Origin of the sequence: Pseudomonas paralactis (assembly GCF_001439735.1) — a bacterium.
Classification (GTDB): Bacteria; Pseudomonadota; Gammaproteobacteria; order Pseudomonadales; family Pseudomonadaceae; genus Aquipseudomonas; species Aquipseudomonas paralactis.
Map to the genome: position 1 here is coordinate 57,134 of NZ_JYLN01000003.1, position 697,397 is coordinate 754,530.

A 697,397-nucleotide genomic window follows, 5' to 3' on the forward strand; every position below is an offset into this window, starting at 1 on the left:
CCACGGCTTGGCCGGCGCAGGGGGGCCGCCACGGATGCACTTGATCACAATGAACAGGAAGAAGATCTGTGTGGCGCCGAACATAAAGGCACCAATGGACGAAACCATGTTGAAGTCGGCAAATTGCAGGTTGTAGTCCGGCACCCGCCGCGGCATACCCGCCAGCCCTACAAAGTGCATGGGGAAGAACGCCATGTTCATGCCCACGAAAGACAGCCAGAAATGCAGCTTGCCCAGGGTTTCGTCGTACATGTGGCCGGTCCATTTCGGCAGCCAGTAGTAGGCCGAGGCGAAGATCCCAAAGATCGCGCCGGGCACCAGTACGTAATGGAAGTGCGCCACCACAAAGTAGGTGTCGTGGTACTGAAAGTCCGCCGGCGCAATCGCCAGCATCAGTCCGGAGAAGCCGCCAATGGTGAACAGGATCACGAAGGCCACCGCAAACAGCATCGGCGTCTCGAACGTCAGTGAGCCTTGCCACATGGTGCTGACCCAGTTGAAGACTTTAACCCCCGTGGGCACGGCGATCAGCAGGGTGGCGTACATGAAGAACAACTCACCTACCAGCGGAATGCCCACCACGAACATGTGGTGCGCCCACACGATGAACGACAGGAATGCGATGCTCGCCGTGGCGTAGACCATCGAGGTGTAGCCAAACAGCGGCTTGCGCGAAAAGGTCGGGATGATCGAGCTGACGGCGCCGAACGCCGGCAGAATCATGATGTACACCTCGGGGTGGCCGAAGAACCAGAACACGTGCTGGAACAGTACCGGATCACCGCCGCCGGCCGCGCTGAAGAAGCTGGTACCGAAATGGATATCCATCAGCATCATGGTCACGCAGCCCGCCAGCACCGGCATCACCGCGATCAGCAGGAACGCGGTGATCAGCCAGGTCCACACGAACAGCGGCATCTTCATCAGGGTCATGCCAGGCGCACGCAGGTTGAGGATGGTGGCGACCACGTTGATCGCCCCCATGATCGAACTGATGCCCATCAGGTGAATGGCAAAGATAAAGAACGTCACGCTTTCCGGCGCATAGGTGGTGGAAAGCGGCGCGTAGAAGGTCCAGCCGAAATTCGGCCCGCCACCAGGGCTGAACAAGGTGGACACCAGCAGCAGGAACGCCGCCGGCAGCAGCCAGAAGCTGAAGTTGTTCATGCGCGGCAGGGCCATGTCCGGCGCGCCGATCATCAGCGGGATCATCCAGTTGGCCAACCCGACAAAAGCCGGCATCACCGCGCCGAACACCATGATCAGACCGTGCATGGTGGTCATCTGGTTGAAGAACGCCGGCTGCACGATCTGCAGGCCCGGCTGGAACAACTCGGCACGGATCACCATGGCGAACGAGCCACCGAGCAGGAACATGGTGAAGGCAAACCACAGGTACATCGTGCCGATGTCTTTGTGGTTGGTGGTCAGCACCCAGCGCATCAAGCCTTTGGCGGGGCCGTGGGCATGGTCGGCATGACCGTGGTCGATCACAGTGCTCATGGCCGTTCTCCTGCGTGCGAGTGAGCGGGGCGATTCAGGGCATTGGCAATGAAAGTCGTCATTTGCTTTCCGCCTGTTTCAGAGCCAGCACATCTTTGGGCGTGACCATGTCGCCTTTGTTATTGCCCCAGGCGTTACGCTCATAGGTCACCACAGCGGCGATATCCACTTCCGAAAGCTGCTTGCCGAAAGCTGCCATCGCGGTGCCGGGCTTGCCGTGATACACGATGCTCAGATGGTCTTTGGCCGGCCCAGTGGCGATTTTCGAGCCCTTGAGCGCCGGGAACATCGGCGGCAAACCTTGGCCCTCAGCCTGGTGACAGGCCACGCAGGTGGTGTGGTAGACCTTGTCGCCACGGGCCACCAGTTCGTCCAGTGTCCACTCTTTGGAGGTCAGTTCCTTGAGCTTGGCCGCTTCTTCCTTGCGCTCGCCCAGCCAGGCGTCGTAGTCGGCCCTGGATTTGACCTCAACCACGATGGGCATGAAGCCGTGGTCTTTGCCGCAGAGTTCGGCGCACTGGCCACGGTAGATGCCGGGCTTCTCGACGCGGGTCCAGGCCTCGTTGACGAAGCCCGGGATGGCATCGCGCTTGACCGCAAAGGCCGGCACCCACCAGGAATGGATCACATCGGCGGCGGTCACCAGAAAGCGCACCTTGGCGCCCACCGGCAATACCAGCGGCTGGTCGACTTCCAACAGGTAGTGTTCGCCCTTGGTGGCCTGGTTATGGATCTGCTCGGCGGGCGTGGCCAGGTTGCTGAAGAACTCCACATCCTGGCCCAGGTATTTGTAGTGCCACTTCCATTGGTAGCCGGTGACCTGGATATCGATATCCGACTCACTGCTGTCGTAGATGTTGATGAGGGTCTTGGTCGCCGGTATGGCCATGGCCACGAGAATCAGCAGGGGCACAACCGTCCAGAGAATTTCCACGGTGGTGCTCTCGTGGAACTTGGCCGCGACCTGGCCCGTGGAGCGACGGTGCAGGATCATCGACCAGAACATCGCGCCAAACACGACGATGCCGATCACCACACAGATCCAGAAAATGGTCATGTGCAGGTCAAACACGGCGTGACTGACTTCAGTAGCCCCTGGCGCCATATTCGTTGTCCAGGCGGCGTGCGCCTGGCCGAATACCGACCACAACAGGAGGCCCATCCAAACGTGTGGATGTCGCGTCATTGCGGGTTCCCCTTTATGTTTCTTGTTATCCCGCCGGTTTGCACCTGCGGCCAAGGGAGCGGCTTCCATACTGCTTACAACCGCCAAGCCTTGCCTGCGTCATGCAGTTGGGCGTCATCAGCTAATTGCGTACAAAATCGAGTATAGACAGCCGTAGCAACCCCGCAATGCGTGGGGGCAAATCAATAGAAACAGACAGACGGAGCCCGTAAAATGGGCGGCGGAATCGTTTATCCGACGAACGATGGCATTTCGATATAACGCCCGCGTATAACCATGAAATAATTATGACAAATGCGTCTTAGGCGCTCGTATAAACGAACTACCTTATCCTCTCCCTTTTCCTACGCCTGTTTCACTGGAGCCTTCATGAACACCGCCGCATTGCGCGAGCAGATTTCCCGTGCCCATCAACACGAAGCCAGCACCGGCCAGCTTGCCACTCAGCTGGAACAACAATTGCCGCACCTGCACTCGGCCATTTCCCTGGCTGACGGTGATCGCAACATCGTCATGACGCGTTTTGTCACCGCTTATATCGACCTGGTTCCCGATTTGTTGGACGCCGCCAATGACGTGGCCCGCGAGGCCGGAATTGAAAGCCAGATCAAGCCGGTGCTGAAAATCGCCGAACACTTTTTCCTCCAACCGCCCGCGATCCTGGCCGGGCACGAAGGTCTGGACGGCCTGCTGGACGAGGCTTACCTGGCCCATCGCCTGGTGGAAGAGGTCAATGACCTGTACATCAAGCATTTCGGCCAGCCGTTAATCCCGGCGGATACCACCGTGGCCAACGTGATTGCGCATCGATTGATCGGCGAAACATTCGCCAACCAATTGGATGAGGCCGTACACCACGCAGTGGATGAAATGCTCAACGAAGAAAGTTTTGCGCTGGAGTCGGTCGAGGCCTATCGCGAACAGCTCAAAAGCCCGGAAACAGAAGCGGCGTGGAAGCGCTGGCCATGCCTGTCGCGCCAGCTAGGGGTTGAGCTGTCGCTGGATCAGATGGCGTAAATTTCAGATCCGATAAAGATCCAATGTGGGAGCCGGGCTTGCCCGCGATGGTGGTGGGTCAGTCAGCTAATTTGTTGGCTGACACTACGCCATCGCGGGCAAGCCCGGCTCCCACAATTTTTTGGCGCTCAGACAGGCGCTGATCCGATCCCCACCGTCGTACGCACTCGGCCTTCCAGCCGGCGCTTCAATCCCCGTGCCTCGATCACCAGCGTCGAGCCCTTGGCCGCATTGGCCCGCCCCCACTCCTCCAGCAATTCCAGACAAGAGTGGTCGATGTAACTCAAGTTACTCAGCGGCACGTGCAACGTGGTCCCCGCAGGCACCGAAGACAGCACCTGCGTCAGCGCCGGCACCTTGAGAAAGGTCGCGGCACCGGTCAAACGCAACTCCATCTCACCGTCCTGGGGCAGGTCGACCAGGCTGACTTTCAATCGGGACGCCTTGAATGCCAGCTTGACCAGGGTCAGCCCGAAGCCCACCAGCACACCGGTCAGCAAGTCGGTAAAGATGATTGCCAGTGCCGTGGCTGCATAGGTGAACATCGGCATCCGCCCATAACGCCCCAGCGCCTTGAACGCCTTGACGTCCACCAGCTTGATCCCGGTGTACACCAGCACACCCGCCAGGCTCGCGACCGGGATGCTTTGCAACACGCTCGACAGCAAGAGCACGAAGCCCAGCAGCCACAGGCCATGGAACATCGCCGACATACGTGTGGTGGCGCCAGCCTGGACATTGGCCGAGCTGCGCACGATCACGCCGGTCATCGGCAGAGCACCCACCAGGCCGCACAGCATGTTGCCGACACCTTGGGCAGACAACTCCTTATCGAAATCGGAACGCTGGCCACTGTGCATACGGTCCACCGCTGCGGCAGACAGCAGGGTTTCGGCGCTGGCAATAAACGCCACCGCGAAAGCTGCGATCAACAGCTGTGGGTCAGCCAGGTTGAGCAGATCACTGGGGCGTAGCCAATCGATGGCATCCGCGAGATTTTCCGGGACTTCAACGCGCTTGACCTGCAATGCCAGCACCAGGCTGGTGACGGTCGCCAGGCCCACACCCAGCAGGGCGCCCGGCACAAACCGCAATTGCCGTGGGCGGAATTTGTCCCACAGGTACATGACCAACATGGTCGACAGCCCTAGCAGGCCAGCCTGCCACCCGAGCCCGCCACCGAGGGTCGGAACCGCTTCAGCCACCGCCGCCGGAAAGCCTGCCAGGTTATCCAGCCCGGAGGGCTTGGGCGCCCCATCGAGCATCACATGGATCTGCGAGAGCACAATCAGCACGCCGATCCCCGCCAACATGCCGTAGACAACCGCTGGCGCCGTGACACGAAACCAACAGCCCAGGCGCAGACGCCCGGCCACCAGTTGCAGGAAGCCGGCCAGCAACAGGATCGGGCCCAGCATCATCATGCCGTGCTGGCGCACCAGTTCGAACACCAGTACCGCCAAACCCGCCGCCGGGCCGCTGACTTGCAGCGGCGACCCCGCCAACCAGCCCACCACCAGGCCACCGATGATCCCGGTGATCAGCCCCTTGGCCGGCGGCATACCGGACGCAATCGCAATGCCCATGCACAGCGGCAGGGCGACCAGAAACACAACCACCGAGGCGAGCAGCTCCCGTGGCAATACAGCTTTCAATTGAGCAGCACGCATGATGACTCTCCCGAGGCATTCGCCGGGCACGGTAAAGCCTGGCTGCGTCCATGGCAGCCACCGCGTTACCCGGCAGGGAAGTGTGTTAGAAGCGCGCTTTAGGCGTCGCTGAAGGGATCGGCTCGGTGCCGTTCAGCGGTCGGAACGCCGCTTTGTCCGCATCGTAGGCTCGAATTTCGCTGGTCTCGATGTTGTAGATCCAGCCATGGATAAACAAATGACCATTGGCCATGCGCGAAGCCACGGAAGGGTGGGTGCGCAAATGTTGCAGTTGGGCGATAACGTTTTCTTCGGTCAGCACCGCCATGCTCTCGCCTTCGTTGGCGCAGTCGCAGTTGTCGTGGACCATGGTCTTGGCGACCTCGGCGTGACGCAACCATGCCTTGACCGTCGGCATCTTTTCCAGGCTGTCGGGGTTGAGTACCGCGCGCATGGCGCCGCAGTCGGAGTGCCCGCACACAATGATGTGCTGTACGCCAAGGGCAAGCACCGCGTATTCGATGGCCGTGGAGACGCCACCGTTCATCTGGCCGTAGGGAGGCACCACGTTACCGACGTTACGGGTCACGAACAGGTCGCCAGGGGAGCTTTGGGTAATCAGCTCGGGCACGATGCGCGAATCGGCGCAGGTAATGAACATTGCCCGTGGGCTCTGGGCCGTGGCAAGTTTCTTGAAGAGTTCTTCCTGCTGGGGGAAGACGTCGTGATGGAAATGCAAAAAGCCGTCAACGATATGTTGCAACGCTGCATCGGCGGACTCCGCCACAGGGGCTGAAGCCGACGCAGCCAACGGCTGTTTATCCTTGTCACTCATGATTCATCCTCTTGATCAATGCAGGGAAGGGGGTCAGGTCAATTCGACGCCAGCACAGTGAAATAGTTGTAAAAGCACCGCAGGCCAAGGCGTCGACTCGTCAGTCACTCGCTGAACAAGGTAACCACTGAAACTTAACTCAAACTGAATGAACCGCTCTAGAACGCGGGTTTCAGTGATGTCAAAACGCGACCATTCCTACAGCAACTTCACCGCCATCTTCTTCAGTTTACAACAATGCCATCTGCCTGCCCGGTGGGCAGAATACGCTGCAATCCAGGTTGAATCCTTCGCGTCGATTCAACCCCAAACGCTTGATCGCCTTGCTGAAGCGTTGAGCCAGCAAATCGGCAAACGGCCCTTCACCCCTCATGCGTACACCGAAGCGACTGTCATACACCTCACCGCCGCGCACCTGACGCACCAGGCTCATCACATGAGCCGCACGTTGCGGATAGTGTGCCGCCAGCCATTCCTCGAATAGCGGCGCTACCTCCAATGGCAGGCGCAGCATCATGTACGCCGCGCTTTGCGCACCGGCCGCATGAGCCTCGGTCAGCAGGCTTTCCAGCTCACTGTCGTTGATCATCGGAATCATCGGTGAGCACAACACGCCCACCGGGATACCCGCGTCGCGCATCACCCGAATGGCCCGCAATCGGGCCTTGGGCGCCGCCGTGCGGGGCTCCAGGATGCGCTTGAGCTCGTCATCCAGGCTGGTGAGGCTGATCATCACCGCCACCAGGCGCTGACGGGCCAACTCGGTGAGCAGGTCCAGATCACGCAGGATCAGCGAGCCCTTGGTGATGATCGTCACCGGGTGCCGGTAGCGTAGCAGCACTTCAAGGATTTGCCGCGTGATCCTGTATTCGCGCTCGATAGGCTGGTACGGATCGGTGTTGGAGCCCAGGTTGATCGGCGCGCACACATAGCCAGGCTTGGACAGCTGTTGCTCCAGCACATCGGCCGCATTGCTCTTGGCGATCAGCCGGGTCTCGAAGTCGAGCCCTGGCGACATGTCCCAATAGGCATGGCTGGGCCGCGCATAACAATAGATGCACCCATGCTCACAGCCGCGGTAAGGGTTGATCGAGCGATCGAACGGCAAATCCGGCGAGTTGTTGCGGGTGATGATGGTTTTGGCCATCTCGATACGTACCTCGGTGCCCTGAGTGGGCGGCACCTCCTGGTACCAGCCGTCGTCCTCGGCCACGCTGAGCGTAGGTGCAAACCGGTTATGCAGGTTGGTGGCCGTGCCCCGGCCCCGGGGCGGCAGCGCAGTAGTCATGAAAACGCCTCGATACTGTTTTTATATACAGTATCGAGACGCGAGGCTGCTGACCAGTGCCGTTGGGCGGCGGGGGTAAAATCAGTGCTTTTGCGTCACCTGCCCCAGATCATCACCCGAGGTGGTGTGCATATCGTTTTTGCGCAGGTCCGCCACATCGCTGGCGTTTACCGGAGCACCCTGGTTGCCCCAACTGCCACGGATAAAGCTGACCACATCCGCCACTTCCTGGTCCGACAAGCGCCAGGCGAACGCCGGCATGGTGAAGGTAGAAGGCGCAGTGTGCGTCGCCGGCAAGGTGCCGCCGTTCAGCACGATGTTGATCAACGAGGTGGCGTCCGCCGTCTGCACTACCGGGTTGCCCGCCAGCGCCGGGAACACCCGCGTATAGCCATGACCATCGGTGCGGTGGCAGGCCGCGCAGTTGTCGATATACACCGAGGCGCCCGCCTTGCTGTCATCGCCTTTCCAAAGCGCTTCGGCTACCTGCTTGTCGTACTGGTGCGGCTGGTCCTTCGGATCGACTGCCGGCAGGCTCTTGAGGTATCGGGCGATAGCCGTCAGGTCATCTTCCGACATGTACTGCATGCTATGGACGACAACATCGCTCATACCGCCGAACACCGCACTGCGGTCACTGCGGCCGGTCTTGAGAAACTGCACCAGTTGCTCTTCGCTCCAGCTGCCGAGGCCGTCCTTGTGGTCGCCGCGCAGGCTTTTCGCAATCCAGCCCTCCAGCGGCGCGCTGCCAGACAGGAAGTCATTGCCGTCAGTGGCACTCAGGGCTTTTTCCTGCATGGTCAGGGCACGCGGCGTATGGCAGGCGCCGCAATGTCCCAGGCCCTCCACCAGGTACGCGCCACGGCTGATCACCGGATCCGCAGCGGCTTGGGCCTGCTGCGCCTCGACCGCCGGCGCAAACATCCAGCGCCACGCGGCCAACGGCCAACGCATACTCAAAGGCCAGGGGATATCGCTGTCCTTGTTCTCTTGAGCGACCGGCTCGACGCCCTTCATGAAGTACGCATACAGCGCTTGCATATCGCTGTCGCTGACACGCGCGTAAGACGGGTAGGGCATCGCCGGGTAAAGCGTACTACCGTTCTTGGCGACGCCATGGCGCACGGCCTTGTCGAAGTCTTCGAAGCTGTAGTCGCCCAGGCCGGTTTTGTCCGGGGTGATGTTGGTGGAATAGATCACACCGATGGGGGTTTCCATCGGCAGGCCACCGGCGAAGGGTTTGCCACCCTTGGCGGTGTGGCAAGCCACGCAGTCGCCGGCACGTGCCAGGTATTCACCCTGCTTGATCAAGTCGGTTTCGGCGGCGCTGATCGAGCAACTGCTGAATAGCGCCAGGGAGGCGATAACGAATGCTTTCATGGTCATCGCTCCTTATGCCTGAACCAGTGGGCCGGGGTTTTTGAGGTACTGCTCGCGAATCGCTCGAGCCGACCAATAAGTCAACGCTGCCACCAGGCCGGTAGGGTTATAGCCCAAGCCTTGTGGGAAAGCAGACGCGCCCGGGACGAACACGTTGTGCACATCCCAGCACTGCAGGTAGCGGTTCAACGCACTGGTTTTCGGGTCGGTGCCCATGATCGCGCCACCGTTGAGGTGGGTGGTCTGATAGGAGGCGGTATTGAAATGCTCACCGACCTTTTTACCCAGCACGGCGATGGCCTTGGGGTTCATGGCTTGGGCCACTTTGCCCATTTTTTCCATCATGAAACGGTTCATCTTGATGTCGTTTTCTTGCCAGTCGAAGGTCATGCGCAGCAGCGGCAGGCCGTAGGCATCGCGGTAGACCGGGTCCAGGTCCAGGTAGTTGCTGCGGTAGGACTGATGGGCACCGTGGGAATCCATGGAGACCTGATGGGTGTAGTAATCGGCGGTGGCGCGCTTCCAGGCGCTGCCCCAGGCCGGCGTACCCGGCGGGTTGGAAGTACCGGCAATTGGCCGACTGCCCGCCTGGTTGACCCACATCGGCGAGCCTCCGACAAAACCGTGGGGGCCGTGGTCGAAGTTGTCGGCGTTGAAGTCGTCGATGGCCACGCCATTGCCGCCCGCACCGATAAAGTTGTTGGTGTGGGTGTCCTTGTCGAAGAACGCCTTGATGGTGCCCATGTTCTGGTAGGCGAAGTTCCTGCCTACCACGCCTTCATTGGTAATCGGGTCGTAGGGTTTGCCGATGCCGGACAGCAGCATCAGGCGCACGTTGTGGAACTGGAATGCGCCAAGAATCACCAGGTCGGCCGGTTGTTCGCATTCGCGGCCCTGAGCGTCGACATAGGTCACACCGGTGGCTTTTTTCTTGGTGCTGTCGAGGTTGACCTTGAGCACGTGGGAGTTGGGCCGCAACTCGAAGTTGGGTACCTGGCGCAGGGCCGGCAAGATGTTCACGTTCGGCGAGGCCTTGGAGTACATGTAGCACACGTAGCCACTGCAAAAACCGCAGAAGTTGCACGGGCCCATCTGTGCACCGTAGGGGTTGGTGTACGGCCCCGACGTGTTGGCCGACGGCAGGTTGTAAGGTTTGTAACCTACGTCGGTCGCCGCTTTCTGAAACAGCTGGGCGGAGACGGTATTTTTCTGCGCTTCAAGCGGGAACGGGTTGGAACGATCCGGTGCGTAGGGGTTGCCGCCACGGCCTTCGCCGACCAGTTGGCCTTTAACGGTCCAGGCTTGCCCGGAGGTGCCGAAGACTTTTTCCGCATAGTCGAAAAACGGCTCCAGCTCTTCATAGCTGACGCCGAAGTCCTGGATGGTCATGTCCTTGGGAATGAAGTTCTTCCCGTAGCGCTCTTCGTAATGGCTGCGCATACGCAACTCGATCGGATCAACGCGAAAATGCACGCCCGACCAGTGCAGCCCCGCGCCACCAACGCCATTACCCGGCAAGAACGCGCCCAACTGACGATTGGGCAGGGCAACGTCATTCACGCTGTGGCGAATGGTCACCGTTTCTTTGGAGATGTCCTGGAACAGCTTCTTACGCACGCTGTAGGTCAATTCGTCGATGACCTGGGGATAGTTGCCGTCTGGGTAAGTGTCCTGCATCGGGCCGCGCTCCAGCGCTACCACGTTGAGGCCAGCTTCTGTCAGCTCCTTGGCCATGATTGCGCCGGTCCAGCCGAAACCAACAATCACCGCATCCACTTTCTTCATGATGGTCGCCACGTTTATGCCCTCTCGCCGCGAATGGAAACAGCCGGGAAGGGGTATTGCTCGTTGCGTTCCACCCAATCCATAAAGTCGGCACGGGCGCCGGGGAAGCCGATCATGGTCCAGCCGACCATGCCTTTATTACCGCCGTGGATAGGGTCGCAGAAGAAACCTTCCTTGGTGTTTTGCAGCAAAAGGTTAAAGAACATCCTGGGCGGCACGGCGTCGAAGTGCGCCGCCACTTCGCTGCCGCCAGCCTCCAGACGCCTAAGCATATCGTCTCGGGTAGCGCTGTCTTGATCAGCAAAAGCTTTACCGTTGAACGCTTTCAACCACGCATCCGTAGCAGCAATACCCAGGCGATAGATCTCCTTGGGCACCAATTTGCTCTGCCAGCCCATCTCCGGCGCTGCATCGGCGTTAAACGGGCCTTGCATGAACCACAGGGCGCCACTGGCGTAAGGGGTGTTCATCTGGCGGTCGATGTATTCCGGCGCGCCAGCCTCCAGAGCGCCTGGGCCTTGGGCGTCAGCGGGAATCAGGCGCTCGACGGCGGCGTTGATAAACGCCCATTCCTCGGCCGTGAAATAGCTCGGCTCATAGGCTTTACCGCTCGCCGCAGGTTTGGCTGGCGCCGCCTGGGCAGGCTCAGGCGTGGCCATCAGCATCGAACCACCCAGGCCGGTGCTGGCAACCGTGACCACCGGGATCAAGGTCAAGGATTTGCGTAGAAAGTCACGCCGGGGGTTGTCTTGATCTTGATCAGACATGGGTACACCTCATCATGTGGTCACGGGTTTATCCGCCGCTTCTGGGAGCAGCGTGAAGGCTTTGTCGCTAATTGGATCCAAGCAGATACAGCACAATGGCAAACATTAGTTACAAATGATAGCAGGCTAAGAATTCAGCGATATCGCTCCGGTGACAAAAACACCGGATCAGATCGCAAGTATCACGATTCTTTGACGCCGACCTCACGCTGTATTGACCCGCTTTAAGTGACTCTGCGGCCCATCAGCCACTTCCCAGCTCAGTCACAACGTTCCTGTTCAACACACGCTTACTGCTGGTTCTCGGCCTGGCGCTCATGAGCCTGTTCAACACCGTACAAGCCGATGAGGCTGCGTCGATCCGCTCGCCGGAATGGGCCCAGCCGGTGGGTAACCAATACAACCTGCACCAAATGACACCCACGCTCTATCGCAGCGCCTTGCCGGACGAGCGTGCGCTGCCCCTATTGCAGAAACTCAGGATCGCTACGGTCATCAACTTCCTGCCGGAATCTGATGCGCAGTGGCTTCAATCATCTGATATCAAACAGGTGTAGTTGAGCTATCGCACCAACCACGTCAACGATTCCGAGGTGCTGGCGGCGATCAGAGCGATTCAGGCAGTTGCGTACAGCTTTGGCGAATGGGGATTGCAGCACCAGCGCCTTTGCGTTGTGCCCAATGAAAGACTGGATCACCACTACGGGCCAGGAAGAGAAAAAACTGTAGGAGCGAGCTTGCTCGCGAAAAACTCAACAACGCCGCTGTTTATCCAGGAAACGCGCGTTTTCGTTGACGTTCTTCGCGAGCAAGCTCGCTCCTACAGTGGGCGCGGCTTTAGTCTTTTTTCAGCTTCGGGTTGGGGAAGAACTGCACTGCCTGCACTTTAGGGTCCGCCGGCGCTTTCAACGCCGACGTATTGACCCGCGTGCCCAGCTCTTTAGGCACCGACAGGCCTTGATCATTCAGCGTATCGGTATACCCGCAGGCCACGCATTCGCGGTGCGGCACGCTGTCTTCGGTCCACATCTTCAACTTGTCCGGCTCGCTGCACGCCGGGCAGACCGCCCCGGCGATAAATTGCTTTTTGGTAATCACAGGCCCTTCACTCATGCTGCCGCGTCCTCACTCAAGCCGCTGTGGCGCAAGAGTGCGTCAATCGACGGCGCCCGTCCGCGGAAATCGACGAACAGCACCATCGGCGCCTGGGAACCGCCACGCGCCAGGATCGCTTCGCGAAACGCACGCCCGGTCTGGGCATTGAGCACGCCGTCTTCTTCGAACTTGGAGAAGGCGTCGGCCGAAAGCACTTCGGCCCATTTGTAGCTGTAGTAACCCGCCGCATAACCACCGGCGAAAATGTGCGCGAAGCTGTTGGGGAAACGGTTGTAGGCCGGCGGACGCATCACCGAAACTTCATCGCGTACACCTTCAAGCACCTGGGCCGCACTGCGGCCATCGCCATGGGTGGCGTGCAGCTCGAAGTCGAACAACGAAAACTCTAGCTGGCGGACCATCATCAGGCCGGACTGGAAGTTTTTCGCGGCGAGCATTTTTTCCAGCAGGTCCTGAGGCAGTGGCTCACCGGTTTGGTAATGGCCGGAGATCAGCGCCAGGCCCTCGGGCTCCCAGCACCAGTTCTCCATGAATTGGCTCGGCAATTCCACGGCATCCCACGCCACGCCGTTGATGCCGGATACACCGGCGTGTTCAACGCGGGTCAGCAGGTGATGCAGGCCGTGGCCGAATTCGTGGAACAGAGTGGTGACTTCATCATGGGTCAGCAGCGCAGGCTTGCCGCTGTCGGCCGGCGTGAAGTTGCACACCAGGTTGGCGACCGGGCTTTGCAACACGCCATCGACGGTGCGACGACGATCGCGGGCACCGTCCATCCAGGCACCGCCACGCTTGTTGGCACGGGCATACAGGTCAAAGAAGAAGCGCCCGACATGCTCGCCGTTTTCCTTGATTTCAAACAGGCGAACGTCAGGGTGCCAGGTGTCGAAACCCTTCTGCTCGGCAATCTCGATGCCGTACAGGCGCTGCACGATGGCAAACAGACCGCCCAGCACCTTGTCGATCGGGAAGTACGCACGCAGCGCTTCCTGAGACACGCTGTAGCGCTGCTCACGCAATTTTTCGCCATAGAAACCGCTGTCCCAGCTTTGCAGGTCGGCGCAGCCTTGTTCGGCGGCGTATGCCTTGAGCTGTTGCAAGTCCTGGGTAGCAAACGGCTTGCTGCGCTTGGCCAGGTCCCGCAGGAAGCTCAGCACCTGATCGCTGGATTCGGCCATCTTGGTCGCCAGGCTCAACTCGGCGAAGGAGGCATAACCCAATAATTGGGCCAGCTCCTGACGCAGGTCGAGGATCTGTTCCATCACCGGGCCGTTATCGTTCTGACCGGCATTTGGGCCTTGGTCCGACGCACGGGTGCAGTAGGCCGCGTAGACCTCTTCACGCAGGGCGCGGTCCTGGGCATAGGTCATCACGGCGTAATAGCTGGGGAATTCCAGGGTGATCAACCAGCCATCGAGGCCCTTGGCCTGGGCGGCCGCAGCCATTTGCGCCTTGGCCGAGTCAGTCAAGCCGGCAAGGGTGGTTTCATCGGTGACGTGTTTGGTCCAGGCCTGGGTAGCGTCCAGCAACTGGTTGGAGAATTTGCTGCCCAGCTCGGACAGCTTGCTTTGCACTTCGGCGTAGCGCTTTTGCTGCTCCGGCGGCAAGTCGATACCCGACAGGCGGAAATCGCGCAGGGAATGCTCCAGAATGGTTTTTTGCGCCACGTCGAAACCCGCGGCCTCGGGGCTGTTGGCCAAGGCTTCGAAAGCCTGGAACAGTTCACGGTTCTGGCCCATCTCGGTGGAGTAAGCGCTCAAGGCCGGCAGGCAAGCCTCGTAGGCTTCACGCAGCTCGGCGCTGTTGCATACGGCATTGAGGTGGCTGACCGGGCTCCAGGCGGCGCCAAGGCGATCATTGAGCTCATCCATGGCCAGGACCAGACCGGCCCATGTCGGATTTTTGCCCTGGCTTTGCAGGATGTCTGCGATAGCCAAACGGTTGTCGGCAAGGATCTGTTCGATGGCCGGCTGGACGTGCTCGGCACGAATCGCCGAGAACGGCGGCAGGTCGTAGGACTGCAAAAGAGGGTTGTTCGCGCTCACGGTGGGCACCTTGGCTGAAGAAACATGTAAGAACAAAGATGGGGCCATCTTAATTACAATCAACACCCACCGCAGCTATCAGCAGAAGAGAGAGAGGCTATCGTGACCCTTCGCACCTATCAGAACCACACGCCAACCCTGGGCGCCGGGGCTTTTGTCGATATTTCGGCGGTGGTGATCGGCGACGTCGAAATCGGCGCCGACAGCTCGGTGTGGCCGCTGACGGTGATTCGCGGCGACATGCACCGCATCCGCATCGGCGCCCGCACCAGCGTGCAGGACGGCTGCGTGCTGCACATCACCCATGCAGGGCCGTTCAATCCCGAGGGTTTCCCGCTGCTGATCGGCGACGACGTGACCATCGCCCATAAGGTCATGCTGCATGGCTGCACCGTCGGCAACCGAATCCTGATCGGCATGGGCAGCATTGTGATGGACGGTGCCGTGGTTGAAGACGACGTCATCATCGGCGCCGGCAGCCTGGTGCCGCCTGGCAAGAAACTCAACAGCGGCTTCCTGTACGTGGGCAGCCCGGTTAAACAGGTCCGCGCGCTGACGGACAAGGAGCGTGCCTTTTTCACTTACAGCGCAGCGAACTACGTGAAGCTCAAAGACCTGCACCTGGCAGAAGGATTCGATCAATGACCCTCAACCACCCAACGGTCCTCTTCGACCTGGACGGCACGCTCACCGACCCGCGTGAGGGCATTACCCGCTCGATCCAGTACGCTCTTGGCAAATTGGGTATCGACGAACCCGACCTGACCAAGCTTGAGCACTTCATCGGCCCGCCTCTGCTGCAAGCGTTCATGCAGTTCTACGGTTTCGACGAGGCCAAGGCCTGGGAAGCGGTAAATTTCTACCGTGAGCGCTTCAAGGTCACCGGTTTGTATGAAAACCGCGTGTTCGACGGCGTGATGCCATTGCTGGAGGAACTCAACAGCCAAGGGCGCCAGCTGTACGTGGCTACCTCCAAGCCGTGGGAATTTGCCCGCGAGATTGCGCGGCATTTCGACTTCGCCAAGCACTTCAAGGTGATCTACGGCAGTGAGCTGGACGGCACGCGTACCAACAAGGTCGAATTGATCGCGCATTTGATGCGTGAGGAACGGCTGGACCCGGCCACCACCCTGATGATCGGTGATCGCAAGCATGACTTGATAGGGGCACGCAGTAATGGGCTGGATTCAGCCGCCGTGGGGTATGGGTTTGGTAGTTTTGAAGAGCTGAATGCAGAGGCACCGACCTGGCATTTCGAGACGTTGGACCAGATGCATCAGGCGTTTTTGCAGCGGCCTTGAGACCGCTTTCGCAGGCAAGCCAGCTCCCACAGTTGACCGCGTTCTCATGTTGCAAATCGGTCAACTGTGGGAGCTGGCTTGCCTGCAATAAGGCCCTAAAGGCCAACCTTCTCCAACTGCCTCAACGCCGCCTTACGCTGCTCCACCGGCAGCTCACCCAACTTCTCCACCGCCGCATAAAACCTCACCCAATCCCCACCTTCCTGCGCAAACAACGCCGCAAACGCCGGCACCCACTGGTCATACAGCCCGAACGGCAACAGCCGTGCGTTATTCATCGGCTGGTTGATCCACGCGTCATACCGCTTGTCTGCGCCCCATTGGCTATCGCGCAGTTGCCGGTATTCACTGCGCAATTGCTCGAATTGCGCCGCTTTGGCCAGGCGCATCACGTTTGCGGCCAACGGCTGCGCGTACAGCGCTTGCAGGCGTTTACGCGTACCCAGAATCAGCCGGATAAATTCATCACGCTGCTTGAGCGCCGCATCGCTGACCGGCGCCAGGCCCCTGGCCGCACGCCATTGGCGGGTGCCTTCCTGTTCGACGAAGCTGGCGTAGGACTCGTTGAACTCGGTGTCATCCTTCACGTAAAAACGCTGGTGGGCCAGTTCATGGAAAATCAGGGTGGCGAGGCGCTCATCGCCCCAACTCATCATCGAGCTCATGATCGGGTCGTTAAACCAACCCAGGGTGGAATAGGCTTCGACGCCACCGATCGACACGTCCATGCCCTGTTGGCGCAACAGCGCCGCTTCGCCCCGCGCCGCACCTTGGCTGTAATAGCCGCGATAGGCGACGCAACCGGCAATCGGGAAGCAATGGTTTTCAGGCGACAGTGAAAATTCCTGCGTGGCGAACACATTCCAGACCACATAGGGTCGGCCAATATCGGCGTACAAGCGGTAACTTTGGTTGTCAGGCAGATGCAACTGCTCACTGGCAAAGGTTCGCGCTTTCTGCGATTGAGCAAGGTGCTCGCGCAGCAATTGCGGGCGAGAAGGGTCGGCGATGACCTCGGCAACCGGTTCCCGGGCCCGTAGCAATTGCCACTGACCGCTCGCCAACTGGCTGTAGTAATTGACGCTGGAGCAACCGCTGAGCAGCACAACCATCAACCCTGGAAGAAAACGCCTGATCATGCCCCGACTGCTCCTGGCTGGTTTATTCGCCAGACTATCGCGCTTGAATGGGATTTTTCCACGGCGCAGCGTGTTTATACTCAAACCTCTCCTTGCGTCGAGTACTCGCCATGCGTCAATTTTTTCTTGCAGTCGCCGCCCTGTTGCTCGGCGCTTGCACCTCGACACCCATCCCGCCTGTCGACCCGCAACAGGCCTGGGTGGATTTCACCACGCCGACGCCGGGCTCAAAACTGGTGATGGCTCAGCGCCTGGATGGAAAAAACCTCAACGACGGGCGCTACTTCCAAATGCCTCCCGGCCCTCACGAGCTGATGGTGCGCTTTGACTTTGAAGTGCCCGCTGGCGGCGGTTTGGGTGGCCTGAGCCAGATGATGTATCGGACCTGCTTCATGACCCTGCAGTACGACCATTTCCAGGCCGGCCAACGCTATGTGCTTGAAGGTCGCTCGCTGGCGTTCACGCCCAACATCCGGCTCTATGACTCAGCGCGCCAGTTGCTGGCAGAAGAACGCAGCGTGAACTGCATCTGAATCAGTCGTCGTTTTTCTGATAAAGAATGCGCTTGGTACCGTTTTCACACGAACCGACGATCATCGCTTCGTCGTGATTCTTGGCTTCTTCGGCCGTGATGATTTCCAGGGTGTAGGACGGAATCGCCTTGGCCTGGATCTTCACTTCGATTTCTTTCCTGAGCTCTTCACAATCTTTTGGCGCGGCCACGGCCGAAGTGGCCAATACACCGCAGATGATTGCCAAGGCAAAACGTTTCATGTGTGTAGCTCCCTGAATGCGCTGCGCACGAGTGTGCGCCTAGGCTGCATGGGCTATTCGACCACATTTCGCAAACACGAGTTCTACTTTAAGCGCCAAACTGGATATGAGAGGGAGTTTGCCCCCTCCCATAAGCAAGTGCGGTGTCAGTTGACCAGCGTGGCATCCAGGGTGATGGTGGCATTCAGCACTTTGGACACTGGGCATCCTTCCTTGGCCTTTTTGCTCAGCTCATCGAACTGCGCCTGGCTCGCGCCCGGGATCTTGGCCTTGAGGATCAGATGCACGGCAGTAATCGCAAAACCGCCCTCGACCTGGTCCAGGGTCACTTCGGCCTGGGTATCAATGCTGTCAGCCTTGAGCCCGGCGTCGCCAAGAATCATGGAAAACGCCATGGAGAAACAGCCGGCGTGAGCTGCGCCGATAAGCTCTTCAGGGTTGGTGCCCTTGCCGCCTTCGAAACGGGCCTTGAAGCCGTAGGGCGCTTCGCGCAGCACGCCAGTTTCGGTGGAGATCGAACCCAGGCCAGTCTTCAGATCACCTTCCCAATGCGCGGATGCCTTTTTAACGATACTCATAGCTTTCTCCTCGAACGGTGGTTTTGCGTCAGTAAGGGTTCTGAGGATAGACGCCTCGGCAAAGTTCACTCGTAAGAAAAACCTAGTGATTAAGTAGGAAATTTCGCGGCTACTATTGAATCTCGGGTATATGCCCTCATTGCATAGGATATGCACATGCAGCGGCAGGTTTTAGCTCGTTTAAAAAAGCCTGTACGCCCTATTGGAGAAGCAGGCTGATGAAATCGCTGTCCGACGTTAAGTTTTCGACCCTCGACCTGGTGCCCGTGCGTGCCAATGGCAGCCCGGCGCAGTCGCTGCGCAATTCTCTGGATTTGGCCCAGCACGTGGAAAAGTTCGGCTACACCCGCTTCTGGGTAGCCGAGCACCACAATATGGATGGCATCGCCAGTTCAGCCACCTCGGTACTGCTCGGCTATCTGGCCGGCGGCACCTCGACCATTCGCGTCGGTTCCGGCGGCGTCATGTTGCCTAACCACGCGCCCTTGGTGATTGCCGAACAGTTCGGCACCCTGGAAAGCCTCTACCCCGGTCGTATCGACCTGGGCCTGGGCCGCGCGCCCGGCTCCGACCAGATGACCGCCCGCGCCCTGCGCCGCGAACGCTCCGGCAGTGCCGATGACTTCCCCGAAGACGTGGCCGAACTCATGGCCTACCTGGGCCCGCGCACGCCAGACCAACGGGTAATCGCCGTGCCGGGCACAGGCACCAATGTGCCAGTCTGGCTATTGGGTTCTAGCCTGTTCAGCGCGCAATTGGCCGGTGAGCGCGGCTTGCCCTACGCCTTCGCCTCCCATTTCGCCCCGCGCCTGATGCATGAGGCGATTCGTGTGTATCGCAATCACTTCAAGCCTTCGGCGGTGCTGGATAAGCCCTACGTGATGCTTGGCATTCCGCTTGTGGCAGCCGACACCGATGAGCAGGCCGATTACCTGGCCACCTCGGTGTACCAGCGTATTCTCGCGTTGATGCGCGGCCAGAGCCTGGTGCAGCGCCCTCCAGTCAAAACCATGGACGGCCTGTGGTTGCCCCATGAAAAAGACGCGGTCGGTAGCTTCCTTGGTTTGGCCATGGTGGGCAGCCCGGCGAAGATTCGCGCCAAGCTGGAGGTGTTGATCGAGCAGACCGGCGCCGATGAGCTGATTTTTACCAGTGACCTGTATGAGCACGCCGATCGGATTCATTCCTACGAGCTGCTTGCACAAGTGATGAAGGGCTGAAATCCAGGCGAAAAAAACCGACGCACTTGCGTCGGTTTTTATGTCCACAACACGAGATTAACCGCGCTTGTAGGCAATTTCCTTGGTGCCACCTTCGCAGGTGCCAACTACTTTGTGGTCACTTGGCGTAGCACCTTTGTCCACCACTTCCAGCGAATACCCCGAAGCACCCTTGGCGTCGATTTTCGCGGCAATTTCGCTTTTCAGCTCTTCACAAGGCTTGCCCGCCGCCATCGCCGTACCCGCAATGCTCAACAAACCCACCGCCAACAGAAACTTCTTCATCCGTTACTTTCCTTGCGCTGATCAAAAAGAGCGTGCCAACGCTCATCGCATCGGCACGCATTCGTTGTAGCGCAGGTTATGGCAATCGGCCAGCGGGCAAAGTTCAACTCTGCCGATTAACTACTGGCAATTCGGAATCCCACTTTGAGCGTGACCTGGAAGTGCGCAGCCTTGCCGTCCTTGATGTGACCACGGGTTTCGGTCACCTCAAACCACTCCAGGTGCTTGATGCTTTTGTTGGCTTCAGCCAAAGCATTGTTGATTGCGTCTTCAATGCTGGTAGTGGAAGAGCCCACCAGTTCGACTTTTTTGTAGGTGTGATGATCACTCATGGCGTTTCTCCTGTAGGTCGTCAATCAAGACTAGCAGCGAATGTGCTTACTGCTTCTGGCGACCGCTGGGAGGTGAAAGTTCAGAATTACTGCACTTTCTGAAACCGGCGCAGTCGGTATCTACACACGTCACTCAATCACTTCAGGAGATGTCCACATGGCCAACACTTCTTTACGCAAAGCGTCGCTGGAAAGCATGGAAGCCGAGATTTCGAGCCTGCTCAAATCTCTGGAGAGCCTCAAGGACGACGCGTCCGATGAGTCGCGCAAAACGCTGAAGGCCTTGAAAAGCAATGCCGAGAACGCCCTCAAGCACTCTCGCCACCTGATCAGCGACGCCTACGAGGAAAGCAAAGTCAAAATCCGCGAAACCGGTGCTGCTACCCGCGACTACGCCCAAGAGCACCCATGGACCACCGCCGGCGTCGCCGTCGGTGCATTGGGCCTGCTGGCCGCCTACCTGCTGTGCAAGCGCGGTGACTGATTAACCGGTTACACGGGTTGGCGCAACAGCTCAGCCTTGAGCCATTGCGCCAACTGCCCGGCGCGTCCGTCCGCGGCGCGCTTGGGTAGCCACAATGCCAGGTGCGCCGGGGTTTCGCTGAAGCCCCACGGCGCCACCAGGCGACCCGCTCGCAGGTCCTCTGCCACCAGCGGTTCTGGCGCAATTGCCACTCCCAGTCCGGCTACTGCCGCTTCCAGCAAATAATATAAATGCTCAAAACCCTGGCCGAGTTTCAACGCGCCGGGCTCGATGCCGTGTTGCCGCGCCCAGCTGGGCCAGGCTTGGGGGCGTGAGGTGGTGTGCAACAACGCTTCGCTTAACAACGCGGTCGCCGGAGCCTGACGCAACTGTTCGAAACCTGCAAAACGAGGGCTCAGGACCGGGCCGATACGCTCGCTGGCCAGCTCATACACCTGCATATCGGCCGGCCACGGCGGCTCGGCGAATACCAGCAAAGCGTCCAGCCCAGGGCGGCGAGGGTCAAGATCGCCTTCTCCCGCCGACAGGTGCAGGCGCAAATCGGGCAGGTCCGCATTCAAGCGCCCCAACCGCGGGATAAACCAGCGTGCCAGCAAGCTGCCCGAGCAGCCGAGCACGAAGGGCGCGTCGGCGCCGCTTTGGGTGAGTTCGGCGCACACGTCCCGCAGCCGCTCGAACGCCTCTGCGCTGGCATCACGAAGCCGTACGCCCGCATCTGTGAGTTTAAGGCCACGTCCATCCTTGACGAACAAGCTCACACCCAGATGTTCTTCCAATACTTTCAGCTGCCGGCTCACCGCACCGTGGGTCACGTGCAGTTGCTGTGCAGCTTGGCTGACGCTACTGAGGCGGGCGGTGGCTTCAAAAGCACGCAGGGCATTGAGGGGTGGAAGGTCGCGGCTCATATGTGAGTTTTCCTGACAGGTTACGGCGATCTTATCGGTTTTCAGGCCCAAGCGTCAGGGGTAGAGTGGTGGTCATTGCCTCTCACACACATTTATTCCTGGAGCGTCCCATGACCCAGTCCCAGACCGATCTACGCAATGGCCCTGACGCCAGTGGCCTGTTTGGTGCGTTCGGCGGCCGCTACGTGGCCGAAACCCTGATGCCGTTGATCCTCGACCTGGCCCGTGAATACGAAGCGGCCAAGGTGGATCCGGCGTTCAATGAAGAATTGGCCTACTTCCAGCGCGATTACGTTGGACGGCCAAGCCCGCTGTACTTTGCCGAACGCCTGACCGAGTTTTGTGGCGGCGCCAAGATCTACCTCAAGCGCGAAGAGCTCAACCACACCGGCGCGCACAAGATCAACAATTGCATCGGCCAGATCCTGCTGGCGCGGCGCATGGGCAAAAAACGCATCATCGCCGAGACCGGCGCCGGTATGCACGGCGTGGCCACCGCTACCGTTGCCGCACGCTTTGGCTTGCAGTGCGTGATCTACATGGGCACCACCGACATTGAGCGCCAGCAGGCTAACGTGTTCCGCATGAAGCTGTTGGGCGCCGAAGTGATCCCAGTGGTCGCCGGCACCGGCACCCTCAAAGACGCCATGAACGAAGCCCTGCGTGACTGGGTGACCAACGTCGACAGCACCTTCTACCTGATCGGCACCGTGGCCGGTCCGCACCCATATCCGGCGATGGTGCGCGACTTCCAGGCCGTGATCGGCAAGGAAACCCGCACCCAGCTGCAAGCCCAGGAAGGCCGCCTGCCGGACAGCCTGGTGGCGTGCATCGGTGGCGGCTCCAACGCCATGGGCCTGTTCCACCCGTTCCTGGATGACACCAGCGTCGACATCATCGGCGTGGAAGCTGCCGGCCATGGCATTGAAACCGGCAAGCACGCCGCCAGCCTCAACGGCGGCGTACCCGGCGTGCTGCACGGCAACCGCACCTTCCTGCTGCAGGACGACGACGGCCAGATCATCGACGCCCATTCGATTTCCGCCGGCCTTGATTACCCAGGCATCGGCCCTGAACACGCCTGGTTGCATGACATTGGCCGCGTCCAGTACACCTCGGTAACTGACGACGAAGCCCTGGATGCCTTCCACAAATGCTGCCGCCTGGAAGGGATTATTCCCGCACTGGAAAGCGCCCACGCCCTGGCTGAAGTGTTCAAGCGCGCACCCACCCTGCCCAAGGATCATCTGATGGTGGTCAACCTCTCCGGCCGTGGCGACAAAGATATGCAGACCGTGATGCATCACATGGAACAGTCCAAGCAGGAGAAACACTAAATGAGCCGCCTGCAAACCCGCTTTGCGCAACTCAAGGAACAAAACCGTGCCGCCCTGGTGACCTTCGTCACCGCTGGCGACCCGGGCTATGACGCCTCGCTGGCGATCCTCAAGGGCTTGCCGGCAGCCGGCGCCGACGTGATCGAGCTGGGTATGCCCTTCACCGACCCGATGGCCGACGGCCCGGCCATTCAACTGGCCAATATCCGTGCATTGGAGGCCAAGCAAAACCTGGCGAAAACCCTGCAAATGGTGCGCGAGTTCCGCACCGGCGACAGCGACACACCCCTGGTGTTGATGGGCTACTTCAACCCGATTCACAAATACGGTGTGCCGCAGTTTATTGCCGATGCGAAGGCAGCCGGCGTCGACGGCCTGATCGTGGTCGACATGCCACCTGAGCACAATGGCGAGCTGTGCGACCCGGCTCAGGCCGCAGGCATCGACTTTATCCGCCTGACCACGCCGACCACCGATGACGTGCGTTTGCCGACGGTGCTCAATGGCAGTTCCGGCTTTGTGTATTACGTGTCGGTAGCAGGCGTGACCGGCGCCGGTGCCGCCACGCTGGAACATGTCGAAGAAGCGGTCACGCGTCTGCGTCGCCACACCGACCTGCCGATCAGCATCGGCTTCGGTATTCGTACACCGGAACAAGCAGCGGCGATTGCGCGCCTGGCCGACGGTGTGGTGGTGGGTTCGGCACTGATCGATCACATTGCCAATGCCGACAGCGACCAGCAAGCGATCGATGGCGTGCTGAGTCATTGCGCGGCGCTGTCGGCAGGTGTGCGTAACGCACGCAAGTAAGCACCTGCGTGTTGATACTTGCGCTACGCTTGAGGGGTGACGCTACGTCACCCCCAACGCACTTCCATGCCTATAGCCGTCTAACCGCCCCCGCAAGCCCCCCGCATTTCTTGCCCCACGGTCGTTAAGTTAGTTGCATCAGAAGTCATCCCTGGCTCTCAGGAGTACATCATGGCCTTTGATCTTATTACCGCTTCAGACCCCCGTCATTCAACCTTGCAAAAGGGCTTTAACCTGCGCTGGCCCCGAGGCAATGTGCAGGGTCAGTCTTCGCAAAATGGCGCCAACCTGATCTACCTCTGCCAAAGTCCACAAGACATTATTGACGCCGCGGCGCAGGCATTGGCCCTTGCCAATGGGCGCATTACGGTACGCAGCGGTGGCCATTGCTATGAAGGTTTCGTCGCCAACAAGATGCCCGATAGCCCACATGAGGTGCTGTCGATCCTGGATATCAGTGCGCTTAACCGAGTGGTCTACGACGCCAACGGGCAAATCGGCTCCGAGCTGATCCCCGGCGCAACTGAACGCTATAGCTTTCGCCTGGAAGCCGGCGGCCAAAACTGGGACGCCTATGTCGCGTTATACAAGCTGGCCAACAAAACCCTGCCCGGTGGCTCGTGTTACTCCGTGGGCTTGGGCGGGCATATCTGTGGCGGTGGGTATGGCTTGCTGTCGCGAAAATATGGGTTGGTGTGTGACTGGCTGAGCGGGGTGGATATCCTGGTGCCTGATAGCCAGGGCAAGGGCCTCGTACCGCGTCATGTTTCCAGGCACAGCATCGACCAGGACGAACTGGACCTGTTTGCCGCGTGCTGCGGTGCGGGTGGCGGGCAGTTCGGCATCATCACCAGCTATTACTTCAAAGACCTGCCACCGGCACCGAAAGAGGTGCTGTGGCTGGTATTGGAATGGGACTGGTCGGTACTGACCAAGCCTGCACTCGATAACCTGCTGGTGGCCTATCAGTCTTGGTTCGCCAGCAATCAAAGCAACACGGACACTTGGGGCCTGGCGACCAAGCTGGAGATGCGCCATCAGCACACGGGCAATGTGACGTTGGGTATTCACTACGTTGACAAGGACGGTGCATTGAACGATCGAGCCCCTTTCGACGATTTTGTCGGCAAAATGCTGACCGCCATCGGGTTGCCTGCTACCGAGTCACTGGTGCCGTTTCACGTCATCCATCAGCCGCGTGGCAGCTGCGCCGGGCGCGTCATTAATTCATTGGCGTCCGCCGAGCAAGCTACCCAACGCCTGGATTGGCTGGTATGCCAACAGACATTGAATGGCTCGGGAGACAACCAGCGTGGGCGTTATAAGTCGGCTTACCAGAAGGGCGCGTTCAGCCCTCAAGTACTGGACGCCATCTGGACCACATTGACCTGGCCAGACCCTGATATCCACCTGACACAAAGCCTTATCCAGATTCAGTCTTTCGGCGGCCAGATCAATGCCGCCAGCGGGCCGGTGCGCAGGGAGTCGTCAGCCGCTCAGCGCTCGTCATACCTGAAGTGGCAACCACAATGTTACTGGCGCGGCGACAGCGCCGCCTCCGATCAGGCTCATGCCGACTGGATCCGAGGGCTGTACTTCAACGCGTTTGCCGATGATCACGGGGTGCCAATCAATAATGCGTTCGAAGGGTGCTACATCAACTACCCGGACCTCGACATGACACACATTGGCGGCAATCCGAGCCATGCCAAAAACCCAGACTGGTACAAGGTTTTCTTCCCTGACCTCATGATCGCAAGCCGCCTGCGACGCACTAAAAAATACTGGGATCCGCACAATGTGTTTCGCAACGAGATGTCCGTGCCATCAGCGCCATAACAATGGGCGACCCTGGGGTCGCCTCTTTTTACAGCTCGATCCGCTCGACCTTGCCTACCAGCAATATGTAGGAAAGCGCACCGAGCAACGCCAGTACCGCGATGTAAGTAATCGCTGGTGCAAACGACGAACCACTGGCCAGAAAGCCAATCACGATAGGCGTGGCGATCGCCGACAGGTTACCGATGAAGTTGAACACGCCTCCGGTCAGCCCCAGCAACCGCGCAGGCGCCAGGGTCGAGACCAGCGACCAGGTGATCGACGCCAGGCCATTGCCGAAAAATGCCACCGCCAGAAACGCGATGACCCACGCTGTGGAGTCCACGTAATTGGCACCGATGATCGCCGTGGAAATCAGCAGCCCACTGATGATCGGCAACTTGCGGGCAAAGCCTACCGAGGCGCCACGACGGATCAGCCAATCGGAAAACACCCCCGAACACAGCACGCCCACAAAAGCGGCCAGGAACGGCAGTGACGCCAACAGACCTGACTGGATAAAGTCCATGCCGCGATATTTCACCAGATAGGTCGGAAACCAGGTCAGGAAAAACCATAGCGTGGAGTTCAGGCAGAACTGCCCCAGGTAGATGCCCCAGAGCTTGCGCTTGCTCAGCACGATACCGAGGTCGACCCAGCTGAAGGGCGCCTTGGCGGTTTGTGCCTGCATGTCCACCAACCCGCCACCGTCACGGATCAGTTGGATTTCAGCGTCATTGGCGCCCTTGAAATCCTTGGGTTCGCGATACACCGCATACCAGATCACCGCCCACAGGATGCCGACGCCACCGGTGACCACAAACACCATGTGCCAGCCGTACTGGTGTTGCAGCCAGGCCAGTACCGGCGTGAGGAACGCCAGGCCGACAAATTGCCCGGAGGTGTAGACGCCAATCGCAGTAGCGCGTTCGCGCTCGGGAAACCAGGTGGTGACCACACGGCTGTTGATCGGGTACGCCGGCGCTTCCAGCGCACCCACCGCCATACGCAGCACGAACAGCGCGATAAAGCTGGCGGCGAAACCGAGCATAACGGTGGCAATCGACCACAGCAGCAGCGCGGCGGTATACAAGATGCGCGGCGGCACACGATCCACCAGCCAGCCGCCGGGGATCTGCATGGCCGCGTAGGTCCAGCCGAAAGCGGAGAAAATAAGCCCGACCTGCACCGGGTCGATACCCAGATCGCTGGTCAGCGCAGGCGCGGCAATCGACAGGTTGCTGCGGTCGAGGTAGTTGATCACCACCGTGATAAACAACAGCACCATGATGAAAAAGCGCTTTCGGCTGGGCGTAACTAAGGGAGCCTGCCCGGTGAGGGATTCAGGGTGCATGGGGTGCCTCTTTTTATGTTTGTTGAGGACAAAACGTGCTGAAGGAACGCGGTAAATGTGGGAGCTGGCTTGCCTGCGATAGCGGTGGGTCAGTCACCGCAGCGGTGCCAGGTAAGCCCGCTCCCACATTTTTGAACGCATTCCTTCAGATAAAAATCACCACTCGGCAAAACTGCCATCGGCGTGACGCCAGATCGGATTGCGCCAGCGATGGCCGATGGCCGCGCGCTCAATCACGTATTCCTCGTTGATCTCGATGCCCAGACCCGGGCCGTTGGGGATCTTCACAAAGCCCTGGTCGTAGTCGAACACGCCAGGGTCACGCACGTAGTCGAGCAGGTCGTTGCTTTCGTTGTAGTGAATGCCCAGGCTTTGTTCCTGGATAAACGCGTTGTAGCAAGCCGCATCCAGTTGCAGGCAGGCTGCCAGGGCAATCGGACCCAGCGGGCAGTGCAGGGCCAGGGCCACGTCGTAGGCTTCGGCCATGTTGGCGATCTTGCGGGTTTCGGTAATCCCGCCTGCGTGGGAGGCGTCCGGCTGGATGATGTCGACGTAGCCTTCGCTGAGCACGCGCTTGAAATCCCAACGCGAGAACAGGCGCTCGCCCAAGGCAATCGGCGTACTGGTCAGCGGCGCCAGTTCTTTCAACGCCTCGTAGTTTTCGCTGAGCACCGGCTCTTCAATAAACATCAGTTTGTAGGGGTCGAGTTCTTTCATCAGCACCTTGGCCATGGGCTTGTGTACACGGCCATGGAAGTCGACGCCGATACCCACGTTGGGCCCCACGGCATCGCGTACTGCAGCGACATTGGCCAGGGCCAGGTCGACTTTGTCGAAGCTGTCGAGGAACTGCAGTTCTTCGGTGCCGTTCATTTTCACCGCAGTGAAGCCACGGGCCACGGCCTCTTTGGCAGCACGGGCAGTGTCGGCGGGGCGGTCGCCACCGATCCACGAGTACACGCGGATCTTGTCACGCACCTGGCCGCCCAGCAGGTCGCTGACCGAGACGCCCAGCGCTTTGCCCTTGATGTCCCACAACGCCTGGTCGATACCGGCGAGAGCGCTCATGTGCACCGCACCGCCCCGGTAGAAACCGCCGCGATAGAGCACTGTCCAGATATCTTCGATATTGCGTGGGTCTTTGCCGATCAGGTAGTCGGACAATTCTTCAACGGCGGCTGCCACAGTGTGAGCGCGGCCTTCGACCACAGGCTCACCCCAGCCAGTCACGCCCTGGTCGGTTTCGACCTTGAGGAAGCACCAGCGCGGCGGGACGATAAAGGTCGTCAATTTGGTGATTTTCATCTCTTGTCTCTCTTATGGATGCAGCGCCTGTGGGCGCGGAACTTGCTGTCAGCTCAGGGCTTTCCAGGCGGCGACATAAGCCTGGGCACGGCTCGCGACCTGATCCACTGTCATACCCGGTTTGAACAACCCGGAGCCCAACCCGAACCCTTTCGCGCCGGCATCGATAAACACCTGCATGTTGTCCGGCGTAACGCCGCCTACCGGCAACAGCAACGTGCCCACCGGCAATACCGCCAGCCACGCCTTGATCACCGAAGGGCCGATCTGCTCGGCCGGGAACAGCTTCAACACGTCGGCGCCTTCGGCCAGTGCGGCAAACGCTTCGGTTGGCGTTGCCACGCCCGGCGACAAGTACAGACCTGCGGCCTTGGCGGCGCGCAGGACGTTGGCATCGCTATGGGGCATGACAATCACCTGACCACCTGCGGCCTTCACCTGCTCGACCTGTTCAGGCGTCAACACCGTGCCGGCACCGATCAGGCAATCGGCGGGCAGGCTGTCGCGCAGGGTACGAATGCTGGTGTACGGCTCCGGCGAATTGAGCGGCACTTCGATGACACGAAAACCCGCGTCGTACAGGACCTGGCCAATGGCCTGGGCTTCATCCGGGCGTATGCCGCGCAGGATTGCGATCAAACCGTTTTGCGCGAGTGCTTGCTTGAGCATGTCAGGCCTCCGTTACAGGTTGAATGAGCCCAGCCGCCACCGCCAATTGCCACAGGCCACGCTCGGTGGCTTCCTGCGCCAGGCTGACGTGAGCGAAGCCGCAAAGGGTGAGGGCGCGTTGATAGCGGGCGCAGAGTGGGGCGGCGCCAACCAGAATGATCGGCTGGGTTTTGGCGTTGTCTGGCAAACCGGCGAGTTCATGGCCGATCAACAGGCCGGACAGGTAGTCGGGCTGCTGGTTGGGCGAAAGCTCAGCCGTCAGGCCCAGGGTGCGGGCGCTGAACAAGGTCGACAACACGCCACGCCGGCCATCCTTTGAAAGCGCCACGTGCACGCCACGGTCAAAGGCCTCGGTCTGGAATTGCTCACTCGGCTGCTGGGTGCGACCCAGGATGCTGTGCTTGCTCAATATCGCAAACAGTTCACCGGTCATGAAGGTGTCGAAATGGGTAATACGGCCTTCAACCACCTCGACCCATTTGGAGTGGCTGCCGGGCAACCCGATCAATACTTGGGCGCCAAGGCCTTGCAGCACGCCGAGTACCTGGGTTTCTTCGCCGCGCATCACATTGGGCAAACCCGCTCGCTCGATCACCCCCGGCACAATATGCACCTCCACCCCACGCAGGCTGCGCACAGGGTGCAACGCCTGGCCCAGGCTGGCGACGTCCACAGGCGTGGCGCGATAAGCCGCCTCGCTCCAGCCCTGTGCACTGCCGACCATGCCGCAGGCAATCACCGGCAATCCGGGCTGGGCGTCGAGCCAATCGCCGCAGGCGCTATCGAACGCCAATTCGAAGCCGTCAGTGCAATCAATACCGTTGATTACCCGTGGCTCGCAGGGTAAATGCATGATGCCCCAGGCTTGCGAGCGCTGTTCCAGCACAACGCCTTCGGGACCGAGTTTGTAAGCACGAAGGGAGCTGGTCCCCCAATCGAGCGCGATCAATTGCGCCTGCATCGCTTCACCTGAAATGAGTGGGTGCTGAAAAAAGCAGATGGGCGAATATAAACCTAGGGACCGGAATATCTCAATATATAAATATCAATCCCACATAATGAGACAAGACAAGATTAATCCTACACCGCTCCCTGTTTTTACTTAGGGAGAGGCAAGGCTTTATCTGATAAGGGACGTTAAAGAACCGACAGATCCAACTCGCGCATCGCGCCCATCCAGATCGCGTAGTCGGTGTGGTCTTTCAGGTCATCGCCGGTTTCAGGGTGCAGGAACACCACCAAGCCATTGCGGTGCAGCGCCAGCCACGGCAACACCACGCCGATGTATTGCGGCACGAATGCCAGCTGGCAGCTCCAATCCGGGTGCGGGCCCACCGGACGTTCATGCACACGGCCCATGCGCAACGGGAACAGCCTGGCGGCGTCCTCACACAGCGTGCGCGCCTGGTCGATGGTGCTGGCGTCGAAGTAGATATGGGCGTGATAGCCCTTGATACGTTGCATGACGGACTCCGGATCCACAATGTGCCGATCCTAGACCGCAATCGAAGGCAGGGCCAGCCCGGTCAACGACTGCGCACTGCTGGCCTGTTCCGCCACCAGCCACTGGACAAAACGTTCCACCAGTTGCCCACGACGTTTGCGCTGGGGTTGCACCACGTAATAACCGTAACGCGAGGTCACCGTGTTGCTGATCGGGCGGCACAGCCAGTTCTGTTCCAGCAGGTTATCCACCAGGTGGCGCCAGCCGATGGCAACGCCCTGGCCGGCAATCGCAGCCTGAATCAGCAAGGTGTAGTTGTCGAAGCGCAATTGCCCGGGAGTTGGCGCAGTGGTGATACCCAATTCGCGAAACACCCCGCTCCAGTCGAACCACTGGCTGTTGTTTTCCTGACGCAGGTGCAGCAAGGGGTACTCGGGCAAGGATTGCACCGTCAGCGGAGCAGCCTGGCCCTTTAGCCACTGCGGGCTGCATACCGGAAACACTTCCTCGTTGAATAACCACAGGCTGTCGCCCTGCTTGAAACGGCCATCGCCGAACAGCACCGCCACATCGATATCGCTGCGCAGGCTGGCATGGTTGCGCTCACTGGTTACCAGGCTCACATCCACCTGCGGGTTGGCCTGGTGGAAGCGATGCAGGCGCGGCATCAGCCAATAGGCGGCGAAGGCGAAGTCGGTAGCCACTTGCAGCACTTCGTGTTGGTCCTGCTGGGTGATAGTGCTGAGCCCCAGGTTGATACTTTGCAGGCCGCCTTGCACGTGTTCGAACAGCAGAACGCCGGCGTCGGTGAGTTCGATACCGCGATAGATACGGTCAAACAGGCGGATTGCCAGTTGTTCTTCCAGACGCTTGATCTGCTGGCTGACCGCCGGCTGGGTGGTGCCCAACTCCATCGCCGCCGCGGTAAAACTGCGGTGGCGGGCCGCCGCTTCGAAAGCACGCAGCAGATCGAGAGAGAGGTGACCCAGCGCTTCATACATAAGCTGTCATTATCCTAGGCATTGCTCGTCATGGGCTTTACCCCGCCTGGCATGGACTTCATGCTCATTGGCATAAACAACGCCTATGGAATGCCGAGAAACCATGAAGCGCAAGAACATTCTTTTCATCATGGCCGATCAAATGGCCGCGCCAATGCTGCCGTTCTATGGGCCTTCCCCGATCAAGCTGCCCAACCTCAGCCGCCTCGCCGCACAAGGCGTGGTATTCGACGCCGCCTATTGCAATAGCCCGTTGTGCGCGCCATCGCGCTTTACCCTGGTCAGCGGCCAGTTACCGAGCAAGATCGGTGCCTACGACAACGCTGCCGATTTCCCCGCCGATGTGCCGACCTATGCCCACTACCTGCGTCGTCTCGGCTACCGCACCGCGTTGTCGGGCAAGATGCACTTCTGCGGCCCCGACCAATTGCACGGCTACGAAGAGCGCCTGACCAGCGACATCTACCCCGCGGACTATGGCTGGGCGGTGAATTGGGATGAGCCCGACGTACGCCCCACCTGGTATCACAATATGTCTTCGGTGCTGCAAGCGGGCCCGTGCGTGCGCACCAACCAGCTGGATTTCGACGAGGAGGTGGTGTTCAAGGCGCAGCAGTACCTGTTCGATCATATCCGCGAGGACGGCGACCGACCGTTCTGCCTGACGGTGTCGATGACCCATCCTCACGACCCCTACACCATCCCCAAGCCGTTCTGGGACCTGTACGACGACGCCGATATCCCTTTGCCTGCAACGCCGGCACAAGCAGAGCTGGACCCACACTCCCAACGTCTGCTCAAGGTCTATGACTTGTGGGATAAACCGCTGCCTGTGGACAAGATCCGCGATGCCCGCCGCGCCTATTTCGGCGCGTGCAGCTACATCGACAGCAATGTCGGCAAACTCCTGCAAACCCTGGAAGACACCGGCCTGGCCGATGACACCCTGATCATCTTCTCCGGCGACCACGGGGACATGCTCGGCGAACGCGGCCTCTGGTACAAAATGCACTGGTTTGAAATGGCTGCACGCGTACCACTGCTGATCAGTGCGCCGGGCCAATTCGCGGCTGGGCGGGTCACTCAGGCCGTGTCCACCGCCGACCTGCTGCCGACCCTGGTCGAATTGGCCGGTGGCGAGCTGGACCCGCACTTGCCGCTGGACGGTCGCTCTCTGGTCCCGCACTTGCAAGGGCAGGGCGGGCACGACGAAGTGTTTGGCGAATACATGGCCGAAGGCACCATCAGCCCGTTGATGATGATTCGCCGGGGCGCCTACAAATTTATCTACAGCGAAGACGACCCTTGCCTACTGTTTGATGTGCACAGCGACCCGCACGAGCGAGAAAACCTTAGCCCGTCAGCAGAGCATCGCTCGGTGTTCGAGGCGTTTTTGCAGGAGGCGCGGGCCAAATGGGACATCCCGGCGATCCATCAGCAAGTGCTTGCCAGCCAGCGTCGCCGCCGCCTGGTGTTTGAGGCACTGACTCAAGGCACGCTCAAGAGCTGGGACCACCAGCCACAGGTAGACGCCAGTCAGCAGTACATGCGCAACCATATCGACCTCGACGACCTGGAGCGCAAGGCACGTTATCCACAACCCTGCCAAAACCAATAAACAGACAGAGGGAAGGCCATGCAAAAGTTGACCGTGGTACTGAGCATGTTGGCGCTGGGCAGCGCCAATGTGTACGCAGACGCTCGCTGCGAAACGGTAAAGATGGCCGATCCGGGCTGGAGCGACATCGCCGCCACCAATGCCATTACCGGTTTTTTGCTGACGGGCATGGGCTACAAACCCAAAGTCGACACCCTGGCGGTACCGATCACCTTTGGCGGGCTCAAGGATGGCCAGGTGGATGTATTTCTCGGCAACTGGATGCCGGCGCAACAAGGGTTTTATGACAAATTCGTGGCCAATGGCGATGTGGTGCAACTGGCGAAAAACCTGGACGGCACCGAGTTCACCCTCGCCGTGCCGGACTACGTGTGGGACGCTGGGGTGCGTGATTTTGCCGATCTGAGCAAATTTGCCGACAAGTTCGACAAGAAGATCTACGGCATCGGCTCCGGCGCGCCGGCGAATATCTCGTTGCAGGAAATCATCAAGAAGAATGACTTCAACCTTGGCCAGTGGAAGCTGATTGAGTCCAGCGAACAGGCGATGCTTGCCGAAGTGTCGCGAGCAGTGAAGAAACAGCGCTTTGTCACCTTCCTCGGCTGGACGCCACACCCGATGAACGTGCAGTTGAAGATGCATTACCTCAAGGGCGGCGAACAGTATTTCGGCGCCACCGGCAGCGTGTATACCTTGACCCGCAAGGGTTATGCACAGGCCTGCCCGAATGTCGCCAAGCTGCTGACCAACCTGAGTTTCACCCAGGAGATGGAGAACAGCATCATGGCGCAAGTGAGCAACAACAAGGTCAGCAATGCCGAGGCGGCCAAAGCCTGGATCAAGGCGAATCCGGCGATGCTGGATAAGTGGCTGGACGGCGTGAAAACCGTGGATGGCCAGGAGGCGTTACCGGCGGTAAAAGCCAAACTCTGATGCTTGCCGGCGACCCGGTGGGAGCTGGCTTGCCTGCGATAGCATCACCCCGGTATGCCTGTCACACCGAGGCGCCAGCATCGCAGGCAAGCCAGCTCCCACAAGTACCCATGCATTGATACTCTTGCCAAAACCCTTTACCCGAGCCTTCGATGCCCCGGCCCAACCGCCATACACTTCTCCCTTTTCTCAGTTGGCTCCCGCGCCAAACCCGTGCCAGCGTGGGCCGGGATGCGATCGTCGGCCTCAGCGGCGCGGTGCTCGCCCTGCCGCAGTCGATTGCCTACGCGCTGATCGCCGGGCTCCCACCGGAGTACGGGCTGTATGCCGCGATCATCCCGGTATTGATCGCGTGCCTGTGGGGTTCTTCCTGGCACTTGATCTGCGGGCCAACAGCGGCGATTTCCATCGTGCTTTACGCCAGCATCAGTCCATTGGCCGTGCCAGGCTCCCAGGACTACATCACCCTCATCCTGTTGCTGACCTTCCTCGCCGGCGTGTTCCAGTGGTTGCTCGGCCTGCTGCGCTTTGGCGCGCTGGTGAATTTTGTTTCCCATTCGGTGGTGCTGGGCTTCACCCTGGGCGCCGCGGTGGTGATTGCTTTGGGGCAGTTGCCGAACCTGCTGGGGCTGGATTTACCGAGCCAGGCCACCGCCCTCAACAGCCTGCTGGCGCTGGTGGACCATGGCGGTGAGTGGGATCGCGCGTCCCTGATCCTTGGGCTTGGCACTTTGCTGGTGGGCGCACTGCTCAAGTCCCGGGTGCCACGCTGGCCGACGCTGTTGATCGCTTTAGTCTTGGGTAGCCTGGCGGCGTGGGTATGGCCGGGGATGTTCGGGCATGTGGCGCGGGTCAGTTCGTTTATCGGCCAGTTGCCGCCGTTCAGCCCACTGCCGATGGACCTGGACCTGGTGCTGCGCCTGCTGCCCAGCGCGGTGGCGGTGGGGATGCTGGGGTTGGTGACCAGCCTGTCGATTGCACGCTCGCTGTCGGCCCGCTCGCAACAATTGCTCGACGCCAACCAGGAAGTGCGCGCCCAGGGTTTATCCAACATCGTTGGCGGATTTTTCTCCGGCTACCTGTCAGCCGGTTCGTTTACCCGCTCAGGCCTCAGTTACGAAGCAGGCGCCCGCTCGCCGTTGGCCGGCGTGTTTTCCGCGCTGTGGGTGGCGGTATTTGCGTTGTTTGGCGCCGCGTTGATCGCGCATATTCCTATCCCGAGCATGGCCGCCAGCATTCTGCTCATTTGCTGGGGCCTGGTGGATTACCGAGGGATTCGTGCTCTGTTTCGAGTCAGCCGCGCCGAATTCGTGGTGATGGGCCTGACGTGTGTCGCCACCTTACTGCTGGAGCTGCAAACGGCGATTTATGCCGGGGTGCTGGCATCGCTGTTTTTCTATCTCAAGCGCACCTCGCAACCGCGGGTTCAGCAATGGCGCGACGGGGACGAGGATGTATTACGCGTGGGAGGCTCGATCTTTTTTGGCGCCAGCCATTACCTGCAAGTACGCCTGCAAAGTCTGCAGGGTGCGCGGGTGGTGATCGAGGCGCAGCAGATCAATTTTATCGACTACTCCGGGGTGGAGATGCTGCATCAAGAGGCGCGGCGATTGGCGGGGTTGGGGCGTAGCCTGACGTTGCGCCGAGCCAGGCCGCAGGTGGTCGAGGAATTGATGAAGCTGGAGGGATCGGATAACTGCCCCCTCCATTTCGAAGACTAAACCCGATCAACTGTGGGAGCTGGCTTGCCTGCGATAGGGGTGGATCAGCCAGCACATGGGTAACTGACCTATTGCTATCGCAGGCAAGCCAGCTCCCACATTAATTGTGTCCACATCAGCGTGTGGGATCAGGCCAATTGCCGGCGTAGTTCGGCCAGTACCGGCGCTGAATCAGGGCGCACACCGCGCCACAGGAAGAAGGCTTCCGCCGCCTGCTCCACCAGCATCCCCAAACCATCCATCGCCACCACAGCACCCTGTTCCGCAGCCCAGCGGCAGAACGCGGTAGGTTCCTTGGCGTACATCATGTCGTAGCAGAACGTCTTGCCCGGCTCGATCAGGCTGCCGGCAATCGGTGGCACATCGCCTGACAAGCTGGCGGACGTGGCGTTGATGATCACATCCACCGGCTCACGTAGCCAGTCGAAACCACTGGCAGACACCGGGCCCAGGTCGTCGAACAGCTCAGCGAGCAACTCGGCCTTTTCCACGGTGCGGTTGGCGATGATCAACGAAGAGGGTTGCTGCGCCAGCAACGGCTCAAGTGCACCGCGCACCGCGCCGCCGGCGCCTAACAACAGGATGCGTTTGCCTTGCAGGATCAGCCCGGCGTTGACCGTCAGGTCGCGTACCAGCCCGGCGCCGTCGGTGTTGTCACCCAACAACGTACCGTCCGCCAGTTTGCTCAGGGTGTTCACGGCACCAGCGCGCTGGGCACGTTCGGTCAAGGTATCGGCCAAACGATAGGCGTCTTCCTTGAACGGTACCGTCACGTTGGCGCCACGGCCACGACCCTGGCGAAAAAACTCACGGGCGCACTGGGTGAAATCCTCCAACGGCGCGAGCAACGTGCTGTAGTCCAGTTGTTCGCCGGTCTGCTCGGCGAACATACGGTGGATCAGCGGCGATTTGCTGTGGCCGATAGGGTTGCCGAACACAACATAACGGTCCATCACACCGCCGCCTTGGGTGCGGCGACACCGAGCCAGTCGCGGTCTTGCAGGAAATAGTCAGTGAGACGCGCCTCTTCGCTACCGGCCTCGGCCTTCCAGTCATAGCTCCAACGAACCTGGGGCGGCAGCGACATCAGGATCGACTCCGTACGCCCGCCCGACTGCAAACCGAACAAGGTGCCACGGTCATAAACCAGGTTGAACTCAACGTAGCGACCGCGGCGGAACTCCTGGAACTGGCGCTGCTGTTCGGTATACGCCATGGCCTTGCGGCGTTGCACAATCGGCAGGTAGGCATCGATATAGGCATCGCCGATGGCACGGATAAAGGCGAAGCAGGTGTCGAAGCCCCATTCGTTCAAGTCATCGAAGAACAGGCCACCGATGCCGCGTGGTTCATTGCGATGCTTGATGTGGAAGTAGGAATCGCACCAGGCTTTGTAGCGTGCGTACACGTCTGGGCCAAAGGGCGCACAGGCTTGCTCGGCCACACGGTGCCAATGGACGCAGTCTTCTTCATTGCCGTAATACGGGGTCAGGTCAAAGCCGCCACCGAACCACCACACCGGTTCTTCGCCTTCTTTTTCAGCGATGAAAAAGCGCACATTGGCGTGGGAAGTCGGCACATGCGGGTTATGCGGATGAATCACCAGTGACACGCCCAGCGCCTCAAAGCCCCGACCGGCCAGCTCAGGCCGATGGGCGCTGGCGGACGGCGGCAAGCCGCTACCAAATACGTGGGAAAAGTTAACCCCGCCTTTTTCGATCACCGAACCGTTCTCGATCACACGGGTGCGACCGCCACCGCCGGCAGGCCGGGTCCAGGCGTCTTCGATAAAACGCGTGTCCGTCTCGAAGGTTTCCAGGGCGTTGCAAATGCGATCTTGCAGGTCAAGCAGGTAGGCTTTAACGGCCTCGGTGCGGGTAGTCATGGCATCACCTTGAATCGGGCAAAGCTACGCGAGGCCATTGGGCGTCGGCGGCAAATGGGCGCACAGGATACCACTGCGCCCACATGCCACTGCACTTAGGTGCGCCGCAGTTGACGAAGATCAAGCTTAGGAGTCCGATAGGGGGCTACGCAGGTTCGAACCCAAGGAGAAGTGCAGATGGCCAAACGTATCCAGTTCAGCGCCCATGGCGGCCCCGAAGTACTTGAGTATGTGGACTACACACCGGCGCAGCCTGGCCCGCAACAGGTCCGGGTGCGTAATGAGGCCATCGGCCTGAACTTCATCGACACCTATTTTCGCAGTGGCCTCTACGCACCGCCTGCTCTGCCGTCGGGCCTGGGCGCGGAAGGCGCTGGCGTAGTCGATGCCGTGGGCAGTGAAGTCACCCAGTTCAAAGTCGGCGACCGCGTGGCCTACGGCAGCGGCCCGCTGGGTGCCTATAGCCAGTTGCATGTGTTGCCTGCCGCCAACCTGGTGCACCTGCCGGATGACATCAGCTTTGAACAGGCCGCCGGGGCCATGCTCAAGGGCCTGACCGTGCAATACCTGCTGCGCCAGACCTACGAATTGAAAGGCGGCGAAACCATTTTGTTCCACGCCGCTGCCGGTGGCGTGGGCTCCCTGGCCTGCCAATGGGCCAAGGCCCTGGGCGTGAAGCTGATCGGCACGGTGAGTTCGCCGGAAAAGGCCGCCTTGGCCAAATCCCTCGGCGCCTGGGAAACCATCGACTACAGCAAGGAAGATGTCGCACAACGCGTACTGGAATTGACTGACGGCAAAAAGGTGCCTGTGGTGTACGACGGCGTCGGCAAGGACACCTGGCTGACCTCCCTGGACAGCGTGGCGCCACGGGGGTTGGTCGTGAGCTTTGGCAACGCATCGGGTGCGGTGGATGGCGTGAACCTGGGCATCCTTTCGGCCAAGGGTTCGTTGTACGTGACCCGGCCGACGCTGGCGACCTATGCGAACAATCCGGCGAACTTGCAGGCGATGGCGGACGATCTGTTTTCGATGATCAAAAGCGGCAAGGTGCGCATTGATATCAACCAGCGTTACCCGCTGGCGGATGCGGCCAAAGCGCAGACCGAGTTGTCGGCGCGACGCACGACTGGCTCAACCATTCTATTGCCTTGAGTGCGTCATCGCAGGCAAGCCAGCTCCCACATTTGACCGCGGTGACTGATCAAATGTGGGAGCCGGGCTTGCCCGCGATGGCCGCACCTCGGTGTCAGGAGGGCCGCACCACATCACCCGTCACCAGGTCCCGAATCAGGCTCGGGTTCTTGCGCCCACCCAGTGCACCACCCAATACCAGGTCCACTTGCCCGCGGAAATACTGCTCCACGCGAATGCGCGTGCGTGCCGCCGGGCGCCCCTGTGGGTTGGCTGACGTTGAGATCAACGGCCCGACCTGGGCGCACAAATCCCTCACCAACGGGTGATCGGTGACCCGCAACGCCACGGTGTCATGCATACCCGTAACCCATTCGGGCAACAAGTCCTGATGAGGCACCAGCCAGGTATTGGGCCCGGGCCAGGTGCTGGCCATGCGATCGATCCAGGTGTCCGGGAAGTCTTCAAACAGGAAGTCGAACTGACGAATATTATCCGCCACCAGAATCAGCCCCTTGTCCACCGAGCGGTTCTTGATCGCCAATAGCCGATCCACTGCTTCTTCATTCCACGGGTCGCAGCCCAGGCCCCAGACCGCCTCGGTCGGATAGGCAATCACCGCGCCTGCGCGAATTTCCCGTGCGGCTTGCAGCACACGCCACCTGTTGACCATTATTTAATCTCCGGACTAAAGCTCTGGGCAGTTTACCGATCTTCGTTACAAAACCCACCGCCAAAAACCGGCAGCTGCTAAACCTGGCAGCGCGCCAGCCAGCGCCCGCTTTCGCAGATGACGTGGCCTTCGAGCTCCAGCTCCGTAAGGGTTGCCAGCACTTGGGATAACGGCCGACCACTGGCAATCGCCAGGGCTTCGCTGCTATGCGGCGCCGCATGCAGCAGTGCCACCAGTGGGTGGGTGACCGGCACCGGCGCAGGGCGCGATAACGCCTGCCAACCGCGCAGCGCCTCAAGGATGTGTTCGATGGTTTCCACCAGCACCGCGCCATCGCGAATCAATTGGTGGCAACCCTTGGCACCGGGGTGGTGAATGGAACCCGGGATCGCATACACCTCACGCCCTTGCTCGGCGGCCAGCCGCGCGGTGATCAGCGAACCGCTGGCCATGCTGGCTTCCACCACCAGAACCCCCAGCGACAGCCCGCTGATAATTCGATTGCGCCGTGGGAAATTACCGGCCTGGGGCCCAGCGTCCAATGGAAACTCGGAAACCACCGCGCTGCCTTGGGCGATCATTGCGGCGGCGAGCTTGCGGTGGCGCTGTGGATAAAAATTTTCCAGCCCGGTGCCAAGCACCCCGATTGTACGACCGCCCACCTCTAATGCTGCCTGGTGGGCGGCGCCGTCAATGCCCAGCGCCAAACCACTGGTGATGACAAAACCGGCGCTCGCCAGGCTGCGGGAAAAGGCGGCGGCCGTGTCCATGCCGGGGCGGGAAGCACGCCGGCTGCCGACCATGGCCAACTGAGGTTTTTCCAGAATGCCCGGGTCGCCCGCAACGAATAACAGCGGCGGTGCGTCGTCGATTTGAGCGAGCAAGACGGGATACTCAGGTTGGTCCCACATCAACAAATGCTGGTCCGGGCCTTCTAACCAGGCCAATGCCGCACTGGCGCCATCACGGATTTGCGGGCTGCGCCGGGCATCGGCGCTGATGGCGGGCAAGCCGAGGGAACGCCACGCACTGGCAGGCGCACTGAGGGCCTTGGAGGCGCAGCCGAACGCTTGGATCAATACGTGAAAACGCTTGGGGCCCAGTTCCGGCAGCCTGTGCAAGCGTAGTCGGGCTTCCAGCTCTGCCGGAGAAATTTCGCTACTGTTTATCGGATTCATTTGATCATCCTTGACCGGAACAAGCTGTGGATAACTCTGTTGGTAACTTATTTAGCAGGCTATTTATTGCGCTTCTTGTTGGGTCTCGAAACGATCCTTTACAGCCAGCGCGCGTGAAGCATTGAGCACCAGGGCGTAACTGAGTTTTTCATAGGTGCGAAACACCAGAAGGGTGCCGGCCCGTTCTTGCGGGAGTTGGGTTGGCGTGCCGGTAAGGACGTCTCGCACGGTGGCGCCTGCCTTGATCACCGTCAGTAACTGGCCTTCGATCAATCCATCGCGGCGGCCCTTGTTCAGGGTCACGGCGTCCAGCACGCCAATCTGAGTGACGCCCTTGGGGATATCGATGATGTGCCCTGTGATGATGGCCGAGGCGTTGGCGGATTCCAGGGTGTTCAGCTTTACCGGAGGTCGTGCACCCAGCAAGCGGTCACCTGGGCGGATTTCCTGAGTCACCCGCTGCACTGCAAGGGTGGTGAGGTCGTCGGCGAGCACAAAGCGGGCGGTACCGATCTCATCGGCATTGACGCCCAGTAGCTCCTGGGTGGCTGGGTCGGTGTAGACCTTGCCTTGGCGAAAGATCCCGTAGCTTGGCTGGGCCGGGTCCAGGTGACCGCGGGCATGCACGCGCTCGCCATTGGCCCCCAGCACGCGACCGCCTTGCGCCGCAACAATGTAGGGCGCGTTGTCCAGCTCCTGGGGCGTGTCGACAATCCGGTTATGCAGTAAAAAGTGCTGAATGGCCCTTTGCGTCGCGTGATCCAGGCGCTCAGTGGGCTTGGGAATCAACGCCATGGCGACAGGGGCCCACAGCAGCAAGACGAGTAGCGATTTCCTCATGGGGTGAATCTCCTTTATTATGTGCGTTCGCGTGAAATGCCTTGGCCCTCGTGGCTTCTGAGCGTTTCACACCGGCCGTGTGGGTCCATCCCACCGCCGATTGGTCTTTACCTCACATGTGCAGCAATTACGCTTATGGCTATTTTGAACATCCTCGAATTTCCCGACTCGCGCCTGCGCACGATCGCCAAGCCGGTGGCCGTAGTGGACGACAAGGTTCGTCAGTTGGTCGATGACATGTTTGAAACAATGTATGAAGCCCCGGGCATCGGCCTCGCCGCGACCCAGGTCAACGTGCACTTGCGTGTCGTGGTCATGGACCTGTCGGAAGATCGCAGCGAACCGCGGGTGTACATCAACCCCGAGTTCGAACCGCTGACCGATGAGATGGGCGAATACCAGGAAGGCTGCCTGTCGGTGCCGGAGTTCTACGAGAACGTGGAACGCCCGCTGCGCGTGAAGATCAAGGCCCTGGACCGTGACGGCAAGCCGTTTGAGCTGATTGCCGAAGGCCTGCTGGCGGTGTGCATCCAGCATGAATGCGACCACCTCAACGGCAAACTGTTTGTCGATTACCTGTCCACGCTCAAGCGGGACCGGATCAAGAAGAAGCTGGAAAAAAAGCATCGCCAGCAAGCTTGATGCCCTTCTTCCAAAGGCTTGCTGCGGCAAGCCTTTTTCTTTTGTGACTGTTTTTAACCGAGAACTCCCATGACCGAGCCATTGCGCATTGTTTTTGCCGGCACCCCTGAATTCGCCGCCGAACACCTCAAGGCGCTGCTTGCCAGCCCTTATGACATCGTCGCGGTGTACACCCAGCCGGATCGCCCGGCCGGTCGCGGGCAAAAACTGATGCCGAGCCCGGTCAAGCTGTTGGCCCTTGAACACAACATCCCTGTACTGCAACCGCCAACCCTGCGTAACAGCGACGCCCAGGCCGAACTGGCCGCGCTGAAGCCGGACTTGCTGGTGGTGGTGGCCTACGGTTTGATCCTGCCTCAGGCGGTGCTGGATATCCCGCGCCTGGGCTGCATCAACAGCCATGCCTCGCTGTTGCCTCGCTGGCGCGGTGCGGCACCGATCCAGCGCGCCGTTGAAGCGGGCGACAGCGAAAGCGGCGTGACCGTGATGCGTATGGAGGCGGGCCTGGACACCGGCCCGATGCTGCTTAAGGTCACCACCCCGATCAGCGCGCAAGACACCGGTGGCAGTCTGCACGACCGCCTTGCCGAAATGGGCCCGCCTGCGGTGATCCAGGCCATCGCCGGCCTGGCAGCAGGCACACTGGAAGGCGAGGTACAGGACGACAGCCTGGCCACCTACGCGCACAAATTGAACAAAGACGAAGCACGCATCGACTGGAGCCGCCCGGCCGTGGAGCTGGAGCGTCTGGTACGTGCCTTCAACCCATGGCCGATCTGCCACAGCACCCTTAACGGCGAAGCCTTGAAAGTGTTGGCCGCGACCCTGGCCGATGGCACGGGCGCCCCCGGCGAGATTATCGGCGCCAGCAAAGACGGGCTGTTGGTCGCTTGCGGCGAGCAGGCGTTGTGCCTGACACGTCTGCAATTGCCCGGCGGCAAGGCGCTGAACTTCAGCGATTTGTTCAATAGCCGCCGCGAGAAATTTGCCTTGGGTACGATCCTCGGGGTGGCCGCTCAATGAACCCACGTCTGGCCGCCGCCAAGGCTCTCGCCGCCGTGCTCAACGGCAAGGCTTCGCTGAACAGTTCATTGCCCACGCAATTGGACAAGGTCGAAGACCGGGATCGCGGTTTCACCCAGGACCTCGCCTTTGGCACCGCCCGTTGGCAGCCAAGGTTGTCGGCACTGGCAGCCAAGCTGCTGCAAAAGCCGTTCAAGGCAGCAGACGCTGACGTCGAGGCGCTGTTGCTGGTGGGTCTCTACCAGTTGCTCTACACCCGCGTACCGGCCCACGCCGCCATCGGTGAAACCGTCGGTTGCGCCGACAAGCTGAAAAAGCCCTGGGCCAAGGCCCTGCTCAATGCCGTGCTGCGCCGCGCTCAGCGCGAGAGCGAAGCGCTGTTGGCCGAGCTGGAACATGATCCGGTGGTGCGCACCGCCCACCCGCGCTGGCTGCAAAAATCCCTGAAAGCCTTCTGGCCCGAGCAATGGGAGGCTATCTGCGCGGCCAACAACGCGCACCCGCCGATGATCCTGCGGGTCAACCGTCGCCACCACAGCCGGGATGCATACCTGCAATTACTCGCCGACGCGGCCATCAACGCCACCCCGTGCGTGTACAGCACGGACGGTATCGTGCTGGAAGCCGCCGCCGATGTGCGCAGCCTGCCGGGCTTTGCCGAAGGCTGGATCAGCGTGCAGGACGAGGCCGCGCAATTGGCTGCCGACCTGCTCGACTTGGCCCCCGGCCAGCGCGTACTCGACGCCTGCTGCGCGCCAGGCGGTAAGACGTGTCACATCCTTGAGGTTGAAAAAGACCTGGCCGGTGTGGTGGCTGTGGATCTTGAGGCCAAGCGCCTGGTGCGCGTGCGGGAAAACCTTGCACGTCTGGGCCTCAGCGCCGACCTGATCGCCGCCGACGGGCGCGACACCGCGACGTGGTGGGACGGCAAGCCATTCCAGCGCATCCTGCTGGACGCTCCGTGCTCCGCCACTGGTGTGATCCGTCGGCACCCGGACATCAAGCTGACCCGCCAGCCCGACGACATCGCCGCCCTGGCGGTGCTGCAAGGCGAACTGCTTGACGCGCTGTGGCCAACCCTGGAAGTCGGCGGCATCCTGCTGTACGCCACCTGCTCCACGCTGCCCACCGAAAATACCGAGGTCATCCAGGCTTTCCTCGCCCGCACCAGCGGCGCGCGCGAACTGGACCTCGCCACCAGCGCCGGCATCAAGCAGCCCCACGGTCGCCAACTGCTCGCGCAGGAAGGCGGGCACGATGGCTTCTACTACGCCAAACTGATCAAGATCGCCGCCGCACGCGGCTGAATGGTTTTAAGGGAGTGACCGGATGAAAATCATCATCCTTGGGGCAGGGCAGGTCGGAGGTACGCTGGCCGAACATTTGGCCGGCGAAGCCAACGACATCACCGTGGTCGACACCGATGCCGAACGCCTGCGCAACCTCGGCGACCGCCTGGACATCCGCACGGTACAGGGCCGGGCGTCGTTCCCAACGGTGCTGCGTCAGGCGGGTGCCGACGATGCCGACATGCTTGTGGCGGTGACCAACAGTGACGAGACCAATATGGTCGCGTGCCAGGTTGCTCACACCTTGTTTCACACCCCGACCAAGATCGCCCGGGTGCGCGAAGCGGCCTACCTGACCCGCGCCGGCCTGTTCGATAACGATGCCATCCCGGTGGATGTATTGATCAGCCCGGAACAGGTGGTCACCCATTACATCAAGCGCCTGATCGAAATCCCAGGCGCCTTGCAGGTGATCGACTTCGCCGAGGGCAAGGCGCAACTGGTGGCGGTAAAGGCGTACTACGGTGGGCCGTTGGTGGGCCAGCAACTGCGCCAGCTGCGTGAGCACATGCCCAACGTGGAAACCCGCGTGGCCGCGATTTTCCGGCGTGACCGGCCGATCCTGCCCCAGGGCGACACGGTGATCGAAGCCGACGACGAAGTGTTTTTCATCGCCGCCAAGGCGAATATTCGCGCGGTCATGAGCGAAATGCGCAGGCTCGACGAAAGCTACAAACGCATCGTCATCGCCGGCGGTGGGCAGATTGGCGAGCGTTTGGCCGAAGCCATCGAAAGCCGCTATCAGGTGAAGATCATCGAGATGAGCCCGACGCGGTGCCGGCATTTGTCCGACACCCTCGACAGCACTGTCGTACTGCAAGGCAGCGCCTCGGACCGCGACCTGCTGATGGAAGAGAACATCGCCGACGCCGATATCTTCCTGGCCCTGACCAACGATGACGAAGCCAACATCATGTCGTCGTTGCTGGCCAAGCGGCTGGGGGCGAAGAAGGTGATGACCATCATCAACAACCCGGCCTATGTGGACCTGATCCAGGGCGGCGATATCGACATCGCCATCAGCCCGCAACTGGCGACCATTGGCACCTTGCTTGCCCACGTGCGCCGTGGCGACATTGTCAGCGTGCACTCCCTGCGCCGGGGTGCGGCGGAGGCCATCGAGGCGATTGCCCACGGCGACTCCAAGTCCAGCAAAGTGATTGGCAAGGCGATCCGCGATATCGGCCTGCCGCCCGGTACCACCATTGGCGCGATCATTCGCGATGAAGAAGTGATCATTGCCCACGACGACACGGTGATCGCCACCGGAGACCACGTGATTTTGTTCCTTGTGGATAAGAAACATATCCGCGATGTGGAGAAGCTGTTCCACGTGGGGCTGAGTTTTTTCTGAAAAAATTGAGTGAGCCTGCCGCCGCCATCGCGGGCAAGCCCGCTCCCACATGTGATCGCGTTCAAGTGTGGGAGCGGGCTTGCCCGCGATGACGATATCGAAACCGCTATATAGCTAAAGGACGCACAGTCATGCTCGAATCCCTGGAAAAAATGCTCGCCAAGGGTGTGGATAATTCACTGCTGCGGTTCGGCCTGGGCAAGGGTTATCTGGACCTGAAGGACAACGCAAAGGCGGCCGAGCATTTGCAGCGATGCGTCGAGTTCGATCCGAAGTACTCGGCGGCGTGGAAGTTGTTGGGCAAGGCGCACCAGGCCCAGGGTGACAGTGCCTCAGCACGACAGGCGTGGGAAAAAGGCATTGAAGCGGCCCAGGCCCACGGCGACAAGCAGGCCGAAAAAGAGATGGCAGTGTTCCTGAAAAAACTCGACCGCCAGGCTTGATACAGGACTAAATGTGGGAGGGGGCTTGCTCCCGATGGCAGTGTGTCAGCCAATGCATATTTGACTGAACCACCGCTATCGGGAGCAAGCCCCCTCCCACATTGTTTCTATATCGGTCTTGAGTCAGGTGTGAGTCAGTACCACCGTGCCTCGCCCGGCGGGCGCTTCTTGAAGCGCTTCATGCTCCACATGTACTGGCTCGGGTAGGCGCCCACATAGCGCTCCACCACTTTGCTCATCGCCGCGCAGGAGGTGGCGGTGTCGGTGCTGTACATGTCTTCCGGCGCTGCTTCCAGGATCACCTTGTAGCCCGAGCCGTCCGGCAGCCGCAGGGCATGCAGGAACACACCCACGGCCTTGTGGCCCGCGAGCATGTTGGGCACGAATTTGCTGGTGAGCGCCTGGGTGGCGAAAAACGGTACGAAGATGCCCGCGGACTCAGCCGGTTCCGGGTCGGCAGGAATGCCCACCTGGCCGCCTTTGCGCACTTCCTTGATCACGCTGAGAATGCCTTCCTTGGTCGACGCCGCCACGCGGTTGCCCAGCTGCACGCGTTGTTTGCGCAGCAGTTCGTCCACCGCCTTGAGCTTGGGCGGCCGATAGAAAATGATCGGTTTGCACTGGCTGCAATAGAAGTGGTTCAACACTTCCCAGTTGCCCAGGTGGCTGGTGATGCCCACCACGCCTTTGCCGGAGGCCAGGGCCTCGTGCAGCACTTCCAGGCCCTCGACTTCGCGGACCAGGTCGATGGAGCGCTGCGCCGGCCAGATCCACGCGCAGGCGCTTTCAGTGAGGGACTTGCCGATGTCCATCAGGCTGCGGCCCACCAGGCGCTCGCGCTCGGCCGGGTCCATCTCCGGAAAGCACTTGGAGAGGTTGATCCGCACGGTGTCGCGGGAGCGGTTGGGGGTTTTCCACATGATCCAGCCGATACCCGTGCCGACGGCTTGTACGGCGCGCCAGGGCAGCAGGGCAAACAACCGAAGAGCGCCTACCAGCAAGGCGCCTTTAAACTTTTCCACAGGTCACTCCTGATCGTGTGTGGTGCGCAAAGCCGGCATTCTAACCGGCGTTGACCAAGTCCGCGTAACGGTCGCAGTCCTGGGTGTGGTCCATGACCATGCCCGAGGCCTGCATGAAGGCGTAGCAGATGGTCGGCCCCACGAAGGTGAAGCCGGCCTTTTTCAAGGCTTTACTCATGGCTTCGGCTTCGGGCGTAATCGCCGGGACGTCGCTGCGATCCTTGAAGTGATTGACCTTGGGTTTGCCGCCGACAAACGACCACAAAAAACCCACTGGATCTTCCAGCGCCAGCCAGGCCGCGGCGTTGCGCCGGGTGGCATTGAGCTTCAAGCGATTGCGCACGATGCCGGGATCCTGCATCAGCGCCTCGATTTCTTCATCGCTCAACTGGGCCAGGCGCTGCGCATCAAACCCGAACAAGACCTTTCGATAATGCTCGCGTTTGCGTAAAACAGTGATCCAGGACAGGCCTGCCTGGAACCCTTCGAGCAAAAGCAACTCGAACAAACCCTGCGCATCGCGCAGCGGCGTTCCCCACTCTTGATCGTGATAAGCCATGTACAGCGGATCTTCAGAACACCAAAAGCAGCGTGGCATAAGGCTCCAGGGAGTGGTGGCGGGGCCGAATCGGGTATACTCCCGCTCTTTAAATCGCAGCCCAAGTAACAGGTGAATTTCGTGAGCCAGCCTACGCCAGCCGTGCGTACCTTCCAAGACTTGATCCTCGCCCTCCAGCAATACTGGGCCGAGCAAGGTTGTGTGGTACTTCAGCCCTACGATATGGAAGTAGGCGCCGGCACTTTCCACACCGCTACATTCCTGCGGGCCATCGGCCCGGAAACCTGGAACGCCGCTTATGTGCAGCCCAGTCGTCGCCCGACTGACGGCCGCTACGGCGAAAACCCGAACCGTCTGCAGCACTACTACCAGTTTCAGGTGGTATTGAAGCCCAACCCGGACAACTTCCAGGAACTGTACCTGGGCTCGCTGAAACATGTCGGTCTGGACCCATTGGTGCACGACATCCGTTTCGTCGAAGACAACTGGGAATCGCCAACCCTGGGCGCCTGGGGCCTGGGCTGGGAAGTCTGGCTCAACGGCATGGAAGTGACGCAGTTCACTTACTTCCAGCAAGCGGGCGGCATTGAATGCTACCCGGTCACCGGCGAGATCACCTACGGTCTGGAGCGCCTGGCCATGTACCTGCAAGGCGTGGACTCGGTCTACGACCTGGTATGGGCTGACGGCCCGTTCGGCAAGGTGACCTACGGCGATGTGTTCCACCAGAACGAAGTGGAGCAGTCCACCTACAACTTCGAACACGCCAACGTCGACAAGCTGTTCGAACTGTTCGATTTCTATGAAAGCGAAGCCAAGCGCCTGATCGAACTCGACCAGCCGCTGCCGTTGCCAAGCTATGAAATGGTGTTGAAGGCGTCCCATACCTTCAACCTGCTGGACGCGCGCCGTGCCATCTCGGTAACCGCACGCCAGCAATACATCCTGCGTGTACGCACTCTGGCGCGTTCCGTCGCTCAAGCCTACCTGCTGGCTCGCGCCAAGCTGGGCTTCCCGATGGCCACCCCGGACCTGCGTGATGAAGTGTTGGCTAAGCTGGAGGCTGCACAATGAGTGCTCAAGATTTCCTGGTTGAACTGGGCACCGAAGAGCTGCCACCCAAGGCACTCAATACCCTGGCCGATGCGTTCCTGGCCGGTATCGAAAAAGGCCTGCAGACTGCCGGCCTGAAGTTTGAAGCCAAAAAAGTCTACGCCGCGCCGCGCCGTCTGGCTGTGCTGCTGACCGCGCTGGAAACCCAGCAGCCGGACCGCAACATCAACCTGGACGGCCCACCGCGTCAGGCAGCTTTCGATGCCGACGGCAACCCTACCCAGGCCGCCCTTGGCTTTGCCAAGAAGTGTGGCGTAGAGCTGAGCGAGATCGACCAAAGTGGCCCGAAACTGCGTTTCAGCCAGGTCATCACCGGCAAGCCGACCGCCAGCCTGTTGCCGACCATCGTTGAAGACTCCCTGAACGACCTGCCTATTCCCAAGCGCATGCGCTGGGGTGCGCGCAAGGAAGAGTTCGTACGTCCAACCCAATGGCTGGTGATGCTGCTCGGTGACCAGGTCATCGATTGCACCCTCCTCGCCCAGAAGGCCGGTCGTGACTCCCGTGGTCACCGCTTCCATCATCCGCAAAGCGTGCGCATCACTTCGCCGGCCAACTACCTTAACGACCTGCGTGCCGCTTACGTATTGGCCGATGCCAATGAGCGTCGCGAGCTGATCAGCAAGCGCACCGAAGAGCTGGCCCGCCTGCAGGAAGGCACCGCCATCGTGCCGCCAAGCCTGCTGGACGAAGTGACCGCCCTGGTGGAATGGCCGGTGCCGCTGGTGTGCTCGTTCGAAGAGCGTTTCCTCGATGTGCCGCAAGAAGCCTTGATCACCACCATGCAGGACAACCAGAAGTACTTCTGCCTGCTGGATGCGGACGGTAAGTTGCTGCCGCGTTTTATCACCGTGGCCAACATCGAGAGCAAGGACCCGCAGCAGATCATCGCCGGTAACGAGAAAGTCGTTCGCCCGCGGCTGACCGATGCCGAGTTCTTCTTCAAGCAAGACAAGAAGCAGAAGCTGGAAGACTTCAACCTGCGCCTGCAAAACGTGGTGTTCCAGGAAAAACTCGGCAGTGTCTACGACAAGGCCGTGCGGGTTTCCAAGCTGGCAGCCTACATTGCTCCACGCATCGGCGGCGACGCAGCCTGGGCTGCCCGTGCCGGCTTGCTGTCCAAGTGCGACCTGGCCACCGAAATGGTCGGCGAGTTCCCTGAGATGCAAGGTGTTGCCGGTTACTATTACGCCCTCAACGACGGCGAGCCGGACGATGTCGCCCTGGCCCTGAACGAGCAGTACATGCCACGCGGTGCCGGTGCAGAACTGCCGACCACCCTGACGGGTGCAGCTGTGGCCATCGCCGACAAGCTCGATACGCTGGTGGGTATCTTCGGTATCGGTATGTTGCCCACCGGCAGCAAAGACCCGTATGCCCTGCGCCGTGCGGCATTGGGCGTGCTGCGGATCCTGATCGACAAGAAGCTGGACCTCGACCTGACTCAGGCCGTGGTATTCGCCGTCGGCCAGTTCGGCACCAAGGTCAAGCAAGCCGGCCTGGCCGAGCAAGTGCTGGAGTTCGTGTTCGACCGCTTGCGTGCGCGTTACGAAGACGAAGGCGTGGATGTTTCCGTCTACCTCTCGGTACGTGCCCTGCAACCGGGTTCAGCACTGGACTTCGACCAGCGTGTACAAGCCGTGCAAGCGTTCCGCAAGCTGCCGGAAGCCGATGCCCTGGCCGCCGTGAACAAGCGCGTGTCGAACCTGCTGAGCAAGGCCGATAACCTCGGCAGTGCCGAAGTCGACCCTGGCCTGTTTGCCGACGCCAAGGAGTTCTCGCTGAACTCGGCCATCGCCAAGGCCGAGAGCGCCGTGAAGCCACTGATCGCCGAGCGTAACTACGCGCAAGCGCTGGCGCGCCTGGCGTCGTTGCGCGAGCCGGTGGATGCGTTCTTCGAAGCGGTGATGATCAATGCCGACGATGCCGGCGTGCGCAAAAACCGCTACGCCATGCTGGCGCGCCTGCGTGGTTTGTTCATCAATATCGCCGACATTTCCGTACTGGGCTGATCATGTTGAAACTGCTGATTCTCGATCGGGACGGGGTGATCAACTATGACTCCGACGCTTACATCAAGTCGGTGCAAGAGTGGATCCCCTTGCCCGGCTCGATCGAGGCCATCGCGCAGTTGAGCAAAGCCGGCTGGACAGTGGCCATCGCCACCAACCAGTCCGGCATCGCCCGCGGTTACTACGACATCGCCACCCTGGACGCCATGCACGCGCGCTTGCGCACGTTGGTGGCCGAACAGGGCGGTGAGGTGGGGCTGGTGGTTTACTGCCCCCACGGGCCGGATGAGGGCTGCGATTGCCGCAAGCCCAAGCCTGGCATGTTGAAAATCATTGCAGAACATTACAAGGTGCCCCTGACTGGGATATGGTTCGTCGGGGACAGCCTCGGTGACCTGGAGGCGGCCAAAGCCGTCGACTCTCAGCCAGTTTTGGTAAAGACCGGAAAAGGCGAAAAGACCCAGGCTAAAAACCTGCCGGTAGGCACCTTGATTTTTGACGATCTGGCGGCCGTTGCCGCAGAACTTATTAATAACTAGCCGCCCTCGACTTCCTGACCAAGGATTGTTCGGGAGTGCGCTTTTAACAGGCGGGCCGTGTCCCGCAACGGTAAATGCCGCCATGTCGATCTTGCAGGCCATCAGAACCTTTTTCTTTTACCTGCTGCTGGGCACCAGTTCGTTTCTCTGGTGCACCCTGAGCTTTTTTATTGCACCCTTCCTGCCGTTCAAGGCGCGTTATCGCTTCATCAACGTTTATTGGTGCCGCTGCGCGTTGTGGCTGAGCAAGGTATTCCTGAACATCCGTTTCGAGGTCAAGGGCGCAGAAAACGTCCCAGATCAACCCTGCGTGATTCTTTCGAACCACCAAAGCACCTGGGAAACCTTCTTTCTTTCCGCATACTTCTCGCCCCTGAGCCAGGTGCTTAAGCGTGAACTGCTGTACGTGCCGTTTTTTGGCTGGGCCATGGCCATGTTGCGCCCGATCGCCATTGACCGTGACAACCCCAAGGCAGCACTCAAGCATGTGGCCAAGAAGGGCGACGAGTTGCTCAAGGATGGCGTCTGGGTGCTGATCTTCCCAGAGGGGACGCGTGTGCCCTACGGCACCGTAGGCAAATTTTCACGGGGCGGCACCGCCTTGGCGGTCAACGCCAACCTGCCGGTGCTGCCCATTGCCCACAATGCCGGCAAGTTCTGGCCAAAGACCGGCTGGGCCAAACGCCCAGGCACCATCACCGTGGTGATAGGCGAGCCGATGTACGCAGAAGGCGAGGGGCCGCGTGCCATTGCTGCACTGAACGACCGCGCCGCAGCGTGGAATGAAGCGCAGCAGCGAGCCATGGGCTCCCTGCCTCCCGAGCCCCTGGTGGTGGAGACCCCGGCGATTTGAGGATCTGTGGATAACCTGTGCACGCTTTGTTGGCGAATTGGCTTTTTTGATTCATAACCTACTGATTTGCTTCTATATTTCTGAAGGTCATAAAATCTCGAAAAACGTGCATAAGTTTTTTCCTCATAAAAAAACCGGTCCTTGTGACCGGTTTTTTATGCACAGCAGAAAAGTCAGTTTTTAGTCGTCCAACTGCGGCAGTAACAAGATGAATGTCGAGCCCTTACCCAGCTCACTTTCACAAACGATGCGTCCACCATGGCGTTCCACCACGGCCTTAACCATCGTCAGCCCCAGTCCCAGACCGTCACTGCCCTGGGCCGAATCAAAACGCCGGTACTGGCTGAACAGCTCCGGCAAATCCTCGGGGGCGATCCCCGGCCCCTGATCGCTGATGCGGCATTCCAGCCACCCCTGTGCACTGGCGTGCCTTAACCTGACGGTAGTTCCGGATGGGGAATATTTGATCGCATTCTCCAGCACGTTGAATAACGCACGGGTGAGCAGTGATTGATCGGCGTGGACCATCGCTTCATCTGCCTCATCCAGGTCGTGGACCAGATGGATACCCTTGAGTTGCGCAATCACCGCCACCTGATCAAAAGCGTCCATCACCAGCATAGCGAACAAGGTCGTCTGGAACTGGTAGCCGTCAGCCTCGGCCTTGGCTAATTGCACGAAGGATTCGGTAAGGCTCAAGGCCCGTCGGACCTGTTGCTCGACCTGGGCAAAAACCGGCGATTGGCCGTTATGCACATCGAGCAGGGCGAGGATCGCCGAATGGGGTGCGCGCAGGTCGTGGGACAGGAAACGCAGCATGGTCTCGCGGTGCTGCTGGGCTTCTCGCTCCTTGCTCAGGTCCGTCAGGCTTAACAGCCAGCCGAGGGCGAAGTCACCTTCGGCCGGAAGCAAGGGCGCAAGCTCCATCCGCAAGCTGCGCTGGTGGATATCGCGAAACTCGACCAATTCCAGTGCTGACAGGGCAGGGCGTACGCCGTTGTGCAGCGGGGGATAGCCCAAATCGGCGAGTTGTTCGATGAGGTTTGAGTTGACCAGGTCGTTACCGAACACATCCCGGGCTACTCGATTGGCCAATAGGATATTGCCTTGAGGGTCGGTTATCAGCGTAGCGACCGGCAGACATTCCAGCCCGTCCGCCATAAAGCGCCGCGTATCACGCGTGCGGCTGACTGCCTGCTCAAGAGCAAAGATCCGCCCCTGCAGCACGTCGCCCTTGCTGGCAGGCGCACGACGACGTTCCGGCAGTACCTTGGGCTCGTTATCCAACCGCGCCAGCTCCCAGCCAAAGTAAGCCAGGATGACGCTCAGGCGCCGCCAGTTCCAGATGAGGTAGCTGAGTAGCAGCCCAATCAAACACGCGGCGGGGGACCACCAATGCCCAAGGCGCAGCAATGCCCATGAGCCCACCAGCGCCGCGATCATACCGCCCAGGGTCATCCACAAGGCGTAGCGAGGGCGATACAACAGCAGGCCCAGCAGCAAGGTCACCAAGGAGGTCGCCAACAAGGCTGCGAGCCATCCGGGCAGGTCGACAATGCTGCGCCCCTGCAAAAAACCATTGAGGATATCGGCTTGGATCTCCACTCCCGCGGTGGTGCCGACGGTGGAGGAAAGCGGGCTCACAAAACGATCAGCCATTCCATACGCCGTGGCGCCGATCAGAATCAGCCGGCCGCGCAACGTCTCGGGAGGTACTTCGCCGCGCAACACGCTGATGTAAGACACGCTGGGAAAGTGATTATCTTCCGAGGTGAACGGCACGCGGATTTCATGTTCCTGATGCCACTGCTGGCTGCTGGGCTGTTGCGCCAGGCCGGGCATTACTGGTGCTTGTTCGCTACTCAGCGCGAACGCCAACCATGCCAGTTGAGGAAGCGTGCTTCCCGGCGGGCCTTCACGCAGATAAACGCTACGTACAATGCCATCCTTATCTGCTTCGACGTTGATATGCCCCACACCCTTGGCGCACTTGAGCAATGGCGACAGCGGCTCTCCCGGCAGGCTGGGACCTACACTGCTATCACCGACGATGGGCAGCAGTACATTGCCAGCATTGCAGACGGCATCTGCCAATCGCCGTCCATCAGCCCCCTCACCAGATTCGCTGAAGATTACATCGAATAGAATGCCGGCCGGCTGGGCGGTACTGAGGCGTTCGATCAGGTCTGCGTGTACGCTGCGCGGCCAAGGCCAGGGGCCGAGTATTTCCAGGCTGGGCGCATCAATGGTGACCAGCAGAATCCGTGGATCAACCGGCAAGGGTGTCAGTCGGCGCAGGCTGTCGTAGAGAGGATTATTGAGCGCCAGGCCCGGACTCAACGAGAGGTAAACGGTAAAGGGCAGCAACACCAGCCCGATCAGTAACCATTCACGGACCAACCCATGGAACAACAGCTGTGCCTGGGTGGGTTGGCGTTTCTCGGCTTTGCGCCATAGCTTCACAGGGCTACCGCCGAAAGTGCGCGAAGGCATTGATGGTCATTGGGTAAAGGTGTCATAGGCCCAGCTCCCTCTCCATGTGGTGACGTTCAACTTTGTTCTGAAACCAGTGAAGCTTATTTCGGTCTCAGTTGAGGACTTTACCCAGAACCGTGCAACAAACCATACCTCACCTTGGTGCAGGGCAGGGGTATGAGCGAGTTCTTTTCCTTACAGACAGGAGCCGGTATCTTTCCGTTGAGCATCACGGGATCTTATCAGCGTATCGATAGATACAAGGCTCGTAGAATCTGCCCATAATTATTCAGATTCAGAGTCTGGCTTTGTACAGTCGTCTCTCATTAAAGCAGTCGTATTTTTTGCAGGAAGGACCCCACCATGCGAGTCGCAATACTGGATGACGAGCCCGCCGAGTTGCGACGGGTGGAACAGACACTGCGACAGATTCCCGGTACAGCGGAACAGCCATGGTCGCTGCATTTCTTTGAGCGCGGTGAAGACCTGCTGCGCCAACTGCGGCGGGAAACCTTTGACCTGCTGATCCTGGACTGGCAACTGCCGGATATCTCGGGTATAGCTTTGTTGCGCTGGACCCGCGAACACATGGAATCACCGCCCGCGGTGATCATGCTGACCAGCCGCGATGCCGAGAGCGATATCGTCACCGCATTGAACAGCGGCGCAGATGATTACGTCAGCAAACCCTTTCGCCCCAACGAACTCAAAGCACGCGTCAGCGCCGTGCTGCGCCGCCACGGTTTGCAGAAATCGGCGACCCAGGAAGTACAGAGTTTCAATGACCTGACGTTCGACGATGCCGAACTGACCGTCACCCGCGCGGGAAAACCCATTAACCTGACAGAGCGCGAATACCGTCTGGCCAGTTGCCTGTTTGCCAATCTGGCGCGGCCGCTGTCGCGTGAATACCTGTATGAGCGGTTTTGGAGCCATGAAGAAATGGTCTCGTCACGACCTTTGGATACCCACATCTACCGTCTACGTAACAAGCTCGGGCTAACGGCGGATCGCGGTTGGCAGCTGTTGACGATCTATGGGTACGGGTATCGGTTGGAGAGTGTGGCAACACCGGCGCAGAGCTGAAGTAATGATGTTCCACGTGGAGCATTTTAAAATGCTTAACCATTACCCATAAAAAAGGCCAACGCTCAGCGTTGGCCTTTTTTATTTCCAGCTGCTTTACCTGATCAGAAGTCCAGGTTAGACACCGCCAAGGCATTGCTCTCGATGAAGTCACGGCGAGGCTCGACCGCATCACCCATGAGGGTGTTGAAGATCTGGTCTGCGCCAATGGCGTCTTCGATGGTCACACGCAACATGCGACGCTGAGCCGGGTCCATGGTGGTTTCCCACAGCTGGTCCGGGTTCATCTCGCCCAGACCTTTGTATCGCTGGATGGTATGACGCTTGGTGCTTTCAGCCATCAGCCAGTCCAGAGCTTCCTTGAACTCCTTGACCGCTTTCTTACGCTCACCACGCTGAATGTAGGCACCATCGTCCAGCAGGGTGCTCAGTTGCGCGCCAAGAGTAACGACTGTCTTGTAGTCGTTGCTGCCGAAGAAGTCGCGGTTGAAGGTGACGTAGTTCGACAAGCCGTGGGAGATCAGTTCGACCTCCGGCAGCCATACGTTACGTTCACGGTCTTCGCGCAGGCTGGCTTTGTACACCAGGCCAGACTTCTCAACGGTACGCAGACGCACTTCGTACTGGGCCAGCCAGTCCTGCATGGCGGCGTGATCGCCCAACTGCTCCAGGCTCACGGCCGGCAGGTAGATGAAGTGCTCGGTCAGCTCCTGAGGGTACAGGCGCGACAAGCGCTTGAGCGTCTTCATGACCATACGGAAGTCGTTGACCAGACGCTCCAGCGCCTCGCCGGAGATGCCCGGGGCTTCGTCGTTCAGGTGCAAGCTGGCATCTTCCAGGGCCGACTGCGTCATGTACTCTTCCATGGCGTCGTCGTCTTTGATGTATTGCTCTTGCTTGCCCTTTTTCACTTTGTACAACGGCGGCTGGGCAATGTAGATGTAGCCACGCTCGATCAGCTCTGGCAACTGACGGAAGAAGAACGTCAGCAGCAGGGTACGGATGTGCGAACCGTCGACGTCAGCATCGGTCATGATGATGATGTTGTGGTAGCGCAGCTTGTCGATGTTGTACTCATCACGGCCAATACCGCAACCGAGTGCCGTGATCAAGGTGCCGACTTCCTGCGAGGAAATCATCTTGTCGAAGCGGGCCTTCTCAACGTTGAGGATCTTGCCCTTCAACGGCAGAATGGCCTGAGTGCGACGGTTGCGACCCTGCTTGGCGGAACCGCCAGCAGAGTCACCTTCCACCAGGTACAGTTCGGAGAGGGCAGGGTCCTTCTCCTGGCAGTCAGCCAATTTGCCCGGCAAGCCAGCGATATCCAAAGCGCCTTTACGACGGGTCATCTCACGGGCTTTACGCGCGGCTTCACGGGCGCGGGCAGCATCGATCATCTTGCCGACGACCAGCTTGGCCTCGTTCGGGTTCTCCAACAGGAAGTCGGAGAAGTACTTACCCATTTCCTGCTCGACTGCGGTCTTCACTTCGGAAGACACCAGCTTGTCTTTGGTCTGGGAGCTGAACTTCGGATCCGGAACCTTGACCGAGATAATTGCGGTCAGGCCTTCACGAGCATCATCACCGGTGGTGGCGACTTTATGTTTCTTCGCCAAGCCTTCGGCTTCGATGTAGGTATTCAGGTTACGCGTCAGTGCAGAACGGAAACCCACCAAGTGAGTACCGCCATCGCGCTGGGGAATGTTGTTGGTGAAGCACAACAGGTTCTCGTTGAAGCTGTCGTTCCACTGCAGGGCGATTTCCACGCCGATGCCGTCTTCACGCTGGATATTGAAGTGGAACACCTGGTTGACCGCAGTCTTGTTGGTGTTCAGGTATTCAACGAACGCACGCAGACCACCCTCGTACTTGAACAGCTCTTCCTTGCCGCTGCGCTCATCCTTGAGGACGATGCCAACACCGGAGTTAAGGAAGGACAGTTCGCGAATCCGCTTGGCCAGGATGTCCCAGCTGAAGTGGATATTCTTGAAGGTTTCTTCCGATGGCTTGAAGTGGATCTGGGTACCAGTGGTTTCACTGTCACCGACGATTTTCATCGGTTCCTGTGGCACGCCGTGGACGTAAGTCTGCTCCCAAATCTTGCCACTACGGCGAACAGTGAGGATCAGCTCTTCGGACAGAGCGTTCACTACCGACACACCTACACCGTGCAGACCGCCGGATACTTTATAGGAATTGTCGTCGAACTTACCGCCGGCGTGGAGCACGGTCATGATGACCTCTGCCGCCGAGACGCCTTCTTCTTTGTGCACGTCTACCGGGATGCCACGACCGTTGTCACGCACGGTGATGGATTCATCCGGGTGGATGATAATGCTGATGTCGTCGCAGTGACCGGCCAGAGCTTCGTCGATGGAGTTATCGACCACCTCGAACACCATGTGGTGCAGACCGCTACCATCATCGGTGTCGCCAATGTACATACCGGGACGTTTGCGTACGGCATCCAAACCTTTCAGCACTTTAATGCTGGTCGAGTCGTACGTGTTTTCTTCGCTCATGCCTTCACTCCCGATGGTCGTGGGTCTGGGTGATACGGCCTTGTTCCACGTGGAACAAAGCGACTGGCGTTTCCGTCTGCCAGCCTTCCCTCAATAATTCGTGGTCTACACAGGTAATGAATACCTGGCAGCGTAAGTCTTCCAACAAGCGGCATAGCGAACGGCGGTGCTGCTCGTCGAGCTCCGACGGCAAGTCATCCACCAGATAAATACACTGACCGCGCCGGGCCTGGCTAACCAGGTGCCCTTGCGCGATACGCAGCGCACACACCACCAACTTCTGCTGGCCGCGGGACAAAATATCCGCAGCATTGTGTGCACCTAATCTAAGGCGCAAATCAGCACGCTGGGGCCCGGCCTGGGTGTGTCCGATTTGCTGATCCCGCTGCAGGGACGTCGCAAGCACTGCACTTAGCTCACGTTCTTTGTCCCAACCTCGGTAATAACTCAGCGTCAGCCCCTCGAGATCCAGCAACTCGCTCAAGGTCTGCTCAAAGACTGGTTTCAAGGCTTTGATATAGGCACGACGGTATTCATCTATTTCGTCGCTGGCCAGGCATAGTTCCCGGTCCCAGGCTGCTTGCGAAGCGGCGTCAAGTGTACCATGCCGCAGCCATGAGTTCCGCTGCCGCAGGGCCTTCTGCAGGCGTTGCCAAGTGGCCATGAAGCGTGGTTCCACGTGGAACACACCCCAGTCGAGAAATTGTCGGCGTATTTTCGGCGCGCCTTCCAACAAACGGAAGCTGTCTGGATTGATCAACTGCAAGGGCAGGATTTCTGCCAATTGCGCGGCACTGCGCGCATTTTGCCCGTCGATACGAATCTGAAACTCACCGCCGCGATCGCGAGATATCCCCAGGGCACTGTGGCCGCCTTCTGCCAATTCGACTTGGCCAAACACTGTGCACGCCAACTGTTCGTACTGGATCACGGGCAACAGGCGGGCACTGCGGAAGGAACGGGCGAGCCCCAGCAAGTGGATAGCTTCCAGCACGCTGGTTTTGCCACTGCCGTTGGCGCCATGGAGGATATTGATGCGGGGGGAAGGGGAGAAGGTCACCGGGTGCAGATTGCGCACCGCGGTGACAGAGACGCGACTAAGGGACATCTAGCTTCTGCTGAGCATGATTACAGGCGCATCGGCATGACAACGTAAGCCGAGTCGTCGTTATCGGATTCTTGCACCAGGGCGCTGCTGTTGGAGTCCGACAGGATCAGGCGAACCTGTTCGGTAGTCATGACGCCCAGCACGTCCAACAGGTAGCTCACGTTAAAGCCGATTTCCAGAGAGCCGCCGTTGTAGTCGACCCCCACTTCTTCCTCAGCCTCTTCCTGTTCCGGGTTGTTGGCCTGGATTTTCAGTTGGCCGTTGGCCAACTGCAGACGAATACCACGGTACTTTTCGTTCGACAGAATCGCCGTACGGCTAAATGCTTCACGCAGGGCCTGGCGATCGCCAACCACCAGCTTGTCGCCACCTTTGGGCAATACACGCTCGTAATCGGGGAACTTGCCGTCAACCAATTTGGAGGTGAAGGTGAACTCACCGGTGGTCGCGCGAATGTGGTGCTGGCCCAACACGATGCTGACATTGCCGTCCGGCTCGGTGAGCAAGCGCGCTAATTCGAGGATACCTTTACGCGGAACGATCACCTGGTGACGATCCGGCTGGCCGATATCGGCACGCATCGAGCACATCGCCAGACGGTGACCGTCGGTGGCTACCGCGCGAATGATGCCTTCGGATACTTCCAGCAACATGCCGTTGAGGTAGTAGCGCACGTCCTGCTGGGCCATGGCGAAGCTGGTGCGCTCGATCAGGCGACGCAGCTTGCTTTGCTCCAGGCTGCAGGTCAGCGAGCCCGGTCCCTCTTCCACAGTTGGGAAGTCGTTGGCGGGCAAGGTCGACAGGGTGAATCGGCTACGGCCAGCCTTGACCACCAGCTTCTGTTCATCAACCTTGATGTCAATCAGCGCATCGTTGGGCAGGCTTTTGCAGATGTCCATCAGCTTGCGCGCCGGTACGGTGATTTCACCGGGTTCAGCGGGCTCTTCAAGTTGCACACGACCAACCAGCTCGACTTCCAGGTCGGTACCGGTCAAGGACAACTGCTGGCCTTCAACCACCAGTAATACGTTGGAAAGCACCGGCAAGGTCTGTCGGCGCTCGACGACGCCTGCGACCAGTTGCAGGGGTTTCAACAGGGCTTCGCGTTGAATGGTGAAATGCATGGTCTAGTCCCTTGCCTTAATAAGCTGCGCTGGTGTCATCACGTAGTCAGTGTACGCAGCAGGTTCTTGTAGTCCTCGCGAATATCCGCGTCGGATTCCTTAAGTTCGTTGATTTTGCGGCAGGCGTGCAAGACCGTGGTGTGGTCGCGACCGCCAAACACATCACCGATTTCCGGCAGGCTGTGGTTGGTCAGCTCCTTGGAGAGAGCCATGGCCACCTGACGCGGGCGTGCTACCGAGCGCGATCGGCGCTTGGACAGCAGGTCGGAAATCTTGATCTTGTAGTACTCGGCCACGGTGCGCTGGATGTTATCCACACTTACCAGCTTGTCCTGCAAGGCCAACAGGTCCTTCAGGGATTCGCGAATCAACTCGATGGTGATATCACGGCCCATGAAGTGCGAGTGAGCGATGACCCGCTTGAGCGCGCCCTCCAGCTCACGCACGTTGGAGCGAATGCGTTGGGCAATAAAGAAGGCAGCGTCGTGAGGCAGATCAACCTTTGCCTGGTCAGCCTTCTTCATCAGAATCGCAACCCGGGTTTCGAGCTCCGGCGGTTCTACCGCAACGGTCAGGCCCCAGCCGAAGCGCGACTTCAGGCGCTCTTCCAGGCCTTCGATTTCTTTCGGGTAACGGTCACTGGTCAAGATGACCTGCTGGCCACCTTCGAGCAGGGCGTTGAAGGTGTGGAAAAACTCTTCCTGGGAACGTTCCTTGCGAGCGAAGAACTGAATGTCATCGATCAGCAAAGCATCAACGGAGCGGTAGAAACGTTTGAACTCGTTGATCGCATTGAGCTGCAGGGCCTTGACCATGTCAGCCACGAAGCGCTCCGAATGCAGGTATACGACCTTGGCGTTCGGGTTCTTCTTTAATAGGTGGTTACCTACCGCGTGCATCAAGTGCGTCTTACCCAAGCCAACGCCGCCATAAAGGAAGAGCGGGTTGTAACCGTGCTTGGGGTTGTCCGCGACTTGCCAGGCGGCTGCACGAGCCAGCTGGTTGGACTTGCCCTCGACAAAGTTCTCGAAGGTAAAGGTGCGGTTCAGGTAACTGGTGTGCTTGAGCGCCCCCTCGACCTGCACGGTGCGCTGCTCGGCACGAACGGGAGCCTGCTGGGAGCTGGCGCCTGCCATTGGATCGAAGCTGTCGCGGGACGGCTCTTCATGCTCTGGCGCATTTTTTTGCGCAGAGGATTTGGACGGCGTAGCAGCAGGTGCAGGAGAAGCAGCAACCGGAGCAGCTGCGGCCTGGGCTTGCGATGCCGCGGCAGCCAAAGGCGCATTCGGCGCAGCACGGGGTGCCGAGCTACGTTTGCTGCCTATTAATAAGGAGAGCACGGGCGCGAGGCCATTGCCATGTTCATCGAGCAATTCGAGAACGCGGCTCAGGTACTTCTCGTTGACCCAGTCGAGAACAAAACGATTGGGTGCGTAGACACGCAACTCGTCGCCTTCGGCTTCGACCTGTAGCGGACGGATCCAGGTGTTGAATTGCTGGGCAGGCAGCTCATCGCGCAAAAGCTCCACGCACTGCTGCCAAAGTTCCACTGACACGGATATCCCCTAAGTTGAAAGCCGGTGAGGCAAAAACAGCCGCCATTGTAGCGGCCAGCCGCCCACTTATCCACATGTAGGTTGCTCACAGGGCACCCAAAATCAATGTGTTAACGGCATACGAGGCGACCAACGGTCTGTGCATAAGCTCTGTGGATAAGCCACCCTGAGCTCGTTGTACAAGTGGGGGCAAAAGTCTGTGGGTAACCAGCCTGTGGATAAAACCCCATTCCACACACAGCTTATCCGATAGCGCAGCACAGGCAGAACACCGCTTCTCCCCCGTGTTGTCATTCTCTGTACATCACGCAGAACAAGGGCTAAAGGCAGTTATCCACAGTTCATCGCCGGACTAGCTTTTATAAGCTTTACAGAAAAGCTTTAAATAACTTCCTTCTTTATTTTTATATCTATGCCGTGGGTGATGGAAGCAGAACGGACCGAAAGGCTACAAAGATCTAATTGAAGGAAAAGCTGGTTGGAAATTGACCTAGAGGCTTGCTTTCTCTAGAATCGCCGGTCTCTTAAAACGGGGGCCATTCCGGCCCGTTGTGGACGAACCAGGTAACAACGCCATGAAACGTACTTTCCAACCAAGCACCATCAAACGCGCCCGTACTCACGGCTTCCGTGCTCGCATGGCTACCAAGAACGGCCGTGCTGTCCTGTCGCGTCGCCGCGCCAAAGGTCGTGCGCGTCTGGCAGTTTGATAATCCGGTACTGGTGGTGAGTCAGGACTTCAGTCGGGAAAAGCGTCTGCTTACTCCCCGGCATTTCAAGGCAGTCTTTGACTCCCCCACCGGCAAGGTTCCGGGGAAAAATCTCCTGCTCCTTGCGCGTAACAACGATCTTGATCACCCCCGTCTCGGGCTGGTGATTGGCAAGAAGAGCGTCAAGCTCTCCGTTGAGCGCAATCGCCTCAAGCGTCTGATGCGCGAATCGTTTCGCCTCCACCAGGACACTCTGGTTGGTTGGGATATTGTTATCGTCGCGCGCAAAGGCTTGGGTGATGTAGAAAACCCCGAATTGATTCAGCATTTCGGCAAGCTCTGGAAACGTTTGGCTCGTACCCACAAGCCAGCACCAGCAGTCAGCACCGAAACTGTAGGGGTAGACAGCCTTGATGCGTAAACTGGCAATCGTTCCGATCCAGTTTTATCGCTATGCCATTAGTCCTTTGATGGCCAGCCACTGTCGTTTCTACCCCAGTTGTTCCTGCTACGCGTTAGAGGCCATAGAAAATCATGGTCTTCTGCGCGGTGGCTGGCTGACCTTTCGTCGTTTAGGTCGCTGTCATCCGTGGAATCCCGGTGGTTATGACCCGGTTCCACCTATCCCTACCTCCCGTTCTTCTTCGATGGCCGAGTAATCATGGATATTAAACGCACAATCCTGATCGTCGCCCTGGCAATCGTGTCCTATGTCATGGTCCTTAAATGGAACCAGGACTACGGTCAGGCTGCCCTGCCGACTCAGAATGTTGCTACCAATCAGGCTGCGCCGGCTATTCCGGACACCCCGCTGGGTAACAATGCGTCCGCGAGTGCCGATGTTCCCAGCGCGAATGGCGAGACAAGTGCCCCGTTAGAAACGCCAGTGGTCACCAATAAAGACCTCATCCACGTAAAAACGGATGTGCTCGACCTGGCTATCGACCCACAGGGTGGTGATATCGCACAGCTGAAGCTGCCGCTTTATCCACGTCGTCAGGACCATCCGGATGTTCCATTCCAGCTGTTCGATAACGGCGGTGAACGTACTTATCTGGCGCAAAGCGGCCTGACCGGCACCAATGGTCCGGATGCACGTGCTACCGGTCGTCCGGTTTATTCGACCGAGCAAAAGACTTATCAACTGGCAGACGGCCAGAACCAGTTGAACGTCGATCTGAAATTCAGTCTCGACGGCGTCAACTACATCAAGCGTTTCAGCTTTACCCGTGGTTTGTACGATTTGAAGGTCACTTACCTTATCGACAACACCAGCGACAAAGCCTGGAGCGGCAACCTGTTTGCCCAGCTCAAGCGTGACGCCAGCTCCGACCCGTCTTCCAGCACTGCCACCGGCACCGCGACTTACCTGGGCGCAGCCCTGTGGACAAGTAACGAGCCGTACAAAAAAGTGTCGATGAAAGACATCGACAAGGGCACCCTGAAAGAAACCGTTCAAGGTGGCTGGGTAGCATGGCTGCAGCATTACTTCGTGACCGCGTGGATTCCGAACAAGGGTGACGCGAACCTGGTTCAGACCCGCAAGGACAGCCAAGGCAACTACATCATTGGCTTCACTGGCCCGGCGTTGACCGTCGCTCCAGGCGCCAAGGCTGAAACCAGCGCTACCCTGTATGCCGGCCCTAAAAGCCAGGCCGTATTGAAAGAGTTGTCCCCAGGTCTGGAACTGACTGTGGATTACGGCTTCCTGTGGTTCATTGCCCAGCCGATTTTCTGGCTGCTGCAACATATCCACAGCATCGTCGGTAACTGGGGCTGGTCGATCATCTTCCTGACCATGCTGATCAAAGGGATCTTCTTCCCACTGTCGGCGGCCAGCTACAAGTCGATGGCACGGATGCGTGCGGTTGCCCCGAAACTGGCGGCACTGAAAGAACAACACGGCGATGATCGGCAGAAAATGTCGCAGGCCATGATGGAGCTGTACAAGAAAGAGAAGATCAACCCGCTGGGTGGATGCTTGCCTATTCTGGTGCAGATGCCGGTGTTCCTGTCGCTGTATTGGGTATTGCTGGAAAGCGTTGAAATGCGCCAGGCGCCGTTCATGCTGTGGATAACTGACCTGTCGATCAAAGACCCGTTCTTTATCCTGCCGATCATCATGGGCGCGACCATGTTTATCCAGCAGCGCCTGAACCCAACGCCGCCGGATCCGATGCAGGCCAAAGTGATGAAAATGATGCCAATCATCTTCACCTTCTTCTTCCTGTGGTTCCCTGCTGGCTTGGTACTGTACTGGGTGGTCAACAACGTGTTGTCGATCTCTCAACAGTGGTACATCACGCGTAAAATCGAAGCGGCTACCAAAAAAGCCGAGGCGTAATTTACTCTGTGGATAACCACTCAAGACGCCCCCTAGTGGGGCGTTTTGCTTTCCGTCACTTTTGTTCTGGAACCTGCTGATGAGCGCTCCTCGTGAAACCATCGCTGCTGTCGCCACCGCTCAGGGCCGGGGCGGAGTCGGTATCGTTCGAATCTCCGGGCCCTTGGCGAGTGTTGCGGCCAGGGCAATCAGTGGCCGAGAGCTGAAACCCCGTTATGCCCATTACGGCCAGTTTCTGGATGCCGATCAAAGCGTATTGGACGAGGGCTTGGCGATCTATTTTCCGGGACCCAACTCTTTCACCGGTGAAGATGTCCTGGAGTTACAGGGGCACGGCGGACCTGTGGTCCTGGACATGCTCTTGCAGCGCTGCCTGCAATTGGGCTGCCGCCTGGCGCGACCCGGGGAGTTCAGCGAACGGGCCTTTTTGAACGACAAGCTCGATTTGGCCCAAGCCGAAGCGATCGCGGATTTGATTGAGGCCAGTTCTGCACAGGCTGCGCGTAACGCTTTGCGCTCATTGCAGGGGGCTTTCTCCCTGCGTGTGCATAACTTGACCGAGCAATTGATCAGCCTGCGTATTTACGTTGAAGCGGCGATTGATTTTCCGGAAGAAGAAATCGACTTTCTCGCCGATGGCCATGTTTTGGCGATGCTCGATAAGGTGCGGGATGAGTTATCCACAGTGCTGCGTGAAGCCGGGCAGGGGGCCTTGCTGCGCGATGGCATGACGGTGGTGATTGCCGGTCGTCCCAACGCCGGTAAGTCCAGCCTGCTCAACGCCCTGGCAGGCCGCGAGGCTGCCATCGTCACCGAGATCGCCGGCACTACCCGGGATATTCTGCGCGAACATATCCATATCGACGGTATGCCGCTGCACGTGGTGGATACCGCAGGTTTACGCGACACAGACGACCAAGTGGAAAAGATTGGCGTGGAGCGTGCGCTCAAGGCCATTGGCGAAGCCGATCGTGTGTTGTTGGTTGTCGATGCCAGTGCCCCAGAAGCTGTGGATCCTTTTGCCCTGTGGCCGGAATTTCTTGCACAACGGCCGGACCCGGCCAAAGTCACGTTGATTCGTAACAAGGCCGACCTCACGGGTGAAGCCATCGCGCTGGAAACCAGTGAGGATGGCCATGTCACCATCAGCTTGAGCGCAAAATCGGCGGGTGACGGTTTGGAACTGCTGCGTGAGCATCTCAAGGCCTGCATGGGTTACGAACAGACGTCAGAAAGCAGCTTCAGTGCGCGCCGCAGGCACCTGGAGGCTCTGCGTCACGCCAGCGCAGCCCTGGAACATGGGCGGGCACAGCTGACGTTGGCGGGGGCGGGGGAGCTGCTGGCTGAGGATCTGCGTCAGGCGCAGCAGCTGTTGGGTGAAATTACCGGCGCGTTCAGTTCGGATGACTTGCTGGGGCGGATTTTCTCCAGCTTTTGCATTGGCAAATAGTCGAGTTACCCACAGGGTCTACCAGTTGTAAGACACCGTACCGAGCAAGGTACGGCTGTCGCCCCAATAGCAACGCCCCGCATCGTTGCAACCGGATACATATTCCTTGTCGAACAGGTTCTTGGCGTTCAGGTCCACCGACCAGTGTGGGTTGATCTGATAACCCAGTGCCGCATCCACCAGGGTGACGCTTCCTGCGTCCAACTTCCCGTAGAGCGTAGGCGGCGTGTAGGAAAAGGTACTGTCGAAATAGCGCACCCCGCCGCCCAGGGAGAAACCCTTGAGTTGGCCGTCGAGAAAGCGATATTTGCCCCACACCGAAGCCTGGTTACGCGGCACGCCCGTCATCTGACGGCCTTCTACCAGCGACGTCGCCGAATCCTTGGTTATCCGGGCGTCGGTGTAGGTATAGGCCGCCGTCACGTTGAAGTTGGAACTGATGTTGCTATTGACCTCGACTTCCACGCCCTTGGCGCGACTTTCACCAACCTGGCGATAGCTATTGGTGGTGGAATCCAGGTAGGTATCGTCCTGCTTGCGCAGGTCATACACCGACAACGTCATCGCCGTATCCCAGCCGATCGGCTCATACTTCACACCCACTTCGTACTGGCTGCTGGTGATCGGTTTTAACGGCGAGCCGGAGTTGGAGATCTGCTGAACCGGGACGAACGCCGTGGAATAGCTGACATACGGCGTCAGGCCGTTGTCGAACTGGTACATCACACCGCCCTGGTAGGTGAACTTGCGATCCTCCGAATTGATATTGCTCGCTGGCTTGACCTTGTCACGGTAGTCGCTGTCGACCCAGTCCTGGCGGCCACCGAGCAGAAAGAGCCAGTGGTCGTATTTGCTCTGGACCTGTGCATAAACCCCTTTCATCTGCTGCTCAAGCAAGGTGTTCTGCACTGCCAGTGGAGTGAGCGGGTCGCGCAGGTACACCGGGTTATACACATCGATGGTGCCGGCGAAACCCGCATCCCAGTCTTGATTGAACGAGGTTCGGTCATAGCTGGCGCCCAACAACACTGTGTTTTCCAGGCCACCCACCTGGAACTTGCCTTCGAGCTGGTTATCCAGGGAATAGACCATCGACTTGTTGTAGCGATCATAGGCGTTCATGTTAAGCCGGGTGCCAAAGCCAGCGTTATTGAGTGTGCCCGGCCAGGTTTCGTGCCGGTTGATGCGTGACTGCATATAGCGCGAGTTTTGACGGAACTGCCAATCGTCATTGAAGCTGTGGCTGAACTCGTAACCGGTACTCCAGCTTTCGCGTTCAAAGGTGTTCCAGTCCGGATTGCCAAGCATGGTGTGTTTGGACAGCTTGCCGTTGGGATTGGTAAGCAGAGTGCCTGCGGCGGGGAGGCCCAGTTCGAGGTTGGTGTGATCTTTCTGGTAGTTGGCCAGCAGTGTCAGCGTGTTGTAGTCGTCAAAGTTCAGGGTCAGGGAGGGCGCGATATACAGACGATCGTCCGGGACATGATCGGTCTGCGTGTCGGATTTGCGGCCGAGCATCACCACGCGGCCAAGAATCGTGTCGCTGTCGTTAAGCGGGCCCGAGATATCCACAGCCAATTGACGTCGATTATCGGAGCCATAACCCAACTGCACCTCACCTTGCGGGGCGGCAGTCGGGTGCTTACTGACCAGATTGACCAAGCCACCAGGCGCGTTTTCGCCGTAAAGGAGGGAAGAGGGGCCGCGAAAAATCTCAACCCGTTCCAGGCCGTAGGGTTCGCTGGTGGTGTCGTATCGATTACCTTGAACACGCAGGCCATCTCGCAGTAGGCCGTAGCCGTAGTCCGTGGCGTTGAAACCGCGAATGAAGAACAGATCACCTGCCAAGCCATCACCTGCCGCGAACGGTGGGGCGAAGATCCCGGGGACGTAGCCCAACACTTCTGTCAGGGTCTGGGATTTCTGGTCTTTGATGCGCTGGCCAGTGACGACGGACACCGAACGCGGTGTCTCTGACAGAGGGGTGCTGGTCTTGGTGCCGATCCGACTGCTTTGCGCCTTGTAACCCACATCCCCGGCGATTTCCTGATTGAAGCCGCCCTGTTGATAAGCGCTCACCGTGGTAGGTGCCAAGGTCAGTTGGCCAACTGGCGCCACTTGCAGCACATAGCTGCCGGGGGCCTGTGCGACCGCTTGCATGTTGGAATGCTGCAGCAGCAGCGCAAAACCTTGTTCTACCGAATAATCGCCTTCCAGCCCTGGCGTATTCAACCGCGCAGTTTGTTCGGGAGAGAAGGACAAAATCACGTTGGCCTTGGCGGCAAACTGGCTTAAGGCGTTGTCCAGTGGGCCGGCGGCAATCGCATAGTGTTGCGTTGCGCCGGCGGCCATGACTGCGGTGGATAACCATGCGCCAGTGGTCGCGGTGATGAGCAGCAGACCATAAGTCATACCATGGCAGGAAAGTCGTTTGCGTAGCCGGGTGGGGAGGCGCATAGGTAGGTAAGCCCTGAAGGTAGCGTCGTGATTACCTGTAGGGCCGTGCCAGGTGAAAAAAAGATAACCCTCCTGTGGATTATTTTTCGGTCAACCGGTTCGAGTGACCGACACCCAATAGCGGGTGAAGTATTTCACCTGGATCGGTAAGGTCGCTTTCAGGTTCGCGAGCACTGCATCGGTGGCATCCAGGCGGAAGGTACCGGAAACACGCAGGCCGGCGCAGGCTTGATCACAATGCAGCGTTCCCGAGCGATAGCGCGCCAGCTCATCAAGAACATCCCCCAGCCGAGCATCAAGTACGATCAGTTGCCCATTGCGCCAGGCCGCCTGGACGTCGCCATACCGCTGGGTTGTAAGCACATTACGCCGATCAAAATCTGCGCTCTCGCCTGCGGTCAGGATTCGGTGGTGCTCAGGCTGGTCGCCCGGCGCCAGGTCAACCCGGCCCTCCAGGACGCCCACACGCGTGGAGTTCGGAAGTTGGCGCACGGTAAACCGCGTGCCCAACGCCTGAACTCGGCCCTGGCGAGTGTCTACATAAAACGGTAAATGTTCTCCCCGCTTGCCGGTGTGGATAAGTACTTCTCCGTCGCGTAGGCGGATAAGACGCTGGCGCTCGTCGAATGCCACATCGATAGCAGTATTGGTGTTGAGATCGATCTGCGTGCCATCCGCCAGTTCGATCTGTCGCCTTTGACCCACATGGGTTCGGTAATCAGCCCATACGTTGCCAAGAGATGTGTGGTTCTGGACGCTCCAGCCCAGGTACCCACTGCCACCGAGTACGAGCATCCACTTGAGTACCTGGCGCCGCTGTTGGGTGGTGGATAACGCCCGGCGTGTGATGTCCTGGGGCAGGGCGCCGAGGCTGCGTTGCAACTGCTCCATCTGGTTCCAGGCCACCTGGTGGGACGGGTCGCCATTGAGCCATTGCTGCCAGGCGTGCTGTTCAGCGGGCGTCGGGGATTGCGACTGGAACTGCACATACCAGGTGGCAGCAGCCTCGAATGTCTTGCGGTCGGGACCAGTCATGACTGGCTGGCCATGATCAGCGAGCATTCGGTAAGCGTACGGATCATGTGTTTCTTTACCGTGGTCAACGACACCTGCAGTTGATCGGCGATCTGTTGATAAGTCAGCCCTTCCAACTGTGACAGCATGAAGATCCGCCGTGCCCGTTCGCCCAGACCAGACAATGCTTTATCCACAGCCATCAGGGTTTCGATGATGATCGCCTTGTCTTCTTCACTCAAACTCGTCGGCTCAGGCCGCTCTGCCAGGGTTTGCTTATAGGCCTGTTCAATAGCAAACCGGCGATAGCGGTCAATCACCAGTCCCCTGGCGATTGTCGCTAAATAGTCCCGGGGTTCAAGGATCTGGGCCGCGTGTCGTCCACCGAGTATCCGCACGAACGTGTCGTGGGCCACGTCGGCCGCATCACTGGCGTTATGCAGTTTTCCTTTGAGCCACCCACGCAGCCAGGAATGATGTTGCTCATAGATGTGCTGAACCGCGGCAGTGTGTGAAGAGGCAGGCATAGGCGCGACAAGGTGGGTTAATGATAATCGATATTATTAACTGCCCCGAGGTTTTCTCACAACAGATCTCTTTTTTTCCGCACTGGAATGAATCCAGGGCTTTGCCGTGCTCGAAATCCGGCGTTTCTGTGGATTAAACCCTGTGAGTAACCGCCCCTGTGCCCAGTTGATAACAGGGCCTGAAACCTGAGTAAAAACCCATCTGTGGATAACCATCGCTTTAATCCACAGGCTTAAAGCACTTATCCAAGGGCCTCATTGGCAGATGACCACAGACTTTTGAATCGCTGTACATATTGAATATAGTGGGCTGTAGAGATCTATCCACAGAAATGGTACTCAGTAGAAATAAACATAAAAACAAAGATTTAATAAATTTCTCTCTTTTAATTTCTATTGTCTGTGATTTACCCACAGCTGGTTAAATTTTGTGCAAAGGGTTCTTTAGGAAGGGCGAAGTCCCTATACTTGCCGCCATAGCTCCAAAACTCTTTCAACAGACAATTCCTGATTACCTACATAAGCAGGCACGAGGTGCGTGGTGGATTTCCCTTCCCGTTTTGAAGTGATCGTCATCGGCGGCGGTCATGCCGGTACCGAGGCAGCACTGGCGTCAGCGCGCATGGGCGTAAAAACCCTGTTGCTTACGCACAACGTGGAAACCCTCGGTGCCATGAGTTGCAACCCCGCTATTGGCGGGATTGGCAAAAGCCACCTGGTCAAGGAAATCGATGCCCTTGGCGGGGTAATGGCGATGGCCACCGACAAGGGTGGTATTCAATTTCGCGTGCTCAACAGCCGCAAAGGCCCGGCCGTACGTGCTACCCGGGCTCAGGCCGACCGCATCCTGTACAAGGCAGCGGTACGCGAAACCCTGGAAAACCAGCCGAACCTGTGGATATTTCAGCAGGCCGCCGATGACTTGATCGTCGAGCAGGACCAGGTACGCGGTGTGGTTACGCAAATGGGTCTGCGTTTTCATGCAGATTCGGTCGTACTGACCACGGGCACGTTCCTGGGCGGACTTATCCACATCGGTATGCAAAATTATTCCGGTGGCCGTGCCGGTGACCCGCCGTCGATTGCCCTGGCAAAACGTCTGCGTGAACTACCGCTGCGCGTCGGCCGCTTGAAAACCGGGACCCCGCCACGCATTGATGGGCGTTCTGTGGATTTCTCGATGATGACCGAGCAAGCCGGCGACACGCCGATCCCGGTCATGTCGTTCATGGGTTCCAAAGAACAGCACCCGAAACAGGTCAGTTGCTGGATTACCCACACCAACGCCCGTACCCACGAAATCATTGCCGCGAACCTTGATCGTTCGCCGATGTATTCCGGGGTGATCGAAGGCATTGGCCCGCGGTATTGCCCGTCGATCGAAGACAAGATCCACCGCTTTGCCGACAAGGAAAGCCACCAGGTCTTTATCGAACCCGAAGGCTTGACCACCCACGAGTTGTACCCCAACGGGATTTCCACCTCGCTGCCGTTCGACGTGCAAATCCAGATCGTGCAATCGATTCGCGGTATGGAAAATGCGCACATCGTGCGTCCGGGCTACGCGATCGAGTACGACTACTTCGACCCGCGCGACCTGAAGTACAGCCTGGAAACCAAGGTGATTGGTGGCTTGTTCTTCGCTGGCCAAATCAACGGGACTACCGGTTACGAAGAAGCCGGAGCCCAGGGTTTGCTGGCCGGAACCAACGCGGCATTGCGTGCACAAGGCAAAGACAGCTGGTGCCCGCGTCGTGATGAAGCGTACATCGGCGTATTGGTCGACGACCTGATCACCCTGGGCACCCAGGAACCGTACCGCATGTTCACTTCCCGCGCGGAATACCGTCTGATCCTGCGCGAAGACAACGCCGATCTGCGCCTTACCGAAAAAGGTCGCGAACTGGGCCTGGTCGATGACGCGCGCTGGGCTGCCTTCTGCAAAAAACGCGAAAGCATCGCGCTTGAAGAGCAACGCTTGAAAAGTACCTGGGTTCGTCCAGGCACCGAGCAGGGCGATGCCATTGCAGAAAAATTCGGCACGCCGTTGACCCATGAGTACAACTTGCTCAACCTGCTTTCCCGTCCGGAAATCGACTACGCTGGTCTGGTCGAAGTGACTGGCCACGGCGCAGAAGACCCACAGGTTGCCGAACAGGTTGAAATCAAGACCAAATACGCAGGCTACATTGATCGCCAGCAGGACGAGATCGCTCGGCTGCGCGCCAGTGAAGACACCAAACTGCCTGTGGATATCGACTACACCGGAATTTCCGGGTTATCGAAAGAAATTCAAAGCAAGTTGGGGATAACTCGGCCGGAAACCCTCGGGCAGGCTTCACGTATCCCTGGCGTTACCCCGGCAGCCATCTCGCTGTTGATGATTCATTTGAAAAAACGCGGCGCGGGCCGTCAGTTGGAGCAAAGCGCTTGAGTTCGTTGGTCACCTCGCAACACGCCGAAGAGTTATCCACAGGGGCGCGCCAGTTGGGCGTAGCGCTGACCGAAGCCCAGCATGAGCTACTGCTGGGCTACCTGGCCCTGTTGATCAAATGGAACAAGGCTTACAACCTGACCGCAGTGCGTGATCCGGACGAAATGGTCTCGCGCCATTTGCTCGATAGTCTCAGTGTGATGCCGTTCATCGAAAACGGTCGCTGGCTGGATGTCGGCAGCGGCGGCGGGATGCCCGGTATTCCGCTGGCGATTCTGTTTCCCGAGTCGCAAGTGACCTGCCTGGACAGCAACGGCAAGAAAACCCGCTTCCTGACCCAGGTCAAACTCGAACTCAAGCTGGACAACCTGCACGTTATCCACAGCCGCGTCGAAGCCTTTACGCCTGAACAGCCCTTCAACGGAATTGTTTCCCGGGCGTTCAGCAGCATGGAGAACTTCAGCAACTGGACCCGCCACCTTGGCGATCGCGACACGCGCTGGCTGGCAATGAAGGGCGTCCATCCAAGCGACGAGCTGTTAGCATTGCCGGCAGACTTCCACCTCGATAGCGAACACGCCTTGGCCGTCCCCGGTTGCCAAGGCCAACGCCATCTGCTGATACTGCGCCGCACGGCATGATTGGGAACACAAGCAAGAATGGCTAAGGTATTCGCGATTGCGAACCAGAAAGGTGGTGTGGGTAAAACCACCACCTGTATCAACCTCGCAGCATCCCTGGTCGCCACCAAGCGTCGGGTGTTGTTGATCGATCTCGATCCACAGGGCAACGCCACCATGGGTAGCGGTGTGGATAAACACGGCCTGGAAAACTCGGTCTACGATTTGCTGATCGGCGAATGCGACCTGGCCCAGGCCATGCACTATTCCGAGCACGGTGGTTACCAACTGCTGCCGGCCAACCGCGATCTGACCGCGGCGGAAGTGGTATTGCTGGAAATGCAGATGAAAGAAAGCCGTCTGCGCAGCGCCTTGGCGCCTATCCGCGAGAACTACGACTACATTTTGATCGACTGCCCGCCGTCGCTGTCGATGCTCACGCTCAACGCGCTGGTTGCCGCCGATGGGGTGATTATCCCCATGCAGTGCGAGTACTTTGCCCTTGAGGGCTTGAGCGACCTTGTGGATAACATCAAGCGTATCGCCGAGCTGCTCAACCCGAACCTGAAAGTCGAAGGCCTGCTGCGGACCATGTATGACCCGCGCCTGAGCCTGATGAACGATGTCTCGGCGCAGCTCAAGGAACACTTTGGCGATCAGCTGTACGACACCGTGATTCCACGCAACATCCGCCTGGCCGAAGCGCCAAGCTATGGCATGCCCGCGCTGGCGTACGACAAATCCTCGCGCGGTGCCATTGCCTACCTGGCATTGGCTGGCGAGATGGTTCGTCGTCAACGCCGCAATTCACGCACCGCTGCAGCCCAGCCAACTTAAGGAATCCCCATGGCCGTCAAGAAACGAGGTCTCGGACGTGGACTGGATGCACTCCTGAGTGGTCCGACCGTCACTTCGCTTGAAGAACAAGCGGTGCAGGCCGACGAGCGCGAGCTGCAGCACTTGCCGCTGGATCTGATCCAGCGCGGCAAATACCAGCCGCGTCGGGACATGGATCCCCAGGCGCTGGAAGAACTGGCCAACTCGATCAAGGCCCAGGGCGTGATGCAACCGATTGTGGTACGCCCAATTGGCAGTGGCCGCTTTGAGATCATCGCCGGTGAACGCCGCTGGCGCGCGAGCCAACAGGCCGGCAAGGAAACCATACCGGCAATGGTGCGCGATGTGCCGGATGAGACCGCCATCGCCATGGCCTTGATCGAAAACATTCAGCGCGAAGACCTCAACCCGATCGAAGAAGCGATCGCATTGCAGCGTTTGCAGCAGGAATTTCAGCTGACCCAGCAACAAGTGGCCGAGGCGGTGGGGAAATCCCGTGTCACGGTTTCCAACTTGCTGCGTCTGATCGCCTTGCCGGAAGTCATCAAGACCATGTTGTCCCATGGCGATCTGGAAATGGGCCACGCCCGAGCTTTGCTGGGTTTGCCGGAAAATCAACAGGTTGAAGGGGCGCGACACGTTGTCGCACGAGGGCTCACCGTTCGTCAGACCGAGGCCCTCGTTCGCCAGTGGCTCAGCGGTAAACCTGCACCGGTCGAAACCGCCAAACCTGATCCGGATATCGCGCGCCTTGAGCAGCGCCTGGCCGAGCGGCTAGGCTCTGCGGTGCAAATTCGCCACGGCAAGAAGGGCAAAGGGCAGTTGGTCATCGGATATAACTCACTCGATGAGCTTCAGGGCGTCCTTGCCCACATCCGCTGAAACATTTGCTTATGTAGCGCGTGATCGGAAATCACTACCCGACAGTTGAATAGGGGCTGAACCGCCCCTATACTCTGCGCGCATTTTGTCGGCACAAATTATGCCAAGTTATTGATTTCCGGCAGCCGACCATTGAGGAGCAAGAGTGATGGAAACCCGCACGCCAAACACGTTGCCGTTCCATCGCTTGGCTGTTTTTCCGGTTTTATTGGCTCAATTTGTCATTTTGCTGATCGCCGCTTTGGCGCTTTGGTACTGGCATGGAGTCGTAGCCGGATATTCAGGACTTTGCGGAGGCCTGATAGCCTTGCTGCCCAATATGTATTTTGCTCACAGGGCCTTTCGGTTTTCCGGCGCCCGAGCAGCCCAGGCTATCGTGCGGTCTTTTTATGCCGGCGAAGCAGGGAAACTGATTTTGACGGCAGTGCTGTTTGCACTGACCTTTGCAGGTGTGAAGCCATTGGCGCCGCTGGCTGTATTCGGCGTCTTCGTGTTGACCCAACTGGTCAGCTGGTTCGCTCCCCTGCTAATGAAAACAAGACTTTCGAAACCTTAGGGCGTTTGAGGCAACCATGGCAGAAACAACCGCTTCGGGCTATATCCAGCACCACTTGCAGAACCTGACCTTCGGTCAGCTTCCTAATGGCGGCTGGGGCTTTGCCCACACCGCAGCAGAAGCCAAAGAAATGGGTTTCTGGGCTTTCCACCTGGATACTCTGGGTTGGTCGGTCGCATTGGGTCTGATCTTCGTCCTGATTTTCCGCATGGCGGCAAAAAAGGCGACTTCCGGTCAGCCAGGTGCTTTGCAGAACTTCGTTGAAGTATTGGTCGAATTCGTCGATGGCAGCGTGAAAGACAGCTTCCATGGCCGTAGCCCGGTGATTGCACCGCTGGCACTGACCATCTTCGTCTGGGTATTCCTGATGAACGCCGTCGACCTGATCCCGGTGGACTGGATTCCTCAGTTGGCCATGGCGATCTCCGGCGACCCGCACATCCCATTCCGTGCCGTATCGACCACTGACCCGAACGCTACCCTGGGCATGGCCCTGTCGGTGTTCGCGCTGATCATTTTCTACAGCATCAAGGTCAAGGGCATCGGCGGTTTCATCGGCGAACTGACCCTGCATCCGTTCGGCAGCAAGAACATCTTCGTTCAAGCCCTGCTGATCCCGGTGAACTTCCTGCTGGAATTCGTCACCCTGATCGCCAAGCCGATTTCCCTGGCTCTGCGACTGTTCGGCAACATGTATGCCGGCGAGCTGGTGTTCATTCTGATCGCTGTGATGTTCGGCAGCGGTCTGCTCTGGCTTAGCGGCCTGGGCGTAGTACTGCAGTGGGCGTGGGCTGTGTTCCACATCCTGATCATTACCCTGCAGGCCTTCATCTTCATGATGCTGACCATCGTCTACCTGTCGATGGCGCACGAAGAGAACCATTAAGACCAGTCTCGACTAGTCTGATGTCCTTCCCGGTCAAACGGGAAGGTGGCCCAACAGGGCTATGAAACGATTTGTTTTACCGCTTTAAAATCTAAAAAACCTAAACCATACGACGTAAAAGTCGGGAGGAAAGATGGAAACTGTAGTTGGTCTAACCGCTATCGCTGTTGCACTGTTGATCGGCCTGGGCGCCCTGGGTACTGCCATTGGTTTCGGCCTGCTGGGCGGCAAATTCCTGGAAGGCGCAGCGCGTCAGCCAGAAATGGTCCCAATGCTGCAAGTTAAAATGTTCATCGTCGCCGGCCTGCTCGACGCCGTGACCATGATCGGCGTTGGTATCGCACTGTTCTTCACCTTCGCGAACCCCTTCGTTGGTCAACTCGCTGGCTAATCACTCGAATTTTCGAGTGATTGGGGTGATGGACAACGAATGAGCGAGGTGTTGGCGTGAACATTAATGCAACCCTGATTGGCCAATCCGTTGCGTTCTTCATTTTTGTAGTGTTTTGCATGAAGTTCGTGTGGCCTCCGGTCATCGCGGCTTTGCACGAACGTCAGAAGAAGATCGCGGATGGTTTGGACGCTGCCAGCCGTGCAGCTCGCGACCTGGAGTTGGCCCACGAGAAAGTGGGTCAGCAACTGCGCGAAGCTAAAGCACAGGCAGCCGAGATCATTGAGCAAGCCAAGAAACGCGGTAACCAGATCGTCGAAGAGGCTGTTGAAAAAGCCCGCGTCGAAGCTGACCGTGTTAAGGCTTCGGCTCATGCCGAGATCGAACAGGAACTGAACGGTGTCAAAGACGCGCTGCGTGCCCAACTGGGTGCTCTGGCCGTTGGCGGTGCTGAGAAGATCCTCGGTGCCACAATCGATCAAAACGCGCACGCGGAGCTGGTTAACAAACTGGCTGCTGAAATTTAAGCGAGGGCGATCATGGCAGAACTGACCACGTTGGCCCGACCTTACGCTAAGGCAGCCTTCGAGCACGCCCAGGCCCACCAGCAGCTGGCCTCTTGGTCAGCCATGCTCGGCCTGGCAGCAGCAGTGTCGCAAGACGACACCATGCAGCGCGTGCTCAAGGCCCCGCGCCTGACGAGCGCAGACAAGGCCGCCACTTTTATTGAAGTGTGCGGCGACAAGTTTGATGTGAAGGTGCAGAACTTCATCCACGTCATTGCCGAAAACGACCGTCTCCCGCTATTGCCGGAGATCGCCGCTCTGTTCGACCTGTACAAGGCCGAAGCAGAGAAATCGGTAGACGTTGAAGTGACCAGTGCTTTCGCATTGAACCAAGAACAGCAAGACAAACTCGCCAAGGTTCTCAGTGCACGACTCAATCGGGAAGTGCGCCTGCAAGCTTCGGAGGACGCATCCCTGATTGGTGGTGTTGTTATCCGTGCCGGCGACCTGGTTATCGATGGCTCGATTCGCGGCAAAATCGCGAAACTTGCCGAAGCATTGAAATCTTGAGTTTGAAGGGGCAGCAGAGCAATGCAGCAACTCAATCCTTCCGAAATAAGTGAAATTATCAAGGGCCGCATCGACAAGCTCGATGTGACCTCCCAAGCCCGTAACGAAGGCACTGTCGTCAGCGTATCTGACGGCATCGTGCGGATTCACGGTCTGGCCGACGTCATGTACGGCGAGATGATCGAGTTTCCGGGCGGCGTCTACGGTATGGCCCTCAACCTGGAGCAAGACTCCGTAGGTGCCGTTGTATTGGGCGCATACACCAGTCTGGCTGAAGGCATGAGCGCCAAGTGCACAGGCCGCATCCTGGAAGTTCCGGTTGGTAAGGAACTGCTGGGTCGCGTAGTCGACGCACTGGGTAACCCTGTTGACGGTAAAGGTCCACTGGGCAACACCGAGACCGACGCGGTCGAGAAAGTTGCTCCAGGCGTGATCTGGCGTAAGTCGGTAGACCAGCCTGTACAGACTGGCTACAAGGCTGTCGATGCCATGATCCCGGTCGGCCGTGGCCAGCGTGAGCTGATCATCGGTGACCGTCAGATCGGTAAAACCGCTCTGGCGATCGACGCGATCATCAACCAGAAAGACAGCGGCATTTTCTGCGTCTACGTAGCCATCGGTCAGAAGCAATCGACCATCGCCAACGTGGTTCGCAAGCTGGAAGAAAACGGCGCCCTGGCCAACACGATCATCGTGGCTGCCAGTGCTTCGGAATCTCCTGCGCTGCAATTCCTGGCACCGTACTCCGGTTGCACCATGGGTGAATTCTTCCGCGACCGCGGTGAAGATGCGCTGATCGTTTATGACGATCTGTCCAAGCAAGCAGTGGCTTACCGCCAGATTTCCCTGCTGCTGCGCCGTCCACCAGGCCGTGAAGCCTACCCAGGCGACGTGTTCTATCTCCACTCCCGTCTGCTGGAGCGCGCATCCCGCGTTTCGGAAGAATACGTAGAGAAGTTCACCAACGGCGCAGTGACCGGCAAAACCGGTTCCCTGACCGCACTGCCGATCATCGAAACTCAGGCTGGCGACGTTTCCGCGTTCGTTCCGACCAACGTGATTTCCATCACCGACGGTCAGATCTTCCTGGAATCGGCCATGTTCAACTCAGGCATCCGCCCTGCAGTGAACGCCGGTGTTTCGGTATCCCGTGTGGGTGGTGCCGCTCAGACCAAGATCATCAAGAAGCTCTCCGGTGGTATCCGTACCGCTCTGGCTCAGTACCGTGAACTGGCGGCATTCGCCCAGTTCGCTTCTGACCTGGACGAAGCGACCCGTAAGCAACTTGAGCATGGTCAGCGCGTTACCGAGCTGATGAAGCAGAAGCAATACGCCCCAATGTCGATCGCTGACATGGCGTTGTCGCTGTATGCCGCTGAGCGTGGGTTCCTGACCGACGTTGAAATCGCCAAGGTCGGCAGCTTTGAACAAGCGCTGATTGCTTACTTCAACCGCGATCACGCCGAATTGATGGCGAAGATCAACGTGAAGGGTGACTTCAATGACGATATCGACGCTGGCATGAAAGCCGGTATCGAGAAGTTCAAGGCCACCCAAACCTGGTAAGCCGCAGCGGGAGCCGCAAGGCTCCCGCTTGCTAACCTGATAGGTGTTACATGGCAGGCGCAAAAGAGATTCGCAGTAAGATTGCGAGCATCAAAAGCACGCAAAAAATTACCAGCGCCATGGAAAAAGTGGCGGTCAGCAAAATGCGCAAGGCACAAATGCGCATGGCTGCTAGCCGTCCTTATGCGGAGCGTATCCGCCAGGTAATTGGGCATCTGGCCAACGCCAACCCGGAATACCGCCACCCGTTCATGATCGAGCGCGCCGTCAAGCGTGCAGGTTATGTGGTAGTGAGCAGTGACCGTGGTTTGTGTGGTGGTCTGAATACCAACCTGTTCAAGGCCCTGGTCAAGGACATGGCGGTAAACCGCGAAAACGGCGTCGAGATCGATCTGTGTGTTGTTGGTAGCAAGGGTGCGGCCTTTTTCCGCAACTTTGGCGGTAACGTCGTTGCAGCTATCAGCCACCTGGGTGAAGAGCCGTCGATCAATGATTTGATCGGCAGTGTGAAGGTGATGCTGGATGCGTACCTGGAAGGTCGTATTGACCGCCTCTGCGTGGTATCCAACAAGTTCATCAACACCATGACCCAGCAGCCAACCGTGGAGCAATTGATTCCACTGGTGGCGACTCCGGATCAGGAACTCAAGCACCACTGGGACTACCTCTACGAACCAGACGCCAAAGAGCTGCTTGACGGCTTGATGGTGCGCTACGTGGAGTCGCAGGTGTACCAGGCGGTGGTCGAGAACAACGCAGCTGAACAAGCGGCGCGGATGATCGCGATGAAAAACGCTACCGATAACGCCGGTGATCTGATCAGCGATTTGCAGCTGATCTACAACAAGGCGCGTCAGGCTGCGATCACCCAAGAGATCTCGGAAATCGTCGGCGGCGCTGCCGCGGTTTAACGGTTCAAATATTCAGAGGATCCAGCTATGAGTAGCGGACGTATCGTTCAAATCATCGGCGCCGTTATCGACGTGGAATTTCCACGCGACAGCGTACCGAGTATCTACAACGCGCTGAAAGTACAAGGCGCGGAAACTACCCTGGAAGTTCAGCAGCAGCTGGGCGACGGCGTAGTTCGTACCATTGCGATGGGTTCCACCGAAGGCTTGAAGCGCGGTCTGGACGTTGTCGACACTGGCGCTGCCATCTCCGTACCGGTCGGTAAAGCGACCCTGGGCCGGATCATGGACGTACTGGGCAACCCGATCGACGAAGCTGGCCCGATCGCCACCGAAGAGCGCTGGGGCATTCACCGCGCAGCACCTTCGTTCGCAGAACAAGCGGGCGGCAACGACCTGCTGGAAACCGGCATCAAGGTTATCGACCTGGTTTGCCCGTTCGCCAAAGGCGGTAAAGTCGGTCTGTTCGGTGGTGCCGGTGTAGGCAAGACCGTAAACATGATGGAACTGATCCGTAACATCGCCATCGAGCACAGCGGTTATTCCGTGTTCGCAGGTGTTGGTGAGCGTACTCGTGAGGGTAACGACTTCTACCACGAGATGAAGGACTCCAACGTTCTGGACAAAGTGGCACTGGTTTACGGTCAGATGAACGAGCCGCCGGGAAACCGTCTGCGCGTAGCACTGACTGGCCTGACCATGGCCGAGAAGTTCCGTGACGAAGGTAACGACGTTCTGCTGTTCGTCGACAACATCTACCGTTACACCCTGGCCGGTACTGAAGTATCCGCACTGCTGGGCCGTATGCCTTCTGCAGTAGGTTACCAGCCGACCCTGGCTGAAGAGATGGGCGTTCTGCAAGAACGTATCACTTCGACCAAGGAAGGTTCGATCACCTCGATCCAAGCGGTATACGTACCTGCGGATGACTTGACCGACCCGTCGCCAGCCACCACCTTCGCCCACTTGGACGCCACCGTCGTTCTGTCCCGTGACATCGCTTCCCTGGGTATCTACCCAGCGGTCGATCCACTCGACTCGACTTCGCGCCAGCTGGATCCGAACGTGATCGGCCAGGAGCACTACGACACCGCTCGCGGCGTTCAGTACGTGCTGCAGCGTTACAAAGAACTGAAGGACATCATTGCGATCCTGGGTATGGACGAGCTGTCGGAAGCCGACAAGCAGTTGGTAAACCGTGCTCGTAAGATCCAGCGTTTCTTGTCGCAGCCGTTCTTCGTGGCTGAAGTCTTCACCGGTGCCTCGGGTAAATACGTTTCCCTGAAAGACACCATTGCTGGCTTCAAAGGCATCCTCAACGGTGACTACGACCACCTGCCAGAACAAGCGTTCTACATGGTCGGCGGCATCGAAGAAGCGATCGAGAAAGCCAAGAAACTGTAATCCAGGCGCCCGGCAACGGGCGCTCATCAGGTTGAGGCAATCAGATGGCTATGACAGTCCATTGCGATATCGTCAGCGCGGAAGGGGAAATTTTCTCCGGTCTGGTCGAGTTTGTAACAGCGCACGGCGACTTGGGTGATCTTGGTATCGCCATGGGTCACGCTCCGTTGATTACCAGCTTGAAGCCAGGTCCGATCACTCTGACCAAGCAAGGCGGGGAAAAGGAGGTGTTTTACATCTCCGGTGGTTTCCTCGAGGTTCAGCCGAACATGGTCAAGGTACTTGCCGACACCGTGCAACGTGCTGGCGACCTGGATGAAGCCTCCGCTCAGGAAGCCGTCAAGGCTGCCGAGAAGGCCCTGAACGAAAAAGGTGCAGACTTCGACTACAGCGCTGCTGCAGTTCGTCTGGCCGAGGCTGCAGCTCAGCTGCGCACGCTCCAGCAGATCCGCAAGAAGTAAGCGGCCATGCCGTTACGCTTCATGCGTGATTGATTAAAAAGGGTAGCCTCGGCTACCCTTTTTCTTTTTTTGCAAAACACTTCTTTGGTCTGAACCCGGACCGCCCAGGATTGGTAGCCATTCATGTCTCTTGAAATCGTCATTCTCGCCGCAGGCCAGGGCACTCGTATGCGTTCGGCCCTGCCCAAGGTGCTGCATCCGGTCGCGGGCAATTCCATGCTGGGTCATGTTATCCACAGCGCCCGGCAACTGGACCCACAACGTATTCATGTGGTGATTGGCCACGGTGCCGATGTGGTCCGTGAGCGTCTGGCCGCGGACGACCTGAATTTCGTATTGCAAGACAAGCAACTGGGCACCGGCCACGCCACTGCGCAAGCCGTACCGTTCATCAGCGCCGACACAGTGCTGATTCTTTACGGTGACGTACCGCTGATCGAAGTGGAAACCCTGCAACGCCTGCTCAAGCATGTGGTGCCTGGCCAGATGGGCCTGCTCACCGTTGAACTGGACGACCCTACCGGCTATGGCCGCATTGTGCGCAACGCCGACGGCAAGGTCGCCGCGATCGTCGAGCACAAGGACGCCAGCCAAGCCCAGCGCGCCATTACCGAAGGCAACACCGGCATTCTTGCCGTACCCGCTGACAAGCTGGGCGACTGGATGAGCCGTCTGTCCAACAACAATGCCCAGGGCGAGTACTACCTCACCGACGTCATTGAGATGGCCGTCAGCGATGGCCTGCTGGTCGCCACCGAGCAGCCCCACGACCCGATGGAAGTGCAGGGCGCCAACGACCGCAAGCAGCTCGCAGAGCTGGAGCGTCACTACCAACTGCGCGAAGGCCTGCGTCTGATGGCTCAAGGCGTGACCCTGCGTGACCCGGCGCGTTTCGATGTGCGTGGCGAGGTGACGGTGGGCCGCGACGTGCTGATCGATATCAACGTGATCCTCGAAGGCCGGGTGATCATTGAAGACAACGTGGTCATCGGCCCGAACTGCGTAATCAAGGACAGCACCTTGCGCAAAGGCGTGGTGGTCAAGGCCAACAGCCATATCGACGGTGCCGTGATGGGCGAGGGCAGCGATGCCGGGCCGTTTGCGCGCTTGCGTCCGGGTAGTGAGCTGGGGGCCCAGGCCCATGTGGGTAACTTTGTCGAACTGAAAAACGCTCACCTCGGCGAAGGTGCAAAAGTCGGTCACCTGACTTACCTGGGCGATGCCGTCATCGGTGCACGTACCAACATCGGTGCCGGCACCATCACCTGCAACTACGACGGCGCCAACAAGTACCAAACGACGATCGGTGAAGATGTATTCATCGGTTCCAACAATTCGTTGATTGCCCCCGTGACCATTGGTGACGGTTCCAACACCGCAGCGGGCTCGACCATCAACCAGGATGTGGATAAGTCCCAACTGGCCGTTGCCCGCGCTCGCCAGCGCAACATCGATGGGTGGAAACGCCCGGTCAAAATCAAAAAGAACTGAGTTATCCACAATTCGATTGGCTGACGCGCTCCTGTGGGAGCTGGCTTGCCTGCGATAGCGGTCTGACATTCAGCATGGATGTCGCCTGACAAACCGCTATCGCAGGCCAGCCAGCTCCCACAATTGATGTGTGGTGACTTAAAAATATTGCATGCCCCGCTTGACGATCTTTCGCCAATAGGTTTTGATTGCCTTCGTTATCTTTCGAAACGAAACTTATCATTACCATGTCGAAACGAAATACCCCCCAACGACGCCACAACATCCTCACCTTGCTCAATGAACAGGGCGAAGTCAGCGTGGACGAATTGGCCAAGCGTTTCGAAACGTCGGAAGTCACCATCCGCAAGGACTTGGCCGCCCTTGAAAGTAACGGCCTGCTCCTGCGTCGCTACGGTGGCGCAATTACCATGCCCCAAGAGCTGGTGGGCGATGCCGCCCAGCCCATCTCGGCCTACAAGCGCGCCATCGCGCGTGCGGCCGTGGTGCGCTTGCGTGAACACGCGCGCATCATCATCGATAGCGGCAGCACCACCGCCGCGATGATTCCGGAACTCGGTCATCAACCCGGGCTGGTGGTTATGACCAACTCCTTGAATGTGGCCCGCGCCCTGAGCGAACTGGAACATGAACCGGTGCTGTTAATGACCGGCGGTACCTGGGACCCGCATTCGGACTCGTTCCAGGGGCAGGTTGCCGAGCAGGTGCTGCGTTCTTACGATTTCGATCAGTTGTTCATTGGCGCCGATGGCATCGATTTGCAGCGCGGCACCACCACCTTCAACGAACTGCTGGGCTTGAGCCGCGTCATGGCCGAGGTCGCCCGTGAAGTGGTGGTGATGGTCGAATCCGACAAGATCGGCCGCAAGATTCCCAACCTGGAACTGCCCTGGAGCAGCGTCCACACCCTTATTACCGATGATCGCCTGCCGTCTGAGGCCCGCGACCAGATCCAAGCCCGCGGCATTACGCTGATATGCGCGGCAATCATCTAGGAGAAGCACCATGTGTGGAATTGTTGGCGCAGTCGCCGAACGTAACGTAACTGCCATCCTGATCGAAGGCCTCAAGCGCCTGGAATACCGCGGCTATGACAGCGCCGGTGTGGCCGTTTTCACCAACGCCGGCAAGCTTGAGCGCATGCGCCGCCCGGGCAAGGTCAGCGAGTTGGACCAGGCCCTGGCCGGCGAGCCGCTGGTGGGGCGCTTAGGGATTGCCCACACCCGTTGGGCCACTCACGGTGCGCCGTGCGAACGCAACGCTCACCCGCACTTCTCCGGTGACCTGGCGGTGGTGCACAACGGCATCATCGAAAACCACGAAGTGCTGCGTGAACAGCTCAAGGGCTTGGGCTATGTGTTCACCTCGGACACCGACACCGAAGTGATCGCCCACCTGCTCAACCACAAGCTCAAGGATCACAGCGATCTGACCACCGCTCTCAAGGCCACGGTCAAGGAACTGCATGGCGCCTACGGCCTGGCCGTGATCAGCGCCAGCCAGCCTGACCGCGTCGTGGCAGCCCGCAGCGGTAGCCCATTGGTAATCGGCCTGGGCCTGGGTGAGAACTTCCTCGCCTCCGACCAACTGGCCCTGCGCCAGGTGACCGACCGCTTTATGTACCTGGAAGAAGGCGATATTGCCGACATCCGTCGTGAAAGCGTGCAGATCTGGGACGTGAACGGTCAGTCCGTCGAGCGTGAAGCCGTGCAATACCGCGACGGTGCCGAAGCCGCCGACAAGGGCGAATTCCGCCACTTCATGCTCAAGGAAATCCACGAGCAGCCATCGGTGGTGCAGCGCACCCTGGAAGGTCGCCTGAGCCAGAACCAAGTGCTGGTCAACGCCTTCGGCCCGCAAGCTGCCGAACTGTTCGCCAAAGTGCGCAATGTGCAGATCGTCGCCTGCGGCACCAGCTACCACGCCGGTATGGTGGCGCGTTACTGGTTGGAAGAACTGGCCGGCATCCCGTGTCAGGTCGAAGTCGCCAGCGAGTTCCGCTACCGCAAAGTGGTGGTGCAGCCCGACACCCTGTTCGTGACCATTTCCCAGTCCGGCGAAACCGCCGACACCCTGGCCGCCCTGCGCAACGCCAAGGAGCTGGGTTTCCTCGGCAGCCTGGCCATCTGCAACGTCAGCATCAGCTCCCTGGTGCGTGAATCCGACCTGACCCTGCTGACCCAGGCCGGTCGCGAAATCGGCGTGGCGTCCACCAAAGCCTTCACCACCCAACTGGTGGGGCTGTTGCTGCTGACCCTGTCCCTGGGCCAGGTACGCGGCACCCTCGCCGAAGGTGTCGAAGCCACCCTGGTAGAAGAGCTGCGCCGCCTGCCGACCCGTTTGGGCGAAGCCCTGGCCATGGACAGCACCGTGGAAAAAGTTGCTGAGCTGTTCGCTGACAAGAACCACACCCTGTTCCTGGGTCGTGGCGCGCAATACCCGGTGGCGATGGAAGGCTCGCTGAAACTCAAGGAAATCTCGTACATCCACGCCGAAGCCTACCCGGCCGGCGAGCTGAAGCACGGCCCATTGGCCCTGGTGGATGACGACATGCCAGTGGTCACCGTGGCGCCGAACAACGAACTGCTGGAGAAGCTCAAGTCCAACCTGCAGGAAGTACGCGCGCGTGGCGGCCAATTGATCGTCTTCGCTGATGAGAAGGCCGGCATGACCAATGGTGAAGGCACGCATGTAATCAACATGCCGCACATCCACGACACCCTGTCGCCGATCCTCTACACCATCCCGCTGCAGTTGCTGTCGTACTACGTCGCCGTGCTCAAGGGCACCGACGTTGACCAGCCGCGTAACCTGGCGAAGTCGGTGACGGTGGAGTAAGCCTTACTGACGTACCCAAAAGGGGCTGTTTTCAACAGCCCCTTTTTTCGTTTTGGATTCGCTCAATTCAAGGATGCGTATTGATGCAAAACCCTTCTGCTACCGTCCCCGCACGTTTGCACAATCGCCGGTTCGTGGTCGCCAACAACGCCCAAGGGTTGTCCGGTACCGGCACCGTGTTTCATTACCAGGTCGAAGACAGCGTGATTTCCAGCACTTACCAGGGTGGCCGAATTCGCCTGGGAACGCAGGTCGGGCGGGTGACCGGCCCAGATGCTATCGAGCTGCTTTATCAGTGCGTCACCCTGGATGGGGAGCTGCTTGCAGGGTGGTCACGAGGCACGGTAGGTGTTGATCACGCCGGGCGCACTACCCTGAGTTTCGTTTGGGGCTGGCTATCGGGTGCGACCGGAGGCGGAGAGTCTAGCTATATCGAGATCACTGGCTAGAGGTATTGAAAGCACCATAAAACCTACAGGTAGGCGCATATCCCCTGTGGGAGCTGGCTTGCCTGCGAGGGCGGCGTGTCAGTCGCTGCATCTGTTACTGCACCACCGCCTTCGCAGGCAAGCCAGCTCCCACATTTGATCTCCATCGGGTTTGAGAAAGGGGTGGGTTAGGTCCACCAGTAACGCACAAGATGGAAAAAGATCGGCGCCGCAAAGCACACCGAATCCAGCCGATCCAGCATCCCGCCGTGCCCTTCGATCATGTGTCCCCAGTCTTTCACACCGCGGTCACGCTTGATCGCCGACATCACAATCCCTCCCGCAAACCCCAGCAGGTTGATCAGCAGCGCGATCAGGAATGATTGCCACGGATTGAACGGTGTGGTCCACCACAGCGCTGCGCCGATCAGCGATGACAACAGGATCCCGCCGACAAAACCTTCCACGGTTTTCGACGGCGACAGGCTAGGCGCGATCTTGTGTTTGCCGAACAGCTTGCCGCACACGTACTGCAATACGTCCGACAGTTGCACCACGATCACCAGGTAGGCGATCAGCAGCAGGTTGCGGCCTTCGTAGCCGGGGATGTCCAACGTCAGCAGCGCCGGTACGAAAGACACGCAGAACACCGCGATCATCAGCCCCCATTGCACCTTCGATGCGCGTTCCAGGAAGTGCGTACTGTCCCCGCCCAGGGAGGCGAGGATCGGCAGCAGCAAAAACACGTACACCGGAATGAAGATCGAGAACAGCCCATACCAGTCGGCGTAGATCAGCACATATTGCAGCGGCAGGGCGAGGTAGAAAGCGGCCACCAGGGCCGGGTAGTCGCTGCGCCGGGTGGGCGTGAGGGTGAGAAATTCGCGCAGGGCGTAGAACGACACCGCGTAGAACAGCAGGATCACTGCGCCGGTGCCTAGCCAAAAAGCGATGCCGATTACCACCACCATCACCCACCACGCGTTGATACGGGCGTTGAGGTTGTCGATCACGGCATTCGGGCTGCCGCGGGTGCGCAGCTTGAGGATCAGGCCGATCAGCGAGGCGATGACCAGGATCGCGCCGATGCCGCCAAATAACATCAGGGTTTGGCTATCCATCTCAGGAATGCTCCGGGGCAAGGGCGAGCAGGGCGTCGCGGCTGCGGGCGAGGAATGCGGCTTTGTCTTCGCCTTCTTCCAATTGCAGGGGGGCACCGAAGCTGGTTGTGCATAACAACGGCAGTGGCAATACGCGACCCTTGGGCATGACCCGGTTCAAGTTGGCTATCCACACAGGGACCAATTCGGCCTGTGGGTAACTCTTTGCCAAGTGATACAAACCGCTTTTGAACGGCAGCAAGCCATCCTCCAGATTGCGCGTGCCTTCGGGAAAGATGATCAACGAATCGCCGCCTTCCAGGGCGGCGAGCATGGGCATCAGTGGGTTATCCACAGGCTCTTTGCGCTCGCGGTCGATCAGCACGCCATTGAATACGCGGTTGATGATGTAGCGGCGCAACGCGCTCTTGTTCCAGTAATCGCTGCCGGCCACCGGGCGTGTGAACTTGCGCAGGTTCTGCGGCAGCGACGCCCACACCAGCACAAAGTCGCCGTGGCTGCTGTGGTTGGCGAAATAGATGCGCTGCACCGGCACCGGCGCGCACCCCAGCCACAGGCTGCGAGCGCCAGTGACGGTGCGGGCCATGGAGGTAATCAGCGTGGCGACCACGGGTTCGAACATGAGGATTCCTTATCCGGCAAAAGGCAGCCAAGGGCTGGCAAGGATGACGCCCAGGGTCAGCAGCGCTTGCGCGCCCAGCAGCCAGGCTTGTTTACGCAACAGTTTGAGAGCGCCGCGCCGACGTTCGCTCCATGGCCGACCGGCTCGCTTGGGCGATTGCAGGCCAAGGGCTTGCAACGCTTGGTCAAGGTCTGGCGTGCGGGTAACGTCGCGGGCCAGCAAGGCGAACAGGTCGGCGTCGAAGGCCACCCGCAGCGCCCAGTACTTTTGCAGCAGGCCCAGCACAATCAGCCACAGGGCCAACAGCAGGCAGATCGTCGAGATACTGGCCAACAACAGTTGGGCAAGGCCGAACAGTACGCCGAGCAACGTCAGGCCTGTGGATAACTGATCCAGGGAGCGGCCGCGGCGCAGCAGGCTGGCGACGACCTGGAGTTCCATATCAGCGGGCATGGTGTAAACCCTCCAACGCTTTACGGTGTGCGGGGTGCAGGACCACAGTGGCCCGTGCTGTACGAATAATAGCCAGTGCTTGGTCAACCGTTGCGGCGCGCCCGGTGTTCAGCAGCCAGGCGGCGACCGCAGTGGCGCTACGGGAATAACCGAGGGCGCAGCACACCAGCAAGGGGCCACTCGTTCGCAAACGTTCAATGGCGTGGGCGGCCTTCAGGCATTCGTCGGCTGTCGGGGTGATCAGGTCCAATACCGGTACGCAGGCATAAGCACGGCCCTGTGGATTAATCGGCAGTTCGGCACACAGATCGAGAATGGCTTTGAACGGGCCTTGCTCAGAGGTTGTAGGAACGCGCCCCAGCCAGACGTTATCCACAATCAGGTCCGGCTGTGGATGTTTGCGTGTCCACAGCCGCGAATTGATCCACGCACCCACTAAATAAGGCGCATACAACCAGCGGGCGGCAGGCGCAAGACGGCCATCCGTACGTTTTTGAAAGCCCGACGCGCCGATCAAAAGGTAGTTGGCCGCGATCAAGCCCAGGGAAACCGCTGGCCACAGCAGCCACAGCCAGCCGCCGCCCAGTACCAGGGCAAGCGCCAGCAGTAATAGCGCGCCCAGCCCATAGCGCACAGCCAGGCGCCAACGTTGGGTATCTCGCGTCAACCGCGCATTCAATAAGGGGCTCGGGTGTTCCACCGGCCATAACCACACGCACAACCACCCCGCGAGGGCGCCTGTGGGTAAGTCGATAAAGTGATGTTGATAAGTGGTCAGCACCGAAACGCCGATCAGCGCAAACCAGCCATGCACCACCCAGCGCCAGATCCCCTGGGTGTGCCGTTGGTACATCACCCACAGGATCACCAGCAGCGCGATATGCAGCGAAGGCGCCTGGTTGAAGGGCTTGTCAAAACCGGCCAGCACGGCGAACAGCCAGCCGAACACGCCGTCCAGTTCCGGTCGCTCGAAGGTGAAGCGCAATGGCCAGATCAGGAAGCAACTGACGGCAATCACCTGCGCACTCAGCAGGCGCAGTGCATGTTGTTTCAACTCATGCCGTGTATTGGGCAGCAGCAGGGAGAAGCCGTAGAGCAGGTCGATGGACCAGTAGGGCACGATGGTCCATGCCCAGAACGGCATGTGTGTTTCCCAGCCGAACACCAGGGTGCCGACGTCGCTGCGCTGGCTGGTGACCCAGGTGGCGAAGCCGTAGGTGCTGAAAAACAGCGGCGCCAACAGCAACAGCCACAGGACCGCGGGTTTCAATAAACCGGGTTCGCGCATGTTCAGATCTTCTGTGCCAGGGACACGGTGAAAATGCCCCACTCATCCACGCGTTGGGTGATCTTGCGAAAGCCCGCCGCTTCGACGAGTTGGTCCATTTCCGCCTGGCTGCGTCGACGCATCACCCAGGCCTGGCCCTGACGGTGACTGGTGAGCGCGCGGGCAATCAGCTCCAACTGCGGGTGCCACGGCTGCCCGGTGTAGACCAGGTAGCCACCTGGCTCCACGGCTTCGGCCAAGCCCGCCAGTGAACCACCGACCATGGCATTGTCGGCGAACAATTCGTACAGGCCAGACACCACGGCCAGGGTCGGCTTGGGGTCCAGGGCGGCCAGGTCAGCGCGGTCGAACGCATCGCCTTTGACGAATTGGGCGATGTCGCCCAAACCCTTTTCGCGAATCAGCGCGCCACCGTCGCGCACGTTGATGTCGCTGTAGTCGCGCAGCAGGATCGACTCCGGCATCGGTGAAACGCCCTGCAAGGCTTCAAGAATGTAACGGCCATGGCCGGCGGCGATGTCGACGATGCGCACTTCACGTTGGTCGTCACGCAGCTTGGCCATGGCCAGGCGCAACAGTTCTTCGACATTAAGCTTGCGCTGGCGAATACCACGCCAGCCGATGGAATTGAGGTAGTTGGTGTCGATCATCCGCCCCAGCCCGCCCTTGCCGGCAGGCTTATTGCGATACACGTAGTCCAGGGTGCTGCCGGAATCGAAGCCGGTGTCGAAGCCCAGCTTCACGCCGTCCGAAAGGTTCCTGCCCAGGCCCATGCTGGCGCGGGTCATGCGCCAGTACAGGTCGCGCAGGGAATTGCGTGGCAACGGCGCGGCGAGGGATTCGGATTCGGCGCAGGTGGCACCGAGTTTGTCGGCGTCCAGCAGGCTGGCGCGGTCCAGCGGATGTGTGAAGTTCTGCAGGATAAAGCGCTTGGCGCTGCTCACGGCCACGGCACGGTCACGTTCACCGAGGGTGTCGTGGAAAAAACCGGGGAGGATATGCAGCTCTTTTTTCAGGCTGCCGAGGCGGTCGAAAAACTGCTGCTGGGGTTTACGGTGCACCACAAAGTCGGAGCCGGAGATAAGCACCTGGGTTGGCACCTGGATTGCCTGGGCGTCGGCTACAACCCGGTCGGCCGCTTCGTACAGGCCCAGCAGCACATTCACCGAGATGGCTTTGGTGATCAGCGGATCGCTGTCGTAGGACGCCACGCGTTCCGGATCATGGCTGAGGAACTTGGCCTTGACGTAGCTGTTGACGAAAAAGTTGCCCTTGAACTTGCGCATCAAGGCCAGGCCGGGGCGGGCGAAGGGCACGTACAGCTTGACCTTGAAGGCGGGCGAGGCGAGCACCAGGGCGCGGATTTTTGGTGCGTAATCGTGAGCCCACGTGGCGGCAATCACCGCACCGACGCTTTGGGCGATAACGGCCAGGTTGTCCTCTTCAATGCCGTAGACGGCGCAGATGTGGTCGCAGAAGGTCTGCACATCACGGGCGCTGGTGGCGAAGCTGGGGCTGTCGCCACGCGCGCCGGGGGATTGGCCGTGGCCGCGGGCATCCCAGGCGAAGAAATCAAACCCCGGCAAGTCCAGTTCAGCCACCAGGTGGGCAATACGCCCGGAGTGTTCGTGCCCGCGATGGAACAACAGGATCGCCTTGCGCGGCCCGGCGTCTGCCGTGGCCGGCCAGTGCCGGTAGAAAAGCTCGACGCCATCATGGGTACTGAAGGTGTGCTCTTGCTGTTCGCGCATCGCAAAATCCTTATGCAGAAGGGGGAGTTTGTTGCTGTTCTTTGAGGCCCTGACGTACCCGGTTGACCAAGGTATAGGCGAGCAGGGCGGCGACCAGCCACATCACCGCCTCGACCCAACCGGCGCCGAGCCAGCCCAGCGCCACGCCGGTGGCCAGTACACCCAGTACAAAAGCCCGGTCACTTTTGCCCATCGGCCCGTCATAGCGACGCGATGCGCCCACCATCGGCCCCAGTACACCGGCGTACTCGCTGAAGACCGCGAGCAATGCCACCAGCACCACCGGCACGGGGCTCACGCCGGGGATCAGTGCAAAGGGCAGGATCAGCGCGCTGTCGGCGATCACATCGCACAGTTCATTGAGGTACGCACCCAAGCGTGACTGCTGGCCAAATTCCCGAGCGAGCATGCCGTCGATGGCGTTGAGGGCCATGCGCACGATCATCCATAAGGGGATCAGCGCAAACAGCCAAAAGTGGTGGGCGAAGCCTGCGATCAGCAACCCCACCAGCAGGGAAATCACCCCGGCCAGCACGGTGATCTGGTTGGCGGTGGTGCCGTTGTCATAGAGGCGCTGCACCAGCGGGCGCAGCAGGTTTTGAAACTGCGGTTTGAGTTGGTAGATCGAAATCATGGGGGTGACGCTTCCTTGTCCGTGAACCCGCGAAAAACTGTTTCGGAGTGTGCCGACTAATCGCCGCCGACACCAGTGATGGCTCGTGTTTATAGGGGGTTAGTCACACTCCAGAGAGCACAGCAAAACAAAGGTGGGAGGGGGCTTGCCCCCGATATAGGTGTGTCAGGCAACTGATTAGTTACTGACACACCTATATCGGGGGCAAGCCCCCTCCCACAAGGGATTCACAGCGGATTCAAAAGCGAACAAAAATTTCACGCTTCGTGTTATATCGTAACGAATTGTGTACGAGTGGGCGTTGAGTGCATGCAGGTGGATTTAGAAGCTGACGGCGCCTCCGTAGAAGGCCTGGCGCGTTTTCAGCAAGGGCTGTTCCATGCCCGTCGATTGCGCCAGGCGGGGATCAGCCTGACGACTCTGGCGATCAGCGGTTGGGTACTGGCGCTGTTCGTGGCGTTGTTTGCGCCCCTGTCGATCTGGCCGGTGGTATTGATCAACTGCGCGTCGGCCTTGCTGCTGCTGGTGGCCGGCTTGCAGTCGGCCTGGTGGGTGGCTGATTGGCGTGCCCAGGCGCTGGAGGTACCGAGCGGCGAGTTGATCGAACAACCCATGGAGCCCGCCCCCTGGCACAAGGGCCTGATCAACCGTTTCGGCAACGGCCTGCTGGCGCAGGTTGGTGCGCCGGTACTGTGGTTGGCCGGGTGGTCGTTGTTGGCGTTGATCAGCGTTATCCAGTTCTGGAACCTGGCCTTGCCTGCTGCGGCCATCGGCCAATCCGCCAGTATCGGTGCGGCGCTGGCATTGGCGCTGGCTTTTGGTTTGCTGGTGTTCGAACGCCGCCTGGCCCAGGAAACCGCCGCCCAATGGCCGGAAGCTTCACAGCTGGCGCAGTTGAGCCGGGTGGCGATTATCTGTCTGGTGCTCAGTGCCATTTGCCTGTTGTTTGCCAATGCCGAGTCGGTCTGGCCGCTGCGCCTGGCGACACTCGTCGGCCTGTTGCCGGCATTGGTGGCACTGGAGTTCCTGCTCAGGGGCGTGCTCTCGCTGTTCAGCCCGCGCCAGCCGCGCCTTGAGCCGCGCTTGATGGCGCAGAGTTTTATCGCCGGTCTGCTGCGTTGGCCGCCACAACCGTTGTTGGCGTTGCAGCATGAGTTGCACAACCGCTTCGGCATCGACCTGCGCCAGATCTGGGCCTTTACCTACATGCGCCGGGCTTTCCTGCCGGTGTTGCTGGTGGTGCTGGCGGTCGGCTGGGCGCTGACCGGCGTGCATGAAGTGCCCCTGCAAGGCCGTGGGATTTATGAACGCTTCGGCAAACCTGTCGAGGTGTTCGGCCCCGGCCTGCATACAGGCTTGCCGTGGCCGCTGGGCCGCGTACTCAACGTGGAGAACGGCGTGGTGCATGAGTTGGCGACCAGCGTCAGCGAAGCCGCCACACCGGAGCTGGCCGCAGCCGAAGGCCCGGCGCCGTTGATTGCCAACCGCCTCTGGGACGCCAGCCATGTGAATGATAAATCCCAGGTGATTGCCAGCAGCAGCGGCGATAAGCAGGGCTTCCAGATCGTCAATATGGACGTGCGCTTCGTCTATCGCATCGGCCTCACCGATCAGGCTGCGCTCGCCGCCACTTACAACAGCGCGGACATACCGACCCTGATCCGCAGTACCGCCAGCCGCATCCTGGTGCACGATTTTGCGTCGCGCACACTGGATGAATTGCTCGGGGAAGAGCGCACCAGCCTCGCCGACGAGATTGGTCGCAGCGTGCAAGCAGACCTGCACAGCCTCGACAGCGGGGTGGAGATTCTCGCCACGGTGGTTGAAGCGATCCACCCACCGGCCGGTGCCGCCAATGCCTACCACGGCGTGCAAGCCGCGCAGATTGGCGCCCAGGCGCTGATCGCCCGTGAACGCGGTGCCGCCAGCGAACAGACCAACCAGGCGCTGCTTCAAGCCAGTACCGCCCGCGATCAGGCCCAGGCCAGTGCCCGCGAAGTGAATGCCGGCGCCCAAGCAGCGAACCTGCGTTTTGCCGCCGAACAAAAAGCCTACGCCGCTGCGGGCCAAGCCTTCGTGCTTGAACAGTACCTGAGCCAACTGAGCCAGGGCCTGGCCCACGCCAAGCTGCTTATTCTGGATCATCGTTTGGGCGCCGACAGTGCGCCGACGATCGATCTGCGTTCTTTTACCTTGCCCGCCGACCCGTCGGCGCCGCGTAAAGCCGTTCAATAAGGAGTCTGTCTGTTGAGCGCTCATTCTCACGATCACGGTCATCACCATCATCACGGCCACCATCATCACCACCATGGTGATGAGCAAGCGGCCGGGCCTTTTCCCTGGCGTCGCATGGCGTGGGCGGTGTTGCTGGTGCTGTTTGCGGTGGCGGCGGCGAGCCTGGTGCAAGTGCGCTCCGGCGAGGCCACGGTGATTACCCGCTTCGGCAACCCCGCGCGCGTGTTGCTGGAACCGGGCCTTGGGTGGCGCTGGCCGGCACCGTTCGAAGCGGCGATCCCGGTGGACCTGCGTCTGCGCACTACCTCCAGCGGCTTGCAGGACGTGGGCACCCGCGATGGCCTGCGAATTATCGTGCAAGCCTATGTGGCGTGGCAGGTGCAGGGCGATGCCGACAATGTGCAGCGCTTTATGCGCGCCGTGCAGAACCAGCCGGATGAAGCGGCGCGGCAGATTCGCACCTTTGTCGGCTCGGCGCTGGAAACCACGGCGGCCAGCTTTGACCTGTCCAGCTTGATCAACACCGATGCCAGCCAAGTGCGCATCGCCGATTTTGAAGCGCAGTTGCGCCAGCAAATTGATCAACAATTGCTCGCCACCTACGGCGTGCGCGTGGCGCAGGTCGGCATTGAGCGCTTGACGTTGCCTTCGGTGACCCTCACCGCCACGGTCGATCGTATGCGCGCCGAGCGTGAAACCATCGCCACCGAACGTACCGCCGTGGGCAAGCGCGAAGCGGCGCAGATCCGCTCCGCTGCCGAGCGAGATGCGCGCATCATGCAGGCCGATGCCACCGTGAAAGCCGCCGATATCGAAGCGCAGTCGCGGGTTGAGGCCGCGCAGATTTATGGCCGCGCCTACGCTGGCAATCCGCAGCTGTACAACCTGCTGCGTTCGCTGGATACCCTGGGCACGGTGGTTACTCCGGGTACCAAAATCATCCTGCGTACCGACGCTGCGCCATTCCGCGCGTTGGTGGATGGGCCCAAGGATCTCCAGCCATGAGCGAGCGTGACAGCCCGGATAGCCCATGGATCCAGGCCGGGCGCCTGACGTTCCTGGCGCTGTACGCGGTCACCGTGTTGGCGGCGCTGGCCTGGGCCTTTTCCAATGTGCGCCAGATCGACCCGCAGAATCGCGCGGTGGTCCTGCATTTCGGTGCCCTTGATCGCGTTCAGAATGCCGGGCTGCTGCTGGCCTGGCCGCAGCCATTTGAGCAAGTGGTGTTATTGCCAGCGGCAGACCGGGTGATCGAACGCCGGGTGGAAAACCTGCTGCGTTCCGATGCGGCGCTGCAGGCCGATCGGGTGGCCAGTTTCGCCACGCCGTTGAGCGATGCCCTGGCCGGTTCCGGCTACCTGCTGACCGGCGATGCCGGGGTGGTGCAGCTGGACGTGCGGGTGTTCTACAAGGTGACCGAACCCTACGCCTTTGTGTTGCAGGGCGACCACGTGCTGCCGGCCCTGGATCGGCTGGTGACACGCAGCGCCGTGGCCCTCACCGCTGCGCGGGATCTGGACACGATACTGGTGGCACGCCCGGAACTGATCGGCAGCGACAATGGCGCCGCCGAACGCCGTGAGCGGCTGCGCGGCGATCTGGTGCAAGGCATCAATAAGCGCCTGGCCGAGTTGGCTGCCAGCGACCTGGGCCTGGGCATCGAAGTCACCCGCGTTGACGTGCAGTCGAGTCTGCCGGGCCCGGCGGTGAATGCCTTTAACGCGGTGCTGACCGCCAGCCAGCAAGCGGATAAAGCGGTGGCCAACGCCCGCACAGAAGCGGAAAAACTCACCCAGACCGCGAACCAGGAGGCTGACCGCCAGGTGCAAGTCGCCCACGCCCAGGCCAGCGAACGCTTGGCTAATGCCCAGGCGCAAACCGCGACCGTCGCCAGCCTCGCCCAGGTCAAAGACCCCGGTTTGCTGTTGCGCCTGTACCGCGAACGCTTGCCGAAAATTCTCGGCCAGGCGGGTTCCGTGACCACCGTCGATCCCAAAGACGACTCCCGTTTGATCATCCAGGGAGCCGAGCAATGAGCGCACCCATGCTGACCTCAGCCGAGCAGCGCAGCGCTGCCCGGCAATTGACCCTGGCCATGCTTGCCCTGGGGTTGCTCGTGCTGGGCCTGATATGGCGCTGGCTGGCGCCGGACCAGAACGGCGTGAGCCAGTTGCTGCTGGGGGTGGCATCGCTGTTGGTGGCGGTGCCGGTGATGCGTTCGGCCTGGTACAGCCTGCGCTTTCCGAGCCTGCACGGCATCACCGACCAATTGATCGCCCTGGCCATGCTCGGCGCCTGGGCCACGGGTGATCTGCTCACCGCCGCGTTGCTGCCGATCATCATGATCTTTGGCCATGTGCTGGAAGAGCGCAGCGTGATTGGCTCCCAGGAAGCGATCCATGCCCTGGGCAAACTCACCCGCAGCCACGCCCGTTTGGTACAGGCTGACGGAACCATCACTGAAGTGGATAACGGTACGCTGAACCCCGGCGATATCGTCGAAGTGCGCGCCGGCGACCGCGTACCAGCCGATGGCGTGGTGCTGTCCGGCCAGGCGAGCCTGGACACGGCACCGATCACCGGCGAGTCGGTGCCGTTGGAAGCCAGCGTGGGCGTGCAGGTGTTTGGTGGGGCGATCAACTTCGATGGCCTGCTGCGCCTTGAAGTGACGCGTACTGGCAACGAATCGACCCTGGGCAAAGTCATTGCACTGATGCAGAACGCCGAGCGCTCCAAGCCGCCGATCACCCGGCTGCTGGAGCGCTATGCCGGCAGCTACATGGTGCTGGTGTTGCTGCTGGCGGCCGTCACTTGGTTTGTCACCAACGATGCGCAGGCGATGCTGGCGGTGTTGGTGGCGGCGTGTCCGTGCGCTTTGGTGCTGTCGGCGCCGGCCACCGCGATTGCGGGGATCGCCGTGGCGGCGCGCCATGGGATTCTGATTCGCAGCTCGGCGTTTCTCGAAGAGTTGGCCGACCTGACCTCGTTGGTGGTCGACAAGACCGGCACTCTGACCTTTGGCACCCTGCGCTTGCAGTCCATCGAGACTACCGCGCCGGATCGCCAAAAGCTGCTGAACCTGGCAGCCAGCCTCGGTTCGGCGAGTAGTCATCCGGTCAGCCGAGCGTTGGCAGGGTTGGCGACCCAGGAGCAGATGCTGGTGCTTAGCGACATCCGCGAGCGTCAGGGCTTGGGCGTGGTCGCACAGACCGAACAGGGCGAAGCGGCGCTGGGGCGGCCGGAGTTGTTCGCACAACTGGGCATCGTGACCAGCGGTGTTCCCACCCATGATGGCCCGATTGCCGGGCTGGCGTTGAACGGTAAATTTCTGGCCTGGCTGTTGCTGGCCGACAGTGTTAAGCCGGAGGCGCGCCAGGCCCTGCAAGAGCTGCGTGACTTGGGGCTGGGCCGCCAGTTGTTGCTGACCGGCGACCGCCAAAGCGTAGCCGACAGTCTGGCGCTGAATGTGGGCATCAATGATGTGCAGGCCCAAGCCTTGCCGGAAGACAAGCTCAACCGTGTGCTGGGTGAAATCAGCAGCGGCTTCCGGCCGATGGTGGTGGGCGATGGCATCAATGATTCGTTGGCGCTCAAGGCCGGCGTGGTCGGCGTGGCGATGGGCGCGGGTGGTGCTGATATCGCCCTGGCGTCGGCGGATGTGGTGTTAATCGGCAGCGATTTACGCCGCCTGGGCACCTGCGTGCGCTTGAGCCGCCAGTGCCGGCAGACCTTGCAGGTGAACGTGATCATCGGCCTGGGCTGGACGTTGGCCATCGTGGTGTTCGCAGCCTTTGGCTGGTTGGGGGCGGCGGGCGCCATGATTGCGGCGGTGCTGCATAACCTCAGTACCTTGCTGGTGCTGGGTAATGCCGGGCGTTTGTTGCGCTTCCAGGAGCCGCTGTTAAAGCTCGATGAATAATTTCAGAAATATCTGCACACGGATGTAACGCTGATAGGGGCCCTCACTCTAGTGACGTGTCGAGACTGAACAATCCGTTTGGACCGACTTCACCACTGATCATGAGGAATACAACGATGAGCATTAAATCCGCTGCTGCTGGTGCCGCCCTCGCGATGGCTGCCGCCACAATGTTTGCCGGTGTGGCCACCCAGGCACACGCAGCCGATGCCACTGTGCATTGCTATGGCGTCAACGCGTGTAAAGGCCAGAACGACTGCAAGACCAAAGATCACGCGTGCAAAGGTCAAGGCGCCTGCAAAGGCCAGGGCTTTCTGTCCATGAGCAAGGCGATGTGCGACGAGAAGGGCGGTACCGTCGGCGAGTAACGGCAACCGAGTGCAACCGCAGCGATCACCCCCGTCGCTGCGGGCACTTTTCCTGGAGCGTCTTATGCCCACTTCTTTTTCGAGTCTCGGTTACGGCCTGGGCCTGCGCAGTGAGTACTACCAGCAGATCCTCGAACAGTCGCCGGCTGTGGACTGGTTCGAAGTGATCTCCGAGAATTATTTGGTGCAAGGCGGCAAAGCCTTGTACTACCTGGATGCGATAGCCGAGCGTTACCCGCTGGTAATGCACGGTGTGTCTTTGTCCATCGGTGGGCCCCATGCCCTCGATATCGATTACCTGAAGCAAATCAAACAACTCGCCGAGCGCATCCAACCGGCGTGGATTTCCGATCATCTGTGCTGGAGCCGCGGCAGCGCCCACCAGTTGCATGACCTGCTGCCGTTGCCTTACACCGAAGAAAGCCTCTATCACGTGGCCGGTCGTGTGCGTCAGGTGCAGGATGTGTTGCAGCGCCCGCTGGTGCTGGAAAATGTCTCCAGCTATGTGCGCTCCAAGGCCGATGAATTTACCGAGTGGGAGTTCCTCAACGCGTTGGCGCACCTGAGCGGGTGCCAGTTGCTGCTGGACGTGAACAATGTGTACGTCAGCTCGCGTAACCATGGCTTTGATGCCTGGACGTTTATCCGCAACCTGCCGCCCGAGAGCATTCGTCAGCTGCATCTGGCAGGGCATATGGACTACGGCGACTATGTGGTCGACACCCATGACCATCCGGTATGCGACCCAGTGTGGGCGCTCTACCAACAGACCCTGGAGCATTTAGGGCCGGTGTCGACGTTGTTGGAACGCGATGATCATTTCCCGCCGTTCGAAGAGTTGCTCACTGAGTTGAACAAGGCCCGCGAGCTGGCTGCCAGCGCTTTGGCCAGGAGGTCGCTATGCGCCTGATCGACTGGCAATTGGCTTTTGAAGAGCATCTGTTAACTGAGACTTGTGCTGCCAACAGCAGCTTTGCCGCCACCTTGCAGGGAGGGCCGACCCTGGATGTGGACACTGGCCTGGCGATTTACCACAACGCTTATCTGTCGCGATTGAAGGACGTGCTGTGCCATGACTTCAGCGCTATCCGATATTGGCTGGGTGATGATGAGTTTTGCGCGCTGAGCGAAGCCTATGTTCGTCGTTACCCCTCGGCCCACTACAGTCTGCGTTGGCTGGGTGAGCGCTTTTCGATGTTTATCCTTGAGCACTGGTTCGCAGAACAAAGTGCGCCGCTGGCTGAATTGGCGCGCCTGGAGTGGGCGTTTACTTTGGCCTTCGATGCTCCCCAAGGTACGCCGCTGACCGTGAATGACATGGCGCAATTGGCGCCTGGGGACTGGCCGGCACTCCAGGTAAGCCTGGCGCCTTCAGTGCAGCATTTGCTGTGCCGTTTCAACACGGTAGGGATCTGGCGAGCCAGCAAGGATGAGTCGGATTTCCCTGGCAGCCAGGCGCTGGACCCAGTGCAAATCTGCCTGGTATGGCGTCATCAGAATGTGTGCCACTACCGCAGCCTGGAGCCTGACGAGGCCTATGCGTTGGCAGGAATGGCCACTACCGGCTGGAACTTTTCAGAACTGTGCGCAGAGTTGGCAGTCACTTATTCAGAGGGTGCGTCGCTGCAAGCGGCCACATGGCTGAAACAGTGGATCCAGGACGGTTTGCTCGAACTCCGAGCCCCATAGAGAGGTGCTATTAAATCGATAGCCTCCTACTTTGTCTTCGGATGGTCTACCCTCACTCCAGACGTCTGAAACAAGGGGGGATTACTCATGCTCGCGCAACTTCCACCGGCCTTACAGAATCTTCAGCTACCGCTGCGTCTTCGACTCTGGGACGGCCATGAATTCAACTTGGGCCCTGAGCCCAGTGTAACGATTGTGGTGAAGGACCCCACGGTCGTGTCCCAACTGACCCATCCGACGCTCGATTCACTGGGCGAAGCCTTTGTCGAAGGAAAACTGGAGCTGGAAGGCTCCATTACCGAAGTGATCAGGGTCTGTGACGAGTTGAGTCACGCCCTGGTCGATGACGACGAAGGCAGTCGTCCAGTACGCTCGATCCACGACAAGGCCACCGACGCGGCGGCCATTTCTTACCATTACGACCTGTCCAACGAGTTCTACCAGCTATGGCTGGACCAGGACATGGCGTACTCCTGCGGGTATTTCGAAACCGGCAGCGAATCCATCGATCAAGCCCAGCAAGACAAATTCCGTCACCTGTGTCGCAAGCTACGGCTGCAGGCGGGCGAGTATCTACTGGATGTTGGCTGCGGGTGGGGCGGGCTGGCGCGGTATGCGGCACGTGAATTCGGGGTCAAGGTGTTTGGGATCACCTTGAGCAAGGAACAGCTGGCGCTGGCCAGGGAACGGGTGAAAGCCGAGGGCCTGGAGGACCAGGTCGACCTGCAATTGCTCGACTACCGCGACCTGCCTCAGGACGGCCGCTTCGACAAAGTGGTGAGTGTGGGCATGTTCGAACACGTCGGCCACGCCAACCTGGCGCAATACTGTCAGACCCTGTTCGGCGCGGTACGTGAAGGCGGCCTGGTGATGAACCATGGTATTACCGCCAAACATACTGATGGTCGCCCGGTAGGCCGTGGCGCCGGGGAGTTTATCGAGCGCTATGTATTCCCCAATGGCGAACTGCCGCACCTGGCCATGATGACGGCCGAGATCAGTGAGGTCGGGCTGGAAGTGGTGGATGTCGAAAGTTTGCGTTTGCACTATGCCCGCACGCTGGACCATTGGAGCGAGCGCCTGGAAGACAACCTGGAAGCAGCGGCGAAGATGGTGCCGGAGCAGGCGCTACGTATCTGGCGGCTGTACTTGGCCGGGTGCGCTTATGCGTTTGCCCGAGGCTGGATTAATTTGCACCAAATATTGGCGGTCAAACCCCATGCCGATGGTGGTCATGAACTGCCGTGGACACGGGAAGACCTCTACCGCTGATCACGCTCAAAACTGTAGGAGTGAGCTCGCTCGCGAAAAACGTCAACGATAACGCGTACTTGCTGAATGAACGCGGCGCCTGTGAGTTTTTCGCGAGCAAGCTCGCTCCTGTATTGGTTTTGTATTGGTGGTTAGAGGATCGGTGAGATCAAACGGGCCACGCGCATTCCCAGCTGTTGCAGGCGTCGCGTCTGGAAGCTCTCTTCCTGGCTGACTTCATGGGACAGGGCGAAATCATCCAGCAGCATATGTTCAACCTGGCTGGCGAAAGCCTCATCCACGGTCAGCAACATCACTTCGAAATTGAGCCGGAACGAACGGTTGTCCAGGTTGGCACTGCCAATGGCGCTGATTTCGCTGTCCACCAATACCACCTTCTGATGCACAAACCCGGGCGTGTAGCGAAACACCCTTACGCCTGCGCGTACCGCTTCGATGGCATACAGGCTGGACGCCGCATACACGACGCGGTGGTCGGGCCGTGACGGCAGCAACAGGCGCACATCCACCCCACGCAACACCGCAAGGCGCAGTGCAGCGAATACGGCTTCGTCGGGGACGAAGTACGGGCTGGTGATCCAGACCCGCTCGGTCGCTGCATGGATGGCCTCGACGAAAAACAGCGAGCAGGTTTCATAGGGGTCCGCCGGGCCACTGGCGAGCAGTTGGCAAAGCACGCCGTCTTCGGGGTAGGCGTCCGGCAGGATCAGCGGCGGAAGTTGCCGCGCCGCCCAGAACCAGTCTTCGGCAAACGACTCCTGCAGGCACGCCACCACGGGGCCTGTGACCTGTACATGGGTATCGCGCCATGGCGCCAGCGGCGGTTTTTTGCCCAGGTATTCATCGCCTACGTTATGCCCGCCGACAAAGCCGGTGATGCCATCTACCACCACGATCTTGCGATGGTTGCGAAAGTTGACCTGGAAACGATTGAGCCAGCCGCTGCGGGTGGCGAATGCTTTGACCTGTACCCCGGCGTCGCGCAGCGATTGCACGTAGCGATGGGGCAGGGCGTGGCTGCCGATGCGGTCGTACAGCACGTAAATGGCGACGCCCTGGGCGGCCTTTTCCTTCAATAGCACCTGTAACTGGCGGCCAAGCTCATCGTCATGAATGATGAAAAACTGGAACAGCACGGCGGTCCTGGCGTTGCGAATCGCCTCGAAAATCGCGCCGAAAGTGGCCTCGCCATTGATCAACAGGCGCACTTCATTATTGGCCAGGCACGGCATGCGACCGAGCTTGGGCATGGCTCGCAGGGAGGCATAGGCACTGGAGTTACGCGCCGCGAGCGCTTCCTCAACCCACGGGCGCCAATTGAGTTCGGCGATCGCCGTGTGCATTTCCTGGTTGGCCTGGCGACGGGCCTGGATGTACGCGTCGAAGGTGCTGCGACCGAAGATCAGGTAAGGGATCAGCGTCAGGTAAGGCATGAACATCAGCGACAAGGCCCAGGCGATAGAGCCTTGGGCAGTGCGGACGGTCAGTACCGCATGGATCGCGGCGAGTGACCCCAGAACGTGCAGCGTGGCAATGAAGTAGGCGAGCAAGTGCGGGCCAAAGAAATCCATGAACGACATTACTCCAGGCAGTCCAGTGCGTAACAGACCATGAACCGCTGCGAATGTCGCTATTTTATTTGCCATGCAACACTGGCCGCTTTGCGACGTCTAACACGCACAATTACCCAGGAGTTACCCGATGAATGCTCGTCTGCTTGGTTTGGCCATGGTTGTTGGTTTGTCGCTGCCGATGGCGGCGCAGGCGCAGATGCTGGCGCCGGGCTTGTGGGAATTGACCACCAGCAATATGAAAGTCGATAACCAGGACCTGCCCGACCTGTCGCTGATTCTCGGTCAGCTCAAACAACAGATGACCCCGGAACAGCGCGCCATGCTCGAAAAGCAAGGCATCAACATGGCCGGTAAGGGCGTGCAGGTGTGCCTGACTCCAGCCCAGGTTGCCTCCGATTCCATTCCCCTGACTGACCCGCAATCGGGCTGCAAGCAGGAAGTGACTGACAAGACCGGTAACCAATGGAAGTTCCGCTTCAGCTGCCCCAAAGCCCAGGGCACCGGTGTCGCGACCTTCCAAAGCCAGAAGGAATTCACCACCACCGTCAACGGTACGTTTAATGCCACGGGCATCCAGCAGAAGGGCAGCCTGGACAGCCACGCTCAGTGGCTGGGCAACGATTGCGGTACGGTCAAACCCCGCGCTTAACGCAGAAAATGCAGGGGCAAGCCCTGGCAGCTGTCGACCACCTGGCCGTTGTGCCAGGCCAGGTGGCCGGACACCAGGGTGGTGCTTACGCTGTGACGAAAGCTGCGCTCTGCAAAGGGTGTCCAGCCGCAGCGGGCGAGAATCGGTTGGCTGCTGACCGGTTTGCCCTGAGGCTCGGGTTTGATCAGTACCAGGTCGGCCCAATAGCCTTCACGTAAGTAACCGCGATCAGGAATGGCAAACAGGTCGGCCACGCGATGACTGGTTTTCGCCACCAGTGTGGTCAGGGGCAAATGCCCGTCGGCCACCAATTCCAATAACGCCGGCAGGGCATGTTGCACCAGGGGCAAACCCGACGGTGCTTCGCGATAGCCAAGCTGTTTTTGCGCCCAGGTATGCGGCGCATGGTCAGTGCCAATCACATCCAGACGATCACTTAATAACGCCAGGCGCAGTGCGTCGCGGTCGGCGCGTGTCTTGATGGCCGGGTTGCATTTGATCTGGTGGCCGAGGCGGTGATAGTCGCGGTCGTCGAACAGCAGGTGATGCAGGCAGACTTCGGCGGTGATGTGCTTTTCGGCCAGGGGCTTGTCTTCGAAGAGCGCGAGTTCGCGGGCGCTGGTCAGGTGCAACACGTGCAGGCGTGTGCCGTGACGCTGGGCCAGTTCCACGGCAAACGATGACGAGCGATAACACGCTTCGGCATCGCGGATCAGCGGGTGAGCGACAGCGGGGATGCGCTCGCCAAAGCGCTCGCGCAGGCGTTGCTCGTTGGCCAGGATGCTCGGGGTGTGTTCACAATGCGCGAGCAGAATGGTTGGCACCTGGGCAAACAGACGTTCCAGAATACGTGGGTCGTCCACCAGCATGTTGCCGGTGGAGGCGCCCATGAATACTTTGACCCCGGCCACTTCACAGGGGTCGAGGGCGGCGACAATATCCAGATTGTCGTTGCTTACGCCGAAGTGAAAGCCGTAGTTGGCCACTGAGTGCAACGCAGCACGGCGCTTCTTATCGGCCAGGGCTTGCAGGTTCAAAGTAGCCGGGTGGGTGTTGGGCATGTCCATGTAGCTGGTGATACCGCCGGCCACCGCGGCGCGGGATTCGCTGTAGAAACTGCCTTTGTCTGGCGCGCCGGGTTCACGAAAATGCACTTGGTCATCGATCATTCCCGGCAGCAACCACTGGCCTTGGGCGTCGATTTCCATCGGCTCGTTGGTGCTATCAATGCTGGCGGCGATCTTCTCGATACGGCCATTGGCGACCAGCACGTCGGCGTCGAATATCTGGCCCTCGTTGACCAGGCGGGCGTTGCGAATCAGCAGGCGGCTCATGGTTCAGAACTCGTTTTGCAAGGCTTTGTAGCCGCGCACCAGATCGACGTTGGTGCGCGCTACGTCTTCGGAAAATTCCGAGGCACTGACACTCACCGGCGGGAATTGCGACAAGTCGGTGTTGGGCCCGATGCGAGTAGTGGAGGGTACGTAGAAGGCGGCGGGCAGGTCGCGACCGTCGACCACCGAGTTGTGGCGCACCACGCAACCATCGCCGACGGCGCAATTGAACAGCACACTGTTGAAGCCGATGAACACGCGGTCGCCGACCGTGCAGGGGCCATGGACGATGGACCGGTGGGCGATGGAGGTGAATTCGCCAATGGTCACCGCCGCGCCGGACTTGGAGTGGATCACCACTCCGTCCTGGATGTTGGAGTTGGCGCCGATGGTGATCGGGTCCATGGCGCCGCTGGCGTCGACTTCGTCGGCGCGGATCACAGCGTAGGGGCCGACGAAGACGTTCTCGCCGATGATGACCTTGCCGCAGATGATCGCGGTCTTGTCGACGTAGGCCGATTCGGCAATCACCGGCAGGTCGCCGGAAGGGTTTTTACGGATCATGGTTTGCTCAACGCTGCGCACAGGGTATTGAGGTTGTATTCGAACAGCCCGATAAAGGTGCTGGCCGGGCCTTGCGCGGCAAGGGCGTCGGAGTACAGCGTGCCGCCGATCTGCGCGCCGCTTTCATCGGCAATCTGCTTGAGCAGGCGTGAGTCCTTGATGTTTTCGATGAACACGGCTTTGACCTTGTCTTTGCGGATCTGGGTGATCAGCGCGGCGACTTCGGCAGCCGAGGGGTCACGCTCGGTGGACAAGCCCTGGGGCGCGAGGAACTGGATGCCATACGCCTGGCCCAGGTAACCGAAGGCATCATGGGACGTGACGATGCGGCGATTGCCCGACGGCAGCGCAGCGAACCGGGTCTTGGCCTCGGCCAGCAGGCTGTGGATTTGCTTCAGGTAAGCCTGGCTGTTACGCAGGTAGTCGCTTTTGTTGGCAGGGTCTGCGGCCACCAATGCCTTGGTGATGTTGCTCACATAAATTTCGGCGTTGGCCAGGTTGTGCCAGGCGTGTGGGTCGGGAATGGTTTCGCCGTCTTCGTCCATGGTATGGGAAATCACGCCTTTGCTGGCGGTGACGACCGTAGCGGTGGTTTCGGTGCTGGTGACCAGGCGATCCAGCCACGGCTCGAAACCCAGGCCGTTCTTGATGATGACTTTGGCCTTGAGCAGCGCCTTGGCGTCATCCGGCGTGGGTTCATAGGTATGAGCGTCTGCGTCCGGGCCGACCATGTTGCTGATCTGAATATGGTCGCCACCGATCTGGTGGGTGATGTCATCGAGAATACTGAAGCTGGTAACTACCTGGAGTTTGTCGGCGGCGTGAGCCATCGACAGCGGCAGCAACAGACTGAACAACACGAGAAGAGCGCGCATCGGGAAACACCTCATGAGGATGTAGGCAAAGGCGGGCGGCGCAACAAACCATGCACCGGACCGAACACCACGGACAACGCATACCCAACGCCCGCCACGAGCACGATTGCCGGGCCGCTGGGCAGTGAGTAGTAGAACGAGAGCAGCAAACCCAGCCACACCGACAGGCATCCGAGCACTGCCGATATTGCGATCAACACCGGCAGGCGCCGGCTCCAGAAGCGTGAAGCGATGGCCGGCAGCATCATCAAGCCCACTACCATCAGGGCGCCGATGGCCTGAAAGCCGATCACCAGGTTCAGCACCACCAGCGTCAGGAACAGGCCATGGGCCAGTGGGCCGAGGCGGCTGACGGTTTGCAGGAACAGCGGGTCGAGGGTGTCGAGCAGCAGAGGTTTGTAGATCAGCGCCATGGCGATCAGGCTGAAGCCGGACACCCAGAGCATTCCGGTCAGTGTGGTTTCGTCCACCGCCAGGGCGGAGCCGAACAACAGGTGCAGCAGGTCCAGACGTTTACCGGCGATACCGAGGATCAGTACACCAGCGGCGAGCGAGATGGGGTAAATAGCGGCGAGGCTGGCGTCTTCACGTAGCCCTGTGCGGCGGGTGACCCACGCGGCCAGACCGGCCATGCTCAAACCCGCGCCAAGGCCGCCGAGGGTCAGCGCGGGCAGGCTCAACCCGGCGAACCAAAAGCCCAGTGCAGCGCCGGGCAGAATGCCGTGAGCCACGGCGTCACCGATCAGGCTCATGCGTCGCAGGATCAGGAACACGCCAAGGGGGGCGGTGCTGCAAGCAAGCACTAACCCGCCGATCAGCGCGCGGCGCATAAACACGAAATCCTGGAAGGGCAGCCACAGGTGAGCGGTGAGGTGCATCAGGCCACCTGCATCTGTGGTTGCGGGCGGATCAACTCTTTGCTGGGGCCGAATACGCAGCCGGTATTTTTGATCTGCAGCACGTGCTGGGTGTGGTGACGCACGGACGCCAGGTCATGACAGACCACCACCAGCGTGCGGCCTTGGCTGTGCCAGGCGTGGATGTGTTTCCAGCACAGTGCCTGGCCGTCTTCGTCGAGGGCTGCGTGGGGTTCGTCGAGCAATAGGATGGGTGAGTCGGCCAGGCTCATACGGGCGAGCAGCGCGCGTTGCAGTTCGCCACCGGATAGCGCCATCAGCGGGCGCTGTTCCAAACCGCTGAGGCACCAGTCTTCCATTACCGCACGCAGGCGCTCGTTGCGTTGGTGTGCGTTCAATTGGGTGCCCCAGAAGCCGGCAGCGACCAACTCCTGCAAACTGATCGGAAACTGACGATCCAGGTGCTGTTGCTGGGGCAGGAACGACAAGCCGCCGCGACGTGGAACATCGACACAGACCTTGCCCGTCAGCGGCTTTTGCAGCCCGGCGATCACTTTGAGCAGGCTGCTCTTGCCGGTGCCATTGGCGCCGATGATGCCCGTGAGACTACCTTTTTCCAGTGTCACGTTCAGAGCCGGCGTCAGTGGTTGCCCGGGGGCTCCCCAGCGCAAAGCGTTACAGGTAATCATGCAAAGTCTCTCGTCCAGCGGCTTTCAGCCACCGCATCGTGCGCGTGCAGGCTTTCGGCGTGGACCACTTTGAGGTGGAAGGCTTTGACGGCATCCGAGCGCTTCAAGGCGAGGTTCAAGCGGCGAGCGGCGTCTTCGCAGAACATCAGGTTCTGCCCGTTAGCCAGGGCGAACGCTTGTTCATCCGCACGTTTCACAGCGGTTTGCACGGCGGTGCCGAGAGCGGCTTCGGCAGCGTTGATCAAGTCGACGATCGCCAGGTCGTCACCTTGCAGTTGGACGTTTAACTGCGCGCTGCTGCGCTGGCTGTGGGGCGTGGCGACAATGCCGTTGGCACTGCCGAGCCAGGTCAATACGGCTTCATGCTGCAAAGGTGTGTGGGCAAAATCCTGGAGAAACTGCTGCTGAATCAGTTGCCTGGCGAGGGCGGCGGAGCAAGGGCAGGTTGAGGAATAAGTAACGTCAATTTTTAGTTCCACGTGGAACATCTGATTTTCAAGACGCGCTTCGATGCTGACCGGATAGCTTTTCCAACCCTCCAAAGGGCTGACCAGTGCGGGGCGTTTCAGCAACAAATTTGTGTGAATACGCAGGTAGGCGTCCTTAGATAAATCTTCATGTGTGTCGAGAAAACGCTGCAGTACATTACGCAAGAGTGCCGGCGTTAGCGGTTGCTGCTCGAGCATTTCCAAGGCCAGATAAAGGCGTGACATATGAATGCCACGGGCCGTGCCGTCGTCCAGGCTTACGCCCGCATCGGCGATGGCGGCCAGGCGTTGGCCTTCGAGCAACACAGGCAGGGCAATGCCGCACATGCCCACCCAGTCGAGCGGCAAGGCTTGGCGTGAAGCCTGCGCGGCGATATCCGGCAGAGTCAGCGCATTCATGAGCAGGTCCATCGTTGGAAATGATTCGTCATGTTATAGTATAACAATAACCGCTACGATGAAATTTCTGTCCCCGCCTTTGTTCAGTCACGTCGAGTAGGGATGCTCCTTTATCTGCGGTATATGTCATGCACAGACGTCAGCTCCTTAACCTGCTGCTGGTCAGCCCCTTGTTCACTTTGCCTTTGGGGGCCTACGCCACGCAGATCCGCAATGCGCGCCTGTGGCGTTCGGACGACAAGCTGCGGCTGGTGTTCGACCTCAGCGGCCCGGTGCAATACAAGACGTTCTCCCTGACGTCGCCGGACCGCCTGATCATCGACTTGAGTGGCGCCGGACTCAGCGGCGATTTTTCCCAACTGGCACTGAAGAGCAGTGGGATTACCTCGATACGCTCCGGGCATTTCGGCAAGAGCGATACGCGTATCGTGCTGGATCTGGTCGCGCCAATGCAGCTCAACAGTTTTGTGTTGCCGCCCCAGGATGGCCAAGGTCATCGCCTGGTGCTGGACCTGACCAACGCCACGCGCGCGCCCCGTCAAATCGCAGCCGAACCGGCGCCCCTGGTGGTACCGGTGGACAAGGCGCACCCCAAACGCGACATCATTGTGGTGGTTGACCCCGGCCATGGCGGCAAAGATCCGGGCGCCGTTGGCTCCAAGGGCCAGCGCGAAAAGGATGTGGTGCTGTCGATCGCCCAGTTGCTGGCTAAACGTTTGAAACGGGAGAAGGGTTTTGCCGTAAAGCTGGTGCGCAATGACGACTTCTTCGTACCGCTGCGCAAGCGCGTGGAGATCGCCCGTAAGCACAAGGCTGATATGTTCATCTCGGTACACGCCGACGCCGCGCCACGGCTTACTGCATCGGGCGCTTCGGTGTATGCGTTGTCTGAAGGCGGGGCAACTTCTGCCACGGCGCGGTTCATGGCTCAGCGCGAGAACGGCGCAGACCTGCTGGGCGCCACGACGTTACTCAATCTGAAGGACAAGGACCCGATGCTGGCCGGGGTGATTCTCGACATGTCCATGAACGCTACCATCGCCTCCAGCCTGCAACTGGGCAGCGCGGTATTGGGCAGCCTGCAAAGCATCACCAGCCTGCATCAGAAGCGCGTGGAACAGGCAGGTTTCGCGGTGCTCAAGTCACCGGACGTGCCCTCGATCCTGGTTGAAACCGGGTTTATCTCCAATGCACGGGACGCCCAGCGGCTGGGCACGGCGCGTCATCAGCAGGCGGTGGCGGATGGGCTTTTTGAGGGGTTGAAGCAGTACTTCCAAAAGAACCCGCCCATCAACAGCTACATGGCTTGGGCGCAGGAACAGCAGAAAACCCAGGCCTAACAGCCGGTCATTCGGTTGCAAGTGAACTTGGCGCTGGTGCCGCCTGAACTGGAAAAGCGGTTGATGGTGGTCCAGCCCACGCGACGCGTGTAGCCAACCCATGCCTCGCCATCGGACGCCAACCCGGTAAAGAACGTCAGCTGCCCGTAGCGGCTATTGGTTTGCGCCCAATAGCGTTTACCGATCACTTCGAAACCGCGCATGTAAGTGATGTTGCCCGCAGTCGCCACGCTATAGGCATTCCCCAGCGGGTCCACGCAAGCCAACAAGGTGGCGCTGCGGGTGCAGTTGGCCAACAGGCTTGGGGCTTGTGCGCAGGCAGAGCCTGCAGCTGCCAATAGCAAGGCGCATAACACGTATCTCATCGTGTTTCTCGGGGGTTCAGAGGTGATCAAGCATTGCGCCCTTCGTCGCGACGAGCAAGAGGGATTGGCTTATTTGTATTGTTATACTATAACATAAAAACACAGCCCCACCCGTGAACCGTTTCCCATGACCGAACAAGATCTCCTGGCTCAACCGCCTGCTGATTACATGAGTGAAGCCCAGCAGCGATTCTTCCGCGAGCTGCTGCTGGCTCAACGCGATGAACTGCAAGCCCGCATCGACACGCAGTTCCAGCTGCTGCGCGAACAGGAAACCAACAGCGACCTGGCGGATATCGGCAGCGCTGAAGAGCAGCGCCAATGGCAGCTGCGCCTGCTGGAGCGGGAAAAAAAGCTATTGGACAAGATCGACGACGCCATGGAGCTGCTGGCCCGCGGTGAATACGGCTGGTGCCGTGAAACCGGCGAGCCCATCGGCCTGCAACGCCTGCTGCTGCGTCCTACCGCAACCCTGTGTATCGAAGCCAAAGAACGTGAAGAGCTGCGCGAACGCCATAAACGGGCAGTTTGACCGGCCAACCCTGATGAGGAATACCTGATGCCCAATCGTCTCCCCGTGACCGTGTTGTCCGGCTTTCTCGGCGCCGGTAAAAGCACGCTGCTCAACTATGTTCTGCGCAACCGCGACAGCCTGCGGGTAGCGGTGATCGTCAACGACATGAGTGAAATCAACATCGACGGCAGCGAGGTGCAGCGCGACGTCACGCTCAATCGTGCCGAAGAAAAACTGGTGGAAATGAGCAACGGCTGCATCTGCTGCACCTTGCGTGAAGACTTGCTGGAAGAAGTCGCCAAGCTCGCCAAAGAGGGGCGCTTCGATTACCTGCTGATCGAATCCACCGGTATCTCCGAGCCGCTGCCAGTGGCCGAGACCTTCACTTTTCGCGATGAAAACGAGCAAAGCCTGGCAGACATTGCTCGCCTGGACACCATGGTCACGGTGGTCGATGGTATGAACTTTCTGCTCGACTACCAGGCCGCCGAAAGCCTGGCGTCCCGCGGCGAAACCCTGGGTGAAGAGGACGAGCGCTCCATCACTGACCTGTTGATCGAACAGATCGAATTCGCCGACGTCATCCTCATCAGCAAAATCGACCTGATCAGCAGTCGCGAGCGTGAAGAATTGATGGCCATCCTTGAGCGCCTCAATGCCCAGGCCGAAATCATCCCGATGGTCATGGGCGAGGTGGCGCTGCACAAAATCCTCAACACCGGGCGCTTCGACTTTGAACGGGCCGCCCAGGCGCCAGGTTGGCTGCAGGAGTTGCGCGGTGAGCATGTGCCGGAAACTGAAGAATATGGCATCGCCTCCACCGCTTACCGAGCGCGCCGGCCTTTTCATCCACAGCGTTTTTTCGACTTTATCGATCGCCCCTGGGTGAACGGCAAGCTGTTGCGCTCCAAGGGCTTCTTCTGGTTAGCCAGCAAACATCAGGACGCCGGCAGTTGGTCCCAGGCCGGGGGCCTGATGCGCCATGGCTTTGCCGGCCGCTGGTGGCGCTTTGTGCCAAAAAGCCAGTGGCCTCAAGACGAGGAAAGCGTGGCGGCGATCATGGGCAACTGGCAATTGAGCACCGGGGACTGCCGCCAGGAGCTGGTGTTTATCGGGCAAAACATCGACTTCAACCTGATGCGTGCCGAACTGGATGCCTGTTTGCTCAATGATGAAGAGATGGCCCTGGGTGTGGAAGGTTGGCGCCAGCTGCCTGATCCTTTCGGCCCTTGGTATGAGCAGGTCGCCTGATGCTGGCCCCGGTTATCCCCTTGCGCCCCGTGATCCGCCAGACCAGTGGGCAAACCCCGCTGGCGCTGTCCGATATCCTCGAAGATGGCATTAACCTGGCGATATGGCAGCGCCAACTGCCCCTGCATATCGCCGAGTTCGGCGCCTTGCTGGTGGCGCTCAATGAGCCGCTCGCCGAATCCCTGGTGATTGAACTCGACGGCGAAGATGCCGTGCCGAACTTGCAGGGGCTGGCATCCAGTTGTCGCGATCTTGAGGGCTACGAGGGTTTTATCGCCGATGTGTCATGGCTGGTCAGTGCATTTGCCTGCCTGCTCGGCGCCAGGCGTATTGGCGTACGTTTGCGGCTGTTGGACAAGGCCATGTGCCCGCGATTTCATGTGGATCATGTGCCGGTTCGGCTGATCACCACCTATGCCGGTATCGGCAGCCAATGGTTGCGCGAAGGTGTGATGGACCGCCGCAAACTGAGCCAGGCGGACGCCGAGCCTAGCGAGCGTATCGAGCAGATCCACTGCGGTGAGGTGGCGCTGCTCAAGGGCACCAAATGGCATGGCAACGAGGGGCATGGCCTGATCCATCGTTCGCCGGCGCTCAAGCCCGATGAGCGTCGGTTGATCCTGACGCTGGATTGGCTGGCATAACCGCGTAGGATCAGACGCACTACACGGCCAGAATGATGCTACCAATGCTGCAGAACATTCCCACCCATGTGATTGCCGGGCCATTGGGTGCCGGCAAGACCAGCCTGATCAGGCACCTGCTCGCTCAGCGCCCGGCCAACGAGCGCTGGGCCGTGCTGATCAACGAATTCGGCCAGATTGGCCTGGACGCTGCCTTGTTGACTCAAGACGCTGACGGCGTCGCTTTGGGCGAGGTGGCGGGTGGCTGCCTGTGCTGTGTGAATGGTGCGCCGTTTCAGGTAGGCCTGGGCCGTTTGCTGCGTAAGGCCAAACCGGATCGGCTGTTTATCGAACCTTCAGGGTTGGGTCATCCCGCGCAGTTGCTCAAACAACTGCGGCAAGCGCCATGGCAAGACGTACTGGCCGTGCAGCCCTGCGTGCTGGTATTGGATGCCCAGGCGCTGGCAGCGGGCAAGCCCTTGCCGCAGGCACAGCAGGCGGCGTTAGCCAGTGCTGGCCTTCTGGTGTTGAACAAGGAAGAAGACCTGGATGCCGAGCAACGTCAGGCGATTGAACGGCAGTTACCCGATTCCACGCTTTACTGGACACGCCAGGCACAGCTACCCATCGACCAGTTGCCGGGCTTGAATGCGCAGGCCCAAGCGGCTGTGGATAACTTCGAGGTGCCTGAAGGCCTCGCGCAAATGCCTGCGATCTGGAGCGATCCTGCGGTGCCCATCTGTTTGAGTCAGGGCCAGGAGGGGGGCTGGAGTATCGGCTGGCGCTGGCACTCCAGCCAGCATTTTGATCTCAACCGCCTGCATCACTGGCTGTCAGGCCTCGACTGGTGCCGTGCCAAACTGGTTATCCACAGCGGTGACAACTGGGTTTCGGCCAACGCTGTGGATAACAGCGCTCTAACCTGGCAACCCAGCGAATGGCGACGGGATTCACGTATCGAATTGATCTTCAGCGAACCACAGGACGTGGCCACATTACAGACTGCGCTGGCCGCCTGCCGCTACTGACGGTTCTTGGTGGCGCGATCCTGGCGCCATTGGCTCAACTCGATCACTTCGGCGCTGGGCAGTGGCTCCTTGGCTTCGAACGGGTAGGGCGCCAGTTCGATCAGTGCACTGTGGGCGCCGAATTGGGTGATCGTCCCGGCATGGCGGGCTTCCCCGGTCACGGTGAACTCGAAATTGTAGATGCGTGCCAGGCGCCGCTGGCCATTGGCATCCTTCACGAAACCGATGCGTTTCAACGCAACCGCACCATCGAGCAACTCGATATCAAGCTTGGCGCAATGCTGCTTGACCCGCTCCAGCGCCCGCTCACGCAGGCCGTGGTTGTGCCAAACCCAGGCGGCGCCAGTCGCCAGCAGCATCAACACGAACATGTTTCCCAGGGTCAGCATTCCATGAACTCCAACAAAGTGAGAGCAGCTTAACTGCGTCGCCGGTCTGTCGTACAGGCTGCGTTTAGTCGCATACTGCGCGGCCAGAATTTCAACGGCTTTACGGAAATCTCCCGCATGAAACGCACACCTCATCTGCTTGCGATCCAGTCTCATGTGGTCTTTGGCCACGCCGGAAACAGCGCCGCCGTGTTCCCCATGCAGCGTGTGGGAGTGAACGTGTGGCCGCTCAACACGGTGCAGTTCTCCAACCACACTCAGTATGGACAGTGGACGGGCGAAGTGTTGGCGCCGCAGCAAATTCCGGCGCTGGTAGAGGGTATCGCCGCGATTGGTGAGTTGGGCAACTGTGATGCAGTGCTGTCCGGATACCTGGGCAGTGCAGACCAGGGCCGCGCCATCCTCAGCGGTGTGGCGCGTATCAAAGCGATCAACCCCAAGGCGCTGTACCTGTGCGACCCGGTGATGGGCCACCCGGAAAAGGGCTGCATCGTGCCGCAGGAGGTCAGCGATTTCCTGCTTGATGAAGCTGCTGCCATGGCGGATTTCCTGTGCCCCAACCAACTGGAGCTGGACAGTTTTGCCGGGCGCAAGCCGCAATCGCTGTTCGATTGCCTGGCCATGGCCAAGGCGTTGTTGGCGCGCGGGCCCAAAGCAGTGCTGGTCAAGCACCTGGATTACCCAGGCAAACTGCCTGAAGGGTTTGAAATGCTGTTGGTGACGGCCGATGGCAGTTGGCACTTGCGTCGGCCGCTGCTGGCGTTCCCGCGTCAGCCGGTGGGCGTGGGCGACCTGACGTCGGGTCTGTTCCTGGCGCGGGTGCTGTTGGGCGATAGCCTGGTGGCAGCCTTTGAGTTCACCGCCGCGGCTGTGCATGAAGTGCTGCTGGAGACCCAGGCCTGCGCCAGTTATGAACTGGAACTGGTGCGTGCCCAGGATCGCATCGCTCATCCTCGTGTGCGCTTCGAAGCCACACCGATCAGCCTGTAATGACACAGATCCCAATGTGGGAGCGGGCTTGCCCGCGATGACGGAGTCTCAGTCAAAGAGATGTCGACTGAACCACTGCTATCGCGGGCAAGCCCGCTCCCACACTTTTTTGAGTTGATTCACCGCTTGGAGTTTACGGCGCGTCGGCTTTGATTTCCCGGTAGCGTTTTTCCAATTCCTGGCGAATCTGCCGACGCTGCTGGGCCTGCACAAAGCGGCGCTTATCCTCGCTGTTCTGCGGCTGCAACGGCGGCACGGCGGCGGGTTTGCGCTGGTCGTCCACGGCCACCATGGTGAAGAAACAGCTGTTGGTATGGCGCACCGAGCGTTCACGGATATTCTCGGTCACCACCTTGATGCCCACTTCCATCGACGTGTTGCCGGTGTAGTTAACCGACGCCAGGAAAGTCACCAGCTCACCGACATGGATCGGTTCGCGAAAAATCACCTGGTCCACCGACAGCGTGACCACATAACGACCGGCATAACGGCTGGCGCAGGCGTAGGCCACTTCGTCGAGGTACTTGAGCAGCGTGCCGCCGTGGACATTGCCTGAGAAATTGGCCATGTCAGGGGTCATCAGTACCGTCATCGACAGCTGGGCGTTTCCGGGTTCCATAGCACACTCACGGGTTGTAGGCATTGGTTGGGGGGAGGGCACCTCTGCGGGTGCTGGTGTCTTTGCAGCGCCATCCCTAACGGGACGCCGGTGGGCAGCTTGCCGTCACGCGTGCATCGATCTGTTTCCATATATTGCACCGGCTTTTCAGCAGAAGTCGCGGTGTTAACCTTCAAAAGCCCATCTCAGGGCTTTTCTTACGATCAAGGCAGACTTTTCCTTCCGCTCTTTGCGACCGTACAAAGGCGGCCGGAAGTAGGAAAAGCGCCGGTACCTCAAGGAGCCCCTCGCCATGCACGCCATCAGCTTTATCCAGGACTTGGCCGTGATCATGCTGGTGGCAGGGGTCGTGACCATCCTGTTTCACCGCCTCAAGCAGCCGGTGGTGCTGGGCTACATCGTCGCTGGCTTCATTATCGGCCCTCATACCCCGCCGTTTGGCCTGATCCACGATGAAGACACGATCAAGACCCTGGCTGAGCTTGGGGTAATTTTCCTGATGTTCTGCCTGGGCCTGGAGTTCAGCCTGCGCAAGCTGTTCAAGGTGGGGGCCACGGCGTTTATCGCCGCCTTCCTGGAAATCGTCCTGATGATCTGGATCGGCTATGAGATTGGCCGCTGGTTCGACTGGAGCACCATGGACTCGCTGTTCCTCGGCGCGATCCTGGCGATCTCCTCGACCACCATCATCGTCAAGGCCCTCAATGACCTGAAGATGAAAGACCAGCGTTTCGCCCAGCTGATTTTCGGGGTGTTGATCGTCGAGGACATCCTGGGCATCGGCATCATTGCCCTGCTGTCGAGCATCGCCGTCAGTGGCACCGTCAGCTCCGGCGAAGTGTTCTCCACTGTGGGCAAACTCTCGCTGTTCATGATCGTCGCGCTGGTAATCGGCATATTGCTGGTGCCGCGCCTGCTGGCTTACGTGGCCAGGTTCGAAAGCAACGAGATGCTGCTGATCACCGTGTTGGGCTTGTGTTTCGGCTTCTGCCTGCTGGTGGTGAAACTGGAATACAGCATGGTGCTCGGCGCCTTCCTGATTGGCGCGATCATGGCTGAATCTCGTCAGTTGATTAAGATCGAGCGCCTGATCGAGCCCGTTCGCGATATGTTCAGCGCAATCTTTTTTGTCGCCATTGGCTTGATGATCGACCCGCAGATCTTGCTGCAATACGCCTGGCCGATCGCAGTGATCACCGTGGCCGTGGTGTTGGGCAAAATGCTTTCCTGTGGTTTGGGCGCGTTTATTGCCGGCAATGACGGTCGCACCTCGCTGCGAGTGGGGATGGGACTGTCACAGATTGGCGAATTTTCTTTCATCATTGCAGCACTGGGCATGACCCTGCAGGTGACCAGCGACTTCCTGTACCCGGTAGCCGTGGCTGTTTCGGCAATTACGACCTTACTCACGCCCTATCTGATTCGCGGCGCGGACCCACTGTCGTTGAAAATCGCGGCGGTAATGCCCAAGCGCATGAGCCGGGTATTCGGGATGTATGGCGAATGGCTGCGCAGCATTCAGCCTCAGGGCGAGGGTGCGATGCTGGCGTCGATGATCCGCAAGATCATCCTGCAAGTCGGGGTGAATCTGGCACTGGTGATCGCGATCTTCTTTGCCGGCAGTTTTTTCGCGGCGCGCATCGGCGGGTATCTGGAAGGCTGGATCAGTGATCAGAGCTGGCAGAAGGCGTTGATCTGGGGCGGTGCGCTGCTGTTGTCGCTACCGTTTCTGATTGCGGCGTATCGCAAGCTCAAGGCGCTGTCGATGTTGTTGGCAGAGATGAGTGTGAAGCCGGAGATGGCCGGGCGGCATACCCAGCGTGTGCGGCGGGTGATTGCGGAGCTGATTCCGCTGCTCTCGCTGCTGGTGATCTTCCTGCTATTGGCAGCCTTGTCGGCGAGCATTCTGCCGACCAACAAGTTGCTGGTGCTGATTGCCGTGGTCACGGCGGCGGTGGCTGCGGTGCTTTGGCGCTGGTTTATTCGTGTGCATACACGGATGCAGGTTGCCTTGCTGGAAACGTTGGATAACCACAAGGATACGCAGTAGGAGCGAGCTTGCTCGCGAAGATCGTTAACGATAACGCGGGAAACCTGACACCCAGCGGCGCCCTCAGGTTTCTCGCGAGCAAGCTCGGCTCCTACAAGAGGCTCAGCTTTCCAGCCAGACGTCCCGCGCCCAGTGCCATACCGATTCCCAGGTTTCTTCGGTAACGAGCTCTTCTTCACCGGACCACAGCACCACGGTGCCGTCCTCTTCGACGCAGTAGTAGTCATCGCCGTCCTGGCAGATCGGGATCAGGCTGCGATCAACACCGGCATCCCAGGCATTGGCGGCAACGTCCGGCAGGTAGGTGTGGGATTGCGGATCGGTGACGGTCACCGGCTCCAGGCTGCCGTACACCACGTCGCTGACGGTCAGCAGGAATTCGCGGAAGACAAAGGGGATGTCGATGAACAATTGTTCCTCAATCTCCACCAGCAGGTCTTCGTCAGGCAGCTCCAAAGGAACCGGGACCGGTTCGTTGGCTTCACGCAATTGTTCGATGATTTCTTCCACGGCCGGGATCCTCTTGCTAGATGGCGCGGTTTATAGGGGCGTTTTATACAGTAGCTCGCTATAAGTGCAACCGTGAAATAGAAAACCCCGGACATGTCCGGGGTTTTTGTTACCGCTTGCTCAAACGCGTGAGTATCAGCTGTTCTGGCGGATACCGGCGACCAGCCATGGCTGGTTCTCGCCTTGGGCACGTTCCATGTTCCAGCTTTCGCTGAACACCTCGCCCTGGTCGAAACGCGACGACTTCGACACGCCGCTGAAGGTCAGGGTGGCAATGGTCTTGTCGGCACGATCATCCACGCCTTCAAGCTGTACGCGCAGGTCGTCGATGTAGGTCGACTGGAACGCATCGCCGATCTCGGCGCGTTCGCGCTTGAGGAACTCCAGCAGTTGCGGGGTCACAAACTCGGCAATCTTGTCCATTTCGTTGGCGTCCCAGTGCTGTTGCAGGGACTGGAAGTGGCTGCGGGCCGCTTCGACGAAACGTTCTTCATTGAACCAGGCCGGAGCGTTGATCACCGGACGGGCGGCGGCAGGTGCTGCCGAGCCACCGAAGATCGAACCCATGGCTGGCTTCTGCTCGAACACTTCACGCTGCATCGGCGCGCCGGCTGGAGCCAGGTGCTCCTGCTGCTTGCGGCGACGGGCGGCGATAAAGCGGAAGATCACGAACGCGATGACGGCCAGGATCAGGATGTCGAAGATCTGCATGCCCTGGAAGCCGCCGCCCATGAACATGGACGCGAGCAGGCCACCGGCGGCGATGCCGGCCAGAGGGCCCAACCAGCGCGAAGCACCGCCGGCCTTGGCAGCAGCGCCAGCCGCACCGGCAGCACCCGCAGTGGCGGCAGCACCGCCGGCACCGGTGGATGGAGCCATTTGACTGGTTTGGTGAGTCGGCGCTGCGCCAGAGCTTTTGCCGCCACCGAAGCGTTTGGCGTTGGCGTCCAGGCTCATCGTCAAGCCGATGCACAACGCCATGGCGATGCTAAGAAAACGTTTCATAAAGGGAATTCCCATTTGTGGATTGCACGCGCGCCATGTTGCACAGGTGTCGGAGCAGTGGCTAGCGGCATAATGTTTCGGGCTTTTGCGTAAGACCAAATCCGAAGGGTCTGTAGGACTAATTACAGATATTGGCCCGCACTCGTGAAATACAAGGGCGCAGTCGTATCTTCCTGTAGGAGCGAGCTTGCTCGCGAAAATCGTCAACGATTATGCGGGCATTCTGGATGAACGCATTGTCTGGGCGTTCTTCGCGAGCAAGCTCGCTCCTACGGGAATGGAGTTCAGACCGCTTCGAGCTTGGCGTAACCCATCATCAGCCACTTGCTGCCCTCGGCGAAGTTCACCTGCACCCGAGCCTGGGCACCGGCGCCTTCAAAGTTGAGGATCACGCCTTCGCCGAAGATCGCATGTTTGACCTGCTGGCCAAGGCTGAACGGGGTTTCAGGAATCTCGGAACCGGCAAACATCGTGCTGGAGTTCTGCTGCTGGCCGCCGCCGAACGGGCGACTGACACTGTTGGACAGGCGCACTTCCTGAATCAACCCCTTCGGCACTTCACGTACGAAACGCGACACCTTGTTGTAGGTCTCGCTGCCGTACAGGCGTCGGGTCTCGGCGTAGGTCATCACCAGGTTCTGCATCGCCCGGGTAATGCCCACGTAGGCCAGGCGGCGTTCTTCCTCAAGACGGCCGGGTTCTTCCAGGCTCATCTTGTGGGGGAACAGGCCTTCTTCCATGCCCACCAGGAACACGTAAGGGAATTCCAGGCCCTTGGCGCTGTGCAGGGTCATCAGCTGGATGCTGTCTTCATGCTCGTCGGCCTGGGTATCGCCGGCTTCCAGTGACGCATGACCCAGGAAGGCGGCAAGCGGCGTCAGCTCTTCGTCTTCCTCGGTGTTTTCAAAGGCGCGGGCGGCGCTGACCAGTTCTTCAAGGTTTTCCACCCGGGCCTGGCCCTTCTCGCCCTTTTCCGCCTCGTGGTAGGCAATCAGCCCGGATTGTTCGATCACGGTCTGGGTCATCAGGTGCAGCGGCATTTCTGCGCACTTGGCGGCCAGGTTCTCGATCAGCTCGACAAACACCCCCAACGCCCCGGCAGCCCGGCCGGTCAGGCCTTTGTTGGCGATCAGCAAGCGCATGGCTTCCCACATCGACACATCGGCATGGCGCGCATGGTCGCGGATCGCTTCAACGGTTTTCTCGCCAATGCCACGCGCCGGGATATTGATCACCCGCTCCAGCGCCGCATCGTTACCGCGGCCTTCAAGCAAGCGCAGGTAGGCCATGGCGTTCTTGATTTCGGCACGTTCGAAGAAGCGCTGGCCGCCGTAGATGCGGTATGGGATGCGCTCGCGCAGCAAGGCTTCTTCCAGCACCCGCGATTGGGCGTTGGAACGGTACAGAATCGCGATATCGCTGCGGGCCAGGCCGGTTTTCAGCGCGCTTTCGATGGTTTCCACCACGTAGCGGGCTTCATCGTGTTCGTTGAACGCGGCATACAGGTTGATCGCCTCGCCTTCGCCGCCATCGGTCCACAGCTCTTTGCCCAGGCGCCCGGTGTTGTTGGCGATCAAGGCGTTGGCGGCCTTGAGGATCCCGGCGGTGGAGCGGTAGTTCTGCTCCAGGCGGATGGTCACCGCGTCCGGGAAGTCTTCGGAATACTGGTAGATGTTCTCGATTTTCGCGCCGCGCCAGCCGTAGATCGACTGGTCGTCATCGCCCACCACCATCAGGCTGTCGCCGCCTTTGGCCAGCAGGCGCAGCCAGGCGTACTGCACGGCGTTGGTGTCCTGGAACTCGTCCACCAGAATGTGACGGAAGCGCTTCTGATAATGGGCCAGCAAGCCGGGATTGTCGCGCCACAGGTCAAGGGCGCGCAGCAAGAGTTCGGAGAAGTCGATCACGCCGGCGCGTACGCAGGCTGCCTCGTAAGCTTCATAAATGCTGCGCATGGTGGCCAGGAACAGGTCGCCGCTGGCCTGGATATGTTGCGGGCGCAGGCCCTCGTCTTTCTGGCCGTTGATAAACCACTGGGCCTGACGCGCCGGCCAGCGTTGTTCGTCCAGGCCCAGTTCGCGGATCACGCGCTTGACCAGGCGTTGCTGGTCGTCGCTGTCGAGAATCTGGAAGGTCTGGCTCAGCCCCGCTTCCTGCCAGTGCGCCCGCAACAGGCGGTGCGCCAGGCCGTGGAAGGTGCCGACCCACATGCCGGCCGGGCTGATGCCCATCAACTGCTCAATGCGATGACGCATCTCGGCAGCGGCCTTGTTGGTGAAGGTCACCGACAGGATGGAATGCGGGGACGCGTTTTCGACCTGGATCAACCAGGCGATACGGTGCACCAGCACTCGGGTTTTACCGGAGCCAGCACCGGCCAGGACCAACTGACGGCCAACGGGGGCCGCTACGGCCTGGCGTTGGGCATCGTTGAGAGAGTTCAGCAAAAGAGAGAGATCATCGCGCATCGACGCATTCTATGGGCCTAAAGGGGCTCGGGCAAATCCCAATGCCGGGTGGTCGACGCAAAACACTCGGCGTACCACCAAACGGGCAAAGTTTATGCCGTGAGGGATGACCGGTTGGTCATGCTCCGCAGCCCGCGTCGCGTCTTGCTCAAGCTGTCTGGGCCAAAGGTTTGCGGCCCATTGGAGGCGGTTTTTTATGACGTGGGGCAGTTTGGCCCAGGCGCTTGCTTGTGTATGCTCCGTCGACGTTTCGGGCTCACCATTATAAGAACATCGCCTATGACCCTTAGCACTGACCTGTTTGGCCCCTCGGTGGCGCCGGCGCAGGTCATCCGTAAACACTATGCAACCGAAATGGCGGTCGAGCGCACACGCCTGCTGTACCAAGGCTCGTTGCTGCCGACCCTGCTGATGCTGGTCAATGGCCTGGTCTGCGCCTGGTTGCTGTGGAATCCCGAGCACTACCTGCTCGACAGTCTGTGGCTGCTCTGGCTGCTTGCCCTGGTGGCGATGCGCGTGATTCAGGTGGCGGCTTTTGATTCGGCCATGCCCAGCCGTCAGGCCCTACCGATGTGGCGGCGTATGTTCATGCTCGGCTCGGCGATCAGCGGTCTGACGTTGTCCGTCGCTGCCATCGCCCTGGTCCCCACCGACAGTTTCATGCATCAGGCCTGGGTGTTCGGCCTGATCGGCGCCGCTACCTTGTCGGCCAGTGTGGCCTATGCCGTGAGCCTGTGGGCCTTTCTGTCATTTGCCTTGCCCTGCCTGTTACCGGCCATCATCTATCTGTTCTGCAATGGCAGCCCACAGCAGCAGGGTTGGGGCGTGCTTGGCCTGATCCTGCTGGCGTCCCTGAGCCTGGTGGCGTGGCAGGTCAACCGCTTGATCCAGCGCGGGCTGTTGCGTCGCTTCCAGAACCAGGCCCTGATCGAGCACCTGCAGCAGGCCCAGCAACGCAGCGAGTTGTTGAACCAGGAACTGGTGCGTGAAGTCGAGCAGCGCCGCCAGGTCGAGCAGGACCTGCGCGAAGCCCAAATCGGCCTGCAAGACCGCGTGGCGCAGCGCAGCCAGGAACTGGATGCCGCCAGCCTCGCCCTCAATACAAGCGAAGCGCGCCTGGCCATGGCCCTGCAAGCCAGTGAACTGGGCCTGTGGGACTGGAACCTGCAAACCGACGAAGTCCATCACACTCAGCTCAAGGAGCTATTCGGCCTGGAGCCTGAATACGTCAAGGCGATGCTCAGCCATCTCAAACCGCGCCTGCACCCCGACGACCTGCCACTGCTCAAGCACGCGCTGGTGGAGCACTTGAAAGGTCGCAGTGAGGATTATCAGGTGGAATACCGGATACGTCATGGCGATGGGCATTGGGTGTGGATCCAGGACCGTGGGCGCGCGGTGGAGCGTGCGCCCAATGGCCGCGTGGTCCGGATGCTCGGCACGCGCCGCGACATCAGTGCCAGCAAGGCGCTGGAAGAGCAGCAACGGCTCGCCTCGACGGTGTTCGAGGCGGCCAGCGAAGGCATTGTGATCCTCGATCCGAACTACGCGCTGATCGCCGTGAACCAGGCGTTCAGCCGCGTGACCGGTTTCGACATTGACGACATGCTCGGTCGAAATGTCGTGGAACTGCCTAGCAGCCGCGATGCGCGGCGCCACTTCCCAATGATCCGCCAGGCCCTGCAAAGCCATGGCACCTGGCAGGGCGAACTGGTGGAAACGCGCAAGAACGGCGAGCTGTACCCGCAGTGGCTGCAATTGAGTGTGGTGCGCGATGTTCGGGGAAATGTCAGTCATATCGTAGGCTTTTTCGCCGATCTGTCCGCACGCCGCGAATCCGAAGAGCGTATGCGCTACCTCACTCACTACGACGAATTGACCGGCCTGGCCAACCGTTCGCTGTTTCGCGAACGGCTGCGCGAAGCCCATCAGCGCGTGCGCCAGGGCGGCCGCAGCCTGGCGCTGCTGCATATCAACCTGGACCGTTTCAAATTGCTCAATGACAGCCTGGGCCATGAAGTGGCCGACCAGCTGTTACAGAAAATGGCCCGGCGTTTGATTAACGCGCTGCCCGAAGCCGACACCATTGCGCGCTTGTCCGGCGACGAGTTCGCGGTGCTGTTCGATGCCTACGGCAATTTGTCGAGCCTGGCGCGCGTGGCGACGCGGTTGTTGGCAAAGCTGCGGGTACCGGTAACGGTGGAAGGGCATGAACTGGTGGTCAGTGCCTCCATGGGCGTCAGCTTGCTGCCGGATAATGCGCGGGAAATCTCTGCCCTGGTCAGCCAATCGAATATGGCCATGCAGCACGCCAAGCATCTGGGCGGCAACAATTTCCAGTTTTACACCGACAGTCTGCAAGCCAGCACCCTGGAGCGTTTGCAGCTGGAAAATCATCTGCGCAAAGCGATTGAGGAGCACCAGCTGAGCGTGTTCTACCAACCGAAACTGTGCCTGGCGACCGGCAAGTTGAACGCTGCCGAAGCGCTGATTCGCTGGGAGCATCCGCAGTGGGGCATGGTGCCGCCGGGGGACTTTATCGGCCTGGCCGAAGAAACCGGCTTGATCGTGCCGTTGGGTGAGTTCGTGCTGCGCCAGGCGTGCTGGCAAGCCTGCGAGTGGCAGCGCCAGGGGCTGGCGCCGATTCGTGTGTCGGTGAACCTGTCGGTGCATCAACTGCGTCAGGGCAAGCTGGTCAGCCTGGTACGCCAGGTCCTGGAAGAGACCGGGCTGGACCCTCAGTACCTTGAGCTTGAGCTCACCGAAAGCCAACTGCTCGACAGCGTCGAGCACATCATCGCCACCTTCCAGCAGTTGCGTGACCTGGGGGTGAAGCTGGCCATCGATGACTTCGGCACTGGTTATTCGTCCCTCAGTTACCTCAAGCGTATTCCGGTGGATTACGTGAAGATCGACCAGGCCTTTATTCGTGGCCTCGGTCAGGGGCGTGAAGATGCCGCCATCACGCGGGCGATCATTGCCATGGCCCATGGGCTGGCGCTCAAAGTGGTGGCTGAGGGCGTGGAAGATCAGCAGCAGCTGGATTTCCTGCGCGGCGAGCAGTGCGATGAAGTGCAGGGTTATCTGATCAGCCCACCAATGCAGGCCGAAGGGCTGGCGGATTTGTTACGCAAAAATACAGATTTTTCTTAATGCCGCGGCGGCCGCCTTTGTGGCTACATGGCGCCTGCCCACTGAAACCAGAGGGGAGCGGGGCGATTTAGTGATGCATCGAACGGGCAAAACGACAATTCTTGTAGTATAACTACAAGCTTGCTACATCCCTGGCGTCTGCCAATAACAAGAGTCCTGTCCTTTGAACCTGTTGCAACATATCGCCCAGTCGCGCCACCTGTTACGCAAATCGGAACTCAAGGTTGCCGATCATGTGCTGCTTGACCCTGCGGCCGTGATGCACAGTTCCATGGCCGATCTGGCTCACAGCGTGGGTATCAGCGAGCCGACCATCGTGCGCTTCTGCCGCGCCATTGGTTGCTCCGGGTTTCAGGATTTGAAACTCAAGCTGGCGCAAAGCCTGGCTGCGGGCGCCAGCTTCGGCCAGTTTGCGATCCATGAAGACGACTCCGTCGCCGACTACAGCCTGAAAATTTTCGACACCACCTTGCACACCCTGATGGAAGTGCGCGAGAAGCTCGACCCGGTGGAGCTGCAAAAGGCCGTGACCGCGATGTCCCAGGCCCAGCGTGTCGAGTTTTATGGCTTTGGCGCTTCCGGCGCGGTGGCTGCCGATGCCCAGCATAAATTCTTCCGTCTGCTGCTGACGGCTGCGGCCTACAGCGATCCGCACATGCAGGCGATGTCGGCGGTGACCTTAAAGCCCACTGACGTGGCCATCTGCATCTCCCAGTCAGGTCGCTCCAAGGACCTGCTGATCACCGCCAACCTGGTGCGTGAAAGCGGCGCTTCGCTGATCACCCTGTGCCCGAGCCAGACGCCATTGGCGGAGCTGTCCACGGTGAACCTGGCGATCGACGTGCATGAAGACACCGAAATCTACACACCGCTGACCTCGCGTATTGCCCACCTGGTGGTGATCGACGTGTTGGCGATGGGCGTGGCCATGGCTCGCGGCCCGAGCCTGGTCAACCACCTCAAGAGTGTGAAGCGCAGCTTGCGTAGCCTGCGGTTGTCACCCAAGTCCGTCAAAGCCCTCGACGACTAAATACCTGCACACAGAACTCAATGTGGGAGGGGGCTTGCTCCCGATAGCAGTAGGTCAGTCAATGAATCTGTGACTGAAACTCCGCTATCGGGAGCAAGCCCCCTCCCACATTAGATTCTCCATGCATCCAGAATCTTCATGAGGCTGTCATCCCCCCGTCATCCGTCGCGCCCATCCTGTACTCCCCCGTACTCGCATTGGGAGACTCCACATGACTCGGCACTATGAAGACAGCAACAGCACCGTCAAGACCCGTCGTCAGCAGGAAGACCAGCGCCGCATGGCGTTCCGTCGCGCCATCGAAGACCGTTGCCAAGAGCGCCAGTTGCTCCAGAGCATCAGTGACTACCCGGAACTGCATTGGCAGGCGCCCGTGGCTGCCCAGCGAAACGCTCAGCCAGCGCGCTGATCTGTACCCGTTCGCTGCGGATAAAGCCCAGGAACGCATGGGCCACCGGTGACAGGCGTTTAGCCTTGGCCTGCACCAGGCACCAACTGCGGTACAGCGGCAGTTCTTCTACCGGCAGCTCCTTGAGCCCGCCGGTGGCCAGTTCCAGGTTCAAGGCGTGACGCGTCAGCAGCGCCACGCCCAAACCTGCGACCACGCACTCTCGTTGCGCCTCGGCCGAGGCCACTTCCATGGTCTGGGTGAAGTGCACACGTTTTTCCTTGAAGTACTCTTCGCACGCCAGCCGCGTGCCGGAACCCGGTTCGCGGATAAGCAGCGTGTAAGGCTCCAGGTCTTGCAGGCGCAGCGGCCCTTGCAGGCTTAACGGATGATCCGGCAGCGCCGCGGCGACAATCGGGTTGTTGAGAAATGGCAGGAATTCCAGGCCCATGTCCTGGGGCACCATGGACATGATCACCAAGTCATCGCGGTTGTCTGAAAGCCTGCGAATGACCTGGGCACGATTGACCACGGTCAAGTGCAGTTGCACTTCCGGATGCTGGCGCTTGAAGGCTGCAAACAGGTGCGGCACGAAGTACTTGGCGCTCGATTCCACCGCCAGTTTCAGTTGGCCCTGAAGTGAGCCCTGCATATCCGATAGCTGCATATCGAGGTTTTCCAGGCGCCCAAAAATATCGCGACTGGCCCGTTGCAGCGCTTCAGCGGCCTCGGTCATGTAGAGCTTCTTGCCGACGTAATCGAACAGCGGCTGGCCGATCAGTTCTTCCAGCTGGCGGATTTGCAGGCTGACGGCCGGCTGTGTCAGGGACATTTCCTCGGCGGCACGGCTGTAGGAGCGCAAATCGCACACCTCATGAAAGATCTGTAATTGCCGCAATGTAAGCCGCATCAATGACTTACGCATTCTTTATCCCCTCTCGGCCCCGGCGCAGGCATCAACTATAAGTCTTTACTTATGCGTGACCCAATAATTATTGATTTTTGTTAATCCCTTGGCGGGCTTAGTGTGTGTCTCGCGACTGTCATGAAACATTTGGTCACGCGCCGACCCGCCTCAAACGGGTCGAAGAACGCAGCAATCGGCTCAAGGGAATTTCCAAGTGATAAAAAAGATCCTGATCGCCAACCGTGGTGAAATTGCCGTACGAATCGTGCGTGCCTGCGCCGAGATGGGCATTCGCTCGGTCGCGGTTTACTCGGACGCCGACCGCCACGCGTTGCACGTCAAACGTGCCGACGAAGCCCACAGCATTGGTGCCGAGCCCCTGGCCGGCTACCTCAACCCGCGCAAGCTGGTGAACCTGGCGGTGGAAACCGGTTGCGACGCGCTGCACCCCGGCTACGGTTTCTTGTCGGAAAATGCTGAACTGGCGGACATCTGCGCCGAACGCGGCATCAAATTCATTGGCCCTTCGGCCGAAGTGATCCGCCGCATGGGCGACAAGACCGAAGCGCGCCGCAGCATGATCAAGGCCGGCGTGCCGGTCACCCCCGGCACCGAAGGCAACGTCGCGGATATCCACGAGGCGCTGACCGAAGGCGACCGCATTGGTTACCCGGTGATGCTCAAGGCCACTTCTGGTGGTGGCGGGCGCGGTATCCGTCGTTGCAACAGTCGCGAAGAACTTGAGCAAGCCTTCCCCCGTGTCATTTCCGAGGCCACCAAGGCGTTCGGCTCGGCGGAAGTGTTCCTGGAAAAATGCATCGTCAATCCCAAGCACATCGAAGCGCAGATCCTCGGTGACAGCTTCGGCAACGTGGTGCACCTGTTCGAGCGCGACTGCTCGATCCAGCGTCGCAACCAGAAGCTGATCGAAATTGCCCCCAGCCCCCAGCTGACCCCTGAGCAGCGTGCCTACATTGGCGACCTGTCAGTGCGTGCCGCCAAGGCCGTGGGCTACGAGAACGCCGGTACCGTGGAGTTCCTGCTCGCCGAAGGCGAGGTGTATTTCATGGAGATGAACACCCGGGTGCAGGTGGAACACACCATCACCGAAGAAATCACCGGGATCGACATCGTCCGCGAACAGATCCGCATCGCCTCCGGCCTGCCGCTGTCGGTGAAGCAGGAAGACATCCAGCACCGTGGATTCGCGTTGCAGTTTCGCATCAACGCCGAAGACCCGAAGAACAACTTCCTCCCAAGCTTCGGCAAGATTACCCGTTACTACGCCCCTGGCGGCCCCGGCGTGCGTACCGATACGGCGATCTACACCGGTTACACCATCCCGCCGTTCTACGACTCCATGTGCCTGAAACTGGTGGTGTGGGCGTTGACCTGGGAAGAAGCCATGGACCGCGGCCTGCGTGCCCTGGACGACATGCGCCTGCAAGGCGTGAAGACCACCGCCGCCTACTACCAGGAAATCCTGCGCAACCCGGAATTCCGTAGCGGCCAGTTCAATACAAGCTTTGTGGAAAGCCATCCTGAGCTGACCAACTACTCGATCAAGCGCAAACCCGAAGAGCTGGCCCTGGCCATCGCCGCCGCCATCGCCGCCCACGCAGGCCTGTGAGGAATATAACAATGAGCAAGAAGATCTTCGTAACCGACACCATCCTGCGCGACGCCCACCAATCGTTGCTGGCCACCCGGATGCGCACCGATGACATGCTGCCGATCTGCGACAAGCTCGACAAAGTCGGCTACTGGTCCCTGGAAGTCTGGGGCGGCGCGACGTTCGACGCCTGCGTGCGCTTCCTGAAAGAAGACCCCTGGGAGCGCCTGCGCAAACTGCGCGCGGCGTTGCCCAACACGCGCCTGCAAATGCTGCTGCGCGGCCAGAACCTGCTGGGTTACCGCCATTACAGCGACGATGTGGTCAAAGCGTTCGTGGCCAAGGCCGCCGTCAACGGTATCGATGTGTTCCGCATCTTCGACGCCATGAACGACGTGCGTAACCTGCGCGTAGCCATCGAAGCGGTCAAAGCCGCCGGCAAACATGCCCAGGGCACCATTGCCTACACCACCAGCCCGGTGCACACCGTCGATGCATTCGTGGCCCAGGCCAAGCAATTGGAGTCCATGGGTTGCGACTCTATCGCGATCAAGGACATGGCCGGCCTGCTGACCCCCTACGCCACTGGCGAACTGGTCAAGGCGCTCAAGGCGGAGCAGAACCTGCCGATCTTCATCCACTCCCACGACACCGCTGGCCTGGCCGCGATGTGCCAACTCAAGGCCATCGAAAATGGTGCCGACCATATCGACACCGCCATCTCCAGCTTCGCCTGGGGCACCAGCCACCCGGGCACCGAGTCGATGGTCGCCGCCCTCAAAGGCAGCGAGTTCGACACCGGTCTGGACCTGGAACTGTTGCAGGAAATTGGCCTGTACTTCTACGCCGTACGCAAGAAGTACCACCAGTTTGAAAGCGAATTCACCGCGGTCGACACCCGTGTGCAAGTCAACCAGGTACCGGGCGGGATGATCTCCAACCTGGCCAACCAGTTGAAAGAGCAGGGTGCGCTCAACCGCATGAACGAAGTGCTCGCCGAGATCCCGCGAGTCCGTGAAGACCTCGGCTTCCCGCCGCTGGTGACCCCGACGTCGCAGATCGTCGGCACCCAGGCGTTCTTCAACGTCCTGGCCGGTGAACGCTACAAGACCATCACCAACGAAGTGAAGCTCTACCTGCAAGGCGGCTACGGCAAGGCGCCGGGTACGGTGAACGAAAAGCTGCGCCGTCAGGCCATCGGCAGCGAAGACGTCATCGACGTGCGCCCGGCGGATTTGCTCAAGCCGGAAATGACCAAACTGCGCGGTGAAATCGGCGCATTGGCCAAGTCCGAAGAGGACGTGCTGACCTACGCCATGTTCCCGGATATCGGGCGCAAGTTTCTCGAAGAGCGCGACGCCGGCACCTTGGCTCCTGAAGTGCTATTGCCGATCCCGGAAGCGGGCGGCGTGGCTCGTGCCGGTGGCGAAGGTGTGCCGACCGAGTTCGTCATCGACGTACACGGCGAAAGCTACCGCGTGGACATCACCGGTGTCGGCGTGAAAGCTGAAGGCAAGCGCCACTTCTACCTGTCCATTGACGGTATGCCGGAAGAAGTGGTGTTCGAGCCGCTCAACGAGTTCGTCAGCAGCGGCGGCAGCAAGCGCAAGCACGCCACCGAACCCGGCCATGTCAGCACGGCAATGCCGGGCAATATCGTCGACGTGCTGGTCAAGGAAGGCGATGTGGTCAAGGCCGGCCAGGCTGTATTGATTACCGAAGCCATGAAGATGGAAACCGAAGTGCAGGCAGCCATTGCCGGCAAGGTGACCGCTGTTCATGTGGTCAAGGGCGACCGGGTCAACCCGGGTGAAATCCTCATTGAGATCGAAGGCTGAGCGACAGCCTTCGACACTACCGCTTAATCCTCGGGGGGGCAGGTGCCCTCCTTTTTTTTGCCTGCAATTGAGGCTTTGGATCGCAGGTCAGATTAGAAACTCATCGTCCATTGCCCTGTCATGCCGTGATCGCGGCTATGGGTACCGGCTCGACCGCTGTAGGCCAGGCCCAGTGTGTGCTGGTTGGACAATGCCAGGTCCAGACCGGCTTTCACGTCCAGGCTATTGCGGTCCAGGGACGTGCCGGTAATGGTGAAGCCATCAAGCGCTACGGGCGTATTGCGATAGGTTTGGCGCACCTGGCTATCAACCTCGCCGTAGAGGTGTTTCCAGCCGGCGCTGAGGTGAGGCCTGAGGCTGACCTGATCATCGAACCTGTACACCGTCGCCAGGCGCAGGCCAACGGTGCTGTTAAGGTTCTGCTGGGTTTGCGCCCCGACGTTCAGTGCGGTCAGGCCGCCACTTTCCTTGAAACTGTCGCGGTGGTGACGCTGGTAGCCGAGGCCGGCGAAAGGCTCGATGTACAGGTCCTGGCTGCCCAACTGATAGCCCAGCTCGGAGAACAGCGTTTGGCTTTGGGCATCGTAACTGGACTTGAGCGAGTCCTTGTAATTGAGCAGGTTGACGTTGCGCCGGTTGGTCCCGGCATGGGTGCCGTAGATCGCCCCCAGACGCACGGCCAGCGGGCCGTCCTGGCGCACTGCGTATGCGCCCAAATGCAAGCTGTCCAGTTCGGCGCAGAAGCGTGGCGCCTTCAGGTCACTGGTGGATTTTGCCCCCATCACACCCACGCGCCAGGCGTTATCCACTGCCCAGTCGGCGCCCAGCATCAGGCCCAGGGTTGCGTGCTTCAGGCCGGCGCTGCCGCTTCGTTGGTCCAGCTGGCCGCCGTGACTCAAGCCTTGCACCCAGAAGCGACCCTTGTCGTCGTCGGGCAGGTTACGCAGGGACGAGAGCAACTGGCTGCTGGTGTGGCTGGTGACAGCGTGAGTGGCGCTGAGCAGGTTGGCGTTTTGGCTGCCGGCCAATTGTTCCAGGGCTGCGCCGATCCCGCCGGGTTGTGCGGCGAGTGCGTCATTTACTTTTTGCAGCTCCTTGAGCTCCTCCGAGGTCAATTCGCCGGAACTCAGCAGTTCAAGCAGCGCGGGCTCCAGCACCTTGGCCACTTGCACGCCGTTGTAGGTGGAGGCTTGGCCAATAAGGTAGCCGGCGTAGGGCCCAGGGGTTGGCGGCGTATCGAATTCATCTTCGAAGGCCCACTGCGCGTCGATCAAGTCATAGGGTTGGTAAGGCCTGTATTCAATATCGCCGCGTGCGTGTGCCGGTTGCACACTGACGGCAATTGCAAGGCTGATCAATGCTGCGATTCTTTGCGGTGTAAAGGGCATGAATTCCCGACCTCTGATGAATGAGGCCGGGAATGTAGCGAGGGTGCAGGAGGATAACTGTCAGGCCATTGACCGCTGGTTTGCGGGAGTTGTCTTTAGTCCGGCGCGATAAAAAGCCCATCTGCGCTTTAGCTGCGCCGTGCATACCCCTTGCCGAAATGCCGCTCCATGCGCGCCTGGATCAGCTCCAGTCCCAGTGACAGTACCCAGTAAATGATCGCCGCCGTGGTGAGCATCTCGATATAGCGGTAGCTGGAGCGGCCATAGGACTGCGCCAGGAACATCACTTCCCACACGCCCATTACCGAGACCAGCGACGAATCCTTGAGCATCGAGATGAATTGGTTGGTGGCCGGCGGGATGATGGTGCGCATGGCCTGGGGCAGGGTGACGTGCCAGAAGATTTCCCTGTCACGCATACCCAAGGCCAGCGCGGCCTCGCGTTGACCATGGGGCACGCCAAGGATACCGGCGCGAAAAATCTCGCTCAGGTAGGCGCCATAGTTCAGCGACAACGCGATGATCCCGGCGACGATGGCGCCTGGCACCAGGCCCAGTTGCGGCAGGCCCAGGTAAATCAGCAGGATCTGGATCAGCAGCGGCGTGCCACGAAAGAACGAGGCGTAGAAACTGGCAATGCCAAACGCCACCGCGCTTTTCGACAGGCGCCCCAAGGCGGTAATAAAGCCCAGCACCGATGACGCAAGCATCGCGCACAGGCACAGGAACAACGTCAGCGCCGCACCTTGCAGGAAGCCGTTGGGCGCAAGGTGCAGGCCGACCAGGTTGGGCAGCTTGTCGAGGATGATCGAGAACTTCAGGTCAAAGCTCAGGAAGAAACTGGCAAACAGGGCAAACAGCGCCGCCCAGGTCAGGTAAAGCCGTATGCGAAAACTCATTGGCTGATGTCGGCGCCGATCCATTTTTGCGACAGCTTGCTCAAGGTGCCGTCCTGTTTGAGCTGGGCGAAGACCTCACGCACTTTGTTGTCCCACTGCGCGTCGCCTTTCTCGATGGCCACCGAGTTGGGCTCTGAATACAGGGGTGCGCCGGCCAGCTTGAAGCGCTTGTCCTGGGTCAGGCGTGGCTGCGCGGTGACCAGGTTGGTGAGGATCGCATCCAGACGCACGCCGGCGCCCAGGCCCAGGTCCTGGAAGGCCACGTTGTCGGTGTCGTACGGGGCGATCTGCACATCCTCGAACGGGTACTGCAACTGCGTGTCTTCGGCGCCTTCGATCACCAGGTTCTTGTTCAGGTAACTCTCGTAGCTGGAAGCGCTGGTGAGCCCGACTTTCTTGCCGCTCAGGTCCTTGGCTTCATGGATGCGATCATCCTTGGCGTTGACCACGATCACCGCGGGCGAGGCGTAGTACTGCACCGGGAAGTCGAACACCTCGGCGCGCGCCTTGCTCGGGGTCATCGAGCAGATGCATATGTCATAGCGCCCGCTCCAGCGGCCGGCGGCAATAACGTCCCAGGAGGGCGTTTCCAGGCGCAGCTTCACACCAAGCTTTTGCGCCACGGCCTTGGCTACATCCACATCGAAACCGTCGAGTTGGTTCTGCTCGTTGAGGAATGAAAACGGCGGGTAGCTTTCCATCAGCACGCCGACCAGTTCCTTTTTCTGCTCGATACGATCCAGCGTGGCACCGCCAAAGGCTTGGGTGGAAGCAGCCAACATCGTCAGGCCCAGGGCCAACAGCGGTCTGAATTTCAAAATCGAACACCTGAATAAAAAAGAGGTTGTTATTAACCGAACGGTACGCATTAAATAGTTATAAGAACGACTCTCATAGTGAGTTATTTTCATAAGTATATGAGTAAAAAGCATATGGGCGCAGCAAGCACAGTAATTCTCGATGGTGGCATGGGCCGTGAACTGCAACGCCGTGGGGCGCCGTTCCGCCAGCCGGAGTGGTCGGCACTGGCCTTGAGCGAAGCGCCACAAGCGGTGGAGGCAGTGCACGCGGCCTATATCGACAGCGGTGCCGACGTGATCACCAGCAATAGCTACGCGGTGGTGCCATTTCATATTGGCGAAGCGCGCTTCGCTGCCGAAGGCCGGGCGCTGGCCGCCTTGGCCGGTGAGTTGGCGCGACGGGCGGTACAGGCGTCGGGCAAAGCGGTGCGCGTAGCCGGCTCATTGCCGCCGTTGTTTGGCTCGTATCGGCCCGACTTGTTCCTGCCGGAGCGGGTCAGCGAGTTGCTGACACCGCTGGTGCAGGGCCTGGCACCTCATGTCGACCTGTGGCTGGCGGAAACCCAGAGCTCGATCGCGGAAGCGCGAGCCATTCAGGCCGGCCTGCCGCAGGACGGCAAACCGTTCTGGCTGTCGTTTACCTTGAAAGACGAAGACACCGACGACGTGCCGCGGCTGCGCTCCGGCGAGCCGGTGGCGCAAGCGGCCGAGGCGGCGGCGCAGTTGGGTGTGCAGGTGTTGTTGTTCAACTGCAGCCAGCCGGAGGTGATCGGCACGGCGATCGATGCAGCGCGTGAAACCTTCGAGCGATTGGGCGTAGCGATCCAGATCGGCGCCTACGCCAACGCTTTCCCGCCGCAACCCAAGGAAGCCACGGCCAACGATGGTCTGGACCCGTTGCGCGAAGATCTCGACCCGCCGGGTTACCTGCATTGGGCGGCTGATTGGAAAGCGCGTGGCGCCAGCCATTTGGGCGGCTGCTGCGGCATCGGGCCGGAGCATATTGCGGTGCTGGCAGAGCGCCTGACCGACTGATTCACCGTACTTCAAGCGCGTACATTGCCCTCTGTAGGAGCGAGCTTGCTCGCGAAAAACGTCAACGATAACGCGTGCTTGCTGAATGAACGCGGCGCCTGTGAGTTTTTCGCGAGCAAGAACCAGGCGTCCCACTCGCTCCTGCAAAGCCTTAACTGACTGTCATTAGGGCAAGCCCCCTCCCACATTTGGCGCTGTATTGGTTGTGAGGCCTAGGTCCGGCAGTCCGCCAGCGTTTTCAGCTGACCCGAACCACTCTGGTTCGCTTCCGACAACCACGCCTCAAACCCCGCACCCACCCTGGGCCATTCCGAATCCAGGATCGAATACCACGCCGTGTCCCGGTTCTGCCCCTTGACCACCATATGCTGGCGGAACACCCCCTCAAAACTGAACCCCAATCGCTCGGCCGCGTACCTGGAGCGTGCATTGCCGTTGTTGCACTTCCACTCCAGGCGGCGGTAGCCCTGATCGAATGCGTACTTGGCCAGCAGGTACACCGCTTCGGTGCTTTTGGGCGAGCGCTGCATCGGCGCGCCGAAGGTCACGTGGCCTATCTCAATGCGGCCCTGAGCGGGGACGATGGACATCAGGCTGAGAATGCCCTGAACTTGACCGGTCGCGCGGTCAATCACGCTGAAAAAATACGGGTCGCTGTGGGCCGCATGGTTGTTCAGCCAGGTATCAAAGGCGCTGCGCTCGGGAAACGGGCCGTAGGGCAAATAGTCCCACAGCTTCGGGTCAGCACCGGGCCCTTCGAGGGCTTGCCACAGTTGATCGGCGTGGCGCGCCGGGTCGAGTTTTTCCAGGCGGACAAAGCGTCCTTCGAGCAGTTGTGCGGTAGGCGCCGGTGCGCCTTTCCAGTCGGCGAGGGAAGTGGACATGCTGGGTTCCTTAAAGACCTTGGCGAAATTGGATGAAACCAGGGCGTTCGGCGATGCGCTCGTAGAGTTGGATCGCGGTGGCGTTGGTCTCGTGGGTCAACCAGTGCACTTTGCAGCAGCCATCGGCCCTGGCGGTAGCGTAAACGAACTCGATCAGCTTACGGCCTACGCCGGTGCCGCGTTGGGAGGGGTCCACTAAAAGATCCTGCAGGTAGCACGAGTTCTCGATGCTCCAGTTGGAACGGTGATAGATGAAGTTGACCATGCCCACCGCCTTGCCGTCCTGCCAGGCCAGCGCCGAATGGGTTGGCTCGCGGGGGTCTATGAGGCGTTGCCAGGTGCTTTGGCTGACGGTGTCCGGCAGTTCGGTGTTGTAGAACCTCAAGTACGCCAGCCACAACGGCAGCCAGGCGGCGTGGTCGTCGGCGGTGACTTGGCGGATGTCGATCTGGGTCATTCTGCAACTCCTTGGGGAATAAAGCGGGCGAGGTTCTGGTCGCGCAGATCAGCGCTGGCGGCCAGGCCCTCACGTACGCCGGCCATATCGGCTGCGCTGCGGTTCTGGCTGAGCTTGCGCTTGCCGACCAGGCGATCGATGGGCAGGGCGAAGCCGACGATGGCCTTGAGCATGGTGTCGATGTACTCGGTCGGCGCGTCGCCGACGGCCCAGGGTTGGGCGCGGCCGCCTTCATGGTGATCGGTGAGGGCGCTGACCACCTTGAGTAATCGCTCGGCGTCGCTGAACACGTCGGCCTTGCCGTAGGCGTGCACGGCGAGGTAATTCCAGGTGGGCACCACTTTGCCGTGCTCGGCCTTGGAGGGGTAAAACGCCGGGCTGACATAGGCTTCGGCGCCAGCGAAGATGACCAGCGCTTCACTGCCGTTTTGCAGGTCGCGCCACTGTGGATTGGCTTTGGCCAAATGCCCATACAGCGTACCGTGCGGCCCTTCGTCGGGGTTGAGCAGCAATGGCAGATGGCTGGCCTGCAGGCCGTTTTCACCCACGGTTACCAACTGCGCCAGACGCGTGTGCTGAATCAGTTGCTGGATTTGGGGCAAATCATCGAGGGCGAAGGCGCGAGGTGTGTACATGGAAATTTTCCTTGGCGAATGCCTGCATCCTAGGCAGGCTAATGGCTCGTTGTAAGAGCCATCTAGCCCTCATTTCATAGGTCCAATATGCCGCCCGTGATCCCCTCGATGTCGTTCGACCCTGCCGGTATCGAGTTGGATCGCCGCCAGGGCCTCACACGCCAGTTGTACGACGCCCTGCGCCAGCGCGTGCTGGATGGGCGGCTGGTCAGTGGCACCCGCTTGCCTGCCACTCGTGATATGGCGGCTGCGTTGTCGATCTCGCGCAACAGCGTCGTGCGCGCTTACGATCAGTTGTATGCCGAGGGCTTTATTGAAAGCCGGGTAGGAGACGGCACCTATGTCTCGCAATTGCCCACAGCAAAAAAACTATCCACAAAAGTATCCACAGGGTTACCAACAGGCTTATCCACAACCTTATCCACAATATGGCTGAATTCTGCGCAAAATCCGCCCGACGAAGTTATCCACAGTCGCGGCCTGGACAGGGTTAAACACAACCATCTTGCCCAGCCTCCTTGCGGTGCGCCGCGGGCTTTTCGCGTTGGCGTACCGGCCTTCGATCTGTTCCCTTTTGAAGTGTGGGCCAAGCTCCACGGGGCGTTCTGGCGCAAACCGGACCTGGCGCAGCTGTGTTATGGCGACCCGGCTGGTGACGAGCGTCTACGTGGCCTGATTGCCGCTTACCTGCGCACTGCGCGGGGTATGCAGTGCACCACTGAGCAAATAGTGATCACCAGTGGCGCGCAACAGGCGATCAGCCTTTGTGCACAGTTGCTGGTGGAACCTGGGGATGGCGTGGCGGTGGAAAATCCGGGTTATCGCGCGGCAGGCCATGCCTTTGCGTTGGCGGGGGGCCGATTGCAAGGCGTGCCGGTGGATGGCGAAGGAATTGACTGCCAGGTATTGAATGCTCTGGATGATTGCCGGGTGGCCTATGTCACGCCGTCCCATCAATACCCGTTGGGTGTGGTGATGAGCCTGGCACGGCGCCTGGAATTGCTGGCCTGGGCCGAACGTACCGGCAGCTGGATCGTCGAGGACGACTATGACGGTGAGTACCGTTACACCGGCGCGCCCTTGTCGCCCCTGGCGGCGCTGGATCGCAATGGCCGCGTGCTGTACGTCGGCACCTTCGGCAAGGTGGCATTCCCGGCCTTGCGCCTGGGTTACCTGGTGTTGCCGCCGGGTCTGGTAGAGGCCTTCACTCGACGCCGCGCCGTGGACATGCGTCATTCCGAAGTCAGCACCCAGGCGGTAATGGCTGAGTTCATGGCGGCGGGGCATTTCCAGCGTCATGTGCGGCGTATGCGGCGTGCCGCCTTGAGCCGTCGCAATGCCTTGTTGGCGGGATGGCCAGATGCGTTGCCCGGTGTCAGCCCATTACCCAGCGTTGCAGCGGGGTTGCACCTGACGGTGCGTGTCGACAGCCTGGCCCGCGAGCAGCAATTGCTTGAGCAAGCCCGTGAAGTGGACGTCGAGATCAACGGCTTGAGCAGTTACTGGCTGCCAGACTCCAGCACACCGCCGGATCAACGCGCCGGTCTGGTGCTGGGGTTTGCTGCGGTGCCTGAAGCGGGTATCGCACAGGCGCTGGCGCGGTTGCGCCAGGCCTGGCGAGTGTGATCAGGTGCCCGACTTGATCTTGGTCCAGGCCCGCGTCCTCGCGCGCTCCGCATCACGCCCCAGAGGTTTTAATGTATACAGCGTCGCCATCGCCGCTTCGGTCGGGTAGAGGTTGGGGTTGTTGCGAATGGTCGGGTCGACTCGTTCGGTCGCGTCCTTGTTAGGGTTGGGATAACCGACAAAATCGCTGATGGGCGCAATGACCTCGGGCTTTAGCAAGTAGTTGATAAAGGTATAGGCGTCCTGTGGGTTTTGCGCGCCCTTGGGGATGGCGAGCATGTCAAACCAGATCGGCGCGCCCTCTTTGGGCAGGCGCATGTCCACGGTGACGCCGTTTTTTGCCTCTTTGGCACGGTTGGCGGCCTGGGAGAAACTGCCGGAATAACCCACCGCGACACAGATGTCGCCATTGGCGATGTCGGCCATGTACTTGGACGAGTGAAAGTAAGTGATGTACGGGCGGATCTTCATCAGCAGCGCTTCGGCCTTGACGTAGTCCGCAGGGTTACTGCTGTTGGGGTCCAGGCCCAGGTGCTGCAAGGCCAGGGGCAGGATTTCCGAGGGTGAATCCAGCAGTGCAACCCCGCATTGCTTGAGCTTGCTGATGTTCTCTTCCTTGAAGATCAGGTCCCAGCTGTCCACCGGCGCGTTGTCGCCCAGGGCGGCCTTGACCTTGGCCGGGTTGTAGCCGATGAGAATGGTGCCGTACATGTAAGGCACGGCGAACTTGTTGCCGGGGTCGTTGGCTTCGATCAGCTTCATCAGTTTGGGGTCAAGATGGTTCCAGTTCGGCAACTGGCTGCGGTCCAGGGGCTGGAACACACCGGCTTCGATCTGCTTGGCCAGGAACACGTTGGACGGCACCACCACGTCATAGCCGGAGTTGCCGGTGAGCAGTTTGGCTTCGAGGGCTTCGTTGGTGTCGAAGATGTCGTAGACCAACTTGATCTTCGGGTTCTGGGTCTTGAAGTCCTCAAGTGCTTTGGGGGTGATGTAGTCGAACCAGTTGTAAACCTTGAGCGGTTTCTCTTCGGCCTGCACCGCGCCACTGGCGACGGCTGCACACAGGGCGAGCGACTTGAGCATGTTCATTGGACTGCTTCCTCAAAACCTTCAAGAACGTTAACGGCGTTGATGCCGATTTCTTCCACGGCGTAGCCGCCTTCCATCACGAACAAGGTGGGCTTGCCCAGCCTGGCAATGCGTCGACCCATGGCCAGGTAGTCCGGGCTGTCGAGTTTGAACTGCGAGATAGGGTCATCCTTGAAGGTGTCGACGCCCAGAGACACTACGACGATGTCGGCAGCGTAGCGCTCGATCTCATCGCAGGCTTGTTCCAACGCTGCGCTCCAGTGCTCCCAGCCGGAGCCCGCCGCCAGTGGATAGTTGTAGTTGAAGCCTTCACCGGCGCCTTCGCCCCGTTCATCGGCATAGCCGAGGAAGAACGGAAACTCCGCCTCGGGATGCCCATGGATGGAGGTGAACAGCACATCGCTGCGGGCGTAGAAAATCGATTGCGTACCGTTGCCATGGTGATAGTCCACGTCAAGGATCGCGACTTTCTTCTGGCCCTGATCGAGAAATGCCTGCGCCGCGATGGCCGCGTTATTGAGGTAGCAATACCCGCCCATCAAGTCGCTGGCGGCGTGATGCCCAGGCGGGCGACACAGGGCAAAGGCACTGCGTGCGCCGCGCTGGATCGCTTGTTGCGCTGTGAGTGCCACTTGCGCTGCGCTGTAGGCGGCTTGCCAGGTGCCGGCGGTGATCGGCGCGCCACCGTCGAAGCTGTAATAGCCCAACTGACCGTGCAGGCTGGTTGGCAACACACGACGCAGGGTTCGTGCAGGCCAGGTATAAGGCAGCAAGTCGCCGTCCTGGCCGAATCCGGTCCAGCGCTCCCACGCACCTTTGAAGAAGGCCAGGTAGTCAGCGCTGTGGATGCGTTGCACTGGCGCAAGGCCAAAGTCCTCGGGCGCCTGCACCGGGCCCAGCTCGCGTTCCCTGACCCGTTGCAGCACGTGATCGGCGCGCGAAGGCATCTCAAAGCAGGGCATCAATTGCCCGTCCATCAGTTCACAGCGGCCGTGATGCAGATGATGATCGTCCGAATAGATCGTCAGCATGTTGTTGTTCTCCGAGCGCAGGGTGGGATGCCTTGCAGTGTTGCGGCAGTCCTGGGTTTGGAGAACGGCAGAAACGGCCAAAAGGGGATCGATATGGCCAAAGTGTTTGTCCGTTATTCGCCCTTGCTCATGGCCTGAATTGGCTCGGCGCCACACCGCTCCAGCGCACGAAAGCATGTCGGAAGCTCGCGGTCTCGCTGAAACCCAGTTGCTCGGCAATGCGGTAGATCGGCAGCTCATCGTCTCCCAGCAGCTGCTTGGCGCGTTCAAAGCGCAGTTCATCGAGCAACTCCTGGTAGCTGCAGCCCAGGTCATGCAGATGTCGGCGCAGGGTGCGTGCCGAACAGTTCATCTGCTCGGCGAGCCCCTCCAGGCCAGGGGCGGCAGTCAACTGTGCCGCGAGTAATTGCCGTACCCGGTCCAGCCAAACCTGACGCCCGGTGAATTCGGCGTTCTGTTTGCGGCAACGCTCGATCATGGCGCAGTGAGTGACCGCATCGGCCAGGGGCAGTGGTTGATCGAGCCAGCGTCGGTCGAAGGCAAAGGCGTGGCTGCCGGCGTCAAATTGCAGCGCGCAGTCGAAATACTCGGCGTAGCGCGCGCGGTATTGCGGCGCGCTATAGGCCAGACGCGCACCGAGCAAGGGCAGGCGCCGGCCGAGCAGGTCGTTGCAAATGACGTTCAGCGAGACCAGGCAAAACTCGACATTGAATGCGGTCAGGGCCAGGTCCTCACGGTAATCGCTGGCCGTGAACCACACGCGTTCCCCGTCTTCTTCAAGGCTCAGCTCAAAAAGTGTTCCCAACAGCGCCGGGTAGCGTAAGGCCAAGCGCAAAGCGTCACCGAAGGTGGCACTGGTGAGCAAGGCATAACCGAGCATACCGTAGGACGACACATGCATGCGCCGGCCCAGCTCCAGGCCGATGTCCTGGCGCAACGCCACCGCGTTGGCGCACACACGCAATTCCTGCTGAGTGGTAATACGCGTGTCGGCGCGGCTCAGGTCGGCACTGCCGATACCACTGCCGGCCAGCAGGGTTTCGCTGGGTATGCCGTCAGGCTTGAAGGTGTCGAGTATCAGCGAGACAGCGTTGAGGGTCGTCAGGTGTGAATGCAGCATGATCGATTCCAGCCTGGGGTTGCCAGGCTGGAGCAAGTTATGTGCCGTTGCGCGAGAAGGCGATCAATCGCGCCCTGTGGAGAAAAACATCTGCTGCGCCTGCGTCAGGCTGATGCTACTGCGATAGAAGGCTATTTGTTGTTCGGTGGTGTGCCCGCTTACATCGTCCGACACGCTGCCCTGCTCGCGTTCTTGTGAGGTTTTCAGGCGCGCTGAAATAAATCGCTCCAGCGAGGATTCTGGAGCCTGGTAGTGGAAGTGGGCATACCAGAGCACCGCCTTGGTGGACTTGTCGGTAAGGGTGTACTCATCCAGATAATCCTTGATGCTGCTTTTAAGTCGGCGCCGTTTTACGGTTTTTTTGATTTTGATCAGGTCATGATTTTTGAGCCATTCAACACCTTCCATGGTTGGCGGCTGTTGCTTGATCATTTTTTGCAGATGCTGATTGGCCTGTTCATAAAGGGCTGTCGCGGCCTCCTCAAGTTTTTGTCGCAGGGCGACAGCAGGGTGCTCAGTGCTTTCAGTCTCATTGATTTTGGTCAAGGCCTCGTCAATGTCATCGACGGCCTGCTCCATTAATTGCGCATGCTGATGCAGTACATATTCGACGCCGATGGGGGTGCGCGAAGTATCGTCCGAGTGCTCGGTTACACGCGTTTTAAAGGCCGGCAAGGCGTCCAGCAGTGTCTGCGCCTGACGCAGGCTGGTATCGACAGTGACTGCGGGTCGTGAGACCTGCGGAGTATCCGAGCCTACGTGCTGCACCCAAATGCCCTTTGACTTCTCGTGGAACGTAGCAATGACTTTGCCTGTCAGCGGTGAGCGGATATCCACCAGGTCGGCTTCAAGCCCCACGCTAGTGAGGCGAGGTTCGCCGATCAGGACGCCGTTGAAGCGCGTGCGGATAAACTTCTTCACTGGCCTGGGCGGCATAGGCGGCCCCAGTGGTCGGCCCCGGAGTTTTTCCAGCGCCAAGTGCAGGGGAGCTAATTGCGCGCTGGCGCGTCGGGAGAAATCACGCAGCGATTGACGCAGTTGGGCCAGCGGCGGGGCAATGATCTGCTCGGGGAACTCCTGGGCCACGTCCTCCAGTCGCTCATCGATGAACTTGAATTGCTCAACGAGGCTGCTCATCGTTTGAACACGTTCGTCCAGGCGCGATTCGCCACGCTGCTCCAGCGTATCGCGCAGGGTCTGCACCGCGATGTCGGCGTAGTCGATCGTGTCGACAATCATCTTCCAAGCGCTCGGCTCGGTGGTGAGGGATTGCGGTTCCAGGCACAGGTTCCGCGCCAGCGTCACTTGCAACGCCTTGAGGTCGTCGCTGGTGTAACCCAGTGGCTTGTTCTTACTGTTGGTGCTGCGGATCAATTCGATGCCGGCTTTGCCCAGGCGCTTAGCCTCGGCAAAGCGTGATTGTTTGTAGTCAAGACGTTTAATCATCTGCCGGTTCATGTCAGCCAGTTGCTTGAAGTCGTCGATATGGCTCGCCTGGGGCGAAGAGGCATGGGCTTCGAGTTGATCCAGAACTTTTTTGAGTGCTGGCGCGAAGGTGGTTTGTTCTTCGGTGATGCTTGCTTCGTTGAGCTCCAATTGGGCTTTCACATAGCCGAGGGCTTTTTGCTGAAAGTCAGTGACCTGCGTGAAAACATTCAGGGTCAGCAGATGCTGGCGTGCCTCTTCATAACTTGAACTCTGGCTGCTGAGTTTCTCCAGGTACGCCTGGCGCTTGGCCTGAGCGGATGTGCTTGGCGCTTCGTTCATGTCTACCAGGGCTTGTTGCAGTTCGCGCTGCGCGTCTTTTTTGGTTTTTTCGAACGCTTCCAGTTTTTCACGCAGCTCGCTTGCGCTGGTCTTCGCTTTATCCCTGGCCTGTCGCTCCTCCCGTTCGATCCCGCCACTGTTCAGGCTTATCCGGGAGTCAACGAACCACTCGCCCTTGGCATTGTGAATCAGTGACAAACCCGTGGGATCGGTGTGCTTGGGGTCAATGATGACAACCGTGTTGTCATCCTGCAGCGTCACCTCAAACCAGCGTTCCCCAACCTGTGCGTAGTAATGCTCCTTGTGAAGATACAGGTGTTGGTAAGCACCGGATTCGGTGATGGGATTTTGCAGGCCTGTGGGCTTTTCGATTTTGTAACTGTCCAGCGTCACGGCCAGGCTGACAGCGGTGCGCTTGATCGCGCCGGTGGTGTTCAATGGTTCCGCGTGGCTGGGAGGCGGCGCGTGTGACTCCAGATCCGGCAACTGTTGCACGGTAAACTGCAAGGTAGTCTCGGCGGGACCCGGTGGTGGGGCGGGTGTCTGTGTCTCGAGCTTGCCCGCTTCGGCAGGAGCGTGTGCGCGATGGGCCGCGTGCAAGGCAAGCGCCATGCCCAAGTTGAGTAACACATCGGTCAGAGCCGACCATTTTGCCGGCTGGTCATCATGCGCTTGGGCATCGACGAAGGTTTGCAGGTCATCGACGATCTGCCAGATCCATGCCCCGGTGTTGGCTATACGGCCCATGAAGGGCAGAGCCGCATTGAAGATCAGCCAACCGGCCTTCTTGAAGGTGGCCCAACGGCTTTCCGCGTTCGACACGGATTGGCGGTCTGCCAGCTCTATCAGTGCGTTGGCATTGCTATCGAATAATGTGTTGAAGAGGTCGCCATTGAGCACGTCTTCGCCAAGGCTCATCGGGCCGCTGTAGGTCCAGAGTTTGTCAGGCTCCACCAGAGCATCGGCGATGGCCCACGGTGAGGGCAGAGCGCCGGGGAATACATATTGGCTGTAGTCATCGCGTATCGAGTCCGGCAGCCAGGCGACCACCGAATCGCGCAGCGTGGCTGACTGGGTGATTGTATACAGCAGGTTAGCTGGCGACGGGAACTGCATCAGCACCGGCTCGAACAGTGGACGATACAACAGGCATGGGCCGGCCTCGACACGCTGCGGACCGATCACATACATATTGCTCACTACATCGTGGGCATTGGTGGTTCGGCGTTGCGGGTTGAAACTCAGGCGTCGTATGACAATGGCTTGCCCATCGACGTTACGGTCGCTGTTCTCTGCCTGCAGCACTGCAGCGACATAGCGGTAGCCGCGCTCATCAATACCGGCCTCGTGGCGAATCTTGTGTTGCAGGGCCAGCATCGGCAACTGCACACGCAGGTGCTGGCTGTACAGAGCCTTGCGTTTGCTCGACTCCATTGAGTCATCGACCAGTTTGCTGCGAATCAAGGCCGGGTAGGTGGTGCCGATATTGATGCGCTTGATGAGGGTTTCAATGTAGTCCACGGTCAGCCATGTCGGAATGGATTGCCGTGTGTCGGCCAGCAGGGATTTGTTGCCGACAGGCAGCGCAATCAAGTTTTGCAGGGCAAGTTCGGCAAGGCTGAAGGTGGTGGTTTCGATTTGGCCAGGTGCGGTGAACAATCCCCACACCACCTGGCTTTCGACCTGAATGCTTAATTTTTCCAGCGCCAGGTGCTGAAACTCTGGATGGTCGTTTTCAATCTCTGCTTTCAGGCGGTCCAGCGCGTATTGCTCGATGGCAGGTATGTCGTCCTGATAGGTCTTGCCGGCATTGAGGCTGTGCACGGCGGCCAGGTCCTTGAGGTGCCGCGAGTAGAGGGTCTGGTCGGTGACGGAGGCGCTGGTCAGCCAGTCCGGCAATGTCGTCTGGTACCAATCCAGTCCGGGGCCGTTGCGATCAGGCTGCGTCATCGTCTCGGGGAGTACGCTTACCGCTGTAGCAGGTGTGCGGGCCGTGGTTGTGTCACGGTTGCCTTGAAGCTGCAGGGCGATCAGTCGCAAAGCCAAGCGATCGAAATAATTGTCATCCGGTTCATAGAGACGCCATTGCAGGCGATCAAAAGCTTCGCAGCCCTTCAATTGAATCGACAAGGACGCCCCCAGCTGCTCCATGGACTCGAACTTCTCGTAACCGCTGTCCATTGAATAGCTCAGGATTCGGGTCTGCCCTTGCGACTTCCCCACGAGCACGGCGTTGAATACCAGGTCTGTGTGCTCAGTTGTCTCGCCTCTGACCAGGTCGACATCAATCAGATAGGCGCGGCTCTGGAATCGGTCGTTGACCTGGCGAAGCGCTCGGTCCGGGGCATGGAACAAGCTGCGGGCCAGGGCGCAATCTTCGTCGGTCCAGCCGTCGATGTGCTGGACATTCCAGATATCGCGCAGTGTGCTGGAAAGCGTATGCCAACGAGGGCCGTTGCCGTTGCTTTGATTCCAGAACGCGACTAACTGCTCCTCGTAGGCGCGTGGGATGACCTTGGCCAGGATGTTGATTGTGTTGGCGATTTCTACAATACGCACCGGCAGGTGAACCGCAGGTTCTACCACTGGCGCCTGGGTCAGAAAATGCTCGCCCTCTATGCACTGGGTTGGAACCCAGGTCACGGACTGCCTGGCGAGGAGGTTGCTGAGGGATTGGTAATGAGTCTGCCCGGCAACCACCTGATCATCGATGAGTTCCCAGGTCGGGGTTCCCATTAACGTGTTGTCGGGGTCCAGATGCAGATCGGGATACTGCTCTTGTAAGGAATGGCGCAGCAGCTCGCGGGCCGTCTCGGTGAAAGATGGCGCGACGTTAAGCAGCAGAGCGATCAATTTATCTTGCTGAATGTCTTCCTGAGAAGTGGAGCCTGGAGTGGTCATGATGCAGCCCTGTCTTGTCCATGGATGGAAGTAACCCGCGCGTGTGCTCGGGGGTTCCATGCTAGAAAGGGGCAGGACAGGGCTGGCGGTGGTTATGTAGCGTGGCTGTGCGGGTTCAGCTTGGTTCGGTGCCTAAGTCCAGTTCCACCAGACGCCGTACTTCGTCATTGGCAAGACCTGCACCGAGCAAGGCGTGCAACTTGCCGAACGCCGCTTCGCGCGTCATGCCGCCGCCGGACAATACGCCGACGCTGCGCAAGCGGCTGCCGGCTTCATAGACGTCCAGTTCCACACCGCCCTCATGGCATTGAGTAATGGCGACTACGACCACACCCTGACCCTGCGCGCGCTGCAAGCTTGCGAGGAATTGCGGGTTGTCGCTAGGCCCGGTGCCGCTGCCGAAACACTCCAGCACCAGGGCCTGGAGGCCGCTGTCGATCATTGCGTCCAACTGCGCCGCGCCGATACCTGGGACCAGCGGCAGCACGCCGACGTTTGCCAAGGCTTTGGGCTGACGGTAATCCAGCGCGGCGGGCAGGGACTCGGCACGGGCGAAGTCATTCTGGCGCTGCAAGGCCGCAAACGGATTGCGTCCAAAACTGCGGATCTTTGCGCAACGCGTCGGTGCCATCAATGCACCGTGGAAGTACAGATGCACACCTGGCGCCAAGCCATTACCGAGTGTGGACAACGCACCGCTGACGTTTTCCCAGGCATCGCTGTCCGGCACGCCGGCCGGCAGCATGGAGCCGGTGAACACCACGGGTGCCGGCAAGCCCAGCAATTGAAAGGTCATCGCCGCCGCGCTGTAGGCCAGGGTGTCAGTGCCGTGCAGGATCAGCACCGCATCGCAGCCGTCGTCCACCGCTTCAACCACGGCGGTACGCAGGCGCTGCCAGTAGGCGGGGTTCATATTGGCACTGTCGATCAGTGGCGACATTTCCTGGAAGCGCCACGCGGGCACGGGCGCGTCGGCAAGCTGTGCGCGCATACGCGCTTCAAAACCTGAAGCGGGGGCCAGACCATTGGCGCTGGCCTGCATACCGATAGTGCCGCCGGTGTAGAGCACCATCACGTTGTTAGCTGGTTGCATGAGAAATCTCCTGAACGAAAAACGCCGCCGGGCCCAGAGCATGCCCAAGGCCGGGCGGCGTGTCATCTAGCGGTGATTAACGTTGCGTTTGAGCGCTCAGTTCAGCCGACGGTGCTGCTTGAGGCTTTGCCGGATTGGCCGGCCAGGCCTTGCGGTCCAGGTCCAGGTCAGGGAACTGGCTGGAGTCGAACACTGGGGTCTTGATGCCCGCTGCGCGCTGGTTGTCGTAGTCGTTGAGAATGCGCATGGCGATCTTGAACAGGAACGCCAGGGCAAACAGGTTGACGAACGCGAGCATGGTCATGGTGATGTCGGCGAAGGCAAACACGGTGCTCAGGTTCTCGATCGAGCCCCAGAAAATCAGCACCAGCACCAATGCGCGATAGCCCATCAGCACCTTGCGGTTGTTGCCGACCAGAAAGCGCAGGTTGCTCTCGCCCAGGTAGTAGTTGTACATGATCGAGGTGAACACGAACAACGCCAGGGCCACCGAGATGAACATGCGGCCCCAGTCACCCACTACTGCCGCCAGGGAGTTCTGGGTCAGGGCAATGCCGTCGCCTTCAAAGCCCGGGGTGTAGAAGCCGGAGAGCAGGATGAGCAATGCGGTGCAGGTGCAGATCACGAAGGTGTCGAGGAACACGCTGAACGCTTGCACCACGCCCTGGGCGATCGGGTGCTCTACCGAAGCCACCGCCGCTACGTTGGGCGCACTGCCCAGGCCTGCTTCGTTGGCGAATACGCCACGTTTGACACCCATGATGATCGCGCTGCCCACCAGGCCACCGAAGGCCTGGTCGAGGCCGAACGCGCTCTTGACGATGGTCGCGAGCATGGCCGGTACGTGGTCGAATTGCAGCACGATCACGTACAGGGTCACGGCGATGTACACCAGGGTCTTGACCGGCACCAGCAGGTCGGCGATCGAGGCGATACGCTTGATCCCGCCGATGAACACCAGGCCCAGCAGCACCGCCAGCGCGAGGCCGGTGTAGGTGGTGTCGAGGCCAAACGCGTTATTCAACGAGTGGGTGACAGCGTGGGCTTGCAGGCCGTTGAAGGCAAAGCCGAAGGTCACCAGCAGCAGGAACGCCATGACCATCCCCAGCCAGCGTTTCTGCAGGCCGTGCTGGATGTAATACGCCGGGCCACCACGGTAGGTGCCTTCAGCGTCGGTGCGTTTGTACAACTGGCCAAGGGAGCACTCGATAAAGCTCGAAGACATGCCCACCAGCGCGGTGACCCACATCCAGAACACGGCACCCGGGCCACCCAGAGTCACGGCAATGCCGACACCGGCGATGTTACCGGCACCCACGCGGCCCGCCAGGCTGAGCATCAGCGCCTGGAACGAGCTGAGTTGACCGGCGCTGCTCTTGAGGCTGTCTTTAAACACCGAGAACATGTGGAAAAAGTGACGCAATTGAACGAAACGCGAGCGGATCGTGAAATAACCGCCGAGCCCGACTATGAGCACGATCAGTACTTTCCCTGAGAGGAAGTCGTTGATGACTTCGAGCATGGAGTGTTCCTCGCTGATTTTTCTGATGGCAAACGCAGGACGGTCCGACGCATCGCTCGGCACCAGGCAGTGCACGACGCTCGATCCCCATCCTTTTGCGGGTGTTGTTATTCATGCGCTTTCGCGTGGTTCCCGGGCCTCGTTACCGACAGCCGCAGACGCGAAGAGGGGCGGCACTATACCTAGCTGCGCGCCAGCCGTCTGCAAGGGGCGCAATTGGCCGAGGAACGGTCAATAGGAAAAGGCGCGCTGGAGGTGATTAATATCTCACCACAACAGCCATTTGCCACCGGTTGCGAGGGCACGTGCATAGCGTTAATCTCTGCGGCGTCGCTGCTCATCAGCGACCGGGCCTGGAAACCCGATGCTTAAGGACGCTACAGCGTCGTCAAACAATCAGCAGGCGCTTTTTTTATGCCTGCCGTTTGTGCTTTATGGCGGCTGTGCGTGGGAGACCTTCGGGTCTGCCGGGTTCCTTTTGCCTCGGTTTCCAGCCCGCGTACAGCTGCCACCCTTCGCCTGGAAACGTTAGTGGCAGCTCTTTTTGTTCATGCAAAAGGACTCTGCTATGCCAAACGCTCTATCAGCCGAAACCATCGGCGCCGCCACCTTCGCAGACTGCGGAGAAAACAAAAACCACCTGAAACTGTTCCGCGTCAACGCCGGGGTTCCGCTTGTGGAAGCCCTCGAACACGCCTCCCACGTGCTCTACTACGCCAAAATGCTCTCCCTTGAAGCCGCCATGGACCCAAGGGCCGAGAAGTTCGCATTTGCCTCGCATTACCTGGGCGAAATGGGTAAAGCCATCATCGACGACCTGTTGCTGGCGATGCAGCCTGGCACTCCACCTGCGCAGTAAGTAGTACACACCCGGTGCGCCGCACCGGGTGTCGTTGAGGCATCAGATTTTTACGACGAAAACCTCGGAATCGTCTGACTTTACCCTAAGTAAATCCCTCTCCAAAGTTTGGCTTGCCGCTGACTCGCCCTTGCTCGTTTACCTCGATTGAACTGCGTCACGCGTTAGTTTTCTTGTCGAGACGAGGAGGAAAGTACGGCCAAAAAAACTTAATGGATGAGGGAAAAACAATGAGCGTAGGTTATTTCATTGGCCTAGGTGACAAGACCACCTGCGGCGGGGAAGTGCTGGACGGTGATAAAAGAGTCAACATACATGGCCTTTTCCATGCGTGCGAAGGTGACCGAGTCACCTGTGGCAAGGACGGGCAAATTTATAAGATCGTCGGTGGCATTTCCTACATAAACAGCCATGGTCGGCTTATGGCCGGTACGTTGGATAGTTACAGCGACTGTCCCTGCAAAGCCGAGTTGGTGCCATCGGTGTTTTCAGCCAAGTACCACAGCACAGGTGGCTCGGTTGTGAGGGCCAACAGGCAAGCCGCCGAGCCGGTCCGGCCAACTGCTCAGTCGGCAGCGCCGTCTCAAAACGCTTACACCCCGGCAAACCATTCGACGCCGCCCGTATTTAACAGTCTCTCGAGCCAGGAGCCAGGTTTTTATATCGTTCCCAAAAGCGTGACTCGCGAAGCGTTGGAGGCCACGCTGTTTCCAATTCGTGATCCGGCTGTGATGCGTAAGCTTCAAGCACTGAATCCCAATATCGGCAACGTCAAAGCCGGCTCGATGATCGTGCTCAGCGATCCGAACAACACGTCGTGCACCTATCAGGAAGCGCAACTGATGCAGGCGGCTCAACACGTCAGCGCATCTCTGGAGGAGTTGACGCCGGACGAGGCTGACTTTCTGTATCGCCACGGTGCTGAAATCGCCGGTTTCATCGGCCAGACCTCAACCTGGTTAGGTGTCAGTGCGGTGGTGATGGAAAAGCACCTGAACAACCTGCGCGACACGTTGCAGGCCATGGAGCGTCTGCATCAGGACAGCTATCGGCAGCACGGGCACCTAAGGTCACCGCAGTTCTTCGCTGATCGCCAACGGTTGATGAGCCAGTTGGATGCTCATCTGCTCAATTCCACCCGCCTGCGCGGGCAGACCACCTTGGGCGATCACCCCAAGTTGAAAACGGCCCTGGGTATATCCAGTCGCAGCTTGGTACATCACTGGGACAAGGCGGGTGGGCCGGGGCAGATTCCGGGGTATGCGGCTCATGTGGAGGCGACGAGTCGGGCTACCAAATATATGAAGGCAGGTGGTTATATTGGGATTGGGCTGGGCGGCGTGTCTTCGTTGCTGGCTATTCAGCAGGTGTGTAAGGGTGACTCTGGGGAGACGTGTGAGAAGGTCAAGTTCACGGAATCGGGAAAGTTCGGCTTGTCCACCGCTTTCGGTGCTTTAGCCGGATGGGGGAGCGGACTTGCCAGTGGTCCGATCTGCTTGGCACTTGGTGCCTCTACTGGAATAGGGGGAGTTGTTTGCGTCGCTGCCGTTGTAGGGACTGGCGCATGGATAGGTACGACGGGCGGTGGAGCTGCGGGGGAAGTCATCGGGGAAAAAATTTATGAAGTGATTCAACGATGACCAATATCGACACGTGGAATCCTTGGATTGTGATCATCGTTATTGGTGCACCGACTCTTATTGGAGTTGCTGGCCTCGCATTCAGTCTGTACCTCACCCACCGTCACTTGGACGCCATAAAGGAAGCTTTGAAAAACAGCCGTTATATCTACCTTTGGGGAGACAGCCTCGGGAAACGAGGGTTGATTTGGTCTCTTTTGGAGATGTCAAAAATCGCTGGGATGGTCTTGTTGCCAAAGTCCTATATCCGCTTAGGCGACTTGGACCCTGTGGACTTCGAAAACTTCCCACCCTATCTAAAACGCCGTCTCACAATCGTTACGACGATGATCTTTACCGCCTTGATCTGGATGGCTGTTGTAGCCATTGCGCTGAAGTTCAGGTAACCCAAACGGGCCTCACCCGAGGCCCGACATCAGCAAAAGCCAACTGCCAGCGCACAACCCCTGTGGGCTTGCTCGCGAATGCGTCATATCAGCCACTGCATGCGTTGACTGACCCACCGCCTTCGCGAGCAAGCCCGCACACAGGGGGTCGATGTCAGAAGTAGTAACCGATGTTGACGTTGGTGCGGTAATACCAGTCGTTGCTACCCACCGAATTGGTGCTGGTAAAGCCGCTGCCATTCTCCGCACCGCCATAGGGGTTGGCGTTACGCGCCCAGGTGAAGTCGACCCAGGCCATCACCGGCATCGCCAGGAACTGCGCGCCCACGGTGAACATCTGCGAGTCGTCCCAGGCGCTTTTGTCTTTCATCATCCGGCTGTAATCGCTGTACAGCTTGATCTTCTTCAATTGCCCCAGCCGGGGCGTGTGGATGTCGTAGCCGACGTTGAGCGAAGCCAGGCTGGCCTTGGAGGCGATCAGGTACGCAGGTGTCAGGCCGTTGCCGCCCATCAGCACCGAGTCGTTGCTCACGCCGCTCGGGTTTTCGGGGTCGTATTCGTAGCGGATGGCTTGGGTGGTGACGGTCCACAGGCCCTTGCTGATGATGGCGTGCACGCCGGCGGCCCAGTAGTCGCCATTGTCCTTGGTGGTGGCGTTGTACAGTTGGGCGGTGGCGAGCGAAGCACCGACTTCGGTTTTCCAGCCATCGTTGTTGAACGTGCGCGCCACGCGAGCGTTGAATTGGTTGCGCTTCTCGTTGTCCTGGCGCGCTTGGGTGAAGGCAATCGCGTTGTCATCCAAATCGGCGTAACGCCCCACTTCCGGCGAATAACGCAGGTCGCTGGGCAACATGCGCGGGAAATAGCCGAGTTGCACGTCCCAGTCCTGATCCTTGTAGCTGTACTTGAGGCCAGTGCCGGCACTCACCGCGTAGCCCATGAAAAACGGCAGGTGGTAGCTCCAGCCAAATTGTGGATAAGGCTCCAGGCCGAAGGGTTTGAACGGCGCTCCCAGTTGCAGATTGGAATTGGCATTGAGCCGATAGCCCACGAAGCCGCGATCAATGGCGCGCTTGCCGTCGTCCTGGAACCAGTAGCCGATATCGCTGTAGAGGCTCTTGTAGGTGGCCTGCACATCCAGGCGGAACGTATCGAACAGAAACCGTCCGTTGTTTTCGGTGGTGTCCCAATGCTCGTCGCGATAGTTGGTACGCAGCGCCCCGCCAATGTCCAGGCTGCTGTCGCCGCTATCGCTGCGCCAGGAAATATGCGGGAAAGGTTTGTTGGCGGCGTTGGCCCGCACCGGCTCGGAAGGAATGGGTTCTGCGGCGAAACCGCTGAAACTGGCAAACATCAATCCTGCACACAAGACGCGCTTCATAGAGACCTCTCTACCGGTTGATCGGCAACACTCGTCCGCTTGCCTTTAAAGGCAACTAAGGAGGGAGCGGGTCTTACCGGGTTTAAGTGTTGGTTTTTATTGTTTTATCGGCGAAACGCCGTTTAATCAGTGAATGCGCAGGAGTAGAGCAGGAAGTGTGCCAGGCGGCTTGTTAGTTGATTTTTTATAAAAACACCATTAAAAACAGTTGTTTATATGGGAAACAAAGCTGTTTGTATAACCCATGAAACAACCCATAAGTGCGGTAACAAAGTTGCCCGTGATAGGTGCGTATTTATTGCACGCTGCCAATGAAACGTGCACTTTGCGGGTGATCCTGTAGGAGCGAGCTTGCTCGCGAAAAACGTTAACGATACTGCGTGCACCCTGGAATAACGCGGTGCCTGGACGTTCTTCGCGAGCAAGCTCGCTCCTACAACGGGTTAGAGGTCGAGCACCAAGCGTTGGCTCTTGCAGCCGGAAACGCACACCATCATCGATTTGTTCGCCGCCCGCTCGGCCTTGGTCAGCACCCCATCGCGGTGGTCGATTTCGCCTTCCACCACCCGCGTTTCGCAGGAGCCACACACGCCTTCGCGGCAGCTGTGATCAATGTCGCAGCCCGCCTCAAGCAGCACATCCAGCAAACTCAAGCCGGGTTCCACCGCCAGGGTTTTGCCGGACCTTTTCAGCTCAACGCTATAACTGCTCTGGGCGTCTTCACTGGGTGGCAGTTCGGCGGCCGCAAAGCGCTCGATGTGGGCGTGGGGATAACCCAGGCGTTCACAGGTGCTTTCGAAGGCGTCGAGCATCGGCGTCGGGCCGCAGCAATACAGGTGCGTATCCGCCGGCTGGCCGGCGAGGTAGGTGGCCAGATCGGGCGGCACGCCTTTTTCATCATTGAAGTGGTAAATCACCCGCGCACCGAGTCCGCCCAATTCTTCTACCAATGCAGCTTCCTGGCGTGAGCGGGCGCAGTAGATCAGCTCGGCGGATTTTCCCAGCGCCAGCAACTGACGAAACATGCAGTAAATCGGCGTGATCCCGATGCCGCCGGCCACCAGCACACTGTGGCTGGCGCTCAGGTCCAGTTCGAAGTTGTTGCGTGGCGGCGAGATCGACAACGGCATGCCGACCCGCAACTGGCTGTGCACGTATTCCGAGCCGCCACGGCTGTTGCGATCACGCAGAATACCGACCACATAACGCCCACGGTCGCTGGGCGAATTGAGCAATGAATAACTGCGCACCAAGCCGTTGGCCAGGTGCAGGTCGATATGCGAACCCGCATCGAACGGCGCGAATACGGTATCGCCCAAAGGCCGCAGCTCGACGCTGATGATGCCTTCGGCTTCATAGCGCAGGGTGTGGACGCGGGCGTTGAGAAGGGCGACTTTGTTCATGGCAATTGCTTCGCGTCGATCAATTCGAGCTGGGCCTTGGCAGCGTTCTTCAAATAGCGCCGCAGCCGCACTACGCCCAAGTCGTGCTGGTAGAGGTTTTCACGCTGATTGGCATCCGGTTCCATGAACTCCAGCAGCACCCGGTCTTGTTCCAGTACCGCCCAATGCCTAGCTTCCAGGCGGTTCTTGTACAGAAACCGCCAGGTGTCGCGCTGCCAGCCGGTCAGCGGGCGGCAGCGCCAGTGGAACGCGGCGGCCAGCGAGCGGCTGCTGGGGGTGTAGCTGCCGATGATGGTGAAGTTGCCGCCGGGGCCGCCGGTTTTCGGGTAGGGGATTTCCAGGCGCAGCCAGTGGCAGCCGTTGTCCACGAACTCGGTCCAATCGAAGTTCACGCCGCGCTGGCCTTCCTTCTCAAAGAAAAAACCGGTGTCGGTGTCGCGGGTGACGAACTTGGCGGTGGCTTCACCTTCGCTCATCGAGTGCGACATCTTGTGCAGGTAGGTGCCGTGCATCGGGTCCATGACGTTGTCGATCACGTAGCGATAGTCGCCTTTCCACTCGGTGTAGCAGACGAAGCTGCTCCATTCGGGCGAGGTCAATTGTTCGGGCAGCACCAGCTGCGGCGCAACGTCCAGGTGCGGGTCGGTGGCGTTGAACAAGAAGATCGCGCCTGCGGCTTCGCGGGTGTGGAACATCCTCGTGGGGCGACTGCCTTCAAGCTTGCAGCCGGGGCTGCCGGGCACTTTGGTGACCGTTCCGTCGCAGCGCACTTCAACGCCGTGATACGGGCACTGCAGGCGATCGCCCAGCACTGGCCCTTGGGACAGCGGGGCACCGCGATGAGGGCAGTGGTCTTCCAACGCGTGAACGCTGCCATCGTTGTCGCGCCACAGGGCGATCTTGTAGCCCAGGCGTCGTATCGACAGCGGCTTCTCACCCAAAAGGTCCGACGGCAATACCGGGAACCAGAGGTCTTTGAGGCCATTGGCCAGATGCTGTTCAACAGGGTCGACGGTCAATTGCATGTTCATTTTTATTCCTTCTGCCGGGTCATTCGCCCAGCCGGGCCATCAGGGTTTTGTAGGCATCTTCGGTCCACTCGCCGCTGGTCAGCGGGCACGGCGGACCGGCCAGGTTCAAGTGCGCGAGCAGCGCCGGCAGTTCGGTCACGCCACTGCCAAACGCACGCTCGATGGAATCACCCAGCAACTCTTCGAACTGGGTGTTGGGCCGTTTACGCGCCTGATGGGGTTGCAGGTAGGGTTCGTGAGTACTCATGGTGTTGACCTCCATATTCAGGCTGCGTTGGTTGTCGAGATGCCCCAGGCGTCGTAGCCGTAGACCCAATCGGCGTTACCGCCGTCCTTGAGCCACTGGTTGCCCCGCGAGCCGATCTGGATCTGGCTGGTACGCTCCAGACGCGCTTGCTGGTAAGCCTGCAAGGCACCGGCCACCGAGGCCTGGCTGTCGAGGTCTTGCAGATAGCGGGCGAGCACCACCGCGTCTTCGATGGCCTGGCCGGCACCCTGGGCCATGAACGGCATCATCGGGTGGCAGGCATCGCCCAGCAGGGTGATCGCGCCCTTGGACCAGAACGGCAGCGGGTCGCGCTCATACAGCGCGGTCTTGAGCACGTCGGTGCAGGCATCGAGCAGGGCGCGGGCGTCCGGATGGAACGCCTGGTAGTGGCTGCGCAGCTCATCGGCATCGCCGGCGCTGGTCCACGACTCTTCGTGCCAGCTGTCCTGGGCGGTGGTGGCGAAGATGAAGATGTCTTTGCCCTGGTTCAGCGGGAAGGTGACGATCTGGCTTTGCGGGTTCGGCCCCCACCATTTGGTGAACGCCTGGATGTTCGGCACATGCGCCACCTGCTCGGCCGGCACCACCGCGCGATACGCCACCACGCCGGTAAAGCGCGGATGCTCTTCGCCAAACAGCGCGTTGCGCACCACTGAGTGGATACCGTCTGCGCCAATCAGCACGTCACAACGGTGCTGGCTACCATCCTTGAAGTGCAAGGTAATGGCGTCGTCAGCCTGTTCTATCCGCTCGGCGCGCTTGGCGAACTGCACGTTGTTCAGCGGGAACACCTCGGCCAGGGCCGCGAGCAGGTCGGCGCGGTGGATGGTCAGTTGCGGCGCGCCGTATTTTTGTTCGGCAGCATCGGACATTTCCAGGCGCGAGGTTTCCTCGCCGGTGTCCCACATGCGGCTGATGCGGTGCGTGGGGCGAGCGGCCGGGATGCGTACGGCGGGGCCAATCCCCAGGCCATCCAGCGCACGGACCGCATTGGGCGTGAGGTTGATATCGGCACCGACCCGCAAAAAGGCCTTGGACTGTTCGAACACGGTGACCTGGTGACCGGCGCGATGCAGGGCGATAGCGGCGGTCAGGCCGCCGATACCGGCACCGGCGATGGCAATATTCAGGGAAGGCATGGGCGACTCCTGCTCAAGGTTTGGGTTTGTCGGTGAGGAACTTGCCTTGCGGCGCCTCGACGTGTTGCTGGCGCCGGGTGTTGCCGTCGATACCGCCAGCAATGGCCCATTCGGCGAACACTGTGGGGCCGGGCTCAAAGGTGCGTGGCTGCCATTCGCCGGTCAGTTGGTCTTCATCGGCGTAGTACTCCACCAGCGCGCCCGCCGGGTTCTTGAAGTACCAGAAAAACGCTGAAGACACCGGATGGCGGCCCGGCCCGATCTCGGTCGGCCAGCCGCTGCGGGACACGTGCATGCCACCGCCAAACACTTCGTGAACATCGCGCACGGTAAAGGCCACGTGGTTCAGCCCGGCCCGTGGCGCCGGCAGTTGCAGCATGAACAGGTCGTGGTGGCCGCCTTCTTCGGCGGTGCGCAAGAAGGCCCCGCGGTCCGGGTAACGGTCCGAGGCCTGGAAGCCGAAACGCTCGTGGTAGAAGGCTTCGCAGGCGTTCACGTCCTTGACGAAAAACACCACATGGCCGACTTCAATCGGTGTGGCGCGCTCATAGATCGGCGCCGCCTTGTTGATCCGGCCCTTGGTCTGCCAAGTGTTATGGCCGCTGCATTCAATCTCCAGTTCACGCTTGCGCGTGACTTGCAGGCGGATCGCTAAACCATTGGGGTCGGTGCAGCCAATGCGCCCGTCACGTTCGATAAACCCCGGGTCATTGGCGATGCGTTGGCTGTACAGCGCCAGGTCGGCCGTACTGGCGACGCCCCAGACCACTTCGCGCACCGTAGAGCCGGTTTCGATGGCCGGCGGCAGGCCCGGTTTGTTCAGGTCCGCAAGCACTACGCGGCAGCCGTTGAGGGTCTCGAACACTACTTCGTCCGGTTGCGCGCTGACTTGGGTCAGGCCCCAGTCGCTGAAAAAACGCACGCAGGTGTCCAGGTCCTCGACGCCGTAAGTGACTTCATCAATACCTAAAACGCTCATTGCGCTACCTCTCGTGGCACACCGGCCCAGGCCAGTGGCTGTTCGTTCATGCCCCAGTAGAGGCTCTTCTGTTCCATGTACTGCAGGATGCCCAGGCGACCTTTTTCGCGGCCCAGGCCGCTGTCGCGCCAGCCGCCGAAAGGTGTGGAGATCGAGAACTGCTTGTAGGTGTTGATCCACACCGTACCGGCCTGCAAGCGCCGACCCAGCGCCCAGGCGCGCTTGTAGTCGCCGGTCCAGATGCCGGCAGCGAGGGCATAGACGCTATCGTTGGCCTGCTCCAGCAGTTGCGCCTCATTGTCGAACGGCATGGCCACCAGCACCGGGCCGAAGATCTCCTCCTGGCACACTTGCTGGTGGTTGCTCAGACCCTCCAGGATGGTTGGCGGGTAGAAAAAGCCCTGGTCATACAATCCACCGCTTGGGCGCTGTCCGCCCAGGCGCAGGCGGCCTCCTTCGGCCAGGCCGAGGGCGACGTAACGCTCCACGGATTCGCGGTGGCTGGCGCTGATCAACGGGCCCATCTGTGTATGCTCGTCGGCTGGGTCGCCTACTCGCAGGTTCGCGGCGGCGGCGACCAGGCGCTGCATGAACGGCTCGTACAAGGCCCTGGCGATGAACAACCGCGAGCCGGCGATGCAGGCCTCGCCCGACGAACTGAAGATGCCGTACAGCACCCCGGCCACCGCATGATCAAGGTCGGCGTCATCAAGGACGATGGTCGGTGATTTGCCGCCCAGCTCCAGGGACACCGGCATCATTTTGTCGGCGGCGATATGGGCGATGTGCTTGCCCGTGCGCGTACCTCCGGTAAACGACACGCGCTTGACCAGGGGGTGGCGGGTCAGCGCATCCCCCAGCAACGAACCCTTGCCCGGCAGCACGCTGATCAGTCCCTTGGGCAGGCCGGCTTCTTCACACAGACGTGCCAGACGCAGGGCCAGCAGTGGGGTGATTTCTGCCGGTTTGATCACCACCGCATTGCCCGCCGCCAGTGCCGGCGCAACCTTCTGCGCCTCGCTGGCAATCGGCGAGTTCCACGGGGTGATCGCGGCCACCACGCCCATCGGCTCATACACGCTCATGCTGACAAAATCACCGCGTGACGGGGTGATGGTTTCTTCCAGGGTTTCGCAGGCCGCGGCGAAGAACTGAAAGGTGCCGGCCGCACTGGCTACCAGGGCGCGGGTTTCATTGATCGGTTTACCGTTGTCCTGGCGCTGCAGTTGCGCCAGCTCTTCGCTGTGCAGGCGGATCAGCTCGGCGATGCGGTACAGCACACCGGCTCGTTCGTGAGGTTTGCGCTGGGCCCAGCCGCTGTGCAGAAACGCCTGGTGCGCGCCCTGAATGGCTTCTTCCACATCCTGCAGGTCGGCGGCATTGAGCCAGGCCACGGCTTCGCCGGTGGCCGGGTAGCGGCTGGCATAACGCTCGCCACGGCCTGGGCGCCACTGGCCGGCGATGCAGATGGGTAATGTCTGTTCGGTGTTCATCGACGGCTCCTAAATGGAAATCGCGTGGGCATGGTTGCCCAGGGCACGGACCACGCTGTACACGGTCAGCGCCGAGGTCTTCGGGTTGGCCAGCAAGGGCTTGCCGCGCAGGCTCAACTCGAAGCGGCCAAAGGCGCCACGGGCTTCGAAGTGGTGGACGTTTTCATCGCTGTGGGGGTCGGCGATCAACGTGACATGGGTGCGGTCCAGGCCCAGCCCGGCCAGCGACAGGGTGGCCGCGACGTTGGCGTTCTTGGGGTACAGCCGCGCCGCTTCGCGAGCGCTGCCCTGGAAGATCACCGTGGCCTCATCGATGCTGTCCAGGTCACAGGCCTGTTCGCCGGGGGTGTTCTTCCAGGCGTGTGCCGGCTTGCGGCCGGTGTAGTTGACCGAGTCCAGCCCGCCGACCTTGGCCGCCGACAGCGCATCGATGCCGCCGATGGCGCCGGGCAGCAACTCGATGCGGGTCTTGCCACGCTCGGCCGCCGCCTCCAGGCGTTCTACCAGACCGACCTCGGACAGCGCGCCCACCGATACAATCAGGCAGGCAATCCCACGCTCCAGCGCCGGCAGCACATGCTCTTCAATGGCGCGATGCCCGGCGCACTCCACCAGCAAATCCGGGCGGGCATCGGCGGGCAAGGCCGTCAGCACCTGCGGCGGCTGCTTGAAACTGGCCAGGCGCTGGCGCACCAAGGCTTCGGAGCCCTCGGACGCGATGACGTAATCCACGCACAGCTGTGGGTCGTTCTCCAGCAGCTCCAGCACACCGACGCCAATGGCGCCGCAGCCGATCATGGTGATATGCAACATGGTGCGATCCTCAGGCGATAGCCTTCTGGGCTTTGGTTTCGCTGTTGGGCGGGCCGGCAAACTGGGTGGCGAAGTTGCCGACACTCAGCATGTCCACTTCCAGCAGGAACGGGCCCGGCTGACTCAGGGCGCTGTCCACCACCTTGCCGAAATCCTTGAGGTCGGTGACCAGCCCATGGCGCAGGCCCAGGGACTCGGCGAGCTTGGTGTAGTCCGGGGTGTGCAGGTCGACGTAGCAATGGCGGCTGCCGTAGACCGCGTCCTGGATATTGCGGATCACCCCGTAGCGCTGGTCGTTCATCAGCAGGATCACCAGGTTGGCGCGCTCCTGCACCAGAGTCGCCAGCTCACCCAGGTTGAGGATGAAGCCGCCGTCACCCGCGATGGCGAACACTTTGCGCTCGGGCGCCGTTTGCGCTGCGGCGACCGCTGCGCCGATACCCATGGCCAACCCCTGACCAATCCCGCCGCCCAAGGCATGCACACCCGCGCGTGGGTGATAGAGGGTCAGCAGGCGGTTGCCCCAGATGCTGTTGGAGAGGGTCACATCGCGTACCCAGGAGAAGTTGCGCCCGGTCACGGCCTGCAATTGCTCGACCATGGCCGAGTACGGCCCGAGGTCGGCCATCAGTTGGCTACGTGATTGTTCGCGTACGGCTTTAAGCTCAGCGAGAAAGCTCGGGTCGGTGTGCAAGCGACCTTCCAGGCGATCAGCCAGGCCTTCGAGCGCCAGTGCCGCGTCGCCGCAGACAAACAGTTCGCTGGCGTAACTGCGGCCTTCGATCGCCGGGTTGGCGTCGATACGCAAAAGGTTCGAAGGCAGTTTCAGTGCGTACTTGAAGGTTTCGTTACTGCGCAGGCGCGAGCCGGCGATCAGCAGCGCATCGCAGGTTTGCAGGAACTGTTCGACCCGCTTGTTCTGCGAAAAAGCCCCCAGGCAACGCTCGTCGTCTTCATTGACCACGCCACGCCCTTGCGTGGAGGTGATCACGCCCACGCCCATCGCTAGCAGGCGTTTAACTTGTGCGCCGGCGTGCCGGGCGCCGCCGCCGAGCCAGAGCATCGGCCGCCTGGCGCTGGCCAGTCGTTCTGCCATCAAGTCCAGAGCGTCCGGTGCGGGGACGGCGACCGGGATCGGCAGTGGCGACAGGTCGGTCGGCATCGGGATAAAGGTGGACTGAATATCGATGGGGATTTCGACGCTGACAGGCCCGGTGGGCGCGGTCAGGGCGGTCTGCACCGCGAGCTTCATGGTGCTCAGGGCGGTTTCGACGCTGCGTACGCGAAAGGCGGCCTTGGACACCGCCTTGAGCATGTTCAACTGGTCACGGGCTTCGTGGATGTAAGCCAGCTCCTGGTCCAGGTACGGCGTTTCAATTTGGCCGGTGATGTGCAGCAGCGGCGTGCCGGCGGTCTGGGCTTCGACCATCGCGCCGGCGGCATTGCCGGCGGCGGTGCCGGTGGAGGTCAGGCACACACCCAGGCCGCCGGTGGTGCGGGCGTAGGCATCGGCCATGTTGGCGGCGCCGGCTTCGCCCCGGGCCATGACGAAACGGATATTGCCGCGCACCGCAAAGGCATCGAGGATCGGCATGTTGTGGATCGAAATCACGCCGAACACAGCCTTGACGTCGCATTGCTCAAGAAAGGCGGTGATGGCAGCGCCCACGGTGACAGTGTTGTTTTCATTACGCATGGCGGGACAGGCCTCCGGATACATCGATATGGCTGCCTGTGGTGTAAGCCGACAGAGGCGAGGCCAGAAACAGGATCGCGCGGGCCGCTTCAATCGGCAGGCCCAGGCGCCCCAAGGGAATGTGTTTTTGTTGTGCCAGCCGTGCGGTCCATTGCGCCCAGCCGAGGTCGCGTTCTTCGCGCGCTTCGAAACGCCTGCGCCACTGCCCGGACTCCACCAGGCCAATCAGGATGCCGTTGACGCGGATGCCCTGCGGGGCGAATTCAGTGGCCATGGAACGCACGAGGTTCTTGAGCCCGGCGCGTGCGGCGGAGGTAGCGACCATGTGCGGTTCGGGCTGGCTGGCCAGCAGCGAATTGACGCAGACGATGGCGGCGTCAGGCTGGCTTTCCAGCTGAGGCTTGAAGGCGCGGACCGGGTTGATCACCGAGAAAAACTTCAGGTTCAGCTCTTCGGTCCAGGCGCTGTCAGTGGTGTCGGCAAAGGTCGAGACCCGGCCTTGCCCGGCATTGTTGATCAGCACACTGGCCGCCCCCAGTGCCGCCAGGCTGGCGCTCGCAAAAGCGTTGACCGACTCGGCATCGAGCACATCGCAGGCCTGAGCCAACAGGCGGGCCCGGGGGAAACGCTCGCGCAAGCCGGCTTCGGCACGGCGCAGGCGCTCTTCGTCACGACCGCAGAACGCAACTGCCGCACCGGCTTCCAGCAGCAGTTCGACACAGGCCAGGCCAATGCCGGAAGAACCACCAGTGACGATGGCAACGCGGCCCTGCAATTGGTAAAGGCTCATGTCAGTCTCTCATCAAGGCGGTGACGCGGGGCTGCCCGTTATGGGCGCCGCCGTTGTAGTTGAGCAGGCGTGACAGCTCGTCGGCGCTGCGACGGACCTGGTTCAAGAGCTCTTCAAAGTTGACGTGGCCGATCTGCGCCGTGGGGATGGTCACGCCGAGGGCCGCGACGATGTCACCGCTGTGGTCGCGCACCGGCGCGGCCACCGTGGAAATCGCCGATTCGAAAAAGCCTTCGCCGCTGACAAACCCGCGCTGGCGGTCGGCCTGGACCAGGTCGAACAGCGCCATTACGGTTTTCGGCGTGCAAGGCGAGTGTTGTTCCAGGTGTTCTTCGGGGTACAACTCGCGTAGCTCGGCCAGCGACAGATCTTCCAGCAGGATGCGCCCCAGCACGGTGGCATGGGCGGGCAGGCGGGTGCCGACGTTGACCGCGTTGGAGAACACCGAAGGCGGTGAGACCTTGGCCACGTAGACAATCGAACGACCATCACGCACCACCAGGTTGCTCGGGTAGTTGACCCGGTCGCACAAGCGCGCCAGCAGCGGCTGGCCCAGCTCGGTCAGCTCCAGCGACGCCAGGTACTCGAAGCCCAGGCGCAGCACGGACATGCCGAGGCGGTATTCATTACCGCTGCGGGTGACGAAGCCCATGGTCTCCAGGGTGGTCAGCAGGCGGAAGATGGTCGAGCGCGGCAGTGCCAGGCGGCGTGCCAGCTCCGGTGCGGTCAGGGTGCGGTTGCGTCGGCTGAACTCACAGAGCAATAGCAGGCCCCGCTCAAGGCCGGGAACAATGTATTTGTCCTGAGCGTCTTTGAGCAGATCGGAATCGTTCATAGGGTTGTACCTGTCAGGGATTGTTGGAGAGCACAGGCCAGGCGCCCGGCAACCACTTGCGGTTGTTCGATGGGGCTGGCGTGGCCGGCGTCGGCGATCAGGTTGAAGCTGGCGCCCAGCGCCTTGGCCACGCCCAGGCAGATCTCGGCGGGGGTGATGCTGTCGGCTTCGCCGCAATGTACGTCGCACGGCATGGCCGGTTGCCCATGGCGCAGCAGGTCATCGCCGCACAACAACTCAATGGCCTGGCGATAACCGCCGGGGTTCAGGCGCGCCATGTTCCAGCGCACCCAGGCCAGGGCCTGCGGCGTGGCACGCGGCGACAACATGTGAGCACTGCGTTGTTCGGCCAGGCCGGCGATACCCAGACGTTGCAGGTTGTCCAGGCGCTGCTGGCGTACCTGTTGGCGCTGTTGGGCCAGCTGCGGTGCGCCATAACCGCGAGCCGGGCTGATCAACACCAGGCGGCTCACCCGATGGGCCTGCGAACTGCGGGCGAACGCCAGGGAGGGGAGCGCTCCCAATGAGTGACCCACCAGCACGCAGGTTTCGACCTCCAGCGCATCGAGCATCTGTGCCAAGCGTGCTGCGTACTGCTCAGCCTTGGGAGCGTCCGACTCCAGTGCACTGGAGTCGCCGTAGCCGGGTGCATCCCAGGCAATGACCCGGGCCTGGGTTGCCAGTTGCCGAGCCACTTGCAGCCAGGACGCCGCCCCGGAGCCGATACCGTGCAGCAACACCACCACTGGCCCCGCGCCGCATTCGCGCAAGGCTTGTTGCCCTCCGGCTGCAGCCACCAGGCGCTGAGGAAAATCGCGCTCCAGTTGGGCTTGCAGGTCGGCCGTCGGCGCGGCTTGAGAAAGTCCTGGCAGCATGGGCTTATCCGCGCTTGATCGAGGCCAGAGGGTGCTCTGGCGGATAGGTCGGGGTGATGGGTTTTTTTGCGCCGAGCATCACGCACATCAACGCGTCTTCGTCGCCGATGTTGATCTCTTCGCGGTACACGCCAGGTGGCACGGAAATCACATCGCGGTCGGTGAGGATGGTCTCAAAGCGCTCGCCGTCTTTCTCCAGCACCACCTTGAGCTTGCCGCGCAGTACGAAGAACACCTCTTCGACGTCGATGTGCAGGTGCGGCGGACCTTCATGACCGGCCGGGATCACCATGGTGGAGAAGGTGAAATGCTCCGACGGGATGGTGTTCATGTCGGTGCTGATGCCGGTGCCGCCGGTGCCGATGTAGCGCATCTGTGCACGGCGGAACTTGGGGTCGTAGTCGGCCTGGAATTTCAGGGCATCCCAGTCGTACTTGCGCGTTTCGTAACGGGCGATACGGGTATTCATCCAGCTTTCCAGGCTGGCGCCGGCCGGGCGATCCCAGCTTTTCGGGGTATCGTTTTGGGCAGATAAATCAGTCATGACAGTCTCCAGATCAAGGCATGACGAACCCGCCGTTGACCGGCAGGGTTTGTCCAGTGATGAAGCGGGCAAGGTCGGACAGCGCGAACAGCACGGCGCCGCTGACGTCTTCGGGCAATTGCGGGCGTTGGATGGCCCGCTGGTCGTTGTACAAGCGGTGACGTGCCTCGGGCACGTAGGCGGTGGCTTCCACCAGCACCAGGCCAGGGGCAATGGCGTTGACCGTGATGTTGTCGGCCCCCAGCTCGCGGGCCAGGCTGCGCGTCATGGCGATAATCGCGCCCTTGCTGGCGACGTAAGCCAGCAGGTTTGGCGCGCCCCACAAGGGTGTATCCGAGGCCAGGTTGACGATGGCGCCGTGGCCGCTGGCACGCAGCGCCGGCAGGCAGGCGGTGGTCATCAGCCAGGTGCCGCGCACGTTGACCTGCATCACCTGGTCCCAGGTGTCGATGCTCAGGTCTTCGCAGCCTTTGCCACCGGAGTTGGTGATGGAGGCGTTGTTCACCAGGCCATCGAGGCCGCCCAGCACATCGAGTGTCGCGGTGATGCACGCCTGGATTGACTCAGGCTGGGCCAGGTCGACCGTGACAGCCTGCACGTCCAGGCCCAGGGCCTGCAGTTCACAGGCCGCCTGTTGCACGCGTTCTTCCAGCACATCGGCAATCACCACGCGGGCACCGGCCTGGCCGATGGCCTGGGCGAACCCGTAGCCCAGGCCACGGGCACCGCCGGTCACCAGCACGCGGCGACCTTCGAGCAAACGGTTCTGGTGGTTCATCATTGCGTGCTCAACATGGCTTTGGGCATGTAGTGCAGGACGCGTTTTTCCGCCCACACCACGGCGCCGTAGGCGATCACCCCAATCAGGGTGAGCATGACGATGGCGACGAATACACCCGCCGTGTTGCCTTGGCCCTCGGCGTCCACCAACAGGAAGCCCAGGCCCTGGTTGCCGCCGACCAGCTCACCGACGGTGACGCCAATCACGGCCAGGGTGGAGGCGATGCGCAGGCCGGAAAACAGCGCGGCCATGGCTGAGGGAAATTCCACCAGGCGGAAGATCTGCCAGCGGCTGGCGTTCATGGTGCGCACCAGGTTGATCATGTCCGGGTCGACCGTGCGAATCGCCGAGAGCACGTTGATCATCACCGGGAAAAACACGATCAGAATCGCGATCAGAATCTTTGGGTAGATGGTGTAGCCCAGCCACATCACGAACAGCGGCGCAAAGGCGACCTTCGGTGCAATCTGCAACGCCAGGATGTAGGGCGACAGCATTGCTTCAGCCGCGGGCGACAGGCCCAGGGACACACCAATCATCACGCCCAGCAAGGCGCCCAGGGCGAAACCGACGACGATCTCCATGGCGGTGATCAGGGTGTGTTCCAGCAGGCCGCCGCTGTGCCACATCACCAGGCTTTCCTGGGCCACGCGGCTGAGTTTGGGCATGACGAATTCGGGCATACCGAGCAGCCCGGGGCCCCATTGCCAGAGCGCCAGGAACAGGATCAGCAGCGCGACGCTACCGAGCACGGAGTGGTTCAGGTTTTTCATCGTATGCGTACCTTGTTGTCCGGTGCGTTATTGCGCGGCGACCGGGCTGTCGACGAATTGGTTGGTGAACAGCTCATCCAGCGGGGTTTCCCGGGGCACGATGCCTTCGCTCACGTAGAACTGGCGGACCTTGTCCAGGCGCTCGGGGTCGATGTGCCCCAGTACGCGCTGGTTGGCGTAGACGTGCTCGACGTAGAGCTTGAAGATCTTCTCCAGTGAGTCTTCCTTGCCGGCGTAGGTCGGGACCGCCTTGGCAAAGGTGACGGCGGCGGCACGCGGGTCCTGGATAATGTCGTGCATACCTTTGAGCGTGGCCTGGACCACACCGCGCACCACCTGGGGGTGGTTTTTGATGGCGTCATCGGAGGCGAGGATGGCCTGGGCCATGCTTTCGAAAATCTGCTCCTGGGGAATCAGCTTGATCTGCGCGCCTGCTTCTTCGGCGGTGACCATCCAATCCGGCACGCCGGCCATGGCCTGGGCCTTGTTGGCCGTGAACAACTGCCAGACCCCGGCAGGGCCGGCGGCCTGGATGTCCACGTCATTCTTGCCAAGGCCGGCCTTGCGCAGCGAAGCGAGCAGCGCGTAGTAGGTGGTGTCGGAGTACGACATCACCGTCATGGTCTTGCCCTTGAGGTCGCTGACGTTATTGATGTTGTCGCTGGAATGGGTGGCGATCATGGTCACGCCGCCTGCACCCAGCACCGCCACGGCGCGCACCGGGATACCGTTGCCGCGCACCATGATCGGCGTGTCGCCGATGGCACCGCCGAGCAGGGCATTGCCGGCGCCGATCTGCTTGGCCACATCCACACCGCCCTTGGCGGCAATGAACGTAAGGTTCAGGTCCTGGGCCGCGTAGTAGCCTTTTTCCTTGGCGATGATCCAGGGTGCAAAGGCTGGCAAGTTAGGCGGGGCCGGCAGCAGGTAGGTAACGTCGGTTGGCTGCGCCTGGGCCGCGCAGGTCAGACCGAGGCCAAGGCTGAGCGCGCAAAAACGTTGGAACAGAGACTTGAGCATGGGAACTCCTGAATCGGTTGGGGGCCGCAAGCGCGGCAATCAGTGCAGTTCGGTGTCGGCGCCGACGTGCAGCAGTTCCATCAGGCGACCGACCAGCGGGCCAATCTCCGGTAGCTTGCGGCGCTCCAGCGGGTTGTCGCGAAACGGCAGGTCGATGCTGATTTCTTCGATGATGGTGCCGGGGCGGGCGCTCATGACCAGCAACCGGTCGGACATGGCGATGCCCTCGATCAGGTCGTGGGTGATGAACAGCGCGGTCTTCTTTTCATCGAACAGCATCCGCGCCATGTCCTGCTGCAGGATCATCTTGGTCTGGGCGTCGAGGGCGGAAAACGGCTCGTCGAGGAACAACACCTGAGGGTCGATGGCCAGGGTGCGTGCCAGGGCAGCGCGTTGGCGCATACCGCCGGAGAGCTGGAATGGGTAGTGATCGGCGAAGCCGTTGAGGTGGCAACGGTCGAGCAAGTCCAGGGCCACCTTCTGCCGGGTCGCGCTGGGCACGCCTTGAATTTCCAGGCCCAGTTCGACATTGCGGCGAATGCTGCGCCACGGCATCAGCAAATCTTTTTGCAGCATGAACGCGACTTGTGGCACGGGCCCGGTCACAGGCTCGCCACCCACGAAGACTTCTCCTTCAGTGGGCCGATACAGGCCAGAACCCATATTGAGGATGGTGCTCTTGCCACAGCCGGACGGGCCGATGATCGACACCACCTCGCCGCGACGGATCTTGAAGTTCACATCGCGAATGGCAAATGGCGCTTCTGTTTTACCTTTGGCTGGGAAACATTTACCGACATTACGGAATTCAATTTCAGTCGGCTCCAGCTCTTCCTTAAGTGCGGGCGTATTCCATTGGGGCGTCACGGCGTACATCTCTTTCACAGCCATCAGGAAGGTACTCTGGTCTGTTTTATAGGTGATACGCCGTTTAGTGCATGAACAATGCCAGTGAGTTAATTCCTACAAAGCTTTGTTGAATTTCCTTTTAAATTAGTGGGTTATGGTTATATGGATAAAAATCGCACGTTTCATATATGAAACCATTGTTCTTATATGGCACGAAATTGCACACCGCTTGTGCACGGAATGGGAAGTTGCAATCAATTAATGCTTTTTCAAGTAACGCAGGCGGGGCGCATGTTTTATATGTGAAACGCAGTTGAAGGATGTGCGCTGTATATAAGAAGAATTACAGGCAAAAAAAAGGGCCTGAAGAACGAGTCTTCAAGCCCTCAAAAGGTGAGAGGTGTCTAGTCCCTCAGCCTGGTGAGCGGTGCAACAAACGCTTAGGCCTTCAGCGGGACCAAGCGTGGGGCAATCATGTTTTCCGGGCGCAGGATGTCGTCGAGCATGGCGTCGTCGAGCAAGCCTTCTTCACGCACCAGTTCCAGCACGCCGCGCCCGCTTTCAAGAGCGATACGCGCAATGCGGGTGGCGTTTTCATAGCCGATGTACGGGTTCAGCGCGGTGACCAGGCCGATGGAGTGCTCCACCAGTTCGCGGCAGCGTGCTTCGTTGGCGGTGATGCCGACGATGCAGTGCTCGCGCAGCATGTCCATGGCGCGTTGCAGCAGGCGGATCGAGTCGAAGATCTTGAAGGCGATCAGCGGCTCCATCACGTTCAACTGCAATTGGCCGCCTTCGGCTGCCATGGTCAGGGCCAGGTCGTTACCGATCACCTGGAATGCCACCTGGTTAACCGCTTCCGGAATCACCGGGTTGACCTTGCCGGGCATGATCGAGCTGCCTGGCTGGCGCGCCGGCAGGTTGATCTCGTTGATGCCGGTGCGTGGGCCGCTGGACAGCAGGCGCAAATCGTTGCAGATCTTGGACAGCTTCACGGCGGTACGCTTGAGCATGCCGGAGAACAGCACGAAGGCGCCCATGTCTGAGGTGGCTTCGATCAAGTCGGCCGCCGGTACCAGCGGCTGGCCGCTGATGGTGGCCAGGCGTTGTACGGCCAGGGCCTGGTAACGCGGGTCGGCGTTGATGCCGGTGCCGATGGCGGTGCCGCCCAGGTTCACTTCGGTGAGCAGCTCCGGTGCCAGGGTCTTCAGGCGCGCCAGGTCTTCGCCCAGGGTAGTGGCGAAAGCGCGGAATTCCTGGCCGAGGGTCATCGGCACGGCGTCTTGCAACTGGGTGCGGCCCATTTTCAGCACATGGCTGAACTCGGCGCCTTTGGCGGAGAACGCCTGGATCAGGCTGTCGAGGCTGGCCAGCAGCGCGTCATGGCCCAACAGCAGACCCAGGCGGATTGCGGTCGGGTAGGCGTCGTTGGTCGACTGCGCCATGTTCACGTCGTTGTTGGGGTGCAGGTACTGGTATTCGCCCTTCTGGTGACCCATGGCCTCCAGTGCGATGTTGGCGATGACTTCGTTGGCATTCATGTTGGTTGAAGTGCCGGCGCCGCCTTGAATCATGTCCACCACGAACTCTTCGTGGAAATCGCCGCGGATCAGGCGGGCACAGGCTTCGCTGATGGCAGCGTGCTTGGCTTCGCTGAGCTGGCCCAACTCGCGGTTGGCGTCAGCCGCTGCTTGCTTGACCATTGCCAGACCGACCACCAATTTCGGGTAATGCGAAATCGGAACGCCCGAGAGGCGGAAGTTGTTCACCGCTCGCAGGGTCTGGATGCCGTAATACGCTTGAGCAGGTACTTCGAGTACGCCAAGCAGGTCTTTTTCGGTACGGAAAGATGCAGCAGAGGACATGACGGAAATCATCTCGATATGGACCCGGAACTGGCCGGAACGCTGCGAATGCTAGGCTTGTAGAAGTTTTTGGGCCAATGCTGTTAAACACTGGCCTATGCACAAACGGCATAATGTTGATGTGACCCAGCTATGATGGCGGGCGTGTGTGCCAAAATGGTGCATTCGGCGTGGGAGGCAGAGATGAACCTTGAAAGCAAATGGCTGGAAGACTTCAGCGCCCTGGCGGCGACGCGCAGCTTTTCCCAGGCTGCGGAACGGCGCTTTGTGACCCAGCCGGCGTTCAGCCGCCGTATCCGTAGCCTTGAGGCCGCGTTGGGCCTGACGCTGGTCAACCGTTCGCGTACGCCGGTGGAGTTGACGGCGGCGGGGCAGTTGTTCCTCGTGACGGCGCGCACCGTGGTCGAACAGCTCGGTGAAGTCCTGCGCCATTTGCATCACCTGGAAGGCGGGCAGGGCGAAGTCATGCAAGTGGCGGCCGCGCACTCCCTGGCCTTGGGGTTCTTCCCGCGGTGGATCGCGCAGTTGCGCAACGAGGGCTTGAATATCGCCACGCGGCTGGTCGCCACCAACGTCGGCGACGCCGTGCACGCCCTGCGCGAAGGCGGTTGCGACCTGATGCTGGCGTTCTACGACCCGGACGCGGCGATGCAAATGGACGCCGAAATTTTCCCGTCGCTGCACCTGGGTAACACCGAAATGCTCCCGGTGTGCGCCGCCGATGCCGATGGCAAGCCGCTGTTCGACCTGGAAGGCGAGGGCAGCGTACCGCTGCTGGCCTACAGCGCCGGCGCGTTCCTGGGCCGCTCGGTGAATTTGCTGCTGCGCCAGCGGGCGCTGCGCTTTACCACCATCTATGAAACCGCCATGGCCGACAGCCTCAAGAGCATGGCGCTCGAAGGCTTGGGTATCGCCTGGGTGCCGCAGTTGAGCGTACGTGCAGAGTTGGCACGCGGCGAACTGGTGGTGTGCGGCGGGCCGCAATGGCATGTGCCACTGGAGATTCGCTTGTATCGCTGCGCGTTGGTGCGCAAGGCGAATGTGCGGTTGTTGTGGCGCAAGCTGGAAGGTGGGGCCGCGCAAAGCGCTTGAGCCCAGCCCAGAACACATGTGGGAGCTGGCTTGCCTGCGATAGCGGTGTGTCAGCCAACCTATTTGGCACTGATCCACTGCTATCGCAGGCAAGCCAGCTCCCACAGGATTTCGTGGTGTTTTCGCTGACTCTTAAGTCAATAAAACCGCCACTTTGCGCCGCTAGACAGATGGTCATCCCAGGGGCTGTTTATCTGGATTATTACGGTATACTGCGCGGCCTTCGGCCGGTCCAACCGGCCTTAATTCGCACACCAAGCCACGCCGGTCTCCCGCGTGGCTTGTTGTTTTTTGACGCGCCTGCGGGCGCCCAGAGAGAAGAGGCACGACGATGAGTGCATTGGTTGGCGTGATCATGGGCTCCAAGTCCGATTGGTCCACCCTTAGCCACACCGCCGATATGCTGGAAAAACTCGGCATTCCGTACGAAGTGAAGGTGGTCTCCGCCCACCGCACCCCGGATTTGCTGTTCCAGTATGCCGATGAAGCAGAATCCCGTGGCATCGAGGTGATCATCGCCGGTGCCGGCGGCGCGGCGCACTTGCCTGGCATGTGTGCGGCCAAGACTCACCTGCCCGTGCTTGGCGTGCCGGTGCAGTCTTCAATGCTCTCGGGCGTGGATTCGCTGTTGTCCATCGTGCAGATGCCAGCCGGCATTCCGGTGGCAACCCTGGCGATCGGCAAGGCCGGTGCGATCAACGCAGCCTTGCTGTCGGCCAGCATCCTGGGCGCCAAGCACCCGCAGTTTCATGCGGTGCTGAAAAAATTTCGTGCTGAGCAGACAGACAGCGTGCTGGACAATCCAGACCCACGTATCGCCTGAGGTTCTTATTGATGAAAATCGGTGTAATCGGTGGCGGCCAATTGGGCCGTATGCTGGCCCTGGCGGGTACGCCGCTGGGCATGAACTTCGCCTTCCTCGACCCAGCGCCGGATGCCTGCGCTGCAGCTCTGGGCGAACACCTGCGTGCTGACTACAGCGACCCGGACCACCTGCGCCAACTGGCTGATGAAGTTGACCTGGTGACCTTCGAGTTCGAAAGCGTCCCGGCTGAAACCGTGGCTTTCCTGTCGCAGTTCGTACCGGTGTACCCAAGCGCCGAAGCCCTGCGCATCGCTCGCGACCGCTGGTTCGAAAAAAGCATGTTCAAGGACCTGGGCATCCCGACGCCGGCCTTCGCTGATATCCAGTCCCAGGCGGACCTGGACGCGGCGGTCGCCAGCATTGGCCTGCCGGCGGTGTTGAAAACCCGCACATTGGGTTACGACGGCAAGGGCCAGAAAGTCCTGCGCACCGCCGCCGATGTGGTCGGCACTTTTGCCGAGCTGGGCAGCGTTGCCTGCCTGCTGGAAGGCTTCGTGCCGTTCACCGGCGAAGTCTCGCTGATTGCCGTACGTGCCCGTGATGGCGAAACCCGCTTTTACCCGTTGGTGCACAACACCCACGTCAACGGCATCCTGAAAGTGTCGGTAGCCAGTACTGACCACCCGTTGCAGGCCCTGGCCGAAGACTATTCCAGCCGTGTGCTCAAGCAGCTGGATTACGTTGGTGTAATGGCGTTCGAGTTCTTTGAAGTCGACGGCGGCCTCAAGGCCAACGAAATCGCCCCGCGTGTGCACAACTCCGGGCACTGGACCACCGAAGGCGCCGAGTGCAGCCAGTTCGAAAACCACCTGCGTGCGGTGGCGGGCTTGCCGTTGGGCTCCACGGCCAAGGTCGGCGAGAGCGCCATGCTCAACTTTATCGGTGTCGTACCGCCGGTAGAGCGCGTGATGGCGATCGACGATTGCCACGTGCATCACTACGGCAAGGCGTTCAAGGCCGGACGCAAAGTCGGCCACGCCAACCTGCGTTGCAAGGATCGTGCGACGTTGCAGGCGCAGATTCTCAAGGTTGAGGCGTTAATCGCCGAACAATAAGCCTGGCCATGGCGGGAACCATTGGGGCTCGCCGTCTCTCTGATTGCAGGATGCCAAAGCCTGACTAGGCTTTGGCATGACTCATACCAATCAGAGGGAAATGCCATGGGTATCATCGGAACCATTTTTATCGGCTTGATCGTCGGCCTGCTGGCGCGCTTCCTCAAGCCTGGCGACGACAGCATGGGCTGGATCATGACCATCCTGCTGGGTATCGCAGGTTCGCTGGCGGCCACCTACGGCGGTCAGGCCCTGGGGATCTACCAGGCTGGCCAGGGCGCGGGCTTCATCGGCGCGCTGGTAGGTGCCATCGTGTTGCTGGTGATCTACGGCCTGATCAAAAAGAAGTAATCAGCCGACAAAGTCCTCTGCGCTGCGCAGGCGCAGAGGGCTAGAATGCTCGGCACTTGTATTTGCCGAGCCTCTCCATGCGCCGTCTACTCTTGACTCTCCTCCTGCTGGGCTCTGGCCTGGCGCACGCCGGTGAACTGCCGGAAACCGACTGGCTGGACCTGATGCCGCTTTCGGACCAGAAAGCCCTCGAAGCCATGCCCGAGATCGACCACAACTCCCCCGAAGCCCAAGGCACGTTCACCGACAAGGGTGGCTTGAAGCAGAGCAAAGGCTTGCCGGCGGTGATGTACTCCACCAAGACCGTGGCGGCCATGAACGGCAAGAATATCCGCATTGGTGGGTATCCGGTGCCGTTGGAAACCGATGCCAAAGGTCGCAGCACGTTGTTCTTCCTGGTCCCGTATCCGGGCGCTTGCATTCACGTACCGCCACCGCCGCCTAACCAACTGGTGCTGGTGCGGTATCCCAAGGGGTTGAAGCTGGATGATATCTACACGCCGCTGTGGGTCACGGGCACGTTGAAGGTGGAGAAGGTCAATAATGACTTGGCCGATGCAGCGTATGCGCTGGAGGCAGGGAAGGTGCGGGTGGTGCAGGAGTCTGATCTCTAAAGCCCAAAGCATAACCCCTGTGGGAGCTGGCTTGCCTGCGATAGCAGCGCCTCGGTGTTCCTGACATACCGAGTTGTCTGCATCGCAGGCAAGCCAGCTCCCACATTGGATTGGATTTACAAGGCCAGGGCCGTGATGCGTACTCCCAAAGTGTGGCCTTCACCGGGCGCGAGGCTCACCACATCGTCCAGCACGTTGGCCGTCTCGATGCACAACATACCCTGCCAGCCGTCATCGGCCATATCGTCTAAAGCCTTGGCCCGTTCGGTCCAGGGGTTCCAGATCACGGTGGACTTCGAGCCTTCGCTGGTGAGTTGGACACGGCGCTGCCAGTCTTTATCGACAATGCTCAACTGCGCCGGTGTATCCAGGTAGATGCGATCCGTCTCGGCGGTGAAGTGCAGCAAGCCGGCTTGCTGCTTCTCGGTCCAGCCGTCGGCGGTATCGATATAGGCCAAGCCATCCAGGCCTTCGACCTGCACGTTGCGCACGTCGCTCACTGCGAAGTAGGTGTGCAATGCCTGGCTGAAGGTCACAGCGTCGGTGCCGCGGTTGTGGCTGGTCAGGTGGATGTGAAGTTGGTCGTCCAGCAGCAGGCTCAACTTCAACTCAACCTGATGGGGCCAGCCGGGAAAGCCGCCCGCAGGAACCGGCAGCACCAGTTCGATACGCAGGGTTTCACCTTCGACTGCCGTCTCGGCCAACGCCCAGAGCGCGGTGCGTGCAAAGCCGTGGGCACCGGCAGGCTGATCGCTCTGGCGCATGGCCTTTACGCTCTGAGGGTTACGCTCGAACACACCAAACCATGGCCAGCACACCGGTACGCCGGTACGGATGCCTTTGCCCTGCTTGAACACTGCCTCAGGGTTCGGCCAGATCAGCGGCTGTTCGCCCTCACGCTGGTAACTGAAGATATGCGCACCCTGTTGGGCCACCATCAGCTCGGCGCCGTTGTGGCGGATGCGCCAGCAGTCCAACTCGTCGATTTTCACTGTCTCAACGTGAGGCGTAGGCATAACAAAGCTCTCTTAAGTGGCAGGCAATGGAGCAATTGACCGTCAAAACCCGGCGAGGTTTAACGCGCCCGTGACGGTACCGAACGGGTGCGGCCGCTGCCATCGATGGCGACGAACACAAATACCGCTTCGGTGACCTTGCGCCATTCGCTCGAAAGCGGGTCATCGCTCCACACCTCGACCATCATCTGGATCGAGCTGCGGCCGATTTCCAGGGCCTGGGTATAGAAGGAAAGCTGCGCGCCCACTGCTACCGGTACCAGGAAGGCCATGCGGTCAATGGCGACAGTGGCGACGCGCCCGCCGGCGACCTTGCTGGCCATTGCCGTGCCAGCCAGGTCCATCTGCGCGACCAGCCAGCCGCCGAAGATATCGCCAAAACCGTTGGTTTCACGCGGCAGTGCGGTGATTTGCAGGGCGAGATCGCCTTGCGGGATAGGATCTTCTTGTTCGAGTTCGATCATGCCGAGGGTGCCTCTGACCCGTGACGCTTCATGGGTATTTCAAGTGGATAGCCGTCTTCTCAGAAAAACGTTTCAGCACCAACATACACCGCTCGATGCGTTTCTCGTAAGGCGAACTAAAGGGAAACTCTGCCAAATCGGCTGGGTGGTACCCAACAGCGTTTTGGCACAGCAGCCCCTCAAAACAGCGGGTCTGGCGCTTGCACCGGCGAGTATATCGAGACCCTGGCGCCACGACGACCTCCCGACGCTCATTTGGTCGGTAAATAGACGCTGTATCGCGGCTTTTGCGCGCAACTGTGTTCCTGGCGCTGTGCTTTTTCAAGCGATTTGCTATCTTGCCAAACCCGCCGCAAGTCACGGGCGTGCAGTCCTTTACGATGATTACTATAAGAGAAGCCTTGCCATGTCCTCCGTGCCTGCAAGCAGTGCGCAACCCTCGCGCCCGCTGACCCGCAACGACTACAAAACCCTGTCGCTGTCTGCCTTGGGCGGGGCGCTGGAGTTCTACGACTTCATCATCTTTGTATTTTTCGCCACCGTGGTCGGGAAACTGTTCTTCCCCGTCGACATGCCCGAATGGCTGCGCATGATGCAGACCTTCGGCATCTTCGCCGCCGGCTACCTGGCCCGCCCCTTGGGCGGCATCATCATGGCGCACTTTGGTGACCTGCTGGGGCGCAAGAAGATGTTCACCCTGAGCATCTTCATGATGGCCGTACCCACCTTGATCATGGGCCTGCTGCCGACCTACGCGCAGATCGGCCTGTGGGCGCCGGTCCTGTTGCTGCTGATGCGCATCATCCAGGGCGCGGCGATTGGCGGCGAAGTACCGGGCGCCTGGGTGTTCGTCTCCGAGCACGTCCCGCCGCGCCACATCGGCTACGCCTGCGGCACCCTGACCAGCGGCCTCACCGCCGGTATTCTGCTGGGCTCGCTGGTGGCCACGGGCATCAATACGGTCTACACCCCCGAGCAGGTCTCCGATTACGCCTGGCGGATCCCGTTCCTGCTCGGCGGCGTATTCGGGCTGCTGTCGGTGTACTTGCGCCGCTGGCTGCATGAAACACCGATCTTCGCTGAGATGCAGCAACGCAAGAGCCTGGCTGCTGAGCTGCCGTTGCGCGCGGTGTTGCGCGATCACCGTGGGGCGATTGTGTTGTCGATGCTGCTGACCTGGCTGCTGTCGGCCGGTGTTGTTGTGGTCATCCTCATGACGCCGACCGTGCTGCAAACCCTCTATCACTTCAGCCCAACGGTGGCGCTGCAGGCCAACAGCCTGGCCATCGTGACCCTGAGCCTGGGTTGCATCGCCGCAGGTGCGCTGGCCGACCGTTTTGGCGCCGGTCGCGTGCTGGTCACCGGTTGCGCACTGTTGCTGGCGACTTCCTGGACGCTGTATCACAGCCTGATGGCGCATCCCGACTGGCTGTTCCCTTTGTATGCCCTGACCGGCCTGTTTGTCGGCACCATCGGCGTAGTGCCCTACGTGATGGTCAAGGCTTTCCCGCCGGTGGTGCGCTTCAGCGGCCTGTCGTTCTCCTACAACGTTGCTTATGCCGTGTTCGGCGGGTTGACACCCTTGGCGGTGTCGCTGCTGATGAAGGAGAGCCCGATGGGCCCGGCTTATTACGTCGCCGTGCTGTGCGTGATGGGGATGCTGGTGGGCGGGTATCTGTGGAAACGCGGTCGTTGAAACCTGCACATTCAGATAGTGGCCTTTCATCTAACTGTCACATTCCAGACATAGAGTGTTCACACGGCCTCCTGATACTTGGCCCCGATCCAACTATCCCTATCTGCTAGGAGCAAGGCATGAAACTGAAACGTTTGATGGCGGCAATGACTTTTGTCGCTGCTGGCGTTGCGACCGCCAACGCGGTGGCCGCTGGTGTTGATCCGGCAATTCCGGCTTACGTCAAGACCACTGGTGTGTCGGGCAACCTGTCCAGCGTCGGTTCCGATACCCTGGCTAACCTGATGACCCTGTGGGCCGAGGGTTACAAAAAGGAATACCCGAACGTCAACATCCAGATTCAAGCTGCCGGCTCTGCCACTGCGCCACCTGCGTTGACTGAAGGCACCTCCAACCTGGGCCCGATGAGCCGCAAGATGAAGGACACCGAACTGGCTGCCTTCGAGCAGAAGTACGGCTACAAGCCAACCGCTATCCCGGTTGCGGTGGATGCCCTGGCGGTATTTGTGCACAAGGACAACCCGATCCAGCACCTGACCATGGAACAGGTCGATGCGATCTTCTCCTCGACGCGTCTGTGCGGCGCCAAAGCCGATGTGAAAACCTGGGGCGACCTGGGTGTGACCGGCGACCTGGCCAACAAGCCAGTGCAATTGTTCGGGCGTAACTCGGTATCCGGTACCTACGGCTACTTCAAGGAAGAAGCCCTGTGCAAAGGCGACTACAAGCCAAACGTGAACGAACAACCGGGTTCGGCTTCGGTGGTGCAGTCGATCAGCTCCTCGCTCAACGGTATCGGTTACTCGGGCATCGGCTACAAGACCGCCAGTGTGAAGACCGTGGCCCTGGCCAAGAAAGGCAGCACTGACTTCATCGAAGACAGCGAAGAAAACGCCCTGAACGGCAAATACCCGCTGTCGCGTTTCCTCTACGTTTACGTCAACAAAGCCCCGAACAAGCCTCTGGCTCCGCTGGAAGCCGAGTTCGTGAAACTGGTGCTGTCCAAGCAGGGCCAGGAAGTGGTGGTGAAAGACGGCTACATCCCACTGCCTGCCAAAGTGGCCGCCAAGGCCCTGGCTGAGCTGGGTCTGAAAGAAGGCAACTAAGCCTGCGATACCTGATGTAGACGCATGCTTTTCTGTGGGAGCGGGCTTGCCCGCGATGCTGGCGACGCGGTTTAGCGTTGAAATCGTGTTGATGCCATCGCGGGCAAGCCCGCTCCCACATAAGCAGTCTGCATCCCTATTTTTAATCCGCTGCCAGCCCTGCTTCGCGGCGGATTTGCTGCGTCACTGCACTGTCATCTTTCTGTCATACAGGATCGCTAGGGTGTGCGCATGAATGATCTGGCCAATTCCACCATGACGACAACTTCTCCCCCCAAACGCATTGATTTCAATACGCCTGAGCTGCAACGCAAGCGACGCATTCGCGCGCTCAAGGACCGCCTGACCCGCTGGTACGTGCTGGTCGGCGGCCTCGCCGTCCTCGGCGCCATCACCCTGATCTTCTTCTTTCTCGCCTACGTAGTCGCGCCACTGTTCCAGGGCGCTTCGTTGACCAGGGAAGATGCGCTGACGCCCGCCTGGATGCAGGACGCCGGCAAGCCGTTGATGATCTCCCTCGAAGAACAGAACCAGGTCGCCATGCGGGTTTCCGACAAGGGCCAGGCGCTGTTCTTTGCCGTGGATAGCGGGGCTGAGCTCAAGCGTGTCGACCTGCCGATTCCGGCCGGTACCAGCGTTGCGTCTATTGGTGAAGACCAGCCGGGCAGCCCGTTGGTGATCCTCGGCTTGTCCAATGGCCAGTCTTTGGTATTCCGTCACACCTATAAGGTGTCGTACCCGGACGGCAAGAAGACCATCACCCCGGCAATCGAATACCCCTACGGCGAAACGCCGATTGTGCTGGATGACGCTGGCCGCCCACTGGAGCACGTCGCTCTCAACGCCACCGATTCCACCCTGGTGGTGGCCGGCTCGGCCGGTTCGCATTTGAACGTGTTGTCGTTGAGCCGTGAAGAAAACATGATGACCGGTGAAGTCACCAGCGAGCAGAAGCGCATCGAGCTGCCGCAGATGACTGAGCCGGTGAAAGCCATCTTTGTCGACCCACGCCAACAGTGGCTGTACGTGATCAACGGTCGCGCTCTGGCCGATGTGTTCAGCCTGCGCGACAACAGCCTCAACGGTCGCTACAAACTTTTGGAAGACGGCAACGCCGAAGTTACTGCCAGCACCCAGTTGGTGGGCGGTATTTCGCTGATCGTCGGTAACTCCAAGGGTGGCCTGGCCCAGTGGTTCATGGCCCGCGACCCGGATGGCGAGCAACGTCTGAAGCAGATTCGTACGTTCCAGATGGGCACCGCGCCCATCGTGGAAGTCAGTGCTGAAGAGCGCCGCAAAGGCTTCACCGCGCTCGATGCCTCCGGCCAGTTCGGCGTGTTCCACAGCACCGCTCACCGCACCCTGCTGGTAGACCCGGTGGTCGATGGCCAGGGCCTGTTCGGCATGTCGCCACGGGCCAACCGTGTGATCGTCGAGGCGGGTGGCAAGCTGCAACCGTTGTTACTCGACAACCCGCACCCGGAAGTCTCGTGGAGCGCGTTGTGGAGCAAGGTCTGGTACGAGAACTACGACGAGCCTAAATACGTCTGGCAGTCCACCGCCGCCAATACCGATTTCGAACCCAAGATGAGCCTGGCCCCGCTGACCTTCGGCACCTTGAAGGCTGCGTTCTACGCCATGTTGCTGGCCGCGCCACTGGCGGTTGCGGCGGCGATCTACACCGCTTACTTCATGGCCCCGAGCTTGCGCCGCAAGGTCAAGCCGGTGATCGAATTGATGGAAGCCATGCCGACCGTGATCCTCGGTTTCTTCGCCGGCCTGTTCCTGGCGCCGTACGTAGAAGGGCATCTGCCGGGCATTTTCAGCCTGCTGATGCTGTTGCCGATTGGCATCCTGGTCGCCGGTTTTGTCTTCAGCCGCTTGCCCGAGTCGATTCGCCTGCGAGTGCCGGATGGCTGGGAAAGCGCGATTCTGATTCCGGTGATCCTGTTCGTGGGCTGGCTCTCGCTGTACATGAGCCCGTACCTGGAGACCTGGTTCTTTGGCGGCGACATGCGCATGTGGATCTCCCACGACCTGGGGATCACCTACGACCAGCGCAATGCCCTGGTGGTTGGCCTGGCCATGGGTTTCGCGGTAATCCCGAACATCTATTCCATCGCCGAAGACGCCGTGTTCAGCGTACCGCGCGGTTTGACCCTGGGCTCCCTGGCGCTGGGCGCCACGCCGTGGCAGACCATGACCCGTGTGGTGATCCTGACCGCCAGCCCGGGCATCTTCTCGGCACTGATGATCGGCATGGGCCGCGCAGTGGGTGAAACCATGATCGTACTGATGGCCACCGGTAACACCCCGGTGATGGAGATGAACCTGTTCGAGGGCCTGCGCACCCTGGCGGCCAACGTCGCGGTGGAAATGCCCGAGTCGGAAGTCGGCGGCAGTCACTACCGCGTACTGTTCCTCTCGGCGCTGGTGCTGCTGTTGTTCACCTTCATCATGAACACCCTCGCTGAGCTGATTCGTCAGCGTCTGCGCAAGAAATACTCGTCGCTTTAAGAAAGGTAGAAGTCTGTGAAACAGAACTCCCTGAATGGATGGTTCAAGAGCGGCGCCCCAGGCGTCTGGATCAGCGGTGGCGCGGTGTCCATCGCGGTCATCATGACCATTGGTTTGCTGGCTGTGATCGCGGTGCGGGGCCTGGGCCATTTCTGGCCGGCCGACCTGATCCAGGCCAACTACAACGTGCCAGGCCAGGCCAACCATATCGTCATCGGCGAAGTGGTGCAGAAAGAAGAAGTGCCGCGTGAGCGTCTGAAAAGCGCGGGCCTGCCGGTGCCGGACCAAGGCCCGGAATTCATGACCCGTGAGCTGATCAAGGTCGGCAACCGCGACCTGAACGGCAACGACTTCACCTGGATCGTCGGCGAATGGTTGAAGGACCAGACCAAACCGACCCACCTGATGGCCATTGAGCGCCGTGAATGGGGCAATTTCTACGGCACCCTGGTCAACGTCAAGCAGGACGGCAAGGTGATTGCCGAAGGCGAGGCCGCGTGGCCGGAGCTGCAAGCTCGCGTGGACCGTGTCAACAAGCTCGCCGCCCAGCTAAAGACCCTGGAAAAAACCGATATCGGTGCGATCAACGCCGGTCTGGAACGCATTCGCCTGCACGGTCGCAAACTGGAACTGGAGGGCAAGCTCGACGCCGCCGCCCAAGCCGATATGGACGCTGATCGCGCCGAACTCAACGCCCGCTATCAGGACATCGAAGCGCGCCTGGCCGACCTGCACGCCCAGTTCAACCGCGACGCCCTGACCGCCCGCGACGGCAACGGCAAGGAAGTGGAAATCGGCATCGGCAAAGTGGTGCACGCCTACCAGCCGAATGCCATGGGCACGATGACCAAAATCGGCTTCTACTTCAGCAAGGTCTGGGAATTTCTCAGCGACGACCCACGGGAAGCCAACACAGAAGGCGGGATCTTCCCGGCCATCTTCGGCACCGTGATGATGACCCTGATCATGGCGATGATCGTCACCCCGTTCGGCGTATTGGCGGCGGTGTACCTGCGTGAATACGCCAAGCAGAACACCCTGACCCGGGTGATTCGCATCGCCGTGAACAACCTGGCCGGTGTTCCGGCCATCGTCTACGGCGTGTTCGGCCTGGGGTTCTTCGTGTATGTGCTGGGTGGTTCGGTTGACCGCCTGTTCTTCGCCGAGGCCCTGCCGGCGCCGACCTTCGGTACCCCAGGCCTGCTCTGGGCCTCGCTGACCCTGGCGTTGCTGGCGGTGCCGGTGGTGATCGTGGCCACCGAAGAGGGTCTGGCGCGGATCCCTCGCACCGTGCGTGAAGGCTCCCTGGCACTGGGCGCGACCAAGGCGGAAACGCTGTGGAAGATCGTGCTGCCGATGGCCAGCCCGGCCATGATGACCGGCATGATCCTCGCCGTGGCCCGCGCCGCCGGTGAAGTGGCGCCGCTGATGCTGGTGGGTGTGGTGAAACTGGCGCCATCGCTGCCGCTGGACGGCAACTACCCGTACCTGCACCTGGACCAGAAGATCATGCACCTGGGCTTCCATATTTATGACGTCGGCTTCCAGAGCCCCAACGTCGAAGCGGCACGGCCTCTGGTGTACGCCACCGCCTTGCTGCTGGTGCTGGTGATTGCCACGCTCAACCTGTCGGCAGTGTGGATTCGAAACCACCTGCGCGAAAAATACAAAGCGCTGGACAGCTGACACGGTCCAATGTGGGAGCTGGCTTGCCTGCGATGCAGACGACGCGGTGTATCAGTAAGACCGCAGTGATGCCATCGCAGGCAAGCCAGCTCCCACAGACACAGAATTTGAGTAAGCCGCCCCGGCGGTTCAACGAAACGAATTGGTAGCACAGGGAGCATCCCATGCAACATGAAAACCATTCCCACGGCATCAACATGTCTGCCCTGGGTCGCGACAAGCAGAGCCTGAGCCTGGCCCAGGAAACCGTGGCCATCGAAGTACCGGGCCTGAGCCTCTACTACGGCGACAAACAAGCGCTGTTCGACGTCAGCATGAACATCCCCAAGCAACGCGTGACCGCCTTCATCGGCCCGTCCGGCTGCGGCAAGTCGACGTTGCTGCGCACGTTCAACCGCATGAACGACCTGGTGGACGGTTGCCGTGTGGAAGGCGCGATCAACCTCTATGGCACCAATATCTACCGCAAGGGCGAAGATGTGGCTGAGTTGCGTCGCCGGGTGGGCATGGTGTTCCAGAAGCCCAATCCGTTTCCCAAGACTATCTATGAAAACGTGGTCTATGGCCTGCGCATCCAGGGCATCAACAAGAAGCGTGTCCTCGATGAAGCCGTTGAGTGGGCGCTCAAGGGCGCGGCATTGTGGGACGAGGTCAAGGACCGCCTGCACGAATCGGCCCTCGGTTTGTCCGGCGGCCAGCAGCAGCGTCTGGTGATCGCCCGTACCATCGCCGTAGAGCCGGAAGTGCTGCTGCTCGACGAACCTTGCTCTGCGCTCGACCCGATTTCGACCCTGAAAGTCGAAGAGCTGATCTACGAGCTCAAGTCCAAGTTCACCATCGTGATCGTGACCCACAACATGCAACAGGCGGCGCGGGTTTCCGACTACACCGCGTTTATGTACATGGGCAAGCTGGTGGAGTTCGGCGATACCGATACCCTGTTCACCAATCCGGCGAAGAAGCAGACCGAAGACTACATCACCGGTCGCTACGGCTAGGAAGCTGTGGTTCTGATTGCACTGACGCTGCGGTTCTCCGCACCTTACCGGACGCTCCAAGGACGCCAACATGATTAGCAAAGAAGGCCTTACCCATCACATCTCCGCGCAGTTCAACGCCGAGCTTGAGGAAGTGCGCAGCCACCTCCTGGCGATGGGCGGGCTGGTGGAGAAGCAAGTCAATGATGCAGTCACTGCGCTGATCGAGGCCGACTCGGGCCTGGCCCAGCAGGTGCGCGAAATCGATGACCAGATCAATCAGATGGAACGCAATATCGACGAAGAGTGCCTGCGCATTCTTGCCCGTCGCCAGCCGGCAGCCTCGGACCTGCGTTTGATCATCAGCATCTCCAAGTCGGTGATCGACCTGGAGCGCATTGGCGACGAAGCCACCAAGATCGCCCGCCGTGCCATTCAACTGTGCGAAGAAGGTGAAGCGCCACGCGGTTACGTGGAAGTGCGCCATATCGGCGACCAGGTGCGCAACATGGTGCGCGATGCCCTCGATGCGTTTGCCCGTTTCGATGCCGACCTGGCCTTGTCGGTGGCCCAGTACGACAAGGTCATCGACCGCGAATACAAAACCGCCCTGCGTGAGCTGGCCACCTACATGATGGAAGATCCGCGCTCTATCTCGCGGGTCTTGAGCATTATCTGGGTGCTGCGCTCCCTGGAGCGGATCGGCGACCACGCGCGCAATATCTCGGAACTGGTGATCTACCTGGTACGCGGTACCGACGTGCGGCACATGGGCCTCAAGCGCATGAAGGCCGAAGTTGAAGGTTCAGCCGATCAAACACCTAATGTTCCGGGCGAACCTGACGATAAGTAAGGTTGCCCGTGAAATTAACGCCCGGCCATTGGCCGGGCGTTTTCGTTTGCGGCAGCTGAATTTTTTGCGCGGGCGGCGAATAAAGTCCGAACGTGACTGCGAGGTTTTGGCAAAATGCCATCAGTCAGGCGTACTGCCAGCCGAGGTTTTTATAGGATGAAGGGTCGATGAGCAAAGTCAGTGTATTGGTGGTGGATGACGCCTCGTTTATTCGCGACCTGGTGAAGAAGTGCCTGCGCAATTACTTCCCCGGAATCAAAATCGAAGATGCGGTGAACGGCAAAAAGGCGCAATCCATCCTGATGCGCGAAACCTTCGACCTGGTGCTGTGTGACTGGGAAATGCCGGAGATGTCGGGTCTTGAGCTCTTGACCTGGTGCCGCGAGCAAGCGCATCTGAAGGCCATGCCGTTCGTGATGGTGACCAGCCGCGGCGATAAGGAAAACGTGGTGCAGGCGATCCAGGCAGGCGTTTCCGGCTATGTCAGCAAGCCGTTCACCAACGAGCAGCTGCTGAACAAGGTCAAGCAGGCCCTGCACAAGATCGGCCGCCTTGACGCACTGATCGCCAGCGCGCCGACCAAGATGAACTCGGCCTTCGGTAACGACTCCCTGAGCGCCCTGACCGGCGGCAGACCCGAAGCCGTCAAGCCAGCCCCGGCCCCGGCGGCGGCGCCCAGCAAAGGCCTGCTCAACACCCCGCCCGTGAAGGCCCCAACAGCAGCGGCGCCGGCCGGCAGTCGTGGTCAGGGCCAGTTGCGCCTCGCAAGCGGCACCCAGCAATGCGTGATCAAGGCCCTGAGCATCAAGGAAGCGTTGCTGGTGGTAAAGCGTGGCGACGTCCTGCCTCAGGTACTGGAAAGCGCCGTACTCGACCTTGAGCAGGGCGACAATGCCGAAGTCGCACGGCTCAACGGCTACCTGCACGCGATCGTCGCCTACGAGCCCAAGCCCGACAGCGACTGGCTGCAACTGACTTTCCGTTTTATTGATCAGGATGCGCAGAAGCTGGACTACATCTCCCGCCTGATCGCCCGTGGCACCGCGCAGAAGCATTTCGTGCCGGGTGCGTGACCCTTCAAGGCGACGCTTAGTCCATGTGGGAGCGGGCTTGCCCGCGATAGCAATCTATCAGTCAACGATGCGCTGGCTGACCCACCGCTATCGCGGGCAAGCCCGCTCCCACACACAGCACTGCGCCTGCAGTCAGTCCAGCAGCAGCACCTTGGCCAACACAATCTTCGGCCCTTTCATCTTCTTGATGATGATCCGCAAGCCTTCCACTTCCAGCACTTCCTCTTCTTCCGGCACGCGCTTGAGCGTGTCGTAGATCAGGCCGGCCAGGGTTTCGGCTTCGATGTGGTCCAGGTCGACGCCCAGCAGGCGTTCGACTTTGAACAGCGGCGTGTCGCCACGTACCAGCAACTTGCCGGGCTGGTAGGCGAGGATGCCGCGTTCGGCCTTGCGGTGTTCATCCTGGATATCGCCCACCAGTACTTCCAGCACGTCTTCCATGGTCAGGTAGCCGATGATCTTGCCGTCGGCTTCCTCCACCAGGGCGAAGTGCGCACCGCCTTTGCGGAACTGCTCCAGCAGTTGCGACAACGGCATGTGCCGCGAGACGCGCTCCAGTGGGCGGGTCAGTTCGGCCAGGTTGAAGGATTCGGGAATATGGTCCAGTGCGGCCAGTTCCAGCAGCAGATCCTTGATGTGCAACAGGCCCACGAACTCATTGCGCACCGCGTCATACACCGGGTAACGGCTGAATTTGTGGCGACGGAACAGCGCGAGAATTTCCTTGAGTGGGGCGTTGAAGTCCAGGGTTACCAGGTCTTCCCGGGAGTTGGCCCAGTCCACCACTTCCAGCTCGCCCATTTCCACCGCAGAGGCCAGTACGCGCATACCTTGGTCGCTCGGGTCCTGGCCACGGCTGGAGTGCAGGATCAGTTTGAGCTCTTCGCGGCTGTAATGATGCTCATGGTGCGGGCCAGGCTCGCCTTGGCCGGCGATGCGCAGGATGGCGTTGGCACTGGCGTTGAGCAGGTAGATAGCCGGGTACATCGCCCAGTAGAACAGGTACAGCGGTACCGCGGTCCACAGCGACAGCAGCTCCGGCTTGCGAATCGCCCAGGATTTGGGCGCCAGCTCACCGACCACGATGTGCAGGTAGGAAATCACGAAGAACGCGGCAAAGAACGACACGCCCTTGATCACTTCCGGCGATTGCACGCCGATGGCGCCGAGCAGCGGTTCCAGGATATGCGCAAAGGCCGGCTCACCGACCCAGCCCAGGCCCAGGGATGCCAGGGTAATACCCAACTGGCAGGCCGACAGGTAGGCGTCGAGCTGACTGTGTACGGTGCGCAGTATCTGCCCGCGCCAGCCGTTTTTATGGGCGATGGCCTCGACCCGCGTGGCGCGCAATTTGACCATGGCAAATTCGGCCGCAACGAAGAAACCGTTGAGCAGTACCAGGATCAGTGCAAAAAGAATCATGCCGAAATCGGCAAAGAGAGTAGCGAGGGTGATACCAGGGGAAGGGTCCATGATGGGGTTTTGCAGGTTCCGTGTGTTCGATAAGGGATGACAGGTGAGCCTGAAAGGCAGGCGCAAGTCGGCCAATGTAGCGACTGGCGGGGCGCTTGCCTAGTGCCCGCTGCCGGGCGGGGCTGCAATGCTTGCTTTGAAACAACACAAATCCAGTGTGGGAGCGGGCTTGCTCGCGAATGCGGCGGGTCAGTCAGTTTATTCATCCACTGATACACCGCATTCGCGAGCAAGCCCCACATTTAGCCCTGATGTGTTTCGAGATTATTTATCTTCTTCGAGTGCCCGCGAACGCGTTACCTGCGCCGGCGGAAAATGGCAGGTAAACGTACTGCCATGCCCCAGCACGCTGCTGATTTCCAGACGCGCCCGGTGGCGCAACAACACATGCTTGACGATAGCCAGGCCCAGTCCGGTGCCGCCGGTGTTGGAGTTGCGGCTGGAGTCAACGCGGTAGAAACGTTCGGTGAGGCGCGGCAGGTGCTTGGCGTCAATGCCGATACCCGAGTCCTGCACGCTCAGGTGCGCGCCCTGTTCGTCGGCCCACCAACGAATACGAATATTGCCCTTGTCCTGGGTGTACTTCACCGCGTTGAACACCAAATTGGAGAACGCGCTGCGTAACTCGCCCTCGCTGCCCTTGAGCAGCACCGTCGGGTCGGCTTCCAGAGTGATCTGCTGGCCGCGCTCGCCGGAGAGCGCCTGGGCGTCGTTCTTGATGGTTTGCAGCAGGCTTTGCACCGCCACCGGGTGGTTATCCGAGGGGTAATCGGTGGCCTCAAGCTTGGCCAGGAGCAGCAAGTCGTTGAGCAGGGTCTGCATACGCGAGCCTTGCTGCTGCATCTGCTGCAGGGCACGGCTCCAGCGTGGGTTGATCTCGTCGACATTGTCCAGCAGCGTCTCAAGGTAGCCGCAGATCACCGTCAGCGGTGTGCGAAGCTCGTGGGAGACGTTGGCGACGAAGTCTTTTCGCATCTGTTCCAGCTGATGGATGCGGGTCACATCACGCACCAGCATCAAGTGTTCGTTGTTGCCGTAGCGCGTCAGGTACAACTGGATGCGAACGCGGTCGTTGGTAGGCGAGGGAATTTCCAGGGCTTCTTCGTAGTTGTCTTGCTCGAAGTATTCCTTGAAGCGCGGGTGACGCACCAGGTTGGTCACCGGCTGGCCGCTGTCCTGGGGCGTCTTGAGACCCAGCAGGGTTTCGGCGGCGCGGTTCCACCATTCCAGGTTGCCGTCGCTGTCGAGCATGATCACCGCGTCCTTGAGCGCTGCGGTGGACTCCTGCACCCGGTCGATCACCGCTTGCAGGCGCCCGCGTACCCGTTGGTCGCGGCGTTGCAGATGATAGATGCTGTCGAACACCTCGCCCCACAGGCCATAGCCATCGGGCGGGGCCTCGTCGGGTTTGTGCTGGCGCAGCCATTCATGCAGGCGCAGCAATTGTTTGAGGGTCCAGCCCAGGTACAACGCGATGCCGGCGGCCAGGCTCCAGCCGTAATAGCCACTGATCAGCCCGACGAGCAGGCAAGCAGTGATCAACAGAAGCATGTGACGGATCAGGGTGCCATGCCAGTTCTGGTTCACTTAAACATGCGTCCTTGTCAGCTGTTAAGGGTGGAAGGGGCTGGCTCAGCTTTTGGTGGAAAACCGATAGCCGGTGCCGCGCACGGTTTGTACCAGATTCTCGTACGCATCGCCCAAGGCTTTGCGCAGACGGCGGATATGCACGTCCACGGTGCGCTCTTCCACATACACATTGCCGCCCCAGACTTGGTCCAGCAACTGGCCGCGGGTGTAGGCGCGTTCCTGGTGGGTCATGAAAAATTGCAGCAATCGGTATTCGGTCGGGCCCATCTCGGCGGGTTTGCCGTCGATGGTCACGCGGTGGCTGATCGGGTCCAGGATCAGGCCGTCGACTTCGATCGGCGCTTCGCCATCGGTCGGCCCGGCACGGCGCAATACGGCTTTGAGGCGTGCCACCAGCTCCCGAGGGGAGAATGGCTTGGTGATGTAATCATCGGCGCCGACTTCCAGGCCCTGGATCTTATTGTCCTCTTCACCTTTGGCGGTGAGCATGATGATCGGGATATCCCCGGTCAGCTCGTCACGCTTGAGGCGCCGAGCCAACTCGATACCGGATGTGCCGGGCAGCATCCAGTCGAGCAGGATCAGGTCCGGCTTGCGGTCGACGATAATGGCGTGGGCCTGCTGGGAGTTTTCCGCCTCCAGGCAGTCATAGCCGGCCATTTCCAACGCAACGGCGATCATCTCGCGAATGGGCGCTTCGTCGTCAACAATCAGAATGCTCCTGCCAACCATGCTCAAAATCCTCTTGTCATTTAACTGTCTTGCGCCGCATTAGATAACGGAATTATTGCAGTCGTGTGACAGTAATTTAGTCGCTTGGGCAATTCAGGGCACTCTGAACTACCCTTTGGGTCCGAATCCTGACAACCACAAAAGGAAGGTTCCGATGACTTACAGCACGATTTCCTGGAAAGCCCTGCTGGTTTCAGCAGCGTTGACGCTGCCGGGCCTGGCGTTTGCGGCCGACCCGGCGATGACTAAAGATGGGATGTTGGTGGATCACAACAAAATGACGCTCTATACCTTCGACAAGGACGCCGATGGCAAGTCCGTGTGCAAGGACCAGTGCGCGACCAACTGGCCGCCGCTCAAAGCAGAATCCACCGACACCAAGAGCGGCGATTGGACGGTGATCACCCGCGACGACCAGACCAGCCAGTGGGCCTACAAAGGCAAGCCTGTCTACACCTACAAGGAAGACACGAAAGCCGGTGACAAGATCGGGGATGGCAAGGGTAGCGTCTGGCACATCATCAAGCCTTAAGTCTGCGGCGCTGTTGAATCCATCGGGGGCAAGCCCCCTCCCACACTTGAATGTATTCACACATCAAAATGTGGGAGGGGGCTTGCCCCCGATGGCGTCAGCCCTGCACTACCGAACCGCGTAATCCACCACAATCCCGACAAAAATCGCCAACCCCGCCCAATGGTTGTGCAAAAACGCCTTGAAGCACTTCATGCGGTCCCTGTCTCGCGTGTACCAGAACTCCCAGGCAAAACAGCCCGCCGCCGCCAGCAGCCCCAGCTGGAACCAGCCCCCCAGCTCAAACCGCGCGCCGGCCAGCAACAGGCACACCAGCGAGAGCCCTTGCAAAGTCAGAATGATCACGCGATCAGCATCGCCAAACAGGATGGCGGTGGATTTCACCCCGATCTTCAAGTCGTCATCACGGTCGGTCATGGCGTAATAGGTGTCGTAGCCCACGGTCCACAACAGGTTGGCGATATACAGCAACCACGCGGTGGCGGGCAGGTGACCGGTCTCGGCGGTAAACGCCATCGGCATGCCCCAGGAAAACGCCGCGCCCAGCACTACCTGCGGGTAGTAGGTGTAGCGCTTCATGAACGGGTAGCTGGCCGCCAGCGCCAGGCCGCCCAGGGAGAGCAGGATCGTGCTGGCGTTGGTCAGCAGCACCAGCAGAAAGCTGATGCCCATCAATACGGCAAAAAATACCAATGCTTCTTTAGAGCTGATCTTGCCGCTCACCAGCGGGCGTTGCTCGGTGCGCTTCACATGGCCATCGACCTTGCGGTCGGCCCAGTCATTGATCACGCAGCCGCCGGCGCGGGTGAGTACAACGCCCAGCACGAAAATCACGATATTGATCAACGACGGCGAACCCTTGCCGGCGATCCACAGCGCCCACAGTGTCGGCCACAGCAGCAGGTAGATGCCGATGGGCTTGTCCATGCGTGTCAACTGAATGAAATCCCAGGCCCTGGGGTTCAGGCGGTTCAAGGACTTGAGCAGACGTTGGTACATCAGCAGTTCTCCGGATGATCGTGCAACGCGCGCCAGAAACTCGGCAAAAAGACTTCTGCCACCAGCACGCTCAGCGCGCCGCGATCGAAGCGCGAGCGACGTGCCCACAGATTATCGGCCTGGTCCGCTGTCGGCAGCCAGGCACGAGGGTAGTGACACACTTCAATGGCCTGGCGGGTAAAGGCGCGGTCGCAGAACAACAGCTCCCCCAGCGAACGGCTGCCCAACTCGTCCATGTGCAGCCCATCGCCCTGCAAGGCACTGCGCGCCGCCACGCTGCGGGCAAACACCCACGGCTGGCCATGTCCGCGCAAATAGACCTCGCGCACCCAACCGATACTGGCCGGCGGCAGGTCCAGAGCGGCGCATTCGTCGTCGCGCAACGGTTGCCAGCCTTCGAACAGCGGCGTCACGCTGAAACCCTCGTTGGACAGCCCGGTCAGGCGCCGGGTCAGCGAGCCTTCGTCAAACAGCCAGTTGAGGGTCAAGGGCGTGGGCAGGGGGCTGAGAAGGCTCTGGGTCAGCCATCGGCAAGCATCGGAAGGGGCGATTGAGTGCGGCACGGTGAGTCAGTATTGGCAGCAAAAGAGGCGGCGAGCTTACCATGGCACCCTGAACTTTTGCCGCGCCAAACCGGCCGTTTGCGCCGATCGTGCTTGCATCTGCCGGCCCCGATCAGTACAAAACGCCCTGAGCCGTGCGGCAACGCTGGATCCATCGACCGCCGGCCAACATGCCTGGACTTGAGGAAGCACGTAATGAAGAAGTGGCAATGTATCGTCTGTGGCTTGATCTACAACGAAGCGGACGGCTGGCCGGATGACGGAATCGCTCCGGGCACGCTGTGGCAAGACGTCCCGGAAGATTGGCTGTGCCCGGACTGCGGCGTGGGCAAAATGGATTTCGAAATGATCGAAATCGGCTAATTCTTAGTTTAAGACACGTACTACAAGGAGAAAGGAATGAACGCACCTGTCGTGATCATCGGCACAGGATTGGCCGGTTACAACGTAGCCCGGGAGTTTCGCAAGCTCGACAGCGAGACCCCATTGCTGCTGATCACCGCGGATGACGGGCGCTCCTACTCCAAGCCCATGCTCTCCACCGGTTTTGGCAAGAACAAGGAAGCCGATGGTCTGAGCATGGCCGAACCTGGCGCCATGGCTGAGCAACTCAAGGCCCAAGTGCGCACCCATACGCGCATCAGCGGCATCGACCCGGGCCACAAGCGCCTCTGGATCGGCGAGGAAGCGGTGGCCTACCGCGACCTGGTCCTGGCCTGGGGCGCAGAAACCGTGCGCGTACCGGTCGAAGGCGATGGGGCTGAACTGATTTTCCCGATCAACGACCTGGAAGACTACGCGCGCTTTCGTGCTGCGGCTGCCGGCAAACGGCGCGTGCTGCTGCTGGGCGCCGGCCTGATCGGCTGCGAATTTGCCAATGACCTGATCCTCGGCGGCTATGAAGTCGATCTGGTTGCGCCGTGCGAGCAGGTCATGCCGACCCTGCTGCACCCGGCAGCTGCCGCAGCGGTGCAAGCCGGGCTGGAAGGTATCGGTGCGCGTTTCCACCTGGGCCCGGTGCTCAATCGCCTGCAACGCACGGCTGATGGCCTTGAAGCGCACCTGTCGGATGGTGATGTGATCCACTGTGACCTGGTGGTGTCCGCCATCGGCCTGCGCCCACGTGTAGACCTGGCCGCCGCCGCCGGCCTGCAAATCAACCGCGGGATCATGGTGGACCGTCACCTCAAGACCTCCCACGCTAATATCTACGCCTTGGGCGACTGCGCCGAGGTCGATGGCCTGAACCTGCTGTACGTGATGCCGCTGATGAGTTGCGCCCGCGCCCTGGCGCAAACCTTGGCCGGCAATGCCACGGCGGTGAGCTATGGGCCAATGCCGATCACCGTGAAAACCCCAGTCTGCCCGCTGGTGGTGTCACCTGCGCCACGGGGCACCGAAGGTGTGTGGAGCGTCGAAGGGCAGGGCGCCGACATCAAGGCGCTGTGTCGCGATGCCAGCGGCCGATTGCTGGGTTACGCGTTGACCGGCAGTGTCGTCATGGAAAAACTGGCGCTGAACAAAGAACTCCCACCGTTGCTGGCGTAAATGCCAGTCGTTCTGTCGGAATCAGCACCTTTTGGCCTGTAGAAAGGTCGCAGCGAGACTGGCGCGGCGCCCGAGGGCGTGCCATCCTCACTCCCGTCTGCCGCAGAGTAGAGCCTGCGGCGCCTTGGGCGCTGCTCCACCAGAGAGCAGCACGGACATAACAACAAAAAACCGTCAAAGAGGCTTCATTTATGCGTAAACCAGATCTCGCAGCCGCCATCGCTGAAAAAGCAGACCTCACCAAAGAACAGGCCAACCGCGTTCTCAACGCCGTACTCGAAGAAATCACCGGCGCCCTGCACCGCAAGGACAGCGTCACCCTGGTCGGCTTCGGCACTTTCCTGCAACGCCACCGCGGCGCCCGTACTGGCAAGAACCCGCAAACCGGTGAGCCTGTGAAAATCAAGGCGAGCAACACCGTAGCGTTCAAGCCGGGCAAGTCGCTCAAAGACAGCGTCAACCCGTAAGTAAGCGGTACCGTCTCGAAGGGAGGCGGGGCGGTAAAGAAAATGGGCACGCCGACGGGGTCGGGTGCCCATTTTTATTGGGGGTGAAAAAGGGTAGTGGGGAATATAGTAGTTGTCTCTTCCAAAATTATTAATGGTTGAGGTGGCGCCTGAGTTGTAGCCATTTTTAGTGAGTAATTATTTTTAAATAACTAGATATGGAACTATATCGGTACGGATTAGCACATACGGCATGAGACAGCAGGGAGCGCGCTCTAAACTAATTTTTAGAGGTGTATATATGCAAATCTTCAATCAACCTCCAGTGCCATTGCTCACACCATCAACCCAACAAAAAACGACGGAGGTCAAATCTCCATCGACGTCGGATAGTGCGGGTACCGAGGCAAATAGTTCAAACGATAAACTGTATTACAGTCAGGACAAGGGGCGCGCCCAATACCCTCAAGCAAGCCCTGAGGAACTCTTTAGTCGAAGCGAAATTGCGGCTAAAAGATTCGGCTTTCCAAGGATCGGCGTCAAGCCCAGGCCCAAGCCGCCCACGCCCAGACCGAAGCCCCCGATTCCAAAACCTATTACTCCAAAACCGATTACTCCCAAACCGAACCCTTTAGCACCTAAACCGGCCAAGCCTATGGTGCCTGGTTTAAAGCCAGCAGGCGGATCGAACAGTCCAGGGGCGGCACGTAACACTGCAAATGACATTGCCCGCCTGCAACAGAACAATGCTTTCCCGCCGGTTTCGCCGTCGGTTGCGGTTATGGTACGTAATGCGCTGCTAACTTCAGGTACCAGTAATTTGGTCAACAGCGGTTTTACCGTGGGGCAGCATTTCGTGTCCAAAGCTCTGGAAGAAAGGATTGATGCACAGGCAAAGATGCCTGGAGCAGAAGTAAATAAACCCGACGGCACGACGGACACTGTAGATTCTGACGCGACAGAAGAGCAAAAAATCCAGGCGCGCCTTACGGGTGCAGAAATAAACACAGAGCTTCTGGCCAACGAAGTTATTTTCATCAACGAAGGCCCGGACGCGAAGGCTGTTATAGCCAGCCCCGACGCGCCAACAGATACACACGGGCGTTTGACCAACCTGGAAAAGCGGATGGACGGGATAGAAAGCCAAATGCCTGAGCTCGCTAAGCGCTACGGACTTATCTACACCCCCTATGTGGCGCCTGAATCATCGGAGGCACCGACTGATCAGTCGCGTATGGAAAATGTTGAAAAACGCTACACGTCAATGAAAAAGATGATTAAAACGTTGGTGGTACTTAAGCAGAACGCATAAGAAGTTGGCTGGTTTTTGTACGTGCAGGGTTAAAGGGGGCAGGTTGATTTGATCTAAATAATCTGCCCACCTTTTGCAGTCTTTAATAAACTTGGGTCCCGATCATCAGGGCAAAGGGGACGGACATTATTCATTTGAGGGGCGTTCATTTAAATAAACTGCCTCATGAATAAGACTGCCTTACACAAGAGTAATAGAGTGAAATTCCAAAAAAGAATGATCAAAGTCAAGGCTCAGTAACTTATCTTTATACGCTTCGCAAATGACGATGTTAAAAGCTCCGCCCCAGCCCTCTAAGCGAAAAACCTCTGTATTTTTTGGAATTTTTTCTCTGCTTAACGTTGGGTTGAAAAAGAAACGACCTCTTGGATTTTGCCACTCTTTGACCACATGTGATTCGGGCCACGCCTCGTATTCTGACAGCGCCCAATCGACGCAATCGACATGTTTGTAAGCGTGAAGAAGACGATAACGCACGTTTTGTTTTTCGTGGCTGATGGGCAAAAATTGGACATGCTCCGTCAGCAAGTTATCCAATCCTTGGAGAGCTTCGTCGAACACAAAAAAGTCAGCCTCGATGGTGTTGACCGGTGCTGTTTTCCCATCTACGAGAATCTCATAGTGCAGAGGTTCGAGGGTACAAGGCGTTCTACTATTAGATAACTCAACATCGTCTACTTCCTCTCCTTTATAAACGAGCCCTCCCAGGTTTACATAACCTTCCCACTTTTTGCTGGTGACGTTTGGATTAAGTTTGAAGTAATTCATAAGTCTACTTTCCTCAAAATCTTATTAAGCGTGGAGGTTGGGTCCAGTGCCTCCTTCCTAAGCTCTGCGAGCTCGGCCTTGAATTGATCCGGGCCTTTTCGGCTTGCATTTTGCAGTCGTTTATAAATCTCTGCATGCATTCCATCGGGGTGCGGACCTTTATGTCCGGGCACGTCCACTTTGTTTAACGGGTCATTGAGTACGTCCCTGCGAGATTTTCCGTTTTTAAATTTCCCCAATCCATTTTTTTCAAACAGAACACGGTATTTAGGTGTCCATTTTGCATGTTTATTCGTGGCGATATGGTGTGTCGGCGCGCAAGCGGAGAGCCCCCAAGGATCAAGCCAACCTATCGGGTTTGCTGCGTACTGGTAGAGGTTGAAGCCTCCGGCCAGCCCAATAGGGTCTGTCGTCGTGAAGCGTCCCACATCGGGGTCATAAAATCTGAATATGTTGTAATGCAGTCCAATCTCTCGATCCAGGTATTGCCCCTGGAATCTCAGATTCTGTTGCTCAAGAAAATAAGGCTCACTTATTTCCTCGACAGTATTGCCCCATACGCGATATTTAGCTTGCCAGACGATATGACCGTCGGTTTCGGTAAGCTGCTCTGGGAGGCCAATGATATCGTTATGGTAGTAACGGATACTTTGTAGTACGCCGAAACCGTCGATTCGGGCCAGCGGTGCATAATCGCCTTCTTCGTAGACGTACACGCTTGATTGATTGTTTCGTTGCTCTTGCAGGAGCTGCAGGCCGTCCCATGTAAAAGAGCTGCGTCCCAGCGGATAGTCATTGGCACCATGCTCGCTCTTTTCAATGCGTCGCCCCAGCGGGTCGTAGGTCATCCTGACTATACTGCCGTTTTCATTTCGTACTTCTACCAGTCGGCTTTCTGCATCATACGCAAACCGCTGTAAGCCACGCGCAGCGCTACGTTTTTCAACCATTCGGCCAAGAGTGTCGTACTTGTAACGTTTGTCCTGATGAGTCAGCAGCCGGTTATACCGCACCAGCCCGCTCTGTTGCGGTGCGTCCAGCAGGTTTGCGGCTGCATCGTAGGCGTATGTTTCGCTCCGTCCCATCGAATGGCTGACTAGGACACGCCCGGTACTGTCATAGCCCATTAGCTCTTGACGGTCGTATTGGCGGCTTATCCGACGTCGCCCGATCAGGTTATCGCTGGGATCGTAGGTGTAGTCCGTCTCGACTACCGGCGGCAGTTGCCACGGCTGATCAATACTGCGGCGTTGGCGTGAGCGAACTCTACCGCTTCGGTCATATGCGGTACTCGTCTTGAATTGGCCCTGGGTACGCTGCACTTCGCGATGCACGCGATCACGCTCGAAGTCGCTGATGACTTTTCCATCGATGTTCAACTGATGCAGGTGGCCGCTCCCGTAGTACAGCCTGTTCAACCATCGACCGTCGGGCAAACCGGTTTGGATTAGATTTCCCAGTTCGTCGTAACGATGCCGCACAGACCCTGCCGCGCTTTGCTCTTCAAGTAACTGACCCAACGCGTCATAGCTAAAGCCGAGTGCCTGCTGGCGACCGTCCAGAGCGGTGAAGCTGACACCTACCAATTGGTCGTTCAGATCATGTTCATAAACGGTGGTACCGTCTGAAGTGACTTTGCTGATCAGGCGTCCTAGAGGATCCCGCTGAAACTGGTGGGACAGTGGGGCAACTGGCTCGCCTTCGATTCCCGGCAGGTAGTCTACGGCGATAACGTCGTCCAATTGATCGTAGGTGTAGCAGCGCCGGCTTTGGTCTAGGTCTTGCTGCTGCACCAGACGGTCTGCTGCATCCCACTCGAAGCGATAGCTTTCACCATTTTCATTCGTCAGTCTGCACAGTCGCCCATAGGCGTCGTGATCGAACATGATCGTTCGGTTGTGTGCATCCCAGCGTTGTTTGACCAGGCCGCGTACGTCATAGGCATAGCGCGTGGTGCTGCCGGCCGGGTCGATATAGGCCGTCAAATAGCCGCTGGTGCTACGTTGAAGTTGTTCCACGCGGCCATCCGGAAGCTGGCATTCCAAGAGCAGGCCCTGCGGGCTATACCGGTAGCGCACCGATTCACCCTCGGCATTGGTCTGCACCACCAAATTGCCGAAGGCGTCGTACTGATAGCGAGTGGGATAACCCGAACAGTCCACTTCTTCGACCAGTTGGCTCCATTCGTTCCAATGCAATGTTCTGGCTTTTTCCGTCGCATCGAAGATGCGCACCGGCTGGCCGAAACCGTCGTAGACATAGCGCGTACGGTTACCAAGAGGGTCGACTTCCTCGATGCAGTTGCCACGCTGATCGTAGCGGTAATGCCAACTGTGGCCCGCAGTGTCGGTTTCTACTTCGGGCAATGCCCAGTGTGCCAGCCACCGCGTACCACTGGTCCTGCCCAGCGGGTCGATCACCGCGCTCAAGTTACCTGACTCGTCGTAGTTGAAGCTCCACTGGCCGCCTTGCGGGTCAATTGCGGCCAGCAGTTGGCGGTCGTCGCTCCACTCGAACTGCCAGATATAGCCTAGGTTGTTGACGTAGCGTGTGATCTGGAACTGCGGGTTCCAATGCCGGGTGCTGACGCGCATCAGGCCATCGGTCACGCGAGTAATGCCAGCATCGAGATCGTATTCGAAGGTGTATTCGTCTCCAGCGTCTGTCCAGTGCCGACTCACGCGCCATTCCGGACCGCCTGGCCCCTCCACTTCAGCCCATTGGTAGAAACAGCGCAGGCCACTCGGCAGTTGGTGTTCGACCAAGCGCCGGCGGGCATCGTAAGCGAAGCGTCGTTGGGTTGTACTTTGCGCGTCCAAGACCTCGGCAAGATCGCCGTTGCTGTCATAGCGATAACTGACGAGCACGTCGCTGCGCGCATTGAAATGGTCCTGGCGCAGGTAACGTCGTTCGATATGGCTCACTCGCCCAGGGTGCTCTACGGTGTAGATCAGGTCGACGTGCATCAAGTCATGGGTGTCGCGCAATCGGCACAATCGGCCCTGAGCGTCGTAATCGAGGAAGATCCGCCCTTCATTACGATCACCCAGAAGGTGCAAGCGCATCCGCGCGCTGTTCAACGGGTCGGTTTCGAAGAGCCGATACAAGCCTTCGGTACTCTCGATAAGTACCGCCCCCTCTGCGCTGCGCCTGACGGCCAAGCCCTCGCCAGGGCTGAAAGCGCCGCCAGACAACGGGATATAGCCAATTTCCAGGCGGCGTCCTTGCTCATCGATATAGGTCAGGTTTTCATCGGCATCAATCTCTACGGCTACCTCATAGCCGACACTCCATCCCGCACCGAAAAGGCTGCCCTGGCGTGTGTCGAGGCTGCTGTAAAAACGCTGCCATACGATGTTGAGCAAGCCAGGCAGGATGAAATCCAGCTCCTCTTCCCCGCCCAGAACCTTGGCCCCCGTCGCGCTGTGCACCGGATTGGGCGAACCATTCATGGCGCTCTTGAGTGCCGAGGTGACCTTGGCGGTTCCGTAAGCGATCGCGCCACCCACCAACGCACCCCCGATCATGCACGGCAGCTTGGTCCAGAAACATTTCAGGTTACCCCGCAACGCCATCACCACGGCAATCGCCAACCCCACCCCCGGCGTTTTCCCGCTACGAATCTCCTGCACCACAATGGTCTCGCCACCAATGCGCACATCCGGCGAAATCAGGCCCTCGGCCGTCCCAATTTTCGCATCGCAGGTACTGCGATCCCCGCTGCGCGCCGCAGGCTGCCCGTTGATGAACACCGAACTGGAACCCTCGGCAATAAATTGCAGGGGCATGGGCGGGTGCTTGTTGCACGCCACGGTGTCCAGGGGGCAAGGCTCGGTGCCAGGGGCGGGCGAGGCGACGGTCGGGCGCCACATCTGTGAGAAAAACTCCCCCGCCATATCCAGGAAGCTGGGTGCCGGCGGCTCGCTGGGTGCGACCGGTACAGCGGTCATCTTGCCGGCTGCGCGGGCGGCCTTTTTGCCATTGATGAACACGTTGTGCGAACCGCTGGTGATGAAGGCATCGATCACCGGCGGGAACACCCAGTTGGCGGCGGACTCGCACCAACTGGATATCTTCAAGTCAGCCCCCGTGAGGCCAGCGGTAATGCCCACGACCGCGCCCACCACCAACACCAACGCGACGCCGCCAGTGGCAATGGTTGCACCGGTCGCGATGAAAACCGCCCCGGCAACGGCCAGGCAACCCACGGTAGTGAGCGCCGCATAGGCGGCCACTTCCAGCACGCCGCCGAGAATATCGGCCATCACCGAGGTGTGCAGCAGTGCGTCGCCTTCGCGGGCCGCCCAAAGATCCTCACTCATTGCTCAGACTCGACTCAGGGCGTGGCGAGGAAGTTGAGTGTGTTTTTCAGCGTTGCCCAGTGTGCCGCCTCGGCAGGGCCCAGGGGCTGGGTCTTGACGTAGCTCAGGGCAATCAGGTTGCGGGTGCCAGGTATCTGCATCGCCAGCTGATACTGGTAAATGTTGTCGCTGCCTTTGTTGAAGTGGTTCTGCACTTCAAACGCATCGATGTCCTGCGCTGGGCCGACCTTGACCGCTTGTGCAGGGGAGTAGCGCAGATCCTTGACCTGCTGCTCGAGTTTTTTCAGCTGGCCTTCAAAATTGCTTTGCAGGCTTTCGCCGTCCGCCAACGGGCTGCGGCTCACCACCAGGGTGGTGCCCAGCTTGGCGAACTTGAGGATATTGATCGAAGTGTCCTGTACCTCGGCATCAGGCAGGGTGAACTGGGCTTCGTTGATCAGATAGTTCATGGTGAAGAAATCTCGTTATTGACCAGCGCCGGGCTTACCGGGGAATTTTGATTCGACGGCGGACTTAATCGTGCTCTGCACGCCCTGGGCGCCGGGCGAGGTGCCCTTGTCGCTGCCCAGGTTAATGTCCAGTTTGCCCTTCGTCTGGATCTTGCTGCTGCCGGTGGAAAACAGGTTGAACGAGCCACAGGTCAGGTTGATGTCGCCGCCAGCCTTGAGCTCGATCACGCTGGCTCCGCACACCAGGCGAATACTCTCTCCGGCCTCGATGGTGTAACTCGTGGCGGCGCTGTCGGACTTGGCCGCGCCCACGATCACCGTGTCGTTATTGCGCACAACCCGCAGACGGTTGCTGCCGATGGTCACCGTCTCGTTATGGCCAATGCTCTTGTTGCGGTCATGCCCCACCGAGTGGCTTTCATCCACCTCCACCACGATGTCCTGATTGCGCTCGGCATGGATATACAGCTGCTCCAGGCCCTTTTTGTCCTCCATACGGATTTCATTGAAGTTGGCCGGCGTGCCGCCTTTGCTGGAGCGGCTTTTCATCCCGCTCTGGGTGGCGTTTTCCGGCAAGTCGTAGGGCACGGTCTGCTCAGCGTTGTACACCCGTCCGGTGATGATCGGCCGGTCGGGGTCGCCTTCAAGAAAGCTGACGATCACCTCCTGGCCGATCCGTGGAATCTGCATCGAGCCCCAGTTCTTGCCGGCCCAGGATTGCGACACACGAATCCAGCACGAGCTGTTCTCGTTGGATTGATCGTGGCGATCCCAGTAGAAATGCACCTTCACGCGCCCGTACTGGTCGGTCCAGATTTCCTCGCCTTTGGGGCCCACCACCAGTGCGGTCTGCGGGCCTTTGACGATAGGGCGATGGGTGTTGGCCAGTGGGCGAAAACTTTGCTGGGCGTCGATGCAGGTCAGGCTGCTTTCAAACTGCGCCGAGCCTGAACCGCCACCGCTTTCCAGGCTTTCTTGCACGATGTAGTAACGGCAACCGACGATCAGGTATTCGCGGTTCTGGTCCTGGCGACTGAAACCGGTGAGGCTGAACAGGTAGCCCGACCCCAGGCCCCGCGCATTGCCGGCGAACTCGATCTGCTCGTGCAGGGTTTGCAGGGCTTCGATGCGGGTGCGTGCGTAGTGTTCGCCGTCGGCGCTTTGCACGTAGGTGCCGGGGTAGTCGTACAGCGGGTAGTCGCCGCCGGTGTGCGGGCGCGGCATGGCCGAGCGCACGTCGATGCTCGCGCTGGGACGCTGGAAGTCGTAGTCGTTGAGCTCAAGCGAACCCGGCTGCACCTCCTGCGCCAGGTGCCAGTTGTGCATATGATCGCGTTCGCGCTGTTGCTCGTCCTTGGGGTAGTAAGGGATCGACGCGTAGCCGGGCACGCTGGTGTGGGCGCCATAAGCGTCGGCCAGCACCAGCACGTGGCGGTCCTGTTCATGGCGAAAGAAATAATAGATGCCTTCCTGTTCCATCAGCCGGCTGACGAAATCGAAGCTGGTTTCGCGGTACTGCACGCAGTATTCCCACTCGCGATACGGCCGGCTCAGGGCATCTTCGAAGTCAGAAAAACCCAGGTCACGGAACACCTGCTTGATGATCTGCGGAATGCTCAGGTTCTGGAAAATCCGGCAATCGGAGGTGCGGCTGAGCAGCCACAGCCAGGGGCGCAGAGTGACCTGGTAACTGGCGAACTGGCCTTTGTCGATGTTCTGGCTGCACCGCGCAACGATCCCGTGGAAATGCCGCTCGCCGCCGTCCGCCAGTTGCAGGCCGACGCTCATCGGTTTACCCAGCAACTGGTTAAGGTCGATGTTGGCGTCCAGGGACGTCAGTTGCAGCTCATAGTTGAACAGCCGACCCAGCTCTTCACCGCCGCCCATTTCATTGAGCAACAGCACATCCGGCCCGAGGGGGCTGGTGATTTTGGCCAGGCGTGAGGCTTGGTTGAATAGCATTGGGCGTCCTGTAAAGGTCTTGATTACTGAAGGAACCGAATCCAATGTGGGAGCTGGCTTGCCTGCGATAGCAATTGAACATTCAACATTGATGTTGACTGATACACCGCTATCGCAGGCAAGCCAGCTCCCACATTTTGACCGTGTCCCGTCAGGTCAATCTGCGTCGCTGAAGTCGTAGTGCAATTCATTATCCCGGCTGCTGATCCGCACTCCCGCCAAGGCCTTGCCTTCCAACATGCGCGTCAGAAATTCCCGGCTCATGTCCGGTAGCAGGCTGTTGGTGAGGATGGTGTCGATCATGCGCCCGCCGCTTTCGGTCTCGGTGCAGCGCGAGACAATCAGGTCGACCACTGCATCGTCGTAGTCAAAGGCGACTTTATGGGTGTTCTCCACGCGTTTCTTGATGCGGTTCAGTTGCAGGCGTGTGATCGCCTTGAGCATCTCGTCGCTCAGCGGGTAGTAGGGGATGGTCACCAGACGCCCCAGCAGCGCTGGCGGGAAGATTTCCAGCAGCGGCTGGCGCAGGGCCTTGGCGATTTCCTCGGGCTCGGGAATGTTCGCCGGGTCTTTGCACACCTGAGAGATCAGTTCGGTACCGGCGTTGGTGGTCAGCAGGATCAGGGTGTTCTTGAAGTCGATCACCCGGCCTTCGCCGTCTTCCATCACGCCCTTGTCGAACACCTGGAAGAAAATCTCATGCACGTCCGGGTGAGCTTTTTCCACCTCATCGAGCAGCACCACGCTGTAGGGTTTGCGCCGCACCGCTTCGGTCAGCACACCGCCTTCGCCGTAGCCGATGTAGCCCGGTGGTGCGCCCTTGAGGGTGGACACCGTGTGGGCTTCCTGGAACTCGCTCATGTTGATGGTGATGACGTTCTGCTCGCCGCCATACATGGCTTCGGCCAGGGCCAGGGCGGTTTCGGTCTTGCCCACACCCGAGGTGCCGGCCAGCATGAACACGCCAATCGGCTTGCTCGGGTTGTCGAGACCGGCGCGGGAAGTCTGGATGCGCTTGGCGATCATCTGCAAGGCATGGTCCTGGCCAATGATGCGTTTCTTCAAGTGTTGGTCGAGGTTGAGCACCGTCTCCAGTTCATTGCGCGCCATGCGGCCCACCGGGATACCGGTCCAGTCGGCGACCACCGAGGCCACGGCCTGGTAATCCACGGTTGGCAGGATCAACGGGGTTTCGCCTTGCAGGGTGGTAAGGCGTTGTTGCAGGTCGACCAGTTGTGCACGCAACTCATCGTTGCCGCTGTCCACCACACCGGCTTTTTCGCGCAAGGTGGCACGGGTAGCCAGCAACTCATCTACCAAGGCTTTTTCTTCAGCCCAACGGCTTTCCAGCGTGGCCAGACGCTCACGCTCGGCGGTCAGCAGCGCTTCGCTATTGGTTTGACGCGCACCAATGGCAATGCCGATCGCATGCTCACGGGCGATGATTTGCAGCTCGGTTTCCAGGGCCTCGATACGGCGACGGCTGTCGTCCACTTCCGCCGGCACAGCGTGCAGGCTGATAGCGACGCGGGCGCAGGCGGTGTCCAGCAGGCTCACGGATTTGTCCGGCAACTGGCGCGCCGGAATATAGCGGTGGGAGAGCTTCACCGAGGCTTCCAGAGCTTCGTCGAGGATCTGCACCTGGTGGTGTTTTTCCATGGTGGACGCCACGCCGCGCATCATCAGCAGGGCCTTGTCTTCCGACGGTTCGGCAACCTGCACCACCTGGAAGCGGCGGGTCAGGGCCGGGTCTTTCTCGATGTGTTTTTTGTACTCGGCCCAAGTGGTGGCAGCCACGGTACGCAAGGTGCCACGGGCCAGGGCAGGCTTGAGCAGGTTGGCCGCGTCACCGGTGCCGGCAGCGCCACCGGCACCCACCAGGGTATGGGCTTCGTCGATAAACAGGATGATCGGCTTGGGCGAGGCCTGCACGTCTTCGATGACCTGGCGCAGGCGCTGTTCGAACTCGCCTTTCATGCTGGCGCCGGCTTGCAGCAAGCCCACGTCGAGGCTGCGCAGCTCCACGTCTTTCAAGGCGGGCGGCACGTCACCGGCGACGATGCGCAGGGCGAAACCTTCGACCACGGCGGTCTTGCCCACCCCGGCCTCACCGGTGAGGATCGGGTTGTTCTGACGCCTGCGCATGAGGATGTCCACCAGTTGGCGGATCTCTTCGTCACGGCCGACGATAGGGTCGAGCTTGCCGCTGCGTGCCTGTTCAGTCAGGTCGACGGTGAAGCGCTTGAGCGCTTCCTGCTTGCCCATCGCGCTCGGCGCCATCGCACCGCTGGCCTCACCCGGCACTGCACCGGCATTGAAGCCATCGCTGGCGCTCAAGGCATTTTCCGGCGAGTCACCGACATACTCGTCAAAGCGCTCGCTCAAGGCTTCGGCCTTGATCTTGTCGAACTCGGCGGACAAGCCCAGCAGCGCATGGCGAAGGCTTGGCGTTTTCAGAATGCCCAGCACCAGATAACCGGTGCGCACCTGGCTTTCGCCAAACATCAAGCTGCCGTACACCCAGCCACGTTCCACCGCTTCTTCCACATGGGAGGACAGGTCGGTGATCGAAGTCGAGCCGCGTGGCAGGCGGTCCAGGGCCTCGGTAAGATCACGAGCCAGGCGCGCCGGTTCTACGTTGAACTGGCGGATGATGCGGTGCAGGTCGGAGTCCTGCAGTTGCAGCAACTGGTGAAACCAGTGGGCCAGTTCCACATACGGATTGCCCCGCAACTTGCAGAACACGGTGGCGGCTTCGATGGCCTTGTAGGCCACGCTGTTGAGTTTGCCGAACAGTGCGGCGCGACTGATTTCACCCATGCTCTGGATTCCTTGAGGTGGTGGCGTGGTCGGCGTAATGCCGAGCCAGGATTAGGTCGTTGGCGTCATGCGCAGGTTGGCCGAGCCAGGTGTTGAAACCCAGGCGGAACTGGCCGTTGAGTTGCAGCGCCGGAACTTCGGGTTGTTGCAAAACCAGGTTCAAATCCCAGTCCAATTCATGGCCCAGGTATTCGGCCACCCAGGCCACCAGTTCGTTGAACGGTTGATGGCCGGGCAGCATGCCCATGTAATCGTCCAGCTTGAGCGGGCCCAGGCGAATGCGGAATTTATGCTGGCGGTCCCATACAAAACGGCCCAGACAGAAGCCCATGCCCAACTGGTTGGCGCTCACACCGACGCGGCTGCGTTCGGGCAATTCCAGCCATTGGCCGACGTATTCTTCGATCGCCACCGGCAGGCCGAAATACTCGCCGAGGATCGCCTTCAAACCGTCCGGGTAGCGGGTTTGCGCCGACAGGTGGCCGCTGTAGTGCAGCTTGGCGGTATCGGGAATAAGCCCCTGATTGAGCAGGCTCGGCATACCCCGGCCACTCAGGGCGGCGAGGCGTGCGGACCAGTAGTCGTCGTCCGGCCGGTCGTGGCTGACCGTCGGCCGCGCCTCGGCCCAGGCGCGGTAGAACAGCGTCAGCAAGCGATGGTGGAACACATCCAGGAACTGCTTGCTGGTGCTGTCGGCGTTATTGCGCTGACGCTCGCGCACGTACTCGGTGATATGCAGCGGTAGCGGGCCGTTGGGGCCGCCCAGGCCGAAGAAGAACTGCTCAAGCCGCGCCGGTTTGCCGTCGCCGCCGGGGTCGACCGAGGCCAGTGTTGCCGGCGCGAAGGTGCAATCGGCCTGTTGTCCGAGGCGCAAGGGATCATCCGCCAGGCGCAGTGAATGGCCCAGGCGCGGCAGGTCCGGCGATTCGCACTCGATACGCCGCAGCGCCTGGAAGAAGTCATATTCCCAGGGCTCCTGATGCATCGCATCCAGGGTACTCACAGGGTCGGACGCCGTCCGGGCTTGGCTTTCCATCGCATGATCTCGCCGCGTTCGGTGGTACGGATCACCGTCTCGGTAAAACTGTTGATCGACACGTAGCGTGCCAGGAAGCGCTCCAGCACCGCACCGAGCAGGAACACGCCGGTGCCGCGAAACGCGTTTTCATCGAATTGCAGGGTGATTTCCAGGCCCCGGCCAAACACGATCGGGCCGGGCATCGGCAGGCGTCGGGTCACCGCCTTGCTGCTGACTTCGCGCAAGCCTTCGATTTGCAATTGCAGAGCGGCGTCGTTGCTGTCGCCGTACAGGCGCAACAATTCACGCAAGGCGCCGGCACCCTGGCCCTGTTCGCTCAAGGACAGGTAATTGAGCGACAACTGGCTGATCAGGCGCCAGGCCTTGGCATCGTGGGCATGGCTGGCGCGTGGGCGGCTGGGGCCGGCGACGCAACGTACAGAAAGCACCGGCGCGCTGTCGGCCAGGGTGAAATCGGTCTTGCCGTTGCCCACACTCATAAACAGCGGCAGGTCGCGGTTGGTGCACAGCGCCGTGACGCCTAACTGGCGCAAGTCATGGCCATAGGGCGCCTGGCGGCTGTCCACCAGGCTGACGAAGGTTTCGCTGCCCACGTAGGTGGAGCGCGGCCCGTTACGGCGCTGATCACTGGACAGCACGCGTGGCTCGCGGCGTACCGTGTAGTAAGCCTGGTCACGGCCATAACGCGACGGGTCGCGCACCGCATAGAACGGTAAAAACGGCTGTTCCGGGCCGGTGCCGTGGCCGGTGATACCGCTCAGCGAGTGAATCTCGAAATCCATCGGCCGCGTGCGGTCGGCGATCACATGGTGTTCGTTGACCCGGTCAGACAAGTGGATGCGGTCCACGCGTTTTGGGAACAGGTTGATCGCGGGGGTGCAGAACGGCAAAAACTGCGCTGCGCCAACGCTGCCTTCCAGGCTCGGTTCGTGACGGTCGAACAGCACGATCAGCTCCAGCTCCTGGCCGTCGCAACGCTTGACCGCCCGGCTCAGCTCGGCGAATTCGACGAACAGGAAGCGATGGGGCAGGGCGAAGTACTCCTGCAACAACCGATAGCCCTGGAACGCCCGCGCCACCACCGGCATCGCCGCGTCGGCATCGTCAAACCCGCGGGAGCGCAACGCGTCCTGGGGCAAACGCTCAACCCAATCGCCGCCGGGTTTGCGTGCAAACACTGCGCAGGCATTGCCCAACAGTTGTTCGTAGAGGCGAAACGGCTGCTCATCGGCACCGCTGAGGTACAGCGGCAGGTTATCCAGCTCAAGGCTGTTGAACGGTAATTCGGCGCCGGTGCGCAGCGTAAGGCGCAGACCGGCCTTGGCTTTCGGCTCACTGGCGGCCAGGCGCCCGAGCACGGCGGCGGGGTTGCCGAAGTATTCGGCGTGGCTGACTTGCAACGGCCACAGCGTCACCGGGTGTGCGGTGCGGTACTCGCAGCAGGTCTGGGTTTCGCGGCCCAGGGCGGCGCGCAAGACCGTGTCGCGGGGCAGGGGGAAACCGCTGGCCAGGGAGCCTTCATCCGGATCGGTCTGCAATTGCACCACGGTCATCGACGGGGTGGGCGCCAGGTAGTGCGGGTAGGCGATTTCCAGCAGGTTGTGGGTGAAGGTCGGGTACTCGGCGTCGAGTTTCAGCTGCACGCGAGCCGTGAGGTAGGCAAAGCCTTCGAGCAAGCGCTCAACATAGGGGTCGGCGCAGTCCATACCGGACAGGGTCAGCCGACTGGCGATCTTCGGGTATTCCTTGGCGAACTCGGCGGCGCTTTCGCGCACGTGGTGCAGTTCCTGGTTGTACAGCTCCAGCAGGCGCGGGTTCATGGGCGCCTCCGTTGGTCAGCATTGACCACGCGCACATGGCCGGACTCCAGGTCCAGATCGGTTTGCAGCAACAGGCGCAACGGCACCGGCTGCGCCCACAGGTCGCCTTCGATTTCGAAGCTCAGGGCGTTGTGGTTCATCTCGCCATGGCCGACCCGGGCTTTGACCCGCAGGGTGTGGCGCAAAATACGTGGCTCGAAGGTGGCAATGGCCTGATAGATCAGCTCTTCGAGGGCCTTGATATCGACACTGGAAACGCTGTTGCCCGCCAGCGCCGGCAGGCCGTAATTGACCACTGAAGTGCCGGCCGGGGTGTGCAGCGTCGCATCGGCATCGAGTAACGAGGTGGTGTTGAGCAGCCACGCCAGGTCACGCAGCACCGAGGCTTTCAATTGGGTCAGGGACAGCACGCGTTTGTCGGCGCTTTCCTTGGGATTGGTCGGGTCGTCGTCGGTCAACCGGTCCAGCAGGGACGGTTGCAGACGGTCGCGGGAAGCGATTTCAGTTACCACCAAAGCAGCTCCACGGACGGGTTGCGAGAGGGACAAGAGGCCTGTGGCCGTGGCGCGGGCTCACGGCCACAGGGGCTATCAACGCTTGGTGTTGGAACGGATGTTCCAGCCAAACTTGATCGCGCCGCCGTCTTTGGTGCCGTCGGCTTTCTGCGGCTGGTAGTCGACCATCACTTGGGCGAAGTTCAGGGTCACGTTCTCGGTCAGGCGGTCATCGGTGCCCGAGCCGCCGGTGCTCAGGGAGGTGACCAGCACTTCTTCCAGGTTGATCACCATGTACTCGACCTGGCTTTCACCACCGGCCTTGCGCACGGTCAGCTTGACCTTGTCGATGTGCTTGCCGCTGGCGCAGTGCATCATCAGGTTGGGCGAAGCCTTGTCGACGTACTTGGTCAGCGACAGGTCCTGGATATTCACCTTGCCCGCGCCGCCGCCGCCGCCAACGTGCATGTTGCCGGACTGGGCCATGCCCCAGCTCCAGTTCAATACGTCGATTTCGTCCTTGTGGGCCTTGTCCATGGACTCGCCCTTGATGTCGCCGATCTTGATGAAAATATCAACAGCCATGTTTTCTCCCTGTGTGGTCTCAGCCACGATATTGGGTTACCGCCAATGGGGCAGTGCTTTTCTGTGGGAGCTGGCTTGCCTGCGATAGCATCACCGCGCTCTGGCTGGCAGACCGCGTCGCCTGCATCGCGGGCAAGCTCGGCTCCCACAGAAGAACCGGTTCAACAGTTACTTATGCACTCTTGGCAGAAGGCAGCTTCGATACCAAACGCAACGACACCGTCAGCCCTTCAAGCTGGTAGTGCGGGCGCAGGTAGAACTTGGAGTTGTAATACCCCGGGTTGCCTTCCACTTCTTCCACGATCACTTCGGCAGCCGCCAAAGGGTGCTGGGCCTTGGTGGTTTCGGTGGAGTGCGCAGGGTCGCCGTCGACGTAGTTGAGGATCCAGTCCTGCAACCAGCGTTGCATTTCGTCCTTCTCTTTGAAGGAGCCGACCTTGTCGCGCACGATGCACTTCAAGTAGTGGGCAAAACGGCAGGTGGCGAACAGGTACGGCAGGCGTGCGGCCAGGTTGGCGTTGGCGGTGGCGTCCGGATCGTCGTATTCGGCAGGTTTCTGCAGAGACTGGGCGCCGATGAACGCGGCGAAGTCGGTGTTTTTCTTGTGCAGCAGCGGCATGAACCCGTTCTTCGCCAGTTCCGCTTCACGGCGGTCGCTGATGGCGATCTCGGTTGGGCACTTCATGTCCACGCCACCGTCATCGGTAGGGAAGGTGTGGGCCGGCAGGTTTTCCACCTCACCGCCAGATTCGATGCCACGGATGCGCGAGCACCAGCCGTAGTGTTTGAACGAGCGGTTGATGTTCACCGCCATCGCGTAGGCAGCGTTGGCCCAGGTGTACTTGGAGCTGTCGGCGCCGTCGGTGTTTTCTTCGAAGGCGAAGGCCTCCACCGGGTCGGTCTTGGCGCCGTACGGCAGGCGTGCCAGGAAGCGCGGCATGGTCAGGCCGATGTAGCGCGAGTCTTCCGATTCACGCAGCGAACGCCAGCCGGCGTATTCCGGAGTGGTGAAAATCTTGGTCAGGTCGCGTGGGTTCGACAGTTCCTGCCAGGAGCCCATGCCCATCACGGTGGGCGATGCGGCAGCGATGAACGGCGAGTGCATGGCGGCGCAGACTTTCGACAGCTCGCCCAGCAGTTCCACGTCGGGTGGCGACTGGTCGAAGTAGTAATCGCCCACCAGGCAACCGTAAGGTTCGCCGCCGAACTGGCCGTATTCTTCTTCGTACATCTTCTTGAAGATCGGGCTCTGGTCCCATGCGGTGCCCTTGAATTTCTTCAGGGTCTTGTGCAGTTCCGGCTTGGCGATGTTGAGCACGCGAATCTTCAGTTGCTCATCGCTTTCGGTGTTGTTGACCAGGTAATGCAGGCCACGCCAGGCGCTTTCCAGTTGCTGGAAATCCGGGTGGTGAATGATCTGGTTGACCTGGGCGGTGAGCTTGGCGTCGATGGCGGCGATGATCGATTCGATCGACTTGATCGCATCGTTGGACACCAGGTCGGTTTGCGCCAGGGCCTGTTCGGCCAGGGTGCGCACCGCGGTTTCCACGGCTTCGCGGGCACGCTCGGTCTTGGGTTTGAATTCTTGCAGCAGCAGGTTGGCGAACTCGCTGGCTTCTTCGGTGGCACCCAGGATCTGGCTGCCTTCGCGGGCGGTATTGTCAGTCATGATTACTGCTCCCCTGCAGGCTTGGGCGCGCTGGCAAGTGCCTGAAGCAGTGCCGGGTCCTTGATCGCCTTCATGATGATTTCTTCAGCGCCGGTCTTGCCGTCCATGTAGGTCAGCAGGTTGGCCAACTGAGTGCGGGCTTCGAGCAACTGGTTCAGCGAGTCAACCTTGCGCGCCACGGCGGCCGGGCTGAAGTCGTCCATGCTTTCGAAGGTGATGTCCAGGCTCAGGTTGCCTTCGCCTGTCAGCTCATTGGGTACGTGGAACGCCACGCGTGGCTGCATGGCCTTGAGGCGTGAGTCGAAGTTGTCGACGTCCACCTCAAGGAACTTGCGGTCGGCCACGGGTGCCAGCGGCTCGGCAGGCTTGCCGGCGAGGTCGGCCATCACGCCCATTACGAAGGGCAGCTGGACCTTCTTCTCGGCGCCGTAGAGCTCGACGTCGTACTCGATCTGCACTCGAGGCGCACGGTTGCGCGCGATGAATTTCTGAGAACTTTGCTTCGCCACGTTGCTGCTCCTGGTCGCTTGAGCGACGGTGTTGTTACTGCACGATCCGGCGGCTTATTCGCTGTCGGGGCCGCGCAGGTTTTCAAATTGGGACATGCCGTCGGGAATCAGATTGCGCACGATGGCCGCGAAGTCGGCGTGCACCAGATTTTTCGCTCGGTTCAACAACACCGGCAGGGGGCTCGAAGGCTCGTGCCGGGTGTAGTACGCAAGGATTTTGTCGAGGCTGCGCAGCACCTCATCGCGAGTGGCAATGTCGCCCGTTGGGCGAGGGGCTGCGGGTGCAGCGGCGAAGTCGACCGAGGGGGCATTGTCTTCACTGACGGCCTCGGGTTCGCTGCTGCTGTCGGTGCCGGGCACCGCTTGATTGAGGATTTGCAGGGCCTGTTTGAGCGGTTGCTTCAAGGCGCTGAGGTCCACGCCCTGGGCGGAACCGACCTGGTCATTGACCTGTTGCTCGATGGCTTCGCAGGCCGTACGCGCTGCGCTCAAGGCCTCGCGGGTGGCTTGCAGCAGCTGCGGGTCGCTGTCGAGAAATGCCGCGTTGAGTTGCTGGTTGCCCAGTTGCTCATCGGCAAAGCTCTGCAAGCCGCTGGCATTGAGCGCAGCGCGCAGGCTCACGGGCCCGAAGGTGCGCGAGCGGGTCAGGATGCTTTCGCGCAGCAGGCGGATATTGGTGTCGCAGGTCAGGCCGGTCAGGGCGTTGATGCGCACGGTGGGGTCGTTGTCGTCGTCGGCATCCAGGCGCGGATGCACATCGGCCCAGTATTCGCGCAGCAAGGCGTTGATCAGGGCAAGGGCTTCAGCCAGCCCGGCCACGCCTTGCAAGGCGAGAGAACTTTGCAGCAGGAAATGGGTGATGCGCAGGTCTTTGCTGCGCTGCAGCAAGTCGAGGCTCTGCTGCTGGATGCTGCGCCAGTCCGGCGGCTCGGCGGGCAGGATGGAGTCACCCATGCTGCGTTCGGGCTGGCCTTTGGCATCACGTTCCAATTGCAGAAATTGCGCGTCGTATTCCATATCTTCGCCACAGGGCGAAGTTGCAGAAACGGCGGTGAGCAGCAACGGCACATCCACTGAATTCGATCTCCTTATCAGCCCGCTGGAAGGCGAGCAACGCATGCATTAGTTGCGCGATGAACTGTGCATGTTTTCCTGGTCATACAATCAGAGTGCCACTACTGCGCCATCACTGATGTTCAAGAAGTTGTGCATTTTTGGTGTAGTACTTATGCCTTGTCAAGGTAAGCTATTCGCCCTCTGTGACAGATGTGCGGTGTTTAACAACCTGCGCGACTGGCGGGTCGAAAGGCGTGCCCATAGAGGATTTTTGTCATGTAAGCCAGTTAAGATCAGCGATCATGCTGGTAAAAGCAGATTTTAGCGGTGGTTTGCGCGACCGTGGGCAAAACTTCAGGGAAGCGTGTCCCTTTGGGTAGACAGGGCGCGATGTATCAGCAAGGAGGCAAGATGTCGCTGTGTTTGACTATCACTAGTTATCACAAGATTACCCCTGGGCAATGCGCCGAAAAGTCCATGGATCAGGGCAGGATAGCTATTGGCCGAAGTTCCGATAATGACTGGGTATTGCCTGATCCTGAACGTCTGGTCTCCTCCCAACATTGCGTTGTTCAATACAAAGATGGCCGTTACTACTTAACCGATAACAGCACCAATGGTGTGGAGTTGGTCAAGGCCGGTATTCGTATGCGCCGGGGTAACAGCGAGCCACTGCAAGACGGCGAGTTGATCCGCATCGGCGATTACGAAATCCAGGCGCGCATCGACTTCAACGTGCAAGCCGTCGACAGCCAGCCGTTTGCCGGTGAGTCGCCAAACAGTTTCGAAGCGCTGATGGGGGCCGTGGCCAACCCGCCTGCGCCGGCGCCAATGATCGCGCCGCAGTTCCACGGCGCCTCGTCGATGGAGACCCTGCCGGATCTGTTCGACTTCCTCAGCCCCACCGCCGTGCCGCCGCCCACCGTGGCGGACCATGTGCCATCCGAACAACACGACTTCCGCCCGCCGGCTCCGGTTGCTGTACCGGCAGCCGAGAAACCTGTGGTGCAAGGCGCTGTCATTCCCGAAGACTGGGACCTGTTTGGCGACACGCCAGCCCCCGTCGTCACGGCCGCGCCTGCCCCGGCGCCGATCGTCCCGCCGCCTGTGGTCGAGCCGGTTGCGCTCCCCGTGGCCGAGGCTGCGCAACACCCCGATCTGTTGCAAGCCTTCCTGCGTGGCGCCGGCCTCGACCAGCTACGCCTGGACCAAGCCGATGCCAGCGCCCAGATGGAATGCATCGGCCGCAGCTACCGGCTGATGGTCGAGGGCCTGATCGACGTATTGCGCGCCCGGGCCAGCCTCAAGGGCGAGTTCCGGATGCAGCAGACGATGATTCGCCCCGCCGAAAACAACCCGCTGAAATTCGCCCCGAATGCCGACGAGGCCTTACTGCTGCTGCTTCGTCACGGCAACCAGGCGTTTATGGCCCCGGACGTCGCCGTGCGCGACAGTTTCGACGATCTGCGCGCCCACCAATTGGCGGTGATGGCCGGCGTAGAAGCGGCAATCAAGCACCTGCTCACACGCTTTGAACCGGCGCAGTTGGAGGCGCGCATGGGTAAACCCGGTGGCCTTTCGAGCATTTTCAACGGCTCGCGCCAGGCCCAGTACTGGCAGCAGTTCACCGAGCTCTACAGCAACATTTCTCGCGAGGCCCAGGAAGATTTTCAGGACCTGTTCGGTCGCGAATTCAGCCGCGCCTACGAAGAGCACAGCGCACGACAGCGACGTTAAAAACACATCGCACCAATGGATAAAACGGATAGCTAAATACGTCATTGAGGACGCAGGATGATTCCCAGGTTTTTACTCGCAGCCGCTACCGCGCTGCTGCTGACCGCGTGCGCAAACGACGCGGCCAAACCCGAAGCGGCGGCCGACGCGCAAGCCAATAACGCCGCCGTCGAGTTGCACTTCCACGCGATTGCCGGGCTCAACCCCGGCGCCAATGGCCAGGCCGCGCCAGTGCGGGTGCGTATTTTCGAACTGAAAAACGCCGCGACCTTTTCCCGCTCCGATTACTTCGCCCTGGCTGACCGTGCGCAATCTACCCTCGGCCTCGACCTGCTGGACCAGGATGAAGTGGTGGTGCAACCCGGCCAGCAACTGAGCATCCAGCGCGACCTTAACCCGGCAACGCGCCAGATCGGCGTGCTGGTGGGCTACCGCGAGTTGGACCGCGCGCAATGGCGCACCGTGATCAACGTGGTGCCGCGCCAAACCAGCGAATACCAGATCAGCCTCGATGTGCGTGCGGTGCGCGCCGACGTCGTGGTTTCCCCCTCCAGCCCAGCCCAATAACAAGCAATCGGAGCCCCCATGTCCTGGAACAATCGCGTGGTCTGGTCGGAAGGCATGTTCATCGCAACGCAGCACTTCCAGCAGCATGACCGTTACCTGGAAAACCTGATCGACGCGCGCAGCCGCCCGTTGTCGGCAGGGGCCTGGGGTTTTTCCGAGTTGTTGATCGACCAGGGCCTGCTGGCCCAGGGCAAGCTGGCGATCGTGTCGGCCTGCGGCCTGTTGCCCGATGGCACGCCCTTCAACATCCCCCAGGACGACCTGGCGCCAAGCCCGTTGAATATCGACGACAACCTGCGCGACGGCTTGGTGTACCTGGCCCTGCCGCTCAAGCGCGCCGGTGCGCGTGACACGGTTGAAGAAGGCGAAGCCCTGGAAGCCGCGCGTTATATCAGCCAGGTGCGTGAAGTGCGTGACGACAACGCGCCGTTCGAAAACCGTGCGCCAGTGGCTGTGGGGTCGCGGGCGTTGCGCCTGCTGACGGCGCAGGATGGCATCAGCGACTACGCCGCCATTGGCCTGGTACGCATCAAGGAAAAGCGCGCCGACCGTGCGCTGGTGCTCGACGACACCTACATCCCGCCGGTGCTGAATGTGGCCGCAAGCAAACCGCTGACCGCGTTTCGCAGCGAACTGCTTGGCCTGCTGCACCAGCGTGGCGAGGCCCTGGCGGGGCGCGTGGTGGCTTCCGGCGCTGGTGGCGCTTCGGAGATTGCCGATTTCATGCTGCTGCAACTGGTCAATCGCGCCCAGCCGCTGATCCAGCATTTGAGCCAGTTGAGCCCGCTGCACCCGGAGCGCTTCTTCAGCGAATTGGTGAGCCTGGCCGGTGAGTTTTCGACCTTCTCTACCTCAGGTCGCCGCCCTCAGGAATACCCGCAATACCAACACGACGACTTGGCGTTGAGCTTCACGCCGGTGATGGCGGCCCTGCGTGAAGCGCTGTCGATGCTGATCGACAGCAAGGCCACGCCGATCCCGATTGTCGAGAAGGCCTATGGCATCCACGTAGCGATGCTGGCCGACAAGACCTTGCTGGACAACGCCAGTTTCATCCTTGTGGTGCGTGCCGATGTGCCCGGCGAAACCCTGCGCGCACGCTTCGGCCAGCAGAGCAAAGTCGGCTCGGTGGAGCACATCCGCGACATGGTCAACCTGCAACTGCCGGGCATTGGCTTGCTGCCGCTGCCGGTGGCGCCGCGTCAATTGCCGTACCACGCCGGTAGCACCTACTACGAGCTGGACCGAGGCAGCGAGCACTGGCAGCAGTTGAGCAATTCCGGCGGCTTTGCCTTCCATATCGCCGGGCAGTTCCCAGGCTTGAACCTGGCTTTCTGGGCGATCCGAGGATAATTGGCGATGCACCCCAATGATGATGACCGCACCCAATTCATGCCGCGCCCGGGCGGCCGAGAACCTGCACCTGCGCGTGTAGAACCGGCGCCTTTGTCGATGCCGGCCGCGCCGATCCTCACCGGCAAAAGCCAGGGCCTCAACCCGCTGGAAAGCGCCGCCGGCCCGTTGCTGGCGTTGCTGACGCGGCTGCGCAACACCATCGCCCACCCGGCGCCGGCCAGCCTGCGTGCGCAGTTACTGGCCTATTTGCGCCAGTTCGAAGAGCGCGCCGAAGCTGCCGGTGTGGCCCGCAATGAAGTGCTGCTGGCCCGTTACGCGCTGTGCACTGCATTGGACGAAGCGGTACTGAGTACGCCGTGGGGCAGCACCAGTGACTGGGGCAAGCAAAGCCTGTTGATCACCGTGCACAACGAAGCCTGGGGCGGCGAGAAGGTCTTTCAGTTGCTTGACCACTGCCTGCAAAGCCCACGGGAACGCCTGTACCTGCTGGAGTTGCTGTACTTGTGCATGTGCCTGGGTTTCGAAGGTCGCTACCGCGTAATGACCGATGGGCGCAGCCAATTGGAAGCCCTGCGCGAGCGCACCGCCGCAGCCATTCGCAGCGCCCGTGGCGAGCATGAGCGGGAACTGTCGCCGCACTGGCGTGGCGTGACCGTGGCCCGTGATCGACTGGCGCAATTCATGCCGCCATGGATTGCCGTGGCGATTGGCTTGGCGCTGCTGTTGGCGTTGCTGTTCGGCCTGCGCATGAAGCTGGCCTCGGACGCCGAGCCGGTGTTCAAAAATATTCATGCCCTGGGCGAGATCCCGGTGCAGGCCATCGACCGTCCGGTGGCGCAGCCCAAAGTGATCGAGCGGCCGCGTCTGGCCGGGTTCCTGGCTGAAGACATCAAGGCGGGGCGCGTGGCGGTGGAAGACAAGGTCGACCGTTCGGTGGTGACCATTCGTGGTGATGAACTGTTTGCCTCCGCCAGCTCCAGCATTGTCGATGCCTACCAGCCGCTGATGCTGCGCATCGCTGACGCCATTCGCAAGGTCAAGGGCCAGGTGCGTGTCACCGGCCATAGCGACAACCGCCCGATTGCCACGCTGCGTTTCCCGTCGAACTGGGCGCTGTCCGAAGCCCGGGCCAGGTCGGTGCTGGAGATCCTCGCGGCCAAGACTGGCCAGGCTGATCGCTTCAGCGCCGAAGGCCGTAGCGACACCGAGCCGCTGGCGAGCAATGGCACTGCCGAAGGCCGTGCCCGCAATCGTCGGGTTGAAATCACCGTATTGGCGGAGGGCGTCGAGTGAAGGCGTTTTTCAGTTTCATGATTCGCTGGGTGATCCCCGTACTGGGCCTGATTGCCCTGAGCCTGATCATCTGGTTTGTCGGGCCGTTGCTCGACGTGTTGATGCCCGAGGGGCGACGTTGGGCGCTGATCATCCTGGTATTTGCGCTGTGGCTTGCCTACCGGGTGTTGCGCATCATCCAGGCCCGCCGTCAGGCCGCCGAAGTGATGCGCAGCCTGGCCGCCGAAACCCCGGCTGATCCCAACAGTGTTGCCACTGCCGAAGAGTTGTCGACCTTGCGCCAGCGCATGGACGAAGCCCTGACGCTGCTGAAAAAAGCCAAGCTCGGCGGTGACGAACGCCGCAACCTTTACGAGCTGCCGTGGTACGTGATTATCGGCCCGCCGGGCTCGGGCAAGACCACCGCGCTGGTCAATTCCGGGCTGCATTTTCCGCTGGCGGCGCAGTTGGGCGCCGGTGCCGTGCGCGGCGTCGGTGGTACGCGTAACTGCGACTGGTGGTTTACCGATCAGGCCGTGTTGCTCGACACCGCGGGCCGCTACACCACCCAGGACAGCAACTCGACGGTGGATAAGGCCGCCTGGCTGGGCTTTCTCGACCTGCTGAAAAAGCAGCGCTCGCGCCGGCCCATCGACGGTGCGTTTATCGCCATCAGCCTGTCGGATTTGCTGCTGGGCACCGATGCCGAGCGCGCCGCCCATGCCGCTGCGATTCGTCTGCGTATCCAGGAGCTGTACACCCAGTTGGGCGTGCGTTTCCCCATCTACCTGATGCTGACCAAGCTCGACCTGGTGCCGGGCTTTATGGAGTTCTTCGACAACCTGAGCAAGGAAGAGCGCGCCCAGGTGTGGGGCATGACCTTTGCCCTGGACGACGGCAAAAACAGCGACAGCCCGCTGGCGCACCTGCAAAGCGAATTTGCGGGCCTGGAGCAGCGTCTCAACGAACGCCTGGTCGAGCGCTTGCAACAGGAACGCGACCCGGCACGACGCGACCTGATCTACGGCTTCCCGCAGCAGTTCGGCGCGTTGAAAGACTGCCTGCAAAGCTTCCTGGAAGGGGTGTTCAAGCCCAACGCCTTTGAAGAGCGCGTGTTGCTGCGTGGCGTGTATTTCACCAGCGGCACCCAGGAAGGCAGCCCGATTGACCGCCTGATCGGCGCCATGGCCCAGAGCATGAACCTGGACCGCCAGCACCTGGCGCGCCAGAGCGGTACCGGGCGCAGTTACTTCATTGAAAAGCTCTTCACCGCCGTGGCCTTTGCCGAACGTGGTTTGGTGGGGGTGAACCCGAAAGTCGAACGGCGCCGCAAGTGGATTGCACGCGGTGTGCTGGCGGCTACCGTCGCGCTGGTGGTGGTGGTCAGTAGCCTGTGGTGGGTGAGTTATCGCGCCAATCAGGCGTATATCGCTCAGGTCGATCAGAAGGTCGCGCCCCTGGGCCAGACTGTGCAGAACCTGAGCCCGGCCCAACGGGAAGTGCTCGCGGTGCTGCCACTGCTCAATGCGGTGAAGAACCTGGCGGGGGATTCGCCGAGCTGGTCCGAAGGGCTTGGGCTGTATCAGGGCGATATGCTCGAAGCCGAGTCGGCGAGTGTCTACCGCAAGCTGTTGATCGCCGTGTTCGCGCCACGCCTGGTGACGCGCATCGAAGAGCAACTGCACGGTGGCGGTAACTCCGACTTCCTCTACGAGGGCCTCAAGGCCTACTTGATGCTCGCCGACACCGAGCATTATGACCCGGACTTTATCAAGGCCTGGATCGCACTGGACTGGGACCGCAACCTGCCCCGCGACCTGCCGGCCGATCAGCGCCAGGCCCTGGCCGGGCACTTGCAGGCGTTATTTGAGCGCCACCCGCCAAGCGCCCGCCTGGACCCACGTCTGATCGATGACCTGCGGCGCCAGTTGCAGCAACTGCCGGTGGCCCAGCGCGTGTACGACCGGGTCAAACGCCAGAAACTGCCCGATGGCATCCCCGACTTTCGCCTCAACGAAGCCGCCGGCCGCGACGCGGCGCTGGTGTTCAGCCGCAAGAGCGGCAAACCGTTGGGTGAGCCGTTGAGTGGTTTCTTCACTGCCAAGGGCTATCGTCAGGCGTTCCTGCTGAGCAGCCTGAATCAGACCGGCACCCTGGCCGAGGAACAATGGGTGCTGGGCCATGAACAGGCCGATCAGCAGAACGTGGTAAGCCTGGCCGCAGATGTGCGCCGCCTGTATTTCCAGGACTACCAGCGCCAGTGGGACGCGTTGCTCGCCGACATCGACTTCGTGCCGATCACCAGCGTGGCCCAGGCTGCCGACGTGCTGCGGGTGATTTCCGGCCCGACCTCGCCGCTGAAAAAACTGCTGGTGGCGGTCGCCAGGGAAACCGATCTGCAAGCCGAAGAGCGCCAGTTGGCGGCCAAGGGTGTACCGGTGGAAGGTGGCGTCGACAAGCTCAAAGAGCGCCTTGGCAGCTTGCTTGGCCAGGAGCAACCGACGGCGAATGCCCCGGCGGCGTCGGAGGATCCGGTGACCGCGCACTTTGCCGAACTCAACAGCATCGTCAGCAAAAACGAAGGCGAACCGGCGGCCATCGACGGCCTGCTCTCGGACATGAATGCGCTGTATGTGCAGGTCAGCGCCATGGTCGGCGCCAGCGGTGATGCACTGCTCGGCGAGGCCAAGAACCAGGCGGCGGCTGCGGCCACGCGGGTCAGCCTGAATGCCGAGCGGCAGCCGCCGCTGGTGCAGGGCATGGTCAAGTCGGTGGTCAATTCCACCACCAACAGCATGATGGGCGGGGTACGCAACCAACTGAACGCGGCCTGGGTCAGCGAAGTGGTCAACGTGTATCGCCAGTCGTTGGCCGGTCGCTACCCGATGTCGCCGGGCAGTGCGCGGGACGCCACCCTGGATGACTTCGGCCAGTTCTTCGGCGTGGGCGGGGTGATGGACAACTACTTCCGCAAATACCTGCAGCCGTATGTGGATACATCGGCACAGACCTGGCGCTGGCAACCGGGCGCGGCGCAGAAGCTGGGGATTGCCCCGGGCGTGCTGCAAACCTTCCAGCGGGCGGCGACAATTCGCGATGCGTTCTTCAGGTCCGGGGGCACCCAGCCCATCGTGCGTTTCGAGCTCAAGCCGGTGTCGATGGACCCGACCATCACCCAGTTTCTGCTTGACCTGGATGGCCAGCAGTTGAGCTACGACCACGGCCCGAGCCGCCCGGTGGCGATGCAATGGCCGAACCCCGGCAGCATCGGCGTGGTGCGTATTTCCATCATGCCGCCGTCGGCCAGTGGTCGCTCCGGTATCACCCTGGACGGCCCGTGGGCCTGGTTCCGTCTGCTGGAGCAATCGGACCTCACCGCGGGCAATTCGCCGGACCGTTTCAACCTGCGCCTGCGGGTCGATGGTGCGAGCATCGCTTACGAGTTGCGCGCCAACAGTGCCTTCAACCCGTTCAGGAGCCGCGTGCTCAGCGGCTTCAGCCTGCCGGAGCGGCTATGACCATCCTGGGTTTTTACGGCAAGTTGGCCAGCCGCGGGGACTTTGTCAGCCGCGCCTTGCCCCAGAGTTTTATCGGGCCGTGGGACAGCTGGCTGGCGGCGGGTTTGCTCGCCAGCCAGAACAGCCTGGGCGGTGATTGGCTCAACGTGTACCTGGTCAGCCCGTTGTGGCGCTTTGTACTGGCGCCGGGCGTATGCGGGCCAGATGCGGCGGCGGGCGTGGTGATGCCGAGCATTGATCGGGTCGGGCGGTATTTTCCGCTGGCCGTGGTCACCTTGCTGGATCACGACACAAATCCTGCCTCCCTGGTGGGTGGGCCAGACACTTGGTTCGAGCAGGCCGAAGAGCTGTTGCTCAGCACCCTGGACAGCGGCGCTACCTTCGAAAGCTTCAACGCGGGCCTCGACGGCCTGGGCTTTGCGGTGAGTGAACCGCGCGCAGTCGATAGTCGTTTCGCCGGCCTGCAGCGCATGGCGGCCACCGCGCCCCATCAGCGCATGACTGCGCTGGCCGAACTGGCGTGCGAGGGCGCAAGCCTGTGGTGGGGCCGCGGTTCGCAACGTATTTCCCCTGGTTTATTACGGTGCCAGGGCTTGCCTGCCGCCGACGATTTTGCGCAGTTTTTGCTCGGACAAGAGGGTGTGGTGTAGATGGGCGCGACGTACAAATCCGCGAGCAAAAGCCATGTGGGCATGGTTCGCCAAGTCAACGAAGATGCCTTTCTGGACCTGCCGGAAAACCGCTTGTGGGTAGTGGCCGACGGCATGGGCGGGCACGCGGCGGGGGACTATGTCAGCAGTTTGATCGTCGACAGCCTGCGCCATGTGCCGCTGGGCCGCTCCCTCGACGAATACACCGCGGCGCTGCGCAACGACCTGCTGCGCATCAACACCGTTGTGCGCGAAGAAACCGCCAACCGTGGCGTGACCATGATGGGCAGCACCGTGGTGGTATTCGCCGCGCGCGGCTTGCGCGGTGTGTGCCTGTGGGCCGGCGACAGTCGCCTGTATCGCCTGCGTGACGGCGTGCTCGAAAGCATCTCTCGCGACCACAGCTACGTGCAGGACCTGCAAGACAGCGGCCTGCTCAGCGAAGCCGACGCCCGCACCCATCCGCGCTCCAATATCGTCACCCGTGCTGTTGGCGTGGAAGCGCAACTGGACGTGGCGTCGGTCGAACTGTTGATCGCCCCCGGCGACAGCTACCTGTTGTGCAGCGACGGCCTGAACAAGACCGTCGAAGACCATGAGATCCGTGACGTGCTCAGCCATGACGCACCGGATGAAATCGTGCGCAGCCTGGTGCACCTGGGGCTCAATCGCGGCGCATCGGACAATATCACCACCCTCGTCGTGAAGGTCTCGTCATGAACATTGTCATTCCAGGTTATGACATCGAAGGCGAGATCGGCGAAGGCGCCATGGCCAGCGTGTACCTGGCGACCCAACGGTCGCTGGAGCGCAAGGTAGCGTTGAAGGTGATGGCGGCGGCGTTGGCAGCCGATCCGAGTTTCTGCGAGCGCTTCCTGCGCGAGGGCAAGACCCTGGCGCGCCTGTCGCACCCGCACACGGTGACCATCCATGACATCGGCAACGTCGGTGAGCTGTATTACATGGCCATGGAATACCTGCCCAACGGCACGCTCAAGGAGCGCATTGCCGCTGGCCTGACGCCGGAGCAGGGCGTGACGTTGATCCGCCAGATCGCCTCGGCGCTGGGTTATGCCCATGCCCAGGGGTTGGTGCACCGCGACGTCAAGCCGGCGAACATTCTGTTCCGCGCCGATGGCACCGCAGTACTGTCGGACTTTGGTATCGCCAAGTCGCTGGACGACCGCACCCAGTTCACCCAGGCCGGGTTCGCCGTGGGTACGCCGAGCTACATGAGCCCGGAGCAGGCGAGGGGCCAGGAGATCGATGGTCGCGCCGACCTCTACGCACTCGGCGTGGTGCTGTACGAAATACTCGTCGGCACGCTGCCGTACAGCGGCACCGATGCGCTCTCCACCGCGCTGGCGCACTTGACTGAACCCTTGCCGGAATTGCCTGTGCATCACGGGCGCTACCAGGGCGTGCTGCGCAAGTTGTTGGCCAAGGACCCGGCGCAGCGTTATCCGGATGCGGCAGCGCTGTTGTTGGCGCTGGATCAACTGCCGGCGGATGAATCGGACGCCACGCTGGTACGGCCTTTGCCGATTCCACTGAGCTTTGATCTGGCGGGCATGACTCCCGTCACCCTCGACATTCCGACGGATAAACCGCAGCCGCAGCCAATAGTGCGCCAACCGGTGGTCACGCCGACGCAGCACAGCGCCCCGTCCGAGCAGCGCCGTGGGCCGGTATTGGCCTTGGCCGCCGTGGCGGTCGCGGTTGCGTTGGCCATTGGTGGCGCCAGCTACTGGTGGTTGAGCAGCAGCGATGAACCGGACCAGCCGCCAGCCGCCGTGGTGCCCAAGGTGACGCCACCGTTGGCTGTCGCGGACGTGGGTGACGGTCAACGCCCCTTGCTGATGGCAGGCAAGAAGACCCTGTTCCAGCGCGTACTCAGCAAGCCCGGCGCCAAGCTTTCAACCGACGCGGGCAGTGCGCCAGGCAAAGCGTTGCCGGCGTTCTCCGTGCTTTACGTGTACCAGCGCAAGGAGGTTGATGGCAGCCCCTGGGTACGCGTCGGCGCTGCCACCGATGGGCGCAGCGACGGTTGGTTGCCGGCCTCCCAGGTCAGCGACTGGAAACAAAGCCTGGTGCTCAAGTTCACCGAACGCTCGGGGCGTGCGCCCGTGATGTTCCTGCGCCAGTTCGGCGAGGTAGAAAAACTGTTGGCCGATCCTGCTGCTGCGAAAAGCGCGTTGGCCAAGGCGCAGAGCAATCGCGAGGACAACCAGCAAGTCCTGGCCCTTGAGCCGACCGCCAGCGCGGTGCCGCAAAACCAGTTCTACCTGCTGCCGATCTTCGACTCCAAAGAGAGCTTCGACGAAAACGGCCAGCCGGTGCAGTTGCTCAACGTGGCCTCCATCGACCCAGGCCGCAGCGCGGCTGCCAAACCGGCAACCCCGATGCTCAGTGCCAATGCCGATGCATTCCGCACCGCGGTGGTGCTGGTGGTGGATACCACGGTGTCGATGCAGCCGTACATCGACCAGATTCGCGATGTCGTGCATGAACTGCAAACCCGCATCGCCGAGCGCGGCGAATTGGACAGCGTCAGCTTCGGCCTGGTCGGTTTTCGTAGCAGCATCAAGAAAACCCCGGGCCTTGAGTATGTCGCCAAGACCCTGATCAGCCTCGATCAGGGGCGCGACCCGCAGCGCTTCCTCGACATGGCGCGCCAGGTCAAAGCCTCAACCGTCTCCAGCCACTCTTTCAACGAAGACGCGTTTGCCGGGGTAATGCAGGCGGTGGATGGTATGGACTGGTCGGGATATGGCGGGCGCATCATCCTGCTGGTCACCGACGCGGGTGCGCTGCGCAAGAACGACCCGTTCGCCGCTACTCAGATGAACGAAGCCGAAGTGCGCCAGGCCGCACTCGGCAAGCAGATCAAGATCTACGCGCTGCACCTGCGCACCGACGCCGACAAGAAAACCCACGCCGGGGCCGAGAGCCAGTACCGCATCCTCACCGCCGACGCCAACCCGCAGATCGGCGATCTGTATACGCCAGTGCCGGAAGGCGATGTGCGCAAACTGGGTGAGCGCGTGGATGAGATCGGTACGGTATTCGCCAACCTGGTGCATCAGGTGCGCAGCAACACGCCGCAACCGGTGCCGTTGCTCGGTTCGGCGCCAAGCCTGGCGGACAAATCCGCCGCAGTCGGCTATGCCATGCACATGGATTTCCTGGGGCGCAAAACCGCGAGCCAGGCGCCGCAACTGGTCAGCGCCTGGACCGCCGACCGCGACCTGACCAACCCAGCGCTGCCAGCGTTTCAGGTGTGCGTGATGCTGACCAAGCTGCAACTCAATGACCTGCAACAGTCGCTGAAGCTGATCGTGGATGCGGCGCGCAAGACCCAAAGCTCGCCCAGGGATTTCTTCCAGGAAATCGCCAGCGCCTCGGCCTACATGAGCCGAGACCCGCAAGCTCTGCGCAAGGGCGGCAACCTGGCCGACGGCGGTTTGCTTGGCGAATACCTGGAGGGCCTGCCGTACCGCAGCAAGTCGCTGAACATGACCCAGGATTTGTGGTTGTCGTTAAGCGTGGCCGAGCAGGAAGACTTTATCGACGAGCTGGATTCGAAAATCCGTCTGTATGAAACCTTCCATAACGACGTGGCCAACTGGGTCCGTTTCGGCGATGCCGAACCGGGCGATGCGTTGTACCGCGTGCCGCTGTCGACGCTGCCGTAATGTTGAGCCTGAGCGCGGTGCACAAGAGCCGGGGCGTCGGTAGCCAGCGCTACAGCCTGGTGATCCCGGCGTTGCACCTGCAAGCGGGTGAACAACTGGCGATTGTCGGCCCCAGTGGTTGCGGCAAAAGCACCTTGCTGGATCTGCTGGCGCTGGTATTGGCGCCGGATCAGATCGGCCAGTTTGCGTTCAACCAGCAGGACATTGGCGCGCTGTGGCGTGCCGACCGGCAATCCGTCCTGGCCACGTTGCGCAGCCGGCACCTGGGCTATGTGCCGCAAACCGGTGGGCTGCTGGGGTTTTTGGATGTGCGCGGCAATATCGCTTTGTCCCGGCAATTGCTGGGCTTGAAGGACGACGGCAGCGTGGCGCGTCTGGCCGAGCAGTTGCAGGTCAGCGATCAGTTGGCCAAGCGCCCGGCGGCGTTGTCGGTGGGCCAGCGCCAGCGCGTGAGTTGCGCGCGAGCCTTGGCCCATGCCCCGCAACTGGTGCTGGCCGACGAGCCGACCGCTTCCCTCGACCCGCTCAACGCCGAGCGAGTGATGCAAGCGCTGCTGGCCCAGGCCCGTGAACAGCGTGCGGCCTGTGTGATCGCCACCCATGACGAACCCCTGGCCCGCGCCAGTGGCTTGCAGGTGCGGCGTATCGGTTGCCGTCGCGATGCAGACGGCGGCATCACCGCAACCCTCGGGGAGGCGTGCTGATGCGCATCGGTCTGCTTGCCTCACTCGCCTGGCAGGACTATCGCAACGACGGGTGGCTGTCGGCCTGTTCGGTGCTGGCGCTGGTGGCGGTTATCGCGCCGTTACTGGTGTTATTCGGCCTGAAATTTGGACTGGTCAGCAGTTTGACCGAACGCTTGGAGACCGATCCGGCCACCCGTGAAATTATCCCGTTGGGCGGTGGCCGGTTCAGCGCAGCGTTTATCGAGCAGTTGGGGCAGCGCAGCGATGTGGCGTTTGCTGTGCCGCGCACACGCCAGATTGCGGCAACGGCCCAGGTGGGCGCGCTGACCCTGGAAATGTTGCCAACCGCCGCCGGGGACCCGTTGTTGGCAGGCTTGCCGATGCCCCACGGTTTGGAGCAGATCGTGCTGAGCCATACCGCTGCTGAAAAGCTGGCGGCAAGGCCTGGTGACTGGCTGGAAACCAGCTTTGCGCGGCAGGTGGCAGGGCGTGTCGAGGCCCAGCGCACGCGGTTGCAAGTGCTGGCGGTGTTGCCGTTGGACGCCTTTGCTCGCGATGGACTGTTTACTGATTTGGCGTTGCTGGAAGCGGCGGAAGATTATCGCGATGGCCGTGCGGTGCCGGCGTTGCATTGGGACGGTGAGGTGGCGGGCGTGAGCGAACAGCGCATCTATCCGGCGTTTCGCCTGTATGCGCGCAGTCTCGGTGATGTGGAACCTTTGCGGGTGTATTTCGCTGCGCAGAACCTGCTGGTGTCGACCCAGGCGCACACCATCGCACAAGTGCAGTCGTTGAGCCGCAACCTGTCGATTGTGTTCTGGATCATCGCCGGGCTGGCTCTGGCGGGGGCCTTTGCGGCGATCTTTGCCGGCGCGTTGGCGGCCGTGGCGCGCAAGCGGCGGGAATTGTCAGTGTTGCGCCTGCTGGGGTTTTCCACCGGCGCGCTGTTGCTGTTTGTGCTGTTGCAGGCGTTATACAGCGCCAGCTTTGCGGGCCTGCTCAGTGTCGGGCTCTATGGCCTGGCAGAAGCAGGTTTGAATCAACTCTTCGTGCAGGTGCCGGGCGATTACGCCAGCCACCTTTTGGCGCGTCACTACGGCCTGGCCCTGGCTGCCGTGCTCGGCGTCAGCGCCGTGGCGGCGGCCTGTGGGGGTTGGCGGGTAGCGCGTATCCAGGCTTCTGAAGGAATCAGAGATGTATAAGTTACTGGGCGCCTGCGTGGCGCTGAGCCTGGCCTCGCTGGCTTGGGCAGACGATGCAAGCGACAAGCTGGACAATCCCAAACCGTTGCCGGACGACGTCAGCCTGCCGTTGCCATGCGAGGGCAACATGGTGTTCCGCTACGCCTACGTGCTGGCCCAGGGCACCCTGGATGACCGCGAAGTCAGCCTTGGCTACCCCTTTGCCGAAGGTGAGGCCGGTTACCAGCAGTCGTTTATTTCCGGTTACCGGCGCGACTTCATCAACGGCCAGTTCACCCTCAAGGACTTGCCCAAGGCCTGGAATAGTGTGATCGCGCCGCTGATGCCCAAGACCGACGCCAAGACCCCACTCAAGCCCATGCTGTACTTCATCGGCAAATACGAAGTGACCGCCCGCCAATACGCCCAGGTGATGGCCCAGGCGCAGTCCCTGGCCAGTGGTGAACCGGCACCGGCGTGTGACGCGCCCACCGGCATGGCCGGGCGGTTGCCCAAGGTGAAGCTGTCGCGCTTTGAAGCCGAGCGGTTTTCGGCGGTGTACAGCGCCTGGCTGATGAAATATCACCGCGAGTTGCTGCCGGTGAGCGGGCGCGGCGCGTCGGCCGAAGACGGCGGCCTGGGATTTGTGCGCCTGCCCACCGAGGTGGAGTGGGAATACGCCGCACGCGGCGGCCAGGCGGTGAGCCGTCAGGACCTGGAAGGGCGCCTGTTCCCGCGCCGTCTTGAGGGCAGCGAAAGCGACGGGCCTTTAGCGGATTGGGCGGTCTTCAACCAGGTAGCCGGCGGCACTGGCCAGGCGGCGCGGCTGATGCCCATCGGCACCAAATTGCCCAACCCCATCGGCATGTTCGACGTGATCGGCAACGCGGCGGAAATGGTTCAGGAGTCGTTCCAACTGGTGCACGCCGGCCGACGCCAGGGCACCTATGGCGGCTTTGTGGTCAAGGGCGGCAATTACCTGGAAGGCGAGGGCACATTGTTCACCGGTATGCGCCGCGAATACCCGTTGTTTGGGGCTGATGGCACCGAGCAGAGCAACGAGACCACCGGCTTTCGCGTGGCGATCGGCGCGTTGTCGGCGCCGCGCTCGCGCTACAAGGAATTGTTTGCCCAATGGCAGAAGGAGGGCCGCCTCGCTGCGCTGACCGACGCCATCGACGACGCCCAGGACCCGACCAAACGCCTGGACAGCATCATCGCCGCCAGTGTCGATCCCAAGCTGCAGGCAGAGTTGGGCCTGGTCAACGAAGAGCTCAAGCGCAACGTGTCGCTGATCGCCCAGCAGCGTGAAGAGGCCGCGGGCAACCTGATCCAGTCGGCGGCGTTGGTGGCCGAGACCATCAGCAACTACAACATCCGTTTGACCAACCTGCAGAAGAGCCGTCAGCAGGCTGTGGACAACAAGGACGAGGCCAGCGCGCAGCTGTTCGCCACCGCCATTGCCAATGGGCGCAGCGCTCTGGACGGCGCGGTGGCGATTTATATCGACAACCTGGCCACCGGCACGCGCTACACCGATGCGGTGATCCAGGCGCAGTTTCAACGGATCAAGGAAGAGTTGGATCGCAAGCCAGTGCTCGGCAAGAGCCTGGTGACGCGCGCGACACTGTTCGTTCGCCATGTCGGCAACTACCGCAAGCAACAGCGGGCCGACCCGGCAACGATCTTGAAGGAATTGCTCGCAGCGAGCGGTCAGCGGTCTTGATCGTTGGCTGTCTAGCGAGCTTGGAAGGGACTCAGGCGGCGGTGGGCCGTGCTGGGCAAGTCAAACTTAACAGAGATCACATCTATGCTTTTTTCCCGTAAGTCGGTTTCCAAGCGTCACCTGCTGCTGATCGCGGCCGGTTTCAGCACCGTGTTGACCGGTTGCGCTACGTCGCCTGCGTCCAAGGTCGCGTCGAGCACCAAGGTCGAGTACTACCCCAACTGCTACGAGCCGGTCCAGCACCTGCGTGCCACCGATTCGAACATGACCAAGTCGGTAGTGACCGGCGCCGCAATCGGCGCGGCCGGCGGTGCTCTGCTGGGCGCCCTGACCGGCGACTCCGAAAAGCGTGGCCGTAACGCGGCCATTGGTGCTGCGGGCGGTGCCCTGGCCGGCGGCGCAGCGGGTTACTACACCGAGCGTCAGAAGCAGATCAGCGATGACAACCAGCGCATCGCGTCCTACTCCACCGACTTCAACAAAAGCGCTTCCGACATTGATCGCAGCACCGCCTACGCCAAGGCATCGCAACAGTGCTACCAGAGCGCCTTCACCAAGCTGGTGGCTGACCGTAAAGCCAAGACCGTCAACGACACCGAAGGCCGTAAGCGCCTGGCGGAAATCGTTGCGGGCTTGAAAGAGTCCAATGACCTGATCGTTGCGGTCAACGGCAAGGCCAGCGAAGACCTGAACAACTACACCCAGGCTTACGAGAAAGACCTGCAACAGGTGGGCGTGCAGCGTAACGACGTGGTCACGGTTGCAACTGCCGATGCTGCTCCAGCCGTTGTCCCGGCCAAGAAAGGCAAATCCACTGGCAAAGTCGTGACCAAGCGTCCGCCACTGCCGGTTGTGCCGAAAGAGGCCGTGACCACCGAGAAGAGCATCCAGGCCGTTCAGGCCAAGCAGGCTGAAAGCAAGCAAGTCGCCAGCGCCGGCAAATCTCAGATCGAAGGCACCTGCCGCGATCCGAACCTGGCCGACTGGGCACCGGTACCTTGCCCAAACGTTTAAGTAACGTGCTGCTATAAGCGGCAAACGCCAGCCGATCTTCTGCTAATGCGCAAGATCGGTGGCGTTCTTTTGACAAATCGTTAAACTGCTGCGGCCACTCAATAATTACACCGAGGCCGTGTGCATGAAATTTCGTCTTCTTTTGTGGGTGCTGGGCCTGATGATGGGCAAAGCCAGCCGCACGAACCCCGCGTTCCAGCAGCAGTTGGGTGACAAAGACCTGGCCTTCCAGCTGCAGACCCTCGACGGCAAGGTTGCCCGTCACTTCATCGTCAAAGACCAGCGCATCACCAGTCGTTCAGGCGTTCATCCTGCGCCTGCCTTTGCGATTGCCTTCAAAGACGCCGCCTATGGCTTCGCCACGATGCAGGCGAAGAACAAGCAACTGGCGTTTATGACGGGGATTCAGGACAAGTCGATTCAGATCAAGGGCAACCCGGCGCTGGTGATCTGGTTTCAGGGCTTGACCAAGTATTTGAAGCCGAAGAAAAAGAAGTAGGTGGTCAGGTAGACCGAGTTGACTTCATCGCAGGCAAGCCAGCTCCCACAGTGACCGCGTTCCAACTTGGAAATACGGTCAACTGTGGGAGCTGGCTTGCCTGCGATAGCGGTTTAACAGGCGGTGGGCTTACCTCTGGCTGAACTACGAAGCCAATTCGCGCAACAGCACTTCGGCATCCAGCACCTTGCCGACCACTTCCTCAGCCTTCTCGCGGCTCAGACCAGGTTTGGATATTCGGCGTATTACCCGTCATCTCACCGGGTTACTTGCCCCGAGACAGTGAGTACTCGATCAGCTAGTAACTGTGCCAGTTCGATTAACTGCGCAACGCCCAGCAGTTCCTCTCGTTTTGGCCCTTCAAGGTCAAAGGCCAGATCGCAACTCAGCGCGTTGGCCGAGGCCAGTGTTTCGCTGAGGTTGACCAACAGGTCTTCGGTGTTCATGCCTGCGGCTACAGTGAACAAGCGAATGGGGGGATTGGGGGTAGGTTTGATCATTGTGAACTTCCTGATTAAGTGGAGCTGCCACAGATCGCCGCGACGCGATCGGGTGGTAGCTGTACGCAGGTTCGCGGACCGGAATCAGGAAACCGGCATACCCAAAGGTATCCCGCGCACAGCCACCATAACGCCGCACAGTAGACGATAAAAAGGCGTCACCTGAAAGCGGAAATGGCACTTTGCGTCTGATTAAACCGGGCCGCGACGCCCGACACGCTACGTGTGCAGCGGTGTACGGAGACTAGAGATCGAGTGTCCTAGGGGCAACCTCAAAGCCTTGTAAGACGTTTCTGTTTTTCCCAATACCTAGCCGAACGGACAGTTGTTTGGCTTTGCGCGAGCCTGCAACATCTTTCTAGTGCCAGTTCGGCGCTATTCCCTTGCACACATCAACGCCATGACCGCGTTTGAGCACCCCTGCGCGCTAAAAAAGGACAAAACATGCAGAACACTGACACGTAAATCCAGGCGTCAATCGCCGCAGTTAACCTCTCTCTCATACCCTGGCCGGGGAGGCTGAGGAAGTTACCTGGCAGGATACGATCATTTCGTTTCCGGCTCATTCGGGTGTGCCGCCGCTGTATTTGGTGCTTGCCAAGCCAATGGTCCGCCCACTGGAAGTTGGGCCGTATGACGACTTAAGCAGTCGCAGCATCAAGGATGCCTCCGACCTGAGCGCCGCAGTGGACAGCAACTTCAATGCGATTAAACGTGGACTTCTGGAGGAAGGCTGCACCGAAGCGGACGTTGAAGTGGCTCGAGAGCAACTGCATAGGCTCAGTAAAGAACAGGGGTGGTATTGATGAGTGCGCAAACTATTAACGGCTGGATCAGAAATCTGGGCAAACGCTACGAAGATTTGATTACTGAAAGGCTGATACCGAACCAGCCATTACAAGAGCTCTATGACGGGCGGGATCGCCTGCACTTAGAACCTGCATGGGGACTTTCCCTGAGTTTTTGGGCAGAAACCAAGCGATTGGAAGCGCTGTTCATCACTCTGATTAAAAGCACTCCCTCGACGTTGGAATATAGGGGCGAGCTGCCCAAACCGCTCGCATCTACGATGACGAAGTCCGACATTCGGTCGCATTTCGGCGTCCCTGTAGAATCAGGTGCTCCTGTAAAAATGCCACAGCCCGGGGGTATGACTGGAGGGTGGGATGCCTATCCTCTTGATCCAAGCACATATCCGAATACCAAGCTGGTTTGCAAGTACACCTCCACTTTTCAGGTAAAAGCGTTGGTGTTTACATTGATTGATAAGAACCACGACTGATCTGCGTTCTGTTCCCAACTGGTTCGCCCCGCGTGGGAACGAGCGTCAACGACGTAGAGCGTTCAGGTACACCGCGTTGAATTCATCGCAGGCAAGCCAGCTCCCACAGTGACCGCGTTCCAACTTGGAAATACGGTCAACTGTGGGAGCTGGCTTGCCTGCGATAGCGGTTTAACAGGCGGTGGGCTTACCCCTGGCTGAACTGCGAAGCCAATTCGCGCAACAGCACTTCGGCATCCAGCACCTTGCCGACCACTTCCTCAGCCTTCTCGCGGCTCAGACCCAGACGCTCAAGCAACGCATCCGGAATGGATTCATCCGGCCCGGAGCCAATTTCGCGGCTACGCAACAGGCGCACCGCCAGGCACACCAGGTTCGGATACTCGGCATATTGCCCGTCATAGGTCGGGTCGTGCTGGAAGCGCAGGGCCGTTGACAACTCATCCGGCATGTCCCAATAGCGCATCAGCCAGGCACCGATCTGCTCGCGGCTGATGCCCAGCAAGTGCTGCTCGACATAGCTGTGGCACAGGTGCGGGTTGACCTCCAGGTGTCGGCAGATCAGCGAGAAATGCGGTGGGAACACATGGGCAAGCAGCAGGTAGCCGAAGTTGTGCAGCAAACCTGCCAGGTAGGTCAGGCCCGCTTCCGGCCGTTGGGCACGGGGCATGGCGCGGGTCAGGCCCTCGATCACGGCGGCGGTGTAGATCGACTGGTGCCAGTACGGCGTCGATAGGTGCGGGCGGTCCTTGGGCAGGCTCAGGGTTTTGCCCAGGGCCAGGCCCAGCGCCAGGTTGATCACAAGATCAAAGCCCAACACGCGCACAATGGCGTCTTCGACTGAGCGGATCTTGCCCGGCGAGGCATAGTAGGGCGACGCGGCCCAGCTTACGACCTGGGCGGCAAGGGCCGGGTCGGTTTCCACCACGCCAGTAATGTCGTCGATGGTGGCGTTGGGATCCACGCGCAGCTTGATGATCTTCTGTGCCGTGTCGGCCAGCGGCGGAATTTCGATGGTCGCTTCCAGGCGTTGCTGGATACGGCGAGCGGTGAAGGCTTGCATCGCCTGGGTGATTTCCTCGCGGTCATCATTGGGGCGGTCGAGGTTCGGACGGATGTTGCTCAAGGGCTCACCGAACTGCGCGGCGCTGGCCTTGGTGAGCAGGCTCTTGAAGGCGTCGGTGGGGATTTCCAGCAACAGCCCGGCTTCGCCCGAGTGCACCAGCAGGCTTGGCTCATTGAGCAAGCGGCCTTCGTACAGGCACGGCGAGCTGGTCAGTGGCGGCAAGCCCGGCAGCAGGCTCAGGTCATGCTTGCCCAGCATACGCTCGACCCGCTCGGGGGCGACGGCCGTGAGGCGGCGACCGGTGAGTTCGGCGAGGCGGTTGAGGTCCAGCAACTGGCTTTGGGGAAACAGCACCATGAGCGCGCCAACCGCATCTTCAAGCAACACCGCCTGGACCTTTCGGGCAGGGTTCAGGCCAGGCTGTTCGATGACTTCCGTGTAGGGGATGGCGAGCTTTGCGAGCAGCGCCCGAATGACCGGCGGGGCGGTCAGTGGGGCTGTAGCGAGGGCAACTTCTGACATGGCCTGATCCAATTTCTTACAGTCATTGGAGTATAACCAGCTTGATACGGGTGTTGGTCGGATAAGTGGCGTTTGTGATGAGGTTGGCGGTGTGCTGATTACCCTGTAGGAGCGAGCTTGCTCGCGAAGACCTTCCTGACGGCGCGATCACCCAGAATGTCCGCGTTATCGTTGACGCTTTTCGCGAGCAAGCTCGCTCCTACAGGCAGGGGGTCAGACTTGGCCGTATTGCTGGCCGTGGCGCAGCCAGCGGTTGAGCAAGGGGCTGACGTGATCGGGCCAACGCTCGAGCAATGCTTGCGCAGCATCGCGCACGGCTGGCAACAAGTCGGCGTCGCGCATCAGGTCGGCGACCTTGAATTGCAGCAGGCCGGTCTGGCGCGTGCCGAGCATTTCACCGGGGCCGCGCAGTTCGAGGTCTTTTTCAGCGATGACAAAACCGTCGTTGGTTTCGCGCATGATACCCAGGCGCTGGCGACCGATCTGCGACAGCGGCGGGTGATAGAGCAGCACGCAGTGGCTGGCTGCACTGCCCCGGCCAACCCGTCCGCGCAATTGGTGCAGTTGCGCCAGGCCAAGGCGCTCGGGGTTTTCGATGATCATCAGGCTGGCGTTGGGCACATCCACGCCCACCTCGATTACGGTGGTGGCCACCAGCAGTTGCAGGTTGCCGGCCTTGAACTCGGCCATTACCGCGGCTTTTTCTGCCGGTTTCATACGGCCATGGATCAATCCCACCTTGAGCTCACCCAAAGCGCTGGTGAGGTCTTCATAAGTGGTTTCGGCGGCCTGGCAGGTCAGCTCTTCAGACTCTTCAATCAAGGTACAGACCCAGTACGCCTGGCGGCCTTCGGCGCAGGCGCCGCGCACGCGCTCGATCACTTCGACGCGCCGGGTGTCGGTGACCAGCACGGTGTTGACCGGCGTGCGCCCTGGCGGCAGTTCATCAAGGATCGAGGTGTCGAGGTCGGCGTAGGCGCTCATGGCCAGGGTGCGCGGGATCGGTGTGGCGGTCATGATCAACTGGTGCGGATTCATGCGCCCACCCACGCCTTTCTGGCGCAGGGCCAGGCGCTGTTGCACGCCGAAGCGGTGCTGTTCGTCGATGATCACCAGGGCAAGGTTCTTGAACTGCACTTCGTCCTGGAACAGCGCATGAGTACCCACCACCATCGGCGCGCCGGCAGCGATTTGTTCCAGGGCGCTCGCGCGGTTTTTGCCCTTGAGTTTGCCCGCCAGCCACGCCACTTCCAGGCCCAGGGGTTCGAGCCAGCGTTTGAAGGTGATGAAGTGTTGTTCGGCGAGAATTTCTGTCGGCGCCATCAGCGCAACCTGGTAACCGGCTTCCAGTGCTTGCAGGGCAGCGAGGGCGGCGACCACGGTCTTGCCTGCGCCCACGTCGCCCTGGATCAGGCGCAGCATCGGCTCCTGCTGGCTGAGGTCGTAGGCAATTTCATTGCCCACGCGCTGCTGGGCACCCGTCGGGGCAAAACCCAGGTTGGCCAGGTATTGCGCGGGCAGTCGCGTGGCCTTGGGCATTGCCGGGGCACGCAGGGAACGCATGCTTTCACGCAGGCGTTGCTGGGACAGTTGGTGGGTCAGCAGTTCTTCGAAGGCCAGGCGATGTTGTGCCCAATGATGGCCGAGGGCGAGTTCGTCCACATCGGCATCCGCTGGCGGGTTATGCAAATAGCGTATCGCATCGGCCAGGGGCGCCAGTTGATAATCCCGCGCCAGCTCCAGCGGTAGCCAGTCGGGCAGGCTTTGCGGGCCGAGCAGGGTCAGGGTCTGCATGCACAGTTGGCGCAGGCGTTGCTGGGTCAGGCCCTCGGTCAGCGGGTAGATCGGTGTGAGGGTGGTGTCCACCGGTGGCGGTTCGTCGCCGGTGATGGCGCGGTATTCCGGGTGGTAGATCTCCAGGCCCGATGCGCCGGGACGTGCCTCACCGTAGCAGCGCACGCGGGTGCCACGCTTGAGGCCCTCCTTCTGTGCATTGCTGAAATGGTAGAACCGCAGGCTCAAGCCGCCGGTGCCATCCTGCAGGCGCACCACCAGGCTGCGGCGCTTGCCCATCACCACGTCAGCGCCGCTGACAGTGCCTTCGACCACCGCGTCCTGGCCTGGGCGCAAATGGCCGATGGGCACGACACGGGTACGGTCCTGATAACGCAGGGGCAAGTGGAACAGCACGTCCTGGAGGTTTTCCAGGCCGACCTTGGCCAACTTCTCGGCCATGGCTTCACCGACACCCTTGAGTGCCGTCACCGACACCTGCGACAGCTCAGTCATACGCTTGCTTAGCTCGCAGCGGGCGGCTTGGCCACCGAGCACAGGCGGATCGAATCGGCGAGGATCTCAATCGCCTTTGGGCGTGGGAAGCTGGCGCGCCAGGCAATGGCCACGGTACGGAACGGCACCGGCGGTGTGAGTGGGCGCACTTCGATCACGCCCTGGGCATAGTGATGGCTGTCCACCGCTGACAGCGGCAGGATCGAGATACCCAGGCCGGACGCGACCATATGGCGGATGGTTTCCAGGGAGCTGGATTCCACCGTAGTGTGCTTGGCGCCGTCGTTGCCCTTGGTCAGGGTCGGGCAGGCTTCCAGCACCTGATCGCGGAAGCAGTGGCCTTCACCGAGCAGCAGCAGACTCTTGTCGTTGAGCAGGCCGGCGTCGATGGTGTCCTTTTTGGTCCACGGGTGCGAGGCCGGCATCAGCACGTAGAACGGCTCGTCGTAGAGCGGCAGGGTCAGCACGTCTGCCTCGTTGAACGGCAGGGCGATGATGATCGCGTCCAGCTCGCCGTTGCGCAGTTTGTCGCGCAGTACGTGGGTAAAGTTTTCTTCGATATACAGTGGCATCTGCGGCGCGACGCGGTGCAGTTGCGGGATCAGGTGCGGGAACAGGTAAGGGCCCACGGTGTAGATCGCGCCGACTTTGAGCGGTGCGGTCAGCTGGTTCTTGCCGGCCTGGGCCAGCTCGCGAATGCTTTGCGCTTGTTCCAGGACCTTCTGGGCCTGGGCAACGATACCTTCGCCCACTGGTGTGAGGCGCACGGCGCTCTTGCTGCGCTCGAAAATCAGCACACCGAGTTCGTCTTCAAGCTTTTTCACGCCCACCGACAGCGTCGGCTGGCTGACGTGGCAACGCTCGGCAGCATGGCCGAAGTGCTGTTCTTGGGCGAGGGTCACGATGTAGCGTAATTCTGTAAGAGTCATAGCGGGCGTCCATGAAGTTGCGGGCCAAGCATACCGGCTGCAATCGATAGACGCACGTTATCAGAACTTTGCTGGGGATTGAGTGGGGAATGTCGGAAATTGTTGTCGCCATGAAAGCCAGTGTGGGAGGTGGCAAGCCCCTCCCACACTGCTCTGCTAGCGGCGACGTTTATCGATGTTGTAAACGAAGGGCGCAACCAGTTCGACACTGCCGTTTTTCAACAGGTCGGCTGGCGGCTTCGGCAAGGGCTGAGCCTTGCGGATCATCTCCAGGGTTGCACGGTCCAGGTCGGCATTGCCGGAGCGGCCTTCCAGTTCGTAGGACAGTACATTGCCTTCGCCATCGACCACGAAACGCAGGCGGTTCATGCCTTCCTTGCCACGTTGCTGGGCGCCCGGCGGGTACTTCTTGTACTTCTGCAGGTGCGCCAGCAGGGTACTTTGCCAGGATGCCTGGGCAGCAAGCTGTTGTGCCGATGGGCCGGGCGCAGGCTGGGCAGATTTTTGCGCAGGTGCGTTGCTCGGTGGCGTTTCGCTCGGTGGCTCCTCGGAAGGTTTCTCCTTGGGCGGATCGGGCTTCTTCTCCACGGGCTTGGGCGGTTGCGGCTTGGGTTTGGGCTTGACCGGCTTGGGCACCTGGATCGTCGGCTTGGGCGCCTCGGCCAATTTCGGGAAGGGCAGCTCTTCAACCGGCGGCGGCGGTGGGGCCACGACCTTGGGCGGTGCCGGCGGCGGCGGTGGCGCTGGCAGCGGCGCCAGGTCGATGACCATCGCGGCCGGCGGCAGCTGGATCGCCTGCGGCGCGGACCATTGGAGCGCGATGATGATCGCGACGGCATGCACGCCCAGCACGACGGCGAGGCTGGTGCCGTAACGCGTCAGTTTGTGGCGCGTCGTGATCATTTCTTGGCTGCCGTCTCAAGTCCGACCAGGCCTACCTTGAGGTAACCGGCTGCCCGCAGGGCATCCATCACGCTCATCAGGTCGCCATAGTCCACGCCCTTGTCGGCCTGGAAGAAGATCGTCGTGTCTTTCTTGCCCTGGGTCTTGGCGTCGAGCACCGGCCCCAGGGTTTCAGCCTTGACTTCTTCTTCGCCCAGGAACAGGCGTTGGTCCGCCTTGACGCTGAGGAAAATCGGCTTCTCCGGCCGCGGCGCCGGCTTGGCGCTGGAGGCGGGCAGGTCTACCTTGATGTCCACGGTGGCCAACGGTGCCGCCACCATGAAGATGATCAGCAGCACCAGCATCACGTCGATAAACGGCGTGACGTTGATTTCGTGGTTCTCGACGAGTTCATCGTCGCCTTGATTCAAATGCAGGCCCATGGCCGATTACCCCACTTTCACCATGTGCGGTTGCGAGCTGCGCTCGGTAGGCAGGTGATCGAGGTCACGGCTGACCAGCAGCAGGACTTCTGCCGACGCATCCGATACCTGAGCCTTATAACCGGCGATCGAACGGGCGAAGACGTTGTAGATCACCACCGCTGGAATCGCGGCAACCAGGCCCAGGGCTGTAGCCAGCAGGGCTTCGGCGATGCCGGGGGCAACGACGGCGAGGTTGGTGGTCTGGGTTTTGGCGATGCCGATGAAGCTGTTCATGATGCCCCACACGGTGCCGAACAGGCCGACGAACGGGGCTGTGGAGCCGATGGTGGCGAGTACGCCGGTGCCGCTGCTCATGTTGCGGCCGCAGGCGGCGACCAGACGCTCCAGGCGGAAGCTGACGCGTTCCTTGATGCCTTCTTTTTCGCGGGTGTTGGCCGAAAGGCGCATTTCTTCCAGCGCGTCGTGCACCAGCAGGTTGGCCAGGGTGCCCTTTTTGGTCGCGGTTTCGCTCGCTTCCTTAAGGGTTGTGGCTTTTTTCAGGTGGACGATTTCAGCGCGCAGACGACGCTTGGCGCCCAGCAGCTCGAAGCCTTTGGCAATCCAGATAGTCCAGGTAATGATCGAGGCGATGGCCAGGCCGATCATCACAGCCTTCACCACCACGTCGGCATTCTGGTACATGCCCCAGGGTGACAGGTCATGGGCCATGCCCAGGGTGTTGTCTTCTTCCAGCACGACGCCGGTTTCGTCGGCAGGTGCGGCGTCGCCCGCGGCCTGGGCCGGGTCGGTAGCCACTGGTGCTACGGCAGGCGCTGCCGGGGTCGCAGCATTTTGCTCGGCGGCCGCTGGAGTGGCAGGGGCGGTGGCATCAGCGAATGCGGCGGTCGGTGCCAGCAGGACGCTGAACAGCATCGCAGCAATCGCACGCCAGGCGCGGGATGGGCTGTGAGGCTTGGTTGGCGAAGCGGGGGTTGTATTACGTGTCATGCTGGCCGGACCTGAGAGAAAAAATGGGTGATCGTCCTTCCAGACCCTTGGGGTCGAGGACAAATGGGCGGTTATTATTGCAAGTAATTCTTGTTAACTAAAGTGGCACTGTTACTTTATTTCGCTTTTTACTGGCCGTTGATCCACTCGCGCGGCTAATCTGCGCCTTTAAGAATGGAGTTTTATGATGTCTGCGCCTTCTGTTGTGATTGCCGGTTGCGGCGATGTGGGTAGTCGGCTGGCTAGCCAATTGCTGGCCTCGGAATGGGAGGTTCACGGCCTGCGCCGCGATATTTCACGCTTGCCCGCCGGCGTGATCGGCATCGCCGGTGATCTGTTCAAAAAGGATTGCCCTGACACTTGGCCGATCGGCGGGGTGGATTATCTGGTGTACTGCGCCGCTGCCACCGACCACGACGAGGCCGGCTATCGCGCCGCTTACGTGCAAGGGTTGCAGCATGTGTTGGAGTGGCTGGGCGATTACGGCCAGGAGCCGAAACATCTGGTGTTCGTCTCCAGCAGCAGTGTTTACGGGCAGCAGAGCGGCGAGTGGGTTGACGAAACGTCAGAGACGCAAGCGAAGGGTTATTCCGGGCAGGTGATGCTGGAGGCTGAGCAAGTGGCGCTCAATAGCGGCATCCCGGCCACCGTTGTGCGGCTGACCGGGATTTACGGCCCGGGTCGTGAATGGCTGCTGACTCAGGTTCGCCAAGGCTATCGTGTAGCGATTGACCCGCCGTTGTATGGCAACCGTATCCACGCCGATGACGCCGCGGGCCTGCTCGCCTTTTTGCTGCGGCATGTGGAAAAGGGTGGTTCGCTGGACAAGGTCTACATCGGCGTTGACGATGCGCCGGCACCACTGGCCGAGGTGGTGGCCTGGTTGCGTGAATACCTGGGTGTGACCGAGTGGGCCGAGGATGCCAGTGTACGGCGGGCGGGGAGCAAGCAATGCAGTAATGCGCGTATCAAGGCGCTGGGTTGGGTGCCAACTTACCCGACTTACCGGGAAGGCTATGCCGCGATTCTGAAAGGCTGAAACGCGGGCAAAAATGTGGGGGGCTTGCCTGCGATAGCGGTATGCCCATCATATCTTTGTTGGATGTAATACCGTCATCGCAGCATAGGTATCTACACAAATTAGAGCCGACGCTGGACCTGTGGCGAGGGAGCTTGCTCCCGTGACGGCCTGACAGCCGACGCTTATCTACCTGACACACCACCATCCAAATGTGGGAGCTGGCTTGCCTGCGAAGGCGGCCTAACAGTCAATATAGTTGGACCGTGTACATATCCATCCCTGTCGAATTCCGGCCAGCGTGGTTTAACGGGGCGCCTGAGATCAAGATCACAAGCAGATCAAGATCAAGAGCGACTCGCTTCGCATCGTGGTTACCGTTGATCGAGTTGTGTGGAGACTACGATTCTCGCAGGCAAGCCAGCTCCCACATTTGGATTTGGGTGAGGCTTTTATTACTTTTCAAGCAACCATTGGCGAGGGCCTGGCGTAAACGAAGGCACTTCATCGGCCTGTGCGGTGTTGATCGCCTGAAAGATCTCCAGTTGCTCACCCTTGCGCGCGAAGATCCAAGGGTTGCCCTGGCCGTTCAGTTGCAGCCAGATGCTGTCATAGCCGCCGCTCATGGAGGCGCAATCGCCTGCCAGGCAGAGTGAATAGCGATCAACCCCTGGCAGACCGGCGACCTTTCCGTCTGCCTGGAACTGCACCGTGGCACCGCTGCCGGTGCCGTCGCTGATCTTCCAGTCGCCGCCCATATAGGCCGCGTACAGCGCGCGCTCGAAGTTGGCACCCAGTGGCGCGCCTTCCGGCGCAGGGTCTTTGGCGCGGGCGAACAGTTGCTCTGGCTCATTGTCGTTAGCCACTTGCAGCAATTGTTTGCCTTTGCGCTTGAGCTCGGTGGCGGAGCTGCCGTAGAAATCCACGCTCCACGCGCCGGGTTTTTCACCCGACAACTTGCCTTCCGCTACTTCAAAACCGTTGTAGTAGCGCGCCTGCAGCGCCTTGGTGTTGACCTCCCACTCAAGGTTGGGGCCATAGGATTGCAGGGCTTCACGCAAAGGGCCGCCCTTGGCCGCCGCGTCGATGGCGGCCTGGTTGATCCAGGTACCGCTTACGTCGAGGTCGGCGGGGTTGCTGGCACAGCCGCTCAGCAACAGTGCGAGCAACGAAGAGGCTACAAGCGCTTTGCGCATTACGAAATCCTTATGAAACGAAGCCGGCGCAGCCTGTTGGGGCTGCGCCGGGTGTTTTACTCGATGACCAGAATGGCGTCCATCTCAACCTGTGCACCCTTTGGCAGGGCGGCAACGCCAATGGCGGCGCGGGCTGGGTAGGGTTGTTCGAAGTACTTGCCCATGATCTCGTTGACCTTGGCGAAATGGCTCAGGTCGGTGAGGAAGATGTTCAGCTTGACGATGTCCTTGAACGAACCACCGGCAGCCTCAGCCACGGATTTAAGGTTTTCGAAGACTTGTACGGTCTGGGCTTCGAAGCCTTCAACCAGTTCCATGGTCTTTGGGTCCAGCGGAATCTGGCCGGACATGTAGACGGTGTTGCCCGCCTTGATCGCCTGGGAGTAGGTGCCGATGGCGGCTGGGGCTTTATCGCTGGTGATAACTGTCTTGGTCATGAATGACTCCTTGTAATGGATCGGTTATGCACGCATACGGGTGATGCGGATCACACCGGTCAAGGCGCGCAGTTTCTTGATCACGCGGGCCAGGTGCACACGGTCGTGCACACTGACCACCAGTTGGACCACGCTGATGCGACCATCACGTTCGTCCATGCTGATTTTCTCGATATTGCCGTCGGCCGCATTGACGCTGCTGGCCAGCAGGGCGATCAGGCCGCGCTGATGTTCCAGTTCCACTCGCAGCTCGACGTTGAATTCGCCGGTGACATCCTTGGCCCACGAGAGCTGGATGCATTTTTCCGGGTTGTGGCGGATTTCGGTGATGTTGCGGCAGTTGTCCAGGTGCACCACCATGCCCTTGCCCGCAGACAGGTGGCCGACGATCGGGTCGCCCGGGATCGGCGTGCAGCATTTTGCATAGCTGAGCACCAGGCCCTCGGTGCCGCGAATCGCCAGCGGGCCTTCCGGGCTCGGCAGCTGTTCGCCTTCGCCCAGCAGGCGACGGGCGACCACATAAGCCATGCGGTTGCCCAGGCCGATATCTTCGAGCAGGTCTTCGATGGTTTCCTGGCGATACTCATGAAGCATCGCCTGCACGCGTTCTTGCGCAATCTTGTCCAGGGCGCTGTCGAAGCCGTTGAGCACCTTGTTCAGCAGGCGCTCGCCCAGGCTGATGGACTCGGAGCGGCGCTGCAGTTTCAGCGCGTGGCGAATATGCGTTCGGGCCTTGCCGGTGACGACAAAGTTGAGCCAGGCCGGGTTAGGGCGCGCGCCTGGAGCACTGACGATCTCGACCGTGGAGCCACTTTGCAGCGGCTCGGACAGCGGTGCGAGGCGACGATTGATCCGACAGGCAATGCAGCTGTTGCCGACGTCGGTGTGCACTGCGTAGGCAAAGTCGACCGCCGTGGAGCCCTTGGGCAGCTCCATGATCCGGCCCTTGGGCGTGAACACATAGACCTCGTCCGGAAACAGGTCAATCTTCACGCTTTCGATGAATTCCAGGGAGTTGCCGGCTCGTTGCTGCATTTCCAGCACGCCCTTGACCCATTGGCGGGCACGGGCATGGGTGCCTTTGGGCTGTTCGTCGCCGCTGGATTTGTACAGCCAGTGGGCAGCGATGCCGTTGTTGGCCATCTCTTCCATTTCGCGGGTACGGATCTGGATCTCGATCGGCACGCCATGCATACCGAACAGCGTGGTATGCAGCGACTGATAGCCGTTGGCCTTGGGGATCGCGATGTAGTCCTTGAAACGGCCCGGCAGGGGTTTGTACAAATTATGTACAGCGCCCAGCACGCGGTAACAGGTGTCGACCTTGTCGACGATGATCCGGAACGCGTACACGTCCATGATCTCGTTAAAGGCCCGGCGCTTGCCGCGCATCTTCTTGTAGATGCCGTAGATGTGCTTCTGGCGGCCACTGACTTCGCCTTCGATCTCGTCGATCGCCAGGCAATGGCTCAGGGATTCTTCGATCTTGTTGACGATTTCCTTGCGATTGCCCCGGGCGCGTTTGACCGCCTGGTAGATGCGCGCCGAACGCATCGGGTGCATGGCTTTGAAGCCAAGGTCTTCGAATTCGATACGAATGGCGTGCATGCCCAGCCGGTTGGCGATGGGCGCGTAGATTTCCAGGGTTTCCTTGGCGATGCGCCGACGCTTTTCGCCGGAGAGCACTTCCAGCGTGCGCATGTTGTGCAGCCGGTCGGCCAGCTTGACCAGAATCACCCGAATGTCTCGGGCCATGGCCATGGCCATTTTCTGGAAGTTTTCCGCCTGGGCTTCGGCCTTGGTCTCGAAATTCATCTGGGTCAGTTTGCTGACCCCGTCGACCAGTTCGGCCACGGTTTCGCCAAATTGCGCGCTGAGCGCTTCCTTGGCTATGCCGGTGTCTTCGATCACGTCATGCAGCATCGCGGCCATCAGGCTCTGATGGTCCATGTGCATGTCGGCCAGAATATTTGCCACCGCAAGGGGATGGGTGACATACGCCTCACCGCTACGCCGGCGCTGGCCGTCGTGGGCTTGTTCGGCGTAGAAATACGCTCGGCGGACCAGGTTGACCTGGTCGGGGCCGAGGTAGGCCGATAAGCGATCGGCGAGGGCGTCTATGCTCGGCAAAGCGTGAACTCCTGCCGATGGCTGTGACCCCGCGCCGTGCTACGTCGACCAGGCATAGGCTTAGACGTCCTCGTTGGACTCGCTTTCGAACGCTGCAAACAGCGGTTCGTCTTCAACGATTTCGGCGTTGGCGATGAACTCGTAGCTCATCAGGCCTTCAGCGATTTCACGCAGGGCTACAACGGTAGGCTTGTCGTTTTCCCACTGGACCAGGGGCTCTTTGCCGCCAGTGGCCAGTTGACGGGCACGCTTGGTAGAGAGCATGACCAGCTCAAAGCGGTTATCCACGTGTTCTAGGCAGTCTTCAACGGTTACGCGGGCCATGGTATTCCTCGGAGCGAATGCAAGATGCGCGCTGCCCGGTTGGGCGAGCGGACTGAGCAGTTTAAAAAATCACCAGCGTTTAGGGAAGCGCTGATTTTTCGCAGGCCCTCGCAAAACCGCTACAAGTGCCAATGTAAGGCCCTTGCAGCGGTTTTGGGAAGAGCTAATCAACCGAGCAGTTCAGCGAGTAATTTGCCGAAACGCTGCTGTTGACGCTTTTGCTGGAGCTGGTTGGCGCGGAAAATCGCCTTCAAATCATCCAGCGCGTGGGCGAAATCGTCATTGATGATCAGGTAGTCGTAGTCGACGTAGTGACTCATTTCGCTGACGGCTTCACGCATACGACCTTCGATGATCTCGTCGCTGTCCTGGCCACGGTTGGTCAGGCGCTGGTGCAACGCTTCAAGCGACGGCGGCAGGATAAAGATCGAGCGTGCCTTGGGCATCAATTGGCGCACTTGCTCGGCGCCCTGCCAATCGATTTCCAGGATCAGGTCGTGACCTTCGTCCAGGGTCTGCTGCAGATGGCTTTGGGAGGTGCCGTAGAGGTTGCCGAAGACTTCGGCGCGCTCCAGGAAGTCGCCGTGTTCGATCATCTTGACGAATTCGGTACGCTCGACAAAGTGATAGTGCACGCCGTTGACTTCGCCCGGGCGCATGGCGCGGGTGGTGTGGGACACCGAAATGCGGATCTGCTCGTCAGCGTCGGTCAAGGCTTTGACCAGGCTGCTCTTGCCCGCGCCCGAAGGGGCGGAAATGATGTAAAGGGTGCCGGTGCTGTGGGTCATGAAGGTTGCCTTACTCAATATTCTGTACTTGTTCGCGCATTTGCTCGATCAACACTTTGAGGTTGACCGCTGCCGTGGTGCTGCGCGGGTCGAACGCCTTGGAGCCCAGTGTATTGGCTTCGCGGTTGAGTTCCTGCATCAGGAAGTCCAGGCGCCGACCGGCGGCGCCACCAGACTTGAGCACGCGGCGTACTTCAAGGATGTGGGTGCTCAGGCGGTCGAGCTCTTCAGCCACGTCGCTTTTCTGGGCGAGCAGGACCATTTCCTGTTCCAGTCGCGTCGGGTCAAGGTCGGCTTTCATGTCGGTGAAGCGGTCGAGGATCTTCTGGCGCTGGGTGGCAAGCATCTGCGGCACCAGTTCGCGCAGGGTGACCACATCGGCTTCGATCGATGTCAGGCGCTCGTTGATCAGGCGCGCCAGTTCAGCGCCTTCGCGTTCACGGCCGGCCTTGAGCTCCTTCAGGCCCTGGTTGAACAGGGCGAGTGCTTCGGCGTTCAGGGCTTGCGGGTCGGTGGCGTCGCCCACCAGTACGCCGGGCCAGGCCAAGACTTCCAGAGGGTTCAGCGCGGCCGGTTGCTTGATCAGGCCGGCGATGGTTTCGGCGGCGGCCACCAGTTGTGCGGCGCGGTCGCGGTCCAGCTGCAGCGGTTTGCCAGTGGTTTCTTCGGTAAAGCGCAGAGTGCATTCCAGCTTGCCGCGGGAAATGCCCTGGCGCAGCGCTTCCCGGACGGCGCCTTCGAGGTCGCGCAGTGACTCCGGCAGGCGCAGGTGCGGCTCCAGGTAACGGCTGTTGACCGAGCGCAGTTCCCAGCTGAGGGTGCCTTGGGCGCCGGCTTTTTCGACACGGGCGAAGGCGGTCATGCTGTGCACCATGGAGGTACCTCGCGTTGGATGAATAGAAATTGGCCAGGCCGACCTGGAGGCGCAGGATTGTAGCGCAGTGGGAGGGAGGCGCCCAAACCCGGGCATTGGTAACCGGATTTTTTAGAAGTGCCCCGAACCGGCTTGCGGCTCTATAATGCTCGGCAGTTTTTCGTCCTCAGTACAGGTATCCCCTATGAAACGTCCAAGTGGTCGCGCTGCCGATCAGCTCCGCTCGATCCGCATCACCCGCAACTACACCAAACACGCCGAGGGATCCGTACTGGTCGAGTTTGGCGATACCAAGGTGATTTGCACCGTCAGCGTCGAAAACGGCGTGCCGCGTTTCCTCAAGGGTCAGGGCCAGGGCTGGTTGACCGCAGAGTACGGCATGTTGCCGCGCGCCACCGGTGAGCGTAACCAGCGTGAAGCCAGCCGAGGCAAGCAAGGCGGGCGTACCCTGGAAATCCAGCGCCTGATCGGCCGTTCCCTGCGTGCTGCTCTGGACATGTCCAAGCTGGGCGACGTGACCCTGTACGTCGACTGCGACGTAATCCAGGCTGATGGCGGCACCCGTACTGCATCCATCACCGGCGCCATGGTGGCCCTGGTCGACGCGTTGAAAGTGATCAAGAAGCGTGGCGGCCTGAAAGCAGGTGACCCGCTCAAGCAGATGATCGCTGCCGTGTCGGTCGGTATGTACCAGGGCGAGCCTGTGCTGGACCTGGATTACCTGGAAGACTCGGCCGCCGAGACCGACCTGAACGTGGTCATGACCAGCACCGGTGGTTTCATCGAAGTACAGGGCACCGCCGAAGGCGCGCCATTCCAGCCGGCTGAGTTGAACGCGATGCTGGCCCTGGCCCAGAAGGGCATGAACGAAATCTTTGCACTGCAGACCGCCGCACTGGCTGAATAAGCCCGTCCCGAGGAGAAAAACGCCATGAATGACAGCCAATTGCCGGTTCCGGCACCGTCCAAGGAAGTACGCCAGTTGGCAATGCTGTGTCATTTCGCGGCGTTTGCAGGGTTGGTATTCCCCTTCGGCAGCTTGTTGGGGCCGCTGATCCTGTGGCAGTTCAAGAAGGACATGGATCCGCTTATCGATGATCAGGGCAAGGAAGCCCTGAACTTCCAGATCACCGTGGCCATCGCCTGGCTGGTGTGTCTGGTGCTGGGCTTTGTGGTGGTCGGCTTTTTGTTGATGACCGTATTGGTGATAGGGGCGTTGATACTGACGATCATTGCCGGGATCAAGGCCAACAAGGGCATTGCCTATCGTTATCCGTGGACCTGGCGTCTGATCAAGTAATCGAGCGGCCACAAAAAAACCGACATCGCTGTCGGTTTTTTTGTGCCTGGAAAAAGACCTCAGATGGTCAAGGTCCAGTCGTAGTCCACGATCAGTGGCGCGTGCTGCGAGAAGCGCGGCTGGCGTGGCAAGCGAGCGCTGCGTACGAACCGGCGCAGGCCCGGGGTCAGCAACTGATAGTCGAAACGCCAGCCCAGGTTGAGCATCTCAGCCTGTTCGTTATCCGGCCACCAGCTGTACTGGTCGCCTTCGCGACTGACTTCGCGCAGGGCATCGACATAGCCCATGTTGCCGACAATCTCGTCCATCCAGGCCCGTTCCGGCGCCAAAAAGCCCGGTGATTGCTGGCTGTCGCGCCAGTTCTTGATATCCAGCTTCTGTTGCGCCACGTACAGCGAGCCACAATAAATGTACTCGCGACGTTTGCGCCGCTGTTTATCCAGATAACGGGCGAAATCGTCCATTAGCTTGAATTTCTGGTTCAAGTCTTCATCGCCGTTCTGCCCCGAAGGAAGCAGCAAGGTCGCGATGCTGACCTTGTCGAAATCGGCTTGCAGGTAGCGCCCGTAGCGGTCGGCTGTCTCGAAGCCGAGGCCGCTGATGACCGCCTTGGGTTGCAACCGCGAGTACAAAGCCACGCCACCTTGGGTGGGCACTTCGGCATCGCAGGCATAAAGGAAGTAGCCATCCAGTTGGAAGGCTGGGTCGTCCAGTTCAAAGGCGGAGGCGCGGGTGTCCTGCAGGCAGATGACGTCGGCATTCTGGGCTTGCAGCCAACTGAGCAAACCACGCTCGACTGCAGCCTGAATACCATTAACGTTCACACTGATGATCCGCATAAATGGCCCCAAAAATCGCGTGCGTGTATGATACACGCCGTCCACCTAATTAGCTAAATCCGTGGTATCTGAGGCTTTTTTCATGCAGGCGTATCAACGCGATTTCATTCGTTTTGCCATCGATCGCGGCGTTTTACGCTTCGGTGAGTTCACTCTCAAGTCCGGGCGCACCAGCCCGTACTTCTTCAATGCTGGCTTGTTCAACTCGGGTTCGGCCCTGGCTCAGCTGGGTCGTTTCTATGCGGCAGCCATCGTTGAGAGCGGTATTTCCTTCGACGTACTCTTTGGCCCGGCCTACAAGGGTATTCCCCTGGCAGCGGCGACGGCGGTAGCCCTGGCGGAGCATCACGGGCAGGACTTGCCGTGGTGCTTCAACCGTAAGGAAGCCAAGGCCCATGGTGAAGGTGGCAGCCTGGTCGGCGCGCCATTGACCGGCGATGTGCTGATCATCGATGACGTGATCACCGCGGGTACTGCTATCCGTGAAGTGATGCAGATCATCGCTTCCCAGGACGGCGCCAAGGCTGCCGGTGTGCTGATCGCCTTGAACCGCCAGGAGCGCGGCAACGGTGAGTTGTCGGCGATCCAGGAAGTGGAGCGTGACTTCGGCATTCCGGTGGTGAGCATCGTGTCGTTGAACCAGGTGTTGCAGTTCCTGGAAGATGACCCGCAGCTCAAGCAGCATTTGCCGGCAGTGCGGGCGTACCGCGAGCAGTTCGGCGTCTGACACTGACTCCTTTGGGAGCGGGCTTGCCCGCGATAGCGGTGTGTCAGGCGGTGTATTTTTGCATGTACTGCCGTCATCGCAGGCAAGCCAGCTCCCACATGTGAACTGTGTACAAACAAAAGGCCCCGCTCAATTCAATTGAGCGGGGCCTTTTGCTTTGCAGCAGTTAAGGACGCTTGCGGTTACTGATCAGCGTGCCCACACCGGTATCGGTGAAGATTTCCAACAGGATTGCATTTGGCACGCGGCCATCCAGGATCAGCGAGCTGCCGACGCCGCCCTGCACCGCTTCCAGTGCGCAACGGATCTTCGGCAACATGCCGCCGTAGATGGTGCCGTCGGCGATCAGGTCGTCGACCTGCTGGGTAGTCAGGCCGGTCAGTACCTTGCCTTCCTTGTCCATCAAGCCGGCGATGTTGGTCAGCAGCATCAGCTTTTCAGCCTTCAGTGCTTCCGCCACCTTACCGGCTACCAGATCGGCGTTGATGTTATAGGACTCGCCATTGGCGCCCACGCCGATCGGCGCAATTACCGGAATAAAGTCGCCCTTGACCAGCAGGTTGAGCAAATCGGTGTTGATACCGATGACTTCGCCCACCTGGCCGATATCGATGATTTCCGGCTGGGTCATCTCCGGCGTCTTGCGGGTCACGGTCAGTTTCTTGGCGCGGATCAGTTCCGCATCCTTGCCGGTCAGGCCGATGGCGCTGCCGCCGTGGCGGTTGATCAGGTTGACGATGTCTTTGTTGACCTGGCCGCCGAGGACCATTTCCACTACGTCCATGGTCTGCGCGTCAGTAACGCGCATGCCATCAATGAAGTGACTCTCGATCGACAAGCGCTTAAGCAGGTCGCCGATTTGCGGGCCGCCACCGTGGACCACCACCGGGTTGATCCCCACGGCTTTCATCAGCACGATGTCGCGGGCAAAGCCGGTTTTCAGCTCGTCGCTTTCCATGGCATTGCCGCCGTACTTGATCACCAGCGTCTTGCCGACGTAGCGTCGAATATAAGGCAACGCTTCGGACAGGACCTTGGCGGTGTTGGCAGCGGCTTCGCGTTCGAGGGTCATTCAGGGCTCCGGGCAAAAAATCAGAACGGTAATTGGAGATCAGGGGCAACACGTTTCAACTGGGCGTGGAACACGTCCTTGATGCGCTGCAACTCAGCCTCGGTATCCGCCTCGAAACGCAGGACCAGCACCGGTGTGGTGTTGGACGCGCGAACCAGGCCCCAGCCTTTGGCGTAATCGACTCGCACACCATCAATGGAGGTCAGGTTGGCGCCTTCACCCCATTGCGCATCGTGCAATGCGTCAATGATGCTGAATTTGCTCTCCTCGGTCACATGGATATTGATCTCTGGCGTAGAAATATCATTCGGGAAGGTCTGAAACAGTTCTTCGGCGGTGGATTTTTCCTTGCTGAGGATCTCCAGCAGACGAGCGGCGCTGTAAATGCCGTCGTCAAACCCGAACCAGCGCTCCTTGAAGAATACGTGGCCGCTCATTTCGCCGGCCAAGAGTGCGCCGGTTTCCTTCATTTTCTTTTTGATCAACGAATGACCGGTCTTCCACATTAGCGGGCGACCGCCGTATTCCTTGATCAGTGGTGTCAGACGGCGGGTGCATTTCACGTCGAAGATGATCTCGGCGTTGGGGTTGCGCGCCACTACGTCACGGGCAAACAGCATCAGCAGGCGGTCGGGGAAGACGATCTCGCCGGTTTCGGTCACCACGCCCACGCGGTCGCCGTCGCCATCGAAGGCCAGGCCGACGTCGGCGCCCACTTCCTTGACCTTGGCGATCAGGTCTACCAGGTTTTCCGGTTTGCCCGGGTCCGGGTGGTGATTGGGGAAGTTGCCGTCGACATCGCAGAACAGCGGGATCACTTCGCAGTTCAGGGCTTCGAGCAGTTGCGGGGCGATCACGCCAGCCGCGCCGTTGCCGCAATCCACCACCACTTTTAGGCGGCGCGCGAGTTTGACGTCGCGAGTGATTTCATCGGAGTAGCGTTGCAGGATGTCGACCTTGGTGATGCTGCCGGTGCCGCTGGTCAGGTCATTGGTCTTCAGGCGGGTGTGCAGGGCCTGGATCTGTTCATTGGCCAGCGTATCGCCAGCGATGACGATCTTGAAGCCGTTGTAGTCCGACGGGTTGTGACTACCGGTGAGCATGACCCCGGATTTGCCGGCCAGTACGTTGGCGGCGTAGTACAGCGCGGGTGTCGGCACCAGGCCGACGTCGCTGACATGGCAACCGCTGTCGGCCAGGCCCTGGATCAGTTGCTCGACCAGTTCGGGGCCGGACAAACGGCCGTCACGACCCACCGAGACGTTGGGCTCGCCCTGGGCCAGGCTCTGCGAACCGATGGCGCGGCCAATCCAGTAGGCGGTTTCGGCGGTCAGGGTCTTGGGTACCACGCCACGAATGTCATAGGCGCGAAAAATGCTGTCGGGAAAGGTCGGGGCTACGCGGGCTGCGGTACTCATCGCGGGGAGAACTCCATCTGAAAGGGGCAGGGCTGGCCTGAAAGGTGGCTGGCCGGCAGGCTCAAACTGAAGGGTATGACGGCGTTTTCGGCAGAGAGTTCGTGGTGTAAAAGTGCCATCGGGGTCATGGCTTTGCCCGTATGGTTGCGTAAATCGTTGATTTCCATAGGGAAATTTCGCTTGTGAGATTTACGCATTCTTCATCCTGAAACGCCAGGCGGTGGCATCGGGCCAGACGAGGGTGTCTGGCCTGATTCAGCTTAGTCAGTGGCTGCCGGAATGCCCGAAACCGCCTGCACCACGCTGGGTTTCGTCGAACTCTTCGACCAGTTCGAAGTGCGCCTGTACCACGGGCACCAATACCAGCTGGGCAATGCGCTCGCCGACCGCGATGTTGAAGGCAGTCTGGCCACGGTTCCAGCACGACACCATCAACTCGCCCTGGTAGTCGGAGTCGATCAGGCCGACCAGGTTACCGAGCACGATGCCATGTTTATGGCCCAGGCCGGAGCGCGGCAGGATCAGCGCCGCCAGGCCCGGGTCGCCGACGTAGATCGACAGGCCGGTCGGGATCAGGAGGGTCTGGCCCGGCTCAAGGACGGTGTCCTCCTTGAGCATGGCGCGCAGGTCCAGGCCGGCGGAGCCCGGTGTGGCGTAGGCGGGCAGCGGGAATTCGTTGCCGATGCGGGGGTCGAGGATCTTGGCTTGCAAAGCGTGCATGAAAATTAAACCTGGTTCAGCCGTTGGGCGATAAAAGAGATCAGTTGGCGGGCAATCTTGCCCTTGCTGGTCTGGGCGAAAAGGGTGGCGTGCAGCTCGCGATCGATCACGCTGCAGGCATTTTCCTCGCTGTTGAAGCCGATGCTCGGGTTGGCGACATCATTGGCAACGATCAAGTCGAGGTTTTTATCTTTCAATTTACGTGCGGCGTAGTCCAGCAGGTGCTCGGTCTCGGCAGCGAAACCAACACTGAACGGACGGTCCGGACGGGTGGCGATGGTGGCCAGGATGTCCGGGTTGCGCACCATTTGCAGGAGCAGGCCGTCGCCGCTTGTAGGGTCTTTCTTGAGCTTTTGCGGGGCCACGACTTCAGGGCGGTAATCCGCAACCGCTGCCGAGGCGATGAACAGGTCGCAGGGAATAGCGGCTTCACAGGCCGCCAGCATGTCCCGGGCGCTGACTACGTCGATTCGCGTGACGCGATCAGGGGTCGGCAAATGCACGGGACCTGTGATCAAGGTCACTCGTGCGCCTGCCTCGACCGCAGCTTCTGCCAGCGCAAAGCCCATTTTTCCTGAGCTATGGTTGGTGATGTAGCGCACCGGGTCGATGTTTTCCTGGGTCGGGCCCGCGGTGATCAGCACGTGCTTGCCGGTCAGGGCCAGGTGCTGGAAACACTCGGCGGCGCATAGCGCAAGGTCGGTGGCTTCGAGCATCCGGCCCATGCCGACGTCGCCACAGGCCTGGCTGCCGGAGGCGGGGCCAAACACCTTGAGGCCGCGGCTTTGCAGAAGTTGGGTGTTGGCTTGGGTGGCCGGGTCGCGCCACATGGCCTGGTTCATGGCCGGAGCGATCGCGACGGTGGCGTCGGTGGCCAATACCAGGGTGGTCAGCAGGTCATCGGCGATGCCCTGGGCCAGGCGGGCGATCAGGTCGGCGGTGGCCGGGGCGATCAGTACCAGGTCGGCCCATTTGGCCAGTTCGATGTGGCCCATGGCGGCTTCGGCCGCCGGGTCCAGCAGGTCGAGGTGAACCGGGTGGCCGGACAGGGCCTGCATGGTCAGCGGGGTGATGAACTCACTGCCGCCACGGGTCATGACCACGCGCACTTCGGCGCCCTGGTCCAGGAGCCTGCGAACCAACTCTGCGCTCTTGTAGGCGGCAATGCCGCCGCCGACGCCGAGAACGATGCGTTTCCGATACAGACGCTGCATTGGTTTGCCTTTCCAGTTCAGTGATGCCAGTTCAGTGACGCCTGCGATGACCCCTCCCCAGGTGAAATCGCATGCAAAAAAGAGGGCCTACGATAACACAGCGTCTGCCGCGCAACAGCGCAGCAGATACAGACGGAGGTGGGATGAGTATTCGTGATTGGCCCGTGGCGGAGCGTCCACGGGAGAAGCTGTTGGAAGGCGGCGCGGCGAGCCTGTCCGATGCCGAACTGTTGGCGATCTTCCTGCGTACCGGGGTTGCCGGTCGAAGCGCGGTGGACCTGGCGCGTCATCTGCTGGCGCAGTTTGGCGGCCTGCGCCCGCTGTTGGAGGCCAGTCAGACGCTGTTCAGCCAGCATCTGGGGCTGGGGCCGGCGAAATTCGCCCAATTGCAGGCGGTGCTGGAAATGTCCCGGCGCCATCTGGCCGAACGCTTGCGCGCGGACTCGGTACTGGAGAGCCCGCTGGCTGTGCGCCAATACCTCAAGGCGCTGTTGCGCCATGAGCCCCATGAGATATTCGGCTGTCTGTTTCTGGACTCAAAGCATCGCGTGCTGGGGTTCGAGGCGTTGTTTCAGGGCACCATCGACACCGCGATTGTTTACCCGCGGCAAGTGGTCAAGCGTGCCCTGGCGCACAACGCGGCAGCGGTGATTTTGTGCCACAACCACCCCTCCGGGAATGCGGAGCCCAGTGCGGCTGATCGCAGATTGACCAAAATGCTGCAGAAGGCGTTGGAGGTGGTGGATGTGCGGGTGCTGGATCACATCATCGTGGGGGATGGTGATCCGCTGTCGATGGCTGAATACGGCTGGGTATAACCACCTCTGGCTCTGCAGGAGCGAGCATGCTCGCGAAAAAACCGAGAACTGCGCAGGGCACCAGATTCTGCGCCTTATCGTTGACGGTCTTCGCGAGCAAGCTCGCTCCTACAGGGAAGTGGGTTGCGCCTTAGGGCTTGAGGCTGACCTTCGAATAATCCTGGCGGCCGAAAGGGCTTACCTGGTAACCCTCGATATTCTTGCGCGCCAATGCGAACGCCGTCGGGTGCGCCAGCGGTAGCCACAGCGCCTGTTGCTGGATCTGCGCCTGGGCCTGTTGATACAGCTTGGTGCGCACGCCTTGCTCGCTGGTGGTTTTGCCGGCGCTGATCAACTTATCCAGCGCGGGGTCGCAGTAGCGGGCGAAGTTGGTGCCGGACTTCACCGCGGCGCAGGAGAACTGCGGCGTCAGGAAGTTATCCGGGTCGCCGTTGTCGCCAGCCCAGCCCATGAACAGCAGGTCGTGCTCGCCGGCTTTGGCGCGGCGAATCAACTCGCCCCATTCGATCACACGAATCTCGGCCTGGATGCCAATCTTGGCCAGGTCCGCCTGTAGCAGTTGGGCGCCGAGGTTTGGGTTGGGGTTCAGCAGGCTGCCGGTAGGGCGCGTCCATATCGTGGTTTTGAAGCCGTCCTTGAGCCCGGCACGCTCGAGCAGCGCCTTGGCCTTGGTCAGATTCTGTGGGTAGCCTGGCAAATCCTTGGCATAGCTCCAGGTATTGGGCGGGTAGACACCGTTGGCCGCTTCGGCGGTGCCCTCGAAGACGGCCTTGAGGTAGCTGTCCTTGTCAAAGGCCAGGTTGATCGCCTGGCGTACTTCGGGCTTGTCCAGCGGCGGGTGCTGGCTGTTGATGGCCACGAATGCGGTCATGAAAGCGGCGGTTTTTTCCACTTTGAGCGCAGGGTCTTTCTCCGCCTCGCCCACATCCAGGGGCTTGGGCGACAGGGCGATCTGGCACTCATTGCGATGCAGTTTCTGGAGACGTACGTTGGCATCCGGGGTGATGGCGAAAATCAAGTTATCCACAGACGGTTTGCCCGCGAAATAGTCCGGGTTGGCCTTGTAGCGCACCACGGCATCCTTTTGGAAGCGCACGAACACGAACGGGCCGGTGCCGATGGGCTGGCTGTTGAGCTTCTCGGGCGTGCCGGCCTTAAGCAGTTTGTCGGCATATTCAGCCGGGTAGATCGAAGCAAAACCCATGCTCAACGCCGGGAGGAAGGTGGAATCGGCGTGGTCGAGAGTGAAGCGTACCGTCAACGGATCGAGGGCGTCGATCTTCTTGACCAGTGTCGGCAATTGCAGGGACTGGGCGTGAGGGAAGCCGCTCTGGGCGATCTTGTGCCATGGGTTGGCCGGGTCGAGCATGCGCTCGAAGCTGAAACGCACGTCTTCGGCGGTCAGCGTGCGGCTTGGGCTGAAGTAATCGGTGCGGTGAAATTTCACGCCAGGGTGCAGCTTGAAGGTGTAGGTCAGGCCATCGGGGGAAACTTCCCAGCTGTCTGCCAGGCTCGGTACCAGCTTGCCGCTGGCCGCATCAAAGTCCACCAGGCGGTTCATCAGCACATCCGCCGAGGCATTGGTGGTGGTCAGTGAGTTGTACTGCACCACATCGAACCCTTCGGGGCTGGCCTCGGTGCAGACGCTCAGGTTGGTGGCCGCAACGGCCATCGGTGCGATAAAGAGTGGGGCAAGCAGTAGCGGTAGGGCAGCGAGGCGCATATTCGGTTTCCTGTGCAGATCGAAGGCCCATCTGCGAGTGCAGTCTGGAAAAAGCCTACCGTAGAGGTCTGATTGATAAATGACTAGCCCATTTTTGCCTGTGCTTTTGGCCAAAATGCTGTTTTGATGGCGCCTCAGCGCGTTTCGCCTTGCACTTAGCCGTGCCTGCGGGCGCTGGAAAACATTCTGTGCGACGAGCGGTCGGCTGTTACAGCGGCCCCTCCTGGCAGCGGTTCAGGCGTCTGGCACCAAGAATTACTCAGGTAAAAACACACGGGCTGTTGTTGCACTGGGGTCTTTCTGGTATAAAGCAGCGCTCTTTTCTAGGGGCCCGGTTCCTTCGCTTGTAGGTGTAGCCGGTAAGACCCTAAAGAAACGCGGCGCCTGGCGCCAAATGACTGAGAGATTAAGCGGCCAACCCATGCCGGGTTGGGCATGTGGTTTTAGAGGGCTGAGGCATGTCGAGAGTCTGTCAAGTTACCGGTAAGGGTCCGGTGACTGGGAATAACATTTCCCACGCAAATAACAAAACCCGTCGTCGTTTCCTGCCGAACCTGCAGCATCACCGCTTCTGGGTTGAAGAAGAGAAACGTTTTGTTCGCCTGCGTGTATCTGCCAAAGGCATGCGTATTATCGACAAGCGTGGCATCACTGTCGTGCTGGCCGAAATCCGCGCCGCCGGCAAGATCTAAGGAGCTCTATCATGCGTGAATTGATTCGAATGATCTCTAGCGCCGGTACTGGTCACTTCTACACTACCGACAAGAACAAGCGTACTACCCCGGACAAGCTCGAAAAGAAAATGTTCGACCCGCGCGTTCGCAAGCACGTGATCTACAAAGAAGGCAAAATCAAGTAATTGATTTTCTTCCTTGTGAAAAAAAGCCCGTATCTCACGATACGGGCTTTTTTTTGCCTGGGATTTGCTGATCAGGCTTTTTCTTCGAACACCACGTAGATCTTGCGGCACGCTTCCAGTACTTCCCAGGTACCGCTGAAACCGGCGGGGATCACAAAGCGGTCGCCGGCACGCAAGGTCTTGGCGTTGCCCTCGGCGTCACGCAGTACGGAAACCCCCTGCACAATTTCGCAGTATTCGTGCTCGGTGTAATTGACCTTCCACTGCCCGACTTCACCTTCCCATACCCCGGCATTCATCTGGCCGCACGGGCTGTTGTAGTGGTTGTAGATCGTTTGCTCGGGATCGCCCTTGAGGATTTTTTCCGCGCCAGGGCGGTAGCGTTCGGGGGCCGTGTTGGCTTGGCTGAAGTCGACGATATCCTGGATGCTCATGTGCGTGTCCCGTCTGGCCTGCGGTTGGAGAGCCCAAAGTCTATGTTTATTAAAATGAACATCGCAAGGGCGTTTACTGCCGTTATGTCAAATATATTGAAACATCCCCAGCCGCTGGTTTAGGGTGGCAGCTGCCTTGCGCCGAACCGATGGCTGGCGGGCAAGAATTCTTTGAGGCTGCCGGGGGGACATCCGCCTGGCCCTGTATTCAATAAGAGGAGGACACTCGCATGACCACCCTGACCCGTGCCGACTGGGAACAACGCGCCAAGGACTTGAAGATCGAAGGCCGCGCCTACATCAATGGCGAATACACCGCCGCCGTTTCCGGTGACACCTTCGAATGCATCAGCCCGGTGGACGGTCGTCTGCTGGCCACTGTCGCCAGCTGTGACGTGGCTGACGCCGAGCGCGCTGTGGAAAACGCCCGCGCCACTTTCAATTCCGGTGTCTGGTCGCGCCTGGCGCCGGCCAAGCGTAAAGCCACCATGATCCGTTTCGCCGCGCTGCTCAAGGCGAATGCCGAAGAGCTGGCACTGCTTGAAACCCTGGACATGGGCAAGCCGATCAGCGACTCCCTGAACATCGACGTTCCCGGCGCGGCAAATGCCCTGAGCTGGAGCGGCGAGGCCATCGACAAGATCTACGACGAAGTCGCAGCCACCCCCCATGATCAACTTGGCCTGGTGACCCGCGAGCCAGTCGGCGTGGTCGGCGCCATCGTGCCGTGGAACTTCCCGTTGATGATGGCCTGCTGGAAACTCGGCCCGGCGTTGTCCACCGGTAATTCGGTGATCCTCAAACCGTCTGAAAAGTCCCCGCTGACCGCCATCCGTATCGCCGCCCTGGCCGTTGAGGCCGGCATTCCAAAAGGCGTGTTCAACGTATTGCCGGGCTATGGCCACACCGTGGGGAACGCCCTGGCGGTGCATATGGACGTTGACACCCTGGTGTTCACTGGCTCTACCAAGATCGCCAAGCAACTGCTGATCCGCTCCGGCGAATCGAACATGAAGCGCGTGTGGCTGGAAGCTGGTGGCAAGAGCCCCAATATCGTGTTTGCCGATGCGCCGGATCTGCAAGCCGCCGCCGAATCCGCGGCCGGCGCCATCGCCTTCAACCAGGGTGAAGTCTGCACTGCCGGTTCGCGCCTGCTCGTGGAGCGTTCTATCAAGGACACCTTTCTGCCGCTGGTGATCGAGGCGCTCAAAGGCTGGAAACCGGGCAACCCGCTGGACCCGGCCACCAACGTGGGTGCGCTGGTGGATACGCAGCAAATGAACAACGTGCTGTCGTACATTGAGTCCGGTCATGCTGACGGTGCCAAGCTGGTCGCCGGCGGTAAGCGCACACTGGAAGAAACCGGTGGCACCTACGTCGAGCCAACCATTTTCGACGGTGTGACCAACGCCATGAAAATTGCCCAGGAAGAAATCTTCGGCCCGGTATTGTCGGTGCTCACCTTCGACAGCGCAGAAGAAGCCATCGCCATTGCCAACGACACCCAATACGGCCTGGCCGCAGCGGTGTGGACGGCGGATATCTCCAAGGCGCACCTGACCGCTAAAGCCCTGCGTGCCGGCAGCGTCTGGGTTAACCAGTACGATGGCGGCGACATGACCGCACCGTTTGGTGGTTTCAAACAGTCAGGTAATGGCCGCGACAAGTCGCTGCATGCGTTCGACAAGTACACCGAGCTGAAGGCGACCTGGATCAAACTCTAAGCAGCACTGCTGATCCTCCTGTAGGAGCGAGCTTGCTCGCGAAGAACTTGAAGGCGCCGCGTTTATCCAGCATGAACGCGTCATCGTTAACGTTTTTCGCGAGCAAGCTCGCTCCTACAGTTCGTTTTGCACAATCGAAAATTTATCCACAGGAGCGTGGCAATGCGTTGGGCGACTTATTTCGCCGTCCTGGCCTCGGTACTCAGTGTTGGCCTGGCCCTGGGCGTGAGTATGCCGTTGGTATCCCTGCGCCTGGAAGGCTGGGGCTACGGCAGCTTCGCCATTGGCGTGATGGCGGCGATGCCGGCATTCGGCGTATTGCTGGGTGCCAAGGTCTCCAGCCGAATGGCGTCCTGGCTCGGCACCGCCAACCTGATGCGCTTGTGCCTGTGGGCGGGGGCGCTGTCTATCGGCTTGCTGGCGATCCTGCCCAGCTACCCGGTGTGGCTGATGCTGCGGTTGATGATCGGGGTGATCCTGACCATCGTATTTATCCTGGGCGAAAGCTGGATCAACCAATTGGTGGTCGAGCAGTGGCGTGGCCGTTTGGTGGCGCTGTATGGCTGCACTTATGCCTTGAGCCAACTGTCCGGACCCTTGCTGCTGGGCCTGATGGGCACCGATCATGATTACGGGTTCTGGGTAGGCGTTGGCCTTTTGCTCGTGGCGCCGCTGCTGTTGCTGGGGCGATCCGGGGCGCCCACGGCTGATGCGTTCAGCGTCACTTTCAGCGAGCTGTGGCGCTTTTGCCTGAGCCTGCCCGCGATTGCCTGGGCGGTGGCGTTATTCGCGGCGTTCGAAGCGATGATCCTGACGCTGTTGCCGGTGTACTGCCTGCAACAGGGCTTCACTGCCGAAATCGCCTTGGCGATGGTCAGCACGGTGGTCGTGGGTGATGCGTTGCTGCAATTACCCATCGGCGCCCTGGCCGACTATTTGCCGCGCCGCACGTTGTTCCTGGGGTGTGCGCTGCTGTTGCTGGCATCGAGCCTGGCGATTCCGTTGTTGATGCACACGTTGCTGATCTGGCCAGTGTGGGTGCTGTTCGGCGCCAGCGCGGGTGGGCTGTTTACCTTGTCGCTGATTTTGATTGGCGAGCGCTACCGTGACGACGCGCTGGTGCGCGCCAATGCCCACGTGGCGCAGCTCTGGGGCATTGGTTGCCTGATCGGACCGCTGGTGGCCGGTGCGGGCAGCCAGTGGGTCAGCGGTCACGCACTGCCGTTGCTGATGGCGGCGGGGGCGTTGGGGCTGGTGGTATTGTTGCTGCGCCAAGGGGCGTTTGGCGCAACGCAACCTGCCTGAAATGCAATCAATTGTAGGAGCGAGCTTGCTCGCGAAGAACTTGAAGGCGCCGCGTTTATCCAGCATGAACGCGTCATCGTTAACGTTTTTCGCGAGCAAGCTCACTCCTACAGGTGATCTGTCGTATTTTTTAGAGCATACGTTCCAGGCCGACGCTGGTGGCGAACCAGGCATTGAAGCGGCGCCACCAGCTGCCGGGCTCGCGGGTCAGGGTGTGCAGTTGCCCGTTGTCCTCGGTCACCCACACTACATGGCCATCCTGCAATTTCGCCTCATAGCTCAGCGCCGGCGACATACCTTCCAGCGCCAGGTTGCGTACGTGTTCGGCCAATTCGGGGCTGTCCACCAGCACGCCGACTTCGGTGTTCCACAGCACCGAGCGCGGGTCGAAATTGAACGAGCCGATAAATGACTTCTCGCGATCAAAGATCATCGCCTTGCTGTGCAGGCTGGAATCGGAACCGTAGAGGCTGCCTCGACGAAAGAGGTGCGGGCCGCTGCTGGCGCTGGGATCTCCGGGTTGTCGGCGCAGCTCATAAAGTTTGACTCCATGTTCCAGCAATGCCTTGCGATAAGGCGCGTAGCCACCGTGCACGGCCGGTACGTCAGTGGCTTCAAGGGAATTGGTCAGCAACTTCACCGACACCCCGGCATCAGCCCGACCCGTCAGATACACCAGCCCGGGCGGCCCCGGAACGAAGTACGCCGAAATCATGATCAGTTCGCGGCTGACCCCCTCCAGCTCCGGCGCCAATTGGGTGGTGAGCAGCAACTGCGGGTCCGGGTCAGCCTTGGCCAGTACCTTGCTCGGGGCGTCCCACAGCGCCTGGTTCCAGGCCCAAATCAGCTCGCGGCGCCAGATGTCCATGCGTGGTTGGGTCTGGTAGGTACGCAGGCGGTTATACAGCGCGTGGTTCTGCTGTCGCGATTGCGCCAATGAAGCTTCCAGGCGCCCGCGAGCGACGGCCAGATCGATTTTGGACGGCATCTTCGAGACAAACTCATCGATAGGTTTGCTCAAGGCGCTGTTCCAGTACTGATCGAAACTGTGACCCAGTTGCTCTGCCACCGGCCCGACGCTGAGCATGTCGATATCGGTGAAGTTCAGGTTGGGCTCAGCGTCGAAATATTCGTCTCCCAGATTGCGACCGCCCACAATGGCCACGCTGTTATCGGCCAGCCACAGTTTGTTGTGCATGCGCCGATGTTGCAGTGACAGGTTGAATACCCGGCCCATGGCCCGTGTAACGCCGGTACTGCGCCCCAGGTGCAGCGGGTTGAACAGGCGGATTTCGATTTTAGGGTGAGCGGCGAGGGTGGCGATGATCTGGTCGAGGCCGTCGCTGGTGGTGTCGTCCAGCAGAATACGCACGCGCACGCCGCGGTCGGCGGCCTTGAGCAGTTCATCCACCAGCATACGGGTGCTGATGCCGTCGTGAACGATGTAGTACTGCAGATCCAGGCTGGTTTGGGCGTTGCGGATCAGCTCGGCGCGCGCCATGAAAGCTTCACTGCTGTTGGGCAGCAAGCGAAAACCCGAGCGTCCCTGGTACGGCGCCGCCTGGGCCTGGATCGAGCGGCCGAAGGACGAGTCGTTCGCCGGCAGGGCGTCACTGGGTATACGCGGTGTGTCGACCGTGGCGCAGCCGCCCAGGGCCAGGGTGCCCAACAGGAAAAACGGTAATAGCCGTCGAATCATCAAAGGAGCTGCTTCCAGGTCAGGGCGATTATCGTTATATGACGGCCTTTTCTGGCGAAAGGTCAGTGCATCGTTTCCAGCAGCATCTTGCTTGCGGCGGCGCCCACTTTGCGCACCGCTTCTTCAATCTGTGGGGTTGGCTTGGCCGCGTAATTCATGCGCAGGCAGTTACGGTATTTGCCTGAGGCAGAAAAGATGCTGCCTACCGCTACCTGTACGCCTTGTTCCACCAGCACGCGGTTGAGCTTCAAGGTGTCGAAGCCCTCCGGCAGTTCGATCCACAGCAGGAAGCTGCCCTGTGGCCGACTGGCGCGAGTGCCGGCCGGGAAGTAGCGGCTCACCCAGTCGAGCATCAAGTCGCGATTGCGCTGGTATTGCGTACGCATTCGACGCAAATGCGGTTCGAAATGGCCATTTTTTAGAAATTCGGCAATCGCAATCTGCGGCTGGGTGGCGGTAGAGCCGGTGCTGATGTACTTCATGTGCAGCACCCGGTCCAGGTAGCGTCCCGGCGCGACCCAGCCAATGCGCAGCCCGGGTGCCAGGGTTTTCGAGAACGAGCTGCAGAGCAGCACACGGCCATCGTCATCGAAGGATTTGATCGTGCGCGGGCGTGGGTAGCTGTAGGCCAGCTCGCCATACACATCGTCTTCAATGATAGCCACGTCATAGCGCTGAGCCAGGGTCAGCAGTGCGCGTTTGCGTGCCTCCGGCATGATGTAGCCCAACGGATTGTTGCAGTTGGGTGTGAGCTGGATGACTTTGATCGGCCACTGTTCCAGCGCCAGTTCCAGCGCCTCCAGGCTAATGCCGGTGATCGGGTCGGTGGGGATTTCCAGGGCTTTCATACCCAGGCCCTTGAGGGTCTGCATGGCGCCATGGAAGCTGGGCGAGTCCACCGCGACAATATCGCCGGGCTCGCAGATCGCACGGATGCTGGCCGACAACGCCTCATGGCAGCCGGTAGTGATCACGATGTCTTCGGCGGTCAGTTGGCAGCCGGCGTCCAGCGACAGCCGAGCAATTTGCTCGCGCAACTCCATACAGCCGAGGATGTTGTCGTAATACAGGCCCGGCAGATCCTGGCGACGACTCACCCGCGCCAGGCTACGCAGCAAAGGTTTCAGGGTGGGCGACAATACATCCGGCATACCGCGGCCCATCTGTATGACATCTTTGCGGGGCACCGCGCGAATCAGTTCAAGCACCTGGTCCCATTGGGAAATCTCTACCGGTCGTTGGGCCGGGCGGCCTATCTCCGGCAGGGCCGGCAGCTCGCGGCCAGCCGGTACAAAGTAACCGGACTTGGGCTTTGGCATCGCCAGGCCGTTGTCTTCCAGCAACCGATAGGCCTGCTGCACGGTGCTCAGGCTGACCCCGTGTTCCACGCTCAAGGCGCGCACGGAGGGCAAGCGATCACCGGGGCGATAGAAGCCTTGCTCGATGCGAGTGCCCAGCAATTCAGCGAGGTTGACGTAAAGGGTCATGACGGTCACTCCTGATGGACCAGTACAGATGCAGTGAAAATACAGGATTCAGCCATCCTTAGGCAGTATCTGTATGGATTTAATAAAAACTGGCTGGATCTGTAATGGTTTTGCCCGTGCCTTCATCCTAGTCACTCAAGGCAAAAAGCCAACGAGGGGCAGCAAAATGAACGGCATGAGCGATGTGCGGCTGGCGTTACACAGTCAAGAGCTGGAAGCAGGGCAGGAGCGGGCGACGGCTGCGCCTGTCGGCAGCCGCTGGAGCCTGTTCTGGCAACGTCGTCACACGCGCAAGGCGTTGCTTACGCTGACCCGCGAGCAGCTGCTCGACGTGGGCTTGACCGCTGAACAGGCGCGCCAGGAAGGCTTGAAGCCGTTCTGGCGCAGTTGATCACACCAGTTCTTTGAGACGGTGCCAAAGCATCCCCAGCGCCAGCAGCGGTGAACGCAGGTGTTTGCCGCCGGGGAAGGTGATGTGCGGCACTTGGGCAAACAGGTCGAAACGCCCTTGTTGCTGGCCGCTGATGGCTTCGCCGAGCAATTTGCCTGCAAGGTGCGTGGCGTTCAGGCCGTGGCCCGCGTAAGCCTGGGCGTAATACACATTGGGTTGATCCGCCAACCGGCCAATCTGCGGCAGGCGGTTGGCGCCGATGCCGATCATGCCGCCCCATTGGTAGTCGATCTTCGCGTCGGCCAGTTGCGGGAATACCTGCAACATTTTCGGTCGCATATAAGCGCCGATATCCTTGGGATCGCGCCCGGAATAATGGCAGGCGCCGCCGAACAACAGGCGGCGATCGGCGGACAGGCGGAAATAATCCACCGTCACGCGCTGGTCACACACCGCCATATTCTGCGGCAGCAGGCGGGTCGCCTGGGCTTCGCTCAATGGCTCGGTGGCGATGATGTAGCTGCCGGCCGGTAGTACCTTGCCACTGAGCTGCGGGTTGAGCCCATTGAGGTAGGCGTTGCAGCACAGTACCAGGGTGGTGGCACGTACATGGCCCTGGGCGGTGTGCACCTTGACCTCGGGGCCGTAATCGATGCGCGTCACTTCAGACTGCTCGAACAGCTTCACGCCCAACTGCTGCGCGGCGGCCGCCTCGCCCAGTGCCAGGTTCAGTGGGTGCAGGTGACCTGAACCCATATCGATCATGCCGCCCACGTAGCGCCCAGAGCCGATCACGCTGCTCATTTGGCTGGCTTGCAGCAGGCGCACCTCGTGGCGGTAGCCCAGGTTGCGCAGTTCTTCGGCGTCTTCGGCCAGGCCCAGCAAGTCACGGGGTTTGTTGGCCAGATCGCAATAGCCCCAGGTCAGGTCGCAAGGGATCTGGAAGCGCTCCACGCGTTCACGCACGATCTCCACGGCCTCCAGGCCCATCAGCTTCATCTGACGCACGCCGTCACTGCCGATCACAGGGGTGAACTGATCCAGCCCGTGGCCCACGCCGCGAATCAACTGGCCGCCATTACGCCCGCTGGCGCCCCAGCCGATTCGGCGCGCTTCCAGCACCACCACGCTGAAGCCGCGCTCGGCCAGCTCCAAAGCCGTGTTGAGCCCGGAATACCCTGCGCCAATCACGCATACATCGGCGCGCAGCTCGCCTGTCAACGCCGGGTATTCGGAGTGCGGCACGCTGCTGGCGGCGTAGTAGGACGCGGTGTGCCGGGCGCTGGCGGTCATGGGGAGGCTCCCTGTTTGGAAAATTTGACGCAGGATACAGCGGTCCGATGAAGCTGTCTGCGCGCGGCGTTTTGCGTCAGAATCCACGCCTATTCGCCGTTCGGTATGGGTTTCGATGAGTTGCAACAGTCAGAAAGTCAGCGCGCTGCGCAGGCAGATTCCGTCATTTGAATGTGTCCCGGGTTGCCACGACTGCTGTGGGCCAGTGACCACTTCGCCTGAGGAAATGTCGCGCCTGCCGCGCAAGACGGCCGCCGAACAGGAGGCCGCCATGGATGAGCTGAACTGCGTGCACCTGGGGCCCCATGGGTGCACGGTGTATGACGAGCGGCCACTGATCTGTCGCCTGTTCGGCACCACCAAGACCTTGCCGTGCCCCAATGGCAGGCGGCCGGTGGAGCTGATTCATCCGCGGGTGGAGAAGCAGATTCATGAGTACATGGCGAGTACCCGGCAGGTGTTGGTCTAGCGGATGTACTCGGTTAAAACTGTGGGAGCTGGCTTGCCTGCGATAGCGGTGGGTCAGCTAACGCCTATGCCTCTGAACCGACGCTATCGCAGGCAAGCCAGCTCCCACATTTGACCGTGTTGTGTCACTGGGTCAGTCAGGGATCGGCAGGTTCAGGCTCTCTTTCACCTCTTCCATCACGATATAGCTCTTGGATTCGCGCACATGGGGGAGCTTGAGCAGGATGTCGCCGAGCAACTTGCGGTACGAGGCCATCTCCGAGATACGCGCCTTCACCAGGTAGTCGAAGTCCCCCGACACCAGGTGGCACTCCAGCACGTGAGGCAGTTTCAGCACGGCGCGGCGAAATTCCTCAAAGGTGTCACCCGACTTGTAATCCAGGCTGATCTCGACAAACACCAGCAAACTGCCCTTCAAATGCTGCGGGTTGAGCCGTGCGTTGTAGCCCATGATGATCCCTTCGCGCTCCAGGCGCCGCACCCGCTCGGTACAGGGTGTGGTGGACAACCCGACCTTTTCCCCCAACTCCGTGAACGAGATGCGCCCGTCGGTTTGCAGGATGCGCAGGATATTGCGGTCGATCTTGTCCAGCTCCCGCTTGGTCTGGGTGTTGGTACGCATAGGGGATACGCCTCTGTGAAAAGGGTTTTTGCCAAGAATTGTCGCCAAATATAGGCATTTATATAGTGAAATGCACTGGTGATTGTTTTTTACACTGCGCCCATCATTGCTCGAATAACACACGTCAGCGGCTAAGCCCGTGATGAGGATATAAAAATGCGCGTTCTGGTCTTGGGTAGCGGTGTCATTGGGGTGACCAGTGCCTACTATTTGGCGCGGGCCGGCTTCGATGTTGTGGTGGTCGACCGTCAGCCTGCCGCTGCCATGGAAACCAGTTTCGCCAACGCCGGCCAGGTGTCCCCTGGTTATGCCTCGCCATGGGCCGCGCCGGGCGTGCCGCTCAAGGCGATCAAGTGGCTGCTGCAACGCCACGCGCCGCTGGCGATCAAGGCGACCGCCGATATCGATCAGTACCTGTGGATGGCGCAGATGCTGCGCAACTGCACGGCCAGCCGCTATGCGGTGAACAAGGAGCGCATGGTGCGCCTGTCCGAGTACAGCCGCGACTGCCTTGACGAATTGCGCGCCGAGACCGGCATTGCCTACGAAGGGCGCAGCCTCGGGACTACCCAGCTGTTCCGCACCCAGGCCCAACTCGATGGCGCCGCCAAGGACATCGCCGTGCTGAAAGAGTCCGGCGTGCCCTTCGAATTGCTCGATCGCGCCGGCATTGCCCGTGTGGAGCCGGCCCTGGCCAGCGTCACCGATATCCTCGCTGGTGCCTTGCGCCTGCCGAACGACCAGACGGGCGATTGCCAGATGTTCACCACGCGCCTGGTCGAAATGTGCAAACAATTGGGCGTGGAATTCCGCTTCGAACAAGACATCCAGCGCCTGGACTACGCAGGCGACCGCATCAATGGTGTGCTGATCGACGGCAAGCTGGAAACCGCCGACCGTTATGTCCTGGCCCTCGGCAGTTACTCGCCCAAGTTGCTCAAGCCATTGGGGATCAAGGCGCCGGTGTACCCGCTCAAGGGTTATTCGCTGACTGTGCCGATCACCAACCCGGCAATGGCGCCGACCTCGACCATTCTCGATGAAACCTACAAAGTCGCGATCACCCGTTTCGACAACCGCATTCGGGTCGGCGGCATGGCTGAAATAGCCGGTTTTGACCTGTCGCTGAAGCAGCAAAGACGTGAAACCCTGGAGATGATCGTCAACGACCTTTATCCTCAGGGCGGTGATTTGGCCCAAGCCAGTTTCTGGACCGGACTGCGCCCGACCACACCCGACGGCACGCCGATTGTCGGTGCCACCCCATTCAAGAACCTGTTCCTGAATACCGGCCACGGCACACTTGGTTGGACCATGGCTTGTGGCTCTGGCCGCTTGCTGGCTGACCTGATGGCGAAAAAAACGCCGCAGATCAGCGCCGCAGGCCTCGATATTTCCCGTTATGGCAATCACCAGGAGTCCGCACAACATGTCAATCCAGCGCCAGCTCACCAATGAGCGCATGAGCCAGATCGTTGTTCATAGCGGTACCGTGTATCTGGCCGGGCAAGTCGGCGACGATCTGAGCGCCGGGATTGAACAGCAAACCCGTGAAACCCTGGTCAATATCGAGCGTTTGCTGGACCTTGCCGGTACCGACAAGTCCAGGTTGCTGTCGGTGACCATCTACCTGAAGGATATCGATGCCGACTTCGCCGGCATGAACGCGGTGTGGGACAAATGGCTGCCCAAAGGTGTCGCCCCGGCCCGCGCCACGGTTGAAGCCAAGTTGTGCGAACCGCAAATTCTGGTGGAGCTGTCCGTCGTGGCAGCGCTGCCTTAACAACGATCCCTCTCCCGGCGCCGACGTTGTTGGTCGGCACCGGTTTTTTCTTTAATTTGCTGCCTAGAAGCCTGCCGTCATGCGTCCAGCCCGTGCCCTGATCGACCTTCAAGCCCTGCGCCACAACTACCAATTGGCCCGTGAAGTCACGGGTGCCAAGGCGCTCGCCGTAATCAAGGCGGATGCCTACGGCCATGGTGCCGTGCGCGTGGCCCAGGCACTGGAAGCCGAAGCCGACGGGTTTGCCGTGGCGTGCATCGAGGAAGCCCTGGAGCTGCGTGCCGCCGGCATTCGCGGGCCGGTGCTGTTGCTGGAAGGTTTTTTCGAGGCGGACGAGTTACCGCTGATCATCGAACAGGATTTGTGGTGTGTGGTGCATTCGTTGTGGCAGCTTGAGGCCATCGAGCAGGCCAGCCTGAGCAAGCCGCTGACCGTGTGGCTCAAGCTGGACTCGGGCATGCACCGTGTCGGCTTGCATCCCAAGGATTATCAAGAGGCTTATCAGCGTCTGCTGGCCAGCGGCAAAGTCGCCAGGATCGTGTTGATGAGCCATTTTGCACGCGCCGATGAGCTCGATTGCGTCAGCAGCAACGAACAAGTCACGGTATTCGAAGCGGCCCGCCAAGGCTTGTCGGCCGAAGTCAGCCTGCGCAATTCCCCATCTGTATTGGGCTGGCCAAGCGTGGCCAGCGACTGGGTACGCCCAGGCATCATGCTCTACGGCGCAACGCCATTTGGCGAAGACCAGGCCTTTGCCGCACGGTTGCAGCCGGTGATGACCCTGGAGTCCAAAATCATCTGTGTACGCGAACTGCCGGCTGGCGAACCCGTGGGCTATGGCGCCAGGTTCGTCACGCCCAAGCCGATGCGCATCGCAGTGGTTGCCATGGGCTATGCCGACGGTTACCCCCGTCACGCGCCAACCGGTACGCCGGTGCTGGTGGCGGGACAGCGCAGCCAATTGCTGGGGCGGGTGTCGATGGACATGCTGTGTGTCGACCTTACCGACGTACCCCAGGCAGGCCTGGGCTCAACCGTGGAGTTGTGGGGCAAGAACATCCTCGCCAGTGACGTCGCCACTGCTGCCGACACCATTCCCTACCAGATTTTTTGCAACCTGCGTCGGGTGCCAAGGCTCTATCACGGCGCTTGATGGCCGGGTACGAATGCAGCTGTCCGGGATTTAGGCCCAAGTGTTGTAAATACTGAACGCTGTCGCCATGATAACGCTCAATTACAACAAAGCCTGAATCCTAGGAGGCTCCTGCATTGGACGTCGGCGAACGACTGCAATCCATCCGTAAACTCAAAGGTCTTTCCCAGCGCGAGCTTGCCAAGCGCGCGGGCGTCACCAACAGCACCATTTCGATGATCGAGAAAAACAGCGTCAGCCCCTCGATCAGCTCCCTGCGCAAGGTGCTGGGTGGTATCCCCATGTCCATGGTCGAGTTCTTTTCCGAGGAGATCCTCCAGGAAATACCGACGCAGATCGTCTATAAAGCCAATGAGCTGATCGACATCTCTGACGGTGCCGTCACCATGAAACTGGTGGGCCGGGCGCACCCGAGCCGGGCCATCGCCTTTCTCAATGAAATTTACCCGCCGGGCGCCGACACGGGCGAAGAAATGCTCACCCACGAGGGCGAGGAAACCGGGATCCTGTTGGAAGGTCGTCTGGAATTGGTGGTTGGTCTTGAAACTTTTGTGCTCGAAGCTGGCGATAGCTACTACTTTGAAAGCACCAAGCCTCATCGTTTTCGCAACCCGTTCGATGTGCCGGCGCGACTAATCAGCGCAGCCACGCCCGCGAACTTTTAACAAAAGAGGCGCCCTGCCAGCGTTGCAGAGGCGCCCATAGCTGTATCCGTGCGGCTGAATCTCCCTTTATTTAATAGGGTTGTTTCGGCGGCCCGGGCTAACCGTTATACTTTCGCCGCCTGCGAAACCGTGGCCGCAGGCGTGAATAGCCACCATTGAGGGTGAACGCGTGAACCTAATTATGAAAATGCTGGCTGCACCAGCAACAGTACTGGCCCTATGGGCTGTCAGCGCTCAAGCTGCGACCAATGACGACATTGCCAAGCGCCTGGAGCCTGTGGGCCAGGTTTGCGTCCAGGGTCAGGAGTGCAAGGGCATGGAAGTGGCCGTTGCGGCAGGTGGCGGCGGTGCGAGAACCCCGGACGAGATCATCGCCAAGCACTGTAACGCTTGCCACAGCACTGGCTTGTTGGGCGCACCGAAAATCGGTGATACCGCCGCATGGAAAGAGCGCGCAGACCACCAGGGCGGTCTCGATGGCATCCTGGCCAAGGCGATCACCGGTATCAATGCCATGCCGCCTAAGGGCACCTGCGCTGATTGCTCGGATGACGACCTCAAAGGCGCCATCAAGAAGATGTCCGGGCTCTGATCGGCTGATCTTCGTCAAAAATGCCGCTTACGAGCGGCTTTTTTGTGCTCGCGATTTATGTTTCGACGCTGTTCATTGCAGCAAAGACCCGGCAAGCTCGGTCCAACCCCAATTCACGGAACGTTCGGGAGCAGTCGGATGGTGCAGTTGTGTTCAATCGAGCAAGCAGTTGACGACGTATTGGCGCGGTTGCCGGCGCATATCCATATGGGTATGCCGCTGGGCCTGGGCAAGCCCAATCTGTTTGCCAACGCGCTGTACCGGCGTATCGCCAAACTGCCGGAGCGGGCGCTGACCATTTACACCGCTCTGAGCCTCGGCCGCCCCACAATGGGCGATGGTTTGCAAAAGCGTTTCATCGAACCCTTCATCGAGCGGGTATTTGGCGACTATCCAGAGCTGGATTTCCTCGCTGACCTGCACAAGGACAGCCTGCCGAAGAATATTCAGGTGCAGCAGTTTTTCATGCAGCCCGGCAGCCTGCTTCATAGCGCCTCGGCGCAGCAGGACTACGTCAGCAGCAACTACAGCCATGCGGCTCGCGACATCAATGCCGCCGGCCTGAACCTGGTGGCGCAACTGGTTGCCAGCAGCCCCGAGCATCCCGATCGACTGAGCCTGAGTTGCAACCCGGATATCACCCTCGACCTGCTGCCGATGATTGCCAAGCGCCGCGAGGCCGGGGAAACCATCCTGGTGGTGGGTCAGGTCCACACTGAGTTGCCCTACATGCCCGGTGATGCCGAGCTGGGCATGGATGAATTCGACTACCTGCTCGATGAAAAAGACAGCACCACGTTGTTCTCCACGCCGAATATGCCGGTGGGTTTCCAGGATCATTTTATTGGCCTGCACGCCAGCACCCTGGTGCGTGACGGCGGCACCTTGCAGATTGGCATTGGCTCCATGGGCGATGCGCTGACCGCCGCCTTGCTGGCGCGCCAGGCCGATAACGAAGCCTATCGATTGCTGTTGACGGACCTGGATGTTTATCAGTGGGCGCCACTGATCAGCCGAGAAGGCGGGGTCGAGCCTTTCGCTCGGGGCCTTTACGGTTGCAGTGAGATGTTCGTCAACGGGCTGTTGGTTCTGGCGGATGCGGGCATTGTGCGCCGCAAGGTCTACCCGGATGTTGCAACTCAGAGGCAGGCCAACGCAGGCACCCTGGACGATGCGGCGCAACCCGATGGCGTGTCGATCCACGGTGGCTTCTTCCTGGGACCGCGCAGTTTCTACCAGCGCTTGCAGGAAATGACCCACGCCAAGCGTCTCGAATTCAACATGACCGGCATCAGCTATATCAACGAGCTGTATGGCCAGGAAGAGCTCAAGCGCCTGCAGCGCCTGGATGCGCGGTTTATCAACAGCGCGATCATGGTGACATTGCTCGGTGCCGGTGTGGCCGACCAACTGGAAGATGGTCGCGTGCTCAGTGGTGTGGGTGGGCAGTACAACTTCGTTGCCCAGGGGCATGCGCTGGACGGTGCGCGTTCAATCCTGATTTTGCGCAGTTGGCGTGAGTCGGCGGGAGAGGTCAGTTCCAATATCGTTTGGGAATACGGCCACTGCACCATTCCCCGGCACCTGCGCGATATTGTCATTACCGAGTACGGCATTGCCGACTTGCGCGGGCAGACGGATGCCAAGGTGATTGAGGCGCTGCTTAACATCACCGACTCGCGTTTTCAGGGGGACTTGATCGAGCAGGCGCAAAAGGCCGGCAAGCTGCCCAAAGATTTCCAGTTGGATCCGCGCTTTGCGGACAACACGCCGCAGCGGCTCCAGGCGATTCAGGCCAGGCACCGTCGCTTGTTTCCCGAATACCCCCTGGGCAGTGACTTCACGGATGAGGAGCGGGACTTGTTGCGGGCGCTGAACTGGCTCAAGAGCAAATTCAAGCTCACGGAAATTCTGGAGTTGGGCAAGGCGGCACTCGACGCGCCGGAGCCGGAGGCGTTTCCCGAGCATTTGCAGCGGATGCGCTTGGATAAGCCGGAGGGCATCAAGGAAGACCTGTATCAACGCTTGCTGCTGGCCGGACTGCAGGCCACCGCCCACTGACAGCGCAACGCAAAACCTAATGTGGGAGCTGGCTTGCCTGCGATGAGGGCCTGTCAGTCGACATCTCTGTCGACTGACACACCGCTATCGCAGGCAAGCCAGCTCCCACACAGTGATTACTCGATAAAGGTCACGACACCACCGGCCAGCGACTTCACCCGCGCCAGCGATTCAACCCGATAACCCTGCGCATCCAGCTCCGCACGCCCACCCTGGAACGACTTCTCGATCACGATGCCCAGGCCGGCCACGGTTGCGCCAGCTTGCTTGATGATCGAAATCAGCGCCTGGGAAGCCTTGCCGTTGGCCAAAAAGTCATCGATCACCAACACGCGGTCGCTGCTGGTCAGGTGGCGTGGGGAGATCGCCACGGTGCTTTCGGTTTTCTTGGTGAAGGAATACACCGTGGCCGACAGCAGGTTTTCCGTGAGGGTCAACGACTGCTGCTTGCGCGCAAAGATCACCGGCACGCCCAGGTTCAGCCCGGTCATGATCGCCGGGGCGATACCCGAGGCTTCGATGGTGACGATCTTGGTGATCCCCGAATCCTTGAACAGCGCGGCGAATTCGTCGCCGATCAGTTTCATCAGCGCCGGGTCGATCTGGTGGTTCAAAAAGGCATCGACCTTCAGAACCTGATCGGAAAGCACGATGCCCTCTTCGCGAATTTTCTTGTGCAGTGCTTCCACGGAAAGCTTCCTCTGATGGCGCAGCAGGCGCCGAAAGTAGATTAAAAAGTAGTCGATTCTAGCGCTTTAGCATCGCGCGTATATCCGCCAGGGCAGTGTTGCCGCGAACGGCCTTCACCTCGGTGGGGGTGTCGTCATTGCCTTCCCAGGCCAGGTCATCCGGCGGCAACTCGTCGAGGAACCGGCTGGGCGCACAATCGATGATTTCGCCGTATTGCTTACGCTTGGCGGCGAAGGTGAAGGCCAGGGTCTGACGTGCGCGGGTAATGCCCACGTAGGCCAGGCGCCGTTCTTCCTCAATGGTGTCGGCTTCGATGCTGGAGCGGTGCGGGAGGATTTCCTCTTCCATGCCCATGATGAACACGTAGGGAAACTCCAGGCCCTTGGAGGCATGCAAGGTCATCATCTGCACGCCTTCGGCACCGTCTTCCTCTTCCTGCTGGCGCTCAAGCATGTCGCGCAGCACCAGCTTGCCGATGGCGTCCTCGACGGTCATTTCGCCGTCTTCGTCTTTTTCCAGGGTGTTCTTCAGCGCTTCAATCAGGAACCAGACGTTGCCCATGCGGTAATCCGCAGCCTTGTCGCTGGAGCTGTTGGTGCGCAGCCAGTTTTCATAGTCGATGTCCATGACCATGCTGCGCAGGGCGCTGATCGGGTCTTCGCCGGCGCACTGCTCGCGCACCTTGTCCATGAAACGCTTGAAGCGCGACAGGCGATCGGTGAAGCGCGTATCCAGGTGTTCGCCCAGGCCGATTTCGTCGGTGGCGGCATACATGGAAATCTTGCGTTCGGTGGCGTAGTTGCCGAGCTTTTCCAGGGTGGTGGAGCCGATTTCCCGGCGCGGTACGTTGATCACGCGCAGGAAGGCGTTGTCGTCGTCCGGGTTCACGATCAGCCGGAAGTAGGCCATCAGGTCTTTTACTTCCTGGCGTCCGAAAAAGCTGTTGCCGCCCGACAGGCGATACGGCACCTGGTGGTGCTGCAGTTTCAGCTCGATCAGCTTGGCCTGGTAGTTGCCGCGGTACAGGATCGCAAAGTCGCTGTAGGGCCGGTCGGTACGCAGGTGCAGGCTGAGGATCTCCACGGCCACGCGCTCGGCTTCGGCGTCTTCGTTGCGGCAGCGGATCACGCGGATCTCATCGCCATGGCCCATCTCGCTCCACAGTTGTTTTTCAAACTCGTGGGGGTTGTTGGAGATCAGCACGTTGGCGCAACGCAGGATGCGGCTGGTGGAGCGATAGTTCTGCTCCAGCATCACGACTTTCAGCGACGGGTAGTCTTCCTTGAGCAACATCAGGTTTTCCGGGCGGGCGCCGCGCCAGGCGTAAATCGACTGGTCGTCGTCGCCCACCACGGTGAACTGGTTGCGCGTACCGATCAGCAACTTCACCAGCAGGTATTGGCTGGCGTTGGTGTCCTGATATTCGTCCACCAGCAGGTAGCGCACCTTGTTTTGCCACTTCTCCAGGATGTCCTTGTGTTCCTGGAACAGCTTGACCGGCAGCAGGATCAGGTCGTCGAAGTCCACTGCGTTGAACGCCTTGAGCGTACGCTGATAGTGGGTGTAGACGATGGCGGCGGTCTGCTCCTTGGGGTTGCGTGCGGCTTCCAGGGCTTCGGCGGGCAGGATCAGGTCGTTTTTCCACGAGCCGATCATGTTCTTGATTTCGTCTACGCCGTCGTCGCCCGCGTATTCCTTCTGCATGATGTCGGTCATCAGGGCCTTGACGTCGGTCTCGTCAAAGATCGAGAAGCCGGGCTTGTAGCCCAGTCGCACATGCTCCTTGCGGATGATGTTCAGGCCCAGGTTGTGGAAGGTGCACACGGTGAGGCCGCGGCCTTCGCCGCCTTTGAGCAGGGTGCCGACCCGCTCTTTCATTTCCCGCGCCGCCTTGTTGGTAAAGGTCATGGCGACAATGTACTGGGCGCGGATGCCGCAGTTCTGGATCAAGTGCGCGATCTTGCGCGTGATCACGCTGGTCTTGCCGGAGCCTGCACCGGCGAGCACCAATAGAGGGCCGCCGACGTAGTTCACGGCTTCTTGCTGCCGGGGATTGAGTCGGGACATACGGAATTTTAGGGGTCGTTGTTCAAAAGGGCGGGCATTTTAACAGGCTGGAAAGATTCTGCCGCCATAGAACGACGGTGTGACGTACCACTCGATCTAAATTTGCCGGTTTTGCTACTTTGCCGCAGGATGTGGAGGAATATCCGAGACGATTATTTACAGTCTGCGTATTTGATAACACCTATCATTTGTCATCCTTTGTCATTGTCAGGCCGCACGTCATAATGGCACCGCTAATGAAATTTTGCAGAGTCTAGGGAGTTAGCGTGTCTACGCCTGTCGAACCCTTGCGTTTGCTGCTGCTGGCCGAAGAGCCTGCATGGGCAGCGTTGTTGCGCGAGTGCCTGGTGCCGATGGGCGAAGGGGCTGTGCTGATCAGTGCGCCCAACTGGGACTCGGTGAGTCGTCTGTTCGATGACGACCAGGGTGCCGTGCTATTGACCACGCCAAGCCTGCAGCCCGGCCCTGGCCGCTGCAGCCTGCCATGTGTATTGCTGTTGGAGGAGGAGCCGCTGGTGTCGCCGCTCGGGGTCAGCGACTGGTTGATTCTGAACGGGCTGAACGCTGAAACATTGCGCCGCTGCTTGCGCCATGTGCGCGAGCGCGGTGTTCTGGAAAACACCTTGCAGCGCCTGGCCGAGCAGGACCCGCTCACGGGCATTGCCAACCGCCAGGGCTTCCAGACGTTGCTGGCGGCGCGGCTGGCGGAAAACGAGGGTCGCGGCCTGGCTCTGGGCCACCTGGACCTGGACAACTTCCGTCATGCCAACGACGCCCTTGGCCACCAGGCCGGCGACCGTTTGATCCTGCAAGTGGTGTCGCGGCTCAAGAGCCAGCTCGAAGCCGGGGACCAACTGGCGCGCCTGGGCAGCGATGAATTTGCCCTGCTGATCGACACCCGCCGCGCGCCCCAGCGTGCCGAGTGGATGGCTGAGCGCATCACCGAAGTGATGGCCGAGCCTTATTGGGTCGATGGCGAAAGCCTGTTGATCGGCTGCAGCCTGGGCGTGGCACATGCCCGCGCCCGCGCCGGCGCCGACCCATTGATGTGGCACGCCCATATCGCCATGCAACAGGCCAAAAGCACCCAGGGCTGCACTTTTCACATCTTCAATGAACGCATCAACCGCAACGCGCGCAGCCTGGCCGACCTGGAAAGTGAGCTGCGCCGGGCCTTGCGCCGCGATGAGCTGGAGCTGCATTACCAGCCGCGCCTGGACCTGGACGACGGCCATATCGTCGGCCTTGAAGCCCTGGTGCGCTGGCGCCACGGCGAGCGCGGTTTGTTGCCGCCCAGCGAATTCGTGCCGCTGGCCGAGCAGAGTGGTCTGATCGTGCCATTGGGCTACTGGGTGATTTCCCGGGCCCTGCGCGACATGCAAGACCTGCGCGAACGCGGCCTGCCGCCGCTGCACATGGCCGTCAACCTGTCGTTTCGCCAGTTTCAGGACGGCCAATTGCTCTCCACACTCAGTCGCCTGATTGCCGAACGTGGCGTGGAAGCGCAATGGCTGGAGTTCGAATTGACCGAAACCGCGGTGATGCGCCGCAGTGACCTGGTCAAACAGACCATGGACGCCCTGGGCCGCCTCGGCGTGCGGTTCTCCCTGGATGACTTCGGCACCGGTTTTTCGTCGTTCGTGCACCTCAACAGCCTGCCGATCGCCTTGTTGAAGATCGACAAGAGTTTTGTCGGCGGCATGGAAGAGCGCGAAGAAAACCGCAAGTTGGTGCACGCGATGATCAACCTGGCTCACAACCTCAACCTGGAAGTGGTGGCCGAAGGCGTGGAGACACCCGAGCAGCTTGAGCTGTTGCGCTTGTTCGGTTGCGACCAGGCCCAGGGGTACCTGATCAGCAAGCCGTTGCCATTGCCGGAACTGGTGGAGTACCTGATGTTTGGGCAAAGCCAGCAGGTGTTGTTGGGCTAAGCCTTCAAAGTGGTTCAAATGTGGGAGCTGGCTTGCCTGCGATAGCGGTCGTTCAGCTAATAATGATTAGCCTGGCACACCGCTATCGCAGGCAAGCCAGCTCCCACATGGATCGCGTGCACTCGCTAGTCAGGCAGGGCCGCTCGGAATCCGACAGGAGCATCCGGCTCCTGCCGAATCATCCGCTTGATCTTCGCCTCAAACGCCCATGTCAGGCTCACCGCTGCGCACGCCAGGCCCAGTGCCAGTCCCCACCAGACGCCAGTGGGGCCCCAGCCCAAGGTGAACGCCATCAACCAGGCCGACGGTGCGCCAATCAGCCAATAGCAACCCAGCCCCACCAGAAAGGTGGTCTTGGCGTCCTTCAAGCCACGGATACAGCCCATGGCAATGGTCTGTACGCCGTCGAACAATTCGAACCAGGCGGCGACGGCCAGCAGGCTGACGGCCAGGACGATCACGTCATGGAATGCCGGGTCGTCATGGTCGAGGAACAGCCCGATCAACGGATCGGAAAACAGCCACAGCACCACGGCGAATCCCAGCATTACCATGGCGCCAAAGCCTATGCCGACCCGACCCGCCATGCGTGCCTGCAACAACTGCCCGGCACCGTAATGCTGGCCGATGCGCATGGTCACTGCGTAGGACATCCCCGCCGGCACCATGAACGCCACCGAGACAATTTGCAGGGCAATCTGATGCGCGGCCAACTGCGTGCTGCCCATGGTGCCCATGCACAACGCGGCAAAGGCAAACAGCCCGACCTCTACTGCATAGGTGCCGCCGATCGGCAGGCCCAGACGCCACAATTCGCGCAAATAGTGAGTATTCAGGCGCAGCAGGCCGGTACCCAACGGGTAGGCGGCGTAGGCGCGGTTGCTGCGGATGTACCACATCAAGGCCAGCGCCATGCTATTGGCAACGATGGCGGTCACCAGGCCAATGCCCATCAGGCCCAGTTTCGGCAAGCCGAACATGCCTTCGATCAATGCGTGGTTGAGCAGGTAGTTGACCACGGTGCCGCACAGGCTGATCACCATCACCGGCGTTGCCTTGCCGATGGCGCTGGTAAAACCGCGCAGTGCCATGAACGTCAGGTAGCCGGGCAGGGCGAACGGCAGGATCGTGAGGAATTGCCCCGCCGCTTGCACGTTGGTTTCGGTCTGGCCGAACATCAGCAGCACCGGCTTCAAGTTCCATAGCAACAGGGCCGCTGCCAGGGCCATCAACCACGCCAGCCACAGCCCGGCCTGGGTCAGGCGGGTGGCGCCGTCGATATCGCCTGCGCCATGACGAATAGCGACCAGGGTGCCCACCGCTGCAATTACGCCGATGCAGAAGATCGCCACGAACGAATAGCTCGCCGCGCCCAGGCCGCCGCCGGCCAGGGCTTCGGGGCTCAGGCGCGCCATCATCAGGGTGTCGGTCAGCACCATCAGCATGTGCGCCAACTGTGAGGCAATCAGCGGCCCCGACAGCCGCAGAATGGCCCAGAGTTCGGTACGTGCCGGATGTTGCATGATCATCACACTCGAATAGTCAGAAAGGTGGGGACGGTTGATTCTCGGCGCATTGTGCACTTTGCACAAAAGGATAAATGCGATCATTCACATGATAAAAACTCATGCCTGACTGATTCTGATAGGGTGCCGATATTGCGCTGTCGGAGCTTTCCCAATGTCTCGTCGTCTTCCTCCCTTATATGCCCTGCGTGCATTTGAAGCCGCTTCCCGGCACAACTCCTTCACCCGGGCGGCGCAGGAACTGTCCATTACCCAAAGTGCGGTCAGCCGACATATCCGCACCCTTGAAGAGCATTTCGCCTGCCGCCTTTTCCAGCGCAGCGGTCGCAACCTGCAGCTCACTGAAGCTGCGCGCCTGTTGCTGCCAGGTGTGCGCGAGGGCTTTGCGGCGTTGGAGCGCGCCTGTCATACCTTGAATACTGAAGATGACATTCTGCGCATGAAGGCGCCGTCCACCTTGACCATGCGCTGGCTGTTGGCGCGCCTGAGTCGCTTCCGCGCCTTGCAGCCAGGCAATGAGGTGCAACTGACCAGTGCGTGGATGAGCGTGGATGAAGTGGACTTCAATCAGGAACCCTTCGACTGTGCGGTGTTGTTGAGCGACGGGCATTTTCCGGCGGATTGGGAGGCCAGTTACCTGTTCCCCGAATTGCTGATCCCCGTGGGCGCGCCGAACCTGCTGGAGGATGGCCCTTGGGACGCCGCACGCCTGGCGAGTGCCGAGTTATTGCATCCCACGCCTGACCGTCGCGACTGGCGCAGTTGGCTGGCGCGCATGGGGTTGTCGTCCCAGGTGTCTCTCAAGGGCGGGCAGGTGTTCGATACCCTTGAATTGGGCATGATCGCGGCGGCGCGTGGCTATGGCGTATCCATGGGCGATTTGCTGATGGTGGCTGAAGACGTGGCCCAGGGACGCCTGAGCCTGCCGTGGCCCACGGCGGTCTCCAGTGGGGAAAGCTACTACCTGGTGTGGCCGAAAACCCGTCCCGGTGGAGAACGTTTGCGACGGCTGGCGGAGTTTCTTCAAGGTGAAGTCAAAGCGATGGAATTGCCCCGGGTTGAACGTCTCGATTGAGCAGGCGCCGGCAATCCATGCAATCGTTTGCGGGATACCCCTGTGATTCGCTCAAGTATTACCAAGTGCCGCCGAAGAAGGGGTGTTGGAACCATCGTGCACCAACGTTTCCCACTAGATAATTTGCCGAGCAGCGCTATGAGATCAGGATGATCCTGGCCTCGGCCAGGAGCTGTCATGTCTCAACCTCGTGCCCGGATTGCCTCCCAGTTAGGTCTCGCCCTTGCCGTGATTCTGGCTGTCGTTATCAGCGGCAGTACCGTGTTTGCCCTGCGTTCTCTCGATTCCGCCAACCTCGATACTCGTGAGGAACACCTGGCCAGCGAGGCGCGTTTGCTCGCCGACCAACTCAATACCTTCCACAGCACCCTGCGCGAGAGTACCCAGCGTTTGAGCGGGCTGTTTGAAAAGCGCTTCGGCGCCGGCTTGAGTGTGCGTGCCGACCAACCCGTGGCCGTGGCCGGTGTACAAACGCCGAGCCTGTATCTGGGTAACGAGGTGCTGAACAATAACTTCGAAGAAGTGGATGAGTTCAAGCAAATGTCCGGCGGTGTGGCCACCGTATTCGTGCGCAGCGGCGACGACTTTATCCGCGTCAGCACGTCCCTGACCAAGCAGGATGGCAACCGCGCCATCGGCACTGTGCTTGACCGCCAGGGCGCGGCTTACCAGCGTGTGGCCGACGGGCAAACCTATATCGGCCGTGCGGTATTGTTCGACCGTTCCTACATGACCCAGTACAGCCCGGTGCGTGACAGCAGCGGCAAGGTCATCGCCGTGCTGTTTATCGGCTTCGATTACACCGACGCCCAGAACGCTCAGTTTGAAAATCTCAAGCGCTTCCGTCTCGGTCAGACCGGCTCCCTGGCGCTGCTGGATGAACAGAAGCACTGGCTGGTACCGCCAGCCGGCGTGCAGGCACCGGATCAGGCCATTGCCGTGATGCTCGACCTGGCAAAGACGCCGGGGGTAGGGCGTTTCTGGAGCGACAACAACGAAGACTTCTACAGTGTCTCGGTGCCGTTCGAAGGAGGCCCCTGGGCGGTGGTGGCGAGTATGCCCAAGGCGGAAATTCGCGCTGTGACCTGGGAAGTCGGTATCCGCTTGGTGATCGGCAGTGTGCTGGCGATGTTGCTGGCAGTGGGCGCCACGGTGTGGCTGTTGCGCAGCAAACTGGCGCCATTGAGCGACCTCGTACGCCAGGCAGAGGCTCTGGGCGCAGGCGACTTGAGCGCACGCCTCAACGTGTCCAGCCATGACGAAATCGGGCAGTTGGCGCGCAGCTTCAATCAGATGGGTGAAGCGCTGTCGACCATGGTTTCGCATATCCGCAGCGCGGCCCAACAGGTCAATAGCCGTGCCCAGGCGTTGTCGGGGTTATCCGGCGGTGCCTATGAAGGCATGGAGCAACAGTCTGGCGAGATCACCAGCATGGCCGGCGCGGTGGAAGAGTTCAGTGCCACTTCGTTGAACATCGCCGACAACATGGGCAATACCGAGCGCCTGGCGCAAGAGAATGCCCAGCAGACCCGGATCGGCCGCACCTCGATGCAGGAGGCGTCATCGTCGCTGGAACATATCGCCACTGCCCTGAACAGTACCGCTTCGGTGATCAATACCCTGGGCCAGCGCTCCCAGGAAATCGGTGGGATTGTCGGCGTGATCACGTCCATCGCCGAACAGACCAACCTGCTGGCGCTCAACGCCGCCATCGAAGCCGCCCGTGCCGGTGAGCAAGGTCGTGGTTTTGCCGTGGTCGCCGACGAAGTGCGTAACCTGGCCTCGCGCACCCGCCAGGCCACCGATGAAATTTCGGCGATGATCCAGAGCATCCAGCAGGAAACCGGCAACGCCATCAGCACTATGGAGCACGGCAAGGTCTTGATGCAGGACGGCCTGTCGCGTAATGCCGACGTCGCCTCGGCCCTGGCGCGTATCGATGAGCAAAGCCGCTCGGCCGGCCAGCAATTCGCTGCGATCACCACCGCCACCCAGGAGCAGAGCAGCACCGCAACCCTGCTCAGCAGTAACTTGCAGAGCATTGCCCTGGCCAACAGCGAGCAGCGTGAAGTGGTGTCGAACCTGGCAGTCACCGCCAAGGAACTGGAGACCCTGGCGGCAGGTTTGCGTCAGGAGGTGGATCGGTTTCGTTGAGGCTTAATGGTCGCCCCGGCCAGCGCCCGCCGCGCCGCTCTCTCCTGACACGCGCTAGCCATTAGCGGCTGGTCGGTACTGCAAGGCTTCCGCCAAATGATGACGGGCGATGCCTTCCACTTGCTCAAGGTCCGCCAGGGTGCGCGCGACCTTGAGCAGTCGGTGGGCGGCACGCAGCGATAATGTCAGCCGTTCACACGCGCTCTCCAGCCAGCTTTCATCGGCTTTGGCCAACTGGCAGTGTTCCCGTAGCCGGGGCAGATCGAGGAGTGCATTGGCACAACCCTGGCGCTGGTGCTGGCGTTCACGGGCTTGTGCCACCTGGGCGGACGCTTGCGCGGTGGTGTCGCCGGCCTGTTGTGAGGGGTTCAGTGCGGTGACCTCCCGCGCGACTGTCAGGTGCAAATCAATCCGGTCCAGCAGCGGCCCGGATAGCTTGTTGCGATAGCGTTGTATCTGCTCCGGCGTACACCGACAACGCCCGCTGGGTTCGCCCATGTAGCCGCAAGGGCAGGGGTTCATGGCCGCGACCAGTTGGAAGCGCGCCGGGAAACTCACCCGGTCACGGGCTCTGGAGATCACTATATGCCCCGACTCCAATGGCTCGCGCAGCACCTCCAGTACCTTGCGATCAAATTCCGGCAGCTCATCCAGAAACAGCACGCCGTGATGGGCCAGGGTGATTTCCCCCGGCTGCGGCTTCGAGCCGCCACCCACCAGCGCAGGGCCCGATGCCGAGTGGTGCGGCTGGCGAAACGGGCGATTAGGCCAATGGCTCAGCGGTGCCAGGCTGACCACGGATTGGATTGCGGCCACTTCCAATGCCTCCTGCTCGCTCAGCGGTGGCAGCAAGCCCGGCAGACGGCTGGCCAGCAGAGTTTTGCCGGTGCCAGGTGGCCCGCTGAACAACAGGTTGTGTGCGCCGGCTGCCGCAATCAGCAAGGCACGCTTGGCTGCCAGCTGGCCCTGCACTTCACTCAGGTCCGGGTAAGGCTTGTTCAGGTACAGCAAGCCATCGGATCTGTAGGGCTCAATCGGCACGTGCCCATTGAGGTGCGCCACCACTTGCAGCAGGTGGTCCACCGCAATCACTTTGAGCCCCGATGCCAGGCAGGCTTCCTCGGCATTGGCCCTGGGCACTATCACGGTGCGCCCGGCCTTGCGCGCCGCCAGCGCGGCCGGCAGCACACCTTTCACCGCCCGCACCTCGCCCGACAACGCCAGCTCCCCAAGGCACTCCACGTCATCAAGCATCAAGGCCGGCACCTGCACACTGGCCGCCAGGATCCCCAGGGCAATCGCCAGATCAAAACGCCCGCCGTCCTTGGGCAGATCGGCGGGCGCGAGATTGAGGGTAATGCGCCGGGCCGGGTATTGCAGCGCTGAGTTGAGAATGGCGCTGCGGACGCGGTCCTTGCTTTCCTTCACCGCAGTTTCCGGCAGGCCCACCAGCGTCAGCGATGGCAATCCATTGGCCATATGCACTTCAACAGTGACGGCGGGGGCTTCGACGCCGACCTGGGCGCGGCTGTGCACGATAGCGAGGGACATGCTCGTTCCTTGAAAGGGTGGGCCGCTTCCTGCGGATTTTTCAAGGGTAGACGAGGTGGGCGTCTAGCGAGGTAGGGAGGTTTTACAGAACGTATCCGGGCGGCAATGCAAAACAAATGTGGGAGCTGGCTTGCCTGCGATAGCGGTATGTCAGCAAAGAATCATCCGCTGATGCACCGCCATCGCAGGCAAGCCAGCTCCCACACTAACCGTGTTTATTCAGCAGAGGATGGCGCCAACCGTGCTTCAAGTTCAGCCACCTTCGCCTCCAGGCTCTCCAATCGCGCACGTGTGCGGGCCAGTACGACCATCTGGCTGTCAAACTCTTCCCGGCTGACCAGGTCGAGCTTGCTGAAACCACTCTGTAGCAAAGCCTTGAACTGGCTTTCGATTTCATTGCGGGGCAGCGGGGTGTCGCCGCTGAACAGGCGAGAGGCGTGGCCGCTCAGGGCGTCGAGGAGGTCTTTGGGCGCGAGCATGGGAAATATTCCGGAAAACAGTTGGCCGGCAGTGTATCACGCAGCGTCTATAGTCTTTTTCATGCCGCGTCGCGCACGGTTTTCGCGCATCAAGGCGGGCGGCTGCGCACCGTTTTGATGCGCATTGCGGCCGCGCACACGCCCCGTGGGTGGGCACAAGTGGGCAAAGGACTGATTTCAGTGATTTTTACGGAGCTGGCAAGGTTTCTGCTTAGACGATCATGACCCATGCACTGATGCAGTCGCTGTGACGAATGCAGTGCGCCGACGGATCTGGGGTACAGGTTTCGTCACCAGTGGATCGCTGGCGTCGCAACGGTAAATGCCGAGGCGACGATGCGTTACAAAGCCAGGCACTGCGCTTAGACTTGAGACGGGTTTGTTTTCCTGGGGCAAGTCCACCAATTCGGGAGAGAGTTTTCATGAAGCTAGTCACTGCCATCATCAAGCCGTTCAAGTTGGACGATGTACGCGAGTCACTGTCCGAGATCGGCGTGCAGGGCATTACCGTTACTGAGGTCAAGGGCTTCGGTCGGCAGAAGGGTCATACCGAGCTGTATCGCGGCGCGGAATACGTAGTCGATTTCCTGCCGAAGGTGAAGATTGATGTCGCCATTGACGACAAGGATCTTGACCGGGTTATCGAGGCGATAACCAAGGCGGCCAACACCGGCAAGATCGGTGACGGCAAGATCTTCGTGGTCAATCTGGAACAGGCTATTCGCATCCGTACCGGCGAAACCGATACCGACGCAATCTAAGCCGCCAAACCCCAACGCCCCAGGAGAAAACACTATGACTCTGCGTAAATTCGCAGGGCTCGGAGCCCTGCTGTCCATCGTAATGCCAAGCCTGGCCATGGCGGCAGACGAAGTGGCTGCTCCAGTCCTCAACTCCGGCGACACCGCCTGGATGCTGACCGCCACCGCTCTGGTGCTGTTCATGACCATCCCTGGCCTGGCGCTGTTCTACGGCGGCATGGTCCGCTCCAAGAATATTCTGTCGGTGATGATGCAGTGCTTTGCCATCACCGGCCTGATCAGCATCCTGTGGGTCGTCTACGGCTACAGCATCGCGTTTGACACCACCGGTATGGAACAGGGTGTGGTCAACTTCAACTCCTTCTTCGGCGGCCTGGGCAAGGCGTTCCTGGCGGGTGTCACCCCGGCCAGCATCACCGGGCCTGCGGCGCTGTTTCCGGAAGCGGTGTTCATCACCTTCCAGATGACCTTCGCCATCATCACCCCGGCGCTGATCGTCGGTGCTTTCGCCGAGCGCATGAAGTTCTCCGCGATGCTGATCTTCATGGCTGTCTGGTTCACTCTGGTCTACGCACCGATCGCGCACATGGTCTGGAGCGGCAACGGTGGCCTGATGTGGGACTGGGGCGTGCTGGACTTTGCCGGCGGCACAGTCGTGCACATCAACGCGGGTGTGGCCGGCCTGGTGGCGTGCATCGTGCTCGGCAAGCGTAAAGGCTTCCCGACCACACCGATGGCACCCCACAACCTGGGTTACACCTTGATCGGCGCGGCCATGCTGTGGATCGGTTGGTTTGGCTTCAACGCAGGTTCTGCTGCGGCGGCCAACGGCACGGCGGGCATGGCGATGCTGGTCACCCAGATTGCCACCGCTGCTGCGGCGCTGGGCTGGATGTTCGCCGAGTGGATCACCCACGGCAAGCCAAGTGCACTGGGCATTGCCTCGGGTGTGGTGGCCGGCCTGGTTGCCGTGACGCCAGCCGCAGGCACCGTGGGCCCGATGGGTGCGCTGGTGATCGGCCTGGTCGCCGGTGTGGTGTGCTTCTTCTGCGCCACCAGCCTCAAGCGCAAGCTGGGCTACGACGACTCCCTGGATGCCTTCGGTGTGCACGGTATCGGCGGTATCGTCGGTGCGATCCTCACCGGTGTGTTCGCAGCCCCGGCACTCGGCGGCTTCGGCACCGTGACCGACATCGCCGCCCAGGTCTGGATCCAGTGCAAAGGCGTCGGCTTCACAGTGATCTACACAGCCATCGTGACCTACGTCATTCTCAAGGTGCTGGATATGGTCATGGGCCTGCGCGTCACCGAGGAAGAAGAGGCTGTGGGCCTTGATCTGGCGCAACACAACGAGCGTGGCTACAACTTGTAAGTACGTGAAAAAAACATGCCCGGCTTGCCGGGCATTTTTTTGTCTGGTGTTTGTCTTTGGCTAAAGGTGTATGGGTTTTTTATCAACTTTGTGATGGGATCCACACGGCACTTTTCAGAGTGCAAATGTCTTACAGGCATGAAGGCGTATTCGGCACTTTGTTTTTTCCCAGAGCGCGCTAGAATGCGCGCCGATGGGCGGAGAACTGTATGTGGCAACAGACCCTGATTACCCTGCGGGCCAAGCCCCGGGGCTTTCACCTGGTAACGGACGAGTTGCTTGCCGGCTTGCCTGAATTGAAGGCTTGCCGTGTGGGCCTGTTGCATCTGTGGCTGCAGCACACCTCGGCCTCGTTGACCGTCAACGAGAATGCCGACCCGGCGGTTCGCCGTGACTTCGAGCGTTTTTTCAACCTGCTGGTGCCACAGGGTCGCGCAGGGTTTGAGCACAACGACGAAGGTCCGGATGATCTGCCGGCGCACTTCAAGGCCAGTCTGCTGGGCTGCCAGCTGAGTTTGCCGGTCAAGGCCGGCCGCTTGGCGATGGGGACATGGCAAGGTGTTTATCTGGGCGAGCACCGTGATCATGGCGGTGCTCGTAAAGTCCTCGCCACCTTGCACGGTGAAGAGGCTTAAGCCACTGGAGATCCGGTGGATGTTGATTTTTTTCCGGCGACCTCGACAGAGGGTGAAGCTGGGCTATAACTAATCTGCTTTTCGCAAGTCATGAGGTAGAACATGAGCGACGATGATCTGGAACAAGACGACCTCGAAGTAGGTGATGAAGACGACACCGAAGAAGGTCTTGAAGTAGCGGCGGAAGACGTTGCTGACGATGCCGATGACAGCGGTGCCGATGACGCGGCTCCCAAAGCCAAGGGCAAAGCCAAGGCTGCAGTTTCGGTAGACGAGCTGCCAAGCGTTGAAGCCAAGAACAAAGAGCGCGATGCCCTGGCCCGTGCGATGGAGGAATTCCTCGCTAAAGGCGGCAAAGTGGTCGAAGTCGAGGCTAACGTGGTCGCAGACCCACCGAAGAAGCCGGATAACAAGTACGGCAGCCGACCTATCTAGGGTCTGCCTCCTGCTTGTAAGGAAAAGCCCGCCGTCGCTGCGGGCTTTTTCATGCCTGGAGCAATTTACCGGTTTGCTGCAATACCCTGTGGGAGCTGGCTTGCCTGCGATAGCGGTCTATCTGCGAGCCCTGTGTTGACTGATCCACCGCTATCGCAGGCAAGCCAGCTCCCACATTGGGGTCAGTGTTAGCTCCAGCGACTCAGCAGTGGCGGTAACTCCGTCAGGCTGCGAATCTGCGCATCCGGGTGCTTGTCTCCCTCCCAGGCCTTGCCCGTAGGGTTGAACCACACCGCCCGCAGCCCCGCCTGCTGCGCGCCGGCGATGTCATCCCCAGGATGATCGCCCACATGCACTGCCGCGCTGGCGTCCACACCGCCACGTTGCAGCGCCTCCTGAAACAGCCGTGCATCCGGCTTGGCGATGCCGATATCTTCAGCGCGCAGGGCAAAGTGAAAATAGTCCGCCAGGCCAACGCGCTGCACATCGGCATTGCCATTGGTGATCACCCCCAGCAGGAAGTGCTGGCGCAGCGCCTTGAGCATCGGTTCGGCTTCCGGGAACACGGTGAGCTGGTGACGAGCATGGATAAACGCTTCGAAGCAGACATCCGCCATTTGCATCGCTTCAGGCTGGGGATAGCCGGCCTCCTCGAATGCCAGCATCAACACCCGGTGACGCAGGACGCTGATGCGGTGCTTGAGCTCGGGATGGCGCTGCAACACTTGCTGACGCAGGCTGGCGAAATGCTCCAGGGGCAGATCCCCGACCTTGGAGGCGTTGAGCGCCAGCCATTCGCGCATCGACGCTTCGGCGCTGATGATGACGGGTACGTTGTCCCAGAGGGTGTCGTCCAGGTCGAAGGTGATCAGCTTGATACTCATGAGTCGCTGCCTTTGATGCGTTTGGCCCGTGGATGGGCGCTGTCGTACACCGTTGCCAGGTGCTGGAAGTCCAGGTGTGTGTAGATCTGGGTGGTCTTGATATCGGCGTGGCCGAGCAGTTCCTGTACGGCGCGCAGATCCTGAGAGGACTCCAGCAGATGGCTGGCAAAGGAGTGGCGCAGCATGTGCGGGTGCAGGTTCTGCCCCAGCTCCCGCTCGCCGGCGGCCTTGACCCGAAGCTGGATGGCGCGTGGCCCCAGGCGTCGGCCTTGCTGGCTGACAAACACCGCATCGTCCGCCGGGTTGGTCAAAAGGCGCAGTGGCAGCCATAGCTGCAAGGCTTCGCGGGCTTTTCTGCCCACCGGCAGCACGCGGGTCTTGCTACCTTTGCCGAGCACTTGTATCAGGCCATCGGCAAGGTCCAACTGATCAAGGTTCAGGCTTGTCAGCTCTGACAGGCGCAGGCCCGAGGAATAGAACAGCTCAAGGATCGCCTGGTCGCGATGGGCCAGGAAGTCATCCTCTACCGCGCCATCGAGCAGCTGCAAGGCACGGTCGGTGTCCAGGGTCTTGGGCAGGCGCCGCTCGCCCTTGGGTGGGGACAGGCCATTGGCCGGGTCGTGATCGCACAAGCCCTCGCGATTGAGGTAGTGATAGAGGCCGCGCACTGCAGACAGCAGCCGAGACAGGCTACGTGAGGACTGGCCTTGCTGGTGCAACCGGGCGATCAGGCTGCGCAGGGCCTGGATATCCAGGGCTTTCCAGCTACTGACGTGCTGTTTCTCACAGTAGGCCAGAACCTTGTTCAAGTCTCGCCGATAGGCTTCAAGGGTGTGGGGCGACACCTGGCGCTCATTGCGCAGGTGAGCGCAGTAGGCGTCCAGTTGCCGCTCCATGGTCAGCGCACCGCGCGCAGTGTGGTGGTGTGGCGCGGCAGGACGCGGCCCAGCACTTGGGCGATATAGGTCAGGAACAGCGTGCCTACCGAGCTTTTGTAGTGCGCAGGATCGCGGCTGGCGATGGCCAGCACGCCGTGCAAGCCTTGATGGCTGAGGGCGATGACGGCGGTAGAGCCGATCTGCTTGCGCTGCTCGGCGCCAAACAGGAAGTCCAGTTCATGTTCACGCAAGGTGCCGCTGACCGTCTTGCCTTCGGACAGCAGGCCGCCGATGGCAGTCTGTGCTTCACCACCTGTGACCCAGCGACCCACCGGCATCGGGTTGTCGCTGAACAGGATCAGGCTGACAAAGGGCACCTGGAAATCCTCGCGCAGGCTGTCTTCCACGGCGATCACCGTTTCTTCCAGGCTGGCGGCGTCCATCAGGGTCAGGATCAGGCGGCGGGTCTTGTCGAACAAGCGGTCGTTGTCGCGCGCCACGTCCATCAGATGGGAGAGTCGATGGCGCATTTCAATATTGCGCTCGCGCAGAATCTTCATCTGCCGCTCCACCAGCGACACGGTATCGCCGCGCTGGTGGGGAATGCGCAAGGCCGGCAGCAGTTCTTCATGTTCGACGAAGAAGTCCGGATTAGCCTCAAGGTACGCCGCGACAGCAGCGGCCTCCAGGCTTTCACTCGGGGTAGCGTGTGCGGGTACTTGAGGCTTATCGGTCATTGGTTTGGCTCACTCATAGACGGACCTGTCCTTCGTATACGCGCGAGGCCGGCCCGGTCATCATCACCGGGTGGCCAGGGCCTGCCCATTCGATAGACAAACGTCCACCGGGCAGGTCGATCAGCAGCGGCGAATCCATCCACCCCTGGCTGATCGCAGCTACGGCAGCGGCACAAGCGCCGGTACCGCAAGCCTGGGTTTCGCCGGCGCCACGTTCCCAAACGCGCAATTGCGCGCGGGTACGGTCGATCACCTGCAGGAAGCCCACATTGACCCGGGCGGGAAAGCGCGGGTGATGTTCGATCTTCGGCCCCAGTTCGTGCACCGGGGCGTTATTGATGTCGTTGACCCGCAGCACCGCATGGGGGTTGCCCATGGACACGGCGGCGATCTCCACGGTTTTGCCATCCACATCCAACGGGTAGCTGAGGGCCTGCTCGGTGGCCTGGAACGGAATATCCGCCGGCTCCAGACGTGGCGCGCCCATGTTGACGCTGATCTGGCCGTCACTGCGAATATCCAGTTCGATCACGCCGCCCTTGGTTTCGACGCGAATCTGGCGCTTGGCGGTCAGGCGCTTGTCCAGCACAAAGCGTGCAAAGCAGCGCGCTCCGTTGCCGCACTGTTCCACTTCGGAACCGTCGGAATTGAAGATCCGGTAGCGGAAATCCACCTCCGGGTTGCTCGGCGCCTCCACCAGCAGCAACTGGTCGAAACCGATGCCGGTGTGACGGTCGCCCCACTGTTTGGCGTGTTTGGGCAGGATGTGCGCGTGCTGGCTGACCAGGTCGAGGACCATGAAATCATTACCCAGCCCGTGCATCTTGGTAAAACGCAGCAGCATGGCTTACTCCGGCAGCAGGCTTTCGCCAGCATACAACTGGGCTACCGTCTCGCGGCGACGCACTTCAAACGCTTGATCACCGTCCACCAGCACCTCGGCGGTACGCCCGCGGGTGTTGTAGTTGGAACTCATGACAAACCCGTAGGCACCGGCCGAATGCACGGCCAGCAGATCACCTTCTTCCAGAGCCAACTGACGATCCTTGGCCAGGAAGTCGCCGGTCTCGCAGATGGGCCCGACGATGTCATAGGCGCGCGCTTCGCTTGTGCGCGGCGTCACGGCGGTGACATCCATCCAGGCCTGGTACAGCGCCGGGCGGATCAGGTCGTTCATCGCCGCATCGACGATGGCGAAATCCTTGTGTTCGGTGTGCTTGAGGTACTCGACCTGGGTCAGCAACACGCCAGCGTTGGCAACGATGTAGCGGCCCGGCTCGAACATCAGCGTCAGGTCGCGGCCTTCGATGCGCTCGCGCACGGCCTGGATATAGTCGGCAATCAGCGGCGGCTCTTCATCGCGATAACGCACGCCCACGCCACCACCGAGGTCGATGTGGTGCAGGTAGATGCCGCACTCGCCCAGACGGTCGATCAGAGCCAGCAGGCGGTCGAGGGCATCCAGGAACGGCGGCAGAGTGGTCAGTTGCGAGCCGATATGGCAGTCGACGCCCAGTACTTCCAGGTTCGGCAGTTGCGCGGCGCGGACGTACACCTCTTCGGCGTCGGCGATGGCGATGCCGAACTTGTTCTCTTTGAGACCGGTGGAAATATACGGGTGGGTGCCGGCGTCGACGTCTGGGTTGACGCGCAGGGAGATCGGCGCACGCACGCCCATCTCGGCGGCGACCACCTGCAGGCGCTCCAGCTCGTCGGTCGATTCGACGTTGAAGCAATGCACGCCGACTTCCAGCGCGCGGCGCATGTCTTCGCGGCTCTTGCCGACGCCGGAGAAGACGATTTTGTCCGCCTGGCCGCCGGCGGCCAATACGCGTTCCAGCTCGCCACGGGACACGATGTCAAAACCAGCGCCAAGACGCGCCAGGACATTGAGTACACCCAGGTTGGAGTTGGCCTTGACTGCGTAGCACACCAGGTGCGGCACGCCGTCGAGCGCGTCGGTGAACGAGCGGTATTGGGCTTCGATATGCGCACGCGAGTACACATAGGTCGGGGTGCCGAAGCGCTGGGCAATCGCGGACAAGGCCACGCCTTCCGCGAACAGCTCGCCGTCCCGGTAGTTAAAAGCGTCCATAAGTTTCCCTTAACTTAGTAGGTGTCGTGCTTATGGGCTTTTGACGGCTTTTGCGACGATTGCGCCTGTTCGTTTGGATCTTTGCTGTCATCCGGCAGGTACAACGGGCCTTTCTGGCCACAGGCACTAACGAGGCAAGCGACCGCGACGAGCGCAGCAAGGGAAGAGATCAGGCGCTTCATGGCGAAATCCTTGAATATGCATTAATTGCGCCCGAGTATACCGACCACCCGCCAGCTTGCCTATGCGCCGCAACACCCGTCCGGCGGGGGTTTGCCGAGACAGTAGGGAAGCAGGCTACGATGCCTGGGGATATTTCGTACCGTCATCCGTGAGGAAATCAGTATCCTTTGCAATCGGCGAGGCTCGCCCGTATCGTGCGGCGCTTGAGCAAAACCAGACACTTTTGAGGTTGCCACAATGAGTTTGACCGAAGCCCGTTTTCACGACCTGGTGGATGCCACCCAGGAGAAGCTGGAAGATATTTTCGACGACAGCGGCCTGGACGTGGACCTGGAAAGCTCGGCCGGTGTGCTGACCGTCAAGTTCGAGAGCGGCCAGCAACTGATCTTCAGCCGCCAGGAGCCGCTGCGTCAGCTGTGGCTGGCGGCGCGCTCCGGCGGCGTTCACTTCGATTACGACGAAGAAAGCGGCAAATGGCAGTGCGACAAAAGTGAAGAGTTGCTGGGCGAAATGCTCGCGCGTCTGGTTCAGGAATATACCGGCGCCGAGCTGGATTTCGACGAGATCTGATGGTGAGTGAGCCTGCAACCGTACGCCCGCCCAAGCCGCTGTTCAGCAATGTCAGCCCGGCGGTGCCGTCACCTTGTATCAGTTTGTGTCGCCTGGATGAGCAGAAAGTCTGCCTTGGCTGCTTTCGCCACGTGGAGGACATCCGTGAATGGCGCTCTGCCGACGATGCGCGGCGCCGGGTGATCTGCGCGCAAGCCGAGCAGCGCAAGGCCCAGGCCTGACAGCATCTTGTTTATTTGTGACGCTGTGGTAGTGTCCGGGTACACCTCAACTCATCGAGGTCCGTGAGAACCCCGCCTTTTCTGGCGGGGTTTTGCTTTTTTGTGCAGAAAAAAGGAGTCTGCCTGAATCATGACCACCGCACCGTCCATCATTCTTACCCGTCTTGACGTGCAGCGTCTGGAGCAACTGATCGACCGCTTGGGCGACGAGTTTCCCGGCGTCGAAGCGTTGCAAGCCGAACTCGACCGCGCCGAAGACGTGGTTGGTCACGATGAAGTGCCTGCGGGTGTCGTGACCATGAACTCCAGCGTGCATTGCCGTGAGCAAAGCAGCGGCAAGGACTATCACCTGACGCTGGTCTACCCCAAGGACGCTAACGCCGACGAAGGCAAGATCTCGATCCTGGCGCCGGTAGGCAGTGCTTTGTTGGGTCTGCAAGTGGGCCAGCATATCGACTGGCCTGCACCGGGTGGCAAAACGCTCAAGCTGGAACTGCTCAGTGTCGACGGTCAGCCCAAGGATGGCGGGGCTTTCCCGCTCTAAACCTGGCCCAGTGCCGCATTGAGGGACTGTTCCAGTTCGGCTTTGTAGCGCAGGTACAGATTGCTTGGGCTTTGCACATCACCGAGCAGCCCCGACAAATCCAGATCAGTGATGTAGCAGCGGTAACGCTCGGTTTCCCGGCGTTGCCCGACGATCTCCCGGGCGACCACGGTAAACAGTTGGTCGCCAAATTCCAGTTCGCAAAATTCCCTCTGATTGCAGTACAGGGTGATCCCTACCTGGCCGGGCGCGCCTTTGCCGATAATTGCCTGCACGTCATAAAACGGCTTGTTGGCAGGGTTCTGCGGCGCCGGCCGTGGCTCTACGCCGCGCGCACGGCCGCTGCCCGATGGCAATAACTGATAGTACAGGGCGTGCACTTCGCCCAAGGGCTGTGGGCAATCCAGGGACGACAGCGCTTCGCGGCGATAGAGGATCGAGTGCAGGAAACGTTGCAGCGGTGCCAGCAAGCTTTGTTCATCATGAAACGGCAAGCGCTGCTGCCAAAGCGCGTTGAATTCGTCGAGCACGTACAGCTGGGCGAAGCCTTCATTGACTCGATAGAACACTTGCACGCAATCGGCCTGGCCCATGGGCAGGAGCAGCGCCAGGTCATGGTCTTCCAGGGCCATGGCGTCAAGGTGCCACGGGCTGTAGCTGGCCAGTTCCTCACTGAGGTAAGCAATCAACGCGTCCTGGGTTGGCAGTGACACATGATTGGCCTGGCCCGGTGTCAGTTCCATGACGTGATAGTGCTGCTGCACCTGCAACAGATAGCGATGATTGCCTTGGCCAAGCAGCAGGTGCTGTGCGGTGTCGAATACCTCTTCTACCCGCTGGGCAATGAACTGCGCACGGTTGTGACAGAAGCAGCGCACCCGCAGCCGCGGCAGATGACCCGGCGGAAGTTGGTTAACGTAGTCGCGCAGGCAGTCGAGCAGGGCGTGGGGCCCGTCGTAGCGGCTGACCATCACCTCGTTCCAGCTGTTGAGCGTGACCTGGTCCATGGTCAGCACCAGATTTTCGCGCACGCCGGCGTAGCTCAGAGAGTCGGTGCGCTCGGTGGTCATCAGGATATTCAAATCGCGGTGATGCTTGAGCGGGTCCACGCCGACGTTGATCAGCAGCAACACGTCTTCCGGTACTGCCGGGCGCAGCAGGCGTTCTTCTTCGACACTGGCCAGGGGCAAGGCGATGGTCTGTTGCAGGCTGCCCAGCAGGTTGAACAGCTCGAATTCGGTCATGTCGCTGACACCGGGGTGCAGCGCCAGGCGGGTACTGCTGTCGATCACGCCGTTGCGATGGCACCAGGTGAGCATTTCCAGCAGGTCGCGGCTGCGCTTGATCGGCGCGAAGTGCTCCCATTCCAAAGCCGTCAGGTTGCCGTTGTATAAGCCCCAATGGTGCTGGCCAGGCTCCTTGCGGTTGGGCGACTGCACCAGGGTCAGGGTGTCTTCGGCCAGGTCCGGGGCAATGCCGGGGTTGATGAATTCGACCTTGCCGGCCTTGCGTTCGAACGCCGCATACAAACGCCGCCCCAGCACATTGAGGTCGCGTTTGTTGATCAGGCTGGCGGTCTGTTCGCTACGGGCGAACTGGGTGAGGAAGCGGTAGCTGTAGTTCAGTTCATTGACCAGGGCACGGCGCTCGGAAGCCACCTGGCGTACTTTCCACTGGCTGCGGCTGTCCAGCAGGGCCAGTTGGCGTTGGTCCCAACCCCATTCGTGGGCCAGGCGTTCCAGCAGCAGCCGTTGCCAGCTGGCGGTGCGCTGCCCGGCGCTGAGCTTGCGGTTGACCTTCAGGTACAGGCTGCGCCGTACCAGTTCCAGGCGATCCGGTTCGTTGCGGGCCTTGAGGTATTCCTCGATACGGCGATAGACCACGATATAAGGGTCCAGCTCATCCAGGTCCAGTTGGTTGGCGAACACCGCTCGCTTGAAACGCAGGCTCAGGCAGTACACGTTCGGATGTTCGCTGGCGTAGACCTCGGTCAGCAGCAGCTTGAGCACCGATTTGTACGGCGACTCGATGCCCTTGAACAATTGCCACAGGCCGGCACCGATGAATTCGCCCGGCGGGATATGCGCCAGGTGACCCAGGTCGAGGGTTTCATCGGCGCGGATAAACCGTTTGGAAATCAGAGCGTGGGTAAATTCGGTGTAGCGCTTTTCTTCGTAGACCGGCACCAGCCACCAAATCGGCGTGCGCCCGGCCAGCCAGATGGCTGTGCGGTAGAACTCGTCCAGCAGCAGGTAGTGCTGGGTAGTGCCGCAATCGTCGGAGCTCAGTTGGGTGTCGCGTTCGCCTTGTACGAAGCGTGCCGGGTCGATCAGGAAGAAATGCGCCTCGGCGCCCATGCTCAAGGCCCACGCCTCCAGCAGTTGGCACTTTTTGCGCAGCTCTGCCAGTTCGCTTTCGTCCAGGTCGCAGGCGTGGCACACCCACACGTCCATATCGCTTTGATCGGCCTGGGCCAGCGTGCCCAGGCTGCCCATCAGGAACAGGCCGTGAATGGGGCGGGGCGGGTTGCCATGGCGCGGTTTATAGGAGAACGAGCGAGTCAGGCGCTGAGCTTCGGCCAGGGCCTGGGCGTCCGGTTCGAAATTCGACAGCCCCGCCGGGGTGCTGCTGGAGACATAGCCCGGCAACAACGGGTGATTGACGTGGAAAAACAGCGGCAACAAGGTCAGCACGCCTTGTTGGCGGGGTGTCAGCCCCTCGACAGCTCGGGCCATGCGGCCCTCATTGAGGGCCATGAAACGCGCGCGCAACTGGGTCAGCACCTTGCGGTCGATGCCTTCGTCCAGATCAGGGCGGATTTCGTGGGTGCGGGTCATGTCGAACTCGGTGGCTCGCTGGGCCCGACGTGGGCAGCCATGCAGGAGTCTACAGACAGTAGCGTAGGAGTTTTAGAGGGAAATGGCTTTTTGGCGTCAGAATTTTTGCGCCACACAACAGCGCCCTCAGAGCCCGCAGCGGGCGGACTCCATGGGCTGTATCAGGTGTCAGGCAGCTTCTTTGGTGCTGGCAGTGGTCAGAATGGTCAGCAGGGTTTGGGCCTGCTCTGCAGCATCCCGGCCAAGGCTGGTCAGGTAGCCCCCGTCTGGCTGGTCGATCAGCCCTTTCGCGTGGAGGCGCTTGGCAGCGGCGATGGCGGTAGGGGCGGCGGTCTGATGGACTTTCAAACCCTCCTTGGTGCTGTCCAAGGGGAAGAGTACAAGGATTTCCAGTTCGGCAACCAACTCAGGGGTATACGACATAAGGACTCCAGACTTTCTAAAATTTATTAGAGGCTAGCAGGCCATAAGGTGAACGCACTTTGCCGAACTGTCCAGCGTGTTGCTGCGCGCGGGGGTTATTCCTTTTCCGGCGGCAACTCGGGCAGTGCGCGCAGCGCTGTTTCGTACCACTGAGTATCGAACGCACGGTCTTCGTCCAGCATGGCATCGATCTCGAAGGCCAGCACGTGAGCCATCAGATTCAGGATGTCTTCACGCTCGTAACCCACCAGGGTCAGTTTGTTGAACGTCGCCTTCGCCGCTGGCGGGTTGTCGCTTTCGATCTGGTTTTCGATGGCTTCGATCAGCGTGGTTTCGGTGAATTCTTCTTCGTCGTTGTCGATATCGGTCGGCTCGCTCATGGCAGGCTCCTCAAGGAAAGGGCGTCAGTCTACCCCCATTCAGGTGGGTGATGCTGCTGGTCAGGGTGCCCTTGAGGATCTATAACTCTTGCAGCCAACCCCACACCCGGCCTGGAGGCTTTGTGATGCTCAAGCTTTACGGATTTTCGGTCAGCAACTACTACAACATGGTCAAGCTGGCGCTGTTGGAGAAAGGACTGCCCTTCGAAGAGGTGCCTTTTTATGCCGGGCAAAATCCCGAAGCCTTGGCGGTAAGCCCCCGCGGCAAAGTGCCGGTGCTGGGTGTGAAGCAGGGGTTCATCAACGAAACCAGCGTCATCCTCGAATACCTCGAACAGACCCAGGAAGGCCCGGCGCTACTGCCCGCCGACCCGTTTGCGCGGGCTCAGGTGCTGGCGCTGTGCCGTGAGATCGAGCTGTACATCGAACTGCCTGCGCGGGCGTGTTTCGCCGAGGCTTTTTTCGGCATGGCGGTGCCGGAGGCGATCAAGGAGAAGTCCAGGGCCGAGCTGCTGCTTGGGATCGGTACGTTAGGCCGGCACGGTAAGTTCGCGCCTTATGTGGCAGGGGAGAACTTCACAATTGCGGATTTGTATTTCATGTACAGCCTGAACCTGGCCTGCGGCGTGGGCGAGAAGCTGTTTGGGCTGGACCTGCTGGCGCAGTTGCCGCAGGCGAAGGCATTGTTGGCGCGCCTGAATGAGATGCCCAATGCGCAGAAGGTAGAGGCGGACAGGCAGGCGGCGATGCCGGCGTTTATGGCGATGATTGCGGCCAGGAAATAAATCTTTGGCAGCAGTAAGGGCACCATCGCGGGCAAGCCAGCTCCCACATTTTGATGTGTGAACCCAATCAAGTGTGGGAGCTGGCTTGCCTGCGATGCTTTTAGCGGCTGGCGAGCAATTGCTGGCCGCGCACGACCGCCGCCTTGACCTGCGCCGGCGCAGTGCCGCCCACATGGTTACGGGCATTCACCGAGCCTTCCAGGGTCAGCACGGCAAACACATCCTGTTCGATCTGGTCGCTGAACTGGCGCAGTTCTTCCAGGCTCATTTCCGCCAGATCCTTACCTGTATCGACGCCGTATTTCACCGCGTGGCCGACGATTTCGTGGCAGTCACGGAATGGCAGGCCACGGCGCACCAGGTAGTCCGCCAGGTCGGTTGCCGTGGAGAAGCCACGCAGGGCCGCTTCACGCATGATCGCGTGCTTGGGCTTGATCGCCGGGATCATGTCGGCAAAGGCACGCAGCGAGTCGCGCAGGGTGTCGGCGGCGTCGAACAGCGGCTCTTTGTCTTCCTGGTTGTCCTTGTTGTAAGCCAGTGGCTGGCCTTTCATCAGGGTCAGCAGGCCCATCAGTGCGCCGAATACACGGCCGCTCTTGCCGCGTACCAGCTCAGGCACGTCGGGGTTTTTCTTTTGCGGCATGATCGAGCTGCCGGTGCAGAAGCGGTCCGGCAGGTCGATGAACTGGAATTGGGCGCTGGTCCAGAGCACCAGCTCTTCGGAGAAGCGCGACAGGTGCATCATCGCGATGCTGGCGGCGGCGCAGAATTCGATGGCGAAGTCGCGGTCCGACACGCCGTCCAGGGAGTTGCCGCCCACGGCGTCAAAACCCAGCAGTTGCGCGGTGTATTCGCGGTCGATCGGGTAGGTGGTACCGGCCAGCGCAGCGCTGCCCAACGGCATACGGTTGGCGCGCTTGCGGCAATCGACCAGGCGCTCGTAGTCGCGGCTGAGCATTTCGAACCAGGCCAGCAAATGGTGGCCGAAGGTCACTGGCTGTGCCGTCTGCAAGTGAGTGAAGCCGGGCATGATGGTGTCTGACTCACGCTCGGCCTGCTCCAGCAAACCTGTTTGCAGGCGGGTGATTTCGGCCAGGATCAGGTCGATTTCATCGCGCAGCCACAGGCGAATATCAGTGGCTACCTGATCGTTACGGCTGCGGCCGGTGTGCAGTTTTTTGCCGGTCACGCCGATGCGATCGGTCAGGCGTGCCTCGATGTTCATGTGCACGTCTTCCAGATCGACGCGCCAGTCGAACGTGCCTGCCTCGATTTCACCGCGGATGGTGGTCAGGCCGTCGATGATGCTGTCACGCTCGGCTTCGGTCAGCACGCCGACCTTGGCCAGCATCGTGGCATGGGCGATGGAGCCCATGATGTCGTGGCGGTACAGGCGCTGGTCGAAGGTGACGGAGGCGGTGAAGCGCGCGACGAAGGCGTCGACGGGTTCACTGAAGCGGCCGCCCCAGGACTGGTTGGTCTTGTCGGTGCTCATGGATTCGCTCGTGATCTGCTTGAAAGAGGCATGAAGGTGTACCGGCGATAATAACAGGGTTGCCCGTGAAGGCGGTGCCGAGGGTGGGCGGCAATTTTATTTGTGTGGTAGATGGCTAAGTGCCTTGCCGCCGAACGCGTCCAGGACGAGACTGGAGGTACGTACTTATTGAAACGATATTTGACGATTGAGCAATATCGTCTCAGTGAGCGTCTACAGTTGGACTGCTAGTGTGTGAATGCACCAAAGTCTGGTGATGCGGTCATAACCAGACTATCCATTAAACAGGGGGGTATTCGGATTGTGTATCAGTGAACCCTACGACGATGCCCAAAGGCAGCAGGTCTTGGGCGCTATTGAACAGGTCCGGGTAAATTTGGGTGCCGCTCTCGGGGCACTTTTTGCCGCTCGCGCTAGTCTTAGCGTGGATCGCTGTGACGCAAGTCACCGCACCTGTCTACGCTATCCTTGTGCGAGACTCACGCAGGAATCCAGCGCAATATGAATGTCCTGATCGTTGATGACGAACCCCAAGCCCGCGAGCGACTGAGCCGTCTGGTCAGTGAACTCGAGGGTTATACAGTCCTTGAACCGAGTGCCACCAGCGGTGAGGAGGCGTTGACGCTGATCGACAGCCTCAAGCCGGACGTGGTGCTGCTCGATATCCGTATGCCGGGCTTTGATGGCCTGCAAGTCGCTGCCCGCCTGAGCGAGCGCGAATCGCCACCCGCTGTGGTGTTGTGCGCGGCCCAGGAAGAGTTCTCTGCACAGACGCTGGAAGACAGCGGTGTCAGTTTTCTGGTCAAGCCGGGCACTGCCGAGGCCTTGCTCAAAGCCCTGAAAAAAGCCGAGCGACCCAGCCGTGCCCAACTCGCCGCACTGACCCAGCCTGCAGCCCAAAGTGGTAACGGGCCACGCAGCCACATCAGTGCGCGCACCCGCAAAGGTATCGAGCTGATCCCACTCAACCAGGTGGTCTACTTTATTGCCGATCACAAGTACGTGACCCTGCGCCACGAGGCTGGCGAGGTGCTGCTTGATGAACCGCTCAAGGCGCTTGAGGATGAATTCGGCGACCGCTTTGTGCGCATCCATCGCAACGCGCTGGTAGCCCGCGAACGTATCGAGCGCTTGCAGCGCACGCCCCTGGGGCACTTTCAGCTATTCCTGAAGGGGCTCAATGGCGATGCGTTGATCGTCAGTCGACGCCACGTCGCCGGCGTGCGCAAGATGATGCAGCAGCTTTAGCTCAAGGGCTGGGGCGCGGTCTGCCTTCCTTATCCCGGTGCGATGTGGCCAGGGAGGCCCCGCACTTGCTGATTCAAATCAAAGCGTATTTGCCTGAGCTGTTATTATCCGCCGTATCTATTCAGTACGGATTGATCCATGTCCTCTCGCGAAATCCGCATCGCCACCCGTAAAAGCGCCCTGGCCTTGTGGCAGGCCGAATACGTTAAAGCACGCCTTGAGCAGGCTCATCCGGGCATCAAGGTATCCCTGGTGCCCATGGTCAGTCGCGGCGACAAGCTGCTGGACTCGCCACTGTCGAAAATCGGCGGCAAGGGCTTGTTCGTCAAGGAACTGGAAACCGCGCTGCTGGAACACGAAGCCGACATCGCCGTGCATTCGATGAAAGACGTGCCCATGGACTTCCCTGAAGGCCTGGGCCTTTTTTGCATCTGCGAGCGCGAAGACCCGCGCGATGCCTTTGTTTCCAACACCTACGCATCCCTGGATGACTTGCCGCTGGGCAGTATCGTCGGCACCTCCAGCCTGCGTCGCCAGGCCCAACTGCTGACACGTCGCCCCGACCTGCAGATCCGCTTTTTGCGCGGCAACGTCAACACGCGCCTGGCCAAGCTGGATGCCGGCGAATATGACGCGATCATTCTTGCCGCCGCCGGCTTGATCCGCTTGGGCTTCGAAGATCGCATCACCTCGGCCATCAGCGTCGAAGACAGCCTGCCCGCCGGTGGGCAGGGCGCGGTCGGCATCGAATGTCGGACCGCCGACAGCGAAATCCACGCACTGCTCAAGCCCCTCGATCACGCTGATACCGAAGTTCGTGTGACCGCCGAGCGCGCCCTGAACAAACACCTCAATGGCGGCTGCCAAGTTCCCATCGCCTGCTATGCCGTGCTCGAAGGTGAGAACCTGTGGCTGCGCGGCCTGGTGGGGGATCCGGATGGCGGTACCCTGCTGACCGCCCAGGTGCGGGGGCCGCAACGAGACGCCACGGCCTTGGGGATTCAGGTGGCCGAGGAGTTGCTGGACAAAGGCGCCGGTGCCATTTTGCAAAAAGTCTATGGCGAGGCTGGCCCGCAGTGATCGACTGGCGAGTGCTGCTGACGCGGCCTGCCGAAGAGTCGACGGCCCTGGCGGCGGTATTGTCCCAGGCCGGTATATACAGCAGCCGCTTGCCGTTGCTGGAGACGCAAGCGTTAGCGGTCACGGCTGAGCAACACCTGGTGTTTGGCGCGTTGCAGCGTTATAGCGCAGTCATTGTGGTGAGCAAACCGGCCGCGCGCCTGGCTTTGCAACGGTTGGGGAATGCCGTGCCGCCAATGCCGTGGTTCAGCGTCGGCGCGGCGACGGCGCAGATCCTGGCCGGTCATGGCCTCGACGTTCATTATCCCGCCACTGGCGATGACAGCGAGGCCTTGCTTCAATTGCCTGCATTGCGCGAGGCTATCGCACAGCCGGGCGCCAAGGTGCTGATCCTGAGGGGCGAGGGCGGCCGAGAGTTGCTGGCAGAGCGTTTGCGTGAGCAAGGTGCTAGTGTCGACTATCTGGAATTGTATCGGCGTTTTCTTCCGGTCTACGAGGCGGGTGCGCTGATGCAGCGCATCCGTTTGGAACGCTTGAACGGCCTGGTGGTCAGCAGTGGGCAGGGTTTTTTACACCTGCAAGCCCTGGCTGGCCCCGATTGGCCCCAGGTGGCAGAGCTGCCGTTGTTCGTGCCCAGCCCGCGCGTCTATGAGATGGCGCGGGCAGCTGGCGCAAAAAAAGTTGTGGATTGTCGCGGCGCGAGTGCCGCGGCTTTGTTAGTGGCGTTGGGGAGCTATCCCGTTCCCACTCTCTGATACGCAAAGGACGGATACGTGAGCGAAACAGCCTTGCCTAAAGATGAAGCTCAACCCGCGCTTGATGCGTCGGTCGAGACACCGGTCACCGCGCCGCGCCGTGGCAATGGCCTGGCAGTCGTCGCCTTGTTGCTGGGGGCTGCAGGCGTAGCCGCCGGCGGCTGGGGGATTTGGCAGGTGCGTGCCCTTCAAACCAGCAGCCAACACCAACTGAGCCAAGTGCAGACCCTGGATGACCAATCCCAGAGCCTCAAGCAAAGCCAGCAACAGTTGGCCGCCCGCCTGGCGCAATTGCCGGGTGCGGACGAGCTGGAGGAGCGCCGCCGCCTGGTTGCCCAGTTGCAGGGCGATCAGCAACGCCTGAGCCAGCGCCTGGAAACGGTGTTGGGCGCCAGCCGCAAGGATTGGCGCCTGGCCGAGGCGGAGCATCTGATTCGTCTGGCCAGCTTGCGTTTGTCTGCCTTGCAAGACATCAACAGTGCGCAGTCGCTGGTCCAGGGCGCCGACGAAATTCTTCGCGAGCAGAGCGACCCAGGCGCTTTCACCGCCCGCGAGCAACTGGCCAAGAGCCTTGCCGCCTTGCGCAGCACTGAGCAACCGGACCGCACCGGTCTGTACCTGCAACTGGCGGCCTTGCGTGATCAGGTCGTGCAGTTGGCGGCGATTGCCCCCGAATATCAGCTTACGGAGCCCGCTTCCCAAGGGCGCCCCACCAGCGATACGCAGAACCAGTTGAGTCAGTGGTGGGAGCAGATTTCCCGCTACTTCCGCATCGACTTCAACCCGGATGACAACATCCGCCCTTTGCTGGCTGGCCAGGGCTTGAACCAAGTGCGCCTGGCCCTGAGCCTGGCGCTGGAACAAGCCCAATGGGCCGCGCTTAACGGCGAGTCGGCGGTGTACAGCCGCTCGTTGGGCGAAGCACGCAGCGTATTGCAGGACAACTTCAATCAGGACAACCCGCAGAGCAAGGCGATGCTGGCGCGTATCGCTGAACTTGAGCCCAAGGCCGTATCGGTGGTGACGCCGGACCTGGCTGCGAGCCTGGCCGCCGTGCAGGCATACCTTGAACGTCGTCATCTGTCTGCCGACGAAGCCAAGGCCGCGGCCGGCAAGCCGGCGACCCAGGAGTAGAGCTGATGAAGCGTTTCTATGTGATCCTGGTGCTGGCGATTGCCGTCGCGCTCGCACTGGGCGTGGGTATTTCGAAACACACCGGCTACGTGCTGATTACCTATCCGCATTTGCTGCATTACGAATCAAGCCTGTGGGCGACCCTGGTGGCCGTGTTTGCCATCGGCCTGGCGATCTACCTGGTTCGTGTGTTGCTGAGCCTGATCACCACCTCCGGTGGCGTGGTCAATCCATGGTCGCGCCGCAACCGCAGCCGCCGTGTGCAGATCGCGATCGAGCAAGGCCAGATGGACCTCGCCGAGGGTCGCTGGGCCAGTGCCGAGCGCCATTTGCACCGCGCGGCGGAAGCTGAGCGCCAACCGCTGCTCTACTACATCGGCGCTGCCCGTGCAGCTAATGAACAGGGTCGCTATGAGGAGTCCGACGGCTTGCTGGAGCGCGCTCTGGAGCGTCAGCCCCAGGCGGAATTGGCCGTGGCTCTGAGCCATGCGCAACTGCAGATGGATCGCGGCGATACTGAAGCCGCCCTGGTGACGCTTCAGGCAATGCACGAGCGGCACCCCCATAACGCGCAGGTGCTCAGGCAGCTGCAGCGCCTGCATCAGCAGCGTGGTGATTGGTCGTCGGTGATTCGCCTGCTGCCTGAGCTGCGCAAGGACAAAGTCTTGCCCGCCAGTGAGCTGGCTGAGTTGGAGCGTCGTGCCTGGGGCGAAAACCTGAGCCTGGCTGCCCAGCGTGAAGAGCAGGGCGAGGCGGGCTTGCAGTCTCTGGAACGGGCCTGGGAGCAACTGACTTCGGCTCAGCGCCAGCAGCCGCAACTGGTGTTGGCTTATGCCGACCAACTGCGTCGACTTGGCGCAGATGCGAAGGCCGAGGAAGTGCTGCGTGGTGCGCTCAAGCGCGACTATGACAGCCACCTGATTCGCCTGTATGGCCTCCTGCGTGGCAGTGACCCTGCGCGCCAATTGAAGTTTGCCGAAGGCTGGCTCAAGGATCATCCAGGCGATGCCAGCTTGCTGCTGACGTTGGGTCGTCTGTGCCTGCAAAACAGCCTGTGGGGCAAGGCCCGGGACTATCTTGAAAGCAGCCTGCAAGTACAGCGCAACCCGGAAGCCTGTGCCGAATTGGCCCGCCTGCTCGCCCAACTGGGCGACACTGAGCGCAGCAACCAGCTGTTTCAGGAAGGCCTGGGGTTGCTCGACAATCGTCTGTTGTCCTCGCCGTTGCCCGTACCGGCGCGTGCTTGAAGTAGGAAAGGGTGAACGGATGGGCTCGGATCTATCCGACGCCCGATCCTTCGAACCCCGGTAAACACTCGGTATAGCTGGCCTGGTAACCAATTCCTACCTGTTGTAACTGGATTTCCGCCATGCCTTGGCGGAATGTCCTTACGTTTTCGCGGAATTGTCTGCTCCAGAGCGTATTGAAAGGGGTCAGGCCTTTCCTCTACCGTAGCGACCTATCTCTTGCAGTGCGGATAAACAATGTCTTTGGCCCCTTTACGCTCCTTGTTTTTCCTGGCGTTCATGGCGGGCGCGCTGACGTTGGGCGCGTCCTTCTATCTGGAATACGGCGCGCTGCTACAGCCTTGCTTTCTGTGCCAGGTTCAACGCCTGTTTCTGGCCACCTTTGCGCTGATCAACCTGATGGCCGCCCTTCATAATCCCGGACGTTCCGGCCTTTGCCTGTATGGGCTGGCGAGCATCGTGTGTGCGCTGTTGGGGGCCGTTACCGCCGGGCGCCAAGTACTGTTGCAGAATATTCCGTCAGGTGCGGTTCGGGATTGTTGGCCCAGCCTGCACCACATGATCGAAAACCTGTCGTTCTGGCAGGCGGCGCGATCAGTGTTCAACGGTACTGTCGATTGTGTCGAAATCAACTGGACGCTATTTGACCTGAGCCTGCCGGAGTGGAGCCTGTTGTTCTTTGTAGCAATGTTGATCCTGGGCATCACGCAATGCTCGCGGTTGCTGTTTAGTAAGCACTTACGCCTCACAGCACCATGAAAACGGGATGCGGGTTGTAGGAACGGATTAAACGCTTGTATGAACATTCTCTCCTGCGTACCTTGAAGCCATAGTCCTGCGGGCATAATCTGGCCCGCACGCGTATCCAAACCATTTGTCAGACGCGGCTTTGTTCGACTGCTGCTTAATCCTCCAAGTGTTGCGCAGGTACAGAGCAGCAGCGCCCCTATAGGGAAGAGAGATCATCATGCTGGAAAGTTGTCAGAATGCTCAGGAACGTTGGGGTGGGGTGCACAAGCTGATCGACAGCTGGTTGAAAGCACGTCACGAACTGGTTCGGGCCTTTGATGCTCTCGGTGCCAAGCCCGAAGCGCTGGCCGAGAATCGCGAGACGCTGCAAGATTTTTGCGCTGTGCTGGTGGACTACGTGTCTGCTGGTCATTTCGGTGTCTACGAGCAACTGACCAAGGAAGCCCAGGCCTTCGATGATCAGCGAGGCTTGGAGCTGGCAGACACGCTCTACCCGCGCATCGACGTGATTACTGAAAAGCTGCTGGCGTTTACCGACCTGTGTGATGCCGGTAAATGTGTAGCAGAAAAATTCAAAGAACTGGGCGCGCTGTTGCATGAGCGTTTCGAGCTGGAAGACTGCTTGATCGAAGTGCTGCACAACGCCCATAAGGAAGAAGCTGCCACCCAAGTCTGAAGCTGGGTGGGCAGATAAAAAACGGTGCGCATGTCGCACCGTTTTTTTATGGGTCAGTGGCGAGTGCCGAGCAGTTCGATCTCGAACACCAATGGCGTGTAAGGGGCGATCAACTCACCCGCGCCGTCGGCGCCATAGGCCTGGGCCGAAGGAATCACCAGGCGCCATTTCGCCCCCACGGGCATCTGTTGCAATGCGCTGCTCCAGCCGCTGATCACGCTGTCCAGGCGAAACCATTGCGGCTGCGCACTTTGGTCAAAGACGGTGCCGTCGGGCAATTGGCCCACGTATTTCACTTGTACCTCGTCGCCGGCTGATGGTTTGTTGCCGGTGCCTGGCGTCAGTTCTGTGAGCAGAATTCCATTGGCCAACTCGCGAACACCCTTGGCGGCTTTTTCCCGGTTGAGAAATTGCTGTTCAGCGGCGAGTGCTTTTTCGCTTTGAGGTATTTGTGCGTTGGCGGCGTTTTGCGCTTCGTGTTCGGTGAGGATCTGTTCGATGCGTGCGTTGTCGAGCGCCAGCGGCTTGCCTTGATAGGCTTGCTTGAGGCCGTCGAGCAGAGCCTGGATCTGCAGGTCGGGGACTTCCTGGCGCAACCGTTCGCCGAGGCTTGCGCCCAAGCTATAGGCAAGATCGTGCGGCGCTGTGGCATTGGTTTTTGACGGCGATTGCTCGCTCGCATCGGCCATGGAAATTGCCAAGCCAAACACTAGAAAAAGGTAACGCGACATGGGCATTCTCCCGACGAAGGTGCGACGGATTATGCCAGTGCGGGGGCGTAAAAACTGGCGAGCATTTGCGTTATATCGATAAGAATTTTCGTACCGTGCAACGCAAGCCCAACGATACTGTCAACATGCCCTAGCGGCGGTAAGAGCAGAGGGCTAGTATGAGCCGCACCCACGTCAGCCAGGAGGTAAACCATGTCGGCCAAACAGAAGCCTGTAAATACCCCGTTGCACTTGCTCCAACAACTTTCGGGCAGCTTGCTCGAACATCTGGAAAGCGCATGTTCCCAGGCGTTGGCCGATGCAGAAAAACTGCTCGCCAAACTGGAAAAACAACGCGGCAAAGCACAAGAGAAACTGCACAAATCCCGTACCAAACTGCAAGACGCCGCTACTGCCGGCAAGTCCAAGGCGCAAGCCAAAGCCAAGGGCGCTGTCAAAGAACTTGAGGACCTGCTGGATGCCCTCAAGGATCGTCAAGCTGAAACCCGCAGCTACATTTCCCAACTCAAAAAAGACGCTCAAGAAAGCCTGAAACTGGCCCAGGGTGTTGGTCGTGTGAAGGAAGCCGTGGCTAAAGCGCTGGGTGCTCGTACACCGGCCAAGGTTGCAGCCAAGCCGGTTGCCAAAACTGCTGCTGCCAAGCCAGCTGCTAAAACTGCCGCTGCAAAACCAGCCGCCAAGCCAGCTGCTAAAACTGCCGCTGCAAAACCAGCCGCCAAGCCAGCTGCTAAAACTGCCGCTGCAAAACCAGCCGCCAAGCCAGCTGCTAAAACTGCCGCTGCAAAACCAGCCGCCAAGCCAGCTGCTAAAACTGCCGCTGCAAAACCAGCCGCCAAGCCAGCCGCTAAAACTGCTGCTGCAAAACCAGCCGCCAAGCCGGCCGCTAAAACTGCCGCTGCAAAACCAGCCGCCAAGCCAGCTGCTAAAACTGCCGCTGCAAAACCAGCCGCCAAGCCGGCCGCTAAAACTGCTGCTGCAAAACCAGCCGCCAAGCCAGCCGCTAAAACTGCTGCTGCAAAACCAGCCGCCAAGCCGGCCGCTAAAACGGCTGCTGCTAAACCAGCAGCCAAGCCAGCTGCTAAACCTGCCGCTGCGAAACCAGCCGCCAAGCCAGCCGCTAAACCTGCTGCTGTAAAACCAGCTGCTAAGCCAGCTGCCAAACCTGCTGCTGCAAAACCAGCCGCCAAGCCAGCCGCTCCAGCAGCATCGGCTGCCACCCCGGCAGCATCCGCCGCTCCAGCAGCATCCGCCGCTCCAACCGCACCGGCCAGCAGTACTCCTGCACCGGTAGCGCCAAGCACCACCCCAACCAGCGCTTCCTAAGTGTTGGTGGCCGCGACGCGCAGCTGCTGCAGCGCGTCGCGGTCAAGGTTGGCGGCTTCGGTCGCCAGGCCTTCAAGCCATTGGTGCTGACCCACCACTTCGTTGATCGGCCATGTCTGCGCCAGCGCTTCCAGGCGCGCCAGCAGCGTTCGTTCGGCCTCCAGTTCCAGCGTCTTGACCTGCTCGCGTAGCGTTGCCAATTGCGCATCCTGCTGGGCCATGGCACGCCATTGCACGCGTACTTGTCGCAAGGGTTCGACAACCTGCACCCGCCACGGGTGGGCAACCTGTTGCAGCATCCGCACCCGCTCAGGGCTATGGGCCACACCGCGCCGCTCCAGCCACGCACCACACAGCAGCAGACATACATCCGCGCCTTGTTCCTGCAAGCGCAGGCAAGCGGCCTCCACACCCGGGCGAGCGTAGGTCGAAAGGGCAAAGCTCCACAGGTCAGCGCACATATTCACACCCAAGCCAGCGGCCAACGAAGCTGGTAGACTCCGCCGCCATTATGATCCGACTTCAAAGCCTAACATTACAGCGTGGCCCGCAACGTCTTCTCGAAGACGCCGAGCTGACCCTGCACGCCGGTCACAAAGCCGGCCTGATCGGTGCCAATGGCGCCGGCAAATCCACGTTGTTCGCCTTGCTGCTCGGTGAGCTGACCCCGGATTCCGGGGACTGCCTGCTGCCGGCCGACTGGCGCATCGCCCATATGCGCCAGGAGATCGACACCCTGGACCGCATCGCGATCGACTACGTGCTCGATGGCGACCTGCGCCTGCGCCAGGTGCAACACGACCTCGCCGAAGCCGAAAAAGCCCAGGACGGTGCCGCTCAGGCCCGCCTGCACGCCGAGCTGGACAGCGCCGACGGCTACACTGCCGACGCCCGTGCCCGCAAAATGCTCGCTGGCCTGGGCTTTACCAACGAACAGATGGACCGCCCGGTCGCCGACTTCTCCGGCGGCTGGCGTATGCGCCTGAACCTGGCCCAGGCACTGATGTGCCCCTCGGACCTGTTGCTGCTCGACGAACCGACCAACCACCTGGACCTCGATGCGATCCTGTGGCTGGAAGACTTCCTCAAGAGTTACCAGGGCACCTTGCTGCTGATTTCCCACGACCGGGATTTCCTCGACGCTGTGGTCGACAACATCGCCCACGTCGAACAGAAGAAAATCACCCTCTACCGTGGCGGCTATACCGCGTTCGAACGCGCTCGCGCCGAACGCCTCGCCCAACAGCAGCAGGCGTTTGAAAAGCAACAAGCGCAACGTGCGCACATGGAAAGCTACATCGCCCGCTTCAAGGCCCAGGCCACCAAGGCCCGTCAGGCTCAGAGCCGTATCAAGGCGCTGGAGCGCATGGAAGAACTGTCGGCGGCCCACGTTGATTCGCCGTTCGACTTTGTATTCCGTGAGTCGGTGAAGATCTCAAGCCCCCTGCTCGATCTATCGGACGCCCGCTTGGGTTACGGCGACAAGACCATCCTGGAGAAGGTCAAGCTACAGCTCACGCCCGGCGCGCGCATCGGTTTGCTTGGGCCCAACGGTGCAGGCAAGTCGACGCTGATCAAAAACCTTTCGGGCGAACTTGAGCCTTTGGCCGGTCGCCTGACCCGTGGTGAAAACACGGTGGTGGGCTACTTCGCCCAGCATCAACTGGATTCGCTCGACGCCAAGGCCAGCCCGCTGTTGCACCTGCAACGCCTGGCACCTACCGAGCGCGAGCAAACGCTGCGCGACTTCCTCGGCGGTTTCGACTTCCGTGGCGCGCGTATTGACGAGCCGGTGCTGAACTTCTCCGGGGGTGAAAAAGCCCGCCTGGCCCTGGCCCTGATCGCGTGGGACCGGCCGAACCTGTTGCTGCTCGATGAGCCGACCAACCACCTGGACCTGGAAATGCGCCTGGCACTGACCATGGCCCTGCAGGAGTTCAGCGGTGCGGTACTGGTGGTGTCTCACGATCGCCACTTGCTCAAGAGCACTACCGACAACTTCCTGCTGGTGGCCGACGGCAAGGTCGAAGAGTTCGACGGCGACCTCGACGATTACGCACGCTGGCTGACCGATTACCGCCTGCGCAATGCGCCGGCCAGCAACACCCCGGTCAACCCGGACAAAACCGACAAGAAGGCCCAGCGCCAGGCCGCCGCCGCGCTGCGCCAGCAGTTGGCACCGCACAAGCGCGAAGCCGACAAGCTGGAGGCGGAACTGGGCAAGGTGCATGAGCGCCTGGCCAAGATCGAAACCAGCCTGGGCGACAGCGCCGTGTACGAGGCGGCGCGCAAGGACGAGCTGCGTGACCTGCTGGCCGAACAGGCCAGGCTCAAGGTGCGCGAAGGGCAGTTGGAGGAAGCCTGGATGGAGGCTCTGGAACTGCTCGAAACCCTGCAAGCGGAGCTGGAGGCGCTGTCCTGATGGAAGCGTTGCAACTGCCGGTACCGGCGCAATGGGTCGAACCTGTATGGATCGGCGTGCAAATCCTGCTGATTCTGCTGGCCGGCTACCTGGCCCAGCGCTTTGTCGCCAAGGGCCTGACGCGCCTGGGTGAGCGTTACCCGTTCCCGCCGCAGTTGCTGATGCCCCTGCGCGGCGGCTTGCGCTGGCTGATCATGGGCAGTGCGCTGATCTTTGTACTGGGCCGCCTGGGTGTGTCTGCCACGGTGCTGTGGACGGCGCTGTCAGGGTTTGTCGCGGTAGCGGCGGTGGCGTTTTTTGCCATGTGGTCGGTGCTGTCCAACCTGCTGTGTGCAATCCTGATCTTCACCGTCGGGCCGTTTCGCCTTGGGGATATTGTTGAGTTGGTGGACACCGTCGATAAACCTGGCGTGAAGGGCCGGGTCGTGGCGATCAACCTGCTTTACACCACCTTGATCGAAGTGGAAGAAGCCGGTACCAGCAGTGCGATGGTGCAGGTGCCGAACAGTATGTTCTTCCAGCGCTCCGTACGCCGTTGGCCCGGGCCCGGTACCAACATCCTGTAGGAGCGAGCTTGCTCGCGAAGAACCTGAGAGCGCCGCGTTCATCCAGTTTGCCCGCGTTATCGTTGACGATCTTCGCGAGCAAGCTCGCTCCTACAGAAATTGATAGCCAGCCTTCGGTCGCTGGAGTTAGCTTAAGGCACAATCGCTGACTCCCTTCTGAGGTGCGCAATGGCTCTCGACACATGGCTGGCCTTTTTCCTGGCCAGTTGGATCATCTCCCTTTCCCCTGGCGCCGGTGCCATCGCTTCGATGTCCAGCGGCCTGCAATACGGTTTTGTGCGTGGCTACTGGAACGCCATTGGCCTGCAACTGGGCCTGGCGATGCAAATTGCGGTGGTAGCGGGTGGCCTGGGTGCCATTTTGGCGGCGTCGTCGACCGCGTTCTATGCGATCAAATGGTTTGGCGTGACCTACCTCGTGTACCTGGCCATCAAGCAATGGCGTGCCCTGCCCATGGACATGACCGATGACGCCGCCGTGCGCCCGATCGGCAAGCCGATGGCGATGATGTTTCGCGGCTTTTTGGTCAACGCCAGCAACCCCAAGGCCCTGGTGTTCATGCTGGCCGTGTTGCCGCAGTTCGTGAACCCGCAGGCGCCGCTGTTGATTCAGTACCTGATCCTTGGTGCGACCATGATCAGCGTCGATATGATCGTGATGGCGGGCTATACGGGGTTGGCCTCTAAAGTTCTGCGGCTGCTGCGTACGCCCAAGCAGCAGAAACGTGTGAACCGCACCTTCGCCGGCTTGTTTGTCGGTGCCGCCGGTTTCCTCGCAAGCTTGCACCGCGCCACGGCATAACTGAACAAGCCGGATCAAACTGTGGGAGGGGGCAAGCCACCTCCCACATTGGTTTTGCGGTGATATGAAATAACACCTTGAGTCGAATCCATTAAAGCTCAACAATAGTGTTACTTCGTATTTCCACTTGAGATTCATTCATGACTGCCCCTTTCCGCTTTCTTGCGTGGCTGCTGTTGCCGGCGCTGATGTCGTGCAGCTTCAATCTCTTGGCCGCGACCGCCGAAGGCGCGCCTCAGGCCCTGCATTTGCTGGACTATATCGGCGCCGACTACCCGCCGACGGTAGAGGCAGGCAAGGTGGTGGACGACTCGGAATACCGCGAGCAAGTGGAGTTTCTCGGGGTGCTGCAGGGTTTGGTGGCTGATCTGCCCGACAAACCCGAGCGCGCTGAATTAATAAAAGGCGTTGATGAGTTGCTGGCGGCGGTCACCGCCCATCAGGACGGCGCAAGCGTGGCCCGCCAGGCTCGTCAGTTGGGCGCCAAACTGGCCGTGGCGTATGAAGTCAGCCAGGCCCCGGCCATCACGCCGGACCCGACACGCGGTGCGCCGCTCTACGCCCAGCATTGTTCGGTGTGCCACGGTACTGCCGGTGCCGGTGATGGCCCGGCGGGCATGGGCATGACGCCGCCGCCTGCGAACCTGCGTGATGCCACGCGTCTGGATCGCTTGAGCCTGTATGCGATCTACAACACCCTCGGGCTGGGTGTCGAAGGCACTGATATGCCGTCTTTTGCCGACCAGTTGGACGACCGCCAGCGCTGGGATCTGGCGACCTATATCGCCGGTTTCACTGCCGAGCCGGCTGCCGCCAAAAGCGAGCAGGCGTTCAACCTCGCCGACCTGGCGCGACAGACTCCCAATGAAGTGCTCGCCGCCAGCGGCCCTGACGCTGCGGCGACCTTCCGCGCTCAGCGTGCCCAGCCGCCGCAAGTCCAGCGTGGCCCCGCGCAGTTGCTCGACTACACGGCTGCCACGCTGGACAAGAGCCTGGCGGCCTTCCGCAACGGCGACCACGAGCAGGCCTATGATTTGTCGGTCGCTGCCTACCTGGAAGGCTTCGAGCTGGTGGAAAGCTCGTTGGATAACGTCGATGCCAATGTGCGCAAAGACACCGAGAAGGCCCTGATGGCCTATCGGCAATCGCTGCAGGACGGATTGCCTGTCGAGCAGGTGCAGCAGCGCCTTGACGTGGCCAAAGGCAAACTCACCGAGTCTGCCGGGTTGCTGGGCGGCGATGGCCTGAGCTGGTCGTTGAGCTATATCTCCGGCTTGCTGATTTTGCTGCGTGAAGGGCTGGAAGCGATTCTGGTGCTGGCAGCGATCCTCGCCTTTCTGCGTAACACCGGCCAGCAATCGGCGGTGCGCAGCGTCAACGTCGGCTGGGGCCTGGCGCTGTTGGCAGGTTTGGGTACCTGGGCCTTGGCGGCCTATGTCATTGACGTCAGCGGTGCCCAGCGTGAATTGCTTGAAGGCTGCACAGCATTGTTCGCCAGTGTGATGGTGCTGTGGCTTGGGGTATGGATGCACGACCGGCGCCACGCGGCGGCCTGGCAGGACTACATCAAGAGCAGCCTGGTGGGCGGCGGTGGGCGTTTCGGTTTTGCCGTGCTGGCGTTCTTCTCGGTGTACCGCGAGCTGTTCGAAGTGATCCTGTTCTACGAAACCCTGTGGTTGCAGGCCGGCCCTGCAGGGCACAATGCGGTGCTGGCCGGTGGTGCCACGGCGCTGGTGCTGCTGGTGGGCCTGGCCTGGGTGATCCTGCGCGGTTCGGCGAAGTTGCCGTTGGCGCTATTCTTCAGCATCAACGCCGCGTTGCTGTGCGCGCTGTCGGTGGTGTTTGCCGGGCACGGTGTCAAGGCTTTGCAGGAGGCGGGCATCTTCGGCACGCGGCCGGTGGCGTTCTTTGAGTTCGACTGGCTGGGCATCCACGCCGATGCCTATTCGTTGAGCGCACAGGCCGTGGCGATCCTGGCGATTGTGGTGCTGTATGGCCGTAGCCGGCTGACCGAGAAGCGCCGGGTGGCGGCGTAGTATGCGCGTGTGGATCGACGCCGACGCCTGCCCTCGGGCGGCCAAGGACCAAGTGGTGAAGTTCGCTCTCAAGCGCCAGTTCGAGGTGGTGCTGGTGGCCGGGCAGAGCCAGATCAAGCCGAGCTTTTCCTGTGTGAAGCTGATCGTGGTGCCCAGCGGCCCCGACGCGGCCGATGACTACCTGGTTGAGCACGCGGTGCCCGGCGAATTGGTGATTTGCAGCGACGTGCCCTTGGCCGATCGGCTGGTGAAGAAGGGCGTCACGGCCCTTGATCCGCGAGGCAAGGAGTTCAGCCCGGCGAACATGAGTGAGCGGTTAGCGGTGCGTAACCTGTTTACTGACCTGCGCGAGCAAGGCCAGATGGGCGGCGGACCACCGCCCCACAGCGAAAAGGACAAGCAGGCGTTTGCCAATGCATTGGACCGAATCCTTACCCGCTTGATGAAGCCGATGTAGGAGCGAGCTTGCTCGCGAAAAACGTCAACGATAACGCGGGCACTCTGGATGAACGCGGCGCCCTCAGGTTCTTCGCGAGCAAGCTCGCTCCTACAGAAAGAGGGCGTCAGTCGTTCTCGTGGGTCAGCTCAAGCACCCGATCCACCAGCTTGTTGATCCCTGACGCCACTTCACTGATGTTCTTGCCGAGCATATACGCCGGCGTACTGACCAGCTTGCGCGCCTTGTCTTCGACGATATCTTCCACCGTGCATTCGTGGTGTGTGGCGCCCATCTTGTCCAGGGCGGCCGCTGTGTCGGCATCGTTACCGATGGTGCAGGTTACGCCAGGGCCGTAGATCTTCGCGGCCAGGGCCGGCGAGATGCAGATCAAGCCCACCGGCTTGCCTGCTTCGGCAAACGCTTCAGCCAGCTCCAACACCTGCGGGTTGACGCTGCAACCGGCGCCTTCCACGGCAAAGTTCGACAGATTCTTCGCCGCGCCAAACCCGCCCGGCACGATCAGGGCGTCGAAGTCCGCGGCGTTGGCTTGGGCAATATCCTTTACTGCGCCTCGGGCGATACGCGCAGACTCCACCAGCACATTGCGCGACTCGGGCATTTCTTCGCCCGTGAGATGGTTGATCACATGCAATTGCGCAATATCGGGGGCAAAGCATTCCACTTGAGCGCCGCGCTGATCCAGGCGCAGCAGGGTGATCACGCTCTCGTGGATCTCTGCGCCGTCATATACGCCACAGCCGGAAAGGATCACTGCAATTTTTTTGCTCATGGGCATTTCTCCTGATTCATGGCGTTAAATGTCTACTAATTTGTAACCTGTTGCCAATGGGATCTCACGCCGCTGCACCTAATCTTGATGTAACAAAAATAGACCGGACTAGCCCATGGACTTTGTGCCTTACGCAGTACCGTTTTTTATTGCCCTGATCGTCGTGGAGCTGCTGGCCGACCGTTGGCGCGGCGCACGCAACTATCGGGTCGCGGATGCCATCAACAGCCTCAGCACCGGCGTGCTGTCCACCACGACCGGTTTGCTGACCAAGGGCGTGGGCCTTTTGACCTACGCGTTTGCTCTCAAGCATCTGGCGCTCATCGAGTTGCCGGCCCAGAGTGCCTGGACCTGGGTATTCGCTTTTGTGTTCTATGACTTCTGCTATTACTGGCTGCATCGCATGGGCCACGAGCGCAATATTCTTTGGGCTGCGCATTCGGTGCATCACCAGAGTGAGGACTACAACCTCACCACCGCCTTGCGCCAGACCAGCACCGGTTTCCTGCTGAGCTGGATCTTCTACCTGCCTCTGGCCGTCGTTGGCGTGCCGCTGGTGGTGTTTATCAGCGTGGCTTCGCTCAACCTGTTGTATCAATTCTGGGTCCATACCCGCCACGTTCCCAAGCTGGGCTGGTTCGAATGGTTCTTCGTGACGCCGTCCAATCATCGGGCCCACCACGCACAGAACGCTCTCTACATGGATCGTAACTACGGCGGGGTGTTCATTATTTGGGACCGGCTGTTCGGTACTTTTCAAGAAGAGGACGATAATGAGCCGGTGATCTTTGGGGTGACCACACCTCTGGCGAGCTGGAACCCGCTGTGGGCCAACCTGCAGTTTTATGCGCAGTTATGGAATGACGCCCGGCGTACTGAAAGCCGCTGGGACAAGCTGCGCATCTGGTTTATGCGCACCGGCTGGCGCCCGGCGGACGTCAAGGCCAGGTACCCCATGGCCAAGCCGGACCTGAGCCAGTTCCGCAAATTCGAGGTGCCTTTGGACGCGCGGCAGCAGTTCTACATCGCGCTGCAATTCGTAGCGTATGTGGGCTTTGGCAGTTATCTGATGAATTTCGGTGAGGGCATGCCTACGGCGGCGCTGGTGCTCGGTTGGGGCGCGATGGCGCTAGGCCTGTTTACCTTGGGGGTGGCGCTGGAGAATCGCCCATGGGCGTTGAAGGCCGAGTTGGCGCGCCTGGCGCTGAACCTGCCGTTGGTATGGTTGGCGCCGCTGGTCGGCTTGTGGCCCGCCAGCCATCTCGCCTGGCTGGGCCTGGCGAGCTACAGCCTGCTCAGCGTGATCGGTCTCTACTGTTGCAGAGGCCGGTTTACTCGGTTGGCGTCTTAGGCGATTCGATTGAGGCTTGCTCGGCAGCCTGTCGCGCCTTGGCCTCGGCACACGCCTCACGGGCGATGCGGGCATTCTTGAAGCGGCGTCGCAGCCACAAGCCAAAACCCAGCACCAGCAGGGCGCCCAGTACCCATAGTTCGTATTTCTTGACGCTGCCGAGCATACCTTCGAGCACCGCACCGAAATGATAGGCCGCAGCTCCCAAGGCAGCGGCCCAGATCGCCGCACCAATACCGTTAAGGATCAGATAGCGCATCGGCGGGTAACCGGACAGGCCAATCGCCACGGGCATCACTGTGCGCAAGCCGTAGACGAAGCGGAAGCTCAGTACCCAGATATCCGGATGCTTGCGGATATGCTCCAGAGCCTTGTCGCCCATCAACTGCCAGCGCGGCTTGCGTGCCAGCAGCTTGCGGCCGTGCTTGCGCCCCATGTAGTACCAGAGCTGGTCGCCGGCGTAGCTGCCAAAAAAGGCAACGACCACCACCAGGTTGATATCCATGTAGCCACGGAACGCCAGGAAGCCTGCGAGTACGAGGATGGTCTCGCCTTCGAAAAACGTGCCGAGAAAGAGGGCAAAGTAGCCGAAGTCATGCAGAAATTGTTGAAGCATGGTCTGGGGTGCTGGCGAAATGAACGCGCAGCCTACGCCTTCACGAAGATTCATGAAAGTATCGAGATGTGTCACGAAGTGAACAATTCCTACATATATGACGAATGCGCCTACAGGTCGCATCGATAAGCACAACTGTCATACCTTCGTCATAATGGCCGCTTATAACTGCAACGCTCGCCCGTAAACGCGGGCTCAGGAGTCTGTCGTGAGCTTTACCCCTGCCAACCGCCTGTTCCCCGCCACTCGTCTGCGCCGCAACCGTCGTGATGATTTTTCTCGCCGCCTGGTACGTGAAAATGTACTTACGACGAACGATCTGATCCTGCCAGTATTTGTGCTCGACGGCGAAAATCGTCGGGAAGCCGTCGCGTCGATGCCGGGTGTGGAGCGTTTGACCATTGATCAGTTGCTGATCGAGGCGGCCAATTGGGTTGAGTTGGGAATCCCGGCACTGGCGCTGTTTCCGGTGACCCCGCCGCAGCTCAAGTCTCTGGACGCCGCCGAAGCCTGGAACCCGCAAGGGATCGCCCAGCGCGCCACCCGTGCCTTGCGCGAGCGCTTCCCGGAGCTTGGGGTGATCACTGATGTGGCACTGGACCCGTTCACCACGCACGGCCAGGATGGCATTCTTGACGAAGAAGGTTATGTACAGAACGACATCACCGTCGATGCGCTGGTCAAGCAGGCGTTGTCCCACGCCGCGGCGGGCGCTCAGGTGGTTGCGCCGTCGGACATGATGGACGGTCGTATCCAGGCGATTCGCGAAGCCCTTGAGCTGGCCGGTCACGTCAATGTGCGAATCATGGCCTACTCGGCCAAATACGCCAGCGCCTATTACGGCCCCTTCCGCGATGCTGTAGGGTCGGCGCTGAACCTGGGCAAGGCCAACAAGGCCTCGTACCAGATGGACCCGGCCAATAGCCAGGAAGCGCTGCACGAAGTGGCCGTTGACCTGGCCGAAGGCGCCGATATGGTGATGGTCAAGCCCGGGATGCCGTATCTGGACATCCTTTATCGGGTCAAAGAGGAATTCAAAGTGCCGACCTTTGTCTATCAGGTCAGCGGTGAATACGCCATGCACATGGCGGCGATCCAGAATGGTTGGTTGAGTGAAGGGGTGATTCTCGAATCCCTGACTGCCTTTAAACGTGCCGGCGCTGATGGCATTCTGACCTACTTCGCCGCCCGCGCTGCCCAATTGCTTAGAGAGCAACAATAGCCCTCACAGGAACACTCGATGAATACCGAAGGACTCTCCGAAGTTGCCGTAAAAGACGCTCACCCGGTGGTTGAACAAGTTACCCAGACCCCGCCGGAGCTGGAGCCTGCCCCGCCTGCGGTGGTTGCCGAAGCACCTGCGCCGGTGCCCGTGCCCGTGGTCACCAACCTGGATGACAGCAGCCTGTACATCCATCGCGAGTTGTCACAACTGCAATTCAACATCCGCGTGCTGGAGCAGGCGCTGGATGAGTCCTACCCGTTGCTGGAGCGGCTGAAATTCCTGCTGATCTTCTCCAGCAACCTGGATGAGTTCTTCGAGATTCGCGTTGCCGGCCTCAAGAAGCAGATCACCTTCGCCCGTGAACAAGCCGGGGCCGACGGCCTGCAACCGCATCAGGCGTTGGCGCGCATCAGTGAATTGGTGCATGGCCATGTGGACCGCCAGTACGCGATCCTCAATGACATCCTGCTGCCGGAGCTGGAAAAACATCAGGTTCGCTTCATTCGTCGTCGTCACTGGACCGCCAAGATCAAGACCTGGGTGCGCCGTTATTTCCGCGACGAGATTTCGCCGATCATCACCCCCATCGGCCTGGACCCTACGCACCCGTTCCCACTGCTGGTGAACAAGAGCCTCAACTTTATCGTTGAGCTTGAAGGTATCGATGCCTTCGGTCGCGATTCGGGCCTGGCGATCATCCCGGCGCCGCGTCTGTTACCACGCATCATCAAGGTACCGGAAGAGGTAGGGGGCGCTGGCGACAATTATGTATTTCTGTCGTCGATGATCCATGCCCACGCCGATGACCTGTTCCAGGGCATGAAGGTCAAAGGCTGCTACCAGTTCCGCCTGACCCGTAACGCCGACCTGGCACTGGATTCCGAAGATGTCGAAGACTTGGCCCGGGCCCTGCGCGGCGAGCTGTTCTCGCGGCGTTATGGCGATGCGGTGCGTCTGGAAGTGGCGGATACCTGCCCCAAACATCTGTCGGACTACCTGCTCAAGCAGTTCAACCTGGCCGAATCCGAGTTGTACCAGGTCAATGGCCCGGTGAACCTGACGCGTCTGTTCAGCATTACCGGCCTGGACAGCCACCCGGAGCTGCAATACAAGCCGTTCACGCCGCAGATCCCGAAACTGCTGCAAAACAGCGAGAACATCTTCAGCGTGGTGAGCAAGCAGGACATCCTGCTGCTGCACCCCTTCGAGTCGTTCACCCCGGTGGTCGACCTGCTGCGCCAGGCTGCCAAGGACCCGCACGTCCTGGCCGTGCGCCAGACCCTGTACCGCAGCGGTGCCAACTCGGAAATCGTCGATGCGTTGGTGGATGCTGCGCGTAACGGCAAGGAAGTCACCGCGGTGATCGAGTTGCGGGCGCGCTTTGACGAGGAGTCCAACCTGCAACTGGCCAGCCGCCTGCAAGCGGCCGGTGCGGTGGTGATCTACGGCGTGGTCGGCTTCAAGACCCACGCCAAGATGATGTTGATTCTGCGCCGTGAGGCCGGTGAAATTGTGCGTTACGCCCACTTGGGCACCGGCAACTACCACGCCGGCAACGCCAAGCTCTATACCGACTACAGCCTGCTGACATCCGATGACGCGCTGTGTGAAGACGTCGGCAAGTTGTTCAGCCAGTTGATCGGCATGGGCAAGACCTTGCGCATGAAGAAGCTGTTGCACGCGCCGTTCACCCTCAAGAAGGGCATGCTCGACATGATTGCCCGCGAGACCCAGTTCGCTCTCGACGGCAAACCGGCGCACATCATCGCCAAGTTCAACTCGCTGACCGATCCTAAGATCATCCGCGCGCTGTACAAGGCCAGCCAGTCGGGCGTACGTATCGATCTGGTGGTGCGTGGCATGTGCTGCCTGCGCCCGGGCATTGTCGGCGTGTCGCATAACATCCACGTGCGCTCGATCATCGGCCGCTTCCTGGAGCACACCCGCGTGTTCTACTTCCTCAACGGCGGCGAAGAGCAGATGTTCCTCTCCAGCGCCGACTGGATGGAACGCAACCTCGACAAGCGTGTGGAGACCTGCTTCCCGGTAGAAGGCAAAAAGCTGATCATGCGGGTCAAGAAGGAGCTGGAAAGCTACCTGACCGACAACACTCACAGCTGGAGCCTGCAATCGGACGGGCGTTATGTACGCAACACCCCGACCGGCAACCAGAACCCGCGCAGCGCGCAGGCGACGTTGCTGGAGAAGTTGGGTAGTCCGATTCTTGCGGTGAACTAAAACCCAACGCAGTTCAAAAAGTGGGAGCGGGCTTGCCTGCGATAGCGGTAGGTCAGCCAAAGATGCATTGGCTGACACTTCGCCTTCGCGAGCAAGCCCGCTCCCACATTTGTTTTGCCGTGTGCTTTAGCGCAGGTTCAGGCTGAACCCCACCCGCGTCAGCCATTCGGCTTCCTGGGCGAAGTCCGCCTGGGTCAGTTGGTTTTCATCCAGCCAGCCCTTGGGGAAGATGACTTCCAGGCTGTCGTCATCGGCGTGCAGTTTTACCTGGGGCATTTCCTGGGTGCCACGAATGTGGTGGAACAGGATTGCAAAGCGCAACAGCGCGCACAGGCGAATCAGCTTGATGCCGTCTTTGCCGAATTCGGCAAATTTGTCCTTGGGAATATTGCGGCGATGGCCGCGCACCAGCAGTGCGAGCATCTGTTGGTCTTCGCGGGAGAAACCGGCCAGGTCCGAGTGCTCGATCAGGTAGGCGCCGTGCTTGTGGTAATGGTAGTGGGCGATGTCCAGGCCCACTTCATGCACCTTGGCGGCCCAGCCCAGCAGCTCGCGCCAGACGCCGTCTTCCAGGTCCCAATCTGCGGCCACCTGGTCGAAAGCGTGCAAGGCTTTGCGCTCCACGCGGGCGGCCTGTTCCAGGTCGACGTGGTAGCGTTCCATCAGCGAGCTGAGGGTGCGCTCACGCACGTCTTCGTGGTGATGGCGGCCCAGCAGGTCATACAGCACGCCTTCGCGCAGGGCGCCGTCACAGTGGTCCATGCGTTGCAGTTCGAGGGCGTCGAAAATGGCTTCGAGAATCGCCAGGCCCGCAGGGAAAATGGCGCGGCGATCAGGTTTGATACCGTCGAAGTCGATTTTTTCCGCATCCCCCAGCTTGAACAGCTTGCGCTTGAGCCACGCCAGACCTTCGGCATTCACCTCGCCGGTGCCATGGCCGCCAGCCTTCAAGGCCAGGCCGATGGCGCGGATGGTGCCGGACGAGCCGATGGCTTCATCCCAGGTCAGGCGGTGCAGGGCATGTTCAATGCTCATGATCTCCAGCCGCGCCGCCGTATAAGCCTGGGCATAGCGCGCCGGCGTGATCTTGCCGTCCTTGAAGTAACGTTGAGTGAAGCTCACGCAGCCCATCTGCAAGCTTTCACGCAGCAGTGGCTCGAAACGCTGGCCGATGATGAACTCGGTACTGCCGCCACCGATGTCCGCCACCAGGCGTTTGCCCGGTGTGTCGGCCAGTGTGTGGGACACGCCGAGGTAGATCAGGCGCGCCTCTTCACGGCCAGAGATAACTTCCACCGGATGCCCGAGGATTTCCTCGGCACGATGGATGAACTCATTGCGGTTTCGGGCTTCGCGCAATGCGTTGGTGCCGACGATGCGCACAGCGCCAGGCGGCATGCCATTGATCAATTGCGCAAAGCGCTTGAGGCAGTCGAGCCCGCGCTGCATGGATTCTTCATTGAGCTTGCGCTCGTCGTCGATCCCGGCGGCCAGTTGCACTTTTTCGCCGAGCCGCTCAAGGATGCGGATCTCACCGTTCTGGGCCTTGGCCACGACCATGTGAAAGCTGTTGGAGCCCAGGTCGATGGCGGCGATCAAGGACAGATTCTTGGCTTGGGATTGCGGCATGGTTTGGGAGTCTCGGTCGATAACCTTGCCATCGTGCCACGATCGACCGCTGGAGCCAACGCGTTGTGCTTCGGTAATTTTCCCTATGCGGTCTGTAGGAAAACTTTGGAAAGCTAAGGGCTGCTTCGCAAGCTTTCGGTAAACAAACTTTCCGACGATGTAAGAGGTTTTAACCGCCTGCAGTTGTTAATGTGTAGATGATTTTGCCTACAGTGGGTGGGACTATATGCTGTTCTATATTTTGCTCTTGCCTACACTGTCGATGGGTTGAAGTAATTGTTTGTTCTTGCCGGGGCCTACAACAAATACCGCGCTGTCTGATTTTTTATCGGGGTACCCACACCCCAGACTGTCACTCGGCAATTCTGCCGGGGTGTTATTTATTTATAGTTTTGTATTAAGGACGATAGTTGTTGAGCGATGGAATCGCCAAAACCTGAATAAAGAGCGCCTGTTAACTTCAAGTGACAGGACGAGCATGAAAAAAATTGTTGGATTGACCTTCGGTATTGCGTGTCTGGCTGCAGCTCTGCAAGTTCAGGCAAATACGAGCGCCCAGTTGATCGTCAAGGGGACGATCAAGCCTGCCGCATGCAGCTTAAACCTGTCGGGCGGTGGCATCATTGACTACAACACGATTCGCTCCGGCGAGTTGTCTCACACGGCATTCAACCCGCGTGAAGAGCGCACCACGTCCCTGGTTATCAATTGCGGCGGTGCGCCTGCCAGGTTCGGCCTCACCTTCAGCGATTTGCAGGCGGGGAGCAAGGTAACAGGCATCCTTGGGCCGGGCTTCTCCGAAGCGCAGAACTTTGGTTTGGGGATCGCAGCGTCCCGACGCGTCGGTGGCTATTCGATCACCCTCAGGGACCTTCGCTCTTCCGGAACAACGCTGTTTTCGATCATGCGCACCGGACATGGTGCCTGGCAAAACAGCGACGGCAGAATCGCCCAATCGCCCAGCCAGTACTCCTGGCGTAATGGCGTGAGCGTGACCCCTGCCTCGATCAGCCAGTTGACAGCCACAGTGGCGGTGAAAGCCGTGATCAACAAGGCTCAGGACTTGGATCTGAGTCGTGATGTTCCCCTGGATGGCCGCGCCACGCTTGTATTGAGTTACATCTAAACAACCGAAAACAGCCGATCAAGAAAGCCAACCCTTTCTTGTTGGCTGTTTTTCTTTGGGCGTTAGGTGGCCAATCGTCAACTTCATGAGTTGTGGGGAATATTGCGTGCGTGTTTATTTAATAAGTCTTGCGTGGCTGTGGAGTGTTTTTTTCAGTGTGATGGCTGTGGCGGATGGGATGTTGCCGGACACAACTGTAGTCGTACTTTATGAGGAAGATGGCGAAGCCACGATCACTATCAAGAACACCGATGCAGGGCCGGCGTTGCTTCATTCTGTTATTGAAAACGTGCCTGAAGATCTCGAACCGCTACTGATTGTCACGCCTCCTATTACCCGTGTGGAAGCGGGGGATACGCAGCTGGTGCGTTTCATCAGCACGCTGAAGCAGCCGCTCAAGACCCAACGGCTCAAGCGCGTGTCTTTTGAGGGCATTCCCCAGGCGCGGGCCGCGGACGGCGCGACCATCGGTATCACTCTTCGGCAGAATCTGCCGTTGATCCTGCATCCCAAAGGCTTGCCACGCCACCAAACCCCGTGGGAGCTGCTGAGGTGGGAGCGGTTCGCCGAGCGACTCACCGTCCACAACGACAGCGCTTACGTCGTGCGTCTGGCACCGGATGTGCAACTGCTTCCACAAGGTATTCAAGCCACACTGCCGCGCACCTATATCTTGCCAGGTGAGGCGTTGGTGGCGAAGGTTGACGGTGCTTTGGGCGATGTGGCGCAGGTTGAGATTCAACCTGCCACGGTCTATGGCTTTTCGGTAGACAGCTACCTGGCACCGGTCAACGCAGATGCGCGTTGATCGGCTCATGATCGTCCCGTCGGCTCGCGGTATTACAGGCCCGTTCCGGCCCTGCAAATCCAGGTTGTTCATAGGGTTCGCGGCGTTATGGGGTTTGCCTGGCATGACGGCTGCGCTGGAGCTTGGGGAGGGGTTTGACCTGGCTGCGCTGACGACCCACGGCATTGACCCCCAGGTCTCCGATTACTTTCGCAGTGCAGCGCGCTTTCGTGAAGGCATTCAAGTGGTCGGATTGCGCGTCAATGGCAATCCGCTTGGGCTGGTTGATGCTCGGTTCGATTCACAGGGAGGGCTGTGTTTCACTCCCGGGTTGCTGGAGAAGGCGGGGTTGGTAAAGCCTGGGGAGATCCTTCGGGAAGGCGCGGCGCCGGATCAGGCGTGCCATGACTTTCTCGGTGCGTTCCCGGCGACCATGGTGCGCTTGCGCCCCGGTACTGACGAAGTGGCGCTGGTGGTGCCGACCCAGGCTTTGCGTGACCCCGAATGGGAGAGCGGGCATTTTTCTCGGGGCGGCGCGGCCGCGTTGTTCAACTATGACGTATTGGGTTACGACAGCCACTCGCGTAGCGGGCCGACCCGGTTTGTGTCGGCCTATACCGAAGCGGGCTTCAACCTGGATGACTGGATTGTTCGCAGTCGCCAGTTCTATATGTCTGACAACGGGCAGACCCGTACCGAACACCTGCACGCCTATGCACAGCGGGATATCGCCGCGTTGCAGTCGACTTTCCAGATGGGCCAGCTCTCCAGTAATAACCCGCTGTTTGGCGGGATCCAGCTGTCCGGCTTGCAGTTCTCCCCCGATGGGCAGTCCAGAGCCCCTGCGGGCGGCAATAATGCAGTGGTCGAAGGCTTGGCCCAAAGCCAATCGCGAGTTGAAGTGCGCCAGTCCGGGGTGTTGATCCACAGTACATTGGTGCCCGAAGGGCCGTTCCGGTTGACGGGGGTGCCACTGCTCAATGGCACCAGTGACCTTGATGTCAGTGTGATTGACGTGCGCGGCGCCAGGCGCAGTTTTGTCGTGCCGGCGGCTTCGTTCGCGGGAGCTGCCCCAGCGGCACCGGGCTATTACTTTTCGGTTGGCCAACTGCGCAGAAGCGCAGGTGAAGAGGGGCCGTCACCGGTGGTCGCCATGGGCAGTGGCACCTGGGGGTTGGGCCGCGATGCGTCTGCCGGTTTTGGTCTGTTGAGTACCGAGGATTATTGGGCCGCGGGGGGCACCCTGAGCAGCGTGTTTTTCCAGCGGGTGTCTGTGAGCGCACGACATAACCTGTCCCGAGACAGCCACAAGGCGGTGTCCGGGTCACGCAGCAGCGTATCCGTGAGTAGCCCGGTGGTCGCCAATATCGATGTCAACGTCAGCGCAACCACCCAGACCCGCGGCTATCGCGAAGTGACTGAAGCAGGTCGGTCCCTCAGGGGCGATGAGCTGAACTCGCATTTCAAGAACCACTACACCGCGGGTATGAGCTGGGCCGAGCCCACACTGGGCGTATTTTCGCTGAACTACACCCGCAGTGCTCAATTTGGCGGGCAAACGAGCGAGCATGTATTTGTCTCCTGGAACAAATCGTTCGGTCGCGCCGATGTCGCCTTAATCGCCGATTCACAAGTGGGCGGCTCGCGCACTCGTCGTGATACTCCACTTGACGGCAGTCGCCGAGGCAGTGCCCTGGATAACGACCTGTCCTTGCGGTTGCAGGTCAGCGTGCCGCTGGGAGGAGATCGGCGTGTAAGCAGCTTCACAAGCCGACGTGGCGACCACTTCACTGCGGGTACCGCGCTCAGCGAAAGGGTCAACGAGTATGTGAATTACGACGTCGGCATCGAGCGTGACATGCGCAGCCGGGAGCAATCCGTGCGGGCACAGGTCGACCTGTTGCCACGCTATACCCAGGTCGGCCTGGGCGTCAGCCGCGATCCCCTGGGCACCAGCTACACCGGACAGTTGCGCGGCGGTGCAGTGGCGCATGAAGGCGGAGTGACCTTCTCGCCTTATAGCGTGCAAGATACGTTCGGCATCGTTTCGGTCGGCGATATCGGCTCCGCCAAAGTCCAGACGCCGCAAGGCCCGGTCTGGACCGACTTCAACGGGCAAGCGGTGATCGCGGGCTTGCCGGCCTACACCAACAGCCGAGTCGAAGTGCAGACTCAATCCTTGCCCAAACGAGTGGACCTGAAAAACGGCACCCAGGTGCTTGCCGCGGGTAGAGGTTCGTTCAATACCGTGGATTTCGACGTGGTGAAAGTGCGCCGAATGCTGGTGACTGCGAGCGATCAGCACGGCAGACCGCTACCTCAGGGCGCCTCGGTATTAGGCAAGGGCAATCGTTTTCTCACCAGCGTAGTAGGCGAGGGCATGATTTTTCTCAATGACGTGACTGAGTCGCAAAGCCTGCGGGTTTCCTTGCCTGACTCTTCCACTTGCCTGCTGCATATTGACGCCGAGGCCAAGCCTGACAATGACAAATTTTATGAAGCTGCATCGGCGGTATGCCGAGGTGATTAAGACCGCTCTGAGCCTGCCTTTGGCGCTGTTTTGCACACTGCTGGCGCCGCCTGATGCGATGGCTGAAAACTGCCGACTGTCGCTGAGCCAGCCGCGTGTCGACTATGGCCAGATACGCAGGGATGCGCTGGTTGAAAGCTCTGCCGTGGTACTGGCAACCCGCTCCTTGAGTGTCAACGTACTCTGTGCGGAGCCTGCGGCCATGGCGTTGCGTTTTGTTGGCGCTGCAGCCGATGGGGAGGGGTTTCGGTTCGGTCGTGAGGGCCGTTTGCGGTTGAGTCTCAAGCATGCTCAGGTCGATGGGCGTACCGTCGGTTGGGCGGCTGCCCACGTGCCGGGTGAGGTTGTCAGAGGCCAGTTGTTGCCCGGCCAGGCTTTGGTGGCTCAAGCAGCAGGTATGCCGGTGGTAGGGCGGCGACTCACCGCCCAGGTCGATATCGATACCCAATTGCCCTTCGATGCCTTGTCGGTGCGCAGGGAGACGCACCTGGAGGCACAGGGCAGTTTTGAGCTGGTCAGCTCGGCTGTTCAACCGAGCCAATGAAATTGGCGAGCTCTACGGTTCCTGGGTTGGCAAACAACACCTTCGGGTCGCCGGTTTCATGCACCTTGCCCTGGTGCATGAACACCAGCTTGTCGCCGACTTCCCGGGCGAAGCGCATTTCGTGGGTGACCATGATCAGCGTCATGCCATCCTGGGCCAATTGACGCACCACGCTGAGCACCTCATTGACCAATTCCGGGTCCAGGGCCGAGGTAATCTCATCGCACAACAGCACCTTGGGCGACATGGCCAGCGCGCGGGCAATGGCGACCCGTTGCTGCTGGCCACCGGACAGACGATCGGGGAAGGCGTCGAACTTCTCGCCCAGCCCAACGCGTTCGAGCATTTGCCTGGCCAGCTGTGCCGCTTTGGCCTTGGGCACTTTTTGCACCACTTGCGGTGCCAGCATCACGTTTTCGCCGACGCTCAGGTGCGGGAACAGGTTGAACTGCTGGAACACCATGCCGACTTTCTGCCTTAGGCTGCGCAGGTCGGCGCGGGCGGCGTCGAGGTATTCGCCATCGACTTCGATCACACCGTCATTGATCGACTCCAGGCCATTAAGGGTACGCAGCAAGGTGGACTTGCCCGAGCCGCTGCGGCCGATGATCGCCACTACCTGGCCTTCTTCCACGGTCAGGTCGATGCCCTTGAGGACGTGGTGATCGCCGTAATACTTATGCAGGGCTGAGATTCTAAGCAGAGGCATGCAGTCTCCTTTCCAGGTAGCGCGCACTGAGGGACAAGGGGTAGCAGAGCAGGAAATAACCGAGGGCCACCAGGCCGTAAACCATGAACGGCTCGAAGGTCGCGTTGGCGAGCATGCCGCCGGTCTTGGTCAGTTCGGTGAAGCCGATGATCGAGGTCACGGCGGTGCCTTTGACCACCTGCACCGAGAAACCCACCGTCGGCGCGACGGCAATGCGCAGCGCCTGGGGCAGGATCACATAGCGCAGCTGCTCAAAAGGGTTCAGGGCCAGGCTGGCCGAGGCTTCCCACTGGCCATGGGCAATGGAGTCGACGCAACCGCGCCAGATTTCGGCCAGGTAGGCGCTGGTGAACAGGGTCAGGGCGATTGCCGCAGCCAGCCAGGGCGATATGTCTATGCCAAGCAGGGCAACGCCGAAAAACACCAGGAACAACTGCATCAGCAGCGGTGTGCCCTGGAACAACTCGATATAGGTGCGGGCAATATTACGTGGGAAGGCTTTGCGGCTGATGCGCATCGTCATCACCAGCAGGCCGATGAGGCCTCCGCCCACAAACGCTACCAATGACAGCAGCAGCGTCCACTGCAGGCCAGTGAGCAGGTTGCGCACGATGTCCCAGAGGGTGAACTCACTCATCGGCTGTTCCTCATCACAAACCGCCGGCCGATCCAGTTGAGCAACTGGCGAATCATCAGCGCCATGCACAGGTACACCAGGGTGGTCAGGGCATAGGTTTCAAAGGCACGGAAATTACGCGACTGGATAAAGTTGGCGGCAAAGCTCAATTCTTCGGTGGCGATCTGTGAACACACCGCCGAGCCAAGCATCACGATGATGATCTGGCTGCTCAGGGCTGGCCACACTTTGCCCAGCGCCGGTAGCAGCACCACATGGCGGAACGCTTCGAAGCGCGTCATCGCCAGCGCGGCGGCGGCTTCCAGCTGCCCGCGCGGGATGGCCTGGATCCCGGCGCGGATGATCTCGGTGGAGTAAGCCCCCAGGTTGATCACCATTGCCAGCACGGCGGCTTGCCACTCGGTGATCTTCAACCCCAGGGACGGCAGGCCGAAGAAAATAAAGAACAACTGCACCAGGAACGGCGTGTTGCGGATCAATTCGACATACACACCAAAGATCCATGCAAACGGCTGGATCTTCCACGCCCGCACCACGGCACCGACGATGCCCAGTGCCACTCCGAGAATGGCGCCGATCGCCGTCAGCTCAAGGGTGAACAGCGCGCCACGCAGCAGCAGATCGGTATTGGCCAGCACCGGCACAAAGTCGAATTGATAGGCCATCGGTCAACTCCGTTTTAAAGGTCAGCAGGCAACGGTTCTTTGAGCCATTGCAGCGCGTTTTTTTCCAGGCTGCCGTCAGCCTTGGCCGCGACCAGGATCTGATTGACCTTTTCCAGCAGCGCCGGCTCGTTCTTGTTCACGCCCACATACACCGGCGAGTCCTTGAGTTTCACCTTCAGTGCCGGTACGCGTTTGGGGTTGCGTTCGCTGATGGCCACCATGACCACGTTGCCGCTGGCGATCAGGTCCACCTGGCCGGCCAGGTAGGCAGCGATGGTGGAGTTGTTATCTTCAAAGCGCTTGATCGTGGCTTCCTTGGGCGCCACCGCGGTCAGCTCGATATCCTCGATGGCGCCACGGGTCACGCTGATGGTCTTGCCCTTGAGGTCGTCGAGGTTGGCGATGGCGGCATCAGGCGGCCCAAACACGGCAAGGTAGAACGGTGCGTAGGCGTTGGAGAAGTCGATGACCTTTGCGCGCTCGGGGTTCTTGCCCAGGCTGGAAATCACCAGGTCGACCTTGCCAGTGGTGAGGAACGGGATGCGGTTGGTGCTGTTCACCGGGGTCAGCTCCAGCTTGACCTTGAGTTGGTCGGCCAGCAGCTTGGCGGTGTCGATGTCCAGGCCACGGGGTTGCATGTCCGGACCCACCGAACCAAACGGTGGGAAGTCCTGGGGGACGGCAACCTTCAGGGTGCCACGGGCGACGATGTCATCCAGACCGTTCGCCTGGGCGGGTGCCTGGCTCAGCATCAGGCTGGCAAACAGGGCAGTGAGCAGGGCGCTGTAGCGCTTGGTCATGGCAACTCTCCGAAAAGGGCGAAGGAATTTTCTGAGTTTGCTCAGTGCACAGCCCATGCCAGCCTGCTCGGATTGGTCTGCAAGGCACGGATTCGTTGACGTGCGATGGTCTTACTGGTCTGAACAGTTATTGGTTTTTCCGCACCCTTTTCGAGCAGCGTAAAAAGCGCACGAGCCCCTTTGGGGCGTGGCTTGCCGACAGACTTCAATAGCTTTACAACTAGCTCTTCAGCTGACGGAAACCTTGAGTTTTTTATGAATTCCATCGCCCAAGCCGTACCGGAAGCGGCCTTGCAGGCCATCCGCAAACTGATCAAGGAACAAGGCTTTGGGCCAGGCGACGCTTTGCCCTCTCAGCGCGATTTGGCGATACGCTTGGGCGTGAGCCGGGCGTCGTTGCGCGAGGCCTTATCGTCCTTGAGCGCATTGGGTGTGGTCAGTGTGCAGCCGGGCAAGGGTGTGTTCGTGCTGGCGCCGGACCAGTCATCCGAGCTCGCCTGGCCGTTTGCGGCGCAGGCCACGCCGCTGGACATCTTCCAGCTGCGTTACGCGCTGGAAGGGTTCGCAGCAGGTTTGGCGGCCGTTACATTGACCACCGAGGAGCTCGACAGCCTGGAAGACAATGTCGAGGCGATGCGCAAGGTCCTCAAGACGGGTGACTTCGAAGCCGCCGCCCGGCTGGACTTCGAATTTCACCAGCGCATTTTGCTGGCCAGCGGCAACCAGGCCATGGTGAGTATTCTCAGTGCCAGCGCCGAGGTGTTCCTGGAGAGCCAGAAACTACCGTTCATCCGGCCGGAACGCGCCATGGAGACCTGGCAGGAACATCGCAAAATCCTGCGAGCCCTGGCCCGGCGTAGCAGCGCGTCGGCGCAGAAAGCCATGCAGGAGCACGTTCGCAATGCGGCGTTGCGCACAGGCATCGTGTTCGTGACAGCCGTAACGCCATGAGCGGGCTATAACCGCGCTCATGCAACGCCATAGCAAGACTCAATCAGAGGCGGCTTCCTGAACGAAGGAAGGGCAGCTATGATGGGCAACGTTTTTTTTGCTTACAATCCGGAGACATCCATGAGCAGCGATCTTATCAAGCACGTCACCGACGCGACCTTTGAAGCCGAAGTCCTCAAGGCTGACGGCCCGGTGCTGGTTGACTACTGGGCTGAATGGTGCGGCCCTTGCAAAATGATCGCTCCGGTTCTGGACGACATTGCAACGACCTACGAAGGCAAACTGACCATTGCCAAACTGAACATCGACGAAAACCAGGAAACCCCGGCCAAGCACGGCGTGCGTGGTATTCCGACCCTGATGCTGTTCAAGAACGGCAACGTCGAGGCCACCAAGGTTGGCGCGCTGTCCAAGTCGCAACTGGCTGCATTCCTCGACGCGAACATCTAAGCGTCGCCAAAAAAGCCCCGAAAATCTCGGGGCTTTTTCGTAAAACAGGGCTAGACGCTCCGAAATTCAGGTGGTACATTCGGCCCCGCACTGGTTTCTCCACTGCCCCCTGCAAGCCGTCGCCGACGCATTCCTTTTCGATTAGTACGCGATCCTGTCGCCTTCTCTGCGGCGCGGCCTCATTAAGCCAAAAGCTTAATTTCCCCCCTCCATAAATGATTACGTCATTCCTATATGAATCTGACTGAACTCAAGCAAAAGCCGATTACCGACCTGCTCCAACTGGCCGAAGAAATGGGCATAGAAAATATGGCCCGTTCGCGCAAGCAGGACGTGATTTTCTCCCTGCTCAAGAAGCACGCGAAAAGCGGCGAGGAAATCTCCGGTGATGGCGTGCTGGAGATTCTCCAGGACGGCTTCGGCTTCCTCCGCTCCGCAGACGCTTCCTATCTCGCCGGCCCAGACGATATCTATGTCTCGCCGAGCCAGATCCGTCGTTTCAACTTGCGCACCGGTGACACCATCGTTGGCAAGATCCGTCCTCCGAAGGAAGGCGAGCGCTATTTCGCCCTGCTCAAGGTCGACACGATCAACTTCGATCGCCCAGAGAACGCGAAAAACAAGATTCTCTTCGAGAACCTGACCCCGCTGTTCCCGACCGTGCGCATGAAGATGGAAGCCGGTAACGGTTCCACCGAAGACTTGACCGGTCGTGTGATCGACCTGTGTGCCCCGATCGGCAAAGGCCAGCGTGGCCTGATCGTCGCACCGCCGAAAGCCGGTAAAACGATCATGCTGCAGAACATTGCAGCGAACATCGCACGTAACAACCCTGAAGTTCACCTGATCGTACTGTTGATCGATGAGCGTCCGGAAGAAGTGACCGAGATGCAGCGCACCGTGCGCGGCGAAGTGGTTGCCTCGACGTTCGATGAGCCACCAACCCGCCACGTGCAGGTTGCCGAAATGGTGATCGAGAAGGCCAAGCGCCTGGTCGAACACAAGAAGGATGTGGTGATCCTGCTCGACTCCATCACCCGTCTGGCCCGTGCCTACAACACCGTGATCCCGAGCTCCGGCAAGGTACTGACCGGTGGTGTCGATGCCCACGCCCTGGAGAAACCAAAACGTTTCTTCGGTGCTGCGCGGAACATCGAAGAAGGCGGCTCGTTGACCATTATCGCCACCGCGCTGGTTGAAACCGGCTCGAAGATGGACGAAGTGATCTACGAAGAGTTCAAGGGTACCGGCAACATGGAGCTGCCCCTGGACCGTCGCATTGCTGAAAAGCGTGTGTTCCCTGCGATCAACATCAACCGTTCCGGCACCCGCCGCGAAGAGTTGCTGACCGCAGACGACGAACTGCAGCGTATGTGGATCCTGCGCAAGCTGCTGCACCCGATGGACGAAGTCGCTGCCATCGAGTTCCTGATCGACAAGCTGAAAACCACCAAGACCAACGACGAGTTCTTCCTGTCGATGAAGCGCAAGTAACACGCGACTTCAGGTTCGAAAGAATGGCGCCCTCAGGGGCGCCATTTTTTTTCGCGCATTTTTTAAATACATTCCGCGTGCAAATCCACCTCGATAAGCTGCCAGCCGCCCTAAGAGCAGGTAGGATGTACGCCTATTTTACGGGTGGCATGTTTAATGAAATTCAAGGATCTTCGGGATTTCGTGCAGCAACTTGAGCAGCGCGGAGAGTTGAAACGTATCCAGATGCCGATTTCACCGGTGCTGGAAATGACTGAGATTTGCGACCGCACCTTGCGCAACAAGGGCCCGGCGCTGCTGTTCGAAAACCCGACCGGCTTTGACATCCCGGTGCTGGGCAACCTGTTCGGCACTCCCGAGCGCGTAGCCTTTGGCATGGGCGCCGAGTCGGTCAGCGAACTGCGCGAGATCGGCAAGCTGCTGGCGTTTCTCAAGGAGCCCGAGCCGCCCAAGGGCTTGAAGGATGCCTGGTCGAAGCTGCCGATCTTCCGCAAAATCATTGCCATGGCCCCCAAGGTGGTCAAGGACGCGGTGTGCCAGGAAGTGGTCATCGAAGGCGATGATGTCGACTTGGCCATGCTGCCGGTGCAAACCTGCTGGCCCGGCGATGTCGGCCCGTTGATCACGTGGGGCCTGACCGTCACCAAAGGCCCGAACAAGGATCGCCAGAACCTCGGCATTTACCGTCAGCAAGTCATTGGCCGCAACAAGGTGATCATGCGCTGGCTGAGCCACCGTGGCGGCGCACTCGATTTTAGAGAGTGGTGTGAAAAGCACCCGGGCAAGCCGTTCCCGGTGTCTGTGGCGCTGGGTGCCGACCCGGCGACTATTCTCGGCGCAGTGACACCCGTGCCCGATAGCTTGTCCGAATACGCCTTTGCCGGCCTGTTGCGCGGTAATCGCACCGAACTGGTCAAGTGCCGCGGTAACGACTTGCAGGTGCCGGCCACCGCTGAAATTATCCTCGAAGGCGTGATTCACCCGGGTGAGATGGCCGATGAAGGCCCTTACGGCGATCACACCGGCTATTACAACGAAGTCGACAGCTTTCCGGTGTTCACCGTCGAGCGCATCACCCATCGGGTCAAACCGATCTATCACAGTACCTACACGGGCCGTCCACCCGATGAGCCTGCCATTCTCGGTGTGGCGCTCAACGAAGTGTTCGTACCGATACTGCAAAAGCAATTCCCGGAAATTACCGACTTCTACCTGCCGCCCGAAGGCTGTTCGTACCGCATGGCCATCGTGACCATGAAGAAGTCGTATCCGGGCCATGCCAAGCGCGTCATGTTGGGTGTGTGGTCGTTTTTGCGACAGTTCATGTACACCAAGTTCGTTATTGTCACCGACGACGACATTAATGCGCGGGACTGGAACGACGTGATCTGGGCCATTACCACGCGCATGGACCCCAAGCGCGATACGGTGATGATCGATAACACGCCGATCGACTACCTCGACTTTGCCTCGCCGGTGTCGGGCCTGGGTTCGAAAATGGGCCTGGATGCCACCCACAAGTGGCCGGGCGAAACCACTCGCGAGTGGGGCCGGGTGATCGTCAAGGATGAAGCCGTCACCGCGCGTGTCGATGCGATCTGGAAAGAATTGGGAATAGATTGATGCGTGTAACCCTGCAACCTTCCGGCGCTGTACTGGAGCTGGTCCCTGGCGAACGAATCCTCGAAGGCGCACGCCGCCTGGGGTACGAATGCCCCCAGGCCTGTCGCAATGGCGTGTGCCATGTGTGTGCGGCGTTGCTGGTGGAGGGCCGGGTAAGCCAGGCCGGTGAAGTGCGCGACCATGGCGAGTTCTACACTTGCATCGCCGAGCCGCTGGAAGACTGCATTGTGTTGTGGGATGGCGTACTGGCGCCGGGAGAGTTGCCGTTGCGCAAATTGTCATGCCAATTGATCGAGTGCGTGGAAGTCGGTGGCGATGTCTGGCGTGTGCGCCTGCGCGCTCCGGCCGGTAAGGCGGTGCGTTACCACGCCGGGCAATACCTGATGCTTGAGCGCGAAAGCGGCGAGAAATCGGCGTTTTCCCTGGCTTCTGCACCCCATGCGGGGCGTGAGCTGGAGCTGCATGTGCTGGTTCGCGAAGACAGTGCCCGCAACCTGATCGAACAATTGCAGCGCAACCAGATGGCCCGTGTGGAACTGCCGTTCGGTGATACCCACCTGGCAGAGTTGCCGGACGGGCCGCTGGTGCTGATGGCCGCCGGTACCGGTATGGCGCAGATGCACAGCCTGATCGAGCACTGCCGCGCTTCGGGCTTCAAGCACCCGGTGCACCTGTTCTGGGGCGTACGGCGCCCGGAAGATTTCTACCAGATCGAGCACTGGGATCAGTGGCTGCAACTGCCCAATCTGTTCCTGCACAAAGTGGTCAGCGACCTCTGTGGCTGGGAAGGGCGCTGCGGTTTGCTGCATGAGGTGGTGTGCGAAGACATTGCCGATCTCAACAGCGTGCATGTCTACGCCAGTGGTTCGCCAGCAATGATCTACGGCACCCTGGATGCATTGGTCGACGCCGGTATGGATGCTCACCGGATGCGTGCTGACGTGTTTGCCTACGCCCCACGGCCCTGAAGTGTTGCGCTGAATAATGTGGGAGCTGGCTTGCCTGCGATAGCGGTGGGTCAGTGTCTCATTTTCCGACTGGCGCACCGCTATCGCAGGCAAGCCAGCTCACACAGGGGACAGTGTCGTGTCAGAAGCGTAAGCCAGTCGTCACCATCGCTGCATTGAACCCCAGCAACACCAGCTCCGCCGCGACCGGCCCGTAATGGGTACCCACGGACGGAATGATCACTGGCGCTACGCCAAAACGATTCAATGGGATCTTGTCGCGGTACTCGCCGCGATAGCCCTGGATCAGCCCGCCGGTCAACTTCGCATACACCGGGTATTCAGCCATGTCATAGCGCTTGCCCGCATAGGCGTAGTACGAGCGCTGGCGGAACGAGTTGCGAAAGGTCACCCCGCCATACACCAGGCCCGACGCCTCATTGCGCTCCAGGCCGATCAGGTCCTGTTTGTTGTTGTGTTGCGGGTCGGGCGCAAAGTGCCGCGTGTACACGCTGGTCTGGGCGTACCAGAAGCCTTTGTCGTCAGTGGCCATTGGCGTTTCACTGGCCAGTGCAGTGGTGGCCTGGGCAAGCAATAACAGGCCAGGCAATCGGAATTTTTTCATGGCGACCTCGGTAGTCGATTTGATGAACGGCTAAGTGGGTCGTGATAGGCGCGCCAGTTTGACGGCTTGGCACGCGCCCAGGCTGAACCGGGGCTGAAAGTACCGGGATTAGCCACGTGGATCCTGACGAATGGGCGAGCGTGCTTATGCTTTTGCTTATTCTTTTAAGGTATTTATTCTGGTTGATAAATATCTTTAAGCTATATCGCAACGGACTACCGACTTCACCGACCTTAACCAGATACTGACCGCCACCGCCCGCCAGCCGGATCGATCGTACGAACTCAGAGCGCTGAGGTTCTGATTTTTGATGCCAAGGGGAGCGTTTTCACGCCTAACATCATTGTCATTAATCATGGCCCAACCTATATTCGAGCGATGAAACGACTCCAAGCCTTTAAGTTCGAACTGATGCCAGATGGCGGCCAGGAGCGGCAAATGCGCCGTTTTGCGGGTTCGTGTCGGTTCGTTTTCAACAAGGCACTGGCGTTGCAGAAAAAGCGCTACGAACAGGGCGAGAAGAAACTCGGCTATGCCGGTCTATGCAAGCAATTGGTTGAATGGAAAGATCATCCAGAAACCAATTGGCTGTCTGAGGCGCCATCTCAGGCGCTTCAGCAGACACTCAAAGATTTGGAACGCAGCTACGCTAATTTTTTTGCCAAACGAGCTGAGTTTCCGCGCTTTAAAAAGAAATGGAAATCTGACAGTTTTCGTTACCCACAAGGGATGAAGATCGACGAAACCAACAATCGTATTTTCCTGCCCAGGCTGGGCTGGATACGCTATCGCAACAGTCGCGATATTCTGGGCAAGGCAAAGAACATCACCATTAGCCAGTCTTGCGGCAAATGGTACGCGAGTATCCAGACGGAGCGCGAGGTAGAACAGTCATTCCCACAAGGCGATGCGGTGGGTATCGACTTGGGCATCACCCGATTCGCCACGCTCTCAGACGGTACGTTCTACAAACCGCTCAACAGCTTCAGGCAGCATGAAAGTCGCCTGCGAAAAGCGCAGCAGGTGATGAGCCATAAGGTTAAATTCAGCAACAACTGGAAGAGGGCGAGAGCCCGCGTCCAACGTATTCACAGCCATATCGGTAACGCTCGCCGCGACTACCTGCACAAAACCACATCCAGCATCAGCAAAAACCACGCGATGGTGTGTGTCGAGGACTTGCAGGTTCGGAATATGTCCAAGTCATCGGCAGGCGACAGCGAGCAACCTGGGAAAAACGTTCGGGCCAAGTCCGGCCTGAACAAATCCATCCTCGACCAAGGTTGGTTCGAGTTTCGGCGACAACTGGACTACAAATTGGCGTGGAAGAGTGGATACCTCGTTGCGGTCCCGCCGCACTACACAAGCCAGACCTGCCCATGCTGTGCTCATGTCTGCAAGGACAACCGGCAGACGCAGGCTCAGTTCCTATGTGTCGAGTGTGGTTTCGAAGAAAACGCCGATGTAGTCGGCGCGATCAATGTGTTAAGGGCGGGATACGCCCGGTTCGCCTGTGAAGTGAACGGTGCTGTCAGGCCGTCAGCAGCAGGAACCCCCCGAGGTGAGTTAGCCTTAACAGGCTGAACACGGTAGGAATCCCCTTCCTTTCCAGCTTGCCTGCCTAGGCTCTGGGTAGCAGGCCGAGACGTGGGGAAGGATGTCAAAACTGGTAATACACAGGAGGCGCACCGCTTTTCGCCATGACCGCCATTGAAACCGATCTTCTGCAATTGGCTTACCCTCCGCGGCTCGATCTGGGGCCGCAACTCACTCACGAACAATTGATGAGCTCGATGCAGGCCACCATGGCTCGGCACAAGGGTGGGCCGGTGTGGCTGTTTGCGTATGGTTCGCTGATCTGGCGCCCTGAGTGCTCGTCGTCCGAGCGGGTGCGTGCACGGGTTCACGGTTATCACCGTGGCCTGTATTTGTGGTCACACGAGCATCGCGGTACGCCGGAGCTGCCGGGGCTGGTGTTTGGGTTGGATCGTGGTGGTTCCTGCAGCGGGTTTGCCTACCGCTTGCCGGAAGACCAGTTGGAGGCCTCGCTTTACGCTCTATGGCAGCGTGAGATGCCTTACCCCTCGTACCGGCCGCACTGGCTCAGTTGCCGATTGGAAGATGGCAGTACCGTGCAGGCGTTGGGGTTTGTTCTGGAGCGGCACTTGCCCAGCTATGCCGGCAACTTGCCCGACATTGTGCTTAATCACGTGCTGCAAAGCGCTTGCGGGCGTTACGGTACCACTCGCGATTATGTCGAGCAGACCGTGAACGCCCTGCGTAGCCACGCCATGCCAGATAAAAACCTGGAGGCGCGGCTCAAGCGTTGTGCCAGGGATTGCTCTGCCGATTAACGCGCCGAGCTCACGCTGTTGGTGTGCCACAGCGTGGGGATCAGGAACGCGATCGCCAGTACGCAGGCACCAATCAGCAGCACGAAACCACCGTCCCAGCCGAAATGGTCAACCGTGTAGCCCATGGCCGCACTGGCTGCTACCGAACCGCCCAGGTAACCGAACAAACCGGTAAAGCCGGCAGCGGTGCCCGCGGCCTTCTTCGGAGCCAGTTCCAGTGCCTGCAGGCCGATCAGCATGACCGGGCCGTAGATCAGGAAGCCGATGGAGAACAACGCAATCATGTCGATCATCGGGTTGCCCGGCGGGTTGAGCCAGTAAACCAGGGTCGCCACGGTGACCAGCGCCATGAACACGATGCCGGTCAGGCCGCGATTGCCACGGAAGATTTTGTCCGACATCCAGCCGCACAGCAGCGTGCCCGGGATGCCTGCCCACTCGTAGAAGAAATACGCCCAGGACGACTTGTCGACCGTGAAGTGTTTGGCTTCTTTCAAATAGGTCGGCGCCCAGTCCAGGACGCCGTAGCGCAGCAGATAGACAAACACGTTGGCGAAGGCGATGTACCACAGCATCTTGTTACGCAGCACGTACTTGACGAAGATTTCCTTGGCACTGAATTCGTCTTCGTGGCTGGCGTCGTAGCCTTCCGGGTAATCGTTCTTGTACTGCTCGATAGGCGGCAAGCCCACCGATTGCGGGGTGTCACGCATGGTGATGAAGGCGAACGCCGCCACGGCCAGGGCCACGGTGGCCGGCACATAGAACGCGGCGTGCCAGTCGTTGAACCAGGCCATGCCCAGCAGGAACAGCGGGCCGATCAGACCGCCGCCGACGTTGTGCGCCACATTCCACACCGACACCACGCCGCCGCGCTCTTTCTGCGACCACCAGTGCACCATGGTCCGCCCACTCGGCGGCCACCCCATGCCCTGGGCCCAGCCGTTGATGAACAGCAAAATGAACATCATGGTCACGCTGGACGTTGCCCAGGGTGCGAAACCGAAAATGAACATCACCCCCGCTGACACCAGCAGGCCGAAGGGCAGGAAGTAACGTGGGTTGGAGCGGTCGGACACTAGGCCCATGAGGAACTTGGACAAGCCGTAGGCAATCGCAATCGCCGACATCGCCAGGCCCAGTTCACCACGGGTGTAACCCTCGTCGATCAAGTAGGGCATGGCCAGGGAGAAGTTTTTGCGCAGCAGGTAGTAGCCGGCGTAACCGAAGAAAATACCAGCGAAGATCTGCCAGCGCAGCCGTCGGTAGGTACTGTCTATTTTTTCTTCAGGCAGGGGCGCCTGGTGTGCGGCAGGTCGAAAGAAAGCAAACATTCAAGAGCTCCAAATTTCTTGTTTTGACTGCGGATGCGAATGTTACAGTTTCGTTACAGAAAATAGCATCGCCTCTTATCTGCAAACACAGGAAACACGAGCAATTGCATGTTCTTTTACGAACATGTCGCTAATAGATAAGTTGTGGTCGTGATTGGGTCCTAAGACCACTGAGTAACCATTGTGGGAGCTGGCTTGCCTGCGATGGCGGTCTTTCAGGTTCATCTGTAGCAGCTGACCCACCGCTATCGCAGGCAAGCCAGCTCCCACATGGATTGCATTTCAGGTGTGTTATCGGGTTTGGACAACTATTTTACCCACCGCCTTGCGCTGCCCCAGGTCATTGATTGCCTGGGCAGCCTGCTCCAGCGGATACACCTGTGACACCAACGGCTTCAACTTGCCCTCGGCATACCACGTGAACAACTGCTGAAAATTCGCCGCGTTGTCCTGCGGCTGGCGCTGGGCAAACGAGCCCCAGAACACCCCGACTACCGCCGCGCCCTTGAGCAACGCCAGGTTCACCGGCAATTCGGGAATGCGCCCGCTGGCAAACCCCACTACCAGCAGGCGGCCGTTCCAGGCGATGGCGCGGACGGCCTGGTCAAACAGGTCGCCACCCACCGGGTCGTAAATCACGTCAGCGCCATTGCCATCGGTCAGGCGCTTGATCTCGTCCTTGAGGCTGGCATCGCTGTAGTTGATCAACTCATCAGCCCCGGCCGCCTTGGCCACCGCGAGTTTGTCGGCGCTGCTGGCGGCGGCGATCACGCGGGCGCCCATGGCCTTGCCGATTTCCACCGCGGCCAGGCCCACACCGCCGGAGGCGCCTAGCACCAGCAGGGTCTCACCGGGTTGCAGGTTGGCGCGCTGTTTAAGAGCGTGCATCGAGGTGCCGTAGGTCATGCTGAAGGCGGCGGCAATGTTGAAGTCCATGCTCGGCGGAATCGGCAGCACATTATAGCCAGGCACCGCGACCTGCTCGGCAAAGCTGCCCCAACCGGTCAACGCCATTACGCGGTCACCGACCTTCAAATGGCTGACTTTCTCACCCACCTCGCTGACCACGCCTGCCGCTTCGCCACCGGGTGAAAACGGAAAAGGCGGCTTGAACTGGTATTTGCCCTCGATGATCAGGGTGTCCGGGAAATTCACCCCGGCGGCGTGCACGTCCAGCAGGATTTCGTTCTTCTTGATTGCAGGGCTGGCGATCTCTTCCAGCACCAGGGTTTCGGCGGGGCCGAAGGCTTTGCACAGCACAGCTTTCATCGGACTATTCCTTTTGGCATCGTGGCCGATAAGTGTAGGAGGGTGCGCCCGCGGGTCAACGAGCATACCCGTGCCTGATAAGCCCCCATAAGCTTGTGCTCAGCCTTGCTAGCGTTATGCTACCGGGCAACCGAATTCGAGGAATGAACTGTGAAAGCGTGGATCCTGTTGATGCTGGCCCTGACTTTGCCGATGGCAGTCCAGGCCGAAGAAGCCAAAGAAGGCGAGGCGCCGAAGGTCAGCTATATCAGCCTGACCCCGCCGTTCGTGGGTAATTACGGCCTGGATGGCACGGCCAAGCTCAAGGTCTACAAGGCCGACATCGCCCTGCGCGTGACCGGCACCGAAGCAGCTGCGGCGGTCAAAGCCAACGATCCACTGATACGCAACCAACTGGTGGCGCTGTTCACCCAGCAGACCAGCGAGGCCATGAGTACGGTCGAAGGCAAGGAAAAGCTGCGTCAGGAAGCCCTGAAACAAACCCAGCAAGTGATGAATGACGAGACCGGCAAGCCGATGGTGGAAGATTTGCTGTTCAACAACCTCATCATCCAGTGAGCGTATTCAGGAATGTGTTGGCATGTGACTAGCAGAAAATGTAGATATATATAAAAAACTAATGCAGGGCGATTAAATATTAATTGTCTCTCCGGCAACAAGTTTTTAACTGCCACGTTGCATTCTTCAGATTTCCGGTCGCGGCAGTAAATTATTAATATGGCGAGAAATATAATGAGCATGGATTCAGAATTATTACGGTTAGCGAGAAGCGTCACCCAAAAGCGACCTAAGACTGTCATTGATCATATTATTAAGTATGGATTCATTACCACTGATGATCTGAAAGATACATACGGTTATATTCATCCTCCACGTGCCATACGTGATGTTCGAGAGCAAGGTATCCCTGTCGAGACTTATCGAGTGGCGGGCAAGGACGGTAGAAGTATAGCGGCCTATCGCTTTGGTGATCCTGAGAAAGTTGAAGGGCACAAGCTGGGAGGGCGGAAAACTTTTTCTAAGGCTTTCAAGGCCGATTTGGTAGATTATTATGGCGAGCGATGCATGATAAGTAGTGAGCGATACGATGAGCGTTACCTGCAAATTGATCACCGTATACCATATGAAGTTTCTGGTGATTTGATCGGTAGCGAAGGCGATGTATCAAAATTCATGCTGTTGTCAGGTACCGCTCAGCGACAAAAATCTTGGTCATGTGAACATTGTCAAAATCTAACTGACTTTAGAGACTACTCTGTTTGCGCTTCGTGTTATTGGGCAAGCCCTGAGAAATATACTCATGTGGCAATGAAGCAGGAGAGGCAGGTCACCTTAACATTTTCAGGTGACCATTTAGCGTTATTTGATAAGCTTCGAGCGGATGCAGATATTAATCTAAGTCCTATACAGGAATTAATATTTAAAAAGCTCAATAGTGAAGATTAGGAGAGTTCAAATAGATCCGACTGAATCTTCATCTTCCGTTGGTATTTTGTTATGGGATGGTTGTGTGATAGCTTTTTTTCGAGTGCTGGGGATAAATAAAGTGATTCGATAGTGACGTGATCCCGGCCCAAAAGAGTTGCTTGAGTAGAGCGCCCAGCATTGAGTTCAACTTTGGTCAGTGATAAATGAGGGGCCAACGCTCTTCCATAGTTCTTATCTCCACATGTTCCGTCGAAGCTGAGAATATAAGGAACGCCTCGATCATTGAGAGAGTCCAGCTCGGATTCAAGCTCATCTATATCAAGCAAGAAGGCATACCTAGGGTCTCTTTTTCCACTGGTTCCCTGCCAGGGTGGATCCATGTAAATCAGATCCTCGGTGCCAGCATTTTTTATCATGTCCCGAAAGTCACCTGACACGATAGAGGTTTTGCCTTTTAGTAGAGCTGAGGCCAGCTTAGCCTCTTTTAATATTTTTTGGGGCTTAAGCCCTAGGCGACGCTTGTCAGCACCCTGATTAAACTTACCGGAATTGTTGAATCTAACTGAGTTTTTAACGCAGCGAGCTATCAGATACAATAATTCGCACGGGCTTTGAGTTGAATTGTAGCTCTCTCTAGTGGCTAGAAAAAATTCCGCTGGGTCGTCAAGCTGTCCCTGCCACAAAGCATTGTACTTTTCGGATAGTTCGATGGGGTTGTCAATTATTTCTTGCCATAGTTTTGCCAAGGGCTCTAGTTTATCTCCGATCAAAAATTTATCCGCTCGCCCATTTGCGGCGGCTGCTAAAGTGATAGCCGCAGACCCTGCAAATGGTTCGTACAGGCAACGAACAGTATCAGGAAAAAAACTAAGGATAGCTGAGGCGAGTTTTCGCTTGCTACCTTGGTAGGGGATGACGTGGGGAGCAGTTATATACGTCATAATCAGTCAGCCAAGGAGTAAAGAAGTGAGCCGCGAGCTTTTGAGGAATTAAATAATGTCTTCAGCCCGTTATTGCGCCGAAACCCTTCTCTTCGCAACAGCATGGAATAAAGAGATTTGGTAGGGGTGGCACCTGTCAATAAGCTAGAATCCACAGATCTAATTGCATCAACGATTTCTCCTAGCGTCATTGGCGAGGAAGCATGCTTGAGAACTTCAGCCATCATGCTTTCGCACTTACTATGCATAAGTGTTTTCACCCGTTTTCGTCCTATCAGTCATAGAAGGGCTGACGTTAGCATGCCATGGCATGCTCGGCAAGGTGTCTCTGGGGCCTTTCGTCAGATTTGAGCGGGTGTAACACTATGTGTGACTAAGGTGTTGCTTAAGCCAAATGTTTATCCTGAAAACCATGCGAACGCATTGTGGGTGATGGTTAAGTGTAACGCGATAATTTCCGTTTGGATTTCAAGGCGTATTGAGGTCTAGCGCTAAATTCCTCTTGCTGTGATGTGGTAGGTGATGAATTATTTTTTGCAAAGCCAATAGTTAAACGTGACTCTCCAGAAGTTTTTCGGGAGAACATAAGCTTAGTTTAACCCGCGCAAGGATTTATGCGGGTGGTTGGAAGGGTTAAGTGTTTGAGTGGTCATGAATTATAATGTTAGTTATAAAATACTTGATGTTCCACTTTCCTGATATTATTAAGAATTGGCGGTATAAGTTTTGAGTCGCTGTAATAATACGTAATTTTCTTTGTTTTTTTATGTATTCAGTAGCGAACGCCGGCTCATCTAATGTAACCACTTGCGCCGTTGTGACTGATGCGGCGCCTTTAGAGAGCAGCCCCCTTGGGGTAGAAAGCTGCACTGCACTTGAGCCAGGGGGGGGGCGAGAGCGCAGATTGCACTGCTGGCAGCTACAGCGCCGTTGAGAGCAAATGCGCGGCACTACGCCGAATTAATGCGGTGTTCTTGAGTTTTTGCGAGCTTGCTCGCCCCCAACAATCGACTCAAGGCAAGCACGGCAGCCCATTGTTCGGCGGTCACCGGCATCACCGAAAGCCGGCTGCCTTTCTGCACCAGCGGCATTTCGGCAAGAGCGGTTTGCTGCTTTAGATAGCCCAGGCCCAGCACCTTGGGGAAGGTGTTGACGTGGCCCACGGTGATGGCACTCCACGGATTTTTCTCAGCACTGGCCTTGGCGTCGAAATAATGGTTGTCCGGTTCCAGCGCTGTAGGATTCAGCTAGGCAGCCTCGACGATTTTGCCGATGCCGGCAATGCCAGGCTCCGGGCAGTTGGAGTGATAGAAGAAAAACTCATCGCCCACCGTCATGGCGCGCAGAAAATATCGCCCTGCGCGTGACCGGCACCGAAGCAGCTGCGGCGGTCAAAGCCAACGATCCACTGATACGCAACCAACTGGTGGCGCTGTTCACCCAGCAGACCAGCGAGGCCATGAGTACGGTCGAAGGCAAGCAAAAGCTGCGCCAGGAAGCCCTGAAACAAACCCAGCAAGTGATGAATGACGAGACCGGCAAGCCGATGGTGGAAGATTTGCTCTTCAACAATCTGATCATCCAGTAAGGCCGGCGCTTAGCGCTATTCGCGAGGTCCTGCCAGGCGCCTCAGGACGCCAGGCTCTTGCGAAACCGCGCCAACGCTACCGCAAAAAATACCAAGCCAATTCCCGTCAGGGCCAGCAAGTCTGGCCACACCACGCTCAACCCCGCGTCCCTGAATAGAATCGCGGCACTCAAGCTCACAAAATGCGTCGATGGCGAGCCCTGCATCACCCACTGCAACCATTCGGGCATGCTATCCAGCGGCGTACTGCCGCCAGAGAGCAACAGCATGGGAATGATCACCGGGATCGCCAGCAGGCCGAACTGCGGCGTCGAGCGGGCGAGAGTGGCGAGGAAGATCCCCAACGCGGTACTCGCAAACAGGTACAGCGCCGTCACCAGCAGGAACAGGCCCAATGACCCGGCCAGCGGCACGCCGAGCAAGCCTTTGACCACCAGTTCCAGGGACAGCCACGTACACAACACCACCACCAGCATGTTGCTCCAGATTTTTGCCAGCATGATCTCCAGCGCGGTCAGGGGCAGCACCAGCAGATGGTCGAGGGTGCCGTGCTCGCGTTCGCGCAGTAGGGCGGTGCCGGTCAGCACGATGGCGAGGATGGTGATGTTGTTGACGATCTGGATCACCGCCAGGAACCAGCCACCTTCCAGGTTGGTATTGAACAAGGCCCGAGTGGTCAGCAGGGCCGGAGCTTTGCCGGCAGCGTCGGCCTGACCGCTGTAGGTCAGCAGTTCGCGTTGGAAAATCCGCCCGATGTAACCCGCGCCCATGAAGGCCTGGCTCATTGCCGTGGCATCGATGTTCACCTGCACCCCCGGCTGGCGCCCCGCCAACAGGTCGGCCTGGAAATTCGCCGGTACATTGACGACGAAGGTGTATTGGCCGCTGTCCATGACCTTGTCCAGCTGGTCGTAGGCCAGTGGCGCCGGCGCCTGGAATTCCGGTGGTTGCAGGGCCTCGGCCATTTGCCGCGAGAGCGCGCTGTGATCTTCATCGACAAAGGCCACGCTGGCGTTGTGCACGCCAATCACCGAACCGGCAGCGGGCATGTAGATCGCCACGGTGAAGGCGTAGAACAGAAATAGTAGCAACACGCTGTCGTGGCGCAGGCTGGTGAGTTCCTTTAGCCCCAGGCGCAGGATATGGGCGAGCTTGTGCATCAGGCCTCCTGCTTCTTGAGCATCACCAGGCTCAGCCCGGTAAAACCGACGAAAAATCCGAACAAGGCCAGGCATTGTGGCCACAACTGGCGCAGGTCCAGGGCCTTGGTGAAGGTGCCCACCGCAATATCCAGAAAGTGCCCGGCCGGAAACAGCATGCCCATCAGCGCCGCCGCACCTTCCAGGGACGAGCGCGGCACGATCAGCCCGGAAAACTGGATGGTCGGCAGACTGGTGATGATCATGGTGCCGAGGATCGCCGCGATCTGGGTGCGGGTGAACGCCGAGATCAGCAGGCCCATGCTCGTGGTCGCCAGCACGTACAACAGGCCACCGAAAGCCAGGGTCAGGCCGCTGCCTTTGAACGGTACACCGAACAACCAGCGGTTCATCGCCACCAGCAGTGCCAGGTTAACCAGGCTCACGGCCAGATAGGGCACTTGTTTGCCCAACAGGAACTCCAGGCGCGTCAGTGGTGTGGCATAGAAGTTGGTGATCGACCCCAGCTCCTTCTCGCGCACAATGCCGAGGGCGGTAAGCATGGCCGGAATGAACGCCAGGATCAGCGCCATCACGCCAGGGCCAATGGCATTCACGCTGACCACGTCCTGGTTGTAGCGAAAGCGTGTTTCAAGCTTGACGGCGGCCCGGTTGTTCAAGGGTAAGCTACTGAGTTCAGCCAGTTGCGCAAGGTTGCTCTGGTGCACGGCCTCCACGTAGTTGCGGCTGGTTTCAGCGCGAAACGGCATGCCGCCGTCGAGCCAGGCTGCGACAGTGGGCTGGCGGCCAGCGTAGAGGTCACGGCCAAAGCCGGGTGGGATCTCCAGGGCCAGTTTGATTTCCGAACGTTGCAGGCGCCGGTGCAATTCGTTGGCGTCGCGAATGGGGGCTTGCTCGGCGAAATAGCGCGAACTGCGAAATGCCTCTAGATAGGCGCGGCTTTGCGGGGTTTGGTCCTGGTCGTAGACGGCGAAGGCGAGGTTTTCCACGTCCAGGGAAATGCCGTAGCCGAAGATCACCATCATGAACATCGCCCCGAGCAGGGCGAAGGCCATGCGTACCTTGTCGCGCAGCAGCTCCTTGCCTTCGCGGCTCGCCACGGCTAACCACCGCGCCAGGCTGAAGCCGTGTTTGCTTGCGGGCGGCGCGTGGGCATCGTTGACGGTTGCACGGGCCGCGCTGGGTTCGGGTTTGCCCTGGGCCTGCTCCAGGCAGGTGACGAAAGCCGCCTCCAGGGTATCGCCGTGGAACTGCTGTTGCAGCGCCTCGGGCGTGTCGCAGGCCAACACCTTGCCTGCATGCATCAAGGAGATGCGGTCGCAGCGCTGGGCTTCGTTCATAAAGTGGGTTGACAGGAAGATGGTCACGCCTTGTTGCCGCGACAACTCGATCAGCAACCGCCAGAAATCATCCCGCGCCGCCGGGTCGACGCCCGAGGTGGGCTCATCGAGGATCAGCACTTCCGGGCGATGCAGCACCGCAACCGCCAAGGACAAACGCTGGCGCAGGCCAAGGGGTAACTCGCCGGAGGGCTGTTCGGCCACTTCACCGAGGTCGAAACGTTGGATCAGCTCATCGATGCGCGGACCGCTGTCGGCCTTGGGCAGGTCGAACAGTTGCGCATGCAGCACCAGGTTCTGGCGCACGCTCAGTTCGCCATACAGCGAGAAGCTCTGCGACATGAAACCTACGCGCTTGCGGGTCGCCAGGTCCTTGGCGTCCACGGGCTTGCCCAGCAGGATTGCACTGCCCTCGGTGGCCGGCATCAGCCCGGTCAGGACTTTCATGGTGGTGGTCTTGCCGCAGCCGTTGGAACCGAGGAAGCCGAAGATCTCGCCGCGGCCAATGGCAAAGCTGACGTTGTTCACCGCGGTGAAATCGCCAAAGCGCAGGGTCAGGTCGTGGGCTTGGATGGCGATATCGGCGTTGCCGCCTGTGCGCGGTGGAATTACCAGCGGCTGGCTGTCGTGGGCACTGTCGCCCTGGAAGTGGGTGAAGGCCTCATCCAGTTTGCCGCTGGGCGTTATCGCTGCCAGTTCGCGGCTCAGTCCATCGGCGATCAACCTGCCACGGTCGAGCATCAGGCAATGCTCGAATTGCTCGGCCTCTTCCATGTAGGCGGTGGCCACCAGCAGTGTCAGTTGCGGGCGCTCACTGCGTACGCTATCTACCAGCTCCCAGAAACGCCGGCGGGACAGCGGATCGACGCCGGTGGTGGGTTCGTCGAGGATCAACAGGTCCGGATCATGGATCAGTGCGCAGCACAAGCCGAGCTTCTGTTTCATCCCGCCAGAGAGCTTGCCTGCCGGGCGCTCGGCAAAGCGTGCGAGGTCGGTGGCGAGCAGCAGGTTGTGCGTGCGCTGGTCGCAATCGGCTTTCGACAGGCCGAACAAGGTGGCGAAGAAACGGATGTTCTCGCTGATGGACAGCTCGGGGTACAGATTGCCGCCCAGGCCCTGGGGCATAAAGGCGATGCGCGCGTACAGGCTATTGCGGTGGCGACGGTCCTGGATGGAACCTCCGAGCACCTGCAACTGGCCTTCCTGCAGCTTTTTAACCCCGGCGATCAGACCCAGCAGGCTCGACTTGCCGGCGCCGTCCGGACCTATCAACCCGCAGCGGGTACCGGCTGGCAAGCTGAAGGCAATGTCGAGCAGTGCCTGTTGCTTGCCGTAGCGGTGGTTGATCCCCGTGGCGTGCAGCGCCAGGCCGCTCATTGCAGGTTGGCCGGCCAGTCGATATCGGCTGTGCGCACATAGCCCGCGCCGGGCATGCCCGGTTTTGCTTGTGGTACGGCGCTGGGTTGAGTCAGGCGCAATTTGACGCGGAACACCAGTTTCTGCCGCTCATCGCGGGTTTCGACTTCCTTGGGAGTGAACTGGGATTTGGCCGCAACAAAACTGATTTTGGCCGGCAGCGCTTGCTGGGGCAGGGCGTCGAGCAGGATGCGTGCTTCACTGCCGACGGTCAGGCGGCCGGTGACGGAGGCGGGCAGGTAGAGATTCATGTACTGGTCATTGGGGTCAATCAGCAGCAACACGCGCCCACCCGCGCCGAGCACTTCGCCCGGCTCGGCCAGGCGCAATTGGATGATGCCGTCGATGGGTGCACGCAGGCTGCTGTCGTCGATCTCGCTGGTGAGTTGGGCTACCTGGGCCTGGGCTGCGCCGATGGCGGCCTTCACCGCGTTGACCTGGGCTTGGGCGGCGATCACTGCCGCGTTGCCGGTGTTCTGGCGCGCTTGCTGCTGGTCGATCAATTGGCTGCTGGCGAAGCCGCGCCGGTACAGCTCTTGGGTGCGCTTGAGTTCCTGGCTGGCCAGCAGTTGCTCGCTTTGGCGCAACTGCACGTTGGCTTCAGCAGAGGCGAAGTTTTCCTTGGCGCGTAACACCTCTGCTTCGGCCTGGGCGCGTTGGGCTTGCAGGGTGCGGGTGTCCATGCGCGCCAGCAACTGGCCCTTGAGCACTTTGTCGCCTTCATCCACGTGCACTTCGGCCAGGCGCCCGGGGATCTTGGCGGCGATTTGCACTTCGGTGGACTCCAGGCGCCCATTGCCCATGCTCAAGCCCTCGGGCAGGCGGTCCTGGGTCGAACGCCAGTAGCCAAAGGCCCCCGCCCCCAGCAAGAGGACGATCAGGGCGATGGCGAACAGACGGGACGTATGGTGGTTCGTAGACATGGCTGCATCCTGCGGCGTTAGCGTCCAGTGTGATGGGTTTGGCCCGTGAGGGTCTTGATATCGGTCAGTTAAAGCAGCTGAAGGATGGCCGCCCATTGTTCAGGCGTGACCGCCATGACCGAAAGCCGGCTGCCTTTCTGCACCAGCGGCATTTCGGCAAGCGCGGTTTGCTGCTTTAGATAGCCCAGGCCCAGCACCTTGGGGAAGGTGTTGACGTGGCCCACGGTGATGGCACTCCACGGATTTTTCTCCGCACTGGCCTTGGCGTCGAAATAATGGCTGTCCGGTTCCAGCGCGGTTGGATCCGGGTACGCTGCCTCGACGATTTTTCCGATGCCGGCAATACCCGGCTCCGGGCAACTGGAGTGGTAGAAGAAAAATTCGTCGCCCACCGCCATGGCGCGCAAAAAGTTGCGTGCCTGATAGTTACGCACCCCATCCCAGCGGGCTTCGCCGAGCTTTTCCAGGTCCCTGATGGACAGTTCGTCAGGCTCGGATTTCATCAGCCAGTAGGCCATTTTGGGGCTCCTGAAAAAGGCATTGGGCAAGTTGTCGGGCAATTGCATGACAAACCGACAGTCGGTTGGCGTCAAGGTTTGCGTGTTGGTTCACGTTACCGCAGAATGCGCGCTTTTAGGCTTGGCGCAGCTGCAACGGACTACTTTGGAACGTTGTTGTCATCGTGTACGAGGTGCCTGAAGGGGGGCAATCGATGCAACGTAAACCGGATTTACTATGGATTTTGGTTATTTTGTTTGGTCTGGGCGTCGTGACCACCGGATATGCCCAGAGCTTGTGGTCCAACAAGACCGATGCACCGGTTGAGCTCACGCCAGTGCAGCAACAATTCAAGCGTTAATACGGCTTCAAGGCGTCGCTGGTTCCAGCGACGTTTGTGCAACATACCAATGCTTATCGGTGACAGTGCCCGCCAGCGGCACGTCCCAACTCGCCTGCGCCAAGCGTTCTACCTGCTGACATTCATGGGCCAGGCCCAGCAAGGTCGGCTTGCGCCAGCTTTTGCGTCTGGCGAGGTAAGCCAGGCTGCGGTCGTAGAACCCGCCGCCCATGCCCAGGCGTCCACCTTCGCTATCGAACCCCACCAATGGCAATAGCACCAGGTCGAGCGCCCAGACTTTGCGCTGTTGATGGGCATTGACCCGCGGCTCAAGAATACCAAAGCGGTTGGGCGATAATTTATCCCCGCGCCGCACGCGCTGGAACACCATCTTGGTGCGCGGCCAGGCGCTCAGTACCGGTAGATAGGTTGCCTTGCCACGGCGCTGCGCTGCGCGCAGCAGCAAGCGCGGATCGATTTCACCGTCCGTCGGCAGGTATAAGGAAATATGTTTGGCCCGGCGAAACAGCGGGTGCTGTGCCAGTTGCCGGTACAGGCCAAGGGCGGCCTGGCGCTGCTCGCTCGGTGTGAGGGCGCGGCGGGCCTTGCGCAACATGCGTCGAAGTTGCGGACGGGAAAGCGGCGCAGGTTCGGTCATGGCTTATCGGCTCATAAAACAATGCCAGTCCTGGGACTGGCATTGAGTTTGGGAATTCAGGCTCCCCGACAGAGCCGCTGTCGACTTAGCCCTTGAACCCGAAAGTTCAAGGTGGAAGAAGCAGTAGGCTTTAAGGCTTTCCGTCTAGCGGACATGCACACCAGCCCAACGTGCAACTTCCAGGGTAGTGCGAATCGGCTCAGGGACATCGCCGACTGGCAAACACGCCAGGGAGTGGGGCGAGTATACCTTAAACAGACTCGGCAATCAGCCCTTGGGTGCGTCGGAATCGGTGGAAAGCACCAGATCCACGCGTTCGAGCAGGTCACGCACTTGCTCACGCGTCGAACCGCTGGCCTGCACATCAGGGCGTTCCTGCTTGTGCAGCAGATCGTGGGTAATGTTCAGCGCGGCCATTACGGCGATGCGGTCGGCGCCGATGACTTTGCCGCTGCTGCGGATTTCACGCATCTTGCCGTCCAGGTAACGGGCAGCGCTCACCAGATTGCTGCGTTCTTCCTGGGGGCAGATGATCGAATATTCTTTGTCGAGGATCTGCACGGTAACGCTATTGCTTGAACTCATGAGTCTTGCTCCAGGGCCTTCAGGCGCGAAATCATCGATTCGACCTTACGCCGGGCGATTTCGTTTTTTTCAATGAGGTGAGCGCGTTCCTCGCGCCAGGTCTTTTCCTGAGCTAATAGGAGTCCGTTTTGACTCTTTAGTTGCTCGACCCGATCAATTAGCAGTTCGAGTCTGGCCATCAGCGCTTGCAGGTCGGTGTCTTCCATTGGGTTCCACTGGATTTGTCTGATGAATGGCAACTGCAGGATAAACGATCTGACGCCCTTGATAGTCTTGGTACGTCTGCCGGTGCTAGGATACAGCGCTCCATTCTAGACATTGCGCCGTCTGGCGCCTAGCTCACCATGCCCATTCAGAATTCCCCGTACGACGCTTTTTCCAAACTGCTGAGCACCAGCGGTCACCCATGCTCGCCTGCCGAACTGCACGGCGTGCTGTTGGGCCGCAGTTGCACCGGCGTGGGCTTTGATGCCGACAACTGGCTGGCCGACGTGGCCGAGCTGCTGGAAACCGAACCGACCGAAAACGTGCGTAACGCGCTGATTGGCCTGCAAGAGATGGTCAAGGGCGAGCTGACCGGTGATGACGTCACCGTGGTCCTGCTGCTGCCGACCGACGACGCCCCGCTCGCTGAACGCGCTGCCGCGTTGGGCCAATGGTGCCAGGGCTTCCTCCACGGTTTCGGCGTAAACGCCGGCGGCCTGGAACTGAGCACCGATGCCAAGGAAGTGCTGCAAGACCTGGCGGCCATCTCCCAGGTGCAAGATGCCCTGGAAGAATCCGAAGACGGCGAAGGCGACTACATGGAAGTAATGGAATACCTGCGCGTGGCACCGCTGCTGCTGTTCACCGAGACCAAAAAGTCCGCTGAACCGGCCGCACCCAAGCCTTCGCTGCACTAAGACGCAAGAAAGGAAGTCCATCTGCCCATGATCCATATCCCCAAAGCGGAATACACCCGTCGCCGCAAGGCGCTCATGGCGCAGATGGAACCCAATAGCATCGCGATCCTGCCGGCCGCTGCGGTAGCGATCCGCAACCGTGATGTCGAGCATGTCTACCGCCAGGACAGCGACTTCCAGTACCTGAGCGGCTTCCCCGAGCCCGAAGCCGTGATCGTGCTGATGCCCGGCCGCCAGCACGGCGAGTACGTGTTGTTCTGCCGCGAGCGCAATGCCGAGCGCGAATTGTGGGATGGCCTGCGTGCGGGCACCGAGGGCGCGATTCGCGACTTTGGCGCTGACGACGCGTTCCCCATTACCGATATTGACGACATCCTGCCCGGCCTGATCGAAGGCCGCGACCGGGTGTATTCAGCCATGGGCAGCAATGCCGAATTCGACCGCCATGTGATGGAGTGGATCAACGTGATCCGTTCCAAAGCGCACCTGGGCGCCCAGCCGCCGAACGAATTCGTTGCCTTGGATCATCTGCTGCACGACATGCGCCTGTATAAATCGGCGGCAGAAGTAAGGGTGATGCGTGAGGCCGCGCGCATTTCCTGCGCGGCCCATGTGCGGGCGATGCAGGCCAGCCGTGCCGGTTTGCATGAGTTCAGCCTGGAGGCCGAGCTGGATTACGAGTTCCGCAAGGGCGGTGCGAAAATGCCGGCCTACGGCTCCATCGTTGCCGCCGGGCGCAACAGCTGCATCCTGCATTACCAGCAAAATGACGCATTGCTCAAGGATGGCGACCTGGTGCTGATCGACGCCGGTTGTGAGATCGACTGCTACGCCAGCGACATCACCCGCACCTGGCCGGTCAACGGCAAGTTTTCGCCCGAACAAAAGGCGATCTACGAGATTGTGCTGGCCTCCCAGGAAGCCGCCTTTGAGCAGATCGCACCGAACAAGCATTGGAACCAGGCCCACGAGGCCACCGTGCAGGTCATCACCGCCGGGTTGGTGAAGCTGGGGTTGCTGCACGGTGACGTTGGCGAGCTGATCGCCAGCGAAGCCTATCGCGCTTTCTACATGCACCGCGCCGGCCATTGGCTGGGCATGGATGTACACGATGTAGGCGAGTACAAGGTCGGCGGTGAATGGCGTGTGCTGGAAGTCGGCATGGCCTTGACCGTGGAGCCGGGGATCTATATTTCACCGGACAACCAGAACGTGGCAAAGAAATGGCGTGGCATTGGCGTACGCATCGAGGACGACGTGATAGTGACCAAGCAAGGCTGTGAAATCCTGACCGGTGCGGCGCCCAAGACCGTTGCCGAGATCGAATCGCTGATGGCGGCCGCCCGATGAGCCGGGTCAATCTGGCGATTATCGGCGGTGGTCTGGTGGGCGCCAGCCTGGCCCTGGCGTTGCAGGCCGGTGCCAAGGCGCGCGGCTGGAAGATCATGCTGATCGAACCGTTTGCCCCGGGCGACAGCTACCAACCCAGTTACGATGCGCGTTCGTCGGCGCTGTCCTTTGGTGCCCGCCAGATTTATCAGCGCCTGGGCGTATGGCAGGACATTGCCCGCCGCGCCGAGCCGATCAAGCAGATTCATGTATCGGACCGTGGGCGTTTCTCTACCGCGCGCTTGTCCGCCATGGAAGAGGGCGTACCGGCCCTGGGCTACGTGGTGGAAAACGCCTGGCTGGGCCAATGCCTGTGGCAAGGCCTGGATAAAGACGTCGTCAGCTGGCGCTGCCCCGCGCAAGTCACACGCATGGAGCCGCTGCCCGATGGCTATCGCCTGACGCTCGACGATGAAACCGTACTGGAATGCGATCTCGCGGTGTTGGCCGACGGCGGCCGCTCCGGTTTGCGTGAGCAACTGGGCATTGGCGTCAAAACCCGGCCTTACAACCAGAGCGCCCTGATCGCCAATATCACCCCGAGCGAAGCCCACAATGGCGAAGCGTTCGAACGTTTCACCGATGAAGGGCCGATGGCCTTGTTGCCGCTGCCGGACAACCGTTGCGCACTGGTCTGGACCCGCATCGGCATGGACGCCCAGCGCCTGGCCGACCTCGACGAGCGCAGTTTCCTGAGTGAGTTGCAGGGCGTGTTCGGTTATCGCCTGGGCACCCTCAAGCAAGTGGGCGCCCGACATTTGTACCCGCTGACCCTGGTGGAAGCCGAAGAGCAAGTGCGCTCTCATCTTGCAGTCCTCGGCAATGCCGCCCACAGCCTGCACCCGATTGCCGGGCAGGGTTTCAACCTGTCCCTGCGCGATGCCAATGCCCTGGCCGAAGCTTTGCTGGCCGGGCCTGCGGTGCCAGGTGACCTGGCGACCTTGCAAGGCTATCGCGAGCGCCAGCGCCTCGACCAACAACTGACCGTAGGCTTTTCCGACCAGGTCACACGCCTGTTTGGCAGCGGCCAGCCGTTAATGGCGCTGGGCCGTAACCTGGGCCTGCTCGGCCTGGATCTGTTGCCGCCGGCCAAACGCTGGTTCGCCCGCCAGGCCATGGGTCTGGGCACGCGCTCCGATGTCTGAGCCGGCCCATCATTTTATTTGCGGCCTGTGCCGCACACGAGACAAGGCTTAAAGCATGGACATGCGCGCAGATGTGCTGATTGTCGGGGCCGGAATGGTCGGAAGCGCCCTGGCGCTGGCGTTGCAGGGCAGTGGCTTGCAGGTGCTGCTGCTCGACGGCAGCCCGTTGAGCGTCAAGCCGTTTGAGTCGGCTGCGGCGTTTGAACCTCGGGTGAGCGCGTTGTCGGCGGCCAGCCAGCGCATTCTTGAGCGCCTGGGCGTGTGGGACGGCATCGTAGAGCGGCGTGCCAGCCCTTACGGCGAAATGCAGGTGTGGGACGGCAGCGGTACCGGGCAGATCCACTTCTCGGCGGCCAGTGTGCATGCCGAGGTGCTCGGGCATATCGTCGAAAACCGCGTGGTGCAGGATGCCTTGCTGGATCGCCTGCATGACTGCGACCTCGGCCTGCTGGCCAATGCGCGCCTGGAACAGATGCGCCGCTCCGGCGATGACTGGCTGCTGACCCTGGCTGACGGTCGCAAGTTGCGTGCGCCGCTGGTAGTGGCCGCCGATGGCGCCAACTCCGCCGTACGCCGCCTGACCGGCACCCCGACCCGCGAGTGGGATTACCTGCATAACGCCATTGTCACCAGCGTGCGCAGCAGCCAGCCACACCAGCGCACGGCGTGGCAACGCTTTACCGATACCGGCCCGCTGGCGTTCCTGCCGCTGGTGCGCGATGGGCAGGAAGATTGGTGTTCGATCGTCTGGTCGACCACGCCCGCCGAATCCGAGCGCTTGATGGCGCTGGATGATGAAAGCTTCTGCCGGGAACTGGAGCGTGCCTTTGAGGGGCGCCTGGGCACTGTGATCAGCGCTGACCCCCGCATTTGCGTGCCGTTGCGCCAGCGCCATGCCAAACGCTACGTGGCCGAGGGCCTGGCGCTGATCGGCGATGCTGCCCACGTGATTCACCCGTTGGCGGGGCAGGGCGTTAACCTGGGCTTTCTTGATGCGGCGGTGCTGGCCGAAGTGCTGCTGGCGGCAACTGAGCGCGGCGAGCGCCTGGCCGATGTGAAAGTGCTGAGCCGTTACGAGCGACGTCGCATGCCCCACAACCTGGCGCTGATGGCGGCGATGGAAGGCTTCGAGCGCTTGTTCCAGGCCGATCAACTGCCGCTGCGCTGGTTGCGTAATGCGGGTTTGAAAATCGTCGACCAGATGCCCGAAGCCAAGGCGGTGTTTGTGCGCCAGGCACTGGGTTTGACTGGCGATCTTCCCGAACTCGCCAAACCCTGAACTGACAATACAACCCTCTGTGGGAGCCGGGCTTGCCCGCGATGAGGCCGTCAGCTCCAGCGCATATTCTGGCTGTGCAACATCTGGTAACGCCTCCGCCGAGCGTTACCAAATGTGAGTCCTTATCATTTGCCCTCAATTTGCAAATGAGAGACCGCACCCATGTTGGCACCCAAGCGCCTCCTGACTGCCCTGGCACTCACCCTGATCGGCAGCACCACCGTGCAGGCGGCCGACGAAGTCGTGGTCTACTCCTCGCGAATCGACGAGTTGATCAAGCCGGTATTCGACGCCTACACCAAGAAGACCGGGGTGCAGGTCAAGTTCATCACCGACAAGGAAGCGCCGCTGATGCAGCGCATCAAGGCTGAGGGCGAGAACGCCACCGCCGATCTGCTGCTCACCGTTGACGCCGGCAACCTCTGGCAGGCCGAGCAAATGGGCATCCTGCAACCGTTCACTTCCGCCGTCATCGACAAGAATATCCCGCTGCAGTATCGCTCGTCGGCCCACGCCTGGACCGGCTTGAGCCTGCGCGCGCGCACCATCGCCTACTCCACCGACCGGGTCAAACCAGGCGAACTGACCACCTACGAAGCCCTGGCCGACAAGCAATGGGAAGGCCGCCTGTGCCTGCGCACGGCGAAAAAAGTCTACAACCAGTCACTCACCGCCACCTTGATCGAAACCCATGGCGCGGCCAAGACCGAAGAGATCGTCAAAGGCTGGGTCAACAACCTGTCCACCGACGTGTTCTCCGATGATATCGCCGTGCTGGAAGCCATCAATGCGGGGCAGTGCGACGTGGGTATCGTCAACACCTACTACTACGGTCGCCTGCACAAGCAGAAGCCGGATTTGGCCGTCAAACTGTTCTGGCCGAACCAGGGCGACCGTGGCGTGCATGTGAACCTGTCGGGCATAGGCCTGACCAGGCACGCGCCGCACCCGCAAGCGGCCAAGGCACTGGTGGAGTGGATGACCACGCCAGAGGCGCAGAAGATCTTTGCCGACGTGAACCAGGAGTTCCCGGCCAACCCGGCGGTACCGCCGTCGGCGGAAGTAGCGAGTTGGGGCAAGTTCGTGGCCGATACCTTGCCGGTGGAAGTGGCGGGCAAGCGCCAGGCCGAAGCCATTCGCCTGATGGATCGCGCTGGCTGGAACTGAGTTTGTAAATTGCCTCAGATCAAATGTGGGAGGGGGCTTGCCCCCGATAGCGGTGTATCAGTCTAATCGTCACTGACTGGCACTCCGCCATCGGGAGCAAGCCCCCTCCCACATTGTTTTGTGTTTGTCTCCAATAGTCTGTGCATAGAGAGCTTCCCTTGGCCCACCCCGCCCAACGCCGCTGGTACCTGCCGGTCTTCTCCGTCGCCGCCTTGGTGTTGTTGCCGCTGAGTGTGCTGCTGTTGTCCTGGCAAAGCATCGACCACCAGATCTGGTCCCACCTCTGGGACACCCAGATGCCGCGCTTGCTGGGCAATACCCTGACCCTGGTACTTGGCGTCGGTATCGGCGTGACGCTGCTGGGTGTGAGCCTGGCCTGGCTGACCAGTCTTTGCGAATTCCCCGGGCGGCGCTGGCTTGATTGGGCCTTGATGCTGCCCTTTGCGATTCCAGCCTATGTGCTGGCCTTTGTATTTGTGGGCCTGCTGGATTTTGCCGGTCCCGTGCAAACCCTGCTGCGCGAATGGTTTGGCACAGGGCTGCGGTTGCCGCGGGTGCGCTCCACCAGCGGCGTAGTCATCGTGTTGGTGCTGGTGTTCTATCCCTATGTCTACCTGCTGGCACGTTCTGCGTTTCTGGCTCAGGGCAAGGGTTTGATGGAGGCGGCGCGGGTGTTGGGGCAATCGCCCTGGCAAGCGTTCTGGCGCGTGGCGTTGCCGATGGCGCGGCCAGCGATTGGTGCCGGTGTGGCCCTTGCGTTGATGGAGACCCTGGCGGATTTCGGCGCCGTCTCGGTGTTCAACTTCGACACCTTCACCACGGCTATCTACAAAACCTGGTACGGCTTTTTCAGTCTTTCCAGCGCCGCTCAACTGGCCAGCCTGTTGCTGCTGGTGGTGATGCTGGTGCTGTATGGCGAGCGGCGTGCGCGCGGTGCCAGCCGACCGAGCAATGAGCGCCCGCGCGGCAAGGCGTTGTACCACTTGCGTGGGCTGAAGGCCGTGGCGGCCAGCGCTTGGTGCGGCCTGGTATTCGCTTGTGCATTTGTGATCCCGATGCTGCAACTGGTGGCCTGGTTCTGGCAACGCGGGCGCTTCGACCTGGATGAGCGCTACACGGGCCTGATCATCCACACCCTCTACCTGGGCGGTATCGCCGCGCTGATTACGGTCAGCGTGGCAATGATCCTGGCCTTTGCCAACCGCCTGGCGCCGACCCGGGCGATTCGCTCCGGCATCAGCCTGGCCAATGTCGGTTATGCCTTGCCGGGCTCGGTGCTGGCGGTGTCGATCATGCTGGCGTTCAGCTACCTGGACCGCGAGCTGGTGGTGCCGGTGTCCGGCTGGCTGGGAGGCGCGGGCAAGCCCTTGCTGCTGGGCAGCCTGTCGGCACTGGTGCTGGCTTATCTGGTGCGGTTCGTGGCGGTGGCCTATGGGCCGTTGGAAAACAGCCTGGCGCGCATTCGCCCGTCATTGCCCGAAGCTGCACGCAGCCTGGGGGTGAGCGGTCCACGACTGTTTTGCAAAGTGTATCTGCCGTTGTTGTTGCCCGGCACCTTGAGCGCGGCGTTGCTGGTGTTTGTGGATGTGCTCAAGGAAATGCCCGCGACGTTGCTGATGCGCCCCTTTGGCTGGGACACCCTGGCGGTCCGCATCTTTGAAATGACCAGTGAAGGCGAATGGGCGCGGGCTTCTTTGCCGGCGCTGACCCTGGTGCTGGTCGGGCTGTTACCGGTCATCGGGCTGATTCGTCGCTCTGCCCGACAAATCGGTTAGGTGCCAGTCCTACGGCTTGAGGCTACAATGCGCGGCATTCGGTGCGCTCCGTCTTTCGGATCGACCTGCTGTATGTGGCTGCGGGCCTTGTAAATCAAGGTGTTCGGCGCAAGTGGCAGCTCTGCGCACCTTCGCCAAGCCCGGAAGGAGAAACCCATGGGACAGCGTACGCCTTTGTATGACCTGCATCTCGCCCTCGGCGCGAAAATGGTCGATTTTGGCGGTTGGGATATGCCTTTGCATTACGGCTCGCAGGTTGAAGAACACCATCAGGTGCGGCGCGACTGCGGGGTGTTTGATGTATCTCATATGACCGTAATCGATGTCACCGGCCCTCAGGCCAAGGAATGGCTTCAGCACCTGCTGGCCAATGACGTCGATCGATTGCACGGCTGCGGCCGTGCGCTGTACAGCGCCATGCTCAACGAGCAGGGCGGGGTGGTGGACGACATGATCGTCTACCGCACCGAAACCGCTTACCGGTTGGTGGTCAATGCCGCCACCCGCGATCAGGATATGGCCTGGATGCAGGCGCAACTGGGCGATTACCAGGTGCAGCTGCATGAGCGGTCCGAGTTGGCCATGCTCGCCATCCAGGGCCCCCACGCCCGGCATAAAATCGCCGAACTGGTGACCCAGTCCCGTGGCAACCTGATCCACCAGCTCAAGCCGTTCGAAGGCCACGCCGACGGCGACTGGTTTATCGCCCGTACCGGCTACACCGGTGAAGACGGCCTGGAGATTGTGCTGCCCGCTGATCAGGCACCGGGGTTTTTCAACGATCTTGTAGGAGCCGGTATTTCTCCCATCGGCCTCGGCGCCCGCGATACCTTGCGCCTGGAGGCCGGCATGAACCTGTACGGCCAGGATATCCATCAGCAAGTATCGCCCCTGGCGGCCAATATGGCCTGGAGCATCGCCTGGGAACCTGCCGGGCGCAATTTCATCGGTCGTGCCGCGCTGGAAGCGGAAAAGGCGGCCGGTGTGCAGTTCAAATTGGTCGGGCTGGTGCTGGAAGAGCGTGGGGTTTTACGCGCTCATCAGGTGGTTCGTATCGCCAATGTTGGCGAAGGAGAGATCACCAGTGGTAGTTTCTCGCCTACGCTGAGCAAATCCATTGCCCTGGCGCGCGTACCGGCGGCGACTGCCGACCGGGCCGAAGTGGAAATCCGCGGCAAGTGGTACCCGGTTCGAGTGGTCAAGCCGACCTTCGTACGCCATGGCAAAACCTTGATCTAACTATTTCCGGCAGGCCAATGGCCGCTGACATTTCTTCTTGAGGACACAGACTATGAGCAATATCCCTGCCGACCTGCGTTTTGCCGAAAGTCACGAATGGGCCCGTCTGGAAGCTGATGGCACTGTGACCGTCGGGATCTCCGACCATGCACAGGAAGCTTTGGGTGATGTGGTGTTTGTTGAACTGACTGAAGTGGGCAAGGTGTTTGCCGCTGAAGATCAGGCGGGGGTGGTGGAGTCGGTCAAGGCAGCTTCGGATATCTACTCACCGATTGCCGGCGAAGTGATTGCCGTCAACGAAGAGCTGAGTGGCAGCCCTGAGCTGCTGAACTCCGACCCTTACGGCGCCTGGATCTTTAAGCTCAAGCCAAGCAACAAGGCTGAACTGGACAAACTGCTGGATGCCGCCGGCTACAAAGCCGCCATCGGCGACTAAACGCAATAGCTGCAACAGCACACATCAATGTGGGAGCTGGCTTGCCTGCGATTGGATCACCCGTGTGTCACCGATACACCGAGGTGCCTGCATCGCAGGCAAGCCAGCTCCCACAGTTGATTGGGGTGTGCCTGCTGGTTGTGTTCAGTCTTTTTCCAGTACCGCTTTAACCGCCGCTACAGCCCGCTCCACATCCGCCTCTGTCATTGCCGTGAACATCGGCAACGACACGATCAATCGCCCAACACGCTCCGCCACCGGGAACATGCCTTCCTTGAAACCCTGTGCCCGATACAGGCTCAGCAAGTGGATCGGAGGGTAGTGATAGCCAATGCCAACGCCGTGGGCCTGCATCTGTTCCATGAACGTTGCGCGAGCAGGCAAGCCGTCCTGGCGTTCCGGCAGCACCAGTTGGAACAGGTGCCAGTTGCTGTTCTCAAAGTCCGCCGGCGGCAGTTGCGCGCCATACTGCTCTTCGAAGTCGTTGCCAAAGCACTTGAAGTAGTGCCGTGCCAGGTTCTGGCGGTGGGCAGTGATCTTTTCGATATGCGCAAACTGCCCCAGGCCAATGGCGGCAGCGATGTCGGTCATGTTGAACTTGCCGCCCAGCACATCCACATCCAGGCCATCGAAACCGGTCCGGGTTACGCCCTGCAAGCGATACTTCTCTGCCAGGCGGGCTTCCTCGGCATTATTCAATACAAGGCAGCCACCCTCGGACGAGGTGATGTTCTTGTTTGCCTGGAAGCTGAACGACACGAAGTCGCCGGTTGCCCCGATGCGTTCCCCGTCCCAGCTGGAGCCCAGCGCTTGCGCGGCGTCTTCGACGATGCGCAGGTTGTACTTGTTGGCCAGCGCGTAAAGCATTGGCATGTCCAAGGGCAGGCCCGCCAGATAGACCGGAATGATCGCTTTGGTACGCGGTGTGATTGCCGCCTCAACCTGGGCCAGGTCTATGTTACGGGTTGCCGGGTCGATATCGGCAAACACTGGAGTAGCACCGACTTCGAGAATGACGTTGGCGGTGGCGACCCAGGAAATCGGTGTAGTAATGACTTCATCCCCAGGCCCGATACCGGCGATGCGCAAGGCGATCTCCATGGTGCAAGTGCCCGAGTTGAAGGTGCGCACCGGCCGCCCACCAAAGTATTCCGACAACTGCGCCTCGAACGCCTGCACTTTTGGCCCGCTGGTGATCCAGCCGGAACGCAGGACATCGCCGACTGCCGAGATGGTGGCTTCATCAATGGTCGGTTTGGAAAACGGCAGGAAAGGCTGTTGGCTCATGACGAAGAAGGCATCCGTTCAAGATAGGCGATGGGTGTTAAACGTATCAGTACCGCATCGTTGCACGGCGAGACTGAATATAGCCTGTCGCTTATGAACGATTCGTCATAGGGCAGGCAAAAAAATGCCGCTTGAAAAAGCGGAATGCCGTTCAGTTAAGCGTGTATCGCCCTCTGTAGGAGCGAGCTTGCTCGCGAAAAACGTCAACGATAACGCGTGCATCCTGATTGAACACGGCGCTTGTGAGTTTTTCGCGAGCAAGCTCGCTCCTACAAAAAGCCTTAACTGAACGGCATTACGCTTGAAAAAGCGGCATTTTTATCGGTGCGGCGGTTACTCGGTTACAGCATTTTTGGCCAGGATGGCGTTAGCCAGTTCCATGTCGGTGGCCTGAAGGCCAGGGTTGTCGGCGCGGACCTTCTGCATAGCCGCTTCCAGGTACGGGCCGCGGATGCCGCCCTCGCTGGCGACGAAGCTGCCGGCGTCGTCCTGGGCGGCGACTACCAACTTGTGGTCCTTGAACGTCAGGTAAGTCGAGCCGGTGGTGGCGCCCGACGAGATGACATTACGCCAGAAGCTATCGGCCATGGCTGAGCCGACAGGTAGGGAAAGCACAGCGAGGGTGGCGACAGCATATTTAAGACGCATGATGGGTGACTCCGGTGGGTTATCTGTACGTTTTGATTGTAGTTAAGTCGATCCAGTTCCATCACTGACTAAACAGTTTCAATCTTTAAAATCACCCCATCTTGACCAACCACGCGTACTTGAGCGCCTGCTGGGGCATCGGCGCCGGTGACCATCCACACGCCATCTCCGACTTTAATCTTGCCCCGGCCATCCACAATCGCCTGATGCACCATGAAGGTGCGCCCGATCAATTCGGAGCCTCGCTCGTTCAGGCCCGGTTGATCGCTGGCCTTGGCGCTGCTGCGTTGGCGCTTCCACCAATACACGGCTGTCAGGATCGACAGCATGGCGAACAGCAGCAGTTGCCACTCCAGCACGAGCGGTGGGACCAGGAACTTGATCACCCCCACTGCGGCCGCAGCGATACCCATCCACAGCAGGTAACCGCCAGCACCGAATACCTCAAGAATCAACAGTACGGTGCCCAGCGCCAACCAGTCCCAGAACGATAAATTCAGCAGAAAGTCCCACATGGTGATGGCCTCAGCCTTTCTGGTTGCCGAAAGTGGCCTTGACGATTTCGCCGATACCGCCCACGGCGCCAATCACCTGGCTGGCTTCCAGCGGCATCAGGATGACCTTGCTGTTGTTGGCCGAGGCCAGCTTGCCCAGGGCGTCGATGTATTTTTGCGCGACGAAGTAGTTGACCGCCTGCACATTGCCCGACGCGATGGCTTCGGACACCACTTGTGTCGCCCGAGCTTCGGCTTCGGCCTGACGCTCACGCGCTTCGGATTCCAGGAACGCGGCCTGACGGCTACCTTCGGCTTCGAGAATCTGCGCCTGCTTCTTGCCTTCGGCGGTCAGGATCGCTGACGCACGCAGGCCCTCGGCTTCAAGAATTTGTGCACGCTTGATCCGCTCAGCTTTCATCTGGCCGGACATGGCTGCCATCAGGTCGGCGGGCGGGCTGATGTCCTTGATCTCGATACGGGTGATCTTGATGCCCCACGGTGCGGTGGCTTCATCCACGGTGCGCAACAGCTTTTCGTTGATGCCGTCACGCTGGCTGAGCATTGCATCGAGCTCCATGGAGCCCAGGACGGTACGGATATTGGTTTGCAGCAGGTTGCGAATGGCGTGTTCGAGGTTGTTGACCTCGTAGGCCGCCTGGGCCGTGTTGACCACCTGGAAGAAGCACACGGCATCGATCTGCACGGTGGCGTTGTCGGCAGTGATGACTTCCTGGGGCGGAATATCCAGCACGCTTTCCATCACATTGATCTTGCGACCGATGCGGTCCATGACCGGGATGATGATGTTCAGGCCGGGCTTGAGGGTGTTGGTGTAGCGGCCGAAACGTTCTACGGTCCATTGGTAGCCCTGGGGCACCACTTTGAAACCCATGAACAGGATGGCGATAGCCAAACCCACGAAAAGAAGCAGTACGGTTCCGATCTGCATAGCGATTCCTTATCTGAAGATGTCAGTGAACGACGTTGGGCCGATTGTAACGGTCTGGTCACCGATAAGGACGGTTTCATGGCCCGACAAACAAAGGATTTGTTTCTGAATCCCCAGGCGTGACCCGTAATATTTCCGTCAGCGTGGTCAGGCCGGCTTTCACTTTATCGATGCCGGCCATGCGCAAGCTGGTCATGCCGTGCGCGAGCGCCCCACGGCGTAGCGCCTGTATGTCCGTACCGGGAGTCACCAGCGCCTTGAGCGCTGGGTCCATCGGCATGATTTCATAGAGCCCGGCGCGGCCTCGATAGCCGCTGTCACGGCACTCCAGGCACCCGACGGCCTCGTAGCTGCCGATGTCCTCTATATCCGTCGGACGCTTGCAGTGGGCGCACAGAACCCTCACCAAACGCTGCGCCATGACGCCTATGAGCGTCGCCTTGATCAAATAATGAGCGATACCAAGTTCCTGCAGTCGGCTGATGGCGCTGGGCGCATCGTTGGTATGCAGGGTCGAGAACACCAGGTGCCCGGTCAGTGCGGCCTGTATGGCCATCTCGGCGGTTTCCTGGTCACGGATTTCGCCGATCATGATGATGTCGGGGTCTTGGCGCAGCAGGGCGCGAACGCCGCTGGCAAAGGTGAGGTCGATATTGTGTTGGACCTGCATTTGATTAAAGGCCGGCTCGACCATTTCAATCGGGTCTTCCACCGTGCACAGGTTGACCTCTCGGGTCGCCAGTTGCTTGAGGGTGGTGTAGAGGGTGCTGGTCTTGCCCGAACCGGTCGGGCCGGTGACCAGGATGATGCCGTTGGCTTGCTGAGTCATGGCGTGCCAGCGCTGCTGATCGGCGCTCGACAAGCCCAACTGGTCGAAGTCCTTGAGCAGCACCTGAGGGTCAAAAATCCGCATCACCAGTTTTTCGCCGAACGCCGTCGGCAGGGTCGAAAGGCGTAATTCCACTTCGGCGCCCGCCGGGTTCCTGGTCTTGACGCGCCCATCCTGGGGTTTGCGTTTCTCGGCCACATTCATTCGCCCGAGACTTTTCAAGCGGCTGACTACGGCGGTGGTGACCTGGGGCGGAAACTGATAAACGTCATGCAACAGCCCGTCGATGCGAAAACGCACGCGGCCCTGATCGCGGCAGGGTTCGATATGAATATCGCTGGCCCGCTGGGCAAAGGCGTACTGCAACAGCCAGTCGACGATATTGACGATATGCGCGTCATTGGCGTCGGGCTCCTTGTCGCTGCTCCCGAGGCTGAGCAGTTCGACGTTGCCGGGGACCGCCATTTTCTGATCGGCGCCACTGACTGACCTGGCCAGGCGGTAAAACTCGTTGAGGCAGCGTTGGATATCCCGGGGGTTTGCCACCACGCGCTTGATTGTGCGTTTGAGCACTTGAGCGAGCCCGGCTTCCCAGGCGCAGATATGCGGCTGGGCGCTGGCGATCGTGACGCTTTGCGCATCCACGGCGACCGCAAGAATGCCGTGGCGCTGGGCGAAGGCATGGGACATCAACGGCACCACACTCGCCACGTCGATCTTCAACGGGTCGATGCGCAGGTAAGGCTGGTCGACATGCCGGGCCAGCCATTGGGTCAAGATTTCAAGGCAAGGGCCTTGGGCCGCGATGCATTCCAGGGGATGCTGAGTGCAAGGCACTGCCTGAATGCCTTGTGCCGCCTGCGCGGTGAGCAGCCCTTGCTCAATCAGTGTCGGCAATAATTGATGCAGTTCCAAGGGGCGGTCGGGGGCGGCGGGGGTCATGCAGGTTTCCTGGCGTCTCGGGATGTAATCCCAGGCTAGTCAGCCCTTTGGAATCCGCCTCTTTAGGTGTATTGCAGTTTTTTACCGCACCGTTGCCGCCAGTGTCGGAGGCCGCTCGGCATCAGCCGGCCACAGCTCCAGGTCGCAGACACTGATAAGGTTTCGAATCTTTTCACCGATGACCTGGGCGCGGTGCCAGCTCAGGCCGTCGATCACAATATCGATATTCAGCAGGTCGTTGTCCCGGCTCACATTGATGTGGGCGGGCGTCAGGAACTGTAGCGCAAAGTAGTTCAGCACCCGGCACAGCACGTCAGGTTCAGCCTCGGCGGCGATCCGATAGTGCGCTTGGCAGTGTGCGTTGTTGACGGCCCACGCATCGACGCGGGTGGCAGGGTGGGCGGTTTCGACGGCGTGCATACTGACTCTCCAAAATCGGCTGGAGGAATTTTTACATTCGCCTGCGGAGATTTCTTATCTAAGATGGCCGTGATTCGCGCTATATCGAATAAGATAAGTCAAAAAATGCACCTAAACAGGTATTTCTATGCATAGCGAGTTGGACGTCTACGACCGCCGCATTCTGGCCCTGTTGCAAGAGGACGCCTCGCTCTCCAGCGCACAGATCGCCGAGCAGGTCGGCCTGTCGCAATCTCCATGCTGGCGACGCATTCAGCGGCTCAAGGAAGAGGGAGTAATCCGTGGCCAGGTCACCTTGCTGGAGCGCAAGAAAATCGGGCTCAACACGCAGATTTTCGCCGAGGTCAAACTCAACGCCCACGGCCGCTCCAACTTCACGGAATTCACCGAAGCGATTCGAGGGTTTCCTGAGGTATTGGAGTGTTATGTGCTGATGGGGGCGGTGGACTTTCTGCTGCGCATCGTCACGTCGGACATTGAGGCGTATGAGCGGTTTTTCTTCGAGAAATTATCGATGGTGCCCGGGATCCAGGAGGTCAACTCGATCGTGGCGTTGTCGGAGATCAAGTCCACCACCAGCCTGCCAGTATTGCGCTGACAGGGAGGGCCTCATCGCGGGCAAGCCCGCTCCCACAGCAAATGTGGGAGCGGGCTTGCCCGCGATAGCGATATTACAGGCGCAGCAGGGTCTTCCAGGCCCGGTTCTGATACACCGCAATCGCCTGATGCATACGTGCATCCAGCGATTCATCGGTGATCGGCTGGTTAGCCAGGTGCGCCAGCTTGTTCAGCTCGCCGTACAAACGGTCCAGTTCTGCAATGTCCACCACATGGCGCGCATGGTGCAGCCAGGCCTGGATGCGTTCGATACGCGGCAGTTGCTCGGCGAGGTCTTCCGGCTGTTGCTGGTAGCGCTGCAGTTGCAGGGAGACGGCGTCGTCGGCCAACAGGCGTGGCAGCCAGTTGGTGATTTGCGCGGCGCCCTGGCGGTTACCGCGCACATTACGCTCGGCGGTCCAAGTGCGGGCCAGCAGCCAGCGCGAGGTGTTCAGAGAGAACAGGCCCCAGCGTACGTCTTGCAATTCTTCGATGAACTGCTCCGGCGCGGCTTTGCGAATGTCCTCATCGTCGTCACCGGCCTGGACCAGCGGGCGCCAGTCTTCCAGCAACGCGTCCAGGGCACTGCGCAGTTCGCTGGTGGATTGGCGCGGCGCGGCCTGGCCGAGGCTGCCGATCAGGGCGCGCAACTCACCCAGGTTCTCGACCCAGTCCTGCAGCAAGCGCCAGTGGCCGTTGAAACGGTATTGCTCGGCCAGACGCTGGCTGCTACCCAACAGGTGCCACATGATTGCGGCGAAGGCGTCGTCCAGCGGCATTTCAGCGTGGATCTGCGGGGCCGGCAGGCTCAAGGAGTAGCTGCTCGCGTCATACAGGCGGTAACCGCGCTCGGCCTTGCTGATATCGCATGGCATCAGCGCCAGGGTCGCGGCCAGTTCGGCGGCCAGCTCCAGCAGGGCGGCGGGTTCGCCTTCGCGCAACTCCAGTTCCAGCTCGCAGATTTCTTCCTTCTGCTTACCGACCACCACATGGCCCAGGTCCAGGGCGGCTTCGATCACCACCTTGGCCTTGCCACGACCCCAGGCGATTTCGGCGCGTTCACGCACGAAGTCGGTGGTGAAGATCGGCTTGAGGGTCTTTTTGTCCAACTCGGCCAGTTGCTCGGGCCAGCACTCGCCGTCGAGTTTCTTCACATCGAGCTTGGCTTTGGGCAAGTCCCAGTTGTACTCGTTGCGTTCCGACAAGCCGGCGACGCTTTGGCCGCGGGTCTTGAGGGTCTGAATGATGTCGTCACCGTCCTTGCGCAGGCGCAGGGCAACCTTGGCCTGGGCCAGGTCGCGCTCTGGGGTGTCGAAGTACTGATTCATCAACTCACGGCGTTCCCAGCCACTTTTGTTGCGTTTTTTCAGTAACGGGTGCTCGCGCAGCGCAACGAGTGTTTCGCGGCTGACGCGTAGCTTGATTTCGGTTTCTTTCTGCATGGCCGGAAAATCCAGGATCGGGAGCGCAGCCGGGGAAAAGTGTGGCTGCCAAGGCCGTGCAGTGTACAGGACTGAGCCCGGCAACGTGCCGCAACGGTTTATTGTGTTGGGCAGATGCCTCTATAGTGAGGTTCATCCGGGAAGTTGGGAGACCGCGCATGCCGTTACCGTCCATGAAAGAGCAGTTCGCCGCCTTGATCGCCGCGCCGTCGGTGAGCTGCACCCAGGCGTCTCTCGACCAGAGCAACCGCCCGGTGATCGACCTGCTCGCCACTTGGCTGGGTGACCTGGGCTTTGCCATCGATATCCAACAAGTCAGCCCCGGCAAGTTCAACCTGCTGGCCAGTTTCGGCAGCGGCCCCGGTGGCCTGGTGCTGGCAGGTCATAGCGATACAGTCCCCTATGACGCCGCACTGTGGAAGACCGATCCGCTCAAGCTGACGGAGGTCGACGGCCGCTGGGTAGGACTGGGCAGCTGCGACATGAAAGGCTTTTTCGCCCTGGCCATCGAAGCCGTGTTGCCGCTGCTGGATCAGCCGTTCAAGCAACCGCTGTTGATACTTGCCACCTGTGATGAAGAAAGCTCCATGTCCGGCGCGCGTGCGCTGGCCGAAGCGGGGCGCCCGCTGGGTCGCGCAGCGGTGATCGGCGAGCCGACCGGGCTCAAGCCGATTCGCCTGCACAAAGGCGTGATGATGGAACGCATCGATATTCTGGGTCGCAGCGGCCATTCGTCGGACCCGAGCCTGGGCCACAGTGCCCTTGAAGCCATGCACGATGCCATCGGCGAACTGCGCGGCCTGCGCCTGGCCTGGCAGCGCGAGTACCGCAACGCGCAATTCAGCGTGCCGCAGCCGACCATGAACTTCGGCTGTATCCATGGCGGCGACAACCCCAACCGCATCTGTGGCCAGTGCTCCCTGGAGTTCGACCTGCGGCCCTTGCCCGGCATGGACCCAGAAGTACTGCGTGCGGCGATCCGGCAGAAGCTCGAACCCTTGGCCGAGCGGCATAAGGTCAAGATCGACTACGCGCCGCTATTCCCCGAAGTGCCGCCGTTCGAGCAGCCCGAGGACGCCGAGTTGGTGCGGGTGGCGGAACGTTTAACCGGCCATCGTGCCGAAGCAGTGGCGTTCGGCACCGAAGCGCCTTATCTTCAGCGCCTTGGTTGCGAAACCCTGGTGCTCGGCCCTGGCGATATCGCCTGTGCTCACCAGCCGGGGGAATACCTCGAAATGTCACGCTTGACGCCTACAGTGCGTCTATTGCGGGAACTGATCGAACATTACTGCCTGAAACCTGCATAAATTAACCCCTGCCCATTCGTACATAAGGAGAGCGAGCGTGTCGCCAAGCCTGTTCCGACGATAACCATCAGCCCGCTGTGCGCTTTCACGATTGATCCTTTTTTGGCTGCTTTTTATTACAGGCCCAGGTGTTATGCCCGAATACGTTAATTGGCTTCGTCACGCTTCGCCCTACATCAACGCCCACCGCGACTGCACCTTTGTGGTCATGCTGCCCGGCGATGGTGTGGAGCATCCCAACTTCGGCAATATCGTCCACGACCTGGTGCTGCTCCACAGCCTGGGTGTGCGGCTGGTGCTGGTGCACGGTTCGCGTCCGCAGATTGAAACCCGTCTTGAAGCACGCGGCCTGACCCCGGCCTACCACGAAGGCTTGCGCATCACCGATGCGGCGACGCTGGAGTGCGTGATCGACGCGGTCGGCCATCTGCGTATCGCCATCGAAGCGCGCCTGTCCATGGACATGGCTTCATCGCCCATGCAGGGCTCACGCCTGCGCGTGGCCAGCGGCAACCTGGTGACGGCGCGGCCGATTGGTGTGCTTGAGGGTGTTGACTATCACCACACCGGCGAAGTCCGCCGGGTCGACCGCAAGGGCATCAACCGCCTGCTGGACGAGCGCTCTATCGTGCTGCTGTCGCCGCTGGGCTACTCGCCCACCGGTGAAATTTTCAACCTGGCCTGCGAAGACGTCGCCACCCGCGCCGCCATCGACCTGGGTGCCGACAAATTGCTGCTGTTTGGCGCCGATCCCGGTCTGATCGACGAAAACGGCCGTCTGGTGCGTGAGTTGCGTCCACAACAAGTGCCCGCTCACTTGCAGCGCTTGGGCAGCAACTATCAGGCCGAGCTGCTCGATGCCGCTGCCGAAGCCTGTCGGGGTGGAGTAGGGCGTAGTCATATCGTCAGCTATGCCGAAGACGGCGCCTTGCTCACTGAGCTGTTTACCCGCGACGGCGGCGGAACGCTGGTGGCCCAGGAGCAATTCGAACTGGTACGCGAAGCGGCAATTGAAGACGTCGGCGGTTTGCTGGACCTGATCAGCCCGCTGGAAGAGCAGGGCATTCTGGTGCGTCGTTCGCGGGAAGTGCTGGAGCGCGAGATTGAACAGTTCAGCGTGGTCGAGCGCGAAGGCATGATCATCGCGTGCGCAGCGCTGTATCAGATCGCCGATTCGGATGCAGGGGAGCTGGCGTGCCTGGCGGTGAACCCGGAGTACCGTCACGGCGCGCGCGGCGACGTGTTGCTTGAACGCATCCAGACCCGTGCGCGAGCACAGGGGTTGAAGACCTTGTTCGTGCTTACCACGCGCACGGCCCACTGGTTCCGTGAGCGCGGCTTTGTGCCAAGCAGCGTTGACCGCCTGCCGTCGGCGCGGGCGTCGCTGTACAACTATCAGCGTAACTCCAAGATCTTCGAAAAGGCCCTGTAAAAGAGTACGGCTCTGTGTGGGAGCTGGCTTGCCTGCGATAGCAGCGCCTCGGTTTATCTGAACGACCGAGTTGCTGGCATCGCAGGCAAGCCAGCTCCCACCGAAGACTGTATTTATTGTGTGATGAATTTGTCGGTCACATAGGCCGAATAATCCGGCAGCACCGTCTCCACCTTCCCCTGTTCTTTCAAGAACTTCGCCGTCTCACCAATCGCCTTCGCCGTGCCGCCCTTGAGCAACGCAGCGGTTTGCTGTGCCTGTGCATCCGGAAACGTCGTACCGGCCAACAGTTCCGGAATGTCGTCGGCATTTGAACCTGTCAATTTGGCGATTTTCTGCACCGGTTCCGAGCCCACCGTCCAGCTGTCTTTGTGGGCGGCATAGTCGGCAAAGGCATCCAGGGTGACCTTGGCGAACTTGGCCACCACGTCAGGATGTGTTTGCGCAAAATCCTTGCGCGCCACCCACACCTCAAACGTCGGCGCGCCCCATTGGCCCACCTGCGCCGCGTCTGTGAGGGTTTTGCCGGTCTTGCGGATTTCGCCCAGGGCTGGCGACCACACAAAAGCTCCATCAATATCGCCGCGTTTCCACGCAGCGGCGATTTCGGCCGGTTGCAGGTTCACCACCTTGACTTGCCGGGTGTCGAGCCCCCAGTGCTTCAGCGCACCGAGCAGGCTGTAATGAGAGGTCGAGACGAACGGTGTGGCGATGGTTTTGCCGATCAAGTCTTCGGGTTTATCGATGCCGCTGCCGTTACGCACCACCAGGGCTTCAGAAGCGTTGATCTGTGCCGATACGATAAACGCCACGATTGGCAGGTTGCGGGACGCCGCTGCGGCGAGCGGGCTGGAACCCAGGTTACCGATCTGCACATCGCCTGAGGCAATGGCCGTGACCACTTCCGGGCCACTGTTGAACCGGCGCCAATTGATCTTTTCGCCGATCGCCTTCTCGTACAGGCCTTCGGCCTGGGGGACTTTGCTGGGATCGATGCCAGTCTGGTAGCCGACCGTCAAATCCGCCGCGCTGACACCAAAAGAAAGTAATGCCGATACAAAAACTGTAACAAATTGACGGGAGGATGTGCGTTTGGCCATGATGGCGTCGCCTTTTTGATCGTGAGTGACGTATGCAACCGTACGGGCACACTAATCGATCTAAAAAAGCACTGGTAAATACCCTTTAGGAATTAGCTTATGGAGCGGTTCGTCTTAGTCGACAAGCCCGCTTCACGCATCTGCTTATTCCCGAATAGTATGAAAAAGAATGAAACAATTCTTTTTGGGTGTATGAAAAACTCATTACCCTGCAGGGACCAAATCAACTGCGATTAGACGAAGGTAGTAGACACACAAGGTTACGATTGACTTGCTAGTCACTATCTGGCGCTAATCGCGCATCTGTGGATCCAGGGCGTCAGACCCGGGACCAAAGAAATACAAAAATTAGAAATGAGAGGAGCGGTACATGAAGAAGTCCACCTTGGCTGTGGCTGTAGCTTTGGGCGCAATCGCCCAGCAAGCAGGCGCTGCCGGTTTCATCGAAGACAGCAAGGCCACACTGGGCCTGCGTAACTTCTACATCAACACCGATAACCGCGAAGGCACGGCCAATCCGAGCCGTAACGAAGAATGGGGCCAAGGCTTCGATCTGCGTTTCATCTCCGGTTACACCCAAGGCACCGTTGGCTTCGGTCTTGACGCTATCGGCCTGCTGGGTGTTCGCCTGGATTCCGGCGGCGGCACCAACGGCGCGACTGCCAGCTCGTATGGCGGCACCGTCTTCCCGAGCAAGTCCAATGGCGAAGCCGTTGATAACTACTCCAGCCTGGGCCTGACCGCCAAAGCCAAGATCTCCCAGACCGAATTGAAGCTGGGTACCTTGCAGCCCAAGCTGCCGGTCATCGTGACCAACGATGGTCGTATGCTGCCGCAAACCTTCCAGGGTGGTCAGATCACCTCCAGCGACATCAAGGACCTGACCCTGGTTGCCGGCCAGATCGAAAAAGCCAAGGGCCGTAACTCCAGCAACAACGAAAGCCTGTCCATCTCCGGCGCCAACAGCCGCGGCGCGAACTGGCGTTCGAGCAACAAGTTCTACTACGCCGGTGGCGACTACAAGATCACCAAGGATCTGACCGCTCAGTACTACTACGGCAACCTGGAAGATTTCTACAAGCAACACTTCCTGGGCCTGACCCACAACTGGGCTATCGGTCCTGGCGTGCTGAAGTCTGATCTGCGTTACTTCAACAGCTCCGACGATGGTAACAACGGCAACCAGTCCGCCTACTTCTCCACAGGCAACTACGGTGGCGTCAACTCCGGTCGTGGCAAAGTCGACAACAACCTGTACAGCGGCCTGTTCCTGTACTCGGTTGCCGGCCACACCTTCGGTGGCGGTTACCAGGTCAGCAACGGCAGCAGCGACTTCCCTTGGCTGAACCAGGGTGACGGCTCGTCGGCTTACATCACCACCGACATGCAGATCCAGAAGTTCGCCCGTGCCGGCGAGCGTACCTGGCAAGCTCGCTACTCCTACGACTTCGCCAAGGTGGGTGTACCTGGTCTGACCGCTGGTGTGGTTTACCTGAAGGGTGACCATATCGACACCGTCTCCAGCAACCGTACCGAGTTCACCGGCCAGTCCGAGTGGGAACGTGACATCACTGTTGCCTACGTCGTACCGGAAGGTCCGCTGAAAAACGTCGGCGTGGCGTGGAAAAACGCTATGTGGCGCAGCGATATCGCCAGCGCGCGTAACCAGGACGAAAACCGCTTGATCGTCAGCTACTCGATCCCGCTGTTGTAAGACTGTAAAACCTTGCCCGGCGCAATGCCGGGCAAGGTGTGTTGCTTTTTCAAGTCGGGCTCAACCCCCGCAAGCCCTTCCTGAACCCCTCTTTGTTACAGCGACTCAAGGCCTTCTCGAACCTTGAAAACAATGTTGATCGTCGCGTGTGGCCAAGTCCAATGAACACATTTTTAATATTCCTTTATCGTCTAGATAAATCGATATTTATTCTTTTTAAATAATTTCAAATCCATGCACAGTGGGCTCCATAAGCACTCATCAGGAGCCACATCATGAGCCTAAGACTGGGCGACATCGCCCCCGACTTCGAACAGGATTCCAGCGCCGGCAAGATTCGTTTCCACGAATGGCTGGGCGACAGCTGGGGTGTACTGTTTTCTCATCCGGCGGACTTCACCCCGGTGTGCACCACCGAGCTGGGTTTCACCGCCAAGCTCAAGGACGAATTCGCCAAGCGTGGCGTCAAGGCCATCGCCCTGTCGGTAGACCCGGTGGACTCGCATCACAAGTGGATCGAAGACATCAACGAGACCCAGAACACCGTGGTCAACTTCCCGATCCTGGCCGACGCCGACCGCAAGGTCTCGGACCTCTACGACCTGATCCATCCCAACGCCAGTGACACCCTCACCGTGCGCTCCTTGTTCGTAATCGACCCGAACAAGAAGATCCGCCTGACCATCACCTACCCGGCCAGCACCGGGCGCAACTTCCATGAAATCCTGCGGGTGATCGACTCGCTGCAACTGACCGACAACCACAAGGTGGCGACGCCGGCCAACTGGCAGGATGGGGATGAAGTGGTAATCGTGCCGTCGCTCAAGGACGAGGAAGAGATCAAGAAACGCTTTCCCAAGGGCTATCGCGCGGTGAAGCCGTACCTGCGCCTTACGCCACAACCCAATCGTTAAGGCGGATATCGCCATCGCGGGCAAGCCCGGCTCCCACAGTTGACCGCATTCCCCAGTGGGAGCCGGGCTTGCCCGCGATGGCGGCCTCATGAACAGCAAAGGCATCAAGTTGCAAACCGTCTCACACAGCAGGGGTTTTCAGGCCGTTTTCACGGCCTTTTTTTTCGCCTGGGGGTTGGTGAAGTGCTTATGTGTTTATGGAATAAACAAATGAATAAATAAGATTTATAGATATATAAATCTACTGCTAAGGTCTGTTCCATCTTGGCGCCATCGCCGCACAGCGAACCGCCGACACTTGCTCAAGGAATTACCTACATGCTGGTCGTAACACTTGGAGGCAGCCCCAGCCAGCGTTCGCGCTCCGGGGTGTTGCTGGATAAAACCCGTCAGTGGCTGCAACAGCAGGGCGTGGAAGTGGTGAGTTACCAGATACGCGACTTCCCGGCTGAAGACTTGCTGCACGCACGGTTCGACAGCCCCAAGGTCATCGACCTGCTGCAACAGGTGGCCAATGCCGATGGCCTGGTGATCGCCACTCCGGTATACAAAGCATCGTTCTCCGGCGCGCTGAAAACCGTACTGGACCTGCTGCCCGAACGCGCCCTGGCCCATAAGGTGGTATTGCCGATGGCTACCGGCGGCAGCATCGCCCACATGCTGGCGGTGGACTACGCCTTGAAGCCGGTGCTGTCTGCCCTCAAAGCCCAGGAACTGCTCCACGGCATTTTCGCCGAAGACAGCCAGATCGCTTATGGCGAAGGCAGTGCCCAGGCGCAGTTGGTGCCGGTGCTTGAGAAACGCCTGCACGAAGCCCTGGAGCAGCTCTACAGCGCCATGGCCCGACGCCCGAAACCGCTGGACCCGGATGTATTGAATGAACGTTTGTTGAGTGCTCGCTGGAGCATCTGAGCCTTACCCGCAAATCGAGAAGCACTCACCTTACTCAGCCGCCAACGGCCAAGCAGGTGCAGCCAAAACCCTAATCGCAACTATGGAGAGAGCGCCATGCGCACTGTCATCTTGCGTCGTGGTCTGGTCGCACTGTTTGCTGCGGCTGTGTCCTTCGGCGCCATTGTTCAAGCCCAAGCCGCCGAGACGCTGCGGATCGGTTATCAAAAATACGGCACCCTGGTGCTGCTCAAAGCCAAAGGCACGCTGGAAAAACGCCTGGCCGCCCAGGGCGTGCAGGTGCAGTGGACCGAGTTCCCGGGGGGCCCGCAATTGCTTGAGGGCCTGAATGTCGGCTCCGTCGACTTTGGCGTCACCGGTGAAACCCCGCCGGTGTTTGCCCAGGCGGCTGGCGCGGATCTGCTTTACGTCGCCTACGAACCGCCAGCGCCCACCAGTGAAGCGATCCTGGTGCCCAAGGACTCGCCGATCAAATCGGTGGCTGAGCTCAAAGGCAAAAAGATCGTGCTCAACAAAGGCTCCAACGTGCATTACCTGCTGGTGCGTGCGCTGGAAGATGCTGGCCTCAACTACACCGACGTGAAAACCGTATTCCTGCCGCCTGCCGATGCGCGTGCCGCCTTCGAGCGCGGCAGCGTGGATGCCTGGGTGATCTGGGACCCGTACCAGGCCGCCGCCGAGAAACAATTGCAAGCGCGCACCCTGCGCGACGGCACCGGCATTGCCGACAACCACCAGTTCTACCTGGCCACCAAACCCTACGCCGAACAGCACCCTGAAGTGATCAGAGCGCTGGTAGAAGAAGTGCGCGCGGTGGGCGAGTGGTCCAAGGCCAACCCGCAGGAAGTCACCGAACAAGTGGCGCCACTGCTGGGCTTGCCTGCCGATATCACCCTGACCTCGGTAAAACGCCAAGGCTACGGTGCGCTGTTCCTGACCCCGGAAGTGGTCGCCGCCCAACAGAAAATCGCCGACAGCTTCTACCAGCTCAAATTGATCCCCAAACCCTTGAGCATCAAGGACGTGATCTGGACGCCACCCGCCGCGGTTGCCAAAGCGCCGTAACTCGATTTCTTCAGGAGACAACTCCATGAGCCTTAATATTTTCTGGTTCCTGCCTACCCACGGCGACGGCCATTACCTGGGCACCGCTGAAGGCGCTCGCGCCGTCGATCACGGTTACCTGCAACAAGTGGCCCAGGCCGCCGACCGTCTGGGTTTCGGTGGGGTGTTGATCCCTACCGGACGTTCTTGCGAAGACTCCTGGCTGGTGGCCGCCTCGCTGATTCCAGTGACTCAGCGCTTGAAGTTTCTGGTCGCGCTGCGACCCGGGATCATTTCGCCGACGGTGGCCGCACGTCAGGCCGCAACCCTGGACCGCCTGTCCGGTGGCCGTGCGTTGTTCAACCTGGTGACTGGCGGTGACCCGGAAGAGTTGGCTGGCGATGGCTTGTTCCTCAGCCACGAAGAACGCTATCAGGCCTCGGTGGAGTTCACGCGCATCTGGCGCCGAGTGCTCGAAGGCGAAACTGTGGATTACGACGGCGAGCACATCAGCGTCAAGGGCGCCAAGTTGCTCTACCCGCCGATCCAGCAACCACGTCCGCCGCTGTACTTCGGTGGTTCTTCCGAGGCGGCCCAGGACCTGGCGGCCGAACAGGTGGAAATGGTCCTGACCTGGGGCGAGCCACCGGCCGCGGTGGCGGAGAAAATTGCGCAAGTGCGTGCCAAGGCCGCGAAACTCGGACGTACCCTGCGCTTCGGCATTCGCCTGCACGTGATCGTGCGCGAGACCAACGAAGAAGCCTGGAAGGCCGCCGATAAATTGATCTCCCACCTGGACGACGACACCATCGCTCGCGCCCAGGCGTCCCTGGCGCGTTTCGATTCGGTCGGCCAGCAACGTATGGCCGCCCTGCATGGCGGCAGCCGTGACAACCTGGAAGTCAGCCCCAACCTCTGGGCCGGCGTCGGCCTGGTACGAGGCGGTGCAGGCACCGCGCTGGTCGGCGATGGCCCGACGGTGGCGGCGCGGGTCAAGGAGTACGCGGACCTGGGCATCGACACCTTCATCTTCTCCGGTTATCCCCACCTGGAAGAGTCGTATCGAGTCGCCGAACTGTTGTTTCCGCACCTGGATATCGAACGTCCTGAACTGCCCAAAAGCGCCGGTTACGTCAGCCCGTTTGGCGAGATGGTCGCCAACGACATCCTTCCCAAAGCTGCGTCGCAGAGTTGAGGCGCCGTTATGGACTTTGAAAAACTCAGCCATCGCGTGGCGCCCTGGGTGCTGCCGATCTTGTTGCTGGCGGTGTGGCAGTTGTCGGTGTCAGCGGGGTGGTTGTCGACGCGCATTTTGCCGGCGCCCAGTGCGGTGATCGAAGCGGGTGTAAACCTGGTGGTCAGCGGTGAAATCTGGACGCACCTGGCCATCAGCGGCTGGCGTGCAGGCCTGGGCTTTGTGATTGGGGGCAGCATCGGCCTGGCCCTGGGTTTTATCACCGGTTTGTCCAAGTGGGGCGAGCGCCTGCTGGACAGCTCGGTACAGATGATCCGCAACGTGCCGCACCTGGCGCTGATTCCGTTGGTGATCCTGTGGTTCGGCATTGACGAGACCGCGAAGATTTTCCTGGTGGCCCTCGGCACCTTGTTCCCGATCTACCTGAACACCTATCACGGCATCCGCAACGTCGACCCGGCGCTGGTGGAAATGTCGCGCAGCTATGGCCTGTCGGGGTTCAGCCTGTTCTGGCAAGTCATCCTGCCCGGCGCGCTGCCGTCGATCCTGGTGGGTGTGCGCTTTGCCCTGGGCTTCATGTGGCTGACGCTGATCGTGGCGGAAACCATCTCGGCCAGTTCCGGTATCGGCTACCTGGCGATGAATGCCCGTGAATTCCTGCAAACCGACGTGGTGGTGCTGGCCATCGTGATGTACGCGATCCTCGGCAAACTCGCCGACCTGGCAGCGCGTGGCCTGGAACGGGTATGGCTGCGCTGGCACCCGGCGTATCAAGTCAAGGGAGGTGCGGCATGACGGCTCAACAGCCCCCGCGCCTGCTCAAGGGTATTCCCCTGGCGGTGCGCAAGTTGCGCAAATCTTTCGGCACTCGCGAAGTGCTCAAGGACATCGACCTGCATGTTCCGGCCGGTCAATTCGTGGCCGTGGTCGGTCGCAGCGGCTGCGGCAAAAGTACTTTGTTGCGCCTGCTCGCGGGGCTGGATAAGGCCAGTGGTGGCGAGCTGCTGGCTGGCGCTGCGCCGCTGCACGAGGCGATTGAAGACACGCGGTTGATGTTCCAGGAAGCGCGTTTGTTGCCGTGGAAAAAGATCATCGACAACGTCGGCCTTGGTCTTGCGGGCAACTGGCGCCCCAGGGCGCTGGAGGCGCTGGAAGCGGTGGGCCTGGCCGAGCGCGCCAATGACTGGCCGGCAGCCTTGTCCGGTGGCCAGAAACAGCGCGTGGCCCTGGCGCGGGCCTTGATCCACCAACCGCGCCTGTTGCTGCTCGACGAGCCTCTGGGCGCACTGGACGCTTTGACCCGTATCGAGATGCAGCAACTGATCGAAAACCTCTGGCGCAAGCACGGTTTCACCGTGTTGCTGGTGACTCACGACGTCAGCGAAGCCGTGGCGATTGCCGACCGTGTGATTCTGATCGAAGACGGCGAAATTGGTCTCGACCTCGCCGTTGATCTGCCACGCCCACGGGCCCGTGGTTCGCACCGCCTGGCCGCGTTGGAAGCCCAGGTGCTCAACCGCGTGCTGTCGCTGCCTGGCTCACCGCCGGAGCCCGAACCCGTTTCACCGTTGCCGACGCAATTGCGTTGGGCTCAATAATCCACACAGGAAAAACATCATGACTATTAAAGCCATTAACGTGCGTAACCAGTTCAAAGGCACCATCAAGGAAATCGTGGTGGGCGATGTACTGTCGGAGATTGATGTGCAGACCGCGTCCGGCATTGTCACTTCGGTGATCACCACGCGCTCGGTCAAAGAGCTGGAGTTGGTGATCGGTAGTGAAGTGATTGCCTTTGTGAAATCCACTGAGGTGTCGATTGCCAAGTTGTGATTGGCGTCGGCCTTGAGACCGCTATCGCAGGTAAACCAGCTCCCACATCGTGATGTGTGAATGCATTCAAATGTGGGAGCTGGCTTGCCTGCGATGAGCATAGGTATCTACACAACTCTTTGGTGCGACGCCGGACCTGTGGGAGGGGGCTTGCCCCCGATGGCGGCCTAAGAGCCGGCCAGGATGTTGGGCTTTGATCGAGTACATATCCGTTATTTGGGTAACGGCTGCTATTGGTTCCGCTTTTACAGCGGGTCACTTTGGAAAAGAGCCCCAAAGTAACCAAAGGGCTCTTGCCCCACCACTCGGCACCTCGCCTAGGCTCGGTGTGCCCGTAATCCGCCATGGATTTGGGGGGCCGCCGCCACGCGCCATCCATGGCGCGGGGCGGCTAAACCGGCATCCCTGCCGGTTTACCCCCCAAATCCCTGTCGAATTCCGGCCAGCGTGGTTTGATGGGGCGCCTAAGATCAAGATCAAGATCAAAAGCAGAGCAAGAGCAAGAGCGGCTCGCTTCGCATCGTGGTTAGCGTCGGCAGTGGCTACAAAAAGTTGTGTAGATACCCATGCTGCGATGAGCCCGGCCCAGACAGCACTGTCTTCAGCGCTTGGGCAGGTAGGCCGGCAAATAAAGCCCCACATAGGCATCAAACACCCGCATCCCTTCCTCCGCCATGCGTGGCGTAATCAGCCCATGCTGATGCACCGAGCGCGCATACACGCGGTCGCTCAACTCCAGCGCCAGGGCGAACACGTCCACATCGCCGGGTAGCTTCGGCACTTCGAAATGGCGGTTGAACACTTCCAACATCAAATCGCCCAATTCCAGATCGTGCTGGCGGTCGGCCTGTGTCACTTCAGTCAGCCCGTGCTGTGCCAGGATCAACTGACGTGCGGCGGCGTCGTTGCTGTAAACGGTGAGCATACGCTGCTCGACGATGCACGACAGGTCGCGCCAATGCCTGAGTGAATCATGCTCGATCGGCGCCTGGATTGCTGCGCGGAAGGCGGTATGGACATCCGCCGTCAGCGCCTCCAGCAACGCCGGTACTCCGGCGAAAAAGTGATACACCGACGACGCCGGAATTTGCGCACGTTCGGCCACGCTGTAGATCGACAAACCGGCCACGCCTTCGGCGGCCAGCAAGGTGCGGGCGGCTTCAAGGATCGCATCGATCCGGGGCTGGCTGCGGGCGCGGGGTTTGCGAGCAGTGGCGGGACGGGTGGGCATGGAAGTCTCCTACAAGGCAGCGGGCATTGTATGAGCAGGGAGGTGTGTTGTCTTCCAGACCGCCATCGGGAGCAAGCCCCCTCCCACATTTAGATCTGTGAATACATTCAAAATGTGGGAGGGGGCTTGCTCCCGATGAGGCCAATTCGGTCTCCCGGAATAAGCCCATAAAAAAGCGCCACCGACCCTAAGCCTATGGCGCTTCTTCAATGCCGCAACCACTTACACGGTATGCAGGTACCAGTTGTACTCAAGGTCGGAAATGGAGTGTTCAAACTCCTCCAGCTCACTTTCCTTACAGGCAACAAAGATATCGATGTATTTAGGATCGATGTACTTGGCCATCACCTCGCTGTCGTCCAACTCGCGCAAGGCATCGCGCAGGTTGTTCGGCAGGCTTTGTTCGTTCTGCTCGTAGCTGTTGCCTTCCACCGGAGCGCCCGGTTCGATCTTGTTGGTCAGACCGTGGTGCACGCCGGCCAGGACCGAAGCCATCAGCAGGTAAGGGTTGGCATCGGCGCCGGCCACGCGGTGTTCGATACGCACGGCATCGGACGAGCCGGTCGGTACGCGAATCGCCACGGTGCGGTTGTCCAGGCCCCAGCACGGCGAGTTCGGCACATAGAACTGTGCGCCGAAACGACGGTAGGAGTTGACGTTGGGGCACAGGAACGCCATTTGGGCGGGCAGGGTCTCCAGCACACCGCCGATCGCGTGACGCAATGCGGCGTTCTGCTCGGGATCCTCGCTGGCAAAAATATTTTTGCCGTCCTTGTCCAGAATGGAGATGTGTACGTGCAGCCCGTTGCCTGCCTGGCCTGGGTAAGGCTTGGCCATGAAGGTGGTGTCCATCTCATGGTCGTAGGCGATGTTCTTGATCAGGCGCTTGAGCAGTACCGCGTAGTCGCAGGCCTTGATCGGGTCAGCCACGTGGTGCAGGTTCACTTCGAACTGCGCGGGGGCACTTTCCTTGACGATGGCGTCCGCCGGGATGCCTTGCTCCTTGGCGCCTTCCAGAATGTCCTGGAGGCAGTCGACGTATTCGTCGAGGTCGTCGATCAGGTAGACCTGTGTCGAGTGCGGGCGTTTGCCGGAGATCGGCGAGCGGGGCGGTTGAGGGCGGCCGTTCACGTTCTCCTGGTCGATCAGGTAGAACTCAAGTTCGAAGGCGGCGCAGATGGTCAGACCGAGGTCATCAAACTTGCTTACAACCTGGCGGAGCACTTCGCGCGGGTCGGCGAAGAAAGGTTCACCTTCAAGTTCGTGCATGGTCATCAGCAGTTGCGCAGTAGGGCGCTTTTGCCAGGGCTCATTGCACAGGGTGTCGGGGATTGGATAACAGATTCGGTCAGCATCACCGATGTCCAGACCCAGGCCGGTGCTTTCCACCGTCGAGCCATTGATATCCAGGGCAAATAAAGAGGCAGGCAGGTTAATGCCCTTCTCGTAAACCTTGTGGAGGCTGGTGCGTTCGATGCGCTTGCCGCGCACCACACCATTCATATCCGCAATTAGAAGGTCTACGTACAGAACCTCAGGATGATCCTTAAGGAACGCGTTCGCTTCGTTAAGCTGAACGGCACGCGGGGGTACCGACATGATGCAACACCTTTGTTGTTAAAAATATCAATCATTGATCTTTTCTGGTTTCAGTCAACCCGAACGGCTTGCCGAAGTCAAGCGAGGCATTTTTTGCCCTAAAAAAGCACCATGAAGCCTTTTTTGCGGTGTTTTGGGGCGGTTTTTTGGGTTTGGGGGGCTTGGGAACTGCAGGCTTGAGCGGGCCGTGTTGTATTTTTTACGGGGGTGTTGTGTAAAAAAATGAACAAGGCTAAGCTCGATTCAAACCCATAACAGCAATAATACCGGGGTGCTTCATGTTTCACCTGCCGCCAATCGGCGTCTCTGCGTGCTTGCGCCAAACGTTGTGCGCAGTCCGCTCGTCCCGCGTGAATGCTCACGCACCGGCCAATATTCTTGACGGCCCGTCCGACCTCCTCTTTGCCAACGCCTGCGCCACCCACCCACCTTTTTTCGCCGTGCCGATCATGATTCTGCACAACTTTGGCGTGAGGAATGCAACCCTTGGGCAAATGGCAGGTAAGCTCCTACCCTGAATGAACAAACGACGCGGATGCTGCGTCAACCAACGCCTGGCCTTTAATGGATGCCAGGAAACCCAGCCCAGAGGCATTTATGAGTAACAACCTCGACCAGCTCACCGATTGGTTGAAAGACCACAAGATCACAGAAGTCGAATGCATGATTGGCGACCTCACCGGTATTACCCGGGGCAAGATCTCGCCGACCAACAAGTTCATCGCCGAAAAAGGCATGCGCCTGCCCGAAAGCGTTCTGTTGCAGACCGTGACCGGCGACTATGTCGAAGACGACATCTATTACGAATTGCTCGACCCGGCCGACATCGACATGATCTGCCGCCCCGACCAGAACGCGGTATTCCTGGTGCCCTGGGCTATCGAGCCAACCGCTCAGGTGATCCACGACACCTACGACAAGCAAGGCAACCCGATCGAGCTGTCGCCGCGCAACGTGCTCAAGAAAGTCCTCAAACTCTACTCCGACCGCGGCTGGCAGCCCATCGTGGCGCCGGAGATGGAGTTCTACCTGACCAAGCGCTGCGAAGACCCGGACTTCCCGCTGCAACCGCCGATTGGCCGCTCCGGCCGCCCGGAAACCGGCCGCCAGTCCTTCTCTATAGAAGCAGCCAACGAATTCGACCCGCTGTTCGAAGACGTCTACGACTGGTGCGAACTGCAGGAGCTGGACCTCGACACCCTGATCCACGAAGACGGCACCGCGCAGATGGAAATCAACTTCCGTCACGGCGATGCGCTGTCTCTGGCCGACCAGATCCTGGTGTTCAAGCGCACCATGCGTGAAGCCGCGCTCAAGCACGATGTGGCCGCCACCTTCATGGCCAAGCCGATGACCGGCGAGCCCGGCAGCGCGATGCACCTGCACCAGAGCATCATCGACATCGCCACCGGCAAGAACGTCTTCTCCAATGAAGACGGGACCATGAGCCAGCTGTTCCTCAACCACATTGGTGGCCTGCAGAAATTCATCCCTGAATTGCTGCCGTTGTTCGCCCCCAACGTGAACTCGTTCCGCCGCTTCCTGCCCGACACCTCGGCGCCGGTGAACGTGGAATGGGGCGAAGAGAACCGCACCGTCGGCCTGCGCGTACCGGATGCCGGCCCGCAGAACCGTCGCGTGGAAAACCGCCTGCCGGGTGCCGACGCCAACCCTTACCTGGCGATTGCCGCCAGTTTGTTGTGTGGCTACATCGGCATGGTCGAAGGCCATAACCCGAGCGCGCCCGTGGTCGGCCGTGGGTACGAGCGCCGCAATCTGCGCCTGCCGTTGACCATCGAAGACGCCCTTGAGCGTATGGAAAACAGCAAGACCATCGAGAAATACCTGGGGCAAAAGTTCATCACAGGCTACGTCGCGGTCAAGCGGGCCGAGCATGAAAACTTCAAGCGCGTGATCAGTTCGTGGGAGCGGGAATTCCTGCTCTTCGCCGTCTGATGCGCCGGGCGCGTCGTAGGAAAGACGCGCCTTCACCTGAAAAGTCTAGGAGATTGGTATGTCCGGCAACAACCCGCAAACCCGTGAATGGCAAGCCTTGAGCAATGATCACCACCTGGCGCCGTTCAGCGACTTCAAGCAATTGAAAGAGAAAGGCCCAAGGATCATCACCAAAGCCCACGGCGTTTACCTGTGGGACAGCGAAGGCAACAAGATCCTCGACGGCATGGCCGGCCTGTGGTGCGTGGCGATCGGCTATGGTCGCGACGAACTGGCTGACGCCGCCGCCAAACAGATGAAAGAGCTGCCTTACTACAACCTGTTCTTCCAGACCGCTCACCCGCCGGTGCTTGAACTGGCTAAAGTCATTTCCGAAGTCGCACCCGCCGGCATGAACCATGTGTTCTTCACCGGCTCCGGCTCCGAAGGCAACGACACCATGTTGCGCATGGTCCGCCACTACTGGGCGATCAAGGGCCAGCCAAACAAGAAAACCATCATTGCCCGCAAGAATGGCTACCACGGCTCTACCGTGGCCGGCGCCAGCCTGGGCGGCATGACCTATATGCACGAGCAGGGCGACTTGCCGATCCCGGGCATTACCCACATCGCGCAGCCGTACTGGTTTGGCGAAGGCGGCGACATGAGCCCCGAGGAATTCGGTGTGTGGGCGGCCAACCAGTTGGAAGAGAAAATCCTGGAGCTGGGCGTGGACAACGTCGGCGCCTTTATTGCCGAGCCGATCCAGGGTGCCGGTGGCGTGATCGTGCCGCCTGCCACGTACTGGCCGCGCATCAAGGAAATTCTCGCCAAGTACGACATCCTGTTTGTCGCCGACGAAGTGATCTGCGGTTTTGGCCGTACCGGTGAGTGGTTCGGTAGCGATTTCTACGACCTCAAGCCGCACATGATGACCATCGCCAAGGGCCTGACCTCGGGCTACGTGCCCATGGGCGGCCTGATCGTGCGCGACGAAGTGGTGGCGGTGCTCAACGAAGGGGGCGATTTCAACCACGGTTTTACCTACTCCGGTCACCCGGTAGCCGCAGCCGTGGCCCTGGAAAACATCCGCATCCTGCGCGATGAAAAAATAGTCAGCCGTGTACACGACGAAACGGCACCGTATTTGCAGAAACGTCTGAGGGAACTGGCTGATCACCCGCTGGTGGGCGAAGTGCGCGGCGTGGGTATGCTCGGTGCGATCGAGCTGGTGCAGGACAAGGCCACGCGCAAGCGTCATGAAGGCAAGGGCGCCGGCATGATCTGCCGAACCTTCTGCTTCGAGAATGGCCTGATCATGCGCGCCGTGGGCGACACCATGATCATTTCGCCGCCGCTGGTGATCAGCCAGGCAGAAATCGACGAGCTGGTGACCAAGGCCCGTCATTGCCTGGACCTGACGTTGGCGGCATTGCAGGGCTGAGTAGATAAATGCGGGGGCCGGTTGAAAGCGGGCCCCTGAACTTGCCAGACTGTCGTCCTGTTTTGTTGCCCTTTGGCTGGGCCCGAAACATACACAATGTGCGGCCCAAAAAAGAAAAATCGGAGCATCACCCAATGAAGGCATTAGGTTTGAAAAACGCTGGCAAGACCCTCCTGGCCTTGTCCCTGATGGGCGCAATGGCGAGCGCGGCCCAGGCCGCCGATAAAGTGCTGCACGTCTACAACTGGTCCGACTACATTGCACCGGACACCATCGCCAACTTTGAAAAAGAGTCGGGCATCAAAGTGGTGTACGACGTGTTCGATAGCAACGAGACCCTGGAAGCCAAGTTGCTGGCAGGCAAGTCCGGCTACGACATCGTCGTGCCGTCCAACAGCTTCCTTGCCAAGCAGATCAAGGCCGGTGTCTACCAGGAGCTGGACAAGTCCAAGCTGTCCAACTACGACAACCTGAACAAATCCCTGCTCAAGGCCGTATCGGTCAGCGACCCGGACAACAAGCACGCCTTCCCGTACATGTGGGGCTCAATGGGCATCGGCTACAACCCGGAGAAGGTCAAGGCCGCATTGGGCGTGGACAAGATCGACTCATGGGACGTACTGATGAAGCCGGAAAACATCGCCAAGCTGAAAAGCTGCGGCGTGAGTTTCCTCGATTCGCCAACCGAAATGCTGCCGGTAGCGCTGCATTACCTGGGCCTGCCGACCGACACCCAGAAGAAGGCTGATCTGAAACAGGCCGAAGACCTGTTCATGAAAATCCGTCCGTCGATCGGCTACTTCCACTCCTCCAAGTACATCTCCGACCTGGCCAACGGCAACATCTGCGTGGCTGTGGGTTACTCGGGCGACATCGAACAGGCCAAAACCCGCGCAGCTGAAGCCGGGGGCAAGGTCAAGATCGCCTATGACATTCCGAAGGAAGGTGCTGGCAGCTTCTTCGACATGGTCGCCATTCCCAAGGATGCCGAGAACGTCGAGGCTGCCTACGCATTCATGAACTACCTGCTCAAGCCAGACGTCATGGCCGCGATCACCAACAGTGTGCGTTTCCCGAACGGTAATGAGAAAGCCACCGCCCTGGTTGATAAAGACATCACCAGCGATCCGGGTATTTATCCGTCGGCCGAAGTGCAATCCAAGCTCTACGCCATTGCCGACATGCCGGCGGCAACTCAGCGTGAAATGACCCGTAGCTGGACCAAGATCAAATCGGGCAAGTAAGCCTTAAAACCTGTGGGAGGGGGCTTGCCCCCGATGACGGAGTGTCAGTCGGCGATTCTCTCGGATGGTACATCGCCATCGGGGGCAAGCCTCCTCCCACAAATTAGATCAAAGAAAGTTTTGCCGGATCGGTTTATCGAGGGTAAGTTGCGCGCCGGTTTTGTTGCCGGGCAACAACTTTGGGCCCAACTATTTAAGAGGACCTCCACTTGCCAATTTCTTTATTTCGCAAAGCCTTGCTGGTGGGTGCAGGTATCACGCTGGCTGTCAGCGTGCAGGCCGCATCGACAGTGCATGTTTATAACTGGTCGGACTACATCGGCCCCGACACCCTGGCCAACTTTGAAAAGGCCAGCGGCATCAAGCCCGTGTATGACGTGTTTGATTCCAACGAAACCCTGGAAGGCAAGTTGCTCGCCGGGCGCACCGGCTACGACGTGGTCGTGCCGTCCAACCATTTCCTCGGCAAGCAGATCAAGGCCGGGGCGTTCCAGAAGCTCGACAAGTCACTGCTGACAAACTACGCCAACCTTGACCCGGCCCTGCTCAAGCGCCTGGAAAAGAACGACCCGGGCAACCAGTACGCGGTGCCGTACCTGTGGGGCACCAACGGCATTGGCTACAACGTCGATAAGGTCAAGGAAGTGCTGGGCGTCGACCATATCGATTCCTGGGCGGTGTTGTTCGAACCGGAAAACATGAAGAAGCTCGCCACCTGCGGCGTGTCGTTCATGGATTCAGCCGATGAAATGCTGCCGGCCGTGCTCAACTACATGGGGCTGGACCCTAACAGCACCAACCCGGCCGACTACAAGAAGGCTGAAGAGAAGCTGCTCAAAGTGCGGCCCTACGTGACTTACTTCCATTCCTCCAAATACATTTCGGACCTGGCCAACGGCAACATTTGCGTGGCCGCCGGTTTCTCCGGTGATGTGTTCCAGGCCAAGGCCCGCGCGGCCGAGGCGGGCAAGGGCGTGAACATCGCCTACGCAATTCCCAAGGAAGGCGGCAACCTCTGGTTTGACGTACTGGCGATCCCCAAGGATGCGAGCAACGTTAAAGAGGCTCACGCCTTCATCAACTATTTGCTGCAACCTGAGGTGATCGCCCAGGTCAGTGATTACGTCGGTTACGCCAACCCTAACCCCGGGGCGGACAAACTGATGGAACAATCGATACGCACCGACGCAGCGGTTTACCCACCGCAGGCGGTTCTCGAGCGGACATTCGTCAACTTCGAGCTACCCCCGAAAGTGCAGCGTTTAATGACCCGTAGCTGGACCAAGGTCAAGACGGGCAAGTAAGGCTCAAACTATCCAAGGCTGGCCCGTATTGGGCGAGCTGCACTCTTTTTTGGGAGTTTCGTAAATGGCAGTTGCCTCCGGCGCCTATAAGAAAGCCCTCGAGGGCGACCAGACACCGAAAAAGGTGCTGGTCAAAATCGACCGGGTCACGAAGAAGTTCGACGAGACGATTGCGGTGGACGATGTGTCCCTGGAAATCAAGAAAGGCGAGATCTTCGCCTTGCTCGGCGGCTCGGGTTCGGGCAAGTCCACCTTGCTGCGCATGCTTGCAGGTTTCGAGCGCCCAACCGAAGGCCGCATCTACCTGGACGGCGTGGACATCACCGACATGCCGCCCTACGAGCGGCCGATCAACATGATGTTCCAATCCTACGCGCTGTTCCCGCACATGACCGTAGCGCAGAACATCGCGTTCGGCCTGCAGCAGGACAAGATCCCCAAGGCCGAAGTCGACGCCCGCGTGGCCGAGATGCTCAAGCTGGTGCAGATGAGCCAGTACGCCAAGCGCAAGCCGCACCAATTGTCCGGCGGCCAGCGCCAGCGTGTGGCCCTGGCCCGTTCCCTGGCCAAACGCCCGAAACTGCTGCTGCTCGATGAGCCGATGGGCGCCCTGGACAAGAAGCTGCGTTCGCAGATGCAACTGGAACTTGTGGAAATCATCGAGCGCGTCGGCGTGACCTGCGTGATGGTGACCCACGACCAGGAAGAGGCCATGACCATGGCCGAACGCATCGCCATCATGCACCTGGGCTGGATCGCTCAGATCGGCAGCCCGATCGACATCTACGAAACCCCTACCAGCCGCCTGGTGTGCGAGTTCATCGGCAACGTCAATATCTTCGACACCCAGGTGGTGGACGACGCCGAAGGCCACGCGGTGCTCAAGTGCCCGGACCTGGATCGCGACATTTACGTAGGCTACGGCATCGCCACCTCGGTGGAAGACAAGTCGGTGACCTACGCGATTCGCCCGGAAAAACTGCTGGTCACCACCGAAATGCCAACCTGCGAGCACAACTGGTCCAGCGGCAAGGTGCACGACATTGCTTACCTGGGCGGCCACTCGGTGTTCTACGTGGAGCTGCCGAGCGGCAAGCTGGTGCAGTCCTTTGTTGCCAACGCCGAACGCCGTGGCCAGCGCCCAACCTGGGGTGATCAGGTGTACGTGTGGTGGGAAGACGACAGCGGCGTGGTACTTCGCTCATGAACATGAAGAAATTCAAGCGGCGCTTGGATCGCATCGTGCCCAATGGCAAGCAGGTGGTCATCGGGATTCCCTTCCTCTGGCTGTTCCTGTTTTTCGCACTGCCGTTTTTCATCGTGCTGAAAATCAGCTTTGCCGAAGCCGATGTGGCGATCCCGCCCTATACCGAGATCTATACCTACGTTGAGCAAAAGCTGGAGGTGGTGCTGAACCTGGCCAACTACAGCTTGCTGGCGGGCGACGAGTTGTACATCGCCGCTTACCTGGGCTCGCTGAAGATGGCGTTTTTCAGCACGCTGCTGTGCCTGCTGATCGGCTACCCGATGGCCTACGCCATCGCTACCTCGCGCAAAGAGATGCAGACCGTGCTGGTGCTGCTGATCATGATGCCCACCTGGACCGCGATCCTGATCCGGGTGTATGCGTGGATGGGCATTCTCAGCAACAACGGTTTGCTCAATGGCTTCCTGATGTCCATGGGGCTGATCAGCGAACCCTTGCAGATCCTCAACACCAACGTCGCGGTGTATATCGGCGTGGTCTACTCGTACCTGCCGTTCATGATCCTGCCGCTGTACGCCAACCTGGTCAAACACGACCAGAGCCTGCTCGAAGCTGCTTCGGACCTCGGTTCGAGTACCTTCAACAGCTTCTGGAAAATCACTGTGCCGCTGTCCAAGAACGGCATCATCGCCGGCTGCATGTTGGTGTTTATCCCGGTGGTGGGCGAGTTCGTGATTCCTGAACTGCTCGGCGGCCCGGAAACCCTGATGATCGGTAAAGTGTTGTGGCAGGAATTCTTCAACAACCGTGACTGGCCGGTGGCGTCTGCCCTGGCGGTGGTGATGCTGGCGATCCTGATCGTGCCGATCATTCTGTTCAACCGTAGCCAGGCCAAAGAGCTGGAGGGCAAGATATGAAGCGCTTTCGTTTCTCCAGCTTCATGCTGGTCGCAGGCTTGTTGTTCATCTACCTGCCGATGTTGATCCTGGTGATCTACTCGTTCAACGAATCCAAGCTGGTGACAGTGTGGGGCGGTTGGTCGATCAAGTGGTACGTGGGCCTGCTGGACAACACCCAGTTGATGGGCTCGGTGGCTCGCTCCCTGGAAATCGCCTGCTACACGGCGGTGGCCGCGGTGGCGCTGGGCACATTGGCGGCCTTTGTGCTCACGCGCATCAGCCAGTTCAAGGGCCGTACGCTGTTTGGCGGCCTGGTGACGGCGCCGTTGGTCATGCCTGAGGTGATCACCGGTCTGTCGCTGTTGCTGCTGTTCGTGGCCATGGCGCAGATGATCGGCTGGCCCCAGGAGCGTGGCATCGTCACCATCTGGATCGCCCACACGACGTTCTGTGCGGCGTATGTGGCGGTGGTGGTGTCGGCGCGCTTGCGTGAGCTGGACTTGTCGATTGAAGAAGCGGCGATGGACCTGGGCGCGCGACCCTGGAAGGTGTTCTTCCTGATCACCATCCCGATGATCGCGCCGTCCCTGGCGGCGGGCGGCATGATGTCGTTCGCGCTGTCCCTGGATGACCTGGTACTGGCCAGCTTCGTGTCGGGCCCGGGTTCGACCACCTTGCCGATGGAAGTGTTCTCGGCGGTGCGCCTTGGGGTTAAGCCCGAGATCAACGCGGTGGCGAGCCTGATCCTGTTGGCGGTGTCGTTGGTGACCTTCCTGGTGTGGTTCTTCAGTCGTCGGGCCGAAGAGCATCGCAAGAAGGCCATTCAGCAGGCGATTGAAGAAGCCGCAGCCGATGGCTGGCAACAGCCGGACAAGCGCCGGGCGCCAGCACCGGTCTAACTGCCGGAACAGGGTGAAAATGTGGGAGCTGGCTTGCCTGCGATGGCGGTGTATCAGTCACTTATTAGGTGCTGACCCACCGCCATCGCAGGCAAGCCAGCTCCCACATTTGATTGCATTTCAGGTTGATTACATCGCCCACGGCGACGTGCGGATCACCTGCACAAAATTCATCGGCTTGAACCCCGGCTCCTGGTCCACCAGCACGTCGGTCTTCACATTGCCAAACGTGGTCTGCGGGCGATGGCGCAAGCCGTCGGCGAAGGCGCAGATGATGCACTCCTTGAACCCTTCACCCCGTGGATGCGCGTGCACCACCGCTTCGCGCTGCGCGCTGCTGAACGCGGCGTAGTCCATGCCCAGCACATCCATCTCCACCCCGGCGGTCACCAGCGCTACGGTGGGACGCAAGTGTTTCGGCACGCCCGGCGTGGTGTGCAGGGCGATGGACAACCACACTTGTTCGATATCGTCATCGCTCAACCCATAGGGCTTGAGAAATGCGGCGGCGGCGTTGGCGCCGTCCACTTCAAAACGCTCGTCGTCACTGCGGTGGCCTTCCACCAGCCCCAGGTCATGGAACATCGCGCCGACGTAGAGCAACTCCGGGTCGTAGGCCAATTGCTTGCGCTCACCGCTCAAGGCGCCGAACAGGAAGACTCGGCGCGAATGGTGGTAGAGCAGGTCCGATTCGACGTCGCGGATGTATTCGGTGGTGGCCCTGGCCAAGGTGCTGTCAGGGATCTGGATACCGGCTATGGTGGTGCTCATGGTGGATCTCCTCTGGAAAGATTCCAGTCTGGTCCCATGACCCTGAAGCGGCTATCGCCACAGGGAGGCGATCCCGGCCAATGTGCCGCCACATCGTGCCAAGCATGTAGGCGATCCCCTGTGGGAGCTGGCTTGCCTGCGATAGCATCACCTCGGTGTACCTGAGGTACCGAGTCATCTGCATCGCAGGCAAGCCAGCTCCCACAAGGGGGTCGCGTTTATCCAGTTAAAAAAGGTGTTTGTGACCATGGGCAAAACTGTCGCGATCCTGATCTTTCCCGGGGTCCAGTCACTGGATGTGACCGGGCCGATGGATGTGTTCTGCGAGGCCAATCGCTTCCTGGCGCCCGACGATCACTACCGCCTGGAAGTGATCGGTTTCGGCCGCGGTACTCTGGCTGCCTCCAATGGCCTGTCATTGCAGGCCCACACGCACTACAGCGAAGCCCTGCAGCCCTACGACTTGTTGCTGGTCGCCGGTGGTCCACAGTTGCCCTTTGAAGACTTTGGTTCCGAGTTTGACGGCTGGCTGCGCGCTGCCGCCGCGAAGGCACAACGCTTCGGCTCGATCTGCAATGGCGCCTTCATGTTGGCCCGCGCCGGCCTGCTGGACGGTAAAACCGTCACCACCCACTGGAATGATGCCGCCAGCCTGGCGCGCCTGTGCCCTTCGGCCCAGGTCGAGGCCGACCGTCTCTATGTGCAGGACGGCAAGCTTTACACCTCGGCCGGGGTTACGGCAGGTATCGACCTGTCGCTGTACCTGCTGGCCCAGGATCACGGCCCGGAAGTGGCGCTGAGCGTGGCCAAGCGTCTGGTGGTCTTCACCCAACGCTCGGGCGGGCAATCGCAGTTCAGCCCGTTCCTTACGCCCCATGCCGAAGCCACCTCGGCGGTGGCGTTGGTGCAGCTATATGTGCTGGCCAACCTGACCGGGGATTTGACCATTGCCGATTTGGCCAGGGCGGCCCATATGAGTGCGCGCAACTTCTCCCGGGTGTTCGCCCGTGAAGCGCGAATCACGCCAGCGGAGTTTGTCGAGAGAGCGCGGGTGGATGCGGCGCGGGTGATGCTCGAAAGCAGCCATGCGCCGCTCAAAACGGTGGCCTATCAGTGCGGGTTTCGCGATGCTCAGCACATGCGCAGCGTGTTCAATCGGCGACTGGGTGTCACGCCGCAACAATTCAGGCTTAACTTCGCCGCCCCCGCGTAGCCATAAACGGCTATCTGGCAGGCAGCAGTTTCAAGGTGCCACGGGTATTGGCCGTCACCTCTTCATCACTGAAATGCGCCTGCTCATACCCGCCTTCGATATAGCTTTGCGCCTGGTCACCATAGTGAGCATCAAAGGGTACGCCGCTTTGACCCACTGGGTTGATGGTCAGTGCATGGGCAGGGTCGGCGAAGTCGATCAGGCGCCGTGTCGAAGGCCCATAGGTCACCGGCCATGGCGCCGGGCCGATGGCGGCGGTCTGGTTGTTCGGCACTTCATGGCTGCCCGGCGCGGCGAACGGGCCAACGTTGAACACCTTATCCAGCGGTTTTTGCAGGCCCAGCGGATGACCATGGGTCAAGGTGTGCGCCTTGCCCCACTGCCACTGCGTCGGGTCGTCGCCGAAGGTGGTTTTGAGGTGCGCCAGGCTGTTGTCCCAGGCGAGCTTGACGATATCCGCGCGCTTGCCATCCCACCAGGGTGAGTCCGCCGTGGCTGTCAGACGTGGCAATGCGGCATCGATCACACGGGTGGTGATCAGGGTCTTGAACAGCGCATCGCCCAGTTTGGGGTGGAAGGTCGCATCGGCAAGGTTGAACAGCAACTGGTTGAACAGCGTGGCGCTGGTGGAGTCCAGCGGGTAGTCGCCTTTCCAGCTGGCAAGCTGTTCCACCAGCTTGAGTTGAGCCGGGTCCCTTACCACTTCGCGCAGCACCGGCAGCAGCGGTGCGAGCAGGCGTGGGCCGTAGGCGGTGGTGGTGCCCAGTTGCAGGGCCTGGCTGTTGCTTACATCCCACTTCACGCTGTTGTCGCTTAACTGTGTATTGAGCTGCTGGCCACGGTCGGCCAGGTTGTAATAGCCCGGGATCTCCATGCCGGTGGGCGATGCCGGTTGGGTGTTGGCCGAGACCACATAGCCACGTGCCGGGTTTTCTTCCTGAGGGTTGGCGCTGAACGGGTAGAAGCCCAACTTGTCGGCCTGGGCGGTGCTGCCATCGAGGATGAACGCCGGGTTGACGCCGGCCGGGCGGATTGGCAATTGCGCTGCTGCCCACCAACCGATATCGCCCTTGGCATTGGCCCATAGGATGTTCAGGCCCGGTGCCGACACCTTGGCGGCCGCGGCACGCGCCTTGGCCAGGGTATCGGCGCGGTTGAGCTGGTAGAAGCCTTCGAGAATCGGGTTTTCGGTATCCAGGAACGCCCACCACATGGCAATCGGCGTGCTGCCGGCGTTCTCGCCGAGCACGTCATTGATGATCGGGCCGTGGGGCGAGCGGCGCAGAGTGAGGGTCACCGGCGCCTGGCCCTTGACCTGGATCTGTTGCTCGCTGCTGGTCATGTCGACCCATTGGCCGTGATACCAGACCTGGTTGGAGTTGTCCGGGTTGACCTTCTCGGCAACCAGGTCGAGGTCGTCGTTCTGGAACATGGTCAGGCTCCAGCCGAAGTCCAGGTTGTGCCCCAGGAACGCCACCGGCACCAGCGCGTTGTGATAGCCGTACAGCTCAAAACCCGGCGCCGACAGCTGCGCTTCGTACCACACCGATGGCACCGAGAAGCGGATATGCGGGTCACCCGCCAGCAACGGCTTACCGCTTTTGGTACGGCTGCCGCTGACGGCCCAGGCGTTGCTGCCTTCGAACTGTGGCAGGCCGTTGTCGGCCAGGGCCTGCTCGCTCAGGGCGGCAATGGCGCCGAGTGTCTGCCAGTCACTGGCTGCCAGGTTGATTGCGCCCTTGGGCTGCCAGTCGAGGTCGAACACTTTCAGGTAATCGCTGCCCAGCCGGTCGCGTACGTAAGTCAGCACCGGCTCGGTACGAAAGGCGGCGGCAAAGCTGTAAGCCATGTACCCGGCGACGCTGATGCTGTCCTCGACGGTGAAGCGGCGCTTGGGGATGCCCAGCACGTCGAACTCCATGGGGCTGGCGTGGCTGTCCTGATATTGGTTGATCCCGTCCAGATAGGCTTGCAGGGCTTTGGACGACGCTGAGTCGGGGTCCATGTGCTCCGCGTAGCTCAAGGCGCGCTCACGAATGCGCAGGCTGCGAAACAGCTTGTCGGTCTCAAGCAGTTTGGGCCCCAGCACTTCGGCCAGTTCGCCACGGGCCAGGCGCCGCATGACCTCCATCTGGAACAGCCGGTCCTGGGCATGCACATAGCCCAGGGCGCGGTACAGGTCAGCCTCGTTCTCGGCGCGGATATGCGGCACGCCACGGTCGTCGTAGCGCACCGTGACCGAGCTTTGCAGGTGGGCCAGGGTCGCTGTGCCCTGGCGCGTGGGCTGCTTGCTGTAGACATACCAACCGGCGCCGAGGGCGACCAGCACAATCAGCACCGCGAAAACCTGCAAGACGCGCTTCATGAACATTCCTTACCAAAGTGGACGGCTACTGATCCCGAGACCACGAACAATAGCAGCCTACCGCGAGGGTGTGAGTGGCATTCACTTCGCGTCCGGCCTCGAGGGCCTTGAGGATGGGTTCGATAAAACTGTTGCTGGCATTGCACGTCAGCCCTTCGCTGTAGGGGCCGAAGTACGCCAGCTTGCCCGTGCGATCCCAAATGCCCACAGCCGGGCTCGCGGGTACCCGCTCGGCACCGGGCAGCGCCTGGAGGACTTTCATGTGGCGCAGGTTGTCGGGCAAGGCGCCGTGGCTGCCGGCTTTTTGCAGGGCATAGAACTCGACCCCTTGGGGCGCATACTGCTCGATCAGCTCGCCCAGATGTTCCTGGTTGCCGACATTGCACGGGCAGGCCGGGTCCCAGAAGTGCACCAGGCGAATCGGGCCCGGGCCGCTGAGAGCGGCGGGCAGTTGCAGCGCATCGCCGGAGAATACCGCCGTGTGCTCGCTGAAGGTGCGCAGGTAACGGCCCTGAAACCAGTCATACGCGGCCCACAGCATACCGGCACAGATAACCAGGATCAGGCTGGCGAACAGGGCGTTACGGTAAGGCGCTCGCATTCAAAGGTATCCTCGCAGGTCGCGTAGCTTGCCATGCTTGTCCTGACAGATGAATATCGCAGCTCGATATTCATCTTCACCGCCAGTCTGGAAGCCTTTATGCCCGTCACCTTTGACCCTGATCATCTGCGCGAAAGCTTGCGGCCCCTGGTGGATGCGCAACCGCTCAGCACCGAGGCGAGGGTCTATCAACGTTTCTATGGGCTTGACCTGGCCGCCCGCAAGGTGCCGGCCGTGAGCCGGTTGGGGCGCCTGGAGGTGGGCGGGTTCGAGGTGGTAGCTCAGGTGTGGTGGCCGCCTGCGCCCGTGGCAACGATGTTTATGTTCCACGGTTTCTACGATCACATGGGGTTGTACCGCCATGTAGTGGATTGGGCCCTGGACCAGGGCTTCGTGGTAATCGCCTGCGACTTGCCGGGCCACGGCTTGTCCAGCGGCCCGCGCGCCAGTATCGATGAGTTCGCGGTGTACCAAAGCGTGGTGCAGGCGTTGTTCGGCGAGGCCCAGGCGCTGCAATTGCCGCAACCCTGGCACCTGTTCGGGCAAAGCACCGGCGGCGCCATTGTGGTGGATCACCTGCTCAACCACGGCGCCGACAGCCCGGCCCAGGGCAAGACCTTCCTGCTCTCACCGCTGGTGCGGCCGCGCGCCTGGGGATGGTCGCAAGTCAGCTATTACCTGCTGCGCCCGTTCGTCAAAGGCATCGCCCGGCGCTTCAGCGATAACTCCAACGACCCGGCGTTCAAGCCGTTCCTTGAAGCCGACCCGTTACAGCCACGCCAATTGCCCACCGCCTGGGTAGGGGCGCTGGCGCGCTGGATCAAACGTATCGAAGCCGCCCCCTCAAGCCCTCGGCGGCCGGTGATCGTGCAGGGTGAGGAGGATATGACGGTGGATTGGCAACACAACTTGCAGGTGCTGCGCGGTAAGTTCGATCAGCCCGAGGTGCTGATGCTCAAGCGCGGGCGGCATCACCTGGCCAATGAGATTCCAGAGATTCGCAATGAGTACTTCAAGTACCTTACCGATCACCTGAACTAACGCATTTTAAATGTGGGAGGGGGCTTGCCCCCTCCCACATTAATTACTGGGCCAGGCTGGAGGTGCTCTGGCCGACTGCCAGTCCTGCGCGAATGGCTGCCAGGGCCGCCTGGTAATACGCCTTACCCTCCGGCGATTCGGCAAACGTCGCGAACTCTTCCAGCTCTGGGTCGGACAAGTCCCGATAGACGTACAACAGCGTGTTGTTCAGATCCTTGTCGATCTGTTGCATCAGCCGTTCGCGCTGCCCATTCAACATACCCTGGGCCTGACCGCCGCCAAGCAACCCGGGGATCATCTGGCTCAAGCTGTCGGCCGCCACACCCGCGATCGCCAGGCTGACTTCTGCACCGGCCTCGCGGGCGGGCAGGGCCTGGGCCAGGTGGCCGATGATCAGGCTGCGGGTGGCGTCGGCCTGGAGTTTCGGCAGGCCCTGGGCGTTTTTCGCCAACTGGTCGCGGCGTGTGGCCAGCAATTCTGCCGCGACGATCTTGCGACCCAGAGGTGACTGAAAAAACGCCAGGGCCGGTTTCGGGTCTGCCAGGTGTTTGCGCAGTTGCGCCTCGGCACGCTGATCCATGGCCTGGGCGGCAAAGCGCTTATTGCTGTTGTCCACCAGCGCCTGGTACACCACCGGCGGCAGGCTATTGCGGTAGCGTTGCTGGGCGGCACTGAGGGCGTCATTGAAATGCGCACGTTGTTCGGCCCAGCCGGCAACCTTGTACAACTGGTCATGGCCGTCTGCCCAGGCGGGCAAAACGCAGAACATCAACACGGTAAAAAACAAACGACGCATATGGACTCCTGTCAGTCGGCCACTATTGTCCGTGTCGGGCGTAGGATTTGTCGAGAAGTCCTATCAGACACCTGATTTAAAGTGCATTCGGGCGCTCGACGGCGCTGTCGGATTCTCAGGCGTATGGATACTATGCGCGCCATGCAAATATCCCTCGATGACCCGCTGCTGCAACGTATCGTTGACGACCTGGCCGAAAAAGGCTGGTCCCAGCAGAATGGCTTCCTGCCCCAGGCTCTGACCCTGGAACTGGCGGCTGAGTGCCATAAACGTGCGGCCGAAGGTGAGCTGGCACCGGCGGCAGTCGGGCGCGGGCCGGCCCAGGAGATTCGCGAGGGTATCCGCGGTGATCATATTCAGTGGCTGGAAGAGGGCGACGCAGCGGTTTGCGACACCTATATGGCCGTCATGGACAGCCTGCGTCTGGCAATGAACCGCAGCCTGTTCCTGGGGCTGGAAGATTTCGAAAGCCACTTCGCGATGTACCCCCCCGGTGCGTTTTACCTCAAGCATGTGGACCGTTTTCGCGATGACGACCGGCGCATGGTCTCGGCAGTGATCTACTTGAACGACGCCTGGCTGCCCGAGCATGGCGGCCAGTTGCGTATGTACCTCAAGGGCGGCGTCGAATATGACGTGGTGCCCACCGGCGGCTGCCTGGTGGTGTTTTTGTCGGGTGAAGTGCCCCATGAGGTACTGCCTGCCACGCGAGAGCGGCTGTCCTTGACCGGCTGGTTTCGCCGACGGGGCAACGAGCCGTTCTGAGCAGGCGGCATCTCTCACATTTGATCTACTGTGTCTTGGCTACGGGTGCATTCCCCTCAAACCACTTCTGTGCCAGCGCCTTCAAGCGGCCATCCGCTTTCACCCGCTCCAGCGCCTTGTCCAGGCTGCTCTTGAACGCGGGGTTGCCCTTCTGAAACGGGATCACCAGTTCAGGTTTGTCGTTATAAGCGGCGCTGAAATCGAAACGATCCTTCAGCTCGGCAGTCATAGCGATATGGTTGATTGCCACATCATATTTGCCTGTGGCTACGCCGTTCAGCAGGTCGGCATCATCGGTGGTGATAAACGAGGAGCGTACGTCCATTTCCTTGGCCAGTTGCTCGCCCAGCTCCACTTCAAAGCCGGTGAGCTTGTCGCCTTCCTTGAAATTGAACGGCGGTGTGTTGGCTTCCAGGGCTATACGCAGTTCGCCGCGATCATTGACGTCATCGATCAGCTCGGCATGGGCCAATGGGCTCAGAAGGGCAAGCAACAGTAATAGGCCAGGCGAAAAGCGCATGGTCACTCCTAGAGAATTCGAATGGACGAGGCGCTGTTCAGCATCGTTTTGCTATGGTGTCGGGTGCCTTGGACCGCAATTTATCGCGAAGTTGTCATAACCCTACAGATTTCACAGAAAAACTGGAGAAGCGAATGAAAGCCCTTTTGTCCCGTGCAACCCTGGCCAGCCTGCTGCTGGGTGCTTCGATGTTGGCCAGCGCCGCCGACCTGCCACGCACACCGGCTCCTGCTGGTGCTGAAGTGTTCATTGTCTCGCCCAAAGACGGCGCTACTGTCGACAAAACCTTCACCGTCAAATTTGGCATCAAGGGCCTGGACCTGGAGCCGATCGACAAACAGGTACCGGGCGCCGGCCATCATCACCTGCTGTTAGATCAGGAAGTGGGAGCGCTCAACGCAAACGAAGCGATCCCGGCCACCGCCACCTCGATTCACTTCGGCAAGGCGCAAACCGAGACCGAGCTGACCCTGACACCCGGCAAGCACACCTTGCAACTGGTGGCTGGCGACAACGTGCATCGCCAGTTCGAGCCTACGGTAGCCTCGAAAGTCATTACGGTTAACGTCAAATAAAAAAACGGGAGCCCCTTGCAGGGCTCCCGTTTTTTTATTGGTAGGAGCGAGCTTGCTCGCGAAAATCTCAAGGGCGCCGCGTTTAATCAGGTTAAACGCGTCATCGTTGACGTTCTTCGCGAGCAAGCTCGCTCCTGCTAGAAAAGCACGCGGCTACGGATAGTGCCGTTGATGTGCTGCAGCTTCTCTTGCGCCAGGTCCGAGTACTCGGCGTCGACGTCGATCACCACGTAGCCGACCTTCTCGTTGGTCTGCAGGAACTGACCGGAGATGTTGATGCCGTTTTCCGCGAAGACCTTGTTGATCTCCATCATCACGCCAGGGATGTTCTGGTGGATGTGCAGCAGGCGGTGCTTGCCCGGGTGAGCCGGCAGGGCCACTTCCGGGAAGTTGACCGACGATACCGAGGTACCGTTGTCGCTGTACTTGACCAGTTTTTCCGAGACTTCCAGGCCGATGTTGGCTTGGGCTTCAGCGGTGGAGCCGCCGATGTGCGGGGTCAGGATCACATTGTCCAGGCCACGCAGCGGGCTTTCGAAGATGTCGTCGTTGGAGCGTGGCTCCACCGGGAACACGTCGATGGCGGCGCCGATCAGGTGCTTGTCCTTGATCGCGTCGGCCAGGGCATCGAGTTTGACCACAGTGCCGCGAGCGGCGTTGATCAGAATCCCGCCTTTCTTGATCGCGCGGATTTCCTTCTCGCCGATCATCCACTGGGTCTCGGCGGTTTCCGGAACGTGCAGGGTGACGATATCGGACATGCCCAGCAGTTCGGTCAGGCTGGCGACCTGGGTCGCGTTGCCCAGTGGCAGCTTGGTCAGGGTGTCATAGAAGAACACCTGCATGCCCAGGCCTTCGGCCAGTACCGACAGTTGCGTGCCGATCGAGCCGTAACCGACGATACCCAGCTTCTTGCCGCGGATTTCGAAGGAGTTGGCCGCGCTCTTGATCCAGCCGCCACGGTGGCAGGAAGCGTTCTTCTCAGGGATACCGCGCAACAGCAGGATGGCCTCGGCCAGCACCAGCTCCGCGACGGAACGGGTGTTGGAGTACGGGGCGTTGAACACCGCGATACCGCGCTCGCGTGCGGCATTGAGGTCGACCTGGTTGGTACCGATGCAGAAACAGCCGACCGCCACGAGTTTCTTGGCGTGGTCGAAGATCTCTTCGGTCAGCTGAGTACGGGAGCGAATGCCGATAAAGTGCGCGTCGGCGATCTTTTCCTTGAGCTGGGCTTCCGGCAGAGAACTGGTGATGTACTCAATGCTGGTGTACCCGGCGGCTTTCAGAACGTCGACAGCCGATGGGTGGACGCCTTCCAGAAGAAGGAACTTGATCTTGCTCTTATCGAGAGAAGTCTTGCTCATCTGCGTAAACCTGTATCCCGGAGAAAATTGGCAGGGAGTCGAGCAGCGCAAGCTGACCCGGACGGCAGGAAAGCCGTCACCGCAGAAACGCCCTTGGGGTCTGTCCTGCGGGGGCGGTATGCTAGCATACGCACCCCGCTAAACACCTATTCCTGCGACGTGAAGCGTTCTCAGGATGACCATGAATTGTTCGAGAGTTCTGTCGATGACCCATCCTGCCCTGATTGATGAGCTAAAGACCCTGGTTGAGCCCGGCAAAGTGCTGACCGATGCCGACTCCCTGGAGGCTTACGGCAAGGATTGGACCAAGCACTTCGCCCCCGCGCCTACCGCCATTGTGTTCCCCAAAACCACCGAACAGGTGCAGGCCATCGTCCGTTGGGCCAATGAACACAAGGTGGCGCTGGTGCCATCCGGCGGGCGCACCGGCCTGTCGGCTGCGGCGGTAGCGGCCAATGGCGAAGTGGTGGTGTCGTTCGACTATATGAACCAGATCCTCGACGTGAACCTCACCGACCGCACCGCCGTGTGCCAGCCGGGTGTGGTCACCAAGCAATTGCAGAACGTCGCGCAAGAAAACGGTTTGTACTACCCGGTGGATTTTGCCTCGTCCGGTTCCAGCCAGATTGGCGGCAATATCGGCACCAATGCCGGCGGGATCAAGGTGATTCGCTACGGTATGACGCGCAACTGGGTGGCCGGCATGAAGGTCGTCACTGGCAAAGGCGATGTGCTGGAGCTGAACCGCGACCTGATCAAGAACGCCACCGGCTACGACATGCGCCAGCTGTTTATCGGCGCCGAGGGCACCCTGGGCTTTGTGGTCGAAGCCACCATGCGCCTGGACCGAGCCCCGAAAAACCTCACCGCCATGGTGCTCGGCACCACCGACTTCGACTCGATCATGCCGGTGCTGCACGCGTTTCAGAGCAAGCTGGACCTGACCGCCTTCGAGTTCTTCTCCGACAAGGCCCTGGCCAAAGTCCTTGGCCGTGGCGACGTGCCGGCGCCGTTCGAAACCGAGTGCCCGTTCTACGCGCTGCTGGAATTTGAAGCCACCACCGAAGAAGTCGCCAACCATGCGCTGGAAACGTTCGAGCATTGCGTCGAGCAGGGCTGGGTGCTGGACGGCGTGATGAGCCAGAGCGAAACCCAACTGCACAACCTGTGGAAGCTGCGCGAGTACATCTCCGAGACTATTTCCCACTGGACGCCGTACAAGAACGATATCTCGGTGACCGTTTCGAAAGTGCCGGCCTTCCTGAGCGAAATTGACGCGATCGTCGGCGAACACTACCCGGACTTCGAAATCGTCTGGTTCGGCCATATCGGTGACGGTAACCTGCACCTGAACATCCTGAAGCCGGAAAACCTGAGCAAAGACGAGTTCTTTGCCAAGTGCGCCACCGTGAACAAGTGGGTGTTCGAGACCGTCGCCAAGTACAACGGCTCGATCTCCGCCGAACATGGCGTGGGCATGACCAAGCGCGATTACCTGACCTACAGCCGCTCGCCGGTTGAAATCGAGTACATGAAGGCCGTGAAAGCCGTGTTCGACCCGAACGGGATCATGAACCCCGGCAAAATCTTCGCGGTTTAACCGCACCTGAAGGAGTCGTTCCATGAGCTACCAGCACAAGTATGTCGACGGCACCAACATCCACTTCCCAGTGGGCAAACTGGTGTGTATCGGGCGTAACTACGCCGAACACGCCAAGGAACTGGATAATCCGGTGCCCACCGAGCCTTTGCTGTTCATCAAGCCCGGTAGCTGCGTAGTGCCGCTGGAAGGTGGTTTCGCGATTCCCACCGAGCGTGGTTCGGTGCATTACGAGGCGGAAATCGCCGTGTTGATCGGCAAGCCGTTGTCGAACAAGCCAAACCGCGAAGAGGTGCTCGACGCCATCTCCGGCTTCGCCCCGGCGCTGGACCTGACCCTGCGCGACAAACAGGCCGAGTTGAAATCCAAAGGCCTGCCATGGGAAATCGCCAAGTGCTTCGACGGCGCGGCGGTGCTTGCCCCCTTCGTGGTCAGCAGCACCTTTGCCGACGTGACCGACATCGGCATACGCCTGACCATCAACGGCGAAGTGCGCCAGGACGGCAACAGCGCGCAGATGCTCAACCCGATTGTGCCGATGATTCAGTACATGGCGGGTTGCTTCTCCCTGCAGGCCGGTGATGTGATCCTCACCGGCACCCCAGCGGGTGTTGGCCCGTTGAATGTGGGGGATGAAGTGGTGTTGGAGCTGGCAGGTGTGAACCGTTTCGAAAGCGTCGTGCGCTAAGTCACTGCCAAACTGCGATCAAACTGTGGGAGCGGGCTTGCTCGCGAATGCGTGGTGTCAGTCAATACATCAACGACTGGACCACCGCATTCGCGAGCAAGCCCGCTCCCACATGGGATCTTCGTTACATCCTGAATCCTTGCTTTTGCATTTTTTTCACACACTATCCGGATAATTCCCTGCTCTTGCGCGCGGGTCTTTGAATCCTGTGCTATCCCCTACAGCTGACTTTCCGGAAAGCGCTCAATGGCCGTGCCTTTGCCTACTTCGAAAACCTCGCTTCGCTCGCGCTTGTCCATGCGTTGGTATTCCTGGCTATTTTTGGCCGGTGCCATTCTGTATGGCGTCGCCTGGGCCATGCACTGGGACGATCGCGGTGTGCTGTGGGTGCTTGAGCGCTTCGAGAGCCCGGCCGAACGCCGCGAGAGTGTGTGGCTCCCGGACTATCAGGTGGTCATCGACGCCAAGCTGCTGCCCGGTATGGAGAAGGACGAGGCTTCGGACCTGACCTACAACCCTCAGACCAAAACCCTGTTTTCCGTCATGGGCAAAAACCCGTTTCTCGTAGAGCTGAGCCTGCAAGGCGATGTGCTGCGCAAGATGCCGCTCAACGGCTGGAACAATCCGGAAGGCGTGACGGTGATGGAAAACGGCTTGATGGCCGTGGTCGATGAACGTGATCACACCGTGACCTTAGTAAAGGTGGACGCCGGCACCACGGCGCTGAACAAGGCGGATTTCCCCAGCCATGACCTGGGCCCGTCCAAAGACCAGAACAAAGCCTTTGAAGCGGTCGCGTGGGACAAGCGCAACCAGCAGCTTGTATTGGGCGAAGAGCGCCCGCCGGCATTGTTCACATGGAAAAGCGATGGCAACACGCTGACCGGCGACAAGCAAAAACTGGCCAGCACCGAACTGGATGTGCGCAACCTGTCGGCCCTGTCCATCGACCCACGTACCGGTCATTTGCTGGTGCTGTCGGCCGATTCTCACCTGTTGCTGGAGCTGGCCGAAACAGGCGAGCAAGTCAGCTTCATGACCTTGCTTGGCGGCTTCAACGGCCTGAAAGACACGATCCCCCGTGCCGAAGGCGTGACCATGGATGAGAGCGGCAACCTGTACATGGTCAGTGAGCCAAACCTGTTCTATCGCTTTGAAAAGCAGAAGTAACTGACGAATTACGTCAGACTTTTCTCAATAAACGGCATTCTCGACACAGTTCGGCGCGTTTAAGTTTAAATTCAGGCGACCTTGATATCTATTCGCCAGTTTTTTCACTGAGCCCGCTCCCGATGCGTCGACTTGCCCGCCCCAAACCTGCTGTTTTCATCCTGCTGTTGCTCGCCCTGATTGCTGCCGGGGTCGTTGCCCAGCAGTTTCGTCTGTTCGAGCGTGCCTGGTTCAACTGGCAGGTGTGGCGCCAGCCTGTCGATGAACGTGCCATTGGCCTGGCGGATTACCGCGTGACCCTGGAAGGCCAGGTGATCGAAGGGCTCGACGATGATGTCTCAGCCCTCACCTACGACCCGGTGCGCAAAAGCCTGTTTACCGTCACCAATAAAAACGCCGAGCTGGTGGAGCTGTCCCTGGACGGCAAGATCCTGCGGCGTATTCCCCTGGTGGGCTTCGGCGATGCCGAAGCGGTGGAATTTATCAGCGACAACATCTATGTCATCAGTGATGAGCGCCAGCAGCGCTTGATTAAGGTGCACGTGGATGACGACACGAAGTTCCTCGACGCCGCCGACGCGGAGCAGATGACCCTGGGCGTACACGTCGGCGGCAACAAGGGCTTTGAAGGGTTGGCCTACGACTCGGTGGGCAAGCGCCTGTTCGTCGCCAAGGAGCGCGACCCGATGCTGATCTATGAAGTCCACGGCTTCCCACATTTCAAGGCGGAAAAAACCTACTCGGTGCACGTGATCAACAACCCCAAGCGCGATGCCGGGCTGTTTGTGCGCGACCTGTCGAGCCTGCAATACGACGAGCGCAGCGGCCATCTGCTGGCACTGTCGGATGAATCGTTTCTGGTCCTGGAGCTGGATATCGACGGTCGCCCCTTAAGCAGCTTGTCGTTGCTTAAAGGGCGCCATGGCTTGAGCAAGCGCGTGCCTCAGGCCGAAGGGATCGCCATGGATGACGAGGGCACGCTGTATATGGTCAGCGAGCCGAACCTGTTTTACGTGTTCAAGAAACCCTGATCAGAACATTCTGCACGCGCGGGAATGTTCAAACGCCCTCCCACGGTAGAACTCGGTGTTCTTAAGCCTTGAGGGTTTTCACGCCTTCCGGGGTACCCAGCAGCAACACATCCGCCGGGCGGGCGGCGAACAGGCCGTTGGTGACCACGCCGACGATGGCATTGATCTGCGTCTCCAGCTCCACCGGGTTGGTGATCTGCATGTTGAACACATCAATGATGATGTTGCCGTTGTCGGTCAATACACCTTCGCGGTACACCGGGTCGCCGCCCAGTTTTACCAGCTCGCGGGCCACGTGGCTGCGGGCCATCGGGATGACTTCCACCGGCAGCGGGAACGCGCCGAGCACCGGCACCAGCTTGCTCGCGTCGGCGATGCAGATGAAGGTCTTGGCCACTGCCGCGACGATCTTCTCGCGGGTCAGGGCCGCGCCGCCGCCCTTGATCAGGTTCAGGTGTTCGTCGCTTTCATCGGCGCCGTCAACGTAGAACTCCAGGTCGCTCACGGTGTTGAGCTCGTACACCGGAATGCCATGGCCTTTAAGGCGTGCGGCGGTGGCTTCGGAGCTTGCCACGGCGCCGTCGAACGCGCCCTTGTGCTGAGCCAGCGCATCGATAAAGCAGTTGGCGGTGGAGCCGGTGCCGACACCGACGATGCTCTTGTCGTCGAGTTTAGGAAGGATTAAATCGACAGCGGCCTGGGCCACTGCCTGTTTGAGTTGATCCTGGGTCATGCGGGCTCCGGAACGGGCGGGGAATTAACGAGGGCGGCGAGTATAACCCAACAAAACCTCGGGATTCGTGTGGTCGCCCGCCCAAACGCTGGGTTAGACTCCTTGGCCCTGCCCAATTCGTGAAGTAGATGCCTGCCGATGCTTGAACACTACGTCAAAAAGATCCTTACCTCGCGCGTGTATGACATCGCCGTGGAAACTCCCTTGCAGACCGCCCGCCAGCTTTCCGAGCGGCTGGGCAACAAGGTCTGGCTCAAGCGCGAAGACTTGCAGCCGGTGTTCTCGTTCAAGATTCGCGGCGCCTACAACAAGCTGACCCAGTTGAGCAGCGAGGAACGCGCCCGTGGCGTGGTCACGGCGTCGGCAGGCAACCATGCCCAGGGCCTGGCCCTGGCGGCCAAGGTGCTGGGGGTCAAGGCCACCATCGTGATGCCCAAGACTACCCCGGAGATCAAGGTCGAAGGCGTGCGCTCCCGTGGCGGCAAAGTGGTGCTGCACGGTGATTCCTTCCCGGAAGCCCTGGCCTATTCGCTCAAGCTGGTCGACGAAAAAGGCTATGTCTACATTCACCCCTACGATGATCCGCACACCATTGCCGGGCAGGGCACCGTGGCGATGGAAATCCTGCGCCAGCATCCTGGGCCTTTGGACGCGATTTTCGTGCCGGTGGGCGGCGGCGGGCTGATCGCCGGCATTGCGGCGTATGTGAAATACCTGCGTCCGGAAATCAAGATCATCGGCGTCGAGCCGGACGATTCCAACTGCCTGCAAGCCGCCATGGCCGCAGGCGAGCGCGTGGTGCTGCCGACCGTAGGGATCTTTGCCGACGGCGTGGCGGTGGCGCAGATCGGCCAGCACACCTTCGACATCTGCAAGGACTATGTGGACGAAGTGATCACCGTCAGCACCGATGAAATCTGCGCGGCGATCAAGGACATCTACGATGACACGCGCTCCATCACTGAGCCGGCAGGCGCGTTGGGCGTGGCCGGGATCAAGAAGTACGTGGAGACCCGTGGCGTCAGCGGCCAGACCTTTGTCGCCATCGACTCCGGCGCCAACGTCAACTTCGATCGCCTGCGCCATGTGGCCGAGCGTGCCGAGCTGGGTGAAGGTCGCGAAGCCATTATCGCGGTGACCATCCCCGAGCAACCGGGCAGCTTCAAGGCGTTTTGCGAGGCCGTGGGCAAGCGCCAGATCACCGAATTCAACTACCGCTACCACTCCGGCAGCGAAGCGCACATCTTCGTCGGCGTGCAGACCCACCCGGAAAACGATCCGCGCAGCGCCCTGATCGCCAGCCTGACCAGCCAGGGTTTCCCGGTGCTGGACCTGACCGAAAACGAACTGGCCAAGTTGCATATTCGTCATATGGTGGGCGGCCATGCGGCCAAAGTCAGCGACGAGCTGGTGTTTCGCTTCGAATTTCCGGAGCGTCCGGGCGCCTTGTTCAACTTCCTCCACAAACTGGGCGGGCGCTGGAACATCTCGATGTTCCACTATCGTAACCACGGTGCGGCGGACGGCCGTGTGGTCGCGGGGCTGCAAGTGCCGGCGGACGAGCGCCACCTGGTGCCGGCAGCCCTGGCTGAAATCGGTTACCCGTATTGGGATGAAAGTGAAAACCCGGCCTACCAGTTGTTCCTCGGTTGAGCGACTACGCTGACTGAGCGGCCTTTAAGGAATCAAGACCATGGAAACGCTGACCACCCTCAAGGTTATCCACATCACCGCCACCGTATTGCTGCTGCTCAGCGGTCTCGGCCTGGCCGTTCTGGCCTGGCGTAAACGCAGTGCCGGCCCGGCGGTCACCGTGCAGCGCCCATGGGCGTTCGTGTGGCTGCTGATGGGCATTTGCCTGGTCAGCATGCCGTTCACCGGCTGGTGGCTGGTGCACCTGATCGGCTGGCCGCTGGGGCAAACCTGGATTCTGGGCTCCAGCATCCTCTACACCGTGGCGGCGCTGGCTTGGTTCTGGCTGGTGGCGCGGCTTAATCGGCTGCGCAAGGGCGAGGGCGGTAGCCTGAATTTCACCCTGGTGCTGGCGGTGGTCAGCCTGGTGGGGTTTGTGGCAATTGCAGGGCTGATGGGCGCCAAGCCGGTTTAAAGCGTTAGACCGCGTCGCGTTCATCGCAGGCAAGCTCCCACAGGGGAATGCATTCCAAATGTGGGAGCTGGCTTGCCTGCGATAGCGTCATCAGCTGCGCAGTGTAATCACCGGCCAGCCACGCTTTTCAGCCTCCGCGCGCAAATTCGGATCCGGATCCACCGCCACCGGATGCGTCACCTGCTCCAGCAACGGCAAGTCATTCATCGAGTCGCTATAGAAGTAGCTGTCTTGCAGGCTATACCCGGTTTCTTCCAGCCAACGATTCAAGCGCGTCACCTTGCCTTCACGAAAACAGGGTATATCGGTGCTGCGTCCGGTATAGCGGCCATCGAGCATTTCGCATTCGGTGGCGATCAGGGTTTCGACGCCCAGCAACTCGGCAATCGGCGCGGTGACGAAACGGTTGGTCGCGGTGATGATCACCAGCTTGTCGCCGGCGGCGCGGTGCTTGGCCAATAGTTGCGCCGCCAGGGGCAGCATCAGCGGGTCGATGCAGTCGCGCATGAAGTCGCGGTGCCACTCGTCCAGCTGAGCCATCTCGGTGCGGCCGAGGATTTCCAGGCTGAAGTTCAGGTAGGCGGCATTGTCGAGCTTGCCGGCCAGGTAGTCCTGGTAGAACTCGTCATTGCGGGCCTTGTAGGCCACCGGGTCGAGAATCCCGCGTTCACACAGGTAATCGCCCCAGGCGTGATCGCTGTCACCGCCCAGAAGGGTGTTGTCCAAGTCGAATAAAGCCAGGCGCATTGCAGTTACTCGCTGAAAAGTCTGTAAAAAGGCGTCCAGAATACGGTCTTTTCACAAGAGTGCACATAAGGTAAGAAGCCTCGTTGCCGCTGGAACAATCTTTGTGGAACAATGCGGCGACATGCGTTTGCGAGGTTGTTGCCGTGATCGACCCCGATGGTTTCCGTCCTAATGTCGGCATTATTCTTACGAATGATGCCGGACAGGTGCTATGGGCTCGCCGAATCAACCAAGATGCCTGGCAGTTTCCTCAAGGTGGAATCAACCCCGACGAAACCCCTGAAGACGCCTTGTACCGTGAGTTGAACGAAGAAGTCGGCCTTGAGCGCGAAGATGTGCAAATTCTGGCCTGTACCCGTGGCTGGTTGCGCTATCGTTTGCCGCAACGCCTGGTGCGTACCCACAGCCAACCGCTGTGCATCGGCCAGAAGCAGAAATGGTTTCTTTTGCGCCTGATCTCCAACGAGCAGCGGGTGCGGATGGATTTGACCGGTAAACCGGAGTTCGATGGCTGGCGCTGGGTCAGCTATTGGTACCCGTTGGGCCAGGTGGTGACATTCAAGCGCGAGGTTTACCGCCGCGCTCTCAAAGAGCTTGCCCCGCGCCTTTTAGCGCGCGACTGACGACGGAGTTCGACCCCGAGCCATGCTCAATACGCTGCGCAAGATCGTCCAGGAAGTTAACTCCGCCAAGGATCTCAAGGCGGCGTTGGGGATTATTGTGTTGCGCGTCAAGGAAGCCATGGGCAGCCAGGTCTGCTCGGTTTACCTGCTGGACCCCGAGACCAACCGTTTTGTGCTGATGGCCACGGAGGGCTTGAACAAGCGCTCCATCGGCAAGGTCAGCATGGCGCCCAATGAAGGTCTGGTGGGCCTGGTGGGGACGCGTGAAGAACCCCTCAACCTCGAAAATGCGGCCGACCACCCGCGTTACCGCTACTTTGCCGAAACCGGTGAAGAGCGCTACGCCTCGTTCCTCGGTGCGCCGATCATCCACCACCGCCGCGTTGTCGGCGTGTTGGTCATTCAGCAAAAAGAACGCCGCCAGTTCGATGAAGGTGAAGAAGCCTTCCTCGTGACCATGAGCGCGCAGCTGGCTGGGGTTATCGCCCACGCCGAAGCCACCGGCTCGATCCGCGGCCTTGGGCGCCAGGGCAAGGGCATCCAGGAAGCCAAGTTCGTCGGCGTCCCCGGTTCGCCGGGTGCTGCGGTGGGTACGGCGGTGGTCATGCTGCCGCCGGCCGACCTTGATGTGGTGCCGGACAAGACCGTCCACGACATCGAAGCCGAAATTAAACTGTTCAAGACCGCCCTGGAAGGCGTGCGCGCCGACATGCGCAACCTGTCGAACAAGCTGGCCACCCAACTGCGCCCCGAAGAGCGTGCGCTGTTTGACGTGTACCAGATGATGCTGGACGACGCGTCCCTGGGTAACGAAGTCAAGACCGTGATCAAGACCGGCCAGTGGGCCCAGGGCGCGTTGCGCCAGGTGGTCACCGATCACGTCAACCGCTTCGAAATGATGGACGACGCCTACCTGCGTGAGCGGGCTTCGGACGTGCGCGACCTCGGCCGCCGCCTGCTGGCGTACCTGCAGGAAGACCGCAGCACCAACATGGTCTTCCCTGACAACACCATTTTGGTCAGTGAAGAACTGACCGCCACCCAGCTCGGCGAAGTGCCTGAGGGCAAGCTGGTAGGCCTGGTCTCGGTATTGGGCTCGGGTAACTCCCACGTCGCGATCCTGGCTCGGGCCATGGGCATCCCGACGGTGATGGGCCTGGTGGACCTGCCGTACTCCAAGGTCGATGGCATCGACATGATCGTCGATGGGCATCGCGGCGAGGTCTTTACCAACCCCAGCGACGTGCTGCGCAAGCAATACGCCGAAGTAGTGGAAGAAGAGAAGCAACTGGCCCAGGGCCTCGATTCGCTACGCGAGCTGCCGTGCGTCACCCTCGACGGCCACCGTGTGCCGCTGCTGGTCAACACTGGTTTGCTGGCGGATGTAGCCCGTGCGCAACAACGTGGCGCCGAAGGGGTGGGGCTGTACCGCACCGAAGTGCCGTTCATGATCAACCAGCGTTTTCCGAGCGAGAAGGAGCAGCTGGCGATTTATCGCGAGCAATTGCAGGCCTTCCACCCGCTACCGGTGACGATGCGCAGCCTGGACATTGGCGGCGACAAGTCACTGTCGTATTTCCCCATCAAGGAAGACAACCCCTTCCTTGGCTGGCGTGGCATCCGCGTTACCCTCGACCATCCCGAAATCTTCCTCGTCCAGACCCGCGCCATGCTCAAGGCCAGCGAGGGGTTGAACAACCTGCGTATCCTGCTGCCGATGATCTCCGGCACCCATGAGCTGGAAGAAGCCCTGCACCTGATCCACCGCGCCTGGGGCGAAGTGCGCGACGAAGGCGCCGACGTGCCGATGCCGCCGATTGGCGTGATGATCGAAATTCCGGCGGCGGTGTATCAGGCCAAGGAGCTGGCGCGGCAGGTGGACTTCCTGTCGGTGGGGTCCAACGACCTGACCCAGTACCTGCTGGCCGTGGACCGTAACAACCCACGGGTCGCCGACCTCTACGACTACCTGCACCCGGCGGTTCTGCAAGCGCTGCAACACGTGGTGCGCGACGCCCATGCCGAAGGCAAGCCGGTGAGTATCTGCGGTGAGATGGCCGGCGACCCGGCGGCTGCGGTGCTGTTGATGGCGATGGGCTTTGACAGCCTGTCGATGAACGCCACCAACTTGCCGAAGGTGAAGTGGATGCTGCGCCAGGTTGACCTGGGCATGGCCAAGGATCTGCTCGCGCAGTTGATGACCATCGACAACCCGCAAGTTATCCACAGCTCGTTGCAGTTGGCGCTGAAGAACCTGGGGCTGACCCGCATGATCAACCCGGCCTCGGCCAAAACCCTCTAAACCGAGGCGCCTTCATCGCAGGCAAGCCAGCTCCCACAGGGAACTGCATTCCAAATGTGGGAGCTGGCTTGCCTGCGATGACGTCAGTCCAAGCGCCGTCAGATTTCCAGTTCGACCTCGCCCAGCCGCCCACCGTGCGGGCCAAAGCTACGCTCCACCATCCGCCGCGTCCCGTCGGCATTCACAATCAGCGCCGTACTCGCCCGCGTTCCGTAACTGGGGCTGGCAATAAACACACTCGACAACAGGCTCTCCGTCGCCAATCCCACGCCGGTGTCCGGCAGGTCGATGAATGGCGCTGTCTGCGGGTCGCTCAGGATCTGCAGCAATGCCTCAGGCTGCGGGTTCTCCAGCGCCGCGCTCAACGCCGCCCTGGCTTTGATCAACTTGGGCCACGGCGTATCCAGCCCGGCATTGGACAGCCCGTACACACCCGGTGCCAGCAGCGTCGGCTCGGTGTCGTTGGCGTTGTAATGCCACAGCTCATCCCGCGTGCCTACCAGCAGGTTAAAACCGGCATATTCAATCGAACGTCCGTTAACATCGGCTAAATAATCATCAACGGGCAGTGATCCACCGAGAAATCGTGCAACCAGCTCGCCGCGGGATTTACGTGCCGGTGGCTGGTGCGGGTCGCGGATATTGGTCAGTGCGGCAAAGCGTCCATCCGTGTTGACTCCCAGCCAGGTACCCCCGGCTTCCTGATCGCGGCCGGCATAGACCTGCGGCGCATCCGGCCACTGGGCCAGCGGCAGGCTGGGGCGGGCGTAGAATTCATCGCGGTTGGCCGCTACGATCAGCGGTTGGGCATGGCCCGGTCGCCAGGCGAAAACAATCAGGCACATCGGGTGACCCCTTTTGTGTTTTTGCCACTCTACCCACAGACGTGCAGGCGTTCCATCGTAACGAAGTTGGGCCGCGCACCTTCCATCCGTTAACATGCCGGGTTATTTGGCGTGTATGTGAACTTCTTAATTTGATCTCGCCGCTGTAACGCAGGCTTAATCGCACATCGGCATGGTCCGGTGCGTCATGACTAAATGTTTTAACGAGGAGTCGCAATGCTGCCTTACCCGCAGATCGACCCGGTGGCCCTGGCTATCGGTCCGCTGAAAATCCACTGGTACGGGTTGATGTACCTGATCGGCATCGGCGGTGCCTGGCTGCTGGCTTCCCGGCGCCTGAACCGCTTCGACCCGACCTGGACCAAGGAGAAGCTCTCCGACATGGTGTTCTGGATGTCGATGGGCGTGATCGTCGGCGGGCGCTTGGGGTATGTGCTGTTCTACGACCTGTCTGCGTATCTCGCCAACCCGACCCTGATCTTCGAAGTGTGGAAGGGCGGCATGGCGTTCCACGGCGGGTTTATCGGCGTGATGATCGCCGCCTGGTGGTTTGGCCGGCGCAATGGCAAGTCGTTCTTCCAGCTGATGGACTTCGTCGCCCCCTTCGTGCCGATCGGCCTGGGCGCCGGGCGCATTGGTAACTTTATCAACGCCGAGCTGTGGGGCAAGCCGACCGACGTACCGTGGGCGATGGTGTTCCCGCCGTTCAGCGACCCGGCACAACTGCCGCGCCACCCGTCGCAGCTTTACCAGTTCGCGTTGGAAGGTGTGGCGCTGTTCCTTATTCTCTATATCTTCTCGCGCAAGCCACGCCCAACCATGGCCGTGTCAGGCATGTTCGCGCTGTTCTACGGGATTTTCCGCTTTATCGTCGAATTCGTACGGGTGCCGGATGCGCAGTTGGGCTACCTGGCGTGGGGCTGGCTGACCATGGGTCAGGTGCTTAGCCTGCCGATGATCCTGGCGGGCCTGGGCATGTTGTGGTGGGCTTACAACCGCCCGCAGCCGCTGAAGAACGCCGCGCTTTAAATTCGAATGCCAAGACCAGGAGGTCTTGGCTTCAACGATACGGGTAAAAACATGAAGCAATATCTCGAACTGCTGCACGACGTCGTGACCAATGGCCTGACCAAGGGCGACCGCACCGGCACCGGCACCAAGGCTGTGTTTGCGCGTCAGTATCGGCATAACCTGGCCGACGGCTTCCCGCTGCTGACCACCAAGAAGCTGCACTTCAAAAGCATCGCCAACGAACTGATCTGGATGTTGAGCGGCAACACCAACATCAAGTGGCTCAACGAAAATGGCGTGAAGATTTGGGATGAGTGGGCCACCGAAGACGGCGACCTGGGCCCGGTCTACGGCGAGCAGTGGACCGCCTGGCCGACCAAGGACGGCGGCACGATCAACCAGATCGACTACATGGTGCACACACTCAAGACCAACCCCAACAGCCGCCGCATCCTGTTCCACGGCTGGAACGTCGAATACCTGCCGGACGAGACCCAAAGCCCGCAGGAGAACGCGCGCAACGGCAAGCAGGCGCTGCCGCCGTGCCACTTGCTGTATCAGGCGTTCGTGCACGACGGCCATCTGTCGATGCAGCTGTATATCCGCAGCTCTGACGTGTTCCTGGGCCTGCCGTATAACACCGCCGCGCTGGCGTTGCTGACCCATATGCTGGCCCAGCAATGCGACCTGATCCCTCACGAGATCATCGTCACCACAGGCGACACCCACGCTTACAGTAACCACATGGAACAGATCCAGACCCAGTTGGCGCGTACGCCGAAAAAACTGCCGGAGCTGGTGATCAAGCGTAAGCCTGCGTCGATCTACGACTACAAGTTTGAAGACTTTGAAATCGTGGGTTACGACGCCGACCCAAGCATCAAGGCCGACGTGGCTATCTAAAGCCTTACTCGGTGAAAAACTGTGGGAGCTGGCTTGCCTGCGATAGCGCAGTGTCAGGCGACATTAATGTCGCTGGTCCACCGCCATCGCAGGCAAGCCAGCTCCCACATGGGTTTGGTGTTCACCTGAGTTAATGGCCGTGGCTTCTGCCCACATGCGAAGGCTCGGCCTCGCTGGCCGCAATCGCTCCGCTGACTTCCAACTGCTGCAGGATGCCGCACTGGTTCCCGCCGCCGCAGCGTTGACGCAAGTCCAGCAGTTGCTCCTGCAACGCCAGCAACCCGTCGATCCGCGCTTTCACATGGTGGATATGTTCGTCGATCAACGCATTCACGCTTTCGCACTGGTCCTGGGGGCTGTCACGTAGCCCCAACAGGCTGCGGATCTCTTCGAGGGTCATGTCCAGGCTGCGGCAGTTGCGGATAAAGGTCAGCCGCTCGGTGTGCGCCTGGGTGTACACGCGGTAGTTGCCATCGGTGCGTGCCGGGGGCGGCAGCAGGTTTTCCTTTTCGTAATAACGGATGGTTTCCACCGGGCAGTCGGTGAGTTTGGCCAGTTCGCCGATCTTCATCGCAGCAATCTCCAAATGGGTGCTTGACCCTATAGTGGCTACAGGGTCTTTACTTGGCAACAGGCACCTTTACGGACGCGACCTGATGAGCCATTCCATTCACACCCCGCACAAGCACGACCACAAGCACGATCACGATCACGATCACGCTCATGACCACGGCCATGATCACAAACATGACCATGGGCCAGCCAAACTCACGCCTGTGGATAACCACGGCCATTCCGGCTCCTGCTGCTCCGGCGCTGCCGGGCCTGCCATAGTGACCTTGAGTGAAGCGCCCACCGCCGGCTCGCGCTTGAGCACCTTCCGCATCGAAGCCATGGACTGCCCCACCGAGCAGACGCTGATCCAGAACAAGCTGGGTAAGCTCGCTGGCGTGCAGCAACTGGAATTCAACCTGATTAACCGCATCCTCGGCGTCACCCATGACCTGCCGAACACGGCGCCGATCATCGCGGCGATCAAGTCCATCGGTATGCAGGCCGACCCGATCGAGGAAGGCAGCCCCGCCGCCGCGCCGCCCGCCAAGAAGCACTGGTGGCCACTGGCACTGTCGGGCGTGGGCGCTCTGGGGGCCGAAGTGCTGCACTTCACGGGCGTGGCACCGACCTGGGTGATCGCGCTGGTGGCGCTGGTGTCGATCCTCAGCGGCGGTTTGACCACCTACAAAAAGGGCTGGATCGCCCTGAAAAACCTCAACTTGAACATCAACGCGCTGATGAGCATCGCCGTGACCGGCGCCATCCTGATTGGTCAGTGGCCGGAAGCGGCGATGGTGATGTTCCTGTTTACCGTGGCCGAGTTGATCGAGGCCAAGTCCCTGGACCGGGCGCGCAATGCCATCAGCGGCTTGATGCAGATGACCCCGGAGCAGGCGACCGTGCGCCAGGCCGACGGTTCATGGCTGGAACAGGAAGTCAAAAGTATAGAACTGGGCGCAATCGTGCGGGTAAAACCCGGCGAGCGTATTGGTCTGGACGGTGAAGTCACCGCCGGTCAGTCCACTATCGACCAGGCGCCGATCACCGGGGAAAGCCTGCCGATTGAAAAGACTGTGGGCGATAAAGTCTTCGCCGGCACCATCAACCAGGCCGGTTCCCTGGAATACAAGGTCACTGCAGCGGCCAACAACTCGACCCTGGCGCGGATCATCCACGCGGTGGAACAGGCCCAGGGTGCGCGTGCTCCGACCCAGCGTTTTGTTGACAGTTTCTCCAGGGTCTACACCCCGGCAGTGTTCCTGTTTGCCCTCGGTGTGGCGGTGATTCCGCCGCTGTTCATGGCGGGCGTGTGGTTCGACTGGATCTACCGCGCCCTTGTGCTGCTGGTGGTGGCCTGCCCTTGTGCCCTGGTGATCTCGACCCCGGTGACTATCGTCAGCGGTCTGGCCGCCGCAGCGCGCAAAGGCATCCTGATCAAGGGCGGCGTTTACCTGGAGGGCGGCTACAAGCTCGACTACCTGGCCCTCGACAAGACCGGCACCATCACCCACGGCAAACCGGTGCAAACCGATTACCTGCCGCTGTTCTCGAATCTCGAAGACAGCGCGCCGGCCTTGGCTGCCAGCTTGGCATCGCGTTCCGATCACCCGGTCTCCCTGGCGATTGCCAACGCGGCTGTGGATAAAAACCTGTCGACTCACGCTGTGGATAACTTCGAGGCCCTGGCCGGGCGCGGTGTGCGCGGCGACATCAACGGCCAGACCTATCACCTGGGCAACCACCGCTTGGTGGAAGACCTGGGCTTGTGCTCAGAGGCGTTGGAAGAAAAACTCTTCGCCCTGGAAAAACAAGGCAAGTCCGTCGTGCTGCTGTTGGACAAGTCCGGCCCCCTGGCGCTGTTTGCCGTGGCCGACACAGTCAAGGAGAGCAGCCGCGAAGCCATTCAGCAACTGCACGACCTGGGCATCAAGACGCTGATGCTCACCGGTGACAACACCCACACCGCCCAGGCCATTGCAGCCCAGGTCGGTATCGACCAGGCCCAGGGCGACCTGTTGCCCACCGACAAGCTGCAAGCCATCGAAACCCTCTACGGCCAGGGCCATAGGGTGGGCATGGTCGGTGATGGCATCAACGACGCCCCGGCCCTGGCCCGTGCCGAGATCGGCTTCGCCATGGCCGCGGCGGGCACCGACACCGCCATCGAAACCGCCGACGTGGCGTTGATGGATGATGATTTGCGCAAGATTCCGGCTTTCATTCGGCTGTCGCGGCAAACGTCGAGTATCCTCAAGCAGAACATCGCCCTGGCGCTGGTGATCAAGGCGATCTTCCTGGCCGTCACGTTCATGGGCATGGCGACCATGTGGATGGCGGTCTTCGCCGACATGGGCGTGAGCTTGCTGGTGGTGTTCAATGGCCTGCGCCTGTTGCGCAAATAGAGGATGAGAGGGTGGTGTGCTGAGTGCTGAGTTAAAGGCGTTTTTTATGGTCGCCCGCCTGGGCAGCATCACCCAGGCGGCGAAAAAACTCGGCCTGAGCCAGCCCACGGTGACCACCCAGATCCGTAACCTGGAGAGCCAGTACGGCGTTGAACTGTTTTACCGCGGCGGTCGTCGCCTGACGGTCAGCGACGAAGGCGCGCGGCTGCTGCCAATGGTCAAGACGCTGTTGCAGCAGGAAGCGGATATCGAGTTTTTCCTGCGCAACAATGGCCAGGTCCAGGGCGCGCTGCGGATTGCCGCGACCGCGCCGTATTACATTCTCGACCTGGTCAAAGCCTTTCGTGAACGCCTGCCGCACGTGGAAGTGTCGGTAGAAATCGGCAACTCCCAGCAGGTGCTTGAGGCGCTGGATGATTACCGCGTCGATGTCGCGGCCTCTTCGCAAATGCTGGACGACCCGCGCCTGATCCGCCGTGTGCTGGGCACCGACCCACTGGTACTGGCGGTGCATCGTAATCACCCGTTGGCCAGGCTTGAGCATGTGTCGTTGAGCGCGCTGGCCGGGCATACGCTGCTGATGCGTGAAGCGGGCTCAACCACCCGCAGGCTGACCGAAGAAATGTTGAAGAGCGGCGGCGTCGGGTATGGGCCGTTGCTGGAGATAGGCAGCCGTGAGTCGATTCGCGAGGCGGTGCTGCGCAATATCGGCATCAGCATCATTGCTCGCCAGGAAGTGCCCCATGACCCGCAGTTGCGCGTGCTGACCATCGAGAATGCGCCGCAGATTCCGGAGTATCTGTATTGCCTCAAAGAGCGTAAAAGTGCGCGGCTGCCGGCGGCACTCCTTGGTCTGGCTCAGGAAATGTCACCCCTCTGAACATGGATGGCGGCTTTTAAATGGCCATCGCAGGCAAGCCAGCTCCCACATTTTGATGTGTGAACACTATTCAAGTGTGGGAGCTGGCTTGCCTGCGATAGCGGACCATGAGTCACCCATCTCCTTGAGTCCTACACAAATCCACCAATACCACTATCACCCCGTTTTGCCTTTCTGCCACACCCGCTACGCATTGCCCCCCTAGCATGGCCTTCATCCGTTCGATGAGGTGCCTTGCATGAACACAGCCCTGACCCAACCCGGTGCGCCCATGAAGGTGCGCGGGATCCAGAAACGCTTTGGCGCCTTCACCGCGCTGGACAACGTGTCCCTGGACGTCGCCGCCGGCGAGCTGGTGTGCCTGCTGGGCCCGTCCGGCTGCGGCAAGACCACCTTGCTGCGCTGCATCGCCGGTCTGGAGCGTCAGGACAGCGGTGAGCTTTACCTGGGCGAGCGCGACGTTTCCCTGCTGCCACCCCAGGCGCGGGACTACGGCATCCTGTTTCAGTCCTACGCGCTGTTCCCCAATCTCACGGTTGAGGCAAACATCGGCTACGGCCTCACCGGCAGCGGCCGCGATGAAGTGCGCCAGCGTGTCGGGCAGATGCTGGAGCTGGTCGGCCTGGTCGGCAGCGAAAAGAAATACCCCGGCCAACTCTCCGGCGGCCAGCAGCAGCGCGTCGCTCTGGCCCGTGCATTGGCGCCGGCCCCTTCGTTATTGCTGCTGGATGAGCCGATGTCGGCCCTTGATGCCCGCGTGCGCGAGCATTTGTGCACTGAGCTGCGCCAATTGCAGCGGCGCCTGGGCATTACCACCTTGATGGTGACCCACAACCAGGACGAAGCCATGCTGATGGCCGACCGCATTGCCGTGATGAATAACGGCAAGGTCGAGCAGTACGCCACGCCTCAGGAAATCTACGACCGCCCGGCGACGCCGTTCGTGGCCGAATTTGTCGGCCAGGGCAATTGGCTGCCGTTCAGCCGCAGCAGTGCCAGCCATGCTCAGGTCGGCGGGATAAATATGCGCCTGGCCGACGATGCGGGTGTGGCCAAATCCGGTCGCCTGTTCTGTCGCCCGGAAGCGATCAGCGTCAACCCGACGGTGCATGAAGAAAACCTGTTCCCGGCCAAGGTCCGCGAAATTACCTTCCTGGGCAATCGCTGCCGCATGAGCTTTGAGCTGGAACAGTTGCCGGGCCATCCGTTGCTGGCCGAGCTGGCGCCTGAAGCCATGCCGCGCCTCGGCGCCCAGGACATCTGGGTGGCCTTGCCGCCGCGCAGCCTGCAGGTGTTTGCCTGAGATGGCCGCGGTCATGACATTGCCGGTACCGCGTCAGGTGTCCCGCGCCGAGTGGGGCGACCGTCTCTTTGTGGTCGGCGGCAAATGGCTCTGGCTCTGCCTGTTGGTGGTGGCGGTGCTGTTGCCGCTGCTGGCGATCTTCTGGCGCGGTTTCAGCAGCGAAGCCGGGCAGGGCGGTGGCCTGGTGGCCGCGCGGGAACTGCTGAGCAGCGCCAACTTCCACTGGTTGCTGGGCAATAGCCTGAAAGTTTCCCTCAGCGTGGCGGCCATCGTCGTACCGCTGGCCTATCTGTTTGCCTACGCGCTGCAACGTACGCTGATCCCCTGCAAGGCGGTCTGGCGTGGGTTGTCGTTGCTGCCGTTGATGGCCCCGTCGATGCTGCCGGGCATTGCTCTGGTCTATCTGTTCGGCAACCAGGGCCTGTTGCGCGGCTTGTTCTCGGACAATATCTACGGTTTCTGGGGCATTGTGCTCGGTGAGGTGATTTACACCTTTCCCCATGCCTTGATGATCTTGCTCTCGGCGCTGTCCCTGGCGGATGCGCGCTTGTTCGACGCCGCTTCGAGCATGGGCGCCAGCCCGGCCCGGGCATTTCGCAGTATCACCTGGCCGGCCACGCGCCAGGCAGTGTTCGCCGCGTTCTGCCTGGTGTTCACCCTGACCATCACTGACTTTGGTGTACCGGTGGTGGTCGGTGGTGATTACCAGGTGCTGGCGCTGGAAGCCTACAAGGCGGTGGTCGGCCAGCAACAGTTCGGGCGCGGCGCGTTGATCGGCATGGTGTTGCTGCTGCCGGCACTGTTCAGCTTTGGCGTGGATGCCTGGTTGCGCCGTCGGCATGGCGACTCGATGAGCGGTCGCGCGCAGGTGTTCCAGCCCGCGCCATCGCGGCTGCGTGACGGTTGCTACCTGGCCATCGTGCTGCTGATCTGCGCGGTATTGCTGTTGGTGTTCGGCATGGCGGTGTATTCCTCGCTGGTAAAGTTCTGGCCGTACAACCTGTCGCTGTCGCTCAACCACTACCAGTTCGAAGACACCGCCGGCGGCGGCTGGCTGGCCTATCGCAACAGCCTGACCATGGCGCTGTGCACGGCGTTGATTGGCAGTGTGCTGATCTTCACCGGCGCCTACCTGATGGAAAAAACCAAGGGCCAGAAAAACCTGAACCTGGCGCTGCGTATGCTCAGCTTCGTACCGATGGCGGTGCCGGGCCTGGTGCTGGGCCTGGGGTATGTGTTTTTTTTCAACCTCAACGGCAACCCGCTGCACGTGTTCTACGGCAGCATGGCGTTGCTGGTGGTGTGCACCATTGCGCACTACCTGACCACCGCGCAGATGACCGCGACCACCGCCCTGCGCCAACTGGACGCCGAGTTCGAAGCGGCGGCGTTGTCACTCAAGGCGCCGTTGTACCGCCACTATTGGCGCGTCACGGTGCCGATCTGCCTGCCGGCGCTGCTGGATATCCTGCGCTACCTGTTTGTGTCGGCGATGACCACCGTGTCCGCCGCGATCTTTCTCTACAGCCCCGACACCATCCTCGCCGCCGTCGCCGTGCTGAACATGGACGACGCCGGCAATGTGGGCGGCGCGGCGGCCATGTCGACCCTGATCCTGTTCACCTCAGTCGGCGTCTCGCTGCTGCTGGCGTGGGCCTCACGTGGCGCGCTGCGTCGCTCCCAAGCCTGGCGCCAGACCGCGCCCGGCCAATAAAACATCCCTGAAGGAGGTGCTCCATGTTCAAGCCCCTGGCGCTGGTCGCTGCGGTACTCACGGCATTCAGCCTGAATGCCTTCGCCAAGACCGAATTGACCGTGTACACGGCCCTTGAAGCCGAGCAGTTGAAGACCTACAAAAAAGCCTTCGAACAGGCCAACCCCGACATCGAGATCAAGTGGGTACGCGACTCCACCGGCATTATCACCGCCAAGCTGCTGGCCGAAAAAGACCGCCCGCAGGCTGACGTGGTGTGGGGCCTGGCCGCCTCCAGCCTGGCGATCCTCGACCAGCAGGGCATGTTGGACAACTACGCGCCCAGGGATCTGGACAAGATCGGCAAGAACTATCGCGACCCCGCCAACCCGCCGGCTTGGGTGGGCATGGACGTGTGGGCCGCGACCCTCTGTTTCAACACCGTTGAAGCCCAGAAGCAGGGCCTGACCAAACCGGTGAGCTGGCAGGACCTGACCAAGCCTGAATACAAGGGCAAGATCGTGATGCCCAACCCGGCGTCCTCCGGCACGGGCTTTCTGGATGTGAGTGCCTGGTTGCAGACCTTCGGCGAGAAGCAGGGCTGGCAGTACATGGACGACCTGCACCAGAACATCGGCCAGTACGTTCACTCCGGCTCCAAGCCGTGCAAGCTGGCGGCGTCCGGTGAGTTTCCGATCGGGATTTCCTTCGAGTACCCGGCGGTTCAACTCAAGCGTCAGGGCGCCCCGCTGGAGATCATCCTGCCCAAAGAGGGCCTGGGCTGGGAGATCGAAGCTACCGCTGTGATCAAGGGCAGCGCCCATGCCGACGCTGCGAAGAAACTGGCTGATTTCTCCGCCAGCCCAGCGGCGATGGAGCTGTACAAGGAAAACTTTGCCGTGCTCGCCCAACCGGGGATTGCCAAGCCGCAGACCGAGTTGCCGGCGGACTATGAGCAACGGTTGATCAAGAACGACTTTGCCTGGGCGTCGAAGAATCGCGACAGCATCCTGGCCGAATGGCGCAAGCGTTATGACGGTAAGTCGGAGAAGGTAGCCGGTCAGTAGGACTTTCGTTAGGGCTGATGGCCTCATCGCAGGCAAGCCAGCTCCCACATTTTGATGTGTGAACCCGTTCAAGTGTGGGAGCTGGCTTGCCTGCGATTGCGGCCTCAAGGACAGGAACATCATGTCATGACACAACACAGCGATTTACTGATCGTCGGCGCCGGCATCCTTGGTCTCTCCCACGCCTATGCCGCCGCCAGGCGCGGCCTCAAGGTCAAGGTGTTCGAGCGCACCGCCACGCCATTGGGCGCCTCAGTGCGCAACTTCGGCCAGGCACTGGTCACCGGTCAACCACCAGGGCCAATGCTCGACCTGGCGCGGGAAAGCCGCGAAATATGGGGCCATTGGGCGCAAGCAGCGGGCCTGGCGCTCAAGCGCAATGGCGCCTACCTGTTCGTCCGTACCGAAGCCGAAGAACATCTGCTCGAAGCCTTCTGCGCCGGGCGTGCCCGGGAGCACGGCTATAACGTGGAGTTGCTGCAAGGCGCTGCGATGAAAGACCTGTACGCTGGCCAGTTCCGCCATCACCGCGCCGCGTTGCATGGCAAGGATGACCAGCAGCTGTACTCCCGTGAGGCGATCCCGGCGCTGATCCATTACCTGAGCCAGCACCTGAACGTGGAGTTCCATTTCTCCACGCTGGTACGCGACGTAGAGCCGGGCCAGCTGCACAGCACGGCCGGCAGCTTTCGCGGTGAGCAGATCGTTGTCTGTTCAGGCCACGACTATCAAACCCTGCTGGCCGAATCCATAGCCCCGCTCAACCCGCACACCTGCCGCCTGCAAATGCTGCGTGCGCGGCCGGTGCTTAATCTGAACCTGCAACACGCCCTGCTCACCGGCTTGAGTTGCGTGCATTACGGCGCTTTCGCCGACCTGCCGGAAGCTGCTGCGGTCCAGGCGCAGATCCTGCGCGAAACGCCGCATCTGCAGGAGCATGGCATTCACCTGCTGATCAGCCCCACGCCCCATGGCGAACTGATCATCGGCGACTCCCACCATTACGACAGCGACCCGTCGCCCTTCAATGCCGAGCAGATCGATGACTGGATGATCGAGCTGGCCGAACAGACCCTGGGGTGCAGCCTCCAGGTGGTCGAACGCTGGCAAGGCGTCTACGGTGCGCGCGGGCCGGGGCCGTTTTCGTTTGTGCGGGCGGCACCCGGCGTCAGTGCTGCGTTGATGCACACCGGCGTGGGCATGAGCGTGGGCCCGGCGCTGGCCGAGCGCAATATCCGCATGTTGTGGGGTGAGGCCTCATAAACCTGGAACACGCAGGTGTTTTGTGGCTCAGGTCTGGTCCAGGCGCTGGGCCAGGGCTTCAACCTGCTCCTGGCGCTCGGCCTGGCTCAGTTTCGCGTGGGGGTTCAAGGATGACCATTGTGGATAGGCGCGGGCCTTGTGCAAGGCGTCGGGCAGTTTGCCCTCGCGCCAGGTTTTGTCCTGGGGCGTGTCGACCTTGATGCTGTGCATCGCCGCATGGCCGCGCAGGTTCAGGGCCTTGAGCAGTTGGCGTTGGCGCAGGGCGAGCAGGCGCAATACGCTGTCGTCGACGGTCAGCTCGCGCTGGCCCTTGATTTTGCCGAGCAGGCGACTGCCGTAGCTGCGTGCGGTTTGCAGGGCGCCACCGGCGATAGCTCCGGCCAGGGCCGCAGCGCCAAGGGTCAGGCCGCCGACCAGCAGATCCACGCCAGCACCGGCCGCAGCGCCCGCGGCGATCCCGCCGCCGACCCGCACGCCAAGCTGCTTGAGGGTCTCGGGGTTGAACAAGTCATCGCCCCAGCGACCGTCGAGCAACGGTAGGTCACTGGCGGCGGCATCCTGTGGGCGAAAGCCGAACAGTTTGAGCAGGGCTTCGACGCACTTTTGTTCGCGTTGGCGCACCGCTTTGCGCAGATCGCCGATGGCTTGCTGTTCATCTTCGGTAACGACACTGCGACGGCAGGCCGCGCAGTCGATCAACAATTCGGCGATCAAGCGGGCGGCGCTTTGCTGGCGGGCCAGGCGTTGGGCCTCTTGATCAAGGATCAGGCGTTCCAGCTGCGGGCGGGAGTTTTCCAGCAGCAGGGCGAGGCTTTCGTACAGACGTCGTTCACCGTCTTCCGGCGGCGCCACGCTGTCAAAACGCACCAGCGCGTGCAGGCCGAGGCGGGCCAGGGCTTCGCGCCAGTCCGGCTCGCGCTGGTCGCTGCTGGTGACGAAGTTGAGCACCGGTAACAAGGGTTTGCCGCAACTGGCCAGCACTTGCAACTCATCGCGGTACTTGGCCAGCACCGGCTCGCGGGCGTCGATCACATACAGGCCGGCGTCCGAAGCCAGCAATTGGCGCAACACCTTGGCTTCCTGTTCGAACCGTTGACGGGCTTCGCTGCCTTCCAGAAAACGCGCCAGGCGCGCGGGCCCGTCCAGGCGTTCGCCGGGGCGGTCCAGGCGCTCCAGATAGTCGAGCAGGGCGATGGCGTCTTCCAGGCCGGGCGTGTCGTACAGCTCCAGCAAGGCTTCGCCATCCACCGACAAGCGTGCGCCTTCGACGTGCCGCGTGGTGCTGGGGCGATGGGAGACTTCGCCGAAGCCCACGTCACGGGTGAGGGTGCGCAGCAGTGAGGTCTTGCCGACGTTGGTGTGGCCGACTACGGCGAGTTTCAGCGGTTTAGTCATGCCCGGTCTCCAGCCAGTTTAACGGCGCGCAGTCGGCGAACGGCAGCTCAAGTTGTTGCAGCGCAGTGTGCCAGTCACCCAGGCGCTCGGCGTCCAGCGCCTGGCCCGGCGGTGCTTGCAGCAGCCATACACGAGTGGCGGTTGCGCTGCGCGCCAGTTCGGCGATCAGCGCCAGACTGCCGCGATCCGGCGAGCGGCGTGGGTCGCAAACGATAGCCAGGCGCGCCGGCGGGAACCGGCTGAGTTGTTCCAGCAGTTTGTTGCGTGATTCGCGGCTGTCGAGGATGCCGGCGTTTTTAACGTTGCCGGGCAGTTTGGGTGGCCATGGTTGCTGATCGTCGAGTTCGATGGCCACCAGCAAGGCGCCGTCGCTTTCCATCTCGCTGACGCCGCCGCTGACGTGGTGCAGCTGTTCGGGCGCGGCATCTTTGACCCCAAGCCGTTCGCTGCTGGGCATCAGGCGTTCGCGCAGTTGGGCGTAGCCAGGCAGGTTGAGATCTAGGCGCAACGCTGCGCGCCCGCGTTTCCATCGCCACAGGCACAGCAAGGCAAGGATCAACCGCGGCAGCAGGCCGTAGACCAGCAACACGCCCACCAGCCAGGCCGCCCAGGCCTGGCGGGCGCTTTCGATATTCAGCGCGGAGTCGCCGCTGGCGCGGATCATCTCCACGGTGGGCACATTGAAACCGAGCAGAGCCGGGAGTGTGCCGAGGGCCTGGGTCACGGCGACAAACGTATCGGCGCCGAGAATGGTGGTTTCCCACACAAAGCCGTAGCGACGGGTGGCGAGCAGGGTCAGCAGAATCACCATGGCGCTGAGCAAGGCCAGCAGCCACAGGCTGTTGACCAGCACACCCACCGCCCAGCGATTGAGTTTTTGCCGTTGCAACAACAGCAGTAGCGCGGGTGCCAACTGTGCGGCCTTGGCGTCACGCGCCAGTTTCTCGCTGAGCCACAACCACAGTCGCCCAAGGCTGGCGCTGTGTTCGCCGGCAAACAGCAGGCCCAGAGCCCAACTGATCAGCAGGATCAGGTTCAACCCCAGCAGGCTGCCCAGGGCCCAGAACACGTTCACCGGCATCAGGCCATTACCCAACGCAGCAAACGCCAGACCGGCGCCGCTGATCACAGCCACCACCGCCAACAACACCAGCGCCAGGCGTGCGCCTTGCAGCCAGCGTGTGAGGGCGCCGGTCAGGCCGTCGCGCCCGGCCAGGTGCAGGGCGCGCTGCGTAATGCGTGTCGACAGGTCGCCCCCGGCCGTACGGGCCAGGCGGTTGGCTTCCAGGTCTTCCAGGGGGCCTGCGTGTTCTTCACGCAGGCGCACGGCTTCTGTCAGCCAGAGTTTTTGCAGCGGGTTCAGTGCAGTCACGCGCTGTCCTGTTGTGTTGATGAGGTTGGAGCATAACCGCTGACTCGCGGCTCTGGTATTCTCGTCGCCATGAAAAAAACTCTTCCTTTAAGCCTGATCGCAGCCCTCGGTGAAAACCGCGTGATCGGCGTCGACAACAGCATGCCCTGGCATTTGCCGGGGGATTTCAAGTATTTCAAGGCCACCACGCTGGGCAAGCCGATCATCATGGGGCGCAAGACCTGGGACTCCCTGGGTCGACCGCTGCCGGGGCGCTTGAACATAGTGGTCAGCCGTCAGACCGATCTGAGGCTTGAAGGTGCGGAAGTTTTTCCGTCACTTGAAGCGGCAGTCGAGCGCGCTGAGGCGTGGGCCAAGGCCCAAGGCGTGGACGAACTGATGCTGATCGGCGGCGCGCAGTTGTATGCGCAGGGGCTGGAGCAGGCGGATCGCCTGTACCTGACGCGGGTGGCGCTCAGCCCGGAAGGGGATGCGTGGTTTCCAGCGTTTGATATGAACCAGTGGAAGCTGGTGTCGAATGTCGAGAATCCGGCCGAAGGTGATAAACCGGCCTACAACTTCGAAGTGTGGGAGCGCAACTAGTGTAGGAGCGAGCTTGCTCGCGAAGATCGTCAACGATGACGCGGGCATTCTGAATGAACGCGGCGTCCTCAGGTTCTTCGCGAGCAAGCTCGCTCCTACAGGTTATAAGCCTTTATGCCTGCGCCAGTTCGGCATGCTCATCGGCATTCAACAGCGCTTTATCCGTCTGCCCCATGATCTGGCTGGTAATCGCCCCGGCCGTCATCGAACCATTGACGTTCAACGCCGTACGGCCCATGTCGATCAGTGGCTCCACCGAAATCAGCAGTGCCACCAGTGACACCGGTAAGCCCATGGCCGGCAGCACGATCAGCGCGGCAAAGGTCGCACCGCCGCCGACGCCGGCAACGCCCGCCGAACTCAAGGTCACAATCGCCACCAGGGTCGCGATCCACAGCGGGTCCAGCGGGTTGATGCCCACAGTCGGGGCGACCATCACCGCCAACATCGCAGGGTAAAGACCGGCACAGCCGTTCTGGCCGATGGTCGCACCAAACGAGGCGGCGAAACCGGCGATGGATTGCGGGATGCCCAGGCGACGGGTCTGCGCTTCAATGCTCAGCGGGATGCTTGCAGCGCTGGAGCGGCTGGTGAAGGCGAAGGTCAGCACCGGCCACACCTTGCGGAAGAAGCGCAGCGGGTTGATCCCGGCCAACGACAGCAGCAAACCGTGCACCACAAACATCAGGCCCAGGGCCAGGTACGACACCACCACGAAACTGCCCAGCTTGATGATGTCTTGCAGGTTGGAACCGGCGACCACTTTGGTCATCAGCGCCAGCACACCGTAGGGGGTCAGCTTCATCACCAGGCGCACCAGGCGCATGACCCAGGCTTGCAGGGTGTCGATGGCGTTAAGGACTTTCTGGCCTTTTTCCACGTCGTCCTTGAGCAGTTGCAGCGCGGCAACCCCAAGGAATGCGGCGAAAATCACCACGCTGATGATCGACGTCGGTTTGGCCCGGGCCAGGTCGGCGAACGGGTTGGCCGGCACGAACGACAGCAGCAACTGCGGGATATTCAGGTCGGCGACCTTGCCCGCGTAATCACTCTGGATCACTTGCAGGCGCGCCATTTCCTGAGTGCCGGCCACCAGGCCCTCGGCGGTGAGGCCGAACAGGTTGGTCAAGCCGATGCCGATCAGCGCCGCGATGGCCGTGGTGAACAGCAGCGTGCCGATGGTCAAAAAGCTGATCTTGCCCAGGGACGAGGCGTTGTGCAGGCGCGCCACGGCACTGAGGATCGAAGCGAACACCAGCGGGATCACGATCATTTGCAGCAACTGCACATAGCCATTGCCGACCAGGTCAAACCAGCCGATGGAGGCTTTTAGCACCGGGTTACCGTCGCCATAAACCGTATGCAATGCCGTACCGAACAGCACGCCCAGCACCAGGGCGAACAGGACCTTCTTGGCGAGGCTCCAGTTAGTACGGCCAGTTTGTGCCAGGCCCAGCAACAGGGCCACGAACACCAATAAATTGAGAATCAGGGGCAGATTCATTGAAGCTCCGTTGAGAAGGCAGCCAATCGCGTGAGCCTGCGATTGCGAACCGGGAAGCCTAACAGCTTGAAATATATTGATTTAATACCGATATGGAATGGTAACTGTCGTTTTTGGAATAAGGGTTTGACGCTCAGGCGTATGCCCTTGGCGTGATCACGACGTCCTGGGTCGTGCTCGGGCGATAACTGTCATACGGATTTGTTAGCGTCGATGTCTTTCACTTGAGGGAGACAACGCCTATGAAGCTCGCGCCGAAACTATTGGTATCCGCCGCCTTTTGCCTCGGGCTTGCCAGCCAGGCGTTTGCCGCCACCGAGTTGAAACACTGGCCGGCACCTGCCGCCAAACAGCTCAACGAAATGATCGCCGCCAACGCCAACAAGGGTAACTACGCGGTGTTCGACATGGACAACACCAGCTACCGTTACGACCTTGAAGAGTCGCTGCTGCCGTTCATGGAAAACAAGGGCCTGATCACCCGCGAAACCATGGACCCTTCGCTCAAGCTTATCCCCTTCAAAGACACCGCCGATCATAAGGAAAGTCTGTTCAGCTACTATTATCGTCTGTGCGAAGTCGACGACATGGTCTGCTACCCCTGGGTTGCGCAGATTTTTTCCGGCTTCACCCTCAAGGAACTCAAAGTGCAGGTCGACGAGCTGATGGCCTCCGGCAAGCCCGTGCCGGTCAGCTATTTTGAAGGCGACGTGGTGAAAAAATCCGAGGTACAGCCGCCGAAAGTCTTCACCGGCCAGGCCGAGCTGTACAACAAGCTGATGGAAAACGGCATCGAGGTCTATGTGATGACCGCCGCGTCCGAGGAGCTGGTGCGCATGGTCGCGGCCGATCCGAAGTACGGCTACAACGTAAAGCCCGAGAACGTCATCGGCGTGACCACGATGCTCAAGGACCGCAAGACCGGCGAGCTGACCACCGCACGCAAACAGATCACTGCCGGCAAGTATGACGAGAAGAGCAACCTCGGCCTGGAACTGACCCCCTATCTGTGGACCCCGGCGACCTGGATGGCCGGCAAGCACGCGGCGATTCTCACCTACATCGACGAATGGAAAAAACCGGTGATTGTCGGCGGTGACACACCGACCAGCGACGGCTACATGCTGTTCCACGATGTGGATGTGGCCAAGGGCGGCATCCACCTGTGGATCAACCGCAAAGACAAGTACATGACGCAACTCAACGGCATGATCGCCAAGCACGCGGCGGCGCAAGCCAAGGAAGGGCTGCCGGTGACGGCGGACAAGAACTGGGTGATCGTCAAGCCGGAGGAGATTCAGTAACACAGCGTCGCCTGCCTTCGCGAGCAAGCCCGCTCCTACCGTCGACCGCATTCTCATGTTGGTGCGCGGTCAACGGTGGGAGCGGGCTTGCCCGCGAAGGCGGTCTTAAGAACAGCACAGACTCAAAGGCAAAAATAGATATCAATTGCGAACTAATCTCATTCTTTGCTAGCGTGCGCACTCCCTGAACCGTCCGTTCTTCTCAAGGTAGTGCTGTGTCCTCCTGGAATACGCAGATCGCGCGCCTGTTCGCGGAGCAGAAGAAAGCCCTCGAAGCCTTCGTTACCCGCCGCACCGGCAGCGCTCAGGTGGCTGCCGACCTGACCCAGGAATCGTTCCTGCGCCTGGCGCGCCTGGAGTCCGGTGAGAAGATCGACAACCTCCCCGCGTTCCTCTTTACCATTGCCAGTAACCTGGTGCGTGACCACCAACGCCAGGCTATTCGTCGCGAGCGTCTGGATGCCGGCGCACCGAGCGAAGAACTGCCCTGCAGCAACCCCGGTGCCGACGAACAACTGGCCGCCTATCAGCAGGAGCGACTGATGCAGGATGCGATTCTGGGCCTGCCCGAGGCGACTCGGCAGATCTTCCTGCTCTATCATGTCGACGAGCTTTCCTACCGCGAGATTGGCGAACGCCTGTCGATCAGCCCGCGCAGTGTGGAATACCAATTGCGTCGCGCCTTGATTGAGTGCCGTGGGTACATCAAGACGCGCCTAGCCTGCGATGCACAAGGACGTCGGTCATGACTGCCCCGCCTACTGCTGATGTGTTGTTCGAAGAAGCGTCCGGCTGGTATTTCCGCCTGCACGCCGAGGACTTGACCGCGGCTGAAATGGACGCCTTTGCTGCCTGGCTCGGGCAGGGCCAGGCCCAGGATGATGCCTGGCAGGAAGTGCAGGCGATGCTCGACGGCCTGCGTGAGCCGGCGCGAGTCATTCGCCGTGGCGAGCAGGCCAATTGGCGTAAACCGCTTCGGCGCTGGGCGTATGCGGCTGCCGTGTTGCTGGCCGTGGGCCTGACCGTGCAGAACACTCCCTGGCTTGACCGCTTGCGTGCCGACTACGCCACCGGCACTGGCGAGTCGCGCACCATCGAACTGGCCGATGGTTCCCACCTTCAGCTCAACACCGACAGTGCGGTGCAAATCCGCATGACTGCGGGTGAGCGGCAGATTCGTTTGCTGCGTGGTGAAGGTTTCTTCGATGTGACCAAGGATCCTGCACGGCCCTTTGTGGTGCAGTCGGGCGACGGCTGGGTGAGAGTGGTCGGCACCCAGTTCAGTGTGGCGCGGCGTGATGATCAGACGCGCGTGCAGGTGGCGCAGGGCAAGGTTGAGGTCAGTGCAGGGAGCGGCACGCCGGTCTATCTGGAACCGGGGCGGGCTGTGGAGTATCAGGACCGGAACCTTGCGCACGCCCACGGTTTCGACCCGGCCAGCGGCTTTGCCTGGCGTCAGCGGCAACTGGTGTTCCGTCAGCAACCTTTGTCGGTGGTGGTCTCTGAGCTGAACCGCTACTGGCCGGGCAAGACGCTAGTGCTCGGTGATGCGTTGCGCAATCGGGTGGTGTCCGGCGTGTTCGAAATCGACAAACCCGATGCCGTGCTCAAGGCGTTGGAATACACCCTCAACCTGCGTGCCGAGCACTACACCCCGTATTTGCTGGTGTTACGTGAAGGCAACGCGTCCTGACGGCAATTTTTCAAAATATTTTCAGGGTTTCCCCGCAAGCCATCGTCCTTGATCACTGAGGCGTAAATAGTAAGCACTCTCAAGTAGTGCGGCGCCGATCACAGACTTTTTGTACCGGGGAGCACCATTCATGGCATACCGATTCGCCACACGGCCCTTGCTGGCCCTGGCCATTTCCTTGGCCAGTTGCATCGCGCCGTCGTACCTGCAGGCCGCTGAGGCCAACCAGGCCCAGGCTTACCGCTTCGATATTCCCGGGCAGGGCCTGGACGCTGCGCTGGCGGCGTTCTCGGCGGTGACGCGGGTTCAGGTGCTAGTGAATGGGGAGCTGACCCAAGGGGTGACATCGCCGGGTGTGAAGGGCAACCTGGGACAGCGTGAAGCCTTGGGGCAACTGCTCGGCGGCACGGGGTTGAGCGCGGCGTTTATCAATGCCGATACTGTCACCCTGGAAAAACGTGTGGTACCAGGCACTGCCCTGGAAGTGGGCGCCACCACCATCACGGCCGAACGCCTGGGCGTCACCACCGAAGGCACGGGCTCGTACACCACGGGGGCCGTGACCCTGGGCAAGGGCGAGCAAAAACTCAAGGACATCCCGCAGTCGGTCAGCGTCATGACCCGTAAGCAGATGGATGATCAGAATACCACCAAGCTCTCTGAAGTGGTCAAGCGCACGCCCGGCCTGACAGCGACCAAGTCTCCCGGCTCCGGTATGTTCATCTTCTCCCGTGGTTTCGAGGTCGGTACCCTGCAATACGACGGTGTGGGGATTCCACGTAACACTTACACCTTGGGCAGCTATCTCACCGAAAACATGGCCATTTACGACCGCGTCGAGACGCTGCGTGGCCCGGCCGCCTTGCTGCAAGGTGCCAACAGCCCCGGCGGCACCATGAACCTGGTGCGCAAGCGCGGGCAGCAAGCGCCGACTGCGACCATTACCGCCAAGGCTGGATCATGGGACCACTACGGCACTCAGGTCGACGTCGGTGGCCCGCTGAACGCCGAAGGCACCTTGCGCGGCCGCTTCGTAGCGGATTACGACACCACCGACTCCTTCGTCGACTATGCGGGTGGCTGGAACCAGACGGTTTATGGCGCCGTCGACTACGATTTCACTCCCGACACCACCGTCGGCCTGGGCATCAGTAACCAGAAGGGCCATTCGCGCCCCAACTTCATGTCGTTGCCCCGTTATGCCGACGGCAGTGATATCGGTCTGCCGCGCTCTACATTTGTCGGCGCCAGTTGGAACCGCAACGTCAACAATCAGACTCAGGTGTTTGCCGACATCGAGCATCGCTTCAACGATGACTGGAAAGTGAAAGCCGCACTGGTAGCCATGGATGAACACAACGACGCAACCTACCAGGCGACGTGGGACACGGTACCCGTCGGCGGTGGCACTGTGCCCTATGTGGATTGGATCACCGACTTCAATACCAAGAGCCGCGGCGCGGATGTGTATGTAAACGGCAAGTTTGAGGGGCTGGGCTTCCAGCAGGAAGTGGTGCTGGGCGCCAACTATTCCAAGCTCACCACCGATGACCAGTGGGCTCGGGCTTCAAATCCCGGTGCGGATATCTTCAACATCGACCACAACCGCCCACAGCGCGACAAATACCAATTGTTCCAGGAGGGTGCCGCCTCGAAAAGCTGGTATGACATCCGCCAGAAAGGCATCTATGGCACCTGGCGTGTGAAAGTCCTGGACCCGCTGACGTTGATCGTCGGTGCGCGTACCAGTTGGTATGACTATTCCTACATTGGCCAGAGTGGATTCAAAGGCGCCTATAGTGCACCGCAAGACAATACCACCCAGTCCAATGGCAAGGTTACGCCCTACGCCGGCCTGGTCTATGCGCTCAACGAGCAGTGGTCGGCCTACGCCAGCTATGCCGATGCCTTTGAGCCGCAAACCAACCTGACTACCTCCGGCTCCCTGCTCAAGCCTATCGAGGGCAAAAACTACGAGTTGGGCGTCAAGGGAGAGCTGGCTGACGGGCGCCTCAATACCTCGTTTGCGATCTTCCGTTACGACCAGGAAAACCGTAGCGTGCAGGACCTGCAAGGGCCAATGAACTGCAATGGTTGGTACTGCTCGGTCGCTTCCGGCAAGGTCCGCAGCCAAGGCTTTGAAGCCACACTCAGTGGTGAGGTGCTGCCAGGCCTGCAGCTGGCCTCCAGCTACACCTACAACACCACTAAATTCCTCAAGGACAATACCTACGAAGGCAAGATTTTCAGCACCTGGACCCCCAAGCACTTGCTCAAGGTCTGGGGCGATTACCAGTTGCCGGACGATTGGCAGCATTGGAGCGTGGGTGCCGGTGTGACCGCGCAAAGCAGCACCGAAGCCTATGACCGTACTTTCAGCGTGCCGGGTAATGCATTGTGGGATTCGCGGGTGGCCTACAAGATCAACCAGGAATTCACCGTGGCGGCAAACCTGAACAACATGTTCGACAAGAAGTATTACATCCCGGCCTACAACGCGAACTGGGGCAGCAACTACTACGGCGACCCACGCAATGTGATGTTCACCATGACCTATACCCCACAGTTCTAAGAGATTACCTATATCCAATGCGGGGGCTGGCTCGCCCGCAATGGCGGTGTGCCAAACAAGAACTCACCGGCAGGCCTATAGCTATCGCAGGCAAGCCAGCTCCCACAGTTGATCCTCGGTGTTGTGGAGGTTTTGGCCAGGCAAAAAAATGCCCCGCACTTGGCGGGGCATTTTTATGCGCGGGGCTTACAGGCCGTCGAGCATGGCTTTGTTGCGTACCGCACCTTTGTCGGCGCTGGTGGCCAACAACGCGTAGGCCTTCAACGCGGTGGTGACTTTGCGCGGGCGCTTCTCCACTGGCTTCCAGCCTTTCTTGTCCTGCTCAACCCGGCGTGCTGCCAGTTCTTCATCGCTGATCAACAGGTTGATCGAGCGGTTCGGAATGTCGATCAGCACCTTGTCGCCATCCTGCACCAGGCCAATCGCGCCACCGGCAGCGGCTTCCGGGGAAGCGTGGCCGATGGACAGGCCCGAAGTCCCGCCGGAGAAACGCCCGTCGGTCAGCAGGGCGCAGGCTTTGCCCAGGCCTTTGGATTTCAGGTAGGACGTGGGGTAAAGCATCTCCTGCATACCCGGGCCGCCTTTGGGGCCTTCGTAACGGATGATCACGATATCGCCTTCCTTGACTTCGTCCGCGAGGATGCCGCGTACCGAACTGTCCTGGCTCTCGTAGATCTTGGCGCGGCCTTCGAAGACGTGGATGGACTCATCCACGCCCGCCGTTTTGACCACACAGCCGTCCAGGGCGATGTTGCCGTACAGTACGGCCAGGCCGCCTTCTTGCGAGTAGGCGTGCTCGACACTGCGGATGCAGCCGTTTTCACGGTCGTCGTCCAGGGTGTCCCAACGGGTCGACTGGCTGAACGCCGTCTGCGTCGGAATACCGGCCGGGCCGGCCTTGAAGAAGGTGTGCACGGCTTCGTCGTCGGTCTGGGTGATGTCCCATTTGGCGATGCCTTCGGCGATGGACTTGCTGTGCACGGTCGGCAGGTCGGTATGCAGCAGGCCGCCACGGGCAAGGGAACCGAGGATCGAGAAGATCCCGCCGGCGCGGTGCACGTCTTCCATGTGGTACTTCTGGATGTTCGGCGCGACTTTGCACAGTTGCGGCACGTGACGGGACAGGCGGTCGATGTCGCGCAGGTCGAAATCGATCTCGGCTTCCTGGGCGGCGGCCAGCAAATGCAGAATGGTGTTGGTGGAACCGCCCATGGCGATGTCCAGGGTCATGGCGTTTTCGAACGCCTTGAAGTTGGCGATATTGCGCGGCAACACCGACTCATCGTTCTCGCCGTAGTAACGCTTGCACAGCTCGACGATGGTACGGCCGGCCTGCAGGAACAACTGCTCGCGGTCGCTGTGAGTGGCCAGTGTGGAACCGTTGCCCGGCAGGGCGAGACCCAGGGCTTCCACCAGGCAGTTCATCGAGTTGGCGGTGAACATGCCAGAGCACGAACCACAAGTCGGGCAGGCGCTGCGCTCGTATTCCGCGACCTTCTCGTCAGAAGCGCTGGAGTCGGCGGCGATCACCATGGCGTCGACCAGGTCGAGGCCGTGGGAGGCGAGCTTGGTCTTGCCTGCTTCCATCGGGCCGCCGGAGACGAAGATAACCGGGATGTTCAGGCGTAAGGCAGCCATCAACATGCCGGGGGTGATCTTGTCGCAGTTCGAGATGCAGACGATGGCGTCAGCGCAGTGGGCGTTGACCATGTATTCCACGGAGTCGGCGATGATCTCGCGGCTCGGCAGGGAATACAGCATGCCGTCATGACCCATGGCGATGCCGTCGTCCACGGCGATGGTGTTGAATTCTTTCGCTACACCGCCAGCGCGTTCGATTTCGCGGGCGACCAGTTGGCCGAGGTCCTTGAGGTGGACGTGGCCCGGTACGAACTGGGTAAAGGAGTTGGCAATCGCGATGATCGGCTTTTTGAAGTCGTCATCTTTCATCCCCGTGGCACGCCACAGTGCGCGCGCGCCGGCCATGTTGCGGCCGTGGGTGGATGTTTTCGAGCGGTAATCAGGCATTGGAGCACTCCGGGCGGCTAATCAAGTACTAAAGGGGAGTGAGCTTCTAATTGACGACTGGAACACTCAGAAAATGGCCGTGTGTCCGGAAGTTGCCACTCGCATCGCGGGATCGCCGCTTGCTTGGGCCTCGAGCTCATAAACCCGCCGGGGGATGACTGGCGATGAATAGGGCCGATTCTACACCGACTTCTTGTAGGAGCGAGCTTGCTCGCGAAAATCGTCAACGATGACGCTGTGCTATCAGGTAGCCCGTGTCGTCTGTGGGTTTTTCGCGAGCGAGCTCGCTCCTACAGGGGGGACATATTCAGAACTACTGTTTAAAGGCTGGTTGGCGCTGCAGCTCCTACCGTTTCTCTTCCAATCACAGAAGAGGACGAAGGAATGTCCAACCAGCAAAATGCGCATCGGCTGCGTAAAGGGCGCTATTCAGAATCGGGCAGTATCTACTTGCTAACGGCTGTCACCCATCAACGGCAACACATTTTTCAAGACTGGCTTATCGGTCGCTTGCTGGTCCGCGAATTCAGAAAGGCTCAGGAAGACAAAGATGCAACGTCACTCGCCTGGGTGGTCATGCCCGACCATTTCCACTGGCTGGTGGAGTTGCACAGCGGCGATTTGCCCAGGCTCATGCAGCGAACCAAATCGCGAAGTGCCCGTGCAGTCAATAAGGCAAGACAGTCCTTCGGAGTGCTTTGGCAAAAAGGCTATTTCGACCGGGCGTTGCGCCGTGAAGAAGACTTGAAGGCAATGGCTCGCTACATCGTCGCCAACCCCTTGCGCGCAGGCTTGGTCGAGCACATTGGCCAATACCCCCTATGGGACGCCATCTGGCTATAAGACACCTTCCCCTGTAGGAGCGAGCTTGCTCGCGAAGATCGTCAACGATAACGCAGCGCTATCAGGTAGCCCGTGGCGTCTATTCGTTTTTCGCGAGCAAGCTCGCTCCTACAGGGGTCGCGTTAGCGATTGATCCTGATATTCGTCAGCCAGCCCCATAGGCTGAAAACAATGAAACTGACAGCAATGGTCATCAGTAAATGGGGCCCGGTTTGCGCAAGCAGGGCGCTGCTGATGGCGGCGGTGAGGAACATAATGCTGTTACCCGCTGATGCAGCCGTTCCTGCGCTGCTGGAAAACAGCAGCATCGCCGCCGAAATCGCAGCCGGGCGCACCAGGGTGACGGCCAGGGCGCTGATCAGCATCGGTATCAGCAAGGTTACGCTGGTGATGGCTTGCAGGCTGACGATCAGCGTTAACAACACACCAGCGACGAGCAACAAGCCGAGCCCGATATTGATCTGCCGGGACAGCGTGATGCGCTTTTGCAGATAAGAGGCCACCACGCCACCGAGCAGATAGGCCACGCCGTACACCATCAACACGAGCGCGTACTCGTATTCAGAGAGCTTCAGTGCGTCCATGAAAATCAGCGGTGTCACACTGATCAAGGCGAAATAGCAGGCGAACACCAGGGCTGCGATCCACCAGTAGCGCAGAAAGTCGTGGTTGGCGGCGACGGCCTTGAGTGTGCCGATGATGGACACTGGCGCCCGATGCGCACTGGCGGATTTAGCAGGCAGGATGCACAGCGCATGGATCAACATGCCGGCTGCCATCAACGCAAAGCCGTAGAAGCTGCCTTGCCAGTCGAGCGTAGTTTGCAGCCAGGAGCTGATCAGCGGTGACAGCGCGACGAATGAGCCACTCAAGGTCATGTAATAGAGGCGCACGCGGGCGCGGTCTTGCTCTTCGAACAGGTCTTCCACCAGCGCATGGCCCAACACGAAGAAACCACAGCCCATGGCCTGCACCGTGCGAAACAGCAGGAAAGTCAGGTAATCCGGGGCCCATGCACAGCCCAGCGCACCGAAGATGGAGAGCATGATGCAGCCCAGCAGGACTTCCTTGCGTCCCCATTTATCCGACAGCGGGCCGGCGACCAGCTGCGAGATCGAAAACACCAGAGTGAACAGGCTGATGGACAGCGCGATGTCTGCGCTGGGTGTGTCGAACTGTGCGGACAGGGCGGGAAACGAAGGGAGCAGGATATTGATCGGGAAGAAACTGATCAGGGAGATGCAGGTGATGAGGATGAAGCGGGAGAGAGTGGGCCCAGACATTGTTTTTGTTTTCCGGAGTAAAACCAGAAACCGATACTAGTCTGCGAAAAATGGAATTCAATCAATACTGCTGTCGGACCCTTCCCGTAATGATGTGCGCCATCTTTGTAGGAGCGAGCTTGCTCGCGAAGATCGTCAACGATAACGCAGCGCTATCAGGTAGCCCGTGGCGTCTATTCGTTCTTCGCGAGCAAGCTCGCTCCTACAAAGGGGTCGGTTTTAATCAGCTATTGGGTAGCAACCGGCACGTAATGCTCTTGATATAGCGCGTCTCGACAATCGCCGGATGCACCGGGTGGTCCGGGCCCTGGCCGCCGCGTTCGAGCATCTGGATGTTGCGGTCCAGGTGGCGGGCGCTGGTGAGCAGGATGTTTTGCAGATCGTCTTCCGGCAGGTGCATGGAGCACGAGGCGCTGACGAGGATGCCGTCTTTGCTGAGCAGGCGCATGGCTTGCTCGTTGAGACGGCGGTAGGCGCCTTCTCCGTTTTTCATGTCTTTTTTGCGTTTGATGAAGGCCGGTGGGTCGGCGACGATCACGTCGAAGCGTTCTTCGCTTGCTTTCAGTTCTTTAAGCGCTTCAAAGACGTCGCCTTCGATGCAGGTCATCTTCTCGGCAAAGCCGTTCAGCGCGGCGTTGCGCTCGACGCCGTCGAGGGCGAAGGCCGAAGCGTCGACGCAGAACACTTCACTGGCGCCGAAGGCGGCAGCTTGCACGCCCCAGCCTCCGATGTAGCTGTACAGGTCCAGTACACGCTTGCCCTTGGCATACGGGGCCAGGCGGGCGCGGTTCATGCGGTGGTCGTAGAACCAGCCGGTTTTCTGGCCCTGGATCACCGGGGCTTCGAACTTGACGCCGTTCTCTTCCAGCGCCACCCACTCCGGCACCAGGCCGAAAACGGTTTCGACGTAGCGGTTGAGGCCTTCGGCGTCACGCGCGGCGGAGTCGTTCTTGAACAGGATGCCGCTGGGCTTGAGCACCTGGGTGAGCGCAGCGATCACGTCTTCTTTATGCGCTTCCATGGTCGCCGAAGCGATCTGCACCACCAGGATGTCGCCGAAACGGTCGACTACCAGACCCGGCAGCAGGTCGGAATCACCGTAGACCAGGCGGTAGAACGGCTTGTCGAACAGGCGATCACGCAGCGACAGAGCCACGTTGAGGCGGTGTACCAGCAGCGACTTGTCCAGCGGCAACTTGATGTCGCGCGACAGCAGGCGGGCGCAGATCAGGTTGTTCGGGCTCATGGCCACGATGCCCAGGGTCTTGCCGCCGGCCGCTTCCAGGATAGCCTGGTCGCCTGCCTGGAAGCCGTGGAGTGGGGTGGCGGCCACGTCGATTTCGTTGCTGTAGACCCACAGGTGGCCGTTGCGCAAACGACGATCGGCGTTGGCTTTGAGACGCAGGCTTGGCAGGGACATGACGTCGCTCCGGAAAAAAGAGCGGGAGTATACCCTTTGCGCACTCTTTCATGTGGGAGCTGGCTTGCCTGCGATGCGGGCGGTGCGGTGTATCAGACGTACGGTGGTGATGCTATCGCAGGCAAGCCAGCTCCCACATTCGATCGGGTTTCACTTGGGTTTTTGGGTGTCGGCCACGTCTGCATAAGGGGTAGAATTCGCGCCTAGTCCAGAGTGTGTATTTATGTCCCAAGAGCTTTCCGCCGAGCAGATCCAACAGGCCCTGCAAGGCATCAGCGTGCCGCCCCAGCCGCAAATCATGGTGGATTTGCAGATGGAGCAGTACATGCCCGACCCGGATCTGGAAGTGATTGCGCGGTTAATCTCCCAGGACCCGGGCTTGTCCGGTGCGCTGCTGAAGATCGTCAACTCGCCGTATTACGGCCTGAGCAACAAAATTGCATCGATCCAGCGCGCGGTGAACCTGTTGGGCAGCCGTTCGATCATCAACTTGATCAACGCGCAGTCGATCAAGGGCGAGATGAGCGACGACACCATCGTTACCCTCAACCGTTTCTGGGACACCGCCCAGGATGTGGCCATGACCTGCCTCACCCTGGCCAAGCGCACCGGCTCGCAAACCGTCGACGAAGCCTATGCCCTGGGCTTGTTCCACGATTGCGGCGTGCCGTTGATGCTCAAGCGCTTCCCCAACTACATGTCCGTGCTGGAACAGGCGTACGCCAACGCGGGCCCGGAGTGCCGCGTGGTCGATACGGAGAACAACGCGTTCCACACCAATCATGCCGTGGTCGGCTACTACACCGCCAAATCCTGGCGCCTGCCGGAGCATGTCACCGACGCCATCGCCAATCACCATAACGCCCTGGCGATTTTCAGCGATGAGTCGTCGCGCAATCCGCAGCTCAAGAACCTGCTGGCCATTTTGAAGATGGCTGAGCATATCTGTTCGTCTTACCGTGTACTGGGTAACCAGGCGGTGGACCATGAGTGGGATGCAATCGGCCACCTGGTGCTGGATTACGTGGGCCTGTCGGATTACGACTTCGAAAGCCTGAAGTTGTCGATCCGCGAACTGGGCGCGCACTGACCCGTTATTCAAGAGGTACACATGCCCGAGTTACCAGAAGTCGAAACCACCCGGCGCGGGATTGCCCCGCATCTGGAAGGCCAGCGCGTCAGCCGCGTGGTGGTGCGTGAGCGGCGCCTGCGCTGGCCGATTCCGGAAGACCTGGATGTGCGTCTGTCCGGCCAGCGAATTGTGCTGGTGGAACGGCGCGCCAAGTACCTGTTGATCAATGCCGAAGTGGGTACCTTGATCAGTCACTTGGGCATGTCGGGCAATCTGCGCCTGGTTGAGGTCGGTATGCCGGCGGCCAAGCATGAACATGTGGATATCGAGCTGGAGTCGGGGATGGCCTTGCGCTACACCGACCCACGGCGTTTTGGCGCGATGCTTTGGAGCCAGGACCCGCACAACCACGAACTGCTGCTGCGTCTGGGCCCGGAGCCGTTGACCGAGCTGTTTGACGGTGAGCGTTTGTTCCAACTGTCGCGTGGCAAATCCATGGCGGTGAAGCCGTTCATCATGGACAACGCGGTGGTGGTGGGCGTGGGCAATATCTATGCGACGGAAGCGCTGTTTGCGGCGGGGATTGATCCGCGTCGCGCCGCCGGTGGCATTTCACGCGGGCGCTATTTGAAGCTGGCGATTGAGATCAAGCGAGTGCTGGCCGCAGCCATCGAGCGGGGCGGTACCACGCTGCGCGACTTTATCGGCGGCGACGGGCAGCCGGGATATTTCCAGCAGGAACTGTTCGTGTATGGCCGTGGCGGCGAGGCGTGCAAGGTCTGCGGGACCGAATTGCGCAATGTGGTGCTGGGGCAGCGGGCGAGTGTGTTTTGCCCCAAGTGCCAGAGCTGATTGCTGGGTGAGGGCTGAGATCGCTATCGCAGGCAAGCCAGCTCCCACACTTGGATATGTGAATACATTCAAATGTGGGCGCTGGCTTGCCTGCGATCAGGCCTTTACGGGCAATGAAAAGGCTTAGGCCTTACCGGTAATCTTGCGGTACTTCTCCATCAACTGTTCTTCAGTCTCTGGGTGTGCCTCATCCAGCGGAATGCAATCCACCGGGCAAACCTGCTGGCACTGCGGTTCGTCGTAGTGACCGACGCACTGGGTGCACAGGTTGGGGTCGATCACGTAGATCTCTTCGCCTTGGGAAATGGCGGCGTTCGGGCACTCGGGTTCGCAGACGTCGCAGTTGATGCAATCGTCGGTGATGATCAGGGACATGGAAACTCCTGCCAGGGCACTCTGCCAAGGCATCTGAAAACTAATGCGCGCAATTGTGCCGCATTGACGCCCGCAGTGCGAGCCTGTCTCTGTGGTGAGGGATGAAAGGATTGGGACTGCTGCGCAGTCCGGCGGGAGCAAGCTCCCTCGCCACAATGAGTCTTACTTCTTGAAGCGCAATGTCAGTGCGTCTGCTACGGCTGGATGCACGAACTTGGTGATATCTCCGCCCAAAGCGGCAATTTCACGGACCAACGTCGAAGAAATGAACGAATAACGCTCCGACGGCGTGAGGAACAGGCTTTCCACGTCCGGCGCCAATTGGCGGTTCATGTTGGCCAGCTGGAATTCGTACTCGAAGTCCGACACCGCACGCAGGCCGCGCAGGAATACATTGGCGTTCTGCTCCTTGGCGAAATGCGCCAGCAATGTCGAAAAGCCCACTACTTCCACATTCGGCAAGTGCTTGGTGACCTCTTGCGCCAGCTCCACGCGCTGTTCCAGGGGAAACAGCGGGTTTTTCTTGGGGCTGGCCGCGACCGCGATGATCACATGGTCGAACAGGCGAGAGGCGCGTTCGACCAGATCGCCATGGCCTTTGGTAATCGGGTCGAAGGTACCTGGGTACAACACTCGGTTCATCGCGTCGTCCTGGCGGAGTCCGTTGGGGAACCGGATGGTATCGCAGCCATCCCGGTCGGCCAAGTCGACTTACGTAGATAAGTGCCGTGAATCGAACGGTTTTTCACGCTGTTTTCAGACGTTCGGCCAAGGCTGACGCCAGTTGGGCGCTCAATCCATACACCGACAATTGGGGATTTGCCCCGATGCTGGTAGGAAACAGAGAGCCGTCATGAATCGACAGGTTACGCAGTTGGTGGTGGCGACCGAGACTATCGGTTACTGCGTTTTTGGGATCCTCGCCCATGGCGCAACCGCCCATCACATGGGCACTGCCCAGGGTTGTGCGGTGCAATTCTAGGCTCAAACCGTCAATCACGCTGCGCGCTTCGGCCAGGCTGTTCACGTACCGTGCGTCGTGATGCAAAGGCTTGACTGATTTGGCCCCGGCCGCGAACTGAATCTCGGCCATGCTGTGGAAGGCCCGGCGCAGGCCGTCCCAGGCGTAGGGCGAAACTTGATAATCGAGCACGGGGGTGCCATCGCCGCGTAATTCCACATGGCCGCCCGGACTGTCGGGGTGGAAGCCGTCGCGCAGCAGGGCGAGCATGGCGTGTGTGTGGGGTAATTGGTTCATGTCCAAGGCGTTCTGCTTGCCGTAGCCACCGAACAGGGTGCTCGCCAGGCCTGGATGCAGGGGCGGTGCTTCCAGTTTGTAGGACATTTTGCCGGTAGTGCCGTCCTGCCATTGGAAATGGTCGGAGTAGATGGATTGCGGCGCACCGTAGAAGGGGTTGATCACCTCGTCGAACAACCCCGCAGAGAAGTTGACCAGGTGCAGGAAGGTCCGCTTGCCCAGCCGCGAATGCGGGTCGGGCGCGACCGAGCGCATCAGCAGGGCCGGGCTGTTGATGCCGCCACCCGCCAGCACATAGTGCCTGGCTTTCACGGTGATATTGCGCCCGGTCGGTGCCACGCAGCGCGCGTCCATGGCCACGCATTCCAGGCTGCTGATGGTGTCGCCGCTGTATGTGAGCTGCTCGGCGCGGGCCAGGTACAGCAGCTCGCCGCCTTTTTCCAGGGTGGACGGGATGGTGGTCACCAGCATCGACTGCTTGGCGTTCACCGGGCAGCCCATGCCGCAATAACCCAGGTTGAAGCAGCCACGCACATTGCGCGGGATCACATGCCAGCTGTAGCCGAGCTTTTCGCAGCCTTTGCGGATCACATCATTGTTGGCATTCGGCGGCAGCGCCCAGGGTGCGATGCCCAGGCGCTGTTCCATTTTTTCGAACCAGGGCGCCATCTCGGCGCTGCTGTGGCCCTTCACCGCGTACTCGCCGGCCCAGTGGGCGAGGGTGGCGTCGGGTGTACGAAAACTGGAAGTCCAGTTGATCAAGGTGGTGCCGCCCACCGCCCGACCTTGCAGGATGGTGATGGCGCCGTCCTTGCTCATGCGCCCGATGCCTTCTTGATAGAGGCTGGCGTAGGCTTCGTCTTCGAGCAGCTTGAAGTCACTGCTGGTCTTGAGTGGGCCCTCTTCGATCAACAACACCTTATAGCCGGCCGCGCTGAGGATTTCGGCGGTGGTGCCGCCGCCGGCACCGCTGCCGATGATGGCCACATCGGCTTCCAGGGTCAGGTCGTTGTCGAGGGCGGCGCCATTGTGGGTTTTCCAGCCACGGGCCAGGCCATCGCGGAACAGATCGGGTACGGGCATCAGGGTCGTCTCTGTTTTTATTGTGAGGGATGCGAATCAGATCTTCGGCGGCCCGGGATAGCCGCAATGGGCCCAGGAGGCGGGCCGGAAATACCAGGCCATGATCACCAGCTTGAGCAACGAGCCCTGGCCCATGCGCAGCAGGTTCAGGTAGCTGTTTTCCCAACGGTGCAAAAAGTTGCGGATCTGCTCGCTGCCGGCATTTTCCCAACTGCCCCAGATACCCGTCAGCGGGCCGCGGGTGATGCCCATGCCGAGCACGTCGAATAACTGCTGGGTGAGCTTGAACATCTCCGGCGACAAGTGCTGCAGGCTGTAGTCGAGTTTTTTCAGGGTGTCTTCGATGCCCGCAGCCACTGCCTCGACGCTGGCCGCACCTTCAAGCAGCACCGGGATCACCGCGCGCAAAAACGGTAAATCGCTGGCGCGCAACATCGCGAAGCCACTGGCCGGCGTGCTGCTGGAGCAACCGCTGAGGCTGGCGCCAAGCCCGGCGGTAGCCAGAAAAGCGCTGGCGCACAGGCCGATTTTCAAGACGCCGCGCCGCGACAGTGCGGGTGAATCGTTCAGGCTGGGGCTCATTGTTTTTATAGTCCTGAAGGTGACGGTTATCAGCGGATAAACAACTTCTGGATCAATTTCTGAATAGATTTGCCATAAGGCGGGTAGATCAACCTCGCCGCGTTCAGGCGCTGTTTGACCAGCACGCCCTTGGCCTTGCTGAACGTCAGGAAACCTTCATGGCCGTGGTAATGGCCCATGCCCGACGGGCCGATACCGCCGAACGGCATGTCGTCCTGGGCCACGTGCAGCAAGGTGTCGTTCAGGCACACGCCGCCGGAATGGGTCTCATGGAGCACCCGTTCCTGCTCGCTCTTGTTGTAGCCGAAGTAATACAGGGCCAGTGGGCGTGGGCGCTGGTTGATGTAGGCAAAGGCTTGGTCAAGGCCGCGATACGGCACGATGGGCAAGAGCGGGCCGAAGATTTCGTCCTGCATGACCGTCATGTCGTCGCTGACATTCAGCAGCAGGCTGTGGGCCATACGTCGCGCCTGGCCTTGCTCGTACAGGGGGATCAAGGTGGCGCCTTTGTCGGTGGCGTCCTTGGCGTAGGCATTGAGTCTGGCCAGTTGCCGCTCGTTGATGATGGCGGTGTAGTCCGGGTTGCCAGCCAATGTCGGATAAAACCCACGCACGGCCTTGGAATACGCCTCGACAAACCCTTCGACACGGTCTTCCGGTACCAGCACATAGTCTGGCGCCACACAGGTTTGCCCGGCATTCAGGGTTTTGCCGAAAGCGATACGTTCGGCGGCGTCCTTGAGCGGTACATCGGCCGAGACGATGGCGGGCGACTTGCCGCCCAACTCCAGGGTGACCGGCGTGAGGTTCTCGGCTGCCGCACGCATCACGTGTTTACCAATGCTGGTGGCACCAGTAAACAGCAGGTGATCGAAGCGCAATTTGGAAAACGCCATGCCCACTTCGGCTTCGCCCAGCACCACGCACACCAGGTCCTCGGGGAAGATCCTGGCCAGCAGCGCCTTGAGCAGCTCGCCGGTAGCCGGTGTGGATTCGCTGAGCTTGAGCATCACCCGGTTACCGGCGGCCAACGCGCCCACCAGTGGGCCGATGGCCAGGTACAGCGGGTAGTTCCACGGCACGATCACGCCAACGACACCCAACGGTTGGTAAATGACTTTGGCCGAGGCGGGCTGGAAGGCAATGCCTACAGCGCGACGGGAGGGTTTCATCCAGCCCTTGAGGTGTTTGCCGGCATAGTGAATGCCATGCAGGCTGGGCATCAGTTCGGCGAACAGGGTTTCGTCTGCGCTGCGATGGCTGAAGTCCTGGCTGATCGCAGTGATCAGTGCCTGGCGTTCGTCGCTGAGCACATCGCGCAGGGCCTTGAGCCATTGCTGGCGTTGCGCGGCCGGTGGCATCGGGTTGGCGGCGTAGGCACGACGTTGGGCTTCGAACAGATCCTGGAGGTGATCCAGGGTCTGCGTATCTTGCAGGTAGGCAACGTTGGCAGACATGGCGCGGTTCCCGATTGTTATAGGTCTGCGTGGATTTTTAGAGTCATTGCTCTAAATTGTCAAATAACATTGCAGTAACATCCGGATTTAACCTGGCCGGGATAGGCCGTAAGATGCCCCATCCCGTGTTTGGAAGCTGATCCCCTATGGCACCACGAGTAAAGACCAGCGAGCGCATTGTGCAAACCAGCCTGGAGCTTTTTAACCAGCAGGGCGAGCGCAGTGTCAGCACCAACCATATCGCCGCCCATATGGAAATTTCCCCGGGCAACCTGTACTACCACTTCCCCAACAAGCAGGCGATCATCGCCGTGCTGTTTCGCGAATACGAAGCCCTGGTAGACAGTTTTTTGCGCCCGCCCCAAGGGCGCACGATGGTGGTGGAGGACAAGCGCTTTTATCTGCAGGCCGTACTGGCGGGCATGTGGCGTTATCGTTTTCTGCACCGCGACCTTGAACATTTGCTCGAAAGCGACCCGGAACTGGCCACTGGCTATCGGCGGTTTTCCCAGCGTTGCCTGATCCAGGGCGGCGCCATTTACCAGGGGTTTGTCGATGCCGGCATTCTGAATATGGACCCGGTGCAAACCGAAGCCCTGACCCTCAATGCCTGGATCATCCTTACCTCCTGGGTGCGGTTCCTGTGCACCACCAACGAAAAGTCCACCCACCTGAGCGCTGAGGCGATCAAGCGCGGGGTGTACCAGGTGCTGGTATTGGAGGCAGGGTTTGTCACGCCGCAGGCCAAAGAGGCGGTGGACGCCTTGTTCAAAGAGTTTTACGTGCCGTTGAATCAGGCACTGGAAGAAGTGAAGTAAGACCTTTCCCCTTTGTATTCACAGGAGTCAGTCATGCCGCTTGCCCAACTGATCAGCCCCCAGCAATTGGCCGAGCGCCAGAAGTCGGTAGGGCTGGTGATCCTGGATTGCCGCTTTGCCCTGGAAGACCCGGACTACGGCCTGTGCAGCTACGCCGAAGGGCATATCGAGGGCGCGCAATACGCCGATCTGGAGCGCCATCTGAGCGGCCCCGTGACCAAGGGCGTAACCGGCCGCCATCCTTTGCCTGCGGCGGACACCTTCGCCCAACAACTGCGAACCTGGGGCATCAGCGCCAACACCGATGTGGTGCTGTATGACGACGGCCCCGGAGCCTACGCCGCCCGCGCCTGGTGGTTGCTGGCCTGGCTGGGTAAGCGTGATGGCGTGTTTATTCTGGATGGTGGCCTCAAGGCCTGGCACAGCGCCGGTTTCCCCTTGAGCCTGGATGCTCCAGTGATTGAGCCGGGCACCTTCAGCGGTACGCCGGATAATCGGCTGGTGCTGGATGCCGAGCACTTGCAAAAACGCCTGGGCCAGCCCGGTCTGACCTTGATCGACGCTCGCGCGCAGCCGCGTTTTCGTGGCGAAGTAGAGCCCATCGACCCGATTGCCGGGCATATCCCTGGCGCGCAATGCGCGGCGTTCAGTGAAAACCTGGGCAGTGATGGGCGTTTCTTACCGGCTGATCAGCTCAAGCAACGCTTTGCCGCGCAATTGCAAGGGCGCCCGCCGCAGGAGTTGGTGGCGTATTGCGGGTCTGGGGTGACGGCCTGCCATAACCTGTTTGCGTTGAGCCTGGCGGGGTACCCGTTGGGTAAGTTGTATGCGGGGTCGTGGAGTGAGTGGATTACGGATCCGGCGCGGGAAATTGCGAAGGGCGACTAAACGATAGGTGTGAGCACTTCATGAAAGTGTGGGAGCTGGCTTGCCTGCGATAGCGGAGTGTCAGCCACCTCAACATTGGCTGGCCCACCGCTATCGCAGGCAAGCCAGCTCCCACACTATTGACCGTATTGGGTCTGGAGCCACTGCGGGATCCGGCGCTCCAGGTAGTAACCAGGGCGCTTCAGCGAACCCTCCACAAACCCCACATGCCCGCCCTTGGCCAGCAACTCGAACTCGGTGCAGGCCGACAGCTCACTGGCGTCAGGCAAGCTGTGCGCAAACACAAACGGATCATCAGCCGCCTGGATGATCAGTGTTGGCGTACGGATATCGCCCAGGTAATAGCGACTGGAGGCGCGGCGATAGTAATCCTCGGCACTCAAGAAACCGTGCAGCGGCGCGGTTACCCGCCCGTCGAAGTCCCAGAACGTGCGCATCTTTTCCAGAGAGCCAAGGGCCTCCAGGGTTTTGAGCCCATCCTCACGACCGTCCTGCAGGAATTGGCGTTGCTTGACGCGGATATACGCCAGCATCTCGCGCATGAAGTGCTTCTGATACACCCGCGAGAACCCCAGCCCAATGCGATCCGCGCATTGATCCAGGCGAAACGGCACCGACACCGCCGCTGCGCCTTGCAGCCCCGAAGCCTCGCCGGTTTCCCCCAAGTGTTTGAGCAATACATTGCCACCCAGGGAATAACCCACCGCATACAAAGGTGCCAATGGTCGCTTGGCGCGCAGATGAGCAATCGCCGCCGCCAGATCTTCACTGGCACCGGAGTGATAACTGCGAGCCAGCAGGTTGGGTTCGCCGGAGCAACCACGCCAGTTCAACGCAGCACTGGCCCAGCCTTGGGCCGCGAGGACTTTTTGCAGGCCGGCCACATAGGGCGAATTGGACGAGCCGGTCAGCCCATGCAACACCAGCACCAAAGGCGCTTGCACGTCATGGGGCCCATGCCAGTCGAGGTCGAGAAAATCGCCGTCGTCCAGCCACAGGCGCTCGCGTTGGCGTTCGATGTGGGTCGTCGGACGCCACAGCGGCCCCCACAGTGTCTGCAAGTGGGGGTTGCCGAGGCCGAAGGCGGGTTTGAAGCGGTCTGTCGATGGAATCATGAATTTCCCGCTGCCATGTAGGAGCGAGCTTGCTCGCGAAAAACGTTAACGATAACGCAGCGCTATCAGACAGCCCGTGTCGCCTGTTCGACCTTCGCGTGCAAGCGTGCTCCTACAGGGAGCGATGCCACAGCGCGTAATACACCCGCCCGGACTTCTGCTCCCGGTGCAGGCGCCAGCTGCCCGGCAGGCCGAGCGTGGACGGCGCGGTCTCGCTTTCAGTGTAGATCCAGGCATCGGGCGCCAGCCATTGGCGTTCTTCGAGCAAGGCACACACAGTCGGCAACAGGTTCTGGTTGAACGGCGGGTCGAGGAACACTACGTCGTATTCAGTCGCCGCCTGGGTTTCCAGGTAGCGCAGCGCGTCGGCCGTCTGCACCTGGCCGGTGGTGCAACGCAACGTGCCCAGGTGCTCCTTGAGGCTGGACACCGCCACATTGCTGGCGTCCAGCGCCTGGCCCTGGGCCGCGCCACGGGACAGCGCCTCCAGGAACAGCGCGCCGCTGCCCGCAAACGGGTCCAGCACCTTGGCTCCGCCGATGTAAGGCGCAAGCCAGTTGAACAGGGTTTCACGCACGCGATCGGGCGTCGGGCGCAGGCCCACGACGTCGGGGAAGCTCAGCTTGCGGCTGCCCCATTCACCGCCAATGATGCGCAGTTGGCCCACACCGTTATGCACGTTGTGGACAGGTTTTTTCGGGCGAGATGAACTGGCCATTAATGCTCCGGAACCCCGAGCGGCTGCTCGGCAGGTTTATCAGTGGGGGGCGGTAGTGGCTTTTGCGCAATCGTCGGGCCGGCGGTCACGATGACCATCTTGTCGGCGCTCAAGTGTTTGTTCATTGCAGCCTTGACCTGCTCTACGGTCAGGGCCTGGGATTGTTTCATGAAATCTTCCAGATAGCTCAGCGGCAGGTTGTAAAAACCCATGGCGCCCAGCTGCCCGACGATATCGGCGTTGCTGGCGGTGGACAGCGGGAAGCTGCCGGCCAGTTCGCGCTTGGCGTCGTCCAGTTCTTTTTGTGTTGGGCCGTTCTTGAGGTAATCAGCCAGTACATCCTCAACCAGGCGCAGGGTGCCGCCGCTCATTTCGGCGCGGGTCTGCAGGTTGATCATGAACGGGCCGCGCACCTGCATCGGCGAGAAGCCGGAGTACACGCCGTAGGTCAGGCCGCGTTTTTCACGCACCTCGCTCATCAAGCGGGTGCCGAAGCCTCCGCCGCCAAGGATCTGGTTGCCCAGGGACAGTGCTGCGTAGTCCGGGTCGGCGCGGTCGATGCCCAATTGCGCAAACAGCAGGTGGGTTTGCTTGGACGGAAACTCGATACGGCTCAGGCCGGCTTTTGGCTCGGTCGGTTGAGCGATCTTGGCCATGGCCGGGCCTTTGGGCAGCGATGCCGACACTTTGGCCGTCATGGCCTCGGCTTCTGCACGGGTCAGGTCGCCGACGACCGCAATCACCGCATTGCCCGCCGCATAAGCTTTGGCATGGAACGCCTGCAGTTGTGCCAGGGTAATCTTCGGCACGCTTTCTGGGGTGCCTTCGCTCGGATGCGCGTAAGGATGGTCGCCGTACAGACGCTTGAACAGCTCGATGCTCGCCAGTTTGCCGGGGTTTTGTTTCTGGTACTCGAAACCGGCCAGGATCTGGTTTTTGATGCGCGCCAGGGAATCCGCCGGGAACGTCGGCTGGCCAATCACCTGGTCGAACAGGGCCAGGGCGGCGGTACGCTTATCGTTGTCGCTCAGGCTGCGCAGGGTGACCAGCGCCATGTCGCGGTAGGCACCATTGCCGAAGTCGGCGCCCAGGCCCTCAAAGCCACTGGCGATCTGGCTGACATCCTTGCCCGGCACGCCTTCGTTGAGCATGGCGTTGGTCATCAGTGCCAGGCCTGGCGTGTCGCCATCCTGGCTGCTGCCGGCGGCGAACAGGATGCGCATGTCGAACATCGGCAGTTCATGGGCTTCGACAAACAGCACCTTGGCGCCTTCGGCGGTGGTCCAGGTCTGCACATCGAGCTTGCGGTTGGTCGGCGCCTTGCCGTCCAGTTCCGTCAGCGATTGCAGGGTGCTGGCCGATTGGGCCTTTTCCAGGGCCGGGCTGGCAACCGACTCGCTCGGGCGCAGGAAATACACGGCGCAGGCTGCCATCAGGGTGACTGCGATCAGGCCGGGCAGGATCATGCTTTTACGATTACTCATGAGCGGTCTCCTCAGGCAAAACATGGGCGACGCTCAGACGTTCGCGGGTGAAGTAGGTGCGCGCGGCTTTCTGGATATCTTCCGGCGTCACGCTTTGCAGGTCGGCCAGTTCGGTGTCCATCAGTTTCCAGGACAGGCCGACGGTTTCCAGGGAGCCGATGGCCGTGGCCTGGCTGGTGATGGAATCGCGCTGGTACACCAGGCCGGCAATGACCTGGGCACGGATGCGCTCCAATTCTTCGGCAGTGGGTGGTTTGGCCTTCAGCTCATCAAGCAGGCGCCACAGGCCGGCTTCGGCTTGGGCGATGGTTTTTTGCTTCTGCTGATTGGGTGTGGCCGAGAGCATGAACAGCGTATCGCCACGGGTATAAGCGTCATAGTTGGTGGACGCGGCGGATACCAGCTCCTCGCCACGCTCCAGCTGCTCGGAGATACGTGCACTATAGCCGCCGTCCAGCAGGGCCGAGATCAAGCGCAGGGCTTGCACCGAGCGCTTGTCTTCGGCAGTGGCCAGGCCGGGTACGTTGAAGCCCAGGAACACGCTCGGCAGTTGGGTCTGCACCCGCAGGGTCAGCAGGCGCTCGCCGGGTTCGGCCAGCTCCAGTGGGATCTTCGCCGGTGGCACATCACGCTTGGGGATCGGGCCGAAGTAACGCTGGGCCAGGCTTTTCACCTCGTCCGGGGTCACATCGCCGACCACCACCAGAGTGGCGTTGTTCGGCACATACCAGGATTGGTACCAGTGGCGCAGTTCCTCGACCTTCATGCGCTCAAGGTCAGCCATCCAGCCGATGGTCGGCGTGTGGTAGCCGCTGGCGGGGAAGGCCATGGCCTTGAAGCGCTCGTAGGCCTTGGACATGGGGTTGTCGTCGGTGCGCAGGCGGCGTTCTTCCTTGATTACCTCGATCTCGCGGCTGAACTCGTCGGCCGGCAGGCGCAGGCTGGCCATGCGGTCGGCTTCCAGCTCAAAGGCCACGCCCAGGCGGTCGCGGGCCAGTACCTGGTAATACGCGGTGTAGTCATCGCTGGTGAACGCGTTTTCTTCGGCGCCCAGGTCACGCAGGATGAGCGAGGCTTCGCCGGGGCCGACCTTGGCGCTGCCTTTGAACATCATGTGTTCAAGGGCGTGGGACAAACCGGTCTGGCCCGGGGTTTCGTAGCTTGAACCCACCTTGTACCAGACCTGGGAAACCACCACTGGCGCGCGATGATCTTCGCGCACGACGACCTTCAGGCCGTTGTCCAGGGTGAACTCGTGAGTGGGTTGGGGATCGGCAGCCAAGGCTGAAAGAGGCAGACAAACTGTGCTGAACAGCAGGCCTGCGGCGCGGCGGGCTAGAGCATTCATTCGTTTTTAAACCTGTTGGGCTGCCCGCTTGGTCTTAGCGTCGGCGGGCGAGGAGGTGCTAGGATACTGGTCCGACTTAAGGACGGCCACTGCGGCTGTCTTGTTGAGGCTCTATTTAGGCCTTACAAAATGTTGCGCATGAACGAGCTGGCTAAAAAACAGTCTGTTACGCATCGAATTTTATTTACCGAAGCGCCCCCTGGCGCGTCGCTACCTTGAGATAGCCGTCTCCATGTTTGGTTCCAACGACGACAAGAAGACCCCAGCTGCGGCTGGCGAGAAGAAAGGCCTGTTCGGATGGCTGCGCAAAAAGCCGCAGGAAACCGTCGTCGAACAGCCGCAGGTTCAAGCTGAACCTATCCCTGAACCTGTAGTAGAAGCCGAGCCGGTTGCCGAGACCCCGGCGCCGGTGGTGTTGCCCATCGCGGAGCCGGTATTGCAGCCGGTGGTCGAGGCAGAACCCGAGCCTGAGCCTGAGCCTGAGCCAGAGCCTGAGCCAGAGCCAGAGCCTGAGCACAAGCCCTGGCTGGAACTGCCGGTAGCCGAAGAGCCGGTGGCACTGGTTGAAGATGTACAGGCTGAACACGTGACGCCGCCCATTCCTGTGGCGCCACCGGTCGAGGTGGTTGTCCAGACGCCACCTGCGGTGCAAACCCCGGTTGAAGCACCTGCTGTCGTTGCCGCGCCTGCGGTCATCCAAGAGCCTGCCGTGCCCGCTGTACCTGTCGCGCCTGCCGAAACCAGTAAAACCGGCTTCTTCGCCCGCCTCAAGCAGGGCCTGAGCAAGACCAGCGCCAGCATCGGCGAAGGCATGGCCAGCCTGTTTCTGGGCAAGAAGGTCATTGACGACGAACTGCTGGAAGACATCGAAACCCGCTTGCTCACCGCCGATGTGGGTGTCGAAGCCACCGCGGTGATCATCCAGAGCCTGACCCAAAAGGTCGCGCGCAAGCAACTGACCGACGCCGATGCGTTGTACAAATCCTTGCAGGCCGAACTGGCTGCAATGCTCAAACCCGTGGAAGCGCCGCTGGTGATCACTCCGAACAAGCCGTTCGTGATCCTGGTGGTCGGCGTCAACGGCGCGGGCAAAACCACCACGATCGGCAAGCTGGCCAAGAAGCTGCAAGGCGAGGGCAAGAAAGTCATGCTCGCTGCCGGTGACACCTTCCGTGCCGCCGCCGTCGAGCAGTTGCAGGTATGGGGCGAGCGCAACAAGATCCCGGTGATCGCCCAGCACACCGGCGCCGACTCGGCTTCGGTGATCTTCGATGCCGTGCAGGCCGCCAAGGCCCGTAACATCGACGTGCTGATCGCCGACACCGCCGGTCGCCTGCACACCAAAGACAACCTGATGGAAGAGCTGAAGAAAGTCCGCCGTGTGATCAGCAAGCTCGACGCCGACGCGCCGCACGAAGTCTTGCTGGTGCTCGACGCCGGTACTGGCCAGAACGCCATCAGCCAGGCCAAGCAATTCAACCAGACGGTGCAGCTGACCGGCCTGGCATTGACTAAGCTCGACGGCACGGCCAAGGGCGGGGTGATTTTCGCCCTGGCCAAACAGTTCGGGTTGCCGATTCGTTATATCGGTGTCGGTGAAGGTATCGACGACCTGCGCACTTTTGAAGCCGAACCCTTTGTACAGGCACTGTTTGCCGAGCGGGAGCGTTCATGATTCGATTCGAACAGGTCGGTAAACGCTATGCCAACGGGCATGTGGGCCTGCATGAGCTGAGCTTTCGCGTGCGTCGCGGCGAGTTTTTGTTTGTCACCGGCCACTCGGGCGCTGGCAAAAGCACGCTGTTGCGCCTGTTGCTGGCCATGGAACGCCCGACCACCGGCAAGTTGCTGCTGGCGGGCCAGGACCTGGCTACCATCAGCAATGCGCAAATTCCGTTTCTGCGCCGCCAGATCGGCGTAGTGTTCCAGAACCACCAGCTGCTGTTTGATCGCACGGTGTTCAACAACATCGCGCTGCCGCTGCAGATTCTCGGGCTGTCCAAAGCCGAAATCGTCAAACGCGTGGATTCGGCGCTGGAGCGCGTGGCGTTGTCGGACAAGACCGATCTTTACCCGGGGGATCTGTCCACCGGTCAGCAACAGCGCGTCGGTATTGCCCGCGCCATCGTGCACCGCCCGGCCTTGCTGCTGGCGGACGAACCCACCGGTAACCTCGACCCGCGTCTGGCGGCCGAGATCATGGGGGTGTTCGAAGACATCAACCGCCTGGGTACCAGCGTATTGATCGCCAGCCACGACCTGGCCCTGATCGCCCGTATGCGCCATCGCATGTTGACCCTGCAGCGCGGCCGCCTGATCGGTGATGGGGAGGCTGGTGTATGAGTGCTACCCGTAGCCCAAAAGTATCCGAACGCGTGGCACCCAAGCCTGCCGATCCGCAACCGCCGAAGAAAAAACGCGACGAAGACGACGGCCCGGACTTCGGCACCCTGCTGCACGCCTGGATCGAAAGTCATCGCGCCAGCCTGCTCGACAGCCTGCGTCGCCTGGGCAAGCAGCCGATCGGCAGCTTTTTCACCTGCCTGGTCATGGCCGTGGCCTTGAGCCTGCCGATGGGCTTGTCGCTGTTGCTTAATAATGTGGAGCGCCTGGGCGGTTCCTGGCAGCGGGCGGCGCAGATTTCGCTGTACCTGAACCTGGACACCAGCAGCAAGGAAGGCGAAGCGCTGCGTGACGACATCAAGAACATCCCGGGGGTAGCCGAGGCCGAGTACATCAGCCGCGACCAGGCCCTCGAAGAGTTCCAGCAGCAATCCGGCCTGGGTGAGGCGCTCAAGGAGCTGCCGCAGAACCCGCTGCCGGGCGTGGTGCTGGTAACGCCGAACGAAGTCGACAAGCCGGCGCTGGAGGCCCTGCGACAAAAACTCGCAGAGATGCCGAAGGTGCAACAGGCCCAACTTGATCTAGTCTGGGTGGAGCGCCTGGCCGCAATCCTCAAGCTGGGTGACCGCTTTGTGTTCGGGTTGACGGTGTTATTAGTGTCTGCATTACTTTTGGTGATAGGTAATACCATTCGTCTTCATATTGAAAACCGTCGCACCGAGATAGAAGTGATTAAACTGGTCGGCGGCACGGACAGCTATGTACGTCGTCCTTTCCTGTACATGGGCGCGCTTTATGGCCTGGGTGCCGGGGTGTTGTCCTGGGGCGTACTGGCGTTTGGCCTGAATTGGCTGAACGACGCGGTTGTCGGGCTGGCCGGTTTGTATGGCAGTGACTTTGCCCTGGCCGGTGTGCCGGTAGCCGATGGTCTGAGTCTCTTGCTTGGCGCGGTCTTGTTGGGGTATATCGGTGCCTGGATTGCGGTGGCACGGCATTTACGTGAGCTGGCGCCGAAGTAGTTAATGCCAGATTAATGTGGTTTCGTTTGTATTGACCGTATCAGCGGTTTAGGGAACTTGTCCTACGGTTCCCAGGTCAATTTTCGCAGTGCTGAACTGCACGAGTTATGTGAGTCGGAGGTTTTTTCGTATGACCACTTCTTTGCAACCTGCTTATGCCTTGGTCCCGGGTGCGAACCTGGAGGCCTATGTGCACACGGTCAACAGCATTCCATTGCTGACGCCCGAGCAGGAGCGTGAACTGGCCGAGAGTCTCTACTATGAGCAGGATTTGGGGGCGGCTCGGCAGATGGTGCTCGCCCACCTGCGTTTTGTCGTACATATCGCCCGTAGCTATAGCGGCTACGGTCTGGCCCAGGCTGACCTGATTCAGGAAGGCAACGTTGGCCTGATGAAGGCAGTGAAGCGTTTCAACCCTGAAATGGGCGTGCGCCTGGTGTCGTTTGCCGTGCACTGGATCAAGGCGGAAATTCACGAGTTCATCTTGCGCAACTGGCGCATCGTGAAAGTCGCGACCACCAAGGCTCAGCGCAAGCTGTTCTTCAACCTGCGCAGCCAGAAAAAACGCCTGGCGTGGCTGAACAACGAAGAAGTCCACCGCGTGGCCGAAAGCCTCGGTGTAGAGCCGCGTGAAGTGCGCGAGATGGAAAGCCGCCTGACCGGCCATGACATGGCCTTCGACCCAGCCGCCGAAGCGGATGACGACAGCGCTTTCCAATCGCCGGCCAACTACCTGGAAGACCACCGGTACGACCCGGCGCGTCAACTGGAAGACGCCGACTGGAGCGACAACTCCAACCACAACCTGCACGAAGCGCTGGAAGTGCTGGACGACCGCAGCCGTGACATTCTCTACCAGCGTTGGCTGGCAGAAGAAAAAGCCACGCTGCACGACCTGGCGCAGAAGTACAACGTGTCGGCCGAGCGGATTCGTCAGCTTGAGAAAAGCGCGATGAACAAGCTGAAGTTGTCGATCGCCGCTTAAAACGCAGCGAACAAAAAATGCCCCGGTCGAAAGATCGGGGCATTTTTGTATGTGTTCGAAAAGTCTCAAGCCCAACTCGGTTTAATGTGGGAGCTGGCTTGCCTGCGATGAGGCCGTGTCAGCTGAAGCATGGGTTACTGACCCACCGCTATCGCAGGCAAGCCAGCTCCCACAGGTCCCATATTGTGTCAGTCGGACCAGGGTGCCTTTCGAGAGTTGTTCAGCTCCATCAGGTAACCATCCCCGCCCAATTGGCTCATCTGCTGGCGAATCCATGCCGCCCTGCGTGCCACATAGGCGGTCGGATGGCTGGCACTCCACACCCGAGGATTGGGCAATACCGCCGCCAGGTAACTGGCCTGCTGCCGCGAAAGGCCCTTTGCGCTCACGCCAAAATGGTGCCGCGCCGCTGCCTCTGCGCCAAACACACCTTCATCCCATTCCACGCTGTTGAGGTACACCTCAAGAATCCTTTGCTTGGGCCACAGCACCTCGATCAACCCGGTAAACCACGCTTCCAGGCCCTTGCGCAAATAGCTGCGGCCGGCCCACAGGAACAGGTTTTTCGACACCTGCTGGCTCAGGGTGCTGGCGCCGCGAATCGAGCCGCCGCGTTCGTTGTGCAGAATCGCCGCCTGGATCGCGCCGAAATCAAAACCCCAATGTTGCGGGAAGCGCTGGTCTTCACCGGCCATCACCGCCACTTTCAGGTCATCGGAAATCTCATCCCACGGCACCCAGCTGCGTTGCAGGTCAATGGGTTCGCCGTCGATCCAGGACTCGATCTTGCGCTCCACCATCAGCGCAGTGAACGGTGGCGGCACCACACGAAACAGCAGCACCAGCAATACACTGCCGATGGCGAACCATTTCACGACATTGAGAAAGCGTTTGAAGAGGACACGCAGCATAGAGATGGCTTGGCCGAACCCGTTGAGCGGGCCATTATACAGACCCTGCCCGATGAGTCTGACTGGAGTTCCCCATGCTGCGTAGCTTTCTGATGCTGGCTGCCTTTTTCGGCTTTACCGGCGTTGCGCTGGGCGCTTTCGCCGCCCACGGCCTGAAAAACCGCCTGAGTTCCGACTACCTGGCGATCTTCCATACCGGTGTGACCTATCAGTTGGTGCATGCCCTGGCGCTGTTCGGCGTGGCCTTGCTGGCGGCGCATATTCCCGGCCGGCTGGTCACTTGGGCGGGTATTTCGTTTACCGTCGGTATCCTGCTGTTCTCGGGCAGCCTGTATGTGCTGACGATGACCGGCATCAGTAAACTGGGGATCATCACGCCGTTTGGCGGGCTGGCGTTCCTGCTCGGCTGGTTCTTCCTGGGCCTGGCGGCGTGGCGTTTGCAGCTTTGACCGCTTGACGCTTGGAGCTGACCTTCAGGTTCCAATCGCGCTAGAATGCGGGCCCCTAAAAACGATGGCGGCCCGTGGCATGCGCATTCAGTTGAACGGCGAACCCTTTGAACTGCCCGACGGTGAAACCGTCGCGGCCCTGCTGACCCGCCTGGACTTGACCGGGCGTCGCGTCGCAGTGGAACTCAACCTGGATATCGTCCCGCGTAGCCAGCACGCCGAGACCTCGCTGAAAGAAAACGACCAGGTCGAAGTGGTCCACGCCATCGGCGGCGGCTAGCCCGCCACGGCCGCAACGCATTCTGCAGAACCTCATCCAACCAGAGGATTTCCCATGAGCATCGTTCGTAGCGACAAGCCTTTCGTCCTGGCCGGTCGTACCTACCAGTCCCGTCTGCTGGTCGGTACCGGCAAATACCGCGACATGGAAGAAACCCGCCTGGCCATCGAAGCCTCGGGTGCCGAGATCGTCACCTTCGCCGTACGCCGCACCAACCTCGGCCAGATCGAGGGCGAGCCGAACCTGCTCGAAGTGCTGTCGCCGCAGCGTTACACCTTCCTGCCGAACACCGCTGGCTGCTACGACGCCATCGAAGCCGTGCGCACCTGTCGCCTGGCCCGTGAGCTGCTCGACGGCCACAACCTGGTGAAGCTGGAAGTGCTGGCCGACCAGAAAACCCTGTTCCCCAATGTGATCGAAACCCTCAAGGCCGCCGAAACCCTGGTCAAGGAAGGCTTCGATGTGATGGTCTACACCAGCGATGACCCGATCATTGCCCGCCAGCTGGCAGAAATCGGCTGCATCGCGGTGATGCCACTGGCCGGCCTGATCGGTTCAGGCCTGGGCATCTGCAACCCATACAACCTGCAAATCATCCTCGAAGAAGCCAAAATCCCCGTGCTGGTGGACGCAGGCGTAGGCACAGCCTCCGACGCAACCATCGCCATGGAGCTGGGTTGCGACGCAGTGTTGATGAACTCGGCCATCGCCCATGCCCAGCAGCCGGTCATGATGGCCCAAGCCATGAACCACGCCATCGTCGCGGGCCGCCTGGCCTACCTCGCCGGGCGGATGCCGAAAAAACTCTATGCCAGCGCCTCTTCGCCGCTGGATGGTCTGATCAAGTAAGAGCTATTGATGACTGAATCAAACGAAACACCGAACACTGTGCAAGACGGCGACGAGTCCAAGCACCGCCGCATCAAGAGCTTTGTGATGCGCGCCGGCCGTATGACCGAAGGCCAGCAAAAGGGCCTGGAGCAAGGTACACCGCTGTTTGTGTTGCCGCTGTCCGACGCGCCGGTGGATTACGACCAGGTGTTCGGTCGTTCGGCCCCGCGTTCGCTGGAAATCGGTTTCGGCATGGGCCATTCGCTGCTGGAGATGGCCGCTGCCGCGCCGGAGCAGGATTTCATCGGTGTGGAAGTTCACCGTCCAGGTGTCGGTGCATTGCTCAATGGCGTGCTGACCCAAGGCCTGACCAACCTGCGAGTCTACGACTGCGACGCGATTGAAGTGCTCAATCGCTGTATCGCCGACAACAGCCTCGACCGCCTGATGCTGTTCTTCCCCGACCCATGGCACAAGGCTCGTCACCACAAGCGCCGCATCGTCCAGGCGTCCTTCGCCGAACTGGTGCGCAGCAAGCTGAAAGTGGGCGGCATCCTGCACATGGCCACCGACTGGGAACCCTACGCGGAATACATGCTGGAAGTGATGAACGTCGCCCCCGGCTACCGCAACCTGGCCGAAGACGGCAAATGCGTGCCACGCCCGGCCGAGCGGCCGATCACCAAGTTCGAACGCCGTGGTGAGCGGTTGGGGCATGGGGTGTGGGATTTGAAGTTTGAGAAGCTGGCTTAAACAGTCATCCGCTTGAAACGCAATCGAATGTGGGAGCTGGCTTGCCTGCGATAGGATCACCTCGGTATCACTGATACACCGAGGTGTCTGTATCGCAGGCAAGCCAGCTCCCACATGTGTTTTGTAGTGCCTGCTGGGTCAGCGGCGGTCTGCTACCACGCCAATCAACACCAGCACCACGATCAACACCGGCGCCAGGCTGTAGTTATTGAACTGGCTCAACCCGCGCACAATCCACGGCGTCGCATAGATCAACGCCGCGCCGCTGCCGATCAGGCACAGCAGGGCCATCAAGGGCACGCGCAAGGCGCCGGCAATGTTGCCCAGGCGTGCTTCCACCCAGCCTTTGATATCGGCGCCGAACAGCACAAGCAAACAACCCACCAGGGCCAGGGAGATTTCCGACAGGTTGCTACGGCTCCAGCGGGATACGGTGGCGAGCAGGTCGAGTACCAGATCCATTCGATTTCCTTAAAAAGCGTCAGCTCAAAAACGTCTGCAACAGGTCATTGAGAAAGAGTTGCCCGCGGTCGGTTGCCGCCAGGCGTGACGGTTCGACCTGCATTAGGCCACTTTGTTCTGCCTCGCGGCGGCCTTCGTCGAGGCTGGCCAGGTCAAGGCCGGTGCGTTCGGCGTAGAGCCTGGCGTCGACGCCCTCGGTCAGGCGCAAAGCGTTCATCAGGAACTCGAACGGCAGTTCATCGTTGGTCAGTTCTTTCGCGCCGGCCTGGAAGCTCTTGGCCGGGTTGAGGTAGTCCTTCGGTGCACGGGTTTTCCAGGTGCGCACGATGCGCCCGTCCGGGTGGCTGAGCTTGCCGTGGGCGCCGGCGCCGATGCCGATAAAGTCGCCAAAGCTCCAGTAATTCAGGTTATGCCGTGCCGGTCGCCCTGGTTGGGCGTAAGCCGACACTTCATATTGGGCGTAACCGTGTTCGGCGAGCAGCGCCTGGCCGGCTTCCTGGATGTCCCACAGGGTGTCGTCTTCGGGCAGCGTCGGCGGCTGATTCCAGAAGACGGTGTTGGGCTCCAGGGTCAGTTGGTACCAGGACAGGTGCGTCGGCTTGAGCGCAATGGCCTGGCGCAAGTCGCCCAGGGCGTCGTCGAGGGACTGGTTGGGCAGGCCGTGCATCAAGTCCAGGTTGAAGTTATCGAACCCGGCCTGGCGCGCCATGCCGGCGGCACGTACGGCTTCGTCACCATTATGGATGCGGCCCAGGGCCTGGAGCTTTTCTTGCTGAAAGCTCTGGATGCCGATGGACAGGCGGTTGATCCCCAGCTTGCGGTACGCCACGAACTTCTCCTGCTCGAAAGTCCCCGGGTTGGCTTCCAGAGTGATCTCGATATCGCTGGCAAACGGGATGCGTGCTTGTACACCCTCAAGCAGGCGGCCCAACGCAACGGCGCTGAACAGGCTCGGCGTACCGCCACCGAAGAAGATCGAGCTCAACTCGCGGCCGTAGACTGCGTGCAGGTCCTGATCGAGATCGGCCAGCAGGGCGTCTACGTACTCTTCTTCCGGCAGTACTTTACTGGCGGTGTGGGAGTTGAAGTCGCAATAAGGGCATTTGCGTACGCACCACGGGATGTGGATGTACAGCGCCAGAGGCGGCAACACAGGCAAGGCCGCCCGAGGTGTTTGCGCGCCGCCGTGGATCAGCGGCTGCGCAGAGGTGTTCTGGGTCATTTCAAGCCCAGACGCTGGCGCAGCAACGCCATGGCGCGGGCACGGTGGCTGATCTGGTTTTTGTCGGCCGGGCTCAGCTCGGCGCTGGAGACATTGCGCTCCGGCACCCAGAACAGCGGGTCATAACCAAAGCCATGTTCACCGCTGGCCGCGTGCAGGATGCGCCCGTGCCACAAGCCCTCGCACAGGATCGGCAGCGGGTCGTCGGCATGGCGCACCAGGGCCAGCACGCAGACGAACTGTGCGCCGCGCTCGGCGTCGGGCACATCCTTCAGAGCGTCCAGCAGCTTGGCGTTATTGGCGGCGTCGCCCTTGCCGTCGGCGTAACGCGCCGAATAAATGCCGGGCGCACCGCCGAGAAAGTCCACCGCCAGGCCCGAGTCATCCGCCAGGGCCGGCAGGCCGGAGATGCGTGCCGCGTTGCGCGCCTTGAGGATGGCGTTTTCAACGAACGACAGGCCGGTTTCTTCCGGTTCGACCTGGCTGAACTCGCCAATCGAACGCAGTTGCACGGACTCACCGAGCATGGCCTGCAGTTCTTTGAGTTTGCCGGCGTTATGGCTGGCCAGTACGAGTTGAGTAAGGTTCATCATTCGGCCGGGAACAGTTCTTGGTTGAATTGGAAACCATGGGCCTTGCCACCGGTTTCAACGTTAATGGTAAACGTCTTGTATTCACGCTGGGTCACCGAGTAGGGCGCCAGGTAGCTGATGCCGCCTTTCTCTTCGATTTGCTTGAAGGTCAGGATCTCGCTCTTGCCGCCCAGGTCCTTGATGGTGCCCGTCACTTGGGCCGCGACCGGGGCCACGCCCTTGATCACGGTCACATTGATCAGGCCCTTCTCCTTGCTGCGCACCACACCAACATTCTGTGCGGTCTCCGGTGGCAGGAAGCTGGAGGTGAAGGTGTTGTAATGAACGGTGATATCGCCGAAGTCTTTTTTGCGATTAGCGTCGATAGTGTCGGCGGCCATGGCGCTGGCGCCCAGGCATGCGGTCAATAGAAAAATAGCCAAACGACTCATGAACGTCCCTCTTGAAGATGATTAGACGGCAACTTTGTGGTCGGTCAGGCCAGGGCTGCTGACCCGGTAAATACCGATTTCGCCCAACAGATTGGGCCATAGCTTACTCGCCCAGCCGTGGCGGTGCTGTTGATCGACGGCAAGGCGGTTGATGACCTTGGCTTCACGTTCGCCACACAGCGCCTCGAAGTCTTCGAAGGTGCAGAAGTGGATGTTGGGCGTGTTGTACCACGTGTACGGCAGGAAATCCGAGACCGGCATACGGCCCTTGGTGGCCAGGTACCAGCGGCAGCGCCAGTGGCCGAAATTGGGAAAGGTGATGATGCATTGGCGGCCGACCCGCAGCATTTCGTCGAGGATGCGATCCGGGTAGTGCACCGCTTGCAGGGCCTGGGTCATCACTACGATATCGAAGCTGTTACTGGCAAAGTTGCCCAGGCCCTTGTCCAGGTCCTGCTCGATCACGTTGATGCCCTTGGCCACGCACTGGGCGATGTTGTCCGGGTCGTTCTCCAGGCCATAGCCGGTGACTTGCTTGTTGTCGCGCAGCCAGCTCAGCAATTCGCCATCGCCGCAGCCCAGGTCGAGCACGCGGCTGCCGGCGGGGATCCAGTCTTGGATGATTTCCAGGTCGGCTCTCATGGCGTTCTCACAAGCGAAATACGGTTCATGTAGTTACTGAACGCCTGCAGGTAGCGTGGGATCGGAATCAGAAAGGCGTCGTGGCCTTGTGGTGCATCGATCTCCAGGTAGCAGACGTCTTTCTTGGCGGCCATCAGGGCATCCACCAGCTCACGGGAGCGGGCCGGTGAGAAGCGCCAGTCGGTGGTGAATGACATCACGCAGAACTTGGCCGTGGCGTGCTCGAAGGTTTTCGCCAGGTCGTCGTCATGGTTGGCCGCCGGGTCGAAGTAGTCCAGGGCCTTGGTCATCAACAGGTAGGTGTTGGCATCAAAACGCCCGGAGAATTCTTCACCCTGATAGCGCAGGTAGCTTTCCACCTGGAATTCGACGCTATGGAAGTCATAGTTGAGCTTTTCGCTCTTGAGGCCGCGACCGAATTTCTCACCCATTGAGTCATCGGACAGGTAGGTGATATGCCCGACCATCCGCGCCAGCATCAGACCACGCTTGGGGATCACCCCGGCTTCCTGGAACGAACCGCCGTGGAATTCGGGGTCGGTGAGGATGGCCTGGCGCGCCACTTCGTTAAAGGCAATGTTTTGCGCCGACAGCTTGGGCGCCGAGGCGATAGCCAGGCAGTGGCGCACACGGTCCGGGTAGGTGATGGTCCATTGCAGCGCCTGCATACCGCCCAGGCTGCCGCCAATCACGGCGGCCCACTGTTGGATGCCCAGCAGGTCGGCCAGGCGTGCCTGGCTGTGCACCCAGTCTTCTACGGTCAATACCGGGAAGTCGGCGCCGAACGGCTTGCCGGTGTCCGGGTTGAGGCTGCTGGGGCCGGTGGAGCCGTTGCAGCCGCCGAGGTTGTTCAGGCTGACCACAAAGAACTTGTTGGTGTCGATGGGCTTGCCGGGGCCGATGCAGCTGTCCCACCAGCCGGGCTTGCGCTCGTCAATGCTGTGGAAGCCTGCGGCGTGATGATGGCCGGACAGGGCGTGGCAGATCAGCACGGCGTTGCTCGCCGTGGCGTTCAGTTGGCCATAGGTTTCGTAGATCAGGTCGTAGGCGGGCAGCGAGCGACCGCAGGCCAGGGCCAGCGGCTCGCTGAAGTGCGCCACTTGAGGCACGACCAGTCCAACAGAATCGGGGGGGAAGGCAGCTGACATCGACCCTGCTCTCGTCTAAATGAGGCGTAAGTCTAAAGAGCGGGGCCCCCAGCGGCAAGCAATGGTCTGTACCAGTACGCAGATACAAAATGTGGGAAGGGTTTATGTGGGAGCCGGGCTTGCCCGCGATGCAGGCACCGCGGTTTTCAGACACACCGAGGTGATGCTATCGCAGGCAAGCCAGCTCCCACACAAGCCAGCTCCCACAGGCGCTACGGCATTCAGATCAGGCCAAACAACTCTTTGGGCATGAATGCAAAGTACGCCAGGCGTGGAATCACCCAGCTCTGCAGCAGCTGAATCACGATAAAGGCAAAGATAGGCGAGATATCCAGGCCACCCAGGTTCGGGATCAGGCGACGGAAGGGTGCCAGCACCGGCTCGGTGATCTGAGCCACCAATTCGGCACCCGGGCTACGGCTGCCGGGCGCGACCCACGAGAGAATCACGCTGATGATCATCGACCAGAAAATGATCTTCAGGAACAGCGAGAAAATACCGATCAGGCCCCACGGCAACAGCAATACGGTGAATGCCTGGTAGCCGTTGAGCATCAGGATCACCACGAACAGCAGGATCTGCAGCAGCAACGCCAGCACCAGCGACGACATGTCCAGGCCGAACAGGCTCGGGATCACCCGGCGCAAAGGCTTGAGCAGCGGTTGTGTGGCCTTGACCACGAACTGGCACAGCGGGTTGTAGAAGTTCGCACGCACCAGTTGCAGGATAAAGCGCATCAGCACGATCAGCAGGTACAGGCTGCCCAAGGTCTGAATGATGAAAATGGCAGCGTCATTGATTCCGAGCATGTTTGATTACCTTGGTAAGGGACGACTATTTGCCCAGTTGCTCAGCCATTTCGGCCGAACGATGTGCCGCGGCACCCAGTGCTTTTTCCACCAGGGCCTCAAAGCCCCCGGCCTGGAACGATTCGATGGCGGCCTGCGTGGTGCCGCCCGGCGACGTTACCCGACGGCGCAGTTCGGCGGCATCGACATCGCTGCCCACTGCCATTTTCGCGGCGCCCAGGGCCGTTTGCTCAGCCAGTTGTTCAGCGATGTCGTGGGGCAGGCCCAGCTTGACGCCGGCGGCGGTCATGGCCTCGATCAACAGGAAAAAGTAGGCCGGGCCACTGCCGGAAACAGCGGTGACCGCATCCAGTTGCTGTTCCTGCTCCAGCCATACGGCGATGCCCACCGCAGACAGCAACGCCTGAGCCTGGTCACGCTGCTGCGGGCTGACTTCGGCGGTGGCGTACAAACCGCTCACGCCCTGGCGCAGCAATGCCGGGGTATTGGGCATGCAACGTACGATCGGCTGGTCGCCGAGCCAGGTTTTCATGCTGGCGCAGGTGATGCCGGCGGCAATGGACACCACCAACTGATGCGGCTGCAGGCTTGGGCGCAGGCTTTCGCACACGGCCTTCATGGCCTGGGGCTTGACCGCCAGCACGATCACATCGACGCCGTGGATGGCTTCGGCGTTATCAGCGAAGGTCTTGATGCCATGTTCGGCGCTGACGCGCTCGCGGGTTTCGTCGCCCGGGTCGCTGGCGCGGATCTGTTCAGCGTCCAGGCCCTTGGCCCGCAGGCCGCCGATCAGGCTGGCCGCCATGTTACCGGCGCCGATAAAGGCAATACGCGTGTTGCTCATGACAGGTCCTTATTCAGATGGAAGTCAGCCATTTCACGGCTGGCCGTAGTCGCGGGCGCCAAACAGAGCGGTACCGATGCGCACCCAAGTGGCGCCTTGGGCGATGGCCGACTCAAGGTCATGGCTCATGCCCATGGAAAGTGTGTCCAGCGCCAGGTTCAAGCTGGCTTGCAGGTCGCGCACGCTGGCAAACGCCGCATCCTGTGCGGCACGGTCTTCGGTTGGCTCGGGGATCGCCATCAGGCCGCGCAGCTTCAAGCGCGGCAGGGCGCTGATCGCGTTAGCCAGGGCCGGCAAGTCGGCAGGCGTACAGCCGGACTTGCTGGCTTCGCCACTGACATTGACCTGGATGCAAATATTGAGCGGCGGCAGGTCGGCCGGGCGTTGTTCGGACAGGCGTTGTGCGATTTTCAGGCGGTCCACGGAATGCACCCAAGCGAAGTTCTCGGCGATCGCGCGAGTCTTGTTCGATTGAATGGGGCCGATGAAGTGCCAACTCAAGGGCAGGTCGGTTAAATCCGCTTGTTTGCCCAGGGCTTCCTGCAGGTAATTCTCGCCAAAGTCGCGCAGCCCGGCGGCATAGGCTTCGCGCACGGCTTGTGCGGGTTTGGTCTTGCTCACGGCCAGCAGGTGGATGCTGCTTGCGTCACGTTGCACGGCGTCGGCTGCGGCGCGGATGCGCTGGCTAACCAGGCCAATGTTGTCTGCTATCGTCGACATTCAAGATGCGCCCGTGGATATGGAGTCCGCGGCATTCTACTGGAAATGGAAAGCCCTATGGATATCACGCAATTGCTGACGGCCAGCGTAAGCCGTGGCGCCTGTGACCTGCATTTGTCGGCCGGCCTGGCGCCGATGTTGCGAGTCGATGGCGAGGTCTGGCCGATGGATGAGCCGGTGCTGAGCGCAGCGCAACTGGTCGATCTGGTGAGCCCTTTGTTGAATAAACACCAACAAAAGGATTTCGAAACATCTCTTGAAACGGATTTTGCCTTCGAGTTGCCGGGAATCGCACGCTTTCGGGCCAACGTATTCCGCCAGAATCGCGGTATAGGCGCGGTGTTTCGTGCCATCCCGACCGAGGTTCAGAGCCTGGAAGACCTGGGGTTGGGCGAGATATTCCAGCGCATGGCGCAGTTCCCCCGTGGCCTGGTGCTGGTCACCGGGCCTACCGGTTCGGGCAAGTCCACGACGTTGGCGGCAATGATCGACCACCTGAACCAGCACCGACGCCAGCACATCCTCACCCTGGAAGACCCCATCGAATTTGTCCACACGCCGAAACGGGCCCTGGTCACCCAGCGCCAGGTGCACCGCGATACCCACGGCTTCTCTGTGGCGCTGCGCTCGGCCCTGCGGGAAGACCCGGATGTGATCCTGGTGGGCGAATTGCGCGACCTGGAAACCATTCGCCTGGCGCTCACGGCCGCAGAGACCGGGCACCTGGTGTTTGGCACCCTGCACACTTGCTCGGCTGCCAAGACCGTAGACAGGCTGGTGGACGTCTTCCCGGCCGGGGAAAAGGCCATGGTCCGCTCGATGTTGTCCGAGTCGCTGCAGGCGGTGGTGTCTCAGGTGCTGGTGAAGAAGATCGGCGGCGGTCGCGTGGCCGCCCATGAAATCATGCTGGGCACTCCGGCGATTCGCAATCTGATCCGCGAGGACAAGGTGGCGCAGATGGTCTCGGCGATCCAGACAGGAGGGGCGTTGGGGATGAAGACGCTGGATATGAGTTTGAAGGCGTTGGTTGCCCAAGGCGTGGTCAGTCGAGACGATGCGCGGGAGAAGGCGAGGGTGCCTGCCGATATCTAAAACGCACAGATACTCAATGTGGGAGCTGGCTTGCCTGCGATAGCGGGCTGTCAGGCGCTCTCTCTGCCAACTGACACACCGTCATCGCAGGCAAGCCAGCTCCCACATTTGATTGCATTTCAAATGGGGAGCTTCAGTGGCGCCTGGCTTAGCGCTGCACGATCCGCAGGTTGCTGTTCTGCTCTTTAGGCAGCACGCGCTTGGCAATCACGTAGTTCTTGTTCCAGAACGGCTTTTTCAGCGTGTCGATGCTCACCGATTTGCCACGACGCGGTGCGTGGATGAAACGGTCGTTGCCCAGGTAGATGGCAACGTGATTGACCTGGCGGCTTTTGAGCTTGAAGAACAACAAGTCACCAGGCTTCAGGTCTTTGCGATCAACCTTCAAGCCGTGGCCGGCCGCCATGGCGTTGGAGGTGCGTGGCAAATCCACCGCTTTTACATCGTTGAATGCATATTTAACCAGGCCGCTGCAGTCAAACCCTTTACTTGGGCTGCTGCCGCCCCAACGATAAGGAGTACCCAGCACGTTGACGGCACGGCTGAGGACGTTGCTGCTTTGCTTGGTGTTGACTGCCATCAGGCCCGGTGTTGCTTTACCGTGTGCCTTGCTCAGTTGAGTCGGGCGGTTGACGGTCAGCTTTACCGATTTGGCCGTGCTGGTTGTGCTGTGGACTTTAGGGGTGAAACCATTGACGTTCGGAAGTCGTTGCTCACGATTGGTGGCGTGGGCGGCCAGTGGCATTAATAGGCAGATGGTCAGCCATGTCTTGAAAAATGGTCGCATTAGGCGTGGCTCTTATGGGTTTGCGCGCAACTTTATAACAGCTTTTTGTGTCGTTCTCAGGCCGTTTGTCGACTGAACCTTGGGGTCAAATCCAGGAAAAACGCGACGAATTGCCGCAATTGTCCTACACAAGTCAGGTGGCATAAGGCTTTGAGGGCAGGAAGATAACATTTGCCGTACGTCGGGCGCTCGTAAAAAAGTCACAAAGAAAATGAAAAAATTTATCTATCGAAGCAAAAGAGGTACTCCATGAACACCTATCAACAGGTTGGTCAGCAGCAAGACACCCACAGCAAGGTGATCGGTTACCTGCTATGGATTTTCGGTTTTACCGGGGCGCATCGCTTTTATTACGGCAAACCCGTGACCGGCACGATCTGGTTTTTTACCTTCGGCCTGCTGGGCATTGGTTGGTTGATCGACGTGTTCCTGATTCCGGCCATGGACCGTGAAGCCGACCTGCGCTTTACCGCCGGGCCCATCGAATACAACGTGGCCTGGATTCTGTTGGCGTTCCTGGGACTGTTCGGTGTGCACCGTATGTACCAGGGCAAATGGATCACCGGCCTGATCTACCTGCTGACCGGCGGTTTGTTCCTGATTGGGGTGCTGTATGACTTCTGGACGTTGAATACGCAGATCTCGATCGGCAATGCCGAGCGTAATAACGGCCGCTGAATAACCTGTAGGAGCGAGCTTGCTCGCGAAGAACGTCAACGATGACGCAGGGCTGACAGGCAGCCCTCATCGCCTATACGTTTTTCGCGAGCAAGCTCGCTCCTACAGTTTTGCCGGCATCAGGCCTGGTAAGTCACCCGCCCATCCATCAAGGTGTAGCGCACCGTCGCCGGCAGGCTGTGGCCGATGAACGGGCAGTTTTCACCTTTGGACAGCCAATGCTCCCCGGCAACCGTTGAGCTTGCCAGGTCGAACAGCACCAGGTCCGCCGGTGAGCCCACTGCCAGCTTGCCCGCCGGCAGGCGCAGGGCGTCGGCCGGGCCGGCGCTCAGGCGCGCCAGCAGCGTCGGCAGGTCGAGCAAGCCGTCTTCCACCAGGGTCATGGCCAATGGCAGCAACAACTCCACACTGCTGATACCCGGCTCGGTGGCGCCAAACGGCGCCAGCTTGGCGTCGCGCTCGTGGGGTTGGTGATGGCTGGAAATCGCCGAGACCACGCCCGACTTAACCGCCGCACGCAAGCCGTCACGGTCGGCCTTGGTGCGCAACGGTGGCTGCACGTGGTACAGGCTGGAGAAGTCGATCAGCGCCTCATCCGTCAGGATCAGTTGGTACAACGCCACGTCCGCCGTCACCGGCAAGCCGCGGGCCTGGGCCTGGGCGATCAGGGCGACGCCGCGGGCGCTGGTCAGCTGGCTGAAGTGCGCGCGTACGCCGCTTTGCTCCACCAGTAACAGGTCACGGGCCAGGGCCACGGTTTCGGCGGTTTCCGGGATGCCCGGCAGGCCGAGAAAGCTGGCGACTGCCCCTTCATGGGCCAGGCCGCCTTCAGCCAGGTCGCGGTCCTGGGAATGGAAGATCACCGTCAGGTCGAAGGTGGCCGCGTATTCCAGGGCGCGGCACAGCGTGCGGGTGCTGCGAAAACTTTCCAGGCCGTTGCTGAAGGCCACGCAACCGGCGTCGCGCAGGGCGATCAGTTCGGCCAGTTGTTCGCCATCCAGACCCTTGCTCAAGGCGCCGACGGGAAACACTTTGCAATTACCGGCTTCACGCGCACGGTCGAGGATCAGCTCGGTCACCGCCGACGTGTCCAGCACCGGCTTGGTATTCGGCGGGCAGCACAGACTGGTCACGCCGCCGGCCGCAGCGGCCTGGGTTTCGCTATTGATATTGCCTTTGCGGCTGTAGCCCGGCTCGCGCAGGGCGACATTGAGGTCCACCAGCCCGGGCGCCGCCACCAGGCCCCTGGCGTCGATGCTCTCGATGGCGTTGAAGCCGGCAGGTGCGGCGCCAATGGCGATGATCTTGCCGGCGTCCAGATGCAGATCGGTAACGTGGTCCAGGCCGCTGGCTGGATCGATGACTCGGGCGCCGAGAATACTGAGCTTCACTGGGCCTGCTCCTGCTCGAATTGACGTTGCGCGGTTTGCCCGCTCATGGCCATGGACAGCACCGCCATGCGTACCGCGATGCCGTAGGTCACTTGGTTCAGAATCACCGACTGCGAGCCATCGGCCACTGCCGACTCAATCTCCACCCCGCGGTTGATCGGCCCCGGGTGCATCACGATGGCATCCGGCTTGGCCCCGGCCAAACGTGCGGTGGTCAGGCCGAACAGGCGGTAGAACTCGCCCTCGCTCGGCAGCAGGCCACCGGCCATGCGCTCGCGTTGCAGGCGCAGCATGATCACCACGTCCACATCCTTAAGGCCCTCGGTCATGTCGGTGTAGACCTTCACGCCATACTGTTCGATGCCGATGGGCAGCAGGGTTTTCGGTGCGATCACGCGAATATCCGGGCAGCCCAGGGCTTTGAGGGCCAGCATGTTCGAGCGTGCTACACGGGAGTGCAGGATGTCGCCGACGATAGCGACCGAGAGGTTTTCAAAGCTGCCCTTGTGCCGACGGATGGTGAGCATGTCGAGCATGCCCTGGGTCGGGTGGGCGTGGCGGCCGTCGCCGCCGTTGATGACCGCTACCTGCGGGCACACATGCTCAGCGATGAAGTGCGCGGCGCCGGAGTCGCCGTGGCGCACCACGAACATGTCGGCGGCCATCGCTTCGAGGTTGCGCAGGGTGTCGAGCAGGGTTTCGCCCTTGCTCGCCGACGAGGTGGACACGTTCAGCGTGATCACGTCGGCTGACAGCCGTTGGGCCGCCAGCTCAAAGGTGGTGCGGGTGCGGGTGGAGTTCTCGAAGAACACATTGCAGATGGTCTTGCCGCGCAACAGCGGGACCTTCTTCACCGCGCGGCCACCGACTTCGAGAAACGAGTCGGCGGTGTCGAGGATTTCGGTGAGCAGTTCGCGGGGCAAACCGTCGAGGGACAAGAAATGTTGCAACTGACCCTGAGCATTGAGCTGCAGCGGGCGCTTGGCATCTAGAGGCGTCATCGCGGGGACTCTGTACAAGGCGGTTTAAGGGGCAAGGTCTTGCAGTTCGAGTTCGAGCGGCGTGGGACCGGACAATTTTACCCGCTGCCGGGCTTGCAAGGACAGTGTTGCGCCCACGACATCCGGGCTGATCGGCAATTCGCCAGCATCCAGGTCCAGCAGGCAGACCAGTGTGATACTGGCCGGGCGGCCGTAATCGAACAGTTCGTTCATGGCGGCGCGGATGGTACGGCCGCTCATCAGTACGTCATCGATCAGGACCAGGTGCTGGCCTTCAACCTCGAACGGCAGAGCCGACGGTTGCACCTGCGGATGCAGGCCGTTCTGGCTGAAATCGTCGCGGTAGAAGGACACGTCCAGCGTACCCAGAGGCGAATCGCTGCCCAGTTCTTCCAGCAAGGCCTGGGCTACCCAGACGCCGCCGGTACGGATGCCGATAAAACGCGGTTCGCTGATGGCACGGTGTTCCAGGTGCGCCTTTAGGCGTAATGCCATCTGGTTGATCAGTTCGGCGGGATTGGGCAGGCTCATAGGGGCTCCTTATTAAGTGTGTAGGAGCGAGCTTGCTCGCGAAAAACTCAGGGGCACCGCGTTCATCCAGCCTTCACGCGGTATCGTTAACGTTCTTCGCGGGCAAGCCCGCTCCCACAGGACTGCGGCGGGTCAGGATTCAAATAAAGCAGTGTTTTCATCCAGCCAGCCCTGCAACAGCAAGGCGGCGGCGATGGCGTCCACCGGATTGTCGCGGTAACTGCCCTTCTGCCCGCCCCGGTCACGGCGTTCACCCTTGGCTTCAAAGGTGGTCAGGCGCTCATCGTGGGTATAGAAGGGCAGGTTGTAGCGGCCATTGAGGCGGCGGGCGAACTTTTCGGCGCGCAGGCACATGTCGCTGGGGGTGCCGTCCATGTTCAGGGGCAGGCCGACCACCACGGCGTCGGGCTTCCACTCCTTAATGAGGGCTTCGACCTGGTTCCAGTCCGGTATGCCGTTCTGGGCCTTCAGGGTGCACAGCTCGCGGGCCTGGCCGGTAATAACCTGGCCGACCGCTACGCCGATCTGTTTGGTGCCGTAGTCAAAACCCAGGATCAGACGCAAGGCCATCAGGCGTGCCCCGCCTGGCTGGTCAACAAGCTAAGGTTGACCCGCAGCTTGGCGGCGGCGGCATCCAGGCGCAGTTCGCTGGCGGTATTGAACAGGATGTCGGCGTCGAACGGGCAGGTCAGCCAGGCATTGCTCGCCAGTTCGGCCTCCAGTTGTCCGGCTTCCCAACCCGCGTAGCCCAGGGTAATCACGCTTTGCTCAGGGCCGACGCCATCGGCGATCGCGAACAGCACGTCCTGAGACGTGGACAGTGATACGCCCTCAAGGTCTACGGTGGCCTGGTACTGCGGCCCGGTGGGGTGCAACACAAAACCGCGATCGGTCTGTACCGGCCCGCCGATGTAAATCGGCACCTCCTGGCAACTGGCCGGTGGGTCGATTTCCGGGCGCAATTGCTCAAGGATATCAGCCAGGCTCAGCTCCTGCGGACGGTTGACTATCAACCCCATGGCGCCATTGGCCGTGTGCTCGACGATGTAGGTCAAGGTTTGCGCAAAGTTCGGGTCGGCCATGTGGGGCATGGCGATCAGGAATTGGTGCTTGAGGTAGGTCGGGCTGACGTTTTTCATGTCCGCTAGTGTGGCGTTGGAGGGGCGAACTGACAAGTGTAGGAGCGAGCTTGCTCGCGAAGGTCGTCAACGATTATGCGTGCTGCCTGAATGAACGTGTCGTCCTGGGGTTTTTCGCGAGCAAGCTCGCTCCTACAGTAGGCGGGGCGGGTCAGTTACTGGACAACCGGTCGCCCTTGGCGAACCGCCAGGTGCGGATGATTTCCAGGCGGTCCACGTCGTTCAAGTCGCCGCTGAATGGCGCAAAGGGCGCGGCCAGGCGGACGATGCGCTGGGCGGCCTGGTCCAGCAGCGGCTGGCCGGAGGACTCCAGCACCTGCACTTCATAGAGCGAACCGTCACGGTTGATCGACACCAGCAAGCGCAAGTTGCCATAAATCTGCTGGCGCCGGGCTTCGTCCGGGTAGTTGAGGTTGCCGATGCGCTCGACCTTTTTGCGCCACTCGTCCTTATACCAGGCGCCTTTGTCGCGCATGGTCGAGGCAGCGTTCAGGCGGTAGATGCGCGGGCGCTTGGCGTACAGCTGTTGTTCATGGGCCAGTTCGGCTTCCAGGCTGGAAATTTCGTCGGACAGCGTCGAACTGTCGAAGGTTGGCGCGGGCTTCACCGGCTCGGGCTTGGGCTCAGTCCTGGTTTTTTCGCGCTGGGTCGGGGCTTTTTGCGGCTTGGGCGCCACGGTGGTCACGGCGGCCTTGGGCGCAGCCTGCTTGACCTCTGGTTTGGGCACTGGTGGCGGGGTGACCTTATTGACCTTGTTGTCCTGGAACGGCGCCACTTCGGTGGTCTTGGGCACGGCTTTCTTGTCGAGGGTGCCGCTGCCCTGCTGGTTGTCCTGGGCAAGAAAGTCGGCCTTTTCGGGCTTCTTTTCACTTTTGAACGTGGCCAGGGTGATTTCCAGGGTTTTGGTGATTTGCTTGGGCTCGACCATGGTAAAGCCCACGCCCAGCAACAAGGCGAGGTGAATCAATGCGGCGAGAAACAGGGTAAATCCGAGCCGATCAGCCGGGCGCACGCCTTTATGGGTGAATTCTGGGGGCAGTTCGGACGGGAGCGTCATGACAAGAAAACCAACATCGCGCGTTTCACAGGTGGCGCATGATAACGCAATGTTGGTGTGTGTCCGGCTGTTCTATGTCACTTGGCTTGTAGCTTGCGCTCAATGGCGGCCATCAGCATTTCGCCGATGTTCGTGCCAAATGCATTGTCGATCTCGCGAATACAGGTTGGGCTGGTGACGTTGATTTCTGTGAGGTTCTCACCAATTACGTCGAGTCCGACAAACAGCAGACCTTTTTCCCGCAGGGTTGGGCCAACTTGAGCGGCGATCCAGCGGTCCTTGTCCGACAATGGCCGTGCTTCACCACGACCACCGGCCGCCAGGTTGCCACGGGTCTCGCCCGCCGCCGGGATGCGTGCCAGGCAGTAATCCACCGGCTCGCCGTCAATCATCAGGATGCGCTTGTCACCGTCCTTGATCGCCGGCAGGTAAGCCTGGCCCATGATCTGCTGGGTGCCCAGCGCAGTCAGGGTTTCGAGGATCACCGACAGGTTCGGGTCGCCGGCGCGGTGGCGGAAGATCGAGGTGCCACCCATGCCGTCCAGCGGTTTGAGGATCACATCGCCATGTTTGGCGGCGAATTCACGCAGTACATCGGCGCGGCGGCTGACCACCGTCGGCGGCGTGCACTGCGGGAACAGGGTGGCGAACAGCTTTTCATTGCAGTCGCGCAGGCTCTGCGGCTTGTTGACGATCAACACGCCGGCGCGTTCGGCCTGCTCCAGCAGGTAGGTGGAGTACACAAACTCCATGTCGAACGGTGGATCCTTGCGCATCAGGATCACATCGAGGTCGCTCAAGGGGCTGTCGATTTCATCCGAAAGCTCGAACCATTTCTCGGGGTTGGCGAACACCTGCAACGGGCGCATCCGCGCACGCGCCTCGCCGTCGCCCTGGTACAGATCGCGCTGTTCCATATAGAACAACGTCCAGCCGCGGGCCTGGGCGGCCAGGAGCATGGCCAGCGAACTGTCCTTTTTATAGGAAATGCTGGCGATAGGGTCCATGACAATGCCGACGCGAACGCTCATGGGGGATTTCCTCTAGCAAATTGGGGCGCATAAAAGTGGCGTCAGAGTGGCGCTGTGGTTGTTGTGGGTCAAGGAAAAACCACCGGGTGGGTGCCTCGATAGATTGCGCCCGGAGACTGTGCTAAAAAGACTGCCACGGCGTAGCAGCCCTTGAATTCCAAGGCTTGCGGCGCTCATCCTGTGCAACATCAGGCAGGACACACCGAAAACCGATTCGCTGTGGCGATGGTAGAGCAGATATGGAACAGCATTCCAACGCCTTGAGAGTGATGGTGATCGACGATTCGAAAACGATCCGCCGCACCGCCGAGACGCTGTTGAAGAACATGGGGTGCGAGGTCATCACCGCCATCGACGGTTTCGATGCCCTGGCGCGGATTGTGGATCATCACCCGCACATTATCTTTGTCGACATCATGATGCCGCGCCTGGATGGCTACCAGACCTGCGCCCTGGTGAAGAACAACCCGGCGTTCAAGTCGATCCCGGTGATCATGCTGTCCTCCAGGGACGGCCTGTTCGACAAGGCCAAGGGGCGCATCGTGGGTGTCGATCAATTTTTGACCAAGCCTTTCAGCAAGGAAGAACTGCTGGGTGCGATCAAGGCCTATGTGCCTGCCTTCGCCGCAGTAGAACAAGCACACTGACGCCACCCCACAAGGGCCGGCGCCGACCAATGTAGTGGGGAAAACCATGGCACGTGTTCTGATCGTCGACGACTCGCCGACCGAAATGTACAAACTGACCGGCATGTTGGAAAAGCATGGCCATCAAGTCCTGAAAGCCGAAAACGGCGCGGACGGCGTAGCGCTGGCCCGTCAGGAAAAACCCGACGCTGTGCTGATGGACATCGTGATGCCGGGCCTTAACGGCTTCCAGGCCACGCGCCAGTTGTCCAAGGAGCCGGAAACCAACGGTATTCCGATCATCATCATCACCACCAAGGATCAGGAAACCGACAAGATCTGGGGCGCACGCCAGGGCGCCAAGGATTACCTGACCAAGCCGGTGGACGAAGACACGCTGATTGCCACCCTGAACAAGGTACTGGCCGGCTAAAGGCTCGCGATCATGACCGAGTCGCAAACTGCCTTCGAGCTGCTGCTGGACATCGACCGCCGTTGCCGCCTGCTGGCCGCCGACCTGCCGTCCCAGGAAACCCGCCTGCAACGCTGGAGCGGTATCGGCTTTCGCCTGGGGCCACACTGGTACGTGGCGCCCATGGGCGAAGTCGCCGAGGTGTTGCACGAGCCGCGCTGCACCTTGATGCCGGGGGTCAAGCTCTGGGTCAAGGGCGTGGCCAACCTGCGCGGGCGCTTGCTGCCGGTGCTGGACCTGGGCGGTTTCCTAGGCCTTGAGCTGTCCAAGGCGCGCAAGCAACGGCGGGTGTTGGTCGTGGAGTTCAACGACGTGTTTGTCGGGCTGCTGGTAGACGAAGTGGTCGGTATGCAGCACTTCCCATTGGACGCCTGGATGGCCAGTACCGCCTCCGGCGCGCCATTTATCCAGGGCCAGTTCGACGGCGACCCGCAGTGGCAAGTCTTCAGCCCCTTCGCCCTGGCCCAGGCCCCTGGCTTCATGGATGTCGCCGCATGAGCACCCCTACTACGCCCAAACCCCAGGCCGCTTCGCGCAGCCGTTCGCAGATCATCGTGCTGTTTATCGCCTTGATCGTGTTCATCATGTTGCTGTTCGCCAACTTTGCGTACCTCAACACCCAGTCCACCTACGACAAGCAGTACATCGGCCACGCCGGGGAGCTGCGCGTGCTGTCCCAGCGCATTGCCAAGAACGCCACCGAGGCCGCCGCCGGCAAGGCCGCCGCGTTCAAGCTGCTGGGCGAGGCGCGCAACGATTTTGCCCAGCGCTGGGGCTACCTGAAAAAGGGTGATCCGCAGACCGGCCTGCCCGCCGCACCCAGCGCGGTGCGCGCTGAAATGCGTGCGGTGCAGACCGACTGGGAAGCGCTGCTGAAGAACACCGATGCGATCCTCGCCAGCGAGCAGACCGTATTGTCGCTGCATCAGGTGGCGGCGACCCTGGCCGAAACTGTGCCGCAACTGCAAATGGAGTCGGAAAAGGTCGTCGATATCCTGCTGCAACGCGGCGCTCCGGCCAGCCAGGTGGCGTTGGCCCAGCGCCAGTCGCTGCTGGCCGAACGGATCCTGGGGGCGGTCAACACCGTGCTCGCGGGCGATGAAACCGCCGTGCAGGCCGCTGATGCCTTCGGTCGCGACGCCAACCGTTTCGGCGTGGTGCTCAACGGTATGCTCAACGGCAACCCCGGGTTGCGCATCACCCAGGTCGAAGACCCTGACGCCCGCGTGCGGTTGGCGGAGATTGCCGAGCTGTTCGAGTTTGTCTCAGGCTCGGTGGATGAAATCCTCGAAACCTCGCCGCAGTTGTTCCAGGTGCGCGCCTCGGCGAGCCATATCTTCAACCTGTCGCAAACCCTGCTTGATGAAGCCTCGCACCTGGCCACCGGTTTTGAAAACCTTGCCGGCGGGCGCAGTTTCGACACCATCGGTGGCTATGTGCTGGGCCTGTTGGCGCTGGCCTCGATCATCCTGATCGGCCTGGTGATGGTGCGCGAGACCAACCGCCAACTGCATGAAACCGCCGAGAAGAACGAGCGCAATCAGAACGCGATCATGCGCCTGCTGGATGAAATCGAAGACCTCGCCGACGGCGACCTTACCGTCACCGCCTCGGTCACCGAAGACTTCACCGGCACCATCGCCGATTCGATCAACTATTCCGTCGACCAGTTGCGCGACCTGGTCGCCACCATCAACCTGACGGCCGGGCAAGTCGCCGGTGCGGTGCAAGACACCCAGGCCACCGCCATGCACCTGGCCCAGGCGTCGGAGCATCAAGCGCAGCAGATTGCCGAAGCCTCGACCGCGATCAACCAGATGGCGCAGTCCATCGACCAGGTATCGGCCAATGCGGCCGAGTCCTCAGCGGTGGCGGAACGCTCGGTGGAGATCGCCAACAAAGGCAACGAGGTGGTGCACAACACCATCCACGGAATGGACAACATTCGCGAACAGATCCAGGACACCGCCAAGCGCATCAAGCGCCTGGGCGAATCGTCCCAGGAAATTGGCGACATCGTCAGCCTGATCGACGACATTGCCGACCAGACCAACATCCTTGCTCTCAACGCTGCGATCCAGGCCAGCATGGCCGGCGACGCCGGGCGCGGTTTTGCGGTGGTGGCCGATGAGGTGCAACGCCTGGCCGAACGCTCATCGGCGGCCACCCGGCAGATCGAAACCCTGGTGCGGGCGATCCAGGCCGACACCAACGAAGCGGTCATTTCCATGGAACAGACCACCACCGAGGTGGTACGCGGCGCCCGCCTGGCCCAGGACGCCGGAGTCGCGCTGGAAGAGATCGAAGGTGTGTCGAAAACCCTGGCGGCGCTGATCCAGAGCATTTCTAACGCGGCGCAGCAACAGACGTCTTCGGCGGGGCAGATTTCCCTGACCATGAATGTGATCCAGCAGATCACCACGCAGACATCGTCTGGGTCCACCGCGACCGCCGAGAGCATTGGTAACCTGGCGAAGATGGCCAGTCAGTTGCGCAGGTCGGTGTCGGGTTTCACCCTGCCGCCACCCAAGCAGGTGGACGATTGAAATACGACCTGAAGAACGCCACAGTCCACTTGTGGGAGCTGGCTTGCCTGCGATAGCGGTCTGTCAAATACAGATGTATTGCTGACCCACCGCTATCGCAGGCAAGCCAGCTCCCACATTGGATCTCCATTGTTTGTGAGATACCAGCAACCCACGAATTCTAAGCGGAGCAGTTATGGTTGATCGGCACGACTACGTGGCCCTCGAATGGGTCAAGGGCGACATTGCCGAAACCCTGAAACAGGCCCGTTCGGCGCTGGACACCTATGTTGAAACCGGCAACGGTGACAACCTCGCCGCTTGCCTGGCCGCGATTCACCAGGTGCATGGCGCCCTGCAAATGGTCGAGTTCTACGGTGCGGCGCTGTTGGCCGAAGAAATCGAGGCACTGGCCCTGGCGCTCCAGACCGGCGGCGTCAGCCAGCGCGAAGAAAGCATCCGCCTGCTGCAACAAGCCCTCGGCCAACTGCCGCTGTACCTGGACCGCGTACACAGCGCTCGCCGCGACCTGCCGCTGGTGGTGCTGCCGCTGCTCAACGACCTGCGCATTGCGCGGGGGGAAAGCCTGCTGTCGGAAACCAGCCTGTTCAGCCCGCAACTGCTGTCGATCGCGCCGCTGCCTGATGAAACACTGGCCCAACGGGCGACGCCGCAATTGCATGAGCAGTTGCGCCAATGGCACCCCCTGCTGCAACAAGCGCTCGCCGGGTTGCTGCGCGAAGACCACGGCCCGAGCAACCTGGAAGACATGGCGCGGGTGTTCGCACGCCTTGAGGCGTTGTGCCAGGGCGCGCCGCTGTTGCCGCTGTGGCAGGTGGCCTCGGCGCTGGTCGAGGGCATGCTGACCGGCGTGGTCGCCAACAGCCCGGCGCTGCGCAGCCTGCTCAAGGCCAGCGGTAAGCAACTCAAGCGCCTGCTGACCCAGGGCATTGGCGGCATCAATCAGCCTGCGCCGGATGAGTTGCTCAAAAGCCTGCTGTTTTACGTGGCCAAAGTCACCCGGCCAACGCCGCGCATGCAAAGCCTCAAAGAGCGCTACGGCCTGGATGAAGCCTTGCCCGACAGCGCCGTGGTCGACGCCGAGCGTGCACGCATGGCCGGCCCGGACCGCAATGCCATGGGGTCGGTGCTCGGCGCCTTGTGTGAGGAACTGGTGCGGGTCAAAGAGCGCCTCGATCTGTTTGTACGCAGCGACCGCCAGCACATTACCGAACTCGACGCGCTGCTGGCGCCCCTGCGGCAGATCGCCGACACCCTCGCCGTACTGGGCTTCGGCCAGCCGCGCAAAGTGATCATCGACCAGTTGGCCGTCGTGCTGAGCCTGGCCCAGGGGCAACGCGAACCCAACGACGCGGTGCTGATGGACGTGGCGGGCGCGTTGCTTTACGTCGAAGCCACACTGGCCGGCATGATCGGCACGGTGGAGCCGCAAAGCCGCGAAGAAAGCCGGCTGCCCACCACCGACCTGACCCAGATCCATCAGTTGGTGATTGCCGAATCCTGCCAGTGCCTCAAACAGGCCAAGGAGCTGGTGATCGACTGCATCGAAGCCCATTGGGACCGCCAGCGCCTGGAATCCTTGCCGCAATTGCTGAGCCAGGTGCGTGGCGCACTGGCGATGATCCCTTTGCCCCGTGCCGCGAGCCTGATGCGCGGGTGCACCGATTATATTGACGAGCAGTTGATGACCAGCGACATCGCGCCTTCGCAGGTGCAGCTGGAACAGTTCGCCGATGTGATCAGCAGCCTGGAGTATTACCTGGAGCGTATGCTCCAGGACCCTAATGCCGCCGGCGAACGAGTGCTGGAGCAGGCCACCCACAGCCTGGCGGCGCTGGGTTATCTGCCGACCGAAAAACCCTGGCGCCAGGCGTTGGCCGCGCCCGATGGCGCACTGTCGACCGAACAGGCACCCAGCCAGTCCCAATTTGACGCGCTGGCAAGCCCCGCTTCGGGCCTCAATCCACCGGCCCTGCAACGCCCCGGCAGCCTGCTGCCGCCGCCTGCCGGTGAAGAGCCGATCGACGATGAGCTGCGCGAAGTCTTCCTCGAAGAAACCGACGAAGTCCTCGAGGTGCTGCACCGCAACCTGCCCAACAGCACGGACAAAACCGCCCAGGGCGAAATGCGCCGCGCCTTCCACACCTTGAAGGGCAGCGGCCGCATGGTCCGTGCGCTGGTGCTGGCGGAACTGGCCTGGGCCGTGGAAAACCTGCTCAACCGCGTGTTGGAGCGCAGCGTCGCCCTTGGCGCCGAGGTGCAGCAGGTGCTGGATGACGCCGTGGCCGTGCTGCCGGAATTGATCGCCGATTTTGCCATCGACGACCAACGCCAGCGCGACGAAGTCGACGCCCTGGCCGCCCGCGCCCACGCCTTGGCCAGTGGCGCGGCAACAACCGCTGGCGAGCCCCATGACCCGATGCTGATGGAGATCTTCCGCAACGAAGCCCAGAGCCATCTGGACAGCCTCAACCACTTTCTGCAACACGCTGCCGAACAGGTGCCGTTGCAGGTCAGTGATGAACTGCAACGTGCTCTGCATACGCTCAAGGGCAGTGCCTACATGGCCGGGGTGTTGCCTATCGCCGAACTGGCGCGCCCCCTCGACCACCTGACTCGCGAATACAAGGCCCACCGCTTGCCCCTGGACCTGGACGAGGTGCAGTTGCTGCTGGAGGCCGAAGGGTTGTTCCAGCGTGGCCTGCGCGACCTGGACAGCGATCCCCTGGCACCCATCCAGGGCGCGGCCGACCTGATCAGCCGCACCCAACGCCTGCTGGACCAGCAGCTTGCAACGCTGCTCGACGCTCCTGGCACCGGCCTGCCGATCAAGCGCGATCGGCAACTGATCACCAACTTCCTGGCCCAGGGCATGGACATCCTGCTCGACGCCGAGAACCTGTTGCGCCGCTGGCAGCAACATCCCGGCGAACGCCAGGAACTGACCGCCCTGCTGGATGAACTGACCACCCTGGGGGAGGGCGCACACCTCGCCGACCTGCACCCCATCGACGCGTTGTGCGAAGCCTTGCTCGACCTGTATGGCGCTGTGGAAGAAAGCAGCCTGGCGGTCAGCGAGCGGTTTTTCCATGAGGCCGAACAGGCCCACGAAGCCCTGATCAACATGCTCGACCAACTGGCTGCCGGCCAGGAAATCAGCCCGGCGACGGAGCGGGTGCAAGCCCTGCACGGGTTGCTGGATGACGCACTGGACCCATCCGCCACCGGCCTGATCAAAAGCGACGGCAGCCGCGCCCTGAGTATCTCGGAACTGGGCGCGGCCACCGCGCAGCTGGATCAGCAAACGGCTATGGACGATGAGATTGTCGACATCTTCCTCGAAGAGGCCGTGGATATCCTCGACAGCGCCGGGCAGTCCCTCAAACGCTGGTTGCTGGAGCCCGAAAACGCCGCGCCGTTGTCCTCGCTGCAGCGGGACCTGCACACCCTCAAGGGCGGTGCGCGCATGGCCGAAATCGACCCGGTGGGCGACTTGGCCCATGAGCTGGAATGCCTGTACGAGGGCCTGGTGGACCGCCGCTACAGTTACACCCCCGAGCTGTCTCAGGTGCTGATGGCCAGCCACGAACGGTTGGCCCTGCAACTGGAAGAACTGCAACAGCAACAGCCCTTGAGCGACGCTGCCGAGCTGATCGCCAAGCTGCGCGAGCTGCGCCAGAACAGCACGCCGGCGACTCCCGTTGCAGCGGCGCCGGCCTCGGGTGCCGACCCTGAATTGCTGGATATCTTCCTCGAAGAGGCCGCCGATATTCTCGACAGCTCAGGCAGCGCATTGCTGCGCTGGCAGGCCGAGCCGGGCAACCGTCAGGAAGTCGAAACCCTGCTGCGTGACCTGCACACCCTCAAGGGCGGGGCGCGCATGGTGGAAATCGGGCCGATTGGCGATTTGGCCCATGAGTTGGAGTTTCTCTACGAAGGCTTGTCCGCCGGGTTGCTGGCGCCGACCCCGGAGCTGTTCGCACTGCTGCAAGGCTGCCATGACCGCCTGGCACAGATGGTCGAAGCGGTAGCGGAGGGGCTGCCGGTGGGGGCGGTGGACAAACTAATCGAGCGCATCAAAAGCCTGGTGCACCCCAGTGTCGAGCCGGTGGTACCCGTTGCGTTGCCTGCGGGCAAGGCTGAAGCGGCGGTAGATCCCGCCGCCGACATGGTAAAAATCTCCGCCGAACTGCTCGATGATCTGGTTAACCTCGCCGGTGAAACCTCGATTTTTCGCGGCCGTATCGAGCAGCAAGTCAACGATGCGCGCCTTGCACTCAATGAAGTGCAAACCACCATCGAACGGATGCGCGACCAACTGCGCCGCCTCGACAGCGAAACCCAGGGCCGCCTGCTCAGTCGTCAGCAAGCCGAGGCCGAACGCCTGGGCTACGAAGAGTTCGACCCACTGGAAATGGATCGCCATTCGCAGTTGCAGCAGCTGTCCCGCGCGTTGTCCGAATCGGCCTCCGACCTGCTCGACCTCAAGGACACCCTGGAACAGCGCCATCAGGATGCCCACGACCTGCTCCAGCAACAGGCGCGCATCAACACTGAATTGCAGGAGGGCCTGATGCGCACGCGCATGGTGCCTTTCGAACGGATGCTGCCACGCCTCAAGCGCATCGTGCGCCAGGTGGCGCAGGAACTGGGCAAGGACGTGGAGTTCATCGTCGGCAATGCCGAAGGCGAAATGGATCGCAATGTGCTCGAACGCATGGCGGCGCCACTGGAACACATGCTGCGCAATGCCGTCGACCACGGCCTGGAATCGCGCGAGGTGCGGTTGCAGGCGGGCAAGCCGGAGAAGGGGCGCATTACCCTGGACCTGACTCACGAAGGCGGCGACATCGTCTTCGACATGCGCGATGACGGCGCCGGCGTGCCCCTTGAAGCGGTGCGGCGCAAGGCGATCAAGCGCGGCCTGCTCGGCCCGGATCAAATCATCAGCGACCGCGACGTACTGCAGTTCATCATGCAGCCGGGCTTTTCCACGGCAGAAAAAATCACCCAGATCTCCGGGCGCGGCGTGGGCATGGACGTGGTGCACGAAGAGGTGCGCCAGCTGGGTGGTTCGATGGTGATCGACTCGACCCCGGGCGTGGGCGTGCACTTTCGTATTCGCCTGCCGTTTACGGTGTCAGTCAATCGCGCACTGATGGTGCAATGCGCAGACGACCAATACGCGATCCCCCTCAACACCCTTGAAGGCCTGGTGCGCGTACTGCCCCATGAACTGGCCGGGCATTACCAGCAAGACCCGCCGCATTATGAATACGCCGGCCAGCGCTACGAGTTGTTTTACCTGGGCGATTTGCTGCACACCGTCAGCCGCCCGAAACTGCTCGGCCAATACCAACCAGTGCCGGTGTTGCTGGTGCACTGCAATGAACGGCGCGTAGCGGTGCATGTGGACGCCATGGCCGGTACCCGCGAGATTGTGGTCAAGGGCCTGGGGCCACAGTTTGCCGGGGTACAGGGCGTGCCCGGTGCAACCATCCTCGGGGATGGCCGCGTGGTGTTGATCATCGACCTGCTGGCGCATATCCGCGCCCGCCAACCGGCCTTGCCGGCCCAGGCGGTGGAGGCGCCGCTGGTGCTCAACGACCCGTTGAAAAAACGCCCGCTGCTGGTGCTGGTGGTGGACGACTCGGTCACCGTGCGCAAAGTCACCAGCCGCCTGCTGGAGCGCAACGGTATGAACGTGCTCACTGCCAAGGACGGCATCGACGCCCTCGCGGTGCTTGAGGAGCACACCCCGGACCTGATGCTGCTCGACATCGAAATGCCGCGCATGGACGGCTTCGAAGTGGCCATCCAGATACGCAATGACCCACGGCTGATGCGCCTGCCGATCATCATGATCACCTCGCGCACCGGCCAGAAACACCGCGACCGCGCCATGGCCATTGGCGTCAACGACTACCTCGGCAAGCCGTACCAAGAGTCGGTGCTGCTGGAAAGCATCGCCTACTGGAGCAAGTCCCATGCTTGACCACCGCGCCAGCCAACTCACCGGCCTGCTGCTGCCCCTGGCCGACCGCCACCTGGTGCTGCCCAACGTGGCCATCGCCGAACTGATCGACTTCCAGCGCGGCGAACCGGCCAGCGATGCGCCGCCGTGGTATCTGCGCCAGGTGACCTGGCGCGATCGGCAGATCCCCTTGATCAGCTTTGAAGCCGTGTGCGGCGAAGCCAGCGTGACCGGCGAGCGCTCGCGGATCGTGGTGTTAAATGCCTTGGGTGGGCGGCCGACATTGAAATTCATCGCGCTGGTGATCCAGGGCATCCCCCGTTCGTACAAGCTTGATAGCGAATTGAGCTACGTGGATGTGCCGCTATGCCCACTGGAACTGGCGGCAGTGCAGGTAGGGGAGCAGGTGGCGAAGGTGCCGGATTTGATGGGGCTTGAAGCGTTGTTGGTTGAGTCCGGCCTGGCCTGAACATAAGCCTTGTGAAATTCCAATGTGGGAGCTGGCTTGCCTGCGATAGCGGTGGGTCAGCAATACATCTGTATTTGACAGACCGCTATCGCAGGCAAGCCAGCTCCCACACTGAATTGTGCTTGACCCAAGATCTCAATCAATCCGCGCAAACCGCTCAATTACCGGTTGCTCCCGATGCTCGGCCTGCCATAAGTCGTAGGCACTTTGCATCGACAACCATAACTGGGCTTTACTCACGCCAGCCCGTTCCAACCGAACGGCAAGGTCCGGGCTGACCGGGGCGTGGCCATGCAAGACCCTTGAAAAAGTCTCGCGGGCGAAGCCAAGACGTCGCGCCATCTCGGTAATGGTGATGCCCAAGGCTGGGATAACGTCCTCAAGTAAAATTTCACCTGGGTGAGGTGGGTTGTGCATACCCATATCAATGCCTCTACTCAGTGGTAGTCAAGATAGTCGACCAGTTCGACCTGATCGTCGAACATCCGAAAAATGATGCGCCAGTTACCACTTATGCTGACGGACCAGTAGTCGAGCAGGTCGCCCTTCAAACGATGGAAGCGCCAGCCGGGCAGGTCCAGTGCATCTGGGTGCTCGGCTTTGTCCAGAATGAGCAGAACGCGGCGCAAGCGCTTTGCATGATTTGCGTTGATGCCCTTGGTTGAACCGGTCTCATAGAAGGCCCTGAGTCCCTTATGTTTCCAGCTAACGATCATGGCACGATTGTGATGTGATGCATCACACTCTGCAATGGCCTTGCATCGGGTTTAACGGTCGGATTCATGATGTCTGCCCGTGGCACGATTCGGATGGAAAAGGCTAGAGAGGCGAGTTCCGAGCAACAACCTGAAAAGCCTGTCGGAACATTCTTTGCTGCCTATCGGAATGATGGGGGCGGGTGGGGCCTTCGGATTTTTCCTGCAAGATTTTGGGCCGTACATGAACTTGTGGTGAGAGGTCCTCACGCCTAGTCTTCGTCCCGTCATCGCAAAAAACGGTGACACGGACGTGCAAGTCCGGTTACATGTCGGCGCACCAATGCCCATAGCCATTCAACGGGCGTTTTTTATGCCTGCTGTACTCGTTATGGCGGCTGTGCGTGGGAGACTCTTCGGAGTCTGCCGGGGTCCGATATGCCCGGTCTTGCACACCTGCGCACAGCTGCCACCTTGATTCGCGTGCAAGCGGAAGAGGGCAGCTTCCATCACATATCGGAGCTGTAAATCATGATCAAACCTACCCCCAATCCACCCCTTTTCACCGTCAACCCCCACCAAACCACCGAAACCCTACTGGTCAACGCCAGCGAAACCCTGTCCTCCCTCAACGCACTCACCTGCAACCTGGCCTTCGACCTGGACACTTCCCAGCGCGCCATCATGCTCGGGATTCAGCAAATGGCAGAGTTGGGGCAGTTGCTGGTCGATAGAGCGCTGGAGCAAGTCAGCCCATCGCCAGCAACTTGAAACGGTCCCAAAAAGGGACTGTTCATTCCCTCTTTGGGACCGCTATCTAACCAACACCACCGATCAATGTGGGAGCTGGCTTGCCTGCGATGGCGGCCTGTCAGTCAACATCTCTGCAGCTGACCCACCGCTATCGCAGGCAAGCCAGCTCCCACAGTTTGATCTTCGTTACTCCAGGCGTAACGGTTCGTCCTCCAGCTTGATTGATGCCCTTGCGCTTCACTCCTAAGGTAAGCCCCACGACAGCAACCCCCCGTGGAGCAACCATGACAACAACCATCACCCCCGACTCGCGCTGGACGCGGCGGCGCGACGAGAAGCAGCGGCGGCTCGGGCTGGTCAAAAAATACGCAGACGGGGCGGTGTTGCCCAGTGACAAGATCGTCGAGGCCCTTGAAGCCTTGATCCTCCCCGGCGACCGGGTGGTGCTGGAGGGCAACAACCAGAAGCAGGCCGACTTCCTCTCGCGCTCCCTGGCCAAGGCCGACCCCGCCAAGCTCCACGATTTGCACATGATCATGCCCAGCGTCGGGCGGGCCGAGCACCTGGACCTGTTTGAAAAGGGCATCGCCCGCAAGCTGGATTTCTCATTCGCCGGCACCCAATCCCTGCGCATCAGCCAATTGCTGGAAGACGGCCTGCTGGAAATCGGCGCGATCCACACCTACATCGAACTTTATGCCCGGCTGGTGGTGGACCTGATCCCCAACGTGGTGCTCTCCGCTGGTTTCATGGCCGACCGTGCCGGTAACATTTATACGGGCGCCAGCACCGAAGATACCCCGGCGCTGATCGAGCCCGCCGCCTTCAGCGATGGCATCGTCATCGTGCAGGTCAATCAGTTGGTGGACGACGTCACCGATTTGCCCCGCGTGGACATCCCCGCGAGCTGGGTCGATTTTGTGGTGGTAGCCGACAGACCGTTCTACATCGAACCGCTGTTCACCCGCGACCCGCGCCACATCAAGCCGGTGCATGTGTTGATGGCGATGATGGCGATCCGTGGCATCTACGAAAAACACAATGTGCAGTCCCTCAACCATGGCATCGGCTTCAATACCGCCGCCATTGAACTGATCCTGCCCACCTACGGCGAATCCCTGGGCCTCAAAGGCAAGATCTGCCGCAACTGGACCCTCAACCCGCACCCCACATTGATCCCGGCGATTGAAAGCGGTTGGGTAGAAAGCGTGCATTGCTTCGGCACCGAACTGGGCATGGAAAACTACATCGCTGCGCGCCCGGATGTGTTCTTCACTGGCCGCGACGGCTCGATGCGCTCCAACCGCATGTTCTGCCAACTCGCCGGCCAATACGCCGTGGACCTGTTTATCGGCGCCACCCTGCAAGTCGATGGCGACGGGCATTCCAGCACCGTGACCCGCGGCCGCCTCGCCGGTTTCGGTGGCGCGCCGAACATGGGCCACGACCCGCGTGGCCGTCGGCACGGCACACCGGCCTGGCTGGATATGCGCCATGACGATGCGCCCGAGGCCTTGCTTGAGCGCGGCAAAAAACTTGTGGTGCAAATGGTCGAGACCTTCCAGGAGGGCGGCAAACCGACCTTTGTCGACACCCTCGACGCGGTGGAAGTGGCCCGCAAAAGCGGCATGCCGCTGGCACCGATCATGATCTACGGCGACGACGTCACCCACCTGCTCACCGAAGAAGGCATCGCTTACCTGTACAAGGCGCGCTCCCTGGAAGAGCGTCAGGCAATGATCGCTGCCGTCGCCGGGGTAACCGCCATCGGTATGCGCCACAACCCCAAGGACACCGCCCGTATGCGTCGCGAAGGCTTGATTGCCTTGCCCGAAGACTTGGGTATCCGCCGCACCGACGCCACCCGCGAACTGTTGGCCGCCAAGAGCGTGGCCGACCTGGTGGAGTGGTCTGGTGGCCTGTACAACCCGCCCGCCAAATTCAGGAGCTGGTAAATGCGCGCGCTCAAACAGCATGAACTGAGCCTGGCCGATCGCCTGGCGGATATGGCCGTCGAGGCGCTGATCGATGAAGCGGATTTGTCGCCCAAACCCGCCCTGGTAGACCGGCGCGGCAACGGCGCCCACAGCGATTTGCACCTGGGCCTGATGCACGCCTCGGCGCTGTCGTTGTGGCCGATGTTCAAGGAAATGGCCGAGGCTGCGATTGAAATCGGCCGAATCGGCCTGCCGCTGCGCGAAGCCCTCGGCCGTATTGGCCGCGAAGGCGAGCAAGCGATGCTCGTTACCACCCACGGCGTAAATACCCATCGTGGCGCGATCTGGGCGCTCGGTTTGCTCACCGCCGCAGCGGCCCTGCATCCCCGCGCCATAGCCCAGACCGCGGCCAAACTGGCTCTGCTCGATGACCGCTTCGCCCCGCAATCGCTGAGCCACGGCGCACAGGTCGCGCAACGCTACGGAGCACGCGGTGCTCGCGAAGAGGCGCAGCTGGGTTTCCCTTCGGTGACGCAACGCGGCCTGCCGCAGCTGCACAAAAGCCGCGAGCAAAACGCCGGTGAGCAAAACGCCCGCCTGGATGCCTTGCTCGCGATCATGACCGAGCTGGCCGACACCTGCGTGCTCTACCGCGCAGGCTACGAAGGCTTGGCCACCATGCAACAGGGCGCCCAGGCCGTGCTTGATGCCGGCGGCAGTGCAACCCTCGCCGGTCGCCGCCAATTGCACGCCCTGGACCAGCAACTGCTGGCGCTGAATGCCTCCCCCGGTGGCGCCGCCGACTTGCTGGCCGCTTGCCTGTTTATCGACCGCCTCGACGGAGCGTTGTGATGGAAACCTTATCCTTTGAATTCCCCGCCGGGCAGCCGCCAAAAGGCCGTGCGCTGGTGGGTTGTGTTGGCTCCGGCGACCTTGAGGTGCTGCTGGAACCGGGCACCGCCGGAACGCTGACCATCCAGGTGCAGACCTCGGTGAATGGCGCGCAGCAACGGTGGCAGCATCTGTTTGAACGCATCTTCCAGGAGCAGACCCCGCCTGCCTTGAAGATCGATATCCACGATTTCGGTGCCACCCCCGGCGTGGTGCGTTTGCGCCTGGAGCAAGGCTTCGAGGAGATCGGCCATGACTGATTTACTCACCAAACACAGCTTTGTCGAACTCGGTGCACGCCAGCGCGCCAAGGCGCTGCTGGATGCTGGCACCTTTCGCGAACTGATCGACCCGTTCCAGCGCGTCATGTCGCCGTGGCTCAGCCGTCAGGGCGTAGTGCCCCAGGCGGATGACGGCGTGGTCATCGCCAAAGGCAGTATCGCCGGTCTACCGGTGGTGATTGCCGCCATCGAAGGAAACTTCCAGGGCGGCAGCCTCGGTGAGGTCGGCGGTGCGAAGATCGCCGGAGCCCTGGAACTGGCCGCCGAGGATAACCGCAACGGCATCCCGACCCGCGCCGTGCTGCTGCTGGAAACCGGTGGCGTGCGCTTGCAGGAAGCCAACCTGGGCCTTGCGGCGATTGCCGATATTCACGCGGCGATTGTCGACCTGCGTCAGTACCAGCCGGTGGTCGGTGTGGTGGCGGGCAGTGTCGGTTGCTTTGGGGGCATGTCCATCGCGGCCGGGCTGTGCAGCTATCTGGTGGTCACTCGCGAAGCGCGCCTGGGGCTGAACGGCCCGCAGGTGATCGAGCAGGAAGCCGGGTTGGAAGAATATGACTCCCGCGACCGCCCGTTTATCTGGAGCCTCACCGGCGGTGAACAACGTTTCAGCAGTGGGTTGGCCGACCGTTATGTGGCCGACGATGTGGCGCAGATCCAGCAAACCGTCAGCGCGCTGTTGCAACACGGCGCGCCCGAACAACAACGCAGTCGCCATGCTGATTTTTACCTGGCGCGCCTGGCCGAACTCGACGCCACGGCGCAGATAGAACCGGCGACGGTGCGTGCGCTGTATCAGGGAGAACGCTCATGAGAGGGTTGCAGTGGTTCAACGCATTGAGCGCCAACGCAACGCCCGTGCAAGGCTTGCCCGACTCGCTGAAAGTGGCAGACGGCATATTGGGTGAACAGGCGGTACGCTTTATCGCCGTGGTCACCGACCCACACAACCGCTTCCCTCGTGCACGCAACGGCGAAGTCGGCCTGCTGGAAGGCTGGGGCCTGGCCAAGGCTGTGGACGACGCCATTGCCCGGGGCGACAAACGCCCCCTCATCGCCATCGTCGACGTGCCCAGCCAAGCCTATGGCCGTCGCGAAGAAGCCCTCGGCATCCATCAAGCCCTGGCCGCTGCGGCCGACAGCTATGCACGCGCACGTCTGGCCGGCCACCCGGTGATTGCGCTGCTGGTGGGCAAGGCCATGTCCGGTGCGTTTCTGGCTCACGGTTACCAGGCCAATCGCCTGATTGCCCTGCGTGATCCTGGCGTGATGGTGCATGCCATGGGCAAAGCCTCGGCCGCCCGGGTGACCTTGCGCAGCGTCGAAGAATTGGAAGCCCTGGCCGCCAGCGTGCCGCCGATGGCCTATGACATTGACAGCTATGCCAGCTTGGGGTTGCTGTGGGAGACGTTGTCAGTCACCGACATTGAACAGCCCACGCCAGATGACGTGGCACGGGTCAGCGATTGCCTGGTGCAGGCAGTCAAGGATATCGGCAGTACCGACTTGAGCTCACGCCTCGGCGCGACCAACCGGGCTGCCTCCAGCCAGGTGCGCCAGCTGTTGCGGGAGCAATGGTGAACGCCCACGATTTGCTTTGGGGCATGACCCCGGCGCACCTGCCTGCGCAAGCGCCTGCCTGGGTGCTGGACGCCATCAGTGCGGGGCATCCGGTGGTGGTGCGACGCGCCATGGCCGAGCCTGGCCAGGTGGCGGTCGGGGTGCGCGGGCGTTTGCGTGAGCAACGGTTTGCGGCGCAGATGCCCGTGCTTGCCGTGCAACGGCGCGTGGCACCCGAAGCCTTGCGGGGGGTGAGTTCAGCACGGGATTTACCGGCGCTGCGGGCGCTCGATCAACTGCGGCCGCTGTTGGCGCACGCAGACTGGGGCGTCAGCGGCAGCGCCGGATTTGAATTGGCCAGCGGCATCGAAGCGTTGCATGCCTTGAGTGACCTGGATTTGATTCTGCGCACCCCCGAGCCGCTGGACCGTAACGCGGCCTGCGCGTTGTTGGCGATACTGGACACCGCGCCATGCCCTGTGGACCTGCAACTGCAAACTCCGTTTGGTGCTGTTGCCCTGCGCGAATGGGCCTCAGGCTCACGCCGCGTACTGCTGAAAACCGCTGGCGGCGCGCACCTTGTACTCGACCCCTGGCAGGCCGTGGCATGAGCAGCCTGTTGGTGTTTCCGGGCCAGGGCGCGCAACGGCCGGGGATGCTCCAGGCATTGCCCACAGAGGCGTTGGAGCAGGCCAGCGATGCGCTGGGCGAGGATGTGCGCCAGCTTGATTCGGCGCAGGCGCTGGCGTCGACTCGCGCTGTTCAGCTGTGCCTGTTGATCGCCGGTGTGGCCCATGCACGGTTGTTGGAGCGTGCGCCGGATTACGTGGCAGGCCTGTCCATCGGTGCCTACCCGGCGGCGGTTATCGCCGGTGCCCTGGACTTCACTCACGCGGTAAAACTGGTCAGCCTGCGTGGTGAGCTGATGCAACAGGCTTATCCACAGGGCTACGGCATGACTGCCCTGATCGGCCCCGATTTATCCACGGTCGAAGCCCTGCTGGCCGCTATCCACAGCCCTGAAACGCCGGTGTATCTGGCCAATATCAACGCCGACAATCAGACCGTGATCGCCGGCAGCAATGAGGCGATGCAGCGTGTCGCCGAGCGCATCAAGGGCAATGGCATCGCCAGGCGTCTGGCCGTGAGCGTGCCGTCCCACTGTGCGCTGCTGGAGGCGCCGGCCCAAGTGCTGGCCCAAGCGTTCGGCCCCCTCAAGGCGCCGCGTATCACCTACCTGAGCAGCACGCGCGCGCGACCTGTTTACAGCCCCGAGCAACTGCGCGATGACCTGGCCTTCAACATGTGCCGCGTCGTCGATTGGCGTGGCACCGTGCAAAGCGCCTACGAGCGCGGTGTGCGGCTGCAGATCGAACTGCCTCCGGGGGCGGTGCTTACCGGTCTGTCACGCCGCGTATTCGAACAAGGCACGGTGATCGCCTGCGAAGGCGCCCGCCTGGACACCTTGCAGGCCCTGCTGCAAGAGGAGGAACGCAGCCACCGATAACGCAGTACCCAAGGCTTTCGAAGCACAAAAACAACAATTTCGAACGAGCACTTTGAGGACAACAACCATGATTATCTACGGTGTGGCTTTTTTGGCGTTCTGCACGTTGGCAGGGCTGTTTGTGGGTGAGTTGCTGGGCAAGCTGCTGGGTATCCCGGCCAATGTCGGCGGGGTGGGTATCGCCATGCTGCTGTTGATCGGCCTGGGCAGCTACCTGAGCAAACGCGGCCTGTTTACCGGCAAATCAGAGCAAGGCGTGAGTTTCTGGGCGGCGGTGTATATCCCGATTGTGGTGGCGATGGCTGCCCAGCAAAACGTGTATGGCGCCATCAGCGGTGGGCCTATGGCGATTCTGGCCGGGACCCTCGCCGTGGTGCTTGGCTTTGCCCTGGTGCCCGTGCTGGTGCGTATCGGTAACCGCGAGCCGGTTGCGGTTGCTCCCACTAAAGAAGCGGGGTGATCGCCATGTACGAATCGATGATGAAAGTGATCACCGGCTACGGCTTGATCAGTGGTTTCGCCGTGATCGGCCTGACCATGTGGGTGTCTTATTGGATCTCCGATACCTTCACCAAGGGCCGCCTGCATGGTTCGGCCATTGCCATTCTGCTGGGGTTGGCGCTGTCGTATGTGGGGGGTGCGTTTACCGGCGGTTCCAAGGGCGTGGTGGATATTCCACTGTTGTCGGGCATCGGCCTGCTGGGCGGTGCGATGCTGCGCGACTTTGCCATTGTCGCCACGGCGTTTGGCGTGAGTGTTGATGAGCTCAAACGCGCCGGCTTCGTGGGTGTGCTGGCGCTGTTTGTCGGCGTGGGCTCGTCGTTCGTTGCCGGGGTCGGGGTGGCGATGGCGTTCGGGTATACCGATGCGGTGAGCCTCACCACCATCGGCGCCGGGGCCGTGACCTATATCGTCGGCCCGGTGACCGGCGCGGCGATTGGGGCCAGCTCCGAGGTGATGGCGCTGTCCATCGCCGCAGGATTGATCAAGGCCATACTGGTGATGGTCATGACACCGTTCGTGGCCCCGCTGATCGGGCTGAACAATCCCCGTAGCGCGGTGATCTTCGGTGGCTTGATGGGTACCTCCAGCGGCGTGGCGGGCGGGTTGGCCGCGACCGATCCGAAGCTGGTGCCTTATGGGTGTTTGACCGCGGCGTTTTATACGGCGCTGGGGTGCTTGTTGGGGCCGTCGTTGTTGTTTCTGGTGATGAGGGGGTTGGTGGGCTGACCTGGGGATTTTCAGTGTCTGGACGGGCGCTATCGGGGGCAAGCCCCCTCCCACATTTTGATCGGTGAGCACATTCCAAGTGTGGGAGGGGGCTTGCCCCCGATGGCATTCTCAAGCCTGGCGATTGGCATACATCCGACACTCCGCCAACAACGCCAGCAGGTTCGGGTCGCGCTCCTTGGCTTTCAAAAACACCACGCCGATCTGCTGCTGCAACCTGTACCTGGGTTGCAGCGGTATCAGCTTCACGCGGTTCTCATACACCGCTGCAATTCGCCCCGGCAGCAGCGCATAGCCCACCCCCGAGCTGACCATGCTCAGCAAGGTGAAGATGTCGTTTACCTGCATCGCCACCTTCGGTTCGAACCCCGCCTGCTTGAACACCCGGTTGCCGTCCTGATGGGTGGCGAAGCCCTGGGTGAGGGTGATAAAGGTGGCGTCGCGTACATCAGCCAGGTCAATTTCCTGATTGCGGTCCAGAGGGGAGTCGGCCGGCGTGGCAAGGAAGATGTCATCGCTGAACAGCGGGATCTGCTCGCAGTCCGGATCATGGGTGTGGTCGTCGAGGGAGATGAGGATCGCATCCACCTCCATGTTCTTGAGCTTGTAGAACAGGTCGAAATTGGAGCCCAGGATCAGGTCGATATTCAGCTCGCTGCGGCGGATCTTCAGGCCCATGATCAGTTGCGGCACGGTCTTGACCGTCAGCGAGTACAGCGAGCCGAGCTTGAAACGTTCGGCGCAGAAGCCGGCGGCTTCGCGGGTCAGGCGCACCCCCTCGACCACATCGGCTATCAGCTTTTGCGCACGTTCTTCGAGCACATAGGCGCTTTCCAGCGGGGTGAGGTTGCGCCCCTCATGTTTGAACAGCGGGCAGCGCAGGGCATTTTCCAGGGAATGGATGGCGCGGTGCACGCTGACGTTGCTGGTTTGCAGTTCGGCGGCGGCGCGGGCCAGGTTGCCGGTGCGCATGAACGCCAGGAAGATTTCCAGCTTCTTGAGGGTGAACTCTTCGTCGATCAGCATGGCCGTGGGCTCTTGTTCGATTGCGCTCGATTGTGCCTGCAAACGCGGCCCTCGTCGCTGGAACGTCACACGCCACTTGCACTCTGATGCGCAAGGCTGGAGGCTTGCCGACAGTCGTCAAAGGTGAGGGGAGGTCAACGATAGATGTATCACGGGGAACGGTTCAACGCCTGGAGCCATTTGCTCGGTGCAGTCGCGGCGTGTATTGGCGCCGTGTGGATGTTGGTGGTGGCGAGCCTGGACGGCAGCCCCTGGAAGATCGTCAGCGTGGCGATTTATGGCTTTACCCTGATGGTGCTGTACAGCGCGTCGACGGTGTACCACAGCGTGCGGGGGCGGCGAAAAGAGATCATGCAGAAGGTCGATCACTTCTCGATCTACCTGTTGATCGCCGGCAGCTACACACCGTTCTGCCTGGTAAGCCTGCGCGGGCCGTGGGGCTGGACGCTGTTCGGGATCGTGTGGGGGCTGGCGGTGATTGGCATCCTGCAAGAGATCAAGCCGCGCTCGGAGGCGCGGATTCTGTCCATCGTGATCTACGCGGTAATGGGCTGGATCGTGCTGGTGGCGGTCAAGCCGCTGATCGCGGCGCTGGGCATGGCAGGGTTTATCTGGTTGGCCGCGGGTGGGGTGTTGTACACCGTGGGCATCATCTTTTTTGCCCTGGAAGATCGCCTGCGTCATTCCCATGGCATCTGGCATTTGTTTGTGATTGGCGGCAGCCTCCTGCATTTTGTGGCGATCATGCATTACGTGCTTTGAGCTGCGGAAGGTCCAGCAACTCACGCGCCCGGGTTCCGAAAATCTGCAGCAGGTGAGCGAACATGTGCGGCGGTGGCGCACCGGCGCGGGTCAGGGCGTACAAGGTGATGGGCAGCGGCGGGGTGAATGGGCGGATACAGGTGGTGGCCGTTGAGGCGCCTAGGGCCGTAAAAGGATCAATCACGGCGAGGCCGGCACCGGATTCCACCATCGCGCGGGCCAGGGAGTAAGTCTGGACGGAGATCGTTACCCGAGGTGCGGGCTCGACATTTTCCAGGTAACCGGCAAGTTTTGCCGCCAACGGATCGGCGCTGGAAAGGCCAATCAACGGCGCTCCTGCCAGGTTTGCCAAGGGCAACGGCTGGTTCAACTCGGTGTCGTGCCAGACCCCCTTGGAGGCCAGCGCGACCAATGCGCCGTTCGCCAGCACTTGGGAGGTCAACCCTGGATGGCCGGAGAAGTTGAGGGTCAGAGCCAGGTCGATTTCGCGCACCAACAGCTTTTGCACCAGTTCGCTGCTATGGTCGCTGGATAGCTCGCAGGTCATGTTCGGATAGTCGCGGGTCCACTCCAGAATCGCCGGTGGCAGCAGTGAAAGTGCCAGTGCCGGGATCGCACCAATGCGTATGCTTTGCCCAGGTTCGCGGCGCAAGCTTCTGGCCAGGCGCCTTACGCCTTGCAAGCTCTCGGTGACTTTCTCGACCTCGCTTTCCAGCGCCAGAGCTTCCGGCGTGGGTTGCAATTTGCCGCGTACCCGCAAGAACAAGGGAAAACCCAGCTGCATTTCGGCGTGCTGCAGCACTTTGGTCACCGCCGGTTGCGACACGTGCAGCAACTGCGCGGCTCCACTGACGGAGCCGGTCTGTCGGATCGCCTGGAAGATTTCGATATGACGTAGACGCATAAAGCCATAACCTTGGTTTATAAACGGCCTACTTTTATTCATTGTGCAAGCGTTGTCACTCCCCCTTAGTCTCGATTTAGTTTCGTGACGTGTGAGGTGACACTTTGGCAAAGCAGGTTTGTATCATCGGTGGGGGCGTCATTGGTCTGACAAGCGCATACGCTCTGGTACGTGCGGGGATGGATGTGACGCTGGTCGAGGGGCAGAAAACCCTGGGTAGCGCCACCAGCTTCGCCAACGGCGGCCAGCTTTCCTATCGGTATGTCACGCCACTGGCGGATGCCGGCATGCCACTCAAGGCGCTCGGTTGGCTACTGCGGGGCGAGCTGCCGGTTAAACTCAGGCTGCGCATGGACCCGCTGCAGTGGCGCTGGCTGGCATCTTTCCTGGGCGCTTGTCGTTCATCGGTCAATCACACCAATTCTCAACATCTCCTGCGCTTGGCGGCGCTGAGCCAGCAGACGCTGGAGAGCTGGCGCCATGAGGACAAGCTCGAAGGATTCAACTGGCAGCGTAACGGCAAGCTGCTGACCTTTCGCTCCTCCGAGAGTTTTGCCCAGGCCCGCCGTAAGTTGAGCGACCCTTTACAGCAGCAAGTGTTGTCGGCCGAGGACTGTCGGCGGTTGGAGCCCTCATTGAGCCCGGGCACGTTCATCGGTGGCGTTTACAACCCTACCGAAGAAGCCGCTGATTGCCACGGGTTTTGCCAGCGCCTGACCGATCATCTGCAAGCCTCCGGGCGATGCCGGTTCTTGCTGGGACGCAAGGTATTGAAGATTCACGAGGCCTTTGGTTCGGTGGTGGCTCTGGAGTTCCAGGATGAAGTGCTGCCGGTGGATAACCTGGTACTGGCCGCCGGATATAACAGCCACAGCCTGTGCTTGCCGGCCCTGAATTTGCCGTTGTACCCGCTCAAAGGCTATAGCCTTACCGTGCCGATTGACGACCAGCATACGGCGTTGAACATCAATGTTACCGACTATGACCGCCGTACCGTCTATGCCCGTATCGGTGAGCAATTGCGCATCGCGGCAATGGTCGACATCGTCGGGTTCAACAGTGCTCCGGAGCCCAAGCGCCTGGCAGTCATAAAACGCCTGGCCCGCCAGACTTTTCCTATGGCCGGGAACTATGACGCCGCTGTTGAATGGGCGGGTATGCGCCCGGCTACACCCTCGGGTCTACCGCTGATTGGCGCCACGGCCTATCGCAATCTTTGGCTCAACCTTGGCCATGGTGCCCTGGGGTTCACCCTCGCGTGTGGCAGTGGACATGTATTGGCCGAGATGATTGACGCACAATCAACGTCTATCGACACACGGGCGTTTCTTCCCAAAGTGGCATGACCTGCCTGCCTGAACGCTAGCCTATAACCTTTAGTTATGCGCGGCTCCTCTTTATTCATTTTCGGCTGCCTGCCCGATGCCCCTACGCTGAGACCTCTTAATCAACGGCTGGGGGCTGGGATGGCCAGGCAGGTTTGCATCATTGGCGGCGGTGTCATCGGATTGGCGAGTGCTTACGCACTGGTTCGAGCCGGCCATGAAGTGACGGTAATCGATGCGCGCGACCGTCTGGGCAGCGAGACCAGCTTCGCCAATGGCGGGCAGTTGTCCTATCGGTATGTCGCTCCGCTGGCTGATGCCGGCGTGCCGCTGCAGGCGATAGGCTGGCTGTTGCGCGGTGACTCGCCCTTGAAGCTGCGTCCCCGGCTCGACCCACAGCAGTGGCGCTGGATGGCGGCCTTTATCGGCGCGTGCCGGGGTTCGGTCAACAGGCGTAACGGTGCCCATCTTCTGCGCCTGGCAACCCTGAGCCAGAGCACGTTGCAGCAGTGGCGCGAGGCTGATCGACTGGACGGCTTCGACTGGCGGCGCAACGGCAAGCTGGTCATGTTCCGCAGCGCCAGCACCTTCGAACAGGCCCGTCGCAAGGTGACAAGTTTCCTGCAGCAACAGGTGCTGTCGCCCGTTGAATGCGCCCGCCTGGAGCCCGCATTGGCGAACGGTGGCTTTGCCGGTGGCATCTATACGCCGAACGAAGAGGTGGGCGATTGCCACGCCTTTTGCCAGCAATTAGCGGCCCGCCTTCAGGCGTCGGGGCGTTGCAGGTTTTTGCTGGGGCGCAAGGTCACCGGGTTGCGCCACGCTGGCGGTGCGGTACAAGCCGTTGAGTTGGGTGACGAGGTGATGCCGGTCGAGCAGTTGGTACTCGCTGCGGGTTATCGCAGTGCTGAGTTGGCACTGCCGGGGTTGTCGGTGCCTGTGTATCCACTCAAGGGCTACAGCTTGAGCGTACCGATTGGCGCGCATCACAAGGCGCCGAGCGTAAGCATCACCGACTACGACCGCAAGATCGTCTACGCGCGCCTGGGTGAGCAACTTCGAGTTGCGGCGATGGTGGATATCGTGGGGTTCGATACTGGCCTTGAGCCTTCGCGACTGGCACTGATTAAACGCCACGCCGTAGAGACGTTTCCTCTGGCTGGCGACTACCAGAACGCGTTCGAATGGGCTGGCATGCGCCCGGCCACGCCAACGGGCGTGCCGCTGATTGGTGCCAGTGGCTATCGCAACCTGTGGCTGAACCTGGGGCACGGTGCCCTTGGCTTTACCTTGGCCTGCGGCAGCGGCCAACTGCTGGCCGAGCTGATCGACCAGCGCACCCCTTCCATTGATATGCAGGGCCTGACGCCCCGCTCCGCTTGAGGATGCAGCCATGACCATTACCCGAATCAACAGCAATGAGCGACTCAGTGGCGCCGTAACCTTCAAGGAACTGGTGTTTCTGTCGGGCCAGGTGCCGGGCGAGGGCCTGGATGTGGCCACCCAAACCCGGGAAGTACTGGCCAGGATTGACGCACTGTTGGCTGAGGCGGGCAGTGATAAGGATCACTTACTCAACGCCACGATTTACCTGAAGGACATCGGTGCCGGTTTTGCACCGATGAATGATGTCTGGTCCGAGTGGCTCTCGCCAGGCATGGCGCCCACGCGCACTACCTTGCAAGCAGAGCTGGCGCGACCGAGTGTGCTGGTGGAAATCAGCGTGATTGCAGTACGTAAATAACCTCAAAGACCAACGGAGAATAACAATGAAAAAGATCCTGTTGACGGGCTGCACCCTGGGCCTTTTGTGGGGCGCGCAGGCGCATGCAACCGAAGCGCCGCTGGAGGGCACCTTGAGCAAGATCGCCAGCGCCAAGTCCATCACCCTGGGTTACCGCGATGCGTCGGTGCCGTTTTCCTACGTGGGGGATAGCAGTGGTAAACCGATGGGCTACTCGGTGGACCTGGCAAACAAAATTGTCGAGCGTATCCAGCAGAAAACCTCAGTGGGCGACCTCAAGGTGAAGTACAACCTGGTGACGTCCCAAACCCGGATCCCACTGGTGCAGAACGGCACTGTCGATCTGGAGTGCGGCTCCACCGGCGTGACGGCTGAGCGGCAGAAGCAAGTGGCGTTCTCCTACGGGTTTATCTACGTAAAAGGCCAGTTGCTGACGGCCAAGGACAGCGGGATCAAAGGCTTTACCGACCTTGCGGGCAAGAATGTGGTGACCACTGCCGGCACCACCAATGAGCGCTTCCTCAAAAGTTATAACGCTGAACACAAAGCCAATATGTTCGTGATCAGTGCCAAGGACCATGGCGAAGCGTTCAAGATGCTTGAGACTGGCCGGGCCGTAGCGTTCTATATGGACGACGCGTTGCTCTACGGCGAGCGGGCCAAGGCCAGGGACCCGCATCATTGGGTGGTGGTGGGCGAGGAGCAATCGCGAGAGATCTACAGTTGCATGGTGCGCAAGGATGATCCGCAGTTTCTTGCAGTGGTCAACGAGACTTTGGGCGATCTGTACCGCTCAGGTGAGATCAACGGGATTTACCAGCGCTGGTTTGAACAGCCGATCCCGCCGAAGGGCTTGAACCTGGAATTCCCGATGACCCGCGAGTTGAAAGCGATCATCGCCCAGCCGGTGAGTGACCCGGTGGAGTAAGTTTGGAGCAACCCGATAAAACTGTGGGAGCTGGCTTGCCTGCGATAGCGGTCTGTCAGTTGTAGATTAACTGCCTGAACCACCGCTATCGCAGCATGGGTATCTACACAACTTCGGCGCGACGCTAAATCTGTGGCGAGGGAGCTTGCTCCCGTGACGGCCTGGCAGCCGACACAGATATAACTGATGCCCCGCGATCCAATGTGGGAGCTGGCTTGCCTGCGAAGACGGCCTGACAGTCAACACAGTTGGACCGTGTACATATCCATTCCTGCGGTAACGGCCACTTAGGGTTCCGCTCTGACAGCGGGTCACTTTGGAAAAGAGCCGGAATGCCGGCCCAGCCCAAAGTAACCAAAGGGCTCTTGCCCCCCCAAATCCCTGGCGAATTCCGGCCAGCGTGGTTTGACGGGGCGCCTAAGATCAAGATCAAAAGCAGATCAAGAGCGGCTCGCTTCGCATCGTGGTTTGTGTAGATACCTATGGCTATCGCAGGCAAGCCAGCTCCCACATTTGATTAGGTTTAGAAGTCGCCCCAGAGTTGTTGGGCGACGGATAGTGCGACGACGGGGGCGGTCTCGGTACGCAACACTCGCGGGCCGAGGCGAGCGGCGTGGTAGCCGGCGTCTTGGGCGGTCTCGACTTCATTATCGGTGAGCCCCCCTTCGGGGCCGATCAAGAACGCTAGGCTGGATGGCTTGGCGTGGCTGATCATCGGCTCTGCCACCGGGTGCAGCACCAGCTTCAAGTCCGCCTCGGTTTGCTTGAACCAGTCTGCCAGCAAGAGCGGTGGGTGAATCACCGGCACCGTCGAACGTCCACATTGCTCACACGCACTGATAGCTACCTGGCGCCAGTGCAGCAGGCGTTTGTCGGCGCGTTCGTCCTTGAGGCGTACTTCGCAGCGCTCGCTGAAGATCGGCGTGATTGCATTGACGCCCAGTTCAGTGGCTTTCTGGATCGCCCAATCCATGCGTTCACCCCGGGACAGGCCTTGGCCCAGGTGGATATGCAGCGGCGATTCGGCCTGGCCGGCAAAGCTTTGCGTCAGTTGCACGGTGACGCGCTTTTTACCGACGTCCAGCAGCGTGCCAATAAACTCCTGGCCAGAGCCGTCGAACAATTGCACGGCATCGCCTTCACCCATGCGCAACACACGGCTGATGTAATGCGCCTGGGCTTCGGGCAGTTCGTGGTCACCGAGACTCAGCGGGGTGTCGGTGAAAAAGCGGGACAGTCTCATTTCTGTTCTCTGAAGAAGTTGATGTAGGAGCGAGGGGGACGCCTGGTTCTTGCTCGCGAAAAACGTACATTCGACGCAGTGGCGCGCCTGGAATGCCTTCGCGAGCAAGCTCGCTCCTACAAGGATTTAGGCAATCAACCCGGATCACGGAAGCCTGGATGGAAATCTTTCGGCACCGCCACACTGACCTTGCTGTTGGTGGCGATATCGATCCCCTCGCTGGCGACTTCGGCCAGAAAGTCGATCTGCTCGGGGGTAATCACATAAGGCGGCAGGAAATACACCACGCTGCCCAATGGCCGCAGCAGCGCACCGCGCTCCAGTGCGTGCTCGAAGACCTTCAGGCCACGGCGTTCCTGCCACGGGTAGGCGGCCTTGGTGGCTTTGTCCTGCACCATCTCGATGGCCAGCACCATGCCGGTCTGGCGCACTTCCGACACGTGAGGATGGTCCACCAGGTGCGCGGTGGCGGTCGCCATGCGTTGGGCCAGGGCCTTGTTGTTTTCGATGACGTTGTCTTCTTCGAAAATATCCAGGGTTGCCAACGCCGCCGCGCACGCCAACGGATTGCCAGTGTAACTGTGGGAGTGCAGGAAGGCGCGCAGGGTAGGGTAGTCATCGTAGAACGCGTCGTAGACATCGTCGGTGGTGACTACGGCGGCCAGCGGCAAGTAGCCGCCGGTGAGGGCCTTGGACAGGCACAGGAAGTCCGGGCGAATGCCGGCTTGTTCACAGGCGAACATGCTGCCGGTGCGGCCGAAGCCCACGGCGATTTCGTCGTGGATCAGGTGCACGCCGTAGCGGTCGCAGGCTTCGCGCAGCAGCTTGAGGTACACCGGGTGGTACATCCTCATGCCACCGGCGCCCTGGATCAGTGGCTCGACAATCACGGCGGCAACGCTGTCGTGGTGGTCGGCCAGGGTCTGTTCCATGGCCAGGAACATGTTGCGTGAATGTTCTTCCCAGCTCATGCCTTCGGGGCGCAGGTAGCAATCGGGGCTTGGCACCTTGATGGTGTCGAGCAGCAGCGCCTTGTAGGTCTCGGTAAACAGCGGCACATCGCCCACCGACATCGCGGCGATGGTTTCGCCGTGGTAGCTGTTGGTCAGGGTGACGAAGCGCTTCTTGTTCGGCAGGCCGCGGTTGAGCCAGTAGTGAAAGCTCATCTTCAACGCGACTTCGATACAGGATGAGCCGTTATCGGCGTAGAAACAGCGCGTCAGACCTTCAGGCGTCATCTGCACCAGGCGTTCGGACAACTCGATCACCGGTTGATGGCTGAAACCAGCGAGGATTACGTGTTCAAGCTGATCGACCTGGTCCTTGATGCGCTGGTTGATGCGCGGGTTGGCGTGGCCGAACACGTTGACCCACCAGGAACTGACGGCGTCGAGGTAGCGCTTGCCTTCGAAGTCTTCCAGCCATACGCCTTCACCGCGCTTGATCGGGATCAGCGGCAGTTGCTGGTGGTCTTTCATCTGGGTGCAGGGATGCCACAGCACCGCGAGATCGCGTTGCATCCACTGGTTATTCAAGCCCATCGGTGATCTCCTCGAAGCGGTCCTGCGATCGGCGCAGGCGAAACAATCGCGCAAGCCTATGCAATGGTGACTTGGGTCACAAGCCATTGTGGGCAAATTCGCGGTAAATGCAGGACGGTCTGTCACGTTTCTTGGGAATAGTCTTAATCCCTTGTTAATTTATGATGCATAGCCTCTTTATCGTATTTCTCGATATTTCAAAGCAAAATTTTCCGCTTTAATTCGATAGGTAAAGCGCTAGTCTTGGGCACAGTTCTTACGGGATTAAGTACATGCAGCTACGCAATTCGCCGGCCCGCTATGGTTGGGTCAGCATGGTTTTGCACTGGGGCGTAGCTCTGGTGGTGTTCGGTTTATTCGCCTTGGGCTTGTGGATGGTCGGCCTCGACTATTACAGCGCCTGGCGTAAAGATGCACCCGACCTGCACAAGAGCATTGGCATTACGCTGTTCGCCATCATGCTGGTACGTATTGTCTGGCGCCTGGTCAGCCCGCCGCCGCCACCGCTGGCCAGCTATAGCCGTATGACGCGGATCGGTGCTGCATTTGGACATGCTTTCCTGTATCTCGGGCTGTTTGCCGTGATGATTGCCGGTTACCTGATTTCCACCGCAGACGGTGTCGGTATCCCGGTCTTTGGTCTGTTTGAAATTCCTGCCGTGGTTTCCGGTCTACCGGACCAGGCAGACACCGCCGGTTGGGTGCATTTGTACCTGGCCTGGGTGTTGGTGGTCTTCGCCGGTTTGCATGGCGTGGCTGCGTTGAAACACCACTTTATCGATCGTGATGCGACCCTGACACGAATGCTGGGGCGCAAAGCCTGATGTTCAACCTCGACTCACAAGGAATAGAAAGCATGTTGAAAAAAACACTCGCTGCGCTGGCAATCGGTTCTGCACTGCTGTCCGCAGGTTCGGCGATGGCCGCTGACTACGTGATCGACAAGGAGGGCCAGCACGCCTTCGTCGATTTCAAAATCAGCCACCTGGGCTACAGCTACATTACCGGTACCTTCAAGGACCTGGACGGCAAGTTCAGCTTTGATGCGGCCAAGCCGGAAGACGCCAAGATCGAAGTTAACGTGCGTACTGCCAGCGTGTTCTCCAACCACGCCGAGCGTGACAAGCACGTCAACAGCAAGGATTTCCTGGAGTCGGGCAAATTCCCGGATGCCAAGTTTGTCTCCACCAGCGTCAAGCCAACTGGCAAAAATGCTGATGGCAAGCTGACCGCTGACGTGACCGGCGACCTGACCTTCCACGGTGTGACCAAGCCGATCCTGGTTAAAGCCACGTTCCTGGGCGAAGGCAAGGATCCATGGGGCGGCTACCGTGCCGGTTTTGAAGGCACCACCAACATCAGCCGCAAGGAGTTCAACAAAGACGGTATGGACGTAGGTCCACAGTCTGACAATGTTCAGCTCTACATCACCTTTGAAGGTGTGAAAGCGAAGTAATGCTTCGTATGTAGGAGCGAGCTTGCTCGCGAAAAACGTAGAGACACCGCGTTTTTTCAGGCTGCCAGCGTTATCGTTGACGACCTTCGCGAGCAAGCTCGCTCCTACAGCTTTAAACAAAAAAGCCCCGCATCTTTCGATGCGGGGCTTTTTTGGTTTAAAACTAGCGGTTGCGAGTCAGCAGCGCTGGTTTCTCACCACGAGGGCGGCCTGGCAGTTGGTCCAACTGCTCAGGTGTCGGGAAGCGATCCGCTTTCGACTCCTTGTGGATGATCTTCGGCGCGGGGCCACCACGCGGGTTTTGCACTGCGGGCTCGGACAAACGTGGCTGGTCGTCACGGGCCGGGCGGCGGTTGTTGCTGCGCGAGTCCTCGCGACGGGCCTGGCCGTCACGCGGTGCACCGTTGCGCGGGCCGTTGCGCTTGGCAGGCGGAGTACCGGTGGTGCCGCCGCTGCTGTTGCGAGGGCCGTTTTGACGGCCACCCTGTGGCTGTCCACCACGGGGGGCACCCGCACCGGCGCCCTGTGCCGGGGCACCTGGACGACGGCCACGGCCCTGGGCCGGTTTGGCCTGGGGCACGTAGTCGACGCGGTTACCGAAGTTATCCACATCATCGTCGAGGAACTCGTCCGGGGCGCGGTCGGCAGCGGCGCGTGGCGGCTGGCTCGGCTGGCGCTGTTCGCGGGCCGGGGTGCCTTCACGTGGCTTTTGCTCGCGGGCCGGGCGTTCGCCACGGCTGCTGGTGGCGGACTTTTCCTTGCCCTTGTCCTTGCCTTTGTCGCGACGACCACCGCCACCACCGCCGCCGTTCGGGCCATCGCCCTTCGGACCGCGTGGGTTGCGCGGGTTACGCACATCCGGACGCTCGCGCGCTTCAGGCTTTTCGGCCTCCACGGCGCTGGCATCGAAGCCCATCAGGTCGCCGTCGGCGATTTTCTGCTTGGTCATGCGCTCGATGCTTTTCAGCAGTTTTTCTTCGTCCGGCGCGACCAGAGAAATGGCCTCGCCCGAACGACCGGCACGGCCAGTACGGCCGATACGGTGCACGTAATCTTCATCGACGTTCGGCAGCTCGAAGTTGACCACGTGTGGCAATTGGTCGATATCCAGGCCGCGGGCGGCGATATCGGTGGCGACCAGGATGCGCACAGTGCCGGCCTTGAAGTCGGCCAGGGCTTTGGTGCGCGCGTTCTGGCTCTTGTTGCCGTGGATGGCGACGGCGGTGAGGCCGTGCTTGTCCAGGTACTCGGCCAGGCGGTTGGCGCCGTGCTTGGTGCGGGTGAACACCAGCACCTGTTCCCACGCGCCGTGGGTGATCAGGTGCGCCAGCAGCGAGCGCTTGTGGCTGGCGGCCAGGCGGAATACGCGTTGCTCGATACGCTCGACCGTGGTGTTCGGTGGCGTGACTTCGATGCGCTCCGGGTTGTGCAGCAGCTTGCCGGCCAGGGCGGTGATGTCCTGGGAAAACGTTGCCGAAAACAGCAGGTTCTGACGTTTGGCCGGCAGGCGCGCGAGGACCTTTTTCACGTCATGGACAAAGCCCATGTCGAGCATACGGTCGGCTTCGTCCAGCACGAGGATTTCCACGTGGGACAAATCGACGCTGCCCTGGCCGCACAGGTCGAGCAAACGACCCGGGCAGGCGACCAGTACGTCAACGCCGCGGGACATGGCCTGAACCTGTGGGTTCATGCCGACGCCGCCGAAGATGCAGGCGCTGACGAACTTCAGGTCGCGGGCATACAGCTTGAAGCTGTCGTGCACTTGGGCGGCGAGTTCGCGGGTTGGGGTCAGGACCAGTACACGCGGTTGGCGCGGGCCGTGACGCTGGGATTTGTCCGGGTGACCGTTGGGAAACAACCGCTCCAGAATCGGGAGGGCGAAACCACCGGTTTTACCAGTACCTGTCTGAGCCGCGACCATCAGGTCGCGACCTTGCAACACGGCGGGAATGGCCCGCTGTTGCACCGGAGTAGGCTCGGTATAGCCCGCTGCCTCGATGGCGCGGACTAAAGCCTCGGAGAGACCGAGGGAAGCAAAGGACATGAGTAATCCTGTTTTAGTTAGGGCTTGGCCCAAAGGGATAATCTTGCCGGGCGTGAATGGCGCTTAGGGGAGCGCAATCCCGTCCGGTCCTGCTGTGTCTGGCGGGCACTCCATCGGCTCGCGCGGGCTGCAAAGCTGCGCAGTAGCTGGGTTGGGTGCCTTTTTCAAGACCCGAGCGGCCGGGCGTAAGCCTGGCGGAAAGGCCGGAGTATAACAGAGCAATCACGGCGCGCTGCTTTCCTGCTGCTCAACGGCGTCTGCGGAGGCTGATATCGGGGCGGTTTGCGCCTGCATCCCACCATATTTTGCGCTCAAGGCGGCATAGGCCGGCTCTTGCTTGAAGCGCTTGAGCTCGGCGGCAAAGCGCTGTACCAGCAGGTCCATGCCGGCTCCACGGCGCACCGCGAGAAATTGTTGCTGGCGGCTGACCACCATTGCCGCCTGGCTGACTTTGCCCTCAAGGCCCAGGGTCTTGATGATGTGTTGCCCCACCCGCCGGTCAGTCACGACCATATCGATGCGCCCGAGCATCAGTTTGCCGAAGTTGGCTTCATGGCTGGGAGCGGGTTCGCGCTCGAATGCGTCAGAGCCACTGAATGCTTGGCCATAGAGATAGCCGGGCGAAATGCCGACAGTCAGGCCGCGCAGCTCATCGAGGGTTTCGGCGGGGTGAGGGCGTTCATTGGCGTAGAACAGGACGAATTCAACTTGCGACAAGGGTTCGCTGGGGTAGAGCAACTGGGCGTCGCGCTCATGGCTGTGGAAGATATCCAGCGCCCCGTCGGCGTGGCCCTGATCGAGCATCGCCAGGCAGCGCTTCCAGGGCAGGAACTGCCATTGCACCTCCACGCCCAGGCGCTGGAACACGATCACGGTGGTTTCGTAATCCAGGCCGGCCATGTTGCCGTTATCGTCGTAGACATAGGGGGCCCAGGGCTCGGTGACAATGCGCAGTTTCTCGCCATGAGCGGCCAGGCTCAGGCAAGAAAAAAGCACAGCGGTCAGTAGCTTGAAAATGGTGGGCATACCTTGAGGTTACGATGCTCCCGGAAGAAAGAGAAGCTCTGGCACGCGGATTGGCGGACGCTCTTATTTCACCGGAGTACCCAGCAAGTGGTTTTGGATCGCGGCGCGGCGCTCACCCAGAATCAGGCGCACCACGGGGTTGGCGAACCAGTGTTCCAGCTGGTGGGCATCGATCGGGCGCTTTTGGCGTTCTTCCTGGTTTTTTCGGGCCTTGTCCCACCAGACCGGGGCGCAGGCTTGATCAAACTCGTTTTCGTGTTCGTGGCAGCCGTAGAGGATTTCCCGCATGAACTGTTGCTGGTGTTTGGGCAGCAGCAGGGTGATCAGCTTGTACATCAGGCGCTGCAAGCGCGGTGGGCGTGGCAGGTACGAGGAGACCCGGCGGGTGTCGGCCAGGGCTTGTGTACTGGTGGGGGCGCTGGCGTGCTTGGCGATCCACGCCTTGACCTTGGCTCGGAACAGCTGTTTGCGGCTCCAGTAGTGATAGATCAGGTCCGGGCACTCACGCACATTGACGGTGCGGTAGGCGGCGATGGACAAGCAGAACTCTTCCAGGGTGTAGGCGCCTTGGGCGTGGGGAAACAGTTCATCCATCAATTCGATGGAACGGTCGAGGATGTATGCATCCTGTTGGGTGAGGCCAATGACCCCGGAATTCAGGGCCATCATGTCATCGTCGGCTACGCCCTTGGCCAGTAGGCGCTGATGCAGGGCGGTGTAGAGGATGCTTTCGCGGTTGTCGCCGTACTTGGCGCAGGCGGTGTTGCACAACAGGGTGCCGGGCTGTACGCGCTCGAACAGCGCCATGGGCGAATGGTGGAAGAAGGTGTCGGTGTCGATCAGTAACGCCACCTGGGATTCTTCCAGCACTTGGCGCAGGAGCACGTGTTTGGTGCGGAAGTGATAGCCGTAGGGCTCGCTCCAGCGTTTGCGGGTGGCCTCGTCCAGTGGACGTACACGTACTGGTAGCAGTCGATAGGGCTCGGGGTCGTCGCTGAACACCTGGATGTCCAGCGGTGCGTCCGGGGTGTCCTGCAGGAACGCCAGTGCGCTGGCGATGCTGAATATCGCTTCCTGATGGTAGGTCTGGGCACCGAAGACCAAGTAGACCAGCTGCGGGCGGGAAGTCGGGGATGCTATGTTCATGGACTGCGGAGTTCTTTTGGGTCACGTAAACGACAAAGGCCCTCGTCTGAACGAGGGCCTTGGCGCAACCGGGCAAGCCTTAGCGTGGCAGCTTGAGGTTGTTCCAAATGGCGAGGCTGGGTTCAGCCTGATTCAGGGTATAGAAATGCAGCCCTGGCGCACCCCCCTGCAACAATTGCTCACACATCTCGGTGATGACCTGCTCGCCGAACGCCTGGATGCTTTTGACGTCGTCGCCATAGGCCTCCAGTTGCTTGCGCACCCAGCGTGGGATTTCGGCACCGCAGGCGTCGGAGAAACGCGCCAGCTTGCTGTAGTTGGTGATAGGCATGATGCCCGGCACGATCGGAATATTCACACCCATCGCTTGTACACGCTCGACGAAGTAGAAGTAGCTGTCGGCGTTGAAGAAGTATTGGGTGATTGCACTGTTGGCGCCGGCATTGGCCTTGCGCACGAAGTTATGCAAATCGTCTTCGAAATTGCGCGCCTGGGGATGCATCTCCGGGTAGGCGGCCACTTCGACATGGAAGTGATCGCCGCTTTCTTCGCGGATGAAACTCACCAGGTCGTTGGCGTAGCGCAGCTCACCGCTGGCCATGCCCATGCCGGACGGCAGGTCTCCACGCAAGGCGACGATACGCTTGATGCCGGCGGCTTTGTATTGGGTCAGCAGGCCACGCAGGTCGGCCTTGCTGTCGCCCACGCACGACAAGTGCGGAGCGGCGGGAACTTTGACTTCGCTTTCCAGCTGCAACACGGTGTTGATGGTGCGGTCGCGGGTCGAACCGCCGGCGCCGTAGGTGCAGGAGAAGAAGTCGGGGTTGTAGCTGGCCAGCACCTTGGCAGTGGCCATCAGCTTTTCATGCCCAGCATCGGTCTTGGTCGGGAAGAACTCGAAGCTGTAGCGACGGTCTTGGGACATGGTCATACCCTTGGAAGCTCATAATTGCGCAATGTGTACACCGTCGATGTGGGAGGGGGCTTGCCCCCGATGGCGGTGGGTCAGTCGATAGATTTACTAATCTGACACTCCGCTATCGGGGGCAAGCCCCCTCCCACATTACAAGCCCACTCACGCCAGGAGAGTGGCAGCAGGTGTATCAGTAGCGATAAGCGTGCGGCTTGAACGGACCTTCAACCGTCACGCCGATGTAGCCGGCCTGGGTCTTGGTCAGTTGAGTCACGACGCCGCCGAAGCCGCGGACCATTTCCAGGGCCACTTCTTCGTCGAGTTTCTTGGGCAGTACTTCAACGGTCAGGCGCTCGGCTTTCTGGGCTGGCGACAGGTCGGCGTACTTCTGTTCGAACAGGAAGATCTGCGCCAGTACCTGGTTGGCGAACGAGCCGTCCATGATGCGGCTTGGGTGACCGGTGGCGTTGCCCAGGTTAACCAGGCGGCCTTCGGCCAGCAGGATCAGGTAGTCATCGTTCTGCGGGTCGAAATCGCCGGCGCCGGTACGGTGAACCTTGTGTACCTGCGGCTTCACTTCTTCCCATGCCCAGTTCTTGCGCATGAAAGCGGTGTCGATCTCGTTGTCGAAGTGGCCGATGTTGCAGACAACGGCGCGCTTCTTCAGGGCCTTGAGCATGTTCGCATCGCACACATTCACGTTACCGGTGGTGGTGACGATCAGGTCGATCTTGCCCAGCAGGGCCTTGTCGATGCTGGCTTCGGTGCCGTCGTTGATACCGTCGATGAACGGCGAAACCACTTCGAAACCGTCCATGCAGGCTTGCATGGCGCAGATCGGGTCAACTTCGGAGACCTTGACGATCATGCCTTCCTGACGCAGGGACTGGGACGAACCCTTGCCCACGTCACCGTAGCCGATCACCAGGGCTTGTTTGCCCGACAGCAGGTGGTCTGTGCCACGCTTGATCGCATCGTTCAGGCTGTGACGGCAGCCGTACTTGTTGTCGTTCTTGCTCTTGGTCACCGAGTCGTTGACGTTGATGGCCGGGATCTTCAGCTCGCCCTTGGCCAGCATGTCCAGCAGACGGTGTACGCCCGTGGTGGTTTCTTCGGTCACGCCATGGACGCGGTCGAGGATCTGCGGGTACTTCTTGTGCAGCAGCTCGGTCAGGTCGCCGCCATCGTCGAGGATCATGTTGGCATCCCATGGTGCGCCATCCTTGAGGATGGTTTGCTCCAGGCACCACTCGTACTCTTCTTCGGTCTCGCCTTTCCAGGCAAATACCGGGATACCGGCGGCTGCGATAGCGGCCGCGGCCTGGTCTTGAGTCGAGAAGATGTTGCACGACGACCAACGCACTTCGGCACCCAGGGCAACCAGGGTTTCGATCAGTACGGCGGTCTGGATGGTCATGTGAATGCAGCCCAGAATCTTCGCGCCCTTGAGCGGTTGTTCAGCGGCGTACTTGCGACGCAGGCCCATCAGAGCCGGCATTTCGGATTCGGCGATAAAGGTTTCGCGACGGCCCCAGGCAGCGAGGGACATGTCGGCGACTTTGTAGTCGTTGAAATCTGCAGGCGTCATTACAGCGCTCATAGAGAGCCTCCATTCGTAGTGTGCGAATGGGCGCCGTTGTGCGTTTAGTATCAGGCCGGGGTAACCAGGCCGGACAACGCCCCATCCGAGCCTGACAGGTTTAACCTGCTGCAGCGCCCCTCGGACAGGTGGCGGGAGAACGGTATCAATCGAAGATGACCGTTTTGAAACGGAGGCGATTATAGCCGTGTATGTGGCACTTCCCAAGCCTTTCTGTCGGTGGCAATGAAGATCGCGCATGGGGTTGATAGGCAATGGCTCATAGAGCTTGGGCCTGGGCTCTGCCATGATGCTGCCCATCATTTGGCAAGACGCTTTGGAGTGATCATGAACTTCCACACCCGCAAATGGGTAAAACCCGAAGACCTCAACCCCAACGGCACTCTGTTCGGCGGCAGCCTGCTGCGCTGGATCGACGAAGAAGCGGCCATCTACGCCATTGTCCAACTGGGCAACCAGCGTGTGGTGACCAAGTACATCTCCGAAATCAATTTTGTCAGCGCCTCGCGCCAGGGCGACATTATCGAACTGGGCATCACCGCCACCGAGTTCGGCCGCACCTCCATCACCCTGACCTGTGAAGTGCGCAACAAGATCACGCGCAAGAGCATCCTGACCGTGGAAAAAATGGTCTTCGTCAACCTGGGCGAAGACGGTTTGCCGGCGCCCCATGGCCGTACCGAAATCAAGTACGTCAAGGATCAGTTCCAGGACGACAGCCTTTCCGAGTAACACCAGCGTGGCGTGATTTGCGTTACCAAATCCGTCCGTATGGATCCTTCCGAGGCTCTCTCATCACTCAGGCCTACATCCTGTAGAGAGAGCCTCATGTATGAAAGTCGCCAGTTCCGTCATAGAGAATTATCCTTTTTCGCCTCAGTTGTTGAGCCAGGACGTGAAAACGACCCTGGTCAAGGGCGTAGGCGAGCGCAACCTGAGTATGTATCGCCATAGCGATGGCCGCGTCGAGGTGGTGCTGTCACCGCCGCCGCCCGCTCACTTGGTGCTCAGTGGCGGTGGCGCCAAGGGCATTGCCTTTGCCGGGGTGGTGCAGGCGCTTGAAGGCGCCGACAAACTCAAAGACGTCAAGGTGGTTTCCGGCTCGTCTGCCGGGGCGATTTCTGCAGCGTTGCTTGCCAGTGGCATGGGTGCGACGGCCTTTACGCAGCTGTCCAACAACCTCGATTTGCCGCACCTGCTCAACAGCAAGAATCCCGCCCTGGCCTGGCTGCAAGATGTCGGCTCCGAGTTAGGCAAGCTTGCCGGCAAGCTGCCTGGCCCGGCCGGCAATATTTCTCAACTGTTGCTGACCCTGTTGCCGCGCCTGCAAACCGAAGGGCAGCCTTTGGAGGACTTGATTGGCAACGAGTCGCGTCGATCGATTCTTGCACGGATCGAGAGCTTGCCTTTGGCCAACCGGTCGCCTGAGGTCACGCACATTGCCGACCGGCTCAAAGCCGCAACCGGGCCGACCTTTCGTGATTTGGAGGTGTTGAGCCGCCATATTCCGACGATCAAGCAACTGAACATCACCGGCACGGGGATGTTCGATGGTCGGCCGCAGTTGGTGGTGTTCAATGCCGGCCTGACGCCGGATATGGATATTGCCCGCGCAGCGCTTATTTCGGGTGCATTGCCGGGCCTGTTCAAAAGCCCGTCCGAACAGGGCCATGGGTTCCAGGCGGCGGCAGAGGTAACGATGTTTCAAGACGGAGGGTTGCTCCTCAATACCCCGGCGCCCGGCGTCATCGAGCGTTCGTTCCCGGAGAGCCCGCTGGGCAAGGACGAAGCGCTGATCGTCACGTTCGAATCCGACCAGGCCTCGCCACCGGCCCGCAGTGGTAATTTTTTCAGTTCTTTGGCGGACACCTTCACTGGCACGCCGCATACCGCGGCTGAAACCTACCAGAATGATCGGCTCAAGGCGTTCCTGGATCAAACGGTGACATTGCCGCTGAACTCAAGCAAAGGCGACTTTCGCGGCCTGCTCAACGGCACCGTCAACTTCACCATGACCCTGCAGCAAAAGCTGCATTTGCAGGCCCAAGCCTGCCAGTCGGTGTCGGCCCACCTGGAAAAGCGCGAACTGCTGCGTGAGCGCCATGAGTTCGCTTCCCTGGACGATGCCGTCATGGCGATGGATGATCAGATGCTGGCAAGCGCGCAGGATCAACTGCAGAAGGCACCCGCCAGCGCAGACGCTTTGCGCTTTCGTCAGGAGGCGAAACAGGCGCTGGAGGCGTTGAACAGTGCGATTGCCGAAGCCAACCACACCGGCACATCCCTGGTGATGACGCCAAAAATAGCCGAAGCATTACGCAATCTGGATGCCCTCGCCAGCAAGCCAGAGCACATCGAGTGGCTGGGCAAGCGTCTGAATGCGCCGGGGCAACGTAATTTTCAGCAACTTTTACAGGTGGGCGCCAGGCAGGCAAAGGGCAATGCGTCCGACATGTCCAGGGTGCTGAACAGTGCTGTGGCCGAAATGCAAAGACGTGATATTGGCGTAAAGGCTGAGAATTTTACGCGGGAGGTCATTTATCCATCGCTGTACCGCCCAGGCCAGCCGGCATCCAACGTCGAGCTGTTGCAACGTGCAGTGCGTGACTTGAAAGAAGCCAGGACGCCGCAAGCGTTCAACACTGTGCTCGATGGCATTATCAAACACTATGGGGCCCGCAATAAGCCCTGGAGCAAACCCTTAAGCTCCACCACCGTGGAACAGGCCAAGGCGTGGCGCATTCCGGTTTAATTGCCGGGCCATTGAACAGCCATCGTCGCGGCATGTCGTAGCTTCAGGCACCCCACGGACTCTGGTACATCATGGCCACTCAAGCAGACGGCAAAACCCCCAACCTGTCGCAGGAAGAGCAGCAGGACGTCGACAAGAACCAGCCGCCCCGCGCGGCGGTTCTTCACGAAATCATCCGTACCCAGGGCGATCAGGAGCTGGAGCGCAGCGTCGCCGCCTTGTGGTGGTCGGCACTGGCGGCTGGACTCACCATGGGCCTGTCGTTAATGGCCATGGGTTTGCTCAATTCCCGCCTGCCGGACGCCGAGGGCTTCAAGGTGATCGCCAGTTTTGGCTATTGCGCGGGGTTTCTGGCGGTGATCCTCGCACGCCAGCAACTGTTCACCGAAAACACCCTGACTGCGGTGCTGCCGGTGATGAGCAAACCCACTCTGGGCAATGCTGCGCGGCTGTTACGGCTATGGACAGTCGTGCTGGTGGGCAACCTGTGCGGCACCTTGCTGGTGGCTTACGTGATGTTGCATTTGCCGATTTTCGATACCAAGACCGACCTGGCTTTCCTCGAAATCGGACGCAAGATCATGGAAAACGACTCGGGTCAGATGTTTGCCAAGGGCATCGTTTCCGGCTGGATGATCGCCACCATGGTGTGGATGATTCCATCGATGGAAAGCGCAAAGATGTGGATCATTATCCTGATCACTTACCTGATGGCGCTGGGTGACTTCACGCATATCGTCGTGGGTTCGGCGGAAGTGTCGTACCTGGTGTTTGCCGGCGAGCTGCCGTGGAAGGATTTCTGGCTGGTGTTTGCCGGGCCGACCCTGGCGGGCAATATCATCGGTGGCAGTTTTATCTTTGCCCTGATCAGCCATGCGCAGATTCGCAGTGAGAGCAGCCTGCCGGGCAAGTCGGCTGCGGATCCGCGGCATCCGCAGCCGGTTGAAAAAGATCAGTGATGCTCGGGCATAGCCTGGGGCTCGCCCCGGGTTACGTGCTTGACCAGCTTGCCGATGCTCAACCCCTGCAACAGGATCGATGACAGCACCACGATGTAGGTGATGCTCAGCAACAAGTCGCGCTCGGGGCCCAACGGCAATGCCAGTGCCAGGGCCACCGAGACACCGCCGCGCAAACCACCCCAGGTCAATATACGGATAGTGCCGCGCGGTACCGTGCGCCAGCGCCGCAGCAGCAGGATCGCCGGGGCCACCGTCAACAGGCGTGAGAGCAGGATCGCCACCGCGAGCAAACTGGCCGCCAATACGTGCAGCCAGTTGAATGGCAACAGCAGCAACTCCATACCGATCAGCGCAAACAGCAAGGCGTTGAGCATGTCATCGAGCAGTTCCCAGAAGCCATCCAGGTAGCGACGCGTCATGTCGTTCATCGCCAGCTTGCGTCCCAGGTTGCCGATGATCAGCCCCGCGACCACCATGGCAATCGGCGCGGATACGTGCAGTTCCGAAGCCATGGCCGATCCGCCGATGACCAGCGCGAGGGTCAGCATCACTTCGATCTGGTGCTGTTCGATGCTCTTGATCATCAGGTACACGAGGTAGCCGATCAGCCCACCGAATGCCACGCCGCCTATGGCCTCGTGGGCAAACAGCATGGCAGTGGCGCCCACGGTGGGCGTCTCGCCCAACTGCGCGATACCCAACAGCACGGTAAACACCACCACGGCGGTGCCGTCATTGAACAGCGACTCGCCGACGATGGTGGTCTTCAGCGGTTTTGACGCATTGGCGGTACGCAGCACGCCGAGCACCGCAATCGGGTCCGTAGGCGAGATCAGCGCGCCGAACAGCAGGCAGTAAAGGAAGCTTACGTGCCAGCCGAACAAGGCGAAGATGTAATAGGCCAGGCTGCCGATCACCACGGTGGCGATCAACACGCCAAAGGTGGCCAGCAGGCCGATGGGCCAGCGGTAGCTGCGCAGGTCGTTCAAGTTGACGTGCAAGGCGCCGGCGAACAGCAGGAATGACAGCATCCAGTTCATCAGCAAGTCGCCGAAGTCGATCTGGCCGATCAATTGCTGGACGCGCTCCTCCAGGCCGGGATAGCCGATAAAGCTCAGGCCCTGCAGGATCAGGGAAAACAGCAGCGCAGTGACCATCACCCCGATGGTCGGCGGCAGGCCGATAAAACGGAAGTTCACATAGGTGAGCAGGGTAGTGAGGCAAATGAAGGCGGCGACAAGTTCAAGCATCCGGGGTCCTTGGGCGGGAAATGTAGGCACACAGGGTGCGCCGAGGCAGTGTTTAGTATAAACAGGTGCAGTTACATCACGAATCAATTGAGGAGGTTCTGGTGGTAGCGACAGCCCTGGTGCTGGTGGCGGCGCTGTTGCATGCGACGTGGAACACCTTGATCAAGTTCAGTGGCGAGCGCCTTTTGGTCATTGCCTGCATGGACAGTGTGGCGTTGCTGTTCGTGGTATTGGCGGTGGGGTTCGTCTCCTTGCCGCCGCTGGACATCTGGCCGTGGCTCATCGCCTCGGCCTTGTTTGAATTGCTCTACCGCTACTTGTTGATCCAGGCGTATCGAGTGGGCGACTTGGGCCTGGTGTATCCGCTGATGCGCGGCTTGTCGCCATTGGTGGTGTTGGTGCTGACGCTGGTATTTGCCGGTGAAGCGCTGAGCACCCAGCAAATCCTCGGGATTTTGCTGATCCCGTTCGGCATGTTGTGCCTGTTGTGGCAAGGCGGTGGTGGCGAGCGCTTGCCGTGGTCGATGCTGCCGGTGGTGTTGCTGATCGGCCTGTGCATCGGCTGCTATACCTTCCTGGATGGGCAGGCACTGCGGCGCTGGTCGCACCCGCTGGATTACCTGGTGTGGCTGACATTGATCAGCGCCTGGCCGTTTCCGTTGCTGGCGCTGGTGCGCAAACGTGAGGCCTTCAGCCTGTTCTGGCGCACCCAATGGCGGTTGGGGCTGAGCGTGGGATTGTGCGTGTTGTTGAGCTACGCTTTGGTGCTTTGGGCCATGCAGCTGGGCTCGATCGCCGAGGCGGCTGCGCTGCGGGAAGTCAGCGTGATCCTGGTGGTGCTGTTCGGTATGCGTTACTTGCAAGAACCTTTTGGCCGGCCACGGCTCATAGCTTGTGGGTTGGTGCTGATCGGCATGTTCGTGATGAAACTCTAACCGTCCGATAAATCCAAAAAAGGAATGAGTGATGACAGTCGCTTTCTGGTGTGTGTTGATCGCAATCTTTCTGCCGTATATATGCACGGGTGTCGCCAAGTTCAGCACAGGCAAGTTCGGACCGCGGCACAACCACGACCCGCGTGCCTTTCTCGATACCGTCGAGGGTGTCGCCAAACGCGCCAACAATGCGCAACTCAACAGCTTTGAAGTGACCCCCGCGTTTGCCGCGGCGGTGGTCATTGCGCACATGGCGGGCAACGCGGAGTTGGTGACGATCAATGTGCTGGCGGTGCTGTTTATCACCAGCCGCCTGCTGTATATCATTTGCTACCTGGCCGATTGGGCGATTTTGCGTTCGCTGGTGTGGGCGGTGGGGATGGCGTTGATTGCGAGTTTCTTCTTTGTCTCGATCTAACGCCTGATGCAAATCCTTTGTGGCAGGGGGCAAGGCGAATCGTCGCACCGCCCCTCCCACATTTCATTATCAGCGTCTGTCAGGTGCCGGCGGGAGCATCCGGTACGTGCGGTAGCGCCGCGCCTTTGGGCCACAACATCCAGATCTGCCCCTGTTGCTTCATATTCCCTGCCAGCTCGCCCGCCGCATCACCCGTGCCCCAGAACAAGTCTGCCCGTACTTCGCCAGTGATTGCGCCACCCGTGTCCTGGGCCGCGACAGGTCTGGTGATCGGTGAGCCATCGGGTTTGGTGGTCGACAGCCACAGCAAGCTACCCAGCGGGATGACCTTGCGGTCCACTGCCACGCTATAGCCTGCGGTCAAGGGCACGTTCAGGGAGCCGCGCGGGCCTTCGTTACTGTCGGGGCGAACGCTGAAGAATACGTAGCTGGGGTTGCTCGCCAGCAGTTCGGGAATGCGCTGCGGATGTGCCTTGGCCCAGGCGCTGATGGCGCCCATGGTCACGTCTTCTTTTTTCAGTTCACCTTGCTCTACCAGCCAACGGCCGATTGGACGGTACGGGTAGCCGTTCTGGTCGCCGTAACCTACGCGCAGTTGGCGCCCACCTGCCAGCTGAATACGGCCTGAACCCTGGATCTGCAGGAATTGCAGGTCCATCGGGTCGGTCAGCCAGGCGATCGGCTTGGCGGTGGAGCCCTGGCTGTTGACGGTGCTGGCGTCGTCATAAGGCTTGAGTACCCGACCTTCCAGACGTCCACGCAGACGCTTGCCTTTAAGCTCCGGGTAGATGCTTTCAAGGTTGACGATAATCAGGTCATCCGGCACGCCGTAGACCGGCACATGGGCGCTGGCGGTTTTGGTCAGGCTGCCGGGGTAGACCGGCTCGTAGTAACCGGTGATCAAACCATTGGGTGTGTTGTTGGCCGAACGCAGGCCGAATACATCCAGGTGTTCCTTGAGAAAGCCGCGAACCGCCACGGCATCGCCCGGTACGCTGGCCGCTGCCGCGCAGGTCGTGCCCCATACCGGGTCGGCCTTGAGGCGCTGGCAGGCGCTGCGCCAGGATTCAAAACCGGCCAGCAAATCGCTGTCGGAGACCACCGGCAAGGCTTCCCAGGGTGCGCTCACATAGGTGGCGACCGCATGGGGTTTGGCTTCTTCCTTGGCGACTTCCTTGCCGGCATCTTTACCTGCATCGCAGCCGGACAGCAGCGCGATCATTGGCAGAGCCCACGCGAGGCGGCGGCTCCAGGGTTTCGCGGTGATATTCATGTAAGCAATTCCTGAAGCGATTACCCATGCTTCACTGCATTCGGGCAACCCTTATTATTAATAGGGCTATTGGTCTTTGCGGGCGGGGCGAGGATACTGGCCGCCGTTTCCCGTGACCTGAAGCCATCATGATTCTAAAAAAACTGACCGTTGTACTGTTGGCCTGCCTGGCCTTGTCTGCCTGTGGCGGTGTTGACCCCAATTCCCCCCTGGGCCAACGCAAGGCGATCTTCAAGCAGATGCTCAAGACCGGCGAAGACCTGGGCGGTATGTTGCGCGGGCGCATCCCGTTTGACGGCGCCAGGTTTGCCGACGGCGCGGTCAAGCTGGACGCGTTGTCCCATGAGCCGTGGAAGCATTTCCCAAGCGTGCGCGAAGAAGATCACACCAGCGCCAAGGATGATGTGTGGCAAAAGCAGGCGCAGTTCCAGCAGATGGCCCGCGACCTGGAGGCGGCCACCGGGGAATTGGTGATCGCCAGCCAAGTGCAACCCTACAAGGCCAGTAACCTTCATCCGGCGGTGCAAAAAGTCGAAGACGCCTGCAGCGCCTGCCATAAACAGTTCCGCGATCACTGATCGTTTTTACTGGTCGAGTTCTTCCACCGCTTCCTGCAGTTCTTTGCGTGACTCGGCCAGTTTGTCCTTACGCTTGTTGATCTTGTCCGGATCGCCTTTTTTCATGGCTTTGTCGAGGTCGGCCTGACGGCGGGAGACTTCGTGCTTGGCGTCAAGCACCTTGTTTTCACGCTCTTTTTTCAAGCTGGCGTCGGTGCAGTGGGTGGTGACTTCAGCCAGGGCTTTTTCCAGGCCGGCCTGTTGGGCGCTGTTGCCGTGGGCCTTGGCTTGTTCGATTTGGGTGCTGATGGCCTGGCGCTTGGCGGCGCAGCCGGTGAGCGGTTGCGCTTCTTCGGCAGCCAGCAGTGGCGTGGCGGTGAAACTTGCGAGGGTCAGCAAGGCAAAGGGGGCGAGAAATTTCATCTATAAAGCTCCAGGTTCGCAATCAGGGGGCCGGACGGGGCTCAAAACCCATCTATTCCGGCCTCGCGTAATGTTTCAGCCAAGGCTTGCACCTGCGGGTCGCGAAAAAACGCGCTCAGTTGCGCGGCACGACCCGGGCCGATGCCGTCTGAGGCCAGCCAGGCTTGGGTGTCTTTGGCGGCCAGCGTCTGCCAGTCGCCTTCCAGGTTGTTGCGCGCCGCTGGCGGTACGCCCAAGGCCTTGAGCCATTGTGAAAAAGGGCGTTGCCGAGCGCTGTTAAAACTGTCGAGCACTCGTTCACGAGTGCGATCACCGAAGCCCTCAATGGTAGCAAGCTGCGCCGCATCCAGGGTTAACCAATCGAGAAAGCCTGCGATTAGACCGGCCTGAATCAATATGTTCCAGGTTTCACGGCCCATATGTGGCAAGGCCAGGCCCTGTTTGCCGCTCAGCCAGGTGAGGCGGGCGAGCAATTGATCTTCGCAGCCGGGGTCCAGTTGCCAGCAACTTAAGGCGTGAAAATCGCGAGGGTTGGGTAGCTGCACGTCCATACGGGTTTCGTTGCGCAGGATCACCTCGTCCAGTCGGGGGATAACCTGGCCCGCCAGGCTGATCGACACATGGTCGCCGGGGCGGATATCCAGGGCTTGCCAGCGTTTCAGGGAACCGACGCTGACCCGGCTGATCTGCCGATCATCCAGCCACACCGGTTCCAGTTCGAGGATGGGGGTGATGCGCCCGGTGCGACCCACCCTGAATTGCACCTTGCGCACCAGTGCCAGGGCTTTGATGGCTGGGTACTTCCAGGCGGCCGTCCAGTAGGGCGCACTGGCTTGCCAGCGCTCGGCGGGTGCCCGCGCAGCCTGGTGCAGCACCACGCCATCGCTGGCGAAAGGCAACGGTGCGTTGTACCAATGCGTGCGCCAATGAGCGGCTTCGCTGATGTGCTCGATGGGGTGGCTATAGCGCTGTGTATCGCTGAAGCCCCATTGCGTCAGGGTGGCCAGGCGTTCGGTGAAGTCCGCCGGGCCGTCAGGCCAGGCCCAGACGAACAAGCCGATGCCTGCCGCTTCAGCGTCGCTCAATTGTCGCCGGTTCATTAGCCCGGCCACTTTACTGCGCGCATTGAGCCCACCTTTTATCGATTGCACATGGTGATCAAGGCGCCAGTAAAGTTCACCTTGCAGCACCACATCAACCGCAACCGGCAGGTGTTGGACGATGCCGGGGATCCTGGCGGCCGAGGCCGACCAATCGTGGCCCAGCAGGCCATCGCCTCGGCTGATGAGCTGCTGCAAGCGGCCCTCGCGATAGACGAGCGTCACCGCCACCCCATCGACCTTGGGTTGAATCCATACGTCCTTGCGGGTGGCGAGCCACTCCCTGACTGCCGGTTCGTCCGGCATTTTTTTCACACCGGTGTGCGCAACCGGGTGGCGTAATGCGCCGCGTGAACTGGCCAGCGGGTTATCAGCCTGCGGCGTGGGTTGGTGGGTGCATTCGCGCCAGTGCGCCAGGCGCTGGCGGGCCTGGTCGTAAAGTTCGTCGCTAATGGGGGATTGGCCCTGGCGGTGGTAACTGTCGTCCCACTGGCTGATCTGCCTGGCCAAGTTGTCGAGTTGCGGGTGAGCGTCATCGGGGCATGTTTCTGCCCATGTCCAGCTGGATAAAACACTGAGAAAAAAAGCCATGAACTTATGCATCATGAGCATCCTTGCTCGAAAAGGAATCACAGCCTAAGTCATCCAGGCGCCCATAAAAAAGCCCCGATTGCTCGGGGCTTTTTACCGGGTGTTTCTGTATGCAGCGCGAACGTTTACAGGCCTGCAGCGATACGCAGGTCGTTGGCGCGGTCGGTTTTTTCCCAGGTGAAGGTGCTGAAGGTGTCATCGCCAACAGTCTTCTGCGCAGGGGTGCGGCCGAAGTGGCCGTAGGCTGCGGTTTCCTGATACATCGGGTGCAGCAGGTCGAGCATGGTGGTGATTGCGTTCGGACGCAGGTCGAAGATTTCGCGCACCAGCTTGACGATTTTCTCGTCGCTGATCTTGCCAGTGCCGAAGGTGTTCAGCGAGATCGACGTAGGCTGCGCCACGCCAATGGCGTAGGAAACCTGAATTTCGCAGCGCTCGGCCAGGCCGGCGGCGACGATGTTCTTGGCCACGTAACGACCGGCATAAGCGGCCGAACGGTCAACCTTGGACGGATCTTTACCCGAGAACGCGCCACCGCCGTGACGGGCCATGCCGCCGTAGCTGTCGACGATGATCTTGCGGCCGGTCAGGCCACAGTCGCCCACCGGGCCGCCGATGATGAACTGGCCGGTTGGGTTGATGTGGAACTGGGTGTCCTTGGTCAGCAACTCGGCAGGCAGCACGTGCTTGACGATCAGCTCCATCACGCCTTCGCGCAGGTCGGCGTAGGACACGTCCGGATTGTGCTGGGTCGACAGTACGACAGCGTCGATACCCACGACTTTGCCGCCTTCGTAACGGCAGGTCACCTGGGACTTGGCGTCCGGGCGCAGCCAAGGCAGTACGCCGGATTTGCGCGCCTCGGCCTGGCGTTGCACAAGCTGGTGCGAGAAGGTGATCGGTGCGGGCATCAGCACGTCGGTTTCGTTGCTGGCATAGCCGAACATCAGGCCCTGGTCGCCGGCGCCCTGGTCTTCAGGCTTGGCACGGTCAACGCCCTGGTTGATGTCAGGCGATTGCTTGCCGATGATGTTCATCACGCCGCAGGTCGCACCGTCGAAGCCGACGTCGGAGCTGTTGTAGCCAATGTCGGTGATCACGTCACGCACGATCTGTTCCAGGTCGACCCAGGCCGTGGTGGTGACTTCGCCGGCGATGATCGCCACGCCCGTTTTCACCAGAGTTTCGCACGCCACACGGGCGAACTTGTCTTCAGCGATGATAGCGTCCAGCACCGCGTCAGAAATCTGGTCGGCGATTTTGTCCGGATGCCCTTCAGACACGGACTCGGAGGTGAAAAGGGAGTATTCGCTCATCTCGATGTTTTCCTGATATTTACCGATGGTGAGTGTCGCCAGCCGGTCGCTGAAAATGGCGGACCTGAATCTGGAAACCATTACGTAAACCTACATAGAGGCTTTCCCCGGGAACGAGTCCCGCAGCGGTGGCCCAACGGGCCAGATCGTCCTGTTCAAAACCCAGCCAGAGATCACCGCAGGCCTCCTTGGCCCAATTCTGGTTGTGGCTGCATAAATCCGTAACCAGCAGGCTACCGCCGGGGTGCAGCAACCCGGCCATTTGCTTGAGGGCGTCTGCCGGGGCGGCGAAATGGTGCAAGACCATGTTCAGCACCACGCAATCGGCCCGCAGGCTGGTGTCATTCAAGGCGTCGGCCAACTGCAGATGCACATTGCCCAGGGCTTCGCGCTCACAGAGTTGGCGCGCCAGTTCAAGCATTGCCGGGCTGTTATCCAGCGCCGTCACCTGCCCGAAACGCCGCGCCAGGTCCGGCAGGAAACCGCCATCGCCAGGCCCGACTTCCACGGCTGTTGCCTCACTACTGAAGCTCAGCTTGTCCAGCAGCGCCAGTACGCTTTCGCGGTACTGCGGCAAGCCGGCGATCAGGTCCTGCTGGGCGCGAAACTTGTCGGCAACCCGGGAGAAAAAGTCCTGGCTGGCGGCGGCCCGTTGCCCATGGACCTGGCTGATGCGTGACTGTACGTCGCTCGGCAGGCCCAGGTTGTCCACTTCCTCAAGCAGGGCGGCGTGCAGTTTGCCGCCCAGTTGTTCGGTATGGGGCAGGGCGCGGCGGTAAAAAATCGCATTGCCTTCGCGGCGGGTGGCGACCAGGTCGGCCTGGGCCAGCACTTTCAAATGGTGGCTCATGCCGGATTGGCCGATGGCGAAGATCTGCGCCAGTTCCAGCACCCCGAACGAATCGTTGGCCAGTGCGCGCAATACGTTCAGGCGCAACGGGTCACCTGCAGCCTTGCATAGGGCTGCCAGTTCATCGCCGTCGTCAGGACGCAGGGAGGGCACGGGTAGGTTCATAAGGCCAGCAGTCTAGTGACGGGTGTAAATCCCTGCAAGGTCAATATCAAAAAGTTTTGATATTGATCGATAAGTGGTGGTTATAAGCCGCCGCTATAACCTTTAGACGAACCGGTTGAGGGTTTCTGCAACCTATTGCTGCCCAAAGCACAGGAAAAACACCCTCAAGTGACTATCTGTCATTGCCCGCAGGCGGTGGCTGAGGGAAAATGCCGGTCCTTTTTTCCGTTTCTTTATAAGTAAACTCCAGGAGATCAGCGATGCCCAGCCGTCGTGAGCGTGCCAACGCCATTCGTGCCCTCAGCATGGATGCCGTGCAAAAAGCCAACAGCGGCCATCCCGGTGCCCCGATGGGCATGGCGGATATCGCCGAGGTACTTTGGCGTGACTACCTGAAACACAACCCGAGCAACCCGTCGTTCGCCGACCGTGACCGCTTCGTGCTGTCCAACGGCCACGGCTCGATGCTGATCTATTCGCTGCTGCACCTGACCGGCTACGACGTCACCATCGACGACCTCAAAAGCTTCCGTCAGCTGCACAGCCGCACCCCGGGCCACCCGGAGTTCGGCTATACCCCGGGCGTTGAGACCACCACCGGTCCTCTGGGCCAGGGCCTGGCCAACGCTGTCGGCTTCGCGCTGGCGGAAAAAGTTCTGGGCGCGCAATTCAACCGCCCTGGCCACGACATCGTCGATCACCACACCTATGTGTTCCTGGGTGATGGCTGCATGATGGAAGGCATCTCCCACGAAGTCGCCTCCCTGGCCGGCACCCTGGGCCTGGGCAAGCTGATTGCCTTCTACGATGACAACGGCATCTCCATCGACGGCGAAGTCGAAGGCTGGTTCACCGATGACACGCCCAAGCGTTTCGAAGCCTACAACTGGCAGGTCATCCGCAACGTCGACGGCCACGATCCGGAAGAAATCAAGATCGCCATCGACACCGCTCGCAAGAGCGCGCAGCCAACCCTGATCTGCTGCAAGACCACCATCGGTTTCGGCTCGCCGAACAAGCAAGGTAAAGAAGACTGCCACGGCGCCCCACTGGGTGACGCGGAAATCGCCCTGACCCGTGAAGCGCTGAAGTGGAACCACGGCCCGTTCGAAATCCCGGCCGACATCTACGCCGAATGGGATGCCAAGGAAAAAGGCCTGGCCACGGAAGCCGAGTGGGACCAGCGTTTTGCGGCCTATTCCGCCGAATTCCCGGAGCTTGCCAACGAACTGGTACGCCGCCTGGCCGGTGACCTGCCTGCCGACTTCTCGGCAAAAGCCTCGGCCTACATTGCCGAAGTCGCGGCCAAGGGCGAGACCATCGCCAGCCGTAAAGCCAGCCAGAACACCCTGAACGCCTTTGGCCCACTGCTGCCTGAGATCCTCGGCGGTTCGGCTGACCTGGCCGGTTCCAACCTGACCCTGTGGAAAGGCTGCAAAGGTGTCTCGGCTGAAGACGCCAGCGGCAACTACATGTACTACGGCGTACGTGAGTTCGGCATGAGCGCCATCATGAACGGCGTGTCCCTGCACGGCGGCCTGGTGCCTTACGGCGCGACCTTCCTGATGTTCATGGAATACGCCCGTAACGCCGTACGTATGGCCGCGCTGATGAAGAAGCGTGTGATCCATGTCTACACCCACGACTCCATCGGCCTGGGTGAAGATGGCCCGACGCACCAGCCGGTCGAGCAACTGACCAGCCTGCGCACCACGCCGAACCTGGATTGCTGGCGCCCGGCCGACGCCGTGGAATCCGCTGTGGCCTGGAAGCACGCCATCGAGCGCAAGGACGGCCCATCGGCGCTGATCTTCTCGCGTCAGAACCTGCAACACCAGGTGCGTACCGACGCGCAGATTGCCGACATCAGCCGTGGCGGTTATGTGCTCAAGGACTGCGTCGGCGAGCCGGAGCTGATCCTGATCTCCACCGGTTCCGAAGTGGGCCTGACCGTTCAAGCCTACGACAAGCTGACTGCCCAGGGCCGCAACGTTCGCGTTGTATCCATGCCGTGCACCAGCGTGTTCGAAGCCCAGGACGCCGGCTACAAGCAATCGGTATTGCCGTTGCAGGTCAGCGCGCGTATTGCCATCGAAGCGGCCCACGCCGACTACTGGTACAAGTACGTGGGCCTGGAAGGCCGCGTGATCGGCATGACCACCTACGGTGAGTCTGCACCGGCGCCAGCGTTGTTCGAAGAATTCGGTTTCACCCTGGAAAACATCCTGGGTCAGGCTGAAGAGTTGCTGGAAGACTAAGTCAGTCTGCGTTGTCTGCACTGGCGCCATCGCGGGCAAGCCCGCTCCCACATTTGGATCGTGGTCCGCTGTGGGAGCGGGCTTGCCCGCGATGGCGTCAGAACATTCAACACCGAACTAACCTTGATCGAGAACCCCATGCCCCAACCGCGTCCCTACAAAGTTGCACTCAACGGCTACGGCCGCATTGGTCGTTGCGTCTTGCGTGCTCTGTTCGAGCGAGGGGCGGCAGCCGGGTTTGAAATTGTTGCGATCAACGATCTGGCCGACATGGCCAGCATCGAATACCTGACACGCTTTGACTCCACTCATGGCCGCTTCCCTGGCGAAGTGCGGGTCGACGGCGATTGTCTGCATATCAACGGCGACTGCGTAAAAGTACTGCGCAGTGCCACTCCCGAGGGCATCGACTGGGCGGCGCTGGGCGTCGACCTGGTGTTGGAATGCTCCGGTGCCTATCACACTCGTGCCGATGGCCAGCGTTTTCTCGACGCCGGTGCGCCGCGTGTGCTGTTCTCCCAACCGATGGCCAGCGAGGCGGATGTCGACGCCACCATCGTCTACGGCATCAATCAGGATTGCCTGACCGGCGATGAGCTGCTGGTGTCCAACGCTTCGTGTACCACCAACTGCAGCGTACCGCTGTTGCGCCTGCTGGATCAGGCGATCGGCCTGGATTACGTGTCGATTACCACGATTCACTCGGCAATGAACGACCAGCCGGTGATCGACGCCTATCATCATGAAGACTTGCGCCGAACGCGTTCGGCGTTCCAGTCGGTGATCCCGGTGTCCACCGGCCTGGCCCGTGGTATCGAGCGACTGTTGCCGGAACTTGCCGGGCGAATCCAGGCCAAAGCCGTACGTGTGCCGACGGTGAATGTGTCTTGCCTGGATATCACCATGCAAACCGTCAGTGACACCGATGCGATGGAGGTCAACCGGATCCTGCGCGACGCCGCCACCAGCGGCCCGCTCAAAGGCTTGCTGGCCTACACCGAGTTGCCCCACGCCAGTTGCGATTTCAACCATGACCCGCATTCGGCGATTGTCGATGCCAGCCAGACTCGCGTTTCCGGCCCGAGGCTGGTGAATATCCTGGCCTGGTTCGACAACGAATGGGGCTTTGCCAACCGAATGCTCGACGTGGCAGAGCACTATCTGCACATCGCCGCTAAACAACCTCAACAGTAATTCAGGAACTGCGACCCATGACCGTGTTGAAGATGACCGACCTCGATCTGCAAGGTAAGCGCGTACTGATTCGCGAAGACCTCAACGTCCCAGTCAAGGACGGTGTGGTCACCAGCGATGCGCGAATCCTGGCCTCGCTGCCGACCATCAAGCTGGCCCTGGAAAAAGGCGCGGCCGTGATGGTCTGCTCCCACCTGGGCCGCCCGACCGAAGGTGAGTTTTCCGCCGAGAACAGCCTCAAGCCGGTAGCCGAATACCTGAGCAAGGCCCTGGGCCGTGACGTGCCGTTGGTCGCAGACTACCTGGGCGGTGTCGATGTAAAGGCTGGCGACATCGTGCTGTTCGAAAACGTGCGCTTCAACAAGGGCGAGAAAAAGAACAGCGACGAACTGGCCCAGCAATACGCCGCCTTGTGCGATGTGTTCGTGATGGACGCTTTCGGCACCGCTCACCGCGCTGAAGGTTCGACCCATGGCGTAGCCAAGTTCGCCAAGGTGGCCGCTGCTGGCCCACTGCTGGCCGCTGAGCTGGATGCGTTGGGCAAGGCCCTGGGCGCTCCGGCCCAGCCAATGGCTGCCATCGTTGCCGGTTCCAAAGTCTCCACCAAGCTGGACGTACTCAACAGCCTCAGCCAGATCTGCAACCAGTTGATCGTCGGCGGCGGCATCGCCAACACCTTCCTGGCCGCAGCCGGCCATCCGGTCGGCAAGTCCCTGTACGAGCCGGACCTGCTGGATACCGCCCGTGCCATCGCCGCCAAAGTCAGCGTGCCATTGCCGGTGGACGTGGTGGTTGCCAAAGAGTTCGCTGAAACCGCCGAAGCCACCGTCAAGCTCATCGCTGACGTGGCCGCTGACGACATGATTCTGGACATCGGCCCGCAAACCGCGGCCAACTTCGCCGAACTGCTCAAGGCATCCCAGACTATTCTGTGGAATGGCCCGGTAGGCGTGTTCGAGTTCGATCAGTTCGGCAACGGCACCAAAGTGCTGGCCAAAGCCATCGCTGAAAGCTCGGCCTTCTCCATCGCCGGCGGCGGTGACACCTTGGCGGCTATCGATAAATATGGCGTTGCTGAGCAGATCTCCTACATTTCTACCGGTGGCGGCGCCTTCCTCGAATTCGTCGAGGGCAAGGTTCTGCCGGCCGTGGAAGTGCTGGAAACCCGGGCCAAGGGTTAAGGCTCGCGTGATCAGGAAAAGGAGCGTTCCCATGATCAAGTCGTTGGCGTTGGTGATCGCAGCGGGCCTGTTGGCCGGCTGCAGCAGCACACCTGACACGGCGCCGGAGGCGGACAACGCCAAGGCGCCGTTGAATAAAAGCTGTTACCAGGCTGACTGGCAAGCCGAGACCATGCCGGTGATCAACAAGCGCATCGGCAACGAACGGCTGGAGAAATACGACTCCGCGCCCAACGGTCAGGAACAGGGTTGCCCTTGACGGGTCTGATCCACTAACCCACAGCAACGGCGACCCCAGGTCGCCCTGCGAGGATTGGCAATGAAAGGCGTTTTCGCCCTGGCAGCCTTGGCCCTGTTGGCCGGTTGCAGCAGCATGAACATGTTCGATAAGGCCGAACCGGCTGACAAATGGACCACCTGGACCTGCGACAGCAAGGCTGAGGTCAACTGGCGCTTTGCCAATCAGGCACGTTCGGAGGTGGATGTACGTCTCGGCGGTTCTGACCAGGTACACCGCCTCAAGCAGGACGTGGCGGCCTCGGGTGTGTTGTACAGCGACGGCCAACTGGCGTTTCACACCAAGGGTGAGGAAGGCCTGGTGTACTGGGTGGCCACCGATGATTTGATTGGGCGCGGCTGCAAAGCCAACTGAGAATACGATCTGAAGTCCAATGAGATCAAAATGTGGGAGCTGGCTTGCCTGCGATTGCGGTGGGTCAGCAAAGCCAATATCGACTGGTTCTCCGCCATCGCAGGCAAGCCAGCTCCCACATTGACCTGCTTCACAGTGGCACTAGCGCTAAGCCACACCAGCAATAACGATTCAGCAGCACAAGGCTCAACCCCTTGATCTGCAATAACTTGAATAGCAGCCGCCGCTACGGCAGGCTTGCACGATTAACGACCCTCGACCGGGAGAGACAACACAATGGCACTTATCAGCATGCGTCAAATGCTGGACCACGCAGCCGAGTTCGGCTACGGCGTCCCAGCCTTTAACGTCAACAACCTTGAGCAGATGCGCGCCATCATGGAAGCCGCTGACAAGACCGACTCCCCTGTGATCGTCCAGGCTTCGGCCGGTGCGCGCAAATACGCTGGCGCCCCCTTCCTGCGTCACCTGATCCTTGCGGCCATCGAAGAATTCCCGCACATCCCGGTGTGCATGCACCAGGACCACGGCACCAGCCCTGACGTGTGCCAGCGCTCGATCCAACTGGGCTTCAGCTCGGTGATGATGGACGGCTCCCTCGGCGAAGACGGCAAGACCCCAACCGACTACGAGTACAACGTACGCGTGACCCAACAAACCGTGGCCATGGCTCACGCCTGCGGCGTTTCGGTTGAAGGCGAGCTGGGCTGCCTGGGTTCGCTTGAAACCGGCATGGCCGGCGAAGAAGACGGCATCGGCGCCGAAGGCGTGCTGGATCACAGCCAGATGCTGACCGACCCGGAAGAAGCTGCAGACTTCGTCAAGAAGACCCAGGTCGATGCTCTGGCGATCGCCATCGGCACCAGCCACGGCGCCTACAAGTTCACCAAGCCACCTACCGGCGACGTGCTGGCGATCGACCGCATCAAGGAAATTCACAAGCGCATCCCTAACACCCACCTGGTGATGCACGGCTCCTCCTCGGTACCGCAAGAGTGGCTGGCGATCATCAACCAGTACGGCGGTGACATCAAAGAAACCTACGGCGTACCGGTTGAAGAAATCGTCGAAGGCATCAAGTACGGCGTACGCAAGGTCAACATCGACACCGACCTGCGCCTGGCATCCACCGGTGCGATGCGTCGCCTGATGGCCACCAACCCGAGCGAGTTCGATCCGCGTAAATTCTTCGGCGCTACCGTGACGGCCATGCGCGATGTGTGTATCGCACGTTATGAAGCCTTCGGTACTGCGGGTAATGCTTCGAAGATCAAGCCGATCTCGTTGGAAGCGATGTACCAGCGGTATTTGAAAGGTGAGTTGAACGCCAAGGTGAATTAAGCCTTATGCATAATAAAAGAGCCCGCAGTATGTGGGCTCTTTTTATTACTGTCGTTAAAAACTATATGCCATTAGATTGTTGCGCTGCAGTACCTGGAAAGAACCATGTGGGCGCACATTTTTAGCGTGTAATAACGATAGTCTTTATTCGGTTGTTATGTTCGGCCAAGCCCGAAGCCCTGATAGGTCCAAACTCCATCTGGGCCTGCGAAGTTACGGCCGCCACTTAATGTTCTAAAGTCTGAAGTGTTAAATGTCCAGCTTTCAGAGTTGCTTCCGATATGGCCTGACAACATAACAGTCGTGGTTTGTGCTCCGATGGTTTGATGCCCTGCGAGTGTACCGGTTTGCCCGCTCACGCTGGCGGTAGCTGACACCGCACCGCCGATGTCGTCACTGTAGGTAACGTATAGGTAAATGTTGGCGCCGCCGTAAGCGCCATAGTAGTTCCCAACGAGTTGGCCCATGATGATATTCCTTTTCATACGGTAAAAAGTGAGTGTGTGCTTGCCTTTCCGATGTTGCGTGAAAAATATTAAAAGTTTTACTGAGGGTTGTGACCTGTCAAAGATGACAGGTTTTTATGACGATTGGCGATTGATCTTATAAGCAACCTAACCGATATTCTGCTTTTTGCTGTGGTGGCTTGAATGCTACAACAGTAGGCCAGAGGGATATTCGAGGTTTAAAACTCGCGTCTTTTAGGGTGTGGCTGGGTGGGCATTACCGGTTTGCTTATCTTTTTCGAAAACCGCAGAGATCAGGCTGGTTTTCCCATACCTGAGGAATGCGGTTTTCTATTACAGGGGTGATCAGCCAACAGCTGGTGTATCGAACCCACGATGTTCAATCACGCGAAACACGTCACTCACGTCCTGCACCAGAATGCGTGCGGTGTTGGCCACGTTGTTCAAGTCCCGCTCGGCAAAGTCCGGCAGGCTGGAGCAGGCCATCAGGTTTAGGTGTTCCAGAGCGGCGTTGAGACGTTCGCGCAGGCAGGCGTGGAGGTCGAGCAGTGGGGCTTCGCTGTCGATCAACAGCACAGGGTAGTCGGTGGCGGTTTCGGTGCAGGGGGTGAAGCGACGAGGTGGTAGTTGCTGGGTCATGGTGAATCCTTAACTCGATAGAAGAATGACCACCGTTTGCTGCGAAACAAATTGGGTGGCAGCTGTACGCGGGTTCGCAGACCGAGGAGTTAAGACCCGGCAGACCCGAAGGTCTCCCACGCACAGCCGCCATAACAAAGACGACCTTCGGCAAGGGTACCGGGGTTGTTTTGACGGGTGCGGTTTTAACTCTGTAGGGCTGCGAAACCCTATCGCCGATCAATGTCAGCGACGGGGCGAACTATAAGCGGCGATGTGGCTGGCCGCAACGGTGCTGTAGGACCCGCATCGGACCTTGAGCCGATGCACAGTCAATGTGGGAGCCGGGCTTGCCCGCGATGGCAGTGTGTCAAGCGCCGAGGAGAGTGGCTGATACGCCGCCATCGCGGGCAAGCCCGGCTCCCACAAGGGGGCAGTGGTGTGTTTAAGACTTTGGATTTATCTGGGAAAAATCCTGTGTCTCCCCGGACGATTCACTCATGATCAATATCCAACTTCGCAAACGTCACCCGCGCGCCCTCCTTACTGTCGCCACTGTTGTCCTGCACATACACCCCCGCTTTGAAGTACAAAGGTTTGTCGCCCCAGGCCGCGCCGATGCGTTCATTCCACTCGCTGTCGGCGGCGTACACGCTGAGCAGCCCGGCTTTGTTGAGGTTGATCACGTAGGTGAAGCTTTTCTCCAGCGGCACGTTGGAGGCGACGATGATGACCTGGCTTTCGGCCTCATCCGGGCGCATACGCACCTTGGCGACGATGTTGCCGGTCTGGGTTTTTTCCTTGAACTGGTATTCCAGTTTGATCAGTGGTTTCTGGCTGTCATAGGCGTGGATCTGGCCGATCACGATCTTGCCGGATGATGGCACCTGATTGACCGCCAGGGTGGCGCGCAGGAAGTTGTCGGCCTCGGGGTAGGTCCAGTTGCGCAGGCGGCCGTCGGCGTAGGTTTCACGCAGTTCGCTGCGTGGGTAGATGGCGTTTTCGGTGCGGGTGCCGGTCACGGGGGTCCAGAACTGCACGTCACTGCCTTCGGCCTGGAAGTATTGATCGTTGAAGCCGCTCAGTAGCCTTGGCGTCTCGATGGTCGTGGGCGGGGAGCCGACCGGAATGCTCAGGTTCCAGGTGGAAAGGTCGATCATGGTGTTGGCCTTTTACAGAAGGGTGAACGCGTGGGCCCTAGGGCCTTACAGGTTCTTTATAGGCGGTGCTGGTGCAATTGTTAAACAATCGCTGGCAATTTATTGGCGTCAGAGGAATGCCAAAAAGCCATGTTGCCCATGAACCGTGGGCTGCAGGGCCTTACCGTTAGTCGGCTTCCTGGCTTTTGTTTCAATGAGGGCATCCACGTCACTTCTGCTTTTTTTGAACCGAGGCTAGAGTGAGCCCTCAGTATTTATCCGGGTTTGGTCACAGAACTGACCGGTGCAGCTCCCCAAGGAAGAGACGTAGCATGGATTGCGCTCCACACCCAGGCGATGCCAGTTCGGTCCTTTTGGTGGTCGATGACTACCCGGAAAACCTCGTCAGCATGGCTGCACTGTTGCAACGTGAAGACTGGCGGGTGATTACCGCCTCTTCGGGCTTGCAAGCCTTGGAATTGTTGCTGGCCCACGACGTCGATCTGGTGTTGCTGGACGTGCGCATGCCCGGTATGGATGGCTTTGAGGTGGCTCGGCTGATGCGTGGCAGCCAACGCACGCGCATGACGCCGATCATCTTTCTGACGGCCACTGCCCATTCCCCCGACGCGGTGCTTGAAGGCTATGCCAGCGGCGCGATCGACTACCTGTTCAAGCCGTTTGACCCGCATATCCTCAAGCCCAAGGTGCAGGCATTACTGGATCACCAGCGTAATCGCCGCGCTTTGCAGCGCCTGAGTCATGACCTGGAACTGGCCCGCGCCTTTAATGCCTCGGTGCTGGATAACGCCGCCGAGGGCATTCTGGTGGTCGGTGAAACCAGCGTGATCGAGTACGCCAACCCGGCCATTTCGCGGCTGCTCAATGCCACGATGGCGGAGTTGCAGGGTGAGAGTTTCCTCAGCTTTTTGCAAAAGCCCCATGTGCCCACCTGGCTGGGCTTCCCGATGTACGAGGCGTATCGCAAGGGCCAGACGTGGCGACAGCACGATGCCATTTTGCGTACGGGGCGCGGCCAGCAGGTGCCGGTGGCATTGTCCTGTGCGCCTTTGCCTGCCGAGCAGAAGGCGATGGTGGTGACAGTGCTGGACATGTCTGAAGTGCGTCATCTTCACCAGCAGCTGGAGTTCCAGGCCGTGACTGACCCGTTGACCGGGCTGCTGAACCGGCGGGGCTTTCATCAAGCAGTGGAAAACACCTTGTTGCGCAGCGAACGTAGCGAGCAAGCGCTGGTATTGCTGTATCTGGACCTGGACGGCTTCAAGCGAGTCAACGATACGTTGGGCCACGACGCCGGTGATCGTGTGCTGCGTTGGGTCTCGGAGCAAATGCAGGCGTGTCTGCGTTCCTACGACATTCTTGGACGCATCGGCGGGGATGAGTTCACTGCGTTGCTGGAACTGGAATTCCCGGAACAGGCAGCGAAGATCGCGGAAAAGCTGATCGAACGGGTGTCGGTGTGCCAGCAGGTGGACGGTCTGGATGTGATGCTCGGGGTCAGTATAGGTATTGCGACGTTCCCCGATTGCGGCTCGGATTTGAGCGGTCTGTTGCGAGCTGCAGATATCGCCATGTACGAAGCCAAGCGCGCCGGCCGTCAGCAGTATCGTTATTACGACCAGGAAATGAACGGCCGCGCCCGCTCGCGGTTGATGCTCGAAGACAGCGTGCGCACCGCCATTGCGAACAAGGATTTCACCCTGGTTTACCAGCCTCAGGTGTGCCTGGAGGATGGGCGTTTGCGCGGTGTCGAAGCGCTGTTGCGCTGGCAGCATCCGAGTGTCGGCGATGTGCCGCCAGGGTTGTTTTTGCCGCTGTTGGAAGAGGCGCGCTTGATCAGCCAGTTGAGCACCTGGATCTACCAGCAAGTCGCTGCCCAGCGCCAGGCCTGGCAAGCCACCTTCGACCCTGAACTGGTGTTGAGTGTGAGCCTGAGCAGCAGCCAGTTCAACATGCCCAACCTGGCCAACCAACTGCAGCAGGTACTGGAGCGACATGGGTTGCGTGGGCGACAGCTGGAGGTGGAGATCGGCGAAGATTGCCTGATGGGTAACCTTGAGGAGTCGACCAAACAGTTGCAGCTACTGCGCCGTATTGGCGTGCGTATTGCCCTGGATGACTTTGGTGCTGGCAACTGCTCCCTGGCCCATTTGCGCGATCTTGCGTTCGACACCCTCAAGCTTGACCCGCAACTGGTGGCGCGCCTGCCAGGCTCGTCGCGGGATGCAGCGATGGCACGCAGCATCATCCAATTGTGTGGGCATTTTGATGTGCTGGTGATCGCCGAAGGTGTAGAGACCCTTGAGCAAGCAGAGTGGCTCAAGGCCAATGGCTGCACGTATATCCAGGGGCCGTGGGCGGCGCTGCCGTTGATGGCCGAGGACGTTGCCGGCTGGTCGTACCCTCGCGGGTGTTGAATTCGCTACACTGGCGCCCGTCCCACTTGCGTTGCACACCCCATGACCGCGTTGAAATACCTCCAGGCCTATCCCGCTGCGCTCCAGGAGCAAGTGCGCCAACTGATCGCCAAGGACCAGTTGGGCGCCTACCTGGAGCAGCGTTATCCCGAACGCCACGCCGTACAGAGCGACAAGGCGCTGTACGCCTACGCACTGGCCCTGAAGCAGGAGCACCTGCGTAACGCGCCATCCATCGACAAGGTGCTGTTCGATAACCGGTTGGACCTGACCCACCGCGCCCTGGGTTTGCACACCACGATTTCCCGGGTACAGGGCGGCAATCTCAAGTCCAAGAAAGAGATTCGCATCGCTTCGCTGTTCAAGGAGGCCGCCCCACAGTTTCTGCGCATGATCGTGGTACACGAGCTGGCGCACTTTAAGGAATCGGACCACAACAAGGCGTTCTACAAACTCTGCCAATACATGATGCCGGACTACCATCAGGTGGAATTCGACCTGCGGGTGTACCTCACCTGGCGCGATTTGCAGGGCAAGCCCTAACCACAAGGCGACAGACCATGGATGTGAGCAAGACCAAAAGCAGCTTCTATCGCCGCCTGTACGTGGCGTACTTGATCGACAGCCAACTGGCCAGCAGCGTCCCGGCGCTGACCGAGGCCACCGGCATGCCCCGACGCACGGCCCAGGACACGATTGCCGCGTTGGCCGACCTGGATATTGCGTGTGAGTTTGAGCAGGAAACGGGCGCGCGCAATCATGCGGGGCACTATCGGATTCGCGATTGGGGCGCGATTGATCGGGAGTGGATTGCGGCCAATCTTGCGACCATCAAGCAAGTGTTGGGTTATCCCTGAGGCAGGAGCGGGTCGCACTGACGCCATCGGGGGCAAGCCCCCTCCCACCTTGGAATGTATTCACATCAAATGTGGGAGGGGGCTTGCCCCCGATGAGGCCCTCAAGCCCGGCGCATACCGATATGGGGAATATCGTCCTCCAGGTATTCCTCACCCGCAACCACAAACCCATACCGCCCGTAATACCCCTGCAAATGCGCCTGAGCTGAAAGAAAAATCGGCATTTCTGGCCAGATACTCTCAATGCGCTTGAGCGCCTCTTCCATCATTTGATGCCCCAGCCCGGTGCCCCGCGCCACCGGCGCGACGATGACGCGGCCGATCACTACGTCGTTGCCCTGGGACTCAGGGTCCAGTAACCGCACGTAGGCCACCAGTTCATTATCTTGCCAGGCCATCAAGTGGTGGGTATCACCCGCCAGGTCCTGGCCGTCGATGTCCTGGTAAACGCATTGTTGCTCGACAACGAAGACCTCGCTGCGCAGGCGCAGGATGGCGTACAGCTGTTCCTTGCCCAAGTCGTCGTGATGTTTGCAGACCCAATCAACCGTCATGATGTGTGCTCGTATAAAGACGTGCCAAGGATAGTAAGCGCGGCGGGCGCTGGTGTCTAAAATGGTAATTTTGTGAATGGCGTCAATTTGCCATCATTCAGCGCGGGCGCCGCGGGCTTCTTTGTGTAATCTGCAATGCACGCTCATTGATGAGCTACTGTTATCAGGCCATTGCCTGCCCGCCAAGGACTTTGAGCATGCCGCGATTGACTCGTGCCGTTGCTTTGATCGCCGTGTTGTTGCTGGCCCAACCGGTGTTGGCACAACGCCTGCGCCTGGTGGCAGATGGCTGGCCGCCGTTTACCGATGCCACCCTGATCAATGGCGGCCTGGCCACGGATATCGTCAGTACGGCCCTGGCCCGCGCAGGGTATGCCAGCGATTTTGAACAGGTGCCCTGGGCCCGCGCCTTGAAGGGCGTGGGAGATGGGCGCTACGACGTGCTGATCAACGCCTGGTACGACGAGGCCCGTACGCGGTTGGGGCAGTTTTCCGGCGAGTATTTGCTTAACCGTGTGCGCTTTCTCAAGCGTAGCGACGACCCCATTGCTTATCGCAACCTGGCAGAACTGCACGACGAGACGATCGCCGTGGTGCGCGGCTACGCCTACTCGGCAGCGTTTGATCAGGACACGCTATTGCAGAAGGTGCCGGTGCACAACTTTGCCATGGCCGTGCGTATGTTGGCGGCCCGGCGCGTGCGGTTGACGCTGGAGGATGAATACGTAGCGCGTTACTACCTGGCGCGGGAATCGCCGCGAGTGCGCAATGCCGTGGCGTTTGTGGGCGAGCCCTTGAGCCAGAACAGCTTGCATATCCTGGTCAGCCTGAAGAACCCCGAGCACGCGCAGATCGTTGCCGGCTTTGATCGGGAGATTGCGCGGATGAAGGCAGATGGCAGTTATGCGCGGTTGATGAAGGCGCATGGGATGTAGCGTCTGTGCGGGTCTCATCCGGGGCAAGCCCCCTCCCACAAGGGGCCGGCATACACCAATCGAATGTGGGAGGGGCGGTGCGATGATTCGACTTGCCCCCGATAGCGGCCTAAGCCGCGCTGGTGTCTTTGATCAAGTGCGCGGCCAACGTACGCAGCGGCCCCAACTGCCGGCAGATCAACGCCAACTGCGTCTGCACCAGCCGCTGCGCCTCATCGATCTCATCCGGCATTTGCTCCAGCTCTGCCGCCAACCCTTCCTCGGCATCACTCTGGATCGCAATCGGCTGTTTATTGGCCAGCCCGCTGGCGATCTCATCGATGCTTGCCGCCAGGCTGTTGCCTGCGCCTTCGATCAAATGCTCACGCACGTCAGCCGGTAGCTGGGTTTCGCGGTGCGCACCCAAACCCGACAAATAGCTGAGCAAGGTGTGCGACAGCACCAGGAAGCGGAAGCCTACGTCGGCCTCCTTACGAAAGTGCCCTGGCTCCATCAGCATATTCGCCAGCGTAGTGGATAGCGCTGCATCGGCGTTGTGCGCGTTGCGGCGGGCCAGGCGGTAAGCCAGGTCGTCGCTCTTGCCGGCGGCGTATTGCTGCATGATCTGGCGCAGGTAGATGCTGTTGCAGGTCAGGGTATTGGCCAGCACTTTGTTCAGGCGCCGGCCTTGCCAGTCGGGCAGGAACAGGAACACCGCCAGGCCCGCGATCAGGCTGCCGAGCAAGGTATCGAACAGGCGCGGCAGGAACAAACCGTAGCCATCACCCACCTGGTTGAAGCAGAACAGCACCATCAGGGTGATCGCCGCCGTCGCCAGGGTGTAACGCGTGGTGCGGTTGATAAAGAACACCAGGCCCGCAGCGATGGCGAACAACGATTGCACGACCGGGTTGGGGAATAAATCGAACAGCGCCCAGGCCACTGTCAGGCCGATGGCGGTGCCGACGATCCGTTGGCCGAGTTTGCGCCGGGTGGCGCCGTAGCTCGGCTGGCAAACGAACAGGGTAGTGAGGATGATCCAGTAACCCTGGGAGGCGTGGATGGCGTGCAGGGTGCCGTAGCCGATGGTCAATGCCAATGACAGGCGCAAGGCGTGGCGAAACAGCAGTGAAGTCGGGGTGAGTTGAGTGCGCAGACGCGTCCACATTTCCTTGAGGTTGCGCGGCGCACGGTCCAACAGGTTGCTGTCGGTGGCGTCGGCCAGGGCGTCGGGGTTGCTGGCGTCGCCCAGCAGGCGGTCAAGGGTCGACAGGTTGGCGGCCAGGGCGCGCAACGAGCGCAGCAGGCCACGCCAGGCTGGGTTGCTCTGGATACGCAGGTGCTCCAGGGAGGCGTTCAGGTCGCCCAGGGCCTCGGCGAAGCTGTCGTCATAGATGAACGGTTGGCGCAGTTGGATCGATTCGGCCAGGGTCTGGCAGGCTTTGCCTTGCTGGCGCAGCAGGCGCTGGCAGCGAAACAGCACATCGCTGTGAAAAAAGGCATCGGTCAGGGCGTTGTACGGGTAGTGAGACGAACTGGCGCGCTCGTGGATGTCCTGGGCCAGGAAGTACAGCTTCAGGTAGCGGCTGACCTTCGAACCGGGTCGACCGTTGCCGACACGGTGCAGGATGATTTCCTTGGCCGCATTCAGCGCGGCGACCACCCGGCCATTTTGCTGGGCCAGTTCCAGGCGCCGCGCTTCCACGTCCAGCTGGCGAATAGGCTCGAACAGGGATGACTTGAGCTTGAGATAACGCCCCAACTCACGGAACAACCGCGCCAGGCTCTGCTGCACCGGCTGGTTGGAAAACAGCGCCTGCCACAGCACCGAGAGCACGCCGTACCAGGCGGCGCCGGCCACCAGCAGCAGCGGCTCGTGCCAGAAGTCGGTGACGGCACCGCCGCGCTGGTCCACGCCGATCATGGTGTAGACCGACAGAATCAAGGTGGCCGAGGCAATCGCGCCATAGCGTTCGCCCAGCGCACCAAGCATGGTCAGGGAAAAACTGGCCAGGGCCAGGGCGATGGCGAAGACCCAGGGGTAGGGGAACAGCAATTCCACCGACAGCGCGGCGATGCTGAAACACACCAACGTCACTGCCAGGGCGTTGAGGCGGCCTTGCCAACTGTCATCGGTCTCGGCCAGCGCGCTGGCGATAATCCCCAGGAACAGCGGGATCAGCAGCGTCATTTCATCCTGGTACCAGCACAGCGCCATGCTGCCGGTGAGGGCGATAAACACCCGTACGCTGTAGCTGAATTTATCCAGCGCCCACAGGCGCCGCATGGACTGCTTGAACGAGGTCGATGACATGAAGTCTGGAGTCTTCCGGGACGTTGTCGCTAAATTGAGCTATCAAGGACGCCACGGCAAGTGTGGTGATCACATCCAACAGCAAATTTTTCAAGATCACTACAAAACCAATGTGGGAGGGGGCTTGCTCCCGATGGCGGTGTATCAGTAACAGATGTACTGACTGATACACCGCCATCGGGAGCAAGCCCCCTCCCACATTTTTACTGCGTTGTGTCAGACGTATTGCGCGGCCGCGTAGCCCGAAGCCCACGCCCACTGGAAATTGAACCCGCCCAGGTGGCCGGTCACATCCAGCACTTCGCCGATAAAGTACAGGCCGGGGCTTTTCAGCGATTCCATGGTCTTGGACGACACCTCCCGCGTATCCACCCCGCCCAATGTCACCTCGGCAGTGCGATAGCCCTCGGTGCCTGCCGGCACCAATTGCCAGCTGCCGAGTTTTTGCGCGATATCGGCAATTTCAGCATGGGTGTACTGCTTCATCGGCTTGGATTCGAACCAGCTCTGGGCCAGCAGGTTGGCCATCTTCTTGGTGAAAATCTCACCCAGCAGGGTTTTCAACTCGCTGTTGGGGTGCTCGGCCTGTTGCTGTTGCAGCCAGTCATGGGCGTCATGGTCGGGCAACAGATTGATTTCCACCGTGTCGCCGGATTCCCAGTAGGACGAGATCTGCAAAATCGCCGGCCCGCTCAGGCCGCGATGGGTAAACAGGATGTTCTCGCGAAAGCTCTGGCCGTTGCAGCTCACCAGGCAATCCACCGAGGTTCCGGATAACTCGCCGCACAGTTCCTTGAGCTGGTCGGTGATGGTGAACGGCACCAGTCCGGCGCGGGTTGGCAGCAGTTCATGACCGAATTGCCTGGCCACCTGGTAACCGAAGCCGGTGGCGCCCAGGGTCGGGATCGACAGGCCGCCAGTGGCAATTACCAGGGATTCACAGCGCAGTTCACCCAGGGTGGTTTGCAGTTGATAGCCGCTTTCAAGCCTGGCGATTGACTCGATGGAGGTGTCCAGGTGCAGGCTCACGCCCGTCTGGATGCACTCATCGAGCAACAGGCCGAGGATGTCGCTGGACTTGTTATCGCAGAACAGCTGGCCGAGTTTCTTCTCGTGGTAGGGCACGCCGTGCTTGGCCACCAGCGCGATGAAATCCCACTGGGTGTAGCGCGCCAGGGCCGACTTGCAGAAGTGCGCGTTGTGCGAGAGGAAGTTGGCAGGCTCGGTGTACATATTAGTGAAGTTGCAGCGGCCACCACCGGACATCAGGATCTTCTTGCCGGCCTTGTTGGCGTGGTCGATCAGCATCACCTTGCGCCCACGCCCGGCGGCGGTCAGGGCGCACATCAAGCCTGCGGCGCCGGCGCCAATGATCACAACTTCGGTCGAGCGCAAAGCAATGTCCTCATAAAAATATTCATCTGAAATGCAATCAAAACTGTGGGAGGGGGCTTGCCCCCGATGGCGGTGTATCAGTCACCTGATAAGTTGACTGGTCCACTGCTATCGGGAGCAAGCCCCCTCCCACATTGAATCTCCATTGGTGTGGGCGATATTTACAGGATCCGCACGCGCAACGAGCGGCCTTTAATCTTGCCGTCATTCAAACGCTGCAACGCTTGCTTGGCGATGCCGCGTTCCACGGCCACGAAGGCCTGGAAATCAAAGATAGCGATCTTGCCGACCTGGGCGCCCGGAATGCCGGCGTCGCCGGTCAGTGCACCCAGAATGTCGCCCGGGCGGACTTTGTCTTTGCGCCCGGCGGCGATGCACAGGGTGCTCATCTGCGGCAGCAGCGGGCCACCGCTTTGCGGCTTGAGGTTGTCCAGTTGGTCCCAGTTCAGCGGCGACTTCTGCAGTTGCTCGATGGCCTGGGCGCGGTGCGCTTCGGACGGCGCTACCAGGCTGATGGCGATGCCGGTCTCACCGGCACGACCGGTACGGCCCACGCGGTGAATGTGGATTTCCGAGTCGCGGGCCAGTTCGACGTTGATCACCATGTCCAGCGAGTCGATATCCAGGCCACGGGCGGCCACGTCGGTAGCCACCAGCACCGAGGTGCTGCGGTTGGCGAACATTGCCAGCACCTGGTCACGGTCGCGCTGTTCCAGGTCGCCATGCAGGCCGACGGCGGAAATGCCCTTGGCCGTCAGATGGTCGACGGTTTCCTGCACTTGCTGCTTGGTGAAGCAGAACGCCACGCAGGAGGCCGGGCGGAAGTGCGCCAGCACCTTGGTCACGGCGTCCATGCGCTCTTCTGGCGAGATCTCGTAGAAACGCTGTTCGATCTGGTCGTCGGAGTGGAACGCCTCGGCTTTCACTTGCTGCGGCGCACGCATGAACTTGGACGCCAGCTGCTTGATGCTCACCGGGTAAGTGGCCGAAAACAGCAGGGTCTGGCGACGCGGTGGGGTCTTGCTGATGATGTCTTCGATGGCGTCGTAGAAGCCCATGTCGAGCATACGGTCGGCTTCGTCGAGGATCAGGGTGTTCAAGCCATCCAGTACCAGCGAGCCCTTGCGCAGGTGCTGCTGGATGCGGCCCGGAGTGCCGACGATAACGTGGGCGCCGTGCTCCAGGGAGGCGATCTGTGGGCCGAGGGACACACCGCCGCACAGGGTCAATACCTTGATGTTGTCTTCGGCACGGGCCAGGCGGCGGATTTCCTTGGCAACCTGGTCGGCCAGCTCACGGGTCGGGCACATCACCAACGCCTGGCAACCGAAGTAGCGCGGGTTGATCGGGTTCAACAGGCCGATGCCGAAGGCGGCGGTCTTGCCGCTGCCGGTCTTGGCCTGGGCAATCAGGTCCAGCCCCTTGAGGATCACCGGCAAGCTTTGCGCCTGGATCTGCGTCATCTCGACGTAACCCAGTGAGTCGAGGTTAGCCAGCATGGCGGCGGACAGGGGCAAAGTATTAAAAGCGGTGGCGATGGTAGTCACGGGACTGGCTCTGCAAAAACAAAATGTCGCGCAGTGTACCAGTCTCGTGGGATTTTCCCCGCAAGTTCTCGACGAGCCGCCCGTCAGTGTTCGATATCGTGCTCGCGGCTGACCACGCGTTTGCCGTCTTTTGGCGACAGTTGCAGGAAGATCGCCGCCGCCAGCATCGCCATGATGCCCACGGTGAGGAAGGTCAACTGGAACGCGCCGAGCACGCTGTCCACACCGTCATTGCCGGCCTCGGCAGTAAACCCGCCGAGCAACGCGCCGGCACAGGCCACGCCGAGGCTCAGGGACAGCTGCGCCACCACCGACAGCAAACTGTTGCCGCTGCTGGCCTGGGCGTCGTCGAGGTCAATCAGGGTTACGGTGTTCATCGCCGTGAATTGCAGCGAGTTGATCGCGCCCAGTACCGCCAGCATGGCCAGCAACAGCGGGTACGGCGTGTGCTCGCTGACCAGGCCCATGCTCGCCAGCATGATGCCCAGGGCCAGGGTATTGCCGGTCAGCACGATGCGGTAGCCAAGGCGCTCGATAAGAGGGCGCGCGATGGACTTGGCGAACATCGCCGCCGCCGCCAGCGGCAACATGCTCATCCCGGCTTCCGACGGCGAATAGCCCAGCGCCACTTGCAACAGCAGCGGCACCAGGAAGGGCAGTGCGCCGCTGCCCAGCCGTGCAAACAGGTTGCCCAGGATGCCGACGGCAAAGGTGCGGGTCTTGAACAGCACCGGCGAGAACAACGGGTTATCAATATGCCCGGCGCGCAGCCAGTACGCCGCCAGGCAGGCGAACCCGCCGAACAGCAGCAATATCACGCGCAGATGCGGCAGGTGCAGTTCGCCCAGGCCTTCCATCGCGATGGTGATCAGCACCATCGCCGCGCCGAACAGCAGAAAGCCCAGGCCGTCGAAGCGCGTGCGCTCACTGCCGCGCAGGTCGGGGATGAATTTCCATACCGCGTAGCAGCCGATCATGCCCACTGGCAGGTTGATCAGGAAGATCCAGTGCCAGGTCAGGTATTGCACCATCCAGCCGCCCATGGTCGGGCCAAGCAAGGGGCCGAGCAGGCCGGGAATGGTGATAAAGCCCATGATGCGTACGAGCTCGGAACGCGGGTAAGCGCGCAGCACCACCAGCCGCCCGACCGGCAGCATCAGCGCACCGCCCAAGCCCTGGATCACCCGTGCGCCCACCAGCATGGTCAGGCTGCTGGATAACGCGCACAGCAGCGAGCCGAGGCTGAACAGCATGATCGCGCCAAAGAAAATTTTCTTGGTGCCAAAGCGGTCCGCGATCCACCCCGACGCAGGGATCAGCAGAGCGACAGTGAGCATGTAGGCGATCACCACCCCCTGCATGCGCAAAGGGTTCTCCGCCAGGTCTCGGGCCATGGCCGGCAGTGCCGTGTTGAGGATCGTCCCATCCAGCGATTGCATGAAGAAGGCAATGGCGACCACCCAGGGTAGCCAGCGGGCGGTCTTGGCATCGAGAGGGGCACGATTCGGCATGGAAACCCTTTTATTAGCAGGCTAAGTGTCGGCGATTATGCGCCATCCAACGCTTCTTTTCCCACTGGCTGTTCGTCTAAGTCCGACAGCGATGCGTGCTCTCCGACCAGGAAATCCAACAGCGCACGGTGAACCGCCAACGCCGCCTCCCGAGACTCCAGGTCCAGCAGGTGGCCGGTATGTTCGGCCACGGCAAAGCTGCTGCGGCCTACATACTGTTTGAACAACTGGGCGTCGGCGGCTGGGGTGTATTCGTCCAGCGTACCGTTGAGAAAGTGCACCGGCGTCTCGATCTGCCGCAGCGCCGGCAAGTAGTTGCCATCACCCAAGGCCAGCACCTGGTGGATATGAAAACGCGCCTGACGGTACTCGGTAGTGGCCATGGTCGACAGGTGCCGATGGTTGTTGCGCTTGAGGCGCGGCGACAGGTATTTGCCGACCGTCTCGTTGAGCAGGTGGCCGACCGCGGATTTGTCATCGGCCTCGATCAACACGCGCACGCGCTCCACGTAGTCGAGCATGGCTTGGTTGAGGTTGGGCGCCAGGGCCATCACCACCGAGCTTTCGATGGAGGGCGGGTTGTGCGCCAGGGTCAGCAGCGTGGAGATGCCGCCCCAGGAGGCCGAGACCAGATGGTTGACCTCAAAGCGATCCACCAGGGCACGCAGGATTTGCACCTCGTCGTCCTTGGTGACCAGGTCGAGGTCGGTGTTGTGCTCACGCGAGTAGCCGGAGAACGGCAAGTCGAACAGCAACACATTGAAATGCTCGGCCAGGCATTTGCTGGTGCGGGCAAAGGAGCGCGTGGTGGACAGCGCGCCGTTGACCATCAGTACGGTTTTTCTGTGCGGGTGGTTACCCAGTTGCTCTACGTGGACGTTGTAGTGCTTGTATAACTTCTCTATGACAAAACTTCCATGGTTCATCTCAAGACTCCAGCTTGCCCGGTCCAGGCAAGGTCGTGCGTCACGTGCAGGCACGTGGGTGGCTAGGTTTATAAGGTCAGGGTCAAGCGCTTGATCAAGGCTCCCGGCAACAGATTGGAGGCGGTATTGCGCTGGCTGTAGGTGCTGGGCGACAGCAGCAATTCACGATCAGCGGTCAGTGCCTCAAGTTGCGAACCGAGTAACTGATAGACGCTGTCGTCAAAGCGCATGGTGCTGACTGGCGCCTTGATTTCACCGTTTTCCACCCAGAACGTGGCAAAGCGCGTCATGCCGGTCAGGCGCGCTGCCGGCAGGTCGGAGTAGTTCAGGTACCAGAGGTTGCTGATATACAGCCCCGTGCCCAACTGTTTGAGGATATCGGCCTGGGCCAGGCTGCCTGCCGCCATCTGCAAGGCGCTGGGCGACTCATCGCTGCTGGCGCCGTTGGTGCTCAAACCGTATTCGGCGGCGCTGCGAGAGTTGATCAACTGGCCCTCGGCCTTGCCTGCCTGGATCAGGGTCACATCCCCGCGCGGGTAGCCTTCGGTGGAAAACCCCTGGCTCAGGGAGCCGCTGATCTGTTCATTGATTGTCACCAACGGGCTCAGTGATTGTTCACCGGCATACAGGCGCTGCAACGAACTGCCTTTGCTGGCGATGGCCTGGGCCGAAAAACCACCCCAGGTAATGATGCTGATGATCTCTTCCAGCGCTGCCGGTGCAAGGTAGGCACGGTATTGGCCGGGCGTCAGCGGATGCAGTGGCCGCCCCAGAAACGCCAGTTGCTCGCGGGCCTGTTGAAAGCGTGCGGCGAACTCGGCGCTGTCCCAGGTGTGCCCGGCGTAGCTGGCCTTGACCGCTTCGCCGTTGGCATGGAACAGACTGAAATCGAAGTTGAAGCTGTTGGCGCAATGCCAGCCGAACGCGCCCGAGGAACTGGCGAAACCACGGCTGATGGGGCCGGCGGCGTAGAAGCCGACCAGGTCCACGCCTTCGGCAGCCTGGCTGATGTCTTCCAGCACCTGGGCCAGCTCCGGCAGTGGCCGTTGCTGTTCATTGTTGCTTTGCCAGGCGTTGTGGTTGAGCAGCAGGTACGGATCACGTGGCAGCAGCGGCAAGGTTTCACGCAGCTGTTGCAGGGCATCGGCCAGACGCTGGCGATCCAGTTGCGCCTCGCCGGACAGGGTGATGCCCAGGTCGGCATGGCGGCCATCGTTGATCAGCTTGAGGTTAAGGCTGGCCTGTTGCACCTGGCCGGCCTGGCGCACCTGTGCGTGGTTGAAACGTACGAACTCGGACGATTCATCCGCGTAACCGAGGTGGAACTGCTCCTTGTCGGTGACGGCTTGCTTGAGCCAGCCTACCAGTGCCTTGAAGTGGTTCATCAGGCATCGCCCCCAAAGACGTCAATGTTACTGAATACACAGGCCGGCGACGCATGGCCGACGCGGATCACCTGGTTGGGCTCGCCCTTGCCGCAGTTAGGCGTGCCCAACACCTTGAAGGTGCTCGCATCGCCGACCGCGCTGAGGTTGCGCCAGAACTGCGCGGAAATTGCCCGATAGTTGGGGTTCTTCACCACGCCCTTGAGTTCGCCGTTTTCAATCAGTTGGCCCCACTCGCAACCGAACTGGAACTTGTTGCGCGCATCATCGATGGACCACGAACGATTGGTCGACATCAGGATGCCGTTTTCAATACCCCCCACCAGTTGCGCCATGCTTTTATCGCCAGGCTCGATGTTCAGATTGGCCATGCGATCAATGGGCGGGCGGTTCCAGCCGCAGGCGCGGCTGTTGGCGACGCCTGGCAGGTTGGCGCGAAATTGCGACAACGCACCGCCCAGCGGCTTGAGCAGCAGGCCGTCGCGGATCAGGAACTGCTTGCTGGCGGGAGTGCCGTCATCGTCATGGCCGTAGCTGGCCAGTTGCTCCGGGATATCGGGGTCGAAGGTCACGTTGAGCAGCGGTGAGCCGTATTGCAGGTGGCCGAAATCGCTGGCTTTCACAAAGCTGGTGCCTGCGTAGTTGCGCTCATCACCGAGGATGCGGTCCAGTTCCAGCGGGTGGCCGATCGACTCGTGGATCTGCAGGATCATCTGGTCGGGCATCAGCAGCAGGTCACGTTGGCCATGAGGCGTATTCGGCGCGAGCAGCAATTGCAGGGCTTCGTCGGCCACTTTGCTGGCGGCGCCCACCAGGCCAAAGCGCTGGATCACGCCGGCACTGCCTTGCTGGCCGAAGTTGGTACCGCCCAGGGTGCGGGTCTGGCTGTCGTTGCCATCGAAGGCGGTCACGCTCAGGCCCGGGAAGACGAAACGCTGGGCCTGGCGCAATTGCGCACCGGCGCTGTTGAGGTAGATCTGCTCAACCCGCGTGGTGCCAAGGCTGACTTCCCAGGTCACCAGGCGCTCATCTTTGGGCACGGCGCCAGATTCATCGCCGAGCAATTGGTAGCAGTCGCTCAGAGAGGGGAAGGGCTGGTCGAAGTCCGGGGACAGGTAGTCGGCGACGTCGCTGGAAACTGGCTGTTGGAGCAAATCCAGCAAAGCGTGGTGTTGGATCAGTCGGGCTTGCTGTTCGGCGCGCTCAAGGGCAGCTTGCAGGCCGGCAAGGGAAATGTCGTTGGTTGCGGCATAGGCTTCCACGCCATTGAGACGCACGGTAAGCATGGCGCCTTCGTCGTGGCTCAGGTGGGGCGGCTCGGCGATGTTCTTGCGTACCGACAGGTACTGGCCGGATTCGCGCACGTAGCGCAGCGAAAAGAATTCGGCACGGGTGCGCAGGGCACTGAAGTGCTGTTTGAGGGTGGCATGGTGTTCGAACATGGGGCCTTCCTTTTGGGCGGCTCGGCGCGCGGCAGGCCAACAGAGTAGGCCGGGGCGGGGAGCTGATCAAGGAAAGTGTAGGCGGGGGGCTTGCGGTGTCGGGTCGGGCCTCATCGCGGGCAAGCCCGCCCCACATTTTGATTTGTGAACACAGTCAAATGTGGGAGCTGGCTTGCCTGCGATATCAGGCGCCGCGGTGTATCAGTTACTGCGCAGTAGGGCCTACTTCACGCATCGGCTTGCCACGCACCGGCGCATCGCCTGCGACGTAGTAGTCGGCAGTGCTGCGCGGCAATGGCTTGCGGCCACGGATCTTGTCGGCGATTTTCTCGGCGATCATGATCGTTGGTGCGTTCAGGTTACCGGTGGTGATGATCGGCATGATCGACGCATCCACTACACGCAAGCCCTGCATACCATGCACACGGCCTTCGCCATCGACTACGGCCATCTCGTCGGTGCCCATCTTGCATGAGCACGACGGGTGGAACGCGGTCTCGGCGTGCTCGCGGATGAACTTGTCCAACTGCTCATCGGTTTGCACTTCAATGCCCGGGCTGATTTCGCGGCCACGGTATTGATCCAGTGCCGGCTGCTGCATGATTTCGCGGGTCAGGCGGATGCCATCGCGAAATTCCTGCCAGTCCTGTTCGGTGGCCATGTAGTTGAAGAGGATGCTCGGGTAGTCCCGTGGGTTCTTCGACTTCAATTGCACACGGCCGCGGCTCGGCGAGCGCATGGAGCCCATGTGCGCCTGGAAACCGTGCTCTTTCACACCGTTGCTGCCGTTGTAGTTAATGGCGACCGGCAGGAAGTGGTACTGGATGTTCGGCCACTCGAATTCTTCACGGGTACGGATAAAACCGCCCGCTTCGAACTGGTTGCTGGCGCCGATGCCGGTGCCGTTGAACAGCCATTCGGCACCAATCGCAGGCTGGTTGTACCAGAGCAGCGAAGGGTACAGCGACACTGGCTGGGTGCAGGCGTATTGCAGGTACAGCTCAAGGTGGTCCTGCAGGTTTTCACCCACGCCCGGCAGGTCGTGGACCACCGGGATGTCGAGGCTTTCCAGCAGTTTGGCCGGGCCGACGCCGGAGCGTTGCAGCAGTTGCGGCGAAGCGATCGCGCCGCTGCACACCAGCACTTCTTTGCGCGCACGGGCTTCAACGCGTTCTTCGGCAGCGCCGATCAGGTAACGCACGCCGACCGCACGCTTGCCTTCGAACAAGACTTTGTCGGTGAGGGCATGGGTGACGATGGTCAGGGTCGAGCGCTTTTTAGCCGTGTCCAGGTAGCCGCGTGCGGTGCTGGCGCGACGGCCGTTCGGCGTAACGGTACGGTCCATCGGGCCGAAGCCTTCCTGCTGGTAGCCGTTCAAGTCTTCGGTACGCGGGTAACCGGCTTGTACGCCGGCTTCAACCATGGCGTGGAACAACGGGTTGTTGCCCGCTTTCGGCGTGGTCACACTGACCGGGCCGTCGCCACCGTGCCAATCGTTGGGGCCGATGTCACGGGTTTCGGCCTTGCGGAAATACGGCAGGCAGTCCAGGTAGGTCCAGTCTTCCAGGCCCGGCAGCTTCGCCCAGTTGTCGTAGTCCATGGCGTTGCCGCGGATGTAGCACATGCCGTTGATCAGGGAAGAACCACCCAGGCCCTTGCCGCGACCGCATTCCATCCGGCGGCCGTCCATGTGTGGCTCTGGATCGGTTTCGTAGGCCCAGTTGTAGCGGCGGCCTTGCAGCGGAAAAGCCAGTGCGGCCGGCATCTGGGTGCGGAAGTCGAGGCGGTAGTCCGGGCCACCGGCTTCCAGCAGCAAAACGGTGACGCCTTCGTCTTCGGTCAGACGGGTCGCCAGGGTGTTACCGGCAGAGCCGGCACCCACAATGATGTAATCGTATTCTTGGGACATGAATGTACCCTCTTTGAAGTGTGGTCAGGTCTGGCGAGTGCTTCGCACTCGATCGCAGGCAAGCCAGCTCCCACATTTGATCGGGTTCACACAGAACAAATGTGGGAGCCGGGCTTGCCCGCGATGGCGGCCTTACAGGCAATACCAGGCTCGGGTGTTAGAACACCGAAGCGTAATCGCCCAACTCAACCTGTACCGATTTGATGCGGGTGAAGTTGTTCAGCGAGCTGATCCCGTTCTCACGGCCCACACCCGACTGCTTGTAGCCGCCAACCGGCATCTTCGCGTCGGACTCGCCCCAGGCGTTGATCCAGCAAATACCGGCTTCCAACTGGTGAATCACGCGGTGGGCGCGGTTCAGGTCCTTGGTGACCAGGCCGGCAGCGAGGCCGAAGTCGGTGTCGTTGGCGCGGCGGATCACTTCTTCTTCGGTTTCGTAGGTGAGGATGCTCATCACCGGGCCGAAGATTTCCTCACGCACGATCACCATGTCATCGGTGCAGTCGGTGAACACGGTCGGGGCCACGAACGCGCCTTTGGCGAAGTCGCCGTCAGTCAGGCGATCGCCGCCGCACAACAGGCGGGCGCCTTGTTCTTTACCTTTGGCGATGTAGCCCAGCACGCTTTCCATGTGGGCGAAGCTGACCAGCGGGCCGAAGTTGGTGTTTTCGTCTTCCGGGTTGCCGATGCGGATGCGGGCAACACGCTCAACGATCTTGGCTTCGAACGCGGCTTGCAGGTGCTTGGGCACGAACACGCGGGTGCCGTTGGTGCAGACCTGGCCGGAGCTGTAGAAGTTGGCCATCATCGCGGTGTCGGCGGCGCGGTCGAGGTCGGCGTCGTCGAAAATGATCAGAGGGGACTTGCCGCCCAGCTCCATGGTCACGTCCTTGAGCGAGGAGCTCGACGCGCTGGCCATGACTTTCTTGCCGGTGTCGGTGCCGCCGGTGAACGAAACTTTCTCGATGCGCGGGTGCTCGGTCAGCCAGGTGCCGACTTCACGGCCGCTGCCAGTCAGTACGTTGAACACGCCCGCTGGAACGCCAGCCTCGGTGTAGATCTCGGCCAGTTTCAGGGTGGTCAGCGAGGTGACTTCGCTTGGCTTGAAGATCATCGCGTTGCCGGCGGCCAGGGCCGGTGCGGATTTCCACAGGGCGATCTGGATCGGGTAGTTCCACGCGCCGATACCGGCGACTACGCCCAGCGGCTCGCGGCGGGTGTAGACGAAGGAAGTGTCGCGCAGCGGGATCTGCTCGCCTTCGATGGCGGGCACCAGGCCTGCGTAGTATTCCAGCACGTCGGCGCCGGTGACGATGTCGACGTACTTGGTTTCGGAGAAGGCTTTACCGGTGTCCAGGGTTTCCAGCGCGGCCAGTTCATCGTTGCGCTCGCGCAGGATGTCCACGGCACGACGCAGGATGCGCGAACGCTCCATGGCGGTCATGGCGGCCCAGATTTTCTGGCCCTTTTCAGCGCTGACCACGGCACGCTCAACGTCTTCTTTCGTGGCGCGTTGCACTTGGGCGAGAACTTCACCGTTAGCCGGGTTGATGGCTTCGAAGGTGGCATCGCTGCCAGCGTCGCTGTAGCCGCCGTCAATGTAGAGTTTTTGCAGGTCGAAACGGGCCATAAAGTCCTCGCAAGTGCATAAGTGGTTGGCGTTACCCGCCGAATAGTGGGCCATGGAGTTGTGGCAACACTGAGCGGCGGACGTTCAGGGGTTGAGCATTTATAAGGGCTCTAACTCACCTGCCTGGCCAATTGGAAATCCATGTAGTCGTAAGCGATCCGTTGCGCCTGCTCCGTGTCGAAAGCATCTCCCGACAGGGCGCCGCGCAACCACAAACCGTCGATTAAAGCCGCCAGGCCGCGGGCTGCGCTGCGAGCCTCGGGTAACGGCATCGCACGGCGGAACTGGCAACACAGGTTGGAATACAGGCGGTGATCGTTGATCCGCTGCAACCTGTGCAATGACGGGTGATGCATGCTGGTGGCCCAGAAGGCCAGCCAGGTTTTCATTGCCGGGCCATTGACCTGGCTGGCGTCGAAGTTGCCTTCGATGATCACCTGAAGGTGCGCCCGTGGGCTGTCATCCTTCAAGGCACGCCTGCGTTCCTGGACGTTCTCGATCAAGGCATTCATCAGGTAGCGCATGGTCGCTGCGATCAGGCCGTTCTTGTCCTGAAAGTAGTGACTGATGATGCCGTTCGAAACGCCGGCCAGCCGCGCAATCAGCGCAATGCTGGCATCTCCCATTCCGACCTGATCGATGGCCGTCAAGGTGGCTTCGATCAACTGCTGGCGGCGTATGGGTTGCATACCGACCTTGGGCATGTAGCACCTCTCCTTAGGCCTGCCGATGGGCGATCCACGTCCGTCGGCTTGAGGGCCAGTCTATTTTGTTTTGATTGAACGTTCAATCAACAAAGAATAAGATCTGCGACAAATGGTCGCTGCCTACAGATATTTCCTACCTGCGAGCTGCAACCTCTGACACCTGCAAAAACCCTTGAAACAGGCCACTTCAGAGCCTGATCACCGCTTCGGCGGGCTCAAGAATTTTCGGGGTGTCTTTATAACACCCGTCCGTCGACTGCCGAAAAATCGATGTCCCGGGATAACCGTTGCCTTGTGTTTCTCTCTCGCACTGCCTGGAGCATCTGCGCCATGAGTTCTGCCTCTCTTATAAAGACCCCGCCGGAAAAGGTCCGGGTCAACGGTTGGGTGTTCTACACCTCTACCGCGCTGATTCTGTTGTTGACCGCCATTCTGATCATCGCCCCGCAGGAGGCCGGGCGCCTGCTCGGCGTAGCCCAGGCGTGGCTGTCCAAAAGCTTCGGCTGGTACTACATGGTGGTCATCGCCGCCTACCTGGTGTTTGTGGTCGGCCTGGCGTTTTCGTCCTACGGCAAATTGAAACTGGGTAGTAAAGACGACACCCCAGACTTCAGTTACGGCGCCTGGGCGGGCATGTTGTTCTCGTCGGGCATCGGCATTTCGCTGTTGTATTTCGGTGCGTCCGAGCCGTTGGACCACTACTTCAACCCGCCCGAAGGCGCCGCCGCCAGCAATGGTGCGGCACGCCAGGCGCTGCAACTGACCTTTCTGCACTGGGGTCTGCACGGCTGGGCGATCTATGCGCTGGTCGGTTTGGCCGTGGCGTACTTCGCGTACCGCCATAACCAGCCGCTGGCCTTGCGCTCGGCGCTGTACCCGCTGGTCGGCGAACGTTGGGTCAAAGGCGCCGCAGGCCATGCGGTAGACGGTTTCGGCATGTTCGTCACCTTGCTGGGGCTGGTGACCAACCTGGGGATTGGCTCGATGCAGGTGTCGTCGGGGCTGGAAAACCTGTTCGGCATGGAACACAGCAACACCAACCTGCTGATCGTGATCATCGTGATGAGCACCGTGGCGACCATCGCCGCCGTGTCGGGTGTGGAGAACGGCATTCGCCGCTTGTCCAACCTCAACATCGTGTTGTTCAGCGGCTTGCTGATCTTTGTGCTGCTGTTCGGCCCGACCCTGCACCTGCTCAACGGCCTGGTGCAGAACACCGGCGATTACCTCAACGGGATCATTCTGAAAACCTTCGACCTGTATGTGTACGAAGGCGACGCCGACAAGACCGAACGCTGGATGGGCCTGTGGACCCTGTTCTACTGGGCCTGGTGGATTTCCTGGGCGCCATTTGTGGGCATGTTCATCGCGCGTATTTCCCGTGGCCGTACCGTGCGTGAACTGGTGGCAGGCGTGTTGCTGATCCCGCTGGGCTTTACCCTGGCATGGCTGTCGATCTTCGGTAACTCGGCCCTGGACCTGGTGTTGAACCACGGGGCGGTGGAGTTGGGCAAGACGGCGCTGGAGCAACCGTCCATGGCCATCTACCAGCTGCTTGAGCATTACCCGGCGTCGAAAATCGTCATCGGCGTGTCGATCTTCGTGGGCTTTGTGCTGTTCCTGACTCCGGCGGATTCCGGCGCGGTGATGATGGCCAACCTGTCCTGCAAGGGCGGCAACGTGGACGAAGATGCGCCGCACTGGTTGCGTATCTTCTGGTCGGCGGTGATCACCCTGGTGACCATCGGCCTGCTGTTCGCCGGCAACTTCGAAGCCATGCAAACCATGGTGGTGCTGGCGGGGCTGCCGTTCTCGGTGGTGCTGATTTTCTTTATGTTCGGTTTGCACAAGGCCATGCGCCAGGATGTGGCCATCGAACAAGAGCAGGCGCAACTGGCTGAACGCGGGCGTCGTGGGTTCAGCGAGCGCTTGACGGCGCTGGACCTGCAACCGAGCCAGGCCACCGTGCAACGCTTTATGGACAAGCACGTAACGCCTGCGCTGGAAGAAGCTGCGGTTGCGCTGCGTGAGCAAGGGCTGCAAGTGCAGACGCTGCTGGGCAAATCCAAGCGCTGCATTGGTGTGCGTATCGAGATGGAAGAGGGCAACCCGTTTGTCTACGAAGTGAGCCTGGATGCTTACTCGTCGGCGCCGGCTGACTTGCCTGAAGAAGAGCGCACCCGCTATTACCGTGCCGAGGTGTACCTGCACAATGGGCCTCAGGAGTATGACCTGATGGGCTTCACCCAGGAACAGATCACCCGGGATGTGCTCGATCAGTTTGAAAGCCATCGGCAGCTCCTTGGCCGGGTCTATAGCTGATAGTTGAGCTGGCGGCGCCTTCACTGGCGCCGCTGTTGCAAGCATTGAATGCGGTCGAATGTGGGAGCTGGCTTGCCTGCGATAGCAAGGGTGAATCCAACATAGCTATCGCAGGCAAGCCAGCTCCCACACTGACCCAGTTTTTCAGTAGGTTTTGCAGGGTTGCCTTAACCCAGGTTCTTGCCCAGCAGGGCATGGTAGAGCTCACTGTCCCCCAGGATCCCCACCACCTTGTTGTTGTCGTGCAACACCAGCTTATTGCCTGTCTGGTAGCGAATCTGCAACGCATCGCGCATACCGATGTTGGAGTCCACCAGCGTCGGCACCCGGCCCAAACCTTCCACGGCTTGCCCCGGTGCCCAGTTCTGCAGGTTCATCGCCACGCCATTCTGGCGCGCACCCTGGATGGTGTTGCCTTCGGCCAGGTCCAGCCATGAGTCGCCACCCGGATCAAGACACACCGAACCGTTCACGCGCTTGCAGTTGTCCAGCGTGCGCATCAGGCTGCGTCCGCACAGCACGTTCAGCGGGTTGGTATGCGCGACGAAGGTGCGCACATAGTCGTCCGCCGGGTTCAGTACGATCTCTTCCGGCACGCTGTACTGGATGATCTTGCCGTCTTTCATGATCGCGATACGGCTGCCCAGTTTCAGCGCTTCATCCAGGTCGTGGCTGACGAACACGATGGTCTTGCTCAACTTGCGTTGCAGCTCCAGCAGTTCATCCTGCAAGCCTTGGCGAATCAGTGGGTCGAGGGCCGAGAAGGGTTCGTCCATCAGCAGGATATCGGCGTCCATCGCCAGGGCGCGGGCCAGGCCGACGCGTTGCTGCATACCGCCGGACAGCTCGTCGGGCTTCTTGTTGCGCCATTGGGTCAGGCCCACCAGTTCAAGCTTTTCGTCCACCAGCGTGCGCCGTTCCTTCTCCGGACGGCCCTGCATTTCCAGACCGAAGCTGATGTTTTCGCGCACCGTCAGCCAGGGCATCAGGGCGAACTTCTGAAACACCATGGCGATGCGTTTGGTGCGCATCATTTTCAGCTCGGCGGGGGTGCAGGAGGCGATGTCGATCTGGCGACCTTCATGCTCCACAAACAGTTGGCCACGGCTGACGGTATTGAGGCCGTTGATGCAGCGCAGCAAGCTGGACTTGCCGGAGCCGGAAAGGCCCATCAGCACACAGATCTCGCCTTTCTCGATATCCAGGCTGGCCTTTTCAACGCCGACAATCTGCCCGGTCTTCTTCAGAATTTCGTTACGGCTCATGCCCTGATCCAGCAGCTTGAGCGCTTCGCGTGGGTCTTTGGAAAAGATCACGTCGACATTGTCGAATCGGATAATGCTCATGCATCACCCCCTACTTTAGCGTCGGGTTGTTTGCAGATACGGTCGAGCATGATGGCCAGCAAGACGATCGCCAGGCCCGCTTCAAAGCCCAGGGCAATATCGGCAGTGTTGAGTGCGTTGACCACAGGTTTGCCGAGGCCGTCGGCACCCACCAGGGCGGCGATCACCACCATCGACAACGACAGCATGATGCATTGGGTAATGCCGGCGGCAATGCTCGGCATGGCGTGGGGCAGTTCAATGCGTGAGAGCAACTGGCGACGCGAGCAGCCAAAGGCCTTGCCGGCGTCCATCAGCTCTTGCGGCACATCGCGGATACCCAGGTAGGTCAGACGGATCGGCGCGGCAATCGCGAACACCACCGTGGAAATCAACCCAGGCACCACACCCAGCCCGAAGAGGGTCAGGGTAGGGATGAGGTAGACGAAGGTCGGCACGGTCTGCATCAGATCGAGTACCGGCCGCATCATGGTGTAGAACATCGGTTTGTGCGCGGCAACAATGCCCAGCGGCACACCGATGACCACGCAGACCAGGGTGGCGAACAGCACCTGCGCGAGGGTTTCCATGGTTTCCTGCCAGTACCCCAGGTTCAGGATCAGCAGGAAGGAGGCAATGACAAATACCGTCAGGCCCCATTTACGTTGAATAAAGTGAGCCAGCAGCGCAATCAGACCGATCAATGCCAGCGGATTGAACCAGGTCAGCGCAAACGTCACGCCGTGGATCATCGTTTCCAGTGTCGATGCGATTGCGTCGAAGTAGTTGGCACCGTGTTGGGTCAACCAGTCGACGAAGGCAGCGATGTACTGGCCTAGAGGGATTTTCTGTTCAGTCAGCATGGTAGTGAATGTCCACATGCGAAGGGGAAAACATCCCGGGCCAGCGCACCGGCCCGGGGTCAGCGGGTGCTATTTGGCGAGGTAAGCTTTAACGGCATCGAGCCCTGGTTTGCCATCGACGGTGGTGACACCGGCGAGCCAGGTGTCGAGCACTTGCGGGTTCTTCTGCAGCCAGGCCTTGGCGGCGGCGTCGGCCTTCATTTTGTCGTCCAGGACGTTACCCATCAGGGTGCTTTCCATGTCCAGTGTGAACACCAGGTTCTTCAGCAACTGGCCGACGTTGCTGCATTCCTGGGTGTATCCCTTGCGGGTGTTGGTGTAGATGGTGGCCTGGCCGTAGTTGGGGCCGAACGAATCGTCGCCGCCGGTCAGGTACTTCATCTTGAAGCGGGTGTTCATCGGGTGCGGTTCCCAGCCGAGGAACACGATCGCCTGGTTGCGCTTGGAGGCGCGTTCAACCTGGGAGAGCATCCCGGCTTCGCTGGACTCGACCACCTTGAATCCGGCCGTCTTGAGGCCGAAGGCGTCTTTGTCGATCAGGGTCTGGATGGTGCGGTTGCCGTCGTTGCCCGGCTCGATGCCGTAGATCTTGCCGCCCAGTTCATCCTTGAATTTGGCGATGTCGGCGAAGTCTTTCAGGCCCTTGTCGTACAGCGCCTGTGGGACTGCCAGGGTGTACTTGGCGTTCTCCAGGTTGGCGCGCACGGTTTCCACGGTGCCGGCATCACGGTACTGCTTGATGTCGTTTTCCATGGTCGGCATCCAGTTGCCGAGGAAAATGTCCATGTTCTTGCCATCGGCCAGGGACTTGTAAGTCACAGGTACCGAAATCATCGTGGTGCGCGGCTTGTAGCCCAGGCCCTTGAGAATTTCGCTGGTGGTCGCGGTGGTGACGGTGATGTCGGTCCAGCCGACATCGGAGAAGTTGACGGTCTTGCACTGTTCCGGTTCTGCGGCGTTTGCCATGACGGGCAGACTCAGCATGGCGGCCAACAACAACGAGGGTGAACCTTTCATCGGGGTAGACTCCTGTGTCTTCTTCTGGCGGCATTCGCCGCGCTTTATAAGTGTTGCGGTTGGAGCGTGCGAGAACAGCTCTGGCGCGGTGCCTTGCAAACGAGTCGAGACTGATCATGTACCAGTGAAAATCTGACGCCTACAGGGGGCGTCGTATCCAGTACAGGGAGGGTCGCATCCAGTACCGATGACGTCGCTTACAGGTTTTTCCCAAGGTAAAACTGCTGTTTTTACCCTTCTGCACCGCAAAAAACGGCCAAAACAGGCGTTCGCACGCGAGCGACGCTGGTGAGCATGGATGCGTCGGTGTGAGACGCCGTGGCGGGCAACAAAAGCTTGATGATGCCGCCATCTGGGCGATCTGAGCGTAGCACCTCGTTCAAGCCTGGCCGTGCTTATCGAGGAGTTCTACCGCAATGGCTATCAGCGTTTTCGACCTGTTCAAGATCGGCATCGGGCCTTCGAGTTCTCACACCGTGGGCCCCATGCGCGCCGCGGCGTTGTTTGTGCAGGCGTTGCGTGAGCGTGAACTGTTGGAGCAGGTTCGGCGTGTCGAAGTGCAGCTGTACGGCTCGTTGTCAGCCACCGGTATCGGCCATGGCAGTGATACGGCAACCATCATGGGCCTGATGGGCGAATGGCCGGACGCAATCGACCCCTCGCAAATCGGCGTGCGCATTCACACCCTGCGCGAAACCGACACGCTTCTGCTGGACGGGCGTTTGCCGGTGCCCTTTGTGTGGGCGCGGGACATGCGCCTGCTCGACGAGAACCTGCCGTTCCACCCCAATGCCATGACCCTGGTGGTATGGGGCGATGACGGCGAACTGCATCGCGATACCTACTATTCGGTCGGCGGCGGCTTTGTGGTGGATGAGGCCCAGGCCCAAAGCGGTGTGGCCGATATGGACCGCACCGAGCTGCCCTATGATTTTTCCAGTGCTGTGGAGCTGTTGCAGCTGTGCAAGACCCACAACCTGCGCGTTGCCGAACTGATGCTGGCGAATGAAAAAACCTGGCGCAGCGAAGAAGAAATCCGCAGCGGCCTGATGAAACTCTGGCGCGCCATGCAAGATTGCGTGGAGCAGGGCCTCAAGCACGAAGGCATCCTGCCCGGCGGCCTCAACGTTCGTCGTCGCGCCGCCAAGTTGCATCGCAGTTTGCAAGAGTTGGGCAAACCCAATGTGATCGGCTCGACCCTGAGTGCCATGGAATGGGTCAACCTGTTCGCTCTGGCGGTCAACGAAGAAAACGCCGCCGGTGGGCGCATGGTGACGGCGCCGACCAATGGCGCGGCGGGGATTATCCCTGCGGTGCTGCACTACTTCATGAAGTTCAGTGAGGAGGTCACCGAAGCCAACGTGGTCGACTATATGCTCGGCGCGGCGGCGGTGGGCATTCTGTGCAAGAAAAACGCCTCGATTTCCGGCGCCGAAGTCGGTTGCCAGGGTGAAGTGGGGTCGGCCTGCGCCATGGCCGCCGCCGGGTTGGCGGAAATTCTCGGCGCTACGCCGGAGCAAGTGTGCAACGCCGCCGAAATTGGCCTGGAACACAACCTCGGCCTGACCTGCGATCCGGTCGGCGGCCTGGTGCAGGTGCCGTGCATCGAGCGCAATGCGATTGCGGCGGTGAAGGCCATCAACGCGGCGCAAATGGCCCTGCGTGGCGACGGCCAGCACTTTATCTCCCTGGACCGGGTGATCCGCACCATGCGCGACACCGGCGCGGACATGCATGACAAGTACAAGGAAACGTCGCGGGGTGGGTTGGCGGTGAGTGCGGTTGAGTGCTGAGACCCAGTCGCCTGCATCGGGGGCAAGCCCCCTTCCACACTGTATTTGTGAACACATTCAAAATGTGGGAGGGGGCTTGCCCCCGATAGCCATACTGCAGACACAATTGCTCATAAAGTGAACACCAGGTCAAAAAAACGCCACCTTTTAGCGCGTCGCAAACAGATAAGTAGCTACCAAACGATTTCCCCCTCGTCACCCGTCCATTGTGCTTTGGGTGACAGACATGTCCTACGCCCGCAAAGCGCCTTCCCACAAGTGCTACCGATTTGCTCACACCGCTTGAACAGCCCCCTTCGCACGTCATATCCCGCACTCCACGCGCGGGCTTATATAGACGCATCGACAGGTCGTTTTCAGGAGTTATTGAATAGCCATTCAATTTTCGGCATGGCATTTGCTCTGTCAATTCAAAGCCTCTCTCCCCTCGCAGGGGATGAGCGCAATAACAAGAGCCTCGCCTGAGGCCATCACCCGCTTTGTGTGAGGAGATACCGCGATGACGTCGTTCAACTCCGGGGCCCAACCCCAGAACCGTGCGCCTCAATCCATCGGCTTTTTGCTGCTGGACAATTTCACGCTGATTTCACTGGCATCGGCCGTGGAACCTCTGCGCATGGCCAACCAGCTGTCCGGCCGCGAGCTGTACCGCTGGACAACCCTGAGCGTCGACGGCAACCAGGTATGGGCCAGTGACGGCCTGCAAATCACTCCCGACGCCTCCATGCACAAAGCGCCGGCGCTGGACACGGTCATCGTCTGCGGCGGCGTCGGTATCCAGCGCACTGTCACCCGTGAGCATGTGTCGTGGCTGCAAAGCCAGGCGCGCCAATCCCGTCGCCTGGGTGCCGTGTGTACCGGCAGTTGGGCCCTGGCTTGCGCGGGTCTGCTCGACGGTTTTGATTGCAGCGTGCATTGGGAATGCCTGGCGTCGATGCAGGAAGCCTTCCCGCGCGTTGCGATGAGCACGCGTCTGTTCACCCTCGACCGCAACCGCTTCACCAGCTCCGGCGGCACCGCGCCGCTGGACATGATGCTGCACTTGATCAGCCGCGACCACGGCCGTGAATTGTCGGCGGCCATCTCCGAGATGTTCGTCTACGAGCGCATCCGCAACGAACAGGATCACCAGCGCGTGCCGCTCAAGCACATGCTCGGCACCAACCAGCCGAAGCTGCAGGAAATCGTCGCGCTGATGGAAGCCAACCTCGAAGAGCCCATCGACCTGGATGAACTGGCGGTATATGTCGCTGTGTCGCGCCGCCAGCTGGAGCGGCTGTTCCAGAAATACCTGCACTGCTCGCCGTCGCGCTATTACCTCAAGCTGCGCCTGATTCGTGCGCGGCAGTTGCTCAAGCAAACGCCGATGTCGATCATCGAAGTGGCGTCGGTGTGCGGGTTCGTGTCTACGCCGCACTTCTCCAAGTGCTACCGCGAATATTTCGGCATTCCGCCACGGGATGAACGTGTCGGCTCCAACACCACCCAGCAAGTGGCGATGATGCCGATTCCGCAGGCGTTGGTGTTGTCACCGTTGTCGGGGCCGATGTCGGCGTTGAGCCAGGCCAGGAACGAGTCGACGTTTGCCAGTGTAAGGCTCTAAACCGAGTCGTCTGCATCGCAGGCAAGCCAGCTCCCACCTTGGAATGCGTTCTCCTGTGGGAGCTGGCTTGCCTGCGATAGCGGTATTTTCAGGCGCCGGAGTTCTGTTTGAATTGCATCAGCGCCGGCAACAACTGCTTATCGATCGCCTGGCGCACCGCCGGCAAAATGGTCGCCTTGCCGGTGTACATTTGCTCCACCATTCCCTTGAGCGCCTTGGCCCGCGCTTCGCTCAAACCGCGCACCGCACATTCACACGCCTGCTCGGCGCTGGCGCCGCTGGACACTTCAAAACCCAGCGAGCGCAGTTGGCTCAGCAGGTCATCCTGATCAATCAAATCCGCGTGCATCATGACGTTTATCCTGGTGTAGGGAACAGGGATTGACCTGGATTCTGGTAGGCCCTTGCTGGGTGGGCAAGAGCAGAATCGAGCGATGGCTTGGATGGCTATGAACAGGTCGTTTTCGGGTCACTTGGCAATACCGTTAATAGGCACACTGCACCCAGGCACGCAGCTTGACGGTTTGGTCACCCTCCAGATGCACAGCTCACACAAGGCCCCTCTGCCCCGATCCAGTCACGGCTGGCTCGGGGCTTTTTTTGCCGGTAAGCCGATGACACGGCCAAGCAGGGCAGGCCTTGGCAGCTCGGCCTGGGCAGCACTGATCGCGGCAAGCCGTTGCAGCGTGGCCTCGGTGAACGGCGTGGCTTGCGGCCCGGCCAGGTCGACGTGCAACAGCATCTGTTCATTGCCGGCCAGTTCCTTGTCGTCGCCCACCCGGTGCAGGCTGTGATAAAGGTGCAGGCGCTTGGCGTCATGGGCGATCAGTTGGGTGCGCACTTCCACCTCGGCGCCCAGTTTCACTTCGTGCAGGTAGTTCAGGTGCAGCTCCAGGGTGAATAGCGAATGGCCGCTGGCTTCACGGTTGTCGCTGTCCAGACCCAGGGTGTCCATCAGCGCGTCGGTGGCGTAGCTGAATATCAGCAAGTAGAACGCGTCACGCAGATGGCCATTGTAGTCGACCCAATCGGGCAGGATTTTCGTGGTGTGGGTAGTCAGTGCGGGCATGGCATGAATCCAATTCAGTGTGCGGTCAAATGTGCTGGCCGGCCTGCGATAGCAATGGTGAGGCCAACACCGCCATCGCAGGCAAGCCAGCTCCCACAGGGTTATTCGGCGAAGCTCATACCGTGCTTGGCCTTGGTTGTTTTTACGGCTTCCAGCACCGCCAGCAGGCAGTCATCACGATAGCGCTCCAGCGCCGAAATGCTGTGTTGGCCCAACTGATCGCTAGTGCCATCGACAACGTCGTCAATCAGCTTGTCGGTCAGTTCCGGTGCTGGCAGGTAGGTCCATGGCAACTGCAACGCCGGGCCGAATTGCGCCATGAAGTGCCGCATACCGGCATCACCGCCTGCCAGGGTGTAGGTGAGGAAGGTGCCCATGAACGACCAGCGCAAACCAGCCCCAAACCGAATGGCGTCATCGATTTCACCGGTGGTCGCCACGCCGTCATTGACCAGGTGCAGCGCCTCGCGCCACAACGCTTCGAGCAGGCGGTCGGCAATAAAGCCAGGCACTTCCTTGCGCACATGCAGCGGGCGCATACCGAGGGATTCATACACCTTGATTGCAGCCTGGATCGCTTCGGGCGCAGTGCGCTTGCCGCCCACTACCTCCACCAGGGGCAACAGGTAAACCGGGTTGAACGGGTGGCCGACCACGCAGCGTTCCGGGTGGGTCGAACCTTCATAGAACTCGCTCGGCAACAGCCCGGACGTGCTCGAACCGATTAACGCATTCGGCTTGGCCGCCGTGCTGATCTGGCTATGCAATTGCAGCTTGAGCTCCAGGCGTTCCGGAGCGCTTTCCTGGATGAAATCGGCGTCCTTCACGCATTCCTCGATGGTGCCGACAAAGCGCAGGCGATCCTGGGATGCACCGGGCGCCAGGCCTTGTTGTTCAAGGGCGCCCCAGGCATTGGCGACACGTTTGCGCAAGGCCGTTTCGGCGCCGGGCGCGGGGTCCCAGGCGACCACATCCAGGCCGTGGGCGAGGGCGCGGGATACCCAGCCGCTGCCGATGACGCCGCTGCCCAGGGCTGCGAAAGTTTTGATTTCGGTGATAAATCGCATGGCATATTCCTAAAGTGTTCGATGATCCTTTGTGGGAGCCGGGCTTGCCCGCGATGGCTGCATTGCAGGCTACAAAGATGTGGCGAATGTACTGGCCTCATCGCGGGCAAGCCCGGCTCCCACAGGGTTGGGTTGTGTTTGTGCTAGCCGCGTTTGGCCAGGCCCATCTTGATTCGCCCCTCGGCCGGGGTCATGACCCGCGCACCCAGCCGGCTGAGGATTTCACTGGCGCGTTCCACCAACTGGCCGTTGGTGGCGAGTACGCCTTTGTCCAGCCACAGGTTGTCTTCCAGGCCCACCCGTACATTGCCGCCCAGCAGCACCGCTTGCGCGGCCATCGGCATTTGCATGCGCCCAATCCCGAAGCCGGCCCACACCGCGTCTGCGGGCAGGTTGTCGACCATGGCTTTCATGGTGGTGGTATCAGCCGGCGCGCCCCAGGGAATGCCCAGGCACAGTTGGAACAGCGGGTTATCGAGCAGCCCTTCCTTGATCATCTGCTTGGCGAACCACAGGTGGCCGGTGTCGAAGATTTCCAGCTCGGCCTTTACGCCCAGTTCCTGGATGCGTTTGGCGCCGGCCCGCAGTTGCGCCGGGGTGGACACGTAAATGGTGTCGCCATCGCCGAAGTTCAGCGTGCCGCAGTCCAGGGTGCAGATTTCCGGCAGCAGTTCTTCAACATGGGCCAGGCGGGTCAGGGGGCCGACCAGGTCGGTGTTGGGGCCGAAGTCCATCGGGTTCTCGCCGCCGCCGATTTCCAGGTCGCCGCCCATGCCGGCGGTGAGGTTGACGATGATGTCGATGTTGGCCTCACGAATGCGCTCCATCACCTCACGGTACAGGGCCACGTCGCGGCTGAACTTGCCGGTGTGCGGGTCGCGCACATGGCAGTGCACCACAGTGGCGCCGGCCTTGGCGGCTTCTACTGCGGCGGCGGCAATTTGTTTGGGCGTGACCGGTACGTGTGGGCTTCTGGCGGTCGTGTCGCCAGCACCGGTGAGTGCGCAGGTGATGATGACGTCGTGGTTCATGAGGCGGTTCCTTACAGGCGTGATAGTGCCGTTCGCGGTCGCATGTGGCCGCGAAACGGTGATTCAAAGAAGGTTATTTGCTGGTGAGTTTCAGGTTGGCGGCCGCGGGTTTGCCATCGAAGGTGGTCACGCCATCCAGCCAGCGCTGCTGGTCTTGCGGGTGATCCTTGAGCCACTGCCTGGCGGACTCCAGGGCGTCCTTGTGATCGAGCAGCGGCTGCATCATGCGGCTCTCGTCGGCAGCGGTGAACGTCAGGTTGGTCAGCAACTTGTGCACGTTGGGGCACTGTTCGGCGTAGGTGGGCGAAGTCACCGTCCACACGCTGGCCCGGCCTTCGTTCGGGCCCAGGGCGTCTTCGCTGCCGGTGAGATAGGTCATCGCTATATTCACATTCATCGGGTGCGGCGCCCAACCGAAGAACACCACGGCTTCCTTGCGGCGCACGGCGCGGTCCACGGCGGCCAACATCCCGGCTTCGCTGGACTCCACCAATTGGAACTTGCCCAGGCCGAACTGGTTCTTGGCGATCATCGCCTTGATCTGGGTGTTGGCGCCCGAGCCTGGCTCGATGCCGTAGATCTTGCCGCCCAGTTCTTTTTCGAACCTGGCGATGTCAGCGAAGGTTTTCAGGCCCTTGTCCGCCAGGTAGGTTGGCACCGCCAGGGTGGCGCGGGCGTCTTCCAAACTGGGTTTATCCAGGACCTTGACCTGCCCGGCCTCGACAAACGGCGTGATGGTCTGGGTCATCAGTGGGTTCCAGTAGCCCAGGAACAGATCCAGGCGCTGGTCGCGGATCCCGGCAAAGATGATTTGCTGGGAGGCGCTGGTTTGTTTGGTCTTGTAGCCGAGGCCGTCGAGCAGCACTTGGGTCATGGCGCTGGTGGCGATCACGTCGGTCCAGTTGACCACGCCCATGCGCACGTTCTGACATGAAGCGGCATCCGCTGCCATGGCGTTAGAGCTCAAAACGGCGCTGGCGCTGAGTGCGAGTACGCAACGGCGGATCAGTCGGTTCATGGTGGGTCCCTCGGCAGGTCGTTATTGTGGGGGCCGGTGTCTTTGTGCACCGTGACGCCACGTTACGCAGCTTGGCGAGCCACAAAACGCACGGCGGCGACCGCCTCTTGCACTGCAGCGACCTGTGCCCTTGAATCCTCGACTGAACGGGAGTATCACAGTGCCACGCTGCCCGTCCCACGAGAGCGCCATCATGTCCCAGGATTTTTACTTCTTGCTGATGCCGGGTTTTTCGGCCATCGGTTTCATCTCGGCGCTTGAGCCGCTGCGGGTCGCCAACCGCTTTCGTGGCGAGTTGTACCGCTGGCATGTATTGAGCGCCGACGGCGGTGCAGTGCTGGCGAGCAACGGGATGTCGGTCAACGCCGACGCCGCGCTGGAGCCGCTGAAAAAAGGCGCCACCTTATTAGTGGTGGCTGGTTTCGAACCTTTGCAGTTCGCCACACCCGCTTTGGAGCATTGGCTGCGGCGCCTCGATCACGATGGGGTGACCCTTGGCGCCATCGACACCGGCGCCTGTGTGCTGGCCGAAGCGGGCCTGCTTGACGGCCATCGCCTGACCCTGCATTGGGAAGCCATCGACGCTTTCAAGGAAGCCTATCCGCAGTTGAGCGTGACTCAGGAACTGTTCGAAATCGACCGCCGCCGCATCACCTGCGCCGGCGGCACCGCGTCCATCGACCTGATGCTCGATCTGATCGCCCAGGCCCACGGCTCGGAACTGGCGATCCAGGTGTCGGAGCAATTTGTGCTTGGCCGCATCCGCCCACGCAAAGACCACCAGCGCATGCAAATCGCCACGCGCTACGGCATCAACAACAAAAAACTGGTGCACGTAATTGGCGAAATGGAGCAGCACACCGAACCGCCCCTGAGCACCCTGGCCCTGGCCGACGCGATCAAGGTCACACGGCGTCAACTGGAGCGGTTGTTTCGCCTGCACCTGAACGACACGCCAAGCAACTTCTACCTCGGCCTGCGCCTGGAAAAAGCCCGCAAACTATTGCGCCAAAGCGATATGAGCGTGCTGGAAGTGAGTATTGCGTGCGGGTTTGAGTCCCCTTCGTATTTCACCAGGAGCTATCGCGCAAGGTTTGCCAAATGCCCGCGGGAGGATCGCCGGCGGGAGGTGGTTTGACGGGTAATTAGAGTCAATTATGCTGGGAACTATAATTTATAGTTCATTCAATAATTGAGTATAAAACCATGTTCGCGCACAGCGGCTTTGTGTTCCGTCGTCCCGTCCCGCCGAGCTGATAGCCATTGCCATTGCCGGTGCATTGGTGCCTTTTGAAAAGGGCATTCGCAAACTGGCCAAGAACATCGGGATTGAAAAGCTGAGCTTCCTGCGTACATTGTCCTGGGATTTCACCAAGCCGCAATTACCAGTGGGCGCGACTCTTGCGCAAGCGTTGGAACTATTGCATAACGCCGCCGAAAAAACCGGTTTATAGGGGATCATGGAAGGTGTAGGAAGTTTCTCTTTTTCATCGCTAACGGAGACTTATAGCAAAGGACTGCTAACGTCCTATGGGTCTTGGAAGTGGCTCTTGACCAAATGCTTTTGAAGTGAAGCACGCAGGCCAGGAAGTCACTACTTAACCATAAGAAGAGGTTGGCATGCTTAGAAAGCTAGTTACTGTCATCGCGTTCGCGACCACCCCGGTGTGGGCAGTCCAGGCGCCTGCACCGTTCACTGGAACCGACTACAGCGGGCGCTATGAATGTACCGGCCAGGATAAACATATAGGCAGCTATAAGGGTGTTGTTGATATGGCGCTCGACGCCAAGCAAAGTACTGGCAAGTACGCCGCCTACACCTTCACCTTGACCCTGGAAGACAAGTCCCGTTATGACGGAATGGCCGCCGGGACTTCGGACGCGCTGGGGGTTTATTTTGCTCACACCGACCCTGTCTTGAAAGACTTCGGCGTGGGGGTCGCACAAATGACGTCAACCCCGGAGGGCAAAGTGTCTTTCGTTAAGTACTACTACGCGCCTGAATACGAGGGCGGCGGTCACGGCATGGAGCACTGCGTCAAAAGTTGATGGGTAGTTACTTTTTCATCAGGGTTGAGCAGGCTGTTTTATAAGCTTCATGCTGATACTTGTTTAACGTCGTCGGCAGATCAAAGCTGTGCTTCTTGTTTTGCGCATTGATGGTCTGCGGCGATAACAGTGTCACTTCAACCCCGTCCAGCAACTGCAACACCCCTTCAATCTTGAACGTGGTCGGGCCACCGGCGAACTCGCCTTTCTTGCTGCGCTTCTTGATCGCAATGCGCTCGATGGCGTTGTCCTGAACAAAAGCCTTCACCTGGGCCGCGAAGGCTTTGACGTTGGCTGCATCATCGTCGTCTTCAAGGGCGATTTTCTTGGTGGCCAGGGCGACGTGGGTCAGCGTCTGGTTGTGCAGGGAGGCGACGGCGATGATGGCTTCGCTGCCTTTGATTTCGATGCCGCAGATGGTCATGAGTAGCCTTGATCAAAAGAGAAGGTGGCGCGATTGTCGCTTATTCCTGCCCAATCGACTCCAAAAACTCCGACCGCTCATCACTCATCCGCGCCAGGCAGTCGTTGTGCGCAATCGCATAGGCCTTGGTGCCGGTCACTGCCGGGAAGGTGTCCACTGCACAATCGGCGTCGCGTAGTTTTTCCCACTTTTGCTGCGCATCCTTCAGACGGGCGGTAATGTCCGCCAGTTTGGTCTTGTCGCTGCCGTAGGTCGAACCCATGCGCTCCAGCAACCCCTGATAGTTATCCTTGAGCAATTGCTCGGCGGTGGTCTTGTTGTAGGTGGCGCATTCCAGGGTTTGCTGGTCGTTTTCGATGCCGTCGCACGGCGTGCTGTCGGTGTCTTCGGCCGCGTGGGCGGTGGTTGCGATGAGTGCCAAAGCCAGGAAAATCGATTTCATTGCGCCGTCTCATTTCACGTGATGCGCAATTCTGGCTCAAGCGTAAGACAAAGAACAGCCACCCGTCAGGCATGTCTGTATAGCCTTTGTCGTGGATTGACGCTTTCGGCAATTCCCCTGTCGTTTTTGCACCCGGCTCGGGTTGTCCCTGGGCATATGCTGGCCCCAAAGCGCCGGCAGACGATTCGGCGCATGAATCGCCAATAAGGGGACGCCTGATGAGCCCAGCCGAGTTGCACGCCGACAGCATCGTTATCGACGGTCTGATTATTGCCAAGTGGAACCGCGACCTGTTCGAAGACATGCGCAAAGGCGGCCTCACCGCCGCCAACTGCACAGTGTCGGTGTGGGAAGGCTTCCAGGCCACGATCAATAACATCGTTGCCAGCCAGACCCTGATCCGTGAGAACAGCGACCTGGTGATCCCGGTGAAAACCACCGCTGACATCCGCCGCGCCAAGGAGCAGGGCAAGACCGGCATCATCTTCGGCTTCCAGAACGCCCATGCGTTTGAGGACCAGCTTGGCTATGTCGAGATCTTCAAGCAGCTCGGCGTCGGTGTGGTGCAGATGTGCTACAACACCCAGAACCTGGTGGGCACCGGCTGCTATGAGCGCGACGGCGGGTTGTCGGGTTTCGGGCGCGAAATCGTCGCCGAGATGAACCGTGTCGGCATCATGTGCGACCTGTCCCACGTCGGCTCCAAGACCAGCGAAGAGGTCATCCTCGAATCGAAAAAGCCGGTGTGCTATTCCCACTGCCTGCCATCCGGGCTTAAAGAGCACCCGCGCAACAAGTCCGATGAAGAGCTGAAGTTCATCGCCGACCATGGCGGTTTTGTCGGCGTGACCATGTTCGCGCCGTTCCTGGCCAAGGGCATTGATTCGACCATCGACGACTACGCCGAAGCCATCGAATACACCATGAATATCGTCGGCGAAGACGCCATCGGCATCGGCACCGACTTCACCCAGGGGCATGGCCAGGATTTCTTCGAAATGCTCACCCATGACAAGGGCTACGCCCGCCGCCTGACCAGCTTCGGCAAGATCATCAACCCGCTGGGCATCCGCACCGTGGGCGAGTTTCCCAACCTCACCGAAACCCTGCTCAAGCGTGGCCACCCCGAGCGCGTGGTACGCAAGATCATGGGCGAGAACTGGGTCAACGTCTTGAAGGACGTCTGGGGCGAATAAGCCAGACACCTATCGGCAACACCACCACGAATTTTTCTGGAGTTAAGTTTCCATGGCCAAGATCGCCCCGCAATTGCCAATCGAAGTCGACAGCGAAACCGGTGTCTGGACCTCCGACGCCCTGCCCATGCTGTACGTGCCGCGCCACTTCTTCGTCAACAACCACATGGGTATCGAAGAAGTACTGGGCGCTGATGCCTACGCCGAGATCCTCTACAAGGCCGGCTACAAATCCGCCTGGCACTGGTGTGAAAAAGAAGCCGAATGCCATGGCCTTGAAGGCGTCGCGGTGTTCGAGCACTACATGAAGCGCCTGTCGCAACGCGGCTGGGGCCTGTTCAAGATCCAGGACATCGACCTGGATAAAGGCACCGCCAGCGTCAAGCTTGAGCACTCGGCGTTCGTCTACGTGTACGGCAAGGTCGGGCGCAAGGTCGACTACATGTTCACCGGCTGGTTTGCCGGTGCCATGGACCAGATTCTTGAGGCCCGTGGCAGCAAGATCCGCACTGTCGCCGAACAAGTCTACGGAGGCTCCGAAGAGGGCCATGACGACGGCCTGTTCACCGTCAAACCGTTGTAAGCCGAGGACCGTGCCATGGCTTTCGAAGCAATGTTTGCGCCGATCCAGATCGGCAAACTGACCATCCGCAACCGCGTGCTCAGTACTGCCCACGCCGAGGTGTATGCCACCGACGGCGGCATGACCACCGACCGCTATGTGAAGTATTACGAAGAGAAAGCCAAGGGCGGTATCGGCCTGGCGATCTGCGGCGGCTCCTCAGTGGTGGCTATCGACAGCCCCCAGGAATGGTGGAGTTCGGTGAACCTGTCCACCGATCGCATCATCCCGCACTTTCAGAACCTGGCCGACGCCATGCACAAGCATGGTGCCAAGATCATGATCCAGATTACCCACATGGGCCGTCGCTCGCGTTGGGATGGTTTCAACTGGCCGACCCTGATGTCGCCGTCCGGCGTGCGTGAGCCGGTGCACCGCGCCACCTGCAAGACCATCGAGCCGGAAGAAATCTGGCGTGTGATTGGCAACTATGCCCAGGCGGCGCGCCGTGCCAAGGCCGGTGGCCTGGACGGGGTAGAGCTGTCTGCGGTGCACCAGCACATGATCGACCAGTTCTGGAGCCCGCGGGTCAACAAGCGTACCGACGAATGGGGCGGCAGCTTTGAAGGCCGCATGAAGTTCGGCCTGGAAGTGCTCAAGGCCGTGCGTGCCGAAGTGGGCGATGACTTCTGTGTGGGCATGCGCCTGTGCGGCGACGAGTTCCACCCGGACGGCTTGTCCCACGAGGACATGAAGCAGATCGCCAAGTATTACGACGACACCGGTATGCTCGATTTCATCGGCGTGGTGGGCTCGGGGTGCGACACGCACAACACCCTGGCCAACGTGATCCCGAACATGAGTTATCCACCGGAGCCGTTTCTGCATTTGGCGGCCGGGATCAAGGAAGTGGTCAAGGTCCCGGTGCTGCACGCGCAGAACATCAAGGACCCGAACCAGGCCACGCGCATCCTCGAAGGCGGCTATGTGGACATGGTCGGCATGACCCGTGCGCACATCGCCGACCCGCACCTGATCGCCAAGATCAAGATGGGTCAGATCGACCAGATCAAGCAGTGCGTGGGCGCCAACTACTGCATCGACCGTCAGTACCAGGGCCTGGACGTGCTGTGCATCCAGAACGCCGCGACCTCCCGTGAATACATGGGCGTGCCGCACATTATCGAGAAGACCACCGGGGCCAAGCGCAAAGTGGTCGTGGTGGGCGCAGGCCCCGCCGGTATGGAGGCTGCACGTGTCGCCGCCGAGCGCGGCCATGACGTGACCCTGTTGGAGAAAAAAGAGTTTATCGGCGGGCAGATCACCACGGCTTCGAAAGCGCCGCAACGCGACCAGATCGCCGGTATCACCCGTTGGTACCAGTTGGAGCTGGCGCGCCTGAAAGTCGACCTGCGCCTGGGCGTGGCGGCGGATGCCGAGACCATCCTCGACCTGCGTCCGGACGTGGTGGTGCTGGCGGTGGGCGGGCATCCGTTTATCGAACAGAACGAACACTGGGGCGCCGCCGAAGGTTTGGTGGTGAGCAGTTGGGATGTGCTCGACGGCAAAGTCGCGCCGGGCAAGAACGTACTGGTGTACGACACCATTTGCGAGTTCACCGGTATGTCGGTGGCGGACTTCCTGGCCGACAAAGGCTGCCAGGTGGAAATCGTCACCGACGACATCAAGCCCGGTGTGGCGATTGGCGGTACGTCGTTCCCCACGTACTACCGCAGCATGTACCCCAAGGAAGTGATCATGACCGGCGACATGATGCTGGAAAAGGTCTATCGCGAGGGCGACAAGCTGGTGGCGGTACTGGAGAACGAATACACCGGCGCCAAAGAAGAACGGGTGGTCGACCAGGTGGTGGTGGAGAACGGCGTGCGCCCGGACGAAGCCCTTTACTACGGGCTCAAGGAAGGCTCACGCAACAAGGGCCAGATCGACGTTGAAGCGCTGTTTGCGATCAAGCCGCAGCCATGCCTGAGCGAAGCGGGTGACGGGTACTTGCTGTTCCGCATTGGTGACTGTGTGGCCCAGCGCAACACCCACGCCGCAATCTACGACGCCCTGCGCTTGTGCAAGGATTTCTAAGCCGAAAGTGGACCCGGTCTGAAGGTGGGAGCTGACCAGTGTGGGAGCCGGGCTTGCCCGCGATGCAGGCGACTCGGTCTTGAGTGAGACCGAGTCGATGCCATCGCAGGCAAGCCAGCTCCCACATTGATCCGGCCCCCATGCAAGACCTGTGTGGTCTGTGGGAGCTTCATCATGTTGAACACCTTGCTGCCTATTCTCTTGTTTGCCGCTTTGGGGCTCGCCGTGCTCGGCGCTTTGCGCCGGGCAAACATGTGGCGCCGTGGGCGTGCATCCAAAGTCGATCTGCTGGGCGGCCTGTTGGCCATGCCCAAGCGCTACATGGTCGATTTGCACCACGTGGTCGCCCGCGATAAATACATCGCCAATACCCACGTGGCCACGGCGCTGGGCTTTGTGCTGTCGGCGCTGCTGGCGATACTGGTGCACGGTTTCGGCCTGCAGAATCGCATCCTTGGCTATGCCTTGCTGCTGGCTTCGGTGTTGATGTTTGTGGGTGCAATTTTTATGTACCTGCGCCGCCGCAACCCGCCTGCGCGCCTGTCCAAGGGCCCATGGATGCGTCTGCCGAAAAGCCTGATGGCGTTCTCGGTGAGCTTTTTCCTGGTGACCTTGCCGGTGGCCGGGATTTTGCCCGCTGACTTTGGCGGCTGGCTGCTTGCTGCGCTGCTGAGCGTAGGTGTGCTGTGGGGCGTGTCCGAAATGTTCTTCGGCATGACCTGGGGCGGGCCGATGAAGCACGCGTTCGCAGGTGCACTGCACCTGGCCTGGCACCGCCGTGCCGAGCGCTTCGGCGGCGGCCGTTCCACCGGCCTGAAACCGCTGGACCTGAGCGATAAATCCGCGCCGCTTGGCGTGGAAAAACCCAAGGATTTCACCTGGAACCAACTGCTCGGCTTCGACGCCTGCGTGCAATGCGGCAAGTGCGAAGCGGCGTGCCCGGCGTTCGCTGCCGGCCAGCCGCTGAACCCGAAAAAAATCATCCAGGACATGGTGGTCGGCCTGGCCGGTGGCACTGATGCCAAGTTCGCCGGCAGCCCGTACCCCGGCAAACCGGTGGGCGAGCACGGCGGTAACCCGCACCAGCCGATCGTCAATGGCCTGGTGGACGCAGAAACCCTGTGGTCCTGCACCACCTGCCGCGCCTGCGTGGAAGAGTGCCCGATGATGATCGAGCACGTGGACGCTATCGTCGACATGCGCCGCCATCTCACCCTGGAAAAAGGCGCCACGCCGAACAAGGGCGCCGAAGTCCTGGAAAACCTGATTGCCACCGACAACCCCGGCGGGTTTGCCCCTGGCGGTCGCCTCAACTGGGCGGCGGACCTGAATCTGCCGTTGCTTAGCGACAAGGGCAGCGCCGATGTGCTGTTCTGGGTCGGCGACGGCGCTTTCGACATGCGCAACCAACGCACCCTGCGCGCGTTCGTCAAAGTGCTCAAGGCGGCCGGAGTGGACTTTGCAGTACTCGGCCTGGAAGAGCGCGACAGCGGTGACGTCGCGCGACGTCTGGGCGACGAGGCAACCTTCCAGCTGTTGGCCGCGCGCAATATCCAGACCCTGGGCAAATACAGCTTCAAGCGCATCGTCACCTGCGACCCGCACAGCTTTCATGTGCTGAAGAACGAGTACGGTGCCTTCAACGGCAACTACCGGGTGCAGCACCACAGTACCTTCATGGCCGAGCTGATCGGCGAGGGCGCGCTGAACCTGGGCCAGCACAAAGGCAACAGCGTGACCTACCACGACCCTTGCTACCTGGGCCGCTACAACGGCGAATACGAGGCACCGCGCCAAGTGCTGCGGGCGTTGGGTATCGAGGTCAAGGAAATGCAGCGTTCGGGCTTCCGTTCGCGCTGCTGCGGCGGTGGCGGCGGTGCGCCGATCACTGACATTCCCGGCAAGCAACGTATCCCCGACATGCGCATGGAAGACATCCGTGAAACCGGTGCCGAACTGGTGGCCGTGGGCTGCCCGCAATGCACGGCGATGCTTGAAGGTGTGGTCGAGCCGCGGCCCTTGATCAAGGATATTGCCGAGCTTGTGGCCGACGCTTTGCTTGAAGACCCCACGCCGGCAAAAGTGCCTAAACGTGAACCCGCGGAGGTGCATTGATGAGCGACATTATTCGCCGCGACCCTCGGGCCGAATGGATCGCCCGTAACCGTCTTCACCCCTTGCACGCGGCCATGCAGCCAGTGCAGCACAGCTGGATGGGGCCCAACGGTATCATTCGTAAAAACGTGCACGGTGTCGGTTTTATCGGCCCCAACGGCATCAAGCGTATCGACCGCAGCGGCGCCCAGCAGGGCGGTGCGGCCAAGCGCACGGCGGCGGTGGACGTGCAGTTGCCGCTGCATCAGGTGCCAATGCCGGCGTTCTACATCAGTGTGGTGCCGGACATGGTCGGTGGCCGCTTGAGCAGCCACGACCGAGACCTGCTCGGCCTGGCCAGGCAACTGGCCGGCAGCGACGGCGCGGTGCTGGCCGTGGTGTTTGGTGAGCACAAGGAAAACGCCTTTGCCACGGCCGGTGTCGACCGTCTGCTGGTGCTGGACGGCCAGGCGTTCGACGGTTATTCACCGGAGCAACGCGTGCAGGGCCTGCGCGCTGTGGATAACCAGTTCAATCCACGCCACTGGCTATTGCCGGACAGCCGCAGCGGTGGCGGCGAATTGGGCCGGCGCTTTGCCGCCAGCCTCAAGGAACGCCCGGCGACGCGCGTTTGGCAAATCAAGGGCGATGAGTGTATCGGCCGTGCGGGGGCGGGCCAGCAAGACTTGGCTCGGCCGCTGCCACGCCTGATCCTCGCGGCCGTTGAATGCGCCGAGCCGGTCAGCGAGACCCGTCATGAAGTGTTGCCCGTGGAGTTATCCACAAGCCTGGCGCGCAGTTTGCCGCGTATCGAGGACCTTGGTGCGGTGGCGGTGGACCCGGCGGCGATTCCCATGGCCGAAGCGGAATTCATTTTCTCCGGCGGCAACGGCGTCAAGGACTGGGCGCTGTTCCACCAGACCGCCGCAGCCCTGGGCGCCACCGAAGGCGCGTCGAGGGTAGCGGTGGACGATGGTTTCATGGCGCGTGATCGCCAGGTCGGTGCCAGTGGCACCTGGGTCACGGCAAGGGTTTACGTAGCCGTGGGTATTTCCGGGGCGATCCAGCACCTGCAAGGCATCGGGGCCTGCGACAAGGTGGTGGCGATCAACCTCGACCCGACCTGCGACATGATCAAGCGTGCCGACCTGTCGGTGATCGGCGAAAGCGCCGCGATTCTGCAAGCCTTGATCGATGCGGTGCACACCTACCGCAACGGCACCAAGCGCGATGCAGCTTAGGGACATGACCATGACAACCAATGTAATCAGCCTGGTATCCATCGGCGCCCATCCTACTTCCGGGCGTCCGCGTCGTGCCGAGCAAGACGCCCGTGCTGTCGAGCTGGGGCTCCAACTGGCTGGGGATAAGTTGCAGGTGCTGCACGCGGGCGATATCAACGAGCCGACCTTGCGCAGCTACCTGGGCATGGGCCTGCCACAACTGCAGGTACTCGAACAGCCGGCTGGCGCCGATGCGTTGCCGGTGCTCAGCGAGTATCTGCGCGACGCGGGCGCCCAAGTAGTACTGACCGGAAGCCAGGCAGAAACCGGCGAAGGCTCGGGGATGCTGCCGTTCCTGTTGGCCGAACAACTGGGCTGGCCGCTGATTGTGGGGCTGGCGCAGGTGGAGTCCATCGACGCCGGCGTAGCCCTGGTGCTGCAGGCGTTGCCTCGCGGCCAGCGGCGGCGCTTGAAGGTGCGCCTGCCGTTTCTTGCCACTGTGGATAACGCCGCGCCCAAACCACGCCAGAGCGCCTACGGCCCGGCGCAACGGGGTGAGCTGGCGGCCCATGAGGTCGAGATTGAACAGGATGAGTTATTCACAGGCGCACTGCTGCAACCGGCCAAGCCGCGTCCAAAACGCCTCAAGGTGATCAAGGCCAAGAGCGGTGCCGACCGAATGAAGGCTGCAACAGCCAAGGCCAGTGGCGGCGGCGGGCAAGTGCTCAAGGGCGTCAGCCCGGAGGCGGGCGCAGAGGCGATTCTCAAGCTGCTGATTGAAGAGGGTGTCGTACGCTGATTCACTGTGGGAGGCACTTGCTCCCACAGCAGTCCTTCGGTTTACCCACAATCGCTGTTGATGCGCCTGTGGATAACCTGTTCGCGGTTGTCCACACCCCCTGTATATCAAGCCTCACGGCCCTCTGTACGAAAAATAGCCAGCCTAACCTGCGGTTTTTCCAGCGGTTTTTCCGGTAGGCAGTGTTGAGTTGCCCCCAAAGTCTGTTGGCGCATCTGTGGATAAGATGTTCGCTATCTTCTATGAGCCTTGTAAATAAAGGCTTTCAGGAGCTTGATCGAAATTTGATCAATTTCGGCTTTCCTCTGCACTGAAACCTTCGAAAGCCTGATTTATTTAGCTTTTACGTGCTTTTCCACAGGCTGGTTAAAGTTGCCCCCAAAGTCTGTTGGTGTATCTGTGGATAAGGTGTTCGCTCAGTGCTGTAGGCCATATAAATCATGGCTTTCAAGAGATTGATCAATAAATGATCATGCGATGATGAATGCCCCGCTTACAAATAATTCACGGATTTTCTTGATTTAATTTAAGCCGCACCCCGACTTGCCCACAATTGCTGTGGGTGGCTTTGTGGATAAGTTGTTGGGCAAAGGCTGGAGGGCACGGCGCTAGAGGTCTGCGCGAGAACTGATCAAATAGTAAGCAGCGACCGCTTCATGTGTAGGAGCGAGCTTGCTCGCGAAAAACGTCAACGATAACGTGTGCTTCCTGAATAAACGCGTTGCCTGTGAGTTTTTCGCGAGCAAGCTCGCTCCTACAGTTTGATCCATGGGGTGTCAGTTACTCGTGCGCGGCCACACCTTTGAGGTACGGCGCCGGAGCGGCCCCCAGGTTGTTCAACATGCGCTCGCTGTACCAATCCACAAAGTTCACCACGCCAAACTCATAGGTCTTGGAGTACGGGCCCGGCTGGTAGGCGGTGGAGTTGATGCCGCGTTGGTTCTCCTCGGCCAGGCGGCGATCCTGGTCGTTGGTGGCATCCCACACCTGGCGCATCCGCTCCACGTCGTAGTCCACGCCTTCCACGGCATCCTTGTGCACGATCCACTTGGTGGTGACCATAGTTTCCTGGGCGCTGATCGGCCACACGGTGAACACGATGATGTGATCGCCCATGCAGTGGTTCCACGAATGAGGCAGGTGCAGAATGCGCATCGAGCCCAGGTCCGGGTTCTTGATGCGGCCCATGAGCTTGGCGCAGCCTTGCTTGCCATCCAGGGTCATCGACACGGTGCCCTTGAGCAGTGGCATACGCACAATACGGTTACGCAGGCCGAAGCTGGCGTGGGCGTAAGGGATTTTTTCGGCATCCCAGGCGGCGGCGGAGGCGGCTACATGGTCCTTGAACGCCTGGTCGGCACGCGGGTCGGTGACGTCGTCCCATTCCAGCAAGGTTTTGAGCAGTTCCGGGTGCGACGCGTTGCAGTGGTAGCACTCGCGGTTGTTTTCCAGCACCAGCTTCCAGTTGGCTTTTTCGAACAAGGTGGTCTGGATCGCCACCTTGGTGTTTTCCATGTCGTACGGTTCCATGTAATGGCTGAGCGTCGACAGGAAGTCATCGATGGCCGGCGGGTTTTCGGCCAGGCTGATGAAAATGTAACCGCCGGCGGTCTTCACATTTACCGGTTTCAAGCCGTATTGCTTCATGTCGAAGTCGGCACCCATCTCGGTGCCGGCGAACAGCAGGCGGCCGTCCAGCTCATAGGTCCACTGGTGGTAGTGGCAAACCAGCTTGGCGACCTTGCCCTTGTCGCTGGTGCACAAGCGCGAACCACGGTGGCGGCACACGTTGTGGAATGCATGCACTACGCCGTCGGCGCCACGGATGACGATGATGGGGTTCTTGCCCACTTGCAGGGTCAGGTAGTTGCCCTTGGTGGGGATTTCGCAGGTCATGCCGGCGATCAACCACTCTTTCTGGAAGATCTCCTGCATGTCGATATCAAACAACCGCTCATCAGAGTAGAACGGCTGCGGCAGCGAAAAAGTGCGCTCGCGCTCTTGCAGCATTTGCGCGGTGGCCTTGCGTGCGGGTTCCAGCGGATCGCCCAAGCTTAAGGTTGCGGTGACGTCCATCGTGTGTGTCCTCATGGCCATTCTGTGTGGCCGGCGAATAGTGGCTGATCAGGTTTGCAGCAAGGCGTAAAGAACGCGTCTTTGTTGGGAGCGAGTGTGGGCCCGGCGTTGGCTCGAACCTTATCCATGGGCGACATGGCCCAATCTGATCCCGACGCGCAAGCCCCTGTCTTTGGGGGCTGGTCGCCGTAAGTATGTGAATGTCGCAGATAGGTAAATGGGCGGTTCTCGCGTTACGCAGAATCGCCACCATAAGGCCGACGTCGGCGGTGGAGAAAAACATGTCCAATAATTTCCTGAATCCGGTAACCACCCAGACCTGGGCCAATGGTCGGCACATCGTCCGTTGCGTCAAAGTCATCCAGGAAACCTGGGACGTGCGCACCTTCTGCTTTATGGCGGACCAGCCGATCCTGTTCTTTTTCAAACCGGGGCAATTCGTCACTCTGGAGCTGGAAATCGAAGGCCAGCCGATCATGCGCTCCTACACGATCTCCAGTTCACCGTCGGTGCCTTACAGCTTCTCGGTCACCATCAAGCGCGTGCCGGGCGGACGGGTGTCCAACTGGCTGCATGACACCCTGCACGAAGGCCAGGAGTTGGCGGTGCACGGGCCGGTCGGGCTGTTCAACGCGATCGACTTCCCCAGTCCGAAAGTGCTGTACCTGAGCGGTGGGGTGGGCATCACCCCGGTGATGTCCATGGCCCGCTGGTTTTACGACACCAACGCCAATGTCGACATGACGTTCGTGCACAGCGCACGTTCGCCCAAAGACATCATCTATCACCGCGAGCTGGAACACATGGCGTCGCGGATCGACAACTTCAGCCTGCACCTGATTTGCGAAAAGCATGGCCTGGGTGAGCCCTGGGCCGGTTACCGCGGTTACCTGAATCACAAGATGCTGGAACTGATGGTGCCGGACTTCCTGGAGCGCGAGGTGTTCTGTTGCGGCCCCACGCCTTACATGAGTGCAGTCAAGCGCCTGCTGGAAGCCGCTGGTTTCGATATGGCGCGCTATCACGAAGAGTCCTTTGGGGCCACACCGCCGGAAGCGCGCGCCGATGCCGTGGAGCAGGCCGAGCAAGCGGCGGATGCGCCGGAAGTCGACCTGGCGGATCTGCATCAGGTGGAGTTCATTGCGTCGGGCAAAAGCATTCGGGTGGCGCCAGGCGAAACCGTTCACGCAGCGGCTGCCAAGCTTGGCCTGTTGATTCCCAAAGCCTGCGGTATGGGGATCTGCGGGACGTGCAAGGTGATGAAGCTGGGCGGCGAGGTAGAGATGGAGCACAACGGCGGGATCACCGAGGAAGATGAAGCCGAAGGCTACATCCTGTCGTGCTGCAGCGTGCCGAAGGGCGATGTGCGTATCGAGTTCTAACACCCTGAGCATTCCCACGCGGGGGGCGTGGGAATGCCAGTCGGCTGCGCGTCGAGGGTCATGAGCCCTCGGCGCGGACTTTAAGGGTTAAGGTTACTGCGCGTAGAGATGCACCACAAAGTGCTGACCGGAGGCTGTCAGTTCATAGGCCTTGTCGTAGATCCTCAGCGTCCTTGAAGGCTCGCGAATCGTATCGCCGATCTTTGCGTATTTCCTGAACTCATCCCAGTCGATCACGGTGGTGGTGACAGTGTCGCTGCTTTTCAGCGCGTTGATATTGCTTTGATATTCCATGATTAAGCTCTCCATTGGATTGACGTTTCCAGCCGATTATTCGGCGGGTAGCGAACCTGGAAGGTGGCAGCCATCACTGCGTTTTCCTTCCGGGTTCCAAGAGGCTAGTCAACGAATATCCAGCGCGCAGCTGTCAGAAATATCAAAAAACAGACTCGGCAATCGGCCAGTACTCGCTGGCCGGATTCCCACATTAAGCCTGCATGACTTCCCTTATATCGGCGGCTAATTCTCGTACACGCTCTTCTTCTGTATCCCACGCACACATGAATCGCGCTCCACCTTTGCCGATAAAGGTATAGAAGCGCCAACCCTTGGCTGTAAGCCCGGCAATGGCTGGCTCCGAGAGTTGCAGGAAGACGCCGTTGGCCTGCACCGGGAACATCAATTCCACGCCGGGGATGTCTGCGACCAGGCTGCTGAGCAGTTGCGCGCAGTGGTTGGCATGACGTGCGTGCTTGAGCCAGGCGTCGTTTTCCAGCAAGCCTACCCATGGGGCGGAGAGGAAGCGCATTTTGGATGCCAACTGGCCAGCCTGTTTGCAGCGGTAATCGAAATCTTCGGCCAGCTTGTGGTTGAAGAACAGGATGGCTTCACCCACTGCCATGCCGTTCTTGGTGCCGCCAAAGCACAGTACGTCGACGCCGGCCTTCCAGGTCAGGTCGGCCGGTGAGCAGCCGAGGAACGCGCAGGCGTTGGAGAAGCGGGCACCGTCCATGTGCAGGTTCAGGCCCAGCTCTTTGCATGTGGCGCTGATGGCGCGAATTTCTTCCGGGGTGTACACGCTGCCGACTTCGGTGGCCTGGGTCAGGGTGACCACCCGTGGTTTGGGGTAGTGGATGTCCTGGCGCTTGAGGGCGATCTCGCGGATCGATTCCGGGGTCAGCTTGCCGTTCTCGGTGCGTGCAGTCAGCAGCTTGGAGCCGTTGGAGAAAAACTCCGGTGCGCCGCATTCGTCGGTTTCAACGTGGGCGGTTTCCGAGCAAATCACGCTATGGTAGCTCTGGCACAGCGAGGACAGCGCCAGGGAGTTGGCGGCGGTGCCGTTGAAGGCGAAAAACACTTCGCAATCGGTTTCGAACAGGTTGCGGAAACCGTCGGCGGCGCGGTGGGTCCATTCATCATCGCCGTAGGCGCGCTGATGGCCATGGTTGGCTTGCTCCATGGCGGCCCAGGCTTCCGGGCAGATGCCGGAATAGTTATCGCTGGCGAATTGTTGGCTCTTGTCAGTCATGGCCCATTCCTGTGGTCGATGTTGGTGCGCACTTTAACCAAGATTGTCAGGGGCGCGCACGCTCTGTAAATGCAAAGTCGTTGGGGAATTATGCACGGTACTCACACCTTGCCTGTCGGACGCGTCCGAGATGGCGCTTTGGACTTACTCAAGTGGCTGGCGCTGCTGAGCATGGTGCTCGATCACCTGCGCTATGTGGGGTTGAGCCTTGATGGGCTGTATGCGCCGGGGCGCCTGGCGTTCCCGTGGTTTTGCCTGGCGATTGCGGCCAATTTGCATAGGGCCCGGAATGCTGAGGTGATCGGCCACTGGCGTTACCTGGGTTGGTTGCTGCTGTTCAGCGTGATCAGCGAAGTGCCTTATCGGATGTTCATCGAAGATGCCGATACCTTGAACGTGTTGCCGACCTTGGCGCTGGGCCTGCTGGTTGCCCGAGGTTGGCAGCAGAAGACGTTGGTTGATCGAGGATTGGCGCTGATCGCCGTCACAATAGCAGCGGTATTTTCAACCCAGTTGATGTTCGGTTTCTTTGGTGTATTGCTGCCACTGGCGATGCTGCTGGTGTTTCGCCGGCCCTGGTATTTGAGTGCCCTGCCGGGTTTGGTCTGCGTCGCCGCCAATCAATGGCAGGTTCTGCTTAATAGCGGCACGCTTGTGGCGGTGTTGGGGTTGGTTGCATGTCTGGTTGCGCCCTTGGCTGGGTTGGTCTTATTGCGACATGCCAAAAACGTTTCCCCGCCCGCCATGCGCCGTTGGGCTTATGCCCTTTATCCCCTGCACTTCCTCCTGCTGTTATTCCTTCGCAAACTCCTCGCCTAACCCCTGTAGGAGCGAGCTTGCTCGCGAAAAACGTCAACGATAACGCGGGCTGCCTGATTGAACGCGGCGCCCTCAGGTTTTTCGCGAGCAAGCTCGCTCCTACAGTTTGTAGGCACCCAGTTGGCATTTGCTCAGTCCATGTCGTAAACGCACCTTTGCGTGGCGTGCGCAGGCATTTGGCCCGCACGCGCCAGCCCTACCATCGCATCAAAGGGCCCTGCGAGGGCCTCAACAATACGAAAGGCTGGGAGAGACGCGATGTTCAGCAAACAAGACCAGATCCAGGGATATGACGACGCACTGCTGGCGGCCATGAATGCCGAGGAGCAGCGTCAGGAAGATCATATCGAGCTGATCGCGTCGGAGAACTACACCAGCAAACGCGTGATGCAAGCGCAAGGCAGCGGCCTGACCAACAAATACGCCGAAGGCTACCCGGGCAAGCGCTACTACGGTGGCTGCGAGCATGTGGACAAGGTCGAGGCCCTGGCCATCGAGCGCGCCAAGCAACTGTTCGGCGCCGATTACGCCAACGTGCAGCCGCACTCCGGTTCGTCCGCCAATAGCGCGGTGTACCTGGCGCTGATCAATGCCGGCGACACCATTCTGGGCATGAGCCTGGCCCACGGCGGTCACCTGACCCACGGCGCCAAAGTGTCGTCCTCGGGCAAGCTGTATAACGCGGTGCAATACGGCATCAACACCGACACCGGCCTGATCGACTACGACGAAGTCGAGCGCCTGGCGGTTGAGCACAAGCCGAAGATGGTGGTGGCCGGTTTCTCCGCCTACTCCAAGACCCTGGATTTCCCGCGCTTCCGCCAGATCGCCGACAAGGTTGGCGCGCTGCTGTTCGTCGACATGGCCCACGTCGCCGGCCTGGTCGCCGCTGGCCTGTACCCGAACCCGCTGCCTTACGCCGACGTGGTCACCACCACCACCCACAAAACCCTGCGCGGTCCACGGGGCGGCCTGATCCTGGCCAAGGCCAACGAAGCGATTGAAAAGAAACTCAATGCTGCGGTGTTCCCCGGTGCCCAGGGCGGCCCGCTGATGCATGTGATCGCCGGCAAGGCGGTGTGCTTCAAGGAAGCGCTGGAGCCCGGCTTCAAGGCTTACCAGCAGCAAGTGATCGATAACGCCCAGGCGATGGCCGAGGTGTTCATCAAGCGTGGCTACGACGTGGTTTCCGGCGGCACCGATAACCACTTGTTCCTGGTCAGCCTGATTCGCCAGGGCCTCACCGGCAAAGATGCGGACGCCGCCCTCGGTCGCGCCCACATCACCGTCAACAAGAACGCCGTGCCGAATGACCCGCAGTCGCCGTTCGTGACCTCGGGTCTGCGCATCGGCACCCCGGCGGTGACCACCCGTGGTTTCAAGGTGCCGCAATGCATCGAGCTGGCCGGCTGGATCTGCGACATCCTCGACAACCTCGGCGACGCCGATGTCGAGGCCAATGTGGCCAAGCACGTGTCTGCCCTGTGCGCTGATTTCCCGGTTTATCGCTGAGCGCGGTTTTGGAGTAATGACTATGCAACGCTACTCAGGCTTCGGCCTCTTCAAGCACTCCCTCAGCCATCACGAAAACTGGCAAAAGATGTGGCGCACGCCGACCCCGAAAAAGGTCTACGACGTGGTCATCGTCGGCGGCGGCGGGCATGGTCTGGCGACCGCTTACTACCTGGCCAAGGAACACGGCATTACCAACGTGGCCGTGGTCGAGAAAGGCTGGCTGGGCGGCGGTAACACCGCGCGCAACACCACCATCGTGCGTTCCAACTACCTGTGGGACGAGTCGGCGCACCTGTACGAACACGCCATGAAACTCTGGGAAGGTTTGTCCCAGGACCTGAACTACAACGTGATGTTCTCCCAGCGCGGCGTGTACAACCTCTGCCACACCCTGCAGGACATCCGTGACTCCGAACGCCGCGTGAGCGCCAACCGCCTCAACGGCGTGGACGGCGAATTGCTTAACGCCCAACAGGTGGCTGACGAGATTCCCTACCTGGACTGCTCGAAAAACACCCGCTACCCCGTGCTGGGTGCCACCGTGCAACGGCGCGGCGGCGTGGCCCGTCACGATGCCGTGGCCTGGGGCTTTGCTCGCGCTGCCGACGCCTTGGGCGTGGACCTGATCCAGCAGACCGAGGTGATCGGCTTCCGCAAGGAAAACGGCGTGTGCATCGGTGTGGAAACCAACAAGGGCTTTATCGGCGCCAAGCGTGTCGGTGTGGTCACCGCCGGTAACTCCGGGCACATGGCCTCGCTGGCCGGTTTCCGCCTGCCGATCGAATCCCACCCGCTGCAAGCCCTGGTATCGGAGCCGATCAAGCCGATTATCGACAGCGTGATCATGTCCAACGCCGTGCACGGTTACATCAGCCAGTCCGACAAGGGCGACCTGGTGATCGGCGCCGGTATCGACGGCTACAACGGTTACGGCCAGCGTGGCTCGTACCCGGTGATCGAGCACACCATCCAGGCCATCGTCGAGATGTTCCCGGTGCTGTCGCGGGTGCGCATGAACCGCCAGTGGGGCGGCATCGTCGACACCACGCCGGACGCCTGCCCGATCATCTCCAAGACGCCGGTACCGAACATGTTCTTCAACTGCGGTTGGGGCACCGGTGGCTTCAAGGCCACCCCAGGCTCAGGCAACGTGTTTGCCGCCAGCCTGGCCAAGGGTGAAATGCACCCGCTGGCCGCACCTTTTTCCATCGACCGTTTCCACAACGGTGCGCTGATCGACGAACACGGCGCTGCGGCCGTCGCCCACTAACAGGAGAAATTCCCTATGTTGCATATCTTCTGTCCTCACTGTGGCGAACTGCGCTCCGAAGAGGAATTCCACGCGTCCGGCCAAGCGCACATCCCGCGCCCGCTGGACCCGAATGCCTGCACCGACGAGCAGTGGGGCGACTACATGTTCTTTCGCGATAACCCGCGCGGCCTGCACCACGAACTGTGGATCCATGCCGCCGGTTGCCGCCAGTATTTCAACGCCACCCGCGACACTGTGACCTACGAAATTCTTGAAACCTACAAGATCGGTGAGAAGCCTCAGTTCACCGCCAAGGCCTCTGGAGAGAAGGTATGAGCCAGATCAATCGCCTGTCCAACGGTGGCCGCATCGACCGTAACAAAGTCCTGACGTTTACATTCAACGGCCAAAGCTACAAAGGCTTTGAAGGCGACACTCTGGCTGCCGCCCTGCTGGCCAACGGTGTCGACATCATCGGTCGCAGTTTCAAGTATTCGCGCCCACGGGGCATCTTTGCCGCAGGCGCCGAAGAGCCGAACGCGGTGCTGCAGATCGGCGCCACCGAAGCCACGCAAATCCCTAACGTGCGCGCTACCCAACAGGCGCTGTACCAGGGCCTGGTCGCCACCAGCACCAACGGCTGGCCGAGCGTGAACAACGACATGATGGGCATTCTCGGCAAGGTCGGCGGCAAGCTGATGCCGCCGGGTTTCTACTACAAAACCTTCATGTACCCGCAATCGTTCTGGATGACCTACGAGAAGTACATCCGCAAGGCGGCGGGCCTTGGCCGTTCGCCGACCGAGAACGATCCGGACACCTACGACAACTTCAACCGTCATTGCGACGTGCTGGTGGTGGGCGCAGGCCCTGCCGGCCTCGCCGCGGCATTGGCCGCTGCGCGCAGCGGTGCTCGGGTGATCATCGCCGATGAGCAGGAAGAGTTCGGTGGTTCGCTGCTCGATTCCCGTGAAAGCCTCGACGGCAAACCGGCCACTGAATGGGTTGCCGGCGTCATTGCCGAATTGAAAGCCCTGCCGGACGTGGTGCTGCTGCCCCGCGCCACCGTCAACGGCTACCACGACCATAACTTCCTGACCATTCACGAACGCCTGACCGACCACCTGGGTGACCGTGCGCCGATTGGCGTGGTGCGCCAGCGTATCCACCGTGTGCGCGCCAAGCGTGTGGTGCTGGCCACCGGTGCGTGCGAGCGTCCGCTGGTGTACGGCAACAACGATGTGCCGGGCAATATGCTCGCGGGTGCGGTGTCTACCTACGTGCGTCGCTACGGTGTGGCACCGGGTAAAAAACTGCTGTTGTCGACCAACAACGACCATGCCTATCGCGTCGCGCTGGACTGGTTCGATGCCGGCCTCACCGTTGTCGCGGTGGCCGATGCGCGCCACAACCCACGTGGGGCGCTGGTGGAAGAAGCCCGTGCCAAAGGCATTCGTATCCTCACCGGCAGCGCCGTGATCGAAGCCCGTGGCAGCAAGCATGTGACCGGCGCTCGCGTGGCCGCGATTGATGTCAAAGCGCACAAAGTCACCAGCCCCGGCGAATGGCTGGACTGCGACCTGGTCGCCAGTTCCGGCGGCTACAGCCCGGTGGTCCACTTGGCCTCGCACCTGGGCGGCAAGCCGACCTGGCGTGAAGATATCCTCGGGTTTGTACCGGGCGAAGCACCGCAAAAACGCGTATGCGTTGGCGGTATCAACGGTGTCTACGGCCTTGGCGATTCCCTCGCCGATGGCTTTGAAGGTGGCGTGCGTGCGGCCAGCGAAGCCGGTTTTTCCCCGGTTGAAGGCACGCTGCCAAAAGCCTTGAGCCGTCTTGAAGAACCAACCCTGGCGCTGTTCCAGGTGCCCCACGAAAAAGCCACTGCACGGGCGCCAAAGCAATTTGTCGACCTGCAAAACGACGTCACCGCGGCCGCCATCGAACTGGCCACCCGCGAAGGTTTCGAGTCGGTGGAGCACGTCAAACGCTACACCGCGCTGGGCTTCGGTACTGACCAGGGCAAGCTGGGTAACGTTAACGGGCTGGCCATCGCCGCCCGTTCGCTGAACGTGACCATCCCGCAGATGGGCACCACCATGTTCCGTCCCAACTACACGCCGGTCACTTTCGGCGCCGTAGCGGGCCGTCACTGTGGGCATATTTTCGAGCCGGTGCGCTACACCGCGCTGCAAGCCTGGCACGTTAAGAACGGCGCCGAGTTTGAGGACGTCGGCCAGTGGAAACGCCCCTGGTATTTCCCGCGTAACGGTGAAGACCTGCACGCCGCCGTGAAGCGCGAATGCCTGGCGGTGCGTGACAGCGTCGGCCTGCTGGATGCCTCCACCCTCGGCAAGATCGACATTCAAGGTCCGGATGCCCGTGAGTTCCTCAATCGCATCTACAGCAACGCCTGGACCAAGCTCGATGTGGGCAAGGCGCGCTACGGCCTGATGTGCAAGGAAGACGGCATGGTGTTCGATGACGGCGTCACTGCCTGTCTGGCCGACAACCACTTCCTGATGACCACCACCACTGGCGGCGCGGCGCGCGTGTTGCAGTGGCTGGAAATCTACCAGCAGACCGAATGGCCGGACCTCAAGGTGTATTTCACCTCGGTGACCGACCATTGGGCGACCATGACCCTGTCCGGACCCAACAGCCGCAAGCTGCTCAGTGAAGTGACTGATATCGACCTGGACAAGGACGGCTTCCCGTTCATGACCTGGAAGGAAGGTCTGGTCGGCGGTGTTCCGGCGCGGGTGTTCCGTATCTCGTTTACCGGTGAGCTGTCGTATGAAGTCAACGTGCAGGCCGACTACGCTATGGGCGTGCTGGAAAAGATCGTCGAGGCCGGCAAAAAGTACAACCTGACCCCGTACGGCACCGAGACCATGCACGTCCTGCGCGCCGAGAAGGGCTTCATCATCGTCGGGCAAGACACCGACGGCTCGATGACCCCGGACGACCTGAACATGGGCTGGTGCGTTGGCCGTACCAAACCGTTCTCGTGGATCGGCTGGCGTGGGATGAATCGCGAAGACTGTGTGCGTGAAGAGCGTAAGCAACTGGTGGGCTTGAAGCCGATTGATCCAAACGTATGGCTGCCGGAAGGCGCGCAGTTGGTGTTCGATCCGAAGCAGGCTATTCCGATGAAGATGGTGGGTCACGTTACCTCAAGTTATGCGCACAACTCCCTGGGTTATTCGTTTGCCATGGGTGTGGTCAAGGGCGGCTTGAAGCGCATCGGTGAGCGGGTGTTCTCGCCGCAAGCGGATGGCAGCGTGATCGAGGCGGAGATTGTTTCATCGGTGTTCTTTGACCCTAAAGGCGATCGGCAGAACATCTGATAGACCGAGTCGCGGCCATCGCAGGCAAGCCAGCTCCCACAGGGGAATGCATTCCAAGTGTGGGAGGGGGCTTGCCCCCGATGAGGCCAGAACAGTCACCCCAGAATTCAGAACAGGTGCTTTATGACAGCAGCCAATGTTTACCAACAACGCCCCACCACCGGTGCCAAAGCCGAGTCGTCGCTGCATCATGCCGACCTCGCCAGCCTGGTCGGCAAGGGCCGCAAGAATGCCGGCGTGACCGTGCGTGAAAAGAAACTCCTCGGCCACCTGACTATCCGCGGTGATGGCCATGATGCTGCCTTCGCTGCTGGTGTACACAAGGCCGTCGGCATTGAACTGCCCGGCCCGCTGAGCGTGGTCTTCAAAGGTGAAACCAGCCTTCAGTGGCTCGGCCCGGATGAGTGGCTGTTGATCGTGCCGAGCGGTGAAGAGTTTGCCGCCGAGCAAAACCTGCGCGCCGCCCTGGGCGACCTGCACATCCAGATCGTCAACGTCAGCGGCGGCCAGCAGATTCTTGAACTGAGCGGCCCTAACGTGCGCGATGTGCTGATGAAGTCCACCAGCTACGACGTACACCCCAACAACTTCCCGGTGGGCAAAGCCGTGGGTACGGTGTTCGCCAAGTCGCAACTGGTGATCCGTCACACGGCTGAAGACACCTGGGAACTGCTGATCCGCCGCAGCTTCTCGGATTACTGGTGGTTGTGGTTGCAGGATGCCTCGGCCGAATTCGGCCTGAGCGTCCAAGCCTGACATGGCGCTCGCGCTGTCTCACCCCTTCACTGTAGGAGCGAGCAAGCTCGCTCCTACAGTAGATAGCGTTGTTTGAGGAGTTATTCGTAATGAGCCGCGCCCCTGATACATGGATTTTGACCGCCGACTGCCCCAGCGTGCTCGGCACGGTGGACGCGGTCACCCGCTACCTGTTTGAGCAAGGCTGCTACGTCACCGAGCACCACTCGTTTGATGATCGTCTCTCGGGCCGCTTTTTCATTCGTGTTGAGTTCCGTCAGCCTGACGGCTTTGACGAGCAGGCGTTCCGCGATGGCCTGGCCAGCCGTGGTGAAGCCTTCGGCATGATCTTTGAGCTGACCGCGCCGAACTACCGGCCCAAAGTGGTGATCATGGTCTCCAAGGCCGATCACTGCCTCAACGACCTGCTGTATCGCCAGCGCATCGGCCAGTTGTCGATGGACGTGGTTGCGGTGGTGTCCAACCACCCTGATTTGAAACCCTTGGCCGACTGGCACCAGATTCCCTACTACCATTTCCCGCTGGACCCCAACGACAAACCGTCCCAGGAGCGTCAGGTGTGGCAAGTGGTGGAAGACACCGGCGCCGAACTGGTGATTCTTGCGCGCTACATGCAGGTGCTGTCGCCGGAGCTGTGCCGCAAGCTGGATGGCAAGGCCATCAATATTCATCACTCGTTGTTGCCGGGCTTCAAGGGCGCCAAGCCCTACCATCAGGCCTACAACAAGGGCGTGAAACTGGTCGGCGCGACGGCGCATTACATCAACAACGATTTGGATGAAGGGCCGATCATCGCCCAGGGTGTGGAGGTGGTGGATCACAGCCACTATCCCGAGGATTTGATTGCCAAGGGGCGCGATATTGAAGGGCTCACGTTGGCGCGTGCGGTGGGGTATCACATCGAGCGGCGGGTGTTTTTGAATGCCAATCGCACCGTCGTTCTCTAGATCGCTATCGCAGGCAAGCCAGCTCCCACATTCCTGGATGTGTGAACCCGATCCACGGTGGGAGCTGGCTTGCCTGCGATGAGGCCCTTACAAGCAACACAAGAAACAGCATCTGTACCCGAGCACTTAACGCGCTGCCCCAAGGGCAACGCAGTTCCATAAAAACAACAGCGAGGTGAAAGCATGTCTGGTAATCGTGGTGTCGTGTATCTCGGCAACGGCAAGGTCGAAGTACAGAAAATCGACTATCCCAAAATGCAGGACCCGCGCGGCAGGAAGATTGAGCACGGCGTCATCCTGCGCGTGGTCTCCACCAACATCTGCGGCTCCGATCAACACATGGTGCGCGGCCGCACCACGGCCCAGACCGGCCTGGTGCTGGGGCATGAAATCACCGGTGAAGTGATCGAGAAGGGCAGCGACGTCGAGAACCTGAAAATCGGCGATCTGGTCTCCGTGCCGTTCAACGTTGCTTGCGGGCGCTGCCGCTCGTGCAAGGAACAACACACCGGCGTGTGCCTGACCGTCAACCCGGCCCGTGCCGGTGGTGCCTACGGCTACGTCGACATGGGCGACTGGACCGGTGGCCAGGCCGAGTACGTGCTGGTGCCGTATGCCGACTTCAACCTGCTCAAACTGCCGGATCGCGACAAGGCCATGGAGAAAATCCGTGACCTGACCTGCCTCTCTGACATCCTGCCCACCGGCTATCACGGCGCCGTCACGGCCGGTGTTGGCCCTGGCAGCACCGTGTACATCGCTGGTGCCGGCCCGGTCGGTCTGGCGGCGGCGGCATCGGCACGCCTGCTGGGTGCAGCGGTGGTGATCATTGGCGACGTTAACTCGATCCGTCTGGCCCACGCCAAGGCCCAGGGTTTTGAAATCGTCGACCTGTCCACCGATACACCTCTGCACGAACAGATTGCCGCGTTGCTCGGCGAGCCGGAAGTGGACTGCGCCGTTGACTGCGTGGGCTTTGAAGCACGCGGCCACGGCCACGACGGCGTCAAGGCCGAAGCCCCGGCCACGGTGCTCAACTCGCTGATGGGCGTGGTGCGCGTGGCAGGCAAGATCGGTATCCCAGGTCTGTATGTGACCGAAGATCCAGGTGCTGTCGATGCCGCCGCGAAAATGGGCAGCCTGAGCATTCGCTTTGGTCTGGGCTGGGCAAAATCCCACAGCTTCCATACCGGGCAGACGCCGGTGATGAAGTACAACCGCCAACTGATGCAGGCGATCATGTGGGACCGTATCAACATTGCCGAGATCGTCGGCGTGCAGGTGATCAGCCTGGATGATGCGCCACGTGGGTATGGCGAGTTCGATGCGGGTGTGCCGAAGAAGTTTGTGATTGATCCGCATAAGTTGTTCAGCGCCGCATAAGCATTGGCCAAATGAAAAGGGCGACCCATGGGTCGCCCTTATTCGTTGCCTGGAGCCAATTTTCAACGCACTGATGAGCGGATGTGGGAGCGGGCTTGCCCGCGATAGCGGCTAATCAGTCGACATCTATGTCGCTGACCCACCGCAATCGCGGGCAAGCCCGCTCCCACAGTTTGAATCGAGTGTGCGGCCGGGTCAGCGAGTGGCCAATGCACCTTGGTAGACGGTCGGGCCTGTTGGCTGCTTGCTCACCGAACCACCCTTGGTTTCAGAACTTACCATCAACTCCACGGGCTGTTTGATCGTTTCCTGTTGGCGCGGATTCAGGCCAATGATGCCTTTGCCATCCTCGGGCAACAGGCCAAGGGACACCGGTGCGCCGCCTTTGGGAATCGCCCAGAGTTCAAGGCTTTGGTCCGGTGCCGGGGCCGTGGAGGCAATCGGTTCTACTTCCAGGTAATCCTTGTGGGCCATGATCTGTGCGGCCGGCTGCTGGGTCGTGGTCACCAAGGTTGCCGCGGATTTGACGCTGTCCTGGGTGTAGAGGGCGCCGCCGATACCGGCGACCACCACCACACAGGCGCCGATGAACAGGCGAGGGCGGCTCCAGAATGGAGGCTTTTGCTCAATCACTTGGGGTTGGATCGCAGTCATCAGTCTCTTCCTGACAAATTTTGTAGTCAGTGCATGGACCCGATTATCCCGATTGGGTTCCGGGCAGGGCCTGGAACAACCGACGGGTTACCTAGTCCAACGCCTGCTATTGCATCTATCTCTTGAGGTTGTACTGATGAAAATTTCACGCGGTTTGGCCCTTTCCTGCCTGCTGTCCGTGGTCGCCGGCCCGGTGTTCGCCGCAGGTTTCAGCCTTGGCGATGCAGCCAACGCCATTTCCGGTATGCAGGGCGGCAATAACAAGGCCGCTGCCGCCGCTCCTACGTCGGAGACGGCCGACCTGCTGACGGCCCTGACCTCGCAACTGAACATCACCCCCGAGCAAGCGGTGGGCGGCACGGGTGCCATGCTGGGTCTGGCCAAGAACAAGCTCAGTGGCAACGACTTCTCGCAGTTGAGTAGCACTGTGCCGGGCCTGGACAAGTTATCGGGTAATAACGCATTGGGCAGCCTTGGTGCCTTGAGCGGTATGCTCGGCCAAGCCGGCGGCAGCAAGACCAGCGGCCTGGACGGCCTGTTGGGCAACGTGAAAAGCACCAATGACTTGAACACCGCCTTCAGCGCCTTGGGCATGGACAGCGGTATGGTCGGCCAGTTTGCGCCGGTGATCCTGAAATACCTCGGCGGCGAGGGCGCCAGCAGTTCCGTGCTGGGCAAATTGGCTCAGGCCTGGGGCACCGGCAGCTAAGGTTCTCGGCGCAGTTGTTCGATGCGCGCATCCTTTTCCATCCAGAGCTGGTTGACCCAGTTCTGGACGGTCTGGCGAAATGCAGGATCGTTCTCGTAATCCCCTTGCCACAACGCCGGGTCCAGTTCGCGGGTACGGATATCCACGATCACCTTCGGCACCGCTCCACTGATCAAGTCCCAGAACCCCGGAATCTTTTGCTGCGGATACACCACGGTCACGTCGAGGATCGCGTCCAGTTGTTCGCCCATCGCAGCCAGCACAAATGCCACGCCGCCCGCCTTGGGCTTGAGCAGTCGGGTAAACGGTGAAGCCTGTTGCTTGCGCTTGGCCTCACTGAACCGGGTGCCTTCCAGGTAATTGACCACCGTCACCGGCTGGCGCTTGAACAGCTCGCAGGCCTCTTTGGTGATTCTCAGGTCTTGCCCAGCCAGTTCCGGATGCTTGGCCAGGAATGCCTTGGTGTAGCGCTTCATGAAGGGATAATCCAACGCCCACCAGGCCAGGCCGAGGAAAGGCACCCAGATCAGCTCTTTTTTCAGGAAGAATTTGAAGAACGGCGTGCGCCGGTTCAGCGCCTGGATCAGCGCCGGGATATCCACCCAGGATTGATGGTTACTGATGACGAGGTAGGAGGTGTCACTGCGCAGGTCCTCACCGCCGCGAATATCCCATTGGGTTGGAATGCACAGCGAGAAAATCAGCTTATCGATCTCGGCCCAGGTCTCGGCGATCCACATTACCGCCCAGGACGCATAGTCACGCGAGCGGCCCGGTGCCACCAGCTTGATCAGGGCGAAGACCATCAAGGGGCCGATCAGGATCAGCGTGTTGAGTAACAGCAGCAGTGTAACCAAACAGCCGGTGAGCAGGCGGCGCATAAGCAACTCTTGGAATTTTGTGGGCGGGCCATCATAAGCAAGGAGAGTCTAGAGGCCAAATCGCAAAATGCCCCACGAATGTTTCACAATGTGCGCGATATGCTCGGTCATCCAACTAAGTGCCGTGTTTGCGGTCTAGACTCCGCCCACATCTTTCGAGGAAATTGTGCCGTGAAATTACTCCTTGCTGCGTTCGCTCTGGTTGCCGTCCCTGTCATGGCGGCCGAGCCCACGCTCTACGGTCGCTACGAATACATCCAGCTGCCGGAGATCGGCGAAACCTTCAAGGCCAAGATGGACACCGGCGCGCTGACCGCCTCGCTGTCGGCCCGCGATATCGAAACCTTCACCCGTGATGGCGACGATTGGGTGCGCTTCCGCCTCGGCGGCAAGGATGCCGGCAACAAGGTCTACGAGCACAAGGTATCGCGCATCAGCAAGATCAAGAGCCGCGCCGATGAGGACGATGACAAGGACGAACCTGCGGTGGCCAAGCGCCCGGTGATCGATCTGGAGATGTGCCTGGGCGACGTCAAACGCACCGTCGAGGTCAACCTCACCGACCGCAGCAGCTTCAACTACCCGCTGCTGATCGGCGCCAAGGCCCTGCGTGAATTTGGCGCTGCGGTAAACCCGGCACGTCGCTACACTGCCGACAAACCGGACTGCTGATTGAACCCATGCCGCACATCCTGATTGTCGAAGACGAAGCGGCGATAGCCGACACGCTGATCTTTGCCCTGCAAGGCGAGGGCTTTACCACCACCTGGCTGACCCTCGGCCAGGCGGCGCTGGACCATCAGCGCCAGGCCCCGGCCGACCTGATCATCCTCGACATCGGCCTGCCGGACATCACCGGCTTTGAAACCTGCAAGCAATTGCGCCGCTTCAGCGAAGTGCCGGTGATGTTCCTCAGCGCACGGGATGCGGAGATCGACCGGGTGGTGGGGCTGGAGATCGGTGCTGACGATTATGTGGTCAAGCCTTTCAGCCCTCGGGAAGTGGCGGCGCGGGTGCGGGCGATACTCAAGCGTGTTGGCCCGGGTGTGGCGCCGACGTTGTTTCAGGTCGATCTGGAGCGTATGCAGATCACCTATCGCGGGCAGCCCTTGAGCCTCACGCGCCATGAGTTCCGCCTGCTGCAAAGCCTGTTGGACCAACCCGAGCGCGTGTTCAGCCGCGAGCAATTGCTGGACGCGGTCGGTGTGCCCGCCGATGCCGGTTATGAGCGCAATATCGACAGCCACATCAAAAGCCTGCGCAGCAAACTGCGTAGCGTGGCGGCGCAGGCCGAGCCGATCCAGACCCATCGCGGCCTGGGCTACAGCTACAGCCCGAGCCACAGCTGATGCGCCTGGGGCTGCGAATTTTTCTGGTGTATGCGCTGTTTATCGGCCTGACCGGCTACTTCGTGCTCAACACGGTGATGAAGGAAATCCGCCCCGGCGTGCGCCAGTCCACCGAAGAAACTTTGGTGGACACCGCCAACCTGCTGGCTGAAATCCTGCGCGCAGACGTTAAAAACGGCACCCTCGGCCAGAGCCATTGGCCGGCGCTGCTCAAGGCTTACGGCAACCGTCAGCCGGGTGCGGTGATCTGGGGCTTGCCGAAAAACCAGGTCAACCATCGCATCTACGTGACCGACGCCACAGGCCGGGTATTGCTCGATTCCAGCGGTGAAGCAGTCGGTCAGGACTATTCGAAATGGAACGACGTGTACCTGACCCTTCGCGGCGAATACGGTGCGCGCTCCACCCGCAGCGATGCAGACGACCCCACCTCATCGGTGATGCACGTGGGGGCGCCAATTCGCGACAACGGCCAGATCATCGGCGTGGTCACCGTGGCCAAGCCCAATAGCTCGTTGCAGCCCTACGTGGATCGCACCGAGCGGCGCCTGCTGTGGTACGGCGCCGGGCTGGTCACCCTGGGGCTGCTGCTGGGCGCGCTATTGTCGTGGTGGCTGACGGCGGCCCTCAGACGCCTTACCGCCTATGCCGAAGCCGTGAGCGAGGGCCGCCGCGCCGAGTTGCCGCATTATCGCGGCGGCGAACTCAAGCAGTTATCCACTGCAGTGGAGCACATGCGCACGCAGCTGGAGGGCAAGGCTTACGTGGAGCGCTACGTGCATACGCTGACCCATGAATTGAAGAGCCCGCTGGCGGCGATTCGGGGAGCGGCGGAGCTGTTGCAGGGCGACATGAGCCGTGAGCAGCAGCAGCGGTTTGTCGGCAATATCGACAGCGAAAGCGCGCGCCTGCAACAGTTGATCGAGCGCCTGTTGAACCTGGCCCAGGTTGAGCAACGTCAGGGGCTGGAAGAGCAGTCGAATATTCCTTTGGCAACGCTGGTTGAAGATGTGCTGAAGGCTCAATGTGCACGAATCGAAGGCGCCGGCTTGCAGGTGGAGCAGTCCATTGCTGGCGATGTGAAGGTGTTTGGCGAACCCTTCCTGTTGCGCCAGGCCCTGGGCAATCTGCTGGACAACGCGCTGGATTTCACCCCGCCCGGCGGCACCCTGCGGTTTAGCGCCCAGGTGCAGCATCACGATGTGCAGGTCAGCCTGTTTAACCAGGCCACGGCGATTCCCGATTACGCCTTGCCGCGCCTGAGCGAGCGGTTCTACTCGCTGCCACGTCCGGCCAGCGGGCGCAAAAGTACGGGCCTGGGGCTCAACTTTGTCGAGGAGGTGATGAAGCTGCACGGCGGCTCGTTGCAGATCGGCAACGTACCGGGCGGCGTGCAGGCGGTGCTGCATCTCCACACAGTCTCCACATTGCCCACATAAATCCCCCATACCGGCTGGGCAGACTCTCTGGCATTCAAACAGGGAGAGACCCATGAACCGCAGCCTGCTTTTCAAACTTGGCGCGATTGCGCTGCTGGTCCTGCTGTTGCTGATTCCGTTGCTGATGATCAACGGCATCATCAGCGACCGCCAGCAGCTGCGCGACGGCGTATTGATGGACATTGCCCGCAGCTCAAGCTTCGCCCAGCGCCTTACCGGGCCGGTGATGGTGGTGCCGTTTCGCAAGACGGTGCGCGAGTGGAAGCTCAATGAAAAACTCAACAAGCGCTACGAAGAAACCCGTGAAGAGCGTGGCCGTTTGTATTTCCTGCCGGAGCGTTTCGAGCTCGACGGCAAGGTGCAAACCGAACTGCGTGCGCGTGGCATTTACCAGGCGCGGCTGTTCCATGCCGACAACCGTATCAACGGGCGTTTCGAGTTGCCGGCGCAGTTGGGGATCACCGAGGACTTTGCCGACTACCGCTTTGAACCCGCGTTTCTGGCGGTAGGCATCAGCGATATTCGCGGTATTGAAAACGCGTTGAAGCTGGAGCTGGGCGATCAGCGCCTGGAGTTCTCGCCGGGTTCGCAAGTGGACTGGCTGGGTGAGGGCGTGCATGTGACGTTGCCTGCGCAAGACGGCAAGAAAGCTGCCGTGCTGGACTTTGCCTTCGATCTGCGCCTGCAAGGCACCGAACAACTGCAAGTGGTGCCGGTGGGCAAGACCAGCCAGGTGTCGCTGGCGTCCAACTGGCCGCACCCGAGTTTTATCGGCAACTTCCTGCCGGCTCAACGTGAAGTCAATGACCAGGGTTTCAGTGCCAACTGGCAGACCTCATTCTTTTCCACCAACCTTGAACAAGCGCTGCAAAGCTGCCTGGACCGCCAGGGGTGCGAAGACTTCAACAACCGCAGCTTTGGCGTGAACTTCATCGACCCGGTGGACCAGTACCTCAAGAGCGACCGTGCGATCAAATACGCGCTGTTGTTTATCGCGCTGACCTTCGCTGGTTTCTTCCTGTTCGAAGTGCTCAAGAGCCTGGCGGTGCACCCGATTCAGTACGCATTGGTGGGCGTGGCTCTGGCGTTTTTCTACCTGCTGTTGTTGTCGTTGTCCGAGCATCTGGGCTTTGCCCTGGCGTACCTGATATCTGCCAGTGCCTGTGTGTTGTTGATCGGTTTTTACGTGTGCCATGTGCTGCGCAGCATCGCCCACGGCCTGGGGTTTTCGGCAGGGTTGGCGGCGTTGTATGGCTTGCTGTACGGATTGCTCAGTGCCGAGGATTACGCACTGTTGATGGGCTCGCTGTTGCTGTTTGGCCTGCTGGGTACAGTGATGGTGCTGACGCGCAAGCTGGATTGGTATGGGGTGGGTAAGCGCAAGGTGGAGCAAGTGCAATGATTGGGTTGCGCGAGGATCAGCAAGCGGGGGCGCAGTTGGCCTTAAGGATCGCCACCTTCCTCAATGCCACCACCGTCCCCTGTGGGAGCGGGCTTGCCCGCGATAGAGGTGGTTCAGAAGCAGATGTACTGAATGACACGCCGCAATCGCGGGCAAGCCCGCTCCCACAGGGGGTAGGTATGCATGTCAGGCGGGCGGCTGGGTCTGCTGCATCGAAGGCCGCTGGCTGACCTCGGCGTACCAGGCGGCGAGCTTGGGGTTGTCCGAGCGCCATTGCAGATCCGGGTGGCGGAAGTCGAGGTAGCCCAGGGCGCAGGCGACGCTGATCGATGCGATATCGAAGTGGCTGGCCAGTTCGGCGATGGCGTCCTGTTCCAGTTCGGCAAGGGCGCGACGGATCTTGTTGCGCTGCTCGTCCAGCCACTGGTCCCAGTGTTTTTCCACCGGACGCATGGCGGTCTCGTAACGTACAAGCACGGCGGCATCCATGATGCCGTCGGCCATCGAAGCCAGGGTCAGGCGCCGCCAGCGCGCCGACCCATCGCGAGGGATCAGCGGGTTGCCGACGTGCTGGTGGTCGAAGTAATCGAGGATCACCCGGCTGTCGTGCAGGACCGAACCGTCGGCCAGGCGCAGGGCCGGAATCTTGCCCACGGGGTTGCCTTGCAGCACTTCGGCATCCGGGGTGACCGGAGTGGGCAGGCACGCGTGCAGGGCCACACGATCCTGCTGGCCGGTCTCAATCAGCAGCACGCGCACTTTACGCACGAAGGGCGAGGCGGGGTTGTGGAACAAGGTCATGCTGGGGGCGGACATGGGCATTCCTCGAAATGGACTGGGGCTAGCGTAGATGCTTGCGCAGTGGCTGGCGAGGGAGATTTTTGTGATCCTGAGGGCCTCATCGGGGGCAAGCCCCCTCCCACAGTGGACGGCGTTCACAAATCAAATGTGGGAGGGGGCTTGCCCCCGATAGCGCCCTCAACCGCGCCGCTTGCCCAGCGCCCAAGCGCCAATGGCAGCAGGTATGCCCAACCCCACCCAACTCAACGAATCCCACCACCCATCTCCCAGCAACGCCGCAAACAACCCGGCGGCACTGAGCAGGCCAATCCCTATTGGTATGCCAAACACCTTCCAGAAATTCGACTGGCGAGGCTTCATACCTTGGCCGCCTTGCGCCGTACGATCCATAGGTAAATACCGCTGACCAGCACGACGATGGTCAGCACATCCAGCACCGCCCACAGGATCTTCATCGGCATACCGCCGTAATCGCCGAAGTGCAGCGGTTGGGACATGCCCATGGCGTCCATGTACCAGGGGCGCTCGGCGATGGCGGTGACGGCCAGGGTGCTGGCGTCGATCAGCACCGGTGTCAGCAGGTGAGAAGTCAGGTGCGTGCTGCCCTTCATGAACACCGCATAGTGATGTTCGCTGGAGAAGCGCGTGCCGGGAAACGCGATAAAGTCCGGCTCCATGCCCGGCGCGGCCTTGGCGGCAATGCTCAGCAGCTCGGTGGCGGGCGCGCGGTGGGTCAGCGGCGGGGCGTTTTTGTAGGGTTCGATCATGGCGCTGAGGCTGTCCTGGCGCCAGGCGGCGATGATCAGGTCGGCGCAGGCGCTGATCACGCCGGTCACGCCCACCACCAGCGCCCAGGTCAGGGTGACCACGCCGATCAGGTTATGCAGGTCGAGCCAGCGCAGGCGGGTGGACTTGTCCTGACGCACGGTGGCGAACTTCAAGCGGCGCATGAACGGCAGGTACAACACCGCGCCCGAGACAATCGCCAGCACAAACAGAAGGCCCATGAACGCCAGCAGCAACTTGCCCGGCAGCCCGGCAAACATGTCCACGTGCAGACGCAGCAGGAACAGGGTCAGCCCGCCATTGGCTGCGGGGGTTTCCACTGCTTGGCCAGTGCGGGCGTCGAGCATGAAGGTGTGCGACGAATTCGGCTCGGTACCGGCTGTGGCGGCCATGATCGCGATCACACCGTTCTTGTCGTCTTCGTCCCACGCAAGGTACTGCATGGCCTCGCCGGGGCGGTGGGCCTGGGCTTTGGCCACAAGCTGCTCAAGGTTAAGCCGGGGCGTATCGGCGGGCATCTGCGCCAGTTCGGGCTCATTGCCCAGCAGGTGGTCGATCTCGTGGTGAAACACCAACGGCAAGCCGGTGAGGGCGAGCAGCAGCAGGAATACGGTGCAGATCAGGCTGGTCCAGGTGTGGATGAAGGACCAGTGGCGGATGGTTTTGCTTTTCATTTTTGAGCCTTCAGATGCACCCAAGCCGCCCTGTGGGGCGGCCTGGTTGTTAACTTAAGCTGATCACCACTGGTAGGTGGCGCTGGCGACTACGCTGCGTTGGTCGCCGAAGTAGCAGTAGGAACCATCACAGGTGGAAATGTAGTCCTTGTTGAACAGGTTGGTCGCGTTCACTTTCACCGACGCGCCCTTGAGACTGTTGTCCAGGCGACCGAGGTCGTAATGCACGGAGCCATCGAACACGGTGTAGGCGTTGGCCTTGCCGGCCCAGGTATTGGCTTGGTCGCCATAGGTATTGCCGGTATAGCGTGCGCCGAAGCCGATACCGAAGCCGTCGAGTGCGCCGGTGTGCCAGGTGTAGTCGGTCCACAAAGACGCTTGCTGGTTAGGTATCAGTTGCAGGCGATTGCCTTTGAAGTCGCCTTTTTGCACTTCGGATTTGGCCAGGGTATACGCCGCGATGACCTTGAGGTTTTCGGTGACGTCAGAGATGGCTTCCAACTCGAGGCCTTTGACTTTCACTTCGCCGGTCTGGTCGGTGATCGACACACCACCGGACTGGAAGCTGCTGACCAGAACGTTCTTCTGGGTCAGGTCATACACCGCTGCACTGAGCAGAGTGTTCGAGCCCGGCGGTTGGTACTTGAGCCCCAGTTCCCACTGCTTGCCCTCGGTAGGTTTATAGGACTCTGTAGGTGAAGCGCTGGCGTTGCTCGCCGGCTGGAAAGATTCGGCGTAGGAGATGTACGGTACGAAGCCCGAGTCGAACACATAGCTGAGTGCCGCGTTACCGCTGAAATTCTTGCTGCGGTCAGTATTGGTCGCGTCGTTTTTGTTGAAGTAGGTGGTGCCTTGGTGCACCCAGTCTTCACGGCCGCCCAGGGTCAGGCGCCAATTATCAAGAGCCATCTGGTCCTGCACGTAGAGGCCGGTCTGGACGGTCTTCTGGTTATAGTCGTAGAAAGCGCCTGAGCGTGCGGGGCGTTCAACCGGCGTGGTGTTGACCGGGTTGAAAATGTTGACTCTTCCCGCCTGCCCGTAAATCGACAGGTACGAGGTATCGGTACGCTGGTGGTCCAGCCCGAGCAGGAGGGTGTGGGTGACGTCACCGGTGGCGAAGTCGGCCTGAAAATTATTATCCACCGCCAACTGTCCGATGTCTTCGTCCACATTGGTCGACGAGCGGTCGATATTGCCCTCAGCGTCGACCGGCGCCCAGCCATAGGCACCCACGGTCAATTGCTGGAACGACAATTCTGATTTGGTGTAACGCAGATTCTGTTTGAACTGCCAGGTATCGTTGAAACGGTGCTCGAATGCGTAGCCGAGTGCGTAATAGGTACGGTCGTAGAACTCGTAGTTCGGATCGCCCAGGTTCTTGTGATGCGAAACGTCACCCAGTGGCGACTTGATCTTGGTGCCGACTATCGGCAGGAACTGGCTGGTGGCACCGGTATCGTCACGGGTGAACTGCGACAGCAAGGTCAGCTTGGTATCGGTATCGATGTTCCAGGTCAGGCTCGGTGCGATGTTGTAGCGCTTGTTGTCGATATGGTCGACCTGCGTACCGGCATCACGTACCACGCCGCTGAGGCCATAAAGAAACTGGCCTTCGTCATCGATCTTGCCGGTGCTGGCGAAGTTGATCTGGCGGTAGTTGTCACTGCCGTACTGCACTTGGATGGCGCTGCTCTGTTCGGCGCTGGGGCGGCGGCTGACCATATCCAGCAGGCCGCCCGGAGGGGTCTGGCCATAGACTGACGAGGCCGGACCGCGCAGCAGGGCGAGGCGGTCAAGGTTCCAGGTTTCGGCTTTAGGGTTGGCATACACGCCGCGAGGCAGCGGCAGGCCATCAAGGAATTGCGTCGGCTCGAAGCCGCGGACGCGCATCCAGTCGTAACGGGTGTCGCTGCCATAGCTGGCAGATACGATACCGGGCATGTATTTAACCGCATCATCGAGGTTCTGCACGTTACGGTCCTGCATCTGCTCGCGGGTAGCTACCGAGATCGAGCGTGGTGCCTCGACCAGTGCGGTATCGGTTTTGGTGCCGGCGGCGGTGCGCTTTGCGACATAACCCTCCACCGGCCCCCAAGCGCTCTCATAGCTGCCCTGACCGGTAATGTTGGTGGTCGGCAAGGCGACGACGCCCTCCGGGACCGGCACCAGGGTGTAAGTGCCCGCACTGCTTTGCTCCAGCTGCAAGCCGGTACCGCGCAACGCCTCACGCAGCGCGCCCTGTGCATCGAACTGGCCCTGGACCGGGGTCGAGGTTTTGCCGGCGGCGAGTGTCGGGTTGAGGGTCAGCGCCAGGCCGGCCTGGCTGGCGATCTGGTTCAGGGTGCTGGCCAGGGGCGCAGCCGGCAGGTTGTAGGCGCGCACGCTCAAGGCTTGTTCAGCAGCGATCAGCGAAGTGCTCGCCAGCGGAGCGCTGAGGGCGATAGCCAGGGCTAACAGGCTGGGGCGCAACAAGGTGTCTAGCGTGCGGGACATAAAGGCGGCTCCTGAATGGAAATATTTCTCAATTGCCTAGGTGCCGAACGAGAATCGGAAAGTGATAGGGCGGGGTGAAAATATTTTTTGTAGTGTTTTTGAGGGCCTCATCGGGAGCAAGCCCCCTCCCACCTTTTTGACCGCGGCGAGGTTCAAGTGTGGGAGGGGGCTTGCCCCCGATAGCGATCTCCAGACGCCGAAAACCCTAAGGCTTACCCTTGACGGTCACCCACCACGGCGTGTGCTGCTCGATCTGCACCGGCAAGGTCGGCAACAGCGCATTCAACGCCAGCGTGGTGTCGTGCAGCGGGAAGCTGCCGGTGATGCGCAGGTCTGCCACGTTGTCATCCACGCCCAAATGCCCGGTGCGGTAGCGGCCCAGTTCTTCGATCACATCGCCCAGGCGGGCGTTGTCGACCACCAACATGCCGCGGGTCCAGGCGTCGGTGGCGGGTGTCACGGCCAGCAGCGGGCCAAGGCCGTCGCTGCGCATCACTACTTGCTGGCCGGCCTTGAAAATCTGTTCCTGATGCAGCGCTTCAGGCTGGGCGGCCACGGCGGACTGCAACACACTCAGGCGCGTGGCGTCATCTTCGCGCTTGACGATAAACCGGGTGCCCAGCGCTCGCAGGCTGCCGTCACGGGTTTGTACATAGAACGGGCGTGAATCGTTGTGGCCGGTTTCGACGAGGATTTCGCCCTCCTGCAACACAATCAATCGGCGTTTTTCGTCGAAGCGCACATCAATGGCGCTATGGGTATTGAGGTTGATCGAAGTGCCATCCGCCAGTTTCAGCGTGCGTTGTTCGCCGGTGGCGGTGCGCTGGTCGGCCAGCCAATAGTGGATCGGCACGTAACGCTCGCCGGCAAACAACGCCAGGCCACACACCAGTACGATGCTCGCCAGGCCACGGCCCAACTTGCGTACGCGCTGGCGGATGCCGTGGCGCGATTGCAGCAACGCCGCCCGGGCAGGGCCGGCGGCCACGCTGAAACGCTGATCGAGCATACCCAGCTGGCGCCAGGCGCGCGCATGTTCCTCATCGCTGGCCAGCCATTTGGCGAACTCTTCTTGTTCCACCGCACTGCCGTCACCCGAATCCAGGGACAACTGCCAGGCAATCGCGGCATCCAGCACCCGTGCCGACACCGGCCTGGAGCCAATGGCTGTCACGACGGCTCGCCATACAGCGCGATGTAGCACTGACGTATGCCCTGGGCCAGGTACTGGCGCACACGGGGCACCGACACGCCGAGGCGCTGGGCGATTTCGGCGTGGCCCAGGCCGTCGAGGCGGTTATAGAGGAAAGCGGCGCGGGCCTTGCTCGACAGCTTGCCGAGCAGTCGGTCGATGGCCTTGAGGTCTTCGAGGATCAGTTGCTGTGCTTCCGGCGAAGGGTGTTCGCTTTCGGGGATCAGCATCAACTCAGTGAGATACGCCTGCTCCAGGGCGGCACGACGGAAGTAGTCGAACAGCAGGCCCTTGGCGATGGCCACCAGGAATGCCCTGGGTTCGCGGGGTTCACGCAAGCCGTCGCGGCCCAGCAGGCGCATGAAGGTGTCCTGGCTCAGGTCTTCGGCGCGGCTCGGGCAGGCTACATTGCGGCGTAGCCAGGCCAGCAGCCAGCCACGATGGTCGCGATACAACGCGCCAACAAGCTCACTGTGTGGGGTCTGGACCGACGACAAGGCATCACCGAATAAACAAGAAGTGTAAACTAACGAGAATTATTCGCGATTGTGTCAGAGGCGTGGGGTGGGCGCAATTGGCGTCTGTCGGGCGGTGACATTAAAACGATGGCGCTTGTTGACGGCGTTTCCACTGGGCCAAACGCTCTTGCAGCGCATGGGGCGTGTCGATCTGTTGCTGCCGCGCACGGCTGAACAGGATCAGCATCAGCTCCGCCGTGACCAGCGCATCGGCGCTGGCGTGATGACGCTCGCCGACCTGTAGCTGGAAATGGTTGAGCCAGTCGTCCAACCCGGCCTCGCGCAGCGTGGCGTCGGGGCACAACAGCGGCGCCAGGTCGGCCACGTCGAGAAACGGGTGGGCCAGGCGATAACCCAGGCTGTCCTTGAGCGCCCGGCCCAGCATGTGTTGATCGAACGGTGCATGGAAGGCCAGCAACGGGCTGTCGCCTACAAACGCCATAAAATCCAGCAACGCCTCGGCCGGGTCGCTGCCGGCGGCGATCGCACTGGGGCCGAGGCCGTGGATCAGCACGCTGGGGCTGAGCTTGGTGTCGGTGCGTTGCAGGGTGCGTTCGAACAGTTGCGAAAAATCCACCGCGCCGTCCTCGATCACCACGGCGCCGATGGACAGCACCTGGTCACGGTTTAGGTTCAGGCCGCTGGTTTCCAGGTCCACCACTACCCAGCGTTGGCTGCGCAACGAACCATCGCCCAATGCGCCAGGCGTGGGCAGTTGTTCCAGGCGCTGTTGTTGCGCGGCATCCAGCCCGGGTTTTTGCTTATGAAACCAGCCGAACCAACTCACAGTTGATACCGCAAGGTCAGGCTGCTTTGCAGGCGCTGGGCCTGGCGCAGGGATTCACGCAGGATGCGTCGGTCGAGGTGGTTGAGGCTGTCGGGGTCGACGCGGTTGGAGTAGGGCTGGTTCTCGCGGGTCTGCAATTGATGCTGCTGCATTCTTGTTTGCTGAATGAAGTGGTAGGCCTCTTCGTAGGCGGCGCCGTCCAGCGGCTCGATCACTTGCTTGTCTACCAACTGACGCAGGCGTTCCAGGGTGTTATTGGCGTGGATACCGTTGGCCAGGGCGAGCAGGCGTGCGCCATCGACAAAGGGAGTCAGGCCCTGCACCTTGAGATCCAGGGTGGCCTTTTCGCTGCCCTTGCGGGTCAGCACGAACTCGCGAAAACGTCCTACGGGCGGGCGCTGGCGTAATGCGTTTTCGGCCAACATGCGCTGGAACAAAGGGTTGTCCGCGACCTGATCGAGAATGCCCTGACGCAGTTGCTCGCAACCACGCTCGTCGCCCCACACCGCACGCAAATCAAAGTAGATGCTTGAGCTCAGTAAGTTCTCCGGTGTCGCCTCGCGAATAAACGCGCCGAAGCGCCGCGCCCACTCCACCCGAGACAAGCACAGCTCGGGGTTGCCGGCCATGATATTGCCCTTGCACAGGCTGAAGCCGCACAGCGCCAGGCTTTGATTGATGTGCTGCGCCAGGGGAAGCAGGCGCTCACGTATCTCGGCCGCTTCGACGGCGTCTCTGGCCTCGAACAGAATGCCGTTGTCCTGATCGGTGTACAGCGTTTGCTCGCGGCGGCCTTCGCTGCCGAAACACAGCCAACTGAATGGCACGCCGGGGTCGCCTTTTTCCGCCAGGGTCAACTCGATCAGCCGGCATACGGTGTGGTCGTTAAGCAGCGTAATGATGTGGGTGATCTGGGTGGACGACGCGCCATGGGCAAGCATCCGTTCTACCAACTGGCCGATTTCACCGCGGATCGCGACCAGGTTATCCACCCGGGGCGCGTTGCGGATGGTGCGGGCCAGGTGCACCAGGTCCACGCGTTGCAAAGAGAACAAATCACGCTCGGACACCACGCCGCACAGGCGCTGGTCTTTGACCAGGCACACATGAGCGATATGCCGTTCGGTCATGGCGATGGCGGCATCGAAGGCACTGTGGTCCGGGCTCAGGAAGAACGGCGCCTGGGTCATATGGCCCTCGATGCCCTGGCTGAAATCGCTGGTGCCATCAGCCACCACCTGGCGCAGGTCGCGCAGGGTGAAGATGCCCAGGGGCGCTTTGTGCTCGTTAACAATCACAATGCTGCCGACCTGTTGCTCGTGCATCAACGTCACTGCTTCACGCAGCGGCGTGTGTGGACTGCACGTCACCGGGTGGCGCATGGCCAATTCGCCCAGGCGGGTATTCAGGGAGTATTGGGTGCCGAGGGTTTCAACGGCTTTTTGCTGCACTTGCTGGTTGACCTGGTCGAGCAGGCTGCTGACCCCGCGCAAGGCAAAATCCCGAAACGGGCTGGAAAGGGCAAACAGCTTGATAAACGCCGGCTTGTTCAGTTGCAGGCAGAAGGTGTCTTGCGCGGCTTTATGCTCGGTGCGGGTCGCACGTTCACCCAACAACGCGGCGAGGGGAAAGCACTCGCCGGTGGTGATTTCGAAGGTGGGATCCGGTGAGTCTGGCCGCTCGCCGACCACCCGGCCCTGTTTGACGATATAGAAATGCTCGACCGGCCCGCCCGACGGTTTGAGGATGCTGTCGCCCTGGCCATAGAAGCGCAGTTGGCACTGCTCCACCAGGAAGGCCAGGTGCGCCTGTTCCATCTGGTTGAACGGCGGGAAGCGTTGCAGCAATTGCAGGGTGCCGTGGATGTTCTGCAACACAGCGGTTTTACCCGCCTGTGCGTATGCATCAGCTTTACTCATAACAGTGACCGCAGTGTTTTTGTCGTTATCGTGCTGCATGGTCGACTCCTGCACCGCGGGTGCCCATTGGACGTAAGTCTAGGTCGGTGAAAACGCTGCACAACTAGGGAAAAACCTTACATGACTATCGTCCAAACCCCGTAGAACGCCCACTAGGCAAACTTTCCGACGAAGTGCACATTGTTCGACCTTGCACAGATGTCTGACGAGTGCTGGGAGATTGATTTAGAACTGCTGAGAAACGTATGTCCGACCACGATATTTTGAGTGATGCCGAGCGCGAGGCGTTGAGCGCCGTGATGCTCGAGCCTGATTTACCGCCCCAACGCGTATTGATCGTGGACGACGACAAGGATGCGCGTGAGCTGCTGGCGGAAATCCTGGGGCTGGACGGCATTCGCTGCTTGACCGCCGACAGTGGTGAGGCGGCATGGGATTTGTTGAAATCGAGCAGTTCCATCGGCTTGCTGATCACCGACCTGCGTATGGCACCGAGCAATGGCCTGGAGTTGATTCGCCAGGTGCGTGAGTCGACCCGGGCGGCGCTGCCGATCATCATCATGTCGGGGGACGCCGAAGCGCCGGATGTGATCGATGCGATGCACTTGAGTGTGGTGGACTTTTTGCTCAAGCCGATTGATAGCGTGAAGTTGGCGAAGTTGGTGAAGCGGGAGTTGGGGATGCTGCCCTGAGTGTGGGGTGACTGGCCTGGCCTCTTCGCGGGCAAGCCCGGCTCCCACATTTGAAATGCACTCCCTGTGGGAGCTGGCTTGCCTGCGATTCAGGCAACGCGGTCTAACTGACACTGATAAAAAAGCCCCGATCTTTCGATCAGGGCTTTTTTGCATCTGTTGGTGCGAACAAGCTCGCTCCTACCATTACAGGCCGTTCTTGGCCTTGAACTCCCGACGCCTGCGATGCAACACCGGCTCGGTATAGCCATTAGGCTGCCTGGTCCCTTCAATCACCAACTCCACCGCTGCCTGGAACGCGATGTTGCTGTCGAAATCCGGTGCCAGTGGGCGATACAACGCATCCCCGGCATTCTGACGGTCCACCACCGGCGCCATGCGCTTGAGGCTTTCCATCACTTGAGCTTCGTTGACGATGCCGTGGCGCAGCCAGTTGGCGATGTGCTGGCTGGAGATACGCAGGGTGGCGCGGTCTTCCATCAGGCCGACGTCGTTGATGTCGGGCACTTTGGAACAGCCCACGCCCTGGTCGATCCAGCGCACCACATAGCCGAGGATGCCCTGGGCGTTGTTGTCCAGTTCGTTGCGGATCTCTTCGTCAGACCAATCGGTGTTGCTGGCCAGAGGAATGGTGAGGATATCGTCCACCGAGGCGCGTTCGCGCTTGGCCAGTTCGGCCTGGCGGGCAAATACGTCGACCTTGTGGTAGTGCAACGCGTGGAGCGCCGCAGCGGTCGGCGACGGTACCCAGGCGGTGTTGGCACCGGCCAATGGATGGGCGATTTTCTGCTCAAGCATCGCCGCCATCAGGTCGGGCATGGCCCACATGCCTTTACCGATTTGTGCACGACCTTGCAGGCCGGTGCTCAAGCCAATATCGACGTTCCAGTTTTCGTAGGCACCGATCCATTTTTCCGCCTTCATGGCAGCTTTGCGCACCATCGCGCCGGCTTCCATGGAGGTGTGGATTTCGTCGCCGGTACGGTCGAGGAAACCGGTGTTGATAAACACCACGCGCTCGCTGGCGGCCTTGATGCAGGCCTTGAGGTTGACCGTGGTACGGCGCTCCTCGTCCATGATCCCGACTTTCAGCGTATTGCGCGCCAGGTTCAGCACCTCTTCGATGCGGCCGAACAGCTCGTTGGTGAACGCAGCTTCTTCCGGGCCATGCATCTTCGGTTTGACGATGTACACGGAACCGGTACGGCTGTTCTTGCGGGTGTTGTTGCCGTTGAGGCTGTGGATCGCCGCCAGGCTGGTGATCAGGCCGTCGAGGATGCCTTCGGGCACTTCGTTGCCGTTTTTGTCGAGGATCGCGTCGATGGTCATCAGGTGGCCAACGTTGCGCACGAACAGCAGCGAACGGCCATGCAGGGTCACGTCGTTACCGTCGATGCCGGTGTACACGCGATCAGGGTTCATGGTGCGGGTGAAGGTCTTGCCGCCCTTGGCCACTTCTTCGGCCAGGTCGCCCTTCATCAGGCCGAGCCAGTTGCGGTAGATCACCACCTTGTCATCGGCATCCACGGCGGCAACGGAGTCTTCGCAGTCCATGATGGTGGTCAGCGCGGCTTCCATCAGCACGTCTTTGACGCCGGCGGCATCGGTCTGGCCGACCGGGGTGCTGGCGTCGATCTGCAACTCGAAGTGCAGGCCGTTGTGTTTGAACAAGATTGCAATCGGCTCGGCCGCGGGGCCCTGGAAACCGATCAACTGGGCATCGTCTCGCAGGCCACTGTTGCTGCCGCCTTTGAGGCTGACAATCAGCTTGCCATCAACGATTTTGTAGCCGGTGGAGTCGACGTGGCTGCCGGCGCTCAGCGGTGCGGCTTCGTCGAGGAAGGCGCGGGCGAAGGCGATGACCTTGTCGCCACGCACCTTGTTGTAGCCCTTGCCCTTTTCGGCGCCGTCGGCTTCGCTGATGGCGTCGGTGCCATAAAGCGCGTCGTACAGCGAGCCCCAGCGCGCATTCGAGGCGTTGAGGGCAAAGCGCGCATTCATCACCGGCACCACCAGTTGTGGGCCGGCCATGCGCGCGATTTCGTCGTCGACGTTCTGGGTCGAGGCCTCAAAGTCTGCAGCTTCTGGCAGCAGGTAGCCGATGTCTTGCAGGAAGGCTTTGTAGGCCACCGGGTCGTGGGCCTGGCCGGCGTGGGTCTGGTGCCAGGTATCGATCCGCACCTGGAAATCGTCGCGTTTGGCGAGTAGGGCTTTGTTCTTCGGTGCCAGGTCGTGGATGACCTTGTCGGCACCGGCCCAGAACTGGTCGGCAGTAATGCCGGTACCGGGAATGGCTTCGTTGTTCACGAAGTCGAACAGGACTTTGGCGACCTGCAGGCCACCGACTTGAACGTGTTCAGTCATTGCTTGCCTCACTCTGCGGAGCTTATGCGCTTTTTCAGATTTTCATTATGTAGTGCACGGTTGGGCATACTACATGATGACTTGCGGTTGTGAAAATTAGACTAAATACGTCGTTTAGCGACCCACTTTGGTCGTACGGTCACAGCGGAGAACCGGATGTTCTCAAAAAACTATTGGATTGTTCCAGATAAATATAAAAATGGTACACGATTTGTTTTCAAGCGACCGCGCGTCCACTTTGTAGGAGCGAGCTTGCTCGCGAAAAACCTGAGAGCACCGCAGTGTCAGTTTTTTCGCATTATCGTTGACGACCTTCGCGAGCAAGCTCGCTCCTACAGGAAACGCACCCGAGGTATTTCGCCATGGACCATCTTGTACTCACAATTATCGCCGCCGACAAACCCGGCCTGGTTGAACGCATTGCGCAGAACATTGCCGCCCACGGCGGTAACTGGCTGGAAAGCCGCATGGCCCACATGGCCGGGCAGTTTGCCGGGATCCTGCGGGTCAGCGTGCCGACGGAGCAACGTCAGGCATTGGTGGGCGCGCTGGAAGACTTATCCACACATGGCATACGCGTGCTGGTGGGTGAGGGCAGCACAGGGCAGGCGGCCGTGTCCAAATCGATTGTGATGACGCTGGTGGGCAATGACCGCTCGGGCATTGTGCGCGAGATTACGGCGCTGTTGAGCCAGCAGGGGGTCAACGTGGAACGCTTGAGTACCGATGTACGCCCGGCGCCCATGAGTGGGGACCCGTTGTTCAATGCCGAAGCTTTGTTGCAGGTGCCGTCCACGCTGTCTCTGGAGCGTTTGCAGGAGTCGCTCGAAACCTTGGCCGACGATTTGATGGTGGAACTGCGCAACGAGGAATAACCACCCACAAGGTTATGCATGGAAATCTTGCATGGGCCTGTGGATAACCTGTAGAGACCCGGCGCCAGGCCACGCGGGCCGGGGCTCTCCGTCAGCTGAGCAAAAAACGAGCAGTTTCAAGGGCTTGTGCACAAATGGCGGGGATCAGGTTGTGGATAACCTTGGGGTGAAACGCTGCAAGCCACGCGCGCCGTGGCCTGCATAGGTTTGTACGTTATTTGATCAGCGTTTGCGCACCGTCAGCCATGCATCCACGCTGTAGATCACCAGGCCAGCCCAGATGAAGGCGAAGGCAATCAGCGTGGCGGGCGCCAGGTGTTCGCCGAACAGCAATACTGCTTCCAGCAGCACCAGGGTCGGCGCCACATACTGCAAAAAGCCCAGAGCCGTGTAAGGCAAATGCCTTGCTGCGGCGTTGAAGCAGACCAATGGAATCAGAGTTACCGGCCCTGCAGCCACCAACCACCAGGCTTCTGAGGTGCTCCAGAATTCCAATTGGGCACTGTGGGCCGAGGGATTGAACAGCAACCAGGCGACAGCAATCGGTACCAGCATCCAGGTTTCCACCACCAGCCCCGGCAGCGCCTTGACCGGGGCCTGTTTACGGATCAAGCCGTAAAAACCGAACGTCAGCGCCAGCGCCAGTGACACCCACGGCAAGCTACCCACCTGCCACACCTGTTGCGCCACACCGATCGCCGCCAACCCCACCGCCACCCATTGCAGGCGGCGCAGGCGTTCACCGAGGATCAACATACCCAGCAGCACATTCACCAGCGGGTTGATGTAGTAACCCAGGCTGGCTTCAAGCATGCGCCCGCTGTTCACCGACCACACATAGGTCAGCCAGTTGGCCGCGATCAGCGAACCGCTGAGTGCCAGGATCGCCAGGCGCTTGGGGTTGTCACGCAGTTCGCGAAACCAGCCAGGGTGTTTCCACACCATCAACAGCAAACCGCCAAACAGCGCTGACCAGAGCACACGGTGCACGATGATCTCGGCGGCGGGCACGCTGGCGATGGCTTTGAAATAGAGCGGGAACAGACCCCAGATAACGTAGGCACTCAGGCCCAGGATGTACCCCTTGCGAGGGTTGGCGGCTTGCATTGCAGAGTCCTTGCTTAGGCAGCTAACAAAGCGCGATTGTAAGGATATTTGTCAGACAATGGGATCTGCTTACTGTAGGAGCGAGCTTGCTCGCGAAGATCGTTAACGATAACGCGATACCCAAAGGCGCTCTCGGGTTTTTCGCGAGCAAGCTCGCTCCTACAGGAGAGCGTGGTGTTGGTCAGAAGAGTTTCAGCGGTTCTTCATTGAGCGCCGACAGTTGCTCACGCAATGCCAGCACCTGGTCGCCCCAATAGCGCTCGGTGCCAAACCACGGGAAGCTGTGGGGAAACGCCGGATCATCCCAGCGCCGTGCCAGCCAGGCGCTGTAGTGCATCAGGCGCAAGGCGCGCAGCGGCTCGATCAGGGCCAGTTCGCGAGGGTCGAAGTCGTGGAACTCCTGGTAGCCGTCCATCAGTTCCGACAGCTGGCCCAGGCATTCCTGGCGGTCGCCGGCGAGCATCATCCACAGGTCTTGCACCGCCGGGCCCATGCGGCAGTCATCCAGGTCGACGATATGGAACATCTCGTCGCGGCACATCATGTTGCCGGGGTGGCAGTCACCGTGCATACGGATGTTCTTGTGCGGCGTGGCCTTGTAAACCTCTTCCACACGCTTGAGCAGGTCGCGGGCCACGGACTCGTAGGCCGGCAACAGGCTTTTGGGAATGAAGTTGCCTTCAAGCAAGGTGGTGAGGGAGTCGTGACCGAAATTCTTCACCCCCAGGGCTTCGCGGTGTTCGAACGGGCGGGTGGAGCCCACCGCGTGCAAACGCCCGAGCAGTTGCCCAAGTCGGTAAAGCTGATCGAGGTTACCCGGCTCCGGCGCGCGGCCACCACGGCGGGGAAACAGGGTGAAGCGGAAACCCGCGTGTTCGAACAGGCTCTCGCCGTTGTGAATCAGCGGGGCTACCACCGGTACGTCGCACTCGGCCAGTTCGAAGGTAAAACGGTGCTCTTCGAGGATCGCCTCATTGGTCCAGCGTTGGGGCCGGTAGAACTTGGCGATCAGTGGTTCGGCGTCTTCGATACCCACTTGATACACGCGGTTTTCGTAGCTGTTGAGCGCCAATACGCGGGCATCGCTGAGAAAACCGATGCTTTCGACGGCATCGAGGACCAGATCAGGGGTGAGTGTTTCAAACGGGTGGGCCATGCGAACTCCTGCGCGCAGCAGGGCGCCGCGTCCGGCCGGGTATGGTAACAGCATAGATAGCCGGTGGCTGTGCGGACGCCTTCGCAGGCAAGCCAGCTCCCACACTGGCATGTATTTACACATCGAAATGTGGGAGCTGGCTTGCCTGCGATAGCGGCCTATCAGGCGCCTACGATCCCGCCATCATCCCGCCGAATCGCCATCACCGACGAGCGCGGCTTGCCGTTCGGCAAATGCTGCGGCCAGGTCGAACCACCGGTTTCACCCGGATGCTGAATGCCCACAAAGAGGGTTTTCTGATCCGGTGCAAAGCTGATCCCGGTGACTTCACACGCCACCGGCCCGACCATGAAGCGGCGGATTTCCCCGGTGCTCGGGTCGGCACACAGCATCTGGTTGTTGCCCATGCCGGCAAAGTCGCCCGCATTGCTGTAGTCGCCGTCGGTGAGGATCCACAGGCGCCCGGCTTTGTCGAAGCCCAGGCCATCGGGGCTGTTGAACATGTTCTGTGGGTTGATATTGGACGAGCCCCCCTTTGCCGTACCGCCGTGCACGCCCGGGTTGCCGGCCACCACGAACAAGTCCCAGGTAAAGTCCGTGGCACCGTGGTTATCGGCGTCGGCTTTCCAGCGCAGGATCTGGCCGTAGACGTTTTTCTCCCGTGGGTTGGGGCCGCCCACCGGCTGGCCTTCTTCGCCGCGCTTGGCGTTGTTGGTCAGGGTGCAATAGACCTGGCCGTCGGAGGGGCTGACCACGATCCATTCCGGGCGGTCCATGCGTGTGGCTTTCACCACGCTGGCGGCCAGGCGCGCATGAATCAGCACCTCGGCCTGGTTGGCGAAACCGCTGCTGGCGTCGATGCCGTTTTTGCCATGGGTGAGTTCAACCCACTGGCCTTTGCCCTTGGGATGGTCGGTGTTGCCGTCGCCCGCATCGAAGATGGCCACGTACAAGGTGCCGTGGTCGAGCAGGTCTTTGTTGGCTTTCGGGTTGTTGTGGTTGATCTGATCGCGGCTGACGAACTTGTAGATGAACTCGCCACGCTCGTCATCGCCCATGTACACCACGGCGCGGCCGTCGCGTGTTTCGGCCAGGGCCGCATTTTCATGTTTGAAGCGGCCCAGGGCCGTGCGCTTGACCGGGGTGGATTGCGGGTCGAACGGATCGATCTCCACCACCCAGCCATGGCGGTTGAGTTCGTTGGGGTTCTTGGCCAGGTCGAAGCGCGGGTCGTGCTGGTGCCAGTTGATGTCTTTGCTGGCGGCTACCACGCCATAGCGTTTCTGCCCGGCGTCGAATGTTTGCTGCGGGTTGCTGCTGCCGAAGCAATCGGTGAAATTCTCTTCGCAGGTCAGGTAGGTGCCCCACGGGGTCATGCCGTTGGCGCAGTTCTGGAACGTGCCGAGGACTTTCTTGCCGGTTTTGTCTGCCGCGGTTTTCAACCAGTCATGGCCGGCAGCGGGGCCGCTCAAGCGGATCGGTGAATTGCCATGGATGCGCCGGTTGTAGCGTGAGTCCTGGACGAACTGCCAGGTATCGCCCTTGCGCCGAACTTCGATCACCGACACGCCTTCGCTGGCCAGGGCCTTGCGCACCTCCTCGGCCGATTGCGGCGCGCCGCCGTGGGCGTAGAGGTAGCGGTAATTGGTGTATTCGTTGTTGATCGCCATCAAGGCGCGGTTGTTGTCGCCCGGGAACGGAAACAGGCTCATCCCGTCGTTGTTGTCGCCAAATTGCTGCTCCTGGGCCTTGGCCGTGCCATTGCCCGACGGGTCGAAAGCCGGGGCGTTCTTGTGCAGTGGCTGGCCCCAGCTGATCAGCACCGAAGCGCTGTAACCCGGGGGCAGGGTGATGGTGTCGCTGGTGGCGGCGGCGATGCTGGCGAAACCCAGCAGCGGGCTGGCAGAGGCCGCATTCACCGCCAGGGCGCTGCGGCTCAACAGGTTACCGCCCAGGAACATCGCGGCGCCGCACAGGGCGCCCGCACCGATAAAGCGACGGCGGGTCAGGCCGACCATCTGTTCAAGGTCAGTGGCTTGGTTTTCTTCTAATAGGCTCATCTCAGGCTCCCGCGATTTTTGCAGATACCTTAAGGAGCGGTTGTGACCAAATTGTTGCAGCCTGAAGACGTTACACCGGGGTTCCGAGCAGCACATTGCTGGGGGCGAATTGCACCTGGATCGGCTGGCCCTCGGCAGCGTTGAGTGCCAGGAGTGCGGCGGGCGGTGCCAGCGCGCATAAGACTTGGCCGTTGGGCAAGCAGATACGCACCTCGCTGGGGCCATCCTCGGCGCCGAGAATCGTCTCAATCACACCGTTCATACAATTGTGTCCAGGTGTTTCCGGATGCCCGATCGCCCGCAATTCCAGCCATCCCGCCTTGATCAGGGCGACCACTTCCACGCCGGTCTGCAGCTCCAGTCGTTGGGTGCTTTCATGGGTGATCTGTGCGTCCAGGTGCAGATCGCCGGCCAGCCGCAGACGAACCCTGTCGTTGCGGCCCTGGGTGTCGATGGCGATGACCTGGCCGTGCAATTGGTTGCGCGCGCTGGTACGCAACATCAAGCGGCCGAGCAGGTTGAAGTCACTGGCCGCTTCGTCCGAACCGAGCAGCTCGGCCTGCAGCACTTGCAGGCGCTGGTAAAGGCGCAGCACCCGTTCACCCTCTTGCGTCAGCCTGGCGCCGCCACCGCCTTTGCCACCGACGCTGCGTTCCACCAGCGGTTTTTGCGCGAGATTGTTCAGTTCATCGATAGCGTCCCAGGCAGCCTTGTAACTCAATCCAGCACTTTTGGCGGCACGGGTGATAGAGCCTTGCTCGGCGATATGCCCCAACAAGGCAATGCGTTGGGGGCGACGGATGATGTGCTGGCTGAGTGGGCTGGGCAGAGACATGGGCATACGCTTGGATGAGATAAACCGACGTTGCCGCCCTGACGCGGGGGAGTCAAGTCAGAGGCCGGGTTTGGGAGTGCGCGCCAGGCAATAGACATCGACCTGGCGTGCACCAGCGTCCATCAATAACCGCGCCAGGCTATGGGCGGTGGCGCCGGTGGTGAGTACATCGTCCACCAGCGCCAGGTGTTGCCCTGCGATTTGAGCGCCGGGGGCCAGGGCAAAGGCGTTGAGCAGGTTGCGTTTGCGGGTCTTGGCGTCGAGGTCTTGCTGCGCCACGGTTTCATGCGGGCGCAGCAGGGCGCGTTCATTGAGGGGAATGTTAAGCGCGCTACCGAGCCAGCGAGCCACCATCAGCGCCTGATTAAAGCCGCGCTGGCGCAGGCGCTTGCGGGCCATGGGGACCGGCAGCAGAGCGTCGGGGCGGTTGAGTTCGGCGTTATCGAAGCGATGTTGCAGGTGCTGCCCCAGCAGGCGTGCCAGCATGTGGCCCAGCGGCCAACGCGCCTGGTGCTTGAAGCGGCTGACCAGGGTGTCGATGGGGAAGCTGTAGGTCCAGGGTGCGATCACCTGGTTGAAGGCCGGTGGGTGTTTTTGGCACTGGCCGCAGATCAACCCGTCCATCGGCAAAGGCAGGGCGCAGCGTTCACAGTGCTCCAGCAGCCAGGGCAGTTCGGTTTCGCAGGCGTTGCACACATTTTCGCCGGAGTCTGTGCATTCGTCGCAGATCAGGCAGGCTTGTACGTTTTCTAACCAGATGTAAACTTGGTGTTTGTACTCAGGTTGACAGTGCATGAATCTTCCTTAAATATGCCGAGCATCCGTGTCGTGCCTGTGGGTATTGCCATCCCGCAGCGTTAGCCAAAGCATAATCAAGGAATCGCCCATGAGCGCCAGCACCTCTGCCACCCTGCGTCACGATTGGTCTTTGGCCGAAGTCAAAGCCCTGTTCGTGCAGCCGTTCAATGACCTGCTGTTCCAGGCGCAGACCGTGCACCGCGCGCATTTCGACGCCAACCGCGTACAGGTATCGACCCTGCTGTCGATCAAGACCGGTGCCTGCCCGGAAGATTGCAAATATTGTCCGCAGTCGGGTCACTACAACACCGGCCTGGAAAAAGAGAAGCTGATGGAGGTGCAGAAGGTCCTCGAAGAGGCCGCCCGCGCCAAGGCCATCGGCTCGACGCGCTTCTGCATGGGTGCGGCGTGGAAACACCCGTCGGCCAAAGACATGCCCTACGTGCTGGAGATGGTCAAAGGCGTGAAAGCCATGGGCCTGGAAACCTGCATGACCCTGGGTCGTCTCGACCAGGACCAGACCGAAGCCCTGGCCCAGGCCGGCCTGGATTACTACAACCATAACCTCGACACATCGCCTGAGTTCTACGGCTCGATCATCACCACACGCACCTATAGCGAGCGCCTGCAAACCCTGGCTTATGTGCGTGACTCGGGGATGAAGATCTGCTCGGGCGGTATCCTCGGCATGGGCGAGTCCCTCGACGACCGTGCCAACCTGCTGATCCAACTGGCCAACCTGCCGGAGCATCCAGAGTCGGTGCCGATCAACATGCTGGTGAAGGTGGCCGGTACACCGTTGGAAAACGCCGAGGACATCGACCCCTTCGACTTCATCCGTATGCTGGCGGTGGCGCGCATCCTGATGCCGCAGTCCCACGTGCGCCTGTCCGCCGGCCGCGAAGCCATGAACGAGCAGATGCAGGCCCTGGCGTTTTTTGCCGGTGCCAACTCGATCTTCTACGGCGATAAATTGCTGACCACCGCCAACCCTCAGGCTGACAAGGACATGCAGCTGTTCGCCCGCCTGGGCATCCTGCCCGAAGCCCGCGAAGAGCATGCCGATGAAGTGCACCAGGCCGCGATCGAGCAGGCGCTGGTGGAGCAAAAGAGCAGCGAGCAGTTCTACAACGCCGCTGTTTAATCGAGGCCAGCATGTCTTTTGATCTTGCTGCGCGCCTCGCTGCCCGCCGTGCTGAACATCTATACCGTCAACGCCCGTTGCTGCAGAGCCCTCAAGGGCCCGAAGTGGTGGTGGATGGCCAGCCATTGCTGGCGTTCTGCAACAACGATTACCTGGGCCTGGCCAATCACCCGCAGGTGATCGAAGCCTGGCGCGCCGGGGCGGCCCGTTGGGGCGTGGGCGGCGGCGCTTCGCATCTGGTAGTGGGCCACGCCACGCCGCACCATGAGTTGGAAGAGGCCCTGGCTGATTTGACCGGGCGCCCGCGTGCGTTGCTGTTTACCACCGGCTATATGGCCAACCTGGGCGCGGTCACGGCGCTGGTGGGGCAGGGCGATACGGTGCTGGAAGACCGCCTCAACCACGCCTCATTGCTGGATGCGGGTTTGCTCTCTGGGGCGCGGTTCAACCGCTACCTGCATAACGATGCCGGCAGCCTGGCCAAGCGTTTGGAAAAGGCCACCGGCAATACGCTGGTGGTCACCGACGGGGTGTTCAGCATGGACGGCGATCTGGCCGACCTGCCGGTGCTGGCCCGTGAAGCCAAGGCCAAAGGTGCCTGGCTGATGGTGGATGATGCCCATGGCTTTGGCCCGCTGGGCGCCAATGGCGGCGGTATCGTCGAGCATTTTGGCTTGAGCCAGGACGATGTACCGGTACTGGTGGGTACCCTGGGCAAAGCCTTCGGCACCGCCGGGGCATTTGTGGCAGGCAGTGAAGCGTTGATCGAAAGCCTGATCCAGTTTGCCCGCCCGTATATCTACACCACCAGCCAACCACCGGCATTGGCCTGCGCCACCCTCAAAAGCCTGGAGCTACTGCGCAGCGAGCACTGGCGGCGCGAGCACCTCAACGGGTTGATCCGCCAGTTCCGTCGCGGCGCCGAGCAGTTGGGCCTGGCATTGATGGACAGCTTTACGCCAATCCAGCCGATCCTGATTGGCGACAGCGCCCGAGCCTTGCGTCTGTCACAGATGCTGCGCGAGCGTGGGCTGATGGTGACTGCAATCCGCCCGCCGACTGTTCCGGCCGGTAGTGCAAGGTTGCGCGTGACATTGACGGCGGCGCACAGCGAAGCGCAGGTGCAGCTATTGTTAAACGGATTAGAGGACTGTTTCCGGTTATTGAACGCAGCGGAGCCCGACCATGCGTGATCGCCTGATACTGCTGCCCGGCTGGGGCCTCGGTGTGTCGCCCCTGGAGCCGTTGGCCGCGGCGCTGCAGGGCCTCAACGAGCACCTGCGGGTACAGATCGAGCCCTTGCCGGCGCTGGATTCCAGTGATTTGAGTGAGTGGCTCGACGAGCTCGATGCGACGCTGGCGGACAACGTCTGGCTCGGGGGCTGGTCCCTGGGCGGGATGCTCGCTTCGGAGTTGGCGGCGCGCCGTGGTGAGCGTTGCTGCGGTTTGCTGACCCTGGCGAGCAACCCGTGTTTCGTCGCCCATGACGGCTGGCCCCACGGGATGCCCGCCGAGACCTTCGATGCGTTTTTGGCAGGTTGCCACGCCGACTCCCAGGTGACCCTCAAGCGCTTCGGCCTGTTGTGTGCCAAGGGGGCGCAAGATCCGCGCGGGCTCTCGCGTTTGCTGGTCAGCGGTGCGCCACATACCGCCCCCAGTGTGTTGATGCCCGGCCTGGAGCTGCTGGCGCAACTGGATACCCGGGCGGCCTTGCAGGCGTTTCGCGGGCCGCAGTTGCATCTGTTTGCCGGCCTGGATGGGTTGGTGCCTGCCGAAGCCGCCAGTGACCTGCTGACGTTGTTACCCGATGTAGAAGTCGGCCTGATTGAACAGGCCGGTCACGCGTTTCTTCTGGAAGACCCCCACGGTGTCGCAGGGGCCATCCAGGCTTTTTTGCATGAGTGTGTCGATGACTGATTTATCCCACCCTTGCCTGCCGGGCGCCTTGCCGGACAAGCGCCAGGTTGCCGCCTCGTTCTCTCGTGCAGCGGCCAGCTACGACAGCGTGGCCGAGTTGCAGCGCGCGGTAGGGCATGAGTTGCTCAGCCGTTTGCCAGCTGACCTTTCGCCACCACGCTGGCTGGATATGGGCTGCGGCACGGGGTATTTCAGCCGAGTACTGGGTGAACGTTTGCCTGCGAGCGAGGGCATGGCGCTGGATATCGCCGAAGGCATGCTCAACCACGCACGGCCTTTAGGCGGTGCGCGACATTTCATTGCCGGTGATGCGGAACGCCTGCCGCTGAAGGCTGGCAGCTTTGAGTTGCTGTTCTCCAGCCTGGCGGTGCAATGGTGTGCCAACTTCGATGCCGTGCTCAGCGAAGCTCAGCGTGTGTTGCGACCTGGCGGTGTGTTGGCGTTCGCGAGCCTGTGCGTGGGTACCCTGGATGAATTGCGCGAAAGCTGGCGAGCGGTCGATGGCCTGGTTCACGTCAATCGCTTTCGCACTTTCGAGGCTTATCAGCAACTATGTGCGGCCAGCGGCTTGCGGGTGGTAAGCCTTGCGCGACAACCCCATGTGCTGCATTACCCGGATGTGCGCAGCCTGACCCACGAACTCAAAGCGTTGGGCGCCCACAACCTCAACCCCGGCCGCCCCGGCGGCTTGACGGGGCGCGCGCGGATTGTTGCACTGGTAGAGGCTTACGAGCAGTTCCGTCAGGCCCAGGGCCTGCCCGCCACGTACCAGGTGGTTTACGCCGTACTGGAGAAACCGCTATGAGCGTCGCTTACTTCATCACCGGCACTGATACCGATGTGGGCAAGACCACCATCGCGGCCGGCCTGTTGCACGCCGCCAGGCTCGCGGGCAAAAGCACGGCCGCCGGAAAACCGGTGGCTTCGGGTTGCCGATTGACTGCCCAGGGTTTGCGCAATGCCGATGCCCTGGCATTGCTGGCTGAGTGCTCATTGCCGCTCAGTTATGCCGAGGTCAACCCGGTTGCATTCGAGCCGGCTATCGCGCCCCATTTGGCTGCGCGCGAGGCAGGCGTGGGGCTGACGGTGCAATCGTTGCTCAAGCCGATGCAACAGATCCTGGCCCGTGGAGCTGACTTCACCTTGATCGAAGGGGCGGGCGGCTGGCGCGTGCCCCTGGCCGATCAAGCCAACCTGTCGGACCTGGCCATGGCGCTCAAATTGCCAGTGATCCTGGTGGTGGGCGTGCGACTGGGCTGCATCAGCCACGCGTTGCTTACCGCCGAAGCCATCGCACGGGACGGCTTGCCGCTGGCTGGCTGGGTGGCGAATATCATCGACCCCAAGACCTCTCGTCTGGAAGAAAACCTCGCCACCCTGGCCGAGCGTTTGCCCGCGCCCTGCCTGGGGCGGGTGCCGAAGCTCAAGGATGCGGGCGCCGCCGCCGTGGCCGAGTACCTGGAGTTGGACCTGCTTGACTGATTTTGGCTATCGGCAAGGCAATATGCCATTAGTGTTTTTGACGGGTCTTTTGCCAGGATGTCTGCTTCAATCTACCTTCACGATTCTCTAAAGGCAGGCTTACGCCATGGAAATCTCTGGAAGCAGCGCGTTTTATTCGGGCCTGAGCAGTATTCAGACCGGGCAGAACCGTGTCGACCAGGCAGCCGGCAAGATCGCCAGCGCCGCAACGTCCCAGCCATCGGCCGCGCAAAGCGACCGCCTGCAAGCCAATGACCGCGCCCAAGCGTCTAATTCGGCGAGCAATATGGTGGAAATGGCCCAAGGCAAGTTTCAAGTCGAGCTGGGAGCGAAAGTCGCCAAGGCTTCGGATGAAATGCTCGGTACGTTGATCGATACCTACGCCTGATCCCGTCCCACCCTGTAGGAGCGAGCTTGCTCGCGAAAAACGCCAACGATAACGCGTGCCGCCTGAACTGGCGCGGTGTGCTGATGTCCTTCGCGAGCAAGCTCGCTCCTACATAAAACTTCATCTTTCCTGAAAATTCTGTGTGGCATCCCGCCGCAGGCCTTGCCGTGCCCGGCGATGATCTGCATCAAGACAAACGGCATCTGGCCGACGCTTGACAACCCTGGGTCGTAAACGTATGTTTCAAACACCTGTTTGACCGCCATAACAAATCCACGCGGTTGTTCATCCCAGATACATCAGCAGAGGTTTATCGCTATGCCTGACTACAAGGCCCCCTTGCGTGATATTCGCTTCGTTCGTGACGAACTGCTCGGCTATGAAGCGCACTATCAGAGCCTGCCGGCTTGCCAGGACGCTACCCCGGACATGGTCGACGCCATCCTCGAAGAAGGCGCCAAGTTCTGTGAGCAAGTTCTGGCACCGCTGAACCGCGTGGGCGACATCGAAGGGTGTACCTGGAGTGAGTCAGGCGTTAAGACCCCTACCGGTTTCAAAGAAGCCTACAAGCAATTCGTCGAAGGCGGCTGGCCAAGCCTGGCCCATGACGTTGAGCACGGTGGCCAGGGCCTGCCGGAATCTCTGGGCCTGGCAGTCAGCGAAATGGTTGGCGCCGCCAACTGGTCGTGGGGCATGTACCCGGGCCTGTCCCACGGTGCGATGAACACCATTTCCGAGCACGGCACCCCCGAGCAGCAAGAGGCTTACCTGACCAAGCTGGTGTCGGGCGAATGGACCGGCACCATGTGCCTGACCGAGCCACACTGCGGTACCGACCTGGGTATGCTGCGTACCAAGGCCGAACCTCAGGCTGATGGTTCCTACAAAGTCTCCGGTACCAAGATCTTCATCTCGGCCGGTGAACACGACATGGCCGACAACATCGTCCACATCGTACTGGCGCGCCTGCCGGATGCACCGGCCGGCACCAAGGGTATCTCGCTGTTTATCGTGCCGAAGTTCCTCCCCAATGCCGATGGCACAATTGGCGAGCGCAACGCGGTGACCTGTGGTTCCCTGGAACACAAGATGGGCATCCACGGCAACGCCACTTGCGTGATGAACTTCGACGCGGCCACCGGTTTCCTGATCGGCCCGGCGAACAAAGGTTTGAACTGCATGTTCACCTTTATGAACACCGCTCGCCTGGGTACTGCGCTGCAAGGCCTGTCCCACGCCGAGATTGGCTTCCAGGGTGGCCTGAAATATGCCCGCGACCGCCTGCAAATGCGTTCCCTGACGGGCCCGAAAGCGCCGGACAAAGCCGCGGACCCGATCATCGTGCACCCTGACGTGCGCCGTATGCTGTTGACCATGAAAGCCTTCGCCGAAGGCAACCGTGCGATGGTGTACTTCACCGCCAAGCAAGTGGACATCGTCAAGTACGGCACCGACGACGAAGCCAAGAAACAGGCGGATGCCCTGCTGGCCTTCATGACCCCGATCGCCAAGGCGTTCATGACCGAAGTCGGCTTTGAGTCGGCCAACCACGGCGTACAGATCTACGGCGGTCACGGTTTCATCGCCGAGTGGGGCATGGAACAGAACGTTCGCGACAGCCGTATTTCGATGCTGTACGAAGGCACCACCGGTATTCAGGCCCTGGACTTGCTTGGCCGTAAAGTGCTGATGACCCAAGGCGAAGCGCTCAAGGGCTTCACCAAGATCGTGCACAAGTTCTGCCAGGCCAACGAAGGTAACGAAGCGGTCAAAGAGTTCGTTGCGCCGCTGGCTGCACTGAACAAAGAGTGGGGCGAGTTGACCATGAAGGTCGGCATGGCCGCGATGAAAGACCGTGAAGAAGTCGGCGCCGCCTCGGTGGATTACCTGATGTACTCCGGCTACGCGTGCCTGGCTTACTTCTGGGCCGACATGGCGCGCCTGGCGGCTGAAAAACTGGCTGCGGGCACTACCGAAGAGGCGTTCTACACCGCCAAGTTGCAGACCGCGCGCTTCTACTTCCAACGCATCCTGCCGCGTACTCGCACCCACGTGGCGACCATGCTGTCGGGCGCAAGCAACCTGATGGACATGAAAGAAGAAGATTTCGGCCTGGCTTACTAAGCCTTTCCGGGTTCTGCTAAAAACCGCCGCCTCCTTCGGGACGCGGCGGTTTTTTTTGCCCTCCTGTAGGAGCGCGCTTGCTCGCGAAGGTCGCTAACGATAACGCGGGCATTCTGGATAAGCGCGGTGCCGGTGGGATCTTCGCGAGCAAGCTCGCTCCTACAGAGGGCGTGCATAAAAAACCGCAGTAATGCGCTCAGGGATTGCAACCCGCTGCCGTTACAGTGATGGCAATGTGATACATGCAGGTCGATTGTGCTTAACTGACTGCTAGAGGCACAGTGCCATTATTTGTTTGCGGGTCGGAGTTTTACCCTTGTCACGCGTGTCTGCTGTACGTTTCAGTCATTTTCTACCTTCGCTGCTGCTGTTGCTGGCCGGGCTCTGCGCTGCGTACGTCAAGGACCTCAACGTCTTTTTCACCTCGCTGTTCAACGTGTTGCCGACTCTGGTTCTGCTGCTCGGCGGTGCGTACTGCGCGGTGTATCGGCGCCAGCGTGAACTGTTCCTGATGATCACGGTGTACGTCGCCTATTTCCTGCTGGATACCCAGACCGATTTCTACCGCGACAATGGCCGCGTGCGTGAAGACGCTGCGGTGGTGTTCCACCTGTGTTGCCTGCTGTTGCCGCTGCTGTTCAGCATCTACGCGCTGTGGCAGGAAAAAACTCATCTGTTCCGTGACTTCGTCGCGCGCTGCGCGGTGTTGCTTGCGGTAGGCAGTGTGGCACTGGCCCTGGAACAGAGTTTTCCCCAGGCGTTGCTGGGCTGGTTGGCGGAGATCCGCTGGCCGGTGCTGCATGGCGCCTGGATGAGCCTGATTCAGCTGTCCTATCCGATGTTCCTGATCGGCTTCCTCACCCTGGCCGCCCAGTATTGGTATCAGCCACGCCCGCTGCACGCCGCCCAGCTGGTGGGGGTGTTGGGCCTGTTCTGGATGTTGCCGCAGACTTTCATCCTGCCGTTCACCCTCAATATCATGTGCAGCCAAGTGATGTTGATGATCGCCGCCGGTGTGGCCCACGAAGCCTATCAAATGGCGTTTCGCGATGAGCTGACCGGGTTGCCGGGACGCCGCGCCCTCAACGAACGCATGCAACGGCTGGGGCGCAACTATGTGCTGGCGATGAGCGACGTCGATCACTTCAAACGTTTCAACGACACCCATGGCCACGATGTGGGCGACCAAGTGCTGCGCCTGGTGGCGAGCAAGCTGTCCAAGGTCAATGGTGGCGGGCGTGCCTACCGCTATGGCGGTGAAGAATTTGCCGTGGTGTTTGCCGGCAAGACCCTGGATGAATGCATGCCGCATCTGGAGGAGATCCGCGAGATCATTGCCGGCTACGACATCAAACTGCGCAACCCGGACCGGCCCCATGACGACCATCAAGGCCGTCAACGGCGTGCGGGCAGTGGTGCCTCCAGCGTGTCGGTGACGGTCAGCATTGGCGTGGCCGAGCGTCAGGCCGAGCAGCGTAATCCTGAAGAGGTGCTCAAGTCCGCCGACCAGGCGCTTTACGCGGCCAAGGGGGCCGGGCGTAACTGCGTGATCGCGGCCGGGCAGAACCGCCGTGGCGCGGTGCGCATGGAAAGTGCTGCCGGTTGAGTAATGGTGCTGTATTCAGCAGCGCTACAGTGATTGTCCGTCGGCGGTACCGGCAGTAGGGTCAAACCATCTGCTGCCGGAGACATTGCCATGCCTGAGTACAAAGCTCCTCTGCGCGACATGCGCTTTCTGATCGATAACGTATTCGATTTTCACGGCCACTACGCCACTCTGGGCGCAACGGATGCCAGCCCGGACATGGTCAATGCAATCCTTGAAGAGGGCGCCCGGTTCTGCGAAAACGTGCTCGCGCCGCTCAATCGCAGCGGCGATGAAGAAGGCTGTCATTTCGACAATGGCGTGGTCACTACGCCCAAGGGCTTCAAGCAAGCCTTTGCCCAATACGTGGAAGGCGGCTGGCACGGCGTGGCGGCAGACCGGGCCTACGGTGGACAGGGCCTGCCGCATTCCCTGGGCCTGGTGCTGAGCGAGATGATCGGCTCCAGCAATACCTCGTGGGGCATGTACCCGGGCCTGACCCACGGCGCCATGTCGGCGATCCACGCCCACGGCACCGAGGAGCAGAAAACCACGTACCTGAGTAAACTCACTGTCGGCGAATGGACCGGCACCATGTGCTTGACCGAAGCCCACTGCGGCACTGACCTGGGCTTGATCAAGACCCGCGCCGTGCCTCAGGCGGATGGCAGCTACGCGGTCACCGGCAGCAAGATCTTCATCTCCGCCGGTGAGCACGACATGAGCGCCAATATCATCCACCTGGTGCTGGCCAAACTGCCGGATGCGCCGGCGGGCACCAAAGGCATATCGTTGTTTATCGTGCCCAAGTTCCATGCCGATTCAGGCGAGCGCAATGCGGTGCACTGCGGCTCCATCGAGCACAAGATGGGCATCAAGGCCTCGGCCACCTGCGTGTTGAACTTCGATGGTGCCAAGGGCTTCTTGATCGGCGAGGCGAACAAAGGCCTGAACTGTATGTTCACCATGATGAACCACGCTCGCCTCGGCACCGGGATGCAGGGCCTGTGCAACGGTGAAGCAAGCTTTCAGGGTGCGATCAGGTACGCCAACGACCGCCTGCAGATGCGCTCGCTGACCGGTGCCAAGGCCCCGGAAAAAGCTGCCGACCCGATCATCGTGCACGCCGATGTGCGCCGCATGTTGCTGACCATGAAAGCCTTCAATGAGGGCAATCGTGCGCTGACCTACTTCACCGCCCAACTGCTCGATACCGCGCACCTGGGCAGCGACGCCGACCAGCGCCAGGACGCCGAGGACCTGCTGGCCTTCCTCACGCCGATCTGTAAAGCCTTTATGACTGAAACCGGGCTTGAGGTGACCAACCACGGTATGCAAGTGTTTGGCGGGCATGGCTATATTCTCGAGTGGGGCATGGAGCAATTGGCGCGCGATGCGCGAATCGCGCCGATTTACGAAGGCACCAACGGCATTCAGGCCCTCGACCTGCTGGGGCGCAAGGTGCTGGGCAGCCAGGGCAAGTTGCTACGCGGGTTTACCAAAATCGTGCACAAGTTCTGCGCGGCCAATGCCGAGCATGGTCAGCTCAAGGCTTATGTTGAACAGCTCAATCAGTTGAACCAGCAATGGGGGGAGTTGACGCTGAAGGTGGGGACGGCAGCAATGAAGAATCCCGACGAAGTGGGCGCGGCGGCCACGGATTACCTGATGTACAGCGGTTACATCATCCTCGCCTACCTGTGGTTGCGCATGGCGATCGCCGCGCAAGCGCACGGTGATGCCGAGTTTGCCCGGGCCAAGCTGGCAACCTGCGAGTTCTATTTCAAGCGCCTGCTGCCGCGTACGGCCACGCATCGTGCGGCGGTAGAAGCGGGCAGTGAGTGCCTGATGAGTCTCCCCGCCGACGCGTTCAACCTGTAGGAGCGAGCTTGCTCGCGAAGAACTTTAACGATTCGCGCACGCCTGGTTTAGCGGGGTGTTCCTGGATTTTTCGCGAGCAAGCTCGCTCCTACGAGAGAGCTTCTTGTGTGACTTATGGGTACTTATTGGTCACGAAAGGACCCTATGTGTCTTAAAAGTTGTTCGGGTACACTCGGAGCCTGTAAAACCGTTCCTGTCGAATTACTTATTACGTTCTCACGAGGTTTGCCATGGCTGATTACAAAGCGCCGTTGCGTGATATGCGCTTCGTCCTCAACGAAGTTTTTGAAGTCGCCAAGACTTGGGCCCAATTGCCGGCATTGGCAGACGCTGTTGACGCCGAAACCGTTGAGGCGATCCTCGAAGAGGCCGGCAAGGTCACCGCCAAATCCATCGCGCCCTTGAGCCGCGGCGGCGATGAGCAAGGTTGCCATTGGACCGACGGTGCGGTGAACACCCCGGACGGTTTCCCCCAGGCCTATGCGACCTACGCCGAAGGCGGCTGGGTGGGTGTGGGCGGCGATCCGACCTATGGCGGCATGGGTATGCCCAAGGCGGTGTCGGCGCAGGTTGAAGAAATGATCAACTCGTCGAGCCTGGCATTCGGCTTGTATCCGATGCTGACTTCCGGCGCCTGTGTGTCGATCAATACCCACGCCAGCGAAGAACTCAAGGCCGCGTACTTGCCGAAGATGTATTCCGGTGAGTGGGCCGGTTCCATGTGCTTGACCGAAGCCCATGCCGGTACCGACCTGGGCATGATCCGCACCAAGGCCGAGCCTCAGGCGGACGGTTCCTACAAGGTCAGCGGCACCAAGATCTTCATCACCGGTGGCGAGCACGACCTGACCGAAAACATCATCCACCTGGTACTGGCCAAACTGCCGGATGCACCGGCGGGGCCCAAGGGCATCTCGCTGTTTCTGGTACCCAAGTTCATGGTGAACGCCGACGGCAGCCTCGGCGCACGCAACCCGGTGACCTGCGGTTCGATTGAACACAAGATGGGGATCCAGGCGTCCGCGACCTGCGTGATGAACTTCGACGAAGCCGTGGGTTACCTGGTTGGTGAGCCTAACCGTGGCCTGGCGGCGATGTTCACCATGATGAACTACGAGCGCCTGGGGGTGGGTATCCAGGGCCTGGCGTCCGGCGAGCGTTCCTATCAGAACGCAATTGAATACGCCCGCGACCGCCTGCAGAGCCGTTCCCCGCTGGGGGCACAGGCCAAGGATAAAGTGGCAGACCCGATCATCGTGCATCCGGACGTACGCCGTATGCTGCTGACCATGAAGGCGGCGAACGAAGGCGGCCGTGCGTTCTCCACCTATGTGGCCACGCAGTTGGACATCGCCAAGTTCAGCGATGACGCGCAGGCTCGCGAGCGTGCCGATAATCTGGTGGCGTTGCTGACACCGGTGGCCAAGGCGTTTCTCACCGATCTGGGCCTGGAAACCACCGTGCTCGGCCAGCAAGTGTTCGGTGGCCACGGCTACATCCGCGAGTGGGGCCAGGAGCAGTTGGTGCGTGACGTGCGCATCACCCAGATCTACGAAGGCACCAACGGCATTCAGGCACTGGATTTGATGGGGCGCAAGATCGTTGGCAGTGGCGGTGCGTTCTACACCCTGTTCGCCGATGAGATCCGCCAGTTCATCGCTGAATCGTCGGCCGAGTTGGCCGAGTTGGCCGAGTTCACCACGCCGCTCAGCGCAGCGGTGGATAACCTGGATGAATTGACGGCCTGGGTACTGGACCGCGCCAAGAGCAACCCGAATGAAATCGGCGCAGCGTCGGTGGAGTACCTGCATGCATTCGGCTACATGGCCTACGCCTACATGTGGGCGCGCATGGCCAAGGCCGCGCTGGGCAAGGAGTCCGAGGAGGCCTTCTACGCCAGCAAGCTGGGGACTGCACGATTCTACTTTGCCCGCCTGCTGCCACGCATTCATTCGTTGAGTGCGTCGGTAAAAGCCGGTAGCGAATCGCTGTTCCTGATGGATGAAGCACTGTTTTAAGGGCTGGGAGGCCGTGTAAGCAATCTCTTACATGACGTGCTGCTAATCGTCCTCTATCGCCAAATTGGATCCACGGATAATCTACTTCACATGGACGTCGCGCAGGAAGCGCAAAGCAACAACACGGACACGTAGGATTCTGCCAGGATGGCGGAGTGAAATGGATGTCAGGGAAACAGTCTGCAAAGCCCCGCTTCGGCGGGGTTTTCTTTTGCCTGCGAAAAAGTCAGGCGCTGGCCTGCGGGGCGTTCATCACGTCCTCCAGTAATGTGCGCAGCAACGCGACCGTCGCCTGCTGGCGTTGCACATCGCGGCACACCAACCCCACCTTCAGCGGCACCCTCGGTTCGCTCAGGGGTTTCCATAACAGCGCCTTGCTGTTGTGTTCGTCCTGGGAACGCCCCGGCAGCACTGTTGCCAGCCTGGTGTGGGGCAGGCTGTCGAGTATGCCCACCATGGTGTTGAGCTCCGCTTGCACCTGAGGGCGGCGCCCCAGGTTGGCCAACTGGCCCTGCCAGATCTGCCTGACTTGAAACTCTTCCCCCAGTAACAGCATCGGCAACTCGGCAGCTTGTTTGAGCGAGACTTTCTTGAATTCGCGCAGCGGATGGTCTTCGGGAATCACCACCTTCAACTCATCTTCATACAGCAGCACGCCGTGCAGCCCCGGCTGGCGTGGCGGCAGGTAGCTGATGCCGATGTCGAGCGAGCCGTTGAGCAAACGCCGTTCAATCTCCAGCCCCGTCAGCTCGTAAATCTGCACCACCAGATGGGGCTGAGCCTTGCGCACACGTTCAAGCATCTGCGGCACCAGGCTGGTGTGCACGGTTTGCAGTACGCCGATGGCCAGGGTCCGCATGGCCTGGCCCTTGAAGTTGCGTAGCGCTTCGACGGCTTGTTGCATGCCATCAATGAGCGGCAACGCGTGGTTGTATAAGGTGTGCGCCGCCAGGGTCGGCAGCAGGCGTTTGCTGCTGCGTTCGAACAGACTTACATCAAGGTTCTGCTCCAGCTGGCGTATCTGTTGCGACAAGGCCGGTTGCGAGATCGAAAGACGCTCCGCAGCGCGCCCTACGTGGCCTTCCTCATACACCGCGACGAAATAACGCAGTTGCTTGAAATCCATAAGGCTTACTTATCGAAAAAGCTGGAAAATCGAAATGGCCGCTGGCCCCCCAGAGGCCTAGTCTAGCGCCTATTCGCAAGGCTTACAGGGCCGGATCGGGCAATGAATAGCGTTTTTGTTGATAGCGTTTACATAGGCAAGGCAAAAAACCTTCAGGTGCAATGGGCAGGCCGCAACGACCAAGGTCAGGTTGCCAGCGGGGGTGAAGTGTGAACTTGTTCCGTCGCTGTGCGCCGAGTCTGGATGACCTGGTTGTGCAAACCCCGCGTGCAGATGTTTCCAGCCACTGCCTGATGCCCACTGTGGCGCGCCCGCCCCAAGTGTTTGTGCAGGGGCAGGGCTCATGGCTTTCGGACGCTGACGACCGCGCCTATCTGGATTTCAGTCAAGGCGGCGGCGCCAATAGCCTGGGTCACTGTCCCCCGAGCGTTCGCGACGCTGTTGCCGAACAGATGCACACCGTGATCAACCCTGGCCTGGGCTTGCACAACCGTGCGCAACTGGACCTCGTCGACCGTCTGTGCCATCACACCTGCAGCGATCAGGCCTACTTGCTCAACAGTGGTGCCGAAGCCTGTGAAGCGGCCATCAAGCTGGCACGCAAGTGGGGCCAGCTGCATCGTGGCGGCGCTTACCACATCATCACGGTAAGCAATGGTTGCCATGGCCGGAGCCTTGGGGCGATGTCGGCGTCGGCTGTGGCTTGCGAAAACCGTTTTGAACCGCAGTTGCCAGGTTTCAGCCAGGTGCCGTTTAACGATCTGCCGGCCCTGGACGCAGCGGTCGATGCGCAGACCGTCGCCATCATGCTGGAGCCGATACAAAGCGGCGGTGGTGTCATCCCCGCGTCAGAACATTACCTCAAGGGCGTCGAACGCCTGTGTCGTGAGCTGGGGATTCTGCTGATTTTCGACGAAGTGCAAACCGGTATGGGCCGCTGTGGCAGCTTGCTGGCCGAACAACAGTACGGCGTACGCGCCGACATCATTGCTCTGGGCAAAGGCCTGGGCGGTGGGGTGCCCCTGGCGGCGCTGCTGGCGCGTGGCACGGCCTGCTGCTTCGAAGCGGGCGAGCTGGACGGTACGCATCATGGCAATGCCCTGATGGCATCTGCGGGTATCGCCGTACTTGACGCTGTATTGGCGAACGGCTTTCTGGAGCACCTACGTGAATCCGGCCTATACATGGCAGAAGGCCTTGCCCGCCTGGCCTACCGTTATGGCCATGGGCCCTTGCGCGGCAACGGGCTGCTTTGGGGGCTGACATTGTCGAACGATTGCGCCGCAGCAGTGGTCAAGGCCGCGCTGCACGAAGGCCTGATTCTCACCGCCACGCAACCTGACTGCCTGCGCTTTACCCCTGCGCTGAACATCAGCAAAACCCATATCGACGAAATGCTGCTGCGGCTTGCCCGCGCCTTTTCTCGGGTGCGTACCGCCCAAGTGCAATGCCGCAAGGGCATCGCCGTTTGACCCCAGTTTCCTGAACCGTCTCGCGGCATACGCGGCGCCTCCAGCCTGATTCTTTTGGCTGGGGGCGTTTTTTTGTCTGGGTGATTCCCGGTGTGAAAAGATGGCTGGAGATTCTGGCCTGAGATGGCCCAATGCCAGAATCCACTGAACCCTCACGAACCGCCAATGTCGATTAGCTACACGGCTCACACGAGCCGATTTTCTGGAGCTGACCCATGGACATTATTCGTATCATCATCGCTATTCTGCTGCCGCCACTGGGTGTGTTCCTGCAAGTAGGCTTCGGCGGTGCATTCTGGCTGAATATCCTGCTGACCCTGTGCGGTTACTTCCCCGGCATCATCCACGCGGTATACATTATCGCCAAGCGTTGAAGCCCTCAGCCTTTTGCAATGAGCCGTGAGTTGCGCTCATTGCGAAAGGCCAGTTGCTCGATGGTCTGGGTGGCCTGTTCGGCTTCTTCCCGCGCTTTCAGAATGATGCCGTGCTGCTCGGACTTACTGCATACCGGGTCGGCATTGCTGGCGTCACCGGTGAGCATAAACGCCTGGCAACGGCAGCCGCCGAAATCCTTTTCCTTTTCATCGCATGAGCGGCAAGGCTCGGGCATCCAGTCATAGCCGCGAAAGCGGTTGAAGCCAAACGAGTCGTACCAGATGTGCTGCATGCTGTGGTCGCGCACATTGGGAAACTGCACCGGCATCTGCCTCGCGCCGTGACAGGGCAGGGCAGTGCCGTCCGGTGTCACCGTCAGAAAGATGCTGCCCCAGCCGTTCATGCAGGCTTTAGGGCGCTCCTCGTAATAATCCGGTGTCACGAAGATCAGCTTGCACGGATGGCCTTCAGCTTCCAGTTTGGCGCGGTATTCGTTGGTGATGCGTTCGGCGCGCACCAACTGATCTCGGGTCGGCAACAAGCCCACGCGATTGAGCTGCGCCCAGCCGTAGAACTGGCAGGTGGCGAGTTCGACAAAATCCGCTTCCAGCGCGATACACAGCTCGATGATGCGATCGATCTTATCGATATTGTGCCGATGGGTGACGAAGTTCAGCACCATCGGGTAGCCGTGTGCCTTGACCGCACGGGCCATTTCCAGTTTTTGCGCGAAGGCTTTTTTCGAGCCGGCCAGCAGGTTGTTCACCTGCTCGTCGCTGGCCTGGAAACTGATCTGAATATGGTCCAGCCCGGCCTTTTTGAAGTCGCTGATTTTCTGCTCGGTCAGGCCGATACCTGAGGTGATCAGGTTGGTATAGAAGCCCAGTTTGCGGGCCTCGGCGATCAGTTCGGCCAAGTCCTGTCGCACCAGCGGCTCACCCCCGGAAAACCCCAGTTGCGCGGCGCCCATCTCGCGGGCTTCGCGAAACACCTTGATCCATTGCTCGGTGCTCAGCTCTTTGCCCTGCTCGGCGAAATCCAGCGGGTTGGAGCAGTACGGGCACTGCAGCGGGCAGCGATAGGTCAGCTCGGCCAGTAGCCACAACGGCAGCCCGATGGCGGGTTTTTCAGGCAAGGGTGATCCAGTGCTCTGCACGGGCGACCTCCATGAATTGCTCGATGTCTTCACCGAGTTCCGGTACGCCGGGGAATTGCCGGTCCAGCTCGGCGATGATGGCTGCCACATCGCGCTCGCCGTCGATCAAGCCGCCAATCAGCGCGGCGCTGTCGTTGAGCTTGATCATGCCTTCCGGGTAGAGCAATACATGGCCTTTTTGCGCAGGCTCGTACTGGTAGCGGTAGCCCTGGCGCCATGTCGGTATTTTGCTGCGATCAAAGCTCATAGGGTGATCCCTTTATGCCACACCCGCTGTTCGGTCACGCTGTGATAGGGCGGGCGTTTGAGTTCGTAGGCCATGCTCATTGCGTCGAGCATGCTCCATAGAATATCCAGTTTGAACTGGAGAATTTCCAGCATGCGCTCCTGACCCTCGCGGGTGGTGTAGTGCTGCAAGGTGATCGCCAAGCCGTGTTCCACATCGCGACGGGCCTGGCCCAGGCGGGTGCGGAAGTATTCGTAACCGGCCGGGTCGATCCACGGGTAGTGCTGCGGCCAGCTGTCGAGGCGCGACTGGTGGATCTGCGGCGCGAACAGTTCGGTCAGCGAGCTGCTGGCGGCTTCCTGCCAGCTGGCGCGACGTGCGAAGTTGACATAGGCGTCCACCGCGAAGCGTACACCGGGCAGCACCAGTTCCTGGGAGCGCAGTTGGTCCGGGTCGAGGCCCACCGCCTGGCCCAGGCGCAGCCAGGCTTCGATACCGCCGTCTTCACCCGGTGCGCCGTCGTGGTCGAGCAAGCGCTGGATCCACTCGCGGCGGATCTCACGGTCCGGGCAGTTGGCCAGGATCGCGGCGTCTTTCAGGGGAATGTTCACCTGGTAATAGAAGCGATTGGCGACCCAGCCCTGGATTTGCTCGCGGGTCGCGCGGCCTTCATACATCGCCACATGGTAGGGGTGATGGATATGGTAGAAGGCGCCCTTGGCCCGCAAGGCTGCTTCGAACTCGGCGGTCGTCAGCGGTGTGTCAGTCATTTCGGTCGCTCCTACAATTCAATGCTCATGCCGTCGTACGCCACTTCGACATTGCGCCGCACCAACTCGGCTCGCTCGGGGGAATCTTCATCGAGGATCGGATTGGTGTTGTTGATGTGGATAAGCACCTTGCGTTGCTTGGGCAACTGCTCCAGCACTTCAAGCATACCGCCGGGGCCGTTCTGCGCAAGGTGGCCCATCTCGCGACCGGTGCGGGTGCCGACGCCGCGGCGTTGCATTTCATCGTCATCCCACATCGTGCCGTCGACCAAGAGGCAATCGCTGCTGCCCATGATTTCCAGCAGCGGCGCGTCGACCTTGCCCAGGCCCGGGGCGTAGAACAGTTTACCGCCGGTGCGCAGGTCTTCGACGATCAGGCCGATGTTGTCACCGGGGTGCGGGTCGAAGCGGTGCGGCGAGTAGGGCGGCGCTGCGCTGCGCAACGGCAGCGGGGTGAAGCGCAGGTTGGGGCAGGCCGGGATGGTGAAGCTGGCGTCCAGTTCGATGCGGTTCCAGGCCAGGCCGCCATTCCAGTGGGTCAGCATGGTGAACAACGGGAAGCCGGTGCTCAGGTCTTCATGGACCATGTCAGTGCACCACACCTGATGCGGGCAGCCCTCGCGCAGGCTCAACAGGCCGGTGGTGTGGTCGATCTGGCTGTCCATCAGGATGATTGCGCTGATACCGGTATCGCGCAGGGCGCGCCCGGGTTGCATGGGCGCAAAGCCCTGCAGTTGCGCGCGGATATCCGGCGACGCGTTGCACAGGACCCAATTCACTCCGTCGTCGGAGATCGCGATGGACGACTGGGTGCGCGCCTGGGCCCGCAGGCTGCCATCGCGAAAGCCTGCGCAGTTTACGCAGTTGCAGTTCCACTGCGGGAAGCCACCGCCGGCGGCGGAACCTAGAATCTGGACAAACATGATCGCTCCATCAAGCACAGCTCAAAACAAAAACGCCCCGGGCGAACCGAGGCGTTGTATTACTCAGCCAATCAACGGCTGGCGAAGTACATGGTGACTTCGAAACCGATACGCAGATCAGTGTAAGCAGGTTTGGACCAGGTCATATTCTTACTCCTATCAAGGGATGGGACGTTCACTACCAAGTAATACATATAGTCCACCTCCCATTGGAGATGTTCAGATATTGCTGCGCAATGTTACGCAATTCTTTTCAAGTTAGCGCTGTCCCGATGGAAAAAGCCTGTTGCAGGGTTGGCAACGATCATGGCCCTGCTTGCCAGTCATCGCTGATACGCGGGCCGTTAGCCACGCAGCGCCAGCCACCTGCTGCACCAAGCAGTTGTTGGGCTGCGTGCTGCAAGTCTTCGCGTGTGCGGTTTTGGATCAGGTGTTGAAGTTGATCCAGGTAACTCGACGTATGCCCCGCCAACTGCGCGTGCCAAAGCAAATCGGCGGTTTGGCTGACGGAAAGTGCCTGGGCCGTGAATTGCTGCGCAAGGAGCTGATTGCCCATGTCTGCGCTGCGTTCGATCAAAGACGGCAGTTGCTGCAGGAAGGTGTGCAGGTGTTCGACGATTGCGTCCAATGACAGGCTGGGCGATTGCACGCCAAACACCAGGCCGGTTTGCCCATTGACTTGTTGGATGCCGCTGAACACGGCGTAGCCGATTTGCAGTTCAACTCGCAAACGCTGGTAGAACGGGCCCTGGAGCAGATGCCCGAGCAACCGCCAGTTGGCCTCGTCGACGACAGACTGACTTGGCGCTGGGCAAAAAAGCAGCAGCGCAGCGTCGCTGGATACGGTGTTTACCGAGTGCCAGATTCGCTGCCCGTCGAGAACTTCAGGTGTGCATTGAATGGTGTTCGGCTGCCCTGGCAGGCGGGCGGCTGCGATTTTGATCGCCGCTTCACACCCTGCCGGCAAGCCCGCGCCCAGGCCTTGCCAGTGAGCGGTGGACCAGGACGCGGGTGCACCCGAGGAATCGGCTGAAACACCGGCGCAGCAAGCCGGCAACGCCTTGATGAGTTCGCGAATGGCGATCATCGGCGTGGGCGTCGGTGGTAACAGATGTACATCCGAACTGCTCAGGCACCGCGCCAACGCTTCGAGCACAGCCGGCATCGGCTCGTGAAGGCCGTGGATGTTGACCCGCCAATCGTTGCCGATGGTTTCGCAGGATAACTCGACGCCCGCTTGACGGGCTTGCTCGCGCAGTGGCTGCAACAGGCTTTCCAATCCGGCGGGCACGGCAGCCTCAAACCGCCAATGCAGATACAGCGCGCCTTCGTCGGTGTCATCCGCCAATGCGTGGCTGAAGGTCAGCGCTGATAACTCCCGGCGACCCCGTGAGCGATCCTGCGCAAAGGTACGCAAACCCCGATGGGCGCTGGTTTGGCCGCGGATCAAACCGGCACGCTCGTCCTTGGCCGGCGATCGAAGAAAGGGGTTGTCGGGTGGGAGTTGCCAGCTGTGTTCAGAGGCGGGCAGATGCAGTGTTTCAAGCATGGCCTTGAGGGCTGCAATGTCTTGGTCCGACAGGTCTTCGCTGTCGTTGCGAGCCAAGGCCAGGGCGCCTTGAACCTGCTGCTGACGTGCATTGAGCAAGGCAAGCTCTTCGCGTAACGGATTCCAGTCGCTGTGTGCGAAAAAACTTAGCCAGTCGTACAGCAAGGCTTCGATCTGCGTCGCCGGTTGGCTGGTGCTATCGAGGGTAAAGTCGATATCCAGCACCGCCTGGTCGGCGTAGTGGTACAGCACAGACGCATGCAGCGTGCTGGCCAGCTGGCGAGCTTTCAATTCGGCCAACAACCCGCCCGACGCTGAAGCGTTGAGCCAGGTGCAGAGAAACGCCAGTGCCTGGCGGGGGGCGTTACAGGTGATGACCTGATGCAAGTGCTGATTGGCGGTGTGTTGATAACTGCGTGCCTGGCCTTGCATCAGGGGCGGTGGGGCGGCTTGCGGGTGCAGTGGCCCGGTAATCAGTGCGTCACTGAACTGCTGGGCAAGGGCTTGTAAATCTGCCAGTGATTGCGGACCGGCGAGGCTCAAGGTCATCTGCCCGCTTTGATAGAAGTGCCGGTGAAATTCGCGCAAGGCTGTTTGAAAATCGTCGCTTTCCACCGGCAGACTGTCGCGGTTACCGGCATGGAATCCTCGCAGCGGGTGATCAGCCGCCAACCCTTGCAACAACGCAACGTGCTGTTGTGCCTTGACGTCTTCGGACCAGGCGACGAACTCCGCGTGCAGCACTTCGCGTTCACGTCGTTGATCGTCGAGCGTCAGGCGTGGATGAGTCAACATATCCGCCAACCGTGCGAGCCCGTCAGCGCAGGCCGCCACCGGCAGTTCAAAGAAGTACTCAGTGGTGCGCTCGCGGGTACTGGCATTGACCTGGCCACCGAGGCGCTGCACGTAGGCCATCAATCCTTGCCCGCTCGGAAATCGTTCGCTACCGAGAAACAGCAAATGCTCAAGAAAGTGCGCCAGCCCCGGCCAGGCCAATGGCACATCATGGTTGCCGGCAGCCACGCGCAAAACGGCAGCGCAACGCTTCAAGCGCGGCGCATGGCGCAGGGATACCCGCAGGCCATTGGCCAGGGTCAGATGAACAGGGTGAGGGTGAACCGGCGCAGGCATGGGCACTTCCGAGGCGTGAGAAGTGCCTATGCTAGCAAACCCATGGGGTCAGGGCTTGTGCAGCGCGCCGTAGAGTTCGGGGCGGCGGTCTTGCAGGTAATGGTTGGCGGCGCGGGCATTGAGGATTGACTGGCGATCCAGGGTGCCGACGATCAAGGCTTCATCCAGGCCGGCCTGGGCGATACGTTGGCCATCCGGCGCGGCAATGCTGCTCTGCCCGCAGTAATGAATTTCGCCTTCGTGCCCGCAATAATTGGCATAGGCCACAAAACACTGGTTTTCAAAGGCTCGCGAACGCACGGTGACGTCGGCGACAAAGTCGAACGGCACCATGTTGGCGGTAGGCACCAGGATCAGTTCGGCGCCGGCCAGGGCCAGACGCCGGGTGTTTTCCGGAAACTCCAGGTCGTAGCAGATCAGAAAACCCAACTTCCAGCCGTTAAGCTCCACCACCGGGAAATCATCGTCGCCGGCGCTGAACATGGCGCGGTCCAGATCACCAAACAGGTGGGTCTTGCGATAGTTGCACAGGCGCTGACCGTCGGCGTCGATCAGTTGTATGGCGTTGTAGATCTGCCCATTGTCTGCCCGCTCCGGATAGCCATACAGAATGGCCAGCCCGGCGTTTTGCGCAATCTCGGCGATTGCCTGGGCAGACACCCCATCCTGAGCCTCGGCCAGCGCGCCAACAGCTTCGGCACCAATGTTATAGCCAGAGAGAAACATCTCCGGCAGTACCAGCACATCGGCGTCGGATGCCTCTTGCGCCAACTGGCGCAGGCGCTGGATATTACCGGCCACATCCAGCGGCAGTGGTGGGCATTGGTACAGGGCGACACGCATGTTCAACTCCTTACTCGGCCAGGGCGATTGGCCCGATTTCATCGAACACATCGCCGGGGCCCGGGTTCTCTGGGTGGGTGCTGCCACCGAAGTGGCTCATGATGCCCCATACCGCGTTCAGCGAGGTTTGTACGGCCCCTTCGACCCAGGCGGGCGTCCACGATACGTCGTCACCGGCAATGAAGATCCCGCGTTGTTCGGCGGGCATGTCTTTCTGCATGAAGTGCGCGTACATCCGCTGGTTGTAGCGGTAGTGGCCGGGCAGTGCGCCTTTGAAAGCCCCGAGGAAGTGCGGGTCGGCTTCCCAGGAAACCGTGATCGGATCGCCGATGATGCGCGCCTTGATATCCACTTTGGGGTAGATCTTGTTCAGCGCGTCCAGAGCCAGCTTGACTCGCTTGTCGATAGGCTGAGGCAGCATTTTCAGCGCGTCGCTCATCCATGAGTACGACAGGCAAATCACCCCCGGCTTGTCGTCGCCATTATCGAACAGATAGGTGCCGCGGGTCAGGCGGTCGGTGAGGGTCATGCTCATCAGGTCGCGGCCGGTTTGCGGGTCTTTGTCTTTCCAGAATGGGCGATCGACCATCACGAAGGTTTTCGACGACTGCATGTAGCGCGTGCGGTCCAGGGCCATCCACATTTTTTGCGAGAACAGGGTTTCGTCGCATTCAATCTGGGTGGTCAGCAGCCAGCTTTGGCAGGTGGTCAGCACCGCAGCGTATTCGCGAGTATCGCCGTAGTTGTCAGTGACGGCGAAACGGCCATCGGCGGCATGAGCAATGCGCTTGACCCCCGCCCGTGGTGCGCCGCTATGCAGCGAGCTGAGGCTGGTGCCGGCCGGCCAATGGGCGCAGCGCTCCGGCACATGGCGCCAGATGCCCATGGGCACTTGCGCTACGCCGCCTACGACCAGGTGTTGATGGTCGTCGCAGTTGGTCATCACCACGCGGAAGATTTCCAGCATGGAGTTGGGGAAGTCCGAGTCCCAGCCGCCGGTGCCGAAACCGACCTGACCAAACACCTCGCGATGATGGAACGACAGCTTGGCAAAGGCCTTGGAAGTGGCGACGAAGTCGTAGAAGGTACGGTCATCCCACAGTGGCACCAGCGTGTTCCACAGTTCCTTGAGCCGCGGCACATCGCGGTCGCGGATTGCCTGTTGGATATCGCCAAACTGCGAACCGGCTTCCAGGGCGTCGGCCCAGGCATCGGCTACTTCCTGAAACAGCGCAGGCAAGTCGGAGAGTTTTTGCGCGTAGTGGGTCTGGCCTTCCAGATCAATCACGGTACTGCCGGATGCCGGGGTCAGTGGGTTGGGGAAGGGTTTGGTTTCCAGGCCCAGCTTGTCTACGTAGTGATAGAACGCCGTCGACGACACCGGAAAACGCATCCCGCCCAGCTCGGCGATGATGCCTTCGGCGCCTTCGAAGGCCTGGGAGCGCAAGCGGCCACCCATCTTCGAGGCTTCATACACCACTGGCTTGAGGCCCAGCTTCATCAGCTCGTAGGCCGCGACCAGGCCAGCGATACCCGCGCCCACGATCGCCACTTCGGCGCCATGGTTGGCGGCGGGAATACTGCCCAGGCCGGCGGGGTGCTCGATCCAGTCATCAAAGGCAAACGGGAAATCCGGACCGAAGATGGTGATGGGCTTCTTGCCGTCTGCGGGGTGGCGATTGGTCTTGCTGATAGTGCTGGACGGAATGCTCATGGCTGACCTTACTGACGGCTCGGCGGGAGGGGCCCGTTGAGTATAGAAAAAGATGGCAGCCAGTTTAGGGAGCGTTGCGCTCGTTAATAAGACGCAATGTGTCGTCGGATTGCACTGTTTTTAGTCAAATCGACGATCATGATGATCAGATTGGTTGTCCGCGGTCCAATTTGTTACTGAGGATTATCGACGTGGTGGTTTTCTCCACCCCGTCGACACTGCCGATCTGATCGAGCAATTGATCCAACTGTTCCGGCGAATCGGTGCGCAGCCACGCCACGTAATCGAACTCACCACTTACCGCGCACAACTGCTGCACCTGCGCCATCGCACTCAGCCTGCGCAGCACCTCTTTGCCTGAGCGTGGTTGCACGGTAATACCCACATAAGCCTGCAAACCCCCGTCCGCGACGCGCTGGCCCAGGCGCACGCCGTAACCGGTGATCACCTGGGTTTTCTCCAGGCGTGCCAGGCGTGACGTGACGGTGGTGCGCGCAATCCCCAGTTGCCGGGCAAGCATGGCCACGCTTTCGCGGGCATTGAGCTGCAGGGCGGCGATCAGTTGGCGGTCGATTTCGTCTAGGGCGGGCAAGGAGGACTCCGGTGCGGGGTGTAATCGGGATTTATGTTACAGGCATGTTTGGCCGAGATGGCAGACACGGAAGGTTTGAGCGTGACCCGCTAGGGAGCTTAACGCTCCAGTGCATAAAAACTGACAGAAGTTTGCTGGTGAGACGGTCTACCTCGTTGTCATCATATTTTGTCTGGGGCCCGTTCAAAGGTTGGACGGTCTTTTCATTGGTATGTTTTGTGTGTGTAAAAAGCGCGCTGCCCATTGGTAGTGTGTAGTATACACACTGCAAGGTGGGGCGATGAGAAGTAGAGAGGTAATTGATCTGCTGGTTGCGGATGGATGGTTTGAGGTGGCGACAAAGGGCAGTCATCACCAGTTCAAACATCCTATAAAGCGGGGGCGAGTGACCGTCCCTCATCCCAAGTCAGAGATTGCCAAAGGCACTTTGCATAGTATTTTTAAATCAGCAGGGCTTAAGTGATGAGCCAGGCTGACGGTGAAGGAGCCCAGTGGGCTTGTTCAGAGGAGGAATGATGAAATTTCCAGTGGTAGTACATAAAGATGCTGATTCGGATTACAGCGTAACAGTCCCTGATCTACCCGGTTGCTTCTCGGCGGGCTCTTCGTTTTCCGAAGCGTTGGATAATGTACGGGAGGCGCTGGCGCTGCACCTCGAGGGGCTGGTTGCCGACGAGGAAAACCTTCCGCAGGCGCAAGAGGTTGATGCTCATCTCGAAAATCCGGACTACGCCGGTGGTGTCTGGGCGATTGTTGATTTTGATCTCACGCCTTACTTGGGTAAGTCGGTACGGTTCAATGCTTCTTTACCCGAGCAGCTTCTTCACCGGATTGACGAACGCGTGCAAAAAGATCATCGCTACGCTTCGCGATCAGGTTTTTTGGCGACGGCGGCGCTGCGTGAATTGTCCGCTTGAGTGAAATGCCAGATGCACAAAAGCCGCGCAATGCGCGGCTTTCTTGTGTGGTGGGCCCAGCAGGACTCGAACCTGCGACCAAGGGATTATGAGTCCCCTGCTCTAACCAACTGAGCTATAGGCCCTCAGTAGGTCGCGGATTATAACGATGGTTTGTTCACTGTGCCATCCGAAAAATCCTCCAGCTTCGTACGAAGGAAGCTCGCGGCAAAAAGCTCCGGTGGCAGGGGCAGGCTGACGATGTAGCCTTGCATCTGTTCACAGCCTTCGGCGGCGAGGAATGTTTGCTGCGCTGGGGTCTCCACGCCTTCGGCGATGATGGTGAATTGCATGCTGTGGCCCAGGGCGATGATGGCGCGCACGATGGCGACGTCGTGGGGGTCATCGGGCAGGCCCCTAACGAAGGATTGGTCGATCTTGAGGAAGTCCAGGGGCAGGCGCTTGAGGTAGCTGAGGGACGAGTAGCCGGTGCCGAAATCATCGATCGCCAGTTGCACGCCCAGGCGTTTGAGTTGATGCAGAACGCCCAGGGCTTCTTCGGCCTGGCTCATGATGAAATTTTCGGTAATCTCCAGTTGCAGGCAGCCCGGTTCAAGGCGGTAGTCGCGCAGCAGTTGCTCGATGCGTGACAGCAGGTTGGGGTGACGCAGTTGCGCGCCTGCAAGGTTGACCGACAGTGGGCCGAAATCGTCGAAAGCTTCTTGCCAGGCGTGCAACTGGCGGCAGGCTTGTTCCAGCACCCAGTCGCCAATCTGCAGGATCGTGCCGTTCTCTTCGGCCAGAGCGATGAAGTGCTCGGGCGGCACGTCGCCCAAGGTCGGGTGATGCCAACGGATCAGGGCTTCGGCGCCGATCAGCTCCTGGGTCAACAGGCTGCGCTTGGGTTGGTAATAGAGGCTCAGTTCTTCACGTTCGATGGCGCGGCGCAGCTCGTGTTCCAGCGCCACGCGTTCATTGGCTTGGGCCGTCAGGTCACGGGTATAGCTTTCGACACGGTTGCGGCCCTTTGCCTTGGAGCGGTACATCGCAGCGTCGGCGTTCTTGACCAGGGTGGCGACGTCGGTGCCGTCCTGTGGATAGAGGCTGGTGCCGATACTGGCGCTGATAAAAAACTCGTGTTCACCGGCCTGGAACGGGGGGGTAAAGCAGTCGAGCAATTTGTTCGCCAGATGCTGGGCATCGCCGGGCTGCTGCAAGCCGGGCAGCAAGATGATGAATTCATCCCCGCCCAGGCGGGCAACGGTGTCGACGTCGCGCAGTTGCTGCTTGAGGCGCACGGCGATGTCTTTGAGCAGCAGGTCACCGACCGGGTGCCCGAGGCTGTCGTTGATGTGTTTGAAGCGATCCAGGTCAAGAAACAACACTGCGCCTTGCCTGCCGCTTTCCTGCTGGCCGTTTAGGGCAGCCTGCAGTCGATTTTCAAACAGCGTGCGGTTGGGCAGGCCAGTCAGCGGGTCGTGGTGGGCCTGATAGTCCAGGCGCGCCTGGGCCAGTTTGAGGCTGGAGATGTCGGCAAACACGGCAACGAAGTGCGTGATCAATTGTTCGTGGTTACGCACGGCGCTGATGGTCAGCCAGCTTGGGTACACCTCGCCGTTCTTGCGACGGTTGGAAATCTCCCCCTGCCAGTGCCCATGGGCCGTCAATTGGTGCCACATCGCCGCGTAGAATGCGCTGTCATGCAGCCCCGAAGCGAGCAAGCGCGGGGTATGGCCGAGGGCTTCGGCTTCGCTGTAGCCGGTGATCTCGCTGAAGGCGCGATTGACCGCGCTGATGTTCTGCCGTGTGTCGGTGATCAGGACGCCTTCAGCGGTGCTTTCGAATACCGTGGCGGCCTGTTGTAGTTTTTCCTGCATCTGCTGGCGTTCGGTGATGTCTCGGGCGATGGTCAACATGCAGTCTTCGTCACCGATGGGCAGGGGGCGGCTGGAGACTTCGCAGAGGCGAATCTGGCCGTCGGCGCGACGGATGTGGCAGATGAAGTCACGTACGAAGCCGTCGCGCTTCATCAATTCCAGCATCTGCTTGCGTTCGTTGAGGTCGACCCAGATACCCAGGTCCATGGCTGATTGGTCGAGCGAAGAGGCGCTGGTGAAGCCGGTCAGATGGCTGAAACCTTCGTTCACCTCAATCAATAGGCCATCCCTTTGGCGACTCAGCAGCAAGCCGTCGGGGGAAGCATGGAACGCCTTGGCGAACTTCTCTTCGGAGGTTTGCAGTTGCTGTTGGGTTTCCTTGAGCTGAGTGATATCTCGCACCACCACCACCAGGGCTTCGGTGGTGTCGAGTTGGAAAGGCTCGGCTGAGATCAGCCCCGTAAACGCCTGGCCATTGCTGCGCAGGAAGGACATTTCCAGGTTGCGGATACTGGTGGTCTGTGCCCGTTGCAGCAAATCCGGGCCGACGCCCTGAATGCCCCATATGTTCAGGTCCGGGGCGGTTTTGCCCACGACCTCATCAAAGCTCAGGCCAATCTGGTCCTCGAATGCCTTGTTGACCTCCAACAGGCAGCCATCGGATAGCCTGGCAATCACCAGGATGTCGGGGCATTGCTGGAACACCGAAGCAAATTTCTGCTCGGACAGTTGCAGGGCTTCCTCGGTGCGCTTGGCTTCGCTGATATCGATCATCAGGCCGCGCAGCACTGGCTCATGGCCGTGTTCGATCAGGCTGACAATGTCGCGTACCCACAGGCAACGGCCGTCTGCGGTGATGACCCGGTAATCGACGCTGTGATCGCGGTTGGCACGGGTTTCCCGGTAGCAATACGCTTCGGTGCGCGTGAGGTCGGCGGGGTGAATGATGTTGCGCCAGAAGCCCGGAATCAGCCAGTGGGCGCGCGGATAGCCGAGCAAGTCTTCGGCATGGGGTGACACATAGCTGTAGGTGAAGTCGCTGATGCTCGCTTCCCAGGCAATGGCAGACAGGCTTTCTACCAGGCCGCGATAGTGGTATTCGCTGCTACGCAGTTCTTGTTCAAGGGCGACCCTGCGGGAGATTTCGGAGCTGAGCTGGCGATTGATCCGAATGACCACGGCCAGCACGGTGCTGAGCAACAATACGGCGGGCAGGCCGTACTTCAGCAGGTCGACCCAGAAGGTGCGGTGGTCGGTGAAGCTGCCGACCCAATGTTGCTGGATCGCATCGGTTTCGGATGAGCTGAGGTCAGCGAGGACTTTATCCAGGATGCCCACCAGCATTTTCTGTTCCTGAGGGACGCCCATTGCCAGTTGGTAGCGATAGGGCGTTTCGCCGCTGACGTACAAACCATCGAGTTTCAGTTGGCGCAGGCTCCAGACGCTGGACGCCAGGTCGCCAACGACCGCATCCACTTCATCGGTGGCCAGGGCTTGCAGCGTCGAACTGACGTTGGGCATCGCCACGAGATTCAGGTCCGGATGGTGGGTGCGCAGCAATTCATGGGGCGCATAGTTTTCCACCACGGCAATTTTCAGCCCGTACAAATCCTTTAGATTGCGGGGTTTCGCGCCGCCTTCATGGGCGAGAATGACGATCGGGAAGTCGAGGTAGGGGCGTGTAAAGGCCAGGAAGCTTTGGCGTTCCGGAGTGGACATGATGCCGGGTAGCAAGTCGAGCTGGTTGCTCCGGGCCTGTTCAAGGACAGCGGTCCAGTTTTCCGGTTCTATCAGCTTGATCCTGACACCCAGTCGGTCCTGGATCAGGCGTACATAATCGGCAGCCAGGCCCTGGTAACGGCCATTTTCGTCTCTGTATTCGAAGGGTGGCCAGGACGCGTCCACCCCAAGGCGAAGCTCCTGATGGTCCGCCAACCAGCTACGCTCATCCTCCGTGAGAGTCAACGCGCCAGCCGTTGCGGTCCAGGTCAGCAGCGACAGTAGCAACACAGTCGGCAATCTGGGCATAACGGTCTCGTTATGGCACGGGGAATAGTTCGAGTGTAGACGGGCATTTCGGGGGAGGGGTGTTGCGGGGGATTTAATCTGTACAAAACAAAACCCCCGGCCTGGGCCGGGGGTTCTGGTATCACTCGTCGAGGAAGGAGCGCAGATGCTCGCTTCGCGTCGGGTGGCGCAACTTGCGCAGCGCCTTGGCTTCGATCTGACGGATCCGCTCGCGGGTCACGTCAAACTGCTTACCGACTTCCTCAAGGGTGTGATCGGTATTCATGTCGATGCCGAAACGCATGCGCAGTACCTTGGCTTCACGGGCAGTGAGGCCGGACAGTACATCGCGAGTCGCTTCCTTCAGGCTCTCAACAGTGGCGACATCGATTGGCGACTGCATGGTCGAGTCTTCGATGAAGTCACCCAGATGGGAGTCTTCGTCATCACCAATCGGCGTTTCCATGGAGATCGGCTCTTTAGCGATCTTCAATACCTTGCGGATTTTATCCTCAGGCATTTCCATGCGTTCGCCCAGCTCTTCCGGGGTCGGTTCGCGACCCATTTCCTGCAACATCTGCCGGGAAATACGGTTGAGCTTGTTGATGGTCTCGATCATGTGCACCGGAATACGGATGGTGCGGGCCTGGTCGGCGATCGAGCGAGTGATCGCCTGACGGATCCACCAGGTGGCATAAGTCGAGAACTTGTAGCCGCGACGGTATTCGAACTTGTCTACCGCTTTCATCAAGCCGATGTTGCCTTCCTGGATCAGGTCCAGGAACTGCAGGCCACGGTTGGTGTACTTCTTGGCGATCGAGATCACCAGACGCAAGTTCGCTTCAACCATCTCTTTCTTCGCGCGGCGGGCCTTGGCCTCACCGATCGACATACGACGGTTGATGTCCTTGATTTCTGCAATCGTCAGACCGGTTTCGGTTTCAAGCGCAGTCAGCTTCTGCTGGCAGCGAATGATATCGGGCTGCAGACGGCCGATGGCTTCGGCGTATTTCGCCTTGCCCTTGGCCAGTGCGTCGGTCCAGCTTTCGTCAACTTCGTTGCCCGGGAACTGGCGCAGGAAGTCGGTACGCGGCATACGGGCATCACGCACGCACAGCTGCATGATCGCACGCTCTTGTGCACGCAGGCGCTCAAGGGCGCTACGAACGCGCTCAACCAGGCCTTCGAATTGCTTGGGCACCAGCTTGATCGGCATGAACAGCTCGGCCAGCGCCACCAGCTCGGCAATTGCCTGCTTGTTGGAGCGACCATGCTTCTTCAAGGCCTTGCGGGTGATTTCCATTTGATCGGAAACCGCACCGAAACGCTGGGCCGCGACGATTGGGTCCGGGCCGCTTTCGACTTCATCTTCGTCGTCGCTGCTGGCTTCGGCGTCGTCATCTTCGGCGTCGTCATCCGCTTTCGCGGCTTTGGCGTCGACAGGCGGCGGTACTTCGGCGGCAGGCGGCGCAATGCCGTCGTCCGGGTCGATATAACCGCTCAGGACGTCGGACAGGCGACCACCTTCGGTGGTGACGCGGGTGTACTCGGAGAGAATGTGGTCAACCGTGCCAGGGAAGTGCGCAATTGCGCCCATCACTTCACGGATGCCCTCTTCGATACGCTTGGCGATTTCGATTTCGCCTTCGCGTGTCAGCAACTCAACAGTACCCATTTCGCGCATATACATGCGCACCGGGTCCGTCGTGCGGCCGATATCGGTCTCTACTGCAGCCAGCGCGGCAGCAGCTTCCTCAGCGGCGGCCTCGTCGGTATCAGCATCGGCCAGCATAAGGGAATCCTTATCTGGCGCGACTTCGAATACGTTGATCCCCATGTCGTTAATCATGCGGATGATGTCTTCCACCTGCTCCGGATCTGAAATATCCTCAGGCAGGTGGTCGTTGACCTCCGCGTAAGTCAGGTAACCCTGCTCACGACCAAGTGTGATCAACTCTTTGATACGAGACTGCTGTTGCGCTTTTCCGGACATAACACCCTATCCACTGAAGGTCTTGGCGGGCAAAAAACAAGCCGAGGATTATACCCGAGCTATGACCTCACACGCCAGCTGAGGTCGGGTTTGATGCGTAAACATTCTGTTTTAAGAGGTCGCGCATCTGTTTTGCTATCTGAATCTGCTCTTCAGCCGACAATCCCGGCTGCCTTGCTCTCTTAATGAGCTCATCGAGGGTCTGAGTGTGCTGACCCGCAGATAATCTATTAATGGTGTCTAAAAACTGTTGTTCAAGGTTGTCGCCGTCAATTAGCCACTCCTTTTCTGCCAGCGCTTTCAATAAGCGGCCTTGTTCGGTGCCATGCCAGCGAGCCATCAGCTGGATTGAGTTTAGCTTGGGATTTTTCTGCACCGCCTCGATCAGGGCAATCAGCACCTGGGCGTAGGTGTTGCTTTCGTTGGCAAAGTGGTCGGCGCTTTCAACCTTGCCGGCCAGTTGTGGGTGATGAATCAGCGTACGCAGCGCAATAAGCGTCGGGGCTTCGACGGCTACGGGTGTGCGTGGGGCATAGGCTTCATCGCGATCACCGCGTTTGCCGTTTTTGCTCCAGGGTTTCTTGTCCCACTTCTTGCCGCCGGCCCCGGGCTTTTTCGGCGTCCACTCTTGCTGGGGCGCGAAGGCCTCCTGGGGCTGGTGAAAGTCGGCATAGTCCGGCATGGCGTCGTAATCCATGCCTGGGTCGTAGGCTGGCGGCGCATCTTGCGGTGCGCTATGCACCAGCTGGCTCACGGCTTCGCCACTCAATCCGGTAATTTCCAGCAGGCGCTGGCGCATCAGGGTGCGTAAATTGGCGCCTGGTACCTTGTCGATCAAGGGCGCTGCGAGGGTGGCCATATGGGCCTTGCCTTCGAGCGAGCGCGGGTCGGCTTCTTCGGTCAATTGCTGGAAGAAATAATCCGCCAGCGGCTGCGCATGTTGATTGATGCGTGCACGGAACGCGTCGGTGCCTTCCGAGCGGACCAGGGTGTCCGGGTCTTCGCCTTCAGGCAGGAACAGGAAACGTGCGCGGCGCCCGTCCTGCAGGCTTGACAGTGTGGCCTCAAGCGCACGCCAGGCGGCGTTGCGGCCGGCCTGGTCGCCGTCAAAGCAGAACAGCACGCTGGGCACGACGCGGAACAGACGCTTCAAATGCTCTTCGCTGGTGGCGGTGCCCAGGGTTGCCACAGCGTTGCGCAGACCTTGCTGGGCCAGGGCGATCACGTCCATATAGCCTTCAACCACGATGATTTCGTCGAGGTTGCGGTTGTTCTTGCGCGCTTCGAACAGGCCGTAGAGTTCCTGGCCCTTGTGGAATACCGGGGTTTCCGGGGAGTTCAGGTACTTGGGCTTGTCGTCCCCGAGTACGCGACCACCAAAGGCGATGATACGGCCGCGGCTGTCGCGGATCGGAAACATCACGCGGTCGCGGAAGCGGTCATAGCGCTTGCCGGTCTCGGCGTTCTCTATCAACAGGCCGGCATCGATCATGGCTTTTTGCTGCAGAGTATCGCTGCTCAGGTGTTTGTACAGGTTGTCCCAGCCGGGCGGGGCGAAGCCGAGGCCAAAGTCGCGGGCGATTTCACCGGTAAGGCCGCGGCCCTTGAGATAGTCGACGGCGGCCTTGCGCTGCGGATGGCTTTTAAGCGCCTGGCGATAGAAGTCGGCGGCCGCAGTCAGCAGCGGATACAGCGGCGAGTCGGTGGGTTGCCGGGGTTTGTGCGGGCGACCACTTTCTTCCCGGGGGATTTCCATGCCCGCGGCTTTTGCCAGATCCTCGACGGCCTGGGGGAAGTCCAGGTTGTCGTGGTCCATCAGGAAGCCGAGGGCGTTGCCGCCAGCGCCGCAACCGAAGCAGTAATAGAACTGCTTGTCGGGGCTGACGCTGAATGACGGAGTTTTCTCTTTATGGAACGGGCAGCAGGCGGTGTAGTTTTTGCCGGCTTTTTTCAGCTGTACGCGTGAGCTGACAACATCGACGATGTCGGTGCGGTTCAGAAGGTCGTCAATAAAGCTCTGGGGAATCAGCCCGGCCATGGCGTTCTCGTCATCACTGCGTGTAAATGAGGGCCCGTGAAGTGTTCAAGCGCACGTGGGGAGTGCTTGATCATCATCGTCTGCATGGGTCATCAGGAAGTGTATCTGCCGAATATTCACTGAGGGTAGTTTCTGATCAGTGTTCGGCATGGAAATGTTGCCCGGGCGTCCGGTCTTGGCCAACGGTGGGCCTCGGAAACGCATCGATGAGCACAGCCGATACAGTTGATCGTCTGCTTGAAGAATAGGTGTGCTCGTCAGTAGCCTTGTTAGGCTCGTCAGAAGAGACGTGCACCGCTGGCAAAAGAGCCAGCCCTGACGTGTGAAGCAGTGTCTCGGTCGCATGTGCGGCGTCGACGGTGAAGCATCAAGCGATATCCGCAAATGCCAACAGCCCGGCTGAGGGCCGGGCTTGGCAGAAGCTTGCTACGAACGTCTGTGTATTAGTACAGACGAACGGCGCGGCGCTGTTCGCGCTGAACTTTCTTGGCGTGACGCTTAACAGCGGCTGCTGCTTTACGCTTACGCTCAGAAGTTGGCTTCTCATAAAATTCGCGGCTACGAACTTCAGCCAGAACACCGGCTTTTTCGCAGGAGCGCTTGAAACGACGCAGAGCTACGTCGAAGGGTTCGTTCTCTTTTACTTTGACGGCTGGCATCCAGAGCTACCTTCTTTCATTACCGGGAATCAACGTTCTCGTCGCAAAAAATTCGCGGCTGAGGTCGTCGGTTTTTAAGGGTTGCGGATGTTAACCCCTCATTGCCCGGAATGCAAAGCCTCTGATCGAAAACCGCTAGTCGGGAGGGGGAGTGGCGACTATTATGCGCGCCTTCGAATTCAGCCTCTACAAGGCGCAAACCCATGCTAGTACTGGGACTTGAAACCTCCTGCGACGAAACCGGAGTCGCACTATACGACAGTGAACGCGGGCTTTTGGCCGATGCACTGTTCAGTCAGATCGACCTGCACCGCGCCTATGGCGGCGTGGTTCCGGAGCTGGCCAGCCGTGATCACGTCAAACGCATGCTGCCGTTGATTCGCCAGGTGCTGGACGAGGCTGGCTGTGTGCCGACCGAGATCGACGCCATCGCCTACACGGCAGGCCCCGGATTGGTTGGAGCCCTTCTGGTTGGGGCCTCTTGCGCTCAGGCGCTGGCCTTTGCCTGGGGTATTCCCGCCCTCGGTGTGCACCACATGGAAGGCCATTTACTGGCGCCGATGCTGGAAAAAACACCACCCGAGTTCCCGTTCGTCGCTTTGTTGGTGTCGGGTGGTCATACGCAGCTGGTTCAGGTCGATGGGATCGGCCAATACACGCTGTTGGGCGAGTCCCTGGATGATGCCGCCGGTGAAGCGTTCGACAAAACCGCGAAGATGATGGGGCTTAACTATCCTGGTGGGCCGGAAATCGCCCGTCTGGCCGAGAAAGGCGTGGCCGGGCGCTACGTTTTCCCGCGTCCGATGTGTGATCGTCCGGGGCTGATGTTCAGTTTCAGCGGTTTGAAAACGTCCGCGCTCAATACCTGGCAACAGAGCGTCAGCGCCGGGGACGACAGTCAGCAAGCCCGTTGCGACATCGCACTGGCGTTCCAGCAGGCCGTGGTGGAGACTTTGACCATCAAGTGCAAGCGCGCCCTCAAGCAGGCAGGTATGAAGCGGCTGGTGATTGCAGGCGGCGTCAGCGCCAATAAGGCATTGCGCAGTTCGCTCGAAAAGATGCTCGGCGACATGCAAGGCCATGTGTTCTACGCCCGTCCGGAATTCTGCACTGACAACGGCGCGATGATTGCCTACGCCGGCTGCCAGCGCTTGCAGGCCGGGCAGCATGAAAGCCTGGCGATCAGCGTGCAGGCTCGCTGGCCGATGGAGCAGTTGCCGCCGCTGTAGGGCTTGTGTGAACCGGTTTCGTGCGGCGTATTTAAAAATGCCGTTCGCGCCCGGCAAACAGGTCGCGTAGATTGCCGCGGTGGCGCCACACGATCAGCAGTGTCAGCACGCTCATTGGCAGTAACGCCTGGGGTGCCTGCCAGGCCAACAGCGGCAGGGTAAGCGGCGTGGCAATCAGCGCGGCCAGCGAGCTGGTACGGGTCAGGTAAAACGTCAGCAGCCAGGCGAGCATGGCCAGCAATGCAGCCGGTGGGTAGATGCCCAAAAGCATCCCGGCCGCGGTGGCGACACCCTTGCCACCACGAAAGCGGAAGTACAATGGGAACAGGTGGCCGAGGACGGCGCATATGCCTACCCAGGCCTGCTGTTGCAGGGTAAGGCCTGCGAGGCTGGCGAATAGCACGGGCAGCAGGCCCTTGCAAACGTCGCCCAGCAGGGTCAGGACGGCAAGTTTCTTGCCGGCCAGGCGCAACATATTGGTGGCGCCGGCATTGCCTGATCCACTCATTCGCGGGTCGGGATTTCCCGTCAGGCGGCTGAGCAAAATGGCGAAGGACAGCGAGCCGAGCAGGTAGGCGAGAATCGCCAGTAACCAAAACATGCTAACTATTCCGGGCGAGGAAGCCCTGATTCTAACGGGGCATCGCGCCCTTGTCGTGCTGCGGAGAAGAGTGCTTGGACAGAGTGTTTATCGAAGGCCTGGAAGTAGACACCGTGATCGGGGCCTACGACTGGGAGCGCGGCATCCGTCAATGCCTGCGCCTGGACCTGAGCTTCGCTTGGGACAATCGCCCGGCCGCCGCAGGTGATGACCTGACGTTGGCGCTGGACTACGCCAGTGTATCTACGCGTATCCAGGCGTTTGCCGAGCAGTCCCGGTATCAGCTGGTGGAAACCTTTGCCGAGCGCCTGGCCGAAGTGCTGATGAGCGAATTCCAGATTCCCTGGCTGCACCTCAAGTTGACCAAGCCAGGCGCGGTGCCCGCTGCCAAGGGCGTGGGCGTGGAGATCGAGCGCGGATGTCGTTGACTCAGGTTTACCTCGGACTTGGCAGCAACATCGAGCGCGAGAGCCGTCTATGCGCCGGCCTGGATGCGCTCGCAGGGTTTCTGACGCAGATGCGCTGTTCGGCGGTGTTCGAGAGCCAGCCGGTGGGTATCAAGAGCGGGCCGTTTTTCAACCTGGTGGTGTCGGCCTATACCGACCTGCCGTTGATGGAGCTGGACCGTCGGCTCAAGCTCATCGAGGCCGATAATGGCCGGTATGCGCCTGATCGCAAGGGGTTGCCGCTGGATATCGATGTGCTGTTGTATGGCGACTTGGTAGGCAATTTTGATGGGTTGATCTTGCCACGGGCAGAAATCCTGAAAAATGCTTTTGTGTTGTGGCCGCTGTCGATGATGGCGCCGGACCGTATGCATCCGGAGGCGGGTAAGACAATGGCCGAGTTGTGGCGAGACGCGCAAATTGATCAGGTATTGGCACCTGTGGCTTTCGAGTGGCAGGGTCAGCCACTCACGCCACAAGCTCTTTTGTAGGAGTCGAGCTTGCTCGCGAAAAACCTGAGGGCGCTGCGTCATCGTTGAGGTTCTTCGCGAGCAAGCTCGCTCCTACAAGGGCTTTTGCTGTTCCTTGTAGGCTTTGAGCGTCTTGAGTCGTTCGTGCTTTAGCGCCTCTCCCAGTTCGGGGCCTTTGAAGCCTTTCTCCAGCAGTGGCGCGACCGGTACTTCGCGTGCAGCCTTTGCCGCGCCGCGCAAATAATCCGCCTGTGGATAACTGCGCTGCTCAAGGCCTTTGCGGCCCCGCGCATCCATTTCGCAGGCCACCACAAATTCTTCGAAGCGTTGCGGCCGGCGGTACACGTCGAAGCTTTGCAACAAGTCCAGCAGGGTCGAGGCTTTCAGCTCCAGTGCTCGATGCCCATGGGTGTGGTATTGGCCCACCAGCAAGGCCAGTTCCTGGCAATCCTTCGGTACCTTGAAACGTTCGTTCACCGCCTTGATCAGCTTCAAGCCTCGGTGTTCATGGGCAATATGCTGGGGCAACTTATCCACAGGCGTCAGGCCCTTGCCCAGGTCGTGCAGCAGGCAGGCCCAGCGCACGGTGAGCGGCTGTTTGTGCAATGCAGCTTGTTCCAGCACGCTCAAGGTGTGTACGCCAGTATCTATTTCCGGGTGATGGGCCTCGGGTTGCGGCACGCCGAACAGGGCGTCCACTTCCGGCATTAATGTTTTCAGTGCGCCGCAGTCGCGCAGCACCTGGATGAAAACCTGTGGCTGATCCTCCATCAGCGCGCGGGAGATTTCTTTCCAACTGCGCTCGGGGGTAAGAGCCTCCAGTTCACCGGAATCACTTAGTTGGCGCATCAATTCCAGCGTCTCGGGTGCGACTGTGAAACCCAGATATGCGTAACGTGCGGCAAAACGGGCGACGCGCAGTACCCGCAGTGGATCTTCGGCGAACGCGGGGGAAACATGCCGCAAAATGCGCGCTTCCAGATCGCGTTGGCCCTGATAAGGGTCGGTCAGAGTGCCGTCATCGTCTTCTGCCATGGCGTTGATGGTCAGGTCGCGACGGATCAGGTCCTCCTCCAACGTCACATCGGGGCTCGCGTGAAACACAAAGCCACCGTAGCCTCGGCCACTCTTGCGTTCGGTGCGGGCAAGGGCGTACTCATCGCCGTTTTTCGGGTCGAGAAATACCGGGAAATCAGCCCCTACGGGTTTATAACCTTTGGCGAGCATCTCTTCGGTGGTTGCGCCCACGACGACGCGGTCGACATCGGTGACCTTGATGCCCAGCAGGCGATCACGCACCGCGCCGCCGACTTTGTAGATTTTCATGAAAAAGCCTCCATTAGCGGCACAGGATAACGCCTGTGCCTGACCAATGGAGGCTTTGCTGTTTCAGAGATGAACGACGGCCATGTCCAGGCGGCCATAGTCGTTATCGTTATGATCGCTGCGCGGTGGCACGTGATGGGTTTTCATCACCTGATCGCCTTGCAGGGTCTCCAGGTGAATGTCAAAACCCCAGAGTCGGTGCAGGTGCTTGAGCACTTCCTCGGTGGAGTCGCCCAAGGGCTTACGATCGTGTTGTTGATGACGCAAGGTAAGTGAACGGTCGCCGCGTACATCGATGCTGTAGATCTGCACGTTGGGCTCACGGTTGCCCAGGTTGTACTGAGCGGCCAGGGTTTCGCGAATGATGCGGTAGCCGGGTTCATCGTGGATAGCCGGCACCACCAGGTCATCTTTCAGGTCGTCATCCAGAATGCTGAACAACTTGAGGTCACGAATCACCTGGGGTGATAGGTACTGCAGGATGAAACTCTCGTCCTTGAAGCTGCTCATGGCGAACTTGATGGTCGATAACCAGTCGCTGCCGGCGATTTCCGGGAACCAGCGACGATCCTCCTCGGTGGGGTGTTCGCACATGCGGCGGATATCGCGGTACATGGCAAAACCCAGTGCATAGGGATTGATGCCGTTGTAATACGGGCTGTCGAAGCCAGGTTGAAAAACTACGCTGGTGTGGGACGTGAGGAACTCCATCATAAAGCCGTCGGTAACCAGGCCCTCGTCGTACAGGTCGTTCATCAGCGTGTAGTGCCAGAATGTTGCCCAGCCTTCGTTCATCACCTGTGTTTGACGCTGTGGATAAAAATACTGAGCGATCTTGCGCACGATGCGCACAATCTCCCGCTGCCACGGCTCCAGCAACGGGGCGTGTTTTTCCAGAAAATACAGGATGTTTTCCTGAGGTTCGGCGGGGAAGCGTGCATTGTCCTTGTCGTTGTTTTTGCCGGCGCGCTTGGGAATGGTGCGCCACAAATCGTTGATTTGTTTCTGCAGGTGCTCCTCTCGCTCCTTCTGGCGCAGGCGCTCTTCCTCGGCTGAAATCGGATACGGGCGCTTGTAGCGGTCGACTCCGTAATTCATCAGTGCATGGCAAGAGTCCAGCAGGTCTTCCACCGCATCGATGCCGTGGCGTTCTTCACACTGCATGATGTACTGCTTGGCGAATACCAGGTAATCGATGATTGAGCTGGCGTCGGTCCAGGTTCGAAACAGGTAATTGCCTTTGAAGAAACTGTTATGTCCATAGCAGGCATGAGCCACCACCAACGCCTGCATGCAGATGGTGTTTTCTTCCATCAGATAGGCAATGCACGGGTCGGAGTTGATCACGATCTCGTAGGCCAGGCCCATCTGGCCTCGCGTATAGGACTTCTCTGTGCTGAGAAAATGTTTGCCATAGGACCAATGGTGATAACCCAACGGCATGCCCACAGAGGCATAGGCATCCATCATTTGCTCAGCGGTGATCACTTCAATCTGGTTGGGGTAAGTATCCAGAGCATAACCCGCTGCAATACGGCTGATTTCCCGGTCATAGGCCTGGATCAATTCAAAGGTCCACTCGGAGCCAGTGGAGATGGGTTGGCGCTTGTTCTCTTTTTTGGCGGTCATGTCACTAACCTGCGCTGGAAGAGTTCACGGAAGACCGGATAAATATCGCCGGCCGAGACCAGTTGCTGTTGGGCGAACGTGTCGGCAAAGGCTTCGCCAATGCGCTCGTATTCGAACCACAGGGCCTGATGCTCACGGGGGGTGATTTCAACATAGGTGTAGTACTGCACAAACGGCATGATCTGATTGATCAAAATGTCGCGGCAGATCGGCGAGTCGTCGTTCCAGTTGTCGCCGTCCGAGGCCTGGGCGGCGTAGATGTTCCATTCGTTGGCAGGGTAGCGCTCGGCCATGATTTCCTGCATCAGCTTCAACGCGCTGGATACGATGGTGCCGCCGGTTTCCCGCGAATAAAAAAACTCTTCTTCGTCCACTTCCCGTGCGCTGGTGTGATGGCGAATAAACACGACGTCGATCTTGTCGTAGTTCCGTTTCAGAAACAGGTACAGCAGGATAAAGAAGCGCTTGGCGATGTCCTTGGTGGCCTGGGTCATGGAGCCGGAGACGTCCATCAGGCAGAACATCACGGCCTTGGAGCTGGGGTTGGGCTGCTTCACCAGCAGGTTGTATTTCAAGTCAAAGGTGTCGAGGAACGGCACGCGATGAATACGTGCACTGAGTTTCTCGATTTCTGCCTCGATTTCCTGGATATCGCCGAAGTTGTCTGGTTCTTCACGCTTCAATCGTGCCAGTTCTTCCTTGGCCGCCTTTAGCTTTGCGCGGCTGCTGCCCGAGAGGGCGATGCGTCGCGCGTGGGCTGAACGCAAGGTGCGGATGATGTTGATGCGTGAAGGGTTGCCCTCGTTGCTGATGCCCGCGCGCACGGTCTTGAACGTGTCGGTGCCGGTCAGGTTGCGCTTGACCAGGTTAGGCAGTTCGAGGTCTTCGAACATGAATTCGAGGAACTCTTCCTGAGTGATCTGGAACACGAATTCATCCATGCCTTCGCCGGAGTTGCCGGCCTTGCCCGGCCCCTTGCCGCCACCACCGCCTTGTGGGCGCTGGATGTGTTCGCCAGTGGTGAATTCCTTGTTGCCGGGGTGCACGACAGTCTGTTTGCCGCCGCGCCCATGGTGAAGCACAGGCTCGTCGATGTCCCGGCCAGGAATGCTGATTTGCTCGCCATGCTCCATGTCGGTAATGGAGCGGCGGCTGACAGCTTCTTCTACAGCCTTTTTGATGTGGTCACGGTAACGCCGCAGGAAACGCTGGCGGTTTACCGTGCTCTTGTTCTTGCCATTGAGGCGTCGGTCGATCACATAGCTCATGGGGAGCCCTCCGGGCAGCTTCACGTTACAAGCTTCAAGCCGCAAGCTGGAAGCTTAGAGACAAGCGGTCAGCCGCCAGGCAAGACGCCTGGCAGCGTTCGCTCGTCGCTGCCTTACTGCGATTTACGCACCCGCAAGTACCACTCGGAGAGCAGCCGTACCTGTTTGTCGGTGTAGCCGCGCTCGACCATTCGTGTGACGAAGTCGTTGTGTTTTTGCTGATCCTCCTTGCTGGCCTTGGCATTGAAGCTGATGACCGGCAGCAGATCCTCGGTGTTGGAGAACATTTTCTTCTCGATGACCACCCGCAGCTTCTCGTAGCTGAGCCAAGTGGGGTTCTTGCCGTTATTGTTGGCACGGGCACGCAGTACGAAGTTGACGATTTCGTTGCGGAAATCCTTCGGATTGCTGATGCCGGCGGGTTTCTCGATCTTTTCCAATTCTTCGTTGAGGGCCACGCGATTGAGGATTTCGCCGGTTTCCGGGTCGCGGTATTCCTGGTCCTGGATCCAGAAGTCGGCGTACAGCACGTAGCGGTCGAAGATGTTCTGGCCGTACTCGCTGTAAGACTCCAGGTAAGCGGTCTGGATTTCCTTGCCGATAAACTCGATGTAGCGCGGTGCCAGGTATTCCTTGAGGAAGCGCAGGTAGCGTTCGCGGGTTTCCGCCTGGAATTGCTCCTGTTCGATCTGCTGCTCCAGCACATACAGCAGGTGCACCGGGTTGGCGGCGATTTCGTGAGGGTCGAAGTTGAAGACTTTGGACAGGATCTTGAAAGCAAAACGCGTCGACAGGCCATTCATACCCTCATCGACGCCAGCCGTGTCGCGATACTCCTGGATCGATTTGGCCTTGGGATCGGTATCCTTGAGGTTCTCGCCGTCATACACCCGCATTTTTGAGTAGATGTTCGAGTTCTCCGGCTCCTTAAGGCGCGACAGTACGGTGAACTGGGCGAGCATCTTCAAGGTGTCGGGTGCGCAGTGGGCCTTGGCCAGGGAGCTGTTGAACAACAGCTTGTCGTAAATCTTGATCTCATCGCTGACCCGCAGGCAGTACGGCACCTTGACGATATAGATCCGGTCGATAAAGGCTTCGTTGTTCTTGTTGTTGCGGAAGGTGTGCCATTCCGATTCGTTGGAGTGAGCCAGCAGAATCCCTGTAAACGGAATCGCGCCCAGGCCTTCGGTGCTGTTGTAGTTGCCTTCCTGGGTAGCGGTGAGCAGTGGGTGCAGCACCTTGATCGGCGCCTTGAACATCTCCACGAACTCCATCAAGCCTTGGTTGGCCCGGCACAGCGCGCCCGAGTAGCTATAGGCGTCAGCGTCGTTCTGTGGGAATTCTTCGAGTTTGCGAATATCGACCTTGCCCACCAGCGCCGAAATATCCTGGTTGTTTTCGTCGCCGGGTTCGGTCTTGGCCACGCCGATCTGGTTGAGGATCGACGGGTAGAGTTTGACCACCCGGAACTGGCTGATATCACCACCGAATTCGGCCAGGCGCTTGGTGGCCCATGGCGACATGATGGTGTTGAGGTAGCGCCGCGGGATGCCGAAGTCTTCTTCGAGAATAGCGCCATCTTCCGTGGCGTTGAACAGGCCCAGGGGCGATTCGAAGACCGGCGAGCCCTTGATCGCGTAGAAGGGCACTTTCTCGATCAGTTGCTTGAGCTTTTCCGCCAGGGACGACTTGCCGCCGCCGACCGGGCCGAGCAGGTAGAGGATCTGTTTCTTCTCTTCCAGGCCCTGGGCGGCATGGCGGAAGTAGGAGACGATCTGGTCGATGCATTCTTCCATGCCATGGAAGTCTTCAAAGGCCGGATAGCGGCGGATCACCTTGTTGGAAAATATCCGCGACAGGCGCGAATTGTTGGCGGTTTCCACCAGCTCAGGCTCGCCGATCGCCAACAGCAGGCGTTCGGCGGCAGAGGCATAGGTGCTGCGGTCCTGCTTGCACAGCTCGAGATACTCTTGAAGCGTGAGTTCTTCCTGCTGCGTGGACGCGAAGCGTTGTTGGAAGTGGCTAAAGATACTCATGACGTCGTCACCTCGCTCGATACGTGGAGCCGACGCCGGATCAATCAGCGGATGCTGGCAGTCATTGACGTACGCCAATGGCTGTTTTCCCCCCAGAACACCCTGAAACACTACCGATGACCCGTACGCCGGTGTACCGGCTCTCCCCTGATTCGGATGGCCTGCGCTTAAGGATAGTTCGGAATCCGGGAGGTCAAGGCGTGATGCGCAATTAGTTTGGCTGCGCCGTTCGTCAGAAACGGCGCAAGCCCAAGCGTCACGCGGGGTAGCGGGGTGTGAAAAAAATTATTGCGAATCGCTGGAGGAAATTTCTGCGGGATAGGTCGCACGCCACAGCTCAAAGCCGCCGTCCAGGCTGTAGACGTCGGAGAAGCCCTGGCTGACCAGGTAGGCCGCGGCGCTCTGACTGGAGTTGCCGTGGTAGCAGGCCACGATCAGCGGCGCATCAAGGTCGGCTTCGCGGATGAAGTCGGCGATGTTGACGTTGTCCAGATGCTGGGCGCCGGTGATATGGGTCGCCGCATAAGTAGCCTGGTCGCGGATATCGACCACTACTGCGCCTTGCTCGCGCAGCACTTGGGCGTCTTTGGGAGGGATACGTTTGAATTCGGTCATGGCGGGCTCCTATGGCTTGGCGGCGGCCGGCTGGGTAATGGAAAGAGGGGGCTCACACTGGCAGCCGAAGCGCTCGCCGGTGTCGATGTTCATCAGGGTCATGGCGCCGCCCCACACGCAACCGGTGTCGAGGGCGAACACGCCGGGTTCGTCGCATTTGCCTTCCAGGGCGGCCCAGTGACCAAAGATGATCTTCGTATCGCGGGTCTTGCGCTCCTTGTGGGCGAACCAGGGCTTGTAGCCGGGTAGTGCGGTGTCGGCGCCTTCCTTGCTCTTGAGGTCCAGCTTGCCTTCAGCGGTGCAGAAACGCATCCGCGTGAAATAGTTGGTGATCACGCGCAGGCGGGTGATGCCGCTGAGGTCGTTGTCCCATTTCACCGGTTCATTGCCGTACATCCCGTCCAGGTAGGTGGTGTACAGGGTGTCATCGGCCAGTGCGCTTTGGACTTCAGCGGCGCATTTGAGGGCTTTTTTCAGCGTCCACTGAGGCGGTATACCTGCATGCACCAAGGCCATGTTGCGGCCCTCATCGTAGTGCATGAGTTTTTGCCGGCGTAGCCAGTCGAGCAGCTCGGCGCGGTCCGGGGCTTCGAGGATCTCGCGCAGGGTGTCGCCCTTTTTCAGGCGCTCGATGTTATTGCCGGCTGCGAGCAGGTGCAGGTCGTGGTTACCCAGCACGCATACCAGCGAATCACGCAGGCTATAGAGGTAGCGCAGGGTTTCCAGAGACTGTGGGCCGCGGTTGACGAGGTCGCCCACCAGCCACAGGCGATCGCTTGCGGGGTTAAAGGCTACGCGCTCAAGCAGGCGCTTGAGAGGTTCAAGGCAACCTTGCAGGTCGCCCACCGCGTACGTCGCCATCAGTGCAGGGCTCCGGGCACCGCGAGGCGGAAGGGCTTGATCGTTGCATCGAACAAATGACCGTCGGTAGCTTTCATCTGATACGAGCCCTGCATGGTGCCGACCTTGGAGGTCATCACCGTGCCGCTGCTGTAAGTGTGGCTGGCGCCGCTGTCGATCAACGGTTGCTGGCCGACAACCCCTGCCCCGCGCACTTCCTCGACCTGGCCGTCGCCATCGGTGATGACCCAGTGGCGCGACAGCAGCTTGGCCGGCACCAGCCCGTTGTTCTTCACTGTAATGGTGTAGGCAAAGGCGAAGCGGTTATGTTCGGGTTGCGATTGGTCCGCCAGGAAGCGGGTGACGACGCTGACGTCTATCTGATAGCGAGGATCGGACATGCAAGAGGCCTTAAAAGCGAAGGACAGCAGATGCGGGTAAGTCTAGGCCATGAGGTGGGCACTAGGCCAGATACGTGATCCAAATGTGGGAGGGGGCTTGCTCCCGATAGCGATGTGTCAGTTGAAAATGTATCCACTGATACTCCCCTATCGGGAGCAAGCCCCCTCCCACATTGGATCGCGTTGAGCCTTATCCTTCTGTTGGCGCTGGCTGGATGGCAAGTTGGTCGGCCAGGCGTACGAAAGCAGCCAGGTCCAGCTGTTCGGGGCGCAGGCTGCCATCGACGCCGGCGGCTTCGATTTCAGCGTTGCTCAGCAGGGCCTTGAGCGTATTGCGCAGGGTCTTGCGACGTTGGTTGAACGCTTCGCGTACCACGCGCTCCAGCAGTTTGTGATCCTTGGCCGGGTGCGGCAGCACGGCGTGAGGCACCAGTCGCACGATGGCCGAATCGACCTTTGGCGGCGGGTTGAACGCCCCAGGCCCTACGTTGAACAGGTGCTCCACGCGGCAGTGGTACTGGACCATGATCGACAACCGTCCCCAGTCGCCACCACCGGGGCCGGCCGCCAGACGTTCCACCACTTCTTTTTGCAGCATGAAGTGCATGTCGCGGATGATCCCGGCGTTGTTCAGCAGGTGAAAAATCAGCGGTGTGGAGATGTTGTACGGCAGGTTGCCCACCACCCGCAGGCTATTGGGCGCGGCATTGAGGCTATTGAAGTCGAACTTCAGCGCATCGCCCTGGTGCAGGTTGAAGTTGGACTTGCCGGCGAACTGCTGGTTGAGGATCGGGATCAAGTCCTTGTCCAGTTCCACCACGTCCAGTTGCCCACCGCTGGCCAGCAGGCCTTGTGTCAGCGCGCCCTGGCCCGGGCCGATTTCCAGCAAGCGGTCTTCTGGCTTGGCGTGGATGGAGCGCAGGATACGGTCGATCACGCCAGCGTCGTGCAGGAAGTTTTGCCCGAAGCGCTTGCGCGCCCGGTGTTGGTAATGCTCAGTCATATACGGGTCTCGGCCATCTGATAGGCGGTTTCCAGGGCCACGTGCAGGCTGCCGGTATCGATCTTGCCGCTGCCCGCCAGGTCCAGGGCTGTGCCATGGTCGACGGAGGTGCGGATGATCGGCAGGCCCAGGGTCACGTTGACTGCAGCGCCGAAGCCTTTGTACTTCAGCACGGGCAGCCCCTGGTCGTGGTACATCGCCAGCACTGCGTCGCAGTGCTCCAGATATTTGGGGGTAAACAGAGTGTCTGCAGGCAATGGGCCGCGCAGGTCCATGCCTTCTTGGCGCAGGCGCTCTAATGTCGGTTCAATGATGTCGATTTCTTCATGGCCCAAGTGGCCGCCTTCACCGGCGTGGGGGTTGAGCCCGCACACCAGAATACGCGGTTGGGCAATGCCGAATTTGTGTTGCAGGTCGTCATGCAGGATGCGTGTGACGCGCGCTATGCGCTCGGCGGTGATGGCGTCGGCAATATCGCGCAGTGGCAGATGGGTGGTCACCAGCGCAACACGCAGGCCACGGGTAGCCAGCATCATCACGACTTGCTCGGTATGGGTCAGCTCGGCCAGGAACTCGGTATGGCCGGAAAACGCGATGCCGGATTCGTTGATCACGCCTTTATGCACAGGCGCGGTGATCATGCCGGCAAAGGTACCGTCGATGCAGCCTTGCCCGGCGCGTGTCAGGGTTTCCAGCACGAAGGCTGCATTGGCCGTGTTCAGTTGCCCGGCGACCACATCGGCCTGCAATGGGGTGTCCCACACATACAGGCTGCCGGCCGGGGCGGGTGTGTGCGGCCAATTGCCCGGCGCCACCTCCAGCAAGTTGACGACCACGCCCAACTGCGCGGCCCGCTCAAGGAGCAGGTCGCGGCTGGTAATGACAATCAGGGGGTGTGGCTGAGGTTGCGAGGCGAGCAGAAGGCAAAGGTCAGGACCAATGCCGGCCGGCTCGCCGGGTGTCACCGCGAAACGCTGGGGTTTCACTGGGTTGCCTGGTCGGTGCCTGTTTGCTCGGCGCCTGGCAGCTTGTTCTCTACATAGGCTTCGTCACGGATCTGACGCAGCCAGGTTTGCAGCTCTTCGTCGTATTTGCGGTTGCGCAGTACGGTGAGCGCTTGCTGCTCGCGTGCCTGGTTGGTGTTGTCGGTGGCGCGACGGCCAAGGACTTCCAGCACATGCCAGCCGTATTGAGTCTTGAACGGCTTGGACAATACGCCTTGCGGGGTGTCGGCCATGACCTGTTGGAACTCGGGCACCAGGGCTTTGGGGTCAATCCAGTTCAAGTCGCCGCCGTTAAGGGCAGAGCCAGGGTCTTCAGAGAAGCTTTTGGCCAGGGTGGCGAAGTCTTCACCGCTTTCGATGCGGTCGTAGATCTTCTGCGCCAGTTCCTTGGTTTGTGCCTCGGTACGGATTTCGCTGGGTTTGACTAGGATATGACGAACGTGTACTTCGTCTTTAAGCGAGGTCTCGCCGCCGCGCTTGCCGAGCAGCTTGAGGATGATGAAGCCGCCTGGGGTGCGTGCTGGCTGGGTGATACCGCCAACTTCCATGGAGCTCAGCTCGCGATCGAACGGAGGTGGCAGCTGTGCAGCTTTACGCCAGCCCATGTCACCACCGTCCAGTGCGTTATCGCTGCCGGAGACGGCAATAGCAGTCTGGGCAAAGTCAGCACCGGCTTTCAGGCGGTCGTACACCGCCTGGGTCTTGGCGGCGGCTGCATTCAGCTGTTCGGCGCTGGCACTGTCTGGTGTCGGGATCAGGATATTGGCCAGGTGCAGTTCTTCGGAAAGCTGCATCTTGCCAAGGTCCGAAGCCAGGAAGTTCTTCACTTCCTGCTCGGATACCTGGACCCGCTCGGCCACACGACGCTGACGCACACGGCTGATGATCATCTCGCGCTTGATCTGGTCACGGGCGTCCTCATAGGACAGGCCATCGTGGGCCAGCGCGGCGCGGAACTGGTCAATGCTCATATTGTTGCGCTGAGCGATGGTGCCAACGGCCTGGTTCAGTTCTTCGTCCGAAATCCGGATGCCGGAGCGTTCGCCGATCTGCAATTGCAGGTTTTCAACGATCAGACGCTCCAGTACCTGGGGTTCCAGAACGTTGGTAGGCGGCACACCACCGCCACGCTTGGCGATGGTTTGCTGTACTTCCTTGACCCGTTGGTCCAGCTGGCTCTGCATGATCACGTCGTTGTCGACGATGGCCGCTACTTTATCCAGCTGTTGAACCGCGGCGTGTGCCGAAACGGTCCCCAGGAACAGCGCGCCCAGCACTAGCGGGCGCAAACACTCAGAAAGCTTTGTCTTCACGTTCACGATAACCTTCAATGCCTTTGTCGAGGAAGCTCTCTACCTTGGCGCCGGTCAGGCCGCCGAGTCCTTTAAGGACGATCTGGAAGAAGAGCCCGTGGTCACCCTTTTCGTTAAGCGGGGCGATCTGGCTGTATTCGTCGTTGGAAACCCAATAGCGATTGATGACGCGCAGTTTCCAGCAGCAGTTGTCGTACTCGAAACCACCGAAGGCTTCCAGGGTGCGGTTGCGGGCATAGTCATACTGCCAGCGGGTGATCAGGTTCCATTGAGGAATGATCGGCCACATCATCGAGAAGTCGTGTTGCTGGATTTTGTAGTAATCCTTCACGTAGTTCTCTTGACCCGGGGTGCCGTAGTCACCACCGAACTGCCATTTGCCGGTCAGCTGGTTGTAGACCACTTGGTCGTTGCGATAGCGGTAGCCGAGGTTGACGACCTTGTTCGGGTTGTCTTCTGGCTGGTAGTGGAACATCGCGCTGCCGGAGCGTGGGGCGTGGCTTTCGGTGTCCCAGTTGTAGTCGGCTGTGGCGCGCCAGTCGCGGTTGAAGCGGAACTCGTATTCCAACGCGATTGGAGAAACGTTTGAGTGCGCATCATCACGTGTCTTGGCGTCGACGCCTGGCAATTGAACTTCACGGTCCTTGAAATAAACCGCTTGACCAATGGAGGCACGCTGGCGTTCGAAGCCGTTTTCTTCGATCCAGCGGCTGGTAAGGCCAAAGGAAAGCTTGTTCTCGTCGCCGATCCGGTCGGAACCACTGAAGCGGTTATCCCGGAACAACGAGGAGTAGCTGAACGAGTTTTCGCTGGTGTCGAAGACTGGAATGTCACTTTGGTCTTTGTTCGGCACGTAGAGGTAGAACGCGCGAGGCTCGAGGGTCTGATTGTAGTCCTTACCGAACCAAGTGGTTTTGCGATCGAAATACAGGCCGCTGTCGATGCTGGCAATAGGCACGGAACGATCTTGCGAGCTGTTGAATGTCTGGCCGGCCGCGGCCATCTCGTTCTTGCCCTTACCATCAAGATCCAAATCGTATTTGGTATAGACGTATTTCAACTTCGGTGTGATAAAACCGTAGCTCCAGTTCATCGGGTAAGAGACGGCTGGCGCAACGTTCAGACGAGTACCGTTTGCACGGGTCAGACCTGTTACGTTTTCATCCAGGCGGCGCTCACCGATAGTGCCATCAGCATTTAAAGGGCCGCCATCCTTGTCACGAACTCTGCCGCTACGCAGGTCACGATCAAACCTTACTGCTTCGGTATCATAAGAGAAGTTCAGCCCACCCGGTTGAAACGGGAGCGTACCGTTAAAGGTAATTTGCGGGAGTCGATCATACGGAGTGATCTGAGAAATCGTCGCCAACTGGTAGGACTGCAAGTTCACGGCGGCCTGGTAGCTGTCGCCACGGTAGCTCACAGAACCCTGCTGGTTCAGGAAATCCTGGCTTTCGACGCCTTCCTGGTACGACTTCAAGTCCTGGAAGTAGAACGGATCACTGATCTTGGTGTAATCGACCTGAGTCGTCAGGCGCGAATCCAACCCACCCTTATGCTGCCAATTGAGCATATAGCGGGTTTTTTCGTAATCGGTCTGTTTCTTCCGCTCGTCGCTATCATCATTAAGATACGCCCCACCAAACTGCCCTTCACTCGACTTGGTCAGATAGCGGAATTCGCCCTCCATCAACAAGCCGCGCTTGGTCATGTATTGCGGGTACAACGTGGCATCGTAGTTAGGCGCCAGGTTGAAGTAGTACGGCGTTACCAGCGTAAAGCCAGTCTCGCTGCCGGTGCTGAAGCTCGGCGGCAGGAAGCCGGATTGACGACGGTCGTCGATCGGGAAGTAGATGTACGGGGTGTACAGGATCGGGATGTTCTTGACCCGCAACGTCGCGTTGGTAGCCGTACCGAAACCGGTGGCCGGGTTCAACGTGATGTTGTTGCCCTTGAGCTGCCAGGCGTTGCTGTCCGGCTCGCAGGTGGTGTACGTACCGTCCTTGAGACGGATGATCGCGTTCTCGGCACGCTTGGCGTACAGCGCGTTACCGCGAATGCGCGACTTGTGCATCACGTATTCGGCGTTGTCGATCTGGGCGGCGCCGGTGTCGAGCTGGACCTGGGCATGGTCACCCACGATCAGCGCGCCGTTGTCGCGCAGTCGCACTTTACCGTTCAGCTCGCCACGGTTCTCGGCCTGGTACAGGCTGGCTTCGTCGGCTTCGAGCTGCATGCTGCCCTGACGCATGACCACGTCACCGGCCAGGGTGGCGACCTGCTGTTCCTGCTCGTAACGCGAGGCCTTGGCGCCGATGAAGGTCGGCGCGTCGCTCTTGTCCGTCTTGTCGTTCATGCCAGGACGAGTCGGCTCGATGTAGGCGCCGCCGCAGTAAGGGCCGGTTTCGGCCAACTGCGCTGCAGTCAGCTTGTCGCGAGGCACCCAGTCCAGGTGGCTGTAGTCGGCGCTGCGCGAGCGCAGGCCACGGCCCTTGGATTCGGTGACCAGCACGGTCTTGGGTTCGGCGTCGACGCTGCCGCCAGCCTTGCCTTGCGGCGTGCTGTTGGCCGAGCTGACGGCAGAACCGTCATGCACCGGGCGCGGTGGCAACGGGGCTGCGGCGGTCTTCGGCGCGCAATCCCAGGCACCCGAAGCAGAGACTGAGCAGTCATACTGTTCCGCGGCGACCACGAATGAGGTGGCGAAAGGTTGCAAGGCCAGCAGACTGCCGGTTACCAGCAACGGAAATTTTCTACGAAACGCGGGGGATTTCAATGCCATCTTATTAGTCCGGGCTTCCTGCGTGCCATCTGCCCGCGGTTTGGGCCGCACGCCTCTCGATGGTCTGAAAAAGATGCGTGATAATAAAGCATGCCCCGCTTGACGGCTAGCGCCGTCGGAGACCCTTGTAATGCCCGAGCAAGATCTACGTTTACAACAGCTGGAAGTCTGGCTGGATGAGCAGTTGCCGATCCTCTTCAACGCTCAGGACTGGGGCCCCGTACCCCCGGCCACATTGACCGCGGCCAGCAGTGACGCGAGTTTCAGGCGTTACTTCCGGTGGGAGGGCGGTGCCCATACGTTCGTCGTGATGGACGCGCCACCCCCCCAGGAAAACTGCAAACCTTTCGTCGATATCGCGGATTTGCTGGCGAAATCAGGAATAAATGTGCCAAAAATTTATGCAGAAGATTTGCCTCGCGGCTTTCTTTTGCTCAATGACCTGGGCAGAAAAACCTATCTGGATGTGATTGACGCTGAAAACGCCGATCAATTATTTGCCGATGCCATCGATGCGCTGCTGGCTTTCCAGCAATTGCCGATGGACGCACCATTGCCCAGCTACGACGTGGCTTTGTTGCGTCGCGAGCTTGAGTTGTTCCCGGAATGGTACGTGCGCCGTCACCTGGGGATCGACTTTGACGCTGAGCAACAAGCTCTATGGCAACGCGCCAGCGCGCAATTGATCGACAGTGCCCTGGCCCAGCCCAAGGTGCTGGTGCATCGCGACTATATGCCGCGCAACCTGATGATCAGTGAGCCGAACCCCGGCGTGCTGGATTTCCAGGATGCGGTCTACGGCCCGGTGACTTACGACATTACCTGCCTGTTCAAGGACGCCTTCCTCAGTTGGCCCCAAGCGCGTGTGCGTGAATGGCAGCACGGCTACTGGCAGCGCGCCGGGCAGTTGGGGATCCCGGTGCAGGATGACTTCGAAGATTTCCTGCGTGCCAGCGACCTGATGGGCGTGCAGCGTCATCTCAAGGTCATTGGTATTTTTTCGCGTATTTGCCACCGTGACGGCAAACCGCGTTACCTGGCTGATGTGCCGCGCTTCTTTGCCTATATAGAAGCGGTGCTGGCCGACCGGCCCGAGTTGAGCGATCTGGGCGAGCTGCTTGCCAGCCTGCGCCAACCCGCCGAGGCCACTGTATGAAGGCAATGATCCTGGCAGCGGGGAAGGGCGAGCGTATGCGTCCGCTCACCCTGCATACACCCAAGCCGCTGGTGCAAGCCGGCGGCAAGCGGCTGATCGAGTATCACCTTGAGGCCTTGGCGAAAGCCGGTTTCACCGACATCGTGATCAACCATGCATGGCTCGGCCAGCAAATTGAAAACTATTTGGGCGACGGCGCCCAGTTCGGTCTGCGCATCCGCTACTCGCCGGAGGGTGAGCCGCTGGAAACGGGGGGCGGAATATTCCAGGCGTTGCCGTTGCTGGGCGACGAGCCCTTCCTGGTAGTCAACGGCGATATCTGGACCGACTACGATTTCACCCGTCTCAAGCAGCCGATCCAGGGCCTGGCGCACCTGGTGATGGTCGACAACCCTGCGCATCATCCTTCGGGCGGAGATTTCTACCTGGATCACGGCGTGCTTCATGATGCCGCGCCCGGTGCCGATAACCTGACCTTCAGTGGCATTTCAGTGCTCGATCCCAAAATGTTCGCGGGTTGCAGCGCCGGTGCTTTCAAGTTGGCCCCGCTGTTGCGCGCGGCCATGGCCAAAGGCCTGGTAACGGGGGAGCACATGACGGGACGCTGGGTGGATGTCGGGACGCTGGAGCGCTTGGCGCAGGTCGAAACCTTGCTGACAGCGGAGCAGTAAGAATGTTGTGGCCAGGGACGCTGATCGGCGCCGGGGCTGGCTTTGCCATTGCCAGTATTCCGGGGGCTTTGTTGGGGGCACTGCTGGGGCAGGCGCTGGATCGTCGCTTGCAACTGCACAGTTGGGCGCAGTTGCGCGAGCGCCTGGGCGGGCGCCCGGCGTGGCGCAATGACGAACTGTTGTTTGTGCTGTTGGGGCGGTTGGCCAAGAGTAACGGCCGGATTGTGGATGGGCATATCCAACAGGCACGTCAGGAGATGCGTGCTTTGGATATGTCCGAGCCGGCCCAGCGTCGCGCTATCAGCGCCTTCAACCGAGGCAAGTCCGGCAGCGACCGCGTGCGCAGCTACCTGCGTGTGCTCAAGGCGCAACCCCATGCGGCCGAAGGTGTATTGCGCGCCTGTTGGCGCATGGCCTGGGCGGACGGGCGGGCGGATGACGCCGAGCGCGACCTGATCGACCTGTGGGGCAAATGGCTGGGCTGGACGCCGCAGCAGCTCCAGGCATTGGCAACCGATTACGCGCCGCAGCGCAAGCCGCTGGCCAATCGTGGCGGCGCTTATCAGGAGGCGTTGCGGATATTGGGTGTGACGGCGACCGCCGAGCCCTCGGTGATCAAACGCGCCTACCGTCGGCTGCTCAGCCGCCATCACCCCGACAAGATCGCCGGTACGGGCGCCAGCCCCGCCCAAGTGCGTGAAGCCACCGAGCGCACCCGGGAGCTGCATAACGCTTATGCGCTGATTCGCGAGCGCCGGGATTTTCGCTGAGGTTGTTGGCCTGAGAGCTCACTCTCATGTGGGAGGGGACTTGCCCTCTTGTAGGAGCGAGCTTGCTCGCGAAAAACGTCAACGATAACGCGTGTTTCCTGGATAAACGCGACGCCCATGGGTTTTTCGCGAGCAAGCTCGCTCCTGCAAAAGCCTTAAATGATCAGTCTGCGCCGCCCTGCGGGCTGAGCCATCCGCGGACCCGCCGATACAACTGTTCCTGCTCTGCTGCGCTATTGCCGGGCAACGCCGTGAGCGACACCTGCTTGTAACCGTCATTTTTTGAACGCTTGGCCGCTTGGATACGCTCCTGCGCGTTTTTACGCTCCTGCGGGGCGTCTTGATAAAACACATCCGCCGTGGGCACCTTCAAACTCGGCGCCAGTTGTTGCAGGTCCGGTTGGCGAGCCGCCGGCGTTTTCCCGGCCACCATGATCAGCTTCTGCACCTGGGACGGTTGTTTTTCGCTCAGGTAGCGTGCGGCCCACCAGGCGCCGGTGCCGTGGCCGAGCAGCACCACGCTGCGGGCGCTTTGAGTCTGGGCGAAGGCGACGGCGGCGTCGATGCGGTCGAAAATGCGCTTGGCGTCGGTCTTGTCCTGTTCATCTGCACCCGGCACCACCGCCGGGTCAGTGCCTTCGGCCTCGGCGCTGGCGGCCTGTTCGACCGGTTTGGCGGCCGTGCTGCCGTCCTTGCTGCTGGTATCGACTGCGGCTTTGGGCGGTTCGATGACCCGTGGCGGCAAGGTGTCTACGTTCACGTCCGGCAGTGACAGGCTCAAGGTGCCCCAGGCGGCATCCGGTAGCTTGCCCCGCAAGGGGGCGATTGCTTGCGGCCAATCGGCGTTCTCCCCGGCGCCCGGTACGATAATCACCACACCTTCGGCCTCTGCGCCGTTGGCGGGTTTCCACAGGGCCAGAAATGAATCACTACCGGCTTGCAGCTGTTGTTGTTCCGGTTGCGGAATCTGCCGCTCCAGAGCGCTGGCTTGCGACTGGCTGCGCTCGGGCAGGGGTTGGCGCTCAGCGGGTTTTTCGGCAGCGGGGGCTGGCGCGTCGGCGGCCTGAACAGGCAAGGCGCTGGTACACAATAGCGACAGGCACAACACTGGCAGTGCCGAACGGTGGAGAAAAAGCATGGTTAATTTCCGGCCATAAGTGATGTGGGCAGCCTAATGGGTTGGTCAGTATTTGTCAGTGATATGAGGCGTGGTTTTCTGCCCGTCGGTTATCGGCGGTGACCATTCAACCAGTGAATGGCAGACAACATGCGATGGGCAGCTATTCTTGTGCCAGCCCCCCCATACACAAGAGGCCGCGCACATGAGTACTTCCTCATTCAAGATCGCCCATAAACTGCTGACCGGCGCGGGCGCCATCGAGCAGTTGGCCGCGGAACTGACCCGGCTGGACGTGGATAACCCGCTGATTGTCACCGATGCGGCACTGGTCAAGTCTGGCACCGTGGCCCTGGCTCTCGAACATTTGGGCGATCGGGCCTACGAAGTCTTCGATCGCGTACTGCCCGACCCGGAAATCGCCATTGTCGAAGACTGCATGCGTGCGTACCGCGAAGGCGGGCATGACGGCCTCATTGGCGTGGGCGGCGGCAGTGCCATCGACATCGCCAAGAGCGTGGCGGCTTATGCCGGTTATCACGGCGCGCTGGCGGACTTGTTCGGGATTGATCAGGTGCCACGTAAAGGCCCGCCGCTGATTGCCATCCCGACCACGGCGGGCACTGGATCGGAGGTGACCAATGTGGCGATCCTCTCCGACAAGGCCGCACAGCTGAAAAAAGGCATCGTCAGCGACTATCTGCTGCCGGATGTCGCGCTGATCAGCCCGCAGATGACCCTGACCTGCCCGCGCAGTGTCACTGCAGCCAGTGGTGTCGACGCGCTGGTGCACGCCATCGAATCCTATCTGTCACTCAACGCCTCGCCGATCACCGACGCTTTGGCCATCGGCGCGATCAAGCTGATCGCCAGCGCGCTGCCCAAGGCATACGCCAACCCGGCCAACTTGCAGGCCCGTGACGATATGGCGACCGCCAGTCTCATGGCCGGCATGGCCTTCGGGAACGCCGGAGTCGGTGCCGTGCATGCGCTGGCGTACCCGCTGGGCGGGCGTTTCAATATTGCCCATGGCGTCAGTAATGCGCTGTTGCTGCCGTATGTCATGCACTGGAACAAGTTGGCCTGCGTCGAACGTATGCAGGATATTGCCCAAGCCATGGGCGTGAATGTGACGGGCTTGAGTGTCAGCGAGGCTGCCGATCGGGCCGTGGAGGCGATGACGCGATTGTGCGCTGCGGTCGAGATCCCCGCCGGGCTGCGCAGTTTCGGAGTGCCCGAGGAGGCCATTGCCTCCATGGCCACGGAAGCCGCAGGTATCGAGCGCCTGATGCGCAATAACCCGCGCCAGCTCAGCGCGGCTGATATCGAGAAAATCTACCGGGCGGCTTACTAACCGTTGAGTTAGGTCACGGTGCGCGCAGCAAAGCATGAGGTATACAATGCGCGCCATCGTGATTTAGCTCAAAAAAGGTGCGTCATGCAGCCCTTCGTCATTGCTCCATCGATTCTCTCCGCCGACTTCGCCCGCCTGGGTGAGGAAGTGGACAAGGTGTTGGCCGCGGGTGCCGACTTCGTGCACTTCGATGTCATGGACAACCACTACGTGCCCAACCTGACCATCGGCCCGATGGTCTGCGCAGCGCTGCGCAAGTACGGCATCACTGCGCCGATCGACGCCCACCTGATGGTCAGCCCCGTGGACCGCATCATCGGCGACTTCATCGAGGCCGGCGCGACCTACATTACCTTCCACCCGGAAGCCACGCTGCACGTAGACCGCACCCTGCAATTGATCCGCGAAGGCGGCTGCAAGGCGGGCCTGGTGTTCAACCCGGCCACTCCGCTGAGCGTACTTGAGTACGTGATGGACAAGGTCGACATGGTGCTGCTGATGAGCGTCAACCCAGGCTTCGGCGGGCAGAAGTTCATCCCGGGCACCCTGAACAAGCTGCGTGAAGCGCGGGCGCTGATTGATGCCTCGGGCCGGGATATCCGCCTGGAGATCGACGGCGGGGTCAACGTCAACAATATCCGTGAAATCGCTGCCGCCGGCGCCGATACCTTTGTGGCAGGCTCGGCGATCTTCAATGCGCCGGACTACCAGGCTGTCATCGACACGATGCGTGCCGAACTGGCGCTGACGCGTCCATGAGCGGCTTCGAGCAGCTGTTCCCCGGCAAGCTGCCACGGCTGGTGATGTTCGATCTGGACGGTACGCTGATCGACTCGGTGCCTGACCTGGCAGCCGCGGTGGATCAGATGCTGCTCAAGCTGGGGCGCAAGCCGGTGGGGATCGAGGCGGTGCGCGAGTGGGTCGGCAACGGCGCACCGATGTTGGTGCGCCGGGCCCTGGCCAACAATATCGACGCTTCGGGTGTCGATGAGGTCGAAGCCGAGCACGCCCTAGAGTTATTCAATGTTGCGTATGAGAACGGCCACGAACTCACCGTGGTCTACCCCGGCGTGCGTGACACCCTCAAATGGCTGAGCAAGCAGGGCGTGGAAATGGCCTTGATCACCAACAAGCCGGAGCGCTTTGTCGCGCCGCTGTTGGATCAGATGAAAATCGGCCGTTACTTTCGCTGGATCATCGGTGGCGATACCTTGCCGCAGAAGAAGCCTGACCCGGCGGCGCTGTTCTTCGTCATGAAAATGGCGAATATCCCGGCGTCCCAGTCGTTGTTTGTCGGCGATTCGCGCAGTGATGTACTGGCGGCAAAAGCCGCAGGCGTGCAGTGCGTGGCCTTGAGCTACGGCTATAACCACGGGCGGCCGATTGCCGAAGAATCGCCGGCGCTGGTGATTGATGATCTGCGACTGCTAATCCCCGGTTGCCTGGGAGCGGGCGCTGAGATAACGTTGCCCGACATTGATCCGTCCCCTTCTGGAAACGCCATCGTGGTGGTCACTCGCAAACTCTGGATGAAAGTCATCAAGGCCCTGGCCCGCTGGCGTTGGCGCGCCTGACTGATCCTCGCCGCGCTGCGGCACGTTTGCCTACCTGACCGTTTGCCCCTCAAGCCACGAGGCTCCCCCATGATCCGTGAAGAATTCCTGCGTTTGGCCGCTGCCGGCTATAACCGTATTCCCCTGGCCTGCGAAACCCTGGCCGACTTCGATACGCCATTGTCGATCTATCTGAAGCTTGCCGATGCGCCCAACTCCTACCTGCTCGAATCGGTACAGGGCGGCGAGAAGTGGGGCCGTTACTCGATCATCGGCCTGCCCTGTCGCACGGTGCTGCGGGTGCACGACCATCATGTGAGCATTACCCATGATGGTGTCGAGATCGAAAGCCACGAGGTCGAAGACCCGCTGGCGTTCGTCGAAACTTTCAAGGCGCGCTATAACGTCCCGACCATAGCCGGCCTGCCGCGTTTCAATGGTGGCCTGGTGGGGTACTTCGGCTATGACTGCGTGCGCTATGTGGAAAAGCGTCTTGGAAAATGCCCGAACCCGGACCCATTGGGTGTGCCGGACATTCTGCTGATGGTCTCTGACGCGGTCGTGGTGTTCGACAACCTCGCCGGCAAGATGCATGCGATCGTCCTTGCCGACCCTGCTCAGGCGGATGCCTTCGAGCAAGGCCAGGCCAGTCTGCAGGCGCTGCTGGAAAAACTCCGCCAGCCGATCACCCCGCGTCGCGGCCTGGACCTGAGCCGCCCTCCTGCAGCCGACCCGGTGTTCCGCTCCAGCTTTACGCAGGATGACTACGAGCGCGCCGTCGATACCATCAAGCAATACATCCTCGCCGGTGATTGCATGCAAGTGGTGCCGTCGCAACGCATGTCCATCGACTTCAAGGCTGCGCCGATCGACCTGTACCGTGCGCTGCGTTGCTTCAACCCGACGCCGTATATGTACTTCTTCAACTTTGGCGACTTCCACGTGGTGGGCAGTTCGCCGGAAGTGCTGGTACGTGTGGAAGATAACCTGATCACCGTACGCCCGATTGCCGGCACACGCCCACGTGGCGCGACCGAAGAGGCAGACCTGGCGCTGGAAGAAGACCTGCTCAGCGATGACAAGGAAATCGCCGAGCACCTGATGCTGATCGATCTGGGGCGCAATGACACCGGGCGTGTCTCGGAAATCGGTTCGGTGAAGTTGACCGAGAAAATGGTCATCGAACGCTACTCCAACGTGATGCACATCGTGTCTAACGTGACTGGCGAACTGAAGGCCGGGCTGACGGCGATGGATGCGCTGCGCGCGATTTTGCCGGCGGGCACCTTGTCGGGCGCACCGAAAATCCGAGCGATGGAGATCATCGACGAACTGGAGCCGGTCAAGCGCGGCGTGTATGGCGGTGCCGTCGGCTACTTCGCCTGGAACGGCAATATGGACACTGCGATCGCGATCCGCACGGCGGTAATCAAGGATGGCGAACTGCATGTACAGGCCGGTGGCGGAATTGTGGCGGACTCGGTGCCGGCCCTTGAGTGGGAAGAAACCTTGAACAAGCGCCGGGCGATGTTCCGCGCGGTGGCGCTGGCAGAGCAAACCCCACAAGACTAAAGCTGGAATAAAAAGTGTGGGAGCGGGCTTGCCCGCGATGGCGGTGTATCACTCGAGATATTCAGTGACTGATCCACCGCCATCGCAGGCAAGCCAGCTCCCACATTTGTTTTGCGTGGTATTTAGAAATCCAGACTCACCCCCACATTGACCCCTTGCTGGGTCAGGTTGTCATCCTTCCTCACGTTATATGCCGCCCGCAACGCCAGGTCCCGAGTCAGCTTGTGGCTGACGCCCAGGCTCAAGCGGTCAGCGTTACTGCGAGGCGTATACCCGTCCAGCTTGAAGTCGATCCCCTGCACACTGTTGAGTGAAATGTTCACCTTCTGGGTGTCATTTTCAAACTCATGCTCGTGGGCCACTTCGCCAAAAACTTGCGTTTGCGGCGTGATGCGATAGCTGCCTTGCAGGCCGACGCCCAGGCGCCTGGAGTCGCGTTGTTGATCATCAAAGTTCAGGGCGGTGGAGCGGCTGCTTTTTTCCGAGTAACCATTCACTTCAACCCGCGCGTAATCGGCACTGATGAAGGGCGACAGGTGCCAGTCGCTGCCTGGCGCAGCGATGTCATAACCCAAGCGGCCGCTCAGGGCCCAGAGCCAGCCATCGGTGTCACCTTTCTCCGAGCCTTCGTTGACGCCCAGGGCGAACTTGCGCTTGAGGCTGTCGAAGTCCAGCTTGCCACCGGTCAACGCGGCGTCGGCCCACCAGTGATTGTGCTGATATTGCGCGAATGCCGTGCCCATGTAGCTGTTGAGCTTGTAGTCCGAGTCGTTGGCCCCGGCTTCGAGTGTCTGCCGGTACAGGCCGGCGGCAAGGCCTACACGCCAACTTTCATCCAGCCGGTAGTTGCCACCGATATTCAGGTTATAGCCGCTGCCGTCGCCACTGGCTGAACTGCTCTGATCATCGAAGTCCAGACGCTGACCGCCACCGGCCACGATGGCACGCCATTGGCCGACGGCCTGCCAGCTGCTGTTGTCTGCTTGCCATTGGTTGCGCAGTTCGTCCTGATGAGCGCGCAACGTGCCTTGGGCCATTTCCGGCAGCAAGGTCAGCTCCCAGGGCGCTGCGAGCAGCGAATAGGCGTAGTCGGCGATCAGCTGTTGCCCGGCGATGGTGGGGTGGACCGAATCGTTGTAGATCAACTTGGTCGGGTCCGGGTTGGTACCGCCGATGCCGTAGACCGGGTTGGCGGTGCAGCTGTTGCCGCTGAAGCAGGTGCCGGTCAGGTTTTGCCCGGTTGCGAGGCCGAAGCGCGCAGGATCGGCGAAGGCTTCGTTCAAGAGCAGCGGTATGTTCAGTGGAATAACCTGAGCATCGATTTGCGACAGACGCTGTACCAGCGACTGGTTGAAAATGTTGCTCAGGGCAGAGCTGGCGGCCTGCTGTGGGGTGCCGTTGATGGCGGGCGTCAGCCCCAGATCGGGCAGCATCCACACCATGATGTAACGCGCACCGGCTTGCTGCAGCACTTGGGCACTGTCGGCCAGCCTCCCGCCGGCGGCGACGGCTTGAGCGGGGCTGAGTACGCGGCCTTGAAGGAAGTCATTGCCGCCGCCGGAAAGGAAGTAGAGCGCGTTCGGGTCGGCTCGTCCGCCGTTGGCCGGTAGATAGCCCTGACGACTGCGCAACACTGTGCCACCGCCAGGATTGCCAGGCGGGATCGCAGCGTTGGAGACCGAGGTAATAGAGTCCAGGATGTTATCGGTACGGTAGCCACCGACTGCCCAGTTACTTCCGTCTGGCAAGCCTTGAGCGGCGCGAACCGGTGAGGTGGAAGCATTCAAGTCGTTGGGCGCCACACCCAGCCTGGCGCCCAGCAGGGTCGATGAAACCTGGCCGTACTCACCCTGGAACGTTGTCCCGGTACGGTTGGTAAAGCGTAGCGTGGAGCCATTCGAGCCATCGGGGAACTGGCCTGCATCGGCCAGGCTGTCGCCGAAAACCACCATCGTTGAGTAGGGGGATGGGGACGCGAGGGCCTGTGCGCAGGCCAGTGACAAGAGACAGCCGGCAAGGGGCGTGAAAAACGCTGGTCTGGGCATGCAATATTCCATTTGGTTGTTTTTGTGTTGGAAATGAAACACTAGCAAAACTTTCGCTGTTTCTTTAGTTAAATGCCAGGTTATGTGCCTGCATATGGCGGACGAGCGCCCCGTATTTGCTGCTCCATATTGCACCGCTGGCGAGGCTACGTTACTGTGCCTGAACGTATGAATGAGACCCTCCCCGTGTTGATCATCAGCAAACTCTTGATGCGAGTAGTCAAGGCACACGCCCGTTGGCGTTGGCGCGCCTGACATTTTTCTCTGCCGGCTTGGCCGGACCTGTACCGATTTGCCTTCTTCACCCTGTGTTTGACGCCCCTTGCCGGCCAGCCCCGGCAACCGGAACGTGCGTCTGGCAGCGGGTTACTCTCCTGGAAGGCGGTCATTTGAAATCAGTGAATTCAAGAGGTTTGAACCCACATGTTGCTGATGATTGATAACTACGACTCCTTTACCTACAACGTGGTGCAGTACCTGGGCGAGCTGGGCGCGGAGGTCAAGGTGGTGCGCAATGACGAACTGACCGTCGCGCAAATCGCCGCCCTGAACCCTGAGCGCATCGTGGTCTCGCCTGGCCCTTGCACGCCGACCGAGGCAGGCATCTCGCTGGAAGCCATCCAGTATTTCGCCGGCAAGCTGCCGATCCTGGGCGTGTGCCTGGGCCATCAGTCCATCGGCCAGGCGTTCGGCGGCGATGTGGTGCGCGCGCGGCAGGTGATGCATGGCAAGACCAGCCCGGTGTTCCATAACAATCTGGGTGTGTTCCATGGCCTGAACCTGCCGGTGACGGTGACCCGTTATCACTCGCTGGTGGTCAAGCGTGACACCTTGCCTGAGTGCCTGGAACTGACCGCCTGGACGCAGCTGGAAGACGGCTCGGTCGATGAGATCATGGGCCTGCGTCACAAGACACTGAATATCGAAGGGGTGCAGTTTCACCCTGAATCAATCCTGACCGAGCAGGGCTACGAGCTGTTCGCCAACTTTCTCAAGCAGAGCGGCGGCACGCGCTAAGGACTTTTCATGGATATCAAGACTGCCCTGAGCCGTATCGTCGGCCATCTGGACCTGAGCACCGCTGAAATGAGCGATGTGATGCGCGAAATCATGACCGGTCAATGCACCGACGCGCAGATCGGCGCCTTTATGATGGCCATGCGCATGAAGAGCGAGAGCATCGACGAAATCGTCGGTGCGGTGTCGGTCATGCGTGAGCTGGCGGACAAGGTTGAGCTCAAGACCCTCGACGGCGTCGTCGATGTGGTCGGCACCGGCGGTGACGGTGCGAACATTTTCAACGTCTCGACGGCTTCATCCTTTGTGGTCGCTGCCGCCGGTTGCACCGTTGCCAAGCACGGTAACCGCGCGGTGTCGGGCAAGAGCGGCAGTGCCGACTTGCTGGAAGCGGCCGGCATCTACCTGAACCTCACGCCTGTGCAAGTCGCGCGCTGTATCGACAGCGTAGGCATCGGCTTCATGTTTGCCCAATCCCATCACGGTGCCATGAAACACGCGGCCGGCCCGCGCAAGGACCTTGGCCTGCGTACCCTGTTCAACATGCTTGGCCCGCTTACGAATCCGGCCGGTGTGAAGCATCAGGTAGTGGGGGTGTTCAGCCAGGCGTTGTGCCGGCCGCTGGCCGAAGTGTTGCAGCGTCTGGGCAGCAAACATGTGCTGGTAGTGCATTCCAAAGACGGTCTGGACGAATTCAGCCTGGCGGCGCCGACCTTTGTGGCGGAGCTGAAAAACGACGAGGTCACCGAGTATTGGGTCGAACCTGAAGACTTGGGCATGAAGAGCCAGAGCTTGCACGGCCTGGCGGTGGAAAGCCCGGCAGCTTCGCTGGAACTGATCCGCGATGCCCTGGGACGTCGCAAAACCGAAAACGGCCAGAAAGCTGCGGAAATGATCGTTCTGAATGCTGGTGCGGCACTTTACGCAGCCGACCATGCCTATAGTCTTAAGGAGGGTGTCGCGCTGGCTCACGATGCGCTGCACACTGGGCTGGCTCGCGAGAAGCTCGAAGAGCTGGGTGCATTCACTGCCGTATTCAAGATGGAGAATGAGGGATGAGTGTGCCAACCGTTCTGGAAAAGATCCTGGCCCGCAAGGCGGAAGAAGTGGCCGAACGCCGCGCCCGTGTGAGCCTGGCCGAGCTGGAAGCGCAGGCTAAAGCCGCTGATGCGCCGCGTGGCTTTGCCAATGCTCTGATCACTCAGGCCAAGCTTAAACAACCGGCCGTGATCGCCGAGGTCAAAAAAGCCTCACCGAGCAAGGGCGTGATCCGCGAAAACTTCGTACCAGCCGAAATCGCCGTCAGCTATGAGAAGGGCGGGGCGACTTGCCTGTCTGTGTTGACCGATATCGACTACTTCCAGGGTTCCGATCTGTTCCTGCAACAAGCTCGTGCGGCGTGCAAGTTGCCGGTGATCCGCAAGGATTTCATGGTTGACCCGTACCAGATCGTCGAAGCCCGTGCCCTGGGCGCCGACTGCGTATTGCTGATCGTCTCCGCGCTGGATGATGTGAAGATGGCGGAGTTGGCGGCCGTGGCCAAAAGCGTCGGCCTGGATGTGTTGGTCGAAGTGCATGACGGCGACGAATTGGAGCGCGCGTTGAAAACCCTCGACACACCGCTGGTGGGGGTCAACAACCGTAACCTGCATACCTTTGAAGTCAGTCTGGAAAATACCCTGGATCTGTTGCCGCGTATTCCCCGCGACCGCCTGGTGATTACCGAGAGTGGCATCGTCAACCGTGCCGACGTGGAGCTGATGGAAATCAGCGGCGTTTACTCGTTCCTGGTGGGTGAGACGTTTATGCGTGCCGAAAACCCGGGAGCGGAACTGCAGCGCCTGTTCTTTCCGGAGCGTGGTACGACGATCAGCAGTTCGACATTGGATTGATGTGAAATACGCTCGAAACTGTGGGAGCTGGCTTGCCTGCGATAGCGGCGGGTCAGCCAACCTCTGTGTAGCTGACACACCGCTATCGCAGGCAAGCCAGCTCCCACATTGGGTTTTGTGTTTATTCAGATAGGTAGGTGCTCGATGCTCCAGCCCGTGATCATGACTGTCGAAGCAGGCCTTGCCGCCGAGCAAGCCCTATTGGCAGCCGTTTGCGCGCATGAGCAGGAATTCGGGCTGCTGTTCTGGCAGCCCAGCGACCAAGCGCTCGTCATGCCGCGTCGACTAAGCCGGCTGCCGGCCTTCGAGGCGGCCAGCCAAATCTCGGCGCAAGCCGAATGGCCGGTATTGCTGAGGGAAACGGGCGGTGAGCCGGTGCCGCAGTCCAGTGCCACGGTGAATATCGCCCTGGTTTATGCGCCGCCACGCAGCGAAGGTGACCAAGGGCGAATCGAGACGGGCTATCAGCGCCTGTGTCAGCCGATCTGCGACTTCCTCATTGAGTTGGGCGGCGATGCCACCGTCGGCGAAATCGACGGGGCTTTTTGTGACGGTCGTTACAACGTCAACCTCAATGGTCGCAAGATGGTGGGTACCGCCCAGCGTTGGCGCCAAAGTGGTGGGCGCCCGGTGGGCTTGATCCACGGTGCATTGTTGCTGGATAACGATCGTGAAGAATTGATCGAAGCGGTCAACCGTTTCAACCAGGCCTGTGGTTTGGAGCAGCGGGTTCGCGCCGAGAGCCACATTGCGCTGCACGAAGCCTTTCCCGCACCGGATGCGATTAATCGGCTCGACACGTCGTACCGTCAGATGCTGGCCAGCTTCATGCCGGTTTAACGGGTGCCGAAGACCACCATCGTCTTGCCTTTGACGTGTACCAGGTTGCGTTCTTCCAAGTCCTTGAGCACGCGGCCGACCATCTCTCTCGAACAACCGACAATGCGCCCGATCTCTTGGCGCGTCACCTTGATTTGCATGCCGTCGGGATGGGTCATGGCATCGGGTTGCTTGCACAATTCCAGCAAGCAACGCGCTACGCGACCGGTCACATCGAAGAACGCCAGGTCGCCGACCTTGCGCGTCGTGTCACGCAGGCGCTGGGCGATCTGGCCGCTCAGGGCGTACAAGATGTCCGGATCATGTTGGGCCAATTCGCGAAATTTCGCATAGCTGATCTCGGCCACCTCGCACTCGACTTTGGTTCGTACCCAAGCGCTACGCTGCTGTTCTTTGCCTGCTTGTTCAAATAACCCCAGCTCTCCGAAGAAATCGCCGGTGTTGAGGTAGGCGATGATCATTTCGCGACCGTCTTCATCCTCGATCAGGATGGTGACCGAGCCCTTGATTATGAAGAACAGGGTTTCCGAGCGCTCGCCAGCGCAGATGATGTTGTGCTTGGCCGGATGACGCCGACGCTGGCAATGCATCAATAGCTTGTCGAGGTTCTTGATCTTGGGTGTGGGAGTAAGAGCAACCATGGTTGTATCCCGAAAAGACTGCGCGGTGTAAGTGGCGTTGTTTTTATCCAGCGGCATCGGCGTTGATGCACGCTGTAAGAATCATGGCAATGCGCCATTGATTTGGCGCCAGCTTACCAGACACATTCTGCCTCGATTAGCCAATTTATCGGCAAACGCAGTCATTTATCGATTTTATCCGGGGCGCTGCTGTTCCAAGGGCCTGTGCTAAGCTGGCGACCCTTTTTTAGCAGTGGAGTCTGGGCGATGAAGGCACGCATCCAATGGGCGGGCGAAGCCATGTTCCTCGGTGAGTCGGGCAGTGGCCATGTGGTGGTCATGGACGGCCCGCCGGAAGCCGGTGGCCGTAACCTGGGTGTACGCCCGATGGAAATGTTGCTGCTGGGTGTTGGCGGTTGCAGCAATTTTGATGTGGTCAGCATCTTGAAGAAGTCCCGCCAGGCGGTGGAAAGCTGTGAAGCCTTCCTGGAAGCCGAGCGCGCCACTGAAGATCCCAAGGTATTTACCAGGATCCATATGCATTTCGTGGTCAAGGGCCGGGCGCTGAAGGAAGCCCAGGTCAAGCGTGCCATTGAGCTGTCAGCCGAAAAATACTGCTCGGCGTCAATCATGCTGGGCGCTGCCGGTGTGAGCATTACTCACGATTATGAAATCATCGAATTGGGTTGATTGCGGCAGCTGCGGGCAAAAGAAAGGGCGCTTGGAGCGCCCTTTTTTGATTTAGATTCTGTAGGTGCTTTGGGTCATGACCTTGGCCAAAACGCTCATGCCCAAGCGCACCGGTGCCGGGAAGCGGAAACCGCCTGCGTCCAGCGCGCTGTCTGCATGGTGTTCTTCATCGATGCGCATCTGCTCAAGGATGGCGCGAGACTTTTCATCTTCGGCCGGCAATTGCTCAAGATGCTCATCCAGATGCTTGCAGACCTGATGCTCCGTCGCGGCGACAAATCCGAGGCTGACTTTATCGCTGATCAAACCTGCGGCGGCGCCGATACCAAATGACAAACCATAAAACAGCGGGTTCAGCACGCTGGGATGGCTGCCCAATTGGCGGATACGTTGCTCGCACCAGGCCAGGTGGTCGATCTCTTCCTCGGCCGCATGCTCCATCGCCGCACGTACCTGCGGCAACTTGGCGGTCAATGCCTGGCCTTGATACAGCGCCTGGGCACACACTTCACCGGTGTGGTTGATGCGCATCAGGCCGGCGACGTGACGGGTGTCCGTTTCGCTCATCTGGGCATCGGGCTGTACGATGGCGGGTGACGGACGGTACGGTTGGCCACTGAATGGCAACAGCGTGCGCATGGCCATATCGGCTTGCAGCAGCAGACGGTCAATCGGCGAGTAGTGACGTTGGGTAGTCATGCTGACCTCCGGGAAGAATCTCGGCGGCCAGTTTACCGCAAGAGAGGGCGAAGCGTTTGCGCTGAGTCAATTTGACCCTCGGCACTCAGCCCGGCGGCCAGTTCATCTGGCGCTGGCCGAGTACGTGCATATGGATGTGGTAAACGGTCTGTCCTCCGTCTTCATTGCAGTTCATCACCACTCGAAAGCCTTTTTCGCAGCCCTGTTCCACGGCCAGGCGCTGGGCAGTGAACAAAATATGACCGGCCAGGGCTTTGTCTTCCTCGGTCAAGTCATTGAGGGTACGAATCGGTTTTTTTGGAATTACCAGAAAATGTACCGGCGCTTGCGGGGCGATATCGTGAAAGGCGAGCACTTGATCATCTTCATAGATGATCCTGGCGGGTATTTCTCGGTTGATGATCTTGGTGAACAGAGTATCCACAGCTGTTTCTCCAGGGTAACAGTGAAGGTGAGTGTACTGAGGCGGTCAACGCTGGCAATAGGCTTTGTTGATCGCGCCGGCAATCTTGCGGGTCAGCCAGCGGGGGCTCAAACGTGGGCTGAACGTCAGCCAGCGGTTGCGACGTCCGGGGATGATGATGGCTTTGTTTTTTTCCAGTGCACGTACGGTGTAGAGCGCGACTTCCTCCGGGCTCATCAGTTGCTGGCTGCGGTCGAGTTTTGCAGTGTCCATCTGCGCAGTACCGAAGAACGCGGTGCGCGTCGGGCCGGGGCATAGCACCGAGACTTTGATACCGCAGGTCTTCAGCTCTTCGCGCAATCCTTCGGAGAAGTGCAGCACATAGGCTTTGCTGGCGTAATAGCTGCTCATCCACGGGCCTGGCTGAAAAGCGGCGACCGAGGCGACATTGAGTATCTGCCCGCCACCTTGCAGCGCCATGGAGTTTCCGAGGGCGTGGCACATACGTGTCAGCGCGAGGATGTTGACTTCGATCAGATCCTGCTCGGTCATCCAGTCCTGCGCCAAAAATGGCCCGCTGGTGCCAATGCCGGCGCAATTGACCAGCAGGTCTATCTGCCGCTCGCCTTCTTCGAGTTCCAGCAAAAAACCGGACAAGCGCAGCGGCTCGCCCAAGTCGCAGGCACGAAACAGCACCTCGACGCCGAAGCGTTGGGTCAGTTCAGTGGCAATGCTTTCCAACTGATCACGCTGACGGGCCACGAGAATCAGGCTGCGGCCGCGCCGAGCCAGAGCTTCGGCCAAAGCCAGGCCGATGCCGCTGGAGGCGCCGGTGATCAGAGCGTAACGGGTCATGCCTTTCTCCATCGCAACGCCGCCTGCCTGTGACAGTGGCGTCACAGGCAGGCGGGCGTTTCTTCACTGTTGCCCAGAGTCTACAGGTTCGGCTGCATCGTCAGCACTTTGCTCTGCGGCTTCATCAGTAATGACGCTTTGATCCGCGTCTTCGTCGGAGGTAAGGGTGCTGCTTTCGTAGCTGCTGTCCATGTTGGCTTCAAGTTGATCCAGATAGCCGTTCATGCCCAGGGTCAGGCCGATGATGAGCATCAATGGAATAAATGCCAGCCACAGCGAGGCCAGGATTTTCACCGCGGTAGAGTTCGGTGGTGGCGGTGCGCCGTATTGGTTGGCACCCGCGTTGCCTGGCAATACCAGCAGCAGAATGGGGAACACGCTATTGACCACCGGAACCAGATTGAGCAAATACAGCCAGCCCGACCAGCCCATATCGTGCAGGCGTTGCACACCGATTTGCACGCTCACGACTACAAGTGCAACAAACAGTGCAAAACCCAGTAACGAGCCGAGGATGATGGCGATAGTGGGTGAGGCTGTCGCCACGGCGAAGCCGACGGTACTGATGATACCTGTGGCCACCAGCAAGGCGACGGTCAGCGCCAGTGTCCAGGCCAGGTACCGCAGGCGTCCGATGCGCCCGTGCACGGTGAAGACCTTGAGCGTGGCGAATTCTGGCAAGTCATCGCCAACTGTTGCGCGTGGCGGTGCATAGGGCGATGCGGCGGCGCGGGAGAAGTCGGTGCCGGAAGAATCGGTTTCGTGGGTTTCGGCAAGGCTGAACGCCACAGGTTGTTCTGCTTCGATGCGTGCCTCGACCCCGGCGTTTTGCAGCGCCGTGAGGTAGGTTTCTGCGTCGGAGCGGGACAGATCGCGTTTCAGCGCGACCGGGCGCCCAGTAAAGAGCTTTTCGATCGCCTCGACATCGCTTTTGAATAGCTCTGCCAGGTTCAACTTGGCAGTGGTGCTTTCGACACCCGGGCGCAAGGCTCCGTCAAACACAATCTTGAAACGGCTGTCGCTCATGCGGGCATCCTTGTCACTTAATCAGGGAAAATATTGAGGCCGGCCCAATGGGCAGGCCTTGCAAATGGATCAGCGTGGCCAGCGCAACTGCGCCGCGCGCTCGCGTGCCCGGCGATATTCTGCGTCCAGGCGCGCAACAAGTTCGTCTACGCCAGGCAAATCGTTGATCTCACCGACGCCTTGACCAGCGGACCATACAGTTTTCCACGCTTTGGCCTCATCGCTCAATGGCTTGAGCTTGGAGCCGAAGTTGATTTCACCTTTGCCTTGAAGCGCAGCGAGATCAAAACCGGCATTTTCCAGGCTCTGGCGCATAAAACTTGCGGGCACGCCGGAGACAGCAGGAGTGTGCACGATGTCGGCGGCGTGCGATGTGAGCAGCATCTCTTTATAGGCATCCGGTGCCTGGCTTTCAGTGGTGCCAATAAAGCGCGTGCCGAAATAGGCCAGGTCGGCACCGAGCAATTGGGCGGCCAGAACTTCATGCCCGTGGTTGAGGCAACCGGCCAACAGCAGGGTTTTATCGAAGAACTGGCGAATTTCGGCAATCAGTGAAAAGGGACTCCAGGTGCCGGCATGGCCACCCGCGCCAGCGGCTACGGCAATCAAGCCATCGACACCTGCTTCGGCCGCTTTTTCGGCATGGCGTCGGGTTGTGACGTCATGAAACACCAGGCCGCCGTAGCTGTGGACGGCATCGACCAGCTCTTTCACCGCGCCCAGGCTGGTGATGACGATGGGCACCTTGTGCTCGACGCAAATTGCCAGGTCGGCCTCCAGCCGTGGGTTGCTGTTATGCACGATCAGGTTCACGGCATAGGGCGCGGGATTGTCCAACTGTGCCAGGCCCGCTTCAATTTCTTCCAGCCAGGCTTTGAAGCCACTGCTTTCGCGCTGATTGAGTGCCGGGAAACTGCCGAGCACCCCGTTACGACAGCAGGCCAGGACCAGTTGCGGATTGGAGATCAGAAACATTGGAGCCACCACGACGGGCAGGCGCAGGCGTTGTTCCAGCAAAGCGGGCAGCGACATTGGAGGTTCCCCCGAGTAATTGAAACTAGAACGGTTTGACCACGACCAAAATTACGATAGCCAGCAATATCAGAACAGGTACTTCATTGAACCAGCGATAAAAGACATGGCTGCGGGTGTTTTCGCCACGCGCGAAGCGTTTTACCTGTGCTCCGCACATGTGGTGGTAGCCGATCAGTAGAACGACCAGGGTCAGCTTGGCGTGGATCCAGGCGCCCGACTGGAAAATGCCGGGGTTGAGGACCAGCATCCAGATACCGAATACCAGCGAGGCGAGCATCGCCGGCCCCATGATGCCGCGGTACAGTTTGCGCTCCATAACGCTGAAGCGCTCCTTGCTGACGCTATCTTCGCTTTGGGCGTGGTAGACGAACAGGCGCGGCAGGTAAAACAGCCCGGCAAACCAACAGACGATGCTGACGATGTGGAAGGCTTTGACCCATAGATAGAGCATTTTGGTTATTCCCAGGTTCACGGTAGCGAAGATAGTAGTGGCTCATGCGCCCGTACGTCACGTTGACGGTTGTCGCAGGACGATACGGCCCCTATTATCGACGGCTTTCCAGTGGGTTCGTTGAGGGCAGGTTTATGGTCAAGGTCGGTATCGTCGGCGGCACGGGTTACACCGGTGTCGAATTGCTGCGTCTGTTGGCTCAGCATCCGCAAGCTGAGGTGGTAGTCATCACTTCCCGATCCGAAGCCGGGCTGGCCGTGGCCGATATGTACCCGAACCTGCGAGGCCACTATGACGGCCTGGCGTTCAGCGTGCCGGACATCAAGACCCTGGGCGCCTGCGACGTGGTGTTCTTCGCCACGCCTCACGGTGTTGCCCATGCTTTGGCCGGTGAGTTGCTGGCGGCCGGCACCAAGGTTATCGACTTGTCGGCGGACTTCCGCCTGCAGGACGCCGATGAGTGGGCCAAGTGGTACGGCCAGCCTCATGGGGCCCCGCAGTTGTTGGAGGAGGCGGTGTACGGCTTGCCCGAAGTCAATCGTGAGCAGATCAAGCAAGCGCGCCTGATTGCGGTCCCGGGTTGCTATCCGACGGCGACACAGTTGGGTTTTCTGCCATTGCTGGAAGCGGGCTTGGCGGATGCGTCGCGCCTGATCGCCGACTGCAAATCGGGCGTCAGCGGCGCCGGTCGTGGCGCGGCGGTCGGGTCTCTGTACTCAGAGACGTCGGAAAGCATGAAAGCCTATGCGGTAAAAGGTCATCGCCATCTGCCGGAAATCCGCCAGGGCTTGCGCCGTGCGGCAGGCAAGGATGTAGGCCTGACCTTTGTGCCGCACCTGACACCAATGATCCGCGGGATTCACTCCACGCTTTATGCAACCGTCACTGATCACTCGGTCGATTTGCAGGCGCTGTTTGAAAAACGTTATGCCAGTGAACCGTTCGTCGACGTGATGCCGGCGGGTAGCCACCCGGAGACGCGCAGTGTGCGTGGCGCCAATGTGTGCCGTATCGCCGTGCATCGTCCGCAGGATGGCGACCTGGTGGTAGTGCTGTCGGTGATCGACAACCTGGTTAAAGGCGCGTCGGGCCAGGCGGTGCAGAACATGAACATTCTGTTCGGTCTGGATGAGAAGTTGGGCCTGGCCCATGCGGGCATGTTGCCTTAATGCAGCTTGGTCGTTACGCAGAAGGCCCGTTGATCGGGCCTTTCGTGTTTTTATGGCGGCTGCACCGATTGATATACCGTAACAATAGTTGACCGCTTTTCTAGGAGAAGCGGATAATGCCGGTCATTACGCATATGGCGGCGCTACGCCGGGAGATTATCAGCATGAGCGTTGAATCCTTCACCCCCACGGCTTTGCAATTCACCCACGGTGCTGCGCACAAGGTGAAGAGCCTGGTCGATGAAGAGGGTAATGATCGCTTGAAGCTGCGCGTATTTGTTACGGGCGGCGGTTGTTCAGGGTTTCAGTACGGTTTTACCTTCGATGAAGATGTGGCCGATGACGATACTATCGTCGAGCGAGAGGGCGTCAGCCTGGTTGTCGACCCGATGAGCTTCCAATACCTGGCAGGTGCCGAGGTGGATTATCAGGAAGGTCTGGAGGGTTCGCGTTTCGTGATCAAGAACCCTAATGCCACCACCACCTGTGGCTGCGGGTCTTCGTTCTCGATCTGATCGGTAGCGGATACAGAAACGCCGCTTGGCTTTTACGGGCCAAGCGGCGTTTTGCTGTCTGAAGCTGGCTTAGGCGGGGTAGATCGCGCCAAGGACACGCAGCCCACGGGCGCCGGTTACGCTGGGACGGTTGGCGGCGATGCCTTCGAGGCAGCAATGGGCCAGCCAGGCGAAGGCCATAGCTTCGACCCAGTCTGGATCTACCCCGTAAGTGGTTGTGCTGCTGACGTGGGTGGAGGGCAGCAGCGTTGTCAGCCGATTCATCAGCGTCGCGTTATGCGCGCCGCCGCCGCAGATGAGTAAGGTCTCTGTGTTCGGCTGTGCGCTTTGCAGGGACTCGACGATGGTGAGGGCCGTCAGCTCCAGCAAAGTGGCCTGCACATCTTCGGGCGCAAAGAAGGGCAACTGGCTCAGGTGCTGTTGCAGCCAGGCCAGATTGAACACTTCGCGACCTGTGCTTTTGGGACCTTTGGTCAAGAAGAACGGGTCGCTGAGCAATGTGTTGAGTAGCTGGGGTTGAGTCTTGCCACTCGCCGCCCACTGCCCATTCCGATCAAAGTGCTCGCCGCGCTGCAAGTGAATCCACGCATCCAGAAGAACGTTCCCGGGGCCGCAGTCGAAACCCGCTACAGGCTTGTCCGTCTCGATGAGGCTGAGGTTACTGAACCCGCCGATATTCAGCACTGCACGGTTGCCAGTGTGTTCGCCAAACAAAGCTTCATGGAACGCCGGAACCAGGGGGGCGCCCTGGCCTCCGGCGGCGACATCACGGCTGCGGAAGTCGCTGACCACGCTGATACCTGTCAGCTCGGTGAGCAGGGCAGGGTTGCCGATCTGCACGGTAAAGCCTCGAGCGGGTTCATGGCGAATCGTTTGCCCATGGCTGCCAATTGCGCGTATGTCCTGAGGCTTGAGGTGGTGTTGCTCCAGCAAGGCCCGGATGCCCTGAGCGGCGAGTGTCACCCATTGTTGCTGGGCGATTGCCGAGCGGGCGATCTCATCCGGGCCGCTGGCGCACAGGCTCAGCAGTTCAGCACGCAAGGTGTCTGGCATCGGGATGTAATGCGTGGCGATCAGCTTGATCGCCGCATCCTGTTCGATAAGGGCGATATCCAGGCCGTCGAGGCTGGTCCCGGACATCACGCCGATATAGAGCGGCATACCTTAACGCTTCGCCGAAGCCAGCAAGGTGGAGCGCTCTTGATCCATCCGTGCCATCAGCGGCTGGCTCTGCTGCATGAAGCGCGCGCGTTCGGCCTTGGCAATCGGATCGGCCATCGGCAGTTTTTGGCCCAGCGGGTCGACGTGTACGCCGTTGACCTGGAACTCATAGTGCAAGTGCGGTCCGGTGGACAGGCCGGTGGTGCCGATGTAGCCGATCACTTGACCTTGCTTCACGTTGCCGCCGGTTTTGACACCCTTGGCGAACCCTTGCATGTGGCCGTACAGCGTACGGTAAGTATTACCGTGCTGGATGATCACCGTATTGCCGTAACCACCCCGGCGCCCCGCCAACAGTACCTTGCCGTCGCCCGCCGCCTTGATGGGTGTGCCACGCGGTGCGGCATAGTCCACACCCTTGTGGGCGCGAATTTTGTTCAGAATTGGATGCTTGCGACCCATGGAGAAACGCGAGCTAATACGGGCGAAGTCCACCGGCGTGCGAATGAAGGCCTTGCGCATGCTATTGCCGTCGGCCGTGTAATAGCTGCTATTGCCTTGTTTGTTTGTGTAGCGCACGGCTGTGTAAGTTTTGCCGCGGTTGGTGAAGCGCGCAGAAAGAATATTGCCGGTGCCCACCACTTTGCCGTTGGCCACTTTCTGTTCGTAGATCACATCGAATTCGTCACCCTGGCGGATGTCCTGAGCGAAGTCGATGTCATAGCCAAATACGCTGGCCATGTCCATGGTCATGCTGTGAGACAGGCCGGCGCGGGCAGCCGATTGTGACAAGGAGCTGTTGATCACGCCGTGTACGTAGGCAGAACGCATAACCGGCTTGGTGGTGATGCGGTTGAAGGCGAAGCCCTTGGCGCCTTTGCTCAGGCTGATGCTTTCCAGGTCGCTGAGGCTGGTGTGCAGGTTGTTCAACTGGCCGTCGGGTGTCAGCTCAAATTCAAGCTTTTGGCCACGTTTGAGTTGGGTGAATTGCTTGGCTTGCTTATCGCTGGCCAACACGTCATTTACAGCAGCGGCGGGCAGCCCAACCTTTTCGAACAGGGTAGACAGCGTGTCGCCTTTGCCCACGATGACTTCGCGATGCTGGGGATTCTTGGCGGCGGCTGCCGCAGGTGGTTCCTGGGTGGCTTGCCGGGTATCTTCGGGAGTGCTTTCGATCTGTGCGAAAGGTGATTCAGTTGCGGTGTTTGTGGCTTGTTGAGCGTCGGAAGCGTCTTGATCTTGTGTCAGTTGTTCAACCGGGCTTTCCAGGTCAAGACTCAGGGATGTTCGTTTGGCTTCTACGTCACTGGAAGGGAATACCAGGAGTGCCAGGCTGAGAAGGGCGGCGATACCACTTGCGGCGAGCAGGTGGGTCTTCGGGTAAAGCGGCGGCGCTTTAGACGGTTCAGTGGTCATAGGTAATTTGACTTTGAAGATGAAATGGAAAAGATGAATGACATGATGAAGATGAAATAACTGTATAAAATATAACCAAATCATCTGTGGCGCAAGCTCGCGAATGCCGGGCTCGCTGAACGGTGTCCGTGCGCAGGGCAAAACTTGTAATTAGTCCCTGATCTTGTATGGTTGGTTCCCTTTTGAATCTGAGCCTTGCGGGTCTGTTATGAAGTCGGTTGAAGAGCAGCTAGCGCTGATAAAACGTGGTGCGGAAGAACTGTTGGTTGAAGCTGAGCTGATCGAAAAGCTCAAGCGTGGCCAGCCCCTGCGTATCAAGGCTGGCTTTGATCCGACTGCGCCGGATCTGCATCTGGGCCATACCGTGCTTATTAATAAGCTGCGTCAGTTCCAGGAGCTGGGCCATCAAGTCATCTTTCTGATCGGTGACTTCACCGGAATGATTGGTGATCCCAGCGGCAAGAGTGCTACGCGCCCGCCGCTGACTCGTGAGCAGGTTCTCGATAATGCCGAGACCTACAAGACCCAGGTGTTCAAGATCCTTGACCCGGCCAAGACCGAGGTGGCTTTCAACTCCACCTGGATGGACAAGATGGGCCCCGCAGACTTCATCCGTCTGACGTCCCAGTACACCGTGGCTCGTATGCTTGAGCGCGATGACTTCGACAAGCGCTACTCCACCAACCAGCCGATCGCGATTCATGAGTTCCTCTACCCACTGGTGCAGGGGTATGACTCGGTGGCGCTGCGTGCGGATGTTGAATTGGGCGGTACCGATCAAAAGTTTAACCTGTTGATGGGGCGTGAATTGCAGCGCGCATACGGGCAGGAAGCTCAGTGCATTCTGACTATGCCTTTGCTGGAAGGGCTGGATGGCGTCAAGAAGATGTCCAAGTCCCTGGGCAACTATGTCGGCATCCAGGAAGCGCCGGGTGTTATGTACGGCAAGCTGGTTTCCATTCCTGATGCGTTGATGTGGCGCTACTTTGAATTGTTGAGCTTCCGCTCGATGGATGAAATCAATGCGCTGCGTGCGGATGTCGAAGCGGGCGCGAATCCGCGTGATGTGAAGATCAAGCTGGCTGAAGAGATTGTTGCGCGTTTCCATGGCGAAGAGGCTGCTGCCAGTGCTCATCGTGCTGCGGGTAACCGTATGAAGGATGGCGAGTTGCCGGACGATCTGCCGGAGATTGAATTGACCGCTACCGAGGCAATGCCGATTGCGGCCGTCCTTAATAAGGCGGGTCTGGTTAAGAACTCGGCGGTCGCTCGTGATCTGTTGGGGTCGGGCGGTGTGCGTATAGATGGTGAGGTTGTTGATCGCACCTTTATATATGAGCTGGGCGCTACCCACGTTTGTCAGGCTGGAAAGAAGGCATTTGCGCGTATTACGCTCAAATCCGAATAAGTCTGAAATTAGGTGTTGACGGCGAATTATATCTGTCTATAATTCGCCCCACTTCCAGCGCAGTCGAAACGGAAAACTCCTTGGTAAACAATGAGTTACGCGGTTTTCGGCAGTGGGTTGCTTCAGTTCATCGAGGCCAAAAGGAAGTTGAAAAAGAGGTGTTGACAGCAGCGTGTAACGCTGTAGAATTCGCCTCCCGCTTCGGAGAGATCTTAAGCGCAAGTGGTTGAAGTTGTTGAAGAAATCTTCGAAAGCTTCTGAAAATAATCACTTGACAGCAAATGAGGCTGCTGTAGAATGCGCGCCTCGGTTGAGACGAAAGATCTTAACCAACCGCTCTTTAACAACTGAATCAAGCAATTCGTGTGGGTGCTTGTGGAG

The 697,397-nt window shown here is 60.3% G+C and carries 641 protein-coding genes, 1 tRNA gene, 1 other RNA gene, 7 pseudogenes and 1 riboswitch (1 of these 651 cut by a window edge); of the genes and pseudogenes, 330 read left to right on the forward strand and 320 right to left on the reverse strand.

Translation table 11 applies throughout. From position 1 onward, the window contains the following. Both ctaD and coxB read right to left on the reverse strand, forming a co-directional pair. Positions 1-1,503, reverse strand: the 5' portion of a protein-coding gene (gene ctaD / locus TX23_RS08440) for a cytochrome c oxidase subunit I (protein ID WP_057701806.1). 81 nt of this gene lie to the left of the window's left edge; only the first 1,503 of its 1,584 coding nucleotides appear in the window; its start codon is at positions 1,501-1,503; its stop codon lies beyond the left edge, outside the window. 58 nt (positions 1,504-1,561) lie between these two features. Beyond that, complete coding sequence (gene coxB / locus TX23_RS08445; protein WP_057701807.1) at positions 1,562-2,689, reverse strand: cytochrome c oxidase subunit II; 1,128 nt, start codon at positions 2,687-2,689, stop codon at positions 1,562-1,564. Between the two features lie 369 nt (positions 2,690-3,058). On the opposite strand from coxB, the gene TX23_RS08450 reads away from it, so the two are divergent. After that, positions 3,059-3,706: a hypothetical protein gene (locus TX23_RS08450; protein ID WP_057701808.1), complete on the forward strand. Its 648-nt coding sequence runs from the start codon at positions 3,059-3,061 to the stop codon at positions 3,704-3,706. A gap of 128 nt (positions 3,707-3,834) precedes the next feature. On the opposite strand, the gene TX23_RS08455 is transcribed toward TX23_RS08450, so the two are convergent. From TX23_RS08455 to TX23_RS08480, 6 genes are all read right to left on the reverse strand, one after another. Continuing rightward, positions 3,835-5,376 (reverse strand): SulP family inorganic anion transporter, encoded by a 1,542-nt coding sequence (locus TX23_RS08455; protein ID WP_057701809.1) that lies wholly within the window; start codon positions 5,374-5,376, stop codon positions 3,835-3,837. Between the two features lie 85 nt (positions 5,377-5,461). Further along, positions 5,462-6,190, reverse strand: a complete 729-nt coding sequence (locus TX23_RS08460) for a carbonic anhydrase (protein WP_005783421.1) — start codon at positions 6,188-6,190, stop codon at positions 5,462-5,464. Between the two features lie 229 nt (positions 6,191-6,419). Beyond that, complete coding sequence (locus TX23_RS08465) at positions 6,420-7,478, reverse strand: PA0069 family radical SAM protein (protein ID WP_057701810.1); 1,059 nt, start codon at positions 7,476-7,478, stop codon at positions 6,420-6,422. An 81-nt stretch (positions 7,479-7,559) separates the two neighbouring features. Further along, positions 7,560-8,858, reverse strand: a complete 1,299-nt coding sequence (locus TX23_RS08470) for a cytochrome c (RefSeq protein WP_057701811.1) — start codon at positions 8,856-8,858, stop codon at positions 7,560-7,562. Positions 8,859-8,870: 12 nt separating this feature from the next. Next, positions 8,871-10,655 carry a GMC family oxidoreductase gene (locus TX23_RS08475; protein WP_057701812.1) on the reverse strand — a complete coding sequence of 595 codons (1,785 nt, stop codon included), beginning with the start codon at positions 10,653-10,655 and terminating at the stop codon, positions 8,871-8,873. 2 nt (positions 10,656-10,657) lie between these two features. Next, entirely contained in the window at positions 10,658-11,410 is a 753-nt protein-coding gene (locus TX23_RS08480; protein WP_057701813.1) for a gluconate 2-dehydrogenase subunit 3 family protein, read from the reverse strand. A gap of 275 nt (positions 11,411-11,685) precedes the next feature. Here TX23_RS08480 and TX23_RS08485 point away from each other — a divergent pair. Continuing rightward, a pseudogene (locus TX23_RS08485) lies at positions 11,686-12,139 on the forward strand (hypothetical protein). A 108-nt stretch (positions 12,140-12,247) separates the two neighbouring features. Here the strand turns inward: TX23_RS08485 and TX23_RS08490 are convergent. Both TX23_RS08490 and prlC read right to left on the reverse strand, forming a co-directional pair. Continuing rightward, positions 12,248-12,523: a YheV family putative zinc ribbon protein gene (locus TX23_RS08490; protein WP_017528719.1), complete on the reverse strand. Its 276-nt coding sequence runs from the start codon at positions 12,521-12,523 to the stop codon at positions 12,248-12,250. Next, a complete protein-coding gene (gene prlC / locus TX23_RS08495) occupies positions 12,520-14,571 on the reverse strand; it encodes an oligopeptidase A (RefSeq protein WP_057701814.1) in 2,052 nt (683 codons plus the stop codon). The genes TX23_RS08490 and prlC overlap by 4 nt, the downstream gene beginning before the upstream one ends. A 102-nt stretch (positions 14,572-14,673) precedes the next feature. On the opposite strand from prlC, the gene TX23_RS08500 reads away from it, so the two are divergent. Both TX23_RS08500 and TX23_RS08505 read left to right on the forward strand, forming a co-directional pair. Further along, positions 14,674-15,216: a gamma carbonic anhydrase family protein gene (locus TX23_RS08500; protein ID WP_057701815.1), complete on the forward strand. Its 543-nt coding sequence runs from the start codon at positions 14,674-14,676 to the stop codon at positions 15,214-15,216. After that, complete coding sequence (locus tag TX23_RS08505; RefSeq protein ID WP_057701816.1) at positions 15,213-15,872, forward strand: HAD family hydrolase; 660 nt, start codon at positions 15,213-15,215, stop codon at positions 15,870-15,872. Before TX23_RS08500 ends, TX23_RS08505 begins: the two co-directional genes overlap by 4 nt. A 95-nt stretch (positions 15,873-15,967) precedes the next feature. On the opposite strand, the gene TX23_RS08510 is transcribed toward TX23_RS08505, so the two are convergent. Then, positions 15,968-17,011: an aminopeptidase gene (locus tag TX23_RS08510; protein ID WP_057701817.1), complete on the reverse strand. Its 1,044-nt coding sequence runs from the start codon at positions 17,009-17,011 to the stop codon at positions 15,968-15,970. A 110-nt stretch (positions 17,012-17,121) separates the two neighbouring features. Between TX23_RS08510 and TX23_RS08515 the strand changes: the two genes are divergently transcribed. Then, positions 17,122-17,544 (forward strand): PA0061/PA0062 family lipoprotein, encoded by a 423-nt coding sequence (locus TX23_RS08515; RefSeq protein ID WP_057701818.1) that lies wholly within the window; start codon positions 17,122-17,124, stop codon positions 17,542-17,544. A 1-nt stretch (position 17,545) separates the two neighbouring features. Here the strand turns inward: TX23_RS08515 and TX23_RS08520 are convergent, their stop codons facing one another. Further along, a complete protein-coding gene (locus TX23_RS08520; protein WP_057701819.1) occupies positions 17,546-17,785 on the reverse strand; it encodes a DUF1161 domain-containing protein in 240 nt (79 codons plus the stop codon). Between the two features lie 146 nt (positions 17,786-17,931). Then, the gene (locus tag TX23_RS08525; protein ID WP_003187311.1) at positions 17,932-18,363 is read right to left on the reverse strand and encodes an OsmC family protein; all 432 of its coding nucleotides are present in this window, start codon (positions 18,361-18,363) and stop codon (positions 17,932-17,934) included. 218 nt (positions 18,364-18,581) lie between these two features. Here TX23_RS08525 and TX23_RS08530 point away from each other — a divergent pair, with 218 nt between their 5' ends. Next, complete coding sequence (locus TX23_RS08530; protein WP_057701820.1) at positions 18,582-19,583, forward strand: LLM class flavin-dependent oxidoreductase; 1,002 nt, start codon at positions 18,582-18,584, stop codon at positions 19,581-19,583. 57 nt (positions 19,584-19,640) lie between these two features. Here the strand turns inward: TX23_RS08530 and TX23_RS08535 are convergent, their stop codons facing one another. Both TX23_RS08535 and TX23_RS08540 read right to left on the reverse strand, forming a co-directional pair. Further along, positions 19,641-19,868, reverse strand: a complete 228-nt coding sequence (locus TX23_RS08535) for a DUF1161 domain-containing protein (RefSeq protein ID WP_057701821.1) — start codon at positions 19,866-19,868, stop codon at positions 19,641-19,643. 116 nt (positions 19,869-19,984) lie between these two features. Further along, positions 19,985-20,200, reverse strand: a complete 216-nt coding sequence (locus tag TX23_RS08540; protein ID WP_005783406.1) for a dodecin — start codon at positions 20,198-20,200, stop codon at positions 19,985-19,987. A gap of 157 nt (positions 20,201-20,357) precedes the next feature. On the opposite strand from TX23_RS08540, the gene TX23_RS08545 reads away from it, so the two are divergent. Beyond that, entirely contained in the window at positions 20,358-20,684 is a 327-nt protein-coding gene (locus TX23_RS08545; protein WP_016969656.1) for a DUF883 family protein, read from the forward strand. A gap of 8 nt (positions 20,685-20,692) precedes the next feature. Here the strand turns inward: TX23_RS08545 and TX23_RS08550 are convergent, their stop codons facing one another. Continuing rightward, complete coding sequence (locus tag TX23_RS08550; RefSeq protein ID WP_057701822.1) at positions 20,693-21,589, reverse strand: LysR family transcriptional regulator; 897 nt, start codon at positions 21,587-21,589, stop codon at positions 20,693-20,695. A 110-nt stretch (positions 21,590-21,699) separates the two neighbouring features. Here TX23_RS08550 and trpB point away from each other — a divergent pair, with 110 nt between their 5' ends. The 3 genes from trpB (at position 21,700) to TX23_RS08565 (ending at position 25,575) form a co-directional block, all read left to right on the forward strand. Further along, positions 21,700-22,926 (forward strand): tryptophan synthase subunit beta, encoded by a 1,227-nt coding sequence (gene trpB, locus TX23_RS08555; protein WP_057701823.1) that lies wholly within the window; start codon positions 21,700-21,702, stop codon positions 22,924-22,926. Then, positions 22,927-23,736 carry a tryptophan synthase subunit alpha gene (gene trpA, locus TX23_RS08560; protein WP_057701824.1) on the forward strand — a complete coding sequence of 270 codons (810 nt, stop codon included), beginning with the start codon at positions 22,927-22,929 and terminating at the stop codon, positions 23,734-23,736. Positions 23,737-23,907: 171 nt separating this feature from the next. Continuing rightward, on the forward strand, positions 23,908-25,575 hold the full coding sequence (locus tag TX23_RS08565) for a BBE domain-containing protein (protein ID WP_057701825.1): 1,668 nt from the start codon (positions 23,908-23,910) through the stop codon (positions 25,573-25,575). A gap of 28 nt (positions 25,576-25,603) precedes the next feature. On the opposite strand, the gene TX23_RS08570 is transcribed toward TX23_RS08565, so the two are convergent. From TX23_RS08570 to TX23_RS08595, 6 genes are all read right to left on the reverse strand, one after another. Continuing rightward, positions 25,604-26,908, reverse strand: a complete 1,305-nt coding sequence (locus tag TX23_RS08570) for an MFS transporter (RefSeq protein WP_057701826.1) — start codon at positions 26,906-26,908, stop codon at positions 25,604-25,606. 156 nt (positions 26,909-27,064) lie between these two features. Continuing rightward, positions 27,065-28,213, reverse strand: a complete 1,149-nt coding sequence (gene dgoD / locus TX23_RS08575) for a galactonate dehydratase (protein WP_005783400.1) — start codon at positions 28,211-28,213, stop codon at positions 27,065-27,067. 48 nt (positions 28,214-28,261) lie between these two features. Beyond that, on the reverse strand, positions 28,262-28,882 hold the full coding sequence (locus tag TX23_RS08580) for a 2-dehydro-3-deoxy-6-phosphogalactonate aldolase (RefSeq protein ID WP_057701827.1): 621 nt from the start codon (positions 28,880-28,882) through the stop codon (positions 28,262-28,264). Between the two features lies 1 nt (position 28,883). After that, entirely contained in the window at positions 28,884-29,843 is a 960-nt protein-coding gene (locus TX23_RS08585; RefSeq protein ID WP_057701828.1) for a 2-dehydro-3-deoxygalactonokinase, read from the reverse strand. A 176-nt stretch (positions 29,844-30,019) separates the two neighbouring features. Next, positions 30,020-30,346 carry a DOPA 4,5-dioxygenase family protein gene (locus tag TX23_RS08590; protein WP_057701829.1) on the reverse strand — a complete coding sequence of 109 codons (327 nt, stop codon included), beginning with the start codon at positions 30,344-30,346 and terminating at the stop codon, positions 30,020-30,022. 30 nt (positions 30,347-30,376) lie between these two features. Continuing rightward, on the reverse strand, positions 30,377-31,327 hold the full coding sequence (locus TX23_RS08595) for a choline sulfate utilization transcriptional regulator (protein WP_057701830.1): 951 nt from the start codon (positions 31,325-31,327) through the stop codon (positions 30,377-30,379). A 103-nt stretch (positions 31,328-31,430) separates the two neighbouring features. Between TX23_RS08595 and betC the strand changes: the two genes are divergently transcribed. From betC to TX23_RS08610, 3 genes are all read left to right on the forward strand, one after another. Continuing rightward, a complete protein-coding gene (gene betC / locus TX23_RS08600) occupies positions 31,431-32,945 on the forward strand; it encodes a choline-sulfatase (protein WP_057701831.1) in 1,515 nt (504 codons plus the stop codon). Positions 32,946-32,963: 18 nt separating this feature from the next. Then, positions 32,964-33,878, forward strand: a complete 915-nt coding sequence (gene choX, locus TX23_RS08605; RefSeq protein WP_057701832.1) for a choline ABC transporter substrate-binding protein — start codon at positions 32,964-32,966, stop codon at positions 33,876-33,878. Positions 33,879-34,030: 152 nt separating this feature from the next. After that, positions 34,031-35,599 (forward strand): SulP family inorganic anion transporter, encoded by a 1,569-nt coding sequence (locus TX23_RS08610; protein ID WP_057701833.1) that lies wholly within the window; start codon positions 34,031-34,033, stop codon positions 35,597-35,599. Between the two features lie 128 nt (positions 35,600-35,727). Here the strand turns inward: TX23_RS08610 and aroE are convergent, their stop codons facing one another. After that, entirely contained in the window at positions 35,728-36,552 is an 825-nt protein-coding gene (gene aroE / locus TX23_RS08615) for a shikimate dehydrogenase (protein ID WP_057701834.1), read from the reverse strand. Further along, complete coding sequence (hemF, locus tag TX23_RS08620; RefSeq protein WP_057701835.1) at positions 36,552-37,484, reverse strand: oxygen-dependent coproporphyrinogen oxidase; 933 nt, start codon at positions 37,482-37,484, stop codon at positions 36,552-36,554. Before hemF ends, aroE begins: the two co-directional genes overlap by 1 nt. A 177-nt stretch (positions 37,485-37,661) precedes the next feature. Between hemF and TX23_RS08625 the strand changes: the two genes are divergently transcribed. Further along, on the forward strand, positions 37,662-38,639 hold the full coding sequence (locus TX23_RS08625) for a quinone oxidoreductase family protein (protein ID WP_057701836.1): 978 nt from the start codon (positions 37,662-37,664) through the stop codon (positions 38,637-38,639). 94 nt (positions 38,640-38,733) lie between these two features. On the opposite strand, the gene TX23_RS08630 is transcribed toward TX23_RS08625, so the two are convergent. The 3 genes from TX23_RS08630 to TX23_RS08640 all read right to left on the reverse strand — a co-directional run bounded on the left by TX23_RS08630 (position 38,734) and on the right by TX23_RS08640 (position 41,309). Continuing rightward, positions 38,734-39,291, reverse strand: a complete 558-nt coding sequence (locus TX23_RS08630; RefSeq protein WP_057701837.1) for an L-threonylcarbamoyladenylate synthase — start codon at positions 39,289-39,291, stop codon at positions 38,734-38,736. A 77-nt stretch (positions 39,292-39,368) separates the two neighbouring features. Further along, positions 39,369-40,469, reverse strand: coding sequence for a DNA-processing protein DprA (gene dprA, locus TX23_RS08635; RefSeq protein WP_057701838.1), 1,101 nt, complete (start codon positions 40,467-40,469; stop codon positions 39,369-39,371). A gap of 63 nt (positions 40,470-40,532) precedes the next feature. Beyond that, a complete protein-coding gene (locus TX23_RS08640; RefSeq protein WP_057701839.1) occupies positions 40,533-41,309 on the reverse strand; it encodes a hypothetical protein in 777 nt (258 codons plus the stop codon). A gap of 135 nt (positions 41,310-41,444) precedes the next feature. Here TX23_RS08640 and def point away from each other — a divergent pair, with 135 nt between their 5' ends. From def to TX23_RS08665, 5 genes are all read left to right on the forward strand, one after another. After that, complete coding sequence (gene def, locus TX23_RS08645) at positions 41,445-41,951, forward strand: peptide deformylase (protein ID WP_005783383.1); 507 nt, start codon at positions 41,445-41,447, stop codon at positions 41,949-41,951. A gap of 69 nt (positions 41,952-42,020) precedes the next feature. Beyond that, the gene (gene fmt / locus TX23_RS08650) at positions 42,021-42,974 is read left to right on the forward strand and encodes a methionyl-tRNA formyltransferase (RefSeq protein ID WP_057701840.1); all 954 of its coding nucleotides are present in this window, start codon (positions 42,021-42,023) and stop codon (positions 42,972-42,974) included. Then, positions 42,971-44,281 carry a 16S rRNA (cytosine(967)-C(5))-methyltransferase RsmB gene (gene rsmB, locus TX23_RS08655; protein WP_057701841.1) on the forward strand — a complete coding sequence of 437 codons (1,311 nt, stop codon included), beginning with the start codon at positions 42,971-42,973 and terminating at the stop codon, positions 44,279-44,281. Before fmt ends, rsmB begins: the two co-directional genes overlap by 4 nt. Before the next feature lie 22 nt (positions 44,282-44,303). Next, the gene (gene trkA / locus TX23_RS08660; protein ID WP_014716287.1) at positions 44,304-45,677 is read left to right on the forward strand and encodes a Trk system potassium transporter TrkA; all 1,374 of its coding nucleotides are present in this window, start codon (positions 44,304-44,306) and stop codon (positions 45,675-45,677) included. 131 nt (positions 45,678-45,808) lie between these two features. Then, positions 45,809-46,120, forward strand: coding sequence for a tetratricopeptide repeat protein (locus tag TX23_RS08665; RefSeq protein ID WP_034129192.1), 312 nt, complete (start codon positions 45,809-45,811; stop codon positions 46,118-46,120). A 134-nt stretch (positions 46,121-46,254) separates the two neighbouring features. On the opposite strand, the gene TX23_RS08670 is transcribed toward TX23_RS08665, so the two are convergent. Then, positions 46,255-47,142 (reverse strand): lysophospholipid acyltransferase, encoded by an 888-nt coding sequence (locus TX23_RS08670; protein ID WP_057701842.1) that lies wholly within the window; start codon positions 47,140-47,142, stop codon positions 46,255-46,257. Between the two features lie 40 nt (positions 47,143-47,182). Continuing rightward, positions 47,183-47,740, reverse strand: a complete 558-nt coding sequence (locus TX23_RS08675) for a DNA-3-methyladenine glycosylase I (RefSeq protein ID WP_057701843.1) — start codon at positions 47,738-47,740, stop codon at positions 47,183-47,185. A gap of 81 nt (positions 47,741-47,821) precedes the next feature. On the opposite strand from TX23_RS08675, the gene glyQ reads away from it, so the two are divergent. The 4 genes from glyQ to TX23_RS08695 all read left to right on the forward strand — a co-directional run bounded on the left by glyQ (position 47,822) and on the right by TX23_RS08695 (position 52,218). Further along, a complete protein-coding gene (gene glyQ, locus TX23_RS08680) occupies positions 47,822-48,775 on the forward strand; it encodes a glycine--tRNA ligase subunit alpha (RefSeq protein WP_003187265.1) in 954 nt (317 codons plus the stop codon). After that, complete coding sequence (glyS, locus tag TX23_RS08685) at positions 48,772-50,826, forward strand: glycine--tRNA ligase subunit beta (protein ID WP_057701844.1); 2,055 nt, start codon at positions 48,772-48,774, stop codon at positions 50,824-50,826. The genes glyQ and glyS overlap by 4 nt, the downstream gene beginning before the upstream one ends. Then, positions 50,826-51,365 (forward strand): D-glycero-beta-D-manno-heptose 1,7-bisphosphate 7-phosphatase, encoded by a 540-nt coding sequence (gmhB, locus tag TX23_RS08690; RefSeq protein WP_209445913.1) that lies wholly within the window; start codon positions 50,826-50,828, stop codon positions 51,363-51,365. The genes glyS and gmhB overlap by 1 nt, the downstream gene beginning before the upstream one ends. 82 nt (positions 51,366-51,447) lie before the next feature. Then, entirely contained in the window at positions 51,448-52,218 is a 771-nt protein-coding gene (locus tag TX23_RS08695; protein ID WP_057701845.1) for a lysophospholipid acyltransferase family protein, read from the forward strand. Positions 52,219-52,398: 180 nt separating this feature from the next. Here the strand turns inward: TX23_RS08695 and TX23_RS08700 are convergent, their stop codons facing one another. Next, positions 52,399-54,681 carry a CHASE2 domain-containing protein gene (locus TX23_RS08700; protein ID WP_057702283.1) on the reverse strand — a complete coding sequence of 761 codons (2,283 nt, stop codon included), beginning with the start codon at positions 54,679-54,681 and terminating at the stop codon, positions 52,399-52,401. A gap of 375 nt (positions 54,682-55,056) precedes the next feature. Here TX23_RS08700 and TX23_RS08705 point away from each other — a divergent pair, with 375 nt between their 5' ends. After that, positions 55,057-55,779 (forward strand): response regulator transcription factor, encoded by a 723-nt coding sequence (locus TX23_RS08705; RefSeq protein WP_057701846.1) that lies wholly within the window; start codon positions 55,057-55,059, stop codon positions 55,777-55,779. Between the two features lie 104 nt (positions 55,780-55,883). Here TX23_RS08705 and gyrB read toward each other — a convergent pair whose 3' ends face one another. Genes gyrB through dnaA form a run of 4 tightly spaced genes read right to left on the reverse strand, consistent with a single transcriptional unit; the run spans position 55,884 to position 62,089 of the window. Then, on the reverse strand, positions 55,884-58,301 hold the full coding sequence (gene gyrB, locus TX23_RS08710) for a DNA topoisomerase (ATP-hydrolyzing) subunit B (protein WP_057701847.1): 2,418 nt from the start codon (positions 58,299-58,301) through the stop codon (positions 55,884-55,886). Positions 58,302-58,305: 4 nt separating this feature from the next. After that, positions 58,306-59,409 carry a DNA replication/repair protein RecF gene (gene recF, locus TX23_RS08715; RefSeq protein WP_057701848.1) on the reverse strand — a complete coding sequence of 368 codons (1,104 nt, stop codon included), beginning with the start codon at positions 59,407-59,409 and terminating at the stop codon, positions 58,306-58,308. Positions 59,410-59,429: 20 nt separating this feature from the next. Next, positions 59,430-60,533 (reverse strand): DNA polymerase III subunit beta, encoded by a 1,104-nt coding sequence (gene dnaN, locus TX23_RS08720; protein WP_057701849.1) that lies wholly within the window; start codon positions 60,531-60,533, stop codon positions 59,430-59,432. Positions 60,534-60,571: 38 nt separating this feature from the next. Next, the gene (gene dnaA, locus TX23_RS08725) at positions 60,572-62,089 is read right to left on the reverse strand and encodes a chromosomal replication initiator protein DnaA (RefSeq protein WP_057701850.1); all 1,518 of its coding nucleotides are present in this window, start codon (positions 62,087-62,089) and stop codon (positions 60,572-60,574) included. Between the two features lie 575 nt (positions 62,090-62,664). Between dnaA and rpmH the strand changes: the two genes are divergently transcribed. The 5 genes from rpmH to mnmE all read left to right on the forward strand — a co-directional run bounded on the left by rpmH (position 62,665) and on the right by mnmE (position 66,593). Then, complete coding sequence (rpmH, locus tag TX23_RS27000; protein ID WP_003213577.1) at positions 62,665-62,799, forward strand: 50S ribosomal protein L34; 135 nt, start codon at positions 62,665-62,667, stop codon at positions 62,797-62,799. 13 nt (positions 62,800-62,812) lie between these two features. Next, complete coding sequence (gene rnpA / locus TX23_RS27005) at positions 62,813-63,220, forward strand: ribonuclease P protein component (protein WP_020302575.1); 408 nt, start codon at positions 62,813-62,815, stop codon at positions 63,218-63,220. Next, positions 63,213-63,458, forward strand: a complete 246-nt coding sequence (gene yidD / locus TX23_RS27010; RefSeq protein ID WP_019816912.1) for a membrane protein insertion efficiency factor YidD — start codon at positions 63,213-63,215, stop codon at positions 63,456-63,458. Before rnpA ends, yidD begins: the two co-directional genes overlap by 8 nt. 2 nt (positions 63,459-63,460) lie before the next feature. After that, on the forward strand, positions 63,461-65,143 hold the full coding sequence (gene yidC, locus TX23_RS08735) for a membrane protein insertase YidC (protein WP_005792609.1): 1,683 nt from the start codon (positions 63,461-63,463) through the stop codon (positions 65,141-65,143). 79 nt (positions 65,144-65,222) lie between these two features. Then, entirely contained in the window at positions 65,223-66,593 is a 1,371-nt protein-coding gene (gene mnmE, locus TX23_RS08740) for a tRNA uridine-5-carboxymethylaminomethyl(34) synthesis GTPase MnmE (protein WP_057701852.1), read from the forward strand. Positions 66,594-66,611: 18 nt separating this feature from the next. Here mnmE and TX23_RS08745 read toward each other — a convergent pair whose 3' ends face one another. The 3 genes from TX23_RS08745 to TX23_RS08755 all read right to left on the reverse strand — a co-directional run bounded on the left by TX23_RS08745 (position 66,612) and on the right by TX23_RS08755 (position 70,588). Further along, positions 66,612-69,047 carry a TonB-dependent siderophore receptor gene (locus TX23_RS08745; RefSeq protein WP_057701853.1) on the reverse strand — a complete coding sequence of 812 codons (2,436 nt, stop codon included), beginning with the start codon at positions 69,045-69,047 and terminating at the stop codon, positions 66,612-66,614. Positions 69,048-69,137: 90 nt separating this feature from the next. Further along, positions 69,138-70,082: a FecR domain-containing protein gene (locus TX23_RS08750; RefSeq protein ID WP_057701854.1), complete on the reverse strand. Its 945-nt coding sequence runs from the start codon at positions 70,080-70,082 to the stop codon at positions 69,138-69,140. Next, positions 70,079-70,588, reverse strand: a complete 510-nt coding sequence (locus TX23_RS08755; RefSeq protein WP_057701855.1) for a sigma-70 family RNA polymerase sigma factor — start codon at positions 70,586-70,588, stop codon at positions 70,079-70,081. Before TX23_RS08755 ends, TX23_RS08750 begins: the two co-directional genes overlap by 4 nt. A gap of 541 nt (positions 70,589-71,129) precedes the next feature. Here TX23_RS08755 and mnmG point away from each other — a divergent pair. From mnmG to TX23_RS08840, 17 genes are all read left to right on the forward strand, one after another. Then, positions 71,130-73,022, forward strand: coding sequence for a tRNA uridine-5-carboxymethylaminomethyl(34) synthesis enzyme MnmG (gene mnmG, locus TX23_RS08760; RefSeq protein WP_057701856.1), 1,893 nt, complete (start codon positions 71,130-71,132; stop codon positions 73,020-73,022). After that, a complete protein-coding gene (gene rsmG / locus TX23_RS08765) occupies positions 73,019-73,663 on the forward strand; it encodes a 16S rRNA (guanine(527)-N(7))-methyltransferase RsmG (RefSeq protein WP_057701857.1) in 645 nt (214 codons plus the stop codon). The genes mnmG and rsmG overlap by 4 nt, the downstream gene beginning before the upstream one ends. 18 nt (positions 73,664-73,681) lie before the next feature. After that, the gene (locus tag TX23_RS08770; protein ID WP_005792605.1) at positions 73,682-74,479 is read left to right on the forward strand and encodes a ParA family protein; all 798 of its coding nucleotides are present in this window, start codon (positions 73,682-73,684) and stop codon (positions 74,477-74,479) included. Between the two features lie 9 nt (positions 74,480-74,488). Continuing rightward, positions 74,489-75,361: a ParB/RepB/Spo0J family partition protein gene (locus TX23_RS08775; protein ID WP_057701858.1), complete on the forward strand. Its 873-nt coding sequence runs from the start codon at positions 74,489-74,491 to the stop codon at positions 75,359-75,361. Between the two features lie 148 nt (positions 75,362-75,509). Beyond that, a complete protein-coding gene (locus TX23_RS08780; protein ID WP_010565865.1) occupies positions 75,510-75,917 on the forward strand; it encodes a F0F1 ATP synthase subunit I in 408 nt (135 codons plus the stop codon). Positions 75,918-75,933: 16 nt separating this feature from the next. Further along, positions 75,934-76,803, forward strand: a complete 870-nt coding sequence (atpB, locus tag TX23_RS08785; protein ID WP_003195886.1) for a F0F1 ATP synthase subunit A — start codon at positions 75,934-75,936, stop codon at positions 76,801-76,803. Positions 76,804-76,936: 133 nt separating this feature from the next. Then, positions 76,937-77,194, forward strand: coding sequence for a F0F1 ATP synthase subunit C (gene atpE / locus TX23_RS08790; RefSeq protein WP_002555987.1), 258 nt, complete (start codon positions 76,937-76,939; stop codon positions 77,192-77,194). 56 nt (positions 77,195-77,250) lie between these two features. Further along, a complete protein-coding gene (locus tag TX23_RS08795; protein ID WP_003195835.1) occupies positions 77,251-77,721 on the forward strand; it encodes a F0F1 ATP synthase subunit B in 471 nt (156 codons plus the stop codon). A 12-nt stretch (positions 77,722-77,733) separates the two neighbouring features. Continuing rightward, on the forward strand, positions 77,734-78,270 hold the full coding sequence (locus tag TX23_RS08800; RefSeq protein ID WP_003195833.1) for a F0F1 ATP synthase subunit delta: 537 nt from the start codon (positions 77,734-77,736) through the stop codon (positions 78,268-78,270). Positions 78,271-78,291: 21 nt separating this feature from the next. Next, positions 78,292-79,836, forward strand: coding sequence for a F0F1 ATP synthase subunit alpha (gene atpA, locus TX23_RS08805; RefSeq protein WP_003195831.1), 1,545 nt, complete (start codon positions 78,292-78,294; stop codon positions 79,834-79,836). Between the two features lie 50 nt (positions 79,837-79,886). Next, entirely contained in the window at positions 79,887-80,747 is an 861-nt protein-coding gene (gene atpG, locus TX23_RS08810; protein WP_057701859.1) for a F0F1 ATP synthase subunit gamma, read from the forward strand. A gap of 27 nt (positions 80,748-80,774) precedes the next feature. Beyond that, positions 80,775-82,151, forward strand: a complete 1,377-nt coding sequence (gene atpD, locus TX23_RS08815; protein ID WP_003195827.1) for a F0F1 ATP synthase subunit beta — start codon at positions 80,775-80,777, stop codon at positions 82,149-82,151. Between the two features lie 44 nt (positions 82,152-82,195). After that, positions 82,196-82,612 (forward strand): F0F1 ATP synthase subunit epsilon, encoded by a 417-nt coding sequence (locus TX23_RS08820; RefSeq protein ID WP_005792601.1) that lies wholly within the window; start codon positions 82,196-82,198, stop codon positions 82,610-82,612. Positions 82,613-82,735: 123 nt separating this feature from the next. After that, positions 82,736-84,103 (forward strand): bifunctional UDP-N-acetylglucosamine diphosphorylase/glucosamine-1-phosphate N-acetyltransferase GlmU, encoded by a 1,368-nt coding sequence (glmU, locus tag TX23_RS08825; protein WP_057701860.1) that lies wholly within the window; start codon positions 82,736-82,738, stop codon positions 84,101-84,103. A 227-nt stretch (positions 84,104-84,330) separates the two neighbouring features. Then, complete coding sequence (locus tag TX23_RS08830; RefSeq protein ID WP_057701861.1) at positions 84,331-85,098, forward strand: DeoR/GlpR family DNA-binding transcription regulator; 768 nt, start codon at positions 84,331-84,333, stop codon at positions 85,096-85,098. A gap of 10 nt (positions 85,099-85,108) precedes the next feature. After that, the gene (gene glmS, locus TX23_RS08835; RefSeq protein ID WP_032894388.1) at positions 85,109-86,941 is read left to right on the forward strand and encodes a glutamine--fructose-6-phosphate transaminase (isomerizing); all 1,833 of its coding nucleotides are present in this window, start codon (positions 85,109-85,111) and stop codon (positions 86,939-86,941) included. Between the two features lie 83 nt (positions 86,942-87,024). Further along, positions 87,025-87,390 carry a hypothetical protein gene (locus tag TX23_RS08840; RefSeq protein WP_057701862.1) on the forward strand — a complete coding sequence of 122 codons (366 nt, stop codon included), beginning with the start codon at positions 87,025-87,027 and terminating at the stop codon, positions 87,388-87,390. Positions 87,391-87,557: 167 nt separating this feature from the next. Here TX23_RS08840 and TX23_RS08845 read toward each other — a convergent pair whose 3' ends face one another. The 6 genes from TX23_RS08845 to TX23_RS08870 are packed head-to-tail and all read right to left on the reverse strand — an operon-like array spanning position 87,558 to position 93,238. Continuing rightward, entirely contained in the window at positions 87,558-88,490 is a 933-nt protein-coding gene (locus tag TX23_RS08845) for a phosphatidate cytidylyltransferase (RefSeq protein ID WP_057701863.1), read from the reverse strand. A 1-nt stretch (position 88,491) separates the two neighbouring features. Further along, positions 88,492-89,112: a lysophospholipid acyltransferase family protein gene (locus TX23_RS08850; RefSeq protein ID WP_057701864.1), complete on the reverse strand. Its 621-nt coding sequence runs from the start codon at positions 89,110-89,112 to the stop codon at positions 88,492-88,494. Between the two features lie 9 nt (positions 89,113-89,121). Then, entirely contained in the window at positions 89,122-89,565 is a 444-nt protein-coding gene (locus TX23_RS08855; RefSeq protein WP_057701865.1) for a hypothetical protein, read from the reverse strand. Further along, positions 89,555-90,853, reverse strand: a complete 1,299-nt coding sequence (locus TX23_RS08860; RefSeq protein WP_057701866.1) for a phosphatase PAP2/dual specificity phosphatase family protein — start codon at positions 90,851-90,853, stop codon at positions 89,555-89,557. Before TX23_RS08860 ends, TX23_RS08855 begins: the two co-directional genes overlap by 11 nt. 2 nt (positions 90,854-90,855) lie before the next feature. Then, the gene (locus TX23_RS08865) at positions 90,856-92,604 is read right to left on the reverse strand and encodes a bifunctional alpha/beta hydrolase/class I SAM-dependent methyltransferase (RefSeq protein WP_057701867.1); all 1,749 of its coding nucleotides are present in this window, start codon (positions 92,602-92,604) and stop codon (positions 90,856-90,858) included. Between the two features lie 10 nt (positions 92,605-92,614). Beyond that, positions 92,615-93,238 carry a CDP-alcohol phosphatidyltransferase family protein gene (locus TX23_RS08870; RefSeq protein ID WP_057701868.1) on the reverse strand — a complete coding sequence of 208 codons (624 nt, stop codon included), beginning with the start codon at positions 93,236-93,238 and terminating at the stop codon, positions 92,615-92,617. A gap of 309 nt (positions 93,239-93,547) precedes the next feature. Between TX23_RS08870 and hflK (TX23_RS08875) the strand changes: the two genes are divergently transcribed. The 8 genes from hflK (TX23_RS08875) (at position 93,548) to cfaB (ending at position 102,721) form a co-directional block, all read left to right on the forward strand. Then, positions 93,548-95,473, forward strand: coding sequence for a protease modulator HflK (gene hflK / locus TX23_RS08875; protein ID WP_057701869.1), 1,926 nt, complete (start codon positions 93,548-93,550; stop codon positions 95,471-95,473). 9 nt (positions 95,474-95,482) lie between these two features. After that, a complete protein-coding gene (hflC, locus tag TX23_RS08880; RefSeq protein ID WP_167346928.1) occupies positions 95,483-96,478 on the forward strand; it encodes a protease modulator HflC in 996 nt (331 codons plus the stop codon). Then, the gene (gene hflK, locus TX23_RS08885) at positions 96,475-97,509 is read left to right on the forward strand and encodes a protease modulator HflK (protein WP_057701871.1); all 1,035 of its coding nucleotides are present in this window, start codon (positions 96,475-96,477) and stop codon (positions 97,507-97,509) included. The genes hflC and hflK (TX23_RS08885) overlap by 4 nt, the downstream gene beginning before the upstream one ends. After that, positions 97,506-99,392, forward strand: a complete 1,887-nt coding sequence (locus TX23_RS08890; protein ID WP_057701872.1) for a cation-translocating P-type ATPase — start codon at positions 97,506-97,508, stop codon at positions 99,390-99,392. The genes hflK (TX23_RS08885) and TX23_RS08890 overlap by 4 nt, the downstream gene beginning before the upstream one ends. Before the next feature lie 116 nt (positions 99,393-99,508). Next, positions 99,509-99,760, forward strand: a complete 252-nt coding sequence (gene bufA2 / locus TX23_RS08895; RefSeq protein ID WP_057701873.1) for a BufA2 family periplasmic bufferin-type metallophore — start codon at positions 99,509-99,511, stop codon at positions 99,758-99,760. 64 nt (positions 99,761-99,824) lie between these two features. Beyond that, positions 99,825-100,670, forward strand: a complete 846-nt coding sequence (gene bufB / locus TX23_RS08900) for an MNIO family bufferin maturase (RefSeq protein WP_057701874.1) — start codon at positions 99,825-99,827, stop codon at positions 100,668-100,670. Then, positions 100,661-101,449 (forward strand): HvfC/BufC N-terminal domain-containing protein, encoded by a 789-nt coding sequence (locus tag TX23_RS08905; protein ID WP_057701875.1) that lies wholly within the window; start codon positions 100,661-100,663, stop codon positions 101,447-101,449. The genes bufB and TX23_RS08905 overlap by 10 nt, the downstream gene beginning before the upstream one ends. An 87-nt stretch (positions 101,450-101,536) precedes the next feature. Further along, positions 101,537-102,721 carry a C17 cyclopropane fatty acid synthase CfaB gene (gene cfaB / locus TX23_RS08910; protein ID WP_057701876.1) on the forward strand — a complete coding sequence of 395 codons (1,185 nt, stop codon included), beginning with the start codon at positions 101,537-101,539 and terminating at the stop codon, positions 102,719-102,721. Positions 102,722-102,852: 131 nt separating this feature from the next. On the opposite strand, the gene cls is transcribed toward cfaB, so the two are convergent. Beyond that, the gene (gene cls / locus TX23_RS08915) at positions 102,853-104,292 is read right to left on the reverse strand and encodes a cardiolipin synthase (RefSeq protein ID WP_057701877.1); all 1,440 of its coding nucleotides are present in this window, start codon (positions 104,290-104,292) and stop codon (positions 102,853-102,855) included. Positions 104,293-104,422: 130 nt separating this feature from the next. Between cls and TX23_RS08920 the strand changes: the two genes are divergently transcribed. Beyond that, on the forward strand, positions 104,423-104,944 hold the full coding sequence (locus TX23_RS08920) for a DUF3617 domain-containing protein (protein ID WP_057701878.1): 522 nt from the start codon (positions 104,423-104,425) through the stop codon (positions 104,942-104,944). On the opposite strand, the gene TX23_RS08925 is transcribed toward TX23_RS08920, so the two are convergent. Genes TX23_RS08925 through folE2 form a run of 6 tightly spaced genes read right to left on the reverse strand, consistent with a single transcriptional unit; the run spans position 104,941 to position 110,150 of the window. Further along, entirely contained in the window at positions 104,941-106,278 is a 1,338-nt protein-coding gene (locus TX23_RS08925) for a dihydroorotase (protein WP_057701879.1), read from the reverse strand. The genes TX23_RS08920 and TX23_RS08925 overlap by 4 nt on opposite strands. Before the next feature lie 3 nt (positions 106,279-106,281). Further along, the gene (locus tag TX23_RS08930; RefSeq protein WP_005792581.1) at positions 106,282-106,842 is read right to left on the reverse strand and encodes a gamma carbonic anhydrase family protein; all 561 of its coding nucleotides are present in this window, start codon (positions 106,840-106,842) and stop codon (positions 106,282-106,284) included. After that, entirely contained in the window at positions 106,839-107,717 is an 879-nt protein-coding gene (locus tag TX23_RS08935) for a metal ABC transporter substrate-binding protein (RefSeq protein ID WP_057701880.1), read from the reverse strand. The genes TX23_RS08930 and TX23_RS08935 overlap by 4 nt, the downstream gene beginning before the upstream one ends. A gap of 11 nt (positions 107,718-107,728) precedes the next feature. Then, a complete protein-coding gene (locus tag TX23_RS08940; RefSeq protein WP_057701881.1) occupies positions 107,729-108,595 on the reverse strand; it encodes a metal ABC transporter permease in 867 nt (288 codons plus the stop codon). Next, positions 108,595-109,263 (reverse strand): metal ABC transporter ATP-binding protein, encoded by a 669-nt coding sequence (locus tag TX23_RS08945; RefSeq protein WP_057701882.1) that lies wholly within the window; start codon positions 109,261-109,263, stop codon positions 108,595-108,597. Before TX23_RS08945 ends, TX23_RS08940 begins: the two co-directional genes overlap by 1 nt. After that, positions 109,260-110,150, reverse strand: a complete 891-nt coding sequence (gene folE2 / locus TX23_RS08950; protein WP_057701883.1) for a GTP cyclohydrolase FolE2 — start codon at positions 110,148-110,150, stop codon at positions 109,260-109,262. Before folE2 ends, TX23_RS08945 begins: the two co-directional genes overlap by 4 nt. A gap of 128 nt (positions 110,151-110,278) precedes the next feature. Here folE2 and TX23_RS08955 point away from each other — a divergent pair, with 128 nt between their 5' ends. Next, a complete protein-coding gene (locus TX23_RS08955) occupies positions 110,279-111,490 on the forward strand; it encodes an N-acetylmuramoyl-L-alanine amidase (protein WP_057701884.1) in 1,212 nt (403 codons plus the stop codon). Here TX23_RS08955 and TX23_RS08960 read toward each other — a convergent pair. Beyond that, positions 111,487-111,855, reverse strand: coding sequence for a hypothetical protein (locus TX23_RS08960; RefSeq protein ID WP_057701885.1), 369 nt, complete (start codon positions 111,853-111,855; stop codon positions 111,487-111,489). The genes TX23_RS08955 and TX23_RS08960 overlap by 4 nt on opposite strands. 127 nt (positions 111,856-111,982) lie before the next feature. Here TX23_RS08960 and dksA point away from each other — a divergent pair, with 127 nt between their 5' ends. From dksA to TX23_RS08980, 4 genes are read left to right on the forward strand one after another with little or no spacing between them, the layout of a single operon-like run. After that, complete coding sequence (dksA, locus tag TX23_RS08965; RefSeq protein WP_057701886.1) at positions 111,983-112,387, forward strand: RNA polymerase-binding protein DksA; 405 nt, start codon at positions 111,983-111,985, stop codon at positions 112,385-112,387. 27 nt (positions 112,388-112,414) lie between these two features. After that, positions 112,415-113,620 (forward strand): zinc metallochaperone GTPase ZigA, encoded by a 1,206-nt coding sequence (gene zigA, locus TX23_RS08970; protein ID WP_057701887.1) that lies wholly within the window; start codon positions 112,415-112,417, stop codon positions 113,618-113,620. Next, positions 113,620-114,264, forward strand: coding sequence for a DUF1826 domain-containing protein (locus tag TX23_RS08975; RefSeq protein ID WP_057701888.1), 645 nt, complete (start codon positions 113,620-113,622; stop codon positions 114,262-114,264). The genes zigA and TX23_RS08975 overlap by 1 nt, the downstream gene beginning before the upstream one ends. Before the next feature lie 44 nt (positions 114,265-114,308). Next, positions 114,309-115,271, forward strand: coding sequence for a CobW family GTP-binding protein (locus TX23_RS08980; protein ID WP_057701889.1), 963 nt, complete (start codon positions 114,309-114,311; stop codon positions 115,269-115,271). Here TX23_RS08980 and TX23_RS08985 read toward each other — a convergent pair. Continuing rightward, positions 115,265-115,660, reverse strand: coding sequence for a DUF3301 domain-containing protein (locus tag TX23_RS08985; RefSeq protein ID WP_057701890.1), 396 nt, complete (start codon positions 115,658-115,660; stop codon positions 115,265-115,267). The two genes, TX23_RS08980 and TX23_RS08985, sit on opposite strands and share 7 nt — an antisense overlap. A gap of 117 nt (positions 115,661-115,777) precedes the next feature. On the opposite strand from TX23_RS08985, the gene pdxY reads away from it, so the two are divergent. Then, the gene (pdxY, locus tag TX23_RS08990; RefSeq protein ID WP_057701891.1) at positions 115,778-116,650 is read left to right on the forward strand and encodes a pyridoxal kinase PdxY; all 873 of its coding nucleotides are present in this window, start codon (positions 115,778-115,780) and stop codon (positions 116,648-116,650) included. Between the two features lie 133 nt (positions 116,651-116,783). On the opposite strand, the gene TX23_RS08995 is transcribed toward pdxY, so the two are convergent. Further along, positions 116,784-117,269: an acyl-CoA thioesterase gene (locus TX23_RS08995; protein ID WP_003195747.1), complete on the reverse strand. Its 486-nt coding sequence runs from the start codon at positions 117,267-117,269 to the stop codon at positions 116,784-116,786. Positions 117,270-117,561: 292 nt separating this feature from the next. Here TX23_RS08995 and TX23_RS09000 point away from each other — a divergent pair, with 292 nt between their 5' ends. Continuing rightward, positions 117,562-119,319 carry a cation:proton antiporter gene (locus TX23_RS09000; RefSeq protein WP_057701892.1) on the forward strand — a complete coding sequence of 586 codons (1,758 nt, stop codon included), beginning with the start codon at positions 117,562-117,564 and terminating at the stop codon, positions 119,317-119,319. A 102-nt stretch (positions 119,320-119,421) separates the two neighbouring features. Here the strand turns inward: TX23_RS09000 and TX23_RS09005 are convergent, their stop codons facing one another. The 3 genes from TX23_RS09005 to uvrD all read right to left on the reverse strand — a co-directional run bounded on the left by TX23_RS09005 (position 119,422) and on the right by uvrD (position 123,302). Further along, a complete protein-coding gene (locus tag TX23_RS09005) occupies positions 119,422-119,829 on the reverse strand; it encodes an SMI1/KNR4 family protein (protein ID WP_034129154.1) in 408 nt (135 codons plus the stop codon). A 135-nt stretch (positions 119,830-119,964) separates the two neighbouring features. After that, the gene (locus TX23_RS09010; RefSeq protein WP_057701893.1) at positions 119,965-120,834 is read right to left on the reverse strand and encodes a Tim44 domain-containing protein; all 870 of its coding nucleotides are present in this window, start codon (positions 120,832-120,834) and stop codon (positions 119,965-119,967) included. A gap of 284 nt (positions 120,835-121,118) precedes the next feature. Continuing rightward, complete coding sequence (gene uvrD / locus TX23_RS09015) at positions 121,119-123,302, reverse strand: DNA helicase II (RefSeq protein WP_032878654.1); 2,184 nt, start codon at positions 123,300-123,302, stop codon at positions 121,119-121,121. A 279-nt stretch (positions 123,303-123,581) separates the two neighbouring features. On the opposite strand from uvrD, the gene TX23_RS09020 reads away from it, so the two are divergent. The 3 genes from TX23_RS09020 to TX23_RS27015 all read left to right on the forward strand — a co-directional run bounded on the left by TX23_RS09020 (position 123,582) and on the right by TX23_RS27015 (position 127,894). Further along, entirely contained in the window at positions 123,582-126,455 is a 2,874-nt protein-coding gene (locus tag TX23_RS09020; protein WP_057701894.1) for an EAL domain-containing protein, read from the forward strand. 163 nt (positions 126,456-126,618) lie between these two features. Then, positions 126,619-127,485 carry a transcriptional regulator HexR gene (gene hexR / locus TX23_RS09025; protein ID WP_003177007.1) on the forward strand — a complete coding sequence of 289 codons (867 nt, stop codon included), beginning with the start codon at positions 126,619-126,621 and terminating at the stop codon, positions 127,483-127,485. Positions 127,486-127,696: 211 nt separating this feature from the next. Continuing rightward, positions 127,697-127,894 (forward strand): PA3496 family putative envelope integrity protein, encoded by a 198-nt coding sequence (locus tag TX23_RS27015; RefSeq protein ID WP_082629592.1) that lies wholly within the window; start codon positions 127,697-127,699, stop codon positions 127,892-127,894. On the opposite strand, the gene TX23_RS09035 is transcribed toward TX23_RS27015, so the two are convergent. Then, positions 127,824-128,798, reverse strand: a complete 975-nt coding sequence (locus tag TX23_RS09035) for a LysR family transcriptional regulator (RefSeq protein WP_057701895.1) — start codon at positions 128,796-128,798, stop codon at positions 127,824-127,826. The genes TX23_RS27015 and TX23_RS09035 overlap by 71 nt on opposite strands. A gap of 196 nt (positions 128,799-128,994) precedes the next feature. On the opposite strand from TX23_RS09035, the gene TX23_RS09040 reads away from it, so the two are divergent. Together TX23_RS09040 and oadA are read left to right on the forward strand one after the other, a co-directional pair. Beyond that, positions 128,995-130,410 carry an acetyl-CoA carboxylase biotin carboxylase subunit gene (locus TX23_RS09040; protein WP_003195732.1) on the forward strand — a complete coding sequence of 472 codons (1,416 nt, stop codon included), beginning with the start codon at positions 128,995-128,997 and terminating at the stop codon, positions 130,408-130,410. Positions 130,411-130,421: 11 nt separating this feature from the next. Next, positions 130,422-132,230, forward strand: a complete 1,809-nt coding sequence (gene oadA / locus TX23_RS09045; RefSeq protein ID WP_057701896.1) for a sodium-extruding oxaloacetate decarboxylase subunit alpha — start codon at positions 130,422-130,424, stop codon at positions 132,228-132,230. Between the two features lie 92 nt (positions 132,231-132,322). On the opposite strand, the gene TX23_RS09050 is transcribed toward oadA, so the two are convergent. The 3 genes from TX23_RS09050 to TX23_RS09060 all read right to left on the reverse strand — a co-directional run bounded on the left by TX23_RS09050 (position 132,323) and on the right by TX23_RS09060 (position 135,335). Beyond that, entirely contained in the window at positions 132,323-133,618 is a 1,296-nt protein-coding gene (locus TX23_RS09050) for an autotransporter outer membrane beta-barrel domain-containing protein (protein WP_057701897.1), read from the reverse strand. A 128-nt stretch (positions 133,619-133,746) separates the two neighbouring features. Beyond that, positions 133,747-134,517: an amino acid ABC transporter permease gene (locus TX23_RS09055; protein ID WP_057701898.1), complete on the reverse strand. Its 771-nt coding sequence runs from the start codon at positions 134,515-134,517 to the stop codon at positions 133,747-133,749. Further along, positions 134,514-135,335: an ABC transporter substrate-binding protein gene (locus TX23_RS09060; RefSeq protein WP_057701899.1), complete on the reverse strand. Its 822-nt coding sequence runs from the start codon at positions 135,333-135,335 to the stop codon at positions 134,514-134,516. The genes TX23_RS09055 and TX23_RS09060 overlap by 4 nt, the downstream gene beginning before the upstream one ends. Before the next feature lie 114 nt (positions 135,336-135,449). Here TX23_RS09060 and TX23_RS09065 point away from each other — a divergent pair, with 114 nt between their 5' ends. Next, a complete protein-coding gene (locus TX23_RS09065) occupies positions 135,450-136,352 on the forward strand; it encodes a homocysteine S-methyltransferase family protein (RefSeq protein WP_057701900.1) in 903 nt (300 codons plus the stop codon). A gap of 212 nt (positions 136,353-136,564) precedes the next feature. Here TX23_RS09065 and TX23_RS09070 read toward each other — a convergent pair whose 3' ends face one another. Genes TX23_RS09070 through TX23_RS09080 form a run of 3 tightly spaced genes read right to left on the reverse strand, consistent with a single transcriptional unit; the run spans position 136,565 to position 138,328 of the window. After that, positions 136,565-137,236: a GNAT family N-acetyltransferase gene (locus TX23_RS09070; protein WP_057701901.1), complete on the reverse strand. Its 672-nt coding sequence runs from the start codon at positions 137,234-137,236 to the stop codon at positions 136,565-136,567. A gap of 10 nt (positions 137,237-137,246) precedes the next feature. Further along, a complete protein-coding gene (locus TX23_RS09075; protein ID WP_057701902.1) occupies positions 137,247-137,693 on the reverse strand; it encodes a GNAT family N-acetyltransferase in 447 nt (148 codons plus the stop codon). Then, positions 137,690-138,328, reverse strand: coding sequence for an FMN-binding negative transcriptional regulator (locus TX23_RS09080; protein WP_057701903.1), 639 nt, complete (start codon positions 138,326-138,328; stop codon positions 137,690-137,692). The genes TX23_RS09075 and TX23_RS09080 overlap by 4 nt, the downstream gene beginning before the upstream one ends. Before the next feature lie 87 nt (positions 138,329-138,415). On the opposite strand from TX23_RS09080, the gene pdxR reads away from it, so the two are divergent. Then, positions 138,416-139,954, forward strand: a complete 1,539-nt coding sequence (pdxR, locus tag TX23_RS09085) for a MocR-like pyridoxine biosynthesis transcription factor PdxR (protein WP_057701904.1) — start codon at positions 138,416-138,418, stop codon at positions 139,952-139,954. On the opposite strand, the gene TX23_RS09090 is transcribed toward pdxR, so the two are convergent. From TX23_RS09090 to TX23_RS09115, 6 genes are all read right to left on the reverse strand, one after another. After that, positions 139,955-141,046: a polyamine ABC transporter substrate-binding protein gene (locus TX23_RS09090; protein WP_057701905.1), complete on the reverse strand. Its 1,092-nt coding sequence runs from the start codon at positions 141,044-141,046 to the stop codon at positions 139,955-139,957. It lies immediately after the preceding gene. Next, positions 141,043-142,077: a histone deacetylase family protein gene (locus tag TX23_RS09095; RefSeq protein ID WP_057701906.1), complete on the reverse strand. Its 1,035-nt coding sequence runs from the start codon at positions 142,075-142,077 to the stop codon at positions 141,043-141,045. The genes TX23_RS09090 and TX23_RS09095 overlap by 4 nt, the downstream gene beginning before the upstream one ends. A gap of 127 nt (positions 142,078-142,204) precedes the next feature. Then, positions 142,205-143,197 carry an AraC family transcriptional regulator gene (locus TX23_RS09100; RefSeq protein ID WP_057701907.1) on the reverse strand — a complete coding sequence of 331 codons (993 nt, stop codon included), beginning with the start codon at positions 143,195-143,197 and terminating at the stop codon, positions 142,205-142,207. Between the two features lie 63 nt (positions 143,198-143,260). Next, positions 143,261-147,865 carry a coiled-coil domain-containing protein gene (locus tag TX23_RS09105; RefSeq protein ID WP_057701908.1) on the reverse strand — a complete coding sequence of 1,535 codons (4,605 nt, stop codon included), beginning with the start codon at positions 147,863-147,865 and terminating at the stop codon, positions 143,261-143,263. A gap of 115 nt (positions 147,866-147,980) precedes the next feature. Continuing rightward, the gene (locus TX23_RS09110; protein ID WP_057701909.1) at positions 147,981-148,958 is read right to left on the reverse strand and encodes an asparaginase; all 978 of its coding nucleotides are present in this window, start codon (positions 148,956-148,958) and stop codon (positions 147,981-147,983) included. Positions 148,959-149,034: 76 nt separating this feature from the next. Then, positions 149,035-150,480 carry an alanine/glycine:cation symporter family protein gene (locus TX23_RS09115; RefSeq protein WP_057702284.1) on the reverse strand — a complete coding sequence of 482 codons (1,446 nt, stop codon included), beginning with the start codon at positions 150,478-150,480 and terminating at the stop codon, positions 149,035-149,037. Positions 150,481-151,048: 568 nt separating this feature from the next. On the opposite strand from TX23_RS09115, the gene TX23_RS09120 reads away from it, so the two are divergent. The 3 genes from TX23_RS09120 (at position 151,049) to TX23_RS09130 (ending at position 153,365) form a co-directional block, all read left to right on the forward strand. Next, positions 151,049-151,339: a DUF3077 domain-containing protein gene (locus tag TX23_RS09120; protein ID WP_082629593.1), complete on the forward strand. Its 291-nt coding sequence runs from the start codon at positions 151,049-151,051 to the stop codon at positions 151,337-151,339. 230 nt (positions 151,340-151,569) lie between these two features. Next, positions 151,570-152,979 (forward strand): PAAR domain-containing protein, encoded by a 1,410-nt coding sequence (locus tag TX23_RS09125; RefSeq protein WP_057702285.1) that lies wholly within the window; start codon positions 151,570-151,572, stop codon positions 152,977-152,979. Continuing rightward, positions 152,976-153,365, forward strand: a complete 390-nt coding sequence (locus TX23_RS09130; protein ID WP_057701911.1) for a hypothetical protein — start codon at positions 152,976-152,978, stop codon at positions 153,363-153,365. Before TX23_RS09125 ends, TX23_RS09130 begins: the two co-directional genes overlap by 4 nt. Before the next feature lie 154 nt (positions 153,366-153,519). Here TX23_RS09130 and TX23_RS09135 read toward each other — a convergent pair whose 3' ends face one another. From TX23_RS09135 to aspA, 18 genes are all read right to left on the reverse strand, one after another. Next, on the reverse strand, positions 153,520-154,746 hold the full coding sequence (locus TX23_RS09135; RefSeq protein WP_057701912.1) for a hypothetical protein: 1,227 nt from the start codon (positions 154,744-154,746) through the stop codon (positions 153,520-153,522). Positions 154,747-155,189: 443 nt separating this feature from the next. Continuing rightward, complete coding sequence (locus TX23_RS09140) at positions 155,190-156,149, reverse strand: PDR/VanB family oxidoreductase (RefSeq protein WP_057701913.1); 960 nt, start codon at positions 156,147-156,149, stop codon at positions 155,190-155,192. Continuing rightward, positions 156,146-157,180: an aromatic ring-hydroxylating oxygenase subunit alpha gene (locus TX23_RS09145; protein WP_034134089.1), complete on the reverse strand. Its 1,035-nt coding sequence runs from the start codon at positions 157,178-157,180 to the stop codon at positions 156,146-156,148. The genes TX23_RS09140 and TX23_RS09145 overlap by 4 nt, the downstream gene beginning before the upstream one ends. Before the next feature lie 19 nt (positions 157,181-157,199). Then, the gene (locus TX23_RS09150) at positions 157,200-157,427 is read right to left on the reverse strand and encodes a recombinase-like helix-turn-helix domain-containing protein (RefSeq protein ID WP_003195684.1); all 228 of its coding nucleotides are present in this window, start codon (positions 157,425-157,427) and stop codon (positions 157,200-157,202) included. Between the two features lie 17 nt (positions 157,428-157,444). Next, on the reverse strand, positions 157,445-158,587 hold the full coding sequence (locus TX23_RS09155) for an FAD-dependent monooxygenase (protein WP_057701914.1): 1,143 nt from the start codon (positions 158,585-158,587) through the stop codon (positions 157,445-157,447). A 13-nt stretch (positions 158,588-158,600) separates the two neighbouring features. Continuing rightward, complete coding sequence (locus tag TX23_RS09160) at positions 158,601-159,566, reverse strand: VOC family protein (protein ID WP_057701915.1); 966 nt, start codon at positions 159,564-159,566, stop codon at positions 158,601-158,603. Further along, complete coding sequence (locus tag TX23_RS09165) at positions 159,563-161,059, reverse strand: aldehyde dehydrogenase (protein ID WP_057701916.1); 1,497 nt, start codon at positions 161,057-161,059, stop codon at positions 159,563-159,565. The genes TX23_RS09160 and TX23_RS09165 overlap by 4 nt, the downstream gene beginning before the upstream one ends. A gap of 9 nt (positions 161,060-161,068) precedes the next feature. Next, positions 161,069-161,872, reverse strand: a complete 804-nt coding sequence (locus TX23_RS09170; protein WP_057701917.1) for an aspartate dehydrogenase — start codon at positions 161,870-161,872, stop codon at positions 161,069-161,071. A gap of 10 nt (positions 161,873-161,882) precedes the next feature. Further along, positions 161,883-163,568 (reverse strand): thiamine pyrophosphate-binding protein, encoded by a 1,686-nt coding sequence (locus TX23_RS09175; protein WP_057701918.1) that lies wholly within the window; start codon positions 163,566-163,568, stop codon positions 161,883-161,885. Then, a complete protein-coding gene (locus TX23_RS09180) occupies positions 163,561-164,358 on the reverse strand; it encodes an SDR family oxidoreductase (RefSeq protein WP_057701919.1) in 798 nt (265 codons plus the stop codon). The genes TX23_RS09175 and TX23_RS09180 overlap by 8 nt, the downstream gene beginning before the upstream one ends. A 1-nt stretch (position 164,359) precedes the next feature. Next, complete coding sequence (locus TX23_RS09185) at positions 164,360-165,193, reverse strand: IclR family transcriptional regulator (protein WP_057701920.1); 834 nt, start codon at positions 165,191-165,193, stop codon at positions 164,360-164,362. Continuing rightward, positions 165,190-166,068 carry an alpha/beta fold hydrolase gene (locus TX23_RS09190; RefSeq protein WP_057701921.1) on the reverse strand — a complete coding sequence of 293 codons (879 nt, stop codon included), beginning with the start codon at positions 166,066-166,068 and terminating at the stop codon, positions 165,190-165,192. Before TX23_RS09190 ends, TX23_RS09185 begins: the two co-directional genes overlap by 4 nt. 4 nt (positions 166,069-166,072) lie before the next feature. Beyond that, positions 166,073-166,612 (reverse strand): cupin domain-containing protein, encoded by a 540-nt coding sequence (locus TX23_RS09195; RefSeq protein WP_014720525.1) that lies wholly within the window; start codon positions 166,610-166,612, stop codon positions 166,073-166,075. A gap of 13 nt (positions 166,613-166,625) precedes the next feature. Next, a complete protein-coding gene (locus TX23_RS09200) occupies positions 166,626-167,393 on the reverse strand; it encodes an SDR family oxidoreductase (RefSeq protein WP_087149489.1) in 768 nt (255 codons plus the stop codon). Further along, positions 167,390-168,166 carry an ABC transporter permease gene (locus TX23_RS09205; protein WP_057701922.1) on the reverse strand — a complete coding sequence of 259 codons (777 nt, stop codon included), beginning with the start codon at positions 168,164-168,166 and terminating at the stop codon, positions 167,390-167,392. The genes TX23_RS09200 and TX23_RS09205 overlap by 4 nt, the downstream gene beginning before the upstream one ends. 27 nt (positions 168,167-168,193) lie before the next feature. Next, positions 168,194-169,186 carry an ABC transporter substrate-binding protein gene (locus tag TX23_RS09210; RefSeq protein ID WP_057701923.1) on the reverse strand — a complete coding sequence of 331 codons (993 nt, stop codon included), beginning with the start codon at positions 169,184-169,186 and terminating at the stop codon, positions 168,194-168,196. Positions 169,187-169,225: 39 nt separating this feature from the next. Beyond that, positions 169,226-170,062, reverse strand: a complete 837-nt coding sequence (locus TX23_RS09215; protein ID WP_050499539.1) for an ABC transporter ATP-binding protein — start codon at positions 170,060-170,062, stop codon at positions 169,226-169,228. 413 nt (positions 170,063-170,475) lie between these two features. Continuing rightward, positions 170,476-171,900 (reverse strand): aspartate ammonia-lyase, encoded by a 1,425-nt coding sequence (gene aspA, locus TX23_RS09220; RefSeq protein WP_057701924.1) that lies wholly within the window; start codon positions 171,898-171,900, stop codon positions 170,476-170,478. A gap of 183 nt (positions 171,901-172,083) precedes the next feature. Between aspA and TX23_RS09225 the strand changes: the two genes are divergently transcribed. The 5 genes from TX23_RS09225 (at position 172,084) to TX23_RS09245 (ending at position 175,877) form a co-directional block, all read left to right on the forward strand. Next, the gene (locus TX23_RS09225; RefSeq protein ID WP_014720521.1) at positions 172,084-172,992 is read left to right on the forward strand and encodes a LysR substrate-binding domain-containing protein; all 909 of its coding nucleotides are present in this window, start codon (positions 172,084-172,086) and stop codon (positions 172,990-172,992) included. Between the two features lie 331 nt (positions 172,993-173,323). Next, positions 173,324-173,815, forward strand: coding sequence for a 5-(carboxyamino)imidazole ribonucleotide mutase (purE, locus tag TX23_RS09230; protein WP_003195648.1), 492 nt, complete (start codon positions 173,324-173,326; stop codon positions 173,813-173,815). 11 nt (positions 173,816-173,826) lie between these two features. Next, positions 173,827-174,912 carry a 5-(carboxyamino)imidazole ribonucleotide synthase gene (locus TX23_RS09235; RefSeq protein ID WP_054916926.1) on the forward strand — a complete coding sequence of 362 codons (1,086 nt, stop codon included), beginning with the start codon at positions 173,827-173,829 and terminating at the stop codon, positions 174,910-174,912. Between the two features lie 105 nt (positions 174,913-175,017). Next, positions 175,018-175,263, forward strand: coding sequence for a GlsB/YeaQ/YmgE family stress response membrane protein (locus tag TX23_RS09240; RefSeq protein ID WP_005792540.1), 246 nt, complete (start codon positions 175,018-175,020; stop codon positions 175,261-175,263). 77 nt (positions 175,264-175,340) lie between these two features. Continuing rightward, positions 175,341-175,877, forward strand: a complete 537-nt coding sequence (locus tag TX23_RS09245) for a DUF3299 domain-containing protein (RefSeq protein ID WP_057701925.1) — start codon at positions 175,341-175,343, stop codon at positions 175,875-175,877. A gap of 116 nt (positions 175,878-175,993) precedes the next feature. Here TX23_RS09245 and TX23_RS09250 read toward each other — a convergent pair whose 3' ends face one another. Together TX23_RS09250 and TX23_RS09255 are read right to left on the reverse strand one after the other, a co-directional pair. Then, positions 175,994-176,893 (reverse strand): D-hexose-6-phosphate mutarotase, encoded by a 900-nt coding sequence (locus tag TX23_RS09250; protein ID WP_057701926.1) that lies wholly within the window; start codon positions 176,891-176,893, stop codon positions 175,994-175,996. Between the two features lie 59 nt (positions 176,894-176,952). Next, on the reverse strand, positions 176,953-177,357 hold the full coding sequence (locus tag TX23_RS09255) for an acyl-CoA thioesterase (protein ID WP_003176975.1): 405 nt from the start codon (positions 177,355-177,357) through the stop codon (positions 176,953-176,955). 406 nt (positions 177,358-177,763) lie between these two features. Between TX23_RS09255 and TX23_RS09260 the strand changes: the two genes are divergently transcribed. The 7 genes from TX23_RS09260 (at position 177,764) to TX23_RS09290 (ending at position 187,265) form a co-directional block, all read left to right on the forward strand. Continuing rightward, positions 177,764-179,053 carry an MFS transporter gene (locus tag TX23_RS09260; protein ID WP_057701927.1) on the forward strand — a complete coding sequence of 430 codons (1,290 nt, stop codon included), beginning with the start codon at positions 177,764-177,766 and terminating at the stop codon, positions 179,051-179,053. Between the two features lie 119 nt (positions 179,054-179,172). Next, positions 179,173-180,159, forward strand: coding sequence for a phosphate ABC transporter substrate-binding protein PstS (locus TX23_RS09265; protein WP_005792536.1), 987 nt, complete (start codon positions 179,173-179,175; stop codon positions 180,157-180,159). A 483-nt stretch (positions 180,160-180,642) separates the two neighbouring features. Next, positions 180,643-182,676, forward strand: coding sequence for an ABC transporter permease subunit (locus TX23_RS09270; RefSeq protein ID WP_209445914.1), 2,034 nt, complete (start codon positions 180,643-180,645; stop codon positions 182,674-182,676). Positions 182,677-182,691: 15 nt separating this feature from the next. Continuing rightward, positions 182,692-184,362: a phosphate ABC transporter permease PstA gene (gene pstA, locus TX23_RS09275; RefSeq protein ID WP_057701929.1), complete on the forward strand. Its 1,671-nt coding sequence runs from the start codon at positions 182,692-182,694 to the stop codon at positions 184,360-184,362. 164 nt (positions 184,363-184,526) lie between these two features. Continuing rightward, positions 184,527-185,360 (forward strand): phosphate ABC transporter ATP-binding protein PstB, encoded by an 834-nt coding sequence (gene pstB, locus TX23_RS09280; RefSeq protein WP_057701930.1) that lies wholly within the window; start codon positions 184,527-184,529, stop codon positions 185,358-185,360. A gap of 70 nt (positions 185,361-185,430) precedes the next feature. Then, complete coding sequence (phoU, locus tag TX23_RS09285; protein WP_017528598.1) at positions 185,431-186,192, forward strand: phosphate signaling complex protein PhoU; 762 nt, start codon at positions 185,431-185,433, stop codon at positions 186,190-186,192. 167 nt (positions 186,193-186,359) lie between these two features. After that, positions 186,360-187,265 (forward strand): response regulator, encoded by a 906-nt coding sequence (locus TX23_RS09290; RefSeq protein WP_057701931.1) that lies wholly within the window; start codon positions 186,360-186,362, stop codon positions 187,263-187,265. Positions 187,266-187,397: 132 nt separating this feature from the next. Here TX23_RS09290 and TX23_RS09295 read toward each other — a convergent pair whose 3' ends face one another. The 3 genes from TX23_RS09295 to phoB all read right to left on the reverse strand — a co-directional run bounded on the left by TX23_RS09295 (position 187,398) and on the right by phoB (position 191,060). Further along, positions 187,398-188,738, reverse strand: a complete 1,341-nt coding sequence (locus tag TX23_RS09295; RefSeq protein ID WP_057701932.1) for a hemolysin family protein — start codon at positions 188,736-188,738, stop codon at positions 187,398-187,400. Positions 188,739-189,002: 264 nt separating this feature from the next. Continuing rightward, entirely contained in the window at positions 189,003-190,289 is a 1,287-nt protein-coding gene (gene phoR, locus TX23_RS09300) for a phosphate regulon sensor histidine kinase PhoR (RefSeq protein ID WP_233102278.1), read from the reverse strand. 81 nt (positions 190,290-190,370) lie between these two features. Beyond that, positions 190,371-191,060 carry a phosphate regulon transcriptional regulator PhoB gene (gene phoB, locus TX23_RS09305; RefSeq protein WP_005792526.1) on the reverse strand — a complete coding sequence of 230 codons (690 nt, stop codon included), beginning with the start codon at positions 191,058-191,060 and terminating at the stop codon, positions 190,371-190,373. 154 nt (positions 191,061-191,214) lie between these two features. Between phoB and TX23_RS09310 the strand changes: the two genes are divergently transcribed. Beyond that, the gene (locus TX23_RS09310; RefSeq protein ID WP_057701934.1) at positions 191,215-191,592 is read left to right on the forward strand and encodes a COG4315 family predicted lipoprotein; all 378 of its coding nucleotides are present in this window, start codon (positions 191,215-191,217) and stop codon (positions 191,590-191,592) included. 108 nt (positions 191,593-191,700) lie between these two features. On the opposite strand, the gene ubiA is transcribed toward TX23_RS09310, so the two are convergent. Both ubiA and TX23_RS09320 read right to left on the reverse strand, forming a co-directional pair. After that, positions 191,701-192,591, reverse strand: a complete 891-nt coding sequence (gene ubiA, locus TX23_RS09315) for a 4-hydroxybenzoate octaprenyltransferase (protein ID WP_057701935.1) — start codon at positions 192,589-192,591, stop codon at positions 191,701-191,703. Then, a complete protein-coding gene (locus tag TX23_RS09320; RefSeq protein WP_057701936.1) occupies positions 192,591-193,154 on the reverse strand; it encodes a chorismate--pyruvate lyase family protein in 564 nt (187 codons plus the stop codon). The genes ubiA and TX23_RS09320 overlap by 1 nt, the downstream gene beginning before the upstream one ends. A gap of 195 nt (positions 193,155-193,349) precedes the next feature. On the opposite strand from TX23_RS09320, the gene TX23_RS09325 reads away from it, so the two are divergent. The 4 genes from TX23_RS09325 (at position 193,350) to TX23_RS28410 (ending at position 196,460) form a co-directional block, all read left to right on the forward strand. Beyond that, positions 193,350-193,517, forward strand: coding sequence for a rubredoxin (locus TX23_RS09325; RefSeq protein ID WP_002555879.1), 168 nt, complete (start codon positions 193,350-193,352; stop codon positions 193,515-193,517). Between the two features lie 36 nt (positions 193,518-193,553). Next, positions 193,554-194,702 (forward strand): NAD(P)/FAD-dependent oxidoreductase, encoded by a 1,149-nt coding sequence (locus TX23_RS09330; RefSeq protein ID WP_057701937.1) that lies wholly within the window; start codon positions 193,554-193,556, stop codon positions 194,700-194,702. A 191-nt stretch (positions 194,703-194,893) separates the two neighbouring features. After that, complete coding sequence (locus TX23_RS09335; RefSeq protein ID WP_003195589.1) at positions 194,894-195,169, forward strand: HU family DNA-binding protein; 276 nt, start codon at positions 194,894-194,896, stop codon at positions 195,167-195,169. A gap of 280 nt (positions 195,170-195,449) precedes the next feature. Continuing rightward, positions 195,450-196,460 carry a type III secretion effector protein gene (locus TX23_RS28410; RefSeq protein ID WP_244885948.1) on the forward strand — a complete coding sequence of 337 codons (1,011 nt, stop codon included), beginning with the start codon at positions 195,450-195,452 and terminating at the stop codon, positions 196,458-196,460. Between the two features lie 180 nt (positions 196,461-196,640). Here TX23_RS28410 and TX23_RS28235 read toward each other — a convergent pair whose 3' ends face one another. The 12 genes from TX23_RS28235 to tssA form a co-directional block, all read right to left on the reverse strand. Further along, complete coding sequence (locus TX23_RS28235; RefSeq protein WP_186559158.1) at positions 196,641-197,228, reverse strand: hypothetical protein; 588 nt, start codon at positions 197,226-197,228, stop codon at positions 196,641-196,643. Further along, the gene (locus TX23_RS09350) at positions 197,225-201,550 is read right to left on the reverse strand and encodes an RHS repeat-associated core domain-containing protein (protein ID WP_057701939.1); all 4,326 of its coding nucleotides are present in this window, start codon (positions 201,548-201,550) and stop codon (positions 197,225-197,227) included. Before TX23_RS09350 ends, TX23_RS28235 begins: the two co-directional genes overlap by 4 nt. A 14-nt stretch (positions 201,551-201,564) precedes the next feature. Then, on the reverse strand, positions 201,565-201,999 hold the full coding sequence (locus TX23_RS09355; RefSeq protein WP_057701940.1) for a DcrB-related protein: 435 nt from the start codon (positions 201,997-201,999) through the stop codon (positions 201,565-201,567). 15 nt (positions 202,000-202,014) lie between these two features. Beyond that, positions 202,015-203,961, reverse strand: coding sequence for a type VI secretion system Vgr family protein (locus TX23_RS09360; RefSeq protein WP_057701941.1), 1,947 nt, complete (start codon positions 203,959-203,961; stop codon positions 202,015-202,017). 156 nt (positions 203,962-204,117) lie between these two features. Then, the gene (tssH, locus tag TX23_RS09365; protein ID WP_057701942.1) at positions 204,118-206,781 is read right to left on the reverse strand and encodes a type VI secretion system ATPase TssH; all 2,664 of its coding nucleotides are present in this window, start codon (positions 206,779-206,781) and stop codon (positions 204,118-204,120) included. Further along, on the reverse strand, positions 206,774-207,817 hold the full coding sequence (tssG, locus tag TX23_RS09370) for a type VI secretion system baseplate subunit TssG (protein WP_057701943.1): 1,044 nt from the start codon (positions 207,815-207,817) through the stop codon (positions 206,774-206,776). Before tssG ends, tssH begins: the two co-directional genes overlap by 8 nt. Next, positions 207,781-209,640: a type VI secretion system baseplate subunit TssF gene (gene tssF, locus TX23_RS09375; protein WP_057701944.1), complete on the reverse strand. Its 1,860-nt coding sequence runs from the start codon at positions 209,638-209,640 to the stop codon at positions 207,781-207,783. Before tssF ends, tssG begins: the two co-directional genes overlap by 37 nt. Continuing rightward, positions 209,637-210,152, reverse strand: a complete 516-nt coding sequence (gene tssE / locus TX23_RS09380) for a type VI secretion system baseplate subunit TssE (RefSeq protein WP_057702288.1) — start codon at positions 210,150-210,152, stop codon at positions 209,637-209,639. The genes tssF and tssE overlap by 4 nt, the downstream gene beginning before the upstream one ends. Positions 210,153-210,230: 78 nt before the next feature. Then, entirely contained in the window at positions 210,231-210,719 is a 489-nt protein-coding gene (locus tag TX23_RS09385) for an Hcp family type VI secretion system effector (RefSeq protein ID WP_005792512.1), read from the reverse strand. Positions 210,720-210,891: 172 nt separating this feature from the next. After that, positions 210,892-212,388 (reverse strand): type VI secretion system contractile sheath large subunit, encoded by a 1,497-nt coding sequence (tssC, locus tag TX23_RS09390; RefSeq protein WP_057701945.1) that lies wholly within the window; start codon positions 212,386-212,388, stop codon positions 210,892-210,894. 2 nt (positions 212,389-212,390) lie between these two features. After that, positions 212,391-212,897 carry a type VI secretion system contractile sheath small subunit gene (tssB, locus tag TX23_RS09395; RefSeq protein WP_003195557.1) on the reverse strand — a complete coding sequence of 169 codons (507 nt, stop codon included), beginning with the start codon at positions 212,895-212,897 and terminating at the stop codon, positions 212,391-212,393. A gap of 54 nt (positions 212,898-212,951) precedes the next feature. Next, positions 212,952-213,971 carry a type VI secretion system protein TssA gene (gene tssA, locus TX23_RS09400; protein WP_057701946.1) on the reverse strand — a complete coding sequence of 340 codons (1,020 nt, stop codon included), beginning with the start codon at positions 213,969-213,971 and terminating at the stop codon, positions 212,952-212,954. A 393-nt stretch (positions 213,972-214,364) separates the two neighbouring features. Between tssA and tagH the strand changes: the two genes are divergently transcribed. The 13 genes from tagH to TX23_RS09465 all read left to right on the forward strand — a co-directional run bounded on the left by tagH (position 214,365) and on the right by TX23_RS09465 (position 231,854). After that, complete coding sequence (gene tagH / locus TX23_RS09405) at positions 214,365-215,690, forward strand: type VI secretion system-associated FHA domain protein TagH (protein ID WP_057701947.1); 1,326 nt, start codon at positions 214,365-214,367, stop codon at positions 215,688-215,690. 57 nt (positions 215,691-215,747) lie between these two features. Then, a complete protein-coding gene (gene tssJ / locus TX23_RS09410) occupies positions 215,748-216,257 on the forward strand; it encodes a type VI secretion system lipoprotein TssJ (RefSeq protein WP_057701948.1) in 510 nt (169 codons plus the stop codon). Between the two features lie 18 nt (positions 216,258-216,275). Further along, the gene (tssK, locus tag TX23_RS09415) at positions 216,276-217,610 is read left to right on the forward strand and encodes a type VI secretion system baseplate subunit TssK (protein ID WP_057701949.1); all 1,335 of its coding nucleotides are present in this window, start codon (positions 216,276-216,278) and stop codon (positions 217,608-217,610) included. A gap of 6 nt (positions 217,611-217,616) precedes the next feature. Beyond that, complete coding sequence (locus TX23_RS09420; RefSeq protein WP_057701950.1) at positions 217,617-218,906, forward strand: DotU family type VI secretion system protein; 1,290 nt, start codon at positions 217,617-217,619, stop codon at positions 218,904-218,906. Further along, entirely contained in the window at positions 218,903-222,403 is a 3,501-nt protein-coding gene (tssM, locus tag TX23_RS09425; RefSeq protein ID WP_057701951.1) for a type VI secretion system membrane subunit TssM, read from the forward strand. Before TX23_RS09420 ends, tssM begins: the two co-directional genes overlap by 4 nt. Next, on the forward strand, positions 222,400-223,053 hold the full coding sequence (tagF, locus tag TX23_RS09430; protein WP_057701952.1) for a type VI secretion system-associated protein TagF: 654 nt from the start codon (positions 222,400-222,402) through the stop codon (positions 223,051-223,053). Before tssM ends, tagF begins: the two co-directional genes overlap by 4 nt. Further along, entirely contained in the window at positions 223,054-223,773 is a 720-nt protein-coding gene (locus tag TX23_RS09435; protein ID WP_057701953.1) for a PP2C family protein-serine/threonine phosphatase, read from the forward strand. Beyond that, positions 223,770-226,748, forward strand: coding sequence for a serine/threonine-protein kinase (locus tag TX23_RS09440; protein WP_057701954.1), 2,979 nt, complete (start codon positions 223,770-223,772; stop codon positions 226,746-226,748). Before TX23_RS09435 ends, TX23_RS09440 begins: the two co-directional genes overlap by 4 nt. Continuing rightward, on the forward strand, positions 226,748-227,452 hold the full coding sequence (locus TX23_RS09445; protein WP_057701955.1) for an ABC transporter ATP-binding protein: 705 nt from the start codon (positions 226,748-226,750) through the stop codon (positions 227,450-227,452). Before TX23_RS09440 ends, TX23_RS09445 begins: the two co-directional genes overlap by 1 nt. Beyond that, complete coding sequence (locus TX23_RS09450) at positions 227,452-228,636, forward strand: ABC transporter permease family protein (RefSeq protein WP_057701956.1); 1,185 nt, start codon at positions 227,452-227,454, stop codon at positions 228,634-228,636. The genes TX23_RS09445 and TX23_RS09450 overlap by 1 nt, the downstream gene beginning before the upstream one ends. Beyond that, positions 228,629-230,341 carry a formylglycine-generating enzyme family protein gene (locus TX23_RS09455; RefSeq protein ID WP_057701957.1) on the forward strand — a complete coding sequence of 571 codons (1,713 nt, stop codon included), beginning with the start codon at positions 228,629-228,631 and terminating at the stop codon, positions 230,339-230,341. Before TX23_RS09450 ends, TX23_RS09455 begins: the two co-directional genes overlap by 8 nt. Before the next feature lie 84 nt (positions 230,342-230,425). Then, a complete protein-coding gene (gene tagQ, locus TX23_RS09460; RefSeq protein ID WP_057701958.1) occupies positions 230,426-231,355 on the forward strand; it encodes a type VI secretion system-associated lipoprotein TagQ in 930 nt (309 codons plus the stop codon). Between the two features lie 124 nt (positions 231,356-231,479). Continuing rightward, on the forward strand, positions 231,480-231,854 hold the full coding sequence (locus TX23_RS09465; protein ID WP_003195530.1) for a hypothetical protein: 375 nt from the start codon (positions 231,480-231,482) through the stop codon (positions 231,852-231,854). Between the two features lie 257 nt (positions 231,855-232,111). On the opposite strand, the gene TX23_RS09470 is transcribed toward TX23_RS09465, so the two are convergent. Further along, the gene (locus TX23_RS09470; RefSeq protein ID WP_057701959.1) at positions 232,112-232,354 is read right to left on the reverse strand and encodes a DUF6124 family protein; all 243 of its coding nucleotides are present in this window, start codon (positions 232,352-232,354) and stop codon (positions 232,112-232,114) included. A 506-nt stretch (positions 232,355-232,860) separates the two neighbouring features. Between TX23_RS09470 and TX23_RS09475 the strand changes: the two genes are divergently transcribed. Together TX23_RS09475 and TX23_RS09480 are read left to right on the forward strand one after the other, a co-directional pair. Beyond that, entirely contained in the window at positions 232,861-233,160 is a 300-nt protein-coding gene (locus TX23_RS09475) for an S-type pyocin domain-containing protein (protein WP_157243912.1), read from the forward strand. Further along, entirely contained in the window at positions 233,160-233,636 is a 477-nt protein-coding gene (locus tag TX23_RS09480; protein WP_057701961.1) for a DUF6392 family protein, read from the forward strand. Before TX23_RS09475 ends, TX23_RS09480 begins: the two co-directional genes overlap by 1 nt. Before the next feature lie 187 nt (positions 233,637-233,823). Here the strand turns inward: TX23_RS09480 and TX23_RS09485 are convergent, their stop codons facing one another. From TX23_RS09485 to exbB, 6 genes are all read right to left on the reverse strand, one after another. Further along, a complete protein-coding gene (locus TX23_RS09485) occupies positions 233,824-235,224 on the reverse strand; it encodes an aminoacyl-tRNA deacylase and HDOD domain-containing protein (protein ID WP_057701962.1) in 1,401 nt (466 codons plus the stop codon). A gap of 213 nt (positions 235,225-235,437) precedes the next feature. Beyond that, positions 235,438-237,513 (reverse strand): ATP-dependent DNA helicase RecG, encoded by a 2,076-nt coding sequence (recG, locus tag TX23_RS09490; RefSeq protein ID WP_057702289.1) that lies wholly within the window; start codon positions 237,511-237,513, stop codon positions 235,438-235,440. Between the two features lie 8 nt (positions 237,514-237,521). Continuing rightward, complete coding sequence (locus TX23_RS09495) at positions 237,522-238,442, reverse strand: hydrogen peroxide-inducible genes activator (RefSeq protein ID WP_032878710.1); 921 nt, start codon at positions 238,440-238,442, stop codon at positions 237,522-237,524. Positions 238,443-238,598: 156 nt separating this feature from the next. After that, a complete protein-coding gene (locus TX23_RS09500) occupies positions 238,599-239,345 on the reverse strand; it encodes an energy transducer TonB family protein (RefSeq protein ID WP_057701963.1) in 747 nt (248 codons plus the stop codon). Beyond that, positions 239,342-239,767 (reverse strand): TonB system transport protein ExbD, encoded by a 426-nt coding sequence (gene exbD, locus TX23_RS09505; protein ID WP_003195519.1) that lies wholly within the window; start codon positions 239,765-239,767, stop codon positions 239,342-239,344. Before exbD ends, TX23_RS09500 begins: the two co-directional genes overlap by 4 nt. 6 nt (positions 239,768-239,773) lie before the next feature. Then, positions 239,774-240,757 (reverse strand): tonB-system energizer ExbB, encoded by a 984-nt coding sequence (exbB, locus tag TX23_RS09510; RefSeq protein WP_057701964.1) that lies wholly within the window; start codon positions 240,755-240,757, stop codon positions 239,774-239,776. 187 nt (positions 240,758-240,944) lie between these two features. On the opposite strand from exbB, the gene TX23_RS09515 reads away from it, so the two are divergent. Then, entirely contained in the window at positions 240,945-241,796 is an 852-nt protein-coding gene (locus tag TX23_RS09515) for an SDR family oxidoreductase (RefSeq protein ID WP_057701965.1), read from the forward strand. A 434-nt stretch (positions 241,797-242,230) separates the two neighbouring features. On the opposite strand, the gene TX23_RS09520 is transcribed toward TX23_RS09515, so the two are convergent. From TX23_RS09520 to TX23_RS09545, 6 genes are all read right to left on the reverse strand, one after another. Next, positions 242,231-242,971 carry a hypothetical protein gene (locus tag TX23_RS09520; RefSeq protein ID WP_057701966.1) on the reverse strand — a complete coding sequence of 247 codons (741 nt, stop codon included), beginning with the start codon at positions 242,969-242,971 and terminating at the stop codon, positions 242,231-242,233. Positions 242,972-243,027: 56 nt separating this feature from the next. Then, complete coding sequence (locus tag TX23_RS09525; protein WP_003176922.1) at positions 243,028-243,408, reverse strand: RidA family protein; 381 nt, start codon at positions 243,406-243,408, stop codon at positions 243,028-243,030. Between the two features lie 24 nt (positions 243,409-243,432). Continuing rightward, a complete protein-coding gene (gene spoT, locus TX23_RS09530) occupies positions 243,433-245,538 on the reverse strand; it encodes a bifunctional GTP diphosphokinase/guanosine-3',5'-bis pyrophosphate 3'-pyrophosphohydrolase (protein ID WP_005792489.1) in 2,106 nt (701 codons plus the stop codon). 60 nt (positions 245,539-245,598) lie between these two features. After that, positions 245,599-245,862: a DNA-directed RNA polymerase subunit omega gene (gene rpoZ / locus TX23_RS09535; protein ID WP_057701967.1), complete on the reverse strand. Its 264-nt coding sequence runs from the start codon at positions 245,860-245,862 to the stop codon at positions 245,599-245,601. A 167-nt stretch (positions 245,863-246,029) separates the two neighbouring features. After that, positions 246,030-246,650 (reverse strand): guanylate kinase, encoded by a 621-nt coding sequence (gene gmk, locus TX23_RS09540; RefSeq protein WP_003213284.1) that lies wholly within the window; start codon positions 246,648-246,650, stop codon positions 246,030-246,032. A gap of 10 nt (positions 246,651-246,660) precedes the next feature. Next, on the reverse strand, positions 246,661-247,524 hold the full coding sequence (locus tag TX23_RS09545; protein ID WP_057701968.1) for a YicC/YloC family endoribonuclease: 864 nt from the start codon (positions 247,522-247,524) through the stop codon (positions 246,661-246,663). A gap of 184 nt (positions 247,525-247,708) precedes the next feature. Here TX23_RS09545 and rph point away from each other — a divergent pair, with 184 nt between their 5' ends. Both rph and TX23_RS09555 read left to right on the forward strand, forming a co-directional pair. Continuing rightward, entirely contained in the window at positions 247,709-248,431 is a 723-nt protein-coding gene (rph, locus tag TX23_RS09550) for a ribonuclease PH (RefSeq protein WP_057701969.1), read from the forward strand. 24 nt (positions 248,432-248,455) lie between these two features. Further along, positions 248,456-248,824 (forward strand): DUF4870 domain-containing protein, encoded by a 369-nt coding sequence (locus tag TX23_RS09555; protein ID WP_057701970.1) that lies wholly within the window; start codon positions 248,456-248,458, stop codon positions 248,822-248,824. A gap of 59 nt (positions 248,825-248,883) precedes the next feature. Here the strand turns inward: TX23_RS09555 and TX23_RS09560 are convergent, their stop codons facing one another. Further along, positions 248,884-249,663 (reverse strand): exodeoxyribonuclease III, encoded by a 780-nt coding sequence (locus tag TX23_RS09560; protein ID WP_003195493.1) that lies wholly within the window; start codon positions 249,661-249,663, stop codon positions 248,884-248,886. 82 nt (positions 249,664-249,745) lie between these two features. Here TX23_RS09560 and pyrE point away from each other — a divergent pair, with 82 nt between their 5' ends. Further along, positions 249,746-250,390, forward strand: coding sequence for an orotate phosphoribosyltransferase (gene pyrE / locus TX23_RS09565; protein ID WP_003195489.1), 645 nt, complete (start codon positions 249,746-249,748; stop codon positions 250,388-250,390). A 166-nt stretch (positions 250,391-250,556) separates the two neighbouring features. Here the strand turns inward: pyrE and argB are convergent, their stop codons facing one another. From argB to coaBC, 5 genes and pseudogenes are all read right to left on the reverse strand, one after another. Continuing rightward, on the reverse strand, positions 250,557-251,462 hold the full coding sequence (argB, locus tag TX23_RS09570) for an acetylglutamate kinase (protein ID WP_003213275.1): 906 nt from the start codon (positions 251,460-251,462) through the stop codon (positions 250,557-250,559). 20 nt (positions 251,463-251,482) lie between these two features. Beyond that, positions 251,483-252,886, reverse strand: a pseudogene (locus TX23_RS09575) (phosphomannomutase/phosphoglucomutase); the annotation flags it as partial. Beyond that, positions 252,877-253,077, reverse strand: a complete 201-nt coding sequence (locus TX23_RS09580; RefSeq protein ID WP_057701972.1) for a hypothetical protein — start codon at positions 253,075-253,077, stop codon at positions 252,877-252,879. The gene TX23_RS09580 and the pseudogene TX23_RS09575, both read right to left, overlap by 10 nt. 67 nt (positions 253,078-253,144) lie before the next feature. Further along, the gene (gene dut / locus TX23_RS09585; protein WP_010207501.1) at positions 253,145-253,600 is read right to left on the reverse strand and encodes a dUTP diphosphatase; all 456 of its coding nucleotides are present in this window, start codon (positions 253,598-253,600) and stop codon (positions 253,145-253,147) included. Positions 253,601-253,605: 5 nt separating this feature from the next. After that, positions 253,606-254,814 carry a bifunctional phosphopantothenoylcysteine decarboxylase/phosphopantothenate--cysteine ligase CoaBC gene (gene coaBC, locus TX23_RS09590; protein ID WP_015886530.1) on the reverse strand — a complete coding sequence of 403 codons (1,209 nt, stop codon included), beginning with the start codon at positions 254,812-254,814 and terminating at the stop codon, positions 253,606-253,608. A 143-nt stretch (positions 254,815-254,957) separates the two neighbouring features. Between coaBC and radC the strand changes: the two genes are divergently transcribed. Then, positions 254,958-255,632: a RadC family protein gene (gene radC / locus TX23_RS09595; protein WP_057701973.1), complete on the forward strand. Its 675-nt coding sequence runs from the start codon at positions 254,958-254,960 to the stop codon at positions 255,630-255,632. Positions 255,633-255,762: 130 nt separating this feature from the next. Here radC and TX23_RS09600 read toward each other — a convergent pair whose 3' ends face one another. Next, complete coding sequence (locus TX23_RS09600; RefSeq protein ID WP_057701974.1) at positions 255,763-257,355, reverse strand: ABC transporter substrate-binding protein; 1,593 nt, start codon at positions 257,353-257,355, stop codon at positions 255,763-255,765. Between the two features lie 458 nt (positions 257,356-257,813). On the opposite strand from TX23_RS09600, the gene rpmB reads away from it, so the two are divergent. Then, the gene (gene rpmB, locus TX23_RS09605) at positions 257,814-258,047 is read left to right on the forward strand and encodes a 50S ribosomal protein L28 (RefSeq protein WP_003176907.1); all 234 of its coding nucleotides are present in this window, start codon (positions 257,814-257,816) and stop codon (positions 258,045-258,047) included. Between the two features lie 11 nt (positions 258,048-258,058). Next, positions 258,059-258,214 (forward strand): 50S ribosomal protein L33, encoded by a 156-nt coding sequence (gene rpmG / locus TX23_RS09610; protein WP_003176906.1) that lies wholly within the window; start codon positions 258,059-258,061, stop codon positions 258,212-258,214. A 71-nt stretch (positions 258,215-258,285) separates the two neighbouring features. On the opposite strand, the gene TX23_RS09615 is transcribed toward rpmG, so the two are convergent. Then, positions 258,286-258,648 carry a cupin domain-containing protein gene (locus TX23_RS09615; protein WP_057701975.1) on the reverse strand — a complete coding sequence of 121 codons (363 nt, stop codon included), beginning with the start codon at positions 258,646-258,648 and terminating at the stop codon, positions 258,286-258,288. Positions 258,649-258,878: 230 nt separating this feature from the next. Between TX23_RS09615 and TX23_RS09620 the strand changes: the two genes are divergently transcribed. Then, entirely contained in the window at positions 258,879-260,372 is a 1,494-nt protein-coding gene (locus TX23_RS09620) for an aldehyde dehydrogenase (RefSeq protein ID WP_057701976.1), read from the forward strand. 162 nt (positions 260,373-260,534) lie between these two features. Further along, a complete protein-coding gene (locus TX23_RS09625; RefSeq protein WP_057701977.1) occupies positions 260,535-261,677 on the forward strand; it encodes an MFS transporter in 1,143 nt (380 codons plus the stop codon). Positions 261,678-261,807: 130 nt separating this feature from the next. Here the strand turns inward: TX23_RS09625 and TX23_RS09630 are convergent, their stop codons facing one another. Both TX23_RS09630 and TX23_RS09635 read right to left on the reverse strand, forming a co-directional pair. Further along, positions 261,808-263,376 (reverse strand): phospholipase D family protein, encoded by a 1,569-nt coding sequence (locus tag TX23_RS09630; RefSeq protein WP_057701978.1) that lies wholly within the window; start codon positions 263,374-263,376, stop codon positions 261,808-261,810. A 62-nt stretch (positions 263,377-263,438) separates the two neighbouring features. Continuing rightward, positions 263,439-264,863, reverse strand: a complete 1,425-nt coding sequence (locus TX23_RS09635) for an aminotransferase-like domain-containing protein (protein ID WP_057701979.1) — start codon at positions 264,861-264,863, stop codon at positions 263,439-263,441. A gap of 166 nt (positions 264,864-265,029) precedes the next feature. Between TX23_RS09635 and TX23_RS09640 the strand changes: the two genes are divergently transcribed. Next, on the forward strand, positions 265,030-265,254 hold the full coding sequence (locus TX23_RS09640; RefSeq protein WP_057701980.1) for a DUF1127 domain-containing protein: 225 nt from the start codon (positions 265,030-265,032) through the stop codon (positions 265,252-265,254). On the opposite strand, the gene TX23_RS09645 is transcribed toward TX23_RS09640, so the two are convergent. Further along, positions 265,255-266,547, reverse strand: a complete 1,293-nt coding sequence (locus TX23_RS09645) for an NAD(P)/FAD-dependent oxidoreductase (protein WP_057701981.1) — start codon at positions 266,545-266,547, stop codon at positions 265,255-265,257. It lies immediately after the preceding gene. 115 nt (positions 266,548-266,662) lie between these two features. Between TX23_RS09645 and TX23_RS09650 the strand changes: the two genes are divergently transcribed. Continuing rightward, positions 266,663-267,016, forward strand: a complete 354-nt coding sequence (locus TX23_RS09650; RefSeq protein ID WP_005792472.1) for a YkgJ family cysteine cluster protein — start codon at positions 266,663-266,665, stop codon at positions 267,014-267,016. A gap of 132 nt (positions 267,017-267,148) precedes the next feature. Here the strand turns inward: TX23_RS09650 and TX23_RS09655 are convergent, their stop codons facing one another. Continuing rightward, positions 267,149-267,637, reverse strand: a complete 489-nt coding sequence (locus tag TX23_RS09655; RefSeq protein WP_003176896.1) for an Lrp/AsnC ligand binding domain-containing protein — start codon at positions 267,635-267,637, stop codon at positions 267,149-267,151. Positions 267,638-267,793: 156 nt separating this feature from the next. On the opposite strand from TX23_RS09655, the gene dadA reads away from it, so the two are divergent. The 6 genes from dadA to TX23_RS09685 all read left to right on the forward strand — a co-directional run bounded on the left by dadA (position 267,794) and on the right by TX23_RS09685 (position 273,891). After that, positions 267,794-269,095, forward strand: coding sequence for a D-amino acid dehydrogenase (gene dadA / locus TX23_RS09660; RefSeq protein ID WP_057701982.1), 1,302 nt, complete (start codon positions 267,794-267,796; stop codon positions 269,093-269,095). Beyond that, entirely contained in the window at positions 269,067-269,420 is a 354-nt protein-coding gene (locus TX23_RS09665) for a RidA family protein (protein ID WP_005792470.1), read from the forward strand. Before dadA ends, TX23_RS09665 begins: the two co-directional genes overlap by 29 nt. Positions 269,421-269,499: 79 nt before the next feature. Beyond that, positions 269,500-270,573 carry an alanine racemase gene (gene alr / locus TX23_RS09670; RefSeq protein WP_057701983.1) on the forward strand — a complete coding sequence of 358 codons (1,074 nt, stop codon included), beginning with the start codon at positions 269,500-269,502 and terminating at the stop codon, positions 270,571-270,573. Positions 270,574-270,689: 116 nt separating this feature from the next. Then, complete coding sequence (locus TX23_RS09675) at positions 270,690-271,238, forward strand: cupin domain-containing protein (RefSeq protein WP_005792468.1); 549 nt, start codon at positions 270,690-270,692, stop codon at positions 271,236-271,238. Between the two features lie 181 nt (positions 271,239-271,419). Continuing rightward, complete coding sequence (locus tag TX23_RS09680; protein WP_057701984.1) at positions 271,420-271,830, forward strand: c-type cytochrome; 411 nt, start codon at positions 271,420-271,422, stop codon at positions 271,828-271,830. Between the two features lie 138 nt (positions 271,831-271,968). Further along, the gene (locus tag TX23_RS09685; RefSeq protein ID WP_057701985.1) at positions 271,969-273,891 is read left to right on the forward strand and encodes an acetyl-CoA hydrolase/transferase C-terminal domain-containing protein; all 1,923 of its coding nucleotides are present in this window, start codon (positions 271,969-271,971) and stop codon (positions 273,889-273,891) included. Positions 273,892-274,007: 116 nt separating this feature from the next. On the opposite strand, the gene TX23_RS09690 is transcribed toward TX23_RS09685, so the two are convergent. Together TX23_RS09690 and rep are read right to left on the reverse strand one after the other, a co-directional pair. After that, the gene (locus TX23_RS09690) at positions 274,008-274,580 is read right to left on the reverse strand and encodes a xanthine phosphoribosyltransferase (protein ID WP_003195447.1); all 573 of its coding nucleotides are present in this window, start codon (positions 274,578-274,580) and stop codon (positions 274,008-274,010) included. Positions 274,581-274,638: 58 nt separating this feature from the next. Beyond that, a complete protein-coding gene (gene rep, locus TX23_RS09695; RefSeq protein ID WP_005792464.1) occupies positions 274,639-276,648 on the reverse strand; it encodes a DNA helicase Rep in 2,010 nt (669 codons plus the stop codon). A gap of 266 nt (positions 276,649-276,914) precedes the next feature. Here rep and TX23_RS09700 point away from each other — a divergent pair, with 266 nt between their 5' ends. After that, positions 276,915-278,579, forward strand: a complete 1,665-nt coding sequence (locus TX23_RS09700) for a putative bifunctional diguanylate cyclase/phosphodiesterase (RefSeq protein WP_057701986.1) — start codon at positions 276,915-276,917, stop codon at positions 278,577-278,579. Positions 278,580-278,704: 125 nt separating this feature from the next. Here the strand turns inward: TX23_RS09700 and TX23_RS09705 are convergent, their stop codons facing one another. Further along, positions 278,705-280,108, reverse strand: coding sequence for a NorM family multidrug efflux MATE transporter (locus TX23_RS09705; RefSeq protein WP_057702290.1), 1,404 nt, complete (start codon positions 280,106-280,108; stop codon positions 278,705-278,707). A gap of 151 nt (positions 280,109-280,259) precedes the next feature. Here TX23_RS09705 and TX23_RS09710 point away from each other — a divergent pair, with 151 nt between their 5' ends. Together TX23_RS09710 and TX23_RS09715 are read left to right on the forward strand one after the other, a co-directional pair. After that, the gene (locus tag TX23_RS09710) at positions 280,260-281,180 is read left to right on the forward strand and encodes a LysR substrate-binding domain-containing protein (protein WP_057701987.1); all 921 of its coding nucleotides are present in this window, start codon (positions 280,260-280,262) and stop codon (positions 281,178-281,180) included. Between the two features lie 177 nt (positions 281,181-281,357). Further along, positions 281,358-283,334: a methyl-accepting chemotaxis protein gene (locus TX23_RS09715; protein WP_057701988.1), complete on the forward strand. Its 1,977-nt coding sequence runs from the start codon at positions 281,358-281,360 to the stop codon at positions 283,332-283,334. A gap of 54 nt (positions 283,335-283,388) precedes the next feature. Here the strand turns inward: TX23_RS09715 and TX23_RS09720 are convergent, their stop codons facing one another. Together TX23_RS09720 and TX23_RS09725 are read right to left on the reverse strand one after the other, a co-directional pair. Further along, the gene (locus TX23_RS09720) at positions 283,389-284,885 is read right to left on the reverse strand and encodes a YifB family Mg chelatase-like AAA ATPase (RefSeq protein WP_057701989.1); all 1,497 of its coding nucleotides are present in this window, start codon (positions 284,883-284,885) and stop codon (positions 283,389-283,391) included. A gap of 215 nt (positions 284,886-285,100) precedes the next feature. Then, complete coding sequence (locus tag TX23_RS09725; protein WP_005792456.1) at positions 285,101-285,364, reverse strand: accessory factor UbiK family protein; 264 nt, start codon at positions 285,362-285,364, stop codon at positions 285,101-285,103. A gap of 422 nt (positions 285,365-285,786) precedes the next feature. On the opposite strand from TX23_RS09725, the gene glnK reads away from it, so the two are divergent. From glnK to sutA, 4 genes are all read left to right on the forward strand, one after another. Next, the gene (gene glnK / locus TX23_RS09730) at positions 285,787-286,125 is read left to right on the forward strand and encodes a P-II family nitrogen regulator (protein WP_002555808.1); all 339 of its coding nucleotides are present in this window, start codon (positions 285,787-285,789) and stop codon (positions 286,123-286,125) included. Positions 286,126-286,159: 34 nt separating this feature from the next. Continuing rightward, a complete protein-coding gene (locus TX23_RS09735; RefSeq protein ID WP_057701990.1) occupies positions 286,160-287,497 on the forward strand; it encodes an ammonium transporter in 1,338 nt (445 codons plus the stop codon). Between the two features lie 209 nt (positions 287,498-287,706). Beyond that, a complete protein-coding gene (locus TX23_RS09740) occupies positions 287,707-288,132 on the forward strand; it encodes a secondary thiamine-phosphate synthase enzyme YjbQ (protein ID WP_005792453.1) in 426 nt (141 codons plus the stop codon). Positions 288,133-288,234: 102 nt separating this feature from the next. After that, positions 288,235-288,567, forward strand: a complete 333-nt coding sequence (gene sutA, locus TX23_RS09745) for a transcriptional regulator SutA (protein ID WP_057701991.1) — start codon at positions 288,235-288,237, stop codon at positions 288,565-288,567. A gap of 188 nt (positions 288,568-288,755) precedes the next feature. Here sutA and TX23_RS09750 read toward each other — a convergent pair whose 3' ends face one another. From TX23_RS09750 to lptM, 6 genes are read right to left on the reverse strand one after another with little or no spacing between them, the layout of a single operon-like run. Beyond that, entirely contained in the window at positions 288,756-289,451 is a 696-nt protein-coding gene (locus TX23_RS09750) for an HAD family hydrolase (RefSeq protein ID WP_057701992.1), read from the reverse strand. Next, on the reverse strand, positions 289,448-290,347 hold the full coding sequence (gene xerC / locus TX23_RS09755) for a tyrosine recombinase XerC (protein WP_032878757.1): 900 nt from the start codon (positions 290,345-290,347) through the stop codon (positions 289,448-289,450). Before xerC ends, TX23_RS09750 begins: the two co-directional genes overlap by 4 nt. Positions 290,348-290,349: 2 nt before the next feature. Continuing rightward, on the reverse strand, positions 290,350-291,066 hold the full coding sequence (locus tag TX23_RS09760) for a DUF484 family protein (RefSeq protein WP_057701993.1): 717 nt from the start codon (positions 291,064-291,066) through the stop codon (positions 290,350-290,352). Positions 291,067-291,079: 13 nt separating this feature from the next. Continuing rightward, complete coding sequence (gene dapF, locus TX23_RS09765) at positions 291,080-291,910, reverse strand: diaminopimelate epimerase (RefSeq protein ID WP_057701994.1); 831 nt, start codon at positions 291,908-291,910, stop codon at positions 291,080-291,082. 3 nt (positions 291,911-291,913) lie between these two features. After that, the gene (lysA, locus tag TX23_RS09770; RefSeq protein WP_057701995.1) at positions 291,914-293,161 is read right to left on the reverse strand and encodes a diaminopimelate decarboxylase; all 1,248 of its coding nucleotides are present in this window, start codon (positions 293,159-293,161) and stop codon (positions 291,914-291,916) included. Positions 293,162-293,175: 14 nt separating this feature from the next. Beyond that, entirely contained in the window at positions 293,176-293,343 is a 168-nt protein-coding gene (gene lptM / locus TX23_RS27020; RefSeq protein WP_003195417.1) for an LPS translocon maturation chaperone LptM, read from the reverse strand. 238 nt (positions 293,344-293,581) lie between these two features. On the opposite strand from lptM, the gene cyaY reads away from it, so the two are divergent. The 3 genes from cyaY to rnk all read left to right on the forward strand — a co-directional run bounded on the left by cyaY (position 293,582) and on the right by rnk (position 294,679). Then, positions 293,582-293,914: an iron donor protein CyaY gene (gene cyaY / locus TX23_RS09775; RefSeq protein WP_057701996.1), complete on the forward strand. Its 333-nt coding sequence runs from the start codon at positions 293,582-293,584 to the stop codon at positions 293,912-293,914. A 2-nt stretch (positions 293,915-293,916) separates the two neighbouring features. Beyond that, on the forward strand, positions 293,917-294,135 hold the full coding sequence (locus tag TX23_RS09780) for a DUF1289 domain-containing protein (protein ID WP_057702291.1): 219 nt from the start codon (positions 293,917-293,919) through the stop codon (positions 294,133-294,135). 130 nt (positions 294,136-294,265) lie between these two features. After that, the gene (rnk, locus tag TX23_RS09785) at positions 294,266-294,679 is read left to right on the forward strand and encodes a nucleoside diphosphate kinase regulator (protein WP_057701997.1); all 414 of its coding nucleotides are present in this window, start codon (positions 294,266-294,268) and stop codon (positions 294,677-294,679) included. Here the strand turns inward: rnk and TX23_RS09790 are convergent. The 3 genes from TX23_RS09790 to TX23_RS09800 all read right to left on the reverse strand — a co-directional run bounded on the left by TX23_RS09790 (position 294,676) and on the right by TX23_RS09800 (position 298,319). Next, positions 294,676-297,516 (reverse strand): class I adenylate cyclase, encoded by a 2,841-nt coding sequence (locus TX23_RS09790; RefSeq protein ID WP_057701998.1) that lies wholly within the window; start codon positions 297,514-297,516, stop codon positions 294,676-294,678. The two genes, rnk and TX23_RS09790, sit on opposite strands and share 4 nt — an antisense overlap. A 168-nt stretch (positions 297,517-297,684) precedes the next feature. Next, entirely contained in the window at positions 297,685-297,939 is a 255-nt protein-coding gene (locus TX23_RS09795) for a TIGR02647 family protein (RefSeq protein WP_003195403.1), read from the reverse strand. Between the two features lie 95 nt (positions 297,940-298,034). Then, positions 298,035-298,319, reverse strand: a complete 285-nt coding sequence (locus TX23_RS09800) for a hypothetical protein (RefSeq protein WP_057701999.1) — start codon at positions 298,317-298,319, stop codon at positions 298,035-298,037. Between the two features lie 125 nt (positions 298,320-298,444). Here TX23_RS09800 and TX23_RS09805 point away from each other — a divergent pair, with 125 nt between their 5' ends. Beyond that, positions 298,445-299,104, forward strand: coding sequence for a glutathione S-transferase family protein (locus TX23_RS09805; protein WP_057702000.1), 660 nt, complete (start codon positions 298,445-298,447; stop codon positions 299,102-299,104). A gap of 100 nt (positions 299,105-299,204) precedes the next feature. On the opposite strand, the gene argH is transcribed toward TX23_RS09805, so the two are convergent. Then, the gene (argH, locus tag TX23_RS09810; protein ID WP_057702001.1) at positions 299,205-300,599 is read right to left on the reverse strand and encodes an argininosuccinate lyase; all 1,395 of its coding nucleotides are present in this window, start codon (positions 300,597-300,599) and stop codon (positions 299,205-299,207) included. Between the two features lie 501 nt (positions 300,600-301,100). Here argH and TX23_RS09815 point away from each other — a divergent pair. The 7 genes from TX23_RS09815 (at position 301,101) to TX23_RS09845 (ending at position 307,489) form a co-directional block, all read left to right on the forward strand. After that, positions 301,101-301,847, forward strand: coding sequence for a LytR/AlgR family response regulator transcription factor (locus TX23_RS09815; protein WP_057702002.1), 747 nt, complete (start codon positions 301,101-301,103; stop codon positions 301,845-301,847). A gap of 138 nt (positions 301,848-301,985) precedes the next feature. Further along, the gene (gene hemC / locus TX23_RS09820) at positions 301,986-302,927 is read left to right on the forward strand and encodes a hydroxymethylbilane synthase (protein ID WP_057702003.1); all 942 of its coding nucleotides are present in this window, start codon (positions 301,986-301,988) and stop codon (positions 302,925-302,927) included. Beyond that, positions 302,924-303,682 carry a uroporphyrinogen-III synthase gene (locus TX23_RS09825; protein ID WP_057702004.1) on the forward strand — a complete coding sequence of 253 codons (759 nt, stop codon included), beginning with the start codon at positions 302,924-302,926 and terminating at the stop codon, positions 303,680-303,682. Before hemC ends, TX23_RS09825 begins: the two co-directional genes overlap by 4 nt. Positions 303,683-303,700: 18 nt before the next feature. Next, a complete protein-coding gene (locus TX23_RS09830; protein ID WP_057702005.1) occupies positions 303,701-304,816 on the forward strand; it encodes a uroporphyrinogen-III C-methyltransferase in 1,116 nt (371 codons plus the stop codon). Positions 304,817-304,821: 5 nt separating this feature from the next. Next, entirely contained in the window at positions 304,822-306,063 is a 1,242-nt protein-coding gene (locus tag TX23_RS09835) for a heme biosynthesis protein HemY (protein ID WP_057702006.1), read from the forward strand. Between the two features lie 237 nt (positions 306,064-306,300). Further along, entirely contained in the window at positions 306,301-306,822 is a 522-nt protein-coding gene (locus tag TX23_RS09840; protein WP_057702007.1) for a disulfide bond formation protein B, read from the forward strand. Between the two features lie 208 nt (positions 306,823-307,030). Beyond that, positions 307,031-307,489, forward strand: coding sequence for an Rsd/AlgQ family anti-sigma factor (locus TX23_RS09845; RefSeq protein WP_057702008.1), 459 nt, complete (start codon positions 307,031-307,033; stop codon positions 307,487-307,489). 53 nt (positions 307,490-307,542) lie between these two features. On the opposite strand, the gene TX23_RS09850 is transcribed toward TX23_RS09845, so the two are convergent. Continuing rightward, positions 307,543-308,220 (reverse strand): FKBP-type peptidyl-prolyl cis-trans isomerase, encoded by a 678-nt coding sequence (locus TX23_RS09850; RefSeq protein WP_057702009.1) that lies wholly within the window; start codon positions 308,218-308,220, stop codon positions 307,543-307,545. A 192-nt stretch (positions 308,221-308,412) separates the two neighbouring features. On the opposite strand from TX23_RS09850, the gene TX23_RS27030 reads away from it, so the two are divergent. Continuing rightward, positions 308,413-309,543: an AlgP family protein gene (locus TX23_RS27030; protein WP_082629594.1), complete on the forward strand. Its 1,131-nt coding sequence runs from the start codon at positions 308,413-308,415 to the stop codon at positions 309,541-309,543. Here TX23_RS27030 and TX23_RS09865 read toward each other — a convergent pair. Further along, positions 309,540-310,004, reverse strand: coding sequence for a TIGR02444 family protein (locus TX23_RS09865; RefSeq protein ID WP_057702011.1), 465 nt, complete (start codon positions 310,002-310,004; stop codon positions 309,540-309,542). The two genes, TX23_RS27030 and TX23_RS09865, sit on opposite strands and share 4 nt — an antisense overlap. 50 nt (positions 310,005-310,054) lie before the next feature. Here TX23_RS09865 and TX23_RS09870 point away from each other — a divergent pair, with 50 nt between their 5' ends. The 6 genes and pseudogenes from TX23_RS09870 to TX23_RS28420 all read left to right on the forward strand — a co-directional run. Then, positions 310,055-311,965 carry an ATP-binding cassette domain-containing protein gene (locus tag TX23_RS09870; RefSeq protein ID WP_057702012.1) on the forward strand — a complete coding sequence of 637 codons (1,911 nt, stop codon included), beginning with the start codon at positions 310,055-310,057 and terminating at the stop codon, positions 311,963-311,965. Continuing rightward, positions 311,965-312,531, forward strand: coding sequence for a mechanosensitive ion channel family protein (locus TX23_RS09875; RefSeq protein WP_057702013.1), 567 nt, complete (start codon positions 311,965-311,967; stop codon positions 312,529-312,531). Before TX23_RS09870 ends, TX23_RS09875 begins: the two co-directional genes overlap by 1 nt. A 168-nt stretch (positions 312,532-312,699) precedes the next feature. Then, positions 312,700-313,332, forward strand: coding sequence for a LysE family transporter (locus TX23_RS09880; protein ID WP_057702014.1), 633 nt, complete (start codon positions 312,700-312,702; stop codon positions 313,330-313,332). 140 nt (positions 313,333-313,472) lie between these two features. Further along, complete coding sequence (locus TX23_RS09885; protein WP_057702015.1) at positions 313,473-315,368, forward strand: FTR1 family protein; 1,896 nt, start codon at positions 313,473-313,475, stop codon at positions 315,366-315,368. Position 315,369: 1 nt separating this feature from the next. Beyond that, complete coding sequence (locus TX23_RS09890; protein ID WP_057702016.1) at positions 315,370-315,825, forward strand: YaiI/YqxD family protein; 456 nt, start codon at positions 315,370-315,372, stop codon at positions 315,823-315,825. 8 nt (positions 315,826-315,833) lie between these two features. Then, positions 315,834-315,920 (forward strand): annotated as a pseudogene (locus TX23_RS28420) (outer membrane lipoprotein carrier protein LolA); the annotation flags it as partial. Between the two features lie 11 nt (positions 315,921-315,931). Here the strand turns inward: TX23_RS28420 and elbB are convergent. Continuing rightward, complete coding sequence (gene elbB, locus TX23_RS09895) at positions 315,932-316,597, reverse strand: isoprenoid biosynthesis glyoxalase ElbB (RefSeq protein WP_057702017.1); 666 nt, start codon at positions 316,595-316,597, stop codon at positions 315,932-315,934. Positions 316,598-316,712: 115 nt separating this feature from the next. On the opposite strand from elbB, the gene TX23_RS09900 reads away from it, so the two are divergent. Further along, entirely contained in the window at positions 316,713-317,948 is a 1,236-nt protein-coding gene (locus TX23_RS09900) for a sterol desaturase family protein (protein ID WP_057702018.1), read from the forward strand. Here TX23_RS09900 and TX23_RS09905 read toward each other — a convergent pair. Further along, positions 317,929-318,564, reverse strand: coding sequence for a DedA family protein (locus TX23_RS09905; protein WP_057702293.1), 636 nt, complete (start codon positions 318,562-318,564; stop codon positions 317,929-317,931). The genes TX23_RS09900 and TX23_RS09905 overlap by 20 nt on opposite strands. A 208-nt stretch (positions 318,565-318,772) precedes the next feature. Here TX23_RS09905 and hemB point away from each other — a divergent pair, with 208 nt between their 5' ends. Together hemB and ppk1 are read left to right on the forward strand one after the other, a co-directional pair. Continuing rightward, positions 318,773-319,786, forward strand: a complete 1,014-nt coding sequence (hemB, locus tag TX23_RS09910) for a porphobilinogen synthase (protein WP_057702019.1) — start codon at positions 318,773-318,775, stop codon at positions 319,784-319,786. A gap of 18 nt (positions 319,787-319,804) precedes the next feature. Further along, complete coding sequence (ppk1, locus tag TX23_RS09915; RefSeq protein WP_057702020.1) at positions 319,805-322,027, forward strand: polyphosphate kinase 1; 2,223 nt, start codon at positions 319,805-319,807, stop codon at positions 322,025-322,027. Between the two features lie 126 nt (positions 322,028-322,153). Here the strand turns inward: ppk1 and ppx are convergent, their stop codons facing one another. After that, positions 322,154-323,656 (reverse strand): exopolyphosphatase, encoded by a 1,503-nt coding sequence (ppx, locus tag TX23_RS09920; RefSeq protein WP_057702021.1) that lies wholly within the window; start codon positions 323,654-323,656, stop codon positions 322,154-322,156. Between the two features lie 478 nt (positions 323,657-324,134). On the opposite strand from ppx, the gene TX23_RS09925 reads away from it, so the two are divergent. The 4 genes from TX23_RS09925 to TX23_RS09940 all read left to right on the forward strand — a co-directional run bounded on the left by TX23_RS09925 (position 324,135) and on the right by TX23_RS09940 (position 328,643). Then, positions 324,135-324,782 carry a DUF1120 domain-containing protein gene (locus tag TX23_RS09925; RefSeq protein WP_057702022.1) on the forward strand — a complete coding sequence of 216 codons (648 nt, stop codon included), beginning with the start codon at positions 324,135-324,137 and terminating at the stop codon, positions 324,780-324,782. A 106-nt stretch (positions 324,783-324,888) separates the two neighbouring features. Next, positions 324,889-325,590, forward strand: a complete 702-nt coding sequence (locus tag TX23_RS09930) for a fimbria/pilus chaperone family protein (RefSeq protein WP_280513734.1) — start codon at positions 324,889-324,891, stop codon at positions 325,588-325,590. A 7-nt stretch (positions 325,591-325,597) separates the two neighbouring features. Further along, the gene (locus TX23_RS09935; protein ID WP_186561078.1) at positions 325,598-328,099 is read left to right on the forward strand and encodes a fimbria/pilus outer membrane usher protein; all 2,502 of its coding nucleotides are present in this window, start codon (positions 325,598-325,600) and stop codon (positions 328,097-328,099) included. Then, positions 328,065-328,643: a DUF1120 domain-containing protein gene (locus tag TX23_RS09940; protein WP_057702024.1), complete on the forward strand. Its 579-nt coding sequence runs from the start codon at positions 328,065-328,067 to the stop codon at positions 328,641-328,643. The genes TX23_RS09935 and TX23_RS09940 overlap by 35 nt, the downstream gene beginning before the upstream one ends. Here the strand turns inward: TX23_RS09940 and TX23_RS09945 are convergent. The 4 genes from TX23_RS09945 to TX23_RS09960 are packed head-to-tail and all read right to left on the reverse strand — an operon-like array spanning position 328,615 to position 331,454. Then, the gene (locus TX23_RS09945; RefSeq protein WP_057702025.1) at positions 328,615-329,352 is read right to left on the reverse strand and encodes an amino acid ABC transporter ATP-binding protein; all 738 of its coding nucleotides are present in this window, start codon (positions 329,350-329,352) and stop codon (positions 328,615-328,617) included. The genes TX23_RS09940 and TX23_RS09945 overlap by 29 nt on opposite strands. After that, a complete protein-coding gene (locus TX23_RS09950) occupies positions 329,339-329,989 on the reverse strand; it encodes an amino acid ABC transporter permease (RefSeq protein WP_057702026.1) in 651 nt (216 codons plus the stop codon). The genes TX23_RS09945 and TX23_RS09950 overlap by 14 nt, the downstream gene beginning before the upstream one ends. Further along, complete coding sequence (locus tag TX23_RS09955) at positions 329,986-330,654, reverse strand: amino acid ABC transporter permease (protein WP_057702027.1); 669 nt, start codon at positions 330,652-330,654, stop codon at positions 329,986-329,988. The genes TX23_RS09950 and TX23_RS09955 overlap by 4 nt, the downstream gene beginning before the upstream one ends. A gap of 14 nt (positions 330,655-330,668) precedes the next feature. Continuing rightward, complete coding sequence (locus tag TX23_RS09960; RefSeq protein ID WP_057702028.1) at positions 330,669-331,454, reverse strand: transporter substrate-binding domain-containing protein; 786 nt, start codon at positions 331,452-331,454, stop codon at positions 330,669-330,671. Positions 331,455-331,709: 255 nt separating this feature from the next. Between TX23_RS09960 and TX23_RS09965 the strand changes: the two genes are divergently transcribed. From TX23_RS09965 to TX23_RS09985, 5 genes are all read left to right on the forward strand, one after another. Beyond that, positions 331,710-332,405, forward strand: a complete 696-nt coding sequence (locus TX23_RS09965) for a FadR/GntR family transcriptional regulator (RefSeq protein WP_057702029.1) — start codon at positions 331,710-331,712, stop codon at positions 332,403-332,405. Between the two features lie 120 nt (positions 332,406-332,525). Further along, positions 332,526-332,855, forward strand: a complete 330-nt coding sequence (gene trxA, locus TX23_RS09970) for a thioredoxin TrxA (RefSeq protein ID WP_057702295.1) — start codon at positions 332,526-332,528, stop codon at positions 332,853-332,855. Between the two features lie 234 nt (positions 332,856-333,089). Next, a complete protein-coding gene (rho, locus tag TX23_RS09975; RefSeq protein WP_003176825.1) occupies positions 333,090-334,349 on the forward strand; it encodes a transcription termination factor Rho in 1,260 nt (419 codons plus the stop codon). 156 nt (positions 334,350-334,505) lie between these two features. Then, the gene (ubiD, locus tag TX23_RS09980) at positions 334,506-335,972 is read left to right on the forward strand and encodes a 4-hydroxy-3-polyprenylbenzoate decarboxylase (protein ID WP_003195329.1); all 1,467 of its coding nucleotides are present in this window, start codon (positions 334,506-334,508) and stop codon (positions 335,970-335,972) included. Next, positions 335,972-336,940, forward strand: a complete 969-nt coding sequence (locus TX23_RS09985) for a CDP-6-deoxy-delta-3,4-glucoseen reductase (protein WP_057702030.1) — start codon at positions 335,972-335,974, stop codon at positions 336,938-336,940. The genes ubiD and TX23_RS09985 overlap by 1 nt, the downstream gene beginning before the upstream one ends. Positions 336,941-337,061: 121 nt before the next feature. Here the strand turns inward: TX23_RS09985 and TX23_RS09990 are convergent, their stop codons facing one another. Continuing rightward, on the reverse strand, positions 337,062-337,544 hold the full coding sequence (locus TX23_RS09990) for a hypothetical protein (protein WP_057702031.1): 483 nt from the start codon (positions 337,542-337,544) through the stop codon (positions 337,062-337,064). A gap of 378 nt (positions 337,545-337,922) precedes the next feature. On the opposite strand from TX23_RS09990, the gene TX23_RS09995 reads away from it, so the two are divergent. Beyond that, positions 337,923-339,128, forward strand: a complete 1,206-nt coding sequence (locus TX23_RS09995) for an RNA-guided endonuclease InsQ/TnpB family protein (RefSeq protein WP_057702032.1) — start codon at positions 337,923-337,925, stop codon at positions 339,126-339,128. A gap of 116 nt (positions 339,129-339,244) precedes the next feature. Next, on the forward strand, positions 339,245-339,898 hold the full coding sequence (locus TX23_RS10000; protein WP_057702033.1) for a gamma-glutamylcyclotransferase: 654 nt from the start codon (positions 339,245-339,247) through the stop codon (positions 339,896-339,898). On the opposite strand, the gene glpT is transcribed toward TX23_RS10000, so the two are convergent. Next, the gene (gene glpT / locus TX23_RS10005; RefSeq protein WP_003195321.1) at positions 339,895-341,232 is read right to left on the reverse strand and encodes a glycerol-3-phosphate transporter; all 1,338 of its coding nucleotides are present in this window, start codon (positions 341,230-341,232) and stop codon (positions 339,895-339,897) included. The two genes, TX23_RS10000 and glpT, sit on opposite strands and share 4 nt — an antisense overlap. Before the next feature lie 291 nt (positions 341,233-341,523). After that, positions 341,524-342,501 (reverse strand): NADPH:quinone oxidoreductase family protein, encoded by a 978-nt coding sequence (locus tag TX23_RS10010; RefSeq protein ID WP_057702034.1) that lies wholly within the window; start codon positions 342,499-342,501, stop codon positions 341,524-341,526. Between the two features lie 150 nt (positions 342,502-342,651). Here TX23_RS10010 and TX23_RS10015 point away from each other — a divergent pair, with 150 nt between their 5' ends. Together TX23_RS10015 and TX23_RS27040 are read left to right on the forward strand one after the other, a co-directional pair. Then, a complete protein-coding gene (locus TX23_RS10015; RefSeq protein WP_005792398.1) occupies positions 342,652-343,059 on the forward strand; it encodes a flagellar basal body-associated protein FliL in 408 nt (135 codons plus the stop codon). Positions 343,060-343,233: 174 nt separating this feature from the next. Beyond that, a complete protein-coding gene (locus tag TX23_RS27040) occupies positions 343,234-343,947 on the forward strand; it encodes an HNH endonuclease (protein ID WP_087149490.1) in 714 nt (237 codons plus the stop codon). Here TX23_RS27040 and TX23_RS10025 read toward each other — a convergent pair. Next, complete coding sequence (locus TX23_RS10025) at positions 343,944-344,870, reverse strand: DNA adenine methylase (protein WP_057702036.1); 927 nt, start codon at positions 344,868-344,870, stop codon at positions 343,944-343,946. The two genes, TX23_RS27040 and TX23_RS10025, sit on opposite strands and share 4 nt — an antisense overlap. 950 nt (positions 344,871-345,820) lie before the next feature. Then, positions 345,821-346,225: pseudogene (locus TX23_RS10030) on the reverse strand (EVE domain-containing protein); the annotation flags it as partial. Between TX23_RS10030 and TX23_RS10035 the strand changes: the two are divergent. Continuing rightward, a pseudogene (locus TX23_RS10035) lies at positions 346,219-346,458 on the forward strand (flagellar basal body-associated FliL family protein); the annotation flags it as partial. The pseudogenes TX23_RS10030 and TX23_RS10035 overlap by 7 nt on opposite strands. 41 nt (positions 346,459-346,499) lie before the next feature. Here TX23_RS10035 and TX23_RS10040 read toward each other — a convergent pair. From TX23_RS10040 to TX23_RS10055, 4 genes are all read right to left on the reverse strand, one after another. Further along, positions 346,500-347,618 carry an ABC transporter permease gene (locus TX23_RS10040; protein WP_057702037.1) on the reverse strand — a complete coding sequence of 373 codons (1,119 nt, stop codon included), beginning with the start codon at positions 347,616-347,618 and terminating at the stop codon, positions 346,500-346,502. Further along, a complete protein-coding gene (rbbA, locus tag TX23_RS10045; protein ID WP_057702038.1) occupies positions 347,618-350,335 on the reverse strand; it encodes a ribosome-associated ATPase/putative transporter RbbA in 2,718 nt (905 codons plus the stop codon). Before rbbA ends, TX23_RS10040 begins: the two co-directional genes overlap by 1 nt. Beyond that, on the reverse strand, positions 350,332-351,297 hold the full coding sequence (locus tag TX23_RS10050; protein WP_057702039.1) for an HlyD family secretion protein: 966 nt from the start codon (positions 351,295-351,297) through the stop codon (positions 350,332-350,334). Before TX23_RS10050 ends, rbbA begins: the two co-directional genes overlap by 4 nt. A 68-nt stretch (positions 351,298-351,365) precedes the next feature. After that, on the reverse strand, positions 351,366-351,815 hold the full coding sequence (locus tag TX23_RS10055) for an EVE domain-containing protein (protein WP_057702040.1): 450 nt from the start codon (positions 351,813-351,815) through the stop codon (positions 351,366-351,368). 194 nt (positions 351,816-352,009) lie between these two features. Here TX23_RS10055 and TX23_RS28175 point away from each other — a divergent pair, with 194 nt between their 5' ends. Continuing rightward, positions 352,010-352,156, forward strand: a complete 147-nt coding sequence (locus tag TX23_RS28175; protein WP_087149491.1) for a hypothetical protein — start codon at positions 352,010-352,012, stop codon at positions 352,154-352,156. A 7-nt stretch (positions 352,157-352,163) separates the two neighbouring features. Here the strand turns inward: TX23_RS28175 and TX23_RS10060 are convergent, their stop codons facing one another. From TX23_RS10060 to TX23_RS10070, 4 genes are all read right to left on the reverse strand, one after another. Further along, positions 352,164-352,793 (reverse strand): 5-formyltetrahydrofolate cyclo-ligase, encoded by a 630-nt coding sequence (locus TX23_RS10060; RefSeq protein ID WP_057702041.1) that lies wholly within the window; start codon positions 352,791-352,793, stop codon positions 352,164-352,166. A 58-nt stretch (positions 352,794-352,851) separates the two neighbouring features. Further along, positions 352,852-353,030, reverse strand: a non-coding RNA gene (gene ssrS / locus TX23_RS27045) — 6S RNA. Positions 353,031-353,060: 30 nt separating this feature from the next. Continuing rightward, positions 353,061-353,378: a cell division protein ZapA gene (locus TX23_RS10065; RefSeq protein WP_005792389.1), complete on the reverse strand. Its 318-nt coding sequence runs from the start codon at positions 353,376-353,378 to the stop codon at positions 353,061-353,063. Further along, complete coding sequence (locus TX23_RS10070; protein ID WP_003177365.1) at positions 353,375-353,584, reverse strand: TIGR02449 family protein; 210 nt, start codon at positions 353,582-353,584, stop codon at positions 353,375-353,377. The genes TX23_RS10065 and TX23_RS10070 overlap by 4 nt, the downstream gene beginning before the upstream one ends. Positions 353,585-353,722: 138 nt before the next feature. Between TX23_RS10070 and TX23_RS10075 the strand changes: the two genes are divergently transcribed. The 8 genes from TX23_RS10075 (at position 353,723) to gcvH (ending at position 362,710) form a co-directional block, all read left to right on the forward strand. Further along, positions 353,723-354,280 (forward strand): YecA/YgfB family protein, encoded by a 558-nt coding sequence (locus tag TX23_RS10075; RefSeq protein WP_057702042.1) that lies wholly within the window; start codon positions 353,723-353,725, stop codon positions 354,278-354,280. A 27-nt stretch (positions 354,281-354,307) separates the two neighbouring features. After that, positions 354,308-355,630: a Xaa-Pro aminopeptidase gene (pepP, locus tag TX23_RS10080; protein WP_057702043.1), complete on the forward strand. Its 1,323-nt coding sequence runs from the start codon at positions 354,308-354,310 to the stop codon at positions 355,628-355,630. Further along, the gene (gene ubiH, locus TX23_RS10085) at positions 355,627-356,814 is read left to right on the forward strand and encodes a 2-octaprenyl-6-methoxyphenyl hydroxylase (RefSeq protein ID WP_057702044.1); all 1,188 of its coding nucleotides are present in this window, start codon (positions 355,627-355,629) and stop codon (positions 356,812-356,814) included. The genes pepP and ubiH overlap by 4 nt, the downstream gene beginning before the upstream one ends. Positions 356,815-356,875: 61 nt before the next feature. After that, entirely contained in the window at positions 356,876-358,093 is a 1,218-nt protein-coding gene (locus tag TX23_RS10090) for a 2-octaprenyl-3-methyl-6-methoxy-1,4-benzoquinol hydroxylase (protein ID WP_167346930.1), read from the forward strand. A 162-nt stretch (positions 358,094-358,255) separates the two neighbouring features. Continuing rightward, positions 358,256-359,260: an extracellular solute-binding protein gene (locus TX23_RS10095; protein WP_057702046.1), complete on the forward strand. Its 1,005-nt coding sequence runs from the start codon at positions 358,256-358,258 to the stop codon at positions 359,258-359,260. 158 nt (positions 359,261-359,418) lie between these two features. Then, complete coding sequence (locus tag TX23_RS10100) at positions 359,419-361,035, forward strand: ABC transporter permease (protein WP_057702047.1); 1,617 nt, start codon at positions 359,419-359,421, stop codon at positions 361,033-361,035. A 156-nt stretch (positions 361,036-361,191) separates the two neighbouring features. After that, on the forward strand, positions 361,192-362,274 hold the full coding sequence (gene gcvT, locus TX23_RS10105; protein ID WP_057702048.1) for a glycine cleavage system aminomethyltransferase GcvT: 1,083 nt from the start codon (positions 361,192-361,194) through the stop codon (positions 362,272-362,274). Positions 362,275-362,326: 52 nt separating this feature from the next. Next, positions 362,327-362,710, forward strand: a complete 384-nt coding sequence (gcvH, locus tag TX23_RS10110; protein WP_057702049.1) for a glycine cleavage system protein GcvH — start codon at positions 362,327-362,329, stop codon at positions 362,708-362,710. 144 nt (positions 362,711-362,854) lie between these two features. On the opposite strand, the gene TX23_RS10115 is transcribed toward gcvH, so the two are convergent. The 6 genes from TX23_RS10115 to TX23_RS10140 all read right to left on the reverse strand — a co-directional run bounded on the left by TX23_RS10115 (position 362,855) and on the right by TX23_RS10140 (position 368,282). After that, on the reverse strand, positions 362,855-363,997 hold the full coding sequence (locus TX23_RS10115) for a DegT/DnrJ/EryC1/StrS family aminotransferase (protein WP_057702050.1): 1,143 nt from the start codon (positions 363,995-363,997) through the stop codon (positions 362,855-362,857). A gap of 333 nt (positions 363,998-364,330) precedes the next feature. Beyond that, on the reverse strand, positions 364,331-364,645 hold the full coding sequence (locus tag TX23_RS10120; RefSeq protein ID WP_057702051.1) for a DUF2388 domain-containing protein: 315 nt from the start codon (positions 364,643-364,645) through the stop codon (positions 364,331-364,333). Between the two features lie 68 nt (positions 364,646-364,713). Continuing rightward, positions 364,714-365,160: an NfeD family protein gene (locus TX23_RS10125; RefSeq protein ID WP_057702052.1), complete on the reverse strand. Its 447-nt coding sequence runs from the start codon at positions 365,158-365,160 to the stop codon at positions 364,714-364,716. A 10-nt stretch (positions 365,161-365,170) separates the two neighbouring features. After that, on the reverse strand, positions 365,171-366,091 hold the full coding sequence (locus TX23_RS10130) for an SPFH domain-containing protein (RefSeq protein ID WP_003195285.1): 921 nt from the start codon (positions 366,089-366,091) through the stop codon (positions 365,171-365,173). Between the two features lie 76 nt (positions 366,092-366,167). Then, positions 366,168-367,862, reverse strand: a complete 1,695-nt coding sequence (locus tag TX23_RS10135) for a GspE/PulE family protein (protein ID WP_057702053.1) — start codon at positions 367,860-367,862, stop codon at positions 366,168-366,170. An 81-nt stretch (positions 367,863-367,943) separates the two neighbouring features. Next, complete coding sequence (locus TX23_RS10140; RefSeq protein ID WP_057702054.1) at positions 367,944-368,282, reverse strand: hypothetical protein; 339 nt, start codon at positions 368,280-368,282, stop codon at positions 367,944-367,946. A 127-nt stretch (positions 368,283-368,409) separates the two neighbouring features. On the opposite strand from TX23_RS10140, the gene TX23_RS10145 reads away from it, so the two are divergent. Next, the gene (locus tag TX23_RS10145) at positions 368,410-368,880 is read left to right on the forward strand and encodes an Lrp/AsnC family transcriptional regulator (RefSeq protein WP_057702055.1); all 471 of its coding nucleotides are present in this window, start codon (positions 368,410-368,412) and stop codon (positions 368,878-368,880) included. A 73-nt stretch (positions 368,881-368,953) separates the two neighbouring features. On the opposite strand, the gene TX23_RS10150 is transcribed toward TX23_RS10145, so the two are convergent. Beyond that, positions 368,954-370,321 carry a CYTH domain-containing protein gene (locus tag TX23_RS10150; protein WP_057702056.1) on the reverse strand — a complete coding sequence of 456 codons (1,368 nt, stop codon included), beginning with the start codon at positions 370,319-370,321 and terminating at the stop codon, positions 368,954-368,956. A 158-nt stretch (positions 370,322-370,479) separates the two neighbouring features. Between TX23_RS10150 and argE the strand changes: the two genes are divergently transcribed. Together argE and argA are read left to right on the forward strand one after the other, a co-directional pair. Continuing rightward, the gene (gene argE / locus TX23_RS10155; RefSeq protein ID WP_057702057.1) at positions 370,480-371,628 is read left to right on the forward strand and encodes an acetylornithine deacetylase; all 1,149 of its coding nucleotides are present in this window, start codon (positions 370,480-370,482) and stop codon (positions 371,626-371,628) included. A gap of 133 nt (positions 371,629-371,761) precedes the next feature. After that, a complete protein-coding gene (gene argA, locus TX23_RS10160) occupies positions 371,762-373,060 on the forward strand; it encodes an amino-acid N-acetyltransferase (protein ID WP_005792368.1) in 1,299 nt (432 codons plus the stop codon). 113 nt (positions 373,061-373,173) lie between these two features. Here the strand turns inward: argA and tauA are convergent, their stop codons facing one another. Further along, complete coding sequence (tauA, locus tag TX23_RS10165; protein WP_057702058.1) at positions 373,174-374,160, reverse strand: taurine ABC transporter substrate-binding protein; 987 nt, start codon at positions 374,158-374,160, stop codon at positions 373,174-373,176. Between the two features lie 370 nt (positions 374,161-374,530). On the opposite strand from tauA, the gene TX23_RS10170 reads away from it, so the two are divergent. From TX23_RS10170 to TX23_RS10205, 8 genes are all read left to right on the forward strand, one after another. Further along, positions 374,531-375,874: an OprD family porin gene (locus TX23_RS10170; RefSeq protein ID WP_057702059.1), complete on the forward strand. Its 1,344-nt coding sequence runs from the start codon at positions 374,531-374,533 to the stop codon at positions 375,872-375,874. A 275-nt stretch (positions 375,875-376,149) separates the two neighbouring features. Further along, positions 376,150-376,788, forward strand: coding sequence for a peroxiredoxin (locus TX23_RS10175; protein WP_003195267.1), 639 nt, complete (start codon positions 376,150-376,152; stop codon positions 376,786-376,788). A gap of 318 nt (positions 376,789-377,106) precedes the next feature. Beyond that, on the forward strand, positions 377,107-377,700 hold the full coding sequence (ssuE, locus tag TX23_RS10180) for an NADPH-dependent FMN reductase (protein ID WP_057702060.1): 594 nt from the start codon (positions 377,107-377,109) through the stop codon (positions 377,698-377,700). Between the two features lie 96 nt (positions 377,701-377,796). Next, entirely contained in the window at positions 377,797-378,765 is a 969-nt protein-coding gene (locus tag TX23_RS10185; RefSeq protein WP_057702061.1) for a sulfonate ABC transporter substrate-binding protein, read from the forward strand. Positions 378,766-378,790: 25 nt separating this feature from the next. After that, positions 378,791-379,939: an FMNH2-dependent alkanesulfonate monooxygenase gene (ssuD, locus tag TX23_RS10190; protein ID WP_057702062.1), complete on the forward strand. Its 1,149-nt coding sequence runs from the start codon at positions 378,791-378,793 to the stop codon at positions 379,937-379,939. Between the two features lie 9 nt (positions 379,940-379,948). After that, positions 379,949-380,734 carry an aliphatic sulfonate ABC transporter permease SsuC gene (gene ssuC, locus TX23_RS10195; RefSeq protein ID WP_057702063.1) on the forward strand — a complete coding sequence of 262 codons (786 nt, stop codon included), beginning with the start codon at positions 379,949-379,951 and terminating at the stop codon, positions 380,732-380,734. Continuing rightward, on the forward strand, positions 380,731-381,537 hold the full coding sequence (gene ssuB, locus TX23_RS10200; protein WP_057702064.1) for an aliphatic sulfonates ABC transporter ATP-binding protein: 807 nt from the start codon (positions 380,731-380,733) through the stop codon (positions 381,535-381,537). The genes ssuC and ssuB overlap by 4 nt, the downstream gene beginning before the upstream one ends. A gap of 19 nt (positions 381,538-381,556) precedes the next feature. Beyond that, positions 381,557-381,772, forward strand: a complete 216-nt coding sequence (locus TX23_RS10205; protein ID WP_003176783.1) for a TOBE domain-containing protein — start codon at positions 381,557-381,559, stop codon at positions 381,770-381,772. Between the two features lie 601 nt (positions 381,773-382,373). On the opposite strand, the gene TX23_RS10210 is transcribed toward TX23_RS10205, so the two are convergent. Then, the gene (locus TX23_RS10210; RefSeq protein WP_057702065.1) at positions 382,374-383,003 is read right to left on the reverse strand and encodes a TetR/AcrR family transcriptional regulator; all 630 of its coding nucleotides are present in this window, start codon (positions 383,001-383,003) and stop codon (positions 382,374-382,376) included. Positions 383,004-383,225: 222 nt separating this feature from the next. Continuing rightward, complete coding sequence (locus tag TX23_RS10215) at positions 383,226-384,602, reverse strand: glutamine synthetase family protein (RefSeq protein ID WP_003213894.1); 1,377 nt, start codon at positions 384,600-384,602, stop codon at positions 383,226-383,228. A gap of 597 nt (positions 384,603-385,199) precedes the next feature. On the opposite strand from TX23_RS10215, the gene TX23_RS10220 reads away from it, so the two are divergent. From TX23_RS10220 to TX23_RS10250, 7 genes are all read left to right on the forward strand, one after another. Further along, entirely contained in the window at positions 385,200-386,558 is a 1,359-nt protein-coding gene (locus tag TX23_RS10220) for a glutamine synthetase family protein (protein ID WP_003195249.1), read from the forward strand. Positions 386,559-386,616: 58 nt separating this feature from the next. After that, on the forward strand, positions 386,617-387,981 hold the full coding sequence (locus TX23_RS10225) for an aspartate aminotransferase family protein (RefSeq protein ID WP_057702066.1): 1,365 nt from the start codon (positions 386,617-386,619) through the stop codon (positions 387,979-387,981). 149 nt (positions 387,982-388,130) lie between these two features. After that, complete coding sequence (locus tag TX23_RS10230; protein ID WP_057702296.1) at positions 388,131-389,225, forward strand: polyamine ABC transporter substrate-binding protein; 1,095 nt, start codon at positions 388,131-388,133, stop codon at positions 389,223-389,225. Positions 389,226-389,434: 209 nt separating this feature from the next. Continuing rightward, a complete protein-coding gene (locus TX23_RS10235) occupies positions 389,435-390,529 on the forward strand; it encodes a polyamine ABC transporter substrate-binding protein (protein WP_057702067.1) in 1,095 nt (364 codons plus the stop codon). A 64-nt stretch (positions 390,530-390,593) separates the two neighbouring features. Next, positions 390,594-391,736, forward strand: coding sequence for an ABC transporter ATP-binding protein (locus tag TX23_RS10240; RefSeq protein ID WP_003195240.1), 1,143 nt, complete (start codon positions 390,594-390,596; stop codon positions 391,734-391,736). Then, positions 391,733-392,653 carry an ABC transporter permease subunit gene (locus tag TX23_RS10245; RefSeq protein ID WP_057702068.1) on the forward strand — a complete coding sequence of 307 codons (921 nt, stop codon included), beginning with the start codon at positions 391,733-391,735 and terminating at the stop codon, positions 392,651-392,653. The genes TX23_RS10240 and TX23_RS10245 overlap by 4 nt, the downstream gene beginning before the upstream one ends. Next, positions 392,650-393,534: an ABC transporter permease subunit gene (locus TX23_RS10250; protein ID WP_003195236.1), complete on the forward strand. Its 885-nt coding sequence runs from the start codon at positions 392,650-392,652 to the stop codon at positions 393,532-393,534. Before TX23_RS10245 ends, TX23_RS10250 begins: the two co-directional genes overlap by 4 nt. Before the next feature lie 129 nt (positions 393,535-393,663). Here TX23_RS10250 and TX23_RS10255 read toward each other — a convergent pair whose 3' ends face one another. Then, a complete protein-coding gene (locus TX23_RS10255) occupies positions 393,664-394,305 on the reverse strand; it encodes an HD domain-containing protein (RefSeq protein ID WP_038451925.1) in 642 nt (213 codons plus the stop codon). A gap of 247 nt (positions 394,306-394,552) precedes the next feature. Between TX23_RS10255 and TX23_RS10260 the strand changes: the two genes are divergently transcribed. After that, on the forward strand, positions 394,553-395,518 hold the full coding sequence (locus tag TX23_RS10260; protein WP_057702069.1) for a GlxA family transcriptional regulator: 966 nt from the start codon (positions 394,553-394,555) through the stop codon (positions 395,516-395,518). A 10-nt stretch (positions 395,519-395,528) separates the two neighbouring features. On the opposite strand, the gene TX23_RS10265 is transcribed toward TX23_RS10260, so the two are convergent. Continuing rightward, positions 395,529-397,883: a penicillin acylase family protein gene (locus tag TX23_RS10265; protein WP_057702070.1), complete on the reverse strand. Its 2,355-nt coding sequence runs from the start codon at positions 397,881-397,883 to the stop codon at positions 395,529-395,531. 25 nt (positions 397,884-397,908) lie between these two features. Beyond that, the gene (locus tag TX23_RS10270) at positions 397,909-398,484 is read right to left on the reverse strand and encodes a DUF6436 domain-containing protein (RefSeq protein ID WP_057702071.1); all 576 of its coding nucleotides are present in this window, start codon (positions 398,482-398,484) and stop codon (positions 397,909-397,911) included. A 99-nt stretch (positions 398,485-398,583) separates the two neighbouring features. Here TX23_RS10270 and TX23_RS10275 point away from each other — a divergent pair, with 99 nt between their 5' ends. Beyond that, positions 398,584-399,525 (forward strand): alpha/beta hydrolase, encoded by a 942-nt coding sequence (locus TX23_RS10275; protein WP_057702297.1) that lies wholly within the window; start codon positions 398,584-398,586, stop codon positions 399,523-399,525. Positions 399,526-399,568: 43 nt separating this feature from the next. Here TX23_RS10275 and TX23_RS10280 read toward each other — a convergent pair whose 3' ends face one another. Further along, entirely contained in the window at positions 399,569-400,321 is a 753-nt protein-coding gene (locus tag TX23_RS10280) for a DUF2059 domain-containing protein (RefSeq protein ID WP_057702072.1), read from the reverse strand. A gap of 132 nt (positions 400,322-400,453) precedes the next feature. Between TX23_RS10280 and TX23_RS10285 the strand changes: the two genes are divergently transcribed. Further along, the gene (locus TX23_RS10285; RefSeq protein WP_005792345.1) at positions 400,454-401,086 is read left to right on the forward strand and encodes a 2OG-Fe(II) oxygenase; all 633 of its coding nucleotides are present in this window, start codon (positions 400,454-400,456) and stop codon (positions 401,084-401,086) included. Between the two features lie 25 nt (positions 401,087-401,111). Here the strand turns inward: TX23_RS10285 and TX23_RS10290 are convergent, their stop codons facing one another. Beyond that, the gene (locus TX23_RS10290; RefSeq protein ID WP_057702073.1) at positions 401,112-401,606 is read right to left on the reverse strand and encodes a transporter substrate-binding domain-containing protein; all 495 of its coding nucleotides are present in this window, start codon (positions 401,604-401,606) and stop codon (positions 401,112-401,114) included. 134 nt (positions 401,607-401,740) lie between these two features. Here TX23_RS10290 and TX23_RS10295 point away from each other — a divergent pair, with 134 nt between their 5' ends. Then, positions 401,741-402,181 (forward strand): DUF4399 domain-containing protein, encoded by a 441-nt coding sequence (locus TX23_RS10295; RefSeq protein ID WP_057702074.1) that lies wholly within the window; start codon positions 401,741-401,743, stop codon positions 402,179-402,181. A gap of 137 nt (positions 402,182-402,318) precedes the next feature. Here TX23_RS10295 and serA read toward each other — a convergent pair whose 3' ends face one another. Beyond that, a complete protein-coding gene (gene serA / locus TX23_RS10300) occupies positions 402,319-403,548 on the reverse strand; it encodes a phosphoglycerate dehydrogenase (RefSeq protein ID WP_005792342.1) in 1,230 nt (409 codons plus the stop codon). A gap of 205 nt (positions 403,549-403,753) precedes the next feature. On the opposite strand from serA, the gene TX23_RS10305 reads away from it, so the two are divergent. The 4 genes from TX23_RS10305 to TX23_RS10320 all read left to right on the forward strand — a co-directional run bounded on the left by TX23_RS10305 (position 403,754) and on the right by TX23_RS10320 (position 408,037). Beyond that, positions 403,754-405,148: an FAD-binding oxidoreductase gene (locus tag TX23_RS10305; RefSeq protein WP_057702075.1), complete on the forward strand. Its 1,395-nt coding sequence runs from the start codon at positions 403,754-403,756 to the stop codon at positions 405,146-405,148. A 22-nt stretch (positions 405,149-405,170) separates the two neighbouring features. Then, on the forward strand, positions 405,171-405,836 hold the full coding sequence (locus tag TX23_RS10310; protein ID WP_057702076.1) for a fumarylacetoacetate hydrolase family protein: 666 nt from the start codon (positions 405,171-405,173) through the stop codon (positions 405,834-405,836). A 246-nt stretch (positions 405,837-406,082) separates the two neighbouring features. Beyond that, positions 406,083-407,006: an SdiA-regulated domain-containing protein gene (locus tag TX23_RS10315; protein WP_057702077.1), complete on the forward strand. Its 924-nt coding sequence runs from the start codon at positions 406,083-406,085 to the stop codon at positions 407,004-407,006. 122 nt (positions 407,007-407,128) lie between these two features. Next, on the forward strand, positions 407,129-408,037 hold the full coding sequence (locus TX23_RS10320; RefSeq protein WP_057702078.1) for an SdiA-regulated domain-containing protein: 909 nt from the start codon (positions 407,129-407,131) through the stop codon (positions 408,035-408,037). 61 nt (positions 408,038-408,098) lie between these two features. Here the strand turns inward: TX23_RS10320 and rpiA are convergent, their stop codons facing one another. Next, the gene (gene rpiA / locus TX23_RS10325) at positions 408,099-408,770 is read right to left on the reverse strand and encodes a ribose-5-phosphate isomerase RpiA (protein ID WP_032878877.1); all 672 of its coding nucleotides are present in this window, start codon (positions 408,768-408,770) and stop codon (positions 408,099-408,101) included. A gap of 138 nt (positions 408,771-408,908) precedes the next feature. Here rpiA and ilvA point away from each other — a divergent pair, with 138 nt between their 5' ends. Further along, a complete protein-coding gene (gene ilvA / locus TX23_RS10330; RefSeq protein WP_057702079.1) occupies positions 408,909-410,423 on the forward strand; it encodes a threonine ammonia-lyase, biosynthetic in 1,515 nt (504 codons plus the stop codon). Positions 410,424-410,463: 40 nt separating this feature from the next. Continuing rightward, the gene (locus TX23_RS10335) at positions 410,464-410,877 is read left to right on the forward strand and encodes a DUF2269 family protein (protein ID WP_005792333.1); all 414 of its coding nucleotides are present in this window, start codon (positions 410,464-410,466) and stop codon (positions 410,875-410,877) included. A 90-nt stretch (positions 410,878-410,967) separates the two neighbouring features. Here the strand turns inward: TX23_RS10335 and TX23_RS10340 are convergent, their stop codons facing one another. Next, positions 410,968-411,624, reverse strand: coding sequence for a histidinol-phosphatase (locus tag TX23_RS10340; protein ID WP_057702080.1), 657 nt, complete (start codon positions 411,622-411,624; stop codon positions 410,968-410,970). Positions 411,625-411,767: 143 nt separating this feature from the next. On the opposite strand from TX23_RS10340, the gene TX23_RS10345 reads away from it, so the two are divergent. Both TX23_RS10345 and ptsP read left to right on the forward strand, forming a co-directional pair. Further along, complete coding sequence (locus tag TX23_RS10345) at positions 411,768-412,247, forward strand: RNA pyrophosphohydrolase (RefSeq protein ID WP_003176750.1); 480 nt, start codon at positions 411,768-411,770, stop codon at positions 412,245-412,247. Positions 412,248-412,269: 22 nt separating this feature from the next. After that, complete coding sequence (gene ptsP / locus TX23_RS10350) at positions 412,270-414,549, forward strand: phosphoenolpyruvate--protein phosphotransferase (RefSeq protein WP_057702081.1); 2,280 nt, start codon at positions 412,270-412,272, stop codon at positions 414,547-414,549. Between the two features lie 98 nt (positions 414,550-414,647). Here the strand turns inward: ptsP and TX23_RS10355 are convergent, their stop codons facing one another. After that, the gene (locus TX23_RS10355) at positions 414,648-415,394 is read right to left on the reverse strand and encodes an NRDE family protein (protein WP_057702082.1); all 747 of its coding nucleotides are present in this window, start codon (positions 415,392-415,394) and stop codon (positions 414,648-414,650) included. Positions 415,395-415,610: 216 nt separating this feature from the next. Between TX23_RS10355 and lgt the strand changes: the two genes are divergently transcribed. Further along, the gene (gene lgt / locus TX23_RS10360; RefSeq protein WP_003195189.1) at positions 415,611-416,423 is read left to right on the forward strand and encodes a prolipoprotein diacylglyceryl transferase; all 813 of its coding nucleotides are present in this window, start codon (positions 415,611-415,613) and stop codon (positions 416,421-416,423) included. A 51-nt stretch (positions 416,424-416,474) separates the two neighbouring features. Then, on the forward strand, positions 416,475-417,308 hold the full coding sequence (locus TX23_RS10365; protein ID WP_005792328.1) for a thymidylate synthase: 834 nt from the start codon (positions 416,475-416,477) through the stop codon (positions 417,306-417,308). A 130-nt stretch (positions 417,309-417,438) separates the two neighbouring features. Here TX23_RS10365 and cadR read toward each other — a convergent pair whose 3' ends face one another. Next, positions 417,439-417,879, reverse strand: coding sequence for a Cd(II)/Pb(II)-responsive transcriptional regulator (gene cadR, locus TX23_RS10370; RefSeq protein WP_020301838.1), 441 nt, complete (start codon positions 417,877-417,879; stop codon positions 417,439-417,441). A gap of 85 nt (positions 417,880-417,964) precedes the next feature. On the opposite strand from cadR, the gene TX23_RS10375 reads away from it, so the two are divergent. The 6 genes from TX23_RS10375 to TX23_RS10400 all read left to right on the forward strand — a co-directional run bounded on the left by TX23_RS10375 (position 417,965) and on the right by TX23_RS10400 (position 426,471). Then, positions 417,965-420,265 carry a heavy metal translocating P-type ATPase gene (locus tag TX23_RS10375; RefSeq protein ID WP_057702083.1) on the forward strand — a complete coding sequence of 767 codons (2,301 nt, stop codon included), beginning with the start codon at positions 417,965-417,967 and terminating at the stop codon, positions 420,263-420,265. A gap of 16 nt (positions 420,266-420,281) precedes the next feature. After that, positions 420,282-421,145, forward strand: a complete 864-nt coding sequence (locus TX23_RS10380; RefSeq protein ID WP_057702084.1) for a LysR family transcriptional regulator — start codon at positions 420,282-420,284, stop codon at positions 421,143-421,145. 238 nt (positions 421,146-421,383) lie between these two features. After that, positions 421,384-422,448, forward strand: a complete 1,065-nt coding sequence (locus TX23_RS10385) for a putative 2-aminoethylphosphonate ABC transporter ATP-binding protein (protein WP_057702085.1) — start codon at positions 421,384-421,386, stop codon at positions 422,446-422,448. A 1-nt stretch (position 422,449) separates the two neighbouring features. Next, on the forward strand, positions 422,450-424,162 hold the full coding sequence (locus tag TX23_RS10390; protein WP_057702086.1) for a putative 2-aminoethylphosphonate ABC transporter permease subunit: 1,713 nt from the start codon (positions 422,450-422,452) through the stop codon (positions 424,160-424,162). A 23-nt stretch (positions 424,163-424,185) separates the two neighbouring features. After that, positions 424,186-425,208 (forward strand): putative 2-aminoethylphosphonate ABC transporter substrate-binding protein, encoded by a 1,023-nt coding sequence (locus TX23_RS10395; RefSeq protein WP_057702087.1) that lies wholly within the window; start codon positions 424,186-424,188, stop codon positions 425,206-425,208. Between the two features lie 126 nt (positions 425,209-425,334). Further along, on the forward strand, positions 425,335-426,471 hold the full coding sequence (locus TX23_RS10400; RefSeq protein WP_057702088.1) for a TIGR03364 family FAD-dependent oxidoreductase: 1,137 nt from the start codon (positions 425,335-425,337) through the stop codon (positions 426,469-426,471). A 27-nt stretch (positions 426,472-426,498) separates the two neighbouring features. On the opposite strand, the gene TX23_RS10405 is transcribed toward TX23_RS10400, so the two are convergent. Continuing rightward, positions 426,499-427,866: a DUF3482 domain-containing protein gene (locus TX23_RS10405; protein WP_057702089.1), complete on the reverse strand. Its 1,368-nt coding sequence runs from the start codon at positions 427,864-427,866 to the stop codon at positions 426,499-426,501. Continuing rightward, positions 427,859-429,238, reverse strand: coding sequence for a DUF2868 domain-containing protein (locus tag TX23_RS10410; protein WP_057702090.1), 1,380 nt, complete (start codon positions 429,236-429,238; stop codon positions 427,859-427,861). The genes TX23_RS10405 and TX23_RS10410 overlap by 8 nt, the downstream gene beginning before the upstream one ends. A 69-nt stretch (positions 429,239-429,307) precedes the next feature. Here TX23_RS10410 and TX23_RS10415 point away from each other — a divergent pair, with 69 nt between their 5' ends. Then, on the forward strand, positions 429,308-429,820 hold the full coding sequence (locus TX23_RS10415) for a dihydrofolate reductase (RefSeq protein WP_057702091.1): 513 nt from the start codon (positions 429,308-429,310) through the stop codon (positions 429,818-429,820). 112 nt (positions 429,821-429,932) lie between these two features. On the opposite strand, the gene TX23_RS10420 is transcribed toward TX23_RS10415, so the two are convergent. After that, on the reverse strand, positions 429,933-431,324 hold the full coding sequence (locus tag TX23_RS10420) for an L-cystine transporter (RefSeq protein WP_057702092.1): 1,392 nt from the start codon (positions 431,322-431,324) through the stop codon (positions 429,933-429,935). Positions 431,325-431,566: 242 nt separating this feature from the next. Between TX23_RS10420 and TX23_RS10425 the strand changes: the two genes are divergently transcribed. From TX23_RS10425 to TX23_RS10440, 4 genes are all read left to right on the forward strand, one after another. Continuing rightward, positions 431,567-432,628 carry an HAD family hydrolase gene (locus TX23_RS10425; protein ID WP_014720351.1) on the forward strand — a complete coding sequence of 354 codons (1,062 nt, stop codon included), beginning with the start codon at positions 431,567-431,569 and terminating at the stop codon, positions 432,626-432,628. 215 nt (positions 432,629-432,843) lie between these two features. Next, on the forward strand, positions 432,844-433,377 hold the full coding sequence (locus TX23_RS10430) for an RNA polymerase sigma factor (protein ID WP_057702093.1): 534 nt from the start codon (positions 432,844-432,846) through the stop codon (positions 433,375-433,377). After that, positions 433,374-434,321, forward strand: coding sequence for a FecR family protein (locus TX23_RS10435; protein ID WP_057702094.1), 948 nt, complete (start codon positions 433,374-433,376; stop codon positions 434,319-434,321). Before TX23_RS10430 ends, TX23_RS10435 begins: the two co-directional genes overlap by 4 nt. Before the next feature lie 130 nt (positions 434,322-434,451). Then, a complete protein-coding gene (locus tag TX23_RS10440; protein ID WP_057702095.1) occupies positions 434,452-436,893 on the forward strand; it encodes a TonB-dependent siderophore receptor in 2,442 nt (813 codons plus the stop codon). Between the two features lie 186 nt (positions 436,894-437,079). Here the strand turns inward: TX23_RS10440 and ilvD are convergent, their stop codons facing one another. Next, positions 437,080-438,921, reverse strand: a complete 1,842-nt coding sequence (gene ilvD, locus TX23_RS10445) for a dihydroxy-acid dehydratase (protein WP_003195159.1) — start codon at positions 438,919-438,921, stop codon at positions 437,080-437,082. 384 nt (positions 438,922-439,305) lie between these two features. On the opposite strand from ilvD, the gene TX23_RS10450 reads away from it, so the two are divergent. Further along, complete coding sequence (locus TX23_RS10450) at positions 439,306-439,764, forward strand: REP-associated tyrosine transposase (RefSeq protein WP_057702096.1); 459 nt, start codon at positions 439,306-439,308, stop codon at positions 439,762-439,764. Positions 439,765-439,886: 122 nt separating this feature from the next. Here the strand turns inward: TX23_RS10450 and TX23_RS10455 are convergent, their stop codons facing one another. Continuing rightward, on the reverse strand, positions 439,887-441,047 hold the full coding sequence (locus TX23_RS10455) for an MFS transporter (protein ID WP_057702097.1): 1,161 nt from the start codon (positions 441,045-441,047) through the stop codon (positions 439,887-439,889). Positions 441,048-441,270: 223 nt separating this feature from the next. Beyond that, positions 441,271-442,467, reverse strand: coding sequence for a class I SAM-dependent rRNA methyltransferase (locus TX23_RS10460; RefSeq protein WP_005792302.1), 1,197 nt, complete (start codon positions 442,465-442,467; stop codon positions 441,271-441,273). 277 nt (positions 442,468-442,744) lie between these two features. On the opposite strand from TX23_RS10460, the gene TX23_RS10465 reads away from it, so the two are divergent. Both TX23_RS10465 and mutM read left to right on the forward strand, forming a co-directional pair. Beyond that, positions 442,745-443,557 (forward strand): HDOD domain-containing protein, encoded by an 813-nt coding sequence (locus TX23_RS10465; RefSeq protein ID WP_186561648.1) that lies wholly within the window; start codon positions 442,745-442,747, stop codon positions 443,555-443,557. Between the two features lie 21 nt (positions 443,558-443,578). Then, entirely contained in the window at positions 443,579-444,391 is an 813-nt protein-coding gene (gene mutM, locus TX23_RS10470) for a bifunctional DNA-formamidopyrimidine glycosylase/DNA-(apurinic or apyrimidinic site) lyase (protein ID WP_057702099.1), read from the forward strand. Positions 444,392-444,514: 123 nt separating this feature from the next. On the opposite strand, the gene TX23_RS10475 is transcribed toward mutM, so the two are convergent. From TX23_RS10475 to TX23_RS10495, 5 genes are all read right to left on the reverse strand, one after another. Then, positions 444,515-444,766 carry a YfhL family 4Fe-4S dicluster ferredoxin gene (locus TX23_RS10475; RefSeq protein ID WP_003195146.1) on the reverse strand — a complete coding sequence of 84 codons (252 nt, stop codon included), beginning with the start codon at positions 444,764-444,766 and terminating at the stop codon, positions 444,515-444,517. 162 nt (positions 444,767-444,928) lie between these two features. Beyond that, a complete protein-coding gene (coaD, locus tag TX23_RS10480; protein WP_003195136.1) occupies positions 444,929-445,408 on the reverse strand; it encodes a pantetheine-phosphate adenylyltransferase in 480 nt (159 codons plus the stop codon). 103 nt (positions 445,409-445,511) lie between these two features. After that, complete coding sequence (locus tag TX23_RS10485) at positions 445,512-447,107, reverse strand: GMC family oxidoreductase (protein ID WP_057702100.1); 1,596 nt, start codon at positions 447,105-447,107, stop codon at positions 445,512-445,514. Between the two features lie 36 nt (positions 447,108-447,143). Beyond that, positions 447,144-447,689, reverse strand: a complete 546-nt coding sequence (locus TX23_RS10490; RefSeq protein WP_057702101.1) for a hypothetical protein — start codon at positions 447,687-447,689, stop codon at positions 447,144-447,146. Between the two features lie 29 nt (positions 447,690-447,718). Further along, positions 447,719-449,146 (reverse strand): coniferyl aldehyde dehydrogenase, encoded by a 1,428-nt coding sequence (locus tag TX23_RS10495; protein ID WP_057702102.1) that lies wholly within the window; start codon positions 449,144-449,146, stop codon positions 447,719-447,721. A 146-nt stretch (positions 449,147-449,292) separates the two neighbouring features. Between TX23_RS10495 and TX23_RS10500 the strand changes: the two genes are divergently transcribed. Then, positions 449,293-449,964: a TetR/AcrR family transcriptional regulator gene (locus TX23_RS10500; RefSeq protein ID WP_005792294.1), complete on the forward strand. Its 672-nt coding sequence runs from the start codon at positions 449,293-449,295 to the stop codon at positions 449,962-449,964. A 33-nt stretch (positions 449,965-449,997) separates the two neighbouring features. Next, entirely contained in the window at positions 449,998-450,852 is an 855-nt protein-coding gene (locus TX23_RS10505; protein WP_057702103.1) for a sulfurtransferase, read from the forward strand. A 116-nt stretch (positions 450,853-450,968) separates the two neighbouring features. On the opposite strand, the gene TX23_RS10510 is transcribed toward TX23_RS10505, so the two are convergent. The 4 genes from TX23_RS10510 to TX23_RS10525 form a co-directional block, all read right to left on the reverse strand. Next, on the reverse strand, positions 450,969-451,967 hold the full coding sequence (locus tag TX23_RS10510; protein WP_057702104.1) for a hydrolase: 999 nt from the start codon (positions 451,965-451,967) through the stop codon (positions 450,969-450,971). A 112-nt stretch (positions 451,968-452,079) separates the two neighbouring features. Beyond that, a complete protein-coding gene (rsmD, locus tag TX23_RS10515; RefSeq protein WP_057702105.1) occupies positions 452,080-452,685 on the reverse strand; it encodes a 16S rRNA (guanine(966)-N(2))-methyltransferase RsmD in 606 nt (201 codons plus the stop codon). Next, positions 452,685-454,169, reverse strand: coding sequence for a M16 family metallopeptidase (locus TX23_RS10520; protein ID WP_057702106.1), 1,485 nt, complete (start codon positions 454,167-454,169; stop codon positions 452,685-452,687). Before TX23_RS10520 ends, rsmD begins: the two co-directional genes overlap by 1 nt. Beyond that, positions 454,162-455,517 carry a M16 family metallopeptidase gene (locus TX23_RS10525; RefSeq protein ID WP_057702107.1) on the reverse strand — a complete coding sequence of 452 codons (1,356 nt, stop codon included), beginning with the start codon at positions 455,515-455,517 and terminating at the stop codon, positions 454,162-454,164. Before TX23_RS10525 ends, TX23_RS10520 begins: the two co-directional genes overlap by 8 nt. A gap of 232 nt (positions 455,518-455,749) precedes the next feature. Between TX23_RS10525 and ftsY the strand changes: the two genes are divergently transcribed. The 4 genes from ftsY (at position 455,750) to rpoH (ending at position 459,864) form a co-directional block, all read left to right on the forward strand. Next, entirely contained in the window at positions 455,750-457,192 is a 1,443-nt protein-coding gene (ftsY, locus tag TX23_RS10530; RefSeq protein ID WP_057702108.1) for a signal recognition particle-docking protein FtsY, read from the forward strand. Continuing rightward, positions 457,189-457,860 (forward strand): cell division ATP-binding protein FtsE, encoded by a 672-nt coding sequence (ftsE, locus tag TX23_RS10535; RefSeq protein ID WP_003213784.1) that lies wholly within the window; start codon positions 457,189-457,191, stop codon positions 457,858-457,860. The genes ftsY and ftsE overlap by 4 nt, the downstream gene beginning before the upstream one ends. Beyond that, complete coding sequence (gene ftsX / locus TX23_RS10540) at positions 457,857-458,879, forward strand: permease-like cell division protein FtsX (RefSeq protein ID WP_057702109.1); 1,023 nt, start codon at positions 457,857-457,859, stop codon at positions 458,877-458,879. Before ftsE ends, ftsX begins: the two co-directional genes overlap by 4 nt. A gap of 130 nt (positions 458,880-459,009) precedes the next feature. Next, a complete protein-coding gene (gene rpoH / locus TX23_RS10545) occupies positions 459,010-459,864 on the forward strand; it encodes an RNA polymerase sigma factor RpoH (protein ID WP_003176698.1) in 855 nt (284 codons plus the stop codon). A gap of 188 nt (positions 459,865-460,052) precedes the next feature. Here the strand turns inward: rpoH and mtgA are convergent, their stop codons facing one another. Then, positions 460,053-460,775 carry a monofunctional biosynthetic peptidoglycan transglycosylase gene (gene mtgA / locus TX23_RS10550; RefSeq protein ID WP_057702110.1) on the reverse strand — a complete coding sequence of 241 codons (723 nt, stop codon included), beginning with the start codon at positions 460,773-460,775 and terminating at the stop codon, positions 460,053-460,055. Positions 460,776-460,849: 74 nt separating this feature from the next. On the opposite strand from mtgA, the gene TX23_RS10555 reads away from it, so the two are divergent. The 4 genes from TX23_RS10555 (at position 460,850) to trmB (ending at position 463,088) form a co-directional block, all read left to right on the forward strand. Beyond that, positions 460,850-461,224, forward strand: a complete 375-nt coding sequence (locus TX23_RS10555) for a DUF423 domain-containing protein (RefSeq protein ID WP_057702111.1) — start codon at positions 460,850-460,852, stop codon at positions 461,222-461,224. Between the two features lie 79 nt (positions 461,225-461,303). Further along, a complete protein-coding gene (thiS, locus tag TX23_RS10560; RefSeq protein WP_032878918.1) occupies positions 461,304-461,504 on the forward strand; it encodes a sulfur carrier protein ThiS in 201 nt (66 codons plus the stop codon). Positions 461,505-461,558: 54 nt separating this feature from the next. After that, positions 461,559-462,353, forward strand: a complete 795-nt coding sequence (locus TX23_RS10565; RefSeq protein WP_057702112.1) for a thiazole synthase — start codon at positions 461,559-461,561, stop codon at positions 462,351-462,353. Positions 462,354-462,362: 9 nt separating this feature from the next. Next, positions 462,363-463,088: a tRNA (guanosine(46)-N7)-methyltransferase TrmB gene (gene trmB / locus TX23_RS10570; protein WP_057702113.1), complete on the forward strand. Its 726-nt coding sequence runs from the start codon at positions 462,363-462,365 to the stop codon at positions 463,086-463,088. Positions 463,089-463,226: 138 nt separating this feature from the next. Here trmB and TX23_RS10575 read toward each other — a convergent pair whose 3' ends face one another. The 9 genes from TX23_RS10575 to TX23_RS10615 all read right to left on the reverse strand — a co-directional run bounded on the left by TX23_RS10575 (position 463,227) and on the right by TX23_RS10615 (position 469,959). Next, positions 463,227-463,550: a DUF3392 domain-containing protein gene (locus tag TX23_RS10575; protein WP_005792278.1), complete on the reverse strand. Its 324-nt coding sequence runs from the start codon at positions 463,548-463,550 to the stop codon at positions 463,227-463,229. A gap of 19 nt (positions 463,551-463,569) precedes the next feature. After that, positions 463,570-464,772 (reverse strand): radical SAM family heme chaperone HemW, encoded by a 1,203-nt coding sequence (gene hemW / locus TX23_RS10580; RefSeq protein ID WP_057702114.1) that lies wholly within the window; start codon positions 464,770-464,772, stop codon positions 463,570-463,572. Next, positions 464,769-465,365 (reverse strand): RdgB/HAM1 family non-canonical purine NTP pyrophosphatase, encoded by a 597-nt coding sequence (gene rdgB / locus TX23_RS10585; RefSeq protein ID WP_005792276.1) that lies wholly within the window; start codon positions 465,363-465,365, stop codon positions 464,769-464,771. The genes hemW and rdgB overlap by 4 nt, the downstream gene beginning before the upstream one ends. Continuing rightward, positions 465,362-465,796: a DUF4426 domain-containing protein gene (locus TX23_RS10590; protein ID WP_005792275.1), complete on the reverse strand. Its 435-nt coding sequence runs from the start codon at positions 465,794-465,796 to the stop codon at positions 465,362-465,364. Before TX23_RS10590 ends, rdgB begins: the two co-directional genes overlap by 4 nt. 21 nt (positions 465,797-465,817) lie before the next feature. Beyond that, positions 465,818-466,438, reverse strand: a complete 621-nt coding sequence (gene metW, locus TX23_RS10595) for a methionine biosynthesis protein MetW (RefSeq protein WP_005792273.1) — start codon at positions 466,436-466,438, stop codon at positions 465,818-465,820. Continuing rightward, positions 466,435-467,586 carry a homoserine O-succinyltransferase MetX gene (gene metX, locus TX23_RS10600; RefSeq protein WP_057702115.1) on the reverse strand — a complete coding sequence of 384 codons (1,152 nt, stop codon included), beginning with the start codon at positions 467,584-467,586 and terminating at the stop codon, positions 466,435-466,437. Before metX ends, metW begins: the two co-directional genes overlap by 4 nt. Positions 467,587-467,807: 221 nt before the next feature. Next, complete coding sequence (locus tag TX23_RS10605; RefSeq protein ID WP_057702116.1) at positions 467,808-468,395, reverse strand: YggT family protein; 588 nt, start codon at positions 468,393-468,395, stop codon at positions 467,808-467,810. 25 nt (positions 468,396-468,420) lie between these two features. Further along, the gene (gene proC / locus TX23_RS10610; RefSeq protein WP_057702117.1) at positions 468,421-469,239 is read right to left on the reverse strand and encodes a pyrroline-5-carboxylate reductase; all 819 of its coding nucleotides are present in this window, start codon (positions 469,237-469,239) and stop codon (positions 468,421-468,423) included. A 33-nt stretch (positions 469,240-469,272) separates the two neighbouring features. Continuing rightward, positions 469,273-469,959: a YggS family pyridoxal phosphate-dependent enzyme gene (locus TX23_RS10615; protein WP_057702118.1), complete on the reverse strand. Its 687-nt coding sequence runs from the start codon at positions 469,957-469,959 to the stop codon at positions 469,273-469,275. A 57-nt stretch (positions 469,960-470,016) separates the two neighbouring features. On the opposite strand from TX23_RS10615, the gene TX23_RS10620 reads away from it, so the two are divergent. Beyond that, positions 470,017-471,051, forward strand: a complete 1,035-nt coding sequence (locus TX23_RS10620) for a type IV pilus twitching motility protein PilT (protein ID WP_057702119.1) — start codon at positions 470,017-470,019, stop codon at positions 471,049-471,051. A 148-nt stretch (positions 471,052-471,199) separates the two neighbouring features. Here the strand turns inward: TX23_RS10620 and TX23_RS10625 are convergent, their stop codons facing one another. Continuing rightward, the gene (locus TX23_RS10625) at positions 471,200-471,838 is read right to left on the reverse strand and encodes a C40 family peptidase (protein ID WP_057702120.1); all 639 of its coding nucleotides are present in this window, start codon (positions 471,836-471,838) and stop codon (positions 471,200-471,202) included. 249 nt (positions 471,839-472,087) lie between these two features. Between TX23_RS10625 and TX23_RS10630 the strand changes: the two genes are divergently transcribed. After that, positions 472,088-472,516 carry an NINE protein gene (locus TX23_RS10630; protein ID WP_057702121.1) on the forward strand — a complete coding sequence of 143 codons (429 nt, stop codon included), beginning with the start codon at positions 472,088-472,090 and terminating at the stop codon, positions 472,514-472,516. A 119-nt stretch (positions 472,517-472,635) separates the two neighbouring features. Here the strand turns inward: TX23_RS10630 and TX23_RS10635 are convergent, their stop codons facing one another. The 7 genes from TX23_RS10635 to gshB all read right to left on the reverse strand — a co-directional run bounded on the left by TX23_RS10635 (position 472,636) and on the right by gshB (position 478,666). Continuing rightward, positions 472,636-473,907 (reverse strand): dihydroorotase, encoded by a 1,272-nt coding sequence (locus TX23_RS10635; protein WP_057702122.1) that lies wholly within the window; start codon positions 473,905-473,907, stop codon positions 472,636-472,638. Beyond that, a complete protein-coding gene (locus tag TX23_RS10640) occupies positions 473,904-474,908 on the reverse strand; it encodes an aspartate carbamoyltransferase catalytic subunit (protein WP_057702123.1) in 1,005 nt (334 codons plus the stop codon). Before TX23_RS10640 ends, TX23_RS10635 begins: the two co-directional genes overlap by 4 nt. Positions 474,909-474,932: 24 nt before the next feature. After that, positions 474,933-475,439 (reverse strand): bifunctional pyr operon transcriptional regulator/uracil phosphoribosyltransferase PyrR, encoded by a 507-nt coding sequence (gene pyrR, locus TX23_RS10645; protein WP_057702124.1) that lies wholly within the window; start codon positions 475,437-475,439, stop codon positions 474,933-474,935. A 132-nt stretch (positions 475,440-475,571) separates the two neighbouring features. Then, entirely contained in the window at positions 475,572-476,009 is a 438-nt protein-coding gene (ruvX, locus tag TX23_RS10650) for a Holliday junction resolvase RuvX (RefSeq protein WP_005792259.1), read from the reverse strand. Then, a complete protein-coding gene (locus TX23_RS10655; RefSeq protein ID WP_057702125.1) occupies positions 476,009-476,578 on the reverse strand; it encodes a YqgE/AlgH family protein in 570 nt (189 codons plus the stop codon). Before TX23_RS10655 ends, ruvX begins: the two co-directional genes overlap by 1 nt. 151 nt (positions 476,579-476,729) lie before the next feature. Beyond that, positions 476,730-477,635, reverse strand: a complete 906-nt coding sequence (locus TX23_RS10660; RefSeq protein ID WP_057702126.1) for an energy transducer TonB — start codon at positions 477,633-477,635, stop codon at positions 476,730-476,732. Between the two features lie 77 nt (positions 477,636-477,712). Continuing rightward, positions 477,713-478,666 (reverse strand): glutathione synthase, encoded by a 954-nt coding sequence (gene gshB / locus TX23_RS10665; RefSeq protein WP_005792255.1) that lies wholly within the window; start codon positions 478,664-478,666, stop codon positions 477,713-477,715. A gap of 239 nt (positions 478,667-478,905) precedes the next feature. Here gshB and pilG point away from each other — a divergent pair, with 239 nt between their 5' ends. From pilG to TX23_RS10695, 6 genes are all read left to right on the forward strand, one after another. After that, a complete protein-coding gene (pilG, locus tag TX23_RS10670) occupies positions 478,906-479,313 on the forward strand; it encodes a twitching motility response regulator PilG (RefSeq protein WP_057702127.1) in 408 nt (135 codons plus the stop codon). 46 nt (positions 479,314-479,359) lie between these two features. Further along, positions 479,360-479,725, forward strand: coding sequence for a twitching motility response regulator PilH (gene pilH / locus TX23_RS10675; RefSeq protein WP_003234583.1), 366 nt, complete (start codon positions 479,360-479,362; stop codon positions 479,723-479,725). A 12-nt stretch (positions 479,726-479,737) separates the two neighbouring features. After that, a complete protein-coding gene (locus tag TX23_RS10680; RefSeq protein ID WP_057702128.1) occupies positions 479,738-480,262 on the forward strand; it encodes a chemotaxis protein CheW in 525 nt (174 codons plus the stop codon). Further along, entirely contained in the window at positions 480,259-482,310 is a 2,052-nt protein-coding gene (locus tag TX23_RS10685; protein ID WP_057702129.1) for a methyl-accepting chemotaxis protein, read from the forward strand. The genes TX23_RS10680 and TX23_RS10685 overlap by 4 nt, the downstream gene beginning before the upstream one ends. A 175-nt stretch (positions 482,311-482,485) precedes the next feature. Continuing rightward, positions 482,486-488,305 (forward strand): Hpt domain-containing protein, encoded by a 5,820-nt coding sequence (locus TX23_RS10690; protein WP_057702130.1) that lies wholly within the window; start codon positions 482,486-482,488, stop codon positions 488,303-488,305. After that, positions 488,298-488,753 carry a chemotaxis protein CheW gene (locus TX23_RS10695; RefSeq protein ID WP_005792246.1) on the forward strand — a complete coding sequence of 152 codons (456 nt, stop codon included), beginning with the start codon at positions 488,298-488,300 and terminating at the stop codon, positions 488,751-488,753. The genes TX23_RS10690 and TX23_RS10695 overlap by 8 nt, the downstream gene beginning before the upstream one ends. A gap of 135 nt (positions 488,754-488,888) precedes the next feature. Here the strand turns inward: TX23_RS10695 and TX23_RS10700 are convergent, their stop codons facing one another. Further along, complete coding sequence (locus tag TX23_RS10700) at positions 488,889-489,176, reverse strand: HigA family addiction module antitoxin (protein WP_057702131.1); 288 nt, start codon at positions 489,174-489,176, stop codon at positions 488,889-488,891. 14 nt (positions 489,177-489,190) lie between these two features. Then, a complete protein-coding gene (locus TX23_RS10705; RefSeq protein ID WP_043046259.1) occupies positions 489,191-489,469 on the reverse strand; it encodes a type II toxin-antitoxin system RelE/ParE family toxin in 279 nt (92 codons plus the stop codon). A gap of 510 nt (positions 489,470-489,979) precedes the next feature. Between TX23_RS10705 and TX23_RS10710 the strand changes: the two genes are divergently transcribed. From TX23_RS10710 to madM, 10 genes are all read left to right on the forward strand, one after another. After that, positions 489,980-490,219, forward strand: a complete 240-nt coding sequence (locus TX23_RS10710) for a DUF6124 family protein (protein WP_057702132.1) — start codon at positions 489,980-489,982, stop codon at positions 490,217-490,219. 266 nt (positions 490,220-490,485) lie between these two features. Further along, positions 490,486-492,156, forward strand: coding sequence for a malonate decarboxylase subunit alpha (gene mdcA, locus TX23_RS10715; protein ID WP_057702133.1), 1,671 nt, complete (start codon positions 490,486-490,488; stop codon positions 492,154-492,156). After that, the gene (locus TX23_RS10720) at positions 492,157-492,990 is read left to right on the forward strand and encodes a triphosphoribosyl-dephospho-CoA synthase (RefSeq protein ID WP_057702134.1); all 834 of its coding nucleotides are present in this window, start codon (positions 492,157-492,159) and stop codon (positions 492,988-492,990) included. Continuing rightward, entirely contained in the window at positions 492,990-493,289 is a 300-nt protein-coding gene (locus tag TX23_RS10725) for a malonate decarboxylase subunit delta (protein ID WP_057014150.1), read from the forward strand. Before TX23_RS10720 ends, TX23_RS10725 begins: the two co-directional genes overlap by 1 nt. Next, entirely contained in the window at positions 493,282-494,124 is an 843-nt protein-coding gene (locus TX23_RS10730) for a biotin-independent malonate decarboxylase subunit beta (protein WP_057702135.1), read from the forward strand. Before TX23_RS10725 ends, TX23_RS10730 begins: the two co-directional genes overlap by 8 nt. Continuing rightward, complete coding sequence (mdcE, locus tag TX23_RS10735; RefSeq protein WP_057702136.1) at positions 494,121-494,891, forward strand: biotin-independent malonate decarboxylase subunit gamma; 771 nt, start codon at positions 494,121-494,123, stop codon at positions 494,889-494,891. The genes TX23_RS10730 and mdcE overlap by 4 nt, the downstream gene beginning before the upstream one ends. Beyond that, positions 494,885-495,481, forward strand: coding sequence for a malonate decarboxylase holo-ACP synthase (locus TX23_RS10740; RefSeq protein ID WP_057702137.1), 597 nt, complete (start codon positions 494,885-494,887; stop codon positions 495,479-495,481). The genes mdcE and TX23_RS10740 overlap by 7 nt, the downstream gene beginning before the upstream one ends. Continuing rightward, positions 495,478-496,377: a malonate decarboxylase subunit epsilon gene (gene mdcH / locus TX23_RS10745; RefSeq protein WP_057702138.1), complete on the forward strand. Its 900-nt coding sequence runs from the start codon at positions 495,478-495,480 to the stop codon at positions 496,375-496,377. Before TX23_RS10740 ends, mdcH begins: the two co-directional genes overlap by 4 nt. 67 nt (positions 496,378-496,444) lie before the next feature. Continuing rightward, positions 496,445-496,837, forward strand: a complete 393-nt coding sequence (gene madL / locus TX23_RS10750) for a malonate transporter subunit MadL (protein ID WP_057702139.1) — start codon at positions 496,445-496,447, stop codon at positions 496,835-496,837. Between the two features lie 5 nt (positions 496,838-496,842). Continuing rightward, on the forward strand, positions 496,843-497,607 hold the full coding sequence (gene madM, locus TX23_RS10755) for a malonate transporter subunit MadM (RefSeq protein WP_057702298.1): 765 nt from the start codon (positions 496,843-496,845) through the stop codon (positions 497,605-497,607). 111 nt (positions 497,608-497,718) lie between these two features. Here madM and TX23_RS10760 read toward each other — a convergent pair whose 3' ends face one another. Next, positions 497,719-498,633, reverse strand: a complete 915-nt coding sequence (locus tag TX23_RS10760; RefSeq protein WP_057702140.1) for a LysR family transcriptional regulator — start codon at positions 498,631-498,633, stop codon at positions 497,719-497,721. 144 nt (positions 498,634-498,777) lie between these two features. Between TX23_RS10760 and trhA the strand changes: the two genes are divergently transcribed. Next, complete coding sequence (gene trhA, locus TX23_RS10765) at positions 498,778-499,395, forward strand: PAQR family membrane homeostasis protein TrhA (RefSeq protein ID WP_057702141.1); 618 nt, start codon at positions 498,778-498,780, stop codon at positions 499,393-499,395. Here the strand turns inward: trhA and TX23_RS10770 are convergent. Further along, positions 499,376-500,299, reverse strand: coding sequence for a LysR family transcriptional regulator (locus TX23_RS10770; RefSeq protein WP_057702142.1), 924 nt, complete (start codon positions 500,297-500,299; stop codon positions 499,376-499,378). The two genes, trhA and TX23_RS10770, sit on opposite strands and share 20 nt — an antisense overlap. Before the next feature lie 104 nt (positions 500,300-500,403). On the opposite strand from TX23_RS10770, the gene TX23_RS10775 reads away from it, so the two are divergent. The 4 genes from TX23_RS10775 (at position 500,404) to TX23_RS10790 (ending at position 504,296) form a co-directional block, all read left to right on the forward strand. Then, on the forward strand, positions 500,404-501,645 hold the full coding sequence (locus TX23_RS10775; protein ID WP_057702143.1) for a D-amino acid dehydrogenase: 1,242 nt from the start codon (positions 500,404-500,406) through the stop codon (positions 501,643-501,645). 120 nt (positions 501,646-501,765) lie between these two features. Then, positions 501,766-503,007 carry a D-amino acid dehydrogenase gene (locus tag TX23_RS10780; RefSeq protein ID WP_057702144.1) on the forward strand — a complete coding sequence of 414 codons (1,242 nt, stop codon included), beginning with the start codon at positions 501,766-501,768 and terminating at the stop codon, positions 503,005-503,007. Between the two features lie 10 nt (positions 503,008-503,017). Beyond that, entirely contained in the window at positions 503,018-503,368 is a 351-nt protein-coding gene (locus TX23_RS10785; protein WP_057702145.1) for a RidA family protein, read from the forward strand. A gap of 25 nt (positions 503,369-503,393) precedes the next feature. Beyond that, entirely contained in the window at positions 503,394-504,296 is a 903-nt protein-coding gene (locus TX23_RS10790) for a transporter substrate-binding domain-containing protein (RefSeq protein WP_057702146.1), read from the forward strand. Positions 504,297-504,819: 523 nt separating this feature from the next. Here TX23_RS10790 and TX23_RS10795 read toward each other — a convergent pair. Further along, positions 504,820-505,539 carry a 16S rRNA (uracil(1498)-N(3))-methyltransferase gene (locus TX23_RS10795; protein WP_057702147.1) on the reverse strand — a complete coding sequence of 240 codons (720 nt, stop codon included), beginning with the start codon at positions 505,537-505,539 and terminating at the stop codon, positions 504,820-504,822. 134 nt (positions 505,540-505,673) lie between these two features. Beyond that, positions 505,674-507,080, reverse strand: coding sequence for an adenosylmethionine--8-amino-7-oxononanoate transaminase (locus tag TX23_RS10800; protein ID WP_057702148.1), 1,407 nt, complete (start codon positions 507,078-507,080; stop codon positions 505,674-505,676). 272 nt (positions 507,081-507,352) lie between these two features. On the opposite strand from TX23_RS10800, the gene TX23_RS10805 reads away from it, so the two are divergent. Then, on the forward strand, positions 507,353-507,904 hold the full coding sequence (locus TX23_RS10805; RefSeq protein ID WP_032878972.1) for a cytochrome b: 552 nt from the start codon (positions 507,353-507,355) through the stop codon (positions 507,902-507,904). Positions 507,905-507,936: 32 nt separating this feature from the next. After that, complete coding sequence (locus tag TX23_RS10810) at positions 507,937-508,536, forward strand: YceI family protein (protein WP_014720298.1); 600 nt, start codon at positions 507,937-507,939, stop codon at positions 508,534-508,536. Between the two features lie 163 nt (positions 508,537-508,699). On the opposite strand, the gene TX23_RS10815 is transcribed toward TX23_RS10810, so the two are convergent. The 5 genes from TX23_RS10815 to ahcY all read right to left on the reverse strand — a co-directional run bounded on the left by TX23_RS10815 (position 508,700) and on the right by ahcY (position 515,268). Then, positions 508,700-510,583, reverse strand: a complete 1,884-nt coding sequence (locus TX23_RS10815) for a DEAD/DEAH box helicase (RefSeq protein ID WP_057702149.1) — start codon at positions 510,581-510,583, stop codon at positions 508,700-508,702. A 222-nt stretch (positions 510,584-510,805) separates the two neighbouring features. After that, positions 510,806-511,609 carry a substrate-binding periplasmic protein gene (locus tag TX23_RS10820; RefSeq protein WP_057702150.1) on the reverse strand — a complete coding sequence of 268 codons (804 nt, stop codon included), beginning with the start codon at positions 511,607-511,609 and terminating at the stop codon, positions 510,806-510,808. 63 nt (positions 511,610-511,672) lie between these two features. Continuing rightward, positions 511,673-512,755, reverse strand: coding sequence for a hypothetical protein (locus TX23_RS10825; RefSeq protein WP_057702151.1), 1,083 nt, complete (start codon positions 512,753-512,755; stop codon positions 511,673-511,675). 79 nt (positions 512,756-512,834) lie between these two features. Further along, positions 512,835-513,680 (reverse strand): methylenetetrahydrofolate reductase [NAD(P)H], encoded by an 846-nt coding sequence (metF, locus tag TX23_RS10830; protein ID WP_057702299.1) that lies wholly within the window; start codon positions 513,678-513,680, stop codon positions 512,835-512,837. A gap of 178 nt (positions 513,681-513,858) precedes the next feature. After that, positions 513,859-515,268, reverse strand: coding sequence for an adenosylhomocysteinase (ahcY, locus tag TX23_RS10835; RefSeq protein ID WP_057702152.1), 1,410 nt, complete (start codon positions 515,266-515,268; stop codon positions 513,859-513,861). Positions 515,269-515,289: 21 nt separating this feature from the next. Next, positions 515,290-515,396, reverse strand: a riboswitch (S-adenosyl-L-homocysteine riboswitch). A gap of 199 nt (positions 515,397-515,595) precedes the next feature. Between ahcY and TX23_RS10840 the strand changes: the two genes are divergently transcribed. From TX23_RS10840 to TX23_RS10850, 3 genes are all read left to right on the forward strand, one after another. Next, a complete protein-coding gene (locus TX23_RS10840; protein WP_057702153.1) occupies positions 515,596-516,000 on the forward strand; it encodes an acyl-CoA thioesterase in 405 nt (134 codons plus the stop codon). Positions 516,001-516,100: 100 nt separating this feature from the next. Beyond that, complete coding sequence (locus TX23_RS10845; protein WP_057702154.1) at positions 516,101-518,020, forward strand: patatin-like phospholipase family protein; 1,920 nt, start codon at positions 516,101-516,103, stop codon at positions 518,018-518,020. A gap of 71 nt (positions 518,021-518,091) precedes the next feature. Continuing rightward, positions 518,092-518,979: a formate/nitrite transporter family protein gene (locus tag TX23_RS10850; RefSeq protein WP_057702155.1), complete on the forward strand. Its 888-nt coding sequence runs from the start codon at positions 518,092-518,094 to the stop codon at positions 518,977-518,979. Here TX23_RS10850 and TX23_RS10855 read toward each other — a convergent pair. Further along, entirely contained in the window at positions 518,973-520,232 is a 1,260-nt protein-coding gene (locus tag TX23_RS10855) for a cation:proton antiporter (protein WP_057702156.1), read from the reverse strand. The genes TX23_RS10850 and TX23_RS10855 overlap by 7 nt on opposite strands. A 101-nt stretch (positions 520,233-520,333) precedes the next feature. Between TX23_RS10855 and TX23_RS10860 the strand changes: the two genes are divergently transcribed. Beyond that, complete coding sequence (locus tag TX23_RS10860; protein ID WP_057702157.1) at positions 520,334-521,167, forward strand: EamA family transporter; 834 nt, start codon at positions 520,334-520,336, stop codon at positions 521,165-521,167. Between the two features lie 31 nt (positions 521,168-521,198). Next, the gene (locus tag TX23_RS10865; RefSeq protein WP_057702158.1) at positions 521,199-521,585 is read left to right on the forward strand and encodes an MAPEG family protein; all 387 of its coding nucleotides are present in this window, start codon (positions 521,199-521,201) and stop codon (positions 521,583-521,585) included. 79 nt (positions 521,586-521,664) lie between these two features. Here TX23_RS10865 and mltA read toward each other — a convergent pair whose 3' ends face one another. Beyond that, positions 521,665-522,858 (reverse strand): murein transglycosylase A, encoded by a 1,194-nt coding sequence (gene mltA, locus TX23_RS10870; RefSeq protein WP_057702159.1) that lies wholly within the window; start codon positions 522,856-522,858, stop codon positions 521,665-521,667. 128 nt (positions 522,859-522,986) lie between these two features. Between mltA and TX23_RS10875 the strand changes: the two genes are divergently transcribed. Next, entirely contained in the window at positions 522,987-523,436 is a 450-nt protein-coding gene (locus TX23_RS10875) for a c-type cytochrome (RefSeq protein ID WP_057702160.1), read from the forward strand. A 6-nt stretch (positions 523,437-523,442) separates the two neighbouring features. Here the strand turns inward: TX23_RS10875 and TX23_RS10880 are convergent, their stop codons facing one another. The 4 genes from TX23_RS10880 to TX23_RS10895 all read right to left on the reverse strand — a co-directional run bounded on the left by TX23_RS10880 (position 523,443) and on the right by TX23_RS10895 (position 527,860). Beyond that, positions 523,443-523,838 carry a DUF1090 domain-containing protein gene (locus tag TX23_RS10880; RefSeq protein ID WP_057702161.1) on the reverse strand — a complete coding sequence of 132 codons (396 nt, stop codon included), beginning with the start codon at positions 523,836-523,838 and terminating at the stop codon, positions 523,443-523,445. Between the two features lie 41 nt (positions 523,839-523,879). After that, positions 523,880-525,544, reverse strand: a complete 1,665-nt coding sequence (gene ligB / locus TX23_RS10885) for an NAD-dependent DNA ligase LigB (protein ID WP_057702162.1) — start codon at positions 525,542-525,544, stop codon at positions 523,880-523,882. 110 nt (positions 525,545-525,654) lie between these two features. After that, a complete protein-coding gene (gene metK / locus TX23_RS10890) occupies positions 525,655-526,845 on the reverse strand; it encodes a methionine adenosyltransferase (protein WP_057702163.1) in 1,191 nt (396 codons plus the stop codon). 19 nt (positions 526,846-526,864) lie between these two features. Next, positions 526,865-527,860, reverse strand: coding sequence for an ArsR/SmtB family transcription factor (locus TX23_RS10895; protein ID WP_057702164.1), 996 nt, complete (start codon positions 527,858-527,860; stop codon positions 526,865-526,867). Positions 527,861-528,120: 260 nt separating this feature from the next. Between TX23_RS10895 and tkt the strand changes: the two genes are divergently transcribed. The 6 genes from tkt (at position 528,121) to fba (ending at position 534,486) form a co-directional block, all read left to right on the forward strand. After that, positions 528,121-530,118: a transketolase gene (gene tkt, locus TX23_RS10900; RefSeq protein ID WP_057702165.1), complete on the forward strand. Its 1,998-nt coding sequence runs from the start codon at positions 528,121-528,123 to the stop codon at positions 530,116-530,118. A 138-nt stretch (positions 530,119-530,256) separates the two neighbouring features. Continuing rightward, the gene (gene epd / locus TX23_RS10905) at positions 530,257-531,312 is read left to right on the forward strand and encodes an erythrose-4-phosphate dehydrogenase (protein WP_057702166.1); all 1,056 of its coding nucleotides are present in this window, start codon (positions 530,257-530,259) and stop codon (positions 531,310-531,312) included. A 17-nt stretch (positions 531,313-531,329) separates the two neighbouring features. After that, on the forward strand, positions 531,330-532,493 hold the full coding sequence (locus tag TX23_RS10910) for a phosphoglycerate kinase (protein WP_057702167.1): 1,164 nt from the start codon (positions 531,330-531,332) through the stop codon (positions 532,491-532,493). 31 nt (positions 532,494-532,524) lie between these two features. Continuing rightward, a complete protein-coding gene (locus TX23_RS10915; protein ID WP_057702168.1) occupies positions 532,525-532,752 on the forward strand; it encodes a putative periplasmic lipoprotein in 228 nt (75 codons plus the stop codon). A 60-nt stretch (positions 532,753-532,812) separates the two neighbouring features. Continuing rightward, positions 532,813-533,145 carry an MliC family protein gene (locus TX23_RS10920; RefSeq protein WP_057702169.1) on the forward strand — a complete coding sequence of 111 codons (333 nt, stop codon included), beginning with the start codon at positions 532,813-532,815 and terminating at the stop codon, positions 533,143-533,145. Positions 533,146-533,421: 276 nt separating this feature from the next. Beyond that, positions 533,422-534,486 (forward strand): class II fructose-bisphosphate aldolase, encoded by a 1,065-nt coding sequence (gene fba / locus TX23_RS10925; RefSeq protein ID WP_003177554.1) that lies wholly within the window; start codon positions 533,422-533,424, stop codon positions 534,484-534,486. Between the two features lie 155 nt (positions 534,487-534,641). Here fba and TX23_RS10930 read toward each other — a convergent pair whose 3' ends face one another. From TX23_RS10930 to TX23_RS10940, 3 genes are all read right to left on the reverse strand, one after another. Then, positions 534,642-534,953, reverse strand: a complete 312-nt coding sequence (locus TX23_RS10930; protein ID WP_057702170.1) for a hypothetical protein — start codon at positions 534,951-534,953, stop codon at positions 534,642-534,644. 345 nt (positions 534,954-535,298) lie between these two features. Further along, positions 535,299-535,592 (reverse strand): hypothetical protein, encoded by a 294-nt coding sequence (locus tag TX23_RS10935; RefSeq protein WP_057702171.1) that lies wholly within the window; start codon positions 535,590-535,592, stop codon positions 535,299-535,301. A 473-nt stretch (positions 535,593-536,065) separates the two neighbouring features. Then, entirely contained in the window at positions 536,066-536,731 is a 666-nt protein-coding gene (locus tag TX23_RS10940) for a polysaccharide lyase family 7 protein (RefSeq protein WP_057702172.1), read from the reverse strand. Positions 536,732-537,042: 311 nt separating this feature from the next. Between TX23_RS10940 and TX23_RS10945 the strand changes: the two genes are divergently transcribed. Genes TX23_RS10945 through TX23_RS10955 form a run of 3 tightly spaced genes read left to right on the forward strand, consistent with a single transcriptional unit; the run spans position 537,043 to position 540,005 of the window. Continuing rightward, on the forward strand, positions 537,043-539,148 hold the full coding sequence (locus TX23_RS10945) for a putative bifunctional diguanylate cyclase/phosphodiesterase (protein WP_057702173.1): 2,106 nt from the start codon (positions 537,043-537,045) through the stop codon (positions 539,146-539,148). Positions 539,149-539,190: 42 nt separating this feature from the next. After that, positions 539,191-539,691, forward strand: coding sequence for a M48 metallopeptidase family protein (locus tag TX23_RS10950; RefSeq protein ID WP_032879017.1), 501 nt, complete (start codon positions 539,191-539,193; stop codon positions 539,689-539,691). A gap of 17 nt (positions 539,692-539,708) precedes the next feature. After that, positions 539,709-540,005 carry a winged helix-turn-helix domain-containing protein gene (locus tag TX23_RS10955; RefSeq protein ID WP_057702174.1) on the forward strand — a complete coding sequence of 99 codons (297 nt, stop codon included), beginning with the start codon at positions 539,709-539,711 and terminating at the stop codon, positions 540,003-540,005. A gap of 101 nt (positions 540,006-540,106) precedes the next feature. Here the strand turns inward: TX23_RS10955 and TX23_RS10960 are convergent, their stop codons facing one another. Beyond that, complete coding sequence (locus TX23_RS10960; RefSeq protein WP_057702175.1) at positions 540,107-540,559, reverse strand: GNAT family N-acetyltransferase; 453 nt, start codon at positions 540,557-540,559, stop codon at positions 540,107-540,109. A 197-nt stretch (positions 540,560-540,756) separates the two neighbouring features. On the opposite strand from TX23_RS10960, the gene TX23_RS10965 reads away from it, so the two are divergent. After that, complete coding sequence (locus TX23_RS10965) at positions 540,757-541,494, forward strand: substrate-binding periplasmic protein (RefSeq protein ID WP_057702176.1); 738 nt, start codon at positions 540,757-540,759, stop codon at positions 541,492-541,494. Between the two features lie 109 nt (positions 541,495-541,603). Here TX23_RS10965 and yccS read toward each other — a convergent pair whose 3' ends face one another. From yccS to betI, 10 genes are all read right to left on the reverse strand, one after another. Beyond that, the gene (gene yccS / locus TX23_RS10970) at positions 541,604-543,787 is read right to left on the reverse strand and encodes a YccS family putative transporter (protein ID WP_057702177.1); all 2,184 of its coding nucleotides are present in this window, start codon (positions 543,785-543,787) and stop codon (positions 541,604-541,606) included. Positions 543,788-544,003: 216 nt separating this feature from the next. Beyond that, on the reverse strand, positions 544,004-545,182 hold the full coding sequence (locus TX23_RS10975; protein WP_057702178.1) for a BaiN/RdsA family NAD(P)/FAD-dependent oxidoreductase: 1,179 nt from the start codon (positions 545,180-545,182) through the stop codon (positions 544,004-544,006). A gap of 161 nt (positions 545,183-545,343) precedes the next feature. Continuing rightward, the gene (gene dbpA / locus TX23_RS10980) at positions 545,344-546,681 is read right to left on the reverse strand and encodes an ATP-dependent RNA helicase DbpA (protein WP_232626477.1); all 1,338 of its coding nucleotides are present in this window, start codon (positions 546,679-546,681) and stop codon (positions 545,344-545,346) included. A gap of 131 nt (positions 546,682-546,812) precedes the next feature. Then, positions 546,813-548,240 (reverse strand): multidrug transporter subunit MdtD, encoded by a 1,428-nt coding sequence (gene mdtD / locus TX23_RS10985; RefSeq protein ID WP_057702179.1) that lies wholly within the window; start codon positions 548,238-548,240, stop codon positions 546,813-546,815. A gap of 35 nt (positions 548,241-548,275) precedes the next feature. Continuing rightward, positions 548,276-549,166 carry an alpha/beta fold hydrolase gene (locus TX23_RS10990; RefSeq protein ID WP_057702180.1) on the reverse strand — a complete coding sequence of 297 codons (891 nt, stop codon included), beginning with the start codon at positions 549,164-549,166 and terminating at the stop codon, positions 548,276-548,278. A 68-nt stretch (positions 549,167-549,234) separates the two neighbouring features. Beyond that, positions 549,235-550,551, reverse strand: a complete 1,317-nt coding sequence (locus TX23_RS10995) for a TldD/PmbA family protein (RefSeq protein WP_057702181.1) — start codon at positions 550,549-550,551, stop codon at positions 549,235-549,237. Next, the gene (locus TX23_RS11000; RefSeq protein WP_057702182.1) at positions 550,551-551,993 is read right to left on the reverse strand and encodes a TldD/PmbA family protein; all 1,443 of its coding nucleotides are present in this window, start codon (positions 551,991-551,993) and stop codon (positions 550,551-550,553) included. The genes TX23_RS10995 and TX23_RS11000 overlap by 1 nt, the downstream gene beginning before the upstream one ends. 205 nt (positions 551,994-552,198) lie before the next feature. Next, positions 552,199-553,902, reverse strand: a complete 1,704-nt coding sequence (gene betA / locus TX23_RS11005) for a choline dehydrogenase (protein WP_057702183.1) — start codon at positions 553,900-553,902, stop codon at positions 552,199-552,201. Between the two features lie 157 nt (positions 553,903-554,059). After that, on the reverse strand, positions 554,060-555,532 hold the full coding sequence (gene betB / locus TX23_RS11010; RefSeq protein ID WP_057702184.1) for a betaine-aldehyde dehydrogenase: 1,473 nt from the start codon (positions 555,530-555,532) through the stop codon (positions 554,060-554,062). Positions 555,533-555,642: 110 nt separating this feature from the next. Next, on the reverse strand, positions 555,643-556,236 hold the full coding sequence (betI, locus tag TX23_RS11015) for a transcriptional regulator BetI (protein WP_057702185.1): 594 nt from the start codon (positions 556,234-556,236) through the stop codon (positions 555,643-555,645). Positions 556,237-556,626: 390 nt separating this feature from the next. Between betI and TX23_RS11020 the strand changes: the two genes are divergently transcribed. Continuing rightward, positions 556,627-558,561, forward strand: a complete 1,935-nt coding sequence (locus tag TX23_RS11020; RefSeq protein WP_244885950.1) for a BCCT family transporter — start codon at positions 556,627-556,629, stop codon at positions 558,559-558,561. A 167-nt stretch (positions 558,562-558,728) separates the two neighbouring features. On the opposite strand, the gene choV is transcribed toward TX23_RS11020, so the two are convergent. The 3 genes from choV to TX23_RS11035 all read right to left on the reverse strand — a co-directional run bounded on the left by choV (position 558,729) and on the right by TX23_RS11035 (position 561,766). After that, the gene (gene choV, locus TX23_RS11025) at positions 558,729-559,907 is read right to left on the reverse strand and encodes a choline ABC transporter ATP-binding protein (protein ID WP_057702187.1); all 1,179 of its coding nucleotides are present in this window, start codon (positions 559,905-559,907) and stop codon (positions 558,729-558,731) included. Beyond that, complete coding sequence (choW, locus tag TX23_RS11030; RefSeq protein ID WP_003194913.1) at positions 559,904-560,749, reverse strand: choline ABC transporter permease subunit; 846 nt, start codon at positions 560,747-560,749, stop codon at positions 559,904-559,906. Before choW ends, choV begins: the two co-directional genes overlap by 4 nt. Before the next feature lie 69 nt (positions 560,750-560,818). Next, positions 560,819-561,766, reverse strand: coding sequence for a choline ABC transporter substrate-binding protein (locus TX23_RS11035; protein WP_057702188.1), 948 nt, complete (start codon positions 561,764-561,766; stop codon positions 560,819-560,821). Positions 561,767-562,182: 416 nt separating this feature from the next. Here TX23_RS11035 and TX23_RS11040 point away from each other — a divergent pair, with 416 nt between their 5' ends. After that, positions 562,183-563,559: an L-serine ammonia-lyase gene (locus TX23_RS11040; RefSeq protein ID WP_057702189.1), complete on the forward strand. Its 1,377-nt coding sequence runs from the start codon at positions 562,183-562,185 to the stop codon at positions 563,557-563,559. A gap of 499 nt (positions 563,560-564,058) precedes the next feature. After that, the gene (gbdR, locus tag TX23_RS11045; protein WP_005792167.1) at positions 564,059-565,162 is read left to right on the forward strand and encodes a choline metabolism transcriptional regulator GbdR; all 1,104 of its coding nucleotides are present in this window, start codon (positions 564,059-564,061) and stop codon (positions 565,160-565,162) included. An 88-nt stretch (positions 565,163-565,250) separates the two neighbouring features. Here the strand turns inward: gbdR and TX23_RS11050 are convergent, their stop codons facing one another. From TX23_RS11050 to TX23_RS11070, 5 genes are all read right to left on the reverse strand, one after another. Beyond that, positions 565,251-565,514, reverse strand: coding sequence for a hypothetical protein (locus TX23_RS11050; protein ID WP_034128891.1), 264 nt, complete (start codon positions 565,512-565,514; stop codon positions 565,251-565,253). A gap of 225 nt (positions 565,515-565,739) precedes the next feature. Continuing rightward, complete coding sequence (locus TX23_RS11055) at positions 565,740-566,231, reverse strand: thioesterase family protein (protein ID WP_057702190.1); 492 nt, start codon at positions 566,229-566,231, stop codon at positions 565,740-565,742. A gap of 101 nt (positions 566,232-566,332) precedes the next feature. Beyond that, complete coding sequence (locus tag TX23_RS11060; protein WP_057702191.1) at positions 566,333-567,298, reverse strand: L-carnitine dehydrogenase; 966 nt, start codon at positions 567,296-567,298, stop codon at positions 566,333-566,335. Positions 567,299-567,441: 143 nt separating this feature from the next. Next, positions 567,442-568,329: a BKACE family enzyme gene (locus TX23_RS11065; protein WP_057702192.1), complete on the reverse strand. Its 888-nt coding sequence runs from the start codon at positions 568,327-568,329 to the stop codon at positions 567,442-567,444. Between the two features lie 73 nt (positions 568,330-568,402). Continuing rightward, positions 568,403-569,347 (reverse strand): choline ABC transporter substrate-binding protein, encoded by a 945-nt coding sequence (locus tag TX23_RS11070; protein WP_057702193.1) that lies wholly within the window; start codon positions 569,345-569,347, stop codon positions 568,403-568,405. Between the two features lie 193 nt (positions 569,348-569,540). Between TX23_RS11070 and TX23_RS11075 the strand changes: the two genes are divergently transcribed. The 3 genes and pseudogenes from TX23_RS11075 (at position 569,541) to TX23_RS11080 (ending at position 571,396) form a co-directional block, all read left to right on the forward strand. Further along, complete coding sequence (locus TX23_RS11075; RefSeq protein WP_057702194.1) at positions 569,541-570,485, forward strand: GlxA family transcriptional regulator; 945 nt, start codon at positions 569,541-569,543, stop codon at positions 570,483-570,485. 106 nt (positions 570,486-570,591) lie between these two features. Continuing rightward, positions 570,592-570,789 (forward strand): annotated as a pseudogene (locus TX23_RS27070) (hypothetical protein); the annotation flags it as partial. A gap of 178 nt (positions 570,790-570,967) precedes the next feature. Next, entirely contained in the window at positions 570,968-571,396 is a 429-nt protein-coding gene (locus TX23_RS11080) for a hypothetical protein (RefSeq protein WP_057702195.1), read from the forward strand. A 7-nt stretch (positions 571,397-571,403) separates the two neighbouring features. Here TX23_RS11080 and TX23_RS11085 read toward each other — a convergent pair whose 3' ends face one another. Both TX23_RS11085 and TX23_RS11090 read right to left on the reverse strand, forming a co-directional pair. Further along, positions 571,404-571,820 (reverse strand): DUF3010 family protein, encoded by a 417-nt coding sequence (locus TX23_RS11085; RefSeq protein ID WP_057702196.1) that lies wholly within the window; start codon positions 571,818-571,820, stop codon positions 571,404-571,406. 40 nt (positions 571,821-571,860) lie between these two features. Beyond that, positions 571,861-572,262 carry a lysozyme inhibitor LprI family protein gene (locus TX23_RS11090; protein WP_014720247.1) on the reverse strand — a complete coding sequence of 134 codons (402 nt, stop codon included), beginning with the start codon at positions 572,260-572,262 and terminating at the stop codon, positions 571,861-571,863. A 218-nt stretch (positions 572,263-572,480) separates the two neighbouring features. On the opposite strand from TX23_RS11090, the gene TX23_RS11095 reads away from it, so the two are divergent. The 6 genes from TX23_RS11095 (at position 572,481) to etfB (ending at position 580,233) form a co-directional block, all read left to right on the forward strand. After that, positions 572,481-573,458 carry a dipeptidase gene (locus TX23_RS11095; RefSeq protein WP_005792153.1) on the forward strand — a complete coding sequence of 326 codons (978 nt, stop codon included), beginning with the start codon at positions 572,481-572,483 and terminating at the stop codon, positions 573,456-573,458. A 52-nt stretch (positions 573,459-573,510) separates the two neighbouring features. Beyond that, complete coding sequence (locus TX23_RS11100) at positions 573,511-574,041, forward strand: DUF5943 domain-containing protein (RefSeq protein ID WP_005792152.1); 531 nt, start codon at positions 573,511-573,513, stop codon at positions 574,039-574,041. A 15-nt stretch (positions 574,042-574,056) separates the two neighbouring features. Then, the gene (gene dgcA, locus TX23_RS11105; RefSeq protein ID WP_057702197.1) at positions 574,057-576,117 is read left to right on the forward strand and encodes a dimethylglycine demethylation protein DgcA; all 2,061 of its coding nucleotides are present in this window, start codon (positions 574,057-574,059) and stop codon (positions 576,115-576,117) included. Between the two features lie 174 nt (positions 576,118-576,291). Continuing rightward, a complete protein-coding gene (gene dgcB / locus TX23_RS11110) occupies positions 576,292-578,232 on the forward strand; it encodes a dimethylglycine demethylation protein DgcB (protein ID WP_057702198.1) in 1,941 nt (646 codons plus the stop codon). Beyond that, positions 578,232-579,452 (forward strand): electron transfer flavoprotein subunit alpha, encoded by a 1,221-nt coding sequence (gene etfA / locus TX23_RS11115; RefSeq protein WP_057702199.1) that lies wholly within the window; start codon positions 578,232-578,234, stop codon positions 579,450-579,452. Before dgcB ends, etfA begins: the two co-directional genes overlap by 1 nt. Positions 579,453-579,462: 10 nt before the next feature. Continuing rightward, the gene (gene etfB / locus TX23_RS11120; protein WP_057702200.1) at positions 579,463-580,233 is read left to right on the forward strand and encodes an electron transfer flavoprotein subunit beta; all 771 of its coding nucleotides are present in this window, start codon (positions 579,463-579,465) and stop codon (positions 580,231-580,233) included. 780 nt (positions 580,234-581,013) lie between these two features. Here etfB and gbcA read toward each other — a convergent pair. Beyond that, positions 581,014-582,309, reverse strand: a complete 1,296-nt coding sequence (gene gbcA / locus TX23_RS11125; RefSeq protein WP_057702201.1) for a glycine-betaine demethylase subunit GbcA — start codon at positions 582,307-582,309, stop codon at positions 581,014-581,016. Positions 582,310-582,590: 281 nt separating this feature from the next. On the opposite strand from gbcA, the gene gbcB reads away from it, so the two are divergent. Further along, the gene (gbcB, locus tag TX23_RS11130; protein ID WP_057006609.1) at positions 582,591-583,691 is read left to right on the forward strand and encodes a glycine-betaine demethylase subunit GbcB; all 1,101 of its coding nucleotides are present in this window, start codon (positions 582,591-582,593) and stop codon (positions 583,689-583,691) included. A gap of 93 nt (positions 583,692-583,784) precedes the next feature. Here gbcB and TX23_RS11135 read toward each other — a convergent pair whose 3' ends face one another. Together TX23_RS11135 and TX23_RS11140 are read right to left on the reverse strand one after the other, a co-directional pair. Further along, positions 583,785-583,985 (reverse strand): hypothetical protein, encoded by a 201-nt coding sequence (locus TX23_RS11135; protein WP_057702202.1) that lies wholly within the window; start codon positions 583,983-583,985, stop codon positions 583,785-583,787. Positions 583,986-584,178: 193 nt separating this feature from the next. Then, a complete protein-coding gene (locus TX23_RS11140; protein WP_057702203.1) occupies positions 584,179-585,219 on the reverse strand; it encodes a threonine aldolase family protein in 1,041 nt (346 codons plus the stop codon). Positions 585,220-585,309: 90 nt separating this feature from the next. Between TX23_RS11140 and TX23_RS11145 the strand changes: the two genes are divergently transcribed. The 9 genes and pseudogenes from TX23_RS11145 to fdhA all read left to right on the forward strand — a co-directional run bounded on the left by TX23_RS11145 (position 585,310) and on the right by fdhA (position 595,241). Next, positions 585,310-586,038 (forward strand): TraX family protein, encoded by a 729-nt coding sequence (locus TX23_RS11145; protein ID WP_057702204.1) that lies wholly within the window; start codon positions 585,310-585,312, stop codon positions 586,036-586,038. Between the two features lie 17 nt (positions 586,039-586,055). Then, positions 586,056-586,145, forward strand: a pseudogene (locus TX23_RS28760) (outer membrane lipoprotein carrier protein LolA); the annotation flags it as partial. A gap of 151 nt (positions 586,146-586,296) precedes the next feature. After that, entirely contained in the window at positions 586,297-587,550 is a 1,254-nt protein-coding gene (gene glyA / locus TX23_RS11150) for a serine hydroxymethyltransferase (RefSeq protein WP_057702205.1), read from the forward strand. Between the two features lie 22 nt (positions 587,551-587,572). Beyond that, positions 587,573-588,823: a sarcosine oxidase subunit beta gene (locus tag TX23_RS11155; RefSeq protein WP_003176546.1), complete on the forward strand. Its 1,251-nt coding sequence runs from the start codon at positions 587,573-587,575 to the stop codon at positions 588,821-588,823. A gap of 15 nt (positions 588,824-588,838) precedes the next feature. Next, positions 588,839-589,141, forward strand: a complete 303-nt coding sequence (locus tag TX23_RS11160) for a sarcosine oxidase subunit delta (protein ID WP_003194855.1) — start codon at positions 588,839-588,841, stop codon at positions 589,139-589,141. Then, entirely contained in the window at positions 589,138-592,155 is a 3,018-nt protein-coding gene (locus tag TX23_RS11165) for a sarcosine oxidase subunit alpha (protein ID WP_057702206.1), read from the forward strand. Before TX23_RS11160 ends, TX23_RS11165 begins: the two co-directional genes overlap by 4 nt. Positions 592,156-592,278: 123 nt before the next feature. Then, on the forward strand, positions 592,279-592,911 hold the full coding sequence (locus tag TX23_RS11170; RefSeq protein ID WP_003194852.1) for a sarcosine oxidase subunit gamma: 633 nt from the start codon (positions 592,279-592,281) through the stop codon (positions 592,909-592,911). Positions 592,912-593,000: 89 nt separating this feature from the next. Then, on the forward strand, positions 593,001-593,858 hold the full coding sequence (gene purU / locus TX23_RS11175) for a formyltetrahydrofolate deformylase (protein ID WP_057702207.1): 858 nt from the start codon (positions 593,001-593,003) through the stop codon (positions 593,856-593,858). A gap of 183 nt (positions 593,859-594,041) precedes the next feature. Continuing rightward, positions 594,042-595,241 (forward strand): formaldehyde dehydrogenase, glutathione-independent, encoded by a 1,200-nt coding sequence (gene fdhA / locus TX23_RS11180; RefSeq protein WP_005792122.1) that lies wholly within the window; start codon positions 594,042-594,044, stop codon positions 595,239-595,241. A gap of 195 nt (positions 595,242-595,436) precedes the next feature. On the opposite strand, the gene TX23_RS11185 is transcribed toward fdhA, so the two are convergent. Then, complete coding sequence (locus TX23_RS11185; RefSeq protein ID WP_057702208.1) at positions 595,437-595,895, reverse strand: anti-sigma factor domain-containing protein; 459 nt, start codon at positions 595,893-595,895, stop codon at positions 595,437-595,439. A 136-nt stretch (positions 595,896-596,031) separates the two neighbouring features. Between TX23_RS11185 and TX23_RS11190 the strand changes: the two genes are divergently transcribed. Then, complete coding sequence (locus TX23_RS11190) at positions 596,032-596,604, forward strand: DUF2780 domain-containing protein (RefSeq protein ID WP_057702209.1); 573 nt, start codon at positions 596,032-596,034, stop codon at positions 596,602-596,604. On the opposite strand, the gene TX23_RS11195 is transcribed toward TX23_RS11190, so the two are convergent. Beyond that, positions 596,601-597,485, reverse strand: a complete 885-nt coding sequence (locus TX23_RS11195) for an acyltransferase (protein ID WP_057702210.1) — start codon at positions 597,483-597,485, stop codon at positions 596,601-596,603. The genes TX23_RS11190 and TX23_RS11195 overlap by 4 nt on opposite strands. Positions 597,486-597,656: 171 nt before the next feature. On the opposite strand from TX23_RS11195, the gene rloA2 reads away from it, so the two are divergent. From rloA2 to creD, 4 genes are read left to right on the forward strand one after another with little or no spacing between them, the layout of a single operon-like run. After that, on the forward strand, positions 597,657-598,157 hold the full coding sequence (gene rloA2 / locus TX23_RS11200) for a retropepsin-like aspartic peptidase RloA2 (RefSeq protein ID WP_057702211.1): 501 nt from the start codon (positions 597,657-597,659) through the stop codon (positions 598,155-598,157). An 8-nt stretch (positions 598,158-598,165) separates the two neighbouring features. After that, complete coding sequence (gene creB, locus TX23_RS11205) at positions 598,166-598,834, forward strand: two-component system response regulator CreB (RefSeq protein ID WP_057702212.1); 669 nt, start codon at positions 598,166-598,168, stop codon at positions 598,832-598,834. Then, positions 598,834-600,273 (forward strand): two-component system sensor histidine kinase CreC, encoded by a 1,440-nt coding sequence (gene creC, locus TX23_RS11210; protein WP_057702213.1) that lies wholly within the window; start codon positions 598,834-598,836, stop codon positions 600,271-600,273. The genes creB and creC overlap by 1 nt, the downstream gene beginning before the upstream one ends. A gap of 52 nt (positions 600,274-600,325) precedes the next feature. Beyond that, positions 600,326-601,675, forward strand: a complete 1,350-nt coding sequence (creD, locus tag TX23_RS11215) for a cell envelope integrity protein CreD (protein ID WP_057702214.1) — start codon at positions 600,326-600,328, stop codon at positions 601,673-601,675. A gap of 186 nt (positions 601,676-601,861) precedes the next feature. Here creD and TX23_RS11220 read toward each other — a convergent pair whose 3' ends face one another. From TX23_RS11220 to TX23_RS11255, 8 genes are all read right to left on the reverse strand, one after another. Then, positions 601,862-602,491, reverse strand: coding sequence for a glutathione S-transferase family protein (locus TX23_RS11220; protein WP_057702215.1), 630 nt, complete (start codon positions 602,489-602,491; stop codon positions 601,862-601,864). Between the two features lie 162 nt (positions 602,492-602,653). Further along, positions 602,654-602,836 carry a hypothetical protein gene (locus TX23_RS11225; protein WP_057702216.1) on the reverse strand — a complete coding sequence of 61 codons (183 nt, stop codon included), beginning with the start codon at positions 602,834-602,836 and terminating at the stop codon, positions 602,654-602,656. Beyond that, positions 602,833-603,936 (reverse strand): PepSY-associated TM helix domain-containing protein, encoded by a 1,104-nt coding sequence (locus tag TX23_RS11230; RefSeq protein WP_057702217.1) that lies wholly within the window; start codon positions 603,934-603,936, stop codon positions 602,833-602,835. The genes TX23_RS11225 and TX23_RS11230 overlap by 4 nt, the downstream gene beginning before the upstream one ends. A 63-nt stretch (positions 603,937-603,999) precedes the next feature. Further along, positions 604,000-606,429 carry a TonB-dependent siderophore receptor gene (locus TX23_RS11235; RefSeq protein ID WP_057702218.1) on the reverse strand — a complete coding sequence of 810 codons (2,430 nt, stop codon included), beginning with the start codon at positions 606,427-606,429 and terminating at the stop codon, positions 604,000-604,002. Positions 606,430-606,634: 205 nt separating this feature from the next. Then, positions 606,635-607,603, reverse strand: coding sequence for a FecR domain-containing protein (locus tag TX23_RS11240; RefSeq protein ID WP_057702219.1), 969 nt, complete (start codon positions 607,601-607,603; stop codon positions 606,635-606,637). Beyond that, complete coding sequence (locus TX23_RS11245) at positions 607,600-608,118, reverse strand: RNA polymerase sigma factor (protein ID WP_005792103.1); 519 nt, start codon at positions 608,116-608,118, stop codon at positions 607,600-607,602. Before TX23_RS11245 ends, TX23_RS11240 begins: the two co-directional genes overlap by 4 nt. A 100-nt stretch (positions 608,119-608,218) precedes the next feature. Beyond that, the gene (locus TX23_RS11250) at positions 608,219-608,926 is read right to left on the reverse strand and encodes a 3'-5' exonuclease (RefSeq protein WP_057702220.1); all 708 of its coding nucleotides are present in this window, start codon (positions 608,924-608,926) and stop codon (positions 608,219-608,221) included. Next, positions 608,923-610,845 carry a putative nucleotidyltransferase substrate binding domain-containing protein gene (locus TX23_RS11255; RefSeq protein ID WP_082629604.1) on the reverse strand — a complete coding sequence of 641 codons (1,923 nt, stop codon included), beginning with the start codon at positions 610,843-610,845 and terminating at the stop codon, positions 608,923-608,925. The genes TX23_RS11250 and TX23_RS11255 overlap by 4 nt, the downstream gene beginning before the upstream one ends. A 245-nt stretch (positions 610,846-611,090) precedes the next feature. Here TX23_RS11255 and TX23_RS11260 point away from each other — a divergent pair, with 245 nt between their 5' ends. Then, positions 611,091-611,537: a response regulator gene (locus TX23_RS11260; protein WP_057702222.1), complete on the forward strand. Its 447-nt coding sequence runs from the start codon at positions 611,091-611,093 to the stop codon at positions 611,535-611,537. 186 nt (positions 611,538-611,723) lie between these two features. On the opposite strand, the gene TX23_RS11265 is transcribed toward TX23_RS11260, so the two are convergent. Further along, complete coding sequence (locus tag TX23_RS11265) at positions 611,724-613,901, reverse strand: malate synthase G (protein WP_057702223.1); 2,178 nt, start codon at positions 613,899-613,901, stop codon at positions 611,724-611,726. Positions 613,902-614,263: 362 nt separating this feature from the next. Between TX23_RS11265 and TX23_RS11270 the strand changes: the two genes are divergently transcribed. Continuing rightward, on the forward strand, positions 614,264-614,776 hold the full coding sequence (locus TX23_RS11270; RefSeq protein ID WP_005792098.1) for a glycine cleavage system protein R: 513 nt from the start codon (positions 614,264-614,266) through the stop codon (positions 614,774-614,776). 222 nt (positions 614,777-614,998) lie between these two features. On the opposite strand, the gene rarD is transcribed toward TX23_RS11270, so the two are convergent. From rarD to TX23_RS11295, 5 genes are all read right to left on the reverse strand, one after another. Continuing rightward, complete coding sequence (rarD, locus tag TX23_RS11275) at positions 614,999-615,883, reverse strand: EamA family transporter RarD (RefSeq protein ID WP_057702224.1); 885 nt, start codon at positions 615,881-615,883, stop codon at positions 614,999-615,001. A 181-nt stretch (positions 615,884-616,064) separates the two neighbouring features. After that, complete coding sequence (locus TX23_RS11280) at positions 616,065-617,039, reverse strand: serine/threonine protein kinase (RefSeq protein WP_057702225.1); 975 nt, start codon at positions 617,037-617,039, stop codon at positions 616,065-616,067. Between the two features lie 161 nt (positions 617,040-617,200). Next, on the reverse strand, positions 617,201-619,099 hold the full coding sequence (locus TX23_RS11285) for a PhoX family protein (protein WP_057702226.1): 1,899 nt from the start codon (positions 619,097-619,099) through the stop codon (positions 617,201-617,203). Between the two features lie 70 nt (positions 619,100-619,169). Beyond that, the gene (locus TX23_RS11290) at positions 619,170-619,934 is read right to left on the reverse strand and encodes a TOBE domain-containing protein (RefSeq protein ID WP_057702227.1); all 765 of its coding nucleotides are present in this window, start codon (positions 619,932-619,934) and stop codon (positions 619,170-619,172) included. Positions 619,935-619,991: 57 nt separating this feature from the next. After that, on the reverse strand, positions 619,992-620,729 hold the full coding sequence (locus TX23_RS11295) for a ComF family protein (protein ID WP_057702228.1): 738 nt from the start codon (positions 620,727-620,729) through the stop codon (positions 619,992-619,994). Positions 620,730-620,820: 91 nt separating this feature from the next. Here TX23_RS11295 and bioB point away from each other — a divergent pair, with 91 nt between their 5' ends. From bioB to TX23_RS11325, 6 genes are all read left to right on the forward strand, one after another. Beyond that, positions 620,821-621,876 (forward strand): biotin synthase BioB, encoded by a 1,056-nt coding sequence (gene bioB / locus TX23_RS11300; RefSeq protein WP_005792092.1) that lies wholly within the window; start codon positions 620,821-620,823, stop codon positions 621,874-621,876. An 11-nt stretch (positions 621,877-621,887) separates the two neighbouring features. Next, positions 621,888-623,069 carry an 8-amino-7-oxononanoate synthase gene (gene bioF, locus TX23_RS11305; RefSeq protein ID WP_057702229.1) on the forward strand — a complete coding sequence of 394 codons (1,182 nt, stop codon included), beginning with the start codon at positions 621,888-621,890 and terminating at the stop codon, positions 623,067-623,069. Further along, positions 623,062-623,793 carry an alpha/beta fold hydrolase gene (locus TX23_RS11310; protein ID WP_057702230.1) on the forward strand — a complete coding sequence of 244 codons (732 nt, stop codon included), beginning with the start codon at positions 623,062-623,064 and terminating at the stop codon, positions 623,791-623,793. Before bioF ends, TX23_RS11310 begins: the two co-directional genes overlap by 8 nt. Then, positions 623,786-624,598: a malonyl-ACP O-methyltransferase BioC gene (gene bioC / locus TX23_RS11315; RefSeq protein WP_057702231.1), complete on the forward strand. Its 813-nt coding sequence runs from the start codon at positions 623,786-623,788 to the stop codon at positions 624,596-624,598. Before TX23_RS11310 ends, bioC begins: the two co-directional genes overlap by 8 nt. Beyond that, positions 624,595-625,275, forward strand: a complete 681-nt coding sequence (gene bioD / locus TX23_RS11320) for a dethiobiotin synthase (protein ID WP_057702232.1) — start codon at positions 624,595-624,597, stop codon at positions 625,273-625,275. The genes bioC and bioD overlap by 4 nt, the downstream gene beginning before the upstream one ends. A gap of 106 nt (positions 625,276-625,381) precedes the next feature. Continuing rightward, positions 625,382-625,663 (forward strand): hypothetical protein, encoded by a 282-nt coding sequence (locus TX23_RS11325; protein ID WP_057702233.1) that lies wholly within the window; start codon positions 625,382-625,384, stop codon positions 625,661-625,663. Here the strand turns inward: TX23_RS11325 and TX23_RS11330 are convergent. After that, on the reverse strand, positions 625,654-625,929 hold the full coding sequence (locus TX23_RS11330) for a hypothetical protein (RefSeq protein WP_057702234.1): 276 nt from the start codon (positions 625,927-625,929) through the stop codon (positions 625,654-625,656). The genes TX23_RS11325 and TX23_RS11330 overlap by 10 nt on opposite strands. 52 nt (positions 625,930-625,981) lie before the next feature. On the opposite strand from TX23_RS11330, the gene TX23_RS11335 reads away from it, so the two are divergent. The 4 genes from TX23_RS11335 (at position 625,982) to TX23_RS11350 (ending at position 633,271) form a co-directional block, all read left to right on the forward strand. After that, positions 625,982-627,787: a phenylacyl-CoA dehydrogenase gene (locus tag TX23_RS11335; protein ID WP_057702235.1), complete on the forward strand. Its 1,806-nt coding sequence runs from the start codon at positions 625,982-625,984 to the stop codon at positions 627,785-627,787. Positions 627,788-628,103: 316 nt separating this feature from the next. Next, positions 628,104-629,393 carry a GGDEF domain-containing protein gene (locus tag TX23_RS11340; RefSeq protein ID WP_057702236.1) on the forward strand — a complete coding sequence of 430 codons (1,290 nt, stop codon included), beginning with the start codon at positions 628,104-628,106 and terminating at the stop codon, positions 629,391-629,393. 90 nt (positions 629,394-629,483) lie between these two features. Beyond that, positions 629,484-631,253: an acyl-CoA dehydrogenase C-terminal domain-containing protein gene (locus TX23_RS11345; protein ID WP_057702237.1), complete on the forward strand. Its 1,770-nt coding sequence runs from the start codon at positions 629,484-629,486 to the stop codon at positions 631,251-631,253. Positions 631,254-631,483: 230 nt separating this feature from the next. Beyond that, positions 631,484-633,271, forward strand: coding sequence for an acyl-CoA dehydrogenase C-terminal domain-containing protein (locus tag TX23_RS11350; RefSeq protein WP_057702238.1), 1,788 nt, complete (start codon positions 631,484-631,486; stop codon positions 633,269-633,271). Positions 633,272-633,497: 226 nt separating this feature from the next. Here TX23_RS11350 and TX23_RS11355 read toward each other — a convergent pair whose 3' ends face one another. Next, a complete protein-coding gene (locus TX23_RS11355; RefSeq protein ID WP_057702239.1) occupies positions 633,498-634,397 on the reverse strand; it encodes a LysR family transcriptional regulator in 900 nt (299 codons plus the stop codon). A gap of 209 nt (positions 634,398-634,606) precedes the next feature. Between TX23_RS11355 and TX23_RS11360 the strand changes: the two genes are divergently transcribed. Together TX23_RS11360 and TX23_RS27080 are read left to right on the forward strand one after the other, a co-directional pair. Beyond that, positions 634,607-635,869, forward strand: coding sequence for an aspartate aminotransferase family protein (locus TX23_RS11360; protein WP_057702240.1), 1,263 nt, complete (start codon positions 634,607-634,609; stop codon positions 635,867-635,869). Between the two features lie 215 nt (positions 635,870-636,084). Next, on the forward strand, positions 636,085-636,243 hold the full coding sequence (locus TX23_RS27080; RefSeq protein WP_003194776.1) for a YqaE/Pmp3 family membrane protein: 159 nt from the start codon (positions 636,085-636,087) through the stop codon (positions 636,241-636,243). A 5-nt stretch (positions 636,244-636,248) separates the two neighbouring features. On the opposite strand, the gene pqqE is transcribed toward TX23_RS27080, so the two are convergent. The 9 genes from pqqE to TX23_RS11400 form a co-directional block, all read right to left on the reverse strand. Beyond that, positions 636,249-637,379, reverse strand: coding sequence for a pyrroloquinoline quinone biosynthesis protein PqqE (gene pqqE, locus TX23_RS11365; protein ID WP_057702241.1), 1,131 nt, complete (start codon positions 637,377-637,379; stop codon positions 636,249-636,251). After that, on the reverse strand, positions 637,372-637,647 hold the full coding sequence (pqqD, locus tag TX23_RS11370) for a pyrroloquinoline quinone biosynthesis peptide chaperone PqqD (RefSeq protein ID WP_057702242.1): 276 nt from the start codon (positions 637,645-637,647) through the stop codon (positions 637,372-637,374). The genes pqqE and pqqD overlap by 8 nt, the downstream gene beginning before the upstream one ends. After that, positions 637,644-638,396, reverse strand: a complete 753-nt coding sequence (gene pqqC / locus TX23_RS11375; RefSeq protein ID WP_017138042.1) for a pyrroloquinoline-quinone synthase PqqC — start codon at positions 638,394-638,396, stop codon at positions 637,644-637,646. Before pqqC ends, pqqD begins: the two co-directional genes overlap by 4 nt. Before the next feature lie 11 nt (positions 638,397-638,407). After that, entirely contained in the window at positions 638,408-639,319 is a 912-nt protein-coding gene (gene pqqB, locus TX23_RS11380; protein ID WP_057702243.1) for a pyrroloquinoline quinone biosynthesis protein PqqB, read from the reverse strand. Positions 639,320-639,390: 71 nt separating this feature from the next. Continuing rightward, positions 639,391-639,465 carry a pyrroloquinoline quinone precursor peptide PqqA gene (gene pqqA, locus TX23_RS27085; RefSeq protein WP_003194766.1) on the reverse strand — a complete coding sequence of 25 codons (75 nt, stop codon included), beginning with the start codon at positions 639,463-639,465 and terminating at the stop codon, positions 639,391-639,393. 158 nt (positions 639,466-639,623) lie between these two features. Next, the gene (pqqF, locus tag TX23_RS11385) at positions 639,624-641,999 is read right to left on the reverse strand and encodes a pyrroloquinoline quinone biosynthesis protein PqqF (RefSeq protein ID WP_057702244.1); all 2,376 of its coding nucleotides are present in this window, start codon (positions 641,997-641,999) and stop codon (positions 639,624-639,626) included. Positions 642,000-642,047: 48 nt separating this feature from the next. Further along, complete coding sequence (locus TX23_RS11390) at positions 642,048-642,842, reverse strand: carbon-nitrogen hydrolase family protein (protein WP_057702245.1); 795 nt, start codon at positions 642,840-642,842, stop codon at positions 642,048-642,050. 10 nt (positions 642,843-642,852) lie between these two features. Continuing rightward, positions 642,853-644,535: a flavin monoamine oxidase family protein gene (locus tag TX23_RS11395; RefSeq protein WP_057702300.1), complete on the reverse strand. Its 1,683-nt coding sequence runs from the start codon at positions 644,533-644,535 to the stop codon at positions 642,853-642,855. Positions 644,536-644,701: 166 nt separating this feature from the next. Then, positions 644,702-645,148, reverse strand: a complete 447-nt coding sequence (locus TX23_RS11400; RefSeq protein ID WP_003194755.1) for an Lrp/AsnC family transcriptional regulator — start codon at positions 645,146-645,148, stop codon at positions 644,702-644,704. Between the two features lie 280 nt (positions 645,149-645,428). On the opposite strand from TX23_RS11400, the gene TX23_RS27090 reads away from it, so the two are divergent. Together TX23_RS27090 and TX23_RS11405 are read left to right on the forward strand one after the other, a co-directional pair. Next, positions 645,429-645,611 (forward strand): type II toxin-antitoxin system HicA family toxin, encoded by a 183-nt coding sequence (locus TX23_RS27090; RefSeq protein ID WP_082629601.1) that lies wholly within the window; start codon positions 645,429-645,431, stop codon positions 645,609-645,611. 52 nt (positions 645,612-645,663) lie between these two features. After that, on the forward strand, positions 645,664-646,065 hold the full coding sequence (locus TX23_RS11405) for a type II toxin-antitoxin system HicB family antitoxin (RefSeq protein WP_057702301.1): 402 nt from the start codon (positions 645,664-645,666) through the stop codon (positions 646,063-646,065). A gap of 48 nt (positions 646,066-646,113) precedes the next feature. Here the strand turns inward: TX23_RS11405 and TX23_RS11410 are convergent. From TX23_RS11410 to rpsU, 5 genes are all read right to left on the reverse strand, one after another. After that, positions 646,114-646,190 (reverse strand) — tRNA-Ile (locus TX23_RS11410). A gap of 15 nt (positions 646,191-646,205) precedes the next feature. Next, positions 646,206-649,949: a bifunctional diguanylate cyclase/phosphodiesterase gene (locus TX23_RS11415; protein WP_057702246.1), complete on the reverse strand. Its 3,744-nt coding sequence runs from the start codon at positions 649,947-649,949 to the stop codon at positions 646,206-646,208. A gap of 121 nt (positions 649,950-650,070) precedes the next feature. Further along, positions 650,071-651,921: an RNA polymerase sigma factor RpoD gene (gene rpoD, locus TX23_RS11420; protein ID WP_005792068.1), complete on the reverse strand. Its 1,851-nt coding sequence runs from the start codon at positions 651,919-651,921 to the stop codon at positions 650,071-650,073. Positions 651,922-651,988: 67 nt separating this feature from the next. Next, positions 651,989-653,959: a DNA primase gene (gene dnaG / locus TX23_RS11425; RefSeq protein WP_005792066.1), complete on the reverse strand. Its 1,971-nt coding sequence runs from the start codon at positions 653,957-653,959 to the stop codon at positions 651,989-651,991. 443 nt (positions 653,960-654,402) lie between these two features. Further along, entirely contained in the window at positions 654,403-654,618 is a 216-nt protein-coding gene (rpsU, locus tag TX23_RS27095) for a 30S ribosomal protein S21 (protein WP_002551877.1), read from the reverse strand. 203 nt (positions 654,619-654,821) lie between these two features. Here rpsU and tsaD point away from each other — a divergent pair, with 203 nt between their 5' ends. After that, positions 654,822-655,847: a tRNA (adenosine(37)-N6)-threonylcarbamoyltransferase complex transferase subunit TsaD gene (gene tsaD / locus TX23_RS11435; protein ID WP_057702247.1), complete on the forward strand. Its 1,026-nt coding sequence runs from the start codon at positions 654,822-654,824 to the stop codon at positions 655,845-655,847. Between the two features lie 31 nt (positions 655,848-655,878). On the opposite strand, the gene plsY is transcribed toward tsaD, so the two are convergent. Continuing rightward, the gene (plsY, locus tag TX23_RS11440; protein ID WP_057702248.1) at positions 655,879-656,448 is read right to left on the reverse strand and encodes a glycerol-3-phosphate 1-O-acyltransferase PlsY; all 570 of its coding nucleotides are present in this window, start codon (positions 656,446-656,448) and stop codon (positions 655,879-655,881) included. A gap of 74 nt (positions 656,449-656,522) precedes the next feature. On the opposite strand from plsY, the gene folB reads away from it, so the two are divergent. Then, positions 656,523-656,876, forward strand: coding sequence for a dihydroneopterin aldolase (gene folB, locus TX23_RS11445; protein ID WP_057702249.1), 354 nt, complete (start codon positions 656,523-656,525; stop codon positions 656,874-656,876). After that, positions 656,867-657,385 (forward strand): 2-amino-4-hydroxy-6-hydroxymethyldihydropteridine diphosphokinase, encoded by a 519-nt coding sequence (gene folK, locus TX23_RS11450; protein WP_057702250.1) that lies wholly within the window; start codon positions 656,867-656,869, stop codon positions 657,383-657,385. Before folB ends, folK begins: the two co-directional genes overlap by 10 nt. 72 nt (positions 657,386-657,457) lie before the next feature. Here folK and TX23_RS11455 read toward each other — a convergent pair whose 3' ends face one another. The 11 genes from TX23_RS11455 to TX23_RS11505 form a co-directional block, all read right to left on the reverse strand. Next, the gene (locus tag TX23_RS11455; protein WP_057702251.1) at positions 657,458-658,690 is read right to left on the reverse strand and encodes a multifunctional CCA addition/repair protein; all 1,233 of its coding nucleotides are present in this window, start codon (positions 658,688-658,690) and stop codon (positions 657,458-657,460) included. 63 nt (positions 658,691-658,753) lie between these two features. Next, the gene (locus TX23_RS11460) at positions 658,754-660,319 is read right to left on the reverse strand and encodes a SpoVR family protein (RefSeq protein ID WP_057702252.1); all 1,566 of its coding nucleotides are present in this window, start codon (positions 660,317-660,319) and stop codon (positions 658,754-658,756) included. Next, entirely contained in the window at positions 660,316-661,587 is a 1,272-nt protein-coding gene (locus tag TX23_RS11465; RefSeq protein ID WP_032879178.1) for a YeaH/YhbH family protein, read from the reverse strand. Before TX23_RS11465 ends, TX23_RS11460 begins: the two co-directional genes overlap by 4 nt. A gap of 113 nt (positions 661,588-661,700) precedes the next feature. After that, the gene (locus TX23_RS11470; protein ID WP_003194732.1) at positions 661,701-663,623 is read right to left on the reverse strand and encodes a PrkA family serine protein kinase; all 1,923 of its coding nucleotides are present in this window, start codon (positions 663,621-663,623) and stop codon (positions 661,701-661,703) included. Between the two features lie 285 nt (positions 663,624-663,908). Next, positions 663,909-664,238 (reverse strand): thiosulfate sulfurtransferase GlpE, encoded by a 330-nt coding sequence (gene glpE, locus TX23_RS11475; protein WP_057702253.1) that lies wholly within the window; start codon positions 664,236-664,238, stop codon positions 663,909-663,911. 9 nt (positions 664,239-664,247) lie between these two features. After that, positions 664,248-665,099 carry a symmetrical bis(5'-nucleosyl)-tetraphosphatase gene (locus tag TX23_RS11480; RefSeq protein ID WP_057702254.1) on the reverse strand — a complete coding sequence of 284 codons (852 nt, stop codon included), beginning with the start codon at positions 665,097-665,099 and terminating at the stop codon, positions 664,248-664,250. Next, entirely contained in the window at positions 665,099-665,479 is a 381-nt protein-coding gene (gene apaG, locus TX23_RS11485; protein ID WP_057702255.1) for a Co2+/Mg2+ efflux protein ApaG, read from the reverse strand. Before apaG ends, TX23_RS11480 begins: the two co-directional genes overlap by 1 nt. Positions 665,480-665,669: 190 nt before the next feature. Continuing rightward, positions 665,670-666,482 (reverse strand): 16S rRNA (adenine(1518)-N(6)/adenine(1519)-N(6))-dimethyltransferase RsmA, encoded by an 813-nt coding sequence (rsmA, locus tag TX23_RS11490; protein ID WP_057702256.1) that lies wholly within the window; start codon positions 666,480-666,482, stop codon positions 665,670-665,672. Then, positions 666,479-667,468, reverse strand: a complete 990-nt coding sequence (pdxA, locus tag TX23_RS11495; protein ID WP_057702257.1) for a 4-hydroxythreonine-4-phosphate dehydrogenase PdxA — start codon at positions 667,466-667,468, stop codon at positions 666,479-666,481. The genes rsmA and pdxA overlap by 4 nt, the downstream gene beginning before the upstream one ends. Next, positions 667,465-668,799, reverse strand: coding sequence for a peptidylprolyl isomerase (locus TX23_RS11500; RefSeq protein ID WP_157243911.1), 1,335 nt, complete (start codon positions 668,797-668,799; stop codon positions 667,465-667,467). The genes pdxA and TX23_RS11500 overlap by 4 nt, the downstream gene beginning before the upstream one ends. Further along, positions 668,780-671,581 (reverse strand): LPS-assembly protein LptD, encoded by a 2,802-nt coding sequence (locus tag TX23_RS11505; protein ID WP_057702259.1) that lies wholly within the window; start codon positions 671,579-671,581, stop codon positions 668,780-668,782. The genes TX23_RS11500 and TX23_RS11505 overlap by 20 nt, the downstream gene beginning before the upstream one ends. Before the next feature lie 130 nt (positions 671,582-671,711). On the opposite strand from TX23_RS11505, the gene TX23_RS11510 reads away from it, so the two are divergent. The 3 genes from TX23_RS11510 to TX23_RS11520 are packed head-to-tail and all read left to right on the forward strand — an operon-like array spanning position 671,712 to position 674,178. Then, positions 671,712-672,737, forward strand: coding sequence for an aminoglycoside phosphotransferase family protein (locus TX23_RS11510; protein ID WP_057702260.1), 1,026 nt, complete (start codon positions 671,712-671,714; stop codon positions 672,735-672,737). Then, the gene (gene murU / locus TX23_RS11515; RefSeq protein ID WP_057702261.1) at positions 672,734-673,408 is read left to right on the forward strand and encodes an N-acetylmuramate alpha-1-phosphate uridylyltransferase MurU; all 675 of its coding nucleotides are present in this window, start codon (positions 672,734-672,736) and stop codon (positions 673,406-673,408) included. The genes TX23_RS11510 and murU overlap by 4 nt, the downstream gene beginning before the upstream one ends. Positions 673,409-673,410: 2 nt before the next feature. Next, complete coding sequence (locus tag TX23_RS11520) at positions 673,411-674,178, forward strand: TerB family tellurite resistance protein (protein WP_057702262.1); 768 nt, start codon at positions 673,411-673,413, stop codon at positions 674,176-674,178. Between the two features lie 163 nt (positions 674,179-674,341). Here the strand turns inward: TX23_RS11520 and TX23_RS11525 are convergent, their stop codons facing one another. Beyond that, a complete protein-coding gene (locus TX23_RS11525) occupies positions 674,342-675,316 on the reverse strand; it encodes an alpha/beta hydrolase family protein (protein WP_057702263.1) in 975 nt (324 codons plus the stop codon). A 184-nt stretch (positions 675,317-675,500) separates the two neighbouring features. Between TX23_RS11525 and TX23_RS11530 the strand changes: the two genes are divergently transcribed. From TX23_RS11530 to trpE, 4 genes are all read left to right on the forward strand, one after another. Next, the gene (locus TX23_RS11530) at positions 675,501-676,649 is read left to right on the forward strand and encodes an iron-containing alcohol dehydrogenase (protein ID WP_057702264.1); all 1,149 of its coding nucleotides are present in this window, start codon (positions 675,501-675,503) and stop codon (positions 676,647-676,649) included. Between the two features lie 84 nt (positions 676,650-676,733). Next, complete coding sequence (gene rpe / locus TX23_RS11535) at positions 676,734-677,408, forward strand: ribulose-phosphate 3-epimerase (RefSeq protein WP_057702265.1); 675 nt, start codon at positions 676,734-676,736, stop codon at positions 677,406-677,408. Further along, positions 677,405-678,223 carry a phosphoglycolate phosphatase gene (locus TX23_RS11540; RefSeq protein ID WP_057702266.1) on the forward strand — a complete coding sequence of 273 codons (819 nt, stop codon included), beginning with the start codon at positions 677,405-677,407 and terminating at the stop codon, positions 678,221-678,223. Before rpe ends, TX23_RS11540 begins: the two co-directional genes overlap by 4 nt. 69 nt (positions 678,224-678,292) lie before the next feature. Continuing rightward, a complete protein-coding gene (gene trpE / locus TX23_RS11545) occupies positions 678,293-679,774 on the forward strand; it encodes an anthranilate synthase component I (RefSeq protein ID WP_057702267.1) in 1,482 nt (493 codons plus the stop codon). 122 nt (positions 679,775-679,896) lie between these two features. Here trpE and estP read toward each other — a convergent pair whose 3' ends face one another. Continuing rightward, positions 679,897-681,819 carry an esterase EstP gene (gene estP / locus TX23_RS11550; RefSeq protein ID WP_057702268.1) on the reverse strand — a complete coding sequence of 641 codons (1,923 nt, stop codon included), beginning with the start codon at positions 681,817-681,819 and terminating at the stop codon, positions 679,897-679,899. Between the two features lie 423 nt (positions 681,820-682,242). Between estP and TX23_RS11555 the strand changes: the two genes are divergently transcribed. The 4 genes from TX23_RS11555 (at position 682,243) to TX23_RS11570 (ending at position 685,568) form a co-directional block, all read left to right on the forward strand. Then, positions 682,243-682,836, forward strand: a complete 594-nt coding sequence (locus tag TX23_RS11555) for an aminodeoxychorismate/anthranilate synthase component II (protein WP_057702269.1) — start codon at positions 682,243-682,245, stop codon at positions 682,834-682,836. A gap of 9 nt (positions 682,837-682,845) precedes the next feature. Then, complete coding sequence (gene trpD, locus TX23_RS11560; protein ID WP_003194694.1) at positions 682,846-683,895, forward strand: anthranilate phosphoribosyltransferase; 1,050 nt, start codon at positions 682,846-682,848, stop codon at positions 683,893-683,895. Continuing rightward, positions 683,892-684,728 carry an indole-3-glycerol phosphate synthase TrpC gene (gene trpC / locus TX23_RS11565; RefSeq protein WP_057702270.1) on the forward strand — a complete coding sequence of 279 codons (837 nt, stop codon included), beginning with the start codon at positions 683,892-683,894 and terminating at the stop codon, positions 684,726-684,728. Before trpD ends, trpC begins: the two co-directional genes overlap by 4 nt. Positions 684,729-684,872: 144 nt before the next feature. Beyond that, the gene (locus TX23_RS11570) at positions 684,873-685,568 is read left to right on the forward strand and encodes a lipoyl protein ligase domain-containing protein (RefSeq protein WP_057702271.1); all 696 of its coding nucleotides are present in this window, start codon (positions 684,873-684,875) and stop codon (positions 685,566-685,568) included. Here TX23_RS11570 and crp read toward each other — a convergent pair. Further along, positions 685,565-686,209 (reverse strand): cAMP-activated global transcriptional regulator CRP, encoded by a 645-nt coding sequence (gene crp / locus TX23_RS11575; protein WP_057702302.1) that lies wholly within the window; start codon positions 686,207-686,209, stop codon positions 685,565-685,567. The genes TX23_RS11570 and crp overlap by 4 nt on opposite strands. A gap of 246 nt (positions 686,210-686,455) precedes the next feature. Here crp and TX23_RS11580 point away from each other — a divergent pair, with 246 nt between their 5' ends. Further along, positions 686,456-686,878 (forward strand): OsmC family protein, encoded by a 423-nt coding sequence (locus TX23_RS11580; RefSeq protein WP_057702272.1) that lies wholly within the window; start codon positions 686,456-686,458, stop codon positions 686,876-686,878. 51 nt (positions 686,879-686,929) lie between these two features. Here the strand turns inward: TX23_RS11580 and coq7 are convergent, their stop codons facing one another. The 6 genes from coq7 to hemJ all read right to left on the reverse strand — a co-directional run bounded on the left by coq7 (position 686,930) and on the right by hemJ (position 691,347). Further along, positions 686,930-687,577: a 2-polyprenyl-3-methyl-6-methoxy-1,4-benzoquinone monooxygenase gene (gene coq7 / locus TX23_RS11585; protein ID WP_057702273.1), complete on the reverse strand. Its 648-nt coding sequence runs from the start codon at positions 687,575-687,577 to the stop codon at positions 686,930-686,932. Positions 687,578-687,662: 85 nt separating this feature from the next. Beyond that, entirely contained in the window at positions 687,663-688,001 is a 339-nt protein-coding gene (locus tag TX23_RS11590; RefSeq protein ID WP_032879203.1) for a histidine triad nucleotide-binding protein, read from the reverse strand. A gap of 45 nt (positions 688,002-688,046) precedes the next feature. Then, positions 688,047-688,835 (reverse strand): SDR family NAD(P)-dependent oxidoreductase, encoded by a 789-nt coding sequence (locus TX23_RS11595; protein ID WP_057702274.1) that lies wholly within the window; start codon positions 688,833-688,835, stop codon positions 688,047-688,049. A 63-nt stretch (positions 688,836-688,898) separates the two neighbouring features. Next, complete coding sequence (locus tag TX23_RS11600; RefSeq protein ID WP_057702275.1) at positions 688,899-689,861, reverse strand: DUF805 domain-containing protein; 963 nt, start codon at positions 689,859-689,861, stop codon at positions 688,899-688,901. Between the two features lie 69 nt (positions 689,862-689,930). After that, positions 689,931-690,893, reverse strand: a complete 963-nt coding sequence (locus TX23_RS11605; protein ID WP_057702276.1) for an NAD(P)H-dependent flavin oxidoreductase — start codon at positions 690,891-690,893, stop codon at positions 689,931-689,933. Positions 690,894-690,918: 25 nt separating this feature from the next. Then, positions 690,919-691,347, reverse strand: a complete 429-nt coding sequence (gene hemJ / locus TX23_RS11610) for a protoporphyrinogen oxidase HemJ (protein WP_057702277.1) — start codon at positions 691,345-691,347, stop codon at positions 690,919-690,921. Between the two features lie 134 nt (positions 691,348-691,481). On the opposite strand from hemJ, the gene argC reads away from it, so the two are divergent. Both argC and erpA read left to right on the forward strand, forming a co-directional pair. Beyond that, complete coding sequence (gene argC / locus TX23_RS11615) at positions 691,482-692,516, forward strand: N-acetyl-gamma-glutamyl-phosphate reductase (RefSeq protein WP_057702278.1); 1,035 nt, start codon at positions 691,482-691,484, stop codon at positions 692,514-692,516. Between the two features lie 164 nt (positions 692,517-692,680). Then, complete coding sequence (erpA, locus tag TX23_RS11620; protein ID WP_003176443.1) at positions 692,681-693,031, forward strand: iron-sulfur cluster insertion protein ErpA; 351 nt, start codon at positions 692,681-692,683, stop codon at positions 693,029-693,031. Between the two features lie 69 nt (positions 693,032-693,100). Here the strand turns inward: erpA and TX23_RS11625 are convergent, their stop codons facing one another. Both TX23_RS11625 and TX23_RS11630 read right to left on the reverse strand, forming a co-directional pair. Continuing rightward, positions 693,101-694,192: an anhydro-N-acetylmuramic acid kinase gene (locus tag TX23_RS11625; protein WP_057702279.1), complete on the reverse strand. Its 1,092-nt coding sequence runs from the start codon at positions 694,190-694,192 to the stop codon at positions 693,101-693,103. Positions 694,193-694,195: 3 nt separating this feature from the next. Then, positions 694,196-695,608, reverse strand: coding sequence for a peptidoglycan DD-metalloendopeptidase family protein (locus TX23_RS11630; protein ID WP_057702280.1), 1,413 nt, complete (start codon positions 695,606-695,608; stop codon positions 694,196-694,198). A gap of 208 nt (positions 695,609-695,816) precedes the next feature. On the opposite strand from TX23_RS11630, the gene tyrS reads away from it, so the two are divergent. Beyond that, complete coding sequence (tyrS, locus tag TX23_RS11635; RefSeq protein ID WP_057702281.1) at positions 695,817-697,016, forward strand: tyrosine--tRNA ligase; 1,200 nt, start codon at positions 695,817-695,819, stop codon at positions 697,014-697,016. Positions 697,017-697,397: the final 381 nt, after the last annotated feature.

Excerpts from the sequence above, each read along its gene's own strand:
- coxB (WP_057701807.1), bottom strand. The coding sequence starts at position 2,689 with ATGACGCGACATCCACACGTTTGGATGGGCCTCCTGTTGTGGTCGGTA.
- TX23_RS08450 (WP_057701808.1), top strand. The coding sequence starts at position 3,059 with ATGAACACCGCCGCATTGCGCGAGCAGATTTCCCGTGCCCATCAACAC.
- TX23_RS08455 (WP_057701809.1), bottom strand. The coding sequence starts at position 5,376 with ATGCGTGCTGCTCAATTGAAAGCTGTATTGCCACGGGAGCTGCTCGCC.
- TX23_RS08460 (WP_005783421.1), bottom strand. The coding sequence starts at position 6,190 with ATGAGTGACAAGGATAAACAGCCGTTGGCTGCGTCGGCTTCAGCCCCT.
- TX23_RS08465 (WP_057701810.1), bottom strand. The coding sequence starts at position 7,478 with ATGACTACTGCGCTGCCGCCCCGGGGCCGGGGCACGGCCACCAACCTG.
- TX23_RS08470 (WP_057701811.1), bottom strand. The coding sequence starts at position 8,858 with ATGAAAGCATTCGTTATCGCCTCCCTGGCGCTATTCAGCAGTTGCTCG.
- TX23_RS08480 (WP_057701813.1), bottom strand. The coding sequence starts at position 11,410 with ATGTCTGATCAAGATCAAGACAACCCCCGGCGTGACTTTCTACGCAAA.
- TX23_RS08490 (WP_017528719.1), bottom strand. The coding sequence starts at position 12,523 with ATGAGTGAAGGGCCTGTGATTACCAAAAAGCAATTTATCGCCGGGGCG.
- TX23_RS08505 (WP_057701816.1), top strand. The coding sequence starts at position 15,213 with ATGACCCTCAACCACCCAACGGTCCTCTTCGACCTGGACGGCACGCTC.
- TX23_RS08510 (WP_057701817.1), bottom strand. The coding sequence starts at position 17,011 with ATGATCAGGCGTTTTCTTCCAGGGTTGATGGTTGTGCTGCTCAGCGGT.
- TX23_RS08515 (WP_057701818.1), top strand. The coding sequence starts at position 17,122 with ATGCGTCAATTTTTTCTTGCAGTCGCCGCCCTGTTGCTCGGCGCTTGC.
- TX23_RS08520 (WP_057701819.1), bottom strand. The coding sequence starts at position 17,785 with ATGAAACGTTTTGCCTTGGCAATCATCTGCGGTGTATTGGCCACTTCG.
- TX23_RS08525 (WP_003187311.1), bottom strand. The coding sequence starts at position 18,363 with ATGAGTATCGTTAAAAAGGCATCCGCGCATTGGGAAGGTGATCTGAAG.
- TX23_RS08530 (WP_057701820.1), top strand. The coding sequence starts at position 18,582 with ATGAAATCGCTGTCCGACGTTAAGTTTTCGACCCTCGACCTGGTGCCC.
- TX23_RS08535 (WP_057701821.1), bottom strand. The coding sequence starts at position 19,868 with ATGAAGAAGTTTCTGTTGGCGGTGGGTTTGTTGAGCATTGCGGGTACG.
- TX23_RS08540 (WP_005783406.1), bottom strand. The coding sequence starts at position 20,200 with ATGAGTGATCATCACACCTACAAAAAAGTCGAACTGGTGGGCTCTTCC.
- TX23_RS08545 (WP_016969656.1), top strand. The coding sequence starts at position 20,358 with ATGGCCAACACTTCTTTACGCAAAGCGTCGCTGGAAAGCATGGAAGCC.
- TX23_RS08550 (WP_057701822.1), bottom strand. The coding sequence starts at position 21,589 with ATGAGCCGCGACCTTCCACCCCTCAATGCCCTGCGTGCTTTTGAAGCC.
- trpB (WP_057701823.1), top strand. The coding sequence starts at position 21,700 with ATGACCCAGTCCCAGACCGATCTACGCAATGGCCCTGACGCCAGTGGC.
- trpA (WP_057701824.1), top strand. The coding sequence starts at position 22,927 with ATGAGCCGCCTGCAAACCCGCTTTGCGCAACTCAAGGAACAAAACCGT.
- TX23_RS08565 (WP_057701825.1), top strand. The coding sequence starts at position 23,908 with ATGGCCTTTGATCTTATTACCGCTTCAGACCCCCGTCATTCAACCTTG.
- TX23_RS08570 (WP_057701826.1), bottom strand. The coding sequence starts at position 26,908 with ATGCACCCTGAATCCCTCACCGGGCAGGCTCCCTTAGTTACGCCCAGC.
- dgoD (WP_005783400.1), bottom strand. The coding sequence starts at position 28,213 with ATGAAAATCACCAAATTGACGACCTTTATCGTCCCGCCGCGCTGGTGC.
- TX23_RS08580 (WP_057701827.1), bottom strand. The coding sequence starts at position 28,882 with ATGCTCAAGCAAGCACTCGCGCAAAACGGTTTGATCGCAATCCTGCGC.
- TX23_RS08585 (WP_057701828.1), bottom strand. The coding sequence starts at position 29,843 with ATGCAGGCGCAATTGATCGCGCTCGATTGGGGGACCAGCTCCCTTCGT.
- TX23_RS08590 (WP_057701829.1), bottom strand. The coding sequence starts at position 30,346 with ATGCAACGTATCAAGGGCTATCACGCCCATATCTACTTCGACGCCAGC.
- TX23_RS08595 (WP_057701830.1), bottom strand. The coding sequence starts at position 31,327 with ATGTATGAAGCGCTGGGTCACCTCTCTCTCGATCTGCTGCGTGCTTTC.
- betC (WP_057701831.1), top strand. The coding sequence starts at position 31,431 with ATGAAGCGCAAGAACATTCTTTTCATCATGGCCGATCAAATGGCCGCG.
- choX (WP_057701832.1), top strand. The coding sequence starts at position 32,964 with ATGCAAAAGTTGACCGTGGTACTGAGCATGTTGGCGCTGGGCAGCGCC.
- TX23_RS08610 (WP_057701833.1), top strand. The coding sequence starts at position 34,031 with ATGCCCCGGCCCAACCGCCATACACTTCTCCCTTTTCTCAGTTGGCTC.
- aroE (WP_057701834.1), bottom strand. The coding sequence starts at position 36,552 with ATGGACCGTTATGTTGTGTTCGGCAACCCTATCGGCCACAGCAAATCG.
- hemF (WP_057701835.1), bottom strand. The coding sequence starts at position 37,484 with ATGACTACCCGCACCGAGGCCGTTAAAGCCTACCTGCTTGACCTGCAA.
- TX23_RS08625 (WP_057701836.1), top strand. The coding sequence starts at position 37,662 with ATGGCCAAACGTATCCAGTTCAGCGCCCATGGCGGCCCCGAAGTACTT.
- TX23_RS08630 (WP_057701837.1), bottom strand. The coding sequence starts at position 39,291 with ATGGTCAACAGGTGGCGTGTGCTGCAAGCCGCACGGGAAATTCGCGCA.
- dprA (WP_057701838.1), bottom strand. The coding sequence starts at position 40,469 with ATGAATCCGATAAACAGTAGCGAAATTTCTCCGGCAGAGCTGGAAGCC.
- TX23_RS08640 (WP_057701839.1), bottom strand. The coding sequence starts at position 41,309 with ATGAGGAAATCGCTACTCGTCTTGCTGCTGTGGGCCCCTGTCGCCATG.
- def (WP_005783383.1), top strand. The coding sequence starts at position 41,445 with ATGGCTATTTTGAACATCCTCGAATTTCCCGACTCGCGCCTGCGCACG.
- fmt (WP_057701840.1), top strand. The coding sequence starts at position 42,021 with ATGACCGAGCCATTGCGCATTGTTTTTGCCGGCACCCCTGAATTCGCC.
- rsmB (WP_057701841.1), top strand. The coding sequence starts at position 42,971 with ATGAACCCACGTCTGGCCGCCGCCAAGGCTCTCGCCGCCGTGCTCAAC.
- trkA (WP_014716287.1), top strand. The coding sequence starts at position 44,304 with ATGAAAATCATCATCCTTGGGGCAGGGCAGGTCGGAGGTACGCTGGCC.
- TX23_RS08665 (WP_034129192.1), top strand. The coding sequence starts at position 45,809 with ATGCTCGAATCCCTGGAAAAAATGCTCGCCAAGGGTGTGGATAATTCA.
- TX23_RS08675 (WP_057701843.1), bottom strand. The coding sequence starts at position 47,740 with ATGCCACGCTGCTTTTGGTGTTCTGAAGATCCGCTGTACATGGCTTAT.
- glyS (WP_057701844.1), top strand. The coding sequence starts at position 48,772 with ATGAGTGCTCAAGATTTCCTGGTTGAACTGGGCACCGAAGAGCTGCCA.
- TX23_RS08695 (WP_057701845.1), top strand. The coding sequence starts at position 51,448 with ATGTCGATCTTGCAGGCCATCAGAACCTTTTTCTTTTACCTGCTGCTG.
- TX23_RS08705 (WP_057701846.1), top strand. The coding sequence starts at position 55,057 with ATGCGAGTCGCAATACTGGATGACGAGCCCGCCGAGTTGCGACGGGTG.
- gyrB (WP_057701847.1), bottom strand. The coding sequence starts at position 58,301 with ATGAGCGAAGAAAACACGTACGACTCGACCAGCATTAAAGTGCTGAAA.
- recF (WP_057701848.1), bottom strand. The coding sequence starts at position 59,409 with ATGTCCCTTAGTCGCGTCTCTGTCACCGCGGTGCGCAATCTGCACCCG.
- dnaN (WP_057701849.1), bottom strand. The coding sequence starts at position 60,533 with ATGCATTTCACCATTCAACGCGAAGCCCTGTTGAAACCCCTGCAACTG.
- rpmH (WP_003213577.1), top strand. The coding sequence starts at position 62,665 with ATGAAACGTACTTTCCAACCAAGCACCATCAAACGCGCCCGTACTCAC.
- yidD (WP_019816912.1), top strand. The coding sequence starts at position 63,213 with ATGCGTAAACTGGCAATCGTTCCGATCCAGTTTTATCGCTATGCCATT.
- yidC (WP_005792609.1), top strand. The coding sequence starts at position 63,461 with ATGGATATTAAACGCACAATCCTGATCGTCGCCCTGGCAATCGTGTCC.
- mnmE (WP_057701852.1), top strand. The coding sequence starts at position 65,223 with ATGAGCGCTCCTCGTGAAACCATCGCTGCTGTCGCCACCGCTCAGGGC.
- TX23_RS08745 (WP_057701853.1), bottom strand. The coding sequence starts at position 69,047 with ATGCGCCTCCCCACCCGGCTACGCAAACGACTTTCCTGCCATGGTATG.
- TX23_RS08750 (WP_057701854.1), bottom strand. The coding sequence starts at position 70,082 with ATGACTGGTCCCGACCGCAAGACATTCGAGGCTGCTGCCACCTGGTAT.
- TX23_RS08755 (WP_057701855.1), bottom strand. The coding sequence starts at position 70,588 with ATGCCTGCCTCTTCACACACTGCCGCGGTTCAGCACATCTATGAGCAA.
- TX23_RS08770 (WP_005792605.1), top strand. The coding sequence starts at position 73,682 with ATGGCTAAGGTATTCGCGATTGCGAACCAGAAAGGTGGTGTGGGTAAA.
- TX23_RS08775 (WP_057701858.1), top strand. The coding sequence starts at position 74,489 with ATGGCCGTCAAGAAACGAGGTCTCGGACGTGGACTGGATGCACTCCTG.
- TX23_RS08780 (WP_010565865.1), top strand. The coding sequence starts at position 75,510 with ATGGAAACCCGCACGCCAAACACGTTGCCGTTCCATCGCTTGGCTGTT.
- atpB (WP_003195886.1), top strand. The coding sequence starts at position 75,934 with ATGGCAGAAACAACCGCTTCGGGCTATATCCAGCACCACTTGCAGAAC.
- atpE (WP_002555987.1), top strand. The coding sequence starts at position 76,937 with ATGGAAACTGTAGTTGGTCTAACCGCTATCGCTGTTGCACTGTTGATC.
- TX23_RS08800 (WP_003195833.1), top strand. The coding sequence starts at position 77,734 with ATGGCAGAACTGACCACGTTGGCCCGACCTTACGCTAAGGCAGCCTTC.
- atpA (WP_003195831.1), top strand. The coding sequence starts at position 78,292 with ATGCAGCAACTCAATCCTTCCGAAATAAGTGAAATTATCAAGGGCCGC.
- atpG (WP_057701859.1), top strand. The coding sequence starts at position 79,887 with ATGGCAGGCGCAAAAGAGATTCGCAGTAAGATTGCGAGCATCAAAAGC.
- atpD (WP_003195827.1), top strand. The coding sequence starts at position 80,775 with ATGAGTAGCGGACGTATCGTTCAAATCATCGGCGCCGTTATCGACGTG.
- TX23_RS08820 (WP_005792601.1), top strand. The coding sequence starts at position 82,196 with ATGGCTATGACAGTCCATTGCGATATCGTCAGCGCGGAAGGGGAAATT.
- glmU (WP_057701860.1), top strand. The coding sequence starts at position 82,736 with ATGTCTCTTGAAATCGTCATTCTCGCCGCAGGCCAGGGCACTCGTATG.
- TX23_RS08830 (WP_057701861.1), top strand. The coding sequence starts at position 84,331 with ATGTCGAAACGAAATACCCCCCAACGACGCCACAACATCCTCACCTTG.
- glmS (WP_032894388.1), top strand. The coding sequence starts at position 85,109 with ATGTGTGGAATTGTTGGCGCAGTCGCCGAACGTAACGTAACTGCCATC.
- TX23_RS08840 (WP_057701862.1), top strand. The coding sequence starts at position 87,025 with ATGCAAAACCCTTCTGCTACCGTCCCCGCACGTTTGCACAATCGCCGG.
- TX23_RS08845 (WP_057701863.1), bottom strand. The coding sequence starts at position 88,490 with ATGGATAGCCAAACCCTGATGTTATTTGGCGGCATCGGCGCGATCCTG.
- TX23_RS08850 (WP_057701864.1), bottom strand. The coding sequence starts at position 89,112 with ATGTTCGAACCCGTGGTCGCCACGCTGATTACCTCCATGGCCCGCACC.
- TX23_RS08855 (WP_057701865.1), bottom strand. The coding sequence starts at position 89,565 with ATGCCCGCTGATATGGAACTCCAGGTCGTCGCCAGCCTGCTGCGCCGC.
- TX23_RS08860 (WP_057701866.1), bottom strand. The coding sequence starts at position 90,853 with ATGCGCGAACCCGGTTTATTGAAACCCGCGGTCCTGTGGCTGTTGCTG.
- TX23_RS08865 (WP_057701867.1), bottom strand. The coding sequence starts at position 92,604 with ATGCGCGAACAGCAAGAGCACACCTTCAGTACCCATGATGGCGTCGAG.
- TX23_RS08870 (WP_057701868.1), bottom strand. The coding sequence starts at position 93,238 with ATGATTTCGATCTACCAACTCAAACCGCAGTTTCAAAACCTGCTGCGC.
- hflK (WP_057701869.1), top strand. The coding sequence starts at position 93,548 with ATGCAGGTGGATTTAGAAGCTGACGGCGCCTCCGTAGAAGGCCTGGCG.
- hflK (WP_057701871.1), top strand. The coding sequence starts at position 96,475 with ATGAGCGAGCGTGACAGCCCGGATAGCCCATGGATCCAGGCCGGGCGC.
- TX23_RS08890 (WP_057701872.1), top strand. The coding sequence starts at position 97,506 with ATGAGCGCACCCATGCTGACCTCAGCCGAGCAGCGCAGCGCTGCCCGG.
- bufA2 (WP_057701873.1), top strand. The coding sequence starts at position 99,509 with ATGAGCATTAAATCCGCTGCTGCTGGTGCCGCCCTCGCGATGGCTGCC.
- bufB (WP_057701874.1), top strand. The coding sequence starts at position 99,825 with ATGCCCACTTCTTTTTCGAGTCTCGGTTACGGCCTGGGCCTGCGCAGT.
- TX23_RS08905 (WP_057701875.1), top strand. The coding sequence starts at position 100,661 with ATGCGCCTGATCGACTGGCAATTGGCTTTTGAAGAGCATCTGTTAACT.
- cfaB (WP_057701876.1), top strand. The coding sequence starts at position 101,537 with ATGCTCGCGCAACTTCCACCGGCCTTACAGAATCTTCAGCTACCGCTG.
- cls (WP_057701877.1), bottom strand. The coding sequence starts at position 104,292 with ATGGATTTCTTTGGCCCGCACTTGCTCGCCTACTTCATTGCCACGCTG.
- TX23_RS08920 (WP_057701878.1), top strand. The coding sequence starts at position 104,423 with ATGAATGCTCGTCTGCTTGGTTTGGCCATGGTTGTTGGTTTGTCGCTG.
- TX23_RS08925 (WP_057701879.1), bottom strand. The coding sequence starts at position 106,278 with ATGAGCCGCCTGCTGATTCGCAACGCCCGCCTGGTCAACGAGGGCCAG.
- TX23_RS08930 (WP_005792581.1), bottom strand. The coding sequence starts at position 106,842 with ATGATCCGTAAAAACCCTTCCGGCGACCTGCCGGTGATTGCCGAATCG.
- TX23_RS08935 (WP_057701880.1), bottom strand. The coding sequence starts at position 107,717 with ATGCGCGCTCTTCTCGTGTTGTTCAGTCTGTTGCTGCCGCTGTCGATG.
- TX23_RS08940 (WP_057701881.1), bottom strand. The coding sequence starts at position 108,595 with ATGCACCTCACCGCTCACCTGTGGCTGCCCTTCCAGGATTTCGTGTTT.
- TX23_RS08945 (WP_057701882.1), bottom strand. The coding sequence starts at position 109,263 with ATGATTACCTGTAACGCTTTGCGCTGGGGAGCCCCCGGGCAACCACTG.
- folE2 (WP_057701883.1), bottom strand. The coding sequence starts at position 110,150 with ATGAATGCGCTGACTCTGCCGGATATCGCCGCGCAGGCTTCACGCCAA.
- TX23_RS08955 (WP_057701884.1), top strand. The coding sequence starts at position 110,279 with ATGCACAGACGTCAGCTCCTTAACCTGCTGCTGGTCAGCCCCTTGTTC.
- TX23_RS08960 (WP_057701885.1), bottom strand. The coding sequence starts at position 111,855 with ATGAGATACGTGTTATGCGCCTTGCTATTGGCAGCTGCAGGCTCTGCC.
- dksA (WP_057701886.1), top strand. The coding sequence starts at position 111,983 with ATGACCGAACAAGATCTCCTGGCTCAACCGCCTGCTGATTACATGAGT.
- zigA (WP_057701887.1), top strand. The coding sequence starts at position 112,415 with ATGCCCAATCGTCTCCCCGTGACCGTGTTGTCCGGCTTTCTCGGCGCC.
- TX23_RS08975 (WP_057701888.1), top strand. The coding sequence starts at position 113,620 with ATGCTGGCCCCGGTTATCCCCTTGCGCCCCGTGATCCGCCAGACCAGT.
- TX23_RS08980 (WP_057701889.1), top strand. The coding sequence starts at position 114,309 with ATGCTGCAGAACATTCCCACCCATGTGATTGCCGGGCCATTGGGTGCC.
- TX23_RS08985 (WP_057701890.1), bottom strand. The coding sequence starts at position 115,660 with ATGCTGACCCTGGGAAACATGTTCGTGTTGATGCTGCTGGCGACTGGC.
- pdxY (WP_057701891.1), top strand. The coding sequence starts at position 115,778 with ATGAAACGCACACCTCATCTGCTTGCGATCCAGTCTCATGTGGTCTTT.
- TX23_RS08995 (WP_003195747.1), bottom strand. The coding sequence starts at position 117,269 with ATGGAACCCGGAAACGCCCAGCTGTCGATGACGGTACTGATGACCCCT.
- TX23_RS09000 (WP_057701892.1), top strand. The coding sequence starts at position 117,562 with ATGCACGCCATCAGCTTTATCCAGGACTTGGCCGTGATCATGCTGGTG.
- TX23_RS09010 (WP_057701893.1), bottom strand. The coding sequence starts at position 120,834 with ATGAAACGTTTTCTTAGCATCGCCATGGCGTTGTGCATCGGCTTGACG.
- uvrD (WP_032878654.1), bottom strand. The coding sequence starts at position 123,302 with ATGCGCGATGATCTCTCTCTTTTGCTGAACTCTCTCAACGATGCCCAA.
- TX23_RS09020 (WP_057701894.1), top strand. The coding sequence starts at position 123,582 with ATGACCCTTAGCACTGACCTGTTTGGCCCCTCGGTGGCGCCGGCGCAG.
- TX23_RS27015 (WP_082629592.1), top strand. The coding sequence starts at position 127,697 with ATGACTCGGCACTATGAAGACAGCAACAGCACCGTCAAGACCCGTCGT.
- TX23_RS09035 (WP_057701895.1), bottom strand. The coding sequence starts at position 128,798 with ATGCGTAAGTCATTGATGCGGCTTACATTGCGGCAATTACAGATCTTT.
- oadA (WP_057701896.1), top strand. The coding sequence starts at position 130,422 with ATGAGCAAGAAGATCTTCGTAACCGACACCATCCTGCGCGACGCCCAC.
- TX23_RS09050 (WP_057701897.1), bottom strand. The coding sequence starts at position 133,618 with ATGCCCTTTACACCGCAAAGAATCGCAGCATTGATCAGCCTTGCAATT.
- TX23_RS09055 (WP_057701898.1), bottom strand. The coding sequence starts at position 134,517 with ATGAGTTTTCGCATACGGCTTTACCTGACCTGGGCGGCGCTGTTTGCC.
- TX23_RS09065 (WP_057701900.1), top strand. The coding sequence starts at position 135,450 with ATGGGCGCAGCAAGCACAGTAATTCTCGATGGTGGCATGGGCCGTGAA.
- TX23_RS09070 (WP_057701901.1), bottom strand. The coding sequence starts at position 137,236 with ATGTCCACTTCCCTCGCCGACTGGAAAGGCGCACCGGCGCCTACCGCA.
- TX23_RS09075 (WP_057701902.1), bottom strand. The coding sequence starts at position 137,693 with ATGACCCAGATCGACATCCGCCAAGTCACCGCCGACGACCACGCCGCC.
- TX23_RS09080 (WP_057701903.1), bottom strand. The coding sequence starts at position 138,328 with ATGTACACACCTCGCGCCTTCGCCCTCGATGATTTGCCCCAAATCCAG.
- pdxR (WP_057701904.1), top strand. The coding sequence starts at position 138,416 with ATGCCGCCCGTGATCCCCTCGATGTCGTTCGACCCTGCCGGTATCGAG.
- TX23_RS09090 (WP_057701905.1), bottom strand. The coding sequence starts at position 141,046 with ATGAACATGCTCAAGTCGCTCGCCCTGTGTGCAGCCGTCGCCAGTGGC.
- TX23_RS09095 (WP_057701906.1), bottom strand. The coding sequence starts at position 142,077 with ATGCTGACGATCTATTCGGACGATCATCATCTGCATCACGGCCGCTGT.
- TX23_RS09100 (WP_057701907.1), bottom strand. The coding sequence starts at position 143,197 with ATGCTGCATTCACACCTGACGACCCTCAACGCTGTCTCGCTGATACTC.
- TX23_RS09105 (WP_057701908.1), bottom strand. The coding sequence starts at position 147,865 with ATGACCACTCCAGGCTCCACTTCTCAGGAAGACATTCAGCAAGATAAA.
- TX23_RS09110 (WP_057701909.1), bottom strand. The coding sequence starts at position 148,958 with ATGCAACCAGCTAACAACGTGATGGTGCTCTACACCGGCGGCACTATC.
- TX23_RS09115 (WP_057702284.1), bottom strand. The coding sequence starts at position 150,480 with ATGCTCGAAGTCATCAACGACTTCCTCTCAGGGAAAGTACTGATCGTG.
- TX23_RS09120 (WP_082629593.1), top strand. The coding sequence starts at position 151,049 with ATGCCAAACGCTCTATCAGCCGAAACCATCGGCGCCGCCACCTTCGCA.
- TX23_RS09125 (WP_057702285.1), top strand. The coding sequence starts at position 151,570 with ATGAGCGTAGGTTATTTCATTGGCCTAGGTGACAAGACCACCTGCGGC.
- TX23_RS09130 (WP_057701911.1), top strand. The coding sequence starts at position 152,976 with ATGACCAATATCGACACGTGGAATCCTTGGATTGTGATCATCGTTATT.
- TX23_RS09135 (WP_057701912.1), bottom strand. The coding sequence starts at position 154,746 with ATGAAGCGCGTCTTGTGTGCAGGATTGATGTTTGCCAGTTTCAGCGGT.
- TX23_RS09140 (WP_057701913.1), bottom strand. The coding sequence starts at position 156,149 with ATGAACAAAGTCGCCCTTCTCAACGCCCGCGTCCACACCCTGCGCTAT.
- TX23_RS09145 (WP_034134089.1), bottom strand. The coding sequence starts at position 157,180 with ATGAACATGCAATTGACCGTCGACCCTGTTGAACAGCATCTGGCCAAT.
- TX23_RS09150 (WP_003195684.1), bottom strand. The coding sequence starts at position 157,427 with ATGAGTACTCACGAACCCTACCTGCAACCCCATCAGGCGCGTAAACGG.
- TX23_RS09155 (WP_057701914.1), bottom strand. The coding sequence starts at position 158,587 with ATGCCTTCCCTGAATATTGCCATCGCCGGTGCCGGTATCGGCGGCCTG.
- TX23_RS09160 (WP_057701915.1), bottom strand. The coding sequence starts at position 159,566 with ATGAGCGTTTTAGGTATTGATGAAGTCACTTACGGCGTCGAGGACCTG.
- TX23_RS09165 (WP_057701916.1), bottom strand. The coding sequence starts at position 161,059 with ATGAACACCGAACAGACATTACCCATCTGCATCGCCGGCCAGTGGCGC.
- TX23_RS09170 (WP_057701917.1), bottom strand. The coding sequence starts at position 161,872 with ATGTTGCATATCACCATGATCGGCTGCGGCGCCATTGGCGTCGGTGTG.
- TX23_RS09175 (WP_057701918.1), bottom strand. The coding sequence starts at position 163,568 with ATGCGTAATGAAAACAACACTGTCACCGTGGGCGCTGCCATCACCGCC.
- TX23_RS09180 (WP_057701919.1), bottom strand. The coding sequence starts at position 164,358 with ATGAGCCTTTACCAATTGCAGGGCCGCGTTGCCATCGTCACTGGTGGT.
- TX23_RS09185 (WP_057701920.1), bottom strand. The coding sequence starts at position 165,193 with ATGAACGATTCCGATCTGCTCAAAGACGCTCAGGACAAATACATTGTT.
- TX23_RS09190 (WP_057701921.1), bottom strand. The coding sequence starts at position 166,068 with ATGCTGCCAGGACTTTCTCAAGCCGCGCCGACGGCCGACCTGCAAGCC.
- TX23_RS09195 (WP_014720525.1), bottom strand. The coding sequence starts at position 166,612 with ATGACTGATTTATCTGCCCAAAACGATACCCCGAAAAGCTGGGATCGC.
- TX23_RS09200 (WP_087149489.1), bottom strand. The coding sequence starts at position 167,393 with ATGATGAACCACCAGAACCGTTTGCTCGAAGGTCGCCGCGTGCTGGTG.
- TX23_RS09205 (WP_057701922.1), bottom strand. The coding sequence starts at position 168,166 with ATGAAAAACCTGAACCACTCCGTGCTCGGTAGCGTCGCGCTGCTGATC.
- TX23_RS09210 (WP_057701923.1), bottom strand. The coding sequence starts at position 169,186 with ATGCTCAAGTCTCTGTTCCAACGTTTTTGCGCGCTCAGCCTTGGCCTC.
- TX23_RS09215 (WP_050499539.1), bottom strand. The coding sequence starts at position 170,062 with ATGTACGCCGTGACGCCCCAATGGAATACGCCCGCACTTAAGGAAGAG.
- aspA (WP_057701924.1), bottom strand. The coding sequence starts at position 171,900 with ATGTCCTCTGCTGCATCTTTCCGTACCGAAAAAGACCTGCTTGGCGTA.
- TX23_RS09225 (WP_014720521.1), top strand. The coding sequence starts at position 172,084 with ATGAACCTTGAAAGCAAATGGCTGGAAGACTTCAGCGCCCTGGCGGCG.
- purE (WP_003195648.1), top strand. The coding sequence starts at position 173,324 with ATGAGTGCATTGGTTGGCGTGATCATGGGCTCCAAGTCCGATTGGTCC.
- TX23_RS09235 (WP_054916926.1), top strand. The coding sequence starts at position 173,827 with ATGAAAATCGGTGTAATCGGTGGCGGCCAATTGGGCCGTATGCTGGCC.
- TX23_RS09240 (WP_005792540.1), top strand. The coding sequence starts at position 175,018 with ATGGGTATCATCGGAACCATTTTTATCGGCTTGATCGTCGGCCTGCTG.
- TX23_RS09245 (WP_057701925.1), top strand. The coding sequence starts at position 175,341 with ATGCGCCGTCTACTCTTGACTCTCCTCCTGCTGGGCTCTGGCCTGGCG.
- TX23_RS09250 (WP_057701926.1), bottom strand. The coding sequence starts at position 176,893 with ATGCCTACGCCTCACGTTGAGACAGTGAAAATCGACGAGTTGGACTGC.
- TX23_RS09255 (WP_003176975.1), bottom strand. The coding sequence starts at position 177,357 with ATGATCGAACTCGAACAAGAAGATCCTATCCCGCAAGGCGATCTCGCC.
- TX23_RS09260 (WP_057701927.1), top strand. The coding sequence starts at position 177,764 with ATGTCCTCCGTGCCTGCAAGCAGTGCGCAACCCTCGCGCCCGCTGACC.
- TX23_RS09265 (WP_005792536.1), top strand. The coding sequence starts at position 179,173 with ATGAAACTGAAACGTTTGATGGCGGCAATGACTTTTGTCGCTGCTGGC.
- TX23_RS09270 (WP_209445914.1), top strand. The coding sequence starts at position 180,643 with ATGCAGGACGCCGGCAAGCCGTTGATGATCTCCCTCGAAGAACAGAAC.
- pstB (WP_057701930.1), top strand. The coding sequence starts at position 184,527 with ATGCAACATGAAAACCATTCCCACGGCATCAACATGTCTGCCCTGGGT.
- phoU (WP_017528598.1), top strand. The coding sequence starts at position 185,431 with ATGATTAGCAAAGAAGGCCTTACCCATCACATCTCCGCGCAGTTCAAC.
- TX23_RS09290 (WP_057701931.1), top strand. The coding sequence starts at position 186,360 with ATGAGCAAAGTCAGTGTATTGGTGGTGGATGACGCCTCGTTTATTCGC.
- TX23_RS09295 (WP_057701932.1), bottom strand. The coding sequence starts at position 188,738 with ATGGACCCTTCCCCTGGTATCACCCTCGCTACTCTCTTTGCCGATTTC.
- phoR (WP_233102278.1), bottom strand. The coding sequence starts at position 190,289 with ATGCTTCTGTTGATCACTGCTTGCCTGCTCGTCGGGCTGATCAGTGGC.
- phoB (WP_005792526.1), bottom strand. The coding sequence starts at position 191,060 with ATGGTTGGCAGGAGCATTCTGATTGTTGACGACGAAGCGCCCATTCGC.
- TX23_RS09310 (WP_057701934.1), top strand. The coding sequence starts at position 191,215 with ATGACTTACAGCACGATTTCCTGGAAAGCCCTGCTGGTTTCAGCAGCG.
- ubiA (WP_057701935.1), bottom strand. The coding sequence starts at position 192,591 with ATGTACCAACGTCTGCTCAAGTCCTTGAACCGCCTGAACCCCAGGGCC.
- TX23_RS09325 (WP_002555879.1), top strand. The coding sequence starts at position 193,350 with ATGAAGAAGTGGCAATGTATCGTCTGTGGCTTGATCTACAACGAAGCG.
- TX23_RS09330 (WP_057701937.1), top strand. The coding sequence starts at position 193,554 with ATGAACGCACCTGTCGTGATCATCGGCACAGGATTGGCCGGTTACAAC.
- TX23_RS09335 (WP_003195589.1), top strand. The coding sequence starts at position 194,894 with ATGCGTAAACCAGATCTCGCAGCCGCCATCGCTGAAAAAGCAGACCTC.
- TX23_RS28410 (WP_244885948.1), top strand. The coding sequence starts at position 195,450 with ATGCAAATCTTCAATCAACCTCCAGTGCCATTGCTCACACCATCAACC.
- TX23_RS28235 (WP_186559158.1), bottom strand. The coding sequence starts at position 197,228 with ATGAATTACTTCAAACTTAATCCAAACGTCACCAGCAAAAAGTGGGAA.
- TX23_RS09350 (WP_057701939.1), bottom strand. The coding sequence starts at position 201,550 with ATGAGTGAGGATCTTTGGGCGGCCCGCGAAGGCGACGCACTGCTGCAC.
- TX23_RS09355 (WP_057701940.1), bottom strand. The coding sequence starts at position 201,999 with ATGAACTATCTGATCAACGAAGCCCAGTTCACCCTGCCTGATGCCGAG.
- TX23_RS09360 (WP_057701941.1), bottom strand. The coding sequence starts at position 203,961 with ATGCTATTCAACCAAGCCTCACGCCTGGCCAAAATCACCAGCCCCCTC.
- tssH (WP_057701942.1), bottom strand. The coding sequence starts at position 206,781 with ATGGGTGAAATCAGTCGCGCCGCACTGTTCGGCAAACTCAACAGCGTG.
- tssG (WP_057701943.1), bottom strand. The coding sequence starts at position 207,817 with ATGGAAAGCCAAGCCCGGACGGCGTCCGACCCTGTGAGTACCCTGGAT.
- tssF (WP_057701944.1), bottom strand. The coding sequence starts at position 209,640 with ATGAACCCGCGCCTGCTGGAGCTGTACAACCAGGAACTGCACCACGTG.
- TX23_RS09385 (WP_005792512.1), bottom strand. The coding sequence starts at position 210,719 with ATGGCTGTTGATATTTTCATCAAGATCGGCGACATCAAGGGCGAGTCC.
- tssC (WP_057701945.1), bottom strand. The coding sequence starts at position 212,388 with ATGACTGACAATACCGCCCGCGAAGGCAGCCAGATCCTGGGTGCCACC.
- tagH (WP_057701947.1), top strand. The coding sequence starts at position 214,365 with ATGTCGCTGTGTTTGACTATCACTAGTTATCACAAGATTACCCCTGGG.
- tssJ (WP_057701948.1), top strand. The coding sequence starts at position 215,748 with ATGATTCCCAGGTTTTTACTCGCAGCCGCTACCGCGCTGCTGCTGACC.
- tssK (WP_057701949.1), top strand. The coding sequence starts at position 216,276 with ATGTCCTGGAACAATCGCGTGGTCTGGTCGGAAGGCATGTTCATCGCA.
- TX23_RS09420 (WP_057701950.1), top strand. The coding sequence starts at position 217,617 with ATGCACCCCAATGATGATGACCGCACCCAATTCATGCCGCGCCCGGGC.
- tagF (WP_057701952.1), top strand. The coding sequence starts at position 222,400 with ATGACCATCCTGGGTTTTTACGGCAAGTTGGCCAGCCGCGGGGACTTT.
- TX23_RS09435 (WP_057701953.1), top strand. The coding sequence starts at position 223,054 with ATGGGCGCGACGTACAAATCCGCGAGCAAAAGCCATGTGGGCATGGTT.
- TX23_RS09440 (WP_057701954.1), top strand. The coding sequence starts at position 223,770 with ATGAACATTGTCATTCCAGGTTATGACATCGAAGGCGAGATCGGCGAA.
- TX23_RS09445 (WP_057701955.1), top strand. The coding sequence starts at position 226,748 with ATGTTGAGCCTGAGCGCGGTGCACAAGAGCCGGGGCGTCGGTAGCCAG.
- TX23_RS09450 (WP_057701956.1), top strand. The coding sequence starts at position 227,452 with ATGCGCATCGGTCTGCTTGCCTCACTCGCCTGGCAGGACTATCGCAAC.
- TX23_RS09455 (WP_057701957.1), top strand. The coding sequence starts at position 228,629 with ATGTATAAGTTACTGGGCGCCTGCGTGGCGCTGAGCCTGGCCTCGCTG.
- tagQ (WP_057701958.1), top strand. The coding sequence starts at position 230,426 with ATGCTTTTTTCCCGTAAGTCGGTTTCCAAGCGTCACCTGCTGCTGATC.
- TX23_RS09465 (WP_003195530.1), top strand. The coding sequence starts at position 231,480 with ATGAAATTTCGTCTTCTTTTGTGGGTGCTGGGCCTGATGATGGGCAAA.
- TX23_RS09470 (WP_057701959.1), bottom strand. The coding sequence starts at position 232,354 with ATGATCAAACCTACCCCCAATCCCCCCATTCGCTTGTTCACTGTAGCC.
- TX23_RS09480 (WP_057701961.1), top strand. The coding sequence starts at position 233,160 with ATGAGTGCGCAAACTATTAACGGCTGGATCAGAAATCTGGGCAAACGC.
- TX23_RS09485 (WP_057701962.1), bottom strand. The coding sequence starts at position 235,224 with ATGTCAGAAGTTGCCCTCGCTACAGCCCCACTGACCGCCCCGCCGGTC.
- recG (WP_057702289.1), bottom strand. The coding sequence starts at position 237,513 with ATGACTGAGCTGTCGCAGGTGTCGGTGACGGCACTCAAGGGTGTCGGT.
- TX23_RS09495 (WP_032878710.1), bottom strand. The coding sequence starts at position 238,442 with ATGACTCTTACAGAATTACGCTACATCGTGACCCTCGCCCAAGAACAG.
- TX23_RS09500 (WP_057701963.1), bottom strand. The coding sequence starts at position 239,345 with ATGATCACGACGCGCCACAAACTGACGCGTTACGGCACCAGCCTCGCC.
- exbD (WP_003195519.1), bottom strand. The coding sequence starts at position 239,767 with ATGGGCCTGCATTTGAATCAAGGCGACGATGAACTCGTCGAGAACCAC.
- exbB (WP_057701964.1), bottom strand. The coding sequence starts at position 240,757 with ATGACACGTAATACAACCCCCGCTTCGCCAACCAAGCCTCACAGCCCA.
- TX23_RS09515 (WP_057701965.1), top strand. The coding sequence starts at position 240,945 with ATGTCTGCGCCTTCTGTTGTGATTGCCGGTTGCGGCGATGTGGGTAGT.
- TX23_RS09520 (WP_057701966.1), bottom strand. The coding sequence starts at position 242,971 with ATGCGCAAAGCGCTTGTAGCCTCTTCGTTGCTCGCACTGTTGCTGAGC.
- TX23_RS09525 (WP_003176922.1), bottom strand. The coding sequence starts at position 243,408 with ATGACCAAGACAGTTATCACCAGCGATAAAGCCCCAGCCGCCATCGGC.
- rpoZ (WP_057701967.1), bottom strand. The coding sequence starts at position 245,862 with ATGGCCCGCGTAACCGTTGAAGACTGCCTAGAACACGTGGATAACCGC.
- gmk (WP_003213284.1), bottom strand. The coding sequence starts at position 246,650 with ATGACCCACAGCACCGGCACCCTTTACATCATTTCCGCCCCTTCGGGC.
- TX23_RS09545 (WP_057701968.1), bottom strand. The coding sequence starts at position 247,524 with ATGGTGCACAGCATGACCGCCTTCGCCCGTGTCGAAAAAGCCGGCGCC.
- rph (WP_057701969.1), top strand. The coding sequence starts at position 247,709 with ATGAAACGTCCAAGTGGTCGCGCTGCCGATCAGCTCCGCTCGATCCGC.
- TX23_RS09555 (WP_057701970.1), top strand. The coding sequence starts at position 248,456 with ATGAATGACAGCCAATTGCCGGTTCCGGCACCGTCCAAGGAAGTACGC.
- TX23_RS09560 (WP_003195493.1), bottom strand. The coding sequence starts at position 249,663 with ATGCGGATCATCAGTGTGAACGTTAATGGTATTCAGGCTGCAGTCGAG.
- pyrE (WP_003195489.1), top strand. The coding sequence starts at position 249,746 with ATGCAGGCGTATCAACGCGATTTCATTCGTTTTGCCATCGATCGCGGC.
- argB (WP_003213275.1), bottom strand. The coding sequence starts at position 251,462 with ATGACCCTCGAACGCGAAGCCGCTGCCAACACCGCCAAGGTCCTGTCC.
- TX23_RS09580 (WP_057701972.1), bottom strand. The coding sequence starts at position 253,077 with ATGCGTAAATCTCACAAGCGAAATTTCCCTATGGAAATCAACGATTTA.
- dut (WP_010207501.1), bottom strand. The coding sequence starts at position 253,600 with ATGCACGCTTTGCAAGCCAAGATCCTCGACCCCCGCATCGGCAACGAA.
- coaBC (WP_015886530.1), bottom strand. The coding sequence starts at position 254,814 with ATGCAGCGTCTGTATCGGAAACGCATCGTTCTCGGCGTCGGCGGCGGC.
- radC (WP_057701973.1), top strand. The coding sequence starts at position 254,958 with ATGAGTATTCGTGATTGGCCCGTGGCGGAGCGTCCACGGGAGAAGCTG.
- TX23_RS09600 (WP_057701974.1), bottom strand. The coding sequence starts at position 257,355 with ATGCGCCTCGCTGCCCTACCGCTACTGCTTGCCCCACTCTTTATCGCA.
- rpmB (WP_003176907.1), top strand. The coding sequence starts at position 257,814 with ATGTCGAGAGTCTGTCAAGTTACCGGTAAGGGTCCGGTGACTGGGAAT.
- rpmG (WP_003176906.1), top strand. The coding sequence starts at position 258,059 with ATGCGTGAATTGATTCGAATGATCTCTAGCGCCGGTACTGGTCACTTC.
- TX23_RS09615 (WP_057701975.1), bottom strand. The coding sequence starts at position 258,648 with ATGAGCATCCAGGATATCGTCGACTTCAGCCAAGCCAACACGGCCCCC.
- TX23_RS09620 (WP_057701976.1), top strand. The coding sequence starts at position 258,879 with ATGACCACCCTGACCCGTGCCGACTGGGAACAACGCGCCAAGGACTTG.
- TX23_RS09625 (WP_057701977.1), top strand. The coding sequence starts at position 260,535 with ATGCGTTGGGCGACTTATTTCGCCGTCCTGGCCTCGGTACTCAGTGTT.
- TX23_RS09630 (WP_057701978.1), bottom strand. The coding sequence starts at position 263,376 with ATGATTCGACGGCTATTACCGTTTTTCCTGTTGGGCACCCTGGCCCTG.
- TX23_RS09635 (WP_057701979.1), bottom strand. The coding sequence starts at position 264,863 with ATGACCCTTTACGTCAACCTCGCTGAATTGCTGGGCACTCGCATCGAG.
- TX23_RS09640 (WP_057701980.1), top strand. The coding sequence starts at position 265,030 with ATGAACGGCATGAGCGATGTGCGGCTGGCGTTACACAGTCAAGAGCTG.
- TX23_RS09645 (WP_057701981.1), bottom strand. The coding sequence starts at position 266,547 with ATGACCGCCAGCGCCCGGCACACCGCGTCCTACTACGCCGCCAGCAGC.
- TX23_RS09650 (WP_005792472.1), top strand. The coding sequence starts at position 266,663 with ATGAGTTGCAACAGTCAGAAAGTCAGCGCGCTGCGCAGGCAGATTCCG.
- TX23_RS09655 (WP_003176896.1), bottom strand. The coding sequence starts at position 267,637 with ATGCGTACCAACACCCAGACCAAGCGGGAGCTGGACAAGATCGACCGC.
- dadA (WP_057701982.1), top strand. The coding sequence starts at position 267,794 with ATGCGCGTTCTGGTCTTGGGTAGCGGTGTCATTGGGGTGACCAGTGCC.
- TX23_RS09665 (WP_005792470.1), top strand. The coding sequence starts at position 269,067 with ATGTCAATCCAGCGCCAGCTCACCAATGAGCGCATGAGCCAGATCGTT.
- alr (WP_057701983.1), top strand. The coding sequence starts at position 269,500 with ATGCGTCCAGCCCGTGCCCTGATCGACCTTCAAGCCCTGCGCCACAAC.
- TX23_RS09680 (WP_057701984.1), top strand. The coding sequence starts at position 271,420 with ATGAAAATGCTGGCTGCACCAGCAACAGTACTGGCCCTATGGGCTGTC.
- TX23_RS09685 (WP_057701985.1), top strand. The coding sequence starts at position 271,969 with ATGGTGCAGTTGTGTTCAATCGAGCAAGCAGTTGACGACGTATTGGCG.
- rep (WP_005792464.1), bottom strand. The coding sequence starts at position 276,648 with ATGTCCCGACTCAATCCCCGGCAGCAAGAAGCCGTGAACTACGTCGGC.
- TX23_RS09705 (WP_057702290.1), bottom strand. The coding sequence starts at position 280,108 with ATGATCATGCAACATCCGGCACGTACCGAACTCTGGGCCATTCTGCGG.
- TX23_RS09710 (WP_057701987.1), top strand. The coding sequence starts at position 280,260 with ATGTCTCGTCGTCTTCCTCCCTTATATGCCCTGCGTGCATTTGAAGCC.
- TX23_RS09715 (WP_057701988.1), top strand. The coding sequence starts at position 281,358 with ATGTCTCAACCTCGTGCCCGGATTGCCTCCCAGTTAGGTCTCGCCCTT.
- TX23_RS09720 (WP_057701989.1), bottom strand. The coding sequence starts at position 284,885 with ATGTCCCTCGCTATCGTGCACAGCCGCGCCCAGGTCGGCGTCGAAGCC.
- TX23_RS09725 (WP_005792456.1), bottom strand. The coding sequence starts at position 285,364 with ATGCTCGCGCCCAAAGACCTCCTCGACGCCCTGAGCGGCCACGCCTCT.
- glnK (WP_002555808.1), top strand. The coding sequence starts at position 285,787 with ATGAAGCTAGTCACTGCCATCATCAAGCCGTTCAAGTTGGACGATGTA.
- TX23_RS09735 (WP_057701990.1), top strand. The coding sequence starts at position 286,160 with ATGACTCTGCGTAAATTCGCAGGGCTCGGAGCCCTGCTGTCCATCGTA.
- TX23_RS09740 (WP_005792453.1), top strand. The coding sequence starts at position 287,707 with ATGTGGCAACAGACCCTGATTACCCTGCGGGCCAAGCCCCGGGGCTTT.
- sutA (WP_057701991.1), top strand. The coding sequence starts at position 288,235 with ATGAGCGACGATGATCTGGAACAAGACGACCTCGAAGTAGGTGATGAA.
- TX23_RS09750 (WP_057701992.1), bottom strand. The coding sequence starts at position 289,451 with ATGAGTATCAAGCTGATCACCTTCGACCTGGACGACACCCTCTGGGAC.
- xerC (WP_032878757.1), bottom strand. The coding sequence starts at position 290,347 with ATGGAGCGGCAACTGGACGCCTACTGCGCTCACCTGCGCAATGAGCGC.
- TX23_RS09760 (WP_057701993.1), bottom strand. The coding sequence starts at position 291,066 with ATGACCGATAAGCCTCAAGTACCCGCACACGCTACCCCGAGTGAAAGC.
- dapF (WP_057701994.1), bottom strand. The coding sequence starts at position 291,910 with ATGCTGCTGCGTTTTACCAAGATGCACGGGCTGGGTAATGATTTCATG.
- lysA (WP_057701995.1), bottom strand. The coding sequence starts at position 293,161 with ATGGACGCTTTTAACTACCGGGACGGCGAGCTGTTCGCGGAAGGCGTG.
- lptM (WP_003195417.1), bottom strand. The coding sequence starts at position 293,343 with ATGAAGCGCCTGATCTCTTCCCTTGCTGCGCTCGTCGCGGTCGCTTGC.
- cyaY (WP_057701996.1), top strand. The coding sequence starts at position 293,582 with ATGAGTTTGACCGAAGCCCGTTTTCACGACCTGGTGGATGCCACCCAG.
- rnk (WP_057701997.1), top strand. The coding sequence starts at position 294,266 with ATGACCACCGCACCGTCCATCATTCTTACCCGTCTTGACGTGCAGCGT.
- TX23_RS09790 (WP_057701998.1), bottom strand. The coding sequence starts at position 297,516 with ATGACCCGCACCCACGAAATCCGCCCTGATCTGGACGAAGGCATCGAC.
- TX23_RS09795 (WP_003195403.1), bottom strand. The coding sequence starts at position 297,939 with ATGTCGTATACCCCTGAGTTGGTTGCCGAACTGGAAATCCTTGTACTC.
- TX23_RS09800 (WP_057701999.1), bottom strand. The coding sequence starts at position 298,319 with ATGAGCGAGCCGACCGATATCGACAACGACGAAGAAGAATTCACCGAA.
- TX23_RS09805 (WP_057702000.1), top strand. The coding sequence starts at position 298,445 with ATGCTCAAGCTTTACGGATTTTCGGTCAGCAACTACTACAACATGGTC.
- argH (WP_057702001.1), bottom strand. The coding sequence starts at position 300,599 with ATGAGCACCGACAAGACCAACCAGTCCTGGGGCGGCCGCTTCAGTGAA.
- TX23_RS09815 (WP_057702002.1), top strand. The coding sequence starts at position 301,101 with ATGAATGTCCTGATCGTTGATGACGAACCCCAAGCCCGCGAGCGACTG.
- hemC (WP_057702003.1), top strand. The coding sequence starts at position 301,986 with ATGTCCTCTCGCGAAATCCGCATCGCCACCCGTAAAAGCGCCCTGGCC.
- TX23_RS09835 (WP_057702006.1), top strand. The coding sequence starts at position 304,822 with ATGAAGCGTTTCTATGTGATCCTGGTGCTGGCGATTGCCGTCGCGCTC.
- TX23_RS09840 (WP_057702007.1), top strand. The coding sequence starts at position 306,301 with ATGTCTTTGGCCCCTTTACGCTCCTTGTTTTTCCTGGCGTTCATGGCG.
- TX23_RS09845 (WP_057702008.1), top strand. The coding sequence starts at position 307,031 with ATGCTGGAAAGTTGTCAGAATGCTCAGGAACGTTGGGGTGGGGTGCAC.
- TX23_RS09850 (WP_057702009.1), bottom strand. The coding sequence starts at position 308,220 with ATGTCGCGTTACCTTTTTCTAGTGTTTGGCTTGGCAATTTCCATGGCC.
- TX23_RS27030 (WP_082629594.1), top strand. The coding sequence starts at position 308,413 with ATGTCGGCCAAACAGAAGCCTGTAAATACCCCGTTGCACTTGCTCCAA.
- TX23_RS09865 (WP_057702011.1), bottom strand. The coding sequence starts at position 310,004 with ATGTGCGCTGACCTGTGGAGCTTTGCCCTTTCGACCTACGCTCGCCCG.
- TX23_RS09870 (WP_057702012.1), top strand. The coding sequence starts at position 310,055 with ATGATCCGACTTCAAAGCCTAACATTACAGCGTGGCCCGCAACGTCTT.
- TX23_RS09875 (WP_057702013.1), top strand. The coding sequence starts at position 311,965 with ATGGAAGCGTTGCAACTGCCGGTACCGGCGCAATGGGTCGAACCTGTA.
- TX23_RS09880 (WP_057702014.1), top strand. The coding sequence starts at position 312,700 with ATGGCTCTCGACACATGGCTGGCCTTTTTCCTGGCCAGTTGGATCATC.
- TX23_RS09885 (WP_057702015.1), top strand. The coding sequence starts at position 313,473 with ATGACTGCCCCTTTCCGCTTTCTTGCGTGGCTGCTGTTGCCGGCGCTG.
- TX23_RS09890 (WP_057702016.1), top strand. The coding sequence starts at position 315,370 with ATGCGCGTGTGGATCGACGCCGACGCCTGCCCTCGGGCGGCCAAGGAC.
- elbB (WP_057702017.1), bottom strand. The coding sequence starts at position 316,597 with ATGAGCAAAAAAATTGCAGTGATCCTTTCCGGCTGTGGCGTATATGAC.
- TX23_RS09900 (WP_057702018.1), top strand. The coding sequence starts at position 316,713 with ATGGACTTTGTGCCTTACGCAGTACCGTTTTTTATTGCCCTGATCGTC.
- TX23_RS09905 (WP_057702293.1), bottom strand. The coding sequence starts at position 318,564 with ATGCTTCAACAATTTCTGCATGACTTCGGCTACTTTGCCCTCTTTCTC.
- ppk1 (WP_057702020.1), top strand. The coding sequence starts at position 319,805 with ATGAATACCGAAGGACTCTCCGAAGTTGCCGTAAAAGACGCTCACCCG.
- ppx (WP_057702021.1), bottom strand. The coding sequence starts at position 323,656 with ATGCCGCAATCCCAAGCCAAGAATCTGTCCTTGATCGCCGCCATCGAC.
- TX23_RS09925 (WP_057702022.1), top strand. The coding sequence starts at position 324,135 with ATGAAAAAAATTGTTGGATTGACCTTCGGTATTGCGTGTCTGGCTGCA.
- TX23_RS09935 (WP_186561078.1), top strand. The coding sequence starts at position 325,598 with ATGATCGTCCCGTCGGCTCGCGGTATTACAGGCCCGTTCCGGCCCTGC.
- TX23_RS09940 (WP_057702024.1), top strand. The coding sequence starts at position 328,065 with ATGAAGCTGCATCGGCGGTATGCCGAGGTGATTAAGACCGCTCTGAGC.
- TX23_RS09945 (WP_057702025.1), bottom strand. The coding sequence starts at position 329,352 with ATGCCTCTGCTTAGAATCTCAGCCCTGCATAAGTATTACGGCGATCAC.
- TX23_RS09950 (WP_057702026.1), bottom strand. The coding sequence starts at position 329,989 with ATGAGTGAGTTCACCCTCTGGGACATCGTGCGCAACCTGCTCACTGGC.
- TX23_RS09955 (WP_057702027.1), bottom strand. The coding sequence starts at position 330,654 with ATGGCCTATCAATTCGACTTTGTGCCGGTGCTGGCCAATACCGATCTG.
- TX23_RS09960 (WP_057702028.1), bottom strand. The coding sequence starts at position 331,454 with ATGACCAAGCGCTACAGCGCCCTGCTCACTGCCCTGTTTGCCAGCCTG.
- TX23_RS09965 (WP_057702029.1), top strand. The coding sequence starts at position 331,710 with ATGAATTCCATCGCCCAAGCCGTACCGGAAGCGGCCTTGCAGGCCATC.
- trxA (WP_057702295.1), top strand. The coding sequence starts at position 332,526 with ATGAGCAGCGATCTTATCAAGCACGTCACCGACGCGACCTTTGAAGCC.
- rho (WP_003176825.1), top strand. The coding sequence starts at position 333,090 with ATGAATCTGACTGAACTCAAGCAAAAGCCGATTACCGACCTGCTCCAA.
- ubiD (WP_003195329.1), top strand. The coding sequence starts at position 334,506 with ATGAAATTCAAGGATCTTCGGGATTTCGTGCAGCAACTTGAGCAGCGC.
- TX23_RS09985 (WP_057702030.1), top strand. The coding sequence starts at position 335,972 with ATGCGTGTAACCCTGCAACCTTCCGGCGCTGTACTGGAGCTGGTCCCT.
- TX23_RS09990 (WP_057702031.1), bottom strand. The coding sequence starts at position 337,544 with ATGAAAAAATTCCGATTGCCTGGCCTGTTATTGCTTGCCCAGGCCACC.
- TX23_RS09995 (WP_057702032.1), top strand. The coding sequence starts at position 337,923 with ATGAAACGACTCCAAGCCTTTAAGTTCGAACTGATGCCAGATGGCGGC.
- TX23_RS10000 (WP_057702033.1), top strand. The coding sequence starts at position 339,245 with ATGACCGCCATTGAAACCGATCTTCTGCAATTGGCTTACCCTCCGCGG.
- glpT (WP_003195321.1), bottom strand. The coding sequence starts at position 341,232 with ATGTTTGCTTTCTTTCGACCTGCCGCACACCAGGCGCCCCTGCCTGAA.
- TX23_RS10010 (WP_057702034.1), bottom strand. The coding sequence starts at position 342,501 with ATGAAAGCTGTGCTGTGCAAAGCCTTCGGCCCCGCCGAAACCCTGGTG.
- TX23_RS27040 (WP_087149490.1), top strand. The coding sequence starts at position 343,234 with ATGAGCATGGATTCAGAATTATTACGGTTAGCGAGAAGCGTCACCCAA.
- TX23_RS10025 (WP_057702036.1), bottom strand. The coding sequence starts at position 344,870 with ATGACGTATATAACTGCTCCCCACGTCATCCCCTACCAAGGTAGCAAG.
- TX23_RS10040 (WP_057702037.1), bottom strand. The coding sequence starts at position 347,618 with ATGCACAAGCTCGCCCATATCCTGCGCCTGGGGCTAAAGGAACTCACC.
- rbbA (WP_057702038.1), bottom strand. The coding sequence starts at position 350,335 with ATGAGCGGCCTGGCGCTGCACGCCACGGGGATCAACCACCGCTACGGC.
- TX23_RS10050 (WP_057702039.1), bottom strand. The coding sequence starts at position 351,297 with ATGTCTACGAACCACCATACGTCCCGTCTGTTCGCCATCGCCCTGATC.
- TX23_RS10055 (WP_057702040.1), bottom strand. The coding sequence starts at position 351,815 with ATGGCCTACTGGCTGATGAAATCCGAGCCTGACGAACTGTCCATCAGG.
- TX23_RS28175 (WP_087149491.1), top strand. The coding sequence starts at position 352,010 with ATGCAACGTAAACCGGATTTACTATGGATTTTGGTTATTTTGTTTGGT.
- TX23_RS10060 (WP_057702041.1), bottom strand. The coding sequence starts at position 352,793 with ATGACCGAACCTGCGCCGCTTTCCCGTCCGCAACTTCGACGCATGTTG.
- TX23_RS10065 (WP_005792389.1), bottom strand. The coding sequence starts at position 353,378 with ATGAGTTCAAGCAATAGCGTTACCGTGCAGATCCTCGACAAAGAATAT.
- TX23_RS10070 (WP_003177365.1), bottom strand. The coding sequence starts at position 353,584 with ATGGAAGACACCGACCTGCAAGCGCTGATGGCCAGACTCGAACTGCTA.
- TX23_RS10075 (WP_057702042.1), top strand. The coding sequence starts at position 353,723 with ATGCCCATTCAGAATTCCCCGTACGACGCTTTTTCCAAACTGCTGAGC.
- pepP (WP_057702043.1), top strand. The coding sequence starts at position 354,308 with ATGATCCATATCCCCAAAGCGGAATACACCCGTCGCCGCAAGGCGCTC.
- ubiH (WP_057702044.1), top strand. The coding sequence starts at position 355,627 with ATGAGCCGGGTCAATCTGGCGATTATCGGCGGTGGTCTGGTGGGCGCC.
- TX23_RS10090 (WP_167346930.1), top strand. The coding sequence starts at position 356,876 with ATGCGCGCAGATGTGCTGATTGTCGGGGCCGGAATGGTCGGAAGCGCC.
- TX23_RS10095 (WP_057702046.1), top strand. The coding sequence starts at position 358,256 with ATGTTGGCACCCAAGCGCCTCCTGACTGCCCTGGCACTCACCCTGATC.
- gcvT (WP_057702048.1), top strand. The coding sequence starts at position 361,192 with ATGGGACAGCGTACGCCTTTGTATGACCTGCATCTCGCCCTCGGCGCG.
- gcvH (WP_057702049.1), top strand. The coding sequence starts at position 362,327 with ATGAGCAATATCCCTGCCGACCTGCGTTTTGCCGAAAGTCACGAATGG.
- TX23_RS10115 (WP_057702050.1), bottom strand. The coding sequence starts at position 363,997 with ATGAGCCAACAGCCTTTCCTGCCGTTTTCCAAACCGACCATTGATGAA.
- TX23_RS10120 (WP_057702051.1), bottom strand. The coding sequence starts at position 364,645 with ATGCGTCTTAAATATGCTGTCGCCACCCTCGCTGTGCTTTCCCTACCT.
- TX23_RS10125 (WP_057702052.1), bottom strand. The coding sequence starts at position 365,160 with ATGTGGGACTTTCTGCTGAATTTATCGTTCTGGGACTGGTTGGCGCTG.
- TX23_RS10130 (WP_003195285.1), bottom strand. The coding sequence starts at position 366,091 with ATGCAGATCGGAACCGTACTGCTTCTTTTCGTGGGTTTGGCTATCGCC.
- TX23_RS10135 (WP_057702053.1), bottom strand. The coding sequence starts at position 367,862 with ATGACCCCCGCCGCCCCCGACCGCCCCTTGGAACTGCATCAATTATTG.
- TX23_RS10140 (WP_057702054.1), bottom strand. The coding sequence starts at position 368,282 with ATGCACGCCGTCGAAACCGCCCACCCTGCCACCCGCGTCGATGCGTGG.
- TX23_RS10145 (WP_057702055.1), top strand. The coding sequence starts at position 368,410 with ATGCATAGCGAGTTGGACGTCTACGACCGCCGCATTCTGGCCCTGTTG.
- TX23_RS10150 (WP_057702056.1), bottom strand. The coding sequence starts at position 370,321 with ATGCAGAAAGAAACCGAAATCAAGCTACGCGTCAGCCGCGAAACACTC.
- argE (WP_057702057.1), top strand. The coding sequence starts at position 370,480 with ATGCCGTTACCGTCCATGAAAGAGCAGTTCGCCGCCTTGATCGCCGCG.
- argA (WP_005792368.1), top strand. The coding sequence starts at position 371,762 with ATGCCCGAATACGTTAATTGGCTTCGTCACGCTTCGCCCTACATCAAC.
- tauA (WP_057702058.1), bottom strand. The coding sequence starts at position 374,160 with ATGGCCAAACGCACATCCTCCCGTCAATTTGTTACAGTTTTTGTATCG.
- TX23_RS10170 (WP_057702059.1), top strand. The coding sequence starts at position 374,531 with ATGAAGAAGTCCACCTTGGCTGTGGCTGTAGCTTTGGGCGCAATCGCC.
- TX23_RS10175 (WP_003195267.1), top strand. The coding sequence starts at position 376,150 with ATGAGCCTAAGACTGGGCGACATCGCCCCCGACTTCGAACAGGATTCC.
- ssuE (WP_057702060.1), top strand. The coding sequence starts at position 377,107 with ATGCTGGTCGTAACACTTGGAGGCAGCCCCAGCCAGCGTTCGCGCTCC.
- TX23_RS10185 (WP_057702061.1), top strand. The coding sequence starts at position 377,797 with ATGCGCACTGTCATCTTGCGTCGTGGTCTGGTCGCACTGTTTGCTGCG.
- ssuD (WP_057702062.1), top strand. The coding sequence starts at position 378,791 with ATGAGCCTTAATATTTTCTGGTTCCTGCCTACCCACGGCGACGGCCAT.
- ssuC (WP_057702063.1), top strand. The coding sequence starts at position 379,949 with ATGGACTTTGAAAAACTCAGCCATCGCGTGGCGCCCTGGGTGCTGCCG.
- ssuB (WP_057702064.1), top strand. The coding sequence starts at position 380,731 with ATGACGGCTCAACAGCCCCCGCGCCTGCTCAAGGGTATTCCCCTGGCG.
- TX23_RS10205 (WP_003176783.1), top strand. The coding sequence starts at position 381,557 with ATGACTATTAAAGCCATTAACGTGCGTAACCAGTTCAAAGGCACCATC.
- TX23_RS10210 (WP_057702065.1), bottom strand. The coding sequence starts at position 383,003 with ATGCCCACCCGTCCCGCCACTGCTCGCAAACCCCGCGCCCGCAGCCAG.
- TX23_RS10215 (WP_003213894.1), bottom strand. The coding sequence starts at position 384,602 with ATGTCGGTACCCCCGCGTGCCGTTCAGCTTAACGAAGCGAACGCGTTC.
- TX23_RS10220 (WP_003195249.1), top strand. The coding sequence starts at position 385,200 with ATGAGTAACAACCTCGACCAGCTCACCGATTGGTTGAAAGACCACAAG.
- TX23_RS10225 (WP_057702066.1), top strand. The coding sequence starts at position 386,617 with ATGTCCGGCAACAACCCGCAAACCCGTGAATGGCAAGCCTTGAGCAAT.
- TX23_RS10240 (WP_003195240.1), top strand. The coding sequence starts at position 390,594 with ATGGCAGTTGCCTCCGGCGCCTATAAGAAAGCCCTCGAGGGCGACCAG.
- TX23_RS10245 (WP_057702068.1), top strand. The coding sequence starts at position 391,733 with ATGAACATGAAGAAATTCAAGCGGCGCTTGGATCGCATCGTGCCCAAT.
- TX23_RS10250 (WP_003195236.1), top strand. The coding sequence starts at position 392,650 with ATGAAGCGCTTTCGTTTCTCCAGCTTCATGCTGGTCGCAGGCTTGTTG.
- TX23_RS10255 (WP_038451925.1), bottom strand. The coding sequence starts at position 394,305 with ATGAGCACCACCATAGCCGGTATCCAGATCCCTGACAGCACCTTGGCC.
- TX23_RS10260 (WP_057702069.1), top strand. The coding sequence starts at position 394,553 with ATGGGCAAAACTGTCGCGATCCTGATCTTTCCCGGGGTCCAGTCACTG.
- TX23_RS10265 (WP_057702070.1), bottom strand. The coding sequence starts at position 397,883 with ATGAAGCGCGTCTTGCAGGTTTTCGCGGTGCTGATTGTGCTGGTCGCC.
- TX23_RS10270 (WP_057702071.1), bottom strand. The coding sequence starts at position 398,484 with ATGCGAGCGCCTTACCGTAACGCCCTGTTCGCCAGCCTGATCCTGGTT.
- TX23_RS10275 (WP_057702297.1), top strand. The coding sequence starts at position 398,584 with ATGCCCGTCACCTTTGACCCTGATCATCTGCGCGAAAGCTTGCGGCCC.
- TX23_RS10280 (WP_057702072.1), bottom strand. The coding sequence starts at position 400,321 with ATGCGTCGTTTGTTTTTTACCGTGTTGATGTTCTGCGTTTTGCCCGCC.
- TX23_RS10285 (WP_005792345.1), top strand. The coding sequence starts at position 400,454 with ATGCGCGCCATGCAAATATCCCTCGATGACCCGCTGCTGCAACGTATC.
- TX23_RS10290 (WP_057702073.1), bottom strand. The coding sequence starts at position 401,606 with ATGCGCTTTTCGCCTGGCCTATTACTGTTGCTTGCCCTTCTGAGCCCA.
- TX23_RS10295 (WP_057702074.1), top strand. The coding sequence starts at position 401,741 with ATGAAAGCCCTTTTGTCCCGTGCAACCCTGGCCAGCCTGCTGCTGGGT.
- serA (WP_005792342.1), bottom strand. The coding sequence starts at position 403,548 with ATGAGCAAGACTTCTCTCGATAAGAGCAAGATCAAGTTCCTTCTTCTG.
- TX23_RS10305 (WP_057702075.1), top strand. The coding sequence starts at position 403,754 with ATGACCCATCCTGCCCTGATTGATGAGCTAAAGACCCTGGTTGAGCCC.
- TX23_RS10310 (WP_057702076.1), top strand. The coding sequence starts at position 405,171 with ATGAGCTACCAGCACAAGTATGTCGACGGCACCAACATCCACTTCCCA.
- TX23_RS10315 (WP_057702077.1), top strand. The coding sequence starts at position 406,083 with ATGGCCGTGCCTTTGCCTACTTCGAAAACCTCGCTTCGCTCGCGCTTG.
- TX23_RS10320 (WP_057702078.1), top strand. The coding sequence starts at position 407,129 with ATGCGTCGACTTGCCCGCCCCAAACCTGCTGTTTTCATCCTGCTGTTG.
- rpiA (WP_032878877.1), bottom strand. The coding sequence starts at position 408,770 with ATGACCCAGGATCAACTCAAACAGGCAGTGGCCCAGGCCGCTGTCGAT.
- ilvA (WP_057702079.1), top strand. The coding sequence starts at position 408,909 with ATGCTTGAACACTACGTCAAAAAGATCCTTACCTCGCGCGTGTATGAC.
- TX23_RS10335 (WP_005792333.1), top strand. The coding sequence starts at position 410,464 with ATGGAAACGCTGACCACCCTCAAGGTTATCCACATCACCGCCACCGTA.
- TX23_RS10340 (WP_057702080.1), bottom strand. The coding sequence starts at position 411,624 with ATGCGCCTGGCTTTATTCGACTTGGACAACACCCTTCTGGGCGGTGAC.
- ptsP (WP_057702081.1), top strand. The coding sequence starts at position 412,270 with ATGCTCAATACGCTGCGCAAGATCGTCCAGGAAGTTAACTCCGCCAAG.
- TX23_RS10355 (WP_057702082.1), bottom strand. The coding sequence starts at position 415,394 with ATGTGCCTGATTGTTTTCGCCTGGCGACCGGGCCATGCCCAACCGCTG.
- lgt (WP_003195189.1), top strand. The coding sequence starts at position 415,611 with ATGCTGCCTTACCCGCAGATCGACCCGGTGGCCCTGGCTATCGGTCCG.
- TX23_RS10365 (WP_005792328.1), top strand. The coding sequence starts at position 416,475 with ATGAAGCAATATCTCGAACTGCTGCACGACGTCGTGACCAATGGCCTG.
- cadR (WP_020301838.1), bottom strand. The coding sequence starts at position 417,879 with ATGAAGATCGGCGAACTGGCCAAACTCACCGACTGCCCGGTGGAAACC.
- TX23_RS10375 (WP_057702083.1), top strand. The coding sequence starts at position 417,965 with ATGAGCCATTCCATTCACACCCCGCACAAGCACGACCACAAGCACGAT.
- TX23_RS10385 (WP_057702085.1), top strand. The coding sequence starts at position 421,384 with ATGAACACAGCCCTGACCCAACCCGGTGCGCCCATGAAGGTGCGCGGG.
- TX23_RS10390 (WP_057702086.1), top strand. The coding sequence starts at position 422,450 with ATGGCCGCGGTCATGACATTGCCGGTACCGCGTCAGGTGTCCCGCGCC.
- TX23_RS10395 (WP_057702087.1), top strand. The coding sequence starts at position 424,186 with ATGTTCAAGCCCCTGGCGCTGGTCGCTGCGGTACTCACGGCATTCAGC.
- TX23_RS10400 (WP_057702088.1), top strand. The coding sequence starts at position 425,335 with ATGACACAACACAGCGATTTACTGATCGTCGGCGCCGGCATCCTTGGT.
- TX23_RS10405 (WP_057702089.1), bottom strand. The coding sequence starts at position 427,866 with ATGACTAAACCGCTGAAACTCGCCGTAGTCGGCCACACCAACGTCGGC.
- TX23_RS10415 (WP_057702091.1), top strand. The coding sequence starts at position 429,308 with ATGAAAAAAACTCTTCCTTTAAGCCTGATCGCAGCCCTCGGTGAAAAC.
- TX23_RS10420 (WP_057702092.1), bottom strand. The coding sequence starts at position 431,324 with ATGAATCTGCCCCTGATTCTCAATTTATTGGTGTTCGTGGCCCTGTTG.
- TX23_RS10425 (WP_014720351.1), top strand. The coding sequence starts at position 431,567 with ATGAAGCTCGCGCCGAAACTATTGGTATCCGCCGCCTTTTGCCTCGGG.
- TX23_RS10435 (WP_057702094.1), top strand. The coding sequence starts at position 433,374 with ATGACTGCCCCGCCTACTGCTGATGTGTTGTTCGAAGAAGCGTCCGGC.
- TX23_RS10440 (WP_057702095.1), top strand. The coding sequence starts at position 434,452 with ATGGCATACCGATTCGCCACACGGCCCTTGCTGGCCCTGGCCATTTCC.
- ilvD (WP_003195159.1), bottom strand. The coding sequence starts at position 438,921 with ATGCCTGATTACCGCTCGAAAACATCCACCCACGGCCGCAACATGGCC.
- TX23_RS10450 (WP_057702096.1), top strand. The coding sequence starts at position 439,306 with ATGTCCAACCAGCAAAATGCGCATCGGCTGCGTAAAGGGCGCTATTCA.
- TX23_RS10455 (WP_057702097.1), bottom strand. The coding sequence starts at position 441,047 with ATGTCTGGGCCCACTCTCTCCCGCTTCATCCTCATCACCTGCATCTCC.
- TX23_RS10460 (WP_005792302.1), bottom strand. The coding sequence starts at position 442,467 with ATGTCCCTGCCAAGCCTGCGTCTCAAAGCCAACGCCGATCGTCGTTTG.
- mutM (WP_057702099.1), top strand. The coding sequence starts at position 443,579 with ATGCCCGAGTTACCAGAAGTCGAAACCACCCGGCGCGGGATTGCCCCG.
- TX23_RS10475 (WP_003195146.1), bottom strand. The coding sequence starts at position 444,766 with ATGTCCCTGATCATCACCGACGATTGCATCAACTGCGACGTCTGCGAA.
- coaD (WP_003195136.1), bottom strand. The coding sequence starts at position 445,408 with ATGAACCGAGTGTTGTACCCAGGTACCTTCGACCCGATTACCAAAGGC.
- TX23_RS10485 (WP_057702100.1), bottom strand. The coding sequence starts at position 447,107 with ATGCCCGTACCCGATCTGTTCCGCGATGGCCTGGCCCGTGGCTGGAAA.
- TX23_RS10490 (WP_057702101.1), bottom strand. The coding sequence starts at position 447,689 with ATGAGCCCCAGCCTGAACGATTCACCCGCACTGTCGCGGCGCGGCGTC.
- TX23_RS10495 (WP_057702102.1), bottom strand. The coding sequence starts at position 449,146 with ATGTCTGCCAACGTTGCCTACCTGCAAGATACGCAGACCCTGGATCAC.
- TX23_RS10500 (WP_005792294.1), top strand. The coding sequence starts at position 449,293 with ATGGCACCACGAGTAAAGACCAGCGAGCGCATTGTGCAAACCAGCCTG.
- TX23_RS10505 (WP_057702103.1), top strand. The coding sequence starts at position 449,998 with ATGCCGCTTGCCCAACTGATCAGCCCCCAGCAATTGGCCGAGCGCCAG.
- TX23_RS10510 (WP_057702104.1), bottom strand. The coding sequence starts at position 451,967 with ATGATTCCATCGACAGACCGCTTCAAACCCGCCTTCGGCCTCGGCAAC.
- rsmD (WP_057702105.1), bottom strand. The coding sequence starts at position 452,685 with ATGGCCAGTTCATCTCGCCCGAAAAAACCTGTCCACAACGTGCATAAC.
- TX23_RS10520 (WP_057702106.1), bottom strand. The coding sequence starts at position 454,169 with ATGAGTAATCGTAAAAGCATGATCCTGCCCGGCCTGATCGCAGTCACC.
- TX23_RS10525 (WP_057702107.1), bottom strand. The coding sequence starts at position 455,517 with ATGAATGCTCTAGCCCGCCGCGCCGCAGGCCTGCTGTTCAGCACAGTT.
- ftsY (WP_057702108.1), top strand. The coding sequence starts at position 455,750 with ATGTTTGGTTCCAACGACGACAAGAAGACCCCAGCTGCGGCTGGCGAG.
- ftsE (WP_003213784.1), top strand. The coding sequence starts at position 457,189 with ATGATTCGATTCGAACAGGTCGGTAAACGCTATGCCAACGGGCATGTG.
- ftsX (WP_057702109.1), top strand. The coding sequence starts at position 457,857 with ATGAGTGCTACCCGTAGCCCAAAAGTATCCGAACGCGTGGCACCCAAG.
- rpoH (WP_003176698.1), top strand. The coding sequence starts at position 459,010 with ATGACCACTTCTTTGCAACCTGCTTATGCCTTGGTCCCGGGTGCGAAC.
- mtgA (WP_057702110.1), bottom strand. The coding sequence starts at position 460,775 with ATGCTGCGTGTCCTCTTCAAACGCTTTCTCAATGTCGTGAAATGGTTC.
- TX23_RS10555 (WP_057702111.1), top strand. The coding sequence starts at position 460,850 with ATGCTGCGTAGCTTTCTGATGCTGGCTGCCTTTTTCGGCTTTACCGGC.
- thiS (WP_032878918.1), top strand. The coding sequence starts at position 461,304 with ATGCGCATTCAGTTGAACGGCGAACCCTTTGAACTGCCCGACGGTGAA.
- TX23_RS10565 (WP_057702112.1), top strand. The coding sequence starts at position 461,559 with ATGAGCATCGTTCGTAGCGACAAGCCTTTCGTCCTGGCCGGTCGTACC.
- trmB (WP_057702113.1), top strand. The coding sequence starts at position 462,363 with ATGACTGAATCAAACGAAACACCGAACACTGTGCAAGACGGCGACGAG.
- TX23_RS10575 (WP_005792278.1), bottom strand. The coding sequence starts at position 463,550 with ATGGATCTGGTACTCGACCTGCTCGCCACCGTATCCCGCTGGAGCCGT.
- hemW (WP_057702114.1), bottom strand. The coding sequence starts at position 464,772 with ATGACCCAGAACACCTCTGCGCAGCCGCTGATCCACGGCGGCGCGCAA.
- rdgB (WP_005792276.1), bottom strand. The coding sequence starts at position 465,365 with ATGATGAACCTTACTCAACTCGTACTGGCCAGCCATAACGCCGGCAAA.
- TX23_RS10590 (WP_005792275.1), bottom strand. The coding sequence starts at position 465,796 with ATGAGTCGTTTGGCTATTTTTCTATTGACCGCATGCCTGGGCGCCAGC.
- metW (WP_005792273.1), bottom strand. The coding sequence starts at position 466,438 with ATGAGAGCCGACCTGGAAATCATCCAAGACTGGATCCCCGCCGGCAGC.
- metX (WP_057702115.1), bottom strand. The coding sequence starts at position 467,586 with ATGTCAGCTGCCTTCCCCCCCGATTCTGTTGGACTGGTCGTGCCTCAA.
- TX23_RS10605 (WP_057702116.1), bottom strand. The coding sequence starts at position 468,395 with ATGCTCGGAATCAATGACGCTGCCATTTTCATCATTCAGACCTTGGGC.
- proC (WP_057702117.1), bottom strand. The coding sequence starts at position 469,239 with ATGAGCAACACGCGTATTGCCTTTATCGGCGCCGGTAACATGGCGGCC.
- TX23_RS10615 (WP_057702118.1), bottom strand. The coding sequence starts at position 469,959 with ATGTCGACGATAGCAGACAACATTGGCCTGGTTAGCCAGCGCATCCGC.
- TX23_RS10620 (WP_057702119.1), top strand. The coding sequence starts at position 470,017 with ATGGATATCACGCAATTGCTGACGGCCAGCGTAAGCCGTGGCGCCTGT.
- TX23_RS10625 (WP_057702120.1), bottom strand. The coding sequence starts at position 471,838 with ATGCGACCATTTTTCAAGACATGGCTGACCATCTGCCTATTAATGCCA.
- TX23_RS10630 (WP_057702121.1), top strand. The coding sequence starts at position 472,088 with ATGAACACCTATCAACAGGTTGGTCAGCAGCAAGACACCCACAGCAAG.
- TX23_RS10640 (WP_057702123.1), bottom strand. The coding sequence starts at position 474,908 with ATGACGCCTCTAGATGCCAAGCGCCCGCTGCAGCTCAATGCTCAGGGT.
- pyrR (WP_057702124.1), bottom strand. The coding sequence starts at position 475,439 with ATGAGCCTGCCCAATCCCGCCGAACTGATCAACCAGATGGCATTACGC.
- ruvX (WP_005792259.1), bottom strand. The coding sequence starts at position 476,009 with ATGGCCTTGCGTCTGATCCTGGGTTTTGACTACGGCACCAAACAGATC.
- TX23_RS10655 (WP_057702125.1), bottom strand. The coding sequence starts at position 476,578 with ATGAAAAACGTCAGCCCGACCTACCTCAAGCACCAATTCCTGATCGCC.
- TX23_RS10660 (WP_057702126.1), bottom strand. The coding sequence starts at position 477,635 with ATGACGCTCCCGTCCGAACTGCCCCCAGAATTCACCCATAAAGGCGTG.
- gshB (WP_005792255.1), bottom strand. The coding sequence starts at position 478,666 with ATGAGCGTTCGCGTCGGCATTGTCATGGACCCTATCGCCAGCATTTCC.
- pilG (WP_057702127.1), top strand. The coding sequence starts at position 478,906 with ATGGAACAGCATTCCAACGCCTTGAGAGTGATGGTGATCGACGATTCG.
- pilH (WP_003234583.1), top strand. The coding sequence starts at position 479,360 with ATGGCACGTGTTCTGATCGTCGACGACTCGCCGACCGAAATGTACAAA.
- TX23_RS10680 (WP_057702128.1), top strand. The coding sequence starts at position 479,738 with ATGACCGAGTCGCAAACTGCCTTCGAGCTGCTGCTGGACATCGACCGC.
- TX23_RS10685 (WP_057702129.1), top strand. The coding sequence starts at position 480,259 with ATGAGCACCCCTACTACGCCCAAACCCCAGGCCGCTTCGCGCAGCCGT.
- TX23_RS10690 (WP_057702130.1), top strand. The coding sequence starts at position 482,486 with ATGGTTGATCGGCACGACTACGTGGCCCTCGAATGGGTCAAGGGCGAC.
- TX23_RS10695 (WP_005792246.1), top strand. The coding sequence starts at position 488,298 with ATGCTTGACCACCGCGCCAGCCAACTCACCGGCCTGCTGCTGCCCCTG.
- TX23_RS10700 (WP_057702131.1), bottom strand. The coding sequence starts at position 489,176 with ATGGGTATGCACAACCCACCTCACCCAGGTGAAATTTTACTTGAGGAC.
- TX23_RS10705 (WP_043046259.1), bottom strand. The coding sequence starts at position 489,469 with ATGATCGTTAGCTGGAAACATAAGGGACTCAGGGCCTTCTATGAGACC.
- TX23_RS10710 (WP_057702132.1), top strand. The coding sequence starts at position 489,980 with ATGATCAAACCTACCCCCAATCCACCCCTTTTCACCGTCAACCCCCAC.
- mdcA (WP_057702133.1), top strand. The coding sequence starts at position 490,486 with ATGACAACAACCATCACCCCCGACTCGCGCTGGACGCGGCGGCGCGAC.
- TX23_RS10720 (WP_057702134.1), top strand. The coding sequence starts at position 492,157 with ATGCGCGCGCTCAAACAGCATGAACTGAGCCTGGCCGATCGCCTGGCG.
- TX23_RS10725 (WP_057014150.1), top strand. The coding sequence starts at position 492,990 with ATGGAAACCTTATCCTTTGAATTCCCCGCCGGGCAGCCGCCAAAAGGC.
- TX23_RS10730 (WP_057702135.1), top strand. The coding sequence starts at position 493,282 with ATGACTGATTTACTCACCAAACACAGCTTTGTCGAACTCGGTGCACGC.
- mdcE (WP_057702136.1), top strand. The coding sequence starts at position 494,121 with ATGAGAGGGTTGCAGTGGTTCAACGCATTGAGCGCCAACGCAACGCCC.
- TX23_RS10740 (WP_057702137.1), top strand. The coding sequence starts at position 494,885 with ATGGTGAACGCCCACGATTTGCTTTGGGGCATGACCCCGGCGCACCTG.
- mdcH (WP_057702138.1), top strand. The coding sequence starts at position 495,478 with ATGAGCAGCCTGTTGGTGTTTCCGGGCCAGGGCGCGCAACGGCCGGGG.
- madL (WP_057702139.1), top strand. The coding sequence starts at position 496,445 with ATGATTATCTACGGTGTGGCTTTTTTGGCGTTCTGCACGTTGGCAGGG.
- madM (WP_057702298.1), top strand. The coding sequence starts at position 496,843 with ATGTACGAATCGATGATGAAAGTGATCACCGGCTACGGCTTGATCAGT.
- TX23_RS10760 (WP_057702140.1), bottom strand. The coding sequence starts at position 498,633 with ATGCTGATCGACGAAGAGTTCACCCTCAAGAAGCTGGAAATCTTCCTG.
- trhA (WP_057702141.1), top strand. The coding sequence starts at position 498,778 with ATGTATCACGGGGAACGGTTCAACGCCTGGAGCCATTTGCTCGGTGCA.
- TX23_RS10770 (WP_057702142.1), bottom strand. The coding sequence starts at position 500,299 with ATGCGTCTACGTCATATCGAAATCTTCCAGGCGATCCGACAGACCGGC.
- TX23_RS10780 (WP_057702144.1), top strand. The coding sequence starts at position 501,766 with ATGGCCAGGCAGGTTTGCATCATTGGCGGCGGTGTCATCGGATTGGCG.
- TX23_RS10785 (WP_057702145.1), top strand. The coding sequence starts at position 503,018 with ATGACCATTACCCGAATCAACAGCAATGAGCGACTCAGTGGCGCCGTA.
- TX23_RS10790 (WP_057702146.1), top strand. The coding sequence starts at position 503,394 with ATGAAAAAGATCCTGTTGACGGGCTGCACCCTGGGCCTTTTGTGGGGC.
- TX23_RS10795 (WP_057702147.1), bottom strand. The coding sequence starts at position 505,539 with ATGAGACTGTCCCGCTTTTTCACCGACACCCCGCTGAGTCTCGGTGAC.
- TX23_RS10800 (WP_057702148.1), bottom strand. The coding sequence starts at position 507,080 with ATGGGCTTGAATAACCAGTGGATGCAACGCGATCTCGCGGTGCTGTGG.
- TX23_RS10805 (WP_032878972.1), top strand. The coding sequence starts at position 507,353 with ATGCAGCTACGCAATTCGCCGGCCCGCTATGGTTGGGTCAGCATGGTT.
- TX23_RS10810 (WP_014720298.1), top strand. The coding sequence starts at position 507,937 with ATGTTGAAAAAAACACTCGCTGCGCTGGCAATCGGTTCTGCACTGCTG.
- TX23_RS10815 (WP_057702149.1), bottom strand. The coding sequence starts at position 510,583 with ATGTCCTTTGCTTCCCTCGGTCTCTCCGAGGCTTTAGTCCGCGCCATC.
- TX23_RS10820 (WP_057702150.1), bottom strand. The coding sequence starts at position 511,609 with ATGCCCACCATTTTCAAGCTACTGACCGCTGTGCTTTTTTCTTGCCTG.
- TX23_RS10825 (WP_057702151.1), bottom strand. The coding sequence starts at position 512,755 with ATGAACATAGCATCCCCGACTTCCCGCCCGCAGCTGGTCTACTTGGTC.
- metF (WP_057702299.1), bottom strand. The coding sequence starts at position 513,680 with ATGTCCCAAGACCGTCGCTACAGCTTCGAGTTCTTCCCGACCAAGACC.
- ahcY (WP_057702152.1), bottom strand. The coding sequence starts at position 515,268 with ATGAGCGCTGTAATGACGCCTGCAGATTTCAACGACTACAAAGTCGCC.
- TX23_RS10840 (WP_057702153.1), top strand. The coding sequence starts at position 515,596 with ATGAACTTCCACACCCGCAAATGGGTAAAACCCGAAGACCTCAACCCC.
- TX23_RS10845 (WP_057702154.1), top strand. The coding sequence starts at position 516,101 with ATGAAAGTCGCCAGTTCCGTCATAGAGAATTATCCTTTTTCGCCTCAG.
- TX23_RS10850 (WP_057702155.1), top strand. The coding sequence starts at position 518,092 with ATGGCCACTCAAGCAGACGGCAAAACCCCCAACCTGTCGCAGGAAGAG.
- TX23_RS10855 (WP_057702156.1), bottom strand. The coding sequence starts at position 520,232 with ATGCTTGAACTTGTCGCCGCCTTCATTTGCCTCACTACCCTGCTCACC.
- TX23_RS10865 (WP_057702158.1), top strand. The coding sequence starts at position 521,199 with ATGACAGTCGCTTTCTGGTGTGTGTTGATCGCAATCTTTCTGCCGTAT.
- mltA (WP_057702159.1), bottom strand. The coding sequence starts at position 522,858 with ATGAATATCACCGCGAAACCCTGGAGCCGCCGCCTCGCGTGGGCTCTG.
- TX23_RS10875 (WP_057702160.1), top strand. The coding sequence starts at position 522,987 with ATGATTCTAAAAAAACTGACCGTTGTACTGTTGGCCTGCCTGGCCTTG.
- TX23_RS10880 (WP_057702161.1), bottom strand. The coding sequence starts at position 523,838 with ATGAAATTTCTCGCCCCCTTTGCCTTGCTGACCCTCGCAAGTTTCACC.
- ligB (WP_057702162.1), bottom strand. The coding sequence starts at position 525,544 with ATGATGCATAAGTTCATGGCTTTTTTTCTCAGTGTTTTATCCAGCTGG.
- metK (WP_057702163.1), bottom strand. The coding sequence starts at position 526,845 with ATGAGCGAATACTCCCTTTTCACCTCCGAGTCCGTGTCTGAAGGGCAT.
- TX23_RS10895 (WP_057702164.1), bottom strand. The coding sequence starts at position 527,860 with ATGAACCTACCCGTGCCCTCCCTGCGTCCTGACGACGGCGATGAACTG.
- tkt (WP_057702165.1), top strand. The coding sequence starts at position 528,121 with ATGCCCAGCCGTCGTGAGCGTGCCAACGCCATTCGTGCCCTCAGCATG.
- epd (WP_057702166.1), top strand. The coding sequence starts at position 530,257 with ATGCCCCAACCGCGTCCCTACAAAGTTGCACTCAACGGCTACGGCCGC.
- TX23_RS10910 (WP_057702167.1), top strand. The coding sequence starts at position 531,330 with ATGACCGTGTTGAAGATGACCGACCTCGATCTGCAAGGTAAGCGCGTA.
- TX23_RS10915 (WP_057702168.1), top strand. The coding sequence starts at position 532,525 with ATGATCAAGTCGTTGGCGTTGGTGATCGCAGCGGGCCTGTTGGCCGGC.
- TX23_RS10920 (WP_057702169.1), top strand. The coding sequence starts at position 532,813 with ATGAAAGGCGTTTTCGCCCTGGCAGCCTTGGCCCTGTTGGCCGGTTGC.
- fba (WP_003177554.1), top strand. The coding sequence starts at position 533,422 with ATGGCACTTATCAGCATGCGTCAAATGCTGGACCACGCAGCCGAGTTC.
- TX23_RS10930 (WP_057702170.1), bottom strand. The coding sequence starts at position 534,953 with ATGGGCCAACTCGTTGGGAACTACTATGGCGCTTACGGCGGCGCCAAC.
- TX23_RS10935 (WP_057702171.1), bottom strand. The coding sequence starts at position 535,592 with ATGACCCAGCAACTACCACCTCGTCGCTTCACCCCCTGCACCGAAACC.
- TX23_RS10940 (WP_057702172.1), bottom strand. The coding sequence starts at position 536,731 with ATGATCGACCTTTCCACCTGGAACCTGAGCATTCCGGTCGGCTCCCCG.
- TX23_RS10945 (WP_057702173.1), top strand. The coding sequence starts at position 537,043 with ATGGATTGCGCTCCACACCCAGGCGATGCCAGTTCGGTCCTTTTGGTG.
- TX23_RS10950 (WP_032879017.1), top strand. The coding sequence starts at position 539,191 with ATGACCGCGTTGAAATACCTCCAGGCCTATCCCGCTGCGCTCCAGGAG.
- TX23_RS10955 (WP_057702174.1), top strand. The coding sequence starts at position 539,709 with ATGGATGTGAGCAAGACCAAAAGCAGCTTCTATCGCCGCCTGTACGTG.
- TX23_RS10960 (WP_057702175.1), bottom strand. The coding sequence starts at position 540,559 with ATGACGGTTGATTGGGTCTGCAAACATCACGACGACTTGGGCAAGGAA.
- TX23_RS10965 (WP_057702176.1), top strand. The coding sequence starts at position 540,757 with ATGCCGCGATTGACTCGTGCCGTTGCTTTGATCGCCGTGTTGTTGCTG.
- yccS (WP_057702177.1), bottom strand. The coding sequence starts at position 543,787 with ATGTCATCGACCTCGTTCAAGCAGTCCATGCGGCGCCTGTGGGCGCTG.
- dbpA (WP_232626477.1), bottom strand. The coding sequence starts at position 546,681 with ATGCTGGCTAACCTCGACTCACTGGGTTACGTCGAGATGACGCAGATC.
- mdtD (WP_057702179.1), bottom strand. The coding sequence starts at position 548,240 with ATGCCGAATCGTGCCCCTCTCGATGCCAAGACCGCCCGCTGGCTACCC.
- TX23_RS10990 (WP_057702180.1), bottom strand. The coding sequence starts at position 549,166 with ATGAACCATGGAAGTTTTGTCATAGAGAAGTTATACAAGCACTACAAC.
- TX23_RS10995 (WP_057702181.1), bottom strand. The coding sequence starts at position 550,551 with ATGAACCACTTCAAGGCACTGGTAGGCTGGCTCAAGCAAGCCGTCACC.
- TX23_RS11000 (WP_057702182.1), bottom strand. The coding sequence starts at position 551,993 with ATGTTCGAACACCATGCCACCCTCAAACAGCACTTCAGTGCCCTGCGC.
- betA (WP_057702183.1), bottom strand. The coding sequence starts at position 553,902 with ATGTCCCAAGAATACGATTACATCATTGTGGGTGCCGGCTCTGCCGGT.
- betB (WP_057702184.1), bottom strand. The coding sequence starts at position 555,532 with ATGGCCCGTTTCGACCTGCAAAAACTCTACATTGACGGCGGCTACAGC.
- betI (WP_057702185.1), bottom strand. The coding sequence starts at position 556,236 with ATGCCCAAGGTCGGTATGCAACCCATACGCCGCCAGCAGTTGATCGAA.
- choV (WP_057702187.1), bottom strand. The coding sequence starts at position 559,907 with ATGAGCATTATCCGATTCGACAATGTCGACGTGATCTTTTCCAAAGAC.
- choW (WP_003194913.1), bottom strand. The coding sequence starts at position 560,749 with ATGCTGACTGAACAGAAAATCCCTCTAGGCCAGTACATCGCTGCCTTC.
- TX23_RS11035 (WP_057702188.1), bottom strand. The coding sequence starts at position 561,766 with ATGAAAGGTTCACCCTCGTTGTTGTTGGCCGCCATGCTGAGTCTGCCC.
- TX23_RS11040 (WP_057702189.1), top strand. The coding sequence starts at position 562,183 with ATGGCTATCAGCGTTTTCGACCTGTTCAAGATCGGCATCGGGCCTTCG.
- gbdR (WP_005792167.1), top strand. The coding sequence starts at position 564,059 with ATGACGTCGTTCAACTCCGGGGCCCAACCCCAGAACCGTGCGCCTCAA.
- TX23_RS11050 (WP_034128891.1), bottom strand. The coding sequence starts at position 565,514 with ATGATGCACGCGGATTTGATTGATCAGGATGACCTGCTGAGCCAACTG.
- TX23_RS11055 (WP_057702190.1), bottom strand. The coding sequence starts at position 566,231 with ATGCCCGCACTGACTACCCACACCACGAAAATCCTGCCCGATTGGGTC.
- TX23_RS11060 (WP_057702191.1), bottom strand. The coding sequence starts at position 567,298 with ATGCGATTTATCACCGAAATCAAAACTTTCGCAGCCCTGGGCAGCGGC.
- TX23_RS11065 (WP_057702192.1), bottom strand. The coding sequence starts at position 568,329 with ATGAACCACGACGTCATCATCACCTGCGCACTCACCGGTGCTGGCGAC.
- TX23_RS11070 (WP_057702193.1), bottom strand. The coding sequence starts at position 569,347 with ATGAACCGACTGATCCGCCGTTGCGTACTCGCACTCAGCGCCAGCGCC.
- TX23_RS11075 (WP_057702194.1), top strand. The coding sequence starts at position 569,541 with ATGTCCCAGGATTTTTACTTCTTGCTGATGCCGGGTTTTTCGGCCATC.
- TX23_RS11080 (WP_057702195.1), top strand. The coding sequence starts at position 570,968 with ATGCTTAGAAAGCTAGTTACTGTCATCGCGTTCGCGACCACCCCGGTG.
- TX23_RS11085 (WP_057702196.1), bottom strand. The coding sequence starts at position 571,820 with ATGACCATCTGCGGCATCGAAATCAAAGGCAGCGAAGCCATCATCGCC.
- TX23_RS11090 (WP_014720247.1), bottom strand. The coding sequence starts at position 572,262 with ATGAAATCGATTTTCCTGGCTTTGGCACTCATCGCAACCACCGCCCAC.
- TX23_RS11095 (WP_005792153.1), top strand. The coding sequence starts at position 572,481 with ATGAGCCCAGCCGAGTTGCACGCCGACAGCATCGTTATCGACGGTCTG.
- TX23_RS11100 (WP_005792152.1), top strand. The coding sequence starts at position 573,511 with ATGGCCAAGATCGCCCCGCAATTGCCAATCGAAGTCGACAGCGAAACC.
- dgcA (WP_057702197.1), top strand. The coding sequence starts at position 574,057 with ATGGCTTTCGAAGCAATGTTTGCGCCGATCCAGATCGGCAAACTGACC.
- dgcB (WP_057702198.1), top strand. The coding sequence starts at position 576,292 with ATGTTGAACACCTTGCTGCCTATTCTCTTGTTTGCCGCTTTGGGGCTC.
- etfA (WP_057702199.1), top strand. The coding sequence starts at position 578,232 with ATGAGCGACATTATTCGCCGCGACCCTCGGGCCGAATGGATCGCCCGT.
- etfB (WP_057702200.1), top strand. The coding sequence starts at position 579,463 with ATGACAACCAATGTAATCAGCCTGGTATCCATCGGCGCCCATCCTACT.
- gbcA (WP_057702201.1), bottom strand. The coding sequence starts at position 582,309 with ATGGACGTCACCGCAACCTTAAGCTTGGGCGATCCGCTGGAACCCGCA.
- gbcB (WP_057006609.1), top strand. The coding sequence starts at position 582,591 with ATGTCCAATAATTTCCTGAATCCGGTAACCACCCAGACCTGGGCCAAT.
- TX23_RS11135 (WP_057702202.1), bottom strand. The coding sequence starts at position 583,985 with ATGGAATATCAAAGCAATATCAACGCGCTGAAAAGCAGCGACACTGTC.
- TX23_RS11140 (WP_057702203.1), bottom strand. The coding sequence starts at position 585,219 with ATGACTGACAAGAGCCAACAATTCGCCAGCGATAACTATTCCGGCATC.
- TX23_RS11145 (WP_057702204.1), top strand. The coding sequence starts at position 585,310 with ATGCACGGTACTCACACCTTGCCTGTCGGACGCGTCCGAGATGGCGCT.
- glyA (WP_057702205.1), top strand. The coding sequence starts at position 586,297 with ATGTTCAGCAAACAAGACCAGATCCAGGGATATGACGACGCACTGCTG.
- TX23_RS11155 (WP_003176546.1), top strand. The coding sequence starts at position 587,573 with ATGCAACGCTACTCAGGCTTCGGCCTCTTCAAGCACTCCCTCAGCCAT.
- TX23_RS11160 (WP_003194855.1), top strand. The coding sequence starts at position 588,839 with ATGTTGCATATCTTCTGTCCTCACTGTGGCGAACTGCGCTCCGAAGAG.
- TX23_RS11165 (WP_057702206.1), top strand. The coding sequence starts at position 589,138 with ATGAGCCAGATCAATCGCCTGTCCAACGGTGGCCGCATCGACCGTAAC.
- TX23_RS11170 (WP_003194852.1), top strand. The coding sequence starts at position 592,279 with ATGACAGCAGCCAATGTTTACCAACAACGCCCCACCACCGGTGCCAAA.
- purU (WP_057702207.1), top strand. The coding sequence starts at position 593,001 with ATGAGCCGCGCCCCTGATACATGGATTTTGACCGCCGACTGCCCCAGC.
- fdhA (WP_005792122.1), top strand. The coding sequence starts at position 594,042 with ATGTCTGGTAATCGTGGTGTCGTGTATCTCGGCAACGGCAAGGTCGAA.
- TX23_RS11185 (WP_057702208.1), bottom strand. The coding sequence starts at position 595,895 with ATGACTGCGATCCAACCCCAAGTGATTGAGCAAAAGCCTCCATTCTGG.
- TX23_RS11190 (WP_057702209.1), top strand. The coding sequence starts at position 596,032 with ATGAAAATTTCACGCGGTTTGGCCCTTTCCTGCCTGCTGTCCGTGGTC.
- TX23_RS11195 (WP_057702210.1), bottom strand. The coding sequence starts at position 597,485 with ATGCGCCGCCTGCTCACCGGCTGTTTGGTTACACTGCTGCTGTTACTC.
- creB (WP_057702212.1), top strand. The coding sequence starts at position 598,166 with ATGCCGCACATCCTGATTGTCGAAGACGAAGCGGCGATAGCCGACACG.
- creC (WP_057702213.1), top strand. The coding sequence starts at position 598,834 with ATGCGCCTGGGGCTGCGAATTTTTCTGGTGTATGCGCTGTTTATCGGC.
- creD (WP_057702214.1), top strand. The coding sequence starts at position 600,326 with ATGAACCGCAGCCTGCTTTTCAAACTTGGCGCGATTGCGCTGCTGGTC.
- TX23_RS11220 (WP_057702215.1), bottom strand. The coding sequence starts at position 602,491 with ATGTCCGCCCCCAGCATGACCTTGTTCCACAACCCCGCCTCGCCCTTC.
- TX23_RS11225 (WP_057702216.1), bottom strand. The coding sequence starts at position 602,836 with ATGAAGCCTCGCCAGTCGAATTTCTGGAAGGTGTTTGGCATACCAATA.
- TX23_RS11230 (WP_057702217.1), bottom strand. The coding sequence starts at position 603,936 with ATGAAAAGCAAAACCATCCGCCACTGGTCCTTCATCCACACCTGGACC.
- TX23_RS11235 (WP_057702218.1), bottom strand. The coding sequence starts at position 606,429 with ATGTCCCGCACGCTAGACACCTTGTTGCGCCCCAGCCTGTTAGCCCTG.
- TX23_RS11255 (WP_082629604.1), bottom strand. The coding sequence starts at position 610,845 with ATGAGTAAAGCTGATGCATACGCACAGGCGGGTAAAACCGCTGTGTTG.
- TX23_RS11260 (WP_057702222.1), top strand. The coding sequence starts at position 611,091 with ATGTCCGACCACGATATTTTGAGTGATGCCGAGCGCGAGGCGTTGAGC.
- TX23_RS11265 (WP_057702223.1), bottom strand. The coding sequence starts at position 613,901 with ATGACTGAACACGTTCAAGTCGGTGGCCTGCAGGTCGCCAAAGTCCTG.
- TX23_RS11270 (WP_005792098.1), top strand. The coding sequence starts at position 614,264 with ATGGACCATCTTGTACTCACAATTATCGCCGCCGACAAACCCGGCCTG.
- rarD (WP_057702224.1), bottom strand. The coding sequence starts at position 615,883 with ATGCAAGCCGCCAACCCTCGCAAGGGGTACATCCTGGGCCTGAGTGCC.
- TX23_RS11280 (WP_057702225.1), bottom strand. The coding sequence starts at position 617,039 with ATGGCCCACCCGTTTGAAACACTCACCCCTGATCTGGTCCTCGATGCC.
- TX23_RS11285 (WP_057702226.1), bottom strand. The coding sequence starts at position 619,099 with ATGAGCCTATTAGAAGAAAACCAAGCCACTGACCTTGAACAGATGGTC.
- TX23_RS11290 (WP_057702227.1), bottom strand. The coding sequence starts at position 619,934 with ATGTCTCTGCCCAGCCCACTCAGCCAGCACATCATCCGTCGCCCCCAA.
- TX23_RS11295 (WP_057702228.1), bottom strand. The coding sequence starts at position 620,729 with ATGCACTGTCAACCTGAGTACAAACACCAAGTTTACATCTGGTTAGAA.
- bioB (WP_005792092.1), top strand. The coding sequence starts at position 620,821 with ATGAGCGCCAGCACCTCTGCCACCCTGCGTCACGATTGGTCTTTGGCC.
- bioF (WP_057702229.1), top strand. The coding sequence starts at position 621,888 with ATGTCTTTTGATCTTGCTGCGCGCCTCGCTGCCCGCCGTGCTGAACAT.
- TX23_RS11310 (WP_057702230.1), top strand. The coding sequence starts at position 623,062 with ATGCGTGATCGCCTGATACTGCTGCCCGGCTGGGGCCTCGGTGTGTCG.
- bioC (WP_057702231.1), top strand. The coding sequence starts at position 623,786 with ATGACTGATTTATCCCACCCTTGCCTGCCGGGCGCCTTGCCGGACAAG.
- bioD (WP_057702232.1), top strand. The coding sequence starts at position 624,595 with ATGAGCGTCGCTTACTTCATCACCGGCACTGATACCGATGTGGGCAAG.
- TX23_RS11325 (WP_057702233.1), top strand. The coding sequence starts at position 625,382 with ATGGAAATCTCTGGAAGCAGCGCGTTTTATTCGGGCCTGAGCAGTATT.
- TX23_RS11330 (WP_057702234.1), bottom strand. The coding sequence starts at position 625,929 with ATGGCGGTCAAACAGGTGTTTGAAACATACGTTTACGACCCAGGGTTG.
- TX23_RS11335 (WP_057702235.1), top strand. The coding sequence starts at position 625,982 with ATGCCTGACTACAAGGCCCCCTTGCGTGATATTCGCTTCGTTCGTGAC.
- TX23_RS11345 (WP_057702237.1), top strand. The coding sequence starts at position 629,484 with ATGCCTGAGTACAAAGCTCCTCTGCGCGACATGCGCTTTCTGATCGAT.
- TX23_RS11350 (WP_057702238.1), top strand. The coding sequence starts at position 631,484 with ATGGCTGATTACAAAGCGCCGTTGCGTGATATGCGCTTCGTCCTCAAC.
- TX23_RS11355 (WP_057702239.1), bottom strand. The coding sequence starts at position 634,397 with ATGGATTTCAAGCAACTGCGTTATTTCGTCGCGGTGTATGAGGAAGGC.
- TX23_RS27080 (WP_003194776.1), top strand. The coding sequence starts at position 636,085 with ATGGACATTATTCGTATCATCATCGCTATTCTGCTGCCGCCACTGGGT.
- pqqD (WP_057702242.1), bottom strand. The coding sequence starts at position 637,647 with ATGAGCTTTGATCGCAGCAAAATACCGACATGGCGCCAGGGCTACCGC.
- pqqC (WP_017138042.1), bottom strand. The coding sequence starts at position 638,396 with ATGACTGACACACCGCTGACGACCGCCGAGTTCGAAGCAGCCTTGCGG.
- pqqB (WP_057702243.1), bottom strand. The coding sequence starts at position 639,319 with ATGTTTGTCCAGATTCTAGGTTCCGCCGCCGGCGGTGGCTTCCCGCAG.
- pqqF (WP_057702244.1), bottom strand. The coding sequence starts at position 641,999 with ATGCCTGCGCCGGTTCACCCTCACCCTGTTCATCTGACCCTGGCCAAT.
- TX23_RS11390 (WP_057702245.1), bottom strand. The coding sequence starts at position 642,842 with ATGCGTGTCGCCCTGTACCAATGCCCACCACTGCCGCTGGATGTGGCC.
- TX23_RS27090 (WP_082629601.1), top strand. The coding sequence starts at position 645,429 with ATGAGAAGTAGAGAGGTAATTGATCTGCTGGTTGCGGATGGATGGTTT.
- TX23_RS11405 (WP_057702301.1), top strand. The coding sequence starts at position 645,664 with ATGAAATTTCCAGTGGTAGTACATAAAGATGCTGATTCGGATTACAGC.
- TX23_RS11415 (WP_057702246.1), bottom strand. The coding sequence starts at position 649,949 with ATGCCCAGATTGCCGACTGTGTTGCTACTGTCGCTGCTGACCTGGACC.
- rpoD (WP_005792068.1), bottom strand. The coding sequence starts at position 651,921 with ATGTCCGGAAAAGCGCAACAGCAGTCTCGTATCAAAGAGTTGATCACA.
- dnaG (WP_005792066.1), bottom strand. The coding sequence starts at position 653,959 with ATGGCCGGGCTGATTCCCCAGAGCTTTATTGACGACCTTCTGAACCGC.
- rpsU (WP_002551877.1), bottom strand. The coding sequence starts at position 654,618 with ATGCCAGCCGTCAAAGTAAAAGAGAACGAACCCTTCGACGTAGCTCTG.
- tsaD (WP_057702247.1), top strand. The coding sequence starts at position 654,822 with ATGCTAGTACTGGGACTTGAAACCTCCTGCGACGAAACCGGAGTCGCA.
- plsY (WP_057702248.1), bottom strand. The coding sequence starts at position 656,448 with ATGTTTTGGTTACTGGCGATTCTCGCCTACCTGCTCGGCTCGCTGTCC.
- folK (WP_057702250.1), top strand. The coding sequence starts at position 656,867 with ATGTCGTTGACTCAGGTTTACCTCGGACTTGGCAGCAACATCGAGCGC.
- TX23_RS11455 (WP_057702251.1), bottom strand. The coding sequence starts at position 658,690 with ATGAAAATCTACAAAGTCGGCGGCGCGGTGCGTGATCGCCTGCTGGGC.
- TX23_RS11460 (WP_057702252.1), bottom strand. The coding sequence starts at position 660,319 with ATGACCGCCAAAAAAGAGAACAAGCGCCAACCCATCTCCACTGGCTCC.
- TX23_RS11465 (WP_032879178.1), bottom strand. The coding sequence starts at position 661,587 with ATGAGCTATGTGATCGACCGACGCCTCAATGGCAAGAACAAGAGCACG.
- TX23_RS11470 (WP_003194732.1), bottom strand. The coding sequence starts at position 663,623 with ATGAGTATCTTTAGCCACTTCCAACAACGCTTCGCGTCCACGCAGCAG.
- glpE (WP_057702253.1), bottom strand. The coding sequence starts at position 664,238 with ATGACCGAATTCAAACGTATCCCTCCCAAAGACGCCCAAGTGCTGCGC.
- TX23_RS11480 (WP_057702254.1), bottom strand. The coding sequence starts at position 665,099 with ATGGCGACGTACGCGGTGGGCGACCTGCAAGGTTGCCTTGAACCTCTC.
- apaG (WP_057702255.1), bottom strand. The coding sequence starts at position 665,479 with ATGTCCGATCCTCGCTATCAGATAGACGTCAGCGTCGTCACCCGCTTC.
- rsmA (WP_057702256.1), bottom strand. The coding sequence starts at position 666,482 with ATGACTGAGCATTACCAACACCGGGCGCGCAAGCGCTTCGGGCAAAAC.
- TX23_RS11505 (WP_057702259.1), bottom strand. The coding sequence starts at position 671,581 with ATGGCATTGAAATCCCCCGCGTTTCGTAGAAAATTTCCGTTGCTGGTA.
- TX23_RS11510 (WP_057702260.1), top strand. The coding sequence starts at position 671,712 with ATGCCCGAGCAAGATCTACGTTTACAACAGCTGGAAGTCTGGCTGGAT.
- murU (WP_057702261.1), top strand. The coding sequence starts at position 672,734 with ATGAAGGCAATGATCCTGGCAGCGGGGAAGGGCGAGCGTATGCGTCCG.
- TX23_RS11520 (WP_057702262.1), top strand. The coding sequence starts at position 673,411 with ATGTTGTGGCCAGGGACGCTGATCGGCGCCGGGGCTGGCTTTGCCATT.
- TX23_RS11525 (WP_057702263.1), bottom strand. The coding sequence starts at position 675,316 with ATGCTTTTTCTCCACCGTTCGGCACTGCCAGTGTTGTGCCTGTCGCTA.
- TX23_RS11530 (WP_057702264.1), top strand. The coding sequence starts at position 675,501 with ATGAGTACTTCCTCATTCAAGATCGCCCATAAACTGCTGACCGGCGCG.
- rpe (WP_057702265.1), top strand. The coding sequence starts at position 676,734 with ATGCAGCCCTTCGTCATTGCTCCATCGATTCTCTCCGCCGACTTCGCC.
- TX23_RS11540 (WP_057702266.1), top strand. The coding sequence starts at position 677,405 with ATGAGCGGCTTCGAGCAGCTGTTCCCCGGCAAGCTGCCACGGCTGGTG.
- trpE (WP_057702267.1), top strand. The coding sequence starts at position 678,293 with ATGATCCGTGAAGAATTCCTGCGTTTGGCCGCTGCCGGCTATAACCGT.
- estP (WP_057702268.1), bottom strand. The coding sequence starts at position 681,819 with ATGCCCAGACCAGCGTTTTTCACGCCCCTTGCCGGCTGTCTCTTGTCA.
- TX23_RS11555 (WP_057702269.1), top strand. The coding sequence starts at position 682,243 with ATGTTGCTGATGATTGATAACTACGACTCCTTTACCTACAACGTGGTG.
- trpD (WP_003194694.1), top strand. The coding sequence starts at position 682,846 with ATGGATATCAAGACTGCCCTGAGCCGTATCGTCGGCCATCTGGACCTG.
- trpC (WP_057702270.1), top strand. The coding sequence starts at position 683,892 with ATGAGTGTGCCAACCGTTCTGGAAAAGATCCTGGCCCGCAAGGCGGAA.
- TX23_RS11570 (WP_057702271.1), top strand. The coding sequence starts at position 684,873 with ATGCTCCAGCCCGTGATCATGACTGTCGAAGCAGGCCTTGCCGCCGAG.
- crp (WP_057702302.1), bottom strand. The coding sequence starts at position 686,209 with ATGGTTGCTCTTACTCCCACACCCAAGATCAAGAACCTCGACAAGCTA.
- TX23_RS11580 (WP_057702272.1), top strand. The coding sequence starts at position 686,456 with ATGAAGGCACGCATCCAATGGGCGGGCGAAGCCATGTTCCTCGGTGAG.
- coq7 (WP_057702273.1), bottom strand. The coding sequence starts at position 687,577 with ATGACTACCCAACGTCACTACTCGCCGATTGACCGTCTGCTGCTGCAA.
- TX23_RS11595 (WP_057702274.1), bottom strand. The coding sequence starts at position 688,835 with ATGACCCGTTACGCTCTGATCACCGGCGCCTCCAGCGGCATCGGCCTG.
- TX23_RS11600 (WP_057702275.1), bottom strand. The coding sequence starts at position 689,861 with ATGAGCGACAGCCGTTTCAAGATTGTGTTTGACGGAGCCTTGCGCCCG.
- TX23_RS11605 (WP_057702276.1), bottom strand. The coding sequence starts at position 690,893 with ATGTCGCTGCCCGCTTTGCTGGAACAACGCCTGCGCCTGCCCGTCGTG.
- hemJ (WP_057702277.1), bottom strand. The coding sequence starts at position 691,347 with ATGCTCTATCTATGGGTCAAAGCCTTCCACATCGTCAGCATCGTCTGT.
- argC (WP_057702278.1), top strand. The coding sequence starts at position 691,482 with ATGGTCAAGGTCGGTATCGTCGGCGGCACGGGTTACACCGGTGTCGAA.
- erpA (WP_003176443.1), top strand. The coding sequence starts at position 692,681 with ATGAGCGTTGAATCCTTCACCCCCACGGCTTTGCAATTCACCCACGGT.
- TX23_RS11625 (WP_057702279.1), bottom strand. The coding sequence starts at position 694,192 with ATGCCGCTCTATATCGGCGTGATGTCCGGGACCAGCCTCGACGGCCTG.
- TX23_RS11630 (WP_057702280.1), bottom strand. The coding sequence starts at position 695,608 with ATGACCACTGAACCGTCTAAAGCGCCGCCGCTTTACCCGAAGACCCAC.
- tyrS (WP_057702281.1), top strand. The coding sequence starts at position 695,817 with ATGAAGTCGGTTGAAGAGCAGCTAGCGCTGATAAAACGTGGTGCGGAA.